The following is a 738,386-nucleotide window of genomic DNA, read 5'->3' as shown; positions in this document are numbered from 1 at the left end:
GAACCGATAGCGTCGGCGTGTCGGGCAGTGTCGGCGGCACATCATGATAGCCGATCGCATCGCGCCCGCCGTGGCAATCGACCGCCTCGAACCCAGCCGCGGTCTGGACGATCGCGGCACCGTCCGGCCCGGAACGGAGGATACCCTCCTCCTCGACCATGCGCTTGCCGGTGCGGCGGCGGATCGTCACCGGGCGACCGAAACTCGCGCCGTACAAAGTCCGCGGCGAGAGCAGATCGGCATCAAGGTTCTTCTCGCGCACCCCCTCGGGCAAACCGCTGACGATCGCGCTTTCGGGAAGGATGCCCGCCGCGACCCCCTTGAAGCGGATCACCGCGCGCCCGGCGGGCAGCGTAACCGTCCGCTGTTCGGTGACGAGCGCATAGCCGCGCAGCCACGATCGGTTGATCGCGGTCTTCGCCTCACGCTCGGGCGCGCGGTAGATCGTCACCGCGAGCTTCTGCGACGCGGCCGAGTCCACCGCAGGCGCGTCCTGCGCCGCCGATGGCGCAGCGAACGCGACCAGCACCGCCGCCGCCAGCGACCGCGCGAGCATCAGTAGCGCGTGTCGAAGGTCGCGGTCAGGCTCGCCGATCCGTTGGCGGGCACGGCGACGTGCCACACCGCCTCGTCGGCATCGGCGCGCTCGCTCTTCTGGCTTTCGTCGACGATGCGCGTGTCGTGCCACCAATTATCCAGACCTGCCTGCGCCACTTCGACCGTCACACCCTCGGCACGGGCATTGGTGATGCGGTAGCTCATGGTCGTGCGCCAGCGCGTGTCGCCGATCTTCTCGCGCTTCTCGACGACGGGCAGGATCTTGACGTCGAACGCCTCGCCGGTCTTGAGCGCGAGTGCGGACCCCATCGGCGTATGCGGGATCGCGCTCTCGCCGATGAACTGCGGGCTGCCGCGCACATCGCGCATATAGACGCGCACCGTGCCGGCGGGCAGCGCATCGCCCAACCCGCCGCTTTTGGAAGAAGAGAACTTCAGCACAGTATCGACGCTGGCCGCCTCGTCGAGCTTGCCGAGCCAGGTGTTGCGATAGAAATACGCCTTGGCGGCGGGCACGCCGGCGACGTTGAGGAAACTGACCTGCTTGGTCTGCGCGTTGGCGATCGTGGTTCGGTCGCTCAGCGGATAGACGTAGAAGTCGCCGAGCTGCTCGCGTGCGCTCGTCTCGGTGCCGGGCTGGTTGCCGCGCGGTTGCCGATTCATCTGGAAGCGGTTGGGACGATAGCCGTTGTCGTCATTGTCATCGCCGCCGACCGTACCCGCCACCAGCAAAGTGTGCGCGTTGGCGAAGCTGGTGCCGCTCGTGTTCGACAGCGTCACCCAGCCCTGCACGTCGAGCTTGCCCGCGCGCTCATCGAACAGCGCGACATAATCGGCCTTCCAGCCAAGCCCGCGCGACAGATAGCTGAGCGTTACCGGCCGCGCGCCCGCCGCCTCGGCATCGAGCGTAATCGACAGCGTCGGCCGCGCGCGCAGCCCCGCCGGCAGCGACGGGAACACCACGTGCGCGTTATCGCCGAGCACTTCGATGCGGTTGCCGATCTGGACGATCGTGCCGCCATTGTTGGCGAGCACGCGCGCGCTCTCGCGCGTCTCGGCGCCGGTGGCGGGGTTGGTGCGCACCACCGTCACGGTCTGGCCGACCGCCTTGTCCATCAGCTTGCCGGGCGAGAGCAGGTCGTAATCGAAATTCTGCTCGACGATCGCGGCGTCGGGTGCGGAGAGCGTCACCGTCTCGGGGCGGATCTGCGCCGAAACATCGGGGAAATCCTGCCGGCTGCTGCCGCGCGGCAGCGTGATCCGGCGCGTGTCCTGCACCAGCGCGAGATCGTTGTTGTAGATCGTGACGGAAACATCGCCCTGCGCGCTCGGGCTGAGGCTGGCATTGGCACCGGGCGCATCGGGCGCGGTCTGCGCGAACGCGGGTATTGCGATCAGCACCAGCACCGCCGTCGAAACTCCAAGCCGCATCGCTCTCTCCCGTTAACGCGCTGGCGTTACGCTAGGGCCACTACGGGACGATGACAATGCGGCGGGTTGAGAGAGCGGTTTGAGGGAAGCGGGTTCGCCTGCGATCTGGGCGCCCCCCTCGACTTCGCTCGGGGCGAACGGGTTGAGGAAAGCGACCCTAGCAACCCGTTCGCACTGAGCTTGTCGAAGTGCGTGCCCCAAACGCCCCGCCCGCCGCACGTGCTTCGACAAGCTCAGCACGAACGGAGGGGGAGTGCCGGAGGCTTGGCGCGTTTACGCCTGAACCGGCTCGGTCGCGGGCGGACGGCCGCGACGGCGGCGCGGCTTTTCGGCCGGCTCGGCTTCCGCGTCAGCGGCGGGCGCGGCGTCCTGAACCGGCGCGGGTTCGGACGGCGCGACGCTCGCGGTCAGCGACGGCGGCAGCAGGCCGGCGTCGAAGGTCGGCGCCGGCTCGGCATCGACCGGAACCACGCGGCGCGGGCGACCACGGCGGCGCGGCTCGGCGGCGGGCGCCTCGGCGACCGGCGCTGCGGGGGCTGGCGTTACCGCCTCGACCACGACCTCGGGCTGGGTTTGCTCTGCCGCCTGCTCGGCAACCGCAGGCTGCTGCTCGGCGCGCGGCGCGTCCTGACGGGCTTCCGGCCGATTGTCCTGGCGTGCATCCTGACGCCCATCCTGACGCCCATCCTGACGGTTGCCGTCGCGCTGCGGACGGCGATCGTCGGCGAAACGCTCCTGGCGCGGCTGGCGCTCGGGGCGGTCGTCGCGGCGCGGACGCTCGTCGTCATACTGGCCGTTGCCGTTCCGCTGGCCACCGTTCTGGCCGTTCTGCGATCCGTTCTGGCCACCATTCTGGGCATAACCGTTGCCGTTCTGGTTGCCGGCATTGTGCTGGCGCGGCGGCTGCGATTGCTGAGGCTGCGATTGCTCGCCGCGGATCGGCTCGCCCTCGTCCTCGTAATCCTGCTCGTCCTCGTCGAACGTGTTGGCACCGCCGGGGCGACGCCCCTGCCCCTGCGACGACGGATTGGTCTCCTCGAAACGCGCGCGCGTCTCGGCGAGCACGCGGAAGTAATGATCCGCGAACTGGAGATAATATTCGGTGTTGACGCGGTCGCCCTGCATCTGCGCGTCGCGTGCCAGCGCCTTGTATTTCTCAAGGAGCTGCGCCGCGTTGCCGCGCGCCCGATTGTCGATACGGTTGCCATTGTCCTGGCCGCGACCTGGATTGCCACCCTGCGAGCGCTGCTGCTGCCCGCCACGACCGCGACGACGGCCGGCTTGACGATTGTTAATCAACTGCTTTTTGTCCTGTCCTTCGAAACCAAACCGGCGTGTGCTCCACGAGTATGTGAATGCATGCCCCTGGCCATTCTGACGCAGACCGGGTCTGGCGCCGAAAGCCTGCCACGATCGCCGGACCACAGCGATTTCATGACGAAGGAGGCGGGCAACATCCCGATATCGGCCCAACTACGGCGAAATCGTATGCCCCAACACCCGCTTGATAGCGGCTGATGCCCGATTATCCAAGCGGAATATTGTGTCCGTTCGGAGACGAATCAAGCCGCGATCAGCGCGCGCGCATGCCCGGCGAGGTCGCGCCGCACCGTCACCGCGAAACCGGCGGCGACGAGCAGTTCGGAAACAGCGTCGGCCTGCGTCGCGCCGATTTCGAGGATCGCCGCCCCGCCCGGCGCGAGCCGGGCTGCGAGCTGCGGCACGATCGCACGGTAATCGTCGAGCCCGTCCTCGCCCGCGAACAGCGCGGCGCCCGGCTCATGCTCGCGCACCTCGCGCGGCAGCGGTTCGTGCGTGCCGATATAGGGCGGATTGGCGAGGATCAGGTCGAAGGTGCCCTCCAGCCCCGCCGCCCAGTCTCCCAGCCGGAAATCGGCGCGATCGGCCATGCCGAGACCCAGCGCATTGCGCCGCGCATAGTCGAGCGCGGGCGCCGACGCATCGATGCCCAGCCCGTTCGCCCGGGGCCATTGATCGAGCGCGGCGAGCAACAATGTCCCCGGCCCGGTGCCAAGATCGAGGATACGCGCCGGCGCGCGCGCGCCAAAATGGTCGATCGCCGCTTCGATCAGCGTCTCGCTGTCGGCACGCGGCACCAGCACACCGGGGCCGACCGCAAGCTCGATCGTCCAGAACGCGCGGGTGCCCGTGATATAGGCGATCGGTTCGTGGGCCAGCCGGCGGGCGAGCAGCGGCGCGAACGCATCGGGCGCGGGATCGTCGAGGTGATTGAGCAGCAACGCCTCACGGGTGATCCCGAGCGCATGCGCCATGAGCAGTTCGGCATCGAGACGCGGGGTAGGCGAAACATCCGCAAGCTCACGCGCCGCAACGACAAGCGCCGCCCTAACGCCCCTCCCGTTCACGGGAGGGGTTGGGGGAGGGCCTGTCAAAAGAACGGCGCGTGTGTGGACACGCCCTCCCCTAGCCCAGTTTCGGGTGAACGATCCCCCGGATCGTTCAGGCCAGTCCGGGGGACTGGCCGACCTGAAACTCGTAAACGGGAGGGGAACTCACCCATCCAACGACGCCAGCCGCTCCGCCTCGTCCTCGGCGATCAGCGCGCCGAGCAACTCGTCCATCTCGCCCTGCAGAATCTCGGGCAGACGGTGCAGCGTCAGGTTGATGCGGTGGTCGGTCACGCGCCCCTGCGGGAAGTTATACGTCCGAATCCGCTCGGATCGGTCGCCCGATCCGACCATCGACTTGCGCGCGCCCGCCCGCTCCGAATGGAGCCGCTCGCGCTCCATCTCGTACAGCCGCGTGCGCAACACCTTCAAAGCCTTGGCCTTGTTCTTGTGTTGCGATTTCTCGTCCTGCTGGATCACGGTCAGCCCGGTCGGGATATGGACGATCCGCACCGCCGAATCGGTGGTGTTGACCGATTGGCCGCCCGGCCCCGACGATCGGTACACGTCGATGCGCAGATCCTTGTCGTCGATCTTGATGTCGACATCCTCGGCCTCGGGCAGCACCGCCACCGTCGCCGCCGAGGTGTGGATTCGCCCGCCCGCCTCGGTGGTCGGCACGCGCTGGACTCGGTGGACGCCGCTTTCGAACTTCAGCCGCGCGAACACGCCCTTGCCCTCGACCGAGGCGATCGCTTCCTTGAAGCCGCCGCTTTCCGACGACGATGCCGAGATCAGTTCGACCCGCCAGCCCTGCCGCTCGGCATAGCGCTGGTACATGCGGAACAGGTCGCCCGCGAACAGCGCCGCCTCGTCGCCGCCGGTGCCGGCGCGGATTTCGAGCATCGCCGCGCGCTCGTCGGCTGCGTCGCGCGGCAGCAGCGCGAGCGCGAGCGCGCGTTCCGCCTGCGGCAGCGCGGTGCGGATCGAATCGCCCTCGTCGCGCGCCATCTGCTTGAGCTCGGGGTCGCCCTCCTCCTCCATGTCGGACAGCGTATCGAGTTCGGCGCGCAACCGCCGCACCTCACCCGCCGCGCGCGCGACGGGGTCGAGTTCGGCATATTCCTTCGACACCGCGACGAATCGCTCGGACGGCAGATCGCCACGCGCCATCTGCGCCTGCAACTCGTCCCGCCGCGCCTCGATCTGCGCGATCCGCTCGGGGGAGATGGTGGTCATAGCGCCGCCCAACCCCGCCGCTCTCCCGCGAACACGGGAGTCCAGGGTCGCGGGGCGCAGCGGGTGTGGCTCTGGCCCCCCGCTTTCGCGGGGGAACGGGCAATGGCGGTCATGCCCCCGTCTCCGTCACCCCAGCGCACGCTGGGGTCTTGCGCGGCTCGCGCGCGCTCCGAAACGCAGAGACCCCGGCGTGCGCCGGGGTGACGAAAGCGGCCATCACAGCGTTGCCACCAGCACGTCGGCGATGTTCGATGCGCCGCCGTCGATCACGCGCGCGTTGACCTTGATCGCGCCAGCGTCGAGGCTCAGTTGCACGATCTCCGCGGGCGCCAGCTTGAGCGCCTTGTCATAGCGCTTGCGCGGCGAACCGCTTGCGACCAACGTCGTGACATGCCCCGCCCGGCGCAGCGCAGCCGTCAGCGCCAGCGCGGACTCATAGACATCGTCCTGCTCGACCACGACGGCGACGTCGAGCGCCTCCACCGCCGGCGCCTCGATCAGCATCGCCAGCCGCTCGATCCCAGCCGCCCAGCCGACGCCGGGCGTCGCCGGGCCGCCAAGGCTCTCGATCAGCCCGTCATAGCGCCCGCCGGCCAGCACGGTCCCCTGCGCGCCCAACCGATCGGTGACGAACTCGAACGCGGTGTGCCGGTAATAATCCAGCCCGCGCACCAGCCGCCCGTTGCGCGTCCACGCCACGCCGGCCGCATCCAGCCCCTTGGTCACGCTCTCGAAGAACGCACCCGCCTCGGCGGTCAGATAGTCGTCGATCCCCGGCGCGGCATCGGCGATCGGCCGGTCGCGCGGGTCTTTCGAATCGAGGATGCGTAATGGGTTCTTCTCGAGCCGCGCCAGGCTGTCCTCTGACAGATCACCCCGATGCGCCTCGAAATGCGCCACCAGCGCCGCCCGCCAAGCGTCGCGCGTCTCGGCGTCGCCGAGCGTGTTGAGCTGGAGCGTCACCCCGTCCGCGATGCCGAGTTCGTGGAGCAACTGGTCGGCCAACACGAGCAGCTCGACGTCCGCCGCCGGCTCGGCCGCGCCGATCACCTCGGCGTCGATCTGATGGAACTGGCGGAAGCGGCCCTTCTGCGGGCGCTCGTAGCGGAACACCGGCCCGTGCGTGGCAAGCTTGAGCGGTGCATATTGCTGCCACCCCTCGGTCAGATAGGCGCGCGCGATGCCGGCGGTGAACTCAGGGCGCAGCGTCAGCGAATCGCCGCCGCGATCCTCGAACGTGTACATCTCCTTGGAGACCACGTCGGTCGTCTCGCCGAGCGAGCGCGCGAACACAGCAGTGCTCTCGAACACCGGGATGTCGAGCCGCTGGAAGCAGTAGAGTTTCCGCACGCGCTCGAACGTCTCGACGACGTGCGCGAAGCGGCGCTGCTCCTCGCCGAAGATGTCCTGCGTACCGCGGATGCGTTTTGGGGTTTCGATGCGTGCCATAAAGCCGCGTCCTCTAGGCCCAAGCCGCGCGCTTGAAAAGCGGGTGGCGGAAAGCTCGTGACGCACCGCCACGCGTCGGGTAGCGCGTCGCGCCATGAAGCGTCTCAATCTCGGTCATACCGTCGCCCCGCCGCGCTTCATCGCGTTCGGACTCGTCTTCGTCATCGGCCTCGCCACCGCGATTCCCGCGCTCGGCTGGAGCCGGGGCGCGATGGCGGCGTTCGATGCGGCGAGTTTGGTCTTCCTCGTCCTCGCCTCCTCGTTGCTCCGCGATGTCCAGATCGACGATATCCGCCACGCCGCGCGCAACAACGACGCCAATCGCGCCGGGCTGCTCGTGCTGACCGGCGTAACGATGCTGACCATCCTCGTCGCCGTCTTCAAGGAATTGCAGGGCAAGAACGATCTCAAGATCATCGCGCTGGTGATCGCGACATTGGTGCTGAGCTGGCTGTTCTCGAACACGGTCTACGCACTCCACTACGCGCACCTCTATTACAGTGAGGCGGAGGGCAAGGATTCGGGCGGGCTCGACATCCCCAAATGCGACGAGCCCGATTATTGGGACTTCATCTATTTCAGCTTCACGCTCGGCATGACCTTCCAGACTTCGGACGTCGAGATCACCTCGCGCCAGCTCCGCCGCGTCGCGCTCGGCCACTGCCTCGCGGCGTTCGTGTTCAACCTCGGCGTGCTGGCCTTCACCATCAACACGCTGGGCAGTGCCGGGAACTGACTGGACGAAGCTACGCAAGCGGCGCTAGGCTGGTGACTTCACTCCCTTTTCCGCTGGACTTCATGCACCGCACACTTGCTCTCGCGCTTGGCGCCCTCGCCGCCCTCCCCGCTCACGCCGAAAATTCGAAGCCGCAGCCGGTGCCCTTCACGGACACCATTCCGGCCGCGCGTGACGTGGCGTTCCCCGGCACGGTCACGCTGAACATCGACGCGACCGACACGCGGCGCGGCATCTTCACCACGCGCGAGACGATCAGCGGCGTCTCGGCGGGGCATATGGTGCTGCTGTTCCCGAAATGGCTGCCCGGCAACCACTCGCCCACCGGCCAGATCGACAAGCTCGCCGGGCTGCACATCATGGCTGGCGGCAAGGAGATCGCCTGGACGCGCGATCCGGTCGATGTCTGCGCCTTCCATATCGACGTGCCGCAGGGCGCGACCACGCTCGACATCTCGCTGCAATTCCTGTCGCCGACCAAGTCGGATCAAGGCTCGATCGTGATGTCGCAGAACCTGCTGCGGCTCCAGTGGAATGCGATGAGCCTGTATCCCGCCGGCTATTTCACCCGGCAGATCCCGGTGCAGGCGAGCGTGAAATACCCGGAAGGGTGGACGGCGGCGTCGGGCCTGCCCTCGACCGCGACCGGATCGACCTATCGCTACCAGCCGACCAATTACGAAGTGCTGGTCGATTCGCCGGTGCTCGCGGGGCGCTATTACAAGAAGTGGGCGCTGTCGCCGCGCGTCAACCTCGACGTGTTCGCCGACAACGCCGCCGAACTCGCCGCCACCCCCGATCAGATCGCCGCGCACGAACGCCTCGTCACCCAGGCGGTCAAGCTGTTCGGCGCGCAGCATTACGACACCTATGAGTTCCTGCTCGCCATTTCGGACCAGATCGGCGGCATTGGCCTCGAACATCACCGTTCGTCGGAAGACGGGGTCAAGCTCGGCTATTTCCTCAACTGGAAGGACGGCCCCGGCCCGCGCAACCTGCTGCCGCACGAATACACGCATAGCTGGGACGGCAAGTTCCGTCGCGGCGCCGAACTGTGGACGCCCGATTTCCGCGCGCCGATGATCGACAATTCGCTGTGGGTATACGAAGGCCAGACCCAATTCTGGGGCTATGTGCTTCAGGCGCGCTCGGGCATCGTGTCGAAGCAGGACACGCTCGACATGTATGCGTCGATCGTCGCATCGCTCGACAACCGGCCCGGCCGGAACTGGAAGCCGCTGATCGACACCACCAACGATCCCACCATGTCGCAGCGCCGCCCGCGCGGCTGGGTGAGCTACCAGCGTTCGGAGGATTATTACAACGAGGGCCTGCTGGTGTGGATGGAGGTCGATTCGATCCTCCGCCGCGAATCGAAGGGCAAGAAATCGATCGACGATTTCGCGCGCGCGTTCTTCGGGCTGACCGACGGCGACTACGGCGAAGTCACCTATACGTTCGATGACGTCGCGAAGACGCTCAACCAGATCGTGCCCTATGACTGGGCCGGCTTGCTCTCCAAGCGCCTGACCGAGACCGGCGCGCCCGCGCCGATCACCGGCTTCGCCGCCAACGGCTACAAGCTCGTCTATACCGAGGAGCCGTCGCCCGCCTCCAAGGATGCCGAGAAGACCCGCAAGATCACCGATCTCAGCTATTCGCTGGGGCTGACGATCGGCAAGGACGCCGAGATCACCGCCGTCGGCTGGAACACGCCCGCGTTCAAGGCGGCGCTGACCCCCGGCGACACGATCGTCGCGGTCAACGGCGCCGCGTATACCGATGCCGGGCTGAAAGCGGCGGTCACCGCCGCCAAGACCGCCACCGCGCCGATCGCGCTGATGGTCAAGCACGGCACCGCGATCGACACCGTAAGCATCGACTATCACGGCGGCCTACGCTATCCGCATCTCGAAAAGATCGGCTCTGGAGAGGGTGGTCTGGATCGCTTGCTGCAGCCGCGCTAACGCGCGGCCACCGACCAAACAGGGACAGGACACACAAGAATGCGGATCGACATGATTCCCACGGGCAAGAACCCGCCGGAAGACCTCAACGTCATCATCGAAGTTCCCGTCGGCGGCGAGCCGGTCAAGTACGAGTTCGACAAGGCCAGCGGCGCCTTGTTCGTCGATCGCATCCTGCACACGCCGATGCGCTATCCGGCCAATTACGGCTTCATCCCGCACACGCTCTCGCCCGATGGCGATCCGCTCGACGCTTTGGTGATCGCGCGCTCCCCGTTCATCCCCGGCTGCGTGGTCCGCGTCCGCCCGATCGCGGTGCTCAACCTCGAAGACGAAGCCGGCGGCGACGAGAAACTGCTGACCGTGCCGGTCGATGCGACCTTCCCCTATTACAGCAAGATCGGCGAAGGCAGCGACCTGCCCGAGATCGTGATGCAGCAGATCGAGCACTTCTTCACGCATTATAAGGATCTCGAAAAGAAGAAGTGGGTCCGCGTCGGCAAGTGGCTCGGCGCCGACGATGCCAAGCGCATCGTGCTCGAAGCGATCGAACGCTACGAACAGTCGAAGAAAGAACCTTCGGCCACCTGACGAAAGACCGTCGCCCCGGCGCCGGGCATCCCATCAAAGGAATACTTTGATGGGGCCCGAAGGCCGGGGCCGCTGTGTTTGGGGCAACCGGCCCGCCAAATTACGCAGCGGCCCGGGCGTTCGCCCGGGCGACGTTATCGCTTCTTCCGCTTCACCGGCGCACGCCGGCTCGCCGCGATCGCCAGCCCGGCCCATTCGCGCATCGCCTCGGCATCATCGTAAACGTCATCGGGTGCACGCCGGTAGTTGATCGACTGCACCTTGCCGCCCTCGCGCGTCACCGAAAACCGCTCCGCGCCGATCGCATCCCACACGGCATCGCTCTCGGCATCGGCCTTGAACCACAAGGCATCGTACGCGAGGATCGCGAACGCAAACCCGTCGCAGTACAGCGCCGCGCCGCCGAACAGCCGCTTGCGGCTGATGGCACCGAGCGGCGCGCACGCCTCGGTCACCCAATCGGCCAGCCCCGCATCCACCGCCATCAGCGCGCGGCGAGCGTCGTCAGCGCATCGCCCGAAACGCGCTGCACGGTCCATGAGTCCATCGCCTCGGCGCCGATCCGGCGATACAGTTCGACGGCGGGCGTGTTCCAGTCGAGCACCCACCATTCGAACCGCGCGCAGCCGCGATCGACCGCCACCCCGGCAAGCTCCCGCAACAGCGCCGATCCAGCCCCGGCCCCGCGCGCCTCCGGCGTGATGTAGAGATCGTCCAGCCAGATCCCGCGCACCCCCGTCCACGTCGAAAACGTGTGGTAGAACACCGCCATGCCAACGCGCGCGCCGTCGATCTCGGCGATCAGCGCCTCCGCCGCCGGATTCGCGCCGAACAGGGCTTCGTGCATCAACGCCTCGGTCGCGACCACCGCCTCGGGTTCCTTCTCGAACGCGGCGAGTTCGCGCACGAAGCCCAGGATCGTCGGCACGTCGTCGGGGTGGGCAAAGCGGATCGTCACGGTCACAGGCTGGTCTCCAATATGGGCGCATTCGGACGCGCCCGCAGGCCCGCCACGCAGCCCGCGATGATGAGCGCCGCGCCGCCAAGCGTATAGGGCGACAGGGTTTCCGAAAACACCAGCCAGCCGAGCAGCGACGCCCACACGAACGCGGTATATTCGCTCGGCGCGAGGTCGCTCGCGCGGCCACGCGCATAGGCCCAGGACAGCAGCATCAAAGATGCCGTCGCCAGCAACGCCGCGCCGACCAGCGCTGGCCAATGCCCTGCCGCCGGCGGCGTGGCGAACACGGGGGCTGCGGCAAGGAAGATCGCCGCGACGATCGCGGTCTGGAAAAAGGCGATCTCGATCGGCCGCGCGACCTGCGCCTGTTGCCGCATCAGGATGATGTTCCACGCATAGCACAACGCCGAGCCGAGCACCGCGAGCGACCCCAGCAGCGCCTCCGGCCCGATCGCGGCGTGCGCCTGCCCCGCGAAGATGATCGCGATTCCCGCGAGCGCGACGCCCGATCCGATCAGCGTACCCCGCCCGATCCGCTCATGAAGCAGCAGCGCGGCGAGCAGCAGCGCCGCCAGCGGCGCGACGAAGGTCAGCGCCACCGCCTGCGCCATCGGCACCCGCGCCAGGCCCCAGAAGAACAGGATCGACATCGCCGCCGAAATCCCGCCGCGCAGCAGATGCACGCGCAACACGGCGCGCGTCGGCCAGGGTGTTCGCGCCGCCAGGAAAATCGCGCCGGTGATGACCGTCCCCGCCAGGCTGCGCCACAGGATCGCGTTATACGCGCCGATCGCGAGCGAAAGCCCCTTCATCACCGCGTCCATCGACGAGAACACGGCGATCCCGAGCGTCGCGACGGCAAAGACGATGGCGGGGGGCGGCGGCTTCATCTTCATCACGCCAGCGTGTAGCCGCGCGGCGTGAGAAGGTCAGCGTGAAATGGCGAGGCAGGTCATCAGCCCCGCTTATGCAAAACCTCCGTTCGTGCTGAGCTTGTCGAAGCACGTGCCCAAAGCACAGCGCCCGCAACACGTGCTTCGACAGGCTTGTGTGTTGGAAATGTGCATAATGGCGATTGCCGGGACGGGGTGGCCACCCCGTCCCGGCGGCGGATGTGAGGCCGTTCGACTTCGCGATCTTGCAAGATCGTTGCTGAGCAGGGCCGCATCCGTCTTCCCAAACCCCGAACAGTTGCCTGGGGCCATTACGGACCCCGCATCACAAGCTTGGGAGACCGGATCATGCCACAGCCCGACCTGTTTGTCGGCATCGATGTTGCCAAAAACGAATTGGTTGTCCGCCTTCATCCTCTCGGTGAGGAATGGCGTTTTGCGAACGACAAGGCGGGGTTGAAGGCGCTCGAACGCCGCCTCAAGGCGTTTGCCGCCCGATATCATCTCCTCATCGGCTTCGAGGCGACGGGTGGGTATGAGCGCAAGCTTGCCGCGCTGCTCGACCGCCTCGGGCTGACCGCGTATCTGCTCGATCCCGCCCGGGTGCGCAACTTCGCCCGCGCCGAGCGGCAGTTAGCGAAAACCGACCCGCTGGATGCCGCCGTGATCGCGCGTTGCCTGGCCGCGCTCCATCCCGAACTCACCCCATATCGGCACGATCCTCAGGCAGCACGCCTTGCCGAGCATGTCCGCATGCGCGATCTCGCCGTCGCCCAGCGCATCCAGCTCGGCAATCAGCTCGAGACCCTCGACGATCCTGCCATGCGCCGCCTCGTCAAAGCCCAGGTCGGCAAACTCAAAGCGCTCGCCCTGCGGATCGAAAAGGCCATCGCCGCCCTCATCGCCGCAAGCCCCGATCTGGCGACACGCGAACGCCTGATGCGCTCCGCACCCGGTATCGGCCCGATCGTGGCGGCATGCCTGCTCGCGCACATGCCAGAGCTCGGCGCGCTCTCCAGCCGACAAGCCGCAGCCCTCGTCGGCGTCGCCCCCTTCGACCGGCAAAGCGGCGCCACCCGAAAACCCGGACGGTGCGCCGGCGGAAGACCCGCTGTACGCAGGTGCCTCTACCTCGCCGCTCTCGCTATCGCACGCTCCAAAAAAGGCCCCCTCGCACAAACCTGCCAGCGCCTCCGCGACAACGGCAAACCCGCCAAGGTCGCCCTCGTCGCAACCATGCGAAAACTCATCATCACACTCAATGCCATGCTCAAATCACAGCAAACATACCGGCCTGCATGAACACAGTTGCTCAGCACGAACGGCTTTATAGGTCTGCGCGCCGATGCAACGCAGACCACCCCAGCCCTTACTCCGCCGCGACCGCCACCGGCGCACTCGCCGCCTCGATCTCGGCCGCCTTGGCCTCGACCAGCTTGACGATATGGTCGAGCATGTCGGCATCGCCGACGGTGTGGTCGGTGATGCCCGACAGATACACCATATGCTTGCCGTTGCCGCCGCCGGTCAGCCCGATATCGGTCTCGCGCGCTTCGCCGGGGCCGTTGACGACGCAGCCGAGCACCGACAGCGACAGCGGGGTGCGGATATGCTGGAGCCGCGATTCGAGCGCTTCGACGGTGCGGATCACGTCGAACCCCTGCCGCGCGCACGACGGGCACGACACCACGCGCACGCCGCGGTTGCGGATGCCGAGGCTCTTGAGGATTTCGAAACCGACACGCACTTCCTCTTCCGGCTCGGCCGAAAGCGAGACGCGGAGCGTATCGCCGATGCCGTACCACAGCAGCGAGCCGATCCCGATCGCCGACTTCACCGTCCCGCCGACGAACCCGCCCGCCTCGGTGATGCCAAGGTGAAGCGGACAATCCACCGCTTCGGCGAGCTGCTGATAGGCGGCGACCGCGAGGAACAGGTCGGACGCCTTCACCGCGACCTTATATTCGTGGAAATCGTGATCCTGGAGCAGCTTGATATGGTCGAGCGCGCTTTCCACCAGCGCATCCGGGCACGGCTCGCCGTATTTCTCCAGCAGATCCTTCTCGAGGCTGCCGGCGTTGACGCCGATGCGGATCGCGCAGCCATTGGCCTTGGCGGCGTTGACGACTTCGCGCACCCGGTCCGACGAGCCGATGTTGCCGGGGTTGATGCGCAGGCACGCCGCGCCCGCGTCCGCCGCTTCGAGCGCGCGCTTGTAGTGGAAATGGATGTCGGCGACGATCGGCACGCGGCTCGCGCGGACGATCTGCTTCAGAGCGGCGGTGCTCTCCACGTCGGGGCAGGACACGCGGATGATGTCGACACCGGCCTCCTCGCAGCGGCGAATCTGGTCGACCGTCGCCTTCACGTCGCTGGTCGGCGTGTTGGTCATGGTCTGCACCGTCACCGGCGCGTCGCCGCCGACGGGAACGTTGCCGACCATGATCTGGCGGCTCTGACGACGGGCGATATCGCGCCACGGGCGGAGGGACATGAGAGAGATTCCTCGGAGGTTCGGCAGCGCATATAGCGGTTTGTGCGAAGAAGGTGAACCTCCCCCGCGCCCGCCACGTCACCCCAGCGTAAGCTGGGGTCTTGATGGGGCGAACGGAGCGACCGCCCCGGAGAGATGCCAGCTTACGCTGGCATGACGGCTTTGGGAGGAACGCAGCGGCATCGCCGCCGCCGGCAGGGGCCGTACCCGCCGCAGAAACGCCGCCGCCCGCACCCCCGCATTCTCGCGCAGGTTCATATAGGCCACGTTGTAATCGACCCTATGATAATTCCCGACCGGGATCACCATGTCGGCGAACGGCTTGCCCGGTGGCGAGATATACAATGCCCCGTCATCGCAGCGCGCCGACACCAGCCCCGGCTCGATCGGACGTGGCAATGCGCCGCCGCCGTGCAGCCACGCGCCCTTGTTGAGCCGCGCCGGCGCGGTCTCGTTCCCGGTCGACCAGTCGAGCGGGTTGATGCAGACGTGCGGCCCGCTCATCACCTCGACTGGGAAGCCCGACTGGCGCGCGACGAGGATTCGCTGCGCGGTCGCGTTGCGCCCCTGCGCGTAGGTCGACCAGGCGATCACGCAGCCGGTGTCGTCGGCGCGCGCGCACGGCCGCGTCGTGCGCAGCGCGCGGAACCAGTCGCGCTCGATCCAGGTGCCGATCAGATAGGCGGCGATCATCTGGCGCGCCGCGGGGCGCCCGTCGATCTCGCGCTCGATCAGCAGCCGCCCCTGCCGCGACCCCTGGCTGTGCCCGGCGAGGATGAACGGCCGCCCGCGATTCCACACGAGGAACTGGCGGAACGCGCGCACCACGTCCGAATAGGCGACTTCGGTCGCGCGCACGCTGTTCTCGCTCCACCGCACATAGCCGCCGAGCGTCATCTGACGGTAGCGCGGCGCGTAGATCGCGCAGCAGCCGTTGAACACGCTCGCCTGATCGCGGATCGAGGTGCCGGCGATGCGCGCGTTCAGATCGGCATCGCGCGTATCGGCGTTCCACTGTTCGCCGCTGGTGAACGAGGTGGGATAGAGGAAGAACACCGCGACCTTGGCCCGGCGCTGGTCGATCGCGCGCACGCCCGGGGGCGTATCGTCGGCGGGGTCGCGCATGTCGGGCAACGACACCCATTCCGAACGTTCGGCATAATCGGGCGCGGGCGGCGTGCGCGCCGGGTCGAACGGGGTCGCGGGCGGCTGGCTGTCGTTGGAAACGCCGAACGCGCCGAAGACTTGCGGATACGCCTCCCCGCCCGCCAACAGCATGGCCGCCGCCACGCTTATCGTCCCGATCACCCGCCTAAATCGCATGTATGCCCCGATTTGCCCCGACCGCCTCTCCCCGTTCGCCCTGAGCTTGTCGAAGGGCGTGTCCAGAACACGTGCTTCGACAAGCTCAGCACGAACGGGGGTGTTGGCCCATTTCGGCCCTAGCACGTCGAGCGCCGCAGACGAAACCGCACGCGCGCGGGGGTGGTGTTGCGGCGCACACAGCCATAGAGAGCGACGATGGAACGGCATTACGGCATGGACTGGTTGCGGGTCGGCGCCTTCGCGCTGCTGATCCTCTACCATATCGGCATGGTGTTCGTGCCGTGGGATTTCCACGTGAAGACCGCGCATCCGATCGATTGGGTGGCGATTCCGATGATGGCGGCGAACAGTTGGCGGCTGATGCTGCTGTTCGTGATCTCAGGCTATGCGAGCCGCGCGTTGCTGTCGAAGGGTGCGCATCTCGGCAGCTTCATCGCCTCGCGCAGCCGGCGGCTGCTGATCCCGCTGCTGTTCGGCGTGATCTTCGTGGTGCCGGTGCAGCCGTGGATCGAACTGGCCGTCAAATACCATTACCCGCATGATTTCGGCTGGTTCTGGCTGCACGATTATTTCCGCTTCCATCGCCTCCACGGCATCGCGCTGCCGACGTGGCAGCATCTGTGGTTCGTCGGCTATCTGTGGTGCTACACGCTCGCGCTGACGGTGCTGATCGCGAGCTTGGGATGGCTACGCGCGCAACGCGGCTTCGACTGGCTGTTCGGCGCAAGATTGGGCGGCGTGCTGATCGTGATCGTGCCGATCGTGTGGCTGCTCGGCGTAGACACGCTGCTGCCCGGTGCGCGCGAGACTCACGATCCGCTCCACGACGGCGTCGCGCATCTCCATTATTTCCCCGGCTTCCTGTTCGGCTTCGCGCTGGCGCGCTCGGAGCCGGCGATGGCGGCGATCGGGCGGTGGTGGAAGCCGGCCGGCGTGGTCGCGCTGCTCGCGTACGGCGTGGTCGCCGCGATCGAGTGGCGCTGGCCGGGCAACACCATGCCCGCTCACCCGTGGGGCGTCACCTTCGCCACCGCGCGCGTGGTGCAGGGCTGGTGCGCGGTGATCGCGCTCGCGGGCTTCGCCGATCGCTTCTGGAACTATGACACGCCGTGGCGCCGCACGCTGACCGAGGCGGTGTTCCCCTTCTACATCGTCCACCAGACGATCATCGTGCTGGTCGAATATTGGCTGCTGCCGCTGCACGCGCCGCCGCTCCTGGAATTCGCGGTGCTTTTGCCCGCGACGGTGGCGGGCTGCTGGGCGTTTTATCTGGTCGGCCGCGAGATCGGCTGGCTGCGCCCGCTGATCGGCCTCCGGCGGCACACTCGGGAGATACCGGCATGACATGGGCACTGGCGATCCACGGCGGCGCGGGCAGCATGACTCGCGCCAACCCGGGCCCGGCCGGCGCGCGCGACGCGCTCGGGCAGGCGCTTGCCGCCGGTGAAGCGGTGCTGAGCCAGGGCGGTGCGGCGCTCGACGCCGTCGAGGCGGCGGTGCGCGTGCTTGAGGATGCGCCCGAGTTCAACGCCGGGCGCGGCGCCGCGCTCAGCTATGACGGCGTCGCCGAACTCGACGCCGCGATCATGCACGGCGCGACGCGGAAAGCTGGCGCGGTCGCGGGCGTCACCGCCACGCGCCACCCGGTCAGCCTCGCGCGCGCGGTGATGGAGCAAAGCCCGCACGTCCTGCTCGGCGGTGCCGGCGCGGACGCCTTCGCAATCGCGCACGGCCTCGAACCGGCGACGCAGGACTGGCTGATCCTGCCCGAACGCCGCGCGCAATTGGAGATCATGCGCGCACAGGCCGGCGGCGCGTTCGATGTCGACATGAAGTTCGGCACGGTCGGCGCGGTGGCGCGCGATGCGGCGGGCGGCCTCGCCGCCGCCACCTCGACCGGCGGCGTCACCGGCAAGCGCTGGGGCCGGATCGGCGATTCGCCGCTGATCGGCGCGGGCACCTATGCCGACGACCGCGCCTGCGCGGTTTCCGCGACCGGATCGGGCGAATTCTTCATCCGCACCGCCTGCGCGCACGAGATCGCCGCCCGCATCCGCCTCGCCGGCGAGGACGCCGCCACCGCGACCGAAACCGTACTCGCCGAGATCATCGCGATGGGCGGCACCGGCGGCGTGATCGTGATGCCGCTGGAGGGCACGCCGTTCTGGCGCTTCTCGACCAAGGGCATGTACCGCGGGCGCGTTACCCCAGACCACGCGGCGGAGGTCGGCGTCTTCGACGACGAGTGACGCTCCTTCGCATCGTCACCCCAGCGAAAGCTGGGGTCTTTCGCGTGGAAGCGGAACGCACGTCCCAGAAAGACCCCAGCTTTCGCTGGGGTGACGATTGAGGCAGCCGTTCCCCCGCGAAAGCGGGGGTCCAGAGCCGCGAGCGCGGCGCCCGCGTCCCTGGACTCCCGCTTTCGCGGGAGAACGCTTGCCCGTATGACGCTCCCATGATTCGTACCGTCGCGTATCTCGCCGCCGCCGCGCTCGCCAGCGCCGCCGCCCCCGCTACCGCCTATTGGGAATATGGCCACGAGACGATCGCGAAGATCGGCTATGCCAACGCCTCGCCCCGCGCCCGCGCCGAAGTGCGCCGGCTGCTCGCGCATTCCGATCTGCTCGGCACCCCCGAATGCAAGGCGACGACGATCGAAGGCGCGAGCACCTGGGCCGATTGCGTCAAGCCGCTCAAGGGCGCGGACGGCACATCGCGCTTCGGCTACGCCTACACCTGGCACTTTCAGGACGTGAACATCTGCGCGCCGTTCAGCCTGACCGAAGCCTGCAAGGACGGCAATTGCGTCTCGGCGCAGATCGAGCGCGACGTGAAGACGCTGCGCGACCGGCACGCGCCGATGAAAGACCGCGTGCAGGCGCTCGTCTTCCTGATCCATTTCACCGGCGATCTCCACCAGCCGCTCCACGCTGGCGAGAAGGGTGACAAGGGCGGCAACGACGTCAAGGCGACCTACGGGCGCTACGGCCCGCCCCGGCTCAACCTCCATTCGATCTGGGACGGCTATCTCGCCGAGCGCGCGATCACGACCGGCCCGTCGCTGGTCCGGCGCTATCCCGCGCCCGTCCGCGCAAAGCTCGCCGCCGGCAGCGTGACCGACTGGAGCCGCGAAAGCTGGCAGGTCGCCCGCGACCAGACCTATGCGAGCGCACTCAAGGGCGATCCTTGCGCGCCGACCCCGCCGCGCGTCACGCTCGACGATGCGACGATCGAACGGCTCGTGCCGGTCGCGCGGCTGGAAGTCGAACGCGGTGGCCTCAGGCTGGCGAAGTTGCTCGACCGGGCGCTCGGGTAGCGCCTATTCGACCCGGAACGTATCGATCAACGTCGGGCTGCCGCCCTGCGTGAGGTTCGGCACCGCCTCGATCACGAGCTTCTGGATCGGGCAGTCGGTCGGCGGCACGAAGAACCCGAAGCCGCCCGGCGCCCAGTGCTGCCCGGCCGGCACACCCGCGCGGCCGAGTTCCTGATCGGTCCCGGCGCAGCGCACCACCACCGACGCGACCGACTGGGTCCCGCCGACGCTGCGCCCTTCGAACGTGACCCTATGCCCGCCGGACTCGAGCAGCATCGCCTGTTGAACCACCGGGAGCGGCCGCTTGCCGGTGCGCGAGGGCTGCACCTCTAGCGCGTGGCCGGGCTTGCCATCGGCCGCATCGCCGCGCGCGACGATCTGCGCGCCGCCGCGCGCGCCGAACGTCCAGCCGAAATCGCCATATTGCACCATCGCTTCGAAATTGGGCGAAAGCAGCGGCGGCAGCGGCGATCCGAAGCCTTTCAGCCACACCGCGCGCGCATTTGCGGTACTGCCGGCGGCGATCTGCTGGCTCGCCATCGCCGCCACCTCGACCGGGGCGGTATGGTCGCCCGCCTGTTTGAGCGCGGTCATCAGCGCAAGGCCGTTGCCCTCTTTGGATCTCACCAGCGCGCCAAAGAAATCATCGCGCCAGGGCGGCATCGTCGCCAGCTTGCGCGCCAGCGCGGGGAGCGCGCGGCCGGTGCCGGTGATCTTGATCATCACCGGCATCACGTCGGTGTCGGCGGCGCTCCGGCGGCGCAACGCCGCATCGGCATGGTCGATCGCGCCGGCATAGTCGCCGCGGCTGGCCAACACGTCGAACATCCATGCCCCGGCGAGCGGCTGGCGGCGCGTCAGCGTGGTGACGAGGCCGAACAACCCGTCGGCGCGCGCGATCTCGTTGGTCGAGGTTCGCGCCAGCGCGGCAACGACGAGCGCGCGGTCATCGAGCGGGTTGCTGGCGATCGCGCGCAGCGCAAGAGCATGGGCGGCATCGAGGTCGGTGTTGGCGGTGTTCTCCGCCAGATTGGCCAGCACGTCGCTGTTGCGTGGATCGACCTGAGTCGCGACTTCGGGAACCACCGAAGCGTCCGCCGCGAAATCCACCGCCGTGATGCCGGCGCCGGCCAGCACCGCGACGCCGATCAGCACGGCTGCCCGCACCCGCTCAGCCCGCGTGGGCACGCGTCGGATCCGGGTGCGGACGTGCGGCATCAGGCGGTCCGGTTGTCACCATAGCTGTAATAATAGCTCGAATAGGCGTAGGTGTACGCATAATCGGCCGAGCGGTGATCGAACTTGGTGAGGATCACGCCGACGATCGAGCTGCGGCTCGACCGCAACCGGCGCAGCGCGGACATCACCACGCGACGGCGGCTCTTGCGCGCCTGGATCACCAAGATCGTCTCCTCGATCGCCGCCGACAGGATCGGCACGTCGGCGAGGCCGACGATCGGCGGACCGTCGAAGATCACCATGTCGTAACGCGATTCGAGATCGGCGAGCAGCCCGCGCAACCCACCGCTCAGCAACCGCGCCGGATTGGGCGAGATCGGTCCGCTCGGCAGCACGTCATACCCGTGGCCGTCATGGACGATCACATCGGCGGCGCGGCGTTCGCCGTTGAGCGCGTTGGCGAAGCCTTCGGCATTGTTGAAGCCGAGCATCTTGTGAAGCGACGGCCGCCGCATGTCGGCATCGACCAGCAGCACGCGCTTGCCCTCTTGGGCGAAACTCTGCGCGAGCGAGATCGCGGTCGTGGTCTTGCCCTCGTTCGGGTTCGAACTGGTGATGAGCAGCGATTTGGGCGCGCCGTTCGCCCCCGCGAGCTGCAACGCGGTGCGCGCCGCGAAATACGCCTCGACGAAGCTCGACCGTGCCTTGGCGAGTTCGCCGAGCGGAGTCTCGTCCTCGTCGAGCTTGGGGATCATGCCGAGCAACGGCAGGCCGAGATTGGTCTCGACATCCTCTGGCATCTTGAAGGTGTCGTCGAGGAAGTCGAGGAGGAAGGCGACGCCGAGACCGATGGCGAGACCGCCGACCAGTGCGATCAGCAGGTTGAGCCACAGGATCGGCCATGCCGGCGAACCGGGCGCGCGTGCGCGGTCAATGATCGACACGTTGTTCGAGTTGCTGCCACCGGAGACGCCGATCTCCTTGTAGCGCGAGAGCAGCGCATCATACAGCGCGCGGTTGGTATCCACCTCGCGCTGGAGGATCATATACTGGATGCTGCGCGACTGGACGTCGAGCACCTGGCTGGTCGCCTTGGCAAGCTGGTCGTCGAGCGCCTTTTCCTTGTCGAGCGCGAGCTGGTAATTGCCCTTCACGACCTGGAGCAACTTGCCGCGCTGCTGATCGATCTGCTTCTGGATCGCGCCGATCTGCGCGCGCAGCTCGACCATCGCCGGGAAGTTCGGCCGGAAGGTCTGCGCCTTCTGCTGATAATCGGCCTGCAACGTGGCGAGCTTGCCGGCGAGATCGTTGATCTGCGGATCGTTGGTCGATTGGGCGAGTGCGCCGGCGCTGGAGGTTTGCGCGAGCTGCCACGCCGCCTCGGCATCGAGGCGCTGCGCCTTCGCGGTGACGGCGGCGTTGTTGATAACGTTGAGCGACGCCGAGTCGAGCGACTGCGCCTGTGCGCCGGGCTTGCCCGCGTCGGTGACGCTGATGATCTTTTCGTGTGAGGCGTAATCGACCAGATCGCGCTCGGACTTTTCGAGCTTGGCCTTGAGTTCGAGCAGGCGGCGGCCGACGAAGTCGCCGGCATATTTCGACGACAGGAACTGGCGCTCGATCGAGTCCTGGATGAATTCGTCGATCGCGGCGTTGGCGATCGAGGCCGCCATCGCCGGATTGCGATCCTCATACTGGACCTGGATCAGCAGCGACGTGCCATATTGAGTCGCGGTGAGATTCTGCATCACCTTCGCCGTCGCGGCGTCGAATGCCTGTTGCAGCGCGGCCGGGCTCGGCGCCGAATCGTTCTGGAAAACCCCGCCGAACGTGCCGCTGCCGATGAAATCGCGGTTGGTCGCGAGGTTGAGGCGGCGGACGATGCCCTGCGCGGTCACCCGGCTGGTCATCAGCGCGAACTGGGTGTTGAGGAACGCCTGGTCGTTCTCCGTGTTCGACGCGGCGTTGGCGCCCTGCGTATCGACGACGCGCGGCGCCTCGCGCTGCACCTGGAAGGTGGCGCGGGCGATATAGACCGGCGGCGAGAACACCGTGAACAGCAGCGCGATCACCAGCGCCGCGAGCGTGATGCCGAGGATCAGCCAGCGCCGCTTGAGCACCACCGCGATGAAGTTCTGCAAGCCGTTGCTGGCGCCCGCACCGACTCCGCCAATCGACTGCCAGGGTCGTGCGGCCGCGCCACGCGCGCCGTCATCCTGCCAGACATCGCCCGGCGCCGGTTCGATCGAGGTGGTGCGTTCAGTCATGAATCGTTCGCCAAATCTCGAGCCGAAGGTGAGCCCGCAGGGTCATCAGAAACGGTTTGCCACGTCTGCCGCGCGGAACACGCCGAGCACCGGCACCACGCCCTTGTACAGATTCTTCAGCAGCACCTTTCCGGCGGATCGCTCGACCACGACCGTGTCGTTGCCATACAGAACCGGATCGGCCATCCGCCCGTCACGGATCATCGTAACGTCGAAGACTGCTGCGTTTTTCTGGTTGTTGATGGTGCGGAAAACGGCGACGATATGCTCGTTGGCCACGTCGTCGGTGCCTCTCGCCTGCGCGATCGCCTGGAGCAGGCTGCTCTTGCCCTGCACCGGATAGACGCCCGGTTGGTTGACCGCACCCTCGACGGTGAGCCGCTGGCCGACCGATTCGGAGACCGCGACGGTCACGTCGGGATGCCGCATGATCGACTGGCCGAGCCGCGATGCGATCTCGGCGCGGACTTCCGCCGGGGTGTGGCCACCCGCCATCACCTGGCCGACGAACGGCAGCGCGATCTGCCCGGCCTGATCGACCGTAACGACCTTGGTCAGTTCGGGAAACTGGTAGACGACGATGTCGATCTTGTCCTGCGGGCCGATATAATAGGCCGGCGAGATATCGCCGATCGCGTTGCGCGGATCGGGGTCGGGCAGCGTCGTGACCGGCACGACCGCTGTCGCGGTGCCATCGCGGATCGAACTGTGGGTGGCGCACCCGGCGGACAGCAAGGCGAGCCCCGAAGCCAATGCACCAAGCATGGCTTTATTGGTCGGCAAAAACACACTGCCCGATCGCATCACCAATAGCCCCGCTTTTCAACTGGCGAGGTCTTAACATCCCCGCCATGTTGCCCTTGCACAAAATATCGGTAGCACTCGCTCATCCCGATCAGCAATAGCAAAGAACGCCGCGAAGCATATCCTTATGGTGGAGATTGAGTAAAAGTCCCCGCCGTTCACGGTCCGCGTGTCGCGGACTTCGGGCTTACGATGCGGTGTTTCCAAGGAGTTCAGCGTTGCAGGCACTCGCGATCATCCCGGCACGCGGCGGCTCGAAAGGCCTTCCGCGCAAGAACGTGCTGCCGCTCGGCGGCATACCGCTGATCGCGCACACCATATATGCTGCACGTGCGGCATCGCGCGTCGACCGCGTGGTGGTGAGCACCGACGACGACGAAATCGCGACCGTCGCACAGCGCTACGGCGCCGAGGTGGTGCGCCGCCCCGCCGAGCTCGCCAGCGACACCGCCTCGTCCGAAGCCGCATTGCTCCACACGCTCGACACGCTTCGCGCGGACGAGGGGTACGAGCCCGATCTGCTCGTCTTCCTGCAATGCACCTCCCCGCTCACCGCGCCCGAGGATATCGACGGCACGATCGCCGCGCTGATCGACCGCGAGGCCGACAGCGCGCTGGCGGTGACCGCGTTCCACTATTTCCTGTGGGCCGAGGACGAAGCCGGCGCGCACGGCGTCAACCACGACAAGAGCGTTCGGCTGATGCGCCAGCAGCGCACCCCCGAATATCTCGAAACCGGCGCGGTCTATGTGATGAAGACCGCCGACTTCCGCGCCGCGCGCCACCGCTTCTTCGGCAAGACCGTGCTGTTCGACACGCCGGTCGAGCGCCGGCTCGAAATCGACGAGCCCGCGGATTTCCGCATCGCCGAGGAACGCATCGCCCGGCTCGCGGCGCGCCCGCCCGGTCTGCCGGCCCGCGTCTCCGCGCTGGTGATGGATTTCGACGGCGTGCTGACCGACGATCGCGTCTTCGTCAGCGAAACCGGCGCGGAAAGCGTGGTATGTTCGCGCCGCGACGGCATGGGGATCGAACGGCTGCGCAAGGCCGGGCTGCCGATGCTGGTGATCTCCAAGGAGACCAACCCGGTCGTCGCCGCGCGCTGCCGCAAGCTGCGGCTGCCCTATCATCACGGCGTCGAAGGCAAGCTCGCGGTGCTGCAAGCCTGGCTCGCCGAGACCACGATCGACCCGGCCGAAACACTCTATGTCGGCAACGACATCAACGATCTCGAATGCATGGCCGCGGTCGGCTGCGCGGTCGCGCCGCAGGACGCGCATCCGCGCGCGCTGGCGGCGGCAGCTCTGGTGCTCGATGCCGATGGCGGACGCGGCGCGATCCGGCTGCTCGCCGATCTGCTCGAAGCCGGCGGACATCTCGCGCGTGGCTGATCCCGCCGGCCCGGTCGCGGCGCTGCCGCGCTCGCGGCTGCACCTCCAGTTCCTGCTCGACAACGCCGCCAACCCCGATGTCGTGCTGTTCCGCGACGAAGCGATGCGCGCCCCCCTCGAACGCCATTTCGCCGGGCGTTTGCTGTATCTCGGCCGCGAGACATTGCCAGGGCGCAGTCTCGCGTCGTTCGCTGCCGCACGCCGTGCCAACCGCGCCTATTATCCGGCGGTCGCGGCACGTCTCGCGCCCTACCGATTCGCGCGCACCATCCTGTTCCTCGAAGGCGAACCGCTCGAACGCTTCCTGCAGACGCTGCCCGGCCTCGGCGCGATCGAATTGTGGGAGGATGGGCTGTCGCATTACGTCGATCTCACCTCGAACCGCTGGTACGCCGCGCGCGGGGTCGTGCAGGCGGCGGCGGGCTTCTATCCGCGCGCCATCACGCGGCGGCGGATCGACCGGAGCGCGGTGACGGTGCGCGACCGCTTCGAACGCCGCAACCTCGTGCTGAGCGCGCCTGCAGACCCCTCGGTCGCACGCGCGGAACTGCTGCTGATCGGCTCGCCGCTGGTCGAGGATCGCATCGTCAGCGAAGCCCGCTTCCGCACGGCCCTCGCCGAAATCGCAGCGGCCAGCCCCTGCCCGGTCCGCTACCTGCCGCACCCGCGCGTGGATGTCGCCCGGCTCGAACGCAGTCTCGCCGGCACCACGATCACGCTCGAACCCAATCCCGAGGGGCTGATCGCGCACGCCGCGCAGTACCGCTACACCGCGTATGCCGCAGCGGTCTCGACCGGACTGATCGACCTCGGCCGCTACGAGCGCAGCCTCTTCCTGCCCGGCCTGTTCGGGCTCACGCGGATGGCGCGCGTGCTGCGCGGCTGGGCGGCGAACCCCGTCGGGGTGGCGGACGACGCAGGAGGACTGCGACGGTTCGTGGCGGCTCTACCGCGCGACGTACCGTGACTGAAAAGATCGGTCGCGTATCTCACACGGAGGCGGACCACTACCCTCCGTTCGTGCTTGTCGAAGCACGGGCCACCAGCGCTTCGTATTTGGCACGCACTTCGACTTCGCTCAGTGCGAACGGGTTGATTTTAAGCGCGATTCGTAACGCGCCTCGTCACCATCTCCACGATCAGCCCCGCACAGCGCGCGGCGGCATGGCCATCGACCGTGCCGACTTCCTCGCCGACCTTGCCCCAATCGACCGCCTCCGGCACCCCGCCCGCCCGCGCCAGCACGGCGGTGATCTCCCCGGCAGTGCTCGCGACCGGAATGCCGATCCCGGTCAGCCAGGTCTGCTTCTCCGCCTCGGCCGCCTCGGCGAAGGCGGTGGCGGGCACCGGCACGCACACCACCGGCCGGTTCGCCAGCAACGCCTCGAGCATCCCGCTCGAATAATGGCCGATCACCAGATCGGCCTCGGGCAGCACCGTTTCGAGCGGCGCCGCGCCGCGATCCTCGTTCGCCGCAAACGCGAGGCCAGCGCGCAGCACGGCAGCATCGTCGCCCGAGGAGCGCGGATGCGACCGGATCGTCAGCGCGATCGGCCGCGCCGCGGCGGCGGCGTTCAGCCCCGCCGCCAGCACGCGCTCCACCGCGTGCGCCGCCGCCGCATCGACCTTGCCATGCGCCGCGAACGGCTGGACGAGGTACAACACCCTGAGCGGCGCCCCGGCGGGACGCGCATCGCGCAGCCTCGCGAGCGGATCGAAGCGCGGGATGCCGCCGACCACCACCGTCTCGGGCGAAAGCCCCGCCGCGATCCACCGTGCCCGGTACGATTCGGAGGCGGCGATCACCCGGTCGTGCCCGGCCATGCCGTAATCGGGCATCGGCGGCAGCACGCGCAGCAGCCGCGTCGCCAGCGGCGCCGCCAGCGCCTTGGCGCGGAGCAGCCGTGATCGCGGCGCGCCATGACCGATCGCACAGAACGGCCCCTCCTGGAGCAGCACCGTCGCCGCGCCCCGGCGGCGCGCGGCGTGCAACATCGCGGTCTCGATATAGATCCGGTCGTGGCAGGTGACGAGCACGTCGGCGTCCGCGCCGATCAGCCCGGCGGCATAATCGATCATCCGGCGGTACACCGCCTGCCCGCCGCTCAGCACCATGTTGGCCGACCAGCTCGACGTATAGCGTTTCAGCCCACATGCATCGGGGTGCGCACGAAGGATCTCGCCGGGGCCGTCATAGCTGGTGGTGCCGCCGGTGCGCAGGTTGAACGGCTGGGTATCGACGAAGCGAATGGCTTGATCCGGCAAGTATTCCGCCAGCGCCGCCGCCACCGCAGCCAGTGTCCGCCCCGACGACCCGCCCGTTCCCATCAAGATCACCGCCAACGACTGGGTCCTCGCGATTCGGGTTCAAGCCGCGCCCAACCCGGTGTCGTGTTCGATATTGATACGAAACGCCGATGCCATTGCGGGCCGGCATCCATGCGCGAGCGTCTTGAACAAAAAAAGCGGACGTGAGAAGTGGCTACATGCCCGACCGCGAGCCCCGCTGAATGGACGAACTTCGCGATCGCGCACGCGCAGCCGGGTTGTTCGCCCCTGACTTCGTGGCGGCGCTGCTGCTGCTCGCCGCCGGGATCATCCTCGGCGGGTCGTCGCGGCCGTCGGTCGGCAATCTGCTGGTCCAGCTCGCCGCGCTCGGCATCCTGACCTGGCTCGTCATCGGCAGGCGGATCGCCGTGCCCCGGGGCGCGGCGCGGGTCGCCGTCTGGCTGATGCTCGCCATCGCCGCGCTGCCGTTGCTCTACTCGGTGCCGCTGCCCCCGGCGATATGGTCGAGCGTGCCGGGCCGCGACCTCGCGCTGCGCACCTATGCGCTCGCCGGCATCGTTCCGCCGTGGCATGGCCTCGGCCTGCGCGACGGCGTCGGATTGCTCACCGCGCTGCATCTGCTCGCGCCGATCGTGATGTTCCTGATCGCGGTACGCTTGACCACGGTACAGCGTTGGGCGTTGCTCTACGGCTTCCTCGCCGTCACGCTGATCGCGATTCTCGTCGGCTTCGCGCAGGTGCCCGGCGGCGCGTCGCACTCGCTGCATTTCTACGATATCTCCAGCATCAACGGCGCGCTCGGCTTCTTCCCCAACCGCAACCACATGGCGACGCTGATGCTGTGCACGCTGCCGCTCGCCGCCGCCGGCGCGCTGGCGTGGTTCCGCGAACGCGGCGACGAGGCGCGCGGGCTGGCGCTCGGCGGCGCGACGCTGTTCGGGCTGGCGATCGTCGCGCTGGTCGCGACCAGCGCGCGCGCCGGGCTGGTGCTGGCGGTGCCGGTGCTGATCGGCTGCGCCTTGCTCGCACGCATCATGCCGCGCGGCCGCCGGAGCCGCGGCGCCGTACCGACAGTGTTGCTCTGGGGCGCGATCTGCCTCGCGCTGATCGCGGTCGTCGGCGCGCTCGGCCTCAGTTCGGTCGGCAGCAAACTGGTTACGCGCGTGCAGACCGAGGGCGTGGTCGATTCGGATCGTATCGAATTCGCGCGGCTGACGGCGTCGGCGGTCCCGCGCTTCCTGCCGTTCGGCAGCGGCCCCGCCACCTTCCGCCCGGTGTATGCGATGGTCGAGCCGATCGAGGACATGCGCCCCTATTTCATCAACCACGCGCATGACGATTATCTTGAAATCCTGCTCGAATATGGCGTGCCGGGCGCGGTACTGCTGCTCGCGGCGCTGGCATGGCTGGGCTGGGCCGGCATCGCCGCGTGGTTCGATGCCGACGCGCCCGACCGGCCGATCCGCTGCGCGGCGAGCGTCGCGGTCGCGGCGATCCTGCTTCACTCGACCTTCGATTATCCGGTGCGCACCACGACGATCGCGATCGTGCTCGCGTTGCTCGCCGCGCTGATGATGGCGAGCGCGCCGGCGCCGGAAGCGCGCAGCCCCAAAAGAGTGAAACGCCGTACCCGTATTCGAATTGCCTGATCGGGCCACTTTGGCTATGTAATGGGCAAGCTTGGATGCCGCGTGCGGGGCGCTGATCCGGCATAACGTTATGGATCGGGCGCGTTTTGCTTGCGTGGAGGATGCCTCCTTCATGCCGCGCGATGGTGAGCGTCAGTCGCAGGAGTGCTTGATGAGCGTTAAGGTCATTGCCGAGGTCGGCTGCAACCATAAGGGCGAGATGTCGATCGCCAAGGAACTCATCAAGGTCGCGGCGGACTATGCCAAGGCCGATGTGGTCAAGTTCCAGAAGCGCAACAACCGCGAGTTGCTGACCGAACAGCAGTATAACGCGCCGCACCCGAACCCGGCCAACGCTTATGGCGAAACCTATGGCGCGCACCGCGAATATCTCGAATTCGACGTCGATCAGCACCGCGAGCTCAAGGACTATTGCGAGTCGCTCGGCATCGAATATTCGACCTCGGTGTGGGACACGACCTCGGCGCGCGAGATGGCGACGCTCGCGCCCAAATTGCTCAAGGTGCCTTCGGCCTGCAACCTCCACTTCGAGATGCTCGGCGTGCTCGCCAGTGATTTCGACGGTGAGATCCACCTCTCGCTCGGCATGACCACGCAGGCCGAGGAAGAGCAGATCGTCGATTTCTTCCTCAAGAACGGCCGCGCCAAGGATGTCGTGCTCTACGCCTGCACCTCGGGCTATCCGGTCGCGTTCGACGATCTGTGCCTGCTCGAAATCACCCGGCTCACGGAAAAGTTCGGCGACAGCGTCAAGTCGATCGCCTTCTCGGGCCATCACCTCGGCATCGCCGCCGACATGGCGGCGGTCGCGCTCGGCGTGTCGTGGATCGAGCGCCACTTCACGCTCGACCGGACCTGGAAGGGCACCGATCACGCCGCCTCGCTCGAACCCGATGGCCTGCGCCGGCTGAGCCGCGACGCGCGCGCGGTAAGCGCGGCGCTGCGCTACAAGTCGACCGAGATCCTGCCGGTCGAGCAGGTCCAGCGCGACAAGCTCAAGTGGCGCCCCAAGCCCAACGCCGTAAAGGCCGCCTGACCGTCGATGCCGAGAATGTTCAGCGCGTCGCATCCGGCATGAAGCTTCTCTACGTTGGCGACAACAGCGACCGTATCAACTGGGGGTGCCGGGCGACGAGCATCGCGCTGCGGGAACTGCTTGCGCGCGACCATGAGGTCATCGCGGCCGTAACCGGCAAGATGATCGAGGCGCGCTATCCGGTGTCCGACAGGATCGGCGACGCGCTCTACGGCCCGCTCGCGCAAAGGCTCTACCGCAAGAAGCTCCGCAAGCTTCCGGTCGTCGGCGCGGCGGTGCTCGGCCTGCTCGAACGGCTCGGCGATCCGGTCGGCCTGACGCTCGATCTCGACCGCAACATCGACAATATCGATCGTGCCCGCGCCTATTCGCCGTTCGCGCGAGCCTTGTTCGACGCCGTCGAAGCGTGCGATGCGATCGCGGTGAATGGCGAGGGCGACCTGATCTTCACCACCCCGCCGCGCCAGAAATTGCTCTACATCCTCACCGTCTGCCGGCTGGCGCAGACGCGCGGCAAGCCGGTCTATTATCTCAACGCGATGCTGTCGGAATGCCCGATCGACGGCATTCACCAGCCGACCGTCGATGTCGCGGCACGCATCCTCGCTGACAGCGCCGCCGTGGTGGTCCGCGAACCGGCATCCTACGCGTTCGTTCAAGCGCACATGCCAGCGGTGCGCGCAACGATGTTGCCGGACGCGCTGTTCACGTGGCGCTATCATTTCACCCATTCGGACCGCCCGGCGCGCCCAGCGATCGAACGACTGCTCCCCTTTTTCGAACATACCGGCCATGTGCCGCCCAAGGTCGCCTCCGGGGCATATGTCGCGATCAGCGGGAGTTCGCTGGCAGCGCGCGATCCGGCGCGCGCACGATCGACCTACACCAACATGGTGCGAAAACTGAAGGCGGTCGGCGTCCCGCTGCTGCTGATCCCGACCTGCGGCGGCGACCGGTTCCTCATCGACGTCGCCACCGATACCGGCGTCGAATTGCTCCCGCTGGAAACGCCGATCCTGGCCGGTGCCGCGATCCTGGCAAACGCGCGGGCGTTCGTCTCGGGGCGCTGGCACCCCTCGATCATGGCCGCGCTGGGTGGAACGCCGTGCGTGTTCCTCGGCTCGAACTCGCACAAGACGCTGAGCATCCAGACCCTGTTGGAATACGCGGACCCGCGCGAATTCAGCGCCTTTCCGTCGGACGACGATGTGGAAACGATCGTGCGGCAGACGAGAGACCTGCTCGCGGCAGGCGATACGCGCCGAGCGCAAATTCTCGACGTCTCGAAGCGCCTCGCCGCCGATGCGGCACAATGTCTGGACCTTTTGGAGACGCGGCCGTGATGCAGCGGGCGGCAACACCGCTCCTCCACCACCGCCGCGACATCGATGGACTGCGGTCACTGGCGATCGTGCCGGTGCTGCTGTTCCACGCCGGGCTCGGCCTGCCGGGCGGGTTCGTCGGGGTCGATATCTTCTTCGTGATCTCGGGCTACCTGATCTCGTCGGTACTGTTCCGCAGCGCCGCTGCCGGGCGGTTCTCGATCCTCGGCTTCTACGATCGCCGCATCCGCCGCATCTTCCCGGCGCTGATCGCGGTGCTGGCCGCGACCACGCTCGCCGCGCTGGTCATCCTGCTGCCGTCGGAGCTGTATTCCTACGGCTGGTCGCTGCTGTGGGCGGTGCTGTTCTCGTCGAACATCTGGTTCTGGAAGACGACCAACTATTTCGGCGATCCCAACATCGATCTGCCGCTGCTGCATACGTGGTCGCTGGCGGTGGAGGAGCAATTCTACATCCTCTGGCCGCTGGTGGTGCTGGTGCTCGCCAAGCTGCCGCGCCGCGCCGCGCTCGCCATCGTGCTGATCGCTTTGGTGGCGTCGCTGCTGCTGTCGCAGTGGCTGACGGTGAAATCGCCGACCAGCGCCTTCTACATGCTGCCGTCGCGAAGCTGGGAACTGCTGATCGGCGCAACGTTGGTGCTGCTGCCGCCGCCTGCGCCGCGCCATCACCGCTGGCTGGCGATCGGCGGCGTCGCCGGTCTCGCGCTGATCGCCTATGCTGTGGTGTTCTTTTACGATTCGATACTCTTCCCCGGCTTCGCGGCGCTGGTGCCGTGCCTCGGCACCGCCCTGCTGCTCTACGCCGGGCAGGCGGATGGCCCGGCGACCCGGCTGCTGACGTGGTCGCCGCTGGTCGGGATCGGGCTGGTCTCCTACTCGCTGTATCTGTGGCACTGGCCGATCCTGTCGCTGTCACAGCTCGCGCTCAGCCGCCCGCTTTCGACGGTGGAGGCGGTGGCCGCGCTCGTCGCATCGCTGCTGCTGGCGATCCTGTCGTGGCGCTATATCGAACAACCGTTCCGGCAAGTGCGGGACCGCGACGTCGCCACGCAGCGCCGTACCGCCGCGACGGGCGTAGCCGCGATGGCGGTGGTCGCTGCTGTCGCCGGCGTGCTGGTGGCGGCGAAGGGCCTGCCGCAGCGCCTGCCACCGCTCGCCCGCCAGTACGATACGGTATCGAAGTCGCTCCCGCATCGCGCGCTGCCCGGCTGCGGGCTGGTCGGGCCGACCGTATCGGCCGCGGTAATGCGGCCCTGTCTTGCCCCCGCCAACCCTGAACCGAGCATCGTCCTGTGGGGCGATTCGCATGCGCTGCAAATGAAGGACGCGCTCGCGGCGCAACTCGAGGCGCGTAGCCTCACTTTGCGCAGCATCACCAAGAACGGCTGCGCGCCGTTTGCCGGCGCGATTCAGCTCGATCAGGTCGGCGATCGCAATGATGCGTGCGCGGCGTTCAACAACGCGATTCTTGCCGGCATCGTCGCCGATCCGGCGATCGGCCACGTCTATATCTCGGGGCGCTGGGGCAAGTTCCTCGGCCCCGGCGGCGGTGGCACCACCAACGGCTATCTCCAGCTTCACCCCGGCGAGCCGATCGACAGCGCGACCAGCCGCCACGCCTTCATCGTCTCGGTGCGCGGCATGATCGTTCGGCTTCGCCACGCCGGCAAAATGGTGACGCTGATCGGCCCGACGCCCGAATTCGCCGTATCCGCGCCCAAATGCATGGCGCGCGCCGCCTGGCGCGGCGACGATTCCCAGCATTGCGAGGCCGATCTCACCACGCGCCGCGAAATCCCTGAGGCGAACACGATCCTGCGCACGCTCGCCGCGCAGACCGGCGCCGAATATGTCGACGCGCTCCAGCGGCTCTGCACCGGGCTGCACTGCGGGACCGGCATCGGCAAGACGCTGTTCTTCCGCGACGAGAATCATGTCAGCGCCGCCGGCGCGCGCCACGTCCTCGCCGCACAGGCGCGATAGCCGGGAAGACGGTCATGCGCCTCGCAAAGGACATCTGGCACCCGCTGATCATACCACTGCCGCTGGCCGAGATCGTCGCGCGCGGCACGCTCGAAGGCCTGCCGCTGCACTGGGCGCCGGGTCTCGAAAGCCTGCGCTTTCAGGCCGATCCGTTCGGCTATTGGCGCGGCGGGCTGCTGTACGTGTTCGTCGAGACGTTCGACTATCGCCACCCGGTCGGCACGATCGATGTATTGGTATTCGACGCGGCATATCGCTTCGTCGAGCAGCGCCCGGTGCTGCGCGAGCCGTGGCATCTGTCCTATCCGGTCGTGTTCGATGCCGAGGGCGAAACCTGGCTGATGCCAGAGGCGAACCAGTCGGGCCGCCTCACCCTCTACCGTGCGGTCGCCTTCCCCGATCGCTGGGAGCCGGCGCTCACCATCACCGTCGATCCCGCGCCCGTCGATGCGACGCCGCTGTGGCACAAAGGCCGCTGGTGGCTGTTCTACACGTCGACCGCACATGGACAGGACGGAATGAGCGCGCTCAACATCGCCTTCGCCGATCGGCTCGCCGGGCCGTGGACCCCGCATCCCGCCAATCCGGTGCGGACCGGCCGCGCGAGTTCGCGCCCCGGCGGCACGCCCATCGTCACCGCCGACGGGCGAATCCTGCTGCCGGTGCAGGACTGTTCGCGCACCTATGGCGGCGCGGTCACGCTGCTGGAGATCGAGACGCTCGACGAGACTCGCTTCGCCGCGCGCGCTGGCACCCGCTTCACCGCTCCGCTCGCCGCCGCGCCGTTCGGCGCCGGGCTGCACACGCTCTCGGCGGCGGGACCGGCGACTCTGGTCGACGTCAAGCGCATGACCGTCTCCGCCGAGGGGCTGATGCTGCGCCCCAAACGCGAGCTCAACCGGCTGCTCGGCCGCGCTTGAGCAACCCCGGTGAACCCCCTATTGGACGAGCATGGTCCTCGCGCGCTGCGTCCCCGGTCTCGCCCCATCGTGACCAGACACCCGTGACACCCGCAAAACGCCTGTGCATCGTCGGGGGCTCGACGCGCGACCCCGGCGGCGTCGAAATCTTCTGCGCCCGCGCGCTCGAGGCGGTGCGGACGCATTGGCAGGCGTGCGATGTCCTCTGGTTGCAAGCCCATAGCGGCCATCTCAATCCCGCGCGCCTGCCGCGCTTCCTGCGCGCGCTGAACGCGTTCCGCCGCGCCAACCGCGTGCCGATCGACGTGCTGTGGCTCAACGCCGCCAATCTGCCCGATCTGCTGTTCGTGCTGCTCGCCAAGGCGCTCGGCATCCGCGTGCTGGTGACGCTGCATCTCGGCGCGAACAGCCGCTTGCAACGCATCGCCGTACTGCGCTGGCTGTCCCGCACGCTGGCCGCGCGCGCCGACCGGATCGCCCTGCTGTTCGACGGGCAGGACGCCGAGATCGACCTGCCCGCGCATGTGCCGCGTTCGACGATCCGCACCTTCCTGCCGCCGGAGAGTTTCACGCCCCCCGCCGCGCTACCCACCGAGCCCGCGCTGCGGCTGATCCACGCCGGCCGGCTCTCAGAGGGCAAAGGCAGTCTCGCGATCGTCGATCTGTGCGCCGCGCTGGACCGCGCCGGGGTGCCCTTCACCGCGCGGATCATCGGACGCGGTGACGAAGCGTTGATGCAGGAGCTTTACGCCCGCATCGAAGCGAACGGCCTCAAGCCCCACATCGCTTTGTCCGACTGGCTCGATGGCCCGGCATTGATCGCCGCGCTGGGGGACGCCGACATCCTCGTCCACCTGTCGCGGCTCGACAGTTTCCCGCTGATCGTGCTCGAAGCGATGGCCGCCGGCACGCTCCCGATCGCGATCGACATGGCTGGCGTGCGCGCGATGACCTCGGCCTATGACGGCCATCTCGTCGCCCCGGACACAGCCGTCGCCGACGCGGAAGCCTGGCTCGAAGCCAACCGTCTCGACGATCTGCGCCATCGCGGCGCCGCGATGGGCGCGCGCGTTCGCGAGGATTATAGCTGGGCGGCCTGCGTCGCGACGCTCGCCGCCGCGATCGATGCTATGGAGCCGGCGGCAACCGCGTGAACGCGACCGAGGCGAGCGGCCGCGTCGGCGGCACGCGCCGCCGGAACAGCCCGCCGATCAGCCCGACTGCAAGCGCGTTCCACATCGCGAACGAATACAGCCCGAGCGCGAGCGATCCGCGCCGCCACCCAAGCCACGCGACCGGCACGATCACCAGCGCCGCCGCAACCACCGGCGCGCGCCACAGCGCAAGCACCAGCGACAGCCACCAGCCTGCGATCACCACCGCCTTGCGGACATGCCCGAGCCGTCGCACGACCAGCCCGAAATGCGGCTTGCCGATGCTCGCGCGCAGCACCTCGCCCGCGCCGCCCATCTGCCCCGAGGTGAGCCGGTACAGCAGCAGCCGATAGCCGTTGCCCGAATGGCCGCGATGCTCGACCGCCGGCACGTCGATCCGCACCAGCGTCCAGCCACGGCTGGTCAGCCGCGCGGCGAGATCGAACTCCTCGAACGAATGGAGGTTGCGATCGGAGAAATAGCCGACCTCGCGAATCGCGCGCATCCGATACACCCCGCCGCCATCGAGCCGATCGACCGGGCCGGCGCGGCGATGCGCCTCGCGTGCCATCGCGGCAGCGCGGATCTGGAACTCCTCGGCCTCGAGATTGCGCTCGATCACTTGCCCACCGACGCCCGCGACATCGGGATTCGCGTCGAGATACGCGAGGCTCGCCTCGATAAAGCCCGGCACCAGCGTCATGTCGCCATCGATCAGGCAGAAATAGTCGGCATCGAGATGCTGGAAGGCGAGTTGCGCGCCGGCGCCGCACGATCGTTCGTCGCGATTGGCGAGCTGGACGACCACGACCGGCAGCCTGCGCGCGATCTCGACGGTCGCGTCGCTCGAACCGCTGTCGGCAAGCAGCACCGTGCCGCCATAAGGTTCGACAGCGGCGAGCGCGCTGCGCAGCGCCGCCTCGATCTTGGTCGCCTCGTTGAGCGCCTTGATGCCGATCGCGATTTTCATGGCGTGGGTGATAGCGTGGGCGAGGCGGCGCGCCCATACCACAGCCGCGCCGCGCGCAGGATCAGCGCCGCGCACACCGCATCGCCGAGTGCAACGCCGAGAATCGACCACAAAGGCGGCGCGATCAGCAGCAGCGCCGCGACCGCCGCGACCGAGACGAACGCCGACCACAGGCTCGCCAGCGCGAGCGGCCGGAACGCGCCGCCGGCCTGAAGCAAAGTGCCATCGGGAATCCGCACCACCCGGAACAGCGCTGTCGTCATCCACAACGCCGCGCCGATCGCGAGCATGTGCCGGTGATATTGCGGCGGATAGATCAGCCGTGGATCGAACCACAACAAAGCGGCGGTGGCGACGGCGGTACCAAGCCAGCTTAGCAGCAGGATCGCGCGGAACAACCGCACCGCGTGGCGCGCCTCGCCGAGATCGTCCGCACCGATCGCCCGCGCGATCCGGGACCGCTCGAACTCGGTCAGAGCATTGAAGATGACCGTGATCGGCCGGATCAGAATCGCCGCCGCCGCCAGCGGCGCGAACGCGCCCGCACCGAGGAAGCCGGTGACGAGATAGGCATGCGCGTTGACGGTCGCCTCGGACGTCACCACGCCGAGCAGCGACCAGCGGCCATGCGCGCGCCACACGCTGCGATAGTTGGCGAGATGCGCCGGGCTGAACGCGGCGATCTGCTCGACGAGAACGGCGGGGCCGAAGGCGAGCAACCCCGCCACCGTCGCGACAAGGAACACCGCAAAAGCGCCGCCAGTGCCGCGCACGACGCCAGCAAACAGCAGCGCGGTGCCGATCAGCAGCACGACGCTATAGAGCAGGTCCGATCCGCTCACGCGGCGTTGCTGCGCGCGCGCATAGCCGAGCGCGCGCGCGAACCCGCGCAGCAGCGCGAGCGCGGCGAAGGCGGCGAACAGCGCAACCGCATCCCAGCCCTCGCCAACGGCGCGCGCGACCAGCGCGAACGGCAAGGCCGCGAGCAGCACGCCGCACAGATTGGCGGACAGCATGGTTCGCGCCGGATCGTCCACACCCTCGTCGCGGGCTGCGCTAAGCACCAGCGGCAGCGGCGCCCAGAACAAGGCGGACCAGATCGCCGAGCCGAGCTGCGCCGCGATCAGCAGGAACGAGAAGCGCCCGAACCCCGCCGGATCGACCTGCCGCAACAACACCAGCGACAGCAGGAATTGCGCACCGGCCGAGCCGACCGGCCCGGCCAGCGCCAGCGCGTAGCGCAACAGATCCCCGGTGAGCGCCGGGCCGCGGTCAGCGCGTGCCACGATCCGGCACCCGTTCACGCCGCCCGGCGCGCGAGCGCGTCACGCGCTCCGGTAATATTCGGCGTATTTGCGCGAGTAATAATACAGGCCACCGACCGATTCGGCGCCTTGGCCGACCATCGAATAGACCATGCCGATCGGGTTGCTGCCGTCGGCGCGAAGCCAGTTGACGGCCGAGGAGGCTGCCGAGGCGGGCGTCTCATCCCACTTCACCACCATGATCGTCGCGTCCGCCAGTACCGCGAGGAAGCGGCCGTCGGCGAGACCCATCAGCGGCGGCAGATCGAGCACGATATGATCGTAGCGACCGCGCAGCGTATTGAGCAGATTTTCCATCGCGCCGCCGCCGAACAGATCCTCCGAGCTGAAATAGCGCGACACGACGAGCAACTGGTCGAGCCCCGGCACGTCACCCGGCAGGATCGCCTCGTCGAGTTGCGCGTCGCCGTGGATCACTTCGACCAGACCGACGCGCGGCGGCGCGCCCTTGACCATGCGCTGCATGACCGCGCGACGAACGTCGCACTCGATCAGCAGGGTCTTGGCGTTCGCGATCGCGAGCGTGCGCGCGAACGCGAGCGCGGTGGTGCTCTTGCCTTCGCTCGGCAGCGCCGAGGTGAGCGCGATCACCTTGGGCGCGGCCTGGCCGCGCACGCCCAGCACCGCGGCGCGGACGATGCGCAGCGATTCCGAGAAGAACGAGGTCGGCTCGGTGATGAGCAGATCGGCCGGGTTGACGCCCTTGGCGACCTTGGGGATCGCCGCGAGCATCGTCAGGCCGAGCGTGCGGTCGGCGTCTTCCGCCGAGCGCAAGGTGCCCGACATCAGTTCCTGCACCGCGATCGTGGCACCGCCGGCGATCAGACCGAGCACCAAAGCGGCGACATAGAAGAGCGGCTTGTTCGGGCTGGTTGGCCGTGACGGCGCCTGCGCGACCTCGACGATCTGCGCCTGCGCCAGCGACACACGCGCCGCCTGCATGCTGTCGAGCGCCATCTGCGACATGCGATCATAGAGCGCACGCTTGGCGGTCGCCTCGCGCTCGAGACCTTCGGCGATCACCGCGTTGCGGGTATCGCCGGCACGCCGCGTTTCGAGCTGCCCCATCGACTCACGCAAACTCGCGACGCGTGCTTGCGTGGACGCGGCGGTGGCGGTCAGCGCGGAGATCACACGCCGCGTCTCGTTCTGAAGCTGCGCATCGACTGCGGCAAGTTGGTCGCGCACGCGCAGCGTCTCGGGGTGCTTCTCGCCGTAACGAACCTGGATTTCGCCGAGGTTGCGCACGATGTCGGAACGCTGGCTGCGCAATGCCTGCACCGTCGCCGAATTGAGCACGACACCGACCGAGTCGCGACTGCCATGCGCCATCTGCGTGCGCGCGGCATCGAGATCGGACCGTGCCGCCGCCGCATCGGCTTGCGCCTGAGCGAGCGAGCCGGCGAGCGGGGTGATCTGCTGGTCGACGATCGTACTGCCGTTCGCGCCACCGCCGTCGCTTTCGACGATCCCCGCCTTAGCGCGGTAATCGGCGACTTGCGCGTCGGCATTGCGCGCATCGTCGGCCAGTTCCTTCAGCCGACGCTCAAACCATTGCGACTGGCGTTCGGCGGTGCCGGCCTTGTTGCCGGTCTTGGCGTCGATATAGCCCTGCGCGAACGCGTTGGCGAACTTGGCGGCCTTGATCGGATCGGCCGAGGTGAAGCTGATGTCGAGGATGTAGGTCAGCTTTTCGCGGGAAACGTTCAGCTTCTTGAGGAGCGCGGCGGCAAGCACGCTCTCGCGATCGGACGCCGTCGTAAGACCAGGTCCGCCCCCCTGCAAGGCCTTGGCGAATTCGGGATCGCGATCGAGGTGGAACTGCCGCACGATCGCGCGCGCGATCGTCGGCGATTGCACCGAGGCGACCTCGGTGTCGATCGCTTCCGGGGTCAGTTCGGCCTTGCCGTCCGCCGATTTGGTGGCGAGCGGGTTGAGCGACGGATCGATTCGCACCTTCGCCGTCGAGGTGTAGGAGACCGGCAGGAACTGTACCGCGACGATCCCCAGCACCGCCACCGCCGCGAACACGACAAGCAGCAGCAGCCACCGACGCATGACGGTGTCGCGGACCATCTGGATGATATCCGCAAGCTGCGCTTCGGACTCACCGGCTTCCTGTCTGACTTCCATAAGCGTCCTGTTATCCTGCTAGAAGCGTTCTGTCCCGGGAAAGTATTAGATCCGGAACGTCAACCCCACCTCGCCCCGTACTTCGTCGTAACCGCTGCCAAGTACGCCCGATGTTGCGCTGCGATTGCTGTAACTGAGCGAACCATCGAGCACCACCTTGCGCGAGGACAAATACCGTGCGCCAGCGCCGAGCCGGTACGCATTCGCATTCTGTCCGGTACGGACATAATTCTGTCGAGAATATTCACCGGTCGCGTTCACCAGAATGCCGCGCCAGACCTCCCGATCGACTCGCGTGCTGACACGGTTGTCCCAATAGGCGCCACTGATGCCCAGACTGGTAATCTCGATCGAGCGACGCGCGCCCAAGGTGACGGTCGTCAGTCGCGATGGAAAGAGTTCGAGCCTGCCCTCGAGCGACACGCCGCCGACCGGCTTGTAGAGCGCAGCCTCGAACGTCTGGCGGGTATAGCCGACGCCGAGCGACCCGCGGACCTTGCCCGGCAAATCGAAGTTGATCCCGCCGAGTGCGCGAAGCCCATCCGAATCGAGGTTGGGCACGCCGGGGCTTAATTCGGTCTTGAAGGCCTGGTTGGCGAAGGAACCCTGCGCGAAGAAGGCAAGGCTAGGCGATAGGGCGTATTCGAACTGGCCGGTGACACGTGCGATGTTCCGGTCGCGGTTCGACTGGTCGCGCGTTTCACCGTCCAGCAACGGCAATGGTTGAAAACGAAACGATGCGTAATCGACGGCCAATGTCGTGCGGGTCCGCCCGACCTGATTGACGCCGCGCACACTCACGAAATCACGGCGATATCGGGAAATCGCTGCGACCGTCGGCGTCACTTCTCCGGAAAACTGGCTTTCGTTCGCCTGCGTCGAAATCTCTTCGACCGTAACGGAACTGAACCGCCCAAGATCCACCCGCCCCCGCACATCGCTTTGCCATGTCGCCTCGTTGCGACGCGACTGACCGATATATTGGCGGAACGTGCCCGTACCGGAAACCAGCAGCTCGTGCCGGTTCCACCGCGAGATCAACGTCGCGCTCGGTGTTGTCGAGATGAAGGCGGAGGCGGTCGGCTCGGCGGTGTAATAGGTGTTGCTGGTCGCGCCGCCGCCGGACTGGATCGACGGCAGCAGATTGAACGATCCGATGCGAATCCCGACCGGGTCGAACGCCCGGCGCGGCAGTTCGACCACGCTCTGGTTGCGCCCGCGGTTGAACCCCGGCGGCACCACCGGCGGCAACAGCAGCGATTCGCCGACCTGCGCGCGCGCGGGAACGATCGCGCACGCCGGCACGGCCGCGCACAGCAGGAGGCGCCACCCCCGATTCACCGATTTGGCGGACACGGTCATGAGCCCCCGGACGCTCCCGCACCGCAACACGCCAGGATGCGCGCCGAAGCGCCGCACGCCCAGGCGGAGCGGTGGCATCTTCCTTCGGGAGCCAAACGCAATCCCATCAACCCGCGTCTCCCTGAACGATCGTCACCGCACATGCGGCAAGACCAGCACTCTCCCGATCGACCGATCAGAAGAAGCGCTCTCCGACGCGAATCGTATCGCCCGGATATACCCGCAGATCCGGCGTGAGCTGGTAATTCTCCTCCACCGTCGCGCCCTCACGCCGGATGTGAACGATGTAGCGGTCGGCGCGCGGGGTGAACCCCTGCGCGGTCGCGATCGCGTTGAACGCGGTCAGGCCGATCGAATAGGGGAACTGGCCGGGTGCGGTGACTTCGCCGAGAATGAAGAACGGACGGAAGCCGGTGACTTCCATGTTGACCTGCGGGCTGCGCAGATAGCCGTCGCCATAGCGCGCCTGCGCTTCGGCGGCGACTTCCTCGACCCGGCGCCCGACAGCCGGCGTCGCGCCGATCAGCGGCAACGCGACGGTGCCGTTCGGCCCGACCGTGAACTCGCCCGACATGTCGGGCTCGCGAAACACCGTGAGACGCACCTTGTCACCGATTCCCAGCCGGTAATCGGTGACGACGGCGCGGTTGGAGACGTAACGGTCACCGGTCGAGATGACCTCCGCACCCCTGCCTCCGCACGCCGCCAACAACGCGCAGACGCACAACAACATCGCTGATCGGATACCCACTTAAGCTCCCTTCACACGGCTCTGCGGCGCGGCTTGTGCTGTGCAACATCTGACACAGGCGCGGCTGTCAGGCAATATGCGCGGCCCCGCCACACGTCAGTTCGTCGCGTAAAGCCCCGCCGATCCGAGGAATTTCGATGATGTACCGGGACGCGCCGCAATACAGGCACCGTAAAACGCCGAACATCTTGCACGATATTCGGCGTCGCGGTGCTCACGTCCTCTGTTCCCGCCACACGATATCGATCGCAACCCCGTCCAAGCACGATCAATCGAGGCATGCCGCGCTGCGACATAATTGTTGCGGTACCGGGACGATCGTTGAGCGGCCCGGCGAACAGCCGGCCATTGGCGAGATCGCGCTCGTCGACCCCCGCGAACGGGTCGGAACGATCGAGCATCGTGCCCGGCGCGCGGCGTGACCCCAAAACCGAGGCGAAAGGCCGCGACAGGCACCGAAGCGCAGCCGCCCCAGCCGCCGCCGCGCCGCACCCAGAGTCGAGCGTCCTATCACCTGTCGCACCTCCGTAGCCGAGCCATCGTCGCCTTAAAGCGCAAAGTGATCGACGGCCAGCCGATTCCGCATTGCAGCGCACATCTTAAAAGATAACGAAAATGTCATTTACCCATTTGACGTGAGAAGAACCGGCAAGCATACTTCGAATCGTCGCTACGCGTTCCTGTGCGGCGAGTAGATCTCGCGTCTCGCATTTCCCGATATCGACCCATCGCAAGGCGCATGATCTGCGCGGAGGTGATCGTTATGGAGCACGCATCTTTGATGGATCGCGGCTGGCAGCGCATAGTGCAGACCGCATCTTTGTACCGGGCGACGGCATGACGGGATTGGTGCGGCAGATCGGGCGCGCACGCGCCCATGCGCGCGACGACGATGACGATGCCGTCCTGGCGTGGCAGCCGCACCGAACGGCCCCGGCCACGGGCCGCGCCCCGCGCCGGTCGCTCATCATTCTCGGCATTCGCGGTGTGCCAGCGACACACGGCGGCTTCGAGACCTTCGCGGACCGGCTCGCGCGGCACCTGAGCGCGCGCGGATGGGATATCACCGTCTACTGCCAGGGCTCGCCGACCGGGCGGCGCGAGGAGGATATGTGGGAGGGCGTCCGCCGCATCCACATCCCCGTTCACGCCGGTGCTGCATGGGGAACCATCGAGTTCGACATCCGCGCGGCGGCAGACGCGCTCAGACGCCCCGGCACGATCCTGACCTTGGGCTATAATACCGGCTTCCTGAGTGCGTATCTGCGCACGCGTGGCCGGGTGAACCTCGTCAATATGGACGGGCTGGAGTGGAAGCGCGCCAAATATTCCGCGCCCGCGCGCGCCTTCCTCTGGATCAACGAGCGGCTCGCCGCCCGCGCGGGCAACACGCTCATCGCCGATCATCCGGCGATCGCCGACCATCTCGCCAGCCATGTGTCGCCAGAAAAGATGATCGTGATTCCCTATGGCAGCGATCGGCTGCTCGACATGTCGGCCGCGCCGCTCGCCGGTCTCGGGGTGGAGCCGGGCGGCTTCTTCACGCTGATCGCGCGCCCCGAGCCGGAGAATTCGGTGCTGGAGATCGTGCGCGCCTTCTCGCGCCGGCGGCGCGGCCTGAAATTGCTGGTGCTCGGCGCCTACGATCCCGCCATCCCCTATCACGCGGCGGTGCTGAATGCGGCGGGGCCGGAGGTCGTCATGCCCGGCGCGATCTACGACCGGCGCATCGTCGATGCGCTGCGGGTTCACAGCATCGCCTATCTGCACGGCCATCAGGTCGGCGGCACCAATCCGTCGCTGGTCGAAGCGCTCGGCGCGGGCAACGCGATCATCGCGCACGACAACCGCTTCAATCGGTGGGTGGCGGGCCGGGCGGGGCTGTATTTCGCCTCGGAGGACCAGATTTCCGACCATATCGACCGGCTGGTCAGTTGCGAGGCGCTGCGCGTCGAATTGCGCGCGGCGGCGGTGACGCGGTGGCGGGCGGCGTTCACCTGGGACAAGGTGCTGTCGGGGTATGAGCAGCTGATCGAAGCGTGGTCGCAGCGCAGCTCATATGCCGGCGATGCGCGCAATCAGCGCAGCCTGTTCGGTAATGCCATCTTCGCCGAACAGGCTGCGCACGCCTGAACGTCCCGCCGGCGGATACGGGTCGGCGAGCGCCGCGACCACGGCGCGGGCGAACGGCTCGGCATCGTCGTGGATACGGAACTGCCCCGCCACCTCGGGCGCAAAGCCCTGCGCGCCGACCGAGGTGGTCACGATCGGCGCATCATAGCGCAGCATGTCGATCGACTTCACGTTGACGCCGCTGCCCGACAGGATCGGGTTGACCAGCACGCGCCCGTTGCAAAGCACATCGTCCGCACTCGGCGCATTGGCAATGAGGTCGATATCCGGCGCTTGCACGAACAGCGCCAGCGCCGCCGGCCCGGGATCGGCGCCCGCAAAGGCGCAGCGTATGCCGGGGCGCAACGCGCGCAGATGCGGCATCACATCGCTGACGAACCACGCGATCCCGCGCAGATTGTTGGGCAGCCGCAGGTTGCCGATATAGGCAACGTCCCAGCGCTTTTCGGCAGGCGGCAGACGTGTGACCGCGCGGTCTCCCGAAAACACCGTCGGCGCCCACGAAATGCGCGCGATGCCGCGCCGCTTCCAGTACGCGACGTCGTCGGCGGAGATATCGAAGGTCCACGCTGCGCGCCGGAGCAGCCCTTCCTCATACCGCTTGAGCCCGAAGCGCGCGATGCTCCACGCGAGCCGCGAGCGCAGGTCGCGCGTGGCTGCGGCCTGCTGCGCGAAATACAGATGTTCGATATTGTGCCCGCGCACGATCACCGGCACCCCGCACGCCCGCGCGAGCGCCTCACCGCCAACGCCGCCATAAATGCCGTCGAGCACGATCGCGGCGGGGCCGAACGCTTTGGCCTCGGCGATCAGCCGCGCCTGCGTAGCCGCATCGGGCACGCGCGCGGCGACATGGCTGGGGTAGCGCCACAGCCGCGCCAGCCGCCGCGCGAAGGCGGCGGGGCTGTGCGCGATCGGCAGGATATCGATTGCCTCGAATACGTCGCGCAGCGCATCGACATCGGCGGCGGTGGCGGGCGCATCCAGCGGCGAGCGCCAGCAGATCAGCCGCAGCCGCCAGCCGCGCGCGGCGAACGCACGCCAGCGGTGATACTGATCGACCTTGTGCCCATAGGTCGGCGGGCAGGGCAGATCGCTGGTCAGCACGATCAGGCGCTTGCCGCTCATCGCGTGTCGATCGCAGCGAGGAAGGCGGCGGCGGCGCGGTCCCAGGAGAAAAGTTCGGCCTGCGCGCGCCGCTGCGCCGCATCCGGCGCCGGAACCGGCGACGCAGCGAAATGCCCGGCGATCAGCCCGGCGAGCGTCGTCACGGCGTCCTCAGCCTCGGGATCGAAATAGCGGACGAGATCGCCGCCGACCTCGGGCAGCGCGGTCCGGTTCGAGGCGATCGTCGGGATGCCGAACAACGTCGCATCGAGCAGCGGCAGGCCGAACCCCTCGGCCGCGCTCGGATAGACGAACAGGCTGGCGCCGCGATACACAGCGATCAGTTCGTCCTCGGGCAGATGGCTGCGCAGGTCGATGCGCGGATCGCGCGGCATCGCGAAGCCGAACCCGGCATCGACCGCGCCGACGATCACCAGCCGCACGTCGGCCGGGTCGGCCAAACGGAACGCGTCGATCAACAGCCCGACATTCTTGCGCCGCTCGATCCGCCCGACCGTCAGGATATAGCGCGGCGATGCCGGTTCGGCGCGATCATAGGCCGACGGCGAAAACGACGGCCCGTTCAGCACCACGCGCAGCCGCTCGGGCGGCACCCCGAAGCGCGCCTCCACCGCCGCGCGCGTATCCTCGCTGACGGCGAGCACCACGCCCGCGCGCCGGATCGCCAGCGCGCCGAACACCCGCATCCGCAGCCGCATCGCCAGCGGAAAATAGCGCGGGTGGGTGAGCGGCAGGATATCGTGGACGAACACGGCATGCCGCCCGGCGAGCGGCGCGATATATTGAAACACCCCGATGGTGACGCCGTCGCGCCGGAACAGCCGGGGGAACTCCAGCAGCCGCCGCACCGCGCCCCGCGCCGGCAGCGCAACATATTCGAACGCCTCGACCCCGACCGCCGCCCGCGCCGTCACCGGATCGTCCGCATAAACGATCAGCCGCCGCGTGCCGATCCGCCCGCCCAGCGCGCGCAACAAATTGGTCAGCGTCGAGCGCGTGCCCTGATATTTGCCGGTCAGCACATGCGCGTCGACGCCGATCGTCACGTCATCGGTCATCACCGCGCCGCCAGCGCGGCGATGATGCGTTCGCGCGTGTCGGGCGCGAGCCGCTCGGTCGATTGCAGCAGCACGCCGATATGATGCGGCTGCCAGTCGGCGAGAAATCGCTCCTCTTCACCCGGCAGCGACAGCGCGTAATTCCACGAGTTGAGCGTCAGGCTCTCGGGCGTGCGCGCGTGGCCGTCGCCGCGTTCGACATGATCGATGAACACCCCATAAGCCATATATTCCGAAAACAGCGGCTCGCGCCCGACCGCGACCTGCCACGGCAAACCCGTCGTGCGCGCGATCCGCGCCTGCAGCCGCAGCAAGGTATCGCGCCGCCACGAGATGATGTTGCCGACATAATCCGCGCCATAATAGGCTTGCGGTTCGATCCCGAGCAGCCGCCCGACGGTACGGCTCCACGCGCCTTGCGCCGGCTGGTCCGCGCCCAGCCCCGGCTTGTGGACGAAGCGCACCGCATCGCCTTGCCGGAACAGCGCCGCGTCCATCGGCCGCAACAGCCGCACATCGCTGTCGATGAACAGCAACAGCTCGGCATCGCAGATCCGGTCGGCGCTCAGCTTGACGATCTGCTGGATGATCCACCCGCTCACCCGCCACCGGCCCGGCACCACCCACCCTTCGCGCAACGCTCGGCCGGTGAACGGAAGCCGCGCAGGCAACGGCAGCTTGAAGAAGCCGCGCGGCAGCACGTCCTCGATGACCGTCACCGTCCGGCGCGGCCCGTTCAGGTCGGCGAACAGCCGATACTGGCCACGCGGCACGACGAGATAATGGTGGATGTCCGCCCCCACGAACGCATCGACCGACGCGCACAACCCCCGCACGATCTCCAGATCGTTGCGATAGGTCGGCGTGATGATCGCCGCCTTCATCGCCCCAGCACGCCCAGAAACGCCGGCACCAGCAGCCGGTTGCCCGCTGCGCTCAGATGATGCGCATCATAATAAATCGGCTTGCCGTCGCGATAGCCGTCGCAGAACCGCGCGCCGCACAGCACCGGCAGCGGGTCCCAAAGCCGCACCCCCGGCAGGTCACGCCGGATCGCCACCAGCGCCGCCAGCGGCCGGCGGCGGCGCGCCTCGGCCTCGGCGCGCGGCACGTGCCAGCCCGGCCGGCAATAGCCGCTCCCGCGGTTGAACCAGTCGGCGCAGCGGAACAGCGCGGTCGGCATCACCGGCTTGGGCGCCTCGACGATCACCGTCACGCCGCGCCCCAGCACCGCCCGCAGCCGCGCCTCGGACTCGGCGATCCGCGCCTCCCCGGCATCGCGCAGCGCCGCGCCATCCCACAGCGTGCGGTAGAGCGGCGTATACAGCCCCGGCAAAAACACCACATCGCCCGACCGCGCGGCGGCGCGCACCTCGGCCAGCGCCCGCGCGCGGAACGCCGCGCAGCCCGGCGGCAGCACGGCATCGTCGACATCGATCACCCGGCACCCGCCCGCCGTATAGAGATCGACCGGCATCCCCCGCGCCGCCACCTCATGCAGCAGCAACGCATAGGCCCCCGCATGCGAATCGCCGACCACGAACAGCCGCCGCGCGCCAGCCGCCGCGCAGGCGGGCCGATACGTAACCCGCCACCCGCTCCCGAAATCGACCGTGCCGCGCGCCACCGCGCAGGCGCCCGCCGCCGGGACGAACGCCGGGTTCCACACCGCCGCGTCGTTCGATGCGGCCAGCCCAATCCACGGCTTGGCATACAGCAGCCCCACACACGCCGCCGCGACCACCACCGCCACGACTGCGAACCCCGCGAAGAACGCCGGCGTCTCCAGCCCCATCAACCGCCGATCGCGCCGAAGCGGCACCTCGACCCAGCGATAGCTCGCCCCCCCCAGCGCCAGCATCAGCCCCACCGCCAGCGCCTTCAGCGCAAGCGTATCGAGCCCCACCGTCCAGCGCATCAGCACCACCACGCCCCAATGCCACAGATACAGCGAGTAACTGATCGCCCCGACCCAGCGCAGCACGCCCACGCCAAGCACCCGCGCGAGCCACCCGCCGCCGCCGCGCCACAGCACCGCCAGCAGCACCACGGTCGCGACGCACGGCAGCAGCGCCCCCGGCCACGGAAACGCATCCTCGCGCGTCACCCCGAAACTCAGCAACAGCGCCGCCAGCGCGACGCCAGACCACCACGCGCCCCCGCGCACGACCACCCGCTCGCCCAGCCAGCGCAGCAGCATGCCGATGCCAAGCTCCCACAACCGCGCCGGCAGCAGGAAGAACGCGAACGCGCGCCAATGCTGCGTGAACCACCACGCCGCGCCAAGCGACACCGCGCACGCCAGCCCGACCGCGCCGATCCCCCACCAGCGCGCCCGGCCCCCTTGCGGCCGGCGCATCAGCCACCACGACACCGCCGGGAACAGCAGATAATAGTGCTCCTCCACCCCCAGCGACCAGGTCTGCGTGAAGCTGTTGTAATCGCTCGCCGCCGCGAAATAGTCGCCCGCCTTCCACAGCAACGCGACATTGCTCAGCCCGAACACCGCCGCCGCGCCGGTCAGCTCGACGAAGCGAGTCACCTCGGCGGTCGGCAGCAGCAGCACGCCGGCCAGCGCCACCACCAGCACATAGACGTACAGCGCCGGCAGGATGCGCAGGAACCGCCGCCGGTAGAACCCCGCGCAATACGCCCCGAAGCTACGGGCGCGAACCCCCGCCACCGAATGCGCGACGACGAACCCCGAGATCACGAAGAACACATCGACCCCGACGAACCCGCCCGGCAGCCAGCGCGCGTCGAGATGGAACACCACCACCGCCAGCACCGCCAGCGCGCGCAATCCGTCGATCCCGGCGATATGCCCGGCCCGCGCCCCCACGCCGCCCGCCATCGTTCGTCCGTCGCGCAAAGATCAGCCCCCCAATCTTCGCGGGCGAGACTAGGGCATTAACCATGATGCTGGCGAGCGAAACATGACGCCGGCGCAACGGAATTGCGGCCTTTGTCACAACAGCGCGATCGCATCGCCCGCCCTCCCCCGTTCGTGCTGAGCCTGTCGAAGCACGTGCCACAGGTGCTTCGCTGGGGGGCGCGCACTTCGACAAGCTCAGTGCGAACGGTTCAGGGTAACGTCACCGTGCCCCAGCGCTCGCTAACGGGATGCGCGCCCGCATCCCTGCCGCCGCTCGCCACGCCCACCAGCGACCACCCCACCGGCAGATAGTCCACCGACATATAGAAATAGAACGCACAGCTCCCGTCGCGCCGGTAACTCCCGCCTTTCAGGATGCCATACGCCGCCGTCCCGCTGAACACCGGCGCGCCGCTGTCGCCGCCCAGGCAGGTCGGCCCGGCCACCGTCACCCAATTGGGCAGGCACGCGCCGCCGCACAGATCGCCCGCCGGCGCGAAATCGGTCAGCTCGACCAGCGCGCAGCTATAGCCGGTGCGCTCGCCACGGTGGCAGACGAAGTCGCCGCTGCGGGTCGAGCCGCGCCCGATCTGCGTGGTGACCGGCCGGTCGATCGTGCGCGCGGCATCGACGAAGAACAAGGCCGACAGCGGCGCCGCGCTGAGGTTGATCTGAACGTCCTGATAGCCCCAGCCCCATTGGCCCAAAAACACGAGCGGGACGATTCCCCCGCCCGGCTCGCGGTAACGCAGATCGTCGGGGCAATGCGCGGCGGTGGTGATGCCGAAGCGCGCGCCGTCGGTGACGTTGAACCCGGTCGTGCAGAGATAGCGGCGATCGTCACCGGGGTTGAGACCATCGACGCGCGATCCGCCCTCGGGCGCGAAATCCGTGTCGCGGCTCTCGATCAGCCGAATCCGCACCGGCACGCCGACGATCGCCGCGATCCGCCGCTGGATCGCCGCGCGCGCCGCCGGGTCGGCAGTGCCGATCGTCACCACCAGTTCGCCGGTACGCTGGTCCAGCCCCATGCTCGGCGGCGAGGGCAAGGCGGCGCGGATCGCGGCCTGATGGTTGGTCATCGCCCATACGATCTGCTCGCGCGTCGCCTTCGCGCCGGTGCGGAACACCACCGGCACCAGCATCCCGCCCGCGTCGATCCACTCGGGCGGCACCGGCGCAGTGCCGGTCAGCGTGACGACGATGCGATAGGCCGGACGATGCTCGATCGCGATGCCGGCGAGCCGCGCGCGAAACCGCTCGGCCAGCGCATCGGTCGCCGGCACGCTCGCGGCCTGCGCGCGCAACCGCCGGATCGCTTCCTCGATCGGCACGTCATATTGGCGGGCGTATTCGGCGCCGTCCTGAAGCAACGCCTGACTGTCGCTTTGCGCGCCCGGCAGCGGCGGGGCTGCGGGCGAGACGGGAGACGGCAAGGCGACCACCGGCGCGGCCAGCGGCGGCGGCACGATCTGCGCGGCGGCGGTGGCGCTCCAGCCTGATAGGGTGAGCAGGAGGAGAGCGAGGATCAGGCGGGTCACGGTGGAGCCGTAGCGTGGTGGCGGGCGCGATGCACCGTATCGATTCTCATTTACTCGTTAAGCTCTCTCCCGATCCGCCACCGCGCTCTCCAAATTTATTGAATAGCACTAAGCGAATTAAAAATAATATCGAAATTTTTCGCAAATACGATACTATAGATCGCCGGGTATCAATATACGTGCTCTGTGTGGGAGCGATGATTATTTAACGGTAGATAGAAAAGCGCGCGTCTTTAGACCTCTAAGCTATTGCACATACCGTCGCTAAGCTGTCAGCATCCGCCATTTCGAAGCTACCCTGACAACCGGGACATGTAATCGACCCCTTGATCCCAATCCGCAAATCCTTGCAATGAGGGCAGATAACTAAGTAATTATCCATTGCCTCCTCTAAACTGGCGTCGGATAGTACAGCGAGCGCGAGCCTAGGATCAACGATACCATAGTTATAGAGTGGGCGATTACCCTTGTTTGGAAGCTCGCCAATTTTAATAACCGCACCCGCGCTCTGCCATTTCTGTACCTTTGCCCTAGCGCCTTGTGCACCGATCCGAAAAACGTCGTTTGCGAGGAAGTTTGTAGTGAATGTCAGCTCCCCCACTTTTTTAAGATCAGATATGAAGGCCCCATAAAGCTCCCTAGCTCGTTCAAGAGAGAACGAAGCTAGGGCAACTTTGACAGTTTTAAAGTCGATCTTTGGAGAAAATACTCCAGACTTCGTGTGCTCATCTACGATCTTTTTGCAAATTCTAACCATATCTCGTGGCGAAGCATTCGCAAAATAGGATATCATCCTGTGCACGTCATACGGCGCGCCAGAGAGAAGCTGGTCAAACCTTGACACTTGACCGTCAGAGTAAGTTTGAAGACGGCGCTCAAGAACCTTTTCAAGCTCGCTTACCGACCAATCAAGCGTGTATTCAAGCAAACGATCGGGCCGGCCACCCCCCTCTTGGTAAGGCTCCTTCATCTGATCCCAAAGAAAAAATTTAAAGCCAACCCCAGCAGTTTCCAGAAGAGGCAGGTCGATAAGAACGGGCGATATAAACGCAAAAGCCTTGTCAGCATTCTGCGCGGTAAGGGTCAGCTCATCTGTACGATCAACTAATATATAGACCGACTGATATCCGATCTTTATCGCCAATGCTACGAGAGCTTCAAATTTGAAACGCGTCGATTCTGAGTTTTTCTGATTGGATTCAGGCAAGACAATCGCCGCAGCTCCATATGAAGTAAGCACCGCATTCACAAGACTAATTGCCGCACCACCATATTTCCTCCATGACTCACGAGTTTTCTGACCGAGCGACTTTATCGAGTCAATTTCATCTTTCAAACGAGATTGCGAAAGACCACCAAGAAGCTGTTTAGACAGATCCACGATTAACTCACGATCCGTAGCGTCAACATTGCTTTTATGAACATCGGTTAACGATATTAATACTGCTACTAACAACAGCCTAGTTATATTGGTGATGTGGTATTCAGCGTCAGCGTCTGTTATTTGCTTAATGCCATCAAGTGGAAACTTATCGTACGCAACGCACAAGAACCCACCATCAATTTCACTTTTTCGCTCGATCATGATTTTCTGCGCCGTCTTACCCCCGCCACGTGGAGCAAAAACGACGTTGCTCTTGGGTTTGCTGGGATCGCCAATCACGGATGGGAAGAACGGGGGCTGCACGAAATATCGGTCGATAAGTGGCTCATCTGCGGCGTTTGTCGACGCAAAAGGGTCTTCCGTGAAACCGAATAGTTTTAAAAATTCGACAGCCATTTACGCCGACTCCCTTGGAAGTGGCTTACTTAGAAGCGCACTTGATCCTCACGGCAATACCGCACAGAGCGCAACCGGCACCACAATTAATTGGTGCCGAGCCGTGTTTTCAAATCAGGTTTCTAAGCGTCGGCCTTCTAAACCCCGTCATTTTCGATACCGTTAGGTTACGAGAGATTGGTTTACGAGTTCCACGATAATCGCCGCTTCTTTTTAACACATTGACCCCGCCCCCGCCCTGCGCTCCAACCGCCTCCGGGTTGGGGGAGCTACGGAACATGCACGAATCGCAAGGCAACAAGGCTTTCACCTTCTCGGGCGACTGGCGCGAGTTCGCGCCGATCGCCTTCACCAACCTGTTGCTGAGCATCGTCACGCTCGGCGTCTATCTGTTCTGGGCGCGCACGCGCGAGCGGCGCTATCTGTGGAGCCGCACGCAGTTCATCGACGATCGGCTCGAATGGACCGGCACCGGGCGCGAGCTGATGATCGGCTATGGCCTTGCGATGCTGATCTTCGTGATCCCGTTCGGCTTCATCAACCTCGTCGTGCTCAACAGCGCGATGATGCGCGGGCATGAAGGGGTGGCGGGGCTGGTCGGCCTCGGCCTGTACCTCGCCTTCTTCTTCCTCACCGGCGTCGCGATCTTCCGCGCGCTGCGCTACCGGCTCAGCCGCACGTTGTGGCACGGCATTCGCGGCGGCAGCGACACGTTCGGGCTGGCGTTCGGCTGGAGCTATCTGTGGAAGAGCGTGCTGGGGTCGTTCACGCTCGGGCTGCTCGTCCCCTGGACGATGACGACGCTGTGGAACGAGCGCTGGGGCGAGATGAGCTTCGGCCCCTATCGGTTCGAGGCGAGCGCGCGCGCCGCGCCGATCTTCCTGCGCTTCCTGCTGTTCTATCTGGCGCCGGTGTTCTTCCTGGTCGCGGTGATCGCGCTGGTGGTGTTCGGCATGGTCGCGGGCGGGATGGGGTCGTGGCGGAGCCTGCCGAGCGACGGCGTGACGGCGGCCGTGATGTTCGCGATCTTGGCGGGCTTCTACCTGCTGTTCTTCGTCGTGCTCGGCGTGATCGCTTTGGTGTTCTATTCGGCCTATTTCCGGGAGGCGGTGGGGGCGCTTCGGCTGGGCGATCTGGAGTTCGCCTTCACCGCGACGACGGGGGACTGGATCAGGCTGTTCGCGGGAAACATCGCGCTGGTGGTCTGCACGCTCGGCATCGGCCAGATCTTCGTCGGCTATCGCAACTGGACGTTCTTCATCCGCCACATGCACGCTTATGGCGAGATCGATCTGGCGCGCCTGACGCAATCCACCACGCGCCGGCCGGGCCAGGGCGAGGGGCTGCTCGACGCCTTCGATATCGGCGCGATCTGATGCGCGTGTGGCATTACGACGGCCTCAGCGCGCTGCGCCGGGAGCCCGAGCTGGTGGCGGACGGGGATGCGTTCGTTCTGGTCGAACGTGACAGGGTGGAAGGCCCCTACCGCTTCGCCGATCTCGTCGCCGGAGACGCGGTCGACGGCGCCGCGATCTACGGCCTAAAGGGTTCAACCGGCTGGAGAATAGGATTCCCCGGCGGCATCCCCGCCGATCTCGCCTCCCGCCTCCCGGCTCCAACACGCTACGGCCGCCTGATCGACCGGATCGGCCTCTGGCCCGCGGCCGCGCTGTGCGCAACGTTAGCCACGATTGCGGTCGCGCTCTTCCTGATGACGCCCGCGCTCGTCGCCCGCGCCGTCCCGCAATCGGTCGAACGCAAGCTCGGCGACATGATGGCCCGCGACTTCGGCGACCGCAACTGCGCCGGCCCGAACGGCCCGCAAGCGCTCGCCGCGCTCGTCGCCCGCATCGATCCGGGCGACCGCGACGTGCGCGTCAGCGTCGTCAATCTGCCGATCGTCAACGCCGTGACATTGCCGGGCGGCCGAATCGTGCTGTTCGACGGCCTCGTCAAAGCCGCCGCCTCGCCCGACGAGGTCGCCGGCGTGATCGCCCACGAACTCGGCCACGTCCGCCACCGCGACGTGCTCGAATCGCTGCTCCGCCAGCTCGGGCTCAGCGTGCTGCTCGGCGGCCTCGACGGGCATGTCGGCGGCTACACCAACGCGCTGCTCGCCTCGGCCTACTCGCGCGACGCGGAAGCCCGCGCCGACGGGTTCGCGATCGACGCGCTCGCGCAGGCGCACATCTCGCCGCTGCCGACCGCGCGCTTCTTCAAACGGCTCTCGGCGGGCGAGGATTCGGGCGGCGTCGGCCGTCTCACCGCTTATCTCTCGACGCACCCGATATCGCAGGATCGCGCCGCGCGCTTCATCGCCGCGGCGAAGCTGCATCACAACGACCGCCCGGTGCTGGACGCCGATCAGTGGGGCGCGCTGCGCGACATCTGCACGTCAGATCCCAAAGCACGCGCGCCGGGCTTCCGCTTCTAACCAGCGGCGCCGTTTGCCGAGGATCGAGAGGCCGGGTAAAGCCCAGGCATGACCGATCCCCGCCCCGCGCTCGCCTATCACCTCACGCCGGGCGCCGGCCCGACGATCGTCTTCCTGCCCGGCTACGCATCCGACATGACCGGCGCCAAGGCGCTCGCAATCGAAGCGTGGGCGAAGGCGACCGGCCGCGCGTTCCTGCGCTTCGATTACGGCGGCTGCGGCGCAAGCGAGGGCGTCTTCGAGGAACAGACGCTCGCCGGGTGGCGCGACGATGTCCTGGAATTGCTCGACAAGCTCGTCGACGGGCCAGCGGTACTGGTCGGATCGTCGATGGGCGGCTGGCTGATGCTGCTCATCGCACGCGATCACCCAGGGAAAGTCGCGGCGCTCGTCGGCATCGCGCCCGCGCCCGACTTCACCGACTGGGGCTTCACCGTCGAGGAGAAGCTCGCGATCCTGTCAGCCGGCCGGCTCGAACGCCCTTCGCCTTATGCCGACACCCCGACCGTCTATACGCGCGCCTTCTGGCAATCGGGCGAGGCCAACCGGTTGATGTTCGGCCCCATCGCCATCGACGTGCCGGTGCGGCTGATCCACGGCATGGTCGACCGCGACGTGCCGTGGAACCGCAGCGTGCGGCTGGCCGAGTTGATCCGTTCAGCCGATGTCCAGCTTACGCTCGTCAAGGATGGCGACCACCGATTGTCGCGCGATGCCGATATCGCGCGGATCATCGATCTGATCGAACAGGTTGCGCCGCGCCCATGATCCTGCCCCTGCTGCTCCTCGCCGCCGCTGCGCAGAAGCTGCCCGCTACCCCCAATCCGACACAGGAGCGCTACGACCGTTGCGTCGATCTCGCCGCGCGCGATCCCGCCGCAGCGGAGGGCGCGGCGAGCCGCTGGATGCTCGACGGCGGCGGCTTCCTCGCGCACCAATGTCTCGGCATCGCGTACACCAACGAGGGGCATTGGTCCGCCGCCGCCGCCGAGTTCGAACTGGCGGCGCGCGCGGCCGATGTCGCTCGTGACGATCGCAGCGCCTATTATTGGGCGCAGGCGGGCAATGCCTGGCTTGGCGCAAAAGACGCCAACAAGGCGCGCGCCGATCTCGACGCCGCACTCGCACCGCACACTCTGGTCGGGCTACAGAGCGGTGAAGCCTATCTCGACCGCGCGCGCGCCTTCGTCGCCGCTGGTGATGCCAAAGCCGCGCGCGCCGATCTCGACCAGGCATTGCTCGCCGCCAGCAGCGACCCGCTCGCCTGGCTGCTCTCGGCAACGCTCGCGCGGCGGATGGGCGACCTGACGCGCGCGCAGACCGACATCGCCGAGGCGCTCAAACGCTCGTCGGATGATGCCTCGGTCCAGCTCGAAGCGGGGAATATCGCCGCAAAGGCCGGCGACGAAGCTGGCGCAAAGGCGGCATGGGGCCGCGCCGCGCAGCTCCAGCCGGGCAGCGACGCCAACAAGGCCGCCGCCGCAGCGCTCGCGCAATTCGATACGCCGGCGAAGCCGTAGCTGGCACTGGCGAGGCGGCGTGCCTATCTGTGCCCCGTCACAACAGGAGCTTGTCGCCGGTGAAATTCCTCCACACCATGATCCGCGTCACCGATCCGGCCGCGACGATCGCGTTCTTCGAACTGATCGGCCTCAAGGAAGTGCGTCGTATCGATAGCGAGCAAGGCCGCTTCACGCTGATCTTCCTCGCCGCGCCCGGCCAGGAGGGCGTCGCCGAGGTTGAACTGACGCACAATTGGGACCCTGAGGAGTATAGTGGCGGACGCAATTTCGGCCACCTCGCCTATCAGGTCGATGACATCTACGAGACGTGCCAGCGGCTGCGGGACGCGGGCGTAACGATCAACCGGCCGCCGCGCGACGGGCACATGGCTTTCGTTCGCACGCCCGACAACATCTCGGTCGAGCTGTTGCAGGACGGTCGCCTGCCCCCGGCCGAGCCCTGGGCATCGATGCCCAATACCGGAGTATGGTGACATGCAGGGGGTGTGCGCGTTCCTCGATCTTTCGGGCGCGCGCCTCCCAGTGATTCAGGCGCCGATGGCTGGCTTCGCCGGTGCTGAGCTCGCCATCGCCGCGCTCGGTGCGGGCGCGGTCGGGTCGCTCGCCTGCGCGACGCTGTCGCCTGACGCCGTTATCGAAACGGTCGCGACTATCCGCGCGGCGGCAGCTGGACCGCTCAACCTCAACGTCTTCTGCCATCGGCTCGGGCCGGTGCCCGATAGCGCCGCATGGGAAGCGCAGCTCGCGCCCTGCTATGTGGCCGAGGATCTTCCGCGCCCGACGACCGCGCCGCCCCTGCGCCGCCCGTTCGACGCGGCGATGGCCGAGGCGATCGAAGCGGCGAGACCCGAGTTCGTGAGCTTCCACTTCGGCCTGCCCGAGCCGGCGCTGCTCGACCGAGTGCGTGCGACCGGCGCGCGGTTGATCAGCAACGCCACCACCGTCGCCGAGGCACGCTTTCTGGCGGACAAAGGCTGCGACGCGATCATCGCGCAGGGCTTCGAGGCGGGTGGACATGCCGGGCATTTTCTCGACGGTCACAAGCCGGTCGGGTTGATCGCACTGGTGCCGCAGATCGTCGATGCGGTTGATGTGCCGGTAATTGCGGCAGGCGGCATCGCCGACGAGCGCGGTGTTCGCGCCGCCATTGCGCTAGGCGCAGGGGCGGTGCAGGTCGGCACCGCTTTCCTCAGGACACCCGAAGCCAGCCCGAGCGCACCGCATCGCGCCGCGCTGGATAGGGCGAGCGCCGATGACAGCGTCTTCACCAACCTGTTCTCGGGCGGTCTGGCGCGGGGCTTGCGCAACCGGCTGATCGAGGCAATCGGCCCGGTCAACGCTGCCGCCCCGCCCTTCCCTTATGCCGGCGCTGCACTGGCACCGCTTCGGGCGCATGCCGAAAGCGAAGGGCGTGGCGACTATTCGCCGCTCTGGGCCGGGCAGGGCGTTGCGCTCGCGCGCTCGGAACCCGCCGCGGCGCTCACCCGCAGGCTCGGCCTTGCCGCGCTGGCGATAGAGGAACTTGCATGACCGATCTCGATATCGTCCGCATCCCCGCTTTCACCGACAACTACATCTGGTTGGTTCACGATCCCGTCTCGCAAGAAACGGTAGTGATCGATCCGGGCGACGCCGCGCCTGTGCTCGCCGAGGCCGGGCGGCGCGGCTGGACGATCGGACAGGTCTGGAACACGCATTGGCACGCCGATCACACCGGCGGTAACGCCGAGGTGAAGGCTGCGACCGGCGCGATCATCAGTGGACCAGCGGCGGAGGCCGCTAAGATCCCGACGCTAGATATCGAGCTTGCGGAAGGCGACACGGTCCGGCTCGGCTCGCATGTCGCGCGTGTGATCGCGGCGCCTGGGCACACCGCCGGACATATCTTGTTCCATCTGGCCCAGGATGCGACGATCTTCGTCGGCGATACCTTGTTCGCGATGGGCTGCGGCCGGCTGTTCGAGGGGACGCCGGAGCAGATGTTCGGCAACATGCAGCGGTTGGCGGCACTGCCCGCCGAGACATCAGTTTATTGCGCGCATGAATATACCCAGAGCAACGGACGCTTTGCGCTGGTCACCGAACCGGACAATGCTGACGTGGCGGCACGGATGCGGGATGTAGATGCCGTGCGCGCGGCCGGCGAGGCCACGGTGCCGACGACGATCGCACTGGAACGCGCGACCAATCCGTTCCTGCGGGCAGCCTCGGCCGAGCAACTCGCCGATCGGCGCGCCGCCAAGGATAGTTTCCGGGGTTAGCCGCGTTACAGACACTCAAGCGTTCGAAAGGCCTAGCCGATGCATCGCATCATCTTGCCCATGTTGCTGCTATGCGCCGGCACCGCCGCACTCTCCTCCGATCATGGCTACGCCGCACGCGAGGCGGCCAAAAACAAGGCGGAGCTCGACAAGGCGCTCACCGGGCTCGTTCCCGGCAAGCCGCAGCAATGTCTCGACAGCCGCGATCAATATGCGACCCAACGGATCGGCGACACGATCCTGTACAAAGTTTCGCGCCGCAAGATCTACCGTGCCGACACCAACGGCGGTTGCAACGGCCTCGACCGCGGCGACGCCATCGTCACCCGGCAGTTCGGCTCGCAGCTCTGCGCGGGTGATCCGATCCGCACCGTCGACCTGACCAGCCGCATCCCGAGCGGCTTCTGTACGATCCGCGAGTTCGTGCCGTATACCGCGCCCAAATAGGGCGCGGTATTTCTATAGCACGAAGCGCGACAGATCGGTGTTGCGCGCGATGCTCGACAATTGCTTCTCGACGTAGGCGGCATCGACCACCACCGTCTCGCCCTGCCGATCCTCGGCCTCGAAGCTGACTTCCTCGAGCAGCTTCTCCATGACCGTCTGCAACCGGCGCGCGCCGATGTTCTCGATCTCGCCATTCACTTCGGCGGCGATCCTGGCGACCGCGCGGATGCCGTCCTCGGTGAATTCGACGGCGACCCCCTCGGTGCCGATCAACGCGACATATTGCTGCGTGAGCGACGCCTTGGTGTCGGACAGGATCGCGACGAAATCATCCTCCGTCAGCGCCTTCAACTCGACGCGGATCGGCAGGCGCCCTTGCAGCTCGGGCAACAGGTCGCTTGGCTTGGCGACGTGGAACGCGCCGCTTGCGATGAACAGCACGTGATCGGTCTTCATCGGCCCGTACTTCGTCGCGACGGTGGTGCCTTCGATGAGCGGCAGCAGGTCGCGCTGGACGCCCTCGCGGCTGATAGAGCCGCCGCGACCGTCGCTCACCGCGATCTTGTCGATCTCGTCGAGGAAGACGATGCCATTCTCCTCCGCGTTCGCCAGCGCGATGCGGCTGACCTCGTCCTGGTCGAGCCGCTTGTCGGCCTCCTCCTCGACGAGCTTTTCCCACGCGGCCGGCACGGTGATCTTGCGCCGCTTGAGTTGCTGACCACCGAACGCCTTGCCCATCATTTCGGTGAGGTTGATCATCTGCGGCGCGCCACCGGGCACCTCGAACGGCATTTGCGGCGCCTGTTCGAGTTCGATCTCGATTTCGGTGGTATCGAGATGACCGTCGCGGAAGCGCTGGCGGAACGCCTCGCGCGTTGCCTCGCTGGCGCCCTTGCCGGTGAGCGCGTCGAGCAGCCGCGCCATCGCGGCGTCCTCGGCCTTGTCCTTCACCGCGACTCGCCGGCGTTCCTTCTCGAGCCGGATCGCTTCCTCGACGAGATCGCGCGCGATCTGTTCGACGTCGCGGCCGACATAGCCGACCTCGGTGAACTTGGTCGCCTCGACCTTGACGAACGGCGCGTCGGCGAGCTTGGCGAGGCGGCGGCTGATCTCGGTCTTGCCGCAACCCGTCGGCCCGATCATCAGGATGTTCTTGGGCGTGACCTCGTCGCGCAGATCGGCGCCGAGTTGCTGGCGGCGCCAGCGGTTGCGCAGGGCGACCGCGACCGCCTTCTTGGCGTCGGACTGGCCGATGATGTGCGCGTCGAGCGCGCGGACGATGGCTTTGGGGGTGAGAGAGTCGTTCATCTGGTTTCTTCTTCCCCCCTCCCGCATGCGGGAGGGGTCGGGGGAGGGCATGTTCGCGGGCGGCGCCTTGGGAGGACAGGCCCTCCCCTAGCCCCTCCCGCATGCGGGAGGGGGATTACGCGTCGACGGCGCCGTCGATCGCTTCGATGGTGAGGCGTTCGTTGGTGTAGACGCAGACTTCGGCGGCGATCTTCATGGCTTTGCGGCAGATGGTTTCGGCGTCGCCTTCGTATTCGACCAGCGCGCGGGCGGCGGCGAGCGCGTAATTGCCGCCCGAGCCGATCGCGGCGATGCCGGCTTCGGGTTCGAGCACGTCGCCGTTGCCGGTGAGGATCAGCGTCACGTCCTTGTCGGCGACGATCATCATCGCTTCGAGGTTGCGGAGATATTTGTCGGTGCGCCAGTCCTTCGCCAGTTCGACCGCGGCGCGGAGCAACTGGCCGTGATGCTGTTCGAGCTTGCGTTCGAGCCGCTCGAACAACGTGAAGGCGTCGGCGGTCGCGCCGGCGAAGCCGCCGATCACCGAGCCGTCGCCCAGACGCCGCACCTTGCGCGCGTTGGGCTTCATGACGGTCTGGCCCTGCGTCACCTGGCCGTCTCCGGCGACGACGACGCGGCCGTTCTTGCGCACGGAGAGAATCGTGGTGCCGTGCCACACCAATGCATTGGAGCTATCGTTCATGCGGCGCGATATGGGAGCGGTTGCGCCGCCGTGCAATCCGCCCGCGCAACGATACGCCGGCGCGGGGGCGGTTCCCCGAAATGGCACACCGCGCGCCGCCGCCGGATTGCCGGAACGCGGCGGCGTGGTAATGGTTAACGCGGCATCAGGCTTCGAGTCCGCGCGGCGGGCCGGGCAAGCAAGGAGGCATCCGATGACACGCTTCGCGCTTCGTATCCTGGCGGCGGGCGCCGTGCTGGCGGCGGCGGCGGGCCCGGCGCTCGCGCAGAACTTCGGCCGCGACGACCTTGTCGTCTATGGCCATGTGCCGATCCCGGACAGCGTCGATTCGGTGTCGCAGCGGGTCAGCTATGGCGATCTGCACCTGCAATATCCCGAGGACCGGCGCGAGCTGCGCCGCCGCGTGACGCTCACCGCGCATGAGCTGTGCGATTCGCTCGGCGAAGGGCGCTATGCGGCGACCTACGCACCGTCCTGCACCGATACGGCGATCCGCGATGCGCTGCGGCAGGTTCGCATCATCGAGGCGCGCTATACCGAGCGGCCGCGCTATTATGCCGACACCGCGCATGTCTGGCTGCCCGAGCGGCAATGGTCGGTCGAGGACGAATATTCCACGCGGCAGTGACGCGATCGGCGCGCGCAAACATCGCTATCATCGTCCACCCGAGCCACGGTGCGGGAAAGGTTGCAAAGGTTGCGGGGGGTGTCTGCTTTGGCGCGCGGCGGTGTGTGCGGGCCGGATGCGGGTGACGGGGCGAGGGCATGATGCGGCTTTCGCGGAGGGACGGAACCACCGCGCAGGATAGGCCGGGGCGGGCGTGTAGGACAGCGCGGCGCGCAAGCGGTTGGCGCAAGCCAAGCGCGCGCCCGGCGCAGCCGGAGCCGCGCCGGCCGGCGGCGCCCCGGCGCCGTCCGTCGACACGGGCTTTGCCCGTGGCGCGCGGGTCAGGGATATCGCTGTCGGGCGTGTAGCACCGCCACTACCTCGATCACCGACTCACCGACCCGATAGATGATGATGTAATTCGGATGGACGATCGCCTCACGCGTGCCGGACACGCGACCGGGGCGATGGACATGCGGGTGATCGGGTAGACGATCGACCGCGTCTTCGAAACGGTCGGCGAGCCGCTCGGCGGCGGCGGGGTTCCGGTCGGCGATGTAAACGATGATCTCGCGCGCCTGCGCCCGCGCCTTTGCGCGCCAAACGACGCGGCGCGTCAGGCCGGTTTGGTCCGCCTGGCTGCGATGATGGCGCGGAGCTCCGCCATCATCTGATCGTGGGGGATCGGCGGCGACGGATCGGCAAGCGAGGCCTCGACCTTGGCGCGGAACCACGCATCATAGGCGGCTTCGTCCTCGGTGGTGGCGAATTCGGACTCGATGGGGGTCATCTTCGTCATGCGGGGAGTATAGCACGGTTGCGGGCGCGGCGCGCAAGCACTTGGCGCAGCCAAGCGCACGCCCGGCGCAGCCGGAGCCGCGCCCGGCCGGCGGCGCTCCGGCGCCGTCCGACGACACGGGCTTTGCCCGTGGCGCGCCTGTGACGCACCGGACCCGCCGGTTTGAGTCGATCGACCGCGCCGAAGCCGGTATGACGACGCTGCCACCTGCCCGGAGCCGTCCGCCATGTCAGACCCCCTCGCCGCCCCCGCTGAGGATGTCGCAGCCCGTCTGGATGTCTACCTCGATGCAGCGATGCGGCGTCCGGTCGGGATCACGCGGGAGGGGACGGTGCGCGTCGTGATGCTCTCGCTCAAGGACTATGCGCGGCTGGCGCGGCGCGACCGGCAGGCGATCAGGATCGAGGATCTGGATTACGAAACACTCGACGCCATCCTCAACGCCGAACCGGGCGAACGCTCCAAGGAAGCCGGGCGGCGGCTGACAGATTCCTCGACCGGGTGACATTCTTCAGTTCGCGGACCTTGTAATCGCAAAATGCAAGTTAGATCAGACATCAACGATGATCATGATACAAAAGCAAAATATCAATTCTTAACTGACGTGTTGCAGTAAGGATGTGTTAGCTGACAATTATCTTCCCGGCCATTTCCGCCATCTTGCTTTCTTTCAATGTGATCGTAGGACGCAGATTTGCTAGGATCAATATATCCAGAGCAAACCGGACATTTCAAAGCGCTAGCGAGAGCTGTAGACAAAAATACCGAAGTTTTAGTGTCATCACTAAAATCTGCGCCTGGCTTGGCCTGTATAGAATATAGCCTGCTTTGCAGGCCAATTTCTTCAGCAAGAGAATTTATATTGAATCCTGGTTTATCGTTCCCAGCGGTTTCTATTATGTAGTTTAAAACCTGTTTAGCTCCAGCCATCCGCCTTCCACTTGCAAGTGCAGAAATTAACAACGTTATTATTGTCTTACTCTCCAGAAGAGTCCTCTCGATTTTACCTCGTCTTTCGGTAAAAACCTTGAACCAATCGCTGTTGTTATCTCTTATCCTCTCCGCAATTATGTTAAACATTGCCTGAAGCAAAAGGTCATAATGCCGACCTTGAGATGTATAGAAATATACAGCCGGATGCAGTCCCAGACTACCGGCTCCAGTCCCGACCATCCTTTGAACAATTTTGTTAAATTTAGCGAGTAGGAAAACTGTTTGACTTCCATCAGCGTCATCTTCGAACGCTTCCACGGGACGACCCTGCCCGTCAGCTATTTCCGCAAAATTTATAAGAAGGTTGAGCGCTTGCGCGGCGGATGCTGATCCACCCAGCGGCAAATCTAAACTCCGAACAGGCGTACTGAGTTCAGGCGAAAATAAAGATCTATGTATACTCTTCGAAATATCTACTATTTTATCTTGTATTTGCCGGTCAAATTTTGACCAATACTCACTACCTGTCGCAGCGCGGACAACAGATCTTGCTAATATAGCGGGAGCCTTGCGGCGGTTTTTAAGTATTCTACTTTCGGTGGCGTCCAACACTGAACCCTGGGTGTTAATTTTAAAGAATGAAGACTCCGCTTTATCTGCATCGCCAGTAATCCATTGAACCTGGATACCGCGCGTAGCAAAATTCATCATCTGACTGGATAGTAAAAGATCGTTGTTATCACCGCCTTCAGCAATGCGCGAAGCAAAATGCTGATAGGTGCCAGTTCTCATGGATACTTCGCGCCGGGTCCGCTCCGCAGACCTCTTCTGCTCCTGGGGAATTTGCCGCTTAAAGAAGCTAAAAGACAAGGGGCCATCGCCATAATCGTCATTCGCCCACGCGAGCAATGCACTAAGACGATGCCCGCCATCAATCACAAAGACATGAGTTGGCGACTTCCAGAGAATCACCGCCGGAATCAACTCTCCATTAAGAAAACTCTCGATCAACGTGGCGATTTGCTGGGGAGACCACTGCGTCGTCTCTCGTTGAAAGTCGGGCTTTCGTAGTAGTTTATACAAGAAGTTACTTGATCCCGCCAAATCTCTTAAAGAAATTTTCTCGAAACTATCCAGAGTCTGCGTGGCAACATCTATGCCATCCCTAATAGCAAAATCAGATCTAGGAATTAACGCATCCATATTAGTGTAAATCTTAGGCACAAAATCGCCCCCCCCCCGCCAAAGCAGTAATGTTCCACGTTCGTATGTACGTCGTCAACGTGGTTCGACCGCTACGATTGTCCTTATCTTAGAACCCTCCCACCCGAGGTTCCTGCCAGATAAGTCCTGCACCTCCTCAGATTTTCAACTAAGCCTTCGCCACGTTCCGGCTTTGGCGAAAAGATTTATCTCGCCTACTTCCCCAACAACGGCTTCAAATACCGCCCCGTAAAGCTCGCCTTCACCTTCACCACCGCCTCGGGCGTGCCCTCGGCAACAATCTCGCCACCCTTAACGCCACCCTCAGGCCCAAGGTCGATCACCCAGTCGGCGGTCTTGATGACGTCGAGATTGTGCTCGATCACCACCACGGTATTGCCGTGCTCGACGAGCGCGTGGAGCACTTCGAGCAGTTTGCGCACGTCCTCGAAGTGCAGCCCCGTCGTCGGCTCGTCGAGAATATACAGCGTCTGACCTGTCGCCCGCCGCGACAGTTCCTTCGCCAGCTTCACCCGCTGCGCTTCGCCGCCCGAGAGCGTCGTCGCCTGCTGGCCGACCTTGACGTAGCCGAGGCCCACTTCCGCCAGCATCGCCATCTTGTCGCGGATCGGCGGCACCGCCTTGAAGAATTCGACCGCATCCTCGACGGTCATGTCGAGCACGTCGGCGATGCTCAGCCCCTTGAACTTCACTTCCAAAGTCTCGCGGTTGTAGCGCGCGCCGTGGCAGACGTCGCAGGTGACATAGACGTCGGGGAGGAAGTGCATCTCGATCTTGAGCAGCCCGTCGCCCTGGCACGCCTCGCAGCGCCCGCCCTTCACGTTGAAGCTGAACCGCCCCGATTTGTAGCCGCGCGCGAGCGACTCCGGCAGGCCGGCGAACCAGTCGCGGATCTGGGTGAAGGCACCGGTATAGGTCGCCGGGTTCGAACGCGGGGTGCGGCCGATCGGCGACTGATCGATGTCGATCACCTTGTCGAGATATTGCAGCCCGGTGATCTTGTCGTGCTTGCCCTGGACGATGCGCGCGCCGTTCAGGGTGCGCGCGGCGGCGGCATAGAGCGTGTCGATGGTGAAGCTCGACTTGCCCGAGCCGGAGACGCCGGTGATGCAGGTGAAGGTGCCGAGCGGGATGCTCGCCGTCACGCCGCGCAGATTGTTGGCGGTGGCGTTGTGGACGGTGAGCTTCTTGCCGTTGCCCTTGCGGCGCTTGGCGGGGAGCGGCACGCTGCGGCGGCCGGCGAGATAATCGGCGGTGATGCTGCCTTCGGTGGCGAGCACTTCCTCGAACGTGCCCTGTGCGATGACGTTGCCGCCGTGGACGCCGGCGCCCGGCCCCATGTCGATCACATAATCGGCGGTGCGGATCGCATCCTCGTCATGCTCGACGACGAGCACGGTGTTGCCGAGATCGCGCAGGCGCCGCAGCGTCGCCAGCAGCATGTCGTTGTCGCGCTGGTGGAGGCCGATCGAGGGTTCGTCGAGCACGTAGAGCACGCCCGACAGGCCCGAGCCGATCTGCGAGGCGAGCCGGATGCGCTGGCTCTCGCCGCCCGACAAGGTGCCCGAGGTGCGATCGAGGTTGAGGTAATCGAGCCCGACGTTGTTGAGGAAACCGAGGCGTTCGAGGATTTCCTTGAGGATTCGCTCGGCGATCGCGGTCTGCTGCGCGGTGAGTTCGGCGGGGATCGCGGTGAACCACGCCAGCGCATCGACCACCGAGAGATGGGTGATGCTGGAAATGTCGCGCATGCCGATCTTGACCGCGAGCGCCTCGGGCTTGAGGCGCGCGCCGCCGCACACTTCGCAGGGGGCGGAGGATTGGTATTTCGACAGTTCCTCGCGCATCCACGCGCTCTCGGTGGAGAGCATGCGACGGTTGAGGTTGCCGATCACGCCTTCGAACGGCTTCTTGACGTCGTAGCTCTTGCGTCCGTCGATAAAGGTGAGCGTGACCGGCTTGCCGCCGGTGCCGTGGAGGATGATGAGCTGGACTTCGCCCGGCAGCTCCGCCCACGGCGTATCGAGGCTGAAGCCGAATTCGCGCGCAAGGGAGCCGAGCACCTGCATGTAATAGGGGCTTGGCGGGTTGGACTTGGCCCAGGGCACGACCGCGCCCTTCTTGATGCTGAGCGCATGGTTGGGGACGACGAGGTCTTCGTCGAACAGCAGCTTCTCGCCGAGCCCGTCGCAGGCCGGGCACGCGCCTTGCGGGGCGTTGAACGAGAACAGGCGCGGTTCGATCTCGGCGATGGTGAAGCCGGAGACCGGGCAGGCGAACTTTTCCGAAAAGACGATTCGGTTGTCCGGGATGCCGGTGCCTTTCATCTTCTTGCTGGCGGCGGCGGGCTTTCCCTTCCCGTTCGTGTCGAGCGAAGTCGAGACACCCTGCGCAGCGTCCGAGGCTTGTCCCTCGACTTCGCTCGGGACGAACGGGGGTTGGGTGGCTCCCCCGCCCCCGACATCGGCCACCGTTACATCGACCAGATCGACATAGGCCAGCCCTTCGGCGAGCTTGAGCGCGGTTTCGAAGCTGTCCGCCAGCCGCGTCGCGCTTTCGGGGTTCACGACGAGGCGATCGACCACCACTTCGATGTCGTGCTTGAGCTTCTTGTCGAGTGCTGGCGCCTCATCGATCTCGACGAGTTCGCCGTCGATGCGGACCCGGGTGAAGCCCGCTTTCTGCCACTCAAGCATTTCCTTCTTATACTCGCCCTTGCGGCCGCGCACGACGGGGGCGAGCAGGTACAGCCGCGTGCCCTCGGGCAGCGCCATGACGCGGTCGACCATCTGGCTGACGGTCTGCGCGGCGATCGGCAGGCCGGTGGCTGGGGAATAGGGGATGCCGACGCGCGCCCACAAAAGGCGCATGTAATCGTAGATCTCGGTGACGGTCGCCACGGTCGAGCGCGGGTTGCGGCTGGTGGTCTTCTGCTCGATGCTGATCGCGGGGCTGAGGCCCTCGATATGGTCGACATCGGGCTTCTGCATCATTTCGAGGAACTGGCGCGCATAGGCGCTGAGCGATTCGACGTAGCGGCGCTGCCCCTCGGCATAGATCGTATCGAACGCGAGGCTCGACTTGCCCGAGCCGCTGAGGCCGGTGATGACCGTCAGCGTATCGCGCGGGATATCGACCGAAACGTTCTTGAGATTGTGCTCACGCGCGCCGCGCACGGAAATGGTGGTAAGGGCCATGCCGATGGTTCTAGCTTTGTTCTGAATGGGATTCCAGTGTGGAAGATAGGGCGCCGACCGCCGGGGCGCGAGGGGGCCTTCGATAAAGCCGTGCGCGGGCGATCCTTCCGGGGTTGGAACGAAACATCGCGACACCCATTAAGGGGGTCTGTTTTTCGTCTCTCGCAGAAATGGTTGGATGATGATCGTGACGACGACCCGCCGGCTGGCGCCGTTCCTCGGTGCTGCCTGGTTGTTCTCCGCCGGCGGCGCGGTGGCGCAGGAGACGAAGGACGCCCCCGCCCCGCCCCCGGCGCAAGTCGATATCGGCGCGCCCGCCCCTGCCGCCGCGACCGACAGCTCCGCCACCAACACGAAGAAGCCCGCCAACGCCGCGACCCCGGCGGCGCGGCGGCGCTTCACCCATGCGCTTCACCCGCGCGACCCCTCGCCGAGCGCGGCGATCGGCGATACGCGCTATCAGGCGCCGCCGGGGCTGTTCGGCGACTGGCGCAAGGCGCGGAGCTGGCTCGGCAAGCGCGGGGTCGAGGTGTCGGCGCGCTACGTTTCGGAAAGCGGCTATAATGTCACCGGCGGCAGGAAGCGGCTCGCCACCGAGACCGGGCAGGCCGATCTCGGCGCGAAGTTCGATCTCGACACGCTCGCCGGGATCGACGGCGGCACCTTCCAGGCGACGCTGACGTGGCGGCGCGGGCGCAACCTCTCCGACGACGCCGGGCTGAACACGCTCCAGCAGGTGCAGGAGGTCTATGGCCGCGGCCAGACGGTGCGGTTGACCGAGCTGTGGTATCAGCAGAAGCTCGGCGACCGGGTCGAGGTGAAGCTCGGGCGGACCAATCCGGGGTCCGACTTCGCGGTGTTCTCGTGCCATTTCGAGAACCTCACCTTCTGCGGCGCGCAGCCGGGCAACCTCGTCGGCGACTATTGGTACAACTGGCCGGTCGCGCAGTGGGCGGGGATCGTCCATGTCGATGTCGCGAAGGGCGTGTACGTGCAGGTCGGCGGCTATGTCGAAAACCCCAACGAGCTGAAGAACAGCTTCTTCGTCGCGCGCTGGCGCGGCGCGACCGGCGTGTTGATCCCGTTCGAGGCGGGCTGGACGCGCGGGCTGGAGGGCGGGCACGTCGGATCGTACAAGGTGGGCGGCTGGTATTCGACCACCGACGGCGACGACGTGCTGCTCGACGTCAACCACCAGCCGACCGTCATCACGGGCCTAGCGCCGCTCAAGCATTCGGGGCGCTACGGCGTCTATGCGAGCGTTCAGCAGCAGATCACCGGCACGTCGAAGGACGGCAAGGCGCTGACCGGGCTGGGCGTGTTCGCCAACGTGACTCAGGCCGACCGCGCGACCAGCGTGACCGACAACCAGGTCGCGCTCGGGCTGTTCTACAAGGGGCTGTTGCCGGGCGTGGGCGGCGATGTGCTCGGCGTCGCGGTCGGGCGGACCAACGTCAACGGGCGCGCGGCGCGCGCCGATCTGCTGGTGCCGGGGACGCCGGTGCGCGATGCCGAATATGCCGCCGAAGTCTATTACAGCATGACGCCGGTGCCGTGGCTGGAATTGCAGCCGAACGTACAACTGATCCACCACCCCGGCGGCGTGACGACGCTGGGCGACGTCGGCGTTCTGGGGTTGAAGGCGGCGATCACGCTGTAGCGGTTGCGGTGTCGGCTTTACGCAAGGCAGCGCTCTGCGGTGGCAGGATCTTCGATGTCACGCCGCCTCGGCATAGAGCGTGGCTTCACGTCCCTTCAGAACGTCGGCAAGGAACCAATACGCCTCGCCCCATGCATTCAGCACGGTATCATCGACCGCATCGCCAAGAACGTCCTTGATCGCCGGGAGCAGGGCGTTGGCGACGGCAGGGTAATGCTCTGGTTTGATGTGCGTCGCGACGTGGCGCGCGGCGATGCGTTCGATCGCCGGTTTCAACGCGTCAAGCTTGTCGGCGTTCTGCGCAAAGGCGAGGATGGCGGCCGCGAGCCGCTTGGGCTGCTCGCCGGAGTCTTGAGCGGCCATATCGAACAGCGCTTTGATCTCGGGATCGACAAACAGCCGTTGGTACATGCGTGTCGTGATCTCAACCCCATGCTTCTGGAGAGCCGGAGCCGTCGATTTGATGATGACGATGGTATCAGGCGATAGGGGCTCTGACATAAACTCTCCCAAGCACGGCGATATTGATGCGGTTGGCATTACATATAGATCATGATCTTCCGCCATGCACGTCTTGATCTCCATCGAAGCTCATTTTACGATCCTTTATCATCTAAATACGTAGAATCCCGGGGTTGCGGACCGATGGCGGCCGACTTCCTTATTCCGGTATACATGGATCAATTGTTACTGAAACATGCGTCCCGGCAATCTCGCCATCGACCCCGTAAATCCCCGGAAGGCGCAAGATATAATCGCCGCCCTCCCGATCGACGAAAAGTTCGGAAAGCACGTTCTGGTGATTCCACCCGTTCAGCTTTACATTCTTGGTGCCTTGAATGGTGAAGGTCACCAACGCGTGGCGATCGAGCCGGAAATGACCGCTCTCGGTTATGTCGCTGTTCGTCCTCCATACATGGACGCGCATGACTGAAGGCTCAGGATTACGCCTGAGATCGATACTAACGACCTCCGCATCATGGAAGTCGGGCGAATAGCCGAACCAATGATTACCTCAGCCCAGCCCGGAATGGCTTCCATATCAGTCATTATCCCTTGGTAGGTGGACCAACGGTCATCGGCAATGCGGCAAGGAACGTCCACTATGAGGCGCCTGCCGACAGCCGGCGGACCCGACGCCGCTCCCGGCGAGAACGGCAAAAGTGGTGGAAAGCCGTCACTACCGTGTTAGGTTCGCGTGATGCTTCACACTCGCGACTTGAATGGCACAGCCGAAGTCGATGGCCTTCGATACGAGTGGGCCGTCCAACGGGAGCCGCAATGGTGCACCGTAGACGGCTGGAAGGGCATGACTGTCGCTCTTCGTCAATGTGACGCCCAACGGGAGGCGCTTCTGGAGTTCCCGATGCCCTCGGGGAAGCGTTCGAAGCTCCAACCGCAACTACGGCGTCCGCAGGTCAATCAGAGGATCATAGAGAACGGCATCCGCGCTGCATTGATGGCAGGCTGGGAACCGGCATCGCGGGGCAAGCCTGTCGTCTTCGAGGTTGACGCCAACGGCTGCTAATGGGCGGGAGCCGTCATCCGATCGCGAGGGGGTCGAGAACGGCGAAAACTGGTGGGAAGCGGCGGTCCCTTTGGGGGGCGCTGGAAAGTTGCCTCGATCTTCAAGATCGAAGCGTGGCTGGCAGTCATCGACGCGTAAGATTAGGCTATCGGGCATCATCGTGATCGAACGGCGATAGGAACGGCGGATGGGTTTGACGGTGCGTACAGCAACTTGTTACTGCGGTCGCGTTCGGTGTGAGGGCATTGGCGCTCCGATCGTGAGTACGGTCTGCTACTGTAGCGATTGCCAAGCCGGGGGGCGCCAGATCGAAGCTTTGGCCGGCGCGGACAGCGTTCTCGATCCAGACGGCGGAACACCATATCTTACGTATCGCGACGACCGCTTCGCATGCGTAGAAGGTGCTGAATTGCTCGTCGGCTACAAGCTCAAGCCGGATGCACCGACGCAGCGCTTCGTGGCCTCCTGCTGCAATACGGGCTTGTTCCTCAAATTCGCGCCGGGGCATTGGACCTCATCCTATCGCTCACGGTTCAACGGTCCGTTGCCGCCGATCGAAATGCGGACGAAAGTCGGCAGGCGTAAGTCCGATTTACCTATTCCCCAAGATGCCCCGGCATATCGCTCCTTTCCCTTAAAGCTCTTCCGCCGCTTGCTTGCGGCTCGTATCGCGATGCTGTTTTCGCCCTCCTCCGCCGGTCAGTCGTGAGCGTCGGGACCATTCGGAACGGCGCCAGTTAGCGGCAAGTCAGCGCGCCTGGGAACGGCTTGGATTGGGCGAGAGCCGCCCAACGCCGTCCTCAAAAGGAACGTCTGGTGAGCAGTAGTGCCGGACAGCTTGCGACCCGGTCGGAGCGCTATCTCGCGACCGAATAACCATATCGGTTAAATCGCTGTCCTACAGCACACCGTTCGCGGTAGCGACTCCGCCTTCACAGGCCATCGGGGATTCGCTGCATGAGATACCTCTTCCTTGCGGTCGCGTTGCTGTCCGCGCCGGCGCAGGCGCAGCGTGCGGCGTCGGTTCAGGCGCCGGGCGGCTATGCGCCGATTCAGGCGCCGTGCGTTCGGCAAAGCGACAGCAGTTGTGTGGCGGTCAGCCCGACCGCGCCGCTGCCGACCACGCAGGGGCCGCTCGGCGCGGCGATCTCGACGCCGCTTGCCGGCAGCGTCACCGCCAGCGCGGTGACGCCGACCTCGGGCGCGGCGAGCTTCGCGGGCGGGACCGCGACGATCGGGCCGATGGTGCCGCAGCTCGGGCGCGACATCGGCCTCAAATTGTGGAGCGCGGACAATGCGGTGTTCTCGTGCCAGATGCGCGACAGCATCGACGGCGGCGTCACCAAGCTGCCGCTGACGATCTTCGATGTCGCGATCGGCGGGCCGTATACCGCGCCGGTCAACAGCGCGATCACGTCCGAGAGCATCGCCGACACGCAGGTCTATCTGCTGTGCTCCGTGAGCGCCGGCACGCTCAATTATGTGGTGGCGCAATGAGCGCGCGGCATATCGTAGCGCTCGCGGCGCTGCTCGGCGCGTCGCCCGCCGCCGCCGAAAGCGATCCCGCCGCGCGTGGCCTCGCGCTGCGCGCGAACACCGCCGCCGCCGCGCGCGTGCCGCGATTGTCGGTGATCTCGGGCGCCGAGCAATGGTACGGCCTCGCCGCGACGCTGACGCCGGGCACGTTCAACACGGTGCGCGTGCTTCACCGCAACCTTGCCGGTTGCACCGCGACGGGGTTGCGGCTGCTCGCGGGCAATTACGGCTGGGCGAACACCAGTTCGGCGGGCAGCCCGTCCGCGCCCAAGGAGCGGCAGAATCCCTATCCGATCATCATCCACAGCGCGTTCGAGTTCGCGGGTACGAAGACCGACCAGCAACAGCCGCGCTCGGCCGTCCGCTGGGGCGGGCAGCCGACCGCGACGCTGACGCCGTCGACCGCCGCTTATGCGTTCCCCAACCTGTTGCTGTCCGATCCCGTCCCGGCGTCGGTCGCGCCGGGTGCCGCGTTCTACGAGCGCTCGTCGATCACGCAGACGGCGGCGGGGCAGCAATATTTCAGCACGGTGTCGCTGCGCGGCGGCACGACCGGGTTCGGCACCGACAGCGGCGAGGGATCGACGGTCAATTCGGGGGTCGAGCGCGCGTTCGACAATGCCGCCGGGGACGTGAGCGTGGGCGCGCCGCAATTCGCTGCCGGCTGGTCGGCGCTGGCGGTGCTCGGCATCTGCGCGGACGGATCGGTCGCGCCGTCGATCGCGATCGCCGGGGACAGTATCGTCGCCAAGGTCGATGACGCGGGGTATGGCTATTTCACCGGCGGCTGGGCGCTGCGCGCGTTCGCGGCCTATCCGCACATGCTGCTCGCGCTGCCGGGCGAGCGCGAGATGGATGCGGTGCAGGCGTGGAACTCTGCGTCGCGGTTCGAGGCGTCAGGCTACGCGACTCATGTGCTGTGGGCCTATGGCCGCAACGATCTGAGCTATGACGTCGGAGTGCTCGGGCTGACGCCCGCGCAGGCGCTCGCGGCGATGAAGGCGGTGCGGTTGCAGGCGGCGAAGGCGTTCATGATGCCGCGCGGCGGCGGCGCGCCGGGTCAGGTGTTCATCGCCGCGACGATCCTGCCCGCGCCGACCTCCTCCGATGGCTTCCTGACGATGGCCGGGCAAAGCAAGGACGCCTATGAGGCGGGGCGCGTGCTGTTCAACCAGTGGCTGCGCGATCCCGGTCCGGCGGGGTTCATCGCGCAGGCGAATGCGCAGGTGGCGGGGGTGGCCAATGCCGGAGTGGCGCGGGTCGCCGATCCGTGCGCGGGGCTTGAGGTGAATGCGGGCGGCGTGCCGACGCGCGACGGCGGGTACTCGCCGCCCGCCACCGTCACCTATGCGACCGGCACGTCCTCGGGCAGCAACACCAGCAACAGCTTCAACGATAGCAGCAAGGCGTGGGCGGCGGGCGCGCTTCGCGGTGCCGAGCTTCAGATCGTGTCGGGCACCGGCGCCGGGCAGTATCGCGGCATCGGCGGCAACAGCGCGACTCAGGTGCTGATCGCCGATCCGTGGACGACGTTGCCCGATGCGAGCAGCACCTATCGGATCACCGACGCGCCGGGCTGGAACGGCGTCCATCCGGGCACGCGCGGCGCGATCCTGTCGGCGGCAGGGATCAACGCTGGCGTGCTGATGCGGCCGCTGGCCGGGCAATGAGGAGACGAGCATGAACCAGCGTGAGCAACTGATCGCCTATCTCGCCACGCTCGCCGCGCTGGCGGTGATCTTCACGGTGGCGATCGTCGCGGGCGTGGTGAGCGCGCACGTGATCGGCAAGATCGAGGCGTTCGGGCTTGGCACGATCACCGGCGGGCTGATCGGCGTGCTGCGGCTGCCGGGGAACCCGCCGGTGAGACCGGAGTGAGGGGGTGCGCCGGGCGGCCCCAACTATAGCACAGCGACAATACCCAAACCGTTCGTGCTGAGTAGAGATCGAGTAGGGCCAAAGGCCCGTATCGAGAGCTCGTATCGAAGCACAGGTTCCGCGCGGGGGCTGTGCTTCGATACGCCACCTCGATACGCCCGCTGCGCGGGCTACTCGGCGGCTACTCAGCACGAACGGGGGTTGTACGAGATGGCCGGGCGGCTCCACACGCCCGACCACGCCCTCAGTCCGCCACCGGCCCGTGATTGGCCGGCGCCGGGCGTTTGGCCATCCACACCACGCCGATCAGCACGATCGAAACCCAGCCGCACAGCCAGAAGATTTCGAGCGACGACAGCAGATAGGCCTGGCCGACGATCTGCCGCATCACCACGCCGACCGCCTGCCCCGGACTGGCGCCCAGCGCCTGAAGCTGGTCGAGCGTCTGGCGATAGACCGGCGACCAGTCGCTGCCGGCCTCGGTCAGCCGCGTCTGGTGGAGCGCTTCGCGCCGGTCCCAGAAGGTGGTGGTGAGCGACGCCGCGAAACTGCCCGCGGTGATTCGCGCGAAGTTGGAGATGCCCGAGGCCGAGGGCACCTTTTCCGCAGGCACGCCATCGAGCAAAATGGTGATGAGCGGCACGAAGAACGCCGCCATCGCCACGCCCTGCAACAGCAGCGGCGCCGCCAGCACGAGGAAGCTCGCATCGGGCGTGTACCAGGAGCGCATGAAGAACGAGATCGCGTAACAGACGAACGCGAACGACGCGATCCAGCGCACATCGATCCTGAGCCGGCTGATGATCGGCGTCATCACCACCGCCATGATCCCGGCCGGCGCGGCGACGAGCCCCGCCCAGGTCGCGGTATAGCCCATCTGCTCCTGGAGCCACAACGGCAGCAGCAGGTTGTTGGCGAACAGCACCGCATAGCCCAGGCAGATCGCGAGCGTGCCGAGCGCGAAGTTGCGGCGCTTGAACAGGGTGAGATCGACCGCGGGCTGGCCGTCGGTCAGCTCCCAGATGATCCACGCGACGAAGCCGACCACCGCGCACACCGCCAGTATGACGATCAGCGGGTTGTTGAACCAGTCGCGATCCTTGCCGAGATCGAGCATCGTCTGGAGGCTGAACACCCAGAAGGCGAGCAGGATGAGGCCGACCGTGTCGATCCGCACTTTGCGCGTCGGGGTCTCGCGCGACTTGAGCGACTGCCAGCTGATGAACCCCGCCGCGATGCCGATCGGCACGTTGATGAGGAAGATCCAGCTCCAATGGTAGTTATCGGAGATGTAACCGCCCAGCACCGGGCCGAACACCGGCGCGGCGAGCGTCGTCATCGACCAGATGCTGAGCGCGGTCCCGCGTTTGTGGGATGGGAAGATCGCGATGAGCAGCGCCTGGCTGCCCGGGATCATCGGGCCAGACACGCCGCCCTGGAGGATGCGGAAGACAATCAGCGAGGGCAGATCCCAGGCGAGGCCGCACAGCAACGAGGCGATGGTGAAGGCGAACACCGACACGGTGAAGGTCTTGACCACGCCGAAGCGCTGCATGAACCAGCCGGTCAGCGGCACCGTCACGCCGTTCGCCACCGCGAACGAGGTGATGACCCAGGTGCCGTTGTCCGAACTGACGCCGAGGCTGCCCGCGATCGTCGGCAGCGAGACGTTGGCGATGGTGCCGTCGAGCACCTGCATGAAGGTGCCAAGCGCGAGCGCGACGGCGGTGACCGCGAGGGCCAGCCCCGCGAGCGGCGGCGGCCCGGCGGCCGCTCCGGGCTGGCCGCTCACCGCGCGCGGCCCAGATTCTGGTTGATGATCTGGCGGATTCGCGTGTCGATCTCGGGGCCGCCGTCGAGGCTGGCCTGCGTGCCGCCGGCGGGGGGCGCGCTCATCGCGACGAGCGGCTTGGACTGATCGGCGGTATCGACCGTGACGTTCGCCGAGAGGCCGACGCGCAAGGGGTGCGCGCGCAGCTCGCGGGGATCGAGCGCGATGCGGACCGGCACGCGCTGGACGATCTTGATCCAGTTGCCCGAGGCGTTCTGCGCCGGGAGCAGCGAGAAAGCGCTGCCGCTGCCCGCGCCGAGACCGAGCACATGCCCGTGGAAGGCGAGCTTGCCTCCGTAGACGTCGGCGGTGATCTTGACCGGCTGGCCGACGCGGATCTTTTCGAGCTGAGTCTCGCGGAAGTTGGCGTCGATCCACAGGCTGTCGAGCGGCACCACCGCCATCAGCGGCGTGCCGGGGGCGATGCGCTGGCCGAGCTGGACGGTGCGCTGCGCGACGACGCCATCCATCGGCGCGACAATCCGCATATGGCTGGAGTTGATCGCCGCCTGCCGCACATTGGCGATCGCGGCGAGCACGCGCGGGTTGGTGTAAATGCTGGTGCCCGCAACCGCACTCGCCGCCTGCGCGCGCTTGGCGAGCGCGAGGTTGAGGGCGGCATTGGCGGTGGTGACGGCATCGGCGGCGTGAGCAACTTCCTCGCCCGAGACGGCGCCATCGGCGGCGGCGCCCTTGCGGCGGGCGAGGTCGCTCCCCGCCTTGGCGAGATCGGCGCGGGCCTGCGCGATTTCGGCGCTGGCCTCGTCGACCGAAGCGCTGTCCGAGCGCACGCCGCGCACCGCCTGGCCGAGCGCGGCCTCGGCGGCTTGCAGCGAGACATCGGTGGTGGCGGGGTCGAGATCGATCAGCGGCTGGCCGCGCTTGACCGCCTGGGTGTTGTCGGCGTGGATCGCGAGCACGGTGCCGCCGTCACGCGCGGTGACGCTCACCACATTGCCGCCGACATAGGCGTCGTCGGTCTCCTCGGTGGGCGGGGCGGTGAGGACGTGAATCGCATAGAGGATCGCGGCGATTAGCAGGATCGCGCCGAAGATCATGAAGGCGATGCGGCGCGTGCGCGACTTGGCCGTCGGTGGGGCGGCGGCGGGCTGGGGTGCCGGCTCCGGTGGCGGCGCCGCGGTGGTGACGGGCGCGGCGGCGGGCATATCGTCCCCGTCGTCGCGTGCGGTATCACGGTCAATGCGCGTCGAGTATTCGGTCATAGTCCCGACCCCTTGGTGTTTGCGGCGACCGCGACGCGGGGATCGAAGCCCCCACCCAGCGCGGCGATGAGTTTGATTCGTTGGGTGATGGCGTTGGCCTCGGCGTCGATCCGGCCCTGCTCGGCTTCGAGCAGGCGGAAGCCCGAATCGACCGCGTCGAGTCGCGAGCCGAGTCCGGTCGAGGTGCGTACCGCGTCGAGCCGAACCGTGTCGCGAAGCCCGGCGACGACCTTGTCCTGTTGGGCGAGATCGGCATCGGCGGCGCGGACGTTTGTGATGGCATCGGCCGAATCGCGCACCGCGGTGATGACGCTCGCGTTGTAATCGGCGACCGCCTTGTCGAGATCAGCGCCGGCGCCGCGATATTGCGCGCGCAGGCGGCCGCCCTCGAAGATCGGCAGATGGATCGCCGCGCCGCCCGATACCTGCGCCGAGCCGGCGGTGAAGAACTGGCCAAGCCCGAGTGCCGCCAGGCTGGCGAGCGCCGAGATGTTGACGTTGGGCATGAAATCCGCGCGCGCGACCGCCCGGCCCGACACCGCCGCGTCGATCCGCGCCTGTCCGGCGAGCAGATCAGGCCGCCGGCCGAGCAGATCGGCTGGCAGCACCGCCGGCACTTCGGGCGGACGATCGAGCGCGAGCGTGGAGGCCGCGATCTGCGGATAGAAATCGGCGCCGCGCCCGACCAGAGCGGCGAGCGCATGGACCGCGAGATCATGCTGCTGAAGGCTGCGCACCTTGGCCTGCCGCGCCTCGGCGAGCAACGTTTCGGCGGTGCGCGCCTCGAACTCGCTGGCGAGCTTGTGCTTGATCCGCGACTGCACGTAGCCGAGCGCCTGCTGGCGGGTGGTGACGAAACGGTCGGCGATCTCGGCCTGGCGGTCGGCCTGGACCAGACTGGCGTAGCTCTGCGCGACCGCAGTGGCGATCATCAGCCGCGCGGCTGCCGCATCGAGCTCGGCGGCGCGTTCACTCGAGCGCGCCTGCGCGACCAAAGCGCGCTGGCGGCCGAACAGATCGAGATCCCATGACAGGTTCGCCGCGAGCGACGGCACCGCATAGGTGCGCCCGCCATAGGGCGGCGGGATGACGTAATGTTCGCTGAACCGCTCGGCCTGAAGCCCGGCGTCGCCGGTGATCTGCGGCAATTGGCCGGCATGCTGGACGTCGATCGCGGCCTGCGCCGCGCGGACGCGGGCGAGCGCGCCGGCGAGGTTGGGGTTGCCGGCGAGCGCGAGTTCGACCAGCCGGCCGAGCTGCGGATCGCCGAACGAGTCCCACCAGCGATCCGACACGGCGGGCGCTGCGTCGCTCAGGCCAAGCGCGACCGGCTTGAGCTGTGCGACCTGCGGGGCATCGCGCGGCACGCTCGCGCAGCCGGCGAGCAGCAGCGCGGTCGCCGCCGCGATGCCGCGGGTGATGAGCGGGCGGCTCATTCCACTGTCTCCACGACGAAACCGGCATGTTCCTCGGCGAGCATCCGTTCGGCGACGACCAGCAACCGCGCGAGCATCGACGAGAATTGCGTGACCTCGTCATCGTTGAAGTCGGCGATCAGCGTGTTCCAGCCCGACACCACGATCGGCGCGATCGCCTCGATCTTGGCGTCGCCCGCCGCGCTCACCTTGAGGCCGACGACGCGGCGATCCTCGGCGTTGCGATCGCGCAGCATCAGCCCGCGCTCCTCGAGCGTGTCGATCAGCCGGGTGGTCGCGCCGCTGGTGATGTTGAGCTCGCGCGCCAGCTCGCCGGGGTTCGAGATCGCGCCGTCGCGAACGACCTTGAGCGCAATCCACTGCGTGACGGTGACGTCCTCCGCCGCGAATCGCCGTTCGAGCAACGTCTTGACGTGCTGTTCGAGCCGCCGAAGCATCCGCCCCGGTGAGCGCTGCGTCGCGCAATCCTCTATGGTGAGCCGTGCCAAAACCTGCCTCCGAAATATCTGCATGTGCAGATAATGCGCGTGCAATGGCTGACAAGTGCGAAAGATGCAAACGTTACGATGCTTTGCGCACGCAAAGGGGGCGCGCGTGCCGGGGGGCGGCGGCGATGGTTGCGCGAGCTCCTAGTTCGACAATGCCTTGCGCAACGCATCGTTGATCCGCACCTGCCAGCCGGGGCCGGTCTCGCGCCAGCCGGCGAGCACGTCCGGATCGAGCCGCAACGTCACCTGCTTTTTCGCATCCGCCTTGGTCGACCCCGTCGGCCGACCCCGCTTGCCTTTGCCGAACGCCGCGAGCACGTCAGGCGACAGCACCTCGGCGGCGGGTCTCGCGGCCGCAAAATCCTGATCGAGCCACTCGGGGTTATCATCGTCGAACGCGACGGGCGGATTTTTCTCAGAGGCCATGTCGGCGTATCTCCTTTCGGTGCGCGCGGCGGTAGCTGATCGCGCGGATCGTGGCGCCGCGAACCGCGAAGACGAGGCAACGCGCCTCCCCTCCGACCAAGCCGAATGCGCGATAGCGCGTCTCGCGATAGTCGAAGCGATCATCGACCAGCACAACGGCGGTGGAGAGATCGAATTCCGCCGCGTCCGCGAGCGAAAGGCCGTGCTTGGCGACGTTGGCCACATCCTTTGCGGGATCGAATTCGATATCCACGGATTATTTGTAACGCCAATTTATTTGCGGCGCAAGATTTCCGTGTCGCTACGACTACAGAGCGGCCACCGGGCGGTCCGTGCCGCTCGCAGAGCATTGACCGGAGGCCAAAACCCCCTAAAAGCCCCGAATTCCCGTGAGGGGGCGATTAGCTCAGTTGGTAGAGCGTCTCGTTTACACCGAGAATGTCGGCGGTTCGAGCCCGTCATCGCCCACCATCGCCGAACGAGAACGGCGCAATGGCAGTTCAGCGTTTCACGAACGCATAGTCGGTCATGTCATTGGCGCCGATCAGATGAAGCGCGTAAGCTTCGTGTATGGCCGGCATCGCCTCGCTATCCTTGTTGAAAAAGACATATTGAAGCGTACCGCCAAACCGGACAGATCCGCGATCGACACTAACGCCGCGATCGACTTCAATACAAAAGCCGCGTTTACTGTCCGTGACTTTGTAATGCGCGGTTTCCACGCCCGTGGAGATCACGCCATCGCGCAAGGTCAAAGGCGCGCAGCAGGGGTTCCGATATACACCGTTCGCCCACGCCTGCGATGGCGGAGAATATCTCGGGGAAACCAGATATATAAGGCCGAAGACGAAAATCATTCCCGGCACCAACACCATGCCGAAAGCTCGGATCATCGCGGCCTGCGCGGCCTCATCTTCTGGCGTAGATTTCAGGCGCATCGCTCCAGTTACTCAGCACGCGCGGCGCGGTAAAGCCGACAATAGGGGACGAATCCCCGGTCGACATGAGCGCAAAGGGAACGCGAAACTCGCGATTCCGGGCTGAAATGCTTGGTGTTCTCTGGTCGGGGCGACAGGATTCGAACCTGCGACCCCCACACCCCCAGTGTGATGCGCTACCAGGCTGCGCTACGCCCCGACCGAGGGAGGCGCGTGTAGGCGGAAGGGCCGCGGGATGCAAGCGAGATCGCTATCCCGCCTGTCGCGCCTGCAACACGCGCAGCGGATTGTTGCGTGGCCCTCGCGATGATGGTAGCGCGCGCCGCTTGTAAGCGGGGCGGCTGCCGCCTCCGCGCCCGGTGCTTCGCCGGCAGCTTTTGTTCAGGACGCCATGTTCGCCACCTCAGCCCTTGCCGCTTCCGCCACCTCCACATCCGCCGCTGGCGGTAGCGGTGGTGTGGCGTCGATGTTCCTGCTGTTCTTCCCGTATATCGCGATCGCGGTGGTCGGCTATTTCCTGCTGCTGCGCCCGCAGCAACAGCGCATCAAGGCGCAGCAGGCGAAGATCAACGGCGTCAAGAAGGGCGATTCGGTCGTCACCGCGGGCGGCGTGCTCGGCAAGGTGACTCGCGTCGAGGACCAGTATGTCGAGGTCGAGGTCGCGCCCAACGTCCGCATCCGCGTCGTCAAGGCGACGCTGTCGGAAGTGACCAACCCGCTCGCCAAGCCCGCGAACGACTGATCCGATGCTCGATTTCCCGCGCTGGAAGATCGCCTCGATCCTGGGGTTGCTCGCCTGCCTGATGGCGCTGGCGATCCCGAGCTTCTTCCCCGAAGACCAGACCAAGGCGTGGGGCTGGATTCCACACCCGCGCGTCAACCTCGGTCTCGATCTCGCCGGCGGCAGCTATCTGCTGCTCGAGGCGGACACCGCCGATCTCGCGAAAACCCGCATCAATACGATGCGCGACCAGATCCAGAGCGAGATGTCGCGCGCACCCGCGATCGACATCGGCGACATCGCCACCGATAACGGCAAGATCAGCTTCATGCTGCGCGACGTCACCAAAATCGACGCGGCGCGCGAGCGGCTCAACAAGCTGACCGCCGGCGCGGGGCTGACCGGCCAGCGCGACTGGGATCTGAACGTCGTCGACAGCACGCGCGTGGTGATGACGCCGACCCGGGCGGGTCTCGACCAGGCGATCAGCCAAGCGATGGGCGACGCGACCGAAGTCGTGCGCAAGCGTATCGACGAACTCGGCACCAAGGAGCCGACGATCGTCCGCCAGGGCAGCGACCGGATCGTCGTGCAGGTGCCCGGCCTGCAGAACCCGCAGGCGCTGAAGGAGCTGATCGGCAAGACCGCCAAGCTCGAATTCAAGATGGTCGACGAGACGCCGATCTCGCCCGAGGACGCAGCCAAGGGCATCGTGCCGCTCGGCACGCAGCTCCTCGCCGACGCCGAGGGCGGCCCCGGTGGCAAAATCCTCGTCAAGCGGCAGGCGATCCTGACCGGCGACCAGCTCGTCACCGCGTCGCAGAGCAACAAGCAGGAAGACAACGCGCCGATCGTCAACTTCACCTTCAACAGCGAAGGCGGCAAGAAGTTCGCGCGGATCACGCAGACCAACATCGGCAAGCGTTTCGCGGTGGTGCTCGACAACACGGTTATCTCCGCGCCGCGCATCAACACCGAAATCCTCGGCGGCTCAGGCTATATCGAGGGCAATTTCACCGTCGACAGCGCCAACCAGCTCGCCATCGCGCTGCGCTCGGGCAAGCTGCCGGTCGCGTTGAAGGTGGTCGAGGAGCGGACCGTCGGCCCCGATCTCGGCGCCGATTCGATCCATGCCGGCGTGCTCGCCTGCACGATTGCGGTGATCGCGGTGATGATCTTCATGTTCGTCACCTACGGGCGGTTCGGCGTCTATGCGAACCTCGCGGTGATCATCAACGTGGTGGTGATCGTCGGCGTGCTGGCGCTGCTCAACTCGACGCTGACGCTGCCGGGCATCGCCGGCTTCGTGCTGACGGTCGGCACCGCGGTCGACGCCAACGTGCTCATCAACGAGCGTATCCGCGAAGAGCGGCGGCGCGGGCGCAGCGTGCTCCAGTCGGTGGAACTGGGCTACAAGGAAGCCAGCCGCACGATCTTCGAGGCGAACGTGACGCACGCCATTTCGGCGATCATCATGCTGCTGATGGGCTCCGGCCCGATCCGCGGCTTCGCGATCGTGCTGCTGATCGGCATCGGCACCTCGGTGTTCACCGCCGTGGTGTTCACGCGGATGCTGGTGGTAACGTGGATCCGCCGCGCGCGGCCTACGGATATGAATATATGAAACCGACACCGTCACCCCAGCGAAAGCTGGGGTCTCCCTGCGGCGCGCGTAACGCCCTCCCCGAAAAGACCCCAGCTTTCGCTGGGGTGACGAGACCCGTATGCGCCTGCTGAAACTCGTTCCCGACAACACCAACCTGCCCTTCGTCTCGCTGCGCGCGTGGGCGTTCGGGTTGACGATGCTGCTGTCGATCGCCGCGATCGGGCTGACCGCCGTGCGCGGGCTCAATCTCGGCGTCGATTTCGTCGGCGGCTTGATGATCGAGGAGAAGTTCGCGACTCCGCCGCACCTCGATTCGCTGCGCTCGACGATCGACAATCTGGGCCTGGGCGAAGTGCGGCTCCAGCAGTTCGGTGATCCGCGGACGGTGTCGATCCGCTTGCCCCCGCCCAAGAGCACCGACAAGGGCGCGACCGACGCCGTCGTCCAGAAGGTCCAGGCGGCGATCAACGCCAAGTTCCCCGACGCCAAATTCTCCAAGCAGGATGCGGTTTCGGGCAAGGTCTCGGGCGAGCTGATCTGGAAGGGTGCGCTCGCGGTGGTGCTCGCGGTGTTCGGCATCGGCCTGTTCGCGATCTTCCGCTTCGAATGGCAGTTCGGCGTGTCGACGGTGGTCGCGATCGTCCACGACGTGCTGATGACCCTGGGCTTCTTCGCGCTCACTCAGTTGGAGTTCGACCTCAACATCGTCGCGGCGGTGCTGACCATCATCGGCTATTCGATCAACGACAAGATCGTCATCGACGATCGCATCCGCGAGAACATGCGCCGCTATCGTAAGATGGACATGCCGCAGATCGTCGACCTGTCGGTCAACGAGACGCTGCCGCGCACGGTGATGACCTCGCTGACGATCCTGATCGCGCTGGTCGCGCTGCTGATCTTCGGCGGGCATGTGCTGCAGGGCTTCACCGCGGCGATGATCCTTGGCATCGTGGTTGGCACCTATTCGTCGATCTACGTGTCGTCGTCGCTGCTGATCACGCTCGGCCTGCGCCCGGACCCCACGAAGGGCGACGCGCCGACCGGCAAGGCGGTGCCGAGCGAAGGCATGCCGCCCAAGAAGCGCTGATCCGCCGTGCGGATGGATAAGGAGCAGAATAGCGACGGGCCGATCGTCTCGGCCTTTTCGCTCGGCGGCTTCAAGGTCGATGACGGCGTGTACCGCGCGCTGCTGCTCACCCCCGAGCGTGCCGACGGCTGGGAACCGCCCGCGCTCGACGCGCTGACGGTGGAGGCGCTGGCGCCGCTGCTCGCGCTCGATCCCAAGCCCGAGTTCCTGCTACTCGGCACCGGCGCGACTTTGGTGCGCCCGTCGCCTGCGTTCACCCGGGCCGTCGAGGCGCTGGGGTATGGCATCGAGGCGATGGACAGCCGCGCTGCCGCGCGCGCCTGGGCGGTGCTGCGCGGCGAGGGCCGGTGGATCGCGGCGGCGTTGTATCCGCTGGGCTGACCGGCGGCAGCGCCTGATTACCGTTCGCCCTGAGCTTGTCGAAGCCTGTCCTGAGCGGCTGGCTTTGCCAGCCAGCCGAAGGGGGCGTGTCCGGGGCACGTGCTTCGACAAACTCAGCACGAACGGAGGAGGTTAGACCACAACCAGCCCGCTGAGATGCTCGTACAGTGCATCGGTATTCGCGCTCCAGGCGAACCGCTCCGCCCCCTTGCGCACCGCCGCCTGCGCCGCCGGCGCGGCCAACACATTCCCGATCGCCCCCGCGAACGCTTTCGCGTCACGCGCGACGACGCGCCCGTAAGCGGCGTCAGTCACCACCTCGCATGCGCCGCCGGCGTCGGTGATGACGATCGGCGTGCCGCACGCGAGCGCCTCGACCCAGGCGTTCGCCAGCCCCTCTGACGCGGAGGCGAGCGCCATCACGTCGGCGGCGGCGATCAGCGCCGGCACGTCGGCATGCGGCAGCGCGCCGAGCAGCCGCACGCGATCGCCGATGCCGAGTGCGGTGATCTTCGCCTCGAGCGCGGCGCGCGCCTCCCCTGCCCCGGCGATCAGCAAGGAGACGCCCGGCAACGCCGCCACCGCGTCGATCACCACGTCATGCCCCTTGCGCGCGATGAGCGCACCGACCGAGACGACCAGCGGCCCGCTCACGCCGAATGCGGCTTTCGCCGCGATGCGGTCGCGCGGGGCGAAGCGGTCGAGATCGACGCCGGTATGGTGGACCCGAATCGTGTCCGCCGGGATGCCGAGCGCGGCCATGTCGGCGCGCATCGCCTGCGAGACGGCGAGCAGCCCGTCCGCCTGCCGCCCGGCGGCGATGACGCGCGCGGCGGTCGCGGGCGCAGTGCCCCAATGGTGGATGTCGGCGCCGCGCGCCTTGATCGAGACCGGCACGCCCAGCGCCCTGCCGAGCGCGACGGCGGCGGGGCCGTCGGGAAAGAAGAACTCGGCGTCGATCACGTCGAACGCGAAATCGCGGCGGATGTCGGCGAGCAGCGGGGCAAGCGCGCGGATCAGCGCGGGCACGTGGAAGCGGCCTGCCGTTCCCGGCAGCGTGAGGAAGCGAGGTCTCCGCACATCAAGCCCCTTCCACGTCTCGCGTGCCGGCAAGCGCACGAGCGGTGCGTAATGGCCGTGGCGCGAGAGCGGCCACGGCGGCAGCCCGACCGGGGCGACGACGCGCAGATCGACGTCGAAATGGGCGGCAAGGCCAAGCGTCTGCCGCTCGACGAACACGCCGAGATTGGGCGCGGCGGCGTGCGGGAACAGGGTGGCGAGGGTCAGCACGCGGAGCATGGTGCCGGGCTTATCGCAGGAAGGTTAAGAGCGCGCTGCCAAGGCAGCGGCGCCGGCGCGATTGCGTGATCGCGGATGCGCCTTATGATCGTCGATGGGGGAGAATGGACATGTCGTGGATGATGTTGGCGGGGTTGCTGGTCGCAGCGGTGGACCCGGTCGCGCTCGAGCCCGCGGGCAAATGGCGGCTCGACGCGGGCGCGCAATCCTGCCTGCTGATGCGCACGTTCGGGAGCGCGCCTTCGGACGTCACGCTCGTATTGCACCCGCGTCCGGGGATGCCACGGATCGATGTGATCAGCCTGCACGCCGCCGATGCCGCCAAGCCGAACGCGGAGCAGCCCGCCACCGTGACGGTGCTTCCTTCAGGTGAGCATTTCGACGGAAAGGCGGACACGGCGATCGTCGGTGATGGCCGGGCCCGCGATACCGCTTCCGTGCCTGTGAAGATCATCGACACGCTCCCCGCCGCCACGCATCTGACGCTCTCGATCGCCGGGGGGCCGTCCATGAGCTACCACCTCGGCACCGCAGCCAGCGCGATCACAGCGCTGAAGGCGTGCGAGGACGATCTGCTGCGAAGCTGGGGCGTCGATCCAGCACGGTTCCGGCCGATGGTCGAACCCGGCCAGCCCGGCTATGTGGATGTGCTGAAATATATGAAAGATGATTACCCGGCTGCGGCGCTTCACGTCTCGGGTAGAACGATCGCGCTGCTGACCATCGCAGAGACCGGCAAGGTCTCGGCTTGCAGGACCGTCGAGAGCGCCGGTCACCCTGCGCTTGACGCGAAGACCTGCGAGATCGGCAAACGCATTCGCTATCCGCCCGCGCAGGATGCGGGCGGGGCGCCCGTCAACAGTTGGACGGTACTTCCGATGCGGTGGATCTCGCGAGGCTGATCTCGAAAGGCAGGCCGTCCCATTCGTGCTGAGCCGTCGAAGTACATGCCGCGAGCGCTACGCTCGGGACCCGCCCCTTCGGCTCGCTGGCAAAGCCAGCCGCTCAGGACGGGCTTCGACAGGCTCAGGGCGAACGAATTTGAAGGCGCCTGCCGCATCGCCTCCACGGCTCAAATGCGCGTGTCACCCGGATAGGCGAACAGTACGTCGCTGCCCGCCGCCGCGTCGATGTGGCAGGTGCCGGTCAGCGTCAGGCATTCGCCGGCTTTCCAGGCGACGCCGTCGGCCACACCCGATCCGGTGACGGGGACGAACCAGCCGGTCACGCCTTCGGGCAGCGTGATGTCGCGGGCGCCGCCGGCGAAGCGTTCGATCACGAATTTGGGGCCTTCCGCCAGCACGATGTGGTCGCGGCCGTCGGGGGCGGGGGTCGGCAGCGGCACGAACGGCACCGGATCGGAGGCGGCCACGCCAGCGTCGAGATGGAGTTCGCGGTCGCTGCCGTAATCATAGAGGCGGTAGGTGAGATCGACGTTCTGCTGAATCTCGATCACGGTCAGCCCGGCACCGATCGCGTGGACGGTGCCTGCCGGCGAATAATAGAAGTCACCGGCCTTGACCGGCTTCCAGTCGAGCAGATGCTCGATCGAGCCGTCGAGCGAGGCGGCGCGCAGCTCTTCGCGGGTCATCGGCGCGAGCGTGCCGATCGCGATCGTCGAGGCCGGTTCGGCGGCGAGGATCAGCCACGCCTCGTCCTTGCCGCGCGGATAGCCGGCCGCGCGCGCCGCCGCGTCATCGGGATGGACCTGAACCGACAGGCGATCGCTGGTGAACAGATATTTGATGAGCAGTTCGGGTTCGCCGGCGTGCGGAGTCTGGAACCATACCTCGCCGATCGCGGGTGTGTCCGCCGCCGGATCGGGGAAACCGGGCCACAGATCATGCCGGCCCCAGGGCTTTTCAACGCGCTTGGTCGCCAGAAGAGTGGCCGTCATTCGAATCTCCGCTGCATTTGCGAAACGATCTAGCCCGAACGCATCGGGACTGTCATCCGATCCTTGGCGATCCCGTGTGATCCGTGGCGGAAAAGCGGCGGCGATACGGCTTTTTTCGAAGGGGATTGTTCGTGGCTCGGGCGTTCGGCTAAGGGTGCTGGCGATGCGTATCCCAATGTCTCGCTCGATCGCGCTTGCGCTTATCGCCGCTTCGGCGCTTCCTGTCGCCGGCTGCGCTTCGCGCGGCAAGGCCAAGGCCGATATCCCCTATGTCGCGCGCGATGTCGGCACGCTGTATACGGCGGCCCGCAAGCGGCTCGACATGGGCCAGTACAAGCTCGCGGCGGCGCTGTTCGACGAGGTCGAACGCCAGCATCCCTATTCGATCTGGGCGCGCCGAGCGCAGTTGATGAGCTCGTTCAGCTATTATCTCGCGCACGATTATACCAGTTCGATCCAGGCGGCGCAGCGCTTCCTGTCGGTCCATCCCGGCAACCGCGACGCGCCTTATGCCTATTATCTGATCGCGCTCGGCTATTACGAGCAGATCAGCGACGCGACGCGCGACCAGAAGATCACCCAGCAGGCGCTCGACGCGCTGGGCGAGCTGATGCGGCGCTATCCCAACAGCAAATATGCGCTCGACGCGCGGCTCAAGGTCGATCTCGTCCGCGATCACCTTGGCGGCAAGGAAATGGAGATCGGCCGGTTCTACGAGCGGCGCGGCCAGTGGCTCGCGGCGTCGATGCGGTTCCGCACCGTGATCGACGAGTATCAGACGACGACTCACGCGCCCGAGGCGCTGATGCGGTTGACCGAATGCTATCTCTCGCTCGGCGTGCGCGAGGAAGCGGAGAAATCCGCGGCGGTGCTCGGCGCCAATTACCCCGGCACGATCTGGTATGCCCGCGCGTTCAAGCTGATGCAGGAGCATCCGGTCAAGCCGGCCGCGAAAAAGGCCTGACCGTCAGGCCGGAGGCGCTGACATGCTGACCTCGCTTTCGATTCGCGACGTGGTGCTGATCGAGGCGCTCGACCTCGATTTCCATGAGGGACTCGGCGTGCTCACCGGCGAGACCGGGGCGGGCAAGTCGATCCTGCTCGATTCGCTCGGGCTGGCGCTCGGCGCGCGCGGCGATTCGGGGCTGGTGCGGCAGGGTGCGGCGCAGGCGGTCGTCACCGCCGTGTTCGATACGCCGCACGCGGAAGGCCCGATCGCCGCGCTGCTGGCGGAGAACGGCTTCGATCTCGAACCCGGCGAACCGCTGATCGTGCGCCGGATCGTCAAGGCCGATGGCGGCAGCCGCGCTTTGGTCAACGGATCGGCCGCGCCCGCCGCCTTGCTGCGCGAACTGGGCGCACATCTCGTCGAGATCCATGGCCAGCATGACGATCGCGGGCTGCTCGCGGCGGGCGGACACCGTGCGCTGCTCGACAGTTTCGCGCGTATCGATACCGGCACCGCGGCGCGCGCGCATCGCGCCTGGCGCGCGGCCGAGGACGCGCTGGCGGTGGCGCGCGCCGATCTCGACACGCAGGAGCGCGACCGCGAATGGCTCGAACATGCCGTCGCCGAATTGCGCGGCTTCGCGCCCGAGCCCGGCGAGGAGGAGGAACTGGCGACTCGGCGCGCGGGGATGCAGCGCGGCGAGAAGATCGCTGGCGATCTGCGCGCGGTGGCCGATCTGCTCGAAGGATCGGACGGCGGGCTGGCCCGGCTGCGGCAGGCGGCGCGTATTCTAGAGCGGCTATCGGACGACCACGAGGCGCTTGCCGAAGCGCTGGAGGCGATCGACCGCGCGATCGTCGAGGCAGATGCGGCGCAAGAGGGGATCGATACCGCCGCGCGCGCGCTGGCGTTCGATCCGGCGCACCTGGAGGCCGATGAGACGCGGCTGTTCGATCTGCGGGCGCTGGCGCGCAAGCACCGCGTCCAGCCCGACGCGCTCGCCGAGCTGGCCGAAACGCTGGGCGCGCGGCTCGATCTGCTGGAGAGCGGCGGCGCCGGGCTGGCGGTGCTGGAGCGCGCGGTGGCGGAGACCGCCGCCGCCTATGACGCCGCCGCCGCCACGCTGACCGAAGCGCGCACCGCCGCGGCGGCGCGGCTCGACGCGGCGGTGAAGGCGGAGCTTGCGCCGCTCAAGCTCGACGCGGCGCGGTTCCGCACGGTGGTCGTGCCGCTGTCACCGGCGCAGTGGAGCCCGAACGGCAAGGACCGGGTGGAGTTCGAGATTTCGACCAATCCGGGCGCGCCGTTCGCGCCGCTGGTCAAGATCGCCTCGGGCGGCGAATTGTCGCGCTTCATCCTCGCGCTGAAGGTCGCGCTCGCCGAGGAAGGTGGCGCGGCGACGATGGTGTTCGACGAGATCGACCGCGGCGTCGGCGGTGCCGTCGCCAGCGCGATCGGCGAGCGGCTGGCGCGACTGGCCGGGCGCACGCAAGTGCTGGTGGTGACGCATAGCCCACAGGTCGCCGCGCGCGGGCGCCAGCATCTGCTGATCGCCAAGAGCCACGACGGCCTCGTCACCCGCACCGGCGTCCGCCAGCTCGACGCGGGCGAACGCCGCGAGGAAATCGCGCGGATGCTGTCTGGCGCGACGATCACCCCCGAGGCGCGCGCGCAGGCGGAGCGGTTGCTGGAGACGGCGTGACGAGCCGGCATTGACGGTGGTTAAAACGGCTTGGTCAGCGTCACCATGATGCGTTTGTCGGGCTTGCCGTCGGGCGTCGTTTCCTGCGCGGCGTAGGCGTTGCCCTTCACGTCGCCGAGCATGAAGCCGAGGCCCGGGCCGGTGTTGGGGTGCCAGCGATCGGGCACCGGGCGCAGCCGGAACTGGCTCGGCCCGACGCGTCCGCACACGATGATCTCCCCGTCCGCATCGGTGCCACCGTGGCAGCGCGACGGCACCACTACGGGGCCGGTGGTGCCGATCGGCGGGGTGTCGTCGATCGATGGCGCCTGGGCCAGCGCGAGGAGCAGGATCAGCATGGCGGGAGCATAGCGCAACAGCGGCCAGGGACCGAGTCAGGATTAGCGGGCGACAAGCGGTGCGGGCTGTGCTACAACGGGTGCATCCCGCGACCTGGCCCTCAAGCATCGTCGGACTGAGAGACTCCCGCGCTCCCGCTTGTTGGCGACGGACGTGTGCTTTGGCTCTCCTTTCACATTTCCCGACGCCACGCGACTGCCTTTTGGCCGTTGCTGTGCCAGCGCGCTCGGCCATCGGCTGAGCGCAGCCCCTCGTAGACGCCGGCCGGGGCCGGACGGTGTCTGCGTCTCTGATCTCGGCCCCAACCGGCACCGCGCGAATGCCCGGTGCCGCTACGCTAAGGAAATACCCATGCCGATTGGCACCGTGAAATTCTTCAACGCCGACAAGGGCTATGGCTTCATCGCGCCGGAAGACGGCGGCAACGACGCCTTCGTCCACATCAGCGCGGTGGAAGCCGCTGGCATGCGCACGCTCGATCGCGAGCAGCGCGTGAACTACGAACTGGAGCAGGATCGTCGCGGCAAAACGTCCGCGGTCAATCTGAGCGCAGCGTAAACGGATCGGGTGGCCCGGGGAATCCTCCCCGCGCCGCCCGCCTTCCCTTCCTTGCGGAGATACGCGATGAGCACCACTGTTCTTTTCTACCAGGATCGCGCGCGCCAAGCGCACGCCGATGCCGCGTCCGCAACCCTCGACAACGTCCGCGACCGCTGGCTTCGCGCCGCCAAGGCGTGGGACGAAATGGCGGTCCGCGCCGAGAAGACCGAACAGCGCCGCTCGGTCAACGAAGAAGCCAAGCTCTCCGTGAGCATGATGGCCATCTGACCCTTTCCGATCGTACCCGGCGCGGTGTAACCCGCCGCGCCTGGCACGAACGATGTGGCGCTTGATCCCCGGCCCCGCTCTCGTCTAGCCCGTCGCAATGTCGACACCGCTGCCCGATACCGAAGCCCCCGAGACCGAAGCCGAAGCCGCTGCGGAGCTTGCGAGCCTCGCCGCCGAGATCGCGCACCACAACCGCCGCTATCACACCGAAGACGCGCCCGAGATTTCGGATGCCGCCTATGATGCTTTGGTGCGCCGCAACGCCGCGATCGAAGCGGCCTTTCCGCAGCTCGTCCGCGCCGATTCGCCGTCGGTTCAGGTCGGCGCCGCGCCATCCGGGCATCTCGCCAAGGTAGCGCATGCACGGCCGATGTTCAGCCTCGACAATGCGTTCAGCGACGAGGAGGTGGCGGACTTCCTCGGTCGTGTGCGGCGCTATCTCAAGCTTGCCGACCACGACGCAGTCGCGCTCACCGCCGAACCCAAGATCGACGGCCTGTCCTGCTCGATCCGCTACGAGCAGCACCGCCTCGTCCGCGCGCTGACACGCGGCGACGGGCAGATCGGCGAGGATGTCACCGCCAACGTCCGCACCATCGCCGACATTCCCGAGTGCCTGCCCGATGGCGCACCCGACATTTTCGAGGTGCGCGGCGAGGTGTATATGGCAAAAGAGGATTTCGCCGCGTTGAACGCGCGGCTGCTCGCCGAGGCGGAAGCGGCTGGCAAGGACGCGCGCCAGTTCGCCAACCCGCGCAACGCCGCCGCCGGATCGCTCCGCCAGAAGGACGCCGCCGTGACGCGGGAGCGCCCGTTGCGGTTTTTCGCCTGGGGCTGGGGCGAAACCTCGGACCTGCCCGGCGAAACGCAAAGCGCGGTGATCGCCGCGATCCGCGACTGGGGTTTTCCGGTCGCCGCCGCTTTCCGCCCGGGCGGCACGCTGGAGGATGCACTCGCCACCTACAAGGCGATAGAGGCCGAGCGCGCCGACCTGTCATTCGATATCGACGGCGTGGTCTACAAGGTCGACCGGCTCGACTGGCAGCAGCGGCTCGGCTTCGTCGGGCGCGCGCCGCGCTGGGGGCTCGCGCACAAATTCCCCGCGCAGCAAGCGCAGACCACGCTGGAGCGGATCGACATCCAGGTCGGCCGCACCGGCAAGCTCACCCCCGTCGCGCGGCTCACGCCGGTCACCGTCGGCGGCGTCGTCGTCACCAACGCGACGCTGCACAATGCCGACGAGATCGCGCGGCTCAACGTGTGGCCGGGCGACCGCGTGGTGTTGCAGCGCGCCGGCGACGTCATCCCGCAGATCGTCGAGAACCTGTCGCGCGACGAGTCGCGTGGGAGCTGGCCGTTCCCGACGCATTGCCCGATCTGCGAGTCCGAGTCGGTGCGCGAGGACGAGGAGATCGACATCCGCTGCACCGGCGGGCTGATCTGCCCGGCGCAGCGGCTCGAACGGCTCAAGCATTTCGTTTCGCGCGGGGCACTCGACATCGAGGGGCTCGGCGAGAAGACGCTTGAGGAATTCATCGCACTCGGCTGGATCACCGAACCCGCCGACATCTTCCGGCTCGCCAAGCATCGCGACGCGCTGCTCGGACGCGAGGGATGGAAGGACAAATCGGTCGAGAACCTGCTCGACGCGATCGAAGCCAAGCGCGCGCCCGATCCGGTGCGGCTGCTGTTCGGGCTCGGCATCCGCCACATCGGCGTCGTCACCGCGCGCGACCTGTTGCGGCGCTACCACACGCTGCCCGAGGTCCAGGCATTGGCCGACACGGTGATCGCGCTGCGCGACGGCATGACGCCGGCGCTGGCCGAGGAGCCGCGCAAATTCCGCAACCGCGTCGACAAGGCGGTCGCCGAGCATATCGGCGTCGAGAATGTCGGCGCGGCGGTCGGCAACGCGCTCGCCGACTTCTTCCACGAACCCCACAACCGCACGGTGTGGACCGATCTGCTCGGCGAGGTCACGCCGCCGGCCTTCGCGCAGGATACGCGCGAGTCGCCCGTCACCGGCAAGACGATCGTCTTCACCGGCACGCTCGAGACGATGAGCCGCGACGAAGCCAAGGCGCAGGCCGAGTCGCTTGGCGCGCGCGTCGCGGGCTCGGTTTCGGCCAAGACCGATCTCGTCGTGGCGGGGCCGGGTGCTGGATCGAAACTGAAGAAGGCGAGCGACCTCGGGGTCGAAGTGGTCGACGAAGCTGGCTGGGCCGCACTGGTCGCGGGTGCGATCTAAAGACGAGCAATCGTTTCGGACCCGGTGATGCTTTTTTGCAACGCGGCAAAACTAGCTGCGTCGGGGGCTGGCGCATGACCCCTTTGTCATTTTACTTAAATAATCAGGTCGCAGGGGGCCGGGGACGGCGCGGACACCGCGCAGACTCGCGACATCGCGAATAATGATAAATGGGGGTTTCAAACATGCGTAATCAATTGCTTATGGGCGCAGCCATCGCCGCCTTGGTGATGCCTGCCGCAGCCAGCGCCCAGGAAACGACGGCGACTGTGCGCGGCAATGTCGTCGCTCAGGGGGCGCCAGTCGCAGGCGCAAGCGTCATCATCGAAAGCACCACCACCGGCGCGCGCTCGACAGCGACCACCGACACTTCGGGTTCGTTCAACTTCAATGGCCTGCAGGCGGGCGGTCCATACACGCTGACCGTGACCAGCGCGCAGGGCAATTCGACGATTACCGACATCTACACCGTCGTCGGCCAGCCCTATGACCTTCCGGTCGATCTTGCCGAGCAGACTGGCGGGTCCGACATCGTCGTCACCGCTAATCGGGTCCAGGGCGCCGGCGTCCGGTCGGACGGCCCGCAGACGATCCTGACCGCGACCGACATCTCGCGCGTCGCTTCGGTCAACCGCGACATCCGCGATCTCGCGCGTCGTGATCCGTTCGCGCGCTTCGAGGACACGTCGGGTTCGGGCGGCGGCAAGTCGATCTCGTTCGCCGGCGTCAACCCGCGCTACAACAAATTCTCCGTCGATGGCGTCACCGTCAGCGACAACTTCGGCCTCAACTCGGATGCCAATCCGACCCGCCGCGGCCCGGTGCCACTCGACGCGATCGGCCAGTTCTCGACCTCGGTCGCGCCATATGACGTGCGTCAGGGCGGCTTCCAGGGCGGCGCGATGGACGCCATCCTGAAGAGCGGCACCAACAAGTTCCACGGCAGCGGCTTCTTCAGCTACAACAGCGATGGGCTGACCGGTGACGCGCGTCGCCTCGGCGGCACCAAGCTCAACTTCGACAGCAAGACCTACGGCGTCACGCTGTCGGGTCCGATCATCAAGGACAAATTGTTCTTCATGGTCTCCGGCGAGCGCAACACCGAAGGCAACCCGCTTTCGCCAGCACCTGGGCAGGTGCCGAACCTCAACCAGTCGCTGATCGACAGTGTCACCGGCGCCGCCAAGACCGCGTTCCCGGATTACAACGCCGGCGGCGTGCTGACTTCGTCTTCCGACAAGGACGAGAAGATCGTCGGCAAGATAACGTGGAACATCTCCGATCGTCAGAAGCTGTCGCTCAGCTACATCAACGCCTATGACGAGACGAACTTCCTCCAAAATTCGAACACGTCCAACTCCACTCCTCAGCTTGGCCTTTCGTCGGACGCCTATAAGGCAACCGAACTGCTTCGCGCCGGCATCGTCCAGTTGAACTCGGACTGGACCGACCACCTTTCGACTGAGGCGCGTTTCCTCTACAAGAGCTACGATCGCGGCCAGTTGGCACTGGGTGGCAACAGCTTCGGCCAGAACCGGGTCTGCACCTCGCCGACCAGCATCACCAACGGCGGCTCGACGGGCAACTCGTTCATCGCCTGCGGCACCGGCTTACCCGTGGTCACGTTCGGTCCCGACAGCTCGCGCCAGTCGAATATCTTCAACACCGACACCTATTCGGGCTCGTTCCTGATCCGTTACAATGCGGGCAATCACGACATCAAATTGTACACCCAGTACGACCAGGTGAGGATCTTCAACCTGTTCCTGCAGAACACACGCGGCAACTGGTATTACGACTCGGTTGCCGATCTCGCAGCGCGCCAGGCCAGCTCGGTCACCTATCAGAACGCCGCGACTGGCAACCCCAACGACGCGGCGGCGAGCTTCGGTTATCAGCAGTACCAGTTCGGCCTGCAGGATGACTGGCGCATCAACGACAAACTCACCGTCACGGCGGGGGTTCGCTTTGACCTGTACGGCTCGCACTCGCCGATCCCGCTGAATCCGGGCTTTACGCAGCGCTACGGCTACCCGAACACGCTGAACTATTCGGGCCTCAGCGTGCTCCAGCCGCGTGTCAGCTTCAATTATAAGCCGGTGTCGGACATCTCGGTACGCGGCGGCTTCGGCATCTTCAGCGGCGGTTCGCCGGACGTGTATCTGTCGAACAGCTACTCGAATGCGGGCGCGGGCGCGGGCGGCGTGGGCATCACCAGCCTGACCATCAACCGCACTGGCGCGAACACCTACACGCTGAACGGTGCACCGCTCGATCCGGCGGTCGCAAGCGCGATCCTGCGCAATCCGGGCGGCGCCACCATCCCGGCGCAGCTCCAGGCGCTGATCCCCAACACCGGCGCGAACTCGCTCGCCAACATCAACGCGCTCGGCAAGAACTTCCGTATCCCGTCGGTGTACAAGGGCACGTTGTCGGTGGACTGGACGCCGAACAACCTGCTGGGCGGCGGCTGGGACTTCGGCGCTGACTTCTACTGGAGCAAGGTCAAGGATCAGGTGTACTTCACCGACATCCGCTCCATCCCGATCGGTACGCTGCCGGACGGCCGGACGCGCTTCGGCCCGCTGGTCGGCACCAACACCAACACCGATATCGTGCTGGCCAACACGCATAAGGGCCGCAGCTATATCGGCGTGGTCCGCGCATCGAAGACCTTCGATTTCGGCCTCGATCTCGACGTGTCGTACACGTTACAGGATGTGACCGATCAGACTCCGGCGACTTCATCGACCGCCAGCTCGAACTACGGCAACGGCGCGTTCCTCGATGGCAGCGGCGCCGCTTACGGCATCGCCAACGATCAGCAGCGTTGGTCCTTCAAGTATGGCGTCGGCTTCCACCATGCCTTCTTCGGTGACAACACGACGACGTTCCAATTGTTCGGTTCGACCAACGCCGGCCGTCCGTACAGCCTCACGATGACGGATGTCGGCACCGACACGCGTAGCGTCGTGTTCGGCGTGACTGGCCGTGACGATCGCTTCCTGCTCTACGTGCCGAAGAGCGGCACCGATCCTATCGTTGAATATGACGGCGACACGCAGTCCAAGCTCGACGGCATCATCAACGCCAACGGCCTTGCCAAATATCGCGGCAAGATCGCGCCGCGCAACAGCGTCCGCTCGCGCGCCTACACGCAGATGGATCTGCATGTGTCGCAGGACCTGCCGCTGTTCGTCGGCAAGTCCAAGCTGACGCTGTTTGGCGACATCCAGAACTTCCCCAACCTGCTTAACCGTAGCTGGGGCCAGTTCCGCCAGGCCGTGTTCCCCTTCGTCGAGGACGTCGTCTCGGTTCAGTGCCTTGGCCCCACCGGCGCGCCGAACACCGCTCCAAACCAGCCTTGCACGAAGTACAAGTACAGCGCGGCGGTCAACCCGAACACGAGCGTCGCGGAAATCAAGCCGTCGCTCTACTTCATCCGCGTCGGTGCGCGGATCAGCTTCTAAGCGCTCCGTCCATCGTGCCATCGCCGCCGCTCCCGAAAGGGGGCGGCGGCTTTGTTTTGGGGTTTTTGACGCCCCCTTTCCGTCAGGCGCCATTTAGGCTATCGGCGCCGGCAACCTTTTCACTCAAAAGCATCGGGCAGTATTTCATGAGCCTCCGCAATGTGGCCATCATCGCGCACGTCGATCACGGCAAGACCACCCTCGTCGACCAGCTTTTCCGTCAGTCGGGCACGTTCCGCGACAACCAGCGCATCGAAGAGCGCGCGATGGATTCCAACGACCTCGAAAAAGAGCGTGGCATCACCATTCTCGCCAAGCCGACCTCGGTCGACTGGACGCCGCCGGGCAGCGACGAGAGCATCCGCATCAACATCGTCGACACCCCCGGCCACGCCGATTTCGGCGGTGAGGTCGAGCGCATCCTGAGCATGGTCGACGGGGTCGTCCTGCTGGTCGATTCGTCGGAAGGCGCGATGCCGCAGACCAAGTTCGTGACCGGCAAGGCGCTCGCGCTCGGCCTGCGTCCGATCGTGGTGGTCAACAAGGTCGACCGCAGCGACGCGCGCATCCAGGAAGTGCTCGACGAAGTGTTCGACCTGTTCGTGTCGCTCGACGCGACCGACGAGCAGCTCGACTTCCCGGTGCTCTACGCATCGGGGCGCAACGGCTATGCATCGACCGACATGGACGCGCGCGAAGGCACGCTGATCCCGATGTTCGAGACGATCGTCAGCCACGTGCCGCCCCCCGCGGTGGAAGTGGCGGGCGTGCCGTTCACCTTCCTCGTGACGCTGCTCGACCGCGACAACTTCCTCGGCCGCATCCTCACCGGCCGGGTCAATTCGGGTACGGTCAAGACCAACCAGGCGATCCACGCGCTCGATAACGACGGCAAGATCGTCGAGGTCGGCCGCGCCTCCAAGATCATGTCGTTCCGCGGGCTCGAGCGGGTGCCGGTCGACGAGGCGAAGGCGGGCGACATCATCAGCCTCGCCGGCCTGACCGTCGCCACCGTCGCCAACACGATCGCCGACATCACCGTGACCGAGCCGCTGCACGCGCAGCCGATCGATCCGCCGACGCTGTCGATGCGCTTCGCCGTCAACGATTCGCCGATGGCGGGCCGCGAGGGCACCAAGGTGACGAGCCGCATGATCCGCGACCGCCTGTTCCGCGAAGCCGAATCGAACGTCGCCGTGAAGGTGACCGAATCGGCCGACCGCGACAGCTACGAAGTCGCCGGGCGCGGCGAGCTTCAGCTCGGCGTGCTGATCGAGACGATGCGCCGCGAGGGCTTCGAACTCGGCATCAGCCGCCCGCGCGTGCTGTTTGGCGAGGACGAGAACGGCAAGAAGACCGAGCCGTATGAAGTCGTCATCATCGACGTGGACGAGGAATATTCGGGCACGGTCGTCGAGAAGATGAACCTGCGCAAGGCCGAGATGACCGACATGCGCCCCTCGGGCGGCGGCAAGACCCGCATCACCTTCTCGGCGCCGTCGCGCGGGATGATCGGCTATCACGGCGAGTTCCTGTCGGACACGCGCGGCACCGGCATCATGAACCGGCTGTTCGAGAAGTACGGCCCGCACAAGGGCAACATCGAAGGCCGCAAGAACGGCGTGCTGATCTCGAACGGCGCCGGTGAGGCGCAGGGCTATGCTCTGGGGCCGCTCGAAGAGCGCGGCATCCTGTTCGTCGGCCACGGCGAGGCGCTGTACGAGGGCATGATCGTCGGCGAGAACGCCAAGACCGACGACCTCGAAGTCAACCCGATGAAGTCCAAGCAGCTCACCAACTTCCGCGCCAGCGGCGGCAAGGACGACGCGATCCGCCTCACCCCGCCGAAGAAGATGACGCTGGAACAGGCGATCGCCTATATCGACGACGACGAGATGGTCGAGGTGACGCCGAAGTCGATCCGGCTGCGCAAGCGGTATCTGGACCCGAACGAGCGCAAGCGCGCGAGCCGGGCTAAGGCTGCGGCGTAAGCGGGTCGCGCCAAGCCGGAGCGCAAGCTCCGGCGCGGCCACCTGCGGCCCGCCCGGCCGGCGCCGCTACAGCGGCGTCCGACGGCGCGGCTTTGCCGCGGCGCATTACAAAAGCTGACATAAGTAATTCGGCCTGCTAGCTTTCTCGCGTGGCCATGCGGCCTCTCAGGGGGGGGTTGCTTGAGCCGACAGCTTATCAACGAATATCGCGCCGATCTGGATCGCTTGCGCGCGGTATCCGGCAGCCGCCGTGAGTCCGTTTTGCGCGAGGCCTTCAAAGATTTGCTCAAGCGCTGGGGCCGAGCGCACGATCTGCTGTTCGTCCCAGAACACGCCATCACGACGCCGCAGAAGAACCGCATCTACCTCGACGGCGCGCTGCTTCACGCGCTGCGCGTGCCTTTCGGCTACTGGGAAGCGAAGGATGCCGACGACGACCTCGACGCCGAGATCGCCGCTAAATCGCGCAGGGGCTATCCGCGCGACAACATCGTCTATTCCGATGACCGAACCGCTGTATTGATCCAGGACGGGCAAGAAGTTGCACGGGTCGCGATGGACGATACTGAGGCGCTCTATCCCCTGCTCGTCCGCTTCTTCGCACATGAACGCCAGGAAATTGCCGACTTCAACAAGGCGGTCAAGCAGTTCAGCCAAGACCTGCCCGCCGTGCTGGAGGCGCTGCGCGACCGCATCGCGAAGAAGCGCAAGGCGTCCAAACTCTACGTCGCCGCCGAAAAGGCCTTCCTCGCCCATGCGCAGGAAGCGATCAATCCGGTGGTGACGCAGGATGACGTGCAGGAAATGCTAATCCAGCACATCCTTACCGAAGACATCTTCGCCAAGGTGTTCGACAACCCCGATTTCCACCGCCAGAACAACGTCGCCTCGGAACTCTACAAGCTCGAGGAAAAGCTGTTCGCGCGCGGCGAGAAATCGACTCTGCTGCGCGCGCTCTCGCCCTATTATTCGGGCATCGCGCGCACCGCCGCCGTCATCCAGAGCCATTCGGAAAAGCAGGGCTTCCTGAAGGGCCTCTACGAGAATTTCTACAAGGTCTATAACGCCAAGGCCGCCGACCGCTTGGGCGTGGTCTATACGCCGGGCGAGATCGTCCGCTTCATGATCCGCTCGACCGACTGGCTGTGCGAGAAGCATTTCGGCAAGAACCTGGTCGATCGCGGCGTCGAGATCCTCGATCCCGCCACCGGCACCGGCACTTTCATCGTCGAACTGCTCGAACATTTTCGGGGGCATCACGACAAGCTTCGCCACAAATACAAGGAAGAGCTGCACGCCAACGAAGTCGCGATCCTGCCCTATTACGTCGCCAATCTGAACATCGAGGCGACCTATCAGGCGATCACCGGCCAGTTCGCCGAGTTCGAGAATCTGTGCTTCGTCGACACGCTCGACAATGTCGATGCGCTCGGCATCCATGCCGGCCACCAGTTCGATCTGCTCGGCAGCCTGACCGACGAGAATATCGAGCGGATCAAGAAGCAGAACCGGCGCAAGATCAGCGTGATCATCGGCAACCCGCCCTACAACGCCAACCAGCAGAACGAGAACGATAACAACAAGAACCGGGCCTACGCGCACATCGATAAGCGCATCAAGGACACGTACATCAAGGCGAGCACGGCGCAAAAGACCAAGCTCTACGACATGTACGCGCGCTTCTATCGCTGGGCGAGCGACCGATTGGGCGATGAGGGGGTTTTGGCGTTCGTTACGAACCGGAGTTTTATCGATAGTCGGACCTTCGATGGCTTCAGAAAGATAATTGCCAACGACTTTTCCGAGATCAGAATCTTCGACCTCGGTGGAGATTATAAGGAGGCAGGACCAGCAGGCGCTTCAAACGTCTTCGGCATCGGTACGGGAGTCGCGATCGCGTTTTTGGTTCGGCGAAAAGGAAGGTCTGGTGCAGCGCATATCGAGCTTACGATTGCTCCGAATGAAGACGCCGTCAGCAAGCTTTCTTGGCTTCACGAGATCGACCTCGGACAAAACAATAGCACAATCATAAAGCCGCGGGGAGATGGAACTTGGCTTGACGACGCTAATCCTTTTCCTGCGGCATATCTGCCGATTGCCACAAAAGCCACCAAGCAAGGAACCCGTGGACAAGGTTCCATTTTCCATCTTTTCTCTCTCGGCGTGGTAACCAATCGAGATGATTGGGTATATGATCAGGATATGAATCAATTAAAATCAAAAGTTAGTTTTTTAATTGAAGACTATACTAAAGCAATTAAGAACATTGCTCCATGGCATAAAAACGATGCTGATGAGGTTCGATTTCGGTCTGGAATAAAATGGACTCGGGCGTTGAAAGGGCTGGCAAGGAAACGCACGGCAGTTTTACTCCCCTCACTCAGATCAGCAATGTACCGCCCATTCACGAAAATTTGGCTTGCCTACTCGCCCCAACTCAACGAAATGCCGTATCTTAACGGACAAATTTTCCCTTTCTCAGGAGAGGGCAATAATCTGTCCGTCTGTTTTACTGGACCAGATTCACAGAAGCCGTGGATGACCATGGCGACCGCTGTGGTTTGTGACCTGCATCTTGTGGGGAGCGGAGCAGGTACAGTTGAATTACCGCGCTACCGCTACACCAAGTCCGGCGAGCGGATCGACAACATCACCGACTGGGCGTTCAACAAGTTCGTCAAGGAATATGGCCGGAAGGGCGTCACCAAGGACGCGATCTTCCACTATGTCTATGCCGTCCTCCACGATCCGGTCTACCGCGAGACCTATGCGCTCAACCTCAAGCGCGAATTCCCGCGCATCCCCTTCTACCCCGATTTCGCCCGATGGGCGGCGTGGGGCGAAACGCTGATGGCGCTGCACATCGGCTATGAGGAGGTCGCGCCCTGGCCGGTCGAGCGGGTCGAGACGCCCGCGAAGCGCGCCGCCGGCACCACGCCCAAGCCGATCCTCAAGTCGCAGCCCGAAGCCGGCGTGGTGGTGGTCGATGCCGACACGCAGATCACTGGCATCCCGCCCGAGGCGTGGACCTACCGCCTCGGCAACCGCTCCGCGATCGACTGGGTACTCGATCAGCACAAGGAAAAGCGCCCGCGCGACCCGACCATCGCCGCCAAATTCAACACCTATCGCTTCGCCGACTATAAGGAGAGCATGATCGCGCTGCTGGCGAAGGTCGTGCGCGTGAGCGTGGATACGGTAACGATCACCACGGCGATGGCGGCGCTTGATCGCAGCGCTTAAGCGACCGTGCGGGTCGCGCAAATCCCCCCTGTCCTACACCCCCCAACCTCGCATACCTACCACTCCCGCATCACCACACCCGGGAGCCACCCCATGCAAAACCGCGCCCCCATCGCCCGCGAAGACCGCCCCGCCCTCCCCGATTTCGCGCCGGTGCCGCGCAAGAAACACCGGCATGATGGCTGGACGCCGGCGCGGCAGAAGGCGTTCATCGAGGCGCTGGCGGATACCGGATCGGTCAGTCGGGCGGCGCGGATGGTCAATATGGCGCAGGCGAATTGCTATACGCTCAGGCGTGCGCCGGGGGCGGAGGAGTTCCGGCGGGCGTGGGAGGCGGCGCTCGATTTCGGGGTGCAGCGGCTGAAGGATATCGCGTTCGAGCGCGCGATCGAGGGGTATCTGGTGCCGGTGTTCGTGGCCGGCAAGCTCGCCGGCTATCGCCGCAAGACCAATGACGCGCTGCTGATGTTCTGTCTTCGCCATTACGGGCAGGATGCGCAGGGGCGGCGCACCAAGGTCGAGTATTTCAGCACGCGCGCCGAGGCGGGGAGCGCGGACGGGGGTGCGGTCGCGCAGGCGTCTACGACGACGGTGCGGACGGTTGTCTCGGGCGACGGGTGCGAGGGCGGCGGGGCCGAGCGGGGCGATGCGGCGGCGCGGGCGCTGGAGGATTTCGCCGGGGTGGCGCTCGACGCGCAGGCGGAGGCGGCGATCGCGGCGGCGCTGGCCGAGTGCGCGGCGCGGCGGCGGGAGGCGGATGCGGCGATCGAGCAGGGCGGCATGGCGGCGGCGGCGGCGCAGCTCGACGATCCGGCGGCGGCGTTCGTGCGCTGCGACGAGGCGGACGAGCCGACCTGGCTCACGCAGGAACCGGTGATGCCGGTCGAGGATGTCACGTTGTTCGACCGCGACGAGGCGCTGTGGGCGATGACCGGGCTTGAGACTGCGCCCGGGGACGCTGTGGAGGCGGGCGCGGGGGCGCAGGCGGCGGACTCGGCGCCGGCGGAGCACGATGCCGCCCTGCCCCCGGTCGATGCGCTGCTGCGTGCGCTGGCGACCGAGGCGCGGGACACCGCCGCGCTCGACCGCGCCGCCGCCTCCGAGCGCGGCGCGCGCGGCGTGGCGGGACGCGACGGGGCGAGACGGGGCGGCAAGCGGGCGCGCCGACGGATGCGCGCGGCGCACCCGGTCGCTCAGGCGCGCGCTGGCCCAGCGTAGCGCGCGGCGGGATCGCGGCGGCTGAGCACACCGCCAAGCGCGGCGCGTTCGGCCTGCATCGCGTTCCAGTGCGGCAGATGCTCGTCGGCGAGCGGCGGGATCGTCACGGTCTCGCGCGCGTCGAAGCCGACCAGCGCCGCATCGACGAGATCGTCGACCGCCATCACCATCTCCGCCGGGAAGGATTCGACATCCTTGCCAGACCGCTCCCAGATCTCGGTGCGGGTCGCGCCGGGCAGCACCGCCTGAACGTAGAGGCCCTTTGCGGCATAGTGCGCGGCGAGGCTCTGGCTGAGCGTGAGCAGATAGGCCTTGCTGCCCGAATAGACGCCGTCGAACGCTTCGGGGGCGAGCGCCAGCACCGAGGCGATGTTGATGATGGCGCCGCCGTCCTGACCTTCGGCACCGCGCGCGACGAACGCCTTGCCGGCGGCCTGCGCGAGCAACGTCGGCGCGGTGATGTTGAGCGCGATGAGGCGTTCGACATCGGGCGCGGTGGCGGTGAGGAGATCGCCGTCGAGCGCCATGCCGGCGTTGTTGACGAGCAGGGTGATGCGCGCATCGTCGGCGAGCGTGGCGGCGACGGCGGATACGTCGGCGGCGGCGGTGAGATCGGCACGCTGGACGGTGACGGTGCGGCCGGTCTCGGCGCGCAGCCGCTCGGCGAGCGTGTTGAGGCGGGCGGCGTCGCGCGCGACGAGGATCAGGTCGTAGCCGCGCTTCGCGAGCCGATCGGCATAGACCGCGCCGATTCCGGTCGAGGCGCCGGTGACGAGCGCGGTCTGGTTGCGGGGATCGGTGATGGCTTGGGTCATGGGGGGGGTCTCCGTTGCGTGATGTCGCTTGCGTTTTAATAATGATGTGACTATCTTTCTGCAATGGACATGACGGACCTTTCCTGCGGGGTGTGCCCGGTCGGGCGTGGCCTCGCCCGCGCCGGCGATACGTGGAGCATGCTGATCCTGCGCAACGCGGGGCTGGGGCAGACGCGCTTCGACCAGTTCCAGAAGAGCCTCGGCATCGCCCCCAACATTCTCGCGCGCCGGCTGGCGGCGCTGGTGACGGCGGGGATGCTCGCGCGGCGGCGCTACAGCGATCACCCGCCGCGCGACGAGTATGTGCTGACCGAGGCCGGGCGCGACTATCTGCCGGTGCTGCACGCGCTCGGCGGGTGGGCGCGCAAGCATTTCGGCGGGGGCGCGATGCGCCGCCCGGTCGAGGCGGGCAGCGGCCGCGAGATCGTGCCGGTGGTGGTCGATGCCGAAACGGGGGTGCCGCTCGCCGATCTGGCGATCGCGCTGGCGATGCCCTAGCCGCTCGCGGGGGTGCCTAGCGAGCGGCGGTCAATCGTGCCCGACCGCGAGCGCGCCGGTGCGGCACAAGGTCTCCACCGTGCGCGCGAATTCGGTCATCAGCCCTTCGAGCACCGGCTCGAACCCGGCCGCCGAGATGATGTCAGGCGGTGGCGTCACCCCGCCGCGCGGGTCTTCGACGATGAGGCCGCGCGCGATCATGTGGGCGACCTGCCGCCGCACCGTCTCGCGCGGCAGGCCGGTGGCGGCGGAGATCGCGTTGCGCGAGATCGGCACGATCGCCTCGCGCGGCAGCGGGGTCGTGCCGCGCAGCTCGGGCGGGATCGCGCGTTCGCGCATCACCCGCTGCACATTGGCGACCGAGATCGTCAGGAAGATCAGCGTTTCGGTCGGGCCGAGCTGGATCGTCTCGGACAGGGTGCGATGCGTCGTCAGAAACTGGTTGCACAGCGCGGTCATCGCGACGCGCCAGTTCTCGGCCATTTTGGCCGTATTGGTGGTAACACGTGTCCCCATCATCCCTCACGCCCACTCTCACGCCTGGATTCCGCTCCGGGTCGACTGTCGTGGCGAATATCGGCGGTTTGCGCGGCTTCGTAAACCGCGCGCGTGTCAGGGTGAGACGAATCGTCCGACTCTGGTACATCGATGTCACATCGGCGGGCGGCGCCGCGCGGCTGTCGCGAGTCAGCCGCCGGCCTTGGCGCTCACCCGCCAGACGGTGTTGCCGACATCGTCCGCCACCAGCAAAGCGCCCGCCTTGTCGGTGATGACCCCGACCGGGCGCCCGCGCGCGCGGCCCTTGTCGTCGAGGAACCCGGTCAGCAGATCGACCGGCCGCGCGCCCTTGGCGGGGAAGCCATTGTCCCCGAACGGCACATAGACGACCTTGTAGCCCGATGCCGGCACGCGGTTCCACGAGCCATGCTCGCCCACGAACGCGCCGTTGGCGAACTTCGGCCCGAGCTTGGCGTCGGTCGCGAAGGCGAGGCCAAGCGCGGCGACGTGCGGCCCAAGCGCATAATCGGGGCGCTTCGAATATTCCTGCAACGCCGGATTCTCGGGCTGGACGCGGTGATCGATATAGCCGCCCCAATAGAACCACGGCCAGCCGAAGTGATCGCCCAGCTCGACCTGGCTCATGTAATCGGGCGCGAGGTCGGAGCCCATCATGTCGCGCTCGTTGACGACCACCCACAGCCCGCCCTGCGGCGCGAACGCCATCCCCTGCGGGTTGCGCAGGCCCGCCGCATAGATGCGGAACGCCTTGTGGACCGGATCGACCTGGAGGATGTTGGCGCGGTTGGTCTCGGCGTCGAGCCCGTTGTCGGCGATGTTGCTCGACGAGCCGACCGAAACGTACAGCGACCCGTCGGGCGCGGCGAGCAGCCCGCGCGCCCAGTGATTGCCGCCGCCCGGATAGGTGACGACGGTTTCGGGCTTGGCGGTGATCCTGGTCTGGCCGGGCGTGAACGGCACGCGCACCAGCGCATCGGTGTTGGCGATATAGAGATAGCCCCCCGCCAGCGCTATGCCGAGCGGCGAGTTGAGCCCCGAGATCAGCACCGTGCGGCTCTCCGCCACGCCGTCGCCATTGGCGTCGCGCAGCAAGGTGATGCGGTTGGCCGAGCCGCTGTCCGCCCCCGCCGAGCCGATCAGCAGCCCCATCACCCAATCCTTGACGCCGCTCGCCTTGCGCGGCGGCGAATCGGTCTCCGCCACCAGCACGTCGCCATTGGGCAGCCGGTACAGCCAGCGCGGATGCTTGAGATCGCGCGCGAACGGCTGGACCTGAAGCCCGGCCGCCGGCGTCGGCATGGCATTACCCCAGCCGATCGGCTTGGCGATGCGGATCGTCGGGACCATCTGGTTGCGCGGCTGGCTGATGTTGGGTCGCTTGCCGGTGACCGCCTCGAGCGGCAGCTTCGCCGTATCGGGCCGGCTGATCCAATAGCCGACCGGGATCGCGATGACGATCAGGATCAGGGCGATACGCAGGATGTGCTTGAGCATGCCCGTTAGGTAAGCCGTGGCGGCGAAGCGTGAAAGACCAAATCGGCGGCGCGCGCGCAGAACCTTATGGGCATCGGAGCGACCCGTAAAACACCCGACGATCGTGACTCCCGGTGGGAAGTAGCGCTATCGTTCAACCACCAGCGGATGTACCCCGCCGTGATCTCGGACATTGCTGCCGGGAGCACGGGAGGGTTTGCATGAAGTATGCGGCAGGCGTTGCGATGTCGGTGGCGGTGCTGTTGTCCGCCGCCGCGAAGGGTCAGGCCGCGCCGCCTGCAACCGGGGGAACGGCCCCTACCGTGATACGTCGTTTCCTCGCGCCGGGGCTGGATGAGGCGATTGCCTATGCGGAGCTGGTGGACATCAAACATGTCACGACAGCGGCCGACCCCGCCAATGCGGTTATCGATGCGGCTGCCGATGCGATTGCCGATTTCGTGCCGGTGTTTGGTCACGCAACCTCGATTTCCCCGATGCCGATGACCGCGATCAGGGGCGTGGCGGTGCTCTTCCGTTTTCCCAATCAGAAATCCGTCGTGGCTTTCATGGAGGACAGCGGCAGCGTTCGGGGCAGTTCGGGCCATCATGCTTGCAGGATTGTGACGGACTCGTCGAAGGGAAAGCCTGAGTCCGACGCGTTCCTGATCCTCAACCGCTGGTGCATGCACGCGGTCGCACTCTCCAACATCGACGATACGGCTATCCGTAAGTAGGAGCTTTGCGCGCGCGGCGAAACCAAGGGCCTCGCCCGCACCCGTCCGCGCTTCGCCCTTCCCTTTCCCATCGGGAGAGGGAAGGGTTTTACGTTACGCCCGCACGCCCGAGACCGGGAAGCTCCCCAGCCCGCCCGCGCCGACCGATCCGGTCAGCGTGTCGCCGTCCACCGTCGCGGTGCATTCGAGCTTCATCGGCATCGGCGAGGTGATCGACATCACCCAGGCGAGCGTGTCGCCGTCAACCGTGCCGTCCTTGACCTCGACCGAGCCGAGCGCGCCGCTCAGATTGCCGGTGAAGCTGGTGCCGGCGCTCACCACGTTGAGCATCGCCTTCTGTTCGCCGAGCGGCGTGCGCACCACGATATTCCACTGTCCATCGACCGTCGCCATCACGTCACTCCTGTAAGCCGGCCGCCCGGCGCGCGGTGGCGACCGATGCGGCGGGAATCACCTCGACGGGGAGGCCGAGGCTGTCAAGCTGCGGCCGGACGACCTTCGCGTCGCCGACCACGACCCAGAACGCACGAGCCGGGTCGATGGCCGCACGCGCCGCCGCTTCGACCTGCGCGCGCGTCAGCGCGCGGTAGCGCGCGGTGATCGTCGCGTAATAATCGTCGGGGCGCTTCCACAGATCGTTGTTCTGCATCCCGCCGAGCAATGCCTGCGAGGTTTCGAAACTGCCGGGGAGCGAGCGTGTCGCATCGGCGATCGCGCGATCGAACTCGGCCTGGGTCATCGGTTGCGCGCCGACATAGCCGGTCAGTTCCTTGCGCAGTTCGGCGATCGCCGCGCCGGTCTTGTCGGCCTGCACCGGCGCGCTGACCAGATAGGGCGCGGCATGTTCGATCCGCTGGAAACTGCCGCTCGCGCCATAGGCCCAATGCTTGTCTTCGCGCAGGTTCATATTGATCCGCGCGAGGAAGCCGCCGCCGAGCGCATCATTGGCGGTGATGAGCGGCAGCAGCTCATCGGTGCCGGCGAGCGTGTTGGGCAGCGCGCCGAGGATCGTGGACTGCGGCGAATCGGGGCGATCGACCAGCACGATCCTCGGCGTGGTCGGCGCGAGCGGTGCGAACCGCTTGACGCCGCGCGCGCCCGCAGCCTGCCAGTCGCCGAAGCCGCGCTCGAACGCCGCCGCGATCTCGGCGAGCGGCCGGTCGCTCACCACGAACAGCCGGGCGGTGTCGGGGCGGAGCCATGCGGCGTTGAACGCGATCAGATCGTCGCGCGTCAGCGCGGCGACCGCCGCCGGATCACCGCCGCCATTGGCCTTGGCGTAGGGTGAGGCCGCGCCGTACAGCAGCGGCGGCAGCACGCGGTTGGCGAGCGCGCCGGGATCGGTCACTTCCTGCGCGATGGCGGCGAGCAGTTCGGCGCGCTTGCGCTCGACTTCGGCGGGCGTGAACGCGGGGTGGCGCACCATGTCCGCGAACAGATCGATCACCGGCGCGAGATTGACGCTCGGCGCGCTGAACGAAATGCTGGTGCGGTCGGCGCTCATCCCCATGCCGATCCCTGCGCCGAGCCGCTCCTTGGCTTCGGCGAGCGCGGTGGCATCGCGCGCCACGGTGCCTTCGTTGAGCATCGCCAGCGCGAACTTGGCGGTGCCAGACCGCCCCGCCACATCGGCGGCATAGCCGGCGTCGAAGCTCAGCACCGCGCGCGTGAACGGCACCGCGCCGCGCTGCGCATAGACGATCTCGATACCGTTGCTGAGCCGCGCGCGCTCGACCTTGGGATAGGTCAGGTCGATCGCGGCACCGGCGGGCGGCATCGCGCCACGCGTGCCCTTCACCGGCGGCTCGGGCTTGACCGCGACCGGCGCGGGCGGCGGCACCGCCGCATCGGCATAGGCCTCGCGCGCGCCCGGCTCGACGGTCAGCGCATAGACCGGCCGGGACAGCCATTTCGCGGCGACCGCGCGGACATGCGCCGGCGTCTGCGCGGCGAGATCGGCGAGCTGCTTCTTATAGAAGCCGGGATTGTTCGAATAGAGCGCGCCCTCGGCCAAGGTCACCGCCTTGCCGCCGCCACCGCCGACCCGCTCAAGGCCCGCGATCGTGCCCGATACGCTTTCGGTGACGTAGCGGCCGACCTCGTCCGCGCTCGGCCCGTCACGCAAGAAATCCGCGACGATCGCATCGAGCCGCGTCGCCACCAGCGCCGGATCGACCCCCGGCCGCACCAGTGCGCGCACGCTGAAGGTGCCGAGTTGCGCGAAGCTGCTGTTGTGCGCGCTGACCTGAACCGCCAGCTTCTCCTTGCGCACCAGCAGCGTGTCGAGCCGCGAACTCGACAGCCCGCCGAGCACGCCAGCCGCCACGTCGAGCGCCGTCGAATCGGTGTCGTTGACCCCCGGCACCGTCCACGCGCGCAGCAGCAACGTCGCGCCGACGCGGTCCTTCATCACTTCGGACTTGGCGACGGCGAGCGTCGGGATCTCGACGGTGGGCGCTGTGTTCTGCGGCCCGGACGGGATCGCGCCGAAATACTTTTCCACCAGCGGCCTGGCGGTGGTCGCGTCGATATCGCCAGCCAGCACCAGCACGGTGTTGTTGGGGCCGTAATGCGCGCGGAACCAGCTCTTCACATCGTCGAGGCTGGCGGCGTCGAGATCGGCCATCGATCCGATCGTGGTGTGGCCATACGGGTGCCCGGCCGGAAACAGCCCCTCGATCTGCTTGTACTGGACGAGGCCATAGGGCCGGTTGTCGCCCTGCCGTTTCTCGTTCTGGACGACGCCGCGCTGCCGGTCGAGCGTGGCTTGCGTGACCGCGCCGAGCAGATAGCCCATCCGGTCGCTTTCGAGAAACAACGCCCGGTCGAGCGCGGTCCTGGGCACCGTCTCGTAATAATTGGTGCGGTCGAAATAGGTGCTGCCGTTCATGTCGGTGCCGCCGGCCTGTTTGAGCGGCTCATAGAAATCGCCCGGCGCATTCTCGCTGCCGTTGAACATCAGATGCTCGAACAGATGCGCGAACCCGGTCTTGCCCTTGGGTTCGAACTTCGATCCGACATCATACCACACGCTCACCGCGACGATCGGCGCCTTGCGATCGGTATGGACGACCACGCGCAATCCATTGGCTAAGGTGAATTGCGTATAGGGAATGTCGACCTGCCGGATCAGGGCCGCGAGCGGGGCAGGCTTGGTTTCGGCAAGGGCGGGCTGGGTAAGGAACATCATCGTCCCGATAAGAGCGAGAGATTTGAGACGCATGGTTTCATCCCGTGGATCGGCGCGTGCGCTACCATGCGCAAAGACCATCGTCCAATCGCCGACCGGCCCTTGTGTGATAAAAGTGCAACACTATATCGCGAGCATCGAAGGAGGGATTTCACCGACATGAATCTCGAAAAATTCACGGACCGCGCCAAGGGCTTCCTGCAATCGGCGCAAACCGTCGCGATCCGCATGAGCCATCAGCGGATCGCACCCGAACATCTGCTCAAGGCGCTGCTCGAAGACGAGCAGGGCATGGCCTCGGGGCTGATCCAGTCCGCCGGCGGCGATGCCAAGCGCGCGCTCACCGAAACCGATCTCGCGCTGTCGAAAATCCCGGCGGTGTCGGGCAGCGGCGCGCAGGGCTCGCCCGGCCTCGACAATGATCTGGTGCGCGTGCTCGACCAGGCCGAGCAGATCGCGCAGAAAGCCGGCGACAGCTTCGTCACCGTCGAGCGGCTGCTGGTCGCGCTCGCGCTGTCGCTCAACACGGCGGCGGGCAAGGCGCTGCAAGCCGCCGGCGCGAAGGCGGAGGCGCTCAACACCGCGATCAACGCGCTTCGCGGCGGCCGCACCGCCGACACCGCTTCCGCCGAGGACCGCTACGACGCGCTCAAGAAATTCGCGCGCGATCTCACCCAGGCCGCGCGCGACGGCAAGCTCGATCCGGTGATCGGCCGCGACGAGGAAATCCGCCGCACCATCCAGATCCTCGCGCGCCGCACCAAGAACAATCCGGTGCTGATCGGCGAACCCGGCGTCGGCAAGACCGCGATCGCCGAGGGCCTCGCGCTGCGCATCGCCAATGGCGACGTGCCCGATACGCTCAAGGACCGCACGCTGATGGCGCTCGATATGGGCAGCCTGATCGCCGGCGCGAAATATCGCGGCGAGTTCGAGGAGCGGCTCAAAGGCGTGCTCGACGAGGTCAAGGCCGCCGAGGGTCAGGTGGTGCTGTTCATCGACGAGATGCACACGCTGATCGGCGCCGGCAAGACCGACGGCGCGATGGACGCCTCCAACCTGTTGAAGCCGGCGCTCGCACGCGGCGAGCTTCACTGCGTCGGCGCGACCACGCTCGACGAGTATCGCAAGTACGTCGAGAAGGACGCCGCGCTCCAGCGCCGCTTCCAGCCGGTGTTCGTCGGCGAGCCGACCGTCGAGGATACGATCTCGATCCTGCGCGGGCTCAAGGAGAAATACGAACTCCACCACGGCGTCCGCATCACCGACGGCGCGATCGTCGCGGCGGCGACGCTCGGCAACCGCTACATCACCGATCGGTTCATGCCCGACAAGGCGATCGACCTGATGGACGAGGCCGCCAGCCGAATCCGCATGGAGGTGGAGAGCAAGCCCGAGGAGATCGAGACGCTCGACCGCCGCATCCTGCGCCTCAAGATCGAGCGCGAGGGATTGAAGCGCGAAAGCGACGACGCCTCGCGCGACCGGCTCGCGACGCTGGAGGGCGAACTCGCCAATCTCGAACAGCAATCGGCCGAACTCACCACGCGCTGGCAGGGTGAGAAGGACAAGATCGCCGCCGAATCGCGATTGAAGGAACAGCTCGATGCCGCCCGGCTCGAACTCGAACAGGCGCAGCGTGCCGGCGATCTCGCCCGCGCGGGCGAGCTGTCCTATGGGCGAATCCCCCAGCTCCAGCGCCAGCTCGAAGAGGCGCAGGGCGCGACGCGGGGCGCGATGCTGCGCGAGGAAGTCACCGCCGACGATATCGCCGGCGTGGTCAGCAAATGGACCGGCATCCCGATGGAGCGGATGCTCGAGGGCGAGCGCACCAAGCTGCTCCAGATGGAGGCGGCGCTCGGCAAGCGCGTGATCGGCCAGCAGCAGGCGGTGCGCGCGGTCGCGACCGCGGTGCGGCGCTCTCGCGCCGGGCTGCAAGACCCCAACCGGCCGATGGGCAGCTTCCTGTTCCTCGGGCCGACCGGCGTCGGCAAGACCGAACTGACCAAGGCGCTCGCCGAATTCCTGTTCGACGATCCCAGCGCGATGGTCCGCATCGACATGAGCGAGTTCATGGAGAAGCATGCCGTCGCCCGGCTGATCGGTGCCCCTCCCGGCTATGTCGGTTATGAGGAAGGCGGCGTGCTGACCGAGGCGGTGCGGCGCCGGCCCTATCAGGTGATCCTGTTCGACGAGGTCGAGAAGGCGCACAGCGACGTGTTCAACGTGCTGCTGCAAGTGCTCGACGACGGTCGCCTCACCGACGGGCAGGGCCGCACGGTCGATTTCACCAACACGATCATCGTGCTGACCTCGAACCTCGGCAGCCAGATCCTGACCACGCTGGCCGACGGGCAGGATGTGGCGAGTGTCGAGCCGCAGGTGATGGACATCGTGCGCGCGCACTTCCGCCCGGAATTCCTCAACCGGCTCGACGAGATCGTGCTGTTCCACCGGCTCGGGCAAAGCGAGATGGCGCCGATCGTCGACATCCAGGTTCGCCGCATCGACACGCTGCTGGCGGATCGCAAGGTGACGCTCGACCTGACCGAAGGCGCACGCGCCTGGCTCGGCCGCGTCGGCTACGATCCCGTCTACGGCGCGCGCCCCCTCAAGCGCGCGGTACAACGCTACCTGCAAGACCCGCTCGCCGACCTGATCCTGCGCGGCGAGGTGAAGGACGGCGCGACCGTGCGGGTCGAGGAGGGCGACGGGAAGCTGGAGTTGGTGGTGGTGTAGCGGGGCTGCCCGCACCCCGCGACGAACACAAAAAAGGGGCGGCTTCCTCGCGGAAGCCGCCCCTCTCTTTTGGTGCCTTGCGGCGGGCTTAGAACTTGAAGGTCGCGCCCGCGCGGAAGGTACGGCCAACGATGCCGGCCATGTGCCAGGTCGGCAGGTAGTTGGCGCCCGAGTAGGATGCCGGTGCCAGCGGAGCCTTCTCGCCGGTGATGTTGCCGACGAACACGCTGAACGTGAAGTCGTCGTTCACCTTGAAGGCGGCGTTCACGTCGGCGTAGATGAACCGCTTGATGTAGCAGAACTTGTCGCCGGTGCCGTACAGGTTGCCGCCCGCGCACGAGATGTCGTCGCCTTCGTCGGCCGCGACTTCCTTGATCCGCGACACGTAATAGGTCGTCGCGGTCAGCGAGAACGGACCGAACTCGAGCGTGTTCTGCCAGTTACCGCGGACGCGCGGGGTGCCCGCACCCGACGAAAGTTCGTAAGGTCCAAGCGTACCCACATACTTCTGGATCTTGCTGCCGTTGCCGGGATCCAGATCGTACTGGATCACATAGGTCAGATCGAGACGGCTGGTGAACTTCACGCGGTCGCTGAGCGGCACGCTCACGTTCGCACCGAAGTCGAGGCCCGAGCTCTTGATCGAACCCGCGTTGACGAACGGCACGTTGATGATGAGCACGCGCGGCAGCGCGTTCGGGAACAGCGGATCGGGCGCGTCGACGGCCGAGACCTCATACCCTGCGGGCAGCGGGGTGCCCGCGAAATAGTTCGCGCGCGCGATGCCGGCGTCCGGGCCCGTCACGATCACGTCGGTCTTCTTGATGTTATAGTAATCGACCGTGAAGCTGACGTTGCGAACCGGCTCGACGACGATGCCGGCGGTGAAGCTACGCGACTTCTCCGGCTTCAGGTCGGGGTTGCCGGTCGCGCCCGAACCGAGGCTGTAGGCCTGGGCGTAGGGGTTGGTGTTGCCGTTGGTGACAAGGCCACCATGCGCAAGCTGGAAGCTCGCCGGCGGCGTCACCGTCACGAAGCCGGCATAGCTCGAGCGCGGGTTGTTTTCCGCAAAGGTCGGGGCGCGGAAACCATTCGAATACGTGCCGCGGATCGCGAGCTGCTTGATCGGCGTCCACTTGGCGCCGATCTTCGGCGAGAAGTGGCTGAACCCTTCCGAATAGTGATCGTAACGACCCGAGCCGTTGACCTCGAACGTGTCGAAGATCGGCGCGTTGACTTCGAAATAGCCCGCGTAGACGTCATGCGTACCGAATGCCGCCGAGGTGTTGGCGTATTTGGTGAGGCCCGGATTGTTGCTGTTGTTCTCTTCGGTCTCGTGACGGAACTGCCCGCCAACCGCGACCTGCAGGTTGCCGCCCGGCAGCGCGAACAGATCCTTTGCGACCGACGCGTCGACCGAGATCAGCGAGGTGTGCGACGGCGTCGTGTACTGCGGAGCGATCATGTCGCGCACCGCCTGCGTGTTGAGCGACGGGTTTACGAAATTATACGCGCCGGTGTTGATCGCCTTCTTCAGCCCGGCGATGTCGAGCACGCCATGATTTTCGATCGAGAAGTTGTCGCGTGCGCCAACCGCATCGATCTTCCAGTGATAATCGCCAGCGATATCGCCGTTGAAGCCGATCGCGCCGCGGATCACTTCGTTCTTGCGTACCGAATAGACCGGGATGTCGCCGAACGCATAATAGATGCGGGCAGCGTTCGTGGTCGGGTCTGCTCCGGCGGTTGCATAAGGGTTGTTCGGGTTGAGCGTGCGGTCCGTAGCGGTCGCGCAGTTCACGCCGGCCGAACAGATATAGACCGGCAGGACGATGCCCGGGTTGCTCGACGACTGGGTCGGCGAAGCACCGTAAGGCTGCGTCTGGCGGATGCCGTTCGGCTGACGCCCGATCGTGACCTGGCTGTGCGAGTAGCTGCCGGTGGCATAGCCTTCGATCGTGTCGCTAAGCCGCAGGCTCAGGCGGCCGGTGAAGCTGTAGCGCTCCTGCGACGGCTGGATGTCGTTGTAGCGCGTGCCATATTCCTGGCCGTAATCGTGCTTGCAGCCCGTGCCGCCAGCCGCGCCGGGAACGGTGAACGTGCCGTTGGCGCACTGCGCGGTGCCGCCGAGCAGCGTATAGGTGCCGCTCGCGACGCCGCCGGCGAACGGATTGTTGAGGTCGGTCTGCGGGGCGCGGCGTACCACCGCGTTGGTCGACTGAGTCGTCAGCGAGCTGTCGCCGGTGTTGTTGTCGAGGCCGCCGATCGAGCTCAGGTCGTTAGTGTTGTATGGGAAGTCGCGTGCCGTCGCGGAGATCGGCCGGTCCTTCTGGTATTCGCCGTTGACGTAGAAGTTCCAGCCCTTCTCGTCATAGTCGCCGTAGCCGGCAGTCAGGTTGCCGCGATAGCGGGCGCCGTCGCCCTTTTCGGTCACACCGCCTTCGACCGTGCCTGCCAGGCCGGTGAAGTGCTTCTTCATGATGATGTTGACCACGCCGCCGATCGCGTCCGCGCCGTAGCTCGACGAGGCGCCGTCCTTGAGCACTTCGACACGCTCGACCGCGCTGAACGGAATCGAGTTGAGATCGACATAAGCGTTGTGGCCGTCGTCGTTGAGCGGGAAGTTGGTCGAGCGCAGGCCGTCGACCAGCACCAGCGTCGACGAAACGCCGAGGCCGCGCAGCGAGACGGCGGCGCCACCGGCCGAGAAGCCGTTGGTGAAGCCGGTCGAGATCGAACCCGCGCCATCGGCCGAGATCGAGCGCACCGCGTCGTTGATGTTGGTGATGCCGGCGCGCGACAGCGTCTCGGTCGTCAGCACGGTGACGGGCGAAGGGGTTTCGGTGTTGGTGCGGCGGAACAGCGAGCCCGTAACGACGATGTCGTTAGACTGCTCGGCGGTCGACGAATCGGTCGGCAGCGACGCCGATCCGGCCTGGTCCTGCGCGAACGCCGGCGCGGCGAACGATGCCAGCGCTGCGAGCGGTGCCGCGCCCAGCAGCAGACGGTTCTTGAGAGACGTGTGGGCCGAAATCATCAGTGTCTTTCCCCTTTGCGATCCCCCGCCGCGCGCCCTGTCGCGAACGTCGGGAGATACCGAGCCTCGGCGCTTTTGACAGCGCGCGGTGAGGCAGATGAAGGAGGAATGAACGCGGCCGGACCGGGTGTAAAGACAAGCGACCCCCCGGTGTGATGATTTGATCGAGTTTGTAGCAATTGTGCCACACGGCTGACGGACGAATGTTTCTCCCGCATGTCCGACATCGTTATTTCGTCCGATATCTCATCCGACGCGACTGTTGCCGGTTGGCACCGGCCGGCTTTCAGACGTTCTGCGGCGCAACAGGCAGCCCGCGCCGAACGACTTGACCGGAGCAGTAGGTCGAAAGCTCCTGCTATCTCGCCCCTAGAGAAAGGGCGGCTCCTTGCGGAGCCGCCCGATCCTCGCCGTGCCTGTGTGGCAATCCTTACAGATCGATCTTCGCACCGAAGCGGACGAAGCGACCGATGAAGCCCTGGCTCTCCCAGGCGACGTTGTAGCCGAAGCCGCTGTCATAGCTCTGGCCCGGGTTGAAGTCCGGCTTGGCATCGAACACGTTGAGCACGTTCGCATAGAAAGTGAACCGATCACCGACCTTGACCGATGCGGTCATGTCGACGTCGATGAAGCGGCGTGCGTGGCACTTGTAGGCATCGCCGTTGTTATAGGTATAGACCGACGAGCCGAGGCTGGCCGAGCAGTCGCTGGGATCGCCGCCGTAATCGACCGACGCCATGCTATAGCCGCTGGTATAATAAGCGGTCGCGCTGAGCGAGGCACGACCCGAGAAGTCGAGCGTGTTCTGCCAGCTCCCGCGCCAGCGCGGCGCACCCGAGCATGACGTGATGTTGCATGGGCTGAGCGAGCCGGCGAACTTCTGCACGACGCCCGCTGGCGTGGTCTGATCGAGGTTGATCAGATACGTCGCATCGACACGGCTGGTCAGGTTGATGCCGTGGCCGAGCGGCAGCCGCGCGGTGCCCGAGAAATCGAGACCAGAGGTCGTCTCCGACGTGGTGTTGACATACTGATACTCGACAAAGCCCAGTTGCGGCAACGCATTGGGGTGATCGGGATCGGCGATGCCAGGCCGGACGCTGATGCCGGGAAGATTCACCACGCCGTTATTGGCGTAATAGGCTTCTTCGACACCCGAATAATCGGGCGCGCCGATCAGGCCCTTGATCTTGATGTGGTAGTAATCGACCGTGAAAGCGAAGTGACGGTTTGGTTCGAACACGACACCGCCAGTCAGGCTGGTGGAGGTTTCCGGCTTCAGGTTCGGGTTGCCAGATGACGTCAAGCCATAGCTGTACGGCAGTTTCGCGTAATTGTTGTTGCCATGCGCGGCGATATACGCGGCGCCGCCGGGCTGATCGGGCGACACGGTGGCATTGATGTAGCCGGTGGTCGGCTGGCCATAGGCTTCCTGGAAGCTTGGAATGCGGAAGCCGCGCGACCAGGTGCCGCGGAAGCGGAGTTGCTCGATCGGCTTGAAGATCGCGGTGATCTTCGGCGAGAAATTGTCCTGCCCCGACGAATAACTATCGTAACGGCCCGAACCGTTGAGGGTCAACTGATCGAAGATCGGCGCGTCGATTTCAAAGAAGCCCGACCGTACATTGCGGCTGCCGATCGTGCTTACCGAGTTGATGCTGTAATAGCGGTCGGCCGGGTTGACCTCGTTGGGTGCGTTGGCACTCGGGTTGTAGACAGACTCATGCCGGTACGCGCCGCCGACCGCCGCGACCAGATCACCGCCGGGCAGCGCGAACAGGGCCTTGGACAGGCTTGCCTGGACCTGCCACAGCTTCGAGTTCGAATTGTTGACGTTGGTCGGCGCGATATAATCGCGGATTGCCTGGCTGTTCTGCGACGGATCGACGAAGTTGAACGACCCGTCGTTGACGACGTCGATCAACCGCTGCGGGATGAGATAGTTCTTGTTGGTGATGCGCAGATCGACTTCGGAATAGGTGCCGTTGACGTCATACTTCCAGTTATCGCCGAACGAACCCGAAATGCCGCCCGCGAAACGATATGTCTTGGCATCGCTCAACGTGCGACGCGGGAGATCATAACGATAGTTCACACGCGCCTGCTGACCGGCCGCAGCGAACGGGTTGTTGGGGTTGAGTGTGCCGTTGGCGGCGGTGCAATCGACCGTCGTGCCGCGCGGGCAGATGTAAGTCGGCAGGATCACCGGGCTCAGCGTGAACTGCGTGCCGCCAGCCGCGGTCTGGTTGGCGAACGCCAGCGGCGAGATGCTGCTGTCGGTCTTCGATTCGTAGAACGTGCCGGTCGCATAGGCCTGCGCGCGGTCGCCGACGTTTACGGTAACGTGCGCGGTGGCGCCGTAACGCTGCTGCTTTGGGATTTCCTGCAGATAGTCGTTGATATTGTCCTGCTGGCAGATCTGCGGGTCGGTCGGCGTGTTGGCACCGATCGCGGCGGCCTGCTGCGCGGGCGTCAGCGTGACGGCCTTCAAGTCGCGGCAGCCGGCACTCGCGTTGAGCAGCCGGAAATTGCCGCGCGGATCGGCGGGATCTTCATAGGCCGGCGCACCGTTGAGATAAGGCTGCACGACCGGTACGCGCGTCGAGCCAAGTCCGCCAAAGTCACCATTGGCCTGGATGCCATTGATCGTCTCGTTGGTCAGGCAGTTGCCGGCGCCGTTACAGACGCGGCTATAGTCGTTGGTATTGTACGGGTAGCCACGGTCGCGTGCGTAGAGCGGATTGCTCGACTGGTACTCGCCATTGATGTAGATGTTGAAGCCCTGCTCGCTGAGCTTGCCGTAGCCGTAGGTCAGGTCGGCGCGCTTTTCGCCACCATCGCCATGCTCCGAAATGCCTGCCGAGACGTTGGCGTGGAGACCCACGATTTCCTTCTTGATCACAACGTTGACCACACCGGCAACCGCATCGGCGCCGTAGGTCGAGGAGGCGCCGTCCTGCAGCACGTCGACCTTCTCGACGATCGATTGCGGAATGGTGTTGAGATCGACGAAGCTGCGCTGTCCGTCGTCACCGAGCGGATAGATCGCCGAGCGCTGGCCGTCGAACAACGTCAGCGTGTTGCCGGTGGTGAGGCCGCGCAGCGAAACCGCGGTCGCGCCGGTGGCGAAGCCGAAGCTGTTCCAGGCGCGCGTCATCGTGCCGGCGCCGTTGGCGGGGATCGTCTGCAACGCTTCGGCGATCGTGTTCTGACCGCGGGTCACGAAGTCCTGGGCGCTCAGCGTGTTGATCGGTGCGGCGGTCGCGGTCGCGCTGTTGCGAATCAGCGAACCGGTGACGACAACGTCCTGCTGGCTCGTGTCGTCGGCGGGGGCCGGCGCGGATGGAAGCGGGGCAGCCGTCGTGTCCTGCGCAAACGCGGGGGTCGCTGCGAGCGCGATCACGAGCGGGGCCGCGGCGAGGAGAAGGCGGATCTTTCCCGGAGAGCGGATGGTCATGGTCATGAGTCCCTTTTTCATGCCTCGGCTGGCGGCCATTGCGCCGGAGTCGGCAAAAATCGATTCCGATGTCGGACAAATGCCGCCCGGAACATGGCCGAGGGATGAGACCGAGCTTTCAGCCTGTAAAGCTGTCGTTCATGCTGCGGCGCACTTTCGCAGCGCCTGTATCCTAAGTGCAACAGGTTTGTATCAATGCAGAAACATACTGATACAAATTCCCCCCGGCGTGCTGCAATCGCTCAGTTTTTTCCCGCCACCATCGGCCCCGCCACCAGCAGCGGATCGAGCTTCGCGCCCTGCCAGCGGATCGCCCAGTGCAGGTGTGGCCCCGTCGCGCGGCCGGTCGCGCCCGACAGCGCGACGGGCTGGCCGCGGCGGACGTGATCGCCGACGCGCACGTCGATCCGCGAGAGGTGCAGGAACGCGGTGTTGAGGCCCATGCCGTGGTCGATCATCAGCAGATTGCCCTCCAGCGTGAAGGGATGGTCCGCCGCGAGGATCACCACGCCGTCCGCCGGGCTGAGCACCACGGACCCGGTCGGCTTGGCGATGTCGAGCCCCGAATGATAGGCGCCCGCCTCGCCGTTCTTGTAGATGCGCTGCGATCCGAACAGCGTCGAGATCCGCCCGGTGGTCGGCCACAGGAACGCCTGCCGCCAGCCTTGCGCGTCGGTCTTCAGCGCCCGCGCCGCCGCGATCTGCGCGAGTTCGGTGGGGCGGATGCGCGCGAATTCGGGCGCCGGCACCGGATATTTGGGCAGGCTCGCCAACCGTGAGATATCCCAGCTTCGCGGCGCAACAGTGAGCTGGTCGCGCACTTGCCGCCCGTCGTCGAGCGTGGCGACCAAGGTCGCGATCGGCCCGGCATCGCGATCGAAGCCGAACACGAAGCGCCCGTCGCGCGCTACCGGCACGCTGGCGCCGTTGACCGTCACCAATGTCGCCCCGCCGGGCGCGGTGCCGATCACCAGCCCGCCCTGAATCATGCTGCCGGTGTAGCTGAACCGGACGGGACCGACCGGACGCGGCGGCGGCGCGCTTGGCCGTGGCGCGACCGGGGCAACGGGCGCTGGCGGGATGCTCGGATAGCGCGGCACGCTCGCGCAACTGCCGAGCAGCAGCAGCGCGACGGCGGCAATCCCCCCGGCGGCGCGCATCAGGCGCTCAGCGTCTCGGTGGCGTAAGTCGCGCTCGCATAGGCTTCCTGCCGCGCCGCGCTCCAGTAGCGCAGATCCTCCAGCGCGATCCGCGCGCCGCTCACCGCGCACAGTACATGGTCGCCGGGGGTGAGCACGCGGAAGCCGTTCGCCATATAATGCAGCCGGGCGAGGCGATCGGAGTTGGGCATCAGCATGGTGGCGGCTCTCGGCTAGAACAGGTTCGGCTGGTCGGCCGGCTCGGATTTGCGATCATAGGGCTTGGGGCCGGCACGCTCAACCTTGGCATCGACCTGTCCGTCGCGGAAATGGAGCGTCACCGCCCCCGCCGCGCGCGCCGCCGCGCCAGATACGAGCGTCTCGCCGCTGGGCCGCGCCGTCACGCGCACATAGCCGCGATCGAGCAGCGCATCGGGGTTGAGCGACTGCGCCAGCCGCCACGTCCGATCGAGCCGGTCGCGCGCGCTCTCCAACTGACGCATCAGCACCGCCGGGCGCAACGCCCCCGACGAGCGATCGAGCACGCCGCGCGCCATCGTGACGCGCCGCTCCAGCCCGCGGTCGAGCCGTGCGCCGAGATCGTCGGCGCGCTGCCGCTGCGGCCCGAGCAGCGCGTCGCGCCTCGGGATCACGCGCACCAAAGCCTCCAGCCGCTCGCGCCCGCGCTCGTGATAGCGCCGCGCGCATTTCTCGGTGCGCTGGCCGTGCGCCGCCAGCGTCAGCCGCAGGTCGGCGAGCACCGGCACCGCCATCTCCGCCGCCGCCGTCGGGGTGGGCGCGCGCAGATCGGCGGCGTGATCGGCGAGCGTGGTGTCGGTCTCATGCCCCACCGCCGAGATGATCGGAATCGAACAGGCGGCGATCGCGCGCACCACGGTTTCGTCGTTGAACGACCACAGATCCTCGATCGAGCCGCCGCCGCGCGCGACGATAATGAGATCGGGCCGCGCCACCGGCCCGCCGGGCACCAGCGCGTCGAACCCGCGGATCGCCGCCGCCACCTCCGCCGCCGAGCCTTCGCCCTGCACCTTGACCGGCCAGACGATGACATGGCTCGGGCAGCGATCCTCCAGCCGGTGCAGGATATCGCGGATCACCGCGCCGGTCGGCGATGTCACCACGCCGATCACGCGCGGCAGGAACGGCAGGCGTTTCTTGCGCTGGGTATCGAACAGCCCTTCGCCGGCGAGCTTGGCCTTCAGTTTCTCCAGCAGCGCCATCAGCGCGCCTTCGCCGGCCAGCTCCATCCGCTCGATGATGATCTGGTATTTCGACCGCCCCGGATAGGTGGTGATCCGCCCGGTCGCGATCACCTCGATGCCGTCCTGCGGCTGGAACGGCAGCATGCCCACCTGCCCCTTCCAGATCACCCCGTCGATCACCGCGCCGTCATCCTTCAGCGCGAGATAGGCGTGGCCAGAGGCGACGCGCTTGTAGCCCGAGATTTCGCCGCGCAGCCGGACGTGGCCGAACTCGCCCTCGACCACGCGCTTGAGCTTCGCCGCCAGTTCGCCGACCGAAAGCGGCGCGGCGTTGTCGCCCGCCATCTCCTCGGCTACCAGCCGCGCCTGGCTATCGTAAAAGGGGTCCGCCATGAATGTCCTGCTGATCGGCTCGGGGGGTCGCGAACATGCGCTCGCCTGGAAGCTCGCGCAATCGCCGGGCCTCCATAGTCTGTTCGCCGCACCGGGCAATCCGGGCATCGCGGCGCATGCCGATGTGGTGGCGCTCGACGTGACCGATCATGCGGCGGTGGTGGCGTTCGCGGGCGAGCGCGCGATCGGCCTCGTCGTGATCGGCCCCGAAGCGCCCTTGGTCGATGGCCTCGCCGATAGCCTGCGCGCGGCCGGCATCGCGGTGTTCGGCCCCTCGGCGGCGGCGGCGCAGCTCGAAGGCTCGAAGAGCTTCACCAAGGCGCTCTGCGACCGCGCCGGCATCCCCACCGCCGGCTATGCGCGCGTCACCGCGCTGGAGCAGGGCCTCGCCGCGCTCGACCGGTTCGGCATCCCCGTCGTGGTCAAGGCGGACGGGCTCGCCGCCGGCAAGGGCGTCACCGTCGCCGAGACTCGCGCCGACGCCGAGGCCGCGCTGCGCGACCTGTTCTCGGCCCCCGGCGGCGAAGCGGTGATCGAGGAATTCCTCGAAGGCGAGGAAGTCAGCCTGTTCGTCCTCACCGATGGCGAAGCGATCCTCCCGTTCGGCACCGCGCAGGACCACAAGCGCGTCGGCGACGGCGACACCGGCCCCAACACCGGCGGCATGGGCGCGTACAGCCCCGCCAGCGTGCTGACCCCCGAGCTGGAACAGCGCGCGCTCGACGAGATCATCTGGCCGACCGTCCGCACGCTCGCCGCCGAGGGCAATCCGTTCTCCGGCGTGCTCTACGCCGGGCTGATGCTCACCGCGCAGGGCCCCAAGCTGATCGAATATAACGCCCGCTTCGGTGATCCCGAATGCCAGGTGCTGATGGCGCGGCTCGAAGACGATCTGCTCGACGTGATGCGCGCGGTCGCCGAAGGGCGGTTGGGCGACCGCGCACCGGCCCGCTTCGCCGACGCCACCGCGCTGACCGTGGTGATGGCCGCGCGCGGCTACCCCGGCACCCCCGAGGCCGGCGGCGCGATCGCCGGTCTCGACGCCGCCGAAGCGACCGGCGCGCGCGTGTTCCAGGCCGGCACGCGGATCGAAGACGGCACGCTGGTCGCGGCGGGCGGCCGCGTGCTGGCCGTCACGGCAACCGGCGCCGACGTGCGCACGGCGCAAGGCGCGGCCTATGCGGCGGTCGACGCGCTCGACTTCCCGACCGGCTTCTGCCGCCGCGACATCGGCTGGCGCGAAGTGGCGCGGGCGGGGTAGGGGGGCGGCGAGACCTTCGCAAAGGCCCTTCGGTCATGCCGGACCCGTTCCGGCCTCCACGGTGGCCTCCGGAACGCGCCCGGGTGGCGAAACGTTTCGTCAGACGTGCCGACGTTCGCAAGGCTCTCGCGACCGCTACGCCGCCTCCACCAACGGCATATCGACGCGCGGCCAAGTGCCAAGTGCCAAGTGTCGCTTGCGCGCCGTTGCTCGCAAGCTGCTTAGACCGGCGCGGGCGGCACCTCGGCCGCCCGGTAAAGCGCGCCGGAGCCCAACTCCGCAAAGCCGAGGAGATTGTCGCTGGGCTCGAATCCCTCGCCAGCGTGGCTGGCTTGCTCGGTGTCGATCGTTCCACCCTGTGGCGTGCAATCAAGGGATCCGCATCATTGGCTGCCGCCTCATAAGTATGATATGTGATGCGTAGCTAGTGGAGGTTTCTATGTCAGCGATCGAACGCATGACCATCACCATGCCGGCCGAGATGGCCGCTCTTCTGCGCCAGACTGTTGCGGGTGGCGAATACGCGTCAACCAGCGAGGTCGTTCGCGAGGCATTGCGCGAATGGACGCGCGCTCGCGATATTGAGCGTCGCGATCTGGAATCCTTGCGCGAAGCCATCCAGGCGGGGTTGAACAGCGGCCCCGGCATTCCGGCCGAGGACGTCTTCGCCGAGCTACGCGCGCGTTACGCCAACAAAGCCTGACGCCCCGTGTCGTATCGGCTTTTACCGGCCGCACGGGCCGATCTGATCGAGATTGGCGATTTCATTGCGCTCGATAATCCCGCGCGTGCCCTGTCGTTTGTTGCCGAGATCGAGGCTACCATGACGACGATCGCGAAGCGGCCAAGCAGTTTCCCGGCCCGCAATGCGCTGGCGACCGGCCTGCGAAGTGCGCGGCATGGTCGATATCTGATCTTCTTCGTGGCTGGCGATGCAGGGGTGCAGATCGTTCGCGTGCTGCATGGTGCCCGCGATCTCTCACAGGCCTTCGCCACCCATTGAGGAGAGGATCATGGATCAACGCTGTTTCGAGACGGATACCAATGAAGGCGGGTGGCTGCTCCGACTGTTCATCGGCAGCGCGGAGCATGAAACTCGCCAATTTCCCGGCGGTGAATGATGGTCATCACCAAGCCCGCCTGGTCGGGCTCCAATAGTGCGAAGAATGGGCTGGTGGAGACTGGATACTCCTGCGGGATTAACGGCAGCTAGCGCCCCACTTGCAGACAGTCCGCTGTGCGGTAAACTCTGGCTATGGAAGCAATCGGTGAGATCGCTCTGATAGTCGGGTTTGCGTCGTGTGTGGCCCTTCTTGTCGCACTTTGGTTTGCGAAGACCTACGGGCTGCTTACCTATTTGCTTGCGCTTCTGGTTTTGGAAATCGCGCTGCCTAGCTTTCTGCCTGTCAGTCAGGGTACTCCCGCTGCAATTCTCGGGGCTCTGGTCATTGCCGCTCCCGTTGCTCTGTTGCAGCGCAAAGCCAGATTGAAAGCGACGAAATCAGTTCCCTAGCCAACGGCAGCTCACCAAAAGATCGGGATATTCCCGCGTTCAACCTGATCTGCTACGGGCACGAAATGACGCAGGATGCTCTCAAACGCATTGTTGGTTTGGCTGAGATCGTAAGCTCATTAATCCTATGCGTTGTCGGCTTTAGTATTGCACAAGGATGGGAACCGCCCGTCTGGGTTTGGCTCGTCGGCTCGATTTCGCTCGCCATTGAATTTGGCTGGTCTCTGATAAAGCGACGCGAGCGAAACGCCGCTCGGACGCGATTCGCGCCCAGATGACGAGTGAGACAATTGCCCCAACCTCGGTCATTCGATCAGTCGCGGCTCTTAATAATCGGCGTGTCAGGAGCACCATCGTGGGAGCTTTTGCATGGAAGGTGGTCCAAGTTTTTGGGGTGATTAACTTCGTAGCCTTTCTCGCACTCAGTTGTTGGCTCGGCGGTGAAGCGTTCGGAGGCAAAGTCGAGCGCGGACACTACTTCCTCGGCGCTCATGGACGCTTTCGAGAAGTAGACCATGCAACATTTTTATATAGCGTCATTCATGGCTCAACCGCGCTTCTCGGTTTAATTGTCGTTGCTATAGCGACAAATAGGATGAGCAACGGATCGAACGACCGCCAACCACGCAAACCCGGTCGGTAAGCCTGTCGATTGTCGCGAAAGCGGGCGCTGGACAGCGGCAAGCATTGCGCCCATCTGTTTCAGCGCCATTCGGAGGCAACGATGAGCAACACGGAATTGACTGACGACCAACTTCTGGAAGCAGCCAAGGCCGCGCTTCGTGACAAGGATCGCGAACGCGCCAAGCCATTCTTGGCCGAATTTTCCGAACGCAGCCTTGCAAGGGTCAAGGCAAAGGTGGCGAATGATCTCGCGTGATCGAGTATCTGCTTAGGCCATCGTCGCTCGAAAGCCGACCGGGAGCGACCTGTGCTACCGTCGCTGGCGCCGACCGCTATAACGGCGACAGGAAGATGCGCTCGTAGCTCTTGAAGGGCGGTTCCGCAAAGCGCTCGATTACGGGAGCGGCCTCGGGGTCGAGGCTGACCTGCGTGCGATAGCTATTGTATGCGTCCGCGTCAGCGAACCCGTACAGAGCGACGGCGACATCCTCGGCGCCTGCTTGCCCCGTGCCGGGGAAACTGATCGTCGTATCCCCGGGCGCCGCGCGTGGCATGAAGAAACCTTAGTGAACCCCGCCGTGTCGTTCGATCAACCGTACCCAGGCGCGCGCATAGTCTTCGAACTCCTTCAACCTGTCGGGATCGAGGCGGTATCGAACCTCGCAAAATACGGCTTTGGCCTGCATCGTCTTTCCCCAGCCGCTATACCAAAGCCTCACCTTCGGCGTGACGCTCGCCTATGCCGAGCGATCGGGCACTTGGATGGCCGAGCGGTACGGGTGCCAGACTAACCCAAAAGCCGCCCGTCACCCAATCCCCACGTGGCCTGGGGCGCGCCGACGCGGCACGTCGCAAGGTGCCAGAAACGCCACGCCACGAAACCGCCTTGCGATCACCCCCGCCGCGCGCGTAGCCTCGCGTCATCATGCCGAAGCCACCCGTTCCCGCGCTGCGCCGTCAGCCAGTCCATCACCGTGCGAAGGCCGCGATCGTGTTCGGCCGCCGCGCGCGGATGACCGCGAGCGTTCGTGTCACCAGCCCCGGCATCGTGTCGATCGCGGTGCTGGTGTCGTCGATCCTGCTCTCCACCGCCGCGCTCGTCCACACCGCCCGGAAAGACGTCCGGCGCCCGCGCGAGGGCTGACGATCACATCCAGCTACGGCCATCCGGTGTGGCGCATCCGTAGGGCGGCAACTGGCCCGGGAAGCGCTTTTGCATCGTATGGCAGCCCCAGCTCCGCAGCGGCGCGGGTGCGTGGCCGTTGAGCGCGATGCCGACCTCGTCATACGGGCTGCTGCCCATCGCGACGTACATGTACCAGCGGCCGCCGAACATCACCAACGCGGCGACCAGCACGACACATACGACCTGAACGACTTTCCGCATCTTTGATCCTTCGAACCCGAACGGGCCTGTTGCGGAGGTTGCGCGCGCTTGGCAACGCCGATGCGGCAGGCCGAAACCCGCCGCGTGCCGGCCGTTGCGGCCCGCGCTCAGAACAGCCCGGGCACCTCGCGCTGCGCGGGGGACGGCCGATCGGGCATCACCAAAGCCTGCACCCCTGGTGTCGCGACCTTGAGCGCGCCGGGGGCCGAGGCGGTGGCGGTGTTCGCCGTCGCCGAGACGCGCGTGCAGCTCTTGCCCTCGAGATAGTCGAGCGAGCGGCGGATCGAGGATTCCTGCGGGTCGCCGAACTTGTGGGTGAGGTCGTCGTTCGCCGCGCAGCTCGCCTCCATCGTCGAGGCGAGGCCATTGTAATAGTTCGCATTGTGCGCGCTGTTCTGCGTGGCGAAGGCGATCACGCGCAGCCGGTCGTCGCACGCCGCGCGGTCGAGCGCGATCTGGCCGACCGGCTTGCCATAGGTGTTGGTGCCGATCAGCGCGGCATTGGCGTGGAGGAATGGCGGAAAGGCGTTGATGACGAGCTCGCTCGCCGAGGCGGTGCCGCCGGTGCCGATGAAGGCGATCCTGGTCGGCGAGACCGATTGCGGCTGCGGCGCGAACAGCATGGTCTCGTTCTCGACCGATTTCTCGGGCCGGAAGGTCTGATAAGCGAACACGTCGGCGGTCGAGCGGTTGCCGCCGAGCAGATTGCCGAGCACCTGCGCGGTCGAGACCAGCCCGCCGCCATTGTAGCGCAGATCGACGATCACCTCGGTGATGCCCTGCGCGCGGAAATTGGCGAAAGCGGTGCGCAACTGGTCCTCGGCGCTGGTGATGAAGGTGCGCAGGTTGACATAGCCGACCTTGTGCCCGGCATCGGTGATGATGCTCGAGCCGTAGCGCGCCGAGACCGCCGCGATGTCGTAAGTGGTCTTGGTGAGCGTCACGGTGCGCGTGCCGCCCGCATCGTTCACCCGCAGCACGCGCGTCACGCCGGCGTCGTCGGGGCCGAGCGCGTCGACCAGTCCGCTGGTGTTTTGGGTGGCGGTGAGAAGGCTGTCGACCGTCTTGAGGTTCGCGCTGCTCGTGCCGATCGCGAGGATCTCGGTGCCGCGATCGAGCCCGGCGGTGAGCGCGGGCGCGCCCTCGAACGCCTCGGCGATGAACAGCCGTTTGCCCGTGGAGTCGAGCGTCAGCCGCGCGCCAAGCCCGGCGCTCGACCCCGAGGCGTAATAGGCCTTTTCCTCGGCGATCGAGGTGACATAGGTGAAATAGCGGTCATGCCCCTGCGCCCGCGCGGTGGCGGTGAGCCCGTCGACGTAATCGGACAGCGTCCCATAGGGCTTCGGATCGAGGCTGGCCGGCAGCGTGTCGGGGAACAGATACCATTCGTTGAGCTGCGCCGCCGCCCAGGTCTCACGCTCGCGCAAAGTGCAGCCGGCGGTGGTGGTGGGCGTCGGGGCGGGAGTCGGCGTGGGCGTCGGATTGGTCGCGACCGGGGCACTGCCGCCGCCACCGTCATCACCACCACACGCCGAAAGCAACGCCGCAACCACCAGCGCCGACACGAGCCGCCCGTTTCGCATGATATCTTCCCCCTGTTGCGCGCAGCGTAGCGCATCCGCGCGCCAAGGGAAGCTGGCCGGCTTTTTAAATCCGTTCGAGTCACACCTCCACGGTCAACGCCTCCAGCGTGATGCGTGCCTGTTCGCCCGTGTGCGCCACGTTCGCCACGGCGAGATCGGCGACGAGGCTTTCGCGCAGCGGCAGTTCGGCTTCGGGAAGATCGGCGAGCCAGCGGTCGAGCGCCGGCCCCACCGCGCCCGTCAGCCAGAGCGTGTGGCGCGCGCCGGTGAAGGTCGCGCTCGCCCAGCGCACCCAGCTCGCGTCGGCGATCGTCACCGTGCAGCCGGCCTGCGCGGCGCTGGCGACCAAGGCGCGTTCGAGCCGCACGCCCGCGTCGGGACCGCGGCTCATTGCCCGCGCTCGCTGATGAACGCCTCGATCCGCGCGATCATGCGCGCGCCCGGTTCGCGCCCGCGCCGCAGATCGTGGACCAGCCGCGGATCGCGCACCGCCATTCGCCCGAACCGCGTCGGCGTCATCGCCGTCGCCTTGAGATACCGATCGATCTTGCCCAGAATCATCACCTGTCCGCCTCCTCGACTCGCTTGATGTTCCGTTTTTGTTCTCGCATTTCCAACTTGTCTAGGAAATTTCCTAGGCTATGGTGAACGCATGGCGCGCGACGACATTCGAGGCCGACTGGCGGCGCTGATCGACGCGAGCGGGCACAGCTATGGCGCGCTGTCGCGGATGCTCCGGCGCAACGACGCCTACCTTCAGCAATATGTGAAGCGCGGCACCCCGCGCGTGCTGGCAGAGGCCGACCGGCGGCTGCTCGCGGCGTTCTTCCGAATCGACGAGGCGGAATTGGGCGGGCCGTCAGCGGCGGCGCCGAGCGTGCCGATACGGCGGCTGGAGATCGAGGCGTCGGCGGGGCCGGGTGCGCTCGCCGAGGAGGACCGGGCGGGCGGCGCGGCGCATTTCGACCCGCGCCTGCTCGCACAGCTCGGCGTGCGCGCGAGCGACGCCGCCGAGATCCGCGCGCGCGGCGATTCGATGGCGCCGCTGATCGAGGATGGCGACCTGATGCTGGTCGACGAGCGCGACCGGCGCGTGCGCGATCAGCCGGCGGTGTTCGTGATCCGGCTCGACGGGGCGCTGCTGGTCAAGCGGGTGGCGCGCGATGGCGCGATGCTGCGCATCACCAGCGACAATCCGGCGGCGGCGGAGATCGCCGCGCAGCCGCCGGGCGCGGTCGAGGTGATCGGGCGGGTGGTGTGGCTGTCGCGGGCTTTGCGGTAGCGGCTAACGGTGCGGGTGGGACACGTGCCCTTCGGCTGGCTGGCAAGCCAGCCGCTCAGGACGGGCTTCGACAGGCTCAGCACGAACGGCTTTCACGAACGGCTTTGGGGTGCGCGCGTGGCCGCGCCTACCGCCGCCGGTCGATCAGCCAGATCGCGATCGCCATGCCTGCGCCCGCGCCGAGGCCGAGCAGCAGGCCCTTGCTCGGTTCGCCGAGGAACAGGCCGGCGACCGCGCCGCCGATCGCGCCGATCGCGATAAGGATGCCGCCGGCTGCTGGGGATTTGCTTGCCATGCCGCAGGCTCTGCCATGTCCCGCCGCTGGACGCCAGCGTCCCGTCGCGGGACGAGTGACACGCGGCGTTCGACAGGCGTTTACCACCGTGCGCCGCAGCACGGGCGGCGATGCCGGTCGTGGCATGATCCGTGTTTGCCTCTCGCCCACGACTTGCGGAGTGGTTTTCAAATGGCCGGTATGCCGTGGCTGGGGCATCGCAGCGAGGTTGCCGATGCGGCCAGGCTGATCGCCGCGTTCGGCGACGATGCGGGGTTCGAGGCGGCGGCGCGTGCCGATCGCAGCGGCGATCTCGGCGACCAGATCCACGCGCACCGCTGGCGCCAGATCGAGCGGCTGATCGTGCTGATGTCCGCGCGGGCGGCGATCGGCACGGTTCAGTAAGCGGGTCTTGCCGGCGCGCGAGCCGTGCCGTGCATCGATCGCGGCTGAGCGGAGACGATAAACGCTTGTTGGCCGGGCGCTGGCCGGGCTAGGAGACCGGGCATGACGTTGTCGCTCGGGCAGCGGGGCGCGGCGTATGGCGCCGCCGCGGTTTTGCTGGTGCTTGCCTGCCCGATGGCCCGCGCGCAGCAATCGGCTGCGCCAGCGCCGGAACCCCCTGCCCCGACCCCCGCCCCAGCCGGAGAGCCGCCGCTCGACCCGCAGTCGCCGCTGGCGCCGTTGCCGGGGCTCGGCGTCGACTGGCCCGATCTCGGCGCGCCGGGCACCGCAGCCCCCGCCAAGGCGCAGGCGAGCGGGGGCGACACGCGCTACAGCTTCCGTATCGACGGGATCGATTCGGTCACCTCGCCGTTGCTCCACCAGCGGTTCGAACAGCTCTCGACGCTCAAGACTAACGAAGGGCAGCCCGCCAATGCCGCCCAGCTCGACCGCCGCGCGCGCGAGGATGCCGCCTTGCTCACCGGGCTGCTGCGCGCCGAGGGCTATTATGACGCGAGCGTCGCGACGCGAGTCGACCCCGGCAGCGGCCGTCTGCTCGTCGTGCTCGATGCCGCGCCGGGCACGCTCTACACGTTCGGCGGGGTGAAGGTGACCGGGCTCGACGCGGCCGGCGACAAGGCGGCGGCGCTGCGCGAGGCGTTCGGCGTCAAGACCGGCGACCCCGTCAACGCCGATACGATCGCCGGCGGAGAGGCGAACCTGCGCACCACGATCGGCCGTCGCGGTTTCCCGTTCGCGGTGGTCGGCGAGCCCGAGATCGTGGTCGATCATGCCGCGCATACCGCGACGCTGGCGATGACGGTGGCGCCTGGCACCGCGCGGCGTTTCGGCAAGATCATCGTGCCCGCGACCAAGGGCAAGCACGTGTTCAGCGCGCACCATATCGCCGAGATCGCGCGCTTCACGCCGGGCAAGCCGTTCGACGATGTCGCGCTCGCCGACCTGCGCCGCGCGCTGATCCAGACCTCGCTCGTATCAAGCGTGACGATCAAGCCGGTGCCGGCGACCGACCCCGATCTGGTCGACATCCTCGTCGCGACCGAGCCGGCGCCGCCGCGCACGATCGCGGGGGAACTCGGCTATGGCACCGGCGAGGGCGCGCGCGCCGAGGTGAGCTGGACTCACCGCAACCTGTTCCCGCCCGAAGGCGGGCTGACGCTGCGCGGCGTGCTCGGCACGCAGGAGCAGTTGGGCGCGGTCACCTATCGCCGCAACAATTTCCACGGGCGCGACCGCGTGCTGACCGTCCAGGCGAGCGCCTCGAACCTGAAGCGCACCGCGTATGAGGCGAAATCGGTATCGCTGACGAGCAGCCTGGAACGGCAGACCAACATCTTCTTCCAGAAGAAATGGACGTGGTCGGTCGGCACCGAACTGACCGCATCGGACGAGCGCGACGTGATCGTCTCGACCGGCGCGCCACGGCGGCAGACCTATTTCATCGGCGCGCTGCCGACGACGCTCAGCTATGACGGATCGGACGATCTGCTCAACCCGACGCGCGGGTTCCGGCTGGCCGCGCGGCTCTCGCCCGAAGTATCGCTGGAGAAGACCGTGTTCGGCTATGCGCGGATTCAGTTCGATGCCAGCGCGTACAAGCAGGCCGCCAAAGGCGTGGTGGTGGCGGGGCGAATCCGGCTCGGCACGATCGCGGGCGCGCCGCGCGATGCGATCGCGCCGTCGCGGCGGTTCTATTCCGGCGGCGGCGCATCGGTGCGCGGCTATGGCTATCAGGATATCGGCCCGCGCGACCCCAATAACGATCCGATCGGCGGGCGTTCGCTGAGCGAATTCTCGCTTGAGGCGCGGGTGAAGACGTTCGGCAATTTCGGCGTGGTGCCGTTCTTCGACGGCGGCAACATCTACACCACGCCGCTGCCCAAATTTTCCAGCTTCCGCTACGGCGCCGGTCTCGGCGTGCGCTATTATTCGAACTTCGGGCCGATCCGAATCGATGTCGGCACGCCGGTCAACCCGCAGAAGGGCGATCCGCGCGTCGCGGTCTATGTCTCGCTGGGGCAGGCGTTTTGAGCGACGACGACGAGACCCCCGCCCCGCCGCCGCGCAAGCGACGGCGAAGCTGGCGGCAGCGCATCGCCAACGCGCTGGTGCTGCTGCTCGCGGTGCTGACGTTGGGGATCGTCACGCTCGATTCGGATATCGGGCATCGCTTCGTGATCGACCGGATCGGCGCGCTGCGGCCCGCCAATGGCCTGCGCTACAGCATCGGGCGGATCGACGGGTCGCTGTTCTCCCGCGCCACGCTGGTCGATGTCCGGCTGCGTGACCCCAAGGGGCTGGTGTTCTACGCCCCGCGCGCCGAACTGCGCTGGTCGCCGCTGGCGTGGCTTCACAACCGGCTCGACATCACCAGCCTGATCGTACCGCAGGCGCGATTGCTCAAGCTGCCGCAGACGCTGCCGACCGGGCGCACCGGGCCGATCCTGCCGAGCTTCGACATCCGCATCGGCACGCTGCGGATCGACCGGCTGAGCGTGGCGCCGGCGATCACCGGGGTCGCGCGGCGCGGGCGTTTGTCGGGGCGTGCCGATATTCGGAATGGACGCGCTTTGGTCGATCTCGATGCGGTGGTGGCGGGAAGCGACACGCTGCGGCTCAAGCTCGACGCGCAGCCTGACCGCGACCGCTTCGATATCGATCTGCACGCGCGCGGCACCGCCAAGGGGGTGCTCGCCAAGGCGAGCGGGTTCGCGCAGCCGATCGCGGCGGAGGTGCATGGCGACGGACGGTGGAGCGCGTGGCGCGGGCGCGCGATCGCCGATGTCGGCAGCGTGCGGCTCGCCGACCTGACGCTCGGCAACCGCGCGGGCAGCTATGCGCTGGCGGGCACGCTGACGATCGCGCCGCTCACGCACGGCAAGTTGCAACGGCTGAGCGGCCCCCATGTCACCGTCAACGGCACCGCCACATTCGCCGACCGGCGGCTGGCGGGAGCGCTCGATCTGCATTCGGCGTCGGTGGCGCTGCACGGCGAAGGTGCGCTCGATCTCGGCGCGAGCGCGTTCCGCGACATGCGCGTGCGGATGCGGCTGCTCCAGCCGTCCGCGCTTTTCCCCAACATGACCGGCCGCGCGATCGAACTGCGCGCGATCCTCGACGGGGCGTTCGCGACCGCCGCGTTCGATTACCGGCTCACCGGCGAGCGGGTGGCGTTCGACAAGACCGGGTTCGAGAGCGTGCGCGCCGCCGGCAAGGGGCGATTCTCGAAAGCGCCGGTGGTGGTGCCGATCCGCCTCACCGCCGCGCGCGTCACCGGAATCGGCGACGTCGCCGGTGGTATCCTGCGCAATCTGTCGATCGACGGCGTGCTGCGCGTGACGAGCAAGCTCGTCACCGGCGACGACCTGAAGCTCGCGTCGGACAAGCTCAACGGGCGGCTGTCGCTGCTCGTCGATCTCAGCAACGGCCATTATGAGGTCGGGTTGAACGGCGGGCTGTCGCGCTATCTGATTCCGGGTCTCGGCATCGTCGAGGTCAATTCGTCGCTGCATGTCGTGCCGGGGCCGGGCGGGCGCGGTACGCGCGTGATCGGCAAGGGCAGCGCGCGGATGCTGCGGCTCGACAACGCCTTCTTCCGCTCGCTTGCCGGGGGCTTGCCGGGGCTCGTCACCAATCTCGAACGCACCACCGACGGCGTGCTGCACTTCACCAACCTCGTGCTGACCGGCCCGCAGATCCGCATCACCGGCAACGGCATCCGGCGGCGCGACGGCACGTTCCATTTCGAAGGCAGCGGGCAACAGGCGAGCTATGGCCCGCTGACGCTCAAGCTTGACGGCAAGATCGACAAGCCGACGCTCGATCTCGTCTTCCAGCAGCCCAATGAAGCGATGGGGCTGTCGAACGTGGTCGCGCATCTCGATCCGACCCCGGCGGGCTATGCCTTCGCCGCGCGCGGCGGATCGCGGCTCGGCGCGTTCGACGGCGAGGGCGCGATCCTGCTGCCCAAGGACGGACAGGCGGTGATCTCGATCGCGCAGCTCAACGTCAGCGGCACGCGCGCGCATGGCGATCTCGCGATCGTCGAGGGCGGGTTCGAGGGCAAGCTGGCGCTGGCGGGTGGCGGGCTTGCCGGCGAATTGCTGTTCCGCCCGCAGGACATGCACCAGCGGATCGAAGCGCATCTCGACGCGACCGCCGCGCGGCTGGCGCAGGCGGTGACGGTGCGGCGCGGGCATCTCGATCTGGCGGCGGTGTTCGATCCCGCCGGCACCTCGATCGAGGCGACCGCGACCGCATCGGGCATCCGGCGCGGCTCGCTGGTGATCGGCCGCACCGCGATCCATGCGGCGCTTCGCGGCGGCAGCGGCGAGATCCGCGCGTCGATCGCGGGATCGCGCGGGCGTGCGTTCGACATCCAGAGCGTGATCGCAGTGACGCCCGACCGCTATTCGGTGGCGGCGCAGGGCACGCTCGACCGCCGCCCGCTCGCCCTGGTCGGCCCGGCGGTGTTCACGCGCACCGAGGACGGCTGGCGGCTCGCGCCGGCCAAGCTCAGCTTCGCGGGCGGCACCGCCGATCTGTCGGGCAGCTTCACCGGCACCGCCAGCGCGATCGACGCGACGCTGACCAAGATGCCGCTGGCGGTGCTCGACATCGGCTATCCGGGGCTTGGCCTCGGCGGTGAGGCCTCTGGCAAGCTCGCGTTCGTCCAGTCGCGCGGCGCGCCGCCGACGGGGAAGATCAACATGACCGTGCGCGGCCTCACCCGCTCCGGTCTGGTGCTATCGTCGCGGCCGGTCGATGTCGGCGTGGCCGGTATCCTCGAACCCGGCAAGATCGCGGCGCGCGCGGTGGCGGCGAGCGGGGGCAAGACGGTCGGGCGCGCGCAGATGTTGCTGACGCTGGCGCCGGGCGCCGATCTCGCCGCGCGCGTCGCGCATGCGCCGCTGTTCGCGCAGCTCCGCTATGACGGGCCGGCGGATACGGTGTGGCGGCTGACCGGAATCGAACTGTTCGACCTGAGCGGCCCGGTTGCGATCGGCGCCGACGTTGGTGGCACGCTCGACAATCCGCGCATCAGCGGCGTGATGCAGGCCAAGGGCGCCAAGCTCGAAAGCGCGACCACCGGCACGGTGCTGACCAATGTCGTCGCGAGCGGGCGGTTCGGCGGATCGCGGCTGGTGCTCGACCGGCTCGCGGCGGACGCCGGCAAGGGCGGGCGCGTGACCGGATCGGGCAGTTTCGATCTCGCCGCCGCCAACGGCTTCGGCATCGACCTGTCGGTGCAGGCGCAGAACGCGTTGCTGATCAACCGCGACGACATCGCCGCGACCGCGACGGGGCCGCTCACCTTCAAGTCGGACGGCGCGGGCGGCACGATCGCGGGCAAGGTGACGCTGACCAAGAGCCGTTACCGGCTGGGCCAAGCGACCGCGACCAGCGCGGTGCCGCAGCTCAACATCCGCGAGATCAACCTGCCCGGCGGCGGCGAGGAAGACGATCGCCCGCGCAAACCGTGGAAGCTCGCCGTCCACGCGCATGCCGCCAACAACCTGCTGGTGACCGGGCTTGGCCTGCGCAGCGAATGGTCCGCCGATCTCGACATCGGCGGCGCGCCCGACAACCCCGCGATCACCGGCCGCGCCGATCTGGTGCGCGGCGATTTCCAGTTCGCGGGGCGCGAGTTCCAGCTCGATCGCGGCAAGATCCTGTTCCAGGGCGAGGTGCCCGCCAATCCCGCGCTCGACATCGCCGCCAACGCCGATTCCACGGGCTTGTCGGCGACGATCCGCGTGACCGGGCCGGCGCTCAAGCCCGAAATCTCGTTCACCAGCACGCCAGCGCTGCCCGAGGACGAACTGCTCTCGCGGCTGCTGTTCGGCACCTCGATCACCAACCTCTCCGCACCCGAGGCGCTGCAACTGGCGTCGGCAGTGGCGGCCTTGCAGAACGGCAAGGGCGGGCTCGACCCGATCAACGCGGTGCGGCGCGTGGCGGGATTGGATCGTCTGCGCATCCTCCCCGCCGATCCGCAGACCGGGGCCGGCACCTCGGTCGCGGCGGGGAAATATGTGACGCGCAAGCTGTTCGCGGAGATCATCACCGACGGGCAGGGCTATTCGGCGACTCAGGTCGAGTTCCAGGTGACTCGCTGGCTGTCGGTGCTCTCGACGATCTCGACTTTGGGGCGGCAAAGCGCCAACGTGCGGGTTTCCAAGGATTATTGATCTCGCACCACCCCGTTCGCCCTGAGCTTGTCGAAGGGCGTGTCACACGCGCCAGCGTTTGGGGCACGTGCTTCGACAGGCTCAGCACGAACGTGGCACGTAAACCATTTATATTTCAGTGTTTCCCCGGAGTTCCCCATGCGTCTGTACCTCGCCGCCGCCCTGCTCGCATCCGCCGCCACCCCCGCGCTGGCCGCGCCGGTGCGCAGCTACGCCGATCTCGCACTCTCGCCGCGTGGTGACCGCATCGCCAGTATCGACTCGGTCGGCGCCCCGCATGGCGTCATCACCGTGCGCGCCGCCAACGGGCAGGTGGTGCGGACGCTCGATCCCTGCGCGACCTGCACCTATTCGGACGTGACGTTCGCGCCCGACGGCCGATTGGCGTGGCTGGCGCGCGACAAGAAGGCGGGGATCGTCACGTTGGGCGTCGAGGACGGCAAGGCGACCCGCACCGTCGCGACGATCGCGGGCGTCGCCGAGACGCCGCGCTTCTCGCCCGATGGCACGCGCATCGCGCTGCTCGTCACGATCGGCGCGGCCAAGGAGATCGGCGCGAACCAGGCCGGGGTGCGGCAGGTCGGCGAGATCGGCGAGACCAGCGACGAGCAGCGCATCGCGGTGTTCGACCTGAGCGGCGCGCCGGTCGCGGCGGCGGCGGTGAAGCCGCTCTCGCCGGCCGGCCGCTACGTCTACGAATATGACTGGACGCCCGACGGCACCGGTTTCGTGGTGACCAGCGCGCTCGGCAATGGCGACAACAATTGGTGGGTGGCGACGCTCGACCGGATCGATGCGACCACCGGCGCGGTCCGCACCATCGCCAAGCCGACGACTCAGATCAATGTCCCGCGCGTGTCGCCCGATGGCCGTGAGGTCGCCTATATCGGCGGATTGATGAGCGACTTCGGCTCGGTCGGCGGCGACGTGTGGAGCGTACCGCTTGCCGGGGGCACCCCGCGCAACCTGACCGCGAACGCGAAGTTCACCGCCACCTCGATCGCGTGGACGCGCGCGGGCGTGCAGGGCACCGCGCTCCGCGGCGGCGACCTCGGTCTGCTGTCGGTGGGCGCGCGCGCCGCGCTCGGCTGGCACCGCCCGGCGAGCTTCGGCGCGGGCGACGGGCATGTCGCCTACAGCGCCGATGGCAGCCGGGTCGCGATGGTGGTGCAGGATTTCACGCATGCGCCGGCGATCTATGCCGGGCCGGTCGCCGCGCCGGTGCCGATCACGCACGATAACGATTCCGCGCCCGCGCTCGCCGCCGCGCGCAGCATCACCTGGAAGAACGACGGGTTCGACGTGCAGGGCTGGCTGCTTGCGCCGCTCGGCGCCGACCCGGCCAGGAAGGCGCCGATGGTGACGATCGTCCACGGCGGCCCGGCGGCGGCGAACGTGCCGTCCTACCTCACGCCCGACAGCACGAGCGGCACGTTGCTCGCCGCCGGTTACTACATCTTCCTGCCCAATCCGCGCGGCAGCTATGGCCAGGGCGAGGCGTTCACCGCCGCCAACAAGCGCGACTTCGGTGGCGGCGACCTGCGTGACATCCTGACCGGGATCGACGCGGCCGAGAAGGCCGCGCCAATCAACGACGCGCGGCTCGGGCTGACCGGCGGCTCCTATGGCGGGTTCATGTCGATGTGGGCGAACACCCAGACCAACCGCTTCAAGGCGATCGTCGCGGGCGCGGGGCTGTCGAACTGGGTGAGCTATTACGGCACCAACGGCATCGACCAGTGGATGCTGCCGTTCTTCGGCAAGACCCTGTACGACGATTACAAGGCATATGAGGCGGCCTCGGCGATCTACTTCATCAAGGCCGCCAAGACCCCCACCTTCATCTGGGCGGGCGAGCGCGACATCGAGGTGCCGCCGACGCAATCGACCGAATATTGGCACGCGCTCAAGGATCTGGGCGTGCCGACCAGCCTGGTGATCTACCCGGACGAGGGGCATGGCGTGCGGTTGCCGACGCATATGAAGGATCTGCGCGCGCGGACGGTGGCGTGGTTTGACAAATATTTGAAGTAGGGCGCTCCCCCTGCTCCCGTTCGTGCTGAGCCTGTCCGCAGGCGGTGGCGTTTGCGGCACGTGCTTCGACTGCGCTTGTGTGTTGGAAATGTGCATAATGGCGATTGCCGGGACGGGGTGGCCACCCCGTCCCGGCGGCGGATGTGAGGCCGTTCGACTTGGCGATCTTGCAAGATCGTTGCTGAGCAGGGCCGCATCCGTCTTCCCAAACCCCGAACAGTTGCTTGGGGCCATTACGGACCCCGCATCACAAGCTTGGGAGACCGGATCATGCCACAGCCCGACCTGTTTGTCGGCATCGATGTTGCCAAAAACGAATTGGTTGTCCGTCTTCATCCTCTCGGTGAGGAATGGCGTTTTGCGAACGACAAGGCGGGGTTGAAGGCGCTCGAACACCGCCTCAAGGCGTTTGCCGCCCGATATCATCTCCTCATCGGCTTCGAGGCGACGGGTGGCTACGAGCGCAAGCTTGCCGCGCTGCTCGACCGCCTCGGGCTGACCGCGTATCTGCTCGATCCCGCCCGGGTGCGCAACTTCGCCCGCGCCGAGCGGCAGTTAGCGAAAACCGACCCGCTGGATGCCGCCGTGATCGCGCGTTGCCTCGCCGCGCTCCATCCCGAACTCACCCCATATCGGCACGATCCTCAGGCAGCACGCCTTGCCGAGCATGTCCGCATGCGCGATCTCGCCGTCGCCCAGCGCATCCAGCTCGGCAATCAGTTCGAGACCCTCGACGATCCTGCCATGCGCCGCCTCGTCAAAGCCCAGGTCGGCAAACTCAAAGCGCTCGCCCTGCGGATCGAAAAGGCCATCGCCGCCCTCATCGCCGCAAGCCCCGATCTGGCGACACGCGAACGCCTGATGCGCTCCGCACCCGGTATCGGCCCGATCGTGGCGGCATGCCTGCTCGCGCACATGCCAGAGCTCGGCGCGCTCTCCAGCCGACAAGCCGCAGCCCTCGTCGGCGTCGCCCCCTTCGACCGGCAAAGCGGCGCCACCCGAAAACCCGGACGGTGCGCCGGCGGAAGACCCGCTGTACGCAGGTGCCTCTACCTCGCCGCTCTCGCTATCGCACGCTCCAAAAAAGGCCCCCTCGCACAAACCTGCCAGCGCCTCCGCGACAACGGCAAACCCGCCAAGGTCGCCCTCGTCGCAACCATGCGAAAACTCATCATCACACTCAATGCCATGCTCAAATCACAGCAAACATACCGGCATGCATGAACACAGTTGCTCAGCACGAACGGGTTTTGGGTGGGTACGCGCCCTCTCCCAAACCGTTCGTGTCGAGCCCTTCGGCTGGCTGGCAGGCCAGCCGCTCAGGATGAACTTCGGCCCTTCAGGCAGAAGTCGAGACACCTGCGTTGGGGTCTGCCCCTCGACTTCGCTCGGGGCGAACGGTTGGGGGGGGAAGGTTGCGCGCCACCCCCTGCCCCCCGAACGGAGCGCGCGTTACGCCGCCCGGTCCAGCCGCCGCCCGAACGCGACGAAGAGGTAGATCAGCGGCGGCACCAGCACCGCCGAGAGCAAGACCTTGACGATCATCTGCCCGAGCAGCAGCTCGCCGATCGGGAAGACGCCGAGGAAGGCGATCGTCACGAACAGAAGCGTATCGACGATCTGGCTGAGGATGCTGGCCACGCCGGCGCGCAGCCACAGCAATTTGCCGCCCTCGCGGCCTTTCAGCATCGAGAACACCGTCACGTTGAGCGTCTGCGAGATGCCGTAGGAGACGATCCCGCCGAGCCAGATGCGCGGGGTGCCGCCCATCATCATCGCGAACGCCGCCTGCCGGTCGGGCGTCATATCGGGCGAGGCGGGCAGCGCCAGCACCAGCAGCGACAGCAGCACCGAGGTGACGAGCGGCACGAAGCCGAAGCGCACCAGCCGGTTGGCGGTGGCGCCGCCGTGGAGTTCGGCAACCGCGCTGGAGGTGATGACGAGCAGCAGGAACGCGGCGATCCCCGCCTCGATCGCGAGCGGGCCGAGCCCGATCATCGGCCCGAGCGCGGAAATCGGCCCGAGCGAGACCTGTTTGTTGCCGAGCACGCCCGCGATGCAGACCATGCCACCGTAGAAGATCGACAGGAAGAAGAGCGAGCGCGGGATCGCGAGGGGCGGCTTTTGCATCCGCTGTACGCTACCGTGTTTCGGGCGCGCGTCAAACCGCCCGTCGCCCCGGCGGAGGCCGGGGCCGCCGGGTAACTTGGCGGGCCGGCTGCCCCGAACACAGCGGCCCCGGCCCCTTCGGCCGGCTGGCAAGCCAGCCGCTCAGGACAGGCTCCGCCGGGGCGACGATAGACTCGCATGGCCCACAGCGCCTAAAGCGCCGCGATGAATCACATCTCCGACCGCCGCACCTTCGCGATCATTTCACACCCTGACGCCGGCAAGACCACGCTCACCGAGAAACTGCTGCTGTTCGGCGGCGCGATCCACCTCGCCGGCGAGGTCAAGGCGCGCGGCGCGGCGCGGCGGGCGCGATCGGACTGGATGAAGATCGAGCAGCAGCGCGGCATCTCGGTGACGTCGTCGGTGATGACGTTCGAACGGCAGTTCGACGGGATCGGGGGCGTGACCTTCAACCTGCTCGACACGCCGGGCCACGAGGATTTCAGCGAGGACACCTATCGCACGCTGACCGCGGTCGATTCGGCGGTGATGGTGATCGACGTCGCCAAGGGCATCGAGAGCCAGACGCGCAAATTGTTCGAGGTGTGCCGGCTTCGCAACGTGCCGATCATCACCTTCGTCAACAAGGTCGATCGCGAGGGGCGCGAGGTGTTCGCGATTCTCGACGAGGTCGCGGAAATGCTCCAGCTCGACGTGACGCCAATGACGTGGCCGATGGGGACCGGCAGCGATTTCGAGGGGATTTTCGATCTTGCCACCAACCGGCTGCTGCTGCCCGAGGGGCCGAGCCGCGAGTTCCAGGGCAAAGTGATCCAGACCACCGGCGTCGATGATCCGCAACTCGACGCGATCATCTCGGCACGCAATCTCGCCAAGGTGCGCGAAGAGGTCGAACTGGCGCAGGTCGGCTATCCCGAATTCGACGCCGAGGCGTATCGGCGCGGCGACATGACGCCGGTCTATTTCGGCTCGGCGCTGAAGGAGTTCGGGGTCGATTCGCTGATCGAGGCGCTCGCGGCGTTCGCGCCGCCGCCGCGCGCGCAGCCGGCCGAGCCGGCCGCGGTCGAGCCGACCCGCGACGAGGTGACCGGGTTCGTGTTCAAGGTGCAGGCCAATATGGACCCCAACCACCGCGACCGGATCGCCTTCATGCGGCTGTGTTCGGGGACGTTCAAACGCGGCATGAAGCTGACGCCGACGGGCCATGGCAAGCCGATCGCGATCCATTCGCCGATCCTGTTCTTCGCGCAGCAGCGCGAACTGGCCGACGAGGCGTATCCGGGCGACATCATCGGCATCCCCAACCACGGCACGCTTCGGGTGGGCGATACGCTGAGCGAGCGCGCCGACGTGCGCTTCACCGGGCTGCCCAATTTCGCGCCCGAAATCCTGCGCCGCGTCGCGCTCAAAGACCCGACCAAGACCAAGCAGTTGCGCAAGGCGCTCGACGACATGGCCGAGGAGGGCGTGACTCAGGTGTTCTATCCCGAGATCGGCTCGAACTGGATCATCGGCGTGGTCGGGCAGCTCCAGTTGGAAGTGCTGCTGTCGCGGCTCGATGCCGAGTACAAGGTCGCGGCGGGGCTGGAGATGGCACCGTTCGAGACCGCGCGCTGGGTCTCGGCGGACGATCCGGCGGACTTGAAGGCGTTCACCGATCTCAACCGCAGCGCGATGGCCAAGGACCGTGACGGCAACCCGGTGTTCCTCGCCAAATCGGCATGGGAGGTCGGCTATATCGCCGATCGCTATGCCAAGGTGAAATTCGCGGCGACGCGCGAGCGGTAGGACCGGCTGCGTCTCCCCCGCGCGGTGGTGTTGGGGCACGCACTTCGACAGGCTCAGTGCGAACGGGGTTGGTGTGGTGAACCGTCTTGCTGGTCGGCGCTGATCCCCTCTCCCGCACGCAATCCCCTCACCCGGTCGTGCTGAGCCTGTCGAAGCACGTGCCTCGCGCGGTGGTGGTTGGGGCGCGCACTTCGACGGGCTCGGTGCGAACGGGGTTGGGAGACGCGCGCCTCAGCCGACGGCGGCGTCCTCGGCGAGCGCATCGGCGAGCGAGTCGCGGAGTGCGCGCACCGCCTCCATCGTCGCGGCGCTGGCGGGGGCGCGTTTGCGTTCGTCGGCGAGGAGGGTCTGGACGCCGCGGATCGTATAGCCTTGCTGGTTGAGCAGGTCGTTGATCCGCTGCACCAGCGCGACGTCTTCGGGGCGATAATAGCGGCGATTGCCGGCGCGTTGCAGCGGGCGGAGCTGGGGAAAGCGAGTCTCCCAATAGCGCAGGATGTGCTGCGGCAGGCCGGTCTCGCGCGAGAGTTCGCCGATCGTGCGGAACGCACCCGCCGCCTTCCCGCCGGCGGGGCCTGCGCCGGAAGCTGGTTCGTCTGCCGTGATGTCACCCGCCACCGTCTCCGACGGATCGGGAGGCACCATCATCCGGCTTCCACGATACGATCGCGCATCATCTGGCTGGCGCGGAAGGTGAGGACGCGGCGCGGCGCGATCGGCACTTCCACCCCGGTCTTGGGGTTGCGCCCGACGCGCTCGCCCTTGTCGCGCAGCACGAAGGTGCCGAAGCCCGAGATCTTGACGTTCTCGCCATTGGACAGCGCCTCGCACATATGTTCGAGAATCTGTTCGACGAGCTTGCCCGAATCGGCGCGCGACAGCCCGACTTGGTGGTGCAGCGCTTCCGACAGATCAGCACGAGTCAGTGTTCCGGCAGTCATAGCGTTTCCCTCCCCCTTTCCCCAAAGGTCAGGCCTGCGTAACACGACGCGGAAACCGCCGAAAGAGGCTTAGCTATTCTGCCGTAACGATCTTTTGGGGCAAAATGGTACTGACAACGTGGTCAACAACCGATCGGCCCCGTGCGATCACCCTAAAAGCGCACCACTGCGGCGCCCCAGGTGAAGCCGCCGCCCATCGCTTCGAGCACGATCAGGTCGCCGCGCCTGATCCGCCCGTCGCGCACCGCCGTATCGAGCGCGAGCGGCACCGAGGCGGCGGAGGTGTTGGCGTGTTGATCGACCGTGACGATCACCTTGTCGGGCGAGAGTCCGAGCTTCTTCGCGGTGGCATCGAGGATGCGGGCATTGGCCTGGTGCGGCACCAGCCAGTCGATCGCGCTCGCATCAAGCCCGACGACCGCCATCGTCTCGGTGAGGACCGAGGCGAGATTGACGACGGCGTGGCGGAACACCTCGCGGCCCTTCATACGCAGCTTGCCGACGGTGCCGGTGGTGGAGGGACCGCCATCGACGTAGAGCATGCCATTGTGGCGGCCATCGGCGTGGAGCCGCACCGCCAGCACGCCGCGCGCGTCACTTTCCTGCGCTTCGAGCACGATCGCGCCGGCGCCGTCGCCGAACAGGACGCAGGTCGCGCGGTCCTCCCAGTCGAGGATTCGGCTGAACGTCTCGGAGCCGATCACCAGCGCGCGCCGGGCCGAGCCGGCGCGGATCATGCTGTCGGCGACCTGCAGCGCATACAGGAAGCCCGAACAGACCGCCGCCACGTCGAACGCGACGCAATCGTTTATGCCGAGCATCGCCTGCACCTTGGTGGCGCTCGACGGGAAGGTCTGATCGGGAGTCGCGGTGGCGAGGACGATCAGGTCGATGTCCTGTGCGGCGACATCGGCGGCGGCGAGCGCAGCGCGGGCGGCGTCGGCGGCGAGCGTCGCGGTGGTCTCGTCCGGGCCGGCGATGTAGCGGAAGCGGATGCCGGTGCGCTCGACGATCCATTCGTCCGAGGTGTCGACGGTTTCGGCAAGCTGCGCGTTGGACACCCGGCGCGCCGGCAGCGCGGAGCCGGTCCCGGTGATGACGGCGCGAATCATGCTGTTTCCTTCAAGCGGCCCAGGGTGCGGCTCGGTCAGGCCGCTTTTGCTTCGAAATTGCCGAGATCCTCGGCGATGCGGCGCGTCAGATCGTCGCGCACCATCTTGGCGGCGACGCTGATCGCGGTGGCGACGCCGATCTCGTTGGCGCCGCCGTGGCTCTTGAGCACCAGCCCGTTCAATCCGAGGAACACCGCGCCATTGTGGTTGTTGGGATCGAGGTGATGGCGCAGCAGATCGGTCGCGGGCTTGGAGATCAGGAAGCCGATCTTCGAGCGCATCGAACTCTTGAATGCACGGCGCAGCAGATCGGCGACGAAGCGCGCGGTGCCCTCGGCGGTTTTCAGCGCGATGTTGCCGGAGAAGCCGTCGCACACGATGACATCGACTTCGCCGCGCGACAGCCGATCGCCTTCGATGAAGCCAGTGAAGGTCATCGGCAGATGAGTCGCGAGGCGCAGCGTCTGCGCGGCGTCGCGAATCTCATCGGTGCCCTTCTGGTCCTCGCTGCCGATGTTGAGCAGCGCGACTCGCGGGCTCTGGAGTTCGAGCGTGGTGCGCGCATAAGCGGCGCCCATCACCGCGAACTGGACGAGGTTGCGCGCGGTGCATTCGGTGTTCGCGCCGAGATCGAGCACGACGACATCGTTCTCGCCGAGCGAGGGCAGCATCGCGGCGAGCGCGGGGCGATCGATGCCGGGCATGGTGCGCAGGCTGAGCTTGGCCATCGCCATCAGCGCGCCGGTATTGCCCGACGACACCGCGGCGGCGGCGCGGCCCTGTTTGACCATGTCGATGGCGACACCCATCGATGTCGTCTTGGCGCGACGAATCGCCTGACTCGGCTTGTCGGACGACCCCACCACGCCGGGGGCGTGGACGATCTCCGAATGCGCGGTCAGGTTGGGATGGCTCTTCAGCCCTTCGGTGATCGCCGCCTCATCCCCGACGAGGATGAAGCGCAGGTCCGATCCCCGCCCCTCGAACTGACGACGCGCGCGTGCGACCCCGGCCAGCATCACTGCCAGCCCTTCGTCGCCACCCATCGCGTCAACGGCGATCCGGGAGCCGTTCGTCACTTTCGCCCCCCGTTCCGCAGAGATCAGCCTTCGACCGAGACGATCTCGCGGCCGTTGTAATGGCCGCACGAATTGCAGAGGTTATGCGGGCGCTTCAGTTCGCCGCAGTTCGGGCATTCCTGAAACGAATCGATGCTCAGTGCATCGTGAGCCCGGCGCATGCCGCGCTTGGACGGCGTAGTTTTTCTCTTGGGGACGGCCATTTCGGCGAAACCTTGTGCTTGTTGCGTGTTCGATTCGGGGCGATTCGCCCGGACCCGAGCCCAAGCGACCGACGATTAGGAGTCGGCCGCGGGGGCACCTGCGGCCGAACGCATCGCGAAGCACCGCGCCTATAGCGATTCTCCGCGGCGTTGCAAGCTCGGAGGCAGCGTGGCACAGCGCCGGCCTCTCACAAAAGGATGAAATTGTGGCGCCTGTCCTGCTGCCGATCACGCTCACCGCCGTCGGCGGGGCGGGTATCATCAACTTCTGGCTGGCGGTGCGGACCGGGCTGATCCGGCGCCAGACCGGAGTCGAGCTGGGCGACGGCGGCAATCTGCCGCTGATCCGCCGGATGCGCGCGCACGCCAATTTCGTCGAATATGCGCCGTTCGTGCTGATGCTGATCGCGCTGATCGAAGTCTCGATCGGCAGCCCGGTGTGGCTGTGGGCGGTGAGCTCGGTGTTCCTGATCGCGCGAATCGCGCATGCGCTCGGCATGGACGGCATGCCGACCGGGCGCGAGGCGGGCACGTTCGTGACCTTCGCGGTGCTGCTCGGGCTGTCGGTGTATGCGGTGGCGCTGCCGTTCACCGGCGGGGTGGGACGGCAAGTGACGGAGACGGTGATTCGGGTGCGGTAACCAGACTTTCCTCCCCCGCCAGGGGGAGGTGTCGCCAAAGGCAGACGGAGGGGGAGGACACGGAACCTCCGAGACCATCCCGCATCCGCCCCCTCCGTCACGCTACGCGTGCCACCTCCCCCTGGCGGGGGAGGATTATGCCGCCAGCGCGGCGTCGCTCACATAGGGGTTGCTGGCGCGTTCCTGGGCGAAGGTGCTCATCTGGTTGTGGCCGGGGATGAACGCGGTCTCGTCGCCGAGCGGCCAGAGCTTGGTGACGATCGCGTCGAGCAGATCCTGATGGTTGCCCAGCGGAAAATCGGTGCGGCCGATCGAGCCGGCGAACAGCACGTCGCCGACGATCGCCAGTTTCGAGGGCGCGTGGTGGAACACGACGTGGCCCGGCGTGTGGCCGGGGCAATGGTATACGTCGAGTGTGAGGTTGCCGACGGTCACTGAGTCACCATCGTCCAGCCAGCGGTCGGGCTCGAACGGGGTGCCGGGCACGCCGTAGTTGCGGCCATCGTCGGCGAGGCGGGCGATCCAGAAGCGGTCGGCCTCGTGCGGCCCCTCGATCGGCACGCCGAGTTCCTGCGCGAACGGGCCAGCCGATCCGCAATGGTCGATATGGCCGTGGGTGACGAGGATCTTCTCGACCGTGACATTGTGCTGCGCCGCCGCCGCGCGCAATTTGGGGAGATCGCCGCCGGGATCGACGAACGCGCCGCGCATCGTTTCGGTACACCAGAACAAGGTGCAATTCTGCTGGAGCGGCGTGACCGGGACGATCGTCGCGCGGAGAGGGGGATTGGCCATATCCCGACGAGATAGAAGCCATCAGAAAAGCGAACAAGAGCCGGGGCTTGCCCCTGAGGGCATAACCGCTGCATCTGTCGGCGGGACATGCTGCCGCTTGACGCCCCTTTCGTCCTGCTCGACGACGCCAGTGATATTGGCGAGGGCGCGCGGCTGTATCGCGACCCGGTGCGGATCGTGGTGGCGCACCGCATCGCCGAGGTCTCGCCGGCGCTGGCGGCAGTACGGGCGGGCCAGCGCGCCGGGCTGCATGCCGCGGGGTATCTCGCTTATGAGGCGGCGGCGGCGTTCGAGCCGGTGTTGGGCGATCCGCCCGAGACGGACGCCCCGCTGTTGTGGTTCGGGCTGTTCGAACGCTGGGACGATATCGCCGACGTGGCCGCGCTGCTGCCCGATCCGGCGGGGGCGTGGATCGGCGCGCCGGTGCCGGCGATCGGGTTCGCCGACTATGCCGCGCGGTTCGACCGGGTGCGCGAGTGGATCGTCGCGGGCGATATCTATCAGGCCAACCTCACCTACCCGGCGACCGTGCCGGTGCGGGGCGACCGCCGCGCGGTGTATGCGCAACTGCGCGGGCGCGCGAAGGGCGGGTTCGGCGCGCTGGTGAACGACGGCGCGCGCTGGCTGCTGTCGCTGTCGCCCGAATCGTTCTTCGCGCTGTCGGGGCGCGATCTGCGCTGCCGGCCGATGAAGGGCACCGCGCGGCGGGGCGCGACGCCGGCGGAGGACGAGCGCCTCGCCGCCGGCCTCGCCGCCGATCCCAAGCAGCGCGCCGAGAATCTGATGATCGTCGACCTGATGCGCAACGACCTCGCCCGCGTCGCCACGCCGGGCAGCGTCGCGGTGCCCGATCTGTTCGCGGTCGAGCGCTATCCGACGCTCCACCAGCTCGTCTCGACCGTCACCGCCGAGCTTGCCGACGGGCGCGACGCGATCGACGTGCTGGCGGCGCTGTTCCCGTGCGGATCGATCACGGGCGCGCCCAAGCTGCGCGCGATGCAGGTGATCGACGCGATCGAGCAGGCCCCGCGCGACGTGTACACCGGCGCGATCGGGCGGATCGACGCGGACGGCGACGCCGCGTTCAACGTCGCGATCCGCACGTTGACGCTGATGGACGGCGCGGAAACGGCGACGTTCGGGGTGGGCGGCGGCATCGTCGCCGATTCGCGCGTGGCCGACGAATGGGCCGAGACTCACACCAAGAGCGCCTTTCTCGCCACGCCCGGCCCCGGTTTCGATTTGATCGAGACGATGACCTTCGATCCGCTGACGGGGGTGGCGCAGCTCGAACGCCATCTCGCGCGGTTGCAGGCGAGCGCCGCCGCGTTCGCCTTCGGGTTCGACCGGCATAGCGTGCGCAACGAGCTTCAGGCGGCGACCTTCCGGTTGCGCGAACCGCGCCGGCTGCGCCTGCTGCTCGCGAAGAGCGGCGCGATCGCGATCGAGGTAACGCCGCTGCCGCCCGCGTCGGCCGGCCCGGTGGCGGTCGCTGTCGTGCCGCTGCCGGTCGACCGCCACGACTTTCGCCTGCGCCACAAGACCACCGACCGCGGCTTTTACGACCGGGCGCGCGCCGAGTCGGGCGCGTTCGAGGTGGTGTTCGCCGATCCTTCGGGCGCGCTGACCGAGGGGAGTTTCACCTCGCTGTTCGTGGCGCGCGGCGGCGTGCTGGTGACGCCGCCGCTGGCGCGCGGGCTGCTGCCGGGCGTGCTGCGCGAGACGCTGATCGCCGAGGGCAAGGCGATCGAGGGCGAGTTGACCGCCGCCGACCTTACGGATGGCTTCTTCATCGGCAACGCGCTGCGTGGGCTGATTCCGGCGGTCGTAACGGTTGCGAAGCGTGCGAAGGCCAGTCTATAGCCGCGCCGCTTTCCCTATAGAGGCGTCTTTCTCATGCACCCATCCGCCGCGCTCGCGCGCATCAAGCCCTCGCCCACGCTCGCGATCACCACGCGCGTGCAGGAACTGAAGCGCGCCGGCGTCGATGTGATCGGTCTGGGCGCCGGTGAACCCGATTTCGACACGCCCGATTTCATCAAGGAAGCCGGCATCAAGGCGATCCGCGACGGGCAGACCAAATATACCAATGTCGACGGCACGCCCGAGCTGAAGGATGCGATCGCGCGGAAATTCCTACGCGACAACGGCCTGACCTATACGCGCGACCAGATCAGCGTGAATTCGGGCGGCAAGCACACGCTGTTCAACGCGATGGTCGCGACAATCGACGCGGGCGACGAGGTGGTGATCCCCGCGCCGTATTGGGTGAGCTACCCCGATGTCGTGCTGTTCGCGGGCGGCACGCCGGTGTTCGTGGCGGCGGGCGCCGACCAGAATTACAAGATCACCCCTGCGCAGCTCGACGCGGCGATCACGCCGAAGACCAAGTGGGTGATCCTCAACTCGCCGTCGAACCCGACCGGCGCCGCCTATAGCGAGGCCGAACTGAAGGCGCTGGGCGCGGTGCTGGAGGCGCATCCGCACGTGTGGATCTTCGCCGACGACATGTACGAACATATCCTGTTCGACGATTTCAAGTTCACCACGATCGCGCAGGTCTGCCCGTCGCTGTACGAGCGCACGCTGACCGCCAACGGCTGTTCGAAGGCCTATGCGATGACCGGCTGGCGGATCGGCTTCGCCGGCGGCGCGCCGTGGCTGATCAAGGCAATCTCCAAGCTGCAATCGCAATCGACCAGCAACCCGTGCTCGATCGCGCAGGCGGCATCGGTCGCGGCGCTGACCGGCGACCAGGGCTTCCTCAAGGACAATGCCGCGCTGTTCCAGCGCCGGCGCGATCTCGTCGTGGGGATGCTCAACCAGGCCGAGGGTATCACCTGCCCGCTGCCCGAGGGCGCGTTCTACGTGTATCCCGAATTCTCGGCGCTGATCGGCAAGAGCACGCCGGGCGGCAAGCGGATCGAGACCGACGAGGATTTCGTCGGCTATCTGCTCGACGACGCCAAGGTCGCGGCGGTGCAGGGCGCGGCGTTCGGCCTCTCGCCGGCGATGCGGATCAGCTATGCGACCAGCGACGAGCTGCTGACCAAGGCCTGCACGCGGATTCAGGAGGCGTGCGCGGCATTGCGTTAAGCCTCCTGCGTTCGTGCTGAGCCTGTCGAAGCACGTGCCCCAAGCACACCGCCCCGGGCACGGGCTTCGACAAGCTCAGCCCGAACGGTTGGTAAAAACAGGGCTGGCGCTCAAGACCCCCTTGCCCTTGGCCCGTGCGATGCCATATTTTCGCTTCGCCATGATCGACACACCACACCCCACGACGATGGCCGAGCATACGGACGGCGATGACGACGGCACCGGGCTCGGTGTCGCGACTCGCACGCGTGCCCGCACCAAGCAGCCGACGCCCTACCGCGTCCTGCTGCTCAACGACGATTACACGCCGATGGAGTTCGTCGTTCTCGTGCTCCAGCGCTTCTTCCGCATGGACATGGAGGCGGCGACTCGGGTGATGCTCCATGTCCACCAGAAGGGGGTCGGGGTGTGCGGAATCTTCAGCTACGAGGTCGCCGAGACCAAGGTCGCGCAGGTGACCGAGTTCGCACGGCAGAACCAGCATCCGCTGCAATGCATGCTGGAGAAGGCGTAACTTTCCCCGACGTCACCCCAGCGCACGCTGGGGTCTGTTTCGTTGAAACGCTCGGCCCGCCCCACAAAGATCCCAGCTTGCGCTGGGATGACGGGTTTAGGGGGCTGGATTAGGGTCCGACCGCGCCGCTACCCCCGCGACTCGGGCAGCCAGCCGAGATCGAGCCTTTCATAGCGATCGACGAAGTTCGACGCGCGGGCCAGCGCGCGCTCGTCGAGGAAACGGACCCGGCCGGCTTCGCGTGCGATCAATCCTTCCTCCTCCAACTGGCGCAACATGCGGTTGACGTGGACGGCGGTGAGGCCGGTGGCGTCGCCGATCTCCTCCTGAGTCAGCCCGAGCGCGAAGCTGTCACCGACGCTGTTGTCGAGCCTGCCCGCGCGGCTGCGCATCTCGATAAGGACCGCCGCGACGCGCGCCTTGGCGGAGGTGCGGCCGAGCGCCGCCAGCCGGTCGGTCAGCGCGGCGCGCTCGATCTGGCTGTAGACGAGGATCAGCGCGGCGAGGCGCGGATGCGCGACCAGCAACGCGCTGAGCGCGGCGCGTTCGAACGGCGCGACGGTGCAGTCGGACAAAGCGGTGATCGTCTCCGGCGCGACATCGTAGACCAGGTTCGAGACGGCGAGCAGATCGCCCGCGGAATGGATCCGCAGGATCTGCCGGCTGCCATCGTCGAGCAGCACCGAACTCATCATCTGCCCGCTGCGCAGCACGTACACTTCGCCGACGCGGTCGTTCTCGCGCTGCAGCGTGACGCCGCGGCGCAGATGCCGTTCCCGTTGCTCCAGACGCTCAAGGGCTTGATATTCAATGTCCGTCAGCACGACCATGTCGTTGAGACGGTCGGCGAAACGACTGCCAGGCACGCGTAACATTCCCCCACTGGTCCACCGTTCAAAGCATTGCCGTAAATTCAGTGCATTAAAGTCGATCAAGCGTGTCTCAAAGCCGACCCATTCCGGATCTAAGCACCGGCCCGGCTTGCGCGCGCGAGGCGAGGCGATATGAGCGGCGGATGGATCGCATCATCATTCGCGGCGGCAAGCGCCTGTCAGGCCGCCTCCCCATCTCCGGTGCCAAGAACGCCGCCCTGACGCTGATGCCGTGTGCGCTGCTGACCGAGGAACCGCTGACGCTGCGCAACCTGCCGCGGCTCGCCGACGTCGACAGCTTCGGGCATCTGCTCAACCAGCTCGGCGCCTCGACCCAGATCGAGGGCGCGCGCCCCGAGGATTTCGGCCGGGTCATGACGATCCGGGCGGGCAAGCTGACCTCTACCGAGGCGCCCTATGACATCGTGCGCAAGATGCGCGCGTCGATCCTCGTGCTGGGGCCGCTGGTCGGCCGCGCGGGCGAGGCGACGGTGTCGCTGCCGGGCGGCTGCGCGATCGGCAACCGGCCGATCGACCTCCACCTCAAGGCGCTCGAAGCGCTCGGCGCCGAGATCGAGCTGGCGGCGGGCTATGTGAAGGCGACCGCGCCGGGCGGGCGGCTGGCGGGCGGCGATTACGTGTTCCCGATCGTGTCGGTCGGCGCGACCGAGAATGCGGTGATGGCGGCGACGACCGCGCGCGGCGTGTCGCGGATCGGCAATGCCGCGCGTGAGCCCGAGATCGTCGATCTGTGCAACTGCCTGGTGGCGATGGGCGCGAAGATCAGCGGGATCGGCACCGAGACGCTCGAGATCACCGGAGTCGACCGGCTGCACGGCGCGACCTATGCGGTGATGCCCGACCGGATCGAAGCAGGCAGCTATGCCTGCGCGGCGGCGATCACCGGCGGCACGCTCGATCTGGTCGGCGTCGTGCCCGAGGACATGCGCGCGACGATCGCGGCGCTGGTCGCCGCTGGCGTGACGGTGGAGGAGCGCGGCAACATCCTGCACGTCGCCGCGCCGGAGCGGCTCCAGCCGCTGACGCTCTCCACCGCGCCCTTCCCCGGCTTCGCCACCGACATGCAGGCGCAGTTCATGGCGATGCTGACGCTCGCCAACGGCGCGAGCGTGCTGACCGAGACGATCTTCGAGAATCGCTACATGCACGTGCCCGAGCTGGCGCGGATGGGCGCGGACATCCACGTCTCGGGCCGGACCGCCGTCGTGCGCGGCGTGACCAAGCTGGTCGGCGCGCCGGTGATGGCGACCGACCTGCGCGCGTCGATGAGCCTGATCCTCGCCGGCCTGGCTGCGGAGGGCGAGACTCAGGTGGCGCGCGTGTATCACCTCGATCGCGGCTATGAGCGCCTCGAAGAGAAACTGAGCGCGGTCGGCGCGGATATCGAGCGCGCCGGCGACGGTTGATCGGTTCGCGGTCTCACGCGGCCTATACGAATAGCCAGGAACGACCGTCCCTGACCCGGTCTCCCGCGAAAGCGGGAGTCCAGGGCCACACGCGTTACGTTTGCCGCTCTGGACTCCCGCTTTCGCGGGAGAACGGATGGCTTGGCGTCATGCACCTTCAACCCGGTCGCACTGAGCCTAGTCGAAGTGCGTGTCACGGGCGCCGCGCTTGAGGCACGTGCTTCGACTGCGCTCAGCACGAACGGGGTTGAGGGTGCCAATCGCACGCTGGCGCTGTGATCTGTCCCTCGGTTTCGCTCGGGACGAAGAGGTGTGGCGCGCACGATCTCCTTCACGCCACGCACGAAAAAGGGGCCGCCCTCGCGGGCGGCCCCTTTCGTAACCCGAACGTCAGCGGTTACGCTGCGATCTTGGCCTTTTCGGCGGCGAGCGCGACGCGGTTCGACAGCGGCTGGGCGACTTCGCCGGCCAGCTTGAGCATCGCTTCGGTGTGCTTCGACGATTCGGCGACGAGCGAGTCGAACGACTGGCGGAAATAGTCGCTCTGGAGCTTGAACAGCTCGGTCGGCGACTTCACCGATGCGAAGCTCTTCATCATCGCGGTCGCGCCTTCGAACTGCTTGCGCGTGTAATCGGCAGCTTCCTGACCGAACGATTCGAGGCCCTTGGCCGCGATCTTGCTCGATTCGACGACGGCTTCGATGTTGCCCTTGCCGAACGCGTTGATCTCTTCGAACATCTTGGTGCTCTTCTCGAAAGCGGCCTTGGCGCGCTCATTGGCATCGCCGAACAGAGCCTGGGTCTTGGTGGTGGCGTCCTGGATCGTGGCTTCCATGGTGTTTTCCTTGTGCGAGATCGCCGCGGAAGACAGTTCCGGGGCTGGGGGCTGCTGGGTAGAAACGAAAGGCTCCGGCGCAGCGACGGGTTCGGGTGCGGCGGCGGCCGGTTTGGGCGCCGGCGTGATCTCCGGCACGACCGCGGCCGGGACCATTGGTACGGCTAGGGTCGGTGCCGGTTCGGCGGCCTTGGCGGCGACCGGTTGGGGCAGCATCGGCGCGGGCAGCTTGGCCTTGGGCGCGGGTTTCGACGCTCCTGGCTTGAGCGGCTTTGCCGAGACGACCGGCTTGAGCGGCGCCGGCGCGGTGGCTGCGATCGGGGGCGTCGGCACGGCCGGCTTGTTCGGCCCCTTGCCGCGCGCGGCGGGCTTGGGAATATCACCGGCCATATCAACGTCTCCTGCCGTTTTGCTGCCATGCAATATAGACAAGTTGGCCGAAGATCGCAAGAAGTTTGTTGCAGTGCAACATGACTGTCATGCTGCAATGTTCATTACGATAACACAGACAAATCGGAGGCGCTTTACCTTTCGCGCACGTAACGACCCGGCGCGTCTTCGAGCGCCTTCGCGCTTCCCGCACCCGGTTTGCGTGGCCCGGTCGCGCGTACCGTCGCGGGATCTATCGCGCGAAGCCACGCGGCCCAGTCGGGCCACCAGCTACCCTTGGTTTCGTGCGCCGCGGCGAGGAAATCCTCCAGCGTGCCCTTTGGTTCCGCGCCGCTCCAATATTGGTATTTGTTCGCATCGGGGTGGTTGACCACGCCGGCGATATGCCCCGATCCGGCCAGCACGAAGCGAATCGGCCCGTTGAGATGCCCGGTCATCTTCCACACGCTTTCCGCGGGCGCGATATGGTCCTCGCGGCCTGCCTGTACGTAGGCGGGCGTCTCGATCAGACCGAGATCGATCGGCGTGCCGCCCACGCTCAGCGCGCCGGGGGTGGCGAGCCGATTGTCGCGGTACAGATCGGTCAGGTAGCTCAGATGCCATTTCGCCGGCAGGTTGGTGGTGTCGCTGTTCCAGTGGAGCAGGTCGAACGGCGCGTAATCATTGCCGAGCAGATAATTGTTGGTGACATAGTTCCAGATCAGGTCGCGCCCGCGCAGCAGGTTGAAGGTCGCCGCCATGTAGCGCCCGTCGAGATAGCCGTCCGGCGTCAGGTCCTTGAACATCGCGAGCTGGGTATCGTCGACGAAGTGGAGCAATTCGCCCGCATCGGCGAAATCGACCTGGGCCGTGAAGAAGGTCGCGCTCGCGACGATATCGGCCTGGCCCCGCGCCGCCAGCACCGCGAGCGTGGCGGCGAGCGTGGTGCCCGCCACGCAATAGCCGATCGCATGGACCCGTTCGACCTTGAGCGCGGCGCGAATCGCCTCGACCGCATCGATCTGCGCGGCGACATAATCGTCCCACACCACGTCCTTCATGCTGGCGTCGGCCGATTTCCACGACACCATGAACACGGTGATGCCCTGATCGACCGCCCAGCGCACGAAGCTCTTCTCGGGCGTGAGATCGAGGATGTAGAAGCGGTTGATCCACGGCGGGAAGATCACGATCGGCGTCTTGAGCACATTGGGCGTGGTCGGCGCGTACTGGATCAGCTCGTAGAGTGGCGTGCGGTGGATCACCTTGCCGGGGGTGACGGCGAGGTTGCGGCCAAGCTCGAACGCGCCCGGCGCGACCTGGGTCATCTGCCCCTTCGCGATGTCGGCGAGCATGTTCTGCAAGCCCTTGACGAGATTCTCGCCGCGCGTCTCGATCGTCTTCTCCAGCACCTGCGGGTTGGTGGTGGGGAAGTTGCTCGGGCTCATCGCGTCGATGAAGGCGCGCGTGGCGAAGCGAAGCTGGTCCTTCTGCTTGCCCTCGACCCCCTCGATCGACTCGACCGCGCGCAGCAGATGATCGGAGAGCAGGAAATAGCTCTGCCGAATCCAGTCGAACACAGGGTTCTCGTGCCAGCGCGAATCGCGGAAGCGGCGGTCGGCGGTCCGTTCGGGGCTTTGCGCCGGGCCTTGCGCGGCGGGATCGAGCAGATGCTGCCACAGAGCGATGCTGTCGCGCCAGAAATCCTGCGCGCGCGCCACCGTCGCGGCATCGGTGACGCCGGGAATCGCCGGCATCGCGTTGCTCTCCACAGGCTTCATCGCGGCGAGGCCGTGTTCGAGCGCGATCTGCTGCAAGCGGCCGAGGATCAGAGTCCAGTGCTGCATGTCCTCGAGACTGGGCATGCCGAAGCCAGCGCCCATCGGAGCAGCGTCGGACTTTGGCTGGGTGTCGGTCTCGCTCACGCGCGTTCTCCTTCGCCGTTGGCGGGTTTTGCTTTCGCCGGCGGCTGTTCGGGTTCTATAAGCGTGCCGTCGCGCCTTTGCGACCTTGGGAAATCCTGTGTCCGACGAATTCTACCGCATGAAGCGCCTGCCGCCCTACATCATCGCCGAAGTGAACGCGATGCGGGCCGAAGCGCGCGCCGGCGGCGAGGACATCATCGATCTCGGCATGGGCAATCCCGATCTGCCGCCGCCGCCGCACGTCATCGAGAAGCTCTGCGAAGTGGCGAGCAAGCCGGGCGCGCATGGCTATTCGCAGTCGAAGGGCATTCCGGGCCTGCGCCGCGCGCAGGCGAATTATTACGGTCGCCGCTTCGGCGTCGAGGTCGATCCCGAGACCGAGGTGGTCGTGACGATGGGATCGAAGGAGGGGCTCGCCAGCCTCGCCACCGCGATCACCGCGCCGGGCGATGTCGTGCTCGCCCCCAACCCGTCCTACCCGATCCACACATTCGGCTTCATCATCGCCGGCGCGACGATCCGCGCGGTGCCGACCACGCCCGACGAACACTATTTCGAAAGCCTGGAGCGCGCGATCGCCTTCACGGTGCCGCGCCCGTCGATCCTCGTCGTCAACTATCCGTCGAACCCGACCGCCGAGACGGTCGATCTCGCCTTCTACGAGCGGCTGGTGGCGTGGGCGAAGGAGAACAGCGTCTGGATCATCTCCGACCTCGCCTATTCGGAGCTGTATTACGACGGCAAGCCGACCGTCTCGATCCTCCAGGTCAAGGGCGCGAAGGACGTCGCGATCGAGTTCACCTCGCTCAGCAAGACCTATTCGATGGCGGGCTGGCGGATCGGCTTCGCGGTGGGCAATGCCAAGCTGATCGCGGCGATGACTCGGGTGAAATCGTACCTCGATTACGGCGCGTTCACGCCGATCCAGGCGGCGGCATGCGCGGCGCTCAACGGCCCGCAGGATATCGTCGCGGCCAATCGCGCGCTGTACCACAAGCGCCGCGACGTGCTGGTCGAGAGCTTCGGGCGCGCCGGCTGGGACATCCCCGCCCCGCCCGCGAGCATGTTCGCGTGGGCGCCGCTGCCGCCCGCGCTCAAGCATCTCGGCAGCCTCGAATTCTCCAAGCAATTGCTGACCCACGCCAAGGTCGCGGTCGCGCCCGGCGTCGGCTACGGCGAGAATGGCGAGGGGTTCGTGCGGATCGCGATGGTCGAGAACGAGCAACGGCTGCGCCAGGCCGCGCGCAACGTGAAGCGCTACCTGCAAAGCATGGGCGTCAACACGCCGGCCCGCACCGGCTGAATCGCGCACACTCCGGGCGCTCGCGATTCACGATCGCGTCTCAAGGCGCCTGTGTTATAAAGCACTTATGGGCTTTCGCGATCGATTGCGCGCGGAGCGGACGACCGTCTTCTGGACGTTCGTCCTCTATGCGGCGCTGACTGCGGCGGCGGCGCTGCTGACGCGGTTCAACCACGGCATTTCGCTGATCTGGCTCGCGAACGGGCCGCTGCTCGCCGTGCTGTGCCGCACCCCGCCGCACCGCTGGCTGCCGATCGCGGCCGCGGCGTGGCTCGGCATGGTGTGCATGGTGTTCGCGCTGTTCGGCTTCCTTCTCGTCGCGATACCGGTCGCGCTGATCGATGTCGGCGAAGCCTTGGTCGCCGCGGCGCTGCTGCGGCGCCGGGGGGTGTGCGACTCGCTGTTCCGCTCGGTCGGGACGGTGCCGGTGTTCGTCGCCGCCTGCGCCACCGCCGCCGTGCTGAGCGGCCTCGCCGGCGTCGCGCTGCTGGCGGGGGTGCGGCATCTCGCGTTCCTGCCGATGTGGTCCGACTGGATCATCGGGCACGGGCTCGGGCTGCTGCTCGGCACCCCGCTTGCGCTGGTGGTGCGGCGCGACGAGGGCGGCTGGACCGAGCTTGCCCGCCCGGGCCGCGCCTGGGCGGCGGCGGGGGTCGCGCTGCTGGTCGCCGCCGTAACGTTCGGCGCGTTCTGGCAGAGTTCGCTGCCGCTGCTGTTCCTGCCCTTCCTTCCCGTCGTGATCGCCAGCTTCGCATTCCAGCGAGTCGGCGCCGCCGTCAGCGTGGTGATCGTCGCGGTGATCGGCGGGGTGCTGACGCGTTTCGGGCATGGGCCGGTGATGCTGGTACACGGCGACGCCGCGCTGCATCTGCAGTTCTTCCATTTCTATCTGGCCACCTTGTTCATCACCGCGCTGCCGATCGCCGCGGCACTGGTGCAGCGCGAGGCGCTGGTGCGGGCGCTCGCCGAGAACGAGGCGCGCTACCGTCTGCTCGCCGACAATGCGACCGACATCATCCTGACCTTCGACCCCAACGGCATCGTGCGCTTCGTCTCGCCCGCAGCGCGCGAGATCGCCTTGTACGAACCCGAGGCGCTGATCGGCACCAGCATAGCCGAGCTGATCTACCCGGAGGACCGCGCACGCGTGCGCGCGGTCTACCAGGCCGGGCTCGCCACGCCCGAGCGCAGCCATGCCTTCGAGTTCCGCGCGGTCAAGGCGGACGGGACGGTGAGCTGGTTCGAAGGCAACAGCCGCGTCGTGACCGACGCGGACGGCCGGCCCAGCGCGATCGTGTGCATCCTGCGCGATCTCGAGGGCCGCAAGCAGCGCGAAGCCGAGCTGGAACACGCCGCCGCGACCGATCCGCTGACCGGGCTGCTCAACCGCACCGCCTTCCGCCGCCGGGTCGAGGAGCGGCTGCGGGGCGAGGACCAGCCCGGTACGCTGGCGCTGATCGATCTCGATTATTTCAAGATGGTCAACGACGTGCATGGCCACGCCACCGGCGATACCGCTTTGCTCGTGCTCGCCGACCTGCTGCGCGCCAATCTGCGCGCTGACGATGCGGTCGGGCGGATCGGCGGCGAGGAGTTCGCGATCCTGTTCGCCGGGCGCGGCACGGCGGCGGCGGTGGCGATCTGCGACCGGCTGCGCGTCTCGCTTGCCCAGACGATGATCCCGGCGCCGCACGACAGCTTCTCGATCACGATGAGCGCTGGGGTGATGCCGCTGCGCCGCGACCTTTCGGTGGATGCGCTGTTCAGCCGCGCCGACGATGCGCTGTACCGCGCGAAGGCGCTGGGGCGGAACCGTACCGAGCGCGCGGTGGGGGCGGACCCGGTCGGCGTCCCGGCCTAGGCCCGGGCGATGATGTGGGCCTGCACGGTTTCTCCACGCGCGGCGGACCATCGCTTGACGCGGGCGCGGCATCAGCGTGGTTGACCGCCACCACCCGGACCCCGATCATGCCGCACATGACCCGCCACATCCTCATCGTCGACGATGATCCACATATCCGCGACCTGCTGAGCTTCGCGCTCGGCAAGGCGGGGATGACCGCCGAGGAAGCCGCCGATGGCGAAGCGGCGCTGGTGGCGATCGCGCGGCGGCTGCCCGATCTCGTCGTGCTCGACATCACCATGCCGCGGCTCGACGGGCTTGAGCTGTGCCGCCGGCTGCGCGCCGGGCCGCCCGAGCAGGCCGCGCTGCCGATCCTGTTCCTGTCCTCGCGCGACGACGAGATCGACCGGATCGTCGGCATCGAGATCGGCGGCGACGATTATGTCGTCAAGCCGTTCTCCCCGCGCGAAGTCGTGGCGCGGGTCGGCGCGATCCTCAAGCGTGGCGCGTTGCCGGTGCCGACTCCGGCGCGGATCGCGCACGGGCGGCTGTCGCTCGACCCCGAAGGGTGGGAGGCGCGCTGGGACGGTGCGCCGGTCGGGCTGACCGCGACCGAGTTCGAGCTGCTCGCGCTGCTCGCGGCGATGCCGGGGCGGGTGTTCAGCCGCGACCGAATCATCGACCGGCTGCACGGCCCCGGCTTCGCGATCACCGACCGAACGATCGACAGCCACGTCCGCAACGTGCGCGCCAAATTTCCGCCGGGCGCGGACCTGATCGAGACTCGCGCTGGGATCGGCTACCGGATCGGCGGCTGTTGATCGCAGCGATCAAGCGCGTCGCCAAGCGCCACTGGCCGGCACTGCGAATCCGCACGATCCTGTTCGGCACGTTGCTGTTCGTGGCGGCGCTGCCCGGCGTCGCCGCGCTGTTCCTGCGCGTGTACGAGAACACCATCGTCCAGCAGACCGAGGCGGAGCTGATCGCGCAGGGCGCGGTGCTCGGCGCGGCGTACAAGGCGGCGTGGGGCGCGGGCGCCCCCGACCCCGCCCCGCGCCGGCTCGCGCCCGAGCCGCCGCGAATCGACTTGCGGACGATGCCGATCCTGCCGGAGCAGCGGGCGCCCAGTGGGCGGTTCGCGCCCGATTCCCGCGCGGCGCGGGCGGCGCGCGCGATCCTGCCGATCGCGAGCGACGCGGCGGCGGTGACGCTGACCGCGACCCGCCTGCTCGACGCGCGCGGCGTGGTCGTGCTGGGGCGAAGCGACGTGGGGCGGCGCTATGCCGCGCTGAGCGAGGTGCGCGCGGCGCTCGCCGGCCGCGCGGTCACGGTGCTGCGCGCGCGCGGGCAAGCGCGCTGGCTGGCGGTGCTGAGCCGCGCCTATGCGATCCGCGTGCATCATGCCCGGCCGGTGCTGTTCGGCGGGCGCGTGATCGGCGTGGTGCTGCTGTCGCGCACCCCGCGCGGGCTGTTCGTCGGGCTGTATCAGGATGCGGCGGCGATCCTGATCGGCATCGGGCTGATCCTCGCGACGCTGCTGGTGCTGGCCGGGCTGCTGTCGCGCGGCATCGCGCGGCCGATCGACCAGCTCGCGCGCGCCAGCGAGGGGGTTGCGCTCGGGCATGTCGAGATGCCCGAGACGCCGGTCACCGCCGCGATCGAGATCGCGCAGCTTTACGACACGTTCCGCAGCATGGCGGCGCGGATCGAGCGGCGCTCGCGCTACCTGCGCGATTTCGCCGCCGCCGTGAGCCATGAGTTCAAGACGCCGATCGCGGGGATTCGCGGTGCGCTCGAACTGCTCGACGAGCATGGCGGCACGATGACGCCGGAAGACCGCGCGCGCTTCCTCGCCAACGCCGCCGCCGATGCCGAGCGGTTGCAGCGGCTGGTCCAACGGCTGCTCGACCTCGCCCGCGCCGACATGGTGACGATCGATGCCGGGGCGAGCGCCGATATCGTCGCGGCGGCGCGGCGGGTGGCCGATTCGTTCCGCTCGGACGGGTTCGCGGTGACGATCGAAGGCGCGGACCGCGCGGTGGCGCGAATCACGCCCGAGGTGATCGAGACGGTGCTGGAGACGATGCTGGAGAACAGCCGCCAGGCCGGGGCGGCTGCGGTGACGATCGGCATCGTGGCGGGTGACGTGGTGCGGATCGCGGTTGCGGACGACGGCCCCGGCATCGCGCCCGCGGATCGCGAACGGATTTTCGCGCCGTTCTTCACCGGCCGGCGCGAGGCGGGCGGCACCGGGCTGGGGCTCGCCATCGCGCGATCGCTGCTGGCGGCGAGCGGGGGGACGATCGCGGTGGCGTCGATGGAGCGAGGCGCGTGTTTCGAGGTGGTGCTGGTGCGGTGATGTGGGCGCGGCGGTTGGGGCGCGTGCTTCGACAGGCTCAGCACGAGCGGGTCTTATTCCAGCCCGTCCGTTCGTGCCGAGCGCAGTCGAGGCACCTGCGCCCCGGACATGCCCGGAGCGTAGCGCTCCGGGCATGTCCCTCGACTGCGCTCGGGACGAACGGGGTTTTAGACGAACGGGGTTGAGTATGTGTTCGCCCGAAGCCTCAGGCCGCCGTCCAGCCGCCATCGACTGACAGGTTCGCGCCGGTGATCGACTTCGCCTCGTCGCGGCACAGGTACAGCGCGAGCGCGGCGACCTGGTCGACGGTGACGAATTCCTTGGTTGGCTGCGCGTCGAGCAGGACGTCGTTCATCACCTGCTCGCGCGTCATGTTGCGCGCCGTCATCGTGTCGGGGATCTGCTTTTCGACGAGCGGCGTCCAGACATAGCCCGGCGAGATGGCGTTGACGGTGATGCCGAAGGTCGCGGTTTCCAGGGCGATCGTCTTGGTGAGGCCGGCGAGGCCGTGCTTGGCGGTGACATAGGCCGATTTGGCGGGGCTGGCGACGAGCGAGTGCGCCGACGCGGTCGAGATGATCCGGCCCCATTTCGCGGCCTTCATCAGCGGCACCGCGGCGCGCATCATGTGGAAGGCGGAGGACAGGTTGATCGCGATGATCGCGTCCCATTTCTCGACCGGAAAATCCTCGATCGGGGCGACGAACTGGATACCGGCGTTGTTGACGATGATGTCCGGCCCGCCGAGTTCGGCGTGGCAGCGCTGGACCATCGCGGCGATCTCATCGGGCTTGGTCATGTCGGCGGCGTCGTAGAGCGCCTTGGCGCCGCTGGTCGCCGCCAGTGCGGCGCGTTCCTTCTCGATGTCGGCGGCGTCGCCGAAGCCGTTGATGACGACGCTGGCGCCCTCGCTCGCGAACGCCTTCGCATAAGCGAGGCCGATGCCCGAGGTGGAACCGGTGACGATCGCGGATCTGCCCTTGAGGAACATGCGGTTTTCTCCGTTTGGGTGGGGGTCAGGGGTTTGCCGGATCGACCGTCAGGTCGAACGCCGCGCTCTTGCCGGTCTCGATATTCTCGGCGACGAGCTGCGCGTTGGCCATCGTCTCGTGGACGGCCTCCAGCCCGGCGCGCCAATGTTCCTCCATCGTGCGCGCCGAGAATTCATAGTCGCGCGAACCGCCCTCCCACGCATTGGCGCGGTAGATGAGCTGGACGAGGTTGACCGCATCCTCGCGCGAGCGCGCCGCCAGCGCGGCCACATCGGGATCGTCGGCGAGGCTCGCGGGCAGCTTGGCGAGCACCTTGCGCGCGAGTTCGCGGTCCTTGCGGATCCGCAGCAGCACGTCGGACACCTGACGCGTGCGGCTGGAGAAGCGGATCTCCTTCTCGCGCGCCATCACGTCCATGATCGTGCGCGGGCGCTCGGCAGCGGCGGCGAACAGATCGAGCTGGAAGACGAGCAGGTCGGAACTCTGGTTGTCGAGCACATGGCTGAGCGGGGTGTTGGAGACGAGCCCGCCGTCCCACCACAACCGCCCGTCGATCTCGACCGGGGGCAGCCCCGGCGGCAGCGCGCCCGAGGCCATGATATGACGCGCGTCGATCCGGTCGGTCGTCGTGTCGAAATAGCGGAAGTTGCCGCTTTCGAGATCGACCGCGCCGACCGACAGCCGCATCGGCCCGGTGTTGAGCAGATCCCAGTCGACCAGCGAATCGAGCGTTTCGGCGAGCTGGCGGCTGTCGTAGAAGCTGAGCGCCTCGGGCGTGCCGGGGACCGCGAACATCGGCGAGACCGCGCGCGGCGCGAAGAAGCCGGGCACCCCCATCGCCAGCACGAAATTGGCCGACCATTCGTGCAGCGCTTCGCGGATGTGATCGTTGGGGAAAATCGGAAAGCTCGGCAGCGCGCTGGTCAGCAAATTCCAGAAGGCGTGCAGCGCCTCCACCCGCTTGCCCGGCGGATTGCCCGCGACGAGGGCTGCGTTGACCGCGCCGATCGAGATGCCCGCCACCCAGTCGATCTCGATTCCGCTCGCGGCCAGCCCCTCGATCACGCCGGCCTGATAGCTGCCGAGCGCGCCGCCGCCCTGGAGCACCAGCGCGACGGTATCGGGCAGAGGGAGCGCCTTGGCATGGCGTTTGGGGCGCTTGTGGGGTTCGCTGTCGGCCATGCGGCGAGACATGGGCCGGGGCGGCGTGGCGATCAACGACAGTTTGATGAAAAGCGCGTCATGCCGGGCCGGCTACCCGATCAGCGGGACCATATCGACCGCGCGGTCGCGGCGGCGCAGCTCGATGGTGACTTGGGGGTCGTCCCCCTTGGCGGCGGTGCCGAGCGTGGCGCCCTGCGCGACCTGCGCGCCGACCGCGACCGAGGCGGCGCCGAGGCCCGAGACGAGAGTCGTCCAGCCGCCGCCGTGATCGAGAATGACGATCGTGCCGTAGCTGCGGAAGGGGCCGGCAAAAGCGACCTTGCCGGCGGCCGGCGCGACCACCGGCGCATCGGGCGCGGTGGCGAAGGTGAGCCCGCGCGAGCGCACGCCCGCGTCGGAGAGTTCGCCGAGGCCCGTCACCACCCTGCCCGCGACCGGCACCGTATACGGCGGCGACGCGGCGGGCCAGACCGGCGGGCCGAGCGCGGACGCGACCTCGCCGGGGCGCGGCGGGCGCGGCAGCGGGCCGGGCAGCGCGGCGAGGCTGGTGCGGGTCGCGGTCTCGTCGCCTTGTCTGCTCATCAGATCGACGATGTCGCGCGCACGCTCGCCGAGCGCGATCGCACGGTCCGATTCGAACAAAGCGTCGCGGCCGAGCGCCTGCGATCTGAGGCGGTGATCGGCCTCCAGCCGGGCGAGCGCGAGCCGCTGGGTTTCGAGCCGGGTGCGGCTTTCGGCGAGCGCGGCGGCGGCGAGCGTGGCGTTCGCCTGCAGCGCGCGGGTGCGGTCGAGATCGGTGCGCAGCGCGGCGGTGCGCGCACGGACGACCGGCATCGCGCTCGCCAGCACCGCACGGACATGGACGAGATCGTCGACCGAGCCGGGCTGGACGAGGCTGATCATCGCCGGCCGCCTGGCGAGCGACTGGAGCGCCGCGATCAGCCGCGCGATCGGCCCCTGCTGGCCGGCGAGCCGCTCGCGCTGCTCGGCGAGCAGCCGCGCGGTGATCGCGCCCCGCGCCTGCCCCGCCGCGATATCCGCCTCGGCCTGCTGGACGCGCGCCGCCACCGCCGCCTCCTGCGCGCGCGCCTGCGCGGCCTGATCCTGCTCGCGCGCGGCCGCTGCCTCCAGCGCCGCCGAGCGCGCGGCGGCGGCGGCGGACTGCGCCTTGGCGGCTTCGAGCCGGCGGATCTGATCGGCGGGGACGGCGCCGTCCGGCGCCACCTGCGCGACGGCGACCGCCGCGATCAGCGTCGCCGCGCCGCCGCTCGCCAGAATCCAGCGCGCCCGCATCATCCCTCGCGGTGGTACGGGTGGTTGGCGAGGATGCTGGTCGCGCGCCACAATTGCTCGGCGAGCATCGCGCGGGCGAGCAGGTGCGGCCAGGTCGCACGGCCGAACGAGAGCAGCAGATCGGCCTGCGTGCGCTGCGCATCGTCGAAACCGTCGGCGGCGCCGATCAGGAAGCGAGTCTCGCGCACGCCGCCGTCGCGCCACGTCTCGAGCCGCGCGGCAAAGTCGCGCGAGCCAAGCATGTCGCCGGTTTCATCGAGCATGACGATGCGCGTGGCCGGATCGAGCGCGGGCATCTTGCCGCCGGTATCGGGCAGTTCGGTGATCCGCGTCGGCCAGCCGATCCGCTTCAGGTAGCGATCGACCAGCTCGCTCTCAGGCCCGCGCCCGATCCGCCCGCGCGCGACGATGTGGAGGAGCATTTCAGGGCCTCATGTCTGACTCGTTCTCCCGCGAACGCGGGAGTCCAGAGTCGCGGGCGGGGCGCGTGTGGCTCTGGCCCCCCGCTTTCGCGGGGGAACAGGTGAGATTTCAGGCTTCGGCGGCAGCCTCGCCCGGCAGTGGCGGCGGAGTCGGCGCGTCGCCGAACGCCCACATGCGTTCGAGGTTGTAGAAGCTGCGGACTTCGGGGCGGAACAGGTGGACGATCACGTCGCCGGCGTCGATCAGCACCCAATCGGCGGTGGGCAGTCCCTCGATCCGCGCGATGCGGCCGAGTTCGCCCTTGATCTTCTCGACCAGCTTCTGCGCCATCGACGCGACCTGCCGGGTCGAGCGGCCACTCGCGATCACCATGTGATCGGCGATGGTCGACTTGCCGGCGAGCGGGATCGAGATGGTGTCGACCGCCTGATCGTCATCGAGCGAGGCGAGGACGAGCTTGTGCAGCGCCTCGACCTCATCGGGTTCGGACGCGCGATAGGATGGGGAAGCTGAAGCCAAGATGGTTCCTAAGAAGTGTGGGAGGTCGGGTCAGGCCCGGATGATTCGGCAAAACGAAGCTGCCAGGCGGGATCGGCTGCACGCAGCCGGGTCGCCGAGGTCGGGTCGAGACGGAAGCGCAACAGCACGAGTGCCGGCAATCTCCACTTCGTCCAGCGTTTTGCCTGACGTGCGGGCCGGATGGAGCGCCGCAGCCAACCCATCGCGGGGGCCGCGTGAGCATGCCTGTCATAACCCGGTCTGGCGATAACTGCAATCGGAACCTCGCGCGCGATCCGCCGCCAGCCGCGCCACTGGTCGAACTGCGCGAGATTGTCCGATCCCATCAGCCAGATGAAGCGCTTCTTGGGGTACAGCCGGACGAGCTTGACGATGGTATCGACCGTGTAGCGCGTGCCGAGCCGAACCTCGAGCGCGCTGACCCGGATCGGCGCGTGCCGCGCCACCACCCGCGCCGAGGCGAGCCGCACCGCGAGCGGCGCCATGTCGCCGCTGGCTTCCTTGAGCGGGTTGCCCGGCGACACCAGCCACCACACTTCATCGAGACCGAGCGCATCGAGCGCGGCGAGGCTGATCGCGCGGTGCCCCTGGTGCGCCGGATTGAACGAGCCGCCGAGGATGCCGATACGAGTCACGGCTCGACGAACCAATCTTCGCGCTCATGATGCACGCGCAACACCTGAACCGCATCCGCCACAATCCGGTAGCGGATCAGGTACGACGTGCCGATCACGCGCAGGATGCGCAGGCCGTCTCTATGGGGTCGCCCGCCGTGCGGGAAATCTTCGAGAAAGCGCGCCCGGGCGCGGATTCGCGTGATGATCGATACGGCGACGTCGGGCGTCGCGTTCTTGTGTAGCCAGCGGTCGATCGCACGGAGATCTTCAAGCGCGGGTACCGTCCAGTCTATTCGGGACATCGCGCCCGATGCTTTTCGATCATCGCATCGAGTTCGGCCATCACCTGCGCGTGCGGAACCAGATCGCCGCGATCGGCGGCGTCGATCCCGGTCTGGATAAACGCATCGAAATCGGAGTCGCTTTCGGCCACCCGGCGAATCGCCTCCGCGGCATAGTCGGCGGAACTCATGCCTTTTTGCGCGGCGATGCGGTCCACCATCGCGCGCGTGTCCGCATCGAGTGGCGCGGTGAGTCTGGAGGGCGCGTTCATCGTCCGAACCTAGGCAGGCCTGCCGGATCGATCAAGTCGCCCCCTTACGGCCGCACCTGCCCCGTCCCGCGTCCGATCCATTTGTACGTCGTCAGCCCTTCCAGCGCGACCGGGCCGCGTGCGTGGAGGCGGCCGGTGGCGATGCCGATTTCGGCGCCGAGGCCGAACTCGCCACCGTCGGCGAACTGGGTCGAGGCGTTCCACAGCACGATCGCGCTGTCGACGCCGGCGAGGAAGCGCTCCGCCACGTCCACATCCTCGGCGACGATCGCGTCGGTGTGGCGCGAGCTGTGCCGGGCGATGTGCGCGAGCGCGCCGTCCAGCCCGTCGACGAACGCCACCGAGGCGATCGCTTCGAGATATTCGGTGTCCCAATCGGCGTCGCTCGCCGGCACGAGGCCGGGGATGAGCTCATGCAGTGCGGCATCGGCGCGGACTTCGCAACCGGTCGCCGCGAGCGCCGCGACCAGCGTCTCGGCGTGGGGATAGGCGCGGTCGATCAGCAACGTCTCCATCGCGCCGCAGACGCCGGTGCGGCGCATCTTGGCGTTGACGACGATGCTTTCCGCCATCGCCTGATCGGCCGAGGCGTGGACGAAGATGTGGTTGATGCCGTCGAGATGCGCGAGCACCGGCACGCGCGCCTCGGCCTGGACGCGCGCGACGAGGCTCTTGCCACCGCGGGGGACGATCATGTCGATCAGCCCCTCCGCCGTCAGCATCGCGCCGACCACGGCGCGGTCGGTGACGGGGACGAACTGTGCGGCGTCGGCGGGCAAGCCGCTTTCGGCGAGCCCTTGCGCGAAGATCGCGTGGATCGCGCGGTTGCTCTCGATCGCTTCCGATCCGCCGCGCAGGATGACGGCATTGCCCGAGGCGATGCAAAGCGCGGCCGCATCGGCGGTGACGTTGGGGCGGCTTTCGTAGATGATGCCGATCACGCCGATCGGCACGCGCACCCGCGACAGCACGAGGCCGTTGGGCCGCCCGGCCGTGTCGATCACGCCGCCGACCGGATCGGCGAGTGCTGCGACGGCGGCGACGCCGTCGGCCATGCCGGCGATCCGCCCGGCGTCGAGCCGAAGCCGGTCGAGCATCGCGTTGGACAGCCCAGCCTCGGTCGCGCGCGCCATGTCGGCGGCGTTGGCGGCTTCGATCTCCGGGGTGGCGGCGCGCAGCAGATCGGCGATGTGGCGCAAGGCGCCCTGTTTCGCCGGCGTGGGCGTCGCGGCCAACGTGACGGCGGCGGCACGGGCACGGGCGCCGAGATCGGCGACCAGCCCCTTCGGAATCGATTGATGCTCGGTCATGGTGGGTCTTCGCTATCACGACCGCCGCGCGCTGCCAAAGCCCGTTTCGCCGCGCGGCGGCTTCACCGGCACGGTTCGGGCGGGTAAGCGTCGGCATGACGCAATGGCAACAGGACACGCGATGATCATCGGCATCGACCTTGGCACCACCAACAGCGCCTGCGCGGTGTGGAGGGACGGCACGGCGACGCTGATCCCCAACCGGCTCGGCGAGACGCTGACGCCGTCGGCGGTGAGCATCGACGATAGCGGCGCGGTGCTGGTCGGCGTTGCGGCGCGCGAGCGGCAGGCGAGCCACCCCGACGCGACCGTCACCGCGTTCAAGCGCTACATGGGCACCAAGCGCACCACAAAGCTCGGCGGGCGCGACTATAGCGCGGAGGAACTGTCCGCGCTGGTGCTGCGCAGCCTGAAGGAAGACGCCGAAACCTTCCTCGGTGAACCCGTCACCGAGGCGGTCATCACCGTGCCGGCCTATTTTAACGACCAGCAGCGCAAGGCGACTCACCGCGCCGGCGAACTGGCGGGGTTGCGCGTCGAGCGGCTCATCAACGAACCGACCGCCGCCGCACTCGCCTATGGCATCCACAATCTCGATGCCGAGGCGCGGTTCTTCGTGTTCGATCTTGGCGGCGGTACGTTCGACGTGTCGATCGTCGAGATTTTCGAGGGCATCATCGAGGTGCGCGCCTCGACCGGGGACAACCAGCTCGGCGGCGAGGATTTCAACGAGGTGCTGATCGCGCTGATGCGCGAGCGCTTCGCCGAGGCATGGGGCGAGGCGGCGCGCAACGACCGGCTCTACCAGCGGCTGCGCGAACAGGCCGAGCGCGCGCGGCGCGACCTGAGCGGCGGCGCCACCGCGACGATGCGGGTGGTGTGGGAAGACCGCGCCTATGAGATGGAGATCGACGCGGCGACCTTCGAGGCGCAGGCGGCGGGCCTGGTCGAGCGCTTGCGCGATCCGGTGCTGCGCGCGCTTCGCGACAGCGATCTGCGGCCCGAGGCGCTGTCCGATATCATCCTGATCGGCGGGGCGACGCGGATGCCGCTGGTGCGCCGTGCGGTGGCGCGGATGTTCGGGCGCTTCCCCAATGCGACGGTCAATCCCGACGAGGCGGTCGCGCTCGGCGCGGCGGTGCAGGCTGGCCTCAAGGCGCGCGACGCGGCGCTGAAGGAAGTCGTCGTCACCGACGTGTGCCCCTATTCGCTTGGCGTCAACGTCAGCCGCGCGCTGCCCGGCGGCGGCTACGAACATGGCATCTTCGCGCCGATCCTCGAACGCAACACGGTGATCCCGGCGAGCCGGGTCCACGGGTTCCAGACGCTCACCGACAATCAGTCCGAAGTGGTGTTCGGCATCTACCAGGGCGAGGCGCGGCTGGTGCGCGACAATGTCGAGATCGGCAAAACCAAGGTGAAGGTGCCGCGCGGCCCCGCCGGGCAGGGCATGGAAGTGCGCTTCTCCTATGACGTGAGCGGGCTGCTCGAAGTCGATATCGTCGTCGCGCAGACCGGCGAGCGTACCAGCCTCGTCATCAACGACGATCATGTCGGCGACGACAAGATCGCCGAGCGGCGCGCATTGCTCGCCGGCCTCAAGACGCATCCGCGCGACGAGGAACTCAACCGCGCGGCGCTGGCGCGCGGCGAGAAATGCTATGAGAATTTCCTCGGCGACGATCGCGCGCATGTCGACCATCTCATCAGGCGGTTCCAGCACGCGCTCGACGGGCAAGACCCGCGTGCGGTCGAACAGGCGCGCGCCGAGTTCCACGCCGCGCTCGACGGACTCGAGGGCGAGCGCTTCCTTTGAACATCTGGACCGTTCTCGGCATCGCGGCGACGGACGATCGCGCCGCGATCCGCCGCGCTTATGCCAGGACGTTGCGCGCCACCAACCCCGAGGACGATCCCGAAGGCTTCAAGACGCTTCGCGCCGCGTATGAGATGGCGCTGAACTATGCCGACAACGCCGCCGCCTGGGCCGTGGAGGACGACGAGGAAGACGCGTACGAGGAAGACGGCGAAGCGAGCGTGACGCTGCGTTTCAGCGAAGCCGAGTTGTTCGAGACGATCGCGCCCGGCGGCGGCGAAAGCGACGGCGACGCGCCCGACGCGCCGCCGCCGCACCCGCGCTTTCGCACCAGCCCGGTCGCGGGCGAGAGCGGACCCGATCTCGCCGGCCTGTTCGCAGAGCGCGAAGCCGAGATCGCGCAGGTGCGCGACCTGCTCGCCACGCTCGAACAAGCGTTGCGCGGGCCGTGGGACAGCGACGAGACGCGGTTGCGCGAGACGTTCGCCGCGCTGCTCGACGCCCCGGCGATGGACGGGATTGCGCTGCGCGCCGATGTCGAACGGGCGCTCGCCGACATGCTCGCCGACGCGATCCCGCGCAGCGACGCGATTCTGGTCGAAGCCGCGACCGCGTTCGGCTGGACCGACGAGCGGCTGAGCATAATGTCGCCCCCGGTCGCGGCGGTGCTCGCGCGGTTCGACGAATGGCGGCTGGCCGAGACGCTCGCGCGCGGCGGCCACCCGCTCCAGCCGGCGTGGCACAGCTTTACGCGCCCCGCCGGCCCCTTTTGGTCGTGGCGGCTCGCCGCGTTTCGGCCGGGGCTGGAAAGCGGGGTGGCGACCTTGCTCGGCATGCGCGGGCCGATCGCACCGGGACTCGCCTATTCGTTCAAGGCCGATTCGGTGGCGCGCTGGCAGCGGTTCCTCGCGCGTCCGCACTGGACGCTCGGGATGCTCGCCGCGATGCCGCTGGCGGTGCTGCTCTATTTCGCATTCAACGATGCGTTCGGCGATCCGGCGCCCGCGCTGCAACCCTGGGCGGATGGGGCGATCGGCGTCGCCATCCTGCTCAGCCCGTGCGTGCCGTTCGCGGCGCGGTGGCTGCGCCACCGCTGGTTGCGGGCGCCGCACCCGGGCTGGCTGGCCGAGGGCTGGGTCGCGGGGCCGGCGGTGGTGCTGGCCGCCGCGATGCTGCTGCCCGAATCGCGAGCCGCGCTGCTCGGGCTCGCGCTGCTGACCGCGCTCGCGTGGGCTTGGATGGCGGTGGCGGGCGGCACGGCGACGATCGAGGCGGTGCGGGCGCGGGTGAAAGCGAGCGTGACGCCGGCCCTCCTCGGCGCAGTGTTCGGCGGCGGCTGGGCGGGGGCTGCGCTCGATCCGGTCCACCGCGCCGCACTGGTGCTGGTGTTCGCGTTCGGCGCGACGATCATGGTCGGGCCACTGACCCAGGGCGCGGCGCTGCTGGAGCGCGTGCCGCGCTGGCGCGCCGGCTTCGCGGTTCCGCTGGTGGTGGCGATCGGCGGAGCGGCCTATGGTGCGGCGCTGCTCGTCGGCATCCGTGGCGGGGCGTTCTATGCCGCCGCACTGACGGTGATCGCGGGCTTCCTCATCGTGGCGGCGGCGCAGATCGCAGGCGTGCGCGGCAACCGCGAACATCTCGCGCTGCGCGCGCTCAAGATGGCGCTGGTCGCAAGCTTCGTGTTCGCGGCGATCGTGTCGGTCGGCGAGGTCGATGAAAATTGGGCGCCCGACCCGTCGCTCCGCACGAAGATCGAAACCGCGCTCGAATCGCATGGCGAGGAGGCGTTGAAACTGCGCGCGCTGCGCGAGGCGCTTCCCGGCTTCGACGCGATCGCGCGCGGCAATCCGGCGCTGTGGCGGCAGATCACGCAAGCCGTGCATAGCCAGCCGGACATCGGGACGACGGCGCGTCGCCTGATCGACCTGGTCGGCGCGGCGTATGCGGCCCGATTACCGACCGCGCCCGACCGCCCCTTGCTGGAGGAGATCGAAATCCGCCGTCTGCGGCTGCTCGCGCTGCGCGATGCCTCGGGCGAGGCGTGTGCGAAGCCGCGCACCGCCGTCGACGAGAAGACGCTTCCGCGCGCGCTGCGTGACCGCCAGACCGCGCAGACCTTCGCGATCGCGGCGGCGCCGGTGCTGTCGGCGGCGGACCTGGCGGCGGCGCAGCCCTATCCGCCGGTGGCGTTCAACGCGATGGTGACTCGCCGGACCGGCCTCGACGTGGCAGGCTTCATGCGTGCGGCGGATGGCAAGGCCGGCAAGCCAGCGCAATGCGACGCGCGAATCGCGCTGCTGACCGCGTTGTCGCGCGCGCCCGACCACGCCCGCGCCGCCGCGACCGCGCGGATCGTGCTGTTTTCCGCCCCCGAAGCGAAGGGTGCGCCATCACCCTGACGCATATTTCCCGCGCGGCGGTTTTGCCCCTACAGGCGATGCGATGACGATCCCGACTTACGATACGATCATCCTCGGCGCGGGTGCCGCCGGGCTGATGTGCGCCGCCATCGCCGGGCAGCGCGGCGCGCGCGTGCTGCTGGTCGATCATGCCGATGCGGTGGGCAAGAAGATCCTGATCTCGGGCGGCGGGCGGTGCAATTTCACCAACCTCCACACCGCGCCCGACCGCTACCTCTCCGCCAATCCGCATTTCGCCAAGTCGGCGCTGGGGCGCTACACCGCGCAGGATTTTATCGCGCTGGTCGAGGCTTATGGCATCGCCTGGCATGAGAAGACGCTCGGGCAATTGTTCTGCGACGGATCGGCAAAGCAGATCGTCGCGATGTTGCAGGCGGAATGCGACAAGGGCGGCGTCACGCTCGCGCTGGGCGCGCCGGTGGGGGCGGTAGACCATGGCGACGGGCTGTTCCGCGTCGAGATCGGCGGCCGCATCGCGGCGGCGCCGGCGCTGGTGATCGCCACCGGCGGGCCGTCGATCCCGCAGATGGGCGCGACCGGCTTCGCTTATGATCTGGCGCGGCGCTTCGGGCTGAAGGTGGTCGAGCCGCGCCCGGCGCTGGTGCCGCTGACGCTGGGCGGTGACGAGACGCTGTTCCGCTCGCTCTCGGGCGTCGCGACCGAGGTGGTGGCGAAGACCGGCAAGACCGGGTTTCGCGAGGCGGCGCTGTTCACGCACAAGGGGTTGTCCGGCCCGGCGATCCTCCAGATTTCGTCCTATTGGCGGCATGGCGAGACCGTCGGCATCGATTTCCTCCCCGCGCTGGCGAGCGGCTGGCTGGTCGCGGCGAAACATGCGCGCCCACGCGCAACGCTGGGCGGGGCGCTCGACAACCATCTGCCCGCGCGGCTGGCGGTGACGCTCGCCGACCGGCTCGGGCTGGAGGGCGAACTCGGCGGCTTCACCGACAAGCGCGTGAGCGAGGCCGAGCGGCAACTGGCGGACTGGCGCTTCTCGCCCAATGGCACCGAAGGCTTCGCCAAGGCCGAGGTGACGGCGGGCGGCATTTCCACCGCCGAACTGTCTTCGAAGACGATGGAGGCGCGCAAGATGCCCGGCCTGTATGCGATCGGCGAGGCGGTCGACGTGACGGGCTGGCTCGGCGGGTATAATTTCCAATGGGCGTGGGCGAGCGGTTACGCGGCTGGGCTGGCGATCGCGGGCGCATAGCCCCGAACCGACGTAGGTGGTTACACGCCGCGCGCCACGCGTTACAGCGCGAGCATGACCACCGATCCCTTCGCCCTGTTCGACGCCTGGTACGCCGAGGCACGCGCTTCCGAGATCAACGATTCGAACGCGATGGCGCTCGCCACCGCCGATTCGGCGGGCCGGCCGGCGGTGCGGATGGTGCTGCTCAAGGGGCACGGCCCCGACGGCTTCGTGTTCTACACCAACCAGCAGAGCCGCAAGGCTGGCGACATCGCCGCCAACCCCCAGGCGGCGTTGCTCTTCCACTGGAAGTCGCTTCGCCGCCAGATCCGTATCGAGGGGCCGCTCACCCCGGTCAGCGATGCGCAGGCCGACGCCTATTTCGCGTCCCGCGGGCGGGATTCGCAGCTTGGCGCCTGGGCGTCCGACCAGTCGCGCCCGCTCGACGCGCGCGAGACGTTCGAGGCGCGCTTCGCCGAAGTGCAGGCGCGCTTCGAAGGCCGCGACGTGCCGCGCCCGCCGCATTGGTCGGGTTACCGCGTCACGCCGCTACGGATCGAATTCTGGCAGGATCGCGCCCACCGCCTCCACGAACGCCACCTGTTCACGCGCACCGCCGACGGCTGGGACGAGGGCCTGCTCTACCCATGAGCGGTCCCGTCCCGCTGGCGACACGCGGCGCGCTCGCCAGCGTGGCGACGGCGTGTTTCCTGCTCGCGCTCAAAAGCTATGCGGCGTGGTCGACGGGATCGGTGGCGATGCTCGGGTCGCTCGCCGATACCGCGCTCGATCTCGTTGCGTCGTGCGTCACGCTCTACGGCGTGCATCTCGCGACGATCCCGGCCGATCACGACCATCGCTATGGCCACGGCAAGGCCGAGGCGCTGGCGGCGCTGTTCCAGGTCGCGCTGATCTCGGTGTCGGCGGTCGGCATCGCCTGGGAGGCGATCCGCGCGTTCGGTGCGCCGGCGGCGACCCACCATGCCGGCACCGGCATCGGCGTGTCGATCGCCGCGATCGTCGTGACGCTGGCACTGGTCGCCTATCAGCGCCGAATCATCGCCGCGACCGGATCGGTCGCGGTCAGCGCCGACAATGTGCATTACCAGTCCGACCTTTTGCTCAACGGATCGGTGATCGTCGCGCTGGTGCTCGACCAGCTTTTGCATGTGCGCGGCGCCGATCCGGTGTTCGGCGTGCTGATCGCGCTGTGGCTCGCCTGGGGCGCGCTGCGCTCGGCGGGGACGGCGATCGATCTGCTCATGGACAAGGAATGGCCCGTCGAGGAACGCGACCGGCTGATCGCGCTGATAGCCGACCATCCCGAGTTGCGCGGGCTTCACGACATCCGCACGCGCCGGTCGGGCACGCGCGATTTCGTGCAATTCCATATGTATGTCGCGCCCGAGATGACCGTCGCCGCCGCGCATGAGGTGGTCGAGGAGGTCGAGGTGCGGATCACCGCGGCGTTCCCGGACACCGAGATCCTGATCCATCTCGATCCCGGCTGGCTGCTCGATGCGGCGCACCCGCTGATCGAACCCGATGTCATCGCCCCGAACGGGGCCGCCGACACGAAGGACCGCGCATGAGACTTCCGTTCAGCCAGATCGACGCGTTCGCGAGCCAGCCGTTCGCGGGCAATCCGGCGGCGGTGATGCCGCTGGCCGAATGGCTCGACGATACGACGCTGCTGGCGATCGCGCGCGAGAACAACCTGTCCGAAACCGCCTTTCTCGTCCCCGACGCGAGCGGCGAAAGCGATTTCGAGCTGCGCTGGTTCACCCCCGCCGCCGAGGTGCGGCTGTGCGGCCATGCGACTCTCGCGAGCGGGCATTTCGTGCTCGCGGCGGACCCGGACCGGGTGCGCGTCACTTTCCGCACGCGCCGCGCCGGGCTGCTCGCGGTCGATCGGCAGGGGGACGGCTATGCGCTCGCGCTGCCGGCGTGGGCGCCGTCGCCGAAGCCGCTGCCCGAGGTGGTCGCCGCGCTCGGAGTCGATGCGGTCGAAACCCTGTGGCGCGAGGGCGGCTACGGCGTGATCGTGCTCGCCGACGAAGCCGCGGTGCGCGCCTGCACTCCTGACATGGCGCGGCTCGCCGCAACCGGCGACCATCAGGCGATCATCACCGCGCCCGGCGACACCAGCGACGTGGTGAGCCGCATGTTCGCGCCCGGTGCCGGCGTCGATGAAGACCCCGTGACGGGATCGGCGCATGCCGTGATCGTGCCCTATTGGGCGAAGCGCCTCGGCCGCGACAGCTTCACCGCCTATCAGGCGAGCGCGCGCGGCGGGCGGCTGACGTGTGCGCTAGACGACGACCGGGTGGTGCTGGGCGGTGGTTGCGTGACGGTGATCGAGGGGACGTTCTTCCTCTGATCCGTCGCCCCGGCGCGGCGCTTACGCCGCGACCAGCGCCCGTTCGGTCTCTTCGATCCAGCCGCCGCCGAGCACGCGCTCGCCGGCGTAGAGCACCGCCGCCTGCCCCGGCGCGACGCCATATTCGGGCGCGTCGAAGGTCACGCGGTCGCCGGCGAGCCGCGCGGGCACCGGCTTGGCGAGCGAGCGCACCTTGGCGGTGAGCGGTCCGTCGAAATCGCCGCCGAGCCAGTTGATCCCGCTGAGCCGCGCCGCACCGACGGCAAGAGCCGAGCGCGGGCCGACCACGACTTGCCGCGTGGCCGCGTCGAGCCGGATCACGTAAAGCGGCTCGGGCGTGCCGCCGATTTCGAGGCCGCGGCGCTGGCCGACGGTGAAGTGGATCAGCCCCTTGTGACGCCCCAGCACGCGCCCGCTCTCATCGACGATCTCGCCGCTCGTGTCGGCTTCGGGGCGCAGCTTCTTGACCAGCGAGGCATAGTCGCCGTCGGGCACGAAGCAGATATCCTGGCTGTCGGGCTTGGCGGCGACGCCCAGCCCCAGTTCGGCGGCGAGTTCGCGCACGCGCGGCTTGGGCAGGCCGCCCAGGGGGAAGCGCAGATACTCGAGCTGCGCCTGCGTTGTCGCGAACAGGAAGTAGCTCTGGTCGCGCGCGGGATCGGCGGCACGGTGGAGTTCGGCGCCGTGTGCGCCCTCGACCCGGCGGACATAATGGCCGGTGGCGAGGCAATCCGCGCCGAGATCGCGCGCGATCTTGAACAGATCGGTGAATTTCGGCCCCATGTTGCAGCGGACGCACGGGATCGGGGTGCGGCCGGCGAGATATTCATCGGCGAACCCGTCGATCACGTCGGCGCGGAAGCTGCTCTCGTGATCGAACACGTAATGCGCGATGCCGAGCCGGTCGCACACCGCGCGCGCGTCGCGGATGTCGCGGCCTGCGCAGCAACTGCCGGCGCGGCCGACCGCCTCGCCGTGATCGTAAAGCTGGAGCGTGATGCCGATCGTCTCCGCGCCGCTGCGCGCGGCGAGCGCGGCCACCACCGACGAGTCGACGCCGCCCGACATGGCGACGACGATGCGGCGGCCGGCAAGGCCCGCAAGCTGGAAATCGGCTTCGGAGATCATCGCGTGCAGATAGGGTGTCACGGCGGCGGATGCAAAGCGCGGACCGGCGGCACCGCAGCGGACACCCCTCGCGACTCTTCTTTGCGCGCTTTACCAGTCCTTTAGACAGCGTCGTTTAGACGATTCGCTTGCTGCAAGCGAATCGGACACTGTCGTGGATCTGAGTTTTTCCCGTTTCGAGCCTGACAGCCGGGGCACCGGCCTGCCACCCGATCTGGCGGTGCTGATGGTCGGCGTTTCGGCGCGTCAGGCGGCCAGCCCGACTGCGGTCCTCCATGCGCGCCTGACGCCCGCCGTGATGCCGACGCGCCTGTTCGCGCCGGCCGACGGTGCGTTCAACGGAGCCGTGGCTGCGATGTTCGCCCGCTGGGAAACGGATGAAGGCGACGTTTACCTTCCTACTTTAACCGCCCTTCAATCCCGATGCCGTAATCCCGGTTTTGACGTGAGAGGGGGCCCCCCGCCCCGATCGAGGCTATGATGATCGAGAACCAGAAGATACGACCGGACAAGGTGATCGGCCCGCTTGGGGAGCCATTGACGCTCGAGTCGCTGCCGCCACCCGAGACGACGCGCTGGGTGGTGCGCCGCAAGGCCGAGGTCGTCGCCGCGGTCAACGGCGGGCTGATGAGCGTCGACGAGGTCTGCCAGCGCTACAACCTCACCGTCGAGGAGTTCGCCAGCTGGCAGCGCGCGATCGACCGGTCGGGGATGCCCGGGCTGCGCGTGACGCGAATCCAGCATTACCGCTCGCTCTACGAACGCCAGCAGAAATACTGATCGCCAAAAGGCCGCGCACCCACGGTAAACCGGAACAAATTCGCCCCCGAAACGTCTTGCTTCCTGTCATCCCCGTCGCGGGGGCGTAATGGAGGGAAACATGAATTTCATCATTTGGCTTATCGTCGGCGGCATCGTGGGTTGGCTTGCAAGCCTCGTCATGCGCACGGACGGCCAGCAGGGGATTATCCTCAACATCGTCGTCGGCATCATCGGCTCGGTTATCGCCTCGGCGCTGTTCGGCGGCGGCATCAACCAGGTCATTACTGTCACGACCTTCATCTATTCGTTGATCGGCGCGATCATCCTGCTCGCGATCGTCAATCTGGTTCGTCGCGGCTCGCTGCGCTAAACCCAATCCCTAATCCTTCACGGGCCGCGCGGTTCACGCCGCGCGGCCCGTGTCGTTTCATTTGAGCAGGAAACGCACCGTCAGCGTTGCCGATACGCGCGATTCGCCCGCCGCGACCCGCGTCGAATCGGCGGCGGCGGCTGCGCGCTGGAACAGCACCGGCCCAGGCGTCCCGCCATCGTTCATGCCGCTCTCGGCGATCGAGACGATCCGCGCGACCGACATGCCCGCCGCGCGCGCGTAAAGCTCCGCGCGGGTGCGTGCGATCTTGACGGCGGCGGCGCGCGCCTCGTCGAGCGCGGCTTCGGGATTGTCGATCGCGAGGTTCGGCCCGTCGATCTGGTTCGCGCCGACCCCCGCCAGAGTATCGAGGATCGTGCCCGATTTCGCGATGTCGCGGAACCGGATCGCCACCGAATTGGTCGCCTGATAGCCGGTGATCGTCGGTGCCTTGCCCTCGGCATACAGATATTGCGGGCTGAGATTGACGGTCGCGGTCTGCACGTCGCGCGCCGCCACCCCGGCGCGCTTGAGCGCGTCGAGCACGCGGGCCATCCGCTGCGCATTGTCGGTGAGCGCCGCCGCCGCGGTCGCGCCCTGCGTAACGACTCCGGCGCGGATCGTCGCGATATCGGGGGTGCGCGTGGTGCTGCCTTCGGCCTGCACGTCGAGCAACGTGCCTTCGGCGAGGATGGTCGGCGACGCGGGCGCCTGCGCCTGCGCGCCAGCGGGCAAGGCGGCGAACGGAAGCGCGGCCAGCGCGGCCGCCTGAAGATAGAAGCGCATTTTCGAAACTCTCCCGGTTGGTCGGGCCGTCAAGGCCCGGTCCGGTCCTGTTCGCACGGCATAGAACAACCGAGGATGAACGAAGGTGATCGGGCGCCCGCGAAGAAAAATTGCGTGGTGTTGGCAATATACAACAGATTTCGTGCCTAAATCCCCGCTCGACGTCTTGCCGAAGCGCTTGCGACGGGTCATTCCTCACCCGCCTCGCGATGAGCCCTTGAGCGCGGTGCGTTGTTTCTGTAACACAGCACCCGGTACACGGCATCGGCCGGGGCGAGGACGTGAGCGACATGAATTACGAGACGCCGTTGTTGGACAATGACGGCACCCTTGCCCTGCCCGCCCCCGAGGCGGAACGCGGCTATCGGCGCACACTGATGATCGGCGCGGTCATCGCGATCGTCGCCGTGCTTGGCCTCGGCTGGTGGTGGATGCACAGCCATCCCGCCGCCGCGCCCGTCGCGGTCGAGCAGATGCCGAGCGTCACCGTATCCGCCCCGGGCCGTTCCGACGTGGCGGAGATCGTCTCGGCGACGGGTACGCTCGCCGCCAAGCGCGACATGCCGGTCGGCGTCGCCGGTGAAGGCGGCATGATCACGCGCGTGCTGGTCGAGCCCGGCCAGTGGGTCGGCAAGGGGCAGGTTCTCGCCACGATCGACCGCGCGGTGCAGACTCAGACTGGCGCGTCGCTCGCCGCGCAGGTCCGCGCCGCCCGCGCCGATGCGGGCATCGCCCAGTCCAATTACGATCGCGCGCTGGCGCTGGTCGATCGCGGCTTCATCTCGAAAGCCGATCTCGAACAGAAGGCCGCGACCCGCGACGCCGCGTTCGCGCGCGTCAAGGTCGCGCAAGCCACGCTCGACGAGCAGCTCGCCCGCAACGGCCGGCTCGACATCCGCGCGCCCGAGGCCGGACTGATCCTCGCGCGCGGCGTCGAGGCGGGTCAGATCGTCGGCGCCGGCACGGGCACGCTGTTCCGCATGGCCGAGCGCGGCGAGATGGAGATGCGCGCACAGTTGAGCGAGGGCGATCTCGCCGCGATCCATGTCGGCTCGCCCGCCACCGTGCGGCCCGTCGGCAGCAGCGTGAGCTACACCGGCAGCGTGTGGCAGATCTCGCCGGTGATCGACCCGCAGACGCGGCAGGGCATCGCCCGCATCGCGCTGCGCTACGATCCGGCGCTTCGCCCCGGCGGCTTCGCCGCGGCCGAGATCGGCGGCGGCTCGACGAGCGCGCCGCAGCTTCCCAACTCGGCGATCCAGAGCGACGACCGCGGCAATTTCGTCTATGTGCTCGACGCCAACGACAAGGTGGTGCGCCGCGACGTCAAGGTCGGCGAGGTTTCGGACAGCGGCGTCGCGATCTCCGAGGGGCTGAACGGCACCGAGCGCGTCGTACTGTCGGCGGGCGCGTTCCTCGCCCCGGGGCAGAAGGTGAAACCGATCCTGCAGAAGCCGCTTTCTCCAAAGCCGCGCGGCTGACGCGCGATGGGCTTCCGCAACATCTCCGCCTGGTCGATCCGGAACCCGGTGTTCTCGATCGTCCTGTTCTTCATGCTCAGCGTGGCCGGCATCGTCAGCTTCGCGACGATGGACGTCAACAACCAGCCCGACATCGAATTCCCGGTCGTCATCATCGAGGTGAGCCAGCCCGGCGCCGCGCCGACCGAGATGGAAACCCAGGTCACGCAGAAGGTCGAAGCGGCGGTGCGAAGCCTGCAAGGCATTGACGAGATCGATTCGACCGTGACCGAGGGCGATTCCGAAACGGTCGTCCAGCTCGCGATCGGCACGCCGATCGACCGCGCGGTCGAGGATGTGCGCGGCGCGATCCAGCAGATCCGCAGCGACCTGCCCGACGGCATCCTCGAACCGCAGGTGATCCGCGCCAACACCACCGGCAACGATCTGGCGAGCTATGCCGCGATCGGCACCGACATGACGATCGAGCAACTGAGCTGGTACATCGACAACACCGTGTCGAAGGAACTGCTCGCGGTTCCGGGCATGGCCGCGATCCAGCGCAACGGCGGTGTCAGCCGCGAGATCCGCGTGATCCTCGATCCGCTCAAATTGCAGGGACAGGGTCTCACCGCGAGCCAGGTCAACCAGCAGCTCCGTCAGGTCAATCTCAACGCCGCCGGCGGCCGTGCCGAAATCGCCGGATCGGAACAGGCGGTGCGCGTGCTCGGCAACGCCAAGAGCGCCTATGATCTCGGCCAGACGCAGATCTCGGTCGGCGGCGGGCGTTCGATCCACCTCTCCGACATCGCCGACGTGCGCGATCTCTATGCCGAACAGCGCTCCTCGTCCGAGCTCGACGGGCGGCAGGTGCTGAGCTTCGACTTCCAGCGCTCCAAGACCGGCTCGGACGTCAACGTCTACAAGGGCGCGGTCAAGAAGCTCGCCGAGCTCGAGAAGCGCAACCCCAAGGTCAAGTTCAAGCAGATCTTCAACTCGGTGAAATATACCGAGAAGCAATATGATTCGGCGATGGAGGCGATGATCGAGGGCGCGCTGCTCGCGGTCGTTGTGGTGTTCATCTTCCTGCGCGACTGGCGCTCGACCGTGATCTCGGCGCTGGCGATCCCGCTGTCCGCGATCCCGAGCTTCTGGTTCATGGACCTGATGGGCTTCACGCTCAACAACATGACGCTGCTCGCGCTGAGCCTGGTCGCGGGTGTGCTGGTCGATGACGCGATCGTCGAGATCGAGAACATCGTCCGGCACATGCGGATGGGCAAATCGGCGTATCAAGCGTCGATCGACGCCGCCGACGAGATCGGCCTCGCCGTGCTGGCGACGACGATGGCGATCGTCGCGGTGTTCCTGCCGGTCGGCTTGATGCCCGGTCTGGCGGGCCAGTTCTTCAAGAATTTCGGCCTCACCGTCGTCGTGTCGGTGTTGATGAGCCTTGCGGTCGCACGCCTCATCACGCCGATGATCGCGGCCTATTTCCTCAAGGCGCACGGCACCGCCAGCCACGGCGAAGGCAAGCTGATGGACGTCTATATGGCGACCTTGCGCTGGACGCTGAAACATCGCTGGTCGGCGATCGTCGGCGCCGCCGTCGCGCTCGCGCTGACGGTGGTGTGTTTCTCGATGATCCCGCAGACCTTCCAGCCCGACCGCGACAACGACAGCAGCCGCGCCAACATCGAGATGGTGCCCGGCACCACGCTCGCGCAGACCCGGGTGGTGGTGCGCAGGGTCGCCGATTTCCTGAGCAAGCAGCCCGAGGTCGCCTCGGTCTATTCGCGCGCGCTCGTCGGCAACGGCCGGGTGAGCGCGATCCTCAAGCCCCGTGGCGAAGGCCGCAACGTCACCAGCGTCCAGTTCGAGCGCAATCTCGCGCCACAGCTCGCGCAATTCGCCGACGCGCGCGTGACCTTCCAGTCGGGCAACGGCTGGGGCAGCTCGGGTCGCGAGTTCACCGTCACGCTCGGCGGGGATGATCCCGTCGAGCTGCTCAAGACCGCGCAGACTCTGGTCACGCAGATGTCGGGCGTGCCGAGCTTCATCGCGCCGCGCATCTCGGGCGATCTCGAACGGCCCGAGATCGTCATCCGGCCGCGCATGGACCTTGCCGCCAGCCTTGGCGTGACGACCAGCGCGCTGTCGAGCGCGATCCGAATCGCCACGCTCGGCGATATCGACCAGAACAGCGCGAAATTCTCGCTGTCGGATCGTCAGGTGCCGATCCGGGTCGCGCTCGCCCAGAATTCGCGCCAGCGGCTGTCGACGATCAAGAACCTGCCGGTTCAGACCGCGACCGGCGAATCGGTGCCGCTCGGCCTCGTCGCCGAGATCGGCTTCGGCGCGGGGCCGACCAAGATCGAGCGCGTCGCGCAGCAGCGCCAGATCACCGTCGGCTCGGATCTCGCCCCCGGCATCGTCAGCGGCACCGCCAAGAAGCTCGTCCACGATCTGCCGATCTTCAAGGCGATGCCGATGGGCGTGAAGGAACTCGTGCTCGGCCAGTCGAAATGGGAGGAGGAGATGATCTCCAACTTCATCGTCGCGGTGGGAGCAGGCGTGTTCCTGGTGTTCGCGGTGCTGGTGCTGCTGTACCAGCGGCTGCTGCCGCCGTTCGTCAACATGGGGTCGCTGATGCTGGCGCCGCTCGGCGGGCTGATCGCGCTGCTCGTCACCGGCTATCCGGTGTCGATGCCGGTCTATATCGGCATGCTGATGCTGCTCGGCATCGTCGCCAAGAACTCGATCCTGCTGATCGATTTCGCGCTGGAGGAGATGAAGCACGGCGTCCCCGTCCGCGCCGCGATCCTCGACGCCGGACACAAGCGCGCGCAGCCTATCGTGATGACGACGGTCGCGATGGTCGCGGGCATGCTGCCGACCGCGTTCGGCCTCGCCGGCGACAAATCGTTCCGCGCGCCGATGGGCATCACCGTGATCGGCGGGCTGACGCTCTCGACGATCCTGACGCTGCTGATCGTGCCGGCGCTGTTCAGCCTCGCGGTCGGCGTCGAGCGCTGGGCCGGGCCGCGGCTCGGGCGGCGGCTGCTCACCTATCGTCCCGGCGACGACGGCCAGCCGCTGATCGAGCATGACGACAAGCCGCTGCTGCCGCCGCACCCGGCGGAATAGGACCGACACGTCGCCCCGGCCAGCCTGTCCTGAGCGGCCGGCCGGGGCGACGATAATCGCGTTGCGGACTTGAACTATCCGGCGCGTCGGGCTTTCCTCCCATGATGAACAAAGCCGCCCGCCCGCGTATCGAAGCCGTTTCGCCGGGACTGGTCCGCATGCGGCTGATCGCAGCCGGGCTGTTGCTGGCGATGGCGGTGGTGTTCCTCGTCTCGCGCGCTTACGATCAGCGCTGGCCTGCGCTCGGTTTCGTCCGCGCCTTTGCCGAGGCGGCGATGGTCGGCGGGCTTGCCGACTGGTTCGCGGTGACGGCGCTGTTCCGCCACCCGCTCGGGCTGCCGATTCCGCACACCGCGATCATCCCGCGCAACAAGGATCGTATCGGCACGACGCTGGCGGCGTTCCTGCGCGACAATTTCCTGATTCCCCGCGTCGTCGCGCGGCGCATGCTTCGGCTCGACGTGGCGGGCGCGGCGGGGCGCTGGCTCGCCAATCCGCTCGCGCGCGACGGGCGAATCGCGCGCGGCGCCTCGGCGCTGACCATCCACATGCTCCAGGCGCTCGATCAGCAGCGGCTCGGCGGGATGGTCAAGACGATGATCGGCACGCGGCTCGCCGATCTCGATGTCGCGCCGCTGCTCGGCCAGGCGCTCACCGCCGCGATCGCCGAGGGGCGCCATCTGCCGCTGCTCGACGGCATCGTGCGCTGGGCGGCACGTGTTCTGGAAGCCAACGACCATCTCATCCGCGCGATGGTGCATGAGCGGGCCGGATCGATCCTGCGCTGGACCGGGCTCGACGAGACGCTCGCCAACAAGATCATCGCCGGGCTGAACGGGCTGCTCAGCGACATGGCCGCCGATTCGGCACATCCGCTCCGCGCCAAGGCCGAGGAAGGGCTGGAAAGCCTCGCCTACGACCTGATGCATTCGCCCGAGATGCAGGCGCGGGTTGAGGCGATCAAGGCGGAGATCATCGCCAATCCGGCGATGCAGCGCTGGCTCGACGGGCTGTGGGAACAGGCGCGCGGCGGCATGATGCGGATGGCGCGCGACCCCGACCGGGTGATGCAAGGCCCGATCGGCGACGCGCTGCGCCAGCTCGGCGAGACGCTCCAGAACGAACCGCGGCTGCGCGCGACGATCAACCGCTTCGTGCGCCGCACCGTCGTCGGCATCGCCGCCGATTATGGCGACAATATCGTCCGGCTGGTGTCGGAAACGGTCAAGGGCTGGGATGCCGACACGATCACGCGCCGGCTGGAGAATGCGGTGGGGCGGGATTTGCAGTATATTCGCATCAACGGGACGTTGGTCGGTGGGCTGGTCGGGCTGGTGATCCACGGTATCGACGTGGTGTTGGGCTGAGCGTAGCCCGCCACAATATCGTCACCCCAGCGGACGCTGGGGTCTCTCCGTGATAGCGCGCGCCCGGCCCCCGGGGAGACCCCAGCGTCCGCTGGGGTGACGATGAGGAGAGCGGTGCAGGGACGGTCGTTCAAGCCCTCACCGCTCCCAATCCACCACCGTCCAGCCGCGCAGCGCCGCCATCACGCGCAGCGGCGCGTGGGCGTTGACCGCGAAGGCTTCGTCGGCCCATTCGAGGGTCGGCGCGTCGGAGACATGATCGGTGTAGAAGCGGATCGTCGCGTCGTCGCGCGCGATCCCCTGTTCGGCCATCCACGCCTCGATCATGCGGAGTTTGGCTGGGCCGTAGCAATTCTCGCCGGTGATTCGCGCGCGCATTCGGCCGCCGTCGTACGCGACCCCGGTCCCGATCACGTCGTCGAAGCCGAGCCGCTCGGCGATCGCGCCCGCGTAAAAGGCGTAGGAGGCCGTCGCCAGCACGATACGCCGCCCCGCCGCGCGATCCGCCGCGATCGCCGCGCGCGCACCGGCATAGACGCCGGTCGCCACGACGCCATCGGCGAAGCGCGCCGCCGCCGCCGCCGCGCGCGCCTCGGGCCACGCATTTCCGAGCATCAGGCGCTGCGTCGCCGCCTTCAGCGCGCCGCGATCAAGCCGCTTGAGCGCATAGCCGAGCGTCGCCACGCCCGCGAGCGGCAGCAGCGCGAGCCGCCACGGCATTTCGCGGCGAGCGCTCGAAACGAGGAACGAAGTCCAGGTCGGTGCGTAGGTGATGGTCTTGTCGAGGTCGTATATGGCGATGGCGTGCATCGGTTCATCTTAGCAACAGCGCGGCTTGCCGTTCCAGTGCGATTGCAGCAAAGATGCGTGCGATGACCGAGTCCGCCGCCTTCACGTCCGAACGCTCCGGCGAGCGAGACGTGGTACGCTTCACCGGCAGCCTGTCGCTGGCGCAGATCGGCGACCTGCCGAACCGATTGCACGATTACGAGGGCAAGGTCGACACGATCGATCTCAGCGGAATCGAGCGGATCGATACCGTCGGCGCGTGGCTGATCCACCGCTTCGCGGCGCAGCATGACGCGAAGATCGACGGACTCGACCAGGACGGCACGCATCTGCTCGATCAGGTCGCGGCCGCCGATCAGCCGGTCGCGATCCGCCCCAACCCGGTCGGCGGCATCGCGCGCGTGATCGGCGAGGTCGGCGATGCCGTCGTGCTGACCGCCAACACGTTGTACGGGCTGCTCGGCTTCTTCGGCGCGACGATGATCGCGGTGTGGCACATCATCATCCACCCCAAGCGCTTCCGCTTCAACGCGACGATCCAGCGGTTCGAGGTGGTCGGGGTCAAGGCGCTCGGCATCATCGGGCTGATGAGCTTCCTGATCGGCATCGTCATCGCGCAGCAGGGCGCGGTGCAGCTCCGCCAGTTCGGTGCCGAAGTCTACACGATCAACCTGCTCGGGCGGCTGACGTTGCGCGAACTCGGCGTGCTGATGACCGCGATCATGGTCGCTGGCCGCTCCGGTTCGGCGTTCGCGGCGCAGCTCGGCACGATGAAGCTGACCGAGGAAATCGACGCGATGCGCACGATCGGCGTCTCGCCGATGGAGGCGCTGGTGCTGCCGCGCGTGATGGCGGTGGTCATCATGATGCCGCTGCTCGGTTTCTATTCGGCGCTGGTCGGGATCGTCGGCGGCGGGCTGCTGTGCTGGATATCGCTCGGCATTCCGCCGGTGACGTTCGTGCAGCGGCTGCGCGAGGTGGTGCCGCTCACCGATCTGTATGTCGGGCTGGTCAAGGCACCGGTGTTCGGCGCGATCATCGGCATGGCGGGCTGTTACCAGGGCATGCTGGTCGAGGGCGATGCCGAGCAGGTCGGCCAGCGCACCACCTCCGCGGTGGTGCAGGGCATCTTCCTCGTCATCGTGCTCGACGCGTTCTTCGCGGTGTTCTTCACCTATGTGGGCTGGATATGAGCACGCGCCCGACCGACACCGATGGCGACAGCGACGATGTGATCGTCGTGCGCGGCCTGCGCAACAGCTTCGGCGAGCAGGTCGTCCATGACGGGCTCGATCTCGACGTGCGGCGCGGCGAGATCTACGGTGTGGTCGGCGGATCGGGCACCGGCAAATCGGTGCTGATGCGATCGATCATCGGCTTGCAGAAGCCGCAGGCCGGCGACATCCACGTGCTCGGCGAGCCGACCATTGACCGCCCCGAGACCGAGATGGTCGATCTCTCGAAGCGCTGGGGCGTGCTGTTCCAGGGTGGCGCGTTGTTCTCGACGCTGACCGTCGCCGAGAACGTGCAGGTGCCGTTGCGCGAATTCTACAAGGCGCTGCCGCAGTCGCTGCTCGACGAGATCGCCGCGTACAAGGTGGTGATGAGCGGCCTGCCCGCCGAAGCCGGCCCGAAATATCCGTCGCAACTGTCGGGCGGGATGCGCAAGCGCGCCGGGCTCGCGCGCGCGCTCGCGCTCGATCCCGAGGTGCTGTTCCTCGACGAGCCGACCGCCGGGCTCGATCCGATCGGCGCCGCCGCGTTCGACGAGCTGATCCGGTCGCTCCAGAAGACGCTCGGGCTGACCGTATTCCTTATCACCCACGATCTCGATACGCTGTACGCGATCTGCGACCGGGTCGCGGTGCTGGCCGACCACAAGGTGATCGCGGTCGGCACGATCGACGAATTGCTCGCGACCGATCACCCGTGGATTCAGGAATATTTCAGAGGGCCGCGCGGCCGCGCCGCGAGCGCTTCGGTGGATCATGCCGCCGCCAAAGAGATTGCAGGGACTGAAAGCTGATGGAAACGCGCTCGAATCATGTCCTGGTCGGCTCGGTCGTGCTGATCCTGCTGTTGGTGATGGCGGCGTTCCTGGTGTGGATCGCGCGCTTCGGCGCGGCGACCGACAAGGAATATGACATCTTCTTCAAACAGTCGGTCGATGGCCTCGCCAAGGGATCGGCGGTCGCGTTTTCGGGCGTGCCGACCGGCGAGGTCAAGGAGATCGCGCTCACCAACGATCCGCAGTTCGTGCGCGTGCGGATCAGCGTCAACCGCGACACCCCGATTCTGGTCGGCACCGCCGCGACGATCCAGGGCAGCTTCACCGGCACCAGCACGATCCAGCTCGACGGCGCGGTCAAGGGCGCGCCGCCGATCACCTGCCCCGAGACCAACCCGCTGCTCGATTGCCCCAACGGCGTGCCGACCATCCCCGCCAAGGCGGGCGGCCTCGGCGCGTTGCTCAATTCGGCGCCGAAGCTGCTCGAGCGCATCTCGACGCTGACCGAGCGGTTCAACGAGCTGCTTTCGGACAAGAACCAGCAGTCGATCACCGGCATTCTCGCCAACACCAACCGTTTGACCGGCGCGCTTGCCGATCGCGGGCCGGAGATCGCCGCGACGCTCGCCGAGATGCGTACCACGCTCAAACAGGCGAGCGACGCCGCCAAGCAGATCGGCGATCTGGCGGGATCGACCAATGCGATGATCAACGAGGACGTCCGTCCGGCCACCAAGAACCTGAGCGCGACCGTCGCTTCGGCGCAGCACAGCATGGAGACGCTCGACGCGGCGATCACCGACGCGCGGCCGGGCATCAAGGCGTTCTCGAAGGAGACGATCCCCGAGGTCGGCGCGCTCATCCACGACCTGCGCAATATGTCGCAGGCGCTGACCGCCGTCGCCGAAAAGCTCGATCGCGGTGGCGCGGGGTCGCTCGTCGGCCAGCCCAAGCTGCCCGACTATAAAGGTGGCAAGTGATGGCCCAGAAATCGACGGCTAAGCACATGAGGTTTCCGATGCGTCCGCTCTCCCTGAAAGCTTCCGTCGCTCTCGCCGCGTTGGCATCGCTGTCGGGCTGCATCAGCCTGGCGCCCAAGCCGCCAGCGTCGCTGCTGACGATCACCTCGACCACCGCGCTGCCGACGGGTCAGGACCAGAGTTCGGCGACGGCATCGACGATCGTCATCCAGGTGCCCGCCGTGTCGCAGGCGCTGGCGGGCAATCGCATCCCGGTGCAGATCAACGACACCTCGATCGCTTATGTCCCCAAGGCGATGTGGGTCGAGCCGCCGGCGCGGCTGTTCGCCCGGCTGGTGTCGGATACTGTCGCGGCGAAGACCGGCCGGGTCGTGCTGAGCGTCTCGCAATTCCGCGCCGATCCGGGTGCGCGCCTGTCGGGCGAGCTGCGCAGCTTCGGGATCGACGCCACGTCGAAGCAGGCGGTGGTGGCGTTCGACGCCGCGCTGATCCGCGACGACAAGAACGTGATCGACAAGAAGCGCTTCTCAGCGAGCGTGCCGGTGGCGACGATCGACGCGAACGGCAGTGCGGCTGCGCTCAACCAGGCGGCGAACCAGGTCGCTGGCGAGGTTGCGGACTGGGTGGGGAAGTAACTCCCGACCCGTCATCCCAGCGAAAGCTGGGATCTTCCGGGGGCCGGGCGCGCGCTATCACGGGAAGACCCCAGCGTGCGCTGGGGTGACGTGTAGAGGTCGGGATAGCGGGCTATGCCAGCATCGCCGCCAATGCCGGGCTGAGCCACTCGCGCACGCCCTCCCCCGATCGAGACACGCAGCGCACCGCCAGCCCCTCGCGCGTTGCCAGCGCCGCGCCCGCCTGCGGGCCGAGCACGGTCAGCGCGCTCGCCCAGGCATCGGCGATCATCGCCGAGGGATGCAGCACGCTCAGCGACGTCACCGCGCGCGCCGGATGGCCGGTACGGGGATCGAGCGTATGGTGGCCGCGCACGTAATCGCCCGAGGTCGCCACCGCGAGGCCGTGGAGCGCCACGCGGAGCGGCGCGATGCCCGCGTCCGGCGGGGTCTCGATATCGACCCACCACGGATCGAGATCGGGCCGCACACCCATTCCGAGACATTCGCCGCCGATCTCGACCAGCGCGTGTGCGATGCCGTGCCCGGTGAGCAGGCGCGCGACGGCATCGACCGCATAGCCCTTGGCGATTCCCGACAGATCGAGCGCGACGCCGCCCGGCTGGCGCAACCACCCCGCCGCGCGATCGAAAGCGAGCCGCTGCCAGCCCGACACCGCCAGCCCGGCGGCGATCTGCGCGTCCGTGGGCACGCGCGCGTGCGGTCGGGGGCCGAATCCCCAGAGATCGACCAGCCGCCCGATCGCCGGATCGAACGCGCCGCCCGACCGCGCGGCGATGTCCAGGCCCGCCGCGATCACCGTCGCGAAGTCGCGCGGCAGCTTCATCCAACGTCCCGCCGGTGCGCGGTTGAAACGGCTGAGCCGCGAGTCGGGCTGCCAATGGCTCATCTCGGCGACCAGCCCGGCCAGCCGCCGCACGATCGCGGCGCGGAGCGCTTCGGGATCGAACGCGGCCGGGACGGCGCAGCGCACCCGCCACACCGTCCCCATCGTCTCGCCGACGAGGTCGATCACCCGCGCAGCGCGGTCGACGCCGGCGATCACGCGCGCGTCGAGATCGTGCGGGATCGCCAGCCGAAGCGCGTGGGGTGTTACGGCGCCACCACTTCGAGAGTCGCGGTGTAGCTCATCCGGCGCTCGGTCGCGCGCGGTGCGCTCGGGTGCGCGTCGGTGCTGGTGGCGTTGAGCCAGAACAGCCCGGCGAACGGCCATTTGAGCTCGGCGACGCCGTCCGCGCCGGTGGTCACGTCGAACGCGCCCTCACCTTCACGGTAGCGCTTGCCGCCGGGGACGAGCGTGACCTTGAGCCCGGCGGCGGGCTTGCCGTCGATGAGGAAGCGGAACTTGGCCGGCTCGTTCGAGACGAGTTCATCGGGGTGAGTCACCGGCACCATTTCCAGCGCTGTGTTGGTCGGCTGGAACACCGTCGCGGTCGGCGCGCCGGCGGTGATGAAGACGTTGTTCTGGCCGACCACTTCGGTCAGCTTGATATCCGTGGCGTTGGCGGGGATGTCCGCGACGGTGGCGACGCTCGGGCGCGGCTGGAAGCCGGGTGGCGGGCCTTCGCCGGCGGGCCGTGCCATCGGCGCCGCACCGCCGGGACGAGCGGGTCCGCCCGGCCCACGCCCCCCGACGCGCCAATCCTGGCCATCGACCTTGAAGCTGCCCATCACCGCCGATTGCGTTGTGCCGATCTTCCAGGTGCCGGGCTTGTCGAGCTTGACGTCGAACACCGAACGATAATGCAGCGTCGCGGCGTTCTGGATCTGCGCGGGGCTGCCGTCGGGCGCCCAGACCTTGACCATGTCGGGGCGCATCGCGTTGTGATCGGCGAAGAACAGGTCGTTCGAGATCGCCGCGTCGACCGACACCCAATCGTCGGTACCCGAGACGATCGTGGTCGAGGGCACCAGCCAGGCACGGTGCGCCAGTGCTGGAACGGCGCACGACAGCATTGCGGCGGAGGCGGCGAGACGGAAAGCCAAGCGCATGGGGAATCTCCTGATTAGCGGATCGTGACGGTGCCGAGTTCGGTCTTGCCGGCGGCGCTCGCGGCCTTGGCGGGGATGCTAAGCGGCACCGACACCAGCTCGCGCCCGCCGGTCTCGCGCGCGGCCTCGACGTACAGCGTGTAGGCGCCGGTCTTGAGATTGGCCGGCAAAGGGATCTGGTAGGTGCCCGGCGCGCGCGTCGCGCCGCTGATGCCATCGGCGGGAAGCGTCAGCGAGCGACCGCCCTTGCGCCAGAAGGTGCGCAGGTCGGACAGCCATTTGGTGCCCGGCTCGTTGCCTTTCTTCTTGATGTCGTACCAGACGAACACCGTTTGCGCGGCACCGCCGCCGACCGGCTCGATCCACGCCGCGACATAGGGCCGGTGATATTCGGCGACCGGTACCCGCGGGATGGTGACGCTGATCGTGCCCGCGCTCGCCGGCGCAGCCAGCGCACCGGCGATCAGAAGCGGTGTCTTGCGCATGATATTCCCCTCAATGGATGAAGACGACGGCGAGGATCAGCGGCAGCGCGAGGCTGAACGCGACCAAGGGCCAGGTGAGCGGCCGCCGCCGCGCGTGAAGCTGGAGCAGCAGCAGCCCGGTCAGCGAGAACAGCACGCAGGCGGCGGCGAACAGATCGATGAACCAGAACCACACAGCGCCGGTGTTGCGCCCCTTGTGGAGATCGTTCGCCCACGCGATCCAGCCGCGATCGGTGATTTCCGAGGTCGCCGCGCCGGTCGCACGCGCGATGCTGATCCACGCGTCGCGGCCCGGCCCCGGCATCGCGACATAGACATCATCGTCGGACCATTCGGCGGGCTTACCGTGCGCATCGAGGTGGAGCAGCGGCGCAAGCTCGGCGGCGATCGCATCGGGCAGCGGCGCGTCGGCGGCGTGCGGCGCGGCGAGCAGGCGCATCAGGCGCGGCGGCACGGTAGCCTTGCCCGTCGTCACCACCGGGGTGGCGGCGATGCTCGCTGCGTGGTTGAGCGTGATGCCGGTGATCGCGAACAGCAGCATCGTGGCGAGCGACACCGCCGCGCTGATCCAGTGCCACGTGATGAGCTGCTTCATCCACCACGCGCGGAATTTGGGCCTGGCGCGCGCTGGCGGCTGCGACGGCGCGACCGTGGCGCGCGCGCTCGATTCGGCCAGACCATCCTTCACCAAAGCGCCCATCCCGACTCCGAACAGCCGCGCCAGCGCCGCCGATCCCCCGATACGACCTCGTAGGATTTGTGCGACTGGTTCGCAATAGCTAAGGTTGGGGTCGTCGGACCTGCTCCCCTCCGTGGAAGGGAGGGGAGAAGAGGGCGAGGGAGACGCTCGTCACTTCACCTGTTGCTTCTCCAGCTTCCGCGCGAGCGTGCGGCGGTGCATCCCCAGCCGGCGGGCGGTTTCGGAGATGTTGAACCCGGTCTCCGCCAGCACCTCGTGGATGCGTTCCCATTCGAGCGTCTTGATCGAGGTCTGGCGGTCGCTGATCGGCGCGTCGATGTCGCCGCGGGTCTTGCGGAACGCCGCCTCGATATCGTCGGTGTTGGAGGGTTTGGCGAGGTAGTGCGACGCGCCCAGCTTGATCGCCTCGACCGCCGTCGCGATGCTGGCGTAGCCGGTCAGCACGACGATCAGCATCGCGGAATCGTGCGCGTGAAGCGTCTTGACGCAGGCGAGGCCCGAGGCTTGGCCGAGCTTGAGATCGACCACCGCGAAGCCGGGGCGATGCCCGGCCAGCAGCGCGTCGAGCGCTTCGGGGCTGGCGGCGGTCAGCACCGTATAGCCGCGCCGTTCGAACGAGCGTTTGAGCGTGCGGGCGAAGGCTTCGTCGTCCTCGACGATCACGAGTGTGCGGTCAGGCATCCGGCGTCTCCGCTTCGAGCGCGAGCGAGGCGAGCGGTAGCCGCAGCGTCACCTCGGCGCCGCCATCGTCGAGATTGCGCGCCGCCACCGAGCCGCCGAGCTTGCGCATCACGTTGACCACCAGAAACAGCCCGAGTCCACCGCCGGGCCGCTGCTTGGTCGATTGATACGGCTTGCCGAGATTGGCGAGCATGTCGGGGGCGAAGCCCGGCCCCGAGTCGCGCACGCTCAGCCGGATCGCGTCGCCGTCGCGTTCGACGACGAGGCCGATGCCGTGCGGCGAGACTTCGGCGGCATTGTCGAGCACGTTGCAGATCACCTGTTTGAGCGCCGTGTCGGACACGATCGGCACGTCCGCGCCGAACGCATCGTCATAGGCGAGCGGGGTGGTGCCACGTGCGCGCCAATAGTCGACCAGATCGGCGAAGAAGCCGTGGACGCTGGTGATCTCAGGCGCCTCGCCGCGCGCTTCGCCCGCCGACATCAGGATGCCGGTGACGATCGCCTTGCAACGTTCGACCTCGGCCTGCATCTCGGCCATGTCGCGCGCGAGTTCGGGATCGGCGGCGAGCCGGGGCATCCGCCGCCAATCACCGAGGATCACCGCCAGCGAGGCGAGCGGCGTGCCGAGTTCGTGCGCAGCGCCCGAGGCGAGCAGCCCGATCTGGAGGATATGGTCCTGATCCGCCGCGCGCTGGCGCATGTCCGCGACATAGGCGTCGCGCGCGCGCAGATTTCCGCTGATCCGCGTGACGAACAGCACCAGCAGCACCGCCACCAGCGCGAAGCACGCCAATGAGCCGACGATGTGCAGCCCAAACGGATCGCTGGCGAGGCTGATCGGCAGATCGAGCGGCCGGAAATGCCGCATCAGCACCGCGAACGCGCCGCAGGTGACGACCACCAATGCCCAGCTCGACCAGCGACCGAGCAGGATCGCGCCGAGCACGACCTGCAGCAGGAACAGCGACACGAACGGGTTGGTCGCGCCGCCGCTGAGGTAAAGTTGCGTGGTCAGCGCCGCCACGTCGAGCAGCAATGCGACGAACAATTCGCTGGTGGTGATGGTGCGGCGCTGGTGGAGCAAGGACAGGCTGGCGAGATTGACCAGCACCAGCGCGGCCAGCACCAGCGCCATCGCGCGCAGCGGCAGCACCACGCCCATCCCGAACTGGACGGCGAGGATCGTCGCGAGCTGCCCCGCCACCGCCAGCCAGCGCAATTGGACGAGCAGCACCATGTTCTTGCGCCCCGCCGCATCGGCGGAGAGCAACGCCGCGACCAGCGCGAGGCGAGTCGGCTCGCGCGGCGGCGTGGCCTCGGCGGTCACCGCCCCGCCGCGGCGCGGCGCACGCGGCGTTCCTCGCGCGCGACGATGCCGACGCCGATGACGACGAGCAGCGCGAGGCCGAACCAGGTCAGCGCGTAGATCCAGTGGTTGTCGCTGAACGCCACCACGGTCAGCCCGCCGACCGGCCCGCCCGGGGGCGAGGATGCCGCATCGGCATCGACGAAATAGGGCGCGATTCGGTTGAGGTGCCGCGCCTGGGCGATCGCTGCGACATCGCGCGAGAACCAGTGATTACCAGCGGGATCGTTCTTGCGCAGGAAGGCGCCGCCGGGTTCGCTCAGCCGGAGCAGCCCGGCCACGCGCACCGGCCCCGGCGGCACGGGGGCGGCGGCTCGCGCGACGAAGCCGCGATTGACCAGCACGACGAAGCCGCGATCGGTGACGAGCGGCGACAGCGCCCAATAGCCGGGGCCGCGTTCGGTCACCGCTTTCACGAAGGTCTCGCGGCCGGGGAGGTAGGTGCCGGTCAGCGCGACTCGGCGATAGGCGTCCTGCGCGGTGACCCGGGGCCATTCGGCTGGCCCGGGTGGCGCGACCGGCGCGGCATGGAGCCGGGCGTCGACCTGCGCGATCAGCGCGTGCTTCCACGCGCGCCGCTCGACCTGCCAGATACCGAGCGCGATCAGCGCGGCGAAGAGCAGCGCCGCCACGCTACCCAGCAGGATCAGCGTGGCGGGCGAACGCGGCGGTCGCTCGGGAGCACCGCCGCTGGCCATTACGGCATCTGGCGCATGTCCTCGACGGACATCGGCATCATGTTGGTGTTCATATTGTACATCACCCAGAGCGACCCGCTCAGCGTGATGACGAGGACGACGACGGTGAAGGCCAGCGCCATCATGTTCCAGCCGCTCTCGGACTTGGTGTCGAGGTGGAGGAACAGGATCATGTGGACGACGATCTGGATCGCCGCGAACGCCATGATGATATAGCCGGTCACCTGGTTGGGCAGCACATGCGCCATCACCATCCAGAACGGAATCGCGGTGAGCACCACCGACAGGCCGAAGCCGAGCAGATAGCTGGCGTAGCTGCCATGCGCCGCGCCGTCGTGATCGCCATGGCCGTGCGCGTCGCCATGGGCGTGGGGGGCATGATCGTGCGCGCTCATCGCAGCATTCCCATCAGATAGACAAAGGTGAAGACGCCGATCCAGATCACGTCGAGGAAGTGCCAGAACAGGCTGAGGCACATCAGGCGCCGGCGGTTGGCGGGGATCAGCCCCTTGGTGCCGATCTGCACCATCAACGTGAACAGCCAGACCAGACCGAAGGTGACGTGAAGCCCGTGCGTGCCGACGAGCGTGAAGAACGACGACAGGAAGGCGCTGCGCTGCGGCGTCGCGCCTTCATGAATCAGCGCGGCGAATTCGGTCAGCTCGATCGACAGGAAGGCGATGCCGAACAGCGCGGTGACGAACAGCCAGATCTGGGTCTGCGCGACCTTGTTCTGGTTCATCGCCAGCATCGCGAAGCCATAGGTGATCGACGAGAACAGCAGCATCGCGGTGTTGAGCGCGACCAGCGGCAGCTCGAAAAGCTGGCGCGGGCCGGGGCCGCCGGCATAGCTGTGCCCGAGCACCGCATATGTCGCGAACAGCATCGCGAAGATGAGACAATCGCTCATCAGGTAGATCCAGAAGCCGAGCAGCGTGCTGCCGCCTTCGGGATGGTCGTGCTCGTCCAGGTCGTAGAAGGCGACCGGCGCGTCGCCGTTGGCGGTCATGGTGTCAGCCGACATGTCTCAGGCCTCCGCGGCGAGCTGGCGGGTGCGCTCGTTCTCGACACGCGTCACGTCCTCGGCGGGGATGTGATAATCGCGCTTGTAGTTGAAGGTATGGACGATCGCGACGCCGATCAGCCCGACGAAGCTCAGGATCGCCAGCCACCACACGTACCAGATCATCGCGACACCGAAGGCGACGCTGAGGCCAGCGAGGACGATGCCGGCCCAGGTGCCGCGCGGCATGTGGATCGCCTTGAAGCCCGAGGTCGGACGCACCGCGCCACGCTCCTGCATGTCCCACCACGCATCGGTATCGTGGACGATCGGGGTGAAGGCGAAGTTATACTCGGGCGGCGGCGACGAGGTCGACCATTCGAGCGTGCGGCCATGCCAGAGATCGCCGGTGGTATCGCGCAGCTTCTCGCGGTTGAGGATGCTCACCGCGATCTGCACCAGCAGCGCGACGATCCCGAACGCGATCAGCACCGCGCCGAGCGCTGCGATGATGAACCAGATCTGCAGCGACGGATCGTCGAAAGTGCGCAGCCGGCGCGTGACGCCCATCAGGCCCATCACGTAGAGCGGCGTGAAAGCGACCCAGAAGCCGCTGACCCAGCACACGAAGCTGATCTTGCCCCAGAACGGATCGAGCCGGAAGCCGAACGCCTTGGGGAACCAGAAGTTGATCGCCGCGAACACCCCGAACACCACGCCGCCGATGATGACGTTGTGGAAGTGCGCGATGAGGAACAGCGAGTTGTGCAGCACGAAATCGGCCGGCGGCACCGCGAGCATCACGCCGGTCATGCCGCCGATCGTGAAGGTGACCATGAACGCGATCGTCCACAGCATCGGCAGTTCGAAGCGGATTCGGCCGCGGTACATGGTGAACAGCCAGTTGAACAATTTGGCGCCGGTCGGGATCGAGATCACCATCGTGGTGATGCCGAAGAAGCTGTTGACGCTCGCGCCCGACCCCATCGTGAAGAAGTGGTGAAGCCACACGACATACGACAGGATGGTGATGACCACGGTCGCGTAGACCATCGACGAATAGCCGAACAGCCGCTTGCCCGAGAAGGTCGAGGTGACTTCCGAGAACACGCCGAACAGCGGCAGGATCAGGATGTAGACCTCCGGGTGGCCCCAGATCCAGATCAGGTTCACGTACATCATCGGGTTGCCGCCGAGCGTGTTCGTGAAGAAATCGGTGCCGACATAGCGATCGAGGCTGAGCAGCACGAGTACCGCGGTCAGCACCGGGAAAGCGGCGACGATCAGGATGTTGGTGCACAGCGCGGTCCAGGTGAAGATCGGCATCCGCATCATCGTCATGCCGGGCGCGCGCATCTTGACGATCGTCGCGATCAGATTGACCCCGGACAGCAATGTGCCGACGCCGGCGACCTGCAACGCCCAGATGTAATAATCGACCCCGACCCCGGGGCTGTACGCGACCCCCGACAGCGGCGGATAGGCCAGCCAGCCGGTGCGCGCGAATTCGCCGACGAACAGCGACATCATCACGATCACCGCGCCGCCGACCGTCATCCAGAAGCTGAAATTGTTGAGGAACGGGAAGGACACGTCACGCGCGCCGATCTGGAGCGGCACGACGAAGTTCATCAGCCCGGTGACGAACGGCATCGCCACGAAGAAGATCATGATGACGCCGTGGGCGGTGAACACTTGATCGTAATGGTGCGCGTTGAGATAGCCTTCGGAGCCGTTGAAGGCGATCGCCTGTTGCGCGCGCATCATGATCGCATCGGAGAAACCGCGCAGCAGCATGACGAGCCCGAGCACCATGTACATCACGCCGATCTTCTTGTGATCGACCGACGTGAACCACTCCTTCCAGAGATAGCCCCACAATTTGAACCACGTCAGCGCCGCGACCAGGGCGAGGCCGCCGAGCGCGACCGCGCAGAAGGTGCCGACGACGATCGGCTCCTGAAGCGGCAGCGATGCGATCGTGAAGCGGCCGAAGATCGGGCTGATCGGAACGAACTGGGGTGACATGGACATCGCTTCTTACAGACGGGGTTGGCTGGCGGACGCGGCGAGCGCCACGCTGGCCGGGGTCGAAGCCGGGCGCGGCAGGCCGGCGCCGGTCAGGCCGGCGGTGTCCGGCTTGCCCGCGGGCGCCGGCGAGTGGCCGGGCATGGGCATCGGGCGTGCGCCGGGCATCGGCATCGGGCCATGCTCGTTCGGGGTCGGCTGGGTGTCGCGCGCCGCATCCTGCCGCATCATCGCATCCGTGCAGACCGTGCCGGGCTTGACGCAGAAATTGACGGCGGCGTGGAACAGACCGGGCTCGACGGCGGCGAAACGCTGCACCGGCACATGCTCGCTCGGGCGTTCGAGCTGGAGATAGGTCGCGCGATCGAGATTGCCGCCGGCCGCCTTGTTGCGGGCGACCCAGCCGGCGAAATCCTTGTCGCTCATGCCGTAGAAGTGGAAGTTCATCCCCGAGAAGCCGGCGCCGCTGTAATTGGCGGACATGCCGGTATATTTGCCGGGCTTGTTGATGACCGCGTGAAGCCGCGTCTCCATGCTCGGCATCGCATAGATCATGCCGGCGAGCGCGGGGACGTAGAAGGCGTTCATCACCGAGGAGGCGGTGATCTTGAAGGCGATCGGGCGATCGACCGGCGCGGCCAGCTCGTTGACCGTCGCGAAGCCGTATTCGGGGTAGATGAACAGCCACTTCCAGTCGAGCGCGACGACTTCGACCTCAAGCGGCTTGACGCCCGGCGCGATCGGCCGGCCCGAGGCGGTGCGCTCGATCGGGCGATACGGGTCGAGCAGATGCGTCCCCACCCAGGTCACCGCGCCGAGACAGATGATGATGAGCAGCGGCGCCGCCCAGATCAGCAGTTCGAGCTGAGTCGAGTGATCCCAATTGGGCTGGTAGTTCGCGTCCTTGTTCGAGGCGCGGTAGCGCCACGCGAACAATGCGACCAGCGCGATCACCGGGATGATGATGAGCAACATCAGCACGGTGGCGATGACGAGCAGATCACGCTGCTGTGCAGCAACATCCCCCGCCGGGTTCAGGACGACCATGTTGCAGCCACCGAGCAGGAAGCTGGTCGCCAAGATCATGATTGGCCGCATCATTGTGCGGACTCGTAGGGTGGGAGCACTCTCGGGCATGGGGCGGCGCCTAGCATGGCTTCCGCGCCGCAACATAGGACATTTTGTCCAATCCCGCAGGTGCGAGCAATATCCGAGAGGCGCGACTTGACCGCGCGGACCCAATCCGCGATCGACTCGCCGTGCCGTCCGCGCGGCGCGCCTTCTGGAGTCGTGATATGAGTACGAAGAGTATCGGCAACCCCCACGCCGACACACCGCCCGGAGGCCACGGGCGCGGTACGCATGGCAATGTCGGCACGCACGGCGACATCGCGCCGGCGGAGATCGCGATCGGCGTCATCATCGGGCGCACGTCGGAGTTCTTCGACTTCTTCGTGTACGCGATCGCGTCGGTGCTGGTGTTCCCGCAACTGATCTTCTCCGATGTCGACCGGCTGACCGGTACGCTCTATTCGTTCGCGATCTTCGCGCTGGCCTTTATCGCGCGGCCGATCGGCTCGCTGATCTTCATGACGATCGACCGTCTATACGGCCGCGGCACCAAGCTGACGATCGCAATTTTCATGCTCGGCGGCGCGACCGCGGCGGTCGCGTTCCTGCCGGGCAGCGACCAGATCGGCAAGACGGCGGGCGTCCTGCTGGCGGTGTTCCGCATCGGCCAGGGCCTCGCGCTCGGCGGCGCGTGGGATGGCCTGTCCTCGCTGCTCGCGCTCAACGCCCCCGAGGCCAAGCGCGGCTGGTACGCGATGATCCCGCAGCTCGGCGCGCCGCTCGGGCTGATGGTGGCGAGCGCGCTGTTCGCCTTTCTGGTCTCGACATTGTCGGCGAGCGACTTCATCGAATGGGGCTGGCGCTATCCGTTCTTCGTCGCGTTCGCGATCAACGTCGTCGCGCTGTTCGCGCGGCTGCGCATCGTCTCGACGCCCGATTACCAGAACCTGTTCGAAAGCCGTGACCTCCAGCCGGCGCCCGTCCTGGAGACGGTCACCTCGCAGGGCCGTAACATCATCATCGGCGCGTTCGCGCCGCTCGCGAGCTTCGCGATGTTCCACATGGTGACGGTGTTCCCGCTGTCCTGGGTGTATCTGTTCACCAAGCAGAGCCCGGCGCGTTTCCTCGAAATCGAGATCGGCGGCGGCATCGTCGGCTTCTTCGCGGTCCTGGCCTCGGGGTTGCTCGCCGACCGGTTCGGGCGTCGCTCGGTGCTCGGCGTCTCGGCGGTGGCGATCGCGGCGTTCAGCGGCTTCGCGCCGCAGCTCCTCAATGGCGGTGACGTCGGCGAGATCATCTTCATGGTGTTCGGCTTCGCGATCCTCGGCATCGGCTTCGGCCAGTCGTCGGGCGTGGTCGCTGGCAATTTCACCAGCCACCATCGTTATACCGGCGCGGCGCTCACGTCGGATCTGGCGTGGCTGGTCGGCGCTGCGTTCGCGCCGCTCGCCGCACTGCTGCTGGCGAGCAATTTCGGCGTGCTGGCGGCGGGCGCGTACCTGCTGTCGGGCGCGGTCGGCACGATTGCCGCCTTGTTCATCAACCGCGAGCTGGGACAGAAGTTCTCGTAAGAGACGCTTCGCGGCGAAACACGAACGGCCCGTTCTCCGCGAGGAGAGCGGGCCGTTTGCGTATCTCCACCTTTCGAACCCTTGCGCCTGGGGCACGCCCTTCGACTGCGCTCAGGGCGAACGGGTGAGATGCGGGTTCGCCTTGCCAACCGTTCGTGCTGAGCCTGTCGAAGCACGTGTTTCGCGCATGTCCCTCGACGTCGCTCGGGACGAACGGAGCGTGGTGGCACGCCCGCCCCTCAGGGCCGCCGCGTCATCCGCTCCAGCGCGGCATCGAGCGTGGCGTCCTGCTTGGCGAAGCACAGCCGCACGACATTGGTGACCGGCGCCTGCGCGTAGAAGGCGCTGACCGGGATCGTCGCGACGCCGGCCTCCTCGATCAGCCATTCGGCGAAGGCGACGTCGCCCATGTCCACCCCCGAGGCGGTGAGATCCACGTTGAGGAAATAGGTCGACGCGCAGGGCAGCACCGCATAGCCGAGCCGCTCCAGCCCGCCCCGCAGCCGGTCGCGCGAACGCTGGTAGCCGGCGCGCATCCCCTCGAAATAGGCGATATGCTTGCCCAGCCCATAGGCCGCGCCGGCCTGAAGATTGGGCGCGGTGGTGAAGGTGAGGAACTGGTGCGCCTTGGCCAGCACCGCCGCGAGAGGCGGCGCGGCGCACATCCAGCCGACCTTCCAGCCGGTGAGCGAGAAGATCTTGCCGGCCGAACCGATCTTGACGGTGCGCGTCCGCATCCCCGGCTGCGCGATCAGCGAGCGGTGTTGCGCGCCGTCGAACACGACATGCTCCCACACCTCGTCGCAGATCGCTACGCAATCATGGCTGATGCAGAAATCGGCGAGCAGCGCCAGTTCCTGCGGAGTCGCCAGCGCGCCGGCCGGGTTGAGCGGCGAATTGAGGATGATGAGCCGGGTCTTGTCACTCGCGACCGCAGCGAGCGTCTCGGCGGTGATACGCCACTCGGGCGGCGCCAGTCGCACCAGCCGCGCGACTCCGCCGGCGCGTTCGACCAGCGGCAGATAGGCGTCGTAGAGCGGCTGGAACATCACCACTTCGTCGCCGGGCGACACCAGAGCGAAGATCGCGCAGGCGAGCGCCTCGGTCGCCCCCGAGGTGACGACCACCTCTTCGGGCGCGAGATCGAGCCCCTGATGGACACGGTAATGCTCCGCCACCGCCTGCCGCAGCGGCGCGGTACCGAGCATCGGCGGATATTGGTTCGAATCCTCGATCAGCGCGCGTGCCGCCTCCGCGAGCACATCCTCCGGCCCGCGCCCGTCGGGAAAGCCTTGCCCCAGGTTGATCGCCCCGCTCGCACGCGCCCGCGCCGACATCGCCTCGAAGATGGTGGTGCCGAGTTTGGTGTAGACGGGGTTCATGCGCGCTCTCTCATGATCGGCTCGGGACAAACGGGCCTGCCGTGCCGCCCTACAGGAACAGCTCCGCCAGGAAATCCCGCATCGCCCGCCAACTGCGCCGGTCGGCCGCAGCGCGATAGCCGAAGCCGGGGCGTTCGGGCGCGTCGCGATCGGTGAAGCCGTGGCCGGTGCCGCCGAAGCCGAGCAGCTGCCAGTCGGCGTGTCCCTCGGTCAGTTCCTGCGCGAGCGCGACGACGGCCTCGGGCGGCCCGAGCGGATCGTCCCAGCCGTGGCAGACCAGCAGTTTGGCGGTGATCGGCGAGACGTTGGCATAATCGGGCCGGTCATAGACGCCGTGGAAGCTCACCACGCCGAGCACACCCAGTCCCGCGCGCGCGATATCGAGCACGCAGCCGCCGCCGAAACAGAAGCCGATCGCGGCGAGCTTGGCCGGATCGACCCGGTCGAACCCGCCCAGCGCCGCGAGCGACGCGGCCAGCCGGTCGCGCAGCAGCGCGCGGTCGGCCCTGAGCACGTTCATGTACACCGCCGGATCGGGCGATTCGCGCGTCGTGCGCTTGCCCTGCCCGTACACGTCGCACGCCAGCGCGACATAGCCGAGCGCGGCGAGATCCTCCGCCTTGCGGATATCCGCTTCCTTCTGGCCGAGCACGTTGGGGACGACGAGCACGCCGGGGCGCAGCGTCTGCACCTCGTCCTCGAACACGATCACCCCTTCGAACGGGCCGCCGGGGCCGTCATAGATCAAGGTCTGCCGAACGATCGTCATCGCAAATCTCCTCTCCGCACCGACCTGCCACGCCGCCGCGTGCGCGCGCAAGTTGCCTCCGCGCGATCAGCCGTTAAGGACGGAGCAAACGCAAGCAGAGGGGAAATCCATGCCAAGCCTCGTCCTGATCCGCCACGGCCAGTCGGCCTGGAACCTCGAAAACCGCTTCACCGGCTGGTGGGACGTCGACGTGACGGAGAAAGGCGCCGAGGAAGCGCGCGCCGCCGGCCGGCTGATGGCCGAGAAGGGCCTCGACTTCGACCTGTGCTTCACCTCGCTGCAAACCCGCGCGATCAAGACGCTCGATCTCGCGCTGGAGGAGATGCAGCGGCTGTGGCTGCCGGTCGAGAAGGACTGGCGGCTCAACGAGCGGCATTATGGCGGGCTGACCGGGCTCAACAAGGCCGAAACCGCCGCCAAGCACGGCGAGGCGCAGGTCCATATCTGGCGCCGCAGCTTCGACGTGCCGCCGCCGCCGCTGGAGCCGGGCAGCGCGTTCGATCTGTCGGCCGATCGCCGCTATGCCGGGATCGCCATCCCCGCGACCGAGAGCCTGAAGGACACGATCGCGCGCGTGCTGCCCTATTGGGAGAGCCGTATCGTGCCGGCGCTGAAGAGCGGGCAGCGCGTGCTGATCTCGGCGCACGGCAATTCGCTGCGCGCGCTCGTCAAGCATCTCTCGAACATTCCCGATGACGAGATCACCAGCCTCGAAATCCCCACCGGCCAGCCGATCGTCTACGAACTCGACGCCGATCTCGCCGCGACCGACCGCTATTATCTCAGCGAGCGGTAAGTCCCGGCGTCACAGCAGGTAGCGCATCGTTACCTGCTGGCGCTCGCCCGTTCCGGTCACGCTGAAGCGCGCGCTCGCGAAGCGCGGCGGGCCGAAGCGGATCGGCGGGTTGCGCGAGAAGCCGAAGCCCTCGCGCGGGATGCCGGCAATGGTATCGAGCTTGCCGTTGCCGTTCTCGTCGTGGATCACCGCGATCGCATACTCGCCATGCGGCAACCCGGCGAAGCGGATCGCGCCGCCATCCGCCGGCGCGGTTCGCCGCGTCGATTCGGCGGTGTCGATGCATTTGGGGAAATTGTCCGCCACCGCGGTCAGGCAGACGCGCACCAGCCCCTTGGCCGAACGCAAGCCGCCGATATCGAGCGAGAGGTCAGCGACCGGGGCCGCCCCGCCCAGCATCGTCAGCGCGAGCGCGCCCAGCACGGGCAGCCGCGCGGGCATGATCGCGCGTGAAATCGCCAAGGCCGCGATCGGTGCCGCACAGCCGGTCCCAGACCCGGAAATAAAGCCCATAATTGCCCTCATACTGCTGGTGGTGGCGCTGGTGATGGCTCGCGGTGATGATCCAGCGCCCGACCGGCCCTCGCCATAGCGCAGCCGGGAACATCTCCCACCCCATATGATTGGTAACGCCCATCACCGTCATCACCGTCAAGACGACCGCGAGACCGATCGGATGGATGGGAACGAAAAACACGAGCAACGGCACCACCAGCGCGCCGCTCAGCGCCTCGATCGGGTGAAACGCCATCGCCGCCCACGCGGTCGGCGGGCGGCTGGCGTGGTGCGCGGCGTGCGCGATTCGGAACAGCCGTGGCCGGTGCATCCAGCGGTGAGTCCAGTAGAACCAGGTATCGTGCGCGGCGAGGTACAGCAGCACCGACACCGGCAGATACCACAGCGGCCACGCGTGGAGATCGCCGTAGATCCGCGTCCAGCCGCGATTCTGCCAGCCCCAGGCGACCACGCCGGCGGGCACGCCGTAGATCGCCGCCGAGGCGAGGCTCCAGCCGATCTCGCGGCGAATCTGCGGATCGAGCCCGGCGTACAGCCCGGGATGGCGCGCCCGTGTCACCGCCGCGAACGCGCCGCTGACGATCAGGTAGCGCACCCCGACGATCGCCGACATCGCGAGCGCGGACAAGAGGATAGCGAGGATTGGTGTCACAAAGTCCGCCCTACACGATCGGCGCGCGATTTGCACCGCCGCATGAATCGGCTAGGGGCTGGCGATGTCCGAAGTCCACCACTGTGACCTCGCGATCGTCGGCGGCGGTCTTGCGGGCGGCCTGCTCGCGCTCGCCCTGCGCCGCGCCCGCCCCGATCTCGATCTGCGCATCGTCGAAGAAAACCCGCACCTCGGCGGCAACCACGTCTGGTCGTTCTTCGCGAGCGATGTCGCGGCGGCGGATCGCTGGCTGGTCGCGCCGCTCGTCTGCCACGGCTGGGCGGGCTATGACGTCGCCTTTCCCGCGCACCGCCGCAGCATCGCGCAGACCTATTATTCGATCGAATCGGAGCGGCTCGACCAGGTGCTGCGCGACCGGCTCGCGCCGCGCGCGCTGATGACCGGGCGGCGCGTGACCGATGTCGCGCCGACGGCGGTGCTGCTCACCGATGGCGACCAGATTTCGGCCAAGGGCGTGATCGACGCGCGCGGGCCCGCCGATCTCGGCCGGCTCGATCTCGGCTGGCAGAAGTTCGCCGGGTGCGAGGTCGAGCTCGCCGAGCCGCACGGCCTCGACCGCCCGATCGTGATGGACGCGACCATATCGCAGGAGGACGGCTATCGCTTCGTCTATTGCCTGCCGTTCGCGGCGACTCGGATGTTCGTCGAGGATACCTATTACAGCGACACGCCCGATCTCGACGGCCCGGTGCTGGCCGAGCGGATCGACGCCTATGTCGCGGCGCGCGGCTGGCTGCCCGAGCGCGTGCTGCGCGAGGAAACCGGCGTACTGCCGGTGGCGATGGGCGGCGATTTCGAGGGCTATTGGCTGAGCGGCGGCGCTCGCGTCGCCAAGGCGGGGATGCGCGCCGGGCTGTTCCACCCGATGACCGGCTATTCGCTGCCCGATGCGGTTCGGCTGGCGGCGCTGGTCGCGAAGACGACCGATCTTTCGGGCGCCGCGCTGCACGATCTCACGCACCGCCATGCGCAACGGCTGTGGCGTGCGCGCGGCTTCTATCGTAGTCTCGCGCGCATGCTGTTTCGCGCCGCCGATCCGAAGGAACGATACCGCCTCCTCGAACGCTTCTACCGCCTCGACTCCGAGCTGATCGGACGTTTTTACGCAGGGACGACGACGATGACGGACAAGATGCGTGTCCTGTCCGGCAAGCCGCCGGTGCCGATCGGCCGCGCCATCGCCGCGCTTGCGGGCTGCCGCTGATGGCCGCACCGGCGCGTACCGCGATCGTGATCGGCGCAGGCTTCGGCGGCCTCGCGCTCGGCATCCGCCTGCAATCGGCGGGGATCGACACGATCATCGTCGAGGCGCGCGACAAGCCGGGCGGGCGCGCCTATGTGTGGGAGCGCGACGGCTTCACCTTCGACGCCGGCCCGACCGTCATCACCGATCCGGCCTGCCTGCGCGAACTGTGGGCGCTGAGCGGGCGCGACATGGCCGAGGACGTGGCGCTGGTGCCGGTGATGCCGTTCTACCGGCTCAACTGGGCGGACGGCGTCAGCTTCGATTATTCGAACGACGACCCCGCGCTCACCGCCGAGATCGCCAAGCTCAACCCCGACGATGTCGCTGGCTATCGCAAGTTCCTCGACTATGCCGCCGGCGTATACGAGGAAGGCTATGTGAAGCTCGGCGCGACCGCGTTCCTCGATTTCGCGGCGATGATCAAGGCCGCGCCGGCGCTGGCGCGCTATCAGGCGTGGCGCTCGGTCTATTCGATGGTGTCGTCGTTCGTGAAGGACGAGCATCTGCGGCAGGCGCTGTCGTTCCACACGCTGCTGGTCGGCGGCAATCCGATGACGACGAGCGCGATCTACGCGCTGATCCACAAGCTCGAACGCGACGGCGGCGTCTGGTTCGCGCGCGGCGGCACGAATCGGCTGATCGCGGGCATGGTCACGCATTTCGAGCGGCTCGGCGGCGTGGTGCGCCTGGGCGACGCGGTGACGGGCATCGAGACGGTGGGCGACCGCGCCACCGGCGTCACCACCGCGAGCGGCTGGCAGGCAAATGCCGACATGATCGCGTGCAACGGCGACGTGATGCACATCTACCGCGATCTGCTCAAGACCTCGCGCAGCGCGCAGCGCACGCGCAAGCGGCTGGAGAACAAGCGCTGGTCGCCGTCGCTGTTCGTCGTCCATTTCGGCATCAAGGGGACGTGGCCGGGCATCCCGCACCACATGATCCTGTTCGGCCCGCGCTACAAAGGGCTGCTCGCCGACATTTACGATCACGGCGTGCTGCCCGAGGATTTCTCGCTTTACCTCCACCACCCGACCGTCACCGATCCGAGCCTCGCGCCCGAAGGCCATTCGACCTTCTACGCGCTCGCACCGGTGCCGCACATGGGCAAGTTCCCGGTCGACTGGACGGAGATCGCGCCGATCTTGGAGAAGCGCATCCTCGATGAGATCGGGCGGCGGCTGATCCCCGACATCCACGACCGGATCGTCACCAAGTTCAGCTATACGCCGCAGGATTTCGCGGGCGACCTCAACGCGCATCTCGGCAGCGCGTTCTCGCTCGAACCGATCCTGACGCAAAGCGCCTGGTTCCGCGTCCACAACCGCGACGACCAGATTCCGAACCTGTATTTCGTCGGCGCGGGCACGCATCCGGGCGCGGGGATTCCCGGCGTGGTGGGAAGTGCCAAGGCGACGGCGGCGTTGATGCTGGAGGATTTGAAGTGACACGTTTCGTCGCCCGGGCGCGGCCATGAAGCGCCTCGCGGTTTATTGCGGCTCGGCCTCGCCGACCGATCCCGTCTATATCGACTCCGCGCGCGCGGTTGGCCGTGCGCTCGCCGAGCGCGGCATCGGTGTCGTCTATGGCGGCGGTCGGCTCGGGCTGATGGGCGCGGTCGCCGATGGCGCGCTGGAGGCGGGTGGCGAGGTGATCGGGATCATCCCGACCGCCCTCGTTAGCGCCGAAGTCGCGCACCGGGGCTGCACCGATCTGCGCGTCGTCGAGACGATGCACCAGCGCAAGCAGGCGTTCACCGATCTGTCGGACGGGTTCATCAACCTGCCCGGCGGCACCGGCACGATGGACGAATTGTGGGAGGCGCTGAGCTGGGCGCAGATCGGCTATCACGCCAAGCCGGTCGGGCTGCTCAATGTCGCGGGCTATTACGATCATCTGATCGCGTTCGTCGCCAAGATGGGCGAGGTCGGCTTCCTGCGCCCGCAGCACCAGCGCATCCTGATCGTCGACGATACGCTCGATGGGCTGCTCGCGCAGATGGCGGCGCACGCGCCGATCGAGACGATCACCAAGATGCGCAAGGCGGATCTGTAGCGGGTGAAGGTCTTCGCACCGCTCGGGCCGAGCGAAGTCGAGGCCCCCGCGCCTCGCGTGCCCCTCGACTTCGCTCGGGGCGAACGGAGGGTGCGCTGATCTCCCCCACCCGCGCCGAGACGGTCGCTGCCGCGCACGCTTCTATCGCCCTCGGATCGAAGAGCTTCGCCGCCGCGAGCCGATTGTTCGACCGGCCGACGCGCGAAAAGGCGTGGTTGCTCTACGCGTGGTGCCGCGCCTGCGACGATATCGCCGACGGGCAGGAACATGGCCATGCGATGACTCGCGTCACCGATGCGGCGCCGCGCCTCGCCGAGATCACCGCCAAGACCGATGCCGCGCTGGCGGGCGCATACGTCGGCGATCCCGCGTTCGACGCGCTGCGCATCGTCGCCGCCGAGACGGGGCTGCCGCACCGTTTCGCGCATGATCTGATCGCCGGCTTCGCGCTCGACGCCGAGGAGTGGCGGCCGCGCAGCGAGGCCGATCTCTACACATATTGCTACCACGTCGCGGGCGTGGTTGGCTGCATGATGGCGATTGTGATGGGGGTATCCCCGCACGACCACGCGACGCTCGACCGAGCCTGTGATCTCGGCATCGCGTTCCAACTCGCCAATATCGCACGCGATATCGAGGAGGATGATCGCGGCGGGCGCTGCTACATTCCCGAAGACTGGCTGGTCGAGATGGACATCCCGCCCGGCCAACACATGAAACCGCCGTTCCGCAAGCGGCTCGCCGTGCTCGCGCGCCGCCTCGCCGACCGCGCCGCGCTGTACGAGGCGAGCGCGCGCTTTGGGGCACCGGCGCTGCCGTTCCGCTCGGCCTGGGCGGTGCTGTCAGCGGCGGCGATCTACGGCGCGATCGGCCGTGAGGTCGCCGCGCGCGGCGAACAGGCCTGGGACCACCGCGTCACCACCTCGCGCGCCGACAAGCTGCGCTTCATCCTGCGCGCGCTCGGCGAGGCGCGCGGGCGGGCGGGCATGACGATCACGCCACGCCCCGTCGGACTTTGGACGCGACCGCGCTTCTGACCCGTTCGTGCTGAGCCTGTCGAAGCACGTGCCCGGAACGCAGCGTTTGGGGCACGCACTTCGACAGGCTCAGTGCGAACGGGTGTGGGGCGGGCGGATCTTACAGCTTGCCGAACTGCGCCTCATATGCGGCGCGATCGCCAGCGGTGAGCAGCCGCGCCTGTTCGATCCAGCGATCCCGCGCCATGCGGCCCTGGAACGCGCCGAGCCGCGCGTCGAGCGCTTCGGCTTCGGTGGGGGTGAGATCGGCGATCTGTTCGACGCGGGTGTAGCCAAGTTCGGCGAGCGTGGCGGCGAGCTTGGGGCCGAGCCCCTTGAGCTGGGTCAGTTCAGGCCCGGTCGAGGGCGCGGAGACGATCTCGGGCACGGGCTGGGCAGCGACTGGCGCAGGCTCAGGGACAGCCTCGGGCTCGGGCCGGGGCGCCGGTTCGGGCGCGGCCGCGGGGGCCGGCTGCGGCGCCGGTTCGGGCGCGGCGACAGGCACCGCCGGAACATCGTCCCCCATCGGCGATTCGACCGTCGGCGGCGCGGTCGCGCCGGCGTCCTCGGCGATTTCGCGGTTCTCGGCGACCTGCTCGTCGGCCTCGCGGCGGCGGCGGCGCAGCACGGTGCCCCACCAGATCACGAGGATCGCCGCGACCGCCAGCACGATCATCAGCACGATATGCACCGTGGAGATGGCCCCCATCGCGTCGATCGAGGCGGTGCTGTGCTGGGCGCTTTGGGTGGTATCCATATCTATGCTCCGTAGGCGTCAGCCCGCCTTAACGCACGAGCGCGCCAAAGCACTACCGCGCGAGCGCCTCGGCGATCAACCGGCGTGAATTGGCGATTCCGTAGAGCGCGATGAAGCTGCCCATGCGCGGCCCCTGGCTCGATCCGAGCAGGGTTTCGTAGAGCGCCTTGAACCAATCACGCAACGTCTCGAACCCGCCCGTCTTGCCGATTTCATAGACGATGTTCTGGATCGTCTCGGCGTCGGCCTCCGGCGGCAGCGCCGCCAGCTCCGCATCGAGCCGTTCGAGCGCGGCGCGCTCCACCCCTTCCGGCGCGCGCTTGACCAGAGTCGGCGCGACGAAATCGCGGCCGTAAGCGATGGCATAGCCGATCAGCGTGTCGAGTTCGGGATAGGCTTCGGGCGTCGCGTCGGGGACGTAATTGGCGAGATAGCCCCACACCTGTTCGGCCGTCGCCTCCCCCATCACGCTGACGAGGTTGAGCAGCAGCCCGAACGTCACCGGCAGCGTGCCCTCGGGCAGCGTGCCGTCGTGGATGTGGTGGACCGGATTGCCGAGCCGTTCCTTGACCGCCTGCGCGGGATAATTGGTGCGGAACTGCCAATATTCATCAACCGCGCGCGGGATGATGCCCATGTGGAGCGACTTGGCCTTCTTCGGCTCGCGATACGCGAAGAAGGCGAGGCTCTCGGGGCTGCCATAGGTCAGCCATTGCTCGATCGAGAGGCCGTTGCCCTTCGACTTCGAAATCTTCTCGCCCTTCTCGTCGAGGAACATCTCGTAATTGAACCCCTCGGGCGGGCGCCCGCCGAGCACGCGGCAGATCTTCGAGCTTTGCGTGACCGAATCGATCAGATCCTTGCCCGCCATCTCGTAATCGACGCCGAGCGCGACCCAGCGCATCGCCCAATCGACCTTCCATTGCAGCTTGGCATGGCCGCCGAGGATGGTCTGGGTGATGCGCTCGCCGTCATCGTCGAACGCGATCAGGCCGGCGTCGGCATCGACCACCTCGACCGGCACCTGAAGCACGATCCCCGACTTGGGGCTGACCGGCAGCACCGGCGAATAGGTGGCGCGGCGGTCGGCGCCCAAGGTCGGCAGCATCACGTCGAGGATCGCCTGATAGTGGCGCAGCACCGCCTTCAAGGCATCGTCGAAGCGGCCATCGGCATAATACTCGGTCGACGAGGCGAATTCGTATTCGAAGCCGTAATCGTCGAGGAAGGCGCGAAGCCGCGCGTTGTTGTGCGCGGCGAAGCTCTCGTGCGTGCCGAACGGGTCGGGGATTCGCGACAGCGGCTTGCCGAGATGTTCGGCCAGCATCGCCTTGTTGGGAACGTTGTCGGGCACCTTGCGCAAGCCATCCATGTCGTCGCTGAACGCGATCAGCCGGGTCGGCTGGTCGCTGAGCGCGTGGAAGGCGTTGCGCACCATCGTCGTGCGCAGCACTTCGTTGAAGGTGCCGATATGCGGCAGGCCCGAGGGGCCGTAGCCGGTTTCGAACAGGATCGGCGCGGCTTGTCCGTTCTTGGCGGGCTTGCCGTCCGGGTAGCGCTTGAGGAGCTTGCGCGCCTCCTCATAGGGCCAGGCTTTGGAATCGAGGGCGGCGGCGCGGAGTTCGTCTGTCATGGTGCGACGCGAACTAGCGCCAAGTGACGCGCGCGTCACCCCAATGCGCGCTGTGTCTTCGCGGTGACGATGCCGCACGCCCGAGCGTGCGGCATCGCCGCGTGCATCACGCCATGATCTTGTCGAGCGCGGTGCAGAACGCCTTCATCTCGGCGGCCGAGCCGACCGTGATTCGGCTGACGGTCGGCCAGATCGGCCACGAGCGGCCGATCTCGACGCTTTCCTTGCGGAACGCGGCCTGCACGTCGCGCGCCGGCTTGGTCTTCCAGTCGATCATGAACATGTTCGCCTCGGTCGGCTTGACCTCGATACCCTTGTATTTCTTGAGGTGATCGAGCGTCAGCCCGCGCGCGGTCTGCATCTCGGCGCGGCGCTGGACGATCAGCGGCGCGGCGGTGAGGCTCGCGGTCGCGCAGGCGAGCGACGGGAGCGGCAGCGCGCCGGACTGCATGCCGCCGTCATAGCGCATCATCCGCGCCAGATTATCGGGGTTGGTCATGATGAAGCCCATCCGCATGCCGGCCATCCCGAAGATCTTCGAGAAGGTCCGCATCACGATCACGTCCTTGCGCTTGGGCGCGAGGTAGGATGCGGTCGGCACACCGGCGAAGTGGGTATACGCCTCGTCGATCAGCACCACCGCGTCGGCGGGCTTGTTGTCGAGCAGCCATTCGATGTCGGCGAGCGGGGTGATCGTGCCGGTCGGGTTGTTGGGGGTGCAGATGTAATAGAGGCCGGCGTTGGGATCGGCGGCGAGCATCGCTTTTACGTCGTGGGTATAGTCCTTGGTGAGCGGCACCGCCTTGACCGGCACCTTGAGCCAGGCGGCGGTACGGCCCGCCAATTCGAAGGTCGGGTCGGCGGTGACGAGGCCACGCCCCGGCGCGCAGAAGGTGACGACCGCGCGCGACAGCGGATCGCTCGACCCCGGCCACGGCGCGACATGATCGTAGGGGACGCCCTCGACCGCCATCACCGCCTTGATGAAATCACTGCGCTCGTCGTGCGGCGCATAGCGGTTGCCGCTGGCGATGATCGCCGCCGCCGCTTTCTGGCCGGGCATGAACGGTCCGGTCCAGCATTCGTTGGCGCCGATCCGCACCTTGGCGGTCGGCGCGGGATCGGGCACGCCGCCCGAGGCCCAGGCCGGGCGGCCGAGCGTCGCCGCCGCCGCGCCGACCCCGAACACCGCCGCGATCCGCGCCAGATCACGCCGGCCGAAGCCGCGGCCCAACAGATCGTCCTGAACCTCTTCCGTCACCATCACGCTATCCGACATGTTTTTCGCCCCTGACAAAAGTGAGAATTTCCAATCGATCGCCGAGCGGTTCAGCGCAGATGCAGCGCCTTCATGAACATCGTCAGCGAGATCACGACGAGATACAGCCCGAACACCTTCTTGAGCGGTGCCGCCGGCAGATTGTGCGCGACCGCGACGCCATAAGGCGCGGTCAAGATCGACATCGATGCGATCGCAAAGGTCGCCGGCAGATTGACGTAGCCGAGCGATCCCCACGGCAGGCCCTTCTCGCCGAAGCCGGTGATCGCGAAGCCGATCGCGGTCGGGATCGCGATCAGCACGCCGATGCCCGCCGCGGTCGCGATCGCCTTGTGGATCGAGCGGCCGCACAAGGTCATCACCATGATGGCGATGCTGCCCCCGCCAATACCGAGCAGCGAGGAGAAGGTGCCCAGCCCCCCGGCGATGGCGACGCGCGGCGCGAGGCCCGGCATCGTATCGGAAATGACGAAGTTGCTGAGCTTGGGGATGAGGAAGTTGACCGACATCAGCAGCACGCCGATCGCGAAGATCAGCAGCAGGATATGCCCGTCGACATGGTCCGCCAGCACGACGCCGATCGCGTCCCCCAGCACCAGCCACGGCGCCCAGGTCTTGAGCACTTCCATGTCGACCGCGCCGCGCTTCGCATGCGCGCGGAACGAGCGGATCGAGGTGACGATGATCGTCGCCGCCGACGTGCCGATCGCGACATGCGCATATTGCGATTTATCACCGCCGAGCAGCGGCAACAGGTACACCAGGGCCGGCACGACGATGAAGCCGCCACCAACGCCGAATATCCCCGCCGTGAAGCCGGCCGCGAGCCCCGCGACCAACAACGCCATCAGCGGGATGAGCCACGCCGTCATTTCCACCGTCATTGAGAAACAACCCCCTTATCGATCGTTCGCGCGTTTTTCGCGCTGCGCCCCATGTGTAACGAATCAGTCAAAGCGATCCGCCACCGGACATATCCGGCGGCAACAATTTTTCCCGGTGCGACCTTTCTTTTGCGGCGCAACATTAAAGTCAACTCAATATCGTTGCTTGACAGGAAAACGCCGCGATCGCGGCGGGGCTGTGGCGGATTCGGCACAGCCGGCGCCGCGCGCAGGTTGAGGATGCGGTGCCGGCGCGTGCCGCCGCTTAGGCCGCGACTCTGCAATGTCGGTGGGTTGGAGCGTTCAGACCGCTGCGAAGGCGCGCAGCGGCACGGCAAAGCCGACCTCGGGCACGAACGGTCCGTGCGTGGCGGTCCGGTTCCGCCCGGCATCCTTGGCGGCGTACAATGCCGCGCGCGCGGGGACGTCCTGACGAACGATCTCCGACCGCGATCGCGGCGACGCCGATCTCGCGCCAGTCGGTGGCGGCGAAAATCGCGTCAGATCGAGGGAGATGAAGGGCTCCTCCGCAACCGGCGAAGCCCTCCTAATCTGGTAATGTTACTTGGCGTCCTTCAGCCCGACGCACTGCTTCCACACGCCCCCGATCGTGCCGAACGCCTTGCGATATTCGATACGGCTGCCCGTACCCTCCGGGAAGATCGAGAAAGCGAGCGAGACGCCGCCATAACCGTTCTTGATCAACACGACGCGCGAACCGTCATCTTTCTCGAGCGCAGCGGTGTTATTCTTGTTCGCGAGACAGAAGGACGTCTCCTTCGCCGACTGCGACGAGTGGAAGGTCTCAGTGACGGGCATATCAAGCACCTTCTGAGTCGACGCGCATCCGCCGACTGCGACCAGCATGGCCGCAGCACCCAATTTCAGCTTCATTGCATAACCCCCGTTAGACACGGCCCGAAAGGGCCGCGCGCACGCTCTTCCGCGCGAGTGATCGCCTGTCAAGGTCGTGCGGTGACCCGAACGAGCGCTTCAACAATTCCCCGGTCCGACCTCCAAGATCGCGGTCAACAAACCTGTATTCTCCGTCAGTTCGCCGCCGCCACCGCCTCGAGCGCGGCATCCATCGCCGGCGTGGCGCTCGCGCCGTCGGGGATGTCGTTGGCGAACAGCGCGAAGGTCAGCGTGCGCCCGCTCTTCGCGATCAGCCAGCCCGACAGCGCCGAGGTGGCGTTGAGGCTGCCGGTCTTGGCGAACAGCCTGTGGTCGAGCGGCGTGCCGGCGAACCGCCGCGCCAGCGTCCCATCGGCCCCGCCGACCGGCAACGTCTCGCGCCATGCCGCACCCCAGCGCTGGCGCGCGATCCAGCGCAGCAGCGTGACGACCCCGCGCGGGCTGACGCGGTTGTAGGTCGACATGCCCGATCCGTCGGAGAGATCGACCGCCGCGCGCGGCACGCCCGCCTCGGCCAGCACGCGCCGCACTTCCGCCTGCCCGTCGGCGATCGAGCCGCTGCCGCGCACCCGCCCGATCCGGCGCAGCAGCAGTTCGGCGTGGAGGTTCTGGCTCTGCTTGTTGGTGATCCGCACATCCCCGGCGAGCGGCGGCGGCACGGCCCGCGCCAGCGCCTGCGGTTCCGGCGGATGCGCGGCGGGCGCGCCGCCACGCCGGACGGGATCGTCGGCGGGGCCGGGCGGGCGATGCCGCACCACGATCCGCCCGGTCACGTTCACACCCCGCGCGCGCAGGAGCGTGCGGAAGGTCCACGCGGCATAGTCGGCGGGATCGTCGATGCCGATCCGCTCGCGCAGCGGCTTGGCGCCGAGCGCGATCGTGCCGGTGATCCGCAGCACCCGCCCGTTCGGCGCGCGATCGAAGCCGATCGCGGTCGCGCCGCCCGCCACCGTCATCGCGGCATTCTCAACCGTATAATAAGGCGCGACTGCGATGACCGGCGCCGCGCCTGAAGATGCGGCAGGCGTCACCGTGACCGGCAGTTCGTTGTCGTCGAGCGTCAGCGCCGAGACGCCGGTGCCCGAGCGGGTCGGGATGTTGTTCCAGCTCATCCCCGGGCTCCAGCGCAGGTCCGGGAACCAGCTATCGTCGCCGATCACGTCGCGCACGCTGCGCGTCTTCGCCGCCACCGCATCGGCGAGCGTGGCGAGGCAATCGACCGAGCAATCCGCCGCGCTCGACAGCCGCGCGTCGCCGTGCCCCGCCAGCACCACGTCGCGCCCGTCGATCCGCACGCTCGCACCGCCCCCGGCATCGGGCAAGGACAGGTCGCCGAGCGTCGCATAGGCGGTCGCGGTGGTGAAGATCTTGGTATTCGAGGCCGGCATGAAGCGGTCGTCGGGATGCACCGCGACCCGTTCGCGCCCGTCCGCATCCAGGACGAGCAAGCCGAAGCGAGTCCCCGCCGGCGCGGTGGCGAGCGCAGCCGCGATCGGTCCACCCGGCGCCTGTGCGGCAGCAGGGGCTGCGAGGACGAGACACAGAGACAGCGCACGCTTCATGCGCAACAGCGTAGCGAACGAGGCCGCATCCGCAACGCATAGCCGCCCGGTGATCGACGCGAGCGTCCTGAACCTTTTCTTGTTCTCCCGCGCACGCGGGAGCCCAGGGCCAAGCAAAACCACGATTACGGCTCCTGCGACTCTGGACTCCCGCCTGCGCGGGAGAACAAGAAGGGGCATGTCGCGTGCACTCCGCCAGCGGCCCGACCGCCGCCAATCTTGACGCGAGACTCGTCCCGCGCGATGATCGCGGCGGAACCAACAGCGCACATTCAGGGAACTTCGAAGCATGGCGAGCCGCGTGCAGCCGCCGCTATGGCGTGAGACGGTGAAGGCTGGCGCGGTGCGCAGCAGCCGGGTGATCGGCGCGATGGCGATCCTGATCGGTGTCGTCGCGTTCGTCATCGCGCTGGCGAGCTACCATTCGGGCGATCCGTCGTTCAACACCGCTTCGGGAGGGCCGGCGCGCAACTGGCTCGGCCCGGTCGGCGCGTGGAGCGCTGACCTGATGCTGTTCCTGTTCGGGCCGATCGTGGTGCTGATGCTGCCGGTGCTGTTGCTGATCGCGCTGCGGCTGTGGCGCGACGTGCCGGTCGGGCGGTGGCGGCTGATGCTGCTGCTCGCGACCGCCGGCGTGGTGCTGATGGGGACGACGCTCGCGCTGATCTCGGCGACGGCGGTGCTGTGGCTGCCGGCCGGATGGGGCGGGCTCGCGGGGCTCGCCATCGCCGATTCGCTGCGCTTCGCGCTCGGCTTCATCCCCGATCAACAAGCGATGCTGTGGACCGCGCGCGCGCTGGGCGGGCTGATCGGTCTGGCCGGACTCGCCTGCTGGGCGTCGAGCTTCGTCGTCGGGCTCGACGGCGCGAGCATCCCGCGCCGGATCAAGGCGCTCGCCGATCTGCGCGAGCAGGGCGGGCTGGTCGAGGATGACCGCGAGCCCGCCGCGCCGCGCGCGCCCGACGCGCCGCGCATCACCGTGCCGCGCCCGGTCGCCCTGCCCGACGCCCGCCCCGCCCCGGTGATCAGCGACCGCACGATGGCCAGCGTCGCCGCGCCGCGCCCGCGCGCGCAGCAGACCTCGTTCGATCTCGGCGACAGTTCGCAACTGCCCTCGATCGACCTGCTCAACCCGGCCCCCGCCTCGACCGGCGGGCCGATCGACAAGGCCGCGCTCGAACGCAATGCCCGGCTGCTCGAATCGGTGCTCGACGATTTCCATGTGAAGGGATCGATCGTCAACGTCCGCCCCGGCCCGGTGGTGACGATGTACGAGCTCGAACCCGCGCCGGGCATCAAGGCCAACCGCGTCATCCAGCTCGCCGACGATATCGCGCGCAACATGTCGGCGATTTCGGCGCGTGTCGCGACGATTCCGGGGCGCACCGTGATCGGCATCGAACTCCCCAATGCGCGCCGCGAGATGGTGGGCCTGCGCGAACTGATCGACGCGATCGAGGACGAACCTGGCTCGCTGCCTTTGGTGCTCGGCAAGAACATCGCCGGCGATCCGGTGATCGCCAACCTCGCGCCGATGCCGCATCTGCTCGTCGCGGGCACCACCGGATCGGGCAAGTCGGTCGGCCTCAACAGCATGATCCTGTCGCTGCTGTACCGGCTCCGGCCCGACCAGTGCCGGATGATCATGATCGATCCCAAGATGCTCGAACTGAGCATGTACGACGACATCCCGCACCTGCTCTCTCCCGTCGTCACCGATCCCGCCAAGGCGGTGCGCGCGCTTAAATGGGCGGTCGAACAGATGGAGGACCGCTACCGGCAGATGTCGTCGGTCGGCGTGCGCAGCCTCGCCAGCTTCAACGACAAGGTGCGCGCCGCCAAGGTCAAGGGGCAGCCGCTCGGCCGCAAGGTGCAGACCGGCTACCACCCCGACACCGGCGCGCCGATCTACGAGGAAGAGACGCTCGACTATCAGATCCTGCCGCAGATCGTGGTGATCGTCGACGAGCTCGCCGATCTGATGATGACCGCGGGCAAGGAAGTCGAATTCCTCATCCAGCGGCTCGCGCAGAAAGCGCGCGCGGCCGGCATCCACCTCATCATGGCGACCCAGCGGCCGTCGGTGGACGTCATCACCGGCGTCATCAAGGCGAACCTTCCAACGCGGATTTCCTTCCACGTCACCTCGAAGATCGATTCGCGCACCATTCTGGGCGAACAGGGCGCCGAGCAACTGCTCGGCAAGGGCGACATGCTGTACATGCCCGGCGGCAAGGGCATCGTTCGCGTCCACGGCCCGTTCGTGTCCGACGACGAGGTGCATGCCGTCGCCGATCACTGGCGTGCGCAGGGCCGGCCCGATTACATCCAGTCGGTGACCGAGGAGCCCGAGGAGAGCTTCGCGATGGACGGCGCGCCGGCCGGCGAGGATTCGGCCGAGGACCAGCAATATCGCAACGCGATCCAGTTGGTGTGCGAAAGCCAGAAGGCCTCGACCTCGTGGCTCCAGCGCCAGCTTCGCATCGGCTACAACTCGGCGGCGCGGCTGATCGAACGGATGGAGAAGGACGGCATCGTCGGCCGCCCCGACCATGTCGGCCGCCGCGAAGTGCTGCGCGACCGCGAGGGCAACCCGGTTTAGGGGACGCACGACGCACGCCCGGACTCGGCCGGGGCCAACGCCGCCGGAATGCGTTAAGAGCGGGTTCAAGCCGCGCCGCCTAAGTCTCGCGCGCAGATTTCGGGAGTTACCACATGATCCGTTCTCCGGCCTGGGCGCTGCTCGCGGCGCCCGCCCTCATCGCCGCCGCGCCTGCCAACCAGGATCTCGCGCTCGTGCAGAAGCACCTGCGCAGCATCCAGACGATGACCGCGGCGTTCACGCAGACCGATCGCAACGGCAAGGTCGTCACCGGCACGCTGACGCTCAAGCAGCCCGGCAAGATCCGCTTCCAATATCAGAAGGGCGTGTCGATCCTGATCGTCGGCGACGGCAAGGCGCTGACCTTCATCGATTATTCGGTGCGGCAGGTGCAGCGCTGGCCGATCGGCTCGACTCCGCTCGGCGTGCTGCTCAACCCCGATCGCGACATCGCCGGCATCGCGCACGTCGTCGACAGCGGCGATCCGCGCATCATCTCGATCGACGCGGCCGATCCCAAGCATCCCGAATACGGCCGGATCAACATGGTCTTCACCCGCGACGCCGCCGCGCCGGCGGGGTTGCGGATGGAAGGCTGGGTCGCGCTCGATTCGCAGAACAACCGCACCACCATCCGCCTCTCGGACGAACGGTTCAACGCGCCCGTCTCCGACGGAACGTTCCGCTGGAACGACCCGCGCAGCAAATCGCCGAAGGGCTGAGCTTCCCCGCGCAACGCAATGTTTCCGTGGGGAAACACAATAACGCCGATGTCATCCGATTCTGGCCGGTTCGTTCATAGTGGCGACAGGTTCACGGGCCTAGATCGGTCTTGCGGTTGCGGGGACCTTGAGATTTCCCCCTGTTGCTTGAGGCTCCGCTCCCCGCCTGCGTGACGAACGCCGGTCGGCCCTCGCTCCATGCCCCCGGAGCGAGGGCCTTTCCGTTTTCGCGCCCTGCCGACCGGAATGCGCCCCTGTAAACAACCGCGCTGGCGTAGCGTCGCGGCGATGGCTACATGCCTGCAATGCCTTCTTCCGCCGCCGACACGCTGAAAATCGTCTCCTGGAACATCAACTCGGTGCGGTTCCGCATCGAGATCGTCGAACAGTTCCTGCGCGAGGTTTCGCCCGACATCCTGTGCCTTCAGGAAACCAAGGTGATCGACGGCGATTTCCCCGCCGCCGCGTTCAAGGCGCTCGGCTACAAGCACATCATGCTCCACGGCCAGCGCATGCACCACGGCGTCGCGATCCTCAGCCGTGTGCCGCTGGTCGAGGACGACCGGCTCGACTGGCAGGCGAATCGCGAGGCGCGCCATATCGGCGTGCGGCTGGCGAACGGGATGCGGATCGAGAACGTCTATGTGCCGGCGGGCGGCGACGTGCCCGATCGCGACGTGAACCCCAAGTTCGGCCAGAAGCTCGATTTCGTCGAGCGGATGACCGCCTGGTCGAAGAGCCTCACCGCGCCCACGCTGCTGGTCGGCGATTTCAACATCGCGCCGCTGCCCTCGGACGTATGGGGGCACAAGCAATTGCTGAACGTCGTCAGCCATACGCCGATCGAGGTCGATGCGCTCGACCGGCTCAAGGCGTCGAACACCTGGGTCGATCTCGGCCGGCATTTCCACCCCGCCCCGGCGCGGCTGCATACGTGGTGGAGCTACCGCTCGCCCGATTTCACCGTCAACGATCGCGGGCGCCGGCTCGACCATATGTGGGCGACCGCCGAGGTCGCCGCCAAGGCGGTGTCGCATACCGTGTTCGAAGGCTGCCGGAGCTGGCTCAAACCCTCCGATCACGTGCCGATCATGACCGAGTTCGCGGCATGAGCGATGCACGGCTGACCGCGCTGGCGATCGACGCGCTGCGGCGCGGCTGGCCGATCGCGATCCACGGCGCGGATGGTAGTTTGGCGCTGCTGCCGATCGAAACCGCCGATCCGGCGCGGCTCGCCGCGTTCGATCCGACCGGCGTCGCGCCGGTGCTGCTCAGCGCCGGCCGCGCGGTGACGCTCAAGCTCGCCAACCAGCGCGACGCCGCCGTGCCCGACGCGCCGGTGCTGATCGACCGCACGCGCTGGCTCGATTTCGCCGCCGCGACCGCACTCGCCGATCCGCAATTCGATCTCCAGAACCCGCTGATGGGGCCGTTCTACGCGACCCCGCTCGCCGAGACCGCGGCGGCCGGCGCGGCGCTCGCGCTCGCGCGGATCGGCGGGATGCTGCCGGCGTTCTTCGCGCTGCCGGGCGGATCGGCCGCGCTGACGATCACCCCGGCCGATATCGGCGCGCACGAGGATGCGGCGCGCCTCACCATCGCCACGCACGCGCGCCTGCCGGTCGCGGGCGCCGAACACGCCGAGATCTACGCCTTCCGAACCCCCGAAATGCCCGGCGAGCATGTCGCGCTGCTGATCGGCACGCCCGACGGCACGCCGCCGCTGGTGCGGCTGCACAGCGAATGCCTGACCGGCGACGTGCTCGGCAGCCTGAAGTGCGATTGCGGCCCGCAACTCGACGCGGCGATCGCGGCGATCACGGCGAGCGGCTGGGGCATCCTGCTGTATCTGCGGCAGGAGGGGCGCGGCATCGGCCTGATCAACAAGCTGCGCGCCTATGCGCTTCAGGATCAGGGCTTCGACACGGTCGACGCCAACACGAGGCTCGGCTTCGCGATCGATTCGCGCAATTTCGCGGTGGCGGCGCGGATGCTCGCGCTGCTTGGGCAGGATGCGGTGCGGCTGCTCACCAACAACCCCGAAAAGGTCGCGCAACTCGAAGCGGCTGGCATCACCGTCACCCAGCGCGTTCCGCACGTGCTGCCCGCCAACCCGCACAACGAACGCTATCTGGCGACCAAGCGCGACCGCACCGGGCACCAGTTCTGAGCCGCTCCTTCTAGGGAGGTCAGCTCCCGCCCAGTTGCGGCCGTTCAGCGGATCGTTAGATTGGACGAGTGAGACGCTTACTTGTCCTATCATTTCTAGCGCTGGCGAGTTGCGGGGGAAAAGCCGAGCCAGAATTAACGCATGGCTTGCCGGCTAATTTCAAAGAGGGAACCGCAGAACTAAACAGGCGAGTTCAACTCCGTTTTCCGATTGGCTCGTCCGAATCAGAAGTGGTTAAGCAGTTGAGAGGAGATGGCTTTATTTTAGGCCCCGCTGCCAAAGATGAGGATGGCCCGTGGCACGATGCAACCTTCGAGCGGAAAGGTTTTCCCTGCATCATTGGGTGGTCAATCCGGTGGAGAGCAGAGGCATCGCGGATTACACGCATATGGGCAATATATGCCGGTCAATGTCTCTGAGGCGCGATGTTCGCTCCCCAGCCACGTTGCGCCGTTCGCGCGCCTTTCCCAACGCTCCGCTCATCCCCATCTCCGCCTACCTCACGCGCAATTCTGCGACCTGGAGGGTGCGGATGTCACAGGCAGCCGCTATGGGAGCGTCATGACCGAGATCAAAGTCGCTGCGCTGCAGCTCGCCTTCAGCAACGATATTGATGCCAATATCGCCCATGTCTCAGAGCTCGTCCGCGAGGCGGCCAGCAAAGGCGCGCAGGTGATCCTGCCGCCCGAACTGTTCGAGGGGGAATATTTCTGCCGGGTCGAGGACGAGGGGCTGTTCGCCACCGCCAAGCCGACCGCCGAGCACAAGGCGGTGCTGGCGATGCAGGCGCTGGCCAGGGAACTCGGCGTCTATATCCCGACCAGCTTCTTCGAGGCGGACGGGCCGCACCATTACAATTCGCTGGCGATGATCGGCCCCGACGGCGGCGTGATGGGCGTCTACCGCAAGAGCCACATCCCCGATGGCCCCGGCTATGAGGAGAAATTCTACTTCCGCCCCGGCAACACCGGCTTCAAGGTCTGGCCGGGGCCGCCAATTTCGGGGAAAGCCGCCACGCTCGGCGTCGGGGTGTGCTGGGATCAATGGTATCCCGAGACGGCGCGCGCGATGATGCTGATGGGCGCCGAAATCCTGTTCTACCCGACCGCGATCGGCAGCGAGCCGCACGATGCCGATCTCGATACCTCGCGGCTGTGGCGGCGCGCGATGGTCGGCCATGCCGTGTCGAACGTGGTGCCGGTGGTGGCGGCGAATCGAATCGGCACCGAACACGGCCAGAGCTTCTACGGGCACAGCTTCATCTGCGACGAACGCGGCGATCTGGTCGCGGAATTCGGTGCGGGCGAGACTGGCGTGCTGACCGCGACCTTCGATCTCGATCGCGTCAAGCGCCACCGCGCCGCTTTCGGCTTCTTCCGCGATCGTCGGCCCGACCTGTACGGACGGCTCGCGCAGGACGTGTGAACGCTATCATTCGCAAAGTTTCACCACTCGTCGACGCAGAACACCGCATCGTCGTATTTCTGCAAGAGTAATTGCAAATTTTGCACTTGCGAGCGGCCGTGTTGCGGCGCACAAAGAGTGTGCCTTTCAGGCATCCTCTCCTAAAACTTTTCAGGCCGGTCTCGTACCGGCCTTTTTTTTTTGGTTTCGACTCGGCTAGGCCTCTGCGTGTCGTAGCCGCCGTCTCGAACATAAGAACGCCCTGGGGAGGACGCCGCCGGTAAGACCGGCACCGGCGATTACGATACGCGGGGGATCGAGCGAGGCGCTCTCCTCCGCGTCCGTGTTTGTTTTGACGAAGCAGCCAATCTCCGCCCTCTCGTTCGCAATTACACGTGCCCGCGAAGCTCCAGCGCGCGCGCGAACACCGCCTCGAACATCTCGCTCGTGAGCACGCCGGTGTTCTGGTTGTGGCGCGAGCAGTGATAGCTATCGATCAGTATGCGCCCGTCGGGCATGCGATGCTCGGCAAGGTGGGCGAACCGCGCTTTGGGGAGCCGCCCGCCGAGCACCTTCACCGCCGATTGGTGCGCCCGCTCGCCGAGCGCGACGAACACGCGCGCGCTTGGCAAGGCCGCGACCTGATCGTCGAGGAACGCGCGGCAGGTGCGGATTTCCTCGGGCGTCGGCTTGTTCTCGGGCGGCAGGCATTTGACCGCACTGAGGATGATCGCGCCGTCCAGCCGAAGCGAATCATCGGGCTTGGCCTCGTACACGCCCGAGGCGAGACCGAATTTGGCGAGCGTCGCGAACAGCAGGTCGCCGGCGTAATCGCCGGTGAACGGCCGCCCGGTGCGATTCGCGCCGTGCTTGCCGGGGGCGAGGCCGATGATGCCGAGCCACGCTTGCGGATCGCCGAACGCGGGCACGGGCGCGTTCCACCATTTCGGATATTCGACTCGCAGCGCATCGCGCACCGCGACGAGGCGCGGGCAGCGCGGGCAATCGTGCGGCGGCTCGGTCTCGGGCAGCGGGCTCGTCGGGACGAACGCCTCCGGCGCGGGATCGGGCAGGTCGGAGACGGGCGGGTTGGGGCTTGGGGACAGCATCACGCTGGCGTAGGCGGGTGCCGCCATGCCGACAAGCTATGCCCTCGCGCTCGGATCGAACCGCCGCGGCCGCCACGGGTCTCCTGCCGCCGAATTGCGCGCCGCGATCGCCGGGATCGCCCGGCTCGGGCGGGTCCGCGCGGTCGCGCCGGTGTTCGATACAGCACCGCTCGGGCCGTCGTCGCGGCGCTTCGCCAACAGTGCGGTATTACTGGAAACACCGCTCGATCCGCCGGCTTTGCTCGCCGCGCTCAAGGCCATCGAGCGCGGCTTCGGGCGGCGGCGCGGCCAGCGCTGGGGGGCGCGCGTGATCGATCTCGACATCATCCTGTGGAGCGGCGGGCGCGTGCGCCTGCCGAAGCTCGTCATCCCGCATCCCGCCTTCCGCGCGCGTCGCTTCGTGCTCGATCCGCTCGCGCAGATCGCCCCGCTGTGGCGCGATCCGCAGTCGGGGCATACCATCCGCCAGCTCGCCGCGCGGGCACGCATGGTTGACCGGCGGGCCAAGCGCCCCTAACGGGCGTCCTTCGGTTGGGGGCTCGTAGCTCAGTCGGTAGAGCAACGGACTTTTAATCTGTAGGTCCCGGGTTCGAATCCCGGCGAGCCCACCACCGAGCCGAAAAAACGGCGGAAATCAGCCGTTCTTGTCAGGGTTAGGCAAATTCGGGTCAGCCCGGTTAGCCAATTCTGCCGGATTTCGCTCCGAAAAGCGTTCGATCACCCGCCCCAGCGTGAGGTCGGCGAGGCGTTCTTGCTCGATGCCGGCGACATAGGTGCGGACCTCCTCGTCGCCCTTCCAGCCGCCTACCGCCTTGATGCCCTGCTGCGTTGCCTCGGTCTCGGCCGAGCGGCGCGCGATCGCCTTGCGCAAGCCGTGCGCGGTACATTGCGGCAGGCCGGCCGCGTCGCACCACTCGCGCATGCGGTTGCCAAAGCCGTCTTTCGTGAAGGGCTTGCCATAGTGGGTGACGAGGAAGGTATCGATTCCCACGGTCGGCATCGCCTCGATCGCGCGGCGTAGATCCGGCGCGACGGGTAGCCAGAGATCCGCGCCATTCTTGCGCGCCTCGAAATTGATCTTCCCGCGCACGATGTGCTTTCGACCGAACCGCGTCGCATCGCCGCGCCGCTGCCCGGTCCAAAGCAGGATTTCCAGCGCCAGGCGCGCGTTCGTGCCGAGTGGATGGTGATCCTTGTAACGTTGGATGTCGGCTTCGGTCCAACTGTAGAAGCTGCCGATCTTAGCCTTGCCGACCGGCGCTGCTTCCTCAACGGGATTGTCGGTGCGCCACTTGATGCGTTTGGCGTAGCGGAACAGCCGATCCAGTTCCTCGCGCAGGTTCATCGCGGCCACCATGCCCCCGACGGTGCGGCCTTTGTCGGTTTTCCGCTTCTCGCAGCGAGCGAGCAGGATTGCTTCGATATGCTCGAAGGTGAAATTGGCGACCAGGTCGTTGCCGAACTCCGCGCGGATGCTCTCGAGGATCCCGCGCCGGCGCTTGCGGCTCTCATCCGAACCCGCACCGCGAAAATCGGCCGAGGCATAGAAGCGGTTGAGCAGATCACTGACGCTACGCGGGATCACACCGGGGCTGGCCGCACTCGCCTTGCTGGCGCCATCCACTAGCGCCCGATACTCTGCGTCGAAGCCCGGCTGATCGGGCAAGGTCTTCATGTAGGACGCCGGCGCGCCAGTCTTGCGGAAGCGCGCGCGCAACTTGCCGTGGCGATCGGGGCCGACAGTCACGTTGCGATAGCGGGTTTTCATCGTCGGGGCAGGATCCTGTCGAGCGGATTGGCCGGTGCGGGCAGTTCCACCGAATCGTCGGCCGCATCGATCACCATGTTACCGGTTACGTCAATTCCGACGCGAACGCGCGTAAAGCCAGCCGCCCGCGCGCCGCGCAACGCCCGCGTAATGTCCTGTTGTTTGAACCGGGCGGGCGCCGTCATGCCGCCATCCTCTCCAACTCGGCGACCGCCGTGGCGATGCGCTCCACCGCCGTTGCGAAATATCGCGGATCCCGCTCGATGCCAGTGAAGCGCTTGCCGGCGCGGATCGCGGCGACGCCGGTCGAGCCTGTTCCCATGAACGGGTCGCAAATGCTCGTGCCGGCCGCGTTGGCGATGATCTTGCTCATCAGGGCGTCTGGCTTGCAGGTCGGATGGTCGAAGCGCGCGGCGAGGCGCGGCGACGATATGCGGCTGACGCGCATCAGCTCGGCGAGCGTGCCCGAAGGATGATATCCGCGGTTCCACGCATGGACGTAGAACTCGACGTCGGGCCGATAATGCTTGTTGGCGACCGGCTGCGGGTTCGTCTTCTGCCAGACGCACAGCGCATGGCGGTGGAACTGGCCTTGGACCAGGCGCAGCAGCTCGGCGAGCTGGTCGTTGTGGGCGAAGACGATCGCCGCGCCGCACAGCAGCGGGTTGACGATCGCCATGTCGAAGCCGCGATGCAGCGCCTCGTCCGTGATCCGGTCCATGTTCGGGCGCGCCTTGCGGTAGCGCCCGCCACCCTCGGCGCGGAACCGGTAGGGCGGGTCCGCTACGTCGGCATCGTGGAAGCCGAGCTGAGGACGGATGTTGTAGGCGTCGCCGCAGTAGAGCGTGGCCCGGCCTATGATGACGGGCGTCATGCCGCTTCCTTCACCCGTTGGGCATCGTACAGGGCAGCTATGCGGTCGCGGATCAGTTGAGGCGTGTCGTAGGGCGAGGCGAGACCGTGCATGGCGAGGATCGCGGTGCGGGTGGTCAGGATGACGCTCGCTTCTGCGAGCGAGGGCACGCGCTGTGGCCAGCCCTTCACGTAGCGGAGGTTAGCGGGCATCCTATCCTCAAGCCGGCGCCGCTCCTGGGCGAGCGCCTTGCCGCGCGCGAAATCTGCCGCGAGCGACGCCGGCAACAGATCCGGCGCGACATCGCCGAGCCAGCGCTCGGGCTGGAATGAGAAGGTCGAGGTAGCCTCGATATCGACCAAGTGCAGCAGCACGCCGAGGTTACCGGGCGCGCGCGCCGCCACGCCGATATCGTTCGCCGAAGCCAACACACAGAAGGCGCAGCCGAACCGGGTGCTGCCCAGCGGATATGCCTCGGCGAGTGGCAGGCGCTCGCGCGCGATGTAGGTATAGACCTCGTCCTCGCGGACATCGACGCCCGGGTGCCAAGTGATGATGCCGCCCCCGTTGGCTCGCACCCACGGCTTCCCTTCGACCTTAGAAATTGGCGCAAGGCGGCGTTTGAGGCTCTCCTCGCGGCGGATGCCGACGACGGAAAGGATTTGTGTGCCGCGCCAGCGGCGCAGCAGCTCGGGGAGGATGACCTGCGTCTTCAACTCGGCTGTGCAGAAGCGGTTGCTGGCCGAACTCCACGGACCGGTGAGGTGGTAAGTGAGCAGATCGACATAGCGCTCGCAGCCCAGCTCGAAGCGGCGTTTCCAGCGATCAACCAGATCGCCAGCCTTGCGGCGCACGATGATGAGCGGCACGCCGATCGCGGCGGCGGCCGATTCGACCAGCGCGGGCGTCGATCGCCACTCGATCCGGCCGAGATCTGCATGGACTGCCGCGCGCCGCTCGCGCGGGTGGCTGAGCTGGTCGAGCAGCGCGTTGGTGGCATGGCCGATCGAGACGCTGTCCTTGCCGCCTGACAGGCTGAAAGCGACGGGCGCGCCCGCTGCGATGGCGGCACGCACGCGATCGTCAATGGCAAGATTTGCGAAGCCGGCGGCGAAGAGGTTCATCTGCGACCTCATCGATCTGCCCTCCCGCGAAACCGGGCGTCGAGCTTGGTCGCGGTGACCTCGACTGACCACATCCCGAGAGTTAGGCGGATATAGCCGCCATCCCAATCGCCGTTGCGATCGGATTGAACGGCACCGCCCCATGTGACGCGCGGAAGCCAGCGCATCACAACGCCACCTCGGCCGGGGTCGGCCAATTCCAGACACCCTGTGCGCCGCGCATCGGGATCTGCACGCCCCAATGTTCGATATCGAGCATTGGCCAGCCCCAGTTTGCATGCTGGTCGCGATCACTGTCGTTCGCGCGGGGCACGCCGAACTCTTCGGCTATGTCAGTGCCAAGGCGCGGTTCGCCGACGATCGCGGTGCCGAGGCCGGCCGACATCGGGAGTTGCCCTTCCAGCGCGGCGTTGAGGACGGGTATCGCCAATTCGGGCTTGAGGCACAGTTCGGCCGCAGCCTGGGCGAATGCGTCGCAGCGGTCGCGCAACGCCAATGCACAGAGCATATCGTTGAGATCGTCGCGACGGACTTTGTGCGCTCCCGCGTGGATGACGATGCGCTGGCCGATGACGGAACGCGGCGCGCGCCAGCCGCGAAACTCGTAGGGCTTGGCGCCGGCGATAATGAGCGAGGCCCAGGGCTGCCAGATGGTGAGGGCTTTCATCGCACGATGATCCACTCGTGAGCGCAGCCCGGACCCCAGTTCTTGCTCCTGACCCGGCCGGCCGCTTCGAGGCGGTGCAGGCGACGGCGAACCTTCGCGACAGAGATCGCGCTACGCTGGACGTGCAACTCCGAGGCGAGAACGTTGCGTATGACGTAGGTGAAGATCCCGGAGGGGCGATGCTGCATCGCTGCTAGGATCTGCTCGTCGGTGATGGCCGTTTTATTGGTTTGCGCGAGAGCGCTTTCGACCGCGTCCAGCACGGCTTGCATATCGCTCATGTGCGTCAAGCCAGCGGCGTTGAACACCTGGGCCATCGTTCGCTCGCCGATGTTATAGAGCTGGGTGTTGCCGGCAGCGGCGCAAGCGAGGGTCTCGCGAACGATCGCGCTGATCCATTCCTGGCCGCCTTCGTCCAGCTCGCCCCATTCGATGGCGCAGTAGACGCGCATCAGCGGTTCGCTGTTGGTGATGCGTTCGGCGAGGGGGAACACGGTCTGGAGCGCTACGGCGCGGATCTCCGCAGGGCTTTTGCGCGGATGTGTCGTGATGGATGTCGGATCAAACATGATCTACCCCCGCGCCGAAGTGGAGTGGGGTTTCGGCGAGGACGCCGAGCAGGAACATGCGATCGAGCGGCTCGGCGGGCTTGTAGATATCGCTGTGCATCTGCCGAGTCGGCGCACGCATGTGGTCGAGCTGGATCAGCCGACGGACCGCGCGATCTGGCATCCATTGCAGGGGTTCGCCGGAAATCGCCGCGAGTTGCAGCGCGTGGTAGCTGCGAAAGCCCAGCCCGGCCGCGATGGCCTCGAGACAGAGCGTGTGGGTTATATCCACGCCTTTTGCGAGCAGCGCGCGTTTGAACCGCTTGGCGGCGTTCTTGACCTTTTCAATCTTCATTGGTCGCTCCCTTCTCCGAGCAGGCGCTCGGTGTTGCGGTAGGTTTGCTCCGGGCTGGCGCTGGGCGTGATCGGCGCGGCCGAGGGCGGCAGAGGTTCGGGCGGTGCTTCCGGCAGCGGTCTGCCCGCCCGCAGGGCGTCCAGCCGCGCGAGCGCCAGGCGGTGCCGGGCAACCGCGAGCGCGAGGCGCTGTGGGCTGTCAGGCTCCGATCGGGCGCGCCGGCGTGGCATCAGCACCCGACGCCGAGATGCTCGGCAAAGCCCTTGAGGCGTTCGAGCTTGGCACGCGCGGCCGCGATCTGGCGCGGTAGCGTGCGCCAGGTCGAGTCGTACCAGCGCTCGAGCTGCGCCAGCTCGGCCTCCTCGGCCGGCGTCAGTTTCGCTTTGATCGACAGCGCGACGCGCCGATCGTCGCGCTTGCGCATTTCGCGTGCGCTGAGCATCAGCGGATCCCCGTGATGTGCGAGACGATCAGCGCGATCAGCATCGCAATCAGGTATGTGGAGACCGCTCGGGCATAAGCGCGCAGGGAGGACGTCAGAAACGGACGTGCGCCCGCGAACTTCGACGGTGCGCGTTGAGCGCCGGGGCAATGAACGCAGCGGCAATTCTGACTGTGGACGTGGCTGTAGCGGGGCATCAGCGGCTCCGATCGAAGGTGGCGAGGAAAGCGACGAAGATGATCGGCGCGGCTAGGATCGCGAGCAGGACGATCGCGACCTTGCGGGCGCGCGGGTAGCGCGGCGCGGGCGTGGCGGGCGGCATCAGGCGAGGCCCAACGCGGACTTGTACGTCTCGAGGATCGCCTCGAATTCGTCGCGGTGGTGCTTCTCGGTCTTGCGAAGCGCGATAATCGCGCGGATGCCCTTGATGTCGAACCCGGTGCTCTTCAACTCGGCCTCGACGTCGCGAATATCCTCGTTGATGCCGTTCCGCTCTTCATGCAGCCGCTCGATGCGCTCGATGCCGAGGCGGAGCTGCTCGGCGCCGCTCTCTCCGTTGGTCACGATCGGGTCGGGCGGAGTCGCCTTCTTCTTGGCCTTGCCCTTGCCGACGATCGTCGGAACGAACGGCGTCGGGACATGGCGGAAGCCACCATTGCCGTCGGACACGGCGCGCATTGTCATCGCCGTCATGCCCGTGTTCCCCGGCCGAGGGTTGCATCGCCGGCACAGCGATCGCAGGAGCTGTCCGAAGCCCAGCCACAGCATTGTCCATCGCTGACGCATGGATCGTAGGTCGTGCAGCCGCAGCCGCGACAGATGCGCGGATGACGCTCGACCGGCTCGGCCGAGAGCTGACGGTAGACGTCGGGATCAAACGGATATGCCGTTTGCAGCAGCTCGAGCGTGGTTTCCTTCAGCGCGATCACGCCATCGGCTTCGACCAGGGCGACGAAGGCGGTCGCCTCGCTGCGATCGGCTTGGCGCGGCGCGATGATCTCGGCGACCTGGGCGATCGTCAGGCCAGCGGCAGCGCGGCGCAGCTTGAGGTAGGCGTTGGGGGTAAGCGGGGCGGGCGCGGCCTGCGGGCGTGCAGGTGCGTGCGCCGTGATGGGGGCGTGCAACATCACTTGATGTCCTTCTTCTGGGGGGCGGGGTGAGCCGGGTTCTCGAAAACCCAGCAGTTGACGGTCTTTCCGGTGATGGAATTGACCGGCTTGGCGTCGACGAACTTGCGCGCCTTCGACGTCTTGAGGAGGCGCTTGAGCTCGGTCATCGGGCACGGCAGCGAGAGCCGCATGTCGCCGCATTTCTGCTCGAAATGGACGAGGCTGACCGCGAACACGTCCTGGGTACGGCTGTGGTTGATTGGCCGCTCGGGGGTGAGGCCCTCGTTGGCGGCGATGTAATCGAACCGTTCCCAGAACAGGGTGACGTGCGGGTGATCCGTCTCGACCGCTCGCTGGCGCTCGTGCAGCATCGTCGCGATCAGCTTGTGGGCGTCGGCGACGTCGCGATCGGACAGGTTGCCAACGACCAAGCGCATGGCATCGAGCATCGCGGCGAGCTGCGCGTGGTTCTTGGCGAGGCGACCGTTGCGGATCCCGGGCTGTGCGAGCATCGCCTTTTCGTGCGTCTTGAAGGCGGCGCGGTAGGCTTCGAGGATCTTCTCCTCGCGCCGCACGGCATGGATGATGAAACCGGAGATGTCCTCGACATCGAGGCCGGAGAGATGCTCCACAGCGGCCTTCGACGCCGGGCTGAACATCGACTTGTCGAAGTGGATGCCCATGATGCGCTCGCGCATCGCCGGCGACGCCTCGACGGGATCGTTCTGCGCGATGACGATCGCACCCCGGAACGGCGGTTCGAACGTCTCCATGCCGCCATTGGCAATCGCGCGCGTGCGAACAGCGCGACCGTTATAGGCGGTTTTCAGTTCGTCCCATTCGAAGCGGCGCGCGTGCGGGGTGTCCTGGGCGCGGTCGCCCTCGATCAGCACGACAGGGAGGTTGCCTACCTGACCGAGCGTGCGGGCGATGCCGGCGTTGGTTGCCTTGGTCGGATCGAACCCCTCGTAATTGAGTCGGCCGTAGAGCTTCCACAGGAACTCGAGCAGCGTCGACTTGCCGGTGCCGGGGATGCCGGTCGCCTCAAGGAAGGGAAGGCTATCCTGCGCGGCACGGATATGGTCGGCGAATAGTGCCATGAACCAAAACGCGAGGGTGACGGTGCCCTTCGCGCCATAGGCGGTGAGCAGGTGCGGCACCCAAGCGAGGTTGAGCTTGTCGGCGTCGTAACTGATGCGGAGCAGCCGCTCGGAGGTGCGCAGCTTCACCGATTGCTTGCCGAGGACGAAATATTCTTCGTCGTTCGGCTCGTAGACCCGGCCCTTGTGGACGGCGATGTCGCCGAAGATCCATGCGGCGTGGTCGATCGAGTAACCCGTGAACTGGATCGCCTCGACCATGCGGATGTTCGCCCACTGGCGCAGCATCAGCTTGTCGATCTGGAACTGGCTACCGATCCACTGCGCACCCGGCGCGATCGAGGCGAGGCGCTTCTTGAATTCCGCGCTGGCGGCGCAGGCGGCGCCCGAGAAGGTCGCCTTTACGCTCGCCCGATCGGACGGGAAGTCGATGCGGATGAAATAGGCGCCTTCCTCGAGGTTCGGGTCGCGCTGGAAGTACAGCGTGCGGAAGGTGCAGTTCGCCAATTCCGAGATATCGACCGCCTCGGCTGCGGCTAGGTTCCACTGCTCGGGAAACGGCAGCTTCTTGAACTGCGCGTGCTCGTCATCCTCGGACTCGAGCCATTGCTGGATGATTGCCTGGATGCGATCGATCGAGAATTGCGCCCAGAGCTGGCGCCCCGCGAAGACGAGCGGGAAGGATTGCGACTTGTGGCGCTGGTAGAAGAGCAGCGCTTTTTCGGTCGCACTGCCGGCGATGGTGACATCGCCGTTCCAGCGATATTCCTCGATATGCGTCGGCGTGAGACGATCGCGTTGGAGCAGATCGTTCCAGTCGAGCTTGTCGCCCTCACCATCGGGGCGCACCTGGGCGGCGCCGCAAATCCAGCCTTCCTCGCGCGCCTGTTTGACGAAGCGACGCGTATATTCCGTGCCCGCCTTGCCGACGTCGAAGGCGAAGATCAGTTTGGGCGGCGCGAGACCGATCGCGGCGGCAGCGCGGCGCAAATCCGCCAGCGCCTGCGCCGGATAGTTGTTGCACGACATGAGCGATACGGCGGCGAGCTTCGCGCCCTGGCGTAGCGCCACGCTGTCGAAGATGCCCTCCGCGAGCCAGATCTCGGGTTCGGTCGCGAGGTGTTCGAAGGTGACGCCGGGCGGCTGCCACCACTGCCCGCGATAGGAATTGCCGTAGCTAAAGCGCGCCTTCTTCTTGCCGAAGCGGGCGGGCTGGTCGATCAGCCGTTCCCAATAGCCACCACCGGGCAGCGGGAAGCGCACCGTGGCGGAGCCGATGCCCAATTCGTGATCGTGATACGATTCCTGGCTGTACGCGCCGCGCAGGCCCTGCAGGTCGAAACCGCGGGCATGGAGGAGATAGGCGTCCGCAGCGGCGTTCGGCGCAGCCTCGGTCTTCTTGTGGCGCTTCGACCAGTCGTCGAAGATGTCGGGGTACAGTTCCTTGACGTGGCCTTCCCAGCCGCAACGTTCGATGCGACCGCAGCGCAGCACCCAAGGTTTGTCGGCAAAGGTCCACAGCTCGCGCTGGCCCTTCGAGCATTGCGGGCACTTGCCGCGCCGCAGGTACGTGCCTTTCTCCTCGAAGCTGTAATCCCGCTTGAGGCGTGCTGTCAGTTCTATGAGCAGATCGTTCCGCATGGCTGGTCGATCAGCCCGCCGTGCCGGTGCGCGGCGTGGAGCGCGCCATCGTCTTCATCAGGTCAACGATGCCGCCGGCGACGTGATGCAAAGCCGGACCAACGGCGCCGATGATGTCTGCCTCGTGCAAAGTGCCTGACAGCAGGCAGTTCTCCAGGCGAGTGCGGATCGGCACCAGGTTGACCAGCAACTCGCGCTGCGACCAGAATTCGCCTCGCTCGGGGCGCGAAGGGCGATCGTCTGTGGCTCGCGAAAGTGATCGGAGCGCATCTTTCAATTCGGGGTGCAGTAGACCGATCCCGAAGGCGGTTCCGTGGTTGTCGAGTGCGTCGGAGATCTGCTTGAGATCGGCGCGGATGTTGGCGATGTCGGTCTCGGCGGTCATGGCGGTCTTTCGCAGGCAAGCGGGGGCCGTTCCCGGCAGCGGGGGAGCTGCGGCCGGGTCGGCTGGTCAGGGGGTGTGGGCAGGATCGGGCGCGGCTTACGCCGCGCGGATCAGCTTGTTTCGCTCATGGTCATCGCCTCGGGAGCAGGGCGCAGCGGATCCTCGTCGTTGGCGGGGATCCGCGTGTCGTCGTTGGCGTGGCGCGGTCTCCGCACGCGCACGTTCTGGTTGCCGATCGGCAACAATACCTCGGGGTTCGGCCGCAGGCTGGGCCGGATCGTCCTAATGATTTCCAAACTGGCGAGCATCGTGTGCCCGCAGTCGTCGTTGTCGCAGGCGAGGCGAAGCTCGCGGTATGTCAGTGTGATCTGCTCGCTGGTGCGGACCATCGCGCGATGGCCGCAATGCGGGCAGTCGATTCTTGGCAGTCTGATCTTCGTCGTCACTCGGTGCCTCCCCCGGCGTTTTCCCCGAGCGGCCCCGCGCCGCGCGGAAGGAAACTTTTAAGGCGCCCGATGAAGGTGCCGGCGGCGCTGCGCGCCTGCTCGGCTTCGACCAGAGCGTGATGAACAGATGATGGGCTGATGCTGCCCGGTTGTGTGATCGCGATGCTGACGGCGATCGCCTCACCGCATTCCTTGGCGAAGTGGGCGATCTCGTCCGCAAGCGCGCGTTGGCAGGCGGATTGCTCGACGATCATGGCGTCGAGCTGGAAGCCGAATGCCTCAAGGATGGGCGAGCCCTCGCCGCCGGCGGCGCGATACGCTGCCTCGATCGCAAGCGCCTGGTTGAGCGACGGCGATTTCCCCGTCGCTGGATCTGACCATTTACGCGCGAGGCTCGGGCTGCGGCGCACTACACGCGCAATCTCGGGATAGTCGAGCACAGCCGCGACACGCCGGATCGCGTGCGGGAAGGTGAGAGGCGCGACGGGTTTTGTCACGACGCCATGCCCTCGAAGGCGACATAGAGCAGGCCGCGATCGTCCACATTGAGCGATACGACCGCGCCATGCAGCGGATCGATATCGGCGAGGTTGACCGCGCCACACTTCCGATCGCTTGCGACCTTGGTGAGATGCTGGAGCGCATAGACAAGCGACGGCAGCGTGCGGACGCGGTGTTCCGCGAGCCGGTTGGCAGGCAGCGCCTGCGCTGTGGTGAAAAGGTCAGCCACGGGCGGCTCGGTCCAAAATCGGCGTCCGATCGCACGCGACACGCTTCGTGCCGGCGGATAGGTCGCTGGCATGGTCACGCGGATAGATGTCGGGGCGCAGGCGAAAGCGGGAGACACCAGTCGCGGCCTCCGCTTTCAGAACGTAGCGCTCCGGCAGCAACGATTTCGCACGGAGGAGCTGGGAAATATTGCCCTGCGTGCAACGGCAGACATTTGCGAATGCGGTCTGTCCAGGCGCCGCAGCGACAGCCTCCTCGAAGGCCTTGAAAGCGGAAGAATATTCTTCGCTGCTGAGGTCATATCGGCTCGTCATGCGGCGTTCGTATTAGCAATCTAATGCATCTGCAATAGCAATCTATATTAGCCAGCTATTTTTTTTCGATAAGGTCGCGGGATGTCGATCATTGGTGACAGACTGCGTGAGGCTATGGCTGCTCGAGGTGTCGAGCAGCTCGAGCTTGCTAATGCGGTCGGATGCACGCAGGGGGCGATCAGCCAAATTCTGGTCGGCACCACTCTCCGGTCTAGATTTCTACCTGAGATCGCCGAGTACCTTGGAGTGTCGCTGCAGTGGTTGCGGGGCGAAAGCGTTCCCCGAGATCTTGGAGCTTCGGCTACGGCCTATGTCGGCGCGAAACCTCAGACGGTGACGATGCAGGTTCTGCTGCCTAGTGAAGCCGCGCTGGCGCGGATGTTCGAAGGTCTGCTGCTTCCGCTCGATCTGACCAGGCCGAAGGACGAAATCGCGCAACTGCTCGCTCGGCGTCTGCCAACTGGCTTTGCGCAGCTTCGAGATCTCGCGCCCGAACATGCGCCGGCCGTAATCCCCGCTCGCGGTGAAGCCGTTCCACCTCCCGCCAGAGATCATCGCGAATCGCCACCATCGTCGCGCACATGACGTCGCATCGAGGGCAGGCAAGATCGCAACCCGGCGTTGATCGATATATCGGGGCGCTCAAAGTTCGTCCTGGCTTGTTCCTGTTGTGTTCTCATTACACGGGTGGGCCGCTGTAGGAAAATTCCTCGGCTGGGGATTGTGGGGATAACTGCGCAGCAGGCGCATAAGGGGGAGGATTTATGGGGAATTTGGGTCCGGTGCTCGGGGTCTTTGGCCTCCTCGCGCTGATTGTCGGACTGCTGATGTTCATCCCGCTCAAGGTGTTGCGGGCGAAAAGGCGCGTCGCGTTATGGTTGTCTGTCGGAGGATTCGTTTCGTTCGTACTCGGGCTGATCTTAACTCCGACGCCAGCACAGCAAGGCCAGCCAGAAGTGTCCGCCACGACGCATCCGGCGCCGTCCGCCGCGCGCCCGCCTGGCTCGCCTGACATCAAGGCGCGGGCCGAGCGCGAAGCTACAGCGTTGTGGGATTCGGTCGTTCGGATAGATGAGGCTTGCTCATCAGCATCTAAAAGGGTCGCCAAGGCGGGCGCATCCGCAGATCCCTATCAGATCTACCCGGCAGCAAAGGCGGCCGAGGAAGCCTGCAGCTCGGCATCCACCGAAACCAACAAACTGTTACCCCCGGCGTCGCTCGACGGTTCGCAGAAGACGGCGTTTGCGGACGCGATCGAGAAATGCGGCCAAGCCCAAATGGTCAGATCCACGGCATATTCGAAAGTCGCCGAAGTGGTTGATGGAAATCTGCGTCCATCTGCCGTCACCGAGGCGAAAGAATATCTACAAACAGCACAGTCCGCGTCGATATTTTGCGCGGCCGGGTTTTTCGATGCCGCCGCGAAATCCGGTATCGACACCAAAATGTTCAAGGGGGAATAGTTAAGGAGCATTCTCCAGCTTCAGCCCAGTGACGAAACCCCGATCGTTGACGGTGTGCGTCACCTCGGACACCAGCCAGGCCACGGCATCGATCTCAGCCTTGAAGCCCGACACGCTGGCCTTCTGCTCGGGATAGAGATCGGCGCGGCCGAGTGCCAATGCGAGCGTGAGTGACACGGGCTGGCGCTTCGCACGCTTCATCGTCGATTTAGCGGCACGCTCGGCGCTCGCCTTGGTGGCATAGACATGGCTCAACTTCTTCGCGCCGGCGGTCTTCCCTACCGTCACGTCCTTGCGTGCGGCCTCGTCACGATCGTGATAGCTGGCGGTGACGCCATCGGCCTCCTCGCGCTTCTCGATGCGATAGCTGTGCCGATCGCCGTCACGCCGGCGCAGGCTGAGCGAGGGCAAAGCGGCGCCGCTCGCGGTCTGCCCGCTGCCGACGGGCGCGAAGATGAGCGCGCCGCGCTTGATGGTGGCGACGGCATCGTGCTCGCGGCCGAGCCGACGCAACAATGCCATGTCGCTCTCGCGGCTCTGCGCGAGGGTCTTCACGGCAATTGACGCCAGAGCGGGCGCGCAGCGGGCGGATAGGCCATTGCGGCCGGCCACCTCGGTCACGACGGCGCCGACGGTGGTGTCATGCCAGCTTTTCTCCCGCCGGGTGCGCAGATCGCTGGTAAAGTCCGCGGAGCGCGCGCGAATCGTCACGGCGTCGGGCGGGCCGCTATGCTCGATCTCATCGACGACGAAGCTGCCCTTATCGACCAGGCCAACTTTGACGCCGCTGCCCTGTTTCCAGCCGATCTGAATATGGAGCACGGCGCCGGCCTTGGGCAGCGCCAGCCGTCCATCGGCATCGTCGAGGGCGATGTCGAGCTGGTCGGCTTCGTCGCCCCGCTTCTCAGTGATGCTGAGCGAAAGCAGGCGTGGCCGGAAGCGGGCAGTCAGATCCTTGCCGTCGAGCGTGACACGGTAATCCGGGATATTCGAGATCATCACGCATCATCGCTTTCGGGTACAGTATCCCCGTTGGTGCTCGACGTGGAATCGTCGCGGTCCTCGTCCACGCGGAGCAACGATATCGAAAACTCGATCTTGCGAGCGGTGCCGTCGGGCAGGAAATGGCTCTGGCCTTCGTCGACGCCTTCTATGACGAAGGCTCCGTAGACCCGGCCCGTGCCATCGACGAGCGGCCAGGCGTCGCCGCTGGCTCCCATATCGCGGAGTTCATCGAGCGATGCCTGACCATCGGACAGCTCGGCGAAGGCCGCGCCGGAAAGCGAAATGGTCTCATCGCCGGGTCCGACGAACTGGGTTGCATCGCGCGCGCCGATCCGCGCCGAACGGGCATGGCGATAGTCGGCGCGGCGCCTCATCTCCTCGTAAGCTAGGGTCGGGATGGCGAACACGAACATGCCGAGGGAAAGCATCATGCGCGCTCACTCCAGTCTGCCTGATCGGCGAAACTGGAGCGCTTCTTCGCTTGGTCGCGACGCTCGATTTCGTCGAGCTTCCGCTGCAACATCTCCATCAGCTTCGCTTCATCCATGCCGGGCGCGGCGTGGAGATGAATTTCGTAGCGGTTCCCGCCAGCAACGCTGCCTGTCTGTCGAGCCTGCGCGCCCACCTGCCCGGACGCGGCCGTCGCCACGGCGGGCAATGCCGCGCCAACCACCATCGCCGCCGTAAGCCGCTTGGAGAGGCGGTCGATTCGCCCGACTGGCCCGTCCTCGCCGCCGGCGATGCCGTTCGACAGGCCGGTCATGATATGCCCGCCGAATTCCATGAAGACGCGGCTCGGCGAGTGGATGCCGAGTTTCTTCTTGAACCACTCGGCTGCCGAGCTCGCGGCGTTGACGATCGTCGATTGCAGCGCGCCGAGCATGCCGGTGATGCCGCCGATCAGGCCGAGGATCATGTTCTTGCCGGCGGTGGCGAGATCGGCGGGGATCTTCACGCCAAGCCAACTCATCAGCGCCGCAAACGCGCTGGACAACAGGCCAAGGGGCGAGAAACCTGCCAACATCTCGCCGATCGCGGCGATGCTGCCGAAGAACGCCGCCTTGATGGAGGTCCACAACCCAGCGAACCAACCGGCTATCGCACCCCAATTGGAATAGATCGCATAGGCGGCAGCCCCGAGTGCGAGGATTCCGAGAACGACGCCGGCGACAATGCCGATCAGCGGCAGCATGCCGATCTCGAAGAAGGTCGCGACGGTCGCGAGCGCCGCGAACGGTGCGACCAAGCCGGCCAGTACCAGGCCGGCGCCGCCCAGGACAATCAATAGCGCCGCCAGCCCGCCACCGAGCAAGGTGATGCCTTTCGCCAAGGCCGGATGGCGCTTGGCGGCTTCACCGATCCAGTTCGCCCACGCGGTCAGCTTCTGAGTGACGGCGTTGACGGTCGGCAGCAACATCGTGCCGAGCGTGATGCCGAGCACCTTGGCGTTGATGTTGAACTGCTTGGACTGCTCGGCCGAGTCCTTCATGCGCTCGGCGAAATCGCGATCGGTGGTGCCGTTAGCGGACGCCGCTTCCGCGCGGATCCGCTTATACTCCTGCAGGTTCTGGATCAGCGGCCGCAGGCCTTGCTGCACCTGGGCGTCTTCGAACAGGAACCCGATCTTGCCGAGGTCGCCGTTCAGCGTCTTGTTGGTCAGCTCCGCAATTGCTTCGAGCGGCGTCTTGCCCTCGGCGTAAGCCTTCTTCAACGCGGCCGGCAGATCGACGCCGAACTTCTTGAACTTCCCGATGGTAGCGGGCGACGCGATCTTCTGAAGGACATTCTGGACGTTGGTCGCGGCCGATGCCGCATCGCCAGCGCCTTTGCGCGCGATCTGGAGCGCGGCGGCGAGATCCGCAACGGCAGCCGTGCCAGTTTGCCCGAGCGCCTGATAGCCGGCCGTGAGCACAGGAAAATACTGCGCCATGTCCTTGATTTCGAACGCGCCGCTCTTGCCCGCCTGCGCCATGATGTCGATGACGCGGCCGGTCTGGTCGATCGGCACCTTGAGATTGTCATTGGCTGCAAACGCGGCCTTCGACAGATCCGCGATCTCGGCCTTGTACGCGGTCGCGGCACGGCCGATCGGCCGCATCATCTGCGCCGCCTTTTGCGGGTTGAGGCCGAAGCCCGCCAGCGCATCCACGCCGGCCTGCAGATCCGCGGGCATCTGGTTCGCCGCCTTCGCCGCCGCGAGCAGGCCCACGCCCATGCGCTCGCCCGCATGGCGCGACATATCCGCTTTCTGAGCGATGTCGGTCATCACCGATTGGTAGAGCTGCGCTTCCTTGATACCGCCGAGGAAGGGCCGCGCCATCATCATGCCGGTGCCCATCGCGGCGGCACCGCCGACGGCGAGGCCAGTCGCCACGCCTTGGTATCGACTGAACTGCTCGCGCGCAGCGGTGAGCCTGCGCTGCCGGTCGAGCACCTGCCGAAGGCGGCGTTCCTGCTCGGCCAGCTCGCGGTTGGTGCCTGCGGCGCGATCCCGCAATTCTCGCTCATGATGGGCGAGGTCGTTGGTGGAGATGCCGGCCGCACGAAGCCTATCGCGAAGGGTCTGCAGCTCGCGCGATTCGGTCTGATGCTGGCGAGTGAGCCGCTGCGCCTCCGCCTTGGCCCGGGCGAAATCGCGCGTCATTTCGCGCGTGGGTGTTCCCGCAGCCCGCATCTGTCGTGCGAGATCGCCGACCCGCGTCTGGGCGGCGTGGAGCGAGGTTTCCGTAGAGCGCAGCCCGGCCTTCAACTGACGGAAGCCCGCGATCTGCGCCTGTGCGCGCTCGACTTCCTTCAGCCGGTCTCGGGTGGCGCGGAGCGCTTGGGCGGCGCGCGAGGATCCGCCGGCGATACCCCGCAGCGGGCCGGTGACGCGATCGGCCGCTTCGAGCAGCAGGCGAATGCGAAGGTCGCGGTCCATGTCGGCTCAGCTTTCGGGGTTATGGCGCGCGGCGGCGCGTTCGCGCCAGGACATCAGCTCGGCGACGCTCATCGGGTCCATGACGGCTGGCGACCAGTGGAAGACGATCGCCAGATCTGCCATCGCGTCGTCTACGCTTGCGGGGAAACCGCATCCTTCGCGGACTTCGGCAGCAAAAAATCCATCACCTCGCCGCCGAACTGCATCAGATCGGACGGATCAAGCACCGCGCCCTTGTAGATGATCGGCATGGTGATGCGCGGCGCGAGCGCCTCGAGCGAGGCGACATCGAGCTGGATCAGTTCGGTGAGCTTCAGCCCGCGCAACTCGCCGGAACCGGGCTTGCGCACGCTGACCTTCGTGCCGGCGGGAACAAGCTCCTTGCCCCCGAGCATGATGGGAAAGTCGGTGGTGAATTCGCGCATCAGCGGCGTATCGGTCGAAGTCTCAGTCATGGAACAGCCTCAATTTTTGAAGGGTAGAGGGCGGCGCCGGCCGGCGCCGCCCTGTCAGAAGACGCCGAGGGCGGAGCGGATCTCGGCGAGGCGATCGATACCGCCGACGATGAAGACCATGCCGAGCTGGTCGATCTCGATTTCCGTCGTGCCGTTCCAGGTCAGTTTGTAGTAGGCGATGGCGGTCTTGACCTTGAATTCGCCGCCCTCGGCCGGCTTGCCTTCGCCCATGTCGATCTCTTCGTGGCGACCGCGAATGACGATCTCCACGGTGTCAACGTCGCCGGTGTCGTCGTTCTGGTAGGCGAGCGCGAGACGTAGCTGGACGCCGGTAACGCTGGTGACGCCGTACTGGCGCAGCACGTCGCGCATCGGACCGCCGCACACCCATTCGGCCTCGAGCGCTTCGCTACCCATGTCGATCTTGACGGGGCCGTCCATGCCGCCGCCGCGATACTCCTCGAACTTGCGGCTAAGCTTGGGCATGGTGAAGGACGTCAGCTCGCCGAGGTAGGCTGCGCCAGTGTTGAACAGCATGATGTTCTTGAGCTTGCGGGGGAGACCCATCGCGTTTTCTCCGAAGGTGAGGGATCAGGCGCCGGCGACCAGCGCGGCGAAATCGGCCAGGTAATCGTCGGTGATTTCCTGTTGCAGCCCGAGGTGCTCGAGCGGCGGGGTCGGCGTGTATTTGTAGCTGATCTGCAGGATGCCCTGCTTGAGCGAGCCGGTCGGGTTCTTGTCGGGATCGAACCAGGCGACGGCGCCGAGCAGGAACCCGCCGCGTACCAGCGCGCGCAGCTTGTCGTTGATCTCCTCGACGATGTCGCGGGCGAGGCTCGGCGTCAGCGGCTTATCGATCGCCCATACCAGCCCGGCCGCCATCGTATCGGCGAGGATCTGGGCGGAGCGGGTCGCGCTCTCGAAGGTGAAGTCGCTGTCCGCCGGCGCGCAGGTGCGGCTTCCCCAAAAGCGCAGCTCGCCGTTCAGTCGCACGATCGTCGTGATGCTGGCGGCGTTGAGCTGGTTGGCGTCGCTGTCCACGCTCTGGATATCGAAGCCGATATCGTGGGTGAGCCCGACAACGCCGGTGACGGGCACGTTGGACAGGGTCTTGTTCCAGCCCATCGTCTGGTCGATCTGCGCGCGCAGGCCGAGGGCGCGAGCGACGGCGAAGCTGGGCGCGGTCGCGCCGAGCACGCCATCGGGCGCAAGGAAGTCGGGATAGATGAGCATCAGCTCGCGGGCGGTGAAGTGATCGCGATAGTCGATCACGTCGGCGAGGGTCGCGCCGATCGCGGCGGCATAGGCCATCGCGCGGAGCTTGCCGGCGACGATCGCCAGCGCGGTGGCGACCGGCTGGGGATCGAGACCGGGCGCGCCAATGATGCGCGGGCGGTAGCCGAGTTGCGCATCGGCCGCGAGCAACGCGTGCATGCCGGTTTTCACGCCGCCGGTGTCCGTGCCGATCACGGCGAGGTTGGTGGCATCGGCGTCGGCGCCGGCCGCGACGCGCACGACGACTACGGGCGTGCGGACCTGGTCGGCGATGGCCTGCAGCGTCGCCTTGAGGGTGCCGCCGGTGCCGGCGACGTCGATCGCCGCGAGGATGTTCTTGACGAGAACCGGGCGATCGAGCGGGAAGGCAGCATCGAGCGCGGCGGTCGCGGCGCCCGCCGCTGCGGTGGCGGTGGCGACCAGGCCAATGACGCCGGTCGCGATGGTCGCAATCGTGCGGGCAGTGCTGGCGACTTCAGTGACGGTGATGCCGTGCTGGTAGGGGGCGGGCATGAGGATCCTTTCAGGCGGAGAGAGCGGTCAGCGAGCGGATGGGGACGGAAAGTGAGACACGGGCGTTGACCGCCGCGACATCGGTGCGGCGCCCGTCGATCGTCAGCACGGCTGAGCCGGGCACGGCGCCGCGCGCGAGGGTGAACTGCGCGGCCTTTAGGCGCGGCTCCTGACGCTGCAGCGCGAGCGCCGAGGCGGCGAAGATCCGCACGCGAGTGAGATCGTTGAGAGGATGATCGAGCAGCTCGGGCACGATCGAGCCGTATTCGCGGCGTCCGATGCGGGTGCCAAGCGGGGTGCCGAGGATGTCGCCAACCGACTGGCTCAGATGCGGGGCGCCGCTCAGCGGCTTACCGGTGGTGCGGTCCATACCGTTCATACCGGATCGCCCGACTCATCGGTGCCGGTCTTCACCTTGTCGTGATGGTGCTTGGAGAGCTTGATACCGTTGCCGGTGATCTCGCCCTCCGCGTCGATCGTCTCGGTGACTGTGACCTTGCCCTCGATCGACACCGGGCCTTTGATCGAAAGGCCACCGTCTGCCTCGATTCGGGCGGTCGCGCCGCTTGGCAGGATCGCGGTTAGCGCGTGGGCAGTAGGATCATATCCAATGCGAGCGCCATCGGCATATTCGGTAAGGTCGACATCCTCAGACGATGGCGAAGGATGCGCATTGCTGAATAGGCCGGGCAGGACGATGCCGCGTTCGGTGTCGCCCTCGGGGCAGATAAGGAGGCCCTGCTCGCCGACGCTGGGCGGCGACCAGCATTTGGTCGCGCCCGAGCGTGCGGCGAGCCAAGGCACGTCGCCGGTGACGATATCGCCGGTCTTGAAGCGGCACGTACCCTTGGCAAGATCGACGGATTCGATGGTGCCTTCGCGTACAATGTCGCCAATCAGGCGCTGGTTGTCGGCAGGATCGCTCATGCGCGGAGCATGGCGAGCCTACCGGGGAGATGCGCGGGCCGGGTCTTGTGGAGACGGTTTCTACAAGGCTCGTCTCAGGCAGCTATTCAGGTTACTATGAACTTGCTGTTGGCCACATTGGAGATCGGCTTACGCCCGTCATCGAAATACCCTCGACACCATTGAACGCCGCAAGGTTGCAAAGTGACGTTAGCTTTGCAGCGCCTTCTCCGCAGATTTTCGTACCGGTGCGTGCTGCAGGCGCCGCCGCCCGCGACAGCGGAGGAAATTTCGTCGGCGGCTCTGAGTGGTACGTCTTGGACAACGGAGGTGACATCATCATCCGTTGTCCAACACAGCGGATCGCTTCTCATGTTGCATCGCTGATCAACCGCGATGCTGGGTTTCCAGGATAACTGACGAGTTCACGGGAGCGTCGAAACCGGCGTGAACGTGTCGCCAGCATAGCGGCCCCCGGCCGCGAAGGCCTGCCCGAACAACGCGAAGTCGAGCGCCTCGACATCCGCATAGGCGCGACCGGATGCGGTGAGGTCTTCGAGGTATGCGCGGTACAGGATGGTCGAGCGCGACTTGTTCGCCATCGACGCACCGTTGTAGGCCGTCGGTTGCTGCCCGACCGTCATGAGAGCCGCGATGATGTCGGCGGCTCCGGTACTGTTAGGCTGACCGGCCGCAGTCCACCCGTTGAAGCCGCCCGAGCGGAACGAGTTGCCGGTCGCTTGGGGCAGATCGGGAGAACTCTTGCTTCCCAAGCCGGCGTTGACGATGCCGGTGCGATTGAGATTGAGCAGGCCGGTCGAATAGGGCGAACCCGAAGAGTTGGCGTAGATTGCGGCCTCGCATGGCTCCAGCGCTCCCGTGAGCGCGACGCGCGTGATCCGCTCCCAGCGCGAGAAGTAGAATTTGTGGGTAAGATTTGCGGCGAGATACTGAAGCAGCGGGCTTCCGGCTGCAACAATCCGCTCGATCGTCACGCCCTTGCCCGTGCCGGTGCCGCCCACCTGCGACATACACACATGCACGCCACCCTTGCCGCTGCGCTCGATAAAGCCATCGGCCGCCGTAAGGCTGACGCGCGAGTTGAACGCCCAATCGGCTTGCGTGCCGGCACCCGCCAGGGCCGCCGCCTCCTTCCAGGCGATGTTCGGGATGCTGGCCGCGCTGACGCCGGCAGCGGGTGTCCCGACCAGCGGATTAGCGGAATGTGCGAAATCAACGAGCGCGAGCGATCCCGAACTCAGGATGGCGTCGTCGCGCAGCACCGGCAGCGACGGGTCGGTGAAGGTCATCTGCAGGGCAAGACGGAGGCCGGACATGGATCAAAGTCCCTTCGCGTTGAGGAGAGAGAAGAATTTCGCGCCGACGAGCGCATAGCCGTCGGCGTTGAAGTGCGTTTTGCTGTTTTCCGTGACCGAGAAGCGAAGCGGGATGCGGTCCACGGCGATATCCGCCAGATCGTCCGAGGTCGGCGTGCTCCCCATGTCCGTGATCGCTCTGTCGATCATGTAGCGCCGGACATCGAAGAACTTCCCGCCCCACCTGCCGGCCATGTAATTGTTGTACGCGACGATGCTGTTGTACCGGGCCAGCCCCGCGTTATCGGTGCTGCCGGTATCTTCGGTGCCGTCCATCAGGTTGCAGACGCCGATGATCAGGAAGCGCCCGTGCCCCAGGAAGCGCACGGCGTTCTCGACCTTCGGTGCGACCACCGTCATCAGATCATAGCCCTGACTGACGTCGTTCCGCCCAACCCAGATGATCTGTGTATCCTGCTGGTCGTCACCAGCGGTCTGGACATAGATCGGCGAAGCGGCCGGGCAGGCCATGGCGATACCAGGCGTGGTGCGCTGAAAGCGGATGGGACCGCTCGACGCCGGATCATCACGGATGATCGCGCCGGGGATGCCTGCGAGCGTCGCGGGGATCGTGCGTGGCACAGTGTTGCCGTCGTAATTTGGGACAAACGCCTCGGAGAGCAGATTCACCGTGACGGACCCGGATGCTGGGATCATGTTGCCCGCAACCGTCACCAAGGCAGGGTCGCCGCCCTGACGGGCGATGATCTGGCCGGAGCGCTGCCCTGCAATCGCGCGGTTCTTCACGGTGCGCCCGGAGAGGTTTCGAATGATGCTGCCGATGTCCTGACCGGCGCTCGCTCCCTGGCCGTAGGTCATGCTGTCGCCGTACAGGCTGATTGCCTGATTGCCGGCGCGGATCGCATACTTTGCGGTATCGGCCACTGCGACACGGCCGACCACCGCCGACGCCAAGGGCACGCCGAACAGGATATGAGGCGGCGTCGCCAGATCGGTGATCGCGAACGCCCATCCGGTTTCGGGGGGCAGCGCCCGAAGTTGGCCGGCAAGGCCACCGGGCAACAATCTGTCTGGCAGCGGCACGCCCGGCAGATCGGCGACGGTCGATCCGACGCCGAGCTGAGCCTTGAACAATTTCAGGAGACCCGTGAGGTCGAGCCGCGCAGACATTTTGCCGACTTGATCGAGGATCGCGAGGCCACCGCCCTGCTCTTCGGAGAGCAGTTGGAACATCGAAGCGATCGGCGCGGCCGACAGAAGCCGGCCCGATACATCGCCCGCCAGCATCGTCGCTAGGATCGACAGGGGCGGAGCCTTGAATTTGAACGGTTCGAACGTTCCGTCCGGCCGGACGCCACCCATCACCTTGTTTGCTGCGTCGGTGATCGGCAGCGCCCACCCGCTTTCCGGTGACGTGCGCTGAAGCATCGAGACGAGCAAGCGCTCGATCGCCGTCATGATCTTGGCGGCGTCGGTCTCCGAGATCTGCCCGGCATTGGCCGCCAATGGCTGGCTAGGATCGACCAGCGGTTTGGTGGGATCGCCGGTGACGGCCGAGTATGGAAGTTCGGTGGTGGTGCTCATGACAATTCCACTGCGAGCGGGGTGGCCGACGCGGCGACCGCGTCGAGGATGACGAGTTTCATGCCGACCGTCTGGCCGGTGACGAGCGCCACGGCCTTGTCGGACGGCGCCCAGCCGCTCACTGCGAAACCGCTCAGCTTGATCGTGCTGAGCGGGCGCGTGGTCGGGACCAGCACGAACGGAAAGCCGCCACTGGCCCGCGCCAGCGTGAGGCTACGGGCGATGTGATCGCTGTCGAGCGCCTTATACGCGGCGCCAATCAGCGTCGTGTTGTCGGGCGTCGCTGTGGGGGAGATGCCGACGAAGATCGGGATGCGCGCCATGATCGAGATCGTGCGGGCGTCGGTCTGAGTGCCCGAGCCGTTGAACAGCGCGACCGTCTGGATGACATTGTCGGCGGTCCAGCCGGGGCCGGGTGCCGCCAGCACCGCGCTGCGGTCGCCTGCGCCGATTGCCGCGCCGTTGAGCTTCTGGCTCGCGGGTGCGTCGGAAACCGACCAGTTGAGGTTGATCGCGCCGGTGTCGCCATATTCAACCGGGTTGCGCGAGGCCGCGAAGGCGGTGAACTTCGGCGCGAACACGCGATCCTGCAGCGCGGCGATCGTGGGCGCAATGATCTGCTTGATCGACGTGCGCTGCGCCACGCCGTTCTTGAGCACCACGACGGTTTCGTTGCCATCTGGGTTCTGGACCGGATCGAGGTTGGAAATTTTCGCCATCGGCTATGCCTCCGCCGGCCAGTGGGCGGGATCGGTCACGTCGAGCTTGCCGAGCGCCGCCGCCGCCCAGGTGGCGATCTTCGCCTCGAGCGTGTTGCTGGCGGCGCGGATCGCATCGATGCGCAGGCGGCGCGCAAGCGCCTCATCGAACGCTTGCTTGTCGATCAGCTTGTTTGCGTAGAGGCCGAACAAGGCATTGTCGTTCGACTGCCGCTCGATCGAGGCGACCGCGAGGATGCGCCTGCGCGCCTCGACGCGGATGTCCATGCCGGCATGCTGGCGCAGCGTTGCCGTCGTGACGCGGATCGCCGGGGTCAGCGTCGGCTTGCCGTCAGCGCCGGCTGCGATCTGCCGGCCGGAGCGCTGACCGTCGAGCAGGGTGCGATGCCGGTGCGACGTGATCGAGACGCCGTCGGCGGGGACATCCTCGCCGTGAATCTCGGTGTGGTAGAAGTGGCCCGTCGAGGGACTCCAGATAATCATCATCACCTCCCGAACACGATAAGGTCGAAACCGTCTGCGCGGTTGTCGTCCGGGTCGCCGGCCTGAAGCTGGACGTAAGCGCCGCCGAGCGTCGGCTCGGTCACCTGCCCCCACAGGTCTCGATATCGATTGGGCACGGTCAGGTAGGCCGTCGCAGACTGCGGCAGCACAATCTGACGGAAGGCTATGGGGAAGTTGACGTAAATCGCCGTGTCGGTCGTAAAAACGCCCCGGTATTGAACCCACTGCACCATGAAGCCGCCCGGCCACATGAAGTAGCCGTTTGGCGTCAGACTCTTCGGCAGATTGGCAAGCCCCGCCGGCGTCACCGCGACGTCCCAGCGCTGCCCGGCAAGGATGTCGTCGGTGCCGGCTGCCGTGACGCTGATGAAGCGGTCCCCATCAAGCGCGCCACCGCCCGTGACGAGACCTCCGGTGTCGATCCTGCGGCTTCGATCGACCTTTCCGTCAATGCGCTGGATCAGCGGTAGCAGACCGCCGGGTGTGACCACCTGATCCCATCGCTGACCGCCGACAACATCGTCTTGCGACGAGACGCGCAGCCCGATCCCCACATCGGCGCCAAGATTGCCGCCACCGTACAGCGGGCCGTCGATCACGTAGATCTGGCGCCCCGTCGGCACAGCACCGACATCGCTGGCGCTGAGCCACACCGCACCTGTCTTGCCGTTGACGCTCGATACCGGCGCCGGGGTGGAGATCTCAAGCCAGTTGCCGAGCACCGACGCGGGGACCGCCTGCAGCACATAGACGAGGCCGTTGTCGGTACGCACCGCGAAATCGCCTGCCGTACCGTTGAGGGCGAGCATTTGCGCCTCGTTCTCGACCGCCCATACGTCGATCAGGTCGATGGGCGGGCGCTGCGACAGTTGCAGTTTTCCGTCCGGCCCGAGGGTGGCAACGCCGCCCGGCTCCCCGAGACGCTCAGCCAGGACGTAATTGTCGAGGCAGCGTTTCATCGTCGCCGGCGAGATGAGCTTGTCTGCGACCGCGCCCGCCAATGCCTCGGAGATCGTCGCGAAATAGGCGACGCCCTTGACCGTTTCGCTTGCAGGCGGATTGAGGAAGCTGGTTTCGCCGAATTGGACCAGCCCTGCCTGACCTTCGAGCAGCTTGACGTCGAGCGCGACGAACATCGTCGAGACGCTGGCCTTCTCGACGATCGGGTCCGGCTGGCTGTAGACCGCGAACAGCGTGCCCGTGTCGAGATACAGGCCGATGGTGCGGACGGTATAGGCCGCAGCGCTCTCATCACGGACGGTGAGATGGATCGTGGTCGCGTCGATAGGCGTGCCGGCGACCGCACCGATGCGGATTTCGTTCGGCAGGCCGGTCAGGGTCGGCGCGACGAGGACGGCTGTCGCGGTGACGCCGGCCGAGGCTATCCGCACCGCATTGGTCCCGCCCGCCGCCGCATTGAGGAGCGCGGCGAGACCGGCTTCGGTGAGCGTGCAAACCAAGGCGGTCATCAGGCGGTCCCGTCGATGAAGGTTCCGAAGTCATCGGCGAGCGGCTCGCCGTATTCGGTCTGAAGAAGATCGGTCCAGATCGTGCCGTCGTCGGGGTGGCGCGTGTCGGCATCGATGCGGCGATAGGACGTTGCCTGCAGAGCGGCGACGAGACCGGGCCGTGCGATATGGGCGAGCTGCTGGACGAGCTGGAAGTGTGCGCGTACCGGCTTCGCGGCCGAGACGGCATCATAGATCGTCCGCGCGAACTGTGCGGAGACACGCTGGCCGCCGGCGACCCCGTCCGCGCCGATCACCGGTAGACGCACCTCGAAGGTATAGGGGGCTCCGCGCGGCGACATTTCGAACCACTCGACCAGGCGCAACAGCTCGTCGAAGGATGCCAGCACGCGCTCGACCGTGTAGCGCGTCCCCTTGTGGCGTTGATCCTCGATGGCGGAGGCAACGGCCGCTCGCCGCTGCGCATCGCTCCAGCCGGTGTCCCAATTGTCGGTCGACAATGCCCAGGCGAGCCAGGGTAGAAGATCGGACGGGCACGTCGCCGGATTCCACAGCGCGGCTAGGTCGATAGGCACGTCCTCGATTCGCGCGCTCGCGCTGGCGATGGCGCGCTCGAGCGGCGTCGCGTTGGGGGGCAGGAGGTCAGGCGCCGACACCGGACACCCTCACAGCAATGCCGGCGCAATGCGCGGTCTGGGTCTTATCGACCACTACATCCGCCGGCGGTTGGTTGAGCCGCAGATTTTGGACGCCCGCCACCATCAGCGCGGCGGTGATCGCGGCGCGAACTGCATCGACGCCGAGCTTGCCGCCGGCGTCCACCCATGCGGCGATGCTCGCTTGCGCGGCCGCCAGCACGACGGTCTGATCGGGACCGGCGAGGAGCGTCAGATCCGCGTCGATGTAATAAGTGACGATCTCCGCACTCGCGACCGTGACGAAGTCGGTGAGCGGGCGGAGCTTGTTGGTCTCGATCGTGGCGAGCTTGGCTCCAACCGCGGCGATCTGTTCGGGGCTGGCGGTGCCGTCGCCGTTGCGCGACAGGATCGACACTACCACCTCGCCAGGCGCTGGGCTTGATGCGCTCGCGTCGCGGATCGTGCCGTCGACGGAACGTGCGTGGAAGATGTAGGCGCTTTCCGGCCCGGCGACGGATTGGCTCTCAGGCGAGAGAACGATGCGCTCGCGCAGATCGTCGTCGCTTTCCATGACGACGGGGAAGCCGTTGGTGGGATCGCCGGCGTCGACCACCAGCCGGGTGACGCCGAAGAGCGCGCCGAGCTGATCGAGGTTCGAGCCTGTCGCATAAGCCACCATCGTTTGGCGGGCGCGATCGTTGAAACGCTGGCGGATGATCAGCTCGCGCCAGGCGAACACCTGCAGGATCTTGACCGCAGGATCCGAGTCGACGGTCGCGTCGAAGCTCGGCAGCACGCCGGGCGACTGCACATAGGCGAGCAGCTCGGCGTAGACCGTCTCGTAATCGAGCTGCTCGACCACGGTCGGCGCCGGAAGGCGCGACAGATCGACGCTGGATGAGGGGCTGGAAAGATCGGCCATCGCCGGCATGTCGCCGGGACGGGAGCCGCAAGGCTATCACGCGGACTTGTGGAACCGGTCTCTACAAGAGTGCCGACGAGAAAGCCGTTTCCCCCGGCCTCCCATTTGTATGTGTGGGATTCCACTGGCGCGATGATTCGGAGGCTAATCCTAGACCGCAAAGCCGGGGGCGTCGGGACGATAGCGCCGATAGCGCTACGAGCAATCGCTAGGTTGCGGCCCCTGCAACATGAGCCAAAAGTAGATCAAGCACTGCGCCACGCTCCGCTGCGGTCAAACCGAGCAGCACACGTCGTGCATAGCGCACGGGCCGCGCGCGCGCAGCCGGGCGATCATTAAGCCCGTCCTGATGCACGCGCGCGATCTCGGCCGCGCGGCCGGTGAAGCCGACCCATGCTTCGCGGTCGGTCGAACCCGCGCGCAGGTTGCGGCCATTGCGTAGCTTTCGGAACATCGCCTTCTGGCGGATGCGGCCCTGGCGCCGGAACTTGCCGGCTCCCTTGTTCTGTTCGTCAGGCGCGACCGGCACCCAACGGTCAATCTTATCCCAGAAGAAGCTGCGGATCCCGCCGGCCTCGATGTCGAAGCCGGTCAGCAAAGGGCCTTCGTGGACCCAGCTCTTCATCAGCACCAGGCGCGGGCTTGCCGCGCCCTTGGGGTAGAGGAATTTGGCGGTGTGGTTGCCGGGGCGTGGATCCCGCTTCGGCCGGCGCGCGGCGAAGGCCGAACCGTCGGGCGTCTGCTGGCGGCCGATGCGGGCGGACTGGCTTTTTTGGATATCACGGGCGATCTTGCGCAGGAGCTTGCGGCGTTCGCCAGACGCGATCGAACGGAGCAAGGCGCCTGCCATCTCCTCGAGCTCGTTCAGATCATCCACGGTCGGGAACGGCGATCGTCGATGCCGGGTTCATGTCCTCGCGCAGCAGCAGTTGCCACAGGTTGACGCCGCACACGCCGGGGAAGGCATCATCGCGGCTCGGTTCGTCGAGGTGCGTGGCGGTATAGCCCCCTTCGGGAAGACGCACGACGCGCACCGCTTCGGTAAGCTCAAGGTCGATCGAGACGTCCGCCGCGTCGCCGTCGAGGATCTCGGATTCGAATGTGAACGGCTCGCGCGGGTCGCGCTCGAGCAGATCCGGCTGCTGCTCGGCCACCCAGGCAATCAGCGGCACCATCAGCGCATCGATCTCGCCCGAATAATCCTGCACGACGATGTTGAGTGTGTAGCTGTACTCGAACGACAGCGAGCCGTTCGCGCGCGTGGTGAGCTTGCCCTTGTCGATGAACATGGCCAGGCGCGTGGGATCGGCCGCGAGGCCCGGCACCGCGGCGAGCAGCAGACGCTTGAGGCCCTCGGGTTTCTTCACTTCGCCGCCGCCTTGCCGGCCGGGCAGGTGCCCGGCGCTTCCCAATTGATCAGCCGATCGAGCTGCGCCGCGTTCGCCGCGAACGCGCGCGCAATACGGATGATGGCGGCGCGCACCGGCGTCGGGATCTGCGCGAGCATATCCTTGCTTTCGGGCAGGCCTTGCGGTCGATCGGCGCAGCGGATCAGCTCGCCCGGCGCAGGATCCTTGACCGGCACGGCGACGGGCACCTGCTTCTCGACCGGCACTTCAACGATCCGGTGCGCGCAGCCCGGCAACGCCGTTGACAGCAGCAAACCACTCATGATCGACAATGTTCGTGCGTGCGGCTTTGGCATCGGCTGTCTCCATGCGTTCTGCAGCCGCGCGCGCCGCCTCGGCGGATGCGCGCGCGGCTGCGCTATCGGAATTCTGGCGGGCGTCGTGATCCTGCAGCGCCTTGGCGAGCGTGGCGGCCGTCGCTTCGTCGGTACGGGCTCTGAAATCAGCGAGATCGCTGGCGCGGCGTTGGCACAGCGCGCCGCGCGCATGGGCAACCGTCACCAGCTTGCCCTTGCTGTCCGCCTCCTGCGAGATCGACGGCGCAAAGCCGGTGCCGATGCCGGCACAGATGATCTCGGCGACGTGGATGGCATTGTCGCGATCGGCACGGACCTGGGCGAACTGGACGTACAGCCAGGCGCCGACGCCGGCGACGGCGAGCAGTACCAGCCAGCCGGTTTCCCCCGCGATCCACTTGGCCGTAGCGCCGAGAGCTGTCTTGATCACGATGCGTCCTTTCCAGTGCTCATCATCGCCTCGAGGCGAACAGCGCGGGCGCCGACCTGACCGTGCCACTTCGAGGCGCGCATGCCCGCGACCGCAGCGGCGAAGCGGCCGCTGCGAATCGCCTCGAGCGTGTTGGCGAAGCCGAGCAGGCCGGTGCCGGGCTTGCCGGCGCGGGGTGGCGTGCCGATGCCCATGTTGAAGCACATGTTGAGCAGCACGCGCTGGCGCGCATCGACGAGCGTGCGCCACCACGGCAGCTTCGCATCGAGATCCTGCTCCGCCTGGGCGATATCGTTGTCGAGCAGCACGTCGCACTGATGATCGGTGATTCCATTCGCGAGCACACTTGTGAGCGTGATGCCGAGCGCCAGGCGCTCCGATGCGCGGATCCCGACGTCGTCGAGGTTGCGACCAACGCCGATCGAGCGTTTCTTGACGGTGTCGAGATAGAAGCGAAGCTTGCGCCCTTCGTCGCGAGCCAGTTCGCGCTCGAGCTTCTTGCGATCGTAGCTCATTCGCTGTCCTTCTTGCGTGGCAGGAAGCGGTCGCGGAGATCCGACGGCAGGCCGGCGACAGCGTCGGTGCAGCTCGCGATGAACTTGGGCACGGCCTTGAAGGCGATCATGCCTAGGGTGAAGGATACCGCCTGCAGCACGAAGGGGCTGAGCGAGAACAACGCGCCGATCGCGCGGCCGGCGAACCAGCTCACGATGATGCCGACCACCCACTGGACGAAGCGTTCGCGCCAGGTGAGGCCTTTTTCGTAGACGAGGCTTACCGCCGCCCCGAGCGCAGCCGGGCACAAACCAACGAGCAGCTCGAGCATGGTTTCGATGAGCTGGTGAATTTGCTTGTCCATCGTCAATCCCAGAGCTGCACAAGAGGGAGGGCGCGCGGTTTCGGGCTGGCGCTGGCGGGAACGGTGACGGGCGTGCCGAGCGGCAGCAGGATGCCGCGATCGGCGAGACCCGGATTTGCCTCGAGCACGCGAACCGCGTCGGTTGCGGTGAGGCCCCGCTCGCGCCAAAGCAGCGCGTCGAGCGTGTCGCCCTGCTGCGCGCGGATCACGTCCGCCATCAGATCAGCTCGACGAAGGTACGGGTGACACGGCGCATGTCTCGCACCGCGTGCAGCCCGTCGCGGCGCAGCTCCTCGATCGAGCTGTCCAGCTCGCCGACGTTGCGCTGGCCGGCTGCGGTCTGATCGACGTCGCGATATCGCTCGACCAGATCAGCCTTGGTGTAAGCGGCGACCGCGCGGGCGTAGAGGAGCACCAAGCGACTCTGGCCGTCCAGCATGGGGGCGGGCACCGCGCCGAGGCTCGCGTGTCCCGCAGCAGCACGCGCGGCTTGCCACGCGACGAGCTGGTCGCCGACGGTGATGATCGCGTTGAGCGCGGATCCGCGCAAGCGCTCGGGGGTCACCGAATCGCGCAAGCGCAGGCTGGCGCGCAGCGAGGCGACATCAACGTCGGGAAACCAGCCATCGTTGGCGATCGGCGCCTCAACTGTGGTCGAGGCGGGCGGAATGATCGAGGGGGTGCAGACGAAGCCGCTCACCCGAGCACCCGCGCAATCATGCCGACCCCGACGACGAACAGCAGCAAACCGAACCCCGCGCAGATCGCGCCCGAGAGCACGTAGACGCGCAGAGTACCGGCGCTCGCGACGAATTCGTGTGCCATGCCGCCGAGGATCACGCCGGCCATCGCCAGCCATGCGCCGAACCCGCAGGCGGCAAATGCGGCGACGAGCCAGAGGAGCAAGAGCAGCGACATGGTGGTTCCTTCGTGCTCGCCCCGGTTTTCGGGGGTGGGGATCGGATCAGCGACGGCCCTCAGCCTTGCGGCCCTCCCGTCGTGTGCGATCCGCCCCCGAGCGCCGGGGGCGAGCTGGTCGACCGCGCGGGCGCGGTTATGGCGTGGGTGGCGTGTTGGTTGCGGGCGGGGCGGCCGACGCGGCGCCGGAGTCCTTCCTCAGCTTGTCGAGCTTCTGCTTGAGGCCGATCCGCGAGTTGAGCTGGATCGCGCGCGCGAAATGCGTGATCGCCTCGGCGCGGCTGGCGTCGCGGTGTTCATCCGTCGCCTCGGGGTACAGAGCCGGATTGAGCACAGCGAGATAGTCCAGGCCGAGCGCCTTGTGCAGCTTGGCGCGAACTTCGTCGGGCATGTCCTCGGAGCGCGTCAATTCGTACAGTTCGGACAGCACGTCGTGCGGGAACAGTTCGTCGCGTTCGAGCACGGCGATGGCCGCGTCGGAGAATTCCTCGACGATCAGCGTGGCGGGCTGGCGCTCGTAGCGCGCGGGCAGCGAGAGATCATGGTCGAGCACATAGCGGGCGAGATCGAGGCCGTAGTGCCAATCGCCGGTGTCGATCGCCCAGACCATAATGGTGGGCAGCACTTCGTCCTGGACGCCCATGCCGGTTTCCTCGGCCGCGCGCAGCAAGCCATCAATCCACGGGCGGTATTCCGGCAGCATTTCGCGCTTCGCGTCGATCTTGCGCTCGATCGACTGGATTTCTTTGAGCCGGCGCAGATCATGGGTGAGGCGCAGCACGATTTGCCCCTGCGCCTGGTTGGCGGCGAAAGCTGCAACCGTGCCGATCGACGGCGTGGTGCCGGTGAGGATCTCCGTGCCGGCGTCTGCTGCCGCTACGGCGATCCCGGCCTGTTTGAGCCGGTGCAGGCGCGCCGGTGTCATCGGGCCATCGATGACCGCGACGATGGTTTCGCCGGGTTGCCCGCCTCCTTCCGAAGTCGCGACCGTTGCGGACGGGTCGGCGTCGAAGGCCTGTGCGGCGAGACGGTCCCGATGTTGGCGAGCTGGGCTCATGGTCGTTCCTGATCGAAGAGAGGCGGGCGTGGCGGGTTGCGAAAGCGGTTAAGCCTTCGGCCCGAGCTGGATATTTTCGATGAGGCAGGCCTTGCCGTATTCCTCGACCATGAAAGCGTCGTTGATGCTTTCGTAGTTCTCGATCTGGTCGAGGGCGGCTTCATCCTTCACCGCGCGGCGTGCGCTGCCGACCTGCCAGTAATAGGACAGGTTCTTGAGGCTGGTGATCATCAGCGCGTTGGGCGGGAAGAACGGCACCTGCATGGTCGGCAGACCACCGAGCTGGCGGCTCGACAGGATCACGTCGCGCGCAACCTGTTCGGTCGCCTTGTCGCCGGCGTCCGAGACAATTTTGAAATATTTGTCGTGGACGAGATCGCTGCCGACGATCACGACCAGGTCGGTCGCGGTCTGGAACTGCTGGGCGAGCAGGTTGTGCTTGGCGTCGAACACCAGCGCGTCGAGGTTGGCGTAATCGGCCGTGCCGGTGTCGTCGACGTACACCTTGAGGTTGTCGAGGCCGCCATGCGCCATGCAGCGCGTCGGCGCGTAGATCCGCATCTTGTACAGCCAGCCCCAATTGACGTCCTGGAGCAGCGGATAGGTGACGCGATTGGTCTCGGCTGCGGCGTTCACGCCATTGAAGCCGATGGTGATGACGTCCTGCGCTTTTTGGACGATCACGGCGTCGCGGCAGAGCTGCTGGAATTCGGGACGGTGCGCCCAGGCATCGAGCATCGCATACGACCAGGCGTAATCGTAATCCGTCTTCTTGCAGAAATACTGGTCGATCGCGTCGCTGCCGGTCGGATCGGTCGGCGTGCGGCGATGGCCCAGGCTACGATCGGTGCGGCTGGCCATCGAGCGCGTGACACCGACGCCGACGCGTGCGCCCTGCTGCGGGATGACGGGCACCACGTTGATGCGCGACATGAAATCGCTCGTCACCTGCAGCTTGGCCTGCAGACGTTGCTCGATGAGCGGCGCGACGTTGAACTGCTTCAGCTCGCCGGGGATGGCGGTGAGGCTGGAGTCGAGGCCGTTTAGCTGGGCGAGCTGGCCGACATAGGCGTTGAACAGGAGGCGGGTGGCGGTCTGCATCGGGTGCTCCGGGCGTGAGAGAGGCGGGCGTTCGGGTATCGGGGGCGGATCAGCAGTCCGTGACGTTGCCGGCAGTGGGCGATCCGGTCGCGGGCTGGCGCTGGGAGAACTGCGGCTGCTCGGTGCTTTCGAGCTTTGCCTCGAGTGCGGTGAAGCGCGCGTCGAACGCGGCGATGGCGTCGTTCGCGGGCTTGGTCCCTGCGGCGATAGCGGTTGCGACCTGCTCGCCGATCGCGGTTGCGAACGCCGCCATATCGTTATCGTTGGCCGGCTTCTTCGGCTCTTCCTTCGGCTTTTCCGGTTCCGCTCGGCTGAAGAGGGCGGCGACGCTGGCGAAGCCGCTCTTGATCGCTTCGGCGATGCCGGTCGGATCGGCCGGCTTGGGCTCGAATTCGAGCGTCACCGCCTCGGGGCCGTCGCTGAAAAGGCTGCCCGGCGCCGAGCGCGAGAATTGGAGCGCCTGGGTGCCGATCGACGCGGGCTTATCGGTAAAGGCGAGGCCGATCAGCCCGACCTTGCCGGTGCCGGCGTAGCTGTCGGTCAACTCAACCGAGGGGAAAGGCTTCTGACCCTTCTCGACCAAACCGGCGAGCTGACCGTTATCGTCGATCTGGCAGTAGAGCGCCTTGCGCTGCTCGGTCTTGCCGGCGATCGTGAACTCGTCGGTCTGCACCTTGACCGCGACGACGTTGCCATAACCGTTGAACGGAGGCTCGGGGCTGTAGCCCGAGATATGTTCGATGTTGATCCGGGGCGTGTAGGTTTCGGTGTTGAAGGTCTGGGCGATCTGGTCGATCCACGTGCCGTCGATCTTACGTCCGTCGCTGATCGTCTGACCTTCGACGAATGCGCGGAAGAATTTGCTTTTGGCCATGTGGATCGGTCCCTCGGGTCGCTGCAGAGTGCCGCGCAGGCGGCTGACCGGCCCAAAAGGCACTCAACAGCGCCGACTTCTCAAGCGAACGGCCTTGTAGAGACCCGTTCCACAAGACCCGCCGCTCCGGTGCGGGCCACGCCCGTGGCTAGGTTCGCGCGCCATGAGCAAGCTTCCACCCGACACCGGCATGCCGCTGCCCGCATCGACGATGCCGGTCCCGGTCGATGCGCGCCGTCAGGCGCGCAGCCTGTATTGGCGCGGCTGGGGCGTGACTCAGATCGCGGACGAGCTGGGACTGAAGCGTCCGACCGTCCAGGCGTGGAAAGATCGCGAGAAATGGGATGAGGCGCCCTCGCTATCGAAGATTGAGGACGCGCTCGAGTGCCGGCTCAACACGCTGATCGCCAAAGAGGGCAAGACAGGCGGCGACTTCAAGGAAATCGACCTGTTGATGCGCGCGGTCGTGTCGGGCGCACGCGTGCGCCGGTACGAAGCGCCAGGCGGGCACGAAGGCGATCTCAACGAGAAAGTCGCCAACCGCAACGCCGGCGAGCGCAAGAAGGTCGTCAAGAACCACTTCACCGCCGAGCAGGTCGAGAAGCTCGAGCAAATCCTCGAAGCCGAGATGTTCGGCTACCAGCGCGATTGGTGGGAGGCGAAGGATCAGCGCACCCGCATGATCCTCAAGTCGCGGCAGATCGGCGCGACCTACTATTTCGCCCGCGAGGCGCTGCTCGACGCTCTGAAGGGTGGCGGCAACCAGATATTCCTGTCCGCGTCGAAGGCGCAGGCGCACATCTTCCGCAACTACATCGTCCAGTTCGCCGCGCGCGTCGGCGTCAAGCTGCAGGGCGATCCGATCGTCCTCACCTCGGACCTGATCCCCGAAGGCGAGCCTGCGGCCGAGCTGATCTTCCTCGGCACCAACGCGCGCACCGCGCAGGGCTATCACGGCAATTTCTACTTCGACGAGTTCTTCTGGACCTACGGCTTCGAGGAGCTGAACAAGGTCGCCAGCGCGATGGCGATGCACAAGCGCTGGCGCCGCACCTATTTCTCGACGCCCTCGAGCGTCGCGCACCAGGCGCACGGATATTGGACCGGCGAGCGGCGCAACCGGCGCGTCAAGAAGGCCGATCGCATCGAGATCGATGTCAGCCATGCCGCACTGAAGGCTGGGCGGCTGTGCGAGGACAATGTCTGGCGCCAGATCGTCACGATCGAGGACGCGGCCGAGAAGGGCTGCGACCTTTTCAACATCGACGAGCTGCACATCGAATATGCGCCCGACGAATTCGCCAACCTGCTCATGTGCCAGTTCGTCGATGACAGTCTGTCGGCGTTCAAGTTCAACGAGCTGCAGCGCTGCACCGTCGATACGATGGTCGATTGGCTCGACTTCAACCCGATCGCCAAGCGTCCGGTGGGCGGTCGCGAGGTGTGGGCGGGCTATGATCCGCAGGAAAGCGAGGACGGCGACAATGCGGCGCTGGTGATCGCGCTGCCGCCCGACGGGCCGGGCGGCAAGTTCCGCCTGCTCGAGCGTCACCAGTTCCGCGGTCTCGATTTCGAAGCACAGGCGACCATGATCCTGTCGCTGCTCGGCCGCTACAACTGCACCTATCTCGGCGTCGATGCGAACGGCGCGGGCGTCGGCGTCTACCAGATCCTGAAGGACCGCATGCGCGGCGTCGTGAAGATCGAATATTCGCTCGAGGCGAAGTCGCAGATGGTGATGAAGGCGCAGCACACCTTCAGCCGCCAGCGCATCGAATATGACGCGGGCTGGATCGACCTTCAGTCGGCGTTCCTGTCGATCAAGAAGACACTCACCACCAGCGGCCGCGCCGTCACCTTCAAAGCGAGCCGCACCGAGGCGGTCGGCCACGCGGATCTCGCCTGGGCGGCGATGCACATTTTCATCAACGAACCCCTCGACGGCAAGCAGCGGCCGAAAACGCGCATGGAGATCTTCTGATGAGCAGGCGGAACAAGGCGCAGGCGATGTCGCGCGCGGAGACGGCAGCGGCGGCAACTGGCGCGATCGACGCGAAGACGGGCGCTTCGACTGCGATGCAGGCGTTCACCTTCGGAGATCCCGAGCCGGTGCTCAACCGCCGCGAGATCATCGACATGATCGAGTGCGTCCATAACGGGCGCTGGTACGAGCCACCGATCCCGCTCGACGGGCTTGCGCGCGCCTATCGCGTCTCGCCGCACCATAGCTCCGCGATCATGCTCAAGCGCAACCTGTTGGTGTCGTCGTTCGATCCGACGCCGTTCCTCTCGCGCAAAGCGTTCGCGGCGTTCGTGCAGGATTATCTGGTGTTCGGCACCGCCTATCTCGAGCAGATCCGCAACGTGCTGGGCGGGACGATGCGACTCGACCATGTCCTGTCGAAATACACCCGGCGCGGGCTGCAGGCCGGCCAGTTCTTCTTCCTGCCCGCCTATGGTCAGGAGAGCGAGTTTCGGCCTGGCAGCATCGTCCAGGTGATGCAGGCAGACGTGAACCAAGAAATTTACGGCGTGCCCGAATATCTGAGCGCGCTTCAGTCGGCGCTGCTCAACGAGGCCGCGACGCTGTTCCGGCGCCGCTACTACCTCAACGGCAGTCATGCTGGGTATATCCTCTACGCGACCGGCGACATCGACGACAACGACACTGCCGCGCTGCGCGACGCGTTGAAGGCGTCGAAGGGGCCGGGCAATTTCAAGAACCTGTTCGTCCACGCACCCGGCGGTAAGGATGGCAGCCTCAAGATCCTGCCGATCGCCGAGGTGGGCGCGAAAGACGAGTTTCTCGGCATCAAGAACGTGACCCGAGACGATGTGCTCGCAGCCCACCGCACGCCGCCGGCGCTGCTCGGGATCGTGCCGGCGCAGGGATCGAGCGGGTTCGGCAATCCGCTGCAAGCGACGGACATGTTCTTCGAGCTGGAGATCGAGCCGATCCAGGCGAACCTGCTCGACGTGAACGACCAGGTCGGCTTCGAGGCAATCCGGTTCAAGGAGCGCGTGCGCAGCACCGCTACCGCTGCATAGATTTCGCGTCCGGCCAGTTGGCCGGGCGGGGGGGGCCGGATGGCAGTCCGGCCAAACCGACGAGGGATGATCTCGCCACGACACGATCGGCCATCGGCCGTCCCGCACCCGGCGCGCCGGGCGGGGATCCTAAAAGAGCGAGAAATCCAACATGTACAGTATGACCGACGTCGATCCCGTGGTACCCGCTGCCGGATATATTGGCGGCAAGCGCAATCTGGTGAAGCGGCTTGTGCCGTTGATCGATGCCACGCCGCACGACAGCTATGCCGAGCCCTTTGTCGGCATGGGCGGCATTTTCTTGAAGCGCCGGCGCCGGCCGCGCGCCGAGTACATCAACGACGTGTCGGGCGATGTCGCGACCTTCTTCCGCGTGCTCCAGGAGCACTATGCCTATGTGATCGACATGCTGCGGTTCCGTGTCGCGAGCCGCGCGGAATTCGAGAGGCTCAAGGCACTGCCGGCCGAGCGGCTGACCGATCTGCAGCGTGCGGTGCGGTTTCTATATCTGCAGCGCCTGGCATTCGGTGGTAAGGTCGAAGGCCGGAATTTCGGCGTCGATCCCCGGCAGGGTGCGCGGTTCAACGTCAACCGACTCGAGCCGCTGCTTGCCGATATCCACGATCGACTCGCCGGCGTCGTGATCGAGCAGCTCGACTATGGCGAGTTCATCCGGCGCTACGACACGCCGGGCACGTTGTTCTATCTCGACCCGCCCTATTGGGGGTGCGAGACAGACTATGGCCAAGACGTGTTTGGTCGCACCGATTTCGAGCGACTGGCCGCGCAGTTGGCGACGATCAAGGGCCGGTTCCTACTTTCGATCAACGACACGCCCGGCGTGCGGGCGACGTTCGCGGGCTTCCGCATGCGCGAGTTTGAGACGACGTACACCGTCGGGGCTGGCGCGGGCAGGAAAGCGGCCGAGCTGCTGATCGGCAATTTCGACCCGCTTTCGTGAGTGGTTGGCGCGGGCTTGGGAATGATGTCCAAGCTCGCGCCGCTTACGGACTATCCGAACAGGGGGCCAATAGGATCTGGGAACTGATCGCGCGGCGGAACGCCCGACCCAGCTTCACCGCAAAGACGGAATGGCGGGGGGTCGGGCAGTTCGCTCAGGATCTGGTAGCCAGCGAAATCCTCAGCCAGCAGATACGCGGCGGTCCATCGCGCCTGGCGCCGTACCTTCTCCTCGCGCGAGGTAAAATCTAGGCGTAGCGTGTGGCGCCACCCGTCAATGGATTTGGCCACCACCGCCGCCAGCTCTTTGCCGTTGAGCGGAGCAGGCTCACCATCGGGGAAAAAATAGAAGCGGCGCATTCTCTCGGCGATCACGCTCGCGCCGATCTCAATCCAACGAGCACGGCGCTCGGCGTCCAGGGCCAGCCCATTGCGAAGCGCTGGAGCCCATCCCCGCGTCGCGTCGAAGAGGTGATAGAGCAGCTCGTCATGCCGTACCTGGCGCATATTGTTCTCCCGATTCGCTTTGAGAACAAAAGCGGTACATTTCCAACATGGCAAGCGATTGCTCCGCGCCCGCCCGCGCAGCCGCGAATTTGACGCAATAAAATTGCGCGCAATAAAATTACGTTTGGCCGTGTAATAATATTACGTCAAAAATTTTCGACGATCCCAATTTTTTCAAAAAATTTTCGGCCGGTCCCTACCCCACCCCATTTCGCGCGCTGCGACCCCCGCCTCGCCCGCGCACTTTTTGTGTCGATAATAATGCAGTCGACAAGTGCCCACCGGACGGGCTGTTTTCTTGCCTCGGAAGCCCTCCAGAAGCGGTAGAAACGGTGATGCACTTTGATGCAGCTACGGCCCTGTTCTTATCGTCCGGGGGCGCTTGCGGACAGGTCACGGCCCAGCGGTCGCCCGCGTGAGGTTTTCACCACCGTAGCAGCAGGGAACTAGGCTCGAATCCGGCCGCGAACAAGCGTCTCAGAAGCGAGCGGAGTAGGTGCCTTTCGGGAAAACCCCAACATCGCCAATCGCGTCCTAAACATGCCTCTAAGCGCCTGTTCTAGCTGAACTTTGCGGTCGGCCCGAGACCCCAATCTTTTGCAATATCGCTATCTCGAAACCCCAATGTCATTGATAAACAACGGTTTTCTTTGCGCCCTTCGTTGCTCTGAAACCCTATAATCTGATTATGCCAATATTGGGGTAAATGTTGGCGCTCAAACCCGCAGAAAACTGCGGATGTTGGGGATGTTGGGGTTTCCCCGCGTGCTACTTTTTGGTGGCGCGGTTAGGCACGTACACGTAGAACGGGCGCAGCTTCAGCGCTTCCGTATCGCTGTCGCTGCTCGATCCGTTGCGAATGGCAGCCGCCCACGCCGGCTATCATTCCTGCTGGTTAGGCAAAAATTTTCGGGCATGAGGAGAGCGGGAACGCGAAAGCGGGACGGTTAGGCAAAGCAACGTATTGACTTTGCTTATTTGTTGTCGCCCCGGCGAGCCCACCACCGCATCCCGCTCCGGTTCAGCAATCCGCAAGGATCGAACCGGCAACGGGGTCTCGATCAGAATCGTGCCCGGGAGGCTTGACGATTCTGTGACATTACATCGTATCATGGTCGTCACAGCCGGAGCCTCCCCATCCATGCCCGTTCGTATCCTGCTGCTGTGCGGCGCCGCGTTGCTCGCCACCCCCGCCTTTGCTGCCGACGACCAGCAAGTGCCTGCCGATCAGCCAAAGGATATCGTGGTGACCGGCCGGCTCGACGCCGCGCGCGCCGCGATCCAGCCGAGCCTCGGCGCGACCACCTATTCGATCTCGAACGCGACGATCCAGGCGCTGCCCGGTGGCGACAACCAGCAGCTCAACCAGATCCTGCTCCAGCTCCCCGGCGTCTCGCAGGACGGTGCGGGCCAGCTCCACGTCCGCGACGACCATGCCAATTTGCAATATCGCATCAATGGCACGATCCTGCCCGAAGGCATCGCCGTGTTCGGCCAGACGCTGTCCCCTCGCCTCGTCGAGCGGTTCGATCTGCGCACCGGCGCGCTGCCGGCGCAATATGGGCTGCGCACCGCCGGCATCATCGACATCACCACCAAGAGCGGCTTCGAGAACGGCGGCGAGGTCTCGCTCTACGGCGGCAGCCGTGGCACGATCGAGCCGAGCGTCGAATATGGCGGCAAGAGCGGCAGCACCAACTACTTCGTCACCGCCAGCTACCGACACAATGATCTCGGTATCGAATCGGTCGACGGCAGCACCGATGCGCTCCACGACACCACCAATCAGTATCAGGGCTTCGTCTATCTCGATCACACGATCGACGACGGCAACCGCGTCTCGCTGATCGGCGGCTATTCGGACCAGCGCTTCGAGATCCCCAACCCGCGCGGGCTGCACCCGGACAGCGGCTATTCGGTCGGTGGCGTCACCGATTTCCTGAGCGACGATCTCGACGAGCGCCAGCACGAACAGACCGCGTTCGGCATCCTCAGCCTGCTTCACGATGCCGGGCCGGTGACGCTGCAAGGCTCGCTGTTCGCGCGCTATTCGTCGCTGCAATATACCCCTGACGTGCTCGGCGAGCTGCTGTTCAACGGCATCGCGCAAGCCGCCAAGAAGCAGGACTTCACCACCGGCGTTCAGGTCGAAGGCGTATACCGCCTGAGCGGCGCGCACACGCTGCGCGGCGGCTTCGTCGTCACCCGCGATCACGGCACCAGCCGCACCACCACGCAGGTCTTCCCGGTCGATGCCGACGGCGCGCAGACCGGCCAGCCGATCGCGATCGCCGACAATGGCGCGGCGACCGAGATGACCTACAGCGTCTATCTCCAGGACGAATGGCAGCCGATCGACCATATCACGATCAACTTCGGCGGTCGGTTCGATCATTACGACGGTTACCGCAGCGAGCAGCAGTTCAGCCCGCGCGTCAACGCGGTGTGGTCCCCGCCGGGCGGGTTCACCATCCATGCCGGCTATGCGCGCTATTTCTCGCCCGCACCGTTCGCCAATGTCGCCACCACCACGATCGCCAAATTCGTCGGCACCAGCGCAGCGGCGCCGGGCACCTTCGGCGACGTGCCGTTCGCGGAGCGGCAGGACTATTTCGATATCGGCGCCGAGCAGAAGATCGGCCCGGTCACGATCGGTATCGACGCCTATCACCGCCGCTCGCGCAACCTGCTCGACGAAGGTCAGTTCGGCGCGCCGATCATCCTCACCCCGTTCAACTATGCGCGCGGGCGGATCGACGGGATCGAGGGCAACATCAGCTACACGCACCACGGCTGGCTGCTCTACGCCAACATCGCGCACGCCGAGGCCAAGGGCACCGACATCAGCAGCGGCCAGTTCAATTTCGATCCGGCCGATCTCGCCACGATCAGCCGCCAGTACATCTATCTCGACCACGACCAGACCTGGACCGGATCGGCGGGCGCGTCCTACCATTTCGACGACGGCTTCCTGCGCGACAGCAAGCTGTCGTCGAGCATGATCTACGGATCGGGGCTGCGCCGCGACGGCGCGGTGCCGAACGGCGGCAAGCTGCCCGCTTATGCGGTGTTCAACATCAGCGCGAGCCACAAGTTCGCGGGGCCGGGCGTCGAGATCCGTGCCGACGTGTTCAACCTGTTCGACCATGTCTATGAGATTCGCGACGGTTCGGGGGTTGGCGTCGGCGCGCCGCAATACGGCCAGCGGCGCGGCTTCTTCTTCGGGATCAGCAAGAGCATCTGAGCGACGATTTGACGCTCGGTGTTCCGAACCGGGAAACAGGTTAACCCTCAATTCGCCTTCTCAAATCCCGCGCGCGCGGGCATTTCCGCGCGTCCAAGGGAGTCCGGTACATGCGTCACATCCTGCCGATCGCGCTGCTCGCGCTCGCCGCGCCGGTCGCGGCCCAAAGCCCCGCGCAACCCTTCACCGTTCAGGGCGGGCAGGGTTTCGCCAAGCTCGACGAAGCGCTGATGGCGATTCGCGGACAGGATGCGACGATCCTGATCGCGCCGGGCACCTATCACGAATGCGCGATCCAGCAGGCCGGGCACATCGTGTTCAAGGCTGCGGTCCCCGGTCGGGTGATCTTCGAGCAGACCACGTGTGAGGGCAAGGCGGCGCTGGTGCTGCGCGGCGACGGCGCGGTGGTCGACGGCATCGTCTTCCGGGGGTTTCGCGTCGGCGACGGCAACGGCGCCGGCATTCGCATCGAGCGCGGCGACCTCACCGTGCGCAACGCGATGTTCCTCGACAGCCAGGAGGGCATCCTCGGCGGCGCCGGCGCGGACATGCCGATCACGATCGACCACACCACTTTCTCCGGCCTCGGCCAGTGCGATGAAAGCCCGAGCTGCGCGCATTCGATCTATCTGGAGACGCAAGGCCCGGTCACCGTCACCAATTCCCGCTTCGAGCGCGGGCGCGGCGGACATTACGTCAAGGTGCGCGGGCCGCGTGTGACGATCACCAACAACAGTTTCGACGATACCGCCGGGCACAAGACCAACTACATGATCGACCTGCCCAACGGCGCGACCGGCACGATTCGCGGCAACACCTTCGTGCAGGGCCGCGACAAGGAAAATTGGACCGGCTTCATCGTCGTCGCCGCCGAAGCGCACGATCACAGCGCGGCGGGGCTGCGGATCGAGGACAACACCGCCAGCCTCGCGCCGGGCGAGACCCGCAGCCCCGCCTTCGTCGCCGATTATAGCCACGAACGCCTCGCGATCGGCACCAACACGCTCGGCAAGGGCGTGCGCGCGTTCGAGACGCGGTAGCCGCGCGCCGAACGAGGGAAGCGTTACGCCGGTACGATCTCGATGATGTCGAGCATCGATTCGAAGCGGGGCGCGGGGAGCACCAGCCGCCAGCGCTTCTCGCCGATCCGCTCGATATAGCCGGCCATGTCGCGCAGCCGGTCCTGCCCGTAGCGGAACGGCTTGTCCTCGTCGCCATACACCATCGTACCGAGGAAGATCGCGCGCGCGCCGTCCGGGTAGAGCAGCCCGTCGGGGCGCTGCACGCCGCCGGTCTTGTGGAATTCGAGCAGCCCGCCGCCGCCGTCGACGATCTCGCATTCGGTCGGTTCGAACTTGGTGAAATCGGCCATCGCGGTGCCGTTCGCGCCGATCTTGTAGACGGTGCAGCGATACGCGCCCGCCCGCGGCAGCGGCTCGGTCAGCGCGCGGTCAGGATCGGCGAGTTCTTGAAGTCCGTCGATCGCGGCACCGCGCCCGCCCTTGCGCGCCTTGTCGACCGCCGCCAGCCAGGTGTCGCGCCAGCCGCGCAGCCGGTTGCGATCGTCATCGGTGGCGATCAGGCGCCAATTCTGCTCGGGCGCGACCGCGGCGGCGGGCGCGCTGCCGACGGGCTTGGGCCGTTCCTTGCCGCCGCACCCGGCCAGCGCCGCGCAGCCGCACAGAAGCGTAACGATTGCGGCTGTTCTCAAGCGACCGTCTTCCTTGTCATCGGCGCACACCTAACCACGCAGGCCGCGCGTTGCCAAGGCCGCGCCTTGCGGACGGCTTAGACCCCGGCGACGATGTCGCGCAGTGCCGCCGCGACGCCGCGCGTCTCGTCCTCGGTGCCGATGGTGATGCGAAGCCCGTTCGCCAGCCCCTGTCCGGGCAGCCAGCGCACGATATAGCCGCGCTCCATCAACTGGGTGTAGGCCGCCTCGGCGCTCAGCGCGCCCTCGAACAGCACCAGCACGAAGTTCGCCTCGCTCGGCACCACGCGCAGGCTCGCCGCGCTCAATTTGCCGATCTCCTCGGCGAACCACGCGCGCCACACGCGGTTGTGCTCGCGCGTCTTCTCGACCCAGGCGTCGTCCTGCACCGCCGCGATCGCCGCCGCTTGCCCTGCGATCGTGCAGCAGAACGGCGCGCGGATGCGGTGCATCGCCGCGATCGCCTCGGCCGAGCCATAGCCCCAGCCGATCCGCTCGGCGGCGAGACCGTGGATCTTCGAGAAAGTGCGCGTCACGATCACGTTCGGCGCGGTGCGCGCCAGATCGAGCGCGCCGTCGTCGTCCTCGGCATCGAGGAACTCGGCATAGGCCTGATCGATCACCAGCATCACCCGGTTGGGCAGATTGGCGTGCAGCCGCGCGATTTCCGCGCGCGACGTGAAGGTGCCGGTCGGGTTGTTGGGGTTGGCGATGAACACGACTCGGGTCTTGCTGGTCATGCACGCCAGGATCGCATCGACGTCGGTCGCGTAATCCTTGTCACGGGCGATCACCGGCAGCGCGCCGACGCGCCGAGTCGCGATTTCGTACACCGCAAACCCGTAGCGGACGTGGATCACTTCATCGCCCTGCCCGGCATAGGCGCCGGCGATCAGATGGAGAATCTCGTCCGATCCGGTGCCGTAGATGATCCGCTCCGGCTCAAGATCATATTTCGCGGCGATCGCCTCGCGCAGTTCGGTCGCGCTGGCGTCGGGATAGCGCGCGAGATCGGTGCTGTGCGCGGCGAAAGCTGCGATCGCCTTCGGGCTGGTGCCGAGCGCATTCTCGTTCGAGGAGAGCTTGACGGCTTTCGCGCCGCCATCGACCGACGATCGCCCCGGTATGTAGGGGGCGATCGCCATGATCCAGTCTTTGGGTTTGGGTGCCAGCATGGCAGTCGCTTAGCGCCCGCATGCCACCCGCGCTAGTCCCGAGCGCAGCTCGTGTTCAGGTGTGCTTAATCGGCACCAACCGGCGTGATACTCAGCGTTCCGGCCGCTTGCTGCGCAGTGTCGGACGGGCGGCGTGGCGTACCGGCGCCGGGCCGTTGGCACGGCGCGGCCCGCGCGGCGCCTCCTGCGGCGCGTTGGCGAGCTGCTCGAACTGAACACCGCCCTCGGCTTCCTCGCCCTGCGTGCGCTTGACCGAGGCGAGGAACTTGCTCGCCAGCCCGCGCGGAATCTGGAACGCGGTCTCGTTGGCGGCGATGCGGATCGCACCGACCTCGTTCTTGGTGATGTGCCCGCGCCGGCAGATCAGCGGCAGGATCCAGCGCGGATCGGCGTTCTCGCGGCGGCCGATGTCCATGCGGAACCACACCACGTCGTCAAAGCCTTCGCGGTGATGCTCCTTGCCGGGCGCACGCTCCGATGGGCCTTCGGCGAGCATCTCCTCAGGCGCGGGCATGCGCGCGCGGTACGAGCGCACCAAAGCGGCGGCGATTTCCTCGGGCGTCTTCTGTTCGAGCAGCTTGGCGGCGAGCGCGCGATCGTCCTCGTCGACCTCCACGGGTTCGAGAAGCTGGGTCATCAGCCGCTCGCGATCGGCCTTGCGGATGTCGTCGACGCTCGGCACCGGCAGCCATTCGACCGCGATGCGCGCGCCGCGCAGCATCATCTCGACCCGGCGCTTGCGCTGATACGGCACGATCAGCACGGCGGTGCCCTTCTTGCCGGCGCGACCAGTACGGCCCGAGCGGTGCTGGAGCGTCTCGGCATCGCGCGGCAGCTCGACATGGACGACCAGCGTGACGGTCGGCAGATCGATGCCGCGCGCCGCCACGTCGGTGGCGACACAGACTCGCGCGCGCTGGTCGCGCAGCGCCTGGAGCGCGGCGTTGCGCTCATTCTGGCTATGCTCGCCTGACAGCGCCACCGCCGAGAAGCCGCGCTCGATCAGCCCGGCGTGGAGATGGCGGACGTTGTCGCGAGTCGCGCAGAACAGGATCGCGGTCTCGGCTTCGTGGAGGCGAAGCAGGTTGACGACGGCATTCTCGATGTCGGGCGGCGCGACCGTGACCGCCTGATAGCTGATGTCGCCATGCCCGCGATCCTCGCCGACCGTGGTGATGCGAAGCGCATCTTTCTGGTAGCGCTTGGCGAGCGCGACGATCGACTTGGGCATCGTCGCCGAGAACATCAGCGTGCGACGGCCATCGGGAGTCGCGTCGAGGATCTGTTCGAGATCCTCGCGGAAGCCCATGTCGAGCATCTCGTCGGCTTCGTCGAGGATAGCAGCCTTGAGCTGCGACAGATCGAGCGCGCCGCGTTCGATATGGTCGCGCAGGCGGCCCGGCGTGCCGACGACGATATGCGCGCCGTGGCTGAGCGAACGGCGTTCGCGCGAGGCGTCCATGCCGCCGACGCAGGTCGAGATGCGCGCGCCGGCCTTGCCGTACAGCCATTCGAGTTCGCGGCTGACCTGCAACGCGAGTTCGCGAGTCGGCGCGATGGCGAGCGCGAGCGGCGCGCGTGCCGGTGGCAGCGTGCCGTCCTCGGTCAGCAACTGCGGGGCGATGGCGAGGCCGAACGCGACGGTCTTGCCGGAGCCGGTCTGCGCGGAGACGATCAGGTCGCGCCCCTCGGCTTCGGGCGCGATCACGGCGGCCTGGACTGGGGTCGGCGCGGCATACCCGCGTGCGGTGAGCGCTTCGCCAAGAAGCGCAGGAAGGTGAGTAAAAGGCATGATTTTCCGAATGCTGGACGCGCAAGTCGCGCGATGAGCGCGGTTCCATAGCAGATACGGCGCACAAACGCACGCGCTTAGAAAAGGGGCAGGTTCGGGACGAACGGTTCCCGTGGGCGGATCGCTCGACATTTCGTTACGGAGCCATTCAGCCGCGACGCGGTTATCCTGGGGTATGGACGCAGGATCACCCCGCCGCCCCAGCGCGCGCCAGCATTATTGGGATACCCTCCGCGCGGCACTGATGCTGCTCGGCATCCCCTATCACAGCGCGCTTGCCTTCCAGGCGGGCGGCTGGATCGTCGCGACTCACCAGCATTCGCCGGTGCTCGATTATGTCGCAGAGACGATCCACCTGTTCCGCATGCCCGCGTTCTTCCTCGTCGCGGGCTATTTCGCGGCGTTGAGCCTGACCAAATATCCGCCCGCCGGATGGTTTCGCGCGCGGCTGGCACGGCTCGGCATTCCGTTCCTCGCCAGCCTCGTCACGATCATCCCGGTGCTCAACATCGGCTGCGAACTCTCCAATTTCGCGCCGGCCGCGGCGCTCGACTCGTGGCGGCACTTATCGGTCACCTCGGGCGGTTATTGGGTGCGGCACCTGTGGTTCATCATCGTGCTGCTCTATCTGTGCGGCGCGACCGCGCTGGCGGCGCAAATATGGCCGCGATTGCGCGCCGCCGTACTGCCCGAGCGGATCGACCGCTGGACCGCGCGGCGTCCGCTGGCCGCGCTGCTGCTGCTCGGCGTCGCGGTCGGGCTGTTCGAGGCGGTGACGATCGAGCTGTTCTACAGCGCGCATCTCAACACCACGCTGCCGCAGGAGATCCTGCGCCTCGACGATCTGCTCGGCGCGCTGCCGTGGTTCGTGCTCGGGCTCATCCTCCAGCGCGGTCCGCGCACGCTCGCCGCGATGGGCGAGCGGCGGGCTGGCGTCGCGGTGCTGGCGGTGGCGGCGACCGCGCTGGCGCTCGTGCTATACGGGCATAGCTGGCCGCCGCTGTATCGCTTCGTCGGCGCGATTTCCGCGATGCTGGTGACTCAGGTGATCCTGTCGGTCGCGCGGCAATCGTTCGATCGCGCCAGCCCGGTCACCGACCGGCTCGTGCGCGGATCGTTCGTCGTCTATCTGTTCCACGTGCCGGTGATCGTGTGGCTGGCGCTGATCGCCGACGGCATCGGCCTGCCGCCCGCGATCGGCTTCGTCCTGGTGGCGAGTGGTACGCTGGCGACGACGCTCGCCATCGCCGCTTTGGTCGAGCGCTCGCCGGTGCTGAGCCTGCTCTACAGCGGCACGCGCAGCGTCGCGCGGCCGCGTGCGCGGCGGGACGCGATGACCGCGGTGCCGGCGGAGTAGCGCGGGACGCTGGCGACTATGCCGCCGTCGGACCATCCACCGGCAGGATCGCCGCATTCTCGCGCTTTTCGGGGCGGATGTAGATCGACGACAGCATCGGCAGCCGCGCCTTGAGATCGGTCTCGATCGTCTCGATGATCGTCTCGGCATCCCCCATCGTCAGCGAATCCTCGAAGTCCGCGCTGATGGCGACGAACACACTGTCGGGCGCGGTGTGGATGGTGCGAACGTGGTTGACCGAGGTGATGACCGGATAGCCATCGACGATCGCGCGCACCTCCGCCACGATCGCGGGATCGGCGCCCTCGCCGATCAGCAGCCCCTTGGCCTCACGCGCGAGCACCATCGCGATCAGCCCGAGCAATATGCCGATCAGGATCGAGGCGACGCCGTCGATGCGCGGATCGTTGAAATGGTGGCTCGCCCACACGCCGGCGGCGGCGATGAGCAGACCGGCGAGCGCCGCCGAATCCTCGAACAGCACGATGAAGCCGGCCGGGTCTTTCGAGCGCCGCACCGCGCTCCACCAGCCGCGCCCGCGATTGTCGGCGGCAAACCCACGCATCGCCAAGAGCCACGATCCCCCCTCCATCGCGAAGGCGACCGCGAGCACGATATAATTGATGAGCGGATCGCGCAGCGGCTCGGGCTCCTCGATATGGACGATACCCTCATACACCGACACGCCCGCGCCGACCGCGAAGATCAGGATCGCGACGACGAAGCTCCAGAAATACAGCTCTCGGCCATAGCCGAACGGGTGGTCGACATCGGGCGGGCGCTTGCCGCGATGCTGGCCGTACAGCAGCAGGATCTGGTTGAGACTGTCGACGACCGAGTGGAACCCCTCGGTCAGCATCGACGACGATCCGCTGATCGCCGCCGCGATGAACTTGGCGACGGCGATGCCGAGGTTGGCGGCAAGTGCCGCGAAGATGACGAGATTCGACTCGCCTTGCTTGGACGACGACATGCAATTCTCCCGGGTGCGGGTGTTGGCGTAGCGGGTGAACGGTTGAGGGCCAAGCGGGTGCGTGTTATAACGTGTGTATGAACGCACCCGCAAATCTCGCCAAATCGCTCAAGCTCATCAAGGTCGGTAATTCGACCGGCGTGATCCTGCCCAAGGACGTGCTGGCGAAACTCGGCGTCGAAGCCGGCGATTCGCTCGACCTGAGCGATGTGCCCGGTGGCATTACCATCACGCGCCACGATGACGGGTTCGCGGCACAGATGGAAGCCGCGCGCGAAGTGATGAAGCGACGCCGCAACGCGCTGCGCGAACTCGCGAAATAGACCCGTGTCGCACGACTGGATCTGGGTGGACCCTGCGGTCGCGGTCGCCGCGCATGGCGAGCAGCTTGCCGAGCATGGCGGGGCCGCCGGCGTGCGCGACATGAGCATGCTCGAAAGCGCGATGGCGCGACCGCTCAACCTCGTCGCCTATGGCGATCCCGACGTCGCCGAACTCGCCGCGAGCTACGCGTTCGGGATCGCACGCAACCATCCTTTCGCCGACGGCAACAAGCGGACGGCGGCGGTGGTGAGCGAAACCTTTCTGATGCTTAACGGCTATCGGCTGATGTGCAGCGATGTCGAACTGGTGACCACCTTTCTCGCGCTGGCCGCCGGGGAGTTGACCGTGGACGCGCTGAGCGACTGGTTTCGGAGCAACATCGCCGCCGCCTAGACTTGAGCATTTCGCAAACCGCGCTACCGAGCGTTGCAAATGTCGATTCTCGCCGCCCATGCCCAGGATCTCGCGCAGCTTGCCGAGCGCGATCGGCTGCGGGGGCTGTTCCCGCGCGCCGGCGTGGACTTTGCCTCGAACGATTATCTCGGGCTCGCCACGTCCGACCGGCTGCGCGATGCGGTGGCCGAGGCGGTGGCGCGGGGCGTGGCGGTCGGTTCGGGCGGGTCGCGGCTGTTGCGCGGCAACGATCCCGAGCATGATGCGCTGGAAATCGAGGCAGCGGCGTTCTTCGGCAGCGAGGCGGCGCTGTATTTTTCGAGCGGATACGCCGCCAATGCGGCGCTGATCGGCACGCTGCCGCAGCGGGGCGATCTCGTCGTGCATGATGCGCTGATCCACGCCAGCGCGCACGAGGGGATTCGGCTCGGCCGCGCCGAGGCGGTGGCGGCGGCGCATAACGATCCGCAAGGCTTCGACGATGCGATCGGCGCGTGGCGCGCGCGTGGCGGCACCGGGCGGGCGTGGATCGCGGTCGAGAGTCTGTACAGCATGGACGGCGACCGTGCGCCGCTCGACGATCTTGCGGCGGTCGCGGCGCGGCACGATGCGTTTCTGCTGATCGACGAGGCGCATGCGAGCGGGGTGTTCGGGCACGACGGGCGCGGACTCGCCGCCGACCTGGAGGGGCGAGAGAATGTCATCACCTTGCGGACCTGCGGCAAGGCCTTGGGGTGCGAGGGCGCGCTGGTGTGTGGGCCGCGCGTGGTGCGCGACTTCCTCGTCAATCGCGGGCGCGGCTTCATCTTCTCGACCGCGCCGTCGCCGCTGATGGCGAGCGCGGTGCGCGCAGCCCTGCGCATCCTCGCCGACGAACCCGAACGGCGCGAGCGGCTGCACGCTCTGGTGGCATATGCGGAGCGCGTGCTCGCGCCACATGGCGTCGCGCCGACGGGGTCGCAGATCCTGCCGCTGGTGCTCGGCGACGATACGACGACGATGCGCGTCGCGGGCGCCGTACAGGCGGCGGGCTATGACGTGCGCGGCATCCGCCCGCCGACCGTGCCGGCGGGATCGTCGCGGCTGCGCATCTCCGTGACGCTCAACGCGAGCCAGGCCGATGTCGACGGGCTGGCGCAGGCGATCGGCGCGGCGCTGGCATGAAGGCGATCGTCGTCACCGGCACCGATACCGATGCGGGCAAGACGGTGTTCGCCGCCGGCCTCGCGGCGGCGCTCGGCGCGGCCTATTGGAAGCCGGTGCAAGCGGGGCTGGACGACGGCACCGATGCCACCCGCGTCGCCGCGCTCGGCGTGACGCGCGTGCTCCCCGAAGCGTATCGGCTGAACACGCCCTGCTCGCCGCACCGCGCCGCCGAGATCGACGGCGTGACGATCGATCCCGCCCGGCTGATGCCGCCGATGGTCGAGGGGCCGCTCGTCATCGAAGGCGCGGGCGGCGTGCTGGTGCCGGTGACACGCGAGTTGCTGTTCGCCGACCTGTTCGCGCGCTGGGGGCACCCGGTGGTGCTGGTCGCACGCACCGCGCTGGGGACGATCAACCACAGCCTGCTGTCGATCGAGGCGTTGCGCGCGCGCGGCGTGCCGATCCTGGGTGTGGCGTTCAGCGGCGATGCCAATGAAGATAGCGAAGCGACGATCGCCGCGATCGGCGGGGTGAAACGGCTGGGACGGTTGCCGTGGTTGGAGACGCTGGATGCGGAGAGCCTGCGGGCAGCGTTCGCTGAGCATTTTGATCTTGAGGACTTCACATGACCGTCCCTCCTCCGTTCGCACTGAGCAAAGTCGAAGTGCGTGATCGAGGCGCGGCGCTTGGGGCACGTCCTTCGACTTCGCTCAGGACGAACGGAGCGGCGCTGTGACCCACTCCCCCGTCTGGCACCCGTTCACCCAGCATGGCCTCGGCGAGCCGATTCCGCTCGTCACGCACGGCGAGGGCGCGGCGCTCTACACGCAGGACGGGCGGCGGATCGTCGATGCGATCTCGTCGTGGTGGGTGACGACGCATGGACACCGCAACCCGCGCATCATGGCGGCAATCGCCGCGCAGACGCAGAAACTCGACCAGATCATCTTCGCCGGCTGGACTCACGAACCCGCCGAGGCGCTCGCGCGCGGGCTGACCGCGATGCTGCCGCCAGCGCTCACCCGCGTGTTCTATTCGGATTCGGGATCAACGAGCGTCGAGGTCGCGCTCAAGATGGCGCTCGGTTTCTGGGCGAACCGGGGCGAAGCCCGACACCGCATCCTCGTGCTCGAACACAGCTATCACGGCGATACGATCGGCGCGATGTCGGTCGGCGCGCGCGGGGTGTTCAACCGGGCGTATGCGCCGCTGCTGTTCGATGTCGGCACGATCCCCTTCCCCGCCACCGGGCACGAACAGACGACGCTCGACGCGCTCGAGGCGGAATGTCGGGCGGGCGCGGCGGCGTTCATCGTCGAGCCGCTGCTGCTCGGCGCGGGCGGGATGCTGATCTACCCGCCCGAGACGCTCGCGGCGATGCGCGCCATCTGCGCGGCGCACGATGTGCTCTTCATCGCCGACGAGGTGATGACCGGCTGGGGCCGCACCGGCACGCTGCTGGCGTGCGAGCAGGCGGGTGTCGTGCCCGACATCCTGTGCCTGTCGAAAGGGCTGACCGGCGGCGCGATCCCGCTCGCCGTCACGCTGGCGACCGAGCCGATCTACGCCGCGCATTGCTCGCAGGATCGCGCGACGATGTTCTTCCATTCGTCGAGCTACACCGCCAACCCGATCGCCTGCGCCGCCGCGCTCGCCAATCTGGAGATCTGGCGCGACGAGCCGGTCGCCGAACGGATCGCCGACCTGTCACGACGGCAGGCGGCGCGGCTGGCGGCGCTCGATCATCCCGCGATCGGCGGCAAGCGCCAGCTCGGCACGATCACCGCGCTCGACATCGCCGATCCCGATACCGGCTATCTCTCGACGTTGGGGCCGCGCCTGCTCGGTTTCTTCCGCGAGCGCGACCTGCTGCTGCGCCCGCTCGGCAACACCGTGTATGTGATGCCGCCCTATTGCATCGACGATGCCGATCTCGACGCGATCTATGCCGCGATCGGCGATGCGTGCGCGATGCTCGCTGTCCGACAAACCGATTGACCCGGCACGGGCGCGGAGTAGCTTCGGCGTAAAGGGACGCGACGGCCGATGATCGACAGCCTGATCCAGTTCGAAGACGGCGCACGCGGAGTCGCCGCGCTGAACGGCGGGTTCGCGCGGCGGATCAAAGGCGCGGCGACCTTGGCCGATCTCGCCGACCATGCGCTGGAGACCGGCGTACCGCTCGCCGAAGCGGCGGCGGCGCGGCTGGGCGAGCCGCTCAACCTGCGCATGGTGCGGCTGCTCGCGCCGATCGACCTGCCCGATCCGGCCCGGCTGCATGTCAGCGACAGCGGCGCGGCGGCAGCGAGCCGCGACTCAGGATGGCGCTATCGTGGCGACGGGCGCTCGCTGGCCGGGCCGGGGACGGTGCTGACCGTGCCCGAATTCGCGCTCGACGGCAGCGAGCGGCCCGAGATCGCCGGCCTCTACCTGATCGCGGCGGATCGCACGCCGGTGCGGATCGGGTTCGTGCTCGGCAACCGCTTCCACGATCATGCCGCCGCGCGCACCCATCGCCACTTCCCCGCGCAGCTCAGCCCGCGCCCGACCGCGCTCGGCCCCGAGGTGCGGCTTGGCGCACTGCCGCACGACATCATCGTGACGAGCCGGCTGCTGCGCGACGGCGTGGTCGAGCGCGAACGCCGCTTCGGCGCGGGCGACGCGCATCTGCCGCACCCGATCGCCGAACTCGAACGCCGGCGATTCGAGGGCGGCATCGTCGGGCGGCCGGGCGATGTGCTGGTGCATTTCTTCGTCGGTGCGGGCGGCGACGCGGAAGACGCGGTACGCACCCAGCCCGACGACGCTTTCGAAGCGACCGCGACCGGCTTCACGCTGCCGATGCGCAACCCGATCGCCTTCGCGCCGAGCGTGCGGGTGAAGGCTGGGCTGCTTTAACGCCACCGTTCCGTTCGTGCTGAGCCGGTCGAAGCGTGTCCCAGGCGCAACGTCGCGTATCGGGCACGCCCTTCGACGGGCTCAGGGCGAACGGGTGGGGGTGGCACGACGTTCGAGAGGAAACGTCAGCCGAACCGCGCCACCGCCGCGCGCGCCCCGTCGGTTTCCAGCGCGGTCAGGTGCGTGACCAACGTCTCGCGTAGATCCGTATCCGCTTCGAAGCCGAAGAACCCGAGCAAAGCATCCACCCGCGCCGCCGTATCCGCCGCCGCTGCGGACAGCGCGCCGAGCGTCTCGGCGGCGGGATCGTCGACGGTGAACGTCTCGCCGGCATCGGTGACGCCCGCCTGCCAGCGCATCCACGCCGCCACCGCCAGCGCGAGCGCATCGACCGGAGCGCCCGCCGTCCGCCGCTCGGCGATCGTCGCGAGCAGGCGCTGGGGGAGCTTCTGCGAGCCGTCCATCGCGATCTGGCGGGTGCGGTGCTGGAGCGCGCTGTTGGCGAAGCGGCCCATCAGCGCGGTGCGATAGGCGGCGATGTCGAGGCCCTCGGGCGGGTCGAGCGTGGTTTGCGCCTCGTCCCACAATGCCTCGACAAAGCCGCGCCCGGCGGCGGTCGCGACGAAGTCATGGACGAAGTCGTCGCCGGCGAGTGCGCCGAGATAGGCGATGCCCGAATGCGCGCCGTTGAGCAGGCGGAGCTTGGCGTCCTCCCACGGTGCGACGGCCTCGGTAAGCTGCACGCCGAGCGCGGCGAAATCGGGGCGTTCGGTGACGAAACGGTCCTCGATCACCCATTGCGAGAACGGCTCGGTCTTGACCATAGCCCGGTCTTCGACGCCGAGATCGGTCGCGAGCGCGGCGATATCGGCATCGGTGGTGGCGGGGACGATTCGGTCGATCATCGAGGCGGGGAAGGCGACTTCGGCGGCGATCCACTCGGCGAGCGCGGGATCGTTCGCGCGCGCGACCGCCAGCACCGCCTCGCGCAGCAACGCGCCGTTGTGCGGCAGGTTGTCGCACGAGATCACCGTCAGCGCGCCCAATCCGGCGGCGCGGCGCGCGGCGAGGCCGGCGGCGAGGAAGCCCGGCGCGGTGCGTGGGGCCGCGAGCGAGGCGCAGTCGGCGGCGACATCGGCATCGTCGGCGAGCAAAATGCCCTTGGCGCGGTCGAGCTTGTAGCCCTTTTCGGTGATCGTCAGCGTGACGATGCGGGCGTCGGGATGCGCGAGCGCGGCGACGACGGCGGCGGGGTCTTCGGGGGCGACCAGCACCGCCTGTTCGGCACCGACGATCGCCACGCTGCGCGCGTCACCATCGCGCACCACCAAGGCATAGAGGCAATCCTGTGGCGCGAGTTGATCGCGCACGCCGGCCGAGCGCAACGATACCGAGGTGATGCCCCAGCGCAGATCGCCCGCCGCCAGCGCCGCCTCGAAATAGGCGGCCTGGTGCGCGCGGTGGAACGCGCCGATGCCGAGATGGACGACGCCGCGCTTCACGGCGCCACGGTCATAGGCGGGGCGGGCGATGTCGGCGGGCAAGGTGCCGAGCGTTTCGGTCGAGAGCCTCACAGCTTGTACGCCTTCTTGACGAGATCATAGGCGAGCGCGTGCGCGACTTCGTGCGCTTCGTCTTCTGGCAAGCGATGCTCGGCGACGAGCTGCGCGAGCCACACGCAATCCATCCGCCGCGCGACATCGTGCCGCGCCGGGATCGACAGGAAAGCGCGGGTGTCGTCGTTGAAGCCGACCGTGTTGTAGAAACCGGCGGTCTCGGTGGTGCGTTCGCGGAAGCGGCGCATCCCCTCCGGGCTGTCATGGAACCACCACGGCGGGCCGAGCCGCAGGCACGGATAATGGCCGGCGAGCGGCGCGAGTTCGCGGCTGTAGACATCCTCGTCGAGCGTGAAGAGGATCAGCGTCAGCCGCGGATCGGTGCCGAAGCGGTCGAGCAGCGGCTTGAGCGAATCGACGAACTCGCCCTCGGTGGGGATGTCGGCGCCCTTGTCGCGACCGAAACGCGCCAGCACGGCGGCATTGTGGTTGCGGTGGACGCCGGGGTGAAGCTGCATCACCATGCCGTCCTCGATGCTCATCCGCGCCATCTCGGTGAGCATCTGCGCGCGGAACAGCTCGGCGTCTTCGGGGGTCGCGGCCACCAGCACGCGCGCATAGAGCGCGGCGGCGTCCTCGGGCGTCAGATCGGCGGTGCGGGCGCTCGGGTGGCCGTGATCGGTCGAGGTGGCGCCGGCCTCCCGGAAGCGCGCGCGGTGGAAGCGATGCGCGGCGAGATAGCCGTCCCACGTCGACACGTCCTCACCGGCGGTCTCGCCGAAACGGCGGACATTGTCGGCGAAACGGGCCGCCTCGGGATCGACCACCGGATCGGGGCGATAAGCGGTGACGACGCGCCCGCCCCATCCGCTCGCGCGGATCGCGGCGTGGTGCGCGAGGCCGTCGAGCGGGCTTTCGGTGGTGGCGATCACTTCGATGTTGAAGCGTTCGAACAGCGCGCGCGGGCGGAACGCCTCGGTCTTCAGCGCGGCGTCGATCGTGTCGTAATAGAGATCGGCGGTTTCCGCTTCGAGCAGCACGTCGAGCCCGAACACCGCCGAGAACACCCAGTCGAGCCACATCCGCGAGGGCGTGCCACGAAACAGATGATAGTTGTTGGCGAGCACGTGCCAGATCTTGCGCGAATCGGTCTCGGTCAGGCTGCCATCGACCGTCGGCACGCCGAGCGTTTCGAGCGACGTGCCCTGGCTGAACAGCATGCGGAACACATAATGATCGGGCACGATCAGCAGCGACGACGGATCGCTGAACGGTTCATTCGTCGCGAACCACGCCGGATCGGTATGACCGTGCGGGCTGACGATCGGCAGATCGGCGACGCCGGCATAGAGCCGCCGCGCGATGTCGCGGATGGTCGGCTCGGCGGGGAACAGCCGGTCCGGGTGGAGCGTGAGCGGTTTTGTCATGCGGGCGACAGGTCCGAATACGGGGAGCGATGCGGCAGCCTTAACCGCGCGGGCGCCGCGCGGAAAGAGCCGTGTCTGACCAATTTCACGCGGACGCGATGGCGACGCGGGCGAGCCGCGGCGACAGCATCTGCACGATCAACAGCGCGACGAAATAGGCGGCGGCGGCGACGAGGAAGATCGGCGCGTAGCTGCCAAGCTCCTGAAGCACGCGGCCGATATAGAGCGAGAACAGCATGCCGCCGACCCCGCCGATCGCGCCGCCGATGCCGATCACCGATCCCACCGCCGAACGCGGGAAGAGATCGGACGGCAAGGTGTAGAGATTCGCGGAAAACGCCTGGTGCCCCGCGGTCGCCAGACCGATGATGAACACCGCAGTCCACAGATTGTCGACCGATTGCACCGCGAAGATCGGCAGGATCGCGCAGGCGCAGATCAGCATCGTCGTCTTGCGCGCGGCGTTGACGCTCCAGCCCGCCTTCATCATCCGCCCCGACAGCCAGCCGCCGGCGACCGAGCCGACGTCCGACATCAGATACACCACGACCAGCGGCGGCCCGAACGACTTGAGATCGAGGTGATAGCGCTCGCTGAGATAGCCGGGCAGCCAGAACAGATAGAACCACCACACCGGATCGATACAGAATTTCGCCGCCGCATAGGCCCAGGTCTCGCGGAAGCGGATGATGTCGCGCCAGCGCATCGGCGTGGTCGGATCGGCGGGGTCTTGCTCGATCCACGCAAGCTCCTGCGGCGAGACGCGCGGGTGTTTCGCGGGCGAACGGTACAGGATGACCCAGGCGACCAGCCAGACGAGGCTGACCACGCCGGTGATGACGAACGCCGGCCGCCAGTTGCCCCCGTACAGCGCGACCAGCCACGGCACGAGCAGCGGCGTGACGATCGCGCCGACGTTCGCTCCGGCGTTGAACACGCCGATCGCGAAGGCACGCTCGCGCGCCGGAAACCATTCGGTGACGGCGCGGATCGCGACCGGGAAATTGCCCGATTCGCCGATGCCGAGCGCGAAGCGCGCCATCGCGAACTGGGTGATGGTGTTGACCGCGCCGTGCGCGATGTGCGCGGCGGTCCAGATCGCGAAGGCGACCGCATAGCCGACCCGCGCGCCGACCACGTCGACGAAGCGGCCGAAGCCGATATAGCCAATCGCATAGGCGGCCTGGAACCAGAAGACGACATTGGCATAGTCGATCTCGGTCCAGTGCAGATCGCTCGCCAGCACCGGCTTGAGCACGCCGATCATCTGGCGATCGACATAGTTGATCGCGGTGACGGCGAACAGCAGGCTGCAAATCACCCAGCGATAGCGGCCATTCGGCGGCGCGGGATTAGACACCGGTGTCAATTGTTGGGCTTCCGCTGACGTCATCGCTCTCCCCTTCGCATGATCGACCGGCATGCTTTACGGTATGGAATTGCAAATCAGATAATGCGGTTTCGGTTACGTGTATAGCCGCTTTGCCACCGTCTACAGCGTCACGCCGCGCTTCCAGATCGCGATGGCGCGCTCCTCGTTGATCTCGTTGCGGGTCGGCTCGCCCGAGGCGATCGCGATGATCCGGTCGAGCAGCCGGTCGGCGGCGACGTCGAGACCGTCGTCGAGCACAGCGCCCGCGTCGAAATCGATCCAGCCCGGCTTGGCGGCGGCGAGCGCGGCGTTCGAGGCGATCTTGACGGTCGGCACCGGGCTGCCGAGCGGGGTGCCGCGTCCGGTCGAGAACAGGGTCATCGTCGCCCCCGCCGCCGCGAGCGCGGTGGTCGAGACCGCATCGTTGCCCGGCGCTTCCAGCAGGGTGAGGCCAGCACGGCGCACACGCCCGGCATAGGGCAGCACGTCGGTGACGGGAACGTGACCGCCCTTCTGCACCGCGCCGAGCGATTTCTCCTCCAGCGTGGTGATGCCGCCGCGAATGTTGCCGGGGCTCGGATTCTCCGACACCGGCTCACCGTTGCGGACGAAATAGTCCTTGAAGCCGTTGACCAGCGCAACCAGCGCGTCGAACGTCTCGCGGCTGGTGCAACGGTCCATCAGCAATTGCTCGGCGCCGAAGATCTCGGGGATTTCGGTGAGCAGCACGCGGCCACCGGCATCGCCGACGCGATCGGCGATGCGGCCGATCACCGGGTTGGCGGTGAGGCCGCTCAGCCCGTCCGAACCGCCGCACTTCACCCCGAGCGTCAGCGCGGAGAGCGGCACGCTGCTGCGCCGATCCTGCGCGGCGAGCGCCACCAGTTCGTCTATCGCCGCCTGGCCGTCCGCCATCTCGTCGCTCGACGCCTGCGCGCCGACCACGCGGATTCGGTCGCGCCGTTCGGGCGGGATCAGAGCGAGCATGCCGCTGAGCTGGTTCGATTCGCACCCCAGACCGAGCAGCAGCACGCCGCCGGCATTGGGGTGGCAGGCGAGCGCGGCGAGCACCCGCGTCGTGCCGGCGAGATCATCGCCGAGTTGCGAACAGCCGAACGGATGCGGGAAGGCGACGACGGCATCGACCCCGGCGGGCAGATCGCCGCCGGCGCGCGCGGCGAGCCGCTCGGCGGTGCGCCCCACGCAGCCGACCGAGGGGATGATCCAGATCTCGTTACGCGTCCCCACCGATCCGTCGGCGCGGACATAGCCTTCGAACGTGCGCGCGCTCGGCGCGGTCGCCGGGGCGGCAGAGGCGGGCGCGTAGCGATAGCTGCCGGCGGTGGCGAGCGCGGTCGCGACGTTGTGCGTGTGGACGTGCGCGCCCGGCGCGATGTCGGCGCGCGCGGTGCCGATCGGGAAACCGTAGCGTAGCACCGGCTGCCCTGCTGTTACCGGTGTCACGGCGAATTTGTGGCCCGCCGGAATATCCTCGACCAACCGGACGTCGGCACCGCCGACGCGCACGAGATCGCCCGCCGGCAGCGCTTCCATCGCCACCGCGACGTCGTCGCGCTGTTCAACCTTGATCGCTCGCATCGTTCACCTCTATTGTCTGAGTTAATCGACGCACGCGCGTTTTTCAAGCGGTCCTCAGTCCCCCAGCACCGTGCTGGTATCCTCCAGCGCCATCGACACCAGCGCCGTCATCGTCTCGCGCGCCTGCGCGGCATCGCCCGCGGCAATCGCCGCGAACACCGCGCCGTGATCGTCGAGCGGATCGCGCGGCACCGCGTTCTTCCGGTATTTGAACGCGGTGGTCCAGCGCACCGCCGCGGTGATCGTGCTCGACAGCGCGGCGAGCGGCTCGTTGCCGGTGGCGAGCAGGATCAGGCTGTGGAATTCCTGATCGGCCCGCCGCCCCTCGGCCGTGCCGAGGCCGTGCCGTCCCATCCCCTCAAGCGCCGCCCGCATCCGTGCGAGCTGCGGCTCGGTGCGCCGCACCGCCGCCAGCGCGGCGGCGGCGGGTTCGACGATCAGGCGCATTTCGAACAGGCTGCGAACGAACGGCTCCGGCGGTTCGTTGACGAACGCCCAGGCGAGCACTTCGGGATCGAGCATGTTCCAGCGCGACCGTTCGCTGACGCGGGTGCCGGTCTTGGTGCGGCTTTCGACCAGCCCCTTGGCGGCGAGCATCCGCACCGCCTCGCGGTAAGCGCTGCGCGACACCTTGAGCTGCGCGCTGAACTCGATCTCGCCGGGCAATACCGCGCCGGGCTGATACTGGCCGCTGACGATCGCGACGCCGAGATCGCGCGCGATGCTGGTATGGATTCGCGGCGCAGCCCCCGCGCTGGTCTTTTCGGTCACGCCGTTTCCCCCTGATGTGCTCATGCTCCGAACCGGCGGAACTGTCGAGATCACGGCGGACTCGTTGACCCGCGCGCAGCATCGTAGGATAGCGCGTCAACGACCGGAGAGAAGACCCGCCCATGTCGATCCACGCCTTCAGGATGCAGCTCAAGCCCGGCGTGATCGACGAATATCGTGCGCGCCACGATGCGATCTGGCCCGAACTCTCCGCGCTGCTCACCGAAAGCGGAATCTACGATTATTCGATCTTCCTCGACGAAGCGACGCTGAGCCTGTTCGCGGTGCTCAGGCTCACCGAGGACAATGCCCGCGACACATTGCCCGATCATCCGGTGATGAAGCGGTGGTGGGACCATATGGCGCCGCTGATGGAGGTCGAGGCCGACAACCGCCCGCGCGAATGGCCGCTGCCGCTGATCTTCCATCACGCCTGACGCGAAACCAATGCGAGAGCCCCTTCTTGTTCTCCCGCGCATGCGGGAGTCCAGAGTTCCAAGAGCCGCACATCGGTGTTTTGCTTGGCTCCGGGTTCCCGCTTTCGCGGGAAAACAGGATAAAAATGCGCCTCCGGTGGCTTTCGCAAAGATCCCGCCTGAAGCGGGCATATCCGTATCCGCGCCCCTGAGGAGATTGCCATGAAGACCGGTCTGCCGTTGCTGATCGTCGCCGCGCTTGCTCTGCCAACGCCGGGCGTCGCATCCTGGTCGCGGAGCTGGGCGGTCGCACCGCAAAGTGCGGGCAAGCCGAGCGACCTGCCCGATCTGACCGGGCGGACGCTGCGCCAGGTGGTGCGGATCAGCAGCGGCGGCACGCGCATCCGGCTGCGGCTGACCAACGAACTGTCGGCGAGCGCGCTCAAGCTCGGCAGCGTCCATGTCGCCTTGGTCGATGCGCGCGGCAAGATCGTGCCCGGCAGTGACCGCGCCGTCACCTTCGACGGCGTGGCCGCGCCGACCATTCCCGATCGCGCGCCGCTGGTGAGTGATCCCGTAGCGCTGCGCGTGGCGCCGCTCACGCATGTCGCGATCAGCCTGTACTTCCCGCAGGGCGCGCCCGACCCGACCGTCCACGGCTATGCCGCCGCGACCGCGTGGATCGCGACGGGCGACCAGACCGGCGCGGCCACGCTCGACGGTGCGACCAAGTTCACGCAGCGCATGGTGATCGACGGACTCGACGTCGATACGCCGCAGCGCGGATCGACCGTGGTCGCGTTCGGCGATTCGATCACCGACGGCGTGCGCGCCACCGCCGATGCCGACACGCGCTGGCCCGATCAGCTTGCCGAGCGGTTGCAGAAGGCGGGGCGCACCAGCGTCGGCGTCGCCAATCTCGGCATCAGCGGCAACCGCGTGCTGGCCGAAGGCGCGGGCAACAACGCGCTCGCGCGCTTCGACCGCGACGTGCTCTCGATTCCAGGCGTGTCGCACGTCATCGTGCTCGAAGGCGTCAACGACATCGGCGGCGCGACCGCGCGCAAGACCCCGCTGCCGACCGTCGCCGACCTCACCGGTGGCTATCGCCAGATGGTCGCGCGCGCGCACGACAAGGGCGTCAAGGTGATCTTCGCGACAATCCTGCCGTACAAGGGCGCGGGCTATTGGGGCGCCGAGGGCGAGGCGGTGCGCAAGCAGGTCAACACCTGGATTCGCACCAATACGGTCGCCGACGGCTATGTCGATCTCGCCAGGGCGGTCGCCGATCCGGCCGACCCAGACCGCTTCGCCAAGGCGTATGACAGCGGCGATGCGCTCCATCCCAACGACGCGGGCTTCACCGCAATGGCGGCGGCGATCGATCTCAAGCTGTTACGGTAACCCGCGCCCGCCTCTCCACCCGTTCGTGCTGAGCCTGTCGAAGCACATGCCACGCACGAAGCGTTCGGGGCGCGCACTTCGACAGGCTCAGTGCGAACGGCAAGCGGCTGTCACGCCCCCAGGCTGTTGCCGTAGCCGATCACCACCGTCGCAAGCACGAGCAGGCCGATGCCGGTCCACACCATCGCCTTGACGCGGGGCGCGGCGGCTCTCCATTCCCGAAAGGCGAAACCCCAGAGCGTGCCGAAGATGATGATGCTCGCCATGTGCAGCGTCCAGCTCGAAAAGCCGAAGCGGCCCATCTGGCTTTCGCCCATCGTGTAGAAGAAGAACTGGAAATACCACATCGTCCCCGCCAGCGCGGAGAGCAGATAGTTGAGCCCGAGCGGCGCGCCGGTGGCGACCGCGCCGCGCCCGAGCCACTGCCCCGCGCTGCGGTTCTTCACGATCAGCCACGCGCACCACAGGCCGTTGGTGACCAGCCCGCCGAACATGACGAGGCACAGGATCGGCAGCCCGGTCCATAAGGGGCCGGTGCCGGCAGCGGCGGAGATCGCCTTGATCGGCTCGCCCGCCGCGAGGCCAAAGGCGAAGCACGACGACATGATGCCGGAAAACACCGCGACCGCGATGCCCTTGCGGAAGTTGAACTCCGCGACCGTCTCAGCCTTCTCGGCGTCGCTCAGCGCGGCGTCCTTGCGCGCGCCGGCGAACGCCACCGTCGCGATGCCGGCGAGCGTGATGACGAGGCCGAGCAGCACGATCCGCCCCGATGCGGTCGCCAGCAGCTTTTCGTGGAAATCCCCTTGGACGAGCGGCGGGATCAGCGTGCCGAACACCGTACACAGCCCGAGCACCACCGCCATGCCCAGCGACAGCCCGAGATAGCGCATCGTCAGCCCATAGGTCAGCCCGCCGAAACCCCACAGCAGACCGAACACCACCGGCCACACCAACGTCGGCACCGGCGTCTGCGCCAGCACGCCGAGCAGATCGTTGGTTTGGATCGACGCGAAGAACCACGGCGCGAGCAGCCAGGAGAAAATGCCGCCGGTCAGCCAGTAGATCTCCCACGACCAGCGTCTCACGCCGCGATAGGGCACGTAGAAGGTCGCCGAGGCGAACCCGCCGAGCCAGTGGTAGAGAACGCCGATCAGCGGGTTGGCATTGCCGTTCATACGTTCAGGCCCAGTCGATAGATGCGGTTGGCATTGGCGGCGAACAGCGCGTGGCGCTCTTCGGGCGTGAGATCGGCGACGATGTCGGCATAGGTGTTGAGGTGCTGCGAAAAGCTGCCGAACAGTTTGTCGGTGGGGAAGTCGCTGGCGAACATCGCGCGGGTCGTGCCGAACAGGTCGATCGCGGTGCGGATCTGGTCGCGCGCCAGCGTGCGCGTCCAGCGGCGGTCGCTGAAGCCGATTCCCGACAGTTTGACCGAGACGTTGGGAAGCGCGGCGAGTGCCGCCATGCCGCTGCGCCACTCGGCTTCCTCACCGGGAATCATCATGCCCATATGGTTGATGATGACCGGAATCTCGGGGTGGCGCGCGATCAGCGGCGCGAGGCCGGGGAACTGGCCGGCATAGGCTTGCAGATCGAAGCTGAGGCCATGAGTGCCGAGCAGCGCGAACCCGGCGGCCCAGGCCGCGTCGCACGTCACGTCGCGCGGAGTGTAGGTGCGCTTCGGGTCGGCGTGCCAGTTGACGATGTGGCGGATGCCGCGAACGTTGGCGCGCGCCGCATGCGCGGCGAGCAGCGCCGCGACGTCCGGGTCATCGAGCGCTGCAAAGGCGACGATCGCATTGGGCATGCCGCGCGCGTCCGCCATGTGCTGAAGCCAGTCGGTCTCGGCGAGCGCGTCGGCGGCATCCGCGCCGGCATCGATATGGACGATGCCGCGCACGTCCCAGCCGGCGGCATCGGCGAGATAATCGTCGAGCCGGTACGTCTTGGCGATCGGTTCGACGCTGCCGTTGGGGCCGTCATCGGCGAACGGCGGCGTAAGCCACGGATAGCGCAGATGCGCGAGATTCCACAGGTGGACATGGGCGTCTACGAAGGGGCGTTGCTCGGGCATGGGCTCTCCGACGGGTGGGCGCGCCGCCTCTTGCCGGACGGTCGCGCGGTAGGATTTCAAACCCCGTTCGCCCTGAGCTTGTCGAAGGGCGTGCCCCAAGCGGCGCGCTTCTGGACACGTGCTTCGACAAGCTCAGCACGAACGGATCGTTAGAACGTCGTGCGCCCGCCCGATGTGTCGAAGGTCGAAGCGGTGGTGAAGCTGCATTCCTCGCTGACCATGAAGCACACCATCGCCGCGCTCTCGTCGATTTCGCCGAGCCGCCCCATCGGGATTTTCGACCGCATGTAATCGACCTGGCTCTGCGGCAATTGCGCGAGGATCGGGCTTTCGAACGTCGCCGGGGTCAGCGCATTGGCGATGACGCCTTTCTCGGCGAGTTCCTTGCCGAGCGATTTGGTGAGGCCGATCACCCCCGCCTTGGACGCCGAATAGGCCGAGGCGTTGGGGTTGCCTTCCTTGCCCGCGACCGAGGCGAGGTTGGCGATGCGGCCATAGCCACCCGCGAGCATGAACGGCACCACCGCGCGGCAGCAATAGAACAGCCCGTTGAGGTTGATGTCGATCACGCGCCGCCAGCTTTCGAGCGGATATTCGTGAACGGGTGCGGTCGCGCCGGTGATGCCCGCCGAGTTGACCAGGATATCGATCCGCCCGAGCGCGGCGTTGGCGCCCGCCGCCGCCGCCTCGACCTGCGCCTGATCGGACACGTCGAGCGCGAACACCGCGACCGCGCCGGTTTCGGCCTGCGCCGCCGTCAGCGCATCGGCGTTGACGTCCCACAGAGCGACCGTGCCGCCTTCCGCGACGATTCGCGTGGCGACCGCCTTGCCGAGTCCCGACGCGCCGCCGGTCACGATCGCGGTGCGCCCCGCGAACCGGCCCGCATAGGCGCTCATGCCAGCGTACCGTCGCCGAGGTGCCGCCATGCGACGACCTGCTGGCGCTGCGTGCCGAGCGTGTCGATCGCCAGCTCCATCACGTCGCCGGCCTTGAGGTAGATCGCCTCCGGCTTCTTGCCCTCGCCCACGCCCGGCGGCGTGCCGGTGATGACGAGATCGCCCGGATAGAGCGTGATGTACTCGCTGGCATAGGAGAGGAGCTGCTTGACGTCGAAGATCATCGTCCTGGTGTTGCCGGTCTGCATTCGCTCCCCGTTGACGTCGAGCGACATGCCGAGATCCTGGCAGTCGCCGACCTCGTCGGGCGTCACCAGCCACGGTCCGGTCGGGCAGAAGGTGTCATGCCCCTTGCCCTTCGACCATTGGCTGCCGCGCTGCTTCTGGTTGAACCGCTCCGACACGTCGTTGACCAGCGTGAAACCGGCGACATGCCCAAGCGCCGCATCCTCGCTGACGTAGCGGCAGGTCTTGCCGATGATGACGCCGAGTTCGACTTCCCAGTCGCCGTGCGTCGCGCCCTTGGGGAGCATCACGTCGTCATTGGGACCGGAGAGGCTGGAGAGCGCCTTCATGAACATCATCGGCTCGGTCGGGATCGGCAGGTTCGATTCGATCGCATGATCGCGGTAGTTGAGGCCGATCGCGACGATCTTGCCGATGCCCTTGAGCGGCACGCCGTAGCGCGGGGCGCCCTCGGCGAGCGGCAGCGATGCGACATCGGCGGCCAGCGCGGCGGGGAGAGTCGCGATCGTGAGGTCGTCGATCACGCCGGACAGGTCGCGAAGCTGGCCGTCGGCATCGACGACGCCCGGCTTTTCCTGGCCCATCGGGCCGAAGCGGCAGAGTTTCATGTGGGTCTCGCTCTGTTTGGGGATCAGTGGGTGTAGGGACGGTGAGTCGCCACATCGGGATTGAAGGTGACGCCGAAGCCGGGCGCATCGAGCGCGCTCGCCTTGAGGCGGCCGTTGACCGGCACCGGCTCGCCGAGCAGTTGCGGCGCGAACATCGGCACCACTTCGGTCGGGCCGGGGTGCATCATCAGGAACTCGGCGAAGGGCGAGTTGTGGCGGGTGATGACGAAGTGATAGCTGTAGACCGACGAGCCGTGCGGCACGACCATCTTGCCCTTGGCATCGGCGAGCGCCGAAATCTTGAGCAATTCGGTGATGCCGCCGCACCAGCCCACGTCGGGCTGGATGATGTCGCAGCACTCCATGTCGAGCAACATGCGGAACCCCCAGCGAGTCGCCTCATGCTCGCCGGTCGTCACCAGCATGCCCCTGGGCACGTTGCGGCGCAGCTCGGCATAGCCCCAATAATCGTCCGGGCTGATCGCCTCCTCGATCCACTTGAGGCCGTATTCGTGCGCGGCGATGGCGAGCCGGGTGGCATAGTCGACGTCGAGCGCCATCCAGCAATCCCACATCAGCCAGAAGTCCGGCCCGACGCGCTCACGCATCTCGGCGAGCTCGGCGATGTTCTTCTTGAGGCCCTCGACGCCCTCCGCCGGGCCATGATGGAGCGCCATCTTGCCGCCGATGAAGCCGAGCTCCTTGGCGATGTCGGGGCGCGCGCCGGTCGCGTAGAATTGCAGTTCGTCGCGCACCGCGCCGCCGAGCATGTGGTAGACCGGCTCCTGCCGGAGCTTGCCGAGCAGATCCCACAGAGCGAGATCGACCCCCGAGATCGCGTTGATGACGAGGCCCTTGCGGCCGTAATATTGCGTCGAGAAGTACATCTGGTCCCAGATCTTCTCGTACTCAAGCGGGCTGCGCCCTTCGAGGAAGCGGGCGAGATGCTTCTCGACGATGTAGCAGGCGGGCTCGCCGCCGGTCGTCACCGCGAAGCCGATCGTGCCGTCCTCGGCCTCGATCTCGACGACAAGCGTGCCGAGCACGTTGATGCCGAAGCTCTGCCGGCTCTGGCGATATTCGGGATAGCGGCTCATCGGTGTGGCGATGTGGTTGTCGATCCAATGGCCCTCGCCCTGATCGTGATAATCGGCGCCGCCGCCGCGCACCGTGAAGGCGCGGACATGCTTGATCTTCGACAGGCTCTTCAACGTCACCGATGCGTCTCCCCGGATATGCGGCACGGCTGTTCAGAATGTGAAAGAGATCGCGGAATCGTTCCACATGATGATACGATCACGATCCGACGGATCGCCGGTGTCATCGTGAAGAAAGCCGCCCCGATCCTCCCTTTGCTGTTTACTTTCTCACTTTATGGGATAGGATATTAATTGATGAGACAAGTCGCGTCAAACGAAGAATCGGAGAGTGGCGAGGAGCGCACCAAGATTCAGGGCAGCCAGACCTTGCTGCGCGGTCTCGACATGCTCGACAAGGTGATCGACGGGCCGATCAAGCTCGCCGACCTGTCGGCGGCGATGGGGCTGACGCGCTCGACCACGCACCGGCTCGCCAACGCGCTCGCCGACCGCGGCTTCCTCACCTTCCTGCCGCGCGAGGGCTATCAGCTCGGGCCGAAATTGCTCCAGCTCGGCTTCCTCGCGCAGAGCCAGGCCGATATCGTGCGGATCGCGCGCCCGCGGCTGGAGGCGCTCGCCGCACATACCGAGGACACGGTGCATCTCGGCCGGCTCGATACCGATCTCGCGCTTTACCTCGACAAGATTGCCGGCCGGCGCCGCGTCGACATCTCCAGCCGGATCGGCGACCGCCACCCGCTGTCCTCGACCGGACTCGGCAAGGCGCTGCTGCTCGACACGCCCGAGGCCGAATGGCCGGCGCTGTTCGAAGCGTCGCGCGCGCGCGGCGCGCCGGTGGTCGATTACGACGGCTGGGCGGAGCGGATGCGCGGCTATGTCGCCGCCGGCCATGCCTATGATCTGGAAGAGAACGAGGATCTGATCCGCTGTGTCGCAGCCCCGGTGCGCGACGCCTCGGGCCGGATCATCGCCGCGATCAGCCTGTCGAGCGCGGCGCAATATATGGACGATTCGCGCATGGCGGCGCTCAGCGGCGAGGTGCGCGAGACCGCCGACCAGATCAGCACCGATCTCGGCTGGGTGCCCGGCGCCCGGCCATCCCGCCGGCCACGGCGATAACCCGCAGAAGAGGAAACGCTCACGTGAAGCTGCTCGAAGGCAAGACCGTTCTCGTCACCGGCGCCTCCACCGGCATCGGCCGCGCCGCCGCGATCGGCGCGGCGCAGCACGGCGCCGACGTGGTCATCAACTACCACAGCCGCGACGAGGATGCCGAAGCCTGTATCGCCGCGATCGAGGCGACCGGGCAGCGCGGGCTCGCGGTGAAGGGCGACGTGGCCGAGCCGGACACCGCCAAGGATTTCGTCGCCAAAGCGGTCGAAGCGTTCGGCAAGGTCGACGTGATGGTCAACAACGCCGGCATCTGCCCGTTCCACGCCTTCCTCGACATGCCGGTCGAGACGTTCGAGCGCACCATGCGAGTCAACATGCACGGCGCCTATTTCATGGTGCAGGCCGCCGCCAACCAGATGGTCGCGCAAGGGCACGGTGGCGCGATCGTCGCGGTGTCGTCGATCTCGGCTTTGGTCGGCGGCGAATATCAGACGCATTACACGCCGACCAAGGCGGGGGTGCATTCGCTGATGCAATCGACCGCGATCGCGCTCGGCAAGTACAAGATCCGCTGCAACTCGCTGCTGCCCGGCACGATCCTCACCGAGATCAACAAGGACGATCTCGCCGACGACGCCAAGCGGACGTACATGGAAAGCCGCGTGCCGCTCGGCCGGCTCGGCGCGCCCGAGGACATGGTCGGGCCGATCGTCTTCCTCGCCTCCGACATGGCGGCCTATGTCACCGGCGCGGCTTTGCTCGTCGATGGCGGCATGTTCGTGAACCTGCAATGATCCGCGCCAGCCTCGCCGCTGCCGCCGCTTTGCTGCTGGCCGGCGCGGCGCCCGCGCCGGCGGGCTTCGGCAAGATCCTGATCGCGAGCGATTCGACCGCGTCGGTGTACGGCGAGGACCGCTACCCGCAGACCGGCTGGGGGCAGATGCTGTCGTGCGGGCTCGACGCGGGCACCGAAGTGGTCGATCTCGCGATGGCCGGGCGCAGCACCAAAACCTTCATTGCCGAGGGCCGCTGGGACGGGCTGATGGCGCGGGTGCAGCCGGGCGACGTGGTGCTGATCCAGTTCGGCCACAACGACGCCTATAAGGCCAAGCCCGAACGCTATGCCGATCCCGCCACCACCTACCGCGACAATCTGCTTCGCTTCATCTGGCAGGTGCGCGGCGCGCGGGCGATTCCGGTGCTGGTGACCCCGGTCGCGCAGCATATGTTCGGCGCGGATGGCAAGGCCAAGGCCAATTTCGCCGACTGGTCGGCGGTGATGCGCGATCTCGCCGCCACCACGCAGACGCCGCTGATCGACCTCGAGACGCTCTCGCGCGGCTGGCTCGACCGGACCGGCGAACAGGCGTCGCGCGGCTATTATCTGCACCTGCCCGCCAACACCGTGCCCGGCTTCCCCAAGGGAATCGACGACGATACCCATTTCAGCGAACTCGGCGCGCGCCGGATCGCCGATCTCGTCGCGGGCGCGTTGAAGGCGCTCGATCTGCCGCTGTCGGGGCATGTGCTGGCCGAGCGCCCCGATCTCACGCGCGCCACCGCGCTCGGCCACAGGGGATGTTCATGACGATCGACCGAAGGACGCTGATCGCCGGCGGCACCGCGCTCGGCCTCGCCGCCACCGCCGCGAAGGGCGCGCAAACGGCAGCGGCGGTGCCGTCCGATTTCACCGTGCTGCCGCTATGGCCGGGCAAGGTGCCGGGCGGCGACCATGTCACCGTGACGCAGGAACAAGGCCCGCGCTCGGCGAAGAGCGACGCCTATGACACGTTCTTCGCGCACATCACCACGCCGACGCTGACCGTGCTTCGCCCGGCCAAGCCCAATGGCGCGGCGCTGCTGATGATCCCCGGCGGCGGCTATCGCCGTGTCGTGCTGGGGCATGAAGGCATCAACATCTCGCGGCGATTCGCGCAGGCCGGCTTCACCTGCTTCTCGCTGCTATACCGGCTGCCGGCGGACGGCTGGGCGGCTGGGCCGGAGGCGCCGTTGCAGGATGCGCAGCGCGCGCTGCGAACGGTGCGCTCGCTGGCGCCGCGTTATGGCTATGACGCGAACCGGATCGGCGTAATCGGCTTTTCGGCGGGCGGGCATCTCGCCGGCTGGCTGACCAGCCGCCAGTCGGTCGCGACGCAAGCGGTGAACGACGCGATCGACCGCGAACCGCTCAGCCCCCGCGCCGCCGCGTTGATCTACCCGGTCATCACCATGACTGCGCCGCTCGCGCACAACGGCTCGCGCGTCGAGTTGATCGGCGAGGCGGCGAGCGACGAGAAGCGCCGCGCCTATTCGCTGGAGAACGACATCCAGCCGACCACGCCGCCGACCTTCCTCGCGCATGCGATCGACGACAAGACCGTACCGGTCGAGAACAGCCTGATGATGCTGGCGTCGTTGCGCGCCGCGCGCATCCCGGCCGAGGCGCATCTCTTCGAAACCGGCGGGCACGGCTTCGGGCTGACCCTGCCCGACGGCACCGCCTCGCCCTGGCCCGATCTGTTCGAGAGCTTCGCCAAGCGCCACGGCTTGCTGTGACGCCTGCCGCGCCTCCCCCGCGCGTCGCGCTGTTCGTGACGTGTCTGGTCGATCTGATCCGGCCGCGTATCGGCTTCGCGGCGATCCGCGCGCTGGAGGCGGCTGGCTGCACCGTCGTCGTGCCGGCGGGGCAGACCTGCTGCGGCCAGCCCGCGCTCAACTCGGGCGCGCGCGCAGAAGCGACCGCGATCGCCAAACGTACGATCGCGCTGCTCGAAGGGCATGACGCGATCGTGGTCCCGTCGGGATCATGCGCGGCGACGATCCGGGTGCAGTATCCCGAACTGTTCGAACACGATCCCGCCTGGCTGGCGCGTGCCGAGGCGGTGGCGGCGCGCACCTATGAGATCATGGCCTATCTCGACGAGGTGCGCGGCTGGCGGCCCGATACCGCGCTCGACGCGACCGCGACCTATCACGATAGCTGCTCGGGGCTTCGCGAACTCGGCATCAAGGCGCAGCCGCGCCGGTTGCTGAACCATGTCGCGGGGTTGTCGCTCATACCGCTCAAGGGCGCGGAGACGTGCTGCGGGTTCGGCGGCACCTTCTGCGTCAAATATCCGGCGATCTCGAACGCGATCGCGACCGAAAAAGCGGCGGCGATCGACACGAGCGGGGCGGACCTGCTGCTCGCCGGCGACCTCGGCTGCCTGATGAACATGGCCGGCAAGCTCCACCGCGACGGCTCCGCTGTACGCGCGTTCCATGCGATCGAGGTGATCGCCGGGATGGGCGGCGGCCCGGCGATCGGCGAAGAGACATGAGCGCCGCTTTCTCAAAGCGCGTCGATGCCGCACTCGCCGACCCGATCCTGAAAATCGCGGTCGAACGCACCGCCGGCACCGCCGAAGCCAAACGCGCGGCCGCGATCGACGCCTTCGCGCAGTTCGAGGACGCGCGCACCCGCGCGGCGGCGATCAAGGATCACGTCGTCGCGCATCTCGGCTTTTATCTGGAGCAGTTCGAAGCCGCCGCGACCGCAGCCGGCGCGCACGTCCATTATGCGCGCACCGCCGACGAGGCGTGCGCGATCGTGATCGATATCTGCAAGGCGGCGGGCGCGCGCACCGTCGCGCGCTCGAAATCGATGATGGGCGAGGAGATCGGCCTGCCCCACGCGCTCGCCGAGGCGGGGATCGTCCGGGTCGAGACCGACCTTGCCGAACATATCATCCAGCTCGCCGACGAACGCCCGTCGCACATCGTCTGGCCGGCGATGCACAAGACCAGCGCGCAGGTCTCGGCGCTGTTCAAACAGCATCACGCGCTGCCGCACAGCGAGGAAACGATTCCGGCGATGGCCGAGAGCGCGCGGCGGCATCTGCGCGAGGGCATGCTCGGCGCCGATGTCGGCATTTCGGGCGCGAACTTCCTCATCGCGGATAGCGGCGCGGTCTGCACCGTCACCAACGAGGGCAATGCCGAACTGTCGCTGGTGCCGCCGCGCGTCCATATCGTCACGGCGGGAATCGAGAAGCTGGTGCCCTCGATGGGGCATGCGGTCCAGATGCTGCGGCTGCTGGCGCGCTCGGCCACCGGCGCGACACTGACGCAATACACCACCTTCTACACCGGCCCCAAACGCGCCGCCGACCCCGACGGACCGGACGCGATGCATATCGTGCTGATCGACAATGGCCGCAGCGCGATGCGCGACGACGGGCTGGCCGAGATGCTGCGCTGCATCCGCTGCGGCGCGTGCATGAACCATTGCGTCGTGTTCCGCCAGATCGGCGGCCATGCCTATGGCGGCACCTATCCGGGGCCGATGGGCGCGGTGCTGACGCCGGCGCTCGACGGGCTCGCGGCGAGCCGTGACCTGCCCAACGCCTGCACGCTCAACGGCAAGTGCCAGGAGGTGTGCCCGGTCAAGATCCCGCTGCCGACCTTGCTGCGCGGCTGGCGCGAGAAGAGCTGGCGCGAGGGGCTGGAGCCGGCAACGATGCGGCAGGGCATCGCCGCGTGGGCGTGGGTGGCGCAGCGACCGCGCCTGTACCGGCTGGCGGTGCGCGCGGCGATCTTCGCCATGCGGCGCTTCGGGCGCGGCTGGATCACGGCGCTGCCGCTGGCGGGCGGCTGGACCGCACACCGCGACCTGCCCGCACCCGACGCAGAGAGCTTCATGCGCCGCTACGCGCGGGGCGAGCGATGAGCGCGCGCGCGGCGATTCTCGACAAGCTCGGCACCGCCGCGCCGCCGCCGGGCGCGGCCGAGGCTTTGCTCGCCGATCCGGTACGGCCGGCGGTGGCGGAGGATCGCGTCGCCACGTTCCTCACCGCACTGGCGCTGCCGGCGAGCGGCGCGACCTATGAGCGGATCGGCACGGTGGCCGAGGCACCGGTGGCGGTCGCGCATTACCTCGCCGAACAGGGTCTGCCGCCAGCGGTGTTCCTGCCAGACGATCCGCGCCTCGCCGCCGACTGGTCCGGGTTCGCGCTCAGCCCGGCGATCACGCCCGACGAGCCGGCGGTGATCGCATGGGCACGGCTCGGCATCGCCGAGACCGGCTCCCTGGTGTTCGAAACCGGGCCGCACGCGCCGATGCTGCCCAATTTCCTCGGCCTGCACCATATCGTGTTGCTCCCCGAAGCCGCGATCGTCGCGCATCTCGAGGACGCCGCGCTGCCGGGTCCGCAGCCGCGCGCGCATTATTGGGTGACGGGCGTGAGCGGGACGACCGATATCGAAGGGCAGTATATTCGCGGCGCGCATGGGCCGCGCTTCCTGCATGTGTTGCTGGTCGGCGAAATCTGAACCACCCCGTTCGCCCTGAGCGTGTCGAAGGACGTGTGGCACCGGAGGCGCTCGCACACGTGCTTCGACACGCTCAGCACGAACGGGGTGGGAGTTCGGAGCTTACCGCCTTACGTCGAACTGCCCCGACAGGAACGCGTCGATATCGCCTTGCCCGAACAGGCTCGCATCGCCGGGGAGCGAGTGTTTGAGCGCGGTCAGCGCCAGCCCCGATTCCGCCGCGCCGTCGATATCGTCGGGATTGCGCAGCAAACCATGCAGCACGCCCGCCGCGAATGCGTCGCCCGCGCCGATCCGGTCGACGATGCCCGAGACCGCGATCTCCTCGGTCTGCGCGACCGCGTCGGGCGTCTCGACGCGCGCCGAGAGCAAATGGCGGTCGGCGGCTTCGACATGGCGTGCGGTCGAGGCGAGATGCTTTAGGTTGGGGAACGCCGCGAACAGCGCCGCCGCCGCCTCGCGCCGCCGGTCCTCGCCGTCGCTGGCGAAGCTGGTGGCGAGCAGCAGCGCGATGTCGCGGTGGTTGCCGAACATCATGTCGGCCAGCCCCACCAGTTCGCACAGCACGCCACGCGGATCGCTGTCCCACGCTTGCCACAGCAGCGCGCGGTAATTGCCGTCGAAGATCAGGGTGAGGCCACGGTCCTTCGCCGCGCGCGCCGCCGCGATGGCGAGCCGCGACGAATCCGGTCCGAGCGCTGGAGTGATGCCCGACATCAGCAGGTGAGTCGCGCCGGCGAACACCGTGTCCCAGTCGAAATCCGCCTCGGTCGCGCGCGCGAACACGCTGCCGGCGCGATCGTACACGACTTCGGACGCGCGAAGGCCGGCGCCGGGGGTCAGGAAGTACAGCCCCATCCGCCCCTCGGCCTGAACGACATGCGTGCAATCGACCCCGGCGCCCATCAGCACAGAGCGCGCCATGTCACCGAGCGGATTGGCGGGCAGCCGGCTGATCATGCGCGTGGTGTGGCCGAGGCTGGCCAGCCCGATCGCGACGTTCGCCTCGGCGCCGCCGACCGCGAGATCGAGCGTGCGCGCGCTGCGCAGCAGCAGTTTGTCGGGCGGGGAGAGGCGGACGAGCAGTTCGCCGAAAAACGCTATCGTGGGTCGCATGGCCGTCTGCCTAGCGCGCCAGCCAGCCGCCGTCGACCGCGAGGATATGGCCATCGACATAATCCGATGCCGACGATGCCAGGAACACCGCCGCGCCGCCGAGATCGGACGGCTTGCCCCAGCGCGCCGCCGGGACGCGCGCGAGGATCGCGGCGTTGCGGTCCTCGTCGTCGCGAAGCGCGGTGGTGTTGTTGGTCGCGATATAGCCCGGCGCGATCGCGTTGACGTTGATCCCCTTCGCCGACCATTCGTTGGCGAGCAATTTGGTCAGCCCGCCGACTCCCGATTTGGACGCGGTATAGCTCGGCACGCGGATGCCACCCTGGAAGGTCAGCATTGAGGCGATGTTGATGATCTTGCCCCGGCCCCTTCCGTGTTCATGGGCCGCAATCATGTGCCTGCCCGCCGCCTGGCACAGGAAGAACACCGATTTGAGGTTGGTGTCGATCACCGCGTCCCAATCGGCTTCGGTGAAGTCGACCGAATCGGCGCGGCGGATGATGCCGGCGTTGTTGACGAGGATGTCGAACCCGCCGAAGCCCGCCACCGTCTGTTCGACAATGTCGCCGACGGGCGCGATGCTCGACAGATCGGCGGCGATAAACACCGCCTTGTGACCGAGCGCCTGCACCGCAGCCACCGTATCGTCGCACGGCGAGCGGCCGACCGCGGCGATGTCCGCGCCAGCCTCCGCCAGCGCGAGCGCGATCGCCTGGCCGATGCCGGTGTTGGCGCCGGTGACGACCGCGACCTTGCCGGTGAGATCGAACATTCCGCTCATGCCAGCTGGCAGATGTCGAGGACGTTCATGTCGGTATAATCCTGATTCTCGCCCGCCATCGCCCAGATGAACGCATAGGCCTTGGTGCCCGCGCCCATGTGGATCGACCACGGCGGCGAGATCACCGCTTCCTCGTTCTGCATCACGATGTGGCGGGTCGCCTCGCCCTCGCCCATGAAGTGCATCACGCGATCCTTGTCGAGATCGTCGAGCTCGAAGTAGAAATAGATTTCGCTGCGGCGCTCATGGATGTGCGGCGGCATCGTGTTCCACACGCTGCCGGGCTTGAGCACGGTCAGCCCCATCACGAGTTGCGCACTGTCGCACACGCCGGGAATGACGAGCTGGAAGATGGTGCGCTCGTTCGATTCGGCAAGGCTGCCGCGTTCGAGCGCGTTCGCGTCCGCGATCGACAGTTTGCGCGTGGTGAAAGCCTTATGCGCCGGGCACGAGGCGAGGTAGAAACGCGCGCCGTCGCCCGAGAATTGCACGTCCTTCGCGCCCATCGTGACGTAGAGGCAATCCTTGTTGCCGAGCGTGAAGCTCTCGCCATCGACGGTGACGATCCCGTCGACCTTGCCGACGTTGACGATCGCCAGTTCGCGGCGTTCGAGGAAGGGATGCCCCGCCGCCGAGGGCGGCTCGGTCTGGTCGGGCAGCTTGACCGTGCCCGAGGCGACCGCGACGCCGCCGATCACGAAACGTTCGGCATGCGTGTAGTTGAGCACGCATTCGCCGGCGCGGAACAGATCCTGGATCAGATAGCGGTCGCGCAATTCGTCGTTGCTGACGCATTCCATCATGTCGGGGTGCGTGCCGTAAAAGGTCTTGTCGAACATATCGCCCTCGCCTGTCGTTTGCCGTCGCATAGCGACAAATATGCGGGGGGCCAACCCAAATAGGGAACCGGTGTCACAAGGTGGGCCGAAGCGGTGATTCAGAGCCGCAGTTCGACCTGTGCGAGCAATCCGCCATCGGGATGGTTGCGCATCCGCGCGGTGCCGCCGTGGAGCTGGACGACGGCGCGGACGCTGGCGAGCCCCAGTCCGATCCCGCCGGTCTCCTTGTTGCGCGAGTGTTCGCTGCGGAAGAACGGGTCGAACACGCGGTCGAGATCGGCGTCGGGCAAGCCCGGCCCGTGGTCGCGCACGGCGATGATCGCCACGTCGCGATCGCGCGCGATCGAAACCTCGGCGTCACCCGCGTAGCGCAGCGCGTTGGTCAGCAGATTGTCGAGCACCGCGCGCAGCGCGACCGGATCGCCCTCGACGACGACCGGGTCGCCCGGCAGCAGCAGCACCTGCGCACCACGGTCGAGCAGGCCATCGACCGCGCTTTCGGCGAGCGCGCGCAGTTCGAGGCGGCGGCGCGTGCTCGGCCCGGTCGCGCCGCGCACATAATCGGTGGTTGCCGCGATCATCGCCTGCATGTCGGCGACATCGCGCTCGACACCGCGCCGAAGCGCCTCGGGCGCGTGTTCGAGCCGAAGCGCGAGCCGCATCAGCGGCGTGCGCAGATCGTGCGCGATCGCGCCGATCATCACGGTGCGATCGTCGACGTAGCGGTTGAGCCGGGTCTGCATCTCGTTCATCGCGCGCGCGGCATGGGCGATCTCGGCCGGCCCATAGACGGCGAGCGGCGCGGTGTGCGGATCGCGGCCGATCCGCTCGGCGGCATTGGCGAACACGGCGACCGGCCGAGTCACCCAGCGCGCGAGCAGCCACGCGAACGGCGCCACCGTGACGAGCGAGGCGAACAGGAACAACAGCAACCGAATCCGCCACGCATCGACGCCGCTGCGCACCGGCGCCACCGCCAGCCAGCGTCCGTCGGGCCGGCGAAACGCCGCGCTGAACTCTCCGACCAGCACCGCATCGCGATTCTCGCCGGCGTCGCGCGGCCGCGCCGCACCCTCGGGCGGCCCGTGGCGGAACATCGGCGGATCGGTGAAGGCGAGCCGCACCGCATCACGCGGCACGCCGAGATCGCGCGCCAGCGCCGCCGCCAGCCACGTCGCGCGGCCGGGCCGGGTCGGCTCGGGCTCGCCGGTCACCTTGAAGTGAAACGCACCCGGCGCGGCCTCCCCGCCATGCAGCGCGGCGGCGACCTGCGCGACCGTGAACAGCGCCGGGCGCGGCAGCGGCACGAATTGCAGCAGCGCGAAATTGGCGAACTGCACCGCGACCACCGCCGCCAGCAGCACCGCCAGCACGCGCGTCAGCATCCCCCAACTCGCGCCGCGCCCCAATGTCATCGGCGCGTGACGGCAGGCACGAACATATAGCCTTCGTTGCGGACGGTGCGGATCATCTCGTCGCCGGGCGCGCGCAACTTGCGGCGCAGGCGGCTGATCTGGACGTCGATCGCGCGGTCGAACGCGTCCGAATCGGGGCCGCGCGCGCCTTCGAGCAATTGCTCGCGCGACAGCACGCGGCGCGGACGCTCGACGAACAGGCGAAGCACCGCGAACTCGCCGTCGGTGAGATCGACGAGGACGCCGTCGGGGTCGGTCAGCTCCCACGCGCTCAGGTCCATCCGCCAGCCCGAGAAGACCAGCGCCGCCTCGCGCGCGCTGGCATCATGGTGCGTGCGCAGCGCGGCGCGGACGGTGGCGAGCACCTCGCGCGCGCTGCACGGCTTGGGCAGATAATGGCTCGCGCCGGTCTCCAGCCCGAGGATTCGGTCGTTCTCGCTGCCGCGCGCGCTGAGCAGGATCACCGGCGGACCGCCCGCGCGCCGCAGCCGCCGGCACGCGGCGATGCCGTCCTCGCCGGGCATCATGATGTCGAGGATGACGAGATCGACCGGCGCGATCCGCATGAGGGAATCGAGCTGGCGCGTGTCCGAAGCCATGCTGACGGTGAAGCCGTGCTCGACGAGGCTCTCCCACAGCAAGGTGCGGATTTCGCGATCGTCATCGACGACGACGATATGCGTTTCGGCCTCGGCCGGCGCGGTGTCGGCGGTCACGGCATCCTCATCGCGCACCGATAGCATCACGCCGCCACCGCGATCAAACGGCGCGCGCGGCGCGGCCGGCAGGCGACGGCGCGCGCCATTTCGGCATGGAGCGTGGACAGCCGGCGATGCGCGTCCGCCGCCGCCTCGCAGGTCGCGTTGATGGCGGCGACCTGTTCCTGCAACGCGCGGCGGCAGAAGTGGCGAAAACTGGGTTCGGACATAAGCAACACCTCCGGGGCGGGTGGTGGTGCCGCGATGTTTCGCCAGAATTTCCGCGTGGCCTGGCTCAGACCGAGAAGCGGTGGATGGTGTCGTCGCGCACGCCGAGCACCTCCGCCATGCGGACGAGATCGGCGAGCGACTGCGCCGCCATCTTGCGCATGACGTTGCCACGGTGGATCTTGACGGTGATCTCCGACAGCTCGAGCCGCGCCGCGACCTGCTTGTTCATCAGCCCGGTGACGACCAGCCCCATCACCTCGCGCTCGCGCGGGGTGAGGCGGGCATAGGCATCGCGCAGCGTGGCATCGCCGGCGGCGGCATCGCGGCGCGCGCGGTCTGCGCTGATCGCGGTCTCGACCGCCGCCAGCATCTGTTCGTCGCTGAACGGCTTGGGGAGGAAATCGATCGCGCCGGCCTTCATCGCGCGCACGCTCATCGGAATGTCGCCGTGCCCGGTGATGAGGATGACCGGCAGAGCGATGCCGCGCGCGGCGAGGCTTTCCTGGAAATCGAGACCGTTCTCGCCGGGCAGGCGCACATCGAGCACCAGACACGCCGCGACCGGCGGCACGCCCGCGGCAAGGAACGCCTGCGTGCTCTCGTACAGCGCCACGTCGAACCCGCTCGATCGCAGCAGGCTGCCGATCGAACCGCGCACTTCGGCATCGTCGTCGATGATGCAGGCACAGCCGGCGGGAACAGTCATGCGGCGATCTCCTCGAACGTGGTGTCGGTCGGCAGGCGGAAGCGGAACGTCGCGCCGCCTTCGATGCGCTCGGCGGCGGTGAGCGTGCCGCGATGCTGCTCGACGATCGCGCGGCAGATCGACAGGCCCATGCCCATCCCGTCCGCCTTGGTGGTGAAGAACGGGCTGAACAGCCGTTCGGGCGCGATGCCGGCGATACCCGGGCCACAATCCTGCACGTCGATCGTCACCGCCGTGCCGTCGCGGTACGCCGCAACGCACAATTGACGGCGCTCGGCGGGTGTGTCGGCCATTGCCTGGCTGGCGTTGAGCATCAGGTTCATCAGCACCTGTTGAAGCTGAACGCGGTCGCCCGCAACCGGCGGCAGATCGCTTTCCACGTCGAGCCGCACCGCCACCGCATGACCATTGAGATCGCGCGCGAGCAGTTCGGCGGTTTCCGCGATCAGCGCGGCGAGGTCGATCGGCTCCTGCTTGGGGTCGCTCTTGCGCGCGAGATCGCGGATGCGCGCGATCACCTCGGCGGCGCGGGTGCCGTTGCTGGCGATATGGTCGAGACAATCGCCGACCTCGACCGCGTCGGGCGCCTCGCGCGCCAGCCAGCGCCGGCCCGATTTGGCATAGGTGATGATCGCCGACAGCGGCTGGTTGACCTCATGCGCGATCGACGCGGCGAGCTGCCCGAGCGTGGTGACGCGCGACATGTGCGCGAGCTCGGCCTGCGACTGGGCGAGCCGCGCCTGCGTGCGATTGCGCTCGGTCACGTCGAGCGCCATCACCAGCACCTGCCGCCAGCCATCATGCTCGGGCGGCAGCGTGATTCGCAGCACGACATCGACCGTATCGCCGGTCTGCGTGCGGAGCTGCACCTCCTCCTCGATCTCGGTCGCGCCCTGCTTGAGCGCGAGGAAGAAGCGCTGGAACATCGCCTGCGACGCGGGCGTGTGGTGGCCGATGATGTTGCGCCCGGCGAGCGCATCGCGCGTGTCGAAGCCGAACAGCCGCGCCGCGGCGAGATTGCCGGTGCGGATGTACGCGGTTTCGGCGGCGCGGCGGACAAGCTCCGCATCGGGCGCGGCGACGTCGCGCAGCATCGCATACGCGGGCGACCAGTCCGATTCCCAGATCGGAAAGCCGACCGCGTTGAAGATCGTGCGGTAGCGCTGGTCCGACTGGCGCCGCGCCGCCATCGCGGTCTGGTGCCGCGCCGACAGGATCGTGGTGATCGCGATCGCGAGCAGGCTCACCCCCAGCCGGATCGCCGGCGAGCCGAGCGGCGCGCCCCAATGGCCGAGCGCATAACCCGCCGCCGCCAGCGCCGCGCAGATCACGCCGGCGGCGATCACCGGCGCGCGCTCGCCTCCGCGCGCGGCGAGCAACACCACCGTCGTATAGAGCACGGCGACCGCGCCTTGCAGCGGGCTGAGCGCGTCGAGCGCGAAGATGCCGAGCGCGAGCGACAGCGCCACCGCCACCCGCAACCGCCCCGCCAGCCGTCTCGCCTTGGCATCGCCACGCATCATCGCCTCCCGCCCGTTTGCCCGCACCGCCCCCGTACGCGGGAAACGGGGTCGAGACGCACCCCAAACCTGCGTATGGTAGCGCTCGCGGCGGTGTTCGCCAATATTCGCCGCAGACGGACCGGCGCTGCGCCGGCGTCCACCCGATGGAGGACAATATGGCTTATGTGACCACCGCAGACGGCACCGAAATCTTCTACAAGGATTGGGGTCCGAAAGACGCCCAGCCGATCGTGTTCCACCACGGCTGGCCGCTGTCGTCGGACGATTGGGACACGCAGATGCTGTTCTTCCTCGGCCACGGCTACCGCGTCGTCGCGAGCGATCGGCGCGGGCATGGCCGCTCGTCGCAGACCAGCATCGGCCACGACATGGACCATTATGCCGCCGACGCCTCAGCCGTCGCCGAGCATCTCGACCTCAAGAACGCGGTCCATATCGGCCATTCGACCGGCGGCGGCGAAGTCGCACGCTATGTCGCGCAGTTCGGCCAGCCGCAGGGCCGCGTTGCCAAGGCGGTGCTGGTGAGTTCCGTGCCGCCGCTGATGGTGCAAACCGACGCCAACCCGGGCGGCACGCCGATCGCGGTGTTCGACAGTTTCCGCGCGGCGCTCGCCGCCAACCGCGCGCAATTCTTCCTCGATGTCGCCTCTGGGCCGTTCTACGGCTTCAACCGCGATGGCGCTGCGGTGTCCGAAGGCGTGATTCGCAACTGGTGGCGCCAGAGCATGGTCGGCAGCGCGCTCGCGCATTACGAGGGCATCAAGGCGTTCTCGGAAACCGACCAGACCGAGGATCTCAAGGCGATCACCGTGCCGGTGCTGGTGCTCCAGGGCGATGATGACCAGATCGTGCCCTATAAGGACGCGTCGCTGCTCCAGGCCAAGCTGCTGGCGAACGCCGAGCTCAAAATCTATCCGGGCTTCCCCCACGGCATGCTGACGACGCACGCCGAGGTTCTGAACGCCGATCTGCTGGCGTTCGTCCAGAAGTGAGCAAGCGGGGCGGCGGGGTGCCTGCCCCGCCGCCCTTATTCGAGATCGTTCTCGCTGATGACGATCACGTTCGAGGCGTTGCCCCGCGCCAGCGCGACCAGTCCGGCCTCTGCGATCGTATCGCTGAAGCGGTTGAACATATCGATCGCGTCATCCTCGGGCGCGTCGCCGCTCAGCGCTTCGAGCACGGCGTACTGGACCACGAATTCATATTCGTCACCGTCAACCTCGGCGGTGAATTCGACGACATGGTCCTCCACATTGTCGAGCGCACTCGCCAGATCGATCTCCATCTTGTCGGCAGCCATGTAATCTCCTTCGGTTCTTGTCCTCCCGACGCATCGGAGAAGCAAACGCGCCCGTCAACGCCGCGCGTGAAGCCGCGTTCCTTAAAACCCGGACAAAAGCCGCTTCGGGTCAGCGCGAGGCGCGGGGTTTGCCGCGCGCGGTGCCGATCTGCCACGCGTCGAAGTTGAACAGCGGCTCGCCCGGTTTGCCGTGGAACACGAGGAAGACATCATGGACGCCGCGCGTGCGGGCGAGCGGCGTCGTTTCGGTGCGCCACGTCTCCGGCCCGCCGGTCGCCGGCACCGCCAGCGTCGCGACGCGCGGGCCGGTCAGGCTGTCGAGGCGAAGGTCGATCGCGCCGCCGCCGGTGGCCGCCGCGATCGTGGCGTCGAAGCTCTTGCCAGCGCCGGTGCCGAAATCGACCCCGCGCACGATGATGTAGCCGCCGTCGAGCACATGCGTCACGTACATCCCCGCAGCGCCCTTCGCCGTCCGCACGCCCGGCGCCCAGTTGTGCGCGCCGCTCGCCGACGTGTCCGAGGCCGAAGTCCAGGCGATCGTCTCGGCTTCGACGCGGCGGAACGGATCGATCGTGCCGAGCTGTTTCACACCGACCGTATCCCACCACGGCTGCATCGGGATCGTGCCGTCCTTATTGTAGTGGAATTCGGTGACCGTCACCGAACGGCGCTCGCGATGCTCGCGCGTCTGCGCGTCGTTGAAGCGATAGTTGAAGCCGAAGACGTAGCTGTGGCCTTTATAGTCGATGATGCCCGGATGGTTGCCCGACGATCGCTTGTCGTGGTCCATGATCGAACCCTTGTACTGCCACGGCCCGGTCGCATGGTCGCTCATCGCGTAGCCGATGCCCTCGGGGCAGCAGGTCGAGGCGAACGCCATGTAATAATGGCCGGCGCGCCGGTAGAACCACGGCCCTTCCTGATAGTCGGTCAGGCGCGGCATCTTCACGATCGGCCCCGCGGTGGAGATCATGTCGGGGTTGAGCTTGACCCGCCACAGATCGGGGTTGCCCCAGTAGAGATAGGCCTGACCGTCGCCGTCGATCGCCACGGTGGGATCGATATTGTCGCGGGCGGGCGCGATCAGCGGATGGCCGAGCGCATCCTTGAACGGCCCGTAGGGCGTGTCCGCCACCGCCACCGCGAGGACGTTCTTGGGCGATCCCGCCACGCTGATCGGCACGTACATGTAGAATTTGCCACCGCGTTCGATCACCTGCGGCGCCCACGCGTCATTGTCCTGCCGCGCCCACGGGAAGGTCTTGAGCGAGGCGACCGCGCCGTGGTCGGTCCAGTTGACCATGTCGGTCGAGGTATACAGCCGCCAGTCGCGCATCACGAAGTTGCGCGCCTCCTCCTCGTCATGGCTGGTGTAGAGATAGACCGTGCCATTGTGAACGAGCGGCGCCGGATCGGCGGTGAACAGCGTCTGGATGATCGGATTGTCGGCGCTGACCGGCGCGGGAAACAGCGCGGTTGCCAGCAGCGCGCACAGCCCGGTGAGCATGGATCGGATTCGCAAGGTCTTGTCCCCCGGTTCTTTCGAAAGATCAGTTGAAGCGCACGCTCGCGGCGCGGCCGTCATAGTCGATCGCGCGGGAAGCCGCGCCCGCGCCGGCCAGCACGATGTTGAGCCGGCGTTTCGCGACGAGACTGGGGAACGCGCCCTTGCGCGCGCCGACGCTCAGCGTGCGGGCTTTATCGTTCCAAACCAGATCATAGGTGGCGAACTTGCCCTTCTCGTAATCATAGGTCTCGTTATCGTCTTCATAGACGGTGAATGTGGCGTCGGCGCCGGGATAGACGCGGACCTGATAGGGTGCGTCCGGGCTTTGCGTGGCATATTGCACGTCCGGCCCCATCGGCACGATCGAGCCCGCCCGCACGTACAGCGGAACCACGTCGAGCGGCGCGTCGCGCGTCACGCGCTGGCCGCCGTCGAAGCGCTGGTTGGTCCAGAAATCATACCAGCCGGCACTCTTGGGCAAATAGGTCTCGACCGCGGTGTTGAGCTTCCCCGCCGCGGGCAGCGCCTGCCGCTCGCTCGGCAGACGCCAGCCGAAGCGCAGGCTGCGATTGCCGTCGGCCTGGAAATACTCGATCGCGACCTTGACGACCTGGCCCTTGCGGAAGGTCTGTTCGGTGCTCTTGTAGCGCGACGCGCCCTTCTGCCAGCTTTCGATCGCCGGCTTGCCGTCGAGCGTCAGGCGGAAGCCGTCATTGCCCTCCAGCCCGAGTTCATAGGTTCCGTCCTCGGGCGCGGTGAGCGTACCCTGCCAGCGCGCCGAGAAATTGCTGAGGCTGGTGAGACCGCCGGGAATGTCGGCGAAGGGCGGGTCGGGCCAGTTATGGTCGATCTTGGTATCGACGAATTTGCCCTTGGGCGTCTGGAAAGCGTCGCCTTCGAAATATTGCCCGGCCAGCCCCGGCTGACCATCCGGCGTGCGCAGATACTCCGCCGGCACGGTGACGGGCGGCGGCGGCACGATATGGTACATCGCGCGCGTCACCGGATGGACCAGCAGCGACGGGCCGAACATGAAGCTGTCGTCGATCGTGTCGGTGGCGCGATCGTCGGGGAAATCCATCATCAGCGGCCGCATCAGCGTGTAGCCGGCGGAGGTGACCTTCCAGCTCAGCGGATAGATATAGGGCAGCAGGCGATAGCGAAGCTGTGTGCTCTTGAGCAGCGAGTCGTACACCTGCGGGTCGAGCGTCTTGAAGCGGTACGGCTCGCGTTCGACATCGGTGCCGTGGATTCGCATCAGCGGATTGAATGCGGAGAATTGCAGCCAGCGCGCATACAGTTCGCGCCACGCCGGGTTCTGCGCGCCGCCGATGAACTCGGACACGAAGAACCCGCCGGTGTCGTTGGTCCAATACGGATTGCCGGTGACGGTGACGTCGACGCCGCCGGCGATCTGCTGCTTGAACGTCTTCCAGCTCGCATAGATGTCGCCGCTCCACGATGCTGCGGCGGTACGCTGCGCGCCGGCCCAAGCCGATCGGGTGAGCGTGAAGACGCGTTTGTTGCTGGTCGCACGCTCGCCATCATAAGTGCCCTGCGTCGTCAGCAGCGAATAGGGGCTGAGATAGCGCGTGAAGTCGCCGAGCGCGTTCGATCCCAGCGCCTTGGTGTCGCGAACGTTGTCGGCGGCGTTCCACATCGCGCTGCTGACCTCGACCTCGGTGCCGTCCATCCACAGCGCATCGACGCCCTTGTCGAGCAGCCCGGTCTTGATCGCGTTGAAATAGATCTGCCGGCCGAGCTTGCTGTACGCATCGTAGACGCGCGCGTGCTTGGAGATCCAGTGGAGCGGCGCGAAGCGGAGATGATGCGCGTCGAGGTCGTGCGCGAGCGCGGTGTCGTTGCCGACCGACGGCCAGATCGACACCATCAGCTTGAGGTTCATGTCGTGGAGTTGCCGGCTCATCCCGGCGGGATCGGGGTAGCGGGTCTTGTCCCACGCCATCCCGCTCCAGCTTCCGTCCTTGTCGGACCCCCAATATTGCCAGTCCTGCACGATGTAATCGAGCGGGAAGCGCTCGCGGCGAAACGTCTGCGCGACGTCGATCAGCTCGGCCTGGGTCTTGTAGCGCTCCTTGCTCATGAACAGCCCGAACGCCTGTTTGGGGAACATCGGCGCGGCGCCGGTCAGCCGGCGATAGGCGCCGACCACGTCGTCGGGCGTGTCGCCGCCCATGAAATAATAATCGACCCCGCCCGGCGCGCTTTCCGCCCACAGCGACGCGCCCTGCGCATCGTCCTTGAAGCGCATCTGCGAATAGGTGTCCCACATCACGCCGTAGCGGCGCGACGACATCATCACCGGGATGATGATGCCCATGTTGGTCTGGACGAGCAGCAGATCCTTGCCGCGCCGGTTGCTGGTGTCGTCGGCGGTGAAGCCGAAGCCGTAGAGCGCCTCGTCGGGGCGCAGCGCGAAGGTGTTGGTCGCCTCGTAGCTCGGCTTGCCGGAGATCGTGACGGGTTTGAGCGTCTGCGGCGTGTCGGCCTTCTCCTCGGTGTAGAGCTTGCCCGCGCCGTCGAGGAAGCGCAGCGCGCCGGTCGCCTTGCTGATCTCGATCCGCAGCTTCGCGCCGAGAATCGTGAGCGTGGTCGGCGTTTCGCTCAGCGTGAAAGGCACGGCGGCGGGCTTTTCGGTGACGACGATGCTCGGCGCGGTCCAATAATTGGCGCCCAGATTGGCGTTCACCCGCACCGTATCCGGGCCGTAGAAGATCACGTTCTTGGTGACGCCACCGACGCGCACCTGCACGCCGTCGCGAAGCCGAACATAGGCGAAGGTCGCCGCCGACGGCTGCGGTAGCGCAACCATATGGCCATTGCCGTCGAGCCCGGTCGCGCTCTGCGCAAGTGCCGGAGACGCGATCGCCGAGGCGCACAGCATCAAAAGGGCCGAACCGCGTCTCGCCACCTGCATCTCCCGGAAGGTCTTCGTAAACGTTTTCTCCCCAAGGTCTTATCGGGGGGCCTCGACCTGTCAAGGTGCGGCGGCATATCCGGCGGTAGCGATCCCATCGGCGTTGCCTCGCAAGCCGCCTTCCCGTACCTCAGGCTGGTTTCCGCAATCAGGTGCGCCACGCACCAGCGACAATCCCAAGGAGGGGTCAGCATGATCGAAACCGGCCAGAGCCCATGCGGCCACCATTCGCGCCGCGATTTCCTCGCCACCGCCGGCGCGGGCGCGCTCGTCACCGGCATGGCCGGGGCGATGCCAGCGCAGGCCGCCACGCCGCAGCCCGGCGCGGGCCAGCCGGCGGCGGCGCTCAAGCCGTTCGACATGGCCGACGTGGCTTTGGCGGACGGCCCGTTCCTGCATGCCCAGCGCATGACCGAAGCCTATCTGATGCGATTGCAGCCCGACCGGATGCTGCACAATTTCCGCGTCAACGCGGGCCTCAAGCCCAAGGCGCCGGTCTATGGCGGGTGGGAATCCGAGCCGACCTGGGAGGAGATCAACTGCCACGGCCACACGCTCGGCCATTATCTGTCGGCCTGCGCGCTCGCCTATCGCTCCACCAAGGACGCGCGCTACAAACAGCGGATCGACTATATCGCGGGCGAACTCGCCGCGTGCCAGCGGGCGGCGGGGTCTGGGCTGGTCTGCGCCTTCCCCAAGGGCGCGGCGCTGGTCGCGGCACACCTGCGCGGCGACAAGATCACCGGCGTCCCCTGGTACACGCTCCACAAGGTCTATGCGGGCCTGCGCGACGGCGCGCTGCTGGCGGACAGCGCACCGTCGCGCGCGGTGCTGGTGCGGCTGGCGGACTGGGGCGTGGTGGCGACCAAGCCGCTGACCGACGCCGAGTTCGAGACGATGCTCGATACCGAACATGGCGGCATGAACGAAATCTACGCCGATCTCTTCTTCATGACCGGCAATGCCGAGTATCGCACGCTCGCCGAGCGGTTCTCGCACAAGGCGATCCTCGCACCGCTGGCGCGCGGGCGCGACCATCTCGACGGGCTCCACGCCAACACGCAGGTGCCCAAGATCGTCGGCTTCCAGCGCGTCTACGAGATGACCGGCGACGCGACATACCGTGACGCGGCGGCGTTCTTCTGGCGCACCGTCGCGAAGACGCGCTCGTTCGCGAGCGGCGGGCACGGCGACGAGGAGCATTTCTTCCCGATGGCCGATTTCGACAGCCACGTCTTTTCCGCCAAGGGATCGGAGACGTGCTGCCAGCACAACATGCTCAAGCTCACGCGCGCGCTGTTCCTCCACGATCCGCGCGCGGACTATGCCGATTATTACGAGCGCACGCTCTACAACGGCATCCTCGCCTCGCAGGACCCCGATTCGGGCATGGCGACCTATTTCCAGGGCGCGCGGCCGGGATATATGAAGCTGTATCACACCCCCGAGGACAGCTTCTGGTGCTGCACCGGCACCGGCATGGAAAACCACGTCAAATATCGCGATTCGATCTACTTCCACGCTGATTCGGCGCTCTACGTGAACCTGTTCGTGCCCTCCTCGGTGGCGTGGAAGGAGAAGGGGGCGGTGCTGACCCAGACCACGACCTTCCCCGACACGCCCACCACCACATTGCGCTGGGCGCTGAAGCGCCCGACCGAGGTGACGCTGAAGCTGCGCCATCCCGGCTGGAGCCGCACCGCGACCGTGCTGGTCAACGGCACGGAGGCGGTGCGCTCGACCGTTCCGGGCAGCTATATCGACCTCGCGCGCACGTGGAACGACGGCGACCGCGTGGAATTGCGGCTGGTGATGGAGCCCGCCGTCGAAAGCGCGCCCGCCGCCCCCGATATCGTCGCCTTCACCTACGGCCCGCTGGTGCTTGCCGGCGCGCTCGGGCGGGACGGCCTGGCGCCGGGCGCGGACATCATCGTCAGCGAACGCAAATACGGCGGCTACAACGACTCACCCTTCACCGCGCCGACGCTCGCTGGCGATCCGAGGCTGCTCGCGCGGGCGATCCGCCCCGGCGACGGGCCGCTCACCTTCACGATCGCCTCCGCCGAGGGTAAGCCCGTCCGGCTGATCCCGTACCACCGCGTCGCGCACGAGCGCTATGCCACCTATTGGCGGGTGAAGCCGGCGGTCGCATGAACCCGTGGCGGCCCGTTCGGCGTTTCAGCCGGTGACTGCGGGGCGGGCCGCCCGAGATCTGGAGCATGCTGCATGAGTACCGATGACCTGATGATCGACACGCCCGACGGGCCGATGACCTTCGCCGAGTGGAAGAAGAAGCATCCGGTGCAAATCCCCTCGCGCCGCACCAAGGGCAAGGATCTGCCGGTCAAGGTGAAGCGCTTCACCGAACGGTGACAGGCTCGCGGTAACGCTGTGGATGCGATGGCCGTCGCATCGACGGCCAGGTCTTCCGATGCGACGGAAAACGCTGGAGCGGGCGAAGGGATTCGAACCCTCGACCCCAACCTTGGCAAGGTTGTGCTCTACCCCTGAGCTACGCCCGCTCTGGCGACTGCCTTCCGATGTGAACCGGAAGGCGGGTGAGGCGCGGCTGATACCGATGGGTGGGCAGGCTGGCAAGCCCCTTCTTCACGCTTTTCGCATTCCGTGTGAAAAGCCTTGGCTTGAGCGCCCGAGCGCCCACATAAGGCCCGACCCGACTTTCAGACCCCGACCTTCAAAGATTGGAGCGCATTTTGGCTACCCTGGGAATGAGCGCCGCCGAACGCGAGGCCGTCGAGAGCTTCCGCCGCGACGTGGTCGAGCCGTCGATGACCAAGCTCGTCATCATCGATTTCTGGGCGGAATGGTGCGGCCCGTGCAAGGCGCTGACGCCGATCCTCGAGAAGGTCTCGGCTGCCTATGCCGACAAGGGCGTGGTGCTCGCCAAGGTCGATACCGACAAGAACCAGTTCATCGCCGGGCAATTCCAGATCAAGTCGATCCCGACCGTCTATGCGATGTTCCAGGGCCAGCTCGTCGCCGATCTGACCAGCGCGCGCACCGAATCGCAGCTCCGCGCGATGCTCGACCAGATCCTCAAGCAATTGCCGATCGAAAGCGAGGAGGCCTCGCTCGATGCCGAGATCGAGCCGCTGCTCGCGATGGGCGAGCAGGTGCTCGCCGAGGGCGATGCCGAGCGCGCGGTCAGCATCTTCGCGCAGATCGTCGAGATGGCGCCCGAACATCCCGGCGCGCTCGCCGGCCATATCCGCGCCTTGGTCGCCGCACACCGCGTCGACGAGGCCGATGCCGCGATCGCGGCCTTGCCCGAGGCGATCGCCAAATCGCCCGAGATCGAGCGCGCCAAGGCCGCGCTGACGCTCGCGCGCGACGCGAAGCCGGTCGACGATCTCGCCGCGCTCGCCGCCGAGGTCGCCGCCAACCCGCACGACATGGACAAGCGCTTCGAACTCGCCGGCGGCCAGATGGCGGCGGGCGACCGCGAAGCCGCCGCCGCCACGCTGCTCGCGATGATCGCCGAGGACAAGGCGTGGAACGACGCCGCCGCGCGCACCCAGTTGCTCAAGCTGTTCGAAGTCGTCGGTCTCGAAGACCCGTGGGTGTCGGCACAGCGCCGCAAGCTTTCCGCGATCCTGTTCGGATGAGCGATCGGCGCGGGAGCGATGCGGTGAAGACCGCGCGCCTGTCGATCTTCCCGCTACCGGGGGCGTTGCTGTTCCCGCGCATGCATCTGCCGCTGCACATCTTCGAGCCGCGCTACCGCGCGATGGTGTCCGACGCGATGGCACGTGACCGGCGGATCGGCATGATCCAGCCGCGCCCGAGGGATACCGGCGCCGACAAGGCCGGCCGCAAGGACGGGCCGCCGCTGTTCGAGATCGGCTGCGTCGGCAAGATCGGCGAGTTCGAGGCGAGCGAGGACGGGCGCTACAATCTGGTGCTCGAAGGCGTCGCTTTGTTCCGCGTCGTGCGCGAACTCGACGTGACGACGCCGTTCCGCCAGATCGAGGCAGAGCTGCTGCCGCTCGCGGAGGAGCCCGAGATGCTCTCGCTATCGCGCCGCTCGCTGCTCGAAACCGAATCGCGCGCCTTCGCCGATGCGCAGGGCTATGCGGTCGATTGGGATGCGGTGACCCGGCTCGACGACGAGGCGCTCGTCAACGGCATCGCCCAGATCGCGCCGTTCGACGTGGCGGCGAAACAGGCTTTGCTCGAATCGCCCGACATCGAGGACCGCGCCGAGCTCATCATCCAGCTCATGCAATTCTTCGGCCGCCACGACGGCGAGGATTCGGTGACGCTGCAATAGCGGCGCGCCGGACATTCCGTTCGTCCTGAGCAACCGCTGAGTAGCCCGCGGGGCGTATCGCGGTGTATCGAAGGACGCACCCGTGCGTCGATACGATGAGCAGGTCGGATCATCCCCCGGATGATCCTGAACATGCCGGGGGCATGTTCACCTGCTCATTTCGATACGGGCCTCCGGCCCTACTCAACCACTACTCAGCGCGAACGGGTGAAGCGACCGCCGGCACTGCCGCTGGGGCGGGTCTTGGGGCCGCCGCCGGCTGCACCACCGGCGGCGCGGCGATCGTGCCCGCCGCCTGCCCCGCCATCGCCGCCGATTCGAGAATGTCGAGCGCATGGCGCGAGTCGATGTAGCGTCGTGCCGCGTCGGTCCAGCGGCCCGCATCGGCCGCGCCGGGCAGCCGCGCGACCTCGCCCAGCGCCGCCTCGATCCGCCCGCCCTCGACGAGCCGGCGCGCGCGCGCGAGCCGGTCGGCAGGGAGCGGCGACGGCGTGCCGGCGCGGTGGAGCGAGATCAGCCCGGTCAGTTCGCGCCGGAAGCTCGCGACCAGCCCGCCGCGAAACCCGCCGGTCACCAGATCGGGGCCGATCGCATCGAGGCCGCCGCGCAGATCGTCGAGCGTCACCGGCTCGCGTGCCGCCTGAACGATCGTCGCGACCGCGCCAGGCTGGCTCGCGCCGAAGCGGTAGCGCAGCCGTTCCTCGAGATAGCCGAGCCCCACCCCGCGATCGAGCGCGCGCCGCGCCGCGAAGGCGATCAGCATCCCCTCGGCGCGCGTGGCATTGCTGGCGGCGGCCTGCGCATCGGCACCCACGCCGGCGGTGCGCTCCTCCAGCGTGTCGAGCTGCGCGGCGAGCGCCGCCTCGCGCGAGGAGAGCGCGTCGAGATCGATCGTCGCGCCTTGCGCGCCACCCTTGGCGGGAACGATCACGACCGGCGATTGCGATCCGCCCGAATCATTGCTCATCGGCAGCGTCAGCGTGGTGGTCTTCGGCGCGGGGCCGAGCCCAAACACGCGGAACAGCGCGAACGCACCGGCGGCGCCGATCAGAACCAGAAATATCGCGAGGAGCGTGATCGTTCGCCAGCCCGCGCGTCGGGCGGGAACCGGGGTCGGCGGCGCTTGATCCATGCCACCTTATTCCCGCCCAACGCCAGCCGGTCAACGCCCAAGCGCATCGATCGCAGCGAACAGCGCAGCATCGCTTGGGCTCGGCGCGACGGCGACCGCCCGCCAGCCCGGTCCGGCGGTGGCGGCGATGGCCGCGCTGAACGCGCCGATCGTTACGCGCCCGCGCGGCACCTCCGCCGAATCGAGCAGCGCACCGAGGCGCGCCGCCGCACGCGCCGAATGGAGCAGCGCGACGCTGCCGGCCAGTCCGGCCAGATCGGCGGGCGCGACGGCACGCGGTTCGCTCGCATAGACCGCGATGGCGCGCGTGACGCCGCCGACCGGGGTCCGCTCGCGACCACCGAGGTGTAACGCGCGCGCGATGCCGTGTTCGGCGAGCAAGGTCGCGAGCGCGGTCGCATCGCTGTTCCCGGTCGCCAAGACCGTCAGCCCGGCGGCGCGCGCGGCGGCGGCGGTCTGCTCGCCCACCGCGATCACCGGCAGCGCGGCGAGGCCGCTGAGCGCCGCGCCGGCCGCGCGCACGCTATTGGCGCTGGTCAGCACCAGCGCATCGTGATCGCGCGGATCGGGCACCGCCCAGTCGAGCGGCACCACCGCGAACAGCGGCAGCCGCAGCACCGCATATCCCGCCGCCGTCGCGCGTGCCGCCGTCGCCGCATTGCCCGGCTCGGGGCGCAGCACGGCGAGCGTTTCGCTCATCCCGCGAACAGCCGGCGGACCGATTCCGGCGCGCGATCGAGCAGATCGTCCGCCAACGCCTCGGCCAGCGCCGCGCCGGGTTCGCCGCGAATCGCCCCGGTGACATGCGCGCTGCCATCCTCGGCGAGCAGTTCGGCGACGATGTGCATCACCCCGCCCTCGATCGTCGCCAGCGCCGCGACCGGCGAATGGCAATCCGCCACCAGCCGCGCGAGCAACGCGCGCTCGGCGCCGACGCACGCCTGCGTGACGCCGTCGCCGATCGCCTCGACCAGCGCGCCCGCCGAATCATCGTCGGCGCGCACCTCGATGCCGACCGCACCCTGCGCGGGTGCCGGCAGCAGCACCGCGGTATCGATCGCCACGCCGACATCGTCGCGCCCGAGCCGCTCCAGCCCCGCCGCCGCGAGCAGCGTCGCATCCGCCTCCCCCGCCGCGAGCTTCGCCAGCCGCGTGGCGACGTTGCCGCGAAACAGGATCGTCGTCACATCGGGGCGAAGCCGCTTCACCTGCGCGGCGCGGCGCGGGCTGCTGGTGCCGAGCACCGCGCCGTGGCGCAGCGCGGCGATGCTGTCGGCGCCGACCAGCCGATCGCGCACGTCGGCGCGCGGCAGCAGCGCGGCGATTCGGATCGCCTCCGGGCGAATCGTCTCGACATCCTTCATCGAATGCACGGCGCAATCGATCTCGCCGCCGAGCAGCGCGCGATCGAGTTCCTTGGTCCACAGCGCCTTGCCGCCGATCTCGGCGAGCGCGCGATCCTGCACGCGATCTCCCGTGGTGCGGATCACGACGATCTCGATGCGGCTTTCGGGCCAGCCATGCGTGGCGCACAGCGCATCGCGCACCATATTGGCCTGTACGAGCGCGAGCGGTGAACCGCGGGTTCCGATACGAAAGACTGACGGCACGTCCACTCCGTTCGGGCTGAGCCTATCGAAGCCCGTTTCTGCAACGCCCGTAAGGGACTTTACCGCCCTTCGACAAGCGTGCGACGAAGCGTTAGGGACGAACGGATCATGACCAAGCTCATCCTCGGCCTCGAATCGAGTTGCGACGAGACCGCCGCCGCGATCGTCACCTCGGATCGTCGCGTGCTGTCGCACCGGCTCGCCGGGCAGGAGGCCGCGCACCGGCCCTATGGCGGCGTTGTCCCCGAAATCGCCGCGCGCGCGCATGTCGAGGCGCTGATCCCGCTGGTCGAAGGCGCGCTCGCCGATGCCGGTGTCACCCTCGCCGATGTCGATGCGGTCGCGGCGACGGCCGGGCCGGGGCTGATCGGCGGGGTGATGGTCGGGCTCGTCACCGGCAAGGCGCTGGCGCATGCGGCGGGCAAGCCTTTGGTCGCGGTCAACCATCTCGAAGGCCATGCGCTCTCACCGCGTCTCGCCGATCCCGATCTCGATTTTCCCTATCTGCTGCTGCTCGTCTCGGGCGGGCATTGCCAGTTGCTGCTGGTCGAAGGCGTCGCGCGCTACCGCCGGCTCGCCACCACGATCGACGATGCGGCGGGTGAAGCCTTTGACAAGACAGCTAAAATTCTCGGACTCGGCTTCCCCGGCGGCCCAGCGGTCGAACGCGCCGCCGCGCTCGGCAACCCCAAGGCGGTGCCGCTGCCGCGCCCATTGAAGGGATCTGCGGAGCCGCATTTCTCGTTCGCCGGCCTCAAGAGCGCGGTGGTGCGCGCGCATGCGGCGGGCACATGGTCGCCTGAGGATCTCGCCGCCTCGTTCCAGGCGGCGGTGGTCGATTGCCTGATCGATCGCACCGCCCGCGCGCTCCACCGCGCCGAGGACGCCACCGCACTCGTCGTCGCGGGCGGGGTCGCCGCCAATGGTGCGGTACGCGCGAGTTTGCTGAAGTTAGCGAACGACAACGCGCTCCGCTTCGTCGCGCCGCCGTTGTGGCTCTGCACCGACAATGCCGCGATGATCGCCTGGGCCGGCGCGGAACGCTTCGCCGCCGGCCTCACCGATCCGCTCGACATGCCAGCCCGCCCGCGCTGGCCGCTCGATCCATCGGCAGAGGCGGTGCGCGGCGCGGGGGTGAAGGCGTGAACATCGGTATTCTCGGTGGCGGCGCATGGGGCACCGCGCTCGCGCAGGTGATGGCGGCGGGCGGGCACACCGTCCGACTGTGGGCGCGCGAGCCCGAGGTTGTCGCGGCGATCAACGACACCCATGCCAACCCGCTGTTCCTGCCCGGCGTCGAACTCTCCCCCGCGATTCGCGCGAGCGATGATCTGGCGGCGGCGGCCGAAACCGACCTGATCCTCGTCGTCACCCCCGCGCAGCATGCCCGCGCGGTGCTGCGCGACCTGCCCAGGCACGGCCAGCCGCTGCTACTCTGCTCGAAGGGGATCGAGGCGGGCAGCCACAAATTGCTGAGCGAAGTCGCCGCCGAGGAGCATCCCGCCTCGCCGATCGGCGTTCTCTCCGGCCCCACCTTCGCGGGCGAGGTCGCGCGCGGGCTGCCCACCGCCGTCACGCTGGCGATGGCGGACGCCGATGCCGCCGCGCGCATGGCCGAGGCGCTCGCGCTGCCGACCTTCCGCCCCTATGCCTCGGACGATGTGATCGGCGCGGAGATCGGCGGCGCGGTCAAGAACGTGCTCGCGATCGCCTGCGGCGTGGTCGAGGGCGCGGGGCTCGGCCAGAACGCCCGCGCCGCGCTGATCGCGCGCGGTTTCGCCGAGATGACGCGCTTCGGCCTCGCACGCGGGAGCCGGGCCGAGACGCTCGCCGGGCTATCGGGGCTGGGCGATCTGGTGCTGACCTGTTCGTCGACCAGCAGCCGCAACTTCTCGCTCGGCCTCGGGCTGGGGCAAGGTCGTAAGGCGGCCGAGCTGATGGCCGATCGCCGCACCGTCGCCGAAGGTGCGTTCACCGCCCCGGTGCTGTGCGCGGCAGCGGCGGCGGCTGACGTTGCGATGCCGGTTTCCGAAGCGGTGGCCGCATTGCTGGCGGGCGCCGAGGTCGGCGCGGTGATCGGCACCCTGCTCGCCCGCCCGCTGACGCGCGAACACGCCTGACGCGAGCCAATTTTTCGTTACCCCAGCGCACGCTGGGGTCTTCCGCGAAGACGAGCAGGTCGCGTCTCACCCGGACATGCCAGCGTCCGCTGGCATGACGATCAACGTTCAGAAATCGACCGCGATGCCCTTCAGCGTCCAGTCGCCGTAGCGGGTCGGATCGAGCGTGAGCGGGTCTTTGGTTTCGACCTTGGGCTGGGGTTCGGGCACCGGCGTGGTCTTGGAAAGATGGGCGGGTGGCTTCACATGGGGCGGTCGGCGGCTCATGGAGGCTCCTTTGGTGCGGGACTCCCCAGATCGCGCGCCCAAGCTGAGAGTTCAAGACCCGTGGCCGAATCGTCCCAGTCCAATGCCCCCAAACCCGCCGACCCGCCCGGCGTCCCCGCGCGCCGTGCCGCGCTGAAGCTGCTCGATGCGGTGTTGCGGCAGGGGCTGCCGCTCGAAGCGGCGCTCGGCCGCGCCACGGCGGGAATCGAGCGCGCCGACGACCGTGCGCTCGCCCACGCGATCGCCGCCGAGGTGCTGCGCCGCCTGCCCGATCTCGACGCGCTGATCGATTCGGCGACGCCGCGCGCGCTGCCCGAGGATGCCAAGGCGCGCTTCGTGCTGCGGATCGCGCTCGTCCAGGTGCTGTCGCTCGGCACGCCGGCACATGCCGCGATCGCGACGGTGCTGCCGCTCGTCGATGGCGGGCCGAAAAAGCTCGTCCACGGCGTATTCGGCGCGCTCTCGCGGCGCGGCGACACCCTGCCCGAGATCCCGGCGCTGCCCGATCCGGTCGCGATCCGCTGGCACGCCGCCTGGGGCGACGACATGATCGAGGCGGCCGAACACGCCATCGCCGCGCCGCCCCCGCTCGACCTGACGCTCGCCGACCCCGCGACGACGGCCGAATGGGCCGAGCGACTCGGCGGCACCTCGCTGCTGCCCGGCCATGTCCGGCTCGAATCGGCGCATGTCCCCGAACTGCCCGGCTTCGAAGAGGGCGCGTGGTGGGTTCAGGACATCGCCGCCTCGCTGCCCGCGCGGCTGATCGGCACGGGCAGCGGAACGGCGCTCGACCTGTGCGCCGCGCCCGGCGGCAAGACGATGCAGCTCGCGCACGCCGGCTGGTCGGTGATCGCGGTCGACGCCTCCGAAGCGCGCCTCACCCGGCTGCGCGCCAATATCGCGCGCACCGACACCAAGGCGCGCGTCATCACCGGCGACGTGCTCCACTGGTCGCCGCAGGAAAGCGTCGATGCGGTGCTGCTCGATGCGCCGTGCAGCGCGACGGGCATCTTCCGCCGCCACCCCGACGTGCTCTACCGCACCCGCCCCTCGGTGATCGCGCAGATGGCGGTGACGCAAGCACGATTGCTCACGCGCGCCGCCGGCTGGGTCAAGCCGGGCGGTACGTTGGTGTACGCCACCTGTTCGCTCGAACGCGAGGAAGGCGAGACTCGGATCGAAGCGTTCCTCGCCGAGCATGCCGACTATGCGATCGACCCGGTCCGCGCGGAGGAACTCCCGGCGGGCGTGACGCCGCACGAAAGCGGCTGGCTGCGGCTGTTGCCCGGGCAGGTCTCCCCCGGCGGCAACGACGGCTTCTTCATCGCCCGGCTGCGGCGCGCGCAGTAACCATCGTGGGCGATAGGCGGCTTGCGGGGTTTTGCCCGCGGGCTTAGAGCCTCGACGATGCAAATGCCCGTCCGCATCGCGCCCTCGATCCTGTCCGCAGATTTCGCCAAGCTTGGCGAGGAGGTGCGCGCGATCGACGCCGCCGGCGCCGACTGGATTCACGTCGATGTGATGGACGGGCATTTCGTCCCCAACATCACGATCGGCCCGCAAGTGGTGAAGGCGCTGCGCGCGCACACGACCAAGCCGTTCGACGTGCATCTGATGATCGCGCCGGTCGATGCCTATCTCGACCAGTTCGCCGAGGCCGGCGCCGACACGATCAGCATCCATGTCGAGGCCGGGCCGCACACGCACCGCAGTCTCCAGCACATCCGCAAACTCGGCAAGCGCGCCGGCGTGGTGCTGACCCCGCAGACCCCGGCGAAAGCGCTCGAATATCTGATCGATTCGGTCGATCTGGTGCTGGTGATGAGCGTCAACCCCGGCTTCGGCGGGCAAAGCTTCATCCCGAGCGCGCTACGGAAAATCGCGGCGGTGCGCCAGATGATCGACAAGGGCGGTTACCAGGTGGACCTCGAAGTCGATGGTGGCATCGATGTCGAGACCGCGCGCGACGCGATCAACGCCGGCGCGGATGCGCTCGTCGCCGGCACCGCCACCTTCCGCGGCGGACCGGATCGCTACGCCGAGAATATCCGGGCGCTGAGGGGCGCGTGAACGATCTGCCGTCGCACGACGACGCGAATACCGGCGAACGCGACGACTCGGTCGAGGGCAAGTGGCTGGTCCGCGCCGATGGCGACAAGGGGCTGTCGCTGGCCGATCGCATCAGCGAACATTTCCACCGGCTGACCTGGCGCACGCCGATCCACGGTTTGCGGCTGAAGGGGCGCTATCCGCTCAAATTGCTCGCGGTTCCCGACGATCCGTTTCTCGGCGATGTGAAGCGCGGGAAGGCGCTGCTCGCCGGGCAGATGACCTTCCGGGGCGAGACTCGCGCAATCGAATCGCTCAATCTCCTCAAGCCCGATTTCTCTGCCGATTTCGCCGACTATCTGCATAGCGCGGGCTGGCTGCGCGACCTTTCGACCGTGGCGACTCGCGTGCAGGCGGTGCCGGTCGCGGAGGCGATCCTGCGGCAATGGCTCGCCGCGCACGCCGAAATCGTCAGCGAGCCGGCGTGGCGGCCCGATCTGTGCGCACGGCGAATCCTCGCCTGGTCCGCGCATGCGCCGCTGATCCTGTCCTCGGCCGATCTCGTCTATCGCAGCGCGGTGCTCAACGCCTTCGCGCGGTGTACGCGCCACCTCGATCGCGGCGCCGAGAAGGTCGCGCCCGGTGCGGCGCGAGTCGCGACGCTGTGCGGCGTGGTGGCCGGTGGGATGCTGTTGCCCGGCGGCGATGCGCGCCGAATCGCCAGCGAGGCCGCGCTCGCGCGTGCGCTGGCGGCGTCGCTGTTCGAAGATGGCGGCGTCGTCTCGCGCAGCCCGCAGGCGCAGCTCGATGTCATCATGCTGCTGACCCAGCTTCGCGCGGTGTACGAGGCACGCCGGATCGAACCGCCCGCGCTGATCGCCGATTCGCTCGGCCGGCTCGTGCCGGCGCTGCTCGGCGTCTGCCTCGGTGATGGCGGGCTGTCGAGCTGCCAGGGCGGCGGCCCGGTGCCGGGCGCCGAGATCGCCGACATCCTCGCCGCGACGGGCGTTCGCACCCGCCCGCTGCGTCAGGCGCGCGAATGGGGCTATCAGCGGCTGGCGGCGGCAGGCGCGGTGCTGGTGTTCGATGCCGCGCCGCCGCCGGTCGCGCGACTCGCCAAAGGCGGTTGCGCCTCGACGCTGGCGTTCGAGTTCTCGGACGGTGCGCACCGCATCATCGTCAATTGCGGCGGCGCGCATGCCGGTATCGCGCAACTTCCGACGGAATTGACCGAGGGGCTGCGCACCACCGCAGCGCATTCGACCCTGGTGGTCGGCGACAGCAATTCGACCGCGGTTCACAGCGACGGCACGCTCGGGCGCGGCGTCGGCGAGGTCGAGCTCGCGCGACAGGAGAGCGAGAACGCCAGCCGTGTCGAGGCCAGCCACGATGGCTATGCCCGCCGCTTCGGCTTCATTCACCGCCGCCAACTGATCCTGACCGGCGATGGCCGCGAGCTGCGCGGCGACGACATGCTGCTGCCCGCCAAGAAGCGCGGGCGCGTCTCGGCGAACGGCTTCGTCATCCGCTTCCACCTCGGCGTCGGCATCGAGGTGTCGCCCACCGCCGACGGCATGGCGGCGTTGTTGCGGCTCCCGGGCGGCGTCTTGTGGCAGTTCCGCTGCCGCGGCGGCGCGCTCGCCGTCGAGCCGAGCGTATGGATCGATGGCCAGGGCCGGCCGCAATCGACCGTCCAGCTCGTCGTCACCGGCGACACGCCCGCCGGTGGCACCAGCGTCGGCTGGGTCTTGAAGCGCGCGGGGTAAGCGGGCAGGAGGCGCGCGATCAAACGCTCACCTCCGTTCGTCCCGAGCGAAGTCGAGGGACATGCCCGACGCGGCCCCTCGACGTCGCTCGGGACGAACGGTTCTTGGATTGCATCATGACCCAGATTCCCATCCGCCGCGCTCTCCTGTCCGTCTCCGACAAGACCGGCATCGTCGATCTCGGCAAAGCGCTCGCCAAGGCCGGCGTCGAACTGGTCTCGACCGGCGGCACCGCCAAGGCGCTGCGCGACGCCGGGCTCGACGTGCGCGACATCTCCGATCTCACCGGCTTTCCCGAGATGATGGACGGCCGCGTCAAGACGCTCCACCCCAAGGTTCACGGCGGGCTGCTCGCGGTGCGTGACGATGCCGCGCATGTCGCGTCGATGAAGGAGCATGATATCGGCGCGATCGACCTCGTCGTCGTCAACCTCTATCCGTTCGAGGCGACCGTCGCGAAGGGCGCCGAGCGCGACGAGGTGATCGAGAATATCGACATCGGCGGCCCCTCGATGGTGCGCTCGGCCGCCAAGAATCACGCTTTCGTCGCGATCGTCACCGATCCCGCCGATTACGCGCTGGTCGCTGGCGGCAGCACCACGCTCGAGGATCGCAAGCGCCTCGCCGCCAAGGCCTATGCCGCGACTGCCGCTTATGACTCGGCGATCGCGCAGTGGTTCGCCTTCGCCGATCAGCGCGAGGCGTTCCCGCAGATCCTGCCGGTCGCGCTGACGCTCGGCGACACGCTGCGCTATGGCGAGAATCCGCACCAGTCGGCGGCGTTCTACGCGACGCGCGGGCCGGTCGCCAACGGTGTCGGCCAGGCGCGGCAGGTGCAGGGCAAGGCGCTGTCGTACAACAATTACAACGATGCCGACGCTGCTCTGGAACTGGTCAGCGAGTTCCGCGATGCCGATCCGAGCGTCGTCATCGTCAAGCATGCCAATCCGTGCGGCGTCGCCACCGCCGCGACGATCGAGCAGGCCTATGCCGCCGCATTCGCGTGCGACACCGTCTCGGCGTTCGGCGGCATCATCGCGCTCAACCGCCCGCTCGACGCGGCGACCGCACGCGCGATCACCGGCATCTTCACCGAAGTCGTGATCGCGCCCGACGCCGATGAAGAGGCGATCGCCTTGTTCGCCGCCAAGAAGAACCTCCGCCTGCTCCTCACCGGCGCACTGCCCGATCCCGCACGCGGCGGGCTGATGGCCAAGTCGATCACCGGCGGGTGGCTGGTGCAGGGCCGCGACAATGCCTCGGCGCCGGAGATGAAGGTCGTGACCAAGCGCGCGCCCACCGCGGCCGAACTCGCCGACTGCCGCTTCGCCTGGACGGTCGCCAAGCACGTCAAGTCGAACGCGATCGTCTATGCCAAGGACGGCAGCACGGCGGGGATCGGCGCGGGCCAGATGAACCGGCTCGAATCGGCGCGCATCGCCGCGTGGAAGGCCAAGGACGCCGCCGAGAAGGCCGGCTGGGCACAGCCCCGCACGATCGGCTCGGCGGTCGCATCGGACGCGTTCTTCCCCTTCGCCGACGGCCTGCTCGCGGCGGTGGAAGCCGGCGCGACCGCAGTGATCCAGCCCGGCGGCTCGATCCGCGACGACGAAGTGATCGCCGCCGCCGACGCGGCCGGACTGGCGATGGTGTTCACCGGGGTGCGGCACTTCCGGCATTGATGTTCCCCCGCGAAAGCGGGGGTCCAGAGCCACAAATGCAGCGCTGCTTGGCTCTGGGCTCCCGCTTTCGCGGGAGAACATTGTGGTGTCAGGCCACAGCTGCCTTAGGCGTCCGCCGCAACAAAGCCCGATCCTCCGGTCCGAACGCGAATTTCCACAGCACGAACAGATAGCTCGCCGCGATGGCGGGCTCGCCGAACACCAGCTCGGCCCACTCGTAGCGATGCGGCAGCGAGGTGAAGATCGTCCCCACCGCGATTGCCACCCCGGCTGCGAGCAGCAACTGCCAGCGCCAGCCGCGCACCGGCGCGCCGAGCATCCGCGCCAGCACGCTCGACTTGACGATCGACGACGTTCCCATCGCCAGCAACAGCGCCAGCGCCGGCCCCGCCGCCTGCCAGGTATCGGGCCACCCCGCCCAGCGCGCCGCGAAGATCAGCACGAAGCTCAATGCCACCTGCAAGCTCAGCGCCGCGATCGACAGCATCAGATTGAGGTGCCGCGCGATATAGACGAGCGCGCTTTCGCACACCGCGCCGGTCGACGCCGCCACCTCGGCGGTGAGCAGGAACGCCATCGCGGCGGTGCCCGCGACGAACTGCGGGCCGACCACACCCATCACCGCCTTGCCCGGAATCGACCCCATCAGCGCGAGGCCGGCCTGCGCCGCCATGATCCAGAAGCCGACCTGCCGAACCTGCTGCGCCACCGCCTTGCGGTCCCCTGCTGCGAGGCTGGTGGTGATGACCGGGCCGAGGATTGGATCGAAGCTGGTCTTCAACTTGCCCGGCAGCGAGGCGATCTGCACCGCCATGTAATAGATGCCGACGATCGCCGGCGCGAACATATAGCCGAGGATCGCGCGATCGACGTTGCGCGATCCCCATTCGATCGCATCGGCGCCGGCGAGCGGAATGTTGTGCCGCGCCAGCGCGACCAGCCGCCCCGGCTCGGGCCGCCAGCCATAAGGCATGCCATAGCTGCGCAGGAACGGGATCAGCGCCGCGGTCAGCGCGGCGAGCATCGACAGCATGTACGACAGGACCAGCCCGTCCTGCTTGGTGAAGAAGGAAAAGACAAACGCGGCGATGCTGATCGTCCACGGCTCGATGATCGCGCGCGCCGTCACCGAGGCGCCGACATTGCGGCGATAGGCGAGCGCGGCGAGCGTGATCTCGGTCCAGGCGGAGGCGAACACGACGAGCGGCAGATACTGTTCGAGCCGCCCCATCTCGCCGCTCGGGAACATGATCTGCGGGAACGCGAACAGCACCACGCTGGCGAACGCCGAGGCGACGAACGCCACCGCCAGCGCGTCCCACGCGACATGCGTGTGCGAGCGTTCGCCCGAATCGGAGAAGGCCTGCGCGAGGCCCCGCTTGAGACCGAGCGTGGCGAGCTGCGCGGCGAACTCGACCACCACCACCGCCAGCGCGAACCGCCCGACCAGATCGGGGCCATAGCTTCGCCCGGCGATGAACAGGAACGGCAACCTGGCGGCGAGCCGCAGCAGGAAGCCGAAGATGTTGGTCCGCCCGCCCTTGGCGAGCGCGTTGATGTCGTCGGGGGCACCTGCCGCCGACGGGATTACGTCACTCAATGCGCCGCGCCCCAGCTCGGCCCGACGCCGATCTCGACGCCGAGCGGCACCGACAACATCACCGCCGGTTCGGCGGCGCTCGCCATCACGCGCTCGATCACCGGCCGCGCCGCCGCCACGTCGCCTTCGGGCAGTTCGAACACGAGTTCGTCATGCACCTGCAGCAGCATGCGGACATGGCCCAGCCCGGCCTCGGCCAGCGCCGGCCCCATCCGCACCATCGCGCGCTTGATGATGTCCGCCGACGTGCCCTGGATCGGCGCGTTGATCGCGGCGCGTTCGGCGCCCTGCCGCTCGTGCTGGACCTTGGATGAGATGCGCGGGAAGTGCGTCTTCCGCCCGAACAAGGTGACGGTATAGCCGTTCTCGCGGACGAACTCGGTGGTCGCGGCGATATAGTTGCGGATGCCCGGGAAGCGCTCGAAATAGCGGTCGATCATCGCCTGCGCCTCGTCGGCGGTCACGTCGAGCCGCCCGGCCAGCCCCCAGCGCGAGATGCCGTAGAGGATCGCGAAGTTGATCGTTTTGGCGCGCCCCCGCGTATCGCGGTTGACCTCGCCGAACAGCTCCTGCGCGGTCAGGCTGTGGATGTCCGCGCCGCTCGCGAACGCCTCGCGCAACTGCGGCACGTCGGCCATGTGCGCGGCGAGGCGAAGCTCGATCTGCGAATAATCGGCAGCGAGGATGACGTTGCCCGCATCCGCCACGAACGCATCGCGAATCTGCCGGCCGATCTCGGTACGGATCGGGATGTTCTGGAGGTTCGGATCGGTCGAGGACAGTCGCCCGGTCTGCGCGCCGGTCAGGCTGTAGCTGGTGTGGACCCGTCCCGTCGCGGGGTTGATCTGCGCCTGGAGCGCATCGGTATAGGTCGATTTGAGCTTAGAGAGCTGGCGCCATTCGAGCACCTTGCCGGCGATCTCCACCCCGGGCGAATCGCGGTCGGCGGCAATCCGCTCAAGCTCGTTGACGTCGGTCGAATAGACCCCCGACTTGCCCTTGCGCCCGCCCTTGATGCCCATCCGCTCGAACAGCACATCACCCAGTTGCTTGGGGCTGCCGATCGTGAACGGCCCGCCGGCGAGCGCGTGGATCTCGGTTTCGAGGCCTGCGATCTGCGTGGAGAATGCCGTCGATAGCCCGGCGAGCTTCTCGCGATCGACCTTGATGCCGTGTCGCTCCATCTGCGCCACCACCGGCACCAGCGGACGATCGACCATCTCGTAGACGCGCGTCACCTGCTCGGCGGCGAGGCGCGGCTTGAAGCGCCGCCACAGCCGCAGCGTCACATCGGCATCCTCGGCGGCGTAGCGAGTCGCGGCGTCGAGATCGATTTCGTTGAACTGGCGCTGGCTCTTGCCCACGCCGACCACGTCCTTGAACGCGATGCAGCTATGCGAAAGATGCGTCGCGGCAAGCTCGTCCATGCCGTGGCCGTGCAGCCCGGCGTCGAGATCGAAGCTCATCAGGATCGTGTCGTCGAACGGCGCGACATCGATGCCGAGCCGGCCCAATACGATCATATCGTATTTGAGATTATGCCCGATCTTGAGCACCGCCGGGTCTTCGAGCAGCGGCTTGAGCTTCGCCAGCGCGACAGCGGTGTCGATCTGCGGCGGCGTCTCGGCGAACAGCCCGGTGCCGCCGTGGCCGAGCGGCACGTAGCAGGCGCGGTTGGGCTGAAGCGCGAGGCTGATCCCGACCAGCTCGGCGCGAGTCGCGTCGATGCCGGTGGTCTCGGTATCGACCGCGATCCAGCCCTGATGCCGCGCGCTCTCGATCCATCCGTCGAGCGCGGCCTCGTCCACCACCGTCTCATACCCGTCGTGTTCGCAGGGCGGATCTTCCTCCTGCGGCACGCTGGTCGGCGCCGCGACCGGCGCATCGGCGACCGCGCTCAGCTTGGCGAGCAGCGACTTGAAGCCGTGATGTTCGAGGAAGACGCGCAAGGGTGCATCGGGAATGCCCTGAAGCGCGAGATCGTCGAGCGGCTCGGGCAATGGCGCGTCGCATTTGAGCGTGACGAGAACCTTGGACAGCCGCGCATTGTCGGCCTGCGCGATCAGATTGTCGCGCAGCTTGCCTTTTTTCATCCCCTCGGCGGCGGCGAGCACGCCTTCGAGATCGCCATGTTCGAGGATCAGCTTGGACGCGGTCTTCGGCCCGACGCCGGTGACGCCCGGCACGTTATCGACGCTGTCGCCCATCAGCGCGAGCACGTCGCCGAGCTTGTCGGGGCCGACGCCGAACTTTTCGAAGACATGATCCGGCCCGAGCCGCCGGTTGTTCATCGTATCGTACATGTCGACCGACGGATCGGTCATCAACTGCATCAGATCCTTGTCCGAAGACACGATCGTCACCTGCCACCCTTGGGCGAGCGCGGCCTTGGTGTAGCCGGCGATGATGTCGTCCGCCTCCAGACCTTCCTCCTCGATGCACGGCAGCGAGAAGGCGCGCGTCGCGTCGCGGATCATCGGAAATTGGGGGACGAGATCCTCGGGCGGCGGCGGCCGGTGCGCCTTGTACTGATCGTACAGATCGTTGCGGAACGTCTTAGAGGATTTGTCGAGGATGACCGCCATGTGAGTCGGGCCATCGGCCTTGTGGAGTTCGTCGGCGAGCTTCCACAGCATCGTCGTATAGCCATAGACCGCACCCACCGGCTCGCCATGCTTGTTGGTGAGCGGCGGGAGGCGATGATAGGCGCGGAAGATATAGCCCGAGCCGTCGACAAGATAGAGATGAGGCATTGCGGGGCGGGAATAGCCCAGCGCGGGAAACAGCACAAAGGCTTAGAATCGCGAGCGCCGCGCCTGTGGCTTTGGGATCACGCATACGGCGCAGAGCGAAAGCGCGGGCCTGCGCCCGCCCCTCTTCCGCGCGAACTCTTAAGGATCGGTTGACCCCTCGCCGCTATGGCTGCGCCATGCCTTACGCCAAACTCTTCCGCAGCCGCTGGGCCGCCCTGCTCTGGGCCGGCGGCATCCTGTGGAGCGCGGCCGAGTTCGTCGGCGCATCCCCCGGCAAGCCGGCGGTCGCGGCCAATGCGACGACCGAGACCGACGCGACCGGCGCAAGCGTGGACGCCAACGATCTCGCCATCCTCGCCAACGCCCTGCACGAATAGGCGCGCCGCGACGTGAAGCTCAGCGCCCCTTCGGCTTGACCGGCGGGCGCGGGCGGCGCGTCTCGACGGTGGGCGGGCCGGATTTGGCGCGCGAACGCGGTGGCGGCGTCGGGCTGCGCGGCGCGGGCGGCGGCGGCGCCCCCCGGCTCGGCGCGACGGTATAGCCTTCCTTGAGCAGCCGCGAGAACGCGTCGCGCACGCTGGCGGCGATCGCCGCCTGCACCTCGGCCGGCAGATCGGCGAGCGTGGTGTTGGCGTGGACCGCGTTGAGGTCACGCAACAGGGCGTTAGGCAGCCCGCCCGAAGCCTTTTTGAGCGCCATGAACGCATCCAGCGTCGTCGCGACGAGGATATCCTGCATCAGATCGGTTGCGGACTTTGCCATTCGCGCCCCAAGCCACGGGCGGCGATTTCGCGCAAGCCTAAAGGCCGGGTCGCGTACCGAAATTCCTATCCGTTCGTGCTGAGCTTGTCGAAGCCTGTCCTGAGCGGCTGGCTTGCCAGCCAGCCGAAGGGCACGTGCCGCAGACGCAGCGCTCTTGGCACGCACTTCGACAAGCTCAGTGCGAACGGGGGTATGGGGCCAGAGTCGATTAAATGACGTATTCGACCGTCTTCACCTGCTCGGTCGCCGCTGCGGTCGCCGCGCGCTTCTCGGCGATCTCGCGGTTGAGGCGGGCGATCGTGCGGCTCCCGGTCGTTTTGAAGGCGCAGGGCAGCACACCGTGGATCAGCGCGGCGATGCCACCCGCGATCATCGTCACCCCGAACCGCGTCGCCACGCCGAAATGCTCGCGATAGCTCTCGCCGACGGAGGCCGGGTGGTCGAGGAACAGGCGGCGGAACATGGCGGTCTCCTTGTCTCCGCTCAGGCGGGAGAAACGTCCTTGCGGGCGATGTGCGTCAGCATGTCGGCGGCGAGCTGGCTCAGCGTGTCGTCGCGTGCGCCCATCACGACGATGCGGTCGCCGGGCCGCGCCTCCGCCACCAGCGCGGCGGCGGCATCGGCGCGGTCGGCGATATGGCGCGCGCGCCCGCCGATATCGGCAATCAGATCGGCGCTCGTCACTGCGCGCGTCACCGTGCCACCCTGATAGACCGGATCAGGCAGCACGAGCAGATCGTCCGGCGCGAGTTTCTCACGGAACATCGCGACCAGTTCGTGCCGCATCACCTTGAGCGGGCCGTAGCCGTGCGGCTGGAACAGCACCAGCAACCGCCCCGCAAAGGCATGGAGCGTGTCGAGCGTCGCGGCGATCTTGTCGGGATTGTGCCCGAAATCGTCAATCACCGACACGCCGCCGGCCTCGCCGACCAGCTCGAAGCGGCGCTTGAGCCCGACGAACCCCTCGATCGCCTCGATCGCCTCGGCGAGCGGCACCCCCGCCGCGCGCGCCGCGCCGATCGCGGCGAGTGCGTTTGAGACATTGTGCCGCCCCGGCACCGCAAGGCGCACCGGATGCCGCACCCCGCCCGCGACCAGATCGAACGAACAGGCGAATGGCTCGGGCGCGAGATTCTCCGCGACCAGATCGGCCACGCCCTCCACCGCGAAGGTGATCGGCGGCGTGGCGAGCGATTTGGCCAGCGCCGCCGTCTCGGCATCGCCGATGTTGAGGATCACCGTCTCGGCGCCGCGCGCGAAATCGCCGAACAACGTGCGCAATTCCTCGATCGATTTGTGATCGAGGCTGACGTTGTTGAGCACCGCGATTCGGGGCCGGTAGAGCGCGATCGAGCCGTCGCTCTCGTCGACCTCGCTGACGAAGGCGTCTCCGCCGCCGACCAGCGCGCTCGCGAACGGGGCTTGCGGCGCCACGAAATTCTTCATCACCGCGCCGTTCATCACCGTCGGGTCGCGGCGGCACGCGTGCAGAATCCAGCCGATCATGCCGGTGACGGTCGATTTGCCGCTGGTCCCGGCGACGCCGATCGGAAGCGTACTCGCGTTGAACAGGTCGGCGAGCAATTGCGCACGGCTCAGCCGCTGCGCGCCGACCGAGTCCGCCGCGACGATATCCGCGACGGTCGATTCGATCGCGGCCGAGGCGACGACGATCTGTTCGGGCGAGGTGATGCCGCTGCCGTCCTGCGCAAACAGATCGATGCCGAGCGCGCGGAGTGCCGCGAACTTGGCGGGCAACCGCGCCTGATCGAGCGCGCGGTCCGACCCCGACACGCGCTGCCCCCGCCCGGCGAGGATCATCGCAAGCGGCATCATCCCGCTGCCGCCGATACCGACGAAGAAGTAGGGCTTGGTGGAGTGCATGGCATCACGCTATCGGGATTTTAGCGGGCCGGAGCAACCTCGACCGTTCGTGTCGAGCGCAGTCGAGACACCATGCGCCGCGCTTGCCCCTCGACTACGCTCGGGGCGAACGGAAGGTAGTGATGAAAATTGCAGTCTGCGCGCCCGCGCGCCCGATCGATCCGATCGTCGAACCCCGCGTGAAGGCGCTCGCGGCGATCACCTTCCCCGAGGTCGAGATCGTCTTCCACCCGCAATGCTTCGTCGAGGACGGCCATTTCGCCGGCAGCGACGCGGTGCGCGCCGCCGCTTTCCTCGAATTCGCCAACGATCCCGCCTTCGACGCGATCTGGTTCGCACGCGGCGGCTATGGCTCGAACCGCATCCTCCATAGTGTGATGCCGCAGCTCGCCCCGGCGGCTGCGCACAAACAGTATCTCGGCTATTCGGACATGGGCTTCCTGCTCGCCGCGCTCTACGCCCGGCGGATCGGCCGCCCCGCACACGGCCCGATGCCCTCCGAGGTGAGCCGCAAGGACGATCAGGCGCATGACGTGATGCGCTCGCTCGCCTGGCTGGTGCGCGGTGATCGCGCCGGCCTCGAACCGAGCCTCGACGGCCGCCCCGCCGCCGCCTTCAATCTCTCGATCCTGAGTGCGCTGATCGGCACGCCCTGGCTGCCCGACCTCACCGATCATGTGCTGATGATCGAGGAAGTCTCCGAACCGCTCTACCGGATCGACCGCATGCTCTCGCAGATCGCCCACGCGACTCAGTTGAAGGGCATCGCCGGCATCCGGCTCGGCCGCGTCACCGACGTGCAGCCCAACGTGCCCGAGTTCGGCGAAACGCCCGAGCAGATGATCGCGCGCTGGTGCGGCGAGATGGGCGTGCCCTATCTCGGCCGCGCCGACATCGCGCATGACGCTGACAACAAGGTGGTGCCGTTCGGGGTCGTCTAAACCGTTGGATGGCGAGTCGCTCAAACCTTGCCTATATAGCCCAAGCCCGCATAAGCGGCGCCTTCCTGTCCCTAGACCAAGCGAACCCTGCATGTCCGATATGTTCCGCATCACGCTGCCCGACGGTTCCGTCCGTGAGGTAGCCCCGGGGACCACCCCGGCGGACATCGCCGCGGCGATCGGGCCGGGTCTCGCCAAGGCCGCGATCGGCGCGCGCGTCGACGGCGAGCTGCGCGACATCACGCGCCCGTTCGAGCAGGATTCGCAGCTCGCGCTGGTGACGACGCGCGACGAGGCCGACGCGCTCGAACTGGCGCGCCACGATTACGCGCACATCCTCGCCGAAGCCGTGCAGCAGCTCTTCCCCGGCACGCAGATCACCTTCGGCCCGTCCACCGACGACGGCTTCTATTACGATTTCGCGCCGAAAGACCGCCCCTTCACCGAAGAAGACCTGCCCGCCATCGAAGAGGCGATGCGCGCCATCATCCGCGCCGACAAGCCTCTGAAGCGCGAAGTGTGGGAGCGCGAGGCGCTGATCGCGCGCTGGCGCGAACAGGGCGAGACGTTCAAGGCCGAATGGGCCGCCGAACTCCCGGGTGACGAGCCGCTGACGGTCTATTGGTCGGGCGGCGACTGGCTCGACATGTGCCGCGGCCCCCACCTCGCCTCGACGGGCAAGCTCGATCCCGACGCGTTCAAGCTGACTCGCGTCTCGGGCGCATACTGGCGCGGCGACCAGAACAACGCGATGCTGAGCCGCATCTACGGCACCGGCTGGCTCAACAAGAAGCAGCTTGCCGAGCATCTCACGCGGCTGGAGGAAGCCGCCAAGCGCGACCACCGCCGCATCGGCCAGGACATGGACCTGTTCCACCTCCAGAGCGAGGCGCAGGGCTCGGTGTTCTGGCATCCCAAGGGCTTCGTGCTGTGGCGTGCGCTCGAGGCGTACATGCGCCGCCGGCTCGACGCCGCCGGCTATGCCGAGGTCAAGACGCCGCAGTTGATGGACGCGCGCCAGTGGGAGCAGTCGGGCCATTGGGGCAAGTACCGCGAGAACATGTTCGTGGTGCCCGACGAAATCCCCAACGCCGAGGAGGAAGGCCCGATCCTGTCGGGCAAGGCCGATCTGATGGCGTTGAAGCCGATGAACTGCCCGGCGCACGTGCTGATCTTCCGCCAGGGCATCAAATCCTACCGCGACCTGCCGATCCGAATGGCCGAATTCGGCTGCTGCCACCGCAACGAGCCGCACGGCGCGCTCCACGGCATCATGCGCGTTCGCCAGTTCACCCAGGACGACGCGCATATCTTCGTGCGCGAGGACCAGTTGATCGCCGAGGTGCGCAGCTTCTGCGAGCTGCTCGACAGCGTGTACCGCGATCTCGGCTTCGAGGATTATGCGGTCAAGCTCGCGCTTCGCCCCGACAAGCGCTTCGGCGACGATGCGATGTGGGACAAGGCCGAGCAGGAACTGCGCGAGGCGGTGCTGCAATCGGACCTGAGCCATGCGATCAAGGCGAAGTTCGAGGAACTGCCCGGCGAAGGCGCGTTCTACGCCCCCAAGCTCGAATTCCACCTCACCGACGCGATTGGGCGGACCTGGCAGGTCGGCACGATCCAGTCGGACCGCGTGCTGCCCGAACGGCTCGACGCGAGCTATGTCGGTGACGACGGCGAGCGCCATCGCCCGGTGATGCTCCACCGCGCGATCCTCGGCACGTTCGAGCGCTTCATCGGCATCCTCATCGAACACCACGCCGGCCGCTTCCCGCTCTGGCTCGCGCCGGTGCAGGCGGTGGTGGCGACGATCGTGTCGGACGCGGACGGCTATGCGACCGAGGTCGCGCGCAAGCTCAAGGCCGCGGGGCTTCGCGTCGAGACCGATCTGCGCAACGAGAAGATCAACTACAAGGTGCGCGAACACAGCCTCGCGAAGGTGCCCAACCTCTTGGTGGTCGGCAAGCGCGAGGCCGAAGAAGGTACGGTCGCGCTACGCCCGCTCGGAGAAGGCGCGCGGCAGGAGGTGCTGAGGCTCGACGACGTGATCGCCCGGCTGACGGCGGAGGCGACCCCGCCCGACCTGCGCTGATCCGAGGCCGATTACAGCTCCGTTCGAAGGGCGTGCCACAAGCGTGACGCTCCGGGCATGTGCTTTCGGCACGAACGGAGCGACGGGAGTCAGCCCGTCGTCTCGGTCAGCTCGGCGATCTCGAACCGATAGCTGCGCCAGCCGCGCTGCGCGGCGGCCTCCCTGGTCGCCGCGCGCTTGCCGGTCGCTTCCCGGAGCGACTTGGCGTGCCCCCAGAACACCTCGGTCCGGCCGTTTTCGAGCTCGGCGACGATTCGCCAATAATGCGTGAACGGCGTTGCCGTCGGCCCGATCGTCTTCACATAGCCGTCGGGCATCGTCGCGGTGAGGTAGCGCTTCTTTGCCATGACGCTGGAATACGCCGGCCGGCGGCGCGTGAGGATCTCTTTTTCGATCACCCTGTTTGGCGCCACCCGCGCCCATGCTAAACCGCCGACATGACCGAAACCATGCTTCAGCGCGTCACGCGCACGCTTCAAGAGCTCTCCTCGGCAACGGGACGTCCCGAGGCCACGCGCGATGCGGCGGTGGCGCTCCTGAACGCCATGCGCGAGCCCGGCGCGGGCATGGCCGAGGCTGGCGCCGAACTCGTGCCCGGCGACGAGCCGGCGATCCATGCCGAGGTCGCGACCGATGTCTGGCGCGCGATGATCGACGAAGCGCTCAACGGCGATTTCGCCGAGCACCCCGCGCTTGCGGCGGAAGAGGATGCGACCCGGCCGGAGCCGAGACACTCGCACGACGAACGGGATGACTGGACGCTGTAACCGCCGGGGCGGATCGCCGAACGGCGGCGAATGCTATGGTTCGGAAGGCCGCTGGATGCCCCGTGAGGATTCGAACCTCAATTAACGGAGTCAGAGTCCGTAGTCTTACCTTTAGACGACGGGGCAACGCGCGGACTGGCCCCTTAGGTGGCACGCGCGGGGCTGTCAACCGATCGCGTCACCGGCTTGCCGCATCCGCCTGCCTGCGGTAGCGTGCCATCCAAGCACCGGGCGCGGGCCATTCCGGCACGTCGCAACGGCAGATGGTTAGAGAGTGAGTTGACGGCATGGGGGATCAGTCGCCCAGAATGCCGCATCGGCGGGAGCAGTCTCCCGCCCGTCCGGCTCCGAAGGAGGCGCGTTCGCAATGGCCCGGGACGCGCCATTATGCCGCGCTCGATCTCGGCACCAACAATTGCCGGCTGCTGATCGTGCGGCCGCAGGGCACCGGTTTCGCGGTGATCGATGCGTTTTCGCGAATCGTGCGGCTCGGCGAAGGGCTCGCCTCGTCGGGGCGGCTCAGCGACGCCGCGATCGAGCGTACCGTCGCCGCGCTGCGGATCTGTTCGGACAAATTGCGCCGCCGCAACGTGACGCTGTCGCGCGCGGTCGCGACGGAGGCGTGCCGGCGTGCCGCCAACGGCGCCGATTTCATCGCGCGCGCCTATGCCGAAACCGGCATCCACCTCGACATCATCACCGCCGAGGAGGAGGCGCGGCTGGCCGTGCTCGGCTGCCATGCGCTGATCGAACCCGGCGACGGGCCGGCGCTGGTGTTCGATATCGGCGGCGGCTCGACCGAACTCGTGCTGGTCGATACGCGCGGCCCCAACCCGGTGGTGCTCGATTGGCACAGCGCGCCGTGGGGCGTCGTCTCGCTGACCGAGAGCCTCGGCCACGGGGATGGTGCCGACGGCCGCCTCGCCGCCTATGCGCGGATGCGCGCGGCGGTGGCGGAGAGCTTCGCCGGCTTCGCGCGCCGCCTGCCCCGCGTCGATCGGCCCCGGCTGCTCGGCACCAGCGGCACGGTGACGACGCTCGCCAGCGTCCATCTCGAACTCTCGCATTATGACCGCGCCGCGGTCGACGGGCTGATCGTGCCCGCCGCGTCGATGCGCAGGATCAGCCGCGACCTCTCGCGGATGAGCCTCGCCGAGCGCGCGCAACTGCCGTGCATCGGCAACGAACGTGCCGATCTGGTCGTGGCGGGCTGCGCAATCCTCGAAACCATCCTCGACCTCTGGCCTGCGGAGCGACTCGGCGTGGCCGATCGCGGCATCCGCGAAGGCATCCTCCGCCGCCTCATGAACGGACCAGTCTTTTGAGCCACTTCCGATGAGCCGCGATGGCGGCGGCCTGCGTACCCGCGTCAAAACCGCGCGCAAGCGCACCGCGCAATCGACGCGCTGGCTCGAACGCCAGCTCAACGATCCGTATGTGAAGCGCGCCAAGGCGGAAGGCTTTCGCAGCCGCGCCGCGTACAAGCTGAGCGAACTCGACGAGCGGTTCGGTTTCCTGAAAGGCGTGCGCCGCGTCGTCGATCTCGGCGTCGCGCCGGGCGGCTGGGCGCAGGTGGTGCGGCGGCAGACCCCCAAGGCGAGCGTGGTCGGCATCGATCTGCTGCCGGTCGATCCGATCGACGGCGTCATCCTGCTGCAAATGGATTTCATGGACGATGCCGCGCCCGACCGGCTGATCGCGGAACTGGGCGGCGCGCCCGATCTCGTCCTGTCGGACATGGCCGCCAACACCGTCGGCCACCCGCAGACCGACGCGCTGCGCACGATGGCGCTGGTCGAGGCGGCGGTGGCCTTCGCGGTCGATGTGCTCGAACCCGGCGGCGGCTTCATCGGCAAGGTGTTCGCGGGCGGCGCCGATTCGGCGCTGGTCGCGGAGCTGAAGCGCAACTTCACCAGCGTCAAACACGCCAAGCCCCCGGCGAGCCGCAAGGGATCGTCCGAATGGTATGTGGTGGCGCAAGGCTTCAAGGGGCGGGTGACGGCGGAGACGGAGTAGGCTCCCTCCCTCTCCCAGCGGGAGAGGGAGGGAGCCGACGCAGTCGGCGGAAGGGTGAGGGCGACGGGGATTGCGCCGCGCGGTGGGAGGGGCATTTGGGCCAGCGCCACCGTCATTGCGTTTCGCCGGTGTCGCTCCTTTGGCATCACGGGCACTATGGATATGTCAGGCTGCCTCACATCCAAAGGCCGCCGGCGACCCCGGGACGGTTCAGCGGAATCTCAGCGGGACCTTCGCTGAAGGGCGATCTGCGCTAGGGGGCCGTCGCTGCCGGCGGGACGACACCCGCGAGCGGCGCGGAGCCGGTCGCCTGAGGTGACGGAGTGGCACTTGCGACCGGGGTATCGCCAGGCGTGGGCGCCGAGAGCGGCATGGTGCCGAGCGTAACCGGGGCATTGCCGTCCAGCGTCGCGACCGGAGCCGGCGTTGCCACTGCGATGGGGGTATCGATGGTTCTTACAACCGGCGGCGGGGCCGGCTCATAATAATCGCGCCAGGCGTCGAAAGCCGCGTAGAAATCGACGAACGGCTTGTCGAGCCGCAGCAGGGCCTTCCGGGCGAAGGCTGGCAGATCGGCATCCGCAACCTGACCGACCTGCGCGATCTCCCCGCGCGCCACCGCGCAAAAGGCCGCCCGCATCGTCGGCTGACTGTAGAAATTGTAGATCCGCGTCTGGTTGTTGTCGTAAACCCGCTCCCAGTCCCACCAGCCGGTGGCTTGCCATTCGTGACGATAGGCCTGAAGGTAATGATCGAGCACGGCGGCATGCGTCGTGAGCCATGCGTTATAAGGTTCGACGATTCCGCCGCCCGCGTGATCGCAACCGAGCGCAGCGACATTCAGGGCATTGCGCAGATGCCACACTGCGGCCTGATCGGTGTTGGCGATGTTGGGCGTGACGTACGTGCCGTCCGCCAGTTTGTGCGGAATCTTCATGCCGATATAGCCACCCGCCGGCATCTGCGGAGGGGGTGGCGGCACCGTCGCGACAACCGGCGGTGGCTTCACCGGCGGCGTGGCGCAGCCGGCCATGCCCAGAACCCATCCGGCCAGCACGCCCCGGCCAAGGATCGCACGCAATGTCATCGTCTCGCCCATATGTTCCGTCGCCGCGCGCCTAGTCCGTGCCGGATGAACGCGGCAAGAACGGCCGGCAAGGGCGTTGGCGACTCGTAACCGTGGGCAGGCATATTGCGAGTCGTCGTGCCGTCCTATCACCATGAGGGAATGGCATCTAATTCCCGTTCGCCATTCGCCAATACTACCGTTGAACCTGTCCTACATGCGGGGCCAATGGCATAATCCCGCGCACGCTCTTTGAAACCGTCAGCGCCACCCAAGCCCGCTCCGTTTCGCCACGCGCAACGGGCGCGCCCGCCTGCCCGTTCGCCCCAAAAGTGACACGCCCCGCACCGCGCTTCCGATGGACAACCTTAGCCATCTTCCGCCAAGCGCTCAGGCCCTTTCCAGCGCATTGATCGCCGCATGCACCAGCGCCTCGGCCTCCTTGCGCGGCAGGCCCGGCGGGATCGCTTCGCCGAAGCGGATCGTCACCACGCCGGGGCGCTTCGGGCCATGCCGAGGCCACACGACCCCGCTGTCGAGTGCGACCGGCACCACCGGCAGCTTGAGCATCTGGTATAGGCCGGCGAACCCAGCCTTGAGCGGCGGCTGCTCGCCCGGCGCGACGCGGGTGCCTTCGGGGAAGATCACGATCGAGCGGCCAGCGTCGAGCGCCACCTTCGCCTCGCGCAGCATCCGCCTGAGCGCGCCCGCCGATGCCTCGCGATCGACCACGATCACGCCGTAGCGCCGCGCCGCCCAGCCCCACACCGGGATGTCGGCGAGTTCCTGCTTCATCACGATCGCCGGGCGGTTGAGGATTCGGCTGAGTTCGAGCGTCTCGTACATCGACTGGTGCTTGGCGGCGTACAGCGCGGGCGTGGCGAGGTGGGGATCGCCCTCGACGCGCGTCTCGATGCCGAGCAGCGCGCGCGCCGCCCAGCGATGGAACCCGATCCAGCCGCGCGCGAAGCCGAGCAACGCGCCCTGCCCGAACAGCGCCGCCACCGGCGACATCAGCACGAACGGCACCGATCCGCCGTAGAACACGATGGCGAACGCCAGATTCCGCAAACCGATCACGCGCCCACTCCCAGCGTCAGCGCCACCCACCGCACGATCAGCTTGTTGTATTCGGCGAGCAGCGTCAGGAAGCGCGGCTTGCTCGCCACGCCGTCGCCATAGACGATGATGTCGTCGCCGGTGGCATGGACCAGTTCGAGCCGCGCACGCGGCAGGTGCCAGTTCGAGGTCACCAGCCGCACCGTACGATAGCCATGCTCGTGCAGCCACTGCGACGTCTCGTCGGCGTTGGAGCGCGTATCGACCGCCTCGTGGCCGAGATCGACGCAGCACGCCATCAGCGATGCGGGCACGCGATATTCGACCGCGAGCTCGATCGGCCGTACCTCGGGCGCGACCCCGGTCACCAGCAGCCGCTTGGCGGCGTGGCGCTGGAGCAACGCCAGACCGCGATCGATCCGCCCGGCGCCCCCGGTCGGCACGACGATCGCATCGGTACGGCGGTCGTCGAGCGGCCCCGGCATCGCCAGCAGGAACACGCCGAAGCCGCCGCCCCACAGCAGCGCCAGCGCGGCGGCGAGCTTGCGGATCATCGCTCCGTCACCCCAGCGCAAGCTGGGGTCTCCTGGTGATAGCGAGCGCCCGTGCCGCGAGAGACCCCAGCTTGCGCTGGGGTGACGAGAGAGGAGAAGGTGACGGCCATCACAGGATCTTCCTCAGCGCGCCCAGCACCGCGTAGCGCGCCGCGACCGTGGCGAGCAGCGCGAACGCGAACGGCAGCATCGCGAGCAGCGCCCAGTCGCGCTGGCCGAGCGAGAGGCCGTCGAGCAGGTCCGATCCCAAGGTGGCGAGCCGTGCGCCCATCGCCGCCGTCACCACCACCGCCAGCACCGTGCCGACCGCGCCGCCCAGCAACGTGTCGAGCGCGATGCGGCGCTGGAACAGCCGCGCGATCTGCATGTCGGTCGATCCGAGCATGTGCATCACCTCGATCGTCTCGCGGTGAGTCTCCAGGCTGGCGCGCGCGGCGAGGATCACCACCGCAGCGGTCGCCCCCGCGATCAGCGCGACCAGCCCGGCCGTCAGCCAGGTGACGAGCCGCATGAAGCTGCTCACCGGCGACATCCAGCTCTCGTGCCGGTCGACCCGCGCCGAGGGCGCGGCGCGCGTCACCGCCGCCGAAACCGCCGCCACCGAAGCGGCGCTGCCCGAGGCGAGATCGACGTCGATCATCGCGGGGATCGGCAGGTCGGGATCGGCGCCGTCCGCCCCCAGCCACGGCCGCAACAGCGCCGCGAGCCGGTCGCGATCGACCTCGACCGCGTCGCGCACTCCCGGCGCGCTGCGCAACGCGGCGAGCGCGGCGGTCGTCTGTGCAGCGCGCGCCGGCGCGGACGGTTCGACGATCTGCACGGTCAGCCGCCCGACCAGTTGCCGGTCGAGCAACGTCGTCGCCGCCAGCGTGGCGAGGCCGAGGGCGGCGGCGAGCGCGGTCAGGAACAGCATGATCGCCATGATCCACATCATCGCGCGCGTGCCGCGCCGCTCGTCGAGCAGCCGGCGATCGGCGGCGGCGGTGATGAAGCCGATGTTCATGCCGCCTCGCCGGGCGGGGGAAAGCGCAACGATCCGGTCGGATCGAGCAACCGCCCCTTGTCGAGCCGCATCATATGCGCGTCGGGAATGCGCCCGAGCAGATGGAAATCGTGAGTCGCGACGACGACGGTGGTGCCGAGCCGGTTGAGCGAATCGAACAGATGCAGCAGCCGCTCGGCCATGTCGGGATCGACGTTGCCGGTCGGCTCGTCGGCGACGAGGATCTCGGGCCGGCCGATCACCGCGCGCGCGATCGCGACGCGCTGCTGCTCGCCGCCCGACAGCGTCGGCGGCTTGGCGTCGATGCGCTGGTCGAGCCCGACCCACGCCAGCATCTCGCGCACCGGCGCGTCGATGTCGCTCTCCGCCACCCCGGAGACGCGCAACGGCAGCGCGATATTGTCATAGGCGGAGAGGTGCGGCACCAGCCGGAAGTCCTGAAACACCACGCCGATCCGCCGGCGAAAACCGGGCAGGCGCGCGCGCGGCAGCGTCACCGCATCCTCCCCGAACAGCCGGATGCCGCCGCGCGTCGGGCGTTGCGCGAGGTACAGCAATTTGAGCAGCGAGGTCTTGCCGGCGCCGCTGGTGCCGGTGAGGAAATAGAAGGCGCCGCTCGACAACGTGAAGCTCACGTCGGACAAGGTCTCCGTGCCCGTGCCGTAGCGCAGGCCGACATTCTCGAACTGGACGATGTTCGCCATTGATCCCGGCGCTTGCCGCTCGCTTCCTTGCCGTGCCCCAACGCAAGCCCATCGCACGATCGGGCGCGATGCTTCAAGCCGCGCGACTCGAAAGACTTGCCACCGCGCGCGCCGGATGCTTAGATTCGGGGCGGGGCTGCAGGTGGCCGCTGCCTCGGACTGCGTATCATGATCCTTGAATGTCCTGATTGCCGAACCCGTTACCTCGTCCCCGATACCGCGATCGGTGTGGATGGACGCACGGTGCGGTGCGCGAGTTGCCGGCATAGCTGGTTTCAGCCCGGCGTCGAGATTGCCGAGGAGGAAGCGCCCGAACCGGCCGCAAGCGCTCCAGAACCCGTCGCAGCCGCGCCCGCCGCGCCCGAGCCCGAAACCACGCCCGAAGCGCCGCGCGTCTACGAGGACGCCAGCTACACCGGCCGGATCGATCCGTTCGCACATCAGCCGCCGTTCAAGCCGCGCCGCAACCCCGCGCGGCGCTGGACGCTGGCCGCGATCGCGGCCGGGCTGGTGATGCTGATCGCGGCGGGCATCGTGCTCTATTCGGGCGCGCCGGGGCTGGCCGCGCAACTCGGGCTTACGCTCAGCCCGCGCGACACCCCGCTCAGGATCGTCAGCAAGCCGATCGACCATCACGATCTCGACAATGGCAGCGAGATTTTCGCGATCAGCGGCACCGTGCTCAACCCCACCGACTTACGCCAGCAGGTGCCCGACATCCGCGCCGATCTGCGCGACGAACACGGCCGGCTCGTCTATAGCTGGACGATCCGCCCCGACGCGATGATGCTCGCGCCGCACGGCCAGGTTGGCTTCAACAGCGCCAAGCTCGACGTGCCGGTCAACGCCAAGAAGCTGGTGCTGAGCTTCTCGGGCGAGGACCGTAACTGAAATCGCTATATTAGTGATTGCCAGCCCGGATTCGCTTTGCTAGTGGCGCTCGCCTGCCAGCCACCGGGGTCTCCCGGTGTATCACGTGCGGTCGTGGCGGAACTGGTAGACGCGCAACGTTGAGGTCGTTGTGGCCGAAAGGCCGTGGAAGTTCGAGTCTTCTCGACCGCACCACTCTCCCGGATCAGCGGGTGCTCACGGGCACCCGCTGCCGGAGCAGAGGACTTTCCCCGGGCAACTCACCAATCTGGACGCATCGTTCGCCGAAATCGTGCGAGGTTTTGCCGCCACACCTTTCGCACGCGCGCGAAATCGCCTATATAGACGGGTCTGAAACTTCAGGAGCAATACCCATACGTCCTCCCATGATCCGGCGCCCGCAGGGCGCGCCGATGCCGATGAACGGCCCGCGCTTCAATGAATTCATCCAGTCGCCCAAGGTCCGCGTGATCGATCAGGACGGCGAGAATCTGGGTGTGATGTACACGCGCGAGGCGTTCGAACAGGCACAGGCGGTCGGGCTCGACCTTGTCGAAGTGTCGCCCAACGCCGATCCGCCCGTCGCGAAGTTCCTCGACGTCGGCAAGTTCAAGTACGAGGCGCAGAAGAAGGCCAACCTCGCACGCAAGTCGCAGAAGACGCAGGAGATCAAGGAGATCAAAATGCGTCCGAACATCGACGATCATGATTATGATACGAAGATGAAGAAGATCATCGAGTTCATCGGTGAGGGCGACAAGGTCAAGGTGACGCTGCGCTTCCGTGGCCGCGAGCTTTCGCACGGCCAGCTCGGCATGCAGCTCCTCCAGCGCGTCCAGGCCGATGCCGCCGAGACCGCCAAGGTCGAAGCCTATCCGCGCATGGAAGGCCGTCAGATGCTGATGGTGCTTTCGCCGAAGTAAGACAGCGAATCGCCCGGCCGCGACTCGAGTCGCGCCGGGCGTTTACGGTGCGGTATTTGCTGCCGGGACGGCATTAGCGACTGCAATCGCCCGCCTCGTTCGTGCTGAGCGTGTCGAAGCCCGTAATCCCCGCCCGAGAGGCGAGGATAAGGCTATCGTCCGAGCGCACTCTTCAGTTCATCGATCCGCTTCGAGGCATCGGCCTTGGTCAGATCCTCGGGCGGCGGCGCTTCCTTGGCTTCCTCGCTGAGCGTGGTCAGGTAGCTCGCCTGCGCGCCGGTCATCGGTTCGTCGCCCGATACCCAATCCGCGGGGTCTTTCTCCGTATTCGATCCCGGATGCGCGTCGAGCTTGGGATTGTGCGGATGATCAGTCATGGCTTGCCTCGCTTGTTCGGTATATGTTCTCAACGCGAGGCTGCGCGCACGGTTCCCACGGCTACACGCCCAGCCATTCGAGCCCGTTCGGCAAATCGCTTGCGGCAAAATCGATCTGCAAAACCCGACGCCGCTTCGGCCGTATAGCGACCGCCGAGGCATGCACGATCGGCGTGGCGTAGAGCCAGACGTCGCCCGCCTCGGCGAGACACGCGACGCTGCCCTGATCGCGGACGATCGCCGCGATCTCATCCTCCGCGATCCGACCCAGCCGATGCGAGCCGGGCACGACGAGCAACGGCGCGTTGGTCGCCGGCACCGCGTCGAGATGCACGCGAATCGTCAGCATTCCCGCCAGCAACTCGGCTGGCGGTGCGACGTGGAGCATGCCCTGCTTGACCGACCACGGACCATAGCCCGGCGTTTCGATCCGCTCACGCACGGCGATGACGCGGTCCTGATGCCAGCCGAGCGCCCAATTCGTGTCGGCAGTCTTGTCGAACAGGATGGCGCGGACCGGGCGAGCAAACGGCCCGAGGCGGGTATTGGCGATGGCGCCGAGCGGAGAGTCGGGCGCGAGCAGGGCTGTGAGCGCCGGGATGCCGTGCAGGCGGGTGCCGGCACGTTCTGATGGTTGGGTGGCGGCCAGCGCCAGCAGGTCGGAGAGGATCGCGAGAGCGGCGCGGCCGAGACGTTCCGCGCCGTGGGGTTCGAGGGTCAGGGCGTCAGCGGTCAGCATGATCGTGTGATCGCAGGCCAGCGACGCGGGAGTGAATCCCGCGTCGTCGGTCGCGGCTTTGGCCGCGCCGGCCGGTCGAAGCGTTGCGCGCTTGCTTCGCTTGCGCGCACCGGATCGGAGCTTCGCTCCGATCCTACAGCTTCTCCGTCAGCTCCGGCACGATCTTGAACAGATCGCCAACCAGCCCGATGTCGGCGACCTGGAAGATCGGCGCGTCTTCGTCCTTGTTGATCGCGATGATCGTCTTCGAATCCTTCATCCCGGCGAGATGCTGGATCGCCCCGGAAATCCCGATCGCGATGTACACTTCGGGCGCGACGATCTTGCCGGTCTGGCCGACCTGATAGTCGTTGGGGACATAGCCCGCATCGACCGCCGCGCGGCTCGCGCCGACGCCGGCGCCGAGCTTGTCGGCGAGCGGCTCGATCAGCGCGTGGAAGTTCTCGCCATTCTGCAAAGCACGCCCACCCGAGACGATGATCTTCGCCGAGGTGAGTTCGGGCCGCTCCGACGTGGCGATCTCGCTGCCGACATAGCTCGACACGCCGGCATCGGCCGCGCCGGACACCGGCTCGATCGCCGCCGAACCGCCCTCGGTCGCCGCCTTCTCGAACGCGGTGCCACGCACCGAGATCACCTTCTTGGCGTCTTTCGACTGCACCGTCGCGATTGCATTGCCGGCGTAGATCGGGCGCGTGAACGTATCCGCGCTCTCGACGCTGAGGATGTCGGATATCTGCATCACATCGAGCAGTGCCGCGACGCGCGGCGCGATGTTCTTGCCGTTGGTGGTGGCGGGCACCAGGAACGCGTCATGGTCCGCCATCAGCGTCACGACGAGCGGCGCGACGTTCTCGGCCAGCGCGTGCGCGAGCGCGGCGTCGTCGGCGACCAGCACCTTCGATACACCGGCGATCTTTGCGGCGGCTTCGGCGGCGGCGCTCACGCCGCTGCCGGCGACCAGCAGCACGACGTCACCGAGCTTCGCCGCAGCGGTGACGGTGGACAGCGTCGCGTCCTTGACGCTCGCGCCATCATGTTCGACCCAAACCAGAACGCTCATTTCGCGACTCCCATCGCCTTCAGCTTGCCGACCAGTTCATCGACATCGGCGACCTTGATCCCGGCCGAGCGCTTGGCCGGCTCGACCACCTTGAGCGTGGTCAGACGCGGCGAAACATCGACGCCGAAATCGGCGGCGGTCTTGGTCGCAAGCGGCTTGGACTTCGCCTTCATGATGTTGGGCAGCGAGGCGTAGCGCGGCTCGTTCAGGCGCAAATCGGTCGTCACGATCGCCGGCAGCTTGAGCTTCTCGGTCTCCGCACCGCCATCGACTTCGCGCGTGACGGTGACGAAATCGCCCTCGACCTCGACCTTCGAGGCGAACGTACCTTGCCCCCAGCCGGTCAGTGCGGCGAGCATCTGGCCGGTCTGGTTGTTGTCGTCGTCGATCGCCTGCTTGCCGAGGATGACCAGACCGGGCTGCTCCTCGTCGGCGATCGCCTTGAGCAGCTTGGCAACGCCAAGCGGCTCGACCTTGGTGTCGGAGGTGACGAGGATCGCACGGTCAGCACCCATCGCCAGCGCGGTGCGCAGCGTGTCCTGCGATTTGGGTTCGCCGATCGAGACCACGACGATCTCGGTGACCACGCCCTTTTCCTTGAGGCGGATCGCCTCTTCGACGGCGATCTCGTCGAACGGGTTCATGCTCATTTTGACGTTGGCGAGGTCGATCCCCGTCCCGTCGGCTTTCACCCGTGGCTTAACATTGTAATCAAGCACCCGCTTGACCGGCACCAGCACCTTCATGCGGCAGTCCTCTCACGTTCCTTGCGCGACACGGCGCTTCAACGAGACTGCCGTGCGCGATGCGGCGGCCGGTTGGCAATTGTAAAGTTGCAAACCGGCCACCGCTACCTTTGCAAACCGCTTATGCGGCCTTCTGAACCTCGGCGACGATCTTTTTCGCGGCATCGCCGAGATCGTTCGCCGGAACGATCGCGAGGCCCGAATTGGCGAGGATGTCCTTGCCCTGCTGGACGTTGGTGCCCTCGAGGCGGACGACCAGTGGCACCGACAGGTTCACTTCCTTCGCCGCGGCGACGATGCCCTCGGCGATGATGTCGCACTTCATGATGCCGCCGAAGATGTTGACGAGGATGCCCTTCACGTTCGGATCGGCGAGGATGATCTTGAACGCCGCCGTCACCTTCGCCTTGTTGGCGCCGCCGCCGACATCGAGGAAGTTGGCGGGGAACATGCCGTTCAGCTTGATGATGTCCATCGTCGCCATCGCCAGGCCGGCGCCATTGACCATGCAGCCGATGTCGCCGTCGAGCTTGATATAGGCAAGGTCGTACTTCGACGCTTCGAGCTCGGCGGGATCTTCCTCGCTCTCGTCGCGCAGTTCCATCAGATCCTTGTGGCGGAACATCGCATTGCCGTCGAAGGCGACCTTGGCGTCGAGCACGAGCAACTGGCCCTGCTTGGTGACCGCGAGCGGATTGATCTCGATCTGCTCGGCATCGGTGCCTAGGAAAGCGTCATACAGCTTCGACGCGGTTGACGCCGCCTGCTTGGCGAGATCGCCGGTCAGGCCGAGCGCCGCCGCGACCGAACGGCCGTGATGCGGCATGAAGCCGGTCGCCGCGTCGATGTCGATCGCGTGGATCTTCTCGGGCGTGTCGTGCGCAACGGTTTCGATGTCCATGCCGCCCTCGGTCGAGACGACCATCGAGACTCGGCCGGTCGCGCGGTTGACGAGCAGCGCGAGGTAGAATTCCTTCTCGATGTCGGCGCCGTCGGTCACGTACAGGCGGTTGACCTGCTTGCCATGCTCGCCGGTCTGGATCGTCACCAGCGTGTTGCCGAGCATGTCGGTCGCCGCCGCGCGGACTTCCTCTTCGCTCCAGGCGAGGCGGACGCCGCCCTTGGCCTCGGGCGGCAGTTCCTTGAACTTGCCCTTGCCGCGGCCACCGGCGTGGATCTGCGATTTCACGACGTAGAGCGGCCCGGGCAGCTTCTTGGAAACCTCGACGGCTTCCTCGACGGTCATCGCCGCGTAGCCCGCAGGCACCGGCACGCCATATTTCGCGAGCAGTTCCTTGGCCTGATATTCGTGAATATTCATGGAGCGCGCCTTTCGACTTGCGGACAGTTCGCTCGCCTAAAGCACAGCGGCCCGCGCGAATCCACCCCCGCAGCGCAGCACGGGCACGCGACCATCGAATCCTTAACGCTCTTGCGAGACGTTATCGCGCAAGCCCGCTCGCACACAGCGCCGCCGCGGTCGCAGTGACATCGACGATTTTGGGGTCGTTGAGCGAACGCAGTTCGCGGATCAATTCGCCGACGCCGCGCGCGCGGCGCGCCTTGCCGATCTCGCCGAGCCGCCGCAACTGGGCCAGCGAGAGCCGGTCGGTCATGCGCGTCGCCATACAGCCCGCGATCGGCTGCGGCACGCCCGCGCCCACCAGCCCGGCGCGCACCCGCTGTTCAGGCGAGGAGCAGCCGGCAAGCGCGGCAATCAGCAGCAGCGGGATCAGGCGTCGCGTCTTGGCCATCGCGGCGCTATAGCGTCCCGCATGGCCTGGACCAACGCCCTTCTGCTCTTCGTCGCAACCGTCGCCGGCATGGAGCTGTTCGCCTATGCCGCGCACCGCTGGGTGATGCACGGCCCCGGCTGGTTCCTCCATGCCAGCCACCACCGCGAACGCCACGGCCGGTTCGAGCTGAACGATCTCTATGCCGCGATCTTCGCGGTGCCGTCGTTCGTGCTGCTGCTCGGCGGCGTGCAACTCGGCTGGTGGCCGGGCTTCACCTGGATCGGCGCAGGGATCGCCGCCTATGGCGCGATCTATTTCGGCTTTCACGACGTGATCGTCCACGCCCGCGTGCCGCACCGCTACGTGCCGCGATCGACCTATATGAAGCGGATCGTGCAGGCGCACCGGCTTCACCATGTCGTCGAGACCAAGCATGGCACGGTGAGCTTCGGCTTTCTCTATGCGCCCAAGCCCGAGGCGCTCAAGGCCGAGCTCAAGCGCCGCGCGCGCGCCGGCGTGCGGGCGCCCGCTTCGCGGTGAGCGAATCGGCGGTGTTCTACGCGCTGGCGGTGCCGGCGGTGATCCTGCTCGGCCTGTCCAAAGGCGGGTTCGCCGGCATGGGCGCATTGTCGCTGCCGATCCTCGCGATGGTGGTGTCGCCGGTGCGCGCGGCGGCGATCCTGCTGCCGATCCTGATCGTGCAGGACGTGGTGAGCGTGTGGGCGTTCCGCCGCGACTGGGACGGCTTCGTTCTGGCGTGGATGCTGCCCGGCGCGGTGATCGGCATCGCGCTCGCGTATCTGTTCGCCGCGCATGTCGACCCCGACGCGGTGCTCGGGCTGGTCGGCGCGATCTCGATCGTGTTCGGGCTGTACCGGCTGTGGCTGGAGCGGCGCGGCGGCGACGTACCGGCGGCAAGATCGCCCGGCTGGGTGGGGACGCTCGCGGGAATCGCGTCGGGCTTCACCAGCCAGATCGCGCACGCGGGCCAGCCGCCATTCCAGCTCTGGGTGCTGCCGCGCCGGCTGCCGCGCGACGTGCTGGTCGGCACCACCGCGATCTTCTTCGCGGCGACCAACTGGCTCAAGGTGCCGGCCTATTGGGCGCTCGGCCAGTTCACGCACGCGAACCTCACCACGGCGGCGCTGCTGATGCCGGTCGCGATTGCCTCGACCGTCGCGGGCGTGTGGCTGGTCCGGCGCGTGTCGCCGCAGCGCTTCTACGGCGCGATCTACGTGCTGATGATCGTGGTGGGGGTGAAACTGGTGTGGGACGCGGTGGTTTAGGCATCCCGAACCGCCTGCCCCCGTTCGCACTGAGCTTGTCGAAGTGCGTGCCCCAAACGCTGCGCATCTGGCACGTGCTTCGACAAGCTCAGCACGAACGGCGAAGAGGGCGATCAGATTAGCTCAGTCGAACAAGCTCGAAACCGAACTCTCGTCGGCGATCCGCTTGATCGCCTCGCCGACCAGCGGCGCGATCGTCAGGTGGCGGATTCGCTTGGCGGCCTTGATGATCTCGTGCGCGCCGATCGAGTCGGTAATCACCAGTTCCTCCAGCGCCGACGCCTCGACGCGCGCGACCGCGCCGCCCGAGAGCACGCCATGCGTGACATAGGCGACCACGCCCGACGCGCCCGCTTCCTTGAGCGCGGCGGCGGCGTTGCACAGCGTACCGGCCGAATCGACGATATCGTCGATCAGGATGCAGAACCGTCCCTCGACATCGCCGATGATGTTCATCACCTCCGATTCGCCCGCGCGCTCGCGGCGTTTGTCGACGATCGCGAGCGGCGCGTTGTCGAGTCGCTTGGCGAGCGCACGCGCGCGCACCACGCCGCCGACGTCTGGCGAGACCACCATCAGGTTGCGCCCGCCGAATCGCGTCTCGATATCCGCCGACATTACCGGCGCGCCGAACAGATTGTCGGTCGGGATGTCGAAAAAGCCCTGGATCTGCCCGGCATGGAGATCGACCGACAGCACGCGGTTGGCGCCCGCCACGGTGATGAGGTTGGCGACCAGCTTGGCCGAGATCGGCGTGCGCGGGCCGGGTTTGCGATCCTGCCGGGCATAGCCGAAATAGGGGACGACAGCGGTGATCCGCCGCGCCGACGCGCGCTTGAGCGCATCGATGCAGATCAGCAATTCCATCAGATTGTCGTTGGCCGGGTAGCCGGTCGACTGGATCACGAACACGTCTTCGCCGCGCACGTTCTCCTGGATCTCGACGAACACCTCCTCGTCGGCGAAACGTCGCACGCTCGCCTGAGTCAGCGGCATTTCGAGATAGGCGGCGATGTCGCGCGCCAGCGGCAGGTTGGAATTGCCCGTGAGCAGTTTCATAAGCGGCGGCCCCTGATGCGCGATGTTTGGCGCTCCCTTAGAAGCGCGCTACCCATCCGGGAAGGGCTTGCGGAGCAATTATGACGGGCAGCGTAACATTCACACCGAGCGAGACCGATTATGTCGGTGCGATCCGGGCGAATTTCGTGTTCGCGATGCGGCGGCGGCGGACGCTCCGGCCGATCGCAATCACCGCGCTGGTGTTCGCCGCGATCGGCGCGGGGGTGGGCCTGACCGACGGCAGCCCCGCCTGGGCCGCGGTGTATGCGTTCGCCGGGCTGCTCTATGGCGCGGTCCTGTTCGGGCTGATCTATCTGACGTCCTACCTGCTGCTACCGCGCCGCGCGGGGCGGCTGTTCCGCCAGCAGCGTTCGATCCAACAGAGTTTCGAATATCGCTGGTCGGATGCGGGTCTCGAATGGTCGTCGGCGCAGGGCGCCGGGCGGTTCCCGTGGAGCGACCTGCACGGCTGGCGCGAGACGAAACCCGCGATGCTGATCTACATGAACGACACCCTGTTCCAGTTCCTCCCGCGTCACGCCTTCACGCACGAGGCGGCGGATGATCTGCGCGCGACCATGGAGCGCGCCGGCTTGCCGATCTACTGACGGTTGGCCTAGGCGAACGGGCATGACCGTCCGTACCCGCTTCGCCCCCTCGCCGACCGGCCTGCTCCATGTCGGCAACATCCGCACCGCGCTCCACAATTGGCTGTGGGCAAAGAAGCACGGTGGCGAATTCTGGCTGCGCATCGACGATACCGATGCCGAGCGGAGCGAGGAGCGGTTCGTCGAGTCGATCCGCGCCGATCTCGGCTGGCTCGGGCTGACGATCGACGGCGAGGCGCGCCAGTCGGCGCGGTTCGCGCTGTACGAGGCGCGCTTCGACCAGCTTCGCGCCGCCGGCCGGGTGTATCCCGCCTATGAAACTCAGGCCGAACTCGATCTCAAGCGCAAGATCGCCGCCGGGCGCGGGCTGCCGCCACTCTATGATCGCGCCGCGCTCGCGCTGACCGACGCCGATCGCGCCGCGCTGGAGGCCGAGGGCGTTCGCCCGCACTGGCGCTTCAAGCTCGATCACGACAGACCGATCGTCTGGGACGATCTGATTCGCGGCCCCCAGCGTTTCGACGCGAAGACGATGAGCGACCCCGTCATCCGCCGCGCCGACGGATCGTGGTTGTATATGCTCCCCTCCGCGATCGACGACGCCGAGATGGCGATCACCCATGTCGTGCGCGGCGAGGATCATGTCTCCAACACCGCGCTGCAATTGCAGATGTTCGACGCGATGGGCGCGGCACCACCCGCCTTCGCGCACGAGGCGCTGCTCACCGGCAGCGAGGGCAAATTGTCGAAACGACTCGGCTCGCTCGGCGTCGCGCATTTCCGCGAGAGCGGAATCGAGCCGGAGGCGGTGCGCGCCTTGCTCGCGCGGATCGGCACGAGTGACCCGGTCGAACCTCTGGTCGATACCGACGCGCTGGTCGCCGGGTTCGACTTCAGCCGCTTCGGCCGCGCGCCGGCGCGCTTCGACGAGGCCGAACTGGCGGCGGTCAACACCCGCATCGTCCACCAGCTCGATGTCGCGCACGTCGCCGATCGCCTGCCTGCGGGCATGGGCCAGGCCGAGTGGGAAGCGGTGCGCCCCAATCTCACCCGCATCGACGAAGCGGGCGAATGGTGGCGCGTGATCGAAGGGCCGATCACCACCGAGCGCGACCCCGCCGACGCCGAGTTCCTCGCGCAGGCCGCTGGAATCGCCGCGACGCTCGACTGGAGCGCGGAACCCTGGGGGGCGCTCACCGCCGCGCTGAAGGCGGCGAGCGGACGCAGCGGCAAGGCCTTGTTCCTGCCGCTGCGCCGCGCGCTGACCGGGCTCGATCACGGCCCCGACATGAAGGCGCTGCTGCCGCTGATCGGCCGCGACCGCGCGATCGCCCGGCTTTCTTGAGGATATAACATCTCTATTGTGTTCCGTGTAATGATGTAACATCATGTCCGTGCCGCCGAACCGGGTGGCGCGACTCCAGGAGAAGGAGACAAAGGCATGTACGCGGATCGGTACGAACGGCGCCGGCAGGTCAATCCGGGCAGCGCCGTCCTCGCGCTCGCCATCAACGGCGCAATCCTCGGCGGGCTGGTGCTGTTCGCCAACCCGACGTTCAAGAAGACAGTCGAACACGTCCTGACGATCACGGCGATCCCGCTCGATCCGGTCAAGCCACCGCCGCCACCCCCACCTCCGCAGCCACAGCCCAAGCAAAAAACGATCGAGCATGCCTCGCCGCAGCCGCTCGACACCAGCAAGTCCGTCACCGTTAGCAAGATCATCGATCCGACACCGCTTTCGCAGCCCTTCACGCCGGTCCTTGACGGCGGCGGCACCGTCGGCACCGGCTCGGTCGAGACCGTCAAGCCCGCGCCGCCGACCTTCGTCGATCCGATGATCGACCAGCGCTATGCCAGCCTGTTCCAGCCGGTCTTCCCGCCCGACGAGCAGCGCGCCGGTCGCGGCGGGCGCGTTGTGGTGCGCGTGCTGGTCGGGGTCGATGGCCGCGTGAAGGATATCGAGCAGGTCAGCGCGACCAGCGAGTCGTTCTTCGCGGTCACGCGCAAGCGCGCGCTTGAGAAATGGCGCTTCAAGCCCGGCACGCGTGACGGCATCCCGGTCGAGGCATGGCGGACGATCGCGGTCAGCTTCGTTCTGAACGAAGCGGAATGAGCGCGGGTGGGGCGGGGGCTGGCGTCGGCGCCGCCCCCGCCCTATCTTTGTGGCCATGAAGTTCCGCATGCCCTGGATGTCCGAGGATCTCGCCGCCGCTGTGTCCGCGCGCGGGGCGCTCAGCGATATCCGCACGTACCTGCGCCGCCGCCAGCGCCATCAGATCGTGTTCCTCACCGCCGCGATCGGGCTGACCTTCCTGATGATCTACGGCTTCGCGATCGAGATGAAGGGCAAGCCGCGCGAATATCATCGCGACATCGTCTATTTCAAACAGTGGAACGCCGATCGCACCGACGCGCAGATCGTCGCGCAGCAGAAGATCGACGGCCCCGAACAGACCAAACGCGAAGAGGACGAAAAGCGGCTCGAGGCCGAGAAGCGCGCGATCTTCCAGCGGCTCGGCGATCAGATGAACTCGGTCGGCCTCTACTGATCCCATGACGACGGGGGCCGACGACGCGCGCTGGATGGCGGCGGCACTGTCGCTCGCCGAGCGTGCGCGGGGGCGATCGACTCCCAACCCCAATGTAGGCTGCGTCATCGTGCAGGGTGGCCGTGTCCTCGGGCGCGGCTGGACTCAACCCGGCGGGCGTCCGCACGCCGAGGCGATGGCGCTCGAACAGACCGGCGAGACGGCACGCGGCGCGACCTGCTACGTCACGCTCGAACCCTGCGCGCACGTTTCGCCGCGCGGACCCGCCTGCGCCGATCTGCTCGTCGCGGCCGGGGTCGCGCGCGTGGTGGTCGCGCTCCGCGATCCCGATCCGCGCACCGATGGCGACGGCATCGCGCGGCTGGCGGCGGCGGGGATCGCCGTCACCACCGGCATCGGTGCAGCCGAAGCGCGGCGCAGCATGGCCGGCTTCCTCACCCGCCAGCGTTTCGGCCGCCCCCATGTCACGCTCAAGCTCGCGCTGTCGCTCGACGGCGCGGCCGCGATGGGCGATGGGCGCAGCCAATGGATCACCGGGGCGGAGGCACGCGCGCACGCCCATCTCGAACGTGCGCGGCATGACGCGATCCTGATCGGGCGCGGCACGCTGGCGGCGGACCAGCCGCGACTCGACGTGCGCCTCGCCGGCCTCGAGCGCCGTGCGCCGGCCCGAATCCTGCTCTCCGCCACCCCCGAACCCGGCTGGATCACGCTTGCGGCACCCGGCGCGATCGCGACTCTCGCCGGCGTGGATACGCTGCTGGTCGAAGGCGGCGCGGCGACGGCGGCGGCCTTCCTCGCCGAAGATCTCGTCGATCGGCTGCTGCTGTACCGCGCGCCGATCCTGATCGGCGGCGGCCGCACCTTGCCCACCATCGGCCTCGACGATCTCGCGCAGGCGCATGGCCGCTGGGCGAGACTTGACGCACGACAACTTGGCAGCGACGGGCTCGCGGTCTACGAGCGCACGGGGAGAGACTGATGTTCACCGGAATCATCACGGATGTCGGCACGATCGAGGCCGTCGAACCGCGCGGCGACACGCGCATCCGCATCGCCACGTCCTATGATACCGCCGACATCGATCTTGGCGCGTCGATCTCCTGTTCGGGCGTGTGCCTGACGGTGGTCGACAAGGCGCCGGGCTGGTTCGCGGTCGACGTGTCGGGCGAAACTGTGTCACGCACCGCGCAGGGGCAATGGACCGAAGGGCGCCGGCTCAACCTCGAACGCGCGCTGAAGCTCGGCGACGAACTCGGCGGGCATATCGTCACCGGCCATGTCGACGGCACCGGCACGATCGTCGATCTCCATGACGAGGGCGGCTCGAAGCGGATCACCATTCTCGCGGGGCCGGAGATCGCGCCCTACATGGCCGAGAAGGGTTCGATCACGCTCGACGGCATCTCGCTGACCGTCAACAGCGTCGAGGACACGCCCGCCAATGAAGGTGGGGGCGTCCGCATCGGCGTCAACATCATCCCGCATACCGCGGACGTCACCGCGATCGGCGCGGCACGTCCGGGCGACACGATGAACATCGAGATCGACGTGCTCGCCCGCTACCTCCAACGGATGGAAGACTATCGTGCAAAACGTTGAACCCCGCTCCGGTGACCTGCACCGTCTACGCCACGGCTTCCTCTCGTCGCCTGAGGAGATCATCGACGAGGCGCGCAACGGCCGCATGTACATCCTCGTCGACGACGAGGACCGCGAGAACGAGGGTGATCTCATCATCCCCGCGCAGATGGCGACTCCCGATGCGATCAACTTCATGGCGACTCACGGGCGCGGGCTGATCTGCCTCGCGCTGTCCAAGGAGCGGGTCGATCAGCTCGGGCTCGATCTGATGAGCCGCAACAACGGCACCCGCCACGAGACCGCGTTCACCATCTCGATCGAAGCGAAGGAAGGCGTCACCACCGGCATCTCCGCCGCCGACCGTGCGCGCACCGTCGCGGTCGCGATCGACGGCAGCCGCGGGCGCGAGGACATCGTCACCCCCGGCCACGTCTTCCCGCTCGTCGCCAAGCGCGGCGGCGTGCTGATCCGCGCCGGCCATACCGAGGCCGCGGTCGATGTTTCGCGGCTCGCCGGGCTCAATCCGTCGGGCGTGATCTGCGAAGTCATGAATGATGACGGCACGATGGCGCGGCTCGACGATCTCGTCGCCTTCGCCCAGCGCCACAACCTCAAGATCGGCACGATCCGCGACCTGATCGCCTATCGCCGCCGTCACGATCACCTGCTCGAACGCCGCACCGAAATGCGCTTCAGCAGCCGCTGGGGCGGCGACTGGACCGCGATCAGCTTCTACAACAAGGCGATCGGCTCGGAGACGATGGCGCTCGTCAAGGGCAGTATCGATCCGACTAAGCCGACTTTGGTGCGCATGCACACGCTGTCGCTGTTCGCCGACACGTTCGGCGAGCGCTCGGGTCGCGAAGGGCTGCTCGCCGGCGCGATGAAGATGATCGCCGAAGAGGGCAACGGCGTGGTCGTCATCATCAACCGGTCGATGCCCAATTTCGCCTCGCGCCAGATGGAAGCCCACAAGACCGGCGCGTTCGAGAACGGGGCAGAGGAACTGCGCGACTACGGCGTGGGCGCGCAGATACTCGCCGAACTGGGGGTCCACGACATGGTGCTGCTCACCAACACGCGCCAAACGCTCGTCGCACTCGAAGGCTATGGCCTGTCGATCGTCGGCGAACGCGAAGTCGAACGCGTTGTCGAGAGAGACGCCTGATGGCGCGGGTTCTGATCGTCGAAGCGCGTTTCTACACGCATCTCAACGACCTGCTGCTCGAAGGCGCACGCGCCGCGATCGAAGAAGCCGGGCACAGCCACGAGACGATCACCGTCCCCGGCGCGCTCGAACTGCCCGGCGCGATCGGCCTCGCGGCGGAGAGCGGCCGCTACGACGCCTATGTCGCGATCGGCGTGGTGATCCGCGGCGAGACCTATCATTTCGAGATCGTCGCGGGTGAGAGCGCGCGCGGGCTGATGGCGCTGTCGATGGACGGCCTCGCGATCGGCAACGGCATCCTCACCACCGAGAACGAGGCGCAGGCGCTCACCCGCGCCAAGCCGACCGAGAAGGACAAGGGCGGCGAGGCTGCCAAGGCCGCGCTCGCCATGCTCGCGCTGCGCGAGCGCTTCGCCTGATCCAGACCGTCACCCCAGCGCAAGCTGGGGTGACGGGAGTCGAGGTCACGCCGCGACGGTTTCGGCCGATAGCGCCGGATAGTCGGTATAGCCCGCCTCGCCCTGGCTGTACCACGTCGCCATGTCTGACGTGTTGAGCGGCGCGCCCGTTTTCAGTCGCTCGGGCAGATCGGGATTGGCGAGGAAGGTCCGCCCGAACGCCACCGCATCGGCCACGCCCGAATCGATCACCGCCTGCGCCGCTTGCGCCGTGTCGTAATCCGAATTGACCACCAGCGGGCGCGCGAACACCTTGCGGATCGCCGGCGACAGCTTGGGCACGTCGGTCTTGCCGAAGGTGCCGTCGGGGCCGGGCTCGCGAAGCTCGAGGAAGCCGATGCCGAGATCGGACAGCAGCTTGGCGGCATAGGTGAACAGCGGCTCGGGATTGCTGTCGTCGACGCCCTGCGAATCACCATTGGGCGACAGCCGCACCGAGGTCCGCCCCGCACCCGCCACCGAGATGACCCGCTCGGTCACTTCGCGCAGCAGCCGCGTGCGGTTCTCGATCGATCCGCCATAGCGGTCGTCGCGGAAATTGGCGTTGTCGCGCAGGAACTGGTCGATCAGATAGCCATTGGCGGCGTGGATCTGCACCCCGTCGAACCCGGCGGCGAGGGCGTTGCGCGTGGCACGCTCGTAATCGTCGAGGATGCCGGGAATCTCGTCGAGCCGAAGCGGGCGGGCGGTTTCGGACGGCTGGCGACCCTCATAGGTATGCATATGGCATTCCGTTCTGGTCGCGGACGAGGACACCGGCTGCTCGCCGGTCACCGACGAATGCACCTGCCGGCCCATGTGCCAGAGTTGCGCGACGATACGACCGCCGGCCTCATGGACGGCGGCGGTGACGGGCCGCCATGCCGCGACCTGCTCATCGCTCCAAAGACCGGGAGCATAGGGCCAGCCCAGCCCCTGCCGCGAAATGCCGGTCGCCTCGCTGATGATGAGCCCCGCGCTCGCGCGCTGGCGGTAATAGTCGATCATGATCCCGGTCGGCACATGCTCGCGCGTCGCGCGGCCGCGCGTCAGCGGCGCCATCAGCACGCGGTTGGGAGCCTGGATATCGCCGAGGGCGATCGGGTCGAAGAGCGAAACCATAAAGCGGCACATTCCTTTTGTTGCCTGACGCGGTGGAGATAGGGCGCTAAGGGGCGGCATGCATCGCCCGGCCTCCCCAAGAATTTCTGCTGCACCGCAAACCGGCGGTGCGCTGGCGTTCGCGGCGCTGATCGGCGGCAATGTCGCGATCGCGTTCGGCCCGTGGTTCGTGCGCCTCGCCGATACCGGGCCGGTCGCGGCGGCATTCTGGCGGCTGGCGCTGGCGACGCCGGTGCTGGTCGCGCTGTCGCTGCGCTCGGGCTGGCGGCCGGCGGCATGGTCGTGGCGGCTGTGGGCGATGACCGGGTTCGGCGCGATCTGCTTCGCGGCCGATCTGGCGAGCTGGCACCTCGGCATCCTGCGCACCACGCTCGCCAATGCGTCGCTGTTCGGCAATTCGACGACGATCCTCTTCCCGATCTACGGCTTCGTCGCCGCGCGCATGCTGCCGACGCGAATGCAGGCGGGCGCGCTGCTGCTCGCGTTCGTCGGCGCTCTGCTGCTGATGGGGCAATCCTACCGGCTCGATCCGCGCCACCTCGCCGGCGATCTGCTCTGCATCCTCGCGGGGCTGTTCTACACCGTTTTCCTCGCGCTGATGGCGCGCGTTCGCGAGACCACGCCGCCGATGCCGGCGCTTGCACTGTCGACGGTGATGAGCGTGCTGCCGACGCTGCTGTTCGCGCTCGCGCTGGGCGAGCGCGTGATGCCACACCATTGGGGGCCGCTGGTCGGGCTCGCGTTCGCCAGCCAGATCCTCGGGCAAAGCCTGATGATGCTGTCGCTCGGTCGCTTCTCGCCGCTGGTGATCGGCCTCGCGCTGCTGGTCCAGCCGATCGTCGGGGCGACGGTCGGCTGGCTGTGGTATGGCGAGGCGCTCGGCCCGGCGGACATCATCGGCGCCCTGCTCGTCGCGCTCGCGCTGGTAATGGTGCGCGAGCGGGGCACACCGGTTGCAACCGACAACGCCAAGCACCAGAATACGGGCGGAGACCTATGATGCCGATTATCCCCGAAGACGCCACGCTCGACGAGATCGCGATCGGCCTCGCGCCGCTGATCGCCGCCAACGCCGCGTTCGACGGCTGGGGTGCCGCCGCGCGCGATGCCGCCGCCGATGGCGCCGGCGTCGATCGCGACGTCGCGTTGCTCGCGCTGCCCGGCCAGACCGAGATGATCGCGGCGTGGTTCCGCAGCATAGACGCGGATATGGCCGAACGCCTGCCGCCCGCGACGATCGCGACGATGAAGATCCGCGCGCGCATCACCGCTCTGGTCGAGGCGCGGCTCGAGATCGTCGCGCCCAACCGCGAGGCGCTGCGCCGCGCGTTCGCGATCCTGGCGATGCCGCAGAACCTCGCCACCGGCGCCAAGCTCGGCTGGTCGGCGGCGGATACGATCTGGCGCGCGGCCGGCGACACCGCGACCGATTACAACCACTACACCAAGCGCACGATCCTCGCCGCGATCTATGCCGCGACGATGAGCGTGTTCCTCGACGACGAGAGCGAAGGCTGGGCCGACACGCGCGCGTTCCTCGCGCGGCGGATCGAGGGCATCATGCGCTTCGAGAAGACCAAGGCGGGCGTGCTCGCGCGCGCCGCCTACCGGCCGAGCCTGTCGCGCTTCATCGGCCGGCTCCGCTATCCGGCGGTCTGAGTATTCGTTCCCCCGCGAACGCGGGGGTCCAGAGCCGCGAACGCCGCGCTGCCTGGCGCTGGGCTTCCGCTTTCGCGGGAGAACGACACGCATAGCCGTTACGATAACGCTGGCGTTCGGCGCGCTCTATTGATAATCAGTCGCAATGAACATGTTCTCGCGCGTGGACTCGCACCTCAGCCTTGAATCGCTGCCCAACCGACAGCCCGCGACCGTCGCGGCGATCGACTGGACTCGACTGAGCGTGCCCGAGGCGCGGCGCCTGCGCGAACTCGGCTTCGACGAGGGTGTCGGCGTCGAGGTGCTGCACCGCTCGCTGATCGGCAAGGGGCCGATCGCGTGCCGGATCGGACGCATGACGGTGGCGCTGCGCCGCACCGTCGCCGGCGCGATCCGCGTTTCGCAGCACGCCGCCTGATCGTGGCCGGCTGACATGAACGCCGCGCCGCTGGTGGCGCTGGTCGGCAATCCCAATGCCGGCAAGAGCGCCCTGTTCAACGCGCTGACCGGCGCACGCCAGAAGGTCGGCAATTATCCCGGCGTCACCGTAGAGCGGCATTCCGGGCGGCTGGTGCTGCCCGATGGCCGCCCGGTCGAGCTGGTCGATCTGCCCGGCGCCTACAGCCTCGAACCCTCCAGCCCCGACGAGCGGGTGACGCGCGATTTCCTCGCCGGCACACAGGCCGGCGAGCGCCTGCCTGACGCTTTGGTGGTGGTGGTCGATGCCTCCAACCTCGACAACCATCTGCGCTTCACGCTGCAACTGATCGCGCTCGGCCTGCCGGTGGTGGTCGCGCTCAACATGATCGACCTCGCCGAACGCGACGGGCTGAAGCTCGATCCCGAACGGCTGTCGCGCGAACTCGGCGTGCCGGTGGTGCCGACCGTGGCGGTGCGTCGGCGCGGCCTCGACGACCTGCGCGCGCAGGTCGATGGCATATTGACCGGCCCGCCGCGCGCCAAGCCGGCGCCTGCGGACGCCGAGGACATCGTCACGCTGCAACGCCGCGCGCGGAAAATCGCCGCGCTGGCCACCGTGTCCGAAGCGCCGGTGCGGCGGTGGGGCCATGCGCTCGATTCGGTCGCGCTGCACCCGGTCTCGGGCGTGTTGCTGCTGCTCGCGATCCTGTTCGTGATGTTCCAGACGGTGTTCTGGGCCGGCGCCGCCCCCGCCGATGCGATCGCCGCCGGGTTCGATTGGCTCTCCGGCGTCGTCAAGCAGGTGATGCCCGATTCGGTGCTGCGCTCGCTCATCACCGACGGCGTGATCGCCGGGGTCGGCGCGGTGGTGAAGTTCCTGCCGCAGATCCTGGTGATGTTCTTCTTCATCCTGCTGCTCGAAGCGAGCGGCTACATGGTCCGCGCCGCCTTCCTGATGGACCGGCTGATGGCGCATGCCGGCCTGTCGGGCCGCGCGTTCATTCCGCTCTTGTCATCGTTCGCCTGCGCGGTGCCCGGCATCATGTCGACTCGCACGATCGACGACGAGAAGGACCGGCTCACCACCATCCTGATCGCGCCGCTGATGACCTGCTCGGCACGGCTCCCGGTCTATACGCTCATCATCGGCGCGCTGATTCCCAATGTCCGCGTGCTGCCGTTCGTCGGGTTGCAGGGGCTGGTGATGCTCGGCCTGTACATCATGGGCGTGGTCGGCGCGTTCGTCGTCGCGGTGGTCTTGCGCAAGACCGTCACGCAGGGCGCGTCGTCTGGCTTCATGATGGAGATGCCCAAGTATCAGCTTCCGCAGCTCAACCATCTCGCGATCGGGCTGTGGAGCCGTGCGGCGATCTTCCTCAAGCGCGCCGGCACGACGATCGCCTTCACCACGATCGTTTTGTGGGCGATGCTGAGCTTCCCCAAGCCGCCCGAGGGCAGCCCGGTATCGCCGGTCAATTATTCGGTCGCGGGCCGGATCGCCAATGGCATCGAGCCGGCGTTCCGCCCGATCGGCTTCAACCGCGACATCGTGCTCGCGCTGATCCCGGCGATGGCCGCACGCGAAGTGGCGGTGGCGGCGCTCGGCACGGTCTATGCGATCGACGAATCGGGCAGCGACGGCGGCGAGGCGCAGATCGCGACGACGCTCGCCAAGCGCTGGAGCCTGCCGACCGCGCTCGCCTTTTTGATGTGGTTCGTGTTCGCGCCGCAATGCATTTCCACCATCGCGGTGACGCGCCGCGAGACGAACGGGTGGAAATGGCCGGCCTTCATGGTTGGCTATTTGTTCGCACTCGCCTACGGTGCCGCCGGCGCGACCTATTGGGTCGCAAAATCTTTCGGTTTGTAGGAAATCAATATGGCGGGCAGCGTCAACAAGGTCATTCTCGTCGGCAATCTCGGCCGCGATCCCGAAAGCAAGAGCTTTCAGAACGGCGGCAAGGTGGTCAACCTGCGCATCGCCACGTCCGAATCCTGGAAGGACCGCAACACCGGCGAGCGCAAGGAAAAGACCGAATGGCATTCGGTTGCGATCTTCAATGAAGGTCTCGCGAACGTTGCCGAGCGCTTTCTGCGCAAGGGCAGCAAGGTCTATATCGAGGGCCAGCTCCAGACCCGCAAATGGCAGGACGCGCAGGGGCAGGACCGCTATTCGACCGAGATCGTGCTGCAAGGCTTCAATTCGGTGCTGACCATGCTCGATGGCCCGCAAGGCGGTGCTGGTGGTGGCGGTGGCGGCGGTGCCGTTCGCGACGATTTCGGCGGCAATGAAGATTTCGGCGGGGGCGCGCGCGGCGGCTACGGCGGTGGCGGTGGCGGCAGCAGCTTCGGCGGCGGTCGCTCGGGCGGCGCAGCAGCCCCGGCGGCAGGCGGCAACCGCGGCGGCGGCTTCGCCGACGATCTCGACGACGACGTTCCCTTCTGAGCACGGCCGGCGCGCGCGACGCTTGGGGTATTGCCGAGTTGGCGCGGCGGCGTGGCGTCCTGACCCTTCCGTTCGATTAACGCTCCGCGCGCAGCATCTCCGCCATCCCCGGCTGAAGCCGCTCCATATAGCGATCCGCCCGCGCGAGCCGGTGGAAGCCCAGCGCGGCATAGACGCCGTGCGCGTCCTTTGTGACCAGCCCGATTCGGCGCAGCCCGGCGAAGTCGGGATGGTCGAGGAACCATGCGACCATCCGCCGCCCGAGGCCCTGCCCCCGCGCCGATTCCTCGACCCACACGTCGGCGAGCCATGCGAAGGTGGCATGATCGGTGATCATCCGCGCGAAGCCGACCTGTTCGCCGCCCCGGTAGGCGCCGAGACAGTGCGACCCGGCGATCGCCTTCTCCACCACCGCGCGCGCGATGCCGGGCGACCAATAGCTCGATGCGAGCCAGCCGTGGATTCGCTCTACCTGCAACAGCGCGGTGTCGTCGGATAATGTGATGGCGTTCATAGGACGCCGTGATACCAAGCGCGGCGGGGAGCGCCAGCTTGCCTTAAAGGGCCGCATCCGCCATCTGCGCCGCCATGCTGCCCTTTTCCCGCGTCACCATCATCGGCATCGGCCTGATCGGCTCCTCGATCGCGCGCGCGGTTCGCGCCACGATGCCGAGCGTGCGGCTGACCGGCTATGACGCCGACGCGGGCGTGCGCGAGACCGCCGACCGGCTCGACCTGTTCGACGACCTCACCGATACGCCGGGCGCGAGCGTGATCGACGCCGATCTCGTCATCCTGTGCGTCCCCGTTGGCGCGATGGGCGCGGCCGGCGCCGCGATCGCCGACGATCTGCCCGCCGATGCGATCGTCAGCGATGTCGGCTCGTGCAAGGCCGAAGTGGTGCGCGCGCTCGCCGAGGCGCTGCCGGGGGCGACCGTGATCCCCGCGCACCCGGTCGCCGGCACCGAGAACAGCGGCCCTGAAGCGGGCTTCGCGACATTGTTCAAACATCGCTGGTGCATCGTCACCCCGCCCGAGGGCGCCGCCCCCTTCGCGGTCGAGCGCGTGTGCGAATTCTGGCGGCGGCTCGGCTCCGACGTGGAGACGATGGCGCCCGACCATCATGACCGGGTGCTGGCGATCACCAGCCACCTGCCGCACCTGATCGCCTATACGATCGTCGGCACCGCATCGGACATGGAGGAAGTCACCCAGTCCGAGGTGATCAAATATTCCGCCGGCGGCTTCCGCGATTTCACCCGGATCGCCGCGTCCGATCCGACGATGTGGCGCGACGTGTTCCTGTCGAACCGCGAGGCGGTGCTCGACATGCTCCAGCGCTTCTCCGAGGATCTGAGCGCGCTGCAACGCGCGATCCGCTGGGGCAAGGGCGACGAGCTGTTCGACCTGTTCACCCGCACCCGCGCGGTCCGCCGCAGCATCATCGACCAGGGCCAGGACGATCCAGCACCGGATTTCGGGCGAACGCGGGAGTAGGCGGACACCCCAAAGATCGTCACCCCAGCGCAAGCTGGGGTCTCCTCGGGGCGAGCCTCACACATCCAACTGGGAGACCCCAGCTTGCGCTGGGGTGACGGACGTGACGCCGGCCGCTACTTCCCCGCGCGGAAATCCCCGCCCAGCGCCCGGAACGTATCGCCCGCCGCCTGCAACTGCCGCGTCCGCACCTGGAGCAGCGCACGCTCGGCGTCGAGCGCGGCGGTCTGCGCGGTGACGACCTCAAGATAATCCGCCGCGCCATCACGATAGCGGATCAGCGCGAGGTCACGCGTGCGTTCCGCGGCCTTGGCGGCGGCGGCCTGATCCACTTCGCCCGCGACGAGCAGCCGCTGCGTGGCAAGATCGTCCTCAACCTCGCGGAACGCGTCGAGCACGGTCTGGCGATAGGTCGCCGCCGCCTCGTCGAACTGCGCACGCGCCTGCCGCACCTGCGCCGCGCGCCGGCCGCCGTCGAACACGGTCAGCGCCGCCTGGAGCGGCCCGAGCGCCCAGAAGCTGCTCGCCGCGCCGAGCCAGTCGCCGCCGACCGATTCGAACCCGCCCTGGCCCCCAAGCGTCACATTGGGGAAGAACGCCGCGCGCGCCACGCCGATCTGCGCGTTCGCGGCGGCGACACGACGCTCGGCGGCGGCGATGTCGGGGCGGCGTTCGAGCAGGGTGGAGGGCAGGCCGGGCTGGATCGCGGGCGGGCGGGTCTGCGGATCGGCGACCGGAATCGAGAAAGTCGCGGGCGCCTCACCGACCAGCACGGCGATGGCATGTTCGTCCTTGGCGCGATCGATCTCGACCGAGGACAGTTCCGCCCGCGCGCTCGACACCTGCGCCTGCGCGCGGCTGACGTCGATGCCCGAGGCGATCCCGCCCGAATGGCGCGTGTTGGTGAGGTCGAACGCGCGCTGGAACGAGTCGACCGTCTGGCGCAACAGCAGGATGCGCGCGTCGAGCCCGCGCAGATCGAAATAGGTCGCGGCAAGCTGGCTCTGCAGCCCGAGCCGAATCCCTTCGACATCGAACGCGGCGGCATGCGCGTTGGCACGGCCGGCGGCGATGGTGTTGCGCACGCGCCCGAACAGATCGAGTTCATAAGCGAGCGAGCCGCCGACGATCTTGTCGGTCTGGGTCGAGGCAAGCCCACGCCCGATCGGCCGATTGGCCGAAAGCCGATTGCGATCGACGCTCGCATCGACGCCGATCTGGGGAAACAGATCGGCGCGCGCCTGCCGCACCAGCGATCGCGCCTGCTCATAGCGGGCCGAGGCGGCGGCGAGATCGAAATTGCCCGCGTCGATTTGCGCTTCGAGCGAATCGAGCGCGGGATCGCCGAATGTTTCCCACCATTTGCCCGCAGGTGGCGGGGTGGCGGCAGCAGCCTGCCACGGCGCGCTCTCCTTGAACGCCGCCGGTGCCGCCATCGCCGGGCGCTGGTAATCCGGCGCGAGCGAGCAACCGCCGAGCAGCGCGACGCTCGCGGTCAGCAGCCAGCCGGCCTTACTTGCCACCGGCCGCATCCTGCCGCTTCGCGATCTGCACCCTGTCGCCGGACTGGAGCGAATCGGGTGGGCTGTCGATCACGCGATCGTTGGCGGACAGCCCGGCGCTGATCTGCACGCGGTCGCCGAGATCGTGCGCGATCGTCACCGTCTTGAGCAAGGCGCGGCCATCATTGCCGACGATCGCCACCTGAGTCCCGGCCTGACCGATGATCATCGCGCTCGCCGGCAGTTCGACCGCGCTGCCGCCGCCCGCGACCGGGAAGCTCGCCTGCGCATAAGCGCCGGGCTTGAGCGCGCGGTCGCCATTGGCGGCCTGCAACTCGACCAGCACCGTGCCCGAACTGGTATCGACCGCATCGGCCGAGCGCGTCATCTGCGCGGTGAACGTCCGGCCCGGATATTCGGGCAAGGTAAGCTTCACGTCCATGCCGGGATGGACCTGCGAAGAATAGGCTTGCGGCACCTTCACATAGATGCGGATTCGGCTGATGTCGGAGACGGTGAACAGCGGCGTCGAGGCGGCGCTCCCCGCCGTCACCAGGCTACCGACGTTGGTCGATCGCGTCGTGACCACACCCGAGAACGGCGCGATCAGCCGGGTGAAGCCTTGCGTGTAACGCAGCCGGTTGACGTTCGCGCTCGCCGCGTTGGAGAGCGCGGTCTTGGCGGCGAGATCGCCGACCTTCTCGTCGGTCTCCTGCTTCGATACCGCATCCTTGGCGAGCATCGTCTTCCAGCGCGTCGCGGTGCTGGCGGCGAGCTGCTGGTTGGCGCGCGCGGTCTGGTAATCGGCCTGCGCCGCCGCGAGCTGCTGATCGACCTCGGGCGCGTCGAGCACGGCGAGCACCTGCCCCTGCCGCACGCTGTCACCGATATCGACATACCATTTGCGGATATAGCCGCTGGTGCGCGCATAGATCGGCGCGGATTGCAGCGCGGCGAGCTGCCCCGGCAGCACCAACGCGCCGGTGCCCTTGCTCGCGGCGGCGTGGATCACGGTGACGGTCGGCACGGCCTGCGTGCTCGTCCAGGTCGCGAGCTGCGTCTCCGAATGCGAGCGCGCCGCGATGCCGGCGCCGACGATCGCCACCGCGGCGACCACGCCGATGATGCCGATCCGTTTCAAGTTGCGGCCATCGCCCTCAGGCATTTGCAAGCTCCAGATGGCCCGGCGTCGCGCCGGGTGCGGTTTTTGGGTGGCGGCGATGCACCAGGCTGAAGATCACCGGCACGAACATCAACGTCGCGAAGGTCGCGACGGTCAGCCCGCCGATCACCGCACGTCCGAGCGGCGCGTTCTGCTCGCCGCCCTCGCCGAAGCCCATCGCCATCGGCAACATGCCGATGATCATCGCGAGCGCGGTCATCAGCACCGGGCGGAAGCGCACCTGCCCGGCCTCCAGCGCGGCGGCGGTGGCGTCGCCGAGCACCTCGAGCCGCTCGCGCGCGAAGCTGACCACCAGGATCGCGTTCGCGGTGGCGACGCCCATGCACATGATCGCGCCGGTCAGCGCCGGCACCGACAGAGTCGTGCCGGTGATGAACAGCATCCAGATGATCCCGGCGAGCGCGCCCGGCAGCGCTGTGATGATGACGAACGGATCGAGCCAGCTCTGGAAGTTGACCACGATCAGCAGATAGATCAGCACGATCGCCGCGAGCAGGCCGAAGCCAAGCCCGGAGAAGGCGGTCCGCATCGTCGCATATTGCCCGCGCAGCGTCACCGTCACGCCCTTGGGCGTCTGGCCTTTCAGGCTGGCGATGACCGTATTGATGTCGCCCGCTACCGCGCCGAGATCGCGGCCGTTGGTGGTGGCGTAGACGTCGGTCACCGGCGCGATGTTGTAGTGCGAGACGACCGCGGCCGCATTGGCGCGGGTGATATTGCCGATCCCGCCGATGATCTGCGCCGAGCCGCCGTTGGTGGCGGTGACGGGCACGTTGGCGAGGTCGCTCAGCGAGCCGATCCGATATTCGGGCGTCTGCGCCACGACCGGGTAGGACACCCCGCTCTTGGGATCGAGGAAGAACACCGGCGCGGTCTGCGAGGTGCCGGCGAGCGCGCTGCCGAGGCTGTTGGTCACGTCGCGTTCGTTGAGGCCGTACTGGCCGGCGCGGGCACGATCGATATCGACGTTGAGCTGCGGATAACGCGCCGATTGCTGGATACGCGCATCGGCCACGCCGGGGATCGTGCCGATCCGCCGCAGGATCGCCTTGGCGAGCTTCTGGTTGTCGGCGTCGTTCTTGCCGGCGATCTGGATGTCGATCGGGGCGGGCGCGCCGAAGTTGAGGATCTGGCTGGTGATGTCGGCGGGCAGGAACGAGAAGGTCGTGCCGGTGAACGCCTTGGGCAGTTCCTCGCGCAGCTTGCGCACGTACTCGGCGGTCGGCTTGTGGCCCTCGCTGAGCTGGATCAGGATGTCGCCGTCCTGCGGGCCGATCGTGCCCGAATTGTTGTAGGTCGTGTTGATCGAGCTGACCGGCAGCCCGATGTTGTCGACGATCGAGACCAACTCGTGCGCCGGGATGATCTCGCGGATCTTGCGCTGGATTCGATCGAACTCGGCCGAGGTATCCTCGATCCGCGAGCCGACCGGCGCGCGGACGTGAAGCGCCATCTGCCCGGCATCGACCGACGGGAAGAAATTCTCGCCGAGGAACGGCGTGAGCAGGAACGACAGGCACACGCAGACGAGGAAGCCGATCACGAACACCTTCCGCGCGCCCAAGGCACGCTCAAGCAGCCCGATATAACCGTTGCGCACCTTCTCGAATTGGCGCTCGAACCCGCGCTGGAACCGCACCAGCGGGTTGCGCGACGTCGGGCTGCCGGCCTCGTGAAGCGATTCGTCGTCATGCCCGGCATGGGGTTTGAGCAGGTACATCGCCATCGTCGGCACCAGCGTGCGCGACAGGATGAACGACGCGATCATCGCGAACACCACCGCCAGCGCGAGCGGCACGAACAGGAAGCCCGATACGCCCGGCAGGAAGAACATCGGCACGAACACGATGCAGATGCACAGCAGCGAGACGAACGCCGGCGTCACGATCTGCGCCGCGCCGTCGAGGATCGACTGGATCACCGACTTGCCCTGTTCGAGATGCCAGTTGATGTTCTCGATCGTCACCGTCGCATCGTCGACGAGAATGCCGACCGCGAGGCTGAGACCACCCAGCGTCATCGTGTTGAGCGTATTGCCCGTCACCGACAAAGCGATGATCGCGGCGAGGATCGACAGCGGAATCGAGATCGCGATGATCACGGTCGAACGCCAGCTCCCCAGGAACAGCAGGATCATCACCGAGGTGAGCGCGGCGGCGATCGCGCCTTCCTTGACGACGCCTTCCACCGCCGCCTTCACGAACAGCGACTGGTCGGCGAGCGGCACCACTTTCAGCTCGGGCGGCAGCGTCGCCTGGATTTTGGGCAGCGCGTCCTTGATGCCCTGCACGATCGCCAGCGTCGAGGTCGCGCCATTCTTGAGGATGGTGATGAGCACCGAGCGCGAGCCGTCGACATGGACGACGTTGGTCTGCGGCGCCGAGCCGTCGCGGACATGCGCCACGTCGCGCATGGTGATCGTCGCGCCGTTGACCACCTTGATCGGCAGCGCGTTCAGTTCCTCGATCGTGCTCGGCGCGTTGTTGAGCTGGACGCTGTACTGGAAGCCGCCGATCTTGGCGAAGCCGGCCGGGTTGATCTGGTTCTGCGCGGCGATCGCGTTGCCGACGTCCTGCCCGGACAGCCCCTTGGATTGCAGCGCGGCGGGATCGAGATCGATCTGGATCTGCCGCGTCCGCCCGCCCGAGGGGTAAGGCACGGCGGCGCCCGGCACCGTCACCAGACCGGGACGGACCTGGTTCTGCGCGAGATCGAACATCCGCCCTTCGCTGAGGCCCTTGCCCGATAGCGCAAGCTGGAGGATCGGCACGGTCGAGGCGTTGTAGTTGAGGATCAGCGGCGGCGTCACGCCCGGCGGCAATTGCTTGAGCACGGTCTGCGATACGCTCGTCACCTGCGCCGTCGCGGTGCGGATGTCGGCGCCGGGCTGGAAATAGATCTTCACCACGCCGATGCCTGGCAGCGACTGGCTCTCGATATGGTCGATATCGTTGACGGTGGTGGTCAGCACGCGCTCGAACGGGGTGATGATCCGCCCGCTCATCTGGTCGGGCGGCAGGCCGCTATATTGCCACGCGGTCGCGATCACCGGCACGCGGATGTCGGGGAAGATATCGACCGGCGTGCGGATCGCGGCCAGCACGCCGATGATCGCGATCAGGATCGCCATCACGATGAAGGTCAGCGGCCGCGTCAGCGCCATTCGGACGATACCGATCATCGCAGGTTCCCGATGCTGGACTGGTGCGGCGGAGCGACCCGAGCGCGTGTCATGTTGGAGTGTCGACGCCCAAAATTGTGCGATGCAGCGAACTGCGCTTCGCAAACATCGCTGTCCAATATTGTTTGCGGCATGATTGATATGGTAGCCCTATCAATCATGGAGCTGCGTCATCTCCGCTATTTCGTTCAGGTCGCCGAGGATCTCCACTTCGCGCGCGCCGCCGCGCATCTCGGCATCTCGCAGCCGCCGCTCAGCCAGCAGATCCGCGCACTCGAGGACGAGTTGCAGGTTCGCCTGCTCGAACGCACCAGCCGGCGCGTCGCGCTCACACCGGCGGGGCGGCTGTTCCTCGATGCCGCGCGCGCGACGCTCCGCGAGGCCGACAACGCCATCTCGGTCGCGCGCCGGGCCGCGCGCGGCGAACTCGGCGAGCTCGCGATCGGCTTCAGCGCCTCGGCGCCGTTCGTGCCCGAGATCGCCCACGCCATCGCCGATTTCCGCAATCACTACCCGCAGATATCGCTGGTGTTGCGCGAGATCGCCGGGTCGGACCATCTCGAACAGATCGCCGATCATCTGCTCGACATCGGGTTTCGGCGCGGGCGCGCGATCCCCGATCTGCCCGATACGCTGATCGCCGAACCGTTCCTCAGCGAACGGCTCTACGTCGCCTGCCCGCCCGGCCACCGGCTCGCGCAGCAAACCAGCGTGCGGATCGCCGACCTCGCCGACGAGCCGATGGTATTCTATGCCAACGAACGCAGCACCTTCACCAGCCACCTGCTCGATCTGCTCCGCGAAGGCGGCGTCGAACCGCACATCGCCCAAATCGTCACCGACGTGACCAGCCTGTTCGGGCTGGCGGCGGCGGGGATCGGCGTGATGGTGATGGTCGAATCGCTGTGCACCCTCCAGTCGCCGATGCTCACCTACCGCCCGATCACCGACGATAGCGCGACGATCATGCTCTGGCTGGTCCGCCACCGCGACCCGACGCTACCGTGCCGCAACTTCCTTGCGCTGCTCGATTCGCCGACGAGGCACGGATAGCCGCCGCGGGTTCGCCCCGCGCGCGACCTTCTCCTCTCCCTGGAAGGGCAGGGGAATCGCATTTGGCGATGAGAGGGCTATCCAAGTTTGATAGATTGGATTCTGTAGTCTCTCCTGGGTTGCCGGGGAGATTGGTATGCGCGGGTTCCGTGAGGTGTTCGATGTCGTGCCGGACCCACGACGTTCGAACAGCAGCCATGCTTTGCCGGATATCTTGCTGATCGCGTTCGCCGCGCTGCTGTGTGGGGCCGAGACCTGCGTCGATATCGCCGAGTTCGGCGAGGCGAAGCGGGACTGTCTTGGCCAGTTCCTGAAGCTGGATCATGGAACGCCGAGCCACGACACGTTCAGCCGGGTCTTTCGCACGCTCGATCCGCCGTCGTTCGAGCAGGCGTTTCAGCGCTTCGTCAGTGCTTTTGCCGCAACGCTGGAGCGCCAGGGGATCGCCGGGCCAATCATTGCCATCGACGGCAAGTCGTTGCGGGGGGCCGTCGATAGCGCGCGCCGCACCATGCCTTTGCATCTGGTGAGCGCCTGGGCGGCCGATCATCGGCTGGTGCTGAGCCAGTGCCGCGCGCATAATCGCAGCGAAGTCACCGCGGCCCGCGAGATCATCGCCCTGCTCGACCTGACCGGCTGTACGGTTACCGCCGATGCGCTGCATGCCAGCCGCCGGACGGTCTCGGCGATACGGGCGCGCGGTGGCGACTATGCTCTGATCATCAAAGGCAATCGCGGACCGCTGCCCGCCGCGATCCGGGATCTGCTCGCCGATCCCGACGCCGCACAGGCTGCCAGCACCAGCGAGACCGCGCATGGCAGATACGAAGAGCGGCGGGCATGGGTCGTCCCCGCGCCCGCCGACTGGGCCGATCGATATGGCTTCGAGGGTCTGGGCGCCATCGTGCGGATCGACAGTCTGCGCCGCGTCAAAGGCGAGGAGCAAACCGACACCCGCTATGCCATCCTCTCCCGCTTCCTGCCGCCGCGCGAGGCGCTTCGGGTGATCAGGGCACACTGGACGATCGAGAATCAGCAGCACTGGCTGCTCGATGTCGCCTTCGGCGAAGATCGCATCCACACCCGATCCGATCACTGCGCCGAAAACCTCGCCCTCCTGCGAAGGCTCGCCCTCAACCTTCTCCAGCACGATCCAAGAAAGCTTTCCATCCGCGCCAAAATCAAACGCGCCGGATGGGATGACCACTACCTCGCAACCCTCCTCTGCCAAATGCGATAGCCCTGCTTCCAGGGAGGGGAGTTAGGTTCCGCTTCTATTCGAACCGCAGGCGCCTCACCGCATCGACATCGAATACGGCCGCGCCGCCGTGCCACTGCCCCACGCCCGGTTCGGCGCAGCCGTCATCGTGAAGCGCAACTCCCCGCCGCCACGAACCTCCGCATCGGTCACAAAACTGCGCGTGAGCGGCACCCCGTTCAGCGTCACCGCGCCGACATAGGGCTTCGCATCGGACAGACCCTCCGCGACCACCGTGAACCGCTTGCCATTGGGCAGGTTCATCACCGCGCGCGACACGAATGGCCGCCCGATGACATATTGGTTCGATCCCGGCGCGACGGGGTAGAAGCCGAGCGCGGTGAACACCAGCCACGCCGACATCTGGCCGAGATCGTCATTGCCGGCGAGACCGTCCGGCGTCGGCTTGTACTGGCTGTCGACGATCTGCTTCAATCGCGCCTGAGTCCGCCACGGCGCGCCCGCGTAAGCGTAAAGATAGGCGACGTGGTGGCTCGGCTCGTTGCCGTGGATATACTGGCCGATCAGCCCGGCGATATCCTCGGCATGGCTGTAATCGACCTTCGACATGTCGAAATCGAACATCGCGTCTAGCTTGGCGACCGTCTTCGCGTCGCCACCCAGCAGCGCGATCAGCCCGGCCTCGTCCTGCGGCACGAACCAGCTATATTGCCACGCATTGCCCTCGGTATAATCCGAACCGTAATTGATCGCGGTCGGATCGAACGGGGTGCGGAAAGCGCCGGTCGAGAGCCGCGCGCGCAGCCACCCGGTCTTCGCGTCGAAGCTGTTGCGCCAATTGCTCGCGCGCTTCTCGAACCGGTCGGCGATCGCGGTCTTGCCCATCGCCCGCGCCATCCGCGCGATGGTCCAGTCGTCGAACGCATATTCGACCGTCTTGGACGCCGCCTCCGGCTCCTTGTCGATCGGCACATAGCCGTGATCGATATAGTCGCCCAAACCCCCGTAGGAACGGTGATCGGCACTCGCGACCATCGCCGCCAACGCCGCATCGGCATCGAACCCGCGCAAGCCCTTCAGATAGGCGTCGGCGATCACCGGCACGGCATGATAGCCGATCATGCACCACGTCTCGCGGCCGGCGAACTGCCACACCGGCAGGATACCGTCGGGGCTGGCCTGCTGGCTCGCCACCAGCGACTGCACGACATCGGCATTGGTCTGCTCGGGCTGAACCAGGGTCAGCAGCGGATGTTCGGCGCGGAACGTATCCCACAAGGAGAAGGTCGAGCGGAAGGTGAAGCCCTTGGCCTGATGGACCTGATCGTCCGGCCCGCGATAGCGCCCGTCGGCATCGCTCCACACGCTCGGCGCGAGCAGTGCGTGGTACAGCGCGGTGTAGACGCTGGTGCGGATCGGCGCCGGTGCATCGATCGCCACCGCGCCGAGCGCTGTCTCCCAGGCGGCGGTGGTGCGCGCCCGCACCGCATCGAAACCGCCGGCTTCGCTGGCGAGATTGGCGACGGCGGCGTTCTCGTCCACCCCGGACAGCGCGACCTTCACCTCGAGCGGCGCGCTCAGCACGCCGAAATCGAGCCGCGCCTCAAGCGCCCGCCCGAGCTTCTCGGCCAGCGCATCGCTGCCGCGCCCCGGCCCCTGAAAGCCCTTGTAGAGAACCTTCTCCTCGCGATCGAGGAAGGCGTGATCGGCGAGCGGTGCGGAGAAGCGCATCGCGAAATACAGCTTCCGGCCCGGCGCCCAGCCGCGGGTTTCGCGAAAGCCGGTCAGCACGCCGTCTGGCCGCAGGTGCAGCCCCGACCACAACACCTTGCCGGGATAGTTGTAGAGCGACGAGCGCAGGTCGATCAGCAGGTGCGCCACCTGCCCCGCCGGGAAGGTGTAGCGATGTACGCCGATCCGCGTGCCGGCGGTCAGCTCGGCGCGCACCTTGCTGTCGGCGAGCGTCACCGCATAATAGCCGGGATGCGCGGTCTCGGTCTTGTGGTCGAAGCGCGAGCGATAGCCGGTGCCAGGCTGCTTGGGATCGCCCGGATCGAGCGCCACGTCGGTGCCGACCGCCGGCATCACCAGCACATCGCCGAGATCGCTATGCCCAGCGCCCGAGAAATGCGTGTGGCTGAACCCCTGTATGGTCGGGTCTTCGTAGCGATAGCCCGCCGCATGGCTGTAGCAGGCGCGGATCTCGCAGCGCGTGTCGGTATCGGGCGACAATTGCACCATCCCGAACGGCGCGGTCGCGCCGGGGAAGGTATGTCCCTCGCCGCCGGTGCCGATCATCGGATCAACCGCGTCGATCGGCGCCGGGGTTTGCGCGGCGAGTGACGCGGGGAGGAGGGCGGCGAGCAGGAGGGGATAGCGCATCGGGGGAGTAGAGCAGCGATGCCGCCGCCCCACAATCTCCGTTCGTGCTGAGCTTGTCGAAGCACGTGCCCCAAGCGCTCCCGCCCGGAACACGTGCTTCGACTTTGCTCAGCACGAACGGAATTTAGGCTGGCGGATCAAATCGCCGCCAGCGCCTGCTCGAAATCGGCGATCAGATCGCCCGCATCCTCCACGCCGATCGAGATCCGCACCAGATTGTCGGTGATCCCCAGCGCCGCCTTGCGCGCATCGGGCACCGACAGATGCGTCATCCCCGCCGGATGGCTCGCCAGCGTCTCGGTGCCGCCAAGGCTGACCGCCAGCTTGGCGATCTTGAGCGCGTCAAGGAACGCGAAGCTCTCCACCTCGCCGCCCTGCAGGAACAGCGAGAAGGTGCTGCCCGCGCCGATGCAATGCCGGCGGTAGATATCGGCCTGCCGCGCATCGTCCTGCTTCTCCAGGAAACCGAGATAGCCGACCCGCTCGACCTTGGGATGCCCGTCGAGGAACGCGCAAACCTTGGCGGCATTTTCGCCCGCGCGGCTCATCCGCAGTTCGAGCGTTTCGAGGCTGCGCAGCAGCATCCACGCGGTATGCGGGTCGCAAATCGTGCCGATCGTATTGCGCATCGATCGGATCGTGTTGATGTGTGCCTTCGTCCCCAGCACGCCGCCCGCGACCAGATCGCTGTGGCCGCCGGCATATTTGGTCAGGCTGTAGACGACGAGATCGGCGCCGTGCCGCAGCGGCTGCTGCCATAATGGCCCGAGGAAGGTGTTGTCGATCGCGATCGGCGGCTTCTCCTCGGCATCGCCGAAGATCGCGTCGCGGCTCGCCGCCACCGCCTCGATATCGACCAGCGCGTTGGTCGGGTTGGCGGGGCTTTCGAGATAGATCAAAGCGACGCGGCCCTGCCCCTTGGCCTGCTCCATCACCGCGTCGATCTCGGCGCGAGTCGCCCCTGCCGGAAAATCGAGCCACTTCACCCCGAACTTGCCGAGGATTCGCGCGATCAGCGTCTCGGTCGCGGCGTAGAGCGGGCCGGAATGGACGATCGTGTCGCCCGGCTGGACCATCGCGAGGAACAGGGTGGCGATCGCCGACATGCCGCTGGAAAAAGCGAGCGCATCCTCGGCCTCTTCCCACACGCCGAGCCGGTCTTCGAGGATCTCCTGATTCGGCCCGTTGAAGCGCGAATAGACGAGGCCGTCGGCGCCGCCCGGCCGCTTCCCGGTGACGCCCTCGAAATGGCGCTTGCCGGCGGCGGCGTTGGGGAAGACGAAGGTCGAGGTGAGAAAGATCGGCGGCTTGAGCGATCCCTCCGACAGCATCGGATCATAGCCGTGCCCCATCATCCGGGTCGCGGGCGAAAGCTTGCGCGTGCCGATCGCTTCGAGCGCTGGCTTGGCGCGGCGTTGCGGCACGCCGCCGGTGAGATCGGCTTCGGTTTCGTCGGTCATGGTCTTCTCCTGCGCACCCGGCTCAAGCGGGCCTTGTTGCAGATGTAACGATCTCGAACGAAAAAGGCAGCAACCGATCCGTCGCCTCGGCCGGGGCGACGGGTCAGCTCAACCCGATGATCGAAACCTGCCGCCCGTAACCGGGTTCGCCGCGATGCGTCGCGCGGCGGAAGCTGAAGAAGCGGTCTTCTTGCCCATAGGTGTCGAGTCCGAGCATCTCGATCCGCCCCACCCCGTCCTCGGCGAGCCGGTGCGCGACATAGGCTTCGAGGTCGAACTGGTGGTGCCCCGCGCGTCCGCCCGAGAAGAATCGCTCGTTGGCCGGATCGGCGGCGTCGAACGTGCGCGCGAACGCATCGTCGACCTCATAGCTGGCGCGCGCGATGCACGGCCCGATCGCGGCGACGATCCGGTCGCGCCGTGCGCCCAGCGACTCCATCGCGAGGATCGCCGAGGTGGTGACGCCGCCGAGCGCGCCCTTCCACCCGGCATGCGCCGCACCGACCACGCCGGCCTGCACATCCGCAAGCAGCACCGGTGCGCAATCGGCGGTGAGGATGCCGAGCGCGAGACCGGGCCGATCGGTGACGAGCGCGTCGGCGCGCGGGCGACCGTCCTGCTCGAACGGCGCGAGCACCGTCACCGCATCGGCCGAATGGACCTGAAAGAGCGTGACCAACGTCGCGCCCGGCAGCACCGCCTCGGTCGCGAGCCGGCGGTTCTCGGCGATCGCGGCGGGATCGTCGTCGGAGCCGATGCCCACGTTCAGCCCCGCGTGAATGCCTTGCGACACGCCGCCGCGCCGCCCGAGAAAGCCGTGCGCGACACCGTCGAGCGCGCGGGCGCAAGTCACGTCCACTGTCATATCACCAACCGCATCAGTCGATCATCATCGATCGTCTCGCCGACCTGAAACGCATAGGCGCCGATCTCCTCGAAGCCATAGCGCTGGTAGAACCGCCGCGCACGGTGGTTGTCGACATAGACGCTGAGGATGATCTCGCGCGCGCCATGCTCGCGCGCGTGGCGGATCGCCCAGTCCATCATCTCCTGCGCGACGCCGTGCCCCTGCCAGGGGCCGAGCACGTAGAATTGATAGAGTTCGATCGCGTCGGGCCGCCATTCGCCGGGGAACGTCACCGGACCCATCTTGGCGAAGCCGATGATCTCGCCCTGATCGATTGCCAGCCGCACGGTGAAATCGGGATCGGAAAGCTGCGCGGCGAGGCCGTTCGCGCCGAACGCATCGTCGAGGAAGGTGGCGAGGTCGGACGCGCTGTAGAGCGTCCCGAACGTCTCGACGAACGACCGCCGCGCCATCGCCGACAGCGGCAGCGCATCGGCCGCGCGGGCATCGCGGTAGGTGATCACGCCGCGAACCCCGCCGGTGCCGGCCATGCGGGCGCGGTGACGGCGAGCACCTTGAACAACGTCCCCATGTCTTCGGTCAGCCGGTCGCGATCGGCGGCGATGCCGTCGGCGCGCCCGGGCGCGGCTTTGGCGAGCGCGGCGGCGCGCGAGCCGATGCCGAGCGCCCGCAGGAACGCGCCCTGCCCGACCACCGGCGACGGCCGCGCGCCTTCCTTCACCGCGGCGGCGGCGAGCGTGGCGAAATCGACGTGGGCGGTCAGATCATTCTCTCCCGGACGTTCGAACGGATTGGCGTAGGCATGGCCGCGCACCGCCTGCAAGGTGTCGCCGATCGCGGGGCCTTCATAGCCATAGTCGATCGTCAGCATCGCCCCGCCCTGGCTGCCGATCCGCCGCGCGAGCGCACGGAAGATCGCGACGCTGGCGGGCGAGGTCTCGATGATCGACCCCGGCGCGGCATCGCGCAACGCCTCGGGGATGATCTCGGCCGGCACCGGCTTGCCCGCGACCGGCACGAACAACGTATCCTGACAGGCGACGAACCGCTCCGCCCAGCCGTCCCGCGCACGCACGAGCTGGCGGATCGGCAGCGCATCGAAGAATTCGTTGGCGACGACGATCAGCGGCACGTCCTCGGGCAGCGTCGTCACGTCGTCATGCCAGGTCGCGGCGGGCACGCGCCTGGCCTGCTCAGCGCGCAGCACCGGGCTGGTCTCGACGAAATGCACCGGCGGCGCGAACCCGGCCTTGGCGGCGGCGCGCAGCGCATCGGCGCTGAGCGTGCCGCGTCCGGGGCCGCATTCGCCCCACGCCACCTGCGGACGCCCGGCACGATCCCACAGATCGGCCGCCCACAGCCCGATCAGCTCGCCGAACATCTGGCTGATCTCGGGCGCGGTGGTGAAATCGCCGCCTGCCCCCAGCGGATCGCGAGTCGCATAATAATGCGCGTTGGCGGCGGCCATGAACTGCGCGATCGGGATCGGCCCGGCGAGCGTGATCGCGCGCGCGAGCCGGTCGGCGAGGCTCGCCTCGTCCCCGGCGCTCAGGCCACGCTCTCCCCGCCCGCGATCGGCTCGACGCGGGTGCGGCGGCCCTTGGCGGTGGCGACCAGATACGCGCCGACGAGGATCATCGGCAGCGTCAACACCTGCCCCATGTGGATGGTGGTCGCGAAGAAGGTGCCGGCGAACTGCGAATCGGGCTCGCGGAAGAACTCGACCGTGAAGCGCGCAAGGCCGTAGCCGATCAGGAAGATACCGACGAGCTTGCCCGGCTCGTAGCGCGCCTTGGTCCGCCAGAAGACAAACCACAGCACCGCGAACAGCGCGATCCCCTCCAGCCCGGCCTCATACAACTGGCTCGGGTGGCGCGGAATCTCGCCGCCGCCGCGCGAGAAGATGATCGCCCACGGCACGTCGCTCGGCTTGCCCCACAGTTCGCCGTTCACGAAATTGGCGATCCGCCCGAAGAACAGCCCGAACGGCACGCAGCACGCCAGATAATCATGCACGCGCAGCCAATCGAGCTTGTGGCCCCGCGCGAACAGGATGATGCCGAGCGAGGTGCCGATCATGCCGCCGTGGAACGACATGCCGCCGTCCCACAGCCGCAGGATGTTGAGCGGATGCAGGAACATCTCGGGTGCGTAGAACAAAGCATAGCCGAGCCGCCCGCCGAGGATGATGCCGAGCGTCGCGTAGAACACCAGATCGTCGGCATGGCGCCGCGCCATCGGCGACCCCGGCTGCGCGATCAGCTTGAGCAGATACCACCAGCCGATCAGGATGCCGGTGATATAGGCGATCGAATACCATTTGATGTCGAAGAAGCCGAGGCTGAGCGCGACCGGGTTGAGGTGCAGTTGCTCGAAACGCAAATGCGTCTGGAGTGGCGTCGCAAGCGCGGCGGCGGCGGCAATCAGGGTCAAGCGCATGTCCTCGAACGTTCGTGCGCTTCCATAGTCGGCGGTGCGGCCACGGCCAAGTGCGGAAGCGCCGCCCTGCCCCCCGCCCGATCCAACCCGCCCCGCACGCACCCACCCATCCACCCATTCCGTTCGTTTCGAGCGGAGGGTCGAGCGCAGCCGAGACCCGTAGTCGAGAAGGCGCCCCAGGCCACGGTTCTCGACGACCGCTTCTCGCAGTCTGTCCTGAGCGCCTGCCTTGGCAGGCTGCCGAAGGGCTCGAAGCTGCTCGAACCGAACGGGTCTTTGTGGAGGCCCCGCGCGTTCGATCCCGACGCGAAGGCTATGGTGGTGGCGCGGCACGCGGGGTAGAGCGGAACGATGGCAGCGCGCGGAGAGGGAAGCACGATAAGCCGCCGCGCCCTGTTGATCGGCGGCGGCGCGGGTGTCGGGCTGGTCGTCGCCTGGGCGGTCTGGCCGCGCAGCTATGCGCCCAACCTGCCGACCGCCAAGGACGAGACGCTGTTCAACGCGTGGCTCAAGATCGGCGAGGACGGCACCGTCACCGTTGCGGTGCCGCAGGCCGAACATGGCCAGGGCGTCTACACCGCGCTCCCGCAGATCCTCGCCGACGAACTCGGCGCGGACTGGCGCACGATCGCGGTGCAGCCAGCCCCGCTCAACCCGCTCTACGCCAACCCGCTCGCCGCCGACACGTTGTTCGAGGGCGCTTTCGATGCGCTGCCGTCCCCCTTACGCGACGGCCATGCCCGCCGCAGCGCCCTAATGCTCACCGCCGGATCGACCTCGGTGCGCGCGTTCGAAGCGCCGCTGCGCGCGGCCGGCGCCGCCGCGCGCGTGCTGTTGTGCAAGGCGGCGGCGAAACGCTGGAGCGTCGACTGGCAGGCCTGCGCCACCGAAGCCGGCTTCGTCACGCACGGCAAGCAGCGGCTTCGCTTCGGCGAGCTTGCCGCGAGCGCCGCCGGCGGCACGCCGCCCGATCCGCTGCCGCTGCGCGCCGAGGCCGCCAACCGGCTGGCCGGCCAGTCGCTGCCCCGGCTCGATGCGCCCGCCAAGGTCGATGGGTCGGCCAATTTCGCGGGTGACATCCGCCTGCCCGACATGGTGTTCGCGGCGATCCGTCAGGCACCCGTAGGCGACGCCAAATTGCTCTCGGTCGATCGCGCTGCCGCCGCCAAGGTGCGCGGCATGCTCTCGGTCGTCACCAACGATGGCTGGGTCGCGGCGGTGGCGAGCAACTGGTGGGCGGCGAACCGCGCGCTCGATGCGCTCGCGCCGAGCTTCACGATTCGCGGCAGTCCGATCAACAGCGACAGCATCGATGCCGCACTCGATACCGCGCTGAAGGGCGACGGCACGCGCATCTGGTCACAGGGCGATCTCGCTCCCGTCTTCAAGGGCGCGCGCCTCGTCACCGCCGAGTATCGCGCCGGCCTCGCCGTCCACGCCGCGATCGAGACGATGACCGCGACCGCGCGATTCGAGAACGGCGCGCTCGAACTGTGGCTGCCGACGCAGGCGCCCGGCCTCGCCCGCGCCGCCGCCGCCGCTGCGCTCGGCATCGCAGAAAGCGCGGTGACGGTTTACCCGATGCTGGTCGGTGGCTCGTTCGGAGCCAATCTCGATCACCGCGCCGCGCAGCAGGCGGCGGTGCTCGCGCGCGCGCTCAAGCGCCCGGTGCAACTCACCTGGTCGCGCCGCGAGGATTTGCAACACGACCGCTACCGCCCGCCCGCGCGCGCGCGGATGGCGGCACGGCTCGGCGCCAACGGCCAGATCCTCGGCTGGCAGGCCAGGATCGCCGCGCCCGCCACCGGCCGCGAACTCGCCGAGCGGCTGCTCGCCACCGATCCCGCCGCACGCGCGATGCTCGCGCTGCCCGGCACGGGCGACCGCTATGCGGTGGCGGGCGCGCGCCCGTTCTACCGCATCCCGGCCTATGCGATCGACCATCACCCCGCCGACATCGGCGTGCCGACCGGCCATTGGCGTTCGGGCGCGCACAGCTACACCGCGTTCTTCACCGAATGTTTCATCGACGAACTCGCCCATGTCGCCCGCACCGAGGCGCTGTCGTTCCGCATCGCGATGTTGGGGGGCGACGCGCGGTTGGCGCGGTGCCTGTCGACCGCCGCGTCGCTCGGCGGCTGGGAGGGCGGCGTGCCGGGCAGCGGGCAAGGCATCGCCTGCCACAGCTTTCGCGGCAGTCATATCGCCGTACTGGCCGAGGCGCATATCGACGACGACCGATCCGTCACGGTCGATCGCATTGTCGCGGCGGTCGATTGCGGGCGGCACATCAACCCCGATCTCGTCCGCCAGCAGATCGAGGGCGGGCTGATCTTCGGCATGGCGGCCGCGACCGGCGCAGCGACCGGGTTCAGCGAGAATCGCGCCGATGCGCGAGGCTTGCGCGATCTCGGCCTGCCGCGCCTCGCCGATACGCCCGACATCACCGTCGAACTGATCCCGAGCGAGGCCGATCCGGGCGGGGTGAGCGAACTCGCCGTGCCCGCGGTCGCTCCGGCCATCGCCAATGCCTTGCAGGCGTCGACCGGCTCCCGGCTGCGCGCGCTGCCACTGACTGTAGGAACCCCCTGATGCTACCCGCCAACCATCCCCCCGTCGCGCCGCCGCGTATCGGCGTCCTGCTCGTCAACCTCGGCACGCCCGACGCCGCCTCGCCGCGCGCGGTGAAGCGCTACCTCGGCGAATTCCTGTCGGATCGCCGCGTCGTCGAAATCTCGCCGCTGCTGTGGCAGCCGATTTTGCGCGGCATCATCCTCAACACCCGCCCCAAGAAGTCGGCACATGCCTATAGCCAGGTGTGGCGCGAGGACGGCTCGCCGCTCGCCGCGATCACGGCGGCGCAGTCGCGCGCGCTGCAGGGTGCGTTCGGCGACGGCGTCACGGTCGATTGGGCGATGCGCTACGGCAACCCGGCGATCCCCGAACGGCTCGCCGCGATGAAGGCGGCGGGGTGCGAGCGAATCCTGATCGCGCCGCTCTACCCGCAATATTGCGCCGCGACGACCGCGACCGCCAACGACAGCGCCTTCGCCACGCTGGCGGCGATGCGCTGGCAACCCGCGCTGCGCACGCTGCCGCCCTATCATGACGATCCGCGCTATATCGCCGCGCTGAAAGAGTCGGTCGAGGCCTCGCTGGCGACGCTCGATTTCACGCCGCAGACGATCCTCGCCAGCTTCCACGGCATGCCCAAGCGCACGCTCGAACTCGGCGACCCCTATCACTGCCATTGCCAGAAGACCGCGCGGCTGCTCGCCGAGGCGCTCGGACGGCCGCTCACCATCACCTTCCAGTCGCGCTTCGGCCCGGCCAAATGGCTCGAGCCCGCCACCGACACGACGCTGGCCGCTTTGCCGGGGCAAGGCATCAAACAGGTCGCGATCGTCGCCCCCGGCTTCTCGGCGGATTGTCTCGAAACGCTGGAAGAGCTTTCGATTCGCGGACGCGATACCTTTTTGGCGGCGGGCGGCACGGATTTCGCCTATCTTCCGTGCCTCAACGATAGCACCATCGGGGTGCAGCTTTTGCGGCAAATACTCAGACAAGAACTTGAAGGCTGGCTCACCGCCGCCTAGCGTCATCACCGGCCAATCGTAGGGAGAGAAGCATGGCACGCGTAGCAATTGTCACGGGTGGAACGCGCGGGATCGGCGAGGCGATCAGCCTCGCGCTCAAGGAAGCCGGCGCAACCGTCGCCGCGACCTATGCGGGCAACGACGAACGCGCGCGCGAATTCACCGAGCGCACCGGCATCGCCGCGTACAAATGGGACGTCGCCGATCACGAGGCCTGCCTCGCCGGCTGCGCCAAGGTGGCGGAAGACCTCGGCCCGGTCGATATCCTCGTCAACAACGCCGGCATCACCCGCGACGGCACCATTCTCAAGATGACCTATGAGATGTGGAAAGAGGTGATGGACACCAATCTCGGCGGGTGTTTCAACATGGCCAAGGCGGTGTTCCCTGGCATGCGCGATCGCAAATGGGGGCGGATCGTCAACATCGGCTCGATCAACGGGCAGGCCGGCCAATACGGCCAGGTCAATTACGCCGCCGCCAAATCGGGCATTCACGGCTTCACCAAGGCCTTGTCGCAGGAAGGCGCCCGCGCCGGCGTGACCGTCAACGCGATCGCACCGGGCTATATCGACACCGACATGGTCGCAGCGGTGCCGGCGGATGTTTTGGAAAAGATCGTCGCCAAGATCCCGGTCGGCCGGCTTGGGCAGGCGCACGAGATCGCGCGCGGCGTCGCGTTCCTGTGTTCGGAGGACGGCGGCTTCGTCACCGGCTCCACGCTGAGCATCAACGGCGGGCAACACATGTACTGACGGGCGCAGGGCCGGGCGATGCCCGACCCGCCCGCGACCGGCACGGCCGGCGGGTCGGCTTCAGCCGACCCGGCCGACGGCTTCGCCGTCGGCACGCCCGAAATGAAGCGATACAGGAAGGGGCCGTCGCCAAAACACGCGACCGGCCCCTTCGACCCCAAACGCAACACGGGGGTAAACTGGTGAGTGGCTAGGGAGCCAATGCGTCGCCGCACTGGCCCCCCGCTCCATCCCGGTACGCCACACGGGAGAAGCTTGTTAAAAGCATGAAACCGAATTTCGTTCCGGGAGCGTAGCGACGGCAAAGCCGTCGCCGTCGGTCGGATCGGGCATACGCCCGCCCGTCAGCGGCAATACCGCGGATTGTCCGACTGATCGATCGCGCGGCCCGCCAGCGCGCCCGCGCCCGCGCCGAAAACGGTGCCAAGGCCACGGTCACCGCGACCGGCGATGCCGTTGCCGAGCAACCCGCCGGCGATCGCGCCGAGGATCGTACCGGTCGCGCTGCTGCACTGGTTCGAGCGATAACGGCGGCGGTCGTAACCGCGATCATAGCTGCGGCCGTCATTATACCCACGGCCTTCGTAATAGCCGCCGCGATCCTCGTAATACGAAGGCCCGCGATTGTACCCGTCGCGATAGGCATCGTTATACGCGTTGTTGTAACGGCCACCGCCGTAATATTGCGCCGAGGCCGGCGTGGCGGCGATGCCGCCGGCGGTCAGGGCGAACGCGGCAGCGGCGAGCGAAAGTGTTTTCATCATCGTCCTTCTCCCGAAAAATCCGGTTCGAAATATCGGCGGGGTGCCGCGTCCTTCGATGATGCCGGTATGATCGAGTCGCTTTGAGCGAAGACTGAACGCGTCCGTTATCCATTGTTCATCATGGGAAAGCGTTGCGCCGCGCCGCGGCATCGCCCACGGCCCCCGCGATGCGTGTCTTTCTGTCCTGTGTGCTGGCGCTGGTCTTCACCCCCGATTGGGTCGGCGAACCGCGCGTGCCGCTGATGGGCAAGCGCGCGATCATCCACACCACTCTCGTCGCGCTCGACCCCACGCACCCGGCGCGCACCCGCGTCGGCGCGCTGGTGTGGCTGGGCGGCGTGCGGCTCTCCAGCCCGGACCCCGCGTTCGGTGGCTTCTCGTCACTCCACGTCGCGCCAGACCACCGCATCACGTTGCTCAGCGACGGCGGCAACATCGTCCAGTTCACGCTTGGCCGCGACTGGCGCCCGCACCGCATCGCGTTCGGCGATCTTCCCGCCGGCCCCGGCACCGGCTGGTCCAAGATCGACCGCGACAGCGAATCGATGAGCGTCGATCCCAGGGACGGCAGCATCGTCACGGGGTTCGAGAACAGCAACATGCTGTGGCGCTACACGCCAGACCTGCGCCGCGCGCTCGGCGCGGCGTCTCCACGCGCGATGGCGAAATGGCCGGGCAACGAAGGCGCCGAATCGTTCACTTTCCTCCCCAAAGCGGGGTGGGGCGGCGGCGCGATCACGATCGGCGAGCAAGACCCGTGGCCAAAGGGCAAGGGCCGCGCCGCGTTTCGCTTCACCGGCGATCCGGTCCGCGCGCCGAATCGCGGCTTCCGGTTCAGCTATATCCCGCCCGCGCATTTCGATCCGAGCGACATGACCGTGCTGCCCGATGGCAGGCTGATCGTGCTCAACCGCCGCTTCGAGCTGCCGTTCACCTTCACCAATACGCTGGTGGTCATAGAGCGCGCCGAGATTCGCCCGGGCGCGGTGGTGCGCGGACGCGAGATCGCCACGCTGGCGCCGCCGCTGATTCACGAGAATTTCGAGGGGATCGCTGCAACGCGCGAGGGCGGGCACACGATTCTATGGCTGGTGTCCGACGACAACCAGTCCGTGCTCCAGCGCAGTCTGCTGCTGAAGTTCAGGCTAGACGCGCCGGGCGATCCGAAGACCGCCCGGCCGTAAAGCGAATCAGGCGGCTGCCTGAACCGTGAGCTTCTTGGCGACATCGCGCTTGAGGCGACGCGCACGCAGCGAGAGCTTGTCCTCGCTGGTCTTGACCAGCCAGTTGTCGAGCCCGCCGACATGCTCGACCGAGCGCAGGCCGTGCGTCGAAACGCGCAGCTTGACGCTGGTGCCGAGTGCTTCGGACATCAGGGTGACGTTCTGCAGATTGGGCAGGAACGTGCGCTTGGTCTTGTTGTTGGCGTGGGAGACATTGTTCCCCACCATCCGGCCCTTGCCGGTCAGTTCGCAAATCCGCGACATGATGTAATCCTGAAAGCTGGGGTGATCCCGTGAAGGCGCAGGCGCATAACGGGGATGTCCGAACAGGTCAACCGATTCAGACTCTGTGCGGCACAAGCCCGCTCCCCCACCCGGTCTCCTATCCACGATATACGGTGGGAGGCTGGGGAGCGGGCCGGTGCCGCCCTCATACAACAATGCAACGATCAGCCGAGCCTTGCGTTGGTTACGGTAACGATTCGAATTGTCCTTAGGGGAGATACTCTCATGCGCTTCTTGTTAGCTCTGGTCGGCATCGCCGCCGTCATCGTCATCGCGATGGTATCGCTCGGCCTGCTCTCGTTCCAGACTCGCCCCGGCAGCCTGCCGAGCGTCCATGTCGATGGCGGCACCGCGCCGGCGGTCAGCGCCAATGTCGCCACGCTGTCGGTCGGCACCGAGAACAAGGTGGTCGACGTGCCCACCGTCAGCACCACGCAGAAGACGATCTCGGTGCCGACCGTTCATATGAACAAGCCCGGTGACGGCACCAGCAACGCCGCCGCCGAATAATCTTTCGCGCGCGCGGCCGGCGGGGCATTGGGGGCGCGATGTTCCCGGTCCCGCCCCCGATGCGCGCCGCGCTCGATGCCGCCGCCGCCGCCGCCGCGCGCGGCGAAGTTCCGGTCGGCGCCGCGATCGTCCGCGCCGGCACGATCATCGCCACCTCCGCGAACGCGCCGCGCACCCGCCACGATCCCACCGCCCATGCCGAGATGCTCGCGATTCGCGCCGCCGCGCAAGCGATCGGCGACGACCGGCTGAGCGACTGCGATTTGTGGGTGACTCTCGAACCCTGCGCGATGTGTGCCGGCGCGATCGCGCATGCGCGAATCGGCCGGCTCTATTATGGCGCGAGCGACCCCAAGGGCGGCGCGATCGAACACGGCCCGCGCCTGTTCACGCAAGCCACGATCCACCACCGCCCCGAAATCTACCCCGGCATCGCCGAGGGCGAATCGGCGGCGCTGCTACGCGACTTCTTCGCGGCGCGGCGATGAGGCATGCCACGCTCCTCCTCAACCGTTCGTGTCGAGCCCTTAGGCTGGCTGGCGAGCCAGCCGCTCAGGGCTCGGGACGAACGGAGGGGCGGATCACCGCAGATCGCTCTCCGGGATCGGCACGATCTTGATCTCCACGCGCCGGTTGGCCGCGCGCCCTTCCTCGGTGGAATTGTTGGCGACCGGCTGGGTCTTGCCGAACCCGCGAGTCGCGATCCGCGCGCCCTTCACGCCGTGCGTGACGAGATAGTCGGCCACCGCCACCGCGCGCCGCTCCGACAGCCCCTGATTATACGCATCCGATCCGATCGCATCGGTATGCCCGTAAATGTCGATATACGTCCGGTCATATTGCCCGAGCACCCGCGCGACATCGTCGAGCGTGTGCTGGAACGCCGGCGCGACCGTGTCGCTGTTATACGCGAAGTTGATGCCTGACGGGATGCTGAGGATCAGATCGTCGCCCTGCCGGATCACGCGGACCTCGGTGCCGGCGGTGCGCTCGCGCAGGTCGCGTTCCTGCTTGTCCATATACGATCCGATCACAGCGCCGGCGAGCCCGCCGATGCCTGCGCCTGCGATCTTGGCGGTGCGGTCGTGCCGCCCGCCGACGAGATCGCCGAACAGATAGCCGCCCAGCGCGCCGCCGATCCCGCCGATCGCGGTGTTCGACAGCCGCTGCCGCCCGGTCTCGGGGTCGGTCATGCAGGCGGTGGTGGCGAGCAGCGACGCGAGCGCCGCGGCGGTGGTGAAGCGCGCGAGGTGGCGCATAATTTCGATCCCTTTCATTCCTGGTGACACCTATTCGTCGACCCGCACCATCAAACTTGACCTCGCGCAACCCTGTTCCGCAGCCGCACCCACCATGCGCACGGCGGTTGTGAAGCGGCGCGTTGTGCGCCAAAGGAGGTATGGCGCCATGCACCCTCTCTCTCCCTTCCCGTGGATCGACGTCGCGATCATCGTCGCGCTGATCTTCCTCAACGGCCTGTTCGCGATGTCCGAACTGGCGATCGTCTCGTCGCGTCGCGCGCGGCTGGAGGCGATGGCGCGTGCCAAGGTGCGCGGCGCCGAGACCGCGCTTGCGCTCGCCGCCGATCCCGGCAAGATCCTGTCGACCACGCAAATCGGCATCACGCTGATCGGCATTCTCGCCGGCGCCTATTCGGGCGCGAGCCTGGGTCAGCCAGTCGCGGCACGGCTGCAATGGCTCGGGCTTTCCGCGCAAACCACCGAATCGCTCGGTTTCGCGCTGGTGATCGGCCTCACCACCTATGCCTCGCTGGTGATCGGCGAACTCGTCCCCAAGCAGATCGCGCTGCGCGCGCCCGAACGGATCGCGGCAATGGCGGCGGGGCCGGTGCTGGCGCTCGCCTGGGGTTGCGCGCCGGTGGTGTGGCTGCTCGATTCGTCGAGCGCGTTGCTGTTCCGGCTGATGCGGCTCGACCGCCAGACCGAGGAGCATGTCACCGCCGAGGAACTCCACCTGATCGTCGCCGAGGCGAGCAAATCGGGCGTGATCGAGGAGCATGAACGCTCGATCATCTCCGGCGTGGTGCGCCTCGCCGACCGGCCGGTGCGCGAGGTGATGACGCCGCGCACCGATGTCGAATGGATCGACGCGACGCTCGACGAGGCCGGCGTGCGCGCCGCGCTGATGGTCGCCTCGCACAGCCGCTTGCCGGTCGCGGAAGGCTCGGTCGACAAGGTCGTCGGCGTCGTGCAGGCGCGCGACGTCGCGATCGCGCTGTTTCGCGGCGAACCGCTCGATCTGCGCGCGCTGATGCGCTCGGCGCCGGTGGTGCTCGACCAGATCGACGCGATGGACGCGCTCGATGCGCTGCGCCAGGCCGAGGTGCCGATGGCGCTGATCCATGACGAATACGGCCATTTCGAAGGCATCGTCACCCCGGCCGATCTGCTCGCCGCGATCGCGGGCGAATTCGCCTCCGATGCCGATCCCGACGACGCGCCCTCGGTGGTCGAACGCGACGACGGCTCGCTGCTCGTCGCCGGCAACATGGCCGCCGACGCGCTCGCCGAGCGGCTTTGCATCGATCTGCCCGAAGACCGCGACTACGCCACCGTCGCCGGCCTCGCGCTCGCCAAATTCCGCCATTTGCCCGGCGAAGGCGAGCATTTCATGGAACAGGGCTGGAAATTCGAAGTCGTCGATCTCGACGGCCGCCGCATCGACAAAGTGCTGGTGAGCAGGCCCTGACCGTCACCCCGGCGCAGGCCGGGGCCGCTGTGTGTGGGGCAACCGGTTGCCAATTTCGAAGCGGCCCCGGCCTGCGTCGGGGCGACGCCAGAAGCGTGGCTCCCGTTCCATCCGTTCGTGCCGAGCGAAGTCGAGGCACCTGCGCAGGTGCCTCGACTTCGCTCGGCACGAACGGATCAGGTTTTACCCCAGCAAAGCCTCACCCGGATACGGCTTGCGATGGACTCGCGCCGCCAGCGCGCCCCCGAGGACCGGCAAGACCACCACGCATACCTTCATCCACACAGGATGCGGCAGCGTCAGCACGCCGGCGAGGCCAACGGCGATCACTGCGGCGACGACGATCCACAATACCAAGCGGCGGTCGCAAACGCGCAACCCCAGCCACGCGCCGCCGAACGCGCCGAGCAACAAGCCAAGCATCATGAAAAACCTGACCGAAATCGGCATACTGATGACGATCTTGGCCAGCGTACCGGCATCGGCAGAGTCCAGAGCTACCAGCGAAGGATAAAGCGCAAACGCAGCGCGATTGACCACCTCAATAATGGTCATGGCCGCAAACACGCCGAACAGGATTCCTAGCAATGTCCGCATGACATCTCCGGCGCGCGCGTTACGCGCCGGGCACTATAGCGTCTCGTGATTCGGTACCAATCAGCCGTGTGCGCGCGTGCTGCTATTCTGCGCGAGCCGCTCGCCCTTCGCCTGGCACGCGGCAGAGACGACCGGATAATCGATATCGCTGTTGCGTGCCAACGCCGCCGGCATCGCCGCCTGGCATTGTTCGATCGAGCGATATTGCACGGTCTCGGTGCGCGCCTGCGCGCATTGCGCGCTGCCGTCGCCGCAGCCGAGGATTGCCATGACGTAGAAGAGCGGTTCCATGAACGCCTCCGGTTCGCTTGGGACCGGCAGCGTCGGCCCATATCACGCTGTAAAAGCGATCGGACGACGTGGTTGTTCCATGAGACGCTTTCGATTGGGCTTGACCGCGCCTACATCCGCTCTCGATGCCTCCCGAAACCTTCACCTCCGACGCGCGCGAGCGCCCGCTGCTGCCGACGTTGCGGCGCTTCCTGCCCTATCTGTGGCCCGCCGGGGAGCGCGCGCTGAAAGTACGCATCGTCGCGGCGATGCTGCTCGTCATCGCGTCCAAGCTCGTGCAGGTCTACGGCGCGCCGTTTGCCTTGCAGGGTGCGATCGATGGCATGGCCGGGCACCGCCCCGCGCCCGATCTCACCACCCTGGTCTGCCTGATGGTCGCGGGCTATGCCGCCGCGCGCTTCGGGTCGGTGGTGTTCGACAATCTGCGCAACGCGGTGTTCGAACGCGTCGGGCAGGACGCGACTCGGCGGCTCGCGGCGACGGTGTTCCGCCATCTCCACCAACTGAGCTTGCGCTTCCACCTCGAACGCCGCACCGGCGCGGTGACCAAGGTGGTCGAGCGCGGCACCAAGAGCATAGACACGATGCTCTACTTCCTGCTGTTCAACATCGCACCGACCATCCTCGAACTCGCGCTCGTCATCGGCATCTTCTGGACCAAGTTCGGGCTGTGGCTGGTCGCGGGGACGCTCGTGATGGTCGGCGTCTACATCTGGTTCACCCGCGCGGTGACCGATTGGCGCGCGGCGCTTCGCACGCGGATGAACGATCTCGACACGGGCGCGGTCGCGCATGCGGTCGATTCGCTGCTCAACTTCGAAACGGTCAAATATTTCGGCGCCGAGGAACGCGAGGCCAAGCGCTACGACCGCGCGATGACGCTCTATGCCAATGCGGCGGTCAAATCGGAGAATTCGCTCGCGTGGCTCAACGTCGGGCAGGCGGCGATCACCAATCTGATGATGGCGGGCGGCATGCTGCTCGTCGTGATCGGCTGGAGCCAGGGGCGCTTCACCGCCGGCAACGTCGTTTTGGTCTCGACGCTGCTCAGCCAGTTGTTCCGCCCGCTCGATCTGCTCGGCATGGTCTATCGCACCATCCGCCAGGGCGTACTCGACATGGGCGCGATGTTCGATCTGGTCGACACGCCGAGCGAGGTGGTCGATCCCAAGGGCGCGCCGCCGCTCGCGGTGGCGCGCGGGCATGTCCGCTTCGAGAACGTGCGCTTCGGCTATGATGCCGGCCAGCCGATCCTCAAGGGGATCGATCTCGACATCCCCGCCGGCACCACGCTCGCCGTGGTCGGCCCGTCGGGGGCAGGCAAGTCGACGCTCGCGCGGCTGATGTACCGCTTCTACGATCTCACCGGCGGACGCATCACCATCGACGGGCAGGACATTTCGCAGGTGACGCAGGCGAGCCTGCGCGCCGCGATCGGCATCGTGCCGCAGGATACCGTGCTGTTCAACGACACGATCGGCTACAACATCGCCTATGGCCGCGAGGGCGCCGGGCAGGCCGAGATCGAGACCGCCGCGCGCGGCGCCGCCATCGCCGGCTTCATCGAGCGCCAACCTCTGGGCTACGAAACCCGCGTCGGCGAGCGTGGCCTCAAGCTCTCGGGCGGCGAGAAGCAGCGCGTGGCGATCGCGCGCACCCTGCTCAAGAACCCGCCGATCCTGATCCTCGACGAAGCCACCTCGGCGCTCGACAGCCGCACCGAGGGCGAGATCCTCGACACGCTCCAGGCGATCGAACGCGGCCGCACCACCATCGTCATCGCCCACCGCCTCTCCACCGTGGTCCATGCCGACGAGATCGTCGTGCTGGAGGCGGGCGAGGTCAAGGAACGCGGCACCCATGCCGAGTTGCTCCGCCAGGACGGCCTGTATGCCGAGATGTGGAACCGTCAGGCGCAGGAGCGCGCCGAGGAAGCGCTCGCGGCGGAATAACCGCACCGCTGAAACGCCTCGCTACGGCGTTCGGCCCGTTGCGCTGGCGCGTGCGCTGGTGCAACAGGCGGATCGTTACGCGCGGGTTCACCAAGGTTGCAACCGCCTGCGCCGGAGACTGTGAATGACCGACGCCGAACCGGTGGAACCGGCCAAGCCGATCCCCCGCACACCCGGAGAGCGTTTGCGCGAAGCCCGCGAAGCGCAAGGCCTATCGCTCGATGAAGTCGCCGCGCGCACCCGCGTGCCGCTGCGCCAGCTTCAGGCGATCGAGGAGGACAATTACGCAGCGCTCCCCTCGATCACCTATTCGGTCGGTTTCGCCAAGGCCTATGCCCGCGCGGTCGGCGCCGACGAGGTCGCGATCGGGCGTGACGTGCGCGCGCAGAACACGCACCAGCCGGCGGTGCGCCGCACCGAATATGTCGCCTACGAACCCGATGAGCCAAAGCGCGAGCCGAGCGGCCTCGTCGCAGTGATCGGCGTCGCGCTCGCGCTTCTGCTGCTGATCGCCGCCGGGCTGTGGTTCGGCACCACCTGGTTCCGCGGCGACAGCGCCGCGCCCGCCGCGACGGCGACCGACGCCGCCGTGCAGACCACCGTCCCCGAGGCCCCGGCGACGCCGTCGCTGCAAGGCGGCCAGGTCGCACTCACCGCCAAGGACGACGTGTGGCTGCGCATCTACGACCGCGACGGCACGCTCTATGAGAACACGCTGAAGCCGGGCGACAGCTATTCGGTGCCGCAGGACAGACCGGGCCTGATGATCAATGTCGGCCGCCCCGACAAGCTCACCGTGACGATCAATGGCAGCGCGGTGCCAGCGCTCGGCGACGGCAAGGTTCCGATCAAGGACGTGCCGATCAGCGCATCGGCGCTGCTCGCACGCGGCACCCCCGCCGCCGCCACGCCGGCGCCTGCGGCCGCGCCGACCGCCACCGCCACGCACGCCGCGCGTCCCACCGCCCGTGCGACCTCGCGCCACCGCGAGAGCGCGGCCGAAGCGAACGCGGCGGCGCTCAACATCGCCCTGCCCGCGTCGTCGGCGCCAGCGCCCGCCGCGACGCCGAATCCGTAAAGGCTGGCGACAGGCGGCGCGGCGTAGTTATACCGGCAGCGGACTTGCGAGGGATTGGAATGCGTAGACGGATTTTGGCCTGGGTTCTGCTGGCAGGCAGCGCATGCGCGGCGGCACCGGCGTTCGGCCAGACATCAGGAGTCGAGGGCCGCGTCGGGAAGCTCGAAAGCGAGATGCGCGCGGTGCAGCGCAAGGTGTTCCCCGGCGGCGGCGGTCAGTATCTCGAACCCGAGATCAAACCGACCGCGCCCGAGGATAGCCCCGGCAGCCCGTCGGGCAGCCCGCTCTCGGATCTCACCGCGCGGGTCAACGCGCTCGAAAGCCAGTTGACCGGCATCACCGGCCAGATCGAGACCACCCAGCACCGCACGCAAGTGCTCGAGGATGCGTTCAACGCGTACAAGCGCAGCACCGACGCGCGCATCAAGGCGCTCGAGGATACCGCCGCATCGACCGGCGGCACCGGTTCGCCCGCGCCGATCATGGGCGATGCCGACACGCCCCCGCCGCGCGCCGGCGGCAAGCCCGGCGCGGGCGTCAAGCAGCCCGCGGCGCGCCCGGGCAAGACCGCAGACGCCGACGATGCCGCGCCCCCCTCGACCGATCCCGCCCGCCAGAAGCAGCTCGCCGCGATCGAGCGCCCGCAAAGCGGCGACGCCGCCGAGGACGCCTATCTCTATGGCTACCGGCTGTGGCAGGCGAAAATGTACCCGGAGGCCGAGGCGCAGTTCAAGCTCGTCACCGCCACCTACCCCAAGCACAAGCGCGCGAGCTACGCGCAGAACCTGCTCGGCCGCTCGTATCTCGAAGACGGCAAGCCGAGCCTCGCCAGCCTCGCCTTCTACGACAATTACAAGAAATGGCCCGATGGCGAGCGCGCCCCTGACAGCCTCTATTATCTCGGCCAGTCGCTGGTGCGGCTCGGCAAGCCGGCGGCGGATGGGTGCAAGGTCTATCGCGAGCTTGAGGACGTCTACGGCGCCAAATTGACCGACGCGATGAAGGCCGATGTCACCCGCGCCAAGGCGCAGTCGAAATGCGGATGATGTGACACCGCTCGAACCGGCGCTGATCGCGCGGTTCCAGGCGGATGTTACGCGCCTGTCCGAAACCGGGCGGCTGGCGCTGGCGGTGTCGGGCGGACCCGACAGCATGGCGATGCTCACGCTCGCGGCGGCGGCGTTTCCCGGACAGGTGGCGGCGGCCACGGTCGATCACGGTCTGCGCGCGGCAAGCGCCGACGAAGCGGCGATGGTCGCCGCCTATTGCGCGACGCTCGGCGTGCCACACGCAACGCTCGCGATCGCCGAACCCCGTCCCGCGACCGGCAACCTCCATGCGTGGGCGCGCAAGCATCGCTATGCGCTGCTGCTGCGTTGGGCGGCAGGCGCCGGGTGCGGCGCGCTGCTCACCGCGCACCATGCCGACGATCAGGCCGAAACCTTCCTGATGCGCGCGGCGCGCGGCTCGGGCGTCGCGGGCCTGGCCGGCATCCGCGCGCGACAGCCGCTCGATGCGGTGGCGATCTTGCGGCCCCTGCTCGGATGGCGAAACCGCGACCTGCGCGCCGTCGCGACGACGGCCGGCGCGCCGTTCGTCGATGATCCCAGCAACCGCGACCCGGCGTTCGAACGCGCCCGCGTCCGCGCGACGCTCGCCGCGATCGACTGGCTCGATCCGCTCCGGCTCGCCGCCGCCGCCGCGCACGCCGCCGAAGCCGAGGACGCGCTCGCTGCCATGACCCGGCTGTCATGGTCGCAGCGCGCGGTCGAGTCCCCCGGCGCGGTGGCGATCACCATCACCGATCTGCCGCGCGAAATCCGCCGCCGCCTCGCCGCCCGGGCGCTCCGCACGATCGATCCGGCCACCGCCACCGACAATATCGAGTCGCTGCTCGAGTCGCTCGAAGCCGGCGGACGCGCCACGCAAGGCAACGTCCTCGCCTCGGCGGCGGGAGAAATCTGGCGATTCCGCGCCGCCCCACCACGCCGATCACACTGATCGGCGTAAGTAATGGCGCTGTTCCATTGCCATTAACATCAGGCTGCTTATCTTGGACGTTCGAAAGGTAGCGTATCCATGAACGACAACGACAAGCGGCCCGGCCCCGACAATGGGGGCGGTAATCCCTGGATGAAGAGCCTGCTGATCTGGGTGGGCATCCTGGTCGCGCTTGCGATGTTCGTCATGTTGCTCGACACGCGCGATGTCGCGACCGGCAGCAATACGATCGCCTATTCGACGTTCCTCGACAAGGTCGAGGCGCATACCATCAAGGACGTCAACGTCGCGGGTGAGGTCATCACCGGCACGCAGACCGATGGCAGCAAGTTCCGCACCTATGCTATCCAGTCCGATCTGCAATTGACCGACCGGCTCCGTAAGGCCGGGGTCGAGATCAACGCCAAGCCCGATGAAGGCTCGCCGTTCTGGCAGATCATGCTGATGCAGTCGCTGCCGTTCCTGCTGTTCCTCGGTATCGCCTATTTCGTGCTGCGCCAGATGCAGAAGGGCTCCGGCTCGGGCGCGATGGGCTTCGGCAAATCCCGCGCCAAGATGCTGACCCAGCGCGACGGCAAGGTGACCTTCGACGACGTCGCCGGCATCGACGAGGCGCGCGAGGAATTGCAGGAGATCGTCGAATTCCTCAAGGACCCGACCAAGTTCGCCCGCCTCGGCGGCAAGATCCCCAAGGGCGCGTTGCTGGTCGGCTCGCCCGGCACCGGCAAGACTCTGCTCGCGCGCGCCATCGCGGGTGAGGCGGGCGTGCCGTTCTTCACCATCTCCGGCTCGGACTTCGTCGAGATGTTCGTCGGCGTCGGCGCGAGCCGTGTCCGCGACATGTTCGAACAGGCCAAGAAGTCGGCGCCGTGCATCGTCTTCATCGACGAGATCGACGCGGTCGGTCGCCATCGCGGCGCAGGTCTCGGCAACGGCAACGACGAGCGCGAACAGACGCTCAACCAGTTGCTCGTCGAGATGGACGGGTTCGAGGCCAACGAAGGCATCATCATCATCGCGGCGACCAACCGCCCCGACGTGCTCGATCCCGCGCTGCTGCGTCCGGGCCGGTTCGATCGTCAGGTGCAGGTGCCGCGCCCGGATATCGAGGGTCGAATCAAGATCCTTCAGGTCCATATGAAGAAGGTGCCGCTCGCGCTCGACGTCGATCCGCGCACCATCGCGCGCGGCACGCCGGGCTTCTCGGGTGCCGATCTCGCCAACCTCGTCAACGAGGCGGCGTTGCTCGCCGCGCGGCGCGGCAAGCGTCTCGTCGCCGCCGCCGAGTTCGACGATGCGCGCGACAAGGTGATGATGGGTGCCGAGCGCCGCTCGATGGTGATGACCGACGACGAGAAGCGGATGACCGCCTATCACGAAGCCGGCCACGCCCTCGTCTTCGCGCACGAGCCGACCGCCGATCCGATCCACAAGGCGACGATCATCCCGCGCGGCTTCGCTCTGGGCATGGTCCAGCCGCTGCCCGAGCGCGACACCTACAGCTACCACCGCGACAAGATGCACGCCGATATCGCCGTGGCGTTCGGTGGCCGCATCGCCGAGGAGCTGGTGTTCGGCTTCGACAAGGTCAGCTCGGGTGCCTCGAACGACATCATGCAGGCGACCCGGCTCGCCCGCGCGATGGTCACGAAGTGGGGCCTGTCCGACCGGCTCGGTCCGCTCGACTTCAGCGACAGCGAAGAGAGCTTCACCGGCTATTCGGCACCGCGCGGCGGCAAGGCGATGTCGGACGAAACCGCGCGGCTGATCGACAGCGAGGTCAAGCGCTTCGTCGAACAGGGGCTGGAGCGCGCGCGCCAGATCCTGACCGATCACCTCGATCAGTTGCACCTCATCGCCAATGCGCTGCTCGAACTCGAGACGCTCACCGGCGAGGACATCAAGCGCCTGATCGCTGGCGAAGAGCTCGATCGCCCCGACAGCAACGCCCCCACCGTGGTGCTGCCGAGCAACGGCACCTCGATCCCCAAGACCCGCCGCGGCAAAGGCCCCGGCCCGTTCGGCAACCCGCTGCCGGCATAACACCTTCTGCTACTGTTCCCCCGCGAAAGCGGGGGTCCAGAGCCGCAGGCGCCACGTTCGCGACTTTGGACTCCCGCTTCTGCGGGAGAACGGTCGGACGGCCGACCCTACAACCCGCGCGACAACCGCACCGCCCGCGCGATCCACGGCGGATCGATCACAAGCGTCTGCCCCGCGCGCGGTTCGAAAGGCAGCACCTGCAACCGCGCGCCATCTTCGCCATGGTCACACCCGATCAGCCGCCCGAACACGAACCGCCCCGCCGGTAGCGGCACCAGCACATCGCGGTTGAGCGCGCTCGCGAACGCCTCGGGTGCGAGCCGCTCGCACCAGATGTCATCCCCCGCCCGGTACTCGCCGGTCCCGGCCGCGACCGTCACCGCGATCAGCCCCGGCGCGGCGAGCGGCGCGATGACGCTCGCCGGCTTGCGCGGCGCGCGCGCGCCGCCCGCCTCCAGCACCGCCGCGACCGGGATGTCGGCGCGATCGGGCAAGCGCACCAGGTCCGCCGCCGTCACGCCAAGCGCCGCCGCGATCCGGTTGAGCCATGCGACCGAAACGGTGCGCGTGCCCGTCTCCAGCCTCCCGATCGTCTGCGCGGTGGTGGCAGGCGAACAGGCACGCGCGACATCGTCGAGCGTCATCCCCTTGGCGCGCCGGACTTCGCGAATGGCGGTAATCATGGTACGTTATGAACCAATCTGGTTCCCCCTGTCCTACAGCAGCTCGGCCGTGTCACCCGCGTCCTATTGTATTCCGGCGAGGATCTTCAATGCGTGACCTGACAGACCGGGCAATCGCCGCGACGGGCGCGTAACGACAGGGGTTCGCCGCCCGCCACCGCTATCGTGATAGACAACCTTGACTATGTTTGCGCCGGCTCGGTCACCACCAGCCGCCGATACGCCCAGCCAATCCCGATCAGCGCGAAGCCAAGCCCCATGAACGACAGGATGCGCAAAATGCCCTCCAGCGCGGCGGCATCAATCAGGAACACCTTCAGCGTCACCACCGTCAACAACGCCAGCCCGGCGACGCGCAGCTCGGCGGTGCGCGTGCGGATGCCGATCCCCAGCCACACGATCGCCAGCCCAAGCAGCGCCGCCGAATAGAGCCAGTTTTCGGTGCGATCGACCGGCCCGGTCAGGATCGTGCCGTGCGTCACCTGCCGCACCGTCGCCGCGACCGCGACCAGCACCGCCGCCAGCAAGGCGATCCGCCCGCGACGATCGTTCCGCCACGGCCACAGCCACAGCGCGATCAGCCCGGCATCGAGCGTTGCCAGATTGAACACCGGCACCGGCCCAACCGCCTGCGCCACGAACACCGGATCGAGGACCAGCAGATCGAACCACACGAACCGCGCCAGCCCAAGCACCAGTAACGCCTGCGACAGCACACGCTGCCGCACGCCGATCGCCCAGGCTGCGACGAGCAACGCCTGCGTGATCGCCACGCGCTCCGCCATTCCGAGCGACGCGAAACGCGCCGCATCGCCGATCGACAACGGCTGTTTGGCGAGAGCGTACAGCGTGACGACGCCAACCGCCGCCACCGCGACGATCGCACGCTGCCGCCACACGCCAGCGACCGGCCGCCGCCACGCCAGCGCGCCCGCGATCAGCGCGGCAGGCAACGCCAACGTGCGCAGGATCGCCGTGATCGGCGGCAGCAACAGGAACGGCAGACGCTCGCCCAGGATCGACCGGCCGGCAAGCCAGAGCAACTCGGCAATCGGATGCCATGCGAACGCCAGCGTAGAGATCCCCGCCGCCGCAGCCGCGCCTGGCAACGGCAGCCGCGCCGCGATGACGAGCGCCGTCGCCAGCGCCAGCCCGGCGGCATGCCAAGGCGCGGGCAACATCGCCGGCACCAGCGACAGCCCGATCGCCAAGGCAATCCAGCCGAGTATCACGCGACTCACCCGATCGATCAGCAGCCAGCCGGTCGCAGCGATCAGCGCGGCGGGCAACAGCCCGAGCGCGAGCAGGTCGGCAAGCGGCGCGGCAGGCGCGTCGGTGAAGACGCTCGCGACATATGCGCGCGTCCCGTCGCTGTTCAGCACGACCGCGAGGACGGTGGCGAACAAGGGTGTCACGGCAAGCTGCCCGAGCGCCGCGTCGCCCGCGCGCCGCGACCAGCCCGCCAGCGCGACGCCGATCGCAAGCCATACCGACCAGCGCCAAGGATCGGGCAGCACCTCAACCGCCGCGATGCCAGCGAGCAAAGCGGCAGCCGCCGCGCCGCCGACCAGACCCGGCGAGACCCGGAAGAGCGGGCTCGCCGACGCCCGCGCGCGCCAACTGATCGCGGCACATGCCAGCGCCAGCGCGAACAGCAGCGCCCCCCAGCCGGCGGGCGCCAGCAGCGCCGGATCGACAGCGACGCTCACCAGCGCCGGCCCGGCCGTGCCGCCAACCGCGATCACCGCCCAAATCGCGCCGCGCCGGAGCAAGGCGTGGCCTGGCAGCGCGAACAGCAAGGTGATCGCCACCGCCGCCCACGCCGCTACCATATGCACTGGCTGGAGCAACGCAGTGGCGAGCAGCATCAACACCAGCGCGAGCGCGGCGCCCGCGCCGGGGGCAAGCTTCGCATCACGCCAGCCGAGCCACAACGCCGCCGCGCTCAGCAACAGGTAGAGGCCCCAGGACAATGCCGAGAAATCGAGCGCAGGCGCCAGCACCAGCAACTGCACGAACCCGGCGATCAGCGGCACCAGCCGCAGCCACGGGCGCCGCGTCGCCGCGCCGGTGCTCGGCAGCGCCAGCGTCGCGCCGATCGCGAGCAGCAGCACGAACCCGCCGACCCCGGCGAGTCCGCCGCCTGGCATCATCACGATCAGCAGGTTCGCCCAGGCGAAGCCGCCGCCGCACGCCGCCAGCGCCAGCCACGCCCAGCCGCGCCGGATCGCCAGGCCGAACAGCGCCGCGATCAGCAGCGCGAGATACACCAGCAGCGGCCCGATTCCGCTCGCGGCGAAGCCAGCCAGCAGCGGCGCGGCAAAGCCGCCGATCAACGCCATGATCGCCGTCGGTGAACCATGCCGCAGCGCGAGGCCGAGTGCGGCGAGCGTCACCGCCACCATCAGCGCGAACGCCGAACCCGCGCCGATCAAATGGTACAAGGCGGCGCCGACATACAGCGTCGCATACAGGCTCGCGGTGCCCGCGCCCGCGAGCACCTGTCCAACACGCGGATCGTCGCGGACTGCGGGCAGGCGGCGCACGATCTCGCTGCCGGCGATCAGCAGCAGCCCGAACAGCCCGGCGAGCAGCGTGCGCGCCGCCGGCCCGAGCAACCCGCTTTCGATCGAGTAGCGCACGAGGAAGAACGCCGACAGCACCAGCGCGGCACCGCCGATCCAGATCGGCAACTTGCCGCCCACAAGGCCCTCGAAGCTGATCCGCACGGGCTCGCGGGCAGGTGCGGACGCGGGCTCCGGTGAGGGAGGAGAAAACGGTGCCGGCTCGGGCGCCGCGATCGTCTCGGCTGTCGGGGCCTCGAACGTGGCCTCGGGCAAGCGCACGCGGGCAGGCGACCTTTCCGCCGGGCGTTCGACCACCGCAACCGGTTCGTATGTCGTCGCCTCGCGAGGCACCCCACCGAGTTGCAGGTCGCGGATCTGTGCCTCCAGCGCACGCATGCGAGCAAGCAGGTTACGGACCACCAAACCCAGCGCGACGACCGCGATCAGCAACACTCCGGTCATCGTCACTCCAGCCCGCTCGCAGCGGGCATAGCACGCCTGACGCACGACACGAACTTTCACAGGCAGTATCGGCGCGCGTCGCCTTGCGCTATGCGGCGCCCATGCAGATCGACTTCGTCAAATGCCATGGTTCGGGCAACGACTTTCCGCTGATTGATGCGCGCAACACTGTAGCCGCCGAGGGTGATTGGCCGGCCATCGCGCGCGCGCTTGCCGATCGTGCGGGGCCGGTCGGCGGCGACGGGCTGCTGTTGCTGACGGCTGGTGACGCTGAACACGCTTTCGGTATGCGGATGTTCAACAGCGACGGCAGCGAGGCCGAGACGTGTCTCAACGGCCTGCGCTGCGTCGCGCGCGCGGGGTTCGAGCGGCTTGGCCTGAACGCGGCGAATGTGCGGCTCAAGACATCGGAAGCGACGGCGGCGCGCGACCCCGATCTCGCGCCCGGCGTGGTGACGATCCGCGAGACGGCCGGTCCGGCGACGCGCGACGTGACGACCTGGCCGCTTCACGGCGCCGTCGCGGAGATCGTCGAAGCGCCGATCGCGATGCTCGGTAGCGACCGCGCCTTCACCGCCATCGCGATTCCCAATCCACACCTGATTGCTTTCGTCGAAACGGTCGATGAGGCCGAACTGGTCGCCATCGGCGCCGTTTGCGAAGCCGCGCCCGGCTGGTTGCCCAACCGCGCCAATGTCAGTTTCGTCGAGGTGCGCGAGACCGGCCTGTTCGTGCGCACCTTCGAGCGCGGCGTCGGCCTGACCAACAGTTGCGGCAGTGCGATGGCCGCCTCGACCTATGCCGCGTGTCTGACCGGCCGCGTCGCGTTCGGACGCGAAATCGCGGTGTTCAACCGTGGCGGGCTGGTCCGCGCGCAAGCTGAAACCGATGGCATGGTGCGGCTGTCGGGCAACGCCACGGTCGAATGGGCGGGCACGATCGCGGTCGATCCCGCAACCGCGCGCGCGCGCGATCTCGTAGTGACCGAGCGCTTCGACGCGGAGCGACTTGCTTGGTCGAAGGCTGTCGAAACACTCTGCGACGCGGCCGGCTAACCTCCGGTTCAGCCAGAGCGTGCAACCAAGCGCCTCTCATGTCGTTACGACTGCACAATGAAAGGACGGAAGCCATGAATCCGATTTCTCGTTTCGCCGCCATCGCGGTGACCGCGTCGCTCGCGCTCGCCGCGCCTGCCATCGCGCAGACCCGCGCCGACGATGCCCGCTTCGAGGCTGCGCAGCAGCGTTTCGACAATGAGCTCAACATCTTCCGTCAGGAGTTCGACCGGTATCAGGCGGCGCGCGCACGCGGTTACAGCAACCAGGGCTATTACAATGGCCCGCGCAACGCCCCGCCGCCGCCCTATGTGCAGCCTTATTCCGACGACCGGGATGAGGGCGACTATGATCCGGCGCGCTATTACCGTGACGGACCTACCTACCAAGAGCGCGTGCTGAGCACCAACGACCGCGTCTATCGCGGCAATGACGGCCGCTATTATTGCAAGCGCAACGACGGCACGACCGGCCTCATCATCGGTGCGGCTGGCGGTGGTATTCTCGGCAACGTGATCGACGGCGGCCACTCGCGCATCGTCGGCACGCTGCTCGGCGGCGCGGTCGGTGCGCTCGCGGGCAAGGCGATCGACCAGAACAACAGCCAGGTCCGTTGCCGCTGATGGCCGATTCCGCGCGCGTCGCCGCGATCGAGCTTGGTGGGACCAAGTGCATCGCGGCGATAGCGCGCGGGCGGGACATCCTCAGCCGCGAGCGCTGGCCGACGCGTCCGCCCGCCGAGACGCTGCCAACCATCCTCGACTGGATCGCGGAGGCTGCGGCGGGCGAGCCGCTCGCAGCGATCGGCATTGGCGGGTTCGGGCCGCTGGTGGTCGATCCCGCGGATAGCAACTACGGGAAAATCGGCTCGACGCCCAAGCCGCACTGGTCGGGCTTTGACCTGCGCGGCGCGGTGGCGGCGCGCTTCGCCGTACCGATCGGGTTCGACACCGATGTTGCCGGCGCTGCGCTCGCGGAAGGGCGCTGGGGCGCGGCGCGGGGCTGCGGCACGCACGTGTATGTGACGATCGGCACCGGGGTCGGCGCGGGGATCGTCGTCGATGGCAAGCCGCTCCACGGTGCCTCGCATCCCGAAGTCGGTCATATCCGCGTGCGGCGTGACCCTGCCGACACTTTCGCTGGCGCCTGTCCCTTTCACGGCGATTGCCTGGAAGGGCTTGTATCCGGCCCTGCGATTGCGAAACGCGCAGGCAAGCCTGCCGAGCAGCTCGCACCCGACGATCCCTTGTGGGACCGGGTCGCCGACGAAATCGCCGAGTTGGTCATGACCATTATGCTCACCGTGCCACCGCAGCGGATCGTCATCGGCGGCGGCGTCGGGTCGAACGAGCGCTTGCTGCCGCGCATCCGATCGACCGCGACGGCGCGGCTGGCGGGCTATGGCCCGGGCAGCGACGCCGCCGCGATCGAGCGCTTGATCGTATCACCCGGGCTGGGCGACGATGCCGGCCCGCTCGGCGCGGTCGCGCTTGCTCTGGCTGCGGCGGAATAGACGAAGCGGTCAGTGCTGCCGGAACACCGGCGCGCGCAGTTCGACGTCGCTCACCACCGGGCCGGGCTGGCTGTGATCGACCTTGTACAGCACGCTGGACCCGTCACGCCAAATCTCGACCAATCCGGTGGCGAGGCGGGGGTCGTAGGCGGGTGGTTGGATCAGCCACACATAATCGAACGCATCGCGCGGGAAACGCGCCAGCGAAGTCGAAATCGGCCGCCACCATTCGCGCGGGCATTGCACCGCCGTCACGATCTCGGACGGATCGTGCGCGTAGCGCTTCGCCTTGGCATATTGCGTGGTGAGCAATTGCGCGCCCGCCATCGACCATTGATCGTTCGAATAGGCCATCTTGCGTTCGAGCGCGATCGCGGGAAGGTGCTCGAGCCGCGAGGCGGTCCAGTCGCCATAACATTTCTCGCCGACGAACGACACCAGCCGAGCGCCCACGGGCACATGATCGAGCGCCTTCAGCTCGCGCTCATACGTTTGCGCGTAGATCCAGAAGCTCGCCGTGGTCGCCGCGATCCGCACGAGGAAAAAGGCCAAGCCGAGCGTCGCCAGCACCCACGTCCCGAGCACGGACAGTTCGGTCTTGGGCCGGATCGCGATCACCGCCATCGCCAGCATGAACGGCACCAGCCGCATGTCGGCATAAGCCGAGCCGAACACGATGCGCGGCAGCAGGATATAGACGAGCAGCAGGAAGGCCGCCGACAGGCCGAGGTTGCGCGAATATTGGATGCTCGGGTCGCGCACCGCGCGGACCAGGATCATCAGCACCACCGCGACGCTGGCGATGTCGAGCAGCTCCCACCGATCGCGGAACACCATCACCATCCAGCCGATCTTGGCGCGCCAGTTGAACCAGTCGGTGGTCTGCCCGCCGACATGATCGCCGCTGCGCCAGAAGATCATCAGCGCCATCGGCAGCGCCAAGGGCACACAGGCCAGCCCGGCACGGACCAACGCCTTGTACCAGCGGTGCCCGGCATCATGCTGGCGGACCAGCTCGGCCGAAAAGGCGAGCACGCCGAGCGTGCCCCAGCCGAAGGTGTGGCACACCCACAGCAGGCATGAGATCGGCACGAAGATCGCCGCACGCAACCGCACATGCCCGAGCCGCGCCATCCTGAGCCACAAAGCGAACAGGTTGAGCGCGATCACCATCGACAGCTCGAAATTGACGAAGCCGAAGTGGAATGGGTAGCTGTAGGCGAGCGGCAGCGCGAACAAAGCGGTGGCGGGGATGCGACCATGCACCTCGCGCGCGATCCACAACAGCCCCGAAACCATCAGCGCGGGGATCGCCATCACGATCAGCTTCACGCCCAGTTCCAGCCCGAACAGCTTGGCCATCGGGATGATGAGCAGATCGATGCCGAGGTTCCCGATCAGCGACCAGTTGAAATCATACCATTCCTTGAGGAACGGGTGATCGGCGATGGCGATCTGCACGCGGAAGCGGCCCATATGACCGGGCAGATCGACCAGCGGCGGAATCTCGGGGCGCAGCAACGGGATGATCGCGATCAACGTCGCGGCGATCACGAACAGACGTGTCTGCCACCAACGCGGCGCTTGCTGGGGTTCGATCATCCGCGCGCTTCTAACGGGCCGCAGGTGGGTGCGACAAGCCGCGTTGGGAATCGCCGACCGGGAAATCGCGCATCGCTCCAGGCGAGGGGCGCGCCGGGGTGTCCGCTCCCGTCCGCGCTTTCGATCGCGAAGCTGGCGGCACCCGCAATGGTGCGCACTGCGAGGAAGGCGAGCGCCGCCCAGGCCACCTCACCACGGCGGTGCAGCTTCACGCGCGCATTGCAGCGGATCGAGAGCAAGGCGAGGATGATCGCATAGGGCGCGACCGTCATATCCGCCCCGGCGGGCATCGCGACGAACAGCACCAGCAGGCTGATCGCCGCGGCGACAAGCATCGGCGCATGGACGAAGCGGCGGTCGCGGTAGCTTTTGTAGATCACCAGCGCCACGACGACCATGCAGCCGGCATCGAACAGCGGCCATCGGTCGCGGAGCGCCATCGTCAGCCAGCCCGGCTTGAGCGCGAGGCCCGGCAGCCAATCGTCGGCACCACCCGGACGCCACACCAAAAGCATCAGTGCGGGCGGAGCGAGCGGCAGGCAGGCGAGCGCGGCGCGCCATCCGCATTCCGCCCAGCCGCGTCGCATACCGTCCTGCTCGACGGCGCGTTCACGAGCGAGTTCGGCGGCGAAGATCATCGTGCCGAGCGACAGCCAGCCCAGCACATGCGTAGCGCAGATCAACGCCGACAGCACGACGAACATCGCCGCCCGCACTCGCGGCCGCCCTGCCAGCCGCAGCCACGCAGCGAAGGCGCCAAGCGCGAGCGCCGTCGCCAGCGTGGCGTTGAGGAAGCCGTGCAGGAAGGCGGCAGTATAGGCGAAGGGCAGCGCGAAATAGGCGCTCGGCTGCACACGGCCATGCGCGGTACGCGACAGCCACAGCATCGCCGCAGCCGCCAGCACGGGAAGCGCGATGACGATCGCCTTTACCGCCGGCTCGAGTCCCAGCACCGGTGCCAACGCGACAACAAGCAGGTCGATGGCCGTCCGCCACTGGAAGAGCGTCGGCGCATCGTTGCCGAGCATCGTCCGGTAACGCGCCATGTGAGCCGGCACGTCCGCAAGCGGTGGAATCGACGGCCACACCAGCGGCGCCGCGACGAGCAGCAGCGCCAGCGCCATGCACCACCGCGTTTCCCACCACGGACGCTGCGGGATACGCGCCGCGGCGCTCGTTGTCGGGATTCGCGTGTTCAATGCAGAGCCACTCTGGCGAACCGCGAACCCTGGGGCCGCGTCAGCGGTCGCGGCGACCGAGCAGGCGCAGCCGCAATGCGTTGAGCTTGATGAAGCCCGCGGCGTCGCGCTGGTCATAGGCGCCCTGATCGTCCTCGAAGGTCACGACCTTTTCCGAGTAGAGCGAATAGGGCGACTTGCGGCCGGTTACCGACACATTGCCCTTGTACAGCTTGAGCCGGACCGTGCCCGTCACCTTGGTCTGGCTATGGTCGATCGCGGCCTGGAGCATCTCGCGCTCGGGCGAGAACCACAGGCCGTTATACACCAGTTCGGCATAGCGCGGCGCGAGTTCGTCCTTGAGATGCGCAGCACCGCGATCGAGCGTGAGCTGCTCGATGCCGCGATGCGCGAGGTGGTAGATCGTACCGCCCGGCGTCTCGTACATCCCACGCGACTTCATGCCGACGAAGCGGTTCTCGACCAGATCGAGCCGGCCGATGCCGTGCTTGCGGCCATATTCGTTGAGCGTCTCGAGCAAGGTCGCCGGCGACATGCCCACGCCGTTGATCGCGACGCCGTCGCCACCCTCGAAATCGATCGTGATGACTTCGGGCGTGTTCGGCGCGTCCTCGGGGTTGACGGTGCGCGAATAGACATAGTCGGGCACTTCCTGCCAAGGGTCTTCGAGCACTTTGCCCTCGGACGAGGTGTGCAGCATGTTGGCATCAGTCGAGAACGGCGACTCGCCGCGCTTGTCCTTCGAGACGGCAATCTGGTGCTGCTCGGCAAACTCGATCAGCCGGGTGCGGCTGGTGAGATCCCACTCGCGCCACGGCGCGATCACCTTGATGTCGGGCGCGAGCGCGTAATAGCCGAGTTCGAAGCGGACCTGGTCGTTGCCCTTGCCGGTCGCACCGTGGCTGACCGCGTCGGCGCCGACCATTTTGGCGATCTCGATCTGGCGCTTGGCGATCAGCGGCCGCGCGATCGAGGTGCCGAGCAGATACAGCCCCTCGTACAGCGCGTTGGCGCGCATCATCGGGAAGACGTAATCTCGCACGAACTCCTCGCGCAGATCGTCGATGAAGATATGCTCTGGCTTCACGCCCGCAAGCTCGGCCTTCTTGCGCGCCGGCTCGAGCTCTTCGCCCTGGCCGAGATCGGCGGTGAAGGTGACGACTTCGCAGTTATAGGTCTGCTGGAGCCACTTCAAAATCACCGAGGTGTCGAGACCACCCGAATAGGCAAGGACGACTCGGTTGATCTGATCGGACATGCGCGGCTCCGGCGATTGAAGAAACGCCTGCGCCTCTAGGCGGCGCTTGCCCGGTTCGCAACCGTGATGCGCGCGGCAAGCGCGGGAAGGAACGCCCCGAGTGCCGCCGCGCGATATCCGTAACCGGCGATCAACGCCAACCACAACCCGGTCGCGCCGAACGGACGCAGCAGCAGATCGGTTGCGATATAGGCTGCGGTCGACAGAATCGCGGCGTTGCGGAGCGCACGGCCTTCGGTCGCGCCGATGAACACGCCGTCGAGCAGCCACGCCGGCACGCCGATCAACGGCACGAGGGCGACGAGCGGCACCAGCGCATAAGCGGCGTGGCGGACGTCGGCGCTCGCCACCAGCGCATCGACCATCGCGCCGCCGCCGACTGCGACGACAAGTGCGAACACCGCCGCCGCGGCGAGGCAGAACTCCCCGGTCAGCCGCATCGCGCGCCAGAACCGTTCGCGCGATCCCGCCCCGATCGCCTGGCCGATCCGCGATTCGGCGGTGAAGCAGAAGCCATCGAGCACGAACGCCGAAATCGACACGAACTGCATCAGCACCTGATTCGCGGCGAGCTGGGTCGCGCCCAGCCGGGCGCCGGCATTGGCGAACCACGTGAACATCACCAGCAAGGCGACCGTTCGGATCATGATGTCGGCGTTGACCGCGATCAGCCGCCGCATAACGGTCGCGCCGAACAGACCGGCGCGCCACAGCCCCGCACGACCCTTCGCCCCAAGCTGCCGCGCGACGATCGCGATGCCGCTGACGAACGCGATCCAGTCCGCCGCCGCCGTCCCCAACCCGACGCCACGCACGCCCCAGTGGAAATGCCAGACGAACAGCACATCGAGCGCGATGTTGGCGAGGTTGGCGACGATCTGGATCGCCAGCGCCTCACGCGTCCGCCCCAGCCCGAGCAACCAGCCGTTGATCGCGTAGACGCCGAGCAACGCGGGGGCGCTGAGGAAGCGCGCCGAAACGAATGCGCGCGCCGCCCGGTCGATATCCGCGCCGCCGGCGAGGATCGCGAACGCCGCGGGGATCAGCACCACCTGCAACGCGAGCAGCGCCACGCCGAAGCCAAGCCCCATCGCCACCCCGCGCGCGAGCAAGGCCGCGACCTCGCCGTCATCACCCGCGCCGTGCGCCTGCGCAGTCAGCCCGGTGACGCCCATGCGCAGGAAGCCGAAGCTCCAGAAGACGAAGTTGATGACGGTCGCGCCGAGCGCCACCCCCGCCAGCGCCACCGTGTCGCCGGTGCGGCCGATCACCGCGGTATCGACCAACCCGACCAGCGGGATCGTCGCCTGGCCGAGCATGATCGGCCAGGCCTGCGCGAAGATCGCGCGGCGGGTGAGCGGAGCATCCATGTGCGCTAGATTTCCTGTCCGTCCGGCCCGAACGGCTGGGTTGCCTATTTCTTCGACGTATCCCCGCCGCGCCACGCGCGTTCGAACGGCAGCCGCCATGCGTGCGGCGCGATCAACTGATGGATCGACTTCGGTCCCCACGAACCCGGCTCGTAAAGCCGAACCGGCGGCGGGGATTCGAGCAAGGGCGTCGAAACCTGCCACAGACGTTCGATCCCCTCGGCGGTGGTGAACAAGGTGCGGTCGCCACGCATCGCGTCGAGGATCAGCCGCTCATACGCTTCGAGCACCTCATCGATTCGTCCGGTTTCCTGCAACGCAAATTGCATCGAAAGCTTGTCGAGCCGCATGCCCGGCCCCGGCCGCTTGCCATAGAAGGACAAAGACACGCGCGAAGCGTCGGCGAGGTCGAAGGTGAGATGATCCGGCCCCTGCGAACCAACGCCAGATCCGGCCGGGAACATGCTCTTGGGCGGCTCGCGGAACGCGATCGAGATGATGCGCTGCCCTTCGGCCAGCTTCTTGCCGGTGCGCAGGAAGAACGGCACGCCCGCCCAGCGCCAGTTGTCGATCTGGCACTTGAGCGCGATGAAGGTCTCGGTATCCGATTCGGGATCGACGCCCTCTTCCTGCCGGTAGCCGGTATATTGCCCGCGCACGACGTTCTGCGGATCGAGCGGCAGCATCGAACGAAAGACCTTGTTCTTCTCCTCGCTGATCGGGCCGGGTTCGAGCGCGGTGGGCGGCTCCATCGCCATGAAGGCGAGGATCTGGAACAGATGCGTCACCACCATGTCGCGGAACGCGCCGGTGCTTTCATAGAAGCCGATCCGCTTGCCGAGACCCAATGTTTCGGGAACGTCGATCTGCACGTGATCGATGAAGTTGCGGTTCCAGATCGGCTCGAACAGCCCGTTGGCGAAGCGAAAGGCGAGGATATTCTGCGCGGGTTCCTTGCCGAGAAAGTGATCGATGCGGAAAATCTGCTCCTCGGCGAAAATCTCGTGGAGTTTGGCGTTGAGATCGACCGCGCTGGCGAGATCGGTGCCGAACGGCTTCTCCATCACGACGCGCGAATTCTCGACCAGCCCGGCGGCGCCGAGCATCCGTGCGCTCGACAAGGCCGCGTTCGGCGGAACGCTCAGGTAGTGGAGCCGCCGGCTCTCCGCCCCGAGGCTCTGCTCGGCGGCGAGTACCACCTCACGCAGTTTCTCGGGGCCGGCGGCGATCGGTAGATAGTCGAGTAGCGCGGCGAACTTGGTCCACTCCGCATCATCGATCGGCCGGGTACGGAACTCATCGAGCGCGGCGCGCGTGAAGGCGCGGAACGCGTCGGCATCCATCTCGTCGAGCGACATGCCGATGATCCGGCAATCGGGAATGAACCCTTCGCTGACGAGGTGGAACAGCCCCGGCAGCAGCTTGCGGCGCGACAGATCGCCGGTCGCGCCGATCAGCACCACCACTTGCGGATATTTCGGGCCGACCGAAAGTGAAGCCTTCGACATTCGTATCCCCGTCTCGCCGCGCGCCATCAATGGAAACCCCCAACGCACCCTCGCCCGATCGGATGCATGTCGCATCTCCAACAGCCCTTGGAGCGTATAGCTTGCGGCAGATCAATCGGGATTCGGGCCGTTCGGAAACTCCGCCGCCAGGAAATCCAGGACGATACGGACCCGCGCGGGCATCCGCATGCGCGCATATCGATGCGTCACCGACAGCATCAGCGGCGCGATTCCGTATTCGGGCAGGACCGGACGCAGCACGCCGCGCGCGATATCACCGCTCACCTGGATTTGCGGCAACAGGCCGATGCCGAGTCCGCTCGCCACGGCGCGGTACACGGCCTCGCTGCTGTTGGCGCGAAACGGGCCGCGCACGCGCCATTGCTGGCCGGCGATGTCCCACGTCGCGCGCGCCGGCCCGTACCCATAAGCGATACAGGCGTGCGCGAGCAGATCGGCGGGCGTGGCCGGCGCCCCATGCGCGACGAGATAGGCGGGCGCCGCAACCAGCACGCGCGCGATTTTCCCGAGTGTGCTGGCGTGCGAAGCCTCGGGCGCGGGATCACCAACCCGCAATGCAAGATCGAGCCCAGCTTCATCGAGCGTATCCTGCCAGTCGGCGATCGCGAACTCGATCCGCAGATCCGGGTGGCGCGCGTGCAGCGCGACGATCCGCTCCGCATAATGCAGGCCGAGCGCGGTCGTGACGCCGACCCGCACCACCCCGCGCGCCCGCGCCGCGCCGCCGAGATCGGCCTCGGCATGGTCGATCTCCTCGATCACGGCACGGGCATGGTCGAGCAGCCGTTCGCCTTCGCGCGTCAACGCCAGCCGTCGGGTCGTGCGCAGCAGCAGCCGCGTACCGAAATGCGCTTCGAGTTGATCGATGCGGCGGGCAATCGTGGTATGACTGGCGTGGCTCTGCGCGGCGACGGTCGAGAAGTTCAATCGCTCGGCGACACGAACGAAGGTTCGCAGGTTCTGAACGAGATCGGACATTCGCACGCATTTCGCACAAGTGATGCGCCAATAATATCCATTGTGTTTGCTTCAGCACAAACGACATGAGGTTTATCCGGCCGACAGACCGGTATCGAGGAGATGATCGAAATGTCCGACCGGATCGCCCACACCGGATTGCGCGCGCGGATCACCAGCGCCGAACAGGCCGCCACGCAGATCGATCACGGCATGACCGTCGGGATGAGCGGCTTCACCGGCTCGGGTTACCCGAAGGCGGTGCCGATGGCGCTCGCCGGCCGAATCGAGGCCGAGCACGCCGCGGGTCGCCCAATGCGGGTGCGGGTGTGGACCGGCGCTTCGACCGGGCCGGAGCTCGACGGCGCGCTGGCGCGTGCCAATGGCATCGAACTGCGGCTACCCTATAATTCCGATCCGATCGCGCGCGACCGCATCAACCGGGGCGAGATGGACTATCTCGACATGCACCTCAGCCAGGTCGCGCCGATGGCGTGGCAGGGATTCCTCGGGCCGCTCGACGTCGCGATCGTCGAAGTCAGTGCGATCCGGGCCGATGGCTCGCTGGTGCCGTCCTCCTCTGTCGGCAACAACAAGACCTGGCTCGACCGCGCGGAGAAGGTGATTCTCGAGGTCAATCGCTGGCAGAACCCGGCGCTGGAGGGGATGCACGACATCTATTACGGCACCGCGCTGCCGCCGCATCGCGTGCCAATTCCGCTCGTCCGCCCGGATGACCGCATCGGCGAACTCTATCTGCGCTGCGACCCCGACAAGATCGTCGCGATCGTCGAGACCGATTCGCCGGATCGCAACGCGCCGTTCTCGCCGCCCGACGCCGCGGCAAAGGCGATCGCGGAGCATCTGCTCGACTTCCTCGGCCATGAAGTGACGAAGGGGCGGCTGCCGGCCTCGTTGCTGCCGCTGCAATCGGGCGTCGGCAACATCGCCAATGCCGTGCTTGCCGGGCTGGTCGACGGGCCGTTCCACGATCTGACCGCCTATACCGAGGTCATCCAGGACGGCATGCTCGACCTGCTCGACAGCGGCCGGCTGCGGATGGCGTCGGCGACCGCGTTTTCGCTCAGCCCCGAGGCCGCGGCCCGGCTCAATGCCGAGATGGGGCGCTATCGCGACCGTATGATCCTGCGTCCGCAGGAGATCAGCAACCATCCCGAACTGATCCGCCGGCTCGGCTGCATCGCGATGAACGGACTGATCGAGGCCGATATCTACGGCAATGTCAATTCGACCTGCGTGATGGGATCGCGAATCCAGAACGGCATCGGCGGCTCGGGCGATTTCGCGCGCAACGCTTATGTCTCGATCTTCATGACCCCCTCCACCGCTAAGGGCGGCAAGATCTCGGCGATCGTGCCGCAGGCCGCGCATGTCGATCACATCATGCAGGACGTCGCGGTGCTGGTGACGGAGCAGGGACTCGCCGATCTCCGCGGCCTCAGCCCCAAGCATCGTGCGCGGCTGGTGATCGAGCAGTGCGCGCATCCGTCCTACCGCGACGCGCTGACCGACTATTACGAGCGCGCGCTGGCAGGGTCATACGGGCTGCATGCGCCGTCGCTGCCAAGCGAGGCGCTGTCGTGGCACCAGCGCTTCATCGAGACGGGGACGATGCAGCCGGGGTGATCGAACTCAGTCGAGGTTAGGCCGCAACCAGCGCCGCGCGGTATCGAGATCGACGCCGCGGCGCGTGGCATAATCGGTCACCTGATCCTCGCCGATCCGCGCGACGCCGAAATATTCCGCCTGCGGGTGGCCGAAGTAGAAGCCCGACACCGCCGCTGTGGGGAGCATCGCGAAGCTTTCGGTCAGCGTCGCGCCGGTGGCATGGTGCGCGTCGAGCATCTTGAACAGCATCGTCTTGAGGCTGTGCTCGGGGCAGGCGGGGTAGCCCGGTGCGGGGCGGATCCCGCGATATTGCTCGCGGATCAGCGCCTCGTTGGTGAGCTGTTCGTCGGGCGCATAGCCCCACAATTCCTGCCGGACGTGCTGGTGCAGCCGCTCCGCGAACGCCTCGGCGAGACGGTCCGCCAAGGCCTTGAGCAGGATGTCCGAATAATCGTCGATCGCCGCCTTGAACTTGGCGAGATGCGGCTCGATGCCGTGGATCGACACCGCGAAGCCGCCGATCCAGTCGCCCTTGGTGTCGATGAAATCGGCGAGGCACATGTTGGCGCGGCCCTCGCGCTTGGCGATCTGCTGGCGCAGGAACGGCAGGCGGAACACGTCGGTGCCATCGACGAGGTTGAGCATGTCGAGCCCGATCAGCTCGTCGGCGTTGAAGTCGCCCTTGGTGTCGACGATCACGTCGTCCTCGTGGCGCGCGCACACCCACAGCCCGGCGACGCCGCGCGCGGTGAGCCACTTCTCCTCGATGATGCGGTCGAGCATCTTCTCGGCATCGGCGAACAGCGAGCGCGCGCTTTCACCGACGATCTTGTCGTCGAGGATCGCCGGGTAATTGCCCGCCAGCTCCCACGCGCGAAAGAACGGCGTCCAGTCGATCAGTTCGCGCAGATCCTTGAGATCCCAGTCGCGGAACACGTGGACGCCGGGCTTGAGCGGCGCGACCGGCTTCATCGCCATGTCGGCGACGAACGGGTTGGCGCGCGCCTTGGCGAGCGGCAGCAGATCATTGTTGCCCTTGTTGGCGCGGGCGATGCGGACCGCTTCGTAATCGGCCGCGGTTTTGGCGACGAACGCGTCCTTCTGCGTATCGCTGACCAGCGTCGAAGCGACGCCCACCGCGCGGCTCGCGTCGAGAACGTGCACGACCGGGCCATCATAGGCCGGCGCGATGCGCAGCGCGGTGTGGACCTTCGAGGTGGTCGCCCCGCCGATCAGCAACGGCATGGTGAAGCCGGCGCGCTTCATCTCCTCGGCGACCGTCACCATCTCGTCGAGGCTCGGCGTGATCAGGCCCGACAGGCCGATCATATCGGCGTCATTCTCGTTCGCCGCCTTGAGGATGTCGCTCCACGGCACCATCACGCCCATGTCGACCACGTCGAAGCCGTTGCATTGGAGCACGACGCCGACGATGTTCTTGCCGATATCATGCACGTCGCCCTTGACGGTCGCCATGATGATCTTGCCCTTGCCGCGCGCGCCGGGCTCCTTCGCCGCTTCGATGAAGGGCAGCAGATGCGCCACCGCCTTCTTCATCACGCGCGCCGATTTGACGACTTGCGGCAGGAACATCTTGCCCGATCCGAACAGGTCGCCGACGACGTTCATGCCGTCCATCAGCGGGCCTTCGATCACCTCGATCGGGCGCGGGAAAAGCTGGCGGCATTCCTCGGTATCATCGACCACATACATGTCGATGCCCTTGACGAGCGCATGTTCGAGCCGCTTGGCGACCGGCCAGCCGCGCCATTCCTCGGCGGCCTTCTCCGCCACCGCATCGGTGCCGCGGAACCGCTCGGCAAGCGCGATGAGGCGCTCGGTCGGAGTCTCGTCGGGCTTGCGCTGTGGGCGGTTGAGGATGACGTCCTCGCACGCCTCACGCAGTTCGGGGTCGATATCGTCGTAGATGTCGAGCTGGCCTGCGTTGACGATCGCCATGTCGAGCCCGGCGGGGATCGCGTGGTACAGGAACACCGAATGCATCGCGCGGCGCACCGGCTCATTGCCGCGGAAGCTGAACGACAGGTTCGACAGCCCGCCCGAGAAATGGACGTGCGGGCAGCGCTTCTTGATCTCTTTCACCGCCTCGATGAAATCGACGCCGTAATTGTTATGCTCCTCGATGCCGGTCGCGACCGCGAACACGTTGGCGTCGAAGATGATGTCCTCGGGCGGAAAGCCGATCGTCATCAGCAGCCTGTAGGCGCGCTCGCAAATCTCGATCTTGCGCGCTTGCGTGTCGGCCTGGCCCGCCTCGTCGAACGCCATCACGACGACGGCGGCGCCATAGGCCATGCACAGCCTGGCTTCCTTGAGGAACTTCTCCTCGCCCTCTTTCATGCTGATCGAATTGACGATCGGCTTGCCGCTCACGCACTTCAGCCCCGCCTCGATCACCGACCATTTCGACGAATCGACCATGAACGGGATTCGCGCGATGTCCGGCTCGGCGGCGATCAGCTTGAGGAAGGTCGTCATGGCATGCTCGGCATCGAGCAGCCCCTCGTCCATGTTGACGTCGAGCACCTGAGCGCCCGATTCGACCTGCTGCCGCGCGACCTCGATCGCGGCGGGGTAATCGCCCGCCATGATGAGCTTCTTGAAGCGCGCCGAGCCGGTGACGTTGGTGCGCTCGCCGATGTTGACGAAGGAGGTGGAGAGGTTGGCGGTCATGGGCATTTCCCAAATCGTCACCCCAGCGCAAGCTGGGGTCTGGCAGTAACGGAGCGCGCGCTTGCGGCGCGAGACCCCAGCTTTCGCTGGGGTGACGAAAGGCGCGCTATCCCGCCATCGTCATCGGCTCCAGCCCGGCCAGACGCGTCACTACCGGCGGCTTGGGGAGCGCGCGCGGCGGCAGGCCGGCGACGGCACGGGCGATCTCGGCGATGTGCGCGGGCGTCGATCCACAGCAACCGCCGAGGATGTTGACCTGCCCCGCGTCGGCCCATTCCTTGACCAGCCCGGCGGTGGTCTCGGGCATCTCGTCATATTGGCCGAGTTCGTTGGGCAGGCCAGCATTTGGATACACCATGATGAGCGTATCGGCGATGCCGGCCAGCGTCTTGACGTGCGGGCGAAGCTGCTCCGCACCGAACGAGCAGTTGAGTCCGATCGTCACCGGCTTGGCATGGCGCACCGCGTGCCAGAACGCCTCGACCGTGTGCCCGGACAGGTTGCGGCCCGACAGATCGGTCAGCGTCATCGACAGCATGATCGGCACGTCGCGCCGGAGCGAATCGCCCGCCTCGATCGCGGCCATGATGCCGGCCTTGGCGTTCAACGTATCGAACACGGTCTCGATCAGGATGAAATCGGCGCCGCCCTCAAGCAAAGCGTCGATCTGCTCGCGGTACACGGCTTTCAAATAGTCGAAGTCGATCTCGCGGAAACCGGGATCGTTGACGTCGGGGCTGAGCGACAGCGTCTTGTTGGTCGGCCCGACCGCGCCCGCGACGAAGCGCGGGCGGCCGTCGCGCGCCTGATATTCGTCGGCGATGCGACGCGCGAGCCGCGCGCTCTGGATGTTGATCTCCTTCACCAGCGCCTCGGCGCCGTAATCGGCCTGGCTGATGATGTTGGCCGAGAAGGTGTTGGTCTCGGCGATGTCGGCGCCCGCCTCGAAATAGGCCCGGTGGATCGTTTCCGGGACTTCGGGCTTGGACAGCGCGAGGATGTCGTTGTTGCCCTTCTGGTCCTTCGCCAGCCCGAGATTACCGGCGTAATCAGCCTCGGAGAGCTTCCAGTTCTGGATCTCGGTGCCGAACGCACCATCGGTGATGAGGATTCGCTTGGCGGCCTCGGCGAGCAGGGATTGGCGTGGTGTCATCGTCTTTTCCTTCTCCCCTCCCGTTTACGGGAGGGGTCGGGGGAGGGCTTGTCGGAGAAGCGCGCCGTCCGTGGACAGGCCCTCCCCTAACCCCCTCCCGCAAGCGGGAGGGGAATCTGTTACGCCGCCACCGCGACCTTGGCCGGCAGCTTCGCGCGCAAGCCCAGCATATGGCAGATCGCGAAGCTTAGTTCGGCGCGGTTGAGCGTGTAGAAATGCAGCGCGCGGACGTCGCCGGCGTAGAGCTTGCGACACAGTTCGGCGGCGAGCGTCGCGGCGATGAGCTGGCGCGCGGTGGCGTGATCCTCAAGCCCCTCGAACAGCCGGCCGAGCCACGCCGGCACCTCGGTGCCGCACATCGCCGACATCTTCACGATGCTGGCGAAATTGGTGACGGGCATGATGCCGGGGACCATCTCAGCCGTGATCCCCGCCGCGATGGCGCGGTCACGGAAGCGGAAGAAGGTTTCGGGCTCGAAAAAGAACTGAGTGATGCCGCGCGTCGCGCCCGCGTCGATCTTGCGCTTGAGATTGTCGAGGTCGTCGCTGACGCCCCGCGAATCGGGATGGCATTCCGGATACGCGGCGACCGAAATCTCGAAGGGGTGAAGCCGCTTCAGCCCCGCGACCAGATCGGCGGCATTGGTATACCCGTCGGGATGCGGAACGAAGCCGTCCGCGCCCGGCGCATCGCCACGCAGCGCGACGATGTGGCGCACGCCGGCCTGCCAATATGCGTCGGCGATCGCGTCGATCTCGGCCTTCGATGCCTCGACGCAGGTGAGGTGCGCGGCGGCGGGCGTGCCCGTCTCCGCCTGGATACGCGCGACGGTGGCGTGGGTGCGCTCGCGGGTCGAGCCGCCCGCGCCGTAGGTGACCGAGACGAAGCGCGGGCCGAACGGTTCGAGCGTCTTCACCGTCTCCCACAACGCCTCTTCCATCTTGGGCGTTTTGGGAGGGAAGAATTCGAACGATACGGCGGTATCGCCCGCCACGTCGGCGAACAGCGGCGCCTCCAGCGCGCGGCGCGCCTCTTCGAGTTGCGAAACCGAGATCGTCATGCCGCCTTCACCTCTTGTACCATAGTGTCCGCCTGCGCCCGCTTGCGCGCCAGCCAGAGCTTCACCGTCAGTTCGCCGCCCTCCAGCGTTTCGATCCGGTCGGGCGCGAGGCCGGCGGCGGCAAACCATGTCGTCATTTGCTCGTCCGAAAAACCGAGCCTCGTATGCGCGTCGCGGATGCGAAGTTCCTCGCGGTCGTGGGCCGCGAAATCGGCGATCAGCAGCCGCCCGCCGGGGCTGAGCACGCGCGCCGCCTCGGTGATCGCGGCACCGGGCTGCTGCGCGAAATGGAGGACATGATGGACGATGGCGAGATCGGCGGCGGCATCCGCCAGCGGCAGCGCGTAAAGATCGGCCTGGCGCAGCTCGGCATTGTCGATGCCGTGGCTGGACAGTTTGGCGCGGGCGAGGCGCAGCATCTCGGAACTGCGATCGATCCCCAGCGCCTGCTCGGCGCGGCCGGCGAACAGCTCGAGCATACGACCGGTGCCGGTGCCGATATCGATCAACCGGCCGATTCGCGCGGCACCGATCACCCCGTCGATCGCCGCCTCGACCTGTTCCTCGGCGATGTGGAGCGAGCGGATCGCGTCCCATTCGCGCGCATTCGCCTCGAACCATTGCGCCGCCGATGCCGCGCGATCGGCACGCACCGCCGCCAGCCGGGCGGCGTCGGCGGTTGCCCAATGATCGGCCTCGACCGCGCTCCACGCGTCGAGCGCGTCGGCGACCGGCGCGACGCGCTCGGCAGCGCCAAGTGCGACGAACACCCAGCTGCCTTCCTTGCGCCGCTCGGCGAGCCCGGCATCGCACAGGATCTTGACGTGGCGGCTGACGCGCGGCTGGCTCTGCCCGAGCACCTGCGCGAGTTCGCCAACCGACAGCTCCATCGAGCGCAGCAGCGCAAGGATCCGCAACCGCGTCCCGTCAGCCAGCGCGCGGAAGATGTCGAGGGCGATCGTCATACTGGAATTACATATAAAGATATCTTTATATGGGTCAACGTGATTGATGGGAAGCTGCCCACTTTCACGCGCATCGCCCGCTTGGCCGGAACGCCGGACCCTTCGCGCGATTGCGTGCGTTGTGCCGCTTCGATATTCGTAGCCCAGCATTTTCGCCGGAGACCCGCCGCCATGAAGAAGACCATCCTCCTCGCCGTCGCCGCGTCGCTCGCGCTCGGTGCGTGCAGCCAGAAGGCGCGCGATGAGAGCGCTCAGGCTGGCGACACAATCGCGGCAGACGCCAACGCGACGATGTCGACCGCAGCCAACAGCACCGAAGCGGCCGCCGACAAGGCGTTCGGATCGGCCGAGGCGACTCTCGACAATGCCGGCGACGCGATCGGCAACGCCGCTGGCAAGGCCAAGGACAAGACCGGGCAGACGCTCAAGGACGCCGGCAACACGGTCTCGGAGTGATCGTTTGACCCGCTTTCCCGGCGCGCTGGCGCTGCTGCTCGTGCTCGGCGGGTGCGGATCGAGCAGCACCACCCCCGGTGCGATGAGCGGGAGCGAGGCGCAGGCGCTCGACGACGCGGCGGCGATGCTGGACGCCAACAGCGTCGACGCCAACGCCGCGACCTTCGTCGACACCCATCAGGACGACACCCAATGACCGACCTCCGGCGCCTGGGCGCGACAGATTTCCACATCCTGCCGCTCGTCCTCGGCGGCAACGTGTTCGGCTGGACCGCCGATCAGGCGACCAGCTTCGCGGTGCTCGACGCGTTCGTGGCGGGCGGCGGCAGCCTGATCGACACCGCCGACATGTATTCGCGCTGGGTGCCGGGCAACCAGGGCGGCGAATCGGAGACGATGATCGGGGCGTGGCTCAAGCAGAGCGGCAAGCGCGACGATGTGCTGATCGCGACCAAGGTCGGCATGATGCCCGTCGAAGGCGGATCGCCACTGTCGGCCGCGGCGATCGTCGCCGGTTGCGAGGCATCGTTGAAGCGGCTCGGCATCGAGACGATCGACCTCTATTACGCGCATCAGGACGATGCCGAAGTGCCGCTCGACGAAGTGGCGGAAGCGTTCGCGTCACTGGTCAAGGCCGGCAAGGTGCGCGCGCTCGGCGCGTCCAACTATCACGCGGCGCGACTGAAGGCGGCGGTGGATACCGCGCGTGCGGCCGGCCTGCCGCATTTCCAGGTGCTCCAGCCCGAATACAACCTCGTCAACCGCCGCCATTTCGAAGGCCAACTGCAGGATTATTGCGTCGAGCATAATATCGGCGTGCTGCCTTATTACGGGCTCGCCTCGGGCTTCCTCACCGGCAAATATCGCACGCCCGAAGATATGGAACAAAGTCCACGCGGCAGCGGCATGGCCGAGCTGATCGCGCAGAAATCGGGCGTACTCGCCGCGATGGATTCGGTTGCGGCCGAAGCCGGGGCGACGCTGGCGCAGATCGCGCTGGCATGGCTGGCGGCACAACCCGGCGTGGTCGCGCCGATCGCCAGCGCGACGAGCGTGGAGCAGGTCGAGGATCTGCTCGGTGCGACGCGACTGAAATTGAGCACGGACCAACTGGAGCGGCTGACCAACGCGGGTGTTTGAGCGGCCTCTGGTCGGCCGCGAGCCGATCAGACGCCTTCGACGATCATCACCCGGTAGTTCGCGGCTTTGAGACGGTGCTGCATCGCCGCCTGATAGCCGGGGCTGGTGTACCAACCGCGCGCTTCTTCGACGGTCGGAAATTCGAGCACCACGACACCGTCCGGCGTCGGGCCTTCGAGCCCCTCGGCCGAGCCGTAGAAGGCGAGTCGCTTGACGTCGAACCCGCCGCTGCCGCGTTCGCGGTTGAGCCGCTGATATTCGGCCATTTCCGCTGCGTCATGAACGGGTTCGTCGCGGATGAAGAGGATATAGGCTGCCATTGCGTCTCTCGTGCGTGGTGGATGCGAAATGCCGCGTTCAGCTCGCGGGCCTGGCCTTCATCGCCTCGATCAATTTCTTGACCTCCTGGCTGCGACCGCGCGGAAGAATCAGCACGTCGGTGCCGCTGGCGACGACGATCAGATCATCGACGCCAACCAGCGCGACGCGCATCCCGTCGGTGCGGACCAGACAGTTGGTGGTGTCGATCGCGATCACCTCGCCGGTAGCCGCGCTGGCATGCGCGTTGCCTGCCGCGTCCAGTTCGCTGATCGCGTGCAGTGCATCCCAACTGCCGACATCGTTCCAGCCCATGCTGACCGGCACCACCGCAACGCGCTCGGCCTTTTCCATCACCGCATAATCGATCGAGTTATCGGGTGCCGCGGCGAACGCCTCGGCATCGGGGAAGATGCGCGTGCCCTCGCGACGCGCCTTGGCCATCGCGAGCTGGCACGCGGCGAGCATCTCGGGCGCATGCACCGCCAGCGCATCGAGATAAATGTCGGCGCGGAACAGGAAGATACCACCGTTCCAGCTATGGTCACCCGCCGCGAGCATCGCCTCGGCGCGGTCGCGCGGGGGCTTCTCGACGAACTTGGCGACGCGGTGGACGCCGCCCGAAATCTCCTCGCCGACCTTGATCCAGCCATAGCCCGTCTCGGGCGCGTCGGGCGCGATGCCGAAGGTGACGAGCCAGCCCTCGGCGACGAGCGGCAGCGCGGCGTGGATCGCGGCATGGAACGCCGCCACGTCGGCGATGACGTGGTCCGACGGCATCACCAGCAGCGGATTCAAAGCCTCGGCGGCGAGCGCGGCCAGCGCGATCGCGGGGGCGGTGTTGCGGCCGGCCGGCTCGAAGATCAGCGCCTGCGCGGTCGCGCCGACGCTATCGAGCTGCTCCTCGACCATATCGGCGTGGCGCGCATTGGCGACGACGATCGGCGCGGTGAAATTCTCGCCGGTCGCACGCATCGCGGTGAGTTGGAGCATCGTCTCCTCGGCGGTCAGCGCGAGCATCTGCTTGGGCCGCTCGGGCCGCGACATCGGCCAGAGCCTGGTCCCCGACCCACCTGAGAGAATGACAGGCGTGATCGGCGTCGAAGACGGCATCGGGTATTCTCCAGTGGAATGTCGGCGAGGTCGTGCGCCACGCCTAGCAGAACGCACGAAGCCGGGTAAATGCTGCAGCGCGTCAACTAAGTCGAAAAGCCGTCGGGTTTCAAAACGGATCGTGCTCGGTCGCGTAATGCGCCATCGCCATCGTCGTCATCTGCGCGTTGACACGGATACAACTGGTGAAGGTGCTGGCGTCGGCGACGAGCACGTTGGCGACATTGTGGACGCGGCAGTCGAGATCGACCACGCTCGTCGCCGGATCGGAGCCACGCGCGTTGCCGCCGTGCGGGTGCGAGGTGGAGAGCGTCACGTCGTCCGCCTCACGGACGTAACGGTCGAAGAAGGCGTCGATATCCTCGCCGCGCCTGAGCGTCGTGCCGCGCGCCAGCGCCGGATACACCTCCAGCGCACCCGCCGCGAAATGCACGCGCGACAGCGTGGCGAGCGCGCGACGCAGATTGGGCAGTTCGACATCCGCGCGCAGCTTGAGGTGGAGCGCGCCGTCGATCAGCGAGCCCTGGCGATCGACCGGGATCAGCACGCCGGCCGAGGCGAGCCGGTCATAGTTGCGCATCCGCTGCGCGTGATCACCGATCCAGCCGGGCATCAGCGTCGACATGCTCATCGGCGGCTGGAAGTGCGATTCGAGCAGGAAGTCGCGGGCGTCGACATAGGTCGCCATCTGGTCCTCGTCCCAGCTCTTCACCGCGTTGGGCATCAGCGCGACGACCGGGCAGGCCATGTTGAACGACAGGCCGGTGCCCGCCCCCCCGATGCCGCTCGCCTGAAGCAGCCGGCTCGATGCCATCGCGCCGCCCGCTACCACCACGCCCTTGCGCGCGCGGATCACACGTTCGCCGCCATCCGCGAGCTTCACCGTCACCGCGTGCGCGACGTGCTTGCCGTCCTGCCGGTCGTCGCGCCAGAGAATGGCCTCCGCTTTGGTTTCGGCAAGAATGCGCGCGCCCGATGCGCGGGCGTCACGCAGGAACGATTGCGCCATGCCCTGCTTGCGACCATACGGGCAGCCGGTGTTGCAATAGCCGCAATACGCGCATTCGGCGGGCCCGTTTGGCGGGCCGAAATTCTTGCTGAACCACACCGCCGGCGCGGCCTTGTCGATCGGATTGGTGCTCTTCGCCGCATACGCCGCCCAACCTTTCAACAGGTGCAGGCCGTTGTTGCGCCCGGCGCGGTGTGCGATCGGCTGGATCGAAAGCCGTGCGGTGATCGCGTCATAGGCGGCATGGAAACGCGCTTTGTCGACCGGCGCGCCGAGGCTCGCCCAGCGTTCCAGCACATCATCGGCATCCGGGTGGGTGAGGCCCTCGCGGTTGACCGGCAGGCAGATGCCGTTGTTGATGACGGTCGAACCGCCGACGCAGCGGCCCTGAAACACGATCACGTCATGGTCGCGGCTCGATTGCAGGCCACCGTCGACGAACAGCCGCGAGGTCATCCGCCGCTCCTCGTGGCTGAGATCGCGCGACGCCCATAACCCGCCCACCTCGACGATCAGCACATCATGCCCATGCCGCGCGAGATTGGCGGCGGCGACGGCACCACCCGCCCCCGAGCCGATCACGATCACATCCACCTCGTCGGGGACGTTCGCATGATTGACCAGATCGGCGTGGCTCAGGTCGCGCTCGTCATAGTGCGTGATCGGCATCTCACCCGCGCCGCGCTCCCGGTAAAGCGGCAGCGTGAAGCCGATCTGCGCGAGCACCGGATTGTCGACATTGTCGATCTGGCCCTGTTCGGTGGTCTGCGAAGCGCCCTGCCAATGGCCGTAATAGCCAGCGTAGATGACGCCACGAATGCGCGCGAGATCCTGCATCAGATCGTTCTGCGACCGTTCCAGCCGCCGCGCGACCTTCCGAGCGCCCCAGCCCGGCCCGAGCAGCAGGAAAAGCGGCCCGCCCAGCACCAGACAAACGAGATACAGCGTCAGGCCGATCTCGCGGGGCTTGCCGCCCTCCATCAAACTGAACTGATATTGGATGTTGGCGACGACCTGATCGGGCGTGATCGCCATATCGACCTTGTGGAACAGCGCCTTGGTCAGCGCTTTGAGGATACTCGCCTGCAAGACATTGAATGGCTTCTTCATGCCGCCCCCCGCGATCATGCCGCTGCCATAGCAGAGTGTCGAAGCCGTTACGATCGCGACATCGCGCTATCGCAAACCGCCACCGAAGCTCCTATCTCGCGCCCAACAGGAGCGTGCCCTTCAGCGCGCCGAAGCAACGAGAGAGATGTTCATGACCGATCCCGTCGTCATCGCCAGCTACGCCCGCACCCCGATGGGCGGCTTCCAGGGCGCACTGACCCCCCTCAAGGCGACCGAGCTCGGATCGGTCGCGGTCGCCGCCGCAGTCGAGCGCGCGGGGGTCAATCCCGATCTGATCGAGCGCATCTATATGGGTTGCGTGCTACCGGCCGGGCTTGGGCAAGCGCCGGCGCGGCAGGCCGCGATCGGCGCGGGGCTGCCGGTCTCGGTCGAGGCGACGACGGTCAACAAGATGTGCGGATCGGGCATGCAGGCGGCGATCATGGCGTATGATGCGCTCGCCGCCGGATCGGTCGACATCGCGGTCGCGGGCGGCATGGAGAGCATGACCAACGCGCCCTATCTGATGACCAAACATCGTGGCGGCGCGCGAATCGGTCATGACACGATGTACGACAGCATGATGCTCGACGGGCTGGAGGATGCTTACCAGCCCGGCACGCCGATGGGCGTGTTCGCCGAGGATGCCGCGCGCGAATACCAACTCACCCGCGCCGATCAGGATGATTATGCGCTGCGTTCGCTTGCGCGTGCCAAGGACGCGATCGCGAGCGGCGCGTTCGATCGCGAGATCACGCCCGTCACCGTCAAGGCGCGGGGCGGGGATACCGTCGTCGCGGAGGACGAGCAGCCGGGGAAGGCCAGGCCCGAAAAAATCCCGTCGCTCAAGCCGGCGTTCGTCAAGGACGGCACCGTTACGGCCGCCAACGCCTCATCGATCTCGGACGGCGCCGCCGCGCTGGTGATGACGCGGCAGAGCGTGGCGGAGAAGCTCGGGCTGCCGGTGATCGCGCGCGTCGTCGCTACCGCCGCGCATGCGCAGGAACCCGCCAAGTTCACCAGCGCGCCGGTGCCGGCGATCCGCAAGGTGCTCGCCAAGGCCGGCTGGAGCGCCGAAGACGTTGATCTGTTCGAGGTCAACGAGGCGTTCGCGGTGGTGGCGATGATTGCCGCGCGCGAACTGGCGATTCCGGCCGAGAAGCTCAACGTCAACGGTGGCGCCACCGCGCTGGGGCACCCGATTGGCGCCAGCGGCGCGCGGATCATGGCGACGTTGCTCGGTGCGCTCGAAGCACGCGGGCTGAAGAAGGGCGTGGCGAGCCTGTGCATCGGCGGCGGCGAGGCGACCGCGGTGGCGCTGGAACTGGTGTGAGTTGAGCGTCGCCCCGGCGCAGGCCGGGGCCGCTGCGTTTTTGGCGAGCCGCTCGCCAAGCCATACAACGGCGCCGGCCTGCGCCGGGGCGACGACGTTCGGGTCTACCGCAGGTTCGCCGGTCGCCGCAAATCCAGCGTCAGCGGAAACTCGCTCGGCAATTCCTCCGGTGGCACCGGGATCGGGCCGGGCGTGTGGCCGTAATCCTGGAACCGCGCTTTGCGGCGCGCCTCGGCCTCGAAACCGTTGACCGGCACCGCGTCGTAATTGCGGCCACCCGGATGCGCGACGTGATAGACGCAGCCGCCCAGCGACCGCCCGCTCCACGTATCGAGCACGTCGAAGGTGAGCGGCGCATTGACCGGCAGACGCGGGTGGAGGCAGTCGGCCGGCGCCCACGCCTTGTACCGCACGCCGCCAACCACTTCGCCGGGCACACCCGTCGGCGCCATCGGGATGCGACGGCCGTTGCAGGTCAACACGTGGCGTCCCACGGTGAGGTTGCTCCCGCGCACCTGCAAACGTTCGGTCGAGCTGTCGACATAGCGCACCGTACCGCCGATCGCGCCGGTTTCGCCGAGCACATGCCACGGCTCGAGCGCGTGGCTGATTTCGAGGCTGACGCCGCCCGCCTCGATCGTGCCGTGGACCGGGAAGCGGAACTGGCGTTGCGCCTCGAACCATGCAGGATCGAACGCATAGCCGGCGCCGCCCAGATCGCCGAGCACGTCGAGCAGATCCGCCCAGACGAAGTGCGGCAGCATGAAGCGATCGTGCAGCGCGGTGCCCCAGCGGGTGAGCGCCCCTTGCTGCGGCTCGCGCCAGAACCACGCGGTCAACGCGCGAAGCAGCAATTGCTGCGCCAGACTCATCCGTGCGTCTGGCGGCATCTCGAACGCGCGGAACTCGACGAGGCCGAGCCGCCCGGTCGGGCCGTCGGGCGAGAAAAACTTGTCGATACAGATTTCGGTGCGGTGGGTGTTGCCGGTCACGTCCACCAGCAAGTTGCGGAACAACCGATCGACGATCCACGCTGGCGGCTGTTCGCCGTCCTTGGGGCCGGGCACCTGCGCGAGCGCGATCTCCAGCTCGTACAGGCCGTCGTGCCGCGCTTCGTCAATGCGCGGCGCTTGGCTGGTCGGGCCGATGAACATGCCCGAGAACAGATAGCTGAGCGCGGGGTGGCGCTGCCAATAGAGGACGAAGCTCTTGAGCAGATCGGGCCGGCGCACGAACGGCGAATCGTACAGCGTCGGCCCGCCCAGCACGATATGGTTGCCGCCGCCGGTGCCGATCGCGCGACCGTCGAGCATGAACTTGTCGGCGGTCATGCCGGCCCGTCGCGCGATGTCGTACAGCGTCTCGGTGATCTCGCTGGTCTCGGCCCAGCTCGCGGCGGGGTGGACGTTGACCTCGACCACACCGGGATCGGGCGTGACCTTCAAGACCTTCAAGCGCGGATCGGGCGGCGGCGCATAGCCCTCGATGCGGATCGGCACGCCGAGCGCGGCGGCGGCGGTCTCGATTTCGGCGATCAGCTCGAGATACTCTTCGATCGTGCGCACCGGCGGCATGAACACCGACAGGAAATGCCCGCGCGGCTCGGCGGTAACGGCGGTGCGGACGGCGCCGACGACAATCTCCTGCTCGACCCGCTCCTGCGGCTGTGCGCCCGACACCGGCGCGCGTTCGGTGATGCGCTGTTCGGTGGCGGGGGCGTCCGCGATCTCGGCGCGCTGGGTGCGGAAATCGGGCAAGGGTTCGCGCGGTTCGCTGGTGTCGCGCGCGTTGACATACGGGTATTCGGACGGTGGCACATAGGGCAGCGAGCCGAGCGGCAGGCGGTAGCCGAGCGCGCTGTCGCCGGGCACGGTGTAGAGCTTGCCGCGCCGCAATTTCCACTGCTCGGTCAGCCAGCCGCCCTGCACCTTGCTCTGCCATTTCTGCACCGGCAGCACATAGCCGACCGGCGTGGACAGCCCGCGTTCGAACGCGCGCACCATGCGGGTGCGCGCTTCGGGATCGTCGATCTTGGGGTCTTCGGGGCTTGTGTTGACCGGCAGCTCGGCTTCCTTGAACGACCAGGCGAGCGGGTCTTCATAGGCCGGCACGACATGGCCGGCGGGCAGGCCGAGTCCCGAGGCGATCAGTTCGAGGAAGCGTTCGGCCGTCTCCGCCGTGACCGGCGGTTTGCCGGTGCCGTCTTCCTCGGCGATCAGCGCGGCGTCGTGCCAGACTGGCGCGCCGTCATCGCGCCAATAGACCGCATAGGCCCAGCGCGGCAGCGTCTCGCCGGGATACCATTTGCCCTGGCCGTGGTGGAGTAACCCGCCGGCTGCGAACTTGGTGCGCAATTCGCGGATCAACGTGTCGGCATAGCCCGCCTTGGTCGGGCCGACTGCGTCGCCGTTCCACTCGGGCGCCGAGCCGCCATCCGCCGCGACGAAGGTCGGCTCGCCGCCGATGGTCAGGCGCACGTCCTGCGCGGCCAGATCGGCATCGACGCGCTGCCCAAGCGCATCGAGCGCCGCCCAGCGATCGTCGGTGAACGGCCGGGTGATCCGCACCGCCTCGGCGATGCGGCTGACGCTCATCTCGAAATGGAAGTCGACCTCGGCGGGTTCGGCCATGCCGCTGATCGGCGCGGCCGAACGGTAATGCGGCGTCGCGCACAACGGGATATGGCCTTCGCCCGCGAACATGCCCGAGGTCGCATCCAGCCCGATCCAGCCCGCGCCGGGGATGTACACCTCTGCCCAGGCGTGCAGATCGACCACGTCCTGCGTGACGCCTTTCGGCCCCTCGACCGGCTCGACGTCCGCAACAAGCTGGATCGAATAGCCCGACACGAACCGCGCAGCGAGCCCAAGCCGGCGCAGCAACTGCACCAGCAGCCAAGCGCTGTCGCGGCACGAACCCTGGCCGATCTCGAGCGATTCCTCGGGCGTCTGCACGCCGCTTTCCATGCGGATGATATAGCCGATCCGCTCCTGGAGCTTGGCGTTGATCTCGACGAGGAAATCGATCGTGCGCCCGCGATGCTGGGCGTGCTGCGCCACCAGCGATTCGAACAGCGGCCCCTGCGGCTCCAGATCGAAATAGGCGGCGAGATCGATCCGCAGTGCATCGTCATAGTGGAACGGATAATTTTCGGCATATTCCTCGACGAAGAAGTCGAACGGATTGATGACGTCGAGATCGGCGAGCAGATCGACCTCGATCGAGAAATGATCGACCGGATCGGGAAACACGACTCGCGCCAGCCAGTTGGCGTGCGGGTCTTGCTGCCAGTTGAGGAAATGCCCGGCGGGCTCGATCTTGAGCGCGTAGTTCGGCACCTTGGTGCGGCTGTGCGGCGCCGGACGAAGCCGGATCACCTGCGGGCCGAGCCGGATCGGGCGACTGTACTTGTAGGCGGTGAGATGGTGCAGGCCGGCTTTGAGCATAAGGTTGAACAGACGGCATGCGTTGCTGCTATGCAACCAAAATCTCGCCAACCGCTTTCCTCTCGCGAAACTCGTGTTGCAGCGTCGCGTTGAGCGAGGACAGCCCTTTCCCGGAGACATCGCGTGGCCGCCTACACCTGCCCCAATTGCCGGCAGCGTCTCCATTTCGAATCGCGCGTCTGCCCGAGTTGCGCGCATCCGCTCGGGTTCGCGCCAATCGCCAACGGCTTCCTCCACCTCGATGTGGCCGATGGCGCATGGCGTGACGCGAACAGCGCAGTCGTGACGGTGCAGCCCTGTGCCAACGCGCGCTACGGCGTGTGCAACTGGGTGGTCGCGGTCGATGACCCGCAGTCGATGTGCCTCGCCTGCCGGCACAACCGCGTCATCCCCGATCTCGCCATCGCGGGGGTGCTCGAACGCTGGACGCGGATCGAGGATGCCAAGCGGCGCGTGCTGCACGGGCTGATGCGGCTCGGCCTCAAACTGGAAACCAAGGCGCAGAACATCCACGGCCTCGCCTTCGATTTCCTCTACGATTCCTCGGCCGAGCAAGGGTATGCGCCGCAGCATTTCACTGGCCATGAAAACGGCCTCATCACCCTGAATCTGATCGAGGCCGACGACGCGCAGCGCGAGCGAATCCGCCGCCAGATGGGCGAGCCGTACCGCACGCTCGTCGGCCATTTCCGGCACGAGATCGGCCATTATTTCTGGTCGCGGCTGGTGCAGTTCGGGCCGGACCTGATCCCGTTCCGCACCCTGTTCGGCGATGAGCGTGCCGATTATCAGGCGGCTCTCCAGTCGCATTACGCCAATCCGTTGCGGGTCGGCTGGGAAGACGAATATGTCTCCGCCTATGCGACGATGCACCCGTGGGAGGATTTCGCCGAGACCTTCGCGCACCATTCGCACATCGTCGATACGCTCGCGACGATCCGCGGGTTCGGCACCCGGCTAGACGCGATGCCGGCCGCCGCGCCGGGCACGCCAGACAGCGTGGTCGACTTCGATCCTTACACCGCTGACACCGCGACGCTGACCGCGCACTGGATTCCGTTCGCCTTCGCGATCAACGAGATCAACCGCAGCATGGGCCAGCCCGATCTCTACCCATTCCGGCTATCGTCCGGCGTGGTGCTCAAGCTCGATTTCGTCAACCGGCTGATCGCCTTCTACGCCGGCCGCTGGGCGCCGGGCGCGGCCGAATCGGGCGACCTCAGGGCGCTGGTGGCGACGCTCGGGCAAGGCGTGGAACTCGGCGGGGCGTGACATGGAAACGCGCGATCGCCCCGTGCGTTTTGCCAACAGAGGAGAAAGGAGAGCGATCATGCCGCGCGGAGACAAAGACGCTTACACGCCCAAGCAGAAGCGCAAGGCCGAGCACATCGAGGAAGGCTACGAGGATCGTGGGGTTCCGAAAAAGCAGGCCGAGGCGCGCGCCTGGGCGACGGTGAACAAGGAATCGGGCGGCGGCAACAAATCCGGCTCGGGGCGTGGCAAGCCCGACACGCATGTCGCCGCGTCGCGCGGCGGCAAGGCGCACAAATCGGGATCGCCCGAACAGCGCTCGGCCGCTGCGCGCAAGGGCTGGGTGACACGCCGAAAGAACGCTGGCTGAGGCGGCGCATCGCCCTCACCCCTCCCTCGCTTCGCGCCTCCCTCCGTTTCCCGACGGGAGAAGGAAGACCCACGAACGATGGGATCACCCCCCGAACCGCACCCCGATCCAGAGCGTGCGCGGCGTTCCCAGATCCATCGATCCCGCCTGGTTGCGCGTCACCACCGTCTCGTCGAGCACGTTCTCGGCGCGGGCGATCACCGCCACGCCCTTGCGCACTGGCAGCTTGACGAACGCATCCACCGTCGTCGCGGCGCGCAGCACGTCGGTCTGGAGGTCGTCCTCATATTGCCGCCCGACGTGGCGCGCGGTCAGCGAGGCGAGCAACCCGGAACGCGGCTGCCACGCCAGCGTCGCGCTGGCGGATTGGCGCGGGCTTTGCGCCGGGATCAATCCATCGAACGCCATGCCGGGCGCATCGACCTTGCTGTCGCTGAACGCATAGCTCGCCGACAGGCCGAACGCACCGCGCCGCCAGTCGAAACTCGCCTCGACGCCCTTGGCGACGATCGCGTTGACGTTGCCGCGCTGGCGCAGAATGGGGCTGATCGTCAGATTGGCGATCGCATCGCCGAGCCGGTTGTAGAAGCCGGTCAGGCTCAGCGTCATGCCGGGGAGCGGACGCGCGTCGATGCCACCCTCCACCCCGCGCAGCCGCTCGGGCGAGAGGTTCGCGTTGGCCTGAGTCGTCACCGGGAAGACGGTGAAGGGCCGGTAGAGTTCGTTGAGCGTCGGCAGCCGGAAGCCGGTGTACCCGGCCAATCGAAGATCGACCGCGCCGAGCTTGAGAAGCGCGCCCGCGCGCCCGGTCGCCTCGGTGCCGTCGCGATCCGGGAAGGCGGTATCGGTGGTGAGCGCGCCGGCGGCGCTGCGCTGGCGGAAGAAGCCGTCGGTGATCGTCCAGTGATCGACTCGCGCGCCGCCGGTCAGCACCAGCCGGCCAAGCGTCCAATTGTCCTCGACGAACAGCCCGGCGACGCTGGTATCGCCGCCCGCGTTGCGCCGTGCGGTGACGAGCCCGGTCGCGCCATAAGCGTCCTCGAACAATTGCCCGTCGGCGAGGCGGACATCGCCACCGAGGCGCAGTACGTGATCGCCGCCGACCGGCGGGCGCAGTTCGATCTTGCCGCCGAGTCCCGTCGAGGGGGTATTGCGCTGGTCGAGTGTCAACGCGAATGTGCTCGAACTGATGACCTTGTTGGCGAAGTTGCGCGCCTGCACATAGGCGAGCGCATCGACCTGCCAACGCCCGTGCGAGATCACGCGGATGCTGGCATCCTCCCCGCTCGAACGCGAATCGGCACCCTTGAAGCGCAGCGTGCGATTGTCGCCGAACACCAGCCCACGAAACTGCACCTCGGTGTCCGGCCCAAGCGGCGCAACCGCACGCAGCCCGCCCGACCAGTCGCGGTAGCGCGCAGGAACGGTCGCGGGCGCGCGCTGATCCTCGGGTGTGGTCTGGAAGCCGTCGCCGCGCTCGAACTGACCCGACAGCGCAACGAAGCCGTTGCCGACCGAAGGCGCGAGAATGGCGTTCACTTCCTGCGCGTTGCGGCTGCCGTACAAAGCCTCGCCCGAGATGACCGGCAGGTCGGCGCGGCTGGCGCTCGTCATCTCGATCGTGCCTGCCACCGCGCCGGCCCCGAACGCCTCCGATCCCCCGCCGCGCGTCACGCGGATGCCCCCGAGCCGACTTGGGATCACTGCGTTGAACGGGATATAGCCGAAGAACGGATCGGCGATCGGCACGCCGTCGAGCAGCACCAGCGTCCGGCTCGACGCATTGCCGCCGAGCGCGCGCAATGTCGCGCCTTGTGCCGAGGGATTGGCCGAGCGGCTGTCCGAGCGGCGGAACTGCTGGAAGCCGGCAACGTCGAGCAACACATCCTCGACTCGGCCCGACGCATCATTCTCCAACCGCTGCCGATCGATCGTCACCGATCCGTAAGCCGGCGTGCCCGGCGGCAGATCGAGCCCGCGCCCCAGCACGACGATATCGTCGGTCGCCGGATCAACGGTCTGGGCATGCGCGTTGCCAGCAGCGAGAACGCCTGCGAACAGCATCGGGACGCGCATCGCGCGGGTCATCGTGATATTGCAGGCCAGTATCATGCCGGAATGCTTGGCCACCCGCCACACTCCGGTCAACAAAAGGAATTCGCTTGGAAAAAGACCAAACCGCCGCGCCGGCCCCCGATCGCCGCATCGCGTTGCTGATCGACGCCGACAACGTTTCGCACAGCAACATCGCGGCGATGCTGGCGGAACTCTCGAAATACGGCACCGCCAACATCCGCCGCGCTTACGGGGACTGGGGCAGCCCCGGCCTGAAGGGCTGGCGCGACAAGCTCCACGAATTCGCGATCCGGCCGATCCAGCAGTTCAGCTATTCCACGGGCAAGAACGCAACCGACATCGCGCTCGTCATCGATGCGATGGAATTGCTCTACACGCAGAAGCCAGACGCGTTCTGCATCGCATCAAGCGACGCCGATTTCACGCCTTTGGTGATGCAGTTGAAGGCCAACGGCCATGACGTCTATGGCTTCGGCGAGCGCAAGACGCCGTCGCCGTTCGTCAACGCCTGCACCACCTTCCTGTATCTCGACAGCCTCGAAGGCCGCACCGCCAAGGAACCGTCGGCAGAACCCGCCGCCAAGCCCAAGACAAGCAAGAAGGCCGCCGACAAGCCCGCACCTGCGGCCAAGCCGCTGACGCAGGACGCCAAGCTGATCGAACTGCTGCGCGGCGCGGTCGAAGCATCGGCGTGGGACGACGGCTGGGCATCGATGTCGGCGGCGGGCAGCACCGCCAAGCGGCAAGCGCCGATCGACCCGCGCAACTACGGCGTGAAGAACTTCCCGGCGCTGTTCGAAGCGACCGGCGCGTTCGACATCGTCAAGGGCGACAACGGCCAGACCTATGTCGCAGACAAGCGCAACACCGATCGGACGCCCAAGCCGGCGCTATGAGGACTGGGTGAATCCTCAGTCCGTTCGTGCTGAGCGTGTCGAAGCACGCGCCCGGGCACCTGCGCTTGGGCCACGCCCTTCGCCACGCTCAGGGCGAACGGATATTACGTGGTCAAGCGTTAGACCGTCATGCCCTGCAGCAGCTTGGGCACGTCGCCGCTCTCGCCGCGCGCTTCGGCCATGAAGCGGTTCTTGAGCGGCGGCAGCCGGTCGACCGCAGACAGACCGAAGCGGCGCACCGCATTGGCGGCCTTGCCGGGAATGCCGAACAGATGCGTCAGCCCGTCGGTGGCGGCGGCGACCATGAAGGTGTCGAGACTGCGCCAGCGTTCATAGCGCGCGAGCACCTGGCGGTCGCCGAGATCGAGTCCGGTGCGCTTGGCGTCGACCAGCACCTCGACCAGGGTCGCGACATCGCGGAAGCCGACGTTGACGCCCTGCCCCGCGATCGGATGAATGCCGTGCGCGGCATCGCCGACCAGCGCGAGCCGCTCGGCGGTGATCGTCGCGGCGTGGTGGAAACCCAGCGGATAGCTCTGGCGCTGGCCGAGCGGCCCGAGTTGCCCGAGGAAGCCGCCCATCTTCTTCTCGCATTCGGCGAGGAAGCCGCGTTCGGACAGCTTGACCATACCCGGCGCCTCGTGCCGCTTGACCGACCAGACGATCGCCGAGCGATGGCCCTGCGCATCGTCGTTGAGCGGCAGGATCGCGAACGGGCCTTGCGGATAGAAAATCTCGAAGGCGATGTTCTCGTGGGGATGTTCGTGGTGCAGCGAGGTGACGATCGCGGCGTGATCGTACTGCCAGCGCGCGACCTTGAGCCCGGCCGCCTCGCGCGTCGGTGAGGCGCGCCCCTCGGCGGCGATCAGCAGCGGCGCGTGGATGATGTCGCCCGACGACAGGGTAACCGAGACGCCATGCGCGTCGCGCGTGGTGGCGACGGCGCGGGTCTTCATCCGCACCTCGACCCCGTCCGCCGCCTGCGCCGCCTCGTACAAGGCGCACCGCAGCAGCCGGTTCTCGAACATCGTGCCGAGCGCGGCTTCGCCCGGCTCGGGTGCGAAATCGAGCTTGCCGGGGGCGAGGCCGTCGCTGACGCGGATCCCCTCGATCGGGCAGCCGGCAGCGCCCAGCCGGTCGAGCACGCCGATCGCGCCGAGCATCCGCGTCGGCGCGCTGGCGATCGCGGAGGCGCGCCCGTCGAAGCCGGCGGCGAGAATGACGTCGGGGTCGGCGACATCGATGACGATCGCGCTCAGCTTGTGCGCCGACAGCGCCACGGCAAGCGCGCTGCCGACCAGCCCGCCGCCCAGAATGATTACGTCTGCTCGGTCCATACTGTCCGCTCTAGCGCCCGATCGGGCAGGTGCCAAACCCTGAACACGCGGTAGGACAATCAGGCCGCAGTGAATTTCAGCGCCACGCCGTTCATGCAATAGCGCTTGCCGGTCGGTGGCGGGCCGTCGTCGAAGACATGGCCGAGATGCCCGCCGCAACGGCGGCAATGGACTTCGGTACGCGACATGCCAAGCGATCCGTCGTCGCGCGTGCGCACTGCGTTGGGCAGCGGCGCCCAGAAGCTCGGCCAGCCGGTGCCGCTGTCGAACTTGGTCTTCGACGCGAACGCCGGCAGCGCGCAGCCGGCGCAGGCGAAGATACCCTTGCGGTGCTCGTCGTTGAGCGGACTGGTAAAGGGGCGCTCGGTGCCTTCGTGCCGCAGCACGGTATAGGCCGCTGGCGAAAGCTTTGCCTTCCACTGCGCATCGGAGAGCGTCACCTCGAAATGCTCGGGCGGCGCGGCGGTGGCGCCACGGCACCCGAACAACAGAAACGCCGCCGCGCCCGAGGCGGAGAGCGTCAGGAACTGTCTGCGATCGTGCATCCCGAAGAACCTCGTTGCGAAGGACGAGTGCGATATAGGTACGCCCGGATCGAATGCACGGATTGAGCCCGAACGGGCGTTACGGTATCGACGGTCCGCTGACCGCGTCCGCCACGGCTGCGGTCCTGCCCTTGAACCACTTGCCGCTCCCCGATTGCAGCACGCCACGCCGGAACGCACGTGCTCCGACGGTGATCGCGATTCCCACCCACACCGCTTGCCACGCCAGCGCAAGCAGATGCGGCCACACGTCGGGAAAATTCGCCGCATGCGCCGCCATCGCGAACGGCGAACTGAACGGGAAGATTTCGGCGAAGCGCGTCACCCATCCGTCGGCGCCCCCCGCCGCGCGGAGCGCGAGGCTGAACATCAGCACCTGGACGATCGTGATCGGCAGCGACAGCATCTGCAACTCGCGCGGCGTGGTCGCCTGCGCACCGACGCCGAGGAACACCGCGCCGAGCAGCATGTACGCCATCGCGAAATAGGCGAAGAACAGCGGCACGAACAACGGCAGACCGATCGCCGGGCCGATCTCGCCAAGGCCGCCCGCCATGCCGGGGGGCAGGAACGCCGCGATCTGGCTGGCGAGCGTGCCCCAGAAGCCGACGAACAGCACCGCCGAGCCGAACATGCCGAGCAATTTGCCGAAGAACACCGCTTCGAGCGGCACCGCCGCGGCGAGGATTTCGATCACCTTGTTGTTGCGCTCCTCCGCCATCGTGCTGACCGCCTGACCCGAGAGCAGCAGCGACAGGAAGAAGATGCCGAACACGCTGAAGAACGCCGCCTGGCTGTGCCCGCCCGACGACGCGCGCGCGCGCGCGATCGGCTTGAAGGTCGCGGCGCTCAGCGGCCGCGCGCCGCTCGCGGCGGCGCGCAGCGTGCCCTCGGCGAGTTCGGCGAGATAGCGCGAATCGCCGCGGCCTTGCGCGCCGTACAGGATCGTCGGCGCGGCGAGATCGCCGTAGAGCGCGGCGGTGGTATCCGCCCCGCCGGCCGCGAAGGCCGCGCGCGCCTGGCTGGCCGGCTGCGCACCGGGGGTTTCGAACGTCAGCACCGGCGGCTGGTCGGACCGGCCGAACAACCGGCGTAGCCGCGCGTCGGTGGCGCGCATCGCCGCTTGGCGTTCGGGCGCGATGATCGCGACGATCTGCGCCTTGTCCGCCGCGTTGGTCGCCATCGACGTAGCCCCGCCCGCGCCGACCAGCGCGAACGACAGCATGATGACCGGCGAGAGCAGGAACAGCAGGAAGGTCGGCGTGAAGACGGTCGCGACGAAATCGCGCCGTGCGATCGTCAACGTCTGGCGGATGATGCGGTTCGACCTGGCGCTCATGCCGCGACCTCCTGCGTGCCTTCGAGTGCGCTTGCCCCGACGATGCGAACGAACGCATCGTGCAGGCCGGGCCGCTCGATCGAAAGGCCGGCGATGCCGTGGCCGCCGTCGATCAGCCGCTTGAGCGCCGCCTCGACGCCGCCATCGGGCACCGGGAAGCGCCAGCCGTCCGCCTGATGCACCGCGCCCTCGGGCAAGAACGCGGCGAGCGCGGGGTCGTCGCGATCGGGCACGTAATGCGCGCGCATCGGCAGCAGTCCGCGCGCGTCGGCGACGGTGCCCTCGAACCGGTGCTTGCCGCCGGCGATGATGGTCAGCCGGTCGCACAGCCGCTCGGCATGCGCCATGACGTGAGTCGACATCACGATCGTCGCGCCGCGATCCCGCTCGGCAAGGATCAGCGCTTCGAGCCGTTCCTGATTGACCGGATCAAGCCCGGAGAAGGGCTCGTCGAGCACGAGCAGTTCGGGCTGGTGGACGACCGAGCCGAGCAACTGGACGAGCTGCGCCATACCTTTCGAGAGCTTGCGGATCTTGGTGTCGGCGGCGTGGCCGAGGCCGGCGGCTTCCATGAGAGTCACCGCGCGCCTGCGCCCCGTCTTGAGGTCGAGCCCGCGCAAGGCGCCCATGAAGGCGATCGCATCCTTGGCGCGCATCCCCGGATACAGGCCGCGCTCCTCGGGCAGATAACCGACCCGATCGCTGGCATCGCGCGGATGATCGAGCCCGAGCAGGCTGCGGTGCCCGCCGTCAGGCTCGATGATCCCGAGCAGCATGCGCAACGTCGTCGTCTTGCCGGCGCCATTGGGGCCGAGCACGCCGTAGATCGCGCCGCGCGGCACCGCGACATCGACGCCGTCGACCACGCGCTTTCCGCCGAAAGTCTTGACCAACCCGGTAGCGCTGATCGCCAGATCGTTCATCGCGTTCCATCCCCGTTCGTCCCGAGCGCATTCGAGGGACATTCTACGCGCACGATGGTTCCGCACAGTGTCTCGATGTCGCTCGACACGAACGGAGAGGGTGCTGGCGGCATGGAGGCGTGGTAGCGGGCATTGATGAACGAACACAACCCGCTAACGGCTCGCCTCAAGGCGAAGGCGGCGGAGCTCGGCTTCGCCGCCTGCGGCATCGCGCACGCCGATGTGAGTCCGCGTGCTGGCGAGCGGCTGCACCAGTGGCTCGCGCAGGGGATGCACGGCGACATGCTGTGGATGGCCGAACGCGCCGGCCAGCGCGAGAGCCCGGCGGCACTGTGGCCGGCGGTGCGCAGCGTGATCGCGCTCGGCATGAGCTACGCCCCCGCAGCCGATCCGCTCGCGCTGGCGGACGCCGGGGGCATCGGCCGCATCTCGGTTTACGCGCAGGGCGGCGATTATCACGATGTCGTCAAGCGGGCGCTCAAGGCGCTGGCGCGCTGGCTGATCGCGGAAGCGCCGGGCGCCGATGTGAAGGTATTCGTCGATACTGCGCCGGTGATGGAAAAGCCGCTCGCCGAAGCCGCCGGGCTCGGCTGGCAGGGCAAGCACACCAATATCGTCAGCCGCGATGCGGGCAGTTGGCTGTTTCTCGGCGCGATCTACACGACGCTCGATCTCGAGGCCGATGCGGGCGCGCGCGATGCCTGCGGATCGTGCGACGCCTGCCAGCGCGCCTGTCCGACCGACGCGTTCCCCGCGCCCTACCGGCTCGATGCACGGCGCTGCATCTCGTATCTGACGATCGAACATGCCGGGCCGATCCCGCACGAATTTCGCCCCGGGATCGGCAACCGCATCTATGGCTGCGACGATTGTCTCGCGGTGTGCCCGTGGAACAAGTTCGCCGCCTCGGCCGCCGCCAACCGCGCCTTCCTGCCACGCGCGGAATTGGCCGCGCCCGCGCTCGCTGACCTGCTCGCGCTGAGTGATGCCGATTTCCGTAGCGTCTTCGCCGGATCGCCGATCAAGCGGATCGGGCGCGACCGGATGGTGCGCAATTGCCTGATCGCGGCGGGCAACAGCGGCGTGGCGGCGCTCGCCGATCCGGTCACGCGGCTGCTCGACGATCCGTCGCCCGTGGTGCGCGGCGCGGCGGTGTGGGCGCTGGCGCGGCTGAATGCGGAACGGGCGCGCGCGGAGAAAGCGGCGCGGCTATCGTTCGAAACGGATGCCGGCGTTTTGGAGGAATGGGCGGTGTTGTAACCCGTACCCTCAACCGTTCGAAGTCGAGACATCTGCACTCCGGGCCTGTCCCTCGACTTCGCTCGGGACGAACGGCGGCTCTTGTCCGGCATCACGCACCCGCCCCAGCCCAACTGTGATCGCAATGTCCATCGTCACATTGCCGACGGTGCGGAACAGGTCCGGGATCGTCTCGACCGCGATCAGCAGGCCGAGCGCCTCGATCGGCACGCCCATCGCGAACGCCACCGGCGCAACCGAAGCAATGTAGCTGATCGTGCCGGGCAGGCTGACCGACCCCATCGTCGTGATCGCGGCGGTACACACCCCCGCCGCGAGCGCACCGGGTCCAATCGGCACGCCGAGCCAATGCGCGATGTAGAGCGCGACCGCCAGATTCATCGCCGGGCTGGTCGCGCGGAAAATCGCGACCGCGAGCGGCAACACGATCCCCGCCGCCGCGGGCGCCGCGCCGAGCGACTCGCTCGCGGCCAGCATCGTCGGCAGCGTGGCGAGCGAGGATTGCGTCGAGATCGCCACCGCTTGCGCCGGCGCCGCCGCGCGCGCGAAGCGCAGTACCGAGACGCGACCGAACAGCGCCGCGACCGGATAGGCCGACAGCAATACGACGAAGCCGATCGCCGACACGACGACGATGTAATGCAGCAAAGCGCCGAACGCCGCCGCACCGGTGCGCGCGCCAACCCCATAAGCGAGCGCGCCCACGCCAATCGGCGCGAGCCGGAGCACCCAGCCAATGATGATCAGCAACGCGTCGGTGATCGCCTGGAACCACCGCGTGAGCATCGCGCGCGGTTCGGGCGCAAGCTGCGTGATCGCGAAGGCGAGCGCGAGCGCGAACACGGTGAGCGGCAGGAACGAATCCCCCGCCGCCGCGCTCACCACATTCGACGGCACGATCGTCTCGAAGAAGGCGCCCAGCGTCGGCACGGTGCCGACCGGCTGCGCGCCGGTCAGCGCCTGGCGCAGCGCCACCGACCAGCTTGCGGGGAGCGGCCACAGGTCGAGCAGCAGCGGCGTGACGATCGCCGACATCACGGTGGTCGACCACAGGATGACGATCATCGTCAGCACCGCGCGCAGTGCGAGCTTGCCGGCGCGGGCGGCATCGGCGGCGGCGCCGACCCCGGTCACCAGCAGCCCGACGATCAGCGGCACGATCACCATCTGCAACCCGTGCAGCCAGGCGAGGCCGATCGGCTGGGTGAAGCCGGTGATGGTCAGCGCCAGCTTCGCATCGACCGCGACCAGCGCGATGCCGATCAGCAGCCCGCTCACCAGCGCCAGCAGAATGCGTGTTGCCTGCGACATGCCTGTTCCCCCTATACCGATCTAACGGACGGGGAACGCGCTAAAATTGCAAACGGAATTTGGGGGCTTCGCGTCGCGCGCTTTAGAAGGCGGCGGTTTCGGTCGCGCTGGTCTGCGCGCTCGCCAGCGTCATCCGCGGTGCGGGAGCCCTCGTGTCCGGCTCGACGTCGTCATTGCCGGCATGGCCGGAATAGATGAAACCCTTGGTCGGATAGGCGGTGGTGCCGAGGTCATGCTGCGGGCCGTACCAGACCTTGACCATGCTCCAGTCGCCGTTGGCCGAAACGTCGACCGCGCGGACGTTGGTCTCGACACCGCCGCGACGCGACCAGTTGGCGTGGGTGAGCAGCACTTCACGGTCGTTCACGACGGCGCTGACCATTGCGACGTGCCCGAGGCGCATATGGCCGGTCGAGGCGAAGGCGAGCACAGCACCGACCTTGGGAGCATGGCCGCGATCGTAGCGGCCGGCGGCCTGACCCCACCAGGTGTTGGCGTTGCCGCGAATCTCGATGCCCGAGATCGTGCGGGCGTAAGGCGCGCACTGCCAGAACTGAGCCGCCGCAGGGGCCGTTGCCGTAAGGGCGCAACACAACACCAGCGCAAAACGCGCTGCGATCAACTTGAATTTCATGCGACCCCCCAAAGGTCTTTGGCTTCGTTGAGGCTATTGAGCAGGTCGCGGACAGGATGAAAACCCTGTCGCAGGGATGAATGGAACCTTTTCCGATGAAGCGTGTTTCACCAACGATGACTGCCCCTCGGCACCGTGCTTCGGCGCGAAAGGTCGCTGTCTGCGCTCGCCATGCATCCGCGAACGCAGTAGAATCACCACTATGAAACGCCTCGCCCTGGCCCTGTGCCTGCTCTCGATGGCCTGTTCCCCGCGCGGCGGGAGTGGCGACGCCGATGCGATCTACAATGCCGGCGAGCAGGAGGCGCAACTGTCGCCGGGCGTCCAGCCCGTGCGGATCGGTGAAGGCGGCCCCGGCTTCGCGGCGTGCGCGGCGGCGGGAACGGTCGTCAACCTGTCGCCACAGGATCAACCGTATCTGCCGATACACGCCGCGCCGTTCGCCGAAGCGAGCGAGATCGGCCGGCTGGAAAACGGCACCGCTTTGCTGCTGTGCTCGCATTCGATCGACCAGCGCTGGCAGGGGGTGGTGGTGCCGCCCGCCGGCGGCGTCCCGGCCGATTGCGGCGTCTCGGCGCCGGTGGCGTCGCCGCGCGGCTATGCCGGGCCGTGTCGCTCGGGTTGGGTTTCGGCCGCGTTCGTGCGGGCGCGGGCCGGGTAGCGCTATCCCTTCACTCGTTCGTGCTGAGCCTGTCGAAGCACGTGCCGCAGCCACAGCGCTTGTGGCCCGCACTTCGACAAGCTCGGTGCGAACGGTTTTAAGAGGCGAGAACCGCCCGGCTACTGACGTGACCGGGCGGGCCGCACTTACCGCGCGATGCCGCCCGCCGCGAGCACCGCCAGCGTCACCAATTCGCTCGCGGTCGAGGTCATCGGCGCGATCTGCACGCTCTTTTCCATGCCGATCAGCATCGGGCCGATCACCGCGTCCCCGCCAAGTTCGCGGAGCAGCTTGGCGGAGATATTGGCCGATTGCAGCCCCGGCATCACCAGCACGTTGGCCGGGCCCGACAGCCGCGCGAACGGGAAGTTGGCGAGCTGCTTGGGGTTGAGCGCGACATCCGCCGCCATCTCGCCTTCATATTCGAAGCTGACCTGCCGCCCGTCGAGCACCGTCACCGCTTCGCGGATATTGTCGAGGAACGCGCCGCCGGGGTTGCCGAAGGTCGAATAGCTGAGGAACGCGACGCGCGGCTCATGCCCCATGCGGCGCGCGACCGCCGCCGTATCCTCGGCGATGTCGGCGAGTTCCTCGGCGGTGGGCCGCTCGTTGACCGTCGTATCGGCAAGGAAGACGGTGTGGCTCTGGCCGACCATCAGGTGAATGCCAAACGGCGTGCGTCCAGCGGCCGGATCGATGACGCGGCGAATCTCGCGCATCGTGTGCGCATAGGTGCGCGTCGTGCCGGTGATCATCGCATCGGCTTCGCCGAGCTGGAGCAGCACCGCGCCGAAGATGTTGCGATCCTGGTTGATCATCCGCTCACAATCGCGGCGCAGGTAGCCGCGGCGCTGGAGCCGCTCGTACAGGAAATCGACCATACGCGGCACCAGCGGCGAGTTGCGGCTGTTATGCAGTTCATACGCCGAAGGATCGGTGACGCCGAGCGCACGCAGCCGATCGGGCACGTCATCGCGGCCGACCAGAACCGGCACGCCGTAGCCACCATCCTTGAACGCGATCGCCGCGCGCAGCACGGTCTCTTCTTCACCTTCGGCGAACAGCACGCGCTTCGGGTGCGCGCGCGCACCTTCATAGGCGAGCGTCAGCACCGACGTGGTGGGATTGAGCCGCGCCTTGAGGCTCTGGCGATACGCTTCAAGATCGAGGATCGGCTTGGTGGCGACACCCGAATCCATCGCTGCCTTGGCGACGGCGACGGGCACGATCTCCATCAGGCGCGGATCGAACGGCGCCGGGATGATGTAATCCGGGCCGAAGCTGTGCTGGACGCCATATGCCACCGCGACCTCTTCGGGAACCTGCTGGCGCGCCAGCGCGGCCAGCGCCTGCGACGCCGCCACCTTCATCTCGTCGTTGATCGTCGTCGCGCGCACGTCGAGCGCGCCACGGAAGATGAACGGGAAGCAGAGCACGTTGTTGATCTGGTTCGGATAGTCCGAGCGGCCCGTCGCGATGATGACGTCGGGGCGCACGCGCTTCGCGTCGGGCGGGCTGATTTCGGGATCGGGGTTGGCCATCGCGAAGATGATCGGCTTGGGCGCCATCTTGGCGAGATATTCGGCCGGCAGCGCGCCGGCGGCGGACAGGCCGAGGAACACGTCGGCGCCGTCGAGCGCCTCTTCCAGCGTGCGCCGATCGGTGACGGCGGCGTGCGCCGACTGCCACTGGTTGACGCCCTCACGGCCCTGATAGATCACGCCGGTCCGGTCGCACATCAGCAGATTGTCGCCGGGCAAGCCCATCGCCTTGATGAGCGCCGCGCACGCGATCGCCGCCGCGCCGGCGCCGTTCACGACCATCTTGGTGGTCTTGATGTCGCGCCCGGTGAGGAACAAGGCGTTGATGAGGCCGGCGGCGGCGATGATCGCGGTGCCATGCTGGTCGTCATGGAACACCGGAATGTTCATGCGCTCGCGCAGCGTCTGCTCGATCACGAAGCATTCGGGCGCCTTGATGTCTTCGAGATTGATGCCGCCGAAGCTCGGCTCCATCAGTTCGACCGCGTCGATGATGCGGTCGACGTCCTCGGTCTTGAGTTCGATGTCGATCGAATCGACGTCGGCGAAGCGCTTGAACAGCACCGCCTTACCTTCCATCACCGGCTTCGAGGCGAGCGCGCCGAGGTTGCCGAGGCCCAGGATCGCCGTACCGTTCGAGATGACCGCGACGAGGTTGCCCTTGGCAGTATAATCATACGCGAGCGCCGGGTCTTGCGCGATCGCCAGCACCGGCACCGCGACGCCGGGCGAGTACGCGAGCGCGAGATCGCGCTGCGTCGCCATCGGCTTGGACGCGATGATCTCGATCTTGCCGGGGCGTCCTTCGGAGTGGAACAGCAGAGCTTCGCGCTCGGAAAACTGGACGTTCGATTCGTTCGACATTGGGCAGCCTTCTCCAGAAGCGTCCAGCCCTTAGTGTCCCTGTCCGCGAAAGGGAACGCCGCTATCCGATTTTGCGTGTGTCAAAGTCTTGCCGCGCGCGCTCGATGCGGTCGATATTGGCCTCGGCCCAGGTCCACACGCCGCAAAAGGCTTCGCTCAACGTGTGGCCGAGGTCGGTCAGCCGGTAATCGACGTGCGGCGGGATGACCGGGTGAACGGTGCGTACCAGCAATCCGTCGCGCTCCATCGCGCGGACCGTCTGGGTCAGCATCTTCTGGCTGATTCCGGTCACTTCCCTCGCGAGTTCGGTGAAGCGTAGCACCGGATGCTGGGTCAGCGCCTCCAGCACGATCATCGTCCATTTGTCGGCGACGCGACCGATCACCTCGGTGACGAGCGCCTCGACACGAGGATCGAGTTCCGGGTGGCACGGCGTTTCTTTCATAACTCTCCTTTTGGTAAGTACCGAACTTTCCGGTGCTTACTTTCCAAGCGTAATCGACGCGCTACATCCGCGTCCATCACCGCCTGGCAGGAGACGAATCATGCGGATTACCGGCAACGTTATTCTCATCACCGGCGGCGGATCGGGCATCGGCCGCGCGCTCGCCATCGCACTGCACGAAGGCGGCAACAGCGTGATCGTCGCGGGCCGTCGGCTGGAACCGCTCGAACAGCTCGCGGCCGATGTTCCGGGTATCGCCGTCGCGCAGCTCGACGTCGCCGATCCGCGTGCCATCGCGCCGTTCGCCGCGTCCGTCATCGCCGCACATCCCGCGCTCAATGTCGTCATCCACAATGCCGGCATCATGGCGGCGGAGGATCTGCTGGCGGATGGTTTCGCGCTCGACACCGCCGAGGCGACGATCGCGACCAACCTGCTCGGGCCGATCCGGCTGACTGCGGCGCTACTGCCGCATTTACGGGCACAGCCGGATGCGAGCATCCTGACCGTGTCGTCTGGTCTGGCCTTCGTGCCGCTGGCCGCGACGCCGACCTACTCAGCGACCAAGGCGGCGATCCATAGCTGGAGCCAGTCGCTGCGCGCGCAGCTCGCGCCTGTCGGCATCGACGTGATCGAGATCGCCCCGCCAGCCGTCGCGACTGACCTGATGCCCGGGCATGCGCAGAACCCGCAGTCGATGCCGCTCGGCGCCTATGTCGCCGAAACGATGGCGCTGCTCGAAGCGCACCCGCACGGGCCGGAGAACACCGTCGAACGTGTCGGCTTCCTGCGCAACGCCGAGCGCGAGGGCCGCTACGACCAGACCTTCACGATGCTCAACCAGCGGCATTGAGCCGCTGCCCCCAAGCCTCTATCGGCTGGGAGCGTGACCGATCCCGTTTCCGCTCCCACGCCGATGATGGCGCAATATCTCAGCCTGAAGGCCGAGGCGCAGGATTGCCTGCTCTTCTACCGAATGGGCGATTTCTTCGAGATGTTCTTCGAAGACGCGAAGATCGCCGCCGCCTGCCTCGACATCGCGCTGACCGCGCGCGGCGAGCATCATGGCGTGGCGATCCCGATGTGCGGCGTGCCGGTGCATGCGGCGGAGGCGTATCTCGCGCGGCTCATCAAGGCCGGGCACCGCGTCGCCATCGCCGAGCAGACCGAATCGCCTGCCGACGCCAAGAAGCGCGGCGGATCCAAGACCCTAGTCTCGCGCGGCATCGTCCGCGTGGTGACGGCGGGCACGCTGACCGAGGAGGCGCTGCTCGACGCGCGCACCGCCAATTGGTGCGTCGCGATCGGCGAAGCGGGCGGTGGCGTGGCGCTGGCCGCCGCCGACATTTCGACCGGCCGCTTCGAGCTGATCGAAACGAGCACCGCCAGCCTCACCACCGAACTCGCCCGGCTTAACCCCGCCGAGACGATCGCGGCCGAGGACAGCGCCTTCGCGGAGGTGACCACGTCGCTTCGCCCCAAGCCGGGGTTCGACAGCGCGCGCGGAGACGCGCGGCTGCGCGACTTGTACGGCGTCGCCACACTTGATGGCTTCGGCCAGTTCAGCCGTGCCGCGCTGGCGGCGGCAGGCGGCCTGGTCGCGTATCTCGACCACAATGCCAAAGGCGCGCTGCCGTTCCTGCGCCCGCCGGTGCTACGCCAGAGCGCGCAGGCGATGGCGATCGACGCGGCGACGCGCGAAAGCCTCGAACTCACCGCCACCACCTCGGGCGCACGCAAGGGCAGCCTGCTCGACGCAGTCGATCGCACCGTGACCGGCGCGGGCGCGCGCGCGCTCGCCGCCGATATCGGCGCGCCTTTGGTCGATCGCGCGCAGATCGAGGCCCGGCTCGATCTCGTCCAGTTACTGTGTGAAGACAGTGCTTTACGCGAATCGCTGCGGGCCACATTGCGCGCGCTGCCCGATATCGGTCGCGCCCTTGGCCGGCTCGCGGCGGGGCGCGGCTCGCCACGCGATCTCGGTCAGCTCCGCGACGGACTCGATGGTGCGTGGCGGCTGGGCGAAAAGCTCGGCGAGATCCTTTCCCCCGCTCGTGCTGAGCCTGTCGAAGCACGTGACCCCGGCGAATCGCCTCTGGCACGTCCTTCGACAAGCTCCGGACGAACGGGGATGGAGTTGCTCGCCGATCTCGCGCCACGCCTGCGCGGGCACGGCGCGCTGATCGACCTGCTCACCCGGTCGCTGGTGGCGTCGCCGCCGATCGATGCCTCCGACGGCGGCTATATCGCGCCCGGCTACGACGCCGCGCTCGACGATCTGCGCGATGCCGGCGCGGGCGGGCGGCGGGCGATCGCCGCACTGGAAGCCGACTATCGCGCCCGCACCGGCATCACCGCGCTCAAGATCAAGCACAACGGCGTGCTCGGCTACCATATCGAGGTCGCCGCGCGCGTAGCGGATGCGCTGATGGCGCCCGACAGCGGCTTCACCCATCGCCAGACGCTCGCCGGCGTGGTGCGCTTCAACGCGCCCGAACTCCACGAGGTCGCGCTAAAAGTGTCGCAGGCCGGCGCGCACGCGCTCGCGGCCGAAGCCGCGCATCTCGAAGATCTCACCCGCACCGCGCTCGCCCGGCGCGAGGCGATCGCCGCCACTGCCGACGCGCTCGCCCGGCTCGACGCCTCGGCGGGATTGGCCGAGCGCGCGTGCGAAGGCGGCTGGGTGCGCCCGACCCTGGTCGATCACGCCTGTTTCGATATCGCCGGCGGGCGCCACCCGGTCGTCGAGGATGCGCTGGCGAAGCGCGGCGAGCGCTTCGTCGCCAACGACTGCAAACTCTCCGAAGACTCTCGGCTGTGGCTCGTGACGGGTCCGAACATGGGCGGCAAATCGACCTTCCTGCGCCAGAACGCGCTGATCGCGGTGCTCGCGCAGGCCGGCAGCTACGTGCCCGCGAGCGCCGCGACGCTGGGGCTGGTCGATCGGCTGTTCAGCCGCGTCGGCGCGTCGGACAATCTCGCGCGCGGGCGTTCGACGTTCATGGTCGAGATGGTCGAAACGGCGGCGATCCTCGCGCAAGCGACACCGCGCAGCTTCGTGATCCTCGACGAAGTCGGGCGTGGCACCTCGACCTACGATGGCCTCGCGATCGCCTGGGCGGTGGTCGAGGCGATCCACGAGGACAATCGCTGCCGCTGTCTGTTCGCGACGCACTACCACGAACTGACCCGGCTAGCCGAACGCTGCGAAGCGCTCAGCCTCCATCACGTCCGCGCGCGCGAGTGGAAGGGCGATCTCGTGCTGCTCCACGAGGTGAGCGAAGGGCCAGCCGATCGCAGCTACGGCCTCGCCGTCGCGCGGCTGGCCGGGATGTCGCCCGCGACGCTCGCGCGCGCCAAGGCGGTGCTGGCCAAGCTCGAGGCAGGCCGCGCCAAGACCGGCGGCATCGCGGCGGGACTCGACGACCTGCCGCTGTTCGCCGCCGCGCGCGAGGAAGAGGCGCCCCCCGCCGATCCGGTCCGCGAGGCGCTCGCCGCGATCGACACCGACGCGCTGACCCCGCGCGAGGCGCTGGAGCAATTGTATCGGTTGAAGGGCTTGATGTAGCCACAATCCGTCACCCCAGTGCAAGCTGGGGTCTGCTGGAGGCTGCCCGGATGGTACGAGTCTCACCGAGAGGCCCCAGCTTGCGCTGGGGTGACGATGTGAGGGCATGACGCGGGCGCGATCCTCCCCTATCTCTCCGACATGCCAGCCCGTTTCGACTCCCTCCCCCAACGCCGCGCGATCATCGATCGGCGCGCCATCGCCGATGCGCTCACCGCACTCGAAGGCAACGACGCGGTCGCGCTGCGCGCCGCCGGCACCGCGCTCTTGAAGACCGCACTCGATGCCGGGCGGGTCGAGATCGGGCGGCGGCTGATCGAGCATCCCTCGCGCGGGCTGGAGATCGCCGCCGCGCAGGCGTTCCTCGTCGATCAGCTCATTCGCCTGCTCTACGACTTCACCACGCAGCGACTCTATCCGGTCCACAATCCGACCGCCGCCGAGCGGCTGACGGTCATCGCGGTGGGTGGCTATGGGCGTGGCGAGATGGCGCCCTATTCGGACGTCGATATCGGCTTCCTCACGCCCTGGAAACAGACGGCCTGGGCCGAGCAGGTCATCGAATCGATGCTCTATGCCTTGTGGGATCTCGGCCTCAAAGTCGGCCATTCGAGCCGTTCGCTCGACGAGATGGTACGCCAGGCGAAGAGCGACGTGACGATCCGCACCGCCTTGCTGGAGGCACGCTACGTCTGGGGCGACCAGCCGCTGTATGACGAGGCGGCGCGGCGCTTCAAGGTCGAGGTGCAGGCCGATACGGTGCGCAGCTTCATCGCCGAGAAGCTCGCCGAGCGCAACGCGCGCCACAAGCGGCAGGGTGATACGCGCTACGCGGTCGAGCCCAACGTCAAGGAGGCGAAGGGCGGCTTGCGCGATCTGCATACGCTCTTCTGGATCGGCAAATACGCGTACAACGTGTCCGAACCCGGCGAACTGGTCGAGGCCGGGCTGCTCAGCCGCGCCGAATACCGCCAGTTCAACCGCGCCGAGAATTTCCTGTGGGCGGTGCGCTGTCATCTGCACAGCATCGCGCGCCGCGCCGAGGACCGGCTCACCTTCGACATGCAATCCGAGATCGCGCGGCGGATGCGCTTCGCCGACCGCACCGGCAAGTCCAAGGTCGAGCGCTTCATGCATTATTACTTCCTTCAGGCGAAGCGCGTCGGCGACCTGACCGGCGTGTTCCTCGCGCATCTCGACGAGAAGTTCGCCGCGCGCGGGCGGCGCTTCGGGTTGCCGATGCTCGGACGCGGCCGGGCGCCGCGCAAGCTCCACGGTTTCGTGATCGAGCGCGGCCGGCTGGCCATCCCGTCGGACGATTTCTTTCGGACCGATCCGGTGCGGCTGGTCGAGCTGTTCGCGCTTGCCGACCAGCATGCGCTCGAAATCCATCCGCTGACGATGCGTGTCGCCGCGCGTGATGCCAAGCTCGCCGACGATATCCGCCAGGAGCCCCGCGCCAACGCCTTGTTCCTCGACGTGCTGACATCTCCGCGCGATCCCGAGACGGTGCTGCGCTGGATGAACGAGGCGGGGGTGTTCGGGCGCTTCATTCCCGATTTCGGCCGTGTCGTCGCGCAGATGCAGTTCGACATGTACCACCATTACACCGTCGACGAGCATACCATCCGGGCGATCGGGCTGCTGTCGGCGATCGAGAAGCAGACGCTCGCCGACGATCATCCGCTGGCGAGCGCGGTGTTCGATCAGATCGTGTCGCGGCGCGCGCTCTATGTCGCGGTGCTGCTCCACGATATCGCCAAGGGGCGCGGCGGCGATCATTCGATCCTCGGCGCCGAGGTCGCGCATCGGCTGTGCCCGCGGCTGGGGCTGAGCGATGCCGAGACCGAAGCGGTCGCGTGGCTGGTGCGCTATCACCTGCTGATGTCCGCCACCGCGTTCAAACGCGACCTGTCGGACTTCAAGACGATCCTCGACTTCGCCGAGATGGTGCAAAGCCCCGAACGGCTACGGCTGCTGCTGCTGCTCACCATCGTCGATATTCGCGCGGTTGGCCCCGGCGTGTGGAATAGCTGGAAACGCCAGTTGCTGACCGATCTCTACGAATCGGCGGAAGAGGTGCTGCGGCTCGGACACAAGCAAAAAGGCCGCGAGGAACGGATCGCCGCGAAACAGGCCAATCTGCGCGTGACGCTTGGCTGGGACGAAGCGAAGTTCGCCGCGTTGCTCAAGCGCATGCCGGATTCCTATTGGGTGGCGGAGCCCGACGAGGTGCTCGCCCAGAACGCGCATCTGGTCGATCTGGCGGGCGCGGCGCAGCTGTCGATCGATACGCGGCCCGATCCCGAACGCGGCGCGACGCTCGTCTCGGTCTATGCCGCCGATCACCCCGGTCTGTTCTACCGCATCGCCGGCGCGATCAGCCTTGCTGGCGGCAACATCATCGACGCGCGCATCCACACCACGCGCGACGGCATGGCGCTCGACAATTTCGTCGTGCAAGACCCGATGGGTGGGCCGTTCGAGGATGCCATGCAGCTCAAGCGGCTGCGCATGGGGATCGAGGACGCGCTCGCGGCACGGGGCCGGCTGGTCGACAAGCTGCTCGCCAAGCCGCTGTCGCGCCCGCGCGCGACCGCCTTTCCGATCGCGCCCAACGTGCTGATCGAAAACAAGGCGTCGAACCGCTTCACCGTGATCGAGGTCAACGCGCGCGATCGTCCCGCGCTGCTCCATCAGCTCGCGCATGCGCTGTTCGATTCGAAAGTGACAATCCACTCGGCGCATGTCGCCACTTACGGCGAACGCGCGGTCGACACGTTCTATCTGACCGATCTCACCGGCGACAAGATCTCGAACACCACCCGGCTGCGTGGCATCGAGCGCCGGTTGCTCGTCGCCGCAAGCGGGGAGAAATTGCGCACGGCCGCCTGAGCGCGCCTCACTCCGCCTTGCGGTGGGTAAAGTAGATGTGGATTTTCACCCACGCGCCGACCATCGGCTTGCCGCCGACGCGCGGCGGGCGGACCAGGAACTGCCACGCGGCCAGCCGCATCGCGCGCGCAATGCCCGACCCCGCCGGCGATTCGCCGAGCGAGCGACAATTGTCGACATGATAGTTCGCGATCGTCTGGCACGCGATATCCGCCCATTCGGGGTTTTCGATCTTGCCCATATAGCCGTTGAGTTCCGCGTCGGTCGGCTCGCGATACCATTCGGCATTGTACAGCCGCTGACCGCCCGGCCCTTCGCCCGGACCATAAGCCGCGCCGCCATTGTTGCCGCCGCCGGGCTTGTCGTCACCGCTATCGCTGCCGTGGGTCGGCAGCTTGGAGATGTCGGTCGCCGCGTAATCGTCCTGGCTCAGCGTGATGAGCTTGGGCGGGACGGGCACAGGCGGCGGGGGCGGCGTGATCTCGGGCTTGGGCTTGGTGATCTTGGGCGCCGTCGCCTTGGCCGCATGCTGGACGGGGGATTTCTCCCCCTTGGCGGCGGCTTTCTTGGCGGGATCGGGGAGTTCCGAAGGCACGAACACGCGGAGTTCGTTGGGCTTGGGCTGAGGCGGCGCGGGATGCTGCGCGCTCCACAGGAACAGCAGCAGCGCGATGAGCAGTTCGAGCCCGAGCGCCAGCCCGAACGCGATTGCGCGCCGCCGGAACGATGGATCGTGCCATCGCCAATAATCGTAACCGCTTGCCGCCATTCGCGTAAAAGACCCAACACCCCGTTTCGACACGCACCCTGCCCGGTGCCCGTCACCTCGACGAGTCACCGAGCCATAGGAGGCGGGATTGTGCGCCGCAACGCATATGCCGCCTTACATGGATGCGGGGCCACGGCGAAATGACGTTCGCGTCATGTCCGAACGCTTTTCGCGATGGGGCAGATCAGTCGCGTTCCGGCACCGGCACGTTGAAGCCGTTGAGCGTCATCGACACCAGGGCATACAGCCCGACCAGATAGATCAGTTCGTTGGCACCGTGCTGGCCGAACGTCTCGACGGCGAGGGCGTAGCATGGCTCGGGCAGGACGCCGCCGTTCACCAGCGCGAAGGCGACATCGTAGGCGACGCTTTCCTGCGGATCGAGATCGGTGGGCTTGATGTTCGCGCACAACGCCGAGAGGCGCGCCGCGCTCATCTTCTCGCGCTCGGCGACGGCGATGTGCGCGTAGAGTTCATACGCCGCATCGAAATGCGCGCCCGTCACGAGGATCGCGATCTGGCGCGGCGCATCGGGCAAGGTCGCCTGCATCGACATCGCCTTGGTCAGATCCCACACCGCCTTGCCGATCACCGGCTCGTGCAGCCACGGGTTCCACGGCCCCATCAGCGCACCATTGTCGGCGAGCACCGTGAAGTCATTGAAGTTCGTGGCGATGCCGGCCTTCATGTCATCGTAGAGCGGCTTCTGCGCATCGGTCAGGTCGGCGGGGGCGATCAACGGCAGGCGCATGGGCGGTCTCCTGGAGGTGGGGCGACTCGCGCTATAGCGGCTGGGGCGGGGCAATCGCGTGAAACTGGTGTCATGGTCGCGAAAACCGCTAAGGCGCTCACAATGCTGTCGCGCCTCGTCCTCACCGATTTCCGCAACCATGCCGATCTGACGCTCACGCCGGGCGCCGGCTTCGTGGTGCTGACCGGCGAGAATGGCGCGGGCAAGACGAATGTGATCGAAGCGGTGTCGCTGCTCGCGCCGGGGCGCGGGCTACGTTCGGCGCCGCTCGGCGAGATGGCGCGGCAGGGCGGCAAGGGCGGGTTCGGTGTGGCGGCGGTGCTGGAGACGACGCAATCCCCCTCCCGCTTGCGGGAGGGGCTAGGGGAGGGCCTGTCACCAGGCGGCGCGTTACGTGGACAGGCCCCCCCCCAACCCCTCCCGCAAGCGGGAGGGGAGGTTCAGATCGCCACTGGCGCGCTCGCGACCGCACCCGAGCGGCGGATCGTGCGAATTCAGGGCGCCGGCGCCGCCGCCACCGCGCTCGCCGAGTGGCTGACCGTGCTGTGGCTGACCCCGGCGATGGACCGGCTGTTCGTGGAGCCGGCCTCCGAACGCCGGCGCTTCCTCGACCGGCTGACGCTGGCGCTCGCTCCCGGCCACGCCGTCCACAGCAACCGCTACGATGCGGCGATGCGCGCGCGCAACCGGCTGCTCGGCGAGGCGGCGGAAGGCGCGGCGCTCGATCTCGACTGGATCGCCGCGCTGGAGGTGCAGATGGCCGAGCATGGCGCGGCGATCGACGCGGCGCGGCGCGAGACGGTGGCGGCGCTCGGCCTACGGCTCGCCGAGCAACCCGAGGGGCCGTTCGCCCGCGCCGGGCTGATGCTGGAAGGCTGGACCGGCGCCGGCGACACGCTCGCCGCCGATCTTGCTGCCGGGCGGCGGCGCGACATGGCGGCGGGGCGGACACTTGTCGGCCCGCACCGCACCGACCTCGCGGTCAGCCACCTCGGCAAGGCGCAGCCGGCGGCGTTGTGTTCGACCGGCGAGCAGAAGGCGCTGCTGCTCGGCATCGTGCTCGCACATGCCGGACTGGTGGCGGAGCGCACCGGGCGGCATCCGGTGCTGTTGCTCGACGAGGTCGCCGCGCATCTCGATCCACGCCGCCGCGCCGCCCTGTTCACGGCGCTGGCAGGCAAGGGGCAGGTGTGGATGACCGGCACGGAGGCGGCGTTGTTCGCCGAACTCCGCGGCGAAGCCTCGCACGTCGCGCTGCCGCTCCCGCGCTGAACCTCAGCTTTCGACCCGGCTCACCGCGTGTTCAAGTGTGACGCGGCAAAGCGTCCTTATGGCGGGTGCCATAGGGAGTTTACGATGAAGACCACCAACCGGATGATCCTCGCCGCCGCGACGGCCGCCAGCGCGTTGCTCGCGACCGTCCCGGCCACCGCACAAGGTCGCTGGGACTGGGGTCCGGGGGATCGCCCCTACCGGCTTGCCGGGCCGGGCGTGCCGATGCTGTTCCCCGAGCTGCGGGCGACGCCACGCGGCCGCGCCTTCGTGATGCGCAATTTCGATTTCAATCGCGACGGCTTCATCAACCGGCGCGAGGCGGCGGCGGCGAACCGTGCCTTCGCCGACGTCGCGGGGAACGATCGCGCGCGCTTCGACTGGGATCGCCACAGCCGGCCGATCGATAGCGACGGTCCGCGCAACGGTGGCCCCGGCCGCTGGGACCGCGCCGCGATGCGCGACTATCATTTCCGCCAGACCCCGCAGGGCGCGCGCATGACGTTGCAGGAGGACGTGCTGTTCCGCACCGATTCGGCCGAACTGCGCCCCGGCGCGATCGACAAGTTGCGGGCGCTGGCCGGGTATCTGCAGGACAATCCCGGCGTGCGCGTGTCGATCGACGGCTATACCGATTCGCGTGGCAGCGACGCGCACAACAAGGCTTTGTCCGAACGCCGCGCCGATAGCGTGCGCACCGCGTTCGACGATCTCGGCGTGACCGAAGCCCGCTTCCGCGTCGCCGGCCACGGCAAGGCCGATCCTGTGGCGAACAACGCGACGGCGGCGGGCATGCGCCTCAACCGCCGCGTCGAGGTGACTCTGCTGGGGCAGCGCGCGGATAGTTTCGCGCGGTGACGTAGCGGGGAGCGGGCTTGCGGTCCTGCTCCCCAATCGTCACTCCAGCGAAAGCTGGAGTCTCCCAGTGGTTGGGCGGGCGTTTCGGTCTCACCGAGAGACCCCAGCGTACGCTGGGGTGACGAAAGGAGTCAGGCCGGAATCTGCTGGCTGATGCAGTGGAAGCTGCCGCCGCCGGTCAGGATGGCATCGGCACGCAAGCCGACTGCCTGACGATCCGGGAACAGCGCCTGCACCGCCGCCACCGCCGCATCGTCGTTGGGTGCGCCGTACAGCGGCACAACGACGGCCGCGTTGCCGATGTAGAAGTTCATATAGCTTGCCGGCACGATCTCGTCGTCGCGCAGCACTTCGCCGGGCGAGGGAATCCGCACGACTTCCAGCCCCGCCGCTGCCGCAGCATCGGCGGCCTGGCTGTAAATCAGCCCGTTGGGATCGTTCTCGGTCGCCTCGGGGATCGCCACCACGCCCGGCGCGACGAAGCGCGCGAGATTGTCGACATGGCCGTCGGTATGATCGTTGAGCAGCCCGTCGCCGAGCCACAGAATCTCGCTGAACCCCAAATCGTCGCGCAACCGCGCCGCGATCTCGTCCTTGCTGAGATCAGGGTTGCGGTTGGGGTTGAGCAGGCATTGTTCGGTGGTGACGACGCGGCCGGTGCCATCGCCGTCGATCGCGCCGCCTTCGAGCACCCACTCGCAGCGCTCGACCGCCGCGTCGATCGTGGCCGCCAGCCGCAATCCGACATCGTCGTCGCCCGGCAGATCGTATTTGCCGCCCCAGCCATTGAAGCGGAACGAGCGCGCGCTGCCGTCGGCGAGCAGGATCGGCCCGGTGTCGCGCAGCCAGATGTCGCCGAACGGCTGGACCACGACGTCTGCATAGTCCCCCGCCAAGCGCGCCGCCGCCTGCGCCGCCGCGTCATCGGCGGCGACGAGGATCACGCGCTCGCCCTTGCCGCCGGCATGGACCGCGCGACCGAACGCCGCCACTTCCTCACGCGCCGGTTCGAGATCGTCCTCCCACAGTTCGGGATGGCTCGGGAAACCGATCCAGACAGCCTTATGCGGCGCCCATTCGGCGGGGGGGACGATAATGGTCATGCAGGGTTCCTATTGCGCGGCCGCACGCTGCTTGTCGCGAATCGCGCGGAATTCGGCGGTCTTGTACCAATTGGGCCAGGCATCGCCATCGGCGAGTTCGCGGCCGAGCCGGTAATATAGGGTGAGATCCTCGACCGCGCCCGACCAATCCCACTTGGGATCATATTCGTCCTGCGGCTTGTGGTAGCGGTTGGCGATATAGTCGAGCGTCGCGGCATGGCCAGCTGCCTCGCCGCCAACCACGAGATCCTCGCCCGCGCCGCCATCGAACATCGGCACGCCCAATTTGGCGAAGCTGAAATGGTCCGAACGGAAATAGCTGCCGCGCTCAGGGTTGGGTTCGGGTTTGACCACCCTGCCCTGCGCTTCGACCAAGATCTTCATCCTGTCCTCGAGCTCGGACTTGCCCGCGCCGGTGATCTCGAAGTCATGCGTGCGCCCCTTCACGTTGAGCACATCCATGTTGACCCCGCCGACCGTGTGGGACAGCGGATAGACTGGGTGCTCGGCGTAATAGCGCGAGCCGAGCAGCCCCGCTTCCTCCGCCGTAACCGACAGGAACACGATCGAACGCTTCGCGGGTCCGGCCTTGGCCTGCGCTCCGGCGAGCGCGACCAGCCCGGCGACACCGCTCGCATTGTCGAGCGCGCCGTTGCAGATGCCGTCGCCCTTCACCGCATCGCAATGGCCGAGATGATCCCAATGCGCGCTGTAGAGGACGTAATCGTTCGGAGCCGAGGTGCCCGGCAGGATGCCGACGACGTTCTTCGACGCCTGCCGCCGGATCGTGTTGTCGAACGCGACCGACGCTTTCAGGCCGAGCGGCACCGCGCGGAAGCCCTTGTGCTTGGCCGCTTCGGTCAGCGCGGCGAAATCCTTGCCAGCACTCGCGAACAACGCCTTGGCCTTGTCGAGCTGCACCCAACCGATCGCGGCGCTCTCGTTCATGTGATCGCCCTTCTCGTCGAGTTCGAGTTGCGGGCCGGTGTTGCTCGACTGGACGACACCCCAGCCATACGCAGCCGGCTCGGTATCGTGAACGATGATCGCCGCCGCAGCACCCTGCCGCGCGGCCTCTTCGTACTTATAAACCCAGCGGCCATAATAGGTCATCGCCTTGCCTTCGAACAAACCGGTGCGCTCGGGCGATTGCCAGTCGGGATCGTTGACGAGGATGATGACCGTCTTGCCCTTCACGTTCACGCCGGCATAATCGTTCCAGCCGCGCTCGGGCGCGGTGATGCCATAGCCGACGAACACGACGTCGCTGTCCTTCACCGCGATGTGCGGCGTGACGCGATAGGTCTTGACCACCATGTCGGTGCGATAGGCGAAGCTGAGCGGGGTCTTGCCGCCGGTGATGGTCAGCGGCGCGACGTTGGTCGCGGTCATATCGACCAGCGGCACGTTCTGGAACCAACCGCCATCGACCCCGGGCTTGAGCCCCGCCGCCTTGAAGCGCTCGACGATATACGCGACGGTCTTGTCTTCGGCCGGAGTGGCGGGTTTGCGCCCCTCGAACGCGTCCGACGAGAGCGTCTGGGTCACGTCCTTGAGCGTCTGCACCGAGATGGCTGGGGTCTGCGCAAGCGCAGGGGCGGCAAGAAACGTCAGGCCGAGCAAAAGGGCGCGCATAGAATCTCCCCTGAATGATACACCCGTCTTGGCAGCGCGCCGCGCCGGGCGCAACGCGCCGTGGTCAGAACAGCTTCATCTCGGCGAGGCGGACGTGCTTGCCCGCAGGCTTGCGGATCGCGAGGCGGATCGCATCGGTGCGGATCGGTTGCCACGTCAGTACATTGGTGGCGTTGGGCCGGGGCGCCGCGCCGTTCGTGTCGAGCGGTCGCCATGCGCCGTTTACGCGATATTCGAGCCGGTAGCTGTCCGGCATCGCGAACGCGCCGCCCGCGAAGAACGACACTTCGGCGCGGTCGAGCGTGACCGGCTTGCCGAAATCGACCGCGAACCATTCGTCCTGAGTCGCGCCTGTCGAGTCCCAGCCGTTGGGCAGTTCGGGCATGAACCACACCCGCCCATCGATGCCCTGATGCAGCCGCTCTGGATCGGTGCCGCTCGATGCGCTCGGCTTGGGATACTCGGCGCGGACGAGGTTGATCGACTGCGCGAGCGGGCGTTCGATCGCCGCATTCGCCTTGGCCGCGACCGGCACGACCAGCTTGCCGAGAGTCGCGCGCGATGCCGCCAGCACCCCGTCGACATACACGCGCAGGCCAGCGCCGCCACGATAGTGCCGGCCGTCCTCGTCATAGACCACCGACAGCGACCGGCCATGATAGGGCACGTCCTGCACCGCGAACCAGCGCAGCCGGTCCCTGGTTCGGTCTTTCGCCGGTAACAGCGGATCGACCACGACGCTGTCGTCGGGCTGCGGGGTGATGCCGGCGAGACCGGAGATCACCAGATCGTCGAAGCCGCTGTGGAAATAATGGTGGCTGCGCGGCAGGCCCACGATCGGCTTGCCGGTGGCGGGATCGTAATCCTCCTCCAGATCAAGCCTGTCGCCCTGATAGTGCATCTTCGCATATTGCCGCAGCAGCCGCAGATAATCGCCGCGCCCGATCACACCGTCGGGGCCGCCATGGAGGCGGTTGGCGAGGCCGGTGAGCACCTGCGTCGTCTGGAACGGCCAGACGGGTCCATTCCACTGGCATTCGCGCAAACCCGTCGCCGCATCATAGCGATATTGCCGCATGTAATATTGATAGCTTGGCTCGGTGGTGCGCAGCCCCGCCGGGCCGCCGAGTTCGTTCGCCGAGAGGATATGCGTCCACGCACGATCGAACTTGGCATCCGCACCGATCAGCCCGAACGTCCAGGGCAGATAGCCGACCAGTTCGCGCGCGCGGATCTGGTCCCAATATGTCACGTGCTCGTTGCTGACCTTGTAGCGGTCGATGAAGTGGCCGAAGCTGTCGCTCCACAGCGCGTCGAGCATGCGGCCGCGCAACCGCCCGGCGCGGGCGGCGTAGTCCGCCGCCGTCGCCGGATCGCCCGCCAGCGCCGACAGCCGGCTGATCGCCATCGCATTGGCATATTGGAAACTGTTGATCGACGGGCGGAACGCGTCACCGCCGCGAAACCCGTCCTTGCCGCCCGAGGCATCGACCGACGACACGGTATATTCGGTCGCATCGAGCAACGGCTCGATCCAGTACAGCCCTTTGGTGAAATCGAAGCCGTCGTCCCATAATCCGTAGATCAGCCGCATCGCCGGCAGCAACCGCACGGCGGCGTCGCGATCGTGATCGACGAGGTAGCGGCCCCACACCGCATCGGCGATCGATTCGCTGAAATGCCGGTCGTTGCCGCCGTCGAGATAGAGAAAATTGATGTAATCATCGGCGAAGCGGCGGTCGCGCAGCCAGCGGCCCTCGGCGATGTGGAAGGCGGTCGCGTCGTTGAGGCTGGCATAGGGTTCGCGCTGCCAGCCGACGTCGTTGAGGAACTCGGTCGAGATATAGCCCTTGGCACCGAGATCGCGCTGGTGCGCGCGGAACACTTGCCAGCGGTAATAATAGACCGCGTCGAGCGTCGCGTCTGAACTGTCGAACAGCGGGATGCGGTCGCGATACCAGTCGGCATCGTTGCCATACTGCTGCGTGAGGATCGCGTCGCGGTCGAGCTGTGGCGCGAGAGGCGCGGGTGCAGCGGCGACAAGAACCAAGGGCGCTGCGCACAGCCATGCCGTGCGCAGCGCCCGACGGATCGGCCCAGCGCGACTCGCTTCGGCGAGGAAACGAGCGCGACCGGACCGAACCCGCATCACCGGAACCCGTACCGAACGCCGAGAGCGAAGGTGCGAGCAAGCAAGAGAGTGCCAAGGTTGAACTTTTCCGGACCGCCGCTGCCGCCGAACTTGTAATAGGTCTGCTGGGTCGAGTTGGTCAGGTTGGTCGCGTCGAAGGTAACGCCGAGCCGCTTGGTCAGATTGTAGGTGAGCTGCACGTCAAGGCTCTTCTCGGGCGTGCGCCACACGCCGATCGGATTGGCGAACAGCCGCGCCTCGTTATTCGCGAGGAATTCCTTGCGCCACACATAGGATACGCGCGCGCCGATCGGCCCCTTATCGTAGGCCAGCGTCGCGTTGTACGAGAATTTCGACACGCCGAAGAACGCCGACTGGAATTGGCCGATCAGTTCGCCGGTGGTGGTATTGTACTGTGGGATATTCTGGCTCGAATCGAGCACCGTCACGCTGCCGACGAAGCCGAGCCCATCGAGCGGACCGGGCAGATAGTGCGGGAAGTAGGTGAGCCCTACTTCGACGCCCTTCAGCACGCCGTTCGAGGCATTGAGCGGGCGGGTGATCGCGAAGGAATTGGTCGCGCCCGCGACAATGCCGTTGTTGAGAATGGTCTCGCGCTGGGTAACCGGCACGACCAATCCGTCGATCTCGCGGCGGAAGCCTGTAACGGTGATCGCACTGTCGCGATCGAAATACCATTCTAGCGCAACGTCATAGTTCTTCGACTGGGTCGGGCGCAGATTGGCCGTGCCCGCCGTACCCGAACCATAGCCCAGCCCGGTGAGATCGCCGGTCAGCGTGTAGTTGGGGTTGAGCGCGGTATAATCGGGCCGCCGCAGCGTCTCGCCGAAATTGAAGCGCAACCGCAGCTTGTTGGTGATCTCGTAGCGCAATGTAGCGCTCGGCAGGAATTTGGTGGTCGCGGTAGAGGTGTCCGTCTCGGCAAAATTGTTCAGGCGGTTGAAGAACTGCGAGTTGGTGTCGACCGTCACGAAACGCACGCCGCCTTCGATCTGGAGCGGACGCCCGAAGAGCGAAAGCTCGCCATCCGCCATCACGTAGGCGGACATCGTCACTTCGTCGTTGGTGAACACCTGACCCAGCGAAAGCTGGCCGGAGGTCTTCAGGCCGTAAAGCGACCGCACCTTGTCGGCATTGGCATAGACCCAATAGCCACTGGGCAGCACCCAGCTTGTGGGCACGTCCGCGCGGCCGTCGAAGAAGCCCGAGTTGGTGAAGGTCGTACCCGCGCCCAACGTGCTGAGCGGCACACCGAGTCCGAGCGCGTCCTGCGTGCGCGTCGCGACCGCGGCCTTGCGATCGTCGATCCGCCAGCCGCCCTTGATGCGGCGCAGGAAACCCTCGTCCCAGGTATATTCCCCGTCGAGCGTCGCGGTGATCGCGCTGCCGTGATCGCGCTCGGCATTGTCATAAAGCTGCGCGACGTTCCACGTCGCCGGTTTGGTCAGAAGCGAATCGTCGTTGAAGTGGAACGAAGGAATGCCGCCGCCCGCGTTGAAATCGACCTTGATCTGATCGGCGGTGCGATCGGTGCGCATCGCGATGAACGCGGTGTTGTAGGTGCTGGTCTGATAGGCGATGTCGGCGACGATCTTGCCGCGCCCGCCCGCCACGTCCCACTTGCCGTTGAGCGCATAGACGAAGCTGTCGGTCTTGTTCTGAGTATAATCGGCGCTGTTGAAGCCATAGACTTTGTTGGCGACGCGCGATTTGACGATGTTGGTACCGTCATACAGCGTCGGCGCCTGCGCCCCCGCCCAGAAATCGACAAAGCTGAACTGCATGCTGTTGAAGGTGTTGCCGCGGAACCCCGAATAGAACGCCTCGGCCGTGTAGACCGAGCTACTGTTGGGCGCCCATTGGATCGCGATGTTCGCCGAGGGGCGCTCGCGCTGGCCGTACAGATCCTGGTTGAACACTGCGTCGCGCGACAGGACGTAGGGCGTAGAAACGCCGTTGACGAGCATCGACGATCCCGGCGCGGTCGCCAGGCCGGTGTCGGTGCCGACCTGCCACGCGCCGAGCCCTGGTGAGACGACAAACTGGCCTGTGATCGGGTCTTGGCCGGCGGGGAAGATGCGCTGGAACGGATCAAGCCCGGTGCCCGCAGCCGGGTTCATCGTGGCGAACGGCACGAGCGCGCCGGCCGTCGTCGTCATATCGCGATAGTTGGTCTTGATGTAGCTGCCGTTGACCAGCACGCCGATGTCGCCGATTCCGGTCTCCCAGCGATCGCTGACGAGCAGTGCAACGTTGGGGTTATAGCTGTCGGCCTGCTGATTGTAGATGCCCCGCGCGAGGCCCGACAGCGCGAAACCATCGAAATCAAAAGGACGGCGCGTCTTGACGTCGACCTGACCGGCGAGACCGGTTTCGATCTGGTCGGCGGCGCGGGTCTTGTAGACATCGACCGATTTGATGAGATTCGCCGAAATATCCTGCAGCGAGAAGGACTGAACGGCCGCGGTGAAGATGTTGCGGCCGTTGAGGGTGGTGAGCGCATCGGGCAGGCCGCGGATCGAGATGCCCGCCGCCTCGCCGCCGCTGCGGTTGGTCACCTGGATACCGGTGACGCGCTGGAGCGCCTCGATGACGTTGTTGTCGGGCAGCTTGCCGACATCTTCCGCGACGATCGAGTCGACGATCTGAGTCGAGTTCTTGCGCGTGTTGAGTGCCCCGACGATCGACGCGCGCACGCCTTTGACGACGATCTCGTCGCCCTGCGGTTCGCTCGCGTCGAGCGTCTGATCTGTCGGCGTGGCGGTGGTGTCTCCCGCTGCCGCCGTGGTGCCGCCGTCACTGGGCGGAGTCGATTGGGTGCCGGTCTGGGCAAATGCCGGATCGACGGCGAGCAATGCGAGCAACGAAGCCGAGCACAGGATTGCGCGATGGAATACCATGATCTTCCCCTCAGATGGACCGTTCTTTGCGGTCATTTAGTCCAACAAAATAATGGCGCGCATTTGCACTCGGGGGAATAGCCGTCAAGCAACCACCTCGGTTTTCCGCCGAGTGTTGCGAAAAAGATACCATATTGCGTTTCGCTGTACAGCGATGTGGGTAAGGCACCTTTGATATGTCGGAGTAATAGAGGGTTATACGGGGGTAACGCGCAACAGGCTCGCTCCGTGGGACGGCAGTTCCCGCGCGACCGCACCTTGCATGTCGGCGAGCGCAGCGCGCGCCCATAGGTCGCGCACCGAGACCGTGCCGCGCAGCCCGATCCGGTCGAGCGGGAGCGCGACACGGCGCGGCTTGGCCGAGGTGTTGAACAACGCGACATACCGCCCGCCGCCGGGTGCGGTGGCGCTCCACAGCCGCGTGCCGTCTTCAAGGATATGCGGCCGGTTGTCCGAACTCGCCTGGTTGACCGCGATGACTTCCGGGTTGGTCAGCAGCGCCAGCGTCGCCGCGTCGAGATGGCGCAGGTCGCCACCCATGATGAGGGGCGAGCGCACGATCGACCACAAGGTCATCAACGTCCGTTGCTCGTCGGGCGTGAAGCGCGAATCGCGTGCGCCAAGCGCGAGCCGGCCGAGCGGCAGCATGTCGCCGTCGGGCCAGCGGCCGCCGCCGATGTAGGGACTCCAATTCTCGAAGCGGGTGAACTGCGCGGCGAGCTGCGGCCATTCGTCCCAGAAGTCATCGGCGATGCGCCACATCTCTGCATGGCGGCGGACGTGATCGGCGCGGATCACCGGCGTCTCGCCGGGCGAAAGGCTGAGAATCATCGGCCGCCCCGACCGCTTGATCGCCAGCGCGACCGCCTCGATTTCGGGGGCGTGCGCGTCATAGGGGCGGCTCATGTCGTCGACCTTGACGAAATCGACCCCCCAGCGCGCATATTGCGCGAACACGCTGTCGTAATAGGCCTGCGCGCCGGGCCTGCGCATGTCGACGCCGTACATGTCGGGGTTCCACGAACAGACGCTCGTCACGTCGGCGATGTCGCGCGCGCGGAGGTGCGTGCCCAATACCGGGAGGTTGCGCTCGACCGCGAGGCGCGGAATGCCGCGCATGACGTGGATGCCGAAACGCAGCCCCAGCGCGTGCACGCGCGCGGCGAGCGGCGCGAAGCCCATGCCGCCCGCGCTCGACGGAAAGCGGTTGGGCGCTGGCAGCAGCCGGCCGTCGCCATCCATCACCGGCACCGGCTTGGCGTTATATTCGTAGCTCTTCGCGTCGGGATCATACCATTGAATATCGACGGTGAAGGTGTCGTAGCCGGCCGGCAACAGTTTCGCCGCCATGATGCCGGCGGTCTCGACCGCCTGGGCTTCGGTGATGGTGGTGGCGAAGCTGTTCCAGCTATTCCACCCCATCGGCGGCGTCGGCGCGAGCGAGCGTGTGCCGCGCTGCGCCGCGCCGGCGACCGCCGGCAGCGCCGCAGCCGCCGCGCCGGCGGCGAGCAACGAGCGCCGATCAATGCCGCTCACGCGCGCAGCACGCCGTTGGCGACCGGCTCACCGAAGTCGGGCGTGCCGTCGGGGGCATAGCGGATCGGTTGTACGCGGGTGTGGCGGTTGGGATCGAACAGGGGATCGCCCTTGATCTCGGCGTAATCGCGCGCGTGATAGACCAGCATGTCGCGGCCGCGTTCGTCGGTGGTGAAGCTGTTGTGGCCCGGCCCGTAGACCTTGTGCGCGGGCGACGATGTGAACACCGGCAGCGGCGATTTCGACCAGTTGGCCGCATCCATGATGTCGGCATCGTCGCGACAGGTAAGCATGCCCAGGCAATAGCGTGCATCGGTGGCGCTCGCCGAATAGGTCATGAACAGACGCCCGTTGCGCGCGAGCACCGCTGGCGCCTCGTTGACCTTGAAGCCCCGCACTTCCCAATCGAGCGTCGGCACCGACAGGCGCACCTGCCTGGCGGCGAGCGTCAACGGCGTCTTCAAAGGCGCGAGATAGAGGTTGCTGTTGGTGTCGATCCCCGGCTCGCGCTGCGCCCAGGCGAGATAGCGTTGGCCCTTGTGGACGAACGAGGTGGAATCGAGGTTGAAACTGTCCCACTCGGTCTGGAGCTGGCCGAGCACCCTCCAAATGCCCGTCATCGGGTCCGGCCCGTCGCACACCACCGCATAAGTGCGGATGCGGAACACGTCCTCGCCGCCGCCGCTCGGGCCTGCGGCGAAATACATGATCCAGCGCCCGTCGATCAGATGCAGTTCGGGCGCCCAGAGAAAGCCGGACATCGGCCCGGTCTTCTCGTGCCGCCACAGCACGCGCTCGGCTGCGGTGGCGAGGCCGGCGATGGTTTTCGAACGGCGCAGCACCAGCCGGTCATATTCGGGCACCGATCCGGTCATGTAGTACGTGCCGTCGGTATGGCGGAAAACCTGCGCGTCGGCGCGGTTCCTGACCAACGGGTTGGTGATCGCCGCTTTGGGTGCGGTGCGCGCCAGAACGGGCGTGGCGGCAAGCGCGGCGGCGCCACCGACGAAGCCGCGACGAGTCAGGTCAATCATGTTCAATCCTCTGCTTGCGGCCAGCCATCGGCGCCCCAGCGCATCGGTGCGATCCGAAGCGTCGGGGCGCCTTTGTTGTCTTTGTCATAGGCATGGTAGACGACGTAATCGGTGCCGTCCTTGTCATGCAGGAAACCGGGGTGACCCGGTCCGCGAAACCGCCCTTTCTCGGGCAGGTCAGCACGCAGGAACACGGTGCCGCCGCCGCTCAGCATGGAACTGCCATCCTTACCGAGATACGGCCCGGTGATCGCTTTCGATCGGCTGACGACGGTGTAATAGCTGCTGTTCACGCCCTTGCAGCAATAATCATAGCTGGCGAACAGCCAGTACCAACCGCCATGATCGACGATGAATGGCGCCTCGACCGGGTCGGGTGCGCCAACGGGTACAGCCCGGTGTGCGATCGCTATCGGCATCGCCTGTGGGTGGAGTGGCTTGCCGGTCCTGGCGTCGAGCTCGACCAGCTTGAGGCCGCTCCAGAAACTGCCGAAGCTCAGCCAGTGGCGGCCCTGGCGATCGACCACGAAATTGGGATCGATCGCGTTATAATCATTGACGGGCGTCGACAGCAGCACCACCCCCTCGTCACGCCAGCCATAGCCCGGCGCGGCGCGGTCGAGCGTCGGACTCGTCGCGAGGCCGATCGCCGAGCGGTTCGAGCCGAAGGTCGAAACGGCGTAATAGAGCCGCCAACGCCCGTTCACGAACGACATGTCGGGCGCCCACATTCCCTTGGCGTCAGGCACTGCCTTCGCGACCCAATCAGGCAAGGCCGCGAGCGGCGGCGCGGCCAGCGTCCAGTGGACGAGATCGGGCGAGGTCCGCTCGGTAAGTCCGGTGCCGAAGACATGATAGGTGTCGCCTTGCCGCGCTATCACCGGATCGTGCGTCGGCACCAGATCCCCCGCCAGGCGGTCGTTGAGCGTGGCGGGTTGCTGGGCGCTCGCGAAACTCGCGAGCGCCAGCGCCATGATGCCGAGGACCATCCCGCGCATATCGTGTTTTCCGCTCGCCGCTATTGCAGGTCGAGCATCACCACAGACTTGGCCGGCAGCGCGACCGTCAGCGTCGTGCCGTCGATCCGCGCGCCGGTGAAGGCGGCGGGGGCGATGGCGTTCGGCGTGGTGAAATCGTTATGCGCGTTCATCGTCGCCGCCGTCAGGATTCGGCCCGAGACGCTGCTCGCGCTCACGCCGCCGAGTGCGACGCCGACCGTGACCGGCTTGTTGGGATCGAGGTTCGACAGCGCGACATGGACCTTGCCGGCCTTGTCACGCACCGCCGAGGCGGACACGCCCGGCATCGTCCACTGGTCCTTGTTGTACCACGGCGATTTGACGTCGATCGGCAGCACCGTCGCGTCCATGTACGGCTTGTACATCTCGTAAACGTAGTAGGTCGGCGTCTTCACCATCTTGGCGCCGTCGGTGAGGATCATCGCCTGCAGCACGTTGACCATCTGCGCGATCGCCGTCACGCGGACGCGGTCGGCATGCTTGGCGAAGATGTCGAGATGGACAGACGCGACCAGCGCGTCGCGCAGCGTGTTCTGCTGGCGCAGGAAGCCGGGGTTGGTGCCCTTTTCCGGCGCAAACCAGGTGCCCCATTCATCGACCGCGAGGAACAGCTTCTTCTGCGGATCGAACTTGTCCATCATCGCGCTGTGCTTGGCGACGAGTTCCTCCATGCGCTCGGCATCGGCGAGCGTGTGCGCCCAGCCAGCCTCGTCGAACTCGGTCGCGGACGCGCTCGGCGGCCAGCCGCCCGACATCGTATAATAATGCAGCGACACGCCGTCGATCTGCTTCGCCGCATCGCGCATCATCGTCTCGGTCCACGTATAATCGTCGCCATTGGCGCCCGACGCGACCTTGAGGATCTTGGTGCCTTCCGGCGCGACGACGAAGGTGGCGTAGCGCTTGGTCTCGTCGGCGGCATAGGCTGCGCTCATGTTGCCGCCGCAGCCCCACAGCTCGTTGCCGATGCCGAAATAGGGCACCTTCCACGGTGCCTTGTGACCGTTCTTCGCACGCTCATCGGCGAGGCTGCCGGCGGGGGCGGTCATATATTCGACCCACTCGGCCATCTCGCGCGGCGTGCCGTTGCCGACGTTGCCCGAAATATACGCTTCCGAGCCGATCTGGTCCATCAGGTCCATGAACTCGTGCGTGCCGACCTCATTGGGTTCGGTCACGCCGCCCCAGTGCGTGTTGATCTTGACCGGGCGCTTGGCCTGCGCCCCGATGCCTTCCCGCCAGTGATATTCGTCGGCGAAACACCCGCCCGGCCAGCGCACCATCGGCACGCCGAGTTCCTTGAGCGCGCCGACCACGTCGTTGCGGAAACCGCGCGTGTTCGGAATCTTCGAGTTCTTGCCGACCCACAGGCCGCCATAGATACCGTTGCCGAGATGCTCGGCGAACTGGGTGAAGATGCGGCGGTCATAAACCGGGCCGGGCTTCTCGCCGTGCAGCGTCACCGTCGCCGTGTCGGGCGCGGGTGCCGCTTGCTGCGCCACACTTCCAGTTGCCGCTCCAGCGAGCGCGATGCCGCCCAGCAGCGTGCGTAAAAGTCTTTTCATCCTCGTCCTCCCGTCAATCATTGAATGGTTCGACCGTATCACGCCGCGCGCGCAAGAACGCGTCGGCGACCAGCTTGAGCGGGCTGGTATCGACATCGCTGCGCCCGCTGTGGATCAGCGTGGCGAAGCGTGCGTACAGCCCCGGATATTCGCGGTCTTCCTTATGCTCGGCGCCGCTCGGCAGCGTCAGCACCGCACCGCCGCGCGACAGCTTGCAGGTGCCCGCGTCGGTCTCGACGATGATGTCCCAGCTTTGCGCGCCGGTCTGGCGCCAGTCGAGGTCCATGTGGATTTCGGCACCGGCGGTATCGCAGAAGCTGAGATCGGCGGCGATCGGCGCGGCGCGGTTGGCGGGGATAAGCAGCGTGCCCGCGCGCAGGTAGAACGGGCGTGGCAGGATATGCGTCGCGATCGACAAAGCGTTGATGCCGGGATCGAACACGCCAAGCCCGCCCGGCTCCCAGATCCACGCCTGCCCCGGATGCCACACGCGGACGTCCTCGCGCCACACGATCGAGACGCTCTCGATCTGCCGCTCGGCCAGCCACGCCCGCGCCGGCGCGACCCCCGCGGCGAAGCGCGAGTGCCATGCCGCGAACAGCGACGCGCCGGTTCTGGCGGCGCACGCCTCCAGCGCATCGACTTCGGCGAGCGTCGCGCCCGGCGGCTTTTCGAGAAAGACGTGGATTCCGCGTGCCAGCGCCTGCGCGGCGAGATCGTAGCGGACTTGCGGCGGCGTGCAGAGCGCGATCGCATCGACCGCCGGGCCTTGCGCCAGCAACGCATCGAGGCTCGGCAAATGCGGCGCGCCGTCTACACCCTGATCCGCCACCGGGCTGACGGTCGCGGCGAGGCTGAACGCAGCGTCGCCGCGAATCGCGGGCAGATGCTGGTCGCGCGCGATCTTGCCCATGCCGACGATGCCGATACGGATCGGGTCCACCGATCAGAACGCCCTGACGATAGCCGAGCGAATGCTGGACCGGGTACGGTGCTGCAAACGGCGCAGGGCCATGCGATCCATCCTCTCTGTCTCGTCGCGAGCAAACGACATGCCTTTTCGGGCCGTTTGCGACGGCCACCCAATTACTCCTACTTATTTGGCGGCCTCACGAAACGCAATCTTTCGTTTTGCAAAGCCGCAACGGCTGTTACGGCTGCGCAAGGAGACGAGGATGACCGAACATCGCGAAGAGGTCGACGGCGTGGTTAGGGCACCACGCGGCACGGGGCGCCGGCTGCACGGCTCGATCGCGCACAAGATCGGCGTCGCGATCGTCTCGGGCACCTATGCGCCCGGCGATATCCTGTCGAGCGAGGTCGATTTCTCCGAAGCGCTCGACGTGTCGCGCGGCGCCTATCGCGAGGCGATCCGCGCACTTGCCGCCAAGGGGCTGGTCGAGAGCCGACCCAAGGCGGGAACACGTGTGCTGCCGCGCGCGCGCTGGAACCTGCTCGACCCCGACGTGCTGACCTGGGCGTTCGCGGGCGAACCGGACGCGCAGTTCGTGCGCAATCTGTTCGAACTGCGCGCCGTTGTCGAACCGGCCGCAGCCGGCTTCGCGGCCGAGCGGCGCGATCGGGACGACCTGCGCATCCTCAAGGACGCGCTCGCGCAGATGCGCCGCCATTCGCTTGCCACCGAAGCCGGCCGCGTCGCCGACCGCGATTTCCACGACGCGATTCTGCGCGCGACCCGCAACGATGCGATGATGGTGCTGGCGGCGAGCATCGGCGCGGCGGTGAGCTGGACGACGCAGTACAAACAGCGCGCACGCGCGCTGCCGCGCAACCCGATCCCCGATCACGCCCGCGTCTATGAAGCCATCGCGGCGGGCGACCCCGTCGCGGCCAGCGCGGCGATGCGCGTGCTGGTCGACCTCGCGCTCCAGGATACCGCCAGCGCGATGGGCACCGACGTCCAACCGCCTGCGATCAAAGCCTTGCCCTGACAATTTTGGTCCGACTATAAGCCGCATGCAAACGGCGCCGCATTGCTCAGGCGCTCTATGAAGGAACACAGAGGATGCTGAAGATGATGCGCGTCGGCGTGGCGGCACTGGCCGCCGCTACCGCTCTTACGCCCTATGCGGCGATCGCGGCGGACGCCAAGCGCGAAGCGGCCGGCAAGCTCGCCGACGGATCGGCGATCGAGGCGATCACGCTCTCGAACGGCCACGGCGTCTCGGCACGCATCCTCACGTATGGCGCGACACTCCAGTCGCTGATCGGGCCGGATCGCGACGGCAAGCTCGCCGATGTCGCGCTCGGCTATGACGACGCGGCGACCTACCAGAGCCATCCCAATTATTTCGGCGCGACCATCGGCCGCTATGCCAATCGCATCGCCGGCGGCCGCTTCACGCTCGACGGCAAGACTTATCAACTGCCGCTCAACGACAGGGTTAATTCGCTCCACGGCGGCGGCAAGGGCTTCGACAAGCAGCTCTGGAAGATCGTCTCGGTCAAGTCGGGTCCGGTCGCATCGGTGGTGCTCGCGTTCTCCAGCCCCGATGGTGACGCGGGCTATCCCGGCGCGCTCGACGTGACCGTGACCTATGCGCTCGACGAAACCGGCGCGCTCAAGGTCAGCTATGACGCCAAGACCACCAAGCCGACCGTGGTCAACATCACCAACCACAGCTTCTTCAACCTCGCCGGCGAAGGCGCACCGGCAGGCGCGACCTTCCACACGCTGGTGATTCCCGCACAGAGCTATACGCCGGTCGATGCTCACCTGATCCCGACCGGCGAACGCCGCCCGGTCGCGGGCACAGTGTTCGATTTCCGCAAACCGCGCGTGATCGCCGACGGCATTCGCGACGGTCGTGACGAACAGATCCGCTTCGGCCAGGGCTACGATCACAATTTCGCGCTCGACAAGGGCCTGACCGCGACGCCGCAGCTCGCGGCGCGGCTCGAAGACCCGGCCTCGGGCCGTGTGCTCGAGGTGCTGAGCACCGAGCCGGGCGTGCAATTCTACACCGCCAACTTCCTCGACGGTACGTTCGTCGGCAAGGGTGGCCATGTCTACCGGATGGGCGATTCGGTATCGCTCGAACCGCAGAAATTCCCGGACTCGCCCAACCATCCCGATTTCGTCTCGGCGCGGGTCGATCCGGGCAAGCCCTATCACAGCGAGATGATCTTCAAACTGTCGGTCGCGCCGCGCTGATCCTGGCGCGCGTTCCACGTGGAACCGCCCGGCGCGAGCGCACCGCGCCGGGCAGCGACAGCAGTCTCCCGGCTGATGACCGCGTGGATGCCAGCGCCATCCACTCCGACGATCCCGCGTGACTGCGCGAACCTAGCGGCTCCCGGCAGGCATTCACGACGCCCGGCCGCCATTCTCGGCACGCTTTACGCGGTTTGTACCCACGGCTATCCCCTTTGCAGGGGAATTTTGGGGGCAGCATGAAACGGGAACTCTGGGGGGCGCTCGCGCTCGCGTCGGTCGCAACGCAGGCGGGGGCGGCCAGCGATGCGGCGACGAAATTTAGCGCACGCGAAGACGTCCGCCAAATCAGCATATCGCCTGACGGCAAACGGATCGCCTATATCGCGCCAACCGGCACGCGCGGCGATGCGGTCATCATCGCGACCGTGGCGACCGGTGAGTTGAAGGCGATCACCGCATCCTCGGGAAATCCCGATCGTGTACAATCGTGCCATTGGACCACCGATACGCGACTGACATGCGCGGTCTACATGGTGGTTGCGGACAGCACGCGGCGCATATTGCCATTCTCGCGCATCTTCGCGCTCGACGCCGATGGCAAGCGCGTGACCATGCTGAGCGCACGCACCAACGACCGCACGCTCGGATTTTCGCTGGGTGGCGGCGAGATCATCGACTGGCAGGCCGACAAAGCCGACGGCAGCGTGTTAATGACGCACAACTATCTTCCCGAGGCGACGACAGGCAGCATCGTCGCCTCCACCAGGAACGGCCTCGGCGTCGATCGCATCGACACCGTCACCCTGAGACACACCATGGTGGAGCCGCCGCGCGGAGGCGCCGAGGCCTATATCAGCGATGGCCACGGCACGGTGCGGATCATGGAAGTGCGCGGCGAAACCAACACGGGCTACATGAAGGACACGGTTACGGTCCTGTACCGCACGCCCGACAGCCGTGAGTGGAAGCCGCTCGGCACCGTCAAGCAGACCGGCGGCGTCAGCACGGGGTTCGATCCGGTCGCGGTCGATCGCGACAAGAATGTTGCCTACGGCTTTGACACGGTCGGCGGACGCACCGCGTTGTATTCGGTGGCGCTCGATGGGTCACTCAAGCGCGAACTCGTGCTGGCGCGCGCCGATGTCGATGTCGATGATCTCGTCTCGGTGGGACGGCAGAACCGGATGGTTGGCGTCAGCTTCGCCACCGACAAGCGCCAGACCGTGTACTTCGATCCCGAACTCGCCAAGCTGTCCGCCTCGCTGTCCAAGGCGTTGCCGGGTCTGCCGCTGGTCAACATCGTCGATGCCACGGCGGATGAGAGCAAGCTGGTGATCTTCGCGGGCAGCGACGTCGACCCAGGACGGTACTACCTCTACGACAAGGCGACGCGCAAACTCGCGGAGTTGATGCCGATGCGGCAGGCGCTTGCCAAGACTCTGTTGGCGAGCGTCAAGCCTGTCACCGTGACCGTCGCCGATGGAACCACGATTCCGGCCTATCTGACGCTACCGCCGAACGGTGCGGCCAAGGGGTTACCGGCGATCGTGATGCCGCATGGCGGCCCCGATGCGCGCGACGAATGGGGCTTCGACTGGCTGGCCCAGTTCTTCGCCAATCGGGGCTATGCGGTGCTGCAGCCCAATTTTCGCGGATCGACCGGATATGGCGTCGCCTTCTTCGAGAAAAACGGATTCCAGTCCTGGCCGGTCGCGATCGGCGACGTGAACGACAGCGGGCGCTGGCTGGTCAAGCAAGGCATCGCCGATCCGGCCAAGCTCGCGGTGGTCGGCTGGTCGTACGGAGGCTATGCCGCGCTGCAATCCGCCGTCCTAGATCCGACACTGTTCAAGGCGATCGTCGCGGTCGCTCCGGTGACGGATCTGGAAAGCCGCCGGGAGGAATGGCACGATTTCACCAATTATTCGCTCATCGATACGCAGATCGGCCATGGTCCGCATGTCGCGGCCGGCTCGCCCGCGCAACATCCCGACCGGTTCATCGCGCCGGTGCTGCTGTTCCACGGCGATCTCGATCGCAACGTAGCGGTCGCCGAATCGCGCTTGATGGCATCGCGCCTCAAGGGCGCACACAAGGCCGTGACGTATGTCGAGTTTCCCGCGCTCGACCACCAACTCGAGGACAATGCGGTGCGCGCGGAGATGCTCGATAAGATGGACGGCTTTCTGCGCACGACCTTGGTGTTGCCGCCCGCGCCTTGAACGGGTGACAGGCCGGGCACAAAAAAAGGGCGGCCGTTGCGGGCCGCCCTCTTTTTTAGGTTCGGAAAAAGCGACGCGGAGAAACCCCACGACGCCTGCCGAGCCGCTGATGTTCGCTTGGATTTAGCGCCGCTAAATCCTCGCCTCAGCGGCTGTAGAATTCCACCACCAGGTTCGGTTCCATCTTCACCGGATAGGGCACTTCGTCGAGCGTCGGAACGCGCGTGAAGGTCACCTTGGCGGCGCCATCGGGGGCGACGTAATCGGGGATGTCACGCTCGGACAAGGCCTGCGCTTCCATCACCAGCGCCATTTCCTGCGCCTTCGAACCCAGCGTGATCTCTTCGCCGGCGAAAACGCGACGCGAGGCGATGTTGCACTTCACGCCGTTGACGCGGACATGGCCGTGCGAAACGAGCTGGCGCGCGGCGAACACCGTCGGCGCGAACTTGGCGCGGTAGACGATCATGTCGAGACGCTGCTCGAGCAGGCCGATCAGGTTCTGGCTGGTATCGCCCTTCATGCGCGCGGCTTCGGTGTAGCAGGCGCGGAACTGCTTCTCGGTGACGTCGCCGTAATAGCCCTTGAGCTTCTGCTTGGCGCGAAGCTGCAGACCGAAGTCCGAAACCTTGCCCTTGCGGCGCTGACCGTGCTGACCGGGGCCGTATTCGCGCTTGTTGACAGGCGACTTGGGACGGCCCCAGATGTTCTCGCCCATGCGGCGATCGATCTTGTGCTTGGCGCTGGAGCGCTTCGACATATTCTATTCCTTGCAAATGCCAATGACGAGACCGGCGTCGCCACGAGGACGGTGCCGATCAGATCCCGGTAATCGCTCCGGCATGATACCGGGGCCGCCGCTTCACCGGGGTGCGGGGCCAAATGCGAAGGCGGGCGGTTAGCGGCGGGGGCCGCAAGAGTCAAGCCAATCGATCCGCGAGACGAAGCGAGCGGCAGGCGCTATGCGAGCGCCGCTCTTGACGCCACCCTACCGACCCTTCCACCCTCGCGCGTACACGTAAGGATGTGACCCAACGCCATGCAGCTCGTCATCGTCGAATCGCCCGCCAAGGCGAAAACCATCGAGAAATACCTCGGCTCCGATTACCGGGTGCTGGCAAGCTACGGCCATGTCCGCGATCTGCCGCCCAAGGACGGCTCGGTCGATCCCGACGACGGGTTCGCGATGGAGTGGGAAAACTATGCCGACAAGGCGCGGCAACTCAAGGCAATCACCGACGAGGCCAAACACGCCGACCGTCTGATCCTCGCGACCGATCCCGATCGCGAGGGCGAAGCGATTTCGTGGCACGTGCAGGAGGTGCTGCGCGCCCGCAAGGCGCTGCCCAAGGATGTCCAGCGCGTGACGTTCAACGCCATCACCAAGGCGACCGTCACCGAGGCGATGAAGCATCCGCGCGAGCTCGATACCGATCTGATCGATGCGTACCGGGCGCGCCGCGCGCTCGACTATCTGGTCGGCTTCACGCTGTCGCCGGTGCTGTGGCGCAAGCTGCCCGGCGCGAAATCGGCGGGCCGTGTCCAGTCGGTCGCACTCCGGCTGATCGTCGAGCGCGAACGCGAGATCGAGGCGTTCCGGGCACAGGAATATTGGTCGGTCACCGCGCAGATGGAGCAGGACGGCACGCCGTTCGTCGCGCGCCTCACGCGCTGGAACGGCGACAAGATCGATCGCCTGTCGATCGGCGACGAAGGGACCGCGCTCAGGGCCAAGGCGGATGTCGAGCAGGGCCATTTCACCGTCCAGTCGGTCGAGACCAAGCCCGCCACGCGCAACCCGCCGCCGCCGTTCACCACCTCGACCTTGCAGCAGGAGGCCGCGCGCAAGCTCGGCTTCTCGGCCGATCACACGATGCGGATCGCGCAGAGCCTCTACGAAGACGGCGCGATCACCTATATGCGGACCGACGGCGTGCAGATGGACGGCAGCGCCATTTCCGCCGCGCGGCTCGCGATCGCCAACCGCTATGACGCTGGCTACGTGCCCGACAAGCCGCGCCAGTATACGTCGAAGGCGAAGAACGCGCAGGAAGCCCACGAGGCGATCCGCCCGACCGATTTCAGCAAGGACCGCGCCGGCGCTGGCGATCATGGCCGGTTGTACGATCTGATCTGGAAGCGTGCGCTCGCCAGCCAGATGGCATCGGCGCGGCTCGAGCGCACCACGGTCGAACTGGCCGAGGGCACCGGACGCACCGCCTTGCGCGCCACCGGGCAGGTCGTGCTGTTCCCCGGTTATCTCGCGCTGTACGAGGAAGGCACCGACGACAGCCAGGACGAGGACGCCCGCCGCCTCCCCCGCATGCGTGACGGCGATGCGCCGGCCAAGAAGGCGGTCGATGCCGAGCAGCATTTCACCCAGCCGCCGCCGCGCTTCTCGGAGGCGAGCCTTGTCAAGCGGCTCGAGGAACTCGGCATCGGCCGGCCCTCGACCTATGCGTCAATCATCAAGACGCTCAAGGATCGCTCCTACGTCCGCACCGAGAAGAACCGCTTCTTCGCCGAGGAGAGCGGGCGACTGGTGACGGCGTTCCTCGAACGCTTCTTCGAACGCTATGTCGGTTACGATTTCACCGCCGGCCTGGAGGACGAACTCGACGAGGTTTCGGGCGGACGCGCGCAGTGGCAGGCGGTGCTCGAAGCGTTCTGGAAGGACTTCAAACCGCGCACCACCGAAGTGATGGAGCAGAAGCCGTCCGAAGTGACCGCGGAACTCGACAAGTTCCTCGCGCCCTATCTGTTCCCCGAACGGGCCGATGGCGGCGATCCGCGGCTGTGCCCGAGCTGCGGCGCGGGGCAGCTCGCGCTGCGCGGCGGCAAGTTCGGCGCGTTCGTGGCGTGCTCCAACTACCCCGAGTGCAAATACACCCGCCGCTTCGGCCAGGGCGGGGCGGCCGAGGATGGCGCCGCGCTCGAGAACGAAATTCTCGGCAATGATCCTGAGACCGGCCTGCCGGTCGAACGCAAATCCGGGCGGTTCGGGCCGTACATCCAGCTTGGCGACGGCAAGGAAGCGAAGCGCGCGTCTATCCCCAAGGACGTGCCTGAACTCGATCTCGAATGGGCGCTGAAGCTGCTGTCACTGCCGCGCACGATCGGGACGCATCCCGAGACCGGCCAGCCGATCAATGCGGCGATCGGGCGCTATGGTCCGTATCTGGTCCATGACGGCAAGTACGCGCGGCTGACCTCGACGGCGGAGGTGTTCGAGACCGGTATGAACGCGGCGGTGGTCAAGCTCGCCGAAGCGGCCGCAGGCGGCGGGCGTCCGCAGCGTGGCGCGGCGCGCGAGCCCTTGAAGGTGCTCGGCAAGCATCCGCGCACCGAGGCGGAGATCAAGCTGATGGAGGGCCGCTATGGCGCCTATGTCACCGATGGCGAGACCAATGCGACTCTGCCCAAGTCGATCGAAAAGGACGCGCTGACGCTTGAGGAAGCCGCGCAACTGATCGACGCGCGCGCGGCCGCCGCACCGGCCAAGCCCAAGAAGAAGGCGCCCGCGAAAAAGGCTGCTGCCAAGAAGCCGGCGGCCGCAAAGACCGCCAAGGCACCCGCCAAGAAGGCGGCGCCCAAGGTCGCGAAGAAAGCCTGACCCCGGTCAGGCGGCGTGGCGGGCGCTCGTCGTCAGCCACGCCCGCGCGGCCCTTTGCGCGACCGCGATCTCGCGCGCGCTCATGTCCCCGGCGATTTCGCTGCGGCACGCCATTGCCGCTTCGCTGCCGTTGATCGCGGCGAGGTTGAACCATTTGTGCGCTTCGACCAGATCGACGCCGATGCCGGCGGTGCCGCTCGAATAGACCATGCCGAGTTCGTACAGCGCGGTCGCATCGCCGCGCGTGGCATCCGCGATACGGCTATCGAGGAGGAATTGCGCACTCTTCCGGTTGCTGCCCATCGTCCCTTCACCCCTTTATCTTTCGGTTCTTGGGGTGAGTATCGCGCGGCATCGCTGAAAAAAGGGTTAATGGCGCTTAAGCATAAACGTCGCGGTCAGGCGCTGGCCTGCATGTCCACTGCGACATTGTCGATCAGGCGGGTCGCGCCGAGCCGCGCGGCGGCGAGCAGCCGCAGCGGCCGGCCCGGCTCGGGATGTTCGGTGAGCGTCTCGGCATCGACCAGCGCGACATAGTCGATCACGAAGCCCGCCGCGCTCAGCATGTCGTGTGCGCCCGCCATCGCCGTGGCGACGTCTCCGCCACGCCCGATCTCGCGCGCCGCGACGCCGAGCGCGCGTGGCAGCGCGACGGCGCGAGGCCGTTCAGCCTCGTCGAGATAGATGTTGCGCGAAGACAGCGCGAGGCCGTCGTCCTCGCGCTGGGTCGGCACGCCGAGGATTTCGATGCCGAAATCGAGATCGGCGACCATCCGGCGGATCACCGCGAGTTGCTGGAAATCCTTCTCGCCGAACACCGCGACATCGGGCCGGACCTGGTTGAACAATTTGGCCACGACGGTCGCGACGCCGTCGAAATGGCCGGGTCGCGCGGCGCCATCGAGGCCGTCACTCACGCCCGTGACCGAGATGGTGGTGGCGAAGCCGTTCGGATACATCTCCTCGACGGCCGGCGCCCACAGCACGTCGCAGCCGGCGCGCGTGAGCATCTGCGAATCGGTGGCCTCGCGGCGGGGATAGCGCGCCAGATCCTCGCCCGCGCCGAACTGGCGCGGGTTGACGAAGATCGACGCGACGATCCGCCGCCCCGGCCGCTTCGCCGCCTCGATCAGCGCGATATGGCCGGCGTGGAGCGCGCCCATCGTCGGCACCAGCGCAACCGACTCCCCGGCGGCGCGGAAGGCGGCGATGGCGTCGCGCAGCATGGCGATCTGACGGATGGTTTGCACGGGCGTCGAGCCTCCGGTAAGAATGGCCCGGCCTTCTATGGGCGGTAGCCCGAACGGGCAATAAGAGGAATTTAAGACATTGCCGGGTGACGGGAAAAAGCCGCACATCATCGTGTTCGCCAACGAAAAGGGCGGCACGGGAAAATCGACCACAGCCGTCCATGTCGCCATCGCTCTGGCGATGAAGGGCGGCCGCGTCGCCGCGTTCGATCTCGATCATCGCCAGCGCACGGTGGGGCGCTATCTCGACAATCGCGCGGTGACGGCTAAACGCACCGAGCGCGAACTCATCACGCCGCGTCACGCCACGCATGACGGCAAGACCGACGCGAAGTTCGAGGAATTGTTCGCATCGCTGTCGGAGGATAGCGACTTCCTCGTCATCGACACGCCGGGCCGCGACGATCCCTTCGCACGCCTTGCGGCGCAACGCGCCGACACGCTGGTCACGCCGATGAACGACAGTTTCGTCGATTTCGACCTGATCGGCCAGGTCGATCCCGACACCTACAAGGTGACTCGACCGAGCTTCTACGCCGAACTGATCTGGGAGGCGCGCAAGGTGCGGGCGCGCACCGACGGGGCGACGATCGACTGGGTGGTGCTGCGCAACCGCGTCCAGCATATCGAGGCGCGCAACATGCGGCGCGTGTCGGAGGCGCTCGACCAGCTTTCCAAGCGCGTCGGCTTCCGCATCATCCCCGGCCTCGGCGAGCGCGTGATCTACCGCGAGCTGTTCCCCAAGGGGCTCACGATGCTCGATTCGGGCGCGTTCGGCGAGATGGGTCTCAGCCATGTCGCCGCGCGGCAGGAGCTGCGCGAGATGATGAACGCTCTGTCGCTGCCCGATCCTGCCGTGCCGCTGTTCGCCTGATGGCGAAGTTTCTCCTTTTGGCGGCGCTGCTCGCGGCCGGATGGTATTTCTTCCTCCGTCGTCCAGCGGCGAAGCCGCCGATCGACGAGCAGGAAGCGCGTGCGATCCTGGGCGTGAGCGCCTCGGCCGATGCCGACACGATCCGCGCCGCGCACCGTCGCCTCGTTTCCGCCGTCCATCCCGACCGCGACGGCGGCTCGCCTGAGCTGGCGCGGCGGATCAACGCGGCGCGCGATCTGCTGCTCAAGCGGTGACGCACCACTTCGATCCGACGATCCTGCGCGAATATGACGTGCGCGGGGTGGTCGGGACGACGCTGCACGAGAGCGATGCTTTTGCGATCGGGCGCGGCTTCGCGACGTGCGTGCGGCGCGCGGGCGGCGCACGCGTCGCGGTAGGGTATGATGGACGGCTGTCCTCGCCCGCGCTCGAAACCGCGCTGATCGCGGGGCTCACCGCGAGCGGGGTCGATGTCGTGCGGATCGGCCTCGGGCCTACGCCGATGCTCTATTATGCCGAAGCGCATCTCGGCGTGGACGGCGGCATCCAGATCACCGGCAGCCACAATCCCGCCGACCAGAACGGCTTCAAGTTCGTGCTGCGGCATGCGCCATTCTTCGGTGCCGAGCTTCAGCATCTCGCGACGCTGGCAGAGACGGGCGACTGGAGCGAGGGTGCGGGCACCGTCACCGACGCGGATGTGCTCGACGCCTATGTCGATCGGCTGATGGTGGGGCACACGGGCGGCACCTACCGGATCGGCTGGGACACCGGCAACGGCGCGTCCGGGCCGGTGGTCGAGCGGCTGGTGCAACGCCTGCCGGGCGAGCATCATCTGCTGTTCACGGCGGTCGATGGCACCTTCCCCAACCATCATCCCGATCCGTCCGAAGCGGAGAACCTCGCCGATCTCACGGCGTTGGTGCTACGCGAGCATCTCGATTTCGGTTTCGCGTTCGATGGCGACGGCGACCGGATCGGCGCGATCGACGGGCAAGGCCGCGTGCTGGCGGGCGATCAGATCCTCGCCGTGCTGGCCGAGCCGGTGCTGAAAGACCTGCCCGGCGCGACGATCATCGGCGACGTCAAGATGAGCGGCGCCATGTTCGATCGCGTCCGCGATCTCGGCGGCGTGCCGCTGATGTGGAAGACCGGGCACAGCCACATGAAGGCCAAGCTCGCCGAGACGGGCGCGCCGCTCGCCGGCGAAATGACCGGCCATGTCTTCTTCGGGCACGATTTCTACGGCGTCGACGACGCGCATTACGCCGCCGTGCGGTTGATCGACGCGGTTCACCGCAGCGGCCACACGCTCGCCGCATTGCGCGATGCGACGCCGGTGATGGTCAATACGCCGGAACTGCGCTTTCCTATCGATGAGGCTCGGAAATTCGCGGTGGTCGAGGAGGTGCTCGCCCGCCTCGCCGGCGAGGGCGCGACAGTGAACCGCATCGACGGCGCGCGCGTCGATACGGCGGACGGCTGGTGGCTGCTGCGCGCGTCGAACACGCAAAACGCGCTGGTCGCGCGTGCCGAGGCGCGGGATCAGTCCAGACTCGACCGCCTGCTCGCCCAGATCGACACGCAGCTCGCCGCGAGCGGAATCGCGCGACCGCGCTAGGGGACTGGCTTTTCCGCGTCCGACCCGCCACCTAGGCGCCATGCCCCCGCCCCCGCCCCCGCCGATGATCCGCGTTGTCGATCTCGAGACCACCGGCCCTGCCCCGCCCGCACACGGCGTCTGCGAGATCGGCTGGCAGGATGTCGCGCAAGGCGCCGATGGCCGCTGGGAGCTGGTCGGCGAAGGCGGCGCGCGGCTGGTCAATCCAGGCCGGTCGATGCCGCCGATCACGCAGGCGATCCACCATATCCTCGACGAGCAGGTCGCGGACGCGCCGATGTGGCACGATGTCGCGCGCCAGGCGCTCGACCCATGGCCGCGCCGGCTCGCGCTCGCCGCGCACCGCGCCGATTTCGAGCAGCAATTCTGCACGCCCGCGCTCACCCGCAGCGCCGAGTGGATCTGCACGTGGAAATGCGCGATGCGGCTGTGGCCGGACGCGCCGAGCTTCTCAAACCAGGTGCTGCGCTACTGGCGCAAGCCCCACGGCATCGAGCATGAACGCGGCCTGCCCGCACACCGCGCCTTCCCCGACGCGTATGTGACCGCGTTCCACCTGCGCGACATGATCAATCTGGTCGGCGTCGAGCAATTGCTCGAATGGTCGCGCCAGCCCGGCCTGCTGCCGCGCGTGCGCTTCGGTCCCGATCGGGGCAAGGAATGGCATGAGATCGAGGATGACTCGTTGACCAAGTTCCTTGGTGATCGCGATATCGATGTGCGCTTCACCGCCGAGACCGAACTGGCGCGGCGACAGGGCGGCGGCTTCGTCGGACGGCAGACGTTGCAGGACCGGCTGCTGTAAGTGTTTGATATCTTGATCCACATCAAGGTTGGGCGACTGGCGTTTTACACTGCCGCCCTCTACCACCCCGCACGATGATACGGCGGGCGATACGAGTATTCGGTGAGAGCGAAGGTGCGATCGGCCGCCTGCTGATTACCTGTATGGGCATCGGTTTCGCCGCGCTGCTGGTGGCGGGCGTCGGGGCGGTGTGGACGACGATGCGCAGCCAGGCGCATACCGACATGGTCAACCATACCTACACGGTCAAACTTGCCATCGCGCACACGCAGATTCTGATCGAGCAGGGCGAAACCGCGCGGCGTGGCTATCTGCTGACCGGCGACCCCGACTACCTCCACAATTACGAGGTGGCGGCGACACAGACCGCACCCGAGATCGCGCGGATCGCGCGGCTTACCGGCGACAACCCCGTTCAGCGGCAGAACCTCGCGACGCTGCGGCCCTATCTGCGCGCATTGTTTGCCCAGCGCGCGTACACCAACGGGCAGATCGCGCGCGGCGCCAATGCCGAAGCGCTCGCCAATTTCCACCACGAAAAAGGCGCGCGGCGGATGTACCATATCCGCAGCGTGCTGGCAGCGATGGGCGACGAGGAATCGCGGCTGCTCGCGGTTCGTGACATGGAGCAGCGCAGCACGGTAGGCGCCTTCTACGGCGTACTCGCGGTCGCGGGCGTGTTGCTGGTCGTCGTGGCGCTGCTCTCGATCACGACGGTGCAGCGCTACACGCACGACCTGGCCCAATCGCGCGACACGCTGCGCGATTTCGCCGACTCGCTGGAGGATCTCGTCGCCGAGCGGACCACCGAACTGACTCGCGCCAACGAGGAGGTGCAGCGCTTCGCCTATATCGTCAGCCACGATCTGCGTTCCCCGCTCGTCAACGTGATGGGCTTCACAGCTGAGTTGGAAGCGGCGACGGCGACGATTTCCGGGCTGATCGACCGCGCCGAGCAGGACGCGCCCGAGATCCTGACCGAAGACGTTCGGCTTGCGGCGCGCGAGGATCTGCCCGAGGCAATCGGGTTCATCCGCACCTCGACGCAGAAGATGGACCGGCTCATCAATGCGATCCTCAAACTGTCGCGTCAGGGGCGCCGGGTGATCACGCCCGAGCCGCTCGACACGGGGGCGTTGGCGGCGACGATCCGCGCCAGCGTGCAGCATCTGCTCGACGATCGCGGCGCCGTGATGGAGATCGCCGAGCCGATGGTCGCGATCACCAGCGACCGGCTCGCGCTCGAACAGATTTTCTCCAATCTGATCGAGAACGCGGTCAAGTATCTCGATCCCAAGCGACCCGGTCGCATCCTCGTGCGCAGCCGGCACGATGGCGCGCGCGCGATCTTCGAAATCGAAGACAATGGTCGCGGCATCGCGCCGGCCGATCACACCCGCATCTTCGACCTGTTCCGGCGTTCCGGCCAGCAGGACCAGCCCGGCGAGGGAATCGGCCTCGCGCATGTTCGCGCCTTGGCCTACCGGCTCGGCGGGACTATCGATGTGGCATCCGAACTGGGCCGTGGCTCGACCTTCCGCATCAACCTCCCCGTCACCTATGTCGAAGCCCTGACACCTCGAACCGAGCGAGATTCCGCATGAACGACCACCGTTCCGTCAGCATCGTGATGATCGAGGACGATGAGGGCCATGCGCGCCTGATCGAGAAGAACATCCGTCGCGCGGGCATCCTCAACGACATCACCCATTTCACCGACGGTACGAGCGCGCTCGACTATCTGTTCAACCATGCCGACGGCCCCGCGCGCAACGGCCCGGCACTGGTGCTGCTCGACCTCAACCTGCCCGACATGAGCGGGACCGACATTCTCGCCAAGATCAAGGGCACGCCGGCGCTCAAGCGTACGCCGGTGGTGGTTCTCACCACCACCGACGACAAGGTCGAGATCCAGCGCTGCTATGATCTCGGCTGCAACGTCTACATCACCAAGCCGGTGAATTATGAGAGCTTCGCGCAGGCGATCCGCCAGCTTGGCCTGTTCCTGTCGGTGATCCAGGTGCCGGAGATCGAAGGCGACTGATGGCTGACACGCCGCCAACCTATGTGCTCTACATCGATGACGATGCCGGCCTGCGCCGGCTCGCCTCGCGCTCCCTTGCGCGGCATGGCTTCGTCGTCACGGTGGCGGAGGGCGGCGCCGAGGGCGTGGCGCTGGCGAAGGCCCAGCGGTTCGACCTGATCGCGGTCGATCATTACATGCCCGGCATGGACGGGCTGGAGACGCTCGCACATCTGACCGCGCTGCCGGATGCGCCGCCGGTCGTGTACGTCACCGGGTCGGAGGAAGGCCGCATCGCGGTCGCCGCGCTCAAGGCCGGCGCGGCGGACTATGTGGTGAAGTCGGTCGGGGCCGATTTCTTCGATCTGCTCGCCTCGGCATTCGCGCAGGTGCTCGAACGCGCCAAACTGGAACGCGACAAACATGCCGCCGAACAGATGCTGCGCGCGAGCAACGCACGGCTCGAAGCGCTGCTGCGCGAGGTCAATCACCGCGTCGCCAACAGCCTGCAGATCGTCTCGGCGATGGTCCGCATGCAATCGACCGCGCTCGCCGACGAAAGCGCGCGCGCCGCGCTGGAGGATACGCAGCGTCGCATCACGGCGGTCGCGCAGGTCCACCGCCGGCTCTACACCACCAACGATGTCGAGCAGGTCGATATGCGCGAATATCTCCGCGCCTTGGTCGACGAACTTGGCGAGACCTGGTCGAGCGACGCTGAGCCGCGCACGCTCAGCCTGTCGGCCGAACCGATCCGGCTGGCGACCGACCGCGCGGTCTCGCTCGGCGTGATCGTCACCGAACTGGTCAGCAACGCGTGCAAATACGCCTATCCGCTCAAGGCCGGTGAAGTGCGGATCGCGCTGTCGCAGATCGATGGCGATCGGTTCCAGCTCGCGGTCGAGGATGACGGCGTGGGCATGGACGTCGCCGCGCCCGCGCGCGGCACCGGCGTCGGCACCAAATTGATCCGCGCGATGGCGCAGAGCCTGCATACGATCGTGGAATATGACGTCGGGCGCAGCGGCGTGCGCGCGACGCTACAGGCCGCATTGGGATAGCGGGTTCGATCAGTCGATCGAGAGCCCGTGCGCCGCGTCCGCCAGCCGGTCGTCGGCGGGCCGCTCACCGAGCACGGTGACGATGCTGCCGGCGATGATCATCGCGCCGCCGGCGATGATCGTCACACCCGCCGGATCGCCGAAGAAGCCGATGCCGAGGATCGAGCCGACCAGCGGCTCGATATTGATGAACACGCCCGCCGCCGCGCTACCCACCCGCGATGCACCGACGTTCCACGCCACCGTCGCGAGGAAGGTCGAGAGCAGCCCCTGACCGATGATCCCGGCCCACGCCACCGAAGACATATGCAGCGGTGGCGCCCCGTGCATCAGCAGCGCGATCGGCAACACCGTGATCGCGGCGATGACGACCGTGACGGCGGGCACCGCCATCGCGCTCGTGGTCTTGGGCGCGCTCCTCAGCGCGAGCAACCAGCCAAGGAAGATCAGCAGAGAGACCAACGACAAGGCGATGCCAAGCGGCGTGCCCGATCCGTCGGGTTTGCCGGCGATCAGCGCGGCGCCAGCCGTCGCGGCGATCACGCCGATCCAGGACGCCCGGCTCACCCGCTCGCGCAGGACGAAAGCCGTGATCGCGATCAGCGCCGGCATCGCTCCGACCAGCAGCGCGGCGAGCGTGACCGTGACGTGCTCCAACCCTTCGAACTGGACCACGAAGGCGACGCCGTAGCAGATGCCCGCGACGACGACGGGCGCCGAGCGGAACAGCGCCCGCGCCTCGCGCGACGCGAGTGCGAAGGGAAGCGAGACGATCGCCGCGACGGCGAAGCGCAGCAGCACCATATGCGCCGCCGCCATCTCGTGCAGGGCGATCTTGCCGAGCGGAAAGCCCAGCCCCCAGAAGATGCCGGCGAGGGCGAGGAACAGGAAGGGCAGCATCATTATCACCGTCGCACAGGATCAGCGCCGATGCCACTGTCGCTGAGCGGCGATTGCGCGACCGGGTGGGACGCTTGCGCCGCACGCGGTTGACGCTGCACCGCAGCATAGCCACTTGGGCGGCATGAACGCCCCTGCACACGTCGCACCGGTTACGGCCGAGCGCCCCGCCGCGCCCGTCGCTCTGGTCCATTTCGCGCTGGCGATGGGCGGATTCGCGATCGGCACCACCGAATTCGCGACAATGAGCCTGGTGCCCTATTTCGCCAAAGGTCTCGGCATCGACGAGCCGACTGCGGGCCACGTCATCAGCGCCTATGCGCTTGGGGTCGTGGTCGGCGCGCCGCTGTTGGCGGTGGCGGCGGCGAAGCTGTCGCGGCGCACCTTGCTGATCCTGTTGATGACCGCTTTCGCGCTGTTCAATGGCCTCAGCGCACTCGCGCCGACCTATCACTGGATGCTGCTGTTCCGCTTCCTGAGCGGGCTGCCGCACGGCGCGTATTTCGGCATCGCCGCGTTGGTCGCGGCATCACTGGTGCCGACCAACCAGCGCTCTCAGGCGGTCGGACGAGTGATGCTCGGGCTGACCGTCGCGACGATCCTCGGCGTACCGCTCGCCAATTGGCTGGGGCAGGCCGTCGGCTGGCGCTGGGGTTTCGGCGTCGTCGCGGTGCTCGCGCTGCTGACGGTGCTGCTCGTCGCGCTATTCGCGCCGCGCGACAAGCCCGAGCCGGGGGTGAGTCCGCTCACCGAATTGAGCGCGCTCGCCAACAAGCGCGTGTGGTTGACGCTCGGCATCGGCGCGATCGGCTTCGGCGGCATGTTCTGCGTGTACACCTACCTCGCTTCGACGCTGTTCGACGTCACACGCGTATCGGCGGCGATGCTGCCCGTCGTGCTGGCGATCTTCGGCGTCGGGCTGACACTGGGCAACATCGTCGCGCCGCGCTTCGCCGACAAGGCGCTGATGCCGACCGGGGCGGCGTTGCTGGTCGGCAGCGTGGTGAGCCTCGCGCTCTACCCCCTCGCCGCGCTGCATTTCTGGTCGATCTCCCTCGATGTGTTCGCGATCGGCTTCACCGGCGCGCTCGGCACCGTGTTGCAGACCCGGTTGATGGACGTGGCGGGCAAGGCGCAAGCGCTCGCCGCCGCGCTCAACCATTCGGCGTTCAACACCGCCAATGCGCTCGGGCCTTTGCTCGGCGGACTCGCGATCGCGGCGGGTTACGGCTGGACATCGACCGGCTGGGTCGGCGCGTTGCTCGCAGCGGGCGGCCTGGTCGTGCTCGGCGTGGCGGTGCTCGACGACCGCAGGACGGCATAACCGGCCACCGCCGACACCAGCGAGCCGAGCAGCACGCCGACCTTCACCTCGTCCTGCAACGCCGCCGCCCCCGGGAAGGCGAGTCCACCGATGAACAGGCTCATCGTGAAGCCGATCCCTGCGAGCAGCGCGACACCGTAAAGCTGCATCCAGCTCGCGCCCTTGGGCCGATCGGCGATGCCCGACCAGCGGGCGAGCGCGACCCCACCGAGAATGCCGGCCTGCTTGCCGAAGAACAGCCCGAGCGTGACCGCGATCACCAGCGGCGCGCGCAGCACATCCGCCGGCAGCCCGCCCAGCGCGATACCCGCGTTGGCGAAGGCGAACAGCGGCACGATGCCGAATGCGACCCACGGCGACAGCGCGTGTTCGAGCCGGTGGAGCGGAGAATCTTCCGCGTCGGGCGCGCCCGGCGAGCGCGTGATCGGGATGAGCGCGGCCGCCAGCACCCCCGCCACCGTCGCGTGGACGCCCGACAGCATCACCAGCCACCACACCGCCGCGAACGCGATCAGATAGGGCGCGAGGCGCTTGACCCCATGCCGGTTGAGCGCGGCCATCACCAGCAGCATGCCCGCCGCGCCGGCCAGCGCGATCCAGTCTATCCCTTGCGTATAGGCGACCGCGATGATCGCCACCGCGCCCATGTCGTCGACGATCGCGACCGTCATCAGGAACAGCTTGAGCGAGGGCGGCACGCGCTTGCCGAGCAACGCCATCACGCCGATCGCGAAGGCGATGTCGGTCGCGGCCGGAATCGCCCAGCCGGGGCGTAGCGCCGCGTCGCCGCGCGTCACGGCGAGGAACACCAAGGCTGGCACCAGCATGCCCGCGGCCGCCGCGATCACCGGCAACCGGCGACGCGCCGGACTGCTCAATCGCCCGTCGATCAGTTCGCGTTTGATCTCCAGCCCGACGTAGAGGAAGAACAGACTCATCAGCGCATCGTTGATCCACAGATGCACCGTCATCGGCCCGATCGCGGGCGCGAGCACCGGGCCGGTGCGCAAGTGGAGCAGGTGGAAATAGCCTTCGCCGAGCGGGGAATTGGCCATCACCAGCGCGAGCGCCGCCGCCGCCATCAACACGATGCCGCCCGCCGCCTCGTTCCGCAGGAAATCGCGCAGCGCGGACCGCGCCTTCTTCGTGATCGATTTTACCATATCCGAACGTAACCGATCGATGGCAGGGGGGAAACCGAAACCGGCTCGCCGCCAAGCGGACTCGTTATCGCCGCTCCGGGCCGAAATTGAGTCGGCGCGTGACGTTATAATCGAGCACGGTCATCACGAAGAACGCCGCCGCCTGCTTGGTCCGCGTCCACCATCCGCTGCGCGATGCGTACAGCTCGGGCGTGATCGCTTCCGAATCGGCGACCTCGCCATCGAAATAGTCGCGCACGTGCGCGGCGAAGCCGGCATCGTCGATCCGCAGCATCATCTCGAGATTGAGGAACAGGCTGCGCACGTCGTAATTGGCCGAGCCGATATAGACCACATCGTCGATCAGGAAGAGCTTGGTGTGCAATTTGGTCGGCTGATATTCGTAAATCTCCACGCGCTTGCGCAGCAGCCCCGCGTAGGTGAAGCGCGATGCCCAGATCGCCGCGCCATGGTCGTTCTTGGATGCCAGCACTATCCGCACCCGCCCGCGCATACCCGCCCGGTCGAGCCGCTTGAGCATGCCCGGGCTCGGCGCGAAATAGGCCGCGATCAGCCCGATCTCGCGCCCGGCCTCCATGTCTCGCTTGACCGCGCGCGCCCACGGCGACAGCCGCCGCGTGGGGCCGCCGAACAGCCAGCGCACGGTGCCTTGCGGCTCGCTCCACGTCTTGAGCGCGCGGCGCAGCGAGCGCAGCGGCGGCTTGGGCTGCTTCGCCCAGCGCGACAGCGAATCGAAATAGCCGGTGATGCGATGCGCGGCATCGCCCTCCACCAACAGGCCGAGATCGCGCCACGCCTGCTCGGCGGGCGTGCCGAAATAGCCATCCTCGACGTTGAACCCGCCGATGATCGCGCGCGCCGTATCCGCCCGTTCGCCATCGGCGAGCGCGAGTTTCTGATGGTTGCGCAGCAGATAGCGCCGCCCCCAGCGCGGCACGAACCGGCACACGGTCACGCCGGCGTCACGCATCGGATCGAAAAAATGGCGTTGCTCGGCATGTTCGCTGCCGAGCCCATCGACGATCAGCGAGACGCGCACGCCGCGCATCGCCGCGCGGATCAGCGCGTCGCGAACGGCTTCGCCGGCGCGATCATCGACATAGATGTAATAGAGCATGCGAAGCGTCGCCTGCGCTTCGTCGATCAACGCGACGAGCGTTTCGAGCCGTTCCGGCCCGTTGACGAGCATCCGCAAGCGGTTGCCATCGACGGTGAAGACGGGCTGGGGCGCGGGTCGGTCCATCTCGACGTGGTGGCGCGCGGCGGCGCCGCGCGCAAGCAGGGTGTCAGCGTTCACCCGCGCTCAACGCGGGCGCACCCGGAGGTTTCCGCGCATGCCGGGGCAATTTCTTGACTCGGCGACATCGCGGGACTACAGCGCCGGGCTTATCCTTTCAGCATTATCCACGAAGGAAGCCATTCATGGCGCGCGTCACCGTCGAAGATTGCGTCGACAAGATTCCGAACCGGTTCGATCTGGTGTTGCTCGCCGCGCAGCGTGCACGGCAGATTTCCGGCGGCGCCGATCTGACGATCGATCGCGATCGCGACAAGAACCCGGTCGTCGCCTTGCGCGAAATCGCCGAGGAAACCGTTCGCCCCGATCATCTCGAAGAATCGGTCGTGTCGGGTCTCCAGAAGGTCCGCGTCGATGACGAGGACGCGCCCGACGAGGTCGGTTCGCTCGCCGCATCGGCAGAGGCGCTTCGCCTCACCGCCGCCGCGCCGCCGCGCAACCAGAATCTCGGCGCCGATTACGACGGCTGAGCCGACTCATCCTTCTATCGCAAAAAGGGCGGCCGTTCGCGCGGTCGCCCTTTTTCGTGTCGCACGTCCGAAGCCTTTCACCTCGTAACGTCCGAACACCAGCTTGTTCGGCCCAGGTTAAGCGCGTATTCGCTTGGGGCATCGCATGGCCAGATCTTCCAAAGCCCGTTCCCGTACGCAAAGCGCGCGGGTGTCCGACAAGCCGCTCTGGCGTCGTCGCCTCGTCCTGTTGATCCAGATCGGATTCGGCATCGCGGCGCTCGGCCTCGCCGCGCTCGCGATCACCGTCTACGTGACGCGCGCGCAACTGCCGAGTTTCGAGCAGCTCAAATCCTCACCCAACGGCCAGATGATCCGGGTCCATGCCGCCGACGGCACCGTGATCGTGTCGCTCGGGCCGAGTTACGGCGACTGGCTGAGCTACGACCAGATTCCGACGGTGATGCGCGAAGCGATGATCTCGGTCGAGGATCGCCGTTTCCGCTCGCATCTCGGCGTCGATCCGATCGGTATGGCACGCGCTATCAAACTCGGCATCGCCAATCGTGGTACCGGACGGCGCCAGCAGGGCGCCTCCACGATCACCCAGCAGGTCGCGCGGACGATCTTCCTGTCGAACAAATATGATCTCGGCCGCAAGATGCGCGAAGGGTTCCTCGCGCTGGCGCTGGAGCGCAAGTTCAGCAAGGACGAGATCCTCGAACTCTACCTCAACAAGGTGTATTTCGGCGGCGGCGCCTATGGCATAGACGCGGCGAGCCGCAAATTCTTCGGCCACGGCGCGGATCGTTTGACGCTGGCCGAAGCCGCGATCATCGCCGGGCTGGTCAAGGCGCCATCGGTCTATTCGCCCACCGCCGACGAGACCGCCGCCAAGGACCGTGCCGGCGTCGTGCTCTCGCTGATGCAGGAGACCGGGGCGATCACGCCGCAGCAGGCTGCCGATGCCGACGTGCAGGACGTCACCTTCGCGCCCGAACCCAAGCAGAACAGCGTGCGCTACTTCACCGATTGGGCGCTGCCGCAGCTTGCGACGCTGATCGACGAGCCGAGCCGCCCGCTCGAAGTGTGGACCACGCTCGATCTCGGCATGCAGCGCGCCGCCGACGCGGCGGTGCGCAAGAATGCGCCCGCGGGTGCGCAGGGTGCGCTGGTCGCGATCGATCGCGACGGCGCGGTGCGCGCGATGGTTGGCGGCAAGGATTACGTCTCGTCGATCTACAACCGCGCGACGCAGGCGGTTCGACAGCCGGGTTCGGCGTTCAAGCTGTTCGTGTACCTCGCCGCGCTCGAAGCCGGGCACAAGCCAGACGATTCGGTCGTCGATGAGCCGATCACGATCGACGGCTGGAGTCCGCGCAACGACGCGCGGCACAACATCGGCCAGACGACGTTGCGCACCGCCTTCGCCTATTCGATCAACACGGTCGCGGCGAAGCTCGGCCAGCAGGTCGGGTTCAGCACGGTCGCGGACATGGCACGGCGCTTCGGCATCACCACGCCGGTCAACACGCATCCTTCGATGGTGCTCGGCAGTTCGGAAGTCCGCCTGCTCGATATGACGCGCGCGTTCGCCAGCGTCGGCAACAAGGGGGTCGCGGTGACGCCTTATGGCATCACCAAGGTGACCGCGGGCGGCGAGACGATCTACACGCAGCAGATCGACACCAGCCACGTCCTCGTCGCACCTTATGTCGCCGCCGAGATGACCGATCTGCTCCAGACCACGGTCAACACCGGCACGGGCAAGGCCGCGCAGATCGGCCGTCCGGTCGCGGGCAAGACCGGCACGACCACGTCGAGCAAGGACGGCTGGTTCCTCGGCTTCTCATCCGGCCTGACGACGGGCGTGTGGATGGGCCGCGACGATGCCAAGCCGATCGCGGGGCTGCATGGCGGCACCGCGCCGGCACGCGCCTTCCATGATTTCATGGCGGTCGCGGTGGCCAACCGTCCGGTCGAGCAGTTCGAGACTCAGGTGACCTTGCCAGACATGTCGATAGAACCCGACGAGGAAAGCTATTTCGGCGGGCCGGACAATGGCGTGTTCGTCGATGGCGATGGCAACCCCGTGCAGGGCGAAGGCGCACAGCCGCGCCAAAGCGACCGCCAGCGCGTCGATCCCGATGGCAACCCCGTCGATGAGGGCATCATCGCGCCCGATGGGGACCCGCAGGCGAAGCCCGAAAAGCTCGACCAGCAATGGATGGATCATGTCCTCGGCCGCGATACGCCCGCGCAGAACCGGTCGCGCGGGGATCGGCCGACGGCCGCACCGCCGCCGGTGCGGCCGCAGCCGGATCGCTATTCGGACTCGCGCCCGAACCAGTGAAGGCTGGCGCCGTGCGCGCGCAGCCATGCGCGCGATTCGGCGGGATCGCGCTCGTCCAGCGTCGCCGCGAGCGCGTGGAACGCCGGGCTGTGATTCATATGGACTCGGTGTGCGACCTCGTGCGCGACCGTCGAGCGGCGCACGAACGCCGGCGCGAGGATCAGCCGCCAGCTATAGCGGATCGCGCCGCTCGACGCGCAACTGCCCCAGCGCCCGCGCGGATCCCCGATAGTCACGGCGCTGACCGACACGCCGGCGCGCGCGGCGCATTCGGCGGTTTCTAGCGACAGAACGCGCAGCGCCTCGCGCCGTAGCCATAGTTCGATCCGTCGCGACAGCCCGTCGGCCGGCCCGCCGCAGACGAGCCGGTCGCCGATGCGTTCGATTCTGCGCGGGCGGGCGGCGTCCCAATCGATCGTCGCCGGCTCACCGCCGAGCGGCACCACCGCGCCGGGCGCGAACGGGCGTGGCACCGGCAATCGCGCGCGCTGGGCCTCGATCCACGCCTGCTGCCCCGCCGCCCATTGCAGCGCCGCCTTGACCGGCGCACGCGGCGGCAAGGTCAACCGCACTCGCCCGCTCGCCGGATCGACCGACAATCGCGCGCGCCGCGCGCGCGGATGGCGGACGACTTCGAGCGGTTCGCTCACAATTCCCGATCGATCAGATGGTTCTCGAAATCGCCGGCGTCGTCCTCGGAGATCGTCCAGCCGCGCACCGATTCGCCCGCGCGGTGGACTGCGTCGCGATCCCCGCAGACGAGATAATGCCAGCCGGGCAGCGGCTTGCCCGCCGCGCGCAGGCCATACGCGCAGGTCGAGGGCAGCCAGTCGATCGTGTAGACATTGTCGCGGTTGAGCCGCACGCATTCGCTGACATAGGCATGGCGATGGCGATAGTCCGAGCATTGCGCGGTGGCCCGGTCGAGCAGGCGGCACGACACGTTGGTCGGGAACATCTCGCCGGTCTCTTCATCCTCGAGCTTGTGCAGGCAGCATTTGCCGCAACCGTCGCACAAGGCTTCCCATTGCCCGCGATCGAGCTTTTCGAGCGGGGTATCTTCCCAGAATCGCGCGCTCATCGTACCCACCGTCCGAGGTCTGCGGCGACATCATCGGGCGTCTTGTCGACCGGGATCAGCACGAGCGGTTTGCCCTGCGGGTCCATCAGATACGCGACACGCGAATGCTGCACCATATAGCCGCCGCCGGGCGCGGGCGGCTCCTTTTCGTAGTAGATCGCATAGTCCTTGGCGACGGCGGCGATCGCCGCAGGTGAGCCGGTCAGCCCGATCATGCGCGGATGAAACGCCGCCACGAAGGGTTTCAGCACCGCAGGCGTATCGCGCTCGGGATCGACCGTGACGAACACCGGCACCACCTTCGCGCCACGCGCCGCATCCTTGGCCTCGAACGCGCGCAGGCCCGCACCAAGCGTCTGCATGTCGGTAGGGCAGACATCGGGGCAGAAGGTATAGCCGAAATACATGACGCGGTATTTTCCGGCGAGGCTCGCGTCGGTGACGGTCCTGCCGTCCTGATCGGTCAGCCGGAAAGCGCCGCCGATCTTCGCGCCGGCCAGCGGCGCGGGCGCGGTGTCGGCGGGTTTGGAACAGGCAATCGGGGCGGCCGCGACCAGCAGGGCGGCCAGCAGCGCGACGCGAGCGCGGACAATCTCATTCATGGTGCGCGCAGCATTGATCTGATAGCGGCAAAGGCGCAAGTCTGACCATGCAGTAAGAGGTCGAATCCCCCCATGAACGCACGTATCGCCGGACTCTCGCTCCTCGTCGCGGCCCTCGCGCTTCCGGCGGCGCCCGCCACGGCGCAGCTCGGCCAGTCCGCCGGCTACAAATTCCTCCAGGCGATCCGCGATTCGAAGAATGACGAAGTCATCGCGACATTGTCCAAGCCGGGGTCCAGGATCGTCGATACGCGCGATTTCAACACGGGTGAGGGCGCGATTCACATCGTCACCAAACGCGGCGACATTCCCTATCTCAACTATCTGATCGCCAATCAGGCCGATCCCAATCTGCGCGACAACAAGGGTGAAACCGCGATGCTGATCGCGGCGGGCAACGGCCGCACCGACATTCTCGAAATCCTCAAGAAAGCCGGCGCGAACGTCAATCTCGCCAACAACAGCGGCGAGACTCCGCTGATCCGCGCCGTCCAGCATCGCGACATGGCGACGGTACGAACCTTGCTCGGGCAGGGGGCCGATCCCGACCAGAGCGACGTGATCGCGGGCATGTCCGCGCGTGACTATGCGCACCAGGACACGCGCTCGCCCGCCATCGCCAAGCTGATCGACGAGACGCCGAAGAAGGCCAAGCTCGCGGTATCGGGGCCGAGACTGTAAACGCCGTCGCTAGAACGCTCCGTCCGCCTCGGGATCGAGCGCCGCCGTCAGTCGCCGCGCGGCGCGGCGCGCAAAGGCCAGCGTTATGCGCTTGCGAGTCGCGGCCGACAGCGGGTCGGTATGCGCCTCACGGGTGATGACCGCGTCGTAGCGATCAGCGACGATGATGCCGGTCCGTTCGGGCAGGAACGCCACGCCGCCAAGCGGGGACGCATCGAAGCCGACCGGCACCGCCCAATAATAGCGATCGCAGCAGCCGAGATAATCGGTCCATTTCGAATCGCCGAGCAGATCGGCGCGCGAAACCTTGATCTCGACGATCACGACATTGCCGCGCGCGTCGAGCGCCATCAGATCGGCGCGGCGGCCTCCGTCGAGCGGCACTTCGCTAATCGCAACGAGATCGTGGCGGAGCAGCATCCGAACGGTGCCCCGCGCCACCTCGGCGGCGCAGAGCGTATCGCGGACGGTGGCGAGATCGGGAGCGGCAAGCATCTCCCGATCTTAGAACATTTCACGAACACGTCAAACCGGCTCAGGCCGGTTCGCGATTTCAACGATAGAAGATGTGGTTTCCGATCGCCGCGACCTGCGTGCGATTGAAGTTCGCATTGACGCGGCGCGCGTGGAAAAACAGCGCCTTGGAGGCGGGGCTGTCCCAGGCATCGGCAAGCGCGACGCGGGCAACCGCGAGTGCGGTGCGGTAGTTGCGGTTGGCGTCGATCTCGGGGACGTGGCCGCCGCGCACGAACGAGAACTGGCCCGGCTGGGTCACGACCGAACAGATCGAACCCGGGAAGCGCCCCGACTTGCTACGGTTGATGACGACTTCGGCGACCGCGAGCTGGCCGCTCAGCGGTTCGCCCTTGGATTCATAATAGATCGCGCCGGCAAGGCACTGAAGCTCGTCGCTGCTCGCATCATCGTCGGATTGGGCCGCGACGGCGTCGGCAAGCGAAGCGTAGGAGGGGGTGGATTTCTGATCCGACGGGGCGGGATCGGCAGGATCGACCGCAGGCGTCGTGGTGTCAGGGGAAGTCTGGATCACTGCGACTGCCGGAACCATCGAGGCTGGCTGCGCGTTGATAGGCTGGTTGATTTGGAGCGCGAAGCCAGGTGTGCTGGCGCCGGCGAGTCCGGTGATGCTGGCAAAGATCGCCGCGATGGTTGCGGCACGGTGAAGAAGCGACATTAAACCGACAAATATGCGGTGGTGCGCGCAAGCGACCGCCTCAAAACGAGCCGATCCCCCCGGACATCCCCCGACTGCGTAATCAACCCGGATCGCACCCGTGCTGACACAACGCCAAAACTGTTGGCCGCGCTATCCGGGCATTGGCCCGGATCGTCAATGTTACAGGATCGTTTCTGCGGCGAATCGTTGCGCAAACGGGATATCGAGATCGACCACCCACATATCCGGATCGCGCGTCCGGCGGCGTTGCCAATAGGCCGTGACCTCGCCGGGGGAAGCCGTATCGCCGGGGCCGGCGGGCACCAACACGGCGTGGCCCTCGAGATCGCGACCCGGCTCGACCATACCGATGAAACGACCTTTGTCGTTCAGAATCACCAGAATAGACCCGGCTTGCGCATCGCCCTTGGCCAATACCATCGCCATGCCGCCGGCATCGTTGACGCGCCGCAACAGTGCCGACACGAGCAGGTTGGTCGGCAGCCGGTCGCTCACGCGGCCCGGTATCCGGGCAAACCCGCCAGCGCGATGCGCGAGCGCATGAACGTGCCGGTGCCGCGCGCGGCTTCCTCACCCGATTCGTCGATGAGCCGCGCTTCGGCGACGAACACGCGACGTTGCCCGCTGATCCAGCGGCCCTCGGCGATCACCGGGCCGCTGCGCAACGGCTTGGTGAGCAGCAGGTTGAACGCGGTCGTCAGCAGGAAACGATCCGAGACAAGGCTGTTCGCCGCGTAGAAAGCGGCATCGTCGAGCATTTTGAAATAGCTGGTGCCGTGCGCCGCGCCGCCGGCGTGAAAGTAGCGTTCGTCGATCTCGAAATGGATTCGCGCGACGCCCGGCTCGGGGATTTCGAGCCGCGATTCGAACAACCGGTTAATCGGTGCCGCCGCATAGAGATTCTCCAGCGCACGGAAATGCGCGGTTTCTCCGGCGGCGGGGGCGTCAGGCGGCGTCACGCGCCTCGCCGGTGCTGAACAGCGCGTAGAGCGCGTCGGGTGATCCCGCACCGCGCAGTTTCGCCACGAAAGCGCGGTCGCGCAGGCTCCGTGACACCAGCGCCAGCGCCTTGAGGTGCGCCGCGCCAGCATCGGGCGGCGACAGCAACGTGAAGACGATATCGACCGGCAGATCATCGACCGCCTTGAAGTCGATCGGTTGGGCGAGCCGCGCGAACACGCCGACGACATGCGCCAGCCCGTCGATCCGCCCATGCGGCGTCGCGACGCCACCACCAAAGCCGGTACTGCCGAGCTTCTCGCGTGCGACCAGCGCATTCGCGACACCGGCGGCGTCCAGACCATAGGCCGACGCCGCGATCGCGCCGATCTGCTGAAACAGCGGTTTCTTGGCGCTCGCGGCGAGATTCGCCACAACCGCGCCGGGCAAGAGCAGATCACTAAACTCGGTCATGACATTCCTCGGCCGTTCACCGGCGCCTCTCCGCCGGCGCGCATAGACCGAATTGCGCGCCGGCGGAAGCGTCAGGCGGCGCGGTGGGGTTCGACCCAGCCGATCGTGCCGTCACCACGGCGATAGACCATATTATAGGCGCCCGAGCCGACGTTGCGGAACAGCAAGGCGGTGGTGTTGCGCAGATCGAGCATCATCACCGCATCCGATACGGTGGCGTCGGGCACGTCAACGCGCGTCTCGGCGACGATCGGCGGGAAATCGCCGGCGACGTCCTCCTCTTCGACCTGCTCCTGGAACACGGTGTAGCCGGCATTATCCGTGACGGTGCCGTCATCGGCGATGGTCGCGCCCCCGGCGGGTACGGCGCTGCGATCCTTGAGCCGGCGCATGTAGCGGCGAAGCTGCTTCTCGATCTTGTCGGCAGCACCATCGAACGCGACGTGCGCCTCCATTCCGGTATTATTGGCCTTGAGCACCAGCCCTTGCATGACGTGTGCGACGATATCGCAGGTAAACGCTTCGTGCGGGCCGCGGCCGAAGGTCACTTGCGCGGCAATCGCCCGCGCGAAGTATTTCGTGGCGATCGCCTGCAGGCGTTCATCGACATGGACCTTGATCGCCTCGCCGGTCGCGACCTGGTGGCCGGAGACTCGGATATCCATGCGCATTCTCCTTTTTCAACGCGGTCGGACAGGCTGAACCCTCCGTCCGCTACCGTCAACCAATTGCCTCCGATCCCCATAATGGGTTGGAGACAGAGCTTAGAAAGGCTGCGTGGCGCGCAAGTTCCGCCTCGCTCGCCGCGAAGACGCGCGCGGGGCGGACGACCGCAGGTGCCGCGTTGACGAGGATCGGGCGGTCCTCGACACGCGTGTCGCTCACCAGCCCGAGGCCGATCTGACGCCCACCGGTCAGTTCGACATAGACCTGCGCGAGCAATTGCGCGTCGAGCAAAGCGCCGTGAAACGTGCGTGCGCTGCGATCGATGCCATAGCGTGAGCACAGCGCGTCGAGGCTGTGCTTGGCGCCGGGGTGGCGGGTGCGCGCGATGACGATCGTATCGACCATGCGGTGCATACCGATCAGCGGTCGCCCGCAGCGGCCGAGTTCACCGTTGAGGAAGCCGAAGTCGAACGTAGCATTGTGCGCGACCAGCGGCGCATCGCCGAGAAACTCGATCAACGCATCAACGCCGTGCGCGAATAGCGGTTTGTCGGCGAGGAAGGCATCGCTCAACCCGTGGACGCGTTGCGCCTCGGCCGGCATCGTGCGTTCGGGATGAAAATAGGCATGAAAGGACCGGCCGGTCTCGACGCGGTTGAACATTTCCACACAGCCGATCTCGACGAGACGGTCGCCGTCGGCGAAGCTGAATCCGGTGGTTTCGGTATCGAACACGATCTCGCGCATCGCCACGTTATCCGCCTTTGTAAGCGCTCAGGCAAGCGATCACCTCGGCCACGGCGGCTTCGGCTTCGGCGAGACCGCCGCCGGTCGGGATGACGAAATCGGCGCGCGCGACCTTCTCGGCATTGGGAATCTGCCGCGCGAGGATCGCCTCGAACTTCTCGGCCGACATGCCCGGCCGCGCCAATACGCGGGCGCGCTGCACCGCCGGCGGGGCATCGACCACGGCGACCCGATCGACTCCATGTTCGCCGCCGGTTTCGAACAGCAACGGGATGTCGAGCAACACGAGCGGCGCATCGGCATGGTCGCGCAGGAACCCGGCGCGCTCTTCCGCGACGGCGGGGTGGACGATCGCCTCGAGCCGCTTGAGCGCTGGCGTATCGCCGAGCACGGCCTTGCCCAGTCGAGCGCGATCGACCCCGTTCGGTCCGGTCGTGCCGGGAAAGGCCGACTCGATGACGGGGACCAACCGGCCACCGGGGCCTTGCAAGCGGTGGACGGTCGCATCGGCATCGAACACCGGCACGCCGCTGCGCGCGAACATCGCCGCGACGGTCGATTTGCCCATACCGATCGAGCCGGTCAGGCCCAATGTGATCACGCCAGCAACAGCGTGCGCAGTTCCTCGTCGCGGTCGCGCGGCGGGGCAGCGCCAAAGAACAGTTCGAACGCGACCGCCGCCTGGCCGACCAGCATTTCGAGGCCATCGATCGTCTCAAGCCCGCGCGCATCGGCCTGGGCGAGCAATTCGGTTTCGATCGGCGCGTAGACGATGTCGTAGACCAGGGCGTCGTCGGGCAGGGGGGACAGATCGATCTCCAGCGCCGGTTGGCCGATCATGCCAAGCGCACTGGTGTTGACGACAAGCGCTGCGGGCGGGATCGCGCTGCCCAGCGGCAAAGCCTTGCCTTTGAGGCCGAACGACGACACCAGCGCGGCCGCTTTGAGGACATTGCGGTTGAGCAACGTCACCGGGCCGACCCCGGCGCGCGCCAACGCGAACAGCACCGCACGCGCGGCGCCGCCGGCACCCACCACCACCACTGGCTTGCCGGCCAGATCGCGGTCGGCGATCGGCGCGTAGAAGCCTGCGGCATCGGTGTTGGTGCCGATCATCACGCCATCGGGCTGGCGTAGCACGGTGTTGATCGCACCGATCGACTCCCGCACCCCACCCGGATCGCCGACATGGTCGAGCGCGGCCTGTTTGTGCGGAATCGTGATGTTGCAGCCGCGCCAGTCCGCATCGGCTTTCCGCTCGGCGAAATAGCCGGCGAGATCGTCCGGCAGGACGTGGCGCCGTTCGTAGCGTGCGTCGAGACCGAGCGCGTCGATCCAGAAGCCGTGGATCAGCGGCGATTTCGAATGCGCGATCGGGTCGCCGATCACTTCCGCATAGACCGTCATGCCGTCATCACTCCCCGTACACGCAGATAATCGAGCACCTGAAGCAGCGGCAGCCCGAGCACGGTGAACTGGCTCCCCTCAATCCGCGAGAACAATTGCGCCCCCGGCCCTTCGATCCGATAGCAGCCGACGCAGCCCGAGATCGCCGGCCATTCGGCGTCGAGATACTGCTCGATGAATGCATCCGAGAGCGTGCGGACGTGCATCTTGGCGCGGTCCACCACCCGCCACACCGGACGACCGCCTTCGGCGATCACCGCGGCACTGACGAGGTCGTGGCGCTTGCCCGACAAGCGACGGAGATGCTCGGCGGCATTCTCGCGCGACACCGGCTTGTCGAGCATCGTGCCGTCATCCAGCTCGACGATCGAGTCCGAGCCGAGCACCAGCGCTTGCGGGTCACGCTGCGACACGCGCAGCGCCTTCAACTCGGCGAGCGCATCGGCCAGATCGCGCGCGGACAGGCCCTCCGCCCGCAACGCCGCCTTGGCGCTGTCCTCATCGACGCCGGCCGCGACCGCCTCGAACGGCACCAGTGCCGCCGAGAGCATCGCGCGGCGCGACGCGCTTTGCGAAGCGAGGATCACCGTCATGATTCACCCCGCTCGGCAACGAGCGCGATGATCGCCGCCGCAGTTTCCTCGATCGAGCGGCGCGTCACGTCGATCACGGGCCAGCCATTATCGGCGAACATCCGCCGCGCCCACGCGACCTCGCGCGAAACCGCCTCATGATCGACATACGCGGTCTCGGGCGCCTGGTTGAGCGACAGCAATCGGTTGCGGCGAACCTGAATCAGCCGGTCGGCGCTGGTCGTCAGCCCCACCACCATAGGGCGCTTCAAGCTGAACAGCACCGGCGGCGGCGGGCTTTCCACCACGATCGGGATGTTGGCGGTCTTGTAGCCGCGATTGGCGAGATAGATCGAGGTCGGCGTCTTCGACGATCGCGACACGCCGGCGAGGACGATATCGGCCTCTTCCCAATCCTCGGCACCCAGCCCATCGTCATGCGCGATGGTGAACTGGATCGCGTCGACCCGCGCGAAATAGGCGGCGTCGAGCATATGCTGGCGGCCTGGCCGCGCCTTCGCCTGCTGGCCAAGCAAGCTGGAGAGCGCGCCCGTCACCGCGTCGAGCGGTGCGACCGCGGGCAGGCCGAGCGCGCGGCAGCGCATCTCGAGATTCCGCCGCGTCTCGCTGTTGACCAGCGTGAACAGCACCAGCCCCGGATTTTGCGATATTTCCTGAAGGATGCGTTCGAGGTGCCCCTCGGTCCGCACCATCGGCCAGAAGTGCCGGATCGTCTCGACGTCGTCATATTGCGCGAGCGCCGCCTTGGCGATGTTCTCCAGCGTCTCGCCGGTCGAATCCGAAAGGAGATGGAGGTGGAGCCGCATCGGCCGGCCTCAACGGGACAAGAGTGTGGATAACATCGGGATCGTCGCTAGCGGAACTTCGCGACCCAGCAAAGGCCGATCGCGCGGTGGAAAACCCGCGACTTTCCCACAGTTCGCCGCACAGCCGCCGATTCTATCAACAGGCTGTGGAAAGCGGGTGCGACGGAATCGAATCCGAGGCGTTGGGCCGAGTCTGGTCCGTCAAGCTGTTGGCATTTCGTGGACGAAGGCATAAGCCCCGGCTTCCACGCGCCAACAGCTTCAACATCCTTTTAGATTCTTACTTATGGTAGAGGTACGCCGTGCTTTCGATCGAGACGACCCGGTGAAACCGCTGTTGGCGACGCTTCGGGGGACCAAGCAGCCGGTCGCGCCGGTGTGGCTGATGCGCCAGGCCGGGCGCTATTTGCCCGAGTACCGCGCACTACGAGCGGAGAAGGGTGGTTTCCTCGCGCTCGCAACCGATCCGCACGCGGCGGCCGAGGTGACGCTGCAACCGATCCGCCGTTTCGGGTTCGACGGCGCGATCCTGTTCTCCGATATCTTGATGGTACCGGCAGCACTCGGCCAGTCGCTCAGCTTCGGGGCGGGGGAGGGGCCTGCGTTGGCACCGCCACTGCTCGATCATGCGCTTGCCGCGCTGACGCCCAATCCGGCTTTCCTCGATCCAGTCTATGCGACGGTGCGCACCGTCGCCGCCGCGCTGCCGGCGGAGACGACGTTCCTCGGCTTCGCTGGCAGTCCGTGGACGGTCGCCACCTATATGGTCGCGGGGCATGGCAGCCGCGACCAGAGCGAGACGCGACGTTTCGCCTACACTGATCCGGCACGGTTTGCGGACCTTATCGATGCGATCGTGGCCACGACGGTCGCCTATCTCTCACGTCAGATCGAAGCCGGCGTCGAGGCTGTTCAACTGTTCGATAGCTGGGCGGGCTCGCTCAGCCCCGCGCAGTTCGAACGCTGGGTGATAGCGCCCAATGCCGCGATCGTCGCGGCGCTGCATGCACGCCACCCGACCGTTCCGGTGATCGGCTTTCCCAAAGGCGCGGGCGGCAAGCTTCCAGCCTATGCGCGCGAGACCGGGGTCGACGCGCTCGGGCTCGATGAAACGGTCGATCCCCGCTGGGCGGCGGCGAACCTGCCGGTCGATTTGCCCGTTCAGGGCAATCTCGATCCGCTCGCCTTGATCGCCGGTGGCGCGGCGCTGGAAGGTGCTGTGGCGAACGTGCTTGAGGCATTCGCGGATCGCCCCCATATCTTCAACCTCGGGCATGGCATCCTGCAGGACACGCCCATCGAAAACGTCGAGCGTCTGCTGGCGCTGGTGCGGAGAGCGCGATGAACTTCCTCGGTAACGCCTATCTTTGGGTCAAGGCGGCGCATGTCATCTTCGTGGTGTTCTGGATGGCGGGGCTGTTCATGCTGCCGCGCTATCTGGTCTATCACCAGGAATCGCTCGGCAACCCGGAGGAGGCGGCGCGCTGGACCGACCGTGAGAGCAAGATCCGTTCGATCATCCTGACGCCGGCGATGGTGCTGGTATGGGTGTTCGGGCTCCTGCTGGCGGCCAACGCGGGTCTATTCAGCGGTGTGCCGGGGTTGGCGTGGCTTCATGCCAAGCTGGCGCTGGTGGTCCTCCTGAGCGGCTATCACGGCTGGGCGGTCGGCTATGCCAAGAAACTCGCCAAAGGCCGCGCGACTCTCACGGGGCGCACGCTGCGGATGGTCAACGAAGTGCCGGCGGTGCTGCTCACCCTGATCGTCATTCTGGTGATCGTGCGCCCGTTCTGACTTGACTTGGCTGCGCGCCGCACCTAGCTGTCCAATCAATGTCAATATCCGCAGCCGTCCTGGCGTGCGTGGTGTGGCATCCTGTCTCCAGCCTCGTCGCGTATCCTTCGCTGATCGACGCTCACTTTCCCAGCACATCTCGCTCCGGACGCCCCCAATGCATCTCAAAGACCTCAAGAACAAAAAGCCCGCCGAACTCGTCGAGATGGCGGAAGCGCTCGGCATCGAGAGCGCCTCGACGCTGCGCAAGCAGGATCTGATGTTCGCGATCTTGAAGGTCCAGGCCGAGAACGGTGACCAGATCATGGGGCTTGGCACGATCGAGGTGCTGCCCGACGGCTTCGGCTTCCTGCGCAGCCCCGAGGCGAATTACCTCGCCGGCCCGGACGACATCTACATCTCGCCAAATCAGGTGCGGAAGTTCGGCCTGCGGACCGGCGATACGGTCGAGGCCGAGATCCGCGGCCCCAAGGACGGCGAGCGTTATTTCGCGCTGACCAAGCTCATCTCGGTCAATTTCGACGATCCCGATGCGGTGCGTCACCGCGTCAACTTCGACAACCTCACGCCGCTGTACCCGGAGCAAAAGCTCACGCTGGATCCGAGCGATCCGACGATGAAGGACAAGTCGGCGCGAGTCATCGACATCGTCTCGCCGCAGGGCAAGGGCCAGCGCACGCTGATCGTCGCGCCGCCGCGCGTCGGCAAGACGGTGATGCTCCAGAACATCGCCAAGGCGATCACCGACAATCACCCCGAGGTGTTCCTGATCGTGCTGCTCATCGACGAGCGGCCCGAGGAAGTCACCGACATGCAGCGGTCGGTGAAGGGTGAGGTGGTCTCCTCGACCTTCGACGAGCCCGCCACGCGCCACGTCCAGGTCGCAGAAATGGTCATCGAAAAGGCCAAGCGTCTTGTCGAGCACAAGAAGGACGTGGTGATCCTGCTCGACTCGATCACCCGCCTCGGCCGCGCCTACAACACGGTCGTTCCCTCGTCGGGCAAAGTGCTGACCGGCGGCGTCGATGCCAATGCGCTCCAGCGGCCGAAGCGCTTCTTCGGCGCAGCGCGCAACATCGAGGAGGGCGGTTCGCTCTCGATCATCGCCACCGCGCTGATCGATACCGGCAGCCGCATGGACGAGGTGATCTTCGAAGAGTTCAAGGGCACCGGCAACTCCGAAATCGTGCTCGACCGCAAGGTCGCCGACAAGCGCATCTTCCCGGCGCTCGACGTCGGCAAATCGGGCACGCGCAAGGAAGAGCTGCTGGTCGATCAGAGCAAGCTTTCCAAGATGTGGGTGCTGCGCCGAATCCTCATGCAGATGGGCACGATCGATTCGATGGAGTTCCTGCTCGACAAGATGAAGAATTCGAAGACCAACGAAGATTTCTTCGACAGCATGAATCAATAGCCGAATGCGGCCCGCGCCAAGCTGGCGCGGGACTCGCATCGGCTCGGCGGCGGGGCTGCAGCCCCGGCCGACGGCCGTGCCGCTGCTAAATCAGCCGCCCCTGCTCATGATCGAGCAACCATCGCTTGGTAACCGGCCCGTCCCCCGCTGAATACGCGCCAAGCGATCCGTCGGCATTGGTCACGCGGTGACACGGCACCACGATCGGCAACGGATTGCGCGCACACGCCTGGCCGATCGCGCGCGCGCCGGACCCGATCGATCGCGCCAGCACTCCATAGCTACGCGTCTCCCCAAAGCCGATCGCAACCATCGCGTCGCGCATCGCAGCCCCACGCGGGCTGGCGAGTGGCCGCAGCGGCAGATCGAATACCGTCAGCCGGCGCGCAAAATAGGCGGCGATCTGCGCGGCACCCTCGGCAAGCGCACCTGCACCCGCGACTTCGGGCTGCGCATCACGGTCGATCGTGATCGCATCGAGCCAATCCATATCACCGCGCAGCCGGACCATACCGATGGGCGTTGCGATCAGGGCGAAGTCGCGCGCATACATGCTAGGAGTATGGAGCGTTCAATTCCGACGCTCAAGCGGAGGAATGCCCGATGAAGATCAATGTTGAGGTCGATTGCACCCCGGAAGAGGCACGGCGCGTCATGGGCTTGCCCGATTTCACGCCGGTGCATGAGAAATATATCGAAATGCTGACCAACTCGATGGACGGCAACGTATCGAACGAGATGGTCGAAAACATGATGCGGAGCTGGGCACCGGTCGGCGACGCGGGCATGAGTTTCTGGCGCAAGATGTTCGAGACCTCGACGTCGAAATAGCCGTGGACACGATCTTCGCGGTTTCGAGCGGCGCAGCGCCGGCGGCCATCTCGGTTCTTCGGATCAGCGGGGCGGGGGCGTTCGCGGCGGCTCGAGCTTTGTGCGGCAGGTTGCCCGAGCCGCGTATCGCCAGCCTGCGGGCGCTTCGCGATCCGGTGAGCGGCATGTTGCTCGATCGTGGGCTGGTGCTGGTGTTTCCCGGCCCGAACAGCGCGACCGGCGAGGACATCGTCGAACTGCACGTTCACGGTGGCCGCGCCACGCAGCGCGCGCTCGAAGCCGCACTCGGCGCGATCGAGGGACTGCGACCAGCCGAAGCCGGCGAATTCACCCGGCGCGCGCTTGAACATGGTCGTATCGATCTGACCGAAGCCGAAGGACTGGGGGACCTCCTCTCCGCCGAAACTGAGCATCAGCGTCGTGCCGCGTTGCGCTTGTCGGAAGGCGGGCTTCGCCAGCAGATCGAAGGCTGGAACGATCGCCTCGTCGATGTGGCGGCTTCGATCGAAGCCGCGCTCGATTTCTCTGACGAAGACGATGTGCCCGAAGCCGTGAGTGCGCAGTCCGGCAGCGTACTGGCAGCTTTGTCGGACGAGATCGGCACGCTCGTTGCCGCGCCGTCCGTCGAGCGGCTGCGCGACGGTATCCGCGTGGTGATCGCGGGTCCGCCCAACAGCGGCAAATCGACTCTCATCAACCGGCTCGCCGGGCGCGACGTGGCGATCGTCTCCGCCACGGCCGGCACAACGCGCGACCGGATCGAAGTGCCCGTCACGCGATCAGGAATCGCCTATCTTCTCACCGACACCGCTGGCCTGCGTGACGAGGGGGCCGATGAGATCGAGCGGATCGGCATTGGGCGCGCGATCGACGCGATCGCGGCGAGCGATATCCTGCTCTGGCTCGACGATGCGCCGCCGCCGTATGCGGGGGCAATGTGGCTGCACGCGCGGTGCGATGTCCCGCGCCGGACCTCTTTGCCCCCTGGTCGCGAGCTTGCCATCTCGGCGGCGAGCGGTGAGGGGATCGCCGCCTTGTGGTCCGCGCTGGAGGCGCGCGCCAGTGCGCTGGGCTCAAGCCCGGACGAGATGGCGATCAACGCGCGTCAACGCGGTCTCCTCGCCAGTGCGGAGGAGATCCTGCGAGCGGGATCTGCTGAGCCGGATATTCTTTTGCGGGCAGAGGCGATCCGAAGCGCCCGCGCACTATTCGACAGCATCACCGGCAGGGCGAACGTGGAGGCCGTACTCGACGCGTTGTTCGGGCGGTTCTGCATCGGCAAGTGACTGTTCCACGTGGAACGCTTTGACTTGGCGCTGCAGCGGGCATAGCGAAAACCCATGAACCAGTTCGATGTCATCGTGATCGGCGGCGGCCACGCCGGCACCGAGGCTGCCGCTGCGGCTGCGCGGCGCGGTGCCAGGACTGCGCTGGTCAGTTTCGATCCTAGTAAAATCGGCGCGATGTCGTGTAATCCCGCGATCGGTGGATTGGGCAAGGGTCACCTTGTTCGCGAGGTCGATGCCTTCGATGGCCTGATCGCGCGTGCGACCGACGCAGCCGGAATCCACTACCGGATGCTCAACCGCAGCAAGGGGCTGGCAGTGCAGGGGCCGCGCGTGCAGGCGGACCGCCGTCGCTATGCAGCCGCGATTCAATCCATGCTGGCGAGGCAGGCCAACCTCGCCGTTGTCGCCGGCGAGGCCGCGGCGCTTCGCATGGTGGCGGATCGTGTGGTCGGGATCACGCTGGCGGATGGCCGCGACCTCGCCGCGCCATCCGTGGTGCTGGCAACGGGTACGTTCCTGGGCGGGCGCATCTTCCGGGGCGAGGAACGCGAAAGTGGCGGCCGTGTCGGGGAAGCGGCGGCGAGCATCTTGGCGGAACAGCTTCGCGGCGCCGGCTTGCCGATGGCACGGTTGAAGACCGGCACGCCGCCGCGGCTCGATGGTCGCACGATCGATTGGGCTCGGCTCGACGAGCAGCCGAGCGACACCGATCCCTGGACGATGTCGCCGCTGACACCCGCGCGCACGCTGCCGCAGGTGCATTGCGCGATCACGCGCACCACCGAAGCGACCCATGCGATCATCCGCGCTGGCCTTGACCGGTCGCCTTTGTTCGGCGGCGCGATCGCCGGGGCGGGGCCGCGCTATTGTCCTTCGATCGAAGACAAGATCCACCGCTTCGGCGACCGTGACGGCCACCAGATTTTCCTCGAACCCGAAGGGCTGGACGACCCAATCATTTACCCCAATGGCATTTCGACGTCGTTGCCGGTCGACGTGCAGGAAGCTTTGGTCGCCTCGATTCCAGGTCTGGAACGTACCCGTATTCTCACGCCGGGCTATGCCGTCGAATACGACCATATCGATCCCCGCGCGCTCAACGCGACGCTGGAACTCCGCGCGATCCCGGGTCTATTCTGCTGCGGACAGATCAACGGTACGACCGGTTACGAAGAAGCGGCAGGGCAGGGGCTGGTCGCTGGTCTCAACGCCGCCGCCCATGCGTTGGACATTGCGCCGGTGATCCTCGACCGGGCGAGCAGCTATCTTGGCGTGATGATCGACGATCTCGTCCTGCAAGGCGTCACCGAGCCGTATCGGATGCTGACCGCGCGCGCCGAGTATCGCTTGCGCTTGCGTGCCGACAATGCCGAGACGCGGCTCGGGCCGATCGCAGAGGCTGCGGGATGTCTTGGCGAGGTGCGCCGCGAGCGTCTTAAGCAGCGCTGCGATGCGCGTGCGAGGATCGAGGCGATGCTTGAGCGACCGCTTTCTCCCGCCGAGTTGATCGGTCGCGGCGCACCCGTTTCGACCGGTCCGCATCGCAGGCCGGGGTCCGAATGGCTGCGGCTGGCGGGCGTGACCGTTGCGCAGGTGGCGCCGGATCTGGTCGCGGACGCAGACCCGAGCTTGCTGGCGGAGATCGTCGAGGACGTTCGTTACGCGCCGTACTTACTCCGGCAGGAAGCGGAGATCGCGATGGTGCGGGGCAACGATGCCATCGCGCTCGCGGCCGATCTCGACTTCACGGGGATCCCCGGTCTGTCGGCCGAGATGGTCGAGCGTCTGAGTACAGCTCGGCCATCGACGTTGGGACAAGCAGGACGATTGCGCGGGATCACGCCAGCGGCACTTGCTGCGATCCTGCTTCATGCCCGGCGGCGCGCGGCATGACCGAGAACGAAGCCCGCGACTGGATCGCGACACATTTTGGCGGCGTCGGCATGGCGCGGATGGAGCGGTTCGTTGATCTCGTCGTCGCTGAGTCCGAACAGCAGAACCTCATCGCCCGATCGACCATAGCGGAGATCTGGGCGCGACACGTCGTCGATTCCGCGCAGCTCATTCCGATGGCGGATCGCGCGCCGGGTGCCTGGCTGGATATCGGTAGCGGAGCGGGATTTCCCGGCTTGGTTGTGGCGGCTCTGACCGACAGAACGGTGACGCTTGCCGAACCCCGGAAGCGCCGCGTTGCATTTCTGGAAGCTGCGGCCGACGCGCTTGGCACGAGCGATCGGGTCTCGGTCTTCGCCGGAAAAGCGGAGGCTCTGGCCACCGCTCCGGTGGCGGTTATATCGGCGCGTGCGGTAGCACCGCTTGACGCGCTGTTTGCCGCTGCGACCGATTCAGCGTCGAAAGAAACGCTGTGGTTGCTTCCAAAAGGGCAGTCGGCGCGCGATGAGGTGGCAATCGCCAAGCGTGCATGGCATGGTGCGTTCCACGTGGAACAGAGCCTCACCAACAAGGAATCGCTGATCGTGGTAGCGCGGGGAGTGGCACGTCGATGCAAGTCATAACGGTCGCCAACCAGAAGGGCGGGGTCGGCAAGACCACGACCGCGATCAACCTCGGCACGGCGCTCGCCGCCACGGGTCTGCGCGTGCTGCTGATCGACATCGATCCGCAGGGTAACGCGTCGACGGGGCTCGGCGTCGGCCGCAACGATCGCGAACGCTCGATCTACGACGTTTTGCTCGGCGAGATGCCGCTGGCGAGCGCGGTGATCGGTACATGCGTACCTGGCCTCGATCTCGTGCCGGCGACGGTCGATCTGTCGGGTGCCGAGATCGAACTGGTCGAATATGAGGAGCGCACGCACCGGCTCAGCCGCGCGATCGAGCGGTCGGACCAGCATTGGGATGTCGTGCTGATCGATTGCCCGCCGTCGCTCGGGCTGCTGACGCTCAATGCGATGGTGGCGTCGAACTCGCTGCTGGTGCCGCTGCAATGCGAATTCTTCGCGCTGGAGGGGTTGAGCCAGTTGCTCAACACCGTCGAACGGATTCGCGAACGGTTCAATCCCGGTCTGTCGATCATCGGCGTCGCGCTGACGATGTACGATCGTCGCAACCGACTGACCGAGCAGGTCTCCGCCGACGTCCGCGCCGTGCTCGGCCGCGTGGTGTTCGAGACGGTGATTCCGCGCAACGTCCGGCTTTCGGAGGCGCCGAGTCATGGGCTGCCGGCGCTGATTTACGATTTCCGCTGTTCTGGATCCGAAGCCTATATCGCACTCGCCCGTGAGTTGATTACGCGACTGCCCGATACGTCGCCGGAACGCACCACCAAGGTTGCCGCATGAGTGATGCCACGACCCCGATTGCACGCCCCAAAGGTCGGTCCGGGCTAGGACGCGGCCTCGGCGCGTTGATGGGCGATATCGCGCGTGAGCAGCCGGTGGGCGGCAACGAGCCGGTCTCGCAGGGCGTGCGGATTCTCCCGGTCGGGTCGATCACGCCGCATCCCGGTCAGCCGCGCCGCCACTTCCGCGAGGAAGCGCTCGACGAGCTCGCCGAATCGATCGCGGCGCGTGGTGTGATCCAGCCGATCGTGGTGCGGCCGCACGGCACCGGCTATCAGATCGTTGCCGGGGAGCGCCGCTGGCGCGCCGCGCAGCGCGCGCGGCTGCACGAAGTGCCGGTGATCGTCCGCGATTTCAGCGATACCGAGACGCTCGAAGTCGCACTGATCGAGAACATCCAGCGGCAGGATCTCAACGCGATCGAAGAAGCCGAAGCCTATCAGCGTTTGCTTAGCGACTTCGGCCATACCCAGGAGGCGCTCGGCAAGATCGTCCACAAGTCGCGCAGCCACATCTCCAATCTGTTGCGCCTGCTCGATCTGCCCAAGCCCGTGCAGGATCGTGTCGTCGAAGGCGCGATCAGTATGGGCCATGCGCGTGCGCTGATCGGCGCGCCGGATGTTGAAGCGCTGGCGGATCAGGTGGTCGCCAAGGGCCTCTCTGTTCGCGACACCGAGAAGCTCGCCCGTACCGTCAAGCCCGATGCCGCGCGCGTGCGCGGGCATGGCAGTGGCGAGAAGGACGCCGACCTCAGCGCGCTCGAACACCAGCTTGCCGATCTGCTCGGGCTATCGGTGCGGATTGCCTATGGAGCGAAGGGCGGGGCATTGACGCTCGGCTTCTCGACGCTCGATCAGCTCGACATGCTCTGCCAGCGTTTGAGCGGCGAGCGAATCTGACGCTTAGCGCTGGCGTGCGGCCATGCGCGCCAGCACGATGATGGCGGCGTCTGCGACGACATTGCCGGGGTTCTGCGGTGCCATGATCGCGCGCTCGGCCTCGCGAATCCGTTTGATCGCGTCGTTGATTCGGTTCGAATCCCACAGCCGCAACGCGCGCGACGTGTTGGCACGTTCGCGAAAGAACACGCGTTCGATCACGGCCTTGGGATCGGCGCCGGCGTCGAGCTCGGCGTGCATTTCGGCAAGCCCGACCAAACGGCGCGTGAGCTGACGCAACACCGGGATTGGCGAGACGTTGGCTTCCGCGAGCTGGGCAAGCTCATTGGCGAGCGTGTCAGGGCTGCCATCGAGCGCGGCGTCGATCGCGCGCGACATCTCGCTATCGCCAAGATCCGCCCCCACCGCATCGAGCGCGGCGTCGTCCAACTCGCGCGGCCGCTCGGGCGCAGCATCGAGATACAGCGCGAGCTTCTCCAGCTCGCGAGTCATCACCGCGCGGTCACCACCGCTCGCAGCAGCCAACCGCGCCGCTGTACCGCCGGTGGTTCGAAGGCCTTGTTCGCGGGCGATCGCGGTCGCGAGCCGGTCAGCGTCGCCACCCTCGGGCAAATAGCAGGCGAGGCACATTGCACGCGGATGGCCGAGCGCGAGCTTAACGACCTTGGCGGTTGCCTTGAGCGAGGGCGCGATCACCACGACAGGATTGCCGGTACGCTCCGCGTCGAGCAGCAACGTCAGCGCTTCGAGCGATTCCTCGCCCGCGCCGGAGACGCGGATGTGCCGCGCACCGCCGAACAGCGACAGTGCGGCGGCTTCGTCGGCAAGCAGGCCGGGATTGCTGCGGAGTTGCGCAGGTTCGAGGTCGATCCGTTCGGCCTCCGGGCCAAGCGCTCGGCCGACCCGCGCCGCCAGCTCGCGTGCGCCCGATTCGTCTGGGCCATGAAACAGGTACAAACGGACGTCCGGGCTGGCCGCGTCGATCGCGATGCGGATCTGGTTGGCGTTGGCCTTCACGGTTCGGAAGCTGGCGCGTGTTCCGCATACAGCGCGACGCGCGAGATGATCTGGTTTGCGACGATCTCCGAAAGGTTCTCGAGCGCGGTATTCTCGGCGGCGATCGTCGCATAATCCGAGCTGACCACGTCGATGCCCGCGTCCGATCCCGCCGACGCGTCGAGCACCACCGTGCCATGCGCCAGTTCGACAAGCTGATAGCGCGCCCGCAGAGTCCGCCGCTCGCGCGAGACGCTGTCATCCCTGCGCACGCCGAGGCCAATGATCTTGTCATCGAGCCGGACTTCGAGCCGATAGAGAGGCGTTTCACCTTGCGCGGCGAGCTTGTCGCGCAGCGCATTCCCCATCAGCCAGCCGGCCTTTCCGTCGATCGGCGCGACTTCGACGCGAGTCAGCATCGTCGCGACCGCGCCGCTGCTGCCCCCCGAATAGAGCGGGTGGAGTCCGCAGCCGGGCAAAGCGAGCGCGAGCAGGAGGATGCCGAGCCGCTTCATGCGACGAGATTCACGAGACGATCGGGCACGACGATCACCTTCCTGGGTTCCTTGCCATCGAGGAAGGCGACGACCTTGTCAGATCCGCGCGCCATCGCCTCCAGCGTGGCCTTGTCGGCACCCTTGGCGACGGTCAGCGTATCGCGCAGCTTGCCGTTGACCTGCACCGCGATCGTCACTTCGTCCTCGACGAGCAGTGCGGGATCGACTTCGGGCCAGGCCGCGTCCGCGATCAGGCCTTCGCCACCATCGACCGCCCAGGCTTCCTCAGCCAGATGCGGCGCCATCGGCGCGACCAGCCGCATCAGCGTGCGGACTGCGGCGTTGCGCGAGGCCGAAGGCGCGGCGCGTTCGATCGCGTTGACCAGCTCGTACAGCTTGGCGACGGCCTTGTTGAAGGCGAGCGCCTCGATGTCGGTAGCGATGCCGGCGATCGTCTGGTGCAGCTTGCGGTCGAGCGGAGCGTCGTTGCCCGCGGCATTCGCCGCGTCTGCCAGGCCATCGAACAGCCGCCAGACGCGCTGCACGAAACGCCACGAGCCTTCGATGCCAGCCTCGCTCCATTCGAGATCGCGCTCGGGCGGCGAGTCGGACAGCACGAACCACCGTACCGCATCGGCGCCATATTGATCGACGATCTCGGTCGGGTCGACGGTGTTCTTCTTCGACTTGGACATCTTCTCGACGCGGCCGACGATGACGTCCTCGCCGCTCTCGGTAACGAAGGCGGTGCCGTCGGCGCGGCGCGAGATCGCGGAGGGTTCGAAATAGATCGGCCGCTCATGCTCGTGCGGACGCTGGTAGTAGCTCGCGTGCGTGACCATCCCTTGCGTGAACAGTCCGGCGAACGGCTCGGCGATGTCGAGCATGCCGATGTGCCTGAGCGCCCGCGTCCAGAAGCGCGCGTAGAGCAGGTGGAGGATCGCATGCTCCACCCCGCCGATATATTGCGCGACAGGCAACCATCGCTCGGCCTGAACGCGGTCGAACGGCTTGTCGCCCGGCTGACTGGCGAAGCGGATGAAGTACCAGGACGAATCGACGAACGTGTCGAGTGTATCCGTCTCACGCCGCGCCGCGCCGCCGCAGGTGGGGCAGGGGACATGCTTCCAGGTCGGGTGGCGATCGAGCGGATTGCCGGGAATGTCGAAGCTGACATCCTCAGGCAGTACCACGGGCAATTGGTCGCGCGGGACCGGCACCGCGCCGCAGGCGTCGCAGTGGATGATCGGGATTGGCGTGCCCCAATAGCGCTGGCGGCTGACGCCCCAGTCGCGCAGGCGAAACACGGTCGAGCCGGTGCCCCAGCCGCCGTCCTCGGCGCGCTGGATGACGGCGCGCTTGGCATCCTCGATATCCATGCCGTCGAGGAACTGCGAGTTCACCAGCGTACCGGGGCCGGTGTAGGCCTCGTTGCCCACGAAGGCCGGATCGGTGTCGGTGCCATCCGAGACGACGCGACGGACCGGCAGATCATATTTGCGCGCGAAGTCGAGATCGCGCTGATCATGCGCTGGCACGCCGAACACCGCGCCGGTACCGTATTCCATCAACACGAAATTGGCGATGTAGACGGGCACCTGCCACGCGGGATCGAACGGGTGCCTCGCGGTCAGCCCGGTGAAAAGACCGAGCTTCTCCTGCGTCTCCAGCTCGGCGGCGGTGGTGCCGCCTTGCTTGCAGCGTTCGATAAACGCCGTGACCTCGGGCTTGCCGGCGGCAAGCCTCTGCGCGATCGGATGATCCGCAGCGACCGCGACGAAGCTCGCGCCGAAGATGGTGTCAGGGCGGGTGGTGAACACCTCCACCTTTTCGCCATCGCTGACGTTCCACGTGAAACGTAGCCCCTGGCTTTTGCCGATCCAGTTTTCCTGCATCAGCTTGACCTTGTCCGGCCAGTGTTCGAGTCCATCGAGGCCTTCGAGCAGTTCGTCGGCGAAATCGGTGATCTTGAGGAACCACTGACTCAGCTTGCGCCGCTCGACCAAAGCGCCGGAGCGCCAGCCGCGCCCGTCGATCACCTGCTCGTTGGCGAGCACGGTCATGTCGACCGGGTCCCAATTGACCGACGATTCCTTGCGGTAGACGAGACCGTGCGAGAACAAGTCGAGGAACAAGGCCTGTTCCTGGCCATAATATTCGGGATCGCAGGTCGCGAACTCGCGCGTCCAATCGAGCGCGAAGCCGAGCCGCTTCAACTGCGCCTTCATCGTCGCGATGTTTTCGCGCGTCCAGCCGCCGGGATGGACGTGCTTTTCCATCGCCGCATTCTCGGCGGGCATGCCGAACGCATCCCAGCCCATCGGATGCAGGACTTCATGCCCGGTCATCCGGCGGAACCGTGCCAGCACGTCCCCCATCGTGTAGTTGCGGACGTGCCCCATATGGATCTTCCCCGACGGATAGGGGAACATTTCAAGAACATAGGTGCGCGGCTTCGCCGTCGCATCGTTGGCGGCGAAGGTGCGGCGCTCGTCCCACACCGCCTGCCATGCCGCATCCGACTTCAGGCTGTTGAAGCGAGACATTGTTTGTTTTTACTCCTGCGCGGAATCTCGCGCGCTTAGTTCACCATGGCGGCGCGGCGCAGGTCGCGCGCGCGGGTGAGGATGATGTCTTCGAGCTTTTGCACAGTCGCCGCCTGCACTGGCGAATCGACCCATTGCCCGTTCTGGTTGACCTCGCGAAGCGCCGCGACGCGCAGGCCATCGGCGCGCAGATCCTGATCGAGGATCGTCACCGTCACCTTCATGCGCTCGGTCGGAGCCGCCGGGTTGACGTACCAGTCGGTGACGATGACGCCGCCGTTGGAATCGGTCTGAACCAGCGGCATGAAGCTCAACGTGTCGAGCGTCGCCCGCCAAAGATAGGCGTTGACGCCGATCGTCGTGATCTTGGAGGGGGCGAGCGCCGATTTGGGATGGCTACCCTTATGGGCGCACGCGGCGGACGACAGAAGCAGCGAGACCACGATCGCGGTGCGCAACGGGCGGGACATGGGCGGTTTCCTGAGCGTGGTCATGAAGGAGAGTGTCTCTATAGATTATGCCGGGCCAGCCGCAAGCCGCGCGCCGGCCTCCCGCTGTGTCCCCGCTGCCACATGGCGGATAAATTGAGTCAAGATAGTGGCAGGCCGGAATGGAATCGTGATAGGCGCGTTATAACTGATAAGAACAGCGTGGCGTGGGGCCGCGCTTACAGGGACGACGGGGATTTTTTCGGTGATTTCGATTCGGATGCTGTCTGGGATTGGATTGGGGGTGCTTGTCGCCGCCGGTCTCGTCGCGGCACCCGCGATCGGTGCATCGGATGACGCCAAGGCACGCGTGGCGCGCGGGGCCATGCCGGTGTTCCACGGCATCGGCGGGTTCACCCCCGCTTCGGCCGATCCCCGGCTCGCGGCGATCTTCGCGCGCGGCGGGCTCGATCCTTCCGGCTTCCGCTTTACCCCTGCCGATTCGCGCCGCTCCGGCAGCCGCGCGGTAACGGTTGCGGTGCAGGCGCGCTCGGTGCGTGGCGCGGTGACGGCGGATCGCGCTGGCGATGGCGCGGTCAACACTGTGGCGCTGGCGCCGATCGCGTATAATCTCGGCGTCGCGGTCGGCTGGCGTCGGTTCGCCTTGTCGGGCGATATGGCCAAGGTCGATCTCGCCGGGATGCCGGGTAGCCGCGAATCGGCCGATGTCGGCGTGAGCTATTCGGGCAAGCGCTTCAGCGGGCAGGTCAAGGCGGGCGCCGATCGGCCGTTGCCGGGCGGGCCGAAGCTGGTCGAGGAAGCGCCGGTCTATTCGGTCGATGTCGGTGGGTCGTACCGCCTGACGCGCAATCTCGATGTGACGGCGGGCGTGCGCTACAAGGCTGAGCGGAGCGACCGCCTCACCGATCTGAGCGTCGATCGCCACGACAGCCAGGCTGTCTATATCGGCACCGCTTTCCGCTTCTGAGCGGCGCCTTTTTCGAAAACTCTAAGTATTTAAACCGCTTTCGCCACGCGAATAGCGCGTAGCGGCCCATTTCTTTCTCTGTGCGCCTCCGCGCTTCCGCATGCAAAATCTGTTCACGCGGAGGCGCGGAGGCGCGGAGAGGAAGTCCATGCATCGATCGCGGCCCAGCCGTGAAAGCCGAGTGCGCGCACTCGCTTGAACCGGCGTGCGTCCATACCGCCGAGTGCGATCAGGGGCACGCCGAGTCCACGTCCGATCGCCGCAGCGCGCAATAGTCCCAGCGCGGTCGCGCCGGGGTGCGACCGTGTCGCGAAAACGGGTGAAACGAAGATCGCCGTCGCGCCTGAGCGCCAGGCGATCACCGCTTCGCGGCGGTCGTGCGCCGATCGCGTCGAGAGACCCGAAGCGCGGCGATTGTGGACGCCATCCTCACGACGCGCCAACCGTACGCTGCCAGCGCGCAGCAGCACCAGCCCGCGCCGCCGCGCGATCCGCGCCAGCTGCGCGAACAGCGCACGGCGTTCGGGCAGCGGCGTGGCATAATGGCGGAACACGATACCCGCCCCGCGCGGCAGGCGCGCGACCGCATCCCACAGGCCGTCGCCGAGCCGTTCGTCGGTCATCAGCCAGAGCGTCGGGACTGGGTGGCGGGTCCGCATTTCGCAGCCTATAGCGCCGTCGATGCCTTCCGACGATCCCGCCCAAGCCCTTGCCGCCATCCGCGCGGCGATCGATCACAGCGCCCGCCTCGCGCGCCGCGAACCCGGCGATGTCACGCTGATCGCGGTTTCCAAGACTCACGCTGCCGAAGCGATCGAACCGCTGCTCGCCGCCGGCCAGCGCGTGTTCGGCGAGAATCGCGTGCAGGAAGCCGAGGCGAAATGGCCGGACCTGCGCGCGCGCTGGCCCGGCGTGACGCTTCACCTCGTCGGCCAGCTCCAGTCGAACAAGGCCGAGGAGGCTGTCGCTTTGTTTGACGCGATCCATTCGGTCGACCGGCCCTCGCTCATCAGCGCACTCGCCAAGGCGATGGACCGGCAGGGCAAGCGGCCTGATTGCTTCCTTCAGGTCAATATCGGTGATGAGCCGCAAAAGGGCGGCTGCGCGGTCGCCGATCTGCCCGCGTTGCTCGCTGCGGCGCGCGCGGCCGATCTGCCGGTCGCCGGGTTGATGGCGGTGCCGCCCGCCGCGGTCGAACCCGCGCCCTATTTCGCGCTGCTCGCCAAGCTCGCCCGGGACCATGATGTACCCGGACTGAGCATGGGCATGTCGGCCGATTTCGAGACCGCCGTCACACTCGGCGCGACGCATGTCCGTGTCGGCAGCGCGCTGTTCGGAGCGCGTGGATGACATTCGACGGTCTGATCTTCGATTTCGATGGCGTGCTGATCGAGAGCGAGGCGCTCGGCAACGCGCATCTCGCTGACTATCTGAACGGCATCGGCCATCCGGTTTCGCGCGAGGAGGCGATGGCGCGCTTCATGGGGTTGTCGGGCAGGAGCTTCGTCGACGCGATCGAAAGCCACATCGGCCAGCCGCTCGGCGAGGATTTCCACGCCGCGCGCCGCATCGAGGATGCGCGTGTGATGGCCGCCGGCATCGATGCGGTGGCCGGTGCGGTCGCCTTCGTCCGGTCGCTGCCGGACGATCTCCCCAAGGCGATCGCATCGTCGAGTTCGACCACGTGGATCGCGCGGCATCTCGACCACATCGGCTTGCGCGACGCGTTCGGCGATCACCTCTATTCGGGCAAGGAGCATGTCACACGCGGCAAGCCGGCACCCGATCTTTACCTCCACGCCGCCGAGGCGATCGGCGTCGACATCAGGCGCACCGCGATTCTCGAGGATTCGATCGTCGGTGCGACCGGCGCGGTCGCTTCGGGCGCGTTCGTGATCGGTTTCTGTGGTGGCAGCCACTGTTCGCCCGACCATGCCGAGCGGCTGCGCGCGCTCGGCGTCCGGGCGATCGCGTCGGACTTTGCCGAGGTCGCCCGCCTCCTCGCCTGACCCCACGCGGCGACTCGCCATTTCGCTTCCGTTTGCGGGCGCGAATCCCTATATGCTCGCTATGACGACACCCACTCCCGCAGCTTCCGGCCAGCCATCCAATCCCAACGAATATGGCGCCGATTCGATCAAGGTGCTCAAGGGCCTCGACGCCGTTCGCAAGCGCCCCGGCATGTATATTGGCGACACCGACGATGGCTCGGGCCTGCACCATATGGTGTTCGAAGTGTCCGACAACGCGATCGACGAAGCGCTCGCCGGGCATTGCGACCGGATCGACATCACGCTCAACGGCGACGGCTCGGTTTCGGTCGAGGATAATGGTCGTGGCATCCCGACCGGCATCCATACCGAGGAAGGCGTGTCTGCGGCCGAGGTCATCATGACCCAGCTCCATGCCGGCGGGAAGTTCGAGAACACCTCGGACGACAACGCCTATAAGGTGTCGGGCGGTCTGCACGGCGTCGGCGTGTCGGTGGTCAATGCGCTGTCCGAATGGCTCGATCTGACGATCTGGCGCGACGGGCAGGAGCATTACATGCGCTTCGCGTTCGGCGATGCGGTCGCCCCGCTCAAGGTCGTCGGCGATGCCAATGGCAAGAAGGGCACCAAGGTCACCTTCTTCCCGTCGCCCGCCACCTTTAAGATCACCGAGTTCGATTTCGACAAGCTCGAACACCGTTACCGCGAACTGGCCTTCCTCAACTCCGGCGTGCGGCTGTTCCTGAGCGATGCGCGGCATGAGGACGTCAAGACCGTCGAACTGTTCTACGAAGGCGGCATCGCTGCGTTCGTGAAATATCTCGATCGCAACAAGCAGCCGCTGATGCCCGATCCGGTCGCGATCTCGGGCACGCGCGACGATGTGACGATCGACGTCGCGCTCGAGTGGAACGACAGCTATTACGAGAACGTCCTCTGCTTCACCAACAACATCCCGCAGCGTGACGGCGGCACGCATCTCGCCGCGTTCCGCGCGGCGCTGACGCGCACGCTCAACAATTATGCCGAGAAGTCCGGCATGTTGAAGAAGGAGAAGGTGACTCTCACCGGCGACGACATGCGCGAGGGGTTGACCGCGATCGTCTCGGTCAAGCTGCCCGACCCCAAATTCTCGTCGCAGACCAAGGACAAATTGGTCTCGTCCGAGGTTCGTCAGCCGCTCGAATCGCTGATGGCCGACAAGCTCGTCGAGTGGCTTGAGGAAAATCCCGCGCACGGCAAGGCGATCGTCGCCAAGATCATCGACGCCGCCGCGGCGCGCGAAGCCGCCAAGAAGGCGCGCGAGCTGACCCGGCGTAAGGGCGTGATGGACATCGCCTCGCTGCCCGGCAAGCTCGCCGATTGCCAGGAACGTGACCCCGCCAAGTCCGAACTGTTCCTGGTCGAGGGCGATTCGGCGGGCGGATCGGCCAAGCAGGGCCGCGACCGGCATTTCCAGGCGATCCTGCCGCTTCGGGGCAAGATCCTCAATGTCGAGCGCGCGCGCTTCGACCGGATGATCTCCAGCCGCGAGATCGGTACGCTCATTCAGGCGATGGGCACCGGCATCCTCGACGAGTTCAACCTCGACAAGCTGCGCTACCACAAGATCGTCATCATGACCGACGCCGACGTCGATGGCGCCCACATCCGCACGCTGCTGCTGACGTTCTTCTACCGGCACATGTCGAAGATCATCGAGGCGGGGCATCTCTACATCGCACAGCCGCCGCTCTACAAAGCGACGCGCGGGCGATCGGAAGTGTATCTCAAGGACGATCCCGCGCTCGACGAATATCTGGTCGAGAACGGCGTCGCCTCGACGGTGCTCGAAGGTGCCGCCGGTGGTACGCGCTCGGGCGCCGATCTGCGCAGCCTGGTCGATCATGCGCGGCGGATGCGCACGCTGATGCGCTACGTGCCGCGCCGCTACGACGCGACCATCGTCGAGGCGCTCGCGCTGGTCGGCGCGCTCGATCCGGCGCTCGATGTCCCGACGCGCGCCGCGCGAGTCGAGGATGTCGTCGCCGCGCTCGACGCCGGTGATCCGGAGGCGCGCTGGTCGGCCGAAGTCAGCGAAGAGGGCGGCATCCACTTCAAGCGCTGGTGGCGTGGCGTGACCGATCACCACATCCTCGAGGCGGCATTTCTCGTGTCCGCCGAAGCGCGCAAGCTGCACGCTCTGGCGAGTGAACACGCGGAAGATTACGCCCGTACCGCGCGGCTGGTGCCCTCGCGCGCGGCGGTGGCGGCGGCCGAGGCCGAGCCGGCGCCCGAAACCGATGCGGACCCCGACGCGGAAGCGGCGCCGATCGCGATCGGCAAGGGCGAGTCGATGGTCGCACGCCCCTCGCAACTGCTCGAAGCGATTCTCGCGGCGGGCCGCAAGGGCTTGGCGATCCAGCGCTACAAGGGCCTCGGCGAGATGAACCCCGAGCAATTGTGGGAAACCACGCTCGACCCGCAGAACCGCTCGATGCTTCGCGTCGAGGTCGAACAGGTCGATGTCGCCGACGAGATCTTCACGCGATTGATGGGCGACGTGGTCGAGCCGCGCCGCGAGTTCATCCAGGAGAATGCGCTCAATGTCGCCAATCTCGACGTCTGAGGACTACGGACTCGATCTCACCCCGTTCGCCCTGAACTTGTCGAAGGGCGTGTCCCGAGGGCAACGCTTGGCGCACGTGCTTCGACAAGCTCAGCACGAACGGCGTGGCGGGGGCGGTGGATTTCCGCGAGGTGGTCATTGCAGAGTCGCGCATCGGCAGTAAGGTGCGGGCCAATCCAGGAGAGGATCAGCCGATGCGTTACCTTGCTCTCGCCGCCGTCGCCGCGCTCGTCGTTCCGGGCGCGATCCTCGCCGCACCGGCGGTAACGCCCGCGATCGAGAAGGCGCTCGCCGATCCCGCGCGGGCCGACCAGCAGGGCGACGACGCGCGCCGCAAGCCTGCGGAAGTGCTCGCCTTCGCCGGCGTCAAGCCGGGGCAGCAGGTCGTCGATCTGTTGCCGGGCGGCGGCTATTGGACGCGCATCTTCACCGGCATCGTCGGGCCGAGCGGCCATGTCTATGCGCTCTGGCCCAACGCGTCCGCAGCCTATGGCGCCAAGGGTGTCGCGGCGCTTCAGGCCCGCAGCCTCGCCAATGTGACGGCGGCGGTCGATCCTGCGATCATCACCGTGCCGAAGCCGGTCGATCTCGTCTGGACGGTCGAGAATTACCACGACATCGCCAACAAGGGCGGCGGTGAATCGGCGCTGAGCGCGTTCAACGCGGCGGTGTTTAAGGCGCTCAAGCCCGGCGGCACCTATGTCGTGATCGACCATGCCGCGCCTGCCGGCTCGGGCCTTGCCGATACCGAGACGCTGCACCGGATCGACCCCGCCATCGTCAAGCGGCAGGTGATCAACGCCGGCTTCATCTTCGTCGGCGAATCCAAGGCGCTCGCCAACCCGGCCGACGATCACACGCTCAAGGTGTTCGATCCCGCGATCCGTGGCCATACCGACCAGTTCGTCTACAAATTCCGGCGGCGCTGAGCAAACGCCCCCGGGGGCCGCGCCGATTGCAAGCCGGCGCGCGCGTACCTATTGTCGGATCGGAGGTCAGCATGCGCGTCAACACCAGCCAGTCGATCAAGACCGCCAATACGGTCCACACCCGCTTCGGAAGCTGGAGGGCGGCAAAGGAATCGTCGAGCTTCAAGGACGGAAAATATGTCCTTCGAAGTGTGTCCACGCGCGGCGATCAGGGCGCGACTGAGACGAAGTGAGCTTCAGCTACACGCTGTTCCTGGCGCTGCTTCTGCTTGCGCCGGGCCTGGCGGTATGGGCGGGCTTGCGCGCCGGTGAGCGGTCCGAACTGATCTCGCAGGCGCCGGAAAAGCCCGGATCGACCTTCTCGCTGCTCGTGATCGTGTTCGGCGCGCTGGCCGGGCACATCATCCTCTCCGGGCTGTTCGCGCTGCAAGCGAGTGCGTGCCGGCTCACCGGGCAGTGCGCTCTGTTGAGCTTCGATCCCAATGTCTACCGCGTCATCCTCACCAACGGGCGCTCGGCGGGCGTTCCGTCGGACTGGGCGTTCCTGTGCTGGTTCGTGTCGCTGCTCACGCCCGCGCTGATCGTCGGCGCCGCCGCCTATCTGGCCAGCGGGTGGAAGATCGTGCGCGACATGCGCGAAGCCGCGACCTTCGGGTGGCTCAAACGCTGGGTCGATCTCGCCCGCCCGTCGAACAGCTTCATCATCGCCTATGTCGTCACCACGCTCGAACATGATGGCGCGAACGTCGCCTATGAGGGCATCGTCGAGAACATCGCGCTCGACGACAACAAGGCGATCACCATGCTGGTACTGAGCAGTTGCGACCGCTTCCTCGTCCGCATCACCAGCGAACGCGTCGAGCGGATCGATTCGGACCACGCCCCGATTCCGCTGATCCAGCTCGAGGCGAAGCATTTCGTGAACGTAGCGCTCGAAGTGTTCGAAGATCTCGAAACGCCGCCGGCTGAGGAAGACTCACACCCCTGATCCGATCGATTGGGCCGCCCGTGATGAACAAATCGGCTCCCAAGCGTTCTGTACGCAACCGTCCGCGGACGGGCTGCATATCGGGAGTGTATCATGAAAAACATCATCGGGTTCGCCATGCTCGCCATCGTCGCGACCGCGCCGGCCGTGGCGCAGCGGGACAATCATCGCAGCGACCGCAAGCACCACAGCCGCACCTATCGCCAGGATTGCAAGCGCAGCAGCGGCACCACGGGCACGATCGCGGGCGGCGCTGGCGGTGCGCTCGCCGGTAACGCGCTCGGCGGCGGCACGCTCGGCACCGTCGCTGGCGGTGTTGGCGGCGCGTTGCTCGGGCGTCACCTCGACAAGAAGCATGACGCCGCGCAGAATCGCCGCAACGGCTGCTGATCTGCGTTCGGGGTCGCCGCGCCCGCGTGGCGGCCCCTGAACGAGTTGCCATTCTGTTCCCAGCCGCTATTCCTGTAGCGTGCTGCCGCATCCCGCCCTTCACGCCAGCCACGGCGGCATCTGGATCGCCGATGCCGATGGTACGCGGCCGATCGGGCGCGGCGAGGCGATCCGCATCGCGGCGGACACGCCAGTCATCCTGCTCAACGCGCCGCTGGTGGCGCAGCGGCTCGGCTATGCCGAACTGTCGGGGCTCGATGTGCTCGAACTGTTCGCGTGCCTGTTCCCGGCGCGCTTCATGGTGCCCACGCCCAAGGGTCTCGCCCGCGTGGCCGGCATCGATGCGCCCGCCAACGACGCGGATGTGGCTGCATTCCTGCGCCGCGCCGCCTCGGCCCTGCTAGACGTCACCGACGGCGACTGGCCCGAGCGTGAAGGTGCGTGGAGCGCGACGCAGAATCTCGGCCGGTTGCGCTGGCCGTGGGCGCCGATCCTCGGCGCGCGGCTGCACCGGCCGACCACCGCCGAACGCTGGCTGTTCACCAAATTGCCGGAATGGTCGGAAGCAGCGCCACGCCCGGCGCCGCGCACGATCAGCCTCGGCGCCGAGGAGACCACCGCGCGGCTGGCGAGCCTGACCGGTTCCGGTGCCGAGGAACGCCCCGGCCAGCGCGCCTTCGCGCAAGCCGCGACCGAGGCGTTCGCACCGCGCATGGTCCGCGACGCGCCCAATCTCGTGTTAGCCGAAGCTGGCACCGGGATCGGCAAGACGCTGGGATATCTCGCGCCCGCCTCGCTGTGGGCGGAAAAAGCCGGCGGCGCAGTGTGGGTCTCGACCTATACCAAGGCGCTGCAACGCCAGCTCGCGCAGGAAACCGCGCGGCTGTTCCCCGATCCGGCGGAGCGCCGACACAAGGTCGTGACGCGCAAGGGCCGCGAGAACTACCTGTGTCTGCTCAACCTCGAAGATGCGCTGCAAGGCGGGTTCGCGGGCCGCGCGGCGGTGCTGGCGCAGCTCGTCGCGCGCTGGGCGGCGTATAGCGCCGATGGCGACATGGTCGGCGGCGACCTGCCCGGCTGGCTGACCACCTTGTTCCGCCGCGCCGGCCACACCGCGCTGACCGACCGGCGCGGCGAGTGCGTCTATGCCGGCTGCCCGCACTACCGGAAGTGCTTCATCGAACGCGCCGCGCGCGCCAGCGTCGAGGCCGATATCGTCATCGCCAATCACGCTTTGGTAATGGTCAACGCGGTGCGCGGGCGCGAGCTGACGACGCGACCGACGCGCTACGTGTTCGACGAAGGCCATCATCTCTTTGACGCCGCCGACATGATGTTCTCGACCGCGCTGACGGGCCAGGAGACGATCGAGCTGCGCCGCTGGCTGCTCGGCCCGGAATCGGGCGGGCGCGGGCGACGGCGGGGGCTGGCGGCGCGGCTGTCCGACGTGGCGAGCTATGACGAGGCGGGTGCGCTCGCCATCGCCGATGCGGTCAAGGCGGCGGGGGCGCTCGCCGCCGATGGCTGGCTGCAACGGCTGGCGGAGGGCGCGCCGTTCGGGCCGATCGAGCATCTGCTCGCCGCCGTGCGCGGGCTGACCTATGCGCGGGCCGAGACCGACGGCGATGCCGGATACGGGCTGGAGACCGAACTGGTCGAGCCCGACGCGGCTCTGGTCGAGGCAGCCGGGCAGGCGGCGCACGCGCTCGATGCGTTGGTGCGGCCGCTGGTCGCGCTCGGGCGGCGGCTGGAGGCCGTGCTGGCCGACGCGCCCGACTGGATGGATGCGCCAGCCCGCGCCCGAATCGAAGGTGCCATCGCTTCGCTCGGCTGGCGCGCGGAGACGGTGGCATCGTGGTTGGCATTGCTCGCGCGCGTCGGCGGGCCGGCGGCGGAGCAGTTCGTCGACTGGCTGATCGTCAACCGGATCGAGGGCCGCGATTACGATATCGGCCTGCTGCGCCACTGGCTCGATCCGAGCAAGCCTTTCGCCGAGATCGTGCTGCGCCCGGCACACGGCGCGCTCGTCACCTCAGCAACCTTGCGCGGCGGCGGGGCCGATCCCGACGAAGGCTGGACCGTCGCCGAGGCACGCAGCGGCGCGCAGCATCTGATCCGCCCCGGCGCGCGTTTCTCGGCGGCGAGTCCGTTCGATTACGCCAATCACGCGCAGGTGCTGATCGTCACCGACGTGAAACGCGGCGATCTCGGCGCGCTCGCCAACGCGTATGCGCGGCTCGCGCTGGCGAGCGGGGGCGGGATGCTCGGGCTGTTCACCGCGATCCGGCGGCTGCGCGCGGTCCACGCCCGCATCGCCGATCGGCTCGCGCGCGAGGGCCTGCCGCTCTACGCGCAGCATGTCGATCCGATCGACACCGGCACGCTGGTCGATATCTTCCGCGACGATCTTTCCGCCTCGCTGCTCGGCACCGATGCATTGCGCGACGGGGTAGATGTGCCCGGCCGATCGCTGCGGCTGGTCGCGATGGAGGGTGTTCCCTGGCCCAAGCCGAGCGTGCTCCATGCCGCGCGACGGCTCGCGGGCGGCGGATCGGCCTATGACGACCGAATCGTGCGCGCGCGGCTGGCGCAGGCCTTCGGGCGGCTGATCCGCCGCGCCGACGATCGCGGCATGTTCGTCTTGCTCTCCTCGGCGATGCCGTCGCGGCTGCTGTCGGCGTTTCCGCCCGGCGTGCCGGTGGCACGCGTGACGCTGGACGAGGCGATCGAGCGCGCGCGGCGTCTTCCTTCCGTCATCGAATCGGGGCAAGAGGTGATCGACGCCTGACGGAGACGGCCATTTGAAATCGCTTACCCTCCTCCGCCACGCCAAATCGGGCTGGGACGATCCGGTCGCGCGCGATTTCGACAGGCCGCTCAACGGCAAGGGCAAGCGCGCGGCCGCGATGATGGGCCGGCATATGCGCGCGCTCGGCCTGTCGTTCGACCATGTCGTCGCCTCCCCCGCGGTGCGCGTGATGGAAACGCTCGACGAGATCGAGCGCGGCTACGGCAAGGCGCTCAACACGGCCTGGGACCGGCGGCTGTACCTCGCCTCGGCCGAGACGTTGCTCGATGTCGTGCAGGAGTTGCCCGACAGCACCGGTGACGTGCTGCTGGTCGGCCACAATCCGGGCCTTGAGGATCTGGTCCTGATGCTGGTGCCCGAAGCCATGGATGGCCTGCGCGGTGCGATCGAGCAGAAATACCCGACCGCGAGCGTGGCGCGGATGGCGTTCGACGTGGCCGGCTGGCGCGGTGTGGGCGCGGGCGGCGCGGTGCTCGAACGCTTCGTACGCCCGCGCGATCTCGATCCGACGCTCGGGCCGGATCAGGATTGAGCGCTCGACGACGGAGTGACCCTTTCAACCGTTCGTGCTGAGCCTGTCGAAGCACGTGTTCCGAACACGCCCTTCGACACGCTCAGGACGAACGGAGTGGTTGGTCAGCGCTTTTTGTAATCTTACGAAGACTTGTTCTTGAGCAGATCGCCAAGCCCGGCCAGCCCGCCCAGCGGTTTCACCTCATCCTCGCTGAGCACGCCTGCGGCACGCAGCGCTGCGGCGGCGTTGGCGCTGCGCGGGAAGGGATCGAGCGCGAGCGCCATCGTCTCCGCCGCCGCCTCGCCGAGATCGACCGCGCCGCCTTCATAGGGAATCGTGTCGAGCGCGTGTTCGTCGAGTTCGATCTCCGCATCCCCGCCTGCGTCCGCCCCCGCATCCCCGCTCTCCACGAACCGCAATGCCACGGGTTCGTCGATCGTCACCGGGATCGGCTCGTCGGTGACGGTACAGGCCTGCACGACATCGGCGCCGACTCGCCCGCGCACCACGATCCCCGCCGCCTCGCGCCGAACCGTCAGAGTCGCCTCGAGCCGATCGACCGACAGCAGCCCGAAGCGTGCGGCGAGTGCGACACGCTCGATGGGCTCGGCGGCGATCGTCACGCCGCGCTCGCCCGCGCCGATCGTGTCTATTCGCTCGGGGCGGGAGAATTCAGGGGCAGTCATGGCAGGTCTCCGGCGATGATCGCGGCAGTGGGCGCCACGGCAAGCGCGTCGCGCAACGCGTACAGCCGCGCCGCGACATGGCGCAAGGCCGGTTCGGCCGGCGCCTCGCCGCGGTAGAGGTTGCGGATCAGCGCGGCATCGAGGCTCCCCGCCGTCAGCGCGTCGCGATAGGCACCGATCCGGCCGCCAAGCATGCTCATCATCTTGCCGATATGCTTGCCGACGATGATATCGCCGATGCCGATCTGGCGAAGCTGCCCGTCCATGTCATCGACGAACCGCTCGGTCACGCGCGCCACCGTCTCGGCGCCTTGGGGATCGCCCTCCAGCCGAAGCAACACGAAGGTGAGGACGCCCGCGATCATGTCGAAGCGCCCGTCGATCGTGTCGGGCACGCTGCCCTCCAGATACCAATGCGGTTCGCGCCCGCGCGCGACGACAGCGGTGTAGAGCGGCAGCGCTTCGGTATCGCGCGTGCCCAGCATTCGACCGATCCAGCTCAAGCGCATCGACTCCCGAAAGGGCGGCCCTTGTTTGGCCATCAAGCTCGGCATATTGAGGCGATCGCGGTACGATGCAATGCGCGGTTTTCGCGTGGGCGGCGGCCTTGTGACATGGCCGGGTGCCGGGGAGATTGTGATGACGTTGTTTTCGGCCCGTTCGCTTCTGGGGCCTGCCCTGATCCTCGCCGGCGTCGCCGCCGGCGGCTGCACGCCGCTGCGCTCGCATCAGGGCTATGTGATCGATGCCGATCTCGTCAACTCGGTGCAGCCGGGGGTCGATACCCGCCAGTCTGTGCTCCAGGTGCTCGGCAAGCCGACGCTGACCAGCCAGTTCAACCAGGGCGACTGGTATTATGTGTCGCGTGACGCGCGCAATTTCGCGTACAACAACCCCCACGTGAAGTCGCAGACCACGCTGCGGATCAGCTTCGACGGCAAGGGCACCGTCACCGGCATCCACCGGACTGGCATCGAACAGACCGCCTCGATCTCGCCGATGCAGAAGACTACCCCGACGCTCGGGCGCAAGAGCAGCTTCTTCTCGGAACTGTTCGGCAATATCGGCACGGTCGGCGCGGTCGGCGGTGGCGGCGGCCAACAGGGCGGCGGTCGCAACACGCCCTGATCGCCGCGGCGATGCTCTGCCTTTCTGGTTGATGAAGGCGGCATTCGCACGCCATTCAGCGTGATGGGTCCAGAACGACCGGGTGATCGCGGCGCAAGCCTGCGATCGCCACGTCAGGAAAGGAACAGCATCATGCGCTCATTCATCATCACCGCGCTCATGGCGGCGACCGTGCTGCCGGTGGCGGCACAGGCGCAATCCGCCGGCGAGATCCGGCACGACCGCCGCGAGATCCGGGAACAGCGCCGCGACCTCGATCGCGCCTATCGCAGCGGCGATCCGAACCGCATCCGCGCGGAACACCGCGACCTGCGCGAAGCGCGGCAGGAATATCGCGAGGATGTCGCCGACCGCAACCGCCGCTTCGGGCGTGACGACTGGCGCGGCTGGCGCGATCGCAACGCGCGGCTCTATGCGGCCGGCGATTGGCGTGCGCCGTTCCGCTACAACGTGTTCCGTCCGGGTGTGCGGATCGCGCCGAGTTATTACGGCACGCGCTATGTCGTCGTCGATCCGTGGCGCTACCACCTGCCGCCAGTCCGTTTCGGCCAGAGCTGGGTGCGGCATTACAACGACGTGGTGCTGGTCGATACGCGGCGCGGTTACGTCGTCGACGTGATCCGCGGCTTCTACCGGTAAACTTTCCCCGGTCGGCCGCGCACAGGGTGGGGGAGGTGCGCGGCCGGTGCCGGGTCAAAGCTACTAGGCACTAGTCCCGAAAGGGGGGAAAGGGACTGTGGTGCTGAACGCCGCCCACCCGAAATGGTTCACGGCCTTTTTGCCTCAGCGCACCGTAAACAGCACCTGATCGACGACCCGACCCGCAACATCGACGAGCCGAAGCCGGTGCTGCCCCGGCGGCGCCAGAATTTGCGGTTGTGCGGTCGCCGAGCCGAGATCGCGGCGGTCGAGCAGCAGCCGGTGAGTCGCCGCCGACCCTGAAACCGTCACCGCCAGCCGCTGCCGATCGGGCGGGATATCGGGATCGATCGCATAGACCGCACCCGATACCGGATTGGTGATGCGCGGCCGGCGCGCTGCATCCGGCGCGAAGGTGATCAGCGTCTGCGCGGTGCCCGCGAGGAAATATTCGCTACGCGGCTGTTCGACATTGCTGGCAAAACGGACGTTTGCGCGCTCGATCCCGGTCGGGCGCGGCGGTGGGCCGCTGTCTTGCCCGCCACCCAACGCCATCATCACATCGCGCCAAACCGGCGCGGCGCCGCTCACGCCCGAGACGGCGCGCATCGAATCGCCTTCGAGATTGCCCACCCAGACCGCGACCGTGTAGCGGCGCGTGAAGCCGATGCACCAATTGTCGCGCATCGCCTTGGACGTGCCGGTCTTCACCGCCGCCCAGAACGGCAGCCGCAGCGCCGAATCGAGCCCGAACGTGGCGGCGCGCGCGTTGGGATCGGCGATCATGTCGGCGACGATCCACGCGGCTTGCGGGCTGGTGACCGCGCGCGGTGTTTCCCGTGGATCATCGTTGGTCAGTCGTGCCGGCGACCAGCGCCCGCCTTGCGACAGGCTGCGATACGCGTTGGCCTGTTCGAGCAACGTCACCTCGGCCGAGCCGAGCGCGAGCGAATAGCCGTAATAATCGCCATCCTCGACCAGCCCGCGATAGCCGCTGTCCCACAGCCGGTCGCGAAACGCATCGACCCCGACCAGCAGCAACGTCCGCACCGCGGGCACGTTGAGCGACCCCGCCAGCGCCGAGCGTGCCGACACCGGCCCCTTGAAGCCGCGATCATAATTCTGCGGCACGTAGAGGCCAGAAGCGGTGTCGAGCTGGACCGGCGAATCGTCGAGGATCGAGGCGGGGGTGAGATAGCCCTTCTCGATCGCCTCGGCGTAGAGGAACGGCTTGAGCGTCGATCCCGCCTGGCGATAGGCGTTCGCGCCATCGACCGAAGGCGCGGTCGAGGCGCCACCGATCCCGCCGACATAGGCGAGCACATCGCCGCTGGCATTGTCGAGCACCACCACCGCGCCGTCACGCGCGCGCGCGCCGCCGAGGCCCTGCAACTGGCGCCGCAACGCCTGGATCGCGATTGCCTGGATCTGTTTGTCGAGCGTGGTGGTGATGCGCAGGCCGGGCTTTGTCAGCAGCCGGTCGGAGAGGTGCGGCGCAAGGCCGGGATCGAGCGCGAGGCTGCGCGCCGGCCCGAGCATCGCCACCGCCTCGCCCTCGAACCGGCTGCAATCGCGCTCGCGAGCCATCGCGCAGGCGCGGCGCGCGATGATGGTCGCGCCCGCTTGCGGCTCGGGCAGCAGCGCGGCGAGCAGCAACGCATCGTCGCGGGCGAGCGCATCGGGGGTCTTGCCGAACAGCCCGAGCGCGGCCGCGCCGATTCCCTGCGCCTCGCCACGGAAGCCGGCGAGGTTGAGATAGGCTTCGAGGATCTGGTCCTTGCTCCAGCCGCGTTCGATCGCCCAGGCGGCGCGCATCTGGCGAAGCTTGTCCCACACATGCCGCCGCCCCGGCGCGGCGAGATCGGGCGCGAGGAAGCCGGCGAGCTGCATCGACAGCGTCGATCCACCCCGCCCGCGCTCCCCCTGCGCCTTGTCGCGCGCGATGCCGAGCAACGCCAGCCAATCGACCCCGCCATGCCCGTAGAAGCGCTGATCCTCGGCAGCGACGATCGTGTCGCGTGCGACGGGCGAGACGTGGGCAAGGGGCGTCCACGCGAGACGGCGCGCCTTGAAGTCGACTCGCGCGGAGTCGATCAGCGTGCCGTTGCGGTCATAGAGCCAGGCCTCGGACGGGTGCCACTGGCTGCGCACCTCGCGGTAAACGGGGAGCGGCGGCGGGAAGGTCGCATAATCGATCGCGGCGAAGACCAGCACCGCCAGACCCAGCGCGGCGACGGTTATGCCACCTTTTGTCCACAGGCTTTTCCACACGGCTGCACCGCACAGGCGCAGACGTGCGTCCAGTTGGGAAAGCCGCTGTAACAGGGCGCTGCAGTCAATCACGCGACGGTCCGTAACTGCACCCTGGCGTTTGCCGGGGAAGAGGAAAATATCCTCCGTTCGTGCTGAGCGAAGTCGAAGCACGTGCCCCAAACGCTGGCGCGTGTGGCACGCCCTTCGACACGCTCAGGGCGAACGGAGGAGGGGATGGCGTGCGATCATCACCGCTGCTCCACCACCATCGGCGCGAGCGGCACCTGTGCGCGGATCGCGGGCGAGTACATCGCCTCGACCCGGCTCGGCGGCAGTTGGAAGCGGCCCGCCCCGTTCAGGCGGATCAGGTACGACGCGGCGAATTTGCCGCGCGGCACCCAGTCGAAATAGGCGCGCCAGCTATCGTTGCGCCGCTCGACATAGGCGGCCGAAACGCCCGCCTGCACGTCCCACAGCTTCCCGTCGGCGTCGCGGATGTTGAAGCGCGTGCCGTCACCCGCTTGCCCCTTGTCGGCGAGCATCTGCGATTGCCCGCCGAGATCGCCGATGATCGTCGCGCCCGCCGGAATCGGATCGTTGATGACCACCCAGTTGCGCTCGGCGCTCGCCTCGACGCCGATGGTGATCTTAAGCACGTCGCCGCGCGTCAGCTTGCCGGGCGTGCGGCGCTGCACCACCTCGACCGATCGCACCATCCGGTAGCCCGCGAACAACGGTTGTTTGAGCGGCACCGCCGCCGACACCGAGACGCTCGCCCACGGCCCGGCGCCGCCGGCCTGACGCAGCACCAGCGGCGTTTGCACCGCCGGCAGCGCGAAGCTGGCGAGGCGCTGGTCGGTGGCGAGCGGCCAGTTTTTGCTCAGCGTCTTCGCGCCGAGCGTCAGCGTGGTCGCGCCGGTGATCGCGCTCGCCGGATAGAGCGCACCGAACTTGCGCGCGGCGATCGTGCCCCAGGCGTTGGCGGTGGTGGTGTCCCAATGGCCATGCGACTGGCGCAGCGCGACGCCGACCATCATCTTCGCGGCTTCGTCCTGCCAGCCCGGGCGACCGAGCGTGGCGATCACCGCCTTGATCGAGGCCTCGTCGGTCGAGGACATCAGCCACCACAGGCTGTTGCCCTTGTCGGACAGGTCTAGCCTTGTGCCTTCGTACACCAGCCGCGTGCGCAACTCGGCCTCGGCATTGGCCTTGAGCGCGGCGGCGTTGGCGAGGCCGGGAACGTGATCGAGTGCGATCAGATAGTCGGCGAGGCTTGCGGTCGGCATTTCCTTCGGCGTCATCGCGATCTGGCCGAGCATCGCCGGTGTCGCCGCGCCAGCGCGGGCGAGCGCCGCGAACGCCGCGATCTTCTGCGGGCGGGGATCGCCATAGGTTTCGTGCCGCACGCGCCCGTCGAGCACCGCCTTCAGCCCCTCGATCATCCGCGTGCGCGCCGCATCGGGAATTGGCAGGCCCGCTTCTGAGGTCATCGACAGCACATAGGCGGTCAGCGCTTCCGATCCGCTCAGCGTGTCCGACGGCCAGTACCGCAGCAGCCCGTCACTCGCCTGATAGGTCGGGATATCGCTCGCAAGCGATGTCCACGCGCTGGCGTCGCCGAGCGCGACCGCGCGCGACAGCCGCTGTTCGAAGCAGGTGTACGGATAGGCCGCCATGAACGCGCGCACGCCGGCAAGCGGCGGCGCGAGGCTGTCGTCGAGCCGGATATCGACCGTGCCGCGCCCGGCGAGCGCGCCGGCGGGCGGTGCGATCGGGATCGTGGTGGCGTCGCCGACATGCGCCAGCGTGGCCGCCCACACCTCGACCGGGAAGGCCGGTACGACATCCTGATTGACGGTGAGCTGGTCGCCAGCCTTGTCGTCCGCCGTCTTGGCGGTGACGTGCCAGCGCAGATTGGCGACGTTCTCGGGTGCGGTCAGGTTCCAGGCGATCGGCACCGCGCCGCCCGCCGGGATTTGCACGGTCAGCGGATGGCCCTGCGCGATGCGGGGGGTGAGATCGACGCTGGCGGTGACGGTCATCGGCTTGTCCGAGCCGTTGCGGAGCGTGAACCCGGCCGCGTAATAATCGCCCGATCGCACCAGCGGCGGCATCGCCGCGTAGATCGACAGATCCTGCGCGGTGCGCACCTCGGTCGATCCGGTGCCGTAAAGCTGCGCGCCCTGAGTCGCGATCGCGACCAGCTTGAACGCGGAGAGCGCGTCCGACATCGGCACCGCGACTCGCGCGTGGCCGTTGGCGTCGAGCGCGACATGGTCCTTCCACAACAGCACCGGCTGGAAATTCTCGCGGTTGAGCCCGGACGAATCGGCGCCACCGCCGCCGCCGGCCTCGACCGCTTTCTTGCCGTAATGGCGCTTGCCGACCACCTGAGTCTGCGCGGTCGAGGTCAGCACCGAAAGCGGGCGTTCGCCCATCATCGCGCTCAGCACGTCCCAGCTTTCGTTGGGGGCGAGCTGGAGCAACGCCTCGTCGACCGCGGCGAAGGCGACATCGGCTTCGCGCGCCGGCTTGCCGTCTGGCGTCTTCACCGACACATCGACCTGCGCGACATCGCGTGCGGCATAACGCTGGCGATCGGCCTTGACCGCGACCGCGAGCGTATGCGCCTCCCAGCCCACCTTCACCTTGGCGATACCGAGCCGGTAGCTCGGCTTGGCGAGATCGACGAGCGCGGTCGGTTCCTGCCCCTCGGGCGGCCCGCTCTCCAGCCCGAGCGAGCGCGCGATGCCGTGCAGCCAGCTCCAGAACCCGCTCTCGACGCGGCCGCGCACCACCATCACCGAGACGAACACGTCGGGCGCATAGGCCCCCGGCATCGGCACTTCGACGACCGGGTCTTTGCCCGAAAGCTGTGTGACGAAGCTCGACAGCACGCCCTCGCGCTCGACCGTGACGAGCGCAGTCGCGCTTCGGAACGGCATCCGCACCTGGAAGCGGCCGGTTTCGCCGGCGGTATAGCTGAGCTTCTCGGGCACCACGTCCATGCGGTCGCCATTGTCGCCGCCGAACCACCAATCCTCGTCGCCCGCCAGCCACACCGAGGTGGCCGCACGCGCGACATTGCCGTTGGTATCGGCGGTGGTGGCGACGGCGTAGATTTCGCCCGAGGTGCCGGGATCGATCTTGCAACTCGCGAGGCCCTGCGCATCGGTGGTCGCGGTGCAATCCGCCGACAGCTTGGTCGTCGTCATCTGGTTGTCGTAAGCGTAGAAGCCGCCGATCAGCCGCCGCCGCGCGGTCAGGATCTTGCGGTTGTAGAGCGCGACCGAAACCTTCTGGTTGGCGATCGGCTTGCCTTCGGTGGTCAGCGCGACGAAGCTCAGGCGCAAATCGTCCTGCTTCATCAGCCAGCCATCGGTCTTGATGCCGAGCTGAACCGCACTCGGGAAGATCGGGATTCGCTTGGAGGCGGTCAGCACCTCGCCATTGGCGTCTTGATAATCCATCTCGACGAGCATGTCGGTGGCGGCGTCGAGGCTTTGCGGCACATCGACCGTCGTCTTGGTGGTACCGTCGCCGCCGAGCTTGGCGGGCAGGGTCTGGGTCGGCGGCAGCGGGGTCTTCTCCTCCTCGCCATCGCCGTCGAGCGGCTTGGTGCCCTCGGTCACCTTGGCGCCGCCGAACGTGTATTTCTCATAGCCGTCGGGCGTCGCGGTGCGGCCGAAATAGCCGATGCGCAGATCGACCGGCAGATTGGGCGCACCGCCGCCCGAGAGATAGCCGACGAACAGGTCGAGCGGCAGCGCCTTCGGGCGCACCTGCGCGTCCTTGGGACCCGTGACGGTCGCGCGCATCGTGGGCAATTTGTATTCGTCGACCTTGAACGACTGGCCCGAGGAGAGCGTCTTGCCGCCCGCTTCGATGCGGATGTCGTAATCGCCCATCGGTGCGCCCTGCGGCGCGGTCCATTCCGATTCGCCGATACCGTTGGCGTCGATCGTCACGGGTAGTTCGAACACCGTGTCCGATCCGCGATGCGACAGCTTGAGCGTGCCCGATGTGGCGGGGGCGAGGCCGAACCCGGCACCGATCTGCTGGCGCAGGATATGCTTCATGTGGATCGTCTCGCCCTGACGGACGAGCGCGCGGTCGAACACGGTATGGAGCAGGTCGCCCGCCGCCGAATAGCCATAAGGCAGATCGAAGTCATACGGGCGGATGCCCTCGCCCCAACCGGTCAGCGTGAAGCTGAAATCGTCGGCGAGCCGCGCCGACACCATCAGCGGGTGCGCGCTGCTGCTCTCTTCGCAACTCGCATAGGTTTCCGGCTCGGGCAGGCCCTTGGGCACGTACAGCCCGCCGGCCTTGTCGGTGGTGCCGCGTGCGAGCAAAGCGCCGGTGCAGCTATCGGTAACGCGCACCTCGGCGTTGGCGGCGGGTTTTCCGGTGTCGAGCTGGGTCACCCAGGCGAGGCTTCGCTCGCGGCCCCATTTGAAATGCACCGCGAGATTGGTGACGAGCGCCGCCGACGCGACATAGCGCGGCGCATTCCGCCCGAGCAAAGCCTGCCCCAGCACCGGGCTGGCCAGTTCGACAACGTAGAAGCCCGGGCGCCCGAGCGGGATGCCGAACACTTCGAAATCCTTGCCCTTGCCGGGCAGGCCGAGCGACAGCGCCTTGCCCTGGCCTGCGCTCAGGATCGCCTCCGATCCGGTGTCGTTGATACGCACGTCCTTGCCGCCGCGCTTGACGGTGTGGCTTTTCTCTTCGCCAGCCTTGGCGACGGTGCGGAGCCATTGCGCGACCTCACCGTCCGAGCCCGCGACGCGTAGCGACTGTCCGGGCATCGCCATGCTCTGCCCCTGCAACGCCGGCTCGACATTGCGGACGGTGACAGGCAGCACGCCGCCCTGCTTGGCTTCGAGGATGCCGAAGGGGGCTGCGAACTTGATGAGCGGCGGCGCTTCGTCGAACGTCACGTCGAGCGGAAAGCGCTCGGCATTCGACAGCACGCGGCCGCTCTCGTCCTTCAGGCCGGCCGGGAGAGTCAGCTTGGCCGTGGTGGCGGCGGGCAGAGGGGCCGCGAAGGTGATGTCGCTGATCGTCGCTTTCTTGGCGTCGTCCTTGTCGAACTTGGGCGCGATCGCCTTGCCATCGGCGGTGGCGATGCGGATTTGCTGTGCCGCCGACATCGCGATCGGCGCGGTGAAGCGGACATAGGCCTTCTCGACCGGCGAGCAGCCCGCCTGCGCATTGACCCGGCTGCATTCGAACCGCGCGCTGAAGGGTTTGCGCACCGTATAATCGAAACGCTGGTCCGCGCCGGCGGTCTTGCCGCCCGCGCTGGCGATGTTCGCGCCCCACACCAAGGCCATGTCGCGGCCCGGCGGCAGCGGGCGGCGGCATTTGAGCGCGGTCACGCCGGCATAGGCCTTCTGGCGATCGGCAGCGCTCGCCGGCACCGCCGCCGGCAGCCCGCCGTTATCGAGGAAGCTGCGGACGTTCCAGTTGCTCGTGCCCATCTCGCCAAGCAATTTGCCGGGCAGATCGGCGGGGAGCACGTCGACCGGGATCTTCTCGCCGATGCCGTCGACCGCGCAATAGGCGTTGGCGGCGATCGAGGCGGGGGTGGCGGGCAGGTTGGCGGCGACGAGGAAGGTCTGGTCCTCCTCGATCTCGCCGTCATATTGCGCCGGCAGCACCGCGCGCGCGACCGGGCCGCCGGCATCGACCTTGAACACGCGCTGGCCGGTCACCTCATAGCCCGACACGCTCTTGAGCTTGTCGTGGATCGTGAACGAACAGGTCGTGCCGCCGGGCAGGCCGCTCACGAACTCATAGACATAGGTCTGCGGATCGACCCAGCGGCCGGTGCCGCTGACATCGCATTTCACGTCATAGGGCGAGGCCGCGCGCGGATCGCCGAGCGCGACCATCGGCTGGCTGAATCGGGTGGTGAAGCGTTCGATCGCGCCGTCGCCGATGCCCGGCGTCGCCAGCACGACCTGCGGCGAGGAATCGCCAAGCGCGGCGACCGGCGCGAGCGCCAACATCAGCAGCGCGATACGGCCTGCGACCTTCATTGAACGTTCCTCCCCAGGAGCGGCGCGACGCTACGGGGCGGCACGGCGGGCGTAAAGCTTTGATTGTAGCTTGCTTGCACGTTGCGGCTGCGAAACAATAGCGACGAATCGATAACGCTGATTCGGGGGTGAGGCGTTTGGAGGTTGGGGGGATCGTCCTTGCCGCGCTCGACGCGGCTGCGCGCGAAACCATGCTGTTCGCGGCCGTGGGTTTTCTGATCGGCGGAATCGACGATCTCGCGGTTGACCTCGTGTTCCTGACAGTGTGGGCGCGGCGGCGATTGAGTCCGGCCAGTATCGGCAACGGCGACGGGACGCTCGCGGAATATCCGGCCCGTCCCACGCCGCGCCGTTTCGCGGTGTTCGTGCCCGCCTGGGACGAGGCGGCGGTGATCGGCGCGATGCTGCGCACCACGCTGGCGCGGTTCGGTGCGGCCGACTACCGCGTCTACGTCGGCGCCTATCCCAATGACCGCGCGACGATCGATGCGGTCGCGGCCATAGCCGGCCAGGCCGCGCGCGTTCGGCTGGTGATCGGTGGCGTCGCCGGGCCGACCACCAAGGCCGATTGCCTCAACACGCTGTGGCACGCGTTGCAGCGCGACGCGGCGGGCGGATGGCGCGCGGATGCGATCGTGCTGCACGATGCCGAGGACGTCGTCGATCGCCACGAACTGCGGATCTACGATGCGCTGCTGGATCGCTACGCGGTCGTGCAATTGCCGGTCTTGCCGCTGATCGACCGCCGCGCGCGGCTCGTCTCGGGCCATTATGCCGACGAATTCTCCGAAGCGCACACCAAGAACCTCGTCGTGCGGCAGGCGCTCGGTGCTGGCCTGCCGCTCGCCGGAGTCGGCTGCGCGATAGCGCGGGATTCGCTCGCGGCGGTCGCCGCTGCGCGCGGCGGCAACCCGTTCGACGGTGGCAGTCTGACCGAGGATTACGAACTCGGCCTCATGCTCAGCCAGCGCGGTGCCACGGGCGTGGTCGCGCGCATCCGCGAAGGCGCCGGCACGCCGCTGGTCGCAGTGCGCGCCTATTTTCCCGCGACGCTCGAGACGGCGGTGCGGCAAAAGGCGCGCTGGATGATCGGCATCGCGTTCGCCGGGTGGGACCGGCTCGGCTGGGCGCGCGCGCGCCATTGGTCCGAACATTGGATGCGGATGCGCGATCGCCGCGCGCCGCTGGCGATGCTGGTGTTGGCCGTCGCTTATGTCGCGCTGCTCGGCTGGGGCGCGTCCAACCTCGCGCACTGGCTGGCGGCCACGCCGATCCCGCGTGTCGGCACCGCGACCGCTGTGTTGCTGCGGGTGAATGCCGCGATGTTGCTGTGGCGGCTCGTCGCGCGCGTAGCATTCACGACGCGCGACTACGGCTGGCGCGAAGGGCTGTGGTCGCTGCCACGCATGCTGGTCGCCAATCTGATCGCGCTGCTCGCGGTGCGCCGCGCCGTGTGGCGTTACGCCGCGATGCTGCGCGGCGCGGACGTGCGCTGGGACAAGACCGCGCACGTCTTCCCGGATGATGCGGCGATCGAGCCGTGATCGCCGGGCAGGGCCGGCCGTTGCGCTTTATCGGCGTGTTGGTCGCGGGCTGGATCGGCTTACGCACGGTCATGCTGTGGCCGCATGCCCAGGGGGTGCCTGATCCGGTGCCCGATCTGGCGCGCGGCGCGGTTGCGGTGGCGCGGGCGCCGGCAGCCGCAACGGCGGCTCCGGCCATGGCGCGTCCGGCTCCGCCGCCGGGCGAGCCGGTTCGGCTCACGGCGGCGTGGCGCGCTGCGCCCGCCGCTTCGGCGCATGGCGGCGGTGCGGTGCGATCGATTCAGCCGCCGCCATTCGCCGTGCCGGTCGGCGAGCGCGACCGTCCGCAAGCGCCACCGCCGCCCATCGCTGGCCTGCCGCGTTCCGTGCCGGCCGCTGCGACGGCCGGCACGACCGAACCGTCCCGGCTCTCGGGCAGCTTCTGGCTGGTCGCGCGCGGCGGCGGCGGCGTCACCAGCGCGCCGCTCGGCGGGCAACTCGGCGGCGCGCAGGCGGGGTTGCGGCTGGCGTATCTGCTCGATCGCAGGCACCGCCTCGCCGTGATGGCGCGCGTCACCAGCCCGCTCGGATCGGGGCTGCGCGAGGCGGCGATCGGCCTCGAATGGCAGCCGACGCGGTTGCCGGTGCGGATCGTCGCCGAGCAGCGCATCGCCATCGATGGCGGCAAGGGCGGCCCTGCCGTCGAACTCGTCGGCGGCTTTGGCCCGCTCCCCATCGGCGGTGGCTTCCGCCTCGAAAGCTACGCACAGGCCGGCGCGATCCACCGCGACCGCACCGAAGGCTTCGTCGATGGCGCGGCGCACCTCTCGCACCCGATCGGCGCACTCGGCCCGATCTCGATCGATGTCGGCGCCGGCCTGTGGGGTGGCGCGCAGCGCGGCGCCGAGCGGCTCGATGTCGGCCCGTCGATCACCGCGACGCTGCCGATCGCCAACCAACGCCTGCGCGTTTCGCTCGATTGGCGCGAACGGGTCGCCGGCGGCGCGCGCCCGGGTTCGGGGGTGGCGCTGACGCTGGGCGCGGATTTCTAGGCGCGTCGACCGAACGGGAAGGGGGAAGCGCTTCCCCGCCTTTTTCACCCGAAGCGCCACCCGCGCTTTGCCTCGCGCCCGCAACCGGCTATCGCCTTGGGGCAATGGACATCTACCTGCCCATCGCCAATCTGTCGGTCAACGCGCTGGTGATCGTGCTGCTCGGCGGCGGCGTCGGGCTGTTGTCGGGCATGTTGGGTGTCGGCGGCGGGTTCCTGACGACGCCGCTGCTGATCGTCTACGGCATTCCGCCGACCGTCGCCGCCGCCTCTGCCGCGAGCCAGGTGACGGGGGCGAGCGTGTCGGGGGTGTTCGCGCATTTCCGCCGCGACGGGGTCGATACCAAGATGGGCGGGGTGCTGGTCGCGGGCGGGCTGCTCGGCAGTCTCGCCGGCGGGCAGGTCTTCCGGCTGCTTCAGGCGACCGGGCAGATCGATACGGTGATCGCGATCATCTATGTGCTGCTGCTCGGCTTCATCGGGTCGATGATGGGGCGCGAGGCGATCGGCGCGATTCGCGTCGCGCATGGCGCGGCGGCGCCGCGCGCGCGCAAGCGCCGGCACCACCCGCTCGTCGCGGCGCTGCCGTTCCGCACGCGCTTCTATCGCTCGGGGCTGTACATCTCGCCGCTCGCGCCGCTTCTGCTGGGGTTCTTCGTCGGCATCCTGACGATCCTGCTCGGCGTCGGCGGTGGCTTCATCCTCGTGCCGGCGATGCTGTACCTGCTCGGCATGACGACTCAGGTGGTGGTCGGCACCTCGCTGTTCCAGACCTTGTTCGTCACCGCGATGGCGACGATGGTCCATGCCACCACCACCAAGGCGGTCGATATCGTGCTGGCGGCGCTGCTGCTGCTCGGCTCGGTCGCCGGCGCGCAGGTCGGCGCGCGCTTCGCCGCGAAGGCCAAGCCCGAATATCTGCGGCTGGCGCTGGCGATCATCGTGCTGGCGCTCGCGGTATGGATCGCGATCGGGCTGGGCTGGCGGCCCGCCGAAATCTATTCGGTCGAAGCGTCGTGAAAGCGTGGTGGATGGTGGTTCTCGCGCCGTTGCTGGTCGCGGCGGAGAGCAAGCCGGTGCTCGTCCCCGACGTGTCGCAGCGCAATGTCGAGATCGTCTACAGCTTCACCGGTGCCGATCTGCTGCTGTTCGGCGCGATCCTCTATCCCGGCGGGCGCCTGCCCGACGACGACAAGCCGACCGACATCGTCGTGGTGGTGAAGGGGCCGACGCAATCGATCCTGGTGCGCGAGAAGGAGAAACTCGGCGGGCTGATCTGGGTCAATGCCGCGCGGCTGCGCTATCGCTCGGCGCCGAGCTTCTACGCGATCGCCTCGTCGCGGCCGATCGCGACATTGCTCGATGAGCGCACCCGCGCGATCTACGAACTCGGGCTCGACAGCCTGCAACTCTCGCCCGCCACCAGTGCGCTCGACGACCGGCAGGACCGGTTCGCGCGTGGCCTCGTCGATCTCAAGCGCCGCGCCGGCCTGTATGTCGAGGCGCCCGGCGCGGTCGAGATCACCGATGGCGTGCTGTACCGCGCGGTGGTGACGATCCCCGCGCGCGTTCCGGTCGGGCGCTTTACCGCCGAGACCTTCCTGGTCCGCGACGGCCACGTCCTCGCGGTGGCGACCCGCGACATCGAGATCCGCAAATCGGGCTTCGAACGCTTCGTCGCGCGCTCGGCGGAGCGCAACGCCATACTCTACGGGCTGGTCGCGGTCGCGCTGTCGGTCGCGTTCGGCTGGGGCGCGGGACTGATCGCGCGCCGGTTTTAGCGCCAGCCGTTCGTCCCAAGCGACGTCGAGGGCCGAACGCAATCTTTACGACTCAGCCGTTAAGCACGTCATCCTGATTTGGGACGACCCGCGAATGACCGAAATGCCGGGCGGCGACGCCTTCGCCACTCCCGCCGCACGCCTGCGCGATCCGATCGGCATGGTCATCGAGATCGCCGGATCGCGCGGCCAGATCGTGTTCGATCCCGAACGGCTCGCCGCGCTCGGCGGGCATGACGATCCGATCATCGCCGCCGCCGGCTCGGTCGGCAGCCAGGTCAAGCTGCGCGTCGGCGGCATCTGGCTGGTCGCCAATGTGCGCTCGCTCAAGCTCACTGACGACGGCGAGCGGATCACCGCTCTGGTCGATTTCCTCGGCGAAGGCGATGAGACACCCGAGACCGGCGTGCTCGCCCGCTTCCGCCGCGGCGTCACGCGCTATCCGATGCCGGGTTGTCACGTCTATCCGCTCGCCACTGCCGACCTGCGCGAGATCTACGCGACCGAGGACCGCGCGCATATCGAGATCGGCACGGTCCATCCGACCCGCGACGTCCGCGCGGCGCTGTATGTCGATGCGCTGCTCGGCAAGCATTTCGCGCTGCTCGGCAGCACCGGCACCGGCAAGTCGACCAGCGCCGCGCTAATCCTGCACCGAATCTGCGATCTCGCGCCGCAAGGCCATATCCTGATGATCGATCCGCACGGCGAATATGCCGCCGCGTTCACCGCCAACGGCGCGATCTTCGACGTGTCGAACTTGCAAATGCCCTATTGGCTGATGAACTTCGCCGAACATTGCGAGGTGTTCCTCACCGCAACCGGCTCATCACGGCAGATGGATGCCGACATCCTCGCCAAATGCCTGCTGCTCGCGCGGGGCAAAAGCCGGCTGGGGCAGGAAATCGCCAAGCTCACCGTCGATGCGCCGATCCCCTATCTGCTCGGCGACCTCATCGCGTTCATCCAGCTTGAGATGGGCAAGCTCGACCGCGCCGGAGACACCGCGCCGTACATGCGGCTGAAAACCAAGATCGAAGAGATCAAGGCCGATCCGCGCTACGGCTTCATGTTCTCGGGGCTATTGGTGGCGGATACGATGGCGGGGTTCATCGAGCGCATCTTCCGCCTGCCCGGCGGCGGCAAGCCGATCTCGATCATCGACGTGTCGGGCGTGCCGTCCGAAATCACCGCGGTGGTGGTGGCGATGCTGAGCCGGATGGTGTTCGACTTCGCGATCTGGTCCAGGAACGAGCCGCAGCGCCCGATCCTGCTCGTCTGCGAGGAGGCGCACCGCTACATCCCCAATGAACGCAACGCCGATGCGTCCTCGGTCGGCCGCATCCTCAGCCGCATCGCCAAGGAAGGCCGCAAATACGGCGTGTCGCTCGGCCTCATCACGCAGCGCCCGTCCGATCTGGCGGAAGGCGTGCTGTCGCAATGCGGCACGATCATCGCGATGCGGCTCAACAACGATCGCGACCAGGCGTTCGTGCGCGCCGCGATGCCCGAAGGCGCGCGCGGCTTCCTCGATTCGATCCCGGCGCTTCGCAACCGCGAGTGCATCATCAGCGGCGAGGGCGTCGCGATCCCGATCCGCGTTGCGTTCGACGATCTGGAAGAAGCGAAGCGCCCGGCGTCGGACGATCCATTGTTCTCCAGCCTGTGGACCGAAACCGGCGACGAGGACGCGATCATCGCGCGCACGATCAAACGCTGGCGCGCGCAGGGGCGATAGCGCATACCGTGCCGATCAGTAGATACTGCCCGCCTTCTCGTTCGGGTATACGGTCATGTCGATCTCCAGGACGCGCGTCTGGCCCGATCGCACGACGATACGCGTGCCCTTCGTGTTGACCATGTCGTTGACGAAGGACAAGCGAACGACGCGTGGGAAACCGATCATAGTCTTGGTTTTGACTGGCACGTAGCGCCGCTCCCTCAGCGCCTTGAGCGCAATCGCGAGCCATCGGTCGTTCAGCCGCGCCGACGTGCGGACCGGGTGCACGTCGCTCACAAGCCCGTCGGAGGTGATGGTATAGGCGACATCGGCCCATTCCGAATTGTCGCTTCCGTCGCTGGTCACGGTCATCGAATCGGTTTCGATCGGCGGCGCATAAGCGAGCAGCGGCCGAACGGTATCGACTGGTTCGATCGTCGCGAGGATCGCGCCGGCCGCCGCAGCCTGCTTCTTCGCCGGCAGCATGCGCAGCGCGATCAGGCGCGCGCCGTTGCGGAACGGCGCGAAGGCCGGATCGGTCGATCGCTCTACCTCGGCGATCGCCTCGCGGGCGCTCGACCGGTACGATGCGTTCGACTGCGCCACCGCCGAGAGCAGCGCCGCCTTGCGGAACAGCGCGAAGGCTTCCACCGCCGGCAGATTGGCGCGATGCGCCTGTGCGGCGATCCTGTGATATGTGTCGAGCGCATTGTCAGGGCGACCTTGGCGCGCCTCCAGATCGCCGACCTCCATCCGCGCGAGCATGACCTTGGCGTCCCGCCGGTCAAGACCCGCCTTGAGCGCGCCAACCATGTCGAACGTGTCTATTCGCTCCTGATCGGACGCGCCGTTTAGCCCGGCCAGCCGAGCGTTTGCGCGGTGAAGCGAGGACACCTCGACCGGAAGCTCGGCAGCAAAGCGCGCGTTGCGCCTGCGCGCCGCCAGCAGGGTCTGGCGGCTGCCGTAATAGTCGCCGGCGACGAACTGGCCCTCGGCATAGGCGAGCGAGCGGTCGATATCTTCCTTGGGCGCACAGTGGCGCGCCAGACACGTGTCGAGTTCGCGCTGCAGCTTACTGAGCGGTTCCGCAGTGACGACTATTTCGTGTGGGACCGCATCTTCCGACACCTTCGGCGGAGCCGGCATTTGAGCGACTGTGCAAGACAGCGGAACTGCCACACCGGCCAGAGCAAAGGTGAGCAAATGTGTGAGTGTCGGCGCCATGCCCGCAGACTGATGCTTTATCTATCCGCGCGCAATATTGTTGCAGTGATAATCCAACCGCTCCGGGGCGATCGTCAGTGTCACGCGTCACGGTACGTTGCCGGATTCTGCTATCCTCTAGCGGACGCGCCGCTCAATCTCACCGCCCGCCCGGCTTCACCGACAGCAAGGACCCCACCCGCGCCCTGAACGCGCGCAGCGCTTCGCCCGAAAGCTGCACCACGCTCGACAGCGAGATCGTGCGCGGGTTGACCGACACGCCGTTGCGCCAAACCTCCCAGTGCAGATGCGGCCCGGTCGAAAGCCCGGTCGATCCGACATAGCCGATCACTTGCCCGCGCGACACGCGCGTGCCGGTACGCACCGCGATCCGGCTCATATGGCCATAGCCGGTGGCGATTCCGCCCGGTCCGGCGAGTTTGACGAAATTGCCATAGCCGCCGGTGCGGCCGGCGAACTGGATCACACCATCGGTCGCGGCGTGGATCGGCGATCCCCACGGCGCGCCGATGTCCATGCCTTTATGCATCCTGAGGATACCGAGGATCGGATGCATGCGTAAGCCGAAGGTCGAGGTGATGTGCCCGGAGACGGGCATCCCCATCGCGCCGCGCTGCTCGGTCTGGCCGGAAGATTCGAACCATTGCGCGCGCTCGCCATCGCCCCATTTGACGAGCTGGAGCGGCTTGCCGCCGCCGCGCGCCAGCCCGGCGAACAACAGCCCGCCGAGCTGCACTTCGCCGGTGGCGGCGCGCGCCTGCTCGACGATCAGGTCGAAACGGTCGGCAGACCGCACGTCGTGGCCGACCGAGAGCCGGCTGGCGATCGCGCGGATATAGGATTCGACCGCTTTGGCTGGTGCACCCGCTGCCCGCGCCGAACGGTACAGGCTCGATCCGACCAGCCCCTGGATGCGCAACGGCGTATGATCGACCGCGATCACCTGCCGGGTGAGGGCAAGCGCGCCACCGACGCGCTTCAGCGACAGTTGCAAGTCGAAGCGCGCGCGGAACGAGAGTTGGTCGAGCGGGCGTGCCACGGTCTTGTCGGCACGGCGGCCGAGCGTCAGATCGATCTGCGTGCCGGGCTTGAGATCGTCGAGTGCGGTAGCGCCGGTGACGAGCCGCATCGCCGCGTCGGAATCACGTTCGGACACGCCGGCGCGGCGCAGCACCGCCGCGAAACTGTCGCCAGCGCCGTAGCTCGCCGACAGGTCGATGCTTGGCCGTTCGGGCGTCTGGGTGAGTGGCGCGACGAAATCATTGGCGGCCATGCGGTGGCCGGTGTTGGCGCCGTAGGCGAGCGGCGCGATCGACTGCGCGCGCGCTTCGTCCCATTGCGCGCCGGCGAGCGGCGGCGCGACGGTGCCGGCGATCGGATGAAGGCGCGGCGCCAATGCCACCGCGCTCGCGCATAATGCGGTGCAGGTCAACGCACCGCGCCACCATTCCGCCGAGCCGATCCGCGCGCCGAGATCGGGCACCCAATCGACTTTGGCGAGGCCAGCGCGGAAACGGTCGAATGCGGTCGGGGCGGGAAGCGGCGACAGCGTCCGGCCGAACGACACGGTGGCCGTGCCACCAGCCTGTTCGAATCCGGAATCGCTACGCAAAAACACGGCTGACCGCCCCCCATGACGCCGCCCAGCACATCGACCCCCGGCGTGAGGCCCGATTTTGTGTGGCGTGAAAAGATGAAAGTCAATTTAACCCGGCGGCGCGATACACGTCGGTGCGGTGAGGCGTTCGCCGAGTCGGGCAAGAAGCGCAGGCACCGGATATCGTTGGCATTGCTGAGCGAAAATAGCCGGTTGTTGGCAATCTGGTGGTTGCGCATCCCGGCGCGGCAGCCGATGTTATCCGGGTCATGTCACGCGCCGACCACCGGGTCACCGCCGTTCTGGGGCCGACCAACACCGGCAAGACGCATCTCGCGGTCGAGCGGATGTGCGCGCATTCGAGCGGGATGATCGGCTTCCCGCTGCGCCTCCTCGCGCGCGAGGTCTATGACCGCGTCGTCAAGATCAAGGGCGCCAACCAGGTCGCGCTCATCACCGGCGAAGAAAAGATCGTCCCCAAGGACGCGCGCTGGTTCCTCTGCACAGCCGAGAGCATGCCGCTCGAACGCGAGGTCGCCTTCGTCGCGCTAGACGAGGCGCAACTGGGCGCCGATCCCGAGCGCGGCCACGTCTTCACCGATCGCATTTTACGCGCACGCGGGCGTGAAGAGACGATGCTGCTCGGCTCGGAATCGCTCAGGCCGATGGTCAAGGCGCTGGTCAGGGATGCCGAGATCATCACCCGACCGCGCTTCTCGACGTTGAGCTACGCTGGCGTGCGGAAGATCAGCCGGCTCCCCAAACGTTCGGCGATCGTCGCCTTCTCGGCCGAGGAGGTCTACGCCGTCGCCGAGATGCTGCGGCGGCTGCGCGGTGGTGCGGCGGTGGTGATGGGCGCGCTTAGCCCGCGCACGCGCAACGCGCAGGTCGCGATGTTCCAGGCGGGCGAGGTCGATTATCTCGTCGCGACCGACGCGATCGGCATGGGGCTCAACATGGATGTCAGCCATGTCGCCTTCGCCTCGCTCCATAAGTTCGACGGGCATCGCCAGCGCCGGTTGACGGTGGCCGAAATGGCGCAGATCGCCGGCCGCGCCGGGCGCCACCAGCGCGATGGCACGTTCGGCGCGCTCGTCGATGATGGGCCGAGCGCGTTCGGCCCCGAAGAGGTGCTGGCGATCGAGGAGCATCGCTTCGCGCCGCTCGAGCATCTCTATTGGCGCGAGGGCGTGCCCGATCTGTCGAGCATCAACGCGCTGATTGCCAGCCTCGAACTGCGCCCCGAAGCGCGCGTGCTGCGCGCCGCGCCGGAAGCGACCGATCTGGCCGTGCTCAAGCGGCTGGCGGGCGAGGATTGGGTGCGCGACCGGGTACGCGGTCAAAAGATGGTCGCGCGGCTGTGGGCGGCGTGCGGCCTGCCCGATTTCCGCAAGCTCGGCGTCGATCCGCATGCGCGCTTCGTCGGCCGGGTGTTCGGCTATCTGAGCGAGGGGCTGGGCTACGTGCCGCACGAATGGTTCGCTAACGAGATCGCGCGGCTCGATAACGTCGCGGGCGATGTCGAGACGCTCGCCGGGCGGATCGCGGCGGCGCGGAGCTGGGCCTATATCGCCAACCGCGCCGACTGGCTCGCCGACCCGGCGCATTGGAGTGCGCGCGCCGGCGCGGTCGAGGAACGGCTGTCCGACGCGCTCCACCTCAGTCTGACGCAACGCTTCGTCGACAAGCGCACCACGCTGCTGATGCGCCAGATCGGCGCCGATCCGCGCGCTCTGCCCGTTACCGTCGGGCCACAGGGTGAGGTCAGCGTCGAGGATCATCCGATCGGCACGCTGACCGGCTTCCGCTTCACCGTCGCCCCCGATGCGCGGCTCGCTGACAAACGGCTGCTGCTCGCCGCCGCCGAGCGCCGACTGGGGAGCGAGCGCGGTCGGCGGGCGCAGGCGCTGATCGACGCGCCCGATGCCGATTTCACGCTCGCCGACGACGCGCCCGCGGTTCATTGGGCGGGGCATGAGGTCGCGCGGCTCGGGCCGGGACCGTCGCTGGCGCGGCCGCGCGTATTGCTCGATCGCGCGCTCGATTGCCTCGACCGCCCGGTGCAGGCGGCAGTGCGCGAGCGGCTCGAACGCTGGATCGCCGCACAGGTCGCGCGGCGGCTGCCCGCGCTCGGCACGCTCGACGCGGTGCTGCGCGATGCGCAGGCGTCACCGCCGCTGCGTGCGGTCGCGGCAGGGCTGGTCGATGCGGGCGGGATCGCAACGCGGATGAGCATCGGCCACGCGGTCGATGCGCTCGATTCGGCAGCGCGCAAGCGGTTGCGCGCGGCCGGCGTGACGATCGGCGCGCTCGACCTGTTCGATCCGCGCCTGCTCAAGCCCGAGCCGGCGCGCTGGCGGCGGATGCTGCTCGCCGCGCGCGGCGTGGCCGTGTCCGCAGCGCCACCCGCCGGCCCGACGGTCTTGCCGCGTCAGGCCGCCGGCGCGCACCTCCAGCACGGCTATCGCCCGCTCGGCAGCCAGGCGGTGCGAGTCGATCTCGCCGAGCGGATCGCGCGCGCGGTGCATGATGCGCGCGACGGCCACCGTCCGTTCGCGCCCGATCCCGCGCTCGCCACCTCGATCGGGATGACGCCGGACACGCTCGCACGGCTGATGGCGGCGCTGGGATTCCGTGCCGCACGCCCCGAGGATGGCCAGCCGCGCTGGGCATGGCGCGGGCTGACCCGCGCCGTGCAGACCGCGCCGCCACGCGACAACGCCTTCGCGGCGCTCGCCGAATTGGGAGCGCGGCTTGGCTGAAAAGACCGGGGCTGAAGGCTCGATGCGGCTCGACGTGTTCCTCTGGCATGCCCGGATCGTCAAGACGCGGGCGATCGCCCAGGCGCTCGCCACCGCCGGCCGTCTCCGCCTCGATGGCCGCCCAGTCGACCGTGCCGCCGCGCCGGTCCGGATCGGCGTGGTGATCGCCTTCGCGACTCCGGCGGGCCGCGTGCGCGCGATCCGCGTCGAGGCGCTGCCGGCGCGGCGCGGGCCACCCGCCGAGGGCCGCGCCTGCTACAGCGATTTGCTTGAGAACGGTTCTCATCTTGCCCCCGGTGATTGACGGGGCTTGTCCCCGCGCATAGCAGGGCGCGATTGTCGTCCCGGAGTGAGCTTAATGACCTACGTCGTCACCGATGCCTGCATTCGCTGCAAGTATATGGACTGCGTAGAAGTGTGTCCGGTCGACTGCTTCTATGAAGGCGAGAACATGCTCGTCATCAACCCGAGCGAGTGCATCGATTGCGGCGTGTGCGAGCCCGAATGCCCCGCCGAAGCGATCCTGCCCGATACCGAGAGCAATCTCGAACAGTGGCTGGAACTCAACACGACGTTCTCGGCGCAATGGCCCAACGTCACCCGCAAGCTCAACCAGACGCCGGCCGATGCCGATGCGATGAAGGGCGAAACCGGCAAGTATGACAAATACTTCTCGCCCGAACCGGGTGCCGGCGACTGATCGCGCCCGCCACCCTGTAGGATCGACCCGCTACGGCGGCCCCCGCGCGTCCATGACGGCGGGCTGGTAATTTTATTGCTGGTGTGTTATACGATCGGAGACGGAGGCGCGGTTGCGCGTTCTCCCGCTGGAGACGTTCACACACCCACACCCGCTTGCACCCTCGCAGCCCTTTGCGCGCGGTGCTGTCGCACGGGAACACCGGTCCTACAGAAAGGCTAACGGAATGGCTGCCAAGGCGCTGTCCTTCGACGTCGGCGATTATGTCGTTTACCCCAAGCACGGCGTCGGCCGTGTCATCGAGCTGCAACGGCAGGAAATCGCCGGGATGCAACTCGAACTCTATGTGCTCCGCTTCGAAAAGGAGCGTATGACGCTCCGCGTACCGACCAACAAGGCCGAAAGCGTCGGCATGCGCAAGCTCTCCAGCGACAAGACGCTGCGCGAAGCCCTCGAAACGCTGACCGGCAAGCCGCGCGTCAAGCGCACCATGTGGTCGCGCCGCGCGCAGGAATATGAAGCGAAGATCAATTCGGGCGATCTCGTCTCGATCGCCGAAGTGGTGCGTGATCTGTTCCGGGCCGACGACCAGCCCGAGCAGAGCTATTCCGAACGCCAGATCTTCGAAGCGGCGACGAGCCGGCTCGCGCGCGAACTCGCCGCGATGGAGCAGGTCGACGAGCCGACCGCGCAGGAGAAGATCCTCGAGATCCTCCGCAAGGCCGCGGCGATCCACAACAAGGACAAGGTTCCCGCCTGATCGCGGCACCTTTTCCAGGGTTCCAAAAAGGGGCGGCCGGCGACGGTCGCCCCTTTTTCGTTGTGTTCGGCGCGACTGTGTATTATAAAGGCAATACACAAGGAGGATTGAATGCGGTCTGCGTCTCTCATCGCAATGCTGGCGTTGGTCGCCTGCTCGCCCGCCGAGGATCGCGACCCCGGCGTCGCCGCGACCAGTGGCGGCACCGCGCGCATCTACCAGGTGGCCGACTTCACCGGCGTCGCGCTGCGCGCATCGGATGACGTCGATGTCCGCGTCGGCAGCGGCTTCTCGGTGCGCGCCGAAGGGCCGGCCGCCGAGCTCGACACGCTCCGCATCGTCCGCGACGGCGACGTGCTTCGCATCGGCCGCAAGGACTCATTCGCGTTCCAATGGGGCCGGACGGCGCACGTGAAGATCTTCGTGACGATGCCGCGCATCACGACAGCCGAGCTCAGCGGCACCGGCGACCTCGCGATCGACCGAGTCGAGGGCGAGCGCTTCCGTGTCGACAGCAAGGGATCGGGCGACATCGCGATCGGCGCGCTCAGCGTCGAATCCGCCGATCTGTCGCTGTCGGGCACTGGCACGCTGACCGCCAAGGGTCGCGCGCACCAGCTCAAGATCGACCTGAGCGGATCGGGCGACGTCGATGCGCCCGAATTGAAAGCGGCGCGCGCGAGCGTGTCGGTCGCGGGCACCGGCGATGTCCACGCGACGGTGGACGGCCCTGCGCAGGTATCGGTGACGGGAACGGGCGATGTCGATCTCGGCGCGGCCGCGCATTGCACGACGACCAACGCCGGCACCGGCGAGGTTCGCTGCGGCAAGTAGCTCGCCCAACCTGTCCCCGTTCGGGCTGAGCCTGTCGAAGCACGTGCCCCAAACGGTGCGCTCGTGACACGCACGCCGACAGGCGGTGCGAACGGGCATGGGATGCTTGCACCGCGTTGCAAAGCAAGCGATGCCGTCGCTGTGAAACACCTCCTCGCCGCCCTGCCGCTGCTCTGTCTCGCCGTACCCGCCGCCGCCGAGCAGCGCAGCTTCGCGATCGGCAGTTTCGATCGGGTGCGGATCGACGGCCCGTTCCGCGTCATCGTCACGCTCGGCGGGTCGCCGGGCGGCAGCGCCGAAGGCGATGCCCGCGCGATCAGCGATCTTGACGTGCGTGTCGACGGTGGCACGCTGATCGTACGTGCGGGCCTGAATGGCTGGGGCGAGCAGGGCGGCATGGGTCGGCCGTCTGCGCCGGTGGTGCGTGTGTCGACTCAGGCGATCCGCAGCATCGTCACGGTCGGCGCGGCGCAAGTTTCGGTCGGCGGGCCGTTTCGCGGCCAGCGGCTAGACCTGTCGCTGACCGGCAGCGGCACGCTCGCCGCGCCGTCGATCGACGCCGACCAGCTTTTCGCGACGGTGCTCGGCTCGGGCACGATCACGCTCGGCGGCCGCGCCGCCAAGGCGCGGCTGACGACGAGCGGCACCGCCAGCATCGCCGCCGCATCGCTGGTCGCGGACGATCTCACCGTCCGGCTCGACGGCAATGGCGCGATCGACGCACAGGCACGCTACACCGCCGCCGTCACCACCAGCGGACTCGGCACGGTGACCGTCTACGGCAAGCCCGCCTGCACGGTGAACGCGGTCGCGGGTGGGCCAGTGAGTTGCGGCAGGATCGAGCGCGCGCCGGCGCAATAGGTTCGTATTTTCCCGTTCGTGCTGAGCTTGTCGAAGCAGGTGCCCGGTAAGACGGCGCCTGGGGCACGTGCTTCGACAAGCTCAGCACGAACGGATTATCGGATACAGCGTGGTCAGATCAGCGCGAGCGCGCTCAGCTTCGCGGTCAGCGCCGCCGGCATCGCCTCGGCGTCATAATCGCCCTCGCCGAAATCGGCCGGTGCGTCGCCCGCCTCCAGATAGCGCCAGCCCTGATGCGCACGCTTCGGGCGCGGCTGGACTCGCACCAGCGGCCCGAGCAGGATCGCAACCCGCCCGCCCTCGGCCTCGCCAAAGCCGAGAATCGGTGAGCGCGCGACCAGCATGTGCTTCAGGATCCAGAACAAAGACCCTTCGCCGGTGATCTCCTCGTGGCGCTTGGGCAGATAGCGCGTCGTCAGGAACAGCGGCCCGGCCTCGGCGCGCTCGCGCAGCCGGCCTTCGAGATGCTCGTAACTGGTCGCGCCGAACGCGACTTTCGTGAGATGCAATGCCATCCCACCCCATCTGGCCACGGCCGCCCTAGCTGCCAAGGCCCCACAAGGTCGCGAGCCCGAGAAATGAGAAAAAACCCCATCACATCGGTCATCGTCGTCACGAACACCGCCGAGGATACGGCGGGATCGACATCGAGCCGGTCGAGCGTCACCGGCACCAGCACGCCGGCCAGCCCCGCGACCAGGTTGTTGATGACCATCGCCAGCGCGATCACCAGCGCGAGCCCCGGATTGCCGAAGATCAGCAACGTACCACACCCGATCAGCACGCCGAGCATCGCGCCGTTGGCGGCGGCGATGCGGAACTCGCGCAGGATCATGCGGATCGTGTTCGATTCGGTGAGCTGGTTGGTGGCGAGCGCGCGCACCACCACCGCCAGCGTCTGCGTGCCGGCATTGCCGCCCATCCCCGAGACGATCGGCATCAGCACCGCGAGCAGCGCGAACCGCCCGATCTCGCCCTGGAACAGCCCGACCACCGACGCCGCGAGGATCGCGGTGCCGAGGTTGACGACCAGCCAGGTGATTCGCGTGCGCACCGTCAGCAGGATCGGCTCGTTGATGTCGCCTTCGCCCGCGCCCGACAGCCGCAGGATGTCCTCGCCGGCCTCCTGCTGGATGATGTGGACGACGTCATCGACGGTGATCATGCCGACCAGCCGCCCGTTGAGATCGACCACCGCCGCCGAGATCAACGCGTATTTCTGGAAGCGCAGCGCGACCTCTTCCTGGTCCATGTCGACCGGGATCAGCGTCTGCTCACGCTGCATCACGTCGCTGATCGCGATGTTGCGCGGGGTGCGGAGAATCCACGAGAGCTTGCACGTGCCGACCGGCTTGTGGGCGGGATCGACCACATAGATTTCCCAGAAGTCGGTGGTCAGTTCCTCGTGCAGCCGCAGGTAATCGAGCGTGTCGCCGACGCTCCAATGTTCGGGCACCGCGATCAGCTCGCGCTGCATCAGGCGGCCGGCGGATTCCTCGGGATAGCTCAGCGCCTCCTCGATCGCGGCGCGATCGTCTGGGTCGAGCGCGCGAAGCACCTCGCGCTGGTCCTCGACATCCATGTCCTCGATGATCGCGACCGCATCGTCGGTATCGAGTTCGGCGGCGATGTCGGCGATCTCGTGCGGCTCGAGTGCGTCGATCAGATCCTCGCGGACGTAATCGTTCATCTCGGCGAACACGTCGGCGTCGAGCAGGTCGGTGATCGCCTTGGCGAGATCGGCACGATCCTCGTGCGGGGTCAGCTCGAACAGATCGGCGATGTCGGCGGGGTGGAGCGGCTCGACCAGCGCACGCGCGCCTTCGGCATCGCCCGCATACACCGCATCGAGCACGGCGCGGACGAATTCGGGCTTGAGCCGGTCATCCTCGTCGAGCTGGGCGACATCGGCCTCGGTGCCGTCGTCCTGCGGGGGCAGTTCGGTTTCGCTCATGATCTGCCTCCTGGGCCATGCTCGGCAACCGGATCGCGGCCAGCCCTAGCGCCGCATTCCCGGAAAGCCAACGCCCGCCACGGTTTGCATGGCGCTTCGGTCGCGGCTAGTGGCGGGGGCACATTGTACAGAAGGATAGCAGGATGGCCGATACCCCCGAAACGCTGACGCTCACGCTCGAAACCGGCGACGTCGTCATCAAGCTCCGCCCCGATCTCGCGCCCAAGCACGTCGCGCGCATCGCCGAGCTGGCCAACGAAGGCTATTACAACGGCGTGCCGTTCCACCGCGTCATTCCCGGCTTCATGGCGCAGGGCGGTGACGGCAAGAACCACAACGGCACCGGCGGCTCGGACAAGCCGAACCTGCCGGCCGAATTCTCGAAGGAGCCGCACGTACGCGGCGTCGCGTCGATGGCGCGCACCAACGATCCGAACAGCGCGAACAGCCAGTTCTTCATCTGCTTCGACGATGCCCGCTTCCTCGACGGCCAGTACACCGTCTGGGGCGAAGTGACCTCGGGCATGGAACATGTCGACGCGCTCCCCAAGGGCGAGCCGCCCCGCACGCCGGGCAAGATCGTCAAGGCCGTCGCGGCGTAATCTTCTCCCTCTCCCCGCAAGCGGGGAGAGGGCCGGGGAGAGGGGCAGTCCAGCAGCGCACCGCTTCGGACTGCCCCTCTCCTAAATCCTCTCCCCGCAAGCGGGGAGAGGACTTTCCTCCCGCCCTAAACGCTGGGATCGGCGATCGCCGTAACCAGCCAGTCGTGAAACAGCTTCACCGGCCGCTGCAGCATCGCGCGCGGGCGGCAGGCGAACCAATAACTATACGGGCTCTCGATCTCGATATCGAACAGCCGCACCAGCCGGGGATCGCGCGCATCCTCGAAATGGCTTTCGTGCATGAACGCGACGCCAAGCCCCTGCGCGGCCGCCTCCAGCATCAGCGGCCCCGAATCGAAATGGTCGATCGCGAGCGGCGGGGTGTTCTCGAGTCCGGCGGCGGCGCGGAATTCGGTGAACAGGTCGGGCATGTCCTTGTGGACGAGCGCGGTCAGTCCGGCGAGCTGCTCGGGTTTGGTGATCGGCTTGGGGCCTTCGAGCATCGCCCGGGCGCCGATCACATAGATCGAGTTGCGGTCGAGCCGCTTGCCGTACAGCGCGGGGTCCATCTCGCGCGCCAGCGCAATCACCGCGTCGAGTCCCTCGCCGAGCCGGGCGAAGCCGTGCCCGGCGGTATCGATGTCGAGGTGAAGTTCGGGATGTTTCTGGCGCAGCTCGGCGAGTTTGGGGAACAGCCGCTGCGAGGCGAACAGCGGCATGATGCCGAGCCGCAGCCGCAGCATTTCGGTGCCGCTGGTCATGATTTCGACCGCGTCGGAGAGACTGTCGAGCGCGGGCGCGATCTGCTGGAGCAGGCGTTCACCGTCGGCGTTGAGCACCACCGCCTGATGCCGCCGTTCGAACAGCGGCTTGCCGATAAAGCGTTCGAGCGCCTGCACGCGGCGGCTGAGCGCGGGTGCGGATAACGCGAGTTCCTGCGACGCGGCCTTGATCGAGCCGAGCCGCGCGACCTGAACAAACGCCTCGATCGCGGTCAAAGGGGGCAGTCTGCGCATCGAACTCCGGGTTCCTTGTGCAGCGCAACATAATTGCTTCGAATCGAATCTACCACCCTCATCGTGCAAAAAGCGAGTCGCGATTGCAATTTCTGCACGCCAACACAATCTCTTCGCACTTGCACAAGATCGTGCTGCGCTGCACATAGGGGGTGCCTTTCAGGCATCCTCTCCTAAAACTTTCACGGCCAGCCCTTCGGGGCTGGCCTTTTTTTGTCGTCAATCCGTCAGGTCGCACAACCCCTCGCATAAGCGGAACCGTCACCCTATCTCCTGCGCTTGGTCCTGCGACAGGAGCGGATGATGGCGGACAGCGAAGCACCAGGAAAGAAAGTGCAGGTCGCCAATGCGCGGCCCGAGGACAGCGGGCGCGGCCTTGCGCATCTGCCGCGCGCGATGATGGCGGCGCTCGGCCTCTCCGAGGGCGATGTGATCGCGATCGAGGGAAAATCGATCACCCCGGCGCGCGCGGTCGCGCCTTATCCCGAGGACGAGGGACTCGAGATTCTCCGCATCGACGGGCTCCAGCGCGCCAATGCCGGCGTCGGCTCGGGGGACTTCGTCGAGATCCGCAAGGTCGAATCCAAGCCGGCGACCCGAGTCGTCTTCGCACCTGCACAACAGAATCTGCGCCTGCAAGGCTCGTCGGCCGCGCTCCAGCGCACCTTTCTTGGCCGCCCACTGACTCAGGGCGATGTCGTCGCCACCGCAGGGCAGCAGCGCGTCGAGAACATGCCGCCGGGCGTCCAGCAATTCCTGCGTTCGCCCGCCTATGCGCTCCAGGAAATCCGCCTCGCCGTCATCAGCACGACTCCGAAAGGCGTCGTCCATGTGGACGAGAATACGGAAATTGAACTTCGCCCCGAATATGAGGAACCCAAGGAAGCGCGCCGCGCCGACGTCACCTATGACGATATCGGTGGCATGGGTCCGACGATCGACCAGCTGCGCGAAATGGTCGAACTGCCGCTGCGCTATCCCGAATTGTTCCAGCGTCTGGGCGTCGATCCGCCCAAGGGCGTGTTGCTGCACGGGCCGCCCGGCACCGGCAAGACCCGGCTGGCGCGCGCCGTCGCCAACGAGAGCGCAGCCGAGTTCTTCCTCATCAACGGCCCCGAGATCATGGGCTCGGCCTATGGCGAATCGGAAAAGCGGCTGCGCGACGTGTTCGAGGAAGCAGCCAAGAACGCGCCCTCGATCGTGTTCATCGACGAGATCGATTCGATCGCGCCCAAACGCGGGCAGGTCTCTGGCGAGGCCGAGAAGCGGCTGGTCGCGCAGCTCCTCACGCTGATGGACGGGCTGGAGGCGCGCGCCAACGTCGTGGTGATCGCCGCGACCAACCGCCCCGAGGCGATCGATGAGGCGCTCCGCCGGCCGGGTCGGTTCGACCGCGAGATCATCGTCGGCGTGCCCGACGAGCGCGGCCGGCGCGAGATTCTCGGTATCCACACGCGCGGCATGCCGCTCGGCGACAAGGTCGATCTCGCCGAGCTGGCGCGGACCACCTACGGCTTCGTCGGCGCCGATCTCGCCGCGCTGGCGCGTGAGGCTGCGATCGAGGCGGTGCGGCGAATCATGCCACGGCTCAACCTCGCCGAAGGCACGATCCCGCCCGACGTGCTCGATACGCTGGCGGTCACCCGCGAGGATTTCCTCGGTGCTTTGAAGCGGGTCCAGCCGAGCGCGATGCGCGAAGTGATGGTCGAGGCGCCACGAGTGCGCTGGGAGGATGTCGGCGGTCTCGACGATGCGCAGATGCGCTTGAAGGAAGGCGTCGAGCTGCCGCTCAAAGATCCCGACGCGTTCCGCCGCATCGGCATTCGCCCGGCCAAGGGCTTCCTGCTCTACGGCCCGCCCGGCACCGGCAAGACCCTGCTCGCCAAGGCGGTCGCGCGCGAGGCGGAGGCGAATTTCATCGCCACCAAGTCGAGCGACCTGCTCAGCAAATGGTATGGCGAGAGCGAGCAGCAGATCGCCAAATTGTTCGCGCGCGCCCGCCAGGTCGCGCCGTGCGTGATCTTCATCGACGAACTCGATTCGCTGGTGCCGGCGCGCGGCGGCGGCATGGGCGAGCCGCAAGTGACCGAGCGGGTGGTCAACACCATCCTCGCCGAGATGGACGGGCTGGAGGAATTGCAGGCAGTCGTCGTGATCGGCGCCACCAACCGGCCCAATCTGATCGATCCCGCGCTGCTGCGGCCGGGCCGGTTCGACGAGCTGATCTACGTCGGCGTGCCCGACCGCGAGGGCCGCGAACGGATCCTGCGCATCCAGAGCGCGAAGATGCCGCTCGCGGACGACGTCGATCTCGCCGATCTCGCAGGCCGGACCGACCGTTTCACCGGCGCCGACCTCGGTGATCTGGTGCGCCGCGCCGGCCTGGTCGCGCTACGCCAGTCGCTTTCGATCGGTAAGGTGACTCAGGCGCATTTCGACGAAGCGCTCAAGGAGTCGCGCGCGTCGGTCACGCCCGAACTGGAACGCGAGTATGAGCAGATCGGGGCAAGGCTGAAACAGGATGCATCCTCGCTCCAGCCGATCGGCTTCGTCTCGCCGGGACAGTTGGTGCCCCGCGAAAAATAGCGCGTCGCGCCGGCGCGGGCCGGGGCCGCTGTGTGGCTGGCATTGCGCCCGCCCCATGACGGCCCCGGCCTTCGCCGGGGCGACGGTCATTTCGACCAGCGATAGCCACGCGTCGCCTCAGCCACGATCACCTCATAGGATTCATACCACCGCCCCCGCCCAAGCTCGCGAATTTCGGAGTGGCGCGGGTGCGCACGCCACGCCAGCGCGCTCGCCGCGTCGGCCCAGAAGCTGACGGTGATGCCGAACCCGTCGGACCCACGCGTGCTCTCGACGCCGCGATAGCCGGGTTGCCGCGCGACGAGTTCCGCCATCTCCGCCGCCGCCGCGGCATAGCCAAGGTCGTCGGTGGCGATGCGCGCCGACAGGAAGATGACGAGTGTTTGCCCGGTGCGATCCTGATCCATGCGGCCGGGCGATGCGCCGTACGCAATGGGCTTGCAACCGATTTGCCGACGTGTTGGTTACGCGAATGTGACAACCAGAACAGGATATGCCGTTGACCCTCTCGACAACCGGTGATCGATCGCCAGCGCCGGCGCGCCGGCCATCGCAGCAGGCGCTGTTCCTGCGCGGATTCCTCAAGCATCCGGTGATGGTGGGTTCGGTCGTTCCCTCCTCGCAGCGGCTGATCCGGCAGATGCTGTCGCGGGTGGATTGGGCCAAGACCAAGCTGTTCGTCGAATACGGCCCCGGCGTCGGCACCTTCTGCCAGCCGATCCTCGACCGGCTCGCCCCCGACGCGACTCTGATCGCGATCGACACCAACCCCGATTTCATCGACCATCTGCGCGACGAGATCCGCGATTCGCGCTTCATCGCGCATCTCGGTTCGGCCGCGGACGTCCAGGCGATCATCGCCGAACACGGCTTCGAGTCGGCCGATTACGTATTGTCGGGCCTGCCCTTCTCGACGCTGCCGGCGGGCGTCGGCGAATCGATCGCCAGCGCGACTCATGAGGTGCTTCGCCCCGGCGGCGCGTTCCTCGTCTACCAGTTCCGTGCGCGCGTGCGCGATTTCCTCGCGCCCGATTTCAAGCGGATCGACCACGGCTTCGAATGGTGGAACGTGCCCCCCGCGCACCTGTTCTGGGCGTGGAAGGACTGACTTTCCAACCCCCGCCGTTCGCACTGAGCTTGTCGAAGTGCGTGCCAAAAGCGCCGCCCCTGCGGCACGTGCTTCGACAGGCTCAGCACGAACGGAGCATGGGGCGTTACGCCGCGATCGGAAACCGCAGCAGCCGGTTCTCGACCGGCACCAGCGCTTCGGCGCCCAGGCCAACCGCACGAACGATTTCGGGATGGCCGGCGTCGAGTCCGCCGGTGAGCGACCCGAACGCCGGCAGGATCAGCTTGGTCGGCGTCGCGACGAAGCAGCGGCGCGAGATGCTCTGGCCGCGCACGCGCAGCCGCAGCTTGGGGTGGTAATGGCCGGAGAGTTCGGCGCGCGTCTCGCCCGCCACCGCCTCGTGGCGCAGCACCAGCCCATCGACCACCGCTTCCTCGACGACCTCGCCGCCGCAGCGATCGATCAGCCGGGAATCGTGGTTGCCGGTGATCCACGTCCACCGGCGCGTGGCCGCCAGCGCGCGCAGCATGTCCTGTGCCGCGTCCGGCAGGCGCTCGCACCCGGCGCTGTCGTGGAAGCTGTCGCCGAGGCACCAGATTTCCGCCGCACCGGTCGCGGTCGCCAGCGCGGTCAGGTCCGCCAGCGTCGCCAGCGAATCATAGGGCGGGAGCATCTGCCCGCGCATCGCGAACCAGCTCGCTTTTTCGAAGTGCAGATCGGCGACGATCAGCGCCGCCCGCGCCGGCCAGAACAGCGCGCCTTGCGCGAGCGCGACCAGCTCGAAATTTGCGAACGAAAAGCGAACCATACGCCGCTATGCGGCCAAAGCGGCGGCGCAATCAAGCCCCGCCGGGGCGATGTGGCGGCGCAACAAACCCCTTTGCACGCCCGTTCAGCGCGCGTACAGCCGCGCGTCTAACGTCAGGTCCAAAATCCGCCATGTCCTCCGTGCCTGAAGCGACAGGTCATCCCGCACACCCGCATCCAGCGCTCGTCGCGACGACGGTCGGCGCGATCGGAGTCGTGTTCGGCGATATCGGCACCAGCCCGATCTACGCGTTCCGCACCGCCCTCGCGCTCACCACCGCCGATGGCGCCGAGGCGAACGAGGTGATCGGCGTGCTGAGCCTCGCCTTATGGTCGCTGATCTTCGTCGTGACGATCAAATATGTCGTCTTCCTGATGCGCGCCGACAACCACGGCGAAGGCGGCGTTCTGGCGCTCACCGCGTTGGCGCGGCGCGGGCTGGGCAAGCGGTCGCTGATCGCGCTGGTGCTCGGCGCGTCGGGCGCGGCGCTGTTCTACGGCGATGCGATCATCACGCCGGCGCTGTCGGTCCTGTCGGCGGTCGAGGGGCTGAAGACGCTGCCCGGCGCGGGCAATATGTTCAGCGATGATCTGATCCTGCTGTTGACGATCGCGATTCTGATCGGGCTGTTCGCGATCCAGTCGCGCGGCACCGCGCAGGTATCGAAGCTGTTCGGCCCGGTCTGTATCCTGTGGTTCGTGTGCATCGGCGGGTTGGGGCTGTGGCACATCACCGACGAAATCTCGATCCTGCGCGCGTTCCTGCCGCATTACGGCGCGATCTTTCTGTTCACGCACGGCGTTACCGGGCTGTTCGTGCTCGGCGCCGTGTTCCTGACCGTGACGGGAGCCGAAGCGCTGACCGCCGACATGGGCCATTTCGGACGGCGGCCGATCCGAATCGGCTGGTTCGCGTTGGTGCTGCCGTGCCTGTTCCTCAACTATCTCGGGCAGGGCGCGTTCGTGCTGAGCGCGCTGGAAGCCGCGCATGCAGCGGGCGGCGACATCGGCGACCGCGACTGGTTCTTCCTGATGGCGCCGGAGCCGGTACGGCCAGTGCTGGTGATTCTGGCGATGCTCGCCACGATCATCGCCAGCCAGGCGGTCATCACCGGCGCGTTCTCGCTGACGCAACAGGCGATCCAGCTCGGTTTGCTGCCCCGGCTTCGCATCCGTCAGACCTCGGCGTCGCAGGCCGGGCAGATCTATCTGCCGTCGATCAACTGGATGCTGCTGGCCGGCGTGCTGATCCTGGTCGTCCAGTTCCGCACCTCGTCGTCGATGGCGGCAGCCTACGGCATCGCCGTCACCGGCACGATGGTCGTCACGACGTGCCTCGCCTATATCGTGGTGCGGCACACCTGGGGCTGGTCGCGGCTGCGCGCGATCCCGCTGATCGCGCCGTTCCTGGTGCTCGACGTGATCTTCTTCGGCGCGAACATTCTGCGCGTGATCGAGGGGGGCTGGGTGCCGCTGCTGGTGGCGGCGGTCATCGGCTTCATGATCTACACCTGGGTGCGCGGGCGCGGCATCGTGCGCGCGTTCGAGAAGCGGCAGAGCATCCCGCTCGCCGATCTCGCCGCCGCGCTCGCCAAGCGGCCGCCCGAACGAGTCGAGGGTACGGCGGTGTTCCTGACCGCCAATGCCGAGGGCGCGCCGGGCGCGCTGCTCCACAACCTCAAGCACAACAAGGTGCTTCACGAACGCAACCTGATCGTCAGCATCCGCACCGCCGACCGGCCGTTCGTGGATGCCGACGAACGCGTCCGCGCCAAGCCGATCGACGACAATTTCAGCTCGGTCGTGCTGACCTACGGCTTCATGGAATCGCCTGACGTGCCGCACGATCTCGGCCTGGCCCGGGGCGACGAGCGCAAGCTGCTCAACCCGGCCAAGACGAGCTATTTCATCGGCCGCAACACGATCAAGCCCGTCGCCGATGTCGGCATGCCGATCTGGCAGGACCGCATCTTCATGTTCCTGCAACGCAACGCGAGCGACCCGACCGACTTCTTCCACATCCCGCCCGGCAAGGTGCTGGAACTGGGCGAGCAGGTGACCGTCTAGCCGCGCACCGTCACGGGATCAGCCGCTCGGCGCGAAGCTGCGTGAACAGATCGGTGAAGGCATCGTCGGTCGGCTGATATCCGGTGAAGCCGAGCCGTCGGCTCTTCGACATATCGGTGACGACTTCCACGGGCCGGCCGAGGTCGGCATCGGTGTGCCACGGCGAGGCGAGCCGGGCGAGATCGGGCTCGGCGAGGTCTTCACGCTCGGCGATTCGCCGCCACACCGCCGCGTCGTCCGCCATCTGCGTTTCGAGCGGCAGGATCTCGCCGTCGAACGGTGCGGGTTCCAGCCCGAACCAGGCGGCGATCCGCCCCCACATCCAGCTCCAGCGGAAAACGTCGCCGTTGACGACGTTGAACGCTTCGTTGGCGGCGGCGGGCGTCTCGGTCGCCCACAGCAGGTGGCGCGCGAGCAGCTTCGCATCGGTCATGTCGGTCAGGCCATGCCATTGCGCGGGTGATCCGGGAAAGCGGAACGGCCGCCCGGTCTCGCGGCAGAGCGTGGCGTAGACGGCGAGCGTCGTGCCCATGTTCATCGCATTGCCGACCGCCTTGCCGATCACGGTGTGCGGGCGATGCACGCTCCACGAGAAACCATCGCGCGCGGCGGCGGCGAACAGCTCATCCTCCTGCGCGTAATAGAAATTCTCGACGTCGAGCCGGCCCTGTTCCTCGCGGAACGGCGTCTGCGGCAGCGTGCCCTTGCCATAGGATTCGAACGGCCCGAGATAATGTTTGAGGCCCGTCACCAGCGCGACATGCCGCGCCCCGGCATTGGCGGCACGTAGCCCATCGAGCAGATTGCGCACCATCGCCGAATTGACGCGGATGTTCTCGGCCTCGCTGTCCTGCCGCAGCCATGTCGTGATGAACACCGCATCGACGCTCAGTCCGGCGAGCGCCGCTGCCGTCGCGGCGGCATCCTGCAAATCGGCGGCGACCGGCGTAACACCGGCCTGCAGGAGCGGCCGTCGGGCCAGCCCATGCACGGTCCATCCGTGCGCACCGAGTAACGCTGCGGTCGCGCTGCCGACGATCCCGCTCGCGCCCACCACCAATGCCGATCCGGCCATGTCCAAACTCCGTTCTGTCAGGCGGTTGAGCTAGGTATCCGGCGCTCGGCATTCCACCTGGATATTTTCGGGCGGCGCGGGAACCATCGGGCTATACTGCCGGCATGAGCGACACCCCTGCGATTCGCGTCGGCATCGGCGGTTGGACCTACGAGCCGTGGCGCGGCAGCTTCTTTCCCGAGAAATGGCCGCACAAGCGCGAGCTCGAATATGCGGCGGGAAAGCTGACCGCGATCGAGGTCAACGGCACCTATTACAGCAGCCAGAAGCCGGCGACCTTCGCGAGCTGGGCGGAGGCGGTGCCCGACGGTTTTGTCTTCACGCTCAAGGCGTCGCGCTATTGCACCAATCGCAAGGTGCTGGCCGAGGCAGGCGAATCGGTCGCCAAGTTCGTCGGACAGGGCATCGTCGAATTGGGCGACCGGCTCGGCCCGATCCTGTGGCAGTTCATGGCTACCAAGAAATTCGACCCGGAGGATTTCCGGGCCTTCCTCGCGCTGTTGCCCGCGAACCACGAAGGCGTTTCGCTGCGCCATGCGGTTCAGGTGCGCCACGAGAGCTTCGCGGTGCCCGAGTTCGTCGCGATGGCGCGGGAGGCCGGCGTTGCCTTGGTCTATGCCGATTCGGCCGACTATCCCGCCATCGCCGACGTGACCGGCGATTTCGTCTACGCGCGGCTGGAGAATGCGACCGAAGACGAGCCGGCGGGCTATGCGCCCGACGCGCTCGACCATTGGGCCGACGTATCGCGGCGGTGGGCGCGCGGCGAACAGCCCGGCGGCTTGCCCTATGCCTCGTCCGAAGCCCCCGGCAAGCGCCCGCGCGAGACCTTCGTGCTCTTCATCAACGGCGCCAAGGTTCGCGCGCCGCATGGCGCGATGGCACTGATCGATCGGTTGAAGGCATAGCGCACACCGCTAATTGTCCATGAATCCCGCTCACCACTGATATGAACCGCAGTCACGGTGACATAATCGTGAGACGTGCGTTAAACCATGGTGACACGCGATTCCCGTACAGCAAAGAGAGACGATGCGATGCCGAACATGCCGGAACCGGTAGTGTCGAGGCGCGGCGTGCTTGCCGGTGGAGCGGCGACCGCAGTCGTCGCCGCAAGCCCGGCCAATGCCGCGCGTGCAGGCGACAGGCCTGCCGCCGATCCCGCACCGGTGAAGGTTTCGTTTAAGGTCAATGGTGAGCGGCGCGATCTTGCGCTCGATACGCGCACGACGTTGCTCGATGCGCTGCGCGAGCATCTTCACCTCACCGGCACCAAGAAGGGCTGCGATCATGGCCAGTGCGGCGCCTGTACCGTGCTGGTGGGTGGCGTGCGGATCAATTCCTGCCTCAGCCTCGCGGTCATGCACGAAGGCGACGACGTGACCACGATCGAGGGGCTTGGCACCCCCGAAAAGCTTCACCCGCTTCAGGCCGCGTTCGTGCGGCACGATGGCTATCAGTGCGGCTATTGCACGCCGGGGCAGATCTGCTCGGCGGTCGGCGTTCTCGACGAGATCAGGCGCGGCGTGCCGAGCCACGTTCAGGCCGACATTGCGGTGAGCCCTGCCTTCTCGAACATCGAACTGCGCGAGCGGATGAGCGGCAACATCTGTCGTTGCGGCGCCTATTCGAACATCGCCGAGGCGATCGCCGAAGTCGCCGGAGAAAAAGCATGAAGGCTTTCACCTACGAGCGGGCGCATGATCCCGTCGCGGCGGCGCGCGCGGTGGCGGCTAGGCCGGGCGCGCGCTTCATCGCCGGCGGCACCAATTTGCTCGATCTGATGAAGATCGAGGTGGAAACCCCTGTCCACCTCGTCGACGTGCAGGATCTCAAGCTCGATCGGATCGAGCCGACTGACGCGGGCGGACTGCGTATCGGTGCGCTCGTCACCAACACCGATCTGGCCACCGATTCCCGCGTCCGCCGCGAGTACGGCGTGCTCGCGCGCGCGATCGCCGCGGGCGCTTCGGGCCAGCTCCGCAACAAGGCCACCACGGCGGGTAACCTGCTCCAGCGCACGCGCTGCGCGTATTTCTACGACACCAACATGCCGTGCAACAAACGCAAGCCCGGCTCCGGCTGCGCGGCGATCGGCGGGGTTTCGCGCCAGCTCGCGGTGATCGGGTCGAGCGACAAATGCATCGCCACGCATCCGTCTGACATGGCGGTGGCGATGCGCCTGCTCGACGCGACGGTGGAGACGGTCAACGCGGCCGGCGAAACCCGTGCGATCGCGATCGCCGATTTCCACCGCTTGCCCGGCGATACGCCGCATATCGAAACCGCGCTGGCACCCGGCGAGCTGATCACGGCGGTGACGTTGCCCAAGCCGATTGGCGGGCGGCATGTCTACGAGAAGGTGCGCGACCGCGCTTCCTACGCCTTCGCGTTGGTCTCGGTCGCGGCGGTGATCCAGCCCGACGGCACCGGCCGAGTCGCGCTCGGCGGTGTCGCGCACAAGCCGTGGCGCGATGCGGCAGCGGAGGCAGAGCTGCCGCGCGGCGCGAGGGCGGTCACCGCCAAGCTGCTCGCCGGCGCCAAGCCCACGCACGACAATGCGTTCAAACTGCCACTCGCCGAACGCGCGCTGGCGGCGGCGATGGCCGAAGCGAGGACGACCGCATGAAGTTCGAGACGCCTTCGGGCGACAATCCCATCGACCGGATGACCGTGGTCGGCCGCGCGCACACGCGGATCGACGGCCCGCTCAAGACGACCGGTACCGCGCCCTACGCCTATGAGCATCACCGCGAGATCGCCAACCCGGCCTATGGCTATGTCGTCGGCGCGGCGATCGGCAAGGGCCGGATCAGCGCGATCGATCTCGCCCAGGCCAAGGCGGCGCCCGGCGTCGTGGCGATCGTCACCGCCGATACCGCCGGCAAGCTCGGCAAGGGCAAGTTCAACACCGCCAAGCTGCTCGGCGGCCCCGAGATCGATCACTATCATCAGGCGATCGCGATCGTCGTCGCCGAGACGTTCGAGCAGGCGCGCGCGGCGGCAGCGCTGATCCGAATCGATTATGCGCGCGCCGACGGCCGCTTCGATCTCGACGAGGCGCTGAAGACCGCGCCGCTCACGGGCGGTTCCAGCGACGAAGGCAGCGCATCGCCCGGTATCGACCGGGTCGGCCACTTCGAGCAGGCGTTCGCGGCGGCTCCCGTCAAGCTCGACGCGCATTACAGCACGCCGGACCAGAGCCACGCGATGATGGAGCCGTTCGCCTCGATCGCATCGTGGCGCGGCGACGCGCTGACGGTGTGGACCTCGAACCAGATGATCGACTGGGGGCGCGGCGATCTCGCCAGGACGCTCGGCATTCCCAAGGACAAGGTCCGGCTGGTATCGCCGTATGTCGGTGGCGGTTTCGGCGGGAAGCTGTTCCTGCGCAGCGATGCGGTGCTCGCAGCCCTCGGCGCGCGCGCGGCGGGGCGGCCGGTCAAGCTCGCGCTGCAACGGCCGCTCATCGCCAACAACACGACGCACCGCCCCGCGACGCGCCAGCATATCCGCATCGGCGCGACCAAGGACGGCACCATCACCGCGATCGCGCATGACAGCGGTTCGGGCGACCAGCCCGGCGGCAGCCCGGAAACAGCGGTCAACCAGACCAAGAAGCTGTACGCGGGCGCCAACCGGATGATCTCGATGCACCTCGCCGAGATCGATCTTCCCGAAGGCAATGCGATGCGTGCGCCGGGCGAGGCGCCGGGGCTGATGGCGCTGGAGATCGCAATGGATGAGATGGCCGAGAAGCTCGGCATTGACCCGATCGCCTTCCGCATCAAGAACGACACGCAGGTCGATCCCGAGAAGCCCGAGCGGACATATTCCGAACGGCAACTCGTCCGCTGCCTCGAGGATGGCGCGAAACGGTTCGGCTGGTCGCGGCGCAATGCCAAGCCGGCACAGGTCCGCGACGGGCGCTGGCTGGTCGGCATGGGCGTCGCCGCCGCGTTCCGCGACCATATCAACATGGCGTCGGGCGCGCGCGTCCGGCTCGGCAAGGGCGGCGTCGTCACGGTCGAGACCGACATGACCGACATCGGCACCGGCAGCTACACGATCATCGCGCAGACCGCCGCCGAGATGATGGGCGTACCCGTCGATGCGGTGGTGGTGAAGCTCGGCGATTCGGACTTCCCCGTATCGGCGGGGTCGGGCGGGCAGTTCGGTGCGGCCAATGCCACCGCCGGCGTTTACGCCGCGTGCGTGAAGCTGCGCGAGGCGGTCGCGCAGCGGCTCGGCTTCAACTCGGCGGACACGATGTTCGAGGGCGGCAAGGTGCGCAGCGGCAACCGCTCGGCCGATCTCGCGCAGGCGGCCAATGCCGGCGAATTGGTCGCCGAGGACAAGATCGAATATGGCAAGCTCGACAAGACCTATCAGCTTTCCACCTTCGGCGCGCACTTCGTCGAGGTCGGCGTCGATGCGTTCACCGGCGTCACCCGCGTGCGCCGCATGCTCGCGGTGTGCGCGGCGGGGCGTATCCTCAACCCGCAGACCGCGCGCAGCCAGGTGATCGGCGCGATGACGATGGGCGTCGGCGGCGCGTTGATGGAGGAGTTGACCGTCGACACGCGCTTCGGCTTCTTCGTCAACCACGATCTCGCCGGCTATGAGGTTCCGGTCCACGCCGACATCCCGCATCAGGAGGTCGTCTTCCTCGAAGAAGCCGATGACAAGGCGAACCCGATGAAGGCCAAGGGCGTCGGCGAACTCGGGCTGTGCGGCGTCGGCGCGGCAGTGGCGAACGCGGTCTATAATGCGACGGGCGTGCGAATCCGCGACTATCCGATGACGCTCGACAAGCATCTCGAACGCCTGCCGGCGCTGGTATGACCATCGGAGATCCGACATGAACCCCGCCACCACCGCCGTGCTGTTCATCGAATATCAGAACGATTTCGTGAGCGAAGGCGGCGCGCAGCACGCCGCCGTCGCCGAGGTGATGGCGCGGACCGATATGCTCGCGCACAGCCGCGCGGTCGCGGAGCAGGCGCGTGCGGCCGGCGCCGCGATCCTGCATGCGCCGATCCTGTTCGCGCCCGGCTATCCCGAAGTGCCGAGCGAACCCTATGGCATCCTCGCCGGGATCGTTCAGGCGCAGGCGTTCCGCAAGGGCACCTGGGGCGCCGAGATCGCGTCCGATATGGCGCCCGCCGAGAACGATATCGTGATCGAGGGCAAGCGCGGGCTGGATTGCTTCGCCAGCACCAACCTCGATTTCATCCTGCGCCAGCGTGGAATCACCGATCTCGCCATCGCCGGGTTCCTGACCAATTGCTGCGTAGAATCGACCATGCGCTCGGCCTATGAGCGTGGCTACCGGGTGGTCACGCTGACCGACTGCACCGCCACGCTCAGCGCGGCCGAACAGGAAGCGTCGATCACCAAGAATTTCCCGATGTTCTCGCGTCCGCTCGATCATGTCGCCTTCTTGGCGGAACTTGCCGGCTGAGCTTTGTCGCCGTTGCGCCCGTCGTCGATCGATTCGAGACGATCGGTAGCCTGTGTGCGTGCTGGACATCCGGCCACGCTGATCCAGGCCGCCATCAACCGTGAAGACGATCAGCTCGCGCTTACATTTGGCGCGATCTTCAAGAATCCTGCTATACTGTACTTTGAAGCTGCTGGGCGCATGATCCCTATACCGATCATAGGTTCTTCTTAACCTCTGCGCCTGCATAGCCATATCTGGAGGTTCTTGGCATGTTGCGCCGTTTCTACACTTGGCTCAGCTTCGCAGGCGAACCCGATATTCGGGTCGCGCAATATGGCGAGCTGAAACGGCAGATACCTCTCATGTATTCGCTGCTCGTCCTGAACGCGTGCGCGGTAAGCTACACCCATTATGCTTACGCACCGGGGTGGTTGACGCTGGGCGCCGCCGGCGGGCTGATCCTGGTGTGTTGCTGGCGAATGACGATATGGGCGTTTGCGCCTCCCGTCACCGCGATCGACGCGGTGGTCGCCCGCCGGACGTTGCGCAGGACGACGGCTTTCGCCGGCCCGCTCTGCGTGGCCTTCGTCGGCTGGTCGCTGACGCTCTACCGATATGGAGGCCCGTCCGAGCAAGCGCATGTCTCGCTTTTCGTCGCCGTCACGGTGATCGGTTGCATCTTCTGCCTGATCAGCGTCCCGCAGACGGCGTTTCTCGTCACCATAACGGTGTTGAGCCCGTACCTCATATACAATTTTCTCCACGGCAGCTCGGTCTTCATCGCGATGGCGCTCAACATCGTTTTGGTGTCGGGCGTGATGATCCGGGTGTTGCAGAACAGCTTCGCGGCATTCGCGACTCTCGTCCGATCGCAGGTGAGCCTTGCGGCGGAGCAGGCCGAGGCCGAACGCCTGAGCAGGGAAAACGCACGGCTGGCGCTGACCGATGCGTTGACCGGGCTGCCCAACCGGCGGCATTTCTTCGCGCAGCTCGACGCCGTGTTGACATCGCGCAAGCTGACCGGCGAACGGTTTGCCGTCGGCGTTCTCGATCTAGACCGCTTCAAGCCCGTGAACGATACCTATGGGCACGTCTTCGGCGACCGTCTTCTCACCGCTGTGGGCGCGAGACTTGAGAGCGTTGCCAGCAAGACATGCGAGGTGGCCCGGCTCGGAGGCGACGAGTTCGGAATCCTGATCCTGGAGGATATCGACCACGCGCGTGAAATCGGCCAGCGGGTTTGCGACCTGCTGACCGAGCCGTTCGACATCGAAGGGCAGCGGATCGCACTCGGCTGCTCCGGCGGGGTCGCGATCTTCCCGGATGCCGGCGCTTCGGTCCATCAACTGTTCGATCGCTCCGATTATGCGCTATATCACGTCAAGTCGCTCAATCCCGGTACGTGCGCACTCTTTTCGACAGAGCATGAGACTCTCATACGATCCGAACGCGTCCTCGAAGCGGCGATGCAGACCGCCGATTTCGACACGGAACTGCACGTCCAGTTTCAGCCGATCTTCTGTACGGAGAATATGGCCGTGCTCGGCGTCGAAGCGCTGGGGCGCTGGACCAGCCCAACGCTCGGCGCGATAAAACCGGACCAGTTCATCATGGCCGCGGAACGGCTCGGCTTCATGCACGTCATCACCGCCAGCCTGTTCCGGAACGCACTGACGTGCTTCGCGCAAATGCCCGAACGGATCGGGCTTTCGTTCAACCTGTCGGCGCGCGACATCGTCTCCGCCGACACGATCGACCTGCTCATCGACATGATCGAACGGGGGAATATCGATCCCAAGCGGATCACGTTCGAACTGACCGAGACCGCGTTGATGCGCGATTTCGAGGCGGCGGTCGCCAGCATCAAACGCTTGCGCGCGCTTGGGATACGGATCGCGCTGGACGATTTCGGCTCGGGCTATTCAAGCCTGAGCTACCTGCACCGGCTGCCTCTGGACAAGGTCAAGGTCGACCGCAGTTTCATCGCCGACATGGATGAAGCGTCGGGACGCAACATCATTTCCGCGATCCTCGGGCTATGCCAGACGCTCGGACTCGATTGTATCATCGAGGGCGTCGAAACGGATGCTCAACTCCAGCAGTTGCGTGAACTCGGCTACAGAATGGCGCAGGGCTATTTCTTCGCCCGGCCCATGGGGCTCCGCGCATTCCTCAAATCGCTCGACCGGGAATGGGCCACCGATTTCCAACCAGTGCCGGCAGGCAAGCCGAGGCTTCAGATCGTAGCGTGACAGGTCACTGAAAGGCGCTTCTCGGCCCCCCGCCGCCGCGCGGTGGCGACGACATCTTCTTGACATTGGATCCAGTACGGCATGTATTGGATCCAACAAACAGGAGATGGATGTCGTGAGTGAAGGTGTGACACCGTGGATTCGTAACGCATGGTATGTCGGCTGTGCCGCGGACGAGGTCGGAACCGGCCCGCTCGGCCGGACGATCTGTGGTGAGAAGATGGTCTTCTTCCGCACCACGGATGGGTCCGTATCCGCGCTCGAGGATTTCTGCCCGCATCGCGGCGCGCCTCTGTCATTGGGCTTCGTTCGCGATGGCGCTCTGGTGTGTGGCTATCATGGTCTGGCGGCCGACTGCCGTGGCAAGGTCTCCGACATGCCGGGGCAGCGGGTCGGCGGCTTTCCGGCGATCCGTCGCTATCCGGTCATCGAACGCTATGGTTTCATCTGGGTCTGGCCCGGTGACGCGGAAGCGGCGGACCCCGCCAAGCTTCACCATCTGGAATGGGCGGAAAGCCCGCAATGGGCTTATGGCGGCGGCTATTACCATATCGACTGCGACTATCGCTTGATGGTCGACAATCTGATGGACCTTACGCACGAAACCTATGTCCATGCGAGCAGCATCGGGCAGAAGGAGATCGACGAGGCGCCCGTCAAGACTCGCGCCACGCCCGAAGAGGTCGTCACCAGCCGTTTCATGGACGCGATCGTCGCGCCGCCCTTCTGGCAAATGGCACTTCGCGGTGCCGGGTTGCCCGACGACGGACTGGTCGATCGCTGGCAGATTTGCCGATTCACCCTGCCGAGCCATGTCATGATCGAGGTCGGCGTCGCGCTTCAGGGGCGCGGCGGATATGACGCCGAGGATGCGGCCAAGGCATCCTCCATCGTGGTCGATTTCATCACGCCCGAGACCGAGACATCGCACCATTATTTCTGGGGCATGGCGCGCCGCTTCGCCATCGCGGACGCGGCGCTGACCGATACGATCCGCGAAGGGCAGGGCCGGATTTTCGGTGAAGACCTCGAGATGCTGGAGCGGCAGCAGGCCAACCTCAGCCGCTATCCCGATCGCAAGCTCCTCAAGCTCAACATCGATGCGGGCGGGGTTCGCTCGCGCATGATGATCGAGCGGGCGATCGCCGCCGAACAGCCGGGCGCCGAAGCGCAGGAAACCGAGACGGAGGAAATGGTGGCGCTTTGACGGCGGCGCGGGCCAGTCCACAAGCACGCCCATGAACGATCGATCGCCCCCACCCTCGACTCCGACCCCGCCAGCCGCAAAGCCGCTCAAACCCGGCCAGCACGTCATCGTCTCGCTGCGGCGGATGATCGCCGAGGGCACGTTCCAGCCCGGCGAACGGATCGGCGAAGTCGCCACGGCCGAGGCGCTCGGCGTGTCGCGCATGCCGGTGCGCACCGCGCTGCGGGCGTTGGAGGCCGAGGGGCTCGTGGTCAGGCTGGGGGCGCGGGGGTATGCGGCCCGCTCGATCACCGCGTCGGAAATCAACGGCGCGATCGAAGTCCGTGGCGTACTGGAAGGGCTGGCCGCCCGGCGGCTGGCGCAGCGCGGGCTGACCACGGCCGAACAGCACGCCTTTCGAACGTGCCTGGCCGAAGGTGCGGCGATCTTCGCCGATGGTGTGTTGGCCGACGGCGCGCTCGATCTGTTCTACGCTTACAACGTCGCGTTCCACAGCTTGCTGATCGATGCGAGCGGCAACCCGTCGATCGGCTATGCTCTCGCGCGCAACAACCATCTCCCGTTCGCCTCGGCGTCGGCGCTGGCGCTCGACTGGAGCGATCGTCCATCCGAATTCGAGCATCTGCGCGGCGCGCACCAGGCGCATTGCGACGTGATCGACGCGATCCTGCGGCGCGATCCCGACGACGCTGAACGCATCATGCGGGATCATGCCTGGGCGGCGGTCGGCAGCGAGCGCGTGTTCGGGGGGATACCGCCCGGACCGTAGCCGGCGGGCGGCACCGTCAGACCGGCACGCCTTGCGCGGGCGGTAGCGTCGAGATTTCCGACGATCCCGACCAGATGTTGATCCCGCCGTCCTCCGCCGCTGCGTCGATCGCGGCGAGCTCGTCCGCCGTGAACTGAAGGTCTTTCACGGCATCGAGCGAATCGTCGAGCTGTTCGACGGTGCGCGCGCCGATCAGCGCCGAGGTGATTCGCGGGTCACGCAAAACCCAGGCGATCGCCATCTGCGCGAGCGTCTGGCCACGCTGCTTCGCGATTCCGTCGAGCGTGCGGATCGCGGTCAGGTTTCGCTCGCTCAGCAGCGCCTGCGACAGCGATCCCTGTCGGCTCGCCCGAGCGTCTTGCGGCACGCCGCCGAGATATTTGGCGGTCAGCATGCCCTGGGCAAGCGGCGAGAAAGCGATGCAGCCCGTGCCGAGCGCATCCAGCGTGGCGAGCAAGCCCTGCTCGATCCAGCGGTTGAGGATCGAATAGCTCGGCTGATGGATGAAGAGCGGCACCTTCTCTTCGGCGAGGATCGCGGCGGCCTGCCGGGTCAGCCCGGGTTCGTAGGAGGATATGCCGACATACAGCGCCTTGCCCTGCCGGTGGAGCTGGACCAGCGCGCCCATCGTCTCTTCGAGCGGCGTCGCCGGATCGACCCGGTGCGAATAGAAGATATCGACATAGTCGAGCCCCATCCGCTTGAGGCTCTGGTCGCAGCTCGCGATCAGATATTTCTTGGACGAGCCGACATCGCCATATGGCCCCGGCCACATGTCCCAGCCCGCCTTGGTCGAGATGATCAGTTCGTCCCGGTGGCCAGCGAAGTCGGCGGCGAACACGCGCCCGAAATTCTCCTCGGCCGAGCCGTAGGGCGGGCCGTAATTGTTGGCGAGATCGAAATGGGTCACGCCGCGATCGAACGCCCGGCGCAGGATCGCCCGGCCGGTCTCGAACACGTCCGCGCCGCCGAAATTCTGCCACAGCCCGAGGCTGATCGCCGGCAATCGCAGCCCGCTCCGCCCGGTGCGGCGATAGGGCATGCGTCCGTCATAGCGGGCCGGGTCGGCGGTATAGGGCGTGGGAAACGGCATGGTTGATCTCCTCGACGGTCGCGGTTTCGTTTAGCGTGCGTTCGGATGTGAACCAACCCGCTCAGGGGCTCGCGAACGCCCAGCGCAACGTCGTCGCGAGACCGAGCGCCCCGGTGCTGACGATGGGGCGCGCAAGCGGCGGGGACGCTGGCAGGCCATGCATGCGCCGCGCCCATGCCGGCAGCAGATCGACGGCAGCCTGCATCGTCACGCGCTGCAACGGAATCGCAAGCGGGTTGTCGGGCATGTGGCCGAGAACCGTCCGCGCGACCTCGCGGGTGCGATCATCCGCCGCGAGCCGCGCCCGCCCGCCCTCGAGCGCGCGGACCGTACCGGCAGTGTCGCGGGGCGCGGATATCGCACCAAGCGCGTGGCCGATGGTCGCGAAATCCGCGCAGTAAAGATCGGCCTCGGCGCGCGACAACCGGCCGTCGCCATATCGCTGCCACGCCGCGAGAAAGCTCCACGCCTCGGTGACATGCACCCAGCCGAGCAGGTCGGGGTCGTCGGCGCGGTAGGGCGTACCGTCGGGCAACGTCCCCGTGATCCGGCCATGAATCTCGCGGACACGCGCGATGGCAGCGGCGGCTTCTGCCCTGTCTCCATAGGTCGTGATCGAGACGAACCGCGCCGTCCGCCGCAGTCGCCCCAGCATGTCGGCGCGAAACCCCGAATGATCCCACACGCCCGCAAGCACCGCCGGATGGAGCATCTGGAGCAGCAGTGCCGTCACGCCGCCGATCATCATCGTCGTGACGTCGCCATGAACCCGCCAGATCGGCGAGGACGCGGCGAACAGCGCCGTGTCGCTGCGGATGACGGGCTGCTCGCCGCGTGCCTGATCGTTGAACAACGCCTGCACGCGCCGCACGATGCTGCGCCTGGCGCGATGCTGAAGCGAGAAGCCTTGACCGGTCATTCACGCCTGAACGCACCCGCGCCGATTTGGTGGCCGACGTTCGGATTAGGGCGCCATCAGGATCAGCGCGTCGAGTGCGATTGCCCCGTGCGGATAGACGATCACCGGGTTGAGATCGATCTCGGCGATGCTCGGCGCGGACTGCATGATCCGGCCGACCGTCGCCACCAGCTCGGCCACCGCGCCCACGTCGAGCGCGGGCGATCCGCGAAACCCCCGCAACAGCGCCGCGCTCTTGAGCTGGTAGAGTTCCCGCTCGATCGCCGCGACCGGCAGGTCGGGCGTCAGCAGCCGGACATCGTGGAGGATTTCCGCCGTCACGCCGCCGAACCCGACCAGAATCACCGGACCCCATTCGGGATCATTCTTCGCGCCGACGATCAGCTCGACCCCGCGCTGGCCCATCGCCTCGATCAGCACGCCGTCGAGCGCCAGACCGGGGTCATAGGCGGCGACATTGGCGTAAAGCCGCGCCCAGCCGTCGCGCAGCGCATCGGCATCGGCGAGGTTGAGGATCACGCCGCCGGCATCGCTCTTGTGGCTGAGATCGGGCGATTGCGCCTTGATCGCGACCGGATAGCCGAGCGTCTCCGCCCCCGCGAGCGCCGCCTCGACGGTGGTCGCGAACACGCCGGCGGGCACGGGAATGCCGAGCGGAGCCAACAGCGCCTTCGCCCGATATTCGGGCATCACGCCCCCCGCCGGCAGATCGAGACCGGCGATCGGCTCCGCGGCCGCTTCCGCGAAATCGCGCCCGCCAAGCGCCGTCAGCCGCTTGAGCGCACGCAGCGCGCGTTCGGTCGAGGGGAAGTACGGGATGCCGAGTGCGCGAAGCTGCGCGAGATACTCGGCCGACACTGCGGCGCCTTCGTCCAGCCCGGCGAAGATCACCGGCTTGGCGGGCCTGAGCTCGGACACCGCGCGCAGGATCGGCGGCAGCTTGATGCCGACCGTTACCGGATCGGTCTGGATGATGCCGGCGACGATGCTGCCGAAACGATCGTCGCCGAACAGCGCGGCGAGCGTGCGGTAGTAGAGGTCGGGATCGACCAGCCCCTGTGCGGTCAGGTCGAGCGGATTGCTCACCCCCACGAACTCGGGCAGCGCCGCGCGCAAGGCGGGCGCGGAGGCATCGTCGATCACCGGCAGATCGAGGTCGAGTGCCTCGCACAGATCGAGCGTCAGCGCCTTGAACGCGCCCGATTCGCCGAGCACCGCGACGCCTGCGGGCGGAACGGTCGGACAACGCAGCGCGATCTCGGCGATGTCGCCAAGCTCCTCCAGCGTTTCGGCGAAGACCACGCCGGCCCGTTCGACCTTCACGCGCATCACCGCATAGTCGCCCGCCATCGCGCCGGTATGCGTCGCGGCGGATTCGCGCGCCGCGCTCGATTTGCCGGGATGCAGCAGCACGATCGTCTTGCCGAGCGTCCGCGCGCGCAGCGCCGCCGCGAGGAAGCGCTGCGGTTTACGAAATTGTTCGACGATCATCGCGATCACGTCGGTGGCGGGATCATCGAGGAGATATTCGACATAATCCTCCACGCCCGAGGCTGCTTCATTGCCGGTCGAAACCGAGAAGGACAGGCCAAGGTCGCGGCTCGCCAGCATCGTGCCCAGCACGCACGCCATCGCGCCGCTCTGCGAAACGATGCCGATGCCCTTGCGATCGCCCAGCGGCACCGCGTTCGTCTCGACGAACGTGAGCGGTATGCGATCGATGAAGTTGGTCATGCCGAGGCAGTTCGGCCCCTCCACCACCATGCCGGTCTCGTGTGCGATCCGGCCGATCTCGCGCTGTTCGGCCAGCCCTTCCTCGCCCCCTTCGGCGAACCCGGCCGAGAAGATCACCGCTGCGCCGACGCCACGCGCCGCCAGCGCCTTGACCGTGTCGAGCACCGCCACGCGCGGGATCGCCAGCACCGCCGCATCGACGCCGTCGGGGAGATCGGCGACCGAGGCGAGGCAAGGCCGCCCGCCGATCTCGGCGCGCTTCGGGTTGATGAGGTGGATCGCCCCGGAAAAGCCGTTGCGATCCAGGTTGGCCAGCACCGACGCGCCGAGCGCGCCGGGCTTGTCGGATGCGCCGACGATCGCGACCGATCGGGGCCGAAGCAGCCGGTCGAGCGTGTGACCGGTTGCCAAAGCGGCGGGTGGCGTCAGGGTCTCGACCGTCATGATGTCCGCTCCCGCTCAGCGCTGCTTGGTCTTGTCATAGGCGCCAAGACCGGGCTTGTAGGTCTTGTCGTCGATGAACTGCTTGATGCCTTCCTTGCGGCCCTCGCTGTCGTAGCTGTTGGCGGCTTCCTGCGCGCGGATCAGATAATCCTCGGCATTGTCATAGGTCATCTCGCGCACGCGGCGGATCGAGTCCTTGGTCGCCTTCAGCGCGACCGGGTTCTTCTTGAGCAGCACCGCCGCCACCTCGGCGACGCGCGCCTTGAGCTGGTCGAGCGGCAGCGCTTCGTTGACGAAGCCCCATTCGACCGCGGTCTTGCCGTCGATATTCTCGCCCATCATCGCATGGTACATCGCGCGCCGGAACGAGGTGAGTTCGGTCGCGACCTTGGCAGCGCCGCCGCCGGGCAGGATGCCCCAGTTGATCTCGCTGAGGCCGAATTGCGCGTCTTCCGCCGCGAAGGCGAGGTCGCACGCGAACAGCGGGCCATAGCCGCCGCCGAAGCACCAGCCGTTGACCATCGCGATCGTCGGCTTCTGATACCAGCGCAGCCGCCGCCACCAGCCATAGCTTTCGCGCTGCGCCTTGCGCGTGCCGCCAAGTCCGTCCACCTCGGTCTCGCGGAAATATTCCTTGAGATCCATGCCCGCCGACCAGGCGGTGCCTTCGCCGGTCAGCACCAGCACGCCGACATCCTCGCGGAACTCGAGATCGTCGAGCACGCGCATCATCTGGCGGTTGAGGCGGGGCGACATGCAGTTGCGCTTGTCGGGCCGGTTGAAGCTCACCCAGGCGATGCCGTTTTCGACGGTGACGGCGACGGTCGCCAGTTCAACGGGGTCGATGGTCATGAAGAAGTCTCCTGATGGGGCCGTCAGCCGACGGCGTAGATGCTGATGAGAACGTGGTCGGGCCGGCGCAGCCCCGCACCAACGAAGAGGGTCCGGCGCAGCCAATCGTGTGGGCCGGCGGCGACGGTGAAGCGCGGCGCGGTGCGGAAATAATATAGCGCCGGATCGACTGGCTCACCGCGCGCGAGCCGATCGCTCACCTCGGGCGCGGCGACGCGGACACCACGATTGCGAACTTCGATGATCGTCCCGTCGTGCGCCATGATCGCATAGCGCGCGTCGAGTTCGGTCACGCCATCGGAGTCGATCGTCTGCCAGTCCGCGCCGAGCGGCATGACGACGCCGTGCAGGCGCGGCCCATCGACCGAACCGCCCGTGATCGGGATGCAGCGGCGGCGATGGCCGTCGACCAAGCCCGTCTCGACCGGCGCGGACACCGCCACCCGGATCGAGAAAACGAAGTCGAGGGTCGGGACGGAGGAGTCGGTCACCGGCGATCAGATCGGGAAATGGCCGGGCTGAGTCTCGATCGTGATCCAGCGCAACTCGGTGAAGCTGTCGATACCGGCCTTGCCGCCGAACTTGCCGTAGCCCGACGCCTTGGTGCCGCCGAACGGCATCTGCGCCTCGTCATGCACTGTCGGCCCGTTGACGTGGCAGATGCCCGACTTGATCTGCCGCGCGACGCGAAGCCCCCGCGCGGTGTCGCGCGTGAACACCGCCGCCGACAGACCATATTCGGTATCGTTGGCGAGGTCGATCGCATGGGCTTCGTCACGTGCGCGGATGATGCCGACGACGGGGCCGAAACTCTCCTCGCGGAACAGCTTCATGTCGGGCGTCACCTTGTCGATGACATGCGCGGGCATCAGCACGCCATCGGCCGCGCCACCATTGGTCTGCACCGCGCCGGCGGCGACCGCGTCGTCGATCAGCCCCTGAACATGGCTGACCGTCTTGAGATCGACCACCGCGCCGAGCGGCGTCTTGCCGTCGCGCGGATCGCCGACCGGCATCGTGCCGACCTTGGCGGCGAATTTCTCGACGAAGGCATCCGCAATCGCATCGACCACGATGATCCGTTCGGTCGACATACAGATCTGGCCCTGGTTCATGAACGCACCGAACGCGGCCGCCTTCACCGCCTCGTCGAGATCGGCGTCGTCGAGCACGATCAGCGGCGCCTTGCCGCCGAGTTCGAGCAACGCGGGCTTGAGGTTGTCGGCGCAGCGCCGCGCGATGATCCTGCCCACCGCGGTCGATCCGGTGAAATTGACCCGGCGCACGGCGGGATGGTCGATCATCGCGCCGACCACGTCGCCGGCATCGGCGGGCGCGTTGGTGATGAGGTTGACGATGCCATCGCCGAAACCCGCCTCGATGAACGCTTCGATGATCAGCGCATGCGTGCGCGGACACTGTTCGGAGGCCTTGAGCACGACGGTATTGCCGCACGCCAACGGGACCGCGATCGCGCGCGTGCCGAGGATGATCGGCGCGTTCCACGGCGCCATGCCGAGCACCACGCCCGCCGGTTCGCGCAGCGCCATCGCGATGCAGCCCGGCTTGTCGGACGGGATCACCTCGCCGCTGATCTGCGTGGTCAGCGCCGCCGCCTCGCGCACCATGCCGCTGGCGAGCATCAGGTTGAAACGTGCCCAGCCTTCGGTCGCGCCGATCTCCGCCATCATCGCCGCGACGAAATCCTGGGCTTTGGCGTCGAGCGCGTCGGCCGCCCTGAGCAGCAACATGCGGCGTGCCGTCGGGCCAACCGCCGACCATGCCGGGAAGGCCGCAGCCGCCGCATCGACGGCGGCGGTCGCATCGGCGACGCTCGCGGCGGCGGCGCGCGTGGCGACCTCACCCGAGACGGGGTTGGTCCGCACATACTGTTCGGGGGTGGCGCGTGGCGTACCGCCGATCGAAAGGGCTACTTCGCTACCTGACACAAGCGCTCTCCTGTTTTATTGTTATGAAACATACCAATGTTGTGTTTCCGGCGCAAGCTCGGTAGCGCGATATTTATGGAGGCAGCGAACGAACCGACATTGCAGGACTCGATCTCGGACCGGCTCGGCTATGTTCTGCGCCGTGCGTCCGGGGTGATGATGGGCGCGCTCGGCGTCGCGCTGGCGGAGATCGGCCTCCGTCCGGTCGAGGCGACGATCCTGATTCTGGTCGGCGCCAACACCGGCTGCACGCAAAGCGAGATCAGCCGGCTGCTCGGTATCAAGCGCGCCAACATGGTGCCGTTGATGGCGGGGCTGGTGAACAAGCGCCTGATCGAGCGATATCCGGTCGACGGCCGGTCCTTCGCATTGTCGCTGTCGCTCGAAGGCGTCGCCCAGCGCGACGCCGCGGACGCGATCATGCTCGCGCACGAGCGGCGCTTCGAAGCTTTGTTCTCCGGCCAAGACATCGAGGCCCTGCGCGTGGCGCTGGCACGGATCGCGCAGTTGGACACCGCGGCGCAGGAATAACGCGGCGCGCGATGCGCGATGGAATCGCCGCCGCTGTCACGCGGGCGTCACGCATCCACCATAGGGGCGCGTGGAGGCGGCCGGGAAATCGCAAAAGCGATTCGATGCCGAAACAACGCCCGACGGGGCGGCGGTTTGCACCTTGATGACGCTCCGGCGGCAGCCGACCGGGCGTGACTTTTCGACATTCAAAAACGTGCCACAGGCGCCGGTGACTCGGGGCCGAAAAGGGATACTGACATGCGTCTTTCCAAGACTGTTCTGCTCGCCGGTTCGATGCTGGCCGCGCTGCTCGCGCCCCACGCCGCGCTCGCCGAAACCCCGCCAGCGCCCGAGAGCGCGCCCGCCGCGCCGGAAGCGCCTGCGAGCGGCGATGCCGGCACCGAAAGCCCCGACATCGTCGTGCTCGGCTTCGGCAAGAGCCGTCAGGTGCAGACCGTCGACGCGCTCGACATCGCGCGCATCGTCCCCGGCGCCAGCCCGCTCAAGGCGATCGAAAAGCTGCCCGGCGTCAACTTCCAGTCTGCCGACGCGTTCGGCAACTACGAATGGGCGGTCCGCATTTCGCTGCGCGGCTTCAACCAGAACCAGCTCGGCTTCACGCTCGACGGCATTCCGCTCGGCGACATGAGCTACGGCACCACCAACGGGCTCCACATCAGCCGCGCGATCATCTCCGAGAACGTCGGCAGCACCGACGTCGCGCAGGGTGCGGGCGCGCTCGGCACCGCCTCGACCAGCAATCTCGGCGGCACGATCCAGTTCCACAGCGATGACCCCAAGGACACGATGAACGTGACCGGATCGGGCACCTACGGCTCCAACAACACCTGGCGCGGCGTCGCACGGCTCGATTCCGGGCTGATCGGCGACACCGTCAAGGGCTATATCAGCTACGCCTATTACAAGACCGACAAGTGGAAGGGCTACGGCCAGCAGAAGCAGCAGCAGGTCAACGCCAAGGTCACCGCCGATCTCGGCACGCTCGGCGACATCTCGGCCTACTTCGCCTATTCGGATCGCAAGGAAAACGACTACCAGGATCTCAGCCTGGACATGATCAAACGTCGCGGTCTCTCGCTGGACAACATTAGCAACAATTACCCGCTCGCCATCGCGATCGCCACCGCGGCGCAGGCCGGCCAGCCGCTCCCCGGCGGCGGCACGCTCGACGACAGCTATTACGACGCCGCCGGTTTGCGCCGCGATTATCTCGGCGGCGTGACCTTCAACGCCAAGCTGGCGCCCGGCGTCACCGTCAAGACCACCGGCTATTATCACGAGAACACGGGCCAGGGCTCGTGGATCACGCCGTACAATCCCACTCCGCTCGGTGCGCTGAACACCGATGGCACGCCGATCACCAACCCCGCGCCCTTGTCGTTCCGCACCACCGAATACGGCCTGAAGCGCGGCGGCATCATCAGCGCGCTGAGCTATGAGGCTGGCGCCAACACCTTCGGTTTCGGCGGCTGGTACGAGAGCAGCACGCTCAACATCGCGCGCCGTCTCTACGGCATGACGCTCGGCACGCCCAACCGCAGCGCGCTCGACTATCAGAGCAACCCCTATGCGACCGCATGGGATGGCAAGTACGACACCGACACGCTGCAATATCACGTCGAGGACACGCTCAAGCTGGCCGGCGACACGCTCGAAATCTCCGCCGGCTGGAAGGGTGTGCAGGTCATCAACAACGCCAAGCTGCGGGTCGGCACGTTGGCGCAAGGCCGGATCGACGCGCGGGACTGGTTCCAGCCGCAGGCGAGCGTGCTGTACCGCGCAACCCAGAATGTCGAGCTGTTCGCTGATTATACCGAGAACATGCGCGCCTTCACCAGTTCGGCCGCCGGCGGTCCCTTCGCGACCACGCAGGTGCTGTTCGATGCGGTGAAGAATACGCTCAAGCCCGAGAAATCCAAAACCGTCGAAGGCGGCGTGCGGCTGCGTAGCGGCGGCTTCCAGGCGTCCGCGGTCGGCTATTACGTCGATTTCAGCAACCGACTGCTGTCGGTCGCGAACGGCGTCGGCATCCTCGGCAACTCGCCGACGCTCAACAACGTCGGCAGCGTCCACACCTATGGCGGGGAATTCTCGGTCAATTACCGGATCGTCCAGCCGCTCTCGATCTTCGCGAGCTATTCGTACAACCACTCGCAATATCAGGATAACGTCAGCACCGCGATCACGCGCGACACGCCCGACGGCCTTATCCACACCAAGGGCAAGACCGCCGTCGATAGCCCCGAGCATATGCTCAAGGGCGAGATCGTCTATGATCAATACGGCATCACCGCCCGCGTCGGCGCCGACTACATGAGCAAGCGCTACTTCACCTACTCCAACGACCGGTCGGTGCCCGGCCGTGTCACGATGGACGCCAGCATCGGCTACCGCTTCGACGGCGACGGCCCGCTGCACGGCTTCGCGATCGTCGGCAATGTCACCAACCTCACCGACAAGAAGTACATCGCGACGATCGGCTCGAACGGCTTCACCAACAGCGGTGACAATCAGACGCTGCTGGCCGGAGCACCGCGCCAGTTCTTCGTGACCGTCAAGAAGGGCTTCTAATAAGCGGACGATGGACGGCTTGCCGCCGTCCATCGTCCAGTGCCGCTCGCGCCCGGATCGAAAGAGGATTGCTGCCAACCGGCGCATTTCATTTTGGTCCGGGTCGCGGGATTCAGCGATCGAAACCCAAACGCACTCCCTTCCACTTGGCAACACGCGTCGGGCCGAACCAACAGATGGGTGACAGCCCGAGCCCGAACAGGGGGGTGGCTGCCTGCCCGATATAGCCTCCCATTTGCGCGCAAGAACTCGCCGGGCCGCTTCGCTTTTTGGCGACTGGCCGCTTCGATCGCGCGCGGTGCTACAAGCACCTCTCATTCAGCCGCTTTGCGATTTCCCCTATATTCCTCTGCAACGGCTCTGAACGGGCCGCCCTTTTACTCGTGCGAGCCGTTGCTCGTGCGGCGAAGTGAGGGCCGTTGCGATCAGCCTTCGCGCGTCATCCCGCCGTATTGCGTATCGGCGAGGTCGACCCACACGCGATGAGATTGAGGGGATTGCGGCGAAACGTGAAGCCAAATGTGCGTCGTGCCTAAAAGATCAGCAACCTTTCGCTGGCGTGCTTACTTTGTGAGCAATAATATTTCTTGTCTATACATTATTTTTGCATCATCATTGGCGTCGAGAAAACGTCCCGAGAGGCGAAATTGCAGGAGAGCGGAAGCAAACGAACAAACAGGGGGACTCCTATGCGCATGATCTCGGCAAAAATACGCGTGCTTGGCTGCACGGCGACACTGGCTCTTTCGATCGGTTTTGCCGCCGCAGCCCACGCGCAGACCGCCGCTAGGCCGACGTTCACCTCTGTGGTCGCTGGCTCCGACGAACCCGACGACATCGTCGTCACCGCAACCCGCCGCGACACCTCATTGCAAAAGACACCGATGGCGATCACCGCGCTAACCGGCCAGACGCTGACCAACGCCGGCGTCACCAACATCGCCGACTACGCCAAGTTCGTGCCCAGCCTGCGCATTCAGGACAACGGTCCCGGCCAGCGCCGCGTCAGCCTGCGCGGCGTGCAGACGTCCGGTGAAGCCACGGTGGGCGTCTATTACGATGATACCCCGGTGACCGGTTCGGTGGGTGTCTCAAGCGATGCGGCCGGACGCACCGCCGATTTCACGCTGTTCGACGTCAGCCGCATCGAGGTGCTGCGCGGCCCACAGGGTACATTGTACGGCGCGAGTTCGATGGGCGGCGCGATCCGGGTCATCCTCAACAAGCCAACCCAAGCGTATGAAGGCAAGATCGAATCGCAGATCGCCGGAACCAAGGGCGGCGGTTTGGGCTATTTCGTCCAGGGTATGGTCAACGTGCCGTTGGTCACCGATCTGCTGGCGGTACGAGCCGTGCTGTATCGCCGTGACGCCGACGGCTATATCGACAACAGCTTCCTCAATCGCAAGAACGTCAACGATTATACCGCGACAGGTGGCCGGCTGATGGTGCGCCTGACGCCATCGTCCAACCTGACGATCGATGGCTCGGCGATGGTCGAGAATACCGACGCGTTTTCGGCGAGCTGGAATCCTGCGGTCGGTAACTACAAGTCTGCGACGCAGGTGATGCTGCCCTACACCGATCGTTCGCAGATCTACAATGTCACTGGCAAACTCGATCTCGGTTCGGCCTCGGTGACGTCGATCACCTCCTACCAGCATCGCCGCTCCGCATATGCGGCGGACGACAGCTATTATATCGGCAGCTATCGCACCGCTGCCAAATGCTCGGCGTATGTCAACGCGAGCGGTGGTGCGCCCTGTTCCGCCGGCCAGCTCACCAGTTACTACGGCTACATCGACAGCCTGACTCCGGCGGCGATCTACTATCCCGGATCGACCAAGGATTTCACGCAAGAGGTACGGATCAGTTCGAACGGTACGCACCTGTTCGACTGGACGATTGGCGGCTTCTATCAGAACCGCAAGAACGAAGTGACATCGGAGGACGTGCGCGCCGACAAGATGAGCGGCGATATCATCACGCCAAACCAAATCTTCTATCGTCGCGAGATTTTCGACCAGCTCGAACAATATGCCGCGTTCGGCGAGGGCACCCTTCACCCCACGTCAACGATCGGACTGACCGCGGGCATCCGCTACTTCAACTACAACAAGACGGTGCAAGGCTTTACCGACGTCGCCTGGACGCTGATCGGCGCGCCGGCGCGCGCGCTATCGTCGGTGGATTCCTCCGAAAGCGGCACGTTGCTCAAATTCAACGCATCGTGGCAAGCGAGCGCCGACATGATGATCTACGCCACCGCGTCCCAGGGCTTTCGCCCGGGGGGCGCCAACCAGGTAATCGGCTTGTCCGCAGACCTCACCCCGTACAGGTCGGACAGCCTGTGGAACTACGAGGTCGGGGCTAAGCTCGGCCTGTTTGACCGCAAGCTGACGCTGAACCTCGCCGCGTACCAGATCGACTGGACCAACATCCAGGTCAGCGGCCGCACGCCCAACGGTGCGTTCAGCTTCCTGTCGAATGCCGGCGCTGCCCGCATCCGGGGTGTCGAGGCCGAAGCGTTCGTCCGGCCGACGCGCGGGCTGCAACTCACCTTCTCGGGCAATTATATCGATCCGCGACTGACGGAGGATCAGGTCAACGCTTCGGTCGTCGCCGCCGGCCGGGTCGGCGATCGCATCCCCTATATCCCGAACTGGTCCGGGTCCGCCGGTGCGGAATATACCGCGCCGCTTAGCAGCCGCCTCGATTTCTTCGCGCGCGCGGATTTCAACTATGTCGGATCGTCCTTTTCGGAGTTCCGCCCGGCCAGCGTCTACCGGGTGAAGATGGCGGGCTATTCGCTGACCAACGTGCGCGTTGGCGTCGATCTCAAGGAGAGCGATGCTGGGGTCTATCTGTTCGTCAACAACCTGTTCGATGCGGTCGCGATCAACCGTGCGTCGCAATCCTCTACCGCGAACTCGTATTCCGCCACGTCGGCGGCGCCGCGGACGATCGGCATCAACGTGCGCAAGAGCTTCTGAACGCCCTTACAGACAAAGGTACGCCCCATGACCAATTCGTTGTCGCGCGCGGTACGCGTGTTGTTCCTGAGCTCCGCGATCGGCCTGTGCGCGCCTGCCGTGGCGCAAACCGTGCCGAGTCCGAAAGCGGTGCTGGGGCATGATCCCGGCGATGATTATTACCTGGCCAATTACGAGGATTCTATCCGCTATTTCCGCGCGCTGGCGGCGGCATCGAACCGGATCAAGCTGTTCGACGCGGGCAAGACGACGCAGGGACGCACGATGACCTATGCGGTCATTTCCTCGACCGCAAATCTCGCCAGCTTCGAGAAGTACAAGGCGATCTCGAAGCGACTCGGCGATCCCCGTGGGCTCACCGACGGGCAGGCGCGCGCACTCGCCAAAAACAGCAAGATCATCGTTCACATCGATGGCGGTATGCATTCGAGCGAAGTCTCCGATCACCAACTGCCGCTCGCGCTCGCCTACAAATTGCTGTCGGCGAAGAACGATGCCGAGATCGACGCGATCCTCGACAAGGTCATCCTGGTACTGTGGCCGACGCTCAACCCTGATGGACAGGACATGGTGGTCGACTGGTATCGCAAGCAACGCGGCACCAAATGGGAAACCAGCCGGACGCCGTGGCTGTACCAGGAATATGTCGGTCACGATAACAACCGCGACGGCTATATGCTCAACATGAAGGAAAGCCAGGTCGTCGTCGCGACCGAGCAGACCTATTCGCCGGTGATCTGGTATTCGCAGCACCAGACCGCACCATTCCCGGCGCGGATCTGGGTGCCCCCGTTCGCCGATCCGGTATCGTCGAACATCAGCCCGTATATGCGAATCTGGACCAACGCGCTCGGCACCAACATCATGACGCGGATGCAGGCCGAACAGAAGCCCGGCGCGATCGCGCAGGCGCGTTTCGACAATTGGTATGCCGGTTTCCTCGATTACATTCACGTGTTCCGCAACACGATCTCCTTCTTCACCGAAACCGCGCACGACAGCGCCACGCCGATGACCACCAAGGTTTCGGACTTCCCGGAAAACACGCGCGATCTCAAGGCGCAGATCATGTATCCCGACCCGTGGCGCGGCGGCGAATGGCACCTCAAGAACTCGGTCGATTACATGGTGACCGCATCGATGGCGGTGCTCGATACCGCGCAGAAATACAGCGAGACCCTGCTGTACAACCGCTATCAGGCCGGCCGCGACATGGTCGCGGCGTCGGCCAAGGATGGTCCGGCTGCGTATGTGATTCCGGCTGGCCAGACCGACATGCCCGAAGCGGCGTCGCTCGCGCAGTTGATGCTGAGCCACGGCCTTGACGTGCTTCAGATCGAAAAGCCGACGCTGATCGGCGGGCGCAGCTACGACGCCGGCAGTTGGATCGTGCCGACCGACCAGCCCTTCGCCGGGCTGGCGCGCGAACTGTTCGACAAGCAGACCTATCCGGATGCGATCCTCGACGGTAACGGCAAACCCGTCGATCTGCCCTATGACGTTACCGGGTGGACGCTGCCGATGCAGATGGGCGTGCAGGTCGACCGTATTGTCGAGCCGATCGCGCCCGAAGCGCGTGCCGGGATGCGCAAGATCAGCAAGGCCACGCCGCCGGTCGGCGCGGTGCGTGGGGTGGGGGCGACGTACCTGATCAGCCGCCGCGTCAACAACAGTTATCGCGTGCTCAACAGCGCGCTCGCGGCGGGCGGGAAGGCGGTCTGGACGAGCGCCGTGCTCAAGCCGGGGGCGGCGCCCGAGGATGCGATCGCGATTAGCGGCGTGACCGCGCCGGCGATGGCCAAGATCGCGACGGATTTCAGCGCGGTGGTGACGGCGTCGCCGGACACGGTCAGCGGCGCGACTGTCCACAAAGGACGCGTCGCATTGTACCGCCCGTGGGGATCGAACATCGACGAAGGCTGGACGCGCTGGCTGCTCGAGCAATATGATTTTGAGCCGAAGAGCGTCTACAATGCGGACGTGAAGGCCGGGCTTGCCGGCAGGTACGACACGATCGTTATCCCGGACATGAACGCGCCGAGCAAAGGTCGCCCCGGCGATACGGCGCCCGCGCCTGACGTGATCTCCTCGTACAAGGGGCCGCTCGGCACGCTGATGGATGGGTTCGCCCCAAGCCAAATGCCCGCGCAATATGCCGGCGGGATCGGCAACGAGGGTGCAGCGAAGCTGATGGCGTTCGTCCGCGAGGGCGGGACGCTGGTGGCGCTTAACAATGCCTCGGACGCGATCATCGATTTGTTCGATCTGCCCGTCACCAACATCCTGAAGGATGTGAAGAGCGAGCAGTTCTTCTGTTCCGGTGCCTTGCTGGCGGTCGAGCTGAAGCAGGGATTGCCGGCGACCGCAGGCATGCCGGCCAATCCGATCGTGATGTTCGAGCGCGGGCCGGCCTTCGCGCCGAAGGCCGGGTTCAAGGGCGATATCCTCGCGTCTTATGCCGCGACCGGCAACCCGCTGCGTAGTGGCGTGCTGCTCCATCCTGAAATGATCCAGGGCAAGGCGGCGGCGGTGTCGGTCTCCTACGGCAAGGGCACGATCTACCTCTACGGCTTCAAGCCGCAGTGGCGCGCCCAGTCGCATGGCACCTACAAGCTGCTGTTCAACACGCTCTACCCGACCACCGCGAAGTAACCCGCGCGGCGCTCCGGTTTCCGCGTGGGACCGGAGCGCTTACCGCGTCGCGCCGAAGTGCGCGACGAGATCGTAGCTGTTGCCGACGAACAGCTGCCGGACATAGGTGATGCGGTCGCTGCTGCGCCACGTGCGACGTTCGACGCACAGGCAAGCCGAGCGCTGCGGAATGCGTAGCAGCCGCGCTTCCTCCGTTGTGGCTTCCAACGCGGAGATGCGCGTTTCCGCCTCGGTCCAGGGAACATGCTTCAACAGCCAACTGCCCGGCGAGATCGCCTCGATATCGGTCGCATCGCCGATGTCGGGCACGGCCAGCACGCTGATCAACCGATATTCCAGCGCCAGCGGGATGTTGTCGGCGAGGTGCAGCCCTTCGAGTTCGAACAGATCGCCCTCTCCGGCGAGCTGCACTTCCTCCTCAAGAGCCGGTGCGGGTGGCCGCAGCCGATGCCCGATGGGTTCATAGGCATAGGCTTGCCCGCGTTCGCGGATTTGCGATGGCAGATCAGGCACGTCGAGCACCATCGAGTGCATCCGCGGCCGCGCGACGAAGGTGCCCGCGCGCTTGCGCCGGTCGATCAAGCCGGCGGACAGCAACGCCGACAACGCCTTGTTCACCGTCATGCGGGCGCAGCCATAATGCTGCATCAATTCCTGCTCGATCGGCAGACGGTCACCGGGAGCGAGGTCGCCCGACAGGATGCGCGCTTCGAAGTCCGACCGGATTCGCTCGTGCAAGGGCTGTCTCATCCGCAAAGCGTCTCCAGCACACGGCGATAGCGCGCGATGACCGCCGCGCGCGCGCGATGCCTGCCACCGCTAACCAGCTTTGTGCCGTGTCGCCAGACGCAATCCACGCCAGCCCGGCCGGCGGCGAAAACAAGTCCGTCGATCAGTCCATTGCCCGTGCGCCCGGCGAGCGACGGATGGGCGAGATCGAGGCTGACGAGATCGGCAGGCAGGCCGATCGCGAGGCCGGGCGCCACGCCCAGCGCCGCCGCGCCGCCGGCCACCGCGGCTGTGTAGATATCGCCACCGGTCGATCGCCCGGTGTTGTTCGCGAGCATGTTGCGGCCGCGATGGGCGAGGCGCTGGCCATATTCGAGCAGGCGCATTTCCTCGGTGGCGTCGATCAGCACGTTCGAATCGCTGCCGAGCCCGTAGCGGCCGCCGGCGGCGAGGAACGTGACGGCGGGGAAGATGCCATCGCCGAGATTGGCTTCGGTGATCGGGCACAATCCGGCGATCGCGCCCGATCGCGCCATCGCCGACGCTTCGGTGCCTATCATGTGCGTGGCATGGACCAGGCACCAGCGTGGATCGACCTCGGCATGGTCGAGGAGCCACGCGACCGGCCGCTGCCCGCTCCAGGCGAGGCATGCCTCCACCTCGCCGGTCTGCTCCGCGATGTGGATGTGGATCGGCCGGTCTTTCGCCATGTCGCTCAGCAAGCCGAGCTGTTCGGGCGATACTGCGCGCAGGCTGTGCGGGGCGACGCCGACGATCGCGTCCGGCAATGCCGCCGTCGCGAGGTCGGTCGCGCTTGTGAGCAGCCGCGCATAACTGTCGATGTCATGGACGAAGCGCGCCTGATCGGGGCGGGGCGGCTGCGCGCCGAAGCCGGCATAGGCGTAGAACACCGGCAGCAACGTCAGGCCGATCCCGCTCTCGGCGGCGGCGGCGATGATCGCGCCGCTCATCTCGGCGGGGTTGGCGAAGCGCTGGCCGTCGCGGTCGTGATGCAGATAATGGAATTCGCCGACGCGGGTGAAACCGCTTTCGAGCATCTCGATATAGGCGAGCGCGGCGATCGCTTGCACGTCGTCCGGCGTCATGCGCGCGACGAAACGATACATCACGTCTCGCCACGTCCAAAAGCTGTCCTCCGCCGGGCCGCGCGTCTCGGCGAGGCCGGCCATGCCGCGCTGGAAGGCGTGGCTGTGGAGGTTGGGGAGGCCGGGCAGGGCGCAGCGGTGCCGTTCGTCTTCGGGTGCGGGCGCGGCGTTGGTTTCGAGCGTCGCGATGCGGCCGGCGGCGAGAGTGATTCGGACGTTCCGCGCCCAGCCTTCGGGCAACAACGCGCGATCGAAAAATAGCGAAGGTTGCGCAGCGGAGGGACGGTCGGGCATGGTAGATTTGTCTATACATTAATCGCGAACGGTGCAATCATTCTCCCCGCAACCATGAGGTGACGGTCAGGTGCGGTGTGACACGCTATGGACTCAGGCGCGGCTGGCGACGTGCGCGGGCGACGGGCTGGGGCTGGTCGAGCGGGGATGTGTTGCCGCGCGGGGTGGCACGATCGTCTTCGCGGGAGACGCTGCCGATGCGCCGGTGTTCGATGCGGCGCGGACGGTTGATTGTGAGGGGCGGTGGATCACCCCCGGGCTGATCGATTGCCATACGCACCTCGTACATGGCGGCGACCGGTCGCATGAGTTCGAACTGCGGCTGGCGGGCGCGTCCTATGAGGAGATCGCGCGCGCGGGGGGCGGTATCGTCTCGACGATGCGGGCGACGCGCGCCGCCAGCGAGGATGCGCTGGTCGCGAGCGCGCTGCCGCGGCTCGACGCGCTGATCGCCGAAGGGGTGACGACGGTCGAGATCAAGTCGGGCTACGGCCTCGACGCTGCGAGCGAAACGCGCATGCTGCGGGCGGCGCGGCGGCTCGGGCGGGAGCGGCCGGTACGGATCGCCACGACCTTCCTCGGTGCGCACGCGCTGCCGCCCGAATATGCCGGGGATGCCGACGGCTATATCGCGATGCTGTGCGACGATATGCTGCCGCAGGTCGCGGCGGCGGGGCTTGCCGACGCGGTCGATGCGTTTTGCGAGGGAATCGGCTTTTCGCCCGCGCAGACCGAACGCATGTTCCGCGCCGCCACCGCGCTCGGGCTGCCGGTAAAACTCCACGCCGAGCAATTGTCCAACCTTCACGGCGCCGCGCTCGCCGCGCGGTACGGCGCGCTTTCGGCCGACCATCTCGAACATCTCGACGATGCCGGCGTCGCGGCGATGGCGCAGGCGGGCACCGTCGCGACATTGCTGCCGGGCGCCTATTATTTCGTCCGCGAAACCAGGCCGCCGCCGGTCGCGGCGCTGCGCCGCGCGGGCGTCCCGATCGCGCTCGCGACCGACTGCAACCCCGGCACCGCGCCGCTGACATCGCTGCTGCTGACGATGAACATGGGCGCGACGTTGTTCGGGCTGACCGTCGACGAATGTCTCGCCGGCGTCACCCGCAACGCCGCGCGCGCGCTCGGCCGCGCCGACACGATCGGCACGCTGGAGGCGGGCAAGGCTTGCGACCTTGCGATCTGGGACATCGAGCGCCCCGCCGAACTGGTCTATCGCATGGGGTTCAACCCGCTCCATGCCCGCATCTGGAGTGGCCAATGAACACGATCCTGCTCACCCCCGGCGAAGTGACGCTGGCGCAGTGGCGCGCGCTGTATCGCGGCGCGCCGGCCCGGCTCGACCCGGCGTGCGCGCCGCGCATCGCCGAAAGCGCCGCCGCAGTGGCACGCATCCTCGCCAAAGGCGCGCCGGTCTATGGCATCAACACCGGCTTCGGGAAGCTGGCGAGCGTGCGGATCGGCGACCACGACCTTGCGACGCTTCAGCGCAATATCGTGCTGAGCCATGCCGCCGGAACCGGCGCGCCCTCGCCGGTGCCGATCATCCGGTTGATGATGGCGTTGAAGTTGGCCAGCCTCGGGCAGGGCGCCTCGGGCGTGCGGCCGGAAACGGTCGCGTTGCTCGAAGCGATGCTCGTCACCGGCCTGACCCCGGTGGTGCCGTGCCAGGGATCGGTCGGCGCGAGCGGCGATCTCGCGCCGCTGTCGCACATGGCGGCGGCGATGATCGGGGTGGGCGAAATCTGGGTCGGCGATGCGCGTTTGCCCGCCGCCGAGGCGCTGGCGCAGGCCGGACTCGCGGCCGTAGAACTGGGGCCGAAGGAAGGGCTGGCGCTGCTCAACGGCACGCAATTCTCCAACGCCAATGCGCTCGCCGGGCTGTTCGAGGCGGAATTGCTGTTCCAGTCGGCGCTGATCACCGGCGCGCTCTCGACCGAGGCGGCCAAGGGTTCCGACACGCCGTTCGACCCGCGTATCCACGCGCTGCGCCGCCATGCCGGCCAGATCGAAACGGCGGCGGCGCTGCGACGGCTGATGGACGGATCGGCGATCCGCGCGAGCCATCTCGAAAACGATGCGCGCGTGCAGGATCCCTATTGCCTGCGCTGCCAGCCGCAGGTGATGGGCGCCGCGCTCGATATTCTGCGTCAGGCGGCGACGACGCTGGAGATCGAGGCGAATTGCGTATCGGACAATCCGCTGATTTTCCCCGAAAGCGACGAAGCGCTGTCGGGCGGAAACTTCCATGCCGAGCCGGTCGCCTTCGCCGCCGACATGATCGCGCTGGCGATCTGCGAGATCGGGTCGATCGCCGAGCGGCGCATCGCGATGCTGGTCGATCCGGCGCTGTCGGGATTGCCGGCGTTCCTCACCCCCAAGCCCGGCCTCAATTCGGGCTTCATGATCCCGCAGGTCACCGCCGCCGCGCTCGTCTCCGAGAACAAGCAGCGCGCTTATCCGGCCAGCGTCGATTCGATCCCGACCTCGGCGAACCAGGAGGATCATGTCTCGATGGCGGCGCACGGTGCGCGCCGCCTGCTCGACATGGCCGAGAATGCCAGCGCGGTGATCGGAATCGAATATCTCGCCGCCGCGCAGGCGATCGATTTCCACGCACCGCTGGTGAGCAGCACGCTGCTTCAGGCCGCGCACGCCGGCCTGCGCGCGCACGTGCCGCACCTGACCGACGACCGGCATTTCCATCCCGACATGGAAGCCGCCAACCGGCTCGTCCGCTCGGGCGCGCTGGTCGCGATCGCGGGTGATGTGCTGCCGGGTGTCGCATGAGCGACGGGGTGCAGGTCCATCGCGGCGAGGCGCCGCTGATCCTCGCGTTTCCGCATACCGGCCTCGATCTCGTCGATGTCGAGGCGGGTTTCGTATCGCCGTGGCTCGCCCGCCGCGATGCCGACTGGTGGATCGACCAGCTCTATGCGTTCGCGGCGGATCTCGGCGCGACGATGGTCCGCACAACGGTTTCGCGCAGCGTGATCGACGTCAATCGCGATCCGTCGGGCGCGTCGCTGTACCCCGGCATGGCGACGACCGAATTGTGCCCGACGACGACCTTCGACGGCGAGCCGCTGTATGCCGGCGCGGCGCCCGACGCGGCCGAGATCGCGCGGCGCCGGACGCGCTGGTTCGACCCGTATCATGCCGCGCTGTCGGCGGAGATCGCGCGGCTGCGCGCGGCGCACGACACCGTCGTGGTGTACGACGCGCATTCGATCCGCAGCCATGTCCCGCGCCTGTTCGACGGCGAACTGCCGCAGTTCAACATCGGCACCAATAATGGCGCGACCTGTGGACCCGCACTCGCTCACGCGGTCGAGGCGCGCTGCGCCGCGAGCGGTCTCGGCCATGTCCTCGACGGCCGTTTCCGGGGCGGCTGGACGACGCGCCATTATGGCCGGCCCGAAACGGGCGTGCATGCGATCCAGATGGAGCTCGCGATTCGCGGATACATGGACGAGCCCGACATGCCGGCCCCCGGCATCTGGCCGCCCGCGTATGATTCCGCCCGCGCGGCGCCGCTTGCCGCCACGCTTTCCGACATCGTGAAGGCGTGTCTCGCCTTCGCCCACGCCTGACCCGCCAAGGACTCGCCATGACTCGCCTCGACAACAGCCGCACCATCCGCGCCGCGACCGGCACCGAACTGACCGCCAAGAGCTGGCTGACCGAAGCCCCCTTGCGCATGCTGATGAACAACCTCCACCCCGACGTCGCCGAGCGGCCCGAGGAGCTGGTCGTCTATGGCGGCATCGGCCGCGCCGCGCGCGACTGGCAAAGCTATGACACAATCGTCGAGACGCTACGCCGGCTCGAGGACAATGAGACCTTGCTGGTCCAGTCGGGCAAGCCGGTCGGCGTGTTCCGCACCCATGCCGATGCGCCGCGCGTGCTGATCGCCAATTCCAACCTCGTCCCGCATTGGGCGACGTGGGAGCATTTCAACGAGCTCGATCGCAAGGGGCTGGCGATGTACGGCCAGATGACGGCGGGATCGTGGATCTACATCGGCACGCAGGGCATCGTTCAGGGCACGTATGAGACGTTCGTCGAGATGGGCCGCCAGCATTATGGCGGCGACCTGTCGGGGCGGTGGCTGCTGACCGCTGGGCTCGGCGGGATGGGCGGCGCGCAGCCGCTCGCGGCGGTGATGGCGGGCGCGTCGTGCCTCGCGATCGAATGCCAGCAGAGCCGGATCGATATGCGGCTGCGCACCGGCTATCTCGATGTCGCCGCCGCGACGATTGAGGAAGCGATGGCGATCATCGAACGGAGCTGCGCCGACAAGACGCCCGTTTCGGTCGGGCTGATCGGCAATGCCGCCGAAATCCTGCCAGACCTCTACGCCCGCGGCATCCGCCCCGATCTGCTGACCGACCAGACCAGCGCGCACGATCCGATCAACGGCTATCTGCCGATCGGGTGGAGCGTGGCGCAGTGGGCCGAGGGGCGCGAGCGCGATCCGCAAGCCGTGGCCGCCGCCGCCAAGCAATCGATGGCGGTGCATGTCCGCGCGATGCTCGATTTTCAGGCCGCCGGCGTGCCGACCACCGATTATGGCAACAACATCCGCCAGGTCGCGCTCGACGCGGGCGTGACCAATGCGTTCGATTTCCCCGGGTTCGTGCCGGCCTATATCCGGCCGCTGTTCTGCCGGGGGGTGGGGCCGTTCCGCTGGGTGGCGTTGTCGGGCGACCCCGAGGACATTTACAAGACCGACGCCAAGGTGAAGGAATTGCTGCCCGACGACACGCATCTTCACCATTGGCTCGACATGGCGCGCGAGAAGATCCAGTTTCAGGGTCTGCCAGCGCGGATCTGCTGGGTCGGGCTGGGCGACCGGCATCGGCTCGGTCTGGCGTTCAACGAAATGGTGGCGAGCGGCGAGTTGAAGGCGCCGGTGGTGATTGGGCGTGACCATCTCGATTCTGGGTCGGTCGCGTCGCCCAACCGCGAGACCGAGGCGATGCGCGACGGCAGCGATGCCGTGAGCGACTGGCCGCTGCTCAACGCGCTGCTCAACACCGCGAGCGGCGCGACCTGGGTGTCGCTGCATCATGGCGGCGGCGTCGGCATGGGCTTTTCGCAGCATTCGGGCATGGTGATCGTCGCCGATGGCACGCCCGAAGCGGCGGCGCGGCTGGAGCGCGTGCTGTGGAACGATCCCGCGACGGGGGTGATGCGCCACGCCGATGCCGGGTACGAGATCGCGCTGGAGTGTGCGCGCGAGAAGCAGCTCGATCTGCCCGGCATAATGGGGTGAACGATGGCCGGCTGATCCGCGCCGCCGACTGCCCGCTGGTCGCGTGGAAGAACGGCGGTGGGGTGACGCGCGAGATCGCGGGTTTCCCCGGCAGTGCTGGATTGGACAGCTTCGCGTGGCGGCTCAGCGCCGCGCGGGTGGATGTGGCGGGGGCGTTTTCGCATTTCGCCGGCGTCGATCGGACGATCGCGATCCTGTCGGGGCGGCTGGGGCTGGCGGTGGCGGGGCGTGACCCGGTCGTGCTCACGCCAGACAGCGCGGCCTATGCTTTTCCGGGCGATGTCGCCGCGTTCGGAACGCCCGAAGGCGGCCCGGTTACCGATCTGAACCTGATGGTGCGGCGGGGCGCTGGCGTCGGCATGATCCGGGCGCTGGACGCCGGTGCGATCGCCGGCATCGCGGCGGGGACGATCGTGGTCGCGAGCCGGGCGCTGGTGCTTCGGATCGGCGCGCGGACCGTAGCCATGCGGGCGCACGACGCCTTCTGCTTCGACACGTCGCCTGACGAGGCGGTCGCCGTGAGCGCTGCGGTGAAGATCGTCTCCGTTGCTCGCCACGCGGGGGTGTGATTTCAGCGCTTGCCCGCCGAGCGTAGCATCGAGCCGAAAGTGGTCTCGGTCGGCGACAGGTTGCGTTCGGGGCGGCGGATCATGCCGAACTGGCGTTCGGGCAGATCGAGCGGCACCTGCTGTAGCAGCCCCGCCTCGATCCGCCGCCCATCTTCCGCCTCAGAAATTCGCCCGAAGCGAAAACGCAACCTCTCGACCGATCGGACTCGCCGCAGAGGCGTCGTAGCCGCCGCTGCCGTTGCCCGATGGGGCCAGATTGACATAGGGGGGATCGAGATCGAACAGGTTGCGCACCTCCGCCCCCAGCGTGAGCCCGCCGAGCAGGCCGTGTGCATCGCGTCCGCCCAGTTTCCACGACACGCTGAGATCGACCGGTGTGTAGCTGCCGACCTGCGAGTTCGGCGTCACGGCGTTGTTGGTGTAACCGCCGACATGCGTGACGGTCGCCTGCACGCGGAACGGCTCGAAATCCCAAGCGACGCTACCGCGCGCCTTGAAGGTCAGCGGGAAGAAGATCGTGTTGCGCCGGTCGATCGGCGTGCCCGCAGGGGTGATCGAGACTTCGTATTTGGTGAGATACGTGCCGTTGACGTTGAACAGGAATGTCCCGACGTTCGCGGTCGGTAGCGTATAGTTTACCGCGAAATCTACGCCCTCGGTCTGGGACTTGCCGAGATTGTTGTTGCGGCCATCGACGAACAGCGTGACCGGCGCGGGCGGAACGCCGACCACGCCGACTCCTGACGCGATCAGTTGCGCAACGCGCGCGGCGGCGTCGGCGCCGCGCAGGATGATGCCGGTCCCGGCGAATTGCGCCTCACGCGACAGGATCGCCAAATCGGATAGATACGCATCAACCTGGTTGCGATAGCCGACGTTGAAATAGGTGACGCTGAGCTTCAGGCGCGGCACGATATCCCAATCTCCGCCGACCGACCATGTCGTGGCGGTCTCCGGCCTGAGATTGAGGTTGGGGCCTGAAAGTGCCAGCCCCACGATCGGCGCGCCGGCGGGGTTCTGGTAAGTCTGTGTGAACAGGCTGTTCGAATTGCCGTAAATCTGCGTGATGAGCGGTGCGCGAAACGACGTGCCGTAGCTGCCGCGCAGGACCAGCCCACGCACCGGCGACCAGTTGACGCCGAACTTCGGGTTCGTCGTATCCCCGGAATCGCTATATTTGTCATAGCGAACCGCCGCGTCGAGCTCGAGGCGCTGAAAGCCGGGGATGGCGTTGGCTGATCCGAAGAGCGGCACCAACACTTCACCATAGGCCGAATCGACGCGGCGGCTGAAGTTGCGAAAGGCGATCGGAATACCGATCACGCCGCGCGCATTGCCCAACGCAACGCCGATTTCCTGAGCTTCATAGCCAGCGGCAAGCTTCACGCCGCCGCCGCCGAGCTGGAACAAGGTGCCGTTCAATCGCGCTTCATAGCCAGTGAAGCGGCTGAGCGTCGGTGCGAGGAACACGCTGTTGTTGATCGCCGCAAGCGTCGCGGGCGAGGTCCGGCCGAGGCTGTAGGGATCGAACGCGGTCGCCGGGTTGCTGCTTGCCAGCGCGGCGTTGAGATTGGCGGCGGTCAGGCCGGTGAAGGTGTTCGATTCGTCGTCGCCGCGACCATAACTGTAGATGCCCTCTAACTGGAAATCGCCGAACAGCTTGACGCGCACGCCCGGGGAAATCTGCCAATTCTCGGCGCTGCCCAGGTTCAGGTTGGGCGGCAGGATATCCTTGAAATTGTAGGCGAGGGTATAGCTGGTGCCGGTGAAGCCCGCAGGACGCACGAAGAAGGCGTTGGTCTGTGGCACGGTCAACGTCGCGCTGCTGGCGGCGGCGGTGCGCTGGAAGCTGCGGCGCGAGAAGAAGCCGTCGGCGAAGACCGTGACGCGGTCGCCGAGATCCTGCGTGAAGGTCATGTTGGCCGAATCGTAGGTTTGCTCTGGAATAAGGTCCTGACCGACGATGTCGTCGCACCGGTTGCTGGTGCCCGGAACGAGCGCGCCCGCCGTCGCCTGCGTGACGCCGGCGCTCGGGATCGCGTAGCTGACGCCCCCCGCGACGATCGTGCCGGGTGAGCAGCGATTGACGCGATAGTCGTTGCCGCCGAACGCGGTCTGATCGGACCGGAAGTACCTACGGTCGTTGCCGCTCAGCGCCGAGCGATAGACATGCTCAAACGCGAGCATGATCTGACCCTGGCTCCATTTGTGCCCGACGGCCAAGCCGGCTTGATATTCTCTGAAATTGTCCGCGAAGCCATAGCGGCCCGTGGCCTCGACGCCATTCAACGAGCGGCGTGGGATGAGGTTGACGACGCCGGCCACCGCGTCCGATCCGTAGATCGCGGAAGCGCCGTCCGCGACGACTTCGACTCGATCGAGGCCAAGCGTCGGAATGATCGAGGGATCGACCGAGCGGCTGTTGTTGACGACGCGGTGGCCGTCGACGAGAACCAGCGTCGCATAAGGGCCTATGCCGCGCAGGTTGACGCTGTTGCCATATGTGACGTTGCCGCTGCCGCCCGATTGGCCACGCGAATTCTCGCTGACGCCAAGATCGAACACCTGCGGGATCTGCTTGATGAGCCGGTCGGTGGTGACCGCTCCGCCCGCCACGGCGTCCTCGCGCCCCAACGCGATGACGGTCGAGCCGACCGGCGCCGCGCCGCGCACGCGGCTGCCCGTCACGATGACGTCCGAACCGACGGACTCCTGCGTGATGGCGACCGGGCCAGCTTCGGGCGACTGCGCGGGCGGCAGCGCTGTATCGGCGGGCTGGGCCTGGGCGAAGACCGGCTGCGTGAAACCAAGCGTGATCAGCGCGGTCGAGACGCGCGCTGCGGTGCGTATCCTGTTCATCAATTCTCCCCTTTGCGTTTTGTTTTTGAAAGGCTGGCGTGGGCACGAAAGGCGCGTCGGTGCGTGACCTGTCGGTCACCCCGTGGGACTCGGATGCTGGCTGTGGCAGGCTGAGGTGACGTCGCGCCGGCTCGCGGTGCGCAGCCGGATTTGATGCGCATGGCGTTGCCGCGCTGGCACATCGGCGTGTCGAACCGGCTTGAAGTGCGTGCCGTCGGTGCCCGCAGCGACAGGTCGTCTCGCCGCCTCCACGGCAAACGCATTGGACTGGGCGGTGAGACGCGCAGTGATGCGACCACCGGGGACGACGCCATGGGAGTCGATCGCGGTCGCTTTGGAAATATGGTGCGCGACGCTGGCGGCGGTGGACTCGCCACCGGCATCGTCAGCACTGCGACGCGTCGCCTTGCGGGGACGCCGAACGTCTGCCCCACCATCATCATACTCTCCCGGGTGGTCTTGCGCCACTCACGGGATACATGTGCGATTTAGTATGAATTTACAACTATAATATTTTGCACCTTTATCGGCGTGGCGAGACCGGCCGCCCGGAGTCGCCGTCGTGGATACGCCTGCGCCGAGCTGATCGCCTCAGTCGCGCTCTGGGGCGGTGCGGTGTAAGTCGATATAGGGCCAACCGCAGAAACGCGGTTGATGCTGTCGCTATGGCTTCTGCCGTGAAGGACGCCCGCCAAAATAACCGTTGATATCTACAACCATTGTCGATAACACCAATCTCGCAAGACGCGCAGATCGTCAGCGGAGAGGTTGGTTGATGAAGCGGCTAAACAGGCGGCGCGGGCTGGTACCGACCGCGGCGATGATCTCCCTCATGATGCCGGCGGTCGGCGCGACCCAGGATCGTGCAAATGGCGATCCGCTGGTTGCGCGCCAATCGTTTTACCTGCCGATGCGCGACGGTGTCCGTCTTGCGGTGAACGTGTACCGACCTGCGAAGGGCGGCGTAGCGGACGCGGCAAAGGCGCCGGTGGTATTCGCCTTCACGCCGTATCGCGCACGCTATTACGACAATGGAAAGCTGGTGGATCTGCTCGATTCGCGCGAGTTCGGGCTCCGCGATCTGGTGCATGCCGGCTATGTCGTCGCGACGGCTGATATTCGCGGAAAGGGCGCGTCGTTCGGCGCGCGGCGTGGTTTCCTGGATCAGACCGAAGCGAAGGACGGCGCGGAGATCGTCCAGTGGCTCGCGGGGCGGCCCTACGCGACGGGTGACGTCGGACTGATCGGTTGTTCGTATCTCGGTGGGACCGCGATGCTGGTGGCGGGCGCGCAGCCGCCGGCGGTGAAGGCGGTGTTCGCCGCCGCCACCGACTGGGACAAATACGAGTTCGTCCGACGCGGCGGCATCACCGGTCAGTTCAACACGCGGCCTGAAGAATCGACCGCGATCGATCTTTCCAGCGTACCCGTCGACGGGGACAGCGGTGGCGTGCTGCTCAAACAGGCGGTCGCGCAGCATGCCGGCAACACGCCGATGGCACCTTTGTGGTACGGCATCCCGTATCGCGACAGCATGTCCGCGCTGACCGGCACGCGCTTCTGGGAGGAGGTCGGCCCCTATACGCACAAGGTCGCACTCGCACGACCGGGCGTCGCCTGGTACCTGTGGGGCAATTGGAACGACGAGCCGACCGAGCAGATCATCCGCGCGGCCGCCAACCTGCCGGCCAAGATGATCATCGGCCCGGGCAGCCATTGTGAGCCGCCCAAACAGTTCAACATCAACAGCATTCAGAAGACGTTCTTCGACCGCTATCTGAAGGGCGTCCGCAACGGCCTCGATATCGAGCCGAAATATGCCTGGTGGCGGCAGGACGGCAGCGGCGGCGAACTGATCCGCTCCAACAGCCTGCCCGGCGTCGGCATCGCGCGCACCACGCTGTTCCTCACGGCAGGCAACGGCTTCCGGGCGGGCGCGCTTGGCACCAAGCCGACGGCTGTGCGCAGCATCGATTACCCGATCGACTATGACATCGCGACCGACGCCTACTTCCCGTTCTGGCCCGAGACGCCCGACGCGCGTGCGGCGATCTTCACCAGCCCGCCGCTGGCCGAGCCGGCCACGATCGAGGGCTATTCGGTGGTTTCGATTCGCGCCGCCGCCGACGCGCCGCAGGCCAATATGTTCGCGTATCTCGAGGACGTCGATCCGAGCGGCAGGTCGGTCGTGCTGGCGCAGGGGCGGCTGGCGGCGAGCCATCGCAAGCTGAGCAGGCCGCCCTATAACGATCTCGACCTGCCCTATCATTCGGGGCTGGAGCGCGACGCGGCGCCGCTCGCGCCGGGTAAGCCGGTGACGTTGGTGTTCGACCTGTCGCCGCGTTCGTATGTGGTGCCGGCGCATCACCGTCTGCGCGTCGCGCTCGCGGGTGCCGATCCGCGCCAGCGTAATCTGGCCGCGATCAAAGGCGGGCTGGCGAAGCGCTGGACGGTGTACGCCGGCAGCACCGGATCCCGCATCGAAATTCCGTTCAAGACACCCGCCCGGTTCGAGGCTGGTGCCGAAAAGACTGTGGAAGAGGCAAAATGAAGAATCCGTCGCAGACCATGATGCGGAATTTCACGCGCTCCGGCGTAGCGGTCGCCGCGCTCGCATGGGCCGGTACGGCCCATGCGCAGGCCGTGCCGGAACCCGGGCAGAACGCGCCGGCCGCGCAGACGCCGGACGATACCGACGCCGCCCGCACGCAGATGAGCACCAGCGGCACCGCATTGCCGCCCAGTGCCGAGCCGGCACAACCGCCCGCCGACGTGGTCGTCACCGGCAGCCGCATTCGCGGCGTTGCGCCGGTCGGTTCGCCGCTGATCGAGCAGACCCGCGCCGACCTGATCTCCTCGGGCGCGACCAACACGACGCAACTCGTGCAGAACCTGCCACAGGTCATCAACCAGGGCGTCAGCGAGGGGAGCCGCAGCACATCGGGCGGGGCCGGCAATATCACTTATAGTTCCGGCTTCAACATTCGTGGCATCGGGCCATATGCGACGCTCACTCTGCTCAACGGGCACCGCATCGTGCAATCCGGTTCATCGGGCGGCCTTCCCGATCCGAGCGCGATCCCCACGATCGCGATCGAGCGAGTCGAGGTCGTCGCGGACGGCGCATCGGCGATCTACGGGTCAGATGCGGTCGCAGGCGTGGTCAACCTCATCACGCGGCGGCGCTTCAACGGGCTGGAGGCGCGCGCGCAATACGGCCTCGCCGCCGATCAGGCGTACAACCAGTACAATATCGGCATCATCGGCGGGCATAGCTGGGATACCGGCAACCTGACGCTGTCTTACGAACACAGCGGCCACGGTGCGCTCAACGGGCGCGACCGTGACTTCTACGGCGCGGATCTGCGCGCGCGCGGCGGCGGCGATTACCGCGGCACGCAGTGCAACCCGGCCAACATCGCCATCAACGGCACCAACTACGCGCTGCCCGGGCTCGTCGCGGGTAGTGTCAACACGTGCGACACGTTGAAGACACAGGATCTCATCCCGGCGCAGCGGCGCAACAGCTTCATGGGATCGGTCACGCAGGAGATCGGTTCGCGCATCACGCTGACCGGCGATCTGCTCTACACGCGGCGCGATTTCCAGTTCAATCCGGCGCTGACCACGGCGACGGTGGTGCTGCCCAGCACCAACCCGTATTTCATCCTGCCACCCGGCGTCGTCGCCTCGTCGGAAACGGTGCAGACCAACTTCGGCGGGCAGGGGCCGGTCAACAGCACGCGCGGCTTCGCCAAGGTGCTGGAGGGCACGGCCGGGCTAAACTGGAAGCTGTTCGGCGATTTCCAGCTCGACGCCAGCTACACCTATGGCCGTGACGAGAGCCTCAGCACCTCGACGCAGGGCGTGAACAACGGCGCGCTGGCCGCCGCACTCGCCAGCAGCAACCCGGCGACCGCGATCAACCCGTTTGGTGGCAACAGCGCGGGCGTACTCGGCAGCGTGTTCAACCAGGTGTTCGGCGCGCCGGGCATCAACGAGGAGCATGAAGGCGAGGTGAGCGTTTCAGGCTCGCTGTTCCATCTGCCCGGCGGCAACGTGCGCGCGGCACTCGGCGGCGAATACGTGCGCGAGAGCATTTACACCGGCCTCGACAGCGGGCCGGCGGGTGCTGTCAATTCCTCGCGGACCTATGCGGCGCGCACGATCAAGTCGGTATTTGGTGAATTGCGCGTGCCGATCTTCGGCGACGACAATGCGATTCCCGGCTTCCACTCGCTCGATCTGTCGCTGGCGGGACGGTATAGCGACTATTCGGATGTGGGCACGACCAGCAACCCCAAGATCGGCATCAATTGGGAACCGGTGCGCGGGCTGAAGCTGCATGGCAGCTACGGCACGTCGTTCCGCGCGCCGATCCTCACGCAGATCAAGGGCGCGGTCGATGCGTTGTTCATCCAGAACTACAACACACCGAACGGTGTCGTCACCGGCGCGACTCTGTCCGGCTTCGCCGACGGCAATCCGCTGACACCCGAACATGCCCGCACCTGGTCGCTCGGCGCGGATCTGTCGCTGCCCGCGCTGCCCAACTTCCGCGCGAGCGTGAACTATTTCAACATCGACTATACCGGCCAGATCAACGCGATCCTGTCCGACCTGTCGATCCTGCAAGGCGGCGCATCGGCCTCACAATATGCCGACCGCATCGTGCAGGGCGCGCAGGCGGCGGCGTTGATCCAGTCGTTCGTGCAGAAGGGCTATCCGGTGTTCGGCGTGCTGCCCGACACCCCGACGCTGTTCGTGTACGGCCAGAACGTCAACGCGGGCAAAACGCTGGCGGAGGGAATCGACTTCCAGCTTTCCTACCGGCTCAGCCACTTCAACGTCGCCACCAACGGCACCTATTTCACGCGTTACCGTACCGCCGTGTCAACCAGTGCGCCGTTCCTCGACAGCGTGAACACGATCTTCAACCCGCCGCGTTTCCGCGCGCGCAGCTCGGCCGGATACGACAATACCGGCACCAGCGCGGTGCTGTTCTGGAACTACACCAATTCCTACAAGAACAACCGCGTCACGCCGACGCAGACGGTGAAGGATTACTCGACCTTCGATCTGCATGTCGCGCACCGCTTCGATGGTACGCTCAGCGGCAAGAACCGGCTGACGCTGGCGCTCGACGTGTCAAACCTGTTCGACGTCGATCCGCCGTTCGTCAATATTCCGGAAAGCCCGAACGGCGGCGGCGGCTTCGATCCGACCGTTTCCAACCCGATCGGCCGGATCATCTCGGTGTCGGCGACGGTTTCGCTGTGAGACGTTTCGCGCCCGAAGCTGGGGACAGCGTGGATGCCGACGGCATTCCCGCGCGCCCGTGGCGCTTATTTGCGAAAGACCGAATCGTACACGCGGTCGAGCAATGTGCTCAGCACCTGAAGGTCGCGCGGGCCGAGGACGTTGAGAACATCCTGCTCCACCAAAGCCAGTCGCGCGAACAGTTTGACGAGAGCGGCTTCACCAACTTCGGTCGTGTAGAGCGCGTGGCGGCGTCGGTCATCCGGCGACCGTCGGCGTTCGGCCATGCCGAGCCGTTCGAGATCGTCCACCACCGCCACCGCCGCCGATTTGTCGAGACCGACCTCGCGTGCGAGCTTCGCCTGCGACAGGCCCGGATTGGCGGAGATAATCGCGAGCGCGGAAAACTCGCCCGGTCGCAGCCCGATCTCGACGCTTTGGGTGCTGAAGGCGCCGGAAAGCTGGTTCTGAATCCGGCGCAACCGGAAGCCGATGAAATTGCCAAGCCGACCGAGTTCGAGATGCTCTTCGTTGACGGAATTGGGTCGGATGGGGGCAGCCATATGCCGTCCTTAATCAATCGGCCGAAGCAAACAAAGCTTCAATATCCTCCACTGAGCGGCGGGCGGGTCGTGGCGCGTTATACCCGGCTATGAACGATACGGATCAGATTCAAGCCGCCGTGGCGGCGCCGAGCGGGCCGGAAGCGGCGCCTTCGGTCACGCAGACCCGGGCCCGCTTTGCGCGGCGTGTGGCGGCTGGCGTCGGCTCTGCCGCGTTGCTCCTGGCGATGGCGACCGACGCGCTCGCGGTTGCGGGCCGGCACCTCGGCGTGACGTTTCTGGGAGCGATCGAGATTTTCGAGGCGTGCATCGTCGTTGCCGCCACCTCGGCAATCGTGATCGCGACGATCGACGGAACGCATGCCCGTGTTCGTATCCTGCTCGAGCAGGTCGGGGAGCGCGCGGCAGGTGTGCTCGATCGCGCCGCTGATCTGGTCAGCGCAATCATTTTCGTCGTGCTCATTGCCGGTTCGATCTGGCTGGCGTCCGATCTCTGGAACGGTCACGAGGTGACGGAGGTGCTCAACCTGCCAATGCGCTGGATGCGAGCATTCTGGATCGGCGGCGCGCTGCTCGTGGCGACTATCTTCATCGGCAACGCGATGCGGCGCCGGGCATGACGATGATTCCCGAAATCGCCGGGCTGATCGGCATCCTATGTCTGCTCGGCGTGCTCGCGCTTGGCCTGCCGATCGGTATCAGCCTGATCCTCGTCGCGTTGGGTGGGCTGGCGATCCTGATCTCGCCCGAGGCGGCGCTGATCAAGGCGGGTGTCGTCACCTTCGCGACGATCAGCCGCTACGAGCTCGGCGTATTGCCGTTGTTCGTGCTGATGGCGCATCTATGCTTTGCCGCGGGCGCCAGCCGCGACTTCTTCGACACCGCCGCGCGCTTCGTGGGGCATCGCCGCGGCGGCCTTGCGATCGCCTCGATCGGCGGCTGCGCGGGCTTCGGTGCGATCAGCGGGTCGAGCCTCGCCACCGTTGCGACGGTCACCTCGGTGGCGCTGCCGGAGATGCGCAAGGCGAACTATGCGCCGTCGTTCGCGACCGGTGCGCTCGCGGCGGGCGGCACACTCGGCTCCTTGGTGCCGCCGTCGGGTGCGCTGATCGTGTTCGGCATCGTCGCTGAACAATCGATCGGCAAGCTGTTTGCCGCCTCGATCATCCCCGGGCTGACTCAGGCGCTGTTCTACATCGTCGCGATCTCGATCCTGTGTCGCATCAATCCCGCACTGGGGCCGCGTACCGCGCGTGTACCGTGGCGCGAGCGGATGGCGGGACTGGTGCGCGTGATCGACATCGCAGCGCTGATCCTGTTCGTGATCGGCGGGTTGTTCATCGGATGGTTCACCCCGACCGAAGCGGCGTCGGTCGGCTCGGCTGCGGCGCTGCTGCTCTGCTGGTGGCGGGGCAAGCTGACCCGGGCGGCGGTGAGCGGCGCTCTGGACGCGACGCTGCGCACCACCGGCATGATCTATCTTGTCATCATCGGTGCTTTGCTGTTCGCAACCTTCATCAGCGTTACCGGTGTCGCCGGGTGGCTGGCGCAGGCGGTTGGCAGTTTCCACGCCTCGCCAACCTTGACGATCGTGGCGATGGCGGTGGCGTTGCTGGTGCTCGGCTCGTTCCTTGATGGCATCGCGCTGATGTTGCTGACCACGCCGATCTTCCTGCCGATCATCCACGAACTTCACATGAGCCCGATCTGGTTCGGCATCTTCCTGGTCCGCACGATGGAGATCGGGTTCGTCCATCCGCCGCTCGGTCTCAACGTCTATGTCATCCAGGGGATCGCCAAGGACATTCCGCTGGCGACGATCTTCCGGGGAATCGTGCCGTTCCTGATCGTCGATTTCCTCCACCTGGCTCTGTTGATCGCGGTGCCGATGCTGGCCCTGTGGCTACCCGGGAGGATGGGATGAAATATCTCGCCCTGTTCTTCATGGCCGCGGCGATGCTGCTCGCCGGCTGCACGCGGCCCGACCCGAACGTGACGACGCTGACCTATGCCAGCCCATATCCGCCGACGCACCCGTTCAGCAAAGCCGACATCGCGTGGATCACCTGGGTCGAAGCGGCGTCGCACGGCCGTATCAAGATTCATCCCCTGTGGAGCGGCGCGCTGTTGTCGAGCGACCAGAGCATGGAAGAGATCCGCCATGGCGTCGCCGATATCGGTCTCATCACGCCGATCTACACGCTCGGCAATGCCCATGCGCAGCGGGCACAGGTCGGCTTCTACGGGCATATCGGCTCGATTCCCCAGCAGGTCGGTGTGTACAAATGCCTGCTCGCGACGTTCCCGGTGCTGCGTGACGAACTGCATGGGCTGCGCGTGCTGGCGGTGCAGGGCGGCAATCTGCCCGGTATTCTCACCCGCAACCGCGCGATCCACAGCCTCGACGATCTGCGCGGCTTGCGTATCCGCTCGCCCGCCGAGAACACCGCGGTGCTGCGCGCACTCGGTGCGGATCCCGTCGATATGCCGATGGGAGACGTTTACCCCGCGCTCGCCAAGGGCGTGATCGATGGTGTGATCGCACCGGCGGATACGCTGAAGAGCCTCAACTTCGCCGAGGTCGCCTCGCACTTCGCAACGCTGCGCGTAAGCCGCGGCGCGTATCCGGCGCGCGCGATGAACGCCAAGCGGTGGAAGGCGCTGCCGGCCGATCTTCAGCAAATCCTCGCTCGCAGCCAATTGGTGTGGGAAGATGCGCTCGCCGAGCAGATCACCCAGGCCGAGCAGATCGGCCGTACCTTCGGTGAGCAGCATCACGTCGCCTTCGTATCGGTCACCCCCGGCGATCAGGCGCGTTTCGACGCACTTTACGACCGGGATTCCGCCGTTACCGCCGCATCGCTGGTGCGCTTCGGTATCGATGGTACGCCGATCTTTCAGGCGGCCCAGCGCCTCATCCGCTCATCGCCCGCCGGGGGCACGCCACGCTGCCCGCCCGCCGCGCCCCTAACGCCACAGGAACCAAAATGACCAACGACCAATCCCGACCGCTCGAAGGCCTGCGCGTGATCGATCTGACGCGCGCGCTGGCCGGCCCTTACGCGACGTTGCTGCTTGCGGGCCTCGGCGCGGAGGTCATCAAGATCGAAGATCCGCACGGCGGCGATCTCGCGCGGGACAACAGCCCGTATGTCGGCCGGGACGGCATCACCGTCGAGCGTACGCACGACGACGACATCTCGATCTCGCACCTCGCGCGGGCGCGGGGCAAGCGCGGCGTCTCGCTCAACCTCAAGTCGGCGGCGGCGCGCGCGGTGTTCGCCGATCTGTGCAGCCATGCCGATATCGTCGTCGAAAACTTCGCCGCCGGCACCGCCGACCGGCTTGGTGTCGGCTATGAGGTTGCCAAGGCGGCAAAGCCCGACATCATCTATTGCTCTTTGTCGGGCTTCGGTGCGGATCGGCCCGACGGCAAGGCGATGGACGTCATCATCCAGGCGCTGTCCGGCGCGATGTACACCAGCGGCGACCCCGATGCGCCGCCCGTGCGGATGGGGATTCCGGTCGCCGACATGCTCGCGCCCGTGTTCGCGGTGATCGGCATCCTCTCCGCGCTCGAACAGCGCCACCGCACCGGCGAGGGCCAGCATATCGACGTGTCGATGCTCGGCGCGCTGACCTCGTTCGTCGCGATCGAGAACTGGTCAGCGCTCGCCGCAGCCGGCATGCCGGCGCGGACGGGGTTGACCGTGCAGCGTCTGTCGCCGTTCGGCGTGTTCGCCTGCGCGGACGGCTATGTCGCGATCGTCGGCGTGCACGAGAAGCTGGCGCAAGGGCTGTTCCGTGCGATGGGCAGGCCCGAGCTCGGCAGGGACGCGCGCTTCGTCGGACGAGATCTGCGCGTCGCCAATGCGACGGCGCTGGAAGCCGAGATCACCGCCTGGTCCTCGCGCCACGCCGTCGCCGACGTGGTGGCGGCGTTACAGGCGGAAGGCGTGCCGGTCGCGCCGGTGCGGCATCCCGAGGAGGCGTTGATCGATCCGCGCGTTGTCGAGCGTGGAGAAACGACACCGCTCGCGCATCCTTCGTACCCTTCGACGGTCGATCTGCGCAGCGTCGGCGTGCCGATCACCTTTTCCTCGGCGCGGACAGGCTTCGACGACGTGCTGCCCGTCCATATCGGCGAGCATAATGCCGAGGTGTTCCGCGATCTGCTCGGCTACGACGATGCGCAGATCGCCGCGCTCGCGCTCGACGGGTCGATCTGATGACGCGCGCCGCGACCGCGTTCGCCGCGATTGCGGCGGCGTACCAAGATCCCGATGCCGTCGCGCGCGCGCTGACGGCGGACGGTGTGCGGGTGATCCGCACGATCGGCAGCGACGCGCCTGACGCGTTCCTGCGCGCGGCGGGTTTCGCCCCGGTACGGGCCAGACCCGCTGATGCCCCGGCGACACCGCGCGCTGATGCGCTGATCGGCAAGGCCGCCGGACGTAGGCGCGTGCATCGTCTGATCGAGTGGCTGCTCGATCCCGCACAGGCGCAAACGCCGATCCTGATAACGCGCGCGGATAGCGAGCAGCCGCAAGTGTTTGCGGCTCTGCGTGAGCTACGGCGTCTCGGCGCGGATGGCCCGAAGCGGTTCACGATGCTCGATCTGCTGCATCAACCGCGCGAGAGTTCCCGGGTGTATAATCGTGCACGGCTCGCACAGCTTGGCGCCTGGCTGGCGGAGCAGGGCGGCGAGGCTCCGTCGGATGAGGCGATTGCCGCCGGTCACGCGCTTGAGACGCGGCTGCACGATCGCATGCTCGCGGTTCAGGCGCGGCGGGTCGTTTCACCGTCGGCGGTATGCGGCATCGATTTCCTCCGCATCGTCGGCGCGTGCGCTGTGTTGCCGCCGGAGCGCATGATCGCGTATCTCGATGCGATCCTCGCCGAACCCGTCGAAGCGGGTGCCGCCGCGCGGCGCGTCTGGGTGACCGGCAGCGCTCCCGAAGACGATCGTGCCTATGCCGAGATCGAGCACGGCGGCGCGGCGATCGTCGGCGAGAGCCATGATTGGGGCGTGGCGCGATTCCGGTTACCTCCCGCCCGAAGCCTGGAGGCGTTCAGCGATCCCGCTCGCCTCGCGCCGCTCTCCAGCCGCGCCATCGCGACTTTGGCGACAGAGAGTGTCGCCGATGCGCGCGCCGCAGGCGCGGAGGCGATCGTCAACCTGGCGCTGGACGGCGAGGAGGTCGCGCCGTGGCTGCTCAAGCCGTTGCGCGCGCAGGCGGGCAACCTGACGATCGAATCGTTCGTGCGTCCGGAACCCGTCGCACCCGGGCCGCGAGCACCGACCGCGCAACGCGCCGCACCCGAGCGCAGCCGCAAGCTGCTGGACGTCACCGCGGATTTTGGCACCTACCAACGCGACTGGTTTGCCGGTATCCGCGCCGCCGTCGCGGGCGGCGCGCCGTTTGCGGTGGTCAACGCCAACGCGCCGCAGGAGATTCTGCGCGCGTTCGACCTGCCGTTCGTCGTCAATCAATGGTGGGCGTCGATCGTCGCGGCCAAGCGGCAGTCCGGCCGCTACCGCACCCTTCTCACCGAACATGGCTATCCCGCCGAGATCGAGGCGTACAGCACGCAGGCGCTGGCGGCGGCGTTCGACGGACAAGCCGACCAGGCACCGTGGGGCGGGCTGCCGTCGCCTGACTTCGTCCATGCGATCGCCTCGTCCGATCCGACTCCGGCGATTTTCGAGGCGATGGCGGTCGAGCATGGTGCGTCGCGCTTCCTTTACGAGCGAACGGTCGATCCGAGAGCGGAGATCGAAACCCGGTGGTGGGACGTGATGCATGATGACTGGGAGGTCGCGCTCGAAGGCGAGCGGCTCGATCTGCTCGTCGCCGAGCTGCGCGCGGTGATTGCCGAGATCGAGCGAGCCACCGGCCGGTCGTTCGACGAGACCCGGTTCCGCGACGTTATGACGTTGGTGAACGAGCAGGAGGCCTATTACCGCGCCACCCGCGACCTGATCGCGCGTGCGGTGCCCGCACCGATCAGCATTGTCGACAGCATGCCGGCAACGATGGTGCCGCAATGGCATCGCGGCAGCCTATGGGCGCGCGACGCGGCACGCGCCTTTCATGACGAAGTCGCGGCGCGCGTGGCGGCGGGGCAGGGCGTGACCGCACGCGAACGCGTGCGGCTGATGTGGGTCGGTCGCGGACTGTGGAGTGACACCGCTTTTTATCAACGCTGGGAGGAGAGCCACGGCGCGGTGTTCGTCTGGTCGATGTACCTTGCGCTCGCAGCGGATGGCTATATCCGCAATTTCGGGTCCGGGCGCGATCCGTTGCGCGCTCTTGCCGCGCGGTTCCTGACGATGGGCGACGAACTGCGCATGCCGAGCTGGTCCGGGCCGTGGCACGTCCATGAGGCGCAGTCGCATCGGATCGACGGCGCGATAGCCTTGTCCGACGCTGATCCGTTCACGGTGCGGGCGTTGGTCGCCGCGGGCATTCCGGTGCTCGAACTCGGCGTCGACAATTTCGCGCTGGGCCCGGACGATCTCGAACGTCTCGACGCGCGTGTCGTCGCGTTCATCGAGGGGCCGGCGGGCGCATGCGCAGCGGCCCGTCTGGGCGCGGCGGCATGAGCAAGCCTCTGGCTGGGGTTCGCGTGCTGGAATTGTCGCGCTTTCTTCCTGGCACCTATTTCGGTTGGATCGCCGGCGACATGGGCGCCGACGTGATCCGTGTCGAGCATCCGCGCGAGCTCGCCAAGGCCGAGGCGATGTTCGGTGCGAGCGCCGATACGACCGCGCTCTGCCGCGACCGCGCGCGGCCGACCTTCACGCGCAACAAACGCAGCATCGCGCTTAATCCCGGCCATCCGGATGCGCGGCGTGTGCTGGAACCGTTGCTCGCGTCCGCCGATGTGCTGGTCGAGGATTTTCGGCCCGGTACGCTCGCACGTCTCGGCCTCGGCTATGACGCTGCGGCGGAGATCAACCCGCGACTGGTCTACGCATCGGTCAGTTTCGCCGGGCAGACCGGGCCGCTCGCACACCGCGCCGGGCACGATCCGGCCGCGCTTGCGGCGGCGGGCGTGCTGTCGCGCCTGAATGGTCAGCCGGTGCCCACCCTGCCCGGCGTGCAGGTTGCAGACGTGATGGCAGGCGCGCACGCGACGATCGCGATCCTGCTGGCGTTGGCGGCGCGTGGACAGACCGGGCGGGGGGCACATGTCGATATAGCCATGATCGATGCAGCGATGCCGCTGCTGATGGTTGGGCTTGGCCGGGTCGACAATCCGGCCGATCTGCATGCGCCCGACGGAGCATGGCATCCGAAAGGCGGCGTCTGGCGGTGCGCGGACGACGCCTATCTGTGCACAACCGACATGGAGCCGCGGTATTGGGCGCGCTTCTGTGTCGCGATCGATCGCCCTGACCTCACCGCGCGCCAGTTCGATCTGGCCGCGCATCCGGCGATTCACGCGGAGCTTACGGCAGTGTTCGCGAGCCGACCCAGGGCCGCGTGGCTCGCGCTGTTCGAGGACGCCGACACGCAGGCGATGCCGGTGCTTTCCCCGGTCGAGGCGCTGCGCCACCCCAATGCAATCGCGCGCGGCATGCATGTCGCGCTGGAGGTTCCCGGCGCGGGTACGGTCGAGCAGATCGGCACGCCGTTCGCGATCGGCGGCGTCACGCCGGGGCCGCATCGCGCCGCGCCGTTGCCCGGTGCGGACCGCGACGCGATCCTCGCAGAGTGCGGCTTTGGCGCAGACGACATCGCGCGGCTTGCCGCCGGCGGTGTGTTCGCCAGCACGAAGGGGGCCGGCGCATGAGCGCGCTCGCGGGCCTGAGAGTCATCGACTTCACGCATGCGATTTCCGGGCCGACCTGCACCAACATGCTCGCGCAGCTCGGTGCGGAAGTGGTGAAGATCGAGCCGCCCGGGCGCGGTGACGGTTTCCGCCATTATACCGAGCATGGCGGCGCGCCGCTGCTCAGCATTCCATTCGCTGCGATCAATGCCGGCAAGCAATCGGTAGCACTCGATCTCAAGAGCGAGACGGGCCAGCACCTCGCCCGCGCGCTGATCGCCACCGCGGACGTGGTCGTGGAAAACTTCAGGCCCGGCGTCATGGCGCGGCTTGGCCTGTCGCCGGACAGGCTGCGCGCAGCCGACCCCCGGCTGATCGTCGTGTCGATCAGCGGCTTCGGGCAGGACGGCCCGATGGCGCACTACGGCGCGTATGACCATATCGCGCAAGCGGCGTCCGGCATCGCCGTGATGAACGCCACGACGGACGGGCCGCTCAAGATCGGTATTCCGATCATCGACTCCTTTACCGGCTATGTTGCGGTGATCGCTCTGCTCGCCGCGCTGCGCATACGCGATGCGGGCGGGGAGGGCGCTCATCTCGATATCGCGATGCTCGATTCGGCCTTGAAGCTCGTCAACACGTCGGTCGCGGTGCATTCGCACACCGGCACGGTGCCGATGGGGACGGGCAACCGTGGATTTCGGCTCGTCGCCACTTCGGAATTTTATCCGACCGGCGACGGCTGGATCGCGCTCGGTGCGAACGAGCAGGCGCAGGTGGCGTCGCTGTTCCGCGTGCTTGGTCATCCCGGGCTGATCGACGATCCACGCTTCGCGACGCACGCCGCGCGCACCGAGAATTATGCTGAGCTACGCGCCTGGCTGACGACTGTGCTCGCGGACTGCGACGCCGCCACACTGGAACGCGATCTCGTCGCGGTGGGCGTCGCGGCCGCACGGTTACGCGATGTCGGTGAGATCGCGACCGATCCCCATATTCGCCAACGCGGCACGCTCGAACAGGTCGAACTGCCCGGTGCGGAGCGGCCGCTCGACGTGGTCGGTGCGGGCTTCGCGACCGCGCCGCGCGCCGGTGCGCGGGTGCCGCTGCTGGGTGAACATAGCGATGCGGTGCTCGCCGCGCTTGGCCTCGACCGTGACGCGATCGCGGCTTTGCGTCGCGCCGGGGTGCTGGCATGATCGACATCGTCTTCCTCGGCGACCTGATCCTCGATGTTCCGGAGCCGGACCATTGGCTTGCCGGCGTCGCGCCGGTGACGCGTGCTGCCGATCTCGCGATCGGGCACCTCGAGGTGCCGCATACCGCCCGCGGGCAGGAGATGGTGGGGGACGTGCCCGCGCCGGGTGCCGATCCGACCCATCTCGCGGCGCTGGCGCGGGCGGGAATCGGCATGGTGTCGCTCGCCGGCAACCACATCGCGGATTGCGGAGCCGAGGGCATCGCCGATACGATCGACGAGCTTGCCCGGCTCGGCATCGCGCACGCCGGAGCCGGGCTGGATCTCGCGCGAGCGCAGCGTCCGGCGGTGATCGTGCGAGGCGGCGTGCGCGTCGCGTTGTTGAGCTACAATTGCGTCGGACCGGAGATGAGCTGGGCGACGAAAAGCCGCGCCGGGTCCAATCCTCTCGTCGTTCGCGCGGCCGATGGCGGGCCGACGCGGCCGCAAGCGGAGCTGATCGAGGCGGACCCGGCTTCGCTCGCTCTCATGGCGCACCAGATCGCGCAGGCGCGACACCATGCCGATGTGGTGGTGGTGGCTCTGCACAAAGGGATCACACACCGGCCGGCCGAGCTCGCGCCTTATGAACAACCGGTGTCGCACGCCGCGATCGACGCCGGCGCGGACATCGTCGTCGGGCATCACGCGCACATCGTGCGTGGCATCGAACTGTATCGCGGCAGGCCGATTTTTCATGGCCTGGGCAATGGCGTGGTGGTGACGCAGGCGCTCAGTCCCGCACAGGATCATCCGGCGCGCGCCGAGTGGGCCGAGCGGCGCAAGCGGATGTTCGGCTTCGAGCCCGATCCGGCCTATATGCTCGCGCCGTTTCACCCGGAAGCGGTCAACGGTATGATCGGCCGCTGCCGCATCAATGTGGATGGCACGATGGAGACGGCGTTTCGGCCGATCTGGTTCGCCCCCCCCGGCCGTCCCGAAATCGCAGAGGGTGCGCAGGCCGAAGCCGTGGCCGACTATATCGATGCGATCGGCCAGCGCGCTGGCCTCTCGCCCCTCGCGCGGGTCTGGTCGGACGGGTGGGTCCGGGTCGCAGGCTAGGCGACCCGGACAGGGCGGCTCAGTCGATCCGTTTCTTGCGCAACGTCCACTGGCTGTCGGTGCATAGCCGACAATCGCTGCCCTTGAACCAGCGCGCGGCGGCGGCATCGTGACGAAGCTGCCACGCCAGCCACGCCACATCGACCTGGGTGACCCGGCCGCCATTATCGTCCTGGAAGGTGCCGCCGTGGCCGACATCCAAGCTGGCGATCGCCACCGGCACGGTGTCGATCTTGTCGAAATCGTCGTTGCCGTTCGGCCAGGCGATGTCGGTGGGTCCGCCCATGATGTACAACACCGGAGTGTGCAGCTTTTTCAATTCCGATTTGGCGATGGTCATGCCGCGAATCGGATTGGCATTATCCTTGAACACGCCGCTGTTGTGGATGATGACGGCGCGGATGCGCGGATCGACGGCGATCTGAAGCGCCTGCAACCCACCGCAACTATGCCCCGATACGGCCAGCATCTTAGGGTCGATGCGCCCGTACAGGGGGCTACCCTTGCGTGCATTCTCCGCCAGCGCCCAGTCGAGCCCGGCGGAAACCTGCGCAGAACTCGTCTTCACGCCGAGTTGGCCGGGCGGCGGCGGCGCCTCGACCTCGCTCGGCGGGGGCGCGCCGGGGCCGGACTTGATGGTGCCCGGCGCGATCACGAGATAGCCGTGCGAGGCGATCTCCGCGAGATGAAGCCGTGCGCTCGCGCCATCGTCGCTGCAGGCACCGTTGCCCCACACCACCACACCCAGCTTGCGCGCGCCCATCGCTGCCAGATCGGACGGGCGATACAGGACATGATCGGGCAAGCCCGGATCGGTCAGCTTGGCTGCGGGGTAAGGTCCGGTGCCGCGTGTATCTGGCTTGGCGTCGTAGGCGCGCTGTGCGGCACGCATCGCATCGGCGGCAGGTGCGGCCTGTCCCCACGCAACACCGCTCGCGCCAAGCGCTAAGGCGGCGGCGATCATCGCTGTTCTCATCGTGTTCCCTCTCCTGTAATTTGCCGGTGATATTGTTGTAAAATACTACTATCTGCAAGCCTTGCGTGAGTTTCCGGGGTTCATGTCCTGCGGCACGCGCGGACCAGAACGACGCAACAGTGCCTCGCTGGTTTCATGGCCGACGAACGAGACGATGTCGTCCCCGCGAAACGGAAGAGATTCGGCCGATACGCGCGTTCAGGCGCGAGACTGTTTTTGCGGCCCAACGTGATGGTCGTGCGTTCAGCGGGAATGACGGATACGATCGAAAGCCTTCAGCAGAAGATGGACGCTGCTGCGCTGGCGTTGGACTTTGAAGAGGCCAAGCGGTGCCGCGACAGGATTAGCCTGATGCGCGGCGGCGCCACTGCGAGCGAAGCCGAACACGCCGATTCCGCAGGATTGCTGCGCCAGCAACCGGGGGCGATGGGCCTTGGCACCAGCCAGCAGCGCGTGGCACCCCCGCCAGGCTGGCAGCCGCCGCCCAAGCCCGATCCCATGACATCGGGCCGGACATCGCGCGGGCGCCGTCGCGGAGCGTGAGGGATTCACGACACTGCTCGCGTTGCTCCCCCGCGCGTGCGGCGGCAGCATCCCTCAGTCCGCGCGATTGCCCATCAGCTCGCCGAGGCGCACTGGCCGTTCCGGCGCCCAATCTTGGTTGAACGTGATGGTGCGTTGCCGGAACAGCATCACGATCGTCGAACCGAGAAGGAAACGGCCCATTTCCTCGCCCTTCTTCAAGACGATGTTCTGATCGTCATACGTCCATTCGGACACCGTGTTTGTTCGCTTGGGATTGACGACGCCGTGCCAGACGGTTGCCATGCTTCCCACGATGGTCGCGCCGACCAGCACCATCACGAAAGGACCGTGTTCCGGCGATGCGAAGACGCATACCACCCGTTCGTTGCGCGCGAACAGGTTCGGCACGCCGCGCGCAGTGGTGGGATTCACCGAGAACAGCTTTCCCGGCACGTAGATCATGCGCATGAGCGTGCCGTCGCAGGGCATGTGCAGGCGGTGGTAATCGCTTGGGGACAGGTACAGGTTGGCGAAGCTGCCGTGGCGGAACTGAGCGGCGAGTGCGCTGTCGCCGCCGACCAGCGCCGTCGTGGTAAAGCGATGCCCCTTGGCCTGCAGGATGTGATGGTCGTCGATCGAGCCGAACTGGCTGATCGCGCCATCGACCGGACACACGAAGTCCGCAGTCGCGATCGGGCGCACGCCGGGCTTGAGCGGGCGGGTGAAGAAATCGTTGAACGTCTTGTAGCTGCTGATGTCGGCATCCGCGGCTTCGCGCATATCGACGGCATATCTGCCGACGAACCAGTGGATAAGCCGGGTCGTCATCACCCCTCCCCGCGCCCCGGCGATGCGGCCGGCGAAGGTGGTCAGGCGCTGCTTGGGCAGCACGTGCTGGAGCAAGATCTTCAGGCGATCGGACATCAAGACCTCAAAACATGGGCAGGCCCTTGTAGCGTCATGAGTCGCCAGGTCGATCTTTCCGAATGCCGCGTCCCAAAGGCAGGCATGGTGATGCGGTTTTGAGGAAGCCGCCATAGCGTGGCGGCGTGTTCGTCGATGGCGGCATCTTTTCCGTTCCGAAAGTTAGAGCAAACCTTGCAGAAGCCCCAGACGCACAGCCTCAGCCCGGGTCGCGACGCCCATCTTCAGATAGATGCGCCTGATGAAATTTCGCACGGTATGCTCGGATACCGTCATGGCTTGCGCGATCTGGGCGCTGGTGCACCCACGCGCGATCAGCCTGAGGGCCTCTATCTCGCGGGGGGACAGTGGGGGATGCCCGAGCCTCGCAAGGTTCTGCGTCACATCGGAATAATCGGTTTCTCGAAGATATTTCGCATCGAGCGGCAGGACCTCGGCGCGAAGTGTGTCGCCAGGCTTCCGTCTAGCCATTTCCATTGCCGAAACTGCGCGGGCGTGCAGGACTTCGGGTTCAAACTTCCTGTGTCGGGAAAGGAAGGCCATTCCGACCGAAACGTGCAGGGGAATAGCCGAACCCCGCCATAGAACCGCGTCTGCCAGATCGGGCGGCACGGCGGCGGCGGGAGACATGCGAACCAGGCGGTCATGATTGAGAAGAACAGCGAATTTCCGGCCCCCCAGGCGCGCCGCAAAGGCGCCCACCGGATATGCGGTCCGTATGCGTCGGGCGAACGCCACCAGGCAGGCATCGCCGGCAGCCATTCCCCAACGGCTGTTGATCTCTCTGAGATTGTCCAGACGGAGCAGCGCCAGCGCCCCCACCGGCGCCGATCCTTCCGCGCCTTGGGCGCCATCCAGGAAATGTGCGTGGTATTGCGCGCGGTTTGCGAGACCCGTCAGCGCATCATATTTGCTTAATTGACGTTGCTCTTCCCAACGCTTCCGCTCGGCGGTGATATCCTCCTTCAATCCGTAGAGAGACAGGGCATGGCCGTCGCGTACCCTGGTCGCAGCCTTGATGCGAATCCATCGCTCTTCGGCGTCGGACCGAATGATCTGCGCTTCCAGCGAAAACGTCCCGCCGCTGGCGATCGCTGCCGAGCGTAAACGCTCCAGCAGCAGCCGGGACGATTCGGCATACATGGTAATTGTTTCGTGTCGTTCGACGGGCTTGTTCGACGGCAATCCGAACATGTCGAAAACGGACGGAGACCATGACAGGGTTTCGGTTCGGAGGTCACACGCCCATGCCCCCATCCCGGGCAAGGCTGACACATCACCATAAAAATCGGCGGCGGTATCACGCTCGAGATCGGTGCTCTTTATACGTGACTGCATGCCGTCCTGATTTATCCGTGTCGTCTATAAGACCATGGGGCCCCGTGGAACTCGGGCGGGGTAAGATACGTCCTTTACGCGCCAATAGTGGCCGTAAGGGGAATCGGGGGGATTCCGCCATATATTTTTACGGGATTGCGACGCACCTGACTGCGCCCCAGCGGTGACGTCGCTCTGAGCTGAGGCGGATGCTGCTGTTCACATGCCAGCGCGCGACGCGTTTCGTGTCGGCGAGGCGAGTACATCCCAGCCGCAGGCACCATGCCCGGCATGCCCGTTGTCGGCCCCACCCCACGGTTCGCACACACCGCTGCCACCTGGTCTGGAAGCAATTTCACCACTGTGGCCGGGTTGGGCCACATACAATATCAATCTGTCACGACATGACACTGCGGCACTGAGTCAGGGGGCGGAGTGACGCGTTGTATTCCTAGCATCTCATCGCAGCGCGATCCTCAAAGGATCTTTCGACCGACACGCTGCCGTTTTGATCGAAGCTGAGGCCGGAGGGGCTTGGCTAGGTCGGGTCCTCCCAGCGTTGCGAGCAACGAAACCGTTGAAGAGCACAAGAGAACATCCGGCTCGATTTCAAAATCGAACCGGGTCTGACGGCATTTGTAAGTTTTGAGAACGCGACGAAGAATACTGAAGCGCACGTGAAATTTATCTGGGGGCAATTTCGATGATCTTGGCTGGAGTAGCTGTTGCCGCTTTGGCAATGCTTTGCGGTACATACGCCATTTGGGCTCGCCATCGCGAAGCCGCCTCGCGTCGTGCCTGGCGGGCGCGCCGGAATGAACAGGCTCTGGAGAATGACGCGGTGCTGTTTGAGCGAAGATCAACGCGCAACTAGGCTGAAACGGCCTGTCTGCCAGTCCCCGACAAGCGTTTGATCCCGCAAATCGAATAGTCGGCTCCAGAGCTGGAAGCAGGATTGCGCGCTGACGCTGTGACGAATCCCGCGCCCGCGCCGCTCACCCGATCGTCGTCGCATGGATCGGCAGCAGCGCCGCGCCGAGCGTTGCCGCCGTGCCTTCCAGAGTTGATACCGAGATACGCGGCGTCGTGCCGACATGGTCGCCGATCCGCATCGTGCCATAGTCGATTCGCTCGACCAGAGCGGTCAGGAGGCGATTGGGCAGGGGGCTGGAAATGACGAATTCGCCGGGATCGATCCAGGCGAGGCCCCAGTTGATGATCGGTGCGATCTGGCGTGCGGCGCGATCGACCCAGTCGGCGACGACGTCTTCATAGCCGAGCGTGACGGCATCGAAATCCAGCACCGAATCGATCGCGCACCCCGCGCTGCGGAGCGTTGAGAGAAGATCGAGCGTGGATGGCCGTGGCGCGTCGACCGGATACAGGCAGCCGATCTCGCCGGCGCTGGCGGTCGCGCCGCGCAGGATGCGGCCATCGACGATGATGCCGGCACCGATGCCGTGCCCCAGCAGGATCACCACCGCGGTCGAGCAGCGGCGCATCAGCCCGCCGACATAATATTCGGCCAGCGCCGCCGCATTGGCATCGTTCTCGATCCAGACGTCGTGGCCGATCCGCTCCTCGAACAGCGCCTTCAGATCGACCCCGCGCCACGCCGCCAGGCTCTCGACGGTCCAGCGCCGCGCGCCATCGGGTGACAGTGCCGCCCCCGGCACGCCAATCCCCACGCCCAGCAGCCGCCGGCCCAGCAGTCGGTGCGCGATCGCCAGGTCGTGCATCGTTTCCGTCACCCGCGCCGCGAACGCGTTGGGATCGGGATCGTCGAACGGCTGCGAACGATGCGCGATGACACCGCCCGCGTAATCGACCAGCGCGACCTCGATCAGCCCGCGATGCACCACCGCGCCGACGGCGTAGCCGGCGGCGGGTGAGATGCACAACGGCACGGCGGGGCGGCCAGGGGCAACCGAGTCGGCGCCGGGGCATTCCGCGATCAGGCCGTGCGCGAGCAAGGTGCCGGAGAGGCGGGTGAGCTTGGACGCACTCATGTCGAGTGTCGCCGCAAGGTCTTTGCGTGAGCGCGACCCGTGGGAGCGGAGAACGTGCATGATCCGCCGTTCGTCCTCGTCGAGCCGGAATCTTGAAAATGCCATGCCGCCCCTCCCAGACACATTCCCTAGGCTATTTAGTTTATTTCGTGAAATTAATTAAAATTGTCACATTTGACGTCCAGCCGCACCGCATAAGAACAGGGTGGGACGATCTATGACGAAATATGGCTTGCGCACGGGTTGCGCGTTCGCGGCGCTGTGCATCGCGGCTTATACGCCCGCATCGGCCCAGACCGCGCCGGCGGCACCCGCCGAAGCGGACAGCGCCCAAGCGCCCGGTGCGACCGAAACCGGCGCGGACATCATCGTCACCGGATCGGCCCGCCAGCAACGCCGCTTCGACGTTTCCTACGCGGTCAACTCGCTCAGCAATGCGGACATCCAGAAGCTTGCGCCGGTCAACTTCGCCGACCTGCTCGGCAAGCTGCCCGGCTTCGCGGTGGAAAACACCGGCGGCGAGGTTCAGAACATCTTCCGCCTGCGCGGCCTGCCCAGCGACGGCGGGCTCGTCACCTTTCAGCAGGACGGATTGCCGCTGTTTCACGAAAATGACGGCAATTTCTTCCGTGGCGACGATCTCAACCGGTTCGACCTGATGACCCAGCGCGTCGAGGTCGTGCGCGGCGGCCCGGCGCCGGTATATGCCAGCTACGCGGCGGCGATCGTCAACAACATCACCGTGTCGGGCACCGCCACCACGCGCGGTAAGGCGCAGGTCACGCTCGGCGACACCGGCCTCTACCGGCTCGATGCCTATCAGGCCGGGCCGATCGACGATTCGACCTATTATGCGATCGGCGGATTCATCCGCCACCACGACGGCTATCGCGATAACGGCTTCCCCAATGATCGCGGCGGCCAGATCCGCGCAAACATCAAGCACGACTTCGCGACCGGCTCGCTGCGCGTGTCGCTCAACTACCTCAACGACCACAACGTCTTCTATCTGCCGATCCCGACCGCCGATCCGCGCAATCCCAGCAAATCGCTCAACCAATATATCGACTATTTCAGCGGCACGATGAACTCGCCCGCGCTGCGCGACGCGACGATCCGTTACCGGCAGGCGGATGGCACGACGCGCTCCGTCGGCGCCGATCTCGGCAATGGCCGTCATACCGAATTCGGCAATCTCGGCGTGCAGTATGACACCGATCTCGACGGCTGGAAGATCGCGGCCAAGGGCGGCGTGAGCGTCGGCAAGCTGCATTTCGACGCGCTGTATTCGACCACCAACCCGTCGGATGCCAATGCGTTCGCCGGCAGCTACCTGACGGCCGCGCGCACCGCGTTCGGCGCCGGCGTCAGCCGGCTCGGCTATGCGATCGCGGGCACCAAGGGGGCTGAGGTCTACGATCCCAACGCGACTTCGGGTCTGGTCGTGCCCGGCCAGTTCCGCGACGTCATATCCAAATTCTATTCGACGCAGGGCGATTTGAGCGTCACGCGGTCGATCACCACCGGCTTTGGTACGCACGACCTGCGTGTCGGCGTCTATGGCAGCCTGTACGGCGAAACCAACGAGGTCGCCTATCAGGACTATCTGCTCGAGGTCCGGGGCAAGCCGCGCACGCTCGACCTGATCGCCTATAACGCGGCCGGCCAGGCGCTCGGCTCGGTCACCGACAATGGCGTGCTCCGCTACACGACCACGCTCAACCGCGGCAACACCAACGCGTCGATGTATGCACTTTATGCGAACGACACCTGGGAAATACTGAACGGGCTGACGCTCGACGGCGGCATCCGCCACGAACGCTACAGCTTCAGCGGCTATGCCTTCGCGACGGCGTCTGCCGATCTCGGCGATCGCACGACGCTCGCCGACAACAGCGTGCGCGCGTTCACCGGGCAGGTCATCTCGTCGAAGCTCAAGCCCGACATCACCAACTGGACCGCCGGAATCAACTACGATGTCACGCGTCATCTCGGCGCCTATGCGCGCGCCTCGCACCTCGAGACGCCGCCATCGACCCAGGTCACCTATCAGATCAATCCGACGATCCTGACGTCTAAGGCGAACCAGTATGAGGTCGGGTTGAAGGCCGCGTTCGGCCGGTCCTATCTGTACCTGATCGGCTTCTACACCCGTTACAATCCGCTCAACGCCTCGTTCGTGGCGCTCGACCCGGTGACCGGCCGCAATGACCAGTCGGTTCCGTTCGTCGGCAAGGCGGACATCAAGGGTGTCGAGATCGATGGCAATCTCGCCCTGCCGTATGGCTTCGCCGTCACCGGCGCGCTGACGATCAGCGATCCGAAGTACAAGAGCCTGACCAACGCCAACGGTGCCAGCCCCGGTAACGTCGAGGGCAACCAGATCGTTCGCGAGCCCAAGGTCTATGGCAACATCCGCCCGTCGGTCGATTTCGATCTGGGCGGCAACGACGTCCAGATTTACGGGCGCTACGAATATGTCGGCAAGCGCTATGTCGACTTCTTCAACAACACGGCGCTTCCCGCCTATCAGACCGTCGGCGCCGGGGTCACGCTGACGCACGGCACCTGGCAGATGCAGGTCGTCGGCGACAACATCTTCAACGCGCACGGGCTGACCGAAGGCAACACGCGTACCGACCAGTTGAGCGGTCAGGGTACTGCCGACGCGATCTATGGCCGTCCGATCTTCGGCCGTAATTTCCGGTTCGTACTCAGCAAGTCCTGGTGAGGCGGGCGCGCACGGTGCTGGCGGGCGTGGCGGGGATGTCGCTGATCATTGCCGCCGCCCCGTCCGTGGCGGCGGACTCGCCGGCGACCGCGATGGTGACCGACACGGTCGTCGATGGTGTGTCGGCGCGGCTGTTCCCGATGCTCGGCGCGATGACTCGTTCGGCTGCCTGGACGCACGCGCTCGACTCGGACCGTGACGTCAAGGCGCTACGGCAGGCACGCGCGGCGCGGATCGCCGCCTGCGGTGCGACACCGGCGTGTCTGGTCGAGGCGATGCTCTGGACCGATCAGGAGCGCGCGACGCTTGAGCAGGCGCTGGATCGGCTGGCGCACGGCGGGCGCTTGCCCGCGCCGGCGCCGAGCGCGGATCTCGGCCTTGCGGCCGCGATCGACCGGGAACTGGCCGGACTGAATGTCATCCTGCGTGTCTATGGGCTAGGATCGCCGGGGCGCTATGCCGCGATCGACGGGCCGATCTTCGCGAACGGCACGCTGTTCTTCGCCGACAGCGTCAAGGTCGCGATCGATACCGCCCGTGCGGCATCGGACGCGCCGCCGGAAACGCTTGCGGCGGGGATGCGGCTGGCGCTCGCGCTGCTGGACGCGAATGACGCTACGGCGGCGATGCGGTTCGAGCCGCTCGACCAACGCGAGAACGCCGGCGCGCGCGCCGCTGCGGCGCATATCGATTGGTCCGCGTACCGCTATGCGCTGCTGATCGTGCCGGGTGTCGGGCCGGAGGACAGCGCGACGATGCTCAGTCCGCGCGGTAAGCTCCACCTCCTGCTCGCGGCGCAGCGTTATCGCGAGGGCCTCGCGCCGTTCATCCTCGTCTCGGGCAGCGCGGTGCATCCGCGCGGGACGCGGTTCATCGAGGCTGTCGAAATGCGCCAAGCGCTGATCGCGCGCTACGGCATACCGGCCGATCGCATCATCCTGGAACCCTATGCGCGGCACACGACGACCAATTTGCGCAATGCGACGCGGCGGATGGTCGCGCTCGGCATCCCGATCGACCGGCCAGCGCTGATCGTCACCGATGCCGAGCAGAGCGCGTATATCGAAAGCCCGGTCTTCGCCGACCGCAACCGCGCCGAACTCGGCTATCTGCCGGGGACGATCGGGCGTCGCCTGTCGGTTTACGATCTCGAATTCCGCCCGTCGCGCCTGTCGCTGCGGCAAGACCCGCGAGACCCGCTCGACCCATGAACGCGAAATGGCTCCTTGGCTGTGGATTGCTCGCGGTGGCGAACCCCGCCGCCGCGCGCGAGACGCCGGCGGATCTGGTCGATCCCTTCGTCGGCACGCTCGCCGATTTCGGCCAGCTTTCCCCAGCCGCCGTCGCGCCGTTCGGCATGGTGCAACTCGGCCCCGATACCAGCCCGGCCAACCACGCGGGCTATGACCATGCCGCGACGACGCTGCTCGGCTTCTCGCATACGCGCGGCGTGGGTGTGGGCTGCGGCGGTGCCGGCGGAGACCTGATGATCTCGCTGCGCTATGCCGATCGGGCCGTCGCGAGCGCGATCGACAAGCCGAGCGAAGCCGCGCACCCCGGCACCTATCGCGTCCGCTATGACGGCGGCATCCTCGCCGAAATGGCGGCGACGCGCGGCGCCGGCGTGTTGCGCTTCACGGTGCCGCGCGCAGGCGCTGTCGATCTGCGGATCGACCCCCGTCACAGCTATTCGAAGCGGCTGGCCGCACGCTGGGCAACGCTGACCAGCGACGATCTTCGCGCCGATCTGGTGGCGGGGACGGTCTGCGACGCTGGCGCTTACCATCTGCACAGCGCCAGTCGGATTCGCGTCAATGGACGCCCGGTCCACCAGCGCCTGTCGGCGGACGCGGCGGATCTCGCGACGCTGCGGATACCGGCGCGCGCGGGCGACACGATCGAGATACGCACCGGCCTGTCGAGCGTCGATGGCGACGGTGCGGCCGCGACCCGCGACAGCGAAATCGGCGAGCGTTCGTTCGGCGCCGTCGCGGCGGGAACGCGCGCGGCATGGAACCGAATCCTCGGACGCGTCGTGCCGGCGGGGCCGCGCGACCGGCGCGCGCTGTTCTACACCTCGCTGTACCGGGTCATGGAAACCCCGGTCGCGATCGATGATCCGGATGGTCGATATCGGGATAGCAACGGCCGGGTGGCGACATCGCGCGCCGGGCAGACTCATTACACCAACTGGTCGCTCTGGGACAATTACCGCACGCAGATGCCGCTGCTCGCGCTCCTCCAGCCCGAGCGCAGCGCCGATATCGCGCGGTCGCTGGTCGCGCTCTACGCGGCCGGCAAGCCGCAATGGTCGACCGCCAACGAGCCGTTCCTGACGGTCAGGACCGAACATGCCGGAATCGCCCTGCTCGACCTGTACCGCAAGGGTATCGCAGTCGATGCGAACGCAGCGCTTGCCGGCATGGTGGCGGACAGCGCCAGCCTCAAGCGCGGAACGCCCGACGAGCAGATCGAGGCCGCCTACGACGATTGGGCGACCGCCGAACTCGCGCGCGATCTCGGTCGCGCCGATGTCGCGCGGACCTTCACCGCGAAGGCGCAATCCTATCGGGCGATGTGGCGATCGGTGTTCGAGACGCCCGGCGCGGACGGCGATGTCGTCAAGGCGCGGGGCCTGTATCAGGGAACATTGTGGCAATATCGCTGGGCACCGATCTTCGATTTGCCGTGGATGGCTGAAACGGTGGGGCGGGACCGCTTGCTGAAGCAACTGCACCATTTCTTCGATGCCGGCCTGTTCAACATGACCAATGAACCGGACATCCAGGTGCCGTGGATGTTCGCCGCGCTCGGAGAACCCCAAGCCACGTCGGATCTGGTCCGCACGATCCTGACCAAGCCGATCGCGCATCCCTATACCAACAGCGGCAAGCTGCCGGTGCCGTTCGTCGGGCGCAGCTTCGCGCTGTCGCCGCAGGGGTTCGCCGACGGGATGGACGACGATGCCGGCGGCATGACGGCGTGGTACGTCTTCGCGACTCTCGGCCTGTATCCGCTGGTGCCCGGCGAACCATGGTACATGCTGACGGCACCGGCGTTCGAGCGAACCCAGCTCGACCTCGGCAAGGGGCGGCGGCTGACGATCCGCCGCGCCGGGCCGGAGGACGGCGCGATCGTGCGAGCGCGTTTCAACGGCCGCACGCTGCCGCGCTTCCGGCTGACGCATGCCGATCTTCTGCGCGGAGGCACGCTGACGATCACGACCGCGCCGCGAACGGTGCGAAATGTCCCGCAACTGCAAGACATCGGCGCTAAGGCGCAGACCGATGGAGCCACGCGCCCCCAATAGAGATGCCTGCTCCCCGCTCCATCCGGCGCGGATGCTGGGCTATGCCAGCGGCAATTTTGGCAAGAACGCGCTTGCCTCGACGATGGACTTCTTCCTGCTGTTCATCCTCACCGAACGATGGGGCGTTTCGCCGGTGATCGCCGGCCTTGTCGTGATGATCGGGCTGGTCTGGGACGGCATCTGCGATCCGCTGCTGGGGGCGCTGCTCGACCGTGCATCAGATCGGAACGCGGTGTATCGCCGGATGCTGTTCATCGGCGCGCCGATCGTGGGCATTTTCTTCGCGATCTTCTTCATCGATCCCGGGTGGCGCGGGAGCGCCATCGTGATCTGGGCGATCGCGACCGTGATGCTGTTCCGTACCGCCTATTCGGCATGCGACGTCGCGCACAATGCGCTGATGATGCGCCTGACCGAGATGCCCGGCACCGCCACGACGGTATCCGGGCTGCGTTACATGTTCAGTTGCCTCGGCGCGCTGGCGGTCGCACATTTCGCCGGGACGTTCGTCGCTTCGTCGGGCGGGGCCGACCATGACCTCGTCACCGTCACGGGGCTTGCCGCCATGTCCTATGTCGGCACGCTGTGGATCTCGGCGGCATCCGCGCCGCGATCGGCGCAGGCGCGGGCCATCTCTTCGCCGCGCGCGTCGCTGAGCTGGATCGTCTCCAATCGCCCGCTGCTCCTGCTGCTCGCGCTGGGCTTCGCGCAGGCGCTGACGCTCCCCGTCTTCGCCCGGTCCTTCGCCTATATCGGCAAAGGCGTGCTCCGTGACGCGGCCTGGACGGGAACCGCGCTGACGACACTGGCCGTCGCGCAATTGGTCGCGCTCCCGATATGGATGGCGATTGCGCGCCGTATCGAGCGGCGCCACGCGCTAGGCCTGGCGCTGGGCATCGTCGCGGCGGGGCTTGCCGTCTTCGCGACCGGGCCGACCGCCAAGATGGCGGGAATCGCGCTGTTCGGCGTCGGCAACGCGGGTTTGCAGATGATGATCTGGGTGCTGCTTGCCGATGCGGTCGAGCATGGCGAGCGGCGAACCGGAATCCGGTGCGAAGGCCTTCCCGTCGCGCTGCTGCTGCTGATCCTGAAGATCGGCGGAGGCCTGAGCGGCGCGCTCCTTGGCCACGGGCTTTCCGTGATCGGCTGGGCCGCGGGACGGCCGATCGGGCCGCTTGCCCAGAAGAATCTGCTGGCGATGGCGTGGATGCCCCCGCTGATCGGCGCGCTTGCCTGTTTGATGTTGCTGGCGTGCCTGAAGCTCGCCCGTCAGTCGGGATCAAAGCTCCGGGCGTGACCCGATTGGAAAGATCATTTCAGCCAGTCGTCAGACCGGCGGGCCGGGTCAGCCGATCGGCGCGAGTCCGTCCATGATCGCGGTCAGCGCGAGCGCGGTCTGGAGTTCCATCGCGCTGTGGCCCGCGTTGGTCCTGACATAGCTCGCCGGTGCGGCGCCCGCGCCGGCCAGCGCATCGACCAGCCGCGACGCCTGCGTGAGCGGACAGACCTGATCGAAGCGACCATGCACGATGTGGATCGGCAGGTGCGCGATCCTGTCGACGTTGCCGAGGATGTAATCGGGTTCGAGGAACAGGTGGCTGGCGAAGAAATGCGCCTCGATCTGCGCGAACGACAAAGCGAATTCGGCGTCGCCGAACTTGCCGGGGTCGTCGTCCTGGGGGATCATGTTCGAGATCGTCCCCTCCCACACCGACCATGCCAGCGCGGCGCGAAGCTGGCGGGCGCGATCGGCATCGTCGGTGGGCGTGGCGTCGAAGATCGCCTTGTACGAGCCCATCATGTCCGATCGGTCGCGCGTCGGGATGACCTCGACGAACGCCTTCCACTCGTCGGGATAGGTGATGTAGCTGCCCGGCGCGGTGAGCTCGAACGGCGCGTCGGCGAAGGTGGCGGCATTGCCCTGGTACATATATTCGAGGTCTTGGCGCGCGCCGATGAAGATGCCGCGCAGCACCAGCGACGCGACATTGTGCGGATGCCGGATCGCATAGACGAGCGCCAAGGTGCTGCCCCAGCTACCGCCGAACACGTGCATCGGCCCGGCGATACCGAGCGCATCGCGCAGGGCGTTGATGTCCTCGACGAGATGATCGGTCGTGTTGCGGACCAGCGCCACGCCCGGCCCGACTTGCGCGACGGTCGGCGTGCTCTTGCCGCAACCGCGCTGGTCGAACAGGATCACCCGGTAGCGCGCCGGATCGAAGAAGCGCGACATCACCGGCGCACAGGCGCCGCCGGGGCCGCCGTGCAGGAACATGACCGGCTCGCCCGACGGATTGCCATATTCTTCCCAGTAGAGCGTATGATCGGGCTGGCGATCGACCTGGAGGAACCCGGTGCGGTTTGCGGCGCGCTGCGGATATTTCCACGCGCCGCCGACGGTGCTCGCGCTCTGGAGTTCCGAAAGATCGATCATGTCCGCACCCGTCCTGTCAGTCGTGCCATATGGAAGCCTTACGCTTCGCCACGTAGAGTCTTGCCCGACCGGCGGGTGCGATATCAATAGGCGTAATCGTCATCCGCGTAGGGCCACGCGATCAGCGACGCGGCGACGTGTCCGGTGCGAGATCGATCCAGACCGGTGCGTGATCGCTGCTCTTTTCCCAGCCCCGCACGTCGCGATCGACGCGCGCGTCACGCAGCCGTGAGGCAAGCGGGGGGCTGAGCAGCAGATGGTCGATGCGGAGCCCGGCGTCACGCCCATAAGCGTTCCGAAAATAGTCCCAGAAGGTGTAGATCGTCTCGTCGGGATGGATCGTCCGCAGCGAGTCGGTCCAGCCCTGCGCCACCAGCCGGGCGAATGCCGCGCGGACTTCGGGGGCGAACAGCGCATCGTCCTGCCAGCGCTCCGGCTTGTAGACGTCGCGTTCGGTCGGCATCACGTTGAAGTCGCCGGCGAGCACGACAGGCATGCCGGTGTCGATCAGATCCTGTGCGTGGCGGATCAACTGCTCGAACCAGCGCATCTTATAGTCGAACTTCGGCCCCGGGCGTGGGTTCCCGTTGGGCAGGTAAAGCCCGGCGATCAGCACGCCGTTCACCGCAGCCTCGATATAGCGGCTCTGGCCTTCGTCGGGATCGTCGGGCAGGCCGCGCCGGGTCTCGACGGGCGTGCCGGCGCGGCTGAGGATGGCGACGCCGTTCCAGCTTTTCTGTCCATGCCAGATCGCCTGATAGCCGGCGGCTTCGATCGCAGCGTGCGGGAATTTTTCCTGCGGTGCCTTGAGTTCCTGAAGGCACACGACATCGGGTTCTCGCTCCGCCAGCCAGCGCAGCAGCACCGGCAGGCGGCCATTGATGCCGTTCACATTATAGGTCGCGATTTTCACGGTGATCGCTAGACCGGCAGCCGGTCGCGCGTTTCGGCGTTGATGTCGAGAGCGGGCATGCGCGGCTTTCCTGATTGCGTGGGTGATGGGCCGTCGCGCGGCGGCGAGCGTCAGCGCAACTGGCTGTCCTTGCTGCCACGGCGGTTGAACAGCGCGGCGGCGGGGCGATCACGTCCGCTCTGGCATGTGACGCAGGTTCGCACGCCGGGGATGGCGATGCGCCGGCCTTCGGGAATGTCGTCCCCGCAGGAGGCGCAATATATTTCGCTCTCGCCGGTCGGCATGCGTGCGCGCGCCGCGTTCACCGCGTCCATGACGGTATCGTCGATCTGGTCCTGCACCGCGCCATCGCGCGTCCATCCGCCTGCCATCGGTCTGCTCCTCGTGCCATCAGCACAAAGCGGGAGGCGGGTGCGGGGTTCCACGATGCCAGGCCGTGCCCGCCGTTGCATGGCGCGGGCGGCCGGCATCACGCGCCCGCAGGCGCGGCGCGCGGCCCCGCGTCGGCGTCAGGCTTGGCGGATCTTGAAGACGCTGGCGTGGCGGGTCGGCAGGCGGCCGGGCACGTCGATCGACAGCGCCGTCGCGGTCTGCCGGAACCGCACCGGCCCCGCGCCGAGCAGGTCCACCCCGACGACGCGACCGCGCGCGTGGGGTGCGCCTGCGCGCAAGGACGCGATCTCGGTCGTGCCGGTCGGTTCGCCGAGCGTGATCGCGTAGAGGGTGTCGCCCTTGGTCGTGAAGCGGATGTCGCGCGGGGAATATTCCGCCTTTTCCTTGAACATGCCCTCCGCCGCCTCGGTCGGCCCCTCACCGTACAGCGCCCACGGCCGCGTGCCGTGGATCGCCTCGGCGTTGACCGCCATCCACGCGGCGAGATCGCTCAGCAGCGCGTCCGATTCAGGCGGCAGCGACCCGTCCGCGTACTGGACGACGTTCAACAGCATGTTGCCGTTCTTGCTGACGATATCGGCAAGCATGGTGAGGATTTCGCCCGACGTCTTGTATTTGGACTGGTCGCTGTAGAACCAGTCGCCGTTCGAGGTATCGGTCTGCCAGGGGAGCGGGTTGATGCCCTTGAGCACCCCGCGCTCGACATCCTGCACCATCCCTTCCTTGAAGAACTCGCCGGTGCCCGAGTCCTTGCAATTGTAGACCGCCTCGAGCTGGCCGGTCCGCGCGATGCTGCTGTTGTAGAGATGCGCGACCAAAGTGCGGCCGACCTCGCCGAACGGCAGGCCGCCGTCCGAATACAGCAGATCGGGCTGATAGCTGTCGACGAGATCGCGGATGCGTTTCAGCCAGAGCTGATGATACGCCGGGTCGGTGGTGTACCAGCTCGCCTTGGTGTCGAGGAACGGTTCGGTGCGGTTGGCGTGATACAGATCGGCATAGGCCGGATCGGCGCCGTCGTAGTTCACGCCGAGCTTGGGCCAGAACTGGTCGTAGAGATGGTTGGGATACCACCAGTTATGGCTCGCGCCGAGATGCTCGGAGACGCCGAAGCGCAAGCCATGCCGTTTCGCCGCCGCCTGCCACGTGCCGACCACGTCGCGTTTCGGCCCCATCGCCACCGCGTTCCAGCGGTGATGCTTCGAATTCCACAGATCGAAATTGTCGTGATGCACGCCCATCGACACGAAATATTTCGCGCCGGCTTTCGCATAGCGCGCCATCAGCGCTTCGGGCTCCCAGCGCTCGGCTTTCCAGAGCGGGATGATGTCCTTGTAGCCCTTTTCCGACGGATGGCCGTAGGTCTTGAGGTGGTGGTCGTAATGGGGGTGACCCGGCACATACATGAAGCGGGCGTACCAGTCGCCCTGGCGCGGCACCGCCTGCGGCCCCCAATGGGACCAGATGCCGAACTTCGCATCCTTGAACCAGTCGGGCGTGCGATAGGTCTTCAGCGAGTCTCGCGTCGCGTTGAACGGGCCGCGTGCGATCGTGCCGTCTGGCATGGGCACCGGTGCCGCTGCCGCAGGAGCCACCCGTGCCACCGCCCCGGCGCCGAGCGCGAGGAGCGGGCCATAGAGGATCTCGCGCTTGCTGAAGTCTGTCATCATTCGCTCCCGCTGGCAGAATGTTTTGTTTAGGTTCGCACCGCACGCGCGGGGCGTGTACCGCATCGCCCGATAGGTTTGTCGAGCATCGCCGCCGCTCGGGCGCGCATGCTACAGGCGACCGAGCGGCCGGTGGCGGCGTGTGCCGGAGACATGCCCATCGAACCCCTTTCTCAATGTCGTTGCGGCTCTTCGAGGAGCCGGCGTAGCCGATCGTTGGTGCAATATAATCCTGTTGTATGCAAGTTGTGATGCTTTGGTAACATTCTGCGCTCCGTCGGCGATCGAGCGACCAATCGGACCGGGCATCGCCATAACGACGCCTGTCGGGCTTTATCGCGGACGCTTACACCAGCGCGTTGCGGCGGATGAGTTCCCTGTACCAATGCGCGCTCAGCTTGGGCGTGCGCTTCTGCGTTTCGAAATCGACGTAGTGGATGCCGAACCGGTTGGTGTAGCCGTCGGCCCATTCGAAATTGTCGAGCAGGCTCCACAGGAAATACCCCTTGAGCGGATAGCCCTCGGCGGTGGCGCGGCGGAAGTGCGTCAGGCAGTTGCGCAGGTACATGACCCGGTCGGGATCGAGCACCTGTCCGTTCGGCGTCACCATATCGTCCGCCGAGCAGCCGTTCTCGGCGACGAAGATCGTCTTGGGCTTCCACAGGTCGCTGACGCTCCGCACCGACCAATAGCCGACCTCCGGGCTGACATAGAGCCAGGGCGATGGCATGCGCGGCGAGTTGAGCGTGCGCGGCAGCACCGAATAGCCGCTCGGCGTGTCATCGGCCATCACGTAGAACGGCGTGTAGACGTTGATCGCGAGGAAATCGAGCGGACTGCCGATCGCGGCCATGTCGCCGGGCTGGACCACGGGCGCGGCGGCACCCTGGGCGGTGAGGTAGGAATCCATGTAGCGCCCCTCCATGATCGCGGTGAGGAACATCGCATTCTCCTGCCGGGTCGCGCGCAGCGTCGCCGCGATATGCTCGGGCGTCTCGACGACGGGAACGAAGAAGGTGGCGTTGTCGGCGACACCGACCTGCGTACCGGGGCGCGCGGCGGCGCGGATCGCGCCGACGCCGAGGCCATGCGCGAGGATCGCGTGATGCCGCACCTGATTGAGCTCGCGCGGCGGCAGCATCAGCCCGGGCGCGTGGGTGCCGGACTTATGGCCGAGGTCGGAGAAGCTGCGCACCTCGTTGACCGTCATGAAATGGTGGACGCGGTCGGAGAGCTTGCCCGCCATGAAGCCAGCGTAATCCGCGAACGCCTTGGGCGTGTCGCGGTTCTGCCAGCCACCGGGCAGCGCCTGCGGCAGATCCCAGTGGAACATGGTGACGTATGGCGTGATGCCGGCCGCGAGCAGCGCGTCGATCACACGGTTGTAATGATCGACGCCTTTCTGGTTTGGCTGGCCCTTGCCTTCGGGAAAGATCCGCGACCAGGCGAGCGACATGCGGTAGGCGCGCACGCCGAGGTCTTTCATCAGCGCGATGTCCTCGCCGTAGCGATGATAGCTGTCGCTGGCGACATCCCCCGTGGCGTTGTTCGCGACCTTGCCGGGCGTGTGCGAGAACACGTCCCAGTTGGTGAGGCCGCGACCATCTTCCTTCGCCGCGCCCTCGATCTGATAGGCGGCGGTGGCGCAGCCCCAGAGGAAGTCCGGCGGGAAGCCGGACGCGTCGGTGCTGCGCTCGGCCGCGCGCGGCGCTGCAGCGGCGCTCGACGCCGCCGTCAGGGTGGCGCCCGCCGTCATGCTCCCCACGACAAACTCGCGACGATCCATCACTTGCTCTCCTTCAGGGGTACGGCCTTGCCCGTTATTTGCGCGCGGTAACGATCTCGACGAGGCCGCCGAGCGTCTGCCCGGTCGGCAACGCGCCCGACGCGGTCAGCCGTTGCCCGGCCTCGTCCCAGTGCAGCACGGCGCTTTTCCCGCCACGCGCGCGATAGTCGTTGGAGGTGCCGTCGTCGTCGTACAGCGTGAACCGGGCGTCGCGCCCCGGATAGACGCGGACCTTTTCGAGCATCTGGCGTGTCGCGGTGCTGGGCACCTGCACCCCGATCGGCACGATCGACCCGGCCCGCACGAACACCGGGATACGGTCGATCGGCGCGGCGGCGTCGATCCACTGGCCGCCGGGGAGTTTGGCGTTGGTCCACCAATCGTACCAGTCGCTGCCGGCGGGAAGATAGACCTTGCGGCTGGTCGCGCCCTGTTCGGTGACGGGGGCGACGAGCAGCGCCTGCCCGAGCATATATTCGTCGCCGATCGTCGCGGCGTGCGGATCGGCCGGGAAATCCATGAACAGCGCGCGCATGAACGGCGCGCCGGTGTCATAGGTCTCTCGCCCCAGCGCATAGAGATAGGGGATCAGCGCATAGCGCAGGCGCAGCCACTGCGCGAGGATCGGCTCGGCGGCGGTGCCATATTCCCAGATTGCGGTGCCGGGTCGCTCGCCGTGGATGCGCAGCGTGGGGGTCAGCGCATTATATTCAAACCAGCGCACGAACAGTTCCGGGTAATCGCGATACTCCGGCGCCATCGCGGTCGCGCCGGCGGGATCGACCAGCACCGGGCGCGGCGCGGGCGGGCCTGCGGGGGTCTGCCAGCCGCCGGTGTCCGACCCCCAATAGGCGAGGCCGGAGGCGGTGAAGCCGAGCCCGGTCGGCACCTGCCGCCGCAGCGCTTCCCATGTCGCCTGCACGTCGGACGACCAGAACAGGCAGCCGTTCGCCTGCGTGCCGGTATAGGCGGCGCGGCACAGGATCATGTTGCGGACGTTCGGACGATCCGCCGCCGACCCGTCCGCCACCGACGACGTGTGCAGCAGCGGGAACAGGTTGTGATAGCGGTCGCCCGATCCGATCGAATAGAAGGCGCCGTCCGGCACGAGATCGGGCTCGGTCTCGTCGAGCCAAGTATAGTCGAAGCCCTGGCTCAGAATATTGTCGCGGATGCGCTGCCAGAACCATGTGCGCGCTTCCGGGTTGGTCGAATCGAGCAGCGCGCCGGCACGGTCGGCCCGCACCGGGAGGCCATCGACGACCTTGCCGTCCTTGTCGTGGAGCAGCCAGCCCTTCGCGGCGAGCATGTCGAAGTAGCGCGATTCGCGCTCGAAGCGCGGCCATACGCTAATGATCGAATGCAGCCCCATCGCATGAAGCTGGTCGTTCATGCCCTTGGGGTCGGGGAAATAGGTCCGGTCGATGTCGATCTGGCCCATCCGCGTCCAGTAGAACCAGTCGAGCACCATCGCGTCGAGCGGATAGCCGCGCGTGCGATAGCCTTGCGCGACCGACATCAGTTCGGCCTGGCTTTCGTACCGCGCCTTGGACTGGATCAGCCCGAACGCCGCCTTGGGTGGCAGCGGCGTGGTGCCGGTCAGGCGGCGATAGCCAGCGTATAATGCGTCGGTGGTCGCGCCGGTGATGACGAAGAACGAGACGCGTTCACCGACCTGGCTCTGGAAGCGTGTGGCGTTGTGGAGCCCGGCCGAAACAATGGTCGCCGCCGGATTGTCCCACAGGATCGCATAGCCTTTGTTGGTGACGAGGAACGGCACGCACACCTGTTCGCCGGCCGGCGCGTCGTAAGAATGGCGGCAGTCGATCGTCCGCCCGCGCAGATCGAGCACGCCTTCCTGGTTCTGGCCGAGGCCGTAATAATGCGTGTCCGCGGTATCGGTGAAGCTCGCGCCGACGCGGAAGGTGTGTTCGCCGTTGACCGTTTGTGGCGCCATCTCCCAACCCGTCATGCGCGTGATCGCGCGGCCGTCGGCCCCGGCGATGGTGACAGACACCGGCGGCAGCGCCGGCGCGAAATAGCGCTCCATCTGAGTCGGCGCCTTGGGCCAGGGCTGCGCCGCGACCGTGACGGAGAGCGCGGCCGAGCGGAACACGTCGCCGCTCGCATCGGCCGCGTGCTTCCAATCGGCATCGTCGGTCTTGCCGGTGATGCCCGGACCGGGGGCGGTGGTGGCGAGCGCGCGATCGACCGCGACCGTGATTCGCACGATGTTCGGCCCATAGCCCTCGACCGCGACGATGCTGCCGTTGCGATCGACCGCTGCCAGCGGGTCGGCGGCTGCTCCCGGCGCATAGAGGAACAGTGCGGCAGCCAGAAGACTGGTGGAGCCTGAACGAGCCGCCAGTGTTCCGGCGATGGATGTCCTCATTATATCCCCTCCTCATCCCGTCCGGGAAGCCGAAGCGCAGGGCGTGGCCGGCGCGCGTCGTTGGAATAGGAACGACTCTTCGACCAATGGCAAGCGGAAGCCGACCGTCAATCTGACGCGGGAGCGCGGACTCAGCCGGCGTTCACGCCTTGAGGATCAGGCCCTTGCGGTCCATCCACCAGCCCACCGCCCAGCACAGCATCGTATAGGCGAAGGCGCACAGCAACGACCCGAACGCGCCGGGTGCGATCCGCTGGAACAGTTCGATGCCGATCCAGCCATACAGGCCGCCGTCCGCGCCGGTATCGATCATGTTGATCGCGGTCACGAACAACTCCGAGAACAGATAGATGGCGAGCGGATTGCGGCCGAGGATGATGAAGAAGCGCGTGCCCCGCTTCACGCCGGCGATCTCGACCAGCGCGATGATCGCGGCGAGCGCGATACAGTCGATGCCGATCGTCAGCAGCACATAGGAGCCGGTCCACAGTTTCTTGGCGAGCGGGAACCACGGCGACCAGGCCAGCCCAGAGGCGATCAATACCACGCCGATGATCGCCATGCTGCGGATGGTCCGCGACAGATCGCCACCGCGCTGCACCGCCAGCCCGGCGAGATAGCCGGCCAGCACGTTGACGATCGCCGGCACCGTGCCGAGCAGCCCCTCGGGATCGAAGCCGCCGTCCTTCTTGTAGAGGTGGCCGGGGCCGAACAGCCACAGATCGAGCCGCGTGCCGACCGTGCCGAATTTGTCAAAGGCCATGCCCGGCGGCGACAGGAACACCAGCATCGCCCAATAGCCGAGCAACAGCACGGCGCTCGCGATCAGGATCTGCCGCACGGTCAGCCAGCGCACCAGCAGGCCGGCGGCGACATAGCATAAGGCCAGCCGTTGCAGCACGCCGGGCACGCGGGTGAGCGCGAACGGGATCGGCGCCCAGCCGGCATCGGTGTGCGTGACGAACGGGAACCAGTACATCAGGAAGCCGAGCGTGAAGATGATCGCGCCGCGTTTGAACAACCGAGTCAGGTAGGGCGCGGTGTCGATTCGCCGCCGGCCCGCGAAGCTCATCGCATTGCCCATCGCGAACAGGAAGGTCGGGAAGATCGAATCGGCCAGCGTGAAGCCGAACCATTTGGCGTGGACCAGCGTCGCGTAGGCGGGTGCGCCCGGCCCGGCGGTGTTCACCAGGATCATCAGGAAGATGGTGAGGCCGCGAAACACGTCGAGCGCGGTGAAACGGCGTGGGTTGGACGGGGCGAGCGTATCGGTCATGGCTGGTCCGCATCTGCGAGCAACCGCCCGAGGCTGGCAAGCGGTGTCGCCGGGCGGTGGCGCGGCCACAAGCGGCCATCCTTCAGCCAGCCTTGCTCCCACGCCTTGACGGCGGTGGTTGTCGCCGCTTCATCGAACGGCTGGTGCGCGAGCGCTGCCTTGCGCTGCGCGGTGAGGAAGATCTGCCAGCGCGGCAGGTAATAGCCGGCGTAGAGGCCCTGCCAGGCACGCGAGGCATAGTCCGAGAGGTTGCCTTCGCCACCCCAGACGGTGACGATCGCCTTGGCCTGCTGCTCGAACGCATCCTTCTCGGCGGGCGTGTCGCCATACGCGCGGGCGTCTGCGATCCAGCTTCCCAGCGTCTCCTGCTGGTTGCCGATCAGCGCGTCGATCTCCTGCGCGAGCCGTGCGGCGGATGCGGCAGCGGCGTCGCCCTTCGCAACGTCGCCCGCCGCATAGGCCGCGACCGCGCCGCACAGCCGTGCGTCGAGCTTGAGGCTGGCATAGTGGCGCGCGAAATCGACGAGATCGTAGGTAAAGAGCGGCGCGGGCTGCTTGGGCGCGTTGGCGAGCAGCCCGGCGATCCCCGCGCGCAGCGCCGCCGCGTCGCCGGGGGCGGCGGGATAATCTGCTGCCGCCAGCGTCGGGCGTTTGAAGAACAGATACGCGCCCGCTGTGTTCCGCCACCAGCGCGGCGTCCAGTAGCGCGTGGAATAGGCGCCCGCGATCACCTTGCCCCACGCCGCGACCAGCCCGGGCGAGGCGGCGCCGTAGCGGGCGCGGGCATATTCGGCGATCCAGTCGGCAACCGGGCGGCGCGAATCCTCGCCCCAGGCGAGATCATAGGCATAGGTGTATGCGACCGAATTGCTGTGCAGCCCTTCGGGGAACAGCCCGAAGCCGGTCAGGTTGCCGCGCGCCGGGCTGGCCGCCAGCGCGGCCAGATCGGCGCGATAGAAACCGAGATCGCCATAGACCGGATTGCTGCCGCCGTAATTGTGGACATAGCCGTACACCCAGGTCTTGCCGTCGAACGCGCCGCTGGTCTGCCAGATGCCGGGATAGCGATCATTGCCGATGTCGAGCACCAGCATGCGCTGGTTGGGCACGCGGCTGAGGAAGGCGCGGATCGCCTCGGGCGTCCAGAACGTCTTGTCGGCGCCGAACAGCCAGCCCTGCATCACCCATGTCGCGTTGGGCGCGGCGGCAGTGACCGACTGGAACAGCTTTTCGCCATAGCCCGCCAGTCGCGCATCTCGCACCGCGGCGGGCAAAGCGGCGGCGCGGGTCGCGGCCGAATTGGCGATGCTGTCGCCATATGTGGCGGCGCTCGCGTCGCTGCCGTCTTCGGCGATCGGCGGCACCATCTCGTTGAAGGCGTCGGCGAGGTAATAGTCGCCCGCGCCGTAAGTCCGCGTGTAAAGCTGGGTGAAGCGCTTCGCGAGCGTGGCGAACAGCGGATCGGACGGGTCTAGCCAATAGGTCGGGGCGAACCCCTCCCACGCGCGCATGCGGTAGATGCGCGCCTTGGGGTGTTGGTCGGCAAACGCCTTGGGGACGTAGCCGGAGAACGCCGGCAGGATCGGCTTCATGCCAAGTTCGCGCATCCGGGTGAGGATGCGGCGCTGCAACTGGTGCTTCTTCTCGATCCAGCCCGGCGACAGCGGTGCGCGGTAGCCGGCGATGTTGCCCATTCGCTGCCACGGCAGGAATGGCGCGGCGGACATGCCCTGCGCGATGGTCGCGTCGTCCAGCCCTTGCTCGCGCCACAGCGCGCGCCAGACATAGTCCTGGCCCTCCATCGCCAGCGGCGTGTCGATGCCGCGCGCGGCCATCCAGTCAATCTCGTTCGACCAGCGCTGCCACGTCCACCACGGTGTCGTGTATCCAAAGGTGCAGGTGTTGAGATAGGTGCGCAGCGCGAAGGCCGAGCCGACCGGCCCGGTATCGCCCGCAGGCAAGCCGGTGAGCGGCGCGACGCGGCGCCCCTCCCAACTGAGCGACAGGCGGCCCTGCTGTTGCAGATAGTGCGCGGCGCCATGCACCAGCGCGACCGCGGACGATCCTTCGACCGTCATCCGGCCCGCCGCGACGCGGACCCGGTAATAGGGCTTCGCCGCCGGCCGGATCGTCAAGGCGATCCGACCGGCGGGAATGCCGAGCCGTCCAAGCGAATCCCGCGCCGGGTGGCTATCGGGGGAGTGCGCCTGGGCGGCACCGGCCGCCGCCAGCAGCAAGAGACCAGAACAGGGGAGGAAGGGTCTCTTCACGGCTGGGGCGATCGCTTCTCTTGTGGACGGTCGAATCAGAACCGTGCGGTTGCGGACAAATAGAAGGTCCGGCCGGTCTGGCTGGCCATCTGGAACGTGTCCTCAGTGGTCTGATACGCGTCTTCGTGCGTGTTGTTGAGGTTGATGATGCCGCCGGTGAAGCTCAGGAACTTCGTCGGCGAGAAGCCCAGCGCCAGATCCATCTGCGTGCGTGCGCGCACCGTATGGATTTCGCCGCCGTTGACGAAGAAGCTGTCGGCCGCATCCTGTTGGTACGAACTGCGATGGTTGACCGAGAAGCGGACGCTGAACATCTCGTTTTCCCAATAGGGCGTCAGGTTCCAGGTCAGCTTCGACAGGTCGCGCAGGTGGAAGCCGGTGCCCGCGGCCGGGCTGTCGGCATCGACATAGGTGATATTGCCGGTGGCGCCGAAACCCTTCAGCGGCAGGAACGGATCGAAGTTCTGCGATGCCGAGAATTCCACGCCCTTGATGTGGATCGTGCTGCTGTCGTTGAGCACGCGGCTGAAGCTGTAGTCGGTCTTCAGATCGGCCGACTGGCAGTTGGTGGTCTGCCCGTTGAGCGCGACGCCGTTATACGAGGCCGGGCAGTAGAACTGCGTGAAAGTGCCGTTCTTCACCGCCTTGTAGAAACCGGCGAGGCTGATCGAATTGCCCGCGCCGTAATAATATTCGAGGCTGATATCGGCCTGGTTGGCGGTCAGCGGCTTCAGCCGCGATTCGCCCTGCGCCACCGATACGCTGGGGCGCGATGTGCTGGTCGACGTGCTGATCGTGTCGGCCATCTGCGTCTGGCTGTTGAGCAGCGGGCGCACCAGCACCTTGGCGAGCGCGAGGCGCGCGACCAGCTTGGGCGTCAGGTCGAGCGCGAACGAGGCGCTCGGCAGGACGTTGCCGTAATCCTGGACGATATGCTCCTGGCCGATCAGCACCGCGCTGCTGTCGGTGCCATTGGTTACGCTGGTCGTGACGTTCTGATGGGTGTGCTCGTAGCGCACGCCGATGTTGCCGCGCAGCCGCTTGCCGCCGATGTCGCCATCGATGTTGAACATGCCGTACACCGACGGGATGTAGCGATCGACGCGGTAAGTGTTCGGCCAATCGCGCGTATCGGGGACGGTGTAGCCTTTCTGCGCCAGCACCGACTGCCACAGTGGCGCGTTCACCGACAGGAACGTGCTCGGGATACCCATCGAACCGCCGAGGAAGTTGGTGACAGGCACGCCGGTGGTCGCCAGATCTGGGATAAAGGCGTGTTCCGGGTAGGTGCCGGGTGCGGTGACGTCGCCGTCGCGGTCGTGGCGGAAGGCGTCGGTCTGGAAGCTTTCGTGGTGATATTTCACGCCGAACACCAGCGCCTTCACGCCATGCCAGCCGAGGTCTCGCGTGATGTCGAGCTGTCCGGCGGTATCCTTGGCGGACTGGATGTGCGTGGCGCCGTCGAGGAACGCGAACCAAGTGCGATTGGCCGTGGTGTAAGGCGCGCCGCTGTTTACGTTCTGCGTGTTGAACTTGACGTTGCTCGGATCGGAAATGTCGAGCGTGCCGCCGCCGGCGAAGTGGACCTCGTCGATCGACGCCCATTCGTACAGATGCGCGTCGCCCTGCGTATAGTGGCCGACGCCATGCACCTTCCAGCCTTCGGCCGGTTCCCAGTTGATCGTGCCGGTGTAGGCCTGGCTTGCCAGGTTGCGCAGTTCGGGCTGGTCATTGTTATCGACGTTGAAGTCGCTGATCGAAATCTTGTCCGCGACCCGGTTCGCGACGTGGTTGACCGTCACCGCCGAGGCCGCCCAGCGGCCGAACACCAACTGGCGCGTGTCGTAGGTGGTGTGGTCCTTCGAATATTCACCCTGCAACAGCACCTCGAAATTGGAGGTCGGCTGCCACTGGATCGCGCCGCTCGCCATCAACTGCTCGGTGTCGCGGTCGATGCGGCGGAAGCGCAGGTTGCCGGGCACATAGGCGTCGGACAGGAGCACGCCGGGATCGTACCAGTTCTTGATGAACAGATAGTCGCCGCGGTCGCGCAGCTTCTGGAAGCCGACGTTGAGCATCACACCGAGCGTGCCGCCGGCGAACTGGTTGATATAGGCGCCGCTGACCTTGGGCGTCACGCCGCCGCGATACTGCGAATCGTAGCCCTTCACGCCGAGGATGAAGTGCGGACCCTTGTAGCCGAGCGGCTTCACCGTATCGATGTTGACCGTGCCGGAAAGGCCGCCGGTGTCCATGTCGGCGGTCGGCGATTTGACGACCTGGATCGCGCTGGCGAGATCGGTCTGGATGATGTCGTAGCGGAAGCCGTCCTTGAAGTCGGCGCTGGCGAAGGTCTGCCCGTTGATGGTGGTGCGGGCATATTGCGCGCCAAGACCGCGAATGCTGATCGTCGAGCCACGGCCGTTGATGTTCGACATCTGCACGCCCGCGATCCGCTGAATCGCCTCGGTGACGTTCTGCGCCGGGAACTTGCCGATATCCTCGGCGGTGATGCCGTCCGAAATGCGGATGTCGTTGCGCTTGGCTGCGGCCGCCGAGCGCAGGCTCTCGCGGAAGCCGGTGACGGTGATGTCGGGGCCGACCGTCTCGTCGGTCTGGCCGCCGGCGCTCGCCTGGGCCGCCACATCGCTGGCCGGAGCCGTCTGCGCGGTGGCGGGGGCGATCGTCGCGACCGCCGCGACGCAACTCGTCGCCAGCAGCCAACCCTTCGTGCCGAACGCTCGCTTGTTGCCGTACATCATGAAAACCCCCTCTTGTGCTATAGTCGTTGCGTGCCGCGCACGGGCTTTTCGCCCTTTTCTGGCGCACTGAATCCCTGCGTCTGTAATCCGAGTGTCATGGAGAAGTCTGTTGCCTGTCAAGCAAAAATAAAGACAGAAACATAACATGTGTAGACAGGCCGACGAATTGGTATCGCAAACAGCGAGAAAAGTATCTGAATGTCAGGGAGATAGTGTGCACCCGCACATCGCGGAAAATCCTCTCCGTTGCCGAGTTTGGGAAAGCGGGCGCATGGCCCCGTCATAAGCGAGAGCGAATCGGCCTCAAGCGCCGGATGCACCTTGACGTTTCGCAATAAAATTACGCGAGGATCGTGTGCCTCGCAATCAATATCGAGATATTAGGGCGGCGCATGCGAGGTGTCTTTGTACGACCGCGCTTATTCGCCCAAAAAAATACACATAAGATACCATTGTCATGGCATCCGAACCATGCATAATGCCGGCACACAGGCTGCCGTCCCGATGTGGCGGGGCGTCTCCTTCGGCGCGCGGTCGCCGTTCCTGTCAGACGGAGGTACTCAGTGAGCTTGCAGATGGCGGACCACGAGTCCGGCGCGGCGGTCGCCGCGACGCTGATGTATACGGAGGCGGGCGAAGCCGGCGCCACGATCGCGCGCTTTCTCGATCGCAACCGCGATACGCTCACGATGCTCGGCACGCGGCTGCGCGCGCTTTCCCCCGCGATGGTCGTCACCTGCGCGCGCGGATCGTCGGACCATGCCGCGACCTATGCGAAATACATGGTCGAGACTTTGCTCGGCGTACCCACCGTTTCGGCGGCCTTCTCCACCGTATCGCTCTATGACGCGCAGCCTGCGCAGCCGGACGCGGGCGCCTCGACAGTGTGCATCGCGATTTCGCAATCGGGCCGCAGCCCGGACCTGTTGGCTACGGTCGAACGGCAACGCGCATCGGGTGCATTGGTCGTCGCGCTGGTCAATGACGAGACCTCGCCGCTTGCCGATGTCGCCGATGTCATGCTGCCGCTCTGCGCCGGGCCGGAAAAATCGGTCGCGGCGACCAAATCCTATATCGCCTCGCTCGCCGGCATCGCCGCGATCGTGGCGGCCTGGCGCGACGACGATGCGCTGCGCGCCGACCTCGCCGCGCTCCCCGCGCTGGTCGACACCGCCTTCGCGCTCGACTGGTCTTCGGTGACGCGCGGGCTTCAGGATGCGACCAACCTGTTCCTGGTCAGCCGTGGCTACGGCCTCGCGATTGCGCAGGAAGCGGCGCTCAAGCTCAAGGAAACCTGTGGCCTCCACGGCGAGGCGTTCAGCTCGGCCGAGGTGCGGCATGGCCCGATGGCGATCGTCCAGGCGGGCTTCCCGGTGATCGCGTTCGATACCGGTGGCGTCGCGGGCGAGGATGTCCGCGCGCTGGCCGATACCTTCGCCGAACGCGGCGCGCGCGTCTGGCTCGCCGGCGCTTCGGAGGCCTCGCACCCGGCGATCGAACGGCTGCCCGCGCTTTCGGTTTCGCCCGAACTCGCGCCGATCGTGATGATCGCCAGCTTCTACCGAATGGTCAACGCGCTCGCGCTGGCACGCGGCTATGATCCCGATCAGCCCCCCTATCTCGCGAAGGTGACGCGGACGCGATGACCAGTATCACGGTCCACGGCGGGCAGATCCTCTTCGGCGACGTAATCCTGCCGGCTGCCAATCTCGTCCTGGCGGGCGGGCGTCTGCATGCGATCGATCCGGCTGGTCCAAGCGATATCACGATCGACCTTGAGGGCGGCTGGCTGCTGCCGGGCTTTATCGACACGCAGGTCAATGGCGGCGGCGGCGTGCTGTTCAACAACGCGCTGACCGTTGATGGGCTGGCGGCGATCGCCGCCGCGCACGCGCGCTTCGGCACGACGGCGTTGCTGCCGACGCTGATCAGCGACACGCACGAGGCGATCGCCGCCGCGCTCGACGCGGTCGATGCGGCGATCGTGGCTGGCGTGCCCGGCATCATCGGTATCCATATCGAAGGGCCGTTCATCAGCGGTGCGCGCAAGGGCATCCACGATCCGTCGTTGATCCGCGCGCTCGACCGCAAGGTCATCGACATGCTGTGTGCGCCGCGTCGCGGCGTGGTGATGATGACGCTGGCGCCCGACATCGTGGCGGCGCAGGATATTTCGCGGCTGGCGGCGGCGGGTGTCATCCTCAGCGCAGGGCATACCGACGCCACCTATGATCAGGCGCAGGTGGGCTTCGCCGCCGGCATCACCGGCGTAACCCATCTCTACAATGCGATGTCGCCGCTGCTGCACCGTGCGCCGGGCGTGGTCGGCGCGGCCTTCACCGACGACCGCATCTGGTGCGGCCTGATCGCGGACGGCGTGCATGTCGCGCCCGCCGCGCTCGACGTCGCGCTGCGCGTCAAGGGTGCCGACCGGCTGATGCTCGTCACCGATGCGATGCCGAGTGTCGGTTCGAGCGAAGAGTCGTTCCTGCTCAACGGCCGCCGCATGACCGTGCGCAACGGTGTGTGCGAGGGCGAGGACGGCACGCTCGCCGGCGCGCATCTCGACATGGCGCAGGCGGTGCGGACGATGCGCGCGGCGACCGGCGCCGACCTGCGGCTGGTGAGCCGGATGGCAAGCGGTTCGCCTGCCGCCTTCCTCGGCCTCGATCGTGAACGCGGCACGCTGGCACCGGGGATGCGCGCCGATTTCGTCGTCCTCGATGCCGATCTCCAGCCGGTCCAGACCTGGATCGGGGGGGTGAAGGTCGCGGGCAAGGAAGCATCCGACGCGCGCGCTGAAGGGGAATTGACCGGCCGATGACACGCCTCACGCTCGTCGCGCCGATCGACGGCTGGCTCGTTCCGCTCGCCGACGTGCCGGATGCGGTGTTCGCCGACCGGCTGCTCGGCGATGGCGTGGCGATCGACCCGCTCGCGGACATGCTCCACGCGCCGGCGGCGGGCGTGATCGTCTCGGTCCATGAAGCGGGCCATGCGGTGACGCTGCGGCTCGATGCGGGGCCGGTGCTGCTGATGCATGTCGGGCTGGAGACGGTGAGCCTCGGCGGCGCGGGCTTCACGCCGCTGGTTCGGGCGGGGCAGCGCGTGGATGTGGGCGCGCCGCTGCTCAAGGTCGATCTCGCCACGGTCGCGGCGGGGGCGAAGAGCCTCGTCACCCCGATCGTCGTGACCGAGGGCGGCTTCGCGATCGCGTGGCGCGCCGAGCCGGGCCGGATTCGGCGCGGCGAGCCTTTGCTGACGCTTGCCGCCGGTCAGCCTGACGACCGCGCCGACGACAAGCCCGCTTTCACCGCATCGGCCAGCCGCACGCTGCGCGTTCCGCTCGCGCATGGGCTTCATGCGCGTCCCTGTGCGAAGCTCGCCGAACTGGCACGAAGCTTCGATGCGGAGGTGCGCGCGATCAAGGACAGGCGCGACGCGCGCTTACGCAGCCCGAGCGCGATGATGACGCTGGCGGTTGCGCACGGCGATACGCTGACGATCGCCGCCTCGGGTGCGGACGCGCAAGCCGCCGCCGATGCCGTCGCCGATCTGATCGCGACGGGCATGGGCGAGGGCACGCCGCTCGCAGCGCCGGCGCTTCCGAAGCCCGCCGCGCCCGTACCGCCGCCGCGTGACGGCATCCTGACCGGCGTCGCGGCATCACCCGGCTTCGCGACCGGCATCGCCGCGCATTTCGTCCGGCCCGAGCCGATCCTTGCGCAAACCAGCGAAGGCGCCGCGCCCGAACGAGCGCGTTTCGCCGAAGCCTTGGCGGCGCTGGGTGTCGCACTCGAAACCGGGAGCGGCACGGCCAGCGCCGAGCAACGCGCCATCGTCGCCGCGCACCGCGCCTTGCTCGACGACGAAGACCTGATCGAGCGCACCCATGCCCGGATCGATATGGGGGACAGCGCCGCCGTCGCGTGGCGACATGTCATGCGCGATCAGGCCGATGCGCTCCGCGCCGCGCCTGATCCACACATCGCCGAGCGTGCCGACGACCTGATCGACGTCGAAGTGCAATTGCAATGGCGGCTCGCCGGCCAGATCGCGCCCGCCGTCGCGCTGCCTGCCGACGCGATCCTGCTGGCGGACGATCTGGTGCCGTCGCAAGTCGCGTCGCTCGATCCCGCTTTGGTCGCTGGCATCGTCACCGCGCGCGGCGGGCCGACCTCGCATGTCGCGATCATCGCCGCCAGCCGCGGCATTCCCGCGCTCGTCGCCGCCGGCCCGCAGGTGCTGGCCATCGCGGCGGGTACGCCGCTGGTGCTCGACACGGCGGCGGGAACGCTCGCGATCGACCCGGATGCAGCCACATGGCAGCAGGCGCAGGGCGAAGCCGCACGGCGCGCCGTCCGCAAGGCGGCGGCGCAGGCCGCTGCCGCGCTGGAAGGCCGCACCACCGATGGCATCCGAATCGAAGTGTCCGCCAACCTCGGCAAGCTCGCGGAAGCCGCGCCCGCTGTTGCCGGCGGCGCGGAGGGGTGCGGGCTGCTCCGTACCGAATTCCTGTTCCTCGATCGCGCCACCGCGCCCGACGAGGACGAACAGGCGGCGGACCATGCCGCGATCGCCCGCGCGCTGGCGGGTCGCCCGCTCGTCATCCGCCTGCTCGACATCGGCGGCGACAAGCCAGCGCCCTATCTGCCGATCGCGCCCGAGGAGAACCCCGCGCTGGGCCTGCGCGGTATCCGCGTCGCGCTGGCGCGCCCCGACATCCTCGCCACCCAGTTGCGCGCGGTGCTGCGCGCAAGCCAAGCGGGCGATGTCCGCGTGATGGCGCCGATGATCGCCAAGGTTTCCGAACTACGCGCGGTGCGTGCCGCGCTGGACGCGGCAAGCGCCGCGCTCGGTCTCGGCGCCGACATGCCGCTCGGCGTGATGGTCGAGACGCCGGCGGCGGCGGTGATGGCGGACGGGCTCGCGGCGGAATGCGATTTCCTGTCGATCGGCACCAACGACCTCACCCAATATGTGCTGGCGATGGATCGCGGCAATCCGGCGGTGGCCGGTAGCGTCGACGGGCTCGATCCGGCGGTGCTGCGCATGATCGACCAATGCTGTCGCGGTGCCGCGCTGCACGGCAAGCCGGTCGGCGTGTGCGGCGGCCTCGCCTCGGATCGCCTCGCCGTGCCGATCCTGATCGGCCTCGGCGTCACCAAATTGTCCGCCGCGCCGGCGGCGGTCGCCGAGGTGAAGGCTTTGGTGCGTGGGGTTTCGGTCGATCGCTGCCGTACGCTCGCGGCGGCGGTCTTGCGGGTCTCGACCGCCGCCGAGGTCCGTGCGCTCGCGGCGGCGTTGCTGGAGGAGCTGGGGCTGTGAAATCGATCCTGCAACATCTGCAAAGCCTCGGTCGCGCGCTGATGCTGCCGATCGCGGTGCTGCCGGTGGCGGCGCTGCTGCTGCGGCTGGGGCAAGCCGATCTGTTCGGGCTGGATTTCGTGAGCGCGGCGGGCAACGCGATGTTCGCCAATCTCGGTTTGCTGTTCGCGATCGGCGTCGCCACCGGGTTCGCGCGTGATGGCAATGGCGCCGCGCCGCTCGCCGGCGTGGTCTGCTTCCTGATCGCCACCGAAGGCGCCAAGGCGCTGCTGGCGGTGCCGCCGGCGGCGCTCGCGGGCGTGCCGGAGGCCGCGCAGGCGGCGGTGACGGCGGGGTGGCGGGGCGCGCAGATCGACCGCGTCTCGGTGCCGCTCGGCATCCTCTCCGGCATTGTCGGCGGGCTTGGCTACAATCGCTTCTCGGCGATCCGCCTACCCGAATATCTCGCCTTCTTCGGCGGCCGCCGTTTCGTGCCGATCGTCAGCGGCGTGGCCGGCCTTGCGCTTGCCGGTATCGTCGGCGCGAGCTTCCCGGCGATCGACCATGCCGTCAACACGATCAGCACGGCGGCGCTGGCCAGCGGCAGTGCCGGCCTGTTCGTCTATGGGCTGCTCAACCGTCTGCTGCTGGTGACGGGGCTTCACCACATTCTCAACAACATCGCCTGGTTCGTGCTGGGAGATTATCATGGCGTCACCGGCGACCTGCGCCGCTTCTTCGCAGGCGATCCGAGCGCGGGTGCGTTCATGAGCGGCTTCTTCCCGGTGATGATGTTCGGGCTGCCGGCGGCGTGCCTCGCGATGTACCACACCGCCAAACCGGAACGCCGCAAGGCGACCGGCGGCATGTTGCTGAGTCTGGCGGCGACGTCGTTCCTCACCGGCGTCACCGAGCCGGTCGAGTTCAGCTTCATGTTCCTCGCGCCCGGTCTGTTCGCGCTCCATGCGGTGCTGACCGGCGCGGCGATGTCGCTGATGGCGCTGCTTGGTTCGCACCTCGGCTTCGGCTTTTCGGCGGGGCTGTTCGATTATGTGCTGAACTTCCCCAAGGCGCAGCGCCCGCTCATGCTGCTGCCGGTCGGGCTGGCCTATGCGGCGATCTATTATGGCGCCTTCCGCTTCGCCATCGTGCGCTTCAACCTGCAAACCCCTGGGCGTGAGGACGAACCTGTCGAAAGTGGAGCGCCGATCGCCGCCAGCGAGCGCGGGGCCACGTTCCTCGCCGCGCTTGGCGGTGCCGACAATCTCCGCGAGATCGGCGCCTGCACGACGCGGCTTCGGCTGGTCGTGAACGATCAGGCGGCGGTCGACGAGGCGGCGCTCCGCCGCCTGGGCGCGAAAGGCTTCGTGCGGCCCTCCCCACAGGCGCTGCAGGTCGTGCTCGGCCCGCAGGCGGACCAGATCGCCGTCGAGATTCGCGGCGCCGCCGGTCGGCCCGCCAAGCCGGTAACGACGGCGCCGATACAGGCGGAGCGCACCGCCGATCCGGCGCGGATGCCGCCGGCATTGGTCGCCGCGCTCGGCGGTGCCGGCGCGGTGCGTGGCGCGCGGGCGATCGACGGGCGGCTGCTGCTCGGCGATACGGCGACCCTCGACGCGGAAGTGCTCGCCCGGCTCGGCGCGCGTGGCGTCGTGCAGGTGCGGGGCGGGTGGCAGGTGCTGTTCGCGCCGGCGGAGCTGCGCGGCTGGTTTGGCGACTGACGCCGCTTAGATGTGGTGAAGCTCGGCGACCAGATCGTAAGCGTCGCCGCGATAATAGGAATGCGTCACCTCGATGATGCGCCCGTCGGCGGCGAACGCGCGGCGCTCGATCAGCAGCCCCGGATCGCCCGGCTGGATGCCGAGCAGCTCCGCCTGTTCCGGCTCGAAGCCGATCGCGCGCACGCGCTGCAACGCGCGCACCGGCCGGTTGCCATGCGCCTCGAGCGCGCCATAGAGCGAGGTCTCGACATCCTCGAGGCCGTTCAGCCCCCAGCCTGGCACTGCGGCATATTCGATCGCCATCGTCTCGCCATCGGCGAAGCGGATGCGCTGGAAGCGGAACACGCGCGATCCCGGTGACATGCCCATCGCCAGCGCTTCCTCGGGCGTCACCGACCCTTCCGATCGGTCGATCCACTCGCTCGATGGCCTACGCCCACGCGCCAGCATGTCCTCGGTGAAGGAAGACAGCATCGAGAAGCTCTTCTCGACTCGGCCGGGCTCCTTCTCCGCCGGTGCGTTCGACACGAACGTGCCCGCGCCGCGCCGCCGTTCGAGCAGCCCGTCGTTGACCAGGGCTTCCATCGCCTTGCGGATCGTCACGCGCGAGAGCTGGAACGCGTCGCACAATTCCCGCTCGCTGGGCAGCGCCGCGCCCGCCGGCAGCCGCCGGGTTTCGATCGCGGTGCGGATCAGCTTCTGCAGCCACAAATAGCGTGGGCCGCTTTCAGCGGTGCCGGCAATATCGAGAAGTTCAATGAAGGACATATCGAAGCCAGCTAACATTGTCGAAGCCGCGTGTCATTGCTGTCACGTCACCAGATCGTGACGCCACGGCTGAGTCCGGCGGCTTCACCCGCGTCGGCTTCGAGCAACAGCGTCACCACACGTTCCTGATCGCCCGCCGGCAGGGTCGCGACGATCGGCGCCTCCGCGCGGTCGGTCTTGGTCGCGAGCTTCACACCGTCCACCCACAGTTCCGCGCGGCCGATCACGCCCGCCAGCCGCAGCGTGCCGCCGTGCGCGGCGACGGCCCGGCGCGGCACGAACCGGCCCTGGATGAGCGTGAAGCCATGCTCCGCCGGCGCTTCCTCCAGCCGCCCGGTCCGCACATAGCCGAGCGCGCGCCATTGCTGCGCGGGATAGATCTCGCGCGGATCGGGCGCCTGCGCGGCGAAGGGGGTACGCCGCCATTCGGTGAGGTGATGCACCGCCGGCGTCGCGGCCACGTCGCGCGTCCGCGCGGCGACCAGCGGGAAGGCCGTGCGCGTCGCCGGCAGGCCCGCCACACGCGCGGTCAGCACGAGCTGCTTGGCCCCCGCGAACGGGCGCACCAGCACTTGCGCGAAGCCGGCGAACAGCTTGCGCGTGTTGCCCTGTTCGGGATCATGATCGTTGGGATCGCCATTGCCGACGCCGATGATCTCGCCGCCTTCGACCCCGAAGGTGACTCGGTCGGTTGCGGTCGGCACGTGGCGGCCTTCGGCATCGAGCAGATCGACGCTGATCGGTTGCACGTCGTCGCCGTCGCTCAGCATCATCGGCCGGTCGGGCGTCAGCCGCAGCGTCGCCGGGCGTCCGGCGGTTTCCACCGCGACGCGGAGGATCTCGCGGCCGGCGGTATAGCCGACCGCTTCGAGCTTGCCGGGCGCGAACGGCACTTGCCACTCGGGGGTGACGAAGGCCCCGCGCGCCTGTCGCCCAAGCGGCTTGCCATTGAGGAACAACGCCACTTCCTCGAGATTGGCCGGCGTCATCACCTTGATCGGCTGGCCCTCGCGCCCCGCCCAGTTCCAGTGCGGCCCGATCGCGAGCACGGGCGCATCCTCCACCCACTGCGCGCGGCGCAGATGATAGGCCATCTTGGCGAAGCCGCACAGATCGAGGATGCCGAACGAACTCGACGCGGCGGGCCACGGCAGCGGCGTCGGCTCGCCGTGATAGTCGAACCCGGTCCACACGAAGGTGGCGGCGATGAACGGCCGGCTGCCGATCATCTGCCAGCTTTCGTGATGCGTCAGCCCCCATTCGGGCGCTTCGGTATCATAGGAGGTGAGGACGTTGCGCTGTGTGTCGGTCGTCCATTCACCGCGCGTCATCACCGCGCTGGTATCCTCGGTGCTGATCAGCGGCCGGTCGGGATGCGCGGCGTGATAGCGGTCGTACCAATTGTGCTTGTAGTTGAAGCCGACGACATCGACCGCGTCGGCGCCGTTCTTCGGCGTGAACATGCCGTCGTTCATCGCGGCGGTGATCGGCCGTGTATCGTCGAGCGCGCGGATCGCCCCGGCGAGGCGGCGCACCATCTCATAGCCCTGTTCTGTGCCCTGCATCGGCTCCTCGTTGAGCACCGACCACAGGATCACGCTCGGCCGGTTGCGATCACGCCGCACCATCCAGGTGACGTGCGCAAGATAGTCGGGGCTGGGGTCGAAATGGCGGTTCTCGTCCATCACCATCATGCCGAGCCGGTCGCACGCATCGAGCAGCGCGGCGGCGGGGGTCGCATGCGCGAAGCGGATCGCATTGGCGCCGATCTGCTTCAGGCGCCGCACCCGCCATTCGAGCAGCGCCGCCGGTATGCCGACGCCGACACCGGCATGATCGTGGTGGATGCAGACGCCCTTGATCTTGAGCGGCTTGCCGTTGAGGTGGAAGCCGGTGGCCGGATCGAACCGGGTGGTGCGGAATCCGATCTCGGTACGGCGGCTGTCGACGATCTTGCCGCCGCGCACCAGCCGCGTCTGGAGCGCATACAGCGTCGGCGTCTCGGGCGACCACAGCAGCGGGTTGGGCACGGACAGCGTCATGCTCGCGGTGCTGGTGTCGAGCGGCGCCGCGCTTACGGGCGCGCTCGCCTGTGCGAGCGTGCGGCCATCGGCATCCTGCAACACCGCCTCGACCATGCCTTCGCCCGCCACGGCGCCGGCATTGTTGAGCGTCACGTCTACCGGAAGTCGCCACGCGCCGTCCGGTTGCGGTCGCGGCGTTGCGTGGACGCCGTCGGTGACGATATGCAGCGCCGGCCGCACCGCCAGCCAGCATTCGCGATACAGACCGGCGCCCTCGTACCACCAGCCCTCCATGACATCGCCATCGACGCGGATCGCGACCGTGTTGGGCTCGTCGCCGAAGCGGGCGTAGGGCGTCACGTCGATGTTCTGCTGGACATAGCCCGACAGGCTGTGCGCGACGGGAATGCCGTTGAACCAGACGGTGGCGTTGTTGGCCATGCCGCCGAGTTGCAGTTCGAGATACTGGCCGTGCCACGCCTGCGGGAACACGACATAGCGGCGATACCAGCCGATGCCGCGCCGACGATAGCCGAACGCGTCGTTCTGGTCGGATTCGATTGGGTGCGCGATCGCCCAGTCATGCGGCAGGCGAACCGCGCTCCAGTCCGAATCGTCATAATCGATGCCGGCGGCGCCTTGCGCGTTGCCGGCCTTCGTCGCGGAATAGGTCTGGTCGTTGCCGCGCACGGCGGGAAACGGCAGGTCGCCCTCATGGAACAGCCAGCCGTGGTTGAACGCGTACAGGCTCGGGTCGGCGGGCGGGAACGGCGAGGGAAGGTGGCCAAGCGGCACCGGCATGTCGGGCGATAAACGACCGGCGGACGCAGCCTCGCCATGCGCCACGCGGGGCACCCCGATCGCCGCTGCGGACGCAGAGGCGCCGATGAACATGCGACGGTCGATCATCACGCCTCCTGAAAGACATTTCAAATGCCAAAGTAATACATAGTGATGTCACGAAATCAAGGCTGGCAGGGCCGCGCTGGGCGGCGCTCATGCCGCCCGCGATCAGAAATCCATGCTCGCCGAGAAGCGGATCTGCCGTGCCAGGCCAACGTAAAACACCGAGCCGCCCGTCGACCAATAGCGTGTGTTGGTGATGTTATCGCCGTTTACGCGCAAGGTAAGCGCGCGCGCATCGGGCAGGCGGATCTTGTAATCCGCACCCAGGCTGTAGGTCGTATAACCCGGCATCGCGTAGAGATTGCGCGCATCGGCATAGCGCAGGCCGGTGTAATACATGCCGGCGTTCACGCCCAGCGCGGGCAGCGCGGCCGGGCGATATTGCACGAAGAGCGAGGCCGACCATCGCGGCGTGTTGTCCACCCGCTTGCCATCCTGCGCGGCGATGCCGGTATTGCGCTGCGTGGCGCTCAGATACTGGCCCGACAGCGCGACCGAAAGCTGCCGGGTGAGACTGCCTTGCACCGATGCTTCGACGCCTTGGTGGATCGCGCGCCCGTTGACGACATAGACGTTGCTGCTGTCGGTATAGCTGAGACCGCGATCGATGTGAAAATAGGCGACGCTCGCGAGCGCGCCCGCGACCTCGATGCGCGCGCCGGCTTCGATCTGCTTGCTGAGCACAGGCGCGAGGACATCGCCCTCGTTGGTGGTGCCGGCGGGCGCGGTGCCGGCACTTTCCAGACCCTCGATATAGGTGAAATAGAGGCTGGAGGTCGGCGTCGGCTTGACCACCACACCGCCGGTCGGCGTCCATGCCGTCATCCGGTAGTTTCCGGTCGAATCCTCGGTATCGTACAGCACGCGCCGCACGCCGCCGATCAGCAGCAGCTTCTCGCCGACATGGGCGATGTCCATCGCGTACACGCCGGTGTCGATGTTGACGCTGCCCGGCTGGAGCTTGGGCGCGGCGAAGACGAGACTGCCGAAGTCGATGGCGACCGGATCGTCGATGTTCTGCGCGACCGCCGTGTAGCTGGCCTGATGCTGGTCTTCCTGCACCTGCCGGTTGCGGGCGACACCGAACAGCAGGTCGTGGGTGATGCCGAGGGTCTCGACCTTGCCGGCGATTTCGCCACGGACATATTCGTTGCGATATGCCTGATCGGGCGCGTAATTGCCCGAAATCCGGCCCGCGCCGCTCGCCACCGTGGCGGCGCCGGTGAAGCTGAAATCGGCGCGGCTGCGCTGGCGCCGCGATTGCGCAAGCCCCGCTTCCGCGCGGATCGACCAGTCATCCCCCAGTGCATAATCGGCGCGGCCCAGCACGTTGGTCGACCATGTGCGATAGGGCGCGTTGACCGGCGCATAGCGATGGTGGGGATCGGGGATATGATCGAGCAACTGGAATGCCGACAGCGCGATTCCGCCCGGTTCGTCGGTCGCGCGGCGATAATGCTCGACGTCGAGCTTGAGCGACAGCCGCCCGGTCGCCTGCCAGTCGAACGCGCCGCTGACGAGATAGCGGTGGCCGTTGACGCCATCGATCGGCGTTTCGACATGCGACGCATAGGCGTTGATCCGCGCGCCGAATTGCCCCGCGTCACCGAACTTGCGCCCGATATCGAGGCCGCCACCGATGCTGCCCTCCGCGTCGCCGTTGATATAGGCGTTGGTGACGGGCTGGCCGCCCGCGCGCTTGGTCACCACGTTAACGATGCCCGAAGGTGTGGCGAGGCCATAATAGAGCGCGGAAACGCCCTTGAGCAGCTCGACGCGCTGCTTGTTCTCGATCGGCACCGGGCTGAGGTTGATGATCTGGAGCGCGCCGTTCAGGCGATAATTGGTGCGGGCGTTCATCAGGACGCCGCGCGACACGAAATTGTTGCTGGTGGTGGGGCTGGTCGCCTGTTGCGTGACGCCGGGCGTGTTGCGCAACGCGTCCTCAAGGCCGGTGGCGCCTTGAGCGTCGAGCAGCGCCCTTGGGATCACCGCGACACTCGCCGGCGTGTCGAGGATCGACTGATTGCGGAACGCGCCGACCTGCACGACATCGGTCTTGAACGTCGGCATCCGGCCGGTGACGACGATCTCCTCATCGAGCTTGCGCTCGACCTGGTCTTGTTCGTCCGCCGCCGCCGGTGTGTTCGCAGCCATCACCGCAGCCGACGCTGCCATCACCCAGAAACTCATGAGACCCCCGTTTGAACGCGGCCGGTCCCGTAGCGTTAATGCAAATAGGTCGCAATTGCGTTTTTGTCGGTCCGCGTGATAGGTCGGATCTTCGAGGCAGACGGACCGGCAATGGCAAAGCGCGTACTCTTTCAGATCCACTGGTTCCTGGGCATCACCGCCGGGATCGTCCTCGCGGTGATGGGCGTGACCGGCGCGACGATGAGCTTCGAGGACGAGATCAGCGAGGCACTGTCACCGCGGCTCTACGCGCCGGGCGTGCCGGCGCGCGCGGACCTGTCGCCGGACGCGGTGATCGCGCGCGTGCAGGCGGACCATCCCGGCTATTATGTCAGCCGGCTCGACTGGGAGATGCCGCGCGACCGCTCGCACGCCGTCCGCCTCACCGCGAGCGCGGGGCACGACCGCAAGCAGGGCAGGGTGGACCGCGCGACCGGGCGCTGGCTGGGTGAGTCGGCGGGCGCCGGTTTCTTCGACACGGTGGACGAGCTGCACCGCTGGCTGGCGCTGCCCGGCGGCGGCAATGGCATCGGTCGCCAGATCACGGGTGCGAGTGCGATCGCGCTGATCTTCTTCGCGCTCTCCGGCCTGTATCTGCGCTGGCCGCGCCGTGGGCTGGACTGGCGCGCGTGGCTGGTGCCGGACCTGCGCAAGACCGGGCGCAATCTGTGGCGCGCGCTGCATGTCGTGATCGGGACATGGGTGCTGCTCTTCTACCTGCTGAGCGCGCTGACGGGTCTATGGTGGAGCTACGACTGGTATAGTCGCGGCGTCACCTATGCCCTGACCGGAAAGGCCGGCAGCGAGGATGCCGACCGTGCGAAGAAGGGCGGCGTCGCGCCGCGCCCCGCGCTCGATCCCGCCTGGGCGAACTTCCGCGCGATAACGGGCAACCGCTACGTCTGGGTGCGCATCTCCCGCCCGCCGCCAAATCAGCCGATGAAGGCGATCACCTTCGATGCCCGCCGCGCCGATGCGCGGCACCTGCGCCAGCTCGACCGCTACAGCTATGTGCCGGGGACGGACAAGCTCAAGACGCGCGACCTCTACGACAACAGGCCGCTCGGCACGATCATCACGCAAAGCATGTTCGAACTGCATCGCGGCGCGTTCTTCGGTCTCCCCGGCCGAATTGTGATGCTGCTGACCAGCCTGACCATGCCGCTGTTCACGGTGACGGGCTTTCTGCTCTATCTCTCGCGGCGCAAGCGGACGCGGGCGGCGAAAGCGCTTGAGGCCAAGTCCACGGGCTCGCGAGGTGCGGGCGATCTGCTGATCGCGTATGCCAGCCAGACCGGCACGGCGGAAATCCTCGCACGCAACGCGGCGCAGGCGCTTGGCCTCGGCGGCGTCCGCGCGCAGGTGGTTCCGCTCGGCAAGATCACCGCCGAACGGCTCGCCGCCGCAACGAAAGTGCTGTTCGTCGTCAGCACCTATGGTGACGGCGAGCCGCCCGACATGGCGCGGGGGTTCACCACGCGGATGCTGCGCGCGCGGAAGCACCCCGATCTCGCCCATCTCGCTTACGGTGTGCTGGCGCTGGGCGATCGCGAATATCCCGACTTCTGCGGCTATGGCCGGACGGTCGACTCGTGGCTGGCCAACGCCGGCGCGGAGCCGCTTTTTGCGATGATCGCGATGGACCGCGACGACGCGGACGCCGAGGCGCGCTGGGCAAGCGAACTTCGCACGCTCGGCGCGGGCGCGGGAACGCGGGGGCAGACCGCCGCCACGTTCGAAAGCTGGACGCTCGTCGAGCGTGTCGCGCTCAATCCGGGCAGCGAGGCGCTCAAGACCTATCATCTGCGGTTCGAGCCGCCGGTCGATTCGACGATGGAGTGGGCGGCCGGCGATATCGTCGAGGTGCAGCCGCACAACGCGCCAGCCGTGGTGGATGCGCTGCTTGCGGCACACGCCGCCGATGGCGAGGTCATCACGCGCACCGCGCATGCGCGTGAAACGCTGGCGACCGTCATGCTGCCGCCCGATGCGAAAATGCGCCCGCTACCGATCCGCGAATATTCCGCCGCGTCGACCCCCGCCGACGGCACGCTCGATCTCGTCGTGCGACAGGTTCGGGACGCTGACGGTCGGTTTGGCATCGGGTCGGGGTGGCTGACGGCGCATCTCCCGTTGGGATCGACCACCCCGCTGCGTATCCGGCCCAATCCGAATTTTCGGACGGACGATCGCGGCGCGACGACGCTGATCCTGATCGGCAACGGCACCGGCATCGCCGGGCTGCGCGCGCATCTGCGCGAGCAGGCGCATGCCGGGCGCCGCGGACATTGGCTTTTGTTCGGCGAGCGCAGCGCCGCGCACGAACAGTATTTCGACGGCGAGCTTGCTGGCTGGCTGGCGGACGGTACGCTCGCGCGGCTCGACCGCTGCTACTCGCGCGACGCCGGGTGCGGGCGGTACGTTCAGGATCTGGTATGCGAAGCTGGTGCCGACCTTCGCGAGTGGATCGATGCGGGTGCGACCGTCATGGTTTGCGGCAGCCTCGACGGTATGGCGCAGGGCGTTCACGATGCGTTGGCCGCGATCGTCGGCGCCGAGCGCATGGATCGCCTCGCCGAAGAGGGTCGATACCGGCGCGACGTCTATTGACCGGCGCGCTTTGCCGGGGGGCGGTGGTCCCACCACATCGTTTGAGTGTCCGCATCGGCCACCGCGTCACCGTCGCACAGCCTGATTGAGCGTAGATCAATTGACGATATCGATGGGATCGGCGATGCAATTTTGGGGTTAGATTTCGGGGGAGGTCAATATGCTGAAATGTCTGCGTGATATCGCGTGCGCGGTCGCCTTGGGGGCAGCATTGCCTTGTTCTGCGTTTGCACAAGGTGCGCCGGTCGAAGTGGTTTCGGGGGTGAAATACGAATTTCTGGGCCGCTGGGATGTCGAGCGCCTCAATAAGATCCTGACGACCGACACGCCCGCCTTTTCCGGTGTCAAAGTTGCTTATACGCCGGCGCGCAATGCGGTGCGCCTCTATCGCGTAACTTACGATTCGGTCATCCCGGAAAAAGGTAACAAGCCGATTGCGGCTTCGGGCCTGCTTGCGGTGCCGGATACGGGCGGAAAGTCTTTCCCGACGGTGTCGTATCAGCATGGCACCGTTTATGGTCGCCAGGACGTTGCCTCGTATCCCGATAACTCGCCCGAAACGCAGTTAATGATCGCCCAGTTCGCCGGCCAAGGCTATATGCTGATCGGCGCGGACTATTTTGGCATGGGCATTTCGACCGAGCCGGAAGGCTATATGGTCAAGGCGAGCCACCAGCAGGCCACCTATGACATGCTCAAAGCCAGCCAGGCGGTGATGGCGAGCATGAAGCTGTCCAGCCCCAAGCTGTTCCTGTCGGGCTGGTCGCAGGGTGGCTTCGTGACGATGGCGATGCTCGAAAAGCTCGAAGCCGCCGGGATCAAGGTCGATGGCGCCGCCACCGCGAGCGCCCCGCTCGATGTCTATGCATTGCTTGAGGGCATGCTGACTTATCCACGCAAGAATGACGCGGTCTGGCTCAACAGCATTGTGATCCTGTCGGCGTTCGCGTTCGAAAACTATTATGGCTTTCCGGGGCTGGCGCATTCGGTTCTGAAGGACGAATATTACGACGTCGCCAAAAAGGCGTATGATCGCGTGCCCGCCGATGTTTCGACGCTTCCGGCCGATCTGCGCAAGCTGATGCGCCCGGAATATTTCGATCCGCAGTATTTCACCAATTCGGCCTATGGCAAATTGGCCGCACAGACGCAGTCCTACCGCTGGGTCATCAAATCACCGGTCCACAATTACTACGGTGAAGCCGATGAAGCGATCACCCCCGGCGTCGGTCGCATCGCGATGACCTATGCGCAGTCGATGGGCTCGGGCAATCCCAACGTCGAGGCTATCTCGACCGGCGCGACCACCCATCGCGGAACGTTCGCGACGGCCGTGCCGCAATGGAAAGCCTGGTTCGATAGCAAGTGACCGGACGGTAAAGTCCGTTTGAAGGATGCCGATCGCCCCGGTCCGTTCGCGGATCGGAGCGCCTAGTCAAATCGCCCGAAAGGCGTAGGGCGCGCGCGCCTTTCGCGCCGGGCTGAAATCGAGCGACCGGGTGATCGGCGGCAGGGACCGATCGGTGCAGTCGATGCGTTCGCACAGGTGACAGGCGGGGCCGATCGGGGTGACGCGCGGCGTGAGATCGCCATAGCCGATCCGGCCGGCGTGCTTCGCCTCGCAGCCCAGCACGATCGCCGCCGGTTCGCGTCCCTCGTCGCGCACGACCGCGCATGCCCAGGTCAGATAAGATGCGCCGTCCGGCATCTCGACCCGGTCGGTGACGGTTTCGCCAAGCCGGCGGAACGCGCGGTGGATGCGCCAGCGCGGGCAGCCGCCACCGAACCGCGCGAGCGGCATCGCATCCCCGGAGAAGCGCTTGGCGACATTGCCGGCGACGTCGAGCTTGAGCAGGAACAGCGGCACGCCGCGCGCGCCCGGCCGGTCGAGCGTCGTCAGCCGGTGCGCGGCCTGTTCATACGAAACGCCGAACCGCGCCGTCAGCAGGTCCATATCGTACCGGCTCGCTTCGGCCGCGGCGTGGAAGCGGCCGTAAGGCATCACGATCGCCGCAGCCGCATAATTGGCGAGCGCCTGTTGCGCCAACACGCGCGTTTCCGTATCCGGCGCGTCGGCGGCTGCGGTCGCGGCGGCGAGCGGCGCGGACAGATCCTCGATCGCGAGCCGGGTCGCGATCTCGAACAGCCGGGCCGATGCCGGCAGCGTCTCGGCGAGCATCAGGCGACGGCGATGATAGTCGTAATGCCGGAGGGCATCGGCCAGCACCTCGCGCCCGACGATCCTTACGGTAATACCATGTTCTTCGCGCAACCGCCGGACCATCGCCTCGCGTAGCGCATCGCTCTCGTCGCCGAGCGTGCCGGAAAGGGCCTCCGCCGCCGCATCGAGGTCCGCGAAGTGGTTGCGGCGGCCGTCGAGCCAGTCACGCAGCCACGCAAGCGGGGACGCGACGCGGGTGCCCGCCAGCCCGGCCGACTCGACGCGGTCCGGCACCTGCCGCAAATCGGCGAGCGCGCGGTACAGCCGCGTCACCGCCTCGGCGACGCCGGGGTAATTCTCTGCGACTTCGAGCACTTCCTGACGCGGTACGCCGATGTCGCGCACCAGCGCGTCGGCGAAAATCTCGTGCAGGTCGCTCGATGATGCTTCGTTCGCCGCCGCGACGAAGCCGCGCATGTCGACGTCATAGGTGTCGGCGAGGCGCAGCAGCATCTGCGCGGTGAACGGTCGCTGGTTGCGTTCGAGATGGTTGAGATAGCTTGGCGAGACGCCGAGTTCCTCGGCCATCTGGGTCTGGTTGAGCCCGAGCTCGCGGCGCAGCAGCCGCAAACGCGGGCCGAGATAGAGTTTGCGGTCGCCTGCCGGTGCCATGCGCGTTTCTGTCACGCTGTGACAAACAATTCAAGTCACGCTTTGTCTCGCTGTCACTCTGCGTCCTTCAACGCACCCGTCGCGCATGTCATGCCACCGCCAACAACCCGCGAGGACGCTCATGACCTATCAAAGCCTTATCACCGACACCCGCAGCATCATCGCCGCCAACGGCCCGAGCTGGGACGGTATTTCCGGCGAGGCGGTCGCGCGGATGCGGTTGCAGAACCGGTTCCAGACCGGGCTGGATATCGCGCGCTACACCGCACGAATCATGCGCAGCGACATGGCCGCTTATGATGCCGATCCAGCGCGCTACACCCAGTCGCTCGGGTGCTGGCATGGTTTCATCGGCCAGCAGAAGCTCATCGCGATCAAGAAGCATTTCGGCTCGACGCGCGGCAAGTATCTGTATCTGTCGGGCTGGATGGTCGCTGCGCTGCGCTCCGAGTTCGGCCCGCTGCCCGACCAGTCGATGCACGAGAAGACCAGCGTCCCCGCGCTGATCGAGGAACTCTACACCTTCCTCAAGCAAGCCGATGCGCGCGAACTGGGATTGCTGTTCCACGATCTCGATGCGGCGCGGGATGTCGGCGATGCGGCCAAGGAAGCCAAGATCACCGCGAAGATCGACGGCTTTCAGACGCATGTCGTGCCGATCATCGCCGATATCGACGCGGGCTTCGGCAATGCGGAAGCAACGTATCTGCTCGCGCGGAAAATGATCGAGGCGGGCGCGTGCGCGCTTCAGATCGAGAATCAGGTCTCCGACGAGAAGCAGTGCGGCCATCAGGACGGCAAGGTGACGGTGCCGCACGAGGACTTCCTCGCCAAGATCCGCGCCTGCCGTTACGCCTTCCTCGAACTCGGCGTCGAGGATGGCATCATCGTCGCCCGCACCGATTCGCTGGGCGCCGGCCTCACCAAGCAGATCGCTTTCTCGAAGCAAGCCGGCGATATCGGCGATCAGTATAACGCGTTCCTCGATTGTGAGGAGGTGACCGATATCACGAGCCTGCGCGGCGACGTGGTGATCGAACGCGACGGCAAGCTGATGCGACCCAAGCGGCTGCCTTCGAACCTGTTCCAGTTCAGGCCCGGAACCGGCGCGGATCGTTGCGTGCTCGATTGCATCACCAGCCTGCAGAACGGCGCCGACCTGTTATGGATCGAGACCGAGAAGCCGCATATCGAGCAGATCGCGGCGATGGTCGATCGCATCCGCCAGGTCGTGCCCGACGCGAAGCTCGTCTACAACAACTCGCCCTCGTTCAACTGGACGCTCAACTTCCGCCAGCAGGTCTATGATGGCTGGGCCGAACAGGGCCGCGACGTCTCCGCTTACGAACGCGCCGCACTGATGAGCGTGATCTACGACGGGACCGAGCTGGCGCAGGAAGCCGACGAACGCATCCGCACCTTCCAGAAGGATGCGAGCGCGCGGGCGGGCATCTTCCACCACCTGATCACGCTGCCGACCTATCACACCGCGGCGCTGTCGACGGACAACCTTGCCAAGGAGTATTTCGGTGCGGCTGGCATGCTCGGCTATGTCGCTGGCGTGCAGCGCAAGGAAATCCGCGAGGGGATCGCCTGTGTCCGGCACCAGAACATGTCCGGCTCGGACATCGGCGACGATCACAAGGAATATTTCGCGGGCGAGGCGGCGCTGAAGGCCGGCGGCGCACACAATACGATGAATCAGTTTGCGGCGTGATGGCGCGCGGCGCGGTGCGCCGCACGCCATCACGCCCGGCCGGCGGCGGCAAAGCCGCCGTCCGACGACGCGGCTTCGCCGCGGCGCCCCCTAGAAGGAGAAGAGACATGACCACCGAAACCGAAACCCGCGCACCGGCGCGCGCCCGCGCCGTCTTCTCGACCGAGGATTTCCAGTTACTCAAGGCGGCGGTGATGACACACCTGCAGCGGCCAGACGTGCAGGACAGCCCGGAGTCGGTCAAATACAGCAATCTCTACCACCGGCTCGGGCGGCTCTGACGTCGATCGCCCCTCGTTGCGCGCCTGCGCCAGCGTATCCGGTCCGGTCGAGGCGGTGAGCGACCGCGACGCCATCACGTTGCGGTCGCTGCCGAGTCCGGTCGATAATAGCCGAGTTGCCGGGAGATTTCCTTTGCGGCTTCCAGCAAAATCGCGCGTGCTTCCTCGATGGATACGAGTTGCGAGCCATCGATCAGCTCAAGATACGGGATTGTCAGAGCGGCGAGGAACTCGCCGTCGAAGCCCATCACGGGGCAACCAATGTCGGTGACGCCACGCGTGATCGGACTGGGACGGGTGTAAAAGCCATCGCGGCGGATCTCTTCCAGCCGCGTGAACAAAGCGGCGCGACCGATGGGCGCCGGAGCCATCGATTCGGCGCGATCCAGCATCCGTTCCGCCACGGACGGCGCGGAGAACGCCAGGATAATGCCCCCCGAACAGCTCCGTGTGAGTTCGATTGACGCGCCGACGCGCAGGGCGAAGCCGCGAACACCGGGATTTTCCTCTCGGGCAATTACCAGCCCCTCGCCGGTTTTGGGCACGACGAGATGGCATGACTGCCCTGTCGCCAGCGCGAGCCGCTGCATCTCAGGTTGCGCCGCCTGGACGAGACCGCGAGCGGGCGTGGCGCGATAGGCGATATCGAGGAACTTGTAGGTTACCGAATACCGGTCATCGATCGCCGATTTTTGCAGATAACCGGCATCTTCCATGACGACGATGATCCGGAACAGCTCGCCAAGCGACCGACCCAGTGCCGCTGCGATCTCGCTTGCCAGCAGCCCCCTGGGTTCGTTCGCGAGCAATTCGATGATCATGAACGCCTTGTCGAGCGCCGGCGCCGCGTATTGCCGCTTCCGTTCCTTGCTGCCTGTCGTCATCCCAGATCCGTTCTTCAGCATATCGCGCCGCCGCCATGCCAGCGAAGGATTGGAGTAGCGGTGCCACCGGAATGTCGGGCTTTCGTGCGGTTGACAAGCTCGCGCCCTGACGTGCGAACGCAAGCGCGAGCGTGGCACCGTGAGATCCCCATATCGGCGTGAACGGCGCGCGCGATCGTGGTGACGATTGGATTCGGTCATCCGACCGACCAGCCGAACTGCCCCGCGCACGAACCATCGACGCGGGGCAGAGGGGTCAGCTCAAAAATTCGGCGGGATTGATCCCAAGTTCGCGCGCGATCATCTCGACAGCGCGTTTTTCGCTCGCATCGAAATTGCCGTCCGCCTTGCCGATGATGACGGCCGAACGCACGATCATACGTGCGACATCCGGGTTCGAGCGGAATTTCCCGATCACACGCAGCGCTTCGCTGCGACCGACATCGACGTCGAAATCTTTCACCGGTCGGCATGACCGGTGAAAGATTTGATCACCTGATCGACCGGGTAGGCGCTCGTCAACGGGCTGTTCTTCAGCACGCCAACCATCTTCGCCTTTTCACTGGCGTCGATGACGCCATCGGCCGCGGCGACGATCGTGCTGGCGGCGACCAGGGCGTCAAGCACGTCCTTATTCTTGAACTTCGCAACCTCGGTTTCGAGTGCGCTCCTCGCGTCCGTCAGCTTGCTGCGGATTGTATCAAAAAACGACATTCTGCTTCCTCATCTGCTATCTTCGGGCGCCATTCGAGCCGTTCGGCCGGTCTGGCATATCCGGGCCACGGAAGGCTGCATGGTCACCGTGCGTCGTCCAGCCCGTCATATAGCGCAACAAGCCGGTCGACATCGACCACCACCTGGCGTTGCTCGTTGAGCCATCGCTGGGTCGCGTCATGCATCGGCAGCCCCTCGCGGCCATCATACAGTGTCGCGCCGCCCTCGATGAGCCAAATCGCATCCCTCGCGCGCGTGCGCTGGAGTCGCAGATGGGTCATCCACTGCTCGATCACATTCGACGGTATATGTCTGTCCATTGTCTCTGCCTTCACGGCAGATATAGAGAGGATACACCCTTTATCCAGCGGCGGGCGGAATATGTGCGAACAATATTGGATGCCGCACCTGGGCGCGAGGCAAGCCGACCACATGCTACGTTTGGAGACAAACGAGAGCGCGTATTTGCGAAACGCCCGCGGTATGGAACTCGGATGAAAACGACGTCATGAGCATTGTTGCACAGGCCCCCTGGTGGGCACGCGGCGTGATTTATCAGATCTACCCCCGTTCGTTTCAGGACAGCAATGGCGATGGCGTCGGCGATCTCGCCGGGATCGCGGCCCGTCTCGACTATGTCGCGGGGCTCGGCGTGGACGCAATCTGGCTATCGCCGATCTTTCCGTCGCCGATGGCCGATTTCGGCTATGATGTCGCCGACTATTGCGGGATCGAGCCGATGTTCGGCGATTTCGCGGCGTTCGACACTTTGCTCGCCGACGCGCACGCGCGCGGGCTGAAAGTGCTGCTCGATTTCGTGCCCAATCATACGTCGGACCAGCATGCGTGGTTTCGGGAAAGCCGCTCCGCGCGCGACAATCCCAAGCGCGACTGGTACATCTGGCGCGACCCCGCGCCCGACGGAGGGCCGCCCAACAACTGGATCAGCGATTTCGGCGGCTCGTCGTGGGAATGGGACGAGGCGAGCGGACAATATTATCTGCATGCCTTCCTCAAGAGCCAGCCCGACCTCAACTGGCGCAACCCGGATTTGCGCGCGGCGATGATGGACGTGCTGCGTTTCTGGCTGGATCGCGGCGTCGATGGCTTTCGGATCGACGTGCTGTGGCACATCGTCAAGGCCGCCGACCTCCCTGACAATCCGGTCAATCCCGATTGGACGCCGAATCGCACCGAGCGCGACAGGCTGATCCAGCACCATTCGACCGACCAACCCGAGGCCCATGAGATTGCCGCAGAATTTCGCGCGCTTGCTGATCAGTATGGCGAGCGGGTGCTGATTGGTGAGATTTTCCTGCCCAACGATCGCCACGCGCGCTGGTTTGGAACGGTCGAGCGGCCCGAGGTGCATATGCCGTTCAATTTCCAGTTGATCGAGAATGCGTGGAACGCCGCCGTGCTGCGCGACGTGATTGCCGATTACGAGGCATCGCTCCCCGCACATGGATGGCCCAATTGGGTGTTCGGCAGCCACGATGCCCCGCGCATCGCCGCGCGGGTCGGCGAACCGCAGGCCCGCGTCGCGGCGATGCTGTTGCTGACCCTGCGCGGCACACCGACACTGTACCAGGGCGATGAAATCGGCATCGGTGAGGTCGTCATTCCGGCCGACCGCGTCCGCGACCCACAGGAACTGCGCCAGCCCGGGCTCGGTATCGGTCGCGACCGTTCGCGGACTCCGATCCCGTGGGATGCGTCGCCGTTCGCCGGGTTCAGCACGGTCGAGCCGTGGCTGCCGCTCAACGCGGATTGGCCGACCCGCAACGTCGCCGCGCAGGATCGCGATCCAAGCTCGTTGCTCACGCTGTATCGGGCGTTGCTAAGCTTGCGTCGCGGGCAGCCCGCATTGTCGATTGGCGATATGGTGCTGGTCGCGGGCGACGACGATGTCTTGGCGTATGAACGGCGCCACGACGATGTGCGGTTGCTGATTGTCCTCAATCTCGGCAGCCAATCCCGCGCGTTGATCCTGCCCGCCGACGCGATTGTCATGGAGGTGCTCGCCTCGACACTGCCGGCGCGCACGCTGGCGGATGTGCTCGCACCCGACGAAGGGCTGGTGCTTCGTCTCGCCAGCGTGCGCTGATGCGGATCGCGATGCTGGCGCCGATCGCATGGCGCACGCCGCCACGCCATTATGGCCCGTGGGAGCTGGTCACCAGCCTGCTCACCGAAGCGCTGGTCGCGCGCGGCGTCGATGTCACCTTGTTCGCCACGGGCGACAGCCTGACGAGCGCGACGCTCGATGGCGTCGTGCCCGCGCCGTACAACGACGATCCCGCGATCGATGCAAAGGTCTGGGAGTTCCGGCATCTTGCGCATCTCTTCCAACAGGCGGACGCGTTCGACCTGATCCACAATCAGGCCGATTTCCCAGCGCATGCTTTCGCGAATTTGGTCGCGACACCGATCGTCACGACCATCCACGGACTGTCTTCGGAACGCATCCTGCCGATGTACGTGCCGTATCAGCAGCGCGTGCATTATGTCGCGATCAGCGACGCCGACCGGCACCCGGCGCTTCGCTACGCGGCAAGGATCTATCATGGCATCCCGATCGGCGACTTCCCGTTCGATCCCGTCGGTGGCGAGGATCTGCTGTTCTTCGGGCGCGTCCATCCCGACAAGGGCGCGGCCGAGGCGATCGCGGTCGCGCGGTCCAGCGGGCGCCATCTGCATATGTACGGCATCGTGCAGGACGCGAGCTATTACGACCGCGAAGTGGCGCCGGCGCTGGACCCCGTATCGGTGAGCTATCACGGTGTGGTCGGTGGGTCAGACCGCTGTCGCGCGCTCGGCGGGGCGAGGGCATTGCTGCACCTGATCAACTTCGAGGAGCCGTTCGGCCTGTCCGTGATCGAAGCGATGGCGTGCGGTACGCCCGTCATCGCGTCGCGACGCGGATCGATGCCCGAACTGATCGAAGATGGCGTGACGGGCTTTATCGTCGACGATCTGAAACAGGCCGCTGCGGCCGTCGAGCGGATCGGGGAGATCGACCGCGCCGTGGTTCGTCGCGTGGTCGCCGATCGGTTCTCGGTCGATCGGATGGCGGATGCCTATCTGGCGCTATACCGCAGGATTCTCGGGAAGTAACCTCGGGCGCGCATTCCGGCGTTATCTTGGCGGGATCTTAAGGCGTCAGGTAAGATCCGTGGTTGGCACCATTGGCATCGGCCTGCGGTCGCGGGCACCGCAAGCGCTTTGGAACGTTTCGCCCGTCGCTGACGCACAGACGTTTCATACGCTCCGCCCGTGCGTGCCGACATGCCTGATCGAGACTCGGCTCATCCGGTGCGGCTGAAACGGTAGTTCATTCGTTAATTGGTTATTTGATTGACTCGCCGAACATGAGATTCTAGCGAGGATGAAACATATGATCGACGCGTTTACAGAGGAGAGCGGTGTGGCAGTCTCACAGAATGTCGCGAATGCGCTTGTTGACCCCGGCGCCTATGGTGATCTGGAACAGGTCGATACGGCCTTGGCTTGGTTGCGGCGGGAGGCGCCATTCACAAAAGTGCAGCCTCAGGGTTATGATGAATTCTGGGCAGTTACGCGCCATTCAGATATCCTTGCGGTGGAGCGCGCGCCCGATCTGTTCCACAACGAGGACCGTTCAGTTACGGTCATCAGTCAGGAGGCTGAGCGCAGCATCAAAGCGATTACCGGCGGATCGCCCAATCTGAGCCGGAACCTGACGCGCATGGATAATCCGGATCACGCGAAGTACCGCGCGATAGCCCAGTTGGCGATGACGCCAGCAAAGATCACCGAGCGCAGCGGCCGTATCCGCGAGATTGCCCGCGAATTCGTTGGCAGACTCGCTGAGCGCGACGGCGAATGTGATTTCGCCCGGGACATTGCGTTTCTCTATCCATTACGAGTGGTCATGGAGATCCTGGGTGTGCCAGAGGAAGACGAGCCTCTGATGCTGCGGCTGACGCAGGAAGCGTTCGGGACAACCGATCCGGACGTTAACCGTGCGGGCGCGCAAGTGTCTGAGGCGCAACGCATCAAGGATCTCACAGAGACGCTCGCAGAACTGCGTGCCTATTTCGCTGATATGACTATAGACCGCCGACGTAATCCTCGAGACGATTTCGCGTCGGTTCTGGCAAATGCTCGAATCGATGGCGAGCTTTTACCAGACTATGAATTATTCTCGTATTTTGGCCTGGTGGCCGCCGCGGGTCACGACACCACGGCGAATGTCACTGCAGGTGGTGTTTGGGCCTTGGCCGAGCGGCCGGATCAGGTAGCCAAGCTGAAGCAAGATCCCAAGCTTGTAGCCAGTTATGTTGAAGAAGCGATACGCTGGGTCACGCCGGTCAAACATTTCATGCGAACTGCCATGGCTGACACTGAGGTTGCGGGGCAGAAGGTTTCCGAGGGGGACTGGCTCATGCTCTGCTATCACTCTGGCAACCGTGACGAAGGCGTATTTACGGCTCCTTACGAATTCGACGTAACCCGCCGACCGAATAAGCAGATTGCGTTCGGTTATGGCCCGCATATGTGCCTGGGGCAGCATCTCGGCAGGCTCGAAATAAAAATATTCATGGAGGAGTTGCTGCCAAGGCTGGAATCCATGGAATTGTCTGGAGTGCCAACTCGCACCAAATCCAATTTCGTCTCAGGCCCCAAATCCATCCCGATCCGGTACAAGTTGACGTAAATTGATCGCTCGGCATTCAGAGGCCGCTATTTGGTTACAAGGGATTATGAAACGCGGAGAATCCCTTCACTTCTTGCGATAGCCGTTTCGCTTCACCCGGGTGCGATCAGTTGATCGCAGCCCGGGGCGGGGTCGAGCCGAACCCACGGATGCAGGGTCTGGGACCTCCTGCGCGACTTCGGGGGCTATCCTACCCGCGGACGGGGTGCGGGTAAAGCGGCGTACATTGTACCGATCGGGCACCATGGCGATGCTCAGTCGAGACCACGAACTCCGACTTCAATCCCTTAATATCGGGTGGATTTGCCATCGGCGTCGCCCAAGCGAGCGCAACGCGGAACCAACAACCTGGCACCGTCAGACAGGATCGCCTGTTGGGCGCGGAACTTCGGGGAATCCGGCGGGGTACTGCGCGGCACTGTCGGAACCGCGAACGACGTTCGCGATGCCATGCTGGCCATGTATCAGAATATGCCGCGTGATCATGCGCCGTCATCCGCCGCGATATTCAGCCATCGCGCCGACGGTGATCTGCCAATACGGAACAAATCGTTCTGCCGCCAACGCCAGCCAAATCTGCGACGGCGCGTCTGGAGCGCTAATCGTTTCGACACTTCAAAGCCGATGCACGATCCGCATCTTACCCACGGTCCCAAGTTGGTCGGTTCGAAACTTCGGGGACCATCGTCGGCTGGCGAAAGGCGGCTGAGTGGGCGCGCAGCGCGACATGCGTCATATTCGCTTTTAGCAGGTCAGTCGCTCAGTTGACCGATACAAACTAACCAGATAATTAGTGCGTGGAGCCGCGGCTCCGTTTCGGGTGTTTATGGATCTCGATCGCTGCCGACGGCGATACGCGGTCATAAACCGGACGGAGAAACGGCTCCCAAATCAAATTTTAGGGGAGTGCTGAAATGCGCAGTTCGTTAGTGTCCGTCATTGCCGTCACGGCTTGTCTGCTCCCCTCGAGCGCGTGGGCAGCTGAAGGTGGCGGCTCCGCCGGCGCAGACCAGCAAGACGTTCAAATCCAGGATATCGTGGTAACGGCGCAACGTCGTTCCGAAAAGGCGAACGACATTCCGATCTCGATCTCGGTCACGACCGGCGATCAGTTGTCAAAGAAAGGTATCACGTCCACGGCTGACCTGGTCAAGGTTGTTCCAGGCCTGATATTTACCCCGAGCTTCGCCAACACACCTGTCTACACCCTTCGGGGCGTCGGATTTTATGAGTCGGCATTAGCCGCTAGTCCTGCCGTCAGCGTGTATGTCGACGAAGTCCCACTTGCCTTCCCGGTGATGACTGAGTTTCCACCGCTTGATGTCGCGCGCGTAGAAGTGCTGAAGGGGCCGCAGGGGACGCTTTATGGCCAAAACTCCACGGGGGGCGCGATCAATTATATCGCGGCCAAGCCGGGCGATCATTGGGAAGCAGGCGGCGAACTCGGCTTCGCGCGCTTCGCCGCAGTGGACCTTAGCGGCTATCTCAGCGGGCCGGTCACCTCCACGCTGGGTGCGCGACTCAGCTTCCGCACGGCCCAGGGCGGCGCATGGCAGCGAAGTGTAACCAGGAATGACTCGCTTGGCGATGCGAACCAGATATCGGCTCGGCTATTGTTGGATTGGGCGCCGACCGATCGTCTGACGGCCGTCTTCAGCTTCTCTGCCGCGCATGACGGCTCAGACACTCTGGCGGGCCAGCTGATCAAAATCGATCCTGTCAATCCGGCTCGCGTTGCGCCTGGTCTGTCCGACAGTTTGGTGACGCGCAACGACGCCCGCCTCGCAGATTGGGACGCTGGCAAGCAGTTTAAGCTGAATGACAATCTGTACCAGGCTTCGGCCCGGTTGGATTTCGAGGCGAGCGATAACCTGAACCTGATTTCCATTTCAGCCTATCAGCGCTTTACCGAAGACCGGCTGAGTGACGTCGACGGGACGGCGCACCAGTTGCTCGCTGAGCGCGATACCGGTTCTATTGATTCCTTTTCGCAAGAGCTACGCGCAACTGGCCATAACGGTAGCCTCAAGTGGATCGTCGGTGGGAATTATTCCACAGCCAAAACGGCCGAACGCAACTTCTTTGGTAACCCAGAGCAGAGCAACACCTTGATCGTGCCGTTCCTGCCGCCGTTCAAAGGCGTAACCAGCGTTAGCAGTAATAAAATCGAAACCTACGGCATTTTCGCCAATGCGGATATCGCGCTCACCAGCAGACTTTCCGTGACCGGTGGTGTACGCTACACGAACAGCAATAACCGCTACACTAATTGCGCCTACGACACTGACGGTTCGCTTTCGCGAATCTTCTCGTTCCTGTCATCGACGTTCACCGGTACGAGTGTAACGATCCCGCCTTTGGGCTGCGTGACGCTGAACGCGGCAACGGGCCTTCCCGCAGTTACGACCTCTTCGCTGAAGCAGGATAATGTGTCGTGGCGAGCCGCTGTCAATTACAAGTTCGATACTGGCACGCTCCTCTATGCAAGTGTCGGACGCGGGTACAAGTCGGGCGGCTTTCCCGCGCTGGTCGCCGCCAATAGCGCTCAGTTGGCGCCGATCACGCAGGAGAGCCTGCTGGCCTATGAGGTCGGTTTCAAGACGCCGCTGTTCGGGCGCAAAGTGCAACTCAACGCTGCCGCCTTCTATTATGACTATGACAACAAGCAACTGCGTGGCCGCATTAATGTCGTGCCCTTTGGTTTGATCGAAGCCCTCGTCAACATCCCGAAATCGCGCATTTGGGGTATCGAGGCGGACCTCACGGCACGACCCTTCCGTGGCCTCGATGTTACCCTGGGCGGAAGCTATGTGAACAGCCGCATCCGCGAGTTTACCGGGTTCGGCTATGCCTCTCCCGCACTGGAGAATTATGCCGGTTCAGCCTTCCCCAACACGCCCCGCTGGACGGGGGTGGGCGATGTCCAGTATAATTGGGCTGCCGGGCAGCGGCACGGATTGTTCGTGGGTCTCAGTAGCCGGTTCCAATCGACTACCAACGCCACCTTCTTCAATGAAACGAACGTTCCTGTCGATCCGACCTACACGATTCCATCCTATGTTGTGCTGGATGCGCGTTTCGGCGTCGCGGCTAGCGACGACTCCTGGCGCCTTCAGGGCTGGGTCCACAACCTGACCAACAAATATTATATTCAGGGCCTCTTTCGCGGCCTCGACACCACCTACCGGCAGGCTGCCAAGCCGATCACCTATGGCGTGACCTTCAGCGTCAAATGGTAGCGCCCCCAAGGGCCAGTACCCGATCGGTCTGGCCCCCGGAACGATCGCACCGGCATGAACAGCCCGGCAAAGTTGATACAAAATGAGAGAGGATAAGACCATGGATATTGCAGGCAAGGTAGCGTTCATCACCGGGGCCGGCAGCGGTATCGGGCGCGCGAGCGCGTGCGCTTTTGCGCGCGCCGGAGCTAGCGTGATGATCGTCGATATGAACGAGAGCGGTCTTATGGAAACCGCCGGCCTGATCGAGGAGATCGGCGGCGCGGTCGCGACCATGACCGTGGACGTAACCGACGGGTCAAGCGTGGCGGCGGCGGTGGCTGCCACCGTCGAGCGGTTCGGTCGCCTGGATTGCGCGCACAACAATGCCGGCGTTGGTGGCACACCTGCCGAACTGGCCGAATCTGATGAAGCATCCGCGCGACAAGTCATGGATGTCAACTTTTGGGGCGTCTTTCATGGCATGCGCGCGCAGATCGCGGTCATGCTGCGCCAGGGCGGTGGAACGATCGTCAACACGGCATCCGCTGCGGGGCTGGTCGGCCTGCCAAGCTTGTCCGTCTATTCTGCCTCGAAGCACGCCGTGGTCGGCTTGACGAAAACGGCCGCGCTCGAATACGCCACGCGCGGCATCCGCATCAACTCTGTATGCCCGGGGGTCATTGAGACTCCCATGTCCACTCCCCTGTTTGAGGTTCCCGGGCTACACGCCGCTATGGCGGCGGTCCACCCGATCGGCAGGTTTGGACTGCCCACCGAAATCGCCGATGCGGTGCTTTGGCTCAGTTCGTCGGCATCCAGCTTCGTCGTTGGGGCCAGCATCGCGATAGATGGCGGTTCGACGGCGCAATAGGACACATGGTCGTTACCCCGCGTCGTGATTCACGCGTTGGGGCCGAGGCGGAAAAAGCAGCCGTCTACCATCGGGTGGACGGCTCTAACCTGCTATTTTTCTGTCTGTGCTTCGGGGCGGATCGCCCGGCGGTGACCGCGCTTAGGCTCGTTCCCATATCGCCGCAATGCCTTGGCCGCCTCCGATGCACATCGTGGTCAGGCCGTAACGCTTGTTTGTCCGGCGCAATTCGTAAAGCAACTTGGCGGTGATGATGGCGCCGGTTGCCCCGACGGGGTGCCCGAGCGCAATGCCGCTGCCGTTGGGGTTTACCTTGTCGGGATCAAGGCCGAGTTCCGCCGCGACGGCGCAAGCCTGAGCCGCGAACGCCTCATTCGCCTCGATGATGTCGAGATCGTCTATCTTGAGGCCGGCACGAGCGAGCGCATTGCGCGTGGCGGGAACGGGACCGATGCCCATGTACGCAGGGTCAACGCCGGCGTGGCCGTAAGCGACAAGGCGCCCCAACGGCGTCAGGCCGAGCTCGCGCACCGACACGTCGTTCGCCAGCACCACGGCGGCGGCACCGTCATTTATGCCCGATGCGTTGCCGGCGGTGACGGTGCCACCGTCGCGCTGGAACACGGGACGAAGCGAATCAAAATCCCCGGGCTTCGCGCCGGTGCGGACATATTCGTCGGTGTCGAAGGCGATCTTGCCTTGGCGCGTGGCGATCTCGATCGGGGCGATCTGATCCCTGAAGTATCCTTCCGCGATCGCGCGGGTGGCGCGGTGGTGGCTGGTCAGTGCCAGCGCGTCCTGCTGCTCCCGCGAAATACCGTAGCGTTTCGCGACGTTCTCCGCGGTCACGCCCATCAGGATCTCGTTGAACGGATCTGTTAGTGCGCCGTTGAGGCCGTCGATGATCGTGCTGTCGCCCATCTTCTTGCCCCAGCGCAGATCGGGCAGATAATGCGCCGCGCGGCTCATCACTTCCGTCCCGCCCGCCAGCGCTATCGTGCAATCGTCCAGCATGATCGATTGCGCGGCGGACAGGATCGCCTGCAAACCCGAACCGCAGAGCCGGTTGACGGTAAGCGCCGGTGTCGCGAGCGGTACGCCCGCGCCGACTCCGGCGATCCGCGCGACGAAATGGTCGCGTGGATGGGTCGGGATGACATGGCCGAAAACAACATTGCCGACGAGTTCCGGTGGAATGCCCGCGCGTTCGATCGCCGCGCGGCCGACATGCGCCCCGAGATCACCCGGGCGCTGGTCCTTGAGGGTGCCGCCGAAACTGCCGATCGCGGTACGGGCGACGGCGACCGCATAGATGTTGGTCACGAGAACTCTCCTAGCGGGCGTGTTCGAGCCGGCCCGCATATCGCTGGCGCAACTCCGCCTTCATCAGCTTGCCGGAACCGGTATGCGGCAATTCGTCGACTAGGATGATCTCGTCGGGAAGCCACCATTTCGCGACATAGGTGGTCAGGTGGATGCGCATTTCCTCGGGTGAAATGCTGCACCCCGGATGGAGGTGGAGCAGCATCAGCGGGCGCTCCTGCCAGCGCGGGTGCGGTACGCCAACGACCGCAGCTTCCTTCACTGCCGGATGTGCCACTGCGGCGTTTTCCAGATCGATTGACGAAATCCACTCGCCGCCCGACTTGATGACGTCCTTCGAACGATCGGTGATCTGGATGAAACCGTCTGCGTCGATGCGCGCGACGTCGCCGCTGTCGAACCAGCCGCCCGCATCGAGCGCCGATCCGAGCGCCTTGCCGAAATATCCGCTCGCCACCCACAACCCGCGCACCAGCAGCGGGCCGATCGCTTCCGCGCCGGGGCCGGTGACGCCGCCGTCGGCGGCACCGATACCGACCTCGGATCCGAACAAGCAGCGCCCAGCCTTCGCGCGCAGATCAAGCTGTTCCTCGGGCGGCAGATCGCGGTGGCGGCCAGACGGGCGGCAAACGGCCACGACGGGGCTGGTTTCGGTCATGCCCCAGGCCTGCATCGTGTCGACGCCGAGCAAATCGCGGAACCGCTGGACGAGCGCGCGCGGGCACGCCGCACCGCCCATGAAGACACGGTCCAGGCGCAGCGCCGCGCGCTCTTCGAGCGTGGTGTTCGCTTCGATATGATCGAGCAGGCTGAACCACACCGTCGGCACGCCAAGCGAGAAGGTGACCTCCTCGTCGCGCAGCAGTGCGTTGAGCGACGAACCATCCAGCGCACTCCCCGGCAGCACCAACTTGGCGCCGCACATTGCCGCAGCATAGGGTACGCCCCACGCATTGACGTGGAACATCGGCGGCAGCAGCAACGCGGTGTCGCGTGACGACAGCGCCATCGAATCCGCGCCGCACAAGGACATGGCGTGCAACACGGTCGAGCGGTGGCTGTAGAGCACGCCCTTGGGATTACCGGTCGTGCCCGAAGTGTAGCAGAGGCCCGATGCGGTCCGCTCGTCGAAGTCGGGCCATGCCGGCAGCGGTTCGGTGGCGACGAGCAGGTCTTCGTAGGCGATGGGATCGGCGATCGTGGTCGCCGGGATTTCGTCGCGCGAGCACAGCACGATCACGTTCAGCGGATCGATGTGCGCCGCGACGATGCGTTCGGCGAGCGGTAGCAGATCGGGGTCGACGCACAGGATGCGGGCGCCGCCTTCCTTGAGGATATAGCCGATCTGATCATCGAACAGGCGCGGATTGAGCGTGTGCAGCACCATGCCGCCGCCAGCGACGCCGAAATAGAGTTCGACATGCGCCGTGCGGTTCCAAGCGAGACTGGCGATCCGGTCGCCATGCCGCGCACCGAGCGTGGTGAGTGCGGCGGCGATCCGGCGAGCGCGGTCGTGTATGCGCGTCCAGTTCGATCGCTCAAGGCTTTTCGTGGGGTGGCGGGACACGATTTCAGTGCAGCCGTGATTGCGAGCGGCGTAGTCGATCACCGATCCGATCGTCAGGGACGGGTATTGCATCAGACCCAGCATGTTGGTCTCGGCTCCTCATCGCGCTCCGGGTGTTCGCGTGCCCGGTCAAGCAAGATGCTGTGGCAGCGCCGCTGTCACAATCGGCGCGCCGGTGCCACGCGGGAATATCACAGGCGGAATAGTCCCGCGTGCGCTGGATGCCTCGGAGAAATGAGGATAAACCATCACATGTGTGATATCGGGAGACCCCATCCCAATCCGCGATGCGGTCTGGTATCACCCGTACCTCCAAAGAGGGGCAAACCCCGTGACAGGAGAGTGCAGATATGATCCGGCGGACAGTAAAATCGGCGTCGCGAACCCTTCAGGTTCTTGAGCTCTTCTCGGAACAGCGCCGGCCCATGCGCCTGCATGAGGTCTATACGATCCTGGATTACCCGCAGTCTAGCGCGACCAACCTGCTCAAGAGCATGGTCATCATGGGCTATCTCAACTATAATCGCGTAACGCGCACGTATCTGCCGACAATGCGTGTCGGTGCGCTGGGCAGTTGGTTGCCGGGCTTCATCTATTCCGATGAAAGTTATCGCTGGCTGGTTGGGGAAATCCAGCGCCGAACCGACGAGACCGTCGGGCTGAGCACGCAAAACGACCTGTTCATTCAGTATATCCTGCTCAGGGCGCCTGAACATGATTTCAAGATCGTGCCGCCGATCGGCACCATGCGACTGCTCGTCGACTCCGCCGGCGGCCTGTCGCTGATGAGCCGGATGAAAGACAGCGAGATCGACAAGATCTGCCGCTATTCCAATTACTATCAACTCGCGGAGGGGCGCCGGTTCGATTCCGAGGAGTTGATGCGCGACATCCGCTGGGCGCGGCAGACGGGCTATGCGATCCTGAAGAACAAGCCGATGAAGGAAGTCTCATCGATCTCAATTCCGCTCGAGGAGACGCTGCACGGCATCCCGCTCGCGGTCGGCGTCGGCGGCCTAGCCGATCGCATCGCCAAGGCGCAGTACGACATCATCGCTACGATGCGCGAATGTATCGCCGAGTTCAAAGCGCTGCGCGAAGAGCATGCTTATGCCGAGGCTGCGGAATAACCGACCATCACAATTGTGATTGACCCGGTTTTCGGTGCGTGGAGATCGACACCCGGTGCCCGGCGACGCGAGATGCGGCAATGCGGTCGGCAGAAGAGAAAGCGGCGTTCAAGCAGCGCTACATCGAGGCTCGAGGCTATTGGGTTTCGTTCAACGATGGACTGCTCGAACACAGTCCGGAATGGCTGGAGGCGTATCTCGCCTATTCCGCCACGCCGGCGCACACCGGGCCACTCTCCGCCCGGATGCGCGAGCTGATCTATGTCGCGGTAGATGCCTCCGCCACGCATCTATTCAAGGCCGGCCTGGAAATCCATGTGCGCATCGCGCTGGCGGCGGGGTGCGCGGCGGGCGAGCTGATCGAGGTCCTGCAGATCGCGACGATGCAGGGGATCGACAGCGTAGCGGTCGGGATGACGACGCTGATCGAGGAGTTGGCGGTGTCGGGGCGCGTGCTGCCCGACACCCCAGGAGCGCCCGGCGCGATGGAGCGCTATGGCGCGCAGCATGACACACAGCCGGAGTGGCTTGCGACGATGGCGAAGCTGTCGCCCGCTTGGGTCGTGGCACTTGGCGATCTTCTGGAAACGGCCGATCGCACCTCGCGCCTGACCGCCTGCGAGCGCGCGTTGATCCGCCTCGCGCTCGCGGCGTCGCCGACGCATCTTTATGCCGAAGGCGTGCGCGCGGAGACGCGTCGCGCGCTCGATCTCGGGGCGGCCCCGGAGGAGATCGCGCAAGTATTTCAGCTCGTGGCGCATCTCGGCCTCCATGCCTGTTCGGAAGGCGTGCCGGCGGTCGTACAGGCAGCGTCGGAGGGGTGAACGCGCCGGCTATCGCCCTGTTCGGGAGTCACGCGAATCTGCTGGGCGAGAGTCCGTTGTGGGATGCGGTGCGAGCCTGGCTGTGGTGGGTCGATATCCGCCGCAATCAGGTGCTGGCGGCGGATAGCGGTGGCGTGCTTCAGCGCGAATGGACGTTCGACCGCCCGGTCGGGGCGATCGGTCTTGCCGAAGACGGTCTCGTTGCGGCTTTCGCAGACGGGTTCGCGCTGATCGATGGCGCGGGTGGGATTCACTGGCTTGCCAGCCCAGCGATCGGCGCGGGCGCGATCCGCTTCAACGACGGCAAGGTCGACCGGCAGGGCCGCTTCCTTTCCGGCACGATGCAGCATGGCGGACAGGCGCCGGCGCTCGCGACACTGTGGCGGCTCGACCATGGCGGACGCGCGGTGCGACTGGTGCGCGGTCTCCGGCTGACCAACGCGATCTGTTTCTCGCCCTGTGGAGGCTTGCTATACTTCGCTGACAGTCTGGAGCGGGTGATCCGCCGCCATGCTTATGATCGCGCCACTGGCGCGATCGGCCCGCGCGAGGACTTTTTCGACTGCGCCGCGCACGATCTCGCCCCGGACGGCGCGACCGTCGACGGTGAGGGCCGGTTATGGGTAGCGATGGTGTTGAGCGGACAGATTGCCTGCATCTCGCCCGAGGGGGATTTGGTCGCTCTGGTGGACCTGCCGCTGCCCTATCCGTCATGCCCGGCCTTTGGTGGGCGGGACATGGCGACCCTCTACGTCACGACGATCCGTGATTCCGGCCACAGGCTCAAATCCGATCTCGCCGACGCCGGGCGAATGCTCGCTATTTCCGGCCTAGAGGCGCGCGGAATACCCGAGACCCGCTTCGTTCCGGACAATCACATTCGGAATTAGTGGCCCTGTAGCCGGGTGAATCTGGAGTTCGGAGAGGCGGGGAGGGCAGTCAACCCGCATGGATCTCGATTTCTCCGCCGATGAAATGGCTTTTCGCGACGAGGTGTGCAGCTTCCTCGCGGAGGTCGTACCCGCAACCTGGCTGACGCGCGTGCGCTCCGGTCTCCGCCTCGAACCCGAGGAACTGATCGATTACCAGAAGGCGCTCGCTGCTAAAGGCTGGGGGGCGCCCAACTGGCCGGTCGAATACGGCGGCACCGGGTGGAGCCCAGCGCAACTCTACATCTTCGAAAGCGAATCCGCGCGCGCGGGCGCGCCGATCCAGTTCCATCAGGGACTGGAGCTGATCGGCCCGATCATCTTCAGCTACGGATCGCAGGTGCTGAAGGATCGCTATCTGCCCGGCATCATCAATGCGCACGACTGGTGGTGCCAGGGTTATTCGGAGCCTGGCGCGGGATCGGATCTCGCCTCGCTCACCACGGCGGCGGTGCGGGACGGCGATGATTATGTCATCAACGGCCAGAAGATGTGGACGAGTTACGCGCAGGTCGCGAGCCACATGTTCACACTCGTGCGCACCTCGCAGGAGCCGAAGCGTCAGCAGGGAATCTCGCTGCTGCTGGTCGACATGAAGACGCCTGGCATCACGATTCGCAAGATCGAGACGATGGACGAGAAATATCACACCAACGAGGTGTTTCTCGATGATGTGCGCGTGCCCGTCACCAATCTCGTCGGCGAGGAAGGGCGCGGCTGGGAATATGGCAAGGTGCTGCTCGACCGCGAGCGCATGGTCAGTTCCGCCACCGCAATCCACCTGCCGCAGGTGCTGGACGGCGTGCGTGAGGCGGCGCGGGCTCGAACCGTCGGCGGCGTGCCGCTGATCGAGACGCCTGTATTCCGCGCGCTGCTCGCGCAGATCGAGATCGAGGCGATGGCGCTGGAGACGATGGTGCTGCGGCTGCTCGCGGATCTTGCGGCGGGCGCAGATTCCGGGCCGCGCGGGTCGATGGTCAAGCTGCGCTGGTCCGATCTCTACCAGCGCGGGATGGCGCTGTGGATCGACGCGCTCGGCCCGGAGGCGGCGCACTTCCGCGCCCTCGACGGCGCCAGCCCCGCCGACATGCCATATGCGATGCAGGGTGCGCTCTATTCGCGCGTCACTTCGATCTACGGCGGATCGAGCGAAATCCAGCACAACATCATCGCCCGCCGCGCGCTGGGCCTGTGAGAACGCCATGAACTTCGAATTTTCTGACGAGCAGCGGATGCTGCAGGACGGTGCCGACCGGCTCGGAGGTGATCTCTGGCCAGCCGCCGACCGGCTCAAGCTGATCGGCGATTTCGATGCGGTCGCCGCGCGGACCTGGGCGCAGATGGCGGAACTGGGCTGGCTGATGCTGCCGATCGCGGAAGGCGACGGTGGCCTGGGCGGTTCGGCGGTCGACGTCATGGCGGTGATGGAAGAGATCGGGCGGCACCTGATGCCGGTGCCGTTTGTCGCGACGAGCGTGCTGGTGCCCACGTTGATCGGCGGCAGCGAAGCTGCGCAGCATGTCCTCGCGGCGATCGGCGAAGGGTCGGCGCAGGCGGCCGCGGGTCTACTGGAGCCGGATGGCGGCTATGACCTCGCGCATGTTGCGACGACCGCGCGGGGCAGCGGAGAGACTTGGAGCATAACGGGCGAAAAGCTCCACGTCGAGGATGGCGGCGGCGCGAACTGGTTCGTGGTAAGCGCGCGCACGGGGGAGGGCATCCGCCTGTTCGTGGTCGCCGCCGACGCCCCGGGCCTAACGGTCGAACGCTTCCGCGCGATCGACCAGCATCGCCACGCCAGATTGAAGCTCGACGGCGTCGCGGGCGTGCTGATCGCCGAAGCCGGGCTGCCGGTGATCGAGGCTGCGGTCGATCGGGCGATCTGCGCACATATCGCCGAAGCCGTCGGATCGATGGACGCGGCGATGGCTGCAACGCTCGACTATCTGCGGACGCGCAAGCAGTTCGGCGTCGCGATCGGATCGTTCCAGGCGCTGCAGCATCGCGCCGTCGACATGGCGGTCGCGATCGAGGAGGCGCGCTCGATGATGTACCGCGCGACGCTCAGCCTCGGTCGCGGACCGGAGGAGCGGCGCCGCGCGGTGTCTGCCGCCAAGGCGCGGGTGGGACAGTGCGGGCTCTACGTCGGGCGGCAGGCGGTGCAATTGCACGGGGGCGTCGGTTTCAGCGACGAACTGATCATCAGTCACCACCTCAAGCGGCTGATGATGATCGAATGTGCCTATGGCTCTTCCGATCATCACCTCCAGCGCTTCGCACCAGTGTGATTTTGGCGGCGTGGCGGCCTGCGGCCTCGGTCGCGAGCGGACCTATGCGGCATGGAAAACGAAGGATGCTCTCAGGAGATGGCGGGCGAAATGGTTGAAGTTGTGGACAAAAGGTACGACGCGATCGTCGTGGGGGCCGGTATCGGCGGTCTCTACGCTGTCTACAAGCTGCGCGAAATGGGGCTGTCGGTGCTTGGCATCGAGGCCGGCGATAATGTCGGTGGCGTCTGGTACTGGAATCGCTATCCCGGCGCGCGCTGTGACCTGCTAACGATCGATTATTGCTACACCTTCTCGCCCGAGGTCGACGCGGAATGGTCCTGGTCGGAACAGTTCGCCGCGCAGCCCGAAATCCTCGAATACATCAATTTCGTCGCCGACCGACACGATCTGCGCAAGGAGTATCTGTTCGAGACCCGCGTTGCGCGGGCCGCCTATGACGAGGCGCGCCAGATCTGGATCTACACGACGGGGACCGGCCAAACGTTCGAGGCCACCTATGCGATCATGGCGACCGGACCGCTGTCGGTGCCAAAGGTGCCCGAGTTCGAGGATATCGACAGCTTCAAGGGCGAGATGTATTATTCGGGTCGCTGGCCGAAGGAACCGGTTAGTTACGAAGGCAAGCGTGTCGGCGTGGTCGGCGTCGGTTCGACCGGTATCCAGATCATCCCGGTTATCGCCAAGCAGGCCAAGGAAGTCGTAGTCTTCCAGCGCACGCCAAGCTTCACCATGCCGATGCGCAATCACAAATACACGCCGGAATACGTGGCGGAGATAAAACGCAATCTGCCCGGCATGCGCACGCACGCGCGCAACAGCTTCGTCGGCGGCGTGCGGCCGTCTGGCCACCGCCCCTATTTCAGCCTGCCGCCCGAGCATCGTCGCGCGATCCTGGAATCGGCCTGGCAGAATGGCGGGCACACCGTGCTCGGCTCTTTTTCCGATTTGATGCAGAACGAACAAGCGAACGAGCAGGTCGCGGATTTCGTGCGCGGCAAGATCAGCGAAGTGGTCAAAGACCCCCAGACCGCCGAGACGCTGAAGCCGCGCGGCTATCCGATCTTCGCGCGCCGCGCCTGTCTCGATACCGATTATTACGAGACGTACAACGAACCGCACGTCAGTCTGGTCGACTGCTTCAAGGAGCCGATCGTCGGGCTGACCGAGACCGGCGTGCGCACCGCCTCGCGCGAGTTCCCGATCGACATGCTGATCCTCGCCACCGGCTACGACGGCCTGACCGGCGCGCTGATGGCTTTCGACGTCGCTGGCCGCAACGGCAGGACGATCAACGAGGAATGGGCTGGCGGAGCGCACTCCCATCTGGGGCTGATGATGAAGGGTTTTCCCAACCTGTTCATGATATGCGGCCCGAACGGTCCATCCGCGCTGGCCAACATCTTCACCATCAACGAGCAGAACGTGAACTGGATAGCCGACGCGATCACCCACATGCGCGGGCAGAGCTTGGCGGCGATGGAGCCGACCGAAAGCGCGGAGCGGGGTTATATGGAGCTGGTCTCCAGCCTGGCTGAGCACACGCTCCTGTCCAAGGCCAACACCTGGTACACCGGTACCAACGTCGCCGGGAAGGCGCGCGGCCTGTCGATCTATACTGGCGGCTTCAACACGTATTCCGATCTCTGCAAGGCCGCAGCCGATGCCGGTTATCCCGGTTTCGTCTTCGAGCGCGCGGGAGATCCCGTCACCTCCGGCTGATCCTCTCCTCTGCGAGACGAAGCTGAGACGGAACTGGCCCGCTCCCCGCCGCGGAGAGCGGGCCATTTCATGAGGAGCGCAACCGAGACCTTGCGGATCGGGGCAGGGCGCCAGCCGCCGTTGAGCAGCGCCTTGTCCGCCCCTGCGTATCGTATTCCAAAAGCGGGCGGGGCGCGCGAAGCATGATAACAGGAAAGGGCCGGCGGTATCGCTCCCACCGGCCCGTAACTTGCCACCCGGAACCTCTTCAGAATTTGGCGGAGATCGAGCCGCCGATGACGCGGCCCTTGTTGAGCGGCGCGAAAGTGGAACCCGCGAAGAACGCGAGCGGGGCTTCCGCGCTGTAGGTCGCTACGTTGAGCAGGTTCGTCGCAAAAACGGCAACCGTGTACGGGCCGCGGTGAACCGACACGCTGGCGTCCACCATCGTCGCGGCGCGCAGGCGGCCGGTGTTGGCGTCGTTGTAAAATTCCGCGTCGTGGTGGTTCACGGCCGCGTTCGCGTCAACGCCGTAGTCACCGAAGGTATGGCTCCACCCGAGCGACCCGCCGTAGGTCCACGGTGCGAGGCGCGGAAGCTGGAGCGCATAGTCGACCGCGTCGATCGCGCCGCTGTTGTTCAGATCGAACAGCACCTTGGTATAACTGCCCTCGGTGTAGCCGAACTGGCCGCCGAGGGTGAAGCCGCCGCCGGGACGTAGCGTAACTTCGCCTTCGACGCCGCGCACGCGGGCATTGGCCGCATTGACGATCTGCTGCGAAGTGCCGACGCCGATGACCGGGATCTGGATCTCACGTTGGACATTATCGATCTCGTTCCAGAAAGCCGCGCCATTGACTCGCAGGAGCTTGCCGAAATCCTTCTTGAAGCCGACTTCGTAGGAATTTTGCACTTCGTCACCGAACGGGCCCGGTGCCACCTGCGTCAGGACATTACGGAAGTTGTAACCGCCGCTGCGGAAGCCCTTTGACCAGAAGGCATAGACCTGCGTCTTGTCGTCAGGCTTCCACTGCATGCCGACACGCGGGGTGAAGCCACCCCAGGAATTCGCGTCGGTAAAGGTGAAATTGCAAGTCTGTGCCGCATAGTCGCAGCCGTTGCGGACCAGATTGGCGACGCGAACCGCCTTTTCCTCATAGGAATAGCGACCGCCGAGGTTGAGCGTCAGCGTGTCGGTGAAATGCCAGTCGAACGATGCGAACACGCCGTAGCTGTTCTGCCGCTGCCGGCCGCCGCCCGAGACGATGTTGGCGCCGCCGGCCAGGATACGGTTCTCGATATAATGGATCTGCTGATTGAAATAATAAAGACCCGTGGTCACATCGAGCTTGCCAAAGGTTCCGGCGTAGCGCAGCTCCTCGCTCATCTGCTGCTGGTGCGTCGTGTTGCCGCTGCTGAACGCCAACACCGGCGATGCGTCGATGTCGTTGGAGACGGTCGAGTTATACGCGCGGTACGACATCAGATTGGTGATCTTGCCGTTGCCCAGTTCGACCGGGATGTTGGTTTCGACCGAGGCCATGTGCCAGTAATTGTGCGCGAAACCTTCGTTGTCGACGTTCACGCGGAAGCTGCTGATCGGGAACAGGCCGTGGTTGGTCGCGACCGCGCCGTCGCCGTCATATTGGCCGTATTCGTAGCGCAGCAGCGTTTCGAAGCTGTCGTCGGGCGAGAAGCGCAGAGCCGGGCGGACGATGACGGTGCGACTCTTGCCGAAATGGTCGTTCCCGTTGAAATCGTTGTGAAAGTAACCCTCGTCCTTGTCATAATAGACGGCGATCTTGGCCTGTAACTTGTCCTTGATGATCGGGCCGGTGATGACGGCGGAGGCCTTATATTCCGGCCCCGATGAAACCTGCGCGCTGAGATCGGCGTGGAAAGTGTTGCGCGGCGTGGTGGTACGCATGACGACCGCGCCGCCGGTCACGTTGCGACCAAACAGCAGGCCCTGCGGCCCGCGCAGCACTTCCAGCCCCTCGAGATCGAAATTGCCGAAGACGAGTCCGGCGCTGATACCGAGATAGGTGCCGTCGACGAACACGCCGACCGTCGGGTCGATCGAGGGGATCGAGCTGTTGATGCCGAGGCCGCGGATCGAGAAGTTCGCGTAACCCGGGGTGGTGCCAGCCTGGCCGAGGTTGACGTTGGGCATTTTGTAACTGAGACTCTGCAGGTTCGCGAAATGCTGATCCTCAAGTTGCTTGCTGCCGAAAGCGGTAACGGCGAAGGGCACGTCCTGCACGTTCGACGCCTGGCCGCGCTTGGTTGCGGTGACAATGATCGTCTCAAAGCCGTCGCTATCGTCTTCGGTGGCGCCGGACATCGATGGGGTCGGGGTTTGCTGCGCGGGTGCGGGGTCTGCGGTCTGTGCGTGCCCGGCAGCCGGAAGAATGGCGAGGCCTGCTGCGGTTGCCAGCAAGCAAAACTTGGCGCGGTTGATCATGGTCATCCTGATAACTCCCCTAAATCGGGCGGTCGCGCATTGGAGCTTTGACTCGCCTCGGGCGGCTTGGATGAGAGGTCGCCGTCCTTCAGGTGCCACCTGCATCTTTTTTCACGTCAAGTGGTACAACGCCGACGGCCGGGCCGGACTATCACAAGGCTGATATCGCAGCGCTCGCGTCGCGGCTCCGCGCTATCACGTATGCGATCCCGGAGTTCACGCGCGGCGAGCGCTCAGCAGCACATTTTCGGTATCACGAATATGAAACCGCGGCGCGCTACGGTCGAGCGTGTGTCGCGCGCGCCCCGGGCGTGGCAGGCGGGCTGCATCCAATCGCCGAAGGGATGCCCGTGACGACCATCGACAAGATTTCCGCGCCCACCGCGTCGGCCGGTACGGACAGGATAAGCGTCGGCCTCGACGCATTGTTCTCGCCCCGCTCGATCGCGCTGATCGGTGCGTCGGACGATTCGACGCGCATCGGTGGTCGGCCGCTTAAATACCTGCGCGGCAGCGGTTTCGCAGGGCCAGTCTACCCGGTGAACCCAAGGCGCGAGACGGTGCAGGGCGAGCGCGCCTATGCGTCGATCGTCGATCTGCCGACGGTGCCGGACCTCGCGCTGCTGGCGGTCCCGGCCGCGGCGACGCGGCAGGCGGTCGAGGATTGCGCGAGCGCCGGGGTTAAGGCGGCGACGATCTTCGCGGCCGGCTTCGCCGAAATGGGCGAGGAGGGCAAAGCCGAACAGGCGCGGATCGTCGCGGCGGCGCGTGCGTCGGGGCTGCGGCTGCTCGGGCCGAACTGTCTGGGCGCGGCGGATGCGGCGAGCGGCTATTACGGCACGTTTTCGGTGATGCTCGACGACGGTTTCCTGACGCCAGGGCCGGTCGCGATCGTGTCCCAGAGCGGCGCGTACGGCTCCCATATCGCCCAACTGGCGCGCAACCGATGCATGGGCATCCGCCACTGGATCACGACCGGCAATGAATGTGACGTTGACGTCGCAGAGGCGCTGCGCTGGGTGGTCGAGCGTGACGAGGTCAAGGTCGTCATGACCTATGCCGAGGGCGTGCGGAACCGTGCCTCGTTCTTCGAGGCGCTCGATATCGCGCGGCGGCGCGGCATCGGCGTGGTGATGCTCAAGGTGGGCCGTTCGGAAGCGGGCGCGCACGCAGTCGGCAGCCATACCGCGGCGCTGGCGGGATCGGACGTGGTGTTCGACGCGATCTGCCGCCAGTATGGCGTATACCGCGCGCGCAGCACCGCCGAACAGATCGACGTCGCTTATGCGCTGTCGCGCGCGGGGGTGCCGTCAGGCAATACGCTCGGCATCTTCTCCATGTCGGGCGGACTCGGCATTCAGATGGCTGATGACGGCGACGCGGCGGGACTGGAGATCACGCCGATGCCCGCTGCGGCGCAGGCTGAACTGAAGGCGCTGCTGCCCTATGCCTCGCCGGTGAATCCGGTCGATGCGACGGCGCAGGCAATGACCGATCTCCCGCTGATGACGCGCTATATCCAGGTCGTGCTGGAGCAGGGCGGTTACGACATGTTCGTCGCGATCCTCGGCACGACGCCCGCGCTGCCGTCCTACTCGGCGCGGCTCGCCGAGGCGCTTGAGGCGGCGGGCGACGGCAACGGCATCATTCGCGCGGTGACGATGAGCGCGCCCGTAGAGACGGTGCGCGCATACGAAGCTCGGGGCTTCCTGGTGTTCGAGGACAGCGTCGCGCTGACGCGGGCGCTTGGTGCACTCGTGACGTTCCGGGGGAGTTTCGCGCGGGCGGCTGCGGCCACCTCGGAGATGCCGGCGCTGCCCGCGCCGTTCACCCGGACCGGTGCGCTGAGCGAACATTCCGCGAAGGCGCTGCTCGCCGATGCGGGCATTCCCTTCCCGCGCGAATGCCTGGCCGCCACGCCCGACGACGCGGCGGCAGCGGCGAAGGCGATCGGCTTTCCGGTCGTGCTGAAGATCTGCTCCCCCGATGTTCCGCACAAGACCGATGTCGGCGGCGTCCTCGTTGGGCTGAAGGACGAGGCGGCGGTGCGCGCGGGGGCCGCACTGCTGGTCGAGCGTGCGCTTGCGGCCGTACCCGATGCACGGGTCGAGGGTGTTCTGGTCGCGCCGATGATCGGCGGCGGGGCGGAAGTCATCGCCGGGATCAGCATCGATGCGGCGCTGGGGCCGGTGGTGATGTTCGGGTTGGGTGGGGTTTTCGTCGAGGTGTTGAAGGACGTGACCTTCCGCGCCGTGCCCTTCTCCGTTGAGGAGGCGCACCGCATGATCGCGGAGACCAGTGCCGCAGTCGTGCTCAAGGGCGTGCGCGGTGCGACCCCGGGCGATATCGACGCACTTGCTGAGACGCTGGCTGCGCTCTCGCGCTTTGCGGCCGCGAACGAAGCGGGGCTCGCCGGTGTCGACATCAATCCGATCCGGGTGATGCCGGCCGGCGAAGGCGTTGTGCCGCTCGACGCGTTGGTGCTGTTGGCGGAATGACGGGTCCGAATTCCGGCGCGATCGCGACGCGCGCCGTTCACGACGGGAGGACGCGCGCCAGGCTTAGAGAATAGCGTTCGCGAGCCCGCCGTCGACGGTGATCATCTGGCCGTTGATGAAGGCGGATTCGTCCGATGCCAGCCACAGCGCCGCGTTGGCGATATCGTCGGTCTCACCCAAGCGGCCGAGTGGGATGCGTGCCGCGCGTGCGGCGAGCGCGGCTTCGTCGAGCATCGATTTGACGCCCTCGGTCGCGACGGTCGCGGGCGCGATGGCGTTGACGCGGATGCGCTTTGGCCCCAATTCGACCGAGGCGGCGCGGGTCAGTCCGCCGACGCCGGCCTTGATCCCGCAATAGAGCAAGGCGTTGGGCATCCCCTTCAGCGCCGAGACCGACGCGATGTTGATGATCGATCCACCGCGATCCGCCATGTACGGCGCGACCGTTTGGATCATCCAGACAATGCCGTCGAAGCCGACGCCCGACATGCGCGCGAGGGTGCCGGGCGTGATGTCCGCGATCGGCTCGTACTTGTTCCACATCGCGCTGCTGACGACGATGTCGAGCCCGCCCAGTTCCACGACGGTGCGCGCGACGGCAGCCTGCACCGCCTCGCGATCCGACACGTCGCAGCCGAGCGCGATGGCGCGTCCGCCGCGATCGGTGATGACGTCGACGACGGCCTGCGCCCAATGGTCTTTGAGATCGAGCACGGCCACGGCCGCGCCCTGCGCGGCATAGAGTTCGGCGATCGCCCGGCCAAGTCCGCGCGAAGCGCCCGTCACCAGAGCCACGCGGCCTGAAAGTCGTCCCGACATGATCGTCTCCGTGAATTTCCAGGGCGTGCATATGGCCGGGGGTAGGCGGGCGCCCAGCCGGGCGAAGAGCGCATCCGGCTTATCGCATGGGTGATAAGCGGACGGGCTGACGTGGGCCAATTGAGCTGCGCGGCGGTGGCTGCTTGCAGTGGCATCATGCCCAGGATCATTCTCGTAACCGGCGCGGCAGCCGGCATCGGTCTCGCCACCGCGCGGACCTTCGCGGCGAACGGCGACACCGTCGTGCTCGCGGATCGAGATCCGGCGGCGGCACATCGGGCGGCGCTGGCGCTCGGCGCGCCGCATCACGCGCTGGAAATGGATGTTTCGGATGAGCGCATGGTGCGTGACGGCGTCGCGGCGGCGCTTGGGCAGCACAGCCGGATCGACGTGCTCGCCAACAATGCCGGCATCATCGATGCGTCGGGAACGCCGGCGATGGACGTACCGGTGACGACGCTGGAACGAATCCTCCGTGTCAACCTGACCGGCAGCTATCTCGTCGCGCGTGAGGTCGGGACGGCGATGGCGCGGCAGAGCGGCGGCGCGATCGTGAACCTGTCGTCGCTGATCGCCTGGCTTACGATCCCGGGGCGTACACCTTACGCCATGTCGAAATCGGCGTTGCTGGGGTTCACGCGCGCGCTGGCATGCGAATGGGCGTCGGCGGGCGTGCGGGTCAATGCCGTGCTGCCGGGTTATGTCGCGACGGATATCGTGCGGTCGCTGGTGGAGCAGGGCAAGGTCGATCCCGCGGTGTCGGTATCGCGCGTACCGCTGGGTCGCATGGCCGAGCCGGAGGAGATCGCGCGCACCGTTCTATGGGCCGCGGGCAACGGCTACGTGACGGGTGCGAGCATCGTCGTAGACGGCGGATACGCTGCTTACGGTGGTTGCGAAGCGGTGGCCAGCCGCGCCGCGCGCAGCCATCGGCTGGTCGGCGCGCCGGTTGTCGTGATCAGCGGCGGTGCGCGCGGGATCGGGGCGGCGACGGCGGATCGCTTCGGTGCGGACGGAGCCAAGGTGATCGTGCTCGATCGCCAACCGTCCGAAGCGCATGAGGACTTCATCGTCGACATCACGGACGGCGACGCGGTCGAGCGCGTGGTCGGCCGGATCGCGGCCAAGCATGGACGGATCGACGTGCTGGTCAACAACGCCGCCATCGCCGACGATTTCCTGCCGACCGTCGAGCAGCAGCTCAGCGCGTTTGAACGCGGGCTCGCGATCAATCTCGTCGCGCCATTCCAGCTCTCGCAGGCGGTCGGCCGGGTGATGGCCGGGCACGGCGGCGGCGCGATCGTCAACCTCTCCTCGATTGCGGCACGGGGCGGACTGCCGCGCCGCAACAGCTATTGTGCGGCCAAAGCAGGCATCGAGGCGATGACGCGCTCGCTCGCGTGCGAATGGGCGTCGTCGGGCATTCGCGTGAACGGGGTTGCGCCCGGGTACGTCGCGACGCCGGGTGTGCTCGCGCTGGAAGCGGAGGGTAAGCAGTCGCTGGCGGCGGTGCGGCGGCGCATCCCGCTCGGCCGGCTCGGCGACCCGGCCGAGATCGCAGATGCCATCGCCTTCCTCGCGTCGCCGGCTGCGTCTTATGTGACGGGCTCCATCGTCGCAGTCGACGGCGGCTGGTCCGCTTTCGGTGACGCCGGGGACGCGTCGAAAATTTGAGGCGCATCGCATATGCGATTCTCCCGTCGGAAAGACGCCGCGCGCGTCACTGCGGCGCCGCCGGTCGCTATGCGGGGATCGGAAGAGGATAGAGACAAGATGATCAAGCTCGAGGTAGCCGACTACATCGCCGTGGTCACGCTGGACAATCCACCGGTCAATGCCCAGTCGATGGAGATGATCCACGGGCTCGCCGACGCCTTTGACCAGATCAACGACCGCGAGGACGTCCGAGTGGCCGTCCTGACCGGCGAGGGCAAGTGCTTCTCCGCCGGTGCCGACCTCAAAAATCGCCAGGATACATCCGCGCCCGGCGCGACCTGGAAGCGCAACCGTGCGGTGCGCGAATCGAGTTATGCGATCATCGAGTGCAACAAGCCGGTGATCGCATCCGTGAACGGCCCCGCGCTCGGCGGTGGTCTCGGGCTGGTCGCAAGCTGCGACATCATCGTGGCTTCCGAGAACGCCGTGTTCGGCCTGCCCGAGGTCGATGTCGGCCTGATGGGCGGCGGCAAGCACGCGGCGCGCATCCTGCCGCATTCGATGGTGCGCCGCATGATGCTGACCGGCTGGCGCGCGCCGGCCGCCGAGCTGTACCGTCGCGGCATCATCGAGGCCTGCCTGCCGTCCGAGGAGCTCATGCCCTGGGTCATGGACATGGCGAAAACGATCGCGTCCAAAAGCCCGATGGCGACGCGGCTGGCCAAGGATTCGATGCGGACGATCGAGAACATGACGCTTCGCGACGGCTATCGCTACGAGCAGAACAACACGTTCGCGCTTTCCAAGACCGAGGACTCGAAGGAGGCGATTGCGGCCTTCAAGGAAAAGCGGCAACCCGTATTCAAGGGCCGTTGATCGACGCGTGTCAGGAGCAGGCCAATGAGTATGGCACCGGCAGTCTCGACCGATCATGGCCCCGCCACGGGCGTGGTCAGCGCGTACGACTGGTATGTCGTCGCAATCCTCTTCTCGGTGTCCGTGCTCGGCTACATCGACCGCGTCATCCTCAGCTTCCTGGTCGAGGCGATCAAGGCCGACCTGCGTCTCAATGACGCGGAACTCGGCGCGGTCACCGGCATGGCTTTCGCGGTGTTGTATGTTTTCGGAGGCGTGTTCATCGGCCGGATGCTTGATGGCGGGCGCAGGGTGATGATCCTGACCGGCTGCATTCTCGTGTGGTCGGTCGCGACGGCGGCGAGCGGGTTCGCAATGGGCTTCGCGTCATTGTTCCTGGCACGGATGTTCGTCGGCGTGGGTGAGGCAGGGCTCAATCCGGCGGCGATCGGCATTATCTCCAGCCGTTTCCCGCAACATCAGGTGCAGAAGCCGATCGGGCTGTTCACAACCGGACTCTATGTAGGCGGTGGTCTCGCGATGATGGTGGGCGCGCGCCTGCTCGCGCAGTTCACCGCGACCGTGCAGTATCAGCTACCGCTGATCGGCGACGCGGAGCCGTGGCGAGCGGTGTTCCTGCTGCTCGCCGTACCCGGTATCGTGATCGCGTTGCTCGTGAAGTTTACGGTCAAGGACGATCGGGGCGGCGGCGCGATGCGGGGTGCGGTGCCCGTGCCGAAGGGGGAAGCGATGGCTTTCACCAGACGCAATGCGAAGCTGATCGCGCTCCTCGCCGGCAGCGTGATCGCATGGAGCCTGAACAACTACGGTCTTCTCAACTGGTACCCAGCGATGCTGATGCGGTCTTACGGGATGACGCCCGGCGGCGTGGCGACCACTTACGGCCCGGCGTTCCTGTTTGCCGGCGTGGCGGGTTGCCTCGCCGTCTATCCCTACCACGCCTGGCTGGCGCGGCGCTTCGCCCCGGCGAAGTCGGCGTTCTATCTCTGCTTTTCGCTGATGGCGGTGCTGAGCGTGACGACACTGGTCGGACCGCTCGTGCCGACGATCGGGGCGGCGATCGTGATGGCCTATGCCAATATGTTCGTCAGTTCGATGTCAGTGGCGTCGGTGTTCGTGTTGATCGTCGCGGTCGCGCCCGCCGGGCTGCGGGGCCTCTACACCGGGTTTTACATGGCGCTGGTGAACCTGACGGGTGGTGCGTTCGGGTCGGTGCTCGTGGGGCTGATGACCGACCACGTGTTTGGCGCGAACGGGCTCAACCTCGCGCTCGCCGTGATGGCACTGGCGTTCGGGCCGCTCGGTGCGCTGTTGATGTATCTCGCCTCGCGCGAGGACGTCGCCTAGGCGAGTGTTTTGAGAGCGGCGCGCCAGGCCTCGGGGAGCGGGGTCGGACGGCGCGAAATACTGTCGACATAGACGTGAGTGAAATGTCCCTCGGCCGCCGGCTCCGTCTCGCCCGCGACAAAGACGCCGAGGTGATAGGTGACGCTGCTCGACCCGAGCTTCGCAACCCGAACGCCGATTTCCAGCTTCTGTGGAAAGCCGACGGAGGCCGCGTACCGGCAGCCGGTCTCGACGACGAGGCCGATCGGGTTGCCGCCGGCGAGATCAAGCAGGCCGGCTTCGATCAGCCAGGTGTTCACCGCCGTGTCGAACCACGAATAATAGACGACGTTGTTGGCGTGGCCGTACATGTCGTTATCCGCCCAGCGGGTCGTGATCGGCACGAAACGGGGATAGGCATCGCGGGTGCGGAGCGGTTCGCGGCTCACAAGGCGGCCTCATAAAGCTGGCGCGCGTCTTCGAGGGTGATATCGCGCGGGTTGTTGCGGAGCAGACGTTGCTGCAGCATCGCGTCGGCGGCGAGGTGGTCGAGATGTTCTGGCGCGACGCCCACCGCCGAGAGGTGCGCGGGCATGCCCGCATCGGCCGCCATCGTCCGCAGCGCCTCGATCAGCCCTTGTGCCTGTGCCTGCCGCCCGAGGCCGGCCAGCGCGGGATCAACCAGCGGACCGAGCTCGGCATAGAGCGGCATCGCCGCCCTCATGTTGAAGCGGAGCACGTGCGGCAGCATCAGGACGTTCGATAGGCCGTGCGGCACATGAAAGCGCCCGCCGAGTGGATAGGCGAGAGCATGAACGCCAGCGACCGGTGCGTTGGAAAACGCCACGCCGGCGAGGTGCGCGCCGAGCAGCATCGCCTCGCGCGCTGGCATGTTGCCAGGATCGGTACAGGCGGTCATCAGGTTTGCGGCGAGCAGGCGCAATGCCTCGCGCGCAAGCATATCCGACATCGGGTTCTTGAGGTGGGCCGAGGTATAGGCCTCGATCGCATGAACCATCGCGTCCATGCCGGTCGCCGCCGTCACGCCGCGCGGGAGGCCGAGAGTCAGTGCGGGATCGAGCACGGCATGTCTGGCAATCAGCGCGCGCGACGAGACGCCGCGCTTCTCGTCGCGGGGAAGGGTGATGATCGAGACGGGCGTCGCCTCGGAGCCGGTGCCCGCCGTGGTGGGCACCAACACGAGCGGCAGGCCGTTCGCGACCGCGTTGTCCACGCCCCAGATCGCATCAAGATCGTCCCCCGAGCCGAGCAGATACGCGGCGAGCTTGGCGACATCCATCGGGCTGCCGCCGCCGAAGCCAACCACACTCGCAGCGCCTGCCCCACGGCCGAGCGCGACCACGCTCTCGAGCGTGGCACGCGACGGGTCGGCCTCGATCTGATCGGCGATCGTCACCGTGCGACCCGCATCCTGCAGCGCCGCAACCGCTGTATCGGCGAGGCCGAGGCTCATAATCTGCCGGTCCGTAACGAACAGCACCGCGCCTTCGGGCAGAAGATCGGCGATGCGCGCGGCGCTGCCCGCGCCACTGGTGAGACGCGGGCCGTAATTGAAGGTGAACGACTGGCTCATGCGAAACCTTCGCCTTTGGCGGCGAGATCGCGCAATAACGCCGAGACCGCGAAACCGGGCGCGCGATCGGCGTAACGGTCGAGCGCCGCGACGATCTTCGCGAGACCGACCTGCGAGGCCCAGAACATCGGCCCGCCGGTATAGCGCGGCCAGCCGTATCCGAAGAGCCAGACGACGTCGATATCGGACGAGCGCTGGGCGATGCCCTCCTCTAGGATTTTGGCGCCTTCGTTGACCATCGTGTAGAGTGTGCGGACGATGATTTCCTCGTCGTCGATTGCGCGCGGCGTGATATTCTCGCGCGCCCGGAATTCCTCGATCAGGCTGGCGACCAGCGGCGAAGAGCTGCGCTGCCGCTTCGCGTCGTAATCGTAGAAACCCGCGCCGGTCTTCTGGCCCCAGCGTCCCTGCGCGCAGAGCGCATCCTTGAGAGTATCGATGCGGTCGGGATCACGGTGCCAGCCGATGTCGACCCCGGCGAGGTCAGTCATCTGGAACGGACCCATCGGCATGCCGAAGTCGGTATGGACCTTGTCGATCTGTTCGGGGCTCGCGCCCTCCATCACCAGCGCCAGCGCATTGTCTTGGCGCGGAATGAGCATGCGGTTGCCGATGAAGCCGTAGCAGACCCCGGCCACGACCGGCACCTTGCCGATCTTCTGCGCCAGCGCCATCGCGGTGGCGAGCACGTCAGGCGCCGTTTCCCGCCCGCGTACGACCTCGACCAGCTTCATGACGTTGGCGGGCGAGAAGAAGTGCAGGCCGAGCACGTCCTGGGGGCGCTGCGTGCAGGCGGCGATCTCGTTGACGTCGAGATACGAGGTATTCGAGGCCAGGATCGCGCCGGGCTTGGCGAAGGCGGCCAGGCGAGCGAACACCTCCTTTTTGACCTCCATATTCTCATAGATCGCCTCGATAACGAGATCGCACGCGCCAAGCGCCGCGAAATCGAGCGTGGGATGGAGCAAGGCCATCGCTGCCTCAACCTGCCCGGCGGTGAGGCGGCCCTTGGCCGCTGTGGCGTCGTAATTCTTGCGGATCAGCGCCGCGCCGCGCTCCAGCGCCTCGCCATTGGTTTCAACCATGGTCACAGGGACAGCGGCGGACAGGAAGTTCATGCCGATCCCACCGCCCATTGTACCCGCGCCGATGATGCCGACGCGCGCGATCGTGCGTGGAGCGGCGTCATTGGGGAGGCCGTCGATCTTGCCGGCGGCGCGCTCGGCGAAGAAGGCGTGGCGTAAGGCCTTCGACTGATCGCTGGCGAGGAGCGCCAGGAACAAGCGGCGCTCGGTCGCAAAGCCATCGGCGCCGGATAGGGTGATTGCCGCCTTGATCACCTCGAGGCAGGCCTTGGGTGCTTCGAGGCCTTTGAACAGGCGCGGATTGGCAGCGACAAAAGCATCGATCTCGGCGAGGTCGCCTGCGACCGGCGCGGTGCTGATGGGGCGCGGGGACAGGCTCGATCCCGCCATGTCGACAGCGGCCTGCAGGGGGTCGCCATCGACGACGATGTCGACCAGGCCGATTTCGGCGGCCCGGGCGGCACTGACCGGTTCGCCCGAGACGATCATCTGCAAAGCGGCGGTGACACCGACCAGGCGCGGCAGGCGCTGCGTGCCGCCCGCGCCTGGCAAGAGGCCGAGCTTTACCTCCGGCAGGCCGAGCTTCGCGCCACCGGCCGAGACTCGGTAATCGCAGGCGAGTGTCACTTCCAGTCCGCCGCCGAGCGCCGTGCCGTTGATCGCCGCGACAACCGGTTTCAAACAGTGCTCGATCGCAAGGCAAACCTCGGGCAATTGTGGATCGGCCATACCCTTGCCGAACTCCGCGATATCCGCGCCCGCCGAAAAGAACTTGCCTGCGCCCGTGATGACGATCGCGGAAACACCGGCGTCCGCTTCGGCCTCGGCGATGGCGGCGACGAGGCCGGAGCGCACCTCCGCGCCGAGCGCGTTGACGGGCGGATTGTCAATGACGATCTCGAGGACGGCGCCGGAACGGGCAGTGCGGATCATGGAATACTCCGTGGGGAATCAGAGGTCTTTGAACGTGGGCGTGCGCTTTTCGCGAAAGGCGGCGACCGCTTCGCGGTGATCTTCGGTCTGGCCGAGCAGGGGCTGCATCGTCGCCTCATAGTCGAGAAAGCTGTCGAGACTCATTGCCGATCCGGCCGCGAACTGGCGCTTGGCGAGGTGGAGCGCGGTGGCAGGCCCTTCAGCGATCTCGCGCGCCATCGTCAGCGCGCGGTCGAGCAGGTCGGCGGCCGGTAGGATCTCCAGCGCGAGGCCAAGTCGCAGCGCCTCCTCGGCGTGCACCTCGCGCCCCGAGTAGATGATCTCGCGCGCGCGCATCGGGTTGATCGTGCGCAGGAAGTGCCACGCGAGGCCCGCGTCGGGCGCGTAGCCGATGCGGCGGAAGGTTGCGGCGAAGCGCACCGCCTCGCTTGCCAGCACGAGGTCGCTCGCCATCGCGAAGCCCCACGCGGCGCCGATGCAGACACCGTCAACGGCGGCGATCACAGGCGCGCGAAAAGACGCGATCGCGCGCGCCATGGCGTGTAGCGTCCGCATCCGGCCGAGAAATTCACCGGGCGGGGTTTCGCCCATCTCGCGGATGTCCGCGCCCGAGCAGAAATTCCCCGCTGTGCCGGTCAGGATCACCGCGCGGACCGCGCGATCCTCCTCCAGTGCGGCGAAGGCGGCGCAGAATTCGGCGCGCATCGCGATCGTGAAGGCGTTCTTCATCGCCGGTCGGTCAAACGCGACAATGGCTACGGCGCCGTGGCGGATTACGGTTATGGTCATGTGGGATCAGCCTAGGCACGGCCGCCATCCGTCCAGAGCGCGGGAGCGCGGATGCCGGAATATTCACGGATATGATGGCAGAGGCTCAGGGGAGGGGCGTGACGACCCCGAACGTACCTTTGGGCGCTTCGAACAGGCCGAGGAACGCGTCGAGCCGCTTGGCGGCGTCGCTCGCCACCGGCGTATGTTGCGGCGTATGCGTCACCGCCGCGACAAGTTGCGCGCGGGTGAGCTCCAGCTTCGGCGCGGGGGCGACGCCCGGCGCGACTGGCTGATGGATCAGCACCCCATTGCGGATCTCGACATGCTCGGCCTCCTTCCCGCCGTCGAGGAGCAGATCGAGCGCCATCGGCGCAACGAACGCACGTTCGGGCACCAGCCGCACCGCGAGCAGGTTGAGCATGTCCGACAGGGAGAGTTGCGGGACCGTGCCCGCGACGGAATCGAACCCACCGCTCGCGACGCCCTGCCGCAGTTCCTTGGCGCCGGTCAGGAAGGCGTTGCGCCACATCGAACTGGTCGCCTCATAGCCCTGCTGCTCGAGACTGTCGGCTAGTGCGAGCTTCGCGGCGCGGTTGTCGGGCTGCGCGAAGACGAGGTGCGAGAGCAATTCCGAGGCCCAGCGGAAATCGCCTGCCGCGATCGCCGACCGACCCTTTGCGAGAACGGCGTCCGCACCACCCACCGCCTCGACATATCGTGCCCCGGCGGCCTCGGGCGGCAGCGCGTTGAGATGCGCGGGATTGCCGTCGTACCAGCCGACATAGCGCTGGTAGACCGCCTTCGCATTGTGGCTGAGTGTACCGTAATAGCCTTGGTTGAACCAGCGGTTCGCGAGCGGTTCGGGCAGTTTCAACTGTTCGGCGATCTCGTCGGCGGTCAGGCCGGCGTTCATCATCCGCACCGACTGGTCATGGAGATATTTGTACATGTCGCGGTGCGCGGAGAGATAGTCGCAGATCTTGGCCCGGCCCCAGTGCGGCCAGAAATGCGAAGTGATCAGCGCGTCGGTGCGGCCACCGAACAGGCGTATCGATTCGGTGAGGTCGTCGGCCCAGGCCTTGGCGTCGCGAACCTGCGCGCCGCGCAGCGTGAGGATGTTGTGGAGCGAGCTGTTGGCCTCCTCCGCCATGTCGAGCACGCGGAATTGCGGGAAGTACATCGCCATTTCGGATGGCGCTTCGGTGTCCGGCAGGTACTGGAATTCGATCTCGACGCCGTCGATCGTCGCGGTCTCTCCGGTCTTGGCGATCTCGCGCGTGGGCAGCAGCATGTGCACCGCGCCGGCCGCCTTGCCGATGCGGCTGAACGCCGGGCCGATGCCGTCGCTGATGTCCGCAGTGGGTCCGGTGCCGATCAGATGCCCGAAAGCGTAGATTGCGCGACGGCTCATCGCGGGGCCGGCGATTACGTTCTCGGCGATCGCTTCCTTCAGGAAGCCTTTCGGCGCGAGGATCGGCACTTTCCGCGCCGCCGCGTCCTCGGGGGAGATGACGCCGGCTGCGCCGCCGAAATGGTCGATGTGGCTGTGCGTATAGATCACCCCGACCACCGGCTTGTCGCCGAGCTTCGCGCGCACGAGCGCCATCGCCGCCGCCGCGCTTTCGACCGTGGTGAGGCAGTCGACGACAACATAGCCGGTCTTGCCGACGATCACGGTCAGGTTGGCGAGCTCGACCCCGCGCACCTGATAGACGCCGTCCGCGACCTTGAAGAGGCCCGAGCGCGAGAGCAACTGTGCGTTGCGCCAAAGGCTCGGGTTGACGGTGTCGGGGCGCTTGCCCTTGAAGATATCGAGGTCGTTGAGGTCGCGGATCAGCTTACCGTCGGCCTTGTAGATCTTGCCGTCCGGAATTCCCGCGATGAAGCCACGGCTGGCGAGATCGAAATCCTCCTTATCCTTCCACGGCAAGCTGGCCGTCGTCTGCTCGTAATAGCGCAGCGTGGCCGGTGCGGCGGGCTTCGGCGTAGCCTCGAGGTCGGCGGGCTGCTGGGCCGCGAGCGGCTGGACGAGCATCGCAATGGTTGCGGCGGCTGCCAGGAAGCGCATACGATTGCCCATTTCATCCTCTTCGCGACTGCGGGAATTCGGCCCGCTTGCCCGCATTGTCGGCGCATGGCCGAGGCTTGCAAATCCCCCGTCCGCCAGGGGAGGGGATTTCCCGGATGTGATAATCCGCCCCGCGCCTTCGCGTAAGAGCATGCGGCCGTGCGGGCCAGCTAGATGGCGCCATGATCCAAGCCTTTCTCTGCGATGCCGTGCGCACACCGATCGGCCGCTACGGTGGCGCCCTTGCGCGCGTGCGCGCGGATGATCTCGGCGCGGTGCCGATGCGGGCCTTGCTCGCGCGCAATCCGGGCCTTGATCCGACGGCGATCGAGGAGGTGTTCTATGGGTGCGCCAATCAAGCCGGTGAGGACAATCGCAACGTCGGGCGGATGAGCCTGCTGCTTGCCGGGCTGCCGCACACCGTGCCGGGCGTGACGCTCAACCGGTTGTGCGCCTCGGGGCTGGAGGCGGTCGGCACCGCGGCGCGAGCGATCCGCTGCGGCGAGATCGATCTCGCCATTGCCGGCGGCGTCGAGAGCATGACCCGCGCGCCCTTCGTGATAGGCAAGATCGACGCGGCGTTCGGGCGCGGCCAAACGCTGGAGGACACCACGATGGGGTGGCGCTTCGTCAACCCCGCCCTCGACGCGCTTTATGGCACAGAGACGATGCCGCGCACCGGCGAGAACGTCGCCGAAGATTATGGGGTCAGCCGTGCCGATCAGGACGCTTTCGCCCTGCGAAGTCAGCAACGCGCGGCAGCGGCACAGGCGTCGGGCTTCTTCGCGGAAGAAATCGTGACGGTTGAGACTCCCGGTGCCCGGCGCGTCGGCTCTGTCATCGTTGCCGTTGACGAGCATCCGCGTGTGACGACTCTGGAAACGCTGGCCCAGCTCAAGCCGTTGTTTGGCGCGCACGGCACCGTCACAGCAGGGAACGCATCAGGCATCAACGACGGCGCTGCGGCGATGATCGTTGCCTCGGAGGCTGCTATCACTCGGCATGGTTTGACGCCTCGCGCGCGGATTCTAGGCATGGCATCGGCCGGTGTTGAGCCGCGCGTGATGGGCGTCGGGCCGATTCCGGCGACCCGCAAGCTGATGACGCGGCTTGGCCTGTCCATCGGTGACTTCGACGCGGTCGAGCTGAACGAAGCCTTCGCCAGTCAGTCGCTGTCGGTATTGCGCCAGCTCGGTCTGCCTGACGATGCACCGCATGTGAACGCGAATGGAGGCGCCATTGCATTGGGTCATCCGCTCGGCATGTCCGGCGCGCGGCTGGCGATGACATTGGTCCATCAACTTGAAACCGGGGGCGGCAAGCTGGGGCTGGCGACGTTGTGTGTCGGCGTCGGCCTTGGATTGGCTCTGGCGGTCGAGCGACTCTGAGGCCAACCATCCCAACCGTCGTCACCAAGCACAAGATCCGGCAGCACCGTTAGCGAACATGGCAAAATTGCCCGCGACACCATGCTCGGACTACTCAAGACGTGCAGCAAGCTCGGTATCTCATTCTACCAGTTCCTCCGCGATCGCTTCGCCGTTGCTGGCGCTCCCGTTGTCCCAGCCCTCCCGCACCTACTCAGGCTCGCAAAGGCATCTTCCCCAACGAAGCCGCCATCACCCGCCTCGTCGGCGCCATCCTCATGGAGCAGTCCGACGAATGGGCCGTCCAGCGCGCCCGCTACATGACGCCTGGAACCATGGCGCCGCTCAGCGACAATCCCATTGTCATGCTTTCGGCTGTGCCCGCCGCGTGACCGGCTCAAGCTGGCCGGAACGGCCGCGACCGCCCCCAGCTACACCACACCGTGGGACACGATCAGGTCTAAGGTCGTCAGCCCGAGCGCTGATGTGATCGAGGAGTGCGGCGTACCATCGGACAGAACGCGGGCGTGCCGGGCAAGTTGTTTATCACCCGGGTCCTACTCGCAAGGCAGTGATAGGTCCGCGTCCGGGGGCTTGTCCTAGCGGACAGGATGGGGAGGGCGGAGGTATTGCCCGCCTGTTCCGGCGGCTCAGTCCTCGAAGCGGAAGAGGATTCCGCCGCGCTCCTCCAGCCGCTGCACCAGCGCATCGCCCAGTACCGCGCCCGGTAGGCCCACGCCCGCCTGGCCTAGCTCCGGCTTATCCAACAACAGCAGCCCAGTTTCCGCAAGCATCCGACTGGTGGCGCCATAGCCAGGATCACGATCGCCGGTAACGCCAAGCTTCAACATTTCGCCCGCGTCGTTGATGCCATATAGCAGGAGGCTGAACGATGCCCGCTCGCAAAACGCGCGCGACGGCCCCTCTCCCGGTAGGGGAATATTGTCGACCGCCACCCCTGCCGCGTTCAGCGCAATTGCCTGTCGTTTCCCTTCGTCGCCCGGCCCAACGACCTGCATTTCATCATATTGAAAGTGGGCGCCATAAGGCAGTCCCTGCAAGACATTCGACCGGTGAACGTTCTTGGTGTTGATCGACGCCATCATGAAAGGGCGCACCCAGCAATCGAGGGTTGGATCATAGCGAACGTCGCCGATGCCGGGTTGATCGGTCCCGTTGAAACCCGGCGTGAGGGCGAAGGGATTGGTCAGCAGCGCCGCGAGCGAGGGATCGGCGTCGATCATGTCCTGGCGCGCCCTGGCTGAGGCAAAGGAGCCTCCGGAAAACTCGATATCAAAAACCCGAACCCGTCCATGGATGTGCTTGAGCGTCGAGCCCCAGCGCCGCAGCGCCTCTTGCTGCAAGACGCGAACGCCAAGTTCCGAGGGAATGGAATCATAGCCTGCGGACAGCAACAGCCGAGCGCCGGTCGCCTGCGCCGGGCCATCCCACCGGTCAATCATCTTGCGTGACCACAGAGGGTCTCCGGTGATGTCCGCATAGTCTGTCCCGGCACGGGCGCAGGCGGCAAGGAGTTCGGTGCCGTGGCGGTTGAACGGTCCGGCAGTGGTCAGCACCGTGCGCGTCGACTCGGCAAGCGCCCGCACCTGGTCTTCGTTGTTGGCCTCGGCCAGCACGATCGGCAATTCGGGCCTGCCAAGGTCACGCCTCAAGGCATCCAGCTTGTCGAAGTCACGGCCGGCAATTGCCCAGATCGGCGCGTTGGCAAGGCTCGCGAGATGCTCGGCAACGAAACGGCCTGTAAACCCCGTCGCTCCAAAAAGTATGATGTCGTATCGACGTGACGTGATCATGCGCCCTCCTCCACCTCACAAATGTTCTGATCGCTTCGTCGCGCGATCTTGGTCGGCAGGATCAACGGTCGACGGTCCATTGCCCGATGACGTTCACAACCCGATCGCACCAACCGACATATCCCCGCTTCCGGATGTGGCGGCCTGCGCGTAATGATCCGCCCGCGACAGGATATTGGCAGCGTAGAACTGCGCGAGCGTGATGCGGTCGGCCGGGCAACCGGGCACAAGCGCACCACGGGCAAGAACATGCCCTCCCGCCACAGTGCCAAAGAGACTGAGGAACGGCGTGGCGCCCGCCAGCGCATCGTCGACCGCCCCGGCATCGAGCCTGTCGCGGAGCCATCGGGCGACATCATCCAGATCCTTCGCACCCCGCGCCAACGCTGCGGAGAGGACCGGCAAATTGCGCTGTGCCAGTTGCTCCGCGCAGTCATGCAACTCGGCCAGATAGGACTGCAGGGCCGCGCCGCCATCCATCCCCAGCTTTCGTGTGACGAGGTCGATCGCCTGAATGCCGTTGGTGCCCTCATAGATCGGGGCGATGCGCGCATCCCGGTAATGCTGCGCGGCCCCGGTCTCCTCAACAAACCCCATGCCGCCGTGGATCTGGACACCGATGGACGCCACCTCGACGCCCATATCGGTACACCACGCCTTGGTTACCGGCGTCAGAAGGTCAGCCCTGAGGAGCGCTGCGCGCCGCGCCTCTTCCGTGCGGCCAACATGGGCGATGTCGATCGCGGCGGCGTTGACGTAGACGAGCCCACGCATGGCTTCCACCAGCGCCTTCATTGTCATGAGCATACGTTGCACGTCCATATGCTCGATGATCGGGGCTGGTCCGGTCCGCATGCTTGCGCCAAGGGGCCGTCCCTGACGCCGCTCGACCGCGAAGGCGAGCGCTTGCTGGAACGCACGTTCGGCGATGCCGAGTCCTTGGGTGCCGACGCTCAGGCGCGCATCGTTCATCATCGTGAACATCGCCGCCATCCCGCCATTTTCTCGACCGAGCAGGACACCTGTCGCCCCGCCTCCTTCCCCATAGCGCATTACGCAGGTGGGGCTGGCATGGATCCCAAGCTTATGCTCGATGCCGACACATTGAACGTCGTTTCGCGCACCCATGCTGCCGTCGCTGTTGATCAGAAATTTGGGGACGATGAAAAGGGATATTCCTTTGGTCCCGGCCGGCGCATCGGGTAGCCGCGCCAGCACCAGATGAACGATGTTCTCGGCCATGTCATGTTCGCCGAAGGTGATGAAGATCTTCGAGCCGGTGATACTGTATGTGCCGTCGCCCCGCCGTACCGCCTGGGTTTGCAGCGCCCCGACGTCGGAACCGGCCTGCGGCTCCGTCAGGTTCATCGTACCTGTCCAGCGACCAGAAACGAGATGCGGTAGAAAGAGGCGCTTCTGCTCGTCCGTGCCATGCGCACTGATCGCTGCAACAGTGCCGCGGGCGAGGATCGGGCAGAGGCTGAACGCCATGTTGGAGGCGGCCCAAAGTTCCGACACGGCGGCATCAAGCAGGACCGGCATCGCCTGCCCGCCGAATTCTGCCGGGGCGGAGAGGCCCGCCCAGCCGCCGCCAGCGAACTGAGCAAAGGCTTCTTTCAATCCGGGGGGCGTTACGACAGCCCCGCCTTCATAACGGCACCCTTCCAGATCACCTGATCTGTTCAAAGGAGCGAACACATTGGAAGCGAGTTTGCCGGCTTCGGTAAGGATGGCGGCGGTGATCTCCCGGCTCAATCCTTCAAACGCCCCGGTCTCGACAAGATCGTCCAGGGCGGCCACTTCGGTCAGAGCAAAAAGCATGCTGTCTAACGGTGCTTGGTAAGGCATTGACGAACTCCGGGCAATTCGGCCACTCGGGTGTGGGGTTTGTGCGAAACAAAGATCGCTGATCCGCGTTCGGCAGATTAATTAATTGAATAACTTGTTGTCGTGACCGGCGCAAGACGGCAGTCGCATTATGGCCGTGAAGGGTTTTCCCGATCCTTGGGGCCGTTCACACGATCTACATCAAGCGACGCAAAGGCGGTCGTGAACGGGAAGGCGAGGGGGCTTTGGCGACATATACGCCGAAGCACGGCCGACAGCGGACGCCGTTTCATAAAAGCCAACGCCGGCGAGTGGATCGATCGGCACATGGCTTGGGTAGCGAGAGGGGCAGTCCGGGAGCGGCTTTCATAAGATCGGGCGTCGAGCCGCGGGCGTCAAAGAGGTGGGTCGATGACACAATCGAACCCTGACCCAGATAATTCTGTGGTCGACGGGGATGGAACCTGCAACCATCGAGTTGCGGCGCGGCTATGGAGTACGTCGCAGGCAGTGTCCCGAGATTTCAGCGGCCAAGTGCCGCTCCCGCCAATATACGCGAAGCCCGTATTCTCGGGCAATATCATCGAAGCCGGTGAACCAGGGATGGTTCAGGCAATCCACCCGAAGGCTGTGGGCAGCCATGATTCCGCGGCGAGTCTACCTGTGCGCACGCGAAGACGCGTCAGTAGAGCGTATGCGTATGGATCGACCGGATGAGTTCACGCCGCATCTTCACTTACCAGCTTTTGGTGAGGGACGCCCATCTTGGTGAACATGGCGTTCCGAAAGGCCAGAATTGATTCGAGTGGCCGCCACATCACCAACAGTTGGTCAATCAGACCTTCTTCGTTCTGGTGCGTATAGTCTAGGCCATCGAGTACGAACTCCCCGAAGAAAATCTTCATCTTCACACCGGTGTAAGGGCCATCATGAAAGACTCGCTCGATTTCGATGCGGTCACATACGTTTACGAATGCTTCGAAGCTCTGGGGTATGTTCTCGATCCCGACCACAGTCTCGGGGAAGAACGATGCCTGAACAGTCACATCATTCGCGAGGCATTTCATGGCAGCGGGAGTATCGCGCAAGATCGTCGACCGGAAGAAGTTGCGCGTGACAGGATGATGAAACATTGCGGCCTGTGCTTCGTTCATGGATAAACCCTCTCAAAAGTCTGTTTCTGTCCGCTAAAGATCGCGCGGTCGATATCATGCTGCGAACGGCGATCCCCTTCAACTGCAAAGCGCGGTCGGGGGACGGTCGTCTCAGAAAAGAGTATGCACGGAGCCGCCATCGATGACGAGGCTTTGCCCGATCAAGAAGTTCGCCTGTCGGCTGCAAAACATGGTCACGAAAGCGCCCAAATCATCGCAATCCCCGAACCGGCCAGCGGGCACCCTGAACATCTTGTGTAGCTTCGCCTCTTCGTCTTCCAGGGTCGTACCATTCTCCGCCGAAAGGCGTGCCAGACGGTCTCCCATGGCGGTAGAATGAAACATGCCGGGCAGGATGTTGTTGATCGCGACATTATGGCGGGCAAAGTCCTTGGACAGTGCGACCGTATAGTTCACGAGCGCGGACCGGGTAGGCCCCGACAGCAACCGAACCATCATCGGACTTTTTGCGGCGGCGGTTGCGATGTTAACCACCCGACCGAATCCGCGATCTGCCATCCCGCCCACGGTTGCGCGCATCAACTCTATAGGGCCGATCAGCGTTGTCGCCACTGCCGACTGCCAGTCTTCAACCCCCACATTGAGATAGCTTTCCACCATGGGCGGTGGTGAGCAGGTAATGACGAGAATATCGGGTTCGGGGCACGCCGTCAGCAGGCGAGCGCGGCCCTCTGCCGTGCTGTGATCGGCAACTATCGGAACGACGGTCACCCCAGTCGCGGAGGCGATTTCCTCGGCCGCAGCTTTCAGCCTAGCTTCGCCCCGAGCGGAGATGACGAGATCGACGCCCTCGGCGGCCAATGCGACAGCACTGGACTTGCCCATGCCAGCGCTGCCGCCGGCGACAATGGCGGTTCGGCCCTTGATTCCAAGGTCCATGTTTCAGTCGACCTTCAGGCGGTAGCCGTCAGCGTCACGAACGATATGGCCGGCGGTCGGCGTGGCATAGTGCGTACCGATGACGAGGGTTCCGGTATCGGCCAGTTCAGCATACTTCGCCCGCCGCGTCTCGGTGGATTGAATGGCGTCGTAATCGACATGGCTGTTCCAATCCGGATGGGCGATCTGGCAGGGATGATGCGTGAAATCGCCGGTGATGAGCGCATCCTCGCCATTGGAGCGGATACGCACGCTCACATGACCAGGAGTGTGGCCAAGCGTCGGCTCAAGGCTGACTTCCTCGCAGATCTGTTCGTGCAGGTCGACAAGATCGACAAGGCCGGCCTCCCAAATCGGCTGGACGCTGTCCTTGAACGTCATTTTCTGGTCGATGTGACCATCGGCGTTATCGACGTCGTTCTGCTTCCAGAACTCGAACTCGGCCTTGCCGAACAGGTACCGGGAGTTGGGGAACGTCGGGACCCATTTGCCGTCAACCAGCATGGTGTTCCAGCCGACATGGTCAATGTGCAGGTGAGTGCAGAGCACGCAGTCGATGCTGTCTCGTGGGAAGCCGGCACCCTCGAGGTCTTGGAGGAATTTGGTTTGCAGATTTGCGAATATGGGGATTTCGCGCTCCTTATCGTTGCCGATGCAGGTGTCGACGAGGATGCGCTTGGTCGGCGTATCGACGATCAGCGCGTGGACGCTGATCTTCAGTAGGCCGTTCTCATCAATGAAATGCGGGGCGAGCCAACCTATCTTTTGCAGTTCTTCGACCGAAACCCTCTCGTCGAAGAGGAATTCCCCTCCCAGTGACATTTCGACTTCGACGATTTTCGTAACGGTCACATCGCCGATCTCCCACGTCATATTCGTCATGCACTCTCTCCACTTCCCAAAGAATGCCGTGCATCCGCCATGCGGGTGCAAGGCGATCGTTGGCATCCGTATCGATAGCATCGAGTCATAATATAGATTGGGTCATACAATCAATCGACTATTTAATACCCAGAACGATCTTCAGCGAAGCGCTGGTAAGCAGCTCAAAGGGCGGGACCGAATGCACTATCTTGCACGGGTAGCCTCCCTGCCCACCTCTCCCATAAACCGAGAGCGATCAGGCCGTTTCGAACAAGGCGGCCGCACCCATGCCGCCGCCCACGCACATTGTGACCACGACATAGCGAGCATTGCGCCGACGTCCCTCGATCAAGGCATGTCCTGTCATCCTCGCGCCCGACATGCCATAAGGATGACCAATCGAAATCGCGCCGCCGGACACATTCAGGCGATCATCGGGGATGCCCAGCACATCCTGGCAGTAGAGCACCTGCACGGCAAAGGCCTCGTTCAACTCCCACAAGCCGATATCGTCCACGGTCAGGCCGAACCGGTCGAGCAGTTTGGGCACGGCCAGGGCCGGGCCGATGCCCATTTCGTCGGGGTCTGTCCCCGCCATCGCCATGCCGACATAGCGGCCCAGGGGCGCGATGCCGCAGTCTGCCGCATATTGTGCGTCCATCACTACGCAAGCGGATGCTCCGTCCGACAATTGCGAGGCGTTGCCGGCGCTGATCTGCCCGCCTTCAATTACGGGCCGCAGCGCCGCGAGCCCTTCCAAGGTGGTTTGAGGGCGATTGCCTTGATCCTCGTCGAGCGTGACCGCCACGTGATTGGTGGTGCGGGTCTGGATGTCCGTCACCGCCATGATCGTTGTCACGGGTACGATCTCTGCATCGAATGCGCCGGCGGCTTGTGCTTCGCCCGTCAGGCGCTGCGAGCGCAGGGCATAGGCATCCTGCCGTTCGCGCGAAATGCCGTAGCGCTTTGCGACGATCTCCGCCGTCTGGAGCATCGGCATGTATATGTCGGGAGCCATGGCCGCCAGGTCCGCGTCTTCATCGACCCGCAGCGCCGGGGTTTGGACCATGGAAATCGATTCGACGCCACCTGCGACGACGATATTCATCCGGTCGACGATGACCTGTTTCGCTGCGGTTGCAATGGCCATCAGGCCGGACGCGCACTGGCGGTCGATCGTCTGTCCTGAAACGCCGTTTGGCAATCCGGCGCGAAGAGCTGCGGTGCGTCCGATCGTGTGCTGGAAACCTTGCGGCAGGGCTGACCCCATAATCACATCGTCAATGTCTCGGGGCGCTACGCCTGAACGTTCGACGGCCGCCCGGATTGCGTGAGCGGCAAGCGTGGGCGACGGGGTTGCGTTGAATGCGCCTTTATACGCCCGGCCGATCGGCGTGCGGGCTGTGGATACGATGACGGCTTCGCGCATGCTCTGTCCCCTGTTCAACCGATTCAATCCTGCTCAAGTCTAGCCTTGATCAAATTTAGGCGCGCCGATATTAGCTAGTTGAACAGTTAGCAAGTGATATCCAATAGGGAGGCGGAGCGCGGATGTCGCTCCCCAAATGCCATAGCGACGCGGAGCCTGGGGGAATTCATGCACGTCAGTGACGCTGTCCAGCGCCGTAAATCGGTGCGGGCGTTCCAGCCCCGTTTGGTCGATGTGGATGAGGTGCTGCGGTTGTTGGCGCTGGCGGCGCGCACGCCATCTGGAGGCAACCTGCAACCATGGCACATTCATCTGATTGGCGGGGATTCCCTGAGGAGATTCAAGCTGCTGATGAGCAAGCAGGTAACAAAAAATCCGCGCGGTGAGGGAACTGAATTTTCCGTCTACCCACCAGATCTCGCGTCGCCGTACCGTGAACGTGTTTTCGGCATTGGTGAGCAGCTTTACGCCTCAATCGGTATCGCGCGGGACGATAAGTCGGGCCGGCGCCGCCAGTTTGACCGGAATTTCCAATTCTTCGATGCACCGCTTGGCCTGTTTTGCTTCGTCAACCGTAGTGTCGGCCTGCCGCAATGGGCAGATCTGGGGATGTTTCTGCAAACGCTCATGCTGCTGTTGACCGAGGCGGGACTTGGTTGCTGCGCGCAGGAGTCCTGGGCGCGCTATCACCACACCGTCAGCAGTTTCCTCGGATCTCCGCCAGAGCAGATGCTATTTTGTGGCATGGCGATTGGCTACGCCGACGAAACCGCCGCAATCAACCATTGGCGGTCCCCGCGCATCGCGGCCGAAGATTTTGTGGCCTTGCACCAATGATGACCGGAGGTCAGGGGGGCAGCCCCCCCCGGCTCTGACCGGTGTCAGGTCTCATGTGTGCCAGAGCAGTGGAGGGGCGGCCGGAAAGTGCGCCGATTTACAATCCGCCCGTGGTCAGCATCCCGCCGTCGATAACCAGGCATTGCCCGGTAATATGCGATCCCGCAGCCGATGCGAACAGCAGTGCGGTGCCCGCGATGTCGCCAGGCTCTCCGATGCGGTCAAGCGGCGTGGATGCGCGGATTGCCGCTTCCCTGACCGGGTCTTCATAGAGCGCCTTGGCGAAATCGGTGCGGATGACGCCGGGCGCGATAGCATTGACCCGGATATTGTCGGGGCCTAGCTCCACAGCAAGGTTGCGGACGAGCTGCATATCGGCCGCTTTTGAAATGTGATAAGCGCCAAGAGTGGCGCTTCCGAATAGTCCGCCGATGGACGAAATGACGATGATTGCTCCGTCGCGCTTCTGCTTCATGTCGGGCACGGCCATCTGGATCAACCAGTGGTTGGACAAGACGTTATTTTCGAACACTTTCCGAAAGACATCATCGGCGATCTCCGACATCGGACCGTAAAAGGGATTGCTGGCGGCATTGCAGACAAGGATGTCGATAGGACCAAACACCGAACGCGTTTCATCGACCAACAACTGGAGCGCCACTTTGGACGAGATGCTGGCCGCCTTGGCGTGGGCGCGGACACTGCCGAGGCGGGCGTTGATCTGGGCTGCCACGTCTTCGCAACTGGCCTGATTCCGGCTGGAGATCACGACCCGCGCCCCGGAAGCGGCGAGCGCCTCGGCGATCGATCGTCCAATACCCCTGGTAGATCCCGTCACTATGGCGACTTTGCCCTGAAGCGACATCGATTCAAGCATGATACCTCGCTATGCAATTGACTAACTAATTCCGTTGATCCTATCTGGCACGAATGCCGCGCCAGTAAAAGGGGGGTGTCATTGCCGGGATGAATGCCGCGACGACAAAGCCCTTCAAACGGCGCGCGCGGCGTCGCTCAGCGTTCAAACGGGACTTGTTGGAACGGCACCTCGAGCGATGCTTCCAAGGCGACTACCAAAAGCGAGGGCCGCGAACGTGAATACCAGTTCATCAGCAGCCGGACCGCTTGCCGGGCTCCGGGTGTTGGAGTTTTCCGGCATCGGTCCCGCGCCTTATTGTGCAATGCTGCTTTCGGATCTTGGCGCGGAGGTGTTGCGCGTCGATCGCCCAGGTGACGCCTGGCGTAATCCGATCCTCTACCGCGGACGATCCACCAGTTATCTCGACCTGCGCAGCGAGGAAGGCCTGGAATTTTGCCTCCAGGCGGCGGACCATGCCGATGTTGTCATCGAAGGCTTCCGGCCTGGCGTGATGGAGCGGCTGGGGCTCGGACCTGAAGTCCTGATGGGGCGGAATCCGCGCCTGATCTACGGCCGGATGACCGGGTGGGGCCAGGACGGGCCACTCGCGCAAAGTGCCGGGCACGACATCAATTATCTGGCCATAACGGGCGCCTTGCATGCCATCGGTGTTCCCGACAGGCCCGCCATTCCCCCACTCAATTTGCTGGGGGATTTCGGCGGCGGTTCGCTGTTTCTCGCACTTGGCATTCTGGCCGCAGTACATGAACGTTCGACCTCTGGACGAGGACAGATCATCGATGCCGCGATTGTGGACGGCGTGTCATCACTGCTGGCGATGTTCAAGGGTTTGCAGGACGCTGGCAGGCTGAGCATGGATCGCGGCAGGAACGTTCTGGGCGGCGCGGCGCCCTTCTACCGCTGCTATACCTGTGCCGATGGTCGCGAGATCGCGGTGGGGTCGATCGAGCCTCAATTCTACCGCGAACTACTCGTCCGTATCGGTGCACCGGACCGGTTTCTCGCCGAACAGCACGACGACACCCAATGGAATGAGCAGGCACGCCAGTTGGCCGAGATATTCGAGACCAAACCCGCACAGGAGTGGTGCGAGATTCTGGCTGGAACCGATGCATGTTTTGCGCCGGTCGTGCCGCTGGCTGAGGCCGTCCGGCATCCCCAGATCCGCGCGCGCGGGATCTATGTCGAACAGGACGGTAAGGACCAGCCGGCGCCGGTGCCGCGCTTTTCACGAACACCGGGGGCGATCCAGCCGGAGGGTGTGGGCGTCGATATGTTGCGGCGCTGGATCGAGGGAGGGCCTCGCTGACGGCTCCCAGTCATGACGTTGCGCTGCACTTGACAGTGCAATTGGCTTGACTCGTTCGCGAAAATTGCGGATTGCCGAACAATAAATTGTGTGATTAATTAAACGGGGGTGCGGCCAGCGGTCGCGCCTTGGGATGAGGAGAGCGCGGTGGATTTCCGACTGGCGGACGAGCATCAGATGCTCAAGGATCTCGTGAGTCAGTTCGTTTCGCGAGAACTCATGCCGCTGGAGCAGACCGTACTGGATCGTCATGCGAGCGGCGGCGGGTATGAACTGACCTTAGAAGAGCGGGCGCGCATCGACACGGTATCGCGCGAGATCGGATTGTGGGGGCTCGACGCGCCGGAAGATATCGGCGGCAGCGACCTTCCTCTCGTCGCTATGGTCGGCGTCAACGAGGAAATGGGCAAGACAGTCGTTCCCTATATTCTGCTGCCCGACTCGCCCAATCTCCGAATGCTGAAGGCGGTAGCCAACGAACGGCAGCGCGAAGCCTATCTCGAGCCCTATGTCCGCGGTGAAACCATCTCGGCTATCGGCATTTCGGAACCCGGGGCCGGTTCCGATCCCATGGCGATGTCGACGCGCGCAGTCCCGGACGGTGCCGACTGGATCCTGAACGGACGCAAAATCTGGATATCCCGCGCGGACGTTGCCGATTTCACGATCGTGATGGCGGTCACGGGCAGGGAAGCGAACGGCCGCAACAGCATCTCCGCATTTCTGGTCGATAGCGACACGCCCGGCTATCACGTGCTCCGCAAGATTCCGATGGTCGGCGGTCACCCGACCTTCGAGGTGGTGCTTGAAGATTGCCGCATTCCGGGATGGAAGCTGCTGGGCGAGGTCGGGCAGGGATTTGCGCCGATGCAGTTGCGCCTGGGCACACGGCGCATCGAAATGGCATCCTGGGCTATTGGGATGGCGCAGCGCGCGCTGGACATGATGGTTGAATACGCCGCGCAGCGAAAGACTTTCGGTGTTCGGCTGTCCGAACGGCAGACCATCCAGAACTGGGTTGCCGATTCCGCCGCCAAGATTCACGCGGCCCGTCTGATGACATATCATTGCGCGTGGAAGCTGGACGAGGGCGAGGACGCGCGCCGTGAAATTTCCTTCATCAAATCCCATGCGGTCGAGATGGCTTACGAAACGGCGGATCGGGCGATGCAGACATTCGGCGGGCTGGGCATGACGCATGAGATGCCGTTGGCGTTGATGTGGCAGAAGCTGCGGACGTTCCGCATTTTCGATGGCCCGACCGAAGTCCACAACTGGGTGATCGCGCGCGATATTTTTCGCACCCGGACTTGAAGGATCAGGCCCATGCCAACTGTAATGATCGAAACGCGCGATCATGTCGCAACGTTGCGCTTCAGTGCTCCGCCGCACAATTTCCTGCATCTTGAATCCCTGACCGAAATTGCCGACGCGCTGGCGAAGCTGGATGGCGATTCCGATGTTCGTGCGGTCGTTTTCACCACCGAGGGTCGCGTGTTCTGTGCGGGCGCCGATTTCAGCGGATCAGGCCAGGAAGAGGTGACGCGTGAAAACGTGGGCCAATTCTATGCTCAGGCCGCGCGTATTTTCACGGCCCGCAAGCCCGTCGTTGCCGCAATTCAGGGCGCGGCAATAGGTGCGGGACTCGGTCTGGCGCTCGCCGCCGATTTTCGCGTTGCCACGTCAGAAGCGCGATTTTCCGCCAACTTCGTCAGGCTCGGATTTCACCCCGGCTTTGGCATGAGCCTCTCGCTTGAAGCTGTGGTGGGTCACCAGGCGGCCTCGCTGCTGTTGCTGACGGGGCGGCGCATCGGTGGAGATGAAGCCATGAAGATCGGGCTGGTCGATCAATTGGCGCCGTCCGCGGATCTGTATGCCGCTGCGCACGATCTTGCGGCAGAAATCGCTGGCAACGCGCCGCTGGCGGTTCAGGATACGCGCGCGACGCTTCGCGCCGCGCTTGCCGGTTCGATCAGGCAGGTGACCGATCATGAAGCCTCCATTCAGGGCAGGCACCGCAAATCAGCCGATTTTCTCGAAGGGCTGCAAGCCGCGACGGAGCGCCGCAACCCTGTTTTCATCGGCTCCTGACGTGGGTCATCGCGTCCTCAGCGCGAAGTATTGAACGAAAGCGATAGCACATGAACTTCGAATATTCACCCAAGACCAACGAAATCCTCGACCGCCTTCGCACCTTCATGGGCCGATACATCCATCCCAACGTAGCGCGGTATGAAGAAGAGAGCGCCGCAGGCGAGCGGTGGAAAATTCTGCCTGTCATGGAAGAATTGAAGGTCGCAGCAAAGGCGGAAGGGCTCTGGAACATGTTCGTTCCACCCAGCCACGGCCACGTGGTCGTCAACGACTATCAATTCGAAGGGACGCAACTAACCAATCTGGAATATGCGCCTCTCGCCGAGGAAATGGGCCGGGTGCACTGGGCTTCGGAAGTGTTCAACTGTTCGGCGCCGGACACCGGCAACATGGAAGTCCTGGCGCGCTACGGCACGGCTGAGCAGCAGCAGAAGTGGCTGGTTCCCTTGGCGAACGGAGAGATCCGCTCGGCGTTTCTGATGACCGAGCCGAAGGTGGCTTCATCGGACGCGACCAATATCGCCACGGAAATCCGGCGCGAAGGCGACGAATATGTAATCAATGGCCGTAAGTGGTGGTCGAGTGGTGCGGGTGATCCCCGTTGCAAGATCGCGGTGCTCATGGGCAAAACGGACCCTGATGCTCCCCGCCATCTTCAGCAAAGCCAAATCCTGGTGCCCATGGATACACCAGGCGTCAGGGTCGAGCGCATGCTGCAGGTATTCGGATTCGATCATGCGCCGCATGGCCACGGCGAGGTCGTCCTCGAAAACGTCCGGGTTCCCGTTTCGAACATGATCCTGGGCGAGGGGCGTGGCTTCGAAATCGCACAGGGTCGCCTTGGGCCCGGCCGCATCCACCATTGCATGCGCACGATCGGCACTGCGGAGGTCGCGCTGGAAAAGATGGCACGGCGCCTTGGCGATCGAGTGGCGTTCGGGAAGCGCTTGACGGAATTCAACGTCTGGGAGCAGCGCATTGCAGAGGCCCGGATCGACATTGAAATGACGCGCCTGCTCTGCCTGAAGGCAGCATATATGATGGACACGGCTGGCAACAAGGTTGCCCGGGACGAGATCGCGATGATCAAGGTCGCGGCGCCAAGGATCGCGCTCAAGGTGATCGACGATGCTATCCAAGCCCATGGTGGCGCTGGCGTGTGCCAGGATTTCAGCTTGGCGTTCGATTACGCTCACATTCGCACGTTGAGGCTAGCAGATGGTCCTGACGAGGTTCATTGTCGAACCATCGCTCGCGCTGAATTGGCGAAGTACCGGACGTCATAATGCCGTTACTTGTCAATTAATTGCATGCTTGAACACTATATGGCGAGCCGCTATGTCATAGCTTTTTGGGGAAGGTAGCCCGTGGGTCGGCCAGCGAAATCACATGAGGAGGGGCCGGGAATGGACGTCGGAGCCCGTGAGCAACTTCTCAATGCAGCGGCGGACCTGATGCGGGAGCGGGGCTCCATTGACATCACGCTCACCGAAATCGCGCGTCGAGCGAATATCAATTCGGCCATGGTGAAGTATTATTTCGGCAACAAGGCCGGTATGCTGGTCGAATTGTTGCGGAAGGTGATGCTTCCAGGAATGAAGCAACTCGACCACCTTCTGGGGATGAGTATATCTCCTGAAAAAAAGCTCGAAGTTCATATAAGTGGAATTGCGAACACATATCTCCGCCATCCCTATATCAATGCACTGATGCATCACCTGATTCTGGAGTCTCCGGAAACGTTCGGTGCGGTGATTGACAGGGAATTGAGCCGTCCTGTTGCAGAAGCTCAGCGGCAAATCATGGCAGAAGGTGTAAAGGCTGGAGTGTTCCGGGAGATGGACCCGGTGATTCTGTACCTGATTATCACGGGCACCTGCGACCAGCTGTTCCTGCGCAAGCTGCTGCTGCGAGAATTGCTTGGGGGAGAAAGTCTGAGCGAAGAGAGGCGACGGCAATTTGTCGAAGAATTGTGCAGCATTATTCTCGATGGGATTCGCGTTCGTTAGAACCGTTTGAGGGCGGCAGGATTCGAGCGGCGGGGGCGCAAACGGCGACCGCGCCGATCAACTAACGACGCCATAGCGCGAACCACCACAGCACTCCTGGGACTTCACGGCTTCGTATCGCTATAGGCCGGCGCTCTGCTCGCCAGCGACAGCATCCCTTATGCCGCCGCGTGGTATTGAAAACCAGTCTGAGGGTTAGTGACGCATCGGCGCCGTCCGGCTCCAACTCTGGATCAGCGATTAATCTCATCGACTGGCGGGCTGAAAGGTCTTCTGACAGAGCATGGTGCGACCGAGATCGACCCGAACATGCTCTGAGCGTGCTACTGCAGCCTCATGCGCTTCACCTACCGGCAACGTTGACGTCCGCGAAACGCGCAGACTGCACTTCGTGAAGCCGACCTCCGCCCTGCGCGAGGCGTTCGAGCAGCGCGCATGGCGCATAGGTAACGCCATAGCGTTCCGCCAAAACGCGCAGGCCTGAGACGACGCGGTCCAATCCGATGCTATCTGCCCAGAACATCGGCCCCCCGGTCGCGGCGGGCCAGCCATATCCGAGCATGATCGCTACATCGATGTCGGACGCACGTACCGCGAAGCCTTCCTCAAGGATGCGCGTGGCCTCGTTTACAACCGGAAACAGCTGGTACTCCGCGATCGTCGCGGCCGTCCAGTCGGGCTTGCGGCCGGTCGACAACTTGGCGAGCAGGGCGGCGACCTCTGGTGAAGGAACTGGGACGCGATCGTTGCCGTAATCATAATAGCCACGTCCAGCTTTCTGCCCGACCCGACCAGAGGCGATCAAGGTGCGCAGGATGCCCATGCTATCCTCACCGGTGGGGGTCGAGGCCGCGACTTCCAGGCCGACAAGGTCGGTCATCTGAAACGGACCCATCGGAAACCCGAATGCCACCGATGCTTCGTCGATCTCCTGCGGGGTGAAGCCGTCCAGCAATAAGGTTCCGACAAGCTGGCTGCGCGCGGCCATCGCGCGATTGGCGATGAATCCGGGGCAGTTGCCCGCCAGTACTGGCGTCTTCCCGATCTTCTGGGCGATCTTCAGCGCCGTGACGATCGCCGAACTGGAGGTGAATGCACCGCGGACAATCTCGAGCAGCGGCATGACGTTTGCCGGCGAAAAGAAATGCAGGCCAAGGAAGCGCTCCGGCCGCGAGATTGAGGCGGCGAGCTTGTCGATGTCCAGGAAGGACGTATTGGATGCGATGAGCGCCGTTGGCTTGACGATGCCGGCAATGCTCCGAAACAGGGCCTGCTTGGCATCCATGTGCTCAAAGACCGCCTCGATGACGAGGTCAGCTTCGGCGACGGCGCCGATGTTGATCGTCGGCTCGAGGCGGGTGCGTGCCGCTGCCTGTTTGCTGGAGGTAAGCTGGCCGCGCTTTACCGCGCTGGCGAGATTGCGGTCGACCGCGGCCACACCGCGTTCCAGCGCTTCGGATGATTGCTCGATCAGTGTGACGGCGATTCCAGCCGCCAAAAAGCAAGTTGCGATACCCGTCCCCATCAATCCGCCGCCAATGACCGCCACCGAATCGATAGTCAGAGCAGGCGTCCCGGCCGGGATGTCGGGAACCTTGACGCTATTACGTTCGGCGAAGAACGCATAGCGCCGGGCCGCGGATTGGCTGGATGCGGCGAGCGCGACGAACTGTTCGTGCTCGAACGCGAGCCCAGCTTCGAACGGCATGTTTACCGCAGCCTCGATTGCGCAAATTGCGGCCTCGGGGGCATCGAGCCCTCGCAACACACGCTTGTTCTCGGCGCGAAATCGCTCGAACAGGCCGGGGTCGTGGCGGGCCTCGGCCAAGGCATCGCTCCGGTCGCGTACCGGGACCACGGCATGCTGGGTGTCGAGCTTGCTCTGGAGAAACTGTACAGCACCCCATGCCAAATCCTGTTCGTCCACCAGGCTATCGATCAGACCTAGCACGTGGGCCTGTGAAGCCGGCAGCGGCCGACCGAAGGCGATGACGTCCAGCGCCTTGGCGGCACCGATAATCCGCGGCAGGCGCTGGGTGCCGCCGCCGCCAGGAATGAGGCCGAGATTTACTTCGGGTAAGCCGACCTTGGCTGAAGGGACCGCCACGCGGTAGTGACAAGCGAGCGCCAGTTCGAGACCGCCACCGAACGCGGATCCGTGCATGGCGGCGACCACCGGGGCTGGAGCCTGTTCGATCAGGTCGCCCAATTCGATGAGGTCGGGCCAATCCTTGGCCTTGCCGATTTCCTTGATATCAGCCCCGGCGAAAAACGTCCGCCCCTTGCACAACAGAATGATGCCCCGGACGCCCGGTGTAGCACAGGCATGTTGAAGCGCCCTTCCAAGTTCCGACCGCACCCGGTTTGACAGCGCGTTGACCGGTGGTGAGTCTATGGCGACAATCGCGATACCGTCCCGCCAGGTGATGTCCGCCAGCTTCTTTTCCATGAGTCCCACCCGTTCCACTTCCATCGGCAGATTGTGCGCGTGCGTTGCTTGGCGCGCAGCCGGATAGCGGCCCGCACCCACGCTGTATGTTTGGTGGCAATGCCTCACATCGCGGTGCTTGACAACAAATAATAACTAGCTAGTTAATTGTGACAACGTGTGGGCCGGGCCGATGAAAAAATGAAGCGCATGGCATTCAAGGCAATCCGCTACGAAACCGAGGGTCGGGTTGCCACCATCACCTTGAATTGCCCTGAAAAGCGGAATCCGTTCAACGTTCAGATGCGTCAGGACATGGTTGCCGCGTTCGATCTGGCCGACGCCGATGACGAAGTGCGGGCGATCATCGTCACCGGCGAAGGGCCGGCGTTCTGCGCCGGCGCCGATCTGGGTCCGGGTGGGCGCGAGCAGATGGAGCAGCGATACTCTGCGGTGACGCGGCCCGATGGCACGATCGACTATGCCGCCGAAGCAGGGCGCGATGGCGCGGGCCTGGTCGCGCTGCGGATCTATCGGTGCCTGAAGCCCGTGATCGGTGCGATCAACGGTCCGGCTGTCGGCGCCGGCGCGACCATTACCCTGCCGATGGATGTGCGGGTTGCCGCCGATACAGCGCGGTTCGGCTTTATCTTCTCGCGGATTGGGCTCGTGCCGGAGGGGGCGTCCACCTACTTCCTGCCCCGCCTGATCGGGGTTCCGAAGGCGCTCGACTGGCTCTTTTCCGGCCGATTTGTGTCGGCAGACGACGCCAGGGAGGCGGGTATGGTCCAGCGCATCGTTCCGCCCGGTGAGCTGCTCGCCACCGCGCGGGCAATCGCGCAAGGGTATATCGAGGGTACGTCCGCGGTTTCGATGGCGCTGATCCGCCAGATGATCTGGCGTGGCATCGCCATGACCGATCCGATGGAGGCCCACAAGGTGGAGGCATGGGCCCTGCTGGCGCGCGGGCGTGGTGGCGATTTTGAAGAGTTACGGTCGGCGAGGGGCGAAGGGCGTGGCCCACGGTTCACGGACCGGGTCTCCAACGGCATGCCGGACTTTTTTCCTTGGTGGGTGGACCCGGACTATGCGTGACGCACAAGCTGCAATCGGAGGCGCCGTGACGCCGCCCGATATCGACGAGGCCCGACTGGCGGCTTGGATGGGCGCGCATGTCGACGAGTTTGCCGGTCCTCTGACACTGCATCGCTTCGGAGGCGGCCAATCCAATCCGACCTACCGCGTCGATACCCCGACGCGCAGCTATGTGCTGCGGCGCAAGCCCTTTGGCCAGTTGCTCAAGGGCGCGCATGCTATCGAACGGGAAGCGCGGGTGCTGGAGGCGCTACACGGAAGCGCGGTCCCGGTTCCTCGTCTCCTGGGGCTGTGCACGGAGGACAGCGTCCTGGGCAGCGCATTCTATGTGATGGACCATGTCGTCGGCAGGATCTTCTGGGACACCAGCTTCCCGGAAGTGACCAGAGCCGCGCGCCCGGCCTATTTCGATGCCATGAATACCACGATCGCGGCACTGCACAGCATCGACCCGGCCACGGTCGGTCTGGCGGACTACGGACCAGCCGGGGGATATTTCGATCGCCAGGTCGCACGCCTTTCGCGCCAGTATCGCGAGGACACCGACGCGGGCCGGGCGGCCGACATGGACCGGTTGATCGAATGGTTGGAAGAACATCGCCATATTCCCGACGAGGTCCGGATCGTTCACGGGGACTTTCGCTGCGACAACTTGATCTTCCACCCTTCGGAACCGCGCGTGATCGCTGTTCTCGATTGGGAACTGTCCACGCTCGGTCATCCCTTGGCGGACTTTGCCTATCATCTGGTCATGTACAAGATGCCACCGAAGATCGTTGCCGGCCTGATCGGTTGTGATCTTCAGGCCATGAACATACCGTCCGAGATCGACTATGCGAGCGCTTATTGTCGCCGTGTCGGCCGACCTGACATCACCGCCGAGGATTTGCGCTACCTGACCGCCTTCACAATGTTTCGGATTGCAGGGATCATGCACGGGATCAAAGGACGGATGATCCGCGGCAATGCCGCTTCGGATTCTGCTGCGGCTCGCGTGGCCAGATTACCGGACTTGCTCGCACTTGCCTGCGCGGTTGTTGACGCGCGGGTTTGAAAAGGCCGTTGCCTTTATCACCACGGCGGACTAGCATGAATTAGTCAATCAATTAATATTTGTGGGCGCCAGTCTTCTCGAAAGCGCTGTGCGGCCAAAAGGAGGCGCGGTGGAAGACTTTGCGATGCTGATCGACGGGAAACTGACTCCCGGCCATGGGTCAATAGACGTCCTCAATCCTGCCACCGCACAAGCTTTTGCAAAGGCACCGCATGCATCGCCGGCGCAACTCGACCTGGCAGTCGCGGCAGCGCGCAGGGCCTTTCCAGGCTGGCGTGACACCCCGGTCGAAGATCGCCGCCGAGTGCTTTTGGCAATGGCCGACGTTATCGAGGCGAATGCCGAAGAACTGGGCCGATACTTGACGATGGAGCAGGGTAAGCCTCTGGCAGACGCGATCGGCGAAGCCCGTGCGACGGCAGGCGCTTTCCGAGCTTTTGCAGCGTTTGATCTTCCCGTAAAAGTGATAGAGGATTCGCAATCCCGCCGCGTGGAAGCGCATCGCCGGCCGCTGGGCGTTGTAGCAGCCATCGTACCGTGGAATTTTCCGCTTTCGCTGTTGGCGTTCAAGATGCCGCCGGCGCTGCTGGCGGGCAACACGATGGTAATCAAGCCGGCCGCGACAACCCCGCTGAGCACGTTGCGTATCGGCGCCTTGATCGCCGATATTGCGCCGCCCGGGGTGGTGAACATCATTTCCGACGACAATGACCTTGGCCATCTGTTGTCGGCGCATCCGGATGTCCGAAAGGTTTCATTCACCGGTTCGACGGAAACGGGCCGCAAGGTAATGGCCGGTGCCGCTGCCACGCTCAAGCGCCTCACACTCGAACTGGGCGGAAACGACGCGGCCATTGTGCTGGATGACGTGAATCCACGCGAAGTGGCCGGTGAGATATTTCGGGCTGCCTTTCGCAACAGCGGCCAGATCTGCATCGCCATCAAGCGCGTCTATGCGCACGAATCGATTCATGATGAATTGTGCGATGAAATTGCTCGGCTGGCGAACGAGGCCGTGGTCGGCGATGGACTGGCGGAGGGAGTCCGGTTCGGCCCATTGCAGAACAAAGCGCAATATCATCGCGTGGCCGGGCTGATTGAGGATGCGCGGACGAAGGGCACGATTATTGCTGGCGGTGAACCGCCCGAAGGCCCCGGCTACTTCATCAGACCGACGGTGGTGAAGGATGTCAGCAACGGCGTCCGCGTGGTGGACGAGGAGCAGTTCGGTCCGGTTCTGCCGATCATCAAGTTTTCGGATATCGACGATGCCATAGCAATGGCCAACGACAGTCCCTGGGGGCTGGGTGGCTCGGTCTGGTCAGGCGATTGGCAGCGCGCCGCCGACCTGGCGGGACGCTTTGAATCAGGCACCGTCTGGATCAACCAGCATGGCCATTTGTCGCCCATGATTCCGTTTGGCGGCAGCAAGCAGTCTGGCTTCGGCGTGGAAATGGCGGAAGCGGGGCTTGAAGAATTCACCCAACTGCAGGTCATCAGCGTTCTCCGCTGACGACCTTCGGCAGCGCACCTAGACGATATCCTGGCCGCGCAGCGAAAGCGCCGATGCGACCCAACTAGATCCAAAGAGGTAAGACATGGGTGATGCCCTCATTATCGACGTCTGCCGCACTCCACGCGGTATAGGCAGAGTTGGCAAGGGGGCGTTGGCGTCCTTTCATCCGCAACACCTCGCGGCAACCGTCTTGAGGGCCGTTGTCGAACGGAATGATCTGCGGTCGGAAGATATCGACGATGTCATCTGGGGCGTGTCCACCCAGCAGGGGAAGCAAGGTCGCGACCTTGCTCGCATGGCGGCGCTTTTCGCGGGGTTCGACGAACGCGTGAGCGGAGTGACGCTGGACCGCTTCTGCGGTTCTGGCATCACCGCCGTAAGCTTTGGTGCCGGGCAGATCATGTCCGGCATGGAAGACCTGATCGTGGCCGGCGGGACCGAGATGATGTCCCATGTCGCCGAACTGCGCGCCAGCGATCCGTCTTCGGGCATGCTTGATGCCGGGAACCTCGCATTGCGGCGAATGCGGCCGCAGAGCAATCAGGGTATCTGCGCCGATGCCATTGCCACGTTGGACGGCATTCCGCGCGAGGCGTTGGACGATCTGGCCTATCAGAGCCAACAGCGGGCGGAGGTGGCCATTCGCGAAGGTCGCTTCGACCGGTCGCTGGTTCCGGTACTTGATGAACATGGCGCGATCGCGTTGGATCGTGAGGAATATCCTAGGCCGCAGACGACTCGCGAAGGCCTGGCTGCGCTCAAGCCTTCGTTTGCCGAACTGGCCGATCTCCCGATCGACGCGGACGGGACGACCTTTGGCGGCATGATCCGGCGGGCCTTCCCTGATCTGAAGTTCAATCATGTTCACCATGCGGGAAACTCATCCGGTGTCGTCGATGGCGCCGCCGCCGTGCTGCTGGCATCGCCGGCCTATGCGGCCCGAAACGGCCTGAAGCCGCGTGCCCGTATCCGCGCGATGGCCAATGTCGGCGCTGACCCCACCTTGATGCTCAATGGTCCCGGTCCAGCCGCGCGTAAGGCTCTCGCGAAGGCGGGGCTGACGCTCGACGACATCGATCTGTGGGAAGTGAACGAGGCCTTCGCCATCGTTCCCGAGAAGTTCATCCGCGACCTTGGGGTCGATCGCGAGAAGGTCAACGTCAATGGCGGCGCCATCGCCCTGGGCCATCCGATCGGCTGCACCGGCGCGATTCTGATCGGTACAATCCTCGATGAACTCGAAAGGCGAGATCTCAAGCGCGGCCTCGTGACGATGTGTGCGGCGGGCGGCATGGCGCCCGCCATTGTCATCGAACGCGTGTGATGCGGTGTGCGGCGGGCCACCGCCAGATCCCGCCCCGGACGGCCCGCCCTTGCGAACAGGTTGGCTGCCGAGACGACACGACACGTGTGAGAATGCAACCGGAGAGGTGATGAAATGGCCGATGGAGATGGTGCATTCCCCGCCGCGAAGACGTTCACGGACGTGCCGGGAGCCGACGGGGCTCACATCACCTTTTGTCGGCTATGCGAATCGCTTTGCGGGATGATCGCCGATGTTTCGGGTGGGCGCATTGTGAAGGTCCGTCCCGATCGCGACCATGTGACGTCAGAAGGGCATATCTGCCTGAAAGGTCCAGCGATGGCCTCGATCACCCACGATCCGGAACGGATATTGACCCCGCTCCGGCGAAAGGGAGCGGCCGGGGACTTCGAGCCCGTTTCCTGGGATGAGGCGCTTGACGATATCGCATCGCGCCTGAAGGCGGTGACGGCGGCGGGCGGCCCCGGCGCGATCGGCACCTACACCGGGAATCCGGCCGCGTTCGGCACTTTGCGCTATGGCTATTCCAGCATGTTCGGACGGGCGCTAGACCCGGTTTCCAAGGCGTTCAGCGTCACGCATACTGACGGCGCGGCGAAAGTTCTGGCACAGGAATTCCTCTATGGAGGCGTGGCGCCCTTCACCTTTCCCGACTTGCCGGGATGTGATTTTCTGATCCTGATCGGTGCAAATCCGGTCATTTCACATATGTCGCTGATCACCGAACCAAGGGCGCGCAAATATCTGGATGAAATCCACGCGCGCGGGGCGGTTGTTGTGGTCGATCCGCGAAAAACCGAAACGGCGCGGTTATTCGAGCACGTGCCCATTCGCCCCGACAGCGACGCCTGGCTGTTGGCGTCGATGGTGCAGCACATCTTCGCCAGCGGCCTTGAGGACCGCGACGTGGTTGAGCAGCGCTGCACAGGCGCATCCGAATTGCGCGTGGCTATCGCCGGGATAACGCCCGAACTGGCTTCCGCCCGTTGCGGCATTCCGGCCGAGCAGATCAGGACGCTGGCCGAGCGCTTCGCCGGCGCCCGCACCGCCGCAATCTACGGGCGTCTTGGCGTCTGTCGCGGCAGCTTTGCGACGCTCACCAACGTCATGATCGAGACGTTGAACGTCATCACCGGTCGGTTCGGCGCGCCCGGAGGATGGGTTTCCGGCGTGTCCCCGATCGACGGCGAAGATGGCCCGCCCGTTTATCCAGCCTATGGCGCCACTCGCACTCGAATCGGCGATCTCCCCTCGCTGATGGGGACGACTTCCGGGGGAACTCTGGCCAAAGACATCACCACGCCGGGGCCTGGCCAGTTGCGCGCGTTGTTCATCGACTCTGGCAATCCGGTCAGCTCCTATCCCGGCGGGGATCGGCTTGCCGACGCGCTGGAACAACTCGACCTGCTCGTGTCGCTCGATCTCTACGTTACGGAAACAAGCCGTCACGCCCATTACATTTTGCCGGCGATGACCTTCTTCGAGCGCGATGACCTTACCCAGATGTGGGCTTCTAACGCGCCGCGCCCTTGGGTGCAGTATGTCCCCGCCGTGCTTCCGCCGCAGGGCGAGGCGCGTCTTGAATATGACGTCTATGATGCGATTCTCGAGCGCATGGGCCATCCCGGCATATTTGCAGCCCGCGGCACTCCCGATCAGGCCCGCCCGGCCCTGATGGATGTAGTCGACCACGCTGTCCGCGCCGGAGTTTACGGCGATCGTTTCGGTGAGCGACCCGAAGGTCTAACGCTCGAGCGCCTTCAGCGGGAGTTTCCCCATGGCAAGCGGGTGGCCGAGCGGGTCGACGCCGCCGCTTCATGGAAGCGCGTGCGCACACCCGACGGCAAGGTGCGGCTTTTACACACTGTGACCGAAAAGGAACTTGCCCGCCTTCAGGCTGAGCCGAGCCCGGCCAGCGACGTGCTTCTGCTGATCGGCAGGCGCAAGCTGGGTTCGATGAACAGTTGGATGCACAATGTCGAGCGGCTGGTGCGCTCGGACCGGCCAACCCTGCTGATCAACCCCCACGATGCCCGCAACCGGCAGATCCGCGACGGAGACAAGGTCATCGTCAGCAGCGCCTCGGGCAGTGTCGAAGTTGAGGTAGAGATATCCGACGAAATCTCTGCAGGCACCGTCAGCTATCCGCACGGTTGGGGCAACAAGGGAGGCTGGAGCCGTGCCGCTTCACTGCCGGGCGTCAATATCAACCTGCTCACGTCGTCACGAGTCGAGGATTTCGAGCAAGTCTCCGGTATCGTTCATCTGGATGGCGTGAAGGTTACCGTTTCGGCGGCCTGATAGGTCTGATGCGGGCACGGGCGGGCCGATATGCGCGGCCCGCCAGGCGCCGCGCAAGCCGTTGCGCACCGGACGATAAGCCGACATGCGCGACGGCGCCCGCACTTCAGTTCAGCGCATTGAGCGACTCCCAGTCGGCTACTGCCGAACAGTTCCTCCGGGCCAGCGCCAGAAGTAAGGCGTCGGATGCCGGCGTGGATACGATATTGTAGGATGATGCCACGGTATAGGCGAGGCCTGACACGGCGTTCAGTCGGTGGGCCGCCAGAGCCACGTCATCCGTGTACTGCGGGTCCACCGCGCGCAAGGTTGCAGCATGGCGGCGGATCAGGCGCATCTCGCAGGACCGGCGATCGGTCGGGCTCAGGCTACCGGTCAGGAAATAGGCGACATCCATCTGGGGATCGCCAAGCCGCGCCAGTTGCCAGTCGATCAGGTAGGCGCTTGGTGTGCCATCTTCATTCGCCGCGAACATCACATTGTCCACGCGCGGATCGCCGTGAAGCAACGTAACGAATTTCGGGCGAAGGTCGCACCAGCGCGCAATTAGCGGTGAGAATCCTTCGATGATGGCGAATTCTTCGGCGCTAAGCTGCCCCGAAAACCGCTCATGAAAGGCCAGTATACCCGCGTTATAGGCCGCTTCCAGCTCTGGTGCGCCCAGGACATGTTCAATCCCCCAATCGATTTGGCCAAGCCGTTCCGAGTTGAGGAAATGCGCGTGCAGGCGTGCGAGCTGATCGATCACCGCCTCCGCTTCAGCGGCGTTGCAGCCCTTCACCTGGTCGCCGGGAACGAAATCTTTGCCCAGGTCTTCAAGAACCAGGTTGACCTTGGTGCCCGCTCCCCCCGTTTCGGCATAATAGAGGCGCGGGGTCTGCACCGGTGGGTCCATTCCGAACAGGCCGTACACGGCCGCCTCGCGCGGATAATAGCCTAGCTTTTCGGCCATGCCGCCGGGCCTGGGTGTTTTAGGGTGAAATTTGGCGATCAACGACGTGGGCGCGGTTTGGCTGGGAATATTGTAGTTGATGTGCACGCGGGCGGTCGCACTGACGTTGCCGGTGCTCACCGGCTCCAGCCTGGCCAGCGTTACCAGCGGAACCTGGACGCAGGCATGCGCGAACACGCGTTGAACCCAGCCCGGCGTGATGTGTTCGAGTGTTTCCAGCATTTCGGGCGGAGGTAGGTCGTCTGGCACGCCGGGATCGCCCTCTACCCCCCAGAACCCGTCCATGTAACTGGAATTCCAGCAATCCATGAAGCGCCCGTCCACAATCCTGAACACTTCGATGCCGCAACGTTCGATGCGCGGGCCTTTGCGGGTATGGGCGTTCCACACCGACACCGCGCAATCATCGTCCGCTATCAGGACCTCGTGCGTGAAGAAGGGGGCTTGGAGTTCGAACCGGTGCTTGATCCGTGCGATCTGCTCGTCATGGCTCAGTCTGGTCACGCAGCCGGGATCGTGCCGGACAATCGGATCGTGACACAGTTCGCGGACCATATCCGCTTCGCCCTGATTCCAGACCCGATCCCAGTAAAGCTCAATCAGTTCGCGTGGCGTTCTCATGGTAATATTCCTAAAATGCCGACGACCAAAAATGGCGGATCTGTGCCGTCCCGCTCCATGGCTCGGGTGATTTTCCTAGCTTCCGTGATATACCGGAGGTCGCTTCTCGACGAAGGCCGCCAGGCCCTCGCGGAAATCCGCGTGCTGGCCCGACAAGAACTGGTTGCGGTTTTCCATTGCCAGCACCGCGGCAAGTGAGGGCGCGTCGATTGAGGTGTTGAGGCAGTCCTTGGTCAGCCGCAGGCCCATCGGTGTCGCGCGAAGCATGTCCTGGATATACGGCTCGGCGGCCTCGATCAGCGCATCGTCAGGGACCACTTCGGAAACAAGACCGGTCGCCAGCGCCCTGCGCGCAGTGATGAATCGGCCCGTCAGCAGGAGTTCGGAAGCGAGCGAGGCGCCAACCAACCGGGGCAGGAAGTAGCTGACACCCATGTCGCAGGCTGAAAGCCCGAGCCTGATGAAAGCCGCGTTCATGCGCGCCGATTCGCCCGCGATACGAATATCCGACGCGAGAGCAAAGGCGAAGCCACCCCCGCAAGCGGCCCCCTGGACAAGCGCGATGATCGGCTGCGGGCAGCGCCGCATCCTGGAATAGACCTCCGCGAGATAGCCCTGCAGGCCGAAGCCTCCGCCGAATGGCGCTGAACCGGAATGGTCCGCCGCCTCCTTGATGTCCCGGCCGGCGCAGAAGGCCCGACCGGCACCCCGCATCACGATGATCCGGCAGTCACGATCCTGATAAAGAGTATCGAAATAATGATGCAGCTCAGCCACCATCTGCGTGGTGATCGCATTCAGCGAGCCGGGACGGTTCAGTGTGAGCCACTGGACCGGTCCGCGCGTCTCGACTGTCAGAGTTTCATAGGAATGCTGCATGACTGCGGGCCCCCTGGTCGTGCGCGACCATCATCCTACCTGCGGTGTGCTCGAATCTCCCAGATGCGCGCCGCCGTCGCAATCGAGAATGGTTCCGGTAATGTAACTGGCCGAAGCACTGCACAGGAACACCGCTGCTTCGGCGATTTCATGTCCATGAGCGTAGCGGCGCATTGGAATGCGGGACGACAGGCGCTGGACCGCCTCTTCGGTGGAGGTGAGCCGCGCCATACCTTCGGTCCCCGCTACGGGGCCTGGCGCCAGACCGTTCACGCGAACGCCGGTCGGTCCCCATTCCATGGCGAGCACGCGGACGAGGTGATTGATCCCTGCCTTGGCCGCGCAGGCGTGCGATTGCCCGACCAGCGGCACCGTTGCCTGGCCCGCACTCAGGGTGATTAGGGACGCCCCCGGACGGCGTAAGAAGTCATAGCACGCGCGGAAAACGTTGAAGGTGCCGATGAGGTCAATATCGATTACGGCCTTGAATCCATTCGCCGACATGTCCAGGGCAGGGGCAACGAAATTGCCGGCTGCGCCGGATACGACGATATCCAATCCGCCGAATGCGTCGGAAGCCCGCCTGAGCGACTCCTGCGTCGCGGCGTAATCACGAACGTCGCTCGCCAGCGCCATGGCGCCTCTGCCCAGCGTATCCGCAGCGGCGTGCGCCTTCTCCGGATTGCGGCCAAGCACGGCCACGCGTGCGCCGAGCTCGCTCATGCGCAGGGCGATAGCGAGGTTCACACCGCTTGTTCCGCCCGCCACAAACGCCGTTTTGCCATCCAGCAAGCCATCGGGAAATGCGCTAATCAATGTTACCCCCAAAAACCCGTTATTGCGCAGGTGCCAAGTTTGGTCCTCTAGCAGCTAGACGGGCCACAATCAATCATACAATTAAGTCGAGGCGGTGGTTGATTGAGTCCGCTCGGGTATCCAATTGACCGATTAATTGCGTTAGGTTAGCATTTCGCCTCCCGTTCGAACGCTACTTCGCTGCGGAAGCCGAGCGTATGGGAGTGGATGAAAGCATTGAAGGTGCACCGGACGGCACCGGGCTCCGGCGACAGAGTTGGCTTGTCCGCCCGTGACGCAGATTCCTGCGATCCAGCGGGAAATTTTTCGGTCTCGCGGCAGTGGCAGCGGAGTCTGCTCGGCAGCAGGCGGCTGCTTGCTGATTTGGGCGACAGGATGCTTGTATGTGATCGAGAAAGTAGCTAATTAATTAGCTAAGGCCCGGACAGGTTGCTGTCGATGAACAAGAGGAGCGGTATGAAGTTGAATTCGGCAATTTCGGCGGTTGTAACCGGCGGTGCGTCCGGCATGGGCGAGGCCGTCTCCATCCGACTGGCGAGTCATGGCGTTCGTGTGGCCATATTCGATCTGAACGAGGAGCGGGGCGCGGCGCTTGCCAAGCAGATCGGCGGCGTATTCTGTCGCGTGAACGTTACGTCTGATGATGAGGTAGCGGCAGGCTTCGAGCGCGCGCGTATTGCGCATGGTCAGGAGCGTATCCTGATCAACTGCGCCGGAGTTGGTGGTGGCGCCGCGCGTACCGCCTCGATGGACCGCAAGACCGGAATTCCTCGGGAATACCCCTTGTCCAACTTCTATCGTATTATCGAAGTGAATCTCGTCGGGACGTTCCGCTGCATAACCAAGAGCGCCGCAGGCATGCTGACGCTGGATCCGCTCGAGAGCGGCGAGCGCGGGGCGATTGTTAACACTGCGTCGATCGCCGCCCAGGACGGCCAGATCGGGCAAGTCGCCTATGCTGCTTCGAAGGCCGGCGTTGTTGGCATGACGCTGCCGATCGCGCGCGATCTGGGCGATGCCGGCATTCGCGTCAACACCATCCTTCCCGGCGTCTTCGAGACTCCGATGATGGCGCCTGCTCCGCAGGCGATGATCGACAACCTTCTGGCAACCACGCCGTTTCCGCGACGCCCGGGCAAGGCAGACGAATTCGCCCAGCTCGCCGAAACGATGATTACCTGCGGCTATTTGAACGCTGAGCATGTGCGATTGGACGGTGGCACCCGTTTCCAGCCGCGGTGACTGGTGCATTCCGCTTGATCGTCGCCCGGGGGAGGTCGGCGTCAGGTTGGAGAAAGCACATGTTCTATTGGGGTGGGCCTAGGGCTCCGGGCATGATTGAAGGAATCTTGGCGCATGGATGACTATAGCGACTACCGGGGAATCGTGAGCGGCCAGCGCCATCGCAGCCACGAAGACGTTACGCTGAACGCGCAGCGTATCGCGGGCGGACTGCAACGCAGCGGAGTCACGGTGGGTGATTGCGTGTGCGTGCTCATGCGCAATGACATCGCTTTCCTCGAAGCCTCATATGGAGCCGCACAGCTTGGGGCTTACGTGGTGCCGGTCAACTCGCACCTTGGTCCGGATGAGGTGGCCTACATTCTCAATGATTCCGGTGCTGCGGTTCTTATCGGGCATTCTGACCTGCTTCATCGGCTTGCTGAGGTGGTTCAACCGTCGTTGAAGGTGATCAGCGTTCCGACGCCGGCTGAGATCGTTGAGGCTTACAGGCTCGATCCGTTGCTTCTTGGCGCGCCTTCCTTCGCGATCGATTTCGACGATTGGCTGCACGATCAGGCTCCCTTGGAGCTTGCGGCTGAGCGTGCGCCGCAAAGTATGGTCTATACATCGGGTACGACGGGCGCTCCCAAAGGGGTGCGCCGTATGGCGCCAACGCCTGAACAGGCCGCCGCCCTCGCGGTGTCCCGCGCCAACTTTGGCGTAAAACCCGGCGTCAGGATGCTGCTGCCGGGGCCATTGTATCACTCCGCCCCGAATTCCTTTGCACTTTCGGCGGGGCGCCACGGCGGCGTTGTCGTGATGATGCCGAGATTCGATGCCGAAGAGATGTTGAAGATTATCGCATCCTATCGCATCGACACGATTTTCATGGTTCCCACCATGTTCATCCGACTCCTCGGTTTGCCGGAGGACGTGCGCAAGCGTTACGACGTCAGCTCGCTCAAGACCGTGGTTCACGCGGCGGCACCCTGTCCGGTTAGCGTCAAGAACGAGATGATGGCGTGGTGGGGTCCTGTAATTTACGAATTCTATGGCTCGACCGAGGCGGGCGCCGTCACACTCTCCGGACCGGATGACTGGAATGCGAGACCGGGTACTGTCGGCAAAGCGCTTACGGGCGTTCATATACGGATATTGGATGAAGGCGGCCAGATCTTGCCCGCAGGGCACGTCGGCGAGATCTACACGAAGGTCGATGGTGCGCCCGATTTCACCTATCACAACAAACCCGAGAAACGCCTTCAGGCTGATCGTGACGGGTTCGTAACATCGGGTGACGTTGGGTATATCGACAATGACGGCTACCTGTTCATCAGCGACCGCAAAAGCGACATGGTGATTTCTGGTGGGGTCAACATCTACCCGGCCGAAATCGAGGCGGTGCTTCAAGACTTGCCCGGCGTGCGTGACTGTGCCGTATTCGGTGTCCCCGACGAGGAGTTCGGCGAATCGCTGATGGCCATGGTCGAACCGGAAGCCGGGGTGGCGCTTGATACCGGCGCCTTGCGCAAACAGCTTCGCGGGTTGCTCGCCGGCTACAAGGTGCCGAAGGTGGTCGAGATCCGCCATGACCTGCCGCGCGAGGATTCTGGCAAGATCTTCAAGCGCAAGTTGCGGGATCCTTACTGGGCCGCAGCAAACCGCTCGATCTGATCCGGTCGCAAGGGGAACTCGTCACATGCAGCCAGCCGTCGTCTGCCGTTGGCAAAATGTGCAGCGGCAATGCGGCTGTACATGGACAGGAAAGCGATCGGTCGGATGGCGCCGGAAATGCAGCAATGTGGCGATTTACGGCAGCAGGTCTGGCTCATCGTCTTGAAGGAAAGATGCGAATGATCGGCTACATCATGATCGGCACCAACGATCTCCCGCGGGCGACGGCGTTCTACGATGAGGTGCTGCGGCCTCTGGGGGCCAAGCACGGGCTCTCGAGCCATCGCATGCAGAGCTATAATCTCGGCGGCGGCGCTGCGCTGGGGGTGTGCCTGCCATACGATGGCAGGACGGCAACGCACGGCAACGGCAACATGTACGCACTGATGGCGCTCTCGCAGGACTTGGTTCGCGAGGTCCATGCTCTGGCGATTGCCGCCGGCGGGCAATGCGAAGGCCCTCCAGGCCTCCGCCGAGAGGCGGTGACCGCGAACTTCTATGGCAGTTACTTTCGCGATCTCGATGGCAACAAGGTGTGTGTGTTTACGCGATCCTGACAGGCCTTCATGCGATTTGCGCGGCACCGATGAACTCTGGGCCGACTGCCCAACGGTAGCGAGTGCGATGCATCTATCATGCAACAACAAGGGCGACGAACATGGCAGACAATCTTTCGCTGGCTGATCTAACGGATCGTGTCGCCCTGGTTACCGGCGCGGCAACAGGTATCGGCAAGGAGACCAGCGAGGTTCTGGTCCGGCTAGGCGCCCGCGTGGTGGCGACGGACCTGAACGGAGATGCCGTTGCAGCGGCATTCGCAGATTGTGACCGGGTCATCACCGCGCAGCACGATGTTGCCTCGCCAGAGGATTGGGACCGGGTCTTCGAAATCGTGGCGGAATGTGGTCGGCTCGATATTCTGGTCAACAACGCCGGCATCATGACGGCCGCGCCGTTCCTGGAGACGAGTCTGGAGGACTTCAGGCTCCAGAACCAGATCAACGTCGAGGGGCCGTTCCTGGGGATGCAGCGAGCGGTTCCGGTCATGCTCCGGAGCATTGCCGAACATGGCGCCATGCCCTCGATCATCAATCTCGGGTCGATCTATGGTAAGGTCGCGGGCGGCAGGTTTTCCGCATACAGCGCAGGAAAGGCGGCGGTCGCGATGATGTCGAAGGCAATCGCCAACGAGGTTGCTGCATTTGGGATACGAGTCAATTCGGTGCTGCCCGGGCCCACAATGACCAACCTGTTCGCAAACCATCCGCCCGAACGGGACCAGAACGGTGATATCATCCCCTATGACGCGATCAAGGCGCGGATGATGGAAAAAATACCGGCGAAACGCGTAGGCATGCCCTCTGACATCGCCTCGGTCATTGCGTTCCTGGCCAGCGACGCCGCCGGCTATGTGACCGGGACCGATATCCTCGTGGACGGCGGTTACACTGCGATCTGACGCTTTGCCCGCAGGTCGTGAAACGGGAGGAATGATGCCATGCGCGATGCTTTAACCGGCAAGTGCCTGTGCGGCGATGTTCGTTACAGCCTCACTCAGGAGCCGCTGGGTTCCGGGATATGCCATTGCACCCATTGCGCGAGGCAGAGCGGCAGTCTGATGTCGATGGTCTGTGTGGTGCCGAGTAACGCCTTCCAACTCGAACAGGGCGAACTGACCGTCTACCAGGACATTGCGGACAGCGGAAATACGGTCCTGCGAAAGTTCTGCAGGCGGTGCGGATCCCCGATAGTGTCGGAACTGCTCAGCCGACCGGGCGTCCTCTATGTCAAGGCCGGGACGCTCGACGATTGGCACCGCTTCCAGCCCAAACTTGAAATTTACCGCTCGCGCGCGGCCGAATGGTTTCCCCATTTCGTGGACGTCACCTCTTTTGCGGAAGGCCAGAACGGCTGATGTCGGGCGCACTGACGCTGGCTGATTCGGCAGGCGAAGATGATGGTTTGCAAGTCGAGATCCGGAGGCTGGCCGAGGAAGCCGTTGCCGAGACCCCTTCGGAACGGGGGGCGCACACCACGCCAAGTTTCGACGCTGCTCTCAACATTTCCAACCCATTGATCCACTTTGTCCAGGAAACCGAAACATGCTGACAGGAAGCTATGATTTTCCGCAACAGGACAAGGTTGTCTACGGCAAGCCAGCGGCGCAGGCTATTGCCGAACTGGCAAAGCAGTGGGGCATCGGCAAACTATTGATCATAACTTCGGCTTCGCAATCCGGGCCCGCTGGGCTGCTGGCGGCCGATCTGGGCGATCTTTGCGGGGGCATCTATTCGGGCGTTTCCGCGCATTCTCCGCGTAGCGCTGTCGTCGACGCCGCGGCAATGGCCCGCTCGGTCGGAGCGGAAATGCTGGTCTCGTTCGGTGGAGGATCGGCTACCGATGCCACCAAGGTCGTTCAGTTGTGCTTGTGGGCTGGGGTTGAAAGGGTCGAGGAGCTCGACGACTATGCTCTGGGCCCGCATTGGTCACCGGCAAAGACGTCGGGCTTTCCGGCGGGTGTTCGGATGGTCACTGTGCCGACGACGCTTTCCGCGGGCGACTTCAATCCGCTTGCGGGGGTCAAAAACGAAATCACGCAGGCCAAGGAGGCTTATGTCCATCCGCTGATGGCGCCGCGAGGGGTGGTGCTCGATCCGGCGGTAACGATCGCCACTCCACCGGACCTGTGGTTTTCAACCGGGCTCAGGGCGGTGGACCACGCGATCGAGCAGCTCTGCGCCGGCAACCGCCTTCCATTTGCCGATGCCTTGGGTGCGGAGGGCCTCCGCCAACTGGTGCAGGGCTTCGACGGCGTGTTGGCATCGCCGGAAGACCTCGGCGCGCGCCAGCAGTGCCAGTTTGGCATGTGGATGACGATCTCCGCCCTTGTCGCCAGCCAAGGAAAAGGCGGTCCGAGCCACGCTATCGGCCATACGCTCGGCGGAGGCCATAATGTGCCGCATGGATATACCTCGTGCGTGATCCTGCCGTCGGTTCTGCAGTGGACCGAGTCCTTTTGCGCTGATCGCCAAGCCTATGTTAGCGAGCTCATGGGCGCGCCCGGCCAGCCTGCCAGTAAGGTTGTCCGTGATCTGGTGAGGCGGCTCGGTCTTCCGACGACGCTAAGGGAGGTCGGTATCGGACGGGATAAGTTTCGCGTGATAGCTGAGCACACGATGCTCGATCCGGGCGTGAAGGCGAGCCCGCGCCCAATTTCCTCGATCAACGACGTGATCGAGATCCTCGAACTGGCGGCGGAATAGACCGATCGCGCACGTTTCGCCGCGTTCTGCGCTGCGGGAAACACAGGAGGGCGGCTTTAACGCATCTGGGCACCCCCAAAAACCCTAGCGTGATCCGGCTGGAGATGATTCATGTGTGGACGGCTCCCGTTGGGCAAGAGCGATTTTCAGCAGATGACGATTGCCTGGTCAGGTCCATTCATGTGCCTGGCCTGTTCGCGCGGCGCGATAGGCCGCTGGCCATGATGGTGTCGGTGGATCGGATCCTCGTCACTGTGTCGCGCTCGCGGCGCGGTGGATCACGCAGGTTGTTCCGATCCCCGGCTTGACCGGGTTGGCATCATCCGTTTTTTCGTTCTCTCCTGCCCAAACGTGTTCCGTGCGTGCTTCAGGCGAAGGCCGGAGCCGCGCGGTAATCCTCCTCTCGCGTCGCTTGGCGCCGTTGCGCAGGCGGTCGAGCTCGTCCGACCACCTACTGCATCATCGTGACCCGCTCTTTCCGATATGCGCCGCGTGTGTAGGCGCGACGCACGCCATCGCGCTCGACATGGGCGAGCTGCCTCTCGATCGCGTCGGGATGGAACCGCCCGCTCTCATTGAGGATGGTCGCCCCCATCGCCCGGAAGCCATGCGCGCACATCTCCTCCTGGGCGAAGCCGAGAACGCGCAACGCCGCATTGACGGTGTTCTCCGACATCGGACGCCGGCCGGTGCGGAACGAGGGGAAACAGTATCTGCCAGATCCCGTGAGCTCCCAAAGCTCCTCGAACAGAGCCCTGACCTGCGTCGA

General features: G+C 66.7%; 654 protein-coding genes, 6 tRNA genes and 4 pseudogenes (2 of these 664 cut by a window edge). 319 read left to right on the top strand and 345 right to left on the bottom strand.

Annotated elements, in window-relative coordinates; all coding sequences use genetic code 11:
- From J0A91_RS07455 to hisS, 6 genes are all read right to left on the bottom strand, one after another.
- A protein-coding gene (locus J0A91_RS07455) for a DUF4139 domain-containing protein (protein WP_240502228.1) crosses the window boundary here: on the bottom strand, positions 1 to 556 show its 5' end (the start). 950 nt of this gene lie to the left of the window's left edge; the window shows 556 of its 1,506 coding nt (coding positions 1-556); its start codon is at positions 554 to 556; its stop codon lies off the left edge, out of view.
- On the bottom strand, positions 556 to 1,989 hold the full coding sequence (locus J0A91_RS07450) for a DUF4139 domain-containing protein (protein ID WP_069204381.1): 1,434 nt from the start codon (positions 1,987 to 1,989) through the stop codon (positions 556 to 558). The genes J0A91_RS07455 and J0A91_RS07450 overlap by 1 nt, the downstream gene beginning before the upstream one ends.
- Before the next feature lie 273 nt (positions 1,990 to 2,262).
- Positions 2,263 to 3,288 (bottom strand): DUF4167 domain-containing protein, encoded by a 1,026-nt coding sequence (locus J0A91_RS07445; protein WP_069204380.1) that lies wholly within the window; start codon positions 3,286 to 3,288, stop codon positions 2,263 to 2,265.
- 263 nt (positions 3,289 to 3,551) lie between these two features.
- Positions 3,552 to 4,376, bottom strand: coding sequence for a peptide chain release factor N(5)-glutamine methyltransferase (gene prmC / locus J0A91_RS07440; protein WP_069204379.1), 825 nt, complete (start codon positions 4,374 to 4,376; stop codon positions 3,552 to 3,554).
- A gap of 147 nt (positions 4,377 to 4,523) precedes the next feature.
- Positions 4,524 to 5,597: a peptide chain release factor 1 gene (gene prfA, locus J0A91_RS07435; protein ID WP_069204378.1), complete on the bottom strand. Its 1,074-nt coding sequence runs from the start codon at positions 5,595 to 5,597 to the stop codon at positions 4,524 to 4,526.
- A gap of 216 nt (positions 5,598 to 5,813) precedes the next feature.
- The gene (gene hisS, locus J0A91_RS07430; RefSeq protein WP_069204377.1) at positions 5,814 to 7,046 is read right to left on the bottom strand and encodes a histidine--tRNA ligase; all 1,233 of its coding nucleotides are present in this window, start codon (positions 7,044 to 7,046) and stop codon (positions 5,814 to 5,816) included.
- A gap of 94 nt (positions 7,047 to 7,140) precedes the next feature.
- On the opposite strand from hisS, the gene J0A91_RS07425 reads away from it, so the two are divergent.
- The 3 genes from J0A91_RS07425 to ppa all read left to right on the top strand — a co-directional run bounded on the left by J0A91_RS07425 (position 7,141) and on the right by ppa (position 10,340).
- A complete protein-coding gene (locus J0A91_RS07425; protein WP_069204376.1) occupies positions 7,141 to 7,782 on the top strand; it encodes a DUF1345 domain-containing protein in 642 nt (213 codons plus the stop codon).
- Positions 7,783 to 7,844: 62 nt separating this feature from the next.
- Entirely contained in the window at positions 7,845 to 9,749 is a 1,905-nt protein-coding gene (locus J0A91_RS07420) for a M61 family metallopeptidase (RefSeq protein WP_069204375.1), read from the top strand.
- A gap of 39 nt (positions 9,750 to 9,788) precedes the next feature.
- Positions 9,789 to 10,340, top strand: a complete 552-nt coding sequence (gene ppa, locus J0A91_RS07415) for an inorganic diphosphatase (protein ID WP_069204374.1) — start codon at positions 9,789 to 9,791, stop codon at positions 10,338 to 10,340.
- Between the two features lie 134 nt (positions 10,341 to 10,474).
- Here ppa and J0A91_RS07410 read toward each other — a convergent pair whose 3' ends face one another.
- Genes J0A91_RS07410 through J0A91_RS07400 form a run of 3 tightly spaced genes read right to left on the bottom strand, consistent with a single transcriptional unit; the run spans position 10,475 to position 12,191 of the window.
- Positions 10,475 to 10,825 (bottom strand): TfoX/Sxy family protein, encoded by a 351-nt coding sequence (locus J0A91_RS07410; RefSeq protein ID WP_069204373.1) that lies wholly within the window; start codon positions 10,823 to 10,825, stop codon positions 10,475 to 10,477.
- Positions 10,825 to 11,304, bottom strand: coding sequence for a GNAT family N-acetyltransferase (locus tag J0A91_RS07405; protein ID WP_083224556.1), 480 nt, complete (start codon positions 11,302 to 11,304; stop codon positions 10,825 to 10,827). The genes J0A91_RS07410 and J0A91_RS07405 overlap by 1 nt, the downstream gene beginning before the upstream one ends.
- Positions 11,301 to 12,191 carry a DMT family transporter gene (locus J0A91_RS07400; protein ID WP_069207130.1) on the bottom strand — a complete coding sequence of 297 codons (891 nt, stop codon included), beginning with the start codon at positions 12,189 to 12,191 and terminating at the stop codon, positions 11,301 to 11,303. The genes J0A91_RS07405 and J0A91_RS07400 overlap by 4 nt, the downstream gene beginning before the upstream one ends.
- Positions 12,192 to 12,542: 351 nt before the next feature.
- On the opposite strand from J0A91_RS07400, the gene J0A91_RS07395 reads away from it, so the two are divergent.
- Positions 12,543 to 13,496: an IS110 family RNA-guided transposase gene (locus tag J0A91_RS07395; RefSeq protein WP_069204372.1), complete on the top strand. Its 954-nt coding sequence runs from the start codon at positions 12,543 to 12,545 to the stop codon at positions 13,494 to 13,496.
- A gap of 67 nt (positions 13,497 to 13,563) precedes the next feature.
- Here the strand turns inward: J0A91_RS07395 and ispG are convergent, their stop codons facing one another.
- Positions 13,564 to 14,688 carry a flavodoxin-dependent (E)-4-hydroxy-3-methylbut-2-enyl-diphosphate synthase gene (gene ispG, locus J0A91_RS07390; protein WP_069204371.1) on the bottom strand — a complete coding sequence of 375 codons (1,125 nt, stop codon included), beginning with the start codon at positions 14,686 to 14,688 and terminating at the stop codon, positions 13,564 to 13,566.
- A gap of 78 nt (positions 14,689 to 14,766) precedes the next feature.
- The gene (locus J0A91_RS07385; RefSeq protein WP_169833100.1) at positions 14,767 to 15,978 is read right to left on the bottom strand and encodes a DUF3089 domain-containing protein; all 1,212 of its coding nucleotides are present in this window, start codon (positions 15,976 to 15,978) and stop codon (positions 14,767 to 14,769) included.
- 231 nt (positions 15,979 to 16,209) lie between these two features.
- On the opposite strand from J0A91_RS07385, the gene J0A91_RS07380 reads away from it, so the two are divergent.
- From J0A91_RS07380 to J0A91_RS07370, 3 genes are all read left to right on the top strand, one after another.
- Positions 16,210 to 17,358, top strand: coding sequence for an acyltransferase family protein (locus J0A91_RS07380; protein WP_069204369.1), 1,149 nt, complete (start codon positions 16,210 to 16,212; stop codon positions 17,356 to 17,358).
- On the top strand, positions 17,355 to 18,263 hold the full coding sequence (locus J0A91_RS07375; RefSeq protein WP_069204368.1) for an isoaspartyl peptidase/L-asparaginase family protein: 909 nt from the start codon (positions 17,355 to 17,357) through the stop codon (positions 18,261 to 18,263). Before J0A91_RS07380 ends, J0A91_RS07375 begins: the two co-directional genes overlap by 4 nt.
- A gap of 206 nt (positions 18,264 to 18,469) precedes the next feature.
- Positions 18,470 to 19,330: a S1/P1 nuclease gene (locus J0A91_RS07370; protein ID WP_069204367.1), complete on the top strand. Its 861-nt coding sequence runs from the start codon at positions 18,470 to 18,472 to the stop codon at positions 19,328 to 19,330.
- Between the two features lie 3 nt (positions 19,331 to 19,333).
- Here the strand turns inward: J0A91_RS07370 and J0A91_RS07365 are convergent, their stop codons facing one another.
- From J0A91_RS07365 to J0A91_RS07355, 3 genes are read right to left on the bottom strand one after another with little or no spacing between them, the layout of a single operon-like run.
- Positions 19,334 to 20,518, bottom strand: coding sequence for a tetratricopeptide repeat protein (locus J0A91_RS07365; RefSeq protein WP_150126854.1), 1,185 nt, complete (start codon positions 20,516 to 20,518; stop codon positions 19,334 to 19,336).
- 29 nt (positions 20,519 to 20,547) lie between these two features.
- Positions 20,548 to 22,776 carry a GumC family protein gene (locus J0A91_RS07360; protein ID WP_069204365.1) on the bottom strand — a complete coding sequence of 743 codons (2,229 nt, stop codon included), beginning with the start codon at positions 22,774 to 22,776 and terminating at the stop codon, positions 20,548 to 20,550.
- Between the two features lie 45 nt (positions 22,777 to 22,821).
- Positions 22,822 to 23,559 carry a polysaccharide biosynthesis/export family protein gene (locus tag J0A91_RS07355; RefSeq protein WP_169833099.1) on the bottom strand — a complete coding sequence of 246 codons (738 nt, stop codon included), beginning with the start codon at positions 23,557 to 23,559 and terminating at the stop codon, positions 22,822 to 22,824.
- Between the two features lie 239 nt (positions 23,560 to 23,798).
- Between J0A91_RS07355 and J0A91_RS07350 the strand changes: the two genes are divergently transcribed.
- Positions 23,799 to 24,971 (top strand): acylneuraminate cytidylyltransferase, encoded by a 1,173-nt coding sequence (locus J0A91_RS07350; RefSeq protein WP_150126853.1) that lies wholly within the window; start codon positions 23,799 to 23,801, stop codon positions 24,969 to 24,971.
- The gene (locus J0A91_RS07345) at positions 24,964 to 25,938 is read left to right on the top strand and encodes a hypothetical protein (RefSeq protein WP_150126852.1); all 975 of its coding nucleotides are present in this window, start codon (positions 24,964 to 24,966) and stop codon (positions 25,936 to 25,938) included. The genes J0A91_RS07350 and J0A91_RS07345 overlap by 8 nt, the downstream gene beginning before the upstream one ends.
- 131 nt (positions 25,939 to 26,069) lie before the next feature.
- Here J0A91_RS07345 and J0A91_RS07340 read toward each other — a convergent pair whose 3' ends face one another.
- On the bottom strand, positions 26,070 to 27,314 hold the full coding sequence (locus tag J0A91_RS07340) for a hypothetical protein (protein WP_150126851.1): 1,245 nt from the start codon (positions 27,312 to 27,314) through the stop codon (positions 26,070 to 26,072).
- Positions 27,315 to 27,481: 167 nt separating this feature from the next.
- Here J0A91_RS07340 and J0A91_RS07335 point away from each other — a divergent pair, with 167 nt between their 5' ends.
- The 6 genes from J0A91_RS07335 to J0A91_RS07310 all read left to right on the top strand — a co-directional run bounded on the left by J0A91_RS07335 (position 27,482) and on the right by J0A91_RS07310 (position 35,344).
- On the top strand, positions 27,482 to 28,909 hold the full coding sequence (locus J0A91_RS07335) for an O-antigen ligase family protein (RefSeq protein WP_069204361.1): 1,428 nt from the start codon (positions 27,482 to 27,484) through the stop codon (positions 28,907 to 28,909).
- 151 nt (positions 28,910 to 29,060) lie between these two features.
- On the top strand, positions 29,061 to 29,945 hold the full coding sequence (locus J0A91_RS07330) for an N-acetylneuraminate synthase family protein (protein WP_069207127.1): 885 nt from the start codon (positions 29,061 to 29,063) through the stop codon (positions 29,943 to 29,945).
- A 38-nt stretch (positions 29,946 to 29,983) separates the two neighbouring features.
- Positions 29,984 to 31,288: a polysaccharide pyruvyl transferase family protein gene (locus J0A91_RS07325; protein WP_150126850.1), complete on the top strand. Its 1,305-nt coding sequence runs from the start codon at positions 29,984 to 29,986 to the stop codon at positions 31,286 to 31,288.
- Entirely contained in the window at positions 31,288 to 33,270 is a 1,983-nt protein-coding gene (locus J0A91_RS07320) for an acyltransferase family protein (RefSeq protein ID WP_069204359.1), read from the top strand. Before J0A91_RS07325 ends, J0A91_RS07320 begins: the two co-directional genes overlap by 1 nt.
- A 14-nt stretch (positions 33,271 to 33,284) precedes the next feature.
- A complete protein-coding gene (locus J0A91_RS07315; RefSeq protein ID WP_069204358.1) occupies positions 33,285 to 34,190 on the top strand; it encodes a glucosamine inositolphosphorylceramide transferase family protein in 906 nt (301 codons plus the stop codon).
- 83 nt (positions 34,191 to 34,273) lie between these two features.
- Positions 34,274 to 35,344, top strand: a complete 1,071-nt coding sequence (locus J0A91_RS07310; protein WP_069204357.1) for a glycosyltransferase family 4 protein — start codon at positions 34,274 to 34,276, stop codon at positions 35,342 to 35,344.
- On the opposite strand, the gene J0A91_RS07305 is transcribed toward J0A91_RS07310, so the two are convergent.
- From J0A91_RS07305 to J0A91_RS07285, 5 genes are all read right to left on the bottom strand, one after another.
- Positions 35,319 to 36,314: a glycosyltransferase family 2 protein gene (locus tag J0A91_RS07305; protein ID WP_069204356.1), complete on the bottom strand. Its 996-nt coding sequence runs from the start codon at positions 36,312 to 36,314 to the stop codon at positions 35,319 to 35,321. The genes J0A91_RS07310 and J0A91_RS07305 overlap by 26 nt on opposite strands.
- Positions 36,311 to 37,600, bottom strand: a complete 1,290-nt coding sequence (locus tag J0A91_RS07300) for a hypothetical protein (RefSeq protein WP_150126849.1) — start codon at positions 37,598 to 37,600, stop codon at positions 36,311 to 36,313. Before J0A91_RS07300 ends, J0A91_RS07305 begins: the two co-directional genes overlap by 4 nt.
- Before the next feature lie 39 nt (positions 37,601 to 37,639).
- Positions 37,640 to 39,772 carry a GumC family protein gene (locus J0A91_RS07295; protein WP_069204354.1) on the bottom strand — a complete coding sequence of 711 codons (2,133 nt, stop codon included), beginning with the start codon at positions 39,770 to 39,772 and terminating at the stop codon, positions 37,640 to 37,642.
- Between the two features lie 45 nt (positions 39,773 to 39,817).
- Positions 39,818 to 41,212 (bottom strand): outer membrane beta-barrel protein, encoded by a 1,395-nt coding sequence (locus J0A91_RS07290; RefSeq protein WP_069204353.1) that lies wholly within the window; start codon positions 41,210 to 41,212, stop codon positions 39,818 to 39,820.
- A gap of 97 nt (positions 41,213 to 41,309) precedes the next feature.
- Positions 41,310 to 41,885: a polysaccharide biosynthesis/export family protein gene (locus J0A91_RS07285; protein ID WP_069204352.1), complete on the bottom strand. Its 576-nt coding sequence runs from the start codon at positions 41,883 to 41,885 to the stop codon at positions 41,310 to 41,312.
- A gap of 137 nt (positions 41,886 to 42,022) precedes the next feature.
- On the opposite strand from J0A91_RS07285, the gene J0A91_RS07280 reads away from it, so the two are divergent.
- Both J0A91_RS07280 and J0A91_RS07275 read left to right on the top strand, forming a co-directional pair.
- Entirely contained in the window at positions 42,023 to 42,307 is a 285-nt protein-coding gene (locus J0A91_RS07280; RefSeq protein ID WP_150126848.1) for a hypothetical protein, read from the top strand.
- Positions 42,308 to 42,722: 415 nt separating this feature from the next.
- Entirely contained in the window at positions 42,723 to 44,018 is a 1,296-nt protein-coding gene (locus J0A91_RS07275; RefSeq protein ID WP_069204351.1) for a DUF1972 domain-containing protein, read from the top strand.
- Here the strand turns inward: J0A91_RS07275 and J0A91_RS07270 are convergent.
- The 6 genes from J0A91_RS07270 to J0A91_RS07245 all read right to left on the bottom strand — a co-directional run bounded on the left by J0A91_RS07270 (position 43,941) and on the right by J0A91_RS07245 (position 52,400).
- Complete coding sequence (locus J0A91_RS07270; protein ID WP_069204350.1) at positions 43,941 to 45,146, bottom strand: glycosyltransferase; 1,206 nt, start codon at positions 45,144 to 45,146, stop codon at positions 43,941 to 43,943. The genes J0A91_RS07275 and J0A91_RS07270 overlap by 78 nt on opposite strands.
- A complete protein-coding gene (locus J0A91_RS07265; RefSeq protein WP_069204349.1) occupies positions 45,143 to 46,204 on the bottom strand; it encodes a glycosyltransferase family 4 protein in 1,062 nt (353 codons plus the stop codon). The genes J0A91_RS07270 and J0A91_RS07265 overlap by 4 nt, the downstream gene beginning before the upstream one ends.
- Positions 46,204 to 47,088, bottom strand: a complete 885-nt coding sequence (locus tag J0A91_RS07260) for a DUF6492 family protein (protein ID WP_069204348.1) — start codon at positions 47,086 to 47,088, stop codon at positions 46,204 to 46,206. Before J0A91_RS07260 ends, J0A91_RS07265 begins: the two co-directional genes overlap by 1 nt.
- Entirely contained in the window at positions 47,085 to 49,076 is a 1,992-nt protein-coding gene (locus tag J0A91_RS07255; RefSeq protein ID WP_150126847.1) for an acyltransferase family protein, read from the bottom strand. The genes J0A91_RS07260 and J0A91_RS07255 overlap by 4 nt, the downstream gene beginning before the upstream one ends.
- A 212-nt stretch (positions 49,077 to 49,288) precedes the next feature.
- Positions 49,289 to 50,620, bottom strand: a complete 1,332-nt coding sequence (locus tag J0A91_RS07250; RefSeq protein WP_069204346.1) for a chymotrypsin family serine protease — start codon at positions 50,618 to 50,620, stop codon at positions 49,289 to 49,291.
- A gap of 241 nt (positions 50,621 to 50,861) precedes the next feature.
- Positions 50,862 to 52,400, bottom strand: a complete 1,539-nt coding sequence (locus tag J0A91_RS07245; protein WP_150126846.1) for a P-loop ATPase, Sll1717 family — start codon at positions 52,398 to 52,400, stop codon at positions 50,862 to 50,864.
- A gap of 278 nt (positions 52,401 to 52,678) precedes the next feature.
- Between J0A91_RS07245 and J0A91_RS07240 the strand changes: the two genes are divergently transcribed.
- From J0A91_RS07240 to J0A91_RS07205, 8 genes are read left to right on the top strand one after another with little or no spacing between them, the layout of a single operon-like run.
- Positions 52,679 to 53,776, top strand: coding sequence for a YjgN family protein (locus J0A91_RS07240; protein ID WP_069204344.1), 1,098 nt, complete (start codon positions 52,679 to 52,681; stop codon positions 53,774 to 53,776).
- Positions 53,776 to 54,834 (top strand): M48 family metallopeptidase, encoded by a 1,059-nt coding sequence (locus J0A91_RS07235; RefSeq protein ID WP_069204343.1) that lies wholly within the window; start codon positions 53,776 to 53,778, stop codon positions 54,832 to 54,834. The genes J0A91_RS07240 and J0A91_RS07235 overlap by 1 nt, the downstream gene beginning before the upstream one ends.
- 48 nt (positions 54,835 to 54,882) lie before the next feature.
- On the top strand, positions 54,883 to 55,602 hold the full coding sequence (locus J0A91_RS07230; RefSeq protein ID WP_069204342.1) for an alpha/beta fold hydrolase: 720 nt from the start codon (positions 54,883 to 54,885) through the stop codon (positions 55,600 to 55,602).
- Positions 55,599 to 56,354 carry a tetratricopeptide repeat protein gene (locus tag J0A91_RS07225; protein ID WP_069204341.1) on the top strand — a complete coding sequence of 252 codons (756 nt, stop codon included), beginning with the start codon at positions 55,599 to 55,601 and terminating at the stop codon, positions 56,352 to 56,354. The genes J0A91_RS07230 and J0A91_RS07225 overlap by 4 nt, the downstream gene beginning before the upstream one ends.
- 59 nt (positions 56,355 to 56,413) lie before the next feature.
- On the top strand, positions 56,414 to 56,830 hold the full coding sequence (locus tag J0A91_RS07220) for a VOC family protein (RefSeq protein WP_240502227.1): 417 nt from the start codon (positions 56,414 to 56,416) through the stop codon (positions 56,828 to 56,830).
- A gap of 1 nt (position 56,831) precedes the next feature.
- Positions 56,832 to 57,887, top strand: a complete 1,056-nt coding sequence (locus tag J0A91_RS07215; protein WP_069204340.1) for an NAD(P)H-dependent flavin oxidoreductase — start codon at positions 56,832 to 56,834, stop codon at positions 57,885 to 57,887.
- Complete coding sequence (gene gloB / locus J0A91_RS07210; protein ID WP_069204339.1) at positions 57,884 to 58,618, top strand: hydroxyacylglutathione hydrolase; 735 nt, start codon at positions 57,884 to 57,886, stop codon at positions 58,616 to 58,618. The genes J0A91_RS07215 and gloB overlap by 4 nt, the downstream gene beginning before the upstream one ends.
- A 39-nt stretch (positions 58,619 to 58,657) precedes the next feature.
- Entirely contained in the window at positions 58,658 to 59,065 is a 408-nt protein-coding gene (locus J0A91_RS07205; protein WP_069204338.1) for a hypothetical protein, read from the top strand.
- Between the two features lie 12 nt (positions 59,066 to 59,077).
- Here the strand turns inward: J0A91_RS07205 and hslU are convergent, their stop codons facing one another.
- Positions 59,078 to 60,373, bottom strand: coding sequence for an ATP-dependent protease ATPase subunit HslU (hslU, locus tag J0A91_RS07200; RefSeq protein ID WP_069204337.1), 1,296 nt, complete (start codon positions 60,371 to 60,373; stop codon positions 59,078 to 59,080).
- 115 nt (positions 60,374 to 60,488) lie between these two features.
- Positions 60,489 to 61,055, bottom strand: coding sequence for an ATP-dependent protease subunit HslV (gene hslV / locus J0A91_RS07195; protein WP_069204336.1), 567 nt, complete (start codon positions 61,053 to 61,055; stop codon positions 60,489 to 60,491).
- Between the two features lie 193 nt (positions 61,056 to 61,248).
- On the opposite strand from hslV, the gene J0A91_RS07190 reads away from it, so the two are divergent.
- Positions 61,249 to 61,683, top strand: coding sequence for a UrcA family protein (locus tag J0A91_RS07190; protein ID WP_069204335.1), 435 nt, complete (start codon positions 61,249 to 61,251; stop codon positions 61,681 to 61,683).
- A 320-nt stretch (positions 61,684 to 62,003) separates the two neighbouring features.
- Here J0A91_RS07190 and J0A91_RS07185 read toward each other — a convergent pair whose 3' ends face one another.
- Both J0A91_RS07185 and relB read right to left on the bottom strand, forming a co-directional pair.
- On the bottom strand, positions 62,004 to 62,219 hold the full coding sequence (locus J0A91_RS07185; RefSeq protein WP_240502282.1) for a type II toxin-antitoxin system RelE/ParE family toxin: 216 nt from the start codon (positions 62,217 to 62,219) through the stop codon (positions 62,004 to 62,006).
- 59 nt (positions 62,220 to 62,278) lie between these two features.
- Positions 62,279 to 62,461: a type II toxin-antitoxin system RelB family antitoxin gene (relB, locus tag J0A91_RS07180; RefSeq protein WP_069204334.1), complete on the bottom strand. Its 183-nt coding sequence runs from the start codon at positions 62,459 to 62,461 to the stop codon at positions 62,279 to 62,281.
- 226 nt (positions 62,462 to 62,687) lie between these two features.
- Here relB and J0A91_RS07175 point away from each other — a divergent pair, with 226 nt between their 5' ends.
- A complete protein-coding gene (locus tag J0A91_RS07175; RefSeq protein WP_069204333.1) occupies positions 62,688 to 62,966 on the top strand; it encodes a hypothetical protein in 279 nt (92 codons plus the stop codon).
- Between the two features lie 83 nt (positions 62,967 to 63,049).
- Here J0A91_RS07175 and J0A91_RS07170 read toward each other — a convergent pair whose 3' ends face one another.
- Both J0A91_RS07170 and uvrA read right to left on the bottom strand, forming a co-directional pair.
- Positions 63,050 to 64,618, bottom strand: a complete 1,569-nt coding sequence (locus J0A91_RS07170; RefSeq protein ID WP_150126844.1) for a GmrSD restriction endonuclease domain-containing protein — start codon at positions 64,616 to 64,618, stop codon at positions 63,050 to 63,052.
- Positions 64,619 to 64,812: 194 nt separating this feature from the next.
- Positions 64,813 to 67,815 carry an excinuclease ABC subunit UvrA gene (gene uvrA, locus J0A91_RS07165; RefSeq protein ID WP_069204332.1) on the bottom strand — a complete coding sequence of 1,001 codons (3,003 nt, stop codon included), beginning with the start codon at positions 67,813 to 67,815 and terminating at the stop codon, positions 64,813 to 64,815.
- Between the two features lie 181 nt (positions 67,816 to 67,996).
- Between uvrA and J0A91_RS07160 the strand changes: the two genes are divergently transcribed.
- Entirely contained in the window at positions 67,997 to 69,475 is a 1,479-nt protein-coding gene (locus J0A91_RS07160) for a carbohydrate porin (protein ID WP_150127067.1), read from the top strand.
- Positions 69,476 to 69,532: 57 nt separating this feature from the next.
- Here the strand turns inward: J0A91_RS07160 and J0A91_RS07155 are convergent, their stop codons facing one another.
- Positions 69,533 to 69,976 carry a globin domain-containing protein gene (locus J0A91_RS07155; protein ID WP_069204330.1) on the bottom strand — a complete coding sequence of 148 codons (444 nt, stop codon included), beginning with the start codon at positions 69,974 to 69,976 and terminating at the stop codon, positions 69,533 to 69,535.
- A gap of 160 nt (positions 69,977 to 70,136) precedes the next feature.
- The gene (locus J0A91_RS25195; protein WP_083224547.1) at positions 70,137 to 70,436 is read right to left on the bottom strand and encodes a hypothetical protein; all 300 of its coding nucleotides are present in this window, start codon (positions 70,434 to 70,436) and stop codon (positions 70,137 to 70,139) included.
- Positions 70,437 to 71,190: 754 nt separating this feature from the next.
- On the opposite strand from J0A91_RS25195, the pseudogene J0A91_RS25310 reads away from it, so the two are divergent.
- The 5 genes and pseudogenes from J0A91_RS25310 to J0A91_RS07130 form a co-directional block, all read left to right on the top strand.
- A pseudogene (locus J0A91_RS25310) lies at positions 71,191 to 71,256 on the top strand (hypothetical protein); the annotation flags it as partial.
- A gap of 6 nt (positions 71,257 to 71,262) precedes the next feature.
- Positions 71,263 to 71,712 carry a DUF6151 family protein gene (locus tag J0A91_RS07145; protein ID WP_206364999.1) on the top strand — a complete coding sequence of 150 codons (450 nt, stop codon included), beginning with the start codon at positions 71,263 to 71,265 and terminating at the stop codon, positions 71,710 to 71,712.
- A 248-nt stretch (positions 71,713 to 71,960) separates the two neighbouring features.
- Positions 71,961 to 72,500 (top strand): hypothetical protein, encoded by a 540-nt coding sequence (locus J0A91_RS07140; RefSeq protein WP_069204326.1) that lies wholly within the window; start codon positions 71,961 to 71,963, stop codon positions 72,498 to 72,500.
- On the top strand, positions 72,497 to 74,209 hold the full coding sequence (locus tag J0A91_RS07135; RefSeq protein ID WP_069204325.1) for a hypothetical protein: 1,713 nt from the start codon (positions 72,497 to 72,499) through the stop codon (positions 74,207 to 74,209). The genes J0A91_RS07140 and J0A91_RS07135 overlap by 4 nt, the downstream gene beginning before the upstream one ends.
- A 10-nt stretch (positions 74,210 to 74,219) precedes the next feature.
- On the top strand, positions 74,220 to 74,417 hold the full coding sequence (locus tag J0A91_RS07130) for a hypothetical protein (RefSeq protein WP_069204324.1): 198 nt from the start codon (positions 74,220 to 74,222) through the stop codon (positions 74,415 to 74,417).
- 244 nt (positions 74,418 to 74,661) lie between these two features.
- Here the strand turns inward: J0A91_RS07130 and J0A91_RS07125 are convergent, their stop codons facing one another.
- The 6 genes from J0A91_RS07125 to J0A91_RS07100 all read right to left on the bottom strand — a co-directional run bounded on the left by J0A91_RS07125 (position 74,662) and on the right by J0A91_RS07100 (position 80,074).
- Complete coding sequence (locus J0A91_RS07125; protein WP_069204323.1) at positions 74,662 to 76,209, bottom strand: DHA2 family efflux MFS transporter permease subunit; 1,548 nt, start codon at positions 76,207 to 76,209, stop codon at positions 74,662 to 74,664.
- Positions 76,206 to 77,414, bottom strand: coding sequence for an HlyD/EmrA/EmrK family protein (locus J0A91_RS07120; protein ID WP_069207124.1), 1,209 nt, complete (start codon positions 77,412 to 77,414; stop codon positions 76,206 to 76,208). The genes J0A91_RS07125 and J0A91_RS07120 overlap by 4 nt, the downstream gene beginning before the upstream one ends.
- Positions 77,415 to 77,467: 53 nt before the next feature.
- Entirely contained in the window at positions 77,468 to 78,907 is a 1,440-nt protein-coding gene (locus J0A91_RS07115) for an efflux transporter outer membrane subunit (RefSeq protein ID WP_069204322.1), read from the bottom strand.
- Positions 78,904 to 79,395, bottom strand: a complete 492-nt coding sequence (locus tag J0A91_RS07110) for a MarR family winged helix-turn-helix transcriptional regulator (protein ID WP_069207123.1) — start codon at positions 79,393 to 79,395, stop codon at positions 78,904 to 78,906. Before J0A91_RS07110 ends, J0A91_RS07115 begins: the two co-directional genes overlap by 4 nt.
- A 141-nt stretch (positions 79,396 to 79,536) precedes the next feature.
- Positions 79,537 to 79,821, bottom strand: a complete 285-nt coding sequence (locus J0A91_RS07105; RefSeq protein WP_069204321.1) for a BrnA antitoxin family protein — start codon at positions 79,819 to 79,821, stop codon at positions 79,537 to 79,539.
- Positions 79,811 to 80,074, bottom strand: coding sequence for a BrnT family toxin (locus J0A91_RS07100; RefSeq protein WP_069204320.1), 264 nt, complete (start codon positions 80,072 to 80,074; stop codon positions 79,811 to 79,813). The genes J0A91_RS07105 and J0A91_RS07100 overlap by 11 nt, the downstream gene beginning before the upstream one ends.
- A gap of 142 nt (positions 80,075 to 80,216) precedes the next feature.
- On the opposite strand from J0A91_RS07100, the gene J0A91_RS07095 reads away from it, so the two are divergent.
- Positions 80,217 to 80,292, top strand: a tRNA-Val gene (locus J0A91_RS07095).
- A 29-nt stretch (positions 80,293 to 80,321) separates the two neighbouring features.
- Here the strand turns inward: J0A91_RS07095 and J0A91_RS07090 are convergent.
- Positions 80,322 to 80,759 (bottom strand): hypothetical protein, encoded by a 438-nt coding sequence (locus J0A91_RS07090; RefSeq protein ID WP_069204319.1) that lies wholly within the window; start codon positions 80,757 to 80,759, stop codon positions 80,322 to 80,324.
- 122 nt (positions 80,760 to 80,881) lie between these two features.
- Positions 80,882 to 80,958 (bottom strand) — tRNA-Pro (locus J0A91_RS07085).
- Positions 80,959 to 81,150: 192 nt separating this feature from the next.
- Between J0A91_RS07085 and yajC the strand changes: the two genes are divergently transcribed.
- The 4 genes from yajC to J0A91_RS07065 all read left to right on the top strand — a co-directional run bounded on the left by yajC (position 81,151) and on the right by J0A91_RS07065 (position 84,557).
- Positions 81,151 to 81,501 (top strand): preprotein translocase subunit YajC, encoded by a 351-nt coding sequence (gene yajC / locus J0A91_RS07080; RefSeq protein WP_069204318.1) that lies wholly within the window; start codon positions 81,151 to 81,153, stop codon positions 81,499 to 81,501.
- A gap of 4 nt (positions 81,502 to 81,505) precedes the next feature.
- Entirely contained in the window at positions 81,506 to 83,104 is a 1,599-nt protein-coding gene (secD, locus tag J0A91_RS07075; RefSeq protein ID WP_069204317.1) for a protein translocase subunit SecD, read from the top strand.
- A gap of 100 nt (positions 83,105 to 83,204) precedes the next feature.
- Positions 83,205 to 84,176, top strand: coding sequence for a protein translocase subunit SecF (gene secF, locus J0A91_RS07070; protein WP_069204316.1), 972 nt, complete (start codon positions 83,205 to 83,207; stop codon positions 84,174 to 84,176).
- Between the two features lie 12 nt (positions 84,177 to 84,188).
- Positions 84,189 to 84,557 (top strand): Mth938-like domain-containing protein, encoded by a 369-nt coding sequence (locus tag J0A91_RS07065; protein WP_069204315.1) that lies wholly within the window; start codon positions 84,189 to 84,191, stop codon positions 84,555 to 84,557.
- Positions 84,558 to 84,689: 132 nt separating this feature from the next.
- Here J0A91_RS07065 and J0A91_RS07060 read toward each other — a convergent pair whose 3' ends face one another.
- A complete protein-coding gene (locus J0A91_RS07060; protein WP_069204314.1) occupies positions 84,690 to 85,856 on the bottom strand; it encodes a glycosyltransferase in 1,167 nt (388 codons plus the stop codon).
- 110 nt (positions 85,857 to 85,966) lie between these two features.
- Here J0A91_RS07060 and J0A91_RS07055 point away from each other — a divergent pair, with 110 nt between their 5' ends.
- Complete coding sequence (locus tag J0A91_RS07055) at positions 85,967 to 86,758, top strand: energy transducer TonB (protein ID WP_169833098.1); 792 nt, start codon at positions 85,967 to 85,969, stop codon at positions 86,756 to 86,758.
- 170 nt (positions 86,759 to 86,928) lie between these two features.
- Here J0A91_RS07055 and J0A91_RS07050 read toward each other — a convergent pair whose 3' ends face one another.
- Positions 86,929 to 87,753 carry a class I mannose-6-phosphate isomerase gene (locus J0A91_RS07050; protein WP_069204312.1) on the bottom strand — a complete coding sequence of 275 codons (825 nt, stop codon included), beginning with the start codon at positions 87,751 to 87,753 and terminating at the stop codon, positions 86,929 to 86,931.
- A gap of 163 nt (positions 87,754 to 87,916) precedes the next feature.
- Here J0A91_RS07050 and J0A91_RS07045 point away from each other — a divergent pair, with 163 nt between their 5' ends.
- The gene (locus J0A91_RS07045) at positions 87,917 to 88,717 is read left to right on the top strand and encodes an outer membrane protein assembly factor BamD (protein WP_069207122.1); all 801 of its coding nucleotides are present in this window, start codon (positions 87,917 to 87,919) and stop codon (positions 88,715 to 88,717) included.
- Between the two features lie 22 nt (positions 88,718 to 88,739).
- On the top strand, positions 88,740 to 90,404 hold the full coding sequence (gene recN / locus J0A91_RS07040; RefSeq protein WP_069204311.1) for a DNA repair protein RecN: 1,665 nt from the start codon (positions 88,740 to 88,742) through the stop codon (positions 90,402 to 90,404).
- Positions 90,405 to 90,424: 20 nt separating this feature from the next.
- Here the strand turns inward: recN and J0A91_RS07035 are convergent, their stop codons facing one another.
- On the bottom strand, positions 90,425 to 90,742 hold the full coding sequence (locus tag J0A91_RS07035; RefSeq protein ID WP_069204310.1) for a hypothetical protein: 318 nt from the start codon (positions 90,740 to 90,742) through the stop codon (positions 90,425 to 90,427).
- A 352-nt stretch (positions 90,743 to 91,094) separates the two neighbouring features.
- Between J0A91_RS07035 and J0A91_RS07030 the strand changes: the two genes are divergently transcribed.
- The 7 genes from J0A91_RS07030 (at position 91,095) to J0A91_RS24820 (ending at position 103,741) form a co-directional block, all read left to right on the top strand.
- Positions 91,095 to 91,301, top strand: a complete 207-nt coding sequence (locus tag J0A91_RS07030; RefSeq protein WP_069204309.1) for a cold-shock protein — start codon at positions 91,095 to 91,097, stop codon at positions 91,299 to 91,301.
- A gap of 66 nt (positions 91,302 to 91,367) precedes the next feature.
- Positions 91,368 to 91,571 (top strand): hypothetical protein, encoded by a 204-nt coding sequence (locus tag J0A91_RS07025; protein ID WP_069204308.1) that lies wholly within the window; start codon positions 91,368 to 91,370, stop codon positions 91,569 to 91,571.
- A gap of 97 nt (positions 91,572 to 91,668) precedes the next feature.
- Positions 91,669 to 93,819 carry an NAD-dependent DNA ligase LigA gene (ligA, locus tag J0A91_RS07020; RefSeq protein WP_069204307.1) on the top strand — a complete coding sequence of 717 codons (2,151 nt, stop codon included), beginning with the start codon at positions 91,669 to 91,671 and terminating at the stop codon, positions 93,817 to 93,819.
- 185 nt (positions 93,820 to 94,004) lie between these two features.
- Positions 94,005 to 97,289, top strand: coding sequence for a TonB-dependent receptor (locus J0A91_RS07015; RefSeq protein WP_069204306.1), 3,285 nt, complete (start codon positions 94,005 to 94,007; stop codon positions 97,287 to 97,289).
- A gap of 146 nt (positions 97,290 to 97,435) precedes the next feature.
- The gene (gene typA / locus J0A91_RS07010; protein ID WP_069204305.1) at positions 97,436 to 99,280 is read left to right on the top strand and encodes a translational GTPase TypA; all 1,845 of its coding nucleotides are present in this window, start codon (positions 97,436 to 97,438) and stop codon (positions 99,278 to 99,280) included.
- A gap of 180 nt (positions 99,281 to 99,460) precedes the next feature.
- Positions 99,461 to 102,523, top strand: coding sequence for a type ISP restriction/modification enzyme (locus J0A91_RS07005; protein ID WP_069204304.1), 3,063 nt, complete (start codon positions 99,461 to 99,463; stop codon positions 102,521 to 102,523).
- Positions 102,524 to 102,616: 93 nt separating this feature from the next.
- Positions 102,617 to 103,741 (top strand): hypothetical protein, encoded by a 1,125-nt coding sequence (locus J0A91_RS24820; protein ID WP_069204303.1) that lies wholly within the window; start codon positions 102,617 to 102,619, stop codon positions 103,739 to 103,741.
- Here the strand turns inward: J0A91_RS24820 and J0A91_RS06995 are convergent.
- Positions 103,717 to 104,556, bottom strand: coding sequence for an SDR family NAD(P)-dependent oxidoreductase (locus J0A91_RS06995; RefSeq protein ID WP_069204302.1), 840 nt, complete (start codon positions 104,554 to 104,556; stop codon positions 103,717 to 103,719). The genes J0A91_RS24820 and J0A91_RS06995 overlap by 25 nt on opposite strands.
- 69 nt (positions 104,557 to 104,625) lie before the next feature.
- Between J0A91_RS06995 and J0A91_RS06990 the strand changes: the two genes are divergently transcribed.
- Complete coding sequence (locus tag J0A91_RS06990) at positions 104,626 to 105,054, top strand: winged helix-turn-helix transcriptional regulator (RefSeq protein WP_069207121.1); 429 nt, start codon at positions 104,626 to 104,628, stop codon at positions 105,052 to 105,054.
- A 30-nt stretch (positions 105,055 to 105,084) separates the two neighbouring features.
- Here J0A91_RS06990 and J0A91_RS06985 read toward each other — a convergent pair whose 3' ends face one another.
- Positions 105,085 to 105,570, bottom strand: coding sequence for a helix-turn-helix domain-containing protein (locus tag J0A91_RS06985; protein ID WP_150126843.1), 486 nt, complete (start codon positions 105,568 to 105,570; stop codon positions 105,085 to 105,087).
- A 171-nt stretch (positions 105,571 to 105,741) separates the two neighbouring features.
- Positions 105,742 to 107,067, bottom strand: a complete 1,326-nt coding sequence (locus tag J0A91_RS06980) for a PQQ-dependent sugar dehydrogenase (RefSeq protein WP_069204300.1) — start codon at positions 107,065 to 107,067, stop codon at positions 105,742 to 105,744.
- Positions 107,068 to 107,267: 200 nt separating this feature from the next.
- On the opposite strand from J0A91_RS06980, the gene J0A91_RS06975 reads away from it, so the two are divergent.
- The gene (locus J0A91_RS06975) at positions 107,268 to 107,783 is read left to right on the top strand and encodes a hypothetical protein (protein WP_069204299.1); all 516 of its coding nucleotides are present in this window, start codon (positions 107,268 to 107,270) and stop codon (positions 107,781 to 107,783) included.
- A 93-nt stretch (positions 107,784 to 107,876) separates the two neighbouring features.
- Here J0A91_RS06975 and J0A91_RS06970 read toward each other — a convergent pair whose 3' ends face one another.
- The gene (locus J0A91_RS06970) at positions 107,877 to 108,176 is read right to left on the bottom strand and encodes a hypothetical protein (protein WP_069204298.1); all 300 of its coding nucleotides are present in this window, start codon (positions 108,174 to 108,176) and stop codon (positions 107,877 to 107,879) included.
- 4 nt (positions 108,177 to 108,180) lie between these two features.
- Positions 108,181 to 111,006, bottom strand: a complete 2,826-nt coding sequence (locus tag J0A91_RS06965) for a M16 family metallopeptidase (protein WP_069207120.1) — start codon at positions 111,004 to 111,006, stop codon at positions 108,181 to 108,183.
- Between the two features lie 126 nt (positions 111,007 to 111,132).
- Between J0A91_RS06965 and clpB the strand changes: the two genes are divergently transcribed.
- Positions 111,133 to 113,712, top strand: a complete 2,580-nt coding sequence (clpB, locus tag J0A91_RS06960; protein ID WP_069204297.1) for an ATP-dependent chaperone ClpB — start codon at positions 111,133 to 111,135, stop codon at positions 113,710 to 113,712.
- 88 nt (positions 113,713 to 113,800) lie between these two features.
- On the opposite strand, the gene J0A91_RS06955 is transcribed toward clpB, so the two are convergent.
- The 5 genes from J0A91_RS06955 to xseA form a co-directional block, all read right to left on the bottom strand.
- Positions 113,801 to 116,749, bottom strand: a complete 2,949-nt coding sequence (locus J0A91_RS06955) for a TonB-dependent receptor plug domain-containing protein (protein WP_069204296.1) — start codon at positions 116,747 to 116,749, stop codon at positions 113,801 to 113,803.
- Between the two features lie 430 nt (positions 116,750 to 117,179).
- Positions 117,180 to 120,206: a TonB-dependent receptor plug domain-containing protein gene (locus J0A91_RS06950; protein ID WP_169833097.1), complete on the bottom strand. Its 3,027-nt coding sequence runs from the start codon at positions 120,204 to 120,206 to the stop codon at positions 117,180 to 117,182.
- 242 nt (positions 120,207 to 120,448) lie between these two features.
- Positions 120,449 to 121,366, bottom strand: coding sequence for a M23 family metallopeptidase (locus tag J0A91_RS06945; protein WP_069204295.1), 918 nt, complete (start codon positions 121,364 to 121,366; stop codon positions 120,449 to 120,451).
- Positions 121,366 to 121,563 (bottom strand): DUF2093 domain-containing protein, encoded by a 198-nt coding sequence (locus J0A91_RS06940; RefSeq protein ID WP_069204294.1) that lies wholly within the window; start codon positions 121,561 to 121,563, stop codon positions 121,366 to 121,368. The genes J0A91_RS06945 and J0A91_RS06940 overlap by 1 nt, the downstream gene beginning before the upstream one ends.
- Positions 121,564 to 121,578: 15 nt before the next feature.
- On the bottom strand, positions 121,579 to 122,961 hold the full coding sequence (gene xseA, locus J0A91_RS06935; RefSeq protein ID WP_069204293.1) for an exodeoxyribonuclease VII large subunit: 1,383 nt from the start codon (positions 122,959 to 122,961) through the stop codon (positions 121,579 to 121,581).
- Between xseA and purD the strand changes: the two genes are divergently transcribed.
- From purD to J0A91_RS06920, 3 genes are all read left to right on the top strand, one after another.
- Positions 122,960 to 124,222 (top strand): phosphoribosylamine--glycine ligase, encoded by a 1,263-nt coding sequence (gene purD / locus J0A91_RS06930; protein WP_069204292.1) that lies wholly within the window; start codon positions 122,960 to 122,962, stop codon positions 124,220 to 124,222. The two genes, xseA and purD, sit on opposite strands and share 2 nt — an antisense overlap.
- A 439-nt stretch (positions 124,223 to 124,661) precedes the next feature.
- Positions 124,662 to 124,925: a type II toxin-antitoxin system ParD family antitoxin gene (locus J0A91_RS06925; RefSeq protein ID WP_069204291.1), complete on the top strand. Its 264-nt coding sequence runs from the start codon at positions 124,662 to 124,664 to the stop codon at positions 124,923 to 124,925.
- Positions 124,926 to 124,931: 6 nt separating this feature from the next.
- Complete coding sequence (locus tag J0A91_RS06920; protein ID WP_069204290.1) at positions 124,932 to 125,225, top strand: type II toxin-antitoxin system RelE/ParE family toxin; 294 nt, start codon at positions 124,932 to 124,934, stop codon at positions 125,223 to 125,225.
- An 823-nt stretch (positions 125,226 to 126,048) separates the two neighbouring features.
- On the opposite strand, the gene J0A91_RS06915 is transcribed toward J0A91_RS06920, so the two are convergent.
- Positions 126,049 to 126,228 (bottom strand): hypothetical protein, encoded by a 180-nt coding sequence (locus tag J0A91_RS06915; protein ID WP_150126842.1) that lies wholly within the window; start codon positions 126,226 to 126,228, stop codon positions 126,049 to 126,051.
- A 231-nt stretch (positions 126,229 to 126,459) separates the two neighbouring features.
- Here J0A91_RS06915 and J0A91_RS06910 point away from each other — a divergent pair, with 231 nt between their 5' ends.
- Positions 126,460 to 126,615: a hypothetical protein gene (locus tag J0A91_RS06910; protein WP_169833096.1), complete on the top strand. Its 156-nt coding sequence runs from the start codon at positions 126,460 to 126,462 to the stop codon at positions 126,613 to 126,615.
- A gap of 76 nt (positions 126,616 to 126,691) precedes the next feature.
- On the opposite strand, the gene J0A91_RS06905 is transcribed toward J0A91_RS06910, so the two are convergent.
- Entirely contained in the window at positions 126,692 to 126,913 is a 222-nt protein-coding gene (locus tag J0A91_RS06905; protein ID WP_069204288.1) for an NIPSNAP family protein, read from the bottom strand.
- 9 nt (positions 126,914 to 126,922) lie between these two features.
- Positions 126,923 to 127,045, bottom strand: coding sequence for a hypothetical protein (locus J0A91_RS25055; RefSeq protein WP_276204608.1), 123 nt, complete (start codon positions 127,043 to 127,045; stop codon positions 126,923 to 126,925).
- A gap of 239 nt (positions 127,046 to 127,284) precedes the next feature.
- Here J0A91_RS25055 and J0A91_RS06900 point away from each other — a divergent pair, with 239 nt between their 5' ends.
- On the top strand, positions 127,285 to 127,503 hold the full coding sequence (locus J0A91_RS06900) for a hypothetical protein (protein ID WP_069204287.1): 219 nt from the start codon (positions 127,285 to 127,287) through the stop codon (positions 127,501 to 127,503).
- Positions 127,504 to 127,506: 3 nt separating this feature from the next.
- Here J0A91_RS06900 and J0A91_RS06895 read toward each other — a convergent pair whose 3' ends face one another.
- From J0A91_RS06895 to J0A91_RS06880, 4 genes are all read right to left on the bottom strand, one after another.
- On the bottom strand, positions 127,507 to 127,746 hold the full coding sequence (locus J0A91_RS06895; RefSeq protein WP_069204286.1) for a hypothetical protein: 240 nt from the start codon (positions 127,744 to 127,746) through the stop codon (positions 127,507 to 127,509).
- A 107-nt stretch (positions 127,747 to 127,853) separates the two neighbouring features.
- The gene (locus J0A91_RS06890) at positions 127,854 to 129,329 is read right to left on the bottom strand and encodes a S41 family peptidase (protein WP_083224545.1); all 1,476 of its coding nucleotides are present in this window, start codon (positions 129,327 to 129,329) and stop codon (positions 127,854 to 127,856) included.
- A gap of 79 nt (positions 129,330 to 129,408) precedes the next feature.
- Positions 129,409 to 129,720 (bottom strand): hypothetical protein, encoded by a 312-nt coding sequence (locus J0A91_RS06885; protein ID WP_069204285.1) that lies wholly within the window; start codon positions 129,718 to 129,720, stop codon positions 129,409 to 129,411.
- Positions 129,717 to 129,893 carry a hypothetical protein gene (locus J0A91_RS06880; RefSeq protein ID WP_169833095.1) on the bottom strand — a complete coding sequence of 59 codons (177 nt, stop codon included), beginning with the start codon at positions 129,891 to 129,893 and terminating at the stop codon, positions 129,717 to 129,719. Before J0A91_RS06880 ends, J0A91_RS06885 begins: the two co-directional genes overlap by 4 nt.
- Before the next feature lie 88 nt (positions 129,894 to 129,981).
- Between J0A91_RS06880 and J0A91_RS06875 the strand changes: the two genes are divergently transcribed.
- Positions 129,982 to 130,611: a S24 family peptidase gene (locus J0A91_RS06875; protein ID WP_069204284.1), complete on the top strand. Its 630-nt coding sequence runs from the start codon at positions 129,982 to 129,984 to the stop codon at positions 130,609 to 130,611.
- 127 nt (positions 130,612 to 130,738) lie between these two features.
- Here the strand turns inward: J0A91_RS06875 and J0A91_RS06870 are convergent, their stop codons facing one another.
- Positions 130,739 to 130,906, bottom strand: coding sequence for a hypothetical protein (locus J0A91_RS06870; RefSeq protein ID WP_169833094.1), 168 nt, complete (start codon positions 130,904 to 130,906; stop codon positions 130,739 to 130,741).
- A 180-nt stretch (positions 130,907 to 131,086) separates the two neighbouring features.
- Between J0A91_RS06870 and J0A91_RS06865 the strand changes: the two genes are divergently transcribed.
- The 5 genes from J0A91_RS06865 (at position 131,087) to J0A91_RS06845 (ending at position 140,799) form a co-directional block, all read left to right on the top strand.
- Positions 131,087 to 131,290, top strand: coding sequence for a hypothetical protein (locus tag J0A91_RS06865; protein WP_069207117.1), 204 nt, complete (start codon positions 131,087 to 131,089; stop codon positions 131,288 to 131,290).
- A gap of 102 nt (positions 131,291 to 131,392) precedes the next feature.
- Positions 131,393 to 133,381 carry an autotransporter assembly complex protein TamA gene (locus tag J0A91_RS06860; protein WP_069204283.1) on the top strand — a complete coding sequence of 663 codons (1,989 nt, stop codon included), beginning with the start codon at positions 131,393 to 131,395 and terminating at the stop codon, positions 133,379 to 133,381.
- Positions 133,378 to 137,541, top strand: coding sequence for a translocation/assembly module TamB domain-containing protein (locus J0A91_RS06855; protein ID WP_083224544.1), 4,164 nt, complete (start codon positions 133,378 to 133,380; stop codon positions 137,539 to 137,541). Before J0A91_RS06860 ends, J0A91_RS06855 begins: the two co-directional genes overlap by 4 nt.
- A 138-nt stretch (positions 137,542 to 137,679) precedes the next feature.
- Positions 137,680 to 139,575, top strand: coding sequence for a S9 family peptidase (locus J0A91_RS06850; protein WP_069204282.1), 1,896 nt, complete (start codon positions 137,680 to 137,682; stop codon positions 139,573 to 139,575).
- Positions 139,576 to 139,845: 270 nt separating this feature from the next.
- Entirely contained in the window at positions 139,846 to 140,799 is a 954-nt protein-coding gene (locus J0A91_RS06845; RefSeq protein ID WP_069204281.1) for an IS110 family RNA-guided transposase, read from the top strand.
- Between the two features lie 228 nt (positions 140,800 to 141,027).
- Here the strand turns inward: J0A91_RS06845 and J0A91_RS06840 are convergent, their stop codons facing one another.
- Entirely contained in the window at positions 141,028 to 141,705 is a 678-nt protein-coding gene (locus tag J0A91_RS06840; protein WP_069204280.1) for a queuosine precursor transporter, read from the bottom strand.
- Positions 141,706 to 141,909: 204 nt separating this feature from the next.
- On the opposite strand from J0A91_RS06840, the gene J0A91_RS06835 reads away from it, so the two are divergent.
- Entirely contained in the window at positions 141,910 to 143,496 is a 1,587-nt protein-coding gene (locus J0A91_RS06835; RefSeq protein WP_069204279.1) for a peptide chain release factor 3, read from the top strand.
- 231 nt (positions 143,497 to 143,727) lie between these two features.
- Here J0A91_RS06835 and J0A91_RS06830 read toward each other — a convergent pair whose 3' ends face one another.
- From J0A91_RS06830 to rpmF, 5 genes are all read right to left on the bottom strand, one after another.
- The gene (locus J0A91_RS06830; protein WP_083224543.1) at positions 143,728 to 144,144 is read right to left on the bottom strand and encodes a MerR family transcriptional regulator; all 417 of its coding nucleotides are present in this window, start codon (positions 144,142 to 144,144) and stop codon (positions 143,728 to 143,730) included.
- Positions 144,141 to 144,437 carry an integration host factor subunit alpha gene (locus tag J0A91_RS06825; RefSeq protein ID WP_069204278.1) on the bottom strand — a complete coding sequence of 99 codons (297 nt, stop codon included), beginning with the start codon at positions 144,435 to 144,437 and terminating at the stop codon, positions 144,141 to 144,143. The genes J0A91_RS06830 and J0A91_RS06825 overlap by 4 nt, the downstream gene beginning before the upstream one ends.
- Positions 144,438 to 144,589: 152 nt before the next feature.
- On the bottom strand, positions 144,590 to 145,549 hold the full coding sequence (locus J0A91_RS06820) for a beta-ketoacyl-ACP synthase III (protein WP_069204277.1): 960 nt from the start codon (positions 145,547 to 145,549) through the stop codon (positions 144,590 to 144,592).
- 35 nt (positions 145,550 to 145,584) lie between these two features.
- Entirely contained in the window at positions 145,585 to 146,595 is a 1,011-nt protein-coding gene (gene plsX, locus J0A91_RS06815) for a phosphate acyltransferase PlsX (RefSeq protein WP_420852830.1), read from the bottom strand.
- 56 nt (positions 146,596 to 146,651) lie between these two features.
- Entirely contained in the window at positions 146,652 to 146,831 is a 180-nt protein-coding gene (rpmF, locus tag J0A91_RS06810) for a 50S ribosomal protein L32 (protein ID WP_069204275.1), read from the bottom strand.
- Between the two features lie 206 nt (positions 146,832 to 147,037).
- On the opposite strand from rpmF, the gene J0A91_RS06805 reads away from it, so the two are divergent.
- Positions 147,038 to 147,472, top strand: a complete 435-nt coding sequence (locus J0A91_RS06805; RefSeq protein ID WP_240502224.1) for an MAPEG family protein — start codon at positions 147,038 to 147,040, stop codon at positions 147,470 to 147,472.
- A gap of 135 nt (positions 147,473 to 147,607) precedes the next feature.
- Here the strand turns inward: J0A91_RS06805 and J0A91_RS06800 are convergent, their stop codons facing one another.
- Positions 147,608 to 148,267: an MBL fold metallo-hydrolase gene (locus J0A91_RS06800; RefSeq protein WP_069204274.1), complete on the bottom strand. Its 660-nt coding sequence runs from the start codon at positions 148,265 to 148,267 to the stop codon at positions 147,608 to 147,610.
- Between the two features lie 87 nt (positions 148,268 to 148,354).
- On the opposite strand from J0A91_RS06800, the gene pabB reads away from it, so the two are divergent.
- The 3 genes from pabB (at position 148,355) to clpS (ending at position 151,877) form a co-directional block, all read left to right on the top strand.
- Complete coding sequence (pabB, locus tag J0A91_RS06795) at positions 148,355 to 150,130, top strand: aminodeoxychorismate synthase component I (protein WP_069204273.1); 1,776 nt, start codon at positions 148,355 to 148,357, stop codon at positions 150,128 to 150,130.
- 33 nt (positions 150,131 to 150,163) lie between these two features.
- Positions 150,164 to 151,363: a pyridoxal phosphate-dependent aminotransferase gene (locus tag J0A91_RS06790; RefSeq protein WP_069204272.1), complete on the top strand. Its 1,200-nt coding sequence runs from the start codon at positions 150,164 to 150,166 to the stop codon at positions 151,361 to 151,363.
- 187 nt (positions 151,364 to 151,550) lie between these two features.
- Positions 151,551 to 151,877, top strand: a complete 327-nt coding sequence (gene clpS, locus J0A91_RS06785) for an ATP-dependent Clp protease adapter ClpS (protein ID WP_069207113.1) — start codon at positions 151,551 to 151,553, stop codon at positions 151,875 to 151,877.
- A gap of 128 nt (positions 151,878 to 152,005) precedes the next feature.
- Here the strand turns inward: clpS and J0A91_RS06780 are convergent, their stop codons facing one another.
- Positions 152,006 to 152,707: a Crp/Fnr family transcriptional regulator gene (locus J0A91_RS06780; protein ID WP_083224542.1), complete on the bottom strand. Its 702-nt coding sequence runs from the start codon at positions 152,705 to 152,707 to the stop codon at positions 152,006 to 152,008.
- 185 nt (positions 152,708 to 152,892) lie between these two features.
- On the opposite strand from J0A91_RS06780, the gene murA reads away from it, so the two are divergent.
- Positions 152,893 to 154,176 (top strand): UDP-N-acetylglucosamine 1-carboxyvinyltransferase, encoded by a 1,284-nt coding sequence (gene murA / locus J0A91_RS06775; RefSeq protein WP_069204270.1) that lies wholly within the window; start codon positions 152,893 to 152,895, stop codon positions 154,174 to 154,176.
- 397 nt (positions 154,177 to 154,573) lie between these two features.
- Here the strand turns inward: murA and J0A91_RS06770 are convergent, their stop codons facing one another.
- Both J0A91_RS06770 and J0A91_RS06765 read right to left on the bottom strand, forming a co-directional pair.
- Positions 154,574 to 155,401 carry a phasin family protein gene (locus J0A91_RS06770; RefSeq protein WP_069204269.1) on the bottom strand — a complete coding sequence of 276 codons (828 nt, stop codon included), beginning with the start codon at positions 155,399 to 155,401 and terminating at the stop codon, positions 154,574 to 154,576.
- A gap of 134 nt (positions 155,402 to 155,535) precedes the next feature.
- A complete protein-coding gene (locus J0A91_RS06765) occupies positions 155,536 to 157,263 on the bottom strand; it encodes a PHA/PHB synthase family protein (protein WP_069204268.1) in 1,728 nt (575 codons plus the stop codon).
- 139 nt (positions 157,264 to 157,402) lie between these two features.
- Between J0A91_RS06765 and J0A91_RS06760 the strand changes: the two genes are divergently transcribed.
- The 4 genes from J0A91_RS06760 to J0A91_RS06745 all read left to right on the top strand — a co-directional run bounded on the left by J0A91_RS06760 (position 157,403) and on the right by J0A91_RS06745 (position 162,810).
- Positions 157,403 to 158,608 carry an LL-diaminopimelate aminotransferase gene (locus tag J0A91_RS06760; RefSeq protein ID WP_069204267.1) on the top strand — a complete coding sequence of 402 codons (1,206 nt, stop codon included), beginning with the start codon at positions 157,403 to 157,405 and terminating at the stop codon, positions 158,606 to 158,608.
- Between the two features lie 67 nt (positions 158,609 to 158,675).
- On the top strand, positions 158,676 to 160,469 hold the full coding sequence (locus tag J0A91_RS06755) for a sensor domain-containing diguanylate cyclase (RefSeq protein WP_069204266.1): 1,794 nt from the start codon (positions 158,676 to 158,678) through the stop codon (positions 160,467 to 160,469).
- 107 nt (positions 160,470 to 160,576) lie between these two features.
- Positions 160,577 to 161,272, top strand: a complete 696-nt coding sequence (locus tag J0A91_RS06750; RefSeq protein WP_083224917.1) for a response regulator — start codon at positions 160,577 to 160,579, stop codon at positions 161,270 to 161,272.
- Positions 161,269 to 162,810, top strand: coding sequence for a sensor histidine kinase (locus J0A91_RS06745; RefSeq protein WP_069204265.1), 1,542 nt, complete (start codon positions 161,269 to 161,271; stop codon positions 162,808 to 162,810). The genes J0A91_RS06750 and J0A91_RS06745 overlap by 4 nt, the downstream gene beginning before the upstream one ends.
- Positions 162,811 to 163,015: 205 nt before the next feature.
- On the opposite strand, the gene J0A91_RS06740 is transcribed toward J0A91_RS06745, so the two are convergent.
- The 9 genes from J0A91_RS06740 to J0A91_RS06700 form a co-directional block, all read right to left on the bottom strand.
- Complete coding sequence (locus tag J0A91_RS06740) at positions 163,016 to 163,801, bottom strand: 3-hydroxybutyrate dehydrogenase (protein ID WP_069204264.1); 786 nt, start codon at positions 163,799 to 163,801, stop codon at positions 163,016 to 163,018.
- Positions 163,802 to 163,826: 25 nt separating this feature from the next.
- Positions 163,827 to 164,984 carry a patatin-like phospholipase family protein gene (locus J0A91_RS06735; RefSeq protein ID WP_069204263.1) on the bottom strand — a complete coding sequence of 386 codons (1,158 nt, stop codon included), beginning with the start codon at positions 164,982 to 164,984 and terminating at the stop codon, positions 163,827 to 163,829.
- Positions 164,985 to 165,056: 72 nt separating this feature from the next.
- Positions 165,057 to 166,259: a murein hydrolase activator EnvC family protein gene (locus J0A91_RS06730; protein ID WP_069207111.1), complete on the bottom strand. Its 1,203-nt coding sequence runs from the start codon at positions 166,257 to 166,259 to the stop codon at positions 165,057 to 165,059.
- Positions 166,259 to 166,681 (bottom strand): 23S rRNA (pseudouridine(1915)-N(3))-methyltransferase RlmH, encoded by a 423-nt coding sequence (locus J0A91_RS06725; protein ID WP_069204262.1) that lies wholly within the window; start codon positions 166,679 to 166,681, stop codon positions 166,259 to 166,261. The genes J0A91_RS06730 and J0A91_RS06725 overlap by 1 nt, the downstream gene beginning before the upstream one ends.
- 109 nt (positions 166,682 to 166,790) lie before the next feature.
- Positions 166,791 to 167,201, bottom strand: a complete 411-nt coding sequence (gene rsfS / locus J0A91_RS06720; RefSeq protein ID WP_069204261.1) for a ribosome silencing factor — start codon at positions 167,199 to 167,201, stop codon at positions 166,791 to 166,793.
- A gap of 8 nt (positions 167,202 to 167,209) precedes the next feature.
- Complete coding sequence (locus tag J0A91_RS06715) at positions 167,210 to 167,836, bottom strand: nicotinate-nucleotide adenylyltransferase (protein WP_069204260.1); 627 nt, start codon at positions 167,834 to 167,836, stop codon at positions 167,210 to 167,212.
- Complete coding sequence (locus J0A91_RS06710; RefSeq protein ID WP_069204259.1) at positions 167,833 to 168,120, bottom strand: type II toxin-antitoxin system RelE/ParE family toxin; 288 nt, start codon at positions 168,118 to 168,120, stop codon at positions 167,833 to 167,835. The genes J0A91_RS06715 and J0A91_RS06710 overlap by 4 nt, the downstream gene beginning before the upstream one ends.
- A complete protein-coding gene (locus tag J0A91_RS06705; RefSeq protein ID WP_420852818.1) occupies positions 168,108 to 168,317 on the bottom strand; it encodes a hypothetical protein in 210 nt (69 codons plus the stop codon). Before J0A91_RS06705 ends, J0A91_RS06710 begins: the two co-directional genes overlap by 13 nt.
- Before the next feature lie 98 nt (positions 168,318 to 168,415).
- Complete coding sequence (locus J0A91_RS06700) at positions 168,416 to 169,681, bottom strand: glutamate-5-semialdehyde dehydrogenase (protein ID WP_069204257.1); 1,266 nt, start codon at positions 169,679 to 169,681, stop codon at positions 168,416 to 168,418.
- A gap of 121 nt (positions 169,682 to 169,802) precedes the next feature.
- Here J0A91_RS06700 and J0A91_RS06695 point away from each other — a divergent pair, with 121 nt between their 5' ends.
- From J0A91_RS06695 to J0A91_RS06670, 6 genes are read left to right on the top strand one after another with little or no spacing between them, the layout of a single operon-like run.
- Positions 169,803 to 171,497: an Hsp70 family protein gene (locus J0A91_RS06695; protein ID WP_069207110.1), complete on the top strand. Its 1,695-nt coding sequence runs from the start codon at positions 169,803 to 169,805 to the stop codon at positions 171,495 to 171,497.
- A complete protein-coding gene (locus tag J0A91_RS06690; protein WP_069204256.1) occupies positions 171,494 to 173,896 on the top strand; it encodes a hypothetical protein in 2,403 nt (800 codons plus the stop codon). Before J0A91_RS06695 ends, J0A91_RS06690 begins: the two co-directional genes overlap by 4 nt.
- 43 nt (positions 173,897 to 173,939) lie before the next feature.
- Entirely contained in the window at positions 173,940 to 175,127 is a 1,188-nt protein-coding gene (locus J0A91_RS06685) for a BaiN/RdsA family NAD(P)/FAD-dependent oxidoreductase (protein ID WP_069204255.1), read from the top strand.
- A 54-nt stretch (positions 175,128 to 175,181) separates the two neighbouring features.
- Positions 175,182 to 175,760, top strand: coding sequence for a pyridoxamine 5'-phosphate oxidase (gene pdxH, locus J0A91_RS06680; RefSeq protein ID WP_069204254.1), 579 nt, complete (start codon positions 175,182 to 175,184; stop codon positions 175,758 to 175,760).
- Positions 175,757 to 176,701: a cation diffusion facilitator family transporter gene (locus J0A91_RS06675; RefSeq protein WP_069204253.1), complete on the top strand. Its 945-nt coding sequence runs from the start codon at positions 175,757 to 175,759 to the stop codon at positions 176,699 to 176,701. The genes pdxH and J0A91_RS06675 overlap by 4 nt, the downstream gene beginning before the upstream one ends.
- Positions 176,698 to 177,489: a PhzF family phenazine biosynthesis protein gene (locus tag J0A91_RS06670; RefSeq protein WP_069204252.1), complete on the top strand. Its 792-nt coding sequence runs from the start codon at positions 176,698 to 176,700 to the stop codon at positions 177,487 to 177,489. The genes J0A91_RS06675 and J0A91_RS06670 overlap by 4 nt, the downstream gene beginning before the upstream one ends.
- A 21-nt stretch (positions 177,490 to 177,510) precedes the next feature.
- On the opposite strand, the gene mnmA is transcribed toward J0A91_RS06670, so the two are convergent.
- Positions 177,511 to 178,614, bottom strand: coding sequence for a tRNA 2-thiouridine(34) synthase MnmA (gene mnmA / locus J0A91_RS06665; RefSeq protein WP_069207109.1), 1,104 nt, complete (start codon positions 178,612 to 178,614; stop codon positions 177,511 to 177,513).
- A gap of 157 nt (positions 178,615 to 178,771) precedes the next feature.
- Between mnmA and J0A91_RS06660 the strand changes: the two genes are divergently transcribed.
- The 3 genes from J0A91_RS06660 to J0A91_RS06650 all read left to right on the top strand — a co-directional run bounded on the left by J0A91_RS06660 (position 178,772) and on the right by J0A91_RS06650 (position 179,749).
- Entirely contained in the window at positions 178,772 to 179,098 is a 327-nt protein-coding gene (locus J0A91_RS06660) for a hypothetical protein (RefSeq protein WP_206364997.1), read from the top strand.
- Entirely contained in the window at positions 179,098 to 179,397 is a 300-nt protein-coding gene (gene sciP / locus J0A91_RS06655; RefSeq protein ID WP_069207108.1) for a CtrA inhibitor SciP, read from the top strand. The genes J0A91_RS06660 and sciP overlap by 1 nt, the downstream gene beginning before the upstream one ends.
- A gap of 100 nt (positions 179,398 to 179,497) precedes the next feature.
- Complete coding sequence (locus J0A91_RS06650; RefSeq protein ID WP_069207107.1) at positions 179,498 to 179,749, top strand: GlsB/YeaQ/YmgE family stress response membrane protein; 252 nt, start codon at positions 179,498 to 179,500, stop codon at positions 179,747 to 179,749.
- Positions 179,750 to 179,806: 57 nt separating this feature from the next.
- Here J0A91_RS06650 and J0A91_RS06645 read toward each other — a convergent pair whose 3' ends face one another.
- Entirely contained in the window at positions 179,807 to 180,535 is a 729-nt protein-coding gene (locus J0A91_RS06645) for an SIMPL domain-containing protein (RefSeq protein WP_069204251.1), read from the bottom strand.
- A gap of 290 nt (positions 180,536 to 180,825) precedes the next feature.
- Here J0A91_RS06645 and J0A91_RS06640 point away from each other — a divergent pair, with 290 nt between their 5' ends.
- The 3 genes from J0A91_RS06640 (at position 180,826) to J0A91_RS06630 (ending at position 186,509) form a co-directional block, all read left to right on the top strand.
- Positions 180,826 to 182,016, top strand: a complete 1,191-nt coding sequence (locus J0A91_RS06640; RefSeq protein ID WP_069204250.1) for an efflux RND transporter periplasmic adaptor subunit — start codon at positions 180,826 to 180,828, stop codon at positions 182,014 to 182,016.
- 6 nt (positions 182,017 to 182,022) lie between these two features.
- Complete coding sequence (locus J0A91_RS06635) at positions 182,023 to 185,142, top strand: efflux RND transporter permease subunit (RefSeq protein WP_069204249.1); 3,120 nt, start codon at positions 182,023 to 182,025, stop codon at positions 185,140 to 185,142.
- 104 nt (positions 185,143 to 185,246) lie between these two features.
- The gene (locus J0A91_RS06630; RefSeq protein ID WP_069207106.1) at positions 185,247 to 186,509 is read left to right on the top strand and encodes a DUF445 domain-containing protein; all 1,263 of its coding nucleotides are present in this window, start codon (positions 185,247 to 185,249) and stop codon (positions 186,507 to 186,509) included.
- A 138-nt stretch (positions 186,510 to 186,647) separates the two neighbouring features.
- Here J0A91_RS06630 and J0A91_RS06625 read toward each other — a convergent pair whose 3' ends face one another.
- Positions 186,648 to 187,319, bottom strand: a complete 672-nt coding sequence (locus J0A91_RS06625; protein ID WP_069204248.1) for an HAD-IB family hydrolase — start codon at positions 187,317 to 187,319, stop codon at positions 186,648 to 186,650.
- 62 nt (positions 187,320 to 187,381) lie between these two features.
- Between J0A91_RS06625 and J0A91_RS06620 the strand changes: the two genes are divergently transcribed.
- From J0A91_RS06620 to J0A91_RS06605, 4 genes are read left to right on the top strand one after another with little or no spacing between them, the layout of a single operon-like run.
- Positions 187,382 to 188,491: an ABC transporter permease gene (locus J0A91_RS06620; RefSeq protein WP_069207105.1), complete on the top strand. Its 1,110-nt coding sequence runs from the start codon at positions 187,382 to 187,384 to the stop codon at positions 188,489 to 188,491.
- Positions 188,488 to 189,324: an ABC transporter ATP-binding protein gene (locus J0A91_RS06615; RefSeq protein WP_069204247.1), complete on the top strand. Its 837-nt coding sequence runs from the start codon at positions 188,488 to 188,490 to the stop codon at positions 189,322 to 189,324. Before J0A91_RS06620 ends, J0A91_RS06615 begins: the two co-directional genes overlap by 4 nt.
- The gene (locus tag J0A91_RS06610) at positions 189,324 to 190,286 is read left to right on the top strand and encodes an MlaD family protein (protein WP_069204246.1); all 963 of its coding nucleotides are present in this window, start codon (positions 189,324 to 189,326) and stop codon (positions 190,284 to 190,286) included. Before J0A91_RS06615 ends, J0A91_RS06610 begins: the two co-directional genes overlap by 1 nt.
- Before the next feature lie 38 nt (positions 190,287 to 190,324).
- The gene (locus J0A91_RS06605) at positions 190,325 to 190,921 is read left to right on the top strand and encodes an ABC-type transport auxiliary lipoprotein family protein (RefSeq protein ID WP_069204245.1); all 597 of its coding nucleotides are present in this window, start codon (positions 190,325 to 190,327) and stop codon (positions 190,919 to 190,921) included.
- 112 nt (positions 190,922 to 191,033) lie between these two features.
- Here the strand turns inward: J0A91_RS06605 and J0A91_RS06600 are convergent, their stop codons facing one another.
- The 11 genes from J0A91_RS06600 to cyoA form a co-directional block, all read right to left on the bottom strand.
- The gene (locus tag J0A91_RS06600) at positions 191,034 to 191,912 is read right to left on the bottom strand and encodes an FAD:protein FMN transferase (protein WP_069207104.1); all 879 of its coding nucleotides are present in this window, start codon (positions 191,910 to 191,912) and stop codon (positions 191,034 to 191,036) included.
- Positions 191,913 to 192,013: 101 nt separating this feature from the next.
- Entirely contained in the window at positions 192,014 to 192,913 is a 900-nt protein-coding gene (locus J0A91_RS06595; RefSeq protein ID WP_069204244.1) for a DUF4198 domain-containing protein, read from the bottom strand.
- Positions 192,914 to 192,927: 14 nt separating this feature from the next.
- The gene (locus tag J0A91_RS06590) at positions 192,928 to 193,398 is read right to left on the bottom strand and encodes a DUF2271 domain-containing protein (protein ID WP_083224541.1); all 471 of its coding nucleotides are present in this window, start codon (positions 193,396 to 193,398) and stop codon (positions 192,928 to 192,930) included.
- Positions 193,399 to 193,408: 10 nt separating this feature from the next.
- The gene (locus J0A91_RS06585) at positions 193,409 to 194,098 is read right to left on the bottom strand and encodes a PepSY-associated TM helix domain-containing protein (protein ID WP_083224540.1); all 690 of its coding nucleotides are present in this window, start codon (positions 194,096 to 194,098) and stop codon (positions 193,409 to 193,411) included.
- Between the two features lie 150 nt (positions 194,099 to 194,248).
- Entirely contained in the window at positions 194,249 to 194,779 is a 531-nt protein-coding gene (locus J0A91_RS06580; RefSeq protein WP_069204242.1) for a response regulator transcription factor, read from the bottom strand.
- On the bottom strand, positions 194,772 to 196,019 hold the full coding sequence (locus J0A91_RS06575; RefSeq protein ID WP_150127065.1) for an ATP-binding protein: 1,248 nt from the start codon (positions 196,017 to 196,019) through the stop codon (positions 194,772 to 194,774). The genes J0A91_RS06580 and J0A91_RS06575 overlap by 8 nt, the downstream gene beginning before the upstream one ends.
- An 86-nt stretch (positions 196,020 to 196,105) precedes the next feature.
- Positions 196,106 to 196,846, bottom strand: a complete 741-nt coding sequence (locus J0A91_RS06570; protein ID WP_069204241.1) for an SURF1 family protein — start codon at positions 196,844 to 196,846, stop codon at positions 196,106 to 196,108.
- Positions 196,846 to 197,241, bottom strand: coding sequence for a cytochrome o ubiquinol oxidase subunit IV (cyoD, locus tag J0A91_RS06565; RefSeq protein ID WP_069204240.1), 396 nt, complete (start codon positions 197,239 to 197,241; stop codon positions 196,846 to 196,848). The genes J0A91_RS06570 and cyoD overlap by 1 nt, the downstream gene beginning before the upstream one ends.
- Positions 197,238 to 197,870, bottom strand: coding sequence for a cytochrome o ubiquinol oxidase subunit III (cyoC, locus tag J0A91_RS06560; RefSeq protein WP_069204239.1), 633 nt, complete (start codon positions 197,868 to 197,870; stop codon positions 197,238 to 197,240). The genes cyoD and cyoC overlap by 4 nt, the downstream gene beginning before the upstream one ends.
- 3 nt (positions 197,871 to 197,873) lie before the next feature.
- Positions 197,874 to 199,877, bottom strand: coding sequence for a cytochrome o ubiquinol oxidase subunit I (cyoB, locus tag J0A91_RS06555; protein WP_420852817.1), 2,004 nt, complete (start codon positions 199,875 to 199,877; stop codon positions 197,874 to 197,876).
- A gap of 12 nt (positions 199,878 to 199,889) precedes the next feature.
- The gene (gene cyoA, locus J0A91_RS06550) at positions 199,890 to 200,978 is read right to left on the bottom strand and encodes a ubiquinol oxidase subunit II (RefSeq protein ID WP_240502223.1); all 1,089 of its coding nucleotides are present in this window, start codon (positions 200,976 to 200,978) and stop codon (positions 199,890 to 199,892) included.
- Positions 200,979 to 201,172: 194 nt separating this feature from the next.
- Here cyoA and J0A91_RS06545 point away from each other — a divergent pair, with 194 nt between their 5' ends.
- Positions 201,173 to 202,519, top strand: a complete 1,347-nt coding sequence (locus J0A91_RS06545; protein ID WP_069204237.1) for an MFS transporter — start codon at positions 201,173 to 201,175, stop codon at positions 202,517 to 202,519.
- A 239-nt stretch (positions 202,520 to 202,758) separates the two neighbouring features.
- Here the strand turns inward: J0A91_RS06545 and J0A91_RS06540 are convergent, their stop codons facing one another.
- Positions 202,759 to 203,901, bottom strand: a complete 1,143-nt coding sequence (locus J0A91_RS06540; protein ID WP_069204236.1) for an aminotransferase — start codon at positions 203,899 to 203,901, stop codon at positions 202,759 to 202,761.
- Positions 203,902 to 203,950: 49 nt separating this feature from the next.
- A complete protein-coding gene (locus tag J0A91_RS06535) occupies positions 203,951 to 204,670 on the bottom strand; it encodes a dienelactone hydrolase family protein (protein ID WP_069204235.1) in 720 nt (239 codons plus the stop codon).
- A gap of 109 nt (positions 204,671 to 204,779) precedes the next feature.
- Here J0A91_RS06535 and gpmA point away from each other — a divergent pair, with 109 nt between their 5' ends.
- On the top strand, positions 204,780 to 205,466 hold the full coding sequence (gpmA, locus tag J0A91_RS06530) for a 2,3-diphosphoglycerate-dependent phosphoglycerate mutase (RefSeq protein WP_069204234.1): 687 nt from the start codon (positions 204,780 to 204,782) through the stop codon (positions 205,464 to 205,466).
- 9 nt (positions 205,467 to 205,475) lie between these two features.
- Here gpmA and J0A91_RS06525 read toward each other — a convergent pair whose 3' ends face one another.
- Positions 205,476 to 205,907, bottom strand: a complete 432-nt coding sequence (locus tag J0A91_RS06525; protein ID WP_083224915.1) for a DUF2141 domain-containing protein — start codon at positions 205,905 to 205,907, stop codon at positions 205,476 to 205,478.
- The gene (locus tag J0A91_RS06520; protein WP_069207100.1) at positions 205,837 to 206,595 is read right to left on the bottom strand and encodes a sterol desaturase family protein; all 759 of its coding nucleotides are present in this window, start codon (positions 206,593 to 206,595) and stop codon (positions 205,837 to 205,839) included. Before J0A91_RS06520 ends, J0A91_RS06525 begins: the two co-directional genes overlap by 71 nt.
- A gap of 103 nt (positions 206,596 to 206,698) precedes the next feature.
- Here J0A91_RS06520 and crtY point away from each other — a divergent pair, with 103 nt between their 5' ends.
- The 4 genes from crtY to J0A91_RS06500 all read left to right on the top strand — a co-directional run bounded on the left by crtY (position 206,699) and on the right by J0A91_RS06500 (position 210,993).
- Positions 206,699 to 207,859: a lycopene beta-cyclase CrtY gene (crtY, locus tag J0A91_RS06515; RefSeq protein ID WP_069204232.1), complete on the top strand. Its 1,161-nt coding sequence runs from the start codon at positions 206,699 to 206,701 to the stop codon at positions 207,857 to 207,859.
- Complete coding sequence (locus J0A91_RS06510; protein ID WP_069204231.1) at positions 207,859 to 209,349, top strand: phytoene desaturase; 1,491 nt, start codon at positions 207,859 to 207,861, stop codon at positions 209,347 to 209,349. Before crtY ends, J0A91_RS06510 begins: the two co-directional genes overlap by 1 nt.
- Before the next feature lie 25 nt (positions 209,350 to 209,374).
- On the top strand, positions 209,375 to 209,956 hold the full coding sequence (locus tag J0A91_RS06505) for an LOG family protein (protein WP_069204230.1): 582 nt from the start codon (positions 209,375 to 209,377) through the stop codon (positions 209,954 to 209,956).
- Between the two features lie 98 nt (positions 209,957 to 210,054).
- Positions 210,055 to 210,993 (top strand): phytoene/squalene synthase family protein, encoded by a 939-nt coding sequence (locus J0A91_RS06500; protein ID WP_083224914.1) that lies wholly within the window; start codon positions 210,055 to 210,057, stop codon positions 210,991 to 210,993.
- 100 nt (positions 210,994 to 211,093) lie between these two features.
- Here the strand turns inward: J0A91_RS06500 and J0A91_RS06495 are convergent, their stop codons facing one another.
- The 6 genes from J0A91_RS06495 to dacB form a co-directional block, all read right to left on the bottom strand.
- The gene (locus J0A91_RS06495) at positions 211,094 to 211,729 is read right to left on the bottom strand and encodes a hypothetical protein (RefSeq protein WP_083224537.1); all 636 of its coding nucleotides are present in this window, start codon (positions 211,727 to 211,729) and stop codon (positions 211,094 to 211,096) included.
- A 52-nt stretch (positions 211,730 to 211,781) separates the two neighbouring features.
- Complete coding sequence (locus J0A91_RS06490) at positions 211,782 to 213,362, bottom strand: lysine--tRNA ligase (RefSeq protein WP_069204229.1); 1,581 nt, start codon at positions 213,360 to 213,362, stop codon at positions 211,782 to 211,784.
- Positions 213,363 to 213,468: 106 nt separating this feature from the next.
- Positions 213,469 to 214,641, bottom strand: coding sequence for a pyridoxal phosphate-dependent aminotransferase (locus J0A91_RS06485; RefSeq protein WP_083224536.1), 1,173 nt, complete (start codon positions 214,639 to 214,641; stop codon positions 213,469 to 213,471).
- A 50-nt stretch (positions 214,642 to 214,691) separates the two neighbouring features.
- Positions 214,692 to 215,513, bottom strand: a complete 822-nt coding sequence (locus tag J0A91_RS06480; RefSeq protein WP_420852816.1) for a sulfite exporter TauE/SafE family protein — start codon at positions 215,511 to 215,513, stop codon at positions 214,692 to 214,694.
- A gap of 573 nt (positions 215,514 to 216,086) precedes the next feature.
- Positions 216,087 to 216,419: a hypothetical protein gene (locus tag J0A91_RS06475; RefSeq protein ID WP_240502222.1), complete on the bottom strand. Its 333-nt coding sequence runs from the start codon at positions 216,417 to 216,419 to the stop codon at positions 216,087 to 216,089.
- 155 nt (positions 216,420 to 216,574) lie between these two features.
- Positions 216,575 to 218,002 (bottom strand): D-alanyl-D-alanine carboxypeptidase/D-alanyl-D-alanine endopeptidase, encoded by a 1,428-nt coding sequence (dacB, locus tag J0A91_RS06470; protein ID WP_069204227.1) that lies wholly within the window; start codon positions 218,000 to 218,002, stop codon positions 216,575 to 216,577.
- A 289-nt stretch (positions 218,003 to 218,291) separates the two neighbouring features.
- Here dacB and J0A91_RS06465 point away from each other — a divergent pair, with 289 nt between their 5' ends.
- The 5 genes from J0A91_RS06465 to aguB all read left to right on the top strand — a co-directional run bounded on the left by J0A91_RS06465 (position 218,292) and on the right by aguB (position 224,921).
- Complete coding sequence (locus J0A91_RS06465) at positions 218,292 to 220,604, top strand: FtsK/SpoIIIE family DNA translocase (RefSeq protein ID WP_069204226.1); 2,313 nt, start codon at positions 218,292 to 218,294, stop codon at positions 220,602 to 220,604.
- Positions 220,605 to 220,717: 113 nt separating this feature from the next.
- Positions 220,718 to 221,326: a LolA family protein gene (locus J0A91_RS06460; protein ID WP_069204225.1), complete on the top strand. Its 609-nt coding sequence runs from the start codon at positions 220,718 to 220,720 to the stop codon at positions 221,324 to 221,326.
- A gap of 296 nt (positions 221,327 to 221,622) precedes the next feature.
- The gene (locus J0A91_RS06455) at positions 221,623 to 222,438 is read left to right on the top strand and encodes an exodeoxyribonuclease III (RefSeq protein WP_240502221.1); all 816 of its coding nucleotides are present in this window, start codon (positions 221,623 to 221,625) and stop codon (positions 222,436 to 222,438) included.
- Positions 222,435 to 223,496, top strand: a complete 1,062-nt coding sequence (gene ribA / locus J0A91_RS06450; RefSeq protein ID WP_069204224.1) for a GTP cyclohydrolase II — start codon at positions 222,435 to 222,437, stop codon at positions 223,494 to 223,496. Before J0A91_RS06455 ends, ribA begins: the two co-directional genes overlap by 4 nt.
- Before the next feature lie 561 nt (positions 223,497 to 224,057).
- Positions 224,058 to 224,921: an N-carbamoylputrescine amidase gene (gene aguB, locus J0A91_RS06445; RefSeq protein ID WP_069204223.1), complete on the top strand. Its 864-nt coding sequence runs from the start codon at positions 224,058 to 224,060 to the stop codon at positions 224,919 to 224,921.
- 368 nt (positions 224,922 to 225,289) lie between these two features.
- On the opposite strand, the gene J0A91_RS06440 is transcribed toward aguB, so the two are convergent.
- Positions 225,290 to 226,009: a uracil-DNA glycosylase gene (locus tag J0A91_RS06440; RefSeq protein ID WP_083224913.1), complete on the bottom strand. Its 720-nt coding sequence runs from the start codon at positions 226,007 to 226,009 to the stop codon at positions 225,290 to 225,292.
- A gap of 25 nt (positions 226,010 to 226,034) precedes the next feature.
- On the opposite strand from J0A91_RS06440, the gene folK reads away from it, so the two are divergent.
- Together folK and J0A91_RS06430 are read left to right on the top strand one after the other, a co-directional pair.
- A complete protein-coding gene (gene folK / locus J0A91_RS06435; protein WP_069204222.1) occupies positions 226,035 to 226,526 on the top strand; it encodes a 2-amino-4-hydroxy-6-hydroxymethyldihydropteridine diphosphokinase in 492 nt (163 codons plus the stop codon).
- Between the two features lie 18 nt (positions 226,527 to 226,544).
- A tRNA-Lys gene (locus J0A91_RS06430) sits at positions 226,545 to 226,620 on the top strand.
- A 23-nt stretch (positions 226,621 to 226,643) separates the two neighbouring features.
- Here J0A91_RS06430 and J0A91_RS06425 read toward each other — a convergent pair.
- From J0A91_RS06425 to J0A91_RS06350, 17 genes are all read right to left on the bottom strand, one after another.
- Positions 226,644 to 227,777, bottom strand: a complete 1,134-nt coding sequence (locus J0A91_RS06425) for a tyrosine-type recombinase/integrase (RefSeq protein ID WP_069204221.1) — start codon at positions 227,775 to 227,777, stop codon at positions 226,644 to 226,646.
- Positions 227,774 to 227,962 carry a hypothetical protein gene (locus J0A91_RS06420; RefSeq protein ID WP_069204220.1) on the bottom strand — a complete coding sequence of 63 codons (189 nt, stop codon included), beginning with the start codon at positions 227,960 to 227,962 and terminating at the stop codon, positions 227,774 to 227,776. The genes J0A91_RS06425 and J0A91_RS06420 overlap by 4 nt, the downstream gene beginning before the upstream one ends.
- Positions 227,959 to 228,651: a DNA methyltransferase gene (locus J0A91_RS06415; RefSeq protein ID WP_069204219.1), complete on the bottom strand. Its 693-nt coding sequence runs from the start codon at positions 228,649 to 228,651 to the stop codon at positions 227,959 to 227,961. Before J0A91_RS06415 ends, J0A91_RS06420 begins: the two co-directional genes overlap by 4 nt.
- Positions 228,648 to 229,754: a phosphoadenosine phosphosulfate reductase domain-containing protein gene (locus J0A91_RS06410; RefSeq protein WP_083224535.1), complete on the bottom strand. Its 1,107-nt coding sequence runs from the start codon at positions 229,752 to 229,754 to the stop codon at positions 228,648 to 228,650. Before J0A91_RS06410 ends, J0A91_RS06415 begins: the two co-directional genes overlap by 4 nt.
- Positions 229,755 to 229,920: 166 nt before the next feature.
- Entirely contained in the window at positions 229,921 to 230,421 is a 501-nt protein-coding gene (locus tag J0A91_RS06405) for an ASCH domain-containing protein (RefSeq protein WP_069204217.1), read from the bottom strand.
- Complete coding sequence (locus J0A91_RS06400) at positions 230,418 to 230,990, bottom strand: hypothetical protein (RefSeq protein ID WP_069204216.1); 573 nt, start codon at positions 230,988 to 230,990, stop codon at positions 230,418 to 230,420. The genes J0A91_RS06405 and J0A91_RS06400 overlap by 4 nt, the downstream gene beginning before the upstream one ends.
- A complete protein-coding gene (locus tag J0A91_RS06395; protein ID WP_069204215.1) occupies positions 230,983 to 231,324 on the bottom strand; it encodes a glyoxalase superfamily protein in 342 nt (113 codons plus the stop codon). The genes J0A91_RS06400 and J0A91_RS06395 overlap by 8 nt, the downstream gene beginning before the upstream one ends.
- A 229-nt stretch (positions 231,325 to 231,553) precedes the next feature.
- The gene (locus J0A91_RS06390) at positions 231,554 to 231,766 is read right to left on the bottom strand and encodes a hypothetical protein (RefSeq protein WP_069204213.1); all 213 of its coding nucleotides are present in this window, start codon (positions 231,764 to 231,766) and stop codon (positions 231,554 to 231,556) included.
- 196 nt (positions 231,767 to 231,962) lie between these two features.
- Entirely contained in the window at positions 231,963 to 232,088 is a 126-nt protein-coding gene (locus J0A91_RS25050; RefSeq protein WP_276204607.1) for a hypothetical protein, read from the bottom strand.
- The gene (locus J0A91_RS06385; RefSeq protein ID WP_069207093.1) at positions 232,088 to 232,330 is read right to left on the bottom strand and encodes a DUF2312 domain-containing protein; all 243 of its coding nucleotides are present in this window, start codon (positions 232,328 to 232,330) and stop codon (positions 232,088 to 232,090) included. The genes J0A91_RS25050 and J0A91_RS06385 overlap by 1 nt, the downstream gene beginning before the upstream one ends.
- 125 nt (positions 232,331 to 232,455) lie before the next feature.
- The gene (locus J0A91_RS06380; RefSeq protein WP_069204212.1) at positions 232,456 to 232,893 is read right to left on the bottom strand and encodes a hypothetical protein; all 438 of its coding nucleotides are present in this window, start codon (positions 232,891 to 232,893) and stop codon (positions 232,456 to 232,458) included.
- Positions 232,893 to 235,616, bottom strand: a complete 2,724-nt coding sequence (locus J0A91_RS06375) for a toprim domain-containing protein (protein ID WP_069204211.1) — start codon at positions 235,614 to 235,616, stop codon at positions 232,893 to 232,895. The genes J0A91_RS06380 and J0A91_RS06375 overlap by 1 nt, the downstream gene beginning before the upstream one ends.
- Positions 235,617 to 235,626: 10 nt before the next feature.
- Positions 235,627 to 236,001 (bottom strand): hypothetical protein, encoded by a 375-nt coding sequence (locus J0A91_RS06370; RefSeq protein ID WP_069204210.1) that lies wholly within the window; start codon positions 235,999 to 236,001, stop codon positions 235,627 to 235,629.
- A gap of 110 nt (positions 236,002 to 236,111) precedes the next feature.
- Positions 236,112 to 236,390, bottom strand: coding sequence for an ogr/Delta-like zinc finger family protein (locus J0A91_RS06365; protein ID WP_083224534.1), 279 nt, complete (start codon positions 236,388 to 236,390; stop codon positions 236,112 to 236,114).
- 53 nt (positions 236,391 to 236,443) lie between these two features.
- Positions 236,444 to 236,944 carry a hypothetical protein gene (locus J0A91_RS06360; RefSeq protein ID WP_083224533.1) on the bottom strand — a complete coding sequence of 167 codons (501 nt, stop codon included), beginning with the start codon at positions 236,942 to 236,944 and terminating at the stop codon, positions 236,444 to 236,446.
- Complete coding sequence (locus tag J0A91_RS06355; protein ID WP_083224532.1) at positions 236,941 to 237,177, bottom strand: hypothetical protein; 237 nt, start codon at positions 237,175 to 237,177, stop codon at positions 236,941 to 236,943. The genes J0A91_RS06360 and J0A91_RS06355 overlap by 4 nt, the downstream gene beginning before the upstream one ends.
- Positions 237,170 to 237,490 carry a transcriptional regulator gene (locus J0A91_RS06350; protein WP_069204209.1) on the bottom strand — a complete coding sequence of 107 codons (321 nt, stop codon included), beginning with the start codon at positions 237,488 to 237,490 and terminating at the stop codon, positions 237,170 to 237,172. The genes J0A91_RS06355 and J0A91_RS06350 overlap by 8 nt, the downstream gene beginning before the upstream one ends.
- Positions 237,491 to 237,571: 81 nt before the next feature.
- Between J0A91_RS06350 and J0A91_RS06345 the strand changes: the two genes are divergently transcribed.
- Together J0A91_RS06345 and J0A91_RS06340 are read left to right on the top strand one after the other, a co-directional pair.
- A complete protein-coding gene (locus J0A91_RS06345) occupies positions 237,572 to 238,075 on the top strand; it encodes a helix-turn-helix domain-containing protein (protein WP_083224531.1) in 504 nt (167 codons plus the stop codon).
- Positions 238,076 to 238,254: 179 nt separating this feature from the next.
- Entirely contained in the window at positions 238,255 to 238,953 is a 699-nt protein-coding gene (locus J0A91_RS06340) for a hypothetical protein (protein WP_150126841.1), read from the top strand.
- On the opposite strand, the gene J0A91_RS06335 is transcribed toward J0A91_RS06340, so the two are convergent.
- The 28 genes from J0A91_RS06335 to J0A91_RS06205 form a co-directional block, all read right to left on the bottom strand.
- Positions 238,954 to 239,952, bottom strand: a complete 999-nt coding sequence (locus J0A91_RS06335) for a contractile injection system protein, VgrG/Pvc8 family (RefSeq protein ID WP_069204206.1) — start codon at positions 239,950 to 239,952, stop codon at positions 238,954 to 238,956.
- Positions 239,952 to 240,386, bottom strand: a complete 435-nt coding sequence (locus J0A91_RS06330; RefSeq protein WP_338056965.1) for a phage tail protein — start codon at positions 240,384 to 240,386, stop codon at positions 239,952 to 239,954. Before J0A91_RS06330 ends, J0A91_RS06335 begins: the two co-directional genes overlap by 1 nt.
- Positions 240,386 to 242,878 (bottom strand): phage tail tape measure protein, encoded by a 2,493-nt coding sequence (locus tag J0A91_RS06325; RefSeq protein ID WP_069204204.1) that lies wholly within the window; start codon positions 242,876 to 242,878, stop codon positions 240,386 to 240,388. Before J0A91_RS06325 ends, J0A91_RS06330 begins: the two co-directional genes overlap by 1 nt.
- Positions 242,879 to 242,884: 6 nt before the next feature.
- Complete coding sequence (locus J0A91_RS06320) at positions 242,885 to 243,001, bottom strand: GpE family phage tail protein (protein WP_069204203.1); 117 nt, start codon at positions 242,999 to 243,001, stop codon at positions 242,885 to 242,887.
- Between the two features lie 8 nt (positions 243,002 to 243,009).
- Positions 243,010 to 243,333, bottom strand: a complete 324-nt coding sequence (locus J0A91_RS06315; protein ID WP_083224530.1) for a phage tail assembly protein — start codon at positions 243,331 to 243,333, stop codon at positions 243,010 to 243,012.
- A 54-nt stretch (positions 243,334 to 243,387) separates the two neighbouring features.
- Positions 243,388 to 243,900 carry a phage major tail tube protein gene (locus J0A91_RS06310; protein WP_069204202.1) on the bottom strand — a complete coding sequence of 171 codons (513 nt, stop codon included), beginning with the start codon at positions 243,898 to 243,900 and terminating at the stop codon, positions 243,388 to 243,390.
- Between the two features lie 24 nt (positions 243,901 to 243,924).
- Positions 243,925 to 245,121, bottom strand: coding sequence for a phage tail sheath subtilisin-like domain-containing protein (locus J0A91_RS06305; RefSeq protein ID WP_069204201.1), 1,197 nt, complete (start codon positions 245,119 to 245,121; stop codon positions 243,925 to 243,927).
- A gap of 10 nt (positions 245,122 to 245,131) precedes the next feature.
- Positions 245,132 to 245,491, bottom strand: coding sequence for a GPW/gp25 family protein (locus J0A91_RS06300; protein ID WP_240502220.1), 360 nt, complete (start codon positions 245,489 to 245,491; stop codon positions 245,132 to 245,134).
- Between the two features lie 5 nt (positions 245,492 to 245,496).
- Complete coding sequence (locus J0A91_RS06295) at positions 245,497 to 246,048, bottom strand: phage baseplate assembly protein V (RefSeq protein WP_069204199.1); 552 nt, start codon at positions 246,046 to 246,048, stop codon at positions 245,497 to 245,499.
- A gap of 404 nt (positions 246,049 to 246,452) precedes the next feature.
- Entirely contained in the window at positions 246,453 to 247,364 is a 912-nt protein-coding gene (locus J0A91_RS06290) for a hypothetical protein (RefSeq protein WP_150126839.1), read from the bottom strand.
- A gap of 3 nt (positions 247,365 to 247,367) precedes the next feature.
- Positions 247,368 to 248,948 (bottom strand): SGNH/GDSL hydrolase family protein, encoded by a 1,581-nt coding sequence (locus tag J0A91_RS06285; protein ID WP_069204197.1) that lies wholly within the window; start codon positions 248,946 to 248,948, stop codon positions 247,368 to 247,370.
- Positions 248,945 to 249,667 carry a hypothetical protein gene (locus J0A91_RS06280; RefSeq protein WP_069204196.1) on the bottom strand — a complete coding sequence of 241 codons (723 nt, stop codon included), beginning with the start codon at positions 249,665 to 249,667 and terminating at the stop codon, positions 248,945 to 248,947. Before J0A91_RS06280 ends, J0A91_RS06285 begins: the two co-directional genes overlap by 4 nt.
- A 3-nt stretch (positions 249,668 to 249,670) precedes the next feature.
- On the bottom strand, positions 249,671 to 250,150 hold the full coding sequence (locus J0A91_RS06275) for a hypothetical protein (RefSeq protein ID WP_150126838.1): 480 nt from the start codon (positions 250,148 to 250,150) through the stop codon (positions 249,671 to 249,673).
- A gap of 2 nt (positions 250,151 to 250,152) precedes the next feature.
- Entirely contained in the window at positions 250,153 to 251,640 is a 1,488-nt protein-coding gene (locus tag J0A91_RS06270) for a hypothetical protein (RefSeq protein WP_069204194.1), read from the bottom strand.
- Positions 251,640 to 252,296: a phage tail protein I gene (locus tag J0A91_RS06265; RefSeq protein ID WP_069204193.1), complete on the bottom strand. Its 657-nt coding sequence runs from the start codon at positions 252,294 to 252,296 to the stop codon at positions 251,640 to 251,642. Before J0A91_RS06265 ends, J0A91_RS06270 begins: the two co-directional genes overlap by 1 nt.
- Positions 252,283 to 253,200 (bottom strand): baseplate assembly protein, encoded by a 918-nt coding sequence (locus tag J0A91_RS06260; protein ID WP_069207089.1) that lies wholly within the window; start codon positions 253,198 to 253,200, stop codon positions 252,283 to 252,285. Before J0A91_RS06260 ends, J0A91_RS06265 begins: the two co-directional genes overlap by 14 nt.
- A 208-nt stretch (positions 253,201 to 253,408) precedes the next feature.
- Complete coding sequence (locus J0A91_RS06255) at positions 253,409 to 254,077, bottom strand: phage virion morphogenesis protein (RefSeq protein ID WP_083224529.1); 669 nt, start codon at positions 254,075 to 254,077, stop codon at positions 253,409 to 253,411.
- Positions 254,070 to 254,567 (bottom strand): phage tail protein, encoded by a 498-nt coding sequence (locus J0A91_RS06250; RefSeq protein WP_069207087.1) that lies wholly within the window; start codon positions 254,565 to 254,567, stop codon positions 254,070 to 254,072. The genes J0A91_RS06255 and J0A91_RS06250 overlap by 8 nt, the downstream gene beginning before the upstream one ends.
- Entirely contained in the window at positions 254,564 to 254,815 is a 252-nt protein-coding gene (locus J0A91_RS06245; RefSeq protein WP_240502219.1) for a hypothetical protein, read from the bottom strand. Before J0A91_RS06245 ends, J0A91_RS06250 begins: the two co-directional genes overlap by 4 nt.
- Before the next feature lies 1 nt (position 254,816).
- A complete protein-coding gene (locus J0A91_RS06240; RefSeq protein WP_069204191.1) occupies positions 254,817 to 255,335 on the bottom strand; it encodes a hypothetical protein in 519 nt (172 codons plus the stop codon).
- On the bottom strand, positions 255,332 to 255,850 hold the full coding sequence (locus J0A91_RS06235; RefSeq protein ID WP_069204190.1) for a glycoside hydrolase family protein: 519 nt from the start codon (positions 255,848 to 255,850) through the stop codon (positions 255,332 to 255,334). Before J0A91_RS06235 ends, J0A91_RS06240 begins: the two co-directional genes overlap by 4 nt.
- Positions 255,847 to 256,194, bottom strand: coding sequence for a hypothetical protein (locus J0A91_RS06230; RefSeq protein WP_069204189.1), 348 nt, complete (start codon positions 256,192 to 256,194; stop codon positions 255,847 to 255,849). The genes J0A91_RS06235 and J0A91_RS06230 overlap by 4 nt, the downstream gene beginning before the upstream one ends.
- 2 nt (positions 256,195 to 256,196) lie before the next feature.
- Positions 256,197 to 256,412, bottom strand: coding sequence for a tail protein X (locus J0A91_RS06225; RefSeq protein ID WP_069204188.1), 216 nt, complete (start codon positions 256,410 to 256,412; stop codon positions 256,197 to 256,199).
- Positions 256,412 to 256,894 carry a head completion/stabilization protein gene (locus tag J0A91_RS06220; RefSeq protein WP_069204187.1) on the bottom strand — a complete coding sequence of 161 codons (483 nt, stop codon included), beginning with the start codon at positions 256,892 to 256,894 and terminating at the stop codon, positions 256,412 to 256,414. Before J0A91_RS06220 ends, J0A91_RS06225 begins: the two co-directional genes overlap by 1 nt.
- Entirely contained in the window at positions 256,891 to 257,112 is a 222-nt protein-coding gene (locus J0A91_RS24815; protein WP_069204186.1) for a hypothetical protein, read from the bottom strand. The genes J0A91_RS06220 and J0A91_RS24815 overlap by 4 nt, the downstream gene beginning before the upstream one ends.
- 136 nt (positions 257,113 to 257,248) lie before the next feature.
- Complete coding sequence (gpM, locus tag J0A91_RS06215; RefSeq protein ID WP_083224527.1) at positions 257,249 to 258,169, bottom strand: phage terminase small subunit; 921 nt, start codon at positions 258,167 to 258,169, stop codon at positions 257,249 to 257,251.
- A 48-nt stretch (positions 258,170 to 258,217) separates the two neighbouring features.
- Positions 258,218 to 259,270, bottom strand: coding sequence for a phage major capsid protein, P2 family (locus tag J0A91_RS06210; RefSeq protein ID WP_069204185.1), 1,053 nt, complete (start codon positions 259,268 to 259,270; stop codon positions 258,218 to 258,220).
- Between the two features lie 49 nt (positions 259,271 to 259,319).
- Positions 259,320 to 260,144 (bottom strand): GPO family capsid scaffolding protein, encoded by an 825-nt coding sequence (locus tag J0A91_RS06205; protein WP_069204184.1) that lies wholly within the window; start codon positions 260,142 to 260,144, stop codon positions 259,320 to 259,322.
- A gap of 163 nt (positions 260,145 to 260,307) precedes the next feature.
- On the opposite strand from J0A91_RS06205, the gene J0A91_RS06200 reads away from it, so the two are divergent.
- The 3 genes from J0A91_RS06200 (at position 260,308) to J0A91_RS06190 (ending at position 264,153) form a co-directional block, all read left to right on the top strand.
- On the top strand, positions 260,308 to 262,125 hold the full coding sequence (locus J0A91_RS06200; RefSeq protein ID WP_083224526.1) for a terminase large subunit domain-containing protein: 1,818 nt from the start codon (positions 260,308 to 260,310) through the stop codon (positions 262,123 to 262,125).
- Positions 262,125 to 263,192 (top strand): phage portal protein, encoded by a 1,068-nt coding sequence (locus tag J0A91_RS06195; protein WP_069204183.1) that lies wholly within the window; start codon positions 262,125 to 262,127, stop codon positions 263,190 to 263,192. Before J0A91_RS06200 ends, J0A91_RS06195 begins: the two co-directional genes overlap by 1 nt.
- Before the next feature lie 151 nt (positions 263,193 to 263,343).
- Positions 263,344 to 264,153: a DNA adenine methylase gene (locus J0A91_RS06190; RefSeq protein WP_069204182.1), complete on the top strand. Its 810-nt coding sequence runs from the start codon at positions 263,344 to 263,346 to the stop codon at positions 264,151 to 264,153.
- 50 nt (positions 264,154 to 264,203) lie between these two features.
- Here the strand turns inward: J0A91_RS06190 and J0A91_RS06185 are convergent, their stop codons facing one another.
- Positions 264,204 to 264,659, bottom strand: a complete 456-nt coding sequence (locus J0A91_RS06185) for a hypothetical protein (RefSeq protein ID WP_069204181.1) — start codon at positions 264,657 to 264,659, stop codon at positions 264,204 to 264,206.
- A gap of 1,141 nt (positions 264,660 to 265,800) precedes the next feature.
- On the opposite strand from J0A91_RS06185, the gene J0A91_RS06180 reads away from it, so the two are divergent.
- Both J0A91_RS06180 and J0A91_RS06175 read left to right on the top strand, forming a co-directional pair.
- On the top strand, positions 265,801 to 267,903 hold the full coding sequence (locus tag J0A91_RS06180) for a TonB-dependent receptor (RefSeq protein ID WP_069204180.1): 2,103 nt from the start codon (positions 265,801 to 265,803) through the stop codon (positions 267,901 to 267,903).
- Positions 267,904 to 268,013: 110 nt separating this feature from the next.
- A complete protein-coding gene (locus J0A91_RS06175; protein WP_069204179.1) occupies positions 268,014 to 268,943 on the top strand; it encodes a right-handed parallel beta-helix repeat-containing protein in 930 nt (309 codons plus the stop codon).
- Between the two features lie 23 nt (positions 268,944 to 268,966).
- Here J0A91_RS06175 and J0A91_RS06170 read toward each other — a convergent pair whose 3' ends face one another.
- From J0A91_RS06170 to J0A91_RS06160, 3 genes are all read right to left on the bottom strand, one after another.
- Positions 268,967 to 269,614 carry a DUF4893 domain-containing protein gene (locus J0A91_RS06170; protein WP_083224911.1) on the bottom strand — a complete coding sequence of 216 codons (648 nt, stop codon included), beginning with the start codon at positions 269,612 to 269,614 and terminating at the stop codon, positions 268,967 to 268,969.
- A 77-nt stretch (positions 269,615 to 269,691) separates the two neighbouring features.
- A complete protein-coding gene (gene hisC, locus J0A91_RS06165) occupies positions 269,692 to 270,789 on the bottom strand; it encodes a histidinol-phosphate transaminase (protein WP_069204178.1) in 1,098 nt (365 codons plus the stop codon).
- A gap of 91 nt (positions 270,790 to 270,880) precedes the next feature.
- Entirely contained in the window at positions 270,881 to 272,581 is a 1,701-nt protein-coding gene (locus tag J0A91_RS06160) for a DEAD/DEAH box helicase (RefSeq protein ID WP_069204177.1), read from the bottom strand.
- Positions 272,582 to 272,756: 175 nt separating this feature from the next.
- Between J0A91_RS06160 and J0A91_RS06155 the strand changes: the two genes are divergently transcribed.
- Positions 272,757 to 273,938 carry an acyltransferase family protein gene (locus tag J0A91_RS06155; protein WP_083224525.1) on the top strand — a complete coding sequence of 394 codons (1,182 nt, stop codon included), beginning with the start codon at positions 272,757 to 272,759 and terminating at the stop codon, positions 273,936 to 273,938.
- A gap of 16 nt (positions 273,939 to 273,954) precedes the next feature.
- Here J0A91_RS06155 and J0A91_RS06150 read toward each other — a convergent pair whose 3' ends face one another.
- A complete protein-coding gene (locus tag J0A91_RS06150; protein WP_069204175.1) occupies positions 273,955 to 274,911 on the bottom strand; it encodes a cation diffusion facilitator family transporter in 957 nt (318 codons plus the stop codon).
- Between the two features lie 77 nt (positions 274,912 to 274,988).
- Here J0A91_RS06150 and J0A91_RS06145 point away from each other — a divergent pair, with 77 nt between their 5' ends.
- From J0A91_RS06145 to J0A91_RS06120, 6 genes are all read left to right on the top strand, one after another.
- The gene (locus J0A91_RS06145) at positions 274,989 to 275,234 is read left to right on the top strand and encodes an AbrB/MazE/SpoVT family DNA-binding domain-containing protein (RefSeq protein WP_069204174.1); all 246 of its coding nucleotides are present in this window, start codon (positions 274,989 to 274,991) and stop codon (positions 275,232 to 275,234) included.
- Positions 275,235 to 275,238: 4 nt separating this feature from the next.
- Complete coding sequence (locus tag J0A91_RS06140) at positions 275,239 to 275,628, top strand: type II toxin-antitoxin system death-on-curing family toxin (RefSeq protein WP_069204173.1); 390 nt, start codon at positions 275,239 to 275,241, stop codon at positions 275,626 to 275,628.
- 39 nt (positions 275,629 to 275,667) lie between these two features.
- Positions 275,668 to 276,792 carry an 8-amino-7-oxononanoate synthase gene (locus J0A91_RS06135; RefSeq protein ID WP_069204172.1) on the top strand — a complete coding sequence of 375 codons (1,125 nt, stop codon included), beginning with the start codon at positions 275,668 to 275,670 and terminating at the stop codon, positions 276,790 to 276,792.
- Complete coding sequence (gene bioD / locus J0A91_RS06130; RefSeq protein WP_069204171.1) at positions 276,789 to 277,403, top strand: dethiobiotin synthase; 615 nt, start codon at positions 276,789 to 276,791, stop codon at positions 277,401 to 277,403. Before J0A91_RS06135 ends, bioD begins: the two co-directional genes overlap by 4 nt.
- 103 nt (positions 277,404 to 277,506) lie before the next feature.
- A complete protein-coding gene (locus tag J0A91_RS06125) occupies positions 277,507 to 278,772 on the top strand; it encodes an adenosylmethionine--8-amino-7-oxononanoate transaminase (RefSeq protein WP_069204170.1) in 1,266 nt (421 codons plus the stop codon).
- A gap of 48 nt (positions 278,773 to 278,820) precedes the next feature.
- Positions 278,821 to 279,672 carry a hypothetical protein gene (locus tag J0A91_RS06120; RefSeq protein WP_069204169.1) on the top strand — a complete coding sequence of 284 codons (852 nt, stop codon included), beginning with the start codon at positions 278,821 to 278,823 and terminating at the stop codon, positions 279,670 to 279,672.
- A gap of 125 nt (positions 279,673 to 279,797) precedes the next feature.
- Here J0A91_RS06120 and J0A91_RS06115 read toward each other — a convergent pair whose 3' ends face one another.
- From J0A91_RS06115 to J0A91_RS06095, 5 genes are all read right to left on the bottom strand, one after another.
- Positions 279,798 to 281,246, bottom strand: coding sequence for a mannitol dehydrogenase family protein (locus J0A91_RS06115; protein ID WP_069204168.1), 1,449 nt, complete (start codon positions 281,244 to 281,246; stop codon positions 279,798 to 279,800).
- A complete protein-coding gene (gene uxaC / locus J0A91_RS06110; protein ID WP_069204167.1) occupies positions 281,243 to 282,655 on the bottom strand; it encodes a glucuronate isomerase in 1,413 nt (470 codons plus the stop codon). The genes J0A91_RS06115 and uxaC overlap by 4 nt, the downstream gene beginning before the upstream one ends.
- A gap of 85 nt (positions 282,656 to 282,740) precedes the next feature.
- On the bottom strand, positions 282,741 to 284,048 hold the full coding sequence (locus J0A91_RS06105; RefSeq protein ID WP_069207083.1) for an MFS transporter: 1,308 nt from the start codon (positions 284,046 to 284,048) through the stop codon (positions 282,741 to 282,743).
- A 99-nt stretch (positions 284,049 to 284,147) separates the two neighbouring features.
- Positions 284,148 to 285,626: a UxaA family hydrolase gene (locus J0A91_RS06100; protein ID WP_069204166.1), complete on the bottom strand. Its 1,479-nt coding sequence runs from the start codon at positions 285,624 to 285,626 to the stop codon at positions 284,148 to 284,150.
- 54 nt (positions 285,627 to 285,680) lie between these two features.
- On the bottom strand, positions 285,681 to 286,421 hold the full coding sequence (locus J0A91_RS06095) for a FadR/GntR family transcriptional regulator (protein WP_069204165.1): 741 nt from the start codon (positions 286,419 to 286,421) through the stop codon (positions 285,681 to 285,683).
- A gap of 98 nt (positions 286,422 to 286,519) precedes the next feature.
- Between J0A91_RS06095 and J0A91_RS06090 the strand changes: the two genes are divergently transcribed.
- On the top strand, positions 286,520 to 286,834 hold the full coding sequence (locus J0A91_RS06090; RefSeq protein ID WP_069204164.1) for an L-rhamnose mutarotase: 315 nt from the start codon (positions 286,520 to 286,522) through the stop codon (positions 286,832 to 286,834).
- 201 nt (positions 286,835 to 287,035) lie between these two features.
- On the top strand, positions 287,036 to 288,217 hold the full coding sequence (locus tag J0A91_RS06085) for an SGNH/GDSL hydrolase family protein (protein WP_069204163.1): 1,182 nt from the start codon (positions 287,036 to 287,038) through the stop codon (positions 288,215 to 288,217).
- A gap of 110 nt (positions 288,218 to 288,327) precedes the next feature.
- Here J0A91_RS06085 and rhaT read toward each other — a convergent pair whose 3' ends face one another.
- The 5 genes from rhaT to rhmD all read right to left on the bottom strand — a co-directional run bounded on the left by rhaT (position 288,328) and on the right by rhmD (position 293,264).
- Positions 288,328 to 289,395 (bottom strand): L-rhamnose/proton symporter RhaT, encoded by a 1,068-nt coding sequence (gene rhaT / locus J0A91_RS06080; protein WP_069204162.1) that lies wholly within the window; start codon positions 289,393 to 289,395, stop codon positions 288,328 to 288,330.
- Positions 289,392 to 290,294 carry an amidohydrolase family protein gene (locus J0A91_RS06075; protein WP_069207082.1) on the bottom strand — a complete coding sequence of 301 codons (903 nt, stop codon included), beginning with the start codon at positions 290,292 to 290,294 and terminating at the stop codon, positions 289,392 to 289,394. Before J0A91_RS06075 ends, rhaT begins: the two co-directional genes overlap by 4 nt.
- A 149-nt stretch (positions 290,295 to 290,443) precedes the next feature.
- Complete coding sequence (locus J0A91_RS06070; protein ID WP_069204161.1) at positions 290,444 to 291,193, bottom strand: SDR family NAD(P)-dependent oxidoreductase; 750 nt, start codon at positions 291,191 to 291,193, stop codon at positions 290,444 to 290,446.
- Positions 291,190 to 292,047, bottom strand: coding sequence for a 2,4-didehydro-3-deoxy-L-rhamnonate hydrolase (locus J0A91_RS06065; RefSeq protein ID WP_069204160.1), 858 nt, complete (start codon positions 292,045 to 292,047; stop codon positions 291,190 to 291,192). The genes J0A91_RS06070 and J0A91_RS06065 overlap by 4 nt, the downstream gene beginning before the upstream one ends.
- A gap of 23 nt (positions 292,048 to 292,070) precedes the next feature.
- Positions 292,071 to 293,264 (bottom strand): L-rhamnonate dehydratase, encoded by a 1,194-nt coding sequence (gene rhmD / locus J0A91_RS06060; RefSeq protein ID WP_206364995.1) that lies wholly within the window; start codon positions 293,262 to 293,264, stop codon positions 292,071 to 292,073.
- A gap of 177 nt (positions 293,265 to 293,441) precedes the next feature.
- On the opposite strand from rhmD, the gene J0A91_RS06055 reads away from it, so the two are divergent.
- The 7 genes from J0A91_RS06055 to J0A91_RS06025 are packed head-to-tail and all read left to right on the top strand — an operon-like array spanning position 293,442 to position 299,570.
- The gene (locus J0A91_RS06055; protein ID WP_069204158.1) at positions 293,442 to 294,266 is read left to right on the top strand and encodes an IclR family transcriptional regulator; all 825 of its coding nucleotides are present in this window, start codon (positions 293,442 to 293,444) and stop codon (positions 294,264 to 294,266) included.
- 23 nt (positions 294,267 to 294,289) lie between these two features.
- Entirely contained in the window at positions 294,290 to 295,054 is a 765-nt protein-coding gene (locus J0A91_RS06050) for an L-rhamnose 1-dehydrogenase Lra1 (protein ID WP_069204157.1), read from the top strand.
- Positions 295,051 to 295,848: a rhamnogalacturonan acetylesterase gene (locus J0A91_RS06045; protein ID WP_069204156.1), complete on the top strand. Its 798-nt coding sequence runs from the start codon at positions 295,051 to 295,053 to the stop codon at positions 295,846 to 295,848. Before J0A91_RS06050 ends, J0A91_RS06045 begins: the two co-directional genes overlap by 4 nt.
- Positions 295,845 to 296,816: an alpha/beta hydrolase gene (locus J0A91_RS06040; protein WP_069207081.1), complete on the top strand. Its 972-nt coding sequence runs from the start codon at positions 295,845 to 295,847 to the stop codon at positions 296,814 to 296,816. The genes J0A91_RS06045 and J0A91_RS06040 overlap by 4 nt, the downstream gene beginning before the upstream one ends.
- Positions 296,813 to 297,580, top strand: a complete 768-nt coding sequence (locus J0A91_RS06035) for a (Fe-S)-binding protein (RefSeq protein ID WP_069204155.1) — start codon at positions 296,813 to 296,815, stop codon at positions 297,578 to 297,580. Before J0A91_RS06040 ends, J0A91_RS06035 begins: the two co-directional genes overlap by 4 nt.
- Positions 297,577 to 298,968, top strand: a complete 1,392-nt coding sequence (locus J0A91_RS06030; RefSeq protein WP_069204154.1) for a lactate utilization protein B — start codon at positions 297,577 to 297,579, stop codon at positions 298,966 to 298,968. The genes J0A91_RS06035 and J0A91_RS06030 overlap by 4 nt, the downstream gene beginning before the upstream one ends.
- A complete protein-coding gene (locus tag J0A91_RS06025) occupies positions 298,965 to 299,570 on the top strand; it encodes a LutC/YkgG family protein (protein WP_069204153.1) in 606 nt (201 codons plus the stop codon). The genes J0A91_RS06030 and J0A91_RS06025 overlap by 4 nt, the downstream gene beginning before the upstream one ends.
- 102 nt (positions 299,571 to 299,672) lie before the next feature.
- Here the strand turns inward: J0A91_RS06025 and J0A91_RS06020 are convergent, their stop codons facing one another.
- The 8 genes from J0A91_RS06020 to J0A91_RS05985 all read right to left on the bottom strand — a co-directional run bounded on the left by J0A91_RS06020 (position 299,673) and on the right by J0A91_RS05985 (position 306,876).
- Positions 299,673 to 300,686, bottom strand: a complete 1,014-nt coding sequence (locus tag J0A91_RS06020) for a sugar kinase (RefSeq protein WP_069204152.1) — start codon at positions 300,684 to 300,686, stop codon at positions 299,673 to 299,675.
- Between the two features lie 10 nt (positions 300,687 to 300,696).
- Complete coding sequence (gene kduD, locus J0A91_RS06015; protein ID WP_069204151.1) at positions 300,697 to 301,467, bottom strand: 2-dehydro-3-deoxy-D-gluconate 5-dehydrogenase KduD; 771 nt, start codon at positions 301,465 to 301,467, stop codon at positions 300,697 to 300,699.
- Positions 301,464 to 302,306 carry a 5-dehydro-4-deoxy-D-glucuronate isomerase gene (kduI, locus tag J0A91_RS06010; protein ID WP_069207080.1) on the bottom strand — a complete coding sequence of 281 codons (843 nt, stop codon included), beginning with the start codon at positions 302,304 to 302,306 and terminating at the stop codon, positions 301,464 to 301,466. The genes kduD and kduI overlap by 4 nt, the downstream gene beginning before the upstream one ends.
- Positions 302,307 to 302,404: 98 nt before the next feature.
- Positions 302,405 to 303,691: an ATP-binding protein gene (locus tag J0A91_RS06005; RefSeq protein ID WP_240502218.1), complete on the bottom strand. Its 1,287-nt coding sequence runs from the start codon at positions 303,689 to 303,691 to the stop codon at positions 302,405 to 302,407.
- 26 nt (positions 303,692 to 303,717) lie between these two features.
- A complete protein-coding gene (locus J0A91_RS06000; protein ID WP_240502217.1) occupies positions 303,718 to 304,437 on the bottom strand; it encodes a response regulator in 720 nt (239 codons plus the stop codon).
- 26 nt (positions 304,438 to 304,463) lie between these two features.
- Positions 304,464 to 304,649 carry a hypothetical protein gene (locus J0A91_RS05995; protein WP_069204148.1) on the bottom strand — a complete coding sequence of 62 codons (186 nt, stop codon included), beginning with the start codon at positions 304,647 to 304,649 and terminating at the stop codon, positions 304,464 to 304,466.
- Positions 304,650 to 304,714: 65 nt separating this feature from the next.
- Entirely contained in the window at positions 304,715 to 305,356 is a 642-nt protein-coding gene (locus J0A91_RS05990) for a response regulator transcription factor (protein WP_069204147.1), read from the bottom strand.
- Positions 305,353 to 306,876, bottom strand: a complete 1,524-nt coding sequence (locus tag J0A91_RS05985; RefSeq protein WP_169833093.1) for a sensor histidine kinase — start codon at positions 306,874 to 306,876, stop codon at positions 305,353 to 305,355. The genes J0A91_RS05990 and J0A91_RS05985 overlap by 4 nt, the downstream gene beginning before the upstream one ends.
- Positions 306,877 to 307,034: 158 nt before the next feature.
- Here J0A91_RS05985 and J0A91_RS05980 point away from each other — a divergent pair, with 158 nt between their 5' ends.
- On the top strand, positions 307,035 to 307,871 hold the full coding sequence (locus J0A91_RS05980) for an alpha/beta fold hydrolase (protein ID WP_069204145.1): 837 nt from the start codon (positions 307,035 to 307,037) through the stop codon (positions 307,869 to 307,871).
- Positions 307,872 to 307,906: 35 nt separating this feature from the next.
- Here J0A91_RS05980 and J0A91_RS05975 read toward each other — a convergent pair whose 3' ends face one another.
- The 3 genes from J0A91_RS05975 to J0A91_RS05965 form a co-directional block, all read right to left on the bottom strand.
- Positions 307,907 to 308,179 (bottom strand): DUF1488 family protein, encoded by a 273-nt coding sequence (locus tag J0A91_RS05975; protein ID WP_069204144.1) that lies wholly within the window; start codon positions 308,177 to 308,179, stop codon positions 307,907 to 307,909.
- A gap of 109 nt (positions 308,180 to 308,288) precedes the next feature.
- On the bottom strand, positions 308,289 to 309,701 hold the full coding sequence (locus J0A91_RS05970) for a glycoside hydrolase family 43 protein (RefSeq protein ID WP_240502216.1): 1,413 nt from the start codon (positions 309,699 to 309,701) through the stop codon (positions 308,289 to 308,291).
- A gap of 28 nt (positions 309,702 to 309,729) precedes the next feature.
- The gene (locus J0A91_RS05965) at positions 309,730 to 312,618 is read right to left on the bottom strand and encodes a TIM-barrel domain-containing protein (RefSeq protein ID WP_240502215.1); all 2,889 of its coding nucleotides are present in this window, start codon (positions 312,616 to 312,618) and stop codon (positions 309,730 to 309,732) included.
- Between the two features lie 198 nt (positions 312,619 to 312,816).
- Here J0A91_RS05965 and J0A91_RS05960 point away from each other — a divergent pair, with 198 nt between their 5' ends.
- Together J0A91_RS05960 and J0A91_RS05955 are read left to right on the top strand one after the other, a co-directional pair.
- Positions 312,817 to 314,778 (top strand): beta-L-arabinofuranosidase domain-containing protein, encoded by a 1,962-nt coding sequence (locus J0A91_RS05960; protein ID WP_069204142.1) that lies wholly within the window; start codon positions 312,817 to 312,819, stop codon positions 314,776 to 314,778.
- A gap of 72 nt (positions 314,779 to 314,850) precedes the next feature.
- Complete coding sequence (locus J0A91_RS05955; RefSeq protein WP_169833092.1) at positions 314,851 to 314,997, top strand: hypothetical protein; 147 nt, start codon at positions 314,851 to 314,853, stop codon at positions 314,995 to 314,997.
- A gap of 74 nt (positions 314,998 to 315,071) precedes the next feature.
- Here J0A91_RS05955 and J0A91_RS05950 read toward each other — a convergent pair.
- Positions 315,072 to 315,146 (bottom strand) — tRNA-Gly (locus J0A91_RS05950).
- Positions 315,147 to 315,353: 207 nt separating this feature from the next.
- Here J0A91_RS05950 and J0A91_RS05945 point away from each other — a divergent pair.
- Together J0A91_RS05945 and J0A91_RS05940 are read left to right on the top strand one after the other, a co-directional pair.
- Positions 315,354 to 316,250, top strand: a complete 897-nt coding sequence (locus J0A91_RS05945) for a tetratricopeptide repeat protein (RefSeq protein ID WP_069204141.1) — start codon at positions 315,354 to 315,356, stop codon at positions 316,248 to 316,250.
- 23 nt (positions 316,251 to 316,273) lie between these two features.
- Positions 316,274 to 316,915 carry an LON peptidase substrate-binding domain-containing protein gene (locus J0A91_RS05940; RefSeq protein WP_150126836.1) on the top strand — a complete coding sequence of 214 codons (642 nt, stop codon included), beginning with the start codon at positions 316,274 to 316,276 and terminating at the stop codon, positions 316,913 to 316,915.
- A 190-nt stretch (positions 316,916 to 317,105) separates the two neighbouring features.
- Here the strand turns inward: J0A91_RS05940 and J0A91_RS05935 are convergent, their stop codons facing one another.
- Genes J0A91_RS05935 through hemC form a run of 3 tightly spaced genes read right to left on the bottom strand, consistent with a single transcriptional unit; the run spans position 317,106 to position 319,657 of the window.
- Positions 317,106 to 318,047: a hypothetical protein gene (locus J0A91_RS05935; protein ID WP_069204139.1), complete on the bottom strand. Its 942-nt coding sequence runs from the start codon at positions 318,045 to 318,047 to the stop codon at positions 317,106 to 317,108.
- 30 nt (positions 318,048 to 318,077) lie between these two features.
- On the bottom strand, positions 318,078 to 318,746 hold the full coding sequence (locus J0A91_RS05930; protein WP_069204138.1) for a uroporphyrinogen-III synthase: 669 nt from the start codon (positions 318,744 to 318,746) through the stop codon (positions 318,078 to 318,080).
- Positions 318,743 to 319,657: a hydroxymethylbilane synthase gene (gene hemC, locus J0A91_RS05925; RefSeq protein ID WP_420852815.1), complete on the bottom strand. Its 915-nt coding sequence runs from the start codon at positions 319,655 to 319,657 to the stop codon at positions 318,743 to 318,745. Before hemC ends, J0A91_RS05930 begins: the two co-directional genes overlap by 4 nt.
- A 108-nt stretch (positions 319,658 to 319,765) precedes the next feature.
- Between hemC and tsaD the strand changes: the two genes are divergently transcribed.
- Both tsaD and J0A91_RS05915 read left to right on the top strand, forming a co-directional pair.
- A complete protein-coding gene (tsaD, locus tag J0A91_RS05920; RefSeq protein WP_069204136.1) occupies positions 319,766 to 320,803 on the top strand; it encodes a tRNA (adenosine(37)-N6)-threonylcarbamoyltransferase complex transferase subunit TsaD in 1,038 nt (345 codons plus the stop codon).
- On the top strand, positions 320,800 to 321,777 hold the full coding sequence (locus tag J0A91_RS05915; RefSeq protein WP_069204135.1) for an NAD(P)H-dependent glycerol-3-phosphate dehydrogenase: 978 nt from the start codon (positions 320,800 to 320,802) through the stop codon (positions 321,775 to 321,777). Before tsaD ends, J0A91_RS05915 begins: the two co-directional genes overlap by 4 nt.
- Before the next feature lie 108 nt (positions 321,778 to 321,885).
- On the opposite strand, the gene J0A91_RS05910 is transcribed toward J0A91_RS05915, so the two are convergent.
- Complete coding sequence (locus J0A91_RS05910) at positions 321,886 to 322,044, bottom strand: DUF1674 domain-containing protein (protein ID WP_069204134.1); 159 nt, start codon at positions 322,042 to 322,044, stop codon at positions 321,886 to 321,888.
- Here J0A91_RS05910 and J0A91_RS05905 point away from each other — a divergent pair.
- The 4 genes from J0A91_RS05905 to purH all read left to right on the top strand — a co-directional run bounded on the left by J0A91_RS05905 (position 322,024) and on the right by purH (position 327,544).
- Positions 322,024 to 323,397: an RsmB/NOP family class I SAM-dependent RNA methyltransferase gene (locus tag J0A91_RS05905; protein ID WP_083224524.1), complete on the top strand. Its 1,374-nt coding sequence runs from the start codon at positions 322,024 to 322,026 to the stop codon at positions 323,395 to 323,397. The genes J0A91_RS05910 and J0A91_RS05905 overlap by 21 nt on opposite strands.
- Positions 323,398 to 323,454: 57 nt before the next feature.
- Positions 323,455 to 324,117, top strand: coding sequence for a ribulose-phosphate 3-epimerase (gene rpe, locus J0A91_RS05900; RefSeq protein WP_069204132.1), 663 nt, complete (start codon positions 323,455 to 323,457; stop codon positions 324,115 to 324,117).
- On the top strand, positions 324,114 to 325,862 hold the full coding sequence (locus J0A91_RS05895; RefSeq protein WP_069204131.1) for a heparinase II/III family protein: 1,749 nt from the start codon (positions 324,114 to 324,116) through the stop codon (positions 325,860 to 325,862). The genes rpe and J0A91_RS05895 overlap by 4 nt, the downstream gene beginning before the upstream one ends.
- Positions 325,863 to 325,978: 116 nt before the next feature.
- The gene (purH, locus tag J0A91_RS05890; RefSeq protein WP_069204130.1) at positions 325,979 to 327,544 is read left to right on the top strand and encodes a bifunctional phosphoribosylaminoimidazolecarboxamide formyltransferase/IMP cyclohydrolase; all 1,566 of its coding nucleotides are present in this window, start codon (positions 325,979 to 325,981) and stop codon (positions 327,542 to 327,544) included.
- Positions 327,545 to 327,632: 88 nt separating this feature from the next.
- Here the strand turns inward: purH and J0A91_RS05885 are convergent, their stop codons facing one another.
- Both J0A91_RS05885 and polA read right to left on the bottom strand, forming a co-directional pair.
- Positions 327,633 to 329,144 (bottom strand): lipopolysaccharide biosynthesis protein, encoded by a 1,512-nt coding sequence (locus J0A91_RS05885; RefSeq protein WP_206364994.1) that lies wholly within the window; start codon positions 329,142 to 329,144, stop codon positions 327,633 to 327,635.
- Entirely contained in the window at positions 329,141 to 331,897 is a 2,757-nt protein-coding gene (gene polA / locus J0A91_RS05880; protein WP_069204129.1) for a DNA polymerase I, read from the bottom strand. Before polA ends, J0A91_RS05885 begins: the two co-directional genes overlap by 4 nt.
- A gap of 176 nt (positions 331,898 to 332,073) precedes the next feature.
- Here polA and J0A91_RS05875 point away from each other — a divergent pair, with 176 nt between their 5' ends.
- The gene (locus J0A91_RS05875) at positions 332,074 to 332,274 is read left to right on the top strand and encodes a hypothetical protein (protein ID WP_069204128.1); all 201 of its coding nucleotides are present in this window, start codon (positions 332,074 to 332,076) and stop codon (positions 332,272 to 332,274) included.
- A 19-nt stretch (positions 332,275 to 332,293) separates the two neighbouring features.
- On the opposite strand, the gene J0A91_RS05870 is transcribed toward J0A91_RS05875, so the two are convergent.
- The 3 genes from J0A91_RS05870 to J0A91_RS05860 form a co-directional block, all read right to left on the bottom strand.
- The gene (locus J0A91_RS05870; RefSeq protein ID WP_069204127.1) at positions 332,294 to 332,659 is read right to left on the bottom strand and encodes a hypothetical protein; all 366 of its coding nucleotides are present in this window, start codon (positions 332,657 to 332,659) and stop codon (positions 332,294 to 332,296) included.
- Between the two features lie 208 nt (positions 332,660 to 332,867).
- Positions 332,868 to 333,122 (bottom strand): DUF6356 family protein, encoded by a 255-nt coding sequence (locus tag J0A91_RS05865; protein ID WP_069204126.1) that lies wholly within the window; start codon positions 333,120 to 333,122, stop codon positions 332,868 to 332,870.
- Positions 333,123 to 333,142: 20 nt separating this feature from the next.
- Positions 333,143 to 334,543, bottom strand: coding sequence for a glutamate ligase domain-containing protein (locus J0A91_RS05860; RefSeq protein ID WP_069204125.1), 1,401 nt, complete (start codon positions 334,541 to 334,543; stop codon positions 333,143 to 333,145).
- A gap of 122 nt (positions 334,544 to 334,665) precedes the next feature.
- On the opposite strand from J0A91_RS05860, the gene J0A91_RS05855 reads away from it, so the two are divergent.
- Both J0A91_RS05855 and thrS read left to right on the top strand, forming a co-directional pair.
- The gene (locus J0A91_RS05855; protein ID WP_069204124.1) at positions 334,666 to 335,484 is read left to right on the top strand and encodes an LD-carboxypeptidase; all 819 of its coding nucleotides are present in this window, start codon (positions 334,666 to 334,668) and stop codon (positions 335,482 to 335,484) included.
- A 91-nt stretch (positions 335,485 to 335,575) separates the two neighbouring features.
- Positions 335,576 to 337,576, top strand: coding sequence for a threonine--tRNA ligase (gene thrS / locus J0A91_RS05850; protein ID WP_069204123.1), 2,001 nt, complete (start codon positions 335,576 to 335,578; stop codon positions 337,574 to 337,576).
- An 89-nt stretch (positions 337,577 to 337,665) separates the two neighbouring features.
- On the opposite strand, the gene J0A91_RS05845 is transcribed toward thrS, so the two are convergent.
- Positions 337,666 to 337,923 carry a hypothetical protein gene (locus tag J0A91_RS05845; RefSeq protein ID WP_069207077.1) on the bottom strand — a complete coding sequence of 86 codons (258 nt, stop codon included), beginning with the start codon at positions 337,921 to 337,923 and terminating at the stop codon, positions 337,666 to 337,668.
- A 90-nt stretch (positions 337,924 to 338,013) separates the two neighbouring features.
- On the opposite strand from J0A91_RS05845, the gene J0A91_RS05840 reads away from it, so the two are divergent.
- Positions 338,014 to 338,343, top strand: a complete 330-nt coding sequence (locus J0A91_RS05840; protein ID WP_069204122.1) for a hypothetical protein — start codon at positions 338,014 to 338,016, stop codon at positions 338,341 to 338,343.
- Between the two features lie 52 nt (positions 338,344 to 338,395).
- Here the strand turns inward: J0A91_RS05840 and J0A91_RS05835 are convergent.
- A tRNA-Gln gene (locus J0A91_RS05835) sits at positions 338,396 to 338,469 on the bottom strand.
- Positions 338,470 to 338,651: 182 nt separating this feature from the next.
- Between J0A91_RS05835 and J0A91_RS05830 the strand changes: the two genes are divergently transcribed.
- Both J0A91_RS05830 and J0A91_RS05825 read left to right on the top strand, forming a co-directional pair.
- The gene (locus J0A91_RS05830) at positions 338,652 to 339,668 is read left to right on the top strand and encodes a Ppx/GppA phosphatase family protein (protein WP_069204121.1); all 1,017 of its coding nucleotides are present in this window, start codon (positions 338,652 to 338,654) and stop codon (positions 339,666 to 339,668) included.
- A 10-nt stretch (positions 339,669 to 339,678) separates the two neighbouring features.
- The gene (locus J0A91_RS05825; protein WP_069204120.1) at positions 339,679 to 340,359 is read left to right on the top strand and encodes an RlmE family RNA methyltransferase; all 681 of its coding nucleotides are present in this window, start codon (positions 339,679 to 339,681) and stop codon (positions 340,357 to 340,359) included.
- Between the two features lie 253 nt (positions 340,360 to 340,612).
- Here the strand turns inward: J0A91_RS05825 and J0A91_RS05820 are convergent, their stop codons facing one another.
- The 5 genes from J0A91_RS05820 to ftsE all read right to left on the bottom strand — a co-directional run bounded on the left by J0A91_RS05820 (position 340,613) and on the right by ftsE (position 344,745).
- Positions 340,613 to 341,446: a hypothetical protein gene (locus J0A91_RS05820; RefSeq protein ID WP_150126835.1), complete on the bottom strand. Its 834-nt coding sequence runs from the start codon at positions 341,444 to 341,446 to the stop codon at positions 340,613 to 340,615.
- 369 nt (positions 341,447 to 341,815) lie between these two features.
- Positions 341,816 to 342,505 carry a lysophospholipid acyltransferase family protein gene (locus J0A91_RS05815; protein WP_069204118.1) on the bottom strand — a complete coding sequence of 230 codons (690 nt, stop codon included), beginning with the start codon at positions 342,503 to 342,505 and terminating at the stop codon, positions 341,816 to 341,818.
- Positions 342,502 to 343,038 carry a YdcF family protein gene (locus tag J0A91_RS05810; RefSeq protein WP_069204117.1) on the bottom strand — a complete coding sequence of 179 codons (537 nt, stop codon included), beginning with the start codon at positions 343,036 to 343,038 and terminating at the stop codon, positions 342,502 to 342,504. The genes J0A91_RS05815 and J0A91_RS05810 overlap by 4 nt, the downstream gene beginning before the upstream one ends.
- 109 nt (positions 343,039 to 343,147) lie before the next feature.
- Positions 343,148 to 344,041: a cell division protein FtsX gene (locus tag J0A91_RS05805; RefSeq protein WP_069204116.1), complete on the bottom strand. Its 894-nt coding sequence runs from the start codon at positions 344,039 to 344,041 to the stop codon at positions 343,148 to 343,150.
- Positions 344,038 to 344,745: a cell division ATP-binding protein FtsE gene (ftsE, locus tag J0A91_RS05800; protein WP_069204115.1), complete on the bottom strand. Its 708-nt coding sequence runs from the start codon at positions 344,743 to 344,745 to the stop codon at positions 344,038 to 344,040. The genes J0A91_RS05805 and ftsE overlap by 4 nt, the downstream gene beginning before the upstream one ends.
- A 168-nt stretch (positions 344,746 to 344,913) precedes the next feature.
- Between ftsE and J0A91_RS05795 the strand changes: the two genes are divergently transcribed.
- From J0A91_RS05795 to infC, 3 genes are all read left to right on the top strand, one after another.
- Complete coding sequence (locus J0A91_RS05795) at positions 344,914 to 345,636, top strand: MJ0042-type zinc finger domain-containing protein (protein WP_069204114.1); 723 nt, start codon at positions 344,914 to 344,916, stop codon at positions 345,634 to 345,636.
- An 87-nt stretch (positions 345,637 to 345,723) separates the two neighbouring features.
- Positions 345,724 to 345,810: transfer RNA gene (locus J0A91_RS05790), tRNA-Leu, on the top strand.
- 191 nt (positions 345,811 to 346,001) lie between these two features.
- Positions 346,002 to 346,538, top strand: a complete 537-nt coding sequence (gene infC / locus J0A91_RS05785; RefSeq protein ID WP_069204113.1) for a translation initiation factor IF-3 — start codon at positions 346,002 to 346,004, stop codon at positions 346,536 to 346,538.
- 152 nt (positions 346,539 to 346,690) lie between these two features.
- Here the strand turns inward: infC and J0A91_RS05780 are convergent, their stop codons facing one another.
- The 6 genes from J0A91_RS05780 to J0A91_RS05755 form a co-directional block, all read right to left on the bottom strand.
- Positions 346,691 to 346,915: a DUF3072 domain-containing protein gene (locus J0A91_RS05780; RefSeq protein WP_069204112.1), complete on the bottom strand. Its 225-nt coding sequence runs from the start codon at positions 346,913 to 346,915 to the stop codon at positions 346,691 to 346,693.
- A 61-nt stretch (positions 346,916 to 346,976) separates the two neighbouring features.
- Positions 346,977 to 347,654 (bottom strand): phytanoyl-CoA dioxygenase family protein, encoded by a 678-nt coding sequence (locus J0A91_RS05775; RefSeq protein WP_069204111.1) that lies wholly within the window; start codon positions 347,652 to 347,654, stop codon positions 346,977 to 346,979.
- Between the two features lie 133 nt (positions 347,655 to 347,787).
- A complete protein-coding gene (locus tag J0A91_RS05770; RefSeq protein WP_069204110.1) occupies positions 347,788 to 348,717 on the bottom strand; it encodes an electron transfer flavoprotein subunit alpha/FixB family protein in 930 nt (309 codons plus the stop codon).
- On the bottom strand, positions 348,714 to 349,463 hold the full coding sequence (locus tag J0A91_RS05765) for an electron transfer flavoprotein subunit beta/FixA family protein (RefSeq protein WP_069204109.1): 750 nt from the start codon (positions 349,461 to 349,463) through the stop codon (positions 348,714 to 348,716). The genes J0A91_RS05770 and J0A91_RS05765 overlap by 4 nt, the downstream gene beginning before the upstream one ends.
- A 121-nt stretch (positions 349,464 to 349,584) precedes the next feature.
- On the bottom strand, positions 349,585 to 350,784 hold the full coding sequence (gene sucC, locus J0A91_RS05760; protein WP_069204108.1) for an ADP-forming succinate--CoA ligase subunit beta: 1,200 nt from the start codon (positions 350,782 to 350,784) through the stop codon (positions 349,585 to 349,587).
- Between the two features lie 121 nt (positions 350,785 to 350,905).
- The gene (locus J0A91_RS05755; RefSeq protein ID WP_069204107.1) at positions 350,906 to 351,217 is read right to left on the bottom strand and encodes a hypothetical protein; all 312 of its coding nucleotides are present in this window, start codon (positions 351,215 to 351,217) and stop codon (positions 350,906 to 350,908) included.
- 21 nt (positions 351,218 to 351,238) lie between these two features.
- On the opposite strand from J0A91_RS05755, the gene J0A91_RS05750 reads away from it, so the two are divergent.
- Both J0A91_RS05750 and J0A91_RS05745 read left to right on the top strand, forming a co-directional pair.
- A complete protein-coding gene (locus J0A91_RS05750; protein ID WP_069204106.1) occupies positions 351,239 to 351,739 on the top strand; it encodes a sterol desaturase family protein in 501 nt (166 codons plus the stop codon).
- Positions 351,736 to 352,485, top strand: coding sequence for a sulfite exporter TauE/SafE family protein (locus tag J0A91_RS05745; protein ID WP_069204105.1), 750 nt, complete (start codon positions 351,736 to 351,738; stop codon positions 352,483 to 352,485). Before J0A91_RS05750 ends, J0A91_RS05745 begins: the two co-directional genes overlap by 4 nt.
- 123 nt (positions 352,486 to 352,608) lie before the next feature.
- On the opposite strand, the gene J0A91_RS05740 is transcribed toward J0A91_RS05745, so the two are convergent.
- Positions 352,609 to 353,544: a ribose-phosphate pyrophosphokinase gene (locus J0A91_RS05740; protein ID WP_069204104.1), complete on the bottom strand. Its 936-nt coding sequence runs from the start codon at positions 353,542 to 353,544 to the stop codon at positions 352,609 to 352,611.
- 80 nt (positions 353,545 to 353,624) lie between these two features.
- On the opposite strand from J0A91_RS05740, the gene J0A91_RS05735 reads away from it, so the two are divergent.
- The 8 genes from J0A91_RS05735 to ribH all read left to right on the top strand — a co-directional run bounded on the left by J0A91_RS05735 (position 353,625) and on the right by ribH (position 359,875).
- Positions 353,625 to 354,152 (top strand): YcxB family protein, encoded by a 528-nt coding sequence (locus J0A91_RS05735; protein WP_069204103.1) that lies wholly within the window; start codon positions 353,625 to 353,627, stop codon positions 354,150 to 354,152.
- Positions 354,153 to 354,174: 22 nt separating this feature from the next.
- Positions 354,175 to 355,497, top strand: a complete 1,323-nt coding sequence (gltX, locus tag J0A91_RS05730; protein ID WP_069204102.1) for a glutamate--tRNA ligase — start codon at positions 354,175 to 354,177, stop codon at positions 355,495 to 355,497.
- Between the two features lie 96 nt (positions 355,498 to 355,593).
- On the top strand, positions 355,594 to 356,268 hold the full coding sequence (locus J0A91_RS05725; protein WP_069204101.1) for a TonB family protein: 675 nt from the start codon (positions 355,594 to 355,596) through the stop codon (positions 356,266 to 356,268).
- A 67-nt stretch (positions 356,269 to 356,335) separates the two neighbouring features.
- Positions 356,336 to 356,704, top strand: a complete 369-nt coding sequence (locus tag J0A91_RS05720) for a hypothetical protein (protein ID WP_240502214.1) — start codon at positions 356,336 to 356,338, stop codon at positions 356,702 to 356,704.
- A 4-nt stretch (positions 356,705 to 356,708) separates the two neighbouring features.
- Positions 356,709 to 357,686 carry a bifunctional diaminohydroxyphosphoribosylaminopyrimidine deaminase/5-amino-6-(5-phosphoribosylamino)uracil reductase RibD gene (gene ribD, locus J0A91_RS05715; RefSeq protein WP_069204100.1) on the top strand — a complete coding sequence of 326 codons (978 nt, stop codon included), beginning with the start codon at positions 356,709 to 356,711 and terminating at the stop codon, positions 357,684 to 357,686.
- Entirely contained in the window at positions 357,686 to 358,306 is a 621-nt protein-coding gene (locus J0A91_RS05710; RefSeq protein ID WP_069204099.1) for a riboflavin synthase, read from the top strand. The genes ribD and J0A91_RS05710 overlap by 1 nt, the downstream gene beginning before the upstream one ends.
- Positions 358,293 to 359,456, top strand: coding sequence for a 3,4-dihydroxy-2-butanone-4-phosphate synthase (ribB, locus tag J0A91_RS05705; protein ID WP_069204098.1), 1,164 nt, complete (start codon positions 358,293 to 358,295; stop codon positions 359,454 to 359,456). Before J0A91_RS05710 ends, ribB begins: the two co-directional genes overlap by 14 nt.
- Positions 359,456 to 359,875, top strand: a complete 420-nt coding sequence (ribH, locus tag J0A91_RS05700) for a 6,7-dimethyl-8-ribityllumazine synthase (protein ID WP_069204097.1) — start codon at positions 359,456 to 359,458, stop codon at positions 359,873 to 359,875. Before ribB ends, ribH begins: the two co-directional genes overlap by 1 nt.
- A gap of 45 nt (positions 359,876 to 359,920) precedes the next feature.
- Here ribH and J0A91_RS05695 read toward each other — a convergent pair whose 3' ends face one another.
- Positions 359,921 to 361,015 carry an alkene reductase gene (locus J0A91_RS05695; protein WP_069207075.1) on the bottom strand — a complete coding sequence of 365 codons (1,095 nt, stop codon included), beginning with the start codon at positions 361,013 to 361,015 and terminating at the stop codon, positions 359,921 to 359,923.
- A gap of 58 nt (positions 361,016 to 361,073) precedes the next feature.
- On the opposite strand from J0A91_RS05695, the gene J0A91_RS05690 reads away from it, so the two are divergent.
- From J0A91_RS05690 to ssb, 5 genes are all read left to right on the top strand, one after another.
- Positions 361,074 to 362,015 (top strand): DMT family transporter, encoded by a 942-nt coding sequence (locus tag J0A91_RS05690; protein ID WP_069204096.1) that lies wholly within the window; start codon positions 361,074 to 361,076, stop codon positions 362,013 to 362,015.
- Positions 362,015 to 362,674, top strand: coding sequence for a COQ9 family protein (locus J0A91_RS05685; protein ID WP_069207074.1), 660 nt, complete (start codon positions 362,015 to 362,017; stop codon positions 362,672 to 362,674). Before J0A91_RS05690 ends, J0A91_RS05685 begins: the two co-directional genes overlap by 1 nt.
- Before the next feature lie 151 nt (positions 362,675 to 362,825).
- Positions 362,826 to 363,092, top strand: a complete 267-nt coding sequence (locus J0A91_RS05680) for a FeoA family protein (RefSeq protein WP_420852828.1) — start codon at positions 362,826 to 362,828, stop codon at positions 363,090 to 363,092.
- A gap of 15 nt (positions 363,093 to 363,107) precedes the next feature.
- On the top strand, positions 363,108 to 364,964 hold the full coding sequence (gene feoB / locus J0A91_RS05675) for a ferrous iron transporter B (protein WP_069204094.1): 1,857 nt from the start codon (positions 363,108 to 363,110) through the stop codon (positions 364,962 to 364,964).
- 9 nt (positions 364,965 to 364,973) lie between these two features.
- Entirely contained in the window at positions 364,974 to 365,540 is a 567-nt protein-coding gene (ssb, locus tag J0A91_RS05670; protein ID WP_069204093.1) for a single-stranded DNA-binding protein, read from the top strand.
- Positions 365,541 to 365,616: 76 nt separating this feature from the next.
- Here ssb and J0A91_RS05665 read toward each other — a convergent pair whose 3' ends face one another.
- Positions 365,617 to 366,054 (bottom strand): GNAT family N-acetyltransferase, encoded by a 438-nt coding sequence (locus J0A91_RS05665; protein ID WP_069204092.1) that lies wholly within the window; start codon positions 366,052 to 366,054, stop codon positions 365,617 to 365,619.
- Positions 366,055 to 366,128: 74 nt separating this feature from the next.
- On the opposite strand from J0A91_RS05665, the gene J0A91_RS05660 reads away from it, so the two are divergent.
- Entirely contained in the window at positions 366,129 to 367,037 is a 909-nt protein-coding gene (locus J0A91_RS05660) for a prephenate/arogenate dehydrogenase family protein (protein WP_069204091.1), read from the top strand.
- A 116-nt stretch (positions 367,038 to 367,153) separates the two neighbouring features.
- Here the strand turns inward: J0A91_RS05660 and J0A91_RS05655 are convergent, their stop codons facing one another.
- The 3 genes from J0A91_RS05655 to J0A91_RS05645 are packed head-to-tail and all read right to left on the bottom strand — an operon-like array spanning position 367,154 to position 372,903.
- Positions 367,154 to 368,569, bottom strand: a complete 1,416-nt coding sequence (locus J0A91_RS05655) for an efflux transporter outer membrane subunit (RefSeq protein WP_069204090.1) — start codon at positions 368,567 to 368,569, stop codon at positions 367,154 to 367,156.
- A complete protein-coding gene (locus J0A91_RS05650) occupies positions 368,550 to 369,704 on the bottom strand; it encodes an efflux RND transporter periplasmic adaptor subunit (RefSeq protein WP_069204089.1) in 1,155 nt (384 codons plus the stop codon). The genes J0A91_RS05655 and J0A91_RS05650 overlap by 20 nt, the downstream gene beginning before the upstream one ends.
- Entirely contained in the window at positions 369,697 to 372,903 is a 3,207-nt protein-coding gene (locus J0A91_RS05645) for an efflux RND transporter permease subunit (RefSeq protein WP_069204088.1), read from the bottom strand. Before J0A91_RS05645 ends, J0A91_RS05650 begins: the two co-directional genes overlap by 8 nt.
- A gap of 159 nt (positions 372,904 to 373,062) precedes the next feature.
- Here J0A91_RS05645 and J0A91_RS05640 point away from each other — a divergent pair, with 159 nt between their 5' ends.
- On the top strand, positions 373,063 to 373,956 hold the full coding sequence (locus tag J0A91_RS05640) for a LysR family transcriptional regulator (protein WP_069204087.1): 894 nt from the start codon (positions 373,063 to 373,065) through the stop codon (positions 373,954 to 373,956).
- A gap of 136 nt (positions 373,957 to 374,092) precedes the next feature.
- Positions 374,093 to 375,196 carry an ISAs1 family transposase gene (locus tag J0A91_RS05635; RefSeq protein WP_069204086.1) on the top strand — a complete coding sequence of 368 codons (1,104 nt, stop codon included), beginning with the start codon at positions 374,093 to 374,095 and terminating at the stop codon, positions 375,194 to 375,196.
- A gap of 54 nt (positions 375,197 to 375,250) precedes the next feature.
- Here the strand turns inward: J0A91_RS05635 and J0A91_RS05630 are convergent, their stop codons facing one another.
- The 6 genes from J0A91_RS05630 to lgt form a co-directional block, all read right to left on the bottom strand.
- The gene (locus tag J0A91_RS05630; protein WP_069204085.1) at positions 375,251 to 377,557 is read right to left on the bottom strand and encodes a GH92 family glycosyl hydrolase; all 2,307 of its coding nucleotides are present in this window, start codon (positions 377,555 to 377,557) and stop codon (positions 375,251 to 375,253) included.
- Positions 377,558 to 377,694: 137 nt separating this feature from the next.
- On the bottom strand, positions 377,695 to 379,017 hold the full coding sequence (locus J0A91_RS05625; protein ID WP_069204084.1) for a cystathionine gamma-synthase family protein: 1,323 nt from the start codon (positions 379,015 to 379,017) through the stop codon (positions 377,695 to 377,697).
- Between the two features lie 103 nt (positions 379,018 to 379,120).
- Complete coding sequence (gene pgeF / locus J0A91_RS05620; RefSeq protein ID WP_069204083.1) at positions 379,121 to 379,882, bottom strand: peptidoglycan editing factor PgeF; 762 nt, start codon at positions 379,880 to 379,882, stop codon at positions 379,121 to 379,123.
- Positions 379,879 to 380,388 (bottom strand): GNAT family N-acetyltransferase, encoded by a 510-nt coding sequence (locus J0A91_RS05615; RefSeq protein ID WP_069207073.1) that lies wholly within the window; start codon positions 380,386 to 380,388, stop codon positions 379,879 to 379,881. Before J0A91_RS05615 ends, pgeF begins: the two co-directional genes overlap by 4 nt.
- Complete coding sequence (locus J0A91_RS05610) at positions 380,385 to 381,353, bottom strand: class I SAM-dependent methyltransferase (protein WP_083224521.1); 969 nt, start codon at positions 381,351 to 381,353, stop codon at positions 380,385 to 380,387. Before J0A91_RS05610 ends, J0A91_RS05615 begins: the two co-directional genes overlap by 4 nt.
- Positions 381,354 to 381,433: 80 nt before the next feature.
- Positions 381,434 to 382,324, bottom strand: coding sequence for a prolipoprotein diacylglyceryl transferase (gene lgt, locus J0A91_RS05605; protein ID WP_069204082.1), 891 nt, complete (start codon positions 382,322 to 382,324; stop codon positions 381,434 to 381,436).
- 351 nt (positions 382,325 to 382,675) lie between these two features.
- Between lgt and J0A91_RS05600 the strand changes: the two genes are divergently transcribed.
- Genes J0A91_RS05600 through phbB form a run of 3 tightly spaced genes read left to right on the top strand, consistent with a single transcriptional unit; the run spans position 382,676 to position 386,675 of the window.
- The gene (locus tag J0A91_RS05600; protein ID WP_069204081.1) at positions 382,676 to 384,916 is read left to right on the top strand and encodes a xanthine dehydrogenase family protein molybdopterin-binding subunit; all 2,241 of its coding nucleotides are present in this window, start codon (positions 382,676 to 382,678) and stop codon (positions 384,914 to 384,916) included.
- Entirely contained in the window at positions 384,916 to 385,920 is a 1,005-nt protein-coding gene (hemH, locus tag J0A91_RS05595) for a ferrochelatase (RefSeq protein ID WP_069204080.1), read from the top strand. Before J0A91_RS05600 ends, hemH begins: the two co-directional genes overlap by 1 nt.
- A gap of 32 nt (positions 385,921 to 385,952) precedes the next feature.
- A complete protein-coding gene (gene phbB / locus J0A91_RS05590) occupies positions 385,953 to 386,675 on the top strand; it encodes an acetoacetyl-CoA reductase (protein ID WP_069204079.1) in 723 nt (240 codons plus the stop codon).
- Positions 386,676 to 387,019: 344 nt separating this feature from the next.
- Here phbB and J0A91_RS05585 read toward each other — a convergent pair whose 3' ends face one another.
- Complete coding sequence (locus J0A91_RS05585) at positions 387,020 to 387,439, bottom strand: glycine zipper 2TM domain-containing protein (RefSeq protein ID WP_069204078.1); 420 nt, start codon at positions 387,437 to 387,439, stop codon at positions 387,020 to 387,022.
- Between the two features lie 167 nt (positions 387,440 to 387,606).
- On the opposite strand from J0A91_RS05585, the gene J0A91_RS05580 reads away from it, so the two are divergent.
- Positions 387,607 to 388,623, top strand: a complete 1,017-nt coding sequence (locus tag J0A91_RS05580; protein WP_069207071.1) for an esterase-like activity of phytase family protein — start codon at positions 387,607 to 387,609, stop codon at positions 388,621 to 388,623.
- A gap of 6 nt (positions 388,624 to 388,629) precedes the next feature.
- On the opposite strand, the gene rpmB is transcribed toward J0A91_RS05580, so the two are convergent.
- Positions 388,630 to 388,926, bottom strand: coding sequence for a 50S ribosomal protein L28 (rpmB, locus tag J0A91_RS05575; RefSeq protein WP_069204077.1), 297 nt, complete (start codon positions 388,924 to 388,926; stop codon positions 388,630 to 388,632).
- A 246-nt stretch (positions 388,927 to 389,172) separates the two neighbouring features.
- Here rpmB and J0A91_RS05570 point away from each other — a divergent pair, with 246 nt between their 5' ends.
- Together J0A91_RS05570 and J0A91_RS05565 are read left to right on the top strand one after the other, a co-directional pair.
- Positions 389,173 to 389,457 (top strand): hypothetical protein, encoded by a 285-nt coding sequence (locus tag J0A91_RS05570; RefSeq protein ID WP_069204076.1) that lies wholly within the window; start codon positions 389,173 to 389,175, stop codon positions 389,455 to 389,457.
- A 59-nt stretch (positions 389,458 to 389,516) separates the two neighbouring features.
- On the top strand, positions 389,517 to 389,945 hold the full coding sequence (locus tag J0A91_RS05565; RefSeq protein WP_069207070.1) for a nucleoside deaminase: 429 nt from the start codon (positions 389,517 to 389,519) through the stop codon (positions 389,943 to 389,945).
- Between the two features lie 93 nt (positions 389,946 to 390,038).
- On the opposite strand, the gene J0A91_RS05560 is transcribed toward J0A91_RS05565, so the two are convergent.
- Entirely contained in the window at positions 390,039 to 390,716 is a 678-nt protein-coding gene (locus J0A91_RS05560) for a YiaD family glycine zipper/OmpA-like lipoprotein (protein WP_069207069.1), read from the bottom strand.
- A 148-nt stretch (positions 390,717 to 390,864) separates the two neighbouring features.
- Between J0A91_RS05560 and J0A91_RS05555 the strand changes: the two genes are divergently transcribed.
- Complete coding sequence (locus J0A91_RS05555; RefSeq protein ID WP_069204075.1) at positions 390,865 to 392,166, top strand: hemolysin family protein; 1,302 nt, start codon at positions 390,865 to 390,867, stop codon at positions 392,164 to 392,166.
- A 183-nt stretch (positions 392,167 to 392,349) separates the two neighbouring features.
- Here the strand turns inward: J0A91_RS05555 and J0A91_RS05550 are convergent, their stop codons facing one another.
- Together J0A91_RS05550 and J0A91_RS05545 are read right to left on the bottom strand one after the other, a co-directional pair.
- The gene (locus tag J0A91_RS05550; protein ID WP_150126833.1) at positions 392,350 to 392,763 is read right to left on the bottom strand and encodes a hypothetical protein; all 414 of its coding nucleotides are present in this window, start codon (positions 392,761 to 392,763) and stop codon (positions 392,350 to 392,352) included.
- A gap of 60 nt (positions 392,764 to 392,823) precedes the next feature.
- The gene (locus J0A91_RS05545; protein ID WP_069204073.1) at positions 392,824 to 393,054 is read right to left on the bottom strand and encodes a hypothetical protein; all 231 of its coding nucleotides are present in this window, start codon (positions 393,052 to 393,054) and stop codon (positions 392,824 to 392,826) included.
- Between the two features lie 125 nt (positions 393,055 to 393,179).
- On the opposite strand from J0A91_RS05545, the gene J0A91_RS05540 reads away from it, so the two are divergent.
- The 5 genes from J0A91_RS05540 to ftsH all read left to right on the top strand — a co-directional run bounded on the left by J0A91_RS05540 (position 393,180) and on the right by ftsH (position 400,128).
- Positions 393,180 to 395,006: an ABCB family ABC transporter ATP-binding protein/permease gene (locus tag J0A91_RS05540; protein WP_069204072.1), complete on the top strand. Its 1,827-nt coding sequence runs from the start codon at positions 393,180 to 393,182 to the stop codon at positions 395,004 to 395,006.
- A gap of 124 nt (positions 395,007 to 395,130) precedes the next feature.
- Positions 395,131 to 396,084: a helix-turn-helix domain-containing protein gene (locus J0A91_RS05535; protein ID WP_069204071.1), complete on the top strand. Its 954-nt coding sequence runs from the start codon at positions 395,131 to 395,133 to the stop codon at positions 396,082 to 396,084.
- Positions 396,085 to 396,143: 59 nt separating this feature from the next.
- Entirely contained in the window at positions 396,144 to 397,130 is a 987-nt protein-coding gene (locus J0A91_RS05530; RefSeq protein ID WP_069204070.1) for a tetratricopeptide repeat protein, read from the top strand.
- Positions 397,093 to 398,085 (top strand): tRNA lysidine(34) synthetase TilS, encoded by a 993-nt coding sequence (tilS, locus tag J0A91_RS05525; protein WP_083224520.1) that lies wholly within the window; start codon positions 397,093 to 397,095, stop codon positions 398,083 to 398,085. Before J0A91_RS05530 ends, tilS begins: the two co-directional genes overlap by 38 nt.
- A gap of 78 nt (positions 398,086 to 398,163) precedes the next feature.
- Positions 398,164 to 400,128, top strand: a complete 1,965-nt coding sequence (ftsH, locus tag J0A91_RS05520) for an ATP-dependent zinc metalloprotease FtsH (protein WP_069204068.1) — start codon at positions 398,164 to 398,166, stop codon at positions 400,126 to 400,128.
- Positions 400,129 to 400,235: 107 nt separating this feature from the next.
- Here the strand turns inward: ftsH and J0A91_RS05515 are convergent, their stop codons facing one another.
- Both J0A91_RS05515 and J0A91_RS05510 read right to left on the bottom strand, forming a co-directional pair.
- Positions 400,236 to 400,811: a helix-turn-helix domain-containing protein gene (locus J0A91_RS05515; protein WP_069204067.1), complete on the bottom strand. Its 576-nt coding sequence runs from the start codon at positions 400,809 to 400,811 to the stop codon at positions 400,236 to 400,238.
- Positions 400,812 to 400,993: 182 nt separating this feature from the next.
- Positions 400,994 to 403,840, bottom strand: a complete 2,847-nt coding sequence (locus tag J0A91_RS05510; protein ID WP_069204066.1) for a DUF2339 domain-containing protein — start codon at positions 403,838 to 403,840, stop codon at positions 400,994 to 400,996.
- A 101-nt stretch (positions 403,841 to 403,941) separates the two neighbouring features.
- Here J0A91_RS05510 and dapF point away from each other — a divergent pair, with 101 nt between their 5' ends.
- The 3 genes from dapF (at position 403,942) to J0A91_RS05495 (ending at position 406,408) form a co-directional block, all read left to right on the top strand.
- The gene (gene dapF / locus J0A91_RS05505) at positions 403,942 to 404,895 is read left to right on the top strand and encodes a diaminopimelate epimerase (RefSeq protein WP_069207068.1); all 954 of its coding nucleotides are present in this window, start codon (positions 403,942 to 403,944) and stop codon (positions 404,893 to 404,895) included.
- 74 nt (positions 404,896 to 404,969) lie between these two features.
- Positions 404,970 to 405,518: a glycine zipper 2TM domain-containing protein gene (locus tag J0A91_RS05500; RefSeq protein WP_069204065.1), complete on the top strand. Its 549-nt coding sequence runs from the start codon at positions 404,970 to 404,972 to the stop codon at positions 405,516 to 405,518.
- Positions 405,518 to 406,408, top strand: coding sequence for an ROK family protein (locus J0A91_RS05495; RefSeq protein ID WP_069204064.1), 891 nt, complete (start codon positions 405,518 to 405,520; stop codon positions 406,406 to 406,408). Before J0A91_RS05500 ends, J0A91_RS05495 begins: the two co-directional genes overlap by 1 nt.
- A 9-nt stretch (positions 406,409 to 406,417) precedes the next feature.
- Here the strand turns inward: J0A91_RS05495 and J0A91_RS05490 are convergent, their stop codons facing one another.
- The 6 genes from J0A91_RS05490 to J0A91_RS05465 form a co-directional block, all read right to left on the bottom strand.
- Positions 406,418 to 408,010, bottom strand: a complete 1,593-nt coding sequence (locus tag J0A91_RS05490; protein ID WP_206364993.1) for a hypothetical protein — start codon at positions 408,008 to 408,010, stop codon at positions 406,418 to 406,420.
- Entirely contained in the window at positions 408,007 to 409,134 is a 1,128-nt protein-coding gene (locus J0A91_RS05485; protein WP_069204063.1) for a glycosyltransferase family protein, read from the bottom strand. Before J0A91_RS05485 ends, J0A91_RS05490 begins: the two co-directional genes overlap by 4 nt.
- 115 nt (positions 409,135 to 409,249) lie before the next feature.
- Positions 409,250 to 410,467 carry an argininosuccinate synthase gene (locus tag J0A91_RS05480; protein ID WP_069204062.1) on the bottom strand — a complete coding sequence of 406 codons (1,218 nt, stop codon included), beginning with the start codon at positions 410,465 to 410,467 and terminating at the stop codon, positions 409,250 to 409,252.
- 35 nt (positions 410,468 to 410,502) lie between these two features.
- Positions 410,503 to 411,837, bottom strand: coding sequence for an MATE family efflux transporter (locus J0A91_RS05475; protein WP_069204061.1), 1,335 nt, complete (start codon positions 411,835 to 411,837; stop codon positions 410,503 to 410,505).
- A gap of 44 nt (positions 411,838 to 411,881) precedes the next feature.
- On the bottom strand, positions 411,882 to 413,345 hold the full coding sequence (zwf, locus tag J0A91_RS05470) for a glucose-6-phosphate dehydrogenase (protein ID WP_069204060.1): 1,464 nt from the start codon (positions 413,343 to 413,345) through the stop codon (positions 411,882 to 411,884).
- Between the two features lie 111 nt (positions 413,346 to 413,456).
- Positions 413,457 to 414,344: a LysR family transcriptional regulator gene (locus J0A91_RS05465; protein ID WP_069204059.1), complete on the bottom strand. Its 888-nt coding sequence runs from the start codon at positions 414,342 to 414,344 to the stop codon at positions 413,457 to 413,459.
- A 111-nt stretch (positions 414,345 to 414,455) separates the two neighbouring features.
- On the opposite strand from J0A91_RS05465, the gene J0A91_RS05460 reads away from it, so the two are divergent.
- On the top strand, positions 414,456 to 415,970 hold the full coding sequence (locus J0A91_RS05460; RefSeq protein WP_069207066.1) for an acetyl-CoA hydrolase/transferase family protein: 1,515 nt from the start codon (positions 414,456 to 414,458) through the stop codon (positions 415,968 to 415,970).
- Between the two features lie 6 nt (positions 415,971 to 415,976).
- Here J0A91_RS05460 and metH read toward each other — a convergent pair whose 3' ends face one another.
- The 4 genes from metH to J0A91_RS05440 form a co-directional block, all read right to left on the bottom strand.
- Positions 415,977 to 418,646 carry a methionine synthase gene (gene metH / locus J0A91_RS05455; protein WP_069204058.1) on the bottom strand — a complete coding sequence of 890 codons (2,670 nt, stop codon included), beginning with the start codon at positions 418,644 to 418,646 and terminating at the stop codon, positions 415,977 to 415,979.
- 106 nt (positions 418,647 to 418,752) lie between these two features.
- The gene (locus J0A91_RS05450) at positions 418,753 to 419,799 is read right to left on the bottom strand and encodes a homocysteine S-methyltransferase family protein (protein WP_069204057.1); all 1,047 of its coding nucleotides are present in this window, start codon (positions 419,797 to 419,799) and stop codon (positions 418,753 to 418,755) included.
- Between the two features lie 119 nt (positions 419,800 to 419,918).
- On the bottom strand, positions 419,919 to 420,860 hold the full coding sequence (metF, locus tag J0A91_RS05445; RefSeq protein WP_069204056.1) for a methylenetetrahydrofolate reductase [NAD(P)H]: 942 nt from the start codon (positions 420,858 to 420,860) through the stop codon (positions 419,919 to 419,921).
- The gene (locus J0A91_RS05440; protein WP_069204055.1) at positions 420,857 to 421,825 is read right to left on the bottom strand and encodes an ArsR/SmtB family transcription factor; all 969 of its coding nucleotides are present in this window, start codon (positions 421,823 to 421,825) and stop codon (positions 420,857 to 420,859) included. Before J0A91_RS05440 ends, metF begins: the two co-directional genes overlap by 4 nt.
- Before the next feature lie 171 nt (positions 421,826 to 421,996).
- Between J0A91_RS05440 and J0A91_RS05435 the strand changes: the two genes are divergently transcribed.
- From J0A91_RS05435 to J0A91_RS05425, 3 genes are read left to right on the top strand one after another with little or no spacing between them, the layout of a single operon-like run.
- Positions 421,997 to 422,281, top strand: coding sequence for a hypothetical protein (locus J0A91_RS05435; protein ID WP_069204054.1), 285 nt, complete (start codon positions 421,997 to 421,999; stop codon positions 422,279 to 422,281).
- A 4-nt stretch (positions 422,282 to 422,285) separates the two neighbouring features.
- Positions 422,286 to 422,477, top strand: coding sequence for a hypothetical protein (locus J0A91_RS05430; protein ID WP_069204053.1), 192 nt, complete (start codon positions 422,286 to 422,288; stop codon positions 422,475 to 422,477).
- Positions 422,474 to 423,421, top strand: coding sequence for an aldo/keto reductase (locus J0A91_RS05425; protein ID WP_069204052.1), 948 nt, complete (start codon positions 422,474 to 422,476; stop codon positions 423,419 to 423,421). Before J0A91_RS05430 ends, J0A91_RS05425 begins: the two co-directional genes overlap by 4 nt.
- A gap of 26 nt (positions 423,422 to 423,447) precedes the next feature.
- Here the strand turns inward: J0A91_RS05425 and J0A91_RS05420 are convergent, their stop codons facing one another.
- The 3 genes from J0A91_RS05420 to J0A91_RS05410 all read right to left on the bottom strand — a co-directional run bounded on the left by J0A91_RS05420 (position 423,448) and on the right by J0A91_RS05410 (position 426,971).
- Positions 423,448 to 423,741, bottom strand: a complete 294-nt coding sequence (locus J0A91_RS05420; protein WP_069204051.1) for a DUF1330 domain-containing protein — start codon at positions 423,739 to 423,741, stop codon at positions 423,448 to 423,450.
- 37 nt (positions 423,742 to 423,778) lie between these two features.
- Positions 423,779 to 424,852 (bottom strand): mannose-1-phosphate guanylyltransferase/mannose-6-phosphate isomerase, encoded by a 1,074-nt coding sequence (locus tag J0A91_RS05415; protein ID WP_083224519.1) that lies wholly within the window; start codon positions 424,850 to 424,852, stop codon positions 423,779 to 423,781.
- 109 nt (positions 424,853 to 424,961) lie between these two features.
- A complete protein-coding gene (locus J0A91_RS05410) occupies positions 424,962 to 426,971 on the bottom strand; it encodes a GMC family oxidoreductase N-terminal domain-containing protein (RefSeq protein WP_069207065.1) in 2,010 nt (669 codons plus the stop codon).
- Between the two features lie 151 nt (positions 426,972 to 427,122).
- Between J0A91_RS05410 and J0A91_RS05405 the strand changes: the two genes are divergently transcribed.
- The gene (locus tag J0A91_RS05405; RefSeq protein WP_150126832.1) at positions 427,123 to 428,304 is read left to right on the top strand and encodes an acetyl-CoA C-acyltransferase; all 1,182 of its coding nucleotides are present in this window, start codon (positions 427,123 to 427,125) and stop codon (positions 428,302 to 428,304) included.
- A 104-nt stretch (positions 428,305 to 428,408) separates the two neighbouring features.
- Here the strand turns inward: J0A91_RS05405 and J0A91_RS05400 are convergent, their stop codons facing one another.
- Complete coding sequence (locus J0A91_RS05400) at positions 428,409 to 431,750, bottom strand: transglutaminase family protein (RefSeq protein ID WP_069204048.1); 3,342 nt, start codon at positions 431,748 to 431,750, stop codon at positions 428,409 to 428,411.
- A gap of 123 nt (positions 431,751 to 431,873) precedes the next feature.
- Between J0A91_RS05400 and J0A91_RS05395 the strand changes: the two genes are divergently transcribed.
- Both J0A91_RS05395 and J0A91_RS05390 read left to right on the top strand, forming a co-directional pair.
- Complete coding sequence (locus J0A91_RS05395; RefSeq protein ID WP_069204047.1) at positions 431,874 to 433,022, top strand: zinc-binding metallopeptidase family protein; 1,149 nt, start codon at positions 431,874 to 431,876, stop codon at positions 433,020 to 433,022.
- A gap of 58 nt (positions 433,023 to 433,080) precedes the next feature.
- Positions 433,081 to 433,371, top strand: a complete 291-nt coding sequence (locus J0A91_RS05390; protein ID WP_069204046.1) for a plasmid stabilization protein — start codon at positions 433,081 to 433,083, stop codon at positions 433,369 to 433,371.
- 84 nt (positions 433,372 to 433,455) lie between these two features.
- On the opposite strand, the gene J0A91_RS05385 is transcribed toward J0A91_RS05390, so the two are convergent.
- Positions 433,456 to 435,435: a TonB-dependent receptor plug domain-containing protein gene (locus tag J0A91_RS05385; RefSeq protein ID WP_150127059.1), complete on the bottom strand. Its 1,980-nt coding sequence runs from the start codon at positions 435,433 to 435,435 to the stop codon at positions 433,456 to 433,458.
- Positions 435,436 to 435,533: 98 nt separating this feature from the next.
- Here J0A91_RS05385 and J0A91_RS05380 point away from each other — a divergent pair, with 98 nt between their 5' ends.
- Positions 435,534 to 436,343 carry an NYN domain-containing protein gene (locus tag J0A91_RS05380; RefSeq protein ID WP_069204045.1) on the top strand — a complete coding sequence of 270 codons (810 nt, stop codon included), beginning with the start codon at positions 435,534 to 435,536 and terminating at the stop codon, positions 436,341 to 436,343.
- Between the two features lie 119 nt (positions 436,344 to 436,462).
- Here the strand turns inward: J0A91_RS05380 and J0A91_RS05375 are convergent, their stop codons facing one another.
- From J0A91_RS05375 to J0A91_RS05360, 4 genes are all read right to left on the bottom strand, one after another.
- Entirely contained in the window at positions 436,463 to 437,680 is a 1,218-nt protein-coding gene (locus tag J0A91_RS05375; RefSeq protein ID WP_069204044.1) for a UbiH/UbiF/VisC/COQ6 family ubiquinone biosynthesis hydroxylase, read from the bottom strand.
- 59 nt (positions 437,681 to 437,739) lie between these two features.
- A complete protein-coding gene (gene msrB / locus J0A91_RS05370) occupies positions 437,740 to 438,225 on the bottom strand; it encodes a peptide-methionine (R)-S-oxide reductase MsrB (RefSeq protein WP_069204043.1) in 486 nt (161 codons plus the stop codon).
- A 79-nt stretch (positions 438,226 to 438,304) separates the two neighbouring features.
- Positions 438,305 to 439,564 carry an ABC transporter permease gene (locus J0A91_RS05365; RefSeq protein WP_069204042.1) on the bottom strand — a complete coding sequence of 420 codons (1,260 nt, stop codon included), beginning with the start codon at positions 439,562 to 439,564 and terminating at the stop codon, positions 438,305 to 438,307.
- Entirely contained in the window at positions 439,561 to 440,487 is a 927-nt protein-coding gene (locus J0A91_RS05360; protein ID WP_069204041.1) for an ABC transporter ATP-binding protein, read from the bottom strand. Before J0A91_RS05360 ends, J0A91_RS05365 begins: the two co-directional genes overlap by 4 nt.
- 135 nt (positions 440,488 to 440,622) lie before the next feature.
- Here J0A91_RS05360 and queG point away from each other — a divergent pair, with 135 nt between their 5' ends.
- Positions 440,623 to 441,747 (top strand): tRNA epoxyqueuosine(34) reductase QueG, encoded by a 1,125-nt coding sequence (gene queG, locus J0A91_RS05355; protein WP_069204040.1) that lies wholly within the window; start codon positions 440,623 to 440,625, stop codon positions 441,745 to 441,747.
- 9 nt (positions 441,748 to 441,756) lie between these two features.
- Here the strand turns inward: queG and J0A91_RS05350 are convergent, their stop codons facing one another.
- The gene (locus tag J0A91_RS05350) at positions 441,757 to 443,058 is read right to left on the bottom strand and encodes a dicarboxylate/amino acid:cation symporter (protein ID WP_069204039.1); all 1,302 of its coding nucleotides are present in this window, start codon (positions 443,056 to 443,058) and stop codon (positions 441,757 to 441,759) included.
- 82 nt (positions 443,059 to 443,140) lie between these two features.
- The gene (locus tag J0A91_RS05345; RefSeq protein WP_069204038.1) at positions 443,141 to 443,692 is read right to left on the bottom strand and encodes a CHAP domain-containing protein; all 552 of its coding nucleotides are present in this window, start codon (positions 443,690 to 443,692) and stop codon (positions 443,141 to 443,143) included.
- Positions 443,693 to 443,894: 202 nt separating this feature from the next.
- Between J0A91_RS05345 and J0A91_RS05340 the strand changes: the two genes are divergently transcribed.
- Entirely contained in the window at positions 443,895 to 444,353 is a 459-nt protein-coding gene (locus J0A91_RS05340) for a hypothetical protein (RefSeq protein ID WP_069204037.1), read from the top strand.
- A 146-nt stretch (positions 444,354 to 444,499) separates the two neighbouring features.
- On the opposite strand, the gene J0A91_RS05335 is transcribed toward J0A91_RS05340, so the two are convergent.
- Positions 444,500 to 446,758 carry an NADP-dependent malic enzyme gene (locus J0A91_RS05335; RefSeq protein WP_069204036.1) on the bottom strand — a complete coding sequence of 753 codons (2,259 nt, stop codon included), beginning with the start codon at positions 446,756 to 446,758 and terminating at the stop codon, positions 444,500 to 444,502.
- 61 nt (positions 446,759 to 446,819) lie between these two features.
- Positions 446,820 to 447,203 (bottom strand): winged helix-turn-helix transcriptional regulator, encoded by a 384-nt coding sequence (locus J0A91_RS05330; protein ID WP_069204035.1) that lies wholly within the window; start codon positions 447,201 to 447,203, stop codon positions 446,820 to 446,822.
- A 100-nt stretch (positions 447,204 to 447,303) separates the two neighbouring features.
- On the opposite strand from J0A91_RS05330, the gene J0A91_RS05325 reads away from it, so the two are divergent.
- From J0A91_RS05325 to J0A91_RS05315, 3 genes are all read left to right on the top strand, one after another.
- Positions 447,304 to 448,056 (top strand): SDR family oxidoreductase, encoded by a 753-nt coding sequence (locus J0A91_RS05325; RefSeq protein WP_069204034.1) that lies wholly within the window; start codon positions 447,304 to 447,306, stop codon positions 448,054 to 448,056.
- 63 nt (positions 448,057 to 448,119) lie between these two features.
- The gene (gene mutS / locus J0A91_RS05320; protein WP_069204033.1) at positions 448,120 to 450,771 is read left to right on the top strand and encodes a DNA mismatch repair protein MutS; all 2,652 of its coding nucleotides are present in this window, start codon (positions 448,120 to 448,122) and stop codon (positions 450,769 to 450,771) included.
- Positions 450,772 to 450,912: 141 nt separating this feature from the next.
- Positions 450,913 to 453,666, top strand: coding sequence for a [protein-PII] uridylyltransferase (locus J0A91_RS05315; RefSeq protein WP_069204032.1), 2,754 nt, complete (start codon positions 450,913 to 450,915; stop codon positions 453,664 to 453,666).
- 7 nt (positions 453,667 to 453,673) lie between these two features.
- Here J0A91_RS05315 and J0A91_RS05310 read toward each other — a convergent pair whose 3' ends face one another.
- Positions 453,674 to 454,435 (bottom strand): hypothetical protein, encoded by a 762-nt coding sequence (locus J0A91_RS05310; RefSeq protein WP_069204031.1) that lies wholly within the window; start codon positions 454,433 to 454,435, stop codon positions 453,674 to 453,676.
- A gap of 184 nt (positions 454,436 to 454,619) precedes the next feature.
- Complete coding sequence (locus tag J0A91_RS05305; RefSeq protein ID WP_069204030.1) at positions 454,620 to 455,186, bottom strand: carboxymuconolactone decarboxylase family protein; 567 nt, start codon at positions 455,184 to 455,186, stop codon at positions 454,620 to 454,622.
- Positions 455,187 to 455,288: 102 nt separating this feature from the next.
- On the opposite strand from J0A91_RS05305, the gene J0A91_RS05300 reads away from it, so the two are divergent.
- Entirely contained in the window at positions 455,289 to 456,458 is a 1,170-nt protein-coding gene (locus J0A91_RS05300; RefSeq protein WP_069207063.1) for a DNA replication/repair protein RecF, read from the top strand.
- An 84-nt stretch (positions 456,459 to 456,542) separates the two neighbouring features.
- Entirely contained in the window at positions 456,543 to 457,316 is a 774-nt protein-coding gene (locus tag J0A91_RS05295) for an OmpA family protein (RefSeq protein WP_069204029.1), read from the top strand.
- Positions 457,317 to 457,447: 131 nt separating this feature from the next.
- Here the strand turns inward: J0A91_RS05295 and J0A91_RS05290 are convergent, their stop codons facing one another.
- From J0A91_RS05290 to J0A91_RS05250, 9 genes and pseudogenes are all read right to left on the bottom strand, one after another.
- Positions 457,448 to 458,419 (bottom strand): agmatine deiminase family protein, encoded by a 972-nt coding sequence (locus J0A91_RS05290; RefSeq protein ID WP_069204028.1) that lies wholly within the window; start codon positions 458,417 to 458,419, stop codon positions 457,448 to 457,450.
- Between the two features lie 9 nt (positions 458,420 to 458,428).
- Entirely contained in the window at positions 458,429 to 460,054 is a 1,626-nt protein-coding gene (locus J0A91_RS05285; RefSeq protein ID WP_069204027.1) for a M28 family peptidase, read from the bottom strand.
- A 64-nt stretch (positions 460,055 to 460,118) separates the two neighbouring features.
- The gene (locus J0A91_RS05280; protein ID WP_240502213.1) at positions 460,119 to 462,104 is read right to left on the bottom strand and encodes an MGH1-like glycoside hydrolase domain-containing protein; all 1,986 of its coding nucleotides are present in this window, start codon (positions 462,102 to 462,104) and stop codon (positions 460,119 to 460,121) included.
- Positions 462,105 to 462,202: 98 nt separating this feature from the next.
- A complete protein-coding gene (locus tag J0A91_RS05275; RefSeq protein WP_069207061.1) occupies positions 462,203 to 465,106 on the bottom strand; it encodes a TonB-dependent receptor in 2,904 nt (967 codons plus the stop codon).
- 195 nt (positions 465,107 to 465,301) lie between these two features.
- Positions 465,302 to 466,642 (bottom strand): glycoside hydrolase family 27 protein, encoded by a 1,341-nt coding sequence (locus tag J0A91_RS05270; protein WP_069204026.1) that lies wholly within the window; start codon positions 466,640 to 466,642, stop codon positions 465,302 to 465,304.
- Between the two features lie 5 nt (positions 466,643 to 466,647).
- Positions 466,648 to 467,676 (bottom strand): annotated as a pseudogene (locus J0A91_RS05265) (glycoside hydrolase family 43 protein); the annotation flags it as partial.
- A gap of 2 nt (positions 467,677 to 467,678) precedes the next feature.
- Positions 467,679 to 468,674, bottom strand: a complete 996-nt coding sequence (locus tag J0A91_RS05260; RefSeq protein ID WP_069204024.1) for an arabinan endo-1,5-alpha-L-arabinosidase — start codon at positions 468,672 to 468,674, stop codon at positions 467,679 to 467,681.
- Between the two features lie 20 nt (positions 468,675 to 468,694).
- A complete protein-coding gene (locus tag J0A91_RS05255) occupies positions 468,695 to 470,260 on the bottom strand; it encodes an alpha-N-arabinofuranosidase (protein ID WP_083224517.1) in 1,566 nt (521 codons plus the stop codon).
- Between the two features lie 13 nt (positions 470,261 to 470,273).
- Positions 470,274 to 471,203, bottom strand: coding sequence for a Gfo/Idh/MocA family protein (locus J0A91_RS05250; protein ID WP_069204023.1), 930 nt, complete (start codon positions 471,201 to 471,203; stop codon positions 470,274 to 470,276).
- Positions 471,204 to 471,435: 232 nt separating this feature from the next.
- Between J0A91_RS05250 and J0A91_RS05245 the strand changes: the two genes are divergently transcribed.
- The 3 genes from J0A91_RS05245 (at position 471,436) to J0A91_RS05235 (ending at position 475,660) form a co-directional block, all read left to right on the top strand.
- Positions 471,436 to 472,212, top strand: coding sequence for a FadR/GntR family transcriptional regulator (locus J0A91_RS05245; RefSeq protein ID WP_083224516.1), 777 nt, complete (start codon positions 471,436 to 471,438; stop codon positions 472,210 to 472,212).
- Positions 472,213 to 472,295: 83 nt separating this feature from the next.
- Positions 472,296 to 473,435, top strand: a complete 1,140-nt coding sequence (locus tag J0A91_RS05240) for an aldose epimerase family protein (protein ID WP_420852827.1) — start codon at positions 472,296 to 472,298, stop codon at positions 473,433 to 473,435.
- 239 nt (positions 473,436 to 473,674) lie between these two features.
- A complete protein-coding gene (locus J0A91_RS05235) occupies positions 473,675 to 475,660 on the top strand; it encodes an alpha/beta hydrolase family protein (protein ID WP_069204021.1) in 1,986 nt (661 codons plus the stop codon).
- Positions 475,661 to 475,805: 145 nt separating this feature from the next.
- On the opposite strand, the gene rpsD is transcribed toward J0A91_RS05235, so the two are convergent.
- Entirely contained in the window at positions 475,806 to 476,420 is a 615-nt protein-coding gene (gene rpsD, locus J0A91_RS05230; RefSeq protein WP_069204020.1) for a 30S ribosomal protein S4, read from the bottom strand.
- Positions 476,421 to 476,699: 279 nt separating this feature from the next.
- Between rpsD and topA the strand changes: the two genes are divergently transcribed.
- Positions 476,700 to 479,273 carry a type I DNA topoisomerase gene (gene topA / locus J0A91_RS05225; protein WP_069204019.1) on the top strand — a complete coding sequence of 858 codons (2,574 nt, stop codon included), beginning with the start codon at positions 476,700 to 476,702 and terminating at the stop codon, positions 479,271 to 479,273.
- A gap of 6 nt (positions 479,274 to 479,279) precedes the next feature.
- On the opposite strand, the gene J0A91_RS05220 is transcribed toward topA, so the two are convergent.
- On the bottom strand, positions 479,280 to 479,576 hold the full coding sequence (locus J0A91_RS05220) for an SEL1-like repeat protein (RefSeq protein WP_069204018.1): 297 nt from the start codon (positions 479,574 to 479,576) through the stop codon (positions 479,280 to 479,282).
- 95 nt (positions 479,577 to 479,671) lie between these two features.
- Positions 479,672 to 480,523, bottom strand: a complete 852-nt coding sequence (gene panC / locus J0A91_RS05215; protein WP_069204017.1) for a pantoate--beta-alanine ligase — start codon at positions 480,521 to 480,523, stop codon at positions 479,672 to 479,674.
- 79 nt (positions 480,524 to 480,602) lie between these two features.
- On the opposite strand from panC, the gene J0A91_RS05210 reads away from it, so the two are divergent.
- The 7 genes from J0A91_RS05210 (at position 480,603) to J0A91_RS05180 (ending at position 486,907) form a co-directional block, all read left to right on the top strand.
- Entirely contained in the window at positions 480,603 to 481,397 is a 795-nt protein-coding gene (locus tag J0A91_RS05210) for a division plane positioning ATPase MipZ (protein WP_069204016.1), read from the top strand.
- Entirely contained in the window at positions 481,397 to 481,651 is a 255-nt protein-coding gene (locus J0A91_RS05205; protein WP_069204015.1) for a DnaJ domain-containing protein, read from the top strand. The genes J0A91_RS05210 and J0A91_RS05205 overlap by 1 nt, the downstream gene beginning before the upstream one ends.
- On the top strand, positions 481,648 to 483,018 hold the full coding sequence (gene pgmG / locus J0A91_RS05200; protein WP_069204014.1) for a phosphoglucomutase/phosphomannomutase PgmG: 1,371 nt from the start codon (positions 481,648 to 481,650) through the stop codon (positions 483,016 to 483,018). The genes J0A91_RS05205 and pgmG overlap by 4 nt, the downstream gene beginning before the upstream one ends.
- Before the next feature lie 64 nt (positions 483,019 to 483,082).
- Positions 483,083 to 483,823: an exonuclease domain-containing protein gene (locus tag J0A91_RS05195; RefSeq protein WP_240502212.1), complete on the top strand. Its 741-nt coding sequence runs from the start codon at positions 483,083 to 483,085 to the stop codon at positions 483,821 to 483,823.
- A 143-nt stretch (positions 483,824 to 483,966) separates the two neighbouring features.
- Positions 483,967 to 485,427, top strand: coding sequence for a sensor histidine kinase (locus J0A91_RS05190; RefSeq protein ID WP_240502211.1), 1,461 nt, complete (start codon positions 483,967 to 483,969; stop codon positions 485,425 to 485,427).
- A complete protein-coding gene (locus J0A91_RS05185) occupies positions 485,424 to 485,867 on the top strand; it encodes a response regulator (RefSeq protein WP_069204011.1) in 444 nt (147 codons plus the stop codon). The genes J0A91_RS05190 and J0A91_RS05185 overlap by 4 nt, the downstream gene beginning before the upstream one ends.
- The gene (locus tag J0A91_RS05180) at positions 485,867 to 486,907 is read left to right on the top strand and encodes a sensor histidine kinase (RefSeq protein ID WP_069204010.1); all 1,041 of its coding nucleotides are present in this window, start codon (positions 485,867 to 485,869) and stop codon (positions 486,905 to 486,907) included. The genes J0A91_RS05185 and J0A91_RS05180 overlap by 1 nt, the downstream gene beginning before the upstream one ends.
- 9 nt (positions 486,908 to 486,916) lie before the next feature.
- On the opposite strand, the gene J0A91_RS05175 is transcribed toward J0A91_RS05180, so the two are convergent.
- A complete protein-coding gene (locus J0A91_RS05175) occupies positions 486,917 to 487,810 on the bottom strand; it encodes a DMT family transporter (RefSeq protein WP_069204009.1) in 894 nt (297 codons plus the stop codon).
- A gap of 121 nt (positions 487,811 to 487,931) precedes the next feature.
- Between J0A91_RS05175 and J0A91_RS05170 the strand changes: the two genes are divergently transcribed.
- Complete coding sequence (locus tag J0A91_RS05170) at positions 487,932 to 489,131, top strand: MFS transporter (protein WP_069204008.1); 1,200 nt, start codon at positions 487,932 to 487,934, stop codon at positions 489,129 to 489,131.
- Here J0A91_RS05170 and nhaA read toward each other — a convergent pair.
- Both nhaA and J0A91_RS05160 read right to left on the bottom strand, forming a co-directional pair.
- The gene (gene nhaA / locus J0A91_RS05165; protein WP_069204007.1) at positions 489,032 to 490,294 is read right to left on the bottom strand and encodes a Na+/H+ antiporter NhaA; all 1,263 of its coding nucleotides are present in this window, start codon (positions 490,292 to 490,294) and stop codon (positions 489,032 to 489,034) included. The two genes, J0A91_RS05170 and nhaA, sit on opposite strands and share 100 nt — an antisense overlap.
- 64 nt (positions 490,295 to 490,358) lie before the next feature.
- Entirely contained in the window at positions 490,359 to 491,537 is a 1,179-nt protein-coding gene (locus J0A91_RS05160) for a phospholipase D-like domain-containing protein (RefSeq protein WP_069207058.1), read from the bottom strand.
- A gap of 179 nt (positions 491,538 to 491,716) precedes the next feature.
- Between J0A91_RS05160 and rpoZ the strand changes: the two genes are divergently transcribed.
- Positions 491,717 to 492,061, top strand: a complete 345-nt coding sequence (gene rpoZ, locus J0A91_RS05155; RefSeq protein WP_069204006.1) for a DNA-directed RNA polymerase subunit omega — start codon at positions 491,717 to 491,719, stop codon at positions 492,059 to 492,061.
- Positions 492,062 to 492,206: 145 nt separating this feature from the next.
- Entirely contained in the window at positions 492,207 to 494,393 is a 2,187-nt protein-coding gene (locus J0A91_RS05150) for a transglycosylase domain-containing protein (protein WP_083224515.1), read from the top strand.
- Here J0A91_RS05150 and J0A91_RS05145 read toward each other — a convergent pair.
- The 3 genes from J0A91_RS05145 to J0A91_RS05135 are packed head-to-tail and all read right to left on the bottom strand — an operon-like array spanning position 494,366 to position 496,076.
- Positions 494,366 to 495,043: a M48 family metallopeptidase gene (locus tag J0A91_RS05145; protein WP_069204005.1), complete on the bottom strand. Its 678-nt coding sequence runs from the start codon at positions 495,041 to 495,043 to the stop codon at positions 494,366 to 494,368. The two genes, J0A91_RS05150 and J0A91_RS05145, sit on opposite strands and share 28 nt — an antisense overlap.
- The gene (locus J0A91_RS05140) at positions 495,040 to 495,474 is read right to left on the bottom strand and encodes a YcgN family cysteine cluster protein (protein ID WP_069204004.1); all 435 of its coding nucleotides are present in this window, start codon (positions 495,472 to 495,474) and stop codon (positions 495,040 to 495,042) included. The genes J0A91_RS05145 and J0A91_RS05140 overlap by 4 nt, the downstream gene beginning before the upstream one ends.
- Positions 495,471 to 496,076, bottom strand: a complete 606-nt coding sequence (locus J0A91_RS05135) for an SCO family protein (RefSeq protein WP_069207056.1) — start codon at positions 496,074 to 496,076, stop codon at positions 495,471 to 495,473. Before J0A91_RS05135 ends, J0A91_RS05140 begins: the two co-directional genes overlap by 4 nt.
- A gap of 72 nt (positions 496,077 to 496,148) precedes the next feature.
- Here J0A91_RS05135 and J0A91_RS05130 point away from each other — a divergent pair, with 72 nt between their 5' ends.
- The gene (locus tag J0A91_RS05130; protein ID WP_069204003.1) at positions 496,149 to 496,757 is read left to right on the top strand and encodes an ankyrin repeat domain-containing protein; all 609 of its coding nucleotides are present in this window, start codon (positions 496,149 to 496,151) and stop codon (positions 496,755 to 496,757) included.
- Positions 496,758 to 496,766: 9 nt separating this feature from the next.
- On the opposite strand, the gene J0A91_RS05125 is transcribed toward J0A91_RS05130, so the two are convergent.
- From J0A91_RS05125 to J0A91_RS05080, 11 genes are all read right to left on the bottom strand, one after another.
- The gene (locus J0A91_RS05125; RefSeq protein ID WP_069204002.1) at positions 496,767 to 497,252 is read right to left on the bottom strand and encodes an MmcB family DNA repair protein; all 486 of its coding nucleotides are present in this window, start codon (positions 497,250 to 497,252) and stop codon (positions 496,767 to 496,769) included.
- A 58-nt stretch (positions 497,253 to 497,310) separates the two neighbouring features.
- Positions 497,311 to 497,949 (bottom strand): cell wall hydrolase, encoded by a 639-nt coding sequence (locus J0A91_RS05120; RefSeq protein ID WP_069204001.1) that lies wholly within the window; start codon positions 497,947 to 497,949, stop codon positions 497,311 to 497,313.
- A gap of 162 nt (positions 497,950 to 498,111) precedes the next feature.
- Complete coding sequence (locus J0A91_RS05115; RefSeq protein WP_069204000.1) at positions 498,112 to 498,447, bottom strand: DUF1491 family protein; 336 nt, start codon at positions 498,445 to 498,447, stop codon at positions 498,112 to 498,114.
- Positions 498,444 to 498,911 carry a PaaI family thioesterase gene (locus J0A91_RS05110; protein ID WP_069203999.1) on the bottom strand — a complete coding sequence of 156 codons (468 nt, stop codon included), beginning with the start codon at positions 498,909 to 498,911 and terminating at the stop codon, positions 498,444 to 498,446. The genes J0A91_RS05115 and J0A91_RS05110 overlap by 4 nt, the downstream gene beginning before the upstream one ends.
- Positions 498,898 to 499,365: a PTS sugar transporter subunit IIA gene (locus J0A91_RS24810; RefSeq protein WP_069203998.1), complete on the bottom strand. Its 468-nt coding sequence runs from the start codon at positions 499,363 to 499,365 to the stop codon at positions 498,898 to 498,900. The genes J0A91_RS05110 and J0A91_RS24810 overlap by 14 nt, the downstream gene beginning before the upstream one ends.
- Positions 499,366 to 499,436: 71 nt before the next feature.
- Positions 499,437 to 500,030, bottom strand: a complete 594-nt coding sequence (gene hpf / locus J0A91_RS05105) for a ribosome hibernation-promoting factor, HPF/YfiA family (RefSeq protein WP_069203997.1) — start codon at positions 500,028 to 500,030, stop codon at positions 499,437 to 499,439.
- A gap of 55 nt (positions 500,031 to 500,085) precedes the next feature.
- The gene (gene dnaQ, locus J0A91_RS05100; protein ID WP_069207055.1) at positions 500,086 to 500,778 is read right to left on the bottom strand and encodes a DNA polymerase III subunit epsilon; all 693 of its coding nucleotides are present in this window, start codon (positions 500,776 to 500,778) and stop codon (positions 500,086 to 500,088) included.
- A 7-nt stretch (positions 500,779 to 500,785) separates the two neighbouring features.
- Positions 500,786 to 501,379: a dephospho-CoA kinase gene (gene coaE, locus J0A91_RS05095; RefSeq protein WP_069203996.1), complete on the bottom strand. Its 594-nt coding sequence runs from the start codon at positions 501,377 to 501,379 to the stop codon at positions 500,786 to 500,788.
- Positions 501,376 to 502,185: a shikimate dehydrogenase family protein gene (locus J0A91_RS05090; protein ID WP_069203995.1), complete on the bottom strand. Its 810-nt coding sequence runs from the start codon at positions 502,183 to 502,185 to the stop codon at positions 501,376 to 501,378. The genes coaE and J0A91_RS05090 overlap by 4 nt, the downstream gene beginning before the upstream one ends.
- On the bottom strand, positions 502,182 to 502,778 hold the full coding sequence (locus tag J0A91_RS05085) for a Maf family protein (protein WP_083224514.1): 597 nt from the start codon (positions 502,776 to 502,778) through the stop codon (positions 502,182 to 502,184). The genes J0A91_RS05090 and J0A91_RS05085 overlap by 4 nt, the downstream gene beginning before the upstream one ends.
- Positions 502,775 to 503,584 carry a pyruvate, water dikinase regulatory protein gene (locus J0A91_RS05080; protein WP_069203994.1) on the bottom strand — a complete coding sequence of 270 codons (810 nt, stop codon included), beginning with the start codon at positions 503,582 to 503,584 and terminating at the stop codon, positions 502,775 to 502,777. The genes J0A91_RS05085 and J0A91_RS05080 overlap by 4 nt, the downstream gene beginning before the upstream one ends.
- Before the next feature lie 286 nt (positions 503,585 to 503,870).
- Here J0A91_RS05080 and hemE point away from each other — a divergent pair, with 286 nt between their 5' ends.
- The 3 genes from hemE to rho all read left to right on the top strand — a co-directional run bounded on the left by hemE (position 503,871) and on the right by rho (position 506,792).
- A complete protein-coding gene (hemE, locus tag J0A91_RS05075) occupies positions 503,871 to 504,929 on the top strand; it encodes a uroporphyrinogen decarboxylase (RefSeq protein ID WP_069203993.1) in 1,059 nt (352 codons plus the stop codon).
- A complete protein-coding gene (locus J0A91_RS05070; protein ID WP_069203992.1) occupies positions 504,926 to 505,378 on the top strand; it encodes a CopD family protein in 453 nt (150 codons plus the stop codon). The genes hemE and J0A91_RS05070 overlap by 4 nt, the downstream gene beginning before the upstream one ends.
- A 157-nt stretch (positions 505,379 to 505,535) precedes the next feature.
- Positions 505,536 to 506,792 carry a transcription termination factor Rho gene (gene rho, locus J0A91_RS05065; protein WP_069203991.1) on the top strand — a complete coding sequence of 419 codons (1,257 nt, stop codon included), beginning with the start codon at positions 505,536 to 505,538 and terminating at the stop codon, positions 506,790 to 506,792.
- Between the two features lie 85 nt (positions 506,793 to 506,877).
- Here rho and J0A91_RS05060 read toward each other — a convergent pair whose 3' ends face one another.
- Positions 506,878 to 507,345 (bottom strand): methylated-DNA--[protein]-cysteine S-methyltransferase, encoded by a 468-nt coding sequence (locus J0A91_RS05060; protein WP_069203990.1) that lies wholly within the window; start codon positions 507,343 to 507,345, stop codon positions 506,878 to 506,880.
- A gap of 50 nt (positions 507,346 to 507,395) precedes the next feature.
- On the opposite strand from J0A91_RS05060, the gene J0A91_RS05055 reads away from it, so the two are divergent.
- From J0A91_RS05055 to J0A91_RS05030, 6 genes are read left to right on the top strand one after another with little or no spacing between them, the layout of a single operon-like run.
- Positions 507,396 to 507,623 carry a DUF6489 family protein gene (locus tag J0A91_RS05055; RefSeq protein WP_069203989.1) on the top strand — a complete coding sequence of 76 codons (228 nt, stop codon included), beginning with the start codon at positions 507,396 to 507,398 and terminating at the stop codon, positions 507,621 to 507,623.
- Between the two features lie 2 nt (positions 507,624 to 507,625).
- Positions 507,626 to 508,909, top strand: coding sequence for a tRNA uridine-5-carboxymethylaminomethyl(34) synthesis GTPase MnmE (mnmE, locus tag J0A91_RS05050; protein WP_069203988.1), 1,284 nt, complete (start codon positions 507,626 to 507,628; stop codon positions 508,907 to 508,909).
- Between the two features lie 54 nt (positions 508,910 to 508,963).
- Positions 508,964 to 510,805: a tRNA uridine-5-carboxymethylaminomethyl(34) synthesis enzyme MnmG gene (gene mnmG, locus J0A91_RS05045; RefSeq protein ID WP_069203987.1), complete on the top strand. Its 1,842-nt coding sequence runs from the start codon at positions 508,964 to 508,966 to the stop codon at positions 510,803 to 510,805.
- The gene (gene rsmG / locus J0A91_RS05040) at positions 510,802 to 511,428 is read left to right on the top strand and encodes a 16S rRNA (guanine(527)-N(7))-methyltransferase RsmG (RefSeq protein WP_069203986.1); all 627 of its coding nucleotides are present in this window, start codon (positions 510,802 to 510,804) and stop codon (positions 511,426 to 511,428) included. The genes mnmG and rsmG overlap by 4 nt, the downstream gene beginning before the upstream one ends.
- Positions 511,416 to 512,213, top strand: a complete 798-nt coding sequence (locus J0A91_RS05035) for a ParA family protein (protein WP_069203985.1) — start codon at positions 511,416 to 511,418, stop codon at positions 512,211 to 512,213. Before rsmG ends, J0A91_RS05035 begins: the two co-directional genes overlap by 13 nt.
- The gene (locus J0A91_RS05030; protein ID WP_069203984.1) at positions 512,210 to 513,112 is read left to right on the top strand and encodes a ParB/RepB/Spo0J family partition protein; all 903 of its coding nucleotides are present in this window, start codon (positions 512,210 to 512,212) and stop codon (positions 513,110 to 513,112) included. Before J0A91_RS05035 ends, J0A91_RS05030 begins: the two co-directional genes overlap by 4 nt.
- Positions 513,113 to 513,115: 3 nt before the next feature.
- Here J0A91_RS05030 and holA read toward each other — a convergent pair whose 3' ends face one another.
- Genes holA through J0A91_RS05010 form a run of 4 tightly spaced genes read right to left on the bottom strand, consistent with a single transcriptional unit; the run spans position 513,116 to position 517,621 of the window.
- Complete coding sequence (holA, locus tag J0A91_RS05025) at positions 513,116 to 514,129, bottom strand: DNA polymerase III subunit delta (RefSeq protein ID WP_069203983.1); 1,014 nt, start codon at positions 514,127 to 514,129, stop codon at positions 513,116 to 513,118.
- On the bottom strand, positions 514,126 to 514,623 hold the full coding sequence (gene lptE / locus J0A91_RS05020; RefSeq protein WP_069203982.1) for an LPS assembly lipoprotein LptE: 498 nt from the start codon (positions 514,621 to 514,623) through the stop codon (positions 514,126 to 514,128). Before lptE ends, holA begins: the two co-directional genes overlap by 4 nt.
- Positions 514,620 to 517,151: a leucine--tRNA ligase gene (gene leuS / locus J0A91_RS05015; protein WP_069203981.1), complete on the bottom strand. Its 2,532-nt coding sequence runs from the start codon at positions 517,149 to 517,151 to the stop codon at positions 514,620 to 514,622. The genes lptE and leuS overlap by 4 nt, the downstream gene beginning before the upstream one ends.
- Positions 517,152 to 517,186: 35 nt before the next feature.
- Positions 517,187 to 517,621, bottom strand: a complete 435-nt coding sequence (locus tag J0A91_RS05010; protein WP_069203980.1) for a DUF3576 domain-containing protein — start codon at positions 517,619 to 517,621, stop codon at positions 517,187 to 517,189.
- A 262-nt stretch (positions 517,622 to 517,883) separates the two neighbouring features.
- On the opposite strand from J0A91_RS05010, the gene J0A91_RS05005 reads away from it, so the two are divergent.
- Entirely contained in the window at positions 517,884 to 518,567 is a 684-nt protein-coding gene (locus tag J0A91_RS05005) for a hypothetical protein (protein WP_338056964.1), read from the top strand.
- Positions 518,568 to 518,680: 113 nt separating this feature from the next.
- Here the strand turns inward: J0A91_RS05005 and J0A91_RS05000 are convergent, their stop codons facing one another.
- Positions 518,681 to 519,226 carry a thiamine phosphate synthase gene (locus J0A91_RS05000; RefSeq protein WP_069203979.1) on the bottom strand — a complete coding sequence of 182 codons (546 nt, stop codon included), beginning with the start codon at positions 519,224 to 519,226 and terminating at the stop codon, positions 518,681 to 518,683.
- 22 nt (positions 519,227 to 519,248) lie between these two features.
- Here J0A91_RS05000 and J0A91_RS04995 point away from each other — a divergent pair, with 22 nt between their 5' ends.
- From J0A91_RS04995 to J0A91_RS04955, 9 genes are all read left to right on the top strand, one after another.
- Entirely contained in the window at positions 519,249 to 519,917 is a 669-nt protein-coding gene (locus J0A91_RS04995; protein ID WP_069203978.1) for a YggS family pyridoxal phosphate-dependent enzyme, read from the top strand.
- Entirely contained in the window at positions 519,914 to 520,576 is a 663-nt protein-coding gene (locus J0A91_RS04990) for an HAD family hydrolase (RefSeq protein ID WP_069203977.1), read from the top strand. Before J0A91_RS04995 ends, J0A91_RS04990 begins: the two co-directional genes overlap by 4 nt.
- A 61-nt stretch (positions 520,577 to 520,637) precedes the next feature.
- Positions 520,638 to 523,166: a DNA topoisomerase (ATP-hydrolyzing) subunit B gene (gene gyrB, locus J0A91_RS04985; RefSeq protein ID WP_150126831.1), complete on the top strand. Its 2,529-nt coding sequence runs from the start codon at positions 520,638 to 520,640 to the stop codon at positions 523,164 to 523,166.
- Positions 523,167 to 523,360: 194 nt separating this feature from the next.
- A complete protein-coding gene (locus tag J0A91_RS04980) occupies positions 523,361 to 524,095 on the top strand; it encodes a class I SAM-dependent methyltransferase (protein ID WP_069207052.1) in 735 nt (244 codons plus the stop codon).
- A 71-nt stretch (positions 524,096 to 524,166) separates the two neighbouring features.
- A complete protein-coding gene (locus tag J0A91_RS04975) occupies positions 524,167 to 524,328 on the top strand; it encodes a hypothetical protein (RefSeq protein WP_169833091.1) in 162 nt (53 codons plus the stop codon).
- Positions 524,325 to 525,083 (top strand): hypothetical protein, encoded by a 759-nt coding sequence (locus J0A91_RS04970; protein ID WP_069203975.1) that lies wholly within the window; start codon positions 524,325 to 524,327, stop codon positions 525,081 to 525,083. The genes J0A91_RS04975 and J0A91_RS04970 overlap by 4 nt, the downstream gene beginning before the upstream one ends.
- A gap of 93 nt (positions 525,084 to 525,176) precedes the next feature.
- On the top strand, positions 525,177 to 525,473 hold the full coding sequence (locus J0A91_RS24805; RefSeq protein WP_069203974.1) for a glycine zipper 2TM domain-containing protein: 297 nt from the start codon (positions 525,177 to 525,179) through the stop codon (positions 525,471 to 525,473).
- Positions 525,474 to 525,552: 79 nt separating this feature from the next.
- Positions 525,553 to 528,261, top strand: coding sequence for an ATP-dependent DNA helicase (locus tag J0A91_RS04960; RefSeq protein WP_069203973.1), 2,709 nt, complete (start codon positions 525,553 to 525,555; stop codon positions 528,259 to 528,261).
- A 13-nt stretch (positions 528,262 to 528,274) separates the two neighbouring features.
- Positions 528,275 to 528,814 (top strand): SixA phosphatase family protein, encoded by a 540-nt coding sequence (locus tag J0A91_RS04955; protein ID WP_069203972.1) that lies wholly within the window; start codon positions 528,275 to 528,277, stop codon positions 528,812 to 528,814.
- Between the two features lie 122 nt (positions 528,815 to 528,936).
- Here J0A91_RS04955 and J0A91_RS04950 read toward each other — a convergent pair whose 3' ends face one another.
- Both J0A91_RS04950 and J0A91_RS04945 read right to left on the bottom strand, forming a co-directional pair.
- Positions 528,937 to 529,482, bottom strand: a complete 546-nt coding sequence (locus J0A91_RS04950; protein WP_069203971.1) for a YceD family protein — start codon at positions 529,480 to 529,482, stop codon at positions 528,937 to 528,939.
- Positions 529,479 to 529,967, bottom strand: coding sequence for a ubiquinol-cytochrome C chaperone family protein (locus J0A91_RS04945; RefSeq protein WP_083224904.1), 489 nt, complete (start codon positions 529,965 to 529,967; stop codon positions 529,479 to 529,481). The genes J0A91_RS04950 and J0A91_RS04945 overlap by 4 nt, the downstream gene beginning before the upstream one ends.
- Positions 529,968 to 530,121: 154 nt before the next feature.
- Here J0A91_RS04945 and J0A91_RS04940 point away from each other — a divergent pair, with 154 nt between their 5' ends.
- Both J0A91_RS04940 and J0A91_RS04935 read left to right on the top strand, forming a co-directional pair.
- Positions 530,122 to 530,610 carry an outer membrane protein assembly factor BamE gene (locus J0A91_RS04940; RefSeq protein WP_069207050.1) on the top strand — a complete coding sequence of 163 codons (489 nt, stop codon included), beginning with the start codon at positions 530,122 to 530,124 and terminating at the stop codon, positions 530,608 to 530,610.
- A 132-nt stretch (positions 530,611 to 530,742) separates the two neighbouring features.
- Complete coding sequence (locus J0A91_RS04935; RefSeq protein WP_069203970.1) at positions 530,743 to 531,249, top strand: RcnB family protein; 507 nt, start codon at positions 530,743 to 530,745, stop codon at positions 531,247 to 531,249.
- A 144-nt stretch (positions 531,250 to 531,393) separates the two neighbouring features.
- Here J0A91_RS04935 and pbpC read toward each other — a convergent pair whose 3' ends face one another.
- Both pbpC and J0A91_RS04925 read right to left on the bottom strand, forming a co-directional pair.
- The gene (gene pbpC / locus J0A91_RS04930; RefSeq protein ID WP_083224903.1) at positions 531,394 to 533,490 is read right to left on the bottom strand and encodes a penicillin-binding protein 1C; all 2,097 of its coding nucleotides are present in this window, start codon (positions 533,488 to 533,490) and stop codon (positions 531,394 to 531,396) included.
- Positions 533,491 to 533,750: 260 nt separating this feature from the next.
- Positions 533,751 to 539,549 carry an alpha-2-macroglobulin family protein gene (locus J0A91_RS04925; protein ID WP_206364990.1) on the bottom strand — a complete coding sequence of 1,933 codons (5,799 nt, stop codon included), beginning with the start codon at positions 539,547 to 539,549 and terminating at the stop codon, positions 533,751 to 533,753.
- Positions 539,550 to 539,677: 128 nt separating this feature from the next.
- On the opposite strand from J0A91_RS04925, the gene J0A91_RS04920 reads away from it, so the two are divergent.
- The 5 genes from J0A91_RS04920 (at position 539,678) to J0A91_RS04900 (ending at position 545,642) form a co-directional block, all read left to right on the top strand.
- Entirely contained in the window at positions 539,678 to 541,093 is a 1,416-nt protein-coding gene (locus tag J0A91_RS04920; RefSeq protein WP_240502210.1) for a glycosyl transferase family protein, read from the top strand.
- On the top strand, positions 541,090 to 542,124 hold the full coding sequence (locus J0A91_RS04915; protein ID WP_240502209.1) for a hypothetical protein: 1,035 nt from the start codon (positions 541,090 to 541,092) through the stop codon (positions 542,122 to 542,124). Before J0A91_RS04920 ends, J0A91_RS04915 begins: the two co-directional genes overlap by 4 nt.
- A gap of 104 nt (positions 542,125 to 542,228) precedes the next feature.
- Positions 542,229 to 543,143 (top strand): sulfite exporter TauE/SafE family protein, encoded by a 915-nt coding sequence (locus J0A91_RS04910; protein ID WP_069203969.1) that lies wholly within the window; start codon positions 542,229 to 542,231, stop codon positions 543,141 to 543,143.
- Between the two features lie 11 nt (positions 543,144 to 543,154).
- Positions 543,155 to 543,904 carry a TIGR02186 family protein gene (locus tag J0A91_RS04905; protein ID WP_069203968.1) on the top strand — a complete coding sequence of 250 codons (750 nt, stop codon included), beginning with the start codon at positions 543,155 to 543,157 and terminating at the stop codon, positions 543,902 to 543,904.
- 94 nt (positions 543,905 to 543,998) lie between these two features.
- Positions 543,999 to 545,642: an ATP-binding protein gene (locus J0A91_RS04900; RefSeq protein WP_069203967.1), complete on the top strand. Its 1,644-nt coding sequence runs from the start codon at positions 543,999 to 544,001 to the stop codon at positions 545,640 to 545,642.
- A 15-nt stretch (positions 545,643 to 545,657) separates the two neighbouring features.
- Here the strand turns inward: J0A91_RS04900 and J0A91_RS04895 are convergent, their stop codons facing one another.
- Positions 545,658 to 546,770, bottom strand: coding sequence for a hypothetical protein (locus J0A91_RS04895; protein ID WP_069203966.1), 1,113 nt, complete (start codon positions 546,768 to 546,770; stop codon positions 545,658 to 545,660).
- A 217-nt stretch (positions 546,771 to 546,987) separates the two neighbouring features.
- A complete protein-coding gene (locus J0A91_RS04890) occupies positions 546,988 to 548,466 on the bottom strand; it encodes a M23 family metallopeptidase (protein ID WP_069203965.1) in 1,479 nt (492 codons plus the stop codon).
- Positions 548,467 to 548,714: 248 nt separating this feature from the next.
- Between J0A91_RS04890 and J0A91_RS04885 the strand changes: the two genes are divergently transcribed.
- The 6 genes from J0A91_RS04885 to J0A91_RS04860 all read left to right on the top strand — a co-directional run bounded on the left by J0A91_RS04885 (position 548,715) and on the right by J0A91_RS04860 (position 554,362).
- Entirely contained in the window at positions 548,715 to 551,207 is a 2,493-nt protein-coding gene (locus J0A91_RS04885; RefSeq protein ID WP_069207044.1) for a helicase-related protein, read from the top strand.
- A 22-nt stretch (positions 551,208 to 551,229) separates the two neighbouring features.
- A complete protein-coding gene (locus J0A91_RS04880; RefSeq protein ID WP_069207045.1) occupies positions 551,230 to 551,511 on the top strand; it encodes a S4 domain-containing protein in 282 nt (93 codons plus the stop codon).
- A 54-nt stretch (positions 551,512 to 551,565) separates the two neighbouring features.
- Entirely contained in the window at positions 551,566 to 551,907 is a 342-nt protein-coding gene (gene fdxA / locus J0A91_RS04875) for a ferredoxin FdxA (protein WP_069203964.1), read from the top strand.
- A gap of 226 nt (positions 551,908 to 552,133) precedes the next feature.
- Positions 552,134 to 552,667: a CarD family transcriptional regulator gene (locus J0A91_RS04870; protein ID WP_069203963.1), complete on the top strand. Its 534-nt coding sequence runs from the start codon at positions 552,134 to 552,136 to the stop codon at positions 552,665 to 552,667.
- 111 nt (positions 552,668 to 552,778) lie between these two features.
- Positions 552,779 to 553,501 (top strand): head GIN domain-containing protein, encoded by a 723-nt coding sequence (locus J0A91_RS04865; protein WP_069203962.1) that lies wholly within the window; start codon positions 552,779 to 552,781, stop codon positions 553,499 to 553,501.
- Positions 553,502 to 553,642: 141 nt separating this feature from the next.
- Positions 553,643 to 554,362, top strand: a complete 720-nt coding sequence (locus tag J0A91_RS04860; protein WP_240502208.1) for a head GIN domain-containing protein — start codon at positions 553,643 to 553,645, stop codon at positions 554,360 to 554,362.
- A 113-nt stretch (positions 554,363 to 554,475) separates the two neighbouring features.
- On the opposite strand, the gene J0A91_RS04855 is transcribed toward J0A91_RS04860, so the two are convergent.
- Positions 554,476 to 554,877 carry a DUF1489 family protein gene (locus J0A91_RS04855; protein ID WP_069203960.1) on the bottom strand — a complete coding sequence of 134 codons (402 nt, stop codon included), beginning with the start codon at positions 554,875 to 554,877 and terminating at the stop codon, positions 554,476 to 554,478.
- A gap of 25 nt (positions 554,878 to 554,902) precedes the next feature.
- Positions 554,903 to 556,316: pseudogene (gene mgtE, locus J0A91_RS04850) on the bottom strand (magnesium transporter).
- Between the two features lie 143 nt (positions 556,317 to 556,459).
- Between mgtE and J0A91_RS04845 the strand changes: the two are divergent.
- A complete protein-coding gene (locus J0A91_RS04845; RefSeq protein ID WP_069203959.1) occupies positions 556,460 to 556,918 on the top strand; it encodes a peptidylprolyl isomerase in 459 nt (152 codons plus the stop codon).
- 125 nt (positions 556,919 to 557,043) lie between these two features.
- Here the strand turns inward: J0A91_RS04845 and J0A91_RS04840 are convergent, their stop codons facing one another.
- Positions 557,044 to 557,934, bottom strand: coding sequence for a LysR substrate-binding domain-containing protein (locus J0A91_RS04840; protein WP_069203958.1), 891 nt, complete (start codon positions 557,932 to 557,934; stop codon positions 557,044 to 557,046).
- A 303-nt stretch (positions 557,935 to 558,237) separates the two neighbouring features.
- On the opposite strand from J0A91_RS04840, the gene J0A91_RS04835 reads away from it, so the two are divergent.
- Positions 558,238 to 560,520, top strand: coding sequence for a CDC48 family AAA ATPase (locus tag J0A91_RS04835; RefSeq protein ID WP_069207043.1), 2,283 nt, complete (start codon positions 558,238 to 558,240; stop codon positions 560,518 to 560,520).
- A gap of 86 nt (positions 560,521 to 560,606) precedes the next feature.
- Here J0A91_RS04835 and J0A91_RS04830 read toward each other — a convergent pair whose 3' ends face one another.
- A complete protein-coding gene (locus J0A91_RS04830; RefSeq protein WP_069203957.1) occupies positions 560,607 to 560,927 on the bottom strand; it encodes an antibiotic biosynthesis monooxygenase family protein in 321 nt (106 codons plus the stop codon).
- Positions 560,928 to 561,013: 86 nt separating this feature from the next.
- Here J0A91_RS04830 and J0A91_RS04825 point away from each other — a divergent pair, with 86 nt between their 5' ends.
- A complete protein-coding gene (locus tag J0A91_RS04825; RefSeq protein ID WP_069203956.1) occupies positions 561,014 to 561,628 on the top strand; it encodes a class I SAM-dependent methyltransferase in 615 nt (204 codons plus the stop codon).
- A gap of 106 nt (positions 561,629 to 561,734) precedes the next feature.
- Here the strand turns inward: J0A91_RS04825 and pdeM are convergent, their stop codons facing one another.
- The gene (gene pdeM / locus J0A91_RS04820) at positions 561,735 to 562,397 is read right to left on the bottom strand and encodes a ligase-associated DNA damage response endonuclease PdeM (RefSeq protein WP_069203955.1); all 663 of its coding nucleotides are present in this window, start codon (positions 562,395 to 562,397) and stop codon (positions 561,735 to 561,737) included.
- A 131-nt stretch (positions 562,398 to 562,528) separates the two neighbouring features.
- Here pdeM and J0A91_RS04815 point away from each other — a divergent pair, with 131 nt between their 5' ends.
- On the top strand, positions 562,529 to 564,463 hold the full coding sequence (locus J0A91_RS04815; RefSeq protein ID WP_069203954.1) for a potassium transporter Kup: 1,935 nt from the start codon (positions 562,529 to 562,531) through the stop codon (positions 564,461 to 564,463).
- 10 nt (positions 564,464 to 564,473) lie between these two features.
- On the opposite strand, the gene J0A91_RS04810 is transcribed toward J0A91_RS04815, so the two are convergent.
- Positions 564,474 to 565,538, bottom strand: a complete 1,065-nt coding sequence (locus J0A91_RS04810) for an SDR family oxidoreductase (RefSeq protein ID WP_069203953.1) — start codon at positions 565,536 to 565,538, stop codon at positions 564,474 to 564,476.
- A gap of 104 nt (positions 565,539 to 565,642) precedes the next feature.
- Between J0A91_RS04810 and J0A91_RS04805 the strand changes: the two genes are divergently transcribed.
- The 8 genes from J0A91_RS04805 to J0A91_RS04770 all read left to right on the top strand — a co-directional run bounded on the left by J0A91_RS04805 (position 565,643) and on the right by J0A91_RS04770 (position 575,212).
- Positions 565,643 to 566,446, top strand: a complete 804-nt coding sequence (locus tag J0A91_RS04805; protein ID WP_069203952.1) for a DUF72 domain-containing protein — start codon at positions 565,643 to 565,645, stop codon at positions 566,444 to 566,446.
- A gap of 129 nt (positions 566,447 to 566,575) precedes the next feature.
- Positions 566,576 to 567,214 (top strand): aldehyde dehydrogenase iron-sulfur subunit PaoA, encoded by a 639-nt coding sequence (gene paoA / locus J0A91_RS04800; protein WP_069203951.1) that lies wholly within the window; start codon positions 566,576 to 566,578, stop codon positions 567,212 to 567,214.
- Complete coding sequence (locus J0A91_RS04795) at positions 567,211 to 568,167, top strand: FAD binding domain-containing protein (RefSeq protein WP_069203950.1); 957 nt, start codon at positions 567,211 to 567,213, stop codon at positions 568,165 to 568,167. The genes paoA and J0A91_RS04795 overlap by 4 nt, the downstream gene beginning before the upstream one ends.
- Positions 568,164 to 570,383: an aldehyde oxidoreductase molybdenum-binding subunit PaoC gene (paoC, locus tag J0A91_RS04790; RefSeq protein ID WP_069203949.1), complete on the top strand. Its 2,220-nt coding sequence runs from the start codon at positions 568,164 to 568,166 to the stop codon at positions 570,381 to 570,383. Before J0A91_RS04795 ends, paoC begins: the two co-directional genes overlap by 4 nt.
- A gap of 16 nt (positions 570,384 to 570,399) precedes the next feature.
- Positions 570,400 to 571,002: a cysteine hydrolase family protein gene (locus J0A91_RS04785; RefSeq protein WP_069203948.1), complete on the top strand. Its 603-nt coding sequence runs from the start codon at positions 570,400 to 570,402 to the stop codon at positions 571,000 to 571,002.
- A gap of 251 nt (positions 571,003 to 571,253) precedes the next feature.
- Complete coding sequence (locus J0A91_RS04780) at positions 571,254 to 573,236, top strand: putative bifunctional diguanylate cyclase/phosphodiesterase (RefSeq protein WP_069203947.1); 1,983 nt, start codon at positions 571,254 to 571,256, stop codon at positions 573,234 to 573,236.
- Between the two features lie 115 nt (positions 573,237 to 573,351).
- Complete coding sequence (locus J0A91_RS04775) at positions 573,352 to 574,443, top strand: aromatic ring-hydroxylating oxygenase subunit alpha (protein ID WP_240502207.1); 1,092 nt, start codon at positions 573,352 to 573,354, stop codon at positions 574,441 to 574,443.
- Between the two features lie 31 nt (positions 574,444 to 574,474).
- On the top strand, positions 574,475 to 575,212 hold the full coding sequence (locus tag J0A91_RS04770; RefSeq protein WP_069203945.1) for a GntR family transcriptional regulator: 738 nt from the start codon (positions 574,475 to 574,477) through the stop codon (positions 575,210 to 575,212).
- Positions 575,213 to 575,228: 16 nt separating this feature from the next.
- Here the strand turns inward: J0A91_RS04770 and mgrA are convergent, their stop codons facing one another.
- The 6 genes from mgrA to J0A91_RS04740 all read right to left on the bottom strand — a co-directional run bounded on the left by mgrA (position 575,229) and on the right by J0A91_RS04740 (position 582,203).
- On the bottom strand, positions 575,229 to 576,305 hold the full coding sequence (gene mgrA / locus J0A91_RS04765; RefSeq protein WP_069203944.1) for an L-glyceraldehyde 3-phosphate reductase: 1,077 nt from the start codon (positions 576,303 to 576,305) through the stop codon (positions 575,229 to 575,231).
- A 61-nt stretch (positions 576,306 to 576,366) separates the two neighbouring features.
- Positions 576,367 to 577,224, bottom strand: coding sequence for an oxygenase MpaB family protein (locus tag J0A91_RS04760; protein ID WP_069203943.1), 858 nt, complete (start codon positions 577,222 to 577,224; stop codon positions 576,367 to 576,369).
- Positions 577,225 to 577,269: 45 nt separating this feature from the next.
- Positions 577,270 to 579,402 carry an acetate--CoA ligase family protein gene (locus J0A91_RS04755; RefSeq protein WP_069203942.1) on the bottom strand — a complete coding sequence of 711 codons (2,133 nt, stop codon included), beginning with the start codon at positions 579,400 to 579,402 and terminating at the stop codon, positions 577,270 to 577,272.
- A 15-nt stretch (positions 579,403 to 579,417) separates the two neighbouring features.
- A complete protein-coding gene (locus J0A91_RS04750) occupies positions 579,418 to 580,254 on the bottom strand; it encodes a p-hydroxycinnamoyl CoA hydratase/lyase (protein ID WP_069203941.1) in 837 nt (278 codons plus the stop codon).
- Between the two features lie 23 nt (positions 580,255 to 580,277).
- Positions 580,278 to 580,745, bottom strand: coding sequence for a DUF3237 domain-containing protein (locus J0A91_RS04745; protein WP_069203940.1), 468 nt, complete (start codon positions 580,743 to 580,745; stop codon positions 580,278 to 580,280).
- Between the two features lie 6 nt (positions 580,746 to 580,751).
- The gene (locus J0A91_RS04740; protein WP_083224513.1) at positions 580,752 to 582,203 is read right to left on the bottom strand and encodes an aldehyde dehydrogenase; all 1,452 of its coding nucleotides are present in this window, start codon (positions 582,201 to 582,203) and stop codon (positions 580,752 to 580,754) included.
- Between the two features lie 75 nt (positions 582,204 to 582,278).
- Here J0A91_RS04740 and J0A91_RS04735 point away from each other — a divergent pair, with 75 nt between their 5' ends.
- The 4 genes from J0A91_RS04735 to J0A91_RS04720 all read left to right on the top strand — a co-directional run bounded on the left by J0A91_RS04735 (position 582,279) and on the right by J0A91_RS04720 (position 590,953).
- Positions 582,279 to 582,734 (top strand): MarR family winged helix-turn-helix transcriptional regulator, encoded by a 456-nt coding sequence (locus J0A91_RS04735; protein ID WP_069203939.1) that lies wholly within the window; start codon positions 582,279 to 582,281, stop codon positions 582,732 to 582,734.
- Between the two features lie 240 nt (positions 582,735 to 582,974).
- A complete protein-coding gene (locus J0A91_RS04730) occupies positions 582,975 to 585,308 on the top strand; it encodes a TonB-dependent receptor (protein ID WP_206364989.1) in 2,334 nt (777 codons plus the stop codon).
- A gap of 689 nt (positions 585,309 to 585,997) precedes the next feature.
- Positions 585,998 to 588,301, top strand: a complete 2,304-nt coding sequence (locus J0A91_RS04725) for a TonB-dependent receptor (protein WP_083224512.1) — start codon at positions 585,998 to 586,000, stop codon at positions 588,299 to 588,301.
- 27 nt (positions 588,302 to 588,328) lie between these two features.
- Positions 588,329 to 590,953, top strand: a complete 2,625-nt coding sequence (locus J0A91_RS04720; RefSeq protein WP_069203938.1) for a M14 family metallopeptidase — start codon at positions 588,329 to 588,331, stop codon at positions 590,951 to 590,953.
- 39 nt (positions 590,954 to 590,992) lie between these two features.
- Here the strand turns inward: J0A91_RS04720 and hutC are convergent, their stop codons facing one another.
- Together hutC and J0A91_RS04710 are read right to left on the bottom strand one after the other, a co-directional pair.
- A complete protein-coding gene (hutC, locus tag J0A91_RS04715; RefSeq protein WP_069203937.1) occupies positions 590,993 to 591,703 on the bottom strand; it encodes a histidine utilization repressor in 711 nt (236 codons plus the stop codon).
- Positions 591,700 to 593,082, bottom strand: coding sequence for a formimidoylglutamate deiminase (locus J0A91_RS04710; protein WP_069203936.1), 1,383 nt, complete (start codon positions 593,080 to 593,082; stop codon positions 591,700 to 591,702). Before J0A91_RS04710 ends, hutC begins: the two co-directional genes overlap by 4 nt.
- 70 nt (positions 593,083 to 593,152) lie before the next feature.
- On the opposite strand from J0A91_RS04710, the gene hutI reads away from it, so the two are divergent.
- Genes hutI through J0A91_RS04685 form a run of 5 tightly spaced genes read left to right on the top strand, consistent with a single transcriptional unit; the run spans position 593,153 to position 598,935 of the window.
- Positions 593,153 to 594,352 carry an imidazolonepropionase gene (gene hutI / locus J0A91_RS04705; RefSeq protein ID WP_069203935.1) on the top strand — a complete coding sequence of 400 codons (1,200 nt, stop codon included), beginning with the start codon at positions 593,153 to 593,155 and terminating at the stop codon, positions 594,350 to 594,352.
- A complete protein-coding gene (gene hutH / locus J0A91_RS04700; protein ID WP_069203934.1) occupies positions 594,349 to 595,878 on the top strand; it encodes a histidine ammonia-lyase in 1,530 nt (509 codons plus the stop codon). Before hutI ends, hutH begins: the two co-directional genes overlap by 4 nt.
- Positions 595,875 to 596,681: an N-formylglutamate deformylase gene (hutG, locus tag J0A91_RS04695; RefSeq protein ID WP_069203933.1), complete on the top strand. Its 807-nt coding sequence runs from the start codon at positions 595,875 to 595,877 to the stop codon at positions 596,679 to 596,681. The genes hutH and hutG overlap by 4 nt, the downstream gene beginning before the upstream one ends.
- Positions 596,682 to 596,698: 17 nt before the next feature.
- The gene (gene hutU, locus J0A91_RS04690) at positions 596,699 to 598,366 is read left to right on the top strand and encodes a urocanate hydratase (RefSeq protein WP_069203932.1); all 1,668 of its coding nucleotides are present in this window, start codon (positions 596,699 to 596,701) and stop codon (positions 598,364 to 598,366) included.
- Positions 598,363 to 598,935: a HutD/Ves family protein gene (locus J0A91_RS04685; RefSeq protein WP_069203931.1), complete on the top strand. Its 573-nt coding sequence runs from the start codon at positions 598,363 to 598,365 to the stop codon at positions 598,933 to 598,935. The genes hutU and J0A91_RS04685 overlap by 4 nt, the downstream gene beginning before the upstream one ends.
- Positions 598,936 to 598,937: 2 nt before the next feature.
- Here J0A91_RS04685 and J0A91_RS04680 read toward each other — a convergent pair whose 3' ends face one another.
- Complete coding sequence (locus tag J0A91_RS04680) at positions 598,938 to 599,123, bottom strand: hypothetical protein (RefSeq protein WP_150126829.1); 186 nt, start codon at positions 599,121 to 599,123, stop codon at positions 598,938 to 598,940.
- Positions 599,095 to 601,794: a TonB-dependent receptor plug domain-containing protein gene (locus J0A91_RS04675; protein WP_069203930.1), complete on the bottom strand. Its 2,700-nt coding sequence runs from the start codon at positions 601,792 to 601,794 to the stop codon at positions 599,095 to 599,097. Before J0A91_RS04675 ends, J0A91_RS04680 begins: the two co-directional genes overlap by 29 nt.
- A 775-nt stretch (positions 601,795 to 602,569) precedes the next feature.
- On the opposite strand from J0A91_RS04675, the gene J0A91_RS04670 reads away from it, so the two are divergent.
- Positions 602,570 to 604,345, top strand: a complete 1,776-nt coding sequence (locus J0A91_RS04670; protein ID WP_240502206.1) for a CocE/NonD family hydrolase — start codon at positions 602,570 to 602,572, stop codon at positions 604,343 to 604,345.
- Entirely contained in the window at positions 604,342 to 607,074 is a 2,733-nt protein-coding gene (locus J0A91_RS04665) for a TonB-dependent receptor plug domain-containing protein (protein WP_069203928.1), read from the top strand. The genes J0A91_RS04670 and J0A91_RS04665 overlap by 4 nt, the downstream gene beginning before the upstream one ends.
- A gap of 65 nt (positions 607,075 to 607,139) precedes the next feature.
- Here J0A91_RS04665 and J0A91_RS04660 read toward each other — a convergent pair whose 3' ends face one another.
- Positions 607,140 to 607,616 (bottom strand): MarR family winged helix-turn-helix transcriptional regulator, encoded by a 477-nt coding sequence (locus J0A91_RS04660; RefSeq protein ID WP_069203927.1) that lies wholly within the window; start codon positions 607,614 to 607,616, stop codon positions 607,140 to 607,142.
- A 119-nt stretch (positions 607,617 to 607,735) separates the two neighbouring features.
- On the opposite strand from J0A91_RS04660, the gene J0A91_RS04655 reads away from it, so the two are divergent.
- Genes J0A91_RS04655 through J0A91_RS04620 form a run of 8 tightly spaced genes read left to right on the top strand, consistent with a single transcriptional unit; the run spans position 607,736 to position 617,697 of the window.
- Positions 607,736 to 608,236, top strand: a complete 501-nt coding sequence (locus J0A91_RS04655; protein WP_169833090.1) for a TRAP transporter small permease subunit — start codon at positions 607,736 to 607,738, stop codon at positions 608,234 to 608,236.
- Positions 608,233 to 609,540 (top strand): TRAP transporter large permease, encoded by a 1,308-nt coding sequence (locus J0A91_RS04650; RefSeq protein WP_240502205.1) that lies wholly within the window; start codon positions 608,233 to 608,235, stop codon positions 609,538 to 609,540. Before J0A91_RS04655 ends, J0A91_RS04650 begins: the two co-directional genes overlap by 4 nt.
- On the top strand, positions 609,537 to 610,607 hold the full coding sequence (dctP, locus tag J0A91_RS04645) for a TRAP transporter substrate-binding protein DctP (RefSeq protein ID WP_069203925.1): 1,071 nt from the start codon (positions 609,537 to 609,539) through the stop codon (positions 610,605 to 610,607). Before J0A91_RS04650 ends, dctP begins: the two co-directional genes overlap by 4 nt.
- Positions 610,604 to 611,845: a CaiB/BaiF CoA transferase family protein gene (locus J0A91_RS04640; RefSeq protein ID WP_069203924.1), complete on the top strand. Its 1,242-nt coding sequence runs from the start codon at positions 610,604 to 610,606 to the stop codon at positions 611,843 to 611,845. The genes dctP and J0A91_RS04640 overlap by 4 nt, the downstream gene beginning before the upstream one ends.
- Positions 611,845 to 614,223, top strand: a complete 2,379-nt coding sequence (locus J0A91_RS04635; RefSeq protein WP_083224511.1) for a 2-hydroxyacyl-CoA dehydratase family protein — start codon at positions 611,845 to 611,847, stop codon at positions 614,221 to 614,223. The genes J0A91_RS04640 and J0A91_RS04635 overlap by 1 nt, the downstream gene beginning before the upstream one ends.
- Entirely contained in the window at positions 614,220 to 615,416 is a 1,197-nt protein-coding gene (locus tag J0A91_RS04630; RefSeq protein ID WP_069207036.1) for a CaiB/BaiF CoA transferase family protein, read from the top strand. The genes J0A91_RS04635 and J0A91_RS04630 overlap by 4 nt, the downstream gene beginning before the upstream one ends.
- Complete coding sequence (locus tag J0A91_RS04625; protein WP_069203923.1) at positions 615,413 to 616,597, top strand: CaiB/BaiF CoA transferase family protein; 1,185 nt, start codon at positions 615,413 to 615,415, stop codon at positions 616,595 to 616,597. The genes J0A91_RS04630 and J0A91_RS04625 overlap by 4 nt, the downstream gene beginning before the upstream one ends.
- The gene (locus J0A91_RS04620) at positions 616,594 to 617,697 is read left to right on the top strand and encodes a CapA family protein (RefSeq protein ID WP_069203922.1); all 1,104 of its coding nucleotides are present in this window, start codon (positions 616,594 to 616,596) and stop codon (positions 617,695 to 617,697) included. The genes J0A91_RS04625 and J0A91_RS04620 overlap by 4 nt, the downstream gene beginning before the upstream one ends.
- Positions 617,698 to 617,716: 19 nt before the next feature.
- On the opposite strand, the gene J0A91_RS04615 is transcribed toward J0A91_RS04620, so the two are convergent.
- Positions 617,717 to 618,673, bottom strand: a complete 957-nt coding sequence (locus tag J0A91_RS04615) for a poly(ethylene terephthalate) hydrolase family protein (RefSeq protein ID WP_240502204.1) — start codon at positions 618,671 to 618,673, stop codon at positions 617,717 to 617,719.
- 252 nt (positions 618,674 to 618,925) lie between these two features.
- Here J0A91_RS04615 and J0A91_RS04610 point away from each other — a divergent pair, with 252 nt between their 5' ends.
- Positions 618,926 to 619,216, top strand: coding sequence for a UvrB/UvrC motif-containing protein (locus J0A91_RS04610; RefSeq protein WP_069203921.1), 291 nt, complete (start codon positions 618,926 to 618,928; stop codon positions 619,214 to 619,216).
- A gap of 54 nt (positions 619,217 to 619,270) precedes the next feature.
- Here J0A91_RS04610 and asd read toward each other — a convergent pair whose 3' ends face one another.
- From asd to J0A91_RS04595, 3 genes are all read right to left on the bottom strand, one after another.
- Positions 619,271 to 620,122, bottom strand: a complete 852-nt coding sequence (gene asd, locus J0A91_RS04605; protein WP_069203920.1) for an archaetidylserine decarboxylase — start codon at positions 620,120 to 620,122, stop codon at positions 619,271 to 619,273.
- A gap of 162 nt (positions 620,123 to 620,284) precedes the next feature.
- Positions 620,285 to 621,460, bottom strand: coding sequence for a diguanylate cyclase domain-containing protein (locus J0A91_RS04600; RefSeq protein ID WP_069203919.1), 1,176 nt, complete (start codon positions 621,458 to 621,460; stop codon positions 620,285 to 620,287).
- Positions 621,461 to 622,434: 974 nt separating this feature from the next.
- Positions 622,435 to 623,553 (bottom strand): ROK family transcriptional regulator, encoded by a 1,119-nt coding sequence (locus J0A91_RS04595; protein ID WP_069203918.1) that lies wholly within the window; start codon positions 623,551 to 623,553, stop codon positions 622,435 to 622,437.
- Positions 623,554 to 623,665: 112 nt separating this feature from the next.
- Between J0A91_RS04595 and J0A91_RS04590 the strand changes: the two genes are divergently transcribed.
- The 4 genes from J0A91_RS04590 to J0A91_RS04575 are packed head-to-tail and all read left to right on the top strand — an operon-like array spanning position 623,666 to position 630,786.
- On the top strand, positions 623,666 to 626,179 hold the full coding sequence (locus tag J0A91_RS04590; RefSeq protein WP_069203917.1) for a TonB-dependent receptor: 2,514 nt from the start codon (positions 623,666 to 623,668) through the stop codon (positions 626,177 to 626,179).
- Entirely contained in the window at positions 626,176 to 627,390 is a 1,215-nt protein-coding gene (locus J0A91_RS04585) for a YdcF family protein (protein WP_240502203.1), read from the top strand. Before J0A91_RS04590 ends, J0A91_RS04585 begins: the two co-directional genes overlap by 4 nt.
- Positions 627,387 to 629,489 (top strand): glycoside hydrolase domain-containing protein, encoded by a 2,103-nt coding sequence (locus tag J0A91_RS04580; RefSeq protein ID WP_069203915.1) that lies wholly within the window; start codon positions 627,387 to 627,389, stop codon positions 629,487 to 629,489. The genes J0A91_RS04585 and J0A91_RS04580 overlap by 4 nt, the downstream gene beginning before the upstream one ends.
- Positions 629,467 to 630,786, top strand: coding sequence for an MFS transporter (locus J0A91_RS04575; protein WP_169833089.1), 1,320 nt, complete (start codon positions 629,467 to 629,469; stop codon positions 630,784 to 630,786). Before J0A91_RS04580 ends, J0A91_RS04575 begins: the two co-directional genes overlap by 23 nt.
- Before the next feature lie 48 nt (positions 630,787 to 630,834).
- Here the strand turns inward: J0A91_RS04575 and pip are convergent, their stop codons facing one another.
- The 9 genes from pip to J0A91_RS04530 all read right to left on the bottom strand — a co-directional run bounded on the left by pip (position 630,835) and on the right by J0A91_RS04530 (position 645,385).
- Positions 630,835 to 631,926 carry a prolyl aminopeptidase gene (gene pip / locus J0A91_RS04570; RefSeq protein ID WP_206364988.1) on the bottom strand — a complete coding sequence of 364 codons (1,092 nt, stop codon included), beginning with the start codon at positions 631,924 to 631,926 and terminating at the stop codon, positions 630,835 to 630,837.
- 121 nt (positions 631,927 to 632,047) lie between these two features.
- Positions 632,048 to 632,839, bottom strand: coding sequence for an exodeoxyribonuclease III (gene xth, locus J0A91_RS04565; protein WP_069203913.1), 792 nt, complete (start codon positions 632,837 to 632,839; stop codon positions 632,048 to 632,050).
- A 110-nt stretch (positions 632,840 to 632,949) separates the two neighbouring features.
- Positions 632,950 to 633,210, bottom strand: coding sequence for a DksA/TraR family C4-type zinc finger protein (locus tag J0A91_RS04560; RefSeq protein WP_069203912.1), 261 nt, complete (start codon positions 633,208 to 633,210; stop codon positions 632,950 to 632,952).
- A 138-nt stretch (positions 633,211 to 633,348) separates the two neighbouring features.
- Positions 633,349 to 634,899, bottom strand: coding sequence for an alpha-L-fucosidase (locus tag J0A91_RS04555; RefSeq protein ID WP_069207033.1), 1,551 nt, complete (start codon positions 634,897 to 634,899; stop codon positions 633,349 to 633,351).
- Between the two features lie 346 nt (positions 634,900 to 635,245).
- Positions 635,246 to 636,685: a GH1 family beta-glucosidase gene (locus J0A91_RS04550; RefSeq protein WP_069203911.1), complete on the bottom strand. Its 1,440-nt coding sequence runs from the start codon at positions 636,683 to 636,685 to the stop codon at positions 635,246 to 635,248.
- A 34-nt stretch (positions 636,686 to 636,719) separates the two neighbouring features.
- A complete protein-coding gene (locus tag J0A91_RS04545) occupies positions 636,720 to 639,077 on the bottom strand; it encodes a glycoside hydrolase family 31 protein (protein ID WP_069203910.1) in 2,358 nt (785 codons plus the stop codon).
- A 142-nt stretch (positions 639,078 to 639,219) separates the two neighbouring features.
- On the bottom strand, positions 639,220 to 640,353 hold the full coding sequence (locus J0A91_RS04540) for an acyltransferase family protein (protein WP_069203909.1): 1,134 nt from the start codon (positions 640,351 to 640,353) through the stop codon (positions 639,220 to 639,222).
- Positions 640,350 to 642,623 (bottom strand): alpha-N-acetylglucosaminidase, encoded by a 2,274-nt coding sequence (locus tag J0A91_RS04535; protein WP_240502202.1) that lies wholly within the window; start codon positions 642,621 to 642,623, stop codon positions 640,350 to 640,352. Before J0A91_RS04535 ends, J0A91_RS04540 begins: the two co-directional genes overlap by 4 nt.
- Positions 642,624 to 642,658: 35 nt before the next feature.
- On the bottom strand, positions 642,659 to 645,385 hold the full coding sequence (locus J0A91_RS04530) for a TonB-dependent receptor (protein WP_169833088.1): 2,727 nt from the start codon (positions 645,383 to 645,385) through the stop codon (positions 642,659 to 642,661).
- Between the two features lie 575 nt (positions 645,386 to 645,960).
- Here J0A91_RS04530 and J0A91_RS04525 point away from each other — a divergent pair.
- Genes J0A91_RS04525 through nagE form a run of 4 tightly spaced genes read left to right on the top strand, consistent with a single transcriptional unit; the run spans position 645,961 to position 652,413 of the window.
- Positions 645,961 to 647,031, top strand: a complete 1,071-nt coding sequence (locus J0A91_RS04525; RefSeq protein ID WP_069203907.1) for an SIS domain-containing protein — start codon at positions 645,961 to 645,963, stop codon at positions 647,029 to 647,031.
- Positions 647,028 to 648,209, top strand: a complete 1,182-nt coding sequence (nagA, locus tag J0A91_RS04520) for an N-acetylglucosamine-6-phosphate deacetylase (protein ID WP_069203906.1) — start codon at positions 647,028 to 647,030, stop codon at positions 648,207 to 648,209. The genes J0A91_RS04525 and nagA overlap by 4 nt, the downstream gene beginning before the upstream one ends.
- A complete protein-coding gene (gene ptsP / locus J0A91_RS04515; protein ID WP_069203905.1) occupies positions 648,206 to 650,713 on the top strand; it encodes a phosphoenolpyruvate--protein phosphotransferase in 2,508 nt (835 codons plus the stop codon). The genes nagA and ptsP overlap by 4 nt, the downstream gene beginning before the upstream one ends.
- On the top strand, positions 650,710 to 652,413 hold the full coding sequence (gene nagE, locus J0A91_RS04510) for an N-acetylglucosamine-specific PTS transporter subunit IIBC (RefSeq protein ID WP_069203904.1): 1,704 nt from the start codon (positions 650,710 to 650,712) through the stop codon (positions 652,411 to 652,413). Before ptsP ends, nagE begins: the two co-directional genes overlap by 4 nt.
- 6 nt (positions 652,414 to 652,419) lie before the next feature.
- Here nagE and J0A91_RS04505 read toward each other — a convergent pair whose 3' ends face one another.
- From J0A91_RS04505 to J0A91_RS04495, 3 genes are all read right to left on the bottom strand, one after another.
- The gene (locus J0A91_RS04505) at positions 652,420 to 653,181 is read right to left on the bottom strand and encodes a GntR family transcriptional regulator (protein WP_069203903.1); all 762 of its coding nucleotides are present in this window, start codon (positions 653,179 to 653,181) and stop codon (positions 652,420 to 652,422) included.
- A 47-nt stretch (positions 653,182 to 653,228) separates the two neighbouring features.
- Positions 653,229 to 656,114: a beta-galactosidase GalA gene (galA, locus tag J0A91_RS04500; protein WP_240502201.1), complete on the bottom strand. Its 2,886-nt coding sequence runs from the start codon at positions 656,112 to 656,114 to the stop codon at positions 653,229 to 653,231.
- A gap of 102 nt (positions 656,115 to 656,216) precedes the next feature.
- Entirely contained in the window at positions 656,217 to 658,304 is a 2,088-nt protein-coding gene (locus J0A91_RS04495; protein WP_069203901.1) for a TonB-dependent siderophore receptor, read from the bottom strand.
- Between the two features lie 111 nt (positions 658,305 to 658,415).
- Between J0A91_RS04495 and J0A91_RS04490 the strand changes: the two genes are divergently transcribed.
- Both J0A91_RS04490 and J0A91_RS04485 read left to right on the top strand, forming a co-directional pair.
- Positions 658,416 to 660,914, top strand: coding sequence for a PepSY domain-containing protein (locus tag J0A91_RS04490; RefSeq protein ID WP_069203900.1), 2,499 nt, complete (start codon positions 658,416 to 658,418; stop codon positions 660,912 to 660,914).
- A gap of 262 nt (positions 660,915 to 661,176) precedes the next feature.
- The gene (locus J0A91_RS04485; protein ID WP_206364987.1) at positions 661,177 to 662,283 is read left to right on the top strand and encodes an alpha/beta hydrolase; all 1,107 of its coding nucleotides are present in this window, start codon (positions 661,177 to 661,179) and stop codon (positions 662,281 to 662,283) included.
- A 66-nt stretch (positions 662,284 to 662,349) separates the two neighbouring features.
- Here the strand turns inward: J0A91_RS04485 and J0A91_RS04480 are convergent, their stop codons facing one another.
- Entirely contained in the window at positions 662,350 to 663,747 is a 1,398-nt protein-coding gene (locus tag J0A91_RS04480) for a helix-turn-helix domain-containing protein (protein ID WP_069203899.1), read from the bottom strand.
- Positions 663,748 to 663,868: 121 nt separating this feature from the next.
- On the opposite strand from J0A91_RS04480, the gene J0A91_RS04475 reads away from it, so the two are divergent.
- Both J0A91_RS04475 and J0A91_RS04470 read left to right on the top strand, forming a co-directional pair.
- Positions 663,869 to 665,464, top strand: coding sequence for an isocitrate lyase (locus J0A91_RS04475; RefSeq protein WP_069203898.1), 1,596 nt, complete (start codon positions 663,869 to 663,871; stop codon positions 665,462 to 665,464).
- 107 nt (positions 665,465 to 665,571) lie between these two features.
- Positions 665,572 to 665,745: a hypothetical protein gene (locus J0A91_RS04470; RefSeq protein WP_169833087.1), complete on the top strand. Its 174-nt coding sequence runs from the start codon at positions 665,572 to 665,574 to the stop codon at positions 665,743 to 665,745.
- A gap of 74 nt (positions 665,746 to 665,819) precedes the next feature.
- Here the strand turns inward: J0A91_RS04470 and J0A91_RS04465 are convergent, their stop codons facing one another.
- From J0A91_RS04465 to J0A91_RS04450, 4 genes are all read right to left on the bottom strand, one after another.
- Positions 665,820 to 666,650, bottom strand: a complete 831-nt coding sequence (locus tag J0A91_RS04465) for an IclR family transcriptional regulator (protein WP_069203897.1) — start codon at positions 666,648 to 666,650, stop codon at positions 665,820 to 665,822.
- A 235-nt stretch (positions 666,651 to 666,885) separates the two neighbouring features.
- Positions 666,886 to 667,092: a TerB family tellurite resistance protein gene (locus tag J0A91_RS04460; RefSeq protein WP_169833086.1), complete on the bottom strand. Its 207-nt coding sequence runs from the start codon at positions 667,090 to 667,092 to the stop codon at positions 666,886 to 666,888.
- Positions 667,089 to 667,343: a TerB family tellurite resistance protein gene (locus J0A91_RS04455; RefSeq protein WP_083224504.1), complete on the bottom strand. Its 255-nt coding sequence runs from the start codon at positions 667,341 to 667,343 to the stop codon at positions 667,089 to 667,091. Before J0A91_RS04455 ends, J0A91_RS04460 begins: the two co-directional genes overlap by 4 nt.
- A gap of 83 nt (positions 667,344 to 667,426) precedes the next feature.
- Complete coding sequence (locus tag J0A91_RS04450; protein WP_069203896.1) at positions 667,427 to 667,663, bottom strand: hypothetical protein; 237 nt, start codon at positions 667,661 to 667,663, stop codon at positions 667,427 to 667,429.
- Between the two features lie 188 nt (positions 667,664 to 667,851).
- On the opposite strand from J0A91_RS04450, the gene J0A91_RS04445 reads away from it, so the two are divergent.
- The 6 genes from J0A91_RS04445 to J0A91_RS04420 all read left to right on the top strand — a co-directional run bounded on the left by J0A91_RS04445 (position 667,852) and on the right by J0A91_RS04420 (position 676,134).
- Positions 667,852 to 669,450, top strand: coding sequence for an alpha-amylase family glycosyl hydrolase (locus J0A91_RS04445; protein WP_069203895.1), 1,599 nt, complete (start codon positions 667,852 to 667,854; stop codon positions 669,448 to 669,450).
- Entirely contained in the window at positions 669,450 to 670,460 is a 1,011-nt protein-coding gene (locus J0A91_RS04440; protein WP_069203894.1) for a glycosyltransferase family 4 protein, read from the top strand. Before J0A91_RS04445 ends, J0A91_RS04440 begins: the two co-directional genes overlap by 1 nt.
- 280 nt (positions 670,461 to 670,740) lie before the next feature.
- The gene (locus J0A91_RS04435; protein WP_169833085.1) at positions 670,741 to 672,042 is read left to right on the top strand and encodes a cytochrome P450; all 1,302 of its coding nucleotides are present in this window, start codon (positions 670,741 to 670,743) and stop codon (positions 672,040 to 672,042) included.
- Positions 672,043 to 672,286: 244 nt separating this feature from the next.
- Positions 672,287 to 672,751, top strand: coding sequence for a hypothetical protein (locus J0A91_RS25190; protein ID WP_420852814.1), 465 nt, complete (start codon positions 672,287 to 672,289; stop codon positions 672,749 to 672,751).
- Between the two features lie 205 nt (positions 672,752 to 672,956).
- Entirely contained in the window at positions 672,957 to 675,281 is a 2,325-nt protein-coding gene (locus J0A91_RS04425) for a TonB-dependent receptor (RefSeq protein WP_069203893.1), read from the top strand.
- Positions 675,282 to 675,381: 100 nt separating this feature from the next.
- Positions 675,382 to 676,134 (top strand): glucose 1-dehydrogenase, encoded by a 753-nt coding sequence (locus J0A91_RS04420; protein WP_150126826.1) that lies wholly within the window; start codon positions 675,382 to 675,384, stop codon positions 676,132 to 676,134.
- 141 nt (positions 676,135 to 676,275) lie between these two features.
- On the opposite strand, the gene bktB is transcribed toward J0A91_RS04420, so the two are convergent.
- Positions 676,276 to 677,457 carry a beta-ketothiolase BktB gene (gene bktB, locus J0A91_RS04415; protein WP_069203891.1) on the bottom strand — a complete coding sequence of 394 codons (1,182 nt, stop codon included), beginning with the start codon at positions 677,455 to 677,457 and terminating at the stop codon, positions 676,276 to 676,278.
- Positions 677,458 to 677,467: 10 nt separating this feature from the next.
- Positions 677,468 to 679,096 carry a long-chain fatty acid--CoA ligase gene (locus tag J0A91_RS04410; RefSeq protein ID WP_206364986.1) on the bottom strand — a complete coding sequence of 543 codons (1,629 nt, stop codon included), beginning with the start codon at positions 679,094 to 679,096 and terminating at the stop codon, positions 677,468 to 677,470.
- Positions 679,097 to 679,449: 353 nt separating this feature from the next.
- On the opposite strand from J0A91_RS04410, the gene J0A91_RS04405 reads away from it, so the two are divergent.
- The 6 genes from J0A91_RS04405 (at position 679,450) to J0A91_RS04380 (ending at position 685,917) form a co-directional block, all read left to right on the top strand.
- Positions 679,450 to 680,154 carry an IclR family transcriptional regulator domain-containing protein gene (locus J0A91_RS04405; RefSeq protein ID WP_240502200.1) on the top strand — a complete coding sequence of 235 codons (705 nt, stop codon included), beginning with the start codon at positions 679,450 to 679,452 and terminating at the stop codon, positions 680,152 to 680,154.
- 80 nt (positions 680,155 to 680,234) lie between these two features.
- Positions 680,235 to 680,978: a carboxymuconolactone decarboxylase family protein gene (locus J0A91_RS04400; protein WP_069203888.1), complete on the top strand. Its 744-nt coding sequence runs from the start codon at positions 680,235 to 680,237 to the stop codon at positions 680,976 to 680,978.
- Positions 680,975 to 681,868, top strand: coding sequence for an SMP-30/gluconolactonase/LRE family protein (locus J0A91_RS04395; RefSeq protein ID WP_240502199.1), 894 nt, complete (start codon positions 680,975 to 680,977; stop codon positions 681,866 to 681,868). The genes J0A91_RS04400 and J0A91_RS04395 overlap by 4 nt, the downstream gene beginning before the upstream one ends.
- Before the next feature lie 58 nt (positions 681,869 to 681,926).
- The gene (locus J0A91_RS04390) at positions 681,927 to 683,102 is read left to right on the top strand and encodes an acyl-CoA dehydrogenase family protein (protein ID WP_069203887.1); all 1,176 of its coding nucleotides are present in this window, start codon (positions 681,927 to 681,929) and stop codon (positions 683,100 to 683,102) included.
- Between the two features lie 7 nt (positions 683,103 to 683,109).
- Positions 683,110 to 684,195, top strand: coding sequence for an acyl-CoA dehydrogenase family protein (locus tag J0A91_RS04385; RefSeq protein WP_069203886.1), 1,086 nt, complete (start codon positions 683,110 to 683,112; stop codon positions 684,193 to 684,195).
- Positions 684,196 to 684,285: 90 nt separating this feature from the next.
- Complete coding sequence (locus J0A91_RS04380; RefSeq protein WP_240502198.1) at positions 684,286 to 685,917, top strand: flavin-containing monooxygenase; 1,632 nt, start codon at positions 684,286 to 684,288, stop codon at positions 685,915 to 685,917.
- A gap of 247 nt (positions 685,918 to 686,164) precedes the next feature.
- Here J0A91_RS04380 and J0A91_RS04375 read toward each other — a convergent pair whose 3' ends face one another.
- Entirely contained in the window at positions 686,165 to 688,366 is a 2,202-nt protein-coding gene (locus J0A91_RS04375) for a TonB-dependent receptor (RefSeq protein ID WP_240502197.1), read from the bottom strand.
- A gap of 344 nt (positions 688,367 to 688,710) precedes the next feature.
- On the opposite strand from J0A91_RS04375, the gene J0A91_RS04370 reads away from it, so the two are divergent.
- Positions 688,711 to 690,858, top strand: coding sequence for an acetate--CoA ligase family protein (locus J0A91_RS04370; RefSeq protein ID WP_206364985.1), 2,148 nt, complete (start codon positions 688,711 to 688,713; stop codon positions 690,856 to 690,858).
- A 63-nt stretch (positions 690,859 to 690,921) separates the two neighbouring features.
- Here the strand turns inward: J0A91_RS04370 and J0A91_RS04365 are convergent, their stop codons facing one another.
- Positions 690,922 to 691,677, bottom strand: a complete 756-nt coding sequence (locus tag J0A91_RS04365) for an SDR family NAD(P)-dependent oxidoreductase (RefSeq protein ID WP_069203884.1) — start codon at positions 691,675 to 691,677, stop codon at positions 690,922 to 690,924.
- A gap of 156 nt (positions 691,678 to 691,833) precedes the next feature.
- On the opposite strand from J0A91_RS04365, the gene J0A91_RS04360 reads away from it, so the two are divergent.
- The 3 genes from J0A91_RS04360 to J0A91_RS04350 all read left to right on the top strand — a co-directional run bounded on the left by J0A91_RS04360 (position 691,834) and on the right by J0A91_RS04350 (position 695,556).
- Positions 691,834 to 693,351, top strand: coding sequence for an SDR family oxidoreductase (locus J0A91_RS04360; RefSeq protein ID WP_069203883.1), 1,518 nt, complete (start codon positions 691,834 to 691,836; stop codon positions 693,349 to 693,351).
- Between the two features lie 99 nt (positions 693,352 to 693,450).
- Positions 693,451 to 694,209 carry an enoyl-CoA hydratase/isomerase family protein gene (locus J0A91_RS04355; protein WP_150126824.1) on the top strand — a complete coding sequence of 253 codons (759 nt, stop codon included), beginning with the start codon at positions 693,451 to 693,453 and terminating at the stop codon, positions 694,207 to 694,209.
- A 24-nt stretch (positions 694,210 to 694,233) separates the two neighbouring features.
- Entirely contained in the window at positions 694,234 to 695,556 is a 1,323-nt protein-coding gene (locus J0A91_RS04350; protein ID WP_083224501.1) for an MFS transporter, read from the top strand.
- Here the strand turns inward: J0A91_RS04350 and J0A91_RS04345 are convergent.
- The 5 genes from J0A91_RS04345 to J0A91_RS04325 form a co-directional block, all read right to left on the bottom strand.
- A complete protein-coding gene (locus J0A91_RS04345; protein WP_069203881.1) occupies positions 695,553 to 695,984 on the bottom strand; it encodes an acyl-CoA thioesterase in 432 nt (143 codons plus the stop codon). The genes J0A91_RS04350 and J0A91_RS04345 overlap by 4 nt on opposite strands.
- A complete protein-coding gene (locus J0A91_RS04340; RefSeq protein WP_069203880.1) occupies positions 695,981 to 697,129 on the bottom strand; it encodes an iron-containing alcohol dehydrogenase in 1,149 nt (382 codons plus the stop codon). The genes J0A91_RS04345 and J0A91_RS04340 overlap by 4 nt, the downstream gene beginning before the upstream one ends.
- Positions 697,126 to 699,147, bottom strand: coding sequence for a 3-hydroxyacyl-CoA dehydrogenase NAD-binding domain-containing protein (locus tag J0A91_RS04335; protein ID WP_069203879.1), 2,022 nt, complete (start codon positions 699,145 to 699,147; stop codon positions 697,126 to 697,128). Before J0A91_RS04335 ends, J0A91_RS04340 begins: the two co-directional genes overlap by 4 nt.
- Before the next feature lie 18 nt (positions 699,148 to 699,165).
- Complete coding sequence (locus tag J0A91_RS04330; RefSeq protein ID WP_069203878.1) at positions 699,166 to 699,936, bottom strand: enoyl-CoA hydratase/isomerase family protein; 771 nt, start codon at positions 699,934 to 699,936, stop codon at positions 699,166 to 699,168.
- An 85-nt stretch (positions 699,937 to 700,021) separates the two neighbouring features.
- Entirely contained in the window at positions 700,022 to 701,998 is a 1,977-nt protein-coding gene (locus J0A91_RS04325; protein WP_169833083.1) for an alkyl/aryl-sulfatase, read from the bottom strand.
- Between the two features lie 170 nt (positions 701,999 to 702,168).
- On the opposite strand from J0A91_RS04325, the gene pcaF reads away from it, so the two are divergent.
- Entirely contained in the window at positions 702,169 to 703,374 is a 1,206-nt protein-coding gene (pcaF, locus tag J0A91_RS04320) for a 3-oxoadipyl-CoA thiolase (RefSeq protein ID WP_069203877.1), read from the top strand.
- 206 nt (positions 703,375 to 703,580) lie between these two features.
- Positions 703,581 to 703,745 (top strand): annotated as a pseudogene (locus J0A91_RS04315) (transposase); the annotation flags it as partial.
- Positions 703,746 to 704,003: 258 nt separating this feature from the next.
- Here J0A91_RS04315 and J0A91_RS04310 read toward each other — a convergent pair.
- From J0A91_RS04310 to J0A91_RS04285, 6 genes are all read right to left on the bottom strand, one after another.
- On the bottom strand, positions 704,004 to 705,167 hold the full coding sequence (locus J0A91_RS04310; protein WP_069203875.1) for a saccharopine dehydrogenase family protein: 1,164 nt from the start codon (positions 705,165 to 705,167) through the stop codon (positions 704,004 to 704,006).
- A gap of 93 nt (positions 705,168 to 705,260) precedes the next feature.
- Positions 705,261 to 707,015, bottom strand: coding sequence for an acyl-CoA dehydrogenase family protein (locus J0A91_RS04305; RefSeq protein WP_069203874.1), 1,755 nt, complete (start codon positions 707,013 to 707,015; stop codon positions 705,261 to 705,263).
- A gap of 698 nt (positions 707,016 to 707,713) precedes the next feature.
- The gene (locus J0A91_RS04300) at positions 707,714 to 708,148 is read right to left on the bottom strand and encodes a hypothetical protein (protein ID WP_069203873.1); all 435 of its coding nucleotides are present in this window, start codon (positions 708,146 to 708,148) and stop codon (positions 707,714 to 707,716) included.
- Between the two features lie 111 nt (positions 708,149 to 708,259).
- Positions 708,260 to 709,048 carry an SDR family oxidoreductase gene (locus tag J0A91_RS04295; protein ID WP_069203872.1) on the bottom strand — a complete coding sequence of 263 codons (789 nt, stop codon included), beginning with the start codon at positions 709,046 to 709,048 and terminating at the stop codon, positions 708,260 to 708,262.
- Positions 709,049 to 709,051: 3 nt separating this feature from the next.
- Positions 709,052 to 709,930, bottom strand: coding sequence for an MBL fold metallo-hydrolase (locus tag J0A91_RS04290; protein ID WP_206364984.1), 879 nt, complete (start codon positions 709,928 to 709,930; stop codon positions 709,052 to 709,054).
- Positions 709,931 to 710,168: 238 nt separating this feature from the next.
- Entirely contained in the window at positions 710,169 to 711,341 is a 1,173-nt protein-coding gene (locus J0A91_RS04285; protein WP_069203871.1) for an acetyl-CoA C-acyltransferase, read from the bottom strand.
- Between the two features lie 168 nt (positions 711,342 to 711,509).
- Here J0A91_RS04285 and J0A91_RS04280 point away from each other — a divergent pair, with 168 nt between their 5' ends.
- Positions 711,510 to 712,178: a nitroreductase gene (locus tag J0A91_RS04280; protein ID WP_069203870.1), complete on the top strand. Its 669-nt coding sequence runs from the start codon at positions 711,510 to 711,512 to the stop codon at positions 712,176 to 712,178.
- Between the two features lie 97 nt (positions 712,179 to 712,275).
- On the opposite strand, the gene J0A91_RS04275 is transcribed toward J0A91_RS04280, so the two are convergent.
- A complete protein-coding gene (locus J0A91_RS04275; RefSeq protein WP_069203869.1) occupies positions 712,276 to 713,055 on the bottom strand; it encodes an SDR family oxidoreductase in 780 nt (259 codons plus the stop codon).
- A gap of 217 nt (positions 713,056 to 713,272) precedes the next feature.
- On the opposite strand from J0A91_RS04275, the gene J0A91_RS04270 reads away from it, so the two are divergent.
- From J0A91_RS04270 to J0A91_RS04250, 5 genes are all read left to right on the top strand, one after another.
- Positions 713,273 to 714,367, top strand: coding sequence for a CaiB/BaiF CoA transferase family protein (locus J0A91_RS04270; protein ID WP_240502196.1), 1,095 nt, complete (start codon positions 713,273 to 713,275; stop codon positions 714,365 to 714,367).
- Between the two features lie 147 nt (positions 714,368 to 714,514).
- Entirely contained in the window at positions 714,515 to 715,681 is a 1,167-nt protein-coding gene (locus tag J0A91_RS04265) for an acyl-CoA dehydrogenase family protein (protein WP_069207023.1), read from the top strand.
- A gap of 24 nt (positions 715,682 to 715,705) precedes the next feature.
- Positions 715,706 to 716,458 (top strand): enoyl-CoA hydratase/isomerase family protein, encoded by a 753-nt coding sequence (locus tag J0A91_RS04260; protein WP_240502195.1) that lies wholly within the window; start codon positions 715,706 to 715,708, stop codon positions 716,456 to 716,458.
- Positions 716,459 to 716,565: 107 nt separating this feature from the next.
- A complete protein-coding gene (locus J0A91_RS04255) occupies positions 716,566 to 717,747 on the top strand; it encodes an acyl-CoA dehydrogenase family protein (protein ID WP_420852826.1) in 1,182 nt (393 codons plus the stop codon).
- A 120-nt stretch (positions 717,748 to 717,867) separates the two neighbouring features.
- Complete coding sequence (locus tag J0A91_RS04250; protein ID WP_069203865.1) at positions 717,868 to 718,470, top strand: TetR family transcriptional regulator; 603 nt, start codon at positions 717,868 to 717,870, stop codon at positions 718,468 to 718,470.
- Between the two features lie 343 nt (positions 718,471 to 718,813).
- Here J0A91_RS04250 and J0A91_RS04245 read toward each other — a convergent pair whose 3' ends face one another.
- Entirely contained in the window at positions 718,814 to 720,919 is a 2,106-nt protein-coding gene (locus J0A91_RS04245; RefSeq protein ID WP_069207022.1) for a 3-hydroxyacyl-CoA dehydrogenase NAD-binding domain-containing protein, read from the bottom strand.
- A 180-nt stretch (positions 720,920 to 721,099) separates the two neighbouring features.
- Between J0A91_RS04245 and J0A91_RS04240 the strand changes: the two genes are divergently transcribed.
- The 5 genes from J0A91_RS04240 (at position 721,100) to J0A91_RS04220 (ending at position 728,188) form a co-directional block, all read left to right on the top strand.
- A complete protein-coding gene (locus J0A91_RS04240) occupies positions 721,100 to 721,993 on the top strand; it encodes an enoyl-CoA hydratase-related protein (RefSeq protein ID WP_338056962.1) in 894 nt (297 codons plus the stop codon).
- A complete protein-coding gene (locus J0A91_RS04235; RefSeq protein ID WP_069203864.1) occupies positions 721,986 to 723,047 on the top strand; it encodes a phosphotransferase family protein in 1,062 nt (353 codons plus the stop codon). The genes J0A91_RS04240 and J0A91_RS04235 overlap by 8 nt, the downstream gene beginning before the upstream one ends.
- A 109-nt stretch (positions 723,048 to 723,156) precedes the next feature.
- Positions 723,157 to 724,560 (top strand): aldehyde dehydrogenase family protein, encoded by a 1,404-nt coding sequence (locus J0A91_RS04230; protein ID WP_069203863.1) that lies wholly within the window; start codon positions 723,157 to 723,159, stop codon positions 724,558 to 724,560.
- An 85-nt stretch (positions 724,561 to 724,645) separates the two neighbouring features.
- On the top strand, positions 724,646 to 725,887 hold the full coding sequence (locus J0A91_RS04225; RefSeq protein WP_069203862.1) for an acetyl-CoA C-acetyltransferase: 1,242 nt from the start codon (positions 724,646 to 724,648) through the stop codon (positions 725,885 to 725,887).
- 114 nt (positions 725,888 to 726,001) lie between these two features.
- Positions 726,002 to 728,188 carry a molybdopterin-containing oxidoreductase family protein gene (locus J0A91_RS04220; RefSeq protein WP_083224499.1) on the top strand — a complete coding sequence of 729 codons (2,187 nt, stop codon included), beginning with the start codon at positions 726,002 to 726,004 and terminating at the stop codon, positions 728,186 to 728,188.
- A 106-nt stretch (positions 728,189 to 728,294) separates the two neighbouring features.
- Here J0A91_RS04220 and J0A91_RS04215 read toward each other — a convergent pair whose 3' ends face one another.
- The 3 genes from J0A91_RS04215 to J0A91_RS04205 form a co-directional block, all read right to left on the bottom strand.
- Entirely contained in the window at positions 728,295 to 729,761 is a 1,467-nt protein-coding gene (locus tag J0A91_RS04215) for a phosphotransferase (RefSeq protein ID WP_069203861.1), read from the bottom strand.
- 75 nt (positions 729,762 to 729,836) lie between these two features.
- Entirely contained in the window at positions 729,837 to 730,640 is an 804-nt protein-coding gene (locus J0A91_RS04210) for an enoyl-CoA hydratase/isomerase family protein (protein ID WP_069203860.1), read from the bottom strand.
- Positions 730,641 to 730,670: 30 nt separating this feature from the next.
- Positions 730,671 to 731,456 (bottom strand): SDR family oxidoreductase, encoded by a 786-nt coding sequence (locus tag J0A91_RS04205; RefSeq protein WP_476749571.1) that lies wholly within the window; start codon positions 731,454 to 731,456, stop codon positions 730,671 to 730,673.
- Between the two features lie 456 nt (positions 731,457 to 731,912).
- Between J0A91_RS04205 and J0A91_RS04200 the strand changes: the two genes are divergently transcribed.
- From J0A91_RS04200 to J0A91_RS04170, 7 genes are all read left to right on the top strand, one after another.
- A complete protein-coding gene (locus J0A91_RS04200; RefSeq protein WP_069203859.1) occupies positions 731,913 to 732,698 on the top strand; it encodes an SDR family NAD(P)-dependent oxidoreductase in 786 nt (261 codons plus the stop codon).
- 114 nt (positions 732,699 to 732,812) lie between these two features.
- Entirely contained in the window at positions 732,813 to 734,354 is a 1,542-nt protein-coding gene (locus tag J0A91_RS04195; protein ID WP_069203858.1) for an acyl-CoA synthetase, read from the top strand.
- Positions 734,355 to 734,533: 179 nt separating this feature from the next.
- Positions 734,534 to 734,911: a VOC family protein gene (locus J0A91_RS04190; protein WP_069203857.1), complete on the top strand. Its 378-nt coding sequence runs from the start codon at positions 734,534 to 734,536 to the stop codon at positions 734,909 to 734,911.
- Positions 734,912 to 735,012: 101 nt separating this feature from the next.
- A complete protein-coding gene (locus tag J0A91_RS04185) occupies positions 735,013 to 735,813 on the top strand; it encodes an SDR family NAD(P)-dependent oxidoreductase (protein WP_069203856.1) in 801 nt (266 codons plus the stop codon).
- A 39-nt stretch (positions 735,814 to 735,852) separates the two neighbouring features.
- The gene (locus J0A91_RS04180) at positions 735,853 to 736,269 is read left to right on the top strand and encodes a GFA family protein (RefSeq protein WP_069203855.1); all 417 of its coding nucleotides are present in this window, start codon (positions 735,853 to 735,855) and stop codon (positions 736,267 to 736,269) included.
- Positions 736,269 to 736,463 carry a hypothetical protein gene (locus J0A91_RS04175; protein ID WP_069203854.1) on the top strand — a complete coding sequence of 65 codons (195 nt, stop codon included), beginning with the start codon at positions 736,269 to 736,271 and terminating at the stop codon, positions 736,461 to 736,463. The genes J0A91_RS04180 and J0A91_RS04175 overlap by 1 nt, the downstream gene beginning before the upstream one ends.
- Positions 736,457 to 737,617 (top strand): iron-containing alcohol dehydrogenase, encoded by a 1,161-nt coding sequence (locus tag J0A91_RS04170; RefSeq protein WP_083224498.1) that lies wholly within the window; start codon positions 736,457 to 736,459, stop codon positions 737,615 to 737,617. Before J0A91_RS04175 ends, J0A91_RS04170 begins: the two co-directional genes overlap by 7 nt.
- Positions 737,618 to 738,068: 451 nt before the next feature.
- Here the strand turns inward: J0A91_RS04170 and J0A91_RS25125 are convergent, their stop codons facing one another.
- A protein-coding gene (locus J0A91_RS25125; protein WP_338056961.1) for a tyrosine-type recombinase/integrase crosses the window boundary here: on the bottom strand, positions 738,069 to 738,386 show its 3' portion. 243 nt of this gene lie beyond the right edge of the window; the window shows 318 of its 561 coding nt (coding positions 244-561); its start codon lies off the right edge, out of view; its stop codon occupies positions 738,069 to 738,071.

It is taken from the genome of Sphingomonas panacis, from assembly GCF_001717955.1.
In the GTDB taxonomy this organism is placed as follows: domain Bacteria; phylum Pseudomonadota; class Alphaproteobacteria; order Sphingomonadales; family Sphingomonadaceae; genus Sphingomonas; species Sphingomonas panacis.
The sequence above is the reverse complement of the archived record's forward strand: the minus strand, read 5'-3'. Positions and strand labels throughout refer to the sequence as shown.

Bases quoted from the DNA above. Each gene is read 5' to 3' on its own strand.
- J0A91_RS06685 (WP_069204255.1), top strand. From the start codon at position 173,940: ATGACGATCCCGACTTACGATACGATCATCCTCGGCGCGGGTGCCGCC.
- J0A91_RS04340 (WP_069203880.1), bottom strand. From the start codon at position 697,129: ATGAGCCAGTCGTTCACCTTCAATTACGGCCCGCGTCTCACCAGTGGC.
- J0A91_RS04400 (WP_069203888.1), top strand. From the start codon at position 680,235: ATGCGGTCGGCAGAAGAGAAAGCGGCGTTCAAGCAGCGCTACATCGAG.
- J0A91_RS06845 (WP_069204281.1), top strand. From the start codon at position 139,846: ATGCCACAGCCCGACCTGTTTGTCGGCATCGATGTTGCCAAAAACGAA.
- J0A91_RS06535 (WP_069204235.1), bottom strand. From the start codon at position 204,670: ATGACGATCGTTCGGCAGACCTTGATCTATGACGGCCCCGGCGGCCCG.
- J0A91_RS25050 (WP_276204607.1), bottom strand. From the start codon at position 232,088: ATGCCGCCCGCCACGCCCGCGCCGCGCTACCCGCGCGCCCGCAAGGTC.
- J0A91_RS05405 (WP_150126832.1), top strand. From the start codon at position 427,123: ATGACCGATCCCGTCGTCATCGCCAGCTACGCCCGCACCCCGATGGGC.
- J0A91_RS06695 (WP_069207110.1), top strand. From the start codon at position 169,803: ATGATCATCGGCATCGACCTTGGCACCACCAACAGCGCCTGCGCGGTG.
- J0A91_RS05515 (WP_069204067.1), bottom strand. From the start codon at position 400,811: ATGATTACCGCCATTCGCGAAGTCCGGCGCGCCAAGGGGATGACGCTC.
- J0A91_RS06040 (WP_069207081.1), top strand. From the start codon at position 295,845: ATGACGATCGACCGAAGGACGCTGATCGCCGGCGGCACCGCGCTCGGC.
- J0A91_RS06710 (WP_069204259.1), bottom strand. From the start codon at position 168,120: ATGTCCCGAATAGACTGGACGGTACCCGCGCTTGAAGATCTCCGTGCG.
- J0A91_RS05255 (WP_083224517.1), bottom strand. From the start codon at position 470,260: ATGAAAAGACTTTTACGCACGCTGCTGGGCGGCATCGCGCTCGCTGGA.
- typA (WP_069204305.1), top strand. From the start codon at position 97,436: ATGAGCCTCCGCAATGTGGCCATCATCGCGCACGTCGATCACGGCAAG.
- J0A91_RS05810 (WP_069204117.1), bottom strand. From the start codon at position 343,038: ATGATCCGCAAGCTCGCCGCCGCGCTGGCGCTGCTGTGGGGCGGCGGC.
- J0A91_RS06990 (WP_069207121.1), top strand. From the start codon at position 104,626: ATGACGGACCTTTCCTGCGGGGTGTGCCCGGTCGGGCGTGGCCTCGCC.
- J0A91_RS06295 (WP_069204199.1), bottom strand. From the start codon at position 246,048: ATGAGCGATCCTGCCGACAACCAGCGCCTGATTGGCGACATTGTACGC.
- J0A91_RS04910 (WP_069203969.1), top strand. From the start codon at position 542,229: ATGGACATCTACCTGCCCATCGCCAATCTGTCGGTCAACGCGCTGGTG.
- J0A91_RS04810 (WP_069203953.1), bottom strand. From the start codon at position 565,538: ATGGCCGGATCGGCATTGGTGGTGGGCGCGAGCGGGATCGTCGGCAGC.
- J0A91_RS06790 (WP_069204272.1), top strand. From the start codon at position 150,164: ATGCACCCATCCGCCGCGCTCGCGCGCATCAAGCCCTCGCCCACGCTC.
- J0A91_RS07135 (WP_069204325.1), top strand. From the start codon at position 72,497: ATGAGCGCGCGGCATATCGTAGCGCTCGCGGCGCTGCTCGGCGCGTCG.
- J0A91_RS04885 (WP_069207044.1), top strand. From the start codon at position 548,715: ATGTCACGCGCCGACCACCGGGTCACCGCCGTTCTGGGGCCGACCAAC.
- J0A91_RS06615 (WP_069204247.1), top strand. From the start codon at position 188,488: ATGAGCACGCGCCCGACCGACACCGATGGCGACAGCGACGATGTGATC.
- J0A91_RS04285 (WP_069203871.1), bottom strand. From the start codon at position 711,341: ATGCGCGAAGCCGTCATCGTATCCACAGCCCGCACGCCGATCGGCCGG.
- J0A91_RS04575 (WP_169833089.1), top strand. From the start codon at position 629,467: ATGGAGCCACGCGCCCCCAATAGAGATGCCTGCTCCCCGCTCCATCCG.
- J0A91_RS06970 (WP_069204298.1), bottom strand. From the start codon at position 108,176: ATGGCGACGGTCGATGGACAGTGGAATATCGTGGTGCGCACGCCGCTC.
- J0A91_RS04455 (WP_083224504.1), bottom strand. From the start codon at position 667,343: ATGTCGTTTTTTGATACAATCCGCAGCAAGCTGACGGACGCGAGGAGC.
- J0A91_RS05540 (WP_069204072.1), top strand. From the start codon at position 393,180: ATGCCTCCCGAAACCTTCACCTCCGACGCGCGCGAGCGCCCGCTGCTG.
- rpmB (WP_069204077.1), bottom strand. From the start codon at position 388,926: ATGTCGCGGATTTGCGAACTGACCGGCAAGGGCCGGATGGTGGGGAAC.
- J0A91_RS04490 (WP_069203900.1), top strand. From the start codon at position 658,416: ATGGCAAAGCGCGTACTCTTTCAGATCCACTGGTTCCTGGGCATCACC.
- hutH (WP_069203934.1), top strand. From the start codon at position 594,349: ATGAACACGATCCTGCTCACCCCCGGCGAAGTGACGCTGGCGCAGTGG.
- J0A91_RS07205 (WP_069204338.1), top strand. From the start codon at position 58,658: ATGCATCGCATCATCTTGCCCATGTTGCTGCTATGCGCCGGCACCGCC.
- J0A91_RS06780 (WP_083224542.1), bottom strand. From the start codon at position 152,707: ATGGTCGTGCTGACGGACATTGAATATCAAGCCCTTGAGCGTCTGGAG.
- J0A91_RS06455 (WP_240502221.1), top strand. From the start codon at position 221,623: ATGCCTGCAATGCCTTCTTCCGCCGCCGACACGCTGAAAATCGTCTCC.
- J0A91_RS05975 (WP_069204144.1), bottom strand. From the start codon at position 308,179: ATGGCTGCCGACAAGATGGAGATCGATCTGGCGAGTGCGCTCGACAAT.
- J0A91_RS06575 (WP_150127065.1), bottom strand. From the start codon at position 196,019: ATGGTGCTGCTCGTCCAATTGCGCTGGCTGGCGGTGGCGGGGCAGCTC.
- J0A91_RS04825 (WP_069203956.1), top strand. From the start codon at position 561,014: ATGCCGTTGACCCTCTCGACAACCGGTGATCGATCGCCAGCGCCGGCG.
- J0A91_RS04465 (WP_069203897.1), bottom strand. From the start codon at position 666,650: ATGCTGAAGAACGGATCTGGGATGACGACAGGCAGCAAGGAACGGAAG.
- hisS (WP_069204377.1), bottom strand. From the start codon at position 7,046: ATGGCACGCATCGAAACCCCAAAACGCATCCGCGGTACGCAGGACATC.
- J0A91_RS06055 (WP_069204158.1), top strand. From the start codon at position 293,442: ATGAGACAAGTCGCGTCAAACGAAGAATCGGAGAGTGGCGAGGAGCGC.
- gltX (WP_069204102.1), top strand. From the start codon at position 354,175: ATGACCGTCCGTACCCGCTTCGCCCCCTCGCCGACCGGCCTGCTCCAT.
- J0A91_RS07015 (WP_069204306.1), top strand. From the start codon at position 94,005: ATGCGTAATCAATTGCTTATGGGCGCAGCCATCGCCGCCTTGGTGATG.
- J0A91_RS04815 (WP_069203954.1), top strand. From the start codon at position 562,529: ATGTCCTCCGTGCCTGAAGCGACAGGTCATCCCGCACACCCGCATCCA.
- J0A91_RS04900 (WP_069203967.1), top strand. From the start codon at position 543,999: ATGACCGAAATGCCGGGCGGCGACGCCTTCGCCACTCCCGCCGCACGC.
- secF (WP_069204316.1), top strand. From the start codon at position 83,205: ATGCGCCTGCTGAAACTCGTTCCCGACAACACCAACCTGCCCTTCGTC.
- J0A91_RS04710 (WP_069203936.1), bottom strand. From the start codon at position 593,082: ATGCCCGACCGTCCCTCCGCTGCGCAACCTTCGCTATTTTTCGATCGC.
- J0A91_RS07320 (WP_069204359.1), top strand. From the start codon at position 31,288: ATGCAGCGGGCGGCAACACCGCTCCTCCACCACCGCCGCGACATCGAT.
- J0A91_RS05260 (WP_069204024.1), bottom strand. From the start codon at position 468,674: ATGCGCGGGATGGTCCTCGGCATCATGGCGCTGGCGCTCGCGAGTTTC.
- J0A91_RS05530 (WP_069204070.1), top strand. From the start codon at position 396,144: ATGCGTAGACGGATTTTGGCCTGGGTTCTGCTGGCAGGCAGCGCATGC.
- J0A91_RS05375 (WP_069204044.1), bottom strand. From the start codon at position 437,680: ATGGACCGAGCAGACGTAATCATTCTGGGCGGCGGGCTGGTCGGCAGC.
- J0A91_RS07090 (WP_069204319.1), bottom strand. From the start codon at position 80,759: ATGCGCCTGAAATCTACGCCAGAAGATGAGGCCGCGCAGGCCGCGATG.
- J0A91_RS06735 (WP_069204263.1), bottom strand. From the start codon at position 164,984: ATGGCCGACAGCGAACCCCACAAGCGCCCCAAACGCCATGCCAAGGCG.
- J0A91_RS06425 (WP_069204221.1), bottom strand. From the start codon at position 227,777: ATGAAAACCCGCTATCGCAACGTGACTGTCGGCCCCGATCGCCACGGC.
- J0A91_RS04925 (WP_206364990.1), bottom strand. From the start codon at position 539,549: ATGAAGGTCGCAGGCCGTATCGCGCTGCTGATGTTGGCGCTCGCGCCG.
- J0A91_RS05450 (WP_069204057.1), bottom strand. From the start codon at position 419,799: ATGACACCACGCCAATCCCTGCTCGCCGAGGCCGCCAAGCGAATCCTC.
- kduD (WP_069204151.1), bottom strand. From the start codon at position 301,467: ATGAGCGGAATGTTCGATCTCACCGGCAAGGTCGCGGTCGTCACCGGC.
- J0A91_RS06370 (WP_069204210.1), bottom strand. From the start codon at position 236,001: ATGACCGCCGAGACCGACATCGCCAACATCCGCGCCGATCTCAAGCAG.
- J0A91_RS05645 (WP_069204088.1), bottom strand. From the start codon at position 372,903: ATGATCGGTATCGTCCGAATGGCGCTGACGCGGCCGCTGACCTTCATC.
- J0A91_RS25190 (WP_420852814.1), top strand. From the start codon at position 672,287: ATGGCGATGCTCAGTCGAGACCACGAACTCCGACTTCAATCCCTTAAT.
- J0A91_RS05240 (WP_420852827.1), top strand. From the start codon at position 472,296: ATGATGCGCGTCGGCGTGGCGGCACTGGCCGCCGCTACCGCTCTTACG.
- J0A91_RS04295 (WP_069203872.1), bottom strand. From the start codon at position 709,048: ATGGACCTTGGAATCAAGGGCCGAACCGCCATTGTCGCCGGCGGCAGC.
- J0A91_RS04550 (WP_069203911.1), bottom strand. From the start codon at position 636,685: ATGGATCGTCGCGAGTTTGTCGTGGGGAGCATGACGGCGGGCGCCACC.
- J0A91_RS07260 (WP_069204348.1), bottom strand. From the start codon at position 47,088: ATGAAGGCGGCGATCATCACGCCGACCTATCGCAACGATCTGGAGATC.
- J0A91_RS06995 (WP_069204302.1), bottom strand. From the start codon at position 104,556: ATGACCCAAGCCATCACCGATCCCCGCAACCAGACCGCGCTCGTCACC.
- ppa (WP_069204374.1), top strand. From the start codon at position 9,789: ATGCGGATCGACATGATTCCCACGGGCAAGAACCCGCCGGAAGACCTC.
- lgt (WP_069204082.1), bottom strand. From the start codon at position 382,324: ATGCGCTTGACCCTGATTGCCGCCGCCGCCGCGCTTGCGACGCCACTC.
- ftsH (WP_069204068.1), top strand. From the start codon at position 398,164: ATGAACGACAACGACAAGCGGCCCGGCCCCGACAATGGGGGCGGTAAT.
- ispG (WP_069204371.1), bottom strand. From the start codon at position 14,688: ATGTCCCTCCGCCCGTGGCGCGATATCGCCCGTCGTCAGAGCCGCCAG.
- J0A91_RS06740 (WP_069204264.1), bottom strand. From the start codon at position 163,801: ATGTTCCTCAAGGGCAGATCCGCGATCGTCACCGGTTCCACCTCGGGC.
- J0A91_RS04855 (WP_069203960.1), bottom strand. From the start codon at position 554,877: ATGGCATTGCATCTCACGAAAGTCGCGTTCGGCGCGACCAGTTACGAG.
- J0A91_RS06335 (WP_069204206.1), bottom strand. From the start codon at position 239,952: ATGATCTCGAATATCCCGGATTACCGTGTCACGCTCGACGGCAAGGAT.
- J0A91_RS06145 (WP_069204174.1), top strand. From the start codon at position 274,989: ATGAACGCACCCGCAAATCTCGCCAAATCGCTCAAGCTCATCAAGGTC.
- J0A91_RS05365 (WP_069204042.1), bottom strand. From the start codon at position 439,564: ATGAGCGCCAGGTCGAACCGCATCATCCGCCAGACGTTGACGATCGCA.
- feoB (WP_069204094.1), top strand. From the start codon at position 363,108: ATGAACGCCGCGCCGCTGGTGGCGCTGGTCGGCAATCCCAATGCCGGC.
- J0A91_RS05820 (WP_150126835.1), bottom strand. From the start codon at position 341,446: ATGACATTGCGTGCGATCCTTGGCCGGGGCGTGCTGGCCGGATGGGTT.
- J0A91_RS06405 (WP_069204217.1), bottom strand. From the start codon at position 230,421: ATGAAAGCCCTCACCATCTGGCAGCCCTGGGCCTCGCTCATTATCGCC.
- J0A91_RS05870 (WP_069204127.1), bottom strand. From the start codon at position 332,659: ATGGCAAAGTCCGCAACCGATCTGATGCAGGATATCCTCGTCGCGACG.
- J0A91_RS06610 (WP_069204246.1), top strand. From the start codon at position 189,324: ATGGAAACGCGCTCGAATCATGTCCTGGTCGGCTCGGTCGTGCTGATC.
- sucC (WP_069204108.1), bottom strand. From the start codon at position 350,784: ATGAATATTCACGAATATCAGGCCAAGGAACTGCTCGCGAAATATGGC.
- nhaA (WP_069204007.1), bottom strand. From the start codon at position 490,294: ATGGTAAAATCGATCACGAAGAAGGCGCGGTCCGCGCTGCGCGATTTC.
- queG (WP_069204040.1), top strand. From the start codon at position 440,623: ATGAACGAACACAACCCGCTAACGGCTCGCCTCAAGGCGAAGGCGGCG.
- J0A91_RS05440 (WP_069204055.1), bottom strand. From the start codon at position 421,825: ATGACGATCGCCCTCGACATCTTCCGCGCGCTGGCTGACGGGACGCGG.
- J0A91_RS04250 (WP_069203865.1), top strand. From the start codon at position 717,868: ATGGACGTCGGAGCCCGTGAGCAACTTCTCAATGCAGCGGCGGACCTG.
- J0A91_RS06580 (WP_069204242.1), bottom strand. From the start codon at position 194,779: ATGCCTGACCGCACACTCGTGATCGTCGAGGACGACGAAGCCTTCGCC.
- J0A91_RS04210 (WP_069203860.1), bottom strand. From the start codon at position 730,640: ATGCAGCATTCCTATGAAACTCTGACAGTCGAGACGCGCGGACCGGTC.
- J0A91_RS05865 (WP_069204126.1), bottom strand. From the start codon at position 333,122: ATGTTCCGCCGCCTGTTCCTCGACCACCCGGCCTCCGTCGGCGAGAGC.
- J0A91_RS06570 (WP_069204241.1), bottom strand. From the start codon at position 196,846: ATGGCCAGCGGCGGTGCTCCCGAGCGACCGCCGCGTTCGCCCGCCACG.
- xseA (WP_069204293.1), bottom strand. From the start codon at position 122,961: ATGGCGGACCCCTTTTACGATAGCCAGGCGCGGCTGGTAGCCGAGGAG.
- rpoZ (WP_069204006.1), top strand. From the start codon at position 491,717: ATGGCGCGCGTCACCGTCGAAGATTGCGTCGACAAGATTCCGAACCGG.
- J0A91_RS06320 (WP_069204203.1), bottom strand. From the start codon at position 243,001: ATGGCAGATCTGGCGATCGTCTTCCACTGGTCGCCAGCCGTCATGGAC.
- J0A91_RS07275 (WP_069204351.1), top strand. From the start codon at position 42,723: ATGACGGGATTGGTGCGGCAGATCGGGCGCGCACGCGCCCATGCGCGC.
- J0A91_RS07025 (WP_069204308.1), top strand. From the start codon at position 91,368: ATGAGCACCACTGTTCTTTTCTACCAGGATCGCGCGCGCCAAGCGCAC.
- J0A91_RS06800 (WP_069204274.1), bottom strand. From the start codon at position 148,267: ATGGCCAATCCCCCTCTCCGCGCGACGATCGTCCCGGTCACGCCGCTC.
- J0A91_RS05465 (WP_069204059.1), bottom strand. From the start codon at position 414,344: ATGTCCGATCTCGTTCAGAACCTGCGAACCTTCGTTCGTGTCGCCGAG.
- hutU (WP_069203932.1), top strand. From the start codon at position 596,699: ATGACTCGCCTCGACAACAGCCGCACCATCCGCGCCGCGACCGGCACC.
- J0A91_RS05315 (WP_069204032.1), top strand. From the start codon at position 450,913: ATGCCAGCCCGTTTCGACTCCCTCCCCCAACGCCGCGCGATCATCGAT.
- J0A91_RS04375 (WP_240502197.1), bottom strand. From the start codon at position 688,366: ATGACCATGATCAACCGCGCCAAGTTTTGCTTGCTGGCAACCGCAGCA.
- prfA (WP_069204378.1), bottom strand. From the start codon at position 5,597: ATGACCACCATCTCCCCCGAGCGGATCGCGCAGATCGAGGCGCGGCGG.
- J0A91_RS06490 (WP_069204229.1), bottom strand. From the start codon at position 213,362: ATGACAGACGAACTCCGCGCCGCCGCCCTCGATTCCAAAGCCTGGCCC.
- J0A91_RS06180 (WP_069204180.1), top strand. From the start codon at position 265,801: ATGCCCGTTCGTATCCTGCTGCTGTGCGGCGCCGCGTTGCTCGCCACC.
- J0A91_RS04845 (WP_069203959.1), top strand. From the start codon at position 556,460: ATGGCCGATACCCCCGAAACGCTGACGCTCACGCTCGAAACCGGCGAC.
- J0A91_RS05610 (WP_083224521.1), bottom strand. From the start codon at position 381,353: ATGGCCGCCGCCAACGCGCATTATTATGCGACTCGCGATCCGCTGGGG.
- J0A91_RS06955 (WP_069204296.1), bottom strand. From the start codon at position 116,749: ATGATTTCGGCCCACACGTCTCTCAAGAACCGTCTGCTGCTGGGCGCG.
- J0A91_RS05825 (WP_069204120.1), top strand. From the start codon at position 339,679: ATGAGCCGCGATGGCGGCGGCCTGCGTACCCGCGTCAAAACCGCGCGC.
- J0A91_RS04620 (WP_069203922.1), top strand. From the start codon at position 616,594: ATGATCGACATCGTCTTCCTCGGCGACCTGATCCTCGATGTTCCGGAG.
- J0A91_RS05235 (WP_069204021.1), top strand. From the start codon at position 473,675: ATGAAACGGGAACTCTGGGGGGCGCTCGCGCTCGCGTCGGTCGCAACG.
- J0A91_RS06910 (WP_169833096.1), top strand. From the start codon at position 126,460: ATGAGCAACACGGAATTGACTGACGACCAACTTCTGGAAGCAGCCAAG.
- J0A91_RS06985 (WP_150126843.1), bottom strand. From the start codon at position 105,570: ATGGGGACACGTGTTACCACCAATACGGCCAAAATGGCCGAGAACTGG.
- J0A91_RS07265 (WP_069204349.1), bottom strand. From the start codon at position 46,204: ATGACCGATGACGTGACGATCGGCGTCGACGCGCATGTGCTGACCGGC.
- paoA (WP_069203951.1), top strand. From the start codon at position 566,576: ATGCCGAACATGCCGGAACCGGTAGTGTCGAGGCGCGGCGTGCTTGCC.
- J0A91_RS04300 (WP_069203873.1), bottom strand. From the start codon at position 708,148: ATGAACGAAGCACAGGCCGCAATGTTTCATCATCCTGTCACGCGCAAC.
- J0A91_RS24810 (WP_069203998.1), bottom strand. From the start codon at position 499,365: ATGACCGAGTTTAGTGATCTGCTCTTGCCCGGCGCGGTTGTGGCGAAT.
- J0A91_RS06420 (WP_069204220.1), bottom strand. From the start codon at position 227,962: ATGACGGCGCCCGCCCGGTTCAAACAACAGGACATTACGCGGGCGTTG.
- J0A91_RS05830 (WP_069204121.1), top strand. From the start codon at position 338,652: ATGCCGCATCGGCGGGAGCAGTCTCCCGCCCGTCCGGCTCCGAAGGAG.
- J0A91_RS04935 (WP_069203970.1), top strand. From the start codon at position 530,743: ATGCGCTCATTCATCATCACCGCGCTCATGGCGGCGACCGTGCTGCCG.
- J0A91_RS04840 (WP_069203958.1), bottom strand. From the start codon at position 557,934: ATGCGCAGACTGCCCCCTTTGACCGCGATCGAGGCGTTTGTTCAGGTC.
- cyoA (WP_240502223.1), bottom strand. From the start codon at position 200,978: ATGATGCGGCCAATCATGATCTTGGCGACCAGCTTCCTGCTCGGTGGC.
- J0A91_RS04945 (WP_083224904.1), bottom strand. From the start codon at position 529,967: ATGCTGGGCACGCGCGATACCGAAGCGCTGCCGCTCTACACCGCTGTC.
- fdxA (WP_069203964.1), top strand. From the start codon at position 551,566: ATGACCTACGTCGTCACCGATGCCTGCATTCGCTGCAAGTATATGGAC.
- J0A91_RS06400 (WP_069204216.1), bottom strand. From the start codon at position 230,990: ATGTTTGATCCGACATCCATCACGACACATCCGCGCAAAAGCCCTGCG.
- J0A91_RS07450 (WP_069204381.1), bottom strand. From the start codon at position 1,989: ATGCGGCTTGGAGTTTCGACGGCGGTGCTGGTGCTGATCGCAATACCC.
- J0A91_RS05085 (WP_083224514.1), bottom strand. From the start codon at position 502,778: ATGACGGTGATCCTCGCTTCGCAAAGCGCGTCGCGCCGCGCGATGCTC.
- J0A91_RS04630 (WP_069207036.1), top strand. From the start codon at position 614,220: ATGAGCAAGCCTCTGGCTGGGGTTCGCGTGCTGGAATTGTCGCGCTTT.
- J0A91_RS04525 (WP_069203907.1), top strand. From the start codon at position 645,961: ATGGCGGACCACGAGTCCGGCGCGGCGGTCGCCGCGACGCTGATGTAT.
- J0A91_RS04215 (WP_069203861.1), bottom strand. From the start codon at position 729,761: ATGAGAACGCCACGCGAACTGATTGAGCTTTACTGGGATCGGGTCTGG.
- J0A91_RS04200 (WP_069203859.1), top strand. From the start codon at position 731,913: ATGAAGTTGAATTCGGCAATTTCGGCGGTTGTAACCGGCGGTGCGTCC.
- J0A91_RS06325 (WP_069204204.1), bottom strand. From the start codon at position 242,878: ATGGACCGCGACCTTCGCATTCGCCTGCTGCTCGAAGCGGCCGATCGC.
- J0A91_RS05310 (WP_069204031.1), bottom strand. From the start codon at position 454,435: ATGGCGGCAAGCGGTTACGATTATTGGCGATGGCACGATCCATCGTTC.
- J0A91_RS06940 (WP_069204294.1), bottom strand. From the start codon at position 121,563: ATGCTGATGCCCAACTCCGATCGCCTCGCCCGGCTGCATTATATGGCG.
- J0A91_RS06730 (WP_069207111.1), bottom strand. From the start codon at position 166,259: ATGCGGGCGCGCTGGATTCTGGCGAGCGGCGGCGCGGCGACGCTGATC.
- J0A91_RS04390 (WP_069203887.1), top strand. From the start codon at position 681,927: ATGGATCTCGATTTCTCCGCCGATGAAATGGCTTTTCGCGACGAGGTG.
- J0A91_RS04435 (WP_169833085.1), top strand. From the start codon at position 670,741: ATGATCGACGCGTTTACAGAGGAGAGCGGTGTGGCAGTCTCACAGAAT.
- tsaD (WP_069204136.1), top strand. From the start codon at position 319,766: ATGACCAAGCTCATCCTCGGCCTCGAATCGAGTTGCGACGAGACCGCC.
- J0A91_RS07240 (WP_069204344.1), top strand. From the start codon at position 52,679: ATGCACGAATCGCAAGGCAACAAGGCTTTCACCTTCTCGGGCGACTGG.
- J0A91_RS06765 (WP_069204268.1), bottom strand. From the start codon at position 157,263: ATGGGCGCTGGCTTCGGCATGCCCAGTCTCGAGGACATGCAGCACTGG.
- J0A91_RS05290 (WP_069204028.1), bottom strand. From the start codon at position 458,419: ATGACCATTATCGTCCCCCCCGCCGAATGGGCGCCGCATAAGGCTGTC.
- J0A91_RS05640 (WP_069204087.1), top strand. From the start codon at position 373,063: ATGGAGCTGCGTCATCTCCGCTATTTCGTTCAGGTCGCCGAGGATCTC.
- J0A91_RS06595 (WP_069204244.1), bottom strand. From the start codon at position 192,913: ATGCGCTTGGCTTTCCGTCTCGCCGCCTCCGCCGCAATGCTGTCGTGC.
- hemH (WP_069204080.1), top strand. From the start codon at position 384,916: ATGCTACCCGCCAACCATCCCCCCGTCGCGCCGCCGCGTATCGGCGTC.
- J0A91_RS06700 (WP_069204257.1), bottom strand. From the start codon at position 169,681: ATGACCGAGCATCAATCGATTCCGAAGGGGCTGGTCGCCGATCTCGGC.
- J0A91_RS06865 (WP_069207117.1), top strand. From the start codon at position 131,087: ATGCCGTGGCTGGGGCATCGCAGCGAGGTTGCCGATGCGGCCAGGCTG.
- J0A91_RS04225 (WP_069203862.1), top strand. From the start codon at position 724,646: ATGGGTGATGCCCTCATTATCGACGTCTGCCGCACTCCACGCGGTATA.
- J0A91_RS04995 (WP_069203978.1), top strand. From the start codon at position 519,249: ATGCCTTCCGACGATCCCGCCCAAGCCCTTGCCGCCATCCGCGCGGCG.
- J0A91_RS07360 (WP_069204365.1), bottom strand. From the start codon at position 22,776: ATGACTGAACGCACCACCTCGATCGAACCGGCGCCGGGCGATGTCTGG.
- ligA (WP_069204307.1), top strand. From the start codon at position 91,669: ATGTCGACACCGCTGCCCGATACCGAAGCCCCCGAGACCGAAGCCGAA.
- J0A91_RS06945 (WP_069204295.1), bottom strand. From the start codon at position 121,366: ATGCGCGCCGCCGGGGGGATTGCCGCCGTCGCGCTGCTGCTGCTCGGC.
- J0A91_RS06870 (WP_169833094.1), bottom strand. From the start codon at position 130,906: ATGGCAAGCAAATCCCCAGCAGCCGGCGGCATCCTTATCGCGATCGGC.
- J0A91_RS04450 (WP_069203896.1), bottom strand. From the start codon at position 667,663: ATGGACAGACATATACCGTCGAATGTGATCGAGCAGTGGATGACCCAT.
- J0A91_RS05500 (WP_069204065.1), top strand. From the start codon at position 404,970: ATGAATCCGATTTCTCGTTTCGCCGCCATCGCGGTGACCGCGTCGCTC.
- J0A91_RS06670 (WP_069204252.1), top strand. From the start codon at position 176,698: ATGAGACTTCCGTTCAGCCAGATCGACGCGTTCGCGAGCCAGCCGTTC.
- J0A91_RS05665 (WP_069204092.1), bottom strand. From the start codon at position 366,054: ATGAACGCCATCACATTATCCGACGACACCGCGCTGTTGCAGGTAGAG.
- J0A91_RS05550 (WP_150126833.1), bottom strand. From the start codon at position 392,763: ATGCGGACATTGCTAGGAATCCTGTTCGGCGTGTTTGCGGCCATGACC.
- pip (WP_206364988.1), bottom strand. From the start codon at position 631,926: ATGATCGATCTTTCGGAACTCCAGAGCGCGAGCACCGTCGGCGGCGCG.
- cyoC (WP_069204239.1), bottom strand. From the start codon at position 197,870: ATGTCGGCTGACACCATGACCGCCAACGGCGACGCGCCGGTCGCCTTC.
- J0A91_RS05725 (WP_069204101.1), top strand. From the start codon at position 355,594: ATGTACGCGGATCGGTACGAACGGCGCCGGCAGGTCAATCCGGGCAGC.
- J0A91_RS04755 (WP_069203942.1), bottom strand. From the start codon at position 579,402: ATGACGGTCGAGACCCTGACGCCACCCGCCGCTTTGGCAACCGGTCAC.
- J0A91_RS06620 (WP_069207105.1), top strand. From the start codon at position 187,382: ATGACCGAGTCCGCCGCCTTCACGTCCGAACGCTCCGGCGAGCGAGAC.
- J0A91_RS05685 (WP_069207074.1), top strand. From the start codon at position 362,015: ATGCCGATTATCCCCGAAGACGCCACGCTCGACGAGATCGCGATCGGC.
- lptE (WP_069203982.1), bottom strand. From the start codon at position 514,623: ATGAAGCGGCTCGGCATCCTCCTGCTCGCGCTCGCTTTGCCCGGCTGC.
- dapF (WP_069207068.1), top strand. From the start codon at position 403,942: ATGCAGATCGACTTCGTCAAATGCCATGGTTCGGGCAACGACTTTCCG.
- J0A91_RS05740 (WP_069204104.1), bottom strand. From the start codon at position 353,544: ATGAAACTGCTCACGGGCAATTCCAACCTGCCGCTGGCGCGCGACATC.
- J0A91_RS05300 (WP_069207063.1), top strand. From the start codon at position 455,289: ATGCTGTCGCGCCTCGTCCTCACCGATTTCCGCAACCATGCCGATCTG.
- J0A91_RS06205 (WP_069204184.1), bottom strand. From the start codon at position 260,144: ATGGCCAAAAGCAAATTCTTCCGCGCATTCGTCGAAGGTCAGACGATC.
- J0A91_RS06160 (WP_069204177.1), bottom strand. From the start codon at position 272,581: ATGCCTTTTACTCACCTTCCTGCGCTTCTTGGCGAAGCGCTCACCGCA.
- leuS (WP_069203981.1), bottom strand. From the start codon at position 517,151: ATGTCTCGCTTCAACAGCCTGAAGTCGGATGCGGCATGGCAGGCGGTG.
- J0A91_RS07115 (WP_069204322.1), bottom strand. From the start codon at position 78,907: ATGAGCCGCCCGCTCATCACCCGCGGCATCGCGGCGGCGACCGCGCTG.
- J0A91_RS05960 (WP_069204142.1), top strand. From the start codon at position 312,817: ATGATCGAAACCGGCCAGAGCCCATGCGGCCACCATTCGCGCCGCGAT.
- J0A91_RS07425 (WP_069204376.1), top strand. From the start codon at position 7,141: ATGAAGCGTCTCAATCTCGGTCATACCGTCGCCCCGCCGCGCTTCATC.
- J0A91_RS06820 (WP_069204277.1), bottom strand. From the start codon at position 145,549: ATGATTCGCGCCGTCATCACCGGGACCGGCTCCGCGCTGCCGGCGCGC.
- J0A91_RS06840 (WP_069204280.1), bottom strand. From the start codon at position 141,705: ATGCAAAAGCCGCCCCTCGCGATCCCGCGCTCGCTCTTCTTCCTGTCG.
- J0A91_RS04735 (WP_069203939.1), top strand. From the start codon at position 582,279: ATGGAGGCAGCGAACGAACCGACATTGCAGGACTCGATCTCGGACCGG.
- asd (WP_069203920.1), bottom strand. From the start codon at position 620,122: ATGTCCGATCGCCTGAAGATCTTGCTCCAGCACGTGCTGCCCAAGCAG.
- J0A91_RS06380 (WP_069204212.1), bottom strand. From the start codon at position 232,893: ATGTTGCACGCCCCCATCACGGCGCACGCACCTGCACGCCCGCAGGCC.
- J0A91_RS07290 (WP_069204353.1), bottom strand. From the start codon at position 41,212: ATGCCACCGCTCCGCCTGGGCGTGCGGCGCTTCGGCGCGCATCCTGGC.
- pgeF (WP_069204083.1), bottom strand. From the start codon at position 379,882: ATGACAGTGGACGTGACTTGCGCCCGCGCGCTCGACGGTGTCGCGCAC.
- J0A91_RS07190 (WP_069204335.1), top strand. From the start codon at position 61,249: ATGACACGCTTCGCGCTTCGTATCCTGGCGGCGGGCGCCGTGCTGGCG.
- J0A91_RS05845 (WP_069207077.1), bottom strand. From the start codon at position 337,923: ATGGCAAAGAAGCGCTACCTCACCGCGACGATGCCCGACGGCTATGTG.
- J0A91_RS04305 (WP_069203874.1), bottom strand. From the start codon at position 707,015: ATGCCTTACCAAGCACCGTTAGACAGCATGCTTTTTGCTCTGACCGAA.
- J0A91_RS04615 (WP_240502204.1), bottom strand. From the start codon at position 618,673: ATGAGAACAGCGATGATCGCCGCCGCCTTAGCGCTTGGCGCGAGCGGT.
- J0A91_RS24815 (WP_069204186.1), bottom strand. From the start codon at position 257,112: ATGTCGCTGCTCTTGCTCCTCTGGCTCGTCGCCGCATTTGCCGCCTGC.
- J0A91_RS05875 (WP_069204128.1), top strand. From the start codon at position 332,074: ATGCCTTACGCCAAACTCTTCCGCAGCCGCTGGGCCGCCCTGCTCTGG.
- bioD (WP_069204171.1), top strand. From the start codon at position 276,789: ATGAAGGCGATCGTCGTCACCGGCACCGATACCGATGCGGGCAAGACG.
- J0A91_RS04310 (WP_069203875.1), bottom strand. From the start codon at position 705,167: ATGATCACGTCACGTCGATACGACATCATACTTTTTGGAGCGACGGGG.
- metF (WP_069204056.1), bottom strand. From the start codon at position 420,860: ATGACGATCTCGGTTTCGCAACTCGAAGAGGCGCGCCGCGCGCTGGAG.
- J0A91_RS06285 (WP_069204197.1), bottom strand. From the start codon at position 248,948: ATGAGCACCACCACCGAACTTCCATACTCGGCCGTCACCGGCGATCCC.
- J0A91_RS06300 (WP_240502220.1), bottom strand. From the start codon at position 245,491: ATGGACCGCACCACCGGTAAGCCGCTGAGCGGCGCCCCGCATCTGAGC.
- J0A91_RS05775 (WP_069204111.1), bottom strand. From the start codon at position 347,654: ATGCTGACCGCTGACGCCCTGACCCTCGAACCCCACGGCGCGGAACGT.
- J0A91_RS07325 (WP_150126850.1), top strand. From the start codon at position 29,984: ATGAAGCTTCTCTACGTTGGCGACAACAGCGACCGTATCAACTGGGGG.
- gloB (WP_069204339.1), top strand. From the start codon at position 57,884: ATGACCGATCTCGATATCGTCCGCATCCCCGCTTTCACCGACAACTAC.
- murA (WP_069204270.1), top strand. From the start codon at position 152,893: ATGGATCGCATCATCATTCGCGGCGGCAAGCGCCTGTCAGGCCGCCTC.
- J0A91_RS06770 (WP_069204269.1), bottom strand. From the start codon at position 155,401: ATGGCCGGTGATATTCCCAAGCCCGCCGCGCGCGGCAAGGGGCCGAAC.
- J0A91_RS04975 (WP_169833091.1), top strand. From the start codon at position 524,167: ATGCGCGTCAACACCAGCCAGTCGATCAAGACCGCCAATACGGTCCAC.
- J0A91_RS07395 (WP_069204372.1), top strand. From the start codon at position 12,543: ATGCCACAGCCCGACCTGTTTGTCGGCATCGATGTTGCCAAAAACGAA.
- J0A91_RS05720 (WP_240502214.1), top strand. From the start codon at position 356,336: ATGCCCTGGATGTCCGAGGATCTCGCCGCCGCTGTGTCCGCGCGCGGG.
- J0A91_RS05220 (WP_069204018.1), bottom strand. From the start codon at position 479,576: ATGGGCAGCAACCGGAAGAGTGCGCAATTCCTCCTCGATAGCCGTATC.
- J0A91_RS04235 (WP_069203864.1), top strand. From the start codon at position 721,986: ATGCGTGACGCACAAGCTGCAATCGGAGGCGCCGTGACGCCGCCCGAT.
- J0A91_RS05460 (WP_069207066.1), top strand. From the start codon at position 414,456: ATGTCCGACCGGATCGCCCACACCGGATTGCGCGCGCGGATCACCAGC.
- J0A91_RS04665 (WP_069203928.1), top strand. From the start codon at position 604,342: ATGAAGAATCCGTCGCAGACCATGATGCGGAATTTCACGCGCTCCGGC.
- J0A91_RS06825 (WP_069204278.1), bottom strand. From the start codon at position 144,437: ATGACTGCCGGAACACTGACTCGTGCTGATCTGTCGGAAGCGCTGCAC.
- J0A91_RS04635 (WP_083224511.1), top strand. From the start codon at position 611,845: ATGACGCGCGCCGCGACCGCGTTCGCCGCGATTGCGGCGGCGTACCAA.
- J0A91_RS05655 (WP_069204090.1), bottom strand. From the start codon at position 368,569: ATGCGGCCGGTGGCAAGTAAGGCCGGCTGGCTGCTGACCGCGAGCGTC.
- J0A91_RS07370 (WP_069204367.1), top strand. From the start codon at position 18,470: ATGATTCGTACCGTCGCGTATCTCGCCGCCGCCGCGCTCGCCAGCGCC.
- J0A91_RS05580 (WP_069207071.1), top strand. From the start codon at position 387,607: ATGCGTGTCTTTCTGTCCTGTGTGCTGGCGCTGGTCTTCACCCCCGAT.
- J0A91_RS07400 (WP_069207130.1), bottom strand. From the start codon at position 12,191: ATGAAGCCGCCGCCCCCCGCCATCGTCTTTGCCGTCGCGACGCTCGGG.
- J0A91_RS07410 (WP_069204373.1), bottom strand. From the start codon at position 10,825: ATGGCGGTGGATGCGGGGCTGGCCGATTGGGTGACCGAGGCGTGCGCG.
- J0A91_RS06155 (WP_083224525.1), top strand. From the start codon at position 272,757: ATGGACGCAGGATCACCCCGCCGCCCCAGCGCGCGCCAGCATTATTGG.
- J0A91_RS05140 (WP_069204004.1), bottom strand. From the start codon at position 495,474: ATGAGCGCGCGATTCTGGGAAGATACCCCGCTCGAAAAGCTCGATCGC.
- J0A91_RS04660 (WP_069203927.1), bottom strand. From the start codon at position 607,616: ATGGCTGCCCCCATCCGACCCAATTCCGTCAACGAAGAGCATCTCGAA.
- J0A91_RS04870 (WP_069203963.1), top strand. From the start codon at position 552,134: ATGGCTGCCAAGGCGCTGTCCTTCGACGTCGGCGATTATGTCGTTTAC.
- J0A91_RS06630 (WP_069207106.1), top strand. From the start codon at position 185,247: ATGAACAAAGCCGCCCGCCCGCGTATCGAAGCCGTTTCGCCGGGACTG.
- J0A91_RS05510 (WP_069204066.1), bottom strand. From the start codon at position 403,840: ATGACCGGAGTGTTGCTGATCGCGGTCGTCGCGCTGGGTTTGGTGGTC.
- J0A91_RS05135 (WP_069207056.1), bottom strand. From the start codon at position 496,076: ATGAATGAGATTGTCCGCGCTCGCGTCGCGCTGCTGGCCGCCCTGCTG.
- J0A91_RS05690 (WP_069204096.1), top strand. From the start codon at position 361,074: ATGCATCGCCCGGCCTCCCCAAGAATTTCTGCTGCACCGCAAACCGGC.
- J0A91_RS05385 (WP_150127059.1), bottom strand. From the start codon at position 435,435: ATGCTGTTCGCAGGCGTTCTCGCTGCTGGCAACGCGCATGCCCAGACC.
- J0A91_RS06980 (WP_069204300.1), bottom strand. From the start codon at position 107,067: ATGCTCAAGCACATCCTGCGTATCGCCCTGATCCTGATCGTCATCGCG.
- J0A91_RS05010 (WP_069203980.1), bottom strand. From the start codon at position 517,621: ATGTCCCGCCCGTTGCGCACCGCGATCGTGGTCTCGCTGCTTCTGTCG.
- J0A91_RS04795 (WP_069203950.1), top strand. From the start codon at position 567,211: ATGAAGGCTTTCACCTACGAGCGGGCGCATGATCCCGTCGCGGCGGCG.
- J0A91_RS04805 (WP_069203952.1), top strand. From the start codon at position 565,643: ATGAGCGACACCCCTGCGATTCGCGTCGGCATCGGCGGTTGGACCTAC.
- kduI (WP_069207080.1), bottom strand. From the start codon at position 302,306: ATGTTCGACAAGACCTTTTACGGCACGCACCCCGACATGATGGAATGC.
- metH (WP_069204058.1), bottom strand. From the start codon at position 418,646: ATGACCGCCAACCTCTCCACCTCCTTCGTCAACATCGGCGAGCGCACC.
- J0A91_RS05345 (WP_069204038.1), bottom strand. From the start codon at position 443,692: ATGAAATTCAAGTTGATCGCAGCGCGTTTTGCGCTGGTGTTGTGTTGC.
- J0A91_RS05535 (WP_069204071.1), top strand. From the start codon at position 395,131: ATGACCGACGCCGAACCGGTGGAACCGGCCAAGCCGATCCCCCGCACA.
- J0A91_RS05635 (WP_069204086.1), top strand. From the start codon at position 374,093: ATGCGCGGGTTCCGTGAGGTGTTCGATGTCGTGCCGGACCCACGACGT.
- J0A91_RS04895 (WP_069203966.1), bottom strand. From the start codon at position 546,770: ATGCCGGCTCCGCCGAAGGTGTCGGAAGATGCGGTCCCACACGAAATA.
- J0A91_RS06950 (WP_169833097.1), bottom strand. From the start codon at position 120,206: ATGACCATCCGCTCTCCGGGAAAGATCCGCCTTCTCCTCGCCGCGGCC.
- J0A91_RS06230 (WP_069204189.1), bottom strand. From the start codon at position 256,194: ATGGACAAGCAAATTCACCAGCTCATCGAAACCATGCTCGAGCTGCTC.
- J0A91_RS05170 (WP_069204008.1), top strand. From the start codon at position 487,932: ATGAACGCCCCTGCACACGTCGCACCGGTTACGGCCGAGCGCCCCGCC.
- J0A91_RS07375 (WP_069204368.1), top strand. From the start codon at position 17,355: ATGACATGGGCACTGGCGATCCACGGCGGCGCGGGCAGCATGACTCGC.
- J0A91_RS04770 (WP_069203945.1), top strand. From the start codon at position 574,475: ATGAACGATCGATCGCCCCCACCCTCGACTCCGACCCCGCCAGCCGCA.
- J0A91_RS06375 (WP_069204211.1), bottom strand. From the start codon at position 235,616: ATGCGGAACGATCTGCTCATAGAACTGACAGCACGCCTCAAGCGGGAT.
- J0A91_RS06545 (WP_069204237.1), top strand. From the start codon at position 201,173: ATGAGTACGAAGAGTATCGGCAACCCCCACGCCGACACACCGCCCGGA.
- J0A91_RS04475 (WP_069203898.1), top strand. From the start codon at position 663,869: ATGACCTATCAAAGCCTTATCACCGACACCCGCAGCATCATCGCCGCC.
- J0A91_RS06635 (WP_069204249.1), top strand. From the start codon at position 182,023: ATGGGCTTCCGCAACATCTCCGCCTGGTCGATCCGGAACCCGGTGTTC.
- uxaC (WP_069204167.1), bottom strand. From the start codon at position 282,655: ATGACAAAACCGCTCACGCTCCACCCGGACCGGCTGTTCCCCGCCGAG.
- J0A91_RS04385 (WP_069203886.1), top strand. From the start codon at position 683,110: ATGAACTTCGAATTTTCTGACGAGCAGCGGATGCTGCAGGACGGTGCC.
- rpmF (WP_069204275.1), bottom strand. From the start codon at position 146,831: ATGGCCGTCCCCAAGAGAAAAACTACGCCGTCCAAGCGCGGCATGCGC.
- J0A91_RS06860 (WP_069204283.1), top strand. From the start codon at position 131,393: ATGACGTTGTCGCTCGGGCAGCGGGGCGCGGCGTATGGCGCCGCCGCG.
- J0A91_RS05625 (WP_069204084.1), bottom strand. From the start codon at position 379,017: ATGACCGACGAAACCGAAGCCGATCTCACCGGCGGCGTGCCGCAACGC.
- J0A91_RS07060 (WP_069204314.1), bottom strand. From the start codon at position 85,856: ATGCTCCGCGTGCTGACCCTCGCCACCCTGTTCCCGCACGCCGCCGCG.
- plsX (WP_420852830.1), bottom strand. From the start codon at position 146,595: ATGGGTGGCGACGAAGGGCTGGCAGTGATGCTGGCCGGGGTCGCACGC.
- J0A91_RS06270 (WP_069204194.1), bottom strand. From the start codon at position 251,640: ATGACCGCCTTGGTTTGCACGCTCACCGAAGCCGGTCTCGCCGCGCTC.
- J0A91_RS05935 (WP_069204139.1), bottom strand. From the start codon at position 318,047: ATGGATCAAGCGCCGCCGACCCCGGTTCCCGCCCGACGCGCGGGCTGG.
- pdeM (WP_069203955.1), bottom strand. From the start codon at position 562,397: ATGGTTCGCTTTTCGTTCGCAAATTTCGAGCTGGTCGCGCTCGCGCAA.
- J0A91_RS04600 (WP_069203919.1), bottom strand. From the start codon at position 621,460: ATGCAGTCACGTATAAAGAGCACCGATCTCGAGCGTGATACCGCCGCC.
- J0A91_RS05475 (WP_069204061.1), bottom strand. From the start codon at position 411,837: ATGGATGCTCCGCTCACCCGCCGCGCGATCTTCGCGCAGGCCTGGCCG.
- J0A91_RS05660 (WP_069204091.1), top strand. From the start codon at position 366,129: ATGCTGCCCTTTTCCCGCGTCACCATCATCGGCATCGGCCTGATCGGC.
- J0A91_RS04195 (WP_069203858.1), top strand. From the start codon at position 732,813: ATGGATGACTATAGCGACTACCGGGGAATCGTGAGCGGCCAGCGCCAT.
- cyoB (WP_420852817.1), bottom strand. From the start codon at position 199,877: ATGTCACCCCAGTTCGTTCCGATCAGCCCGATCTTCGGCCGCTTCACG.
- nagA (WP_069203906.1), top strand. From the start codon at position 647,028: ATGACCAGTATCACGGTCCACGGCGGGCAGATCCTCTTCGGCGACGTA.
- mnmG (WP_069203987.1), top strand. From the start codon at position 508,964: ATGAACCAGTTCGATGTCATCGTGATCGGCGGCGGCCACGCCGGCACC.
- J0A91_RS06640 (WP_069204250.1), top strand. From the start codon at position 180,826: ATGAATTACGAGACGCCGTTGTTGGACAATGACGGCACCCTTGCCCTG.
- J0A91_RS06025 (WP_069204153.1), top strand. From the start codon at position 298,965: ATGAGCGCGCGCGCGGCGATTCTCGACAAGCTCGGCACCGCCGCGCCG.
- dctP (WP_069203925.1), top strand. From the start codon at position 609,537: ATGAAATATCTCGCCCTGTTCTTCATGGCCGCGGCGATGCTGCTCGCC.
- hisC (WP_069204178.1), bottom strand. From the start codon at position 270,789: ATGCTGGCACCCAAACCCAAAGACTGGATCATGGCGATCGCCCCCTAC.
- J0A91_RS06510 (WP_069204231.1), top strand. From the start codon at position 207,859: ATGGCCGCACCGGCGCGTACCGCGATCGTGATCGGCGCAGGCTTCGGC.
- J0A91_RS06460 (WP_069204225.1), top strand. From the start codon at position 220,718: ATGATCCGTTCTCCGGCCTGGGCGCTGCTCGCGGCGCCCGCCCTCATC.
- J0A91_RS05420 (WP_069204051.1), bottom strand. From the start codon at position 423,741: ATGGCAGCCTATATCCTCTTCATCCGCGACGAACCCGTTCATGACGCA.
- J0A91_RS05410 (WP_069207065.1), bottom strand. From the start codon at position 426,971: ATGAAGAAGCCATTCAATGTCTTGCAGGCGAGTATCCTCAAAGCGCTG.
- J0A91_RS06525 (WP_083224915.1), bottom strand. From the start codon at position 205,907: ATGCCCGCGCGGCTGCCCGTGCTGGGCGCGCTCGCGCTGACGATGCTG.
- J0A91_RS04410 (WP_206364986.1), bottom strand. From the start codon at position 679,096: ATGCAATACCCGTCCCTGACGATCGGATCGGTGATCGACTACGCCGCT.
- J0A91_RS05130 (WP_069204003.1), top strand. From the start codon at position 496,149: ATGAACGCACGTATCGCCGGACTCTCGCTCCTCGTCGCGGCCCTCGCG.
- J0A91_RS06520 (WP_069207100.1), bottom strand. From the start codon at position 206,595: ATGTCGGCGATCGTCGGGGTGCGCTACCTGATCGTCAGCGGCGCGTTC.
- J0A91_RS04905 (WP_069203968.1), top strand. From the start codon at position 543,155: ATGGTGGTTCTCGCGCCGTTGCTGGTCGCGGCGGAGAGCAAGCCGGTG.
- J0A91_RS04240 (WP_338056962.1), top strand. From the start codon at position 721,100: ATGAAGCGCATGGCATTCAAGGCAATCCGCTACGAAACCGAGGGTCGG.
- J0A91_RS05415 (WP_083224519.1), bottom strand. From the start codon at position 424,852: ATGCCGTCTTCGACGCCGATCACGCCTGTCATTCTCTCAGGTGGGTCG.
- J0A91_RS05770 (WP_069204110.1), bottom strand. From the start codon at position 348,717: ATGAGCGTTCTGGTTTGGGTCGAACATGATGGCGCGAGCGTCAAGGAC.
- dnaQ (WP_069207055.1), bottom strand. From the start codon at position 500,778: ATGCGCGAGATCGTGTTCGATACCGAAACCACCGGATTCAGCTTCGCC.
- J0A91_RS05305 (WP_069204030.1), bottom strand. From the start codon at position 455,186: ATGCGCCTGCCGTTGATCGCCCCCGCCGACCTGACCGATGCGCAGAAG.
- J0A91_RS04220 (WP_083224499.1), top strand. From the start codon at position 726,002: ATGGCCGATGGAGATGGTGCATTCCCCGCCGCGAAGACGTTCACGGAC.
- J0A91_RS04175 (WP_069203854.1), top strand. From the start codon at position 736,269: ATGTCGGGCGCACTGACGCTGGCTGATTCGGCAGGCGAAGATGATGGT.
- J0A91_RS04335 (WP_069203879.1), bottom strand. From the start codon at position 699,147: ATGATCCGCACTGCCCGTTCCGGCGCCGTCCTCGAGATCGTCATTGAC.
- sciP (WP_069207108.1), top strand. From the start codon at position 179,098: ATGATCGAGAACCAGAAGATACGACCGGACAAGGTGATCGGCCCGCTT.
- J0A91_RS05035 (WP_069203985.1), top strand. From the start codon at position 511,416: ATGCAAGTCATAACGGTCGCCAACCAGAAGGGCGGGGTCGGCAAGACC.
- infC (WP_069204113.1), top strand. From the start codon at position 346,002: ATGATCCGGCGCCCGCAGGGCGCGCCGATGCCGATGAACGGCCCGCGC.
- clpS (WP_069207113.1), top strand. From the start codon at position 151,551: ATGGCCGAGCATACGGACGGCGATGACGACGGCACCGGGCTCGGTGTC.
- J0A91_RS06190 (WP_069204182.1), top strand. From the start codon at position 263,344: ATGTACAGTATGACCGACGTCGATCCCGTGGTACCCGCTGCCGGATAT.
- J0A91_RS04670 (WP_240502206.1), top strand. From the start codon at position 602,570: ATGAAGCGGCTAAACAGGCGGCGCGGGCTGGTACCGACCGCGGCGATG.
- hslV (WP_069204336.1), bottom strand. From the start codon at position 61,055: ATGAACGATAGCTCCAATGCATTGGTGTGGCACGGCACCACGATTCTC.
- J0A91_RS04610 (WP_069203921.1), top strand. From the start codon at position 618,926: ATGACGGATACGATCGAAAGCCTTCAGCAGAAGATGGACGCTGCTGCG.
- J0A91_RS04330 (WP_069203878.1), bottom strand. From the start codon at position 699,936: ATGACCATAACCGTAATCCGCCACGGCGCCGTAGCCATTGTCGCGTTT.
- J0A91_RS06105 (WP_069207083.1), bottom strand. From the start codon at position 284,048: ATGACGTCAGCGGAAGCCCAACAATTGACACCGGTGTCTAATCCCGCG.
- J0A91_RS05160 (WP_069207058.1), bottom strand. From the start codon at position 491,537: ATGGACCGACCCGCGCCCCAGCCCGTCTTCACCGTCGATGGCAACCGC.
- J0A91_RS05945 (WP_069204141.1), top strand. From the start codon at position 315,354: ATGAGCGCCGCCGAACGCGAGGCCGTCGAGAGCTTCCGCCGCGACGTG.
- J0A91_RS06030 (WP_069204154.1), top strand. From the start codon at position 297,577: ATGAGCGCCGCTTTCTCAAAGCGCGTCGATGCCGCACTCGCCGACCCG.
- J0A91_RS04480 (WP_069203899.1), bottom strand. From the start codon at position 663,747: ATGGCACCGGCAGGCGACCGCAAACTCTATCTCGGCCCGCGTTTGCGG.
- J0A91_RS24805 (WP_069203974.1), top strand. From the start codon at position 525,177: ATGAAAAACATCATCGGGTTCGCCATGCTCGCCATCGTCGCGACCGCG.
- J0A91_RS04405 (WP_240502200.1), top strand. From the start codon at position 679,450: ATGCGCCTGCATGAGGTCTATACGATCCTGGATTACCCGCAGTCTAGC.
- J0A91_RS05980 (WP_069204145.1), top strand. From the start codon at position 307,035: ATGGCTTATGTGACCACCGCAGACGGCACCGAAATCTTCTACAAGGAT.
- mgrA (WP_069203944.1), bottom strand. From the start codon at position 576,305: ATGCCGTTTCCCACGCCCTATACCGCCGACCCGGCCCGCTATGACGGA.
- J0A91_RS06280 (WP_069204196.1), bottom strand. From the start codon at position 249,667: ATGGCGAAAATTTCCAACCTCGATCCGGTCCAGAACCCAGATGGCAAC.
- J0A91_RS05855 (WP_069204124.1), top strand. From the start codon at position 334,666: ATGAAAATTGCAGTCTGCGCGCCCGCGCGCCCGATCGATCCGATCGTC.
- J0A91_RS05150 (WP_083224515.1), top strand. From the start codon at position 492,207: ATGGCCAGATCTTCCAAAGCCCGTTCCCGTACGCAAAGCGCGCGGGTG.
- J0A91_RS07140 (WP_069204326.1), top strand. From the start codon at position 71,961: ATGAGATACCTCTTCCTTGCGGTCGCGTTGCTGTCCGCGCCGGCGCAG.
- uvrA (WP_069204332.1), bottom strand. From the start codon at position 67,815: ATGGCCCTTACCACCATTTCCGTGCGCGGCGCGCGTGAGCACAATCTC.
- J0A91_RS04835 (WP_069207043.1), top strand. From the start codon at position 558,238: ATGGCGGACAGCGAAGCACCAGGAAAGAAAGTGCAGGTCGCCAATGCG.
- J0A91_RS06475 (WP_240502222.1), bottom strand. From the start codon at position 216,419: ATGAAGCTGAAATTGGGTGCTGCGGCCATGCTGGTCGCAGTCGGCGGA.
- J0A91_RS04625 (WP_069203923.1), top strand. From the start codon at position 615,413: ATGAGCGCGCTCGCGGGCCTGAGAGTCATCGACTTCACGCATGCGATT.
- J0A91_RS06835 (WP_069204279.1), top strand. From the start codon at position 141,910: ATGAATCACATCTCCGACCGCCGCACCTTCGCGATCATTTCACACCCT.
- J0A91_RS07420 (WP_069204375.1), top strand. From the start codon at position 7,845: ATGCACCGCACACTTGCTCTCGCGCTTGGCGCCCTCGCCGCCCTCCCC.
- J0A91_RS05695 (WP_069207075.1), bottom strand. From the start codon at position 361,015: ATGGTTTCGCTCTTCGACCCGATCGCCCTCGGCGATATCCAGGCTCCC.
- tilS (WP_083224520.1), top strand. From the start codon at position 397,093: ATGTCACCCGCGCCAAGGCGCAGTCGAAATGCGGATGATGTGACACCG.
- J0A91_RS06290 (WP_150126839.1), bottom strand. From the start codon at position 247,364: ATGTCCGGCCTCCGTCTTGCCCTGCAGATGACCTTCACCGACCCGTCG.
- J0A91_RS06175 (WP_069204179.1), top strand. From the start codon at position 268,014: ATGCGTCACATCCTGCCGATCGCGCTGCTCGCGCTCGCCGCGCCGGTC.
- J0A91_RS04880 (WP_069207045.1), top strand. From the start codon at position 551,230: ATGCGGCTCGACGTGTTCCTCTGGCATGCCCGGATCGTCAAGACGCGG.
- J0A91_RS04865 (WP_069203962.1), top strand. From the start codon at position 552,779: ATGCGGTCTGCGTCTCTCATCGCAATGCTGGCGTTGGTCGCCTGCTCG.
- J0A91_RS05905 (WP_083224524.1), top strand. From the start codon at position 322,024: ATGGGGCGGTCGGCGGCTCATGGAGGCTCCTTTGGTGCGGGACTCCCC.
- J0A91_RS04470 (WP_169833087.1), top strand. From the start codon at position 665,572: ATGACCACCGAAACCGAAACCCGCGCACCGGCGCGCGCCCGCGCCGTC.
- J0A91_RS05765 (WP_069204109.1), bottom strand. From the start codon at position 349,463: ATGAAGGTGCTGGTGCCGGTCAAGCGGGTGCTTGATTACAATGTTAAG.
- J0A91_RS06100 (WP_069204166.1), bottom strand. From the start codon at position 285,626: ATGCGAGCGATCAAGGTTGAACAGCGCGACGACGTCGCGGTGGCGATG.
- J0A91_RS06150 (WP_069204175.1), bottom strand. From the start codon at position 274,911: ATGTCGTCGTCCAAGCAAGGCGAGTCGAATCTCGTCATCTTCGCGGCA.
- J0A91_RS05630 (WP_069204085.1), bottom strand. From the start codon at position 377,557: ATGCGCTATCCCCTCCTGCTCGCCGCCCTCCTCCCCGCGTCACTCGCC.
- hpf (WP_069203997.1), bottom strand. From the start codon at position 500,030: ATGGATATCCGAGTCTCCGGCCACCAGGTCGCGACCGGCGAGGCGATC.
- ribA (WP_069204224.1), top strand. From the start codon at position 222,435: ATGAGCGATGCACGGCTGACCGCGCTGGCGATCGACGCGCTGCGGCGC.
- J0A91_RS05360 (WP_069204041.1), bottom strand. From the start codon at position 440,487: ATGAACGATCTGGCGATCAGCGCTACCGGGTTGGTCAAGACTTTCGGC.
- J0A91_RS04560 (WP_069203912.1), bottom strand. From the start codon at position 633,210: ATGGCAGGCGGATGGACGCGCGATGGCGCGGTGCAGGACCAGATCGAC.
- purD (WP_069204292.1), top strand. From the start codon at position 122,960: ATGAATGTCCTGCTGATCGGCTCGGGGGGTCGCGAACATGCGCTCGCC.
- J0A91_RS06585 (WP_083224540.1), bottom strand. From the start codon at position 194,098: ATGGGCGCTTTGGTGAAGGATGGTCTGGCCGAATCGAGCGCGCGCGCC.
- J0A91_RS04505 (WP_069203903.1), bottom strand. From the start codon at position 653,181: ATGTCCTTCATTGAACTTCTCGATATTGCCGGCACCGCTGAAAGCGGC.
- J0A91_RS06440 (WP_083224913.1), bottom strand. From the start codon at position 226,009: ATGCTGTCCCCAAGCCCCAACCCGCCCGTCTCCGACCTGCCCGATCCC.
- J0A91_RS06975 (WP_069204299.1), top strand. From the start codon at position 107,268: ATGAAGTATGCGGCAGGCGTTGCGATGTCGGTGGCGGTGCTGTTGTCC.
- J0A91_RS06675 (WP_069204253.1), top strand. From the start codon at position 175,757: ATGAGCGGTCCCGTCCCGCTGGCGACACGCGGCGCGCTCGCCAGCGTG.
- J0A91_RS05190 (WP_240502211.1), top strand. From the start codon at position 483,967: ATGGGCATCGGTTTCGCCGCGCTGCTGGTGGCGGGCGTCGGGGCGGTG.
- J0A91_RS06850 (WP_069204282.1), top strand. From the start codon at position 137,680: ATGCGTCTGTACCTCGCCGCCGCCCTGCTCGCATCCGCCGCCACCCCC.
- J0A91_RS04830 (WP_069203957.1), bottom strand. From the start codon at position 560,927: ATGGATCAGGATCGCACCGGGCAAACACTCGTCATCTTCCTGTCGGCG.
- J0A91_RS05735 (WP_069204103.1), top strand. From the start codon at position 353,625: ATGACGGGCAGCGTAACATTCACACCGAGCGAGACCGATTATGTCGGT.
- J0A91_RS05840 (WP_069204122.1), top strand. From the start codon at position 338,014: ATGACCGAAACCATGCTTCAGCGCGTCACGCGCACGCTTCAAGAGCTC.
- J0A91_RS05985 (WP_169833093.1), bottom strand. From the start codon at position 306,876: ATGCGTGGCGATGCCAAGGCGAGACGGCTGGCGGGGCGGTTGCGGGTG.
- J0A91_RS06315 (WP_083224530.1), bottom strand. From the start codon at position 243,333: ATGACTGAGACTTCGACCGATACGCCGCTGATGCGCGAATTCACCACC.
- J0A91_RS05485 (WP_069204063.1), bottom strand. From the start codon at position 409,134: ATGGCGCTGGCGCTGCTGCTCGTCGCGGCGCCGCTGGTGTGGCCGTCG.
- J0A91_RS06505 (WP_069204230.1), top strand. From the start codon at position 209,375: ATGAAGCGCCTCGCGGTTTATTGCGGCTCGGCCTCGCCGACCGATCCC.
- J0A91_RS04360 (WP_069203883.1), top strand. From the start codon at position 691,834: ATGCCCAGGATCATTCTCGTAACCGGCGCGGCAGCCGGCATCGGTCTC.
- J0A91_RS07175 (WP_069204333.1), top strand. From the start codon at position 62,688: ATGTCAGACCCCCTCGCCGCCCCCGCTGAGGATGTCGCAGCCCGTCTG.
- J0A91_RS05400 (WP_069204048.1), bottom strand. From the start codon at position 431,750: ATGCTCAAAGCCGGCCTGCACCATCTCACCGCCTACAAGTACAGTCGC.
- hutG (WP_069203933.1), top strand. From the start codon at position 595,875: ATGAGCGACGGGGTGCAGGTCCATCGCGGCGAGGCGCCGCTGATCCTC.
- J0A91_RS06020 (WP_069204152.1), bottom strand. From the start codon at position 300,686: ATGCGACCCACGATAGCGTTTTTCGGCGAACTGCTCGTCCGCCTCTCC.
- J0A91_RS07035 (WP_069204310.1), bottom strand. From the start codon at position 90,742: ATGCTGATCCTGCTCCTCGCGCTGGCCCAGGCGCCATCGATCGACGAC.
- J0A91_RS05780 (WP_069204112.1), bottom strand. From the start codon at position 346,915: ATGACTGATCATCCGCACAATCCCAAGCTCGACGCGCATCCGGGATCG.
- J0A91_RS04760 (WP_069203943.1), bottom strand. From the start codon at position 577,224: ATGACCGGTCAAGGCTTCTCGCTTCAGCATCGCGCCAGGCGCAGCATC.
- hslU (WP_069204337.1), bottom strand. From the start codon at position 60,373: ATGAACGACTCTCTCACCCCCAAAGCCATCGTCCGCGCGCTCGACGCG.
- J0A91_RS04495 (WP_069203901.1), bottom strand. From the start codon at position 658,304: ATGAGTTTCTGGGTGATGGCAGCGTCGGCTGCGGTGATGGCTGCGAAC.
- J0A91_RS06885 (WP_069204285.1), bottom strand. From the start codon at position 129,720: ATGAGCCGCGGTCCCGACGCGGGCGTGCGGCTCGAACGCGCCTTGGTC.
- pdxH (WP_069204254.1), top strand. From the start codon at position 175,182: ATGACCACCGATCCCTTCGCCCTGTTCGACGCCTGGTACGCCGAGGCA.
- rhaT (WP_069204162.1), bottom strand. From the start codon at position 289,395: ATGAACGGCAATGCCAACCCGCTGATCGGCGTTCTCTACCACTGGCTC.
- J0A91_RS06410 (WP_083224535.1), bottom strand. From the start codon at position 229,754: ATGAACCTCTTCGCCGCCGGCTTCGCAAATCTTGCCATTGACGATCGC.
- J0A91_RS05480 (WP_069204062.1), bottom strand. From the start codon at position 410,467: ATGTCCGATCAGATCAACCGAGTCGTCCTTGCCTATTCGGGTGGTCTC.
- relB (WP_069204334.1), bottom strand. From the start codon at position 62,461: ATGACGAAGATGACCCCCATCGAGTCCGAATTCGCCACCACCGAGGAC.
- J0A91_RS06485 (WP_083224536.1), bottom strand. From the start codon at position 214,641: ATGTCGGATAGCGTGATGGTGACGGAAGAGGTTCAGGACGATCTGTTG.
- J0A91_RS06135 (WP_069204172.1), top strand. From the start codon at position 275,668: ATGTCGATTCTCGCCGCCCATGCCCAGGATCTCGCGCAGCTTGCCGAG.
- J0A91_RS07315 (WP_069204358.1), top strand. From the start codon at position 33,285: ATGCGCCTCGCAAAGGACATCTGGCACCCGCTGATCATACCACTGCCG.
- J0A91_RS06195 (WP_069204183.1), top strand. From the start codon at position 262,125: ATGAGCAGGCGGAACAAGGCGCAGGCGATGTCGCGCGCGGAGACGGCA.
- J0A91_RS06090 (WP_069204164.1), top strand. From the start codon at position 286,520: ATGTCGATCCACGCCTTCAGGATGCAGCTCAAGCCCGGCGTGATCGAC.
- J0A91_RS07120 (WP_069207124.1), bottom strand. From the start codon at position 77,414: ATGCCCGCCGCCGCGCCCGTCACCACCGCGGCGCCGCCACCGGAGCCG.
- hemE (WP_069203993.1), top strand. From the start codon at position 503,871: ATGGTAGAGGTACGCCGTGCTTTCGATCGAGACGACCCGGTGAAACCG.
- J0A91_RS06650 (WP_069207107.1), top strand. From the start codon at position 179,498: ATGAATTTCATCATTTGGCTTATCGTCGGCGGCATCGTGGGTTGGCTT.
- J0A91_RS07225 (WP_069204341.1), top strand. From the start codon at position 55,599: ATGATCCTGCCCCTGCTGCTCCTCGCCGCCGCTGCGCAGAAGCTGCCC.
- J0A91_RS04355 (WP_150126824.1), top strand. From the start codon at position 693,451: ATGATCAAGCTCGAGGTAGCCGACTACATCGCCGTGGTCACGCTGGAC.
- J0A91_RS07305 (WP_069204356.1), bottom strand. From the start codon at position 36,314: ATGAAAATCGCGATCGGCATCAAGGCGCTCAACGAGGCGACCAAGATC.
- pcaF (WP_069203877.1), top strand. From the start codon at position 702,169: ATGATCCAAGCCTTTCTCTGCGATGCCGTGCGCACACCGATCGGCCGC.
- J0A91_RS05000 (WP_069203979.1), bottom strand. From the start codon at position 519,226: ATGCGGACCCGCCACCCAGTCCCGACGCTCTGGCTGATGACCGACGAA.
- J0A91_RS06645 (WP_069204251.1), bottom strand. From the start codon at position 180,535: ATGCGCTTCTATCTTCAGGCGGCCGCGCTGGCCGCGCTTCCGTTCGCC.
- J0A91_RS04640 (WP_069203924.1), top strand. From the start codon at position 610,604: ATGACCAACGACCAATCCCGACCGCTCGAAGGCCTGCGCGTGATCGAT.
- J0A91_RS05560 (WP_069207069.1), bottom strand. From the start codon at position 390,716: ATGCGCCACCTCGCGCGCTTCACCACCGCCGCGGCGCTCGCGTCGCTG.
- J0A91_RS04590 (WP_069203917.1), top strand. From the start codon at position 623,666: ATGACGAAATATGGCTTGCGCACGGGTTGCGCGTTCGCGGCGCTGTGC.
- J0A91_RS04280 (WP_069203870.1), top strand. From the start codon at position 711,510: ATGCACGTCAGTGACGCTGTCCAGCGCCGTAAATCGGTGCGGGCGTTC.
- J0A91_RS06750 (WP_083224917.1), top strand. From the start codon at position 160,577: ATGCCGCACATGACCCGCCACATCCTCATCGTCGACGATGATCCACAT.
- J0A91_RS04260 (WP_240502195.1), top strand. From the start codon at position 715,706: ATGATCGAAACGCGCGATCATGTCGCAACGTTGCGCTTCAGTGCTCCG.
- J0A91_RS05425 (WP_069204052.1), top strand. From the start codon at position 422,474: ATGACCGACCTCCGGCGCCTGGGCGCGACAGATTTCCACATCCTGCCG.
- J0A91_RS06235 (WP_069204190.1), bottom strand. From the start codon at position 255,850: ATGAGCTACGATCGCAAGAAGCTCGAGCGCGAACTGGCTCGCGACGAA.
- J0A91_RS06210 (WP_069204185.1), bottom strand. From the start codon at position 259,270: ATGCAGACCGCCACCCGCCTCCTGTTCAACGCCTATGTCGGCCAGCTC.
- purH (WP_069204130.1), top strand. From the start codon at position 325,979: ATGACCCAGATTCCCATCCGCCGCGCTCTCCTGTCCGTCTCCGACAAG.
- J0A91_RS05245 (WP_083224516.1), top strand. From the start codon at position 471,436: ATGACCGAACATCGCGAAGAGGTCGACGGCGTGGTTAGGGCACCACGC.
- J0A91_RS07130 (WP_069204324.1), top strand. From the start codon at position 74,220: ATGAACCAGCGTGAGCAACTGATCGCCTATCTCGCCACGCTCGCCGCG.
- J0A91_RS05680 (WP_420852828.1), top strand. From the start codon at position 362,826: ATGTTCTCGCGCGTGGACTCGCACCTCAGCCTTGAATCGCTGCCCAAC.
- J0A91_RS04180 (WP_069203855.1), top strand. From the start codon at position 735,853: ATGCGCGATGCTTTAACCGGCAAGTGCCTGTGCGGCGATGTTCGTTAC.
- J0A91_RS05070 (WP_069203992.1), top strand. From the start codon at position 504,926: ATGAACTTCCTCGGTAACGCCTATCTTTGGGTCAAGGCGGCGCATGTC.
- J0A91_RS06590 (WP_083224541.1), bottom strand. From the start codon at position 193,398: ATGCGCAAGACACCGCTTCTGATCGCCGGTGCGCTGGCTGCGCCGGCG.
- J0A91_RS04940 (WP_069207050.1), top strand. From the start codon at position 530,122: ATGACGTTGTTTTCGGCCCGTTCGCTTCTGGGGCCTGCCCTGATCCTC.
- J0A91_RS06330 (WP_338056965.1), bottom strand. From the start codon at position 240,386: ATGCTTTCCCTCGGCATGTTCGTGTTCGCCATCCCGACCCTAGCTTAC.
- crtY (WP_069204232.1), top strand. From the start codon at position 206,699: ATGTCCGAAGTCCACCACTGTGACCTCGCGATCGTCGGCGGCGGTCTT.
- J0A91_RS05860 (WP_069204125.1), bottom strand. From the start codon at position 334,543: ATGCACTCCACCAAGCCCTACTTCTTCGTCGGTATCGGCGGCAGCGGG.
- J0A91_RS05295 (WP_069204029.1), top strand. From the start codon at position 456,543: ATGAAGACCACCAACCGGATGATCCTCGCCGCCGCGACGGCCGCCAGC.
- J0A91_RS05600 (WP_069204081.1), top strand. From the start codon at position 382,676: ATGGCAGCGCGCGGAGAGGGAAGCACGATAAGCCGCCGCGCCCTGTTG.
- J0A91_RS04730 (WP_206364989.1), top strand. From the start codon at position 582,975: ATGCGTCTTTCCAAGACTGTTCTGCTCGCCGGTTCGATGCTGGCCGCG.
- J0A91_RS05930 (WP_069204138.1), bottom strand. From the start codon at position 318,746: ATGAGCGAAACGCTCGCCGTGCTGCGCCCCGAGCCGGGCAATGCGGCG.
- J0A91_RS04185 (WP_069203856.1), top strand. From the start codon at position 735,013: ATGGCAGACAATCTTTCGCTGGCTGATCTAACGGATCGTGTCGCCCTG.
- mutS (WP_069204033.1), top strand. From the start codon at position 448,120: ATGATGGCGCAATATCTCAGCCTGAAGGCCGAGGCGCAGGATTGCCTG.
- J0A91_RS06065 (WP_069204160.1), bottom strand. From the start codon at position 292,047: ATGAAACTCTGCCGCTTCGGCCCGATGGGCCAGGAAAAGCCGGGCGTC.
- paoC (WP_069203949.1), top strand. From the start codon at position 568,164: ATGAAGTTCGAGACGCCTTCGGGCGACAATCCCATCGACCGGATGACC.
- J0A91_RS04990 (WP_069203977.1), top strand. From the start codon at position 519,914: ATGACATTCGACGGTCTGATCTTCGATTTCGATGGCGTGCTGATCGAG.
- J0A91_RS06480 (WP_420852816.1), bottom strand. From the start codon at position 215,513: ATGACGGCGTGGCTCATCCCGCTGATGGCGTTGTTGGTCGCGGGGCTC.
- J0A91_RS04365 (WP_069203884.1), bottom strand. From the start codon at position 691,677: ATGTCGGGACGACTTTCAGGCCGCGTGGCTCTGGTGACGGGCGCTTCG.
- J0A91_RS04170 (WP_083224498.1), top strand. From the start codon at position 736,457: ATGCTGACAGGAAGCTATGATTTTCCGCAACAGGACAAGGTTGTCTAC.
- J0A91_RS04420 (WP_150126826.1), top strand. From the start codon at position 675,382: ATGGATATTGCAGGCAAGGTAGCGTTCATCACCGGGGCCGGCAGCGGT.
- aguB (WP_069204223.1), top strand. From the start codon at position 224,058: ATGACCGAGATCAAAGTCGCTGCGCTGCAGCTCGCCTTCAGCAACGAT.
- ribH (WP_069204097.1), top strand. From the start codon at position 359,456: ATGGCGCGGGTTCTGATCGTCGAAGCGCGTTTCTACACGCATCTCAAC.
- J0A91_RS06925 (WP_069204291.1), top strand. From the start codon at position 124,662: ATGTCAGCGATCGAACGCATGACCATCACCATGCCGGCCGAGATGGCC.
- J0A91_RS05350 (WP_069204039.1), bottom strand. From the start codon at position 443,058: ATGTCGCAGGCAACACGCATTCTGCTGGCGCTGGTGAGCGGGCTGCTG.
- J0A91_RS04445 (WP_069203895.1), top strand. From the start codon at position 667,852: ATGAGCATTGTTGCACAGGCCCCCTGGTGGGCACGCGGCGTGATTTAT.
- J0A91_RS04425 (WP_069203893.1), top strand. From the start codon at position 672,957: ATGCGCAGTTCGTTAGTGTCCGTCATTGCCGTCACGGCTTGTCTGCTC.
- J0A91_RS05275 (WP_069207061.1), bottom strand. From the start codon at position 465,106: ATGGTATTCCATCGCGCAATCCTGTGCTCGGCTTCGTTGCTCGCATTG.
- J0A91_RS06600 (WP_069207104.1), bottom strand. From the start codon at position 191,912: ATGGGGACGGTGTGGCGGGTGCGCTGCGCCGTCCCGGCCGCGTTCGAT.
- J0A91_RS06900 (WP_069204287.1), top strand. From the start codon at position 127,285: ATGCCGAAGCCACCCGTTCCCGCGCTGCGCCGTCAGCCAGTCCATCAC.
- secD (WP_069204317.1), top strand. From the start codon at position 81,506: ATGCTCGATTTCCCGCGCTGGAAGATCGCCTCGATCCTGGGGTTGCTC.
- J0A91_RS05390 (WP_069204046.1), top strand. From the start codon at position 433,081: ATGCCGCGCGGAGACAAAGACGCTTACACGCCCAAGCAGAAGCGCAAG.
- J0A91_RS25055 (WP_276204608.1), bottom strand. From the start codon at position 127,045: ATGCAGGCCAAAGCCGTATTTTGCGAGGTTCGATACCGCCTCGATCCC.
- cyoD (WP_069204240.1), bottom strand. From the start codon at position 197,241: ATGAGCGCGCACGATCATGCCCCCCACGCCCATGGCGACGCGCACGGC.
- J0A91_RS07215 (WP_069204340.1), top strand. From the start codon at position 56,832: ATGCAGGGGGTGTGCGCGTTCCTCGATCTTTCGGGCGCGCGCCTCCCA.
- J0A91_RS06415 (WP_069204219.1), bottom strand. From the start codon at position 228,651: ATGACGCCCGTCATCATAGGCCGGGCCACGCTCTACTGCGGCGACGCC.
- J0A91_RS05650 (WP_069204089.1), bottom strand. From the start codon at position 369,704: ATGCCTGAGGGCGATGGCCGCAACTTGAAACGGATCGGCATCATCGGC.
- J0A91_RS05325 (WP_069204034.1), top strand. From the start codon at position 447,304: ATGCGGATTACCGGCAACGTTATTCTCATCACCGGCGGCGGATCGGGC.
- J0A91_RS04245 (WP_069207022.1), bottom strand. From the start codon at position 720,919: ATGGAAAAGAAGCTGGCGGACATCACCTGGCGGGACGGTATCGCGATT.
- J0A91_RS07030 (WP_069204309.1), top strand. From the start codon at position 91,095: ATGCCGATTGGCACCGTGAAATTCTTCAACGCCGACAAGGGCTATGGC.
- J0A91_RS04980 (WP_069207052.1), top strand. From the start codon at position 523,361: ATGCGTTACCTTGCTCTCGCCGCCGTCGCCGCGCTCGTCGTTCCGGGC.
- J0A91_RS04785 (WP_069203948.1), top strand. From the start codon at position 570,400: ATGAACCCCGCCACCACCGCCGTGCTGTTCATCGAATATCAGAACGAT.
- J0A91_RS07050 (WP_069204312.1), bottom strand. From the start codon at position 87,753: ATGACGGCCACTCTTCTGGCGACCAAGCGCGTTGAAAAGCCCTGGGGC.
- J0A91_RS04950 (WP_069203971.1), bottom strand. From the start codon at position 529,482: ATGACTGCCCCTGAATTCTCCCGCCCCGAGCGAATAGACACGATCGGC.
- J0A91_RS06755 (WP_069204266.1), top strand. From the start codon at position 158,676: ATGGGCTTTCGCGATCGATTGCGCGCGGAGCGGACGACCGTCTTCTGG.
- J0A91_RS05555 (WP_069204075.1), top strand. From the start codon at position 390,865: ATGCACCCTCTCTCTCCCTTCCCGTGGATCGACGTCGCGATCATCGTC.
- J0A91_RS06350 (WP_069204209.1), bottom strand. From the start codon at position 237,490: ATGACGAGCCGATATGACCTCAGCAGCGAAGAATATTCTTCCGCTTTC.
- J0A91_RS04780 (WP_069203947.1), top strand. From the start codon at position 571,254: ATGTTGCGCCGTTTCTACACTTGGCTCAGCTTCGCAGGCGAACCCGAT.
- rpe (WP_069204132.1), top strand. From the start codon at position 323,455: ATGCAAATGCCCGTCCGCATCGCGCCCTCGATCCTGTCCGCAGATTTC.
- J0A91_RS06075 (WP_069207082.1), bottom strand. From the start codon at position 290,294: ATGCCCGAGCAACGCCCCTTCGTAGACGCCCATGTCCACCTGTGGAAT.
- J0A91_RS04750 (WP_069203941.1), bottom strand. From the start codon at position 580,254: ATGACCATCGACCCCGTTGAACTGGCGACCGTCGCCGTCACCGTCGAA.
- J0A91_RS04530 (WP_169833088.1), bottom strand. From the start codon at position 645,385: ATGATGTACGGCAACAAGCGAGCGTTCGGCACGAAGGGTTGGCTGCTG.
- J0A91_RS05750 (WP_069204106.1), top strand. From the start codon at position 351,239: ATGGCCTGGACCAACGCCCTTCTGCTCTTCGTCGCAACCGTCGCCGGC.
- J0A91_RS06120 (WP_069204169.1), top strand. From the start codon at position 278,821: ATGATCGACAGCCTGATCCAGTTCGAAGACGGCGCACGCGGAGTCGCC.
- J0A91_RS07155 (WP_069204330.1), bottom strand. From the start codon at position 69,976: ATGTCAGAGCCCCTATCGCCTGATACCATCGTCATCATCAAATCGACG.
- pabB (WP_069204273.1), top strand. From the start codon at position 148,355: ATGCTGCCGCTTGACGCCCCTTTCGTCCTGCTCGACGACGCCAGTGAT.
- J0A91_RS05340 (WP_069204037.1), top strand. From the start codon at position 443,895: ATGAAACGCCTCGCCCTGGCCCTGTGCCTGCTCTCGATGGCCTGTTCC.
- J0A91_RS06275 (WP_150126838.1), bottom strand. From the start codon at position 250,150: ATGATTATCTGGAGTCCCTCGACGGGCCACTTCTACCACACCGAGATT.
- ribD (WP_069204100.1), top strand. From the start codon at position 356,709: ATGACGACGGGGGCCGACGACGCGCGCTGGATGGCGGCGGCACTGTCG.
- J0A91_RS06465 (WP_069204226.1), top strand. From the start codon at position 218,292: ATGGCGAGCCGCGTGCAGCCGCCGCTATGGCGTGAGACGGTGAAGGCT.
- J0A91_RS04325 (WP_169833083.1), bottom strand. From the start codon at position 701,998: ATGGGCAATCGTATGCGCTTCCTGGCAGCCGCCGCAACCATTGCGATG.
- J0A91_RS07230 (WP_069204342.1), top strand. From the start codon at position 54,883: ATGACCGATCCCCGCCCCGCGCTCGCCTATCACCTCACGCCGGGCGCC.
- J0A91_RS04555 (WP_069207033.1), bottom strand. From the start codon at position 634,899: ATGACAGACTTCAGCAAGCGCGAGATCCTCTATGGCCCGCTCCTCGCG.
- J0A91_RS05955 (WP_169833092.1), top strand. From the start codon at position 314,851: ATGAGTACCGATGACCTGATGATCGACACGCCCGACGGGCCGATGACC.
- J0A91_RS06895 (WP_069204286.1), bottom strand. From the start codon at position 127,746: ATGCGGAAAGTCGTTCAGGTCGTATGTGTCGTGCTGGTCGCCGCGTTG.
- J0A91_RS06095 (WP_069204165.1), bottom strand. From the start codon at position 286,421: ATGAGCACATCAGGGGGAAACGGCGTGACCGAAAAGACCAGCGCGGGG.
- J0A91_RS05755 (WP_069204107.1), bottom strand. From the start codon at position 351,217: ATGGCCAAGACGCGACGCCTGATCCCGCTGCTGCTGATTGCCGCGCTT.
- J0A91_RS05175 (WP_069204009.1), bottom strand. From the start codon at position 487,810: ATGATGCTGCCCTTCCTGTTCCTCGCCCTCGCCGGCATCTTCTGGGGG.
- J0A91_RS05795 (WP_069204114.1), top strand. From the start codon at position 344,914: ATGATCCTTGAATGTCCTGATTGCCGAACCCGTTACCTCGTCCCCGAT.
- J0A91_RS05330 (WP_069204035.1), bottom strand. From the start codon at position 447,203: ATGAAAGAAACGCCGTGCCACCCGGAACTCGATCCTCGTGTCGAGGCG.
- polA (WP_069204129.1), bottom strand. From the start codon at position 331,897: ATGCCTCATCTCTATCTTGTCGACGGCTCGGGCTATATCTTCCGCGCC.
- J0A91_RS06875 (WP_069204284.1), top strand. From the start codon at position 129,982: ATGGCGCGCGACGACATTCGAGGCCGACTGGCGGCGCTGATCGACGCG.
- hutC (WP_069203937.1), bottom strand. From the start codon at position 591,703: ATGAGACAGCCCTTGCACGAGCGAATCCGGTCGGACTTCGAAGCGCGC.
- J0A91_RS04350 (WP_083224501.1), top strand. From the start codon at position 694,234: ATGAGTATGGCACCGGCAGTCTCGACCGATCATGGCCCCGCCACGGGC.
- msrB (WP_069204043.1), bottom strand. From the start codon at position 438,225: ATGCACGATCGCAGACAGTTCCTGACGCTCTCCGCCTCGGGCGCGGCG.
- J0A91_RS07235 (WP_069204343.1), top strand. From the start codon at position 53,776: ATGCGCGTGTGGCATTACGACGGCCTCAGCGCGCTGCGCCGGGAGCCC.
- dacB (WP_069204227.1), bottom strand. From the start codon at position 218,002: ATGAAGCGTGCGCTGTCTCTGTGTCTCGTCCTCGCAGCCCCTGCTGCC.
- J0A91_RS06890 (WP_083224545.1), bottom strand. From the start codon at position 129,329: ATGCGAAACGGGCGGCTCGTGTCGGCGCTGGTGGTTGCGGCGTTGCTT.
- J0A91_RS07245 (WP_150126846.1), bottom strand. From the start codon at position 52,400: ATGGCTGTCGAATTTTTAAAACTATTCGGTTTCACGGAAGACCCTTTT.
- folK (WP_069204222.1), top strand. From the start codon at position 226,035: ATGCCGACAAGCTATGCCCTCGCGCTCGGATCGAACCGCCGCGGCCGC.
- J0A91_RS05335 (WP_069204036.1), bottom strand. From the start codon at position 446,758: ATGTCGAACGAATCGAACGTCCAGTTTTCCGAGCGCGAAGCTCTGCTG.
- J0A91_RS06225 (WP_069204188.1), bottom strand. From the start codon at position 256,412: ATGGCGGACGTGATCCGCGCGCAGCAGGGCGACACGCTCGACGCGCTG.
- J0A91_RS05435 (WP_069204054.1), top strand. From the start codon at position 421,997: ATGAAGAAGACCATCCTCCTCGCCGTCGCCGCGTCGCTCGCGCTCGGT.
- J0A91_RS04275 (WP_069203869.1), bottom strand. From the start codon at position 713,055: ATGCTTGAATCGATGTCGCTTCAGGGCAAAGTCGCCATAGTGACGGGA.
- J0A91_RS04675 (WP_069203930.1), bottom strand. From the start codon at position 601,794: ATGAACAGGATACGCACCGCAGCGCGCGTCTCGACCGCGCTGATCACG.
- J0A91_RS06965 (WP_069207120.1), bottom strand. From the start codon at position 111,006: ATGCGTCTCAAATCTCTCGCTCTTATCGGGACGATGATGTTCCTTACC.
- J0A91_RS05205 (WP_069204015.1), top strand. From the start codon at position 481,397: ATGGCGAAGTTTCTCCTTTTGGCGGCGCTGCTCGCGGCCGGATGGTAT.
- J0A91_RS05710 (WP_069204099.1), top strand. From the start codon at position 357,686: ATGTTCACCGGAATCATCACGGATGTCGGCACGATCGAGGCCGTCGAA.
- J0A91_RS04290 (WP_206364984.1), bottom strand. From the start codon at position 709,930: ATGACGAATATGACGTGGGAGATCGGCGATGTGACCGTTACGAAAATC.
- J0A91_RS06390 (WP_069204213.1), bottom strand. From the start codon at position 231,766: ATGCTCAGCGCACGCGAAATGCGCAAGCGCGACGATCGGCGCGTCGCG.
- J0A91_RS06310 (WP_069204202.1), bottom strand. From the start codon at position 243,900: ATGGGTCTCCCCCGCAAGCTCAAGAACATCATGCTGTTCAACACTGGC.
- J0A91_RS05565 (WP_069207070.1), top strand. From the start codon at position 389,517: ATGCGCGCCGCGCTCGATGCCGCCGCCGCCGCCGCCGCGCGCGGCGAA.
- gpmA (WP_069204234.1), top strand. From the start codon at position 204,780: ATGCCAAGCCTCGTCCTGATCCGCCACGGCCAGTCGGCCTGGAACCTC.
- J0A91_RS05545 (WP_069204073.1), bottom strand. From the start codon at position 393,054: ATGGAACCGCTCTTCTACGTCATGGCAATCCTCGGCTGCGGCGACGGC.
- gyrB (WP_150126831.1), top strand. From the start codon at position 520,638: ATGACGACACCCACTCCCGCAGCTTCCGGCCAGCCATCCAATCCCAAC.
- J0A91_RS06005 (WP_240502218.1), bottom strand. From the start codon at position 303,691: ATGCTGACGCGCGTGCTGGCGGTGCTGCTGGCGGCGGTGGTCGCGGTG.
- J0A91_RS05055 (WP_069203989.1), top strand. From the start codon at position 507,396: ATGAAGATCAATGTTGAGGTCGATTGCACCCCGGAAGAGGCACGGCGC.
- phbB (WP_069204079.1), top strand. From the start codon at position 385,953: ATGGCACGCGTAGCAATTGTCACGGGTGGAACGCGCGGGATCGGCGAG.
- J0A91_RS07280 (WP_150126848.1), top strand. From the start codon at position 42,023: ATGATGTACCGGGACGCGCCGCAATACAGGCACCGTAAAACGCCGAAC.
- J0A91_RS07330 (WP_069207127.1), top strand. From the start codon at position 29,061: ATGAGCGTTAAGGTCATTGCCGAGGTCGGCTGCAACCATAAGGGCGAG.
- J0A91_RS04725 (WP_083224512.1), top strand. From the start codon at position 585,998: ATGCGCATGATCTCGGCAAAAATACGCGTGCTTGGCTGCACGGCGACA.
- J0A91_RS06305 (WP_069204201.1), bottom strand. From the start codon at position 245,121: ATGCCCGCCCCCTACCAGCACGGCATCACCGTCACTGAAGTCGCCAGC.
- J0A91_RS05990 (WP_069204147.1), bottom strand. From the start codon at position 305,356: ATGACTGTTCCCGCCGGCTGTGCCTGCATCATCGACGACGATGCCGAA.
- recN (WP_069204311.1), top strand. From the start codon at position 88,740: ATGCTGACCTCGCTTTCGATTCGCGACGTGGTGCTGATCGAGGCGCTC.
- J0A91_RS06540 (WP_069204236.1), bottom strand. From the start codon at position 203,901: ATGAACCCCGTCTACACCAAACTCGGCACCACCATCTTCGAGGCGATG.
- ssb (WP_069204093.1), top strand. From the start codon at position 364,974: ATGGCGGGCAGCGTCAACAAGGTCATTCTCGTCGGCAATCTCGGCCGC.
- J0A91_RS06045 (WP_069204156.1), top strand. From the start codon at position 295,051: ATGATCCGCGCCAGCCTCGCCGCTGCCGCCGCTTTGCTGCTGGCCGGC.
- J0A91_RS07335 (WP_069204361.1), top strand. From the start codon at position 27,482: ATGGACGAACTTCGCGATCGCGCACGCGCAGCCGGGTTGTTCGCCCCT.
- J0A91_RS04650 (WP_240502205.1), top strand. From the start codon at position 608,233: ATGACGATGATTCCCGAAATCGCCGGGCTGATCGGCATCCTATGTCTG.
- gpM (WP_083224527.1), bottom strand. From the start codon at position 258,169: ATGAGCCCAGCTCGCCAACATCGGGACCGTCTCGCCGCACAGGCCTTC.
- J0A91_RS04540 (WP_069203909.1), bottom strand. From the start codon at position 640,353: ATGACCGATACGCTCGCCCCGTCCAACCCACGCCGTTTCACCGCGCTC.
- J0A91_RS05195 (WP_240502212.1), top strand. From the start codon at position 483,083: ATGATCCGCGTTGTCGATCTCGAGACCACCGGCCCTGCCCCGCCCGCA.
- galA (WP_240502201.1), bottom strand. From the start codon at position 656,114: ATGATCGACCGTCGCATGTTCATCGGCGCCTCTGCGTCCGCAGCGGCG.
- J0A91_RS04190 (WP_069203857.1), top strand. From the start codon at position 734,534: ATGATCGGCTACATCATGATCGGCACCAACGATCTCCCGCGGGCGACG.
- J0A91_RS05995 (WP_069204148.1), bottom strand. From the start codon at position 304,649: ATGTCCGAACCCAGTTTTCGCCACTTCTGCCGCCGCGCGTTGCAGGAA.
- J0A91_RS06725 (WP_069204262.1), bottom strand. From the start codon at position 166,681: ATGCTCCTCCACATCGTCGCGCGCGGGCGGATCGGGCGCGGGCCTGAG.
- yajC (WP_069204318.1), top strand. From the start codon at position 81,151: ATGTTCGCCACCTCAGCCCTTGCCGCTTCCGCCACCTCCACATCCGCC.
- rpsD (WP_069204020.1), bottom strand. From the start codon at position 476,420: ATGTCGAAGCGCTCCAGCGCCAAGCACAAGATCGATCGCCGCATGGGC.
- J0A91_RS05490 (WP_206364993.1), bottom strand. From the start codon at position 408,010: ATGATCGAACCCCAGCAAGCGCCGCGTTGGTGGCAGACACGTCTGTTC.
- J0A91_RS05185 (WP_069204011.1), top strand. From the start codon at position 485,424: ATGAACGACCACCGTTCCGTCAGCATCGTGATGATCGAGGACGATGAG.
- J0A91_RS07045 (WP_069207122.1), top strand. From the start codon at position 87,917: ATGCGTATCCCAATGTCTCGCTCGATCGCGCTTGCGCTTATCGCCGCT.
- J0A91_RS05585 (WP_069204078.1), bottom strand. From the start codon at position 387,439: ATGATGAAAACACTTTCGCTCGCCGCTGCCGCGTTCGCCCTGACCGCC.
- J0A91_RS06185 (WP_069204181.1), bottom strand. From the start codon at position 264,659: ATGCGCCAGGTACGGCATGACGAGCTGCTCTATCACCTCTTCGACGCG.
- J0A91_RS05080 (WP_069203994.1), bottom strand. From the start codon at position 503,584: ATGCGGCTCCACCTCCATCTCCTTTCGGATTCGACCGGCGAGACGCTG.
- ftsE (WP_069204115.1), bottom strand. From the start codon at position 344,745: ATGGCGAACATCGTCCAGTTCGAGAATGTCGGCCTGCGCTACGGCACG.
- rsmG (WP_069203986.1), top strand. From the start codon at position 510,802: ATGACCGAGAACGAAGCCCGCGACTGGATCGCGACACATTTTGGCGGC.
- J0A91_RS07160 (WP_150127067.1), top strand. From the start codon at position 67,997: ATGATCGTGACGACGACCCGCCGGCTGGCGCCGTTCCTCGGTGCTGCC.
- clpB (WP_069204297.1), top strand. From the start codon at position 111,133: ATGAATCTCGAAAAATTCACGGACCGCGCCAAGGGCTTCCTGCAATCG.
- J0A91_RS06365 (WP_083224534.1), bottom strand. From the start codon at position 236,390: ATGGTCCGCACCAGCGAGCAGATCACACTGACATACCGCGAGCTTCGC.
- thrS (WP_069204123.1), top strand. From the start codon at position 335,576: ATGTCCGATATGTTCCGCATCACGCTGCCCGACGGTTCCGTCCGTGAG.
- J0A91_RS06605 (WP_069204245.1), top strand. From the start codon at position 190,325: ATGCGTCCGCTCTCCCTGAAAGCTTCCGTCGCTCTCGCCGCGTTGGCA.
- J0A91_RS06070 (WP_069204161.1), bottom strand. From the start codon at position 291,193: ATGAGCGCCTATGCGGGCCGGTTCGCGGGGCGCACCGCGATCGTGACC.
- J0A91_RS06200 (WP_083224526.1), top strand. From the start codon at position 260,308: ATGAGCAAGCTTCCACCCGACACCGGCATGCCGCTGCCCGCATCGACG.
- rho (WP_069203991.1), top strand. From the start codon at position 505,536: ATGCATCTCAAAGACCTCAAGAACAAAAAGCCCGCCGAACTCGTCGAG.
- J0A91_RS05125 (WP_069204002.1), bottom strand. From the start codon at position 497,252: ATGCTTGCCGCTCCCGATCTCGCCACCGTCCGCGATACGCTCTGCGCC.
- J0A91_RS05180 (WP_069204010.1), top strand. From the start codon at position 485,867: ATGGCTGACACGCCGCCAACCTATGTGCTCTACATCGATGACGATGCC.
- J0A91_RS06625 (WP_069204248.1), bottom strand. From the start codon at position 187,319: ATGCACGCCATCGCCATATACGACCTCGACAAGACCATCACCTACGCA.
- J0A91_RS07055 (WP_169833098.1), top strand. From the start codon at position 85,967: ATGTCGTGGATGATGTTGGCGGGGTTGCTGGTCGCAGCGGTGGACCCG.
- J0A91_RS07295 (WP_069204354.1), bottom strand. From the start codon at position 39,772: ATGGAAGTCAGACAGGAAGCCGGTGAGTCCGAAGCGCAGCTTGCGGAT.
- J0A91_RS07105 (WP_069204321.1), bottom strand. From the start codon at position 79,821: ATGGCCTCTGAGAAAAATCCGCCCGTCGCGTTCGACGATGATAACCCC.
- J0A91_RS05570 (WP_069204076.1), top strand. From the start codon at position 389,173: ATGCGCTTCTTGTTAGCTCTGGTCGGCATCGCCGCCGTCATCGTCATC.
- J0A91_RS04545 (WP_069203910.1), bottom strand. From the start codon at position 639,077: ATGAGGACATCCATCGCCGGAACACTGGCGGCTCGTTCAGGCTCCACC.
- J0A91_RS06340 (WP_150126841.1), top strand. From the start codon at position 238,255: ATGGGGAATTTGGGTCCGGTGCTCGGGGTCTTTGGCCTCCTCGCGCTG.
- J0A91_RS06395 (WP_069204215.1), bottom strand. From the start codon at position 231,324: ATGAAGATTGAAAAGGTCAAGAACGCCGCCAAGCGGTTCAAACGCGCG.
- J0A91_RS06915 (WP_150126842.1), bottom strand. From the start codon at position 126,228: ATGAGCGCCGAGGAAGTAGTGTCCGCGCTCGACTTTGCCTCCGAACGC.
- J0A91_RS07065 (WP_069204315.1), top strand. From the start codon at position 84,189: ATGGATAAGGAGCAGAATAGCGACGGGCCGATCGTCTCGGCCTTTTCG.
- J0A91_RS07380 (WP_069204369.1), top strand. From the start codon at position 16,210: ATGGAACGGCATTACGGCATGGACTGGTTGCGGGTCGGCGCCTTCGCG.
- J0A91_RS05805 (WP_069204116.1), bottom strand. From the start codon at position 344,041: ATGAACATCGGCTTCATCACCGCCGCCGCCGATCGCCGGCTGCTCGAC.
- J0A91_RS04595 (WP_069203918.1), bottom strand. From the start codon at position 623,553: ATGGCATTTTCAAGATTCCGGCTCGACGAGGACGAACGGCGGATCATG.
- J0A91_RS04580 (WP_069203915.1), top strand. From the start codon at position 627,387: ATGAACGCGAAATGGCTCCTTGGCTGTGGATTGCTCGCGGTGGCGAAC.
- J0A91_RS07270 (WP_069204350.1), bottom strand. From the start codon at position 45,146: ATGAGCGGCAAGCGCCTGATCGTGCTGACCAGCGATCTGCCCTGCCCG.
- J0A91_RS24820 (WP_069204303.1), top strand. From the start codon at position 102,617: ATGCAAAACCGCGCCCCCATCGCCCGCGAAGACCGCCCCGCCCTCCCC.
- zwf (WP_069204060.1), bottom strand. From the start codon at position 413,345: ATGTCGAAGGCTTCACTTTCGGTCGGCCCGAAATATCCGCAAGTGGTG.
- J0A91_RS05285 (WP_069204027.1), bottom strand. From the start codon at position 460,054: ATGCGCGCCCTTTTGCTCGGCCTGACGTTTCTTGCCGCCCCTGCGCTT.
- J0A91_RS05060 (WP_069203990.1), bottom strand. From the start codon at position 507,345: ATGTATGCGCGCGACTTCGCCCTGATCGCAACGCCCATCGGTATGGTC.
- J0A91_RS04380 (WP_240502198.1), top strand. From the start codon at position 684,286: ATGGTTGAAGTTGTGGACAAAAGGTACGACGCGATCGTCGTGGGGGCC.
- ptsP (WP_069203905.1), top strand. From the start codon at position 648,206: ATGACACGCCTCACGCTCGTCGCGCCGATCGACGGCTGGCTCGTTCCG.
- J0A91_RS05910 (WP_069204134.1), bottom strand. From the start codon at position 322,044: ATGAGCCGCCGACCGCCCCATGTGAAGCCACCCGCCCATCTTTCCAAG.
- J0A91_RS06260 (WP_069207089.1), bottom strand. From the start codon at position 253,200: ATGGCCGATCTTTCCAGCCCCTCATCCAGCGTCGATCTGTCGCGCCTT.
- topA (WP_069204019.1), top strand. From the start codon at position 476,700: ATGCAGCTCGTCATCGTCGAATCGCCCGCCAAGGCGAAAACCATCGAG.
- J0A91_RS06905 (WP_069204288.1), bottom strand. From the start codon at position 126,913: ATGCCACGCGCGGCGCCCGGGGATACGACGATCAGTTTCCCCGGCACG.
- J0A91_RS04720 (WP_069203938.1), top strand. From the start codon at position 588,329: ATGACCAATTCGTTGTCGCGCGCGGTACGCGTGTTGTTCCTGAGCTCC.
- J0A91_RS06830 (WP_083224543.1), bottom strand. From the start codon at position 144,144: ATGATGGTGCCTCCCGATCCGTCGGAGACGGTGGCGGGTGACATCACG.
- J0A91_RS05090 (WP_069203995.1), bottom strand. From the start codon at position 502,185: ATGACGGTCTATGCGGAAGTGATCGGCGACCCGATCGCGCATTCGAAA.
- J0A91_RS04440 (WP_069203894.1), top strand. From the start codon at position 669,450: ATGCGGATCGCGATGCTGGCGCCGATCGCATGGCGCACGCCGCCACGC.
- J0A91_RS06495 (WP_083224537.1), bottom strand. From the start codon at position 211,729: ATGGATACCACCCAAAGCGCCCAGCACAGCACCGCCTCGATCGACGCG.
- J0A91_RS05120 (WP_069204001.1), bottom strand. From the start codon at position 497,949: ATGTCGCTTCTTCACCGTGCCGCAACCATCGCGGCGATCTTTGCCAGC.
- J0A91_RS06345 (WP_083224531.1), top strand. From the start codon at position 237,572: ATGTCGATCATTGGTGACAGACTGCGTGAGGCTATGGCTGCTCGAGGT.
- J0A91_RS05030 (WP_069203984.1), top strand. From the start codon at position 512,210: ATGAGTGATGCCACGACCCCGATTGCACGCCCCAAAGGTCGGTCCGGG.
- J0A91_RS05495 (WP_069204064.1), top strand. From the start codon at position 405,518: ATGGCCGATTCCGCGCGCGTCGCCGCGATCGAGCTTGGTGGGACCAAG.
- J0A91_RS04255 (WP_420852826.1), top strand. From the start codon at position 716,566: ATGGGCCGATACATCCATCCCAACGTAGCGCGGTATGAAGAAGAGAGC.
- J0A91_RS06085 (WP_069204163.1), top strand. From the start codon at position 287,036: ATGAAGACCGGTCTGCCGTTGCTGATCGTCGCCGCGCTTGCTCTGCCA.